The organism is Chryseobacterium artocarpi (genome assembly GCF_001684975.1).
In the GTDB taxonomy this organism is placed as follows: domain Bacteria; phylum Bacteroidota; class Bacteroidia; order Flavobacteriales; family Weeksellaceae; genus Chryseobacterium; species Chryseobacterium artocarpi.
Genome location: NZ_MAYH01000012.1, coordinates 1 through 782,241 on the forward strand (window position 1 = coordinate 1; position 782,241 = coordinate 782,241).

Genomic DNA, 782,241 nt, shown 5'->3' on the forward strand with positions numbered 1-782,241 from the left:
TAGCGGTGGGGCTCACCTGTTCCCATTCCGAACACAGAAGTTAAGCCCACCAGCGCCGATGGTACTGCTAACGCGGGAGAGTAGGTCGCCGCCAGTTTTTATTTTATTTTTAAAAGTCTCATACAGTGATGTATGAGACTTTTTTTTTGAACTATACCTAATCCTTATAGCTCTTACCCAACTCTATACTCAAATACACTGATACCAAAGAGAATAGGGAATATGAGTAATTTTTTGCTCACTTCTTAGCCCTGATAGTAACGGTTACCCCGCAGTTGCATTGGATAGTTTGAAGGCTTAGATGTTGGAAAGTAAGGAGCGAGGAGTATCAGTGGATAGCAGGAAATAGCTCCTAATAATAATTAAGAGAGAATTTATTTTTATGATAAGTGATCTTTCTTCAAATAATTTCAATAAGTTTGTACTAGTTTTCCAAAAATAATAATGATGTCCGGAAGTATTCTGATCATCGATGATGAGATCAAGCTCCTTAAACTTCTAGGAATGATCCTTTCCCAAGAAAATTTTAATGTAAAAGAAGCATCTACAGCACGGTCTGCAATGACGATGTTGGAGCAATATGATTTTGATGTAGTGCTGAGTGATGTCCGATTACCAGATGCTTTTGGTGTAGAGCTTATTAAATCGATTAAAACAAAATATCCGCATCTTGAAATCATTCTGATGACGGCATTCGGAAATATTACGGATGCTGTACAGGCTATGAAAAATGGTGCTTACGATTATCTTGTGAAAGGTGATGATAACGAGAAGATCATTCCATTGGTGTACAAGGCATTGGAAAAGGTTAAAGATAATAGATCCAAAACAATTCAGGTTACAAGTACAGCAAAAGGATTTGACCAGGTTATTGGAAGTTCTCCTTTGATTTTACATTCGAAGAAATTGGCTGAAAAGGTTGCATTAACTGATGCTGCAGTTCTTTTAACAGGTGAAACAGGAACTGGTAAAGAAGTTTTTGCCAATGCTATTCATGAAGGAAGTGAACGTAAGAAAAATAATTTTGTTGCGATCAATTGTTCTGCCTTCAGTAAGGAGATCCTTGAAAGTGAACTTTTTGGACATAAGCAAGGAGCATTTACAGGAGCATTAAAAGATAAAAAAGGATTGATTGAAGAAGCTAATGGCGGCACTTTGTTTCTGGATGAAATTGGTGAGATGCCTATAGAACTTCAGGCAAAGCTATTGAGAGTACTTGAAACCCGGGAATTTATCAAAATGGGTGAAACAAAGGTTTCTAAATCCGATTTTAGGTTAATTGCTGCGACTAATAGAGATCTTGAACAAGAAATAAAACAAGGGAATTTCAGGGAAGACCTGTATTTCAGATTAAATGTTTTTGAAATAAATCTTCCGGCTTTAAGGGAAAGAAAAGAAGATATTAAAATGCTTGCGAAAAATTTTATTGATATATTTTCTCATAAATTACATTTGACTTCAATCCAGGTATCTTCTGAATATTACAAAGCCTTGGAAAAGAATGATTGGAAGGGAAATATCCGTGAATTGAGAAATGCTGTGGAGCGTAGCTTAATTCTAATGGATAATAATATTCTGGATGCTGACAGCCTACCTCGTTATTCCGAAAAATCTGTTTCTGAAAGTGACTCCTTAAGTATCAGATCACTTGAAAAAATACACATACAGAAAGTATTACAATATACTAAAGGAAATAAAGCTGAAGCAGCCAGACTTTTGGAGATTGGAATTGCCACATTATACCGTAAACTGGAAGAATACGGATTAAAATAGAAGAATTATCATTTTAATAAAGAGCCTATCATTTTGATAGGCTTTTTTGTTTTTATACAGGTTGATTGTTTTGTGTAATGTATTGTTTTTAAGTATGTTACATTCTTTGTTTTTAGATTGGAATTTCTTTTGGCATATAGTATCTGAATAAAATATTTAAAAATGACAATTTCAAGAAAAACGTTTAAAAAACGGGAGCATTCCACTTTTAGTTTGCTGATTGTATCGTATGTATTGTTTACACTTTTAACCTTATTAATAAAAATATGATGCTTATAAGTTTGATTCTGCTGTTTGCAGTATTGTTCTGGCTTTTATATAAATCAGTTGAATTTTTTGATAGAATATAAAATTATGTGGAGTTTATTTTTCCTTTCAATACTTGCCTTCGTGTATATCTGTTATGTTTTAATGAAACCTGAAAAATTTTAAACCATCATGAATACAGAGATTTTAGGCATCATAGCAATGTTTGCTATTACATTAGTCATCGGAATATTTTTAGGTAAATACATTGCTAATGTCTATGGATACAAAAAGACTTTTCTGGACCCGATTTTTAGTCCATTTGAAAAGATAATTTATAAAATTGCGGGAATTAATCCCAACCGTCAGATGAACTGGAAGCAGAATATGTATGCCATGCTGACGATTAACCTGGTTTGGTTTATTATAGGATTTATTCTCCTAATGACACAGGCGTGGTTACCTTTAAATCCGGACGGAAACCCTAATATGGCTCCTGATCTGGCTTTTAATACAACCATCTCATTTTTGGTTAACTGTAATTTGCAGCATTATTCAGGAGAGACGGGAGTGAGTTATTTAAGTCAGCTTTATCTGATGTTTTTACAATTTGTAACAGCGGCGACAGGAATGGCAGCTATGGCGGTTCTTTTCAAAGCATTCAAAGAAAAAACAGCGACAGAGCTAGGAAACTTCTATGACTACTTTACCAGATCTATGATCAGAATTTTACTTCCGATAAGTATTATCGTTGCTTTTATCCTTTCAATGAACGGAAGCCCGATGACTTTTGAAGGTAAAGACCATATAACAACACTGGAAGGTCAGAAAGCAGATGTTTCCCGAGGTCCGGTAGCTGCTTTTGTTGCCATTAAACATTTAGGAACCAATGGTGGTGGATTTTTTGGAGCAAACTCGGCACACCCGCTTGAGAATCCGAATTATATAACAAATATGACAGAGATGATCACTCAAATGATCATTCCCTTCGCTTTGGTCTTTGCACTTGGTTTTTATCTGAATAAAAGAAAACTGTCATGGGTAATATTTACTGTAATGACCGTAGGTTTTCTAGCGCTTGCAGTTCCGAATATTGTCAATGAAACAGGAGGAAATCCTTTAATTACAAAAATGGGTGCAGATAGTAGTTTAGGTGCTCTGGAAGGTAAAGAAATCCGCTTCGGTAGTGCTGCATCAGGCTATTGGAGTATTGCAACAACAGTAATTTCTACAGGTTCTGTAAACTCTATGCATGATAGTACAATGCCTCTTTCAGGGATGAATGAACTGCTTGCCATGATGATCAACTGTTTCTATGGTGGCTGTGGAGTAGGAATTCTGAACTATTTCATCTTTATCATTCTGGCTGTATTCATCAGTGGTTTAATGGTAGGGCGAACCCCGGAATTCATGGGTAAAAAGATTGAGGCAAAAGAAATGAAGATTGCTATGATCGTAGCATTATTCCATCCATTTTTAATTCTTGTAGGAACTGCATTAACTGCTTATTTACCTGAATTTGGAGCAAAAACATTGAACAATCCTGGTTTCCATGGTTTCAGTGAAATGTTGTATGAATTCACTTCTTCTTCAGCCAATAACGGTTCTGGATTCGAAGGACTGGGAGATAATACCCCTTGGTGGAACATTTCAACAGGAATTGTTTTGCTTCTTTCAAGATTTATCCCAATCATTGGTCCCGTAGCGATTGCCGGATTATTAGCTCAGAAGAAATACATTCCGGAAAGCTCAGGAACATTGAAAACGGATACGGCAACATTTGGTTTCATGACGCTGGCGGTTATCCTGCTTATTGCTGCATTGTCCTTCTTCCCGGCGTTGACACTTGGACCTATTGCAGAACAGATACAGTATTTCTCTAAATAAATTGTGAACATTAAAAATTAAAATCAATATTCAACCATTAAGGAAGCTGAAAGTTAAGAAGCACTCAAAAACTTACTGAAACGTTCACTTTAATATAATCCATTTCTATTCATTTGGCTGCCCTTGATGGTTATTATTGATAATGATATAAACTCTTTCAAAAAAATGAAAAATCAATCACAAACATTATTTCAAAGAGATTTGGTAAACGAAGCGATCAAGCAGTCTTTCGTAAAACTGAATCCGAAAATTATGTTTAAAAATCCGGTAATGTTCCTGGTAGAAATAGGAACGGTGGTCATGTTTATTGTAAGCATGTTCAGTTTAACCGGTGATAAAACCCAGGGAAGTTTCTCTTATAACTTTTTAGTGTTTATCATTTTATTCTTTACGGTTTTGTTTGCCAATTTTGCAGAAGCTATTGCAGAAGCAAGAGGAAAAGCGCAGGCAGATACTTTGAGAAAAACCCGTGAAGAAACACCAGCAAAACTTGTAGTAGATAACAAACCCGGATTTCAGGTAGAAACAGCTCTAAAAATGTCAGCAGAAATGAAGCTTGGTGATATCTTCCTTTGTGAAGCTGGTGATCAGATTCCAATGGACGGAGAAATCATCGAAGGACTTGCAACCATTGATGAATCTGCCATTACAGGAGAAAGTGCTCCCGTAATTCGTGAAGCCGGAGGTGATAAAAGTTCTGTAACAGGAGGTACGAAAGTATTATCAGACAGAATTAAAGTAAAAGTAACAACAAAACCTGGTGAATCCTTTCTTGATAAAATGATTGCTCTTGTAGAAGGAGCTTCAAGACAAAAAACACCTAACGAAATCGCATTAACCATATTATTAGCCGGGTTTACCCTTACATTTATTATTGTTACTTTAACTTTAAAGCCTTTTGCTGACTACGCGCAGACTCCGATTACTATTGCCGCATTTATTTCACTCTTCGTTTGTCTTATCCCGACAACAATTGGAGGATTGCTTTCTGCAATTGGGATTGCAGGAATGGATAGAGCTTTAAGAGCAAACGTGATTACTAAAAGTGGTAAAGCAGTAGAAACAGCGGGAGATATTGATGTTTTATTACTTGATAAAACGGGAACAATTACGATCGGGAACCGAAAAGCAACTCAATTTCATCCTGCAAACGGAATTAAACTTGAAGATTTTATTAAAGCTTCTGCTTTAAGCTCTGTTGCTGATGAAACTCCGGAAGGAAAATCTATTATTGAACTTAGCCAGTTAAAACAACAGGATCTATTAGTTCCAAATCCTACTTACATTGACTTTACAGCTGAAACCAGAACTTCAGGAATCGATTTTGAAGATACAAGAATCCGAAAAGGAGCTTATGACACGATAAAAAAACTGACTGAAAAAGCCGGGAATATCTTCCCACAGGAAACCCAGGATGCAGTCACTAAAATTTCTGAAAACGGAGGAACCCCTCTTGTAGTTGCCGTTAATGAAAAAGTATGGGGTGTTATTGAACTTCAGGATATCATTAAAACCGGAATCCAGGAACGTTTTCAGAGACTGAGAAAAATGGGAGTGAAAACAGTAATGGTTACAGGTGACAATCCTTTGACTGCAAAATTTATCGCAGAAAAAGCTGGGGTAGATGATTTCATTGCCGAAGCTAAACCTGAAGACAAGATGAATTACATCAAAAAAGAACAGCAGGAAGGTAAGCTGGTTGCGATGATGGGAGATGGTACAAATGATGCTCCGGCATTGGCTCAGGCAGATGTAGGTGTAGCGATGAACAGTGGAACTCAGGCAGCAAAAGAAGCCGGAAATATGGTAGACCTTGATAACGACCCTACAAAACTGATCGAAATTGTAGAAATCGGGAAACAGCTGCTGATGACGAGAGGAACTTTAACGACGTTCAGTATTGCGAATGATGTGGCGAAGTATTTTGCAATCATTCCGGCACTTTTCATCACATTCATTCCGTCACTTCAGAAATTGAATATCATGAACCTTCACAGCCCGGAAACAGCAATATTATCTGCCGTTATTTTCAATGCAGTGATTATTCCTTTCCTTATTCCATTGGCATTAAAAGGAGTGGCTTACAAACCTATAGGAGCCAGTGCATTATTAAGACGAAACCTTTTGATCTATGGTTTGGGCGGTGTGATAGTTCCATTCATTGGAATCAAGATCATTGATGTACTGATTAGTTTATTCTATTAAAATTTTAAAAATGAAAAATCATATTGTTTCAGCATTCAGACTGACTTTTGTAATGCTTGCGGTAGTAGGAATTTATTTAGTCATCGTCTACGGAGGATCGAAAGTATTGCCTACAGAAGGAAATGGAGAGATCATTAATTATAAAGGACAGAAATTTTACGCCAATATCGGACAGGAATTTAAATCTGAAAAATACTTTCACGGGCGTCCATCTTCAGTAAACTATAACGCTGCAGGAAGTGGAGGAAGTAATAAGGGACCAAGCAATGAAGAATATCTTGAAACTGTACAGAAAAGAATTGATACTTTAAGAATGCAAAACCCTGAAATGAAAGATACGAAAGTACCTGTAGAACTTGCTACAGCCAGTGGAAGCGGGCTGGATCCTGATATTTCAGAAGAAGGAGCATTATATCAGTCAAAGAGAATTGCCAAGGTGAGAAATGTTTCCGAAGAGCAAATTAATACTTTAATCAAGAACCAGACGGAGAAACCATTCTTGGGACTTTTAGGTCCGTCAAAAGTAAATGTACTGAAGCTTAATATTGCTTTAGATCAATTAAAATAATTTTAAATCATAACACGGCAGAATTTATAAATATTGTTAGATGAATAGAGCCATTAAGAACATTGAAGGAGTTAAGTTATAAGAGAATCTACTTTTTCGAAATATTATCACTTATAATTCACCTATGAATCTTTCATTTTCTTAATTACTTAATTCTTTCTTAATGGTTTTAAAAAACGTAACTTATACTTTCTGTCATGCACTCAGATAACTCAAAATAAACGTGAAAAAATATCTAGCTATAGGTGCTGTATTGGGAATTTTTTTTGCCAAAGCACAATCATCAGACTCATTAAAAATAGGAAATAAAGTTACTTTTTCCGCATATGCAGAACTTTTTTATACCTATGATTTTAATGAGCCGGGAAATCATCTCCGTCAGAATTTCCTCTACTCATATAACAGACATAATGAACTGAATCTTAACCTTGGACTTATTAAAGCCAATTATCAGAGTGAAAATCTTCGTGCCAACCTAGCCCTAATGGGAGGAACCTACGCACAGGATAATATGGTAGCAGAGCAGGGAGCTCTACGATACATTAATGAAGCAAATGTAGGAATTAAGATTTCAAAAAATAAAAACTTATGGATTGATGCAGGGATAATGCCTTCACACATAGGTTGGGAAAGTGCCATTGGGAAAGATAATATTAATCTTACAAGAAGCTTTGCTGCTGAAAATTCGCCTTATTTTGAAACAGGAGCAAAAATCTCTTATACCTCAGATAATGGTAAATGGTTTGTAAGCGGATTGGTTTTAAATGGTTGGCAACGTATTGCAAAAGCGGAAGGAAATCAAAGTATTTCTTTTGGGCATCAGGTAACTTATAAGCCTAATGATAAAATTACTCTGAACAGCAGCTCATTCATTGGAAATGATAAAGCAAAAGAAGAAAAGAAAATGCGTTATTTTCACGATCTGTACGGAAGCTTTCAGTTGACAGAAAAGTTTTCTGCTTTACTAGGATTTGATATTGGTGCAGAGCAGAAAACCAAAGGAAGTGAGCAATATAACATCTGGTATAGCCCAAACATTCAGGCGAAATATCAGATTGACAATAAATGGGCGCTGGCAGGAAGATTAGAATATTATAATGATAAGAACGGAGTGATTATCAGTACGGGAACTCCTAATGGATTCCAGACTTTCGGATATTCTCTGAATGTAGATTATGCGATCTTTAAAAATGTGGTTTTCCGTACAGAAGCAAGAGGTTTTACTGCTAAAGATGCCATTTTTGTAAAAAATGATGGATTGAAACAAGGGAACTTCTTTATTACAACAAGTCTTGCAGCCTGGTTTTAATAATCAGTTTAACCACAGTGAAAAGTGTTTAAAGTAAAATTAAAAAGAATAAAATCAATGTCATCAGCAAAACATTTTTTAGAACTCATCCAAAAATCCCGGAAAGGGAAATTCAAAATCTATATCGGGATGAGCGCAGGTGTTGGGAAAACATTCCGGATGCTTCAGGAAGCACATTCCCTTTTAAGAAACGGCATTGATGTAAAGATCGGATATATAGAAACCCATGATAGGGAAGAAACGGTAGCTCTTGTAGAAGGAATTCCGGAGATTGAAAGAAAATCAGTTTTCTATAAAGGAAAAAACCTTGAGGAAATGGATCTTCAGGCAATCATTAATGAACATCCTGAAGTTGTTTTAGTGGATGAGTTAGCACATACCAATGTAGAAGGCTCCAAGAACAAGAAAAGATGGCAGGACGTTCTGGAAATCCTGGACAATGGAATCAACGTGATCAGCGCTATGAATATTCAGCATATTGAAAGCCTGAATGAAGAAGTAAAGAAAATAACAGGCGTTGAAGTTGCCGAAAGAGTTCCCGATAAAATTCTTGCATTTGCTGATGAAGTAGTGAATATTGATCTTACTGCTGATGAACTTTTAACCAGATTAAAAGAAGGAAAGATTTATAAAAAAGAGAAAATTCAGACGGCGCTCAGCAATTTTTTTCAAAGTGGTCATATTTTGCAGCTTCGTGAGCTGGCATTAAAAGAAGTGGCTACCCATGTTGAGAGAAAAGTGGAAACTGAGATTAAAACTGAAAATTTTAAACCCATAAAATTCCTTGCCTGCATCAGCAGTAATGAAAAAATAGCGAAAACAATCATCAGAAAAACGGCAAGACTGGCGAGTTATTATAATAGTCCATGGACTGTTTTGTATATCCAGAAACCTTCCGAAAATCCTGAAAAAATAGCGTTGGACAAACAACGGTATTTGATTAATAATTTTAATTTAGCACAGGAATTGGGAGCCAAAGTAGTCCGGATCAAAGAGAATAGCGTTCATGATGGAATTCTGGAATATGTAATTGCTCACAATATCACCACAGTCTGTATCGGAAAACCACATGCAAAGCTATGGCAAAGATTATTTGGATATAGCTGGATCTATACCTTGATGAACAGACTGAATGAAAGACAGATAGATATTATTATTTTATCATAAAATGAAACTTAAAACAAAACTTACATTAGGCGTTGGTCTATTATTTTTACTGATCGTTTTGCTTTCAGTGATAGGTTCTGTGTATATCAATAAATTAAAGTCCGATACTGAAAAGATCCTTACAGCAAATTATAATAGTCTGGAGTTCTCTAAAAATATGCTTCTTGCACTGGATCATATAAGTACAGACAGCGCTGTTGCTATTGCCGATTTTCAGAAGAATAACCGATTGCAGGAAAAAAACCTTACAGAATTTGGAGAAAAAGAAGCTACACAAAACCTGAACCTGCATTTCAACAGCTATTTAAAGGAATCTAATTCTCATAAAGAAAAACTGATTCGGGAAGATCTTGCAAGGATTATGTCCTTAAATATGAAAGGGATTGAAAGAAAAAGCGATATTGCTATCATTACAGCTGGTAATGCCACTTTCTGGATTGTCAGCCTGGGAACCGTTTGTTTTCTGATTGCTTTTATCCTGCTTTTCAATCTCCCTCAGACTATCGCAGAGCCTATTGATCAGTTGACGTTCAGTATCAGACAGATTGCCAATAAAAACTATAATGAAAGAGTTCATTTTAAGGGAAGCGAAGAGTTTAGCAGCCTTGCAGAATCGTTTAATGTAATGGCGGAAAAACTTCAGGAATACGAAAGCAGTAATCTTTCCAAGCAGCTGATGGAGAAAAAACGCATCGAAACACTGGTAAACAATATGCATGATGCAGTGATAGGGTTGGATGAAAACCATTTTATCTACATGATCAATGATGAAGCATTAAAAATTACCAATCTTCATAAGGAGGATATCATCGGAAAAACAGCTCATGAAGTGGCTATAAATAACGATCTGATGCGGGAATTGCTGAAAAATATTGACCATCCTGTAAAAGATCCCATTAAGATTGTTCGTGATAATAAAGAAAACTATTTTGAACAGGATATTGTTCCCATCAATATTGTAAAAACTGGAGAAAAGGAAAAGAAATACATTGGTAAAGTGATTCTGCTTAGAAATATCACCCCTTTCAAAGAGCTTGATTTTGCTAAAACAAATTTTATTGCAACCATTTCCCACGAGCTTAAAACTCCGATTTCTGCTATAAAAATGGGTGTTCAGTTACTCGGGAATCAGAAATTTGGTGAGTTGAACGAACAGCAGCAGGAATTATTGAAAAGTATCAATGAGGATGGGCAGCGCCTGTTGGATATCACAGGGGAACTTCTCAATCTCTCACAGGTAGAATCTGGAAATATACGATTGACTGTTGAAAAATGTTCACCAAAAGAAATGGTGCAGTCAGCAGTGAAAAACGTTGAAAAGCTCGCAGAGCAAAAGAATATTTCAATTAGTACAGAATATCTTTTGGAAGATACAGACTTCGTAGTAGCGGATTTTGATAAAACAGTTTGGGTAATAAATAATTTCCTTACCAATGCCGTAAAACATTCTTTTCAGGATGAAAATATTCAAATTGTAGTGGAAAGACAAGCATCTTTTGTCCAGTTCAGCATTATAGATACAGGAAGTGGAATTGATGAAAAATATCATCGTCAGATCTTTGACCGTTATTTTCAGGTTCCTGGCGAGCATCAGAACGGAACAGGTCTTGGTTTGGCAATATCAAAGAACTTTATAGAAAAACAAAACGGAGAAATAGGAGTGAAAAGTGCTTTGAATAATGGAAGTACTTTCTTCTTCAGATTGCCGGTAGCGTAAAATTCATCTTTTAATATAGCAAAGGTTAAGGTTGTTCATATTTTTTCTTTCAACGAGCATAAAAAAGAATGGAAAATTATAAAAAATAAGAATATCATTATTATTGGCTTATAAAAATAAAAAATTAGCATCTATTTATATCTTATTCTTTATATTTGTTAAATTAAAAATTATAAAATGAGAAGAACTTTACCTTTATTAGCATTATTATTTTTTATCTCATTAAGTACTCAGGTTTTCGGTCAGAGTCTTGTGATTGAAATGTTGGACAGCTACAATAAAATGGGAATGACAGAATTTCAGAATGAGGTGAAAAAGATGAATTTTAAGCTTAGTGATAAAACTCAAAGTGCTGATTTCGTCCTAAATGAATATGAACATCCTACTTACAAGTTTAAGCTGAGCAAATTCGAATATATTAAAGACAAATCTCAAAACAGAATTGAATTCGAATTCAATAATTTGGATGATTATAAAAAATATATGGAGGCCTTACAAAGAGGAGGATATAAAGAAACAGAAAAAGGTAAAACCATTACCAAAGAGCCATATGTAGATTATTATAAAGGAAAGCAGCATATAAGAATGGTTCTTCCAAAAGAAAATCAAAGTACGCCTTATAGTATTCTTGTATTCAAATAGGTAATTCTATAAACTTAAAAGGTTAGAAAAATAAAAGACTGCAGAACTTTCTGCAGTCTTTTTTATAATAAGGATAATCTTTAATAAATTATTGCTTTTCAATTAAATCCAGAAACTGTTGCTCATCCAAAATAGTGATGGTTCCGATGTCCTGAGCCTTTTTCAGCTTGCTTCCTGCTTTTTCACCTACTACAAGATAATTCAGGTTTTTAGATACAGCAGAAATATTTTTTCCACCATGCTTTTCTACCATTTCTTCAGCCTGTTCTCTTGTAAACAATGATAATTTTCCTGTAAATAAAAAGGTTTTTGCTTCAAGAACATTCGATAAAACTTCATTGGTATTTTCACCTTTTTCAAGCTGTACACCATAAGATTTTAAACGTTCAATCATCAGGATATTTTCAGAATTTTCGAAGAATTCAACGATGCTTACCGCAATTTTAGCACCAATATCTTCTACCTGGCAAAGTTCTTCTACAGAAGCGTTTTTCAGTTCTTCTATAGTTGGAAAGTTCTTGACCAGCTTCTTGGCAACGGTTTCTCCCACATGTTTAATTCCGATTCCGTATAATACTTTTTCAAACGGAATTTCCTTTGATTTTTCAATTCCCGAGATGATATTTTGTGCAGACTTTTCAGCCATTCTTTCCAGCGGAAGAAGTTGTTCTTTCGTTAAAACATAGAAATCAGCAGGGTTTTCAATCAGTTTTTCTCTGTAAAGCTGTTCAATGGTTTCACTTCCCAGATTTTCAATGTTCAGAGCTTTTCTGGAAACATAATGAATCATTCTTCCTACAACCTGTGGTGGGCAGTGAAGTTCATTCGGGCAGAAATGGATTGCCTGATCTTCAATTTTTACCAATTCGGTTGCACATTCAGGGCAATGTTTGATATATTCTATTTCTCTGCTTTCATCAGTTCTTTTATCCGTGTTTACGCCAACGATTTTTGGAATGATCTCACCTCCTTTTTCTACATACACAAAATCATGCTCATGAAGGTCAAGCTTTTTGATGATATCTTCATTATGCAGAGAAGCTCTTTTGACAATAGTTCCTGCCAACAAAACAGGTTTCAAATTGGCAACCGGAGTAATTGCTCCCGTTCTTCCGACCTGATAAGAAACACTTTGAAGTTCAGTTTCTACCTTTTCAGCTTTGAATTTATAAGCCATCGCCCAACGTGGAGATTTAGCAGTATATCCAAGCTGTCTTTGTTGCTGTAAAGAGTTTACTTTTAAAACAATACCATCAATTTCGAAAGGAAGATTATGGCGTTCTGTATCCCAGAAAGTGATGAATTCCTTTACTTCATCCAGCGTTTTACAAAGCTTTGCCTGTTGAGACGTTTTGAATCCCCAGCCTTGTGCCTTATGAAGTAACTCCCAATGAGTATCTGCTGGAACCTCTTCAGAAATAAACTGATACAAAACAGAAGAAAGTCCGCGTTTTCTTACCTCAGCACTGTCCTGCATCTTCAAACTTCCACTTGCTGTATTTCTTGGATTCATGAATGGATCTAAACCTTCCTCTTCACGAAGTTTATTAAGCTTATCAAAGTTTTTTCGAGTTAAATAAATTTCACCACGCATAAAGAAATGAGTTGGAAAATCACCCTTCAATGTTAAAGGAATATCTGAAATAGTACGGACATTCGGTGTGATTTCATCTCCCTGGAAGCCATCACCACGGGTTACCGCCTGAGTAAGCTTTCCGTTTTCATAAAGAATAGAGATAGAAGCTCCGTCATACTTTAGTTCGGCAACGAATTCTACAGGTTCGTCAATGGTTTTGATAATTCTTTTTTCCCAGTCTTCCAGATCATCAAAATCGTAGGAATTATCCAGGGAATACATTCTGAATTTATGCTGAATTGTAGGGAAAACCTTTGTAATTCCACCTCCTACACGCATAGTAGGGGAGTTTTCATCATAAAATTCAGGGTGCTTTGCTTCAAGATCCTGAAGTTCCTCCAATAGCATATCAAATTCATAATCTGTAATGGTAGGAGTGTCCAGAAGGTAATAGTTTTCGTTATGTTGATGCAGTTCCTTACGGAGCTGTTCTATTTTTTGTTGAATGTTTTCAGACATCGGTTTTATATCTTTTAAGCAAAAATAACTAAAGTAACGTGAATTCGGAATCAAAATTTTAAAACGAAAGAAATAGAACCGGTTTTTTAAGAATTTCTTTACTATTATTTCCGTTTTATAAATCCATTCTATTCAATAATATATCCAGAATTTTCCTTGCTGAGTACTAACACCTTTGTAAACGTATAAAATTAATAGCATCATAAAAATCCTAGCAACCTCTGCATTACAAAAATTCTTTAGTGAGCTTATGTAAATAAACTTAATTATAATAAAAGGTTTAAAATAATTTCATTTATAAAATAATATAATTAAATATTACAGGTAAATTAAAAATCCGTAACACACTTTAATAGTCTGGTTCTGTAAGAAATAAAATATATGTTTAAAGTAATTTAATATAACGTTCCAATTTAATTAAAAAAATGTTAAAACTCCCTTAAATAGCCAGCCTGCAAAGTCAGGATACCTTTGCACATCTAATTGTAAGAAATGAGAAAAGTAAAGATTGTACTGGGGTTATTGTTTTTAGGGCTTGGAACAATGGCTTATGCACAGACCACGCAGGCTTCCATTGTAGGAAAAGTAACTGGACCGGGAAGTTCGGCTCAGGAAAAAGTGAAAGTTACGATCGTAAACGAATCTACAGGATTCAGAACGGAAACGGAGACGAACTCAAAAGGAGAGTATATCTTTAAAGAGATTCCGCTGGGAGGACCTTACACCGTAATTGTAAATGAGGATAAGAAAGAAGGTTTCAATGTGAACTTCGGAGATCAGGTGACGGTAAATATGGATCTTGGAGGAAGCGGAGAAAACCGTATTGAAGAGGTGAAAATTACAGGAAACTTGAAGAACAAAATTGGTAACCTTGGTGCAGCAACAGCTATTTCTGCAAAAAATATCGGAATTCTTCCGGTAAACGGACGAAACTTCGCCAATCTTACTGAACTCTCACCTTTAAGCGGTAAAGGAGGAAATCTTTCCGGGCAGCTTGGTTCTTCTACCAACTTCACGATTGACGGGATGACTGCCAAAAACCCAACTTCTGCCGGAGCTACTACCAGCCGAAGTGGTGCACCTTTCTCTATTTCTATTGAAGCTGTACGAGAATTTAAAATTACTACCAATCAATATGATGTAACATTGGGAAGAAGTGGTGGTGGAACGGTAAGTGCCGTTACAAAATCAGGTACCAATAAATTTTCAGGAAGTGCCTGGGAATATCTGAGAGCAAACTGGCTTTCCAGTCCATACGACATCAGAGGAAATAAGAGAGTGAATGATTTCTCTACATCACAATTCGGATTCTCATTAGGAGGACCTATCATTAAGAATAAATTACACTTCTTTGTCGCATGGGATCATCAGTTGGATTCAAGACCATTGCTAATTGCAGATATCAAATCGCCTGAAGATGAGAAAAGACTTAATATAAATACACAAACCCTTAATACATTCCTTGATATTGCAAGGTCAAAATATGGGGTAGGGAGCGGTCCTCAGTTCGGAAGTTTTGACAAAGTGAGAAACTCTGATGCTGCATTTGTACGTTTAGACTGGCAGATCAATGAAAAACATTTATTGACATTAAGAAATAATTTCACGTATGACCTTAATAAAAATGGATTAGGGGATAATACAAGTATCAACTTCTTTGAGTCTTATGGAAATGATAAAAACCTTGATAACAGTTTATTATTAACCTTAAGATCAAATTTACAGCCTAATTTAACCAATGAATTAAAAGCTCAGTATTTATATACTTTCCAGGACAGCTATCAGAATAATGAATTAGGAAGACCGGTTCCGAGAGCTATTGTTGAAAGTGTGACAACCCCAGGGCTGGGAGCTACCAGTATCCAGATCGGAGGACATCGTTTTGCACAGGAAAGCTTTAGAAATAATGTATTCCAGATTGTAGATAACTTATACTACAATACAGATAAGGTAAAATATACTTTTGGTGCTGATTTAATGTATACCACAGCAAAATCAATCTACGGAAGTGAAGTGAACGGAAGATTTCATTTCCAGGGAATGGATAATTTTGATAAGATGACACCTTATAGATTTTACAGAGAGGTTCCTTTAATGGCTGATCCTTCAGTACGATCTAATATCTGGAATCTTGGGGTATACGGGCAGTTCCAGACTAAAATTGCAAAAGGTCTTGATTTGATGGCGGGGATTAGATTAGACTATGGCGGTTATCCGAAAGCTGAATTCAATCAGAAATTATATGATGAGATGGGGATCAGAACGGATAACAAGATCAAATCATTTGTTATCCAGCCTAGATTCCAGTTTGAATGGAATATCAACGAAGGAAATAAAGATTTCCTGAAGTTTGGTGCCGGAGTATTCTCTTCAGATATTAATAATTATATGATCATCAACAACCTTGTATTCGATGGAAAACATCTTGCTACAGTAGATGTAACTGCTAAAGATGTTCCGTTCCCGGATTTCAACAATTATAGAAATGATTATAATAGTATTCCTACACTATCTCAGTATCAGATTCCTACGATCAACTATACAGGGAAAGATGCTAAAATCCCAATTGTGTATAAAGCGAATATCTCCTATACTCACTTCTTCAATGAAAGATTCAGAGCAGGAATTGCAGGATATATGGCTTTGGGAAGAAACAATTATTACTACTATGACCGTAATATGAAGGTAGACCCGTTCTTCACATTGGATAATGAAGGCGGAAGAGGTGTTTTCGTTCCGGCAGGTAGCATTACCAATAATGGGAACAGTGTAAGTTTTGACTGGAAAAAAGGAAGAATCAATAATAATTTCGGAAGAGTACTGGAGTTGGTAAGTGATGGTAAAGTAAACCAGTTTTCATGGGTCGTAGACACAAGTTACCGTTACTGGAAAGACGGAGAAATCACAGCAAGTTATACATGGTCTGATATTAAAGATAATACTTCTTATAACGGAAACGTAGCCAACTCTGCAACATTATCTACGATGATCCAGAGTGATCCAAGAAACCTGAGAATGACTTATTCTGATAACCAGTTCCGTAATAAAGTAGTTATCTATGGTAACTCGCCTACGATTGCAGGATTCACTTTAGGATTAAGATACTCAGGAATCGGAGGAACACGTTTCTCTGTAACAGCAGGAGGAAATATCAATGGAGATTTTGTTGATTCTAATGACCTTGCTTACATTTTCCCTAACCTGACTCAACCGTTATTGAACGATCCGGAAGTAGGTAAAGCTTTAAAAGATTATATCACGGATTATAACAATAAAATAGCAGAACGTAACGGCGGTAAAAACGGATTCTATGGGGTTTGGGATGTACGTGTAGCCAAGAAAATCAAATTTGATAAAATTGGAGCATTCGAATTATCTGTAGATATTTTCAACGTTGCTAATTTATTGAATAAAGAATGGGGCGTAAATAAGTCTTACGGAAATATGTCGCTGTACAGAATAACAAAATTCAATCCGGATACCAGACAGTTTGAATATGTTAAGAATACCAGCGGTTTAGCTCCTCTATCAGGAAATCCATATCAGATTCAGATTGGAGCAAAATATAGTTTTTAATCTGTTCTAAATATTTTAAACCACAAAAGGCAAGATCAAATATTCATTAAAGATCCCAACCCTTTTGTGGTTTATGTTTTTTAAGATGTCCTGTAGGCTTAAATTATAATAACTACCTTTATCAAAAGTTTCAGGACTTTGTTTTAATTATCTAATTTATATTATGAAAAATTTTATCTTAGGGTTAGCAGTTTTAAGTACAGTTTTGATGAAAGCACAAACCCAGATCATTGCACACAGAGGATACTTCCAGGCTCAGCCTCCAACCACGGAAAATTCTATAAAATCATTAGAAAATGCTCAGAAACTTAAAGTATACGGTTCTGAATTTGACGTGAGAATGACTAAAGACGGAATATTGGTCATCAATCATGATGAACACCACGGTAAAATGGAAATTTCCGAAACATCATTCAAAGAATTGGAAGCTTTGAGGTTATCAAACGGTGAAAAGTTCCCAACTTTAAAAGATTATCTGAAACAAGGTAAAAAAGATTCTTCCGTAAAGCTGATTGTAGAAATTAAACCAGCCAAAACACCTGAAATAGAAAACGAAATCACTCAAAAGACGATTAAAATGATCAAGGATATGAAACTGGAGTCTCAAAGTGAATTTATTTCTTTCAGTCTTAATATCTGTAAAGAGATCAAAAAACTGGCACCAGCATTTAAGGTTCAGTATCTGAATGGAGAACTGTCACCGGAGCAGATCAAAAAAGAAGGGTTAGATGGTATGGATTACCACTACAGCGTTTTCCAAAAGAACCCAACATGGATTGCTGAAGCAAAAGCATTGGGGCTTATCACCAATTCATGGACAGTAAACGATCCTGCTATCTACGATGAGTTAAAAAATCAGGGAATAGGATTTGTAACAACCAACATTCCTGAGCAATTGAAAAACAAGTAAAGAATTTTAGCACTCAAGCTAATATTACAAACGAAGGACTAAACATTCCCATCCTTTGGAGGGGTGTCAAAAATTCAAAGAATTTTTGACAGGATGGTTCTTCAGTAACATAATCTACCGTCTGTCTCTTTATAGGGACAGACGGTATTTTTTATACCAAAATCCCCATTTAAAGTAGCTAAATAGATTTTTAAATACTTTTGAAAGTTGTAATATATTGCTAATTAGTATTTTATGTTTTATTATCTCAAGTGAAGACAATAAATATAAGCAAATAAAACGCTAAAATACTGTTAAAAATACTTAATTGCTTAAAGGTTTGTTTATCAGTATTGTATGTAATGTTGTTAAGGATAAATTAATATACTATTCAATAAATATTTAATTAATGTTAAAATATTGTTAAAACCATACCCATAATGTCTGTTTAATTTTGCGCAAACAAAAAGGAAATGCGTAAAGAGACACAAAAGTTGTTGGTTTTGTCGCTGTTAGGATTTTTCAGTGCCACCCTAACGGCTCAGCAGAAAGCTAAAAAAGACACAATCAAAGGACTTGACGAAGTAGTAGTAACTGCTTTGGGAATCAAAAGGCAGGACAAATCATTAGGATATGCCACCCAGACTGTTAAATCTGAAGAAATTCTGAGAACCCAAAACAATAACTGGGCACAGGCTTTAGAAGGGAAAGTGGCTGGTCTGAAAATTCAGACGGCTGGAGCAGGACCATTGGGGACAACCCGTATCACGCTTCGTGGAGACATTTCCATGAACATGGGAAATAATGATGCTCTGATTGTTGTAGACGGCGTTCCTTTGAGTGGAAATAAAACCGGAACCGGAACATCCGCATACGGAGCTGGTTCAGGAGGTGACCTACCTATTGATTACGGAGACAGCTTCAATAGTATTAACCCTGATGATATTGAATCCATCTCTATTCTGAAAGGACCTACGGCAGCAGCATTATATGGCTCAAGAGGTTCAAGGGGAGCAATCATGATCACTACGAAATCCGGGAAAAGTAAAAAAGGAAAAGTTCAGATCAGCTTCAATTCATATTCAAGTTATGATACCGTTCTTAAATGGCCCGATTATCAATATGAATACGGACAGGGAACCCAGCAGAAAGATAAAAACGGAAATTATTACTATTCATACGGAAACTCTGTTGATGGAATCAATACAGGCTCTACAAGTAGTGCTTTCGGACCTAAGTTTGCAGGGCAATACTATTTCCAATACGACCCAACCATAGAAACGCAGGGTACAGAAAGACAGCTTTGGAGACCTTATACCAACAATATCAAAGATTTCTGGCAGGTAGGTTCCAATTATTCAAACAGTTTTGCAATAGAACATTCCAATGAAACAACAGCTTTCAGAACTTCACTTACTTATCTGAAAAATGAATGGATGATGCCTAATACAGGTTTCAACAGATTCAGTGCTGCATTGTCTTTAGATCATAAGCTAAGCAGCAGATTGAAAATAGGAACCAAGATGAACTTTAGTCAGACTAAAAGTGATAATCTTCCGGCAACAGGATACAACAACCAATCAATCTCATATTTCATGATTTTTCAGAATCCGAACGTAGATTTGGCTTGGTATAAACCTATCTGGAAAAAAGGACAAGAACAGCTTGAGCAGGTTCACCCTTTCAGCTCTTACATTGATAACCCTTATCTGATTGCCTATGAAAACCTGAACGGAACCAATAAAAAAACGATTACAGGAAATATTAATATCAGTTACCAGCTGGCAAAAAACCTTGATGTAGTTTATAAAACCGGATTGGAATGGAACAATGAACTTCGTACCCAAAGAAGACCGTGGAGCTCTGCAAATTACGCGAAAGGCTTCTACAGAGAACAACATATCAGATACATGGATCTGAATAACGATGTATTATTTACCTATAAAAATAAATTTGGAAACCTTGGATTCACAGCTTCTGCCGGAGGAAACATCAGATATCATGAATACACCATGAATGATTACAGAGCCAACGGACTGAATAAAGTAGGGCTTTACCAGCTTTCTAATGGGATACAAGTGGAATATAAGCTGCCAAAACCAAACGATAAGCAGGTAAATAGTGTTTATGCATTGGCAAACTTGAGCTATAAAGACATGATATTCCTGGATGTGACGGCAAGAAACGACTGGAGTAGTACATTACCTAGTCAGAATAGATCGTATTTTTATCCATCAGTAGCATCATCTTTTGTTCTTTCTGATATCTTTAAAATAAAATCAGATCAATTAAACTTCTGGAAGCTGAGGTTATCGTGGTCCCAGGTAGGAAATGATACTTACACTTATATGCTTGATAAGTATTATGAAAACAGCTCATTTGTGGGGTCAGTAGAATCTCCTTTACTATTCCAGAATCCGAATCTTAGACCGGAAATGATCACCAATATCGAAGGAGGAATGGATTTTACAGTTCTTAAAAACCGACTGACATTCAATTTTACTGCATATCAGAACAATTCTAAAGACCAATCTGTTATTATCCCAATGTTATACGAAACAGGTTACAACAAAAGGATTATCAATTCCGGAGAGTTAAGAAACAGAGGAATTGAAATGACTTTGAATGTCTATCCAATCAAGAATAAAAATTTCTCATGGAACGTGAATGCCAACTGGTCTATGAACAGAAACAAAATCCTTTCCCTTCCTGAAGAATTCCAGGGAAAACCTTATACCATGGGAAGTGTAGGAAGTGTAGTGTTTTATAATGCTGTAGTCGGAGGTTCATTAGGAGATATTTACGGAGCAGGATTAGTTTATTCACCAGACGGGCAGGTAGTTTATGATAAAGATGGATTAACATTAAAATCAACAGATGTCAATAAAATAGGAAACGCTTATCCAAAATGGAGAGCAGGTCTTCAAAATGAATTTAGATATAAAAATATTTCTGTTAGTTTCTCCTTTGACGGACAATATAAAGGAATGGCATATTCACACTCTCATCATAAGATGTCTGAACAAGGGAAACTTACCCATACATTGGCTGGAAGAGACAATCCGGGTGGTTTGATCGTAGGACAGGGTGTCGTTCAGAATCCTGACGGAAGTTTTTCACCTAATACAAAAGGAGTTTCCGTTTCCAGTTATTATGGAGATTATTACAGAAGAGCCAATGTGGAAACCAATTCATTTGATACCTCATTCATTAAGCTGAGAGATGCAAGAATCTCTTATTCTTTCCCTAAATCCATTGTTGAACCTTTAAAAGTTACCGATATCACCCTTGCTTTATTCGGAAGAAACCTTTGGATGTGGACCAAGTTCCCATTATTCGATCCGGAAGCAGCTACATTGGATGATTCTACCATTGTGCCGGGAGTTGAAATGGGGCAATTGCCTCAGGCAAGAACCGTGGGAATTCAGTTAAATGTTAAATTCTAAAAATCAGAAAAAATGAAAAAACTAATCTATATATGTTCATTCCTTGCCCTTGTAAGCAGCATTGTTTCTTGCGACAGAAATCTTGATGAAATCAATAAAGACACAAGCCGGATAAATGAGCCTGTAGCCAGTGCTTTACTGGTTCCTATTCAGTATAATATGGCAGCTGTGGGATACAACAGAGCAAACGATTTTACCTTTGATATTATGCAGGTCTCTCTGGATTTTCCAAGCGAGGGAAATTCATTAAGTCGTTATTACGTGACAGAAAATACAGGAAATGGCTTCTGGAACAACTCTTACCGATGGTTGAAGCAGGTTGATGACCTTAAAAAGGCAGCTACATCAGAAGGTGATAAAAACTACCTGGCAATATCAATGGTTTTGAATGCATGGATCTATTCTAATCTGACGGATACCTATGGAGATATTCCCTTTTCACAAGCTTCAAACCTAGACGGGATGATCATGAAGCCTAGATTTGATAAGCAGAAAAATATTTATATCCAGTTATTAGACGATTTAAAAGCAGCAAACTCTCTTTTTGTCAATAAAACCCTTACCGGAGGAGATCTATTCTTCAAGGCAGATACAGACGTCAACGGAATTATCAATTGGAAAAAGTTCTGTAATTCTCTTTCATTGAGGCTTTTAACAAGGATTTTAAACAAAGACGGAGAAGTAAACGTAAAAGAAAGAATTCAGGAGATCATGAATAACCCTACCGTTTATCCGATTTTCCAAAATAATACAGACGGTGTAAAAGTGGATATTACAGGGATTTTTCCATTGATGCCTCCTATAGCAAGATATCAAGATTTTACAACAGGAAGAGCCGTTTCAGAATTCTTTTTAAATGCTTTGAAAGCCAATAATGATCCACGTGGTCCTATGTTTTTTACTCAGGCAAAAGATTTAAAAGGAAATAATATCGGTTATTTCGGAGCACCGTCAGGATACGCTTTCGGAACAGTATTTAATGTTCAGCCATCCAATTTCAATCAGGCTCTTGCCAAAGCTCCTCTAAAAATTTTTGTGTATCCATACGCAGAACTTCAGTTTACGCTTGCCGAGCTTGCTTTTAAAGGAATTATTCAGGGAAGTGCAAAAACATACTATGAAAATGGAGTAAGAGCCTCTGTAGAACAATGGGGAACCGTAGTGCCTGCAAATTATTTCGATAATCCTGTGGTGGCATACGGAGAAGGTGGAATGAAGAAAATTATGCTTCAGAAATACATCGCTCTTTTCTTTGTAGATCAGCAGCAATGGTTTGAAAAAAGAAGAACCGGATTCCCTGAGCTTCCAAATAACGGCGGACTTTTAAATGACGGAAATCTTCCTCAAAGATTAATGTATCCTCCCAACTCAAGAGTTTTAAACCCGGAAAATTATCAGGACGCAGTTCAGCAAATGGGCGGTGATAATATCAATGTAAAAGTGTGGTGGAGTAAATAAATTCAATAACAAAAAAATAAAAAATGAGTATCAATATAAAACTTTTAATGCCATGTATGCTGGTTTCCGCAATGGCATTCTCACAATCTTCTGTCTCAGGATATGTATTCGAAGACACTAATAAAAACCAAAAGAAAGAAAACCGCGAAAAGGGAATCGAAGGAGTTGCTGTTTCCAATGGTGTTCAGGTCGTATTGACTGATAAAAACGGACGTTACAGCTTACCTGTTCAGGAAGATCAGACCATTTTTGTTATCAAACCGTCAGGATACCAAACCGCTTTGAATAGTAATAATCTTCCTCAATTTTATTACCATCATAAACCAAAAGGTTCTCCGGCAGATTTCAAATACAAAGGAGTAGCTCCAACAGGAAATCTTCCCAAAGAATTGAATTTTCCATTATACAAACAGATTGAAAATAAAACTTTCGATATTCTGGTGTTCGGAGATCCGCAGCCTTACACAGAAAAAGAATTGGATTACTTCAGAAGAGGAATTGTAAATGAAGTTAAAAATACTAAGAAAAATGCGGTATTGGGAATCAGTTTAGGTGACCTTGTTGGAGACAACTTAAGCCTACAGAAACCTTACGCAGACGTGATGAAAGAAGTAGGGTTACCCTGGTATAATGTGATGGGAAACCACGACATGAATTATGATGCAAAAGAAGATCAACTTTCAGATGAAACCTTTGAATCTAATTTCGGTCCCGCCAATTACTCTTTTAATTATGGTAATGTACATTTCATTATCCTTGATGATATTCTTTATCCCGATCCAAGAGACGGAAAAGGGTACTGGGGTGGTTTCCGTGAAGATCAGCTTCAGTTTATAGAAAATGATCTTAAATTGGTAGATAAAAACAAACTGATCGTCATCTCTTTCCATATTCCGCTGGAACATCAAAACGAAGACAGTTTCAGAAATGCAGACCGTCAGAAATTATTCGATTTCCTGAACCCTTTCCAGAATGTATTGCTTTTATCAGCACATACACATATTCAGCAACAGATTTTCTACGGGAAAAAAGAAGGTTGGAATGGTATAAAAGAATTGCATGAATACAACGTTGGTACCACTTGCGGAGACTGGTATTCAGGAACTCCGAACGAAGAAGGGTTACCTACCTCAACGATGAGAGACGGAACGGCAAAAGGATATTCATTCATCAGTTTTAACGATAATCAATATAAAGTAAAGTACAAAACAGCCGGAAAACCGGACGATTATCAAATCAAATTATATGTTCCGAAAGTAATTCCGTTCCCTTCAAAAACCTCAGCAAAAATTTTGGCTAATTTCTTTATGGGAAGCAAAAAAGACAAAGTAGAATACAGAATAGACAACGGAAAATGGGAGGAAATGGGATATGACGAAACCATAGATCCGAATTTTGCCCTTTCTGTCTTCCAATGGGATACAACAGAGAAAATTCTTGAAGGAAGAAGACCTTCCAACCCTGAAATGTCAAAACATATCTGGGAAGCAGATTTCCCTAAAAAATTAACACTGGGAAAACATAAAGTTGAGGTCAGAGCCACAGATATGTATGGAAATCAGTTCTCAGCATCAGAAGAATTTGAAACGCAGAACGCTATCCAGATTCCTTAAGTTTTCATTTTTTTACTATACTTTTTTTAGATTTTGAAGCCGGTTCATCATGAGCCGGTTTTGTGTTTTGATGAAAATTTTAAATTTTCATAAGCCTAAGTGTGCTTCTTAAGAGTATACATCTCGACTTATATTTTACTTAAATGTTTGTAACGATCTAAAACCATTAAAAAACTATTAAATATTTATTCTTTCCACATCATAAAAATGTTCTTTCGTAACTTTGTATCATAAAAGTATTACTACTATGAATATAAACGGAAAAAATGCCATTGTAACAGGTGGTGGAAGAGGATTAGGTAAAGCCGTAGCTTTAGCTTTGGCAAATGAAGGAGTAAACGTTGCCATTACAGGAAGAAACGAAGAAAATCTTAAAAATACAGTTGATGAAATTCAGAAATTAGGAGTAAATTCAGCTTATGCAATATTCTCTATTGATGATGAAGCAGCTGTAAAAGCGGGAATTGAAACTTTAGCTGAAAAATTAGGCGGAGTAGATATCCTTGTGAACAATGCAGGAATCGGTGACTTCGGAAGCATTGAAGATATGCCTTCTGAAACATGGGAGCAAGTGATTAAAACTAACCTATTCGGAGTGTATTATGCTGCAAAGGCAGTTCATCCATTTATGAAAGCTAAAGGGGAAGGAGATATCGTAAACGTAGCTTCTACTGCAGGATTAAAAGGAGGTCCAAATATGTCTGCTTATGCCGCTTCAAAAGCTGCCGTAGTTTCTTTGTCTCAATCTATGATGGCAGAATGGAGAAAACAGAATATCCGTGTGATTACCTTGACACCAAGTACAATTGCTTCAGATATGAGCATCCAGGGTGGACTTACAGACGGAAATCCAGACAAAGTTTTACAACCTGAAGACTTCGCAGAATGGGTAAGAGATATCCTGAAAATGAACAGAAGAGCATTAATTGCAAATGGTTCTATTTTCTCTACAAATCCATAAAAGCGTTTAAGGTTTAAAGTTGTCATATAACAACTTATTCAATTTTAAATGATAGGTAAAGAAATTCAATAGAAGCGGGCTTTAGCCCGCTTTATTTATAATATTTATTTCCAATGGCTTTAGCCAAAACCTAAAAAAAACTGCGTCATCAGCACAATTTGCGAGAGATAAAAATTCAATAGAAATCGGCTTTATCCATCCAACAAAATATAAAATCCACCAGCGTTACCCAAAACTTATCCATTCCATTTTTTTAACCGTAATAACATTAGTATTTTTGCAACAAATTATTCATATGCAAAATTATTTAGAATTCAATTTCAAGATTACTCCATTGCAACCTTGGAACGAGATATTAATGGCAGAACTTATCGAGATAGGTTTTGACAGCTTTACAGAAGAAATTCACGGAATTTTAGGATATATTCAGACTGATTTATTTAATGAAGATCAGCTTAAGGCACTTCCGATCTTTGAAAATGAAAACGTAAAAATCGAGTATTCTTTTGAAGAAATGCCGAACATCAACTGGAATGAAGAGTGGGAAAAGAACTTTTCACCTATTAATATTGATGATAAAGTATTGATCAGAGCAGAATTCCACGAATCGGTACCTGGAATGCATGAAATTATTATTCAGCCTAAAATGTCATTCGGAACAGGGCATCACCCGACAACTCACCTGATGATCCAGCAGATAATGGATATTGACTTCAATGGAAAGAAAGTCTTAGACATGGGATGCGGAACTTCGGTATTGGCAATCTATGCAAAACAACAGGGTGCCGGAGATACCAAAGCAATCGATATCGATGAATGGTCTGTAGAAAACTCAAAAGAAAATGCAGTAAGAAATAATGTTGAACTTGATATTGAACAAGGAACAGCAGACAACTTAGGAAATGAAAACTACGATATTATTTTAGCAAATATCAACAGAAATATCCTGATCTCAGATATCCCTACTTATGTTTCAGTACTAAACGAAGGTGGAAAATTATTGCTTTCAGGACTTTGTTTCTTTGATGTAGATGATATTCTGGAAGTATGCAAAGAAAGTGGACTTACATTGAAGAAGCAATTGCAGAGAGAAGAATGGGTAAGCCTGTTGCTTGAAAAATAAAAAAACTAAATACAAATATGAAAACCTTATTGACGGCTTTATTATTACTGACGCTGCAATTATTGACAGCACAGGAAAATGAAGTATATGCAGACGGAGTTTTTAATTTCACAGAAAATAAAAGCCAGAAGATCTTTACAGACTGGACAAGGATAAGGAAAGAACCGGGAGTAAATGCTCAGATCATAGACTCATTGCAGTCTAATCAGCAGGTGATGATCCTTCAAAAAGAAGAAACTGTTCCGGTATTGCAGCTGGGAGAAAGAAAAGCCAATTGGTATAAAGTTTCTTATCAGAAAGGAGATGTAATGTCTGAAGGTTATATTTGGGGAGGTAATCTGTGTGTTGGTTTTCGAAATAAAAATGGTTATGACTTCCTTTTTGGATTATCAAAAACCATTGATAAGAAAACCAAACCACTGAACGAAATTGAAAAACAGAATATTGCCGGAATCAAAGTGATGGAAGGAAGTATATTGATTGATGAGGTATATTTTGATACAGGAAAAGGAGAGGAGTTGAGTTTTGCATCATTTAATATTGAAAGTAATCATAAATTAGAAAATGTAGAGCTTACATTAAAAGCAATGGTGTCCGGTGAAGCTTGTGGAATCGCAACTTATGATCAGTATGTTCTTTTTAGAGATAAAAAATTAGTTGCCCTTCCTCAGTTGATGAACGTAGGAGATGCCGGAGCTTATTACCATAGCGAAGAATATGTTTTTCCTAATGATAAAGGAGGAGTTGCCAATACATTTATTCTTAAAGTAGAAGACATGGAGGTAGATGAAAAAGAAAGAGAAAAGAAAAAACACTTTTCGAAAACCTATCTTTGGAATGGAAGTTCTTATAAATTAAAATAAGACTGTTTTCATCAAAAAATATCAAACCGTTGTAACCTTACAACGGTTTTTTGCTTTTTAAAAATGAAGCCTTTCCCAATTAAAAAAAATCAAATACATTTAAAAAAGAAAAAAATCAATAAATGAATCTATTTGAAGATTTACTTCCTATTCTGTTTTCAGTTTTCGTAGGTGGTATCATTGGAATTGAAAGAGAATATCAATTAAAGTCTGCGGGGCTTCGTACCATGATATTAGTAACCTTAGGAGCCTGTATTTTTACAATGCTTTCCATGAATTTGGGAGAAACCGGAAGTCCGGATCGTATTGCTGCCAATATTATTACAGGAATAGGTTTTGTAGGAGCAGGAGTAATCTTTAAAGAAGATAACAGAGTTTCCGGGCTTACAACAGCCGTTACCATTTGGATCTGTGCTGCATTGGGAATGACGATTGGAGCCGGATATTATCAGGAGGCTACCATAGGTTCAGTAGTTGTATTTCTCTTGCTTATCATGTTCAAATACATTCAGGATATTATTGATAGGATAAGCACAAGGTACACCTACCAGATCACTCTTCCTTATGAAGATGGAGTAGTGGAAAAATATGAAAGCCTTTTTAAAGAATACGGTTTGAAATCAATCAGAGGAAAACAAGCTAGAAATGGAGAAAAATATACCATCATCTGGAGAGTACAGGGAGCCAGAAAAAATCATGAAATCTGTACAAAAATATTATTAAATGATACAACGATAGAAGAGTTTAAATTCTAATCATAAATAGCCTTTACACCATGTAAGGGCTTTTCTTTTAATGAAAATAAAAATAGGACTGGTTAATACCAATCCTACCCAAACATGATTAAGTGTATAGTTTTAGCCATAAATGGCTACAAGGAATATAAAGTTGCACAAAAAGATTTTTATTGATCCTTAATCAATGTTTCCTTAAAATCATAAATTAAACTAACTTTTCAGGCTTCCTGTTAAGGTTTACCGTTGTAAATGTAGTAGGAAAAGCCATTCCCTCCGATAAAACTTAAGTTGATCCTGCAAAATGAACCTGTGAAACGGATTTTTAATGCGATGAAACGTATGTAGAACAAAGATTGATGTAAGGCAGATTGCTTTTAGAAGCATTAAAGTTTTATGAATTTTATTTATTAGCTTTAAAATCAATTGATTATTTTAGAAATTAAAATATCAATCATGGAAGAAAATTTTAGAACTATCGAGAAATGGCTCAACGAAAATGCTCCAAAAATTGTAAAGAATTCCTTACAGGCTCCAATAGCAGAAAGGCAATGGGAAACGTTTTTTAAACTTATTGAAAAGAATTTACCTGATGATTTTAAACACCTTTACTTATGGCATAACGGAATGAATGATGATGAAAATGTAGGAAGTCTGTTTTATGGGATGAGCTTTTATTCAATGGATGAGGTTCTGCAGAATCACGAAGGAAGAAGTGAGGAGAGAATAGCTTTAAAAAAATGGGATAAAGAAATTAAGCCAGAGAATATCAATAACCCCTATTGGATAAGATTTGCTTTTGATGGAGCGCATACAGGGTTATATCTCGATCTTGATCCAAATAATGAAGGAACGTATGGACAGGTTATTTTTATTGATGATGAATATGAAGCAGGAATATTGGTAGCAAATTCCGTTCGTGATCTTGTTTGTCAGTTTACCAAAGACCTGGAACAGGGGCTGTATCACCTCCATGAAGATGCCTTAGAAGACGGAAACCACTTTCTGGAAGCAGATGACTCTATTGATATTATTAACTGGCAGGATAGCGTGAAATGGAACCGTTTTGATTAAAAAATCAATACGTTTAAATAAAAATGTCTGAACAGCTATATTACCTGTTCAGACATCTTCTACTCATGATTTATATTAAGGATTAGCTTTAACAGCATTATACATCATTGAATCTTTCTGTTGTTTAGTATAATCGTATTTATAATTATAGAATGAAGCCTCCCAGTCTCCATATCCCACGTTCGGAATAATAATGAATTTTTTACCAAAATCTTCCGCTGAATTTTTCACTGCATTTGAACGTTCAGCCTCAGATTTCTTATCAAATATGGCTGAAAAGTCCGCAAGGTTATCTCCCAATAATAAAACGATATTGTAATTTTTTGCAATATCTTTTCTTCTTGTTTCCTTACTGCTTTCTTTTGAACGAAGAATCAGATTGGAATCATTTTGGATAGGAAAATTATACTTTTTTAAGTTTTTTAATGTTCCTTCACGCTCTTGCTCTACACGATTCGTAACATAAAAGACCTGTATTCCTTTACTGGCTGCATATTGATAAAATTCCTGAGAACCGGTAAGTGGTTTTGCAATTCCTTTTGAAGTCCATTCTTCCCATGTTTTCTGATCATAATCCTTTCCCATTTTAGAACGCTCTACAGCATAATAGGAATTATCTAAAAAAGTTTCATCAATATCGGATACAATAGCCAAAGGTTTTTCAGATTTCTGTGCTAAAGCTTCATCCAAACGAAGTTTCCCAATATTATATGCCTGTAGACATAATGCTTCATATTCCGCAGCTCGTTGCTGATAAAATGCAGCATATAATTTCCCATCACGCCCAAGATTTTCATAAGGAGTATTTTGAGTAGCATTTTTAGAAACCTGAGTTGCTGTCTGACACGATATAACCGAAGCGAATAAAGCGCTTGCGATAATGAGTTTGAAATTTTTCATTGAATTTAAAATAGGAGATACAAAATTACAATAATTTTCTATGTTTATACTCCATACATAATCAGTAAAAATGTTTGAATAATCAATATAGGTTTTCAGACATTTTGCAGATTATTGTTAAATTGTCTATAATATGTATCTTGAAAATGTGTTGTTGGAAATGAAAAAAGTCTCTGATACAGAGACTTTTTATAAAGTGAGCGCGAAAGGATTCGAACCTTTGATCGTTCCGATTTGTAATCGGAATGCTCTATGGTTTTAGCTTCGCAAATTTTTCTATATGGTTATTAAAAACAAAAAAGACTCACAAAAACTGTGAGTCTAAAGTGAGCGCGAAAGGATTCGAACCTTTGACCGTTCCGATTAGTAATCGGAATGCTCTATTGTTTGAGCTTCGCAAATTTTTCTATATAATTATAAAAAACAAAAAAGACTCACAAAAACTGTGAGTCTAAAGTGAGCGCGAAAGGATTCGAGACTTTGACCGTTCCGATTAGTAATCGGAATGCTCTATTGTTTGAGCTTCGCAAATTTTTTCTATATAATTATAAAAAACAAAAAAGACTCACAAAAACTGTGAGTCTAAAGTGAGCGCGAAAGGATTCGAGACTTTAACCGTTCCGATTAGTAATCGGAATGCTCTATTGTTTTAGCTTCGCAAATTTTTCTATATAATTATAAAAAACAAAAAAGACTCACAAAAACTGTGAGTCTAAAGTGAGCGCGAAAGGATTCGAGACTTTGACCGTTCCGATTAGTAATCGGAATGCTCTATTGTTTGAGCTTCGCAAATTTTTCTATATAATTATAAAAAACAAAAAAGACTCACAAAAACTGTGAGTCTAAAGTGAGCGCGAAAGGATTCGAGACTTTGACCGTTCCGATTAGTAATCGGAATGCTCTATTGTTTGAGCTTCGCAAATTTTTCTATATAATTATAAAAAACAAAAAAGACTCACAAAAACTGTGAGTCTAAAGTGAGCGCGAAAGGATTCGAGACTTTGACCGTTCCGATTAGTAATCGGAATGCTCTATTGTTTGAGCTTCGCAAATTTTTTCTATATGATTATAAAAACAAAAAAGACTCACAAAAACTGTGAGCCTAAAGTGAGCGCGAAAGGATTCGAACCTTTGACCGTCTGCTTAGAAGGCAGATGCTCTATCCAGCTGAGCTACGCACCCATTAAATAGTTTTTGAGAAAACTATTAAAAACTGTCGGGGCGGCAGGATTCGAACCTGCGACCTCCTGGTCCCAAACCAGGCGCGATGACCGGACTACGCTACGCCCCGATAAGGTCATCTTAAATGAATTTTACTTCATTCTGTCAATTTTACAAAGCAATAAATGCTTTCAAAAATCTAAATAAATTTACAAAAAAAATGTAAATTATTCTGTGAGCGCGAAAGGATTCGAACCTTTGACCGTCTGCTTAGAAGGCAGATGCTCTATCCAGCTGAGCTACGCACCCATTAAATAGTTTTTGAGAAAACTATTAAAAACTGTCGGGGCGGCAGGATTCGAACCTGCGACCTCCTGGTCCCAAACCAGGCGCGATGACCGGACTACGCTACGCCCCGATTGATCGTCATCAGTAACGAATTTTATTCGTTTTTGCGGTTGCAAAGGTACAATACTTTTTCAAATAAAAAAATAAATTTTAAGATAATTTTTAATTAAATCTCTGCATTTTTTTTTTGATAACTTTACTTGATTAATAACCATGGATTTAGGTTGTTCGGGAAAAAATGATTTTTTTTCTGTCATTAGCGCTGATTAGAGTACTTGTCAGTCTTTAATTCTAAATTTCAATAAAATCAAGCTTTCTTATTATTCTTCATTTTTCCTTCTCGATCAATCCCTATATTTGCCAAATGAAACGATTAATGTTGATGAGCTTGCTTTTCCCAGCAATTCTATTTTCCCAGACAAGCGGAAAAGTAATCAAAGTATCAGATGGAGATACAATTACAATACTTTTAAAAGGTAATAAACAGAAGAAACTTAGATTGGCAGACGTTGATTGTCCGGAAAACGGTCAGGCGTTCGGTAAAAATGCCAAACAATTCACCTCTGGGCAGGTATTCGGAAAAACGGTTAAGTTTACTGAAACCAGTACAGATCGATATGGGCGTTCCATTGCCAAAGTATATTATGATAAAGACAAATACTTATCTAAAGAGCTGATAAAGGCAGGAATGGGATGGTGGTACTTTTCGTACTCAAAGGATAATTCTTTAGGTAAGTTACAGGAGAAAGCCCAACAGAATAAGATTGGTCTTTGGCAGGATGTTCATGCTATGGCTCCATGGGATTATAGGAAAATGAAACGGGAACAATCGAAAAATAAAAAAATAGAAGCTTCTAAAGCCCAAACAAAAACTAATAAAGCTGTATAAAACAAAACCCTTACAATGTGAATTGTAAGGGTTTTTATTGTTGATGTTTTTAGGTATTTTATTGATTGATGACGAAAGGACCGCATATGCATTGGCGTGCAGTGTCACACATGCCGCGTTCTAAGCCAATAGAAATACAGTAACTGTTGCATTCAGATTGATCGCATCCAGGAGGTATACCTCCTGCTAAAATACTTTTCATGTCATTCCTTTGAAGAGCTTTGTTTTGTTTTTTAAATGTTTTCATGGTATTTGTTTTTAGTATTAGTAAATATATAAAATATTGTGCTCTATTCCTGGGATTATAATTGAATTGTCTTAAATACTTTTCTTTTTGGTAAACAGAAAGAAGTTAATGCCTGTAAAAATGAAAATCGCTGCAATATTACAGTAGTCAAGCCTTTCAAAAGTAATATTTTCATTCATGATATTAATATAAGACTTGTAGCCACCTGTATAAATCAGAAAATCAGAGAAATCTTTCTGATAAACAATAACTGAAAATATGAGCATAAACATACTGATTCCTATTGGATAAATGAAGTTTTTGAAGATCAGACTTAAAGTAAGTTGTACCATAGAAATTGCAGAAAGAGTAATGGCGAACTTCAAAAATGTATAAAATATAACCTCCCTGAAATCATAATTCTGAAAACCAAGTTCTGGGAAAATAATACTTAAAAGGTATCCACTTAACAGAAAAAAAACATAAGACAGAAGTATAGAAAAGAGAACGGTAATGAGAATGAATATGGTCTTGGAAAAGAATATTTTAGTCTTTGAAACGGGAATAGTGAAAAGGATTTTATAGTTGTTATTCCTATATTCTACATCACAACATGCGTGTACAAAAAGAGATACAAGGATAGGGTATAAGAGATAAAAAAACATGAATACAATTCTTCCCAGTGTCATTTTCCATGGATTCATTGTTCCTTCTGCCACATCAATACCAGATTTTAATACATCGTAAATTATATAGATATTAACTGCAAGAATGATAACTATTGGAATGAGAAGCACTCCGAAAATTTCTCTGTTTTTCGAAAGCTTATATTGCTCGGAAGAAAATGCTTTATAAAATGTATTGGTATTAGACATTTTTTTTAGAAATTAAATTAATAAAGATCTGTTCAAGATTAGTATTTTGAGATTCTACTTCATAGATTTCAATTTCATTACTGATCAGGTTTTTTAGCAATGAATTAAATTCTTTGTCATCCGTGATTTTAACTGATATTTTATTTGAATTATGTAAAGTAGGAGCAAAAGAGTTTTGTAAAATGATCATAGCTTTTTCTACACAATCTACTTTCAGAACAACATTTTTTTCTACTTTATTCAAAAGGTCATTTTTAGTTCCCTGGAAGATCATGCTTCCTTCTTCAATAATTCCGATATGGGTAGCAATTTTTTCAAGTTCACTCAATATATGACTTGATAGAAAAATAGTCTTTCCCTCACTGTTCAAATGCTGGAAAAGCTTTCTCATCTCAAAAATACCCTGCGGATCAAGCCCGTTAAGAGGTTCATCCAGAATCAAAAGCTGTGGGTCATTGTAAATTGCCATGGCAATTCCGAGACGTTGTTTCATACCCATTGATAAAGCGCTCGCTTTCTTTTTCTTCTCATTTTCCAAGCCAACAAGTTCAAGTACTTCATCAATTCTTGTATTGCCTTTGTGGTAGATAATGTCAAGGTATTTTAGATTCTCAAAAACAGTAAGTTTCGTATAAAAACAAGGAGACTCAATCAGATTTCCGGTCACAGCAAGGATTTCTGTACGACTTTGTTTTAAACTTTTATTTTGAATAAAAATATTATCACCATGCGTTTCTAAAAGTCCTAAAAGAAGTTTGATTGTAGTAGATTTTCCAGCTCCGTTTCTTCCCAGGTAACCATAAATGCTACCTTCCGGAATAGTAAGGTTTATATTGTTTAAAATAGTTTTAGAACCTATCGTATAGCTAAGATTTTGAGTCGTAATACTATCCATTATTTCTTGATTGGGGTTAAATATGTATTGGTATCTATAAAAAATATCCCGTCCATAAAATGGCTCCATATTTTATTTTGGTCTGCTCCCTGATTGATGGTAGAAATAAATTCTTTCTTTAAATAAGAACTGGTAGGTATATTTCTAAGGTCCATAATGAAGTAAGGAGTTTTCATTTCATGGAAAATATTTTCTACAGCTAGTTTTCCTGGTTTATCGGTAAGGTTTTTGGATGGACTTAATTTGGCATAGGACGAAAAATCAAGCATGTAGGAAGTCTTTCCATATCTTTCTTTAATATATGAGCCCAATGGACGATAGTTTTTATTGTATGGAGCGGAAAACGTGTGAATATTAGCGCACCATACAATGATTTTTTCTTTGGGATACACAGAATCTATCTGTCGAATCAGATTTTTAGCCATTAATGAATCCCTGAAATGCATACTTTTCATAGATCCAGGTTCGTATTTCCATGCTTTATTGAAGTTATTTCTAATATCATTAAAGTACTTTGTATAGATATCATTTTCCGGATTCTTTTTTAATTGTGAAACAATACCTTCAAATTGACTGATTTCTTTGAGTAAATCTTTTTTCTGTTTTTCGTTCAAAAGCCTATTAACATAACCCTTATAAACGAAGTTGGGAAGTTCGTTCATATATTTGCTGAAGAGAGGAAAGTTCTTAATAGTGATATTATTTTTGTTGAAAAATTCTTTCAGTAATTTACTTCGTTTTGCTGTTAATGTTTCTCCTGAAAACTGAATGTCAAATCCGCCAAGTTCAATAGGAGAGGAAGATGTTTTATTTTTTTGATAATATTTGATCAAAGGCTGTGTTTCTTTATTGTTCCACCAGAAATTGAAAAGCCCTAATCCGCCTATGGAGTCCAATGGTGTTTTTAATGTCCGATTTTTCATTTCCTCATTCATGATCCAGCAATCGTATTGCCCGGCTTCATAAAGAATAACATTGTACCCTAAGCTTTGATGAAGGTATTGTATCAATCTGCCTTTTGCCTGAAGAGTAGAACCATCGTAATGGGTATTTTCTCCCAGCATTAAAATTCTGTTATCTTTTAGAATGGAATCAAGTGCTTTCAGGTCACGATTGTTCTCGTAATCCATAGAAATACTTTCGATGGGGCGTATGTATTGTTTTGTTTCTGAGAGAATTTTTTGTGTTTCTTTCTGAGGGAGCTCTCTATAAATAATTCTGTTGAGTAGCAGAGCTGAAATTACCAAAGTAATAAAAATGTAAAGTAATTTTTTCATGCATTAAAAATTACACTGTTGTCCATGGGGTATAAGTTTTTTGAAAATCAAATTTAATAAGAAATATCATACGTCTGGGAAAAAGATTTGTAAAGAAAAAGGCTGAAATTGAAATTAATAGTTGAGGTGGCAGAGGAAAAGAAAACTTAAAAGTTGTATCTGCATCTTTTTTTTGATCTATAATAATTGCTAGATTTGGATAATGGATCTGATGTATGATTCATAGATAATTAAACAGAAATAAGAGAATGAAAAGATTGTAAAATGACCGACATATTTGAAAATTACCTTTCCTCAACAGGAGGATTGTCAGCTGAGGAAATCAACTTTTCTACGCAATTTTTCAACCCCATTCACTTAAAGAAAGGTGATTTTTTTGTTCGTGAGAACGAGCCATGTTGTCATATTGGATTTATCGCTTGTGGTGCTGTAAAAGCATATGCTATCGATAAAGAAGGAAGGGAAAATGTAACCTGCTTTAAGTTTGAAAATGAATTTGCTGCTTCTTTTTTGGAGTTTGTGACGCAGGAGAAATCCAAGAGAAGTATAAGAGCTATAGAAGATTGTTTAATTTATAGGATAAGCTATTCGGATTATATTCATCTGCTTGGTCAGGTTACTGCATTGAATGAAGTTATAAAATCAGTGATGGAACAGGAATATAGTCAAAAAGAACTGTATTTATTGAATTACAATAATAGATCAGCTGTAGATAAGTATCTTCATGTTCTGTCTAATGAACAAAAGCTTGTACAGCGTGTAACAACACAGGATTTGGCATCTTATCTAGGGATTACGCAGCGATCACTTACCAGGGCGAAAGGACAAATACATAAGTCTAATATATTATAGGACAAATGTCCTTATGAAGCACTGATCAGTACTATAGATTTGCATAAAAAAATTATGCTACATCAAATTGCTTCCGAAGTGTTCCAGATTTCCTTAATGCCACGAAACAGCATCAATTGTTATATTATTGAAGGTGTATTGGTAGATTCAGGGATACGGAGTTCATATTCCATTGTAAAGAAAGCTCTCCAAAAGCTTCCTGTTTATCAACATATACTTACACACGCACATGCGGATCATCAGGGGTGTAGTGATAAGATATGTGATGAGTTTAAGATACCTTTGCTTTGTCATCCTGATGAGGTTTATAGAACTGAAACAGGTTTTGTAACGAATGATTATCCAACACCTCAGCATTGGGTGGCAAAACTTCAACAAAAATTTTGGGCTGGTCAGGGACATAAAGTAGAACGGACAATCGTTGAGAATGACAGTATTGGTAACTTTCGGGTAATAGAGACGCCTGGGCATTCGAAAGGACATATTTCTTTATTTCGTGAGCGGGATGGTTTATTGATCATCGGAGATGTGGCAACAAATATGAATCTGCTTACAACAGCAACTGGTTTGCGACTTCCACCAAATATTTTCACCTCGGATCAGCAACGCAATATCAAATCGCTCCAGAAGTTAGCAAAACTGAACCCTGCCATGATCTGCTTTGGTCATGGACCTATTATGCGAAATACAGATCATAAGTTTGAACAATTTGTGGCTAAATGCAGCTCAGTTATTTCTAAAAAAATGTAGTAATGATATAAATATATAAAACAAAAAACCTCATCATAATAATGATGAGGTTTATGTGAGCGCGAAAGGATTCGAACCTTTGACCGTCCCGATTATAAATCGGGATGCTCTATCTGATCAGAGCTATTGATGAGTTTTTGTATTTTAAGTTTGCTTTTCCAAGCTTTTATTTCTCTTTCCCTTTTGTATGCATTGTTTTTTGAATCGAATTTTTCATAGTAAATAATGATCCAGTTTTTAGTTTTTGCAGTAAAGCCTTTATGGTTCGAAAGATGTTTTCTAAGTCTTTCTTGTAGATCTTCACAAGAATGTCCGATATAGTATTTGTCTAAAGACTCAGAATAAAGAATGTAACAATAACACATGCAACTAATATAAAACAAAAAACCTCATCATAAAAATGATGAGGTTTATGTGAGCGCGAAAGGATTCGAACCTTTGACCGTCCCGATTATAAATCGGGATGCTCTATCTGATCAGAGCTATTAATGAGTTTTTGTATTTTAAGTTTACTTTTCCAATCTTTTATTTCTTTTTCCCTTTTGTATGCATTGTTTTTTGAATCGAATGTTTCATGGTGAATAATGATCCAGTCTTTAGTTCTTGCAGTAAAGCCTTTATGGTTCGAAAGATGTTTTCTAAGTCTTTCTTGTAGATCCTCACAAGAATGTCCGATATAGTATTTGTCTAAAGACTCAGAATAAAGAATGTAACAATAACACATGCAACTAATATAAAACAAAAAACCTCATCATAAAAATGATGAGGTTTATGTGAGCGCGAAAGGATTCGAACCTTTGACCGTCTGCTTAGAAGGCAGATGCTCTATCCAGCTGAGCTACGCACCCTTAGAAGTTGATTCTCGCTTAGTAATAAGCGCATTAAAAAAGTCGGGGCGGCAGGATTCGAACCTGCGACCTCCTGGTCCCAAACCAGGCGCGATGACCGGACTACGCTACGCCCCGAATATATAAGAGAGCGGAGGGTAAGGGATTCGAACCCTTGCGACACTTTCGCGTCGACAGTTTAGCAAACTGCTCCGTTAACCACTCCGGCAACCCTCCTTTTTGTTTATTTTTTAATGATCGTTGTTCCGTTATTGCGAGTGCAAATATAGAACAGATTTCTTTATTTACCAAATAAAATTCAAGAAATTTTTGTGTATTTTTGAAGTAATAATTTGATAAAAAACCAAACTGATGCGTAAGACATTATATATCATCGGATTAAGCACTTTAGTTTTTTCATGTGCTTCTCAGAAAAATGTTAAAAAAAATACTTACCAGCCGAAAACTCCCGTAGTACAGCCAAAAACAGTAGTTAAGACACAAACTCAAGAAGTTCAAAAACCAAAAGTTGTGAGCGATCATGGAGTAGATTTTTTTACTACTAATATAGCGGACCCAACAAAAAATGATAATACGGCTAGTTATGGCTCTATCGTATCCGCAAAACCAGCTGGGTATAAAGTTGTGAAAACTTATTTTCCTGCCATGGCGCAGAATTTCAGACAACGTTATCTGATATTACATTATACAGTACTTCCGGATGACAAGTCTATTACTGTTCTTACCCAGCCGGGAGTAAGTGCTCATTATCTGGTAAACAATACCGGAGATAACGAAATCTATCAACTGGTAGATGAAAACAAGAGAGCATATCACGCCGGAGTAAGTGCATGGAAAGCAGATAAGAATATCAATGATACTTCTATAGGCATTGAGATTGTAAACCCTGGTTTTACAACTGATGCTACAGGAAAAAGAGTTTTTGTTCCTTTCAGTGATGCACAGATAAGAAAAGTAGCAGCACTGGCAAAAGATATTGTGACTAGGTATCAGATTCCTGCAACCAATGTATTGGGGCACGCAGATATTGCTCCTACAAGAAAACAAGATCCGGGACCAATGTTTCCATGGAAAAAGCTATACGATGAATATCAAATAGGAATGTGGTATGATGAAGGACTGAAATCAAACTACCAGGAAATTGCACAAGCTGATTTTGCTACTAAATACATTGATCCTACATTCATTTTTTCTATTCAGACAGCTTTGCAGAAATTTGGATATGGAATAGAGCTGAGCGGAAAATGGGATGATGCTACTAAGAAGACGATTGAAGCCTTCCAGTATCATTTCCGTCCCCAGAATTTTGACGGAATTATGGATGCAGAAACCTACGCAATATTACAAGCTTTGAATGTAAAATATTCAATAAAATAAATTTGAGTTAAAACGCATCTGTTAGATGCGTTTTTGCTATCTTTAAACGATCAAAAACAGTAAAATATCTGTAATGGAAAATTTCAGAAAAGAGAGTGATCTATTGGGTGAATTGAATGTGCCTTTAGACGCTTATTATGGAGTGCAGACACAAAGAGCTATCAACAACTTCAAAATTTCGGGACAACTTTTGTCTTCATATCCGGATTTTATTAAAGGATTGGCTTTTGTAAAAAAAGCTGCAGCAAAAACGAATTATGAATTAGGTCTTCTTGATGAAAACCTATATTTCAAAATAGCAGAAGCTTGTGATGAGATTGTAGCAGGAAAATATCACGAACAGTTTCCGGTAGATATGATCCAGGGTGGAGCAGGGACTTCAATCAATATGAATGCGAATGAAGTAATTGCGAATGTTGTATTGGAAAAATTAGGTAAAAACAAAGGCGAATATGAATTTTGTTCACCTAATGACCATATTAACCTGTCTCAGTCAACTAACGATGCATATCCTACAGGGATTAAAATGGGGTTGCTACACATGAATATCGGGTTGGTAGAAAAACTTGAGAAAATCATTGCTGCTTTCCGTGCAAAAGGACAGGACTTCCATGATGTGATCAAAATGGGACGTACGCAGCTTCAGGATGCTGTTCCTATGACATTAGGTCAGGAATTTGAAGCATTTGCAGCAACATTGGAAGAGGATATCTCAAAGCTTAATAACAACGCAAGTCTTTTCGTAGAAGTAAATATGGGAGCTACAGCTATCGGAACAGGATTGAATGCTCCGGTAGGATATGCTACACTTTGTGCTAAAAATCTAGCTCAGATTACAGGTTTCCCAATTATTTCAGCACCGGATTTAGTAGAAGCCACACCAGATACAGGTTCTTATGTAATCTATTCATCAGCCATGAAGCGTCTTGCTGTGAAACTATCAAAAATCTGTAATGATTTAAGATTACTTTCATCAGGACCTAGAGCAGGACTTTTCGAAATCAATCTTCCTCCAATGCAGCCAGGATCATCCATTATGCCGGGTAAAGTAAACCCTGTTATTCCTGAAGTGGTAAATCAGGTTTGCTACAAGGTAATTGGAAATGATCTTACAGTAACATTTGCCGCAGAAGCTGGACAATTGCAACTTAACGTAATGGAACCGGTACTTTCACATGCGATCATGGAAAATATCAACTTCCTTTGCAATGCATTGGATACACTTCACGATAAATGTGTGGTAGGTATTACTGCTAACAAAGAAGTATGTCTGAACATGGTAAAACACAGCATCGGTATTGTAACAGCACTTAATCCTTATATTGGCTACAAACAATCTACAGAGATTGCAAAAGAAGCTTTAGAGACAGGAAAAAGCGTTTATAACCTTGTGTTGGAAAAAGGAATTCTTTCTCAGGAAAAACTGGATGAAATCCTTGATCCGAAAAACATGCTGAAGCCACACAACAAATAAAATAAAACAATATATGACAAGTGGTGGATTCATCACTTGTCATGTATTACTCAACTTATAAAATATTCCGTGAGGTTTTTAATCATTATTCCTGCCCACAACGAAGAGCAGAACCTCTCATTCACTCTGGATTCCCTACAGCAGCAAAGCAGTAAGGATTTTAAAGTAGTAGTCGTTAATGACGGCTCCACAGACAGTACGCCTGAAGTCATCAGGAAATATACAGAGAATGATTCCCGTTTTGAAACTGTTAATCTTGAAAAATCAGAACATCAACCGGGTTCTAAAGTTGTTCATGCCTTTAAAAATGGTTTACAGAAACAATCCTTAGACGAATTTGATATTATTTGTAAATTTGATGCAGATATTATTCTTCCCGAAAATTATCTTGAAACCGTAGAAAATGCTTTTATCAATAATTCAGAATACGGATTGGTAGGAGGGTTATTATATGTAGAAAAAGACGAAAGTTGGGTATATGAAGGGAATTCCAATAAGCATCATGTACGAGGTCCTATGAAGGCATATCGAAAAGAGTGCTTCGTTCAGATGGGTGGTTTAAGAGAAACTTTAGGTTGGGATAATATAGATTCCATACTGCTTGAACATCTAGGTTGGAAAGAAGTCGTTTTACCAGAGCTTCATGTGAAGTTGATTAAAGTAAAAGGAGCCGATTATACTATAAGACCAGCAGATTATTATGGACGTTACTTCTATTTCCTTGGATTAAAAAGATTTCTTGCTTATATAGCCTCCTCAAAAGAAGCAATGAAAAGTAAATCTCTGGCATTCTTCTTTGATATTATTAAAGCTTATGAAGCTTGTAAGTCAAAAAAATTGGAATTAAAAATAACAAAAGAAGAACAGAAAGCCGTTAATGATCAGCGTTGGAAGATGCTCAAAAAGAAATGGCTGAAAATGTAAATAAAGAATGATAAAGTTGAAAATGGTAATCATTTTGAGATGTTTATCATCACATTCAATAGAAGCGGACTTTAGTCTGTTTAATAAAAAATAAAACAACTGGCTTTAGCCAAAACTTAGAAAATAATTCCAATTCATCAGTGAAAAAAATAGCTTACATTGAAATAGATACTCATGCAGAAATAGCACAAGCCTTCATGGATATCATGCAGGGAGCAGAAGATTTTAAAGTAGATTATTATTTTTCAAAAAAGATCAAAGATCAGATCAATGAAGCTGATGCAGAGGTTTTTCTGTCGGACAGTTCTATGATTTTAGATCAGTTAAAAAACAGGCAGTACGATTTGGTGATCATTGGCACTGTTCATCGTTTTTTCAATACATTTTTAGCAATAACAAACAAATACAATACAGCAATTATTGCCCACAACCTTAATTTTACGAAAGCTTCAAGGGTTGAATTAATAAAAAGCGTATTTAAAGGAGATATCATCTACAGAATGAAACTTTGGTGGAAGGAAGGATTACTTTATGCAACTAAAGTATATCAGAATTCCAAATCTTTAGTGGTATTGGATGAAGAATTGATGTCCCAAAGGCATCAGTTTTTGCCTCTGTTTTATACAAGGAATTTTGAGAGAATTCAGAATGAGAGTCAGATTATTGTAATTCCGGGAGGTGTTTCCCAGAAAAGAAGGGATTACCATCATATTTTTAAAACTATCCAGAATTTAAAATCAGATAAGAAATACGAATTTGTATTTCTTGGGAAGGCAACCGGTCATGAATTGAAGCAACTTGAAAAACTATCATCAGATTTACCACAAAATATTTCTGTTACCCATTTTTCCGAAAGAGTTTCTGCTGGCGATTTTGAGAAATGGATGCAAAAAGCCGATCTTCTTTGGTGTCCTATTCAGCAGGAAACAGAATTTTTCAGCATTAAAGAAATCTATGGGAAAACGAAAATGACAGGAAACCTAGGAGATTCCATTGCCTATGGAAAATTAGCTGTTTTTCCCGAAAATTACTCGTCAAAATTGAATTTCATTCTACCTGAAAAACATAACATCTTTGAACAGTTGAATGAATTTCAAAATACTCATTTTGATTTCCAGACAAGTTACAGCAAAAAAGAAGTTCAGAAGAAGCTGGAAGAGCTTTTATATAAGCTTATTTAAACTTAAAAATACTCTTGATAAATTTCACATTCAGATAATCTTCCAATGGGAATATTTTTGTGAAATAATTTCCAATATAGATTAACGCTAAAACTACAGTTGGTTTATACATCAGATTTACAAAGCTGCTGTCAAAATTAGGAAGGACGATTGCTACGGTAATTGCCAACGTACAAATGATTGAAACAAAGATCATCTCAATAGATAAAGGCGAAACTTTGAAAACGATATAATTAAAGGCAATCTTGATAATATTATAAATCGTAAGAGAAATAGCTGTAGATAAGGCAATTCCAATAAGTTTCAGATCCGTGTTTTTAATGAAATAATAATTCAGCCCAATAGTTAATCCAGCTAATAAAAGCATTACGATAATATTGAATCTGTAATACTTCGAAAGAGAAATAATATTTCCGTTAAACCCTGTTGCAAGATCAACTAATACTGCGGATCCCCAGATCCAGACTACAGGCTCATATTCTCTAAGCATCGTTCCATTATTAGGCATAAGCTTCGTCAGATAAGGAAAGCCAACCATAATACACGAGAATAAAACAGCTCCAAGAAAGTAAAGCGATAAAGAAGTTTTTTTATGAAATCTGTCTAGTTCTACCATATCTCCGTCAGCCAGAGTCTTGTTGATGATAGGAGCAGAGATATTAAATAATCCCAGTTGAGGAATTGAAATCAAAGAAATCAAAGCATAAAGAACAGAGTAAATTCCAACTTCTTCCATTCCCATAAACTCTCCGATCATAAAATTATTGATCGCCAGATAGTTTCCGAAAGTTCCTAGAAAACCAAAAAAACTGTAATTGAAAAACTCTTTCCAGAAATTATTCTTTTTAAAATAATCTGTATTGAAATCCAATTGAATTTTTTCCAGCTTGTTGGTGTAGTAAATATATCCGAAAAGCATTAACGCAAAAATTCCAAAAAAGAAAGCGAATGCAATATTCTGAGATAGAGCAAAATAATAAAACAGGCAAAAAGCTCCCAGATTTGCAATCTTAGGAAGAAGATTATCAAAAATATTAGAGACAACAATTCTCTTATAATTGGAAGTGTATTTATTGAAAATTGCACACAGCGAAAGAAGTAAAATCAAAGGAAGAATCATCTCTTTGCTTTTCCAGGCTTCCAGGTGTCTGAATTTAGGATAAACATACGGCAGTATGAAAAATACTATAGAAAAAATAAAGAAATTAATAAAAATAGCAAGTAATGACAGGGACAACATGTTCTGTTTCTTGCCATCTTTTTCCACAGTATGAAAAAACTTTACATTAGCATAAGATATTCCTAAAACCACAAAAGGAACCAACATTTCAGCAGTAGGAAGGATATAGCGGAGTTTTCCGTAAAATTCAAAATCATTTGGAAAAATGAATATTGCAGAAACTGTGCCCAGCAAAAAACCAATATAGCCAATAATGGAATATTTGAAGCCTTGTCTCGCTACTACACTCATAAAGTTGTTTTAAGGGTTTTTAGGTATAAAAATAATATTGTTGATGTACTGAGTTTTATTTTTTTCGTCGCTTATATTTTGTAATAAAATCTCTTCTGTAAGAATTTCCAGGGTAAAGCTATTCCTGTTCAGGTACTTTGCTTCATATCCCCAGCTTTTAACTTCAGAGATTTCGTTCCATATCGGTGTTTGGTGGTGTCTTTGTTCCATCTCAACCATTAAGGTCGGAAGAAACTGTTTGATGGTTTCCTTAGCTCCTAAAAGAGTTTTTATTTCGTTCCCTTCAACGTCTATCTTAATGAAATCCAGTCTATTAAAGTGTTCTAAAGCCGCCCATTCATCCAGTTTGATAACTTTTACTTTCTCGGTGTAGCTTTTTTCTTCACCTTTTTCTTTGTAAGATGTATTTAAGGTTCCCCGGGAAGCAATTGTTTTCCCATTAATAATAGGAACTTTAAACTCCGCCACTGTATTTTCATCAGAAAGTGCCAAAGGAAGTACCCTCATGGTAGGGAAGAGTCTTTTTAATCTTCGGTAAAGCTTTTTATTAGGTTCAAAAGCATAAATATGCTCATGATTCAGTTTGTTTTCCAACTGATATAAAAATGTACCTACATTGGCGCCAATATCCAGAATTACAGCATTTTTGGGAAGGTATTCTTTGATCCATACCAGTTCCGGTTCTACATTGCGTTCCGAAAAATTATCTTTATTAAGATTTTTTAAACTCTTAAAATATCTTTTTTTATAAAAATTCGGACTTATATATTGTAGTTTTTCTGCAATTTTTTGGTATAAAGACATTATTGACTTTTTGACGAACAGCAAAGATAAGCAAAAATGTAAAACTTATCTTAAAAAATGTTAAATATAATATATTGAAAATCAGTCTATAGTATTTGTTGCTGATTTCTGGAAGAATATTATTCTTTGTTATTTGTAAAGAATCATTGAATATTATTACTTTCAAATAAAGGATGAAAAATAGGCAGGATTATTTGCGGTAATCCGTTAATATTTTGTAAAATACATGATTTTTAATCTGCGAAAGGAGTGTTCAGGAAATCATTGAAAGGTTTCATGAATTTAAAGATTTTACCCATATTTTTCACTGCATTCTGATCTAAAACTTCTTGATCTGTTAGTTGATAGACTACTATAAAGTTTTTAAGTTTCAGATATTCTGCCATGGGATCTTCTTTTTCAAAACCTTGGGGTACTTTTTTCAATTTATCTTCCTGGTCAAGCTCCGGAAAATGCTTTTTAAAGTCTTTGTTGTTTAAAATTTTAAGAAAATCAGCCCCGTACAAGGAAATTTCTTTTCGTACTTCTTTCAATACCGAAGATTCAGGCATGTAAATTCCACCAGCCAGAAATGATTTTCCAGGTTCCATATGAAGATAGTAGCCTCCTTTCTGATTTCCTTTTCCCATTCCCAGAGAAGCTCCAAAGTTGGTTTTGTATGGAGATTTGTCCTTTGAGAAACGGGTGTCACGATAGATTCTGAATAATGATTTTTTACTGTCGATTTTAGCAAGCTCTTCATCAAAACCGGACATTTCTCTAATAAGCTCATCTATAAACTGAATAACATTTCCCTGTGATTCAGTGTACAGGTGCTTGTTTTCATTAAACCATTCGCGGTTATTATTTTTATTCAATTTCTTTAGAAAATCAAAGGTCTTGGGAGAAATATTGGCTGACATATGATGTAGGTGTTTTAATTGCGGAATGGTTTGTTGATTGAACCCAAATATTGAAAGTAGACAAAACCACCTCCAAATTTACGCAATAAATAAGAAATTTTGAAAGAAAAAAAACGGATTTTATGATTTTGTTTGAAAACTCATAAATAATACATAAATAATCAATCCAATTTAATAAAAAAAACTATTGTTTGATAAGTCGTTAATATAAGATGTGTTTTTTTAAATTTAATTTTCGAAAAAATTAAAATACATTAAAGGATTCTGAATTTAAGTTTACATATTTAATACTTTATTCAAAAACAAATCAAATATTTATTGTATCTTTGCAAAAATTTTAAAATAGTTAATGAATTTATTTACGGAAACCAATTTAAGTCCTGATATTCTTAAGGCAATTGGCGAACTGGGTTACGAAAGCCCAACAGAAATCCAAAAACAGACTATCCCTTTTATTCTTTCAGATATTCGCGACTTGATCGCACTTGCGCAGACAGGGACAGGCAAAACAGCAGCGTTTTCGCTTCCGATTTTGGATATGATTGACGATACGAGTCGCAAAATCCAATTATTGGTGCTTTGTCCGACACGGGAATTATGTCTTCAGATTTCTAAAGACATAAAGAATTACTCTAAATACATGGACATCAAAACTACTGCGGTTTATGGTGGAAGTAGCATTGTAGAGCAAATGAGATCTTTAAAAGAGAAACCACAGATTATTGTGGGAACTCCAGGTAGAGTGATCGACCTTATCAACAGAAAAGCGTTAGATTTTTCTGCTATTCATTGGTTAGTATTAGACGAAGCTGATGAAATGCTTTCAATGGGATTCAAAGACGAATTGGAAACCATTCTAAGCGAAACTCCGGAAACTAAACAAACTTTCTTATTCTCGGCTACGATGAATAAAGAAGTGGAAAGAATTTCCAAAAATTACCTTACAAAACCACACCGTATTTCAGTAGGTTCTATCAACGAAGTGAAGAAGAACATTACGCACGAATATTATGTGGTAGGGTACCGTCAGAAAAAAGAAGCATTAAAAAGATTAATTGATGCTAACCCGAATCAGTATTCCATCATTTTCTGTAGAACAAGAATGGAAACTCAGGAGGTTGCAGATTTCTTAATGCAAAACGGTTATGCAGCTGACGCTCTTCACGGAGACCTTTCGCAGGCACAAAGAGATACGGTAATGAAGAAATTCAGATTGAAAAACATCGATATTCTTGTAGCTACAGACGTTGCAGCAAGAGGATTAGATGTAAACTCTCTGACTCACGTTATTCACTTCTCTTTACCTGATGATCCTGAAGTATTCGTTCACAGAAGTGGAAGAACAGGTAGAGCAGGAAAAGATGGTATTTCTATGGCTTTAATTAAGCCTGAAGAAAGCAGAAAACTGAAGCAAATCAAATCTGCTACTAAAATTGAAATTAACGAAAGATTTATTCCTACAGGAGATCAGATTATCAAAGCTCAGGTAGGTGGTGTTTTCGAAAAATTATTTACGGAGCACGAAGATCTTTTCGAATTTGATGATAGCTTAATCCCAGATCTAAGCAACTTTACAAAAGAAGAATTGGTACACCAGTTGTTACAGTTCCAATTGAAAGATCTTGCTTTATATTACAAAGACAAACACGATCTTGCTGAGCAGAAACTAAGCAGCAGAGATGATGATTACTCAAGAAGAGACCGTGGACGTGATAGAGATAGAGACAGAGGTCGCGACAGAGACAGAGATCGTGGTAGAGACAGAGATCGTGGTGGGAAGCCAAGAAGAAAAGATGAAAACATGGTTAGATTCTTCTTCAACTTGGGTAAAAAAGACCACTTGAAAAAGCTTGATGTATTAGATATTATCAATAAGGCTACAGCTGGTGGAAAGACCAAGAAAAGAGCTGAAATCGGAGATATCGAAATTCTGGAGAAATTCTCTTTCTTCGAAGTTGAGAAATCATTCAAAGATAATGTTTTAAGTAACATTCAATCGATGAAATTCAAAGGAAAGGACATGAGAGCTGAAGTAGCTAATTAAGTCACTTTTTTATACCATACAAAACCGGCAGTAATGTCGGTTTTTTTATTTGATTATCAGTAGATAAGCGAATGTTAACAAAACTTAATGTCATATAGTTTCATGGGCAATCCTTTTTTAAGAAATTTGCACACGAATTATAAATACTAAAAAATGGGAATTGGTAATATTTTCCACGCTTTTCAACCAAAAGATAAAATCTTCTTTGTACTTTTTGAAAAGGTAACTGAAAACCTAGTTGCAATGTCTGAAGAATTCAACGCAGGAATTAAAGATTTCGATCTTAATGACGATTCAATGTTGAAAAAAATGAGTGATTTCGAGCATAAAAATGACGAGCTTACTCATGAGATCTTCGTAGAACTGGGAAAAAACTTCATCACTCCTTTTGACCGTGAAGATATTCACACATTAGCAACCGGATTGGATGATATCGCAGATTATATCTACGCTTCTACAAAATATATCTTCCTATACAAATCTCCGGAGATGAAAGCTTATTCAGATTTCTCTCTATTGATTCACAAAGCATGTCTTGAAATTCAGAATGCAATGAAAAACCTTAAAGGATTCAAGAACATGGAACAGGTGAAAGAAGCTTGTATTAAAGTAAACTCTATTGAAAATATTGCAGATGACCTGCTTTCTAATTCAATGGTTGAGTTATTTGAAACTAACGATGCTATCAACATCATTAAGGTTTCATCTGTATTGAACTATCTTGAAATCGTAACTGATAAAGCAGAAGATGTTGCCAATACAATTGAGAACATCATGATTAAATACGCCTAAAAGATAACAATACATAGCAAAAAATGGAATTTCCGATTTTACTTGTAGTTATTATTGCGTTGGCGTTGATCTTTGATTATATCAATGGTTTTCATGATGCTGCCAACTCGATTGCAACTATCGTATCTACAAAAGTTTTAACTCCATTCCAGGCTGTACTTTGGGCAGCACTTTGGAATTTTGCGGCTTTCTTTATTGCTGCTTATATTATTGGAGAATTCAAAATTGGTAATACAATTGCCAAAACAGTTAATGAGAATTTTATCACACTCGAAGTTATATTTTCCGGTCTTGTGGCAGCTATTGCCTGGAACCTTTTAACATGGTGGTTCGGAATCCCTTCCTCTTCATCACACACGTTGATCGGTGGTTTCTTAGGAGCAGCTCTTATGCATGCCTTTATGATGGATTATCATGATGTGGCAGCAGCTCAGCCAGGATTAGGTTTCTGGGATACAGCGAAAGAAGCTTTAAGCCAGGTAACTCATCAGAGTGTTGTAAAGTTTGATAAAGTAATTCCTATCTTCCTGTTCATTTTCATGGCTCCGATTATAGGGATGATTATCTCAATCATTATCACGTTGATTATTGTTCACCTTTATAAAAAATCAAACCCTCACAAGGCAGATAAATCTTTCAAAAGATTACAGTTGGCTTCATCAGCATTGTTCAGTTTAGGACACGGCTTGAATGATGCTCAGAAAGTAATGGGGATCATTGGTGCTGCGGTAATTTATTATCACGTTAATATGCTTCAGGATGTACAGTATCTGGAAATTCCTTCTGCAGAGCGTTTTGATTATTTTGCACAGCATTATATCTGGGTTCCTTTGGTTTCATTTATCGCAATTGCTTTAGGAACAATGAGTGGTGGTTGGAAGATCATTAAAACAATGGGAACAAAGATCACTAAGGTAACTTCATTAGAAGGTGTAAGTGCAGAAACTGCAGGAGCAATTACCTTATTTATTACAGACCACTTCGGTATTCCTGTATCTACAACACACACCATTACAGGTTCTATCATCGGGGTAGGTTTAACGAAAAGAATTTCAGCAGTAAGATGGGGTATTACAGTAAGCTTACTTTGGGCTTGGGTATTAACTATTCCTATTTCAGCTCTTGTAGCAGGAATCACATATCTTATTGTAACTTTCCTTTCCTAAGATAAAAAATCACAATTATCATATAAACTTTGTCCGTTTGGGCAAAGTTTTTTGTTTTATAAAGCCCCGAAAAATCGTATTTTTGTTCAAATTATAAGATTTTATGGAATTTTTAGACAGATACCAACAGATTGTTGCTGATGCCATTAATAAGTACACTTTTAAAGATAAACCTACGGAGTTATATGATCCGATGAATTATATAATTTCCCATGGTGGAAAACGTCTTCGTCCCATTATGGTTCTGATGGCTTGTGATCTTTTCGGTGGAGATCTTAAACAGGCTATAAAGCCGGCTCTGGCAATTGAGTTTTTCCATAATTTCACCCTGATCCATGATGATATTATGGATGAAGCTCCTTTAAGAAGAAATAAACCTACTATTCATACTTTACACGGTATTAATGTTGGAATACTTTCAGGAGACGGATTAATGCTTAAAGCGTACAAGTTTTTTGAAGATCTTGAACCTGAAATTTTCAAAGCTTGTATCAGAATTTTTACTCACACAGGACTTCTTTTATGCGAAGGGCAACAGTATGATATTAATTTTGAAACTCAGGAGAATGTGACTTTTGATGACTATATCAGAATGATCACTTATAAAACCGGAGTATTAAGTGCTTCTTCTTTTGAGATCGGAGCATTGATTGCAAGAGCAGACTTTAAAGATGCAAAAGCAATTTTCAACTTTGGAAAACACATCGGAATTGCATTCCAGATTATGGATGATTATCTTGATGTATTCGGAGATCAGGCTCAGTTTGGGAAAAAACATGCTGGAGATATTTATGAAAACAAGAAGACGGTTCTTTATTTGTTAGCAAGAGAACACGCTACAGATGAAGAAAGAAAAGAGCTTGACTACTGGTATTCTAAAAAGACAGATAATGTAGATAAAATCTACGGTGTTGAAAAGATCTTCAGAAGAACAAAAGTAGATGAGAAAGCACTTCGTCTGATCGAAAAACATAACGAAATCGGTCAGAGCTATCTTCAGAAAATTGATATTCCAGACGAAAAGAAAAAGCCATTCATTGAACTGGCGAATTATTTGTTAAGAAGGGAAAGCTAAATAAGGTTACAGGTAATAGGACGTAGGTAACAGAATTGCCTGCAACCTATTACCTGCTACCTAATATCTATATAATGAAGTTCAGAACAGAAGTAAATATTCCAAAATCAGAGAAGAAAATTGAAATTGAAGATAGAATATTTTCAATTGGATCTTGCTTTGCCTCTGAAATGACTGAATTACTGAAAGATGGGCAACTTCAGACCTTAAACAATCCTTTTGGGACAATTTTCAACCCTTTTTCTATTAACAATGCTATAAAAAGGCTACACGATTCTTCGTTTTATATAGAAGATGAATTGATTATTTACAATGAAGAATACATTTCATTAGATCATCATACGAGCTTTGATACGAGATATATTCATCAAACGCTGGATAAGATCAATACCGCTATTGAAGAAGGAAATGCTTTTCTTCAGGAAGCAGATTGGATTATTATTACCTATGGTTCTTCATTTATCTATGAATTTACTCCCAAGAATAAACTCGTTGCGAACTGTCATAAAATTCCACAGAAGTTTTTCGAAAAACGATTACTTTCCCACCAAGAATTAACGGGTTCTATTTATAATACAATTCTTGAACTTAAAGATATCTGTAAAGAAGGTGTACAAATTTTGTTTTCAGTTTCTCCGGTAAGACATACCAAGGATGGAATGGTGGAAAATCAGTTGAGTAAATCCAAATTAATTACAGCAATACATGAGTCAATATCCATGTTTGAAGATTGTCATTACTTGCCGGTTTATGAGATTTTAATGGATGATTTGAGAGACTATCGTTTTTATAAAGAAGATATGATTCATCCAAGTACTCAGGCTGTCAATTATATATTTGATAAGTTTGGAGATTCTTATTTTTCAGAAGAAACTCAAAATTTTATTAAAGATAATTTTAAGATCATCAAAGCATTGGAGCATAAAACAAACGATGTGAAAGATCCGAAGTTCATTGAATTTAGAGAGAAACTAGATCAAAGAATTGAAAGCCAGCGAAAAAAAGTAAAACATACAATATTTCCAAAATGATTGATTTTACCCGAATTGATTATCTTAAAACAGGAAATGAAAGACAGAAAAGAGCCTACGAGGTTTTGACAAAATACAAAGTCTTAGAAAAATTAAAACCATATTCACCCATTTTAGCAGGAACTATTCCTATTGAAATTGATGTTGAAGGAAGTGATCTTGATATTATTTGTGAAGTTGATCTAAGGTTTGAAGAAGATTTCTTGGATGATATAGCACTCTTTAGATTGATACCGGAGGATATAGAGGTTCAAGTAGAAAATATTGTTGTAAACGGAGAAAATAGCATCACTCTGAATTTTGTGCTGGAAGATTTTCCGATTGAAATTTTCGGACAGAATAAGCCCACTACTCAGCAGAATGCTTATCTTCATATGATTGCTGAACATAAAATATTACAGGAAAAAGGAGACGAATTTAAACATAAAATAATAGAACTTAAAAAGCAGGGAATTAAAACTGAACCGGCATTTGGAATGCTGATGAACTTTGAAAACCCTTACGAAGATCTGTTAAAATTATAGAAAATGATTGATACACATACCCATTTATACGCAGAAGAATTTGATGAAGACAGAAGCGAAGCCATTCAAAGAGCTTTAGACAAAGGAATTTCAGAATTTTATCTTCCCGCGATTGATTCAGAATCTCATGTAAAAATGTTGAACTTGGAAACAGAATATCCGGGACAGATTTTTTCAATGATGGGGCTTCATCCTTGCTATGTAAAACCTGAATCCTGGGAAAATGAATTAGAAATTGTAAAGAATTATCTTGACGACAGACATTTTCCAGCAATAGGAGAGATCGGAATTGATCTGTATTGGGATAAAACAACACTAGATATTCAGGTAAAAGCTTTTGAACAGCAGATTGATTGGGCAATTGAAAAAGACCTTCCGATTGTGATCCATACGAGAGAAAGCTTTGAGGAAACATTTGAAGTTCTGGAAAGAAAAAAACATCCAAAATTAAGAGGAATTTTTCATTGTTTTTCAGGAAATCTTGAGCAGGCTCAGCATGCTATTGATCTTAATTTTATTCTAGGAATCGGAGGAGTAGTAACCTTTAAAAATGGGAAAATTGATCAGTTTTTAAAAGAAGTTCCGCTAGATAAAATAGTATTGGAAACCGATTCTCCTTACCTTGCTCCGGTTCCCTACAGGGGAAAAAGAAACGAAAGTTCTTACCTGGATCTTGTAGCCGGAAAGCTGGTAGATATCTATGGAAAAGATTTTACGGAGATCGATAGAATTACTACGGAGAATGCAAAGAAACTTTTTGTTGTCTAACAAATAATATGAAAAGGCTGCCTAATATTACTTCACTGAGGTTTTTCCTTGCTTTACTGGTTGTAATTTTTCATATTCCACAGTTCTTTGACAATAGAGGTTTACCTACTTTTTATGAGTTACCTCTGTTTGATAAAGGACGTGAAGCCGTATATATGTTTTTTTCTTTAAGCGGATTTCTTATTATAAGACAGTTGTTTGAAGAGAAAATGATCACAGGTAAAATAAATTTAAGGAATTTTTATATAAGAAGAATCCTCAGAATTTTTCCATTGTATTATCTGGTAGCCATTATAGGATTACTATACTATAATGTCATTCTTCCGAAAATGGGGTTTGATTTTACAAGTAACTACAATCTATGGGAAGGAATTGCTCTTCTCTTTACTTTCTTCCCTAATATTCTTTCTGCTTCTGAGCCGGGAGGAATTCTTGAAATACTTTGGTCTATAGGAATAGAGGAACAGTTTTACCTTCTGATTGCTCCACTTATTTTGTTTATTTCTTTAAAAAATATCAAAGCATTCTTACTTATTTTTACCATTCTATTTATAGGGATATATCATATGCCCGGTTTTGAATTTTTAGATGAATATAGAATGATGTTCTTCTATTTTTCGTTTGCCGGATGGTGTTCTTTACTAAAGTTTAAACCCAATAAATATTTAGGGATTCTTCAGATTGTAAGTGGTACACTATTGTTGGTTTATTTTACAACAAACCTTTTTATCAGTAATATGTCTGAATTTCAATATAGAGTATTCAGTACAATCTTATTCGGTTTTTTCCTTATTTTCTTTACGCAAAAAAAGATCAGTTTTTTTGAAAATAAAAAACTGATCTATCTTGGAAAAATTTCTTACGGAATATATATGTATCATACCATTGTAATGCAGCCCGTAGGGTTTATCTTACTTAAACTAGTGGCTAAATACAATATAAATGACTATATAGTCATTGTTTCAAGTTATCTTGCAATCCCACTGATCACAATATTTGTGGCTCATTTCTCATATCAATATTATGAAAAAAGGTTTCTTAATTTGAAACGTAGATACAGAAATATATCTTAATAAAATTTTATTTTTTTCTTGTGAAATTCTTATTCTTAGGTTTCTTAAACCCGGTAGAAGGAGTTTCAGTAGGTTTTGGCTTCTTTTTGTTTCTGTTATTGTTAGGTCTAGAGTTATTACTAGGTCTTTGTGATCTTTCACCACCTGCAGCAACAGGCTTATTATTAGAATCTCTTTTTTGTGCAACCAAATCATCCGTATGGAAAGGGTGGTTCTTAATAACAGGGATTTTCTTTCCGATAAGCTTTTCCGTATTCTTTAAATTTAAAAGATCAAGCCCGTCTACAAAAGAGATTGAAGTACCTTCTGCACCCGCTCTTCCTGTTCTTCCGATTCTGTGTACATAAGTTTCTGAAACATCAGACAATTCAAAATTGATAACGAACTTTAATTCATCAATATCAATTCCTCTCGCTGCAATGTCTGTAGCTACCAGAACCCTTGTTTTTCCTGATTTAAAATTATTCAGAGCATTCTGTCTTGCATTCTGAGATTTATTACCGTGAATTGCTTCTGCTGAGATCTCATCTTTTTGAAGTTTTCTGGCAATCTTATCTGCCCCATGTTTGGTTCTTGCAAATACCAATACCGATTCTGAAATATCATTTTTCAGAATGTGAGATAACAAATTCAGTTTATTTTCCTTTTCTACAAAATAAACGGATTGTTTGATCGTATCAGCAGTAGAAGAAACTGGAGTAACTTCTACCTTTACCGGATTATTTAGTATAGAATTGGCAAGCTTCTGAATCTCCCCGGGCATAGTTGCAGAGAAGAATAAAGTCTGTCTTTTCTGTGGTAAAAGTTTAATGATTCTTTTTACATCATGTACAAATCCCATATCAAGCATTCTGTCAGCCTCATCAAGAACAAATATTTCAAGATTTTTTAAGCTGATGATTCCTTGAGCAATGAAATCAAGCAGTCTTCCCGGTGTAGCTACCAGAATATCAACTCCTTTTTTCAAAGCAGCTTCCTGATTCCCTTGTTTTACCCCACCAAAGATCACAAGTTCTTTTAATGGAAGATATTTACCATAAGCATGAATATTTTCCTCAATCTGGATTGCCAACTCTCTCGTTGGTGTAAGAATTAAGGCTTTAATATTCTTATTTGGAATTTTATTTTTAGATAGATTTTGTAAAATTGGAATGGCAAATGCCGCAGTTTTCCCTGTCCCTGTCTGTGCGCAGCCTAAAAAATCTCTGCCATTTAATATTTCAGGAATTGATCTTTCCTGAATGGGGGTTGGAGCTGTATATCCCTGTTCCTGGATTGCCTTAGCAATAGGTTCTATTAAGTTTAAGTCTGTAAAATTCAAATGAATTATTTTAAAATTTAAATAAAAATTCCTTCGGTTTGAAAGAATTACATTCTGCAAAGGTAGGTTAAAATTTTAAGAGTTGTATTTCAAGGTTATATAACCTTTGCTTTACATCTATTTAGAAGGAATTATTGAAAATAGATGTTTAATTTATATATAACAAAAAAATAAAGAGAAGCAATAAAGCCTCTCTTATTTTGTATTTTATAACTTGAATCAAATTATCCGTGTAATTGTTTCCAGATAGCATCCTTCAATTCCACAAGCCCTTCACCTGTTACACCAGAGAAGAATAATGGCTGTTTGTTTTCAGGGAACTCTGCTGCAATTTCTTTTCTCAGTTCATCATCCAAAAGATCAGATTTTGAAACGGAAATAATGAAATCTTTATCCAAAAGTTCAGGATTGTATTCCTTTAATTCATTTTCAAGAATCTTAAATTCCTGGAAGTGATCTTCAGAATCTGCCGGAATTAAGAATAGCAGGATTGAGTTTCTTTCAATATGTCTAAGGAATCTGTGCCCTAATCCTTTTCCTTCCGCTGCTCCTTCAATAATTCCCGGGATATCAGCCATTACAAATGATTTGTAATTTCTATAATCCACGATCCCTAGGTTAGGAGTTAACGTGGTAAAGGCATAGTTTGCAATTTTAGGTTTTGCAGCAGAAACAGAAGCCAAAAGTGTAGATTTTCCGGCATTCGGAAATCCAACCAATCCTACATCGGCTAAAATTTTAAGCTCGAAGACGATATAGCCTTCCTGACCGTCCATTCCTGGTTGAGCATATCTTGGAGTCTGATTGGTAGAAGATTTGAAGAATTCGTTTCCTCTTCCTCCTTTTCCACCTTCCATCAAAATGATTTCCTGTTTATCTTCAAGAATCTCGCCGATAATTTCTCCTTCTTCATTTTTAGCGATAGTTCCGATGGGAACATCAATATAAATATCAGAACCATCAGCACCGGTAAGCTGGTTTTTTGCTCCGTTTTCACCACGTTCAGCTTTTATGTGACGGGTATAACGAAGCGGAAGTAAAGTCCATTCCTGAGAATTTCCTCTCATGATAACGTGACCTCCACGGCCTCCGTCACCACCATCGGGACCTCCTTTAGGAATATACTTTTCACGGCGAAGGTGTGCAGATCCAGCACCTCCGTGTCCGCTTTTACAATGGATCTTTACGTAATCTACAAAGTTAGACATATAGTATTTGTTACGAGTTGCGAGTTACGGGACGAAAATACGAATCCCGTATCCCGAATCTCGATTATTTAATTTTCTCTACTTCAGCAAAAAGTTTCTCGGAAATTTCGTTAATTTCTCCTACACCGTTTACTTCAACATATTTACCTTGTTGCTTGTAAAGTTCGGCTACTTCTGCTGTTTTAGTATAATATTCTTTAATTCTGTTTTCGATGATCTCTACATTGCTGTCGTCTGATCTACCGCTGGTTTCACCTCTTTTTAAAAGTCTTTCAACCAAAATTTTATCTTCAACAATTAATGAAAGACAGATGTCGATCTCGTCATTCAATTCTTCTTTAACGATTTTTTCCAAAGCTTCTGTCTGAGCAGTAGTTCTTGGATAACCATCAAAAATAAAACCGTTAGTATCGGTAGGTTTTCTGATCTCATCAATCAGCATATCTGTTGTTACCTGATCCGGAACCAATTCTCCCTTATCGATGTAAGACTTAGCTAATTTTCCAAGTTCAGTGTCATTTTTCATGTTATATCTGAAAAGATCACCTGTTGAAACCTGCTTTAAGTTGAATTTTTCGATTAGATTCTGAGCTTGTGTTCCTTTTCCACTTCCTGGAGGGCCGAACAGAACAATGTTTATCATAATGTTGATTCGCTTCCGGCAATTGACATTTTGCTCTCAGCTCTTGGCTTTGGGCGACTTGCTTTTTGCTTTTAGCTTTATTTAGTTAATATTTTACTTTTATTTCAATTTAATATTTAAAGCTAATAGCCAGAAGCTAGAAGCTAATAGCCATTTTTAATGGTTGATTTGTCCGTCTGCTAATTGGTATAAATTAGGTAGATTTCTTCCCAATTCATCATAATCCAAGCCGTAACCCAGTACAAATTTGTTTGGAATTTCTTTTCCGATATAATCCAATTTAAAGTCTTTCTTGTAAATCTCAGGTTTCAATAAGAAACTTGCTAATTTTACAGACTTAGGACGCTGCGTTTCCTTAAAATACTTGAAAAGACTCTCCACTGTATTTCCTGTATCTACGATATCTTCCACAAGAATGATGTGACGGTCTTTTACATCCTTAGTAAGCTCCATTTTCTGATAAACAATCCCTGTAGATTCAGTTCCTACATAAGAGCTCATTTGAATGAAGGCAATCTCGCATTCACCCGGATAATATTTCAAAAGATCTGAGAAGAACATGATCACCCCATTTAATACGCCGATGAAAACAGGAACTTCATCCTTGTAGTCTTCATAAATTCTTAACGCTGTCTCTTTTACAATTTCCTGAATTTCGGCTTCCTCTAAATAAGGGACGAAAGTTTTGTCGTGAACTTTAATACTTTCCATAAAATTTTTAGTAGGAGGCAAAGTTACGGAATTTTGATTTTTCAATAAAATCTTTTTGTGTTTAATCCGGGATTTGTGCTATCTTTGTTCTTTCAAAACCCAAAAATACAGACATGTAGGATATAATTTCTTTCAGATTTATTAAAGCAGTAGCGAACGAGTTACTGGTGTTTAACCATTATTAAGAAAGAAATCATGATTTTACTTCAAAATATGTCCTTTGGGTTTCCGGGAGGAGATCTGCTATTTAATCATATCAATTTAACGATACAATCTTATACAAAATCAGCGCTTGTGGGAAGCAATGGTATGGGAAAATCTACTTTGCTGAAGATCATCGCCAATGAATTACAACCTGTAGAAGGAAGCATAAATATTCGGGGAGATATTTTTTATGTTCCTCAAATGTTTGGAAATTTTAATCATTTAACCATAGCTGAATGTCTTAAAATAGATCAAAAGCTTGATGCTCTTGAAAAAATTACAAATGGCGAGACTGATGAAAAATACTTTGAAATTTTAAATGACGATTGGGAAATTGAAGAACGTTGTCAAAATGCACTGAAATACTGGAATCTTCAGAATTTTAATTTAAACCAAAAACTGGAAAGTTTAAGTGGTGGGCAAAAGACAAAGGTTTTTCTTGCCGGAATTCAGATTAATCAACCAGAAATTATCGTTCTGGATGAACCAACGAATCATCTTGATCTGGAAGGACGAAAGCGTCTTTATGAACTTATTGAGAAAACAAGTGCAACAATCCTGATTGTAAGTCATGATAGAATGTTGCTGAACCTGATTGATACCATTTTTGAATTGAGTAATCAGGGAATTACTACGTACGGCGGTAATTTTGATTTTTATACAGAGCAAAAAGAAATTGAAGAAGGAGCATTACAAAATGATATTCACGCTAAAGAAAGAGCTCTGAAAAAAGCAAAAGAAAAAGAAAGAGAAACGCTTGAACGTAAACAAAAGCTTGATGCGAAAGGAAAACAAAAGCAGGAAAAATCTGGTGTAGCAAGAATTATGATGAATACCATGAAAAATAATGCTGAGAAAAATACCTCAAAACTGAAAAGTGTACATGCTGAAAAGATTAGTGATATTTCTGGAGATTTAAGAGAGTTGCGTTCTTCACTGAGAAATTATGATCAGATGAAAGTTGATTTCAATGATTCAAATCTGCATTCCGGAAAAGTTTTGCTGTCTGGAGAAAATATTAATTTTAAATATGGAGATGAAAAGCTGTGGAAAGAAAATCTTGATCTGGAAATCCGTAGTGGAAACAGAATTTCTATTAAAGGTTCAAACGGATCAGGGAAAACAACATTGATGCAGCTTTTGTTGGGGAAAATAAAACCATTTGAAGGAAATATCAACAGGACAGATTTTAATAGCATTTATATTGATCAGGAATATTCTTTAATTGATCATGAAGCTGCTGTTTATGATTTTGCCCAGACTTTTAATGATAATGCTACGCAGGAATCTGAGATCAAAACATTATTGTCCCGATTTCTATTCGGAAAAGATACATGGGATAAAAAATGTGGTTTTTTGAGTGGTGGAGAACGTTTAAGACTTCTTTTATGTGGGTTATCCATAAGTAATAAAGCTCCGGATATGATTATTCTTGATGAACCAACAAATAACCTTGATTTGCAGAATATTGAAATCCTGACTGATTCTATTAAAGATTATCATGGAACACTTCTGGTAATCTCACACGATGAAGTTTTTCTGAATGAAATTGGAATTGATAGGGAAGTGGTGTTGAAGTGATTTTTTCTTGTAGATCACGCAGATTTCGCTGATGCTTATGTATTATTTTAATCTGTATTTGCAAAATTCATGAGAGATTATTTTGTTTTCAAAGGAGTCAATTGAATAGTAATATTTTTTCTCGCAGATCACGCAGATTTCGCTGATGTTTGTATATTATTTAAATCTGCATGATTTGCAAAATCTACGAGATATTATTTTGTTTTCAAAGGAGTCAATTGAATAATAATATTTTTTCTCGCAGATCACGCAGGTTTCGCTGATGTTTGTATATTATTTAAATCTGCATGATTTGCAAAATCTACGAGATATTATTTTGTTTTCAATATATTCAATTCAATAGGAACGGGCTTTAGCCTGTTTATTTTAAATAACAAAATCCCATTGGCTTTAGCCTAAACCTAAAAAATAAAACCCCGGAAATGACTTCCGGGGTTTTATTTCTAAAATTATTTCTTCGTTTTTTTGATTGCATCAAGGTAAATCTTCTTAATACTATTCTTTTCCTCTTTTTCACTAAGATCTTCAAGTGTAGGAAGTAAGGTTGTATTGTGTGATGTTTTCAGCTTAAGAATTTCTCCTAATGCAAAAGCAGCACTCCAGCGTACAACAGTTCCTTCATGATCTGTATTGGCTAAAAGATTACTGATAGCTTTATCCAGATTTTCTGTGAATAAATGTGCTGTATTGCCAATTACTTTAGCACTTTCCCATTTTATTCTTGGCGCTTTTTCAGTAAGAGTATTCGTTACAAATCCAAATACTGTTTCATCAGCAAGATTTGGATTCTGTTTTGTGGCGTATTCTATCGCTTCTATGCAGGTGCCTTTTACAGGGTCTTTTGCTTTTTCCGCGAAGGCAATCAGTTCGTCAGTAGGAAGGGACGTGTCAATAATCCATTTACTTACGATTTCCGTTTTTTCCTTTGCTTTTGTTGCCTTGTCTTTAAAAAGTTCTTCTATGGTCATGGTGATTAATTTTGATTTTTCCAGCGTTCTAATTTAGGAATTCCGTTTGAAAATAAACTTGCTAAAAAACCAGGGAAGCCCATTTCCTTCATTTTATGTTTTACAAATTCCTGCATTTCCTTTGCTGTGATATCAGTTTGTCTGAATTGCCCTTTTTCATAGCAATAATCACAATATATGGTACTGATTGATCCGTCGGCATTCGTTCCGCCTCCATTAGGTGATTTTTTCAGAGGCATTCCGCAGCTCTGGCAATTTTTGTATACTTTATCCATGTTGTATTATATTTTGGACAAAAGTAAATAGGGCGACTGTCAACCTTATGTCAGTCCGTTTTTTTTAATTTAAAAATAAGCAGCCTGTTTCAGTTTTCAACCCTCTACGTCAAAGAATTAATATATTCTTCCAGTGTAAAATGGCTTTCTTTCCTAAAAGGCAGTCCTATATTTCTTAATTCCTGAATCTGTAAGACTTTAAAATCCCGGTATTCGTTTCTTTCCCAGCACCAGGCTATCAGATGCCATTGATTGGTATAAAAGCTCATACCGATAGGCTCAATTTCCCTTTCGCTGGCTTTATTTAAATTATTGAGATAACTTATTTTCAGAATTTGCTTATCAACAATGGCATTTTGTATAATTGTAAGATAATCTTTACTGTGGTCTGTTTCCGGAGAAATGTAGATGCCGATTTTTTTCTGCAACAGATCAGCTTTCTCCTTTTCAGAATATTGCAAGACAGATTTTATTTTATCTATGGCATTGGAAACATTCTTTTGTATGGTTTTGTCTGTATAACGTTCCGATAGTTTTGAAATCATGATCAGAGCATTCGCTTCATCACTGGTAAGAAGAACGGGTGGTAAAAAGAATCCTTGCAAAACCGTATATCCTTTTTGTGGTTCATAATCAATAGGAACTCCAATTTCTCCCAATGCTTTAATATCCCGGTAAACTGTTCTTATGCTGATTTCGTATTTTTCAGCAATATAATCGGCGGTTACAAACTTTTTAGATTGTAAAGTAGTGAGCACGGAGATAAGCCTGTCGATTCTGTTCATTATTAAACGAGATATGACTCAAAAATATAAAAATATTAGAAATACTATCGCCATTGCGAGCAAATCGAAGCAATCTTAACTAGGGAATTAATAATTTCAAAAGTCCTTTTCAGATAATGTTAAATCTAAAACATTCTTTAATGTTTTAAAATCCAATGATAGATTTCATTCAATACCTCTTCCCGGATTTCTTCATTAAGAATTTCATGACGCATTTCAGGATAAATTTTAGTCTCTACATCCTGAAAACCATCTGCTTTTAAATTATTTATTGTGTAAAGAACACCTTTGCTAAAATCTCCGATCGGATCATTTTGTCCACTTACAAATAAGAACGGAAAAGACTTATCAATAGAAGCTGCCCAATTTCTCGCCGTAGCTCTCTTATAAACCGTAAATAAAGTATAAAAGGCATTATGGGTAAACGGAATTCCGCAAAGCTCATCCTGTTCAAAAGCTGTTCTGTTTTTTTTATTAACGCTTAACCAGCTAGTATCACTAAAGTCTTTATCGTTTTTAAAGTGTTTATTATTCACATTTGTAAAGACAGAGTTCAAAAATGTACGATGACGAGGTGCCAGAAGATTAGCCACCGATAAATAAGCTCTTAAAAAATGAATTCCCGGTAAAGGACCTCCCGTTCCTGTAATAATAGCTCCTGAAAATTTCCGACTTGCTTTTTGGAGGAGACAACGGGTGACAAAAGATCCCATTGAATGTCCCAAAATAAAATGCGGAACATCCTGATATTGTGCTGCAAGATGATCTGCCATCATTTCTGCATCAGAAATCAGCCTGTCATCAGGTTTATCTAGTTGAAAGAACCCGATCTCACTTTTATCTTTTACAGATTTTCCATGTCCTAGGTGATCATATGTTAACACAGCAATTCCATGATTGGCTAAATATTCTGCTATTTCAGCATATCTTCCGCTGTGTTCCTGCATTCCGTGTACAATGAGTAGGGTGGCTTTTACAGTTTCTGGTGAAAACAAAGTATAGAAAAGCTTAGATTCTTTATTAAATTTGGACGTCAAAAATGTTGGCTTTTGAGAAATGGGCATATAGGTCTTTATTTAGAAAGTAATCAAATATAAAAATATTTCTCTATCAAAATTTAAACAATTGATTTCGGTTTGTTTTTACTTTTTTGAAATCCGTTTAATAGAAACCAGGCTATATTTGATATTGTAAATAGAAGAAGTGTCCAAATTAGACTTGAGCCTGTTCTTGTTTCATAAGTTCCTTGTTCTTCTCGAAGAATTATTATATTATTTGGATTGATATCTGTATTATCTAATGCTTTTTTATAGTTGTCTTCTTCTGCAATGGCAATTTTTTTGAGGAATTTTGTTTGAAACTGATGTTTATTGAATTGACTATTAGAAGAATCTATGAAATTGGAAATCTGTTTTTCCTGTTTGTTTTTATCATCTAAAACACGATTGCTGAATTTTTCGCCAATTAATAAACCTATCCATAATTTAGTTGAAGTAGAGGGCTTATCCTTATCTAAAAGAGGCGCGATATAATAACATCCTACCGCGATTTCATTTCCTCTGTCTATAGTTGATTGTGAGACTGAAAATCTATAGTTGGCTTTGTCAATTTTTGTGCTTTCAATCGAGTAATACATGGTTTGAGGCTTCCTGAAAAAGTCAGAAGGCTGATTTAAATAGGTTATTTTTCCACTTTCTCTATTTAAATAGTATGTAAAAGTGATAACAGGGAGAGTAAGAAGAATAAAAACTATAAATAATGTAATAGAATAATGTTTTTCTTCAATAACAAGATTTTTAAGCTTTTTCCTGATGACAAACCAGACTAGTATCGTTGAAATGATTATTGGTAGCCAATATCCAAAGTATGATTCATCAATTTCTAAATATTTATTTTGAAGCCAATACATTATTGAAAACAAAATGAAATATGTACTTGAGATGATGAGGTAGGGGATAATAGTTCTATTTAGTTTTTCTTTCATGGTGGTTTAAAAGTAATTAAAAAAAGATATATAGCCATGATTTTCACTCTCAACCTAAAATAAAATCTATCTATAATTTGCTCACCCAATTTTTTAAAAGTAATTTTGCACGAATCTTAAAACAAAAGTAAAATATGTCAACTTATGTAGTTGTAGGTCTTCAGTATGGAGATGAAGGTAAAGGTAAAATCACGGATGTTTTATCTGCAAAATCAGACTATGTAGTGCGTTTCCAAGGTGGAGACAACGCTGGTCACACGGTATATGTAGGTGAAGAAAAATTCGTTTTACACCTTCTTCCTTCAGGAGTTCTTCAATGCAAAGGGAAATGTATCATTGCGAACGGAGTAGTGGTAAACCCTAAGTCTTTTATTAAAGAAGTGAATCAGATTGAAAGCAAAGGCTTGAAAACAGATCACATTTTTATCAGCAGAAGAGCGCATGTTATCATGCCTTACCACATCCTTTTGGATACTTACCGTGAAGAGGAACACGGAGGAACTCAGATCGGAACAACCAAAAAAGGTATCGGACCTTGTTATGAAGATAAAATTGCAAGAGTTGGAATCAGAATGGTTGACCTTTTAAATCCTGAAATTTTAAGAGATAAAATTGAGAAAAACTTAAAAGTTAAAAACTCTCTTTTTGAAAAATATTACGGAAAACCAGCATTAGACGTTGAAGAAATTTACAACGAATATTTAGAAATCGGAAAACAGCTTCAAGAAAGAATCGTTGATACTGAATTAGAGCTAAACGAAGCGATCAGAGACGGGAAAAACGTTCTATTTGAAGGGGCTCAGGCTTTAATGCTTGATATCGATTTCGGTACTTATCCGTATGTAACTTCATCATCTCCATCTACAGGAGGGGTGTGTTCAGGAGCAGGAGTTCCGCCTACATCACTTCAAAACCTGATCGGTGTTGCAAAAGCATACTGTACAAGAGTAGGAAACGGACCTTTCCCATCTGAATTGGATAACGAATTAGGTGAAAAAATCAGACAGATCGGTGGTGAATTTGGAGCAACTACAGGAAGACCAAGAAGAACTGGTTGGTTAGACCTTGTTTCTTTAAAGCATGCTTGTATGATCAACGGGATCAATAACCTTGTGATTACTAAACTAGATGTTCTTACAGGAATTGAAAACCTTAAAATCGTTACCCATTACAAAACTGAAGACGGAAAGATTATCGATTACTTTACTTCGTCAACAGAAAAGTTATACAACTACGAACCAATCTATCATGATTTACCAGGTTGGGCAGAAGATATTACTAAAGCAAGAAGCTATGATGAACTTCCGGTAAATGCTCAGAAGTACATCGAGTTTATTGAAGAATATTTAGGAATCAATGTTTACTTAGTTTCTGTAGGACCAGAAAGAAGCCAGAACATTATCAGAAAAGAATTATTCTAATACACTTAGAAAATAAGATAAAAAAGAGACTGTCAATTTTGATAGTCTCTTTTTTTTGTCAACCATATCAAGGATTTAAGCCTTGACATGGTTAATAATTTATAAAAACGCTTATATTTAAATATTATATATATTCAAATGGAAAATAATAAAATGCCCCAATCTACAATGAACAATATTGTAATTAGCTTATATTTTACCATTGCATACGCTGTTTTACTAATTGTTTATTTAGGGTTTCCAATAAACCTTCATAGTAACTTCCTGCTGAATTTATTTATTGTTTGCAGCTTGTTATTGAGTGTTGCCGGTATTTATTTTGCTGCTAAAAGTTATAAAGGAGCAAAGATAAGCTCAGTTATTCTCATTATTATCAACGCTCTAGGATTGTTAGTACCTATAGCATTTTTACTGATGATTTTCTCGTAATTCAATTTTCTTATAGAAATAATTTTTGATGGGATTAAGTTTGTTGTCAATTATTATTGCATTTCTGTTTTTCTAAAAAGAGAGTGAGTTTTTATGATATATTTTAAATTCTAAAATGTTAAATTTTAAACATTATCATAAAATTTTCTAATATTATGTTGTTTTGATAAAATTTTGGCAGATGTTTTGATATTGAAACATTGCTTATCGATAAGAACTAATAAAACTAATAATCACTTTTTTTAACAGTTTAAATAGTAATAGTGATGAAACACATGAACCAAAACCAGGAATTTCGCTTCAACGAAGTTCTTTTTGAGCACCGTAATAAAGAATACGGCGCCTATGCATTAAGAAACGAATCAGATAGAATATTAACCAAAGCACTTTTTGTAGGAGTGAGTTTATTGGCAGCAATTTCAATTACTCCATTTGCTATCTCAGCATTTAAAACAGAGCCTGTAGCAAAAGGACCGGAAGGAGTTATTATAGACTTTATGCCAGAGACTCCAGATGTACCGGTTACTCCACCTGTGACTATTGCACCGGTAAAACCTGCAACAGCTCCGAATACGAAAACATTTGACAGTACAGTTCCAACACCATCAAGGGATGCTCAGGATAATGTAAAAAAAGATCCCATTCCTGATGATGCAGTAGCAGGCTTTACAAACAATTTTAAAGGGGATATTGTAGCACCTAATACTCATGTTCCAACAACTGCGCCTATAGGAAACGGACCTGCAATCAATACACCGCCGCCAGTAATCCAGGTGCCGGTAGACAAAAATATAATTGTTGATGAAGGAGATCTAGGGGTAGAAGCCAATTTTAATGGTGGAATAGACTCTTTCAGAAATAAAGTAATGAACAACTTTGATGCTTCTGGATTTGAATCAGAAAACATTGTAAAAACTACGGTTACCTTCATTGTAGAAATGGATGGAACAATCTCAGGGGTAAAAGCTAATGGAACCAACGCCGATTTTAATAATGAAGCGGTAAGAACAGTGAAGTCTATTTCCAACAAAGGAAAATGGATTCCTGCCAAAAACAAAAAAGGAGAATTTGTAAGAAGTTACTTCAAATTTCCAATCTCCATGAAGTTTGATAATTAATATCGAAACTCAAATTTTAATAGTTATCCACAAAGAATTTTTTTTGTGGATAATTTTTTTAATAGTTAAATTACTTATTAACAATATTTTAACTCAATTTTGATTTTACCCATTCATCGGGAGCAAAGAAAAAAGTGTATTTTTGAAACTTAAAGTTCTAATAATGGCAAAAATCATAGGTATTGCTAATCAAAAAGGAGGTGTTGGGAAAACTACCACCGCTGTAAATTTAGCAGCAGCATTAGGAGTATTGGAAAAAAAAATATTAATCATCGATGCTGACCCTCAGGCAAATGCAACGTCTGGGTTGGGAGTGGAAGATGTACAGTATTCTACATATAATCTTTTGGAGCATAGTGCAGATACAAGAGTTTGTATCAAGAGAACAGCAACTCCAAATCTTGATATCATTCCATCACATATAGATTTGGTAGCAGCAGAGATCGAATTGGTAGACAAGGAAGATCGTGAATATATGCTGAAGAAAGCACTGGCTAGTGTAAGAGATGATTATGATTATATCATTATAGATTGTGCACCGAGTTTAGGGCTTATTACAGTAAACGCTCTTACAGCAGCAGACTCTGTGATCATTCCTATCCAATGCGAATATTTTGCTTTAGAAGGACTGGGGAAACTTTTGAATACTGTAAAAAATGTTCAGAAAATCCACAATAAAGATCTTGGAATAGAAGGTCTTCTTCTTACAATGTATGACAGCAGATTAAGGTTGTCAAATCAGGTCGTAGAAGAAGTAAACTTACATTTCCCTGAAATGGTTTTCGAAACAATTATCAGCAGAAACGTAAGATTAAGTGAAGCACCAAGCTTCGGAGAAAGTATCCTGAACTATGATGCCGAAAGTAAAGGAGCAGTTCAGTACATTCAGCTAGCTGAAGAAGTTCTTTTAAAGAACGAAAATTTAATAAAAAATTAAATTAATCAATAAATGGCAAAAGAGTGAATGCTAGCCATCACTTATCAGACATCATTTATCAATTATATCTATGAAGGACAAAAAAAGAGCTATGGGACGCGGTTTGGGCGCCATTTTAAGTGCAGAATCCAAAGCAACTATCAATTCAGCTACTGATGAAGGAGCAGATAAGTTTGTGGGAAATATTGTAGAAGTTGCGCTTGAAGATATTTATCCAAACCCGACGCAGCCGAGAACTTATTTTGATGAAAAAGCATTAAACGAACTTGCTCAGTCTATTAAAAACCTAGGTGTAATCCAGCCGATTACCTTAAGGAAAGATGGCGAGAAGTTTGAGATTATATCCGGGGAAAGACGTTACAGAGCAAGTAAAATTGCAGGTTTACCAGCTATTCCGGCATATATCCGTTTGGTGAATGATCAGGAACTTCTTGAGATGGCTCTTGTTGAAAACATTCAGAGAGAAGACCTTGATGCTATCGAAATCGCTTTGACATATCACAGGCTTTTAGAAGAAATCGGGCTTACTCAGGAAAATCTTAGCCAGAGAGTAGGGAAAGACAGAAGTACGATTACCAACTCAATTAGATTATTAAGGCTAAATCCAGATATTCAGAATGCAATCAGAAGCGGTGAGATCTCTGCAGGACATGGTAGAGCAATTATCAGTATAGAAAGTGAAGAACATCAGCAGGTTTTATTTGAATTGATTATCAAGGAAAAACTAAATGTTCGTCAGGCTGAACAAGCTGCCGCTGCATTGAAAAATCCAAAGTCCCCGGCTGCCAAAAAAGTAAACGCCGAGCTATCTAACAATTATAAAAGAGCACAGAAGACGATTGCTGACATCCTGGATGTGAAAGTAGAAATCAAAACTTCTGGAAACGGTAAAAAAGGTAAAATTGTTCTGGACTTCAAAAATGAAGAAGAGCTGGAATATATTTTATCCCATATTAAATAAATGAAGAAAATATTTTTCACATTTTTCTTGTGTATCACGGCATTGGTCTATTCACAAGTTGCACCTATTGATACAGTTCGGGTAGAAACAACTCCGAAAGAGGAATATCCTGCTGTAAAACCAGGAAAAACAGAATCAAAGATCATTTCCGACTTGGAAAAAGCCAATGGTCCTACCAAGAAAACCATAAAACTAAACCCTACAAGAGCTGGGCTGTATTCAGCAGTATTTCCTGGATTAGGACAGTTTTATAATAAAAAATACTGGAAGATTCCCATTGTTTGGGGAGCTGTAGGTGTTGGGGTAGGTATTGCCGTATGGAATGATAACCAATACAAAAAGTACCGTGAATACTATATTGCCAAGCTGAACGGAACACCTAATGAATTCGTAGACAGCCATCCGTGGTTAGATAAAAAAGCTTTGGGGAATGCACAGGACAGATCAAAAAGACAAAGAGATTATGCCATTGCCATTACAGGATTGATCTACATCTTGAATATTGTAGATGCTGTAGTAGATGCACACCTTTATGAAAGCCGTCATGACCCTGATCTTACCTTTAAACCATCGATGATTCAGGATCAGTATGGATATGACGCTCCGAAAACAGGATTTAGTTTAAGTTATAGATTTTAATACAGAATAATACACAAGTCCGAAAGGTCTTATGTCACATAAAAATAAAAAAGATTACATGAAAATAGCATTAGTTGGTTACGGTAAAATGGGTAAGATCATTGATGAGATTGCACAGAAGAGAGGACATGAAGTTGTGGCACGCTTAAAGGAAACCCCAACTGCTGAGAATCTTAATAATCCTGATGTTGTAATCGAATTTTCATTGCCGGAAGTGGCATATGATAACATCAAGGCTTGTCTTGAAAACAAAATCCCCGTAATCTGTGGTACTACAGGTTGGTTGGAGAAAAAAGAAGAAATAGAAAAATTAGCTGTAGAAAATGGTACAGCATTCTTGTATGGTTCAAACTTTAGCTTAGGAGTGAATTTATTTTTTGCATTAAACGAAAAGCTAGCCGACCTTATGAAAAACGTAGATGAATACTCTTGCCAATTGGAAGAAATTCACCACATTCATAAAAAAGATGCTCCAAGCGGAACCGCAATTTCCATAGCAGAAGGTATCATTAATAACAATCCTAAATTCGATGCATGGAAATTAGAAGAAACTGAAGGGAAAGAACTTGGTATTTTCGCAGTTCGTGAAGATGAAGTTCCGGGAACCCACAGTGTTTTCTACAAAAGTGAAGTAGATGAGATTGAGATCAAACATACCGCTTTCAACCGAAATGGATTTGCTTTAGGAGCAGTAGTAGCTGCTGAGTGGATCAAAGATAAAAAAGGAAACTTCGGAATGAAAGATGTTTTGGGGCTTTAATTTGTAACAAATTCTGTAAATTGCAGACCAATAACAGAAAATGATGAATAGTAAATTGTAGATAGCAGAACGCTGGAATCATTTATTACTCATCATTTATCATTTATATATTTAGAATAGGCACAAAAAATTTATGAATTATATTTTAACTTATACAGTGTATGTTCTCATCTTATCCGTATTGATGGGAATTTCAACTTGGAAGTTGTTCAAGAAAATGGGGTATAATCCTCTATTTGCATTTATACCGTTCTACAACTATTTTATTATTTTAAAAGAAACAAAACACCCGAAATGGTGGGCAATCCTTTCGTATTTTCCGATTGTAGGACCTATCATGATGTCTGTTTTCCATCTTTATTTAATGAAAAAGTTTGGAAAGAACCTTTTCAAAGATCAAATTCTTACAGTAATTCTGCCATTCATTTATATGGCAACAGTCAACTATTCTAAAGATGTAGAAATTGAAGACGAAAATGCAAATGATTTGTTTCTTACAGATGAAGAGAAAGATGCAAAAAAGAAAGATACTTTCCTCGGTTCCATTACCTTTGCAGTAGTTTTTGCAACTATTATCCATGTTTTTGTAACACAGCCATTCGGGATTCCTACGGGGTCTATGGAAAGAACATTATTGGTAGGAGATTTCCTTTTCGTAAACAAATGGAGCTATGGATACAGACTTCCAATGCGTCCGGTAGCAATACCTTTCCTTCAGGGAACCATTATGGATACAGGACAGAAAGGAAATCCAAAAGATGACCCAAAGTCTTATGTAGATGGAGTAAAGTTACCTTACACGAGAATTTTACAATTCAATAAACCACAAAAAAATGACGTCGTTGTTTTCAACTATCCTCAGGATTCAGTTCATACAGCAATCGACAGAAAAGATCCTTACGTAAAAAGATGTGTTGCCACAGCTGGTGATACTTTCGAAATGAGAGCCGGAAGACTTTTTGTGAACGGAAAGCCGGAGACAGTTTTAGGAGATCAGGAAGTACAACACAGATATATTGTAACAACAGGAAGCCAGTTGGATATCCCTTCATTGTATAATACTTATGGATTTTTACCAGTGCAGGAAATTCAGACTGATAAAGGATATTTGTATGCCTTCCAGGGATTAACTGATAAAACTGCCGCTGAAATTAAAGGTCTTTCTCAGGTTATCGAAATGAAAGAAGACGTTTCTCCAAAAGGAGAAGCAGCTATTGCTTACAAAGATGATCTAAGAACTAAAATTGATACAACCCAATCTATTTTCCCTGTTAATAAACCTTGGAACGGTGACTGGTACGGTCCGGTAAGAATTCCGAAAAAAGGAGATGTAGTTGCGATCAATAATGAATCTCTTCCAATGTATCAGTGGATTATTTCAGAATATGAGCACAATAGCTTAGAGAAAAAGAATGGAAAAATCTTTATCAATGGAAAAGAAGCTAACCAGTATACTATTCAACAGGATTATTATATGATGGTGGGGGATAACAGAGATGCTTCATTAGATGCTAGATTCTTTGGCTTCGTTCCTGAAGAAAATATCGTTGGAAAACCAATGTTTACATGGATGAGTCTTCAGGGAGCCTTTGCAGACAGCAGCTCTACTTATCAGGCTCCATTCAAAATCCGTTGGGATAGAATGTTTAAAGCAACAAACACAGGAGAAGCCAATAAAACTTCATACTGGTGGATTGCAGCGATGATTTTAATATTATTCTTCGGTTGGGAATATTTTGTGAAATTATTCAAAAAGAAAAAGTCTGAAGACGAATTATAAATAAAATTAAATTTAAAATAGAATGAAGTATTTGAAAAAATACTTCATTTTTGCATTATGAATATGAAGAATGTTTTATTGCCGGTATTTTATATGCCACCGGTTTCATGGTTTTCAGTGTTTTTAGATGCTGAAAATGACGTTGTATTTGAACAGTTTGAAAACTTTCCGAAACAAACCTATAGAAACAGAGCCAATATCTTTGGGGCAAACGGAAAATTATCTCTTATTATTCCAATTAATCACAATGGGAAAAGAGAAATGAAGGATATTGAAATTTCTTATAGAGAAGATTGGAGAGGTCTTCATTGGAAATCAATCAAAACAGCTTACCAGAGCTCGCCTTACTTTGAATACTATGAAGATAAGTTCAAAAAGATTTTTGATTTAAAAGAAAAGTATCTTTTAGATTTTAACCTTAAAGGTATCGAAGTCATCCAACAAATACTGAAAACAGAAAAGGCACACTCTTTGAATGAAGAATATATCAAAAATCCGGAAGGGATTGATTTCAGAGAAAAGTTCTCGGCAAAACATCCTTCAGAATTTGAAATGGAAAGTTATTATCAGACTTTCTCGGATAAATTAGGATTTTTGGAAGACTTATCGGTTTTAGACCTAATCTGTAACAAAGGTCCGGAATCACTTGTTTACATAAAAAATATAAAACATTAATATAAGATCGTCACTGGTAAAACTTCATAATGAATAAGACAGATGACGATTGCATATGACTTTAAAACAAATTTCAACATATGAAAAAGGTATTATTAGCTGCAGTTTTTTTAGCAGGTTTCGGTTTCTCATTTGCACAGGAATCAAAAGCTAAAAGTATTGATCCAAAAGAAGATAAAGATCTTATGATGTGGTATCACAAAGATTTTGCGACTTCAAAAGTATACGGTGTAAATACAGAAAATGCATATAAATATCTGGAATCAAAAGGTTTAAAGCCGAAAACGGTAATCGTAGGAGTTTTAGATAGTGGAGTACAGGTAGATCACCCGGGATTGGTGAAAAATATGTGGTCAAACCCTAACGAAATACCAGGAAACGGGAAAGATGATGACGGAAACGGATATATTGATGATATCCACGGTTGGAACTTCATTGGAGGAAAAAATGGAGATATCGACATCGATAATATGGAAGTGACAAGAGTGGTTGCTAAATATAAATCTGTTTTTGAAGGAGATGATTCTACAAAAAATAAAGCAAATCAGGCAAAAATGCCGGAAGAGTTTGCGATGTATATGAAAGCGAAAGATCTTTTCACAAAGAAAAGTATTGATGCACAACAAAACTTCAGAACATATTCTATGGTCAATGAACTGATCCCGAATATGGTTAAAATGTTAGCAGGGAAATCTGTAACCGCTGAAAATATCGCAGCCATTAAAAAGCCTACTGATCAAAGAGATGCAATTGCTCTGGAAATCTTAGGAAATGTTTCTCAAGACGCTAATTTTAAAGGAAAATCTGCTGCAGAATTTGAAACCTTAATGAAGAAAGATATGAAGGATGCTTTAGATCATTATGCACCTTCAGCAAAACAATACGATCTTTCATATGATCCGAGAAAAGAAATTGTAGGTGATAACTATGATGATTATTCGGAGAAAAATTATGGAAACAACCACTATGAAGGACCGGATGCAGAACATGGAACACACGTTTCAGGAATCATTGCAGGACTTCCTCAAGGAAAAGAAATACAACATGGTGTAGCTTCCAGAGTAGCAAAAATCATGACCGTAAGAGCTGTTCCTAATGGTGATGAGAGAGATAAAGATGTAGCAAACGCTATCAGATATGCTGTAGATAACGGAGCGAAGATTCTTAACATGAGTTTTGGTAAGCCCGTTTCTCCAGGTAAAAATGTAGTTTGGGATGCTTTTAAATACGCTGAGGATAAAGGTGTTCTTTTAGTGAAAGCTGCAGGTAATGAAAATGAAGATGTTGCAGAACATTTAGCATATCCTACCAACTTTAAAAATGTTACAGATGAAAAACCATTTGTAAATAACGTGATCGTAGTAGGAGCAAGTACCAATCAGAATAATGCTTTAAGAGCAGATTTCTCGAACTTCAATAAGAAAATGGTAGATGTTTTTGCACCTGGATCAAGAATTTATTCTACTGTTACAGGAAGCAAATATGAATATCTGGACGGAACATCCATGGCGTCTCCGGTTGTATCAGGAGCAGCAGCAATTCTTTTAGCTTATATGCCAAACCTGAAACCGGATCAGATTATAGAATCATTGAAAAAATCAAGCAACCTGAGTACAGCGAATGGCTTTAGTGATTTCTCTGCAGCTGGAGGGGTAATAGACGTTAAAAAAGCTGCGGAATACGCATACAATAACTTTTATAACGGTACAAAAGCGCCAGCGGCTAAGAAAACAATCAAAGCTAAAGCTGTTAAAAAATAATTATTCATAAATGTTTATAATTTACATTTTATTAATGGAGAGTTTTTGAACATTAATAGTTAAAAATGAAGTAACAAAGTAGAGTTATCTTCTTAAAAACTGTTAAGCTATTCATTTTTAAACACGTAATAAAAAAGTCCGAAATTTTTCGGATTTTTTTATTTTTTAAATTCAATTTTGGCACGGTTTTTTGTAACTTTATTGTAACAAAATAATAAACAACAAAATGAAAAAGTTACTACTTGCAGGGATGTTGGGAACATCACTTTTTGCAGTGTCTTGTTCCTCTGTGAATAAAGCAGCTACATCTCAAAATCAAAGAGCTGAATTTCTTAAATTAAAAGGAGATTGGCAGATCGTGAGCGTAGATTACGATAAAGGGTATAAAATTAAACCTTTTGACGAAGGTGCAGATGCACAGTGTTTCGTAGGAAGCCACTGGAGACTGATCCCTAATAACTGGACTGGTGCTTATACGCTGAATGGTGGTGGAAGCTGCCCGGCGATTACACAGCCTATCAAGTTTGAAATCAAGAATGGTGATACATTTATGTTTAAGAAAATTTATGAAGGTACTAAAGCTAAACAAAATACTGCAGGGTATACTTTAACAGTAGTTAACCAAACTACAGATCAGTTTTCACTTCAGCAGGACGTTCCATTCGAAGGAGGTAGTGTAAAAGTTGTTTACAACTTCGAGAGAACCGGAATGAAATAATTAAATAACATAAAAGATAAAAAAAATGAAATTTACTAAAACATACGTAGGAGCCCTTTTCTTGTCATCAGCATTATTATTGACAAGCTGTGAAGCGGTTCAGAATTCAAATCACCAACAAAGAGGTACTGCTGTAGGTGCTGCATCAGGAGCCGTATTAGGAGGAATCTTAGGTAACAATGTAGGTAAAGGTGGAAATGGAGCAATTGGTGCTGTTCTAGGAGGTATTATCGGTGGTGTTGCAGGTAACGTTATCGGTAACAAAATGGATAAGCAGGCTAGAGATATCAAAGAAACTTTACCAGGAGCTCAGGTAGAAAGAGTAGGAGATGGTATTAAGGTTACAATGAACGAAAGTATTGTAAACTTCGCTTTCGATTCTTCAAACCTTACTTCTGTTGCTCAAAATAACTTAGATAAATTAGCTAAAGTATTAGTTGATAATCCAGATACTAATATCAATATCTATGGTCACACAGACAGTGTAGGTAAAGATGCATACAATATGGGGCTTTCTCAAAGAAGAGCTGATGCTGTAAAAGCTTATTTAGTAGGAAAAGGATTGGCAGGAAGCAGAATGTTCACTAAAGGTGAAGGTAAAAACATGCCAGTTGCAAGCAATGATACAGATGAAGGAAGAGCTAAAAACAGAAGAGTAGAGTTTGCAATTACTGCCAATGAAAAAATGATTAACGATGCTAAGCAAGGGCAATAGTTAATTTAACATATAAATATTTTCGTAAGAGACCGCTTCGGCGGTTTTTTTTGTATTTTTATGCTGGCAATTTTGAATTTATTATTTTTGTATTTGAAATAACATAAATGAAGAAATATTTAAAGCTGCTCCGTGTGGAGCAATGGGTGAAAAACCTTTTTGTATTTGTCCCTCTCTTTTTCTCCGGAAATATTACGAATCTGGAGCTGCTTACCAAAAGTGTATTTGCTTTTATCATCTTTTCACTGGCTGCAAGTATAGTTTATATTCTAAATGATTATAACGATATTGAAGCAGACAAAAAGCATCCCGAAAAAAGAAGACGACCGCTGGCAAGTGGTGCTATTTCAAAATCCAAAGCCATAGGAATTCTTATTGGGCTTGTCATTGCTGATATTGCTCTTGTAGGTATTGCTCAGCTTTATTTCCATCAGCTGCTATGGAAATTTGCAACCATCATTGCATTTTATGTTGTGATGAACCTTGCTTATACTTTCAGATTGAAGCATGTTCCGATCATTGATATTTTTATTATTGCCATTGGATTTGTTTTGCGTGTTTTAGCAGGTGGTTATATCACGGGAATCGGGATTTCACAATGGGCAATCCTGTTGACGTTTGTATTGGCATTGGTACTTGCAATTGGAAAAAGAAGAGGAGAACTTATTAACGCTCAGGTTTCAGGAAAGACAAGAAAGGCGCTGGACGGTTATAATGTTCAGTTTGCGGATATCGCGCTTTCTATTTCCATAACATTAGCTATCGTGTGTTATCTGATGTTTACCCTATCTCCTGAAGTGCAAGCAAGATTTCATCAAAGAGTTTTCTATACCGTAGTTTTCGTAGTCTTCGCTCTTTTAAGATATTTACAGCAAACTTTAGTTTATAACAGAACGGAATCTCCCACAAAAATTGTTTACAGAGACCGCTATATTCAGGTTACTCTATTACTTTGGGTTGCCGCATTTTTAATTCAAATTTACTTTAAGAAATGAAGCCAAATTTCACACAGAAGGTTACAAACTGGGGGAATTTCCCGGTAGTGGAAAAAGAAATGAGATCTGAAGACAGCTTCAAAAAAATAAAGGAGTTTGTACTGAATCACAATGAGGTTATTGCAAGAGGAAACGGAAGATGCTATGGAGATGCCTCATTGGGAGAAACCATATTTTCTACCAAAAAATTAAATAAATTCATCAGTTTTGATCGCCTGAACGGAATCATCGAATGTGAATCCGGAGTATTGCTTTCAGACGTTCTTGAAATATCAGTTCCTCAGGGATACTTTCTTTATGTAACTCCGGGAACAAAATTTGTTTCAGTAGGAGGAGCTATTGCATCCGATGTACACGGTAAAAATCACCATGCAGAAGGTTGCTTTTCAGAATATGTAATTGAGTTTAAATTAATGACTGAAAACGGTGAGATTATTAACTGTTCAAGAGAAGAAAATTCAGAAAAGTTCTGGGCTACTATTGGTGGGATGGGACTTACTGGAATTATTCTTACTGCAAAATTTAAGCTGAAAAATATAGAATCTGCATACATCCGTCAGGAAAGCATAAAAGCAGATAATCTTGATGAAATTTTTAAACTTTTTGATGAAAGTGAAAGCTGGACGTATACTGTAGCATGGATTGATTGTCTTCAAAAAGGGAAAAATATTGGAAGAAGTATTCTGATGAGAGGAGAACACGCTTTTCAACATGAGCTGCCTCAAAATTTATCTAAAACTCCTTTAAGATTAAAGAAAAAATTACAGCCAACAGTGCCTTTCTATTTTCCGGGATTTGTATTGAATGCATTGACTGTGAAAATATTCAACTGGCTGTATTATAAAAAGCAATCCAAAAAGGAAGTGAAAAACTTCATAGATTATGAGACCTTCTTCTATCCTTTGGATGCCATCAATGAATGGAATAAAATCTATGGAAAATCAGGTTTTATACAATATCAGATGGTGATTCCTAAAGAAGCAGGAAAAGAAGGAATGAAGAGAATCCTTGAAACGATTGCAAAAAGTGGAAACGGTTCTTTCTTAGCTGTTTTAAAACTTTTCGGGAAAAATAATCCAGAGGCTTACAACTCTTTCCCTGTAGAAGGATATACATTGGCACTTGATTTTAAAGTGAATTCAAAGCTTAAAAAACTTGTAGATGAGCTTGATGGTATTGTACAGGAATTCGGAGGAAGAATTTATCTGACGAAAGACAGCATGAGCCGATCTTCACTCACCAATTACCTGAAAAATATTCGTAGTCCTAAATTTGTGTCTTTACAGCACAAAAGAATTTTAAATAACAACTCATAATGATAGTTCTGGGAAGTACATCTGAAGTAGCACAGGCATTTGTGGAAAAAGCACTTCAGGAAGGAGAAAAATTTGAAAAAATCTATCTTTTTACCTCAAATAAAGAAACAACAGAAAGGTTTGCAAGACATATTGATGTAAAGTTTTTACAGCAGTCTGAAGTCATTGAACTGGATCTGATGAAAGAGATTGATTACAACAAATTTGATTATATCAATTCAAATGTATTATTTTGTGCCGTAGGATATTTAGGTGAAGGAACGGAAGAAGGGCTTTATGATAATAAGAATACAGAGCGTATTATTAATATCAATTATTCAAAGTTGGTTCCGGTAATGAATTATTTTGCCCATAAATTTGAAAGCAGAAGATCAGGAACGATCATTGGACTTTCATCGGTAGCAGGAGACAGAGGTAGACAGAGTAACTTTATTTACGGTAGTGCCAAAGCTGCTTTTACAGCGTATTTAAGTGGGCTTAGAAATTATCTTTTCAGTAAAAAAGTACATGTTCTGACAGTGAAACCAGGGTTCATGGCTACCAAAATGACGGAAGGCTTACCTTTAAATCCTAAATTGACAGCTACTCCAAAACAAGCGGCAGCTTGTATTTATAAAGCATTTAAAAAGCAGAAGAACGTAGCGTACGTTTTGCCGATCTGGAGTATTATTATGATGATTATCAGAAATATTCCTGAATTTATATTTAAAAAATTAAAGCTTTAAAAAAATGAAAAAATTGTATTGTTTTGATTTTGACGGAACCCTGACGTATAAAGATACTATGTTTATGTATCTTAAATTCTACGATTCTACGAAATATCGGGTACAATTTTTAAAGCATGTGCCACTTTTTATTCTTCTGAAACTAAAGCTGGCAGAAGCGGAAAAAGTAAAGAAAAGCTTTATAGGTTCTATATTAAAAGGACAGACTCAAGAAAAAATAGAGACAAAATCCAGACAATTCTTTGAACTTCATTACCCAAGAATTGTAAGAGAAAATGCATTGGACTTTATTCAAAATATCGATAGGAATAATACACAGAGCTTATTAGTGACCGCTTCACTGGATATCTGGGTAAAACCATTTGCCAAAGAACTGAACATGCAGCTTGTTTCTACGCGTGCAGAGTTTAAAAACGGGGTTTTTACAGGAAACTTTATTGGGAAAAACTGTAACGGAAAGGAGAAATTAGTACGAATAAAAGAAGAAATCAACGATTCTAAATACGATAAAATTATTGCTTTTGGTGATACTTCCGGAGATAAGCCAATGTTGAGATGGGCAAATGAGGGACATTATCAATTTTTTCACTAATTTTGGGTGATAAAATTGTAGAAAATGAAAAGCCTGCTATTTGCCTGTGCAGCAATCTTAATGAGCTGTGCAAGTACATCATCATCTCAAAAATCATCGGATATGCAGAAAAATGCAGAACTTCTTGTGTCTCAAAATCAGGGAGGAGCTAATGAAAATGGTTTTAGAATCATTAAAGATGAAAAAGAATATCTTGCCGCTGCCAATAGTGGTTTTCAGCTTGTAGAAGAAGGAAAAAGTCCGGCAGATAATTACCCGAAATTTCCAAAAGACAAGAAAGTCATTTTGTACAATCTGGGAAGCTTCAGATCAGGAAGTCATGCAATCAATGAAATTAAAAATGTATTTGTAAAGGATAATGTCCTTTTTGTAGAAGTTCCGAATAAGGAATCAATTTCCGGCGGAATGGAAATTCAGGTACTTTCAAGTCCTTGGTTTATCTTTGCTGTTCCTGCAAACTACCAGTTTACCTCCGTACAATTAAAATATTCAAAATAATAATGGATAAAATATATTTAGATAATGCCGCAACCACTCCGCTTGCAGATGAAGTAATAGATGCAATGGTTGGAACGATGAAGATGAACTTCGGAAACCCGTCTTCAACTCACAGCTTTGGACAGGAAGCCAAAATCCTTATTGAAAATGTAAGAAGACAGGTTGCAGACTATCTTCATGTAACTCCTGCTGAAATCATTTTCACTTCCTGTGGTACAGAATCAAACAACATGATCATCAAATCCTCAGTAGAACATCTTGGGGTGGAAAGGATCATCAGTTCTCCTTTGGAACATAAATGCGTTTCCGAGAGTATTTTGGATATGAAAAGCAGAAAAGGAGTAGAAGTAAACTACATCCGTCCAAATGAAAAAGGAGATATTGATCTTAATAAATTAGAAGAATTATTAAAATCTTCAGATAAAAAGACCTTAGTAAGTTTAATGCACGCTAATAACGAGATCGGAAATATTATTGATCTTAAAAAAGTGGCAGAACTTTGCAAAGAGCACAACGCACTTTTCCACTCAGATACAGTGCAGACAATGGCACATATGAACCTTGATTTATCAGATATTCCGGTGGATTTCGCTTCATGCAGCGCTCATAAATTTCACGGACCGAAAGGTTCTGGTTTTGCCTTCATCAGAAAAGCAACTGGTTTAAAAGGAATTATTACGGGAGGTCCTCAAGAAAGAAGTCTGAGAGCCGGAACAGAGAATGTTAGTGGTATTGTAGGACTTGGAAAAGCATTAGAACTTTCTTTGAATCATATGGATGAATATACCAACCATATGCAGGAAATTAAAAATTATGCTATTGAAAGGCTTTCTGCGGAAATTGAAGGAATAAAATTCAATGGAAGAAGTGCAGAGAAGGAAAATAGTCTTTATACAGTTTTAAGTGCTTTATTGCCTTATAAAAACCCATTAATCGGACTTCAGCTGGATATGAAAGGAATTGCGATTTCTCAGGGAAGCGCATGTTCTTCCGGAGCATCCAAGCCTTCTATGGTAATGATGATGGTTCTTTCTGAGGACGAAATGGATCATTGTACGCCATTACGTATCTCTTTTAGTCATATGACCACTAAGGCAGATATTGATGCGTTGGTAGATGCGTTAAAAGAGATCTCTAAGGATTTTGCTATAGAAAAAACTAATGTTGAGCATAGATAGTCTTATGATGTAAAAATTGTAATTTTGAACACTCAATAGTTAAAACGAGAAAATAATATTAATTAAAATAAAAGAAACAAAAAATGGCTTTAGAAATTACAGACAGCTCATTCCAGGATACGGTTTTAAAATCAGATAAACCGGTATTAGTTGACTTCTGGGCAGTATGGTGTGGACCTTGCAGAACGTTAGGACCAATCATCGAAGAAGTAGCATCAGACTTTGAAGGGAAAGCAGTAGTAGGAAAAGTAGATGTAGACAACAACCAGGAGATTTCAATGCAGTATGGTATCAGAAATATTCCTACAGTTCTTATTTTTAAGAACGGAGAAGTAGTAGATAAATTAGTAGGTGTAGCTCCAAAAGAGGTAATCGCTGAAAAATTAAGCGCTCACTTATAAAAAAATAAGTTTGATAATGAATGCCTTCCACGATTGGGAGGCATTTTTTTTGAAAATAATTTGCAGGTAATAAAAAAAGGTGTAATTTTGCAACCACGAAAAAGAAACGACGTTCTTTCACAAAAAAATGATCCGGTAGTTCAGCTGGTTAGAATGCCGCCCTGTCACGGCGGAGGTCGCGGGTTCGAGTCCCGTCCGGATCGCATAAAGTTTTTTCAATTACTTTTTAAAAAATTGATCCGGTAGTTCAGCTGGTTAGAATGCCGCCCTGTCACGGCGGAGGTCGCGGGTTCGAGTCCCGTCCGGATCGCAGAAGTTTTCTCAATTTCTTTTTAAAAAAATTGATCCGGTAGTTCAGCTGGTTAGAATGCCGCCCTGTCACGGCGGAGGTCGCGGGTTCGAGTCCCGTCCGGATCGCAGAAGTTTTCTCAATTTCTTTTAAAAAAATTGATCCGGTAGTTCAGCTGGTTAGAATGCCGCCCTGTCACGGCGGAGGTCGCGGGTTCGAGTCCCGTCCGGATCGCAAAATAAAATCCTTTAATTCTTTTGAATTAAAGGATTTTTTATATCTATTGATTTTGATCAGAAGTAAATTTAAAAGAACTTCCGAATTGATTTAATTTAGAGTACCAGATCTTCATGATCAATAAATACTTGTACATCTTCATTAAAACGGTTAAAAAGAAACAGGTCGTCTGACACTAAAACATTGAATTTACCAGAAGTAGCGGTTGGAGTGACGAGAATTTCATCGTGGTTCGCTGAATCTTTAGAAACTTCCACAATTCTGAATGTTTTATTTTTAAAATAATAGAATTTTATAAAAGAAGCAGTATTGGTACCAATCACGGAAATATCAATTTTTTTACATTTCTGATTGGCAGACCATTTAGATGGATTGCTATTAACAATAGTAAGATAATTTGCATTATCTTTTAAAATGACTTCTTTTTGCTTATAAATGATATTCTCATTTACAACAGATTTTACACAATTTCTCTTATTTAAAATTTTACCGGAAATACCGTTTCTTGTTTCATCCATCAGACTGTAATCGTCTTCAATGAATACTGAATTTAGGAGCTCGAATGTTCCGTCTATTTGTACATTTTTTAAATTGACACAGCTAATGGAAACAGGAAGAAATTTAACCTGAAGAGCGGTTTTTGCATGTTGGTTATGTAATTGCTTTATATTATCCAATTCGATAAAACCAGTTTTAGTATTGTTGAGGATAATACCATTGGAAGTTCCTGCCAGCATTGTATTTCTTATAATGAAGTTATTAAGCCACATCTGATCACCCATGTAAAAACTGGCTCCAATATATTTTCCTGTTTCAGAATCTTCAAATGTACTGAGCTGCTCTATTCTTAAGTTTTCAATAACCCAGTTTGTAAAATTAGCTTCTTCATTGGACGGAAGGGCATAGAAGCCATATAAACCTTTAGCCCAGCTCTGGCTTCCTGTAAATGTCATATTAGATCCTGACTGGGAACCTACAAATACGGTGCAGAAACCAAAGTCATACCCCCAGTGGGTATAGTTGTTGAAATTGATGAAATCAAAAGATGTTTTGTACAGAATTCCAACTTGTGATGATGTCATTAAATTATTAATGGTTGCCAGCTCTCCCAGTCCGTCTATTAATAAAGCACAATTTAAATCTTGATGTTTGCTTTCAATATTTGCATTAAAATCAATTAATGTATCTGCGGATTCAAAATCTGCCGAATTCTGAATTTTAACATTTTCTATAAGAGGTTTGTGTGTAGCGCCCAGAACTATTCCTGCAGTTGCTTTTAAATCTTTTGTTTGGCTGCCAATACCTACAACCAAGTTGGAAACTACATTGTAATTTGTTCTTTGGCTAGTATCACCTCCTTTATTACCAATGAGTAAACCATAGTCACCGTTTTTCTGAGGTCTGAAGTCAATAATTGTTTTATGAATTCCCTGACCGATTAAGCTATTGACTTTAATATTACATTCATTAGAATAATATTTTCCTTCATTCAGTGTTACAGTTTGAAATACTTTATTAAGGGCATCTACAGAAGTTTTTAAATCTACTGAATTATAATCATCGGCAATAGAACCGTACCAATCTGCCCATACCGTACCACTTGCGGATGCCCAGTTATTTGTTAAAGTTATATTTTCAAAAATCTGATAGCATCCGGCATCGATCCATGATGTGGGTGAGTAGATGCTTGGACCGTTACCATTTAAAGTTGCATTTTTAATGATTCCTCCAGTGAAACGTAATGAAATTTCTCCAATATCAAATGTTTTGTTATTCAAATCAAAAGTATAGCCTTCCGGTATTAGTAGTATTGTATGTTCTGAGGTTTTGCAGAAGTTTATGGCTTTTTCAAATGCACTTGAATCAGCAACCGGATCATTTCCTTTGGCTCCAAACCATCTGATGTCTATATAATTTTCTATGTATCTTCTGTAATATGGATAAGGATCTTGAGGTGTGCCGCTAAAATATATAATATTGTCAATATAAGCAGGTACAGTTGCTAACGGAAGCAAGCTTATTAATTCTCTTGTGTTTGGATCTTCAATTTGTTTTGTTGCCATTTTTCATTTTTTGGTATTAATAGTAATTTCCCTTAGAAAATTTTCTAAAGCAAAAATAGAGGCTGGATACGACAAAACTTGACGTGTTATTTTAAAAAAAAGATCAGTATTTCAGCTGGTTAGAATGCCGCCCTGTCACGGCGGAGGTCGCGGGTTCGAGTCCCGCCCGGATCGCATAAAGTCTTCTAGAAATGGAAGACTTTTTTTGTTTTTATATTCTAAGATAAACTTAAATTACCTCTTGTATATTCGCCGGTTATTACTACTTTAGTAATGAAAAGCAAAATATATGATGTCAAAAAAGAAATTCATTCTATTATCAATACTTAAAACATGGTTTATCTCAACGGTTGTTTCAATCGCTCTTCTTATTCTTTATATGTATGTAACTAAAGGGACGGAAGTGAGAGAACGCCCGAGAAATTGTGATATGAGCGGACTTGCTTTTGGGCTTGCTATCTTTTGGATATTATTTCTGAGCATTTTATCATTCAGTAGTTTATTTTCGCTTTTAAAATCATTTCAAAGTACAATAAAGAAATCTATATGCTGGTTCTTACTTCCGGTTTTTTCTTTGATCTATTATTTCTTTTTGTTTGCAGGAGTAGAGGTTAATAGTAGTGTTATTTTACTTCTTTGTATGACAAATCTGCCTTGGTTTGTTCTTTGGATATATTATTACTATAGATTCAATACTCTTTATTCTCCATCATTATAATACTATAGGGATTTATGAAGAAACAATTTAAAAACTGGACCTTATTTTTCATTCTGGGGCTTGTTACTATTGTTCTTGGGGTAGCTGCATCCATTGTCATGATGACGAGTGTTTCTGCACCAGATACTTTGTATGGAATGTTTATCTTGTTATGGATGATTCCCGTTGCTTTGGTGGTTATTATCGACAGGATTCTGGTAAGGAAATTTGGAAATAAAAGAGTTAATAAAATTCAGTTTTCCATATTGTTATTGATTGTACTATTATGGATATTGAGAGCAGCTCTTAATTTAATTTACTCATAAAGGCAAAAAAAATTACTGTCGTAGGACAGTAATAGTAATGATCTGTGACATGGTGTAGATCAGTTTGCGTTAAGCAGAGATTTATACTTAAAGGCTGATCTTGAAAGCTGTTTATACTTCGGTCAGTATTATTTAATATTTTGTCTGAATTTAGGTATCATTGTCAGAGTTTATTTTACGATAAAAACTTTAATTTGACGAATCAACTTTTATGAGACCGAATTTTTTTGACAGCTTCTTTATATCATGGTTATGATTATATTATCAAGTTGCTTTCTACACCTTTCAGTTCCATCATAGAAGGTTTTCCGAAAAAGGTACAATCATGCAATTCGTTTGCAAATGTATATTACGACATTTTGAAAATTGCTACACTTTTGTGTAGATTTGTGGTATTGAATCAAAAACTATCCTTTCGGGTAGTAGGGGGAGATCTAAGGAAAATGGAACAGATAAAAAGATTTTTTAACGATAAAAATGACGTCAGTAAGGATGCTGATATTGATTACAGCCAGGCTGGAGATTATCTGGAAGCTGTAAAAGCTCTTGCCAGAACTACTTATCAGAGTCTCTATGTCATCAACTATCAAACCAAGTCGTTTGAATATGTCTCTGAAAATCCTTTATTCCTTTGTGGGAAAACTTCTGAAGAGGTAAAAGAGCTTGGCTATGCGTTCTATTTTCAAAATGTAAAACCTGAAGATGTAGAAATGCTGGTTAAGATCAATGAAGCAGGGTTTGAGTTTTATGATAAAATTCCGATTGAAGACAGAAAGCTTTATTCCATTTCTTATGATTTTTATTTGATCAACAGTAAGAAAAACTTAGTGCTTGTAAATCATAAACTTGCACCGATGTTTCTTACGGAAGAAGGGCAGGTGTGGAAAGCATTATGTGCTGTGTCTTTATCTAATAACAGTTCTTCGGGAAATGTAGTCCTTAGTAAGGAAGGTTCTGATGAAATCTGGCGATATGATTTGATTGAGAATAAATGGGAGAAAAGTGAAAAAATAAAACTTACTTCGAGAGAATTTGAAATCTTGAGTTTATATGCAAGCGGATTAACGATTAATGAAATTGCAGGTAAACTTTTTATTACGGCAGACACCGTAAAGTTTCATCGTAAAAAGCTTTTTGAAAAGATTGGAGTAAACAACATCGCAGAAGCATTATCATACGCTAAAACGAATAAATTACTTTAAAAATATTCATTGTTACCGTTTTTTTACGGTATTTTTCAGAATGTCTTTTATGATTCAATTTTAGGTCTGATATTTGTACTGGGTAGCCAAACTAAATGACCTGTTTTATTTATGAAGAACATATCTGTGAAAAAATCATTTCTGTATGCCTGTTTATGTGCATTGTTCCTTGTTTCCTGTAAAAAGGAGATAGAAAAAATAAGCGATACTTTTAAGGATACTGTCTCTGCTTCTGAAACTCCGGAAGCTGAAAAAGATTCTGTAAAGAAAGATTCCGTACCTGTTGTCAAAAAAGAATCTGCTCCGCCAATGATGCAGGAAAATGGTTTTTATAATGCTTTTGTCCTTCCAAAGGATAAAAAAATGAGAGACTCTATGTATGCTGAATTCAGCAAAAAATACGATGAGAAAGAACGTACTGCAATTCTTGCTTTAAACCGACTGGATTCTAAAAGTAAATGGAATGCCGATACATTGGTAGTTCCTACAAAAATAGATACGACATTGATGGCTTATTCACCATTTCCGATGCAATTGGATGTGTTGAGCGGTGTTAAAAAATTTGTGATCTTTTCATATCCTATTCAGGCTTTCGGTGTATATTCTAATGGAAGTCTTGTAAAATGGGGACCCACAAGTATGGGTAAAAAAACGGCACAGACTACAAGAGGTCTTACGTTTGCCAACTGGAAAAAGAAATTATCTATCTCTACGGTAAGTAGTGAATGGAAGTTACCTTATAATTTTAATATTCATAATATAGGCGGAATCGGCTGGCATGAATATACGCTTCCGGGATACCCTGCTTCTCATTCATGTCTTCGATTATTAAGAAAAGATGCACAATGGCTTTATTCTTACGCCGATACATGGATATTAAACCCTGGAGGTGCTACGACCAAAGCAAGAGGTACAGCTGTAATGGTATTTGGAGATTATAACTGGGGGGGAAGACGCCCGTGGAAAAAACTTTTGGATGATCCTAATGCCAATAATATTTCAGTGGAAGAGCTTACCAAACTACTGGAACCGGATGTTCAGAAAATGTTGAAAGAGCAGGCAAACAGAGAAAAAGTGGCTGATTCTATCAAGACTGCAAGAGCTATGGCTACACCTATTCAGAATGAGAGAACTTCAGATACATTATCTAAATAATTTTCTTTTCAAATTGTAAAGTAGATTCTTCTGCAAATTGTCTTAATTTAAGCATCTCTTCCTTTCCTTTATGTTGCCCGAATCTCGCAGCAAGATAAGTAAGAAGAATAAAAAATAACATGACAAAAGAAGCGCTGAGTGCCCAAGGGTATTCGGTGCTTTTTATTTGTTTTTCTACATAATACATCGTGAAGAATGTCATCCAAAGAATAGAAAAGGAGAAATACAGGAACATAAAAAACGTCCAGACAGCAGAGCTGGGACCGAAGACTCCGCGTATTACCGTATCATCATCTTCTGTTTCTACTCTTAAAGCAAGACACGGCTTCCAATAATTGTCATATTTTGTTTCTACCCAGATCGTAGCGACTTCTTTATTGACATTACCGGAAAATTCGTTCTTATGCTCAGTGAGGTATTTTTTCAGGTTTTCAGCATACTCTTCTTTGGTAAGATGAGTAAACATTTTAAATCTGGGTCTTGTTCTTATCCTGTCTAAGGTAGTTTCTTCAGTTGTCATAGGCTATTCTTGATAAGGTATTGGATCTTCCAGCGTAAAGCGAAAAGTAAGTTCCTGATCTTTTCTCTGAATGGTCATTGTGATGTTACGACCTTCATCAGATTTCATCACTTCTACAATTCTTTCCAAAGTCATATCCGAGGTTTTTTGTCCGTTGATGGTGATGACTTTGTCATCTTTTTTCAGTCCGGCTTCATAAGCGGGAGAATCTTTTCTTACACCGGCAATGGAAAACGTAGGCTTTAAGCTGAATTTATATTGAAAAGAATCTCTATATGCTTCATTTACGACTCCTGCATTTTTTTGAGTCTGGATATTAATTTTATCCTGTTTCCATTCCAGACCGTCTTGTCGGAAATCCAGCCCGCTCATATTGAAATGAAACGGATCATTGAAATACTTATTTTTTCTAAGATATAATTTTTTGTTCGGATAATCAAATATAACGGTAAAACGACGCATAATTTCTCCACCGATGGAACCTTTTCTGTTTTCTACTAAATTCACATGCTGAATAGAGTATTCATCGGGCATTGCTGTAAGTGGCTTATCAAATTTAAAATCGCCTAAATAAAAGTTGTGAATTCTACTTCTTTTTCCATAGATGTCACCATTGAACCCGCGACCCAGAAAATCTTCAATATTGGGTCTGTTATAGACAAAATTCTTAATAAGAGTAGGGAAGAGCCATATGGCATCGCTGTTTCCAAGATCAATAAGAAGCTTAGAATCTTTCTTTTCATGGGTCATCTCCACACCGGCATATACATAGGGCTTATCTTTTTCTATGGTGATGGGGAATTCCTTAAATTTTCTAAGTTTTCTTTTTAAGGGTTCAATATTCTCATATACTGTTATTTTTTTGGTAGCATAATCAATAGATATAGGATGATCTTTGAAAAAATGATAGCCTATGACGCCATTTACAGGGATTCCTACATGAGGAGAAATATTAAACTCTTCATCAATAATGATATAGAGAGACGTTGAAGTATTGACAAGAGATTCACCAATGCGTCCGATATTACGGTCAGATTTTAAGCCGTCAATACTTAAGCTTCCACCAAGTCCTGAAAATTTCATTTTTTCAACGTTGCTTAATGTAAGTTCTTTATTTTCAAGGCTAAAAAGGATGGTTTCCGCTACTCCGGTATCCAATAGAAAGGTCAGGTTAACGCCGTTTATGTTAACAGGAATGAAGATCAGATTGTTGATAAACTGAAAAGGGATGACTGCTTTTTTTGTATTGATCAGTTGAAGAGAGTTCTGGGCATGGATGAAAATGCCAATAAAAAATGTCAGTAAAAAAAGCTTAAGTTTCATTTACTGAATTTACTGAATTTATCTGTATTATACATAAAAAAACATTCCAAATACAGGAATGTTTATATAAACTACAGGGAAGTAGTGTTTTCTGTTGAATTTATTTTAAATTGAAATTATTCTTACTTAGAGAAAAACTCCATTAAATCCATATAATTTTTCTGATTGACACCATGCCCGCTCATATATTCTCTGAACGTGAAATAACAGCTAAGATCATAAAGCATATCCGCTGCTTTTCTTCCCCATTCAAGCGGAATGACAGCATCATCTGTACCGTGTGAAACGAAGAAACGAAGCTTTTCCAGTTTCTTTTTATCTTTTACAATACCATCCAGAATCTTTTCTTCAGGATAGGCGCTCAGGCATGCTACATAATTGAAAAGTTCAGGATATTTCAATGCTAATGCATAACATAAAATTCCTCCCTGGCTAAATCCACACAAATGAACCTTACTTTCACTAAGTCCATAATGATTAACTATTTTTAGAATGCTTTCCAATACAGAATTTAAAGACTCTTTAGCCTGAGGAACATCAATGAAATTCTCTGCATCATTGAAATTGATATCATACCATGAATATCCTTCAAACTGAGTATCTCGCGGAGCTCTAAAGCTGATGATAATCCAATCGCTTGGAAGTGTTTCCCTGAAGCTGAAAAGGTCCTGTTCATTGCTGCCGTAGCCGTGAAGCATAAAAAGTATAGGGGTAGTAGAGGTAATATTTTCCGGCTCTCTTACTATATAATCTAAATTCATACAGCAAATATAAATAATAAATTACATTGTAAATCTTATGTTTTTACTCTTAAAAATACATTGTGTTTGGAGTGGATTTTTTTCGGTTTTTTACCTTAAATGGATTACAAGCTATCTTATATTTAATAATTGATTACTTGAACTGTATTATTGGATTTTATATCTCTAATTTTATTTTTATCAAATTGATATTGTTTACAAATCTTTATTGGAAAATTTTCATAAAAGTTATTTTTATATTAATAAAAAACTTATATTTGAAACATTAAAAAATCTATTTGGAGAAATGAAGCAATTTTACAATTCAAAAAGTTTACTTAGACTTTCTTTTTTATTCGTTTTATTATTTTCGGCAATCACCGTTTTAAATTCCTGTAAAAAGGATGATGACGAGGAAGAGTTTCAGGATCATATGGTTCAATTTGAAGTGAAAACAACTTCGGGAGGAGAGATTATTACTGTTGTAACGCAGGTAGGAACTACTCAGAATACCATTCACAGCAATCCTACAGCTCCTTTAAACTCATCTTGGTCAAGTGGAGAAATTTGGGTTAATTCCAATCAGGCTCAGCTTAATCTGGATGCAAATGCTAAATTGCCTGACACGGATTCTGAATTAACCATTAATATTTGGATTGATGGAGAAATTGCAAAAACAGTTAAGAAAAAAGGTAAGGGGGTATTAGAAGCTTCTCTTGATTACAGCTTCTTAGAACCGTAAAATCTTTTCTACATAAAAATTAAAACCGCTCTCTGGAGCGGTTTTTTTTATTCTTCAATCATATGAAACTGTATAGCCTGGTTGACCAATTCCGTAGAGTTTTTTGCCTGAAACTTCTGCAGAAGATTCTTCCGGTGAGTATCTACAGTAAGAGGGCTCAAAAATAGCTCTTCAGCAATCACATTACTTGTTTTTCCTTTAGCTACCAGTTGAAGGATTTGTTTCTCTCTTTTAGTAAGTCTGGGAATAGGAACGTCATTCTGAGAGGGACGACTGATGATCTGCTTTGTCTCATTACAAAATACAATATCACCAGAAAGCGCTCCTTTGATGCAGACTACCAATTCATGTATCGATGTATTTTTAAGAAGATAACCGCTGGCTCCGTTTTGTATAGACTGCAAGATAATACTTCTTTCAGAACGGTTACTGAACATAATGATGGATGTTTCAGGCGAAATTTTTTTTATTTCTCTGCAAAGTTCTGTGCCATTAGCATCCGGTAAGGTAATATCAAGCAGAATAATGTTAACCTTATTGGACTGAATAAAACCAATAATCTCTGAGCCGGAAGTAAAAGTTTCCGGAATATTAAAGGCGGGCTGACTCATCAACATCATTTTTAATCCTTCAATAACGATAGGGTGATCATCTACAATAGCTATATTTATTTTTTCATTCTCCATCTATATTGAGTTCTATATTAATTGTGGTTCCTTGATTATCGGAGCTGATTTCCATGTTTCCTTTAAGATAGTCAACTCTGTTTTTTAAATTATGTAACCCCATACTTTTCGTCTTTTGCTCTGCATTGTGCACAAATCCTTTTCCATTGTCTTCTATGGTAATAAAGAAATTTTCTCCGGATTGGGAGCATTGTAGTAAAATATTACTGGCATTGGCGTGCTTTATAGCATTTGCTAATAATTCCTGTACAATTCTATAGATATTGAGTTGAATATTTATTGGCAGGTTCTTTTCTATATTGATAGCCTGAAAGTCAATTTCAATATCTTTTCTGTGATAAAACTCACAAAGATCATTCAAGGCTGTTTCCAGACCAAAATTAAGCAGAGACTCGGGCATAAGATTTCTTGCCACATGTCGAAGTTCACTTACAGAATTATCCAACTGTCCGAGAATCCTGTAAAATTCTTTATCCTTTTCCGTATCTAAATGGCTCGCAGACCATGTTGAGAAATTAATTTTTACTCCGGCAAGCATTCCACCCAAGCCATCATGAAGGTCTCTGGCGACACGCTCTCTTTCTCTTTCTTCTCCTTCAAGAATTGCTTTAGTTAAAGATAGTTCTTCTTTTTGCTTAATCTCATTGATCTTTTGTTCAGAGATTTTTTTGTTTTTTCTGAAGATGATCCATAAGAAGATTAAAAGACTTATAACCAATAATAATATAAGACTTAATCCCCATAAGTAAGAGTTTTTCTTGTTTACTTCCAGATCTTTTTGGTTCTTTTCAGCATTTAAAGTGGCTATTTTTCTTTCTTTTTCAGAAGCATTGTATTTGGATTCTATTTTATTGATTTCAAGCTTTACATTCTCTGTATTTAGGCTGTCATTAAGCTTAGAATATTTTTGCTCCCAAACTAGTGCTTCCTTAGGATTTCCCATTTCCTCATTCAGTGCTGAAAGCTGTTTGTAAAAGGTTTTCCTGTTTTTGAGATCTATGGCTAAAGATTTTTCTGCTAAAACATCTTCCAGTACTTTCTTAGCTTCCTCATACCTTTTCAGCTTTTTTAGGATGTCAAACTTATTGAAGTAAAACATCTGTGCCAGCATATTCTGATTGAATTTTTTGGTATAAAAGATCCCTTTATCAATCACCGGTAATGCATCCGAATTTTTTTGTCTAGTGATAAAATATAATGTTTTGCTATAGTAATAAAATGCGTTCACGGAGGAATCGGGGGATGGGCTGATTAATTTTTCCGCTTTATCCAAAAACTTTTTAGCATCATCTCCTCTTGCCTGGTAACAGAAGTTATTGGCAATATTCAGATAGGTGAAAAATAATTCAGATGACTTCGCATAATGTTTTTCCAGAATTTCTAAAGCTTTATGATTGTATTCCTCAGATTTTTTAAACTCTGCATTATACGTAAAGACTACAGCTAGTTGTGTGTATAAAAATCCAAGATTTCTGCTGTTCTTATATTTTCTTGCCAGTGGAATGCTCTTTTCAAGAATTGTTTTCACCAAAAAAGGGTAACCTTCTTTATCTTTCTGAGCAACTCCATAGCTGTACCATGCAGAAGCCTGTAGAAGATCAGATTCCTCATTTTTAAATTTTGATAATTCTTTGATCGCTTTCTGATAAAAACTTGCTGCTTTACCTTTACTTCTATCCAGATAATATTGCGCCTGGTAAAAGTCGTATTTAGCTGAAAGAAAAGAATTTCCGTTGATAAATGTTTTCCCGTTTTCCAGATATTTTTTGCTCAAAAGAGAATCAATATTCCTGTAATAGTTGGATAAAAGAAAAGAGGCATTTGCTTTTGAAGTATTTTGGGTAGTACTATTTAATACATTTTGTAAGCTGTCTAAATATGGTTTTTCATTAAGCGGAATGATTTGCTGTGATTGTACACTAAAAGACAGTAATATGCTTAGCACGATGAATAATCTCTTCATTGGGGCTTTATTCTATAAAATATATTTTTTAAAACGTTCAATTTAATTAAATATTTCAGCATAAAAAATACCAGAATTTAGGTAGAAAAAAATACTCATTTTTCAGGATTGATAAAGTTTAATTACTCCAATAGCTTTGCAGATACGAATCACTAATCATAGAATATCAAATAAAGTAACTAAAATTTAAACAAAAAGATTATGAAAAAAACGAGAATGAATCAGCTGTTAAGAGGTACATTCGTCGTATTACTGGCGACAATGTTAATGGGATTTGTAGCTTCTTGTAGTAAAGATGATGACGATAATAATGTATATGGAGCGGGGGCTACTCATAAAATAGTTTTTAAGGCAATAGCATCTTCAGGATGTAATATCGATGTAGCTTCCTATGGAATTGACGGTAATCCTACAACGGCAACAAGCCTTAGCGGAACAACATGGTCAAGCCCGGAAGTAACTTCTGAAAAAGGAGCATATAACGCAACTGTAGCTGTGAACGCAATAGGAGTGGACGCTTCTTCAACACTAAAAGTACAAATCTGGGTAGATGGTGAACTTAAAAAAGAAGGAACTGCATCCGGACAATATTTAGCGGCTTCTGCAAGCTATACATTCTAAAAAAACTAATACTTTCAAAATAAAAACGGGCGCTGAGATTTATCTCAGCGCCCGTTTTTTATACGATATAAAATTAAATAACCTTTACAATGAAGTAGCTTTTCTTACCTTTTTGAAGTAATAAGAATTTACCGTCAATAAGATCAGTTTCATTAGCTGTGAAGATGTCATTTACTTTTTGCTTGTTCACAGAAATAGAGTTTCCTTTCATTTCTCTCTGTGCTTCACTCTTAGATTTAAGGAATCCCGATTTTTCAGAAAGAAGATCAACAATGCTCACGCCTAATACATCAGCTTTTGCAACTTCTTTTTGTGGAACTCCATCAAAAACTTCAAGGAAAGTTTCTTCATCAAGACTTACCAAATCTTCAGCAGTAGAACGCCCGAAAAGAATTTCAGAAGCTTTCAATGCTTTTTCATATTCTTCTCTTCCGTGTACCCAAACTGTAACTTCCTCAGCCAGTTTCTTCTGAAGTTTTCTTTCATGAGGAGCCGTTTTATGCTCTTCAATTAAAGCTTCAATTTCTTCTCTTCCAAGGAATGTGTAGAATTTGATGAATCTTTCAGCATCCTCGTCAGTAGCGTTCAGCCAGAATTGGTAGAATTTATAAGGAGAAGTTTTCTTTCTGTCTAACCAATAGTTTTCTCCACTTTCAGACTTCCCGAATTTAGAACCATCTGCTTTTGTAATCAAAGGAACCGTTAATGCAAACGCTTCACCCTGAGCTTTTCTACGGATCAATTCTGTTCCTGTAGTGATATTTCCCCACTGATCAGAACCTCCCATTTGAAGCTTCACATTATTATTTTGGTATAAATGAAGGAAATCATATCCCTGAATCAGCTGGTAAGTGAATTCTGTAAAACTCATCCCGTCTGCACCGCTTTCTCCTGAGAATCTTTTCTTTACAGAATCTTTAGCCATCATGTAATTAACAGTAATGTTCTTTCCTACATTTTTAGCAAAATCAAGGAAGGAAATATTTTTCATCCAGTCGTAATTGTTTACAAGCTCAGCTTTGTTAGGTTCGTTTCCTGAAAAATCAAGAAATCTTGAAAGCTGATTTTTTAGACAATCTACATAATGTAATAAGGTTTCCTCATCCAATAGATTTCTCTCTGCAGATTTTCCGGATGGGTCACCAATCATTCCTGTAGCTCCTCCAACCAAAGCAATTGGCTTATGACCATGCTGTTGGAAGTGTGCTAATATTTTTATCTGAATAAGACTTCCGATATGTAAAGAATCGGCAGTTGGATCAAAACCAATATATGCAGTTGTTACCTCTTTGTTCAGTTGTTCATCGGTTCCAGGCATCATATCAGCAAACAGACCACGCCATTTCAGTTCTTCTATAAAGGAATTCATTGATTTTTTACTTTAAAATTTTAAGTTGCAAAGATAGTAAATTCAGAAGTATTAAGGATAAAAAAGCAAAAAGGCAAAATACCAGGGAAGGTAAGTAACGCTAAACGTGAAAATGAATAGATCAACAACATAAAATATATTTACTTTCTTTGATTCTCAAGTTTCTTTACCTTTTGCTTTTTCACATCAAATACTCTATATTTGTTATTAATGAACGACGAACAGCTATTTCTGCTCATTCAAAAAGCCAAGGATAAGGACCAAAAGGCTCAGACTAAACTCATCAATATTTTTTGGGTGGATGTTTTCTCCTTTGTGATGAAAAAAGTAAGAGATGAAAACGATGCCGATGAAATTACCGTAAATGTTTTTTCTAAAGTTTTATCAAAGCTGGATATGTTCGATCCTCATTTTCAGTTTAAAACCTGGATTTTAACTATTGCACAGAATACAGTCATTGATTTCTGGAGAAAAAAAAGCCGTGAAAACGAAGATGCCGTTGAAAATCTTGATGAGGTTAAAAATCAATATGCAAAATCTCCTGAAGAACTTCTGATTTCGGAAGAGGAACAAAAGAAAATCATCAAAACGATAGAATCTCTGGATGCCAATTATCAGGATATTATCAAACTGAGATTTTTTGAAGAAAAAAGCATTAAAGAAATTGCTGAAGAATTGGGGATTTCCGTTGCCAATACAAAAGTACGTGTGATGCGTGCTAAAAAAGTTCTTGCAGAGTTATTAAAAGATAATGAATTCGAGGATAATTAACTATTTATTTTGATTGCCACGAATACACGGATAAAATAATTAAAACAGGATTTGTATTTATTCACTCTTATTTTTCCTAATGTTCAAGATTGTTGAGAGCTAAATTTTTTCAAACTTTATTTGAATTATCAATTTCATCAATTTCTCTGGTTGATGGTTTCCATTAAAAAATCCTTAACTTTGAACTTCAATTTTAGAAATGGAAAATTCAGTTCAAGACACTACCGTTCAAAAACCAAAGTGGATTCGTGTAAAACTTCCTACAGGAAAGAATTACAGAGAACTAAGAACCTTGGTTGATAAATATAAATTAAATACCATTTGCCAAAGCGGAAGCTGCCCGAATATGGGTGAATGCTGGGGAGAAGGTACGGCAACATTCATGATTTTAGGAAATATCTGTACGAGAAGCTGTGGTTTCTGCGGTGTAAAAACAGGTAAACCACTTGATGTAAACTGGGATGAACCTGAAAAAGTGGCACGTTCCATCAAATTAATGAAGATTAAGCATGCTGTTCTTACTTCAGTAGACCGTGATGACCTGAAAGATATGGGGTCTATTCTTTGGGCAGAAACAGTAAATGCAGTCAGAAGAATCTCTCCGGGAACAACAATGGAAACATTAATTCCGGACTTTCAAGGAATCACCAAACATATCGACAGATTGGTAGATGTAGCCCCGGAAGTGATCTCTCACAATATGGAAACTGTAAAACGTTTAACCAGAGAAGTGAGAATCCAGGCAAAATATGAAAGAAGCCTTGAGGTTTTGAGATATTTGAAAGAAGCCGGACAAAGAAGAACAAAAACTGGTGTAATGCTAGGGTTGGGCGAAACTAAAGATGAGGTTTTCCAAACAATTGAAGACATCAGAAACGCTAATGTAGATGTTATTACCCTTGGACAATACTTACAGCCTACAAAAAAACACCTTCCTGTGAAGAGATTTATCACTCCGGAAGAGTTTGATGAGTTAGGTGATTTTGCAAGAAGCTTAGGTTTCAGACACGTTGAAAGCTCACCTCTTGTAAGAAGTTCTTACCACGCAGAAAAACATATTCATTAATATAGACCGCTCAGTAATGGGCGGTTTTTTAATTAGAATATCAGCTAGGCTATAGGATAAAATAGATATTGTCTCAGATGTTGAGAATTTCTCAGGAAGGCTTCCATCATTCCCATCCTTCGGAGGGGTGGCAAAGATTCAAAGAATTTTTGACGGGGTGGTCTTATAACATAAATAATCACTATAAGTGGTCTTTAGCGAAAACCAAATCAACAAAACGGCATTACTTATTACAGGAAGACTCTCTTGTGATGGTACCAATTCGTCCATTGATTTCAATAGGCTTAAAATGCTTTTTCTTGAATTCCGATGGCGTTTCTCCCGTATGCTGCTTGAACAGCTTATTGAAATAAGACAGACTTTCAAAACCTACCTGAAAACAAACCTCTGTGACAGAAGAATCCTTTAGCAGAAATATTTTAGCCTGATTGATCCTGTAATTGTTCACAAAATCTGTAAATGTCATATTGGTTTGCTTTTTAAAATAACGACAGAAAGCAGGGGTACTTAAGCTGACGATTTGAGCAATTTCATTGACATTAGGTTTTTTATCATGATTTTCATGGATGTAATCGTAGATGGTTCCCATGCGGATTTTATCATTCAAAAACCATTTGATTCTTGTATCTTCTTTATTCAGTTCAGTTACTTCGGTGGAGTCAGCCAGAATCTGTAGGATTTCAATTAAACCCATCAGGGATTCAAAAGAGTTTTTCTCCTTAATGATCTGTAATTTTTCAACCACAATACTTTTTGTCTCTCCAAAGAAAGACAAGCCAAGGTAAGAGCGGTCTAAAAGATTTTTAATATTCTCAAATTCAGGAACGGGAAGAATGATATCCTGAAGAAAATTTTCCCGCATTTGAAGTACAAGCTGTTTACATTCTGTCTGTATACCGTAATCAAAATTAAGATGAGGAACATTTGCCCCAATTAATAGCAATTCACTGTCTGCAAAACCTGAAATATTTTTCCCGACGTGACGTATTCCATTCGAAGCTTCTACATAAACTAGCTCTATTTCAGGATGATAATGCCAGAAAAAGCAGTTTTTCAAAGAAGGAGCGAATAACTTGAATGATTTTCCCTTTTCGAACTCTATAATTTCTTTCTGGATTTTCATTTTGTTCTGTTTTGATTGTTTGTGAATTTAAAATTACATAAAAAGGTTAATATGGAGCAAATTTTTATCATTCAAAGAGAAGTGAAATCCAAACTTTCTTTCGAATTTTGCACTTTCAAAAATAATGATGGATAATCATTAATAATTTTAACAGTTAATTCAGATAAAAAGAATATACAATGAAGATTGATAAAAGAATAATACCGCTGGCAATTGGCGGATTGGGAATAGGAACCACGGAATTCACCGTGATGGGTCTGTTACCGGACATTGCAAAAACGTTAGAGATCAGTATTCCGCAGGCTGGGCATTTAATTTCAGCATATGCAATGGGAGTTGTTATTGGAGCGCCGCTTCTTATCGGATATTCAGTGAAATATCCACCTAAAAAAGTTTTGATTGCTTTTATGATCCTCTTTACTATTTTTAACGGACTTTCTGCAATTGCACCTAATTATGGAACAATGCTGGTGATCAGATTCATGTCCGGACTTCCTCACGGAGCATTTTTTGGAGTAGGAACAGTGGTTGCTGCTAAAATGGCTGGAAAAGGAAAAGAAGCATTTTATATATCGATGATGTTTACAGGGCTTACGGTCGCCAATCTGGTGATGGTTCCTTTGGTCACCTATATTGGACATACATTCCATTGGAGACTGTATTTTGCTATTGTGGCTTTAATTGGGATTTTTGCTTTACTATTTTTAAAACTATGGCTTCCTGCTACAGAGGCAAATCAAAATACTCATTTCCTGGAAGAATTGAAATTCCTTAAAAATAAACAGTCATGGCTGGTATTGGCAATTACGGCAATTGGATTTGGAGGACTTTTTACATGGTTGAGCTATATTACTCCTTTAATGACCGTAATTTCAGGAGTTCAGAGTAGCCAAATGGCATATGTAATGGTTCTTGCCGGAGCTGGAATGGTAGTCGGTAACCTTGCGGGAGGTGTTATTTCAGATAAATTAGGACCTGAGAAAACGTGTGCTTTACTGATCTTCTTAATGATGATTTCTTTAGGCGGAGTATTCTTACTTTCCGAACATCAGAATATCGCTTTTATACTGACATTTATGTGTGGGGCTCTATCTATGTCTATTGCTGCTCCTATTAATATCATGATGATGAAGGCGGCCCCGAGAAGTGAAATGATGGCTGCCGCTTTTATGCAGGCAGGATTTAATATAGCCAATGCAATGGGAGCTTTCTTTGGAGGAATTCCTTTGGAATATGGATTGCCATTCAATTACCCGTCATTGGTAGGAGTGGGAATGACTTTCATAGGATTTGTGATCAGTGTAAGGTATATTTTTTTATACGGATCAGGAACTTCTGAAGAGGAAGAATCTGTTACGGAATGTGTTTCCTGTGATAAATAAAAAGCTCATCAATGATTTTTCAGACTCAGAATATGTGTGGAAAACATAGAGTAAAAGAATAAAAAAGCCTGTTTCCAATAGAGAAACAGGCTTTTTATATTCATAGAATTATGCCTCTACTTCGTTGCCGTTTTTGCACCAGTATAAGGCATTGTATAAATTTTCTTTTGGGAAAGATTTAAACTCTCCCGGCATCAGTACACTAAAGATATCCGTAAAGTTCTGAACACCTTCTTTGTCTGTAACAATAGCTGCACGATTCCAATTGGCAAGGTTTTTTATTCCTAAAAGCAGGTCTTCTAACCATGCTCCTACAGTAAAATTATCCAGATCGGTATCCAAATACAGTAAGTAATTCAGCTCACCAAATTGGTCTACCTTCTCTTTCACACGCGGAATTACCAGCTTTTCAAAATCTTCTTTCGTCACTTCTCCGGTTGCATTAAATGCTGCAACATTTTCCGGAGCTTCTGGAATAATTGTTATCATAGTGAATATTTTATGGTGGTTGGAATTTAATAAAGCAACAATAATTACACCATAAAATCACCATAAATTGTTAAAATTGATACAATTATTGTTATTTTTAATGTAAAATATCAATATGGATCTAAAATCAAATGAACCCTTTTGGCTTTTAAAAAACGGACTGATAGCTACTTATCCTTCTTTAAAATCAGATGAAAAATGTGATGTTTTAATTATCGGCGGCGGAATTACCGGAAGTCTTATCGCCCACCAGATGATAGAAGATGGCTATGAAACAATCCTTATCGATAAACGAGAGCTTTGTAACGGAAGTACTTCTGCTACTACTTCAATGCTGCAATACGAAATAGATATTCCGCTTTACAAATTGATTGAAAAGATAGGTGAAAAGGGAGCTTTGGAAAGTTATAAAGCATGTTCCGAAGCTATTGATACGTTAGAAAAATTGACTGTGAAAATTCATTCTAATGCAGGATTTAAAAGAAAGAAATCTCTGTATTTTGCTTCTAAAAAGAAAGATGTTGACGGTTTGAAGAAAGAATATGACGCAAGAAAAAGCGCTGGATTTGAAGTGAATTGGTTAAATGCAGATCAGATATTTAAGAAATTCGGGTTTGAAAATACCTATGGGGGAATCTTATCAAAACAGGGAGCGAGTATTGATGCTTTTCAATTTGCCCATGAACTATTTAAGCATAATGTAAAGAAAGGATTAAAGATTTTTGACAAGACTGAAATGACAGAAGTGGAATATCATAAGGGTTTTAATATTGCAAAAGTAGACAGTGGCTTTCAAATTAAGGCTAAAAAAATAATTTACTGTATCGGCTATGAAAGTAAAAACTTATTGAAAGAGAACTTTGTGAATCTAAAAAGCACTTATGCTGTTGTTTCTGAGGTAGACAAAGACAAATTTAAAAATATCAATAGTACTTTGGTCTGGAATACGGATGATCCTTATCTCTACATGAGAACTACCGATGACGGAAGATTGCTGATCGGAGGTGGAGACGAAGATTTTTATGATGCCGGAAAACGAGATTCAATATTGAATAAAAAGGAAAACGAGATTTTAAAGAATTTAAAGAAAATAAAACCTGATTATCATTTTTACACGGATTTTATGTGGGCAGGAACTTTCGGTGAAACCAAAGACGGGCTTCCTTATATTGGTGAGCATAAGAAATTTAAAAACTCCTATTTTGTATTGGGATTCGGTGGAAACGGAATTACTTTTTCAATCACCGGAATGGAAATGTCTTCTATGTTTATGAAGAATAAAAAACATTTGTTGTCAAAATATTTTATGTTTGGAAGATAATCAAAACCTTTTTTTGATTGATTTGAAAGAAAAAACGATGACTAAAATATAGCCATCGTTTTATAATTTATCTGTTATAATATTGAACCTGCATCTCTTTCGGATACTTGATCTCATAAGAGAAACTTATCTTTTCAGAACCTCCGGAACTGATTTTCTTGTTCCAGAGAATACTTCCGGTCTTCTCATCAAAACTTCCATCTCCGATTTCCACTGCCTTCACTGAAATTTTAGAATTTTCACTGATGGGCAACTGGTCAAGAACTTCCAGATCAATGCTTTCTTTTGTATTGTTTCTTATACTGATCTGATAAGATTCATTTTCCCATTTGTTAGAACTCATCGGCTTTTGAGAAGTTTTATCTTCAAGCTTGATTCTTTTTACCGTAATTCTTTCATCTACACCCAGAGAGATAGGGAATTCGTCTTTTACATAATTGCTGGTAATATTGGTTTTTCCGATATAATTATCCTCAAAATAAATATTAGCTTCCCCATTGATAAGGTTGAGGTTTTGCCAGTTCTTTACAAATGCCATCAGGAAGACCTGATTGTTAACCTTTGGAACGGTGTGGTATTTATAAGTCGCATCAATCTGCTTTTTATCCAGAATTACATATTGTTCTTTTTCCTGACTTAAAATAGTCTGAGTGTAATTAAGTTCATAGATAACATTCATTTGACTGTCGGATACTGAAGCGATCGGAACCTGGCTTGGTTTTGCCGCGATGTCCTGTCTCATCTGATAGGCATTTACCATTGCAGAAGCCTTTTTTATTTGATAGTCTGCAACTTCCAACATTGGATTATGAGCCGTATACTCCGCAATATATAATGGTGAAAGAACAGGTCTGTTTTGATTATATGAAGGTCTGTAAGTAGAGACAAAAAGTTTTACATTTTTCCAATCTTGTCCGGTTTTCTGATAAATCTGCCCTTTATAAATCATTTCAAGAGGTTTCTTTACAGATTCTGCACGAAGGTCATAAGACGGTATCCATCCTGCATCGGAAACGATATAGCTTACCCCTAAATTCAAACTGGTGTCATTATCGGCAAGAATTTCAAGAAGAAGTTCCTTTCTGTTGGTGTTTTTATGGGTTTGTTCTTCTGTGGATTGCTTGTTTAGCTTTGTAATACTTTCATCCAGAACGCTTTTCTGTTCATTTAAAACAAATACCTGATTGTCAATTTCCAGCATTCTTTTTCTATAAAACTCTGTAAGTTTAATAAGCTGGTCTTGTGGAGTTGACTTATCATTGGGAGATACTTTTAAATTATCATTGATAATATTCTGTTCTCCCGTAAGATTTTTAATCTGAATATTCAGAAGGTTTACCTGTCTTTGAAGCTTTTTCTTCTCATTATCCAGTTTTTTTTCAGAATCGGAGAACTCATCATCTTTCAAGAAATTACTTTGTGGGGTAATGGAAAGAAGAGTAGTATTCTTTTCAAGATTTATTTTATAGGTGTTTTCATCCAGATTATTAGGAAGATTAACAATTCTTACTGTATTTTTTCCTTTTTGAAGACTGATATTTGTACTTCCGAAGACTTTTGCTCCCTGAAGAAATACAGTAGCCTGCTTTACTTCTATTTCCTTTTTAATTTCCTGTGCCTTTGTGAATACAGCCGAAATAATTGTTACTATTAAGAGATAGCGTTTCATCGTTTATTATTTTAAATTATGAAGTAAAATTATCTGTATTTAAGCCTAAAAAAGAGAAAACTTGGTGAACAGGAACTTTCACTTGGTAAGTGAGAAACTGCATGTTTTTTTGCTACGAATTCACGAATAAAATGAAATAACCTTAATATTTACCCTCATTTTCCTTATAGTTTATTTTTTAACCGCATAGGAACATAGCCAAATGGAGCAGAATAATTTTAACGCACTTAATCATAAAAACATTCGTGAATTCGTGGCAAAAAAAAGCCACCAAAAATCTGGCAGCTTCTCTTAAATCTGTTATTGTTAAAGGATTTCGTATCTCGTTTTGATGCTATACTTCAATTTAATATTTTCGATATTACCGAAAGAAAAATCTACAGAAGCATCTGCCATCTCCATTTGTATACTGTTGGCTCTGCTTTTATAAGCAACAGGCATCACCGTATCGCTGGTATAGTCTTCTATTTCTACAATTTCAAGAGGACTTCCTGTTTTTTTACCCATACTTTCCAATAGATAATCTGCTTTTTCTTTAGCTGCTTTTAGTGCATTGATTTTCACAACTTTTCTGAAGTCTGCAATCTTACTGTTTTTTACTTCTGAAACATTCAGGCTGGTTACCCATTTTTGATTCAGGTCTTCCATAACTTTGCTGAGGTTTGCTTTTGCATTGACTTTAAATTCATAGTTCTTGGAAAATTTAGCCGTTTTTGAATAAATATTCTGGTACATCGATTTGAATTTAATGTCTTCGTTTTTCACTCCGGCATTTTTTAAGATCTCAAACATCTTCTTTTCATTGTCTGCAAGATCATTTTTGTTATCTGCTTTTATCCCGATGCTGAAGATAATTTCATCTGGTTCTACTTCCATTTCTGCAACTCCTGTTACTTCAATTGCGTTTTTCTTTACTTCCTGGGCATTTACAAAACTTCCCAGCGTTAAAATTCCGATTAATAAAAAATGTTTCAATTTCATAATTTTCTGTTTTTACGTTTAAATTCTGATGTAAAATTAGTAAGATCCGAAACCGAAAACCGGAAGACTTGGTGAAAGGGAAGTTTCACTTGGTGAGATGTAGAAATACTGGTTTGTAGAGGATGTAAATAATCTGATAAGGCAAAGACTCGCAAAAGTTAGATGAATTCTTTGTGGATATTTTCGTTCGCAATGGCATTTCATTCAGCAATGTCAATTTTCTTAGCTGAGTGTCAACGCTTCTGCGAACGTATCTAATATTATATAATTGTAATGAATTTTCTTTGCGATTTTTGCGCTAATCTTTATACAATTAAACGCAAAGACTCGCTAAAGTTTGATAAATTCTTTGTGGATATTTTCGTTCGCAATGGCATTTCATTCAGCAATGTCAAATATTGTGTTCCTAGCTGAGTGCTAACGCCTCTGCGAACGTATAAAATATAATTGTAATGAATTTTCTTTGCGATCTCTGCGTTAAATCCTTTATAAAGTATCATTTAAAACTTATTCAACCAAATGCATTAAAATGTTTTAAAATCAAAACGCTTATCTATTATAACTTGGTAGAATAAGCTTTTGACTTGGTGAAGAATAGAAGAGGATCGATAAAGTTTTACTTACTTTGCATTAAATATTAGGAATCTGTGAAATTAGTCTTTAAAATATTGTTTATTTCAATGCTTGCAGTGGGAAACTTTCTCTCTGCACAGGATACTACAAAGGTAGCACAGGTTTTAAAATCTGCTGCAAAATTGAAAAAAGCAGTAGATAAAAATGACGATAAAGGCGTTGCTGATACTTATGTAGGAATAGCTAATGATTATTATAATCAAGGGAATTATGCTAAAAGCGAAGAATATCTGATCAAAGCTAAAGCCCTCTATCAAAAGCTGAATGATAAGAAAAATCTGGAATCAACTACCAGAAAACTGGCTCAGTCGCAGGAAAAACAGAATAAAATAACACCTGCGCTCAGCAATTACAGCATGGCGGCACAGATGAATTACAGCGAAAAAAGTAAAACCGTTAATTCAAATGATGTAGCAAGACTTTCTTCTCCTACACCGGAACTTCGGGCAGAAGCTATTCAGAACAATATTAATATCAGTAAAAAAGAAAATGAACAGGCAAATGTAGCGGAAGGTTACAGTCAATTGGCAGAAATCAACTTACAGCAAAAAGATATTTATAAAGCTGAAGCAAATCTGAATAATGCTTATGTTATTTCAAAAAAAGAAGCACCACAACAAGCACTGGCAATTAATCAGAAACTAGCCGATTTGTATGTGGAAAATAAAAAGTTTGATAAAGCCATAGAAGCCAAAAAGAAAGTCCTAAAAGAAGACTTTGTCAAAGAAAATTCACAGGAGAAAGTTAATCAGATTCAGGAACTGGCGGATATTTATATTAAAAAAAATGACCCAAAAGAAGCGGTAGACCTTTTAAGAAACGCTTACGGAATTGCTCTGGATAAAGGGCATACTCTGGAAGCTCAGAAAAGTGTAAAAAAGCTGGACAGTCTGTATGCTATTTCAGGGAATGTAGATGCTTCGGTTCAGTTATACAGAGATTTTCTGGGAAAACTACCGAATTTGGTTTCCAAAGACCGAAGTCTGGTAGATAATAAAATTCTGGAAGATACAGAACAGAGAATTTCTCAACTTGAAAAAGAGAAAGAATTAAAAGATGAGCTTATCCGTAAGAAAAATGTCTTTAATTACGGGTTGATTGCTACTTTAATTGTATTGACAGGTTTAATTATATTCATTTTCAGAACACTGAAAAAAGTTCAGACCAAAAACAAGAAAATAGCTCTTCAATCGCTTCGTCGTGAAATGAATCCACACTTTATTTTTAATAGTCTGAATAGCGTTAATCACTTTATCGCAACAAATAATGAACTGGAAGCGAATCAGTATCTTACAAAATTCTCCAAGCTGATGCGCGGTGTAATGGAAAATTCTACGGATGACTTTATTCCTTTTCAGCAGGAGTTGGATCTTTTACAAAATTATCTTGCCCTTGAGAAAACACGTTTTGCAGATAAGTTTGATTATGAAATTGATCTGGATGATAATTTGAATATGCAAAGTCTACAGGTTCCCGGAATGCTCATACAGCCGTTTTTGGAGAATGCAATCTGGCATGGACTTCGTTACAGAACAGACAAAGGGTTTTTAAAATTAAGTTTTGAGAAAAATAATCAATATCTTAAAATTATCATTGAAGATAACGGAATAGGAATTGAAGAAAGTAAAAAGCAGAAAACTGAACATCAGAAAACGAGAGAGGGAAGGGGGATGAAAAACACTTTGGAAAGGATTAAATTGCTGAACGACCTTTATAAGAAAGATATTACCTGCACTGTTAAAGATAAAGAAAGTAACAGCGGAGTCTTGGTCAGTATTAAGATTAATGTATAAACAGGAGTATGAAAAAGAATACATTCGTCCTTATAATGATGATTACACTATTTTCAGGACTTTTATCCGGACAGGATATTGACAGCATTCGTTTAACGAATATTCTTAAAAGTTTAAAGCTGGATAAAAATAAAATAAGACAAGAGCTTTGTGTAGAAAAAAAGATGCCCAGTGTTGAAGACTCTTATATTGCCATTATTCCGGTTATTTTACATCAGGAAAAAGACGATTATATCTTTACGGCACAGAATTATATACTCATTACAGATAGCAACGGAACCATAAAAAACCAATACTTTGATCCTACAGAACTGGATTCTGATGCTGTGGGTTTAAGAGGTTTTACCATTGATACAGGATTGTATACCATTAGTCAAAATATTCGTGCATTCGGAGTAAAAGCAGACTTTGTTGGAAGCAGTAAAGTTTATCCTTATGATACGGGGAAGCTTTCAATGTATTATCCGGAAGGTGAAACTCTTAAAAAAGTCTTGGATCAGTTTGAAATAGATTCGGCAAGAGGAGAGTGGGATACCCGATGTAATGGAGAATTTCGGGATAAGCATTCCTATATTATTTTGGACTCATCCCAAACGAACAACTTTACAGATCTTAAAGTAAAAACCATTGCCGTTACTACAATAAGCAAGGAAATAAAAGGAGAATGTGAGAATAAAGAAACATCAAAAACGTTTTATAAAACCTTAAAATTTAAAAACGGAAAATATCAATAAGTGATTATCTGCAACCTAATATTTAAAAATAATGAAAATCAAAGCTGTAATTGTAGACGATGAGCTCATAGCAAGAGAAGTACTGAGAAACTATCTCACAAAATACTGTCCACAGGTAGAAATTTTGGGTGAGGCAGAGAATATTAAAGAAGCTGTTCCTTTAATTGCAGAAAAGCAGCCACAATTGGTATTTTTAGATGTGGAAATGCCTTTCGGGAATGCTTTTGATGTATTGGAAGCAACCAAAGAATTTTCTTATGAAACTATTTTCATTACAGCATTTTCACAATATTCATTACAGGCTTTAAATAAATCTGCCAGTTATTATATTCTAAAACCAATTGATATTCAGGAATTGATTCTTGCAGTCAATAAAGTTGCTGAAAGTCTTGAGAAAAAAGAAGAACTTAACAGAAACAAAATTTTACTTGAAAATTTAAAATTAAAACCTGAAAAACAACAGCTTATTCTTCCAACGCTGCAAGGGTTTGATGTGGTGAAAACAGAAGATATTGTAAGGCTTCAGGCAGATGGAAACTTTACACAGGTATATCTTACCGATGGCTCCAAAAAAATGGTATGCCGCTTCCTGAAACATTTTGATGATTTGCTGGAAAGCCCTTTTGTAAGGGTGCATCGCTCTCATATTATCAATACTTCTTTTGTGAAGTCTTATCATAAAAGCGGAACTGTAATGCTGGCTGACGATGTTGAAATTGAAGTTTCCGGAAGCTTTAAAGACAGTTTTCTGAAAGTATTTTCATAGAATTTATCGTTCTTTAACAGCCCAAAGGCACTATTTTTGACGTCTTCACTTAAGAACCACACAAAATTTCTGTTATGAAGACCTTTCACAAAATTATACTTCCCGTCTCGTTAGGAGCCCTTGCTCTTATCGTTTTTAATTCTTGTTCAGTAGGAATTCCAAAAGGAGCTGTAGCAGTAAAGAATTTTGATGCTAAAAAATATCTCGGACGATGGTATGAAATTGCCCGCTTTGATTATAAGTTTGAGAAAAATATGGATAATGTTACCGCAGAATATTCAGAAAACCCAAACGGAACCATTCATGTAAGAAATAAAGGATATGATTACGTGAAAAAGGTATGGAATGAATCTAATGGTGAAGCTAAATTCATTAAAGATAAAACCGAGGCAAGGCTTAAAGTCTCCTTTTTCAAACCCATTTGGGCGGGTTATAATGTGATTGACATTGATGAAGAATATCAGTATGCCTTAGTAGCAGGAAGCAGTTTGAAATACCTTTGGATCTTATCCAGAACAACCACTATTCCTGAAAGTATAAAACAGCGTTTTATCGAAAAAGCAAAAAAAATCGGATATAATACGGATGAATTGATCTGGGTGAAACATAACCAGTAAAATCCGGAAATACAAAAGAGCAAAATCGTAAGAAAAACAAATCATATAATTTGATCACACACAATTTTGCTCTTTTACTTTTTCACAGTCTAACTTCCAATATACTCCTTCCATTCTTCGAAACGGTAATCAATTACCTGTTTCATCAGATCATAGTTTTCGTAAGTATCTTCAATATGATAGAATGTTTCATATTCATAATCATTTTCCTCCGCTTTGGAATCAAATAGATTTACAAAATCATCCGCGAAAGAACTGTATCTGTTTCCAAAATCTGTATCATCAGCATAATAGTCCTTTGCAAAACTGTTTCCAAGATCATTCAGGTCATACTCTGAAAATTTTCCGTCACAAGAATCCATGATAAATTCAGCTCCGGTAATTTCTCTTCTTTTTACCTTTTCAATTTCTTCAGCGCCATCTTCTTTTAATTCGTCGGAGATCAGATCGTTATTGATACACCAGTTCAGAAACATTCCTGTGTGGGTTGCCCCGTTTTTCTGAGGAAGATCTTCCGGGAAATCACCTCCGTAATGCCATGAAGCATCATCATATTTTGACATAATATTCAGTATCGTTTTAAATAATTTTGTCAAAAATAGAAAAAATCAATTTATATTGCCGCAGCCGGAGATTTTTCCGTCATTTGTATGAAATTTTTTTTCAAGAATTTGACATATGGAAAAAGCAGTTCTGATCACTATCGGTGACGAAATCCTTTCTGGAAATACGATAGATACCAATTCTAATTTTATTGCCTCCGAACTGAAAAATATCGGGATAAAAGTTGTACAGATTTTTACAATTTCAGATGAAATAGAAACAATTAAAAATACGTTAAGCTCAGCTTTTGAATTAGGAGATCTGGTGATAACAACGGGAGGATTAGGTCCCACCAGAGATGATAAAACAAAAAAAGCACTTGCCGAGTTTTTCAATGACGAAATTTCTTTAGATGAGGTTACTTTTAATCATCTTAAAGGATATATGGAAAGACGTGGGCGTGCAGATATTTTAGAAAGAAATAAAGAACAGGCTTTTGTACCTACGAAATCTATTGTTTTTCAAAATCATTTTGGCACAGCACCTTGCATGATGATGGAGCTGGACGGAAAATTATCGTACAGTCTTCCCGGAGTTCCTTACGAAGTAAAACCATTGATTAAAGATCAGATTATCCCTTATTTGCAGGGAAGATTCAACCTTCATTATATTCATAGCAGAATTGTTTCCGTGGTAGGAATTCCTGAAAGTATTCTTGCAGATACTATTGAAGATTGGGAGCTTGCCTTACCTCAAAATATTTCGTTATCATATCTTCCTGTGGGAACAAGAGTAAAGTTGAGATTAACAGCTTCCGGAGATCATGAAGATAGTTTGAAACAACAGACAGAGGACGAAATTCAAAAATTACTTCCTTTGATCAAAGATCATGTGATTGCCGTTTCTGAAGACAAAATAGAAAATATTCTTGCGGAGATATTGAAAGATAGAAGATTAACGATTTCAACGGCAGAAAGTTGTACAGGCGGAGAGCTTGCAAAGATGATCACTTCTGTTTCCGGCAGTTCAAAATACTTTCTTGGAGGAATGGTTGCTTATGCTACAGAAAAAAAGGTTAAAATTTTAAATGTATCCCAAGAAACGGTAGATCAGTATACTGTAGTGAGTGAACAGGTAGCTCAGGAAATGGCGAAAGGATGTCAGAATTTATTTGAAACCAATATTTCACTTTCTACTACCGGAGTAGCAGGTCCCGGAAAAGGAGAAGACGGTAAAGATGTAGGAACCGTTTTTTATACCATAAGAATCAATGATCAGGAAGTAACTTCGAAATTATATATGCCGCATCTGGAAAGACTTGATTTTATGAATTTTGTATCCCAGAAGGTGATTCAGGATCTTGTGGGACTTCTTGTTAACCAGTAATATAAGGTTTGTTTTTTTAATTTTTTTTTAATTTTAATTATAGAGTTTTTCATACTTTTTGAGATGGATTCCATAAAGTTCATTAACGTGGAAAACTCTAGACAAATATTTCAGACCAATAATAAGAAACGCTGGAAAAGCGTACAATGGGGAAGTCGTGTTTTTATATTCATCATGGCAATCCTTCTTTTAGCTTTGGGGCTGATGATGATTCTTGATAAAAATCCGAGAATCCCTTTTAAAGAAGATTATAAAGCAATCATTACAGCAAATAAACCTTATCTTCAGGAGAATAAAATATCCAAAGAATATCAAGGCTTCAGAAGCTTTATTTCTGAAAAATCCATCCATACTAATCTTGCCAAAGTTGAAAAAGCAAGAGCCGAAAGATATAAAAATCAAAACCGGAATTGGGCTCAGTTTCCAGGGGGGATTCGTTCGGCTTTTTATGTAGCGTGGGATCCTCAATCTCTGATGTCCCTGAAACGAAATATCAGACATGTAAACTTAGTTTTTCCGGAATGGTTTTTCCTTGATCCTAAAACCGGAGATCTGAAAACCAATGTAGATCCTGAAGGCTACAAAATCATTAAGAGAACCGGAGTGGCAGCTATGCCGATTCTTAGTAATAACTCTAATCAGGAGTTCCGTTCTGAAGGATTGATAAAAGTATTGAATGATCCTCAGAAAAGAACAGCACTGATCCAAAAAATTACCCAGCAATGTAAAAAGTATCATTTCAAAGGAATTAATATTGATTTTGAGGATATGAACCTGAATTCTGATGAAAATCTGGTGGCTTTTATGAAAGAGCTTTCAGAGACTTTTAAACAGAATCAGTTATTGGTTACCATGGATATTATGACGGATAATGATGATTATAATATTCCAAGATTAGATCCATATGTAGATTACTTTGTACTGATGGCTTATGATGAATATTCAGCTGGAAGTGATGCAGGACCGGTTTCGTCACAAAAATGGATTGAAGCTCAAACAGGTAAAATCATTAAACAAACTTCACCACAAAAGATTATTCTAGGATTGGGAGCTTATGGGTATGACTGGAGTTCCAATAAGGATGACAATACTTCTGTGACTTATATGCAGGCAATTACAAAAGCAAGTGCGAGTAAAGCCGTTATCGATTTCAATGACAATACTTTTAACCTAAACTACTCTTACACGGATTCCAATAAGAATAACCATACCGTATTTTTCAATGATGCTGCATCTATTTTTAATACCATGCGGTTTTCATCAGAATATCCATTGGCAGGAACGGCGCTTTGGAGATTAGGAAGTGAAGACAGCAGAGTCTGGAATTTTTATGATAAAGATCTTACGTTTGCCGGACTGTCTAAACTAAACTTGAAAACATTGGAAAATGTAAAGGGACAGACTATGGTAGATTATATCGGAGACGGTGAAGTATTGGATGTTCTGAATACCCCTCATGACGGTAAAATAGCCGTAGAAATTGATCCTAAAGAGAAAATTATCACAGACGAAAACTATATTACTTACCCAAGTTCTTATGAAGTAAAAAAATATGGGAGTGCTCCTCAAAAAGAATTGGTATTGACATTTGATGACGGTCCTGATGAAACGTATACCCCTCAGGTACTTGATATACTTTCAAAATACCATGTTCCGGCAGCCTTTTTTCTGGTAGGGTTGAATGCAGAAAAGAACCTTCCGCTTGTTAAAAGAATTTATCGGGAAGGGCATGAAATAGGAAATCACACTTTTACCCATGAAAATGTAGCGAAAGTAAGCCCCGAAAGAGCTCTTCTTGAAATGAAATTAACAAGACTTCTGATAGAATGTATAACAGGTCACAGTACGATTCTGTTCAGAGCTCCTTATAATGCAGATTCTGAACCTACAACTTCTGAGGAAATTATTCCAGTAGCATTGGCAAGACAGCAAAACTATCTGGATATCGGAGAAAATATTGATCCGGAAGACTGGCAGCCGGGAATAAAAGCCGATGAAATTGTAAAACGTGTATTAGCCGGAATCAAACAGCAAAGAGGAAATATCATTCTTCTTCACGACGCAGGAGGAGATACGAGAGAAGAAACGGTAAAAGCATTGAAAATTTTAATTCCAACCCTTCAGAAACAAGGATATCATTTTACAAATCTTACCAATATTCTTCATAAAAATAGAAATGAACTGATGCCTGAAGTTCCTAAAACCAGAGCTTATTATATCATGCAGCTGAATTTAGTATTAGCAACGGCTATTTATGGATTGAGTCACTTTTTGGTGGCGCTGTTTACCATATTTATTATTTTGGGATTGATAAGACTAATGTTAATGGCATATTGGGCATTTAAAGAAAGAAAAAAAGAGAAAAAACTTGGTGAATTTCCCGTTTTGGAGGCTTATCCTAAAGTTTCCATCATTGTTCCGGCTTATAATGAAGAAGTGAATATTGTATCTTCACTACAAAACTTATTAAAACAAACTTACCCGAATTTCAATATCATTATGATAGATGACGGAAGTAAAGATTCAACCTTTGAAAAGGCTAAAGATGCATTCCCGGATCACGAAAAACTGAAAATATTTACTAAAACAAATGGTGGAAAAGCAACGGCATTGAATTTTGGAATTGCACAAACCGATGCCGAATATGTAGTCTGTATAGATGCCGATACAAAATTACAACAGGATGCTGTGAAATATCTGATCGCAAGATTCCTGAATTCAAGTCCGAAGGAGAAAATAGCAGCTGTTGCCGGAAATGTAAAAGTAGGAAATACAGTGAATTGGTTGACCAGATGGCAGGCAATTGAATATACAACAAGCCAGAATTTTGACAGATTAGCCTATGCGAATATCAATGCAATTACTGTAATTCCCGGAGCAATCGGAGCGTTCAAAAGATCAGTAGTTCTTGATGTAAAAGGGTATTCCTCCGATACATTGGCTGAAGACTGTGATATTACGGTGAAAATTTTAAAAGCCGGATATACAGTGGCAAATGAAAACAGAGCCATAGCAGTTACAGAAGCTCCAGAAAGCGTGAAACAGTTTCTAAAACAACGTTTCCGCTGGACATATGGAATTATGCAGATGTTCTGGAAACAAAAACAGACCTTCCTTAATCCTAAATATAAAGGACTTGGACTTTGGGCAATGCCGAATATCTTATTGTTTCAATATATCATTCCGTTTTTCTCGCCATTGGCAGACGTGATAATGTTCTTTGGAATTTTATCAGGAAATGGAAGCAAAATATTCGGATATTATCTGATCTTCCTTTTGGTAGATGCTTCTTTAGCATTGATTGCATTTATTATGCAAAGAGAAAAGTTAACCAATCTTCTGTATATTATTCCGCAAAGATTCGGGTATAGATGGCTGATGTATATTGTATTATTTAAAAGTTTAAGAAAAGCACTGAAAGGCGAAATGCAATCCTGGGGATTCCTGAAACGTACAGGAAATGTAAAAGAGATTGCGACTTCTTAATATTTATTTAAATTTGTTTCACTTAAAAAGTAACAAATAAGAAATAAATCATACATATTGTATAAATTGTTATCATAATGAAAAAATTAACGCTTTCTTTGTTCTTAATAGCAGGGATCTGCTCTCAAAATACAGTGAGTGCACAAGCTAAAACTGCGAAAGTAGCAGCAGTAAACAATACAGATAAAGGTTTAGACCTTAGCTTAATGGACACTTCGGTACGTCCACAGGATGATTTTTATAACTATGTGAGTGGAACTTGGATGAAAACGGCTAAAATCCCATCTGACAAACCGACTTGGGGAAGTTTCAACAAACTTGGTGAGGATACGGATAACAATTCCATGACTATCTTAAACTCTCTTTTAAAAGATAAATTTGCAGACGGAAGTGAGGGTAAAAAGATCCAGGATCTATACGCTTCTTATATGAATATGCAGAAGAGAAATGCAGACGGAATCAAACCTATTCAGGAAAATCTGAATAAAATTGATGCGATCAAAAATATGGCTGATCTTCAGAATTATCTGATCTCTGTAACGAAGGAAGGCGAAAATGTTTTCTACGGATGGGGAGTATATGCAGACCTGAAGAATTCTAACATGAATGCTGTTTATTTAGGTGAAGCTTCTCTTGGTTTAGGAAGAGATTATTACCAAAAAGTAAACGAAAAAAATACAGAAGCTATTGCTGAATATCAAAAATATGTAGCTTCAATGTTAACAGAATTAGGCTATAAAAATGCAGATGCAGCAGCAAAAGGTATTGTTGAATATGAAAAAAGCATTGCAAAAACATATTTGACAAACGAACAAAGCCGCGATAATACTCTTCAGTATAACCCTCAGACAATGGCTGAGCTTTCAGCATTGGTAAAAGGAGCAGATATTCCTGCTTACCTTAAAAAAGTAGGGGTAAATACAGATAAAATTATCATCGGCGAACTAGGATACTATAAAAACTTCGATAAGCTGGTAAACGCTCAGAATCTTCCTGTGATTAAGGATTATCTGAAGTTCCACATGATCAATGGAAGCGCTTCTTACCTAAGTGAAAAATTAGGAGATATGAAGTTTAACTTCTTTGGGAAATACCTAAGAGGTCAGCAAGAACAAAGAGCTCTTAACAAGAGAGGTTTTGAATTAATCAACAGAAACTTAGGAGAAGCATTTGGTAAACTATATGTTGAGAAATATTTCCCTGCTGAAGCAAAAGCTCAGATGGTTGAATTGATCGATTACCTAAAGAAAAGTTTTGCTGTTCACATCAACAATCTGGCTTGGATGTCTTCTACAACTAAGGAAAAAGCAATGCAGAAATTGAACAAATTCACTGTAAAAGTTGCTTATCCGGACAAATGGAAAGACTATTCAAAATTAGAGATCATTCCTGAAGCTAAAGGTGGTACTTTGTATCAAAACCTTCAGAACATCGGAGAATGGCAATATAACAAAGACTTAGCTAAAATCGGAAAGCCGGTTGACAAAACAGAATGGGGAATGACTCCACAAACTGTAAATGCTTACTATAACCCGGTATATAACGAAATCGTTTTCCCTGCAGCTATCCTTCAGCCGCCTTTCTTCAATCCTAAAGCTGATGCAGCTGTAAACTTCGGAGGTATCGGTGCTGTTATCGGTCACGAAATGAGCCACGGATTTGATGATTCAGGAGCTCAGTTTGATGCTGAAGGTAACCTTGTAGACTGGTGGACTCCGGAAGATAAGGCTAACTTTGAAAAAGCAACAAAAGCTCTTGCTGCTCAATATGACAAATATGAGCCGGTAAAAGGAACATTTGTAAACGGAACATTCACAAACGGTGAAAATATCGCTGACTTAGGAGGGGTGAATATCGCTTATGATGCACTTCAAATGTATCTTAAAGACAAAGGAAACCCAGGAAAAATCAGTGGATTCACTCAGGATCAGAGATTCTTCTTAAGCTGGGCAACTGTTTGGAGAACTTTATCAAGTGAAAAATATATGATCAACCAAGTGAAGACAGACCCGCACTCTCCGGGTTATTTCAGAAGCTTTGGTCCATTAATCAACGTTGATGCCTTCTACAAAGCATTTGATGTGAAAAAAGGAGACAAATTATACAAAGCTCCAGAGGATAGAATTAAAATCTGGTAATATATACAAACCGTTCAGTAATGAACGGTTTTTTGTTTTTTGGAATGTTATAAAGCAACAAGTTATATTCATTATAAAACGTGATGTTTATATGCATTTGTATTTCATAATATCCATTAAATAATTATATCTAATACATATTATTAAAGTTCGTATATTTGATAAGTTTGTGTAAAATCAAAAATTATCTTCAATGAAAAAGCTAAATATTGGAATACTTGCCTTTTCAGGTATCGTATTATTAAATTCATGTGGTGCAGCAAAAACTGCAGGGACAGAGACAAAAACAGAGGCTAAAGCAACCGTTGCTACGCCGGTAAAAGAAGAAGTGAAAGAAGAGGGAATTAATTTATCTTATATGGATACAAATGTCCGCCCACAGGATGACTTTTTTAGCTATGTGAACGGAAACTGGGTGAAAACCACTCAAATCCCTTCTGATAAAGCAAATTGGGGTTCATTCAATGCCTTAAGAGAAAATGTGGATGATGCTTCATTAGATATTTTAAACAAAATCCTTACAGAAACATATCCGGCAGGTTCAGAAGGACAGAAGATTCAGAATCTTTATGCCTCTTTTATGGATACTGCAAAAAGAAATGCAGACGGATTAGCACCCATTAAAGGAGACTTGGCAAAAATTGATGCCATTAAAAACCTGAATGATCTTCAGAAATATCTTTTAGAAGCTACAAAATTAGGAGATAACTCGTTCTACGGATGGAGAGCCGGTGCAGATATGAAGAATTCTAAAATGAATGCTGTATATCTTGGAGGTCCGGATCTTGGCTTAGGAAGAGATTACTATCAGAAAGTAAACGAAGCCAACACTAAAACATTAGGACAATATCAGTCTTATATCGGAAAATTATTCGGAGTTTTAGGATATAAAAACTCTACTCAGGCAGCGCAGAATGTAGTAGATTTTGAAAAACAACTGGCAAATTATCTATTGACATTAGAACAAAACAGAGACGCCAATTTAAGATATAACCCTAAAAACGTTTCTGAACTTTCAGGGTTAGTGAAAAACGTTGACCTTGCCAAATATCTTAAAGATGCAGGCGTAAATACAGATAGAGTGATCATTGGCGAACTGAAGTACTACCAGAACATGGATCAGTTCATGACGCAGAAAAATCTACCTTTATTAAAAGATTATCTGAAATATCATTTAATTAACGGTAATGCAAGCAACCTTGATGAAAATCTAGAGCAGATCAGATTTGATTTCTATGCTAAAGAATTACAGGGACAAAAGGAACAACGTCCAATGAACAAAAGAGGTTTAACTCTTGTAAATGGTGTTCTGGGAGAAGCATTCGGAAAATTGTATGTAGACAAATACTTTACTCCTGAAGCAAAACAGCAGATGGAAACTTACATCGATTACCTTTTAAAATCATTCAAATCCCATATTGCCAATATAGACTGGATGTCTCCTGATACCAAAGTAAAAGCTCAGGAAAAACTATCCAAGTTTACCGTAAAAATTGCATATCCTGATAAATGGAAAGATTATTCTCAATTGAAAGTAGAGTCTCCAAAACAAGGAGCTTCATTATATTCTAACCTGCAAAATGTAGCAGCTTGGCAATATCAGAGAAGTTTAGATAAAGTAGGGAAGCCGGTAGATAAAACAGAGTGGGGAATGTCGCCGCAAACAGTAAATGCTTACTATAGCGGATCAAATAACGAGATCGTTTTCCCTGCTGCAATTCTTCAGCCTCCTTTCTATAATCCTAAAGCTGATGCAGCTGTAAACTTTGGTGGAATCGGGGCAGTAATTGGTCACGAGATCTCTCACGGTTTTGATGACAGCGGATCACGTTTTGACGGTGATGGAAACCTGAATAACTGGTGGACGGAAGCTGATCGTAAAAACTTTGATGCAAAAGTAGGACAATTAGCCGCTCAATATAGCGCTTATGAACCAGTAAAAGGAAGCTTTGTAAACGGTAAATTTACAAGTGGAGAAAATATTGGAGACTTAGGTGGAGTAGCTGTTGCTTACGATGCCCTTCAGATGTATCTTAAAGATAAAGGAAACCCTGGGAAGATCAGTGGATTTACTCAGGATCAAAGATTCTTTATGAGCTGGGCTACCGTTTGGAGAACAAAAGCTACCAATGAATATATGATCAATCAGGTGAAAACAGATCCACACTCTCCGGGAATGTTCAGAGCTTTCGGTCCGTTGGTAAACCAGGATTCGTTCATTAAAGCATTTGATATTAAGCCGGGAGATAAAATGTATAAGGCTCCTGAAGACAGAATAAAAATTTGGTAAGACTACCAAAAAATTGTTAGAAAAGAAAGAATCCGTCTCATTCAATGTGGGACGGATTCTCTTTTTAATATGCCTTCTTATAATTCCGGATCACAAACTTTATTCCGGTTTCTATAATATCACCCATGGTTTTACAATACTTGAAATTCACATCATACGTAAGTTTCTGCAAAGCCGTTTTAAGCTCTGTAACATTGGCTTCAGGGGCAATGTCTTCCTTTTTCATAATAGAAATAAGCTCATCAAATCTGCTTTTGCTGCTAGTCACTCTTTTGACGATTTGTGAACGCACTTCCTTCCGATACTGTTCTATAGAATTAGGTTTCAGTTTTTCCAGTACCATATTCACCATTGTGTTATTTTCTTTAAAATACTGAGGGAGATAAACCTTTAGATTACCTTCATAGCTTTGCTGGTCAAAATCGATAGGGCGAATCCTGTAAATTACCTGATCAAAATCGTGTATTGGAATAATAACATAATTATAAGAACGCATGTCACCCAGCAGCCCAATAAGGCAACGCTCATTGAATTTTACAAATTCCTTGGAAATCTGGGCTTTTTCCAGTTCTGTACAGTTGAACAGATGTTTTTGAATAAATACATCTCCGGGAATTCCCAAAATGTGTTCCTCTATCAAAGTATTTTTGTAAATCAGAAAATTGATGCGGTTGGGAGATAGTAAATCTTCAAGTTCAAGCCCGTATATGCGGGAAGCATCCGCTTGCTTAATATAAAAATTAGTATAATTATCGTTGAGAATATTTCTTACCCGAATTCGAAAAGGTTTAGAATTTCCAAAGGTACAAAAGTCAATCGTATCTACTTTCAGATAAGGTAAAGTAGCCTCATCTCCGTCGGAATGAAGAAGAGTATAGATTTTATTCAAATTGGCTTCTATTTCTTTAAACTCAAATTCAGGATACATTACTCCCAGCCATAAAGTGTCTTTGCCGTCCTTATCCAGAATATTCACACTATCACTGAATCTTAGCAGATCCTCATAAAGAAACTGAATCTTTGTCGTTCTGTTATGCTTTTCCAAATACTGCTGCAATGTTTCCGAAACAGGATATATGGGTTTTCTAAACGCAATCTTTACATCTTTCATTACTCTGTTTACTTTATTTAAATATAAAAAATATTTTTTCTTTGTGTCAGTGGAATTCTTATTTTAACAATTGTTTATAAATGCAAAATTCAACAGGATTTTATTTTATCTTACAATGGTTTGTTTTTATTTATTTTTTCATAGCTTAGTGATATTGTAAATGCGTGATTTTATGTTAAATAAGTATAGGTGAATTTAAATAATTCAATAAAAATCTTGACAAAATTTTGTATGTTACAGTTTTTTTTTAAATTTAAACTTTGGATTAGTAATTTAACTGAGTAGTCTGTAAATTGCTCAAAGACAGATCCAAATCAAAATATTAAATCTCAAAATAATAATAATATGGCAATGTTTAATTATGGTGTTGGCGGAAACGAGGTAAAAGTAGACGCTAATGAAGCTATTCAGGAAATACAGGAAAATAAATCACTGATAGTAAGCCAGCTTACAACAGAAGAATCTTATACCCCTGAAATTGTAACAGGATTAAAAACTGTGGAAGACGTTTTCAAACATTTTCAACCTTCTGTGTCGGTACAGCATGAAACAGAAGACGGAGGAATGGTAGAAGAAGAATTCCGTTTTCAAAATCTTGGAGACTTTACTCCTAAAAACCTTACTCAAAAATCAGACTATCTGCAGCAATTGAGCGTGGAACAGGAGCAGTACAACAAAATTGTACGTCAGTTGAAAACAAATAAAATTCTACGCAATATGTTGGAGAACGATCAGACCAGAGCTGCGTTCATTGAGGTATTGAAAGATGTAGCACAAGAACTTGAAAAATAATTAAAGACTTACATTAAATCATGGATAGCAAATTACAGGCGCAAGAAAGCCAGCAGCAGGGACAACAGCAGCACGCTGGACAACCGAAAGGGAATCCACTTGCAGAGCTCAATAAAATGGGAGGTTTCGGCTTTGTTGAATCCGTTGTAGACGGAATCGCCAATATGAACCCAACGAGAAAAGCAAGGAAAGAAATTTTCCTTAACGATAGCAATAAATCAGACGAAAGAAAAGAGCTTCTTCAAAAAATTAACCTTTGGGTAAGCCTTTTAGAAGGAAGTGAATCTGCTGATAAAATGGCTGATACGTGCAAAAACAAAGCACAACAGGCTGATCAGAATTTAAAGAAAAACTTAAAAAATACACTTGATGCAGTTCGTCTGTTGGAAACCAACTATAGAACTGTAGCTCAATTCTACAAAAATACAGAATTGGATAAAGTGGACAACGTAAGTATCGTAAACGCAAGTATCGATCAGGTTTCAGACCTTGATAATCCTTTGTTTATTGATGCAATCTCAGAAGAATTCAAAAACTACTACGACCGTTTAGACCTTAGAGATAACTATTCAATCCTTGCTATCCCTGGATATTTAGGATCAAATAAAGTGATCGAAAAATGGGCGAAAATCTGTAACGAAAACAAAGTAATGATGGTTACAGACTTCGCAAACCTGGATAAACCGGATGACGTTGTAGACTTATTCCATTCTGCTAATCTTACAGGAGGTGAACTTCACAGAAGTAACGTTATTATGACGTGTAACTGGCTTGTAGGACGTGGAAAAGCAGAAGAAGTAGGTGAAGAAGAAAACGTAGAACTTCCACCTTCCACTTCATTAGCCGGAAAAATCCACAAGACTTTAATGTCTCAGGTTGCAGCTGGTAAAAAACATGGTAATATCAACGAAGTAGACGCTGTAAAATTCGAATTGAAGAAAAGTGAAATTTCTCAGTTAGAAAAAATGGGTCTGGTACCAATGGTAAATGAATACGGAAAAATTATGGCTTTCTCTGCGAAGACATTATTTACAGGAGACAATATTGGTCTTCAGACGTATTCAGTAGTTCGTGTATTCGATTATGTAACTAAAGTATTACTTGACTTCCTGAACAGAAGAGCTTTTGAAAACTGGAATGCTAAAAACGAAGATGATTTGAGAAGACAAATTGTAACGTTCCTTGACAATATCAAAGGACCGGACAAGTTGATCGAAAAATTCAAGATCGTTCGTTTCGAACAGGATAGAGTAAACAAAGACAGAGTATGGCTTGATATCCGTATGACACCTTATTTCCCTACAAAAAGTTTCGTTATCAAACTTGACGGACACAAAGGAGATGATGGTAACGAATGGGATGCAGAATACGCTCAGGAATAAAAAACCTTATTTTAAAATAACAAAAACCGATGCAATTTTACATCGGTTTTTTTCTACCAATATCTATGAAAATTAATATGAATAAAAGACTTATCATTGGTTTGCCAGTTTTATTGATGATACTTCTGGTAAGTTGTGAGAAAAAATACCAAAGCCCGGGACAATACGAAGAAGACCTCTTTGCAGACGAACGCCAAGAAGGGAAAGCTTATATTATGAATGAAGAAGAATGCTTCGATGCCAGTGAACTGGTTATTGCAAGTTCAGAAGTAAAATTAGCCGATAGTTCCAAACGCGGAAAACCTTTCTTTATCTATAAAGTAAGATCAGGCAGAGTATTGAAGAGCATAAGAGACTCTGTTATAGACTATCCAATCGAATTTTTGTCAACATACAAACTGAAATTAAATAATAATAATAATAATAATAATGACTCCATGTATGTTTACATGAAAGCTTTGCAAGGCTACAAGTTAATTGCAAAAGACAGAGATCTTAGATATCAGTGGTTGAGAGGAGGCTCAGTATATCCTGTGAAAAAAAAGTAAAATAAACCTATCTTTGCATTCTCAAAATAATATCCGGGAACAGATATATGATCTTTCCTGGGTTAAATAGATTGGTTTTTGGAAAAAAATAGTACAGCCTCAGATTTTCAGCATATAGGAAACAGGCTTTTGGAGTGGTATAAAAATAATGCGAGAGATCTGCCTTTCAGACAGACAAAAGATCCTTATAAAATCTGGATTTGTGAAATTGTATTTCAACAGACCAGAATCAATCAGGGATTGAATCATTACAACAATTTTATTGCAAGATTTCCGGATGTAAGAACTTTGGCAGAAGCTGAGGAAAATGAAGTTCTGCTGTATTGGAAAGGACTGGGCTATTATTCAAGGGCAATCAATATTCATAAGGCGGCACAGCAGATTATGAATGATTATCAGGGAATTTTTCCTGCTCAATATGATGAGATTCTGAAATTAAAAGGAGTAGGAAAGTATACAGCTGCTGCAGTTTCCAGTATCTGTTTCGATGGAAAAATGCCTGCTGTTGACGGAAATTTTTACCGTGTTCTGAGCCGTTTTTTTGCCGATGATTTTGATATTTCAAATTCAAGAGCGTTTACTTACTTTTCAGAATTGGCAACTTTGGTAATGCCTGAAAATGTAGGAGATTTCAATCAGGCAATGATGGACATCGGTTCCGAGATCTGTAAACCTAAAAATCCTTTGTGTGTAGAATGTCCGATCAATCATGAATGTCTTGCATTTTCACTAAATAAAACTTCAGAATTTCCTGTAAAAACAAAAAAAGTAAAGGCGGAAGACCTTGCTTTAACCTATTATTTTGTTCATCGAAACGGACAATTTTTGATCAGACAGAGAAAAGATGATTTTATCTGGAAGAAATTATTTGAATTTCCGGAGACTATCCCTGTAGAAATGGAGAAATTTATTACCAGTTCAAAAATAGTTTCTCATAAATTGACACACAAGAACTTAAGTATTGAAATATTTAACGTAAATATGACTTCTGAGCAATTATGGAGTAACTTTATCGCTGAAAATGAGTACCTGATTACAGACGTTCAGGGTTCCCATGAAAAATCCTTTCCAAAGCCTTTGGAAAATTACATTCAAAACTCATTGAAAGACTGAAATTTGTCTTCCGAAATCTAAAATCTAATTTGTACTTTTGCAAAATGATAAAAAAAGTCATTTTTATTTTTGTATCACTGCTTTTAATTTCATGTGGAAAAGATCCGATCCCGAAACCATACGGAGAATTGCGTCTTGAATATCCTGCACCGAAATATCAAAAGTTTGAAAGCAATTGCGCTTATACATTCGAATATTCAAATTTTGCGAACATCACAGCAGCTAAAAGACCTTGCTGGTATTATTTGAACTACCCCGAAATGAAAGCAAAGGTTTTCGTTACTTATTATCCGATACAGAATGACTTTGCTGAACATATCAAGGAAGCTGAAAAAATGGTATACGAACACACCATTAAAGCCAGTGCCATAGATACAAAATCCTTTGAATATCCTGAAAAAAAGGTATACGGAAACTTCTATGAACTGAAAGGACAGACTGCTTCCAATCTTCAATTTTACATTACAGACAGTACGAAACATTTCGTGACTGCTTATTTATACTTTAATACGAGACCGAAACCGGACTCTCTGGCTCCTGCAGTAAATTATATCAAAAATGATATGAAACACCTGCTGGATTCTTTTGAATGGAAAAAATAATTACTTTTTAATATACATTGAAAAATATATGAAACTTTTAGTTGTAGGAAGTGTTGCATTTGATGCAATTGAAACACCATTTGGTAAAACGGATAAGATTTTGGGCGGAGCTGCCACTTATATTGGGATCACTTCATCTATTTTAGGCGTTAAATCCGGTATTGTTTCTGTAGTAGGAGGAGACTTTCCACAGGAACACCTTGATATGTTTACAGACAGAGAAGTAAATATCGAAGGAATTGAAATCGTAAAAGAAGGAAAAACTTTCTTCTGGTCAGGAAAATATCACAACGATTTAAATACAAGAGATACTTTAGCTACAGAAGTAAATGTGTTGGAGAACTTTGATCCGAAAATCCCGGATTCAATGCAGGATGCCGAAATTTTATTACTTGGAAACCTACACCCTGGAGTTCAGTTATCAGTACTTGAAAAAATGAACAACCGTCCTAAGCTTGTAATTCTTGATACGATGAACTTCTGGATGGATTGTGCATTGGATATCTTAATGGATATGATTGCTAAAACAGATGTAATTACCATCAACGATGAGGAGGCAAGACAACTTTCAGGAGAATATTCTTTAGTAAAAGCAGCTAAAAAGATCCACACTATGGGTCCTGAGTATGTGATCATCAAGAAAGGAGAACACGGAGCTTTACTTTTCCATGATAATAAAGTATTTGCTATCCCGGCACTTCCGTTAGAAGAGGTTTTTGACCCGACTGGAGCTGGAGATACTTTTGCAGGAGGTTTTGCAGCTTATCTTGCTAAAAAAGGAAAATTCGATTTCGATACAATGAAGTCTGCATTGATCGTAGGATCTGCAATGGCATCATTCACTGTAGAAAAATTCGGAACAGAAAGAATTCAGGAAGTAGAAGAGTCTGATATGTTCAGCAGATTGAGACAATTCAAAGAATTAACGACATTTGATGTTGAACTACAGTAAATAAATCTTTTTAAGAAATATTTATAATAAAAAATTGAGTGAAATTCGTTAAGAATTCTAAATTTGCAACTTGTTAAAATAGTAAAATGACAAATAAACTAAAAATCACTTATCTTCTAGGGATTTTCATCATGATTTTTTCTTCTAATATGATGAATGCCCAGCTAAAACCAGGAGATTTAGTGGATGGTATTGCTGCTGTTATCGGAGATGAGATTGTTTTGGAATCTGATGTTATTGAGCAGATGAATTATGGAAAACAACAGGGAGCTGCTAATACAGACAAATGTGAATTCCTTGAAAACCTGATCAGCAATAAACTTCTTGTATACGAAGCAAAAAAGGATACGCTGATTGAGAATCGTTCCGCAGCAATCAAAGAACAAGCTAATGCAAAATATCGTCAGATGCTTTCTCAGTTCCCTGATGAAAAAACAATGCTTGCCGCTTATAAGTTCAGAAATGCTTATGAATTGAAAAATGCTATCGAGAAAATCGATACAGATCAATATTATGGGCAGGCAAAATATCAGAGAGTTACTGAAAAAGCTGACGTAACACCGAATGAGGTGACTGACTTCTACAATATGTATAAGATGCAGTTGCCACAGATCAAAGATGAGGTTACTCTATCTCAGATTATGATCTATCCTTCGCTTACAGAAGCTCACAAGCAAGATCTTATCAACAGATTAAAAAAGATCAAGCAAGATATCCTTGCAGGTGAAACTTTTGAAAGCCAGGCGAGAATTTACTCTGAAGATGAAGGTTCTGCTTCTAACGGCGGATTATATAAAAACATCAACAAAGGAGCGATGGTAAAACCATTTGAAGCTGCTGCATTAAACCTTCAGGAAAACGAAATTTCGGATCCTATTGAGTCTGAATTTGGTTACCACATTATTCAGTTACTGAAGAGATCAGGAAAAGTGTATGATGCAAGACACATTCTTTTGAAGGGAACACCTACAGATGAAGAACTTAAAACTGCAAAAGCAAAACTTGACAGTATCAGAGGGCTTATCATTGATGGTAAAATTTCATTCAAAGATGCAGCATTCAAGTTTTCTGATGATAAAAAAACTAAGTTCAATGCAGGGATCATTCCTGGTGCAGACGGTTCTGATAAAATCGAAAGAGAAAGTATTCCTGGGACAATCAGCTACGAATTGGCGGGATTGAATAAAGGAGATATCACTACTGCATTTGAAGATGATGAAAACAGAAGAAAAGCAGTTAAGATCATCAAACTTGAAGATGTGATCCCGGCTCACCAGATTACATTGGAAACAGATTTCAGCCGAATCAAGCAGATGGCGCTGAACAAAAAGAAAAACGAAATGGTTGAGAAGTTTGTAAACTCTAAGTTACCTACAACCTTTATTTCTATTGATGGACGCTACGATAGTTGTAGTTTTAAAGCCAACTGGAAAAAAGAATCAATCAAAAAATAAGATTAAAACCTTCAGAACTTCTGAAGGTTTTTTTATATCCGAAACTCAGCAAAAGAGAGATATTATACACATTCTTGGAAATGATATCAATATCAAGTCGTCTTGCTATTGAAAATCTGTGTTAGTTTTATTCTTAAAATTTCTATCAATTTTCAGATATTTCAAGCCGAAATTATTCCCGTAAAACCTTTGTTTTTAGTATTTTTACGCATGAGCAATTTTATAGATTTCAATTCAGCAAAAAAACTTCATGATATGCAGGTTAACGAAAATAGAATTTCAGGGCTTTTTAATATAAAATATCCAATCATTCAGGCTGGGATGATCTGGCATTCCGGATGGAGACTTGCTTCTGCTGTTTCCAATTGTGGTGGATTAGGATTAATAGGAGCAGGAAGTATGTATCCTGACATCTTAAGAGAAAATATTCAAAAGTGTAAGCAGGCAACAGATAAGCCTTTTGGGGTGAATGTACCTATGCTTTACCCGAATCTTGAAGAAATTATTCAGATCATTTTAGAAGAAGGAGTAAAAATAGTATTTACTTCAGCTGGAAACCCAAAAACCTATACAGAAACCTTACAAAAAGAAGGGTTAAAGGTTGCTCACGTGGTGTCTTCTACCAAATTTGCTGTAAAATGCGAAGAAGCAGGTGTAGATGCAGTGGTGGCAGAAGGTTTTGAAGCAGGAGGACATAACGGAAGAGATGAAACAACAACATTCTGCCTGATCCCAAATGTGAAAAATCATATCTCAAAACCATTAATTGCAGCAGGTGGAATTGCTTTAGGTTCCCAGATGAAAGCTGCTATTATTCTTGGTGCAGATGGAGTACAGATCGGTTCTCGTTTTGCTGCTACAACCGAAGCCAGTGCACATGATAACTGGAAAAAGAAAATCACAGAACTTCAGGAAGGAGATACTCACCTTACTCTAAAAGAATTGGCGCCTGTAAGAATGGTTAAAAATAAATTCTTTAATGAGCTTGAAGAAATATATCAGGGAGGAAGAAATAAAGAAGCTTTAATCGCCTCCTTGGGAAGAGCCAGAGCCAAAAAAGGAATGTTTGAAGGCGATATGGAAGATGGAGAATTAGAAATAGGGCAGGTTTCTGCTTTAATCAATGATATTCTTCCGGTTGAAACTGTTTTTAATCAACTTTTAAAAGAATTTGAAGAGACTAAGATCCCCAAATTTTAATATAATTTTATTCAATGGAAGGTAGAATAATTGATGTAAAGGACAAAAAATTATACATAGAATATAACAATTCATTTGAAGATAAACCAACAATCGTTTTTCTGCATGATTCACTTGGTTCGGTACAACTTTGGAGGGATTTTCCGGCTAAGTTAGCTGCTGCTACAGAATGTAATGTACTTGCTTATGATCGTTTAGGATATGGGAAATCATTTCCGATGCCTACCCATGTAAGACCGGTTAATTATATGGAACTGGAAGCCGATCTTCTGAATGATCTTTTAACTGAATTAAATATTACAAACGCTATTTTATTCGGACATAGTGATGGCGGAACAATAGCATTGATTGCTGCTGCAAAATATCCCAAAAGAATAAAAGCAGTTATCTGTGAAGCAGGGCATATTTTTGTAGAAGATATAACCTTAAAAGGTGTTTATGATGCCTGGGAAGCCTATAAAACAACCAACCTGCCGGAACGTCTTCAGAAGTATCATGGTGATAAGGTTGAAATGTTGTTCAAAGCATGGACAGAAACATGGACACGAGATGATTACAGAACCTGGAACATTGAATACCTTTTAAAAGATATTATTTGCCCACTTCTGTTTATACAAGGAGAAAAAGATGAATATGGTACACTGGATCAGTTAGAAAAAACAGTTTCTCAGGTAAGCGGTAATAGTGAAAAATATATTATTCCGGAAGTAGGGCATACACCGCATAAAGAAGTACAGGAACTCGTATTGGAACGATCTGTAGAGTTTATAGTCAAGAATAGTTAAATTTGGCGGTATTCAATCAAACGATAAAATAAAAACATCCTTTCAATAAGGGTGTTTTTTGTTTACTAATACCTTAAATATAAATTTATTGTACACATAATTTGTAAATTGTACAATAAAGTTTGGGTAGCTTATCGGAATAAATTTTCTTTGACCTTAATGAGAGCTGAATTAATTTCCATAAATAATTTTTTCTTGTAGTAGAATTTTTGTAATTTTTATTTTAAAACAGAAATATCTGTAACAGTGATCGTTAAAGATGAATTTACAATAAATAAACAAGTAAAATCACTAGTAGGTGATGTTTTGTTTCTTATTTTTGAAATGTCAGAATATAAAACTGAATCATCCTTATCCTAGTGTGAATATACGTCAAGCCTGAAAATGTAGAACTTACTGATGATGCAAATCATTATAAGTTTGTGCTTGATATGAATGTGTTTGGGAGATGCAAATTTATTTGCATCTCTTTTTTATGGTAAAAAAATTATAGAAGCTTGATTTCTCTGGCAATATTTTCTTTAGCCTGAGTTTCATATTTTTCTTTGAAATATTCGGACTTAAAAATACTGTCAAGCTCTAAGAAATGTTTAAGAACCTTTTTTCTTCCGGGTTTATAAAGAAGATCCGGGTAAATAGAATATTCTTTTCTGATCATTTTAGTGTAGTTCAGATAAGTATCAAAGTCTTTTCCCAAGACTGAAAGATCGACATCTAATAAGTAATTAGTGTCTCCGTCCTCTGACTTTTGATGAGACTTTGTAGCTAGAATCTGAGTAGAAATTATTGAAATTCTTTCTTTACTGAACCCAAGCTCAGAAAGTCTTGTTTCGGCAGTTAATGCACTTTTTTCTTCATTAGTTTTGGAAGTGGCATCATAAATAACATCATGGTAAAAAACAGAAAAAGAAACTTCAGTAAAGTCTGAAATTTTATCTCTCACCAGTTCAAGTTCCTGAAACATATTTTCAAGATGAAGAAGATTATGATAATGCCTGCCTTTTTCAGAATATTTCTTTTCAATCTCTTTCCATAGAGTACTGATTAATACATTATCTGCTGAAAATGGCAAGCAAAGCTGTTCAAATCGATTCTTTAGATCCATGACAAAAGGGTATAAAAAAAGGAACTTTTAAAAAGTTCCTCTATTTGCTTCAAGAACAGCCTTTAGGTCAGCCCAGCCTCCGCCGTTGTAACCATCGCTTAGTCCTTGTGTGTTAAGATATTCCAATGCTTTTCCACTTCTGTTTCCACTTCTGCAGAATAAAATTACCGGTTTTTCAATAGATAGAATTTCATCTTGTCTATCTTCTACTTCACCTAGAGGGATATTTTTGGCACCATCAATATTTCCTTCCATTTCAAGCTCCATAGGCTCACGAACATCAATTAATTCATAGTTTCCTGATTGTATTACTTCTATTAAAGACATAGTTGTTTGTTTTAAACATTAAATTATAAACGAAATTACGTAATTTTTTCCGAAACTTTTTATTCGTTCCGTATTTAGAATAGAGTATATCCTAATATGAAAGACGCAGCTCTATAGTCTCCGTCTACATACATATAATTACGGAACAGCCCTCTGTAAGTTCCCACTCGTACTTCCGCACTGAATTTATCATATTTAAATCCTGCCCCAAATACCATATTTCCTCCTGATTCTATATCCATTTTCGACCTTTCAATCGTTACAGTAGAATTCAACGCAAAATCCAGAACATATGCTGCGTTCAAAAAGATTTTTGATTTATCACTTAAAAAGAAATAATGCCTCACTCCGAAAGGAACCTCAATAGATTTATAATCAGCAGTTGCGGTATACCTAGTTTCAAAGAGACTTCCGGGAAGAGTAACAACTTCTGTACTGTTTTTATAATATTGGTAAGTCGGCTCAATGAATACTGCCCATTTATTTTTATTAAATGGAAGAACATATTCAAGTTCCAGTCCTATTCTGAAAGAATTTTTATTTCCAAAATGATAGCTCGGACTAATATTGGAAGGTTCGTAGACGTTAAGTTCTGAGATGTTCATTCCGGCTCTGATATTTAGATGAACAAGACTTTTTGCTTTTTCATCCTTCTTTTCATAATTGATGATCTGGTTTCCTGAACACTCATTATATTGGATAAAGGTTTTTGTAAGATCTTTTGTTGTATAATCGAGACGTTTAATCTGTTCAGCCGTGATACCACATTTTAATTGCTCAGCGATTTGTTTTTTGTAATCTTCATTATAAGCAATACTCGACTGATCGATGTAATAAGGTTTGTAAATTAATTGCTTAGGTTCTGAATTTTCTGATGAATAGAAATATCTTCTCAGGTTACCGTCTTCATAATAAAAAAGCCCAGCTTTACCTTCAACAACATATTTAAGAAATATTGTTTCCTCTTTAAAATCCGGCTCATGAGTATAAGACATTGAATTTAGATTCCCGGAAGAACGGTCAAGCATTACTTTTGCTCTTATAAATTTTCTCCCTCCGTTAATACTGAATTCCTGAATATTGCTGATCGTTTCTTTCTGAACTTTTGAGGCATTATCAGTTTTGTATTCAATGTCTACAGGATTATTTTTCCAGTCTACGTTTCTGATTAAAACCTCCTTTTTTGCCCCTGAATTATCGATGAAATAACCTTCTTCAAATTTAATTTGTGCATAATACATGCTTGTAGCAAGAAATCCTGCTAAAAGACTTAATTTTTTCATAGCTATTATTAGTTGTTTTAAATTTCAGTGTTTTTTTAAGTAATTTTTTTTCGGGACCAAATATATAAAATAATCTTAATTTTACACTGTGAAATTAATTAATGCAGGCGCTGAAAAATATTCTCAACTTATAAAATCCAAAGCAAAAAGTTTTGGGTTTCAAAGTTGTGGTATTTCTAAGGCAGATTTTTTGGAGGAAGACGCAGCACATCTTGAGAAATGGCTTAAGAATAACTTCAATGGCGAAATGAAGTATATGGAAAATCATTTCGATAAAAGGCTTGATCCAAGACTGTTGGTAGAAGGCTCTAAATCTGTTATTTCACTTTCTTATAACTACTTTCCTGAAGAAAAAATTTCTATTCTTGAGAATTTTAAGATCTCAAAATATGCCTACGCGGAAGACTATCATGAAGTCATCAAAGAAATTCTTCGTGAAATGGTGGCTGAACTGCAGGAAGAGATCGGTGAATTCGGATTCAGGGTTTTTGTAGACTCTGCACCGATTTTGGAGAGAAGCTGGGCAAGAAAATCTGGTATTGGCTGGGTGGGAAAAAATGCAAACCTAATCACAAAACAAAACGGATCATTTTATTTTCTGGCTGAAATTATATGTGATTTGGAGCTTATTCCTGACCATGAAACTACAGATCATTGCGGAACGTGTAGAAAATGTATAGATGCTTGTCCTACAGATGCTATTGTTTCAGAAAAGATCATTGACGGGAGCCGTTGTATTTCTTATGCCACCATAGAATTAAAAAACGAAATTCCAGACTCTTTTAAAGATAAAATGGAAGATTGGATGTTTGGGTGTGATATCTGCCAGGACGTTTGCCCCTGGAACCGATTTTCGGCACCTCATCAGCAGAGCAGATTTAAGCCTAATGAAGCTTTGAAGAATTTCAAAAAAGGAGAATGGAAAGATCTTACTCAGGAAATCTTCTCTGAGATCTTCAAAAAATCACCTGTAAAAAGAACTAAATTTGCCGGGCTGAAGAGAAATATTGAATTTCTGCAGAAATCTTCAGACTGATTTTAACTCAAACTTTTGGTGATGATTCCTACTTTGGAAATTTATTAAACTCCAAATAAAGTGGATAAACAGCCATCCCTTAGATTTTCCAAGCTAAGGAGGTTAAGATTTAACTGAATAAATTACTCAAAAAGCTTTTCCTAAAAAGAAAAATTGATTTTCAGGAGATTAAAGTCTCACCGAAAATCAACGTTTTTTTTGTATTCTTTTTGGAGCAGTTTTTACTCTTACTTTAAATCTTTTCTGGGATTTGGTATTTTTACGCATATTTGTGAATATTTCGTAATTAAATATAGTCATTTTTCCGATTAAAACAAATACTTTTACGAAAAACTATATATTAAATTTTATTCAAAAACATGAATGTGAAAACTGTATTAATCTACGCGCTGAAAGTTGTCGGAATTATTCTGGGAGTAGTCATTATTTATGTTCTTCTCGGACTATTGATCCCGTACATTCCTGTTTCAGCAAAAGATGACGGCGAAAAGAAAGATATTCCGATCTATATTTATACCAACGGAGTACATACCGATATTGTAATGCCAGTAAGAAATGACCTTAAAGACTGGAGCCTGATGATTCCTTTTGAAGATACAAAATCTAAAAAAACCGATTATAATTATGTTGGAATAGGCTGGGGAGATAAAGGATTTTATCTGGATACTCCTACCTGGGCAGACCTGAAATTTTCAACAGCTGTGAAAGCAGCATTTTGGTTAAGCGATTCAGCAATGCATTGTACTTATTATTATGCGATGAAAGAAGGAGAGGATTGCAAAAAGATTATGATCAGCAGAAATCAGTATAAAAATTTAGTAAAATTTGTGGAGGATAAATTCGACAGAGATCAAAACGGAAAATTCATGCTGATTCCTACCAATGCTGTATATGGTGATAACGATGCGTTTTATGATGCAAAGGGAACTTACAGTTTTCTTTACACATGTAATACATGGAGTAATAACGCCTTGAAAGCTGCAGGACAAAAAGCAGCTCTTTGGACACCCTCTGATTTTGGAATTTTTCAGCATTATAAATAAACATAGACCTGTTTTGATGTGAAGTATAATTGATATGAAAAATGTAATTGGATTACTTATAGTCGGATTGCTTTGTATTAGTTGTCGTTCCCATCATTTGGAATTTACAATAAAGCGAACCATTGTTAAAGTTTATGAAAATGATACAGTGAAAATTTTAGTAGCAGATAATAACGATTTTATTGAAGCATTTAAAGATCATAATAATCCAGAAAAATGTAGGAATATCTCATTGGGTAAAAAGATAAAATTTAGAGTAATTCCCGTAAGTGATCTGTCAACGCATAGAAATGATTTTGTCTATATTCTTAATGACTCTACTTATTTTAAATATAATCGATATTTTGGAATTTATAATTTAAAAAATTATTGTGTTAAAAGTAAATGAAGTAGTCTTCCAAATATTTAAGCATTCAAAATGAAACACACGCTTTTCCGAGAACAACAATTAAACTGTGATATAGAAACCGCCTGGAAATTCTTTTCCTCAGCAAATAACCTTTCAGAAATTACCCCCAAAGACATGGGATTTATTGTCTTGACCGAAATGGATGATGATGAAATATATGAAGGAATGCTCATTGATTATTATGTGTCTCCATTATTTGGGATTAAAATGAAATGGCAGACTGAGATTACCCATGTTGATTTTCAGAAAAGCTTTATTGATTTCCAGAAGAAAGGTCCTTACAAACTATGGAACCATCATCATGAGTTTATTTCCAACGAACATGGGGTTTTAATGAAAGATACGATAGATTATGAACTTCCAATGGGCTTTTTGGGAGAAATAGCACACTCTTTATTTGTAAAAAAGAAACTGGAATATATTTTCGATTACCGTTTTAGAGTATTGAGTAAATTGTTCTAACAGTAATTTACTGATTCAATAGAATAAGGACTGTTAATAATCGATAGGGATTCAACAGGCTTTAGCCAAAATCTTTAATGATTTTATTTAGATTCGGGTGGAATGATAAATATATTATGATGATTATCCATGTATTCTGTCATTCCATAGAATTTTAAATTATATTTAGTGGAATTATTGCCCCATTGTTTAAGTTTTTTTAACAAATTAAAGACGATAACTCCATTTAAAATTCCTAATTTTGCAGGATTATTGTTTTTACTAAAAAACTAATGTATTCTGGTTGACATGGCAGGTCTGAGGTCATTTTTCTTATTTTATATCATACTTGTTTTTACCCTTTTCAATTCGAATTGGGCGGAAAACTCGTTACAGGATATTCCTCACCTTCCTCATGTAAGCAATATTCATCTGTTGGATGTCTACGAAGAAGCAGACATGAACACCCATGCGTTGCCTGCAGCTTCCAAAATTGTAAAACATTCGTTACGTAAAGATGATCATGCAGTAGGAAATTTTTCAGCAATTCTAAAGGTTGCTCCTAAAATCAGTCTTCCTGATATTGCAGTTTCTATTATTTGTGGAGTGAAATCTTTTCTCCATCTTCTCCAGTTGTACTAGTTTAAGTTGTTGAAATTCAGATTATTTTAACGAAATTTTTATAACTTAAACATCTATAAATGTATTTTAAAAACGTAATAATTTGCAGTTTTGCAATATTATTCGCTGTGTCATGCAGTAAAGACAAGAAAAAGAGCAATCAAAATGATAAAGAAGTTCCCGTACTGGAAATCAAGGAAAAAGATACCCTTGTAAGTAATCAGTTTGTGACTGATATCCAGGCAAAAAAGAATGTTGAGATACGTTCTAGAATTGGTGGGATTATACAACATATATATGTAAATGAAGGACAGTTTGTACAGCAGGGACAGCCTTTGTTTAAGATCAATGATGCTGAATTGCAGATGGAACTTCTTAAAGCGAATGCTGCATTAAAACAAACAGAAGCAGACGTTCGTATCGCAGAAGTAGAACTGAAACAAATTCAGAGCCTACATGCTAAAAAGTTTGTGGCAAACAACGAACTGGAACTGGTAAAAGCTAAGCTTTCATCAGCAAAAGCCAAGCATGCGTTTTCTGATGCAGAAAGAAGAACCGTACTTCAGAAGATAAGTTTCACAAAGATTACAGCACCTTTTGACGGAGTGATAGACGTTATTCCTCACAAAGACGGAAGTTTGGTGGAAAATGGGGCTTTGTTGACGACATTATCACAGCTTAATGAGGTTTATGCTTACTTTTCAATTCCTGAAAACCTTTATTTTGAACTTTTAGCCAATGATAAAATCGGAAGCCATCAAAAAATTGAATTAACGCTGCCAAATGGCGTAAATTACCAGTTTAACGGTGCTTTAAAAACAGCTGAAGGAGAAATCGACAGAACTACAGGTTCCATTCGTTATAAAGTACTTTTCCCGAATCCGGATCATTTGATCAAACATGGTACTTCAGGTAAACTTATCATTTCAGAAAATCAGGATAAAGCGATTCTTATTCCTCAAAAATCTACATTCTCTATCCAGGATAAGACCTATGTTTTTGTAGTGGATAAACAAAATAAAGTGAAAATGACCAATATCAAGATCGGAACTACATTAAGGGATTCTTATATGGTGGAAAGCGGTCTTAAAAAAGGAGATTTAATCATTTATGAAGGTACTCAGTCCTTAAAGGATGGTGATATTATCAAAATCAAAAAGAAGTATTAACCTTTCATAATCTTTAAATCAACTTACTATGGTAGAAATGTTTATAAGACGAAAGGTTCTTTCGTTGGTTATTTCCATATTATTTGTATTACTGGGAATTATGGCATTATTAAAGATGCCTATCACACAATTCCCCGATATTGTGCCCCCTTCTGTAACGGTAACAGCAAAATATACGGGTGCAAATGCCGAAGTATCCGCCAATGCGGTGGCGCTCCCTTTAGAGCGTGCTATTAACGGAGTTCCGGGGATGACATATATGTCAACGGTAACGTCTAATGATGGGCTTACCCTTATCCAGGTTTTCTTTGAAGTAGGAACAGATCCGGATGTGGCAGCTGTAAACGTACAGAACAGGGTAACAACCATTCTTGATGAACTTCCTGAAGAAGTAATCCGCGCAGGGGTAACCACTGAAAAAGAGGTAAACAGTATGCTGATGTATCTGAATATTACCAGTACAGATCCCAGTCAGGATGAGCAGTTTATTTACAATTTCACGGATATTAATGTACTTCAGGAACTGAAACGTATTGATGGAGTAGGACGTGCCGAAATTATGGGACAAAAAGAATACTCAATGAGGGTATGGCTTGATCCGCAAAAAATGGCAGCATACAGTATTTCAGCTGATGAAGTGATCACTTCGTTACAAAAGCAGAATATTTCCGCAGCTCCCGGAAAAGTGGGAGAAACGTCTGGAAAAACGTCCAGTCAGCTTCAATATGTTATTAAATATAAAGGTAAATTTTTTGAACCTAAACAATATGAAGAAGTTCCTATCAGATCTGATGTAAACGGAACGATTTTAAAATTGAAAGATATTGCCAAGGTAGAATTCGGGGCAATGAATTACGGAATGGTTTCCAAGACAGACGGAAGACCTTCTGCATCTATTATGATGAAACAGCGTCCCGGCTCCAATGCTTCCGAAGTAATCGAAAGTGTAAAAGCTAAAATGGATGAATTAAAGGTGACATCTTTCCCTCCCGGAATGGAATATAACATGGCTTATGATGTTTCCCGATTCCTTGATGCATCTATCAGTGCGGTATTGACAACGCTTATTGAAGCATTTATTCTTGTGGGAATTGTGGTGTTTATCTTCCTTCAGGACTGGCGTTCTACTCTTATTCCTGTATTGGCAGTTCCTGTAGCATTAGTAGGAACATTCGCCTTTATGAATATGCTTGATTTCTCGGTAAACCTACTGACTTTGTTTGCCTTGGTACTTGCCATCGGAATTGTGGTGGATAATGCTATTGTCGTTGTAGAAGCCGTCCACGTAAAAATGGAAGAAGGGATGAATGCAATGGATGCCACCATCAGTGCTACGAAAGAAATAGCAGGCGCGGTAGTGGCTATTACAATTGTAATGTCTGCCGTATTTATTCCTGTAGCATTTCTTGATGGTCCGGTAGGAGTATTTTATCGTCAGTTTTCATTAACGCTGGCAATCAGTATTGTGATTTCAGGGGTGAATGCATTAACGCTTACTCCGGCATTATGTGCTATTATTTTAAAACCACATGATCACAATAAAAAGAAAACGATCATCGACAGAGCTTTCCAAAGTTTTAATACCGGTTTTGAAAGACTCACGAATGGTTATGTAGGAATCTTGTCAAAATTCGCTACAAGAACTACAGTGACTTTCGGATTACTGTTTCTGTTTGTAGGATTAACGTTTGTGACAAGTAAGTTTTTACCAACAGGATTTATCCCTATGGAAGACCAGGGAATGGTATACGTAAGTGTTACCACCCCTCAGGGAGCAACGGTAGAAAGAACGGAGAAAGTATTAGATGAAGTGACCGTAATTGCCAAGAAAATAGAAGGTGTAGAGAATGTAACCACCCTTGCCGGATACAGTATTGTAACGGAAATCGCAGGGTCATCCTACGGTATGGCAATGATTAACCTTAAAGACTGGAAGCAAAGATCCATTTCTGTAAATGATCTGATCACAGAACTTTCACAGAAAACAAAAGGAATAGCCGATGCGCAGATTGAAATTTTTGCTCCGCCAACAGTTCCAGGTTTCGGAAACACAAGTGGATTTGAATTACGTTTACTGGACCGAACCGGAGGAACCATCGAAAATACTGATAAAATCACCAAGGATTTCGTTAAAAAGCTGAATGAAGCACCAGAGTTGCAGAACAGTTTTACCAGTTTTGATGCTACTTTCCCGCAATATATGATCAATGTAGACTATGATATGGCAGCAAAGAAAGGAATTTCTGTAGATAATGCCATGTCAACACTGCAGACGATGCTAGGTTCATATTACGCGACCAATTTTATTCGTTTCAGCCAGATGTATAAAGTAATGGTTCAGGCAAGTCCTGAGCATAGAGATACTCCTGAAAGTATCCTGAATTTATACCTTAAAAATGATAAAGGTGAAATGGTTCCGTTCTCTACATTTATCACAATTGAAAAAGTATACGGACCAGAGGTACTTACGAGATATAATATGTATATGTCAGCAATGATCAATGGTGAACCGGCAGATGGTTATAGTTCCGGTGATGCCATTGCAGCAGTAGAACGTGTTGCTAAAGAAACACTGCCAAGAGGTTTTGATATCGAATGGTCGGGAATGACAAGAGAAGAAATTCTTTCAGGAAACCAGACGGTTTATATCTTCCTGATCTGTTTATTATTCGTTTACCTTTTATTGGCAGCCCAATATGAAAGTTTCCTTCTTCCTTTGCCGGTATTACTAAGTCTTCCTACAGGTATTTTCGGATCTTATATCGCATTGGTACTTGCAGGATTGGATAATAACATTTATGCGCAGGTCGCTTTGGTCATGTTGATCGGACTTCTTGCAAAAAATGCGATCCTGATTGTAGAATTTGCTGTGGCAAGAAATAAACAGGGATATGACATTATTCCTGCCGCTATCGAAGGAGCAAGACAACGTCTTAGACCTATCCTGATGACTTCCTTTGCCTTTGTAGCAGGACTTATTCCGCTGTGTATTGCTTCCGGAGCAGGAGCTATTGGTAACCGTTCCATTGGTACAGCGGCTGCAGGAGGAATGTTAATCGGAACGATCTTCGGATTGGTAGTGATTCCGGGGTTATATATATTCTTTGCAAAACTTGAAAATAAGAAGAAAGATGAAAAGATTAAATCATAGAAATATATTATACGGAATAGCAGCGTTAAGTTTAGTTTCTTGTGCTGTTCCAAAAGTAACAGATATCAAAAAAGCTCAGGAATTACCGGAAGCCCCTGCTAAAACTGCAAATTCAGAAGAATTTAAGCAATTGAATCTGAAAGGTTACTTTACAGACACTTATTTACTGGAACTATTTGATAAAGTAGTACAGGCTAATCCTGATTTTCAGATTGCCCAGCAAAGAGTAGAAATTGCCAACAGTTTTTTGCAGCGTTCAAAGATGGATCTCTTACCATCCCTTGAAGTAGGTGCAGAAGCTAGCGGAAACCGATACGGAAAATATACAATGGAAGGCGTAGGGAACTACGATACCAATCTTTCCCCAAATATTACCGAAGAACAGAAGATAAACCGCGATTTCACCCCGAATTACTGGCTGGGAGCAAGAAGCAGCTGGGAAATTGATGCCTGGGGGAAGCTGAAAAATAAAAAAATTGCAGCCCAGAAAAAATTCCTAGCCTCTACAGAAGGGCTGAGGTTACTTCAGGTAGAACTTTTTACAGATATTGCCAATCTGTATTATCAATTGGTAACATTGGATAACCGTCTTGCGATTTATCAGAAAAACTACAACCTTCAGCAGAGAGCTTTTGAAATTGTGTTGGCACAGCGTGAAGTAGGAAAAGCTACGGAATTGGCAGTACAACAGTTTAAAGCTCAGAATAATAACTGGCTTGCAGAAATAGAACATATTAAAGTAGAAATCGTTACCGTTGAACAGGCAATTACAACCTTAACAGGAAGCTACGGTGGAGACGTGAAACGTGGAAAGTTGCTGATGCCTACCAATATGGATGTTTTAAACAAAACCATTAATGTAGAAGCGGTCATTCACTCAAGACCGGATGTAGCCGCAAACTATTACGTATTGGAAGCTTCACAAGCAGATGCCAAGGCTGCGAGAGCTGCATTTTATCCAAAGATTGATCTCGGTGTAGGTATCGGGATGAATTCTTTCTCCGTAGAAACGCTTTTCAAACCAAGCTCACTGGCTGGGCAGCTATTGGGAGGGTTAATGGTTCCTGTTTTTAATAAAGGGCAATTGAAATATGAGTTTAATGTAGCAAGTAAAGAGCAGGAAATAGCTTTTTTGAACTATCAGAAGAGCATAACGACCGCTTTTAATGAGCTTCAGTCTATTTTAAAGCAGACAAAGATCTATGAAAGAGTTTTAAAATTAAAATCGGAAGAAGTTGGCTTCCTGGATCGTGGTGTAGAAGTTTCTAATGACCTCTATCTGACGGGATATGCCAATTATTTTGAACTGATCAATTCCCAGAAAAGTAAACTGACCGCGGAACTGGATCTTTTGCAATTTCAACATCAGAACACTAGAAATAATGTTTTGTTGTTTAAAGCTTTGGGCGGAAAGCTAGACTAGATTATTAAAATACAAACTCATTAGGGATGGTAGTTGCATACCAAATATGAAGCAATCTCAATTTATTTTGAAACCATCCTTAATGCTCTTTAAATCTTAATAGTTTACAATATACAATACTCTTTTTCGGTTTTAGAAACCGACCATTTTTATTTTTTACGATGCATGAAGAAAGCCACCCGAAAAGGTGGCTTTTATTATATAAAGTCGTTTATTATTATTTGACTATTTGAATCTCAACAGCTGAAAATCCTTTTGGAGATTTTTCTTTTTCGAAAGATACTTTGTTTCCTTTTTTTACAGGCTCTACACAGTTGTTATTGTGGAAGAAGATATTTTCTTTAGAGTTATCTTCAGTAATGAAACCATATCCTTTTTCACTAAGGAAAGTAACGATTCCTGTTTTTCTTGGACCCTCCTCAATAATTGGAGCTGCTCCCAACTGAATATCATCAAGGTTTACTTCCTGTCTTTGTTCCGGTGGAGTAGACGTTAATCTTCCAAATTCATCTACGTACATGAAGACGTCCTCCATGTCCTTACCTTTGTTGTTGTTCGTTTTACGTTCTTCGCGTCTTAACGCTTTTTCTTTTTGCTTTTGAATTTTTTTCTTGAAATTTTCCTTTTTAGAAAAAGAATCTGCCATAAATTATTTTTAGTATTTAGTTTCTATAAATTGTATTGTTCAATCTGGTCTGCCTTAGACCTTAAAGCCCGTCAGTGTTTTCTGTCTTGGATTTTCCCAATCATACAGAGCTTTAAAATTCCGACAAATATTGCTCTTGGTAGAAGAATAAAAGTTAAAAATATGGCTGCTCAAAAAGCAAAGACTGAATAAAATATATTCCGGTCGTTACAGAAAACAAAGTATTGACTTGGTTAATTAATGTACAAATATACAACAATAAAATGAATAAAGCCGTTTTAAATGATTGATTATCAGAAATGGTTTTCTGGATAATACCGCGGAAACAGTGTAATTGCGGAAGTTAAAGCAATATTAAACAGGTTTTAATAAAAAAAATCCTCAGTAAGCTGAGGATTTAAAAAAAATATATTAAGATTGAAGTGGTGTGTTAATACGGGTGTGAAAGTATCAAATGTTATGCCTAAAATTCACTTAAGTTAGAAAAAGATGCAAACTGTTTAATATAAAAAGTATAGATGAACCCGTATCTGATTGGTAAATAATGAAATATTAAAGTTATAGTGTTTATATAATGTTTTTATATTTTTTTAATTCTGATAAAATTATATTATGAAAATTTAAGAGAACTCCCGAAAATTTCACCATGTTGAGACGAGTTTTATTGTCCACCTTTGCTTCATTAACAATTAAAAATAAAAACTCATGTCAACGCAAGATGTAAAAGGAAAAGTTGTTTTAATTGCCGGAGGTGGAAAAAACCTTGGTGGTTTATTAAGCAGAGACTTTGCAAAGAAAGGTGCGAAACTAGCGATCCATTATAACAGTGAAAGCTCTAAAGCAGAAAGTGAAAAAACATTATCGGAAGTTCAGGCGCTGGGTGCAGAAGCATTCTTATTTCAGGGAGATCTGACGAAAGTGGATAATATTACAAAGTTTTTTGATGAGACAATCTCTCGTTTCGGAGGCGTAGATATTGCCATTAATACAGTAGGAATGGTACTGAAGAAGCCCTTTTCAGAAACCACCGAAGCTGAATATGACACCATGTTCAACGTAAATTCAAAATCAGCGTATTTCTTTTTGCAGGAAGCTGGGAAAAAACTGAATGATCATGGTAAAATCTGTACTATTGTTACATCATTATTAGCAGCTTATACGGGCTTATATTCTACATATGCCGGAGCAAAAGCGCCTGTGGAACATTTTACCAGAGCTGCTTCTAAAGAATTTGGTACAAGAGGAATTTCAGTGACAGCTGTAGCGCCAGGTCCCATGGATACACCATTTTTCTATGGACAGGAAACTGACGATGCCGTTGCTTACCATAAATCTGCATCAGCATTGGGTGGACTTACGGACATCAAAGATATTGCTCCATTAGTAGAATTTCTCGTAACTGATGGTTGGTGGATCACCGGGCAGACTATTTTTGCAAATGGTGGTTATACAACCAGATAATTTTGAAATAACTGCTCCAAAAAGAAAACTCACTGAAATACTAATTTCAGTGAGTTTTTTATTATTAAATTAAATAAGGATAAGCTATGAAACTTTCATCTTTCCTTTTTCCAGAATACTTTTTATCATAAAGAACAGCCCCAGAATTACAAAAGGAATACTTAAAAGCTGTCCCATGTTTAAGCTCATTCCGTGCTCGAATTCTGCCTGATCTACCTTAACAAATTCAATCAGAATTCTCATGATAAAGATTAGAAGAATGCTGATCCCAAAGTAAAATCCTCTTCCTATTTTAAATATATCCTTTTTATAAATCACATAAATCAAAATAAAAATAATGAAATAAGAGATCGCTTCATACAGCTGAGCCGGATGCCTTGGAAGATTGTCTACCTTTTCAAATATAAATGCCCAGGGAACATCTGTAGGAATTCCTATGATTTCTGAGTTCATGAGATTGGCAAGCCTGATGAAAACACCCGCTAACGGAAGTACAATTGCGATGGCATCCAAAACTGTCATTAAAGGAATAGAGAATTTTCTTGAATATAACAACAGCATGATCATTAAACCAATTCCACCACCATGACTTGCAAGTCCTGCAAAACCAATAAAGTGATAAGCCCCATCAGGTCCTTTTTGAATAGGTAAAAAGATTTCGATCGGATGTTGGGAATAATAATCAAAATCGTAGAAAAGACAGTGCCCTAATCTTGCCCCCACTAAAATCCCAATAAGAGCATATGAAAATAGAGCTTCATGTGCCTGAGTGCTTAAATTTTCTTTTTTATAAATTTTTTTCAGAATATTAAGTGACAGAATAAGCCCTGTAAGAAATAATAATCCATAGTATTTTAAGGGGATTCCGAGAATATTAACTATTTCAGGATCCACATTCCAATTAATGTATAATAGATTCATTGATATTTTTTGTAGAATTTTATGGATGCAAATATAAGAAAATAGGATCTTTTACTTTAAGAGGATTCTTTTTGATAGTTATGTTATTGATAATGTATATTTTATGGAGTGCTCTTTACATGCTAAGCTGTAATTTAAAATGGTTCTTGAAAAAACATTTTATAACTTTAATCTGCAACTGGGAAATTCCTATTGTCTTAGATTTTTAAACTACATATAAAATATTTTCACATTATGCATCATCAATTGGAGAAACATTATGTAAATAGAGTAGGGTGGCTTCGTGTTGCAGTATTAGGAGCTAATGATGGTTTATTGTCTACCACAAGTATTGTTATTGGTGTGGCAGCCGCAGAACCTGAGAGACATGTTATTATTCTTGCTGCGTTGGCTGGAATGATTGCCGGAGCAATGTCTATGGCTGCTGGAGAATATGTCTCCGTAAGTTCACAGGAGGATACAGAAAAAGCTGATCTTATCCGTGAAAAAAGAGAGCTTGAAGAAATGCCCGAAATAGAACTTAGAGAGTTGGCTAAAATCTACGAAAGAAGAGGCTGTAGTAAGGAAACTGCAATGCAGGTGGCAACGGAACTTACAGAACATAATGCGCTGGAAGCACATGCCCGTGATGAATTGGGAATTAATGAAATCACCCAGGCAAAGCCTTTACAAGCAGCTGTTGCATCGTTTGGATCTTTTGCTGTAGGTGCTTTGTTACCATTTACCGTTTCTCTTTTAGCTCCTATTAAAGAAATGATATACTTTCAGTACGGATTTTCTATTATATTTCTTATGCTTTTAGGTGCAATTTCAGCGAGAACAGGAGGTTCCAGCATTAAAATAGCAGTCCTTAGAATTTGCTTTTGGGGAACCGTAGCAATGGGAGTTACAGCTTTAGTAGGACATCTTTTTGGCGTTAATATTTCCTGATTTTTTCTTATATATTTCCTGTGTAATGTGTTGATTTATAATATTTATCTATCCTAACGATTGTTAGTAGTAGAATTACTACACTTTTTCAGATTTTCAATTAAATGTGATTTTGTTAATAGGATTACTTCTATCTTTGGTGATATAGAAAAACACCAAATCACACAATATTAACGATTAAAATTTACAATCATGGCAGAAAGAAACTCAAGAGGAATTTTAAAATTCAACAACGGAGATGGTCAAAAATTATTAAAGCTTAATTACAGCGTAGCAAGATCTACAGACGTTTCAGGACGTGTAGCTTCAGATCCATCCAATGCATTAATTAAAATCACAGTAGAGGCTACAGAAAAATCTGACATTCTGGAAAGCTTACTAAACGGAAAGTATAAGCCTACTGTAGGTGAAGTGACATTCAACAAATCTCACGAAGAAGGAACATTAACAACACTTAAGTGGAACAACGGTTATGTAATTCAGCATGAAGTAGATTTTGATGCTGTAGACGATAACAGTATGTACATTACTTTTGTTGTGAGTGCAGAAAAAATTGAACTCGGAGCATCTGCTTACGATGGTGCATGGCCTTCATAAGAAGTTAATTCTTAAAATCAATATAAAACAGAATGGTATTTTTACTGTTCTGTTTTTTATTTTAAGATCTTAAATGAAGTCTATTGTATCTTATTGCTGAATATTGTTTTTATGGGTGTAATTATTTGATTTTTATGGTTTAAATAATTGATTTTATTTCCGTTTTTAGTGAAAAATTTATATATTTAATATACACTAATCCATAAACCATATTAACATGAAAAGATCTATTATTTTAATGAGTTTCCTTACGTTGTTCTCTTGCAGTGAAAATGATCCTTTAGAAAACGAAAACTCTGAGAAACTGGTTGCTTTAGATGTTTCAAACACCATCAACTCTATTGACCCCTTGCTTCCTTATCAGTCCCCTTATGGGAATAATATGTATATGCCTAATAGCAATCCTTACGCATCGCCAGTTGAATATGTTTTTATTAATGAAACAGATTATGGGATGACCATATATCCAATGATAGGGCTTGCCTATTACGATGGAATATATGATAATAAAAACTTTGGCTGGAACTTAAGTCTAAGCCAAACTCCATATCTATTTTCAAACAGCCAGGAATATCTGAAAATAGCTACCTGTAAATCGTTGTATTTTGCACCTCATAGCTATGAAAGTACAGTTGGTCCAATACAACTACCAACCTCAGGGCAAACTATACTCCCATCCAAACAGTTTTTTGATGCACCAGTATTAACAACGCATGAAAAAGGAGTCTTGTTCGAAGGTGGAAAATTCTATGGTATGGAGGTTGGAGTAGGTATTCCTTACGACCCCAATTTCCCAGTAACCGGAATGGCGGGGGGATGGCTGAAATTTCGTTTTCTCCCTGATAATGTAAGAGATCCGAGACAGGTTTCTCAGGATTGGCAGCCGATGCCTACGAATAATATTTCCTCAAATAAAGATTACTGGTATAATACCAAAACACGAGAGATCTGCCCAGGGAATAATCCGGTATTAGGGCAGGGGAATATTTTCAGTACTGTTCCGTCAGAAAGAAAATTCTCTTATAAAGGGAAGGATTATGAGTTAAAAGCTTATACAACAGCCACTCAGGTGATTGTTTCGTTGAAGCAGATATAATCTTAATCAAATTTTTTTTGAAACTTATATTTTACCAGTGATTATCAGGTAAAAAGGATCACGTATCCTATACTTAAAAAAAATAATCTATTTCATGCAGCAGAATGTATGAAATCATATCACCTATAAACAATACTATTATGAAAAAATCCTTTATTTTATTAAGCATTTTTGCCTTAGTTGGCTGTAGTGAAAATGATCTATTAGAAAAAGAAAAGCCTGATCAGTTTCTCAATGTGGATTTTTCTAATACTATCAACTCGATTGATCCTTTGCTTCCATATCAATCACCATATGGTAATAATATACTTAATGGGATGAACTATCCTTTTGCATCCTATACGGAATATGTTTTCATCAATGAAACAGACTTTGGACTGACTATTTATCCAATGATAGGTCTTGCTTATTATGATGGAAAATATGATAACAAAAATTTCGGATGGAACCTTAGTACAAGCCTGGATCCTAATGTGTTTGCAAATAATCAGGAATACTTAAAAATTATAACCTGTAAATCAATGTATTTTGGACCTCATACGTATGAAAGTTCAGTTGGAAACAATCAGCTACCGACTTTAGGACCTACAATACTTCCTTCCAAACAGTTTTTTGATGCACCTATTTTGACATCCCATGAAAACGGAATGTTGTATGAAGGAGGAAAGTTCTACGGTATGGAGACAGGAGTGCACATTCCTTACGATCCCAATTTTCCTGTAACCGGAACTGCTGGTGGTTGGCTGAAGTTTCGTTTTCTTCCTGATAATGTCCGGGATCCAAGACAGGTGTCTCCGGATTGGCAGCCGATGCCTACTAATAATATTTCTTCAAATAAAGATTATTGGTATAATACAAAAACGTATGAGATCTGTCCCGGAAATAATCCGGTGGTTGGGCAAGGTAATATTTTCAGTGCTGTTCCGTCAGAAAGAAAATTCTCTTATAAAGGGAAGGATTATGAATTAAAAGCTTATACAACAGCTACCCAGGTGATTGTTTCGTTGAAGCAAATCTAAGCCAATGACTGCCATTTTATATTAAAAATCCCTAAACGAAAGTTTAGGGATATAATATCTAATATTAATTGTTTCAATATATTATTGAACCACCAGATAGGTGGCGTTTTCTGATGGAATATAAAACCAGAATGCATCCGATAAACTTCCGTCAACAAATGTGGAACCTGATATTCCACAGGTAGGAAATGCAGAAGGGTCGCCCATCTGGAAATCAAGGTCTGGTGTTTGGTTACTGGTTCCGGCATATCTTGTCTGAAACCATGCAAATGACCAGCGGGTAAGTGGGGAAATGGTTGTCAATAATCCTGATGGAACAGGCTGTGTCAATGCATTTCCGGTAGGAGAAAGCCTCACAGACCATTGATCGATATAAGGAAGTGAACTATTGAAATTAACAATACTATCCTGTGTACTTGCAGGGTAAGTCAGGCTTGCTATTGCCGATGGATTACAACCAGTTGGGCTGTTTGCCGCAAGACGCATGGTAAGATCATAGACTGAGTAATTATTAATATATAGCTTTCCTTGCGAGAAGGAAAGTGAGAACATTAAACTTAAGGTAAGGATAAGTATTTTTTTCATAATTTAATATTATTGAATGACGAAATAGGTTTGACCTGCTGAAACGAACCAAAATGCATCTGAAAATGGATAAGGTCTTGCAACAGATTTTTGTAAATGAGTAATGATAGGAAGATTACAGCCGGAAGTTCCAATAGTTTCACCACTATAAGGAAGAGGAGTGCCATTAGGATCTTCCACTAAAAATTTATTGAACATCCAGTCGGTTGCTGATCCCAATGCCATAAGAACTGGAGAAGTTGCAGGCTGTACAGAACCGTTGTTTAAAGATAATATTACATCCCATCTATCAATAGGTGGGTTTTGCAGATGGCTATTATAATAACCATTATAACTTACGGCTCCCATTGGCGGAACTGGTACTGGATGATGACCTCCGGTAATTAGAGGGTAGCAGTTGGGGCTGCTTTGATCTCCTGCACCAAGAAAATTGATTAGGTTTAAAGATGTATAATTAAATATATTGATCGTTTTTTGAGCAGACATATGAAGAGCACTCATTACGAAAAGTGATACAAGTATTTTTTTCATAATAAGAGTTTTTAGTTTTCTGCTTTTTGGTTGGCTTTAATAGTGTTCAACTTAGCGAAATAAGCTTCCGTAGCTTTTACAATTACCTTTTCCTTTTCTTCTCTGCTGCTGTTTTTGTTTGCATTAGTTTTACCAACCAGTTCTAAAGATGCATTAAATAAAATATCCAAAGCTCTGTCATTTAGTTGTGCACCCCATCTTGCTTTTTCTTCAGGAGTAGATCTGTTTTCCGGCTTCATGATTTCCTTCATTGCTCTGTCAAAAGAAACCATTTCCGTAGACTTCATTTCTTCAGGAGAAGTAAGGCTTGATCGCTCGGAAGAACATGAGAATGCTACACAGAAAACGCTGGCATAGAATGCCGATAAAAGAATTTTTTTCATTGTTATTAAATTTTGTAAAAATTAGATTGCTAATATGTTAAATATTTCACTATTTGGTTATATATAGTTAATATTTTTAATAATAAATGATTTTTGTTTTGAATTTTTTAAATATTGTTATGTTTTTTATTTAAAACTTAAAATAATTTAAGTGTTTAATAATCATATAGATAGTGTAGTTGTCTTTATATAAAATCTATTTATCTTCAATATTAAAATATGTCTGCCCTCCTACTACAAACCAGAAAGCATTGAATGGATAAGGGATAGATGGTGTAGGATGTATTTCTGTAATGATGGGTAAGCCACAACCTATAGTTCCAATAGTCTCATTGTTGTAGGGTATAGTGGCACCATTGGGATCACTTAAGAAAAATTTATTCATCATCCAGTCTGTTGCCATTCCTAAAGGGGTAAGTACAGGAGAATTAGTTGGCATATTAGATACATTATTTACAGCAAGTGTTACACTCCAGGTTGGGATTGAAGGATTAGGGCTATTGTTATAATAACCTGTGTAACTTACGGCTCCACCTGATGGAACAGGTGTGTTACTGACTCCAAATAGACTTGGATAACAGTTACTATTGGTTTGATCAGCACCCATAAGAGCATTGTGTAAGTTATATTTAGTATTATTAAATATATTGATTGTTTTTTGCGCACTCAGCTGAAGAGTGCATATCGCAAATATTGAGAAAAGAATTTTTTTCATGATTATTAATAGTTTTGATTGATTTTTCTAAAATGAAAATCCCTAGTTCAGTCTAGGGATTATATGTTTACACATTGAATTTCTTCAACATACTATTGAATTACCAGATAAGTGGCATTTTCTGATGCAACATAAAACCAGAACGCATCTGTTAAGGCTCCGTCTACAAAAGAAACACCTGAAGCCCATGGGCAGCTTGGAAAGGCAGGATCTCCCATATTAAAGTCAATATCTGATGTTAAATTATGTGTTCCCGGGTCCATTGTATGGAACCAACAGAATTTCCATTGAGTAATAGGAGAAATGGTAGTCAATAATCCAGAAGGAGCCGTTTGAGGTATTGCATTTCCTGTGTAAGAAAGTCTTACTGTCCAGTTTGGAGCGTATGATGCCATACTGTTGTAATCAGGGAATGAAGTCTGGGTGTGTGCAGGAAATGTAATAACACTTCCTAATGCTTCTGGAAAACAATTTGTCGGGCTTCCTCCCACAATACGCATGGTAAGATCATAAGCTGAAAAATTCTGAATGTATAATTTTCCCTGTGAAAAAGACAGAGAAAATACAATGCTTAAGAAAAGTATTGCTATTTTTTTCATTATTATCATTATTGAATTACAAAATAAGTCTCACCCGCTGAAACAAACCAAAATGCGTCATTAAAAGCATATGGAGTGGATGATGTATTTTGTAAATGGGTTACTAATTGCCCGTTGCAGCCAATGGTTCCTATGGATGCACCACTATTAAGAAGAGGACCGCCACCTGGATCTGCAACATAAAACTTATTCAACATCCAATCTGTTACAATTCCTAAATTGTCAAGTTGTGGATCTGCAGCAGCTAATGTGTTAACGATATTTATACCTGACGTGACTGTCCATGAATTGATTGGTGGTACTTTTGTGTCACTGTGACGATAGCTTTTATAAGTTACAGTTCCTTGCGGAGCCACCGGTATTGGATAATTAGTTCCCTGAATGCTAGGGAAACAATTACTGTTGCTTTGGTCTGCGCCCAATAAAGTGTTTACCAAATTAAAATTGGTATAGTTAAATACATGAATAGTTTTTTGAGCATAAAGACCAAAAGAGCTTATGGCGAAAATAGATAGGAGTATTTTTTTCATAATCATAAGTTTTAGTTTTCTGCTTTTTGATTAGCCTTAATAGTATTCAACTTAGCGAAATAAGCTTCGGTAGCCTTTACAATTACCTTTTCTTTTTCTTCTCTGCTGCTGTTTTTGTTTGCATTAGTTTTACCAACTAATTCTAAAGACGCATTAAATAAAATATCCAAAGCTCTGTCATTTAATTGTGCACCCCATCTTGCTTTTTCTTCAGGAGTAGATCTGTTTTCCGGCTTCATGATTTCCTTCATTGCTCTGTCAAAAGAAACCATTTCCGTAGATTTCATTTCTTCAGGAGAGGTAAGGCTTGATCGTTCAGAAGAACATGATAATGCTACACAGAAAATCCCGGCATAGAAAGCCGATAAAAGAATTTTTTTCATTGTTATTAATTTTTGTAAGATTTAGATTGCTAATATATTGAATATTTCACTATTTAGTTATATATAATTTATTTTTTTAATAATTATGATTAATTATGTTGTTTTTTTAAATCAATATTTTGTTAAGTGAAAATTATTGTCGAAAAAGAATCCCTAAAACGATTTGTTTTAGGGAGTATTATATAATCATTAATATTATGGTTGAACAACTAAATAAGTCGCATTTTGAGAAGGAACATAAAACCAGAAAGCATCTGTTAAGTTTCCATCAACAAACGTGGAGCCTGAAGTTTGACCACAATTGGCAAATACTGTAGGGTCTCCCATTTTGAATACGATGTCTCCTGTAGGTTGGTTGGGATTATTATTATCCATCGTCATAAATTGACACTCTTGCCACTGAGTGAGAGGGGAAACAGTGTTTAATATTCCAGAAGGAATAGGTTGTCCTATATAGTTACCATTATAGCTGAATCTTACAGCCCAGCTATCAGTATATGGAGCTGCGCTGTTGAAGTTGGCAATTTGTGCCTGTGTGTTTGCAGGAAATGACATACTAGCATTCACAGTTGGATAGCAACTTGTTGGACTGGCAGCTGAAATACGCATTTGAAGACCGTAGTCAGAATAGTTATTAATATATAATGTACCCTGCGAAAATGATAAGGAAAATATAAGTAAAGGAATAAGTATAAGTATTTTTTTCATAATGATGAGGTTTAATTTTCTGCTTTTTGATTAGCCTTAATAGTATTCAACTTAGCGAAATAAGCTTCGGTAGCCTTTACAATTACCTTTTCTTTTTCTTCTCTGCTGCTGTTTTTGTTTGCATTAGTTTTACCAACTAATTCTAAAGACGCATTAAATAAAATATCCAAAGCTCTGTCATTTAATTGTGCGCCCCATCTTGCTTTTTCTTCAGGAGTAGATCTGTTTTCCGGTTTCATGATTTCTTTCATGGCTCTGTCAAAAGAAACCATTTCCGTAGACTTCATTTCTTCAGGAGAAGTAAGGCTTGATCGTTCAGAAGAACATGAGAATGCTACACAGAAAATCCCGGCATAGAAAGCTGATAAAAGAATTTTTTTCATTGTTATTAATTTTTATAAGATTTAGATTGCTAATGTATTAAATATTTCACTATTTAGTTATATATTATTATGTTTTTAATAATTATGATTGATTGATTGATTGATTGATTGATTGATTGATTGATTGATTGATTGATTGATTGATTGATTGATTGATTGATTTGCTTTTTTTTAATTGAAATTTTATTAAATAAGAATTATTTACGATAAAAAATCCCTAAAACTAATTGCTTTAGGGAATGTTGTATTAATCATTAACATTAGGGCTGAACAACTAAATAAGTCGCATTTTGAGAAGGAACATAAAACCAGAAAGCATCTGTTAAGTTTCCATCAACAAACGTGGAGCCTGAGGTTGGAGTACAATTGGCAAATGCAGTCGGATCTCCCATCTCAAATCTGATATCATCAGTAGGTTGGTTGGGATTATTATTATCCATCGTCATAAATTGACACTCTTGCCACTGAGTGAGAGGGGATACTGTATTTAATACTGGTGAAGGAATAGGTTGTCCTACTATATTGCCATTATAGTTAAATATTATAGACCAGCTATTTGTATAAGGGGTTGCATTGTTAAAATCGGAAATCTTTGATTGTGTATTTGCTGGAAATGACATACTTGTATATACAAGTGGGAAGCAGTTTGTAGGACTGGCAGCAGAAATACGCATTTGAAGACCGTAGTCAGAATAGTTATTAATATATAATGTACCCTGCGAAAATGATAAGGAGAATATAAGTAAAGGAATAAGTATAAGTATTTTTTTCATAATGATGAGGTTTAATTTTCTGCTTTTTGATTAGCCTTAATAGTATTCAACTTAGTGAAATAAGCTTCGGTAGCCTTCACAATCACCTTTTCTTTTTCTTCTCTGCTGCTGTTTTTGTTTGCATTAGTTTTGCCAACCAATTCTAAGGAAGCATTAAATAAGATATCCAAAGTTCTGTCATTTAATTGTGCACCCCATCTTGCTTTTTCTTCAGGAGTAGATCTGTTTTCCGGTTTCATAATTTCCTTCATTGCTCTGTCAAAAGAAGCCATTTCCGTAGATTTCATTTCTTCAGGAGAAGTAAGGCTTGATCGTTCAGAAGAACATGAGAATGCTACACAGAAAATCCCGGCATAGAAAGCCGATAAAAGATTTTTTTTTATTGTTATTAATTTTTGTAAGATTTAGATTGTTAGTGTATTAAATGTTTCGCTATATTTAAAAAAGGTCTTAATTTAAAATAAGCTTTTAGTTTGAAAAAACAGTTATATAAAATCACATTAATGTGATAAAATTATTATATTTAAAAATTAAAATTTTATGATGAAAAAAACAATCATTTGGCAGTTACTGCTGATAATTATTATGACTTCCTTTTTCTCCTGTGTTCACGATGAAACATCTTCTGCATCTGAAGTCTCTATCTTATCTAAGGAATACATCTCAAAAAGTCTTTGGAAGGAAGACGAAAAATACATTAAAAATGTAAAAAAAATATTTGAGACCTATTCAGATCCTAATTATGTAAAAATCAAACATGGTGAAGTTGCCTGGAATTATGCAACAACAGTAGGTAACGAAAGTTTTCTTGAAGTACCCGTTATAAATGATGGAAAGGTTAATTTTACTCTTGTTGTAAAAAGAGAAGGTGACAGAATCTTTTTCAAAATAGATCCTAATGAAAATTCCAAAAAATTTTTTAATCTATTAGTTTTTAAAAATAGAAAAGATCTTTCTGGAACTTTAAAATCAGGAAATGCGCAAAGTAGGAACGATTGTTTGATTGTTGAGAAAACAGTTACATGGACAGATACTGTGACCGGTGAAGTTTTACAGGTTGATCATTTTACAGAAACACGTTGCACATCACCATCCGGACCATATTTAGAATGCATGGATATGTCTCCTGACGCAACATGCGGTAGTGGAAGCGGTGGCGACAGCGGTGGCGGTGGTGGTGGAGATGGTTATTCTTATCCAGGAAACAATCAAAACCAACAATTTTTTGACAATTGTGGTGCATTAAAAAGACAAGCCACAAATATAGATTTTAGAGAAAAAGTTACTGAGTTGGATAAACCTTCTATTTTTAATAAGACTCAAGAAACAGGATATGCTGCTGCTTATGGACCTAAAACAAACTATGAATCACTTGCTAATACAAGTAATGATAACCTAAAACTACCTCCCGGCAATAAATACTTTGGCTATATGCATGTCCATCTCAATAAAGAAGGTGTTGTCAAAATATTCTCGCCCGCAGATATTTTTACTTTTCTTACAGGATGTGTGAGAAATGCTCAAGAGAAAGGTACTATGGAAGATGCTTATGCAATGGTCGTAACCTCAGAAGGGAGTTATATGCTCAAATATTCAGGAGACGGAAATTACGGTGTAGGTCCTCATACTTTACTAAGTTGGCAATCTTGGTATGACAGAGAATATACAGATCTTTTCGAAAACGGTACAATGAATCAACCTAATGTAGAAAAGCTTTTTGCAAAATTTTTAAAAGAAAAAGTAAAAATAGAAGGTCTAGAATTATTTAAAACAAATACAATTACAACTTCTGCTGAAAAACTAATACTAGGATCTGATAATAATTCGCTTGAATCAATAAAATGTCCTTAATTTTAAAAATTAAATTATGAAAAATATATTTTTATTTATACTATTAAGTATATCAATATCTTGTACAGCTCAAACCTATCCATTAAGAACATTTACAGATATTCCTGAAAACGCATATCTCAAAGATCTCAATAATGAACTTAACTATTATGCAGGAACTTGGAAAGGAATTTGGAACAATAAGACAATTTATATTATTTTTAAAAAAAACACTTACATTTATGACAATGTATTAAAATATTATAAAGACAATTTAATTGGAAAATTTAAAGTATTGGATTCTAATGGGAATATCTTATTTGATAATTTTAATTCAGCAGATAATAATGCCAAAATATGGGGTGGAAAGTTCAGAAAGGCAGACGACAAATACTCTCTTACATACAATGATCCTGATCTTTGCAATACATCAGGAAATATCATAATCAACTTCACAGATTCCACTAGGACAAAGCTTAATTGGAAACTTAATAAAGGGAGTAATATAATCACAACAGATTGTCAATATTACAATACAACGCCTTTTCCTCAGGCACTTCCTGAAGAAATGATACTGACAAAACAATAATATAAATACCCCGGGTAAAATCCGGGATGTTTGTTTCTCTTATCCTTAACTGAAAAAACGGTGAAAAATATATTTTTATTTATACTATTAAGTATATCAGTATCTTGTACAGCTCAAATCTATCCACTAAGAACCTATACAGCAGTTCCTAACAATGCCTATATAAAGGATCTAAATAATGAATTACTCCCCTATGAAGGAACCTGGAAAGGAACGTGGAATGGAAAAACAATTTATATTTACTTCAAAAAAGTAAAAAATTATTTTACACATTTAGAAAACAACCCTTACTATAAAGATATTTTAAAAGGAAAATTTAAAGTTATAGATTCTAATGGTAATATTTTATTTGATAATTCAAATATTTCTGATGAAAATGTTAAAATATGGGGAAGTGGCATTAGAAAATTAGACGATAAATATTCTCTTATTTACGTTGATCCTGATCTTTGCAATACATCAGGAAATATCATAATCAACTTCATAGATTCAACTAAGACAAAACTTAATTGGAAACTTAATAAAGGGAGTAATATGATCACAACAGATTGTCAATATTATAATACAACACCTTTTCCTCAGGCACTTCCTGAAGAAATGATACTGACAAAACAATAAAAATAACCTGTTGTACATTTAGAAATCTTATTTATAGAATTTGAAAGTCAATTGATTAAGAGAAAATAGTAAAAATGGATTTTCGTAAAAAAAGAAGAGAATTGTACAATATAGTGCACTTTTGAACCTATATTCCTAAAGTAAAATCTTCATCTTAGGGTGTTTGCTCTAAATGCACTACGGGTGTTTTAATGTAAAAGCATTTTGTGTATTAAAAATATAAAATGTTTTGTTTTTTATTTTTGAAAAAATCCCTAGAACTAAATGTTTTAGGGATTGTATGTTCATATTAATGTTATGATGGTTGAACAACTAAAAAAGTAGCATTTTCTGATGCAATATAAAACCAAAAGACATCCGTAAAATTTCCATCTACATATGTCTCTCCGTCACCAAATCCACAGGAGGTGATGAAACTAGGGTCTCCCATTTTAAATCTTGGATCACCTGGAGACTGATTAGTATTAGGATCTACAGTCATCATATCAGAGTAATTCCATCGGGTAAGAGGAGAAATAGTAGATAATATTCCTGAAGGAGCAGTTTGGTGTATTGGGCTGCCGGTAGGTGTAAATTTTACAGCCCAGCTAGTGGAATAAGGACCTGAGCTATTAAAATCAGGGATTTCAACATCTGCATGTGGTCCAAACGACATACTAGCTATTGCATATGGATAGCAGTTATTAGCGCTGGCAGCAGAAATCCGCATTTCAAGCCTGTAATCAGAGTAATTTTTAATATATAATTTTCCTTGAGAGAAAGAGAAGGAAAATAATATTACCGTGATAAGGGTTAATATTTTTTTCATAATTTAATATTATTGAATTACAAAGTAAGTTTGCCCTCCTGCGGTAAACCAGACCGCTTGATAAGTCACAGGAGATGATGGAGAGGAATTTACTTGAGTTATTACTGGATTATTGTAACAACCTCCTCCAACTGTATCTCCGCCGTAGAAAGTTCCACTGTTTGGGTCTGTAATGCCAAATTTATTTAGAACCCAGTCAGTTGATGAGCCTAATGGTATCAGCATAGGGGACGTACTGGGCTGAGGTACAGCATTACCGGCACCAAGTTTTACCATCCACGAATCAATCGGTGGATTCGAAGGGTTTGTTGCAGGTGGGATATGGCTGTTATAATAGCCAGTATAAATAGCAGTTCCCCCCGGAGGTATTGTATTTCTGCTTTCAATTAGCGGTAAGCAGGAATAGGTGCCTATATCACCACCTCCAAAAGAATTTGTTACAATATATGAGGTGTAGTTAAACATATTGATAGTCTTTTGAGCATAAATACTAAAAGAGCTTGTAACCAGGAGCGATAAGAATAATTTTTTCATGGTAAATGTTTTAGTTTTCTGCTTTTTGATTAGCTTTAATAGTATTCAATTTAGCGAAGTAAGCTTCGGTAGCCTTCACAATTACCTTCTCTTTTTCTTCTCTGCTGCTGTTTTTGTTTGCATTAGTTTTGCCAACCAATTCTAAGGAAGCATTAAATAAGATATCCAAAGCTCTGTCATTTAATTGTGCACCCCATCTTGCTTTTTCTTCAGGAGTAGATCTGTTTTCCGGTTTCATAATTTCCTTCATTGCTCTGTCAAAAGAAACCATTTCCGTAGACTTCATTTCTTCAGGAGAAGTAAGGCTTGATCGTTCAGAAGAACATGATAATGCTACACAGAAAATTCCGGCATAGAAAGCCGATAAAAGAATTTTTTTCATTGTTATTAATTTTTGTAAGAATTAGATTGCTAATATATTAAATATTTCACTATTTGGTTATATATTGTTAAAAATTTTAACTTAAATGATTGTTTATTTAATTTTTAATCATTTTTTTTTGTTAAGGTGAAGCTCTTCTTAAAACATAATATTATCTATAAAAAAATGTCGGATTAAATCCAACATTTTTACCCTAATTATTACTAATAGGGCAGATTGTAACCTATATATTTTACTATCTATTAATGAATCAAATTACTATTCTTAACTTGTGAAAAGACATAAAACATTTCTGCTCCTATCTCTAAACTTCTTTCACTGTAAATACTGTTTTGTTCAGGAGTACCATCAGAAATTTTAGGATCTTCATAGGTTATAGAAATACGTTGATCTGCACCTACTATGAAAGGACAGTTGGTATCTGCTTGTGAGCAAGTCATTACAGCTGCAAAATTGTTGTCCGGATTGATTGGATGATCATACTTTTTAGAAAATCCTATAATAGGATGTAGGCTTTCATCATATTTAATTGAATATATTGGGTTCTCGTTACTTGATAGTTTTGATATCAGGAAACCTTGCTTTTGAAGCGTTTCTATTATCTTGGGAAATATTTCAGTTTCTTCTGTGCCTCCGGAATAGCAGCTTATATTTGGAATAGTATAGTAAACACTTGCAATTTGCGCCCAAACCTGTGATAAATGGCTTCTTCTTGAATTATGAGTACAGATAAAACTAATATTTATTCCTTTATTATCTTTCAATCTTTTTTGAATAAACTCAATCAAAGGTATCAGTATAGCTTTTCGATCTTCACTGATTCTTTGTTTTTTCAATAACTTTATTGTTTGTAGTAGCTCAGGGTACATTGGTCTGACTTTTAATTGATCTAGCAACATCCGGATTCTGGAGTACAACAAGATACTTTGCCGGAAGAAAGGTCTGCTAATTTTACTTTTTGCTTTTCTGAAGGAATGCCACATGCATCTTCTGCTAAACAAGCTGTTGTTTTGCTTTTAAGAATAAAAGTTTTTCCGTTAAAATCTAAATCATATTTTCCAATTGTGATATTTTGATATTCCACTTCAATTTCATCATCTTCAATACCTAGTTTTTCTTCTGAAAGCTTGATGATATTCAAAAGTTTTCCAGGTTTTAATCTATGTTCAAAATCATCAGCATTCCACAATTGAAAATTAACCACTTTTTCCTGGCGAATTGTACCTCCACAATCGATAAAGTTTTTTGTAACAGTTCCTACTTCTGTTACATGAAAATGTTCAGGAACAAAAGCTCCGTTTTCTAATTGAAATTCAACATTATCTAATGTTAGTAAAATTTCTTTGATTTCAGATAATTTCATATTTTTCTTATTTTATCGTTTAAATGCAATATTGCGATATTATGATTGAAAAAAAAGGCCCTAACAGCATTTCTGGTTTGTAGTTGCCTGAATTATATTTGAAAAATAGTCTTTTAATACTCCAAATGTGTTTTCATCAATGCAATAACAAATAGCAGTTCCTTCAATATTCCCTTTGATCAGACCCGCATTTTTTAACTCTTTTAAATGTTGAGAGACGGTTGCTTGTGCCAGAGGGAGTTCATTAACAATATCTCCGCAGATGCATGTATTTACTTTTAAGAGATATTCAATAATCGCAATTCTGGCAGGATGTCCCAGTGCTTTTGCTATAATTGCTATCTTATTTTGTTGCTCCGTAAAGTGATCTGTTTTTGTTGCTCCCATAATTTTAAATAATTATATCGCAATATTACGATTAAATATTTGAATTGAAAAATTTATTAAAATTTTTTCTACGAAATTTTACACGATAGATGATTAGATGCGATTGAATATTGATTGAAATTGAATTTTTCCTTATATTTTGTAAATAGAGTTGAAAATTAGAAAAAGGGAGTTGATTGCCTTTAAAAATTTTATTACAATATAGTTAAGTTGTTTATCCTGAGTGATGTTGGTTGTTATTTAGTGTGATAAGGCTTGAAACTAGATATATTGTATAATACGAAATAGATATTGAACCGGAGTAAAAGTGTTTTTGCTTTTATTTATTATATAAAATTTCGTTTTTATATTAGGCTTATTACTTTAATATAATTTATTTAATCTCAAAAAACGATGCAAATACAATCAATATTTATTCTAGGTCTTTTGTTTTCATGTGCAAAACAACCTGAAAAGAAAATAGAGAATGACAATTGGGAAAAATTAGAGGTTATCACTCTTTTTCAGAAAATTACAATTGAAAATCACTCTGACAGTTCAGAAGTTGAAAATATTGTCTGGAATAAACAGATTTATAATATTCCTCCTAAATATATTGTTGAAGACACTATAAAAACAAAAATTTATCTTGACAAAAGTGAAAAAGACAGCTTAAAAAGTTGGATTAAATCTTCAATTCTTAAACCCAAATTTACAGCTTTAGCTGCTACTGATTATGTAGGAAATGTAGAATTAAATTACATTAACAGAAACACTACGTTGAGTTGTAAATATTATTCTGTTGGTGAATGGGATAAAGTATCAGAAAATACAAAAAAAATTTACAACTTATTGAGTAGTAAAACTGAGTTGTCTAAACAGTAACCCTTCCCTGTGTATCATAGTACTTCGCTTAGGTCGGATTAAAAGAATTAATAACTCTAGGGAAGTGAATTAAAGGATATTATTAACAGTTGTAAAAAAATAATTATCTTTTTGACCACCCTAAAAAATAAAAACCTCTGAAAATCAAATGATTTCAGAGGTTTTTTGTACCCAGGACCGGGATCGAACCGGTACTCCTAAGAACTGGTGTTTGAGACCAGCGCGTCTACCAATTCCGCCACCTGGGCTTGATGTTTACTCCAAACATGTTGTTTGTTTCAAATTGGTGTGCAAATATAGGAACTTTTTTCAATGTTCAAAAGCTTTTTGAAGATTTTTTTTAAAAATTAAGTTCCAAACCATCATAGGCAAGGTGTATTCCAGACGGAAGTTGTTTATCTTCAATATCATGTACTCCTAAATGATGACTGATGTGAGTAAGAAATAGTTTTTTAGGTTTTAGCTCTTCAAACAGTTTAATAACATCAGGAAGGATAAAATGTGCCGGATGTGGGTCAAATTTTCTTATGCAATTTAAAATTAATACATCCAGATTCTTTAGTTTTTCCTTTTCAGTGTCAGAAATAAAACCTGCATCAGTAATGTAGGCAAGATTTTTAAATTTATACCCGAAGACACTTATTTTAAAATGTATAACCTCAATAGGAGTAATCTCAGTATCCAAAACATGAAAAGGTTTATTTTCAATCTCATGTAATTCAAAAGCGGGCGCACCGGGATACCTTACATCGGCAAAAGCATAAGGGAAACGGTTTTTAATCTCATGAGCAACCCTGGAATAACAGTAAAGCGGAACATCTTTTCCACTTTTAAAAATTAAAGGACGCATGTCATCCAGCCCAATTACATGATCATTATGTTCATGAGTGATGAGCGCAATATCTACGGTATGCTCGTGGTTGGTAAGCATTTGCTGCCTGAAATCCGGACCACAATCGATGAGTATTTTTCTATTTTCTTCCGTAGTTACCATCACGGAAGAACGTAAGCGTTTGTCTTTGGGATTTTCGGAAGTACACACTTCACATGTACAGCCTATAACGGGTACACCTTGGGAAGTACCGGTTCCTAAAAATTTCAACTTCATTTTGTTTTGAGGTTGGTTTAATTTTGGTAAATTTACAAAAAATTTAATGTCCTAATGTATCAGAAACTAACTCCTAAACAAAAAGCATTAACAATTAATCTAGATCCTACTATTTATGGTACTTTCGCAGAGATTGGAGCAGGGCAGGAGACTGTTCGTCACTTTTTTAGAGCAGGGGGGGCTTCCGGTACGATCGCTAAGGCAATGTCTGCTTATGACAAAGATTTTAGTGATGCTATCTACGGAAAAGAAGTAAAAAACAGGTATGTTACTCAGAATAGACTTCGCAAAATGCTTCGCTATGAAGTAGCTTTGATCGAAGAGAGAATTTCAAGAGACAACAATCCTGACAGAAAGTTCTTTTCTTATGCCAATACTGTAACTACCATCAACTTTGACAAAACTGTAAAAGGTCACGGCTGGGTAGGAATTCGTTTTCAGACCAAAGAAAATGAAAATTACAACGAAATTGTAATCCACGTAAAATTCAAAGAAAATGATGCCACTTTACAACAGGAAACTTTAGGGAATCTTGGGGTAAACCTTATTTTCGGAGCGTTTCATTATTTCGATAATCCGAGAACATTAGTAGAATCATTGTACGATGATATTGCAAAAGACAACCTGGAAATCGATATGATTGATTTCAGTGGTCCCGCTTTTGAATATGTAGATAACAGATTGATGTCACTTCAGTTAGTGAAAAACGGAATGACGGATGCCGTAATCTTCAATTCTCAAGGGAGTAATATGCTTCCGGCAGATGTATTGTACAAAAAGAATATTTTTGCTGTAAGAGGAAGTTTCAGACCTGTAACAAAGGTGAATATCGATATGCTTAAGAACGGAATGGATATGTTCTTTAAAGACGCGATCTGTACCCACGAAGAGACAGAAGTTCTTATTGAAATTACGATTTCAAATCTTAGGGCTGATGGGGATATTGATGAAAGAGATTTCCTGGACAGAGTAGATATCTTAGGTAAATTAGGATATACCGTTATTATTTCAAACTTCTCAGAATATTATAGACTTATTGATTATTTTGCATCTTACACAAGTGGAGATATCGGAGTTGCGATGGGTGTAAATAACCTATTGATGGTATTTGATGAGAAATATTATAAAAACTTATCCGGAGGAATCCTTGAAGCATTCGGTAAGTTCTTCAGAAACGGAATGAGAGTGTATCTGTATCCTTATAAAGACCCGGAAACACATCAGTTATTAGACTCATCCAACCTTAAAGTAGAGGAGAACTTAAAAGAGCTGTACAAGTATTTCAAAAGAAACAACCGTATTGTTGATATTACAAACTATAATCCTGAATTTTTAGAAATATATTCAAGAGAAATATTAAGAAAAATCGGATGTTGTATCAAAGGTTGGGAAACTCAGGTTCCGGATGGTGTTGCTGAAATGATCAAAGAGCGTGGAATGTTCGGATATAAAGAAGAACTTCCTTTAAAACAATTCTCTTAAAAAAATAATACAATGTCAGAATTAAAGAAAAGACTTTCCTCTATTCTTGAAAGTCCTAAACATAATACAGAAGAAAAGCTTGAAAAAGTTTGTCATCTTTTAGATCAGGAGATCTCTTATTTTAACTGGACAGGATTCTATTTTAAAAATGGAGATAAAGATGAATTAATCTTAGGTCCTTACGTAGGAGCTCCTACAGATCATACTATTATTCCTTACGGAAAAGGAATTTGCGGTCAGGTAGCAGTTTCCAATGAAACGTTTGTAGTTCCTGATGTACACGAAGAAAGCAATTACTTAAGCTGTTCAATCGATACAAAAGCTGAAATTGTTGTTCCAATCTTTAAAGATGGAAAAAATATCGGACAGATTGATATAGATTCTCATACCATTGATCCTTTTACAAGTGAGGACAGAGAATTATTAGAATGGCTTTGTAACGAAGTTTCCAAAGTTTTGTAATTCAATCAGAAAATAATATAAACTCCGGCTTTTGGGCTGGAGTTTTTTGTTTTACGGATTATTAGTCGTGATGACAAACATAATTAAAGGTTCATTTCCGGTATTTTCAATAGAATGATACCCTATAGAGCTTATTGCTGTAATATCTCCTTTCTGGAGTGTCTTTTTGCGGATGGATCCCTCTGTTCCTGTTCTTTCTCGATATTCTCCGGTTCCATGTACCACTACATATAATTCTTCTTCATTTCTTTCGTTGTGTGTATGGAAGCCGGATTCATCACCTTTATTCAATAGAACCATATAAGCAGCCAGGCGATTATTGGCAAGTTCTTTTTGCTCGAACATTTGTATCATATGTACAGTTCCGTTTCCCCCATACATATTTTCACGTTTATCTATGCGGGTGATGGTTCGTTCTTCTTTGCCAAATGGCATGACATAAAGATGAATATATTTCGAAACTTCCTGTATAACGTGATCAAATTCCTCTCCTTCAGATAATATAACAGTTCCGGACATGTAAGATAAATATTTAATGTTTAAAGTTGTTGGTTGAAAAAATCAGCTTTGCTGCATTGAGTGAATTTCTGCAAGAAGTTCTTTAAAATAAATCTCACATTTTGCAATATGTGTCCCATACCAGGAAAAAGCTTCTCCGTCCACAATCATGATTTTTTTGTCTGGATAAACAATACTCAGTTCCTCAATATGTTTTTCTTTAAAAGGAAAAGGTTCCGAAGAAAGCATGATGACATCAGCCTCAGCAAGGTCTTCAGCAGAGATTTCAGGATATCGGGTTTTATCTTTAAAAATATTTTCAAAGCCTATTTCCGTTAAAATTTTATGAATAAATGTATCAGAACCCACGGTCATGTATGGTTTGTTCCAAATAAGATATGCTGCTTTTACTGGAATTTCAAGCTTTGCCTGATTAAGAATTTCATAAATCTTAAGGTTGAATAGCTGTGCTCTTTCTTCCTGCTTTAAAAGCTTTCCAAGGTTTTTAAGCAGATAATAATTGTCTTCAATCGTTTCTACATTCGTTACCGTTACTTTGAAGTCTTCCATTAAAGCTTCTACTTGCTCTTTAATGTTCTCTTCTTTATTGGCAAGGATTAAATCCGGTTGTAAAGCTTTAATCTTTTCAATATTAATATTTTTCGTTCCTCCGATTACAGCTACATTTTTTACTTTATCCTCAGGGTGAATACAGAATTTTGTTCTTCCGATTACTTCATTTTCAGTTAATCCCAAGTCAAATAAAGCCTCAGTAATAGAGGGTACAAGTGAAACGATTTTCATATCGGCATTTTAGTTGATGCCTAAAATTACAAAAGTTTTCCGGTTAAGAAAAGTCCGGCTACCGTAAAATAAATAATAAGTCCTGTAACGTCTACTAATGTCGCTACAAATGGAGCAGAAGAAGTAGCAGGGTCAAGTTTTAATTTCTTTAAGACAAATGGAATCATAGACCCCGATAAAGTTCCCCATAATACAATAGCAATCAGGGAAACGGAGACACTCAGTCCTACGTATACCCAATATTGTCCATAATCAAAAAGACCTACCTGCTGCCACAGCATGATTCTCACAAACCCAATGATTCCCAGAATAAGCCCAAGGCATATTCCCGAAATGATTTCCTTTCTCATCACATACCACCAGTCTTTAAGCCCGATCTCCTGAAGTGCCATCGCACGGATGATCAGTGTAGCAGCCTGTGAACCGGAATTTCCACCACTTGAAATAATTAAAGGAACAAATAATGCCAGAACTACTGCTTTTTCAATTTCTTTATCAAAGTATCCCATTGCCGAAGCCGTAAGCATTTCTGAGATAAATAAAATGATCAGCCAGGTTGCTCTCTTTTTGATCATTTCCGTCCAGGAAGTCTGGGTATACGGAAGATCTAAAGCTTCCAATCCCCCGAATTTCTGGATATCTTCGGTGTTTTGTTGCTCAATCTGGTCTAGGATGTCATCGATTGTTACAATTCCAACTAAAACGCCTGCTTCCGTTATAATGGGAAGAGCGCCACGGTCATATTTCTCGAAGTAAGTTACAGCATCCTCTTTTGAAGTAGTTGTAGTAATTGCTACGAAATGGTTATCTGTAATATCAGAAACCAAAGTATCTTCTTCTTCAAGTAATAAAGTTCCGATGGCAAGGTCATCAATCAGTCGGTTTCTCTCATCTACCACATACAGGTAATTCATGGTTTCCACCTTTTTTCCTACCTTTTTAATCTGCTGAAGACAACGTTTTACAGTCCATTCCTTACGGATCTGGATATAATAAGGGGTCATCAGACGAGCAATAGAATCAGAATTGTAACCTAATAGTTTTAAAGCAATTCTTCTTTCCTGTGGATTAAGATGATTGATAGAATACTTGATCAGCTCATCAGGGAAATCCTCAAACAGAGCCGTTCTGTCATCAGGAGTCATAGCATTCAAAATCTCAGAAACTTCATCGCTTCCGATACTTCTGATGGTATCTTCCTGGAAGTCAGGATCAAGATGTGAAAAAACCTCTGCTTTGTACTCTTTAGGAACCTTCAGGAACGCGAGTAGCCTCTCATCAGCATGAAGTTCGCTGAGAGTTTCGGCAATATCGGCAGGGTTGAAGATAAGTTCGTCTCTAGAGTTCAAAACGTGAATTTTTTTGGATATGCAAAAATAATTCAAATTTTTAAGACTGAGTAATAAACTGGCAAATTTAAGGATTAATTAAAGTTTAAAGCCCTGAAAAGAAGACAAAAAAACACCCGCCAGGACGGATGTTAAAAAATTAAATTTAAAAAATATCCTTTAATCAAGAATAGGTCCACATTCTAAAATAGGAGAGGGAAGGCACATTCCTCCGGTGCAGCATTCTCCCGCATCGCATTGTGTGCTGTTTCTGCATTTTTTGATTTGAAGACTTCCTTTGATTTCTTTCTGTTCCTCTCTGTTCAGTTTTTTGAAATTTGAATTTTTCATGATCATTGATTTTTAAAGTTAGAAATTAATTTTATTCTTCAAAACAGGCAAACTCCATACATACACCTCTACAACATGCTCCGTAAATACATTGTGAATCATCGATGCATTTTCGAGGACCTGCTCCTTTAATTTGCTTTGCTGCTTCTCTGCTAAGTTTCTTTAGATTTTTCATAGTTTTTTAGATTTAAATGTTATACTAAAATAAAAAATATTTTCCAATTATTCCTTATGTGGTGAAAATATTTAATTGATATTCAGTGTTTTGTTTAAACAAAATAGCGCCTGCTTTTATAGACGCTATTTCTTAATTTATGATTTAGTCCAATATACATGGATTTAAAACACATACATTTTGGCAGCACGCTCCTCCAGGGCATTGATAATGTTCCGTGCATCTTTTTATAATTCCACTGCCTTTAATCTCTTTTTGCTCTTGTCTGCTGATTTTCTTTAAATTTTTCATGTGATTTGTTTTAATGGTTAATGATAATACTTTTTTATTCTATACATATAAATGGTGAACAAATTCCATTGCAGCACCATCCCACAGGACATGGGTTAGATTCATTACATCTGTCCATTTTTCCACCATTAATCTGGCTGGCTTTTTCTCTGGAGATTTTTTTTAGATTTTTCATAGTCTAGAGGTTTTAATATTATGCTCAATTATTTTTACTAATCAATCATACATCTTTGTGGTTTGCAGACTCCCTGACAACACCATCCCACTGTACATGGGATACTTTCATTACACCTTGAAATAAGTCCACCATTGATTTGCTTTGCCGCTTCTCGGCTGATTTTCTTTAAATTTTTCATATAATTTAGATTTTAATGTCATACTAAAATAGTAAATAATTTTATATTATTCATTATTTGGTGAAAATATTTAATTGAAATTCAATGTTTTATGTGAGTGTTTTGACTTTGTTGTCGAAAAATATTAATGTTTTCTAAAGAAAATAATTGAGGGTAGGGATAAAAAAAATTACCAATGAAACATTGATAATTGATTTATTGAATAAAATTGAGTATTCACAATTTTATGTATATCGTAAAGAATAGATTTCTTTAGAGTTCCGCTTCTGTAGGCTTTAGTTTTCTGAGTTGCTTTAAAATACCTTTTATGGCACCTTCGGTTCCTATTTTAATAGAATTGACAGTAGAGCCCAATAGACGCATATTTTTTCGGTAAGTATCATAATCTGTTTCTGTAATGAGACTTCCTTCAGCATCGAACAACTTCATGCTTACAACAACCTGATTGGAGAAAACATATTTTCCAAGTCCTACTTTAAAATATCGGACTTTAGAAACAATGGCAAAATCTGCATCGTTATTGACGCAGTAATCTGTGATTGTCTTTTTATCAATACTGTCAAAAGGAACCTGTACTTCTGCGCGAAGCATTTTATTTTTTCTTCCGCTGAAGTTGTCTGAAACAGCATCAAAAAAAGCATTGTTGGTAGGCTCTTTAATCTCATCAATATCAGGCTCTACCTCAGGATTGAAGTATAGAACTTTTTTAATTTTATCGTCGGAATTCCTCTGTGCTTTTACTGAAGTAAAGCCAACCAATAAAAAAGTAGTAACTGCTGTAAAGAATATAAATTTTCTCATTTGTAATTCGAATGCAAAATTACTGCCTTTTCGTCGAATTGTGTAAAATTTATTAAGAAATTTTTAACATTTTTTTCTATCAAATTTGATTTATGAAATCAATAATGTTTGCAGAATCAAAAAATAGTCGTAATTTTGCACCCGTTACATAATAATCATTAAACAATATTGGAATGTACTTAACAACAGACAAAAAGCAGGAAATTTTCGCACAACACGGAAAATCTGCACAGGACACAGGAAGCGCAGAAGGACAAATCGCTCTTTTCACTTTCAGAATTAATCACTTATCTCAGCACTTAAAGGCTAACCGTCACGATTTCAACACAGAGAGATCTCTAGTGAAATTAGTAGGTAAGAGAAAAAGTTTACTAGATTACCTTAAGAAAAAAGATATCGCAAGATATAGAGCAATTATTGCTGCATTAGGACTAAGAAAATAATCTATAAAGATTTTCAAAATAAAGCAACTTCGAAAGAGGTTGCTTTTTTTGTTGTATCTCATCATCTGAGATGAAGTTGAAATATAGATTCCGAAATAAAATTATCACATTGTTTTTTCTGCGCAATAAGATTGCGTATTTTATTTTTTACTTTGTATTATCAAAACAGAAAGCCTCAAGAAATAATACTAAAAAAAACTTTTATGATAATTGTTTTGTCATAGAACATCCGAATGAATATTATTACCTAAATCAGTTCTAGTGGGGATAATCAGCTATTCTTTGTTTTTTCCAATCTTTCCTAAATGTGTATTTTGGAAACTATCCGGATATTTTAGTCCATATCCTAATATTCTATCAAAAGCAGAGTGGGAGAATAAAATAGCTCCAGCCATCTGTAAATAGGGAAGCGATAAGGCTGTTCCTATAAGATAAACGGCGACAGCCACTCCAAAATGATGAAACAGGTTGTAGCAAAATGCACCTACTTTATTATTAACAGTATATCCCAACATAGAAATATCCGGAGCAAGGAATAATCCTGCAAACCACCACCATGAGTATTCTGTATGTGCAAAAGCTAGAATTCCAAGGGCTAAAAAGGCAGCATATTCGAGTTTTAATTGGATGTTCATCAGAATAGAAAATTTAAGAGATCTGTAAAATAGGTCGTAATTTCCAAGATAAAGTTACAGGCTATGATGGATAGAATAATTCGTGAATTCGTGGCTAAAAAATACTAGACGATAAGGTTTTAGAGAATCAGCCTGTTTTATAATGTGCGATAATATCTAGTAATTGCTCTATGTAATCTATGAGGTTTAAAATATTTTTTTGTTTGTTACCACATAGGAGCATAGGAAGAAGTCATAAAAATAGGCTGTTTCAAAAAGATGAAACAGCCTGTTATGTTATTATATGTATATTATTTAATGTCCTGATTTGGCTTCAGTGCTTTCTACATGCCCCAGGTATTTAGTACAATAGGCACCGAAAATTAGAATTACCAGATAACAGAATACAGGAATAATAAACGAATGCTGTACTCCAAACTGATCTGCAAGATACCCTTGGAAAATAGGAACAATAGCACCTCCAAGAATAGCCATAACCACTAAAGAAGATCCCTGGCTTGTATACTTTCCTAATCCTGAAATCGCCAGCGTATAAATATTAGAGAACATAATTGAATTGAAAATCCCGATTCCTAAAACACTGTACATTGCTAATTCACCATGATTTACCATTGTGGAAATCAATAGAATAACGTTAATGGCTGCAAATATAGAAAGTGTTCTTGCAGGAGCTGCTTTTCCAACAAAAAATGCTGCGAAATTCAGTAATATGAACACAAGGAAGAAGCTGATTTGTGCAAAGCTAAGATCTACAATACTGAAAATTACTAAGAAAACCAGTGTTGCTGCACCTAGCATGTAAATAGCCTTTTTAGCCTGACTGATTGAATGATTTAATGAAATAGCTCCTAAGAAACGCCCAATCATTGCACCTCCCCAATATAATGACAGGTAGTTTTTACTGATCGCTTCATTGAATTTCATGGTCTCTTCAAGGAAACTGATGATAAAGCTTCCAACGGCTACTTCTCCTCCAACATAGCAGAACATAGCAAAAACTCCGAATTTTAAATGATTGAATTTCAATGCGCCCCAACCTTGTACACTTTCTTCCGTCTCCGTTTGAAATGAAGGCAACTTTACTCTTGAAATTAGTAAGCCTACCAATAAAAGGATTGCTGCAAAGATTAAATAAGGTATTCTTGTTGCTACTGCACTGAAGGTTCCGTCTGGTTCGGAAAACAATTCAAAAATCAAATGTCCTCCCAATACCGGAGCAATTGTGGTTCCAAAAGCATTAAAAGCCTGAGTCATATTCAGTCGGCTGGATGCCGAATCTTCCGAACCAAGCAATGAAACATATGCGTTGGCGGTAATTTGTAAAACCGTAAATCCCAGACCTAAAATAAATAAGGCTCCGAGGAATAAAGGATAATAAGAGAATGTAGCAGCCGGATAGAATAGAATACATCCTAATGCTGCCAAACCGATTCCAAATAAAATTCCTTTTTTGTATCCTACTTTGTTGATAGGATCGCCTTTGGAAATGGAAATCAGAAAATAAATTAAGGATCCTATAAAGTACGCTCCGAAGAAACAGAACTGTACCAGCATGGATTCAAAAAAGGTAAGTTTAAAAAGTTGTTTCAGGTAAGGGATCAGAATATCATTCATACAGGTGATGAATCCCCACATAAAAAACAGCAGGGTGATGGTAATCAATGGAACCGTATAATTCCTGCTTTGAGATTGTACTTCTTTATTCATAAACATTTATTTATCTGTATTAAGGATAACACCTTAACTTTTTTGCCTACAGCATTATTATTTTGTGAAGCAGGGCAAATATAGGAATCAGCCTATGGTTTTGCAATTATTTTAATGGTTTTTATAATGAGGTGTATACTTTTTATGATATTGAAATGTTATTTTCATTTTTTGAGACAATAATACAAAAACAACGTGATTTTTCAATGAAATATTGTGGAAAATCATCGGGTTATATTTTTTGAAAAATAAATAAGCTGAGCTTATTCTTCATAATTTTTTTAATTTTCATAAAACTGATAGCCAAAATTTTGTATTTTGAGAGCCTATTATGTAATTGAAAAAAATTAATATATCATTATTATTAGTACCTTTGCATACGAAAATTTAAAGAGTTTAAATATTAATCATACTCAATACGGAGTATAAAGAAGCAAATTTATGAGTATACCTCAAGCGTTTATAGAAACGGTAACCCTTGCAGACGGAAGGGAAATCACTATTGAAACGGGGAAGCTGGCTAAGCAGGCTGACGGATCTGTAGTAGTGAAATGTGGTGGAACAATGCTATTAGCAACTGTTGTAGCCAACAAAGAAGCAAATCCTGGTGTAGACTTTTTACCATTAACGGTAGATTATAGAGAAAAGTTTTATGCAGGTGGAAGAATTCCTGGGAATTTCTTCCGTAGAGAAGCAAAACCATCAGATGATGAAGTGCTTACAATGAGATTGGTGGACAGAGTATTGCGTCCGCTTTTCCCTGAAGATTTCCACGCGGAAGTACAGGTAATGATCTCATTAATTTCTTACGATAAAGAAGTAATGCCTGAGGCTCTAGCAGGTCTTGCAGCTTCTGCAGCAATCGCAATCACAGATATTCCTTTTGACGGACCAATGTCTGAAGCGAGAGTAGTAAGAATTGACGGACAATTATCCGTAAACCCAAGCTATGAAAATTTACTGAAAGCTGATATCGATATCATGGTGGGAGCTACTAAAGACTCCATCGTAATGGTAGAAGGTGAAATGAAGGAAATCACTGAGCAGGAAATGCTTGAGGCAATCAACTTCGCTCACGTAGAGATCAAGAAACAGATCGAAGCTCAGGAAAGATTAGCTGCAAAAGTAGGTAAAGCTTTTCCTAAAAGAGAATACAGCCACGAAGAACACGACGAAGAAATTCGTGAAAAAGTATGGAAAGAATGCTATGACAAAGTATATGAAGTAGCAAGAACTCCATCTAATAAAGAAGAAAGAGGAGATAAATTCAAAGCAATTCGTGAGGAATTTTTAGCACAATATGCTGAAAATGAAGAAGAATTAGCAAGAGTAACTCCTTTCGTTAAAGTATATTACCATGACGTAGAGAAAGAAGCAATGCGTCAGATGATCCTTGAAGACAACATCCGTCTTGATGGTCGTGATCCACAAACAATCCGTCCAATCTGGTCAGAAATTGATTACCTTCCGGGAGCACACGGTTCTGCAATCTTTACAAGAGGTGAAACTCAGTCTTTAACAGCTGTAACTTTAGGTTCTGTAAAAGATGCAAACATGATCGACAGCGTAATTACGCAGCACGACGAAAGATTCTTCCTACACTATAATTTCCCTCCATTCTCAACAGGTGAAGCAAGACCTTTAAGAGGTACTTCAAGAAGAGAAGTTGGACACGGAAACTTAGCTCAAAGAGCATTAACAGCAGTAATCCCTGCAGAAAATCCATATACAATCAGAATCGTTTCTGATATCCTTGAATCTAACGGTTCATCTTCAATGGCAACAGTTTGTGCTGGTACATTAGCATTGATGGATGCCGGAGTTCAGATTACAAAACCAGTATCTGGTATTGCAATGGGATTGATCACGGATAAAAAATCTGGAAAATGGACTGTACTTTCTGATATCTTAGGAGATGAAGATCACCTTGGAGATATGGACTTTAAAGTAACAGGTACTGCAGACGGTATCACAGCTTGTCAGATGGATATCAAAATTCAGGGACTTTCTATGGACATCATGGAGAAAGCTTTGATGCAGGCTAAAGACGGAAGATTACACATCCTTAACAAGATCACTGAAACAATTTCTACACCAAGAGCAGACGTTAAACCTCACGCTCCGAAAATGGTGGTAATGGAAATCCCTAAAGATTTCATTGGTGCTGTAATCGGACCTGGTGGAAAAATTATCCAACAATTACAAAAAGATACAGAAACGGTTATTGCTATCGAAGAGATGGGAGAAATCGGACGTATCGAAATTTCTGGTACAGACAGAGAGAAAATCAATGCTGCTATTGCAAGAATTAATGAGATTACTTTCGTACCGGTGATAGGTGAAGTTTACAAAGGTAAAGTAGTGAAAGTAATGGACTTTGGTGCATTCGTAGCTATTGCTAAAGGAACAGAAGGACTTCTTCACATTTCAGAAATTGAATGGGCTCGTTTAGACAAAGTTCCTTATGCTGAAGGTGATGAAGTAGAAGTGAAGTTCATGGGTTATGATGACCGTAAGAAAATGAAACTTTCCCGTAAAGTTCTTTTACCAAGACCTCCAAGACCTGAAAGACCAGAAGGTCAAGGTAGACCAGACGGACAAAGAAGACCGGATGGGCAAAGAAGACCAGAAGGACAAAAGCCACAAGCTGAAAAACCAGCTGAAGATCAAACACCTTCTACTGAAGCTTAATAAGATTTATTCTTAGATATAAAAGAAATCCCTCAATTTTGAGGGATTTTTTGTTTTATATTGCTTAATTTTTGTTAGAAACGCAAAGACGCAAAGTTTTTTTAATAGAATACTTTTTTAGGGCGCAATAGAATCAAAGATTCTCAGCAAGGATACTGCTTTACTTTTGCTACGGATACACGAATAGCTTTATTCCATGTGGTGAAAATTATACCATTTTTAAATCTAATAGAAGCCATAGGTTTTATTTGTAAATAAAATAATTCGTGTATTCGTGGCGATTAAAAGCAATTTAAAAAGATCTGCGTCATCTGCAAAATCCGCGAGAGATCAACAGGATTCAATTTTACCGTAGATAATCCTATACCTTAAATGCATCTTCGTATTTTCTAGCAACTGCATAAAACCTAGCTTCCGATTCTCTGTTTAAGATCTTCTGCGCCACCGGTTTTTCTTGGCTGTCCGTTTTTAGAAGAACCGAAATTGTAAGTATAAGAAAACGTTACTACTCGAGTATCTCTATTCACGGCAAAGTTTTCGATATAATCTGTATAATTGGTTTGTCCTTTTATATTACCTGTAAAAAATACATCCGTGAAGGAAAACTTCAGTACGCTGTTATTCTTGAACTTCTTTTGTGCACCGATATTCAGAGACCAAAAAGGACTCATATTCAAGTATGCATACACTTCTCTCGCTTTGTAATTTCCTGTTAATTCTGCAGTAAAACCATTTCCAAGTTTGAATGAATTGATGCTATTAATATTAAAAGTGAAATTACCTTTATTATTGATCTGTGTTCCCGAAACATTTCCGGTGTAAGATCCGTAGTAGAAATTGGCACTGTTGTTCATATCCCACCATTTTGTAACCTTTATCGGAGCGATCAGATATAACCCGAAATAAGAAGCAGAGTTTAAGTTTTCAAAGGTCTGTACCGTTACATTTTCTCCATCTTCTACAATCGGTTTCAGAATATCTGTAATATTGTCTGAGGTTTTGCTGTAGCTTAATGTTGCGAAATATTTGTTACTTAAACTATAGGTTAGTTCATAATTCATAGTTGTCTGAGGATTCAGATCCGGGTTTCCGGATCTCATGGTGGTAGGATCGAGATAAAGCTTAAAAGGATTCAATTGATTGTAGCTGGGTCTTGTAATTCTTCTGCTTAGATTCACTTCAAGATTGCTTTTTTCCGTCAGATCGTAAGATAATACTGCACTTGGAAACAGTTGAGTATAATTTCGTTTGTTGACCTGATTAGTCGTAACCTGCGTGCCTTTTACGTTTGTGTTTTCTAACCTTAAACCAGCTGTAGCTTTAAATTTATCCCACTTTTTAGACAGATTTCCATACACAGCATTGATGTTTTCCTCATAAATAAAATGATTGGTCTTTCTAAGATCAGGAACTAAAGCTTCATTTTTGACATCGAAAAACTTCAGATCATTATCCGTTTTTACAAAACTGGTTTTAACTCCGCTTTCAAGCTTCCAATCATTTTTCAGATTTTTGGTAAGGTCAGATTTTAATGAATAGATATTCAGCTTTCCATCCAGATCACCTTTCATAATATCAAGCTGATCTGTGCCATCATTTATCTTGTGTGTTCTGGTTTCAAAATTTTGTAGGGAAGAATTTGAGTAGTTGATATAATCAAAATCAGTGGAGATTTCAGAACCTAAAGAATCAAGAGTGTATTTATGATTTACATTAAATGAAACATTGGTCCATTTGTCATTCGATACATTTTGAGTATTAAAAGTACTTTCTGGTTTGTAAACACTGTTAAGCGTTGTATTGGAATTATCACCATTGAGGTTGAATGAATTCGAAATAAGCCCTACAGAAAATCCAAGAACGTTTTTATCATTCATATAATAATCCATTCCGGCTTTAGCGATATGATTATTGAATTTGAATTTCAGATAATTATCCTGAATGTAAGCTTTCTCGAAATTATTATCCTTGAAGAAATTTCTGTCCAGAACCAGCCAGTTATACGCTTCCCTGTAGGCATAGCTGTAGTTTCCGAAAATATTGATCTTTTTATTTCTGTGATTGATCGTGAAACTATTATTATTTTTCACATATTTTCCCATTCCCAATGAAGTGGCAATGCTTCCGTTTGTCCCTTTTCTCTGTTCTTTTTTAAGTTTGATATTAATAATCGAAGACCCTGCTGCATCATACTTTGATGAAGGATTCGTAATAAATTCTATCTTATCAATGGTGGACGAAGGAATTCCTTTGAGATAATTGGCAAGATCATTTCCTGTCATTGGCGTGTTTTTACCATCAATCTGGATCAGAAGATTACTTTTCCCCCTAAGGCTGATATTATCATTGTTGTCAATATTGATGCCCGGTGCCTTTTCCAATACTTCAAAAGCTGAATTTCCGGTACTCGCAATGCTGTTTTCTACATTCATGATCATTTTACCGTCCTGCCTTTCGATCATTGGTCTGGCTTTGGTAATGGTGACTCCTTCAATAGCTTTTACATTAAGATCAATGGAGGGAAGTGTTGTATTATCAGCCACTGAAATTGTTTCAGAATGATAAACTTCAGAGCCATTTCTGTTAATTTTTAAACGATAAGTTCCGCCTTTCAGGTCATTGAATCCAAATTTCCCATTGGAATCTGCAATTTCTGTTTTAATTAATTTATTATCAGCATCCAAAAGGTTGATTTCCATCTGTTCTGCTTTGTCGGATTTTATATTTCCGGACAATGAGAAACTCTGTATCTGGGCTGAAAGTACATTGCTGAAGAACATCAGTATCCAGATAAAAATGAGTGAAAATATTCTGGTCATAGTGTTTTATTTTTTAGGGTTAAGACAGTTTTCCGAAATAGTAAGCAAAGCCGAATACATGACCTCGAGTTCATCCTTTGTGATCCCATTTAAAGCAACTTCCCGGTTCTGTTCTACGATATTCTGAACCTCCCGGATTACTTTTTTTCCGGAATCTGTCACTTCCAGATTTGTTTTTCTGCGGTCATCAGGATGAACATGTCTTGTGACATATTCAGATTTTACCATTAAATCAATAATTCTCGTCACAGACGCATTGTCCTTAAAAACAAGATCACCAATTTCATTCTGGGTAATTCCCGGGTTTTCCAGAATCGCTTTGATGATGAGCCACTGATCAATCGTTATGGTAAACCCATGTGCTTTCAGCTGGCGTTGTGCATAGTTTCTGTAGGCTCTTATAGCTTTGTCTATGTTGTAGAATATAATTGAATTTAATTTTTCCATACTTTCAGATATGATGACTTATCAATTATTGATATGTCAATTAATTTGTTGATCACAATTTTATTTTGTTACATCTTTCTGAAAATATTTTTAACAATAAATCATAAACTGTGAATATGATCACTCATTTTTCCTGTATTGAAAGGCATTAGGTTCAAATAAAATAAGATTACTTTTCTTTAAATAATTGATCGATCTGTTTTTTGATATGCTCATTGGGAGCAATTTTATAAAACTCATACAACAGATCCATTGAAGATGGTTTCTTGGGATATTGATTATTGTTCAGGAAGTTCTTCAATGCTGTATTTACCTTATTTTCGCCTACTAAATCACTTAATTGAACCATTGCCACAGCGCCTTTGGAATAAGAAATATGAGGAACATCTCCTGTGGCTCTGTAGATGGGAAGGTCTTCAAATAATCCTTTCTCATTGTCGTAAATCTGTTGGTGAACCTTTATTCTTTCCATCATTTTTGCTTTTCCATGCATCTTTTTATAAAGCATCATTTCTGTATACATGGCAAGAGTTTCGGTGAGCATTACCGCACCCTCTCTGTTATCCGGATTGATCTGGCTGTTTCCCCACCAAAGATGGGAGAGCTCATGTCCGGCAAGTTCATTAATCACATCCTGTTTTTGATCTGCATGAATATTGGCGTGAAAAACCATATCCTCAGGCATAAAAATGACAGAAGGGTAGGCGGTGGCAGCAAAGCCTCTGGTAAACGAAGATATTTCAGCAAAATTGATTATTTTAAAAGGATATTTTCCAAAATTCTGTTGACAATAATCCAGTGTATGTTTGGTATTTTCAAGAAGATGATTCACATTCTCAAAATGCTTTTTGTGATAGAAAATATTTACGGTTATTCCTTTGTAATCAATACTTTTTACCTGATATTCTGCTGAAGACACGGCAAAACGAAAAGGAATGTTCTCTGATTTATATTGAAAATAATTTCGGTCTGATGACGTCCATGATTTTACCAGATCACCGGTTCCTATAGCGGTCTGCTCTTTTTCAGTAGAAACAATCATGTTGAGATTGATAAAGTCTTTTTTAGACACTTCCGGAGCTTCCGGTTTTAAAATTTCAGTTAATTTTCCAAGTTTGTACTGGTCTCTTATATGCTGATCCTGAATTTCAAAATCCTTTTGATAACCGATGGTTGGATAATACCTACTAATCCTCATAAAGGAACCATTTTCAACGATGGCATTAAATGACTGATGTCCGTTTACTGCAAACCATTTATAGGAGATTTTAAATTCCAGGGAAGCTGTGGCATTAGACGGTAATACTTTTTTTAATGATATTTCGGAAGTATTTTGATCTATATGTATGGTTTCAGTCTCAGATTTAAATATTGCTTCTTCGAAACTCAGATCAGTATTAAAATTGATCAGTATTTTATCAATGGATTTCTCGGTTTGATTTTTTAAGATGTATTTTCCGGTAATTTCATAAGAATTTGCCGATGGATAGAGCTTTATTTCAGTGGTGACATCCGTAATATCAGGTTGTGGGAGATTTTCATATTTTCGGAAATTCTTTTCATACTGAACGGAACTCTGAATCTCTTTCTCTGGATCTTTAGGAAGATAGCCTTTCATAAAATAACTTCCTGCAACGATTCCTGAAATACACAAAATAATGATGAAAAGTAATTGTTTAAAGTGAACTTTTTTAAGCTTAATCAAAGTATTTAACATCCATAATGAAGCGATGATTCCCGTTCCGAATAATAATCTTTGAGCAAATGCTTTTTCATAAATTCCATACCCATTAAAATCACTGTAAGTCCCTTTGAAATCTGAAAATATTCTGATAAGAGGATAGGGAAGAAGTTTACCGGAAGCAGGACCTGCAAGGGTGAAAAAAAACAAAACAGATATTCCCAGAGCAATAAACTTGTGAGGAATTCTATCGTTGATCAACAAAATGAATCCGGAAAATAAGATGAGCGGAAAAGTATTGAAAAGAAAAACAGCGAGATAAGCATTCCAATCGATATGAAAATATTGATATGCAGCCTGAAAGATAATGCCTTCCATAATTAAAATGACAGTAAAAAAGAACAATAAAATACTTATGGAAAAGAAATGTCCTGCTAATTTATTTTTTGAATAAAAAGTGCTGTTCTCAATCAGAATGAAACCTGATGAACGGGATCTCCAATACAGATCATTAATAAAATACGCTGCGATGATCAACCCAATGAAGTGAAAATTCTCTGAAATAGTGGTGGCAAGAAGCCCCGAGCTCGCATATTTCTGAGGAAGACGAATTCCTTTTTCAATTTCGGCATACATTTCCATCCCTACCGCAAAGATCAGGAGAATAGAAACAGCCGGAACTGTAATGCTTTTGAAGAGGTATATCAGATCAATGTTAGCAAATGATAGTATTGATTTCAAGGAAGAGCTTGTGCTATAATCAGACTGAACTGTAGAGTATTTCGTTTGTGAAATCTTAAACAAAGAATCAGTCAGGACAATTGTTTTCTTTGCTTTTTGTTTTGAAATATCAGAAAAGGAAAATAGATTTAAAGTAAGCAATAGAAGTCCTGAAGATATAAGAAGGAAGATGATCCTGTTAAAAAGTAAATATCCTGTGATGGAAACAATCTGTATATTTTTTTGCTTAGCAGTAAGTGATCTTGCCTCCATAAAGTAAGAGGATAATCCAAAAGGATCTAAAATGGCTGAAATCTGTTGTATTTCTAAAGATTGAGGTATGCTTCCAGCCATGAAAGGTGAATTGGAGAATAGCAAAATGATCATGTATAAAACATAAAGTAACAATCCCCCAATCACTACCAATAGCTTTTTTCTGCGGGTAAATGAGAGTAGAAAAAGAAAACTGCACACCAGAAAGGTATTGATGAATCCGAAAATGCACAAAGGATAGAGATAATGAATACTATTGAATCCCGCCTGAATTTCACTTCCGTTACGAAGGTTCTGTCCTATGATAAAGCCAAGCATCAGAAAGACAAAACTTAAAAATGTCTGTAGGAAATAGATTCCAAATTTTCCTTTCAGGTAAGTCTGTTTTGAGATAGGATATGAGAAGAGAACAGTATCAAATTTTGAATCCTGCTCTTTAAATAAGATCTGTAAAGCATAAATCGTGGCAAAAAATATAATGGAAAGACTCAGCATTCCGGTCATGAATCCAATGGTGTAAGGTGAGTTCAGATAAATTCCTTCCCCCACGGAAAGGTTGAACTGATTACCACAGAAAATACCGAGAAATACAAGAATTAAGGCAATAAGATACATAAGCCAGTGCTTGGTATTGCGTCTGACTTCAAAAGAAAATATGGCGTTCATGACTAAGGGTTTTGAGTTAAAGAATAAAAGTAAAAATGCTCCAGTAAAGGGTTTATAGGAATGAAATCTTTAGGAGTTTCTTCAGAAAAGACAGTGATATGATGTTTTCTTTCTATTAATTGTCTGCTGATGACTTCATACTGGGTGTAAAAGTTTTCCGGGTCATTCTGATCTAAAGATTTGGACCATATTTTATTTTCCAATTCAGCCATTAATTGTTTAGGTTCCCCTTTTCTGATGATTTGCCCATGATTCATCACAGCAATTTCAGAGCACAGGTTTCTTACGTCTTCCACCAAATGGGTGGAAAGAATAACAATAACGTCCTGACTGATATCATTCAACAGGATATTGAAACGGTTTCGCTCTTCGGGGTCTAATCCAGCGGTGGGTTCATCTACAATAATGATTTTAGGATCTCCCAATAATGCCTGAGCCACCCCGAAACGCTGCTTCATTCCTCCTGAGAAAGTATGAACTTCCTTGTTTTGGAAATCTGAAAGGTTAACTTTTTCAAGCAGATTCAATATCTGTTTTTTACGGAGGCTATTATCTGTAATGCCTTTCAATACTCCGATATGGTTAAGAAGGGCATAGGCTGAAATTTTAGGGTAAACTCCAAAATCTTGGGGGAGAAATCCTAAGTTTTTCTTGATAAATTCAGGGTTTTTGACAATATCAATATCATTGAAAAAAATGTTTCCCGAACTGGGTTTCTGCAAACCTACGATGGTTTTCATCAGGGAAGATTTTCCGGCTCCATTCGGACCTAAAAGCCCAAACATCCCGTTTTTTATTTCCAGTGAAATGTTGTTAATGGCTTGAAAACCATTTTTATACGTGAGGTTAAGATTGTTGATAGATAAGGTGTTCATAATGTTGAGTTTGGATAATAGAAAGTGAGGCAATCCTGTTGAGGATTACTTTTGTGTTGAATAATAAGAAGGATAAATAATAGACGAAGAGATGAGAGACCGAATTGATCTCTTTACATTCTAAACGTTACATCTTGAATTTTAAACTACGGAATCTCCTATATTTATTCCTTGTATTCCAGAATGTCTCCCGGTTGGCATTCCAGGATTTTGCAGATCGCTTCCAGAGTGTCAAAGCGCACACCTTTGGCTTTTCCGGTTTTCAGGATTGAAAGATTGACGGGTGTGATTCCCAGTTTTTCTGCCAATTCTTTACTCTGCATTTTTCGTTTGGCTAGCATGACATCTAAGTTGACTATAATTGGCATTTTAAATAAATAGATCTTGTTCGTTTTGCAAATGTAGTCCTTGCTTAAATATATTGGCAAGAAACAGACAGAAAATTCCAAGCATAAAGTGAATAAACACCAGTCCCCAGATCATACTTTCTACTTCCACGAAGAAACTCGCGATAATCACTATGGGAAGCGGAGTGAAAATATTAAACAGGTAAAATCTCTTAAGCTGAGCGATATGTTCTTTGGTAAAAAGTTTTGGCTGAAAAAATACCTTAAAAACTTTTGCAGAGAGCCAGAAAAAGATTCCATAAGAAAATAAGACCAGCATAAATGAAAAGATAATATAAGAATAATTGTTTTCTATATTCAGGAACGGCTGTTCTGTAAACGGATAATTGATGTGAAGGAATTTGCTGTTTTTATAAGGCGTCACAGAAAAATCTGTCGCAAGGCAGAACAGAGAGTATACCGCGGTTATTAAATATCCTCCCGATAAGACGGAGCAGATATAGAATAAAACTGTTGAAATAATTTTGGTCTGGTTCATATCACGATCATTAATTAGTATTACAAATGTATAATTAATTATCGTAAAACAATAATTAATTTAAGTGAAATTTTATTTATTAAAGCCCTGATGTATTAATGAAGTGAAATTAATGTTGTGATAATCAACGTTTTTTAATTAATTTTAAATGATAAAAACTTGAAATCATGGCTTATAGTACAGAACTTGCCGATCGGGTGCGTGAACGGCTTTCCATTGAGGGTAATATTGAGGTTGAAGAGAAGAAAATGTTCAGCGGACTATCTTTTCTGGTGAACGGAAAGATGTGTATTAATATCAGTCATGATAATCTGATGTGTCGCTACGATCCTGAATTGGAAGATGAGGTTTCGGAAAAGAAAGGATTTCTACCGATGATCATGAAAGGAAAACAGCTTAAAGGATATTGCTATGTAGAACCAATAGGCTTCCAAAAGGCGGATGATTTTGAATACTGGATAAAAATCTGTATTGATTATAATCCGAAGGCAAAAGTTTCGAAGAAGTGAGGATTATGGGTTTGAGAGTATTAGAGTGGGAATCTAATGTTGTAGTTTCCCACTATTCATTACTCATTATCAATGTTTCATGCATATAGTTTTTCTCTTATTTCAATCAGAATTTTTGTTGTTTTTTCCAGATCCGGAAAATCTGGGAGATTAGATTCTATGTATTGACTTTCAATGGACTGTATAAGAGCTTCAGCTTTTTGAAGTACTGATTCATACGACCAGTTTCCAGCTTTGATATCCAGTAATTCCTCCCGGTTTTCTACCTGAATCTGCAATGATTTTGTTTTAAAAATCTGTTCACAGGATTGCAACAAACGGATGGTGTGCATCATATTTTTGCTGTCATAGTTCTGTCCATGAGTTTTGTTAACGTTATAACGGTCTTCATTGCGTTCTTCTACCCATTTCCAGTATTCCCTGTAATCTTTGCAGTACGTAGAGTAGGCATCCAGATTGCAGAACAGATAAGCTTCCGGTTTTTCATCCTTTGGAACAGAAGATACAGAAACCTGATTGGCTTCTTCATGCTGGATAATTCCTTTATATCCTAATGTTTGTGAATCATCATAAAATAAGGCAAACATCCCCTTTGTATGATCAATACCTGTTAATCCACATTTTTCCTGAACTTTTCTTTTTGCTAACAACCACTTTTTCAATGAAACAGAATCTTGCTCTTCAAGGATAAAGCAAAAATCAAGAATAGACTTCCTTTCTTTATCCATGGGATTCAGAATCTTTTTATTAAGACCTTTCGCCTTTTTAATCTGAGAAACAGCATATCCGGCGAAAGTATCCTTGCATAGTTTGGAGAGAAAATCTTCTGGTTTCAACAGATCCATCAATGGATGTTTGTACAGAATACAATCCTCAGGACTTGCTAAAACCTCCAGAATATTAGGATTATTCTTTTGTAACAACTCCACAAACCTCCCGATTTCATAATAAGTAATATCATTCGTCTCATTGGAAATTTGCGGAATGTAGTTCAGCCCAAAGAAATCTTCCTTCGGCAGATAATAAACTCCACGGATGTCCGTATCTGAAGTTTCAGTGGCAAGCCCGAAAGCGCGGCTACCTGAGATGGCTTCGAAGAGGAGTAGGTTTTTGTTTTTGAGGTCTTGGATGGTCATATAATTATTAAAAAGTATTTTTTATAGTATTTTTTCCTGCCAACCAAAAGATCCCCTGATAAGCTCCGGTAAAGGCTTAAAATGTGTAAGATATTTGTATTGTATTCCTGTTGTTGTTTTATAAGTTGATAAATTATAGCCTATATTGCCTTTTTCTTCTTTATTGATAACGAGATTATCATGATCACCCAGATCCATGGTAATGATGAGTTCTTCACCCGTTTTTTTGAACTCTTCATAACATTTGTTGATGAACTCAAAATCAGGATTCGTTCTGTCAAAACAATTTTCTTTGATACGATATTCATACACAGCGTCATCAAGCTGTTCTGATAATTTAGCCAAATCAGCATTCTGACCATGAATTTCTTTGTATCGGGTCACAACTAATTCAATAAAGGGCTCTGTATAGAAAATGATAAAACTATCATTATCCACATGCCAGAAAATACTGTAGAAATAATTGTTTTTAGGAAGATCATATCTTTTGAAAGTTTCTATCACTAATAAAGGGACTTCAAGTCCTATCTCTTCCTTTAATAGTTTACATCTTTCTTCAAACGGATGTGTTGTATTTTCCATTGCAGATTCATGAGTTTTATTTTTTATTGATTTGAATATTGACCTATTTCCCGAATACGATCACTGATAGGTGTATAGTTTTCTAAAATACGATAACTTATGATGTTGTTATTATATTCAATATCTGCTGTCATACCATGATAACACCCTCCGGAATACCCCTTTTTATCACTGGTCATAATGAGATATTCACCACCACCACAATCTGCATAAACATTCAGGGTAATGATGAGGTCTTCCTTGTTTCGTCCTCGTTCTTCATAGCATTGATCAATAAATGACAGGTCAATATTTTCAGCCTCAAAGCTATTCTTTTTACGTTTATATTCCAATTCGGCTTCTTCCAGCATATTCTGAAGAACTTTCCAATCTGCATTGCTTCCAAACTTTTCATCAAATCTTTTCATAATATACTTCACAAAGTTTTCTGTATAAAAGACAAATTCAAAGTCATCATAATTAATTTCTTCCCAAAAAATTCTGTAATGAACTTGATCCTTAGAAATTTGATTTTTGGTGAAGAAATCTTTATAAACATCAGGGATTATCAATCCGTACTCATTTTTTAGATATTCACACCTTTCAATAAAAGGATGTACTTTTTCTTTCTCTTTAGAAATTATTTTCTCAACCACTTTTTGAGTGGCCTGAGTTTCTTTTTTTTGAAAAAATTAAATATGTTCATCATTCTTCTTTAAAGTTTTAATATCTCCCTAAAAACCCTCTCCATATCTTTTTTATTCGCATTTCCACTTCTCAAACTCTTCGATTTTTCCTCATTATAAGCTATAGTCTTTTCCAAAAACTCAAACAACTCCCAATCATTCGGGTGATAATAGGCTTCTCCTTTGGTGGCTTTTAAGGCTATAAGTTCTTCTATTTTTGTTCTGGTTTCATTGTTCACTAAAACAAGCAACTCGCTAAACAATACCGGTGGTACCGTTCCTTTTTCTATGATCCATTTTCCGGTTAATGCAGTTCTCAGACAATAAAAATAACTTTTTAATTTTACTTCATCAGCTCTGCAGGCTTCCAGGTATTTTTTACTCATACTTAAATAATGATAGGAAACCGCTACCGGTGAAAAACAGGCATCAGCTAATGGTCTGAAAAGCTCTACAAACTTTGTATTTTCATTATAAACGATAGGAGAGTAGAACCAGCTTAATAAAGCTGCATTTGATTTGAGCAGAAGATGAAAAGTCTTTCGGAGATCCCATCCGGAACCATCCAGATCATCTTCCGTCATAAATTCTATTGTTTCATCTTTATCCCAAGGTGAAAGATACCAGTCTTTTTCATGGCGGTATATAAAACGTATGTCATAATCGCTGTCAGGCGATGCAAAACCCCAAGCTCTGCTTCCGGATTCAACAGCAAGAAGTACTTCTACACCGCGCGTAGCTTCCACTTCTTTTATCTTTTCTAATATTTTTGGTGTCATTGTTTTCAATTTTATAGTGCAAAGTAAGAGATGTTGTGCGCAATGTACTTACGTAGAGTTTTTTTGATTCGTGATAGGAGATGAAAACTTTCGAGGTATAAGGTTTAATGTTGTCAACTTTTCAATATTGACTCCGATATTCTTTTTCAACCTTTCTTGTCTCTCATCTCTTCGCCTATGATCTATTTTCTCTCCATCCATTGTACAAACATTGCTCATAATACTCCTTATTTCACTAATATTGCACTTTCTCTATTTAACATAACTACTTTATATCCATGTTGACAACAGAATTACAGCATAAAATTGATTTTAAAACCAAACCTCTTGGCGCATTAGGACATCTGGAACATCTAGCTCACAAAATAGGAATGGTTCAAAATACGACTTCTCCTCAACTATGCAATCCTCACATGGTCGTTTTTGCTGCCGATCACGGAATTGCTACTGCAGGAGTAAGTGCCTATCCGCAGGAAGTGACGTATCAGATGGTGATGAATTTTCTGGGTGGCGGAGCAGCAATCAATGTATTTTGCAGACAACAGGGAATTAATATTAAGATCGTTGATGCCGGTGTCAATTTTGATTTCCCTGAAGGATTAAAATTAATAGATAAAAAAGTCAGAAAATCAAGTCGTAATATTCTGGAAGAACCAGCAATGACTTCAGAAGAATATCAGCAGGCTTTAGATAACGGAAGATCCGTAGTGACAGAGATTGCAGAAACTGGTTGTAATATTATCGGTTTCGGAGAAATGGGAATCGGAAATACTTCTGCTTCTTCACTGATGATGAGCAAACTGTTTAATTTTCCTATTATAAGCTGCATTGGACGTGGTACAGGTTTAAATGATGATCAGCTGCAGAATAAAATCAATATTTTATCAGTTGCAATAGAGAAATATCCTAATGTAACCACTCCTGATGAGGTTGCCCAAACTTTTGGAGGTTTGGAAATTGCCCAGATGATCGGTGCGATGGAAGAAGCTTACCGTCAGAATATGCTGATCATGGTAGACGGATTTATTGCAACCGTTGCATTGGCTACTGCATGGAAAAAGAACCCTGAAATCCTTAAAAATTCTATATTCTGCCATGTAAGTGACGAAAATGCTCACCTTCAGCTGCTTGAATTGTTGGGACAGAAAGCTCTGTTAAATCTTAATCTACGTTTGGGAGAAGGAACAGGCTGTGCCTTAGCATACCCGATTATCCAAAGTGCAGTTAATTTCCTGAACGAAATGTCCAGTTTTGAAGACGCTCAGGTTTCAAATAAAGAATAAATGAAGACTATAAAAAATGAACTGATCTACTTTGCAACGGCACTGATGTTCTTTACCAGAATTCCGGTTCCGTTTACCATTCCGTATTCCGGTGAGATTATGAATAAATCGCAGAAGTATTTTTCATGGATCGGGTTTTTGGTGGGTGTGATTAATGCTGCCATTCTCTATTTTTCCACACAGCTTTTTAATCTGGAAATAGGAATTGTGCTTATGATGATCGGGAGTGTTTTGCTTACCGGAGCTTTTCATGAGGATGGTTTTACAGATATGTGTGATAGTTTTGGAGGTGGATATGGAAAAGAAAAGATCCTCACTATCATGAAAGACAGTAGAGTAGGAGCGTATGGTACCATAGGGATTATTTTATTGTTTGTCTTAAAATTCTTTAGTATTCAGGCATTAGGAACAGTTGATCTATGGAAAACGTTAACCATTGTTATTCTTGCTCACACGGTAAGTCGTTTTATTTCAGGAACGATGATCTATACCCATCAGTATGTGACGGATATTGATGTAAGCAAATCAAAACCTTTAGCCAATAAACCCTTGGATGGAATGGCTCTTGTCATAGGTTTTATCAGTGTTCTGATTTCTTTTGCTTTAATTCCTGATTGGCGTCTGATTGGTGCTTTTGCCCTTGCTTATTTAGGGAAAATCTGTATGGGATGGTATTTTAAAAAACATATCGGAGGCTATACAGGAGATTGTCTCGGAGCTGTACAGCAGGTTTGTGAAGTTTTGTTTTACCTTGGAACAATGATCGTATGGAAATTCATCTGATAAGACATACAGCCGTAGAGAATCCTGAAAATCTGTGTTATGGGTTTGCAGAAATGCCTTTACGAAAAGAGTATCAGGAAGATTTTAAAGCTATAAATCTGGATGCCGATTTTGATTATATCGTTTCAAGCCCGGCACAGCGTTGTTGTCTTTTGGCTGAACATTTTAAATTGAAGTATTCAACTGATGAAAGACTTCGGGAAATGAATTTCGGAAACTGGGAGTTAATAAAATGGACAGAAATTCCGGAAGAAGAAATTAATCCCTGGTACAAAGATTTTATTCATATAAAACCTTCAGGCGGAGAAAATCTCCTTGAAATGCAGAGCCGTGTCCTTAATTTTTGGAATGAATTAATTACTAAAAAAGATGTTAGAAAAGTTCTGATTATTGCTCATGCCGGAGTAATCCGTTTAATTCTACAATCAGTGTTGAAGTTTCCATTAGAAAATATGTTCAACATTCAGATTGATTATGGAAAGAAAGTCATTATTGAAGCGAAAGAAGACTATTTTTCCATCAAAAAAGTAAATGGATAATAATCATTTAATCTAAAAAGAAATCTGCATTATCTGCTCAATCTGCGAGAGTAAAAAATCCGTAAAACCTATGGGAATAAAATGTTCCCACAGATCACATAAATCGCACAGATACTACGCTTTATTTATCAATACACTTTGTCATTCCGTGGGAATCTATTTCATTATTTTTTATATTTAAAGATCAAAATGATATTAACTAAGTATTAAAAAAGCCACATGATAAAATCACATGGCTTTTGAAAATATTTATTTAAAAATTTTAATAAAGCTATCTTTTTCCAGCGTTTCCAGAGAAAAATCAAAATCAGCTTCCGCTTTTTCTGTTGTAATCTCTGCACCCAGCTCTTTAATAAGCTCATTGAAGGACATTGCTTCATACCATTGCTGATACAATGCACTTGTTGCCATTACAGATACTTCCGTATTTCCTGAAACATGAGAATGACCCGCTCCGAAATTCAACAGTACAAAACACTGTTTTTCGTTTTTAGGCAGCAGCATTCCCAGAATCATTTGCTTCTGTACAGAATTACATCTGGCTTCGGCAAGGAGGTTGTTAGGATTCATCATATAATCATAGGAAATATTATCTCCTTTTCCGATAACGATTTTATATCCACAGTTGACATCTCCGCTGAAGACGTTGTTCATGACAAGCGTTGGAGTGCTTAGCCCTTTATTGGCATAAAGATATTCAACAGCACCGTTAGGCGCAGAAGTCATATCTCCGGAATACATCAATTGTCCTTCAGCATAATTATAAGCGGCATTCCAACCTATTTTTCCAGCGATATTCAGTCCTGAAAGATCAAGGTCACGAGCGCCCCATTTATCTTCCCAATAGATACCAACGGCTAGTTTCTCTCCATAAAAACGGGTTCCGGTAGGAATATTTCCAACAAACATTTTTTCAGAAGTTGGAAGGGCAAACTCTATATTCTCAGGGAAATAGAATTTCTTTCCGGAAATATTTTCATACTTCAGCTTCAGGAAATCCAAAATAAATTCATAATTGAACTGGTTCACATAGGTTTCCTTACCTTTTTTAACCCACGATTTTCCGTTTCTGATTCTGTACACAAAAGTATCCTGTCCATACATTCTTGAGTAACACGCTGATAATGCTTTGAATAACGCAAACGGTGTCGCATTTTCCAGCCAATGCCAATCGCTGTTTTCCAGCAAGGTGTTGGTGGCATCGTTCAATGGATTAGAAATTAATGGTTTATGATATACTTTAGACAACTTTGAGATTTTATTAATCGTTTTTGGTGCTCTGTTTTTATAAGCAAGGAATAATGGCTTAAATCTGTTGAAAATCTCTGCCAGCTTTTCCATACCAAAGCTTTCAAACAGATAAGTTGGGTTAAAATTACTTTGCTTAATTAAACCAATCAATTCATCATTTTTGATTAATAGCGTCGTTTGGGTGGTCTTATAGATCACATAACGGAAAAATTCAACAGGGTTTTCAGGATAAATATCGTATCGATCAGCTATTTTTATAATGGCTTCCTTATTTCTTATATTTTCTTTTCCTGTAAAATCATATTCCAGTTCCGTATGCAGAATATACAGCAAATCATCAATCGTTTCTTCTTTCAAAGCAATTCCCGACTTCAATAGAGAAAGACATTTTTCCTGCATTTCTTCTACTGTATAAGCTTTTATGACTTTAAAGATCAGCTTTGTATCAGGAACATTCAATATTTCTTTAGGAATATAGATCTCACTCTGGAAGTCACTTCCATAGGTTGAAATATAATGTTGAATCTGCTCAAGAAACAAATCAAATCTGGAAGTGCTTTTTATTTTGTCCCAAGATTTATGGAATGTTTTATTTAAATCATTTCCCTTCAGTTTTTCTTTTGAATAATAGGAAATAATCTCCTTTTTTGCCCAAACTGCATGAGGTTCAATAATAAAACCGTCGTTAGAAATAAATGGCTCTGAATCTGATTCCTTAGCCAATACAGCATTGAATAATTGTAATGTTTTCATTGTTTTAATTTTAAAAAAATAAGTGAGGAGTATGTTCATTAAAAGTGAAGTGTTATAGGAACTCCTTTTACCTATAATTTTATAAAAGCGGGGAGTAATTTATCCAAAAAATATAGGAACTCCCTTTGCCTTATAATTTGTAAAAAAGGCGGAAAGTATTTCTAACATATAGGAACTTTCTTTGCCTGAAATTTTATTGAGGAGCAGACAGGGCTCGAACCTGTGACACACAATTGGGATTCATAGGAACTTTATTTGCCTGTAGCGAAAAGTAATTTTGTTGCTCTACCATCTGAGCTACTGCCCCTGCCGTATGAAAAAAGTTTTCATGAACCTTACAGGCTTTTACACCCATAAGGTTTTGTTATTAGTTTTGGTTGTTTTGTAAACATTACCGATTTTCAAAACCTGTAAGGTTTACTATTAAAAATTATGCTTTTCTATATTTTTTCTTTTTCTTCCATGGTGCATTTTTCTGAACGTCACCAGCCATAATACATCCGTAAGGCATCACTTCATCCAGTACTTCACAAAGTCCGTATTCCTCAATCTGTGTTCTTACATTAGCCGCACTTTTATAAGCACTTGGCAGCTCAGAAATATCAATTTCATTGGAATAGAATCTGATATCCAATCCAGCAGTTTCTTCATTGAAGATCTCTTCAGTGGTTTTATGTGCTAAAGATTTCTTATGTTGGCTTCTGCTAAAATTTCTTCCTGCTCCGTGTGGTGCAAAACCAAGGTTTCTTTCATTCGTTTTACCCTGAACAATCAATACAGGTTCCGCCATATTCAAAGGAATCAATCTCGGTCCTGTAATATCAGGCATAAATTTATCATCCAGTGGAGTTGCCCCTTTAGCATGAAAGAAAAGGTCTCCATCCTTGAAAACGAAATTATGTTCGTTCCAATATCTGTCCTCTTTTTCCATTTCAAGCTTATTCAGAACAGCATCATGAATGTTGGTATGATTTTCCTTCGTCCATGTTCTTATTAACTGAAGTGCTTCCCAATATGATTCCCCTTCCTCAGTATCATACGGAATCCAAGCATTTTCTCTTAATGTTTCAGGAGAAATATCCTGTCTGAAACGGTTGGCAACCTTCATTCCTTTATCATATAATGCAGCTCCCGGAGCTCTTGATCCGTGGTGAGTCACCAGCATTGTATTTCCTGTATTTTTAGAAATTCCAACGAAAAGGAAATGATTTCCATCTCCCTGAGTTCCCATATGAGAACGGGCAATACTGATCAGTTTTTCATCATTTAAGAATATATTTTCTCTGAAGGCATCCATCAATTCCTGAGACATCGGCATTTGCTCACCTCTTGGTCTTCCTCCGTACCCAAAATGTGTTACAGAATGAGCTGCATCAAGAACTTCCTTAGGATTTGCCTTTCCAAAGTCAGTCAACATCACAGAACAACAGATATCAGCACTATGGAATCCAGGGTGAATAGCATTCTTTGCCACTACCACACCACCTACAGGAATCTGACCAACAGGACCTGTAGGACAGGCATCCGGCATTAAAGCACCTCCAACCAATGTTGGCGTTTTCATCAGTACTTCCATCGTTTTGATGACCTTTTCTACATTGTCGTTTTCACTTTCGTCTTCAGCTTTGATGTTGATTATAAAATCTTTAGCCGTTTCATGAAGCGGAATAATATCAGGTTGTTTGAACTGTTCCAGATATTCAGTGATCTGATCTTCATTCAGATTATTTTCATTGATATATGTAATGGCATCTTTAAACCATTTCGCTGGTCTATATCCTAATTCAATTAAGTGATTTCCGTTAAATTCCATTGTTATTTCATTTTGATAATGCAAAGTAACAACCTTATTGCGCAATAGTTTTGCGCAGATAAGAAAATTTTGTTTAATTTTACAAAAAATAGAAAATGACAGAGAATTTCCGGTTCTGTAACTGGTTTAAATCATCTGTATACAATATAAAAATCCATAGACTATGTTATTATTAGAACAACTACAGCATTTTCCCGAGACTATTCAATTCAGTGAAGTCATTGCTTATATAGATGCCCACTACGATTTTACGCCAACAGCATTTAAAAACGGAAATACAAGAAATGAAGAAGGACAGAATAACGGTTCCTGCAAGATTTTCGGTTTTGCCTCTTACAATGGCTTAACGAAAGAACAAACACTTCCGCTTTTTGGGGAATTCTACAGAGATGATGTACTTAAAAACCCTAAAGGAACAGATCATCAGAATATCAGAAACTTTATGGAATTCGGATGGGACGGATTGATCTTTGAAGGAAATCCCCTGAAGGAAAAATAAATTTTCGGTTGAGAAAGTAAAGATATTTAATGAAGATGTTTTCTATTCGCATCTTAACCTAATCAGCTTTAAACAAAAAGTAAAATAATGTCATCCAATAAAAACGCTCTTATCCGTTATAAGACATTAGATAAATGTCTCAAGAACAAGTACCGAAAGTATACCTTGGAGGATCTTATTGATGAGTGCTCCGAAGCTTTGTTTGAGTTTGAGGGAAAAGAATCCTTTGTAAGCAAAAGAACAATTCAGCTGGATCTTCAGAATATGCGAAGCGAAAAATTCGGGTATGAAGCGCCTATTGAAGTATATGAAAGAAAATATTACCGTTACAGCGATCCGGAATACAGTATTCATAATATTTCAGTGAATGAAAGTGATCTTAAAGCAATGAATAATGCCGTTCAGATCCTGAAGCAGTTCAAGGATTTTTCGATGTTCAAAGAAATGAACGGGGTTATCCAGAAGCTGGAAGACTCCATTCACTCTACAAACCAGAAATCTATTATTCATTTAGATAAAAATGAGCAGCTGAAAGGATTGGAACATATTGATATTTTGTATGAAAATATTCTGAATAAAAAAGTACTGAAAATCCTTTACAAGAGTTTTACTGCCAGAGAATCTAATGTTTATACAGTTCACCCGCAATTATTGAAAGAATTCAACAACCGTTGGTTTCTTATCTGTCTTTACAAGCAGAAAATGTATAATCTAGCTTTGGATAGGATGGAGACTATTGAAATAGATGAGAAAACATCTTATATTGATAAAAACCTTGATGGAGATGAGTACTTTAAAGACATTGTAGGTGTTACCGTTGCTGAATCAATAGTTCCCAAAAAAGTAATTTTCTTCGTAGATTCTGCCAATGCTCCTTATGTTAAAACAAAACCTCTTCACAAAAGTCAGGAGATTGTAAGTGAAACAAAAGAAGGGACACTTTTTAAAATCTGTGTACAGATCAACTATGAATTAGAAAGATTGTTACTGGGTTTTGGTGACTCTCTTGTAGTGCATAAGCCTCAGAAATTAAGGTTGAGAATGGAAGAGAAGTTCAAAGCCGGAAGTAGAAACTATCAGGATTTGGTTCTTCCTGAATAAAGCTGGTTTTATAAGCTTTATATTGATTTTAATGATTGTTTTTATGTAAAATATTAATTAAGAATTTATTTCTGATTTTTATATTGGCTTGGAAATTGTAGTAGTCAAGTACAAAGTCACACTTATGAAATCAAGAATATTTAAAGCATTAATTGCCATTATAGCACCTATAGCGATAGAATATATCGTTAAAAAAATATCTGAGAAACTTGATAAAAAAGATGATCAGAAAGAGAAAGAACCCAAGCAGATTACTGCTTAAACGTAAAAGTAGTTTAAAATTTAAAATTATTGAAAAGAGACTGTCATTATGGATGGTCTCTTTTTTTTGTGGTGATATTAGGAATTGCAGGGGCTAGAAAACCACCCCGTCAAAAATCCTTTGAATTTTTGCCACCCCTCCAGAGGATGGGAATATACAGTCCTTCAACTGAAACTTTCTCTTTAGTATTCAATAAAATCGTAGATTTTCAAAAACTTAAGTGAACTTCTGAAGCAGTTAGAAGTAACTTAAAAATAACTTAAGTGTTAAAACTTTTGTGCCTAAATTTATATAAAGTCATAAACCCCATTTTTCCACCCCAAAACCTTAGAAGAATCTGCTTTTAGCCAGTTTTTCAAGATTGTAGCATATACTTTTCTGAAATCTTCTTTATAGATCAAATCACCTTCATTTAAGTTCTGTAAATCTGGAAGACTGTTCAGTACACCTTTCTTTTTAAGATTTCCACCGATGAAAAACATTTGATTGGCTGTTCCGTGATCCGTTCCGTTGCTCGCATTTTGGGCAACTCTTCGACCAAACTCAGAAAATGTCATCAGCAGAATATTATTAAATAATCCATTACTTTTCATATCGGCAACAAATGATTTTACAGCCTCATTAATATCACCAAACAATTTTTTTTGTCTGTCATTCTGATTTACGTGCGTATCAAAACTTCCGATAGAAAGATAGTAAACCTGAGTGTTAATGTCTGATTTGATGAGTGAAGCAACCGTTTTGAAATCCTTTCCCAGTTGAGAATTAGGGTATGTCTGATCCGTCTTTTTCGCTTTACTTTTTTCAAAAATATACCCAGCATTATTAATAGTAGAACCTAAGGTTTGATAAAGATAGGAAACTGTTTCATCGTCGTGATGATGATCATAAAGTGACTTAAAATATTTCTCCTGACTCGTTTGATATAAACGTTTAGGATCTTTAAATGCAAAAGCCTTATTATTTTCACCTTTTAATGCAAGACTGAGCATATCATCTACTTCCAATGCCTGAGTTGGATGCTCACAGCGATAACATTCTTCATCCAGAAAGCGTCCCAGCCATCCTGTATCCAGAAATTCATCACTTCGGCTTGCCGATTGCCAGATATCCATGCTTCGGAAATGAGATTTGTCGGGATTAGGATAGCCTACATTATTCATTACAGAAAGCTCTCCATTATCAAAAAGTTCTTTAAAATAGGAGAGCGCCGGATTGATGCCCGCTTCATCCGTAAGAGACAAAGAATCCTGAATGGCAAGAGTTTTTCTCTCTCTGAAGTAAATATCATTTTTAGCAGGAATAATGGTGTTCAACCCATCATTTCCTCCCGTAAACTGAAGTACAATAAGAATATTAGGAGTTGTAGTACTCAAAGCCTCATTCATAGTCATTGCCTTTAAAAAATTGGGCATTAATAGGGAAGCGGTGGCAAGTGAACTGATCTTAAGGAATTCTCTTCTTTTGATTAGCATAACGATAGATTTAGATTGGAAATAATGAATTACATCAATTGGTATTCAGGCGTTGACATCAGATTAATGATATTCATTTTTAAACTCTTATCAGAAAAATTATTTACCGTATTCATATCCAGACTTTTGGCGTTTACGATCAAATAATCTTCACAATTCTTACTGTCGAAAATTGTATCAACACGGTTCCAGTCTATAATGATATTAGGGTTTTTAAAGGTTTTGTTTAAAGCAGATTCTTTAGATTTCATTCCCATATCTATATCATCATCCTGTCTTGGGCTGTATTCCAATGGACGAAGACCTGACCAAATCTGCGGAATTTGAAGCCTTAACATCAGCGTAGAACTGTCGATCCACGCTTTTCCATTTACCCAACCCGAAACATTGGGTGGATAAAGAAGCATTTGCCCCAATAATTTCTGATAAACGATGAGGTTTTCAGGATTTTGAATCTGCATGGGAAGAATTCGCATGATTCCAGCCATCAGTTCCACAGGAGATTTTATTCTGTTTCCTATATTTTTCTGATTATAAAACCATGTACTTGAGAATATTTCAGTCATGAGTTTCTTTATATCATAACCGGAATTGTAGAAGTTTGCACTCAGTGTATCAATGATATTCTGATCTATATTTTCATTGACGAAAAACTTGTAAATTTTAGTTGTAATAAACTTAGCTGTACTTTTTTGTTCCAATATAATATTCAAAACATCTGATCCGTTAAAATTCCCTGTTTTTCCCAGAAAAGTTTTTGATCCTTCATCATGTTGGTTTTTTCTTTCCTTAAAATTCCCTTCTTTATCATAACTCCAGCCTGTAAAAGCCCTGGCACCTTCTCTTACATCCTTTTCTGTATAGTTTCCTCTTCCCATGGTAAAAAGTTCCATTACTTCGCGGGCAAAATTTTCGTTAGGATGGTCTTTTTTGTTCTGTTGATTATTCAGAAAATTAAGCATTGCCGGAGATTGACTTACTTCAAAAAGCAGTTCCTTAAAATTTCCGAGTGCATTTTTCCTGATTGTATTTAAAAGCTGTTGATTGAATTTCGGATTGATTACTCTTGAAGCAAAATGTCCATGCCAGAAGAAAGCCATCTTTTCTCTCATCTGTTCCTTGCTATTTACTATTTTATCCAGGAAGTTGAGGTTAAGCTCATTGTTTTGTTCCCTGTTGAGACGCTGCATTTCCTTTTTCTTTTCTGCGGGAGCGGTACTGTTCATGTAATCTTCCGTAGGAATTATATCGGGAGTATCATAAGTAATTTCGCTAAAGTTGTCTGCCCTGAATAATTCATTGATCAACGTTTTATTGTTCTTATTTTTCAAATCATCGATTTGATTGATCCCAACACCAAAACCGGCGCGCCAAAGAAGATGTTTATTGTTTAAGAGTGAATCCGCCATTGTGAAAAGGTTTATTTTTTTGATCAGCTAAGATGAAAAAGGTTAAAATAATAACGAGTTAAGAGGTGTTAATATTATCATGAGTAGTGAATACGGTAAGTAGGATTGTGAAAATGAAAAAGCACAAATCTTTAGCATGCTGTATGTTGTAAGGCGCAAGGATTATCTTTGAAATAAAATTGTAGAATGTTTATAATTGTCACCAATGCACGAATAAAATATTTATCTTCAGTTTTTAACTATGTAATGATGGGATAAAAGCTAACAACATAGCCACATAGCATAAAATCATTTGTGCATTGGTAGCAAAAAATAAGAAAATCCTTGCAAAAAATCTTATATTTTCTTACATCTTTTCGTTTCTCGATAATAGAATTTGTTTTATATCAATCTGTTACATTTTATTTTTTAACATTTTATACTTATTTCACATTTTAAGGTCTGTTTTTTATAAAAATTGTTAAACGTTTATTTAAATTTTAAGATAAAATAAAGTATTGATAATCATTTGTTTAATTATCTTGTTTGTGTTAAAAAACTCGATGTGACGTTGCTTGGCACGATTTTTACATCCTCTTGTTTAGTAAAATTTAAAAATTAGAGTTATGAAAATGTTTAAACAAGCAATTTTGCTAGCTGGAATTTTAACAGCAGGTATAGCAAGCGCACAGGATTCAAAAATGAACAACATGATCAAAGTAGGCGCGAATGTTGGTTTAGCAGTTCCTTCAGATAACCTTTCAGCTGCCGTTGGTGTAGATGTAGCTTATCAGAACCTTATTACTCCTGGATTTGGATTAGGTATCGCATCAGGATATACTCACTATTTTGGAAAAGATAACAACGGTTATAAAAATAATGATGTAGGAGTAGTTCCTGTAGCTGCTTTAGTAAGAATTTATCCAAAACAGACAGGTTTCTATTTCGGAACTGACTTAGGATATGGTTTCCTTGTAGGAGATAAAACTGTAGCTTCAAACACAAATGTGGAAAGAGCAAACGGAGGTTTCTACATCAAGCCGGAGATCGGATACCACAACAGAGACTGGAATTTCTTCGTACAATACCAAAAGGTTTTTGTAGGAACTAAAGGAGATTTAGCCGGACAGGACTATAATGTGGGGAATATCGGAGTAGGATTCGGTTATAATATTCCATTAGGAAAGTAGTTAGATTTAATATATAAACAATTATTAACCAAAACCTTTTCACGAAAGTGGAAAGGTTTTTTTGTTCTGTGCAGGTATTACGAAAACAATTATTATATTTGGTAAAATTTGAGGTTATGATTCTGAATCCAAAATTTCCGCTTTATTTACCAGGAGTAGAGAACAGTAATAATGATAATGTTTCTATCATTGGAGCAAGTCTTCGTGAAGATATAACAATCTTAGGCTATTTTGTTTCCGGTAACGGAGGTCTTGAGATAAAAATTCAAAATACATATTCTACTAAGGAATATGCTTCTTTCAATGATATTCTGAAAAAATTTATTCAGGATAATCAGTTAGAAAATGTAAAACGTTTAGGAATGGCTGTGCCGGGACCTGTGATTGACGGGAAAAGTAACCCTGCTAGATTAGGCTGGAATCTTGATATTGAAGAATACAAAAGAGATTTCGGTTTTGAAAAAGTAGAAATGCTTAATGACCTTGAAGCATCAGCTTACGGAATGGCGCTTCTTGAAGACGATGATCTTGATGCTATCTATACAAGTGGTCACCTTGAAAAAGGAAATGTGGCAATCCTTGCTCCCGGAAACGGACTTGGTGAAGCAGGATATTTCTTTGATGGGAAAAATCTTAGACCATTCGCTACAGAAGGAGGGCATTCGGAATTCTCACCGAGAACCAATGTAGAAGTGGAGTTCTATCAGTTCTTAAATAATATCTATGGAATTGTAAGTTGGGAAAATGTATTATCAAAATCAGGATTATTTAATATCTATCGTTTCCTGAGAGATGTAAAAAGACATCCGGAACCGGAATGGTTAAGTGATCGTCTTGCCAATGGAAATTTTGTTGAAGAATTATACAAGGCAGCAGTAGAGGATAATGTATTAATCTGTAGAATAGCTTTGGATACTTTCCTTGAGTTCCTAGCAAGAGAAGCCAATAACCTTACTTTAAAGGTTAAGGCAACGGGAGGTCTACTGATTGCGGGTGATATTCCTCAGATGGTGAGAGAATATATTGACAAAGATAAATTCTATGAAAAGTTCAAGATCAGTGATAAAATGGAAGGAATGCTTAAAAACATCCCGATCTATCTGGTCAAGCAAAATCATACGGCACTAAAAGGTATGGCACTATATACAGCCTACTATCAAGAATAAAGAGAGCTCCGAAGAAATTCGGAGTTTTTTTATGAGATGATATTATTCATAAAAATAATCGGAAATCTTGATATACATCAATGAAATCTATCAAATAAGATGGCTATCTTTGTTTAAACTTAATTAAAATAATTCTATCAATGAAAAAAATATTTTTGTTAGCAGTAGTAGCTAGTGGATTAGCTTTCGGACAGTCTAAAAAAGTTGTAGCATCTGATGTTCACTGGTGGGGATACAAAGTAGCAAAATCTGAAGCAAGCTCTCACGATGGTACTGTAAAAGTAAAATCCGGAGATATGGTAATGAAAGGAAACCAGCTTGTAGGAGGAAGCTTTGTATTAGATATGACTTCTATCAACGCAACTGATGTTTCAGGTGATTCTCAACAAAAATTGAACGGGCACCTTAAGAATGGTGACTTCTTTGAAGTTGAAAAGTTCCCGACTGCTACTTTTAAAATTACTTCTGTAAAGAAAAACAACGATAAGATCTACAACTCTCTGGTAACTGGAAACCTTACCGTAAAAGGAAAAACTAATGCAGTTTCTTTCCCTGCTAAGATTGCTTACAGCAAAGGAGTAGTAAGTTTAGTATCTAACAAGTTCTCTTTTGACAGACAAAAATTTGATGTATCTTACAAGTCTTCTATGCAGGACGTATTTTTGAAAGATGACATCGATATGATTGTAAAGGTGACTGCTCAATAAATTAATCAAAAAAAGATTATTAAAAGTGTAGAAGTTCTACACTTTTTTTTATTTTTGTTGAATTGTAAATAAAAAAGAATGAAAAGATTACTATTGTTTGCTATGGTGTGCGCAAGCATATCATTTGTTTCTGCCCAAAAGAAATTTGATAAAGTTTCAAAAGTGACTTCATCAGAGATCAGATGGTGGGGATATAAGGTTGTAAAAACTGAAGCTTCCTCTCACTCCGGAACGGTAAAGTTAAAGAGTGGAAAATTCAACTTTGATCATACAGTTCTAGTGGACGGAGAGTTCATTATAGATATGAGAAGCATGATGGCGGGAGATGTTTCTGATGAGGATCAGATTAAATTAACAGATGACCTGAAAAGCTCAAACTTTTTTGAAGTTAAAAAGTTCCCGATTGCGAAGTTTCATTTGACTAAAATTATTCCTTTAGCAAACAGTGAATATAATTCTACCGTGTATGGAGATCTTACCCTGAAAGGAGTGAGAAAAACAATCTCTTTCCCGGCAAATGTATACGTTACTCAGTTTACAACAGTAATTGAGTCTGCAAAGTTCTCCCTGAACAGAAGAGACTTTAAAGTATTCTACCAGTCTTCATTGAAAGATTATTTCATCAAAAACGAAATGGATATCCAATTCAAAGTTTCTACAGAAAAGCTTGACAATGACAACAGAATTCCTGTAAAGAAAAAGAAGTAAGATTAAATACTATATTGATAAAAAAGAGCAGTTCTTAGGAGCTGCTCTTTTTTTGTGAACAGATTTTATAAATAACCTATGAGAACTAACTTAAGATTTATAGTTTCCCAATCACGTTCAACTTTTGATTCTGAAAAAATCTAAATACAGTATTTATCAGTGATTTTTATGCTTTATATTCCATGTTTTGCACATCAAATTCTTTTCAATCTAAAAGCACATCCTTTTCCTTATTTTTTATAAATTAGTACTATGAAAATTTATATTGTAAGCGGTCTTGGAGCAGACTTTAAAGTACTTGAAAGACTAGAGTTTCCCAAACACTGCGAATTAATTTTTATAGATTGGCTTATTCCAAAGCAAAATGAGCCTTTTCATGCCTATGTAGAGAGAATGGCAGAGAAAGTAGATACTTCAGAACCATTCTGTTTAGTAGGATATTCTTTTGGGGGAATAATGGTTCAGGAGATTAACCAATTGAAACCTGCTGAGAAGGTTGTAATCCTTGGAAGCATAAAATCTGATAAAGAAAAATCCAAATTCATAAAAACAGGGGAAGTTACCAAAATCCCGCGCATATTACCGGTAGGGCTTTTCAATACCAAAGCTGCCAATGTATATGCAATCATCAGAAAACTTTTTGATCCTAAAAATCCCAGACTCCTTCAATATTTCAGAGTAAGAGATCCTTATTATCTGAAATGGTCTGTAGAAAAGGTTTCCGAATGGAAATTTGATGAAAATCCAAATGTTATCCAGATATTAGGAGATAAGGATATTGTTTTTCCTATAAGAAATTCAAAGCCGGACTACGTAATTAAAGGAGGAACTCATTTATTCCCAGCAACTAAATCTAAAGAAGTTTCTAAAATATTGAAGGAAATATTTAAAGATTCAGAAAAGGAACTTTCTGCGGAAAAGAAAGATAAAAGTACAGCCTAGATTTTTATTATTCCTATAGCTGGCAAAATTCTTAAATAATCATTAAACCTCTACCGAATACTGATTTTTATTAGGATTTATCATGTATCTTTGCTTTGAGGAAAATGAAGAATCATTTATGGAATCAATATCGGTTTTTGAGATTATTAAAGTAGGGATAGGTCCATCCAGTTCGCATACAATGGGACCTTGGAATGCAGCATCTGCATTTATCAGGATTATAAAAAGAGAAAGATCAATAGCTGAAGTTAAAGAAGTTTTTCTTGAATTTTTTGGTTCACTGGCAAAAACAGGGATTGGGCATGGAACAGACATTGCCGGAATGCTTGGGCTGAACGGAGAAGATTTTAAGACAATCAATACTTCAAAAATTGATGAAAAAATAGACTATATAAAAAGCACTCAAACCATTAATCTTGGGGGTGAGAAAGTGATTCCGTTTATATACGGACATCATTTGATCTTAAACATGAAGAAGAACCTGGATTTTCACCCGAATGGAATGATTTTCAGGGCTGTTTTTGAAGATGGAACCGAGCTTGTTCAGGATTTTTATTCTGTGGGTGGAGGCTTTATTGCAAGCCAGGAGAAAAACTCTATACAAAAGCAGTGTGTACGTACTTTGTACCCTTGTCATAAGGCTTCTGATATTGCTAAATATTGTGAGAAGCTTGGTCTTAAGAAAATTTCAGATCTTATTTTCATCAACGAAGAAAGCTGGAGAACACAGGAAGAAACAAAGCAGGAAGCACTTTATATCTGGGAACAGATCAAGGAGTGTATTTATAAAGGTGTAAATAAAGAAGGTATTCTTCCGGGAGGATTAAATGTTTCCAGAAGAGCAGCCGGTATCAACAGAAAGTTGTTAGGCGACAAGATCTATAAAAATAAAGACGAGTGGTTCCAGCAGGTAGTAGATGCAGAAGAAAACTTTACCAATATCAATAAATGGATTGCTTGTTTCGCTTTGGCTGTAAATGAAGAAAATGCAAGCTTCGGACGAATTATTACTGCTCCTACAAATGGTGCCAGCGGTGTAATTCCTGCCGTTTTGATGTATTCACAAGCCTTTACGGATTCAATCAGTGAGGATGATATTATTCGTTTTCTATTGGTAGCGGGAGAAATAGGAACATTATTCAAGAAAAATGCTACCATCTCTGCAGCAATGGGAGGTTGCCAGGCTGAAATCGGAGTGTCGTCTGCAATGGCAGCAGCAGGGCTTACAGAAATTTTAGGAGGAAACGTAGGACAGGTATTGATGGCGGCAGAAATTGCTATGGAACATCATCTAGGGCTTACGTGTGACCCCATCAAAGGACTTGTACAAATCCCTTGTATTGAAAGAAATACAATGGGAGCAATGAAAGCCATTACAGCAGCGAATATCGCATTAGAAAGTGATCCTACCAAAGCAAAGGTAACATTGGATGAGGTAATTCAAACTATGTGGGAAACGGCACAATCTATGAGTGATCGTTTTAAGGAAACTTCAGAAGGAGGATTAGCAATTGCGGTGAACGTTCCTGAATGTTAAGATTATTATTTTAAAACATAAAAAAAACCTTAGAACTTGTGTCTAAGGTTTTTTGTTTGTGTGATGAAGTTTTTGTATCCTTTCTTACAACTCTTATGGATGACGGATAAATTCAATAGAATCGGGCTTTAGCCCGATTAAATATGAAACAATTCCATTGGCTTTAGCCAAAACTATTCACAGTTTATTTTCTATTAAAAAAGAAAGTTTTCCCGCCCTGAGTAAGCTTAAGCTGATTCTTTTCAGGAATAAAATCAAGCTTTATACCGGCTTTATCAAATGTAAACTGATCTTTTTCTGTAACTGTCAGAGGAAATTCAGCTTGATTGGAAGCCTGAGCGTATAACCCTTCATCTTTGATAAATACTTTTACTCTCAGATCAATATCTTTAGACGAATAATCTCCTACATATTTTTCCAGTTGAGCTACAGGTATTTTAGCATTGTTAAATACAGGATACTTATAATCTCTGTTGTGAATTAGATTCAGAAGAGCAATGTAAAATCTGTTATGAGCAAAGTTCTGCCCATTAATAGTAATGGCATAGGATAGCTGATCATTAGGATCATAACCAAGCGTAGAATGACTTCCGGCAGTATCACCACCATGTCCGTAATAGATGATGTTGTAAAACGGCATTTTCATGATTCCTGTCCCGAAGAACTTTTCCTCTTTATTGGAAATCATCATGTCAAGGGTTTCTTTTTTTATAAATTTTCCATCGAATAAAGCATTGATAAAAACATTCAAATCTTTTGGAGTAGAAGTAATATCTCCTAACCCGATGCAGTTATGAAAATCAAAGTCTTTAACTTCTACCCAGCTGTCTTTTTTAAATTCATATGATTTAAAAATATTCTTAGGATTATCAAGAACAGAGAAAGTATCAGGCATCGTAACTTTGTCAAGAATATTTTCTTTTAAAATGACATGATAAGGTTTATTGTGTATTTTTTCCAGAATTCTACTTAATAAAAAGTAAGCAGAATTGGAATATCTTGTCTTTGCTCCTGGTTGAAAGCTTACTCCATTTTTTTTAATGGTATCAATAATGGCTTTATCACCTACAGGTTTGTCGAATAACCAGTTATTGTCACCAGGTTTTCCTACATAATCAGTCAAACCACTGGTATGATTCAGCATATTTTTGATAGTGATTTTTTTAGCATTAGGAATTTCGGGATAGAATTTTGAAAGTTGATCAGACAGATTGAGTTTTCCTTTTTCAACTAGCTGAAGAAGCATAACTGCTGTGATCATTTTACTGATAGAACCTATCTGGTATCCTGTGTTTTGATCATAGGTAACATTCGCGGGTAAAAGTTTCTGTCCAAAATTTCTTTTGTAAACCTCTGTTCCATTTCTGAAAATAGATATACTTCCGATTTCCTGGTTGTTTTGAACCATATAATTTAAGAAATCATCGATCTTTTGAGTGTTAATAGCTTTTCCGTTGAGATAAGGAATATTATCATCTTCGGACTTGATTTCTCTGTAAAGATTTAATTTTAATTTCTGTCCATTCTGGATAAAATCGCCTTCAAAATGATCGGTTTTGTAAACTCCTTTATAACCTGCATTGATACTTCCTATTTCAAAAGTAAGTTCATTGTTGTTGAAATCTGTTTTATCTACAGGAAATTCTCTGGAACTTTGCTTTGGGCTTGCTAATGTTGAAGTATAACCTTTCGCTTTTTTTGTTATTGTAATCACGAGAGGAAGTTTTGCAGATTGAGTATCCAGTTCACCGTTCCAGATTCCTTCAATTTGGGCGTAACAAAACTGTGCCAGGAAGACTAGCACCAATAATAATTTGATTTTCATGGTAATTAAATAATTTGATTAATTGTAAGTTGACAAACTAATGCACTCATCAGCGATACGATGCAGAAGAGTACAATATGCTGCCATTTTTTGATATTTGTTGCTGTTTTAAAGCCATTGTAATAGAGAGTCATACTATAGATGAGTGTAGTAATCGTAACAACAGTAAGAGAGATCATGATCAGGAAATCTAACAGAGGGAGAGTTCCTGTGTGGTTAGACTGATACTGTATAACATTTTTTCCCGCTTGCTTTAAAAATGGTATTTTCCCGATACCTTGGATAATAATCAGAAAGAGTTGAGATATTAAAACAGTGTTGACAATATCAATGATTCTTGTTTTTCTGTTGAGAATTTTTCCCAATATAAAAAGAACTACAATGGCAACACCAAAGCTCAATAGAGTAGGAAGTGCTATATTTTTGAGCGTTGCATTTTCAATATTATTGATCCTGTAAATACTTGTAAAAGTAGTATTTGTCCAATATCCCATAACTATAGATAGAATAATGGTTATCATTCCTGTGAGCAAGAGTAGTTTCTCATCAAACCTCTCAAACGGATTAAAAATTGTTTTCCAGTTCATACATTGTGTTTTTACAGGTTATTTTTCAGTTGTTCTACTTTTGTAATCAGGTCATCCATCTTATTTCTCATGGTAGGATAAGATAAACCTGCCTGTTTTGCCATTTCTTTGATGCTTCCGCTGGAAAGAAAAAAATTAAGGACAAAATCCTGTTCGTCACGATTCAGTTTAAGGAGAACGGGAAGTTCGTAATCTCCGCTTACCTCAGTTTTACAGCTGGGGCATTTCATTTGACTTACATTAAGAGTATGGTCACAACTTGGGCAGATTATGGGTAACTTCATTGAATTTATTTTTTACGAAAGTAATGCTTTTTTTAATAAAGTTAAAAATTATTTTAATTTTATTAAAATTTTATTTTTAATAAGTATGATTTTTATCCTTGAAAATAGAAAAAACAGAACAGCTATTTGTTCTTTATCTAAAAACAAATACTTTTGCCGAAAACTAATAAATATGAGAAAAGCTTTTATGCTTCTTTTTGCATTGGCTTCATTGGCTGTGTATTCACAAATCAGTATTCCTGAATCTTCCGAAAAGGGAATTATTATTACCCAAACTAATCAAACAATCCATTATAAAAAGCTGTCTTATACTAAAGGAAAAGTAACCTATATCAATTCTCAAAATGGGGAAGAGGAATTTCTGTACGATAATTCTGTGAAAGGAATTCAAGAGGAAGGAAAGACCGTTGTGGGAACTAAGCCTGCAGAAAACCTTACTGAAGCGGTAAAAAATCAAGAAACTCCTAATTTTACTTCCAAAAAAGACATCAAAAATTATCTAATTCAGAAAAAAGATCCACAATATATGAAAGGACGTACTCTTAATAATATTGGGACTGGTTTAGTAGTAGGAGGTGCAGCATGCTTTGTAATTGGAGGACTTTCTAATGTTTCCAAAGCTAATGATAATAATCTGAAAAATGGTGATTCAAAAGGATCCCCGATTCCACTTATTATAGGATTTATTGGTGCCGGTGCCGGTGTTGTATTTAAATTGGTAGGACATTCACAGATGAAAGATGCAATGAATAATTACAGTACTGCTGATATAAAGAAATTTAAGCCAGACTATTATGTCCTTAATGATAGGAATGGAGTAGGACTGATGATGAAGTTTTAAAGTAAAAAACAAAGCATTTTATTATCTTAATTATTATAAAAGCCACAAAAGTTTACGATTAAACTCTTGTGGCTTTATATATTTTAAACACAAGAAATCTCTTGTTTTATCTTAAAATTCCTCTGATTCTGTTGGCGTTGGTAATCAATTCTTCAAGGTATTCATAATTTTCTTTTTCTAAAGCAGACTTGAATTTTCTGAGCTGACTGATATGCTCATTCAGAACATCTAATACATTTTCCTTGTTCTGTTTAAAGATGGGTACCCACATTTCCGGATGTGATTTTGCAAGACGAACTGTACTGGAAAAACCGGAACTTGCAAGCTGGAAAATAGTTTCTTCCTCACGTTCTTTTTCCAATACGGTATTGGCAAGGGCGTAAGAAGTGATGTGGGAAATATGTGAAATATAAGCTGTATGGATGTCATGATCCTCTGCATTCATGTAAATCATGTGCATATCAAGGGCATTGACAATTTTTTCGACCGTCTCCAATGCATCATCTGCAGATTCTTCTTTGTTGCAAATTACTCCGGCTTTCCCTGCAAAACTGTCTGCAATAGCAGATTTCGGTCCGTTGTTTTCTGTACCCCACATCGGGTGAAAAGCTACAAATCTTGAACGTTTCGGATGATCTTTAACGGCTCCTACGATTCCAGCTTTTGTGGATCCTGCATCCATAACGGTCTGATGATCGGATATCAGATCCAACACATTCGGAAGTAATTTTCTTGCCGCATCTACCGGAATAGCAAGAATAATAAGATCTGCATATTTGACTCCCTGTTCCAAGTCTGCCTCCGCATCAATGATTTTTAGTTCTAAAGCATCACTGATATGCTGTTTATTATGATCAATTCCATAGATAAAGCTGGCAATGTTTTTCTGTCTTAATTTCAGTGCCATTGAACCCCCTATCAATCCTACTCCTATAATACTTATTTTCATCTTTTAATTTTTTTAAATAAAAAAACCTCGTCCTAGGACGAGGTTTTAAATTATGTTCATAAGAATCCCTATCCCAGATCTGAGTTAAAAATTCTATAATAATATGTTCCGTTGTTAAAATTCACGAAGCAAATTTATAAAATATTTTTTTAAGTTGAGAAATTTTATGATGCTTTCTTTGAATGAATAAAATTTCATTGATTGTAAATGCTTTAGTTCAAGATGCTAATAATAATTCTTTTCAGTATGTTGTAGCAATTCCAATGGGCTTTTTGAGATATTATTCCATACCGGGATAGCTGATGCCTCCGGTTTTTGTTTCTTCCCAAATCTTTTTAAAATCCGGGATATTGTAATAATTATTTTTTTTGAATTCTGCTTCATAGTTTTTGCCTTCCATATTACCGTTGAGAGTACTGAAAAAGGTATAATATATATTGCTGCTTTCCGTGATTTTAGTTGAATAATATGCCAATTTACCCAGTATTTCAGCTTTTTTCTCGAAACTTTTATCAGAGAAGACCCAAGAGTTATTGTCTTTAGTTTCTTTAATGATCAGGTCGGAAATGGAATTTAAGTATTTCGTTTTATCGCCGGATGTAAGGTGCGCTATAACATCCATCACTTCTTTATTGAACACAATGTCACCTTTACACCTTACATTGAAGAAAACCTTTTCAAATTCGTCGGTATTGTTGTAATTATTTTCCAAAACAAAGCTTACCAGATCTTTATTTTTTACATAACCGAAGTTCTTTACCAATGTTTCAAGGAATTGTTTGTCATGTAGCTTTAGCCATTCCAGGTCAACTTTGCTGTCATTGAAAAGATATTTATTTCGGGCAGTGAGGATTTGTAAATTATCATTACGTATCTGTTGAAGATCAGGAATATCTTTCCATCTTGCTGCATTGATTTTTTCTCCTTCAACCTCAATTTCAATGGGTATATTTTCTAAAGCAGTCAGTTTTGGATATAAGGTTTTATAATCTATAATGGTTGGTAAAGGATAAAAATAAGTAATCAGATTATATTTTTTGGAAATATAGATGTACTGGTTGTCTGCTGTAAATGGTTTGAAATTTAAATCTTTATCACATTTTTCATCCTGATTTATTTTCAAATAGGCTGTGGTGGATGCCGGATCAATTTTTCTATTAAATATTTCTTCTATTTTCTTTATAAAGTCTTCGTTGCTTATGTTTTTGAAGCCATTTTGTTGTAAGTGAGTGGCTTCAATTTCTACTAAGGCATCGAGATCCTTCTTATCATAATGATCAAAACTTCCATATTCCGGAGCCGCACCTGCCATTATTTGTTTTTCCAAAACAGTATTGAGCGTAGTATTTACCTTTTCAGGCTGAACTTCTTCCTTTTTTATTGTTTTATTACAGGCAGATAAGGTAAGTATGAATAATATGGTAATTATGTTTTTCATGATGATAAATTTACTTAGATTTTATCCTACTTTTATGTACATATTATTTTTTCTACTTTAGAAACTACCAGCCATTTATCTTTTCTTAAATTGATGTAGCCATCGAGATCTTGAATGTAATAAATAATTGTATTTTGAACTTATCCACTCTACATTTTTTGTATCTTAAATTTTCTTTAAGAATAAGAATCGCTTTTTCGGGAAGAGATTTCTGAAAATTTTATTTCAAACCCAAAGAAGTTTACTAGTTTTGTACAAAGAATTCAGTAAGCCTTTCAATACCTCAACACAATCCTATGAAAAATAAATATCTGCAGGGAATTTTTATCCTGTTTATAGCCATAAATTTTGCCTACGCAGGAAATCATCTTACATTTATTCCTCAAAATGATACGGTAAGAATCAAGGAAAGTCGTAATGAAGAAGATATTGAACCTAATGAATACCTGAAGGCTCGTTTAAAACCAATTCAGGCTAATTTTAAGAGAATCAATTCAATTACAAAATGGACTTCTATCAAAAAGAAATCTATCGAAGGAGAGTCTGCTGAAGGAGGTGAGGCTAGCTTTTACTATAAAAATAAAAGACTGGAAAAAATAATAGCAAGACATTACGGTGAAACGGGACAGGTTTTAATAGAATACTATCTGTTAAACGGAAATCTATCTTTTGTCTTTGAAAAAGATTATAAGTATAACCGTCCGCTTTTCTATGATCAAAAGACCATGAAAGAAAATAATGATACTGAATTTTTTGACTTTGAAAAATCAGAGATCACTGAAACAAGAAACTATTTTGAAAAAGGAAGTCTTATTCATATTGTCAATAGTCAGGATTGTGGTGCACCGTTCAGTGGGCAATATATGAATGAGGAGGATAAAAGCATGAAGGATGATTTTAAAAGACTTTTGAAGCTGGAGAAGTAAGATAATTAACAAAGTAAATAATCTGCTGAATCAGTAAAATCAGCGAGAGATATTATATCTAAAGTTAAAAATCTAAGCAGGCTATATTCACTGAGTTTCATTATTAACGCAATGTCCGTTATGATTTTATAATTGTGTAGATTATTCTTTAAGATCACCAAGGCGTTTCACTCAGCAACGATCATTTTTTTGTTAACTAAACAGTCTTAGCTGAATGCAATGCCATTGCGCCCAAAAAAACTTCATTTCCATGATGCTTTTCTGTTGAATCTTAGCGTTTAAGAATTTGCAGGATTTATGTAATCAAAGATTTTAAACTTGGTTAAAGAATTATAAATAAGAGTAAGGAATTGATCTCTGCTAGTTTTTATTTACTATTTCGGATGATATTCAAACGCTCTTCAACCTCCTTGATTTTACCAATCCAATAGTTAATTCCTTCCTGATTAGTTACCGTTTGCTTAAAAGCATTTTGGCTGATAGCCCATAGTTTGGGACCATTTTTTTGATACTCAATCTCGCGTTCCCTTTTTGTTTCAGGCTCTACACGGTATCTCCAGAACACCAATGAATGCATATACTGCGAGCGAATTTTTTCAAAATATTTAATAATGGCTTCCCGGTCTTGGGGAATATATCCGGGACCTGAGCATCCGCAAGAGTGAAAAGTAATTCCTACTTTATAAAGATTTTTAATGTGCGCCCATTGCTTATGATCGTTTTTTGCCGGAGATTCAAAATCCAGTCCCATGTTTGCCATCAGTTCTCCACATTCAGGACATTTGGCTTCTACAGAAACTTGAGCATGTTTGTCAACATCTCTTAAAACTTTACGTTTAAAAGTTTTCTGGCAGTTAAAACAGGCATAATGACCTTTGTAAACCATCATGGCATATCGGCACATAGTATAATCTTTTGTTTTTGTGGTTATTTTTTGTTTACCTCTTCATTATAGTTGATTCCCATCAGGCTGCTGGCGCTTCTAGGGTCATAGACAGACCATATTTCTCCCCATGGGAAACTGAAAGTACACCTTGGGTAAGGCGTTTTCGTTTTTCGGGTTGGTGGTATTCCTAGAGCTGAAGTCAGGAACTTATTATTTCTGTAAAATACCTGCATTTCCTTTTCCTCACTCCATTCATTCCAGTTCTTGGCATCGGTGCTTTCCCGTGTATTCATATGGATACTGTGAAGTTGGTTCTCCCAAAAGCACAATTGAAAATGAACCTGATAACCTAGGATATCTATATGATGGAAGTAGTACCAGAAATATCCGGTCTTTACATCCCACATATTATAATACTTTTCTTTATAAAAATCAGTTTCCTGAAGCTGGCTGAGCAGCATTCCCTTATAAAGATTGGTATTGAAGGTTTCCAGTTTTATGGCACCGTTTTCATGATTAATCAACATATCCAAAAAAATGAAGCTATAAATATATACGTTTTTTCTTTACAGACAACGAATAATATTCATAGCTTCAAATAGAAATAGAAAATATCTGTGTTACGGATTTGATATAATTAAAGTTGATGGAATATCAGAAAGCCAAAGACTCTTCGTATCAATCAGGTTTTTCCAGCTTTTGCTGCTGATTAACATAAGATCTTGGGAGTTCAGGAATTCTTTTTCAATTTTTTTCTCATTATACAAAGTAATATGATTCGGGGCAACCTGTTCAATACTTCTGATCAGTTCTTTTACCTCGATATTGTTGCGGATCTGCCCTGCAGCATCCAGAATGATAATTTGAGAATTATTATTGTTGATCAGTCTTTTCGCATATTCAAGGAGATAAAAATCGCTCAGGTTGAAAATCGGAACAAATACCTTATCTGCTGCTGTGAAATCTTTTTCTACCAATACTCCTACAGGAATATGAGCTTTATCTAAAATTTGCAATGTAAAGTCGTCAAAAGGAGAATTGTTGAAGATATTTCCTTTGCCTTTTACTGTATTCAAAAGCTTTTCAGGATTGATAATTTTAGTAGTAAAACCTAATAGCCTGCCCAGTAAACTTCCTTCATACATAGATTTTCCAAGCATGATGAGTAAAAGGTCATAATTTCCCTTATTCGTAATGCTGGTAAGGTCGTTTTCTATATCGGTAGAAGCTTTGAAAAGGGTAGTGACCTCCAGATTCAGTTCATGGGATGTTTCAATAACATTCTGAAACTGGGAGTCCTCATATTCATCAATATCATAAGCATGCATTTCATCCACAGGAGCAATATTCATCGCAGTAATGCTTTTATTTCCGTTCATTTTATTGGTGAAATCATGAGCTAATTTTAATAATGTACTTCCGGATTCCGGTTTATCAAATGAAAGTAACACTCTATATTTTGAGTCATTTTTGTCATGAATAAGCTCATCTTCATCCCTCTTGGATTTAAAAATAAAATTAATGAAATCTAATGCCGGACCTGTCATGAAAGTAGTAAATAGAGCCATTATCACAAGCATGGCAAAGATTTCAGGACCTAATACTCCAAGATCGTAGCCAATATTAAGGACGATAAGCTCCATAAGTCCTCTGGTATTCATTAAAGCTCCAATCGTTAAGCTTTCCTTCCAGTTGATTCCGACAAATTTTGCCGTTAAGGCACTTCCTGCAAATTTTCCAACAACAGCTGTAAGAATAATAAATCCGGCTGTCATCCAAAGGTGGCTGTCATTTAAAAGACCTATTTGTGTACGAAGTCCCGTGAATACAAAGAACAAAGGAAGAAGAAGTACCAATGCCACGTCTTCCACTTTATCAATGAATAAAGTACGGAATTTGGCATTTTCAGGCATAATAGCTCCTGCCATGAAGGCTCCAAATAAAGCATGAATTCCAATAACCTCCGTTACATAAGATGATAAGATCAGAGTAAGGAAGAAAATAGCAACCATAGGTTTACTGATCGTACTTTTTCCCGCCTGAAGATCTCCAATTCTTTTCAGGAAAGGTCTTACGATTTTGATCATTAGAAATACATAGGCAATTGCCATGATGATAACGTAGATAGAACTCGCAAAAGAACCGGCTTTCACAATAGCGATCACAGCTGCAAGGATACACCAGGCTGTAATATCATCGGCTGCCGCACAGGTGATAACAATAGTTCCGAGTTTGGTTTTCTGAAGATTCCTTTCCTGTACAATCCTTGCCAATACCGGGAAAGCTGTAATACTCATGGATATTGCAATAAACAAGGCAAAAGAGGTAAACTGAATACCATCCGGTGAGAACTCCTGATAAATGAAGTAGGAAAGCCCAATTCCCAATGCAAAAGGAATAATGATACTGGCATGGCTGATTACCACGGCGTCATGTGCTTTTTTTCTTAAAACACTTAGATCAAGCTCCATACCTACAATATACATGAATAGAATTAAACCTATCTGGCTTAAAAACTGTAAGTTACCTAATGATTCTTTAGGGAAAAGGAAGGCTGAAAATTCCGGGAAATACATTCCTACAAGAGACGGACCTAGCACAATACCTGCAATCATTTCACCGATTACACTTGGCTGCTTTATTTTCATACAAATCCACCCGAAAAGCCTTGCTGTAAGGATGATTGTGACAATCTGAGCCAGTAATAATGCTAAGGGATGATGAAGGTTTGTTTTGAAAGACTCCAGGAAATTATCCCAGGTTGAGCCCGTACTGGTTTTAGTAACAATATTCTCTTTTACTTCCAGAGTTTGTCCTTCAATAATGAAGAAGTACATCAGGCAGGAAAAGACAGCTATTGTAGTGATGTAGAAAATTAGATTTCTGTATTTACCCAAGTTCATGATTCCTATATTTTGATGCAAAGTTGATAAGAATATCTTTATCTTAAAAGACCTTGGTTTTTAAAATGTAATGAATGCAGTAAAAAATGTAATAAAAATCTTAGTATTGAAATAAGACTGTTGAATATTCTTTTGTATTGAAGCCAAAAAGCGAAAAATCCAGTACCTGAAAATTTCTGTTGAAAATGATTGCGAGTTATTTAATAAACAACTCCATTAATGAGTGCTTGTAAGCATCACCGATCTGAAGCTTAAGGAAATGTTCATCTTCAGTAGGAATAGTGGTAATAATTTCATTGGTGCCAAGCACTTTGATGGAAGATAGAGCAATGATTTCCTTTTTATTAACCTGTGCGAAATCTTTGGCTGGAAGCATTTCCAGAAGGTTTTTGAAATTAAGGTTTTTCAGAACGATAGGAGTTCCGTCATTGAGAATAATATCCTTATCACGGCTGTCGATTTCTGAAGTTTTGATGTAAGCAATCTGTTCCGTTAGGATAACCGTTTTACCGATATTGGTATTCCATTCGATAAAGGTTTTCTTATGAACGGTATTGATTTGTTCCTTTGCCTTTTCAAAAGCCTGGATCAGTCGCTCTTTTTTGATGGGTTTTCTTACATAATCCACCACATTGAGGTCAAATGCTTCAGCAGCATATTCCTTATAAGCCGTTGTGAAAATAATTTTATGAGAACCAGAAATCAGTTCAGCTACCTGAAGACCTGTCATTCCGGGCATTTCGATATCCAGAATACAGAGATTGCAGTCCAGAGAATGGATTTCGTTTAAAAAGATTTTAGGATCATTGAATGCTTTTACCACTTCCACATCTTCAATCTGTTCGCATAGAAGTTTCAAATAGCTTATTGCCAACAATTCATCATCCAGAATAACGCATTTTATCATAGAATTCTCCTAAATTGATTTTTAATTCTGCAGTGAAGATACCGTTTTTTGAGCTTTTTTCCAGCTGGTAATATGTGTTGTAGATCATCTTAAGCCTTTGATCTAAGGACTGACTTCCGAAGCCGCTTTTTTCTTTCTCCAGACTGTTTTTTTGTGAAGCTTTATTACTAACTTTCATGGTAAACATGCCATCTTCAAGCTCCAGATAAATAGAAATAAATGAATCCTGAGCAAGGAAATCTGTATGTTTAAAGGCATTTTCAATAAGGTCAACAGAGATTAGTGGCGCGAAAACTTTTTCCTCATATATGGAATCAAATTTATTGATTCTGGATTTAATTCTAAAGTCAAATAAAGGATTGATTTTAATTTTATTGATCTCAATAAGGCTTAAAGCAAAGTTCAGCTCTTCCTTTGGGCTTACGTACTTATTGTTGCTTTCATATAAGATATAATCAAGCACATTGGCAAGTTTATCCAAAGACATATACGTTTGGTAGGCATGAGACTGAACAGAATTGAGAATATTTTTGAACAGGTGAGGGTTCAGTTTTGTTCCGATATGTTCCAGACGAACCTCATTCAGACGCTGTTCAATAATTTTATTGGCTTCTGAAAGTTTGGCATTTCTCAGCATCAGTTTTTGATTTTTGCTGAAAAGGTAGATGCTCGTAGTAAGAAAAAGGAAAATGGCAAAAACTCCGATGAATATCAAATAATCATGAATCATGTAGTAATTGCCTTCCATAAAAGTGATTATAAAAACTATTTCAGTTTTTTAAGACTATTTACCGTCACCGTTTCTTCACATTTTTCATAAATGATCTCGTAAGACGGATTTTTTTCAGGGTATGTCAAAAGGTAGTCCGGGCATGGTTTCTTTTGTGCGTGACTTTTGTCAAAATCTACTTTTCCTTCAGTAATAATACTGTCTTTTATAAATTTTTCATCAATCTTGTAAGTAGCCATTGCAGTTTTAGCTTCTTCAGAATATTTGAATTCTTTGGACAGTGTTTCTGCAATTACACGGCTGTTTGGAAGGTAGCCGCTGCAGCTTGCCCCTTTTTTGTTTAATATAAAAAATACGATGATGAGCCCCGGAACGAAGCCTATTGCATAAAATTTAAGTTTTTTCATTTAGAAAATTAAAAGATTGATATCGTGGTACGTAAGTCCGAAACGGTCACAGATGATCTTTTTAGTATGTCTTCCTTTGTACATATATAAACTCTGCTTCATTTCATTTTTGCGGATCAGCATGTTTTCAAAGCCGCCTTCTTCATCATAATTCAATATATAGGAAAGGAAGAAATTGGAAATCGCTTTTGTAGTGGTTCTTGGCATTCTTGAAGTAAGATTCGGAAGCCCACAGTGGATAACGCCATGTTTGATTACATATGGGTCTTCCATTGTTGTCAGTTCCGATGTTTCAATCACTTTACCGTTATCTATGGTAATATCAATGATCACACTGCCTTTCTTCATTTTCATAACCATATCTTCAGTTACGATAGGTGTCATATTTAATCTCGGAAGAGCTCCTATGACAACGTCTGCGCGTCTTAAGCTCTTACTAAGCTCTTTAGGATCGATGATGGAAGTAGGAACACGGCTGTCTACCATGGTATGAAGCCTTCTCAGTTTGGATAATGAGTTATCAAAAACTTTGATGCTTGCTCCCAGTCCTATTGCTGCTTTTGTTGCAAATTCACCTACAATTCCAGCTCCGAGAATAACTACTTCTGCGGGTCTTACTCCTGTAATTCCGCCAAGCATTAAACCATTGGAAAGTGCCAATAATTCCGAAGCGTATAAAATAGAAACGGTTCCTGCAATTTCACCAATTAGCCTTACCAGAGCAAGTTGCTTGTATTCATCTACGATAAATTCAAATGCGATGGCATTTACTTTTTTCTCTGCAAGCTTAAGGAAATATTCTTTGTCTCTAAGGTTGATCTGAAGTGCTGAAACCAGATACGTGTTAGGCTTCATATAATCAATTTCCTCTTCTGTAGGAGGGTTGATCTTCAGAATCAGATCCTGTGCAAAAGCTTCCTTAGGGTCTGTAGTAATTCTCGCTCCCGATTCAGAATATTGTAAATCTGTAAAAAAGGAACCTTGTCCTGCTCCTGCTTCAATGATGATCTCATGACCGTGCTCTACCAATACCTGAACGGCATCAGGAGTAATGCAGGTTCTCCTTTCGTTGAGACAGGTTTCCTTAGGAATTCCAATACTGAACTGTTTTCCTTTCTTAATAACCTCCAATTTTTCCTCTTTCGGCATCAATTCTTCTTCTGTGAAAGGAGTAAAAATATTTGTGCTCATCCTTAAATTAAATTATGTCTTACAGATTGTTATTTTACTATTGAAATAATAAGCAAAGATACATAATATTTAATCGAATGAAACTTCTCTGTTTTCACCCGTATTCACAATGCTCATTGTGTGGTAATTAAGCCCGTAAAGCTCCTCTTCATACACTTCAGGCCATTCAATGATGCATAAAAAAGAGTTGTCCAGATACTCTTCAATTCCAATATCGTAAACTTCTTCAACGTTTTTTAGGCGATACAGGTCAAAATGAAATACTTTTCCTTTTGGAGTATTGTATTCGTTAACGATAGAATAAGTAGGAGAGTTTACTTCATCTTCACTGCCCAGATTTTTAAGCAGAAATTGAGAGAAAGTGGTTTTTCCTGCACCAAGATTCCCTTTTAGTAATAGTATATTATGTTTTAATTGAGGAAGAATGCTGTCTACAACTTCCTGCCAGTCTTCGATTTTATTTATAGTAAATTGCATATGCTAATTTGTTTGCAAAAATAATGAATAAGTTTTAGAGTCGGAGTGTAATCGTGTTTTAGAGTTACAGAGTAGGAGAATTCATGTATATTTATTAACACTTGTACGCCCCAATGCTCAAACTCTCTGACTCAAAGTTCATGAACATTTGCACAAAATACCTAATTTTGTAACATGATTTCTAAGCAGACGATAGACAAAATTTTTTCAACGATACGTGTAGAAGAGATAGTAGGAGAGTACGTTCAGTTGAAGAGAGCGGGGTCTAATTATAAAGGACTCAGCCCATTTCATGAGGAAAAGTCGCCAAGCTTTGTTGTTTCGCCAAGTAAACAGATCTGGAAAGATTTCTCTACCGGAAAGGGAGGTACGGCAATCTCTTTCTTAATGGAAATTGAGAACTTTACCTATCCAGAAGCCCTTCGTCATGCTGCTAAGAAATACGGAATTGAAATTGAAGAAGATCTGCGTGAAATTTCTGAAGAAGCAAAACATGCGCAGACAGAAAAAGATCTTTTATATAAGATTCATGAAGTAGCAAATACCTACTTTCAGGAGATTCTTTGGGATGACAAGGAAGGAAGAAGCATCGGTCTTTCTTATTTTAAGGAAAGAGAGCTTAAGGATGATATTATAAAAAAATTCCAGCTTGGTTATTCTCCCGAAAAGAAAAATGCATTTACAGAATATGCGTTGGAAAAAGGGTATTCCAAGGAAATTTTGGAAAAGTCCGGACTTTCTATTTTTCCTGAAAATACACCGGCAGGTGTAGACCGTTTCAGAGAAAGGGTAATCTTCCCGATTCACAGTTTTTCAGGTAGAGTGCTTGGTTTTGGAGCAAGGATCCTTAAAAGTAATGTCAAAACGGCAAAATATCTCAACTCTCCGGAAACAGAGATTTACCATAAATCCAATGTTCTTTACGGATTAAACCAAAGTAAACAGGCAATTTCAAGAAAAAATGGTTGTCTTTTGGTGGAAGGATATATGGATGTGATCTCTCTTCACATGTCCGGAATTGAAAATGTTGTAGCGAGTTCCGGTACTTCTCTTACCACAGAACAGATTAAGCTTATTAAAAGACTTACGGAAAATGTAACGATCCTTTTCGATGGTGATAATGCTGGTATTAAAGCCAGTTTCCGAAGTATTGATATGCTTTTGACAGAGGGAATGAACATCCGTGTTCTTCTTTTCCCGGATGGCGACGACCCGGATTCTTTTGCCAGAAAACATCCGCAGGAATATGTAGAAAAATACATTGAAAATGAGGCGATGGATTTCATCGACTTTAAAGCGGAAATTCTGTTAAGAGATGTAGGAAATGATCCTATCAAAAAAGCAGAAGCAATCCGTGATATTGTAAAGTCAGTTTCCTTTGTACAGAACGCGCTGAAAAGAGAGGTTTACCTTAAAGAAGTTTCTAATAAATTCGGACTTTCTGAGCAGAGCCTTTTCAATGAACTGGATGTTCAGAAGCAGATCACTCAGAACCAGACTCACCATGTTCAGCAGCAACAAAAGGAGAAAGCGGCTCCGAAGATGGAAATTGTTCCTCCTGACAAGGAAAAAGAAGATCCATTTTTATTCGATGTGTTGTTTATGGAGAATAAACTTGTGGATCATATGCTGATGTTTGGAGATATTGTTCTGAAAAGAAGAAATGAAAATAATGAAGAGTATCAGATCACTGTCATCGAAGAAATTCTCCATCATTTTGAAGAAGAACAGTATGTATTTTTAGTCAAAGAAAATGAGATTATTATCGGGCAGGTACGTGAGGGAATTCAGAAAGATGAATTGAGAAGTGGAAACTTTTTTGTATCTTTTATGGATGAAGAAATTACCACAAAGGTTGTAGATGCTTTGATTCCTCTGGATGAGCTTGAAAACTGGGCTTCCAGAAATATTTATCCACCCAATTATGGAGATAAGGTAGCAGATCAAATTAAAGGTGATATATTATTACATAAATATAGGTATATTGATTATTTAATCACGGAAACAGCTAAAGAATTGGATCTACACAGTAATACTGATGAAACAAAGTATTATGAACTGATTAAAAAAATAACCTTATTGAAACAGGCATCAATCAGACTTAGTAATATCATTGAATATTCACCGATCAAAGGAATCTACGTGGATAGGAAAAGATAGTTTAGAGACAATATTTTCTCATATTCTGTGACAAAAAGTCCTATAAAATTTTAGGAATAAATATTGTAATTTAAACATCAAAAATAATTTTAAATAATACATAATATAAATATGGACATTAAAAAGGAATTCAGAGATTTCTCTGTAAAGCATTTAGGAAACAACGGTCTGGTTACCGATCAGTATATGGGAATGTATGGTCCAACGAATCTTACGCCATACATCATGGAAGAAAGAAGATTAAACGTTGCTCAGATGGACGTTTTCTCACGTTTGATGATGGACAGAATTATCTTCCTTGGAACAGGAATTGATGATCAGGTTGCTAATATCGTTACAGCACAGCTTTTATTCTTAGAAAGTGCTGATCCTTCTAAAGATATTCAGATCTATATCAACTCACCTGGTGGTAGTGTTTACGCAGGATTAGGAATTTATGACACAATGCAGATCATTAAGCCTGATGTAGCAACTATCTGTACGGGTATGGCTGCTTCAATGGGAGCTGTATTATTAGTTGCCGGTGAAAAAGGAAAGCGTTCAGCGCTTAAGCATTCAAGAGTAATGATTCACCAGCCTTCAGGAGGTGCACAAGGTGTTGCTTCTGATATGGAGATCAACTTGAGAGAGATGTTGAAATTAAAGCAGGAGCTTTATGATATTATCGCTCATCATTCAGGACAGACTTATGAGTGGGTTGAAAAATCTTCTGATAGAGATTACTGGATGACTTCTGAAGAAGCTAAGAACTACGGAATGGTAGATGAGGTTCTTCAAAGAGCAGAGAAAAAGTAATTGATTTTAAATCATAAAGAAAACGCATCCAATCGGATGCGTTTTTTGTTCTAGCCACGAATACACGAATTTTTCATAAATGCATCCGTCACAAATAAATATAATGAAGGATCTCACAACTGAAGACGTGATATTCCCCTCCTCTGGAGGGGTGTCAAATCAAAGATTTGACGGGGTGGTTAAACAATTCCCTTCTACTTCTTCACAATCTTATGCACTGTAGATCCATTTTTCGTCTTAATCTCCACCCAATATACACCTGCATTTAAAGATTTAACATTGATCTTTTTCTCTTGAGAAGTCATTACTTTTTGTCCTAAAGATGAATAAATATTAATTTCTTTAAGGTTTTCAGTCGTTTCAATCTGAATAAAATCACTGGTCGGATTAGGATAAATATTGAATGATAATTTTTTATTTATCGAAGCAACAGATAAAGTAGCATTACTCGCCTCAGTAGGCGTGAAAGGTCTTCTTTCTCCAAAGCTTAATCCTAACCAGCTGTTATTATTCAATTCTATCTGGCTGAGATCTGCTTTTTTCTGCCAGCTTGAAAGATCATTTCCTTTGTACAACTTCCAATTTCCTGTTCCTGAAAATGTATTTAATGATAAATCCGAAACCTGGTTATTCGTTGTTGTAAAGCTTAGATATGAAGCTTGTGACTTAATAAGTTGTAAAGCCTGTTCTGCAGTAATATTTCCGTTATATTTAATTCCAAAAACAAAAGAATTGGCATTACCAGTAGTATTATCTGTTCCAAAGTCTATGACAACAAGGCTTTGGTTAGTTCCTGCTCCAATCCAGTTGGTGATTTGGGGCGATGTGAACCATTGAGAGCTATAGGCAGGGACAGGGGTAGATGGCGGAATGTCAACTTGACCATTATCAGTACCATAAGTAATACCAAACCATATTCCGTCTGTTAAATGAACATAACCGGCACCATTATTTTCATTAGACATATTATCTGCACTTGGTCCGAACCAGGGAATCCAGGAATCATCGGTACCCGGAGCATGGAGATTATACGAGAAACTGTACAGATATCCTGAAAAAATATTAGCCTGCATTTTAGGTTCTGCCGATATAATGGCATTGATCATGTCTTCCGCCATTAAATTATCAGCATCAAAACGATAGCCCCACGCATAGGATTTTGGAGTATTGTTATCATTGAAATCGACAATGAAATAAGCCTTTTTAGAACCTGTTCCCACCCAAAACTTAATGTCGTTTTCTGTGAATTGAGCGAAGAAAAACTGCGTACAAAGCAGTAAGAAAAAAAGATAGATTTTTCTCATAATATAATTAAATTAAAGTTTTATTCCCGAAACTTATCATCAGGAAAGGACATATTGGTCTGCAATCCTGATATTAAAAAGGTATTCAAGGCAGGTCTCCTGGCTCGCATCCTATAGCAGACCTTCCCGGATTTTTGATCCAGTGGTACGATGTAGCTATAGGTAAAACAGCTTACAGTTGCGGGTACAGCTCAAGATTTGAATAATATTCTTACTTGATTCCTTATTATGAACAGTGTTCAACCTTAAAAACGTGGCAAATATATCATATAAATTTTTGAAACACATTTTGTGAATTATACATTGATCTTGTCTTTTCTTTGAGGGTTAGCTGTATTTTGTGTGAAGCATTGTGTTAATTGGTGATAATATCGGTTTGTTGATGTGTTTTTAAAGCTAAATGTGAATTTTTATTGTTTATATTGAATTCATCTTGGGATTTTATTGTTAAAACACAATTATTATTAGATTCAAGATCAGTTTACAATCAATTTATACTTTCGCGCCATAAAAGTTAATATGAAAAAACTAATATTTTCCGCTTTGGTGATGACTGCATTATTCTCTTGCAGTAAAGATGATGACAACAATATAAATAATCAGGATATTAATTACTCAAAACTACCACAAGAGTTTCCGTTTTCAAATCTGGCAAAAATAAATGGGGTAGATGTGATCAATGGAGGATTTGGTTCAGGAGCTGCAGCACATCCAACGAGAAAAGGTGAGTTTTATGTAATTACTGACCGTGGTCCAAATACAGATTACCTGAACGGGAAAAAGTTTTTGACACCTAACTTTACTCCAACGATTATGCATTTTAAAATTAATGCTGAAGGAAAAATTGAGGTGATTAAATATATTAAGCTTAAGAATCCATCCGGACAACCCATTACAGGTTTACCCAATCCTGTAGGAATGGGAAGTACTGGTGAAGTTGCTTATGATGCATCCGGAAATATCCTTGGAACAGACAATTATGGCTTAGACAGTGAAAGTATTGTAGCGGCACCAGATGGCACATTTTGGGTGTCTGATGAATACGGTCCACACATTGTTCATTACACCGCAGATGGTGTAGAAATAGAAAGGATAAGCCCTATTGGCGTGAATACAGGAACAAGAAAATTACCCGCAGTTTTAGCTAAAAGAAGAGCCAATAGAGGAATGGAAGGACTTTGCATCACTCCTGATGGAAAAACGTTGGTGGGAACCATGCAGTCTATGATGTTAGTTCCGACAAAAGCTTTGGCAACAAACACTACTTTAACGAGAATTGTAACATTTGACATTGCAACAGGTAAAACCAAGCAATATCTATATAGACAGGATGGCGGTGCCTCAGATTCCGTTTGTGATATTACAGCTTTAGGTAATAATGAGTTCCTTGTGATTGAAAGAGATGGAAATTTTGGAACACAGGGTGGAATTAAAAAAGTATATAGAATCAATCTTAGTGATGCCACAGATGTAACCGGAGCTGATCTGGCAGCCGTAGATGGAATGAAGGTAAATGGAAAAGCATTAGAGCAGTGCTCTTGGGATGAACTTACCACAGCCGGAATCAAACCTGTTACTAAAAAACTAGCTGTAGATCTGGTTGCAAAACTAGGATATGAACATGATAAATTCGAGGGAATCGTTTATTTAGGAAACAATAAACTTGCTGTTTTCAATGATGATGATTTTGGAGTAGTGGATGATGGAGCCGGAAATCCTAAAGCTAAAATATTACCTAAAACAGGAAGGGTAGACAAAGGAACTATGTATATAGTCGATATTCAATAATTAGATTTTTTTTAAGAAAAGTGGCGGAATTTATTCCGCCACTTTTTATTTGAAAGAATTGAAAACATTCATATAAACAGGCTCTAGCACGTTTAAAAAAAGTAACATTTTCCCTTAGTTTTAGCCAAAACATATAATAAAAGCCCTTGTGAATGACTTCCAAGGGCTTTATTTACTATATTACTCCTATCAATTAATTGAAAGCTTCAATAATTTTAGAGAAATCCTCTAATTTCAAAGCTGCACCTCCAATCAGACCACCATCGATATCAGGCTGAGAGAAAATTTCTTTCGCGTTGTCTGGTTTTACAGAACCTCCGTAAAGAATAGAAACTTCATCAGCTACTTCCTGCCCGTATTTAGCAGCAATAATATTTCTGATATGAGCATGGATTTCCTGAGCCTGTTCCGGACTTGCCGTTTCTCCTGTTCCGATAGCCCAAACTGGTTCGTAAGCGATTACTACTTTCTTGATCTCTTCAGCAGAAAGAGTGAAAAGAGCAACTTCAGTTTGATTCTTAACTACTTCAAGGTGCTGTCCTGCTTTTCTTTGCTCAAGAGTTTCTCCGTTACAATAGATTGGCGTAAGACCTTTATCAAGTGCTAACTTTACTTTTCTATTGCAGTGAGAATCTGTTTCTCCGTGGTATTGTCTTCTTTCAGAATGCCCGATCAATGAACCGGTAGCATCGATAGATTCTAGCATATCAGCAGAAATTTCTCCAGTATAGGCACCGCTTTCATGCTCGCTCATATCCTGAGAGAATACTCCGATTTCATCCTTTTCAAAGATGTCTTTTGCCATCATTAGGTATAAAGATGGAGGAGCGATCCAAACCTCACAATTGGTTGCATTGTTGTTTTTATAGCTTAGTAACTGAATCATTAATTGTTGTGCATCAATTACATTTTTGTTCATTTTCCAGTTGCCTGCAACTATTTTTCTTCTCATAAGATTTATATTGATTTATTTTACTTTTTAATTAATTTTGATATGAATGTGCAAAATCTGCGAGAGTGTTATTTATTAATTCCTTCCAATTTAAACATGAACGCATATACTAAGGCAGTATCTTTCAGATAATCAAACCTTCCGGAAGCACCACCGTGACCATATTCCATGTCTGTTTTTAATAATAGAACGTTTTTATCCGTTTTCATATCTCTCAGTTTTGCCACCCATTTTGCAGGTTCAAAATACTGTACCTGAGAATCATGAAGACCAGTTGTTACCAATAGATTAGGGTAGTTTTTCTTCTCAATATTTTCATAAGGAGAATAAGACTTCATATAAAAATAAGCTTCTTTATTGTTAGGATTTCCCCATTCATCATATTCGTTGGTTGTCAAAGGAATACTTGTATCAAGCATAGTATTTACAACGTCTACGAACGGAACCTGTGAGATGACTCCATTCCAAAGGTTAGGGCTCATATTAGCTACAGCTCCCATTAATAAACCTCCGGCACTTCCTCCCTGCGCGTATAAATGTTTAGGCGAAGTGTATTTTTCTTTTACAAGATATTCTCCGGAATCAATGAAGTCTGTAAAGGTGTTTTTCTTTTTCATCATTTTTCCGTCTTCATACCATTGTCTTCCCATTTCCTGTCCTCCACGGATATGAGTGATAGCATAGGCAAAACCTCTGTCTAAAAGACTCAATCTTGTACTACTGAATGTAGCATCCATAGAACTTCCGTAAGAGCCATAAGCATACAATAATAACGGACTGTTTCCATCTTTTTTGAATCCTTTTTTATAGACAATGGAAATCGGGATTTTAGTTCCGTCTTTTGCCGTAGCAAAAAGTCTTTCAGTGATATAGTTTTCCTTATTATAGCCACCCAAAACTTCCTGTTGCTTCAGAAGGGTTCTTTTTCCTGTCTTTAAATCCTGCTCATACTGAGAGCTTGGTGTAATCATGGAAGTATATCCAAAACGGAAATTATCTGTATTGTATTCAGGATTCCCGGATGAATAAACAGTATAAACTGGTTCATCAAATTTCAGAAACTCCTGTTTGCCTGTTTTTCTGTCATAAATAACCAATTGAGAAAGCCCGTTCTGCCTTTCACTGAATACCAGGTAGTTTTTGAATGGAGTAATACTTTCCATTAAAACATCTTTTCGGTGAGGAATAAAATCTTTCCAGTTATCAACACCTGTTTTATCTAAAGGAGTTTCTACAATTTTAAAATTAAGAGCGTCTTTATTGGTTTTGATAAGAAATTTATCTTCCAAAGGAGTCACTGTATACAAAACGTTTTTCATTCTCGGTTGGAAAACTTTAAAAGTTCCATCCGGATTGTCAGCATCTAAGTATTTTGTTTCTGAAGAAGTAGTAGATGTTGAATGGATTAGAATGAATTTTTCATTCTTAGATTTGTATACGAAAATGTAATTGGTCTTATCATTTTCCTCATATACAGTAATATCTTTAGAAGAGTCAGTTCCAAGACTATGTTTTTTGATCTTTTCAGACAAAAGAGTTTCAGGGTTGTTCTCTGCGTAAAAAATGGTTTTATTGTCATTAGCCCATTCTGATGAGCCATTTGTATTTTTTATGCCAAGATCTGTAATTTTTCCTGTGTTAAGATCTTTTAGAAATAAAGAATATTGCCTTCTGGAAACGTTATCTACTCCAAAAATCATTTTTGTATTATCCGGGCTGATATTAAATCCTGAAGCAGAATAATATGCATGACCTTCAGCCTGTTTATCTACATCCAAAAGAATTTCCTCAGGAGCAGTAAGGTTACCTTTCTTTCTACAGTATTTAAAATATTGTTTTCCAGCTTCTGTACGGGTATAGTAATAATATCCATTCTTGAAAACCGGTACAGATTCGTCTTTTTCTTTGATTCTTGCCTTCATTTCCTGGAAAAGCTTTTCTCTGAAAGGCTCTGTGTCCTTCATCATGCCTTCCCAATAGGTGTTTTCAGCCTTTAAATAATCAACGACTTTGGTAGAATCTTTTCCTTTTTTAAAGAAATCAATCATCCAATAATAAGGATCATTCACCTTATCACCATGGATTTCTCTGATATGTTCCTGCTTTTCTGCCACAGGAGCTTTCATGTCCGGAAATTTCTGAGATTGAAATGTTGCTGTACTCATTGCTAATAGTCCTAGATAAATTTTTTTCATGGTATTTTTTTGATTTTGAATAGCAATTATGCCAATCCCCACAGGTTTTTCAATAGAATATAGAACGTATGTTCCTCTTCCGTTACCTTATTGTCCGCTTTAATCAGAGATTTAGCAAATTGGGCAAACTTTACACGTTCATCCGCAGTAGAGTCTTCAAGGAAGCATCTTGCATGGAATTCAAAGTGATCTTTCCATTCTTCCGGTTGTAAAAGGGCAAGCGTTTCAAGCTCATTATCAAGGTTCATTCTGAATGGAAATTCATCTGCCAGATATTGCTGTACAAGCATTCCTTCTTCAGGAGCAAATTCTCCGTCTACAGAAGAAAGGATCATTAATAAGTGATAACCGGCGATAGATTTATTTGATTTTTGCATGTTTTAATATTTTTTTACTAGATAGTCTAAGTTATTTTCTTCTAAAATTTTATCGAGATATTTTCCCCTGCTGCTTGATTTTCTTTGATAAGGAGCAAATTTTTGAGCTACTTCGTTAAACTCTTCACTCAGTTTTATCAGTTCTTCTGATTCATCATCGGTAAGTTTTTTATCAGATAACTGGGTGTTGAAATGAATCAGTTTTTTTACAGCAATTTCCTTTTTTACAATTTCCTCTTCAGTGGAATGTAAGGTACAAATCCCATATATACCGTTACAATAGGCTGCCCACTCACTTTCAAATATTTCATTCAGTTTTTCCTGTTCCGGAAAAGAATTTTTGAACATACTATCATAAGCAAAGTGTTTATGAGGATGGTTCATCAGATGTCGGATGAAATTTTCTTTAAACTCTTCCTTGTATTGATGAGTATCTCTTAATTCTTTATTCTTTTCAATTAATGAAATACAGTTTTTACTGAAATACTTCTCTGTAATCTCATTTTCAAATTCATCATTAAGAGGAGACGTTATTCTAATAGTTCGGGAAACGGTATAAGAATGCTGTGTAATTAATTGATTTTTAATAAGTTCGTCTAGTTTGTGCTTGCTGATGTTTGCTATATTACATAATTCAGCTTCTGTAATATAATTTTCATTAATATAAGTGAAATTTTGTTCCATTAGCATTGAAATAATTAGTTGATATAGTCCTTTGCAGGCTGCTTTTCTACAATTTTTCCGTTTTGAAGGATCAGTACAAATGGATTGCTTCTTGCAATAGTTTTGATTGCCGTGCCATCCATCATTGTATTTTTAATGGTTTTAAATGTATTCTGATCTGTTGAAACTCCATAAATAAGAGCTCCTTTCTGAGCATTTACTTTAGCTTCTACTTTTTGAATAAGATCAGCAGAGACTTCCTTCGGGTGGTAAGAAAATACAAGGATTGCTTTAGGAGCTTTGATGATTTCGTCAGTAAGTTCCATTCCTGTAGGATCTTCAATCTTAAATTTTACAATCTCAGATTTATATCCTTCTTTTACAAGAACAGACTCATTTTTTCCTTCTTCAATTTTCCATGGAGAACCTTCTGCCCAATATTTCGTTTCCTTGATATAATCATCCTGATTTACCTTTAACACTTCACCTGTTTTTTGATTTTTCAGGGAATAAAAAGTCTTGTATTCGGAAGGATTTTTATTGATTTTTTCTTTTTCTCCTTGAATGTCCGTTCCTACTTTGTAATCACGGAAATCAATGATTGGTTCGTGCATAATTCCCTGAGCCATAATATAGATCATTCCTAGAGAAAATATAGCAAAAAGAGCGTATTTGAATTTACTTGTAGATTCTTTTTTGCTACTGCCATATTCATCCGTTTTACGGAAATCTTTTTTGTATAGGACAAACAGAATGATAAGCCCGATAAGAAGAGCAACATCCTTAAAGAAGCTCTGCCAAGGAGTAAATTTAATAGCATCTCCAAAACATCCGCAATCTGTTACTACATTGAAGTAAGCAGAATAGAAAGTAAGGAAACCAAAGAATACACAAAGCGCTATTAAAGCTGATAAGGTAAATTTAAGCTTCATTTTCAGCAGCAGCATAAATCCAAGGAAAAGCTCCAGCACAACAACAATAATTGAAAACAGCAGGGCAAACTTTTCAAAAAACGGCATATTGAAAACAGCAGGTGAAAAATATTCTTCCATTTTGAAAGAAAATCCTACCAAATCCACAGCTTTCACAAAGCCTGAAAGGATAAAAATAACAGCAATAATAAAGCGTAATAAACCTTTGATCATATTAAATAGTTTTGGGTTCGAATTTGTTTTTTTGTTCCGAGAATTTAATCAGACAGAAAACAGCATAATTCAGCATATCGAAATAGTTGGCATCAAGCCCTTCCGAAACGATAGTTTTTCCCTGATTATCCTCAATCTGTTTGGTTCTAAGTACTTTTTGGTAAATAAGATCGGTGATGGAAGAAATTCTCATATCTCTCCATGCTTCACCATAATCATGATTTTTTCTTTCCATTAAAGCCTGAGCTTCGTAAGCATATTTGTCATACAGACTTAAAATTTCTTCCTTATTTTCATTAAAATCATTGGAAAGTCCTTTCTCAAGCTGAATAAGTCCAATGATAGAATAGTTAACAATCGCGATAAATTCATCCTCTTCACTTTCATCCACCATTTTCACATCGGTCATCTGCAACGTACGGATTCTGTTAACTTTTATATAAATCTGATCCGTAATGGAACTTGGTCTCAAAACCCTCCATGCTGCTCCGTAATCCTGTAATTTTTTACCGAAAAGATCACGGCATTGACTGATAATTTTCTCGAACTGTACTGATGTGTTTGACATAAAATTTCTTAATCTTCCAAATATACGAATTCGGTTTTGTTTATGAAATGAGTTTGATTTGAATCATGTTCGTGTATTGTTGTAGAGTGGGAGAGCTTGTTAGTAAAAGTGTCTTAAAGTGGGAAAATAGCGATCGTTTTGTCTGATTTCTGTCTTGTAACCCTTCAATTAAAGGTATAAATCACTAATTTTGCAGGATATAAAGTTACTCATTACTCATCATCCATTACTTATAAAATTCTATGCTTTCAAACGCTCAGACTATTAAACACTCAGATCCCCAAACATTCTCTATCAACTGCAATGGCAGATTAATACAACTGGACACTCCAAAGATCATGGGAATTCTCAATCTTACACCAGATTCATTTTCAGATGGCGGAAAGTTTAATGATGAGAAATTGGCATTGAAGCATACCGAAAAATTATTGAAAGATGGAGCTGAAATCATTGATATCGGACCACAATCCACTCGCCCCAACGCTGAATTTTTAAACAGTGAAGAAGAAATCAGCAGAATTGGAAAAATTATTTCTCAAATTAAAAAAGAGTTTCCGGAATCATTGATTTCTCTGGATACATTTTACGCTGAAACAGTGAAGTTTGGATTTGATGAAGGAATTGATATGATTAACGATATTTCCGGGGGACAATATGATGAGAAAATGTTTGATGTAGCCGCAGAAACAGGATTGCCTTATATTTTGATGCATATTAACCCGTCTTATGAAACAATGCATGATAAAATCAGGTTTGAAGATATCACTTTGGAAGTTAACAGATATTTTTCTGAAAAGACGAATGAACTGTTACAAAAAGGAATAAAAGACATCATTTTGGACCCGGGTTTTGGATTCGGAAAAACAGTAGAAGACCAGATGAAAATGATTAATGAAGTAGAATATCTCGGATTTGGAAAATTTCCTTTATTGATAGGGATTTCCAGAAAATCATTTATCTATAAACCTCTAGGGAAATCTCCTCTCGATATCAATGAAGAAACACAAAAATTACACCTAAAAGTTCTGGAACAAGGCGCGAAGATTTTAAGAGTGCATGATGTGGCTGAAGCAAAAGAAACGGTCAATCAATTTTTACGAAAAAAATAAAAAGTGTTAAAAAAACTTGTGGGTTTTTAAAAAGTTTATACATTTGCAGTATGAATTTTATGAATCAAGAAAATATTATTGTCATTTCTATTGCAGCTGTTGTGATTTACAACAGTCAGGAAACGGCATTTTAAAATAAAATTTTAATTTAAATTATACGAGCCGTTTCATTTTTGAAGCGGCTTTTTTATTTCAATTTTTAGAGTAAACAGTATGTATCAGTTATTCGTAGTAATTATTATCGTCATTATTATTCCCTTACGCTTGTGAGACGGAAGATGTATGACTGTACATATATTGAGCCCTCTCACATTGTGAGAGGGCTTTTTTTATTCCCTTTTGTTAATTTTTAAACCCTATAAACATGTATTACAACGACGACACGGTCATCTATTTTGATGGAAATTTCATGAAAGCTAAAGAAGCAGGTATGGATCTTTACGGACAATCTCTTCACTACGGATATTCAGTTTTTGAAGGAATCAAATCTTACAGTACGGAACACGGAACTAAAATCTTTAAGGCAAAAGAACATTACGAAAGATTAAAAAGATCCGCTGAACTGATGCATATTCCTTTCGATTATTCAGTAGATCAGCTTACGGAACTTACCTATGAGCTTTTAGAATTAAATGGTTTTACCGATGCTTATATCCGTCCGTTAGTCACATGTTCTCCCAATATGTCATTATCCAAAGGGCAAAAATCTTATTTATCCTTACTCGCCTGGGAATGGAACAATGGTTACCTGGCAGATAAAATGAAGATTATGACATCTCCTTTCCAACGTCCTAATCCAAAAGCATTTAAAGTGGAAGCGAAAGTAGGCGGGCATTATGTAAACTCTATTCTTGCTTGTCAGGATGCCAAAGACAAAGGGTATGATGAAGCTTTAGTATTGGACGAAAATGGAAATGTAGCAGAAAGTTCGGGTGCTAATGTATTCTATGAAAAAGATGGAACTCTGTATACTCCGGCAAAAGGAAGTATTCTTCCGGGAATTACTCGTCAGACAGTTTTTGAAATTTGTAATGAGCTGAATATTCCCGTTAAGGAAACCTTCTTCAAACCTGAAGAAATGAGAGGAGCAGATGCTGCTTTTTTCTGTGGTACAGCAGCTGAAATTGTAGCATTAGATTCATTGGATGATGTTGCTTTCAGTAAGAAATGGGAGGATACAGCAAGCGAAAAGGTACAACAGGCGTATTTGAAATTAGTGAGAGTTCTGTCATTGTAAAATATTTACATGTAATCAATTGATTTTCATTAATATATGATTGTTTTTCAAACTATTGAGTATTGTATTTTTTAGAAAAATTGAAAATTGAAAAATATTACAAGCTGTAGTTTTGGACCAGAATTTAGTAAAAAAAGAGTCATTTAAAGAGACAGGAAGAATAGCAAATGCAGGATAATATGTTAAATAAATATTCAAAAACATTCACACAAAATAGTGAACAGCCAGCCGCAAAAGCAATGTTATACGGGATTGGCTTTACAGAAGAAGATATGCACAAGGCACAGATCGGGATTGCAAGTATGGGATATGATGGAAATACCTGCAATATGCACCTCAACGATCTTGCTAAAGTTGTAAAAAAAGGAACCTGGGATCATGGGCTTGCTGGATTAATTTTTAATACAATCGGAGTCAGTGACGGGATGAGTAACGGTACAGATGGAATGCGTTATTCACTCGTAAGCCGTGATGTGATTGCAGACAGTATTGAAGCTATTTGTGGAGCACAGTATTATGACGGGCTTATTGCTTTGCCAGGTTGTGATAAGAATATGCCGGGAACAATCATTGCAATGGGAAGACTGAACAGACCTTCATTGATGGTTTACGGTGGAACAATTGCTCCGGGCTGTTACAAAGGTGAAACTTTGAACATCGTTTCTGCTTTTGAAGCTTTAGGAAAGAAGATAGCAGGCGAAATATCTGACGAAGATTTTGATGGAGTGGTGAAAAATTCATGTCCCGGAGCAGGAGCATGTGGCGGAATGTACACAGCAAATACCATGGCATCAGCAATAGAAGCGCTGGGAATGAGTCTTCCTTATTCATCATCCAATCCGGCTTTAAGCAAAGACAAACAAAATGAATGTCTGGAAGCTGGAAAATATCTGAAAATACTCCTTGAAAAAGATATAAAACCATCAGATATCATGACCCGAAAAGCCTTTGAGAATGCACTTCGGCTGATTGTAGTCTTGGGAGGAAGTACCAACGCAGTTCTGCATTTTATAGCAATGGCTAAGAGTGTTGGAGTACCCTTAACGCAGGATGATTTTCAAACCATGAGTGATTCTACACCTATGTTAGCTGATCTTAAGCCTAGTGGAAAATATCTGATGCAGGACCTGTATGAGCATGGAGGAATACCTGCAGTAATGAAGTACCTATTAGAAGAAGGACTGTTGCATGGGGACTGCTTAACCGTTACCGGAAAAACATTAGCTGAAAATCTGGAACATGTGCCAAGACTAGATTTTAATACTCAGAAGATTATAAGACCATTATCAAACCCTGTTAAACCAACTGGACATTTGAGAATTCTATATGGAAACCTTGCTGAAAAAGGAAGTGTGGCAAAAATAACAGGAAAGGAAGGTGAAAGATTTTTAGGAAAAGCCCGTGTGTTTGATGGCGAAAAGAATCTGATCAAAGGCATTGAAGATGGAACGGTACAGCAAGGTGATGTTATTGTAATTCGTAATGAAGGACCAAAAGGAGCTCCGGGAATGCCGGAAATGCTGAAACCTACAAGTGCTTTGATCGGAGCTGGATTGGGAAGCAGTGTTGCTTTGATTACAGATGGCAGATTCAGTGGCGGAACTCACGGTTTTGTAGTAGGGCATATCACTCCGGAAGCTCATGAAGGCGGGCTGATTGCTTTTGTGGAAGATAATGACCTGATTGAAATAGATGCGGTAAACAATACAATACAGCTCAAAGTTTCAGAAGAAGAAATTGAAAGAAGAAAACAAGGCTGGAAAAAACCGGACCTGAAAGTAAAGAAAGGTCTACTGTATAAATATGCGTTAACCGTATCATCAGCGGCAGAAGGTTGTGTAACGGACGAAATTTAAAATAAAACATCATGAAGAATTTAAACCTATCTACAGAAACAGAACTGAGCGGAAGCCGGATTATTCTTGAAGCATTTCTTCAGGAAGGAGTGAAAACCGTTTTCGGATATCCGGGAGGTGCTATTATTCCTATCTATGATGCACTTTACGATTATAAAGACCAACTGGAACATATTCTTGTCCGTCACGAGCAGGCTGCAGTACATGCTGCGCAGGGATTAGCCAGAGTTTCAGGTGAAGTAGGTGTTGTAATGGCTACGAGTGGTCCCGGTGCAACGAATCTTGTGACAGGATTAGCCGATGCTTTGCTGGATAATACTCCTCTTGTATGTATTACAGGACAGGTTTTTGAACACCTTTTAGGTACAGATGCATTTCAGGAAATTGATGTGATGAATATTACCAGCCCTGTTACCAAATGGAATTATCAAGTGACCGATGCCAATGAGCTTCCTGAAGTTTTAGCCAAAGCTTTTTATATCGCAAAATCAGGACGTCCGGGACCAGTGCTTATTGATGTGACTAAAAATGCTCAATTGCAGAAAGTTTCATATAAAGGATATACCCGCTGTCATTCCTTAAGAAGCTACAAACCTGATCCGGTTCCATCTATGGAAAATATTGAAAAGGCGGCAGATTTGATTAACCATGCAGAACGTCCGTTCATTATTGCAGGACAGGGAATTATGCTTGGAAAAGCAGAAAAAGAATTTTTACAGTTTGCAGAAAAATCAGGGATTCCTGTCGCATGGACGGTTTTAGGAATGGGAGCTGTTCCAACCCACCATTCACAGGCTGTAGGAATGGTAGGAATGCATGGAAATTACGGTCCGAATATTCTTACCAATCAATGTGATGTGCTTATTGCAGTTGGGATGCGCTTTGATGACCGTGTTACAGGAAGATTGGACCAATATGCGAAACAGGCAAAGATCATCCACTTTGATATTGATAAAGCAGAAATCAATAAAAATGTAAAAGCAGATGTCCCGGTTCTTGGAAACTGTAAAGAAACGCTACCGCTTATTACCGCTTTAATACAGGAAAAAGAACATGCAGACTGGCTTCAAAAGTTCAAAGACTGTCTGGAAATAGAAAGTATAAACCTGATCAATGAAGAACTGTATCCCACAGAAGGAGAGATCACCATGGGAGAAGTTATCAGATGTCTTAATGAAATGACAAAAGGAGAAGCAGTTATTGTTACGGATGTTGGTCAACATCAGATGGTCACCTGTCGATATTCAAGTTTTAAAAACTCCCGAACTAATATTACCAGTGGCGGATTGGGAACGATGGGTTTCTGTCTTCCGGCAGCAATAGGTGCCGCTTATGCAGATCATGACCTTCCTGTGATTGCGGTCATGGGAGACGGCGGAGCACAAATGAATATTCAGGAGTTGGGAACGATCATGCAATATCATCCGAAGGTTAAAATTCTAATTCTTAATAACAGCTATCTGGGAATGGTAAGACAGTGGCAGGAACTTTTTCATGAAGAAAGATATTCCTCAGTGGATATCCAAAGTCCGGAATTTGTAAAAGTAGCGGAAGGATATCATATCGCAGGAAGGAAAGTAACCCAGAGAGAGGATTTAAAAGACGCTTTTCTTGAAATGCTTGAACATGATGAAGCATTTCTGCTTGAAGTAATGACAGGTAAAAAACACAATGTATTCCCGATGATCCCCCAAGGGAAAAGCGTGTCAGAAGTTGTATTGAATGACAAACCATAAAATAAATAGAAAATGAAAACAGAAAATAAAGAATATACCATAACAGCCTATACTGAAGATTGTTTGGGATTGATGAGCAGAATCAATGCTATTTTCTCAAGACGAAGAATTTCCATGATTCATTTTAACATGGGACCTTCGGAAACAGAGAATATTAAAAAGTTTGTGATTACGATTAGAGAATCAGAAGAATCGGTTCAGAAAATTACAAGACAAATGGAAAAACAGGTAGATGTATTAGAGGTACATTATCATAAAAATCCATATTTCACAGCAATAGAATACGCAAGCTAATAAAATAAAAAGCTTTTGTGATAAAAGATAAAGTGGTTAAAATTTAAAAAATCAAACAACAAATAAAATCAAAAAAAATGGCAAAATTGAATTTCGGAGGAGTAGAGGAAAACGTAGTAACAAGAGAAGAATTTCCCTTAAATAAAGCTCAGGAAGTATTAAAAGATGAAGTTGTAGCAGTAATTGGCTATGGAGTACAGGGACCAGGGCAGGCATTAAATCAGAAAGATAACGGAATTAATGTTATTGTAGGGCAGAGAAAAAATTCTAAATCATGGGATAAAGCTGTAGCAGACGGATTCGTACCTGGTGAAACATTATTTGAAATAGAAGAAGCATTAGAGAAAGGAACGATAATCTGTTACTTGTTAAGTGATGCCGCACAAATAGAATACTGGCCTAAAGTAAAGCAGCATCTTACTCCTGGAAAAGCTTTGTATTTCTCTCATGGATTTGGAATTACCTTTAATGAACGTACAGGAATTGTTCCGCCGACAGATGTAGATGTCTTTCTTGTTGCTCCTAAAGGTTCAGGAACTTCATTAAGGAGAATGTTCCTTCAAGACAGAGGACTGAACAGTAGTTTTGCCGTTTATCAGGATGCTACGGGAAAGGCTAGAGATAGAGTAACCGCGTTGGGAATTGCCATCGGAAGCGGTTATTTATTCGAAACAGACTTTAAAAAAGAAGTATATAGTGATCTTGCAGGAGAAAGAGGAACTTTGATGGGAGCTGTTCAGGGGATATTTGCTGCACAGTACGATGTATTAAGAAAAAATGGTCACAGCCCGTCTGAAGCATTTAATGAAACAGTAGAAGAGTTGACCCAATCATTGATGCCTTTAGTAGCTGAAAACGGAATGGATTGGATGTATGCCAACTGTAGTACAACCGCTCAAAGAGGTGCTTTAGACTGGTGGAAACGTTTCAGAGATGCTACTTCGCCTTTGTTTGAAGAACTTTATGAAAACGTTGCTAAAGGAAACGAAGCACAAAGATCCATCGACAGCAACAGTAAGCCTGATTACAGAGAAAAACTGGAGGCAGAACTTACAGAATTAAGAGAAAGTGAAATGTGGAAAGCAGGAAAAACTGTACGCAGCCTGAGACCAGAGAATAATTAATACAAAATGTAAAATGAGGACGGGAGAAACATATCTATCCAGGTTGGATACTATTTATAAAGCAGCAGAAAGACTAGAATATGTCTGTGTTAAAACCCCTTTGGCAATTAATAATAATCTGTCAACAGTTTATAATGCGAAAGTACAATTCAAAAGGGAAGACCTTCAAAGGGTAAGATCTTATAAAATCCGTGGGGCATACAATAAAATGGCAACGATGTCGAAGGAAGAGCTTTCCAGAGGAATTGTTTGTGCCAGTGCAGGAAATCATGCTCAGGGTGTTGCTTTTGCATGTAATAGCATGAAGATTAAAGGAACTATTTTCATGCCTTTGCCTACGCCTGGACAAAAATTGGAACAGGTAAAAATGTTCGGTGGAGATTATATTGATATTGTTTTGCATGGAGATACTTTTGACAAAGCTAAAGATGCTGCGATGAGGTTTTGCAACGAGCAGAACGGAATGTTTATCCATCCTTTTGATGATCCCGCAATTATAGAAGGACAAGCTACGACAGCATTGGAAATCCTTGAACAGGCTGATGAACCTATTGATTATCTTTTTGTACCAATAGGTGGTGGCGGGCTGGCTGCAGGTGTTTGTACTGTTTTTAAAGAATTATCTCCCCAAACCAAAATTATTGGAGTAGAACCTTCGGCAGCTGCAAGTATGAAAAAGGCGTTGGAAGTAGGAAAACCTGTTCATCTTGAAAAGATCAGTCGTTTTGTAGATGGTGCAGCTGTACAACAAGTGGGAAATCATACTTTTGAAATTTGTAAAGATATTTTGCATGATATGGCAGGAGTAGAAGAGGGGTTGGTATGTGAGACTATTCTTTCATTGTATAATAAAGATGCCATTGTGGTGGAACCGGCTGGTGCACTTTCTGTCGCTGTGCTGGAAAAATATAAAGAACAGATAGAGGGAAAAAATGTAGTCTGCATCATCAGTGGAAGTAATAATGATATTACAAGAATGGAAGAGATCAAAGAAAAAGCTTTGCTCTATGCCAACTTAAAACATTATTTTCTGGTAAGGTTTCCGCAACGTCCAGGGGCTTTAAAAAGCTTTGTTATGGATGTGTTGGGGCGTAATGATGACATAACTTTTTTTGAATACACTCAGAAAAATTCAAAGGAAAAGGGAATAGCAGTCGTAGGAATCGCTTTAAAACAAAAAGAAGATTTTACACCTTTGATGGATAAAATGAAGAAGTATGATTTCTTTGTCAATTATTTAAATAATGATCCTTCTTTGATGAATTTGCTGATCTAATTAGAAATACATCCACATTTTTACTAGCCACGAATACACGAATAAAATTATGGCTGTAATTAGTCTATGTATCTATGTGGTTTAAAAAAAATAACCACATAGTTACATAGAATTTTGTAGCTAGAAAGATGAATTTGTAAATGGTTTATATGCTTTAATTTTGTTGTAAACGTTTAATTACCAATTGTATATGTTGGTTTTTATTTATTGAAGAGAAAAAATGATCCTATCCAACTAAAAGTATTCGTGCATTTGTGGCATTATAACAAAAAAATTCCGGCTCACATTCGTGAGCCGGAATTGGTCATTTATCTTTCAAGTGTAAAATTTGAAATCACTTTCGGACGTTCAGCCTCGTTAGCAACTTTCCAGGATGTTCTGTACATCCATTCTGTCATTTTATACAGCTTTTTATAGTTGATGTTTTCAGATTCATCTTGTGGCGTATGATATTGGTCGTGCAGTACGCTGGTAAAAAATATTGCAGGAATTCCAACTTTAGCATACGGAAGATGATCACTTCTGAAATAGAAATATTCAGCATGCTGTGGAGAATCCCAATCTTTCAGATACTTGAATTTTGTACTTTCATTATTGGCATCTTCAGCCATTTTTACCAATTCTTCAGAATTCTTATGAGGAGCGTTTCCACCTAATAAAGCAGCTTCATTATTATCATTTCTTCCGATCATATCTCCATTCAGCACAGCTACAATACTCTCTTTCGGAACTACAGGATGAGCGGCATGCCATCTTGATCCCAGTAAACCTCTTTCTTCAGCACCATGGAAGACAAACAGAATACTTCTTTTTGAAGGTTGTTTTTTGTAAGCTCTTGCCATTGCCAACATTGCTACACAAGTACTTGCGTTGTCATCAGCACCGTTATAAATAGTGTCATTTTTTACAGGATGTCTGATCCCGTCATGGTCCTGATGTCCGCTTAGAAGAACATATTCATTTTTAAGTACAGGATCCGTACCTTCTATCTTTCCGATGATGTTTACAGAAGGATATTTGTAGGTTTCAGTCATGAGGTTCAGAGAAATTTTTGGGTTGTTTTTTACCCAATTTGCATTTTCCCTTTTGATCCAAAGTACAGGAATATTACTAGTTATTTTCTCTCTCAAACCTTCTACGCCGTAGCTTCCTCTGGTCATTTGGGGAAGTACTTCCACCCAGCTTTTGTCAGAAATATCATCGGTAATGAAAATAATTCCTTTTGCTCCCAGTTCACTGGCTTTGTTATAGTATTTTGTTCTTACAAATCCAGGATATCTTCTTACAAAAAGGGTCATTTCCTTATCAATATTTTTATCCGAAGCATTTACAGCAAGAACTTTACCTCTGATATTCAGTTTTGACAGATCTTCAGGTTCAGCATTTCCTGCGTAAACAATATCTCCGTCCAGAGTAGAATTTACAGGCTCAGCAACTAAAAAATCCTTCCATAACTTTAGATTCTGATCTCCAATTTTCAAGGTGCTTTGTGGAGTAACCTGATGTCTGTACATTTCAAAAAACTGAAAAAATGTACCATTATCACCTGCAGGTTTCATTCCTGCTTCTTTAGCTTTATCGGCAAGCCACATGGATACTTTTAATTCATCAAGTGTTCCTGCTTCACGCCCCCAGAACTGATCTGCGGCAAGTTCGTACATATCCTTTCTCAGATCTGTTTCCTTAATAGCAGAAACCAATGGATTCTTATAGCTTTGAGCATTCCCGATACTGAATAAAAGAAAACTCAATAGGGAAAAAACATAATTTTTATTCATAAGCTTTTAGTTTAAGCTGCCCAGTTTATCAGCAAATTGTTTTGAAAACTCTTTTCTGTCTTCTTCCAGTTTTTCCGGATCAGAAGGTAAAATATAATTGAACAGAATTTTATCCTCGTTATCTAAAAATATAATTTCCTTTTCCTCTCCGTTGATCATTTGTGAGAAAATTTCCCACATGGAAGTGTCTTTTAGTTTTAATAATTCAAAAAACGCTTCTGCTTTTATTTCTATTGTCTGCATGTTTATGATAATATATTTAAGTGTAAAGATCGTAATTTAAAATTCAAGGAACTTCAGCTTAAACTGAATGGCAAAATTCTCCTTGAAATGCGGCGTTGCATAATAACCCACTCTGTAGAATAAGCCCAGATTGAAATAGCTGGAAAGAAAGTTATTCCATTCCAATCCAACTTCCTGATAAAGATGGTCAAGCTTTCTGAACTTAAACTGATGGTATTCCGGATGTTTCATATCTCCGATAGTTCCTCGCAATACAAAATCAAAGCTGGAAACATTGTGTCCGAAGCTTTTGAAATACCAGGGAAGTCTGTGAGTGAAATAATAGGCAACAAATTTATCGTTATAATACTTTCCTCCTTCCAAAGTAGCAAATCCAAGAAATGAAGTAAGGTTAAAATTAAAATCTTTCCCGGGAGATGCAAGTCCGTTCATTGTAAAGTTCTTCCAGATAGGGGCTGCTCCTAAAACCATTCCTCCATAAAGTCTGAATCCGGTAGTTCCGATTACGGTTTTGAAGTTGTGTACAAAAAGAGCATCAAAACGGGAATAATTAAAATCTCCACCTGCCATTTTGTAACTCTGCTCATAGTTGAAATACAATTCCGGATATTTCTGATCGATCAGGGATTTTCCCTGTGGAGTCATAATATTGGTGGAATTCGGGGAATATTTTAAGGTAAATAATGTATTAAAGTTTTTAAATGAAGATCCACTATCCTTAAACTGGTAATCAAATTGAGCTTCCTCAGTATTTCTCCTTACTGCAAGAGCAAGGGTAAGCCCGTTCGTTACATCATTCAAATAAGAAAGAGAGGCTCCTTTGAAATGAAAATACTTATCATTATTTAAGTTGTTCCCAAAGTTCATCATTCTCATTTTAAAATTCCAGAGTCTTCTGTAAAATTCTCCGGATGCGGTAACATCATCGTAAAAATCAAATCTGAAAAATGAGTTTTTCTCTAAAGTTGTTTTTACGTCAATTCCCATCCCATATTTCCATGTTCTATCTTTCACACCGTAAGCGAAATAATAATCAGGAGAAATATAAGGATTGAAGTTTTCATTCACTTTAGCTTTTAAACCAAGTCTGAAACCTTCGTATGAGTTATAATTAACAACCTCATCCACTGCAAAATCTACAGATCCTACTCTTATTGCTCCATTGAGCAGACCGGAAATCATTTGAGCTTTACTGTCGATTTTATATCTTTTACCAAGACTGTCAATCGTTTTGTAGGTGTTTTGTTCTCTTTCCGTAAGCTGATCAGTTCTGTATTGATCCAGAGAATGTCCGTCAATATTTTTGACCGAAAAAGTATAGCCTTTAAAATCTTTGGCTTTTTCTTCAATAGGAGATTCAAAATCAAAATATTTTGACGTTAAGTAAGCATAAGTATTGAAATTCTTCTTGTCTTTTCTATCGATGTGGTCTTTATCACCCATCGCCATTTTACCCATTTTGAGCTTGGCTGTTTCATGAGCAAGGAACCATTTATTGCTATAAAATATCCACGTACTTGTGATGATACCGTCATTTTTATTTTTACTGAAATTTTCAATCTTTTTAATCCCGTAAGTTTCAGTATCTACATAAATAGCACCATTGTACTTTCTCTTTCTGTCTGGTTTTTTATAATTTACCTCACGGAATCGGATTACAAAGTTTTTTCTGCCGTCAAGCTCTATCGTATCCGAAAGAAAGAACCTGTAAAGACCTCTGTTTTCAGGTTTTAACTGTTCAGGAACAACATCTCTGTTACTCTGCTGGAGAGCAATCATTTCATATATCGGTTGCTTTAAACCGGAAATTCTGTTATCAAGAATATTAATCTTCTCTCCATACTTTTTAGAATACAAAAATTCCTGCGCTCTTTCCCAAAGGAAGAGTTTACTTTTTGCAAATATTCTTCTTGCATTGATGTTACTCAATGAATCCTTTTCTCTCTTTTTCTTAAAAAGATTAAGCTCATTAAAATACTGATTGAACTGGGTAAGGCTGTCTTCATCAATATCCAAAGATACTTTCTCGTAAGATTTAAAAGAATAGGATCCCAGACTTTTAGGAGAATTTTCGTTGAACAGCTTGTTTACTTTTTTTAGAATTTCCAAGGCACGCGGATCACTTTTATCCTCAATGACAATGGCATCAATGGCTGTCGTTTTTGATGAGTTTTTAAGAAGAGAAACTTCCATACTGCTTTCTACAGTGGTTATTTCCTTCTGATAAGAATTTGCTTCAATGTTGATGTTCTTACAACCTGTCTGAAACTCTAAGACTCCTAGTGTATTGGTGTAACCGAGAATTTTGTCATCACAGGAAATTTTTGCATTAGGGACAGGTTTTTGATTGGAATCATCCACAACTTTAATTTTCAATTGCGAATAACCCAAAAAGAATATCAAAAAAAATAGTAATTGTAAACTCTTTTTCATCTAAAAAAACAATGTCAAAATTAATAATATTTATTGTTGTACAAAAGTTTTTAACAGAGTATAACATTGATTTAATCTAATGTAGAGATGGCTTTTTCTGAAAAGATAAAGATTGAGTTTGGTTGAAGATAGTCTTTCCTGAATTCCTGAGATTTTCCAATAAAAAAACTCCTGAATTAATCAATCCAGGAGTTTCTATATGTTTAAATAATGTATTAAATATTTAAAGCCTTTTGATAAGCGTTTTCTAATCCATCAAGGTTTTTACCACCAGCAGTCGCAAAACCAGGATTTCCACCACCACCACCTTGAATTTCTTTAGCAAGATCTTTTACAATAGCTCCTGCCTGATAATCTGCAGCCAGATCATCAGAAACTCCAACAGTGATCATTGGTTTACCGTCTGCATCAGAAAGAATAATCGTTACCGAAGTTGGGATCTCTCTCTTCAGCTGGAATACAATATCTTTAACAGATCCAGCATCTAAAGAAGTCTTTTTTACTAATAACTGTTTGTTACCTTTCTGCTCGTAAGCATTCTTCCAGTCACCGATTTCTCCTTTTGCTTTTTCTTTTTTAAGAGCATCTACTTCAGACTTTAATGAAGCATTTTCCTCGATTAATTTTTCGATAGATCTTACAACATCTTTAGACTTTAATAGCTGTGAAAGCTCAATAATCTGCTTTTCAAGATTCTTGAAGTATTCTTCAGATTTATCACCTGAAATTGCTTCAATTCTTCTTATTCCCGCTGCTGCAGAACCTTCAGAAGTAATTTTGAAATGACCGATTTCACTAGTGTTTTTTACGTGAGTTCCTCCACAAAGTTCCTTAGAGCTTCCGAACTGGATCATTCTCACATTGTCACCATATTTTTCACCAAATAAAGCCATTGCTCCTTTCTCTAAAGCTTCAGCAATTGGAATGCTTCTGAATTCCTGTAATGCAATACTTTCTTTGATCTTGTGGTTTACTTTTTCTTCAATTAAAGCAATTTCTTCTTCCGTCATTTTATTAAAGTGAGAGAAGTCGAAACGTAAATAATCAGGACCTACGTAAGAACCTTTTTGCTCTACGTGAGTGCCTAAAACATCTCTTAAAGCCTCATGTAAAAGGTGAGTCACAGAGTGGTTTGCCTGAGAGTTTTTTCTATCTGTAGCATTTACTTTAGCATAGAAAACAGCCCCTGCATCTTTTGGAAGACCGCTGATCAAAGAAATGATAAGACCATTTTCTTTTTTAGTTTCAAGTACTTCGAAGCTTTCAGTGGCATTTTCAAGAATACCTTTGTCTCCAACCTGTCCACCACCTTCAGGGTAGAATGGAGAGTTGCTCAGCACAACCTGATAAAATTCTCCGTCTTTATTTTCTACCTTTCTATATCTTGTAATATAAGTTTCAGATTCGATTTGGTCATATCCAACGAAAGCTTCCGGTTTTTCTTCTAAAACAACCCAGTCATAAACTTTTTGAGCAGAATCAGATTTGGAACGTTGCTTTTGTTTTTCCATTTCAGCTTTGAATCCTTCCTCATCAATCGTTAACCCTTTTTCCTCAGCAATAATTCTCGTCAAGTCATCAGGGAAACCATAAGTATCATATAATTCGAAAACTTCTTCGCTTGGTAATACTTTTAAATTATCAGCAATCGTCTGTTGAATCAATTTTTCAACTCTGATCAATCCGTTTTCAATGGTTTTTAAGAATGAATCTTCTTCACTTTTGATAACTTCTGTTACCAAAGTTCCTTGCTTTTCAAGCTCAGGGAAGAATGCTCCCATTTGTTCCTGAAGAACAGCAACCAATTTGTAAAGGAAAGGTTCTTTCATATCCAAGAATCGATAAGAATAAGAAATTCCTCTTCTCAAAATTCTTCTGATAACATAACCAGCTCCTCCGTTTGAAGGTAATTGTCCGTCTGCAATCGCAAAAGAAACCGCTCTGATATGATCCACTACCACACGGATAGCAATATCTTTTTCATCTTCTAAAATTCCGGTATATTTTTTCCCTGAAAGTTCTTCAACCTTCGCAATTAGCGGAGTGAAAACATCAGTGTCATAGTTGGAAGATTTCCCTTGAAGCGCCATACAAAGACGCTCAAAGCCCATTCCTGTATCTACATGCTGAGCAGGTAGTTTTTCCAAAGAACCATCAGCCTTTCTGTTAAATTCCATGAAAACGAGATTCCAAACTTCCACCACTTGAGGGTGATCGTTGTTCACTAATTCCAAACCAGAAACTTTAGCTTTTTCTTCCGGAGTTCTTAAATCGATATGAATTTCCGAACAAGGTCCGCAAGGTCCGCTTGCACCCATTTCCCAGAAGTTATCCTTCTTATTTCCGTTGATGATTCTGTCTTCAGAAATGTGAGACTTCCAGAAGTCAAAAGCATCCTGATCTCTGTTAAGGTTTTCAGATGCATCTCCTTCGAAAATAGTTACATATAAATTCTCCTTTGGAATTCCGTATACTTCAGTCAATAATTCCCAGGCAAAAGCAATAGCCTCCTTTTTGAAGTAATCCCCGAAAGACCAGTTCCCCAACATTTCAAACATGGTGTGGTGGTAAGTATCTCTACCTACATCATCCAAATCGTTGTGTTTTCCAGAAACCCTAAGACACTTCTGTGTATCGGCAATTCTTGGGGCGGTAGGTGTTTTGTAGCCAAGGAAGAAATCCTTGAACTGCGTCATTCCTGAGTTGGAAAACATAAGGGTAGGGTCGTCTTTCAGCACAATAGGAGCTGAAGGAACGATAAGGTGTTCCTTACTTTTAAAATAGTCTAAAAATTTTTGACGTATCTCTTGTGATGTCATAGTATTGCTTTTGCTTTTTTTAGTATCAAATTTTGATAAGATGCAAATTTAATATTTTTAGGTGATTTAATATCTAATATTTGATATTTTCAAGGATGTTTTATCAAATGTCGGACATAATAATTATTTGCACAAAGGAATATATTGGTAATATCATGCTGTAGAATCATTAATTTTTTTTAAATGCAAAGACGTAAAGTTTTTTGAATGATTCCCTATCTGTTTTTTGCCACGAATTCACTTTCTCATTCGTGCATTCGTGGCTATATAAACAGTATACAATTTTATTGAAGATAAAATCCCTGCCCTTAAAAACATATATATTTATTTAAAATCCTCGCGTCTTTGCGATTCCCAACAAAATCATCAGTTCAAAGAATATTTTTGCTCATTTCCATTTAACTTATTACCTTCGTTAAGATCAGAAATAAGACAAAACATACTTCCAATAATGAAAAACGAGATTCTGAAAAGCTGGATAGATCAATATTCGGGACCGCTTCTGAAGAAAGCTCTTTATATGCTTTCCAATAAAGAAGATGCTCAGGACGTAGTTCAGGATGTTTTTATAGCTGCATTTTCAAATTATCATTCATTTGAAGGGAAAAGCCAGCCATTAACCTGGCTGATGTCTATTCTTCAGAGAAAAGTTGCAGACTTTTACCGTAAAAAATACAAATCAGAACCTAATATAAGGCTGGATCATTTTTTTGATGAAACAGGTTCTTGGAAAAATAATGATGTTCTGCAAGACTGGAATGTATCAGGAGAAGAAAATGAGCTTTTGAATAATACTGATTTTAATAAAACACTAGAGGAATGTATTGAGGAATTACCTGCCAGATGGAAGATTTTGTTGAAAATGTATTACCTCGAAGAAAAAAAAGCTGCAGAAGTAAGTCAGGAATTAGATGTTTCCGCGACTAATCTTTGGAAGGTTCTTCAACGGAGCCGGATGCAATTGAGAGAATGCCTGGAGTTTAATTGGTTTTCAAGAGTATAAAAATGATAAGAAAAATTCTACATATGCTATTTTTACCTTGCAGTGAAGCCACTTTACTCATGGAAAAGCGTAATGCAAATTCCATTTCAGCTCAGGAAAACAGGAAGCTTAACAGGCATTTGATGATCTGCAAATGGTGTAAAATGTATAATGAGAAGCTTGCCGTTCTGGATAAAATTTTTGAAAAGGCCTTTTCAGAAAAAGAAGCAGAAATTAATGAGTCTGAAATTCAGGATTTTAAAAATAAAATGTTTGATAAATTAAATTTTTAATTAAATTTTTGTCAGGATTATAAAAAGACACCGACTATACTTGTGAAAACAACGAAGTATTAATTTAAAATTAAAAAAATGGTCGGAACAGTACAGAAATCTAAACAGAATCTCTCAACCCAAACCGGGTATTGTATTTCACTTTTTGGAGCCGCTCTTATCCTATTGTGGATCGGTATCTTCAAATTTACCCCTACAGAAGCTGCTGCTATAAAACCATTGGTAGAAAACCATTTTCTTACCTTTTTCGTATATAAGATTATGAGCGTGCAGGCAGTGTCAAATCTTATCGGAGTGATAGAAATTATCATTGCTTTACTACTGATATTTAGTGCGAAATTTGCATTCTTAAAACAATATGCGGGAATAGGAATGATCGTTACTTTTCTGGTAACGCTAAGCTATCTGTTTACAACACCGGGAATATGGAAAGTGGTAGATGGAGTGCCTGTAACAGACTTTTTTATCCTGAAAGATCTGATGCTTTTAGGATTTGGATTGATGATAGTTCAAACAAGAAATAATGAATAAAAAGCTAAATATGAAAAATATATTAATTGTACTCGGTATTATTCTGGGTATAGCAGTTTTCGCTGCTGGGACAGGGCTTTTTAAAAAAAATAAGCCTATTGATGTAGAAGTAAAAAAAGAAAAACAGGAAATTATGGATAACAAGAATCTTAGGGAAATTTATTTTGCAGGTGGATGTTTTTGGGGAACAGAACATTTTTTTCAGCAGATCCGCGGTGTTGTAGGTACGGAAGTGGGATATGCTAATGGTAATACACAGAATCCTACGTATGAAGAAGTTGTAAGCCACACGACAGGATTTGCAGAAACAGTGAAAGTAAAATATGATCCTGAGCAGGTAGATTTAAAGTTGTTAATTGATCTGTATTTTAAAACAATTGATCCAACAAGTATTAATCAACAGGGCAATGACAGAGGAAACCAATACAGAACCGGAATTTATTTTACAGATAAAAATGATGAAGCTGTAGTAAAAGGAGAAGTTCAGAAACTGGCAAAAAATTATAGTAAACCAATCGTTGTAGAAACCATTCCTTTGAAAAATTTCTATAAAGCAGAGGATTATCATCAGGATTATCTGGATAAAAATCTGGGCGGATATTGCCATATTGAGCCAGGACTTTTTGAAATGGCTAAAAAAGCAAACCCGCTACCAAAGGCAACTTCTTATCAAAAACAGGATAAAAAGGTTTTAAAAGAGAAACTTACAGCAGAGCAATATAATGTTACTCAGGAAAACGGTACAGAAAGACCTTTCCAGAATGAATACTGGGATGAAACCCGCGAAGGAATTTATGTAGATATTACAACAGGAGAACCTTTGTTTATCTCAACAGATAAATTTCAGTCAGGTTGTGGCTGGCCAAGCTTTTCAAAACCAATTACAAAAAGTTTAATTGATGAAAAAATGGATCGTACTCACGGAATGACAAGAGTAGAGGTAAGAAGTAAAACCGGAGATGCGCATTTAGGACACGTTTTCAACGATGGACCCGAGGATAAAGGAGGTCTTCGTTATTGCATCAACAGTGCTTCTCTGAAGTTTATCCCAAAAGCCGAAATGGAAAGTAAAGGATACGGAAAATATCTTCCGTTGTTAGATAAAAAGTAATATGAAAGAATGGCTGCCGATTGGCAGCCATTTATTTTTAGTTGAATATAGATTTTGAAAATCTTTCTCTAAAGCTTATCAACGAAAAATAGGATAGGATAAGAAATCCTAAGAATAGAAAATAAGCCTCTTTGGTCAGTTGGGACAGAAAGTCTTGAATGTTATCAAAACTACTGGATTCATATGACGAAACTGAATGCAATGGACCATCGTCTATTACTTCTATAACATCACCACAAAGCCCGCAAGATTCTACCAAAGGATTCAGGTAAGTAACAGGAACATTTAAATTTCCGGTTTTTTCCAGATCCAAGCCATATTCGTCATGTCTTGAAATATGCATGTCATTGAGAATAGAAACAAAATCTCCATAGGTATTTTCTTCTCCTAAAATAAATTCAAGACCTGTATGTTTCTCATTTCTTTGTTGTAAAGCTTTCACTTCCGAAACATATGCATCTGAATTTTCTTTTGCTTTACCTGCCGGAACCTCTATTTTTTTGAAATTCCAGCTTCTTAATGGCTCAAGAGTATCATTATAATTGCTATTGTCTTTTTTTAATTGGGCAGGAAGTCTAAAATCTATTACTGAAGTGGTTATTTCTTCAATTTTTCTGTTACCAAAATGCCAAAGCAGAACAGGAACCACTAAAGCACTGATCAAGCCTGGAAAATAATACACTCTTTTCATACCAGTTTTTTTCTATGAAATTGAAAATTTTCTTTTATACTCAACATTGAAATATTTAAAAATAATAAAAAACCAAAGATCATATAAAACGATTGTTTTGGAAGTTCTGCAAAAGATTTTAATCTGTCAAAACCTCTGTATTGATTTTCTTCTTTATAATTATCAATGTAGGGTCCAACTACACAGGTATATGCACGAATATATTTATCAGGGTCAACATATTCATGAACCGCAAAAAGATGACCTGTTTTTCCTATATCAACACAAAATGTTTCCTGTTTAGAAAGATACATTACATTTATAATAACCATAAAGTCTTCATAACTATTTTTGTCATTAATTATAAATTCAATTCCTGTTTCTTTCTCATTTCTTGCCTGTAATTTTTTTAATTCAGAAATATAATATTGTTGATTCTCTGAAGCTGTATTGGGAGATAGAAAAATCTTTTTATAATTCCAGTTTCTGTAAGCCTCAAAAGTATATTCTAAAGGAGTTTTAGGCGTAATTTTGGGAGGTATTCCCAGATCCATCACTGTATATTGAGGATGAACCCTTTGATTGCCATAATACCAGAATAGTATCGGAAGTAATATAGCACTGATGAGCCCCGGAACATAATATATTTTTTTCATCCTATTCGTTTTTGATAAAATTATAAAATAATTTAAGATTGAAGGAAGAAATACCTGTAGAAATTAAGTTCTGTTATTAAAATTCAGGTGTATTGATGAGAATTAAGATTAAAATATTAAATTTGATAGAACTAATAGGGAATTATGAAGTTAATTGAACTCGCAGAAGAACTAAATGTCTCTGCAGAAGCCATCAAACAGTTTATACAGGATTTTGATCTTGAATTGGTAGACTGTATCAGTACAAACTTTGACGTGAAAGAAGACTTTGAAAAATTTGCCCGTGAAAATGTGGATTTTTTAAGACTCTACGAAAAAGATCTTGACAAAAACAAAACACTTGAACAGATTGCCAAAGTCATCAATCAGCCTAAAGACAAAGTAGAAAAAGCAATAAAGGATAATAACCTTAATATTTTCGATAACGGTTTTTTTAAATCTTCTATTTCAAGTTATGGAATAGACAATAAACTGGGTGGTAATTATAAATTCGTATATGACTATTTCGGACATAAAACCAGCCTCCAGCAAAGAGATTTTATAGGATACAGAGATCTGTTTTTTTATACCTCAACAGTGCTGGAACCGTTCCTGAATCCCCAGCAGATTAAAGATTGGGGAATCAATAAACCGGCAGGAATTATTTTGTACGGACCTCCGGGAAGCGGTAAAATTTTCTGGGCTAATAAAATTGCAGAAATTATCGGATATCAATTTAAAGAAGTCAAAAAACATTATTTGGGAACTTCATTGATTGATGGAAATGAGATCAATTTCAGTGATTTTCTTCTCACGGTGATGAAGGAAAATAAAATGTTGCTTTTCATGGATGATTTCGATGAAATTATGATGCAAAGAAAAGCCGATACAGATATTGCGTCTTGTAATCTGGAAGCTCAGGAACTGATACTTCATTATATCGGAAAATTTGAAAAAGAAGGCGTTTTGATGGTGGGTTCAGCCAATTCCGTTTCTGAAATTGATGAAGAAATTCTGGCTCCCGGAAGATTTGATGTGATGATTCCTATATTTCCACCTAATGCTTCAGAACGCTCTGAAATTATCTTATATGCAATGACAAGAGGACTTGAAGAAGACTCCTTACTTTATAAAATTCTTAAAAATAATAAAGCAGACAAAATTCCTTTCTGGCATGATATATCTTCAAAAATGAAGGTCTTCAGTAATACCATGCTGATTGATTTTACACAAAGCTTAAAAAAACGAATCAAAAATCTTTATCAAAGAACCAGAAATGAAAAGCTGAAGATTGATCAGAATCTTTTAAACGGAGCCTTACGAGATGCGGCAGCCAAACTTACCGAAGAATATCTTGATCAGGTATCTCGATTTTTAGCAGATGTGATTATCAATAACTTTGATGAATTTCAATTTAGAATTTTGGCATTACGCAGCGAATTGGAAACTTATAAAGTAGTAGAAGAACCAAGACGTGCGATTGGATTTCAACACAACGACGAGAAAGAAGAGTAGTGGGGATGCGAGATTCGAGATATGAGATATGAGATGACGGGATGTAAATGATTAATTTTAGTCTATTCATTTTATTATCTCTCATTTCAAGTTTTTCATTATCATTAATTACTCATTACTAATCATTCATTACTCATGATCAGCATCTGGGAACAGGAAACATTTTACCGTAAAAGAGATATTATCATTATTGGAGCAGGCTTTTCAGGGCTTTGGACTGCCATATCCATTAAAGAGAAGCATCCTGATAAATCTCTTTTGATTATTGAAAGAAATAATATTCCTTTGGGCGCTTCAACGAGAAATGCTGGTTTTGCCTGTTTTGGAAGTCTTACAGAAATCATCGCCGACTCTCAGAAAATGGGTTGGGAAAAAACCTTAGATCTTGTTAAAATGAGATTTGACGGGCTTCAGAAAATCAGGAGATATTTTAAAAGTAATGAAATCGATTTTGAACTCAATGGAGGTTATGAAATTCTGAATAGTGATGAACCATTATCATATATAGAGGAAGTAAATAAAAGATTAAAATCCATAACCGGGCTTGATAAAACCTATTCACTTAATCAGGGAAAGATCAAAGAATTCGGATTGGAAAAATCTCAGTTTTTGATTGAAAACCCTTGTGAAGGGAGTCTGCATTCAGGGAAATTGTTGCAGAAGCTTTTAGAGAAATGTTATGAGCTGAAAGTTGATTTCTTATTTGGAACAGAAGTCAAAAATACAGAAGAAAGATCAGATGAGGTTGAAGTTCATCTTTCCGACGGTTCTTTAGTTAAAGCAGAGAAGTTGATTTACTGCACTAATGCATTCAGTTCAAATTTTTTGAAACATGAAAATATAATTCCTACCCGCGGACAAATTCTATTGACCGAACGCATTGAAAGTTTAAAATTGAATGGAACTTTTCATTACGATGAAGGGTTTTATTATTTCAGAAATCTTGGAAACCGTATATTATTGGGTGGAGGAAGAAATCAGGATTTTAAAACAGAAGAAACTACAGCTTTTGAAACTACAGAATATCTTCAGCAACATCTGGAAAGGTTTTTGAAAGAAGTCGTTCTGCCGGATCAGGACTTTAAAATTGCCCTTCGCTGGTCAGGAATAATGGCTATGGGTGATGAAAAAACTCCTATTGTAAAACAATTATCAGAGAGAGAATTTTGTGCTGTCAGACTTTCAGGCATGGGAGTAGCACTGGCACCGAAAATAGGAGAGATGGTGAGAGAAATGATGAGTAATAAATGAAAATAAGTGATTTATAGATCATCGTTTTAGACTCAACATAGATTTTAAAGATTCAACCTTAAACACTGAATTCTTCGCTTTCCACTCTAAAAGAAATCCTTATTTTTGTAAAAAGAAAAAATCGTGATCAACAACGACCAGATAAAAGAAGCTCAATCCAGAATTGAAGACTTACACAGATACCTTCAGATTGAAAAAAAGAAGATAGAAATTGCCAATGATGATGAGAAAACGGCAGCACCTGAATTTTGGGACAATCCCAAAACGGCTGAAGCATTCCTGAAACAGCTTCGTTCTAAGAAAAAATGGGTAGAAAGCTATGATGAAATTCAGACACAGTTTGAAGATTTACAGGTTTTAGCTGATTTTGCTAAAGAAGATGCTGATTCTGAAAAAGAATTGGATGAAACATTCCCACAGTTAGTAGAAAAAATTGAAGACCTTGAGTTCAAGAATATGCTTTCTAATGAAGGCGATGAATTGTCTGCTGTTCTTCAGATTACAGCAGGTGCCGGAGGAACAGAAAGCTGTGACTGGGCATCCATGTTGATGAGAATGTATACAATGTGGGCAGAAAAACAGGGATATAAGATCCGTGAACTGAACTTCCAGGAAGGTGATGTAGCAGGAGTGAAAACCGTTACTCTTGAAATAGAAGGAGAGTTTGCTTTCGGATACTTAAGAGGTGAAAATGGAGTTCATAGGCTGGTAAGAATTTCACCTTTTGATTCCAATGCTAAACGTCATACCAGCTTTGTTTCTGTATATGTTTATCCTTTGGTGGATGATACTATTGAAATTAATATCAACCCTGCCGATATATCTTTTGAAACGATGAGGTCTTCCGGAGCCGGAGGTCAGAACGTAAACAAGGTAGAAACAGCCGTACGTCTTCGTCACGCACCTACCGGAATTATCATTGAAAACTCAGAATCACGTTCACAGCTTCAGAATAAAGAAAAAGCAATGCAGCTCCTTCGTTCCAGATTATACGAAATGGAATTGGAAGAGCGTATGAAGGCAAGAAATGAGATTGAAGCAAACAAAATGAAGATCGAATGGGGAAGCCAGATCAGAAACTACGTGATGCATCCTTATAAATTGGTAAAAGATGTACGCTCAGGTCATGAAACCTCAGATGTGGATGCTGTAATGAACGGAAATATTACTCCTTTCCTTAAAGCTTTCTTAATGGCTGATGGGACGGCGGTTTCCGATGATGACCTAGACCTATAAATATCATGTGAAATTTTAGTTAAAATCTTATAATTAATTTTTGTTTCAGACATTTTAGACTTATTTTTGTTGTTCATCGATATATATGGAAGATTTCAATAGCTGGAAGGATTTATTAAACCCGGAGTTTTATATTAAAATGGGAGGGTTTTGGCTTATTTTATTTATTGTTTTTGCTGAAACAGGTCTTTTTGTAGGATTTTTTCTACCCGGGGATTCGCTACTGTTCGTTTCAGGGATTTATGCCGTTGAAATCATCAAAGAGACTTTTGGGTCTACAGGCAGTGATTTCTTAGACACAACCCTTTTAGCTACAGGAGTAGCACTTGCAGCAATTATAGGAAATGAAGTAGGATATTACTTTGGAAGAAAAACGGGTCCTGCTTTGTATAAAAGACCGGATTCAATGCTTTTCAAGAAAAAATACCTTTATCAGGCACATGATTTCTTTGAAAAACACGGTGCTTTGGCAATCATTATGGCGAGATTCTTACCCGTTGTGAGAACTTTTACACCTATTGTTGCCGGGATTGTAAAGATGGATAAAAGAGAATTCCTTAGAGATAATGTTATTGGTGCTGTTCTATGGTCATTTATCCTGATCTTTGCTGGACACTACCTGGATAAATTATTCATGGATCAGTTTGGAATCAACCTGAAAGAAAAACTGGAATATATTATCATCGTTATTGTATTGGTGACAACGCTTCCGGTAATTATCAAGTTTATGTTTGGTAAGAAAGAAGATTTCTCTAAATATGAGAATAAAGATTTTGAATAAAAATTCAATATAAAAATACGCAAGGCTGCTTCAAATTTTGAGACAGCCTTTTTTTATGAGTTATAAATACGATAAAAAAATCGTGATAAAACTAACTTCTTTAAACTAGTTTTAGTGGCTCAAATAGGCTTAATTTTTAATCCAATTCAGAATATTAGGATAAATTATGCTATCTCTCTTTCTTTTGCTGAAAAACCTTGGAACGTGTCCGGTTCTCTCCATAAAGATAAATTTATGCGGAACATTCATTCTTGTAAGAGCAGAATCCATGGCTTTTCCCTGATGCTGATTAACCAGAAAATCATTATTTCCCTGAAACAATAGAGTAGGAACATTTGTAATATTTGCAATAGGACTGGCTTCTTTGAAGGCTTCGGAAAGAGCTTTACGTTCAAATTTTGTTCCTACAACCTTTTGAAAAGTAGGAGAGGTGTATTGAGAATAAAAAGATTTCAGGTACTCAGTGCTGTAAAAATCTGTAGGACCACTTAATGAAATGATCTTCTTGATCTGATCGGGATTTCTGTATCCATAAAGTAATGCAAGATGTCCGCCGGCACTTTCTCCGAGAAGAATATAATTATTCGTTTGCAGCTCTGCTTTTTCTGCTAAAGAATTAAATTTTTGAATGGCAGAACCAATATCTTCAAGCTGCTCTTTGTACGTGATTTTTTTTCGATGAGAAACTAAACGGTAATTCATGTTGATACTTGGAATTTTATTCTCAAACAACATTTTTTGGATCTGAATCATATGTTCTTTCTTTCCCATCGTCCAGGCTCCACCATGAACAATAAGAACAACAGGAGAATCTTCAGCATAATCTTTAGGAAGAAAAACATCCATTTTTTGTCTTTTATGTTCTCCGTATTTCAGATTGTATATTTTTTGCTGACCTCCTGGACCTACCCAGACTCTGAATTTTGTATTACAGGACTGTAGCAGGAAACTGATGCACCCTATAATGAAAAAATGGTATCTGAGAATAAGCCTTTTCATATATTAAAATTACGGAAAAAAGAGCTGTAAAAGTAAGGAAAAGATATGATTTGTATTGGTTTTGGTGTTGTTTTTCAGTTTGTTAATTTTAGTTTTATTATCTTTTCATGTATTTGATATAAAACAGCTTGTAAATAGAATTAAATATTTATTTTTGCTGAACTTAACAAAGATTAAAAAAATATTAAAATATGGCATCAGGCTTTTTTGCAATTTTGGATGATATTGCAGCATTGATGGATGATGTAGCAGTTACCAGTAAAATAGCTACACAAAAAACAGCAGGTATTTTGGGAGATGATCTGGCTGTAAATGCAGAAAAAGCCACTGGCTTTCTTTCTTCCAGAGAACTTCCTGTATTATGGGCAATTACAAAAGGTTCATTTATTAATAAGCTGATTATCCTTCCTATTGCGTTTCTACTCAATTGGCTATATAAACCGGCTATTGAGATGATCCTTATTTTAGGAGGTCTGTATCTTGCTTTTGAAGGTGTTGAGAAAATTATAGAATTCCTTTTTCACCGTTCCAAAAAAGGACATGAAGTAGTGGAGGAAAGTAAAGAAAATGAAAACTCAGAGGTTTCTGAGAAAGCAAAAATCAATTCTGCAATCAGAACAGATTTTATTCTTTCCATTGAGATTGTGATTATTGCTTTGGGGACGGTTATTCAGCAGGAACACCCGCTTATTACGCAAATTCTTACTGTAACTTTTGTCTCATTTATTGCAACGGTAGGAGTTTATGGAATTGTAGCATTGATTGTAAGAATGGATGATGCTGGTTTTAAATTAATCAAAAAAAGCCATGACAAAGGAGTTATTTCAAAACTAGGACACTTTTTGGTAAAAGCATTACCTGTGATTATTAAAATCTTAGGAGTAGTGGGAACTATTGCTTTAATCTTAGTATCTGGGGGTATTTTTGCTCACAATATTCACTATCTGCATGAACTGTTACCTACATGGCCAGCTATGTTAAAAGAATTTACATTTGGAATCGTAGGTGGGCTTGCAGCTGTGCTTGTTTTTACAATAGGAAAAGCAATTTACTCTTTAGCTACCAAAAAATAAAGATTAACAAAATATAAAAGAAAACCTGTATCATTTCGATACAGGTTTTTTTATGAATTTCAATAGACATAAAATGCAATCCCAAAGGAATGTCTTTTAACTATCATATTATTTTTATCATTCTGAAACAATCTAAAATATAGTAGATTGTAAAAAATAACCTTTAAACAAAAAAAAGAGACTTGTAAAAAAGTCTCTTTTTTATATTAATTGAATAAATCTTTTACTTTATCAAAAAAAGTTTTTTCCTTTCCGGATGGTTCTGCAACCATTTCTCCGCTGGACATTTGCTTTTCAAAGAAGTCTTTTTGCTCCTTAGTAAGCTTTTGAGGTGTCCATACATTGATATGAATAAACATGTCTCCTTTGCCGTAGCTGTCGATGCTTGGAAGACCTTTTCCTGCTAATCTTAAAATCTTTCCGGATTGTGTTCCTGGATCAACCGTGATCTTCACTTTTCCACCAACGGTAGGAATTTCTTTTTTAGTACCTAAAGCAGCTTCAGCAAATGATACATACAATTCCTGGTGAAGATTATCTCCCTCTCTCTTAATGGTCTGATCAACTTCTTCTTCAATGATTACTAATAAATCACCCGGAGTTCCACCGAATGGAGCATCATTTCCTTTTCCTCTTACATTAAGCTGGATTCCATCTCTTGCTCCTGCAGGAATATTGATTGTGATTTCTTCTTCATCTTTGACAAGACCCTGAGCATTTGCTCCGGCAGGAATTTTATCAGCAACTTTTCCGATTCCCTGGCAAGTACCACAAGTTGTTTGAGTCTGCATTTGACCAAACATCGTGTTCATTACTTTAAGCTGAACACCGGAACCGTTACAGGTAGGACATGTTTTTGAAGTGGCACCTTCTGCCATCTTCATTTTTTTAACTTTAATGGTTTTGTGAGTTCCGTTTACCATTTCCTCAAGGTTCAGCTTGATTCTGATTCTTAAATTAGAACCTTTTACCTGCTGACGACCACCGCCGCCACCGCCGAATCCTCCGAAACCGCCACCGAAAATATCTCCAAACTGGCTGAAAATATCCTCCATATTCATTCCGCCTCCGAAGCCTCCGCCTCCGAAACCACCATTTCCACCCATTCCGGCATGACCGAACTGATCGTATCTGGCACGTTTTTGATCGTCGCTTAATACTTCGTAAGCCTCAGCAGCTTCTTTAAATTTTTCTTCAGCCTCTTTATCCCCAGGATTTTTATCCGGGTGGAATTTGATAGCCATTTTACGGTATGCTTTCTTTATTTCGTCGGCTGATGCAGATTTGCTGATCTCAAGAACCTCGTAATAATCTCTTTTTGACATGATAATTTAATAATTGATTATTGATAAATGATAAAAGATATTTAAAGCTAATAAGTGAAATATTCATCCATTATCACTCATCATTTATCATTTATGAATTTTAGTTACCTGTTACTACTTTTGCAAAACGGATTACTTTATCATTCAAAGTATAACCTGTTTCAATAACATCTACGATTTTCCCTTTCAGATCCTCAGATGGAGCAGGAATTTGGGTAATAGCTTCATGGAAGTCTACATTGAAGCTGTCACCAGCATTCACTTCCATTGCTTTTAATCCTTTTTCGGTAAGTTTATTTTTGAATTTTTGATAGATAAGTTCTACACCCTGAAGATCAGCCGGATTTCCGTTTTTAGCGATTTCTTTTAATGCTCTTTCGAAATCATCTAAAACTCCCAACATAGATACCATCATATCCTGATTGGCATATTGGAAGAATTCCATTTTTTCTTTTGATGTTCTTTTTTTATAGTTTTCGAATTCAGCATATAATCTGATGTAACGGTCTTTCTCTTCTGCCAAAAGTTCCTCAGCAGTAGGAGTAGCTGTCACATTGTCCTGAGACGTTGCCTCATTCTGAACATTGTTATCTTCTTGATTATTGATGCTTTCTTCGTTAATATCCTGATTTTCCATAATTCAATATTTATTTACAGGAATGTTTCGCAAAGACTCTGCCAAAGGAAAAAATAGGACATTAAGGCAGAAAATAATTGTAAATATGTTGAGTAGATCTAAAAATATAAGAACAGCTACGGTGTTCAAATCTTTGGTTACTTTTTCAGTAACTTCAGTAATTTAAGTAAATTCAAGAAAGTTTCATAAAAATTAACAACAACTTGCGATACAGCCAATACAGCCTGTGGTAGAGCAACAGCAGTTCCTAATACATTATAAATCAGATCCCATTGCCGAAGAAATTCGTTCCCTCCTGGTAACTTAGCAATTTCCTCCCGGAATGCCTGTATAGGAAGATCAGGCAATGCTAAGCTTAAATTCTGCTAGTGTTGCTAATAGTAAATATGGATTATTAGATAATACTAATGTTCCTATTCATTACAAATCACTTTTCATGTAAGCTTAAAATGATAATCCACTCAATTAATTGAGTGGATTATGTATATTATTCTGTAATACTTAAATATACAGGTTTATTTTCTTCCAAACATTCTTCACAAATTTTGTAAGCTCTAAAAAATTTGTCAATCCAATTATCTTGTACATTCCTACCCAATGGCGTGAAATTTATACCGATAGTTTGTCCTAAAAAATCAACTTTTGTTCTTACATCTGGTTCAGGAATTCTGGTAGACAAAAGTTCTTTAATCTTATTTTCAAGAATTAGCTTTAATTTTTCTATTTCTTCCCTGCTTAAAGATTCATCTTTAAATGGAACTTTTGATAGTTTTTGTTTAAATAAATCTAATGCTAAGCCTTCCGCAAAGGCAAAGTTGCTCCAGCCTGCTGCCTTGTAAAATTTATTTTGTCCCAGATTCTGAGACCATTCCCACTCTGATTTATCTTCTCTGGAAGTATTATAAATAGTTATATTCATATTATTATTTTAAAAAGTTTAACTCAACTCTATTTCTTGTTATTTGTTCATCTTGATCTAAAATTCTCACTTTAACAAATCCAAACTTCTTTGCCTGTTTTCCCGCAAAGGTTGCGAAAGCAGCTTGTTCTATACTCATCCCAGCATCTCTTGCTTTCCAGAATTGATCCAGGTTTATAGATTGACCTCCGTAGTCTGTATAAATATCTGCCTTTACCCATACACTTACCGTTCCATCTACTTTGCCGTATTTTTTTGCATTCAAGAAATATTTTAATCCATCTTCATAAATAATCTGTCCTAATGCAGCATATCTGTCTGTAAATTCTTTTGGAATATTAAGATCTCCATATAATAAATGTTCTCCCTCTTTTATTGGTAAACTCCTTAATCTATACTTATCATCCAAAAGTTTAATGGTACTTTTAATATCAATTTCTTTACCTCCGAATAGTAATTTATAATAAAGTTCATTTCTATTTGGAGATCTTATAAGCTGTCCTATATTATTTCCAAACTCATCAAATAATTTTAAAAACATTTTCACTCCTTTTTCTGGTAATGTTCCTAAAAGTAAAGTGTCTTCTACAGACACAAGTCTTCTCCGATTATATAAATTTTCTAAATATTCTCCGACTTTCTCTGAGCTATAGCTTACTTTTCTTATTTCCTGTAGGACCTTCTGATATGCTTTATCGTAACGGCTTCCCTGAGCAATAATCTCACCTTTGTAAACCAGTGCAAATTTTCTATTACTGCTAATAGCCCCTATTACATCAGGATTAATACCTTTATTGATATTTTCCATAATGGCAGCAGCATCAAGTTCCATGAAAAATGCCCCATTTTGTATCAATGCATCACATTCCGATGTTTTTGAAATGAAACCTGCGCCTGGGATTACCCATTCTGTAGGACTAAACATACGGAGATCTTTCCTTTGGAAAATTTACCTTTGAAACAAAATACGGCAACTTGTGGTTGCCGTTAAATTATTATTGATTAAGATGACTTAAAAATTAGTCTTCCTCATATATACTTAAATACAGTGGCTTATCTTCTTCCAGACACTCTTTTATAATATCGTGAAGACGTAATAAATCTCGTAATGCTTTATCATTGTCATTGATATCAATAGGTCGAATATCAAGTTCTATAGTTTCTCCTTTATAAGTTACAGTATCTGTTCCTTCTTTTATAGGGATATGAACCCTTAATGATAACCAATATTCGATTTGTTCTTCTAAGACTCTATTAAAAGCAAATATTTCTTCTATGCTTAATGGAGCATCCTTAAATTCTGTACTTTGTATATAATGTGGGATAGACTTGTTTATCAGCTCCAGATATTTCTTATCGGAATGTGAATATTTTGTTCCATAAACATATTTATTATTTTTATTCTTAATATAATCAAAATGATCTTGATTATGTTTTATAGAATTACTAAAAGTGATCTCCATATTATTTATTTTAATAAAAAATTAACTATTACCTCATTTTCTTTGATATCTTGAGTTCGATATCTTATTTTCCCAAAGCCTTTTGCTTTCATCCTAGAACCTGTGAAAGTTGATAGTGCTGCTTCTTCAATACTTTTTCCAGCTGCTCTTGCTTCCCAGAATTTAGTTAAATTAATAGATTGACCTCCATAATCTTCATACATTGTCGCTTTTTTCCACCAGCCGATAACTCCATCTAGTTGTCCAAACTTTTTATTAGTTTGATAAAAAGCCATTGCATCCGAGAGAACTAAATCCCCTAATCCAGAATACTTATCAGTAATTGTTTTTGGAATATTAAAATCCCCCATAAGCATTCTTTCATTACCATAAACAGGTAACTCATTAGGTATAGCACTTTTCTCATCTAATAAACGGGTAAAACAATTTAATTTTTGAGGCTTCCCTCTTACACTAAGGCTGTATACCAATTTATCTCCTTTTTCCTGAGCTCTAATTAATTCTCCTGCATAATTTCCAAATTCATCAATCAATCTAAAACTCATTTTAATCCCTTTTTCAGGTGTAATTCCCAGGTTCACATCAGTTTCAACTGAAACAATTCTTCTTCGGTTGACAATGGTTTCTAAATATTCTCCAACTTTTTCTGAACTATAGCTTACTTTTCTTATTTCCTGTAGGATCTTCTGATATGCTTTATCGTAACGGCTTCCCTGAGCAATAATCTCACCATTATATACCAAAGCAAATTTTCTATTACTGCTAATAGCCCCTATTACATCAGGATCAATACCTTTATTGATATTTTCCATAATGGCAGCAGCATCAAGTTCCATGAAAAATGCCCCATTTTGTATCAATACATCACATTCCGATGTTTTTGAAATGAACCCTGCGCTCGGGATTACCCATTCTGTAGGACTAAATATACGAAGATCTTTTCTTTGGAAAACACCACTATTCAGATCCAAAAATACAGAAACAGCCACCGTTCTCAAACCTTTGGTTACTTTTTCAGTAGCTTCAGGTAATTTCATTAGGTTTAGGCAGCTCCTATAAAAAGTAACAACAACTTGCGATACAGCCAATACAGCCTGTGGTAAAGCAACAGCAGTTCCTAATACATTATAAATCAGATCCCATTGCCGAAGAAATTCGTTCCCTCCCGGTAATTTAGCAATTTCTTCACGGAATGCCTGTATAGTAAGATCAGGCAATGCTAAGCTTAAATCTGCTAGTGCTGCTAATAGTAAATAAGGATTATCAGATAATACTAATGTTCCTATTCCCAAAACTACTCCCATTACATCAGCTACAATTCGTATTGTTTCATTAATATCTTCCCACTGTTCCGCATCAGCAAGTGCTTTTACATAAATAGCAGGAACCATCATGATAGTCGATCCCTGTCCTTCTATTTCTCTATCTAAAACCTCTGAGTGGGTTTCATCTATGAAATATACCATTTCGAGAGGATAAAATCCGGCTCCCTTGTCCAAATCTTCTGTAACTTTTTCTGTTGCATTGGGATCTCCTTCTTTAGGTACAATAAAAATCCTCTTTACTACTTCCTTCTGCTGTTGAAGAAAAAAAGTCTTTTCATCTGATTTTCCAAAACCCAATATATTTCCCGATAGCCCAAAAACTTCTGTATTGACTTTATACCCATTTCCTATCCTGAAAGTAGGAGCTCCCTGCTGTGGACGGTTCTCTGAAAACAAACAGAACTCCATCAGTATAGTGGCAAAAATAATCCTATTGGATTTCATTTCACCGTTAAATTCACTGGTACCATCAAGATTGAAATAAATTCTATTACACAATTCGGGGTTTTCTTTAAATTTCTTCAATAGAAAATTATAATCAGAAAGAGCTTTCATTGCGTTTACTAATGCAGAACTGCCATCTTTCCATCCGCTGAAAATACCTGTATCATCAAGTTTTGTCAGCGCCAGTATATGTCCAAATATCGTTTCGTTTTGGAGCGCCATTCCTTTAAGAACAAACTCTGGTGCCTGAGTATAAAGAAATTTAATTTCCTCTGCGCTCTTTGCCTTAAGAAAGCTTGATTTATAAATTTCAATAAAGTAACTTTTGTATTCTCTATAATTTTCAAAATCATCATAGCCCACGTATTTAACCAATTGTCTGAATTCGTCATAGGAAAAAGTTTCTAATACAATGGCTTTTTTTCGCCTTAATGACTCATTTTCAGCATCTCTATAGTAAAAATAAATCAATTGTGCCAATATTTTTTCCTGTGGTCCGTCAATCTCAAATTTGATTTCACATTGTGCCTGCGCCAGATCAATGTACTCTTTATTCTTATTCAAATAAGTATTTAGATTAATGAAATTCTCTTTATCATCCTTTATATAATTTTCTTCTGCAGCTGAGTCATAATCATCAATATTGTAATCCAGAAGGTAATGCCTATTAAACTGATTATTATATTTTAGCTTATTGCATAGCAATTGTTTTTTTATATAATTATCAGTACGCCAATCTTTGCTGATTACTTCTCTAAGTTCAAGTGTTTCCATCATTTTTTGTTTTTTTAAAAAGGCAGAGTATTACACTCTGCCATTAATTAGTACTTCTTAGGAAAGTTTATCCAGGCTGTCTTTGTAATTTTTCACAAATTCATCCAGATAAGAAGTTAAAAGCTCAGTAAAACCTACCTTATTATTTTTCAATAACCAAAGCATATACTGATAGCTCGGAACCTTAACTTTATCAGCCGCCATATCGGATTTAGGTTCAGCCAACGGAAGCTCTATCAGATTATTATTACTATCACGTAAATAGCTCCATGTTTCTTTATAGATCACCCATTCTGGGGCTGGAAGTGAGATATTGATCTCTTCACCTGTTTCCTTATCTTTAAGAACCTGCTCATATCTGAAAGAGATAAACTGTTGTTTAGATTTAGCGTCTATATCAAGAACCCGAATACTTCTTTCAAATTGTGGAAGCTTTGGATGTACCTGTAATGGTAATTCTACAAGGTTGAGTGATACGTGTTCAATATTATTAAGTATTTCCTTAATATTTTCCGGTATAATTAAATGTTTGTTCATAATTGTATTTTTTTTTTTAAGACAATAATATTTTTCCAAGTAAGTTCATAGATAGTGTTCCTTGTCCACCAGTTCCTCTTGAGATATAAAATCTCTTAGGATACAGGTTAAAGGAAGAATTGAATTGTTGATAGGTTTTGCCATTACTTTCAGCAATGATATAAACAATTCCGTTATAATAAGCGATGTGAAAGGTTTCATTTTTGATGGGTAGACTTTCGCCTCTACTGATTTTCCAGGATCCGTCTTTATCTTTAAGTTCAAAACCATAAAATACTCCATCATCCCCAATAATACCTCCCTGAAAGTAGCCTACAAAATTAGCTCCGTAGTTGGTCTGGTTGTTATTTGCTGAAAATGAAACCATAAACCCGGCATTAATATCTGCAATGGAAATTAGGTTAGCAGATTGTGCAGATGACCCCATAGATAATGAAATAGAAGTATCAGCTATCGTTGTGTTTCCCGTTAATGAAGTCCAATTTGCAATTCCTGTAAACTGACTATAGGTAATACCTGCTTTTACAATCAACTCAGGGGAACTAGGATTTGTAAGCCCATTATGGGTAACGAATATCTGATAATATCCTTCAGGTTTTGTGCTCCAATTAATTCCAAAATTTAAATTGTTAGGGAAATTTTGCATTACCGTAAAATTATCAACATTGTATTCTTCAGGAGTAGATAAATTAGTTCCATGAATATCTTTGATCCTTTTTACCTTAATATAAGCATTGGGTGAAACATTATCCACAAAGAGATTTAGCCCAACTAGTGTTGTATACTGAATAAAGTTTTTTGTATTATCGATAAATGGTAATAGCAGAACATCTATTCTGGGGGTTCCGGTCGCGAATTTTTCTGTTGAAAGCTTCATTCTGTTTCTCCATGTCTCTTTTTCAGCATCATTCAATAGTAGTGGATAATTGGAGATCATATTTTTACCATTGCTCCAGGAAACCTGTCCTGAAGAGTTCTGTATCATCATTCTGTTGAATGTTGTATCTGCAGATTTATCACTCAATCCTGTTATCGAATAATAAAACCCGGAAGTGCCAAGAGTCCAGTTTGCGCCAAGTGTTAACCCTGATCCAGGTACAGTAGTCAGAGAAGAATTTGCAATGTTTTTCCCTAAATCTCCTGCAGGTAATTTTGCTACTTTTCCATTATCATCCAAACCAACAATTTTCGGATAATTCTGAGCGTTTCCTTCAATAGACGGCATATCCAGTTTATGATCCAATTTATCTCTTGTATAGATATTGTACTGTGCCTGATTTTTAATACCTTCTGTAATAAATGAAGAACTTGAAATCGCAAGATGAGTATCTGCCAATTCCAGAGGAATACTGCCATCAGTAACAGCGTGGGTTTTTAAATCACCATTTTGGTCAACGGCATAATCTGTATAAATGGGAGAGCCTGGTTGGGCTACCTGATAAATAGCATTGGTTTCTCTTTCTCCTACCGGAGGCAATTCATTTACACGTATAATTTTTCCTATAATAGACATATTTTAATTTTTTTTTGATTAATAATTTTATTATACCCAATCTCCTGAGATAATTTTTTGCCCTTCACCTGTTTCTACACCAAGAAGATGATCATTAGATTCGAAATTAGTGGCACAAACCTCTCCCAGGTCATCATCAAATTTCACTCCTGGTTCACAGTTACAAGGCAAAGCTTTTTCCACCTTCAATCCAATTGATCCTGCCTGAAGAATAGTAAGGGATGTAGGGATTTTTTCTCTCCATGGTTCGCCTTCTTTTGTTGCTTTTGGTGAACGTAACTCATCCACAATAGATAAAAATAATGGATCATCAATAACAGGAACTTCTCCTCCGTTCCAGATCTGCCCTGTAGCTAAGAAATGTCTTACCGCTTCCTCAAAGCCTGGTCGCACAGTAACGATCACCCTTGCCATACCCGACTGCATAAAGGCTCTGAACGTAGGATCGTTATCATCAAACTGATATAAATCTGCCCAGGATTTTCTTTCTCCCCAGTAATAAGGATAAAAATAATAACTCATGATTTCCCATTCAAAAGCCTGTTCTATAAATTTGATAAATGCAGCATATTTATCTAGCTTTTCATCTACTTTAATATCTGTATTCTCAAAGGTTTCTGTAGCGGAATTATCATTCGTATAATATCGTTTTTTACCAAAAGTGAGCATGGCTTCAGGATGTTGATTCAACATATAAGAAATACAGTTTCTTCTTAGAATGGTATTTTCTATTTTTCTATAGAATCCGGGATTTGATCCTTTAATCTGTATTCCGACAGCTTTTGCATCGGCTAGGGCAGCTTCATATTTATTCAGTTCTTCTTTATAAGCATCAATAATTTTGTTAAATGCTTTTTGTAGCCATCCGTTTTTGTATTCTTCTTGCAATACACATTTAATGTTAATGGTAGCATGGAAATAATGTGCATTAGTTGTCGCAATCGTGATGGGAACTTCTCTTACAAATTTCAAAAATGCATTGGGAGAGCTTTCTCCTCCAACTAATAAACTTTCTCCATTTCCCCAGCCATTATATCCTGGGAAAGAAGCACTTCTTCTCACAACATAAGATTCAGTGATATAATGCTCAGGAATGGCAATAAGATCTGATTTTGAAGATGCTTGCTTTGATTCAGTAGAAGAATAGTCAATTGATTTTCCTACATAAACTACCGGCTCCAGTTTTTCATCGACTTGTACATTATAATAACCTAACCAATATTTCAGTTTTGTTGAGTCGGTAAGGGCACTCCAGTCTTTAATTTGCATACCAGGAGATTCTCTTGGATCAATTGGTTTTATCAGTTGATTTTCAGAGCTATTACTTACTTTTATACCTAAAGAGTGTAGTTTAGCTGGTTCAGGAATCATAAACTCAAACATCATGCGTTTACCATAGTTAAAGATTTGATTCTTTACAATCTTATCTACCCAACGATAGACACCCACCACATGATTATTACCTTTAGTATTGTCAAATCCATGTTTATTGTTTTCCTCATATTCTTCCAGAATTTTATCAATACGTTCTTCCTTCACTTTGGTAATAATTCTTTCCAGAGCTCTTGCTGTAACATCTTTAGCCTCAGTCACTGCCTGCCTGTTACTTTCTTCTTTTGAGCTATGAGTTGCATAATTAGCAGCTGTATTCAACATATATGTTGGAGATCCTTTTCCGCCCCATGATGCATTAAATCCGGCTTGTGCAGCAAAGTCTTTGGATTCCTGAAGTACTTTAGAAATTTCGCTTTGCATCTCATTCCTTTCCGTAGAGGTAGTATCTGTCAATTTTTCTTTTTCAGATTCAGTGGATTTAGTGATTTGAGATTCACTCCTTTTAAGCCTTCTGGTTGATTTCTCCTTATATTCTTTTGCCATGATATTTTCGATATGAGAAACTTCTCCTTCCACATAGCAATAAGTACTTTGTTCTACTTTTCGGTAATCAGCAATACCGATATTTTTCATCCCAAATCCGGAAGGAATAAAAATTTCATTTGGATTTTCCGAAGTTATGGGAGGGTTTCCGGTTCCGCCTTCTCCGCCAGTTCCGCCGGTTCTTTTATTTTTTAATGTAAAGACTCCTGTACCCTGAAATCTGTTAATGTTACTTGAAGTCCTTAACAGTTTACCTTGCATAATGTATATAAGTCCATTATTAAGAGTTACTTCTCCTTCTAATAATAAAAATTCCTGTTTTTCAATAGTATTGTTTTGAATATTTTCTTCCTCTCTAAATAATGAAGTGACATTAGGAGCATCAAAAGTACCAAATGTTGTTCCGCTAGCTAAAATCTGCTGGTCGTATGATTTTATATGGTAGCTTCCACCTACAATATGTTTAGGGTTATTGATATCCGTAGTGACAAATAAAGTATGAGGACCCATTCCCAAACTCCAACGTGTGGTAGCAGTTGTAAAAGGGATTTCCTGGGTATCTACTGACTGAATGACAGGAATAACCACCCCACCTACAGTTTTAGAAGTCTGAGGAGTAAGGTTTGTATTATTTAAAATCGTTTGCTGTAATAATTGATTGTTCCGTTCAATTATTTGATAAAGTTCTGTAAATGTAGAAACTTCTTTTAAAGCTCCCACAACATTTGATGTGTTAAATAGTTGATGCAAAGCCTCTGTATTTTCTTGGCTTAATTTTCGAGATAAACTTTCAGCTTCAATTTCAGGACGAAAATTAAAATTAAAAACAGGCACATCCGGAACCGGAATATATTTTAAACTTGATAACCCTTCATGGTTTCCGGCTGCTAAAAAGATTTCCTTTTGGTATTCTTGTCCCTTTACTTGTCTGTCATATTCTGCCTGTGTAGGTCTTGATTTTTCCAAGTAATCTCCATAAGCTGTTTGATAAGCTGTTTCATATTCTTTTAAATATGCTCTTTCAGCCTTTTCTAATACAATCGTCAAATCTTTGTTCCTCTTAAGACTTGCTGTTGCTTCTGCAAATTCTATATCACTTTTATTAAAAGGAATATTATTTAAGTTTTTTTCTTCGGCTATTGAAGCGGTTCTATTATTTGCCGGTGAACTTTCTTTTACCTTGAAAAGTTCTTTGGGGAGAACTACTTTTGCTTTAATGACATCTTCGTATTGTTCTTGCGTTCCATAGTAGTTTGATAATATATGATCTAAATGTAAAAACTGTATTAATATCTCTTTTGCATAAAAATCCTTTTGAGTAACTGTTTGGTAAATAAGATTATCCCAAATTGCAGCATTAATATTAATGCTTCCCTGAGATTTTTTATACGTATTGATCTTATCATCAAACTCTTTTTTAGTAGTTTTTTCTTTATTTTTTGATATCCAGACAGAAAGCTCATAAAATTCTATATTTTTTGCTTTTAAAGATGCTTCTGTTTCTATTGTTAGATCTCTGATTTTTTCGCATACATCTTTCAGGGATTCGCCAGCTTCTACTCTTGAATCAATTACTCCTTTTTGTCTAAGAGAATTTCTGAAAATAAATCTTCTTTCTTTGTTTTTAGGTTCAGATAGCTCTGCACTGCGCATCGTTGCAAATCTGAATAGAGTTTGTGAGCCATTATTTTGATTAATTGCTTCCATTTTTGTAAATTTGGTTGGGTTTATTTAGGTTAAGATTTGAAGCTCTCATTAAATAGAGTAAGTAGGATAGCTTCAAGTTTTAGCCTTATTTTTTTAGGTGGTTTCCGGCAAAAGATATCCACCAAGTCTTTTGAAGTCTCGTTTCATTTTCTGTGTTTTTCTTGAAGCAAATATCCATCAGGAAAGCGACAAAACTTGACGTATCTTTTTTTATAAATTAAATAATTCACTTTAAACCTACTTTATTTCTTTATAATATAGTTCGGTTTATAAAAGGGGGTGGCATTATTGTAAAAAGAAAAAATACACTTTAAAAAGTGTATTTTCCTTCAGCTTAATATATAATTGATGCTTAAAGAGAATTGTCTGAAAAGATTGTTATTGGTTTTCGTCCCATATAAAATTAGTATCTTAGAATTATTTTACAGTATTAAATAATCTCCTCTGGTATATTCAAACGCAAAATTTGAAAAAAGTAATGAAAAAATACTTTTATGAGATTTCTGGCATCTATGTCTATTATAATTTTCCATTTTGGATAAGAAACTTTTTTTGATCAAAAATGACTAGATTTCTTTCGGTAACATAGGAGTGAGCTAATCAGGCTTTATTATGATTATTGCCTATTTTATTTTTTCAGTTTTATGAAAAATTTGACTTTGCAAAAGAATATTCATTTTACTATTACTTAGCACTCTTGATTATTTGTTCTATCCGTTCTTAAGAACTTATTGAAAATCCATTCAGAAAGTTATTAAAAGTTAAAAAAAGAATGTTTTTCAAAAAAAATATTTAGATTCAAAGAAATATAACCTCGGTTACAATTAAAGATAAACCTAAAGTTATTATCATCAATTGAAATTCTATTTAAAAATTTTATGGATGAAGATATTCATAGGGCAATTTATATAACAAATCATAAGCATAATCACTTTGATAATTACCGCAAATTAAAGATTTTTTCCTATTCTCCTGTAAAAGTCTGATAGAGCAAATACAGATTTAAAACAATAATAATTACCGAAATAATCCACACACAAACTTTCATGAATGGTTTGTTTACAAATTCTCCCATCTTAGCTTTATCATTGGTAAACATGACCAAAGGAACAACAGCAAAGCTTAATTGCATAGATAAAATTACTTGGCTTAATACTAATAATTCTGTAGTTCCCTGTTCACCATATAGAATAGCCACAATAAGAGCTGGAATAACAGCTATAAGTCTTGTTATTAATCTTCGTAACCAGGGTTTTAATTTAATATTTAAAAATCCTTCCATGACGATCTGTCCGGCAAGAGTTCCTGTAAGCGTTGAATTCTGCCCTGAAGCCAATAGAGCAATTGCAAATGCAATACTTGCCATCGATGCTCCTAAAATAGGGGTTAACATCTGATAGGCATCATGAATATCAGCTACATGTTCATTTCCTGTAGTGTGGAACGTTGCGGCAGCCAGAATTAAAATCGCAGCATTGATAAAAAAGGCAAGCATCAGGGATACGGTGCTGTCCAGAGTTGCAAACTTAATAGCTTCTTTTTTTCCTTCCGTATCACGGGTGTAGTCTCTTGTCTGTACAATACTACTATGAAGGTATAAATTATGCGGCATTACGGTAGCTCCCAGAATACCAATGGCAATATATAACATTGCAGGATTTTGTATGATTTCTTTTTGAGGAACTAATCCACCCAGGATTTCATTAAAAGCAGGTTGTGAGATGACAATTTCATATACAAAACATGCCAGAATGATAAAAATAAGCCCTCCAACGATACTTTCAATCCATCGGAATCCTTTTGCCTGAAGTAACAGGATGATTAATACATCTACAGTTGTGATCACAATTCCCCATGTCAATGGAATATGGAAGAGGAGATTTAATGCAATGGCAGAACCAATGACCTCGGCGAGATCACAGGCGGCGATGGCTATTTCACAAAATATCCAGAGAATAAAGTTGGTAGTGGGGCTGAAGTGGTCTCTACAAGCTTGGGCAAGATCTCTTTCTGCAACAACTCCTAGCTTTACGGATAAATGCTGTAGAACCATCGCAAAAATATTGGAAATAAGAATCACTGAAAGCAATGTATATCCGAATTGAGCTCCTCCGGCAATATCTGTTGCCCAGTTTCCAGGATCCATATATCCCACGGCAATCATAAGTCCGGGACCTGCAAATGCAAGATATTTTCTCCAGAAATTAGCCTTTTTAGGGACTTTTATGGAAGAATAAACTTCTGATAAAGAGTGTGATGTTTTATCTTTTCGCCAAGCGCTTTTTATATTGAAATTCATAATTGTTAGAAATGACTAACAAATTTAATTAAATAAATGTAAACACAAAAATCAAGGGCAAAAAAAATCCCGAAAATGACTTTCCGGGATTTAATTTTTATTGATTCTAAAGATTATTTTGCAAATCTCACAGACATCTTTCTGTCAGCAGCTCTCTCAGCATCAGAAGCTTTTGCGTCTACTGTAGCAAATTTACTTCCGTATCCTTCAGCTCCAAGAACCTGAGCTCCAACTCCAGCTTTACCTAAAGCAGCTTTGATATAATCAGCTCTTGCCTGAGATAATTTTACGTTAGAAGCTTCATTTCCTGTTTTATCAGTATAACCACCGATTTTAATTTTTGAATCAGGGAAAGCTTTAAGGATAGCTACCAGGTTATCCAACTGTCCTTGTGACCCAGCTTCTAATTCAGTAGAACTTCCCATTTTGAAGTTTACATGATCGAAGTCATACCACTTATCTTTCAATGCAGCATCATCTGCTGCATTTTTGTAACCATCAGATTTCAAGAATGAAATCATCTGATCTTCCATACCACCTTTGTAACCTTTTAACATCACTCCGTTAAGATCAATGTTTTCATCAGTTTTAGCTGCAGGTGTTGCAGTGGTAGCTGGTGTGGATGTAGTTGCAGATGCTGTATCTGTAGACGTTCCTGTAGAATCTGTAGAAGAAGACATTGTGGTAGTCGTCTCTTTTTTCTCACATTGCTTCCATAGGAAATATCCTGCAGCGATTAATAATAAAAGCGGAAGCAACCATTTCCAGATTGAACCTCCGCCTTGATTATCATTGTTATTGTTAAATTGTTCTCTTACTTCTCTAGCTCCTTCACTTACATTTTCTCTTGCCGTAGCAACACTTTCAGCGATGTTATCTTTAGCAGTAGATGTTACTGAAGAAACTGTTTCTTTAGCCTGTCCAAACCAATTTTCAGCTCCTAATCCAAAGGAAGCTAAAGAAAGACCTGCCGGCAATAAAGAAGAAATAATGCCTTTCTGATCATTCAGTAAGCTGGAAATACCTGAAGCACCCAAATTATTGTCTGCTGCATATTTTCCAACAGTGCCTACTGTAGCCCCGGTAACCAAGTTTAACAAAGAACCTGCAGATGTATTGCTGATTCCTGAAAAACTGGCAATGGAATTCACTAATCCGCCAATCTTATCTCCAAAAAGAGAAGATAATAAAGAGGTAATAATAGGGTTACTAGATGATCCACCTAATAAGTTTCCTAAGATTCCACTGGAAGAGGCTTTTGTAATGGCATCCACAACACCAGGGTTGTCTGCGTTATTGGCTAATCCACCCACTACTGCAGGTAATAAGCCACCAATTGCTTTTGAAATTCCTGATTCGCTTTCTCCAAACTGTGATGCAGCCTGTGAAACCAAAGCGGGACCTAATTGCCCTTTAATTAAATCAATGACATTTAAAGACATAATAAATTTTTTTAGATTAATGTTGAGATAAATTTAAACAAAAATCCGTCTAAATGTCATTTTTTTTTGAATTATTCTCTAAAAATTAACAAAAATTTTTGAAATTGTTAATTTTTTTAATACGCTTTTGCGAATAATACACGTCTCTTAGATGGTTTTCCTGAAATTAAAGAAACACCTTCTTCTATATCATCATCCAAAGGAATACATCTGATCGTAGCTTTAGTTTCATCTTTTATTTGTTCTTCCTCCTCAGCAGTACCATCCCAGTGAGCATAAATAAATCCTCCTTTTTCTTCTAAAACAGTTTTGAATTCTTCGTAAGTATCTACTTTTGTGATATTATCTTTTCTGAAATTAAATGCTTTATTGAAAATATCCTGTTGGATTGTCTTCAATAGTTCTTCAATGTAAGAGTCAATTCCTTCAATAGAACGAACTTCTTTAGTAAGATTATCTCTTCTTGCAATTTCTACAGATTTGTTTTCAAGATCTCTTGGTCCCATAGCAATTCTTACAGGAACTCCTTTCAATTCGTATTCTGCGAATTTCCAGCCTGGTTTGTTCTGAGTATCATTGTCGAACTTCACTGAAATACCTTTAGCTCTTAATTTAGCCTGAATATCTAATGCCACTTCACTGATCTGTGCCAATTGCTCTTCTCCTTTGAAAATAGGAACAATCACAACCTGAATTGGTGCCAGTGTAGGAGGTAATACCAATCCGAAATCGTCAGAGTGTGTCATGATTAATGCTCCCATTAAACGGGTAGATGTTCCCCAAGAGGTAGCCCATGCATGTTCTATTTTTCCTTCTTTGTTCGTGAATTTTACATCAAATGCTTTTGCGAAATTCTGTCCTAAGAAGTGAGATGTTCCTGCCTGAAGCGCTTTTCCATCCTGCATTAAAGCTTCAATACAATAGGTTTCATCAGCTCCTGCAAATCTTTCAGAAGGTGTTTTTAACCCTTGAACTACAGGAATTGCCATAAAGTTTTCTGCAAAATCAGCATATACTTTGTTCATTTTTTCAGCTTCTTCCACAGCTTCATCTTTTGTAGCATGTGCCGTGTGACCTTCCTGCCATAAGAATTCTGCCGTTCTAAGGAATAGACGGGTTCTCATTTCCCAACGTACAACGTTTGCCCATTGGTTGATAAGGATAGGTAAATCTCTGTAAGACTGAATCCAGTTTTTATAAGTATTCCAGATAATTGCTTCCGAAGTAGGACGTACAATCAGTTCTTCTTCAAGCTTTGCATCCGGGTCTACAATCAGTTTTGAAGGGTTGTCCGGGTCTGTTTTTAATCTGTAATGGGTAACTACAGCACATTCCTTTGCGAAACCTTCTGCATTTTTTTCCTCAGCCTCAAATAAACTCTTGGGCACAAAAAGCGGGAAATATGCGTTCACGTGACCTGTTTCTTTGAACTTTTTATCCATTTCATCACGCATTTTTTCCCAGATTGCATAGCCATATGGTTTGATTACCATACATCCACGCACACCTGAGTTTTCAGCTAAATCAGCTTTTACAACCAGCTCATTATACCACTTGCTGTAATCTTCGCTTCTTGAGGTTAGTTTTGCCATTATCTTTTAAAATTTTTTTAACTTTTGCACATTATTGTTATCTAAAAATAAAAATCTATTTTTGATAGATTTTTTAATCAGTATTGGTACATTTTTGGTACAGATTGCAAATATAATTTAAATTAAAAATTTTTACGTTATCATGAAAAGAAATATACATAAAAATTTACTTGGTCTGTTAAAATCTAAAGGGGTTTTGGCAGTGGCAGGTGGATTATTGCTTATGTCTTGTGGTGCTCAGATGGGAGGGTATAGCGAGACGGATGGGGTATATTATGACCCTAATAAGGATACGCTGCCCGAAGGAGTTATCATTAATGGTAGCGGAAACAGAGTAGGCGAGTATTACGACTACTATCAGGATTCTAATCTTATTCAGAATGCTGAGATCAATTCCAGAGATCAGCAAAACAGATATAACGACTGGAGCGGAACAAATACCAATTGGGGATCTGCTACAGATTCTGATTGGGGATTGTATGCCGGTTCTCAAACGAATTATTACGACAACTCATGGGGATATGGATCTCCTTGGGGCTGGTACGGTGGTTATAGCCCATATTGGGGTTGGAACCGTGGCTGGGGCTGGGGTGCTAGTATGTCCTGGGGTTGGGGCGGATCATTCGGATGGGGCTGGGGAGGCCCTATTGGCTGGGGAAGCCCATACTGGGGATACGGATATTCTCCTTACTGGGGCGGATACTATGATCCATTCTGGGGTGGATATTATGGTAACCCATATTGGGGCTATGGAGGTGGCTACTGGGGTAGTTACTACAACAGACCTTACAGAAGAAGTGGTACAGACAGAGGTTTCCGTAATACGGGTATAAACAATGCAGTGTATGGAACGAATACAGCCAGAAACAATAACGGATTCAGAAATACAAGTACAGGAGGTTTCAGAAATTCTACTTCAAATGGAGGTTTTAGAAATGGAGCAAACTCTGACGGGTTTAGAAATACCAATTCTGGTGGATTCAGAAATTCTACTTCAAATGGTGGGTTCCGTAATGGAAACTCCGGCGGATTCAGATCCGGAGACTCAGGTGGATTCCGTAATTCTACACCTCAACAAAGACCTAATTATCAACAATCACAACCAAGATACAACAATGGTGGTTTCAGATCTAATGATTCAGGAGGATTCAGATCTGGTGGTGGTTTCAATTCCGGCGGTGGCGGCGGCGGATTTAGAAGTGGCGGTTCATCAGGTGGCGGTGGCGGATTCAGATCCGGTGGTTTCAGATAATTTTCAACTTCATAAACTATTAAAAAATAATGTTAAAAAAATCTTTAGTATTAATGAGTATTTCTGCTGCATTTTTTGCGCAGGCTCAGGATATATCAGTGATTAGAAACTCTGTTGAGATTTATTCAAATTCTCCAAACATCGGTTCCGCAAAATTCAATGCAATGGCAGGATCAAACGGAGCTTTAGGAGGTGATGCCAGTTCACTATTGACGAACCCGGCAGGTTTAGGAGTAGCTATTTCGGGAGATGTTTCAGGAACTATATCTATTGTTAGTAATAAAAATACAAGTACATTAGGAGGATCTGCTGTAAAATATACAGTTAATAATACTGATCTTGGAAATGCCGGAGGTGTGATTGCAATTCCGTTATTGTCACAGACAGGATGGAAGTTTGTTAATATCGGTGTTAATTATTCCAATCAGGCACTTGAAAACTATGTAGAGACTGCAGGAAATTCTAAAATATCAGTTCCTAAGAAGCTTATCGATAAAGATGGAAACGATGTTAATGCAAATATGTCTTATCTGGGACATAATTATGACAGATATGGAAATCAGTCTAAAATGAATATTGGTGTAGGTGCCAATTATGATAACCGTTTCTATATTGGTGCAGGATTGAACTTCCACTACGCAAGTATTGATCAAAATGAGACTGCTTTGTTCGGGCTTGATGTAAATAATACAGTAGATAGCTACAGCAAACAGTTTACTCCATATTCTGAGCGTTCAAACGGATTCTCTGCGAGTTTAGGGGTTATCGGAAAGGTGAGCAATCAATTAAGATTAGGAGCTTCCATTGAAACACCTACCTGGTGGACTATCGACAGAACATTCAAAGAATATTATACGGATCAAAACGACGGATATATTTATTATCAGTTCTTTGGAGAAGACAGAACTTTCAGATCGCCAATGAAGGCTACTGTGAGTGCTGCATTCGTTCCTAATAAAAACTTTGCGTTAAATGTGGATTATACACTAGGATTAACAAAGCCGAAGTATAAAGTTTGGGGAGATGCTGAAACTGTAATAAACTCTTTCTATAACGATCTTTACAAGAACTCGTCTGAGGTAAAAGTAGGAGCAGAATATAGAATTCAAGGTTTTAGACTAAGAGGTGGTTATTCTTATGCTTCAAGCCCTTTTGATGCTTTTGCAATCAATGCATACAATAATTCTGGAGCGATTGCGAATACAAATTACAGTGATATGATTCTGGGAGCAAGAAATACAATTGGTGTGGGTATAGGATATGATTTTGGACAATTCTATCTTGATGCTGCCTATCAGAACATCAGCTCTAGCTATAAAAATCCTTTCTTGTATGCAGATTCAGGAGCAGGATATTACTCAGGTGACTTTGATGTTGAATCACCAGCTTCTGTAGTATCTGAAGTTAAAAATAATAGAAATAATTTCTTTGTTACATTAGGATGGAAATTCTAAACTTTATCTAAGAGATTATCATAAAAATAAAAAGCTCTGGATTGAAATCCAGAGCTTTTTTATGCATAAAACTTTTTTTGTTATTAATGATGATGGAAAAGATGCATAACCAGTGCAAGAGAAACTCCTAATACTACCAGCCCAATCTTTACCCAGTCAATATTATGATTTTTATTACTTTCAAAAATAATCACTGACGAAATATGAAGGAAGATACCACCTACAATCGCCAGGAAATAAGGTTGAAGGTTTGGATTAAAATAGTTTCCTAAAAGCATTCCCATAGGAGAAGCAAGGGCAAAAAGTGCTACAATCAATAGTGATGGGTAAGATGATGAACTTTTTGATTCTCCTTTTCTGTTGAACAAGAATGCTCCCAGAATAAATGAAATAGGAAGATTGTGAAATACAATTCCCAGAAGATAAGGAGATAATTCATGTTGTTCATTGGCAAGAGGAATCCCTTCAATAAAAGCATGAATAAAAAGTCCTACCATTAAAGCCATTGGTAGAATATTGTGTTCGCTATGATGGTGAAAGTGACCATGTTCAAAACCTTTGGTAAGAGCCTCCAGGATCATTTGCAGAAGAACTCCCGCAATAACGAATATTCCCAGATTGCTTCCTGCTGAAGAAGTATAGACTTCAGGAAAAACTTCATTCAGACATATTGTAATCAGGAAGCCGGCACTTAAAATTAATAAGTTTTTAGCCAGTTTTTCCTTTTTACCAAAGTGTTTTCCCAGAAACACACCGGAAATCACACTTAGAATCAGTAAAAGTACTGTTATCATTATTTTTTCTTAAATAAATTGATACAACGTGGGGAGCTTTCTTTATTAAATTCGTTCAGCTGATAATCTCCCCAGATTTTTATTCTCTCGAAACCACATTCTGAAGCATAATTATGAATGGCTTCTAATGTATGAAGCTTTACTTTTTCAAAGAAATGAAAAGATTTTCCCTCTGTTTCAAAGCGGATATCTTTAATAACATGTCTTCCTTCAATCTTTTTCAGGATTTTAAAATCAATGTCATCACGGGTAATAATCGTTTCAGGAACCAGTGTATTTCTTACATATTCTTCATTCAGATAATCCAGAACAAAGTATCCTTCTGGCTTCAATGCATTGTAAACAGATTGAAATACCTTTTTATCATCATTCTCATTATCAAAATATCCAAAACTTGTAAACAGATTGAAAACAGCGTCCATAGGATCTGCATCAATTGAGTTTCGCATATCATGAACCTCAAAAATCAAAGTTTGATTTTCATATTGTTTATCAGACTCAATACTTTGTCTTGAAAGATCCAGTCCCAAAACATCATATCCTAATTTATTAAGGAAAACGGAGTGTCTTCCCTTTCCACAGGCAAGATCAATGATCTTGGATTGAGGCGGTAACTGTAAGTCCGCAGTAAGTTTTGTGATGAAGTTTTCAGCTTCAGTATAGTCTCTGTTGCTATAAAGCAAATGATAATAAGGGGTATCAAACCAAGATTCAAACCATTCCATAACGCAAAAATAGTTAAATTTGTGGTCTTAAAAGCAAAGTATTTTATAACATTGAAAGATTGAAAAATTCGATTGAGTGAGAAATTGAGTGGTTAATTTTTTGATTGTTAATGCTTTAAATCTTTTAATTCAAAATTATGGACATAGAAAATCTACAAATACAGATAAAAACATTCTTCGGACTGGAACAGATTCTTGCAGAAGAAATCAAAAAATTAGGAGGAAGAAAGGTAGAAATTAAAAACAGAGCAGTAAACTGTGAAGGAGATCTTGGTTTTCTTTATAAGATTAATTACTCTGCGAGAACAGCATTGAAGATTTTGGTGCCGATTCATCAGTTTAAGGCTTTTAATCAGCATCAGTTCTATGACAGATTATTTAAATTTGAATGGGATGAATTTATGGATGTTGACCAGTCATTTTCTATTGATGCAACAGTAAATTCTGAAACTTTCAAACATTCTCAGTTTGTAACGCTGAAAATGAAGGATGCAATTGTAGATTATTTTCAGGAAAAATATAAAAGACGTCCGAATGTAGAAACCAGAAATCCGGATATTAAGTTTCACCTCCATATTGACAGAGAATTGGTCATGATTTCTATGGATTCTTCCGGAGATGCTTTATTTAAGAGAGGATACAGAAGAGAACAGGGTGAAGCTCCGATTAATGAAGTACTGGCAAGTGGAATGCTACAGCTTGCAGGATGGGACGGGAAAGGAAATTTCCTTGATCCGATGTGTGGTTCCGGAACATTGCTGATTGAAGCGGCAATGATTGCTATGGATCTTCCGGCACAGATTTTCAGAAAAAGATTTGGGTTCCAGAACTGGAAAAACTATGATGCTGATTTATTCTCAAAAATTAAAGAGTTCAGAATTAACAGGGTAAGAGAATTCAATGGGAAAATTGTAGGATATGACATTGATGCAAGAATGCTGAATGCTGCAAGAATGAATGTAGAAGCTGCAGAAATGGAAGATGTTATTGAAATTAGAAAGCAGAATTTCTTTGATTCAAAAAAGGATCTTTTCCCTTTATTAATGGTATTCAATCCGCCATATGATGAGAGAATTTCCATTAATGATGATGACTTCTATAAAAAGATAGGGGATACGTTTAAAACAAATTATCCTAACACCCTTGCATGGTTGATTTCATCTGACCTTGAGGCGGTGAAAAAGATCGGTCTGCGTCCTTCAAGAAAAATCAAACTTTTCAATGGAAAACTGGAAACCAGATTTTTACAATACGAAATGTACGAGGGAACGAAAAAGATTCATAAATTAGAGGATAAATCATAAAATATAATTCTAAATTATGTCTTGGAATATCTTAGAAGTTGTAGGTAGTATAGTGGATGTAATCTCTAATACCAGTAGTGGCTCAACGAGGATTTCCAGTGCCAGTAAGAAAGATAAGAAAAAAGATAAATATTTTACTGAGAAAGTCAGCGCAAGATTCATTCTTGCTGCTGCTGTTCTCTTTTTTATCGTTTTTTATAAACCATTGCCAGTAGGAGATCAAACAACAGCTTTAATTGTGTCTTCATTAATAGGAATAGCCCTCTCAGCTTTACTGTTTTTTCTTCTGAATCTTATGGAGCTTTACTATTTCAAAAGTATTTTCAAACTGCTTCTTTTCAGTTGTTCTGTTATTGCTTTTTTTATAGCTTTGGTGATGTGTGTCTATTATAAGTCTGGAATATTTATTTAATATTATAAAAATTAATTCTTCCAATAAGCTGTTAAACTGTTTGTGGTTTCCTTCACGAATAAGTAATTTTGAAAAATTTTCAATTTGAAACCTAGTATTTCCATTGTTGTTGCTATCTATAACCGAAAAGATGAACTTTTTGAGTTACTGAATTCTCTTACTCAGCAGACTGATAAAGAGTTTGAAATCATTATTGTTGATGATGGTTCCTTGATCGATCTGAAACCTACAATCCAGAATTTTGATGAAATGCTTGATATTAAGTATTTCAAGAAAGATAATTCAGGACCTGGGCTTACGAGAAATTATGGGGCAAAAAGAGCAGCAAATGAATGGTTGGTTTTTGTGGATAGCGATGTGATCGTTGAAAAAGATTATATCGAAAACATTAAAAAAGATATTCAGACGATTCCTTGTGACGCATTTGGAGGCGCAGATAAGGCGCATAAAGGATTTAATCTGATGCAGAAAGCGATTTCATATTCTATGACTTCTGTTTTTACAACGGGAGGAATCAGGGGCAGTAAGAAAGCTGTTTCCAAATTTCAGCCGAGAAGTTTCAATATGGGAGTGAAAAAATCAGTCTTTGAGAAAGTAGGTGGATTTTCAGAAATGAGAATAGGAGAGGATCCGGATTTGTCTATGACTCTTTGGGAAAACGGATTTACAACAGCTTTTTTTGATGATATTGCAGTTTATCATAAGCGTAGAGTAGATTTTGGAAAATTTTCTAAGCAGGTTTATCAGTTCGGTTGTGCAAGACCGATTCTTAATCAGAGACATCCGAATTATGTGAAGATTTCCTTTGCTTTTCCAACATTGTTTATGTTGGGGTATATCATGGGATTTATTGAGTATTTCCTTTTGGGAAGAGGAATTATACTTGCCTTTTATGGTTTGTATACTTTTTTAGTGCTATTTCATGCTCTTTTATTAACTAAGAATATCAGTATTGCAGGAATGGCGGTCATTTCTACCTATATTCAGATGTTTTCTTACGGATATGGGTTCCTGAAATCATGGATTCTTTTGAATGTGTTTAAGATGAAGCCCGAGGAAGCTTTTCCACATCATTATTACAAGAAATAATAGCTAATCTATGTTTCTATGTGGTTGAATAATTTTTTCCCGCGCAGATTCTCCAGATTTTTGTAGCGCATTACATGTAATATTTACGCTAAAGCTGATGGATTTTTGTTCATTATTGTAAATGGGCTAAAGCCGATTTCTCTTGAATTTATTGATATAGTTCAGCATTCATATATAATAAAAAATAAAGAGGGCTGTTTCCTTGGAAACAGCCCTCTTTTGTACAATAAAATTTAGGATATAGAAAGGTTTTCATGGCTAAGAACACCTACTTTTAGCATGCATTCTTTCATTTTATGATAGGTTCTTTTAATATCGTGATCCAAACCGATAGAGAATCTGATTAAACCATCAGAAATCCCGATTGAAGCACGTTCTTCTTCCGGAATTTCAGAAGAAGTGGATTTTCCAGAACAAGAGAACAGGGTTTTGTAGAAACCAAGACTTACGGCAAGGTAACCCAGGTTTTCTGTCTGCATCAGCTCCATCAGCTCATTAGCTTTTTCTGTGGTTCCGGCATCTAAGGTCAGTAGTCCGCCGAATCCGTATTCCTCATCGATCATGCCTTTCATTAGCTCATGATTCTTATGAGAAGGTAATCCTGGATAAGAAACTTTTAGTCCGTCCTGTTCGAATCTTTCAGCCAGATACATGGCATTATGACTGTGTTGTTTTATTCTGATATGAAGCGTTCTCAGGTTTTTAAGAATGCTTGATGCTCTCAAACTGTCCATTGTAGGACCAAGAAGCATGCATGCACCTGAATTTACATTTTTAGTATCATCTATAAATGCCTGTGTTCCGCAATATACACCACCTACAGTATCACTGCTTCCGTTGATGAATTTTGTTAAACTATGAATAACGACATCAGCACCGAATAATTGTGGTGAAATGGAAAGAGGAGAGAAAGTATTGTCAACAATTAATTTTAAATTGTGCTTTTTACAGATTTCTGAAAGCTTTCTAAGATCTGCTACTTCTAACAAAGGGTTGCTGACACTCTCACAATAGATCACTTTTGTATTTGGAGTGATCGCATTTTCAATAGATTCAAAATTATTGATGTCTACGAAAGTAGTTCCTACATTAAATTGTGGTAAGAAGTTTTTAAGGAAAGCGTAGGTTCCACCATAGATGGTTCTGCTTGAAATGATATGGTCTCCGCTTTTGCAAACCTGCATAAGAACAGATGTGATCGCTCCCATTCCGGAAGCTGTAACATTTGCCGATTCTGTATTCTCCATTTTGGCAAGTGCCTGTGCCAGATAAAGGTTCATCGGTGATGAATGTCTGGAATATAAATAACATCCTTCTGCATTTCCTTCAAAAGTATCAAACATGGTTTTTGCTGAAAGAAATGTATAGGTAGAACTGTCGGAAATAGAAGGGTTTACTCCTCCGAATTCACCAAAATACTGAAGATCCTGGATCTCGTTGGCTGCATTAAAATTTTCCATAAGTATTGTTTTTATTTTACAATCCTAATTTGCGTTATTTTCATAATTATTACAATATAAAATTGAATTTATAGAATATAAAACTGTAAAATATTGTTTATTTAGAAAATATAATTGTTATCTTCGGAAATATTAAAAATCAACCAAAAAATTATCTATGGAACTTGACGAAATTGATAAGAAACTGTTGTTGTTTTTGCAAGAAGACTGTAAACAAACCACCAAAGAGCTGTCTGGTAAGCTGGGATTATCAGTTACTGCTGTTTATGAACGGGTAAAGAAGTTGGAAAACTCGGGCGTGATCTCAAGATATGTTGCGTTGTTAGACAAACGAAAGGTAAAACTTGATTTTATAGTATTGTGCCATGTAAAATTAACACAGCATAAGAAAGAATTTGTTCTTCAATTTGAGAAAGAGGTGATGAATCTCCAGGAGGTTACGGAATGTTTTCACATAAGTGGTGATTATGACTATATCCTTAAAATAGGCGTGAGAGATATTGAAGACTACAGGAACTTTATGCTGACGAAACTTACGACGCTGCAACACATCGCAAGTACGCACAGCTCATTTATGATTTCCGAAGTAAAAAATACGACGGCAATTGTTTTATAAAATTAAAAAGTCAGAGAACAGTATAGTTTATAATTTACACCAGAACTCCATTTTTAGAAGCAATAGGATCTGGTAAATCTGTTTCTCCGGTCATTTGAAGAAGATCAATTTCAATGGTTCGGCAGATGGAAAGCATTGGAACGTCAAACATTAACCCAGCAAAAGGGTTTTCTGAGTAATCACCCACAAGCTCCATAATGATGTAAATCCAACCGATGATGATACAGAAAGGAATGGATGTCCAGATTCCCCAATCTCCAAGCTTTGCAAATTCATTAACTAATCCTAATGGAAGTAATGTGATGAACAGGATGTTGAAGACAAATGCTGTACTGGCAAACTGTCTTGGAGAAGGAAATTTTTTGATTCTTTCTGCTTGCCCCTGAAAACCATAGAACTCATTCAGCGTGTTTTGAAGCTGAGTTTGATTGAAGTCTGTGATGGCATTCATGTTTTTCAGTTCATTGATATCTTTTGCCTGTTGAGAAATCAGATACGTAGCAAAGTTTTTATATTCATTTTTCAGCTCATATTCTTCCTCTGAGAGATATTTGTGTAAGAAAATAGGAGCTCTTCCATAATCAGGGAATCCTGCTTTGATCAATCTGTTTCTTCTGAGATTGATATTTCCGAATTTATTATTTTCACTGCTGATGTGTTCCCATTCTGTAGGAACCAAAAGTTGTTCACGGAAAGTGTAAAGCCACGCAATATGACGGTAAATGATCTTTTTTTTGCGATCTTCTAGATCAAATGTACCTATTTCTTCATTTTTTGTGTCAAAAGCCTGAACCATTGAAGCAAAGGAACGGCTTGAATTTACGATTCCACCCCAGATTTTTCTCGCTTCCCAAAGTCTGTCGTAAGCCTGGTTATTTTTAAAACCAACAAGGAATGCTTCAGCAGTACCGATCAATGCAACCGGAACCCACGGAATTGTCATCCAGTGCCAATTAAAGAAATAAAATAGAACGGCAATCAGAGTACACCATATAGAAATTAGTATAAGGTGTGTTCCTGATAAATTAAGAACTTGTTTATAGTTGACGTACTTTGTAGTGATCATAGGGAACGTAAAATTTGGAGTGCATACAAACAAAATAGATACCAAAACCGGGCTATCTGTTCTGTTTATTAAAATTAATAAAAAAACCTCTAAAAAATTAGAGGTTTTGTATAATTAATATGCGAACATTTCTTCGATCTTTTTGCTGAGCTTTTCAGCGTTTGGAAGCATTTCTTTTTCCAGTACCAGATTAATAGGAACAGCCGGAGTATCTAAAGATCCCATTGCTTCTACCGGAGCATCCAGATATTGGAAGCAGTTTTTGGAAATTCTGTGAGCAAATGCTTCAGCAAAAGAGTTGTTAAGCTGCTCCTCTGTCAGAACGATACATTTACCGTGAGCTTTTACTCTTTCAAAAACCAATTCTTCATCTAAAGGAATTAAAGTTCTTAAATCAATAACTTCAACTCTTCCATTGAAATTTTTTGCAGCTTCTTTAGCCCAGTAAACTCCCATTCCGTAAGTGACGATCAATAAAGTTCTACCTTTTTCGGTCTCATTTTTATCAGCTTCAATTATTACTTTACCTTTTCCAAACGGTAAAATATAGTCTTCTGCCGGTTCTATAGTCTTAGCATCTTCGGTTCCCGGAACTTTGCTCCAATATAATCCTTTATGTTCTAACATTACTACAGGGTTCGGATCGTAATAAGCCGCTTTTAATAGTCCCTTGAAATCGGCAGCATTACTTGGATAAGCGATTTTAATTCCTTTGATATTGGCTAAAATACTTTCCACACTACCACTGTGGTAAGGACCACCTCCTCCGTAGGCTCCAATTGGAACACGGATGATATTGCTTACAGGAAATTTTCCTTGACTTAAATAACTGGATTTTGAAATTTCGGTGATCAATTGGTTGATTCCCGGGTAAATATAGTCTGCAAACTGTACTTCAACGATCGGTTTTAATCCTACGGCACTCATTCCCGCTGTAGAACCGATGATATAAGCCTCCTGAATTGCCGTATTGAAAACTCTTTTACTTCCGAATTTTTTTCCTAGTGTTACAGTCTCACGGAAAACACCACCGATTCTTTCACCTACATCCTGTCCGTAAAGAAGTGCTTCCGGATGTTTCCACATCAATTCCTGTATCGCATGGATGGCAGCATCTACCATTACAATTTTTTCCCCGTTGGCAGGTTCTCTTGTGCCTGTTTCCTCAGTAATCGGAGTAGGAGCAAAAATGTGCTGCATTACTGTTTCAGGCTTCGGATCTTCAGCGTTTTTAGCTCTTTCAAAAGCTTCTTCAGCATCAAGGCGTGCTCTTTTTGTGATTTGTTTTAAAAGATCTTCGTCGACACCCGCTTCAAGCAATTGTTTTCTAAGGATTTCTCCCGGATCTTTAGCTCTATGTTTTGTTAAATCTTCTTCGTCTCTATAGAATTCTCTTCTTACTCCTGAAGTATGGTGCCCGATTAATACTGTTTTTGCACAAACAACTAAAGGTTTTCTCTCAGTTCTTACAAAGTCAACGGCTTTTTTCATAGCCTCAAAACTTTCAGCAAAGTCAGTTCCGTCCACTCTCATCCTGCTTAATCCTGAAAATCCAGCTACGAAATCATAAGCATCACAAGTTCTGGCTTCTTCTTTGGTTACGGAAATTCCCCATTCATTGTCTTGTACAAGAAAGATAATAGGTAATTGATGTAGGGCTGCAAATTGTAAAGCTTCACTTACTTCACCTTCGGTCACGGAATTATCTCCAAGGCTACAAACTACTACAGGATTGTTTTCAAAATTCTGAAGTTCAAAATCCTGAATATACTTTATACCCTGAGCTACTCCTGTTGTAGGAATAGTCTGCATCCCTGTAGCGGAGCTCTGGTGGATGATCTTTGGCTTGTTTTCGTCCCTGCTTGAAGGGTGTGAATAATAAGATCTACCTCCGGAAAAAGGATCGTCAGCTTTAGCCAATAATTGAAGCATCAGTTGGTACGGTTCAAAGCCGATTCCTAAAAGGATGCTTTCATCTCTGTAATAAGGAGATACCCAGTCTTCTTTTTTTAACTGGTAGGCGGTTGCTAATTGGATGGCTTCGTGGCCTCTTGAAGTACTGTGAACGTATTTACAGATATTTCTGTTTTCTTCGTAAATGTCGGCCATTGCTTTAGCCAGCATCATATGATTGTACGCTTTAAGTAAAATATCCTGAGAAACTTTTTCGTGAAGTGTATTTTCCATAGGAGACAAATATACATAAAAAAACAAAATACTAACAACTGTTAGTATTTTGTAATAAAATTATGGTTTTATGATTATTCTTTAATGACTTTTTTAGTGATCATGTCTTTGTCTGTTTTTATTTCGATGATATAAATTCCTTTTGTATATGTCGATAAATCAATTATTTCCTTTTCGCTATTGATTGTTCCGCTTTGTAGTTTTTTGCCGGACATATCATAAATAATAAATGCTGATTTTTTAGGAGCTTTTAGAATGTTTGTGACATCTTTTGTAACGGAGGGTGAAATGATAAGGTTACTTAAAGCCCCCGGTTTATATTTCTTTTTTGATTAAATAAGATCTAATTCGAAATTTTTTTGAACTATATAAAAAAAGGATACTGAATTCTCAGTATCCTTTTTTTAGTGTTAATGATTAAAAAAATTATTCTTTAATCACTTTTTTAGTTACTACATCTTTATCGGTTTTTACTTCAATGATGTAAATTCCTTTTGTGTAAGCTGATAAGTCAACAGATTCTTTGTCACTATTGATGTTTCCGCTTTGTAATTTTTTACCTGAAAGGTCATAAATTGTGAATGTAGATTTTTTAGGAGCATTTAAGATATTAGTTACATCTTTAGTAATAGAAGGTGCAATAGCAAGCTCGCTTAAAGCTCTGCTGCCTTCTTTAGTTCCTAATGAACCTGCAGTATGACCTGTTACAATGATTGAGTAGTTTTGAGGAGTTGCCACACCTGGAGTAGCGTTGTTTACCAATGTTCCTTTGTGGAAGATTTCAATCTTGTAGTCTCTTCCCGTTACAGGAGCATCAATAATTACTTGTTCTACATTGTCAACATTGTTATCACCTTTAATTGCTGGAGCTGTTGGATTAATAGGATTAAGCTTCCATGGCATGTATACTGTATTTGTAGTGGTGTCAGTAATTCTTAAATCTAGGTCATTTATAAGTCTAGAACTTCTGTTATTGTACGCAGATTCCCAACTGATATTTTGAGGAAGTTTAAATTCTGGGTCAATCCAGGAAATCGTTACTTTAAGAGGTTCACTTCCTGAAGCTTTTACGATTTTGGTATTTGTACTTCCGTTATTTAAAGTCTCTTCATTGAAAATTACAGTATTATTAGACTTTCCAACTAAAAGTTCAGCACCTTTTTTCGCGTTGATGTATCCCCAGCCATACCATGCATCAGGACCTACAGTTCCTGCTTCAGATGCTGAATGTACTGTCAATGTTTTAGCTGTAGCAGCGTTCATATCTGCATTATTAAACATTGATTTGTATATCTGCATCCAAAGTCCGATAATCCCTGTTACCTGTGGTGCAGACATTGAAGTTCCGCTGTTGATTTGCCAAGCAACGCTTCCTGTAGTGTTTTGAGCAGTTGATGCCATCCATATATCTGATCCTGGAGCTGCAATATCAGGTTTAATACCTCCGTCATCTCTAGGTCCGGCACTACTATAATCAGCTTTTACAACATCTGTTGAAGCGGTATATCTAAAATTATTTGTAGTGATAACTTCTGTAGCAGCTACGACAATAATGTTTTTAGCTAGAGAACCAGGTCCTATACAGTCTCCACCATTACCACAGTTTGTTGCTGGCAGGGTATCTGCTGCTGTAAATAAAGTAAGATCTCCATTTTCGTTTGTGTAATACTTAGGTGCTGCTGATGCACCTGGTAAGGCAGGTCCCATACCAAAATAATTACCTGCAGATTTTACAATAACATTTGTAGGGTTGGTATATACAATGTTATCATAGTTTTGATCATTAGTAAAATAGGTGCCTTGCAGATCAAAAGTAGCATAAGGTTCAGTAGCGGTAGCAGGATAGTAATCACCATTCCAAACCAGAGCGGTTGCGTCGGAAACAGTTGCAATATCCCATCCAGCATTATTTCCATAGGAGTGGTTAGAGATTTTTGGCTGAGCTATGACAATTTTTTGAAATACATTACTAGTGGCTGTATTACCAGGTAGGATCGTTGTAGCAAATCTATAAGAATTCATTGTTGAATTTAATGCTATTCCCATTGCATTTCCGTGGGTTTCTGTCCCATCAGGTGCTGTTGCAGTTAGTGGAGATGATTTTGCACCTACAATACTAGCAACACCAGTAGCATGTGCACTGTATGGATTTGTATCAGCTTCTTTGTTAGTAATTCTGCCAGCTGTATTACTAAATGCAGGGTGTGCGGCATAAATTCTTCCTCCATCAAATATGGTATAAAGTATTCCTTCTCCATTGAAAGATCCTGCTAATCCAGCAACCCCCCCCGCTGTAGTTAAAGCATCTACATTATTGTTCAAAATTTGACTTTGATCATCTGCCTGGTAGAAATAAGGCTTGTTACGGAAAAATCCTGCTAGGTTAGCTTTTTCTTCTTCAATTTTTTTCTGAATGTCAGCTGACTTTGCAGTGTTTCCATACTTTTTTGCAACATAAGAGTCAAACTTAGCGCTATTCTCTTTGTTTTGTCTTTCAAACTCTCTTTTTAATCCTTCATTGTTTTGCGCACTTAGCATTGAAATAGCTAAAGTGCCGACCAAAAGTAAATGTTTCTTCATAATGGTTGGTAAAATATTAAAAAATTGTAATTGTTCAAATATATGTTAAAATTATTTAATTAGCGTTATTTTTATTAAATAATTATTGTTTTAAGTTGAGTGTTGTGTGGTTGTTTAATGTTTTGTTTTGTATTTTTTGTATTTTTTTTGTGTTAATTTTATTTTTAAATATGTAAAATATTAATCATTCTTTGTATTGTGGTTTTACATTAGTTATTGGAAAAAATGAAGTAACTTTACATTCTCTTTTTTATAAAAGTTAGAAAATTATATGTATTTAATTTTTGACACAGAAACAACCGGCTTACCAAAAAATTTCAACGCCCCGCTTTCAGATTCTGATAACTGGCCAAGAATGGTGCAGATTGCATGGCAGGTGCATGATGATGATGGTAATTTAATTGAGAATCAAGACTATATAATAAAGCCTGAAGGGTATGATATTCCCTTTAATGCGGCAAGGATTCATGGGATTACGACAAAGATAGCGAATGAAGAAGGTCGTGATCTTCAGGAGATTTTAGAAGAATTTTCTAAAGTTCTTGATAAGGTAAGAGTGGTTTCAGGACACAATGTAGAATTTGATTACAATATTGTAGGAGCCGAATTCTACAGAAAAAATATAAAGGATAATTTACAGGAAAAACCTAAGGCTGATACCATGATCTTAGGAACAGACTTCTGTCAATTAGGAGGTGGTAGAGGAGGAAGATTCAAGCCGCCAAAGCTTGAAGAACTTTACGAAAAATTATACGGAAATAAATTTGATGAAGCCCATAATGCTGCAGCCGATGTAAATGCAACGGCGAGAGCTTTCTTTGAAATGGTGAGAATAGGAGTGGTTCCTGCTGATGTACTGAAGATTTCAGAAGATCAGTTAAGCTATTTTAGAAGCCTTTATCCAGATCCTATAAAGCCTTTTAATATTGTTATCAGAAGGCAGGTTGCGGATTTTCATAATAAGAAAAAGCAACAGGATTTTGGAAGTATTGATGAGATTGATCTGGGTAAATACTTCAATTTTAACAACCATAGTGTTTTTTCTACTTTGATGGCAACATCAAGCATTAATGACCTGATTAAAAAAGCTTCTGAGGAAAATTTTCCCGCTGTCGGAATGGTGGATCTGGGAAATATGATGGGAGCTTTTAAGTTTGTATCTGCAATAGAAGGAGCGAATGGAGATCGTGCGAAAAAACATAAAGAATATTTAGCTAAAAAACAGGAAGCAGAAGAAAACGGAACTGAATTCAATGAACCAGAACCCGTTTCTGAACCTTTGATCCCTGTTGTTGGCTGTGAATTTTATATCTCAGATCGTTACGAGCAAAAGCAGTTTACCAAGGATGATCCGGATAGAAGAACTCAGGTTGTGCTCTTGGCAAAGGATTTTAACGGCTATAAAAACTTGGCAAAACTCTCTAGTATAGGTTTCCTTAAAGGTTTTTACTTTGGAGTTCCAAGGATAAGCCGTGAACTGATTGCTGAATATAAAGAAGGGCTTATTGCCCTGACATCAGGGATTCTTGGAGATATTCCGGATGCGGTTCTTAATACCGGGGAACAAAAAGGAGAGGAGCTTTTCAAATGGTGGAAAGATACTTTTGAGGATGATTTCTATGTACAGCTTCAAAACCACAAACTTCCTGAAGAAGAGCATTTAAATGAAGTTTTACTATATTTTGCTGATAAGTATAATGTTAAAATATTAGCTCAGAACGAAACCTTTTATACCAATAAAGACGACTCGAATATTCAGGATATTGTAAGTTGTATTAAAGACGGTGAAAAACTGTCGACTCCTGTAGGAAAGGGATTTGGTAAGAGACGAGGACTTTCAACCGGAGAATATTATATTAAAAATTCTGATGAAATAAAAGAAGCATTTTTGGCGTATCCTGATGCTTTTGAGGCTTATGAAGAATTCTTTGCAAAGTTTAAACCTTATACATTAAAAAGAGATGTACTTCTTCCGAAGTTTGATATTCCTGAAGAGTTTATTCATGCAGAAGATGAGGTAGACGGAGGAAAACGTGGGGAGATGGCTTATCTTACCTACCTTACCTATGAAGGAGCAAAGAAAAGATATGGTATTGATGGAATTACAGATGAAATTAAAGAACGTCTTGATTTCGAGCTTGAAGTAATCGCCAATACCGGATATCCAGGGTACTTCCTTATTGTACAGGATTTCTGTAATGAAGCCCGTAATATGGGTGTTTGGGTAGGTCCTGGAAGGGGATCTGCTGCTGGATCTGCAGTGGCTTATTGTATTGGAATTACCAATGTAGACCCTATTAAATATGATCTCCTTTTTGAGAGATTTCTGAATCCGGAAAGGGTTTCGATGCCCGATATTGATATTGACTTTGATGACGAAGGAAGAGATAAAATCATCAAATGGGTAGTAGAGAAATATGGAAAAACTCAGGTGGCACAGATTATTACTTATTCGGTGTTGGGTGGGAAATCTGCCATTAAAGATGCCGGAAGAGTATTGGATGTTCCTATTCCTGATACTAATAATATTGCCAAGCTGATTCCTCCAAGTCCGGGGATGAATATTGCAAAAGCTTTAGCTAAATACGACAAATTAAAACCGGAAGAACAGATGCTCGTTGATGAAATGAGATATGTTCTTGAAAGTCCTGATGATGCTCGTCACGGAGTACTTGCGAGTGCAAAAAAGATGGAAGGCTGTATCAGAAATACCGGAATTCATGCCTGTGGTGTTATCATTACCCCAGAAGATGTAAGTAATCTTGTTCCGGTAACAATCGCTGCAAAAGATGCTGATATTTTAGTATCACAGTTTGATAACTCAGTGGCGGAAAGTGCTGGTCTTCTAAAAATGGACTTTCTTGGGCTTAGGACTTTGACCATTATTAAAGATGCATTGAAACTTGTAAAGGCAAGATATGATATAGACATTGATCCGGACCTTATTCCACTGGATGATACCAAAACTTATCAGCTGTTTAAAGAAGGACGAACTGTCGGGATCTTCCAGTATGAAAGTCCCGGGATGCAAAAATATATGAGGGAGCTGAAGCCTACGGTTTTTGCTGACCTTATTGCCATGAACGCATTGTATAGACCTGGTCCTATTAAATATATTCCAAACTTTATTAATAGAAAGCACGGAATTGAAGAAATCGTTTACGACTTACCTGAAACTGAGGAATACTTAAAGGAAACTTACGGAATTACCGTATATCAGGAGCAGGTAATGCTTTTATCACAAAAGCTGGCAAACTTTACCAAAGGTGAAGCTGATACCTTGAGAAAGGCAATGGGTAAGAAGCAAATCGACGTTCTTAATAAAATGTACCCTAAATTCATTGAAGGCGGAAGAAAAAACAACCTGAATGAGGAAAGGCTGGAAAAAATCTGGAATGACTGGAAAGCCTTTGCGGAATATGCCTTCAATAAGTCTCACTCAACGTGTTATGCTTTCATTGCTTATCAGACAGCTTATTTAAAAGCAAATTACCCTGCCGAATATATGGCGAGTGTAATGAGTAACAACATTAACAATACAGATTCAATTACCATGTTCATGGAAGATTGTAAAAGTATGGGAGTGGATGTTTTAGGACCGGATGTAAATGAATCTCAATACAAATTCTCTGTAAACGAAAAAGGACAGATCCGTTTTGGTTTAGGAGCGATTAAAGGAATTGGTGAAGGACCAAGTGAGGCTATTACAAGAGAAAGAGCAAATGGAAGATTTAAAAATATTTACGATTTTTTTGAAAGGATTTTACCATCTCAGATGAACAAAAGAGTCGCAGAAAGTTTAGTGCTTGCGGGAGCTTTTGATGAATTGGATGCTTTCCACAGAGGTCAGTACTTTGATATTGATATGGCGGGAAGAACAAATCTTGAAAGACTGATCAGATATGGGCAGAGTTTCCAGGAAAGTAAAAATGAGATGGAACATTCTTTATTTGCAGATTTTGCTGACGAAGTTCAGATTGAGCAGCCGAAATTACCTCCTTGCCCTGAATGGCCAAACATGCATAAGCTTAATAAAGAAAAAGAAATCATCGGATTCTATTTATCAGCCCATCCACTTGATGAATTTAAATATCAGTTCCAGTTTATGCAGGGAAGACTTTCTAAGAAGAATGTATTAGAGAAAGAGGAGGAAGAAAAAACAGTCACGGATGAAGCTCCTGTTCTGGAACAGGATTCCCAGGATGAAACTACTGATATTACAGAGATTGTTTCTGATGATATTGTTGCAGGAGAAGAAGAAGTGATTGAAGAAACTACAAAAAAAGCTGAGCCAAAAGGTACTTTCGGATTTTTGAACCTGGATGAGGTAGATGCTTATAAAGAGCAGGCTTTTGCCAATAAGCCGGACGAATTATTTGAAGAAAAAAAGAAAGACTGGAAAACACTTCAGAAAGAAAGAGAAAATGGCGGCGGTGGGAAAGAATACACTGTGGCGGGTCTGATTACGGAATATAGAGTTCAGGATGGTTTCAGAAGTGGTGAGAAAGTCGCTTTTGTTACGTTGGAAGACTATTCAGGTTCTTATTCTTTCAGATTGGGAGACAGAGATTATATGAGGCTGAAGGAAAAGCTGGAAGTGCAAAGGTTTGTCATTTTCAAAATCAAATTTGCACAAGTAAAAGACGGACGAGTTTTTGTGAATGTGAATGATGTGATTGAACTTCAGGAGGCATTTGAAAGATTTGCAAAAAGCATTTCTCTTGTCATGGATGTGATGGATGTAAGACCTGAGGATCTGGATTTCTTCAGAACTGTTCTTGATCGAAATAAAGGGAATCAGAAATTGAAATTCTTTATTAAAAACATTGAAGATGACTCTCATATTGAAGTACAGTCTATGAAACATTCGGTTGACTTGAATGGTGATTTAATTAAGGAAATTCAGTTGCTCAATAAGTATGAATTCTATTTAAATTAAAAAATAAAATATATACATTTTAAAAAGTGGCAGTTTGTCACTTTTTTTTGTTTAGTTTTTTGAATAGGTAGGGTTTTGTTTTTAATTGTAATGTATTGTTTGTTAGTATTTTGTGTTAGCTTGTTTTTGTTTTGTTTAAAATGTTTTAAATTTAAATATATGTTTAATTTTATTTAAAAATAATTTAATTTTTCAATATTTTAATTAATAAATTTTAATAATTTATGATATTGTATTAAATATTTTATACTTTTATCGCCCTAACTATTATTATTACTATTTATGAAAAAAATTCTACTGATGTGTTTGATGTCCCTCGGAGTAGGAGCTTCGGCACAAATTCAGGTCAATGACGGCTTTGAGGGTAGTAGTGCACTTCCTTTAGGATGGAGCTATTCTGCATTACCTTCTTCTGCTTCGCAAAACGCTTCCATCGGAATGTGGACAAATGGTACAGCGTGTACCGGGAGCAATATGGTATACAGAAATATCTACTCCGGTGTTACGGCTCAAAATGTCATTTATTCTACAACTCATTCCAATGGTTTGGCTCTTGATTACTCTTTTCAGTATGCTGCAAAAGGGTTTGGGACGTCCGGAGCTATTAAGGGAGGAGTTTCAGCAGAGTATTCGATTGATGGCGGAACAACCTGGGTGCCATTAATGACTCCTGTGGTTCTTAATAATCCAAATTCATCTCCGGTTCCATGTGCCACTGTTTCAGGGACACTTCCCGCAGGAGCTGTTCCGGCTGGAGCTAATTTTAAATTTAAACTTACTGGAAGTTATACGTCCCCGGCAGATTTTTATATAGGTTTTGATGAGGTGGAATTAAATCAGCCTGTTGTAGATGTTCCAGGTTGTACAACATTGACGGCTCCAGCAAATGCTGCTACCGGTGCTTCCAGAACACCGGTGCTTAAATGGAATGCTGCGGCAGGAGCATCTTCATATAATATTAACGTAGGAACTACACCTGGTGGAAATGATGTAATTAATAACCTGAATGTCGGAAATATTCTTACTTACACAATTCCTACGGCAAATCCTTTGAATTATTCAACGACTTATTATGTGAAAATTATTCCTACAAATAGCTTTGGAAATGCTACGGCATGTACAGAAACCAGTTTTACTACATTAGCTATAGGTTGTCCTAGTGTTTCTTTACCTGAAAGCAATGCCACCAATATAGGAGTTACTCCGACTATAAGCTGGACTGCCGTTTCAGGTGCTACAGGATATCGATTGACGGTAGGAACTACTGCTGGTGGTACTGAGGTTCTTAATAACGTCGACTTAGGTAATGTATTGACATATACTTTCCCTTCGAATTTAAATTATAATACAACTTATCATTATACGGTAAATTCATATCAAGGATCGAATAGTACTTCTGCATCATGTACGGTGAGAAAATTTAAAACAAAATATGCCCCACCAGCTAATGATGATTGTGCGAATGCTATTCCTTTAGGAGTAAATTCCGATATGAGCAGCTGTACGATTAAAGGAACAGGAAATACACTTGGAGGGACGCTCTCTTTAGAAGCGCCAACGTGTTCAGGGTTTAGTGATGCAGATGATGATGTATGGTATAGTTTTGTGGCTACCGGAGCAGCGCATACGGTTACTTTATCTAATATAGTATCAACGGGAGCTAGTTCTACAACAGATATGTACTTTCAGGTATTGAGTGGTACTTGTGGAAACTTTACCAATTTAATTTGTAATGATCCTAATAGTGCTACTATTTCAGGATTAACTCCTGGGCAGACTTACTATGTAAGGGTTTATACCTATGATTCAGGAGCGGATTATACAGCGAGTTTTGATATTTGTATTGGAACATTACCTGCTGCACCTGCAAATAATGAATGTTCTACTGCTGTTCCTTTGACGGTAAGTGCTACTTCATTATGTACAAATTCAGTAGCAGGAACTACATTAGGTGCTACCGATTCAGGAGTGGCAATTGCTCCTTGTACAGGAACTGCGGACGATGATGTTTGGTATTCATTTGTGGCAACTTCTGCGTCTCATGTGGTTGCTTTAACAGATGTGGTATCGGTAGGAACCACTAGTTCTACAAGTTTATATTTACAGGTATTAAGTGGTGCTTGTGGTGCAATGACAAGTGTTTTATGTGATACTAGTTATGGTTCACCAGCTGTGTTGACAGGTCTGACTGCCGGAAATACTTATTATGTAAGAGTTTATAATTCCAGTACAGGTCCTGGAAATGCTAATACGTTCAATATTTGTGTGACAACTCCGGTAGCACCGTCTAATGATGACTGTGCAGGTGCTATTGCTCTAACAGTAAACCCAACCACCAACTGTGCAGTGGTAACTGCGGGGACTACTCATAGTGCTACCAATTCAAATGTGGCAGTATCTCCATGTACAGGAACTGCAGATGATGATGTGTGGTATACTTTTACAGCTACAAATCCTTCTCATATTATTACATTATCTAATATTGTTTCTACGGGAAGCAGTTCATCTACCAGCTTATATATGCAGGTGATGAGTGGTGCATGTGGAACATTAACCAGTGTTAAATGTTCAACAGTATCTGTAACTATGGTTGAAGGGCTTACAGTAGGGCAGACTTATTATATTAGATTATATAATTCAAATGGTTCAGGATATTCAAATAGCTTTAATATTTGCGTAGGAACGCCACCTCCGCCACCAGCCAATGATGATTGTGCAAATGCGATACCTTTAACGGTAAATCCCAATTTAACATGTACAACGGTGACTGCCGGAACTACAACAAGTGCAACGAATTCTAATGTGCCAACAGGTTCATGTTCCGGAACTCCTGATGATGATGTATGGTATACTTTTACAGCTACGGGGGCTTCACATGTAGTTAAGTTATCAGATATCGTTTCTACAGGGATTAATTCTTCTACAAGTTTATATTTACAGGTATTTAGCGGGGTTTGCGGAACAATGACAAGTCTTAAATGTTCTACTTCAGGTACAGCTACGGTTGAAGGGCTAACAGCTGGACAGACTTATTATATAAGGGTTTATAATTCGAATGGCTCAGGATATTCGAATAACTTTAAGATCTGTGTAGGAACAACACCTCCGCCGCCTGTTAATGACGATTGTGTGGGTGCTATAGCTTTGACACCTGGTGCGAATTTTAATGCCAATGCAATTATAGCAACCAATATATCTGCTAGTACCAATGGGACTTCTTCATGTGTAACGACAGCATCTAACAATGTAAATAATGTCTGGTTCACTGTTGTTGTGCCGCCATCAGGAAGCGTTACAGTTGAGACTGGTGCCGCGCCAGGTTCATCATTCAATGATTCTATTATGGAAGTGTATAGCGGAACTTGTGGCTCATTTACTTCTTTGGGTTGTAATGATGATATTGTTACCACAACTAATATTTTCTCTAAAGTTTCTGTTACAGGACAGACTCCTGGTTCAGTAATCTATGTGAGTGTTTGGAGGTATGGATCAAAACCGGATGGTGATTTTAAGATCTCCGCTTACGATGCATCATTGGCAACTTCTGAAACTTCAGTAGTTAAAAACGAGATCAAAGTTTATCCAAATCCATTTATTGATGTTCTGAATATTTCAGATATATCCAAAATACAGTCCGTTTCCGTTGTAGACCTTGCGGGAAGATTAGTGAAAACTATTAATACACCGTCATCTGTTCTTCAATTGGGAGACTTGAAACAAGGAATGTATCTGATCATATTAAATATGAAAGATGGTTCCAGACAGGTGATAAAATCAATTAAGAAATAAACCTTTCAATATAGTTATTTGAAGCGACAACTTAATGGTTGTCGCTTTTTTTTAATTTTTTTTTAATGTTGTATTAAAAATATTATTAAATTGGTAATCTAATAACTCCTTAAAAAATTATATATGAAGAAAATCTTACTTTTGTGCTTACTTACCGTAAGTATGATCCTTAATGCTCAAATTACCCTAGGTGAAGGAAGCACAGACACCGGAGTTGCACCGGTAAATACATACTATGGGTACTCCTATACCCAACAGATTTTTACAAAACAGGAAATCAATGCTAATGCAGCAGGAAACATTACGGGACTTAAGTTTTACATAGGACCTAATGAAAATATTGATGATTCTGATGAATGGACTGTTTATCTTGGACATACTGGGGTTACCAATTTTGCATCCACTACCAGTTGGGTTCCTCTTAGTGAATTAACAGAAGTATACTCAGGAACAGTAACTAACGAAAATGGAGTGGTAGAGGTAGTGTTTACAACACCCTTTCCTTATAATAACACCCAGAATTTAGTAGTTGCAATAGATGAAAATGCTCCGGGTTATGACGGTAATAATATATTCCATGTATTTGGAGCAAGCTCAACTCAATACAAGACAATTGCTTACAGAAATGATGATACCAATCCGGATCCAGCAACGCCTCCAACCGGAAGCCTTATAGATTATAGATCTGTTGTTACTTTTACAGGACTTACTCCAAGTTCAATACCTTTATGTACTACAATAAATTATCCTGCGAATAATTCAAATGCAGTACCTGCTTTACCTGAAATTAAATGGTCTTCAATGTCTGGAGCTACAGGTTATAAAGTATCAATAGGAACAACACCAGGCGGAACAGATGTTGTCAATCAACAATTAGTATCAACGACAACCTTTACTCCAACAGCACCGCTTGCACTTAATACTACTTATTATTTAAGAGTAATTTCAGTAGGGACCGGAGGAGATGCTTCAGGCTGTACTGAATTCAAATTTAAAACTGTACCTCCTCAGCCGGCAAATGATGAATGTATCGGTGCTGTCAATCTAACGGTGAATCCTGATATGAATTGTGCGAGCTCAGTCGCAGGGTCTACACTTTCCGCAACGGATTCAGGTTTAGATCCAGATCCTTGCTATGGTAATGCTGATGATGATGTGTGGTACAAATTTACTGCTACGCAAACTTCTCATATTGTATCACTTATGAATGTTACTTCTGCGGGGAGCGAGAATAGTACCTCTCTTAATTTTCAGATTTTAAGTGGTGGTTGTGATGGTTTGTCAAGCCTCGTGTGTGGTGATAGTGGATCTGCGGTGGCTTCAAATCTTACAGTAGGTGAAACTTATTATGTAAGAGTTTACAGTTATTTTGGTGACGGATATGCCCAAAATTTTAATATATGTGTTGGAACATTGCCACCACCGCCTACAAATGATGATTGTACGAGTGCAGTAACGTTAACTGTTAATCCAGACATGAATTGCGGAGCTAAAACATCCGGACATACATTAGGGGCAACAGATTCAGGCATAGACGCTGCTCCTTGCTTTGGTGGAGCAGATGATGATGTATGGTATAAATTTACAGCAGCTGCAACTTCGCATTTTATTTCATTAAGCAATTTAGTTTCTATTGGACAAGAATATAGTTATGGTGCTGCATTCCAAGTGTTTAGTGGTGATTGTGCCGGTTTAGCAAATGTAGATTGTGTACCATCCTATGAAGGTTCAAAATTAATTTCTGGTCTTACAGTAGGAGAAACATACTATGTAAGAGTATTTACCCAGTACTCTGACGAAGCTCAAAGTTTTGATATCTGTATTGGAACAATACCTCCAGCTCCTGCAAATGATGATTGTGCAAGTGCTTTGGTGGCATCCACATTCCCTTATACTTATATTCAATCTGATGCAGCGGGAGCAACTAACAACAACGGATTCATTACAGCTTGTGCTAACGATGGAATGAATGATGGAACATGGTTTACTTTTACAGGCGATGGTTCTACTTATGATATTGCGATATCAATGCCGGCAGATAGTTATTTCGATGCTAAAATTGGAGTGTTTTCAGGTAGCTGCGATAACCTTACTTGTGTAGGAAGTGCTGATGATGGTTCTTTGGCAGAAGGAGAAGCTATATCAGTTTCAACAGTTGCTGGAACCGTGTATTATGTAAATGTAGGTGGATATGCTGATGATGAAGATCAGATCGAAGGAACGTTTACAATTACGATTAACAAAGAAACGCTGGGAACTTCAGAAACCTCTAAAGTTAAAAAAGAAATAAAAGTTTATCCAAATCCATTCACTGAAGTATTGAATATTTCAAAAGTAGAAGATGTGAAATCTATTTATATTGTGGATGTTTCCGGAAGAATGGTAAAAACAATTGACAAACCTTCTTCATCTCTTTACTTAGCAGACTTAAAACAAGGAATGTATATTGTAGTATTGAATATGAAAGACGGGTCTAAACAAACCGTAAAAACAATTAAAAAATAATTAGTAATTCATAAAAGGCGGATCAACGATCCGCCTTTTTGTATTTTATGAATTTTAGTTTTTGAGTAATTATTTAAAAAAGATGATCAGAGAATTCCGATCATCTTTTTTATTCCGATTAATATCTATCACTTATCACTCAATGTCTGTAAATGATTATTTATCCGGTACAGGCTGTATATCACCTGTATTCATCAGATCAAAAACAGTAGGGAAGAACATGACAAGAATAAAGTAAATGATAATCATCAGTACAATCAGTCCGAAGAGAATAATAACTAGACCATTCGGTTTGTTTTTCTTTTTTGGTTCCATGATTTTGTGGTATTTGGTGAATAGATTAAACTAATACAAAATATTAAGCTAATTTCTTGCCACATTGTTTACAATATCTCGCATCATCATCAATATCTTCGTTGCCACAGCGGTCACAAATCTTTTCCAGATTCTGTCTTTTATTCCTCATTTCAGCCGTTACAATCCCTGTAGGAACAGCAATGATAGAATAACCGGCAAGCATGAGAATAACAGCGAAAAATTTCCCCATCGGAGTAATAGGAGAGACATCTCCATATCCCACAGTGGTTACTGTAACTACAGCCCAGTAAATAGACTGTGGAATCGTTTCAAACCCCTGTCTTCCTCCTTCCACCATAAACATTAAAGAACCTACAATGACAGAGAAAATGATTAAAAATAAAAGGAATATATAGATCTTTCTTGAACTGTTTTTTAGTGCTCTTACAATAAGATAACCGTCATTCATGAAGTCCAGCAAATTAAAGATTCTAAAAATCCTCAACATCCTCAACATTCTGAAAATCAAAAAGTACTTTGTAATAGGAAAGAAAAAACTAAGAAAAAAAGGTACAAGAGAAAGGAAATCTATGATTCCGAAAAAACTGAAGATGTAGTTTCTCTTATTTTTTACTACCGCAATTCGCATAGAGTACTCAGCAGTGAAGAAGATGGAAATTACCCATTCTAAAATAAGAAAGGTAGTATGGAACCTCTTGTCCAATAATGGTACACTTTCCATCATGATAATGGCGGTACTTGCAAGAATTAAGGATAATAATATGATATCGAAGAGCTTTCCGAGCCTCGTATCAGAGCGGTAAATGATGCGGTAAAGGAATCTTTGCCAAAGTTTGTCTTCAGGAACAAGGTTATGTTCTCTTTCCATTTAAATTAAGTTATTTCACAGCGAAGTTAATAATTTTAATGAAGTATAGCCCAAATACTTGACTGTTAAAAGAAAGCTTAAAATGTTAAAAGTTTTTCTTTCATTAAAATGGGAGTTATTACATTTAAAAGTCATGGTTTTCAGTGAGTTAGATTATTTAATTTACGCATAAAAAATGACAAATAAAAATTTATTTTTTAACATAATTTTAAATAGAGTTTGTAATTTTATTCTACAAAAAGTACGATCATGAGAAAATTATTAACCACGTTTATTCCGATTTTGGTATATAGTCTTTCATATGCTCAGGTTGGGATCAATACCACATCTCCAAATGGAGCTACAATATTAGATGTTGTATCCAATCAAAAAGGTATTCTTATTCCCCGTCTTACCGATACAGATAGAGATACCTACCTTGCTGATAATGATGTTTTAACAGTACCCCCTGCAGGTGTTGTTAATGCTAGCCTTACTGCAGGGACCCTTATTTTTAATACGACAACCAACAACTTCCAGTATTGGGACGGTACCCTCTGGAGACAGCTTTTTGTTCCCACATCCTCTCAGGCTGGTAATGACGGTGTCGTTAAAGTGAATTCTGGAAACGCAAATGCAAAACCTTCTCTCAATTTAGTTGCTTCAGGAAATACATATGGTCCAAGGCAACAAATTCTCTACGCAACACCATTAATATTTGCGGCAAGCCCTACCACAAGTTGGCCCGAAACAACTGTTCCCTTTCCTGGCGTCACTGCAAACATATATGATGGGGCATCCGGTAAATGGCGAGAAAATGAGATCTCAGGGCAAGTACATGTGTGGAGACTCATTGCCAATGTTACTCCTGGATCCAATTCTTCAGGATCAGTAAAAGCTACATTTTTAAATCCTGATTCAGGTTTTGAGATAAATTCTATTCAGCTTCTTCCGAGCGGATCAAGTGGCTCAGGAAAACTTCTTACATTTTATTTCTATACCATTGCAGATCCAGCAAGCTTAGCACCAGGAAGAGGATATCAGCTTTTTGTGGAATCAGATACAGGTTGTAACGTCACTGTAGAGTCATTTACAAGAGTATCACTTTTTAAAGACTAAGAAAATTTTTTATGATTAAGATGAAATGAAGTCGGTCCGTAAGGTCCGGCTTTTTTATTAACAGATAAGTTTTCATGAATCCTGTTAAATTTAATATCTTCGCCATAACTGTAAAATATAGAGTAAATGAAGCTAAGAACTGTAATTTCAAAAATAGAAGAGGAGATCAGTATCAGACAAGCAGAAGATTTTGATAATGTAGGATTGTTGTGTGGTGTTCCAGACCGTGAAGTATCAGGAATTCTGGTGTGTCATGATGCTCTGGAAAATGTGGTAGAAGAAGCTATTGACAAAAACCTCAATCTGATTGTATGTTTTCATCCTATTATATTTTCCGGATTGAAATCTTTAACCGGAAAGAATTATGTAGAAAGAGCAGTATTGAAAGCTATTGAAAATAAAATTGCGATTTATGCCATTCACACAGCTTTTGATAATGATTTTTTTGGAGTAAACCACGGAATATGCAGCCAATTGGGACTAAAGAATAGGAAAATTCTTCAGCCAAAAGAGAATAACTTAAAACAACTGACTGTTTTTGTTCCTAGAGATTATTCGGAAAAAGTAAAAGAAGCGATGTTTTCTGCAGGAGCTGGAAGCATAGGTTTTTATGATGAATGTAGCTTTACAGTCAATGGAAATGGTACTTTCAGACCTATTGAAGGTTCAAATCCATTTTCAGGACAGCAAAATATTCGGGAAAATGCAGATGAAGATATGATTTCCGTAATTTTTGAAACCCCTAAAGAAGGACAGATCATTGGAGCCATGAAAACGGCTCATCCCTATGAAGAAGTCGCTTACCAGGTATATAGTCTTGATAACAAGAATCATCATGCCGGATTGGGAATGTACGGTGAATTGGAAGAGGAAATGGAAGAACAGGATTTCCTGAAATTTGTAAAAGAAAAGTTTGGTTTGGAAATTATTAAACACTCAGCTTTTACTAATAAAAAGATTAAAAGAGTAGGGGTTCTTGGAGGTTCAGGAGCAAGCGGAATAAGATCTGCAGTTGCAAAGAAATGTGATGTTTACCTTACTGGAGATCTTAAATATCATGATTATTTCCTTGCGGAGTCTAAAATGCTGATCTGTGATATAGGACATTATGAATCAGAACAATTTGTAAGTCAACAATTATTTGAAATTTTATCACAAAAATTTAGTACATTTGCAATTTCAAAATCTATTGAAAAAACAAACCCAGTAAATTATTTCATTTAAATATGGCAAAAACCAACGATATTTCAGTTGAAGAAAAATTAAGAGCTTTATACGATTTACAGATCATTGATTCAAGATTGGATGAAATCCGAAATACTAGAGGAGAATTGCCAATTGAAGTTGAAGATCTTGAAATCGAGATTGAAGGTCTTGAAAAGAGAGCTGAAAAATTTCATGCAGATATCAAAGATCAGGATGATCAGATCAAAACAAAGCATGAAGTTATTAACCATGCAAAAACTTTAATTGAGAAATACAAATCTCAGCAGGATAATGTAAGAAACAATAAAGAGTTTGAAGCATTAGGAAAAGAAATGGAATTCCAGGATCTGGAAATTCAGCTTGCTGAAAAAAGAATTAAAGAATTCGGAGCTAAAATTGCTCACAAAAACGAAACTTTAAGTGAGTTGAATGCAAAGATCAGCGATCTAAAGAGCCACTTGAAATTCAAGAAAGAAGAATTAGAAGGTCTTATCTCTGAAACTCAAAAAGAAGAAGAATATTTATTAGAGCAATCTAAAGAATTCGCTGGTAAAATCGATGAGAGATTATTAGCTTCTTATAACAGAATCAGAACAAACTCTATCAATGGTCTTGCTGTAGTAGGATTAGAAAGAGGAGCTCCAAAAGGATCTTTCTTCACAATTCCACCACAAAAGCAAATGGAAATCGCTCAGAGAAAGAAAATCATCATTGATGAGCACTCTGGGAAAATCCTTGTTGACGACGAGTTAGTAATGGAAGAAAACGAAAAAATGAAATCTGTAATTAAATTTTAATTATTGATTTTTAACAATACAAAAGCTGTTTCATTTTGAAACAGCTTTTTTGTTTTGTTGAAACACGAATATCGCAATATCCGCGCAATTAAAACAATTTATTCAGCAACCTCTTTGTCATTCCATAGAAATCTCTACGTATCAGAATAAAAATGCGGGGCTGGATTCCTACGGAATGACTAAAAAAAAATCTGTGTCATCAGCAAAATCCGCGAGAGGAATAAAAGTTCAATAGAAACGGGCTTTAGCCCGTTTTTACAATAGAATATAAAATTCCATTGGCTTTAGCCAAAACCTAAATGAAACGGTAAATAAACCCATAAAAAAACCGCTTCAAAACGAAGCGGTTCATATTATTTAGTCATGATGATCATACATCTTATTATAAAGGGCAATAAACTTCTCTTTTACAGCCTTTCTCTTCAGTTTCAGTGTAGGAGTCAGAAGTCCTGTTTCAATGCTCCAAACCTCAGGAGTTAATTCAATTTTTTTAATTTTCTCCCAGTTTCCAAGGTGTTCATTGATGCCGTCCATTTCCTTTTCGATTCTTTGCTTAAGTTCAGGGCTGTTAGCAATTTCCGCAGGTGTGGAACCTATGTTGAGGTTGTTTCTCATTGCCCAGCTTTTTGCAAATTCAAAATCAGGTTGCACCAGAGCGCAAGGCATTTTCTCACCGTCACCTACTACCATGATCTGTTCAATGAACTTAGATGCTTTCGCTAAGTTTTCAATGGTTTGTGGAGCGATATATTTACCACCGGATGTCTTGAACATTTCTTTTTTACGATCAGTGATCTGTAAGAAACCATCACTATCGATATGACCAATATCTCCCGTCTTAAAGAAACCATCTTCTGTAAATGCCTCCTTAGTCATTTCCTCATTCTGGAAATACCCTTTGAAAACAGATGGACCTTTAACGGTAATTTCACCATCCTCCTGAATTTTAACCTGTAAATTATCTAATGGGATACCTACAGTTCCTACTCTCATTTTTTCAAAGCTGTTTACGGAGATTACCGGAGATGTTTCCGTTAAACCATATCCTTCTAAAATTGGAATTCCGGCATTCTGAAACATTAAATTAAGCCTTGTAGAAAGGGCTGCAGATCCTGATACCAATGTGATAATTTCACCACCTAAACCTTCTCTCCATTTTGAGAATACCAATTTGTCTGCAATTATTTCCTGGATTCCTGATGGTTTTGAGATCGTTTTCTTTTTGGTGATTAAATTGAGCGCCCAGAAGAATATTTTTGATTTTAAACCTCCTGCTGAAGAACCTGTATTATAAATTTTATCATATACCTTTTCTACCAATCTTGGAACCACGGTCATATAATGAGGTTTCACCTCTTTTACATTTTCTCCCATCTTTTCGATACTTTCAGCGAAGTAAAGAGAGAAACCGTTATATTGATAAAGATAGAAAAGCATTCTCTCAAAGATATGACAGATAGGAAGGAAGCTTAATGCTCTTGTTTCCTTATAATCCATGCTTTTTTTCTTTGGAATTCTTGGGATAGCTCCTAATACGTTGGAAACAATATTATTGTGAGTAAGCATTACTCCTTTAGGTCTTCCTGTAGTTCCGGAGGTATAGATAATGGTAGCAAGGTCTTCTGTATTGATTGCATTGGAAAGGTCTTCTACTTCAATTTGAGTAGATTCATCCTCTCCAAGATCAAGAATTTCACTCCAGTTGGCTGCTCCGCTTATTTTATCGAAGGTAAAAATTCCTTGTAGACTAGGAATATTATGCTTCACCTTCATCACTTTATTTAGAAGTTCTTTGTCTGAAACAAAACAATACTGTATTTCTGCATTATTGAAGATAAATTCATAATCCTCAGGAGAAATACTTGGGTAAACAGGCACTGAAACAACTCCGATCTGTGAAAGTCCGAAATCCATAATTGCCCATTCTGTACGGGAATTGGTTGTGATCAAAGCGATTTTGTCACCAGGTTTTATACCTAGCTTCAATAATCCTCTGGATATCTTATTTCCCTCATTAATAAACTCCTGTGTAGAAGTTTTTTTCCATTCACCCTGGTACTTTGTTACAAACATATCCGTTTTAGGATATTTTTCTAAAGCATAGTGCGGAATATCGAATAATCTCTTGATCGTCATGATTTTTTAAATAATTTATAAAGAAATTTAAATATAAGCATTTTTTTTAATTGTAGACATTTGAATCTAATAATTAGAAATAAGTTGAATGTCTACCATAACAAATTCTGTGCAAAAGTGCTCTGGGAGCCATAAAAGCGGATTTTAAAGAGCTTACAGTATAAGATACAATCTCTTACCCATTAATTGTGGTTATAAATAATCAAACATCATTTTATAAGTCAGTAATATCACAAAATCTTACATCCCGGACCTCGCATCCTGAATCTCTTCCATCTCCCTTTCCATCAGTCTTTTCACGCTATCTAATTTATTCTTTCAGATTTGCTTAAAAAGTGTAAATTTACGGCTATCTAATTATTTTTTTTTATGGACTTTAATTTATCGGAAGAACAGCTGATGATTCAGCAAGCGGCAAGAGATTTTGCACAAAACGAACTATTACCTGGAGTTATTGAAAGAGACCGTGACCAGAAATTCCCTATTGAGCAGGTGAAGAAAATGGGTGAAATGGGACTTTTAGGTATGATGGTTGACCCAAAATACGGAGGAGCAGGTATGGACAGCGTTTCTTACGTACTGGCAATGGAGGAGATTGCAAAAGTAGATGCATCTGCTGCGGTTGTAATGTCTGTAAACAACTCATTGGTTTGTGCAGGTCTTGAAAAGTTTGCTTCAGAAGAACAAAAAGTAAAATATCTTACTCCACTGGCAAGCGGACAGGTAATCGGAGCATTTGCTTTATCTGAGCCAGAAGCTGGTTCTGATGCAACTTCTCAGAAAACAACTGCTGAAGATAAAGGTGATTACTATCTTTTAAATGGGATCAAAAACTGGATCACGAATGGTGGAACTGCTTCTTACTATATCGTAATTGCACAGACAGATCCAGAGAAAAAACATAAAGGAATCAACGCTTTCATCGTAGAAAGAGGATGGGAAGGTTTCGAAATCGGACCAAAAGAAGATAAATTGGGAATCAGAGGAAGTGATACTCACTCTTTGATCTTCAACAATGTAAAAGTTCCAAAAGAAAACAGAATTGGTGCTGACGGGTTTGGTTTCAATTTTGCAATGGCTGTATTGAACGGAGGAAGAATCGGTATTGCTTCTCAGGCTTTAGGGATCGCTTCAGGTGCTTACGAATTGGCTTTAAAATATGCTAAGACAAGAAAAGCATTCAAAACTGAGATTATCAACCACCAGGCTATCGCGTTCAAATTAGCGGATATGGCAACTCAGATTACAGCAGCAAGAATGTTATGTTTCAAAGCAGCATGTGAGAAAGATGCAGGAAAAGATATCTCTGAAAGCGGAGCTATGGCAAAATTATATTCTTCTCAGGTTGCAATGGATACAACTATTGAAGCTGTACAGATTCACGGTGGATACGGATACGTTAAAGAATACCACGTAGAAAGATTAATGAGAGATGCAAAAATCACTCAGATCTACGAAGGAACTTCTGAAATCCAGAAAATCGTGATCTCAAGAAGCATCGCAAAATAAAAATTAACAAAACACACTACTTATGAAAAAATCTTTGTGGATTACCCTCGGTGTCGTACTGCTATTGTTAGGAGTATTTGTATGGTATAAGTACTTCTTCGTTTTCGGAGAAGGCGTAAAATCCGGATACCTGAACTATGCCATGAAAAAAGGCTATATCTTCAAAACCTATGAAGGTAAACTGATCCAGGAAGGATTTGGAAAAGGTAAAACAGGAACAATTACAAGCTATGAGTTTGAATTTTCTGTTGATGATCCTGAAGTTTTCAAGCAATTGGAAACAAACAGTGGTAAAACCTTTGATCTCCATTACAAAGAATACAATGGTGCGCTTCCGTGGAGAGGAAACACAAAGTTTGTCGTAGACAAAGTAGTGAACATGAAATAATTTGAAAGACTTCCGTTTTGGAGGTCTTTCTTCTTTTTAGGAGCTTTTTCCCGCTATCCACTTATACTCCTCGCGCCAAGCTGTGCCCAATCCGTGCTGTGGGGTAACCGTTAATATCGGGGCTATTTTTATGAGTAATGAGTAATGAATGATGAATGATGAATGATATTGCTGTTAAGTATCATTATTTACTTTATTATATTAATCGAAGAGTTTTTGCATCATAACTCTTGTATTTCTCTCCAATTTTGTCATCCTGTAAGGATCCCATCTCATACATTTTAAAAAGATAAGTAGGACCAATGTTGTTATTAATCATCGGCTATCCATCCACATATCAATATAAATAGGGGGGGGCTTTAGCCGTCCAAATCAATCAGCCACCCAAAAATCCATCGGCTTTAGCCAAAACCTAAAAATTAAAACACAAATCCCACAAATAATTTCACAAATATCACAACTGTGTCATGGCGAGTATATTGAAGCAATCTCACCTATAATCAAAGAAAGAGAATCTATGGTTTAAAATAAATACTTTCCATATTTAAAATCAAAAAATCCACCCCTAAGGATGGACTTTAAAATCTATTGAAAATACTTATTTAGGAATGTTGTTGCTTTTCTTTTTATAAAAATAATATCCGGCACCACCAATCAGGAATATAGGCCATAATGGAAGAAGGAAAAGGAAAATGGAAGTAATAACATCCCATCCTGATTCAATGGCGGCTAATGATTTTCCTCCAAAGGTTTTAGGCTCTTTTTCAATGTCAGTTTTATCGGTGATATTGATGTCGATGCTGCAGATCGTATTGTCAACATAATTACGTCCTGTAACCTGGATGTCTTTGGTTTCAATATCTCCGATATTACTGTTTAAGGCTTCTATTAATCCATCAAAATGCTGAATTGGTACTTTGATGTTCAAACTATAAACTTTTTGGTTTTCATCCTGTTGATTGGCCGATTCAATATAAGATTGGTTTTCACTTTTAACATATCCGTTATTTTTGATAGCTTCTTCTCTGATGATTTCTTTTACCGTTTCTGCATTATCCGCTTTTATCACAAAATAACCGGTTTTCACCATTTTGTCTTTAGGTACATTCAGTTCATAGTTGTCGTTTTTAGGCTTTTCTTTGTAAATAACCTTTGTTTCTTTAATAACTTTGGGGGCAGGAACATTGACAACAATTTTTTCAGACTTCTGGGCTGTGGAATCTTTTTTCTCGATTTTTGATTCCAGTTTTGTAGAAGCAATTTTTTCAGATAAAGAATCTACCATTTTGGAAGTATTTTCTATTTTATCCTGAATGTCATTTTTAGCACCCTCAATATCTTTTATTCTGATACTTGCAGAATCAAGTGCCTGGTTTGCTGTTTTGGTGGCATTATCAATAGCATCTGATGCAACAGAAGCTGTACTGTCTATACTATTAGCAGCTTCCTCCAGTTTGGAAACTCCACCTTTCTGGCTACACGCAATAAAAGCGCCAGATATCGTAACTAGTAATATGAATTTTTTCATAATATTATTTTTTGATGAAGTAAAATTAGTGATGAAGGTTCTGAAGCACTTGTAAATGAAATGTATTCTAATCGTAAAATTGTAACTGTAATATTATCAGTGGTTTGTATCTGTTTTACAAAAGATTTACAAAATGTTTTTTATGCTAAATGTTAGATTTTGAACATTCCAACAGTGGGAAGTATTACAATTGAAGATGTGATAATTTCCCTCCTCCGGACAGGTGGTAAAAATTCAAAGAATTTTTGCGGGGGTGGTAATAAAAAAATCCGCAGAAAAACTTCTGCGGATCTATCTTTTAGCAATTTTGCTTTTAATTAGTTCTCTCTGAATTCACTAATAAAGTGAAGTTTCACATTCGGGAATTTCTCCTGTGTCATGTGAATCGTAAAAGATGAATCAGCTAAGAATACCAACTGATTGTATTTATCTCTGGCAAGGAATCGCTGCTTTAATCTTGCAAACTCTTTAAACTCTTCAGATTTCTCATCTGCTTCTACCCAACAAGCTTTGTGCATTGAAAGAGGCTCGTAAGTACATTTTGCACCATATTCATGCTCTAAACGATACTGGATAACCTCATATTGAAGTGCACCTACAGTTCCGATGATCTTTCTTCCGTTCATTTCCAAAGTAAATAACTGGGCAACTCCTTCATCCATCAACTGATCAATACCTTTTGCCAATTGCTTAGCTTTAAGCGGATCGCTGTTGTTGATATAACGGAAATGCTCAGGAGAGAAGCTTGGAATTCCTTTGAAGCTTAGCTTTTCACCACCAGTCAAAGTATCACCAATTCTGAAACTTCCTGTATCGTGAAGACCCACAATATCACCAGGGAAACTTTCTTCTACCACCTCTTTTTTATCAGCAAAGAAAGCATTCGGAGAAGAGAACTTCATTTTTTTACCCTCTCTTACCAATAGATAGTTTTCGTTTCTTCTGAATGTTCCGGAAACAATTTTTACGAAAGCCAATCTGTCTCTATGCTTAGGATCCATATTGGCGTGGATCTTAAATACAAATCCTGTGAAAGTACTTTCTTCAGGTTTTACTAAACGGGTATCACTTTCTTTAGGCTGTGGCATTGGAGCAATGTCGATGAAAGCATCCAATAATTCACGAACACCAAAATTATTCAATGCAGAACCGAAGAAAACCGGCTGAAGATCACCTTTCATATAATCTTCACGATTAAATTCAGGATAAACTGATTGAATTAAGTCTAATTCTTCTCTTAAAGTTGTTGCTGCTTTTTCACCAATAACATCATCTATTGAAGTATCATTAATATCATCAAACTTAATGGAATCTCCAACTTTTTGTTTTTTCTCTTCTAAGAATAACTGAATATTGTTTTCCCAGATATTATAAATTCCCTGGAAGTCGCTTCCCATCCCAATTGGTAAAGAAAGCGGACAAACTGTTAATCCTAATTTCTGTTCTACTTCATCCAAAAGATCGAAGGCATCTTTACCCTCACGGTCAAGTTTGTTGATGAATACCAACATAGGAATGTTTCTCATTCTACAAACCTGAACCAGTTTTTCAGTTTGTTCCTCAACCCCTTTTGCAACGTCAATTACAACAATTACTGAATCTACAGCTGTTAAAGTTCTGTAAGTATCTTCAGCAAAGTCCTTGTGACCTGGTGTATCGAGGATATTTATTTTATGGTCTCTATATTCAAAAGCCAATACGGAAGTTGCTACGGAGATCCCTCTCTGTCTTTCAATTTCCATAAAGTCGGAGGTAGCTCCTTTTTTTATCTTATTGGATTTTACCGCACCCGCTTCCTGGATAGCACCCCCGAAAAGAAGCAGCTTTTCCGTAAGAGTCGTTTTACCGGCATCCGGGTGGGAAATGATCCCGAAGGTCTTTCTTTTTTGTATTTCTTTGATTAAGTCTGACATATCGTATTTTGAAGTTGCAAAAATCGTGATTTTTTATGAGGTTTTCAAATTTAAATGAAGAGAATCTTAATTGCACGGGTAGAGGCTGATAATAACAGGTTTTTGAGCGAAAAAGGGCAGGAAAGAGATGTCAAATTATAAATACGACATTTTTTACTTATAATATTATTGTAGAAATAAAACCAAAGCATATACAGCCCCAAAGAAAACAATTATAAAGCCACCTATGATGAGCGCGGCTCCGATAGTATTGGGCTTTATATTCTTAGTTTCAGGAGTCAGGTAATATCTTTCCAGAGTTGAAGGATGGATTTTTAGATCCGGGCGGAAAGTCTGTATTCCCAGGAGAAAATGCCTGTGAAGCTCGTATCTGTTCTTAATCATGAAATAATCAAAATACAAATCAATAACGTCTTCTTCTATTGTTCCCATTTCATTTTTTGTATGCGTAACAATCGTTGTTTTTGTCAGTTTTGCATTATCTCTGTGATGCACATCTGAATAAGAACCCTGTCGGGAAGGCTGAAGATTGGAATATAAAACTTCTTTAACGATTTCTTCTTTGCAATTATAAATAGAAATCCCTTTTTCATTCACAATAACTCTGTGAAAGAACTTCTTTCTTGGAAAAATCAGAGTGTATATCAGAAAAAAACAACATACACTAAGAGCAAAAAAAATCAATACATTAAAAAATAAATCGGAGGTTTTGTTGACAAAATACTTTTTTATACCATAATCAAAAAGATCATACATTATATAAAATACCAGATAAGCAACCATCAGTACGACCAGCCAGATAAGCCCCATCAGAAGATAAGTAAGAGGCTTGTTTACTTTAGATTCTAAAATCTGAAATTTTTCTGTCATTTAGTTTCCAGTTTTATATAAAAATAATAAGCGGGTAATTCCTAGAATGATTCCTACGACAATAAATACTGCCAGTAGTAAAAGCCAGCCTCCTTTTGATACTCCTTTGTCGTTTACTTTCCAGGTATTGGGATCAATCGAAAAACTTTTCAATGCCATTGGATCTATTGTTAAGTCTGGACGGAAAATTGCGATTCCCTGCATGAAATGAGCATATAAAGCAGATTTATTCTTTACGGAATAAAGAGGTAGATTCATGTCAATTCGTTTTTTAGTAATATCTTTTTGTTCCGGTTGTAAAGTTATTTCAAGCAGTGGAACAATACCGGAACCTACCGGAGTTACCGTATAAATATCAAAATCTTGATTTGAAGTATGAAGTTCTTTATATAAGATCTTGTCAACGATTTCATTTTTTGAATTATAAAAAAGAATTCCTGTGGAATCTATAACGATCTTGCTTGCTGTTTTTCTTCTTCGGATAATATAATATCGGACAGCAGGAATTAAAATCAGAAGCGAAACAGCCCAGCATGTCAATGCGATTGAAAGCATATATTTAAATCCTTTATTATAAATTCCATAAACGGGACCTAAGATAAAAAGCGTGAAAAAAGCACCTATGAGGAGAAAGAAAGCAAGTCTCAGTAATCCTGTCGCCCACCAGTTGATGGTAGACTCTATTCGTGGAAACTTTAATTCTTCTTTCTTCATTGCTTTGGTGATTCATGGATAAGGCTACTAAAATAAGAATTTCATTTTTCATTTTAGTTGTCTGTAGCATTCAAAAAAATTATCTTTGTTTCTATAAAATTTTACAGAGTATCAAGAATGGAAAATAGCAGGTATCCGAAGTTTACTTTCACATGGTTGGGCGCAGTTGCTTTGGTCGCTGGCTTATTTGCAGGAACAATGGGTGTTTCTTTATTCAGTACCTTTTGGAAAGTAGCCTTCAAGGAAAACCTGGAGCTTAAAGATTGGTTTCTGATGGTAGCAAACTCAGCCGGATTTCTTACAGCGATCGCTTTTTTTGATTTCTTCATTGTAAGACCTACAACAAAGATGAAACTGAATTTCAACTTTTCATCAGTTAATTTTTACACATATCTTCTGATCTTCCCTATGATGGCAGGGATGATGCTCATCTCAGAATTTATAACCTCTCTGATTCCTACAACAGGAGCCTTTTTTGGAGAATTTTATGAATATTTTACCCAATTGATGAGTCAATTGACAGATGATCCGGTGATTATGCTGATCATGACGGTGGTCATGGCTTCTATTTTTGAAGAGATTATCTTCAGAGGAATTATTCAGAAAGGTTTGATTAATAAAGGCGTAAAGCCATGGAAAGCTATTTTATATGCTTCCATTATTTTTGGAATCGTCCACGGAAATCCATGGCAGTTCATCAGTGCCGTGATGTTGGGATGTGTTTTAGGGGTGGTATATTATAAAACAAAATCTTTGCTGATGCCGATGCTTTTGCATGGATTTAATAACCTGACTCTTTCATTACTGGTGCTTTACGGTAAAAATGAAAGTTTCGCAAAATTTTTTAATGTTTCAGAATGGCTGATACTCGCCGTAGGACTTGTACTTTTCTCTTTATTCTACTATCTGTTTATGAAGAAATATAAAGTACATTATTCTGAAATTTAATAGAATTATAGCTAAAAAGTAAAATTGGAAAATGAATATAGACATGGAATTATTGGTAGCAACACACAACGAGCATAAAAAAGAAGAAATCCAACAGATTTTAGGAACTGAATGTACTGTAAAAAGTCTTACAGATTACAATATTCACGAAGAAATCATTGAAGACGGAGATTCTTTTCATGCTAATGCTTTAATCAAGGCAAAATACTGCTTTGAAAAGACAGGAGTTCCAAGTTTAGGAGATGACAGCGGTCTGGTAGTGGAATCTTTGGATGGAAGACCAGGAATTTTCTCTGCACGTTATGCGGGCGACCATGATTTTGCTAAGAATATCGAAAAGGTATTGGAAGAAATGACAGGAATAGAAAACAGAAAAGCTTACTTCGTTACCGTTTTATGTTATTATGATGAAAACGGAGCTCAGTATTTCGAGGGAAGAGTTCACGGAAATCTATTGACTGAAAATAAAGGATTCAAAGGATTCGGTTATGATCCTATCTTCGTTCCTGAAGGATACGACAGAACCTTTGCAGAAATGGATCCGGAAGATAAAAATAAAATCAGCCACCGTAAGCAGGCATTGGATCTGTTCATGGACTTTTTAAAAGTTGCTGAATAATTAAGAAGATAAATGCAAAACCATATCTCTGTTTTGGAGGAGTGGTTTTGTATGCTTTTCCTTTTAAATTTAAAGGTAAAATATACGTTTTCAATTTTCTGTCGTACATTTGTTATACTAAACTATTGATTTGAGTACTTATTTAACAATACTAGGTTTTAACTCGGCGATTCCTACCATCAACTCTTCACCAACGGCTCAGCTGCTGGAAATGGAAGAAAGGCACTTTCTGATAGATTGTGGAGAAGGTACACAGGTACAGCTGAGAAAAGCAAAAGCCAGATTTTCAAAAATCAACCATATTTTTATCTCTCACCTTCACGGAGACCACTGTTTTGGGCTTCCGGGGCTTATTGCTTCATTCCGTCTGTTGGGAAGAGAAAATCCACTGCATGTTTACGGTCCAAAAGGAATTAAAAAGATGCTGGAAACCATTTTTCAGATCACGGAAACGCATCGTGGTTTTGAAGTGGTATATCATGAATTGGACAAAGATTATTCTGAAAAAATCTATGAAGACAATAGAGTAGAAGTTCATACTATTCCTTTGGATCACAGGATTTACTGTAATGGTTACCTTTTTAAGGAAAAACCAAAAGACAGACATCTTAATATGAAGGAGATTGCAAAATACAGTGAAATTGAGAGTTGTGATTATCATAATATAAAAGCAGGAAAAGACTTTGTGTTAAGCGATGGTTATGTTCTAAAAAATGAAATTCTGACCGTAAATCCTGCTCCGTCTGTATCTTATGCTTTCTGTAGTGATACAAGATACCTTGAATCTGTGATTCCGATCATTAAAAATGCGACGGTTCTCTATCATGAGTCTACATTTTTACATGATTTAAAAGAAATGGCGGATTACACAGGACATACGACTGCATTGGAGGCAGCAACGATTGCACAAAAAGCTCAGGTCGGTAAGCTGATTCTTGGGCATTTCTCTAACAGATATGCAGATCTGACAGTATTTACGGATGAAGCCAGAAATATCTTTCCAAATTCATTCTTACCAAAAGCATTGGAAAGTGTAAAAATTTAAATGAATATGCTGAAATTTGAAGAATTAAGGAGTTTTCTTGATGAAAAGGCAGATCAGTATAATGCTCCCGATTTTATTGAAAATGATCCGATACAGATTCCGCATCGTTTTTCAGTAAAACAGGATATTGAAATTGCAGGTTTTTTGGCGGCAACCATTTCCTGGGGAAATAGAAAATCGATCATTAATTCTGCCAATAAAATGCTTGAGATTATGGGAAATTCACCCTATGATTTCGTACTGAATTATTCTGAAAAAGATTTGAAAGATATTCAGGATAAAAGCATTCACAGAACCTTTAATGGGGAAGATTTTTCTTATTTTATTAAACAGTTTAACCGAATTTATAAAGAAAATGAAAGTCTGGAGAATCTGTTTAAAGTGAAAGATTCCGAAACTAATTTTCTACATGCCATAGAAAGATTCCGAAGCGGTTTTCTGGAAACTGAGAAACACAGAAGTCATAAACATATCAGTTCGCCTTATAAAAACTCATCTGCAAAAAGAATCATCATGTTTCTGAGGTGGATGGTACGAAAAGATAAACGTGGCGTAGATTTTGGAATCTGGGAGAATATTGATCAAAAACACTTATCTATCCCGTTGGACGTGCATACCGGTAATATTTCAAGAAAATTAGAGCTTGTGTCAAGAACACAGAACGATTGGAAAACGGTAGAGGAATTAGATATTGCCATTAGGAAATTTGATGAAAAAGATCCGGCAAAGTATGATTTTGCATTGTTTGGATTAGGAGTAACCAAAGAACTCATGTAAAAAAACTTAAAGGATGAAAAAATATAACGAAAAAACAGAGGTTCTTGAGAAAATAGCAGACAGTATTACTTCCTGGATTGGGTCTATTCAGTCTCTGATTGTACATACCTTGCTGTTTGTGACTTCGTTTTTGCTTCCGATGCTGAATATTGTAGATTTTGATAAAATGCTCCTTATTCTTACAACGGTACTTTCTCTGGAAGCGATTTATCTTGCTATTTTTATTCAGATGTCTGTCAATAAGAGTCACGAGAAAATTGAAGATATTCAGGAGGATATTGAAGAAATCAGTGAAGATATTGAAGACATTCAGGAAGATATTGAAGAGATCAGCGAGGATATCGAAGAAATTAGTGAAGATATTGAAGAGATCAATGAAGATATTGAGGACATTCAGGAAGATATTGAAGAGATCAACGAGGAAGAAGATGATGAAGACCACAATGAAAGAGCTAAAAATGTAATGCTGAAAAGTAATGTAAGTTCAAATAAAAATGAAATAAAAGCTTTGAAGGATATTATTTCTCAGTTGAAGGATGAGATTAAGGAATTGAAGAAGGAGGAATAGCTTGTAAAATTTTATGTTATACTTTAAAATAGTAAAGAGACAGATCAGTATATTGATCTGTTTTTTTATTGTAAAAATTTTTCTTTTTAATTTGTGGAAAATGTAAAAATAAAAAATATTTGTTGTGAATCTATTCAGTGAAATATATGATAATTGGTTATGAAACGGAAATTGTATAGATATTTTTGTTACATTTGAGGAAATGAAATTAAAATGTTGAACTATAGATTAAAAAACTACTCTTTTCTTTTAACGTTTTTATTAGCTTCTGTTTCTGTATTTTCACAGCAAAAATCTGATCGTAATAATCGTAATGCGGTAGATGCAAGACCTTCAAGAGCAAGCCTCAGAGCAGGTGCATTTATAGATGTGAATGTACCGTCTTATACAGAATCCGGTTATACACCCGAACAACTTGTAAAAGATATTTTGATCAATGGGGGAACCTCCTGTACAGCTGCTAATGTATCAAACGTTACAGTAAGTCCTAATAATGCTGTATCTGATGAAAACAGATTTTGGGGGTATTTTCATAAAGGAACGGCAAATTTTCCCTTTAAAGACGGAATTGTACTGAGCACCGGTTTTGCAAAAGAAGCCGGAAACGAATTCATAAGTTTGCTAAGCCAAAATGTGAACACCGGAAGTGATGCTGATCTTGTAGCAGCTACCAATCCTACGGTAACGTTAAAGAATGCTGTAGCACTTGAATTTGATTTTATTCCCAATTCTACTCAGGTAAAATTTAATTATATATTCGCTTCAGAAGAATATACATCAGACTTTCCATGTTCTGATTATTCAGATGCTTTTGCGTTATTGCTGAAGAAAGTAGGAGATCCTACTTATGTTAATCTTGCAGTATTACCAGGAACAGCAGGTCCGGTAAGTGCTACCAATATTGTACCTGCAGGGAATGGTTTCAGCTGTGGTCCCATCAATGAAGCGTACTTTGGTGGAATGAATAAACCTCACGTAGGCATTAATTTTTATGGAAGAACTATTCCATTGACGGCAACTGCTGATGTAATTCCCGGACAGACTTATCACTTTAAAATGGTTCTGGCAGATGCTCAGGATACAGGTCATGACTCTGCAGTTTTTCTGGAAGGAGGATCATTTGATATAGGAATTAAAATCGTGGATGAAGCAGGAGTAGGATTGCCGGGAAGTATCAATGTGTGTGACAATGCCCCTAAAGTATTAAAAGCTCAGGTGGCTACAATTCCTGGAATGACCTTTCAGTGGTATAAAGATGGAGTTCTAATTCCTGGGGCAACCAGTGCTACTTATATTGCAACTGCTCCAGGCGTGTACACGGTAAAAGTAATGATTCCAGGGAATCAATGCCCGGGAGAAGCTACAATTAAAATTATTGGAGGAACGAGCCCTACAGTTCAGCCAGCAACATTAAAGCTGTGTACAACTCCTACAGTTACTACATTTAATTTAGAAGATGCAAAACCTTTGATTAGTACAACTCCGGGAGCTGTATTCCGTTTTTATGCAAATCTGGCGGATGCACAGGCTCAAAATAATAGTTACATTACCACCCTTACGAATTATAATGGAACGGACGGTCAGGTACTGCATGTTCTGGTTTCTAATGGTTCATTTTGTAGTAGAATAACCACTTTGACCTTAAGAAAAGAAGCAACTCCGGTAGTAACACTTACGGCGCCAAGGTTGAAAATCTGTGAAGGAGAAACATTACTGTTAACGGCATCAGGTGGCGTTACTTACGAATGGAGCGATTCATCCACTACTGCTGGAATAAGAACAGTGAGCCCTACTCAAACGACTACTTATACTGTGTATGCCATCGGAGCACAAGGGTGTAAATCATTAGTTCCGGCAACAATTAAAGTGGAAGTGGTTCCGGCTATTGTTTCTACATTGAAAGGAGGTCATATCTGTCAGGGAGATAAAATTCTTCTTAATGCAGGTTCGGGACCTGGATATACTTACCAGTGGAGTTCAGGAGAGACCACCCAGTCTATTACAGTTGATACTCCGGGAGAATACAGCGTGACAATCAGTAATGGAGTCTGTTCAAAAGAATTTAAAACACAGGTGATTAAAGCTGTTGTTCCTGAAGTAATCAATGTAGATTATAATGATAGAGGAACAATGATTCTTACAGCAAGTAATCCTAGTAACGGAGTATTGGAATATTCCATAGATAACGGAGTTACCTGGCAGGCTTCCAATGTATTTACAGATGTTCCTAAAAATAAAGTAATATCAATACGTGTAAGAGTTAAATATACCAGCTGTGAAGGTTTCCTTGAGTTCTTTACTTTTGTGATGAAAAATGTGATTACTCCGAATGGTGATAATATTAACGATATTATTGATTTCAGAGGAATAAGCAGTTATAAAGATTTCAGCGGTAAGGTTTTCGATCGCTACGGAAAAGAAGTATTTAAAGCAGAGAAAATCAGACCATATTGGGATGGTTATTTCCAGGGGAAAAGACTTCCTACGGCGTCTTATTGGTATCAGGTTACCTATGAAGATCCTGCAAGTAAGCTCCTTACTGTGAAAACAGGATGGATACTCCTTAAAAACATAGAGTAGTTTTAAACTATGATCAAAAGACTGGCAGTTTTGTCAGTCTTTTTTTATTATTATCAAATAAATAAAATTGATATTCTACCATAAATAAACTTGCATTAGTAATAATGTAAAATGTGATAAGTTGAATTTTAATTAAAAAAAATAGTACTTTTGTTTAAAACAATATAAAATGTTAAATAGGAGGACGAGAAATTTATTTTTAGCGTTATTTTTTGCTTTTATTGGAAACATTGTTTTTGCTCAAAACAGAGGGAGAACACAGGAGACCAGAAGACCTGGTGCAGCAGCATTGAGGGCAGGAGCTTTTATAGATGTAAATGCAGCAAGCTATCCTGAATCCGGTTATAGCATTACCCAGCTGGTGAAAGATGTTCTTATATCAGGAGGAACATGCGCCAGTGCTAATATAAGTAATGTATCAGTTTCTCCTAATTTATCAGCAAGCAATTCAAGCAGAAGTTGGGGTTTTTTTAGTAAAGGAAGCACAAACTTTCCCTTTAGCAGAGGAGTTATCCTTTCTACGGGATTTGCACATATGGCGGGAAATGTATATCATGCAGATTTAAATGATGATATTGGGACTGGCGGAGATGATGATCTGGCAACGGCATTAGGGCTTTCAAATGCAGATATAAAAGATGCTACTTATATTGAATTTGACTTTGTAGCTGTTTCTACAGAAATTACATTCAAATATTTGTTTGCTTCAAAAGAATACCAACAAGGATTTCCTTGTACAATTACTGACGGTTTTGCTTTGCTATTGAAAAAGGTAGGTGATCCTACTTATACTAATATGGCGGTGCTTCCTGGATCTGCGGGTCCTGTGAGTGTAACGAATATTCACCCTGCAATTAATGTTCCTCCTCATTGTGGGGCTGTAAATGAACAATACTTTGGAGGATATAATCCAAACAATATTGAAACAAACTTCAGTGGAAGAACAGTTCCTCTTGTCGCAAAAGCAACTGTAATTCCGGGACAGACGTATCATTTTAAAATGGTGCTTTCTGATTATCAGGATAAAAGTTTTGATTCAGCTGTCTTTTTAGAAGCGGGATCATTTGATATTGGAGTAAAGATTTTAGGTGAAGGAGGTGTTCAGCTTCCCTCTTCTGTGAATATGTGTGATAATACTCCGCAGACCTTTACAGCTTCTGTTCAGGTTCCTAATGTAACCTATCAATGGTTTTTAAATAACAATCCTATAACAGATGCGAACCAGGCAAGTTATACCGCAACACAGCCGGGAGTTTACACTGTTAAAGTATATATTCAAGGGAGTTCCTGCCCGGGAGAAGCTACAATTACTGTAGTAGGAGGAACATCACCAACGGTTCAGAATTCAACATTGACAGCCTGTTATGCCGCTGGAAATGCTGTGTTTAATTTACCTTCAGCGCAATCTGCAATAAGTACAACGCCGGGCGCAGTTTTTTCATATTATACGACATTCGCTGATGCTAATGCTGGAAATGCAAGTACAATACCAAGCCCTGCAACATATTCAAGCCCAGGAGGACAAACCGTATACGTTAGAGTGAGAAATGGTTTCTGTTCGAAAGTCGCAGAGCTTCAGCTTATTAAAGCACCACAAATGACTGCTACTATTGCACCTCCAACAGTACTGACGTGTGCGAATTCTCAGATTACACTGGACGCATCCGCTTCAGTTTTCCCTACAGGATCTACATTTGCCTGGACTACTACAGGAGGTTTTATTGTTTCAGGAGGAAATACTCTAAACCCAGTTATTAATGCTCCGGGAACCTATACTTTAACAATCACAAAAGCTTATCAACCAGGTAATGTAAATTGTACGACAGTAGCAAATGTAGTAGTGACAGGAAACAGTGCACCTCCCGTAACAAACCTTACAGCACCTAAGTTAAAGATCTGTAAAGGAGAATCTGTAGTATTAACAGCTTCAGGAGGAGCAACCTACAACTGGGGAAATGGGCTTACTGGAAATGGAAATACTCAAACGGTATCACCTACAACTACTACGACCTATACGGTAACTGCGGTAGGTTCTAATGGATGTGCTTCTCAGAATCCAGGTACTTTGACTATTGAAGTGTCAGAGCCATTTACACCACAAAATGCAACGCTGCATAAATGTTATCAGCCAGGGTTGACTTTTGACCTTACCGAAGCACAACCACAGATTACAAATATTGCCGGAATTACTTTTACTTATTATGTAAATCAGGCAGATGCCAATGCTGCAAACGGAAACTTTATTACAACACCTACAACATATGCAGCTCCCGGAAACCAAACTATTTATGTATTGGTAAGCAATGGCGGATGTAGCTATGTGGTTTCTCTGCAATTGATAAAAGCTGCTGAAACGACTTTAATTATTAATGCTCCGCAAACCGTTACCTGCACAACACCTCAGGTTACATTGGATGCGTCTACTTCTGTTATTCCTTCTGGATCTACTATTGCATGGACTACAACTGGAGGAACTATTGTTTCAGGAGGCACTACACTTACACCTATAGTAAGTGCTGGAGGAACTTATACTCTTACGGTTACTAATGTATCACAGCCAGGGAATTTAAACTGTCCATATACTGCAACGGTAACTGTAACACAGGATACTGTAGCTCCAACATCAGGATTAACGTCATCCCAACCACGGATTTGTGTGGGTGAATCAGTAACATTGACAGCTTCAGGAGGCGCTACTTATATCTGGGGCAACGGTCTTACAGGAAATGGAAATACTCAGGTAGTATCACCTAACAATACTACTGTTTATACTGTAACAGCTGTAGGAGCCAACGGATGTGTATCTGCAACTCCTGCAACGGTAACAGTTCAGGTAGGACCACCTATTGCAGGGCTTACAGCATCTAAAATGAAAATTTGTGAAGGAGAATCTGTAACATTGACAGCTTCAGGAGGGTTTACTTACAGTTGGGGTAATGGTCTTACAGGAAATGGAAATACTCAGGTTGTGACTCCTTCAGTAACAACTACTTACTCAGTACATGCATTAGGAGGAAACGGATGTAGTTCTGTAAACCCTGCAACGGTAGAAATACAGGTAGTTCCTGCTATTGTTTCTACATTACAGGATGTTTACGTTTGTGCCGGAGATAATGGAACTCTTGATGCAGGACCAGGGGTTAATTATACTTATCTATGGAATACAGGAGCAACAACTAGAACGATCACAACAAACCTTCCGGGAACTTATTCGGTAACGATAAGTAATGGAGTATGTTCAAAGGTTTTCACGGCACAGTTAATTAATCCTGACCTTCCTCAGATTACCAATGTTGTTTATGAAAAGAATGTTTTAACCCTTACAGCAAGTAATCCTAGCGGCGGAACTTTAGAATATTCAGCAGATGGGGGAGCAACATGGCAGTCATCAAATGTATTTTATAATATTTTAAATAATACAATGTACCATTTAATGGTTCGTGTGAAGGATGCAAAATGTGGTACATCTGTAGAGTATTATACCTTGATAATAAGCAATGCAATTACGCCTAATATGGATGGTGTAAATGATACTATTGATTTTACAGGAGTGAGTGGATATAAAGATTTTGCAGCTTCGATTTTTGACAGATATGGAGCTGAGGTCTTTAAAGCAACAAAGAATGAAGCTATATGGAGAGGATCACTGAAAGGGATAAACCTACCTACGGGTACTTATTGGTATAGAGTTCAGTGGGAAAATCCTGCAAGTAAAAAGCTTGAAGAACGCTCAGGATGGATTCTGTTGAAAAATAGAAATTAACCCGTAATAAAATAATAACTAGTAAAGTCTTCCAAATCCGGAAGACTTTGTTTTTTATGGCAATTACTATTTAGAATTAAAAATAATTTAGAATATAGTATTTAATACGTTGTAATGGTTAAGGTAATTGGTTATTTTTTATAAAATATTAATTTTCAAAAGGATATAAATGGGAATGTTTAAATAGTCTGCTTTATATATGCAAATCTTGATAGTAGTTTAAAATCATATAATAAAGAAATTAGCTGTAAGCGGTGTATTTTTTTATATTTTTATGGTAAAAAACATAAATATGTATATGGTATATTCAAAAAAAAATTAAATTTGTTGAAACAAAAATATTATGAGAAGATATCTACCGCTTTGTTTACTTTTCCTGGTCGTCTCGACCTTTTTATTTGCACAAACTCAAACACCGCCCCCCAGAAAAGGGATGAGAGAAACTCTTTCTGCAGAATCCAGAAGAGCAGGGGCTTTTATTGATGTGAATGCACCCACTTATACAGAATCCGCTTTTGACATAGAAAAATTGGTGAAAGATGTTTTAATTTCATCAGGAACCAATACCTGTGTTACTCCGAATGTGACGAACGTAAAGATCACTCCAAATCACGCGGTAGGAAATGCAAACAGATCATGGGGATATTTTCATAAAGGAACCACCAATTTCCCTTTTAAAGATGGAATCATACTTTCTACAGGATTTGCAAAAAATGCTGGAAATACAGGGATCGCAGCAACTCTTGAAGATATAAACGGAGGTGGTACAGATACTGACCTTGCACAGGCAATAGGGGTATCATCAAGTAATTTAAAAGATGCTGTACTTTTAGAATTTGATTTTGTTCCTACAACTTCGCAGATTAAGTTTAATTACTTATTAGCGTCTGAAGAATATACATCAACCTTTCCTTGTAATTTTGCAGATGCTTTCGTAATATTATTAAAACCTACAGCAGGAGGTCCTTATGTGAATATGGCTGTGCTTCCCGGAGGAGCAGGACCGGTAAGTATTACCAATATTCACCCGGCAATTCCTGGGGGATGTCCGGCAGTGAATGAAATGTATTTCGGTGGCTTCAATAACGCTAATATTGAAACCAACTTTAATGGAAGAACAATACCTCTTACTGCTGTAGCTAATGTAACGGCAGGACAGGAATATCACTTTAAAATGGTAGTGGCAGATTACACTGACTTTAGATATGATACCGCTGTATTCCTTGAAGGAGGATCTTTCAATATCGGAGTAGAACTTTTAGACCCAAGTGGAGCTCAATTACCATCTGATATTAATGTGTGTGATAACGCTCCTCAGGTAATCACAGCTTCTGTAAGTGATCCTAACTTATTATACAAATGGTATCATAACGGTGTAGTTGTACCCAACGCAAACACTAATACTATTACAGCGACACAACCGGGAACTTATATGATTGAAGTAAGCTTACCAGGAAATCCTTGTCCCGGAACTGCCACTATAGAAATTCATGGTGGTACAACCCCACAAGCAAATAATGCTACATTATTACTCTGTACTACTCCGGATATTACCACTTTTGATTTAAGTACCATCAAACCATCTATCAGTACAACACCTGGCGCAGTCTTCAAATTCTATGAAGATCAGGATGATGCTATTGCGCAGAATAATGATTATATTCAAAATATTCTTAATTATAATGGTAATGATGGACAGATCTTATATGTAGTGGTTTCAAACGGTATCTTCTGTAGTAAAATTGTTGAACTGACATTGCTAAAAGAAGCAACACCTACCGCCAAAATAAAATCTTCCAGAATAAAAATATGTCCGGGGGAATCTGTGACGTTATCTGCAGAAGGAGGAGATACTTATCAATGGGTAAACTTCCCGGGAACAGGCAATACACAAACAGTTACTTTGTATCAGACTACCATATTTTCAGTGTATGCTGTGGGAGCAAAAGGGTGTAGATCTTTAAATCCTGCAACAATAAGAATTGAAGTTACTCCGGAAATTACCTCACCTTTAGCAGATGTTGAAATGTGTCGTGATGATCGTGTTACCTTGGATGCCGGTGCAGGAACTAACTATAAATATTTATGGAGCACAGGTGCTAAAACACAAAAGATCGATGTAGATCAGTGGGGAATTTATACTGTAGAAATAGACAACGGAATCTGTAAAAAAGTATTTTCGGCTAATGTGATGGGAGCTGCCAAACCTTATGTCACAGGGCTTAATTACGAAAGTATCAAAAAAACTCTGACGGTTACAGCAGAAAATCCACCAATGAACAACTTACCAAGCACTTTGGAGTATTCAATGGATAACGGAATTACATGGCAGTCGTCAAACGTATTTACGAATCTTCTGGATAATACAAATTATACGATCATGGTAAGAAGAGTAGGAACTCATTGCGTTGGCACATTAGACTTCTTTACATTGCAGATCAATAATATTATCACACCTAATGAAGATGGAATTAATGATGTTCTGGATCTTACAGCCCTTACAGGATTTAAAAACTTTACAGGTTCTATTCACGATAGATACGGAGTGGAAATATTCAAATTCTCGAAAGAAACTCCAATCTGGAATGGAACAGTAGGTGGCAAGAGACTGCCTTCAGCAACATACTGGTACAAGTTCAATTTTGAATATCCAAACTCAAAAGCTCAAATGGACTGGTCCGGATGGATTATGTTGAAAAACAGAGAATAAAATTTTAAATACATATGAAAAGCCTTTCAATTTAATTGAAAGGCTTTTTCTTTGCTCAAAAAAATAAAAGCTTCTTTATGAGAAGCTTTTATTGGTATATTTTATTGATTTTCTTTCCAAAGATTTGCAAAAGAAATGAAATCCGAAACACTGAGTTCTTCTGCTCTTTTATCTAAAAATTCATGACCTTTCAAAGCTTCAGGAATATTTAAAGTTTTTAGAGCATTAGATAGTTTTTTTCTTCTCTGATTGAAACCAGTCTTTACAATCTGTTTAAAAAGTACCTCATTACCAGCTAAACCTTCCTTAGGATTTCTTATTAATCTGATAACACCGGATTTTACTTTTGGTGGCGGGTTAAAGACATTCTCATGAACAGTAAACATATAGGATACATCATAGTATGCCTGTATAAGAACCGAAAGGATACCATAATCTTTAGTTCTAGGTACTGCTGCCGTTCTCTCAGCCACCTCTTTCTGGAACATTCCTACCATTTCAGGGATCAATTCATAGTGATCTACAATCTGAAATAATATCTGCGAAGAAATATTATATGGAAAATTACCGATAATGGCAATCTGCTCATCTTTAATAAAATTAAAGTCCTGTTTCAGGAAATCTCCTACAAAAGTATCTTCTGTAACCTTGGAATAATTGTTTTTCAGATATTCAATAGATTCCGTATCAATCTCTGCAAGATAGATTTTCTGGTCTTTTTCAAGAAGATATTTAGTAAGAACTCCCATTCCGGGACCTACCTCCATGATGTTTTTATAGTTCTCAAAACTAAGACCTTCTACGATTTTTCTTGCGATATTTTCATCTGTCAGGAAGTGCTGCCCAAGATGTTTTTTTGCTTTTACACTCAAAGTTTTTTATGATTTTATTAACAATGATTTTCTTTTTTTCGTCCCAAATTTCGGAAGTTTTTTTCTATTTTAGCCAAAAATTTTAATATTAATGGCTAAATCTGTAGATGAGTTTAATAAGAAAAGGCTTCGGTCCAGCAATATTACAGTAGTGATAAGTATTGCCTTAGTGTTATTTTTGTTGGGATTAATGGGGCTTATTTTAATTAATGCCCAAAAGTATTCTGACTATATCAAAGAACAGTTGGTGGTAAACGCTTACTTTGATGAAAACTATGACGCGAAAGATTCTGTAAAAATTGCAAAACTAGAGGAAGAAACTTTTAAAAAGGTACAGACGTTAGCTCCTGTAAAAAAAGCGACCTATATTTCAAGAAGCATGGCTGCAAAAGAAGCCAAAAAAAGTATGGGAATCGATAGTGATGCATTGTTTGAAGAAAATATTTTCCCTTCATCCATCGAAGTTGCTTTGAAACCTGAATATGTAGATCCAGCAAAAATTGATGAAGCAATCAAGGTGATCAAGTCTGTTCCTGGAATTATTGATGTGAAAAACGACAGCACTCTGATGGTGGATGTCTACAATAACCTGAGCAGAATTTTGAAATGGATTCTGGGATTCTCTGTATTATTTTTAGTATTAGCTGTAGTGTTGATCAACAACTCTATCCGTCTGAAAATTTTCTCCAAGAGATTTATCATTAAAACAATGCAGTTGGTAGGAGCGAAAAGAAGATTTATCCTTAAACCGTTTATCATTGAAGCAATTATTTTAGGAGCCATTGGTTCAGTAATTGGTCTTCTTGCATTGGGTGGTGTGTGGTATTACTTCACCAGTCAGATCGGTTCAGCTTTTATACAGGACAACAATCAGTACTTCTGGTTAGTGATTCTTGTATTGGGAGTAGGGATCTTTATTTCTGTCTTAAGTACGATTTTCGCTACATGGAGATTCTTAAAATCAAACGTTGACGATTTATATTACTCTTAAAAATGAGCAAAAAAACAAATAAAATTTCCGCTTCAAACTTTGGGAGTGAAGCAGAAGTGCCACAGGAAAACACATTCTATTTCGGACAGCAAAACTTCAAGTGGATGCTGATAGGACTAGCGTTTATTGTAGTAGGGTTTCTATTGATGATGGGACCGGATGCTAATACAGTAGACGGAAAATTTGATCCGAATGTATGGAATGATGATATCTTTTCCATCAGAAGAATCAGAATTGCACCGTTATTTGTTGTTATAGGTTTTGTCATAGAGGTCTATGCGATCTTGAAAAGAAAATAAATAAACAGTTTTTATTTAAGGATTAAAAAATTTAAGAATTAAAAGATTAAATATTAATTTGAAAATGTATACAGGTAATACACTTTCATCTATCAAATAATTAATATTTATTTTGGCTCATCGCCAGTCTTTCAATTCTTAAATCTTTTAATCTTTTAATTTTTTAAAGGAATATGGATTTAATTAAAGCAATTATTATTGCCATTGTAGAGGGATTAACGGAATATCTTCCGATCTCATCTACAGCACACATGGGATTCACTGCCAATTTACTGGGAATGCCGGATGATGAATTTTTAAAAATGTTTCAGGTTTCCATTCAGTTTGGGGCAATTTTGTCTGTTGTAGTGGCTTATTGGAAGAAATTTTTTGATTTGAATAATATTCAGTTTTATTTCAAACTGGGTTTTGCAGTAGTTCCTGCATTGGTTTTAGGATACTTATTTGATGATAAAATTGAAGCCGTTCTTGGAAATCAGATTGCCATTTCTTCCGTATTGGTATTGGGAGGAGTAGTGCTTTTATTTGCTGATAAATGGTTCAAAAACCCTAAAATTGATGATGAAAAAGGAATTACCATAAGAAAAGCTGTTACCATAGGATTTTGGCAATGTCTGGCGATGATGCCGGGAACAAGCCGTAGTGCAGCTTCTATTATTGGTGGTATGGCTCAGGGATTAACAAGAAAAGCAGCTGCAGAATTTTCTTTCTTCCTTGCAGTTCCTACAATGCTTGCGGTGACAGTATATTCGGTTTTTGTGAAAACTTGGGGTAAAGAAACTCCAAATCCACAGAAAGGATATGAAATGATTATGGCATCACAGGATCACATCATGATCTTTGTTATTGGAAATGTTGTAGCATTTATTGTGGCATTAATAGCGATTAAAGCATTCATCGGAGTTCTTAATAAATATGGTTTCAAACCTTGGGGGTGGTACCGAATCTTTGTAGGAATCGCTTTACTAATCTATTTTTATTTCTTTAAATAAAAAATATTATATCCATTCATGACAGCTGAAGAACTGAAATCAGGATACGTTTTTTTATTAGATAAGCCATTGGACTGGACTTCTTTCCAGGCTGTCAATAAAATGAAATATAAACTTAAAAGGGAGTTTGATCTTCCTAAAAAGTTCAAAATAGGGCACGCAGGAACCCTTGATCCAAGAGCTACCGGACTTTTGATCGTTTGCTGCGGAAAATTCACAAAGAAAATTCCCGAAATTCAGGATGCTCCAAAAGAATATTGGACGGAAATAAAATTAGGCGTACAAACAGAATCTTATGATACTGAAAAACCGGAAATTTTGCATCAGGATATCTCGCATATCACTGAACAGCTGGTAAAAGAAGCTTTAGAAAAATTCGTCGGAGAAATAGAGCAGAAGCCACCCGTTTATTCTGCTATAAAGATTGATGGCGAAAGAGCTTATAATCTTGCCAGAGCAGGAGAGGAAGTAGAAATGAAGTCAAGGAAAACAACAATTCATTATATCCAGGATATTAAAATAGAATTTCCTTTGGTAAGCTTTACAGTAGGTTGCTCAAAAGGAACCTATATCAGAAGTCTTGCTCATGATATCGGGCAGGAATTGGGAGTAGGAGCTTATTTAACACAATTGAGAAGAACAAAAATCGGAGATTATAAAATCGAAGATGCTACAGATCAGTTTTTAAATAATGACTTTAGATTTCAAGGCGAATGAAAATAAAATTATCCCTTTTTTTAATTGTATTTACCTTTATTAAAGCATTCTCTCAAGACACAGAGAAAAAACAAAAAATGGATTTTTATTTCAATCCATCATTGAATGTAGGCTTTAATATTAATAACAAGTCCGAGAAGAAAAACGATTCACAATATATTGAAACCCCTTCAGTATTAGGGAATTTGACTTATGGTATCACAGCTATTGGTGGGTATAATTTTCTTCCTAACTTTGCCATTGGAACCGGACTTAAATACAGTTTTGCTCAGGATAATTATCATTTGATTTATTGGGTTATTCAGCCAAAATTTATTTTTTCCCCCGGAGATCGTCCTTTTTATATCGATGTGAATTATGGGAAACAGATTAACAGTTCTGCAGTTTCTGGCACTGAATTCTGGGGTGCAAGATTTGGAATGCAGGTTTCCTATTCAAAACGCCTAAGCCAGGAAGGAGGAATTGTTTTCGAATCACATAAGCTGAATGAAGGACATGATGGCTTTTTCATCGGATTAAGCTATGGAATAAGCATTTTCAGTAATAAAAATTATACCGTTTACGGAAGAGACTAATGGAAAAGACACGTATCAATAAATATTTATCAGAAGTAGGTTACTGTTCTCGAAGAGCAGCAGATAAACTGTTGGAAGAAGGAAGAATAAAGATTAATGGTAAGATTCCTGAAATGGGAACTAAGGTTTCTGATGAAGATCTTGTGGAAGTAGACGGGAAACCTATCAGAGAATCAGAGGAAAAACCTGTTTATATTGTTTTTAATAAACCCGTAGGAATTGTTTGTACCACAGATACAAAACGTGAAAAGAATAATATTGTCGATTATATCAATCATCCCCAAAGAATTTTCCCAATCGGACGATTAGATAAACCCAGTGAGGGACTTATTCTTTTAACCAGTGATGGTGATATCGTAAATAAAATTCTAAGAGCAAGAAATAATCACGAAAAAGAATATATTGTAAGGGTAGATAAACCGATCACTCCAAAATTTCTTGAAAAAATGAGAAACGGGGTTCCGATTCTTGATACGGTTACCAAAAAGTGTGAGGTTGAGAAAATTGATGAAATGAACTTCAGAATTATTCTTACACAAGGTTTAAACAGACAGATTCGTAGAATGTGTGAATTCCTTGGTTATGAAGTAAAAAAGCTGAAGAGAATTCGTATTATGAATATCAAGCTTGATCTCCCAATCGGTAAATGGAGAGATTTAACAGATGATGAACTGAATACATTAAATGATTTGCTTACAGATTCAAGTAAAACAATTGATTAAAATTATATATTTTTTTAAGATATAAATGAAAGGCAGGAAGTATTTTCCTGCTTTTTTTGTGTTCAAATTATTAAAGTAATAAGGAATAATTATTTATTAAATTCACATATTGGTGTAATATTTTAAATTTTTCATTGAAATAGTGTTATATTTATATAAACAACTAAACAATTGAAAACCATGAAATTAAAATTTAACCTAGTTCCCTTGTTTATCATTATTCTGATGATATTTTCTAATTGTCAGCATGATAATCACCCGGAAATTCCACACGATACAGCTTTTTTTATTGATTATAGAAGCCTGACAGGACAATCAGATGGAATGGCTGTCATAGAGCTAGATCCTGAAGCTCCAGATTTTGGAAATATTAGTAGTAAGCTTGAATTAGGCATTGGTGTACTCCCACATCATATCTATTATAACCAAAATGCAAATAAGCTATATACAACAGCTTTAGGAGGCAGTTATCTCTATGAAGTAAAAGCAGAAAAAGATAAAATCGGACAACCGAAATTAGTAAGCGCAACGCCTATCGATACGGGAGAGAATACGGTAGGCGAAAATTTATTTTTCACCAGCGACGGAAGATTTTTTATGACTTTTATGGGGGGAGCAGGTGGTCTAAGAGACGGAAGTGTAGGTGTTTTTAATGCGAGCAATAATCAGCTTATAAAAACCATCAAAGCTCCAATTCAGGACAATCCTAACAAGTTTATTATGTATCCGCATGGTATTTCTGTAAATGAAGAAAAAGGATTGATGATGGTGACTTCAACTATTCATCCGGATCTTACCAGTGGTTTTGGAAACACATGCACCTTACTGGATTTGAACACTTACGAGTTAAAAGAAACCTATCAGATTGCAGATTCACCAACAGATATGTCAAGCCCTGTAGAAGTGTTATTGCTTCGTGGCAAATTTCCACAGTATGCTCTTGCGACAACAATGCTTGGGGGTGATATCTGGATTGCTCCATACAATGTTGTAACAAAGAAATATGATGCTTTTTCTAAAATATTTGATGGCAGTACACAAGGATTAGGCTGGACTCTCGAAATGTATATTGATGATAACAACAGGTTGTATGTAAGCTTTGCCGATCCGGGAAAGGTTCTGGTCTTTGACATCAGTAATCTTCCCCAATTAAAGCTTATAAAAACCCTTACAGCAGATAAAGGGGCGCATCATATGGTTTTCTTTAAAACAAAAAAAGGAAAAGAGGTCGTAGCAGTACAGAATAATCTCCTGAATATTCCTAATTTAAATTCCGGAACCATTAGCGTTATTGAAATCGAGTCCGGAAAAACCCTGGGTACAGTTGATTTACGTGGCAAATATGGAATACTACCTGAATCAATAGAAGGAACCAATGGTCCCAGTAGTTATATGCACCACTAAACTATAAACTTAATATTTCAAATGAATAATTTCCCAAAATAGGAAATACTTACTGTTTTGGGAAGTTTTTATATAAAGCTATTTTAAGTATAATTTCATTCTTTCTTCATATTCAGGCTTCAGTTTTAGAAACTTCCATATTTTCTTATCATCTGGATAGGTCGTACGGTAGAATATAATTTTATCAGCAGAATATTTGAAATAAGGATGATCCTTTAACCATTCTTCAGGAGCATCTGTTAAGGTATATTTGGGAACATTAGAATTGTTAAGAGGTGCTATAGAAAGTAACTTTTGCACCAGCTCTTTGTCGATATTGTAGGTGCTTAATATCTGTTCCTTATTCATAAAACCTCCCAGCTTTCTCCTGAAACCAATAATAGAACTGGCACTTCTTTCATCCAAACCAAACTCTATAAGCTGTTTAAATGTAATTGTATTGAGGTCAGTTTTTGAGAAGTCAGTTTTTTCCTGTCTGATTTCTTCTTGTTTTATCGTGATAGGATTAAGTTTTATATAAGGTTTTAGCTCCTGAAACTTCTCAGCAGAAATGACAAAACACTTTTGTATATCTTCCAGATTTTTAAAGCTTCCACGGAGATTTCTGTCTCGGTAATTGACAATAATATTGGCTTGTTTATCTGAGAAGCCGAAAGCTTTCCAACCGTCGACGTTCAAGATATTGGGATCAAAAATATGATATTGTATTTTTGCCTTTTCAGGATAATTGGAAGCAAAAGATCTGAAGTTTTCTGGTGTCTTTGCAGGTAAAATCAAATAAGGTTCCAGTTTACTATAGTTTTCGGGAGAAATTATAAAGCATTCCTTGAATTTCTCTTTACTCACAAAACTTCCACCCAAATAATTTTTATATTTTAAAATAGCCTCGGATTGTCTTTCACTGAAACCCATCTTTATCCAATCTCCAGAAGAAAGTCTATCAGGATTAAATTTTCCAGAGATATTGATTTCTTTTTTGGCAAACGTGTTAAATTCTTTGGATTTACTTTTATCACTAGTTTTGGGAAGCAAAATAAAAGATTCAAGTTCTTCAAATTTTTCTTCGGAAATAGCATAACATTTTTTCAATTGTTCCTTTGATGTGAAATTTCCACCTACGATGTCTTTATATTTGAGGATAGTAGAGACCTGCTTTTCAGAAAAACCAAGCTTTTGCCATTGATCTCTGTCTAAAATATTGGGATCAAAATCTGATAGATTAACAGATGCGGAAGACGCAATAAACTTTACGTCAGGAAAAGGCTCCCTGTTTCTGCTGGTGTATTTTTGAAAGGCTAATAAAATAGTCAGTACAATAACCATTAATGCCAGTTTCTGGTAATAGCTTTTTCTCATCATGCAGTAAACATATTGATAAAAACAAAGTAGGGCAATATCAAACGGTTAAATGATTAAGTTTAATATGTATAATATGCATTAATAGCTTCTAAATTAAATCGTTTGCGAATTTTTTATAGGAATATTTAAATCTGTTGTATTTATTATGACTTAGAATTTTCGATAAAAAAATACTATTTTAAATAATTGTTTAATCAAAAGTTTGGCATATAACACGTTTATCCAATATCAACGTATATTGAATAAAAAGTGGTAGCTAAGAATGATAAAGCAGATGAATTATTCAGGACTATCTCCTAAAGACTCTTTTAGTTTTAAAAGTTCAGCTTTTACAAATTCAAGACGGTCAATAATGGTAATTGTTTCTGAAATTTTGCTGTTTGTGGTTAAAGCAACACGTGCACCGTCCAAAGTATAACCTTTTTCTTTTACCAAATGATAAATCATCTGGAGGTTTTTAATGTCTTCCGGAGTGAAATATCGGTTCCCTTTTTTATTTTTTTTAGGCTTGATAATAGGGAATTCCTGTTCCCAATAACGTATTAATGAAGTGTTTACATCGAATGCTTTAGCGACTTCTCCTATAGAATAATACAGTTTATCAGGTAAGTTTATTTTCATTTTACGGCTCCTAAACTTCAAAGATAAAAATTTTTTAAAGTTTCATCCAAATATATTTTTCAAAGAATTTATAGGGTTTAGTAGTGTTATCATGAATTTTTTATTCTTTATTGTGTGAAAAAATAACTCTTAAATGCTTTTTTTGTGTAATTTCGTGAAATTCAAAAAGCTATAATGATATGAAACGTTATTTCTATATTTTAACATTTCTGGTTCCTTTTTTAGGATACTCACAGTGGACCAGAACTGAGATTAAATCTCAAAAAGTAAAAAAATCACAAGAAAATCTAGAATTTTCAGGGCTTTACTCTTTAAATACTGATGAACTTAAGCAGGCATTGAAAAATGCACCTCAACGTTTTTCAAATGAAAAAGGAGCTATTGTTTCTCTTCCTACAGCTAAAGGGAAATTAGAAAAGTTTCAGGTTTGGGAATTTTCAAATATGGCGCCGGAATTACAGGCTAAGTTTCCGGATATTAAATCCTATGTTGGAACCAGTATAGAAGACCCTACTGTTTATCTGAGATTCAGTATGTCTCCTGTAGGATTTTCTTCAATGATTACCCGTTCAGGAATATCAGAATTTATTGAACCTTATACTGAAGACAGAACCGTTTATGCAGTTTTTGATTCTAATGCAAAACGCGGACAGGATAAAGAACCATTTGAGTGTTCTACCATTGATCATATAGAAAAAAGCGCTGCTGAAAAAAAAAGCGCAGGCGAAACAAATAGAAGAACAGCAGGTTTTAATGTTTTCAGAATGGCTCTTTCCTGTACGGGAGAATATGCACAATATCATTTAACAGCCGCAGGAACTCCGGTAACAGCACCTGATGCTCAGAAAAAAGCAGTCGTTCTTTCTGCTATGAATGCCACTTTAACAAGGTTAAATGGTGTTTTTGAGAAAGAATTATCTCTTCATTTTAATCTAATTGCTAATAACGATGCTGTTATATTTTTAGATGCAGCTTCAGATCCTTACACAAACGCAGGTCCGGATCAGGCTAATACAGGCATAACTTCTGTTATTCCTGCATCCAATTTCGATATGGGGCATCTTTTGGATAAGAAAAACGGTAATGGAGCAGCATATCTTGATGCTTTATGTGGAAGTAGACCAGGAAGAGGCTGGACAGCCCATAATTTTCCGGAAGGTGATAAATTCGATATTGACTACGTAGCTCATGAAATGGGGCATCAAATGGGAGCAAATCATACATTCTCCTATTATTTAGACGGTAACGGATCTTCGGAAATGGAACCTGGAGGTGGAAGTACTATTATGGCTTATACAGGGATTATGGGCGAAGTATATGATATTCAATATAATTCTAATGACTATTATCATACTTATAATTTAACGGAAATAAAGAACAGAATAAGCAATATAAGTTGTGGTGTAACTACGCCGTTTGGAGTTGCAGCCCCTATGGTAAATGCAGGTTCAGATTATATTATTCCAAAATCTACTCCATATGTATTAAAAGGAACAACGGGTGATACCAACAGTTCATCATACACTTATGTTTGGGAGCAAATGGATAATGCTCCTAGTTCTCAAACGGATCTAAATTCACTTGCTTATCCAACAAAGCCATCGGGACCTAACTTCAGATCTGTTTCTCCCAAAAGTACACCAGTAAGATATTTCCCTGAATTTAATAAAGTATTGGCAGGAGCTTTATCTACCCGTTGGGAATCTGTTTCAAGTGTAGGAAGAAACCTAAACTTCAGATTAACGGTAAGAAATAACAATCCATTGGCTCCACAAACCAATAATGATGATATGATGGTAACTGTAAACGCAACAGCGGGACCTTTCCAGATAACTACGCCTTCATTTGGGCAATCCGCAAGCTCAGGAAGTGCATTTAATGTAACCTGGGATGTGGCGAATACCAATCAGGCACCTATCAATACCGCAAATGTTAATATTAAATTATCTACAGACGGAGGACAGACATTTACGACACTTGCAGCTAACACACCAAACGATGGTTCAGAACAAGTGACAATTCCTGCAGGATCTACTTCTGCCAATGCGTTTATAATGATAGAAGCAGTAGGAAATATTTATTATACAGTAAGTCCAAGCTTTGTTATTGATTATTCCGTGACAGGTGAAACATGTACTACTTATACTTATAATGCAGGCACAGTTGCAATTCCTGATGGACCTGGAGGTAATGGAATTTCAGCGCCAAGAGTAAATATTCCTTTAACAGTAAATAATAATGGAACTATTACTAAGATTAAAGTAACACCAAATGTAACTCATTCGAATTTAATTCAGGTAGCAATAGGTATTGAAAGCCCGGTGGGAACTTCTGCTTTGCTTTGGAATAGACAATGTGCAGGATCATCGGGTATTACAGCAGGTTTCAGTGATGCGGGAAATGCAGTAGGATGTACAAATGCTAATCCAACTTCACCTGTTCAGGGAGAAGTAAAATCTAATGAACCTTTAAATGTATTCAAAGGACATTCTGCTCAGGGAGTTTGGAATTTATATGCTACAGATAATGTCAAAGGAACTACCGGAAGCATTAACGGCTGGTCTCTTGAAGTGTGTACACAGGAAACCCAAAGTTTAGGAACTAAAGATGCCGCTTCACCTTTAGCTGATGATATTAAAATCTATCCTAATCCAAGTGATGGAAATTTCTTTATCAAATCTCAAAATATAAAAGGAAATATAAAAGTGACAATGCTTGATGCTAGTGGAAGATTGATTTATTCTTCATCGTATAAAAGCGAAGGCAATAACACCAAAGAATTTAATGTAAAAGTACCTAAAGGAGTGTATGTAATTAGCATTAATTCTCAAAAAGGAATATATAATACCAAATTGATTATCAAGTAAAATCGATAAATATTTTATAAAGGGACTGGCATTTATGTCGGTCCTTTTTTATAACTCAACTTGTCGCGTGGTATTATTTATAGTACTTTTATAGATTGTTATCAATTTTTCTTATACAATATAAGTGATGAATTTCATTTCAGTTCTTAATATCGATCTTTTTCAGACGGGTAAAAATCCCTCAGATTTTTATTTTAATACGATGAAAAACCACTTGGTAGTAGGACATAAACATATAGAAAAGCCACATAGACATGATTTTTATGCAGCCGTTCTATTTACCAAAGGAATAGGAATTCATGAGATCGATTTTCAAAAATATGAAGTTTCAGAAGGCAGTCTTTTCTTTCTTTCACCAGGGCAGATTCATAGCTGGGAACTATCAGGAGATATAGACGGATATATTTTCTTCTGCTCACAAGAGTATTATGAAATGCATTATGTGAATCAGAAGCTTCGAAATTTTCCTTTTTTCGGATCTGTGTCATTTCCTAGAAAGCTTCAGTTGGATACCGAGGAATTACAAAAAAATATTCATTTATTTCAGGAGCTTGGAAAAGAACATGAGCAAAAAGAGATTATGAAAGATGGCTTTATCTTGTCATTGATGTCTCAGGTTTTTATTAATGCAACCCGTTTATTTACAAAAGATTTTGATATTCAGGCTTCTTCTGCCGGGCTTTCATACTTTAAGCACTATCAGGATTTTGAAAGTCTTGTTGAACAGCATTTTACAGAACAGAAATCAATTGCTTATTACGCAAATCTGTTAGGAATTTCATCTAAACATCTCAATCGTATTGTACAGACTATAGTTCAGAAGACAGCTACAGAAGTAATCACCGAACGAGTAGTATTGGAAGCCAAAAGAATGCTGATGTACCTTGATGAAAGTTTGGTTGAAATTGCTTTCAGGTTAGGGTACGAAGAATATTCCTACTTTGTAAGAGTCTTCCGAAAAAGCTCCGGAATGACTCCTACTCAGTTTATGAGGAAATATAAGGCTTAATTTAATTCAAAGTTTTTATGGTTATTGATTAGTTATTCTTATAATGCCAGCTTAAATGGTCCTTCAAAAGTTGTCTCGAAAGAATCTACCAGCTTCCCGTCTTCATCAAAAACTCCAATCGTCATATTTTGTTTTGAGAATTTTATTTTATCTTCCGGGAATGAGATATTGATGTTTCCTTTCAAGATTTGATCTCCTTTTAAAATAATTTTTTCAGCCCCAAAATAAGTGATTTCAGCATTTTCAGGAGTGATCACTTTTATGGTCAGTACCTTTTTCTCATTAGATTTATTCAATAGAGTATAGATAAAAGTATTATTGATTTTACCTTCTTTAATGAAGAATGTAGAACCCGCTGGTTTGATGAATTTAGCCTCCATGGAACCACGCTCATACATTAAGAATCCAAGGAATCCTACTAACAAAGCTAAAATAACTGTCGTAGCCTTCATTCTTGAAGTAAACTTGAACTTTTCGCTATTTTCAATTTCAGACTCCGTAGCATAACGAATCAATCCTTTTGGAAGACCTACCTTATCCATGATCTCATCACAGGCATCAATACATGCGGTACAGTTCACACATTCCAATTGCTGCCCGTTTCTGATATCAATCCCCGTAGGGCAGACTACCACGCATTGGTTACAATCAATACAATCTCCTTTTCCTGTCGCTTTTCTGTCCTCATTATTTCTCCATTTTGAACGACCTTCACCTCTTTTAAAATCATAATATACGTTGATAGTCTGTTTATCTATTAAAACCCCCTGAAGTCTTCCATAAGGGCAAACCAAAGTACATACCTGCTCACGAAGCCACGCAAAAACAAAATAAAATGTCAAGGTAAAAAAGATCATCGTAATAAACTTTAAAGGATGCTCAGACGGACCTTCAAGCATAATTTGGAAAACCTGCTCATAGCCTACAATGTACATAAACATGAAGGTAGAAATGACCATTGAAATCAAAAGAAATACAGTCCACTTTGTTACTCTTTTTCTTATTTTTTCAGAATCCCAATCCTGTCTGTCAAGCTTCATCTGCTTGTTTCTGTCTCCTTCGATCCAATATTCTATTTTACGGAAAACCATTTCCATAAATAAAGTTTGCGGACAAAGCCAGCCACAGAATATTCTTCCGAAAACCACCGTGAACAGCATCACGAAAATAACGGAAGTAACTGCTCCCAATGCAAGAATAAAAAAGTCCTGAAGGTAGAAAGGCTGACCAAGAATAAAGAACTTTCTATCAATAACATTAAAGAGGAAGAAAGGATTGTTGTTAATCTTTACAAAAGGCAATCCGAAGAATAAAGCAAGTAAAGCATAGCTGGTATAATTTCTGTAATTGGTATATTTTCCTTTGGGTTTTCTGGGGAACACCCATTTTCTTTTACCGGTTTCATCCATTGTCCCCACGGAGTTTCTAAACTCTTCATTTTCAATTTCCAAAGATTTGATGTTGTTGGACTCTGCGCTCATTGTCGTATGCTATAAAAGTATTTTGGTAATATTTTTCATCCTGATCAATCTTGTTTTTTCATCCGTTTTTTGTTTGAAAAAAACTTATTGATTCTGTTACTGCAAAGCTCCGAATTATATCATTGAACTACTAATATGATCTACTTCAAAAATAGTACAATTAGGACATTGTGTTTTAATATTGATAATAAACCAAAATGAGAAAATATTTTTTAAACCGATAAGCATATCGTAAATTGCAGGCTTAAAAATGAAGAATGAAGAATATCTGTAAAATAGGAATGATTGGTTTGGTTTTAGCATTGGTAAACTGCCAATCAGTAAATACCAGTAAAATGTTTTATGAAGGAGTAAAACCGAAAATGGTTTCGGATAAATTTAGCTTTACAGAAGGTCCGTCTGCAGATCAGGAAGGGAACGTCTACTTTACGGATCAGCCTAATGATAAAATTTATTATTGGGACTGGAAAACCAATCAGATCATAGAATTTTTAGATAAAACAGGAAGAGCCAACGGTACTCACTTTGATAAGGACGGTTTTCTGATTACCTGTTCAGATGATAACGGGGAAATGTGGAAGATTTCAAAAGACAAAAAAATTGATGTTTTATTTAACAATTTTGAAGGAAAAAGATTGAATGGTCCTAATGATGTCTGGAATGATACTTTTGGAGGAATGTATTTTACCGATCCATTGTATGAAAGAGACTACTGGACAAACTTCAAACAGGAAATCCCTAATAAAAGCCTTTACTATAGGAATAAAGAAGGAAAGATCAGCAAGTTGGATACCTTTACTCAGCCCAACGGAATTGTAGGAAGTGAAATACTAAAAAAACTCTACGTTTCGGATATTGATGCCGGTAAAACTTATGTGTATGATATTTTAGACGAAGGAAAACTATCTGAGAAAAAACTATTTTGTGAAATGGGTTCAGACGGAATGACTCTGGATAAACACGGAAACCTTTATTTAACCGGAGACGGAGTACATGTTTTTAACCGTGAAGGAAAAAAGATTTATCATATTTCTATTCCTGAAAAATGGACATCCAATGTAACTTTTGGAGGAGAAAATAATGATGTTCTATTCATTACCGCTTCAAAATCGGTGTATACTTTTCCGATGAAAGTAAGAGGAATAAAATAAACTATAAGATATTTTTAAAATATAACCTATGTATCTATGTGGTTATTTTTACCACATAGGTACATAGATTTTTAAGGAGTTAATGTTATTTTTAATCAGGTTTAATAAGCTACTTCCATTTTCACTTTTTTTCCTTTCAGTTTTTCATTCTGAAGTTTTCTCAAAAGAGCATTCACTTTATTTCTTGCAACAGCAACGTAAGATGTAGTATCTTTTACTTCAATGATTCCTACATCTTCTTTTTGTAGTTCTCCTTTTTTTAGTAAATAACCTACGATATCAACTTTATTGACTTTATCTTTTTTTCCTGCACTAATGTAAATGGTCTGGAAAGGCGTTTTTTGCGGAACCTTAGTAAATCCTGCAACACTTTCTTCAGGAGTATCATTCTTGATGAAGGGAAAATTATCATCTTCATTCATGATCAGATAAACAAAACCTTTAGCATTCATTCTTGCAGTACGTCCGTTTCTGTGAATAAAAGCATCCTCTTTTGGAGGCAATTGATAATGAATAATAGATTCTACTTCCGGAACATCCAATCCACGAGCTGCAAGGTCAGTTGTAATAAGGATTCTTGCCGAATCATTTCTGAATTTCAGTAAAGCACGCTCCCTTTCATCCTGCTCCATACCACCATGGAATGTTTCTCTGTCAATTCCCATCTGATGAAGAAGCTCAGAAATACGATCAACGGCATCGCGGTGATTACAGAAGATCAATGTTCTTTTGTTTCCTATTTTACAGACAAGATTGAAAAGCGTATCCAGTTTTTCTTCGGGAATAGTCATTACCTTTCTCAGTTGAATATCTGGTTTTACATCATTTTCTTTAAGAAAGCTAATGATTTTTTCATCTTTCAACCCTGTGAATGCAGGAATTTCATCCATCGCAGTTGCAGACGTTAAAACTCTTTGAGAAAGTCCTTTTAAAGAATTACAGATAAACTCCATATCATCATGGAAACCTAGCTCCAAAGCTTTATCAAACTCATCAAGAACCAATGTCTTAACTGTTTTAGGATCAAAATTATTATTCCTTACGTGATAAGTAACCCTTCCTGGAGTTCCAATTAAAACAGCCGGAGCTTCAATCAAATTATTAACCTCAATCTTTTTATCATGACCGCCATAGCAAACAGATACCTTAAAATCGGTTCCCATCGATTTGAAAACCTGCTCAATCTGTAACGCCAATTCTCGTGCAGGAACTAATATCAATGCCTGAACTCCCTGAATATCCTTTTTCAGATTTCTGAGAACCGGAAATAAAAAAGCAAGTGTTTTCCCTGAACCGGTAGGAGAGAGCAGTACAATATCTGTATTGTTTTCAGAAGCTTTATAAGTAGATTTCTGCATCTGATTCATATCCTGAATCTGCAGTTTTTGATAAATTGATTGTAGTTCCATGCTGCAAAGGTAGTGAATTTTAGGGTTTGAGAGTCGAATGGTTTTAGGGTTTGAGAGTGGGAGAATTGAAGAGTTTGAGAGTGAATATAAATTATTACTCTGCTTTGAATTTTTGGGGCTGTCATTCTGAAAGAAGCGTAGCGAAGGGAAAGATTCTCAACTTTTTATAACGGATTTCTTTAAATGAGATGCTTCGACTCCGCTCAACATGACAACTCTAATACTATGCTGTTGATTTATACATTGTCAGGCTGAGCAGAGTCTAAGCCTTTCAGCATACCGCAAAGCGTTTTCTTGTAGGGTTATCAGTAAATACTATTGATAACCAATTCTTTAATGGATTGATGGGTAAATGCAAAACTATTGTTTATCTCAAATAAAAAACGTATCTTTGCACCCACTTTTTGTGCTAAAGGTCTAAGAAAGTAAAATATTATATATTAATAACTTCCGTATTTTTCAATCACATTTGTTAAGACCGTTGAAAGAGAAGGAATACAAATTTATTTAGAATTATGTCAAAAGAGACAAATTCAGCAGAATTATTATTAAACCAAAACGTAGCACCTGAACAATTTGACTGGGATTCTTTCGAATCTGGTCTTGATGCTGATGCTAGAAAAGAGAAAAGCGATTTAGAAGAGATCTACAACGGATCATTAAACAACTTAGACGATAACGACGTTCTAATTGGTAAAGTTGTAAGATTAACAGATAAAGAAGCTATCGTAGATATCAACTTCAAGTCTGAAGGTGTTATTTCTCTTAACGAATTCCGTTACAACCAAGGTCTAAGTGTAGGTGATGAGGTAGAAGTAATGGTTGACAAGAGAGAAGACAAAACTGGTCAGTTACAGTTATCTCACAGAAAAGCTAGAACGCTTAAAGCTTGGGATAAAGTAAACGAACTTCACGAAACTGGAGAAATCGTTAACGGTTTTGTTAAGTCTAGAACTAAAGGTGGTATGATCGTTGACGTTCACGGAATCGAAGCATTCTTACCAGGTTCTCAAATTGACGTTAAGCCAATTAAAGATTACGATCAGTTCGTAGGAAAAACTATGGAGTTCAAAGTTGTGAAAATCAACCCTGAGTTCAAAAACGTAGTTGTATCTCACAAAGCATTGATCGAAGCAGATATCGAAGGTCAGAAAAAAGAAATCATCGCTCAACTTGAAAAAGGACAAGTTCTTGAAGGAACTGTTAAGAACATCACTTCTTACGGTGTATTCATTGACTTAGGTGGTGTAGATGGATTGATCCACATTACAGACCTTTCTTGGTCTAGAGTGAACCACCCGTCTGAAATCCTTGAGGACGGACAAACTGTAAAAGTTGTAATCCTTGATTTCGATGATGAGAAAACAAGAATCCAATTAGGTATGAAGCAATTAGAAGCTCATCCTTGGGATGCTCTTTCTGCTGACTTAAAAGTTGGAGACAAAGTAAAAGGAAAAGTAGTAGTTCTTGCTGACTATGGTGCATTCGTAGAAATCGCTCCAGGTGTTGAAGGATTAATCCACGTTTCTGAAATGTCTTGGTCTACTCACTTAAGATCTGCTGGAGATTTCGTAAAAGTAGGTGATGAAGTTGAAGCTGAAGTATTAACTTTAGACAGAGAAGAAAGAAAAATTTCTCTTGGTATCAAGCAATTATCTAAAGATCCATGGGAAAACATCGAAGCTAAGTATCCAGTAGGATCTCAGCATGTAGGAACTGTAAGAAACTTCACTAACTTTGGTGTATTTGTAGAGTTAGAAGAAGGTATCGACGGATTAATCTACATCTCTGATCTTTCTTGGACTAAGAAAATCAAGCACCCATCTGAGTTCTGTGCAGTAGGTGATAAATTAGATGTTGTAGTTCTTGAATTAGATATCCAAGCTAGAAGATTATCTCTAGGTCACAAGCAATTGACTGAGAACCCATGGGATAAATTCGAAACTAAATATGCTGAAGGAACTATCCACGCTGGTAAAGCTGTAGAAGTTCACGATAAAGGAGCTTCTGTACAATTCGAAGATGCTGAGGTTGAAGCTTTCTGTCCTTCAAGATTATTAGAGAAAGAAGATGGATCTAAAATCAAGAAAGGTGAAGATGCTCAATTCAAAGTAATTGAATTCAACAAAGAATTCAAGAGAGTTGTAGTTTCTCACACAGGGATCTTCAGAGACGAAGAAAAGAAAAACGTTAAAGAATCTTCTTCTAGAAACGTATCTTCTTCTTCAAACAACGAAGAAAGATCTACTCTTGGAGACATCGATGCATTAGCAGAGTTGAAAAGAAAAATGGAAGAAGGTAAATAATCCTTAAACCATTTATAAATATTGAGCCGCTCATTTGAGCGGCTTTTTTGTTTCTAAAACGTTAATGTCTTACTCTTTTCTGTTCAGTGAATATTTAGACGGTGGTGTTTGGTTGATTATTTTTAATAAAATTTCAATTTTAATTAAATTATTTCACTACATAAAGAAATTATGTTATTTTTGACCAGCTAAAACAAAATTTTAACTATGAAAAAAACATTTTTATTTTTCTTCATGGCACTAATGATGTCATGGAATGGTCTTAAAGCGCAGGCTGATTATATTATTATGTTGGATAATGGAAGTTCTGTTACCAGTGCTGAGTATGCAAATATGAAACGAGGTGCTACTAAGCTTATGGAGGAACTTTTGGCGTGCAATACCAGAAATAGAGTTGCTGTTGTACAATATGGAACGGGAAAGTATGGTGATACCAGCGGAACCGGAAAATCTTTACTTTATATTGAATCTGATTTTACTAATGATTATTTTACCGCTCAAAATTTTGAGAGACGCCTGGATTTCGGACATCTTTTTAATGAATCCCTGATTCTGATTGCAGATGCTTTAAATGGGGGAAACAATGGGGATATCATAAGCCCTCAAACAGCATTGAGTAATACACAGCCTCTGAAATTTGTAGTATTTACAGATGCGGAAAGAAATTCGGGTGGTCCTGACGGATCCTATTTGGTAAATTATAATAATACAGCTTATAGTGACCCGGCAGCTTTCGAAATTGCAGTAAAGTTTAAAATGATGGGAGCGCAATTTACAATGATTCATGCCAATACAAATAATATGGCTGTGGGAGCGGCTGCATCTATTGCGAGTGCAGGAGGTTCTTATACAGGAACACCATTGGAGCCAAATGCTTTAGATCCTGATACCGGAGCGCCTTCAAGGCTGTATTATAACAGACCTAATGGCTTTAGCGTTGGGCAGCCGGAAATGGATTACTGGCCAGTTCTTGCAAGTAATATATGTAATACCAATGGTATGGGAACGGTAAAATTCAGATATGAACCGGGGGGATGTATACAACAGCCGGCAGGTATTGGTGGTTATTATAACCTACCTCCAGGGGCTACTTTGGTAAGCTTAAGACTTGAACTAATAGGATTGCAGAACGGAACCGTATTTCCTGTAACGTTTAATCCAACTTTTGGAATGGGGGCTCCCAACTTTTATAATTATAATCTTCAGCCTTCTGATTTCGCTACTGCTGTGAGTGGAGGAGCAACGGGAGAACAGAAATTCAGAATATCTATGGTTTATCTTTATAATGGGCAATATAAGATTGCTTATGCTTGGAACAATTACCCGTTCTTTGATTATGATATTGAAATGAAATGTCCGCATTTGAGAGTTGCAAAACAGCAAACAGAAGAAAAAGTTTTCAAATTAACGCCAAACCCTACGAACGGATTGTTTAAAGTGATTCTGAACAAAGAGATTAAATCCGGAATGTTAGAAATCAGAGATCTTACAGGATATGTGGTTTACAATAAAATACTACGTGGTGAAAAAGAAATCGAAGTAGATTTAAGTTCACGAAAAGAAGGAATTTATATTGTCAATGTGACAACAGATAAAAAAGAAGTATATTCTGAGAAGATTATTAAAAAATAATAAAACGAAAAACTGTCCATTTGGGCAGTTTTTTTTATAAGTGTTATTGTGTAGAAAATTAATAATATAAAAAGTGCTAATTGTTGTTAAACTGAGTGTTGTAAGTGTAAAAATAGATGTTGTTTCTCATTTTTATGAATACTTAATGGTTTTTAATGTTTTTATTTTTCATTTTTATTTTATTATTATTGGATTTTGTTCTTAAGAAATGTAATTTACATGTGAATTATTTGTAGATTAGCGACTTTAATAATGGATATGAAAAATAGAACTCTACCTCTTTTGTTTGCCGTATTTTCTGTATTTCCGGCGTTTGTTTTTGGACAAGATAATGAAAAGCTTATTAAAGATTATATTTCTCAAAATAAAATAAGAGAATATAAAAAATCAGATCTCAATAATTTTATTGTAGATAATGTAGATCCGTCAAAATCTTTAAATGGAGATGTTGTAAAACTGGTACAAACTTATAATGGTTTGCCTGTATACAGTTCTGTAGCAACAGTACTTATTAAAGATAATAAAGTTACTTATTATACAGATAATTTTATTAAAGACTATACTGCAGTTTCGGATAAGAGAGCTTCAATAAATGAGAGATCTGCACTTCAAAAAATTGCATCTGACTTGGGTAATGATAAGGTTTCAAGTCTTCCGATAATAGGTTTTTTTGAAAAAAATGCTGATAAATTAACCTCAGCAAAACAGAGACTTGTTTACGTTACTAATAAGAACAAAGATCTTCGTTTAGCATATGAGTTTTTAATTAATGAACCAAGGTCTGCTAATTCATGGAATATTCTGATAGATGCTAACTCTGGTGAAATTATCAATAAAATGAACCTGAATCTTTCATGTAACTTTCATGACGAAGCTTATGGACACTCAGAAAGTCATCAGGTAAATATAATGCCACAACATCAGGATTTTTATATTAACGATAATATACAAAAAAGAAATATGTTATTTCTTGCTCCTGATAACGCTTCATATAATGTATTTCCCCTACCCGTTGAGGCACCTACTTTTGGTTCGCGTGCTGTTGTGAATAATCCTTGGATTCTTACATCTTCACCTGAAGGTTGGCATTCTAATGGAACGAACCATTATACAATTACAAGGGGTAATAATGTATATGCATATGATGACAAAGATGATGATGAAACTACTTTTGGAACTTCTCCTGATGGAGGAGTAACAAGGAATTTTAATTTTGCTTATGATAGTAATGGGTTAACATACAATAATTTATCTGCAGCTACTACCAACTTGTTTTATATCAGTAACATGGTTCATGATATATTTTATAAGTTTGGTTTTAATGAGACCTCAAGAAATTTTCAAAGTAACAACTTTGGAAAAGGTGGATTAGATGATGATGAAGTTTTTGCTCAGTCTCAAGACGGGGGAGGTTTTAATAATGCAAATTTTGCAACTGGACCAGATAACTACAATCCTGTAATGCAGATGTATCTTTGGATGGGGTCTAATAGAAAAGCGTGGTATAATGCACCTGCAGATGCAACTTCTAGAGTTGTTGATGGTGGAATTGCTCAGTTTGGTCCTCAACTTAATGATATAGGGATCACTGGTGATGTTAAATTAGCAAGTGTTCTGGATGCGTGTACCTCCCTTCCTGCTGGAGAATTAACAGGTAAAATTGCTTTAGTGGAAAGAGGAACGTGTGGTTTTGCTATTAAAGTTAAAAATGCTGAATTAGCCGGAGCTATAGGAACAATTATATATAATAATTCAGCAAATGGTGCTAATATTGGTAATATGGCGGGAGATGGTGTTGTTTCTCCAACAGTTACAATACCTTCAATATTAATTACTGAAGCTGAAGGGGTCTTTATGAAAAATAAACTTACGGCAAATATACCTGTCAATACAACTCTGAGAGTAGATACAAAATACGATGGAAGTTTTGATAATGGTATTGTTACACACGAGTATGGTCATGGAATATCCAATAGATTAACGGGAGATGGCTATACCTGCTTAAATGCGAGACCTTATACAGGAAACACTACCTATTCTAAAGAACAAATGGGTGAAGGTTGGTCAGACTTTTTTGCTTTGATGGTGACAAATAAACCAGGAGATAATGCTTCTGTAGCAAGAGGTATGGGAACTTATCCAATTGGGGAGCCAATAACAGGTAATGGTATTAGACCATTTAAGTATTCTCCAGATTTCACGGTAAATGGAGCTACCTATGGTGATACCAATGGATTAGAATATAATAGCAGCGGTACGATGGTACCAGATTCTCACTCAATTGGATTTATATGGGCGACTATGTTATGGGATCTTCATTGGAAATATGCTGAAAAGTACGGATACTCATCCGATGTAACAGCTAATGCTACAAATGGAAGTTCTAAAGTATTACAATTGGTTGTTGATGGGCTTAAGTTACAGCCTTGTGATCCTACGTTTATTGAAGGAAGAGACGCTATACTAGCTGCTGAGATGGCAAGTACTCATGGTAATGATAAATGTATGATCTGGAAAACCTTTGCTAAAAGAGGATTGGGGGTAAATGCTTCTGCTGGAGATAAAACAAATATTAATGATCAGGTCGAAAACTTTGATGTTCCTGCTGAATGCGCTACATTAGGTACTGATGAAGTGAAATCTGTAAAAGAAAACAAAATTTCAATTTATCCAAACCCGGCTAAAGATGAATTCTTTATCAACTTCCCAAGCAATACGATTGGTAAGGTAAGTGTAGAACTTTACGACATGTCTGGTAAATTGGTTTCTTCAGAAGATAAAATCTCCCCTGAAACTAAAAAATCAATTTCTACCAACAAACTTGTCAACGGAACTTATATGGTAAAAGTGAAAGGACTTGGTTTTGAATCTACTTCAAAAGTAATTGTAAAGAAATAACGAACTTATATAATCAATTCTAAAGGTCGCCACAAGCTTGCTTGTGGCGATTTTATTTATCTATCATACTCACATCCCTGGAGACTTTCATTTATATGTTGTACCTTTGCAGGCTGTTAAAAAAATTATGAAGAAGCAAAATATACTAAAAGGTGTTTTATTTGTAGGGATTGGTGCTAGTATATATGGTATGTTAGCCACTTTTGTGAAATTGGCTTACCATGACGGTTTTACAACTTCAGAAGTAACCACATCCCAGTTTGTACTAGGTCTTGCAGGACTTTTAATCCTGAACATTATTCAGACTTTAACCTCAAAAAAGAAATTATCTCTCCCAAGTTCTAAGGAAGTAAGAATGTTGATGCTTGCCGGAACTTCATTAGGAGGAACTAGTTTGTTTTATTATATAGCAGTACAATATATCAATGTGTCTATTGCTATTGTTCTATTGATGCAGTCGGTTTGGTTTAGTGTAGTGGTAGAAAGTATTCTGACCAGAAAACTGCCTAATGCAAGAAAAGTAGTTTCTGTGATTATTGTATTATTAGGAACTGTTTTAGCAACAAATCTTATCAATATGGAGATAGAACTGGATTGGCACGGAGTATTCTGGGGGCTGATGGCAGCAGGTTCGTATACGCTTACGATGTTTACTTCCAATACATTGGCTACTCATTTACCGGTCTTCAGAAAAAGTATTATTATGCTTACGGGAGGTTCAATCGTAGTTTTTGCATTTTTGTTCTTTGCTCAGATTGGTCCTATGTATTTTGATGGTTTAAAATCATTTTACCTGAACTTTACAGAAAATACAGAACATATTCATCCATTTAATTATTCAATTTTTTGGACATATGGTTTTGTTCTTGCCTTGTTTGGAACCATTATTCCTCCTATTTTATTCAATGTAGGTTTTCCAAATGCAGGATTAGGATTGGGAAGTATTGTTTCATCACTGGAGCTTCCGGTTTCCGTAACCATGGCGTTCGTTCTGTTAGGTGAAAAGGTACTGTTCATACAATGGGTAGGAATTGTTCTGATTCTTTTTGCAATTGTTTTAATGAATTTACCTTCTAAAAAAGAAAAAGAAGTTTCAATGGCAGAAATGTCTTAAAAAATAATATTTAAATAAAAACATACTTAAAACCGTTTCTCTTTGGAGCGGTTTTTTTATTTTTAAACTTTAAATAAGGTTTATGAACTATTTCCGAAATATAACAACAGCTCTGATATTTACAGCCATGTCCGGTTTTATGTCTTCTCAAATAAGATCTTTAGATGCCATGTTATCCGATTATCAATATCCTTTTGAAGTTCATTTTATGAATTTTAAATCTCAGGATAACCAATTAAAGATGGCTTATATGGACGTAAAACCACAGAAATCTAATGGGAAAACGATCATGCTTCTTCATGGTAAAAACTTTAATGGAGCATATTGGGAAAGGACAGCGAAAGATCTGGCATCAAAAGGTTTCAGAGTGATTATTCCTGATCAGATAGGATTTGGAAAGTCTTCTAAGCCTCATCAATATCAATTTTCTTTCTCACAACTGGCGGAAAATACAAAAGCTATTCTGGATGAACTTCATATTGATAAAACAATTGTTCTGGGACACTCGATGGGTGGAATGGTTGCAACAAGATTTACATTATTATATCCTGAGAAAGTAGAAAAACTTATTCTGGAAAACCCTATAGGGCTTGAAGACTATAAAACATTTGCATCATATCAGACCATTGATCAGGCGTACCAGTCTGAGTTAAAAAATACTTCCGAAACCTATAAAAACTACCAGTTAAAATTCTATTACGATAACAAATGGAAAGATGAATATCAGCCTTGGCTTGATCTGATTGCAGGATGGACACTTCATAAAGACTATCCGCAGGTAGCATGGGATGCAGCCCTTACCTCCGATATGATTTATAATCAACCTGTTTGTTATGAATTTAAAAATATAAAAACCCCTACTTTACTAATTATTGGAACAAGAGATAGAACCGCAATTGGTAAAGATCGGGCACCCAAAGAGCTTCAACCTAAAATGGGACAGTATCAGGAACTGGGGAAGAAAACACAGCTGGAAATTAAAGGCTCAAAATTGGTAGAACTTGAAAATGTAGGACATCTTCCACATATAGAAGTTTACCCTCAATTCTTTAATGCCTTGTATGATTTTATTAAATAAAGATGAAAAAATTTACTCCACCAAAGCAAGAAGATGGCTGTCTGATTGTTTCTTTCTCATTGCTATTTATGCTTTTACTCTTGGGAATGGGAGTAGGAGGGGCTTACTATAGTCTAGATAAATTTCAGAAACATATCAATATGGTATCAAATGGTATTAAAACCGATGGTCTTATCACAAGCTATGAAGAACATTGGTCAAAAGATGATGACGGAGTGTATAGAAAGATGTATTCTCCTGTGATTTCCTATTATGATTCTTCAAATAAATCTCACACGCTTTATTCTGATTATAGCACTAGTACTAGGGCGTGGTTCAGAGATGTAACAGTCTATTTTGATAAAGAAGATCCGTCAAAAGCTATTCGGGGTGGGTTTTGGCATCTGTGGTTCTGGCCATTTTTGATCTTTTGTTTATCGATGATTCCGATGGCAATATTTTTATTTGTTCTTAAATTTTATGTGCAACAATTATTCAAAAGAAAAGACCGTTTACGCTAAACGGTCTTTCTCTTTGATTGGAATATCAGTAAAGCAAAAGCTCCGATTCCTGAAAAAATAACATTTGAAATTCCCAGATTCTGAATATATCCTACCATCACCAACCCAAGCCCAATCAATATATAATACATAAGCCCTAATAAAGCTCCTGCACTTCCTGTTTCATCTTTATAATTGATTAAAGCCGTACTTAGAATATTCGGAATAGCAATACTGAATGCCATGATTATAAAAAAGTAAGGAATTAAAAAGTATACTCCATGATGTATTAAGATCCATACAAAACCAGAAGCTATAAAAGCTCCTAGAGTACTGGCTTTAATTAATGTTTCGGAATTTATATTCTTAAGTAGCAAAAACCTGTTAAGTTTTGCTCCAATAAATGTACCGACAGCCAATATAATACTACTGTATCCAAAAACATAAGAAGAATAGTTTTGTTCTTTAAAAATAAAAGGAGCCAGGGAATAATAGGAAAACAACAATACATTGAAACTCATGATTAATAAGCAACATCTGATGATACCACGATCCCGGATCATCCGTTGTAATAAAATAAATAGAGATTGAGCGTTTGTTCCCTTGTTGGAAGTAATTGTTTCAGAAATCTTTTTTCTCGATAAAACATAAAACAATACCGCCAGAAGGTATAAAGTAATGAAGATCCCCCGATGCCCTGAAGATGATGCAAGTAAAGAGCCTGTTATCATCCCTATGATAGGGCTAATGGATAAACCAATGCCAATCCATGAAAATACCTTGCTGATATTGTCTTTATCATAAGTATCACGTAAAATAGTCTGTGTAACAATAGAGCCTACAGCAATTCCAAATGCGGAAAGAACTCTTGCGGCGAGCAGTATCATAAAATCCTGAGCAAAGATCGCTACCAATGTTCCGATTCCATAAGTGATTAATCCGTATTCCAGTGATTTTTTTCTTCCTATTCTGTCACACTGAATGCCCCAAAAAGCAACGCCCAAAGCAAATGCTATAAAATATAAACTAATAGTTAACGTTGCAGCTTCCTCATTTACCCGGAATTTCTCCTGAACTATCGGTAAAACCGGACTGTAAATAGTTTCCACAAATTGAGGAAGCATTACCAATAAGGTTAGCAACCAGAGTGGATTTGTCTTTTTCATTTTTTTCTGCAAAGTTTTGAAAAAATCAGACTATATTTATAATGATAAAAAAACAAAAAACATCAAAAATAAGACATGGCTATATTGAAGCAGAATGATGAGTTTGATGCAGATTCGCTCAAAGAAAAAGTAATCGGTATTGCTTCCGATATGGTAATGCATGACTCCGGATTTCACTTGCATACAACTAAAGCTCAATTACTGTATGCTCCGTCTGGATGTATGACAGTAACAACTTCTGATAGTCAGTTTGTTCTGCCTCCCTTCAGAATGCTTTGGATTCCCGCGAACGAAGCTCATAGAGTGAATTTTCGGAATATGGTTGCTTACAGATCTGTTTATTTTGATACCGATTATGCGGAAAAATATATTGGATACAGTCTTAAAGTATTACATGTAAATCCTTTATTAAAGGAAATTATTGAAAGAATTTGTTTTTGGGAATGGAAAACTCCGGATCGCGGTCAGGAAAATATTTTAAGTGTATTCTGGAATGAAATAAATGAAGCTCCCGAAGAGAAATTAACCCTGAAAATGCCAAAAGACAGGCGTTTTAAGAAAGTTGTGGAAGAATGGACTTTACGTTCTGCAATGCCTCCAATGTTAAAAAAACTCACAGACGAAACTGGAGCGGTAGAAAAGACAATTACCAGAATTTTTAAAAAAGAAACAGGATTATCTTATCAGGAATGGAGGCAGCAGTGGAGGCTTCAAAGATCCATTGAGCTTCTGGTAGAAGGAAATTCAATAGGAGAGGTATCGCACATTTTAGATTTTTCTTCTGATAGTGCTTTTATTGAGTTTTTTAAAAAACATACAGGCTCTACACCACTTCAATACTTGATGAAAAATGAATAAAACTTTCACTGTATATCTTATATGGTAAACACAAAAATTTCAATTAAAGACGTAATCATTCTCCTCCTTTAGAGAGGTATCAAAAATTCATAGAATTTTTGACGAGGTGGTTAAAATTACCAAAAACTTGCCCTATGAAAAGCGTAATATAAAGTAATTTACATAAAATTGTAGTACCAAACAAAATAGATTTTATGGACAATTATACAAACATAATAGAAGTAAAAACGAAAGCCGATAAAGCGTATGAGGCATTAACCAGAGAAATTCCGTTTTGGTGGACTGATATGTTTGAAGGATCATCGGCAGAGGTTGATCATGTTTTTACAATAAGATTTGGAGAGAACATTCACAAAACAATGAGAGTGGAAGAAGCTGTTGTAGATTCAAAGGTGATCTGGTATGTTGAAGATTCAATGATTGCTCTTCCTGAATTAAAGAATCAGACAGAATGGATTGGGACTACAATCGTTTGGGAAATAGAGAAGAGGGAAAATACAACTTTACTGCATCTTACACATATTGGCTTAAAGCCTTCTGTAGAATGTTATGAAATATGTTCTAATGGATGGCTACAATTTCTAAGCAGTCTAAAATTATTTCTGGAAACCGGAAAGGGTACTCCATATAAAGGATGATATGAATATTTAGAACTATAATAGTTATATTTTCTATTACTAATTACTCGTAAAAAAAAGAAGCTGTCCACATATTGCGAACAGCCTCTTTTTGCATTTATTGTTGTCTGAATTATTTCTTCTTGTAAGCAGCGTCTTTAATTCTCGCTTTTTTACCTCTAAGATCTCTGAAGTAGTAGATTCTAGCTCTTCTAACTCTACCTCTTCTGTCAACCTCGATTTTTTGAAGTGCAGGCATGTTGATAGGGAATACTCTTTCTACACCTACATCACCAGACATTTTTCTGATTGTGAAAGTTTTTGTAGAACCAGTACCTCTTAATTGGATAACTGTCCCTTTGAAGAACTGAGTTCTAGTCTTTTGTCCTTCTTTAATTTCGTAATACACAGTAATTGTATCACCTGCTTTGAATTCAGGGAATTCTTTTTTCGCAATGTACTTCTCTTGTACGTACTTTAATAAATCCATTATTAATAAAATAAAATGTTAAAGCTAAGCAACTTACACGTTTATCGTCAGAGGTTGAATAACAGGTTGCAAATGTACAAAATAGTTTTTGAATATACCAAACAATTAATGTGCTAAAAACTATAATTTTTTCATTTTGATTTTACTAAAAATTTAACAGTTTCTTTAAGATTCCATCAGACAGGGTTTATATGGGAAGCATACTTTTGCCCGAAATAAAAATCTGAGTAACGATTTTTTAAATTCTTGATTCACACATTATAACTCTATATGTTATTTTAAAATTAAGCTATTATGAAACATTATTTCTTCTTTTTTTGTTTCGCGGTCCAGATGGCTTTCGGGCAGGTTTTGTTCCCTTATCTGCAAAACCCGACTCCGAATTCCATGATCGTCAATTGGAAGACCGCTTCCAATAATGAAACTACCGTAATCTACGGAAATTCACCCACGAATCTGAATGTGACCGTAACAGGTACTACCAACATCTTTTCAGATACAGGATACAATAATAATTACTATTATCACACTGCAAAGATTGCCAATCTGCAGCCTAATACTAAATATTATTATAAAATAAAAACAGGTGCCAATGAATCTGCAGTATACAATTTCAGAACATTACCATTGCCAGGGCAACCGGTAACAACTGATGGAAAGATCCGCTTCCTGATCATGGGAGATAATCAGATTAAAGCAGAACCGAGGTATGACAGCCTTACTTTAAATGCTTTTAAAAAATTGAAACAAAAATTTGGAGCAAACTCTGATCCGTCTGATAATATCGCACTTACTTTTATGGTGGGAGATCAGGTAGACGTCGGTACTTTGGATCACTATGAGAATGTTCACTTCAAAAAGAATATAAAGTTATCGCCTTATCTGCCTATTCAGACAACGGTAGGAAACCATGAGACTTATGGGACTTTAGGAATGAATTCATACTATGCACACTTTTATATAGATGAGATCAAGTATAAGAATATCAGTTCTGGAAATGAAAATTATTATGCCCAGCAGGCAGGAAATGTATTATTTGTAAGTTTAAGCTCAGAGCATACGGGGTCTGCACAGCAGATGTGGCTTCAGCAAATTCTGAATGAAGCAAATAATGACCCTACAGTAGACTGGATTATTTCTTTAAGCCATAGACCTTATCAGGCAGAACAGTATGTAGGAGATATTTCTCAATGGGTAAGGGATAGTGCGGTGCCTCTTTTGGTTACTTCCAATAAATACCTGATGCATGTGGGAGCTCACCATCATTTATATCACAGAGGACAGTTGAAAAACACACCTAATTATCAGATTATTTCAGGAGGAACGGCATGGGATCAGTATTGGGGAATGTCTAGTGAAAAGGATTTTGATGATGTTCAGAAAACATTAACGGATTGGACGTATCAGATTGTGGAAGTAGATATTCCAACAGGGAAAGTAGATGTTGAATGTTATTCGATTGGTGGAATTTATACTAAGAAAAATAATGAGCTGGTAGATTCATTCCACCGATATAAAAATCAGCCAAAACCTGCCAAACCATCCATTACTAATACATTTGCAGGACCTATTAATTTGCCTTTAACATTGGATGGAAGTACATTTTCATCTTCAAACGGAGAATTGTTAAACACAACTCAATTCCTGATAAGCAAAACTTCCGATTTTTCTGTTATTGAAAAAGAAGTATACCGTGATTTTGAAAACTGGTTTGGAAAAGACGGAAACGGAAATCCTGATAAGACCAAAAACTTGAATGAAGGCGTAGATATTACAAAAGTAACATTGGCGGCAAACTCTATTCCGAACGGAGTCTATTATGTGAAAACCCGTTACAGAGACAGAAACCTTGAATGGAGTGAATGGAGCGAGGTAAAACAGTTCGAAATTGTAGGAAGTGTGGTCTCAAATCCAACATTTACATTAGATAAATCCGAATATACTCAAAACGAACCTATCATTGGTACTTTTACAGGAGGTCCCGGAAATCAGCAGGACTGGGTAGGTATTTATAAAAAAGGACAGATTCCAACGTCCACAACTTCACAAGGATATATCTATACGAACGGACAAACAGCGGGTACGGTTACATTTAACAATGGTTTACCTAATAAAGGGCAGTACTTTGCCGGATTTTTTGCTAATGGAGGATATACTGAAATTACTCCAAGGAAAAACTTTTATGTAGGACCAAAAGTCCAGTTACAGGCTACAGCAGACACTTATCCGGTAGGAGGAACCGTTACGATTAATTTCTCAGATGGTCCGAATTTACAAAAAGACTGGATCGGGATTTATAAAATGGGACAGACCCCGGGAACAACTGCTTCCATCAAATGGAGCTATGTGACAACATCATCCGGAACGCTTAATTTTACAGGTCTTCCGAAAGGATACTACTATGCTCAATATCTATTAGAAGACGGATACAATGGTATCGGTGAGAAAGTATTCTTTAAAGTAGGAGATATCGTTACCGAACTATGGATCAACAAACCTGTTTACTCATTAGGAGAAAATATTACTGCTTCATGGACGGATTCTCCAGGAATTATCAAAGACTGGTTAGGAATTTATCCTCAGAATATTCAGACACCGGATGACAACTTCGTTTCTTATACTTACTTTGATGGAGTTACACAGGGAACGAAAACCATTCAGGGAACAGCAATACCTACCACACCTGGAAACTATTATATGGTAATGTTCACTAATGATTCTTACACAGAAGTTTCAAATAGAGTACAATTTCAGGTAAATTCAGCTTCTTTAGGAATAGATGAAGCAAAAAGCACAGAGAAAAATGTGATTCTTTATCCAAACCCAACAAAACCGGGTGAGCCAACATTCATCAAGAGTGATTATCCGATTGAGAAAATAGAATTGGTATCAGCAGCAGGAGAATTATTGTATGAATCTAAAAATATTCACAACCAACGTTTCTCTTTAGTGAATGAAAACCTTCCGAAAGGGGTTTACTTCGTAAAAGTTCACACAAGAAAATTATTTACTTTAAAACTGATCATTCAGTAATACAAGTCAAATATAAGTATCCATTAAAAATAAAATCGGCTGTCAGGAATGACAGCCGATTTTACATGTAAACCCATCCTTCTAGTTCGGGTTTTCAAAATTATATGCAAGTTTTTTTTATCAGCGAGATATAAATAAACATTAAAAAAGCAGCTCCAAAAATTGAAACTGCTATATTATTAAATAGATTTATTATTAATCATAATCAGGCTGTAATTGCTCTTCCTGAATGACAGTCTGACTATCAGTAGCAAAATAATCCTCACCAGTATCAGCTAAAACTTTAGTATCCTGAACAAGTTTACCTTCCGCATTGTAAATTTTTAATAAAATCCATTTTCCATTACGTTCAAGTTCTTTAGCTCCACCGTAAGTTTTTATTTTAATCTTTCCACTCTGGAGAACACCTGCTTTTACAGAAGACTTGCTGGCTGGTTTTCCTTTTACATACTGAACAATCTGAGCCGTGAAAGAATAATCATCATCTCCATCCTCACTTAAAGGTTGATTATAAGTGTACAAAATAGCTCCGTTACTATCATACACAGTAGCGTCATAAGCCGTTTGTTTAGCATTTAATTTCTTCTCAATTCTAAGCTTATTCTCTTCATAATACCCCTTTGAATTTACAATAACCCCATCTTTATATTGCTTTTCGCTAAGCCCTTCATATGTAGTACCATTGTATGGGAAATCATCTTTATACGTTAATGTAGATTTTAATTTTCCTTCAGCAGAGTAATATTTAATCTCTTGCGTGGAGCCATCTTTTATAAAAGTTTCAGAGGAAAGCTTACCTTCCTCATTAAAGACTTTATTCACTATAGCTTCTCCGTTTTTATAAATATCTATACTTGAAATATGCTCATTATCATAGCCAAACTGATAATCTTCACCATCCATTGGTTTGTAGGTATCGTTTTCTTTATCATACAGATACGTTAAATGAGCTATTTTCTTTCCGTTTTCATCGTAAGTGGTTTTATAACCGTCTTTCTTGTTTCTTTTTTGCTCTTGTAGAACTTTTCCATTTTTCCCATAAGTAATACCTTCCTTTATCGTACCGTCACTTTTGTACTTTTCAAGTTTAGCCACTCTCATTGGGTTATAATAATAATCTACTTGAGTGTTTTCACTACCGGATTCGGAAGTAGCACTTCCTAAATATTTTCCTTTATCACCGTAAAATTTGGTTTCATAGTCACCAGTCTTACTTCTGATTGTTTCAGATCTTATTCCTTTAATATCTTCGTCGAAAATAATTGTTTGAGATGGAACAGAGCTTTCATATACTGTAAGAGTATTGTAGTAATACTCGTTTTCCGGATCTTTATAACTGAAACTTTTCCCTGAAAAAGTACCATCAGCCTTATAAACTACATCTTCTATTAGTCTTCCGGTTGCATCATAAGTTTGAGAAACACCCACTTGTTTACCATTAGAATAAGTCACAACGCTCATTACCTTTCCTTCAGGAGTATACCAGGTTACCTTACCGTCAAAAACTTCATTGCTTGGAGTGGTATCAGAAGCAAGACCTTCCATTTGAAGAGTTCCGTTCTTATAAAAATCTTTGATTAGGGTAAGTTTACCTTTTGCGGTGGTTTCACGGTAATATTCCATGTTTTCCTTGGTCGTTTTATCCCAGTTTTCATCAAAATAAGTTCTTTCCTGTGCATATACGTTGATGCTAAGTACTAATGCAAGTAAAGCTGACGTAAATAGTTTTTTCATGTTTTTTATTAATAAGTTTTGATTTTAATTTAAGGTTAGTGCACTTTTATACACCAGTTGAAATATAAGTAATCGATAAAACGATTAAAGAGACAGTAACAATTCTGTCTGAAATAATTTTTACATTGAAATTGTGTTTAAATCAATTATATCCGAAGATTTAAAACCCCAAATATATATCAAATTTACGAGATATATGAAAAAATGAACAGATTTGTTCGCTTTTAGCTGTAAAAAACTGATTGTATTTACTTTAAATGCTTAAAATTGTTCTTTCTGAGACAACGATTTCTATGAACATTTCTATTCATAGGATATACAATAAAATTTATTAAATTTAGCCAACAGAAAAATCTAATATTTCATGATAGATAAAAGAGTAAAAAATGCAAAGGAAGCCATCGAAGGAATTGAAGATGGAATGACGCTAATGTTAGGCGGATTTGGACTTTGTGGGATCCCTGAAAATTCAATTAATGCTTTGGTGGAAAGTGATGTGAAAGATTTGACATGCATTTCAAACAATGCAGGGGTAGATGATTTCGGATTAGGACTATTACTTCACAAAAGACAAATTAAAAAGATGATCTCCTCTTACGTAGGAGAAAATGCTGAATTTGAAAGACAAATGCTTTCAGGAGAACTGGATGTAGAGCTTACTCCACAAGGTACTTTAGCAGAAAAGTGCAGAGCTGCACAGGCTGGAATTCCTGCATTTTATACCCCTGCAGGTTACGGAACGGAAATAGCAGAAGGAAAAGAAGTGAAAGAATTTCACGGGAAACCTCATATTTTAGAACATGCCTATGAAGCCGATTATTCTATTGTAAAAGCATGGAAAGGTGATCATGCCGGAAACCTAATCTTTAAAGGATCTGCAAGAAATTTTAACCATCCTATGGCTGGTGCAGCAAAAATTACCATTGCTGAAGTAGAAGAATTGGTAGAACCGGGAGAATTGGATCCTAATCAGATTCATATTCCGGGAATCATGATCCAGAAAATTTTCCAGGGAGAAAAATTTGAAAAAAGAATCGAGCAGAGAACTGTTAGAACGAAAGAATAAATTTCTGAAGAATACGATTGATAATAAAAAGCGCTGAATATATTTCAGCGCTTTCTTTATTGGGTTGAGCTTAACTTTTTTATTGCTCATTTCTTTTGTTGTCATTCTGAATGAAGCAGCGCGGAATGAAGAATCTCAAGATAAAATTTTCCCTCAGATTTTTAAATTGCCACGCATGCACGAATAAAAAAGGACTCGTGCATGCGTGGTAAAATATAATACAGCTTAATCAGCGCCTTTTTCGCAATCTTTACTCATCTATCTCTACGATTGTGAAACGGTTGTTTTCCTTTCCCCAATCTGTTGCCTCCACATCGCATAATAAAGTCCTTTTTCAGAAATCAAATGATCATGAGAACCTGTTTCTACAATCTGTCCGCGTTCCAATACATAGATTTTGTCTGCATGCATAATGGTACTTAATCGATGGGCAATCAGTACCGTAATTTGTTCTCTTTCTTCAGAAATATTCTTTATAGTAGAGGTGATTTCTTCCTCCGTGATACTATCTAAAGCAGATGTCGCTTCATCAAAGATCAATAAATGCGGTTTTCTTAAAAGCGCTCTTGCAATGGCAATTCTTTGTTTTTCACCACCACTCAGTTTTAGTCCACCTTCCCCAATCACGGTCTCTATACCTTTTTCGGCTCTTTCTAATAATGCCGTACAGCTCGATTTCTGCAAAGCAACGGCAAGTTCCTGCTCTGTAGCATGAGGGTTCACAAAGAGAAGGTTTTCTTTAATGGTTCCCGCAAAAAGCTGAGTATCCTGAGTCACAAAGCCAATCTGATTTCTCAATTCATCAAAATCAAATTCTTTTCCGTTAATCCCATTGTAAAAAATATTTCCTTCCTGAGGTCTGTAAAGCCCAACCAACAATTTCACCAGTGTACTTTTACCAGAGCCACTCGGTCCCACAAAAGCAATGGTTTCTCCATTTTTTACATCAAAAGAAATATTATTCAATGCTTTATATTGAGCTGATTGATGCTTGAAAGAAACATGCTTGAAATCCAATTCCTCAATCGCACCAATTTGCTTAGGGTGAAGTGGTTTTTCTTCCACATCTTTTTTCATCAAACGATCAAAGTTCTGAAGGGAAGCTTCTGCTTCACGGTAAGAAATAATGATGTTCCCGATTTCCTGCATAGGTCCGAAAATAAAGAACCCATAAAACATCAACGAAAGATATTGCCCCGGAGTCACAATATTTTTAAAGATCAGATATAAAAGCGTAAGAGTAATCATCTGCTGAAGAAAATTAACCATCGTTCCCTGAATAAAGCTTAAAGAACGAATGCTTTTTACCTTTCTCAGTTCAAGTCCCAGAATTTTATAAGTATTATTGTTCAGACGGATAACTTCCTGATTCGTCAATCCTAAACTCTTAACGATTTCTATATTTCTAAGGCTTTCCGTAGTGCTTCCTGCCAATGCTGTAGTTTCAGAAACAATATTTTTCTGAATTACTTTTATTCTCTTACTCAATAAATTGGTGATAAAAGCAATCAGGAAAATTCCACAGATATATACCGGCATAATCGACCAATGCAAACGAATAGCATATACCGAAACGAAAATAATACTGACTAAAATTCCAAAGAAAATATTAATGAAATTCGTAATAAACTTCACTGAATCCTCTCTCACCTTCGTTAAAATAGACAACGTTTCACCACTTCTCTGATCTTCAAACTCCTGATAAGGTAACGCCATCGAATGTTTTAATCCGTCTGTAAAGATTTTAGCTCCAAATTTTTGGGTAATAACACTCACCACATAATCTTGAAAAGCTTTGGCAATTCTACTCACCATGGCAGTCCCGATTAATAAACCTAAGAAATAGAAAGCTCCATGGTATATGGATGTTCCGTAAAGATATTCATCAATATTCCTGGGTAAAAGCTTTTCCTTATCGAAAAAGTTAGGATGAGTGACAAGCTGGTCCAGAATATTCCCTGTAATAGCCGGAGCAAATAAAGAAAAAACCTGATTGATAGTGGCTAATAGCAAAGAAATGACAATCAGCCATTGATATGGTTTAAGGTATTTTAAAAGTATCTTCATTCTGATAAATAATGATGCAAAATTAATGATATTATTTTTACTAACGATGTTAATTGTTAATGACAATGCTCTGTGATTGAGGAAGATTTAAAACCATATCACAAATAAAGGAAGTTATAAAGCATATAAGTAATTATAGAGGAGTATATTAGTTTTCCGACCATAACTAACATCGAGCCTCCAGCTTCCAACTTCTCGCTTTCAAAATCCCTTTTGTATTCGGCTGAAAATAATTAAATTGCAGTCTAAGTTTTTATTATGCTTACAAAAGAACAAATTGCCAAAAGAATTTCAAAAGAACTGAGAGATCGTTATTATGTAAACCTGGGAATCGGAATTCCTACTTTGGTTGCCAACTATGTTCCGGAAGGTATTTCCGTAGAATTCCAGAGTGAAAACGGAGTTCTTGGGATGGGACCTTTCCCTTTCGAAGGTGAAGAAGATGCAGATATCATCAATGCAGGAAAACAGACTATTACTATTTTAGACGGAGGTTCATTCTTTGATTCAGCGTTTAGTTTCGGGATGATCCGTGGTCAGAAAGTGGATCTTACCATCCTTGGAGCTATGGAGGTTTCTGAGAATGGAGATATTGCCAACTGGAAGATTCCGGGAAAAATGGTAAAAGGAATGGGAGGAGCTATGGACCTTGTTGCTTCCGCTGAAAATATTATCGTTGCAATGATGCACGTAAATAAAGCAGGAGAAAGTAAGATCCTGAAAAAATGTACTCTTCCTTTGACCGGAGTAAACTGTGTGAAAAAAGTAGTAACCGAATTAGCTGTACTGGAAGTAACTCCAAAAGGATTTAAACTTCTGGAAAGAGCTCCGGAAGTTTCGGTAGAAGACATTATTAAAGCTACAGAAGCAGATCTTATCATTGAAGGTGAAATTCCTGAAATGCAATTCTAAATACAATATAAACCTTGCCAACCGCAAGGTTTTTTTATTTCTACTTAACAAATAATGCTTCAGTCATAAAAGAGAACTTAAATCAGGAACATCTCTGTCATTCTGAATGAAGCAGGGTGTAATGAAGAATCTCTTAAAACCATATTTTTCTCTCTCAGATTCTGGAGATTACGCAGATTTTTAATCGCCACAAATGCACGGGTCTTTTTTATTCGTGCATTCGTGGCAAAATAAAAAAGGTTGCTTCGCGTGTGAAACAACCTTTCTATTCTATTCAAGTTTTAATTTATCTATTAGCATCCTGCGCCCCGAAAACCTTCTGCAATACACTTGTTGTTCTCATAGCCGGAGTATTTCTGATTCCGCTTTCCTTATCCGCTACCATTTTGAAAACTCCGTTGATTGTTTCTGTAGTTACATATTCATTAAGGTCTGTAGTTACAGATTGTCCTGTGAAAGTATTGTATTTTGAGATCAGATTTTTCCATACCGCATCAGCACCTACTTTTCCTAAAGAAGCTTTTACTTTCGGCTGGAAGGCTGTGAATAACTGTGATTGAGTTTTGCTTTGTAAATAGCTTGTTGCAGCATTATTATTGCCTAAAAGAATATTTTTAGCATCAGTAATCGTCATAGAAGTGATCGCATTGGTAAAAATAGGTGCTGCTTCTGTTACAGCATCTTCTGCCGCTCTGTTTAATAACTTTACCCCTTCATCAGCCAGGCTTCCTAATCCTACAGAACGTAGAGTAGTATCAACCTTTCTTAGTTTTTCAGGCATTAAGATTTTTACCGCTTCATTCTTTAAAAAACCGTCTGTTAATGCCAGTTTCTTCACTCCATCCGTTACACCAAGACTTAAAGCTTCCTTCAGTCCTGAAGAAATCTGATTGGAAGTAAGGTTTCCAACATTAAGAAGAGATGTTTGAGTTGAAGTAGATGTGGGAACTGTTGTGGAAGTCTTCGTATTTGTCGTTGTAGCAGTAGTAGTACCTTTCGTTGCCTGTGGATTATTAAGATCAATTCCTGTTTTGTCTTTTACTGTAGACTTGATCATGTCAAGAAGCTGAGCTTGAGTAGATATTGAAAGTAATAATCCTGCTGCTATGAAAATGCTTTTTCTCATTGTATTTTTTTACAAATTTAGATGTTTATCTTTTAAGTGACCTAAGCTTATCAAAAAATAAACCATTAATTTTATTTGCTTGATTAATATGGCTTTAATTATTTTATATTGTTGATTTGTATGTTGTTATGAATCTTATTTTCTTTTATATTTTTTGAATTATACGATTCTTTTTTAGGAACAAAGCTTACCATGATAAAGTTTTGAAAAATAAGTATATTAGCTACCATCTTAATCCTATCTAATGACCCGTGTATTTTTAGCATTATTGCTTATCATTTCGAATATTATGTATGCTCAGAAAAAGCTGAACTTAATTCCTTATCCTCAAAATATAGAAACTCATAACGGCAGTTTTACAGTTCCTGAAGTTTTAAAATTGAGTAATGATTTACCTCAAAAGGAAACAGAATATTTAAAAAAACGATTTAGTACGGTACTGAAATTTCAGGATGCCAAAAAAGCAGATGCCCAATTGATCTACACGCGCTTACCTGAAAAATCCGGAGAAAATAAAGAATCTTACATTCTTACCGTTACACCAAAGCAAATTCAAATACAGTCTTCTACCCAGAAAGGATATTTCCTGGCACTTCAGACGCTAATCCAATTACTGGAAGAGTCTAAAACAAATGGGAAAATTCCGGCGATGAAAATTGAAGATCAGCCGAAATTTGCATGGCGTGGAATGCATCTGGATGTATGCCGACACTTTTTCACGGTGGATGAGGTAAAGCAGTATATCGATTATTTGGCAATGTATAAACTAAATACTTTTCATTGGCATTTAACCGATGATCAGGGTTGGAGAATTGAAATTAAAAAATATCCCAAACTTACGGAAATCGGTTCCAAACGTAAGGAGTCAATGATCGGAGCTTACGTTGATAATACCTTTGACGGAAAACCTTATGGTCCTTATTTTTATACTCAGGAGCAGATCAAAGATGTGATAAAATATGCTCAGGAAAGACATATTACAGTAGTTCCTGAGATTGAAATGCCAGGACATGCTTTGGCTGCATTATCGGCTTATCCAGAACTTGCATGCACAAAAGGACCTTTTGAATCTGCTACAAAATGGGGTGTTTTTGATGATGTTTTCTGCCCTAAAGATGAAACATTTAAGTTCCTTGAAAACGTTTTGGATGAGGTGATTCAGTTATTTCCATCACAATATATTCATATCGGAGGGGATGAATGTCCAAAAACAAGATGGAAAGAATGTGCACATTGTCAGGATTTAATAAAGAAAAATAATTTAAAGGATGAACATGGACTGCAAAGTTATTTCATCCAGAGAATTGAAAAATATATCAATAGTAAAGGCAGAAAAATTATCGGGTGGGACGAAATTCTTGAAGGCGGACTTGCTCCAAATGCTGCTGTAATGAGTTGGACAGGCGTAAACGGAGGAATTGAAGCTGCAAAATCAAAACATTTCGCAGTGATGACGCCCGGAGCATTCTGTTATTTTGATCATTATCAGGGAGATCCTCAATCTGAACCCAATGCGTTCGGTGGTTTTACACCATTGGATAAAATTTATTCTTATAACCCGATTCCTGAAGAACTGAATGCAGAGCAGGCAAAATATATTCTGGGAGTTCAGGCAAATTTATGGACAGAGTATATCTTAGATTTCAAACACGTTCAATATATGATTTTCCCAAGGTTGATGGCACTTTCAGAAGTGGCATGGGGAACTTCGGATTCTAAAAATTATAAAGAATTTGAAGGAAGAGTAATCAATCAGTTCAAAGTTTTGGATAAAATGAATGTGAACTATGCGAAAAGTATTTATAATATTTCAGGAAAGGTAATTCCGGCAAATGATGGCATTGCTTATGAACTTTCAACTTCGCAAAATTCAAGCGGAATCAGATATACTTTGGATGGAAGTGTTCCGACAATCAATTCTAAAACATATCAGAACCCTATTGCTATTCCTAATTCTTTAACCGTTAAATCAGCTTATTTTGAAGACGGACAACTGAAAAGTGCAGTTTCTTCACAACAGTTTACAATTTCAAAAACAACAGGTAAAAAGATTACTCTTGAGCAACAACCGAGTGAAAATTACTCATTTGGGGGAGCTTTTACACTAGTAGACGGAATTATAGGAAATGTAAGACAACTCGGCAAAACGTGGCTGGGATTCCAAGGAAAAGATGTTTCGGCAACAATAGATTTTGGAACAAAAACAGCTTTTACAGAAGTTTATTTTAATACCCTTGAAAACAAAGGAAGCTGGATTCATCTTGCAAAATCTGCGCAGATTTATGTTTCAGATGATAATAAAAACTTTACCAAGATCAAGGAAATAGGAAAAGAAGAAATACAGAAAGCAAAAGGAAAAATTCTTCTCAATGTAGGAAAGCAAAATACAAAATACCTGAAAGTTGTCATTGAAAATGCAGGAATTATTCCAGTCGGAAACCCAGGAGCAGATTCAAAAGCATGGCTTTTTGTTGATGAAATTGGCGTAAATTAGTCTCATTAACTTTACAATATGCAGGATACCATACTATCTTCAGAATTTTCCTCTTCACCGGAACTGGTTGAAAAATTATATCAATACGGTATTACTAAAAATTATCACGAAGGAGATATTATTTTAGACGAAAATGCTTCTATACGTTCTATTCCTATTGTCATGAAAGGAATGCTGAAAGTCATAAGAACTGAAGAAGACGGACGGGAAATCCTCTTGTATTATATCAAAGCCGGAGAAAGCTGCATCATGTCTTTTCTGGGTGGAATGCATAATGAAAAGAGTATTGTAAAAGCAGAAATAGAAGAAGATGCAGAGATCCTTTTTCTTCCTGTAGATAAAGTTTCCCTGTTCATTAAGGAACATCCTGAATGGCTTGACTATATTTTCAGACTGTACCACAAAAGATTTGAAGAATTATTGGATATTATTAACGCCATCGCCTTTAAAAAAGTAGACGAAAGACTACTGAATCTTCTTAATAAAAAGGCTGAACTTACTGCGTCTGATACCATCAATACTACTCATGAGCAGCTTGCCAATGAATTGGGAACAGCAAGAGTCGTTGTATCAAGACTTTTAAAACAGCTTGAAGAAGAAGGAAGATTAAAGCTAGGCAGAAATAAAATCACACTCCTTAAAACAATCACAGGATAATATTATAACTCTACAAGTTAATCAATGGCACCCAAATTCCCATCCTTTGGAGAGGTGGCGAAAATTCAAAGAATTTTTGACGGAGTGGTTGAAAATAAACTCTTATCTCTAAAAAACAATTAACCATTTGTATCAATTCTCTTATGTAACAAAAGTAGCTGTAGCCTTTCCGAAACCTTCCCATTTTTGTAATCAGAATTATTGAATGATAAAATGGAAATAATAGGATATACAGCATCTGTTTTAATTGGTATTTCTCTGGGATTGATCGGAGGAGGTGGAAGTATTCTTACCGTTCCGGTATTGGTGTATCTCTTTGGGATGGATGCCTTTCTGGCAACAGAATATTCACTTTTTATTGTGGGGGTGAGCAGTACGGTAGGATCAGTAACTTACTTTAAAAATGGATTAGTCAATTTTAAAATAGCATTGATTTTTGGCGTACCATCAGTTATTTCTATCTTTTTAACAAGAACCTATCTGTTGCCATTAATTTCTGAGGAACTTCTTACCATAAAGGATTTTACTATTACCAAAAACATTTTCCTTCTACTGGTCTTCGCAATATTAATGATTTTTGCTTCCTATAAAATGATCACGAGCAAGACTTCTGCAGAGATTTCAGAAAATAGCTCAGCTCAAAGTAATATTGCATTAGCTGTAGGACAAGGAACAATTGTTGGAATTTTAACAGGGCTGGTAGGCGCCGGAGGTGGATTCATGATTATTCCTGCGTTGGTCAATCTTTTGAAATTGCCGATGAAAACAGCGATAGGAACCTCACTGGTAATTATTGCTTTAAATTCCTTAATCGGTTTTTCTTCATCTATGACAAACGTAAATATAGAATGGACTCTTCTTCTTTCCATTGCTGCCATTGCCATAGCCGGAATCATAATCGGATCACAACTGTCAAAAAAGATTGACGGTAAAAAACTGAAACCCGCATTTGGGTGGTTTGTGCTGGTAATGGGAATTTACATTATCACCAGGGAAATATTTCTGTAAGGAAAATCTGTTATTTTTCACCTTCTGAAAACTTTTTTACAAAGAAATCTGCTTCAAAATACTGCTATGTAACAAAAGTAGCTGTACAGGAAATCAGGAAACCGGAGATTTGTATCAGAAAACAAAATCAAAAAATAAATACAATGAAAATAGAACAGATGTATACAGGATGTCTGGCTCAGGGAGCGTACTATATCACTTCAGGTGGTGAAGCAGTCATCATTGATCCTTTAAGAGAAACTCAACCCTATATTGAAAGACTGGAAAAAGATGGAGTAGTATTAAAATATATTTTCGAAACACACTTTCATGCAGACTTTGTCAGCGGTCACTTAGATTTAAGTAAAAAAACAAAAGCACCCATCGTATACGGTCCCACAGCAAATCCGGAATTTGAAGCCATTATTGCAAAAGATAATCAGATATTCAGGATAGGGAATATTCAGATTAAAGTTCTTCATACTCCGGGACACACATTGGAAAGCTCATCTTACCTTTTGATTGATGAAAATGGAACTGAAACCGCATTATTCAGCGGAGATACCTTGTTTCTTGGAGATGTAGGACGTCCGGATCTGGCTCAGAAAGCAGCGGATATGACACAGGAAGAGCTTGCAGGATTATTATACGACAGTTTATATCATAAAATTTTACCTTTAAATGACGACATTACAGTATATCCTGCTCATGGTGCCGGCTCGGCATGTGGTAAAAATATGCAGAAAGAAACCGTTGATACCCTTGGTAATCAGAAGAAAACCAATTATGCTTTAAATCAAAAAGACAAAGAAAGCTTTATTAAAGAAGTGACAGACGGACTTTTGCCCCCGCCCGCTTATTTTGGAATGAATGTAATGATGAATAAAAATGGCTATCACAGCTTCGATGAGGTACTTTCAAACGGAATGCAGGCTCTTGTTCCAGAGCAATTTGAGGAAATAGCGGAAGCTTCAGGAGCTTTGATTTTAGATGTAAGGAACAATACAGATTTTGCCAAAGGCTTTATCCCGCAATCTGTCAATATCGGGTTGAATGGCGATTTTGCTCCCTGGGTAGGCGCTCTTATTGCAGAAGTAAATCAGCCCATTGTTCTGGTAACTGAACCGGGTAATGAAGAAGAAGCAGTGACCAGATTAAGCAGAGTAGGGTTTGATCATGTCTTAGGATTTTTAAAAGGAGGCTTCGATGCATGGAAGAATAGCGGTAAAGAGGTAGATTCGGTTAACCGTATTTCTGCTGAACAATTTGAGAACGAAATAAAAGATAAAGACGTCAAAATTATAGATGTAAGGAAAGAAAGTGAGTATGCCGCGGAACATGTAAATGGTGCTTACAGTAAACCTTTAGCTTATATCAATGAATGGATTCATACCATACAACCCGAAGAACATTTTTATCTTCATTGTGCCGGAGGTTACCGAAGTATGATTGCCGCAGCTATTCTTCAGGCAAGAGGTTACCGAAATTTTACCGAAATTGAGGGTGGATTTAAAGCTATTGCTTCCACAGCTATTCCTAAAAGTGATTTTGTATGCCAAACTAAAGTTTTAAACCATTAAAAATAAAAGTATATATGTTAGAAATAATAAAAGAACCCTGGGCATGGTATATTGCCGGTCCATTAATCGGGCTTACCGTTCCAGCTTTACTGATTATAGGAAATAAGCCCTTTGGAATCAGTTCTTCATTAAGACATATCTGTGCAGCCTGCGTACCTGCCAATGTCAATTTTTTTAAATATAACTGGAAAAAAGAAGCCTGGAATCTGTTTTTTGTACTCGGAATTTTCTTCGGAGGGATAATTGCTGCCAATTTTATGCTTAATCCAGCCGAAATTACTGTGAACTCCAACCTTAAAACTGAACTTGCAGGTTATGGAATTACAGATTATACCAATCTTGTTCCTGCTCAGCTAATGAATTTTGAGAGCTTATTTACCCTTAGAGGGTTTATCATGATGGTAGTAGGTGGATTTTTGGTAGGCTTCGGGACACGTTATGCAGGAGGATGTACCAGCGGGCATGCGATCATGGGACTTTCAAACCTGCAACTGCCGTCTTTGATAGCAACCATCTGCTTTATGATCGGAGGTTTTATAATGGCAAACCTTATTCTGCCTATGATTCTTTCCTTGTAACCTAATTTTAAAATCAGACAAAAATGATAAAAGAGCAAAACCATTACGAAGAAACTGTTTGCAGCAATGAAAATATTCCTGAACAGAAATGGTATCACAATCTGAAATATCTTATTGCAGGAATCATATTCGGGATTATTTTCGTGAAAGCAGAGGTAATCAGTTGGTTCAGAATTCAGGAGATGTTCCGTTTACAGTCTTTTCATATGTATGGAATCATCGGGAGTGCTGTATTGGTCGGTATGATTTCCGTGTGGCTGATCAAGAATTTCAATATAAAAACAATATCCGGCGAGCCTATTACTTTCACACCTAAAAAATTCAGTAAGGGGCAAATTTATGGAGGATTGATATTCGGTTTTGGCTGGGCAATCACAGGAGCCTGTCCCGGACCTCTTTTTGCACAGATCGGAACCGGAGCTTTAGCTGTATCCGTTACGCTTCTGAGTGCCATTGCCGGAACCTGGGTGTATGGGTATTTCAGAGATCAATTACCTCATTGATATTAAACATACATAATAAAAAAAGCCTGCTGATGTTATTTCAGCAGGCTTTGTAGATACAAAATTATGAAAAAATGAAGTTTTGCGCTCCCAATGCCATATAAAGATTGATGCGCTCCATTCTGTCCTGAAGTTCGAGATTAATAAGATTCATCTCATTTTTAAGAAGATCTCTTTGCTTTCGGATCAGGACAAAACTGTTATTCGTTCCGACCTTAATTTGTTTTTGGGTGAGGTCAATATTATTTTTCAGCTCCTGAATAGCTTTTTGGTTATAATTAATCTGTTTTTCAACAGAATTCAGATTGGCTAGTGATGATTCCACTTCATTCAGCGCATTCAGTACAGCTTTTGAATATTCCTCAACAACCTGTTTCTGCTGTGAGTTTTTTATCTCTACATTCTTTTTCAGTTTCCCACTATTAAAGATCGGAGAAACTAATCCACCGCCTACTTTCAGTAACGGATTGGAAAATAACGAATTAATAGCTTCTACATTACTTCCGGCTGTACCAAGAGAAGAACTGATGGTAAGAGAAGGTAACCTTGCTGCATTGGCTTGCTGAACCTCATAAAATGCTTTTTCAATCTGAAAATGATAAGCCTGTATATCTGATCTGTTCTCTAAAAGCCCTAATGGAAAAGAAGCAGGAATATCATTTTTTACAGGAGTAAAGAAATTCTGGGTAGCAAGTTTTCCTTCAGGATATTTTCCTGTAAGCAGTTCCAAAGATCTTCTGGACTGAATATTTGCATTTTTTACCTTTTCAAGATATCCCTCCAGAGAAATAATTTCCGCAGCAATATTAGAAAGATCCATTGCATTGGCTGTTCCTATTTTTTTCTGAATTGAATATAATCTTTCAAGCTCTTTGGTTTTCAGGATATAGCTTTCAATCATATCTTCCTGAATATTTCCTGCAATATTTAGATAATATGCTTTTGCAATCATGGATGCAATAGACTGATGCAGAAGGATATTCTGGTGTTTTGCCGAAAAATAATCACTCGTGCTAGCCATTTGTGCAGATTTATTCTTTCCCCAAAGATCTATTTCCCAGTTTGCTTTTAATGCAAGACGTCTGATCTGGCTTTCACTTACCAGATTATTGGATGTGTTGGCAACCGCACTTACACTTGGGTAAAGATTAGTTCCTGCAATTTCCATCGCCAATTCAATCTGGTTGAGCTTTTCCTTTGCAATCACAAGATCTGCATTATACAGCATTCCATCTTTGATCAGCGTTTCCAGTTGAGGAGTCTTAAGATCGGAAATCCATTCATATGAAAGAGATCTTGCATTGGCTGTTCTGTCAAAAATCCATTCATCAGGAATCGTAACATGAGAGGCAATTTCACTGCTTTCCTTCAAATTATCCAGAGCTTCTTTAGTAGGCTCTTTGTAACCAATACATGAGCTTAACCCTATGGAAAGTACTCCCAGTATAATTAATCTTTTATACATCTTAATGAAGTTTAGGAATAATGAAATTAATTTTACTGTTGATACGAACCATTACCTTTCTGATAAGGTGAAGAGGTTTGATATGATCAGAATAAATAACCGCTGTACCTCTGGCACCCACCGTCAGTTGCTTTTGATCATCTTCCAGAACAAACTTAGCGATAAGCTTTCCATCAGTTTCGGGCAATTGTCTTGCTGTATCAGGTAGCCCGGCTGTAGAACCGTTTCCACCCAACATTCCTCCTGCGTTATTCATAATCCCTTGGCTGGTAGCATCAATTACATATTCAAGCTTGGCTTTGACTACTTTTCCAGGTTCTGTTTTAAGAGCTAGCTCAACTTCGTCGCCATTTTTCACTGATTCCAATTCGTTTTGAGCAAAAAAGCCAATCACAGACTGCTGTTTCTGAATCAAAACGAATGCAGATTTGAATGGCGCCATGATAGCACCCTCATTCAACTGGACATTAGGAATTACCCCGTCTGTAGGTGCCAAGACAACTGTTTGGGAAAGATTCCATTTTGCCTGATCCAGTTTTGCCTGAATTTCAGAAACTGATGAATTTTCTCCGTTATAAGAAGCATTAGACTTTGTTTCCAAAGACTGTTGCTGAGATTGCGCCGCACTGATACGGGATTGCAGATCCTGAACATTTGTCATAGCCTGCTCAAGATCAAACCTGTTAGCCGCACCAGCTTCCACCAGCTCTTTATATTGAGTTACTCTTTTGTTGGCAAGATCCAGCTGAGACTGTAATCCGGCAATATTTTTTCTTGAAGCAGAGATATCTGTATTATATGAAGTTACGGTAGCCTTCATATTGCTAAGTTTAGCTTCCAGAGATTTTATTTCCTGTAAATAAGGTTCTCTGTCCAATACAAATAAAGTATCACCCTTTTTTACTTCCTGATTCGTACTCACATATACTTTCTTTACCTTTCCCAAAACCTGGGTGGTAATATCCACACTTCTGTTTCCTACTTTTACATCAGAAGTGATAGGACAATAATAATTAAGACTTAATATTAAAGCAATGGACCCGAAAATAGGAAGAGAATACACCACGACCTGTGTGGTAAACGTCCAGGGAATTAATTTTAATTTTTTAATGAGAAGCCAGCATATTCCGGCATATATTGCGATAAGTAATTCTAACATTTCTATTAATTTTCAATTGTGTTGAGTTCTTCTTCTTCAGTAGCATCAATGTCCTTCGGAGTCTGAGGTTCCTTCTGATTGCCATAGTCATAGTTTGCCCATATCAGAGCAACGGGCCATAAAAGGCCTCCAAAAACAAGGGAAAGGAGGCACATACTTTTTATGGCATTAAGCTGAGGGTGGTTCTTTTTTTCGGCAACTTTTTCAGGATAGATATGAACTTTCCAGAAAAGGTAAATGCCGGCAAGGGGTAAAACAAGTAAAATGAGCCACGATGCAACATCAGCTATATTGTCTTCCATTCCGCCTGTGGATGCCTGAACAAAATTGCATGACAGTAGCAGGCAGAGAAATAAGGTTATTCTTTGCATAATATAATTGTATAAGGTAATAATGAATGTAAACAAGGTGGTAACTAGACCGTATCAAACGCTGGTCGGTTACCTTAAATCTATATGAAGATTAAAGATGAATCTATAATAAATATTGTTTTGTGAATGATATTTTTCTCATTTTGCTTTTAATGATTTGTGTAACAGTATTTTCAGTAAGCAAAAATAGATCGAATAAAGTGAGAAAAAGTATTCCTAAGTTATTTTTTTCTTTCGTTCCTTTTTTTATGAATGCGTGCCGTCATCCTTGAAAGAGAATTGGGAGTAATACCCAGAAAATTGGCAATGTACTTTCTGTTAGCATTTTGAGAAGTAAAAGGACGGTTTTCCAGAAACTCTTCGTATCGTAAATGTGGAGATGAAGAACAAAACTGCTCGGTACGTACTTTCAATGTACCGATGATTTGTTTTAAAGACCTCAGATACATCGTATAAATGCCCTTGTATTGGAATGCCGTTTCCTCAAATTCACTTTTATTAAACAGGAAAATCTGTGAATCTATTACGGCTTCAATGGTATACTTTCTTTCCTCTTCGTTCAGGTAGGATTCCGGACTTTCCATGATTGCCGCTTCCCTCTCTGAAGGTAAAAAAAGATTAGTCTCGATACCATTCTCATCATCAAAGAAACATCTTAACAGACCATTGGAAAGAATGAATAAATGATTGAAAGACTGTCCGGGAACAACCAGTTTTTCCTTCTTACGCAGAAGTCTTGGAGTGCTCATTTTGATCAGAACGTTAATTTCCTCATCAGATAAATCCTGAAAGAAAACAATATTCCTGAAAGTCTTAAATTGATCCATTACAGCAGTAAAGATAAATAAAAAAATAGTACATGGATATTAGTTTCACAGGTTTGAGGATTTCATGGAAGTTTTTTTTAGATTTGTTGAGTATTATAATTTTGAGATACAATGAACAATAACCGAAGAAGTTTTATCAAAAAATTGGGCATAGCAACAGCCGCACTTGCTGTGAATCCGTTAGAAATAATGGCAAACGATCTGTCCCAAAATAATCATAATCATAAAGTTACCACTAAGCCGATTGTCCTTTCGACCTGGAATTTCGGATTAAAAGCCAACGAAGAAGCCTGGACAGTCCTAGGAAAAGGAGGAAAAGCTCTGGATGCGGTGGAAAAAGGAGTTCGTCTTGTAGAATTGGATCCCAAAGAAAGAAGCGTAGGCTATGGTGGCAGACCTGACAGAGACGGAAGAGTAACACTGGATGCCTGTATTATGGATGATAATTACAATATCGGTTCAGTAGCGTGTCTGGAACATATAAAAAATCCGATTTCTGTGGCAAGAGCAGTAATGGAAAAAACACCTCACGTAATGCTGGTAGGAGACGGAGCATTACAATTTGCCCTTTCACAAGGCTTTAAAAAAGAAAATCTTCTCACCTCCGAATCAGAAAAAGAATGGAAAGAATGGTTAAAAACCAGTCAATATAAACCTATCGCCAATATTGAAAACCACGATACCATTGGAATGATCGCTTTGGATGCTCAAGGAAACCTTTCAGGAGCCTGTACAACCAGCGGAATGGCTTTTAAAATGCATGGCAGGGTAGGAGATTCCCCAATTATCGGTGCAGGGCTGTTCGTAGACAATGAAGTGGGAGCAGCTACAGCAACCGGACATGGTGAAGAAGTTATTAGAACCGTGGGAACGCATCTGGTTGTGGAATTGATGAGACAGGGAAGAAACCCACACGAAGCATGTAAAGAAGCTGTAGAAAGAATTGTAAAGATTAATCAGAGGAGAAATAAAAACCTGAAAGATATTCAGGTAGGTTTTATTGCCATTAATAAAAAAGGAGAATATGGCTCTTACTGTATTCAGGACGGATTTAACTTTGCTGTATATGACCAGAAAGGAAACCGCCTTGAAACACCAGAATTTGCAATAAAATAATATACAGGTTTTTATTGCCATGAATTCACAAATAAATTCATTCGTGTATTCGTAGCTAAAAACTAAAAATATTAAATTTTATTGCACCTTAAAAACAACATCAGGATAAAAAATCCATTGCGCCTTTGCGTAAACCAATAAATAAGATAAATAATTCACAGACCGACAGAATATGAAAAGAATGATGATCGCTTCCCTGTTTTTAATAATAGGATGTAAAGAAGAAAGGAAAGAAGCAGCAGTTACCCAAACAGACCCCGAAGTGAAAGAAAATGTGGTTCCGGAAACGAAGCCTCAGGAAAAGGAATCAGAAGAAGCGAAAAAATGGTTAGAAAAAAATATTGAAGATTACTTTAAATCAGATCTTGGTAGTCTGGATAAAAACATGCAGAAAATAACAACCAAAGATTATTACGACTATAAAACCGATGCTATGAATGTTGATATGGATGTTGACGGAAGTCTTACAGAGCAAGAGTTCAAAGATAAATGGAAGGGGAAATTTGATACTAAAAAAGCAGGGGTAGGAGTTGGATTCTTAATCGCAGGTCAGGACTGGGATAAGGTACAGGTAACAAAATGCGAGCTGATTTCTGAAAATGAAAACAATTATTTGTTTGATGTTATTCTTAATGATAAAGCATTAAAAGCCGTATATCCTGTCAAAGTTAGGTTGAGTAAGGAGAATAATTCTTTCCTGATTGCTGATGTATTGCAAGACACTCCTGAATTTAATTAAAAGATAAAAAATAATGTCAAAAATAGAAATAGCATGTTTTAATCCCGAATCTGCACTTATTGCCTTTGAAAACGGAGCAGATAGGATAGAGCTGTGTGCCGGATTAAGCGAAGGAGGAACAACTCCTGATTTTGAAACTACCAAAAAGCTTAGAGAAAAAATAAACATTCCAATTTATGTGATGATCCGCCCAAGAGGAGGAGACTTTACCTACTCAGAGACTGAATTTGAACAAATGAAAACAGATTTGTCAGCATTAAAATCCTTGAATGTTGATGGCTTTGTATTTGGTATCCTTGATGAAAATGATAAGGTCAATGTAGAGCAGAATAAGACTTTAGTAGATCTTGCATCACCACTTCCTTGTACTTTTCACCGCGCATTTGACAGAGCTGGAAACTTGGAAGATTCTCTTGAAAAAGTAATTGAATGTGGCTTTACAACCATTCTTACATCCGGGCAGAAACCTAATGTCTCTGAGGGAAAAGAAAATCTGCAAAAACTGGTAAATCTTTCCAATGGAAGAATAGAAATTCTTGTCGGCGGAGGGCTTCGTTCCTCAAATATTGAAGGGCTAAGAGACTTTACCAAAGCCGAATATTTTCATTCTTCTGCGATCACGGATGGTGGCTCTTTTGCAAACCCTGATGAGGTGGTTGCATTGAAGAATAAATAATAATTATATACTTCATTTGTCATTCTGAGCGTAGCGAAGAATCTCAAAATATTGTAGAGATTCCTCGTTCCTCGGAATGACAAAACTACCATTAGCCAATAATATAAAAACAAAATTATTGATGAATAAAACTTTCCTTTTTACCTTTCTTTTTATTCAGAGTATACTCTCTGCACAATTTTCAGAAAGAAGCTTATCTTCCTCGAATTGGCAATTTAAAAATTCAAAAGATAAAAACTGGCTGCCGGCAAAAGTTCCAGGTACGGTTCATATGGATCTGATGACCAATAAACTTATCCCTGATCCTTTTAAAGATGAAAATGAAAAAAAAGTGCAATGGGTAGAAAACGAAGATTGGGACTATCAAACCAATTTTGAAGTTTCACCAAAGGAATTTGCATATACCAATATTGATCTTGTTTTTAACGGATTAGATACATTTTCAGAGATTTATCTTAATGGAAAACTGGTAGAGAAAACAGATAATATGTTCCGAAAGTGGGAAATTCCGGTGAAAGACTATATAAAACAAGGAAGTAACCTGTTACAGGTAAAATTTAAATCCGCAGTCAATACTGGAAAAGAACTTGCAAAGAAAGTTCCCTTTACAATGCCCGAATCACCAAGGAGCTTTGTAAGAAAAGCACAGTATCAATTTGGTTGGGATTGGGGACCAAGATTGGTAACGGCAGGAATCTGGAAAGATGTAAAACTTGAATTCTGGCAAAAAGTAAAAATTAAAAATATTCAGGTACAGCAGAAATCTCTAACGGATACTCTGGCTGAGGTCTCTTTTAATATGAATATTTTTGCTGAAGAAGATGGAGAATATTATACATGGTTTAATTTAAACAGAGGACAACGTCGTTTTCACCTTACAAAAGGATTAAATACCATTACATTACCCTATAAAATTAAGAACCCTAAGTTATGGCAACCTAATGGATTAGGAAAACCTGACCGATATGGAACTAAAATTACTTTATATAGCAGTAAAGGACAGATCCTTCGCGATATTCATGTTTCCTATGGTTTGAAAAATGTCGAGCTTATTCAGGAAAAAGATGAAAAAGGAAAATCCTTTTATTTTAAAGTCAATGGAAACCCTTTATACATCAAAGGTACAAACTGGATTCCGGCAGACAGCTTTTCTCCAAGAATTACCAAAGAAAAATACCAGAAACTAATTAAGGCAGCGAAAGAAGCTAATATGAACATGATCAGAATCTGGGGTGGAGGTATTTATGAAGATGAAGAATTTTATAAAGCCTGCGATGAAAACGGGATCATGGTGTGGCAGGACTTTATGTTTGCAGGAAGTTTTTATCCGGCTGACAATGATTTTCTGAATAATGTAAAAGAAGAAGTCAAAGATCAGGTTAACAGGCTTCAAAATCATCCATCCATAGCTTTGTGGTGCGGAAACAATGAAATAGATGAAGCTATTGTCAACTGGGGATACCAGAAACAGTTTAAATATTCAAAAGAAGATTCATTACAGGTTTGGAGCGACTATAAAAAGCTTTTTCACGATGTAATTCCTGCGACATTAAAAGAGAATATTGCTCCGGAGAAAAATTTGTATTGGGAAAGCTCTCCATCAATAGGATGGGGGAACAAAGAAAGCCTTACTCAGGGAGACTCGCATTATTGGGGTGTTTGGTGGGGAGAACAGCCTTTTGAGATTTATAATGAAAAAGTAGGTCGTTTCATGTCTGAATACGGTTTTCAGGGAATGCCCACTTTAGCTACGACAAAATCAATGTTTTCCGGAGTATCAGATTTAGATTTACAAAATCCAACGATCAAGGCTCATGAAAAACACGCCAGAGGCTGGGATATTATCAATGAATACATGAAACGCGATTATCCTGCTACTACAGGCTTTGTGAAATACAATTACATCTCCCAATTGTTGCAGGCAAGAGGAATGCAGATTGCCATTGAGGCTCATCGTCGCGCAAAACCCTATAATATGGGAACTTTATACTGGCAGCTTAATGATTGCTGGCCTGTGGTTTCGTGGTCATCTATTGATTATCTTGGAAATTGGAAAGCATTCCATTATCAGGCAAAAAGAAGCTTTGAACCAGTGTTGATTTCCGTTGCTGAGACCGATAAAACCTATGATATTTACTTTATTAGTGACTTACTGAAAGAGATAAAAGTTGATGCAAAATTTGAGTTGATCGATTTTCAAGGAAAACAACTTTGGAAATCAGCTAAAATCAAGGATTTAAAAGCCAATACAAGTGAGAACATTTTTAGCATCAATAAAACAGAATTGTCTAAGTTTGATCTATCAAAAGCTGTTTTAAAGATCAGTTCTCAAAATGATGGGAATTTATTAGAAAAGCTTTTCTTCTTTAAGAAACCTAAAGACTTAAAACTTTCAAAGCCTAATATCACTATTAAAAAAATCTCTTCAACGGAAATTGAAGTTTCAACTGATGTTTTAGCAAAAGATATTTATCTGATTGGTGATGCTCATTTCAGTGATAATTTCTTTGATCTTTTACCCAATACTTCAAAGAGAATTACACTTTCCAAAGCTTTGGAAAATGTTGAAGTAATGAGTTTGAATGATGTATTTAATAATTAAGAGATTAACTTGCATTAATAGTTATAAATAATTAACCCTTATAGGTTTCTAAAGCTTATAAGGGTTGAATGAACAGAAATAGCTATAAAACTCTCATTAAAAATCATTCTCAAAAAAATAGAGATTTTCCATTCTCACCTCAAAAATCAACCGTAACTTTGCAGGACATTATTTCTTTACAGTTATGGTAAATTTTGTTCTGATTGCAGTGTGCATTATTGCAGGAATGATATTCAAAGCAACAAAATCTATCCACCCGGATGCCCATAAGGGGATCAATACCTGGATTCTTTATCTTGCTCTACCGGCAGTTTCATTTAAATATCTGCCCAAAGTACAATGGACAACGGAAATGCTTTTCCCGATTGCCGCTACATTTTTAATCTCTGTATTCTGTTTCATTTATATGATGTTTTACAGTAAAAGCCGTGGCTATTCAAGGCGGTCCAGAAGTACATTAGAGCTGGCAAGCGGTTACAGTAATACATCCTTTATCGGGTTTCCGTTAATCAGTGCTTTTTATGGGGAAGGATTGTTAAGCATTGCAATTATTTGTGATCAAACTATGTTCTTTGCCCTTTCAACATTGGGAATTATAGCAGCTGTAAAAGGCGGCAGTAAGTCAGGGAAAGTAAGTGCGGTATTCATTTTAAAGCGTCTTATCACATTTCCGCCATTAATAGGCTGTATCTCAGCTTTGGTATTGTCACAATTTATCGATTTTACAGTTGCGGAACCGTTTTTTGATAAATTGGCGGCTACGGTGAGCCCTTTAGCTTTATTCTCAGTAGGTTTACAGTTGAAATTTAACGGATGGAAAAAACTGATCCCTCAGATGTCGGCTTCCATGCTTTATAAACTGATTCTTGCTCCGGCAATTGTTTTAGGAATGGCTTTATTATTGGGAATAAAAGGAGATGTTGCAAAAATTACAGTCTTTGAAGCTGCAATGCCAACATTAGTTACTTCAAGTATCATTGCGGAACAATTCAGATTGAATACAAAACTGACCAATCTTATCATTGGAGTCAGTATCATTGTAGGATTTTTCACTTCGGCGATGTGGTATGAAATCACAGAATTCTTCTTTTAAATTTTCAGTTTTGTGAAGATCGAAATAGTTCAAAAGTTGCAGTTCTCTCAGGAAAAATCTAATTTTACACTTTAAATATTTCCCTTGCAATACGCTCAAATTGTCTTACCGCTGAATTTAAAAGGTTCCTTTACATACAAGGTTCCGGAAGAACTGATGTCTCAAATTCAGTTGGGAATGCGGGTTTTGGTGCCATTTGGAGGGAAAAAGATTTATACGGGAATTGTATTTGAACTTCATGATAACGCCCCGGAAAATTTTGTAGCAAAAGAAGTCATCAGTATTTTGGATGAAAGACCAATACTTCCCGAAGAGCAGATTCATTTCTGGAACTGGCTTTCCGATTACTATTTGTGTAATCTGGGTGAGATTTACAGACTTGCTTTTCCCTCTTCTTTAAAATTGGAAAGCGAAACCTATCTGAAATTGAAGCCTGGTGTTGTCATAGATTTCGAAAACCTCGATGTCAATGAAATGTATCTGGTTCAGGCATTGGAAGTAAGACAGTTGGTAAATCTTACCGATATTGAAGCATTTATTCCCAAAAAAGAAATCATCAAAACCATCAATTCACTTATAGATCTTCAATATATTGAGATTGATGAGAAAATTGCTGAAAAATATAAGGCAAAAGAAGTTGCTTATGTAAAGATCAATGATGAGGTCTTAGGAAATCAGAATCTTACAGAAATTCTTTTAAAACTTAATAAAGCTCCTAAGCAGAAAGATCTGTTTCTTTTTATTTTAGAGAAGCAGACTGAAAAACCAGATCTTCATATCAAAAAGGCTGAGCTGTTTGAGGATGGCTATTTTGGAAGTTCTCATTTTAAAGCACTGGCAGATAAAGGTCTTGTAGAAGAATACTTCATGCAGAAAGACCGAATTGAAAGCTATGAAGGAGAAATTGAAGATATCGAAGAACTTTCAGAGCAGCAGAAAACTGCGAAAGCTGAAATTGACGAAGCATTTCAAGAAGGAAAAAATGTATTACTTCATGGAGTAACTTCATCAGGGAAAACTCATATTTATTTAGAAAAAATAGAAGAATGTATCAGAAATGGTAAAAATGTTCTGTTTTTACTTCCTGAAATTTCTTTGACTAAACAAATTACTCAAAGGCTTGAAAAAAAATACGGCAGGCAACTAGGCTTTTATCATCAGAAACTGACTGATTTTGAAAGAGTGGAAGTGTGGCGACGAATTAAGCAAAATGATATTCGTATCCTTGTGGGAACACGAAATGCTTTGTTTTTACCCTATCAGAACTTGGGATTGATTGTAGTGGATGAAGAACATGATTCCGCTTATAAACCAAGAGAAGTTTCACCCTATTTTAATGCAAGAGATGCGGCTTTGGTATTAGGAAGTCTATACGATGCTGGAGTGATTCTTGGATCTGCGACACCTTCCGTTGAAAGTTATTACCGCGCCAGAAAAGATAAGATGAAATATATTTTCCTGGAAGAAAGATTCGGGAATGTAAATTTACCTGAATATGAACTGATCAATTTCAAAGAAGCTCAGGAATCTAAAAACGTATCAGGGAATTTTTCAACCAGGCTTATCGATGCAATTAAAGCAACAATTAATGATAAAAACCAGGCAATAGTTCTTCACAACAGACGTGGTTATGCGAATGTCGTAGAATGCGAGACCTGTGGTTACGTTAATTATTGCTCCAATTGTGATGTTGTAATGACTTATCACAAAGCAGCCAATGAAATGAAGTGCCATTACTGCGGTCAGAGAGCATCAAAACCGAGAACCTGCCCGAAATGTAATTCCGAGAATCTTAATGAAAGAGGAGTGGGGGTAGAACAGATTCATGAAGAAGTTTCCAAGCTGTTTCCTGAAAATGAGGTAGATAGAATGGATGTAGATTCCATGCGTAAGAAATTTGCTTACGAAAAGCTTTATGAAAAGATAGAGGAGGGAGAAACAGACATCGTGGTAGGAACACAAATGATTTCTAAAGGTCTTGATTTCGATCATATTGAACTGGTGGCAATTCCAAAAGCTGACTCCTTATTATATGTACAGGATTTCAGAGCAGAAGAACGTGCTTATCAATTGATAACGCAGGTTTCCGGTAGAGCGGGAAGGGTTTCCGGAAAAGGGAAAATCCTGATTCAGACCTATAATCCTGATCATTCTGTATTTCAGCTGATCAAGATGAATAATCCTGCTAAGATCTATAAATATATCCTTACAGAGCGTCAGAAGTTTCATTATCCGCCATTTACCAAGCTTATTATGATCGAGATGAAGCATCGAAGAGATGATAAGGTAGACCGTGCATCTCAGTTTTTAGGTTCTATTCTGAGAAAATATCTTCCTGAAGACTGCGTTTTAGGACCTGAAAGAGCTCAGATTGCAAGGCTAAATAATTTATATCAGTTCCAGATTCTCCTTAAATTACCTCGTGGGAAAAACTATGAAAGGTATAAGCAAATGGTTTTGATAAGTTTGAAAGAATTTGACGAAATTACTGCTTATCAAAGCATTAAAAAAGACGTTTTTGTTGATTTTTAACAATTTTTAACAAACTTTACACTCTTTTATAAGACGGCTGTGGTCCGTTATATGACAATAATTTCTACTTTTGGACGTTGATTAAGTGTTTGGCTCTTTTATTGAATGATTTAACTTATCATTTTCTATAAGCTCCAAACTATAGAACAAAAAAAGGATAGATGGTAAATTTCAGAAAATATATTTCAAGTGCAGCGGTGTTGGCTTCCGGTCTTTTCCTGGCTCAATCTACCGTTTCTACTGTTCTTTACTCTCAGAATTACGACAATCAGAAAAGCAGTTTGAATCTTCCTTCACCCGTAAGCTCGGTGGTGGAGAAAACGATGTTGTCGGCTAAAGAACTTGTAGACATTAATGTAAACACAATGATGGCGGACCCTGTATTGAAAAATGCAAACTGGGGATTCGTGGTGTATGATCCGAAAACAAAGAAGGTTATTTCCTCATATAATGAGAGTACCCCATTGGTTCCGGCTTCTACTACAAAATTACTGACCACAGAAACAGCACTGAATCTGTTGGGAGAGAATTATCGTTGGATGACTCAATTGGAGTATTCAGGGACAGTGGATGAAAACGGTACTTTAAATGGAAACCTTTATATTGTAGGAAGCGGAGACCCGTCTTTGGGAACAAACAAAGCAGGAGCATGGTCTTACAGAGACATTATTTCAGATTTCATAGGAGGACTTTCACGTGAGGGAATCAGAAAGGTAAACGGTGATATTATTATTCAGACAGCGCTTTTCAAAGGCAATATTTCAATGCTTCCGGAAAATGTTGTATGGCTAGAAAACAATAATTATTATCTGCCTGTAGGAACAACCAGCGGAATAAACCCAGCTAATGAAAAACTGATCGTAAAAAAAGGTGGTTTCTCTACTGAAAAGAAATTTTTCTACGTTTCACCTTATGCTCATAAAATGGTATATGCTGAAAAGTATGACGGAGACGGAGTTTTAACAACAAAACTTCCTGAAGCTCCAGCTTATTTAGCAAACAGCTTCAGAACAACATTGGTGAAAAGCGGAATTCCTGTGACCGGAAAAGTAACGCCTAAAATGACAGATGCTTCCCCTGAAAACAGAAAAATGCTTTCTGCTTATAAATCTCCTACGTTAAGTGATATTGTATATTATACTAACCAGCGTAGTGATAATTCATTGGCGGAAGCTCTGTTGAGAACAGTAGGATTTCAGAAATTGGGTGACCAGACTTCAGAAACAGGTAGAGGAGTTGTTACAGAGCACTTAAAAGAAGCAGGTTTTGATATGTTAGGTCTTAACTATATCGATGGAAGCGGTCTTTCAAGAAGTAATAATGTAACTCCTATTTCTCAGGTGAAATTCTTAACATCTTTAATGGAAGAAAAATATTATAGATGTTATTTAACTTCTCTTCCAATTGGTGGGCAATCCGGGACATTGAAAAGAATGTTCCTTGGAGAAGGAAACGGACAGATTTTTGCTAAAACAGGGACTCTGAATAAAGTGAAAACATTAGCCGGATATCTGAAAACAAATTCCGGTAAAACTTTGGTTTTTTCCTTAATGGTTAATAACTACTCAGGATCTGTAGATATGGTAAAGAAAAGAATGGAAAAAATTCTGGAGCCTGCTCTGGAACTTTAAAATGTTTATTTTATATATTATAAGAACCTTTTAATCAACGATTAAAAGGTTTTTTTTATATTTGAATGATACAAGATTTCTGCATATGAAAAAAGTTTACTTATTAATGTTGAGCATATTGATTGCTCATCACTTTTATGGTCAAAAGACGGATCACAATATAGAAATGAAAGGGCTGAGAGAAAAGGAAATGAAGTCCTTTGCCAATAGAATGGGAATTGGAAGCGTGAACCCCAATACCCTGAATTATGATCTGCGCTATCAAAGAATGGATGTAAGTTTAGATCCTGCATTCAATAATATTTCAGGTTCTGTAACTTCTCATTTTAAGCCTAATCAGAACATGGGCAGTATTTACTTTGACCTTACGAATGTATTGACGGTTTCACAAGTACAATATCATGGAAATAGTATCCCTTTTCAGCAGCTTTCTACCAAAGAAATTAAAATAGATTTTCCAGCTTCTATTCCTGCTAATACCCTAGATTCACTTACTATTCATTATTCCGGAACTCCTGATCCTGTAAATGGTACAGTAAAAACAGGAACGCAGGGACCAGGAGTGAGCACACCTGTACTTTCAACCTTAAATGAACCATATGGAGCTCAGGACTGGTTCCCAACCAAACAAAGTTTAAATGATAAAATTGAAAGATTTGATTTTAAAATTACAACTCCATCACAATATAATGTCGCAGCAAATGGTAAATTGATGTCAGAGATCATTACTCCGGCTACAGGAAAGAAGCTTACTTTCTGGAGAACAATGTATCCTACACCTGCTTACCTTATTGCATTGGGTATTACTACTTATACAAAGATCAATGATGTGATTGGAAATCCGCCGTTCCCGTTTGTTAATTATGTTTATCCGTCAACAGCTGCTGACCCGGTGAAAATGTCCAATATCGATCAGACAAAACAAATAATGAATGTCTTCGAGAACTATTTCGGTCCATATCCTTTCCGGGATGAAAAATACGGACACATGGAATACCTGAATGGAGGCGGAATGGAACACCAGACTATGTCATCAATGGGAGGTTTTGCAAAAAGTCTTATCGCTCATGAGCTGGCACATCAGTGGTTCGGAGATAAAGTAACTTGTGGAGCATGGAATGACATCTGGCTGAATGAAGGATTTGCAACCCTTGGAGAACATGTAGCCAATGAAAAACTGCTTATGACCAATGCCGAATTCATGAATTACCTTTCCGGGCAGATCAGTATGATTACAAGCAGCGTAGGAGGTACGACATATGTTCCTGATTCTGGTCTTAACAATATCTATAGAATTTTCGACAGCAGACTGACTTATGCTAAAGGAGGTTATATATTGAGAATGATCAAATGGAAACTTGGTGATGATGCTTTTTATCAGGCACTTAAAGACTATCTTGGAAAACCGGAATTGGCTTATAATTATGTTAGAACATCTGATTTTAATGCTTCTTTGTTACAGTCTACGGGAATAGATTTTACAGAATTTTTTAATGATTGGCTGTATGGTGAAGGATATCCTACCTACAACATCAAATGGAAACAAGCAGGAAATCAACTGGTTTTTAATGTTTCTCAAACCCAAAGTATGCCCTCTGTAAGTTTTTTTGAAATGCCTTTGCCTATTAAAGTAAACGGAACTGGCGGACAAACTGCGTATTTTGCACTTAATAATACTTCAAACAACCAATACTTTTCAGAAACAGTTCCTTTTCCGGTTTCAAGCATTCAGTTTAATTATGACTATCAGATTTTACATAAAAACTCTACGGTAGTTCAGGATAATACATTGAGTGTTTCTTCGGTAGATAAAGATCATTTTGGCTTATATCCAAATCCTGCAAAGAATGAACTTTACCTTAAAGGGATTGATAAAGCTACAGAGTATTCCATTCATGGAGTAGACGGACGGTTAATAAGAACATCTGTTTATCAGCCAGGAAAAGCAATAGGAATAGCAGAATTGATTCCCGGAACATATGTCTTCACAGTGAAGGAAAAAAATATTAAGTTTATTAAACATTAAATAATTAAAAGAAGCTTTCAGATTTGAAAGCTTCTTTGTTTTTTTGCCGCTTTTGCTCCGCGTTCCCTGGCTTTTTTTATCTTATAATTAAACCATTTCTCTTTAAATAGATTTCTCATAAGGTTGTCAAAATTTCTTGTTACCACCAGATTTTTAAAACCTCGCCATTTCTCAAGAAGACTTGAAGGGAGTGCCTGTACAGAAACAGAATATCCTCCGGTTTCATATTGAATATAATGCCACCATCCGGACGGGATGTATAACGTTTCACCGGGATGAAGAACAGCTTCATATCCTTGTAAATAAAGAAGAGCAGGGTAGGCTCTGTAATCCGGGTCTTTTATATTAGGTAAGCTGTGGAAATTATAAGGTAATTTATACATCAGATCAGATTGTTCCCATGGAAAAAGCCAGATCTTTTTAATTCCATGAAACTGAGTAATGAAAACATGGGACATGTCAATATCAATATGGTTTCTTGTAGCTGAACCTTCTCCACCGAAAAACATAAAAGGCAGCCATTTCAATATTTTCCCGTTGGTGACATCGTTATAGATAAGATCATCTTTTAATTCAGGTTTGATAGTCAGTAAATTAAATAAAAAAAGGCGGTGTTCCGTAGGAGTAGAATCTATAAGGTCCAGATATTCTGAAAATGTACTTTGTGCAATAGGCTGGCTTGCAACTCTGTTCAGAGAATCAATTTCATTGCCATAAATATTCACTTTTTGGTCTCCCGCAATTTCCTTGAAATATTCAAAGTTCCATTTTTTAAAGGCTGGGCTTTCAGAATCCACAAAATCCTCAAGAATAATAGGAATGCGTGGCTTCATGTGTTCATTTAGGAATCTTCTCGAATTGATCTTATTTGTTTTCTGTACCGGAATCAGTTTCATACTCTGAAATTTTAAACAAATATAAATATTATCCTACTAAATTAGTGGACTAATTATGTTAAAAACTGAAATTTTAGAATTAAGCTTATAAAAGGTTTTATTTTACTGCCTTTTTAGTAAATTAGCACATCTAAAAAATTACTAAAAATGATTTCTGAAAAATACCTTCAACATTTACAGAACGAACTTCAAAATATTGAGAACGACGGACTTTACAAAAGAGAAAGAATCATCACATCTCAACAGAGTGCTGAAATAGAAGCGAACGGAAAAAAGCTTTTGAACTTCTGTGCTAACAATTACCTTGGATTATCAAACCATCCGGAGGTAATGAAAGCTTCTCAGGACATGATCCAGTCACATGGTTACGGAATGTCTTCTGTACGTTTTATCTGCGGAACACAGGATATTCATAAAGATTTAGAGAAGAAAATTGCTGAATTCTTAGGTCTTGAAGATACTATCCTTTACGCAGCTGCTTTTGATGCGAATGGAGGTGTTTTTGAACCGTTATTCACTGATGAGGATGCTATTATTTCAGATGAATTGAACCATGCTTCTATCATTGATGGTGTTCGTCTTTGTAAAGCAGCAAGATACCGTTACAAAAACAATGATATGGCTGATCTTGAAGCACAGTTAATTGCTGCTTCAGAAAAAAATCACCGTTTCAAAATTATCGTAACTGACGGAGTTTTCTCTATGGATGGTATCGTTGCTGATCTTAAAGGGGTTTGTGACCTTGCGGATAAATATGATGCATTGGTAATGGTGGATGATTCTCACGCAACAGGTTTCATCGGAAAAACAGGTCGTGGAACTCACGAAGCTAATGAGGTAATGGGTAGAGTAGATATTATTACCTCTACTTTAGGAAAGGCTCTTGGTGGTGCTTTAGGAGGTTTTACTTCCGGTAAAAAAGAAATCATCGATATGCTGAGACAACGTTCTCGTCCTTACTTATTCTCCAATTCACTAGCTCCTGGAATTGTAGGTGCTGCGTTGAAAGTGTTGGATATGATTTCTGACGATACTACATTACGTGATAAAGTAATGGAAAATGCAGACTATTTCAGAACGGAAATGAAGGCTAAAGGTTTTGATATTCCTGACGGTGATGCTGCTATCGTTCCTGTAATGCTTTACGATGCTCCACTTTCTCAGAAAATGGCTGAAAAACTAATGGACGAAGGAATCTATGTGATTGGCTTCTTCTATCCTGTAGTACCAAAAGGGAAAGCGAGAATCAGAGTTCAGTTATCTGCAGCTCATACAAAAGAGCATTTGGATAAAGCAATTGCTGCTTTTGAAAAAGTAGGAAAAGAATTAGGGGTTATTTCTTAAGATAAAAAATCAACATTTATAAAATAAAAACAGGGTTTCTGATAGTACAGAAATCCTGTTTTTTTTATGAAAAGTATTCATTATCATATTAGTCATCATAGAGAAAGAACAGACCAGGTTTTACATCTCTCTTTAAGTATATTAAAAAAAATGTCAATAGTAAAGTTGTAGTTAGTATTTTTTAACTGTTAAATGAATTCAGTTAAAAATGTTATTGCTGAATAGATGATAATATAATATATTTGAAACATTCATTCTAATAACCGTTTTGTGAAAAAATATTTACTTATTTCTATCTTTTTTAGTTTTTTTGAAATAATTAATGCTCAATCTAATGATTATAAATCAATAATTACCATAAGTGCTTTTGCTCCTTTTCGTGACCAACGCTATAATATAGGCTATATGCGGAAAATAAATGAAAGATGGTGGGTGGGAACCGAATTGGCATATGGAACCAGTAAAATAACTCCCGTAAGTATTGACCATTTTGAAGGGAAAAACAGAATTTTTGAGATAAAACCAGAAGTTTTTTACAGCCTGGCTCCACAATCAAGATTAAAACATTTTGTATCAGCAGAAGTTTTCTATTTAAATCAAATAGGAAAAGAAATTTCAGGAAAATATTATGATGAAAATGATGTTTACTATTCTTTTAGTTCAGCAGATTATAAAAGAACTAAATATGGATTAAATATTAACTACAGTATTTTGCTTCATAAAGAGTCTTCATGGTTTGGCTTTATGCCTAAAATAGGCTTTGGTATCAGACAAAGGAATATTTCTTACAATAATATGATAGGAAGGGAAGAAGAAGATGCTCCCAGAGATGGTCTTCCTTTTGATTATCATTTAAATCAGCAGGGCTCTAATCTACGTTTCAATTTTAATGTTGACATGAAATTCATTTTCAAATTCTAAAAAATCCTTAAACTTTATTATTCGAAGCTAAAGATTTTAGATTAAATTCTCTTTTTTTCCGAAATAAGCTATCTTTGCAAACAAATTTTTAGGATGCTGTATACCATCATCAAAGCGCTGCACATTATTTTTATGGTTAGTTATTTTGCGGGGATTTTTTATCTCGTAAGAATTTTCGTGTACTATAAAGATACCGACGAATTTTCGGAAGAAAAGAAGAAAATTTTGAGGGAACAATATACATTCATGGCGAGAAGGCTGTGGAATATTATCACGGTTCCTGCCGGTGTTATCATGGCAGTTTGCGGGCTGGTAATGATCTGCATTACTCCTGCATTATTAAAAATGCCATGGTTTCATCTAAAACTGACTTTCCTGATCGGGCTTGCTATTTATCATTACTGGTGCTGGAAAAAAGTACTTCATTTAAAGGCTTTAAATGGAAATACCTTAGAAACGGCAAACATTAAACTGAGACAAGCGAACGAGATTGCTACTTTCATTTTATTTCTGGTAGTCTTTACCGTGATATTGAAATCTATGGCAATTGAATACTGGTGGCAATTAATTTCAGGATTTTTCGTTCTTGTATTTCTGATCATGATGACTGTAAAACTTGTTAATAAGAATAAAAAAAAGAAATAATTGTAAAAGAGCCGATAAATCTCTTTATACATCTTACTAAAAAACTATGATTGCAATTTTAAAGAAAGAACTTTGGAGTTACTTTGGAAACTGGAGCGCATGGGTGATTATTGCCGCTTTCAGTTTAATAGGAACTCTTTTCCTGTTCTTTTTCGACAACGATTCTAATATTTTTGAGATCGGGGCAGCATCGCTGCAAAGCTATTTTGTATTGGTTCCATGGCTGTTGATGTTTATCATTCCGGCTCTTTCCATGAAAACTTTTGCTGAAGAACAACAAACGGGAACATTGAACTGGCTTTTTTCACAGCCGTTAAAAGTTTCAGAATTGATAGCAGGAAAATTCCTTTCAGTATGGATTGTAGGTGTTTTATGCCTTATTCCATCACTCATTTATCTTTATACCGTATATGTTTTAGGAGTTCCGGCTGGAAATATTGATCTGGGAATGACCTTCGGAAGTTATATCGGGCTGATTATTTTAATCGCAGCATTTTCAGGAGTTGGAATTTTAGCCTCTTCATTATCTCAAAACCAGATTATGGCTTATCTGTTGGGTGTTTTCATGTGCTTTATCATGTATTTCGGAATCGAGCAGCTGGCAAGCTATAAATTGTTGGGAGGTGCAGATTTTATCCTTCAGAATATAGGCTTCTACCAGCATTTCCTTGGCTTTACAAGAGGTCTTGTAGATGTAAAAGATGTTGCTTACTTTATTCTAGTAATCGGGGCTTCATTAGTATTGTCTAATCATTTTATTAACAAAAAGAAGTAGAATTATGAAGAAGATCAATGCTAAATCTCCACTTGGGATTTTCTTATTTGCTATTATTCCTTTAGTCATTATTCTTACCTATTCAGGGATTAGATTAGATTTAACAAAGGAAAAAAGATATACCCTTTCAGACAGTACTATTAAAGTATTGGAATCTGTTAAAAAACCTTTAACCGTAGAAGTTTACCTTGAAGGAGACTTTCCGGCAAGCTTTAAACAGCTTCAGGGAGAAACAAAGTTTATGTTGGAAGAATTCCGAAAAGTGAACCCAAAGATTGATTTTAAATTTATCGATCCGCTAAAGTCCAAAATGTCTAATGATAGTCTGGCTGCGATGGGAATGCAACCTTCATACCTTCCGGATTCTAAAGATGGAAAGTTTACTCAGATTACCATTTTCCCATATGCGGTTATCAAATATGACAAAGCAGGAGTTTCTATTCCGTTAATTGTACAACAGTCTGGTATTGACGCTGACCAGCAGCTTACAAGATCCATTGAAGGATTGGAGTACAGTTTGGTTTCAAATATTAAAAATATTGCGGCAGATAAAAGAAAGAAAGTTGGAATTCTTGTAAATCAGGATGAATTGAGCCCAGATGAATTTCAAGGTTTTGTACAGCTGGCAATGGAAAACTACGATGCAGGTCCTGTTATTCCTAAAAATCAAACGGAGCTTACTCTTGAAGACCTTCCTTTATTAAAACAAATGAGTGCGTTGGTGATTGCAAAACCAAGAAAAGCTTTCACGGATAATGAAAAAGTGATCCTTGATCAATATATCATGAATGGCGGGAAAACTCTTTGGATGATTGATGCCGTAAATGCTGAAATGGATACACTGACGAGATCTAAAAAGGTAATGCCTTTCCCGATTGATGTTAATATGACAGACTTTTTCTTCAATTACGGTTTGAGAATCAATACTGCTTTGGTAAAAGATGTAAAGAAATTTGCCTTATTGAAGCTGGTAACAGGAGAGGTGAGTGGTAATCCGCAGTTTACAAGCCTTCCTTGGCCTTATTACCCACTTGGGATTGCTGAAGATAATAATCCGATTACAAAAAATATCAATCCTGTAAAATTTGAATTCCCGACATCCATTGATACATTAGGAGGAAGAAAGAATATCAAAACAAAAGTTCTTTTTGAATCCAGTGAAAGAACATTATTGAAGCAGGTTCCCAACTATGTTGACCTTAAAGAAATAGCAAGTGTAGACAGCCTTGGACAAATGGAAAAGCCAAGTACACCGAAGATCTTTGCCGTAGCACTGGAAGGAAAATTCAATTCTGCATATGCTTCAAGGATTGAAAGAAAATCTTATCCCGGATTTAAAGCATCCAGCCCTGAAAATAAAATGATCGTAATTGCTGACGGAGATGTTGGAAGAAACAAAGTAATCAAAGGGAAACCACTTCCGCTGGGAGTTGATATGCTGACAAACGAGCAGTTCGGAAACGAGCAATTCCTTAGAAATGCATTAGATTATCTATTGGATGACAGTAATCTGATGGAATTAAGAAACAGAAACATCGAAGAAAGACTTCTTGACAGACGTAGAATAGAAGAAGAAAGAACAAATTGGCAATGGCTGAATCTATTACTTCCATTGGTTATTATTGGTTTAATCGGCGGGCTATTCTTCTGGTTGAGAAAGAAGAAATTTGGTTAAAAAAATAAAAGAGAAGCAATTTGCTTCTCTTTTTTATTGATATCAGTTAATTCTTTTTATGATCCAGTTTCATTTGATACTTTTCCAACACATTCCATATTCCGTAAAAAGCATCATTCCCTTTTTTATCAGAGAAATTAGTATTGAAGATCATAATTCGTCCCAGGTTATTTTTAGTATCAAAAAACATCATAGACATTACCCCTGGATCTCCGCCGGTATGACCTATATAGCCTGTATAACCAAATCCAATGAATATTCCTGAATTATAAGATTCGCTGTATGGGTTTTTGTCATTTCGATCAATGAAATTGGATGCTTTAAGCTGTGGAGTAAAATATTCCTTATAGCTTTTTTGTGATAAAATCGTTCCTTTCCCATGATATCCTTTGATCAGTTCAGTTAAATATTTGCTCAAATCATTAATGCTGGTGATCATGCCACCGTCGGGATACGTAGCTGATTGATAATAGGGAAGAAGAGTATTGGGATTCTCGTAAAGTTTAGAGAATTTCGAAAGCTGAATGTCTTCAAACTTCCAGCCTGAATCATTCATCTGTAAGGGCTTTAGAATATATTTCTTTGTAAAAGCACTAAACTCCTGTCCTGTTGCGCGTTCTACAATAAATGCAGCTAAAGCGGTTCCCACATTAGAATATTCATAAATTGCCCCTGGCTGATGAGACGAAAAACTATCTTTATTCCATTTTCCGTTTTCTGATAAAGCATTTTTCAAAAAAGTACTCATCGTAATAATAGAATTTGAGGGATTGAATACCTGTTCATCATCAAAATTAAGCTTGGCTTCCTTTAAATCCTGATTAGGTTTCAGAAAATAATTTTTAGATAAATAAAATTCATTGTCAAGAATTGACGAAGTATGAGTGGCAAGCTGACGGATTGTAATATTGGTTTGTGGAAAATGAGGGTTAAATACTTTAAATGGTAAATATTTCTGGATAGGATCATCCAGCTTCAGTTTTCCAAGTTCCTGAGCTTTCAGAATAGCAATTCCTACAAATGTTTTTGATACAGAAGCTATATTTTGTATTGTATTTTCAGAATAAGGTTTTCTTTCTTTTATATCTGAAAAGCCAAAGCCTTCTTGATAAAGAGTGGTCTGATCATTCACAACAGAAACCGAAAATCCATTGAAATGCCCCTGTTGATAGATTGTATTTATTTCTGCACGTAAAGAGTCATTGACTTTTTGATAAGTAATATTACCCATATTTCCAGTGGTTTGGCAAGAAATAGACAAAGGAATGATTACAAGAAACAATAAATACTTTTTCATATGTTTTTAATAATAAGACACTTATTGGATGTGTTTTGTTACACAATAAAGTTAGAAAATAAAAAGACTGCTTCATAGAAACAGTCTTTTATAGTTGATTTCCATATCTGTCAATAAACAGAAGATGAAAAATCTTAATTTATCTTTCCAATACAGGGATAATATGTTCCCAGTTCAGTTGTTTCGCATAATCTAATGCTGTTTTACCTGCTTTAGACTGGATACTTTTGTCTGCTCCAGCTTTCAGGGCAACCTCTACAATTGTTAAGTTGCCTGCGATGGTTTCTCTGTGAAGCAATGTAAGACCATCTTCATCACTATGCTTTAATTCATCAGGATTTTGTTGTAAAAACTCAAGAAATTTTTCCTTCATGTTGATACTCATCGGGTGTTCAACAAGGTTTTCAGGTTCTTCAGTCTGTTTGTTAACAATCTGAATATCATTAAAATCCCCAAAGTCTAGCTGCCATGCATTATCATGATCTTTTCTTTCTGAAGAAGACATATCTGAACGCATTTTCTGGATGGTAAAACCACCATATGTTTTTGGAAGAGGTTCTGATGATGATGAAAATAATTTAGAAAGTCCCTTAGGCTTCTGAACACTCGGTGTAATTGCAAAAAGCCAGTCACTGATATCAGTAAGAGGAATTTCAACATAGTCTCCAACCTGTACGTTTTTTAACGTATTGGGCTCGTTGATCAGGTAGCCTTTGATACTATCACCATCAAAAGAAACATCATTGATCCACATATGCTCAACATCTAATTCTCCAGCTTCGTTTTTTTCTGAAAAAGCCACCTTCACACATGATACATTAAGCCCCGGGATAATTCTTCTGTATTCCCATGATTGCTCACGCCAGAAATATTTAAAAGTTTCCTGTGCCTTCTTAAATGCATTGATCATTTCAGGATCATTTCCATCAGCGAAAAAGATTGAGTTTTCTTCCATATAATAATTAGGTTTGTTTGATCTTAGCGGTTAAGACTCGTGATCCTGATATGCTTCTTGGGGAAGCAATACCGCTGTTTTATAATAACTGATATCTACAGGGAAGTGCTCCTGAAGTTCCTGAAATGTTTCATATTCATAATGAGCCCAATTTTGCTCATTTTCAGGATCTACTGTTTTATCAATAGCAAGTTCCAGTTTTCCATCTTCCTGATAACTGCATTCTATTGCTGCATATTTTTCACCGTTTTCATCAATGGTATACCAGCATTTTACGGTTTTCTCAAGTTGTGGTTCCTGGGTTTCATTATCAACTACCTGTGAGCATATGAAATTTTCAGGATCATCTGCCTTAAAAACCGTTTTGGATACTAAAGGCTGCTCGTCTACAGATAATGAATAAAGTTTATTGGTAGAAATAATGAATCCATCAGCAGATTCTCTTTTTTCAATGTCAAAGAAATCAGATTTTTCCTTCAGATAATTAAGAACTTCTTCCTCGTTATCGCCTTCACTTAAGAAGTAATTGATGTTGTATATACTGTCATCATTGATGAACTCAATTTCTTTCAGTATATCAGAATCACTTTCATAATAATACAGATGATACTCATCTAATTTCACAGCACTGCTTTTGGAGATAACTTCTCCAAAAATGTTTTTGTACACTTTTCTCATTTTTAATCATGTTATTTAGTTTCATCTATTAGTTTAAGTGGTTGAAGCAAAGATAGTCTTTCTTTTTTATCTTAGCCTAAAGTGAAAAACGGTATTTATTTCGTAAATATTTTATATGTCCTTTATAAAATCCTCATATTCGTAATAAAATCTTTCAAAACCGTCCATTTTGTCCACAAAGAATTCAAAAATTTCCTGCCATGTATTTTTGTTAAATACTGAAACACTGTGTTTTTCAACCCAAATCCGGCTGATTACCTTGCCATTTTCAAGGGTAAAGTGCTCTTCCTTCTGAAAATCTCCGATAAAATCTTTTAAAATATCTTCCAGAGACCAAATTTTTTCATAGTAAGCATTACGGAAAACTTCATCTTTCATTTCGATGTCTAGAGAAACTTCTGCTTTTTTATTGTCTGCAGAGAATTTAAATGCCATATCCTTTACCTTGGTATCGTACAGGATCCATTTTCTTGGGAATGATTTTCCAAAAGCTGTCCAAAATTCCTTTTTTAATTGCTGCGCTTCTTGTTTACTGAACATAGGGCAAACATAATGATTTAATAGGAAAAAGGCAAAATTGTAGCAGGGCAAAAAAGTTAAAATGATGATGGATGCATCGGCAAATTTCCAATTTTACCTTTTACATTAAACATATTAAACAATTTTCTTATTTTTGCCGTAATGCTTTCAAAAAAATCTCAATATGCGTTTAAGGCACTTTCATATCTTGTAGAAAAAAGAAATGAAGGTCCGGTTCTTATTTCCGAAATTGCGGAACATAAAAAGATACCTTTAAAGTTTTTGGAAAATATTCTGCTTGAACTGAAAAAAGCAGAGATCCTGGATAGTAAAAAAGGAAAGGGTGGAGGATATTTTCTTAAAGAAAATCCTGAAAATGTAAAACTTGCAAAAATTATCAGACTTGTAAACGGTCCCATTGCAATGCTTCCATGTGTAAGTCTTAACTTTTATGAAAAATGTGACGACTGTAACGAGGATCACTGCGGGCTGCATGATGTCCTCATTGAAGTTCGGGATGCATCACTGAATATTTTAGAGAAGAAAACTTTAATGGATCTGGTCGACTGACCCGGTCCTTTTTTTTGAATTATTAGTCTACTTTTTTGGTAGGATAATATTTTTATTGGATATTTGTAAGACTTCAAATGATTAGACTATGATTTCAAAAGAAGATACATTGATAGCAAAACATGCTGCTGTAGGGAAGAGATGGAGACGTTCTGTTGTTCTGAATACATATAAAAGCGATAACCAAATTGTTCAATTGATAATTCTATAGTATGGTTATTACAAGAAAGATTCAAATAAGGCTCAATGTATTTTTTGTTACACTCGCATTGCTGTCGATTACATTTTTTTCGATGTATGAATTGGGATATTTAGATGAGCTGTTGAATATTCTCGCGAAAGACAATTATATATTTTATTGGATGCTGCTGGTGGGAGTTCTTGCTGAAATTGTAGCAGGATCAATGGGAATGGGGTATGGTGTGATCTGTACAACAACGCTTATGTTCCTGAATATTCCGCCTCATATTGTAAGTGCAAGTATTCATTCTGCGGAAAGCTTTACAACGGCGGCGGGAAGTGTAAGTCATATTAAACTTAAGAATGTAAGTAAAAGTCTGGTGAAGAAACTTGCTGTTCCGGCTGTGATCGGTGCTATTATCGGAGCTGTCAGTCTTACCTATCTTGGTGAATATTATGCTAAGATTACTAAGACAATTATTGCTTTTTATACTTTATATCTTGGATTTCAGATTCTCTCTAACGCTTTTAAAGAGAAACAAAGCAAAGCGTTGAAGAGAAAAACGAATCTTACAAGATTGGGTGTGATCGGAGGTTTTATAGATTCTTTTGCAGGAGGAGGCTGGGGACCATTAGTTACCGGAACATTGATTAAAAATGCCTTTACTCCAAGATTTGCTGTCGGAAGTTCTACTGTCGCAAAATTCATTCTGACGATTACAGCTGCAGTTACTTTCTTCTTTACTTTAGGAATTCAGCACTGGAATATCATTCTTGGGCTTCTGATCGGGGGAATTATTACGGCTCCGTTTTCAGCAATGCTTACTGCAAAGCTTCCGGTGAAAAAAATGTTTCTGGTAATTGGAATTCTGGTGATTGTAATGAGTTCTATAACTATTTATAAATCAGTGTTGAGTTAAAAAATATAGGTTCATATTGAAAAATAAACAGATCAAAAATATATTTGGTTTTGAAAATATTTTACTTTTACATCACTAAATATTAGAACATGAATTTACATATCATTGCACTTTTTAAGTTTAATGAAAACTATCTGATGGAAGCGGTAGAGCTTTTTCAAAACCTGGTAAAGGAAACGAGAAAAGAAGAAGGTTGTCTGCAATATGATCTTATCGAGGATAAAGATAATAAAGGCACTTTTTTTTTGATTGAACTTTGGGAAAGCGTTGATCACCATAACAGACACAACGGACAGGATCATTTATTGGATTTCCGTAAGGATGCTTCCAAGATGATGGAAAGCACTGTGGAAGTATATAAAGGATTTAAGATCTACTAAAATAAAAAAGGCGGTTTCAGTATTCTGAAGACCGCCTTTTATTAGAAAAAATAGAAAGTATTTAGAGTAAATATTATTTTACAATAAGTTTTTTAGTTTCTGTACTTCCGCCATAGGTGATTTTTACCATATAATTTCCTGAAGGAAGGTGAGAAAGGTTCATATCCTGTCTGTAGAATCCAGTTTGATTTGTTAATTCAGCGGAGTGTACTTTTTTTCCGGTAAGATCATATACCTCTACATTCCCTTTATTGCTTGCTTTTTCTTTAACATCAAATAAAACAGTTACTTTTTTATCAGCTGTAGTAGGGTTCGGATAAATTCCGAAAGAAGCTTTTTTACTTACCTCAGTGATTCCCAGAGATCCGGTAAGTTTTTTATACTTGAAGTACATATTTCCTGTTTGGGTTCCTTCATTGGAAACGAAATACATTCTGTAATAATCTGATCCTTGCTTGATATAATAAACAGCATCAGAATATACTCCCGAAGTAGGCTTCCATGAGTGCCCGATTGTTGTAATGTTGCTTGAGAATGTCGCAGGGATATTACCTGTTGCTGCTGCCTGGGTTTCCGGTCTTACTTTAGCTACCGTAATATTAGGACCCTGGATAACACCTGACATTCTGTATTTCATTGTTTGTGGATTCCCTTGCTGATCAACATAAGGATAATCTGTGAAATATCTGGTAAACATTAAGTTCCATGAATTTTTTGAAGGCTCCATATTAGGAACTTTTTCTCCTGTATCAAATGAGAAATAATTGAAGAAAGCATCATCACTTCCGTTTGATAACGTTCTGGTTTCCGTAGCTCCCCATGCTGTTCCGTTCCACTTAGAATACTTAAATGTATAGCCTCCATAAGCATCTTCAATAGCAAACTTTACATAAGCTCCTGAGGCGTATTTTAAAACAAAGATCGCTTTCCCGGTAATGTGGTGATTAACAGGGTTGTAAACTCCCCATCCTGTAGAAGGAGTATTAGGATTAGGTCCTGTAATAGGTCCCTGTTCAAATGCTCCCTGGCTCCAATCATTAATTTGATCAGGATTATAAAGAGGTTCACCCCATGAAGCTTCATTGCTGATGTTAATATTATCCCATTCAGCTAAGCTTGTAGCAGCAGTATATACTTCAATATTTTTAGCATCATTGATTCTTGTTCCAACTGCATAAATAGAATTTCTGTAGAAAGCAACATCCCATGTATTTGCAGGTTGAGAAATTATATTTCCGTCTGCAAAATTAAAGAATACACGATTCTGATATCCATTCCCCATCGATAAGTTTGCCTGTGTGTATCCTAATGCATCTGTCTGTGCTAAAGCTGTTTGTTGAACAGTAAGAGCAAACATTGATGCCAATAATAGTTTTGTTTTCATAACTTATTTTTTAATTCATTATTTAGAATGATTCCACAAAAGTATATATTTATTTTTAATCATTCTAAATAAAAACATGATTTTTATCGTGTTTTAAAACTTAGTAGGGAAGTTTAGAGTAAAATAAAAGCCGAAAGAAATGCATCTTCCGGCTTTATAAAGGTGAATAATAGTCTAATAAACCTTATTTCTTAATGAATTTTGATTGAATGGTTTTCCCATCAGCAGTTTCTATCATGATAAAATAAACACCAGTTTTCAGATTACTGATATTGAATATCTGTCCGCTAGGTTTTCCTTCCGTTGTTTTCTGACCTGCTGAAGAATAGATTTTAATATTTTTAAGATCTTTCTTAGAAACAAATTCCAGAGAAGTATTATCCGAGTTTACAGCGAATTTAACCTCTTCTTTTGAAAATTTCTTATCATTTACTCCTAATGAAGCAGCTGTATCATACACTACGTCATCAATCTGAATGGCAGTATGAACAGAAGTAGGTGTAAATTTAAATACAATGTAAGATGATGAAGATGCCGGAATGTTTACACTTATATTTTTAATAACTCCGATAGTGGTTACGGTAGCTGGATCTCCTACTGGTACAAATGTAGCCATATCAGTAGGGTTAGAGGCAAGACCTACCTGAATAGTTCCTGTACCAGGAGATGGATCTACCAAAGTTGCATTAAATGTAACGGTCTTATCTCCTGTAGGAGCCTGTATCTGAGGAGAGATTAAATATGATGACCCCGTAGCATTAGTCCCTGAGTAGGACTGAACAGCTCTGTTAGTAGTTCCTGCTACAATCATTCTTGGCGGAACAGGTGGTGGTCCGGGAATCGTTACCATAGGAGCTGTTATTGCAGACCAGCCAAACTGTGGAAAAGTAGTATTTCCAATTGTAAAGTTATCAAAGTTTTCGTGGATTGCAGGCACCTGAGCCTTAGCTGTAAAAGCGGTAAACATCAAAGTTCCTAAAAGTAATTTTAATTTCATAGCTCAATCTTTATTTAGAATTATTATACAAAAATATATATTTATTTTTAATGATTCTAAATAAAAGTTTTATATTTGTCGAAATTTTTACCGTTATGAAGAAGAAAGTGCTTTCCATTCTTTCATTATCCATTGCTTTTTGGATGAATGCACAAGAAAAGGATTCTCTTAATCAAAAGAAAATTGAAGAAGTTGTCATCACGGGGCAATACATGCAGCGATCCATCAACAAATCCATATATAAGGTTGAAGTAATAGATGCTGAACAGATCAAAAACATGGCTGCTACCAATGTGGCTGATGTTTTAAATCAAAGTCTTAACATTCAAATCACTCCAGATACACGTTCAGGAAACTCTACCGCGAATATGATGGGATTAGATGGCAGCTATGTAAAAATCCTTATCGATAATATTCCCGTTGTAGGAGATACAGGTTTAGGAAGTAATATAGATCTTACCAAATTATCTCTGAACAACATCGAAAGAATCGAGATTGTAAAGGGAAGCATGGGAGTAGAATATGGAAACGGTGCACTTGCCGGAGTTATCAATATCATTACCAAGAAAGGAAGTTCAAAAAAGATCAGTGTAAGAGCTTCTTCTCAGGAAGAAACGGTAAGAAATAACTACGACATTAAGAAAAAAGGAAACGGAAGACATATCCAGAATGTAAACTTAGATTATAATATTGATAATAACTGGTTTGCAAATATTAACTTCAACCATAATCAGTTTATGGGCTATGAAGGTGATAAAAAAGGGTATAAATATTTTGAAACTGATCTAAAAAGAGGATATGAATGGAATCCTAAAGACCAATATGATGCTTCTGCATTAATTCGATATACAAAAAACAAAACCTCTTTCTATTATAAGCTTTCTTACCTTAAAGAGAAATTTAATTTCTATAATCCGGAAGTAAACATAGATCCTCTGAATGACGGAAATGGCGGAGCTTTATACAGAGGTTATGATAGAGAATATAATACGAGCAGATGGATTCATCAGTTCAATATCCAGACAAATCTGGGGCATATTCAGTATATGGGAGATTTTTCTTACCAGAACCAGGATAGAAAGTTTTATGATTATAATTATGACATTCCCAACAGATCTGTTTTAGATAAAGAAGAAGAACGATCTTACTACAAAACAAATGTCTTCTATTCAAGAGGGATGTTCAGTAATTTCCTTGATAGTAAAACTTTTGATTTTCAACTAGGATACGAACTTGACTATACGGATGGTTATGCTTCTTTGATTGCTGGAAAATTTTTCCAGAAAGCGATCAACAGAACACTTTTTACATACTCGAACTTTATTTCAGGAGAATGGAATATTTCCGATAAATTCTCAGTAAGACCCGGAGCCAGACTTTCAGTGAGTGAAAAATTCAATAATCAGTTTAATTATTCACTTTCTGCAAGATATAAAACCTCTGAAAATTCCAATTTAAGACTTGTTGCAGGTACAGCAAATCGTTTTCCGACTTATGAGGAGCTTTATACATTTTTTGTAAATCTTAACCATGACATTCAAGGAAACCCTGATTTGACACCTGAGAAAGGTTTCTCTACAGGGGCATTCTGGGATCAGAGTTTTGTAACGGGTAATGATTGGAAGATCGCATATAGCGTAAGTGGTTTATACCTTGATGTACGTGATAAAATAGAGATGATGCTGATAAAAGAGCCTTCTACATATCAGTTCAGGAATATGGACAAATACAGAAATATGTTGTTCTCTGCCAATGTAGATTTCAAAAAAGATCAGTTTGGACTTTCCTTAAGAAGTGCTTTGGGAGGAACTTCGGTATCAATGAACTCAATGAACCATACTTCACCTACTGATTATCAGTTCCAGTTTCAGGCAGGAGCTGCAGCCAACTATAAGCTGAGGAATCCGGGAACTGCATTTGCTCTTTACTATAAATATACAGGACCAGGAAGATTATATGTTTTTGAAAATGAACAAAATGGATTTAAGCTTGGTAGAACAGACGGTTTTCATATGATGGATTTCATTGTAAGTCAGCCATTCTGGAAAGATCATCTGGAACTTTCAGCCGGAGTGAAAAATATCTTTGATGTTACCAGTATCAATTCTACGGCTATGAAGGCAGATGCTCATGCTACTACTGCTCCTACAGGTATCGTGAATTTATACTATGGCAGAAGCTACTTTGCCAGATTAACCTTTCAATTTTAAATAATAAATTACTATGAAGTATTTAAAAATATTCTCTATCCTTTCCGTAATGCTAGCTGCGCAATCTTGTGTTTCTGCTGACGAGGATAAAGTTCCGGCACCACCTATCGCCGGTTCTTCGGTGGATGTTCCGGTGGGAGGAGCTACTGAACCGAATCAGGTTTGGATTGACCTGAGTGATATGGTAAAAGACGAGAAAGAACCCAGAAAAACGATTAATAAACGAACAGACTGGAGTCTTGGTTTCTATACCGGTGACGATTTCAGAGTTATCATGAACGGATCTCTTGCCATGACGGTAATCAAAATACCTAATGCTACAGATATCAGTAAAGTAAAAGAATCGGATATTACCAATTTGAAGGAAATTGCTCAGGTAGGAACATTTGATCCTGAAAACATGAAGTATGTTGACAACCCGAACGGTAATTTCTTGACACAGACCACAGGAATTGACCCTATTAAAGAAAACGATGCTGACAATCCTATTTATCTGATTAATTTAGGAAGAGAAATTCCAGCTGTTTCCAATATCGGTCCAGGTTCAGTGTCTTTGTCCGGAGATATTATAGGATGGAAAAAAGTTCAGATTCTGAGAGCTACTAATGGATATAAAATCCGTTACGCTGATGTAAAAGACGGAAGCAAAATTGAAGAATATATCATTGCTAAAGATCCCGAATATAATTTTGCCTTTTTCAATCTTAAAACAGGAATGCCTGCAAAGATCCACCCTAAGAAAAAGAGTTGGGATATTGGATTTACAACATTCACCAATGAAGTATTTATGGGACCTACAACGAGTGCCGGAAGTTACTTCTATGCAGATTTTGTAACCATTAATACGCATGAAGGAGTAGGTGCGTATCAGGTAAATGTTACCGGAAATCTTGAACAGGCATATGCCGCATTTAAATTAAAGGATGTTGATCCAGGTAAGTTTGTTTTCAATGATCACAGAGCTATTGGAGATAAATGGAGAACTACTACCGGAACGTCAGATAACCCTGTTCCGTTTATATACTCAGACCGTTTCTTTATTCTGAAAGATACCAATGGCTTTTATTTTAAAGTGAAATTCCGTTCCATGAAAAGTAAAGCAGGAGAACGTGGCTTCACAAGCTTTGACTTCGATCCATTATAATAAATCAAATAATAGTATATCATGAAGAAATTTATCCTTGCAGCTTCTGTTCTTGTAGCAGTGTACTCTTGCAAAAAAGAAGAAGGTGCCAAAAAAGAAAATACAACGGAAGCAACTTCTGAAGCTCCGAAAACTAACAATAAAATCGTTTCCCTAAGCGGTGGAGTTACTGAAATCGTAAGTGCTTTAGGTCACGAAAAAGAAATCGTTGGAACAGACGTTACCAGTACTTACCCTGAAAGCTTAAAAGCAACCGCTAAAGATTTAGGACACGTAAGATCAATGACTATTGAGCCGATCATGGCTGTAAGTCCTACTTTGATTCTTGCTTCAGATAAAGATATCAATCCTGAATTATTAGGAAAAATCAAAACTTCAGGGATTAAAGCAGAAGTTTTCAAGCAGGAATACACGGTTGAAGGAACTAAAAAGTTAATCGAGGACGTTGCAAAAGCAGTAGGAAATACAGATTATCAGAAATTAAACGATAAAATAGACGCAGACCTTAAACAAGTACAGCCACTTGCTAAAAAACCGAAAGTATTGTTCATCTACGCAAGAGGAAATATGCTTATGGTTGCCGGTAAAAATACACCGATGGCTTCATTGATCAACCTTGCAGGAGGAGAAAATGCAGTGAATGATTTTGAAGACTTCAAACCATTAACTCCGGAAGCAGTGGTAAAAGCTAATCCAGATGTACTGTTCTTCTTTGAGACAGGATTACAGGGAGCTGGCGGAAACGAAGGCGCACTTAAAATGCCGGGTGTTTCCCAAACCAATGCCGGGAAAAATAAGAAGATCATCGCGATGGATGGAGGGTTAGTTTCAGGTTTTGGACCGAGACTAGGAGAAGCAGCAGTAGGATTAAACAAACTTTTAATTGAAAACACAAAGTAAACTATACTTTTATCTTACTATAAGTGCCATATTGCTGGTTATTCTGGCTGTTGTGGCACTTTATATTGGCGTTTATGATTTCAATGGTGTCTCGCCGTTTACTGTCTTAAGCCAATTTATTCAAGGTGATCCGAATTTATCGTTAAGTGACCAATATGTAATCTGGGATGTAAGAACCTCCAGAATTATCATGGCAATCCTGATTGGAAGCATGCTTGCTGTTTCAGGTACTACGCTACAAGGTTTGTTTAAAAATCCTTTGGCAACAGGTGAAGCAATTGGTTTAACGTCAGGAGCTACACTTTTAGCAGCATTTGCTATCGTTTTAGGGGGACACTTTAAACAATATCTTCCTGAAATCGTACAGTTTTCATTAGTAGGAATTTCAGCTTTTATTGGAGCTTTACTTGCAATGATGCTGGTGTACAGGATTTCTACAAGCGCAGGAAAAACAAACGTTGTTATGATGCTGCTAAGCGGAGTGGCAATTACTTCCATAGGTTTCTCAATTACGGGATTCCTGATCTATATTTCAAAAGATGAACAGTTGAGAGACCTTTCATTCTGGAATATGGGAAGCCTTGCAGCAGCAACCTGGACCAAGAATATTGTTTTGGTAGTGGTGATGATTATTTCTTACATCGTTTTATTACCAAAGGGAAAAGCTTTGAATGCAATGATGCTAGGAGAAAGAGATGCACAGCATTTAGGAATCAATGTAGAAAGACTTAAAAAGCAGATTGTGATTATCACTTCTCTGATGATAGGAACCTGTGTGGCATTTTCGGGGACGATAGGTTTTGTAGGGCTTATTGTACCTTACATTTTAAGACTTTTATTTAAGTCGAACTATGTTTTTATTTTGCCATTGTCTGCTATTTTAGGAAGCATTTTACTCTTAATTGCAGATACGATCAGCAGAAGTATTGTGGCACCATCCGAACTGCCGATTGGTATTTTAACCTCATTGATCGGAGGACCGATTTTTATTGCTATTTTAATTAAATTTAAAAAATCACTCTAATGATAAAAGCACATCAGATCAATTACCTTCACAGGAATTTTAAAATTCTTGACAGTGTAGACGTATCATTAGGCTATGGAGAGTTTTTAGCAATCGTTGGTCCGAACGGAGCAGGAAAGTCCAGTCTTTTAAGTGTTCTTGCCAATGAAGTAAAAGAAGGAAAAACTAATATTTTATTTAAAGATAAACCTATTGCAGATTGGGATGTAAAAGAATTGTCTCAGCATAAATCCAAATTCTCGCAGCATAATTCCAATGAGATTCCTTTACAGGTAAAAGACGTAGTGATGATGGGAAGGTATCCTTATTTTGATGCACAACCGGGAAAAGAAGATTTTGAAGCCATGAATAATATGATGTATGAAACAGATGTTTTTCACCTGAAAGACAGAGATTACAATACATTATCAGGTGGAGAAAAGCAACGTGTTCATCTGTCAAGAGTAATGGCTCAGCTACAAAATAATATTACTCATAAGCTTGTGTTTTTAGATGAACCTTTAAATAATCTCGATGTAAAACATCAATACAAAGCATTGGAGATTATTAAAAATTTCACCCAAAAAGCCAACAGTGCGATTGTTGTTTTACATGATCTGAACCTTGCAGCTCAATTTGCAGATAAGATACTCTTAATGAAATCAGGAAAAGTATCCGCCTATGGAACACCGGAAGAGGTATTTACAGCCGAAACGATAAGTAAAGCATATAATTTTCCATGTACCATTTGCGGACATCCTATTACGAATAACCCAATGATCATTTTTGGATAACCATGGAAAAAGAAGAACTAAGAATCCTTGCACAAAATCTTGCCAATCCCCAGGGAGAAAAAGGTATAGAAATCGGTGAAATGATGAATGCCACCAACATCGGCATGACGTTAGAAAGTATCAGAACTCTTTTAATAGAAGACGATGAAAAGATCCTTGAAATAGGACATGGGAATGCAGGACATGTGAAGAATATCCTGAATCTTGCCCAAGGTCTGAAATACACAGGAATCGATATCTCAGAAACCATGCACAATGAAGCCAGAAAACTGAATGAAGAATTTAGAGATAAAGCAGATTTTGTATTGTATGAAGGGAAAAAGCTTCCATTTGAAGATGAGACTTTTGATAAAATATTTACCGTAAATACCGTTTACTTCTGGGAAAACCCTGTAGAATTTTTAAATGAAATCTATAGAGTTTTAAAAGATAGCGGGACTTTCGTTCTTACTTTCGGGCAAAGGGATTTCATGGAGAAACTACCGTTTACAGCCTATGATTTTACCTTGTACAACAATGATGAAATGGAAGAAATTGTTTCCAAAAGCCATTTTAAAAGAATGAAAACTTCTGAAAAAGAAGAACAGATAAAAAGCAAAACAGGAAACGAAACAATACAAAGAATTTATACAATTTTAACCATAAAAAAATAAAATAATGAGCATATTAGTTAATGATTTAAAGGAAAAATGGGAAGCTCTGAAAGCAGAAAATCCACACATAAGAATAAGAAATGCAGCCGCACAATTAGGAGTAAGTGAAGCTGAATTATTAGTAACAAGCATAGGAGAGGAAGTCGTGGTTTTGAACCCTGATTTTCCAGAAATTCTTACTGAGGCAGAGCAATTAGGAAAAGTAATGGCTCTTACCCGTAATGATGAATGTGTTCATGAAAGAAAAGGAATCTATCAGAATGGTGATTTCAGCAGCCCACATGCACAGCTTTTCGTAGGGGAGGATATTGATCTTAGAATCTTCCTTAACCATTGGAAATTTGCATTTGCAGTAGTGGAAGGAGATAAGAAAAGCCTTCAGTTCTTCGGTAAAGACGGGTTGGCTTTGCATAAGATCTATTTAACAAAAAATAGTAATGACGAAGCTTTCAATGCAATCGTTGAGAAATTCAAAGCAGAAGATCAGAATCAGACATTCACTTTTGAAGCAGTAGCTCCTAAGCAGGCTGAAAAACCAGATGCAGAAATAGATGTAGAAGGATTCAAAAAAGCATGGACTGAATTAAAAGATACTCACGATTTCTTTATGATGACCAGAAAATTCGGAGTAAGCAGAACTCAGGCTTTAAGATTGGCACCAGAAGGATTTACCAAGAAAATTGATAATTCTAAAGTGGTTAATATCCTTGAAGATGCTTCTGAAAAGAACACGCCGATCATGGTTTTCGTTGGAAACAGAGGGATTATTCAGATTCACACCGGAAATGTAAAGAAAACACTTTGGCACCAGCAATGGTTCAATGTAATGGATCCGGATTTCAACCTTCACTTGGATGTAACGAAAATCGCTGAAGCTTGGATCGTTAAAAAGCCGACAGAAGACGGAGAAGTTACAGCGGTTGAGGTATTCAACAAGGAAGGAGACTTCATTGTTCAGTTCTTCGGAAAAAGAAAGCCGGGAATTCCTGAGCTTCAAGAATGGAAAGATCTTGTGGCAACACTTGATAATTAATAATTAGATGATTTGAATAAGACCGTTTTGTTTGTAAATTCAAAGCGGTCTTTTTTATGGAAAAAGGAGAAATGGTTATTAATGCCAGATATTTATGTAATTTGTGATTAAATTAAATAGTAAGATATAAAATGAAGAATATTTTCATCGCGATATTGCTTGCCGGTTTTTGTTCTTTAAGTGGTCAGGACTTTAAAGCGTATCAATTTTATGATAAAAAGGGAAAAGAAATAAAAACTGATAAATTAGTGAAGGAATTAGCTGATTACGATGTTGTTTTTTTCGGAGAAAATCATAATAGTTCAATCAATCACTGGCTTCAGCTTAAAATTACCGAAGCATTATATGAAAAGAAAAACGGACAGCTTATTCTTGGGGCAGAAATGTTCGAAAGAGACAATCAGGCTCAATTGAACCAGTACTTGAGCGGGAAATTTGATGCAAAAACATTGAAAGATTCAGCCCGTTTATGGAATAATTATGCAACCGATTATAAGCCTTTGGTGGATTTTGCTAAAAACAAAAAATTAAGCTTTATCGCAACCAATATCCCCAGAAGATATGCATCCCAAACAGCAAAAGAGGGGTTGGAATCTCTAAACAGATTAACTGAAAAAGAGAAAACATATATTGCTCAATTACCAATCAAAGTAAGTCTGGAAACTCCCGGATATACTGAAATGAAAGCTATGATGGGAGACCATGCTGAAGGAACAAAAGTGATGAACTTTATTTCTGCGCAGGCAACAAAAGATGCTACAATGGCGGAATCTATTCTGAAAAACATCCAACAAGGAAAGACTTTCATTCATTATAATGGAAACTATCACAGCAAAGAATTTGGTGGAACTTATTGGTATATCAAACAGAAAAACCCGAATCTGAAAATGGCTGTTATTTCTGTTTTTGAATCAGAAGATCCAGAACTGAAAGTCCCTTCAAAAGATTATATTCCTACAGAATTTAATCTGATTATTCCAGGAGATATGACAAAAACCTTTTAATGATTTTGTTCTCACAGAAATTTAAACATAGTTTTATCATTTCGTAAGAATTTCACCAAACTGTTTGATCTTGCGGTGAATAAAATTCAACAAAATGAACATTCTAGAAATAGGATAAAATTCAATAGAAGCGGGCTTTAGCCCGCTTTTTATATTCAAAAAAGTCAATGGCTTTAGCCAAAACCTAAAAAACAACATAATTACCCATCTTTCTTCCACAATTTTTACCTTTGTACTACATTCAATCCATATGAAAAAATTATCCATTCTATTTATATTTGTTGTTGGTTTATTTAATGCCCAAAAACTTACCTCTGGTGAATTATCAATCATTAATCAAGGTGATGTAAACACTGCTTTACCCATTTATCAAACTACAGATGATCACCAACATAAAACCTTGTTGAGCCTTTCCACAGAAATAGATCCTGTAGATCCTCATACAGCAGTTTTGGTAAAAAGAATGAAAGAATCGCTTCTTTCCACAGATGGTGGAGTAGGAATAGCAGCACCACAGGTGGGAATCAATAGAAAAGTAATTTGGGTACAACGTTTCGATAAAGAAGCAACACCTTTAGAATACTTTATTAATCCGGTGATTGTATGGAGATCCGATGTACAGAACCTTGGTCCGGAAGGAGATCTTTCCATTCCTGATTTCAGAGATCAGTTTTACAGAAGCAAAGTGATTCAACTGGAATATGTGGATTTAAAAGGTCAGAAGTACTCAGAAATTGTAGAAGGTTTCACAGCGGTTATTTTTCAGCACGAAATTGATCATCTTTTCGGAATCCTGATTTCTGATAAAAAAGAAAAAGAGAAAAATGATTCTTATAAAAAAATAGATGCTTATCAAAAAAGCAATCTTAATAAACGATAAGTAATTGTTTCATCAAATTGTAAACCGTTAAGGAAATTTAAGAAGTTAAGTTTGATTAAGAGGAAATAAAAGCTTTTTATTAGAAATTAAACTTTGCGTTTTAGAAAACACTAATTTCACGAATGTCAGCACAAATTTCACAAATTAATTGCATTAAATAGATACAATAATCTGTGTTTATTCTATAATTTTAATTAACAATAAGTAGAATGTTATTTTGCTTTTATCAGCTCATACTCATTCATTCTTCGAAAAGTATACAATTGCATTTTATCTTTTTCCATAAAGCTAATAATATTGTATACAGTTGGTCCTTTTAGAGTATCTTTTTTTAAAGCGAAAGAAATGATAAGAGGAGAATTATTGTATGAGTTGAGGATAGCAGGTTTATGTTTTTTCAGAATTTTTGTTATTTCTGAGGTCTTTATTGGTTGAATTCTATCAGTAATTTGATTGCTATTGCTGATATAATCAAGGGAATCCTGTTTTGAAAGCTCTGGTGAAACTCCGCACATTGAAATTTGGGGTTCAAGAGAGTTAATGGCATAATAGGAATTATCTTCATCAAGAATTAAAAAATGAATACTGCCTTGAAAATAATCATTGTTCAGTCTCTTTTCTTCTTTTGGCATCATGGGAATTAAAGAATCGGCTTTAACAGCATTGGATTTTAGGCTGTCTATCTTTTTACTAAATTCAGATACACTGAAATATTCCCTTGAAATGAATTCCTTTTTCTCTTCCTTCTGAGTTCTTGTACAGCTAAAAACGAAAGTCAGAAATACTATATTTATGATAAACTTCATTGAGTGTGTAACTGTTTTAAATTCATAGTTATAATGGATTTTTTCTCATCTACCATTTATATTAGCCCTGTTTCTGCAAGTTACAAAAACTTGTGTGAGAAATATAACCATTTTGTTTCCTATCAATATACATTAGAATACAAAATGATCTGTTTCGAATCCGAAACAGATCATTTCATAAATATGATTAAAAAAATTGGATTAATCGTTGTTCGTTACTGAAAGTTTCACTTCAATATTATTTCTTGTCGCATTAGAATAAGGACAGATCTGGTGTGCTTTTTCAGTTAAACCTTGTGCTTCTTCAATAGAAACTCCCGGAATATTCACATCAAGTTCTACAGCTAATCCAAAGCCTCCGTTTTCAATTTGTCCAATACTTACCTGTGCTGTAACAGTTGTTTCGCCAGTTTTTACTTTTCCTAAACTGATTACTCTGTTCAATGCGCTGTCAAAACATGCAGAATATCCTGCAGCAAAAAGCATTTCCGGATTGGTGAAGTTATCATTTGCTCCCCCTAATGCTTTAGGCATTTTTACTTCAAGGTCTAAAACTCCGTTTTCACTTTTTACATGTCCGTTTCTTCCTCCTGTAGCAGTAACTTTTGTTGTATATAAGGTTTTCATTTATTTTTCAATTTTGTTTAATATTTTGAGGACAGTTTCTTTTAATTCTAACAATTCCTCCGGTTGGATACCGATTTTTTCCTGAATTTTTCCAGGAATTGCACATGCTTTTTTCTGTAGCTCTTTTCCGGCATCAGCTAAAAATACTTCAACCACTCGTTCGTCCTCTTTTTTACGTTTTCTTACTATAAACCCTTTGGTTTCCAGCCTTTTAAGGAGTGGTGTCAATGTTCCACTATCCAGAAATAATTTTTCCCCGATGTGGCTTACCGTAAGTCCGTCACCATTCCATAATATCATCATTACAAGATATTGAGGATAGGTAATCTCCAGTTCATCAAGAAAAGGACGATAAAGCCCTGTGATTTCCTTGGCAATTACATACAATGGGAAACAGATTTGGTTTTCTAGTTTTGGGGTATTTGAATTTTCCATAAGTTTGAGTACGAAAGATTCGTGAAGGTATTACTTTTTAATGATAAACTCATCCATTGGAATACGGACTTTTTTCATAGAAGACAGCCAGTCATTAGCGTCATCACGGTATCCAAGGTATAAAAGACTTACACTTTTTAATCCTAGCTCTTTTAAACCAAGTACTTCATCTACTACTGCATTACTGAATCCTTCTGCCGGTGTGCTGTCAATTTTAAGTTCAGCCGCTTGTGCAAGGGCAATTCCTAAAGCAATATATGTCTGGCGTGCTGTATGTGCAAAATGTTCCTCTGGAGTTTGCGCTCCGTACATTTCTTTAATTTTATCAGTGTAGCTACCGAAACGTCCTCTTGGAAGATCTCTTACATCAGTATGATAATCATATACTTTGTCGATTTTCTCATTAGAGTAACTATCCCACGCTGCAAAAACCAAAACATGAGAAGAATCTCTCATTACTTCAGGATTTAAAGCTCCGGCAACCATTTTTTCTTTCAATTCCTGATTTTCCACTACAATAACGCGGAAAGGCTGTAATCCTGATGAAGTGGGAGCCAGTCTTGCTGCTTCAAGAATTTTATTTAAATCTTCTGTTGATACTTTTTTTGTCGGATCGTATGCTTTTACCGCATGTCTCCAGTTTAAATTTTCTATTAATGACATTTTCTTTTGGTTTTTAAATTAAACTACTTCCGTCATTTTATTGATTTTGAAAAAGATTCAATCGAAATGACATTGCAAATATACAATAATTTATATTGTGTGCAATTTAATTTTAAAAAATTTTATTGATGCCAATTTTATTAAGTATAAAAAACGAGGATAATAAACTGTGAAAATCTTTCTGTTGGTGGGTAAATAACAGCTTTTTTGGTTTTAAAATATTTATAAAAAAATAATCAAGCTTTGAATGAACTTCCACACGATTCGGATTTTTTTGGAGGAGTGTTATTTCAATCTTTGTAATAGAATTTAAAAACAAGAAACAATGCAGAAATTTAAAAACAAAACAGCTTTGATTACAGGAGGAACCAATGGAATGGGGTTTGCGACAGCGCAACGATTTATTGAAGAAGGTGGAATTGCAATTATTACAGGAAGAAGTGAAAAAACTGTTAATAATGCTTTAGAGAAATTAGGGGATAGAGCATATGGAATAGTATCTGATTCTGGGAGGATGAAAGATCTGATGAATCTGCGAGAAGAAATTATGAAATATACGGAAGAGATAGATGTAATCTTTGCCAATGCTGGTTATGGAAAATTTGCTTCTATTGAACAGGTGGGAGAAGAACAATTCGATGAACTCTTTAATGTATTGGTAAAAGGACCTTTTTTTACGGTTCAACAAATATTGCCACTCATGAAAAGAGGAAGTTCAATAATCTTCAATACATCTGTTGCTACAGAAATAGCAATGCACAATTTCTCAGTGTATTCAGCAGCAAAATCCGCGGTACAGTCTTTCATTAAAACATTTACATTAGAGCTTACGGAAAGAGGAATCCGCGTGAATGGAATAAGTCCGGGACATATTAAAACCAATATTTTTAATAATACAGGCTTAACGCAGGAGCAAATTGAAGGTGCTGTTCAGGATATTATCCCTACAATTCCTTTTAAAAGACAGGGCGAACCTGCTGAAATTGCTAATGTTGTATTATTTCTTGCTTCCGAAGATGCCTCTTATATCCACGGTGCGGAAATTAAAGTAGATGCTGGAATATCTGTGATAAGATAAAATTTGAATAAAGATTATTTCACCTCATTGATCTCTTTGATGATATTGGTTTTGCTTTCAACGCCTATATTATAGGTTTTTCCTTTTTTGAAGCTTAGATCAACCTTTTCCATCATTGTTTTATAATCCGGAGATTTTTTTGAAATATAAAATACCTGCGCACTTATTCCAATGGCTACACGTACAACTTCTTCCGGTTTATCAGGATCTTCAAGGATATTGTTGATGGTAGCATTATTATACCAGATGAGTTTCTGAGACTCAGAGTTGGATGAACAGGATGTGATCATGGTGAACAGTAATAATAAATAGGTCCAGGCTTTCATAATAGAAAATTATTAGGTAAAAAGCTCCTGCAATATATGAATAAATGCAGGAGCTATATAAAAAGTTAGTTAGAATCCACAATGTGCTGTACTAGGTACCGGCGCTGAACAGCCTGATAGTGCTGAGAATGCCGTTAATGTACAGTTGGTATTTACCAGATTGTTATCATATAATAAGGACCCTGATGTACTTCTGTAATATACATTTCCAGGTGTATTGGCATAAGAAGAAACAGAAGTAGAACCACACGTAGAGTTGGTACATGCTGCTCTCCATGCTGTATCCGTGATAGGACCAGCTGAATTTAATGAAGGATCTATAATTCTTTTTTCCACGACTCCGGAAGCATTTTTGAAGCTTACAAGAATCGCAACGTGATATACCCATGATACACAACAAGTACCAGTAGAAGCTCTTAAATTACCATATACGAATTGCTTTTCACATTCATATCCGGCATTGTTCAGAATTTGTCTCATTTTGTGAGCTCTTGCATAGCATCCGTCTACAGGATATCTGAAAGTGATGCAAGGTGAAGATGCTGTAGTAGTTCCACAGGATTGGTTTTTAATTTGAGTAAATAAACTGTTTAAAGTTGCCACATCAGGAATAACACTCGCAAGTCTGTTAGCAGCTCCTTTTTCAGTTTTTACCTCTTTTGTAAGGGTAGACTTAAAGAAGCGAACGTCTTCCATGGAAGGACTTTCCACTTTTGCAATCTCATTGGAATTACCTTTAAGGGAAATACGAACAGGAGATTCATTTTTTACAGCCTCGCTGATCATGGAAATAAAGACTTCATTTTCCTTTGTATCTTTAATCATATAAGGCTGAGCCGAAAGAATAAAGGAAACTCTAAATTGATCACCTTCTTTATCAATCCCAACCGGAACAGTTCGTCCAAAGTCTTTCATTACAATTTCCTTTGATTCGGAATTTACGACTTCCTGATTAGCACTTGATTCTGAACAGGAATTAATAGATAGTACTGATACAAATACCATCAGGGATAGCAAAATTTTTTTCATAGTTTTTAATATTTTGGTGGTTATGATTTTACTCTAAACAGTAAATTCTTATTCACTATTTAGTGATATTAAAATTATGAAAAAATAAAACATATGCAAGGAATTTTGCAAAAAAATAATAATTGATATGTTAAAATTGTGAAATTTTATTTCAAATAAAAGCAGTAGATGTAACGATTATATGTCATTATTCTGTCTGTTAATGATTTTTCTGAAAGCTCCTTTTCAAAAAGCTTGTCAAATTTATTAAGAGATAATTTTTTATCGTCAATGAATTATGGATAAAAAATATCCCTATGCATCATTATTACAGATACATAGGGAAAGTATGTTTTGTTTGGGTTTATTTGTAGATCAGTTCAGCCTGAAAAACATCAGCAAAATGCTTTCTGATTTTGCCTTTTATATCTTCCATTTCTTCAGGAGTCAATTCTCTTTCAAGTTCTCTTTTTAAGGAAGTAACCTGTTTATCTTTGATTCCACACGGAATAATGTATTCAAAATAACGCATATCAGTATTGATATTTAAAGCAAAACCGTGTAAAGTAACCCATCGGGAAGCTTTCACACCCATTGCACAGATTTTTCTGGCATAAGGTTTACCTACATCCAGCCATACACCTGTTTCTCCTGGGGAACGTTCTCCTTTAAGACCATATTCACCAATCGTTCTGATGATTACTTCTTCCAGATTCCTCATATATAAATGAATGTCCGTAAAGAAATTTTCAAGATCAAGAACAGGATACCCTACGATCTGCCCAAAGCCGTGATAGGTAATATCTCCACCACGATTAGTTTTTACATAGGTAGCCTCAAGTTCTTTTAATTTATCAATTCCGGCAAGCATATTCTCTTCATGACCACTTTTTCCAAGAGTGTACACGTGTGGGTGTTCTACAAAAAGAAGGTGGTTGGGAGTCGTAATATGTTCTTCTGCAGGTAAGTCTCTGTTTTTTATCTTGGTGTCAATAATATCCTTCATCAGTTTTTCCTGATAATCCCAAGCGGGCTGATATTCTTTGATGCCTAAATCTTCAAATTCTACTGCTTTATTTTGATTTGTATTCATTTCAATTTTTGATATACAAATTTAGTGATTTTTACCCTTTTATGGAATGGATAAAATCTATGGCATTTTTCTTCCAATCTTTATCCTGAAGAAGAACGTTTACAAAAGCAGTTCCAATGATTCCGCCGTCTGCTTTTTCAGTCACATTTTCAAAATCTTCTTTTGATTTGATCCCGAATCCTATCATGACAGGATTTTTAAGAGGAAGGTCTGCTAACCTGGACAGATAATTTTCGTTTTTCAAAACTGTATTTTCATTTCCGGTAGTAGAAGAGGAACTTACTGCATAAAGGAAACCTGAGCTTAAAGAATCCAGATATTGTATCCTTTCATCCGAAGTTTCCGGAGTCACTAAAAATGTGAAATTAAGATTGTATTGTTTCAGGATCTGCTGATAATTTTTTTCAAATTCAATAGGAGGAAGGTCAGGAAGAATTAATCCCGAAACACCACTTTCCGAACATTCTCTGCAGAATTTTTCAAATCCAAAACTTAATACAGGATTGATATATCCCATCAGAATAATAGGAACATTGATTTTATCTTTAACTGTTTTTAATTGTGAGAATAGTTTTTCAATGGTCATTCCGTTGTGTAATGCCAGTTCGTGTGCCTTTTGAATTATAGGTCCGTCTGCTACAGGATCAGAATAAGGCATTCCGATCTCAATCATATCTGCTCCGGAATCCTGAATCAGTTGTATAATGTCTGCAGTATCTTCCAGTTGTGGAATTCCTGCGGTGAAATATATATTTAGCTTTTTCATTTTGTATTAAATTAATGATGTGAAAAATCGTTTTAAAATCATTTTCTAACGATACTTTTTACAGATTTTTCAAATAGGTTTCCATATCCTTATCGCCACGACCACTCAGACAGATCACTACCACATCGTCTTCGTTGAATGTTTTTTTATCTAAAACAGCAAGTGCATGTGAACTTTCCAAGGCAGGAATGATTCCTTCCAGTTTCGTTAATTCAAAAGCACATTTTAAAGCTTCATCATCATTGATACTGAAAAACTCAGCTCTTTTTTCCTTAAATAAATGAGCATGGAACGGTCCTATTCCCGGGTAATCTAATCCGGCAGAAATAGAATGTGGCTCAATCACCTGTCCGTCTTCAGTTTGCATCACAAGGCTTTTACTTCCGTGAAGAACGCCCAATGTTCCTAAGAAAGTAGTTGCGGCAGATTTTCCGGAATCTACTCCTAAACCACCGGCTTCCGCAGCAATGATTTTTACATCTTTTTCTTCTACAAAATGATAGAATGTTCCGGCAGCATTACTTCCGCCACCTACACAGGCAATCACATAATCAGGATTTTCTCTCCCGATTTTCTCGTTTAGCTGTTCTTTGATCTCTTTTGAAATAATACTTTGAAATCGTGCCACAAGATCCGGGAAAGGATGAGGTCCTACCACGCTACCAATCACATAATGAGTAGTAATCGGATTGTTTATCCAATCTCTTAAAGCTTCATTCACAGCATCTTTTAATGTCTTCGAACCTGAAGTAGCAGCAATAACTTCTGCCCCAAGCATTTTCATTCTTGCTACATTGGGAGCCTGTCTCTGGATATCAATTTCTCCCATATAAACGATGCACTCCAAACCAAGTAATGCGCATGCCGTTGCAGTGGCAACTCCATGTTGTCCGGCGCCGGTTTCAGCGATGATTCTTGTTTTTCCAAGGCGCTTTGCCAGAAGTACTTGCCCTAATGCGTTATTAATTTTATGAGCACCCGTATGATTCAGGTCTTCACGTTTTAAATAGATCTGAGTATTGTATTTTTGACTTAGATTTTTAGCGAAATAGAGTGGAGTAGCTCTACCTACATAGTTGGTAAGAAGATCCTGATATTCACTCTGAAAATCTTCAGACTCTATGATTTCAAGATAGTTCTTTTGTAATTCCTCTACATTCGGATAAAGCATTTCGGGGATAAAAGCACCTCCAAATTCTCCATAATATCCATGTTCATCAGGGTTTTTATAATTCATTTCTTTATTCTTTAGTAATTAAATAAGCATTATTTTCAGTACTCAGCGTACTCAGTTGTTCTTTTTTCTCTTGTGAGATATAAAATAGTAAAATATCATCGTCTTCAGCATTGATCCATTCAGAACCAGCATTTTCTTTGATTGATTTTGCCTTGTCAAATAATATTTCCACATCACATTTTTCATAAAACGGACGAAGGTTTTCATGACAAAACCCTATAGTTTCCCTATTCCTTTGGGTAACATTTTCTTTAAAATACTGAACCAGCAGAGCTCCGTATCCTTTTTTCTTTTGAGCAGCCACTAACCCAACTGCTTCTGCATAAGCATATGGTTTCCCGGAAATTTCCAACGTAAAGTCAAAATTAAGACGAATAACAGCCAGAATGTTTTGCTGAAGATCTACAAGAAAATGAAATTCCGAATCTTTAAAAAATGTACGGAAAAAGGCAGATTTCATCGTATTCCATGCAGAAATGTCCCAAAGCTGAAGGATATGTTCTATTTCCTGTTCTGTTAATTCATTGGTTTGTTTTATCTGATATTTCATGATTGGTATTTATAATCAAAGTTAACAAAGAGTCCCAAAGGGACGATTTATCTATAGGAAAGGATGGAATCCTTTCTTTCAATGTTATCAACGTTATCAATGTATCAATAACGTATCAATATATTCCATAATATCAATCCCATAAAAATTTTTCATCATAATCCATTTGATGTTTTTCCAGCATTCCAATAAATTCATTTTTAAAATCCTGTTTTTGATGATGTTGGCGTTGATTTTTAATATATTTTGTCACAATATAAACATCCTTTTCACCCACAGAAAACGCACCATAACCATCCTGCCAAAAGAAATTTTCGTATTTCTTACCTTTTGTTTTGATCCATTTTGAAGAATGTGCCTTTATTTCCTGAACCAATTTCATTAATGCAATCTTCCTGGACAGTCTACAAAGAATATGAATATGATTGTCTGTTCCTCCGATCTGTAATGCATAGCTTTCGAAATCTTTACATAATTTGGCGATGTAGGCATACAATTCTTTTTCTATGTTTTCATCGATAAAATCATTCCTGTATTTTGTACTGAATACAATATGGATGTAATTTTTGACTAATGATTGCGGCATTTGTGTTTTTTTGTGGTTTGTATTTATATTGATGAATGGTTTATCATTAATATTAATTGGAATATTTCCAATTCTAGGTTAAAACGTCCCGTTGGGACTCATTGGGATGATTGTTTTGAATGTTTTTATTTTATCTATATTTTTATCACCTGGAGCTGTTTCAAATTTTGAATTGATGTCTAGCGCGAAAGGTTTTTGGCGCAATGATTCAATATTTTTGATATTCTCTTCTGAAATGCCTCCACTTAGAAAATAGGGTAGTGGGATTTCAAACTCATTTAATAAATTCCAGTCAAACTGTTGTCCCGTTCCTCCAAATGCCTTGCTGTCTGTGTCAAATAGATAATAGTCAATAGGTTGTATATTACAGTTTGTTGTTTGAGTGAAAATCTGTTCTATTTTCTCTCTGTTCTCACTCATTTCATTCCCGATTCTGATGACCTTGATTATTTTAACATCAGAAGATAATCTTTCTCTTAGGTCATTGATAAATTTATCATCTTCATCACCATGTAACTGAATAAAATTGAGCTTTCCCTTTTTTGCCGTCTCCACAATTTTTTCTGCCGTTTCATTGACAAAAACGCCCACTTTTCCCTGATGATCAATCTTTGAAATATGGTCAAGACTCAAATGGTTCAAAACGTATCTCGGCGATTTTTGGTAGAAGATAAAACCTAGAAAATTTACTTTCATGGAAATCAATTCCTGAATTTGTTCTGGATTGGTTAAACCACAGACTTTGAGTTCAGGGAAAATATTATTTGTTGGTTGCTCATTCATAGATATTGATTTGTACTAGTTCAGAGATCAATTCATTTTCAGATTGATAAAGAAAACTCTTCAAATGCTTTTGCCGGATTAGGATTTCTCATGAAATATTCTCCCATCAGAAAACCGTCAAATCCTTTTTCCTTCAAAAAATGAAAATCTTCAAGAGCATAAATTCCACTTTCTGCCACGGATAAAGTATCTTTTGGAAGCTGATCTTTCAACTGAACGGAATGTTGTAAATCCACTTTAAAATCTTTCAGGTTTCTATTGTTTATTCCTACTAAATCAATTTCTGAATTAAAATGTTTCAGTTCTTCTTCTGTGTGAATTTCCAATAGAACTTCCATATCCAGTTGATGGGCAAGTTCTGTAAATTCCTGAACCTGATTAGGAGAAAGACATGCTGCAATCAGTAAAATAACATCTGCACCTATACTTTTAGCTTCATAAAACTGGTATTCATCAATCATAAAATCTTTTCTCAGAATAGGAATATTAATATGATTTCTTACCTTTAAAATATCTTCAAAACTTCCTCCGAAGAAGTCTTTATCTGTCAGAATAGAAATTCCGCTCGCACCAAAACCTTCATAAGCTGAAGCAATTTCCAAAGGCTGAACATTGTTATTAATGATTCCTTTTGATGGAGATTGTCTCTTGAATTCAGCAATGATCCCGCTTTTATTTTTAATGGATTCTTTTAATGAATAATTTTTCCTTTCAAATAGCTCAGAACTTTTCAATTGCTCAAGAGAAGTATGTGACTTTGAAACTGCAATTTCTTCTCTTTTTCTTTCAATAATTTTATCTAGTATATTCATTTTCTGTGTTTTGAATGATTAGATTACTGATTGATTAAAAGTTCAAAACTCTTTAGTGCTTTTCCGCTTTCTAAACTTTCCTGAGCGAGAAGAAGACAATTATCATAAGTTCCGAATTTATGGGTGTGATAAAGTGCTACTGATGCATTGGCTAACACTACAGAATTCTGTTGTTCAGTTCCATTTCCTTTCAGAATATTCATGAAAATTTTTGCTGTTTCCTGAATGGTATTTCCGGCTTTAATATCTTCCAGTGTCACCGGATTAAATCCAAGATCTTCCGCAGAGTGAATCTCTTCACCGTTTTTAGTAATAATCTTGCTGTCATGGGTTAAGCTGATTTCGTCATAACCATCCAGCCCGTGTACTAAGATAAAATCCTTTTCCTCTTTTTGAAGAAGATACTGATAGATTCTTGCAATCTCAAGGTTATAAACTCCAATCATGGAATATTGAGGCTTTGCCGGGTTTACTAAGGGACCTAAAAGATTAAAGAACGTTCTTAATCCCAGTGATTTCCTCAATAATCCAACAGATTGAAGGGCAGGGTGGAAGTAGGGAGCATGGAGAAAGCAGATATTAGCTCTCTCAAGGTCCTCATTCAGTTCTTCTGAACTGTTCTTGAATTGATATCCAAGCTCTTCCAGCACATTGGATGAGCCAGTGGTCGTTGAAGCCCCGTAATTTCCATGTTTTGTCACCTTCTGCCCAGCTCCGGCAACCACAAAGCTTGCCAATGTTGATATATTGATTGTGTTTTTTCCGTCACCTCCTGTTCCTACAATATCAATAGCATCATTGGCATCAATATTTACAGGAACAGCCATTTGTAATAAGGCTTCTCTGAAACCTTCAAGTTCTTTTAAAGTAATATTTCGCATCAGAAAAACACTGATGAATGCCGTTACTTCCGCAGCATTGAATTTGTTCTGTGCAATTTCAATCATCATAGCCTTTGCCTCAGACTTTGATAAAGTATTATGATTGAACAGATATTGCAGTATTTCTTTCATTTGGGGTGTTTTTATTGTTGAGGAATCTTGTGTCATTGTTTTCATGCTTCGTTTCTCCATTAAACTTTTACCGGAAGGGAGATTGATAATTTTAATGATTTAAAAAATTTCGGATAATCACCTCTCCATCCGGGGTTAAAATACTTTCAGGATGAAACTGTACTCCGTGTACATCATAAGTTTTGTGTTGTAAAGCCATGATCATTCCGTCCTTATCTACAGCGGTTATTTCCAGTTCTTCCGGGAAATTTTCCGGATTTACCGCCCAACTGTGGTATCTTCCTACTTCTAATCCTGAAGCTAAGTTTTTGAAAAGTTTAGTATCTTCTTTTACTAAATCTGTTGTGGTAGCCACCCCATGAAATATTTCAGAAAGGTTGATCAGATTTCCTCCAAAAGCTTCCGCAATAGCCTGTTGTCCTAAACACACTCCTAAAATACTTTTCGTAGGAGCATATTCTTTAATCAATTCCAATAAAATACCTGCTTCTTCAGGAATTCCGGGACCAGGTGAAAGGATTATTTTATCATACTTCCTAACTTCTTCCAGCGTGATCTGGTCATTTCTTACCACGTCTACTTTTTGATTCAGTATTCTTTCAATAATCTGAACAAGATTATAGGTAAAGCTGTCATAGTTGTCAAAAACGAGAACTTTAAGCTGAGGTTGTTGAGAGGTTGTATTGTTATTCATTTTTTCTTTTTTTGTAAGTTAATTTTGTTGCTGCTTTTAATTTTCAACGATTTTTTCTGCTTTTTCAACTGCTTTTTTCAGGGCATTTAATTTATTGTTGACCTCTTGCAGCTCGTTTTCTGGGACAGATTTTGCAACAAGACCGGCTCCAGCCTGATAATAAAGGGTATTATTTTTACTCAGAAATGTTCTGATCATAATCGCCTGGTTGCAGGTTCCATTCAAACCGACAATACCAATACAGCCCCCATAATATCCACGGGAATCTTTTTCATATTGATTGATAAGTTGAAGAGCTTTATGTTTAGGAGCACCACTTAAAGTTCCCTGTGGGAAAGTTGCAGAAATCATGTCTAGAGGGTTGATTTGCTCTGGAAGATCAGCCGTTACTTCACTTACCATGTGAATGACATGAGAGAAAAGTTGTATCTCTTTAAGCTTTGTAACAGTAACATTTTTTCCAAGTTTTCCAAGGTCATTACGGGCAAGGTCTACCAGCATGGTGTGCTCAGCGTTTTCTTTTGGATCATTTTTTAAAACTTCAATAGCTTGAAGATCAGCTTCAAAGTTTCCGGTTCTTTTGGAAGTTCCGGCAATAGGATGGATGATTGCCTTGTGATCTTTGATAATTAATTGACTTTCAGGGCTTGATCCGAATAATTTGTAATTTCCATAATCAAAATAAAACAGATAAGGAGAAGGATTGATATTTCTCAAAGCACGGTAAACGTTAAACTCGTCTCCTTTGAATTTCTGCTCAAATCTTCTGCTTAATACCAGCTGAAATACATCACCTCTCATGCAGTGTCTTTGTGCTGTTTTTACCAGTTCAAGGTAATCTTCATTGGTGATATTTGACGTTTCTTCGCCATTCTTTTCAAAAGGATAAACAGGTGTATTTTGATTTTTGATAAGGTTTTCCAGAAGGTTGACTTCGGATTTTACACCGTTCATTTGATTCTCAATAATATACATTTCATCATTAAAATGATTAATCGCAATTACATATTGATATAATCTGTATCGAAGAATAGGAATTTCTACCTCTGGACTTTGTGCTTTTAAATTGACATTCTCAAAAAACTGGACCGCTTCAAAACTTGTATATCCGAAAAGACTTTGCGCAGTCTGTTCAATAGGATCATCGGTTTTCTCACAGTCGAAGATGGTGCGGAAATCTTCAAAAATATCAGTGATATTGCGGTCTGTGATGAATTGTTTTACGGGAGAGGAATCAGGAAGTTTGATTTCAAATTCTTTTAAGTTTTTAACTTCAATTCCTGCTACAGCATTGATGGCGATGAAAGAGAAATTATTATCAATACTTTTTGAGTCTGAACTTTCCAAAAGAATAGTATCTCTGAACTTGTCTCTTATTTTCAGATAAATATTCATCGGAGTATGAAGATCTCCAAGAGTTTTTTTCGAAACGGTTTTTATTTTGATTTTCTGAGTAAACATCTGTTGTTTTATTTTTAGATTTTAGGAATAAAAAAAGGCTTCAACGGAATCCGTCAAAGCCTTGTATATTGTTTTGTTTATATCTGCTGTTGGTTTAATAACATGACAATAACTTCAGACCCGACGAAGAGTTTGAAAGCCACCACCAAATATTGTTGCTATTATTAAACATGGGACAAATGTAGAGATTTTTTTTAATACAAAAAACAAAAAACTTCAAAAAAAACAAAAAATTAATATTGGAATATATCACTTTAGGAGCTCCAGTTCTTGCTTTAATTCTTCAATTTTTAATTTAGAATCTTTATCGTCATAGCTATTAACGTAATCTTCTAAGGCTGAGATATATTCCTTGATAAATTCTTTATTCGTTTTATCTGCTTCATACTTAATTCTAGCCGAATTTACAGGGGCAAGTTTTGAGTATTTGAGTACTGCTTTCCCTTCTTCAGACTGATTATAAAGAATAACAATGTTTTTTTCATATCCGGGAATATACTTAACAGGAAAAGTCTGTTCCAACCGTGGAATTCTGATTGCATTTTCGATAGGATAGATAGAAGCCGTTGTAGTAGAGAAAAAGGTTGAAACGTATTTTCCATCCTGTTTTTTTATAATAGCTTCATAATCGTGGATGTACATTTCGTTTAATGTAGAATTGGTTTCTACATCAGAGGTGATGATAGCAGTACTTTCTACTCCGTACTGATTGAGGAACCAGGCATTTAAAAACTGTCCGCCAAATCCGTTTAAGATGGCTAAAGGAATGATAGGAATCAGAAACCATGCTTTTTTCGTTAAAGTTGAAAGTAACCCGAAAAACATGATAAGAATAATCACAGTATAAAAACCATGATGGCTGGTGAAAAACAGAATTTTTGAAATTAAAACCATAGGCTAAATTTAGAAATATCACCTTATTAAACAGCTATAATTCCATTAAAATTACAAAAAAATATCTTTAAAGTGGGGATATATCATCGTTTTAAAAGCTTATTTTTTATACTTTTGTCTAAATTTTATAGAAAAAATGAAAAAAGTATTAGCAATCGCATTTATCGGAGGTTTATTATTAGCTAGCTGCTCAAAAAAAGCAGATCATTCATTACAAGACAGCAACACTATGCTTGAAGAGCCAGAAGCAACTACAGTTGTAGATTCTACTGCTAAAACGGCTGCTCCAGCTGCTGCAACCCCTGCTCCTGAAGCTGCTAAAACAGATTCTACAGCGAAAAAATAATGAAAAATTTATTTTTGGCAGGAACATTAGGTCTTTTGATCTTTTCCTGTTCTAAAAAAGAAAATACGGCAGAAGTAGCGTCTTCCGATGCTGCGCCTGTGTCAGCTCCGGCAAAATCCAATCTTTCGGGTGATCAGATCATCGAAACATTGGATTGTTCCGGATGTCACGCTGTCAATGAGAGAATGATAGGACCTTCTTATCAGGAAATAGCGGGTAAATATTCTGAAAAGGATATTGATCTGTTGGCTTCCAAGATTATAGAAGGCGGAAGTGGAGTTTGGGGAGGTGTCCCAATGGCTGCCCATCCACAAGTGTCTAAAGAAGATGCTAAAAAAATGGTGGAATATATTTTAAGTCAGAAGAAATAAAACATGTCCACCGAAAAATCCAGTCTGCACACAAGAAATCTACATCGTAATCCCTATGATTTTGATCAGCTCATTTCTTGTGTGCCAGAACTGAATCACTATGTTTTTGTCAATGCTTATCAGACAAGAACGATCAATTTCAGTATTCCACAAGCTGTTAAACTGCTTAATAAAGCTTTATTACAACACTTTTATAATATTAAAGGCTGGGATATTCCTGATAGCAATCTTTGTCCTCCCATTCCAGGAAGAGCTGATTATGTACATTATATTGCGGATTTATTAGCAGAAGACAACGGAAAGATCCCGGAAGGAACTTCTGTAAAAGGTTTGGATATTGGAGTAGGAGCCAATCTTGTGTATCCTCTAATATCGCATCAATCCTATGGCTGGCAGATGCTTGGTACAGATATCAATGAAGATTCATTAAAAAATGCCCGTCATATTTTAGACCAGAATCCCGAGGTGGCATCCGGGATAGAACTCTTGCATCAACCTGATTCCAATCATATATTTAAGAATATTATCGGTTCCGAAGATAAGTTTACATTTTCTATGTGTAATCCTCCTTTTCATGATTCAAAAGAGTCTATGATAAAAGGAAATATGAGAAAAAACAGGAATTTAAATAAGTCAAAGAGTCAGAAATCATTGCTTAATTTTGGAGGTCAACAATCGGAATTATGGTGTGAAGGAGGTGAATTGAGGTTCATTACCAATATGATTAATGAGAGTTTGGACTATTCATCACAGGTTCTTTGGTTTACGTGTCTGGTTTCCAAAAAGGATAATTTGCCTAAACTGACTTCGCTTTTAAAAAAGGTAAAGGCAGAGTTCAAAATAGTTGACATGGCTCAGGGACAAAAGATAAGCAGAATACTGGTTTGGACGTTTGTTCCTAAACAGGACAGGAAAATATAAAAGATCAAAGCTTACCCTAATATAGTGATAGCTTAAATTCCGAACTTCATACCTCGCACCTCGAATCCCACACCCCTTATCTCAACCTCTAGTTCCCCATATCTTAGCCACTTTTTAAAATTTCTGAAAAAATCAATTGACGATCAGGTCAAAAATGACTAAATTTGTACGCTTTTAGAAAAATAAGAAATGCAATTATCAGAACAAGAAATCATTAGAAGAGAAAAGCTGAATAAGCTGACTGAAATGGGGATTAATGCGTTCCCTGCGGATGAGTATACAATTACAGATACTACAGAATCTATAAAACAGGACTTTTCTGAAAGTAAACAGGTGAAGATCGCTGGTAGATTGATGTCACGCAGAATTCAAGGGAAGGCTTCTTTTGCAGAATTGCAGGATTCTAAAGGAAAAATCCAGGTTTACTTCAACAGAGACGAAATCTGTCCGGGAGAAGATAAAGAATTATATAATGAAGTTTACAAGCACCTTTTAGATATCGGTGATATTATCGGCATTGAAGGAGAATTGTTTACAACTCAGGTAGGTGAGAAGACGGTTTTAGTAAAGAACTTTACGCTTCTTACTAAGGCTTTACGTCCTTTACCTCAGGCAAAAACAGACGAAAATGGTGTTGTACACGACGGATTTACAGATCCGGAATTGAGATACAGACAACGTTATGTAGATTTAACGGTAAATCCACAGGTAAAAGAAATTTTCGTGAAGAGAACAAAATTGTTCAATGCAATGAGAACTTTCTTCAACGATGCAGGATATTTTGAAGTGGAAACTCCAATCCTACAATCTATTCCTGGTGGAGCTGCGGCTAAGCCTTTCATCACGCACCACAATGCTTTAGATATTCCATTATATTTAAGAATTGCCAACGAATTATATCTGAAAAGATTGATCGTAGGTGGTTTTGACGGAGTATATGAGTTCTCTAAAAACTTCAGAAACGAAGGGATGGACAGAACTCACAACCCGGAGTTTACAGCAATGGAAATCTATGTTGCTTACAAAGACTACAACTGGATGATGGATTTCACAGAGAAATTATTAGAATTCTGTGCGATTCAGGTAAATGGAACTACAACGGCTACTTTCGGAGAGCATGAAGTAGATTTCAAAGCACCTTACCCAAGAGTTTCTATGACGGAAGCAATTCTGAAATTCACAGGTTTTGATATTACCGGAAAGACGGAGAAGGAATTATTTGACTTCGCAAAATCTATCGGTATTGAAGTAAATGAGACGATGGGTAAAGGAAAATTAATTGATGAAATCTTCGGTGAAAAGTGTGAAGGAAACTTCATCCAACCGACTTTCATTACGGATTATCCTGTTGAAATGTCTCCACTGACTAAGAAACACAGAAGCAAAGAAGGTTTAACTGAGCGTTTTGAATTGATGGTTTGTGGTAAAGAAATCGCAAATGCTTATTCGGAGCTTAATGACCCTATTGATCAGAGAGAGCGTTTTGAAGCTCAGATGGCTTTATCTGAAAGAGGGGATGACGAGGCAATGTTCATTGATCAGGACTTCTTAAGAGCGCTTGAATATGGTATGCCACCTACATCAGGATTAGGAATCGGTATGGATAGATTGATCATGTTCTTAACGAATAATGCTTCAATCCAGGAAGTGCTATTCTTCCCTCAGATGAGACCGGAAAAAGCGGTTCCTCAAATTGAATTGGGAGAAGATGAAAAAGTAATCCTTGAAATCCTTAATTCCCAGGAAGAGGCGATGTCTTTAGCTGAAGTAAAGGAAAGAAGTCAGTTATCTGGTAAGAAGTGGGATAAAGCTTCTAAGACTTTGACAAAAAATAATATTGTGAAAGTTGAGAAAATAGATGAGAATCTTTTGATGAAACTGGCATAGCCACTTCATTAAAGTAATAATATTATAAAAGACTATTTCTAAAATGAAATAGTCTTTTATTTTTTAGCCACGAATACACGAATCATTTCATTTGTGTATTTGTGGCTATTTATTAAGATTAATGAAAGGAAGTGTAAAACAGTTTTATATCTGATTCTTCTTCCATTTCCTTAGCTGCGTTCTAAAGTTTTTAAAAGGAGCGACTGTATTAATATGTATCCATTTCCAGACAGCCCATTTTGCAGGTGTAGTTGCCCATTTTCTTTGTTCGGGCTCAAACAGGATTTTATCATCGATACTTTCAATCCATTCTATAATTTCATTGACCTGTTTTTGCAAAAGTTCTCTTTGCTCAGTTAAGCTGTAAGAACCATATTGCTCATAAAAAGATTGATATAATCCCTTTAGATTATTCCATTTGTATTCAGGAGTAGGTGTTTTTACTTCAACTCCTTTCTTTTCATCAGCCTCCCACTGAAGTAGGAGGCGAGTCCAGCCAATCTGATATGATATATTTTGTGATGGCGTTTTGTCAACATCAGGTTTTAATACATCTTTTTCTTCTTCTTTAATATCATTGAACTCCTCATCATATAGAAAATATCGTTTCTTTATCTCTTCGATCAGTTCAGTTTTATCTTTATAATTCTGCATTATATTATTTTCTCAGTTTACTGAAAGAAGCCATCAGATAAAATAAAAACGGAAGAATAAATAACGACCCCAGCATCAGCGCCCATCCCAAGGCTGCTATTGTTTTCTCAGGTGCCATATGCTCTAAAAGTGATAAATGTTGTCCGTTTCCTAATAAAATAATATCCGGATTATGCTGATACGTTGCTGCAACAAGGATCATTACGATTTGAAAACCAGCAAGAGCACGTACAGGAAGTAGTTTTTGTTTGTTCATTGCTCTAAAAATAAGAAGTAAAGCAATGGTTGCAAAAGCAATAGCCATAATTCCCAAAGGTTTTGAAAATACCCACATCAAAAGAGGAATGTCTGAAATATAAGCAGTGACAAATACAAGAATTCCTGTTACCACAACAAAAATCATTGTCTGTTTTGATTTTCTGATCATGAGTAATAACTCATCTTTACCGCGGGTTTCTCTCAATGAGAAAATAGAGGCAAGGTAAGCGCACAAAGCCACGGTAAATAAACCTACAGAAACACCGAACCAATTTAGCCAGCTGTAAATATAAAGATCTAAAAAGTTGTTTGCATCCGGATTAATGGAATGTGAAACTGTTGCTGCAGCTATTAATCCTAAGAAAAATGGAGTTAATAGACTTGCATAATAAAAGATCTGAGTATATAAAACCTGCCAGTTATCCTTTACAGCATCATAATGTCTGAATGTAAATGCAGTTCCTCTGGCAATGATTCCCAAAAGCATTAATACCAATGGAATATGCAGATAAGTAGACATTGTTGTATAAATTTCAGGAAACCCTACAAAAAGTATTACAATGGCAATGATGAGCCACATATGATTTGCCTCCCATACAGGAGCAATGGATTCATACATGATTTCATGGGTTTTATGACGGGCTTTTTTATTCGTGAAAAGCTCCACAATGCCGGCACCAAAGTCAGCGCCGCCCAGAATAACATAAAGACAGATGGAAAGCCAGAGAAAGCCTATAACAATGTAGATCATGATTTTTTGTTTTTATCGTTAAACTGAGCGTCTGTAGGGTCGTAAAGTTTCGGAACCATTTGGATCTGTCTTCTTAAAAGGAAAACCAGAATTAAGGATAAAGACACAAAGATTGCGGTGAAGAAATAGAACGAATATTGTATTCCCGGCATTGGTGTTACCGCATCTATTGTTCTCATTACTCCATAGATGATCCAGGGTTGTCTTCCTACTTCGGTCACAGTCCATCCGGCTTCTAATGCAATATAACCAAATGGAGTTGCGATTAAAAAGGTCTTTAATAACCAGTTTTTAGTAAGCCATTCCTTTTTGAAGAAGAACGCATATAGATATATTGATCCGATACAGATCATAACTACACCAAAGAAAATCATAATCTGAAAGGCATAATGAGTTACCGCAATCGGTGGCCATTCGTCTTTTGGAAAATCTTTAAGCCCTTTTACTTCAGAATTAAAATCATTGCTTACAAGAAAACTTAATACTTTAGGAATCTTAACAGCATATTTTATTTCTTCTTTCTCTTCATCAGGAATTCCACCAATAACAAATGAAGCACCTTTTTCTGTTTCGAAATGAGCTTCCATGGCTGCCAATTTAATAGGTTGCCTTTCTGCTACAGATTTTGCTGCAATATCACCGCTCAAAGGCGCTCCAAAAGCTCCGATAAGGGCAAAACCTACAGCAATTCTGAAAGCTTTGGTATGAAATTCAACATTTCTTTTTCGCATGATCATAAAGGCATGAACACCAGCCACTGCGAATCCTGTCGCACAAAATGCAGCCACCGTCATATGAAGTGCCTGTGGAAACCACGCATCATTGAACATTGCTTTTATAGGATCTATATTAAGATATTGTCCATTAATATAATCAAATCCGGTAGGAGAGTTCATCCAGGCATTGGCTGCTACCACCAGAATACCCGAAGCAAGTCCGCTTACCCCTACAAGAAATCCGCAAAACCAGTGAAACCACTTATTGAACTTATCCCATCCATATAAAAAGAAACCAATAGCAATGGCTTCAATAAAAAAGGCTGTTCCTTCCAGTGAAAAAGGCATTCCGAAAATAGGACCGGCATGTTTCATAAATCCAGGCCATAAAAGTCCCAGTTCAAAAGAAAGCATTGTTCCTGAAACAGCTCCGGTAGCAAATAGAATTGCCACTCCTTTACTCCATGCCTTTGTTAATCCTTTATATACTTCATTATTGGTTTTTAGGTACTTCCAATGGGCAAAAGCCATTAAGAAAGGCATTACCATTCCCACACAGGAGAATATGATATGGAAGCCCAAAGAAAGCGCCATCTGGGCGCGGGCAGCTATAAAATCATCCATAATATCAACTTTTCAGTAAATAAATTTACGCATAAATTATTGATGTTGAGTATGATTTAAAACAGTTGTTATTTCAACAATACATTTTAATTTTGAATCTTTTATTGGTTGGCTATTATTTGAGAGGGGATAGGGAGAATTCCATCTTTTTTACTTTTACACCCCGGGAAAAAACATCATATTTGCAGGAATTTTAATTGAATTATTAACCATGAAATTTTTAAATAAAGGAGTTTTTATAGCTTTTTTTCTATTTTACACATATTCTTCTGCTCAGTATAGAAACGGATTAAAGGGGATTTACATGCCTCAGGGTGAACAAGTGAATCTTCCGGCAGAATATAATTTTTTTATTGACGAAGGACGAAGAATTGCTGGTGAAGTATATTACCAAAATCTTCAGCGTTCCAGTGGAAGAGACAGTAGTTTTAATTCTTTGGAACTTATCTTTTTTGAAAATAGAAAATATGACTTCCTGAATACCGGATTTGTTTTGGTTCCACAGATGAATAGTCAGCTGATGGGAAAGAATATCTCCACAGTTACGGTTCGGAATAATAATACATGGAAAATGGCTTTTGGAACAGTAGACTTTGCCACTTACAATCCCCGAAATAATGTGACCAATTTTCTGTATATGGTTATTTGTAGAAATATGACCGATGAACAGGTTCTTGCTCATTTTTTAAATATGATGGATACTCCTGCAAACAGTAAAATTTCAAAATATGTTCAATTGATCAGAGACATTAATAAGGCAAACAAAATTAATGTTGAAGAAAAGGTTGATGAGTTTGCACCAGGTTTGTTGACAAAATTATGTAAAGATATTAATGCCCAGACTTCGGGTGACGAGTGTACACTGGCTCTTTATAAAGCCTATATTGAAGATAAGGATGAAAATGTAACAAGACAAAATATTGATCGTTTCTTCAGATCATTAGGTAATATGTCTTTGCAGAATATGACCAATGATTATGTTCTTCCGAGAGGAGATCTGAATATAATGGAAAAAGACATAAAACTGGTCCTGCCTAATGAATTTTTTTATGCAAAAAAGAAGAATGATCAATCTGATATTTCTTTTTTTATTGAAAAAATTGAACAGAATCTAACGTATGATTTTGAGAAGAAAACGTATGTTCTTATATTTAAAGTAACTCCTCATTTCGACAGTACGTCGTCAGATTTTAAATTTTTAGGAGAATACTATGATACACTTAAAGGTAAACAACAAGTAGAAGATATTGATGTGAAAAAAAATGAAATTAATTATTTGGAATTTTTTCTGTATCCAGATAAAATGGAAGTACAAGTAAACCTGACCAAGAAAGAAAATAGATTCAGCTATGGTTATAAATTGAAAAATGTGTTTAAAATTAAAAAGAATACCCCTTAGATAGAATAGATATAAGTTAAAAACAAAAATAAGCAGACAAAGTCTGCTTATTTTTGTTTTTAACTCTACATTTTTTTGACATTTTTTAACTTTCATACCTCGAAAAAAATCACGATATTTGTAAGTCTTTGCATATAGCAAGATTTTTAATATTTAATATGAGTCAAAAACAATATACAGCTAGTAGTATTCAGGCATTGGAAGGAATGGAGCACGTACGTATGCGTCCTTCAATGTACATTGGTGATGTAGGATTAAGAGGTCTTCACCATTTGGTTTATGAAGTAGTAGATAACTCTATCGACGAAGCATTGGCAGGATTCTGTGACACGATATTCGTTGCCATTAAAGAAGGAAACGGAATCGAGGTTAGCGATAACGGTAGAGGTATTCCGGTTGACTTCCACGAAAAAGAACAAAAATCTGCTCTTGAAGTTGTAATGACGAAAATTGGAGCCGGAGGTAAGTTCGATAAAGATTCTTATAAAGTTTCAGGTGGTCTTCACGGAGTAGGGGTATCGTGTGTAAACGCACTTTCCAACGAAATGATCACTACTGTTTACAGAGACGGGAACGTTTACCAGCAGATATATTCAAAAGGAAAAGCTCAAACTGGAGTAGAAGAGATCGGAAACAGTGATAAAAGAGGTACAAAACAGTTCTTCCAGCCGGATGATACTATTTTTACTGAATTAGTATACAACTACGATACGTTAGCAAGCCGTTTAAGAGAGCTTTCTTACCTTAATAAAGGAATTACAATTACTCTTACTGACGAGAGAGAGAAATTTGAAGACGGATCATTCAGAACAGAAGTTTTCCATTCTGAAGGCGGATTGAAAGAATTCGTTGCTTATATCGACGGAAACCGTGAATCTATTATGGAGCACGTAATTTTCATGGAAGGAGAAAGAGATAATATCCCGGTAGAAGTAGCTATGCGTTATAATACTTCCTTTAATGAGAATCTTCACTCTTATGTAAATAACATCAACACTCACGAAGGAGGTACTCACTTAGCAGGTTTCAGACGTGCTTTAACGAGAACTCTTAAGAAATACGCTGATGATTTAGGGATTCCGCAGAAGGAAAAAGTAGAAATTACAGGAGATGACTTCCGTGAGGGATTAACTGCCGTGGTTTCTGTAAAAGTAATGGAACCTCAGTTTGAAGGACAAACCAAGACAAAATTAGGTAACTCTGAAGTTTCTGGTGCTGTAGATAAAATTGTAGGGGAAATGTTAACGAATTTCCTTGAAGAAAACCCTACTGAAGCAAAACAGATCGTTCAGAAAGTGGTTTTAGCAGCTAAAGCAAGACAGGCAGCTAAAAAAGCAAGAGAAATGGTTCAGAGAAAATCTCCAATGGGAGGTTCTGGACTTCCAGGGAAACTGTCCGACTGTTCATCCAAAGACCCAGCAGAATCTGAAATCTTCCTTGTGGAGGGAGATTCCGCAGGTGGAACAGCTAAACAAGGACGTGACAGACACTTCCAAGCTATTCTTCCATTAAGAGGTAAAATTCTGAACGTAGAGAAGTCTATGCTTCACAAAGTATATGATAACGAAGAGATCAGAAATATTTATACAGCTCTTGGTGTTTCTGTAGGAACAGAAGAAGACAGCAAAGCGTTAAATATGGCTAAGCTAAGATATCATAAAATCGTAATCATGACCGATGCCGATATCGATGGATCTCACATTTCAACTCTTATTCTTACATTCTTCTTCAGATATATGAAGGAGCTTATTGAGAACGGATATATTTATATTGCTCAACCACCTTTATACTTATTGAAGAAAGGTAACAAGAAAGTATACGCTTATAACGAAAAAGAGCGTGAAGAATTTACTTTGGAAATGTCTCCGGATGGAAAAGGTGTTGAAGTACAACGTTACAAAGGTCTTGGAGAGATGAACCCAGAGCAGCTTTGGGAAACAACTCTTAATCCTGAGCACAGAATCTTAAAGCAGGTAACTATTGATAACGCTGTAGAAGCTGACAGTGTTTTCTCAATGTTAATGGGTGATGAGGTTCCGCCAAGAAGAGAATTTATTGAGAAAAATGCAAAATATGCAAAAATTGATGCATAATCATTTTTAAAAATATGTAAAAAGCTCCTGATTATTCAGGAGCTTTTTTTTATATTTGGGTTAACCAATAAAAAATAATAATATGTTAACTCTTTTACAAACAGACCCTTATGAGGGAGTAGATGCTGTTTCCGGTGCAGCAGCTGCAGGACTAGGTATCGGATCAATGTTCATGAGCCTTTTGGTGTATCTTTTCTATGGCTACTGCATGTATAAAATCTTTAAAAAAGCAGGAAGAGAAGATGCGTGGGCAGCTTTTGTTCCTATTTACAATGCTGTCGTATTGCTGGATATTGTAAAGAAACCAATATGGTGGATCATTTTATGCTGTATTCCGCTTGTCAATATCTATGCTTTTTGGGTTATAGATGATAGATTAGCTAAAGGCTTTGCCAAAGAAACTCCTATTTACACTATTTTACTGTTCTTTTTTGGCTTCATTTTCATTCCTGTTTTAGGACTTGGTAGTGACACTTATGACAGTAAGAGAATTCCTAATGATTAATTAACAAAAAAACAGAAATAGAAAGACCTCAGTAATGGGGTCTTTTTTATATTCTAAAATTTGGCTAATAGCAGATTGTCGAATTTATTTGACGATGATGTATAATTATTTCTACATATGTTGAAATATTTAAATCTCTATTTATAGTAATTTTGAAACTGCAGATAATAAAAGTGACACTCATGTTACAGAATGTATTATTCTTGGGCAATACAATAACATTGTCTGGAATGTTTTCATTCAGCCACTCTTCTATAATTAGTTTTGTAGGAGAGTTTCATAACTTATACTAAGGTAGATTTAGGATAGTACTTTTTTTAAGTATTATGAGAGACTCCACGCTGTGGAGTCTTTTCTATATCTAATAATTCTTGATTTTTGAATATAAATTCTTGATTTTTAATCGTATATATGTTTTTTGTTTGAATTTAATATATTTTTTTTAAGTTATTTTTAACAGTTATTAAGATTTTATTATTTTTGTGTAGTTTAATAACCATGATGAAAATAATACTTCTTGGAGCTTTATCTGCTGCTTCATTGTACTTTGCACAGAGCTATCCTGTTGCATCTATTCCGGAAAATCTAAAGAAAAACGCCAATATTGTTATCAGAAAGGACTTTACCACCGTTCAGATCAATAAAATTGATGAAATAAAATATCAATACAATACTGTTACCACTGTTTTAAATAAAGATGGAAACGAGAAAGCTGTAGCTTATATTCCTTATGATAAAGCAACAAGTATTTCTGATATTAAGGTTACGATTTATGATGAGGCAGGTAAAAAAATAAAAAGTTACTCCAAGTCTGATTTTAATGATTTTGCAAATAACAGGCAAGGTGTATTTTATTCTGATAACAGAGTGATGGTTTTTTCATATACACCGGTTCAGTATCCTTACACAATAGATTTTTCATATCAGTCGGAAAATAAGAATACTATTTTTATTCCTGATTTTGTACCGTTTTATTCTACCAATACTTCTTTGGAAGAAGGGCAGATGAAGGTTATTAATACTTCTGGGATTGACCTGCGTACAAAAGTTTATCCTTCAAAATACAATTATGCTTCCGTAGCTGAAACGGGTAATGGAAACGAAAAGACATATACCTATAAAAATGTTCCGGCAATTGATGATGCTTTATTAATTCCACAACCTCTTAAAATTTTACCCAATGTAAGCTTTGCTCTTACAAAATTCAACCTTGCCGGAAGACAGGGAACATTGAATAATTGGACAGATTTCGGAAGCTGGTATTACAATAATCTTGTAGAGCCGGTTGCTGTTTCTACACCCGCGATTAAAGCAGAAGTTGCAGCATTACAACTTCAGGGGTCCGTAGAAGATAAGGTGAAAAAGATCTACCAATACATGCAGACCAAAACCAGATACATTTATGTAGGGCTTGGAATTGGAGGCTGGCTTCCGATGATGCCGGAAGAAGTACATAAAAAAGGATATGGAGATTGTAAAGGACTTACCAATTATATGAAAACATTGTTGAATGAGGCTGGAATACCTTCTTATTACTGTGTGATCAATTCTGGTCTTTCACAACTATCTTTCGACCCGGATTTTCCTAAAATGGGAGGAAATCACGCTATTCTGATGGTTCCTACTGAAAATGGTAATATCTGGCTTGAAAATACTTCACAGCAAACGGCATTTAATCATTTGGGGTACAATACAACAGACCGAAATGTGCTTTCTGTAAAGAAAACAGGGATAGAACTCATTAATACCCCTTCATATCAGGCTGATAAAAATAAAGAAAAACAAAAGCTTACCATTAAAATAGGAGAGGATAACAGTATTACAGGAGAAGGAAACTTCTTTTATACCGGAAACCAATATGATGATAATCTGAGATTTGTGAACCTTGACCCTAAAGAAAAAAATGATGCCTTGAAAAGAAGGTTTGATGTTTTAAACTTTGAAAAAGTTGAAATGAAAAACTTTCTTAATGATAAAGATAAGGCGGTCATTACTTTTGATATAGATTTTAAGACCAATAATTACTCCAAAAATGCAGGAAACAGTCTTATTTTCAGAGCCGTTCCTATATTCTCAGACAATATTTATAAAACAGAAGAAAACCGTGAGCTTCCTTTTGAGATCAGACAATCTTTTGAAGATGAATATGAAATAGGATTTACCCTTCCTAAAGGATATAAAATAGATGAAACCCCTGCCGATATTGCGATAAACTCCGAGTTTGGACACTATAAACTGAGTTTTATTAAAAATGGAGAAGACTTAAAAGTAACAAGAAAAATTCAGGTCAACAAAGGAACCTATTCAAAAGAAAAATACAATGAATATGTCTCTTTCAGAAAGAAAATATTAAACATGGATAACTCTAAAGTACTTATCACAAAAATATAAAGATGAAAAAAATAATACTAATAATCATTTGCTCAGCAAATATCATGATGATCAAGGCACAGAAACATGAGTTTTTGAATCCTCCGAAATTCTCTGATGCTGATCTTTCAAAACCTAAGTCTTTGCTGGATGAAAATGCTCCGGCGGAAATCCTTTACAAATCTGTTCATTTTATGATTGATACTTCTACCGGAAGTATGCACAAGAAGTATTTCTACAGAGTAAAAATTTATGATAAAGATAAAGCAGAAAACTGGTTGAATCTTGAAGTTCCTTTGTATCAAATGAACGGAGATAAAGAAACTCTCGGTAAATTCAAGGCTTTTACCTATAACCTTGAAAATGGAACTGTAGTTCCCGTAAAAGTAGAAAAAAGCTCACAATATAAAAGTAAGGAAAGTAAATATGTACAAATGACGAAGTTTGCTTTTCCCAATGTGAAAAACGGTTCTGTGCTGGAATATCAATATGATGTTGTATCCCCTTTTTTATTCATCATTCCTGAGGTCTTAGTTGAAACAGATACCCCATCCATTTATACGGAATATGTTTTGGATGCACCTCTTAATATTGCTTACAACATCAATTATACAGGAGAACTTGCTCCAAAATACAGAGTAATAGAAGAGCAAAACATTTATGGCTCTCAGTATAAAACGTTTAGATTCGGGTATGATAATGTGAAAGGCTTTAAAACTGAAAAGTTTATAAGAAACGACAATAATTTCCGAACAAAAATAAGTGCCGAGCTGAACTCTACCAATTTCAGTCAGCTTAAGCTTTACTCATCATCATGGGACCAGATCAGTAAAAGACTTTATGAAAATGAAGACTTTGGAGGCGAGCTAAAGAAAACCAAGCTAGCAAAAGAAAATATGCCGGCAGGTGTAATGGAAATGAAAACAGACTTTGAAAAAGCCAACGCTATTTTTTCTTACGTCCAAAAAACATTTACCTGGAATAAAGATAAAGGAGTTTACACCGAAAACGGAATCAAAAAGCTATTGGAAACCAAGATCGGAAATGCTGCAGAGATCAATCTGTTCCTTATCATGCTTTTCCGTGAAGCTGGAATTAAGGCAGATCCATTGATGATTTCCACCGTAGAGAACGGATTAATCAATCTTGTGTCTCCCAATGTTTCCAATATGAATTTTGTACTTGCATCCGTAGAAATAGATAAGCATTTTCATATTTATGATGCCACTTCCAAACAGTCTTCTATGGACGAACTTCCTTTAAGACACTGGAATCAGTATGGGATTTTATTGACGAAGAATAAAGCGGTGCAGATTCAGATGACGAATATGAAGCCAAGTAATACCTATCTTACCGTTGATGCAAAAATCAATGATGATGGAAGTATTTCCGGTTCATATTCCGATAAAGATACAGGAGCTTTTGCTATGTACGTGAAAGATAATTATGATGAAAATGCTGAAAAATATAAAAAACAGTACAAAGAAAATTTCTCAATAGATTTCACGGGTATTGATTCAAAAGTATTGGATAACGGAGAGTTTGAAAGTACAATGAAATTCTCTTCCAACAATTTAATCGATAGAATAGGGAAGAAGATGATCATCAATCCGATGCTGTTTTTAAGCAAGACATCCAATGAATTTGACCAGACCGAAGCCCGAAAATATCCGATTGATTTTGGTTCTCCCACAACAAAAATTAAAAAAGTAACACTTGAGATTCCTGAAGGCTATACGATCGAAGAAATGCCTAAGAATAAAAAGATTGTTACAGAAGATAAAGAAATAGAATACAGCTATGTTATTGAGCAAAAAGGAAACAAGCTGGAAGTAACTTCCACTACAAAAATTTCCAGCGCAGATTATCCTAAAGATTATTATCCTGCATTCAAACAAATTTGGGGAGTTGCCTCAAAACACGAAAATCAGGTAATTAGTTTGATTAAGAAGTCTTAATATTTTCAGTTTAATAAAATAAAAACAGAATAATTTTTTAAAACCATTCATTTTTGAATGGTTTTTGCATTCAATATCCCAAATTATGATTATGAAAAACACCGTTGCCATTTTAGCCCTTTCTTCATTCTTTGTTTTTTCTGCCTGTAAGAAAAAAGAAACCGTTGAAACACCTACCCATAAAACGGAAAATCAAAAGTCTGATGAATTTATTGTAGACTCTGTAAAAACGGAAGGTTCTACAAAGGTTGGTGATTCATTGTCCGTTACTTTCAGTTCAAAGCTATTGGTGTTTCCTGGTTTAAAAGATAAAGCACTGTTGGATAGCATCTATTTTAATGAAAAGGGATTGAGTGATTTCTCTAAAACAGGATTGCAAAAATACCTGGAAGAAGAGAAAAATAAATATTTCATTTCTATGGAAAAAGATGATGAACTGTATTCAGATCTTGGTCATGTTCAGGAATGGTTTTCACATTCTAATATGAAATTGAAATCCAATGCCAATGATTATATGCATATTCAGTATTCAGCAGAAGCGTATATTGGAGGTGCTCATGGCGAATATGGATTTTCAGAAAGAGTTTTTGATCTTAAAAAGAATAGAAAACTGGAGTTAAAAGATATTACATCAATGCCAAACAATAAGCTTGAAGCATTATTAATGAAAAATATTGATAAAACAAAAGGCAACGCATCTGATGCAGATGGAGAAGTGAAAAACTCAGAAATGCTGTTGGTTGAAAAAATCCCAGCATCAGATAACTTCTATTTTGATGACAAAAATCTTTATTTTCATTACAGCCCCTATGAAATTACCGCTTATGCAGCAGGTGATATCGTCATTCCTATCTCATGGGAGGAGTTGAAAGGAACTTTAAATGAAGAATTTAAAGAAAGAATGAAAATTAAGTAAATTAATGCTTCCGGGTTCAGGAAGCATTTTCTATTTTTGTGCTAATGGAAAAAGTAGCTTTTATCATCAATCCTTTTTCGGCAAAAAAGAATTATCAGCCGTTTTTGAACGAACTTAAAAATAAAGTTGGTAATCCTCTCTATTATGTCTCCGAATCTATTCCGGGGACAGACGAATTCATCAAAACCCATTTTGATGAGGTAGATATTTTTGTTGCTATTGGTGGTGATGGTACAATTTCTACCGTCGCAAAAAACCTGATTTCTACGGATAAAATTCTGGCTATTTTCCCCGCCGGTTCAGGAAATGGATTCTCCAATGAGACTCGTTTCAGTAAAAATTTAGATGAGCTTCTAGAAAAAATTAAAGCAAAACAGTCCAGAAAGATCGATACATTTACAGTAAACGATAGGCTTTCCATCAATGTTTCAGGAACTGGTTTCGATGGAAAAGTAGTAAAGGAATTTGAAAAAACCAGCCGTGGTTTCAAAAACTATATTAAAGTTTCGCTGAAGACATTCTTTAATTATAAACCAATAAAAGTAACCTTTCTTGAAGAGCAGTACCAACAATACAACGGCAGATACCTAATGCTGAATATTGCTAATACCCGTCAGTTTGGGAATAACGCTTATATTGCACCTAAAGCAAGTAAAAGTGATGGATTGGTTGATATGGTTTTGGTGAAAAAATTTCCTTTGACCTATTCTGCATTGTTTGCTTTCAGAATGTTTACCAAAAGATTAAAGGATGATGAATACGTTACGTATCTTCCTGTTTCTGAGATTTCATTCAAAGTAAATACAAAAAACTGGCATCTTGACGGTGAGTTTAATAAGATTGAATCACCTATTCATGTAAAAGTTCAGCCTGCAAGCTTGAATATTTTAGTTTAAATTTATGCTTTGAAGCAATTGAAGTTGTTTTTTTATATTCATTATTCACTTGCGAAGCAAAATTGACGATGGATATTCATTTTTTTGAGATCACCCTTCCAATTCCTTTTCAATCTTATGTGGATTGTCCAGACAATATTGCAGTTGCTCTTTATCCAGTTGTTTCTCCCAGTTTGCTACTACAACAGTTGCGACAGAGTTTCCAATCACATTCGTTAAGGCGCGGCATTCACTCATAAATTTATCAATTCCAAGAATTAAAGTCATTCCCGCAATTGGTATTTCCGGAACCACAGCCAATGTTGCGGCTAATGTCACAAAACCTGCACCGGTAACACCAGCTGCACCTTTTGAACTTAACATAGCTACCAAAAGAAGTATCAGTTGTTTTTCAATAGGCAGATGAATATTGAGTGCCTGAGCGATAAACAGAGAGGCAAGGGTCATATAAATATTCGTTCCGTCAAGATTAAAAGAATAGCCCGTAGGAACTACAAGACCTACAATAGCCCGTGAGCAGCCTGCTTTTTCCATTTTTTCCATGATTCCCGGAAGAGCAGATTCCGAAGAACTTGTTCCTAAAACTAAAAGAAGCTCTTCTTTCAGATAAAATAAGAGTTTAAAAATATTGAATCCATTATACCAAGCCACTGCTCCCAATACCAAAATCACAAAAAGAATAGACGTAATATAGAATGTAGCAACCAGGAATATAAGATTCAGAATAGAGTGAAGCCCATATTTTCCTATGGTAAATGCCATAGCCCCAAAAGCACCTATGGGAGCAAGCTTCATCAAAATATGAACAATTTTAAATATCGGAGCTGACAAATCCTGAAGAAAATCAGTTACTTTCTGACTTTTTTCTTTTGTTAAAACCAATGCAACTCCCATTAAAATAGCAACAAGAAGAACTTGAAGAATATTTTCACCTACCAATGGACTAAACAGGGTTTCGGGAATGATATTCATGATAAATCCTGTGAGAGTAGATTCATGAGCTTTCTGCTGATATTCTGAAACATTTCCCGAAAGGGTTGCCGGGTCAATATTCAGACCATGTCCTGGTTGTAGAAGGTTTCCAACCACAAGCCCAATGATAAGAGCGAGAGTAGAGAAGGTAAAAAAGTAAATCATTGCTTTTATGGCAATTCTTCCCACCTTTTTAAGGTCTGTCATGTGGGTGATCCCTAACGTAAGGGTAATGAAAATCACCGGAGCGATGATCATCTTTACCAATTTGATAAAACCATCTCCTAAAGGTTTCATTTTTTCTCCCAGTTCAGGATAAAAATTTCCCAGTAAAACACCAGCCGTGATGGCTACAATTACCTGAAAATAAAGTTGATTGTGTATAGGTTTTGTTTTCAATGAACAGTCGTTTTGTTTTTTTAAGGGCGAAAATTAAGAAATTTCATCTAAAAAACTGACAAAAGTCATGAAAATTGATCTGCTAGTTAAGTTTGATAGCATATAAAAAACTTCGGCTTCATTCGAAAGATCTCTCTGTCTAAGGAATGAAGCCGAAGCTGTATAATGTATTGGAAGTAATGTTATTTATTCTACTGCCACAGAATCGTCGCCACGACCATCTGCCACAGCATGAATGTTTCCATTTTCATCCAGGACAATGATTTCAGTTTTTCCGATTTGTTTTACTTTCTCAATAGTATAATTTTTCTTTTCCAGTTCAGCGATTGTGCTTTCAGGGAAATTGTTTTCTACCTTTATGGTTTCCGGTAGCCATTGATGGTGGAACTTCGGTGCATTTACGGAAATGTTGGCATTCAGTTTAAAATCTACTACATTTACAATAGATTGATAAACAGATGTCGGAATAGTGGTTCCTCCCGGTGTTCCTACAACCATATAAGGTTTTCCATTTTTAAGAAGTATCGTAGGCGTCATGGAAGAAAGCATTCTTTTGTTAGGCTGGATAGAGTTTGCTTCTCCGCCTACTGCTCCAAACATATTGGGAACACCTGGTTTGATGGAGAAATCATCCATTTCATTATTTAAAAAGAAACCTGCGCCTGTTACCAAGACTTTACTTCCGTAATATCCATTCAGAGTGGTGGTTACCGAAGCTGCATTTCCATCCTTATCAAGAACAGAGATATGTGTGGTTTGTGTTGATTCCTTAGGTTGTGCTATGATTTTTCCTACTTCTGAACTTGGTGTTGCCTTATCAAAACTGAAGCTTTTCCATCTGTTTTTTAAATATTCATCAGAAATAAGGTAGGGTGTTTTATCTTCGATAAAGTCTGGATCACCCATGTATTCTGCACGGTCGGCAAAAGCTCTTCTTTCTGCTTCGGTCATGATCTGAACGGCTTTTGTAGAATTCTGTTGGTATTTTTCAAGGTTTTCAAAGCTAGCCATTCTCAACATTTGAGCGAGGAGAAGACCTCCGCTTGATGGTAAAGGCATTGAAACGACATTATTTCCTTTATAGTCAAACTCTAAAGCTTTTCTTTCTGCGACTTTATAGTTTTTAAGGTCTTCAAGGGTGATGATTCCGTTTCCTCTTTTCATTTCGGCAATCAGAAGATCTGCTGTTTTCCCTTCATAAAATCCTTTTGCTCCAAGCTTTTGAATCAATTTTAAAGTTTCTGCCAGATCCTTCTGAACTAAAAGATCTCCAGCTTTCCAAGGGTTGTCCTTTACAAATATCGTGGCAGATTTATTATGTTTTTTAAAATGCTCTCTGTTGTTGTTCAACATATCCGCTTCTTGTTCTGTAATAGCGAATCCCTGTTCTGCAAGATCAATAGCTGGTTGAATGATCTTTTCCATCGGAAGTTTACAGTATTTCAAAGTCGCAAAAAAGCCGGCAACACTTCCCGGAATACCTACAGCAAGTCTTCCGTTTTGGGATAAATCTGTGTCTGCTTTGCCTTTTTTATCGAGGTACATATCTCTTGAAGCTTTTTTAGGAGCGGTTTCTCTGTAATCCAGCGTGAATTTCTCACCACTGTTTTTTACCCCCACTAAAAATCCGCCCCCTCCAATGTTTCCTGCCTGAGGATATACTACAGCCAATGCATATTGGGTAGCCGTAATAGCATCGTAAGCATTTCCTCCCATTCTCAGGATCTTTGCCCCGGCTTCACTTGCCAAAGGATGAGCAGATACTACTACGCCTTTATTTTTAACCTTTACTTCCTTTACAATATTGATGTCTGTAAATTGAGCCCAGCTTAATTGACTGGTTATTAGGATTGACGCAATTAAAATCTTCTTCATATGATTGTTTTTCTTATAACAAAAATATAGAAATTTTTTGGGAATCATTGTTGAAGGTTTTGAATTTTGTTTTTGAGTTGGAGATATGATTTGGGTACTCTTTTTTTTCTTTTTTTATGGTTTCAACTGATATAAATTATACGTCAAGTTTTGACGTTTTCTGGATATACTTTTGTGAAAAGAGATTGATAATGATATAAATAAATTAATTATTGAAAATATAAGTATTAAATCATTTTTATGTGATTGGTGCATTAGAATAAATATATTTATGGCGATTAATTAAGAATAATTATTGAATTAAAAACACAAAAATACAAAGGATGAAAAAAATCTATCTTGGTGCATATACATTATGTACGGTTTTAAGTGTGTCCGCTCAGGAAATTCTCTGGCAGAAGGACATCAAATCCTCTACTCAGGATTTCTTAAGTCAGGTAACGACCACCATTGATCAGCAATATCTTATCGCAGGAAGTGCTATTCAGTCAGGAAGCGGGAAGCTGGAGGCTGAAAGTAAGCAGAATAACGGTTATGATTTCCATGTGATTAAATTGAATCAGCAAGGCGAGCAGGCATGGGAAAAATATTTCTCAGGACAAAACCACGATTATTTATCATCAACCGTCACAACGCAGGATGGAGGATTCCTTTTGGGTGGAACTTCTTATTCAGGAAAAGGACTGGATAAAAAAGGTGAAGCAAAAGGCGGATCGGATATCTGGCTGATCAGAATCAATGAATTTGGGGATGAATTATGGCAGAAAACCTTGGGAAGCTCTTCCGATGAAGAAGCGAGATCGGTTATCCAAACTATGGATCAGGGCTTTATTGTTGCTGGTAATGTTCAAAACTCAGCGAAAGGTTATGGTTCTAAAGATGTATTGATCATTAAGCTTGATAAAGACGGTAAAGAAATCTCACAAATTATCCTTGGAGGAAAAGGTCTGGATGAAGTAGAGAAAATGATTCCGACCAGAGATGGCGGAGCTTTACTGGGAATATATTCAAGAAGCTCTCAGGTTAGAGGCTCCGAAGTTCAGAATCCAGAAAGTCAATTTTCGACAAAAGCTACTGCAACCTCCAACCTAATATCTGCAACCTCAAAACAAACCGACAACTTCGGGGAAGGCGATTACTGGATCGTAAAACTAGATAAAAATGGCAAAGTAGAATGGGAAAAGAACTATGGAGGAAAAGAAGATGATCACCTGAGAACACTAGCTTTAATCTCCAATGGTTATGTTATTGGCGGTGAATCCAGATCAGATAGATCAGGAAACAAAACAGTAGGAATTGAAGAAGGAACAGATCTTTGGTTGATAGCTTTGAACGAAAAAGGCGACGAGCAGTGGCAAAAATCCTACAACTTTAAAAACAGGGATGTTTTGATGGGAATGAGCGTAATTCATTCGGCAGATGATAAGTCTTCAAAAGGAATTTTATTAGGTGGCTATACTCAAGCCGAAGGAAGAATAGAAACGGATGATGAAACTTTCTGGATGCTATATCTTGATGGAAACGGCAATGAACAGTGGCGAAAACATGTGAAAGGCGAATCCAGAAAAAGAGAAGAAAGACTTTCAGATTTAAAACTAAACAGAGACGGCTCTATTATTCTTGCCGGAACCAGTGCTGAAGAATTAGGTAAAGAAAATTGGAAAATCATAAAACTAGGTGATAAGCAGGTGAATGACTTGATTGAAAAATATGACATCAAAATTTATCCAAATCCGGTTACAGATTATGCTTATGTAGAAATCGGCTTTGATTTTAAGGAAGCTGATGTTATGCTGTATGATATGGGCGGGAGGCAGTTACAAAACTTGAAAACGAAGAATAGAGTGACTAAGATTAATACTCAGGCTTTGGTACAGGGAGCTTATCTGATTACTATAAAAACTAATGATAACAAAACAGCGAATGCGAAGCTGATTAAGAAATAACCATGAGAAAAAATATAATATTTGTAGCTTCGTTATTAGCTACTCAGAGTTTTTATGCCCAATTGGGAAATATAAAAAATATAGTTCCTACTACTCCTGAAATGTCAGGATTGGTAAAAAGAGTTGATATTCCGATCAACTATTCTTCCGGAGCAATTAATTATCCTTTAAATATATACACATTAAAGGTTAGAGATTTCGAAATCCCAATTACTCTTAATTATACATCTACAGGATTTAAATCTGGTGATAATGCATCTAATATTGGATTAGGATGGGATCTGGAAGTAGGAGGGAAGATTTCGCATAAGGTAAATGGTTTGGATGATCTTCATTCACCAAAAGAGTATTCAGCTTTTCCTAATGGATTTCCTGTAGATGCACCAGTAAAAGTAGATTTTGTAAACCCAGGAGCGGTCAATTATCCAGAGTATGCTCTTTTAAGAGATAATTCTAATGCAAGATTGGAAGCACAAGGTACTTTTATGCGAAATCCTGTAAGTGGTATAGATACAGAACCGGATATTTTTCATTTTTCTTATCCCGGGAAGAGTAGTAAATTCTTTTTAGATAAAGATTTTAATGGAAAGCAAATGCCTGTAGGAAAAGAAAAAATACAATTTGATGGTCTTAAATTTATTATAACAGATATCCAGGGTAATATTTATGAATATGCTATTCAGGATGATGTTACCTTACAATCGGATATGCAAATGTTGAACGGTTATTATCCTTATAGCGGTGGAAATCTGATCTATAATAATTTCTATCTCTCAAAAATTAAGACAAAAACTGATGTTATTGATTTTCTGTATGATTATGTTGATTATGCTTATGATAATGCGACTACATACATGAAGGGAAGTACTAAAGATGTTTATGATATTCCAACAGAACTTTATTCTAATTCATTTGAAGTTGAATACTCCTCTAAAGTTACCAAACACACTCTTCCCATTTTAAAGGAGATTAAAGTGAATGCACAGACAAAAGTTTCTTTTGAATATAAAAGTACCCCACGTGTAGATGTAAAAAATGATTTTACAAGAAAAATTGCAGCCTTGGATAAAATTAAAATTCAGGATGGAGGAAATCGCTTTACAGCAGCAGAGTTTGATCAGTCTTATTTTCTGTCTATGAATAGCGGAAATCTTATGAATGATAGAACAACATGGCTTAAGCTTAATTCAGTTAAGATCAATGAGAAACAATATTCATTCAAGTATAATGAGGAATCAATACCTGAAAAGAATAATGAAAGTAAGGACTTTTGGGGGTATTATAGCAGAGACGGTGGTGGTAGATATAATTTTAAAGATTTTAGAATGTATTACTATTACGGAGGGAAAAAACCTAATTTGGGTAGTAGTGAGACCACCTTATTGAAAGAAATTATTTACCCTACAAAAGGAAGTGATGAGTTCTTTTATGAAAATAATACTTATGATGAACCTTATTATAAGGAGTATGGCGTGGAAGTTACAAGTATTGGAATTTTTTATAGTTATGAAGAATCAAATAATGGTGACTTTAATAAAACTGAAAATTTCGAAGTACCCAAACGTACTAAATTCTTGCTAACCTATGATATTCCTTTTCAGGAAGGAGGACAGACAGCAGAAGCTCAAGTATTTTATGATATAACTGATAAAACAAGAAATGTAATGATTCCATTACCTCCGATGACAGGTAGAGGGGAAGCTGATCTCATTCTAGAACCAGGTTCATATTCTATGACTTTATCGGCACGTGGACTTTCAGATCCTTATATACGTTTGTATGCTGAAGAAGATGTGGTAACAAACTCAGGACGAAAAAATTTAGCAGTTGGAGGTGTTAGAATTGCAAAGGTTATCTCAAAAGATCATAATGGAAATCCACTTTTTACTAAAAGTATTAATTACAATGATGAAAATAATATTTCAACAGGGAAGATCTATGACAGACCAATTGCGTATGAATTAGAACGTGGATATAGTTTTAGATATTCTCCTTACTTATGTAAAGTACTTGATAAATATTTTAATCTCGCAAAATACTATAGCACATCAATCAGTGATATATTGGGGTACAATGGTGCTTCAGTATTTTATTCTAAAGTTACAGAAAGTATCACAAATAATGGGATTGATAATGGAAAGACTATTTATACATTCTATGATGAGGATGATGGAAAGCTATATTATGATACTCCTTATCTTTTGTTCAATGATAATTCCTGGAAAAGGGGATTTATAAAAAAACAGGAGATCTTTGAAAGAGGAAATCCTGTTCCTCTCAAAACTATATCCAATGATTATTCATTTATTCAAACACCTTCGAGTCAACAAATAGAATCAGGTTTGGATTTTACAGCACCAACTAAGCCAAATGAATTTCATAAGATGAGTTATCAGTTTTTTGCTACCAGCCCCGAATATTATTTAGGTTGCGGAGGTTCTGTACGAAACGCTGCTGCAAATTTTGAGTTTTATGGTAAAAAATTAGTATCAGCTCAGGTAAATAAAGACAGAGAGATTGTAGAAGAAAACATGAATGGAAAACTATTAAGAACAGAGACAGAATATCTTTATAATAATCCTTCTCATATTCAGCCTACATTGCAGAAGATTACTTTTCCTGATAAATCGATTCAGGAAACAACATATCAATATGCACATGAAAAAGGAAATCAGTTTTTAATTAATAAAAATATGATTGGTATTCCTATGGAAACAACTGTAGTTAAAAAACTAAACTCAGCAGATATAGGAAAAACTATTTCAAAAACAGTAATTCTTTATCCAAGTTCTGATACTGAAGCTAATAAAACAGCAGGGTTACCATTGCCTATCAGTGTATCTAGTCTTGATGTTCAAAAAAATATTCTAGCTACGGATATATTGTACAAATTATATAGTCCTATTACCGGAAATCTTCTCCAATATAATTCTAAACCCGATGCAAATGGAAACAGCAATAATCCTGTATCTATTGTTTGGGGATATAATAATACATTACCAATTGCTAAGGTTGAAGGAGCTAATTATGAACAGATTCTACCCTATATTAATGATATTGTTAATGCTTCTGACACAGATGCAGGAGTTGTTGGGACCAATAATGATGAGACAATTTTACTCAAAGCATTAAATGATTTCAAAAATAATCCTAACCTTACTGGTTTTCATATTACAACCTATACTTATGATCCATTGATTGGAGTAAGAAGCATCACTCCACCATCAGGGATCAGGGAATTATATCTTTATGATTCCGCAAACAGGCTTGAGAAAGTAGTGGATGTGGATGGAAAAGTGCTGAAGGAAATGAAGTACAACTATAAAAACTAATCACCGATGAAAAAACTCATAATTCCCATAGGATTTCTGATGTTTGGGACTGTAAAAGCACAGGTATCTAACACAGAAAACTATGTTCAAACCAAAACGTATCTGGATTATAGTGGAACCCAGGCTACAAAATCTTCTGAAACTATTCAATATTTTGACGGGCTTGGCAGACCTAAGCAGGTGATTGGTGTAAAAGCCTCTCCTCAAGGAAAAGATGTTGTCACTCATATCGAATATGACCAGTTTGGAAGACAGGCGAAAGATTTTCTTCCTATTCCACAATCAGGAACCCAGTCAGGCGGAATTTATACCTCTCCTCTGGGAAATGTTTCTTTCATCTATGGTGGAGAAAAAATCTATTCTGAAAAAATATTGGAAAACTCTCCTTTGGACAGAATTCAGCAACAGATTCAGGTGGGAAATGACTGGACGGGAAAGCCTGTAAAATTTGATTATGATGCCAATATTCATGAAGATTATGTAAGGCAATATAAAACCACCACCACATGGATTGAAGGAAGGACAGAAACTGCGATTGAACTGAATCAATATTTTCTACCTGCGCAATTGTATAAAAACACCATAACTGATGAAGACGGTAACAAAACCATAGAATTTAAAAACGGAAAAGGGCAGGTTATTTTGGTAAGGAAAGCTTTAAGTGCCTCAGAAAATGCAGATACCTACTATGTTTATAATGAATATGACCAACTTGCTTTTGTTATTCCTCCTTTAGCATCTGCACCCACTATAGATAATTCAACAAAAGAAAAGTTGTATTACCAATACCGCTATGATGGCAGAGGTAGACTTGTAGAAAAGAAGCTTCCAGGCAAAGGCTGGGAATTTATGGTGTATGACAAAGCCGATAGACTTATCATGACTCAGGATGCTAATATGCGAGAGAAGAATAAATGGCTGATTACTAAATATGAATCATTGGGAAGAGTTGCTTATACCGGAATCATTGGAGGAGGAAGCAGAACAAGTATGCAGTCTCAGGCAGAAAACCTTATCATCGTAGAAGGAAGAAATGGCTCAGGATTTACTAAAAATGGAATGCAGATTCAATATAGTAATGGATATTTTGTTGATATTGAAACTATTTTAAGTATCAACTACTATGATACTTACCCCAACTATGATTTTAATCCCCCTCTTCCAGTGGAACCAACTCTCACAGGTTCTCCATCACCAGAGGGAAGAAGTACCAAAGGACTTCCTGTCATGAGCTTTGTTAAAAATATTGAGGATGACCGTTGGACCAAGAATTATACTTATTATGATCTGAAAGGTAGAGTCATTGGAACTCATTCTATCAATCACTTGGGAGGATATACCCGAACAGAATTTAAACTTGATTTTGCCGGGCTGCCTTTAAATACCGTTACCATCCATAGAAGATTGGACAATGAAGCCGGAATAACTATAGCAGAACGCTTTGTATATGATTCTCAGAACAGGTTGTTACAGCATTGGCATAAAGTGAATAGTAAACCGGAGCAGCTGCTGGCAGAGAACACATACAATGAACTGTCACAGCTTAAGAACAAAAAAGTAGGTAACAATCTTCAAAGTATCGACTATGCATACAATATCAGAGGCTGGATGAATGATATCAATAAAGATCAGATGGAAATACCGGATCTTGGAGGAAAACTATTTTCTTACAAAATTAAATACAATCAGAAAACTGGAATTACCAATCCGGATTCCGCTTTATTTCCCGAAAAAGATGTAAAACCCAAATACAATGGAAATATAGCAGAGGTAGATTGGCGAACAGTAGAATCTTTAGGTGCTAACCCACCGCTTACTCCAAAACGATATGGTTATGCTTATGATAACCTAAACAGACTGACAGCAGGATATTATCAGAATCCTCAGAATCCGAATAGTAAGGAACATGTGGAATCTTTAAGCTATGATCTGAATGGCAACATTACCAATCTTTACAGGACATCTGCCATGAACGGAACTACAGCCATGGTCATTGATAATCTGATCTACAATTACGGAACACCAGGTAATATAGGAAACCTATTATTAGACATTAAAGATAACTCTAGTAATAAGACAGGTTATGAAGGAGGAGGAAAGCCTATTAGTTATGATGTGAATGGAAATATGATCAATATGCTGGATAAAAACATCACTAAGATCAGTTATAACTACTTGAATCTGCCTAATAATATTAAATATGGAAATTCAGGATTTTTGGAAATGAATTATCTTTACAGAGCAGATGGAGTTAAGGTTCAGAAAAGACTTCCTATGTATGAATGTGGAATTATTAATTGTTACACAATAACTGATATAACGGACTATGTTGATGGCTTCCAATATTTTCATAAAGAATCTAATAGCGGTGGGGGGCTCGAAGAACTTCGTATAACAAGTGAAAAATTAAAATATGCATATGAACAACAGGCTTTTAATCTTGATGATTTAATTATTGGTCCAATAGAGCCTGGAATTGATCCTCCTATTGGAGGTGGTGGGATAGTTGTTGAATTAAAAACTCCTAGCTTACAGTTTTTTTCAACGGCAGAAGGATTTTATGATTACACAAAAGATCAGTATATTTACCAGTACAAGGATCATCTTGGTAATGTGAGAGTAAGTTTCGGTAGAACCGGCACAGGTGCTCTTGAAATTACGGATGCCAATGATTATTATCCATTTGGAATGAACCACTTAAAAACCGGAAATGCTTTCTTTGGACAGAGTACTTATAAAAATTATAAGTACAATGGAAAGGAGCTACAGGAATCTGGAATGTATGATTATGGGGCTAGATTTTATATGCCGGATATCGGACGTTGGGGAGTTATTGACCCGCTGGCGGAGAAGATGACACGTCACAGCCCATATAACTATGCGTTCAATAATCCTTTAAGGTTTATCGATCCGGATGGTAGAAAACCATTGGGACAATGGACAATAGAGGATTTTATAAATGATAGTTTCACCCCCTCTGATGACATTACTGCTAATAGCAAGGGTAAGATAACAAATATTGTACGTAATAATAAGCCTAATCGATTTTTTGATGAAAAAGGAAAACAGTTGTTTTTTAATGATTCAAAAGGAGTTGATAAAGCCAATTTAAAACCTAAAAAATATGTTAAAGGAGATCAACTATACCATCAGATATCTAAGGGCAGACTGTCCCAATTTATGAAAACTGCTGGTTTCGATGCATTAAGATATAACATGAAAGCCCAAACAGCACAAAGAGAGGGCGATTTAGATAATGCAATGAATCATAAAATCACAGCTTTAGGCATAGCTAAAAAAGAATCTTACGGCAAAGCTGATTTTGCTACATCTGCTTTAGGACCTAATTACATATATCCTGAATATAGTACTGATAGGAGGAGACCTTGGCAAGACACTTTAGATGAAACAACTGACTACTTTAGATTTGGAGATTCTGATACATTGTATAATCTATATGATGCTGGAAATTATATGTGGGGAGGATGGATGCATTTGAATGGATTTGATAAAGATGCAGTTAAATTTGGTTCAAATTTAAACGAATTAATGAGGGGAAATATGGGAGATACTGCTGCGGATCAAAAATCTATTTTTGATGGATTTGATTTCACGGGTTATTAAATATTAAAAAAATGAAAAATAAAATTCAATATATTCCAATACTATTTTTTTTAGTAAATGTTTTTATTTATTTAATATTTCATTTTCTCTTTAAATATGATTTAAATAGAAAATTATATTATGAGTTTCATACCAGCATTCTAACAATATTGGTTTTTGTAAATATTTTTGTTTCTATATTGGTTTTTGTAATACTTTACATGAAAAGAATGTATGAGAAGATGTACTATTCGTTAATTCCTATTCTTGTGTATTTAATACTTTTTATTATAGCACTTGTTATAGCATTTAAATAATTAATATTTCTATAAAATGGCTCCCGGCTCCCTCTCATGAACAGGTGTTGGGATAAACAAAAAACCTCGCATTTTGCGAGGTTTTTTGTGTTTTATAGAATAAAGGTAATTTGCTTAGCTTTAAAATGTCTTATCAAAGCATCAATAACCAAATAGATTTGTTCTTTAGCAGATTTTGGTAAATTGCCAATCTCCTCAATACGTTATAATGTATTTTGAACAACTTCCAAAGATGTTTTTCCTACGAGATAATCTAAAGAAACCTGCAATGTATCAGCAATTTTGATGGTAACTACGATCGATGGTTTTACTTTGTCTCGTTCGTATATTCCGATGGCAGCACGATGAATACCAATAATTTTATCCACTTAGTCCTGCGACATATTTTTATCTTTTCTTACCTCTGTAAGACGCTTACCAAAGGTTATAGACTTCATACATAAATGTATTAAAACGATAGAAAATCAAAATTTTTACAAATTATAGTTACTAGACGTATACATTGAGATTATTTTGATTTTGTTAAAAATAAGTATATTTCCAACTATACAGATCATTTAGGAAATATCCGCTTGAGTTATTTCCATAATGGAAGTGGAGTAGAAGTTCTAGAAGAAAATAATTATTATCCCTTTGGATTGAAGCATGAAGGGTATAATAATTTAGCTGGAAATCGTGCTTATAATTACAAGTATAATGGTAAGGAGTTGCAAACAGAGACGGGGATATATGATTATGGAGCGAGATTTTATATGCCGGATCTGGGAAGATGGGGTGTTGTAGATCCGCTGGCAGAGAAATATTTTAATATATCACCATTCAATTATACCGCAAATAATCCTATTCTTTATATTGATCCCGATGGGATGCAATTAGATTTGAGTAGTATAATGAAGAAAGGTAATGAAGAAAGGTAATGAAGAGCAATATAAAGCTTTTGTATTTTTTGCTAAAACAAAAGAAGGACAAGCTTTTTTATCTAAATATATGGAGAAAGGACAAAAAGTTGAATATGGAGGAAAGACTATTTTTGAAGCCAAGGCTAATGGAGAGTATCATAATAAAGGGATAGATCTATCATATGGAGTCAAAACAGACTCATCCGTAGGAGGGTCTACAACAGGCAAAATTAAGGGAGATGAGAAGAATGTCTCGATTTTGATTTCAAATAAAGCATATGGCGATTCTGGCAGTCAGTTTTTTAATACCTTAAGACAAATAGTTCACGAATCTTTTGTTCACGCTGATTTGGAAGCTAACGATCTTCAAGATGATGGTTATCTTAATTCAAGTAGCATTCCAAAAGAATACAGAAAATATGACACTTGGGAATCTCAACATGGGCAACATTATTATATTCAGAATGAGTATTTAAAAGATCCCCAAAATAATAAAGTAAATACATACACTAAGGAAGGGTTTCAAATTCTTAAGCAAGCAAACGAAGCTCTAAAATTAAAGTTAGGTAATTCTCAGATAAAAACTGAAATGTGGAATTTTAACGGGTCTATGATAAAAGTAGATAAAAATGGAAACCTCAAACATAAAGATCAATAGTTGTATGAAATTAATTAGTATTATAATGATTAGTATACTCTTGCTTTCATGTAATAAAGAAAAGCAAGAGTATATTGAAGTATCATTGGGATTTAGTATGGACCCTAATGAACCAAGAATTGGAATACTTATAAATGACAAAGACTCTTTGTATGTATGTAAGGAAAATTTAATATCAGTTGACAATGGAGTAAAATATAAATATTTTAAATCAACTCAAAAGATTGATTTTGCTTCTTACAAAAAAAGAATATTAAACTCTTTTTATGATTCAATTCAATTCAAAAGTACTCCTGATGCCCAACCACGACAGATAAATTATTATTTAAATGGGAAGAATCTTAAATTTAGATTTTATTCACACGAATTATCAAAGAGGCAAGAGGAAATTATTGAGGACTTGATTTTACTAAAAGAAGATAAAAGACTTAAAGAAATTCCTTATCATAAGTTTTCACGAGATTTGTTAGATTCTAAAATTCCTAATCCACCATTTCCACCTAAATAACATTACAACTATAAGAACAACGGTAAAGAGCTACAAGAGACAGGTATGTATGATTATGGAGCAAGAATGTATATGGCAGACTTAGGAAGATGGGGTATGGTGGATCCGTTGGCGGAAACTTCAAGAAGATGGTCGACCTATGCTTATGCATTTAATAATCCTTTAAGGTTTGTTGACCCAAATGGAATGCAGAACTATGATATAACATTTGGGAAAAGTGTTTCTGCTGATACACAAAATAAGATTGTAAGTGATTTAGAAAAAGAAACAGGATTGAAATTATCTGTAGGTGATAATGGGAAACTGAGTTACAAAGAGTCTTCTGATATGGGAGGAAGTAAGACAGCTCGTGATATGTTGAAAGGTGCTATTGATAATCACAGAACTGACTATCAGATTAATTCAGATAATACAAGAGGGTCATCTATACAAGAAATTCAGGGTAGAGGAGAAACAATTGATGGAAAAGCAGGCTATACACAAGTTTTTGACTTAAATATAAATACTAATCAAATAGATGGTTTTATAAATGGTGCTAGTCAATCTTTAAATCTTTTAACGATGGGATATGGAGTGACCACTCTTCATGAAGTAAGCCATAAATATAATAATTTAATAGATGGATTTGTTGGAGATGACGGAAAAGAATATTCTGCAACATCTATATATGGTATGCAAGGTGATAACGAAAAAAAAGTCATTAATGTAATTAGAACTGAATTAGATAATTCGAAAGGGTTTAAACTACCGTTCGGTCAACGAAAATCTTATTCTCCAATGGATTCAGGAGGTATTAACTTTAGTGCATTTAGTAGTGAGGCATACTCTAAAGGACCATTGAAAGTTGATCCTAAAACAGATTTATATATTAAAATTCCTCGAAAATAATAAACTTAATACAAAAATATAAAATGAAAACTTATCAAGTACTTGTATACTGTATAGCTCTTGTTACGTTTATCGGTTGTAACTCTCAATCAAAAACAATGTATAATGAAGCATATGCAATTGTAAGTAAGGATTTTATCGGTAAAGAAGTTTCAATAAAAGAATTTGGAAAAGATGTTTCAGGGTTATATATTTATGATTCAATCTATCCCTATCCTTTAGATAAAAACGATTCTAGCAATTTTTATAAGAATATTTTATCAGAAAAAGATGAAATAAAACCTTTAAGAAAAGATGAAGATCTTAAAGAGTTATCTGGCAAAAATATGAATAGTAATTGGGAAATGAATGCACAATTTAAAACCGTATTTAAAACTGTTGTACAATATCAAGGAATTCCAAATGGACCATTAAATGCTGCTATATTTTCTGAAATTAAAGATAATCAATTAAGAATTGATGTTGTACCCTTTTTTCAAGGAAGTCCCAAATATTGTGGGTCAATTGCCAAATATTACTTTAAGTTTGATAAAGCTAAAATTATTGAAAATAAAAAATGGACTGATCATTATGAATGTTGGTAATACAAGAGCTACCAATAGATAGCTTTATAATTATAAGTACAACGGTAAGGAGTTGCAAGAGACAGGTATGTATGATTATGGAGCGAGGTTTTATATGCCGGATATGGGAAGATGGGGAGTATTAGATAATTACAGTGAAAATTATTTTCCTATTTCTCCTTATAGCTATGTAGCAAACAATCCTGCTAAATTTGTTGATATAAATGGGGAGTGGATATACATTAATGACAAAAACGGAACTCAATATAGGTATCACAATGGAGCGACACAACATCAAGTAGATGGAAAATGGACAAATGTGGATGCAAATACTACATTATCGGATTATGTTGTTCAGACTGTAGCAGGTTTAAACCATTTAGACAAAAATACTTCCATAGGAAATACAATGATTGGATATTTTGACCAAGCACAAGGTACAGATGGAAAAGTTAGAGATATTTATTTTAATCATACTAATGGAAGCTCACAAATAAAATATGGTATAAGCAATATAATTGAGTTAAATACATCTTCCACTAAAGGAGTTTGGACAACTTTGGGAAATGATTCTAAACATTCTCCTTTATACACAACAATAGCACATGAAATGGGACATATTTACGAAAACTATGCTTTAAGAGTAACTTCCCAAGCTGACACGAGATTCGGTCCCAATAGCACCACAGCAGAAATATACGGTACACACGTAGAGAATATTGTAAGGGCTGAGTCTGGTCTGCCACTGCGGACAAATTACGGTAGTGTATGTTTAGGATCCTCTTGTATTCCTAATAGTGACGGAAGGTTAATAGATAATGCGGGAAGTAGCATTTATTATAACTCAAAGGGAGGTCAAATATCTCCTATTCCAAGTGTTCAAAGCGTTCTTAATATAAATAATACAATATTACAGAATAGGTATAATTATAATGGAGCTGCTGCATACTATCAATTGCAAAAATTTAAAAATCGCCCGCGATAACCTATAAATTATTGAAAATGAAAAACATTGTTTTATTATTCAGTATTATGTTATTTTTTTCTTGTAACTCTCAAGAAAAGATTTCTTTGAAACAAATGAATGAGAATTTATTAAAAAATAAAAATTCTTTTATTTATCTTGATTCAGCAACAATTAAAATACTTACAGAAGGATATACGATTTTTAGATTGTTGGGTACAAAGTCCTGTAATATCCATCCCGATAAAAAATATTCTAATATTTATATTGAAGACGGTTTTCACGATGAAGAAGGTTTTTACAATGGGATTGTTATTATAGATAATAAAAATATTTGTGAGATTACAACAAGCCCTTATAAATTGCGTCAAGACAGTCTTTTCTATACTAAAGTCAATGAAAAAAATGAAATTGTTTTCTACACAAAAAAACTTTCTATGGAAGATTTTAAGAATAAATATCCTGATGAATATTTTCGGTATGAATTGGTTAGTCAAGACAAAGTGAACGATTTTGAAAAATGCTTAGCAATAGATGAATATACACCAAAATCAATTGTTTATACTCGAAACTATTACTTTGCAGGAAAAGGAATTAAAACTTATAATTTACCAATAAAGTATAGTGATATTAAAAATGGCATAGAAGGATTGCCTTATTTTAAGGAAGATAAGAAGAAAAAATTCACAGAGTGTATAAATAATTTAAACATATTGAAAATATATAATAATTCACCTAACGACACAACTCTGTCTAATAGTAATTAGAAATGCTTATATTCACGATTTTATGGTGTGGATAACTAGTCCTGAAAAAGGTTGACTAGTTTAATATATCAAATATAGTTAAATCAGAGTAGGAATTTTCCTATTCTGATTTTGTCTTTTATAGGTTTTTAATTTACACTATAGATTGCAATTATTTCCTCCCGCTCATATCCAACGATGACCACCTCGTGAACATCTACCAGTTTGCCTATTTTATTCTGTGGCATTTTCCCTTCACAACCCCTTCCAATTTTTAAATTCACCTTTATTATTATGGTTGACATGTTTTTTTTACTTTTGTACAATTCTAAAAAAAAATCTGAAAAATGGAATCCTATACGGAAAGAATACTGATTACGGGTGCTTTGGGACAAATCGGCACCGAGCTTACCAACAGACTTGTTGAAATTCATGGAGCGGAAAACGTTGTTGCTTCAGGACTGGACAGATGGCAGGAGGGAATTACCTCTGCAGGTCATTACGAAAGGATGGATGTTACCAATACCCAATTGGTAAGACAGATTATCCACGATTATGAAATCACTACAGTGTATCACTTAGCGTCATTGCTGTCTGGGACGTCAGAAAAGCAGCCTATTTTCGCTTGGAAATTAAATCTTGAACCTTTGCTTCACTTTTGTGAAATGGCGAAAGAAGGACTTCTTGAAAAGATTTTCTGGCCAAGTTCAATCGCTGTATTTGGAAAAGGAATTCCAAAGCATGATGTAGGACAGGATGTAGTATTAAACCCAACTACCGTTTACGGAATCTCGAAAATGGCAGGGGAGAAGTGGTGTGAATACTATTTCGATAAATATGGAGTAGATGTAAGAAGTATCAGATATCCTGGATTGATCTCATGGAAAACTCCGGCTGGAGGTGGAACTACTGATTACGCCGTTGAAATTTTCTACAAAGCAATCGAAGATGGAAAGTATACAAGCTTTATTTCCGAAGATACAGGAATGCCAATGTTGTATATGGACGATGCAATCAATGCAACTCTAAAATTGATGGATGCTCCAAAAGAAAGTCTGACAGTTCGTTCGTCTTATAACTTAGGTGGAATGTCATTTACACCAAAAGAATTGGCGGAAGAAATCAAGAAAGAAATTCCAGATTTTGCAATCGATTACAACCCTGATTTCAGACAGGCAATTGCAGATTCATGGCCAGCTTCAATTGATGATTCCGTAGCTAAAAAAGACTGGGGACTGACTTACGATTTCGGAATTTCTGAAATGACCAAAGACATGATCAAGAATCTAAAAGTAAAATTAGCTAAGGATTAATTAATGTAAAGTAAGGATTTAAGTAAACTTTGTTTTAACATCTGATTTTTAACTAATTATAATTTTTATCTAAAATTAAATTTAAATGATATTATTGACTTTCAACATTACGAATATTGACGCTGATGCAAAACACGGCTTCCAAATTACTGATGAAGAGAGATTGAAAATCATAGAAGAGAATACAAAAGCTATTCTTAGAATTTTAGATATTCATGATACAAAAGCAAGCTTTTTTGTGGAGATTTCTCTTACGGAAAAATTGCAGAATCTTATAAAAGCAATTTCATCCAAAGGGCATGAAATTGCTTTTTATAATAAAGATTCAAATCTGGAAAAAATAGAAAATGCCAAGAAGAATATCCAGGATCTTCTAGAAAAACAGATCAGGGGAATTCGTCAGAAAGATGTAAAAATTCCACAGCAAGATTTGAAGCTTTTGGAGTTTAATTATGTTTCCAATATTGACAATGCTAATATCCTTTTTCCGTTCAAACGTCTCAAAAGAGATACGGTGATTTCCGAAGAAGACGGATTGAGTATTGTGCCGGAAAGTATTTCTCCGTATAGTCAATTGCCTTATAATGATTTTGTGTTTCAGATACTGCCGATGAAGTATTATCAGAATATGGTGCTAGAAACTTTGCAGAATGAAGAATTTGTTTTGATTTATCTTAATGCCTGGCAGTTTACAGATTTTAAGAAGCATCGTTTTGATATTCCTTTTTACAGAAGCTTATTTTCAGGCAAAAAAATGGAGGACAAACTAGATGCCCTCCTTAGCTTTATCAACGAGAAAGATATGGCTACTTCCCGTATGAAAGATTATATTTTTTAGGGATTAGGTTGTAGATAGTAGGTAGCTGGAATAAGAGACTATTAGGGTGTTATTTCTCAAAATATCGATATTTCATTTCTTAACTGTTAACATTGAATATTACACTTAAAAAAACTCGCAACCAAACAACCCGCAACTCATAATTCGCATCCTGAATCCTGAACCTCTAACTCAGTTCAAAAAGAGTGATTTCCGGCAATACTCCAACTCTTCCCGGATATCCCAATACTCCGAATCCTCTGTTGACATAAAGTAATTTTCCTTCGCTTTCATAAAGATCTGCCCATTTTGGATAACGATACTGAACCGGTGACCATTTTACATTTTTAAGGTCTAAACCAAACTGCATTCCGTGAGTGTGTCCGGAAAGAGTTAAATGGATGTCTTTTGGGTGCTTTTTTACGACATAATCAAAGTGAGTAGGATCATGGCTCATTAAAATCTTTGTAGCGGATTCAGGAACTCCTTGTAAAGCATCATCAATCTTCCCGAATTGTGGAAAAGGTTTTAATCCCCAGTTCTCAACACCCAGGATGTAAAGCTTTTCTCCGTTTTTCTCAATGATTCGGTGCTCGTTTCTCAACATGTCAAAACCAGCCTGTTTTTCATAATCAATCAGGGTGTCAAGATTTTTCTTCTTAGCATCAGGAGACTCCCATGTGACATAATCTCCATAATCATGGTTTCCTAATACCGCAAACTTGCCATCTTTAGCTTTGATTTGAGAAAATAAAGGAATAAATGGTTTGAACTCATCAGCTACATTATTTACCATATCTCCCGTAAATAAAACAAGATCAGGTTTCTGCTCATTGATCAGGTCTACAGCATGTTGTAATTTACTAGGATCTGCGAAGCTTCCGCTGTGAACATCAGAGATCTGGATGATTTTGTATCCTTTGAAACTTTTGGGAAGTTTAGGGAACTTTACTTTTACCTTTCTTACTTTATGGCGATATTTTCCAAATGTGATCCCATCAATGAATAATGCAGAAAGTACACCGCTCATTCCTAGTCCTACAAGACTCAGAAACTTTCTTCTTTCCGGAAAGAAGTTTTCCGTAGGTTTTGTAAAGCCAATAAGATAGCCTCCCAGCCTGATAAGATCGTCAATAAGTAAAAATAAAACGACAAAGATTTTAGGAAGTATAAATACTAAAAATACTGAGATCATGATCTGAGCTTTCAGCATACTTCGATCTGTTCGCTGATAATGAGTGACTTCATAAGCAAAAACAGCGTACGCGATTAAAGAAATAACCCAATATCCGGTTCTTATCCAGAAGTTGTCTGTAAGTGTTCTGATTGCCTGATAAATGTAAATCTCCAAAAGAAGGAAGATTCCGGCGGTGATTAAAAGATTTTTTGGCATATTCTGATTCAAAAAAAGCACAAAAGAAGACTTCCTTTGTGCTTTTTATATATTTAAAAATTAAAATTATCTTAAGGAAATCTGTAAACGATAGCATTGATGTTCATTCCGGCACCTACCGAAGTCATCACAATGTTACCTTTATCCTTAAACGTTTGACCTTGCATTTTTCCTTTAATTATTAAATCATACATCGTAGGAATTGTTGCAACAGACGTGTTTCCAAGGTCTTGAATCGTCATTGGAGAAATAGCGTGATCATATTCTTTCACATCGTAAAGTCTGTGAAGTCTTTCGATCATAGCATAATCCATCTTAGCATTTGCCTGGTGAATAAGGATTTTATCGATATCTTCAATAGAAAGACCAGCATCAGTAATGGTATCTTTAATCGCTACAGGAACGTTTTTAAGAGCGTATTCGTAGATTTTTCTACCTAACATTCTTACATATAAACGTTTTTGATCTACCTCTTTGTTGATGGAAGGTTGGTTTTCAAGATAGTTTAATTCAGGTCCGTTATCGCAGATGGTGTTATGAGCAATAATTCCCACATTTTCTTCATCAGTTGCCTTTACTACTACAGCTCCGGCACCATCAGCAAAGATCATTCTGTTTCTGTCATGCGGATCTGTTACTCTGCTTAAAGTTTCAGCTCCAATAACAAGAATGGTTTTAGCAACTTTAGCTTTAATAAGGTTGTCTGCTAAAATCATACCTTCCACCCATCCCGGGCAACCGAAAATCATGTCATAGGTTACACATTTTCTGTTTTTAATCCCCAGTTTATTCTTAACTCTTGCTGCCATTGTTGGCATAAAGTCAGCGTATCCGTTCTCAGTAACTTCCCCGAAATTACTCGCGTAAATAATATAATCCAGTTCTTCGCCGTCTACTTTTGCATCCTCAAGGGCAATTTTTGCGGCTTCATAACCGATCTGTGAATTGGAAAGATCATCCTCAATGAATCTCCTGTTTTCGATTTCTGTAATTTCTACAAACTTCGCAATGGTCTCTTCCACAGGCTTTTCAATCTTTACTCCGTCTTCAGTATAGAACTCGGAATTCATGAAGTAATCTCTACCAATAACTCTGTTCGGAATATAACATCCAGAGCCAATAATGATCGTATTCGGCATTCGTTTATATGATTTTTTTAAAGATGCAAAGTTAATAATTAATATTAATAACGGAGAATTAAAAATATTATTAAATTTGCAAAAATTGTACTTTACAATCTATGAAAAACAACCCATCCTTAAAAGGCTTACTTATTGCAGCTGTGGCATTTATCCTTGCCTTTGGGATCTACTTCCTTTTTTTAGCCAAGAAGAATTATTATGTTGTAGATAATCCTACCCCGAATACGTATTACTTTAAAATCAATAACGGTTCTGAAGGAATCATATCAGCGGGGCAGTATGTGCATGTGGATTTGAATAAGGGAAAAAACTCTATTCAGGTTTTCGATCAGAATAAAAAAATGCTGTACGATTCGGCATTTGAAGTAAACAAACTACGCGGTTTGCTTAACATTGCACATCAGGATTACTATGTGAATGACCAGTACTACGGGTATAACCTTAAAAAAGATTCGTTATTGACGGCTCTTGATAAAACCGTTATTGACGGGAAGGATTACTACGGAGGAGCAAAGCGTTTCAACAAGCTTTACACAGAAGATTTTTATTACAATGTAGATGAAGATTATGACAAAGTGATCAAGAATATCCAGAAAGTGGAATCAAGATCAAAGATCTTCAGAAAGCAGGATTACCTAAATTATTATAAAGAATATTACAAGTTTTAAGTTTTGACAAAAGATATCACTAAAGTTACTCCCTACAATTCAGAGGCTACAAAGAAAAGCCAAGTAGAGGATATGTTTGACAATATTGCGCCGAAGTATGACCTTCTGAACCATGTTTTATCCATGAAAATTGACGTTTTATGGAGAAATAAACTGGTAAGATGGATGAAAAATGATAACCCGCAGGAAGTGCTGGATGTGGCTACAGGAACGGGAGATCTGGCAATTACCATCGAAAAAGGAACGGGTTCCAAAGTAGTTGGTTTAGATTTATCACAACAAATGCTCAATGTTGGCGTTATTAAAATAAAAAAACTTAAATTAGACGGCAAAATTTCCATGCAAAAAGGAGATGCAGAAAATTTACCTTTCGAGGAAAATAGATTTGATGCTGTTTCCGTTGCATTTGGAGTAAGGAATTTTGAGAACCTTACCAAAGGTTTGGCAGAGTTAAGAAGAGTAGTTAAAGATAACAAGAGTGTTTATATACTGGAGTTTTCAAAGGTTGAGGGTTTCATGGGACCATTTTATATGTTTTATTTCAAAAATATATTACCTGCAATAGGTAGGCTGGTTTCCAAAGATAATAGGGCGTATACATACCTTCCGGATTCTGTAAATGCTTTTCCTTTCGGGGAGAAGATGAAGCAAATTCTTTTAGATACGGGATTTAAGAAAGTTGAATATAAAAAATTAAGTTTAGGTATAGCCACAATTTATAAAGCAACAAAGTAACCTATGAATAAATTTCTATTAAAAGCACTGGTTTTAACCTCAGTAAATGTTGCCGTTTTTGTAAACGCGCAATTTAGAACCCGAAACAGAATGGATAAGTTGGAAGATTTCGACGAGCAAAAATTCAGTTGGGGGTTTTATTTGAACGGGAATAAACTAGACTACCGAATTGTACTGCATCCAAGGTATGGGATGCATGAAAATGAAAACCTTGTTACCTCTAAGGAAAGTTACAGTTTCGGTGCTGGGCTTATTGCAAAATGGAGACTCAACGACTATCTTGATGTAAGATTAGAACCGGGATTACAGTTTGCACAAAGACAGTTGACTTTTAATACGCAATCTAATGACATCTACGCCGGCGGATCTTTAACGAATCCTCCTTTTATGCCGATTCCTCTACAGGAAAAAGATAAAGTAAGAGAAATTAAATCCACGTTGGTAGATATTCCGGTGTTATTGGAACTTCATGGGATGAGATGGTACAATTCAAGACCTTATATTGCTGCTGGGGTAAACTATATCGTAAACCTACAGTCTAATGCTTCATCTACGGATGATAATATGCAGGGAATTTTCAGATCAACGACGCATAACTTTGCATGGTCTGCAGAAATGGGGATCCAGTTTTATTTCAACAAATTCAAACTGACTCCGGCAATCAGAGGAACATTCTTAATGAACAACGAGAAAGTGGCAGATAATGCTACTACACCTCCTTATTGGGCTTCTGCAATCTCTACACTACAGACAAGAGCGGTAATGTTTGTTCTGAAATTTGAATAAGAAAATACTACATTAAAAATACATAGGAGGTGCTTCTGCATCTCCTTTTTTGTTTACACCTCAAAATATAAGACGTTTTATTTTTGTTAGTGTTAATATTTTTTTATTTTTGCTTCTAGTTAGAATATACAAACCTGAAATGCTTCAAGATTTAGAAAACAATTTTTCAGAATTAGAGAGAAAAATTTCGACTCTGCAAAAGAACTATAAAAGTCTTACAGAAAACTTAGCAGAATTAAATATTGAGCATGAAGAGTTGAAGAAGAAGTATGATGAGGAGAGAAGAAGAAATCAGGTATTAGCAGAAGAACAAAAAAATATAAAACTTTATTCAGCAATATCAGGAAATCCTGAACACAATAGATTAATGAAGAACCATATCAATAGATTGGTAAAAGAGATTGATTTCTGTATTGCTCAGCTTCAAAACAGTGGATTATAATGGAGGTAAGGAGAATAACCGTCAATATTGCAGGAAGAGTATATCCGCTGAACGTACCGGCAGCAGAGGAAGAAACTTTGCGTAAAGTAGGGAAGCAGATCGAGAATATGATTAAAGATTTTGAACAGAACTTCGATGTAAGAGATAAACAGGATGCTTTGGCAATGTGTGCCCTGAAACTGGGAACCAATGCAGAAGTAGTTTCTCTTAACTACGAGAAAAATATTAATTCAACCAACGAAAGATTACAACAAATCAATCAATCGTTGAATGAAATCGGGAAATAGATTTTTTTTCCTGAAACAAACTGCCTACAATGATTCTAACACATTAAAGGTAAACTCAACGCTAAACAATTACCGAACAAATGTCCTCTGAATGGCGTGCCGGACTTCCGGATTACAGACAGTGGAAATCAGTTCAAATCGTGTTGATTAGGAGTTTACTCTCAATCTCTGGATTATTGTGGGCTTTTTTTATTTTAAAGGATATGAATACAATTAAAACTCAATATAAATTATGATAGAAGTTATAGTAGGTGTTGTTTGTTTAGTAATTGGTGCAGCTGTGGGAATACTCTTCTCAAAAAGCTCTCTGAATACTAAAGCAAAATTCATCATAGATGATGCCAAGAAAAACGCCGAAAACCTTATAGAAAAAGCTAACGTTCAAGCTGAATCCACAAAGAAAGAAAAGAATCTTCAGGCTAAGGAAAAATTCCTAGAATTAAAATCTCAGCATGATGCAGACATTCAGTCACGTGAGAAAAAAATGCAGGAAGCTGAAAAAAGAACGAAGGATAAAGAACATAAGCTGAATGACGAACTTAGCAAGACAGGAAAACTTGAGAAAGACCTTGACAGACAGATTGCAGACTACGCTAAGAAAAACGAAATCTTAGAAAGAAAACAGCAGGAATTAGATACAGCTACGGCTAAAAAAGTAGAAATACTTGAAAAAATCTCTAATTATACAGCAGAGGAAGCTAAAGCAGAATTGGTAGAGACCATGAGAGCTGAAGCTAAAACAAGAGCTCAGGCACACGTTCAGAGCATCATGGAAGAAGCTCAGATGAATGCTAAAAACGAAGCGAGAAAGATCGTTATCCAAACCATTCAGAGAATCGGAACAGAGCAGGCAATCGAAAATTCAGTATCAGTATTCAACATTGAATCTGATGAAGTAAAAGGTAGAATTATCGGTAGAGAAGGTAGAAATATCCGTGCTTTAGAAGCAGTAACAGGAGTTGAAATCATCGTTGATGATACTCCTGAAGCAATCCTTCTTTCATGTTTCGATCCGGTAAGAAGAGAGATCGCAAGACTATCACTTCACAGATTGGTTACCGATGGAAGAATTCACCCGGCAAGAATCGAAGAAGTAGTAGAAAAGACAAGAAAACAAATCGAAGAAGAGATCATTGAAGTAGGGAAGAGAACGATCATTGATTTAGGAATCCACGGATTACACCCTGAATTGATCAAAATCGTAGGTAGAATGAAATACCGTTCTTCTTACGGACAAAACTTACTACAGCACTCAAGAGAAGTAGCAAATATCGCTGCAACAATGGCTGCTGAATTAGGACTAAACGTAAAACTGGCTAAGAGAGCAGGTCTGTTACACGATATCGGTAAAGTACCTGAGCAGGAATCAGAATTGCCACACGCTTTATTAGGAATGCAGTGGGCTGAGAAATACGGTGAAAATCCAGAGGTTGTAAATGCAATTGGAGCTCACCATGACGAAATTGAAATGAAGTCTCTATTATCTCCGATCATTCAGGTAGCAGATGCTATTTCAGGAGCAAGACCAGGAGCAAGAAGACAGGTGTTGGAATCTTACATCCAGAGATTGAAAGATCTTGAATCTGCAGCATTAAGCTTTGATGGAGTATCCAGCGCTTACGCAATCCAGGCAGGTAGAGAATTAAGAGTAATGGTAGAAAGTGGAAAAGTAAACGACGAAGTAGCTTCCCAACTATCTTACGACATCTCTGAAAAGATCCAGAACGAACTTACTTATCCTGGACAGGTAAAAGTAACAGTGATCAGAGAAACGAGAGCTGTGAATATTGCAAGATAATAATCGAATCAAGATATTTTATAAAAACCTTTCAAGAAATTGAAAGGTTTTTTATTTTTATCAAAACTTAAAAATGCAAGAACTGTCATTATCTTCAAAACTGAAGTACATTTTCTCTATTCCCGTTATTATTTCTGCCTTAGGCTATTTCGTAGACATATACGACCTACTTTTGTTTGGAATCGTCAGGATCCCAAGTTTGAAAGCTTTAGGGCTTAATCCGGATGCTGATGGAACCTTTATTCTCAACTGCCAGATGGTAGGATTGCTTATCGGAGGTGTGTTTTGGGGAATTTTCGGAGATAAAAAAGGCAGACTTTCCGTCCTTTTCGGTTCTATTCTGGTCTATTCATTAGCAAATATTGCCTGCGGTTTTTTACCTTATTTCCCAAAAGAGCATTTAGTATATCAATACGCCGGTTTAAGGTTTATAGCAGGAATAGGCTTAGCTGGTGAGCTTGGAGCCGGAATTACGCTCGTTTCTGAAAGCCTGCCGAAGAATTTAAGAGCTATTGGAACCTCTGTAGTGGCTGGATTTGGATTAATGGGGGCTGTTGTGGCACAATTAACAGTAGAATTAGCCGGAGGATGGAATATTTCCTATATCATCGGAGGTATAATGGGGATTATGCTGCTCATACTGAGAATAAGCGTGTCAGAATCCGGAATTTACAAGAATATTGAACATAAAAATGTCTCCAAAGGAAATTTTCTCTCCTTTTTCACCAATAAAGACAGACTCATAAGATACCTGAAATGTATTGCTGTAGGATTGCCGACCTGGTATTGTATAGGGATTTTAGCTGTTTTAGCTAATCAATTTGCGCCTGAATTTGGTATAAAGGACATCAGCCCAGGAAAAGCAATTATGTGGGCTTATGTAGGGATTTCTGTTGGTGATCTGATGAGTGGCTTTATTTCCCATGCTTTAAAATCCCGTAAAATGGCAATATTTTACATGCTGTTGTTTACTTTAGTTGGAGTAGCAATTATGCTGTTTGGAAACACAGACACAGAAACGAAATATTATATGTTTTGTGTATGGCTGGGACTGGGAACCGGATATTGGGCGATGTTTGTAACCCTTGCAGCAGAACAGTTCGGGACGAATATCAGAAATACGGCAACCACTACAGTTCCGAATATGGTAAGAGGATTAGTCCCGGTAATGATCCTTGCATTTGATTCCCTTAAAGGTAACTTCTCTGTAGTGATAAGTGCTGCTATTGTAGGGGTAGTGGTCTTTGGTTTGGCATTTTATTCCTCATGGACAATCTCCGAAACACATAATAAAGACCTGGAATTTACAGAGTGATTTAAATCCTGTTTAATATTTAATTATTAAGTTGTTGTGGTTTTGAATATTTTAATTTAGTTTAAATCAATTGTTTAGTTAAATTTATATTAAAATTTGTTGCGTGTAATTAATATTTGTTTAACTTTGAAAGGTAACTAAAACTATATTGTTTCATCCAAAACCAATCACATGAATATTATTAAAAACGCTAAAAAATTAAGAAAAGAAGACCTTAAAAGTATTACAGGAGGTATCGGAAAAATCGGTACTCCAGAGACATCACTTTGCGGATGTAGCTGTACAGGAGCTGTAACAGGACCTAAATACTGTGTTGACCTGATCTCATGTCCACAGGTAATGACCTGCTAATTTGTCTGGCATTCAGAATTTCAATTTGAAATAAACATTTCCACATTTAAATAGGCGGCACCCTCTTGATCTCTTGAGGGTGCCGCTGTTTTTTAATGAATGATATAAAGTAAACTTCCGATACTAATAACAACCCAAAGAAGTACGGCAGTAAGCAAAGGTTTAAAACCTATACTTTTTAACGTCTGAAGTGAAAGGGTAGAACCAATAAAAAATAAAGTAAGATTTAATCCGGATTTTGCTACCGAAGTTATAGCTGTACTGAATTGATCCATAAAAGGGAAATAAGTATTCAGAAGAATCGCAATAATGAAATATCCGATGAACCAGGGAATTTTTATTTTTGAATCCTTACTTTTAAAAATAAACATTGTTATCAACGATACCGGGATGATCCATAAAGCACGTGCAAGCTTCACCGTTGTAGCTATTTTTAAAGCTTCATTTCCATACTTACTGGCTGCTCCTACTACGGAACTTGTATCATGAATTCCAACCGCACACCACAGTCCAAACTGTTCTTGTGAAAGATTCAGAAGATGTCCGATTGCCGGATAAATAAATAAAGCAATAGAATTTAGAGTAAAAACGATGGCTAAAGCCAAAGAGATCTGCTTTGTATTAGGTTTAATGATCGGAGCAACGGCAGCAATAGCACTCCCCCCACAAATGGCTGTTCCCGCAGATAAAAGGTAAGAAAGCGGTCTTTCCAGTTTAAATATTTTTCCTAAAACATACCCCAAAAGCATTACCGTGACAATACTTACAACTGTCAGCATTAATCCTGTTTTTCCGGCATGAAGCGCCTCATCCAGTTTTAATCCAAAACCTAATCCCACAATCGAAATCTGCAAAAGCAAATGGATATATTGATGAAGCTGTTTCTCAAAGGGATTTCCCATAAAGACAGCCAATATAAAACCTAACGCCAATGCTATCGGAGAAGATATCATGGGTGTCAGGCACAAAATAGCCAGTCCTATAAAAATTATTTTTTTGTTTGTTTCATTTTGAATGAAATCTTTCATATTGCGAACTTTTAAATATGGAGCAAAATTCGACTATATGTTATTACAAAGTAAATTGTATTTTGTTATATTGGATAACTATAAGTTATAGATAAAAGATAAAAGATAAAAGATAAAAGATAAAAGATAAAAGATAAAAGATAAAAGATAAAAGATAAAAGATAAAAGATAAAAGATAAAAGATCTTGCTGCTAAACTTCAATATTTGCTTGGCAATATCAATAGGGTTGGGCTTTAGCCCATCCAAATAAAAATAAACATTCCATTGGCTTTAGCCAAAACTTAAAAAATAATACGTTTTTAATCAAATTAAAACATACAACAGTTGTTGAAACTACTCTGCAAATCTTAAAAACAACTCTATAAGTTCAGATTGTTCACCTTTAGGAAGAATAAAATGAAAATCCCTTTCAATACTGAAGTTTTTAATATCTATAACGGTAAGAACATTGTTTTTAAGTTCATTCAGGATTGTACTGATAGATAGAAATGCCATGCAATCGGAATGAAGAAGGTAATTTTTGATACTTTCACTGCTTCCAAGCTGAATGACAGTATTTAATTCATGAATGTTAACTCCTTTTTCCTTTAACCGGTTTTGTATAAACTCCAGAGTTCCTGAACCTTGTTCTCTGAATATAAGATTAAGGTCATAAAGATCTTTTAAATTTAGAGTTTTGTGAGCCAAAGGATGATCTGATTTTGCAGCCAGAACAATTTCATCTTCTTTAAAAGTTCTGTAATCAAAATATGAGGATTGAGATTCTCCTTCGATAATCCCAAGATCTATTTTTTCCTCTTTTAATAAAGTAGAAATGGCTTCAGTATTACCTGTTAAAAGCTCAATTTTAATATCCTTGTAATAAGAATTGAATTTTGCTAAAATCTCAGGCAAAATGTATTGTGCAACCGTAGTACTGGCTCCGATAATCAATTTTCCTTTATGCTGTTGGTTGATCTGACTGATCTCAAATTCAAGATCGCGGTATATATTTCGGATCTTTTCAGCATATTCATACAGAATCTTTCCACTTTGGGTAAGCTGGATAGAAGTTCCTTTTCTGTCAAACAATTTTGTTTCCAGCTGAACCTCAATTTCCTTAATATGTTTTGTAACCGCCGGCTGTGAGATATGAAGCTCTTCGGAAGCTTTGGTAAAACTTAATCTGGTAGCCACCGTATGGAAAACTTTTAACCTGTAATCGAACATTCGACAAAAATACGGATTATAGTTGTATTTTGAGTAGAAGTGTAGTGATATAGGTTTCGTGTTTCGTTATACGAGTTGCTTAAAAGATACTGTACAAGATTTTTTGAATTTTTGACAAAGTGTTTAAAGAAAATCTGAAATAGATCTATCCTGTTGATTTTCATATCTCCTGTTTTTAGCTTCACCAATCTTTTGTTTGGTATAAATACTGTTGTGCCCCGAAAGCAGATAAGAAACCACGCAGGCAATAGCAACATAAACGCCACATTCAGCTCCGAATAGCTCAATACCCATCAGCATACACGCTAAAGGTGTATTTGTTGCACCTGCAAATACAGCAACGAATCCCATTCCGGCAAGTAATCCAAATGGCAAAGGAATAAATAATGATAATGCACTTCCCAAAGTTGCCCCAACAAAGAACAAAGGAGTTACCTCGCCACCTTTGAAACATGCCGAAAGAGTAATGATGGTAAAAATCATTTTTAATGCAAAATCATAGAAGGGAAGTTGCTTTTCAAAGGATTCAAGAATCACAGGAACTCCCAATCCGATATACCTTGTCGTTCCCATTAATAAAACAGCCAGAGCAATGATAATTCCGCCTATAACCGGACGAAGCGGAGGATATTTAATTTTTGATTTAAAAAGAGAACCAGCCCAATGAATCAATTTACTAAATCCGGCTGCACAGGTCCCAAAAGCAATACCTGCCAAAATACTGTAAAGAATTGGCAGTAATTCAAGTTTCGGAATGAAATCAATGTGATAATGAGTGTGCTTTACATTCCATAAATTCGTAGCCCAATCTGCCAGTATAGCAGAAGCAAAAGCAGGAAATATAGCATTATAACGTATTCTCCCGATAAGAAAAACTTCAAGTCCGAAAACAGCTCCGGCAAGAGGAGTTCCGAACACAGAGCCAAATCCGGCTGCAATAGATGAAATGATCAGTATTTTTCTTTCATTTTTGTCGAGCTTGAAAGGCTTAGTAAGTTGATCTGCTATCGCACCTGCCATCTGAAGTGCCGTGCCTTCACGACCAGCCGAACCACCGAAAAGATGAGTCGCAATAGTTCCCAGATAAACAAAAGGAGCCATTTTGAATGGAATAATCTCTTTGGGATCATGAATATTATCAATCAAAAGATTGTTTCCGGCTTCAACATCCTTTCCAAAATAGTAATATAAAAGCCCGATCAGAAATCCCGCAAAAGGAAGTAAGGCAATTAGCCATAAATGGTTTTCTCTAAAGTTGGTTGCCCATTCCAATGACTGTAAAAAACCTGCAGAAGCCGTTCCTACCAATGCTCCAATGATAATACTGATGCACAGCCATTTGAAAATATAAGGTATTGCCGGGAATTTTCTAAAGAAAAACTGAGTGTGAAAAATTGCTTTTTTACCAAGTGTTCGTTGATTTTTTGACATAATAATCCTGATTAGTTATAGGTTAATAATCTATTAATCAGGCGTCATCAGCTTTTGTATAGCGGTTGGGTAAGGAAGAGCACCATTTCCTTTTTTGATACTGCAAATATAATAATTTAGGATAAAATATAAAAGATTTTGCTGTTAAACTCAATACTTGCTTGGCGATATCAATAGGGTTGGGCTTTAGCCCAACCAAATAAAATAACCAAGGCATTGGTTTTAGCCAAAACCTAATGATCTAATATATCGGATAATGCATTGCTTTATCTATTTCAAGAGGATTATTATACTTTCTGATCACTTCCTGCATACTTTTAGTTTGTGTATTCAGTTCATCTACATTATGAATTTCTTTTCCATTGATATTAATTCTTAGATCATTATTGGATTTGTTCAGATTATTTCTTTCAAAGGCAAAAGGGTCGTTATAAAATTCCATGATCAGTTTATGCTTTTGCTTTTCATTAATAGGAATAGCTTTATTTCCAAAATTCGATTCAAGGAAGTCTTCTGTTGCAAAAATTCCCGGAAGTTCCTGGCTTTTGATAAGATTATAAATAAAGTTTTTCTTATCATCGGCTAATTCAAAAATCAGTCCTGGAAGCCCTCTTAGCTTAAAAGGTCCTTCGTTGAATGGGATATCCTTACAGAACCATGCGGTCCAGTTTCTTCCTCCAAATTGAGTAATCGCTTTCTGTAAAGTGTAATTTTCTGCCTTTTTAGTTTCGTTGGAAATAGTCCAGTTGATCTTATCTGTGGTTTTGAATGAATAATATCCATTTTTGATATTGATGAAATTTTCATTGTCAAAAGAATTAATTTTCCTTTTCACAACTTGTCCGGTCATATCCGTATAGCTGGAATTCATTCCGAATTTTTTATTCAGTGAATCCGTGGTAGCAAGATCTTTTCCATAAAATTTAACTTCTTTCGGGGTGATATCCAATATCATGTTCAGCTTCTGATGCCCTGTTTCAGTAGAATCCATTTTGTATTGTAATTCATAAATGAACCGATGGGTTTGAGCCTGAAAAAAAGTTACGAGTAAGACAGCTGTAACGGTGAATATGTTTTTCATATGATGATTTAATGGTTTGACTGTGATTTAATTATATCTTAAAATAAAGTGAAAATAAACTTTCTATTTAATATTAATTCCAGGTTATATATTTTATATCTATTCATCAAATACTTTTACACTCAAATTATAAAACATCCCAACATTACACTTCTACAAAAAAGGTTTCATTTCATCTTCAATCTGAGTTCTCAGCTCCATCAGGCGTTTGGCATACTGTTCTTGTTGTTTCTCTTCTGGTGTTTCTGGGATCCATTTGGGTACCGGAAGTTTTTTACCATTCTCATCCACAGCAACGAAAACAATGATGCAGTGCGTTTTTTTGTCAAAAGTAGGTTGTTTCAGGTTTCTGGAAAATACATTAATGGAAATGTGCATACTTGAAGTTCCTGTATAAATTACCTGTGCATCTACTTTTACCACTTCACCAATTTTGATGGGGTCATAGAAACGGATTCCTCCTACATATACGGTTACAGAATAATTTCCGCTCCAGGTTGTTGCACAAGCATAGCCTGCCTGATCGATCCATTTCATTACACTTCCTCCATGTACATTCCCGCCGTAGTTTACATCTGATGGTTCTGAAATGAATTGAAAAGTAATAGGTTTGTTCTGCATCTTTTTAAAATTTTAATAAAGTTATTCAATAATTTCCAAAGTTTTAGATTAAATCCTACTTTTGAAACACGAAAAGAAAATGAAGTAGAATTTTAACAAAAACCGATTAAAAATAATAATGAAGAAAGTATTTTACCTTAACACATGCGATACCTGTAGAAAAATTTTAGCGCAGTTTGATCTTACAGACTGGGAGCTTAGGGAGATAAAAAAACAACCAATCACCAAAGAAGAATTGGAAGAGATGCATAAACTGATCAAGTCGTATGATGCTTTGTTCAGCAGAAAATCTACACAGATTAAGTTGAGAGGGCTGGATGTGAAGTCTTTGGGAGAAAAAGATTTCAAAGAATTAATCTTAGATCATTATACATTCTTAAAGCGTCCTGTTTTTATGACGGATAAAGAGATCTTTGTTGGAAATGATAAAACAAATGTAGAAGCTTTAAGAAAATTCTTCGGAGTGATATAATTTATGGGATTTGGATTAGAAATCTATCTTATTTTTGATGTGGAAGAACCTTTTGAAAAATATATGGAACTAAAAGATCGGTATCTTTTTGATCATAGAAATGGCTTGAACCTAATGATGACGGGAGAGGGAGATGCTGGTGATGAAGATCGGTTATTAAGACAGGTAGAAAAGGTTTTAAATATTGATCTTACATTGATAGATTTCTGGGATTATGCTGATGAATATGAAGGCTACATAAGTATAAAACCTTTATATATGAAGCTGATTGAATTAGAAGATGTATTAGTGAAGAATTCTGAATTTTATAAGAAAATATGCTGGGGGCATGATATAGAAAATGGATATTTGAAGGATAATTTTTTACAGGATGTTCGATTTTTAATTGAAAGACTAAATCTGAATCTCAAAAATGGAGCAACTCTTGTAAAATATATCTCAGATTGAAAATTTTATATTGAAGTAAAATTTACGAAAATAAATCAGCCTCGCAATTTTTACGAGGTTGATTTATTTTTAATGAGTTAATTATTAAATATCCGGGAATAGGAGATATGTGTACTCCAGACCGATCACTTTGCTGTTACTGCAGATAAGAATTCAGAGATTGTAAATTTTACAGTCTCTTTTTTTGAAGAATATATTTAAAAGAAAAGAGACCATCCGAAGATAGTCTCTTTTTGTGTATTGTATTGAGAACAATTATACAAAAGGAGCTTTCACCACTTTTGCAGGAATGTTCTTGTTTCTTACCTGAATGAAGATCTCAGAACCTAATTTGAAGTGAGGCTTGTCTACATAAGCAAGACCTAAACCGATCTTTTTCATTGGAGACTGAGTTCCTGAAGTTACTTTTCCGATTACGTTTCCTTCAGCGTCTACCACGGGGTAATCATGTCTTGGAACTCCTTTGTCTGTCAATTCAAAAGCTACTAATTTTCTTGTAACTCCTTCTTCTTTTTGCTTAGCGAAAGTATCTTTAGAAACAAAATCTTTATCAAATTTCGTGATCCATCCTAATCCAGCTTCAATTGGAGAAGTTGTATCATCGATGTCATTTCCGTAAAGACAGAATCCTTTTTCTAGTCTTAAAGTATCTCTTGCTGCTAATCCACAAGGAACAATCCCTTCAGATTCACCAGCGTTCATTACTTCATCCCAAAGTTTTTCTGCGCTTTCGTTCTTGAAATAGATTTCGAAACCACCGCTTCCTGTGTATCCCGTGTTAGAAATGATCACATCATTCACACCTGCAACGCTTCCTACAGTAAAGTGATAGTAAGGAATCTCAGAAAGATTTACCTCAGTAAGCTTTTGAAGAATTTCAGTTGCTTTAGGACCCTGAACAGCTAGTAATGACATATCATCAGAAGCATTGGTCATTGTAGCACCGAATGTGTTATATTTTGAAATATGATTCCAGTCTTTGTCGATATTAGAAGCGTTTACCACTACAAAATACTTGTCGTCTTCCATTTTGTAAACGATAAGATCATCCACAATTCCTCCGTTTTCATTCGGAAGACATGAATATTGAGCTTTTCCGTTTTCCAGAGTATCTATATTATTGGTTGTTACCAACTGTAAAAGGTCTTTAGATCCCGGACCTTCGATGAAAAACTGTCCCATGTGGGAAACATCAAACAATCCTGCTTTTTCTCTTACTGCAAAATGCTCTTCAGTCACTCCTGAATATTGTACAGGCATTTCAAAACCTGCGAAAGGTACGATCTTAGCTCCCAGGGAAACATGTTTGTCGTACAAAGCTGTTTTCTTCATATTTAATTCTTATTTCTTTATTTTAAAACTATTGAAAGTCTCATTGAATAGGGTCATGTAGTTTCCGTTCCAGAATTTCTGACCACAATTGATCGTGATCAGATACAAATCCTTGTCCTTTTGAAAAGTTTTTGTAATCCAGAAAAGTTTTTCTTTCGGATCAAAATATTCATAATAATATTCTGTATATCCTTTTTTACCTTTATTTTCCTTTACCTTGCTTTCCTCATCATTTGATTGATAAAGAGCCAGAATAAACTTTTTTGTCTCAGCTTTGGGAAGGTTCAGGTCATGATATTCGGAAATAGTAATAGCTCCGATTTCATTGGTAGGGAAAATATTGATAATGTCACTGTCGTTGGTAGATTTCCAACCTTCAGGAACATTAATAGAGTAGTTAGGAGCGTCATAAGTAGTTGCTTTTTGAGCAAAAAACAGACTTCCTGATACAATAGCAGAAAATAGTAGTATTTTTTTCATCATTAAAAATGGTGTTTATATTCTTCAAGGATAATTTTAAACCATTCCGTAAAATTTTCCGGGTTTTGAGAGATCTCTTTATCCAGATCTTCAGGAGAAATGAATCGTACTTCTTCCACTTCTTCCTTATTCAGGTTAAAATCAGATTCATGATTTCCGATAAAAACATAATCCAGCTCATGTTCCCAAAGTCCTCCGCCAACATCTGCCTTGTAAATAAAACTGAATTTTTCCGAAAGTTCTGCTTCTATCCCAAGTTCTTCTTTCAGCCTGCGTTTGGCGCCAGCCAGATAAGTTTCCCCGTTTCTGGGATGTGAGCATACTGCATTAGTCCATTGGTTAGGAGAATGATATTTCCCTGAAGCTCTTTTTTGAAGAAGCATTTCACCTTTACTGTTAAATAGAAATACAGAAAAAGCACGGTGTAACAAGCCATTGACGTGAGCCTGCTGTTTCTCCATCAAACCCAAAACTTCATCCTCAGGATTTACTAAAACTACAAATTCTTCCATTTCTACAAATGTAAGCGTAATAAATGTATTTTGGAAATTTTTCGATAAACATCATACTTTTTAGAATCTTATAAACATATAGAAAGGAAAAACTAATGATGTCCAGATAAACCCTATTTCTTTTCATTTTTCAAATCTCCTGAGTGAAAATTTTTAATCATAAGTTGCAAAATGAAGAATAAATTATTAATATTATTTGTCAAATAATGATTTTTGTAGTAAATTTTTAACATAAACGAAGTTTAACATCCCTTTTAGTTGTAAAAAATGTAACTTTGTTACTCAAATTTTAACGATGGAATTAGAATACATAGAACACATCAGTCCTATTCTAAAGGATGGAGTTAAAAATTACCTAATCGATATAGACGGAACTATTACAGATGATGTTCCCAATGAAGAACCGGAAAGAATGGTTACCTGTGAACCTTTCCCAGATGCATTGGAAACAATCAACAGATGGTATGATGAAGGGCATCAGATCTGTTTTTTCACTTCAAGAACCGAAAACCTGAAGCAAATCACTATAGATTGGTTAGATAAACATGGTTTTAAATACCACAGTGTACTTTGCGGAAAGCCTAGAGGTGGAAATTATCACTGGATAGACAACCACCTGGTAAGAGCTACAAGGTATAAAGGTAAGTTTACAGACCTGGTAGAAAAACAAGTGACTATCGAAGTTTTCAAAGAGGACGAAGAATAAAAGAATATAATTAAAGATTTAAAAATTGAATGGAGCTTATCCTTTAATTTTTAAATCTTTCAATTTTTAAATATAGCAGCATTTATGAAAGTTTTAGCAAACGACGGCCTGGATCAATCTGGAATTGATGCATTAACAGAAAAGGGATTCGAGGTTATTACTACAAAAGTTCCACAGGAATTTTTAGTAGATTATATTAACGAGCACAAGATTCGTACTTTATTGGTAAGAAGTGCTACGCAGGTAAGGAAAGATATTATCGACAATTGCCCTTCCATCGAGATCATCGGAAGAGGAGGTGTAGGAATGGATAATATTGATGTGGATTATGCAAGAGAAAAAGGTATTCATGTGATTAATACGCCGGCTGCTTCTTCAGAGTCTGTGGCTGAACTTGTTTTTGCACACTTGTTTTCGGGAGCAAGATTTCTTCAGGATTCCAACAGAAAAATGCCTTTAGTAGGAGATACTGAATTTGCAGCACTTAAAAAAGCCTATGCAGCAGGAATTGAATTGAGAGGAAAGACTATCGGGATTATCGGTATGGGAAGAATAGGACAGGAAGTGGCAAGAATAGCGCTAGGTCTTGGGATGAGAGTGGTTGCCGCTGATAACAATGTAGGTAGAGCAAGTATTAAAGTTAAATTCTACAATAACCAGTTTATTAATGTAGATATAGAAACGGAATCATTGCAGGATGTTTTAAAGCATTCAGATTTCATTACTCTTCATGTTCCTGCTCAGAAAGATGGATATATGATAGGTAAAAATGAGTTTGAAATGATGAAGAATGGAGTAGCAATCGTAAACTGTTCCAGAGGAGGAGTAATCGATGAAGCTGCTTTGATTGAAGCATTAGATTCAGGTAAAGTGAAGTTTGCCGGATTGGATGTCTTTATAAATGAACCAACGCCATCCAAAGAAATTCTTAATCACTCAAAAATATCTCTGACTCCACACACAGGAGCTTCTACACTTGAGGCTCAGGACAGAATAGGACTGTCACTGGCTGATCAGATTTCAAGTATTTTACAGATCCAGTAATTGGATCAATGGATATAAAAAGTAAAAGCACCTTTCAATGAAGGTGCTTTTGTATTTTAAACTTTTGACTTGCAGATTATATATTGTTTTTGCTTTTCAATAAGTCTCTGATCTCTGCTAATAGCTTCTGATCATCTGTAGGTCCAGCAGGAGCCGGAGCCTCTTTTTTATTGACCTTATTTGCCCCTTTAATAATAAAGAAAAGCACCATAGCGATACACAGGAAGCTGATCACTGCAGAAAGGAAGTTTCCATAAGCAACACCATTCCATGAAAGCTTAGCGATGTTTTCTGCTCCAGCTGCTTTTAGTGCCGGATTTAAGATCAAAGGAGTAATTACATCTTCAACCAAAGACGAAACAATTTTACCAAAAGCTGCTCCAATGATTACACCGACAGCCAGATCGAGAACATTTCCTTTAAAGGCAAATTCTTTAAATTCTTTAACAAATCCCATAATTTATATTTTTTTAATTAGTATACACACAAAAATATAATTAAAAAATGTAAAAAACATAAACTTTTGTTGTTTTTTATTCCAATTAAGCAGATTGTTAGCTTGAATCAATAAGATTTATTTTAATGAAAAATGTAACTTTATAGTTGTATTTTATTTTGTTTAATTATGTAGATGTATTTTATTATAGAGGTATTGCTATAATTAGATTTCTTTTATAACCTGTTCAAAATCCATATTACCTATGAAAATTTTTACTGCAGAACAAATTCGTAATTGGGATGAATTTACCATCTCTTATGAACCTATTGCTTCAGTCTTTTTGATGGAAAGGGCTTCAACTGCTATAGCAAACTGGATAAGTGAGAATTGTAAAAATCATAGAAAAATAGTTCTATTTTGTGGTAAAGGCAACAATGGCGGGGATGGATTCGCTGTTGCAAGAATGCTTTATCTTAAAGGTTTTGATGTAGATGTATTTGTTAATGATCCTAAAGGTAAATTTTCACAAGATGCACATATTAATTTTAAAAGACTTGCTGATATTTCAGGAGTTTCAGTTCGGAATTTCAATCAGGTAGAACAATATGGTTTTGATGACAAGACAATAATTATTGATGCCCTTTTCGGAACAGGGCTATCCCGACCGTTGAATGGTGAATATAAAGAGCTTATAGAGTATCTCAACACAAAGAAAAATATTAAAATATCAATCGATATACCCTCCGGTTTATTTATAGATCAGATTTCTGATAAAGATTCTGTTATTTTAAAAGCTGATTATACCTTAAGCTTTCAATGCTGGAAAAGAAGTTTTCTTCATCCTGAAGCTGGAATTTATACGGGAAAAGTAATTATATTGGATATTAATTTAAGCAAGAAATATCAAGACTCTACAGAAACAAAATATTTTGTTATTGATGATGACCTTATCGAATCTCTATTCAAGCCCAGAAATGAATTTTCGCATAAAGGAACCTATGGTAAAGCTACTGTTATAGGTGGAAGTTATGGAAAAATAGGAGCGGTGGTTTTAGCTACCAAATCGGCTTTGAAAACCGGAGCGGGGCTTACTTTTACAATAGCACCCAAATGCGGTTATGAGATATTGCAAACCTCCTGTCCCGAAGCCATGTTTATAGAAGCAGGCGAAAAAAATGTTGAAAAATTTACCACTGAAGAGGGAATGACTATTGGTATTGGTCCTGGTTTGGGAACTGATGAAAATACGGCAAAAGGTCTTTTAAGTTTTCTTAGAAATTATTCAAATCCATTGGTGCTGGATGCTGATGCTTTGAATATTATTTCCAAAGATGAGGAAAACAAAAATTTAATTCCTGAAAAGTCAATTATTACTCCTCATCCGAAAGAATTTGAGAGATTATTTGGAAAAACAAAAGACTCTTTCAAAAGGTTGGAATTGGCAAGGGAGAAGGCAAAAGAACTCAAAATTTATATTGTACTGAAAGATCATCATACGCAGGTTGTTACACCGGAAGGAGAGGTTTTTTATAATATAAAAGGAAATTCCGGATTGGCGAAAGGAGGAAGTGGTGATATCCTCACCGGAATTTTAACTTCTCTTTTAGCTCAGGGATATTCAGAAAAAGATACCAGTATTTTAGGTGTCTGGCTACATGGAAAAGCGGCTGATCTTGCTGCTGAAAAGTATTCAAAAGAATCTATGCTTCCTACTCAGGTTATTGATGAATTTGGAAATGTTTTTATTGATTTAAATAAGAGACTTACCAAAAGTTTATGAGAGAAAGAGTGAAAAACGAATGTGTCTGTTTACTTTTTATCATATTTACTTCATACTTTCCTGGTTTTTGTTTTTTTTAAAAATAACAAAATGATTAATTTTTCACATTTAAATTAAATATTTTGTTGCTTTTAATAGTTGTTTGATGTGTTTTGTATTGAAAAATATGTGTTTTTTTTATTTTTGTTTCATTTTTAATTAAATTTGTATAGCAAAATATTGCTCTGAATTTCTAAAGGAAGAATTCAGTTTTTTCCTTTAATAAGAAGATATTGTTATTAATAAACATTCTTTTCAGAATAAATGATGAAAACTGCAAATATTAAAAGTGTTTGCTTAATATTTAATATACAATTTTAGAACAAGATGGAAAAATTAACAAGAATCAATTATGATGATGTCGCTATTTTACTTATAGATCATCAAAGTGGGCTTTTTCAAACTGTAAAAGATATTGAAGTACAAACATTGAGAAATAATGTTTCGGCTTTGGCAAGATTAGCAGCTTTGGAAAATATTCCCGTAATAGCAACAGCGTCTGAACCTAGTGGACCTAATGGACCTTTAATGCCGGAGATACAAAAATTAGCCCCTCATACAAAATATATAGGACGTAAGGGAGAGGTTAATGCTTGGGATAATGCTGATTTTGTAGAGGCTGTAAGAGCAACAGGAAGAAAGAAATTAATGATAGCTGGAGTTTTAACAAGTATTTGTGTAGCATTTCCTGCAATTTCAGCTGTTTCTGAAGGGTATGAAGTGTTTGCTGTTATTGATGCGTCGGGTGATATGAGTACTTGGTCAACTCACATTACAATGAACAGATTACAAATGGCAAACGTTATTCCTATCAGTACAGCTGCTGTAATTAGTGAAGTTCTTAAAACTTGGGATAAGGATTTTGGAGTAGTTTCCGAATATGCTCAAATTTTAACATTAGTTATGCCTAATTATCAAGCGTTGATAGAAAGCCATGTAAAAGCACAAGAGGTTGCGTTGCAAAATAATAAGTAAGTAAACTTATAAGAAAAAGGCAAATTTGTAGTAATACAGATTTGCCTTTTTTTTATTTTAATAAATCTAAGATGTAATTATTCAGGTTTCTCATTTTGTTCTTCAGTAATGATAAACTTTTTAGAGATAATCATGATCACAACTCCTGCAATCATAAACGGAATAGAAAGGATTTGCCCTGTATTTAAGCCACCCATCTGAATAAACTCATCTCCCTGAGGCTCTTTAAGGAATTCAACAAAGAATCTTATTGCCCAAAGAATAATAAAGAACAACCCAAATAACCAACCTTGCTGGTACTTCTTATTGGTTTTTCTATATAGTATCCATAATAAAATGAACAGCGCAACGTAGCCTACAGCTTCAAATAACTGGCTTGGGTAACGTGGTACAGTAAGACCATATTCGCTGCTTTGTTGTGGAAAAAGTAATGCGAAAGGAGAATTTGGATCAGCAGGTTTTCCTACAATTTCAGAATTGAAAAAATTCCCCATCCTTACAAACGCTCCTCCTAAAGCGACTACAATACCCAATCTGTCATATACCCAAAAAGGGTTTTTCTTAATGATTTTGTAAGAGTAATAAAGTGTGGTAAGGATCAGTGCAATGGTTGCTCCGTGGCTTGCTAATCCCGAAAATCCTGTGAATTTTAATCCGTTTTTAGTACTGATTGGTAAAAATACACTCCAGAAATCTTCTTTGAACAATTCAGGCTGATAGAAAATAACGTGTCCTAGTCTTGCCCCAAGGATTGTGCCTATCAAAGTCCATGTGAAAAGAGGTTCCAGGTATTTTTGATTAACATTATCGATTTTAAAGATTCTGGACATTAAAATATATCCGAAACCAAAAGCAAAAACAAACATTAAACTGTAGAAATGTAATGTAACAGGTCCCAGTTGAATGCCTTTCGATGGATCCCAGATTTTAAAAGACGTTTTAAGTTCTACTTTATCAGAATCGATGATTGTTTTTGAAGATTTTACAGCATATTTGAATGTAGTAATATTTTCTTTAGTAACCGAATCATTGATCAGTTTGAAGTCTTTATCAAAAAACTGGTATTTTGAATCATGAAATTTCGTTAAAATTGAAGCTGTATAATTATAATAGTTAGGCTCAAAATTTGATTCATTTAAGATAACCAGAACATTATTATTAATTTGTCTGTCCGGAAACGCGTTAAGATCTCCAAATTCTGTAGTGGAATAGATTTTTACAGGAACATTATTTCCGTTGATGTCTAGAGTTCCGTTTGATAAACCTCCAGGATATTCCTGTGCAAAAACGAATTGAGTGACCAACGCAAACATGACGAGGTAAATTCTGAAAAAAATATTACTCATTTTTCTATTGATTTAATAGTTTATTACTGATTTTTATGTTTGGGCGGAACAGGGTCGTAACCGCTTCCTCCCCAAGGATGGCATCTTAAAATCCTTTTAGTTCCCAGCCATAAACCTTTAAATATGCCATGCACCCGTAATGATTCTATCATATAATGTGAGCAGGTAGGTTCGTAGCGACAGTTTTTAGGAAGTAAGGGCGAGATGAACCACTGGTAAAATTTTATCAAAATTACCAATGGAAATGTAATGATTTTATTGAATGTAAGTTTCAAAACAATGCAAAAATAGGGTAAAAAAATGAAAATTAGTTTAAATTTGTTAGAAGTTTCAGACCTCAAAAATCTGAATATTGACCTTTAAAAATAAAGTATCTTGAATCAAAATATTCCATTAGCCGAAAAATTAAGACCTAAAACCCTCGATGAAGTTTTGGGACAGGAACATCTTACCGGAGAAAAAGGAACAATCAGAAAAATGATTGATAACAATACCCTGAATTCTCTCATCTTTTGGGGACCTCCAGGAACTGGAAAAACGACATTGGCGGAGATCATTTCAGAACAGTCCGGTAGAAAGTTTTATAAGCTTTCAGCTGTGTCTTCAGGGGTAAAAGATGTCCGTGATGTGATTGAAGATGCTAAAAAACAGAATTTATTTTCAGGAAAATCACCTATTTTATTCATTGATGAAATTCACAGGTTCAATAAGTCCCAGCAGGATTCACTTTTGCATGCTGTAGAGAAGGGGTGGATTGTTTTAATTGGTGCCACTACGGAAAATCCCAGCTTTGAAGTGGTTTCTGCTTTGTTGTCAAGGAGTCAGGTTTATATTTTGAAAGCTTTGAGTTATGAAAAACTTGAGGAACTTATTGATATTGCTTCTGGAAGATATAATAAAGATGAAGGAACCGATTTTAAAATTCTTGAGAATGAAGCTTTAATTCAATATTCAGGTGGAGATGCCAGAAAACTGATCAATTCCGTAGAGCTGGTTTTAAACCAATATAAAAATTCAGATACTAAGGAGATTCTCAATTCCGATGTTCTGGAAGTTCTTCAGGAAACAATGGCGCTTTATGATAAAAATGGTGAGCAGCATTATGATATTATTTCTGCCTTTATCAAGTCTATGCGTGGAAGCGACCCGAATGGAGCTGTATATTGGCTGGCAAGAATGATTGCCGGAGGTGAAGATATTAAGTTTATTGCAAGAAGAATGTTGATTCTTGCCTCTGAAGATATAGGGTTAGCAAATCCAAATGCACTGGTAATTGCAAATAATTGTTTTCAGGCTGTGAATGTAATCGGAAATCCTGAAGCGAGGATTATACTGAGTGAAACAGCAGTGTATCTGGCGGTTTCTCCTAAAAGTAATTCTGCGTATATGGCAATCAATGAAGCGCTGGCATTGGTAAAGCAAACCGGAAATCTTCCTGTGCCGCTTCATTTAAGAAATGCACCTACAAAGCTGATGAAAGATCTTGATTATGGAAAGGAATATAAATATGCACATTCCTATGAAGGGAATTTTGTAGAGCAGGACTTTCTTCCGGAGGAGATCAGAAATATAAAACTATATGAGCCCGGAAATAATGCTACAGAAAAGAAAATTTATGAAGAACTAAAGAAAAAATGGTCTGATAAATATTAAAAATAAAAGGATATGATAGAAACCGTATCCTTTTTTATTTGTATCGTGATTAATTACTAGTAGAAATATATAATGTCTTTTTTCCATTATAATCTTTTACTTCAATCTTAGCAGCAATTTCCGCGAAAATAGTAGTTTGGGTATCTGTGAATTCATGACCGTCAAGAAAAACAGTGTTGTTTTCAGGGATGTTGTATTGTCTGTTGATTTGTTCAAATGTTAGTTTGTCCATACCGCTAACATAATTTTTGTTTTTATACTCAGTAACTCCATTCGGGAAAGCAGAACTGAATTTTCTCAGATGAGTAGGAAGACTTGCAGCACTCGTATATGTTTTCGAAAAATACATAGTCTTTTTCTGGGTATCAAATAGTTCCGTTGTTCCAATAATATCACCTACAACTGCAAGTTTCTTTTGAGAAAATAAAGTTGCGGATGAAAGGATTAAAAAAGTATAGATTAGTTTTTTCATAATCAGAATATGTAAGTGTTAAAAACGCGATAAATATAGTTATTTTTTATAAAATGTAAGTTAAATCTTAATATATTTTGAGTTTTGTTTATAGATAATGAATTTTATTATCATTGTGTGTCTGAATTTTTATTATTGTTTCCTTTTTTATCAACCATATTCTTTATAATGTTTTTAAGACGTTGAAATGTGAATGAGCTTAATAATAAGATAATACCCAATACGATAAATGCGCTTATTTTTGAAATATTATCCATCTGCCAGACATCATAACCATAAAGCTTTAAAATCATAAGTCCTAATAAAGCAAATCCGATTTTATTGTATTCCTTAATTTCTCTTTTTAATCCGATATAAATAAAGATACTGGAAAGAATGGTCCATATGATGGGAAGATAGAGGATATTGAAATGATTTTTCACTTTAAAAGAACTTAGATAATCCTGAGCGGTATTTAAAACATAAGTATGATGAAGTTCGCAGCTTATCATTGTAATCAATGCTAGTGAAATAATCCAATAAGATATTTTGTATTTGTGAAATTCCGAAGTTGGAACTGTTTTTATACATATATAAATAAATGGAATCCATTGAAGTAAATGAAATAGATAAAATCCAGAATGAAGTTTCTTGGATAAAATATCCGTAACTACAGATGAAGTAGAAACAGATATATTAATTGTTGCTATAAAAAGGAGTAGATAAATTAAGCCATTTTGGAACTCCCCTTGAATGTTCAGTTGTTTTCTGAAAAGTAATAGAGTGAAAATATAATAAACAGTGAATAGTAAAGCTATATTGGCAATTGCAGCCCAAGGCATATCACTCATGTGATAAGTGATTTCTAAAAGCAATGCAGTATAAATCATGGCATAGCTTACTATTGTGATCAGATTTTCTAAAAAGCTGTTGGATTCTTTTACTGCTTCTTTTTGTGTATTTTTCAACAGATACAGATTGATCCCGGTTGAAATAATAGTCACCAGACTCGTTAAAAATACAGGATTGAATATGATGCTGAGGTTTTTAGCATTAAAATACTGACACCAGGTGATAATTTGAGCAAAAATAACCAGAGGAAAAAGAAGATGAAAACATGTTTTGAAAATCTTATGTCCTGTTTTTTTCCAAAAGAAAAGTAGTAGAGTAGACTCTATTGCCCAAACGCTTGTAATAAGATGAGTCTTAAATTGTAAAGCTACTGCTATTGTTATCAGGCTCACTGTTATTCCGGTAAAAACAGAATAAGGTATGCCGAAGTTTCTTTTTCCATACTCTTTGAAAAGTAGAAGTACATTGATTACCGCAAACGTTATAGGAAAAATAATAACAGGCTCATATTTTAATTCATTGAAAACATAGGTGATTCCTATGATGCTAGAACAATTAATCAAAACAAGCATTAAAATATCAGGCGTAGAAAGTTTACTTTTCCTGATGTAATCATGCAAAGCAAAAATGTAGAAAATGATATAACTAATACTGTAAAATGCAATACTCAGAATTTCCGGCTGTTCGGCATTCCAATAAAAAAGATAAAGGCTTGTAAAAATATAAGCTGTCCAGCCAACGCTTTTCCAGTTTTGGAGGTAAGCTACGACAAGCATTCCTATGTTTAAAAGAGTGAGGTAGATAAAAAGAAAAGGATAATTACTTTGTCCTGTACTGATCATAAGAGGAGCGGAAAAACCTCCGATTAATGAAAAGATAATGAGGACTTCACTTTTATAATAATAAGATAGAATAATAGAGATGATTGTAATTAAAGTGGTGATTGCAAAAGCTGTATTCTGGCTGAAAAGATGATACTCCCTAAAAGCAATTGTTGCTGTAAAATATAAAACTGAAATTCCGCCTCCGGTTATAATGGAAGCAAAGGTTTTGTAATTTTTCCTCAGAAAATGTCCGATGAATATAATTAATGCCCCTGTAAAAAAGCCTATTCCTGCTCTTGATGTTTCTCCGATCCAATTCTTATCAATGGCATATTTTACAAAATAACCTATTCCAAGAACTAAAGTAAAAATACCAATGATGGTAAGTATGTTTTGCTTTAAAAAATCAAATATGGGGGTTAACCAGTCTTTTTGAATTGTTGGCGGAATTTCTTCATCTTCATTATTTTTCAAACTGGTTTTAGATGGAGATTCTTGATGATGTACTTGTGAAGAAGTAATAGTTTCTTCTTTCGAGATTCCTTCATTTGTAATTTCTGATTGTGTAGAAGATTTTCTGATTCTGGAGTTGAGATCCGATACTTCTTTTTCAAGTTTTCTGATTTTAGTGTTCAGATTATTGAAAATGACGGCGATGACTACAATTAATATAACAGCAATATACTCACTCATGTTATAGTTTTTATCAAATATAAAGAATGTGTACGATATACTCCTAAAAAATTAGCCCGTTACAAGGTAGTAACGGGCTAACGATATAGATAACTAACAATATGTTCTTATTAATTGGATACTTTGTAAATGTGGAATGAAGCAATACTTGAAGATAATAGTGTCAAAGTAACACCCGGATCTATTAATCCAAAGGTAATTCTGTCATCTTGCTGAAAAGAGTATAATGAAGTGATAGAGGTATCAGATATAGTTATACCTGCTGTTAAAATGGATACACCTGTGAATGGACGGGTGTCTATTAATGTGGATACTCCTCCTCTGGTTCTTAAGAGTCCGATACCTAAGCCTGTTGCTAGTACAGAAGCTTGCAATCCTGTTCCGTAACGGAACGAATATGTTAATGCATATACTCCGGTAGAGGGTATAACGTATGCTGATCCAGTATTGTCAAATAAAGAAGCGCTACCTATAGTCCTCTCTGTAGAAGAGAAGTTAACAGGCTTGAAGTCTCCAAAAGCTCCTAAAGTAAGCAGGGAAACATTGCTGGTTTTTTTTGCGGCATAAATAGTTGGGTCTACCTTTGAGGCTGCGATTAACAGCTGCGGGTCTACTGTGGATACCTGAGTAGTACTCTGGTTTAATCCTAAAATCTGATACCCTGTTAGAGCTGGAGCCGCCGGAGTATCTCTTACTTTTAAAGTACCATTTACGTCAAGGGTTGCTGAAGGGGAAGCTGTGTTAATTCCGACTTGGGAAAATAACGGCAATGTAGCAAAAGCTACCATTAAGCTGTAGATTTTAGTTTTCATGATCAAGATTTTAATTTAGTTAAGCAAATATACAATAAAAAATATACCCACCATTGTGAATTGTTTAAATTTAATGTTAATATGATGAAATATATTTAAACATATGTTTGTATTTTAATCCATTTTGTGAAATAATTTAAATACGGTTTTTGAATTTTTAATCACTATATGGTGGGTAACAGTATTGATATCAGGCGAATGTCACTTTTGTGTGTATTATTTTTAAGCATAAAAAAAACACTGTATGTCTAACAGTGTTTTTTTGAGTTATTATTTAAGGTATTTAGCTTTCTAGTAAAAATTCTTTATAATTTCCAAGAAAATCAACATTTGCATTAATAGATTTAAGCTCTTTTAGTGCGTTTTCATGGAGTACATCATGCCAAGGTCCCTCTACATTGATGAAAAAAAAGTAGTTTCCGAGCCCTGTTTTTAAAGTCCTCGATTCAATTTTACTAAGATTCATCTTTCTCCATGCAAAAACAGACAGTACCTGGTGTAATCCTCCAGGATGATCTTCAGGAAGTGTAACCAGCATTCCGGATTTCTCACCTAAAGTTTCAAGGCGGCTGTTATCATATTTATTCTGTTGCTTTGAAATGATAATAAATCGTGTGTGGTTCTGCTCAAAATCCTGAATATTCCGGCTAATGATATTTAATCCATATAAATTAGCAGCAAATTGATTGGCTACTGCAGCAATTTTAAGATCTTTATTCTCCGAAACATATTTAGCCGCAGCCGCAGTTGATGAAAAATCCTGTTTGGGAATATTCTTATAATGACTATCTAAAAAATGGAAACTCTGCGCCAGTGCCTGTGGATGCGAGTAAATTCTTTCAATATCCTCAACAGAATTTTCGGGATGTATCATCAGGTGATGGGCGATAGGCATTACTGCTTCTGCTTCAATTTTAATGGAAGGAGTTTTATATAAATAATCGAGGGTCATCGAAACAGTTCCTTCAATAGAATTTTCCAAAGGAACAACAGCTTTTGCTACTTCTCCATTTTCTACGGCGTTAAAACAGTCTAATATACTTGCTTGTGGTAATATTTCTTCATCAGGAAAAAGTTGTGCAGTAGCAAGCTGTGTAAAGCTCGCGTGAGGTCCCAAAAATGCAATCTTCATAATATTAATATATAAGGTATCGTTGTATAACAGTGCAAAGGTGCGAATTAATTCACAAATAGAGCTAAAGTTTTAATTGTGGCAATAATTAAGTTGAACCAAAATTTCTTTCTCTTTTCTTATTATAAACTATCTGTTGTTTTGTTCCAGTGTGATTCAATCAATTCCATTAAAAAGTCTGGGCACTTAATTACTTTATTGGTTTGCGCATCTAAAAAGAATAGAGTAGTGGATGCTTCTGTAATTTTAATATGCTCTTCATTGTAAATTTCATATTCAAATTCAATTCTCACACCCGGAATTTTTTTGACATAAGTATGGATTTCTAATTTTTGATCATACAAAGCTGGACGAATATACTTAATTTTGTACTCCGAAACCGGCAGCCAAATTCCTTGGTTTTCAATTTCATCGTATGAAATTCCTATGCTTCGGAAGAGCTCAACCCTGCCAACTTCAAAGTACTCAGCGTAGTTACCGTAGTATACATATTTCATAGGGTCGGTTTCTGCGTAACGTACTCTTATTGAGTGTGTTGTGTGTATCATTTTAGGTCTTAAATTATACATACAAATATATTTTTAAATAATCAATACCCGCAATATTTTTTTTTAAAAAGAAAATATTGGACCTTTGTCTCCCTTCTAAAAACAGTACAAACAAAGAATAATCAGGGCATAAAAATGGATGACAATTTAATGATGATATGGCAGAAGTGCCTTCAGTTTATGCGCGATAACTTGAACGCAGCTGAAGATAATTCTGACCTGAAAAAACTTGAAAAATCTTTCGATATGTTATTTGATAAGGTGCAGCCTCTTTCATTAGTGGCAAACAACCTTACACTTATCGTACCGAGCGATTTTTACAAGGAATATATTGAGGATAATTACTTGTCCCTGCTTTCTGCTGCCCTGAAGAAAAATGTAGGAAAAGGAGTTAAATTATGGTATTCTGTAATGGAAAACAGACCGAAAGGTGAAGAAAAACCAGTTACCATGAACATGAAGGGACAAAGCGTTCCTACTCCAAAAACACAGGAAACGATGCCACAAGGATTCTCAGCTAATATTGTAAACCCTTTTGTGGTTCCTGGAATTAGAAAAGTAAATATTGATTCAAACCTTAAACCAGACTATTCTTTTGATAGCTACGTAGAAGGTGAAAGTAATAAATTTGCAGCGACAGTAGCAAGATCTATTGCTAAAAGACCTGGAGCTACAGCATTCAACCCATTATTCTTATATGGTGGATATGGAGTAGGAAAAACTCACCTTGGACAGGCAGTTGGTCTTGAAGTAAAAAACCAGTTTCCTGATAAAGTAGTTCTTTACTTATCTTCAGAAAAATTTATTCAGCAATTTATTTCAGCTGCAAAAGCGCATAAACAAACTGAATTTGCTAATTTCTATCAGATGGTAGATGTATTGATTATCGATGATATTCAATTCTTATCTGGAAAATCAGCGACTCAGGATAGCTTCTTCCACATTTTTGATCACCTGCATCAAAACGGAAAACAAATTATCCTTACTTCAGATAAAGCACCTGCTGATATTATGGATATTCAGGACAGAATTGTTTCTCGTTTCAAATGGGGACTTTCTGCAGAAATCAAATCACCGGACTTATCCACAAGAAGACAGATCATTGAAGATAAATTAAGCAGAGACGGGATTGTTCTTCCGGGAGATATGCTTGATTTCCTTGCTGCTGAAGCAAAAACCAATGTAAGAGAACTTATAGGGGTGATCAACTCTGTAATTGCTTATTCTACAGTTTATAAGAGAGATTTAAGTCTTGAGTTATTAAAAGAAACGATCAACAGAATTGCTGCTAACCAAAAGAAGGTTATCAATATTCCTTACATTCAGGAAGTGGTATGCGATTATTTCGGGATCAAAAAAGAGCAGCTTTTATCCAAAACAAGGAAAAGAGAAATTGCTTTACCAAGACAGCTTGCAATGTATTTCTCAAAAGAGTTTACGAACTCTACATTCACTAAGATCGGTGAAGAAATGGGAGGAAAAGATCACTCTACAGTAATGTATGCTTGTGATACCATTAAAGATGTATCTAAAATTGATAAAGAAATCAAAAAATACGTTAAGGATCTTACAGAAAGAATCAAGCAGTAGTATATCTTAAGCCAAAATAATTTAAAATGGAGAATAGTAGTATTCTTCATTTTTTATTTAGTTTTGTGACAGAAACAGATATTTATTTTAAATACCAGACTATGAAAATCCTGATGGTTTGCCTTGGAAACATATGCAGAAGCCCTTTGGCAGAAGGAATAATGAAAACAAAAGTACCGGAAAACTTTGTTGTAGATTCTGCTGGAACTATTTCATTGCATGAAGGAGAGCATCCAGATAAAAGAGCTGTTAAAACGGCAGCTAACCATAATATTGATATCTCCAGACAGAAATCAAGACCTATCAAGAGAATAGATTTTGAAAACTTTGATAGAATTTATTGTATGGATATCAGTGTATTTGAAGACGTAATTTCTAAAGCTAAAAATGAAGAGGAACGTCAAAAAATATCATTGTTTCTGGAGGAATTGGGAGGTGATAAAAATGTTGAGGTTCCAGACCCGTATTGGGGAGGTATGAAAGATTTTGAAGAGGTTTTTCAACTTTTGGATAAAGGATGTGATGCCATTAAAAAACAAATCATAACATAAATAGTCATAAGAAAAATACTTTTAGTAAACTTTTAAGATAATAAATCTGAAGAAATATTTCGACCCACTTCATTAAACGAAAGAATTAAAAAATAAAACAATGCTTTTTTTACTCCCTGCTTACTTATCAGAAAATACTTCTATCACTCATTTTGCACCGGTAATAAAGGAATATATCATGCAAACTGATTACTTCTTCGTGGAAAATGAAAAAACAGCCAGAAAAGTGGTTAAATTTTTCGCTCCCGAAAAAAAACAGGCAGATTTGAAATTGTTTCTATTAGATAAGTACACAGAAAATGCAGATATCAAAGAAGCTCAACAATTAATGTTGAAAGGACAGGACTTTGGATTGCTTTCTGAAGCTGGATTACCGTGTATCGCAGACCCTGGAAATCTGATGGTAAAATGGTGTCATGAAAAAAACATCAGAGTAATTCCTATTTCCGGACCGTCGTCTATTATTCTTGCTTTGATTTCCAGTGGTTTCAATGGACAGGAATTTACATTTCACGGTTATCTCCCGATTGATAAAGGAGAAAAAAAGAAGCAGATTCAGCATTTAGAAAGTTTGGTTCAAAAAACGGGATATTCACAGATTTTTATGGAAACTCCATACAGAAACAATCAGCTTATCGAAGATCTTACCAAGTTCTTATCGCCTAATACAAAGCTTTGTATAGCAGCAAATATCAATGATCCGGAACATGAATTTATCAAAACAAAAACGATAAAAGACTGGCAAAAGCAAAAACCGGAATTACATAAAGTTCCGGCTGTATTTGTACTGGGAAAGTAATTTATTGATACAGAAGGAGAATTTATTATTTTATATAAGCTAGACTTAATATTTTTATCACGTAAGAAATTTCGTGATTTATCATTAAAAGTATGAATTATTTTCTATTTTTAATACATGAAAAAAAGTCTTTTAGCATTTGTGTTTTCACCATTTCTGATATATGCTCAGGAGGTTCCTAAGCTTACTGATGAGATGGCATTAAAATTAGCCGATAAACCCCTTCACTGTATCAATCAGGAATATCCAAATAAAACGGCACATATTATTAATAACGCTGGAGAAGTACCTTTAACACCTAAGGATCTTCATCCAAGTTTTTATGGCTGTTTTGATTGGCATAGCTCTGTTCATGGACACTGGATGCTTACCAGGCTTTTGAAGACAAAACCTTCGTTGTCTAATGCAAAAGACATCGAGAAAATCCTTGATGAATCTTTCCAGAAAGAAAAACTACAGACTGAAGCTGACTATTTTACCAAATACCAATTGACAGGAACCTTTGAGAGAACCTATGGCTGGGCTTGGATATTGAAACTTGATGAGGAGTTAACCACCTGGGATCATCCCAAAGCAAAGATATGGCATCAAAATCTAAAGCCTTTAACGGATCAGATCCTGAAATCATGGAAAACTTATCTTCCTAAACAAACTTACCCAAACAGAACCGGGGTTCATCCCAATACGGCATTTGCAATGGCATTTGCAATGGATTGGGCAAGAGCAAATAAAGATAAAGAGTTCGAAAATCAGTTGATGGAGAAGGCAAAATATTTCTTTTTAAAAGATCAGAAAACTCCTGCTTATTTAGAGCCTGATGGTTCTGATTTCTTTTCGCCAAGTCTTGAAATTGCAGATTTGATGAGAAGAGTTCTTCCTCAAAAAGAGTATGTAACATGGCTGAATAATTTCTACGAAAAAAGAAGCCTTGATAATATAGAGCAAATTCCTGTCGTAAGTGATTTAAGCGATTATCAGACTGTTCATCTCGTAGGATTATCATTTTCCAAGGCATGGTGTATGAAAGGTATTGCAAAAGCACTTCCTGCCGGTCATCCGTTAAAAAAAGACTTTCAGAAAACAGCTGATGTCTTCTTAGCTAATGGCTTACCATTGCTGTTTCAGGGAAACTATGGCGGAGATCATTGGTTGGCGAGCTTTGCTGTTTATGCATTGGAAGATTAGATTAATATTTTATCCCCGTTTTTTTAAGAATAAAGCCTAAAAGCCAAATAGGACCGATCAGTAGAAACTGTAAGTCTTTCAGGAATGAAGGCTTTTTTCCTTCAATTTTGTGTCCGATAAACTGGAAGATCCAGGTAATAACAAAGACACTCAGGTAAACGATCCAGGATTGCTTATCGATGCTGATATTGGTAAGGTAAATAAAATGTTCTGCCAAAAGCATTATCAAAATCATGGTGATTCCGATTAATAATGACAGTCTTATATAGTATAAACTTATCAGAGCAACAGCTACCAAACTTACAATACTGATGCATCCAAAATAGGAAACACAGAAATGGGATGATGGAATTAAAGAAATAAAACCAAGAATAGAGCAGAAAATTAAAGGGACACAAATCCAGTGAATGAACTTGTTAGTCGCATTTCTATGGCTTTTACTATATTCTGCAAATAATAAATCAACCTTTCTCATATTGACGGGAATTGGATAAATGCTAAAATAATAAAATTTTGTAATCAGTGATAAGTTTGCTTACATTTGTCTTATGTCTGCCTTAGAAAAATTCGGAGTTGAAATTTTTACACAAAAAAATATTTTTGAGAGAATCGCTGTAGATAAGCCTTTCCGTCCCGATAACCCTGCTTTTATATTCATTAAATCAGGAAAGATAAAACTTCGTCAGCATTTCAGTGATCTTGAGGTTTCTGCCAATATGTTTATGGTAACTGACCCTCAAACTATTTATGAAGTAATCTCAGTGACGGATGATTTTCAATCCAGAATGGTTTCCTATAAAAGAGAATTTATTTCTGCACTTTCTTTGAAATTCAACAGACTGATTACGTACCGATATTTCAGACAACAGATGAACAGAGGAGTACCATTTCCGGAAAGTGAAATGGAAGTAGTATGGAAAAGCGTTAATTTCCTGAAATACATTTTAGATTCTGAAACAGATATGCTCTATAAAAAAGAAATGGTGGAGCATCTTTTCTCTGTTTTCTGTTACCAGATGGCAGGGATCATCTCTAAGGAAGATACTAGTTCTATGAACCAGATGTCCAGACAGGAGGAAATTGTTTTCGTTTTCCTTACAGATCTGTCCGAATATCATCTTACAGAAAGAACGGTAGAGTTTTATGCCGAAAGACAATCCATTACAACCAGACATCTTTCATCGGTAGTCAAAGAGGTTACGGGGAAAACAGCAAGTCATATTATTGCTTTAATAGTAATGAATGAAGCGAAAGTACTTCTGAATTCTTCTAATAAACCTGTATCAGAGGTTTCATCTATCCTTGGTTTTAGCGATCAGTACGCATTTTCTCACTTTTTTAAAAAGCATATGGAAGTGAGCCCTAAACAATACAGACATCAGTTCGAAAATTAAAATCCTACATTTGAACATCTTTTTCCAAAAATCAAACATTTGATTGATTTTGTTGTTCTCCTAACTTTGCATCTGTAAAACAAGGTAAAATGACAAAGAAAATAAAAACAGCACTATCAGTTCTGATAGCGGCTTTTCCTGCGCTGTTTTTTTCGCAACAGGTAAAACAGATGACCGCAGGTGAGGTAGCTGAACTGGCAGTTCGGAATCATCAGCAGTTGAAAGTTTCTGCTTATAATATTGATATTGCAAAACAAAGTATCAATGTTGCTAAGCTTCAGAAACTTCCTACTATCACAGCTTCTACAAGCCAATTCTATTTGGGAGATGCAGTGGCAATTGATAAAGATTTTTCAAATTCTACAAACGTTCCGATGCCTCATTACGGAAGTTCGTATGCGGTGCAGGCAACACAACTGATTTTCAAAGGAGGACTGGTAAATAAATCTATTGAAATGGCGGGACTTCGTGAACAGCTTTCTGAACTGGACCTGGAGAAAAACAAACAGGATGTGAAATTTTTAGTGATTTCCAATTATTTGGATGTCTATAAGATTATCAATCAGGAAGAAGTCTTTCAGAATAACAAAAAACTGGCTCAGGAACGTCTTAAAAATATCCAGAAGTTTTATCAGCAGGGAATGGTAACCAGAAACGAGGTAATTCGTGGTGAACTTGCTCTTAAAAATTTGGATCAAGGGATTCTTACCCTTTCAAATAACAGAAAAATCCTTAATTATAATTTAAATATCGCATTGGGTTTATCTTCTGATACTGAAATTGTTCCTACGGAGAATTTAGAGAACAAAGAGTCTGGAATTGGGATGGATTATTATGTAAATCTTGCGCATGACAGTAATCCGATGTTAAAATCTGCGCAGAAAAATATTGCTGTAGCAGATAAGAATATTGAAATTATTAAAACGGACAATATGCCTACTCTGGCAGGATTCGGCGGATATACTTTACAAAGACCAATTACGACGAGAAATCCTGTTTTAGATATGTATTCAGGAGGATGGCAGACAGGTGTTTCTCTTAGTTATAATATTGATAACCTATACAAAACGAAAGAAAAAGTAAAATTAGGTGAACTGCAGAAAAACCAGGCGAATGATGCAATGACGCTGGTACAGCAGAATATAGATATGGGTGTAAATGCAGCCTATACAAAATATCAGGAAGCTATTCAACAGGCAGAAATCCTGAATGACTCCAAAAGACTGGCAGAAGAAAACTACAAGATTACGGAAGCTAAGTATCTGAACCAATTAGCTGTACAAGCTGAAATGATTGATGCGCAAAACCAGAAGTTACAATCAGAGCTGGATTATGCGAATGCGGAGATCAATGTTTTGTATCAATACTATAACCTTTTGAAGTCTACAGGAACACTTTAATTTTTAAAACTGAAAATCAACACAATGGAAAACAAGGAACAAACTACTCAAAATACAACCCCAGCTCCATCTCCAGCAAGACCAAGTGGAGATGGTAAAAAGAAACAGAACAAAAAAAATAAAATCAGAGCTATCATTTCAAACATCATCGTTTTTCTGGTGATCGGTTTCGGACTGTTCTGGCTGGTGCGTGAATATTTTCATATCGGAAATAAAACCTATACGGAAGCTGCACAGGTAGAAGAATTTATCAACCCGATTAACACAAGGGTTTCTGCTTATATCAAAGAAATTAAATTCATCGAACACCAAAGGGTAAAAAAGGGTGATACTTTGGTTATTCTTGACGAACGTGAAATTCTTACCCAATTAGGACAGGCGGAAGCTGCTTATCAGAATGCTATGGCTCAGAAAACGGCGACAAGTTCTTCAGTGAATACAGTTTCCAATAATATCAATGTAATGGAATCGAATATTGCGGGAGCAAAAGCCAGACTTTGGAATGCTGAACAGAATTTAAACAGATATAAAAACCTTTTATCTGCAGAAGCAGTAACAAGACAGCAATATGATCAGGTAAAAACGGAATATGATGCTCAGAAGGCGGCTTATGAGACTTTAGTGAATCAAAAACAATCCGCAAATCTTTCCACTACGGAAGTGAAGAGCAGATTGGGAATCAATGATGCGGAGATTAAAAGAACAAAATCTGCACTGGATATGGCGAGAATCAACCTTTCTTATACCGTAATTACTGCACCGTATGATGGAGTAATGGGAAGAAGAACGATTTCTGAAGGACAATTGATTCAGCCAGGGCAGCAAGTGGCAACAATTGTACTGAACGGACAAAAATGGGTGACAGCAAACTTCCTTGAAAGCCAGATGCCTAATATTAAAGTAGGAGAGAAGATAACGATGTCGGCAGATGCTTTGGGAGGACAAAAATTTGAAGGTGTGGTAACAGCAGTTTCTGCGGCTACAGGGTCAAGATATTCAAGTGTGCCTACGGATAATTCCACCGGAAACTTTATTAAAGTACAGCAAAGAATTCCTGTAAGAATTGAATTTACGGCTTCCAATAAAAAAGAAAATTTGGATAAGCTAAGCGCGGGAATGAATATGAACGTGAATATTAATAAAGACTAAAAGATAGCAGAGGTCAGATTTCAGACTTAATATGATGAAGAAGGATTGAAAGCCAGATGGTAAAGTCTGTTATCTGATATCTGTAATCTATACCTAAAATATGTACAACAAAGGATTATATAGCGACTGGGTGCCCAAACCCGTACAGCTCTTGCTGATTGTATTACTGCTTGCGGTGGTAATGCCGATTGGTGGGGTTTATACCGGGAATATCAGTTATCTGGTAAGTGGTACCGGCGCTATGACAGAATATTTTATGTGGGCGAATTATGCGACCACTATAGGAATGGGAGCCTGTATGCCTGTCGTCCTCAGAATAAAAATGAGGTTTAAGGTAAGAGATAAAATGGTACTGCTTTTAGTTCTCTTAGGATTACTGAGTTATATCAATTCAACTACTTTAGAACCGATGATCTTCATATTTTCTGCTCTACTGATCGGATTTATGAAAATGATGGTAACGATAGAGCTCTTTCTGCCATTAATGGTAATGATCGGAAACAGAGGAATGTTTTATGGAATGTTCTATACATTTGTTCTGGTGATGAACCAAGTGGCGGCTTATTATGCAGCAGAATTTGCGCTTCTGTATAACTGGCAGCAGTTTTATATTTTTACAGCAGTTCTTTGCTTTATATTAGCATTGATACACTGGATTTTTATGCATGATAAATACTTTGCCCTGAAAGTCCCATTACATTATATAGACTGGTTGAGTATTCTGCTGTTTATCTCCACTTTTATGTTTTCGGCTTATGTATATGCATTTGGAAGACAGCAGGATTGGCTGAACTCCAAGAATATCATTAACGCAAGCATAGCAGCTTTTGTGAGTTTTGCATTACTTTCCATTCGTCAACTGACATTAAAAAGACCTTATCTTTCATTCAAAATTTTTACAAAAAATAATGTACAACACGGTTTATTCATGCTGTTTTGGCTGGGAATGTTTCTGGGAACAGCTTCCCTTCAGAATACATTTGCTGTAGGAGTTTTGGGATATGATCAGTTGACTAATGCCAGACTCAGTATGCTGATGATTCCGGGAATCATTGTTGCGGGAATCATTGCTGTCATTTGGTTTAAAAAAGAAAAACCATTGAAAATGTATATTTTTTCAGGGTTTGCAGGGATGATAGGGTATGCCATTATTATGTATTTTTCCATGGTTCTGGAATTTAATTATGACAACTGGTACCTGCCTATGTTTTTAAAAGGATATGGAATGTGTTCGTTGTTTATTTCCATTTGGTTTTATACACTGGATAAGCTTGAAATGGACGAAATGCTTGCCGCAATAGGGCTTGTCTTAGTTTGGAGAACCTTTTTGGCGGTAGGTATCTTCTCCACTCTGTATTCTTGGCTGCAATACCGTTTCCAGATTACTGCGATAGGAGATTTGGCTGTTTATATGGACGGAATGACGGTTACTCCTCAGAATGTAATGGCAAATATGAAAGCGATTCAGTTGAATGCCATTATTATTGCTACCAAAAAGATCTTCGGATTCATTGTTCTGATCGGTTTGGGGATTTTGCTGTATGTTGCCACTCACCATTTCGGGGCAAAACGATTCCAGTACTTTAGATTTGTAAGAGTGCTTGGCGGTAAATCTGTTATTGCAAGAAGAAGGCTTCGTGAACGTAAAAAATTATTAGAAGAAATAAAAGACGCAGCAGGTCCTGCGATGTAAAGATAACCTTGTTTTTCACAGTGAGATCCTGGTCCTTCAATGGGCTGGGATCTTACGCTTTTAGAATAGAATCTGGAAGAGGACAGAAATGATAAACCATTAATGACTATTGCTCAGCATAAGAAAATTACCCCAAAGAAGTTATGATAAGCTCTTGCTCTACTTATGACATAGATAATTCTAACTTCAATCTCCCAGTTTTTAATTCAAAAGTATGAAAAATTTCACCTTTTCTTATTTTTAATATTTCTAAATAAAAATTACCTTTGCCGAATTATAAAACTTTGATTTGAAGAAATGAAAAAGCATTATGCATTCATAGGTCTGCTGGCTTCGGGAGTGATGTTCTCCCAGACAGTTAATGACTCTGTTGTTTCTAAAGGAATTGACGACGTTGTAATTGTTGCATCCAGAAAACCTACAAAAATATCTGAAATCCCAGGTACCGTTTGGGTAGTACAGAAAGAAAAAATCCAGGAACAGGCAAAAAGTGGAGTTCCGATTAAGGAAATGTTATCTATTTTGATTCCAAGTATGGATATCGGACCTCAGGGAAGAACCAATTACGGACAAAATATGAGAGGGCGTTCTACATTGGTAATGATAGACGGTGTTTCCTTAAATAGTATCCGTGCAATCAGCCGTCAGTTGGATGCTATTGACCCTTTTAACATTGAAAGAATTGAAGTGCTTTCAGGAGCAAGTTCTATCTATGGAGGAAATGCTACGGGAGGTATTATCAATATCATTACAAAAACCCCATCCAAAAAAGGAATCAGTGGGGAAACTGAATTGGGAGTACGTACAGGATTTATGGGAAGTGATGACCATGATTTCCGTGCTGCACAAGCTATTTCAGGAAAAGGAGAGAAGTTTTTCGGGAGGTTAGGAGTTGCTTATCAGCAAAATGGAGGAGTGTATGGTGCTGATCAGAAACAGCTTTTTACCGACATTACACAAACTGACCTTCAGTACAACCAGTCAATCGATATCCTGGCAACCGGAGGATATAAATTTAATGATAAACATAAAATAACAGCTTCTCTTCAATATTATAATTCCAAATTCAATGGTGACAGAAGTTTATATTTAGGTGAAAATCTAAGTGCTTTTACTACGAAAAATGGGAATTTACTGGAGATGAGAGATGGTTTCTCTTCAGATAAAAATGTAGGAACGGAGCGTTATATGGGTACTGTAGCTTATACAGGAAATAACATTCTTGGCGGACAGGATCTGTATGTTCAGTTTGCTACAAGAGGTGAAAAACTAGGATTCTATCCATTCCCCGGAAATGTAAAGCAGGGAACCGGAAATATGGCTTATATGTCTTCGTCTCAGCAGGATACTTATTATTCCGGCATCAAGGCTTTATTGTCAAAATCATGGAGAGGGCTAAATGTGACTTATGGTGTAGATGTTGACTTTGAAAAATTCGAAGGGACTCAATCCGTTTATAACATTGGTAAAACCATGTCAAGTGGTGGATTGATCAATGAAACTCAATTCAGTTTAGGAAGATATCCTACCAACCATTCACAAAGCTACGCAGGATATGTGCAGGCAAAATACAATATTCTTCCAAAATTACAGATTAATGGAGGTATTCGTTATCAGAATATTAAGGTGAAAGTGGATGGTTTTGTCGGATCAGAACAACAAACTCAGATTGCAATGGGATACGGACAATCTGCCTCGGCAATTCCGGGAGGAGAAAGTTCTTATAACGTCACTTTGGCAAATGCCGGATTATTATATAAATTCAATGAGCAGCATCAGGTTTGGGGGACGTTCTCTCAGGGAGTAAGTCTTGCTGACCCTGCTAAATATTACGGAATTGGTACCTACAAGCTGAATGGAGCACATTGGGATGTTGTTTCAAGCATTAATGTAAAAGATCAGCCTTTGCAGGCAATCAAAACCAATCAGTATGAAGTGGGATATCGTGTGAATAAAGGAGGATTGAGAGCACAGGTTGCCGGATTTTTAAGTAATTCAGATAAAACCGTTACAGTAGACAGAAAAACATTCCAGATTCTTGTTAATGATTTAAAAATGAGAAACATGGGTATTGAAGCTGAGGTTTCTTATTCAATGAATAACGGTGTTTATTTCGGAGCAAGCGGTCTTTTAATTAAATCTGAAGTAGACAATAAAGGAGAATGGCAGAAACAAGATATTTCCAATGCTTCACCATCAAAATTGGTGACATATATCGGATATAATGTGAAAAACTGGTCGTTCAGATTCCAGTCATTACAGAATTTCAAGCAGAAGGATGAGCTTAACAACGTAGTTGAAGGTTATAACACATCCGATCTTATGGTAGGATACAGATTCAATTGGGGTAAACTCAACCTTGGTATTCAGAATGTATTTAACACAGATTATCAGACGATCTGGAGCAAACGTTCTCAGGTTTTATATTCAAGCTATGGAATGCCTGCATTATTTAATTATAAAGGAAGAGGTAGAACATTTAATCTGTCTTACACTTTTGAATTTTAAAAATAAAATTAGGGTTTAATACCTTAATCCAAATCAAATACTTTCTACAAATCCGGTTTCTGATACTGTTCCGAAGCCGGATTTTAATTTTAGAAGTAAATGTTGATTCAGTACATACTGAAGCCAAAACTTTGAACTTTATCCCCTGAAGCTGTATCTTTGCCCTATGAAAGATTTAATGGGCAGAGCGATCTGGGATTATTATCATGATAACAATCCTGAAGACCTGCAGACTGAAACATCAATTTCTGAGTTGGATGAACTTCCGGTAGACTATTTATTCAGAGATTTCGAAGATATGATTGATATTGAACAGAAAGCCTTAAAACTATCTACAGGAAAAGTCCTGGATATAGGAGCTGGAGCGGGTTCTCATGCTTTGTATCTTCAGGATGAAATGAATCTTGACGTGCTAGCTTTGGATATTTCTCCGAAGTCTGTTGAGGTTTGCCAATTAAGAGGTATCAAAAATGCAGTTTGTACAAATATTCTTGATTTTTTAGGAGAAACATTTGATACCATTTTATTATTGATGAATGGTACCGGAATTTTTGAAGGATTATCTAAAATTGATATTTACCTTCAAAAACTGGGATCTTTATTGAATGAAGGAGGGCAGATTCTGATTGACAGTACAGATATTCTTTATATGTTCGACCGTGATAAAGATGGCGGAGTTTATATTCCTGCCGGTGGATATTATGGAGAACTGGAATATGTCGTTCATTATAAAGGCGAATCGGAAGAGCCTATCACATGGCTGTACCTTGACTTTAATACCTTGAAGAACGCTGCTATAAATAATGGATTCAACATCGAAAGAGTAGTACAGGACGAGGATTCCTATTTAGCGAAACTTACTAAAATATAGCCGTCAAATAATCCCTGATAATTAATCGTGATCAGAATTGCCATTATTGCACAGATTATGATCGGAAAAATATATGAAGCTGCTCTGTAGGGCAGCTTTTTAGGTGTAAAAAGTACCCAGAATCCAAAGAGAATTAATGCACCAGTTCCTGCAACAAGAAATTCTGGACTTTTTCTTATTGTAAAAGAATCTTTTGAGTTGAGCATATAGATTAAAGAAATCAAAAAACGCTGAATAAACAGAAAAGCGAACCCAAAAGCAATAGTGATACTTGAGGCTAAATATTTTTTAAGCTTAATGAAATTCAGACCTAATAAGATCGCTCCAGGAATTGTTCCTAAAAGGATACTGATAATGAATATTAATTCTCTGGGAAAAAGTTTGATTGCACTTGGATCTTCTGTAATATGATCCTGCCATAATTCCTTTTCTTCTGTACGTTTTAATTCTTCTGCCTCTTTTTTCCTTTGAATCAGTTGCTGAACAGCCGTTTCTTCTTCGGCAGTGAAAATTCTTCCTCTTTCTTTTAAAACCTCCAGTGCGATCTGAACCGCCTCAGGAACAAAGCGATTGCCTTCTTTTAAATATTTTTCTAATTCCGTATCAGAAAGCTTCCTTAAAACACTCTTATTAACCATAATAACGGCTGCAAATATAAAATAATATTATTTCTTACATGTAGAATACAATATGTGATATATAATTTTATTGTAGATAAAATCTTGCTGAAATAAAAAAGGCTGCTTCATCTGAAACAGCTTTTTTATTTATTGCAAGGTCTAATTATCCGATCTCAATACCGTTTTCAACATTACTGTCGTCCGGTGTTACGAAAGATAATTTTCCATCAGGTTTAGTTGTTAATAATAACATTCCCTGAGATTCAATTCCTCTGATTTTTCTTGGAGCAAGGTTTAATAAGATCATTACCTGCTTACCTACAACTTCCTCAGGAGTAAAGCTTTCCGCAATACCTGAAACCACCGTTCTTACATCTACTCCTGTATCTACAGTAAGTTTCAGTAATTTATCAGCTTTTTCTACTTTTTCAGCTTCTAAAATGGTTGCTGTTCTAAGGTCTATTTTAGTAAAATCATCAAATGTGATCTCTTCTTTCATTGGATTAGCGTTAGGGTTTGTTTTTTTATTGTTTTGTTTGGTGTCTTCAAGCTTTTGAATCTGAGCTTCAATTACATTGTCTTCAATTTTCGAGAAAAGAAGAGATGCTTCATTGATTTTATGACCCGTTTCAATTAAAACAGATTGGTTTTCAACATCGTCCCAGCTTTTCGCTTCAACATTAAACATATTCAATAACTTTTCAGAACTGAAAGGCATGAATGGCTCACATAACTGAGCTAATGCCACAGCAATTTGAGCTCCTACAAATAATGATTGTGCCGCTTTTTCCGGATTGTCTTTAATTGTTTTCCATGGTTCTTCAGTCTGAAGATATTGGTTCCCGAATCTTGCAAGGTTCATTAAGGCTGATAAAGCATTTCTGAATTCATAATTATCAAGGAATCCAGCGATTTCTTTAGCCGCTTTGTTAATCTCTTTTAATTCAGGACTATTTACATCTCCCTGAGGAACAACACCATCATAGTATTTATGAATAAGAACCGCAACTCTATTGATAAAGTTTCCGAAGATACCTACCAACTCAGAATTATTCTTCGTCTGGAAATCCTTCCAAGTGAAGTTATTGTCCTTAGTTTCAGGAGCTGACGAAAGCAATGCATATCTTAAAACATCCTGTTGTCCAGGGAACTCTTCTACATATTCGTGCGCCCAAACCGCCCAGTTTCTTGAAGTTGAAATTTTATCATTCTCAAGATTCAGGAATTCAAATGCAGGAACGTTTTTAGGCATAATAAAACCTCCGTGCGCCTTCATCATTGCTGGGAAGATAATACAGTGGAATACAATATTATCCTTTCCGATAAAGTGTACCAGATCACTTTCTTCACTCTGCCAGTAATGTTTCCAGTCTTTTCCGTTTTTTTCTGCCCATTCTTTGGTGAAAGAAATATATCCGATAGGAGCATCAAACCAAACATAAAGAACTTTTCCTTCCGCATTAGGAAGCGGAACTGGAACACCCCAGTTTAGATCTCTGGTCATAGCACGTGGTTTCAAACCATCATTTAACCATGATTTAACCTGTCCGTATACATTCGGTTTCCAGTCGTCTTTATGACCTTCAATGATCCACTCGTTTAAGAAGTCTTCGTATTCATTTAGAGGTAGATACCAGTTCTTTGTATCTTTAAGAATAGGAACATTTCCACTAAGCATTGACTTCGGATTGATCAGCTCTGATGGAGATAGGGTAGAACCACATTTCTCACACTGGTCACCGTAAGCGTTTTCATTACCACAGTTCGGGCAAGTTCCTACAATATAACGGTCAGCAAGGAATTCTCCCGCCTGTTCATCAAAATACTGTTCAGAAACTTCTTCAGTGAATTTTTCTTTATCATAAAGAACTTTGAAAAATTCCTGGCTTGTCTGATAATGCTTTGGGGAAGTCGTTCTTGAATACTCATCAAATGAAATCCCTAGATCAGAAAAAGATTTTTTGATGATTCCGTGGTATTTGTCCACGATATCCTGAGGGGTAACTCCTTCTTTTTTAGCTCTTATGGTGATAGGAATACCGTGTTCATCTGAACCACAGATAAAGGCTACATCTTTTCCTAATCTTCTCTGAAATCTTGCGTAAACATCCGCAGGAATATAAACACCTGCCAAATGTCCTATATGAACCGGACCGTTTGCATAAGGCAAAGCTGCCGTAATCATCTTTCTGTTTGACATTTATAGTAAAGTTTTGATTGCAAAGATAAGGAATATCTCTTGAATACCGCTCTTTGAGGTGTTATTATGATAAATCTTCCTGTTTTTCGACGGCGAATATGAATTTAAGTTAAACAATTGTTTAACTTTTTGTTAATGTAAAACAAATATTATGCATTACATACTATCGTGTAAGGTATTGATGTGTAAAATTTTAACTAAAATTGGTTTCGTAATATACATAAAATTATTATAAATTATATTAAAATTATAATAATTCTATTTTTTTTTTAAATTGCGAATCTGGTACAACACCAGAACAAGACTGAAACGAAACTATAAAAATAAGATTGTGAAGAATTTTACAACGGTATTAAAAATAGCGCCTGCTTTTCTACTGGCAAGTACAGTAATGCACGCGCAGACTAAAGACTCTATCATTAAAGAGAAGAAGATTGATGAAATTGTTTTGGTGGGATTTGGTGCAAAAAAGAAAACAGATTTAACAGGTTCTGTTACTGCTGTTACGGAAAAAGATTTTAATAAGGGGGCTATTGTTTCAGCTGATCAGCTGATTCAAGGTAAAGCACCTGGAGTTAGAATTACAAGTGGAGGAGGCTCTCCTGACTCTGCGCCGAATATCCGAATTCGTGGTGGCTCATCTTTAAGTGCATCTAATAATCCATTAATTGTTATTGATGGAATTCCTTTAGATGGAACAAATCCTGCAGGAATTCAGAATCCATTAGCTCTTGTAAACCCTAATGATATTGAATCTTTTTCAATATTGAAGGATGCTTCCGCTACTGCTATTTATGGAGCAAGAGCTTCCAATGGTGTAATCTTGATTAAAACGAAGTCAGGAGGAGGTAGATTAAAGATGAGTTTTAATACTAACGTTTCTGTAGGACAGGTTACTAAATATATTGATGTAATGGACTCTGGTCAATATGTCGATTTTATTAAACAGTACTTTCCTAACGATGTTTGGAAACTTGGTGTAGGAGGAAACCCTTCCAATCCTACAACAATGGGTAAAGTATATGATACCAATTGGCAGGATGTAGTTTACAGAAATTCTGTATCTACAGATAATAACTTCAGTGCATCAGGAAATTTATTCAAAGTATTACCTATCAGATTGTCTCTTGGCTATAACAGAACAGAAGGAGTGGTGAAGAATGATGATTTAGAAAGATATTCTGCAACTCTTCGTGTAACTCCAACTTTCTTTGATAAGCATTTAAAGATTGATATTAATGCAAAAGGCTACAGGATAGATAAAAAAACAGTGGACGCGGGAGCTGTCATTGGAGCTGCTTTGTCTAGAAACCCTACACTTCCTGTTTATAGCAGAGATGTTTGGGGACAAGGAGGAGCTAATTATTTTGGAGGTTATTATCAGAATAATTATATCGCTAATGATGGAAGATATAATTTGACATATGATTCTAACCCTCTTGGAATGTTAGATCAAAGACATCGTCCTGAAAATACATATCGTTTTCTGGGAAATATGGAAATTGATTATAAGTTTCATTTTTTACCTGATTTAAGAGCGGTTGTTAATTTGGGTATTGAATCATCAAGAACAAAAATTAGAGAAACATATGATCCGAATGCAAGAAATTCTGTGATTAACCTTGTATATGGTTCTTTAAATGATATAATATATAATCCTGGATTAGCATATGGTGAGAATCAGTACACCAATAATAAAAATTTTGATGCCTATTTAGTTTATAATAGGAAGATTAATGATTTTTTTACTAACTTCTTGATTCAGGGAGGATATACTTATCAGGATTTTAGGTATGATGGTAACAAAGAGCAGTTTTATGCTGACCCTTCAGGAAGTGGGCTTCGAATACCTCAACCTAATAGGGCTAATCCTACTTATGGATATTTCAACCATTTAAATCTTCAATCATTTTTCGCAAGAACAAACGTAGATATTTTAAATAAATATTTATTTACAGCTTCGTTCAGGGCAGATGCATCGTCATTGTTCAATGGATTCGATAATCAATGGGGGTATTTCCCGTCCGCAGCATTTGCGTGGAAAATGCAAGAAGAATCATTCTTAAAAGATGTTGAGGCTGTAAAAGAATTAAAGTTAAGAATTGGTTGGGGGCAAACTGGGCAGCAGGATATTACTCAAATTTCGGGTGGTTTTTATCCTTCGCGACCTTTATTCTCTTTAGGAGGAGAAAACTCTCAATACCTTCCTGGATATAATATTTATTCTGCTCTAGGATTTAATAAAGATTTGAAATGGGAAACTACAACCAGTTGGAATATTGGGGTTGATTTTAGTTTATTTAAAGGAAATATACTTTCAGGAAGTCTTGACTTTTATGACAGGAAATCTACTGATTTGTTATTAAAATCTCCAGTTCCTCCAGGGCAGGGGCTTACCAATGAATTTGCAGCAAATGTTGGATCATTAAGAAACAGAGGTGTTGAATTAAATCTTAATGTAAACCCAATCAAAACAGAGACGTTTAACTGGAATATATTCGGTAATATGTCTTATAATAAGGGTGAAATACTTGAACTTGGATATTATGACAGAATTGCGGCAGGAGGAGATCTTCCTGTAGGAACAGGTGTTAAAATAGCTTACCATGTGGTAGGTCTTCAGCCTAATTCAGCATGGATGTTTGAACAGGTATATGACTCCAATGGAAATCCAATTGCTGATACATTTGTAGATCGAAACGGTGATGGTAAAATTACTAATGAAGATCGTTATAATGCACAGTTGGTTCCTAATTTTACATTCGGATTTGGGACAACATTAAATTATAAAAAATGGGATCTTACTGCTAATTTCAGAGGACAGATTGGAGGAAAAGTTTATGATGGAAGGCATGTGGCACAAGGGTTTGTTAATCAGGCGAAAACTTCTAATTCAGAACATTTGAGTAATTTGCTTGATTTCAATAATGGAAGATATTCATCTAACTTGATACAACCAACGGATAATATGTATTTCTCAGATTATTTTTTACATGATGCGTCATTCCTAAGACTAGACAATGTTACATTAGGTTATAATATTGAAAAAATCTTTGGAAATAAGGTTGATTTGAGAGTGTATGGTTCAGTAAATAATGCTTTTATTATTACGAAATATAAAGGGCAAGACCCTGAAAATTTTGGTGGTGTTGATAACAACTTCTATCCAAGACCAAGAATTTATACAGTAGGGTTTAATTTTAATTTTTAATCTGAAATAACAATGAAAAAGATAAAAATATATAGTTTAATGTTAATGGCAGGCTTGTTTTTTAGTGCCTGTACAAATGATTTGGAAACAGAGCCAAAGTTTGAGTTAACTTTGGAAGAGCTTTTAGCCAGAGATCCTAATGCTGTAGAAGGTCTTTTATCTAGAATGTATTCTACATTTGCCTTATCAAGTGTAAGTGGTCCGAATGATTCAGATATTTCTGGTGCCAATGCAGGAGAATCACCTTTTATCAGAGGGCTTGTTAATCTTAATGATTTTACAGCCGATGGTATGAAGAACCGTTGGGGAGATAATGGTCTTGATCAATTGACAACAACAACAGGCTGGAATTCAAATAATAAGTTTTTCAAATATGTGTATGATAGAATTTACTATACAATTCCTCAAACAACAAACTTAATTGTGATTTTGAAAACTAAAGTTGATGTTGCAAATGAGGAGCAGTATATAAGTGAATTAAGATTTTTAAGAGCTTTATCTTATTATTATCTAATAGACTTCTTTGGTAAAGGACCGTTGGTGGATGATAATACATTTTCAACAACAACACCGCTTCCAGAAGCTACAAGAGCAGAACTTTTTAATTTTGTTGAATCAGAATTGAAGGATATAGAAGGTAAAATTGCTCCATCTAATACGTATGGAAGAGCTAACCAAGCTGTAGTTCAGATGCTTCTGGCAAAGCTTTATTTAAATGCCGAAGTATATACGGGAACTGCAAGATATACAGATGCGGCTACCTATGCATCTAAAGTAATTGCAAGTGGTAAGTATCAGCTAGAAGGTAACTTTGCGAAGAATTTTAGAGCAGATAATAATACTTCCAAAGAAATTATTTTTCCACTTATTGCTGATGCTACTTCTTCTCAGAGTTATGGTAATACTACTTACATAGTAAACGGTAACTTAAACTCAACAACCATGAATCTTGCAACTTATGGAGCTACGGAAGGATGGGGTGGTCATAGAGCAACAAAAGCATGGTATGGTCTTTTCGCTTCTAATGCTGCCAGCCTGGCTACTAGTAACGATGTCAGATCAAAACTATTCTGGCTGACAGGTCATAATTATGAAATGAATGATTACAAAGAGTGGACAGATGGCTATCCTTCAATTAAATTTACTAATAAAAATACAGATGGATCGGGAAGTATAACTTCTTTTTCATCAACTGATTTTCCGTTATTTAGATTAGCAGATACCTATTTAATTTATGCAGAATGTGCTCTTAGAGGTGCTTCTACAGCTACTGTACCTCAGGCACTTAATTATGTTAATTTGATTCGTACAAGAGCCAATGCAGATGTGTTGACAAATATTTCGCTTCAAACAATTCTTGACGAACGTGGGCGTGAGCTTGGTTTGGAAGGAGTAAGAAGACAGGATCTTATAAGATACGGTAAATTTACTGGTGGATCTTATTTATGGCCATGGAAAGGAGGGTTAGTAAACGGAACTTCTATTTCTGATAATTATAAGGTATTCCCTGTTCCTATGTCAGCCTTACAGGCAAACCCGAATTTGACTCAAAATACTGGTTACTAATCTAATGTTTGAAAGAAATGAAAAATATTTTTAAAATTATATTTTCATCACTACTATTGGCACTCGTTGTTTCATGTGAAGATGATGATAGAATCATGTTAAATGAAACGTCAGCTGCTACTTTAGCAGTTGATAATAATACTGTTATTCTGGATAATACAACACCTTTAGTTGATGCATTAAAGTTTAATTATACACTTCCAGTATATAATCCATCTGTTGTACCCTCATATTTTATTGAGTTTAGTATAAAAGGAAATAATTTTACGAAAACAGAAGTGTTAAGTGCTCCAAGCGATGTGAAAAGTGTTTCAATAACACATAAGGCATTGAATGATTTACTACTAAACTTAGGCGCAAAGCCAGGTGAAGCAACAAGCATAGATGTTAGATTTAAAAGTATGTTCAATGGACAGACTAATTATTATTCTAATGTTTTAAATCTTACGATTACACCATTCGTAAGTTTGAAGAATCTTTATCTTGTGGGGGGAGCTACTGAATCCGGATGGGAAAATAATGCTCATAATGTACCATTATTTAGAGATCCTGTGAATGTAAATAAGTTCTATTATACTGGATATTTTGCTGCTGATGGCTTCAAAATGCTTGAAAAACTAGGAGAATGGCACCCACAATGGGGGCTTACGGCAGGTAATATAACAGTAAGTAACCTTGATGGTACTAATGAACCGGGAGCATTTACTGTTCCAACTGCAGGATATTATACATTTGTAATCGATATTAATGCAAAAACGTATTCCCTTAATCCTTATAATGTCACGTCAGCTCCTTATACAACTGTTGGTATTATTGGGTCATCAACACCTGGAGGATGGGATAATGATGAGGATATGACAGCTTCGGCTTTGAACCCTCATATCTGGAGAATTGAAAATATTTCATTAACGCCAGGTGAAGCAAAATTCAGAGCTAATAATAATTGGGATGTAAATTGGGGTGGTGATACTCCTTTCTCAGGTACAGCATCAGTAGGTGGAAGTAATATTCCTGTAAATGAAGCTGGAAAATACGATGTATTCTTTAATGATCTAGACGGTAAATACGTATTCATTAAGAAATAAATTTAATCCATATACTCAGAGACTGTTGCCTGAGAGCAGCAGTCTCTTTTATTTTTAAGTTAATAAATAGTCATTATGAAGAAAATTACAGTTGGAGCCCTTTTGCTCTCAATGATGTTTACAGGTGTGAAAGCACAATCTTTAAAATCGCCGGACGGTAAATTTGAAATGAATTTCCAGTTGAAAGACGGAGTTCCTTTCTATAACCTTAAATACAACGGTGCGGTGGTTGTAGAAGATTCAAAATTAGGATTGAGATTATTTAAAGACACAGCCATAAAATTTGCTTCTGAAATTGCCAAACCAGAAGATGCAAAATACGATCTGAACAACGGTTTTGCAAAGGTAGATGAAAAAAGAGACTCCAAAAACGAGACTTGGCAGCCGGTTCTTGGAGAAAAGAAAAATTATATCAATCACTACAATGAATTAGCAGTAACGCTGAATCAGGCTTCTACAGACAGAAGTATTGTTGTGAAATTCAGACTGTTCAATGACGGTCTTGGATTTAGATATGAATTTCCACAACAAAAAAATCTTAATTATTTCGTAATCAGAGAAGAAGATTCTGAAATTGATTTCCCAACCGATATGAAGGCTTGGTGGATGGTAGCAGATTATGACTCTCAGGAATATCAATATCAGGAAACAAAAGTTTCTGAAATTCCGGCAAAATGGGATAAAGCATATGACGCTAATGCCTCTCAGACCTTGGTGAAAAATGCAGTTCAGTCTCCATTAATGCTGAAAAAAGAAGGAAAAACTCCTTTATACATTAACGTTGCGGAAGCCGCAGTATTAGATTATCCAGCTTCACACTTAGAAGTTGATGCTCAGAATTTCAAATTCAAAACGCACTTAACAGCTGACAGACAAGGAGCAAAAGGATACATTCAGACGCCATCTGTTACACCTTGGAGAACAATTATCGTAGCGCCAAAAGCAGAAGAGGTGATGGATTCTAAAATGATCTTCAACCTTAACGAGCCTACGAAATACAAGGATACATCTTACATTCACCCTACAAAATACATGGGAGTTTGGTGGGAAATGATCATCGGAAAATCTCAATGGGCATATTCTACAGCTGAAAACGTTCATTTGGATAAGACAGACTTTACAAAGCTTACTCCAAACGGAAAACATGCGGCGAACAACACTAAAGTAAAAGAATATATCGATTTCGCGGCAGAAAACGGATTCCAGGGATTATTGATCGAAGGATGGAACGTAGGTTGGGAAGACTGGTTCGGTCATTCCAAAGAATATGTTTTTGACTTTATCACACCTTACCCGGATTTTGATATCAAAATGTTGAACGATTATGCTCATTCAAAAGGAATTAAGCTGATCATGCACCACGAAACTTCAGGTTCAGCAACGAACTATGAAAGATGGGCAGATAAAGCTTTCCAGACAATGAATAAATATGGGTATGATGCTGTGAAAACGGGTTATGTAGGAGATATCATCCCAAGAGGGGAGCACCATTATTCTCAATGGACGATCAACCATTACTATAGAATTGCGGAAAAAGCAAACGATTATAAAATCATGGTAAACTCTCACGAATCTGTACGTCCTACAGGAGAAAGCCGTACTTATCCGAACTATATCTCGGCAGAAGCAGCTCGTGGAACAGAATATGAGGCATTCGGAGGAAACAAGCCTGATCACCAGACCGTACTTCCGTTTACAAGATGGATGGGAGGTTCTATGGATTATACACCAGGAATTTTCCAGACAAAGCTAGACTATTATTTCCCTGGAGATCAACGTTTCGTAAAAACGACATTAGCAAAACAGTTAGCGTTATATGTGACGATGTACATGCCACTGCAGATGGCAGCAGACCTTCCTGAGAACTATAAGAAGCACATGGATGCTTTCCAGTTTATCAAAGATGTAGCAGCTGATTGGGATGATACAAAAATCTTATCTGCAGAACCGGGAGATTATGTGATCACAGCCAGAAAAGCAAAAGGTACAGAAAATTGGTTTGTAGGAGGTATTACCGATGAAAACAAACGTGAATACACTGTAGACTTCTCATTCCTGGATAAAGGAAAGAAATATGAAGCAACGATCTATGAAGATGGAAAAGATGCAGATTATATTGACAACCCTCAAAGCTATAATATCTACAAGAAAGAGATTACAAGCAAATCGAAAATTAATTTTAAAATGGTAAGAAGCGGTGGTTTTGCCATCTCTATCAAACCGGTAAAATAAATATTTCTTAAATTTATAATCCTTAAAGGCAAAACCTTTAAGGATTTTTTTATTTATCAATATACTATTGTTCGTGTTAATGGCTAAAATTTTTAATAAACAAAACGTTTTTCTCCTTCTTCTGATTGTAATGGTGCTCATGGGTAAACTCATTCCTTTTGAAAAATCCTATAATCATTATTTTAATCTTTCAGCCTTTATAGATTGGGGAATTGCTGCCATTTTTTTATTGTATGGGCTTAAGCTGAACCTTAAAGAAGTAATAAAAGATATTTCCAACTGGAAACTTCATGTGCTGATTCAATCCGGAACGTTTATTCTTTTTCCTTTGTTGGTGATGATCTTTTATCCTTTGGTGAAAGGAACCGGATATTATGATATATGGCTCTCCATATTTTTTCTGGCTGCTTTGCCTTCTACAGTTTCATCATCTGTAGTGATGGTATCTATTGCCAAAGGAAATGTAACTTCAGCTATTTTTAATGCTTCCATTTCGGGACTGATAGGAATTGTCATGACACCACTTCTTATGAGCTTCTTTTTAACCTCAGAATCAGGATCCGGAGATCATGGCGAAGTATTAAAACAGCTTTTAATGAAAGTTCTATTACCCATAATCTTAGGAATTATATTGAATCCGGTTTTCAAAAAATGGGTAACAAAATATTCAAATATTATTGCGGAATTTGATCGCCTTATTATTTTGCTGATCGTTTATGAGAGCTTTTCAACAGCGTTTATCGAAAATGTTTTTAGTTCGGTACCTCCGGCAATATTTTTAATTCTGGCTTTCAGTGTGGTATTCCTGTTTTTTGTGGTGTACAATATTCTTAAACGGATTTCCGGCAAAATGGGATTCAGTGCTCAGGATACTATTACAGTGACTTTTTGTGGTTCAAAAAAATCATTGGTTCATGGAAGTCTTTTTCTGCTGGTGCTGAATATTCCTGAAGATCAGAAAGTCTTATTCTTACTTCCGGTAATGGTATATCATAGTTTTCAATTGTTTTATGTAAGCTGGCTGGCAAGTAAAATAGCACAAAGAGCACCAAAAATTGAAGCGTAAATTCTCAAAATAAAAAATAACCCAAGCCATTGTTTCTATAGCTTGGGTTACTTTTATTCTTTAGTTGGGAGTGTATTCCGGTTCCGCAACTTCTGTTTGTTTAGGTTGTTCAGGACGTGGTTTGCTTTTTAATTTTTCATTGTACTCCTTTTGGAATTGCCTTACCGTTTTACCGGTACCATCATGTCTCCATCCGGGAGAATAGAAGAGGTATTTTAATCGGTCTTTTAAAGAAAGCCCTGGCTGTCTGAGGTCTTTTCCAATCCTTCTCCATTCATAAAAAAGAGTTGTTGCAGGATCTTTAGATTTCATTTTAGGGTATATTCCGTACTTAACAGGAACTTCCGGGTCTTCTTTTTCAAAAGTTCCAAAAATTTTGTCCCAGATAATCAGCCCCATTCCCATATTGCGATCCAGATATTTGATATTGCATGCGTGATGTACCCGATGATGCGATGGGGTAACAAGAATGTATTCCAGAAATCCCATACTCTTAATGGACTGGGTATGAACAAATGTTCCATAAATCTGAATCGATGAATAGGCTACCATGATATGTAGCGGATGGAACCCCATAAATGCAAGAGGTGAAAAGAACAGATATCGATATAAAGGCTGGAAAACAGGACTTCTGAAGCCGGTACTGATATTAAAATAGTCAGAATTATGATGGGTAATATGTACCGCCCAGAAAACACGGGAATGATGATCTACATAGTGATGTACATAATAGGCTAAGTCCTGGGCAAGAAATACCGCAATCCAATACCATATTCCGACTTCCCAGTCAAAAATACGATGATAATAAAAGAACATCATGACGAACATAGAGAATCCCTTCATGATAATATCCAGGCTATAATTTAAAAGAGCGAAAAGTACATTGGTTGCCACATCTTTGGTTTCATACAGCTTTTCTTTATTGAAGTGGCTGTAAGCCATCTCGATGAAAATGATAGCTGCAAATAAAGGAATGGTCCAGGTATATACAATGTCCGGTCCGTCGCTTTCAAAGATTTTACTAAAATCAAACATTTTTTATGTAAAACTAAATATTTAATAAATTAAAAAGGTAGTTTTTTTGTTTAAAAATTGTTTCAATTAGTTAATTTAATGAAAAATTAATAAAAATTTAAGCTCAGGTCAGAAAATTTCATATAAAGTAACATTGATAAACAGATTTTTAGTTTGTTTTCGATATACTCTAAATAATCCTGTAATATGGATTAATAAAAGAAATTTCCTATAATTATTTTATAATAAGTCTACAAAAAATTCGTAATTTGCTGATAAGTTGTTCATAGTTAAATTGTTGTGTGTTTTAATGTAACTTGCTGGTTTTTAGAATAATGAGCAGTGTTCTTAATGACATTTCATGATGTGCGGCTTATTATTAAATTGAAGATCAAGACTAAGTTATGAGAAAAATATATATGATTTTTGCACTTTCAGCTACTTCGATAGCTTTTTCACAAGCAAAAATAGTAGAAAAAGTGGAGCCCGCTTTCTGGTGGAAAGGAATGAAAAACCCTGAACTTCAGATTCTTGTTTACGGAAAAGGAGTTGCCAATAATGAAATTACTCTTTCGGACGGTATACAGATAAAAGACATTCAAAAGGTAGAAAATCCGAACTATGTTTTTATTACGGTCAATACCAACGAAATCAGCGTTCCGAAATTTCAAATCAATATTAAAAAAGGTAATAAAGCCCTTGGATCTTATACTTATGAGCTGAAACAAAGAAATTCCGGCTCAGCAGATCGTGAGTCATTCACTTCAAAAGATGTGATGTATTTGATCATGCCGGATCGTTTTGCTAATGGTGATGAAAAGAATGATTCCACACCGGATCTTACCGAAAAAGCAGATCGTAATTTACCCAATGGAAGACATGGCGGAGATTTAAAAGGAATCATCAATAACCTTGATTATATTCAAAACCTTGGAGCAACTTCTGTATGGTTAACGCCTGTAAATGAAGATAATGAAAAGGTGTATTCCTACCACGGTTATGCTCAGACAGACCTCTATAAAATAGATTCCCGATACGGCACCAACGAAGATTACAAAACCCTTTCTCAACAATTAAATAAAAGAAACATGAAACTGGTGATGGACTATGTTACCAATCATTGGGGTGTTTCTCACTGGATGATCAAAGATTTACCTACAAAAGACTGGATCCACTGGTTCAAAGAAGGAGAAAACGGCTTCACAAGATCGAATTATAAAACATCAACGCAATTTGATCCCAATGCTTCAGATATTGATAAAAAATTAGCGCTTGACGGATGGTTTGATAAAACAATGCCAGATATCAATCAGAAGAATCCATTGGTTTTAAAATATCTAACCCAAAATGCAATCTGGTGGATCGAATATGCCGAATTGGGAGGCTTCCGTGTGGATACGTACCCTTATAACGACAAAGAGGCAATGGCAAAATGGGCAAAGGCAATTACCGATGAGTATCCTAAATTTAATATCGTAGGAGAAACATGGTTATACACCGCAGGACAGATTTCTGCCTGGCAGAAAAATTCCAAAACAGGAGAAGCAGCAGGATATAATTCAAACCTGCCGTCTGTGATGGATTTCATGCTCTTTGGAGATATGCCTAATGCTTTTAAAGAAAAACAGGATTGGAATAAAGGAATAATAAAGCTTTACGACTCTTTTAGCAGTGATTTCCTTTATCCTGATATCAATAACGTGATGGTTTTCTTTGAAAATCATGATACCGAAAGATGGAATGAAATCTTCAATGCAGATCCCAACGCTTATAAAATGGGGCTGACTTTAATTTCAACCGTTCGGGGAATTCCTCAAATTTATTACGGTTCAGAAATAGGAATGCGTGGAGATAAACAAAAAGGAGGTGATGCAGATATCCGCAGGGATTTTCCCGGAGGCTGGAAATCTGATAAACAAAATGCTTTTAATCCATCCGAACAAACTCCGCAGCAAAAAGAATTTTTCCAATTTACCCAGAAATTATTGAACTGGAGAAAAGGAAAAGACGTAATTCATACCGGAAAAACGAAAAACTTTGTTCCTAAAGACGATGTTTTTACCTATTTCAGATATAATGACAAAGAAAGTGTAATGGTGATCATCAACAATAATATAAAAGATCAAACACTGGATTTAAAATATTTTGAAGAATCTCTGAAAGGATTTACCAAAGGGAAGGAAGTTATTTCAGGAAAAGAATTATCATTACAGAAAAATATAACAATTCCGGCAAAAACTCCGTTTATCATAGAACTTGAAAAATAATATTACCTATGAAAAAAACAATAACTGTTTATACATTCATCCTGTTTCTATTAGGGTTTTCAATAGTTTCAGCACAATCAAGCAAAACATTTGAAAAAGAGAAAACAGAAATCAGCACTATGCTTGACGGCTTCAATGTAGCTGCTGCAAAAGCTGATTATAATACTTACTTCAACTATTTTGCGGATGAATCTACCTTCATCGGAACAGATGCTACTGAAATTTGGAATAAGAAAGAATTCATGATCTGGGCAAAACCACACTTTGACAAAAAGAAAACCTGGAATTTTACTGCTCTTAAAAGAAATATCCATTTCAGTAAAGACGGGAAGCTGGCGTGGTTTGATGAATTATTAGATACTCAGATGAAAATATGCAGAGGTTCAGGTGTTGTAGAAAAAATTAATGGCAGCTGGAAAGTAAAACAATATGTTCTTTCTATGACTGTTCCTAATGATGTTGTAGATAAAGTAGTCGCTGAAAAAACAGCGCTGGAAGATGTTTTGATCCAACAGTTTAAAACAAAATAATATCCTAAAGACAGCAATGGCTAAAAAAATAAAACCGGAACTTTCACTTACTCAGATTATCAATATGAGTATGGGATTCTTAGGAATTCAGATGGCATTTGGATTGCAGAACGGAAATGCAAGCCGTATTCTCGCTAACCTTGGAGCAGATGTTCATGAACTTTCATGGTTCTGGCTGGTGGCACCTATAACAGGACTTATCGTTCAGCCTATCATCGGGCATATGGGAGATAATACATGGAGTCCGTTAGGGAGAAGAAAGCCTTATTTCTTAATTGGTGCCATTCTCTGTGCAATAGGATTAGTTTTGCTTCCTAATGCAGCGTCAGTTACTCATATGTTCGCAGCATCAGCATTATTATTAGCTGTCATTTTTCTGGCAATGATGGATGCTTCCGTGAATGTGGCAATGGAACCTTTCAGAGCTTTGGTAGGAGATATGCTGCCAAAACATCAGGGAACAATAGGTTTCTCAGTACAAACTATTCTGATCGGGATTGGGGCAGTATTAGGATCATACTTACCCGATTGGCTTACCCAGCTTGGAATTTCCAATGTTGCTCCAAAAGGCTTTGTTGCAGATAATGTGATCTATTCTTTTTATATAGGAGCTATTTTACTTCTTATATCCATTCTGTATACAATCATTACAACCAGAGAGTATTCTCCACAGGAGTTTTCAGAATTTGAAGAAGATCATAAAGAAACAGAAGAACCTTCAAGATTTTCAGATATATTCAAGGACTTTGCAAGCATTCCGGCTCAGATGAAAAAGTTGGGAATTGTGCAGTTCTTTTCATGGTTTGCATTATTTACAATGTGGGTTTTCACTACCAGTGCTTTGGCAACGCATCATATGGGGCTTTCTCCGGAAGATACTCATTCAAAGGCATTCAATGACGCTGGAGATTTAACCGGTAAACTCTTTGGAATGTATAACTTATGGGCTATTCCATTTGCTTTTCTACTGACACCAATTGCAAAATGGATCGGTAAAAAACAAACCCATGCTTTAGCATTGTTATGTGGAGGATTAGGATTAATTTCGATGTATTTCATTAAGAGTATTGATCATTTATGGATCTCAATGGTAGGATTAGGATTTGCCTGGGCAAGTATTCTGGCAATGCCTTACGCAATGTTGATTGAAGTTATTCCTCAAAAGAAAATGGGCGTTTACATGGGAATATTCAATTTCTTTATTGTAATTCCACAGATCATTAATGGTTTGTTCGGAGGTCCTATCGTAAGTGGAGTCTTCGGAAAGCAAGCGATGGACTATGTCGTTGTAGGAGGTGTTTGTATGCTTATTGGAGCTGTGGTAACCATGATTTTTGTTAAATCAGAAGACGAAACCCATAAGGAAATAGAAGAAGAAATCAAACAGGTACATTTCTAATTAGATACTGTATAAATACTGTATAAAAATTCAATAGAAGCGGGCTTTAGTCCGCTTTCACTTTTTTCTTCATCAAAAACTTATATATATTATTACTCACCACGAATAATAAAGGAAAAATTCGCGCATTCGTGGCTTCAAATATACATCCGCTTAGGAAGAATAAATGAAGCTGGAAACTTAGAATATATAATAGTTTTCTCAATCTTTATTTTTTTTCTTAACCTACATCAATCTTTTTTCAGTTTCACATCGCTTACATTTGTAATGTAAATAATTGTAAAAATGAAAACGGTATATCATAAAGCAGATTCAAGAGGGCATGCCAATCACGGTTGGTTAAACTCTTACCATACGTTCAGTTTTGCAAATTATCAGAATAGAGACAGGATGAATTTTGGAGTACTGAGAGTTCTGAACGACGATACCGTTTCTCAGGGAATGGGATTCGGGAACCATCCGCACAGAGATATGGAAATTATTTCTATTCCTTTAGAAGGAGATTTGGAACATAAGGACTCAATGGGGACTACTGCTGTGATCAGAAAAGGAGAAATTCAGGCGATGAGTGCCGGAACCGGTATCATACATAGTGAATACAATAAAAATAAAGATGAAGAAGCTAAGTTCTTACAGATATGGATTTTTCCTCGAGAATTGAATCTTGAACCCAGATACGATCAGAAAAATATCAAAGATGGTAAAAAAATAAATGGATTTCAGCAGATTTTATCCCCTAATAAAAATGATGACGGAGTTTGGATTCAACAGGATGTATGGTTTAATCTAGCCAACTTTAAAAAAGGAAATGGTAAAAACTACATGTTGAACAAAAAAGGAAATGGAGTTTACGCATTTGTATTAAAAGGAAGTGCAAAAGTAGGAGACCGGATCCTTAACGAAAGAGACGGATTGGGAATCTGGGATACTCAAAGCTTTAATATCGAAGCTGTGGAAGATGCAGAAATATTATTGATGGAAGTACCAATGGAATTACCATCTTATCTTAAATAAAATTAAATTTGTAGCCTTAAAAATTTTTAAATAAAAAATATCGTCATCAAAGCTAATGACGATTACTAACTAAAAAAACAACATATGAAAATTTTAGCAATAGCAGGAAGTAATTCCGAAGTTTCAATGAACAAGCAGTTGGTTGCTTATGCATCAACATTATTTGATAATGCAGAAGCAGAAGTTATCGATTTGAACCCTTTCGAAATGCCAATCTATAAGCACGAAAGAGAATTGGCGGGTGGAGTTCCTAAGGAAGCATATGATTTTGCAGCAAAAATTGATGATGCAGATGTATTATTGATTTCTTTAGGAGAGCACAATGGAACATACTCTACAGCATTCAAAAATGTGTTCGACTGGGTATCAAGGATTAAAGACAGAACTGTTTGGAATGAAGTACCAATGCTATTGATGTCTACATCTCCAGGAGGTAGAGGTGGAGCAGGAGTTTTAGAAGCTGCCTCCAAGCGCTTCCCTTTCCACGGTGGAAATGTGGTAGAGACTTACTCTCTTCCTTTCTTTAATGATAACTTTGATAAAGCTGCTCAAAAAATTTCTAACGAAGAGAAAGACAGTGAATTAAAGGAAAAAATTAAGAAGATTTCAGCTCTCGAAACAATACTTGAAAAATAGAATTTGAATATTCATTTAAAATTACTATTTTTGCAAAAAGAAAAGAGATGAAAATTCAGACCTCCTATAAACAATATTTTTCTCATAAAGGGAAAATTGTGGGCTCTGAAATTCTGAAATAAAATAACGGCCGATAATCTGAAAAGATTGTCGGCTTTTTTGTTTTCTAAATCGAATATAAAAAGTAAATTGAAATATTAAAAGATAAGAAGATCTAAGACAGTAAGCCATCTGAAATCTGAAATCTAATATCTAAAAATCTAAGCAGACATGAGCAACACTTACAAATCAGCAGGAGTAGACAAAGAAGAAGGATACAAAACGGTTGACAAGATCAAAAAAGCAGTTGGTGAAACCCACAACTCAAACGTATTGAACCATTTGGGGAGTTTTGGTGCTTTCTATGAGATCGGAGGATACAAAAATCCGGTTCTTGTTTCGGGAACAGATGGAGTAGGAACAAAGTTAAAAGTAGCTTTGGATACCAAAAAATATGGCTCTATCGGTGTAGATTGTTTTGCAATGTGTGCCAATGATATTCTTTGTCATGGTGCTAAACCTTTATTTTTCCTTGATTATTTAGCTTGTGGAAAGCTTGATTCTGAGATCGCAGCTGAGATCGTTTTAGGAATGGTAGAAGCTTGTAAGGATAACAACTGTGCATTAATCGGTGGAGAAACTGCTGAAATGCCGGGAATGTACAAGCCTGGAGATTACGATGTTGCTGGATTCTGTGTAGGAATCGTAGAAAAAGATCAGATCATTGACGGGTCCAATATCAAAGCAGGTAATAAAATTATTGCTTTACCAAGCTCAGGATTCCACTCAAACGGATTCTCTTTAGTAAGAAAAGTATTCCCGAACTTCGAAGAAGAGTTTGAAGGAAAACCATTATATGAAACCCTTTTAGTACCTACGAGATTATACTATAAAGATATTCATAGAGTATTAGAAGAAGTAAAAGTAGAAGGAATTGCTCACATTACAGGAGGTGGTCTTTACGAAAACGTTCCAAGGATTATCCCTGAAGGACTTTGTGCTTCTATCGACGGTTCTAAAATCAGAATTCCAAGCATAATGCTTGAATTGGAGAAAAGAGGTGGAGTTGCAAGAGAAGAAATGCATGGAACATTCAATATGGGTGTAGGAATGGTAATCGTTGTAGATGCTGAACATGCTGAAAAAGTATTACACCTTTTAGATGATGCTTACGAAATCGGTGAGATCACGGAAGGAGCAGAGAAAATCAATTTATCACTATAAATAACATAGTAATTTACCAGTGTACCAATTAAAATCATTGTTAGACTGATACATTGTTACATTAAAAATGAATAAATCCATCCGCTACCTGATCTTTACAATAGTACTTCTCGGAGTTGGATATTGGGGATTTTATAGCTGGAAACATAAAACATCTTTAGGAGACCTCATTACCATAGAAGCTACATTCATGCAATATGCCTGCGGAGATGAGAATGATGATGCAAAAGTTAAAAAAGTAAGTGATCCACGATATAACCTTTTATTAGGAAAAGATATCAATCCTGAAACAAAAAATAGTCTTGATCCCTTTGATTTTAAAGATTATTTTTATGATAACCGTAGCGATCAGTACTATATGACCTATAGGTTGAAAGGTCGTTTGGAAATAAATTCAAAATCAGGATGTGACGATTTTACTCCAAGGTTTTATGTAGAGGAGATAGAAAGATTGGATGGAACACATCGGGTAATAATAAAATAAATCAAACAGGAAACTGAAAACCTTGACAAGGTTACCAAATAAATATGAAGAACATTGTAGTGCTTGTATCCGGTTCAGGAACCAATCTGCAGAGAATTATTGATACCATTGAAGCTGGAGAAATCCAGAATGCAAAAGTATCTTTAGTGGTTGCTGACAGAGAATGTTTCGGATTGGAAAGAGCAGCAAATCATAACATAAAAAGCATACTGATTCCAAGAGGAAAGAATTTCAGCAGTGAATTGGCAAAAGTAATTCCACAAGATACAGACCTAATTGTATTGGCAGGATTCCTATCCATTTTAAAACCTGAATTCTGTGAAAATTGGAACGGTAAAATAATCAATATTCATCCGGCATTGCTTCCAAAATTCGGTGGAAAAGGTATGTGGGGAATGAACGTTCATAACGCAGTTATTGAAGCTAAAGAAACAGAGAGTGGAGCAACGGTACATTTTGTAACACCGGGTATTGATGAAGGAGCACCAATTCTTCAGAAATCTTTTGAAGTAACAGCAGAGGATACTCCTGAAACATTAGCCCAGAAAGTTCACCAGATTGAATATGAAATATTTCCTTTAGCCATTAATAAGGTCCTGGGAAATTAATAAATATAACAATGTACCAATTTATCAATAATGATAATTGTCATTCTGAGCATAGCGAAGAATCTCATTGTTACATTAAATAAAAAAATCTAAGTAAAATAAAAAGTAATCCGGAGGTGAAAGAACCGGATACAGTTTGAAATAACTGTGAAAAGTAAAAATTGAAAGTAATGAGTAAAAAGAGAGTTTTAATCAGTGTTTCTGACAAAAGTGGATTAATTGAATTCGCACAGTTTTTGGAAGCTCAGAATTATGAGTTAATCTCCACAGGAGGAACGTTCAAACATTTGAAAGACGCTGGTTTAAATCCTATTCAGATTGATGAGGTAACCAATTTCCCTGAAATGCTGGACGGAAGAGTGAAAACATTACACCCGAAAGTTCACGGTGGATTGTTAGCGGTTCGTAACAACGAAGAGCACATGAAAACCGTTCAGGAACACGGAATTGGTCTGATTGACATGGTGATCGTAAACCTTTATCCTTTCTTTGAAAATGTAAACAAAGACATTTCTTTACATGAGAAAGTAGAGTTTATAGATATCGGTGGACCATCAATGCTTCGTTCTGCAGCGAAAAACTTCGATTCTGTTACCGTAATCACTGATGTAGAAGATTATACAACAGTAAAACTGGAAATGGAACAAAACGGAGATACTTATATTGAGACCCGTAAAAAGCTTGCAGGAAAAGTATTCAACCTTACATCAGCTTATGATGCAGCTATTTCAAGAATGCTTTTAGATGAGGAATATCCTACTTATTTAAATGCATCTTACAAAAAAGTTTCAGATCTGAGATACGGTGAAAACCCTCACCAGACAGCAGCTTACTACGTTTCTACTTTCGAGAACGGAGCAATGAAAGATTTCGAACAGCTTGGAGGTAAAGAACTTTCTTTCAACAATCTTCGTGATATGGATCTTTGCTGGAAAGTAGTGAATGAATTCAAAGATGAAATGGCTTGTTGTGCAGTAAAGCACTCTACACCTTGTGGAGTTGCAATCGGTACATCAGGATTAGAAACATACCAGAAAACTTTCGAATGTGATCCGGTTTCTATCTTTGGCGGAATTGTTGCTATGAACTATAAGATCGATGCCGCTACAGCAGAGGAATTAAACAAAACATTCCTTGAAATTGTAATGGCTCCTGATTTTGACGAAGAAGCTCTTGAAGTTTTAAGAAAAAAGAAAAACCTTAGAATCATCAAAATCGTAAACCCTGTTTCTGATAAGCAGACTTGGGTGAAAGTAGACGGTGGTATCCTGGTTCAGGATAATGACTTACATTTCTCTGATGACATCAAAGTAGTGACTGAAACTCAGCCTACAGAAGAACAGAAGAAAGCATTGCTTTTCTCTCAGAGAGTCGTAAAATATGTGAAATCTAACGCTATTGTTGTTTCCAACGGAATCCAGGCTTTCGGAATCGGAGGCGGACAGGTAAACAGAATCTGGGCTACCCAACAGGCGATTGAAAGAGCAAAAGAAAAATTCACAGGAGATTTAGTATTGGCATCGGATGCATTTTTTCCTTTCCGTGATGTGGTAGATTACTGCGCTCAGGAAGGTATCAAAGCGATCATTCAGCCAGGTGGAAGTGTAAAAGATCAGGACAGCATTGAAGCTGCTAATGAGCACAAAATCCCAATGATGTTTACTGGGGTTAGACACTTTTTCCACTAATTAAAATAGAATTAAAAAATAATTGAGGATTGTATTTTTAGCATCCAAAATTATATATTTGTAGAATAAGACTAGATAATAAATAAAGTATGAGAATATTAATCATAGGTGAAGGCGGTAGAGAATCTGCTCTAGCAGCAAAGCTTCAGAATGACCCGAGAATTTCTAAAATGTTTTTTGCTAACGGGAATGCTACTACCGATGTAATAGGGAAAAATGTTCATTTATCCGAAATCAAAGAACTTAGAGATTTCGCTATTAAAGAAAAGGTTGATCTTACAATCGTTGGACCTGAAGCTCCATTGGTAGCTGGGATCAAAGATGAGTTCAAGAAGCATGATCTGAAGGTTTTCGGACCTACTCAGAAAGTAGCGAGTCTTGAAGGAAGTAAAGCTTTTTCTAAGAAATTTATGCAGACCTATGATATCAAAACAGCTAAAGCTGTAGTGTTTGATTCATACAACGAAGCTAAAGAATATATCCAGACACAGCAATATCCTCTTGTTATCAAAGCAAGTGGTCTGGCAGGTGGAAAAGGAGTTGTTATTTGTGACAACCTTGAGGAAGCTGAAGCTACAATCCACGACTTCATGATCAGAAGAATCTATGGAGACGCAGGAATCCGTTTAGTAATCGAGGAATATTTACAAGGATTTGAAGCATCTATCATCGCTTTTTCAAACGGTGAAAAACTATTCCCTTGTATCGCTGCAAAAGATTATAAGAAAGCTGGAAATGGTGATTCAGGACCAAATACAGGAGGTATGGGTTCGGTGGCACCAAGCCCGGAATTCACTCAGGAACATTATGCTGATTTTGAACAAAATATTTTAGAGCCTACTATTAAAGGTCTTAAAGCAGAAGGTTTCAGTTTCAAAGGAATCATTTTCTTCGGATTAATGGTAACTAAGAATGGAGCTTATCTTCTTGAGTACAACATGAGATTCGGAGATCCTGAAACTCAGGTATTGATGGCTCTTATGGAAAACAATCTTCTTGATGTGATCCAGGACTGTATGGAAGGAAAAGATATTGAGCTTAAGTTTAAAGACGAAAAAGCAGTTTGTCTTGTAATGTGTTCAGGAGGGTATCCAAGAAACATCGAAACAGGTTTCGAAATCACAGGAGAAGACAAAGTAAAACACAGTAAACTGTTATATGCAGGCGCTATCAGAAAAGGAGACAAAGTAGTTTCCAATGGTGGTAGAGTATTGAATATCGTAGCTACAGGAGCTACTTTCGATGATGCTCGCAAGAAAGTTTACGAAGACGCAAGTCATGTACATTTCGATTACGGCTTCTTTAGAGAAGACATCGGAAAGTTTTAATAAATCACGAAAAAAGATTTGGAGCCATTCCAAGTCTTTTTTTGTAAAACAGTTAATATTAGAAATAAGAGTTCAGATGCTAGATTCCAAACTTCAGACCCAAAATCTGAAATTTAATGTCTGAAATCTGACATCTTTCAAACAAATCAATTATCAAAAATGAACAACGGTATTATTATTTTAGATTTCGGCTCCCAGTACAACCAGCTTATCGGAAGAAGAATCCGTGAGATGGGTGTGTACTCTGAAATCTTACCTTTCAATACACCTTTACAAGATATTATAGCAAAACAACCAAAAGGAATCATTCTTTCAGGAGGACCAAGCTCTGTGAATGCAGAAAATGCTCACCTCGTTGAAAAAGAATTATATGAGCAGGGAGTTCCTGTGTTGGGAATTTGCTATGGAATGCAGATGACCGCTCACCTTTTAGGAGGAAAAGTAAACAAAGGAGAAAAAGGAGAGTACGGAAAAGCTAATCTTGAGATCGTTAAAGAAAGCTCTTTATTAAAAGGAGTGACTCAAAACTCTGTAGTTTGGATGAGCCACTTTGACGAAGTAGGAGAACTGCCTGAAGGTTTTGAATTAAATGCAAAATCAGGAGTAATTGCTTCTATTTCAAATGAAGACAAAAAAATCTTCTGTGTACAGTTTCACCCGGAAGTTTCTCATACTGAAGAAGGAGCTAAAATGCTTGAAAACTTCGTATTCGGAATCTGTAACTCGGAGAAAAACTGGAAGCTGACAAACTATATTGAAAAAACAGTTGAAGAAATTCGTGAGAAAGTAGGAGACAACAAAGTAATCCTTGGTCTTTCAGGAGGTGTTGACTCATCTGTAGCAGCTGTTTTGATTCATAAAGCAATCGGTGATCAGTTAACTTGTATCTTCGTAGATACTGGATTATTGAGAAAGGATGAAGGGAAAAAAGTAATGGATCAGTATGGAGAGCACTTCCATATGAACATTAAAATGGTAGATGCTAAAGAAAGATTCCTTTCAAAATTAGCTGGAGTAGACGATCCGGAAGCTAAAAGAAAAATTATTGGAAACGAATTTATCCACGTATTTGATGAAGAGTCTCACAAAATTGAAGGTGCTAAATTCTTAGCTCAGGGTACAATTTATCCAGATGTTATCGAAAGCCAGTCTGTAAACGGACCATCTGCAGTGATCAAGTCTCACCACAACGTTGGAGGGCTTCCTGAAGATATGGAATTCGAATTATTAGAGCCATTAAGAGAGCTTTTCAAAGACGAAGTAAGAAGAGTAGGAGAAGAACTAGGAATTCCTCACCACTTGGTATACAGACACCCTTTCCCAGGACCTGGATTAGGAATCAGAGTATTGGGAGCTGTAGATGCTGAAAAAGTAAGAATCCTTCAGGAAGCTGACGATATCTTCATCGAAGAACTGTACAAAAATGATCTTTATGAAAAAGTATCTCAGGCATTCGTAGTATTACTTCCTGTAAAATCTGTAGGAGTAATGGGAGACGAAAGAACTTACGAATACACAGCAGTAGTTCGTTCAGCTAATACAATCGATTTCATGACAGCAACATGGAGCAGACTTCCTTACGAGTTCCTTGATACTGTTTCAAGCAGAATCATCAACGAAGTAAGAGGAATCAACAGAGTAGCTTACGATATTTCAAGCAAACCACCTGCAACAATTGAGTGGGAATAATTTCAACTTGAATTTTTAAATATAAATCCTACCCATTTTGGGTGGGATTTTTTATGGAAATATAAAGTCTGAGAAAATTTTAGAATAATCTTCACTGAAAAAGAATATCCTGCTTATACCGTCGTATCTTGTAGTGACAAATTTAATATTTTCATGAGATTGTTCTTTTATTTTACAAAAATCATCGTGAATTTGTTGGGTTAATTTTTTAATATCCTCCTTTTTAGCTATTGCATTTCGGAATCTATACAGGCTAATTAAATCATCAATTAACAATGGACGACCAGTAAACGAAATTGTAAAACTGTTCATTTTAATATCGTACTCTTTAATTTTCTGATAAATTAAGTTCTCCATATTTAATATTCTGTTTTAAGTATGGTTATTTATTAGTTACAAAATTTTCACTAAATTTAAGTAAAATTACATCAGATGCAAATAGAAACAAGACCACTGACTGTTCAGGATTATGATGAGTTGGCACAAACAATGAAGAGAGCTTATCCTCAAATGTCAGAATCAATATGGTCAAAAAAAAGTATTGAAAAATTAACAAGAATATTTCCTAACGGACAGATCTGCATTACGGTAGACGGAAAATTAGCGGCGGTAGCACTTTCCATTATTGTTAATTATGAAGAATTTGGAGATGATCATACTTACAGTGATATTACAGGAAATTATACCTTCAATACCCATTCATCTACAGGTAATGTTTTATACGGAATAGAAGTCTTTGTAGACCCTGAATTTCGTGAATTACGCCTTGGAAGAAGACTTTATGATGCAAGGAAAGAACTTTGTGAGCAGCTAAACTTAAAGTCTATTGTCCTTGGAGGAAGAATCCCGAATTATCACAAATACAGTCATGAGTTTTCTCCCAGAGAATATATAAGAAAAGTAAGAGATAAAGAAATTTATGACCCTGTTTTGTCATTTCAGCTTTCCAATAACTTTCTTCCAATCAGAGTATTGAGAAAGTATCTTCCCGAAGACGAAGCATCCAGAGAAAATGCCGTTCTTTTACAATGGAACAACATCTATTATAGCAAACGCCCTAATACGATGCAGGATAGTATTATCCGTCTGGGACTGGTGCAGTGGCAGATGAGGCATTTTAGAGATATAGACGCCTTTTATGAGCAGGTAGAATTTTTTGTGAATGTAATGGGAGATTACAAGTCAGATTTTGTATTGTTCCCTGAGCTTTTCAACACACCTTTGCTGGCTCCCTTCAATAGCCTTTCAGAGAGAGACAGTATGATAGAGCTTGCTAAACTTACTGAAGATATTAAAAAGAAAATTTCTGAGCTTGCGATCAGTTATAATGTCAACATCATTTCCGGAAGTATGCCTGTCTTTGACCATGATACGAATGATTTGTACAATGTCAGCTACCTTCTTCACCGAGACGGACGTATGGATGAATACAGAAAAATCCATATTACGCCAAACGAAAAACGTTATTACGGAATGAAAGGAGGTAATGAAATAAAAGTTTTCGATACAGATTGTGGTAAAATCGGACTCGTTATATGCTACGACGTTGAATTCCCGGAATTACCAAGGATTTTGGCAGACCAAGGCATGAAAATCCTGTTTGTTCCTTATCTTACCGATACTCAGAATGCTTATATGAGAGTACGCCACTGTGCCGCAGCAAGAGCCATAGAAAATGAATGTTATGTGGCAATTGCAGGCTGTGTGGGGAATCTTCCAAAGGTAAATAATATGGATATTCAGTTTGGGCAGGCTGCCGTATTCACCCCTTCAGATTTTGCTTTTCCATCCAATGCAGTGAAAGGAGAAGCGACTCCTAATACGGAAATGACTTTGATTGTAGATGTAGACTTGAATTTGCTGAAAGATCTCCATCATAACGGCTCCGTTCAGGTAATGAAAGACCGTCGTAAAGACCTTTATGAAACCTATCTTAAATAACAAAACAGAATGCGAAAGCATTCTGTTTTTATTTTACCTAAAATCTAATGAGTATCTTATAAATACTGTGGGCAAACTACCGCAGGACAAATCATTCCCGGACATTTTGGAAGTCCGTCAGTAGGGCAGCACTGACGTGAGCATTTACCATCACCGATGATAATTCCGCTTCCTGAAACGTTTTTTAATTGCTCTCTTGAAAGTTTGCTGTTACGTAAATTTTTCATGTTGTAATACTTTTATTGGTTTGTTTTAATGTTTGTACTTTGTAAATATAGAAAATATTATTATACGTAACATTGTTTTTTCATTATGCTTGAAAATAATAGGTTAAAACATTGATTATGTGGTGATATTTTTAATCTCTGTATGGTGATTTTGTGTTTGATTTTTTATAAAACAAGCTAAATTCAAGGTGGAATTTTTCACTAAAAACAAATGTATAGTTAGTGATTTAAAGGTGAAATAAATAAAAACTATAAAAATAATTCTGTATTTTATTTCTTTTTTAGAAAATTCTATGGCGAGATAAAAAGTGATAGTAGGTCTAAAAGTAACTTCCAATCTCTAGCTTCCGACTTCTATCCCCGTATCCCTAAATTTCTGACTTCAAATTTAGACGAAAATAGCATTAGGAACAGTTTTTGGAGTAAATTGCATCTATCTATTGATACACTATGTTTGATAAGCAACAAAGAAAACTGAAAAGATCCGCAAGACTGATTTCCGTATTAAGCAAATATGGCTTTAAAGACCTTTTAGCAAGGATGAATGGAGGAAATAAGCAGGAAGAAACCTCTGTCAATTCGGATGAAATTATTTCAAAAGGAACAGTTTATGAAAGAATAAGGCTTGCTTTGGAAGAGCTTGGACCTACTTTTGTGAAATTGGGACAAACATTCAGTAACAGGGAAGATCTTTTACCACCGGAACTTATTCAGGAGTTGCAAAAATTGCAGGATAAAGTAGAAACGGTAGACATGGATGTACATGAGGCACTGGAAAGCGAATTCAATATTTCTGTGAAAGATCACTTTATTGAAATTCAAAAAGAACCTTTAGCTACCGCTTCTATTGCTCAGGTGTACAGAGCGGTTTTGCTGGATGGAAGTCCGGTTATTTTAAAGCTAAGAAAACCTGATGTTCAATCTGTCATTGAAGATGATCTATTGCTAATAAAAGACATTGAAAAATTAATATCAGCTTATTCAGAAATAGGAGAAAAACTTAATCTGAAGCAGGCGATTTCTACATTTGAAAGATCATTGCTGGAAGAAGTTTCTCTTACCAATGAAAGAAATAATATTCAACAATTCCGTTTAAACTTTAAAAATAATAAAGAAACCTATGTTCCTAAAGTATATGAAGAATTTTCCAACAATAATATTCTTTGTATGGAATTCATTGATGGGATCAAGGTAACCGATAAATCTGTTCTTCTGGCAAACGATATTGATCCCGTAAAGGTTTCTGAAGCTGGATTAAGACTTTTTGTATCCCAAATTTTAGATTATGGATTTTTCCATGCCGATCCGCATGCCGGAAATATTTTAGTGAAAAAAGATGGGAGAATTGTTTTCATTGATTTTGGTGCTGTAGGGAAAATTCAACCGAATGATAAAGAGATTCTTGAAAATCTTATTGTAAGCTTCGTGGCAAAAAATCCACATAAAATTGTTCGCTATCTTAAAAAAATGGCAATAAGCTATGAGATTCCTGATGAGAGAAGATTTGAAAATGATGTGGAAGATATTCTGAATTTTGTACATAGTTCTTCATTACAGGATATTAATGTTCAGGTTATTATCAATAAAATGAAAGATATTTTAAAGGATAACAGACTTTATATGCCAGACTATTTTTATCTTTTATTCAAAGGGATCAGTCTGATAGAAGGAGTGGGAAGAAACATTAATCCTGATCTTGATATTGTAAAAAGTCTCCATCCTTACACAAAGAAAATTTTCACCAAAAAAATCAGCCCAAAAAATATTTTAAAAACGGGAATGGATCGTATGATGAATTTTACAGATAATGTAGATGAAATTCCTAAAGAACTTCGATCTGTTCTTCAAAAGCTTGATGAAAATAAGTTCACCGTTTCCAGTGAAATTAAAAATATAGAAAAGACCAATCAGCTGATAAAATCCAGTGTTATCAATCTGATTTTGGCAATGATTCTGGGAGCTAATATTGTTGCAACTGCTATCGTTTTTGTTTCTGAATCAGGACCGAGAATAGGAGAGTTGTCACTGGTAGCTGTTTTGGGATTTGTATTTTCAATAATTTTAATAATAATACTTCTGTTGAGAGTGGCAAGAAAATAATAAATTTGCGGTTGTGAAATTCCTGTTTTTACACCTAATATCACGCATCCCGAACCTCGCATCTCATACCCTTAAAAAATTAAACAATGAAAAAACTAATAATAACCATAGTTACTCTTTGTTGCTCTTTTTGTATGGCACAGGAGAAAATCGAAGAAAAACTTGAGGGAGACTTTGATGGAAACGGAACTAAAGAATATATTTACGTTAAAGTAGCCGATTGCACAGATGAATGTGACGGAACATGTGAAACTACCATTTATTTCAGTGATAAAAATATAAAGCCGTTTGTTATTTCACCCGCTAAAGGAGGTGCTTTGTATAATCTTGGGGATCTTAATAATGATGGTAAGGATGATGTCGGTTTTTATCCCAATTGGTGTACGAGCTGCTGGCATCCTTTTTATGTTTATACTTTAAGTAAAACAGGGTGGAAACCTATGGTTGATCCTATTTCAACGCATTGTAATCAATGGGAAGAAGATAAATTTCCGATCAAAAAAGATCCTAAAAAGAAAGGGAATGTCATTATTACAACAAGTGAATGGAAAGATGATGACATTCGGGTAACGAGTAAAAGTGTAAAAGTTAATTAATTGTTTAAGGTTCAATATTTACAGGTTAAGTTGTTTTACTAAGGTTTCGTATCTTTATTCTGCTTGCTGAATATCTCTTTTTTACCATTGTAAAAACCTGATTTCAGTTTCTACATATTAATACTTATCTTTGCAAAATGGAAAAACTCACTTTTGCAGATTTTGACCTGCCGGTTAAAATTCTTGATGTTTTAGCGGATTTAGAATTATTTGAACCTACACCTATTCAGGAGAAGAGTTTAAAGCCTATTCTTTCCGGAAGAGACGTAATGGGAATTGCACAGACCGGAACAGGAAAAACGCTGGCTTATCTTTTACCCGTTCTGAAAACATGGAAATACAGTAAAACAGGAAATCCTACTGTTTTGGTACTTGTTCCTACAAGAGAATTAGTAGTACAGGTAACGGAAATCCTTGAAAAACTGACAGAAAACATTACAGCAAGAGTAATCGGAATATATGGTGGAAAAAACATCAATACTCAGAAACTTTTATTCAACAATGGTTGTGATATTCTGGTAGGGACGCCAGGTAGAGTGATGGACCTTTCCATAGATAATGCTATTTCCCTTAAGGAAGTACAAAAGCTGATCATTGATGAGTTTGATGAAATGCTTAACCTTGGTTTCAGACCACAATTGACTCACATTTTTGAAATGATGAAAGAGAAGAGACAAAACATTCTTTTCTCTGCAACAATGACAGAAGCTGTGGACGGAATGTTGGATGAGTATTTTGCAAGCCCGGTAGAAATTTCATTAGCAAAATCAGGAACACCACTTGAGAAAATTGAACAGACTGCATATAAAGTTGAAAACTTCAATACAAAGATCAATTTACTTGAAGACTTGTTGAAGAAAGATACAGATATGTCTAAAGTGTTGATTTTTAATAATAATAAAAAACACGCAGATCTTTTATTTACCAAAATTGATGAGCTTTTCCCAGAACAATTTGATGTGATTCACTCAAACAAGTCTCAGAACTACAGGCTTAAAGCGATGAAAAGCTTTGAAAATGAAGAAATCAGAGGTTTGATCACAACAGATGTAATGGCAAGAGGTCTGGATATTTCTAATATTACTCACGTTATCAACTTTGAAACACCAGATATTCCGGAACAATATATCCACAGAATCGGTAGAACCGGTAGAGCAGATAAAGAAGGGAAGGCGATAACTTTTGTAACCAAGAAAGAAGAACCTTTAATTCTTGATATTGAGCTATTGATGGATAAAGAATTAAAGTTTATTGATTTCCCTGAAGGAGTAAAAATAAACCCTAATAAAATTGCTTCCGAGAAAGATGAGGTAGTGATGAAAAACCCGGCACAGGTAAAACTGAATGAGGGTGGAGGAGCTTTCCATGAGAAAAAGGCTAAAAATACAAAAGAAAACTGGGGTGGTCCATCGAAAAGAAAGGCACCTAAGAAATTTGGAGCCAACAGAGCACAACAAAAAGCAATCTCTAAATCGAAGAGAAAAAAATAATAAAAAAACGATTCCAGATACTGGAATCGTTTTTCTTTATCAATTGATGAATATATTTCTTATTTCATATAAGGAGTCATCACCTTCGTCCATATTTGGTAACCTTCCGGTTTAAAGTGAAGCATATCTTCCACAAAAATATCCTTTCTTACATTTCCGTTAGCATCCTGCATTGCTTTCGTAACATCAATGAATTCAGCATTTGGTTCTTTTTCCATGAAAGCAGCGATCTTTTTGTTGGCTTCTTTCATTTGAGGCCAGATCACCTCTCTGCTTGGAGAATATTTGATAGAAATATAATCTACTTCTATATTTGGAAATCTTTCACGGATCTTTTTATAAAAGCTTTTGAATCTGTTAACCACTACTTTTGCTTTCAGTTTGTGATTATCTGCAAAATCATTTTCCCCACAATAAATAATGATTTGTTTAGGCTGATAAGGTAATAATAGATCATCCGCAAAATCGTTAAGGTCTGTAAGTCTTGATCCTCCAAAACCTCTGTTGATGATGGTTTTAGTTGGGAAATAGTCTGCTACATCCGTCCATTTGGTAAATGATGAACTTCCTAAGAACAGAATAGCATCTTTAGGCGGCGGGTTTTGTTGATCTTCCTTTTTGAAGTTTTGAATGTCCTGCCAGAACATCGGTTTTTTTTCCTGAGAAAAGGCAATGGTAAAACACAGCAATAGAAATGCTGATAGAATCTTCTTCATTATTTTCAGATTTAAATTTGAGATAAAAGTAATAAAAAACTCCCGATCAGCGGGAGTTTTAGATTTTATCTTTTATAAGTAACATAAGTAACATCCGGAATCTTATCTCCGTCCTTATCATAGCTTCCAAAAAGTTCAGCTACTCTAAGGTCTTTACTTGTTAAAATATCAATTCTGTAGTTTTGAGGATCTTCATCAGCAACTTTAAATCCTAGGATTTTGGTTTCCTGGTCGTAAGTGTATGATCCTGTAGTCTTTTGAGAAACTTGGCAATCCATACCGGTTCCTATATAAGCTGTATAGCTCATTGTAAAGTCTGTTTTGAAGAAAAGTGTGTTTTTGGCTTCACATCCCGTGATAATTTCAGTATCAAGCACTGTTTTATTGTCTTTTCCTGAGATTACTTCCCTTTTTACTAGCTTCCAATCTCCCTTCATCATATCCATTTCATAGGCTTGAAGGTCATCATCTTTACAAGAAGTAAGTGCCAGGGCAGAAAAGGCAAATAAAAGTAGCTGTTTTTTCATTTTCACAAATTTTAAGAATATGCTAAAATATAAATAAATTTGAAATATATGTAATGAAATCATGAAATTTTAAACAAATGTTTGTGAATAAAATGATTTGATAGTAAAGAATTGAGAAATGATTAGAGTTGAAAATGATTTTGACAGAGTTATTCCATATACACTCTTACTTCCACTCATAATCAAAAAAAGCGGACCTCAGCCCGCTTTACATATTTTTATAAAAATAATTCAATCCTAAAGTAGTTGCTTTTATAGACATTCAACTTTAAGCATTGAATTTTAATAGCTCATCTCCACAATCTTCGATGCATCCTGAGGAGTCAGTTTTCTGTATTCACCAAGTCCCATCCAGTTTCTGTCAGTAAAGGCTTTTTCTACTCTTTCAGCAGTTCCTTTATAGTCTTCCGTATATTCGGAAAGTTTGGTTTTGATGTGAAGGCTATGGAAGAATTCTTCCAGTTTTTTGATTCCAAGTTCTGCTTTTTCTTCTAAAGTACCATCTTTGATTCCCCAAACTCTTTCAGCGTATTGAGCTAATTTTCCTTTTTTATCTTCAAAGTTATAACGATAGTGAGAAGGAGCAATAATAGCTAATGTTCTTGCATGATCAATACCGAAATAAGCAGTCAGTTCATGACCCATTGCATGTACAGCCCAGTCAGTAATTACACCTTTCTGGATCAGCCCATTTAATGCCATTGTGCAGCACCACATAAAGTTTCCGGCAGCATCATAGTTGAAATCATCAGCCAATACTTTTGGAGCCGTTTCCTGAAGACTGATTAAGATACTTTCAGCAATTCTTTCCTGAAGATCAGCAGAAGAAGGAGCCGTCATATATTGTTCCAAAACGTGAGTATAAGCATCGGTAAGCCCGTTCACAATCTGGTTTTTAGGAATAGATCTGATCACTTCAGGGTCTAATACAGAAAATTGTGGGAAAAGCCCGGGACCTCCTGAAGATAGTTTTTCATTGGTTTCTCTTCTCGAAATTACATATCCTGAATTCATTTCAGAACCCGTTGCAGGAAGCGTTAAAATACTTCCGAAAGGCATTCCTTCACCTTCAAAAGTTCTTACCTGTTTTCTTAAGATATCCCAAGGTTCTCCATCATAATTTGCCGCAGCAGAGATGAATTTAGTTCCGTCAATTACAGAACCTCCACCTACAGCAAGAAGGTAAGTGATTCCGTTTTCTTTGATAAAACTCACTGCTTTGATCAATACCTCGTACTCAGGATTGGCTGGAACACCGCCAAACTCATACAGCTCATGATCTTTCAAAGCTTCTTTTACCTGGTCATAAACACCATTATTTTTGATACTTCCACCACCATAGATCATTAATATTTTAGCATCCTTAGGAATTTCATTGGAGATTTTAGCGATTTCGCCTTTTCCAAAAAGTATTTTAGTTGGATTTTTAAACTCGAAATTAAGCATTGTTCTAAATTTATTTGAATCAAATTTACGGAATGAAAAGGGAATATTGAGTTAATGAAATTTTAAAATTACTATTATTAAATTTAATGAAAGCTATCATGTAATAGTTACCATAAAAATTAAAGAACTTTTAAACTTCCACAAGTTTGTTATCTCGGTTTTAGACTAAATATTCTCAGCAAGATAAGCTTTAGCTCTTTTGATGAAATCTTCTTTATCCTTTTTAATTTCCTCCAGCAGTTTTTTCCTTTCATCAGGAATCATAAGGTATTTATCTCCCCATAGATTAATTTCAACAATCACAGGAATCAGATCAATACCTTTCTGAGTCAGGAAATACAATATTTTCAACTTATTATCCGGATGATCCTTCTTACCGATGATTTCATTATCCATTAAATTCTGAAGCTTTGTAGCAAGAATATTAGTCGCTATTTTTTCTCCTCCTTTCAGAAAATCTCCATAGGTGCATTCTTTTTTAAGCATTAGGTCACGGATGATAAGCAACGACCATTTATCACCCCATATTTCCAGTGAACAGCTGATAGGACAGTCTGATCTTTTTTTACTCATTGTTTTAATTTAAAAATATTACTTGCAAAATAAAAGTGTTTGTTTTAATTTTGCTTTTGTTTTGCAAGTAAATTTAATCATAAATAATTAATAAATCAAATGGAAAACTATGACATTGCCGTAATTGGCTCGGGACCCGGAGGATATGTTGCCGCTATAAGAAGTGCACAGTTAGGTTACAAAACAGTAATCATTGAAAAATATGAAACATTGGGAGGAACTTGTACCAACGTGGGTTGTATCCCAACAAAAGCTTTACTGGACAGTACACATCATTATGCCGAAGCTCATCATAAATTTAATGAACATGGAATACAGATAGATAAGATTGAACTCAATTTTTCTCAGATGTACAAAAGAAAATCTGAAGTTGTTGCTAAGAATACCAGTGGTCTCGATTTTTTAATGAATAAAAATAAAATTACCCGTTTAAGAGGTACGGGAAGTTTTATTAATAATAGAACCATTAAAGTAGTTAATGAAATAGAATCCAAAGAAATTTCTGCTAAAAATTATATCATTGCAACGGGTTCAAAGCCATCTACCATTCCTGGAGTGGAAATTGATAAAAAAAGAATCATTACTTCTACAGAAGCTTTATCTCTGGAAGAAAAACCGAAATCTATGATTATCATCGGTGGCGGAGTAATAGGTGTTGAAATGGCGTCTATTTTTAATAGAATCGGAACTCAGGTTATCATTCTTGAATATGCAGATCATCTGATTGCAGCGATGGATCATGAGTTAGGAAAGAATCTTCAGAAAATTCTTAAAAAAGAAGGAGTTGATATCCGTTTAGGACAATCAGTTTATAAAACAGAAAGCTCAGATTCTGCAGCTAAAGTATTTTTTAAAGATAAAAACGGAGCAGAAAATGAACTGGAAGCCGATTATATTTTGGTAGCTGTCGGAAGAAGTCCCTACATAAAAGGACTGGGATTAGAAAATACAGATGTACAACTTGATAATCGTGGGTTTATTAAAGTAGATGAAAGTAACCGGACCGCAGTTCCTACTATTTATGCTATTGGTGATGTAATAGGTGGGGCAATGCTTGCTCATAAGGCGGAAGAAGAAGGTGTGCTGGTTGCTGAAACTATCAATGGACAGAAACATCATATTCATTATGATCGTATTCCGTCTGTTGTATACACCTGGCCGGAAGTAGCATCTGTGGGGTATACTGAAGAATATCTTAAAAAGAATGCTATTGCTTATAATGTTGGAAAATTCCCCTTTTCAGCCAGTGCAAGGGCAAGAGCTTCTATGGATACAGACGGATTTGCAAAAGTTTTGGTTGATCCAAAATATGGAGAAGTTCTTGGTGTACACATTATTGGAGCAAGGGCTGCTGATCTGATTGCACAAGGAGTAATTGCGCAGGAGTATGAAGTGACTGCGGAAGATATGTTTAGGATTTCTTATGCACATCCAACGTATTCAGAAACATTGAAAGAAGCCTATCTTATAGCGTCAGGGCAAGGAGCAATTAACATTTGATAGAGAGACTGTAGAAAGTAGAATGCAAGACATATCTGATTTCTACAAAAAGCACTTTTAAATGCCACGAATGCACGAATGATATTATTTTATTCGTACATTCCTGGCAAAAAATAATATATATTCTAATAAAATTTTATCGTCGTGTATATTTCAAATATTATAAAGTAGTACAATCCTCACTTTTTGAATAAATACCATTACTCTTAGCTTCCAGTTTTCCTGTCTTTCTATTAATCTTAATTAAAAAAGACTCCTTAGTTACAGGACAACCTTTAGATTGCAAAACATACATGGAAATAGAATGGTCTTCAATTTTATAAGAACCTGTAAAACGATTTTGAGTATCTATGGAGTATCCGTAAGTCTTAGCTAGTAAAATAGCTTCAGGAAGGTTATCAACCGTTCCGATAAAATTCCTCAGTTGCTGCTCATTGGAAAAATAAACGCTTCTTCCGCCTTTACAAGCAAGAATATAAGAAAAACAGCTGTCACCAACGCATTTTTGAAAGAACCCTTTTTCAGGAAACGGCTCATTGATGGTCATAAACAGAGGAGCCTGACTTTCGTAGATAATTGCTTTGTCGGGATCAGGATCATTCGTGAGTACTCTCCAATATTCATATTCTTTACCTGGAATAACGAATGGATACAGATATTCCGTAGTATCCAGAATATCCGGAATTTTTTTGTAATCATCCGGCACTTTGATCTGCGAAAAAAACAGACTGGAAATGATCAGAGAAAATGCGGTGATTATTTTCATAAAGAAAGTGCTTTCCGCCAAATTTACGAAAATTTACGATGATTTTTTATGAGGTAAATGTCTATGAAAACTTCATAAGATAACCCGTGGAAATATTTCCATTAATAATCTTCTTCAGTCTTGATTCTATTAATTTTCTTGTCAAAGATTTTAAATGATCAATATATAAAATTCCCTGTGTGTGATCGTATTCATGCTGAATAATCCTCGCCGTTAAACCTGTAAATGTTTTTGTTTGTTTTATAAAATCTGTGTTGAAGTATTCAATTGTTATCTCCCAAGGTCTTTTTACTTTCTGTGACAAACCAGGAATGCTTAAACAGCCTTCATAATCTTCCCATGTTTCCTCAGAAGCATTAATAATTTTTGCATTGATAAAGGTTTCCTTAATTCCTTTGTCATTTTTTTCAAAGTAGAGAATCTGATCTTCAATACTAAAGTTTTTGTAAGTGACTTCACTATCAACCACAAAAAGCTGCAAAGGTTTTCCAATTTGGGAAGAAGAAAGCCCACAGCCATTAGAATTTTCCATTGTTTCCCACATATCCTCTATGAGTTTCTGGATTTCAGGGCTGTTTTGATGTACTTCGATGCATTTCTGTTTCAAAATACGATTTCCGTATGCTATAATGGGTAAGTTCATTGAAATATTTTCTGCAAAGTTCAGCAGAAGAGGAAAGATATACAATGAACTTATGTTAATTAATATGTCTACGGATTCTGCTTAATGCTTGCGGAGTAATTCCAATATAAGAGGCGATATATTTTAGAGGAACACGCTGTAAAAGCTCAGGCTGTTCGGAGAACAATTTAAGGTATCTTTCTTTGGCAGTAAGTTTAAGCAATGAAAGTTCTCTTTTGCTTTTCGCTAAAAATAGTTTTTCTGATGCAAAACGTCCCAGATGATTTCCCACATTTGTCTGATTGTAAATTTTCTGCAGATTATCATAAGAAATTTGCCATACAATAGTTTCTGTGAGCGCCTGCATTTCGTATTCAGACGGTGTTTGGGTTAAAAAAGAATCATAAGCGCAGGTAAATTCCTTTTCGAAACTAAAGTTGAAAGTATATCCATACTCATCATCAGGAATATAAAATCTTATCAACCCGGATTCTATGAACGAAAGATAGTTTTCCGTATCGCCCTGTTGAGTAATGATCTCGTTTTTCGAATATGTTTTTCGATGGAAATATCCTGCGATGAATTCCCATTCCGATTCCTGAAGTTTGACAATTTGCTCGTAATATTCTCTGATATAGCCCATAGAAGGAAATTTGAATAATTCTTAATACAACTTCAGACCCTGATATGTTTATATTTAAGAATCCATTGAAAGATCAAAGTTACGAAATGTTTTATTGAAGATAAACCAAGTCAAAAAAGGAGAAAATTATCTTTCATTTTTTTGTCATTTGTCAATCAAACTAATTCCAAAATCACTTACATTTGTTACTATGAGACACGACCAACGCACAGAAAAATTCAGGCAGATCGTGGAGAATAAATTCCAGATCTACAATTCATTATTTATGAGCCTGCCTTATGATAAAATGACCAATATCGGGATGTTACTCCCTTTCTTGTATGAAGAAAGCAGAACCGGCTATGAAGCAGGAAAAACACCCGAGGAAATTATTGAAGAATTTTTTAAAAACCATACAGATCTTCACAATGAAGAGCAGAAGCTTGAATTGCTTTTTAAGATCATCCAGTATATAGAAAGACAAGTTGTATTGTTTGACAGTATTGAAGATGCGGCATTTCCGAACCTTCATTCTGAAAGCGACAGTGGAACAGTCACCAATCTCTTCGAACGTTCATATCAGGACCATAAAATTGAAAAGGTACGTGAAAAACTAAAAGATTTCAGTGTGAAAGTTGTGTTTACCGCACACCCGACACAGTTTTATCCAAGTTCGGTACAGAGAATTATTCAAGATTTGAGGGGAGCAATTACCAGTGATTCCGTGACACAGATCGATACGCTTTTACAACAGCTGGGGAAAACTCCTTTCGTAAATAAAGAGAAACCAACCCCGATTGACGAAGCACTGAGTATTATTTCCTATCTGAGATATGTATACTATGATACCATCGGAGAGTTGTTTACAAAAATTAAAAAGACATTTGGAAACGAACATTTTCATCTGCATGAAGATATAATTCAGCTTGGTTTCTGGCCTGGAGGAGACAGAGACGGAAATCCTTTTGTAACAGCTGATGTCACAAAAAGAGTCGCTGAAGAACTACGTTCTGCTATCCTGAAATCATATTACAGCCATTTGAAATTTATCAGAAGAAGATTAAGCTTCAGAGGGGTTTCGGAAGTATTGACACAGCTGAGTGAGGAATTGTATGCTGCTATTTTTGATGGAAAAAGCATTACAGCAGAAGATATTCTGAAGAAAACAGATGAAGCAGAGAAAATATTGATCAACGAACACAATTCTTTATTTCTGGATCTGTTAGTGAACTTCAGAGATCGTGTAAAGATCTTTGGAACTCACTTTGCAACATTGGATGTTCGCCAGGACAGCAGGATTCACCAAAAAGTAATTGATGAGGTTTTTGCAAAAGTGTATGGAAATGAAGAAGCAGATTATGAACAAAAGTTCAATAAACTTATTCAAATCTCAGAACCTGTAGAAGCGAACGATTTTGAAGACATTGTAAAAGATACTTTACTGACGGTTTCCCAGGTTTCCAATATTCAAAAGGTGAATGGATTAAGAGGAATGAACCGCTATATTATTTCCAATTCCGATGCTGTAAAAGATGTTATGAACGTCTATGCTTTCTTTAAAATCTGCGGATATAAGGATGAAGAGATCAATATGGATATCGTTCCGCTTTTTGAAACAATGGAAGGTCTTGATAATGCAGAGAATGTGATGAATGAGCTGTATCAGAACCCTGTATACAAAAAGCATCTTGAAAGAAGAGGAAACCAGCAGACGATTATGCTTGGATTCTCAGATGGAACTAAAGATGGTGGATACCTGAAAGCAAACTGGGAAATTTATAAAGCTAAAGAAGTTCTGACAAAACTGTCTGAGCAAAACAATATAAAAGTAGTGTTCTTTGATGGTAGAGGAGGTCCGCCGGCAAGAGGAGGAGGGAAAACCCATGATTTCTATGCATCTCAGGGGAAAACGATTGCTAATAATAAAATTGAACTGACCATTCAGGGACAGACGATTACCAGTATTTTCGGGAATAAAGAGCAGGCAAAATACAATTTTGAACAGCTTTTAACAGCCGGAGTGGAAAATGATGTATTTAAGAATGCTAAAAAAGATCTTACCGAAAAAGAAAGAGCACTGATCATTGAGCTTGCCCATATCAGTTATCAGAAATACTCAGATCTGAAGGCACATCCAATGTTTGTACCTTATCTTCAGGAAATGAGTACGCTGGAATATTACGGAAAAACCAATATCGGTAGCCGCCCGTCCAAAAGAGGAAATGGCAGCGAACTGAAGTTTGAAGATTTAAGAGCAATTCCGTTTGTAGGATCATGGTCACAGTTAAAGCAAAACGTACCCGGATTTTTCGGTTTCGGATATGCGATGCAGAAGATGAAAGAGCAGGGAAGATTTGAAGAAGTGAGAGAACTTTATAAAGGATCAGATTTCTTTAAAACATTGGTTTTGAATTCTATGATGAGTATGAATAAATCGTATTTTCCTTTAACATATTATATCAAGAGTAACCCAAAGTTCGGCGCTTTCTGGAATGTGCTTTTCGAAGAATATGAGCTTTCAAAAGATATTATGCTGGAGCTTACCGGGTTCAAAATGCTTCAGGAAGAAGATCCGTTATCAAGAAAATCGGTTAAGATCCGTGAGAAAATTGTACTTCCTTTATTGAGCATTCAGCAATATGCTTTAATGAAAATCCAAAAAGGAGAAGGAAACAAAGAAGCTTATGAAAAATTAGTGACAAGATCATTGTTCGGGAACATTAATGCAAGTAGAAACTCTGCTTAATACTGAACAAATATATTATAAAAACGGGCTTGAAAGCCCGTTTTTTATTTGAAATACAAATTAATTACTCCTTTATAAACTTTTCATAATAAACCTGATCTTTAGAATTAATTTTAAGGTAATAAACACCTTTTGCAAAATCATCCACCTTTATTGATTTTTGGTGACTTTCTGTTCTTATCAGTCTTCCCAGATTATCATAAATCTCTATAGTTTTGACTTCTTGTTCCGATGCTATATTCAGGATATTTTTAACAGGATTCGGAAACAAAACGAACTTTTGTTTTTTTATTATTTCAGAAGTGTTCAAAACATTGTTGTAAAGACTTCCGAAATTAAGAATGCCAAATCCCATCTGATCTGTATGATTGGGGTAAAGCGATGCTGTCTGCCTCAATCTTGTTCTCATTTGGTCACGATTCATGGTGGGAAATGCCTGAATGAGACATGCAACACCTCCGGCAGCAATTGGTGTGGCAAGAGAAGTCCCGTTGGTAACAAATGTGTTGTCGCCTAAAACCGTTACTGTTGCAGTTCCCTGAGCGCTTCCATCTGGTTTTATTACACCAAGGGAATTAGGTCCGAAAGAAGAAAATACCGAAGAATTTCCTGCAGAATCCACACCTCCGATTGAAAAAACTTTATCATTATCTGCCGGAGTCATAATATAATGCCATGGTTTATCACCTGAATTTCCGGCAGCGGCAAGAACAAAAATTCCTTTTTCTGCGGCTATTCCGGCTCCTCTGGCAATGAAGGACGTGCTTCCGTTCATGTCAGCATAAGTGTAATTATATTGTGGATTGTCGAAAATGTTGTATCCCAGGGATGTAGTGATGATATCTACACCTTTTCTGTCTGCTTCTTCAGCGGCTTCAATCCAGTATATTTCTTCCTCAGGGATTTCTGAATCGAAGTTTTCACTGCGGTACAGGTAAAAATCAGCGTCCGGTGCAGAACCTACAAAAGTATTTTCAAGATAACCTCCGATTGCTCCTAACACTACAGTTCCATGAGCATGTAGAGAAGGATTGTAAATATCTGCGGTTTTGGTGACGAAATCATAACCGGCTTTTATTTTATTGTTCGTTCTCAGTCTTAAAAAAGCATTTCCTGTATCTACTGTTGGAAATCCATTGTCAATAACAGCGATTGAAATTCCGGTTCCTGTGTATCCTGCAAGGTGAAGAGGCTTTATATTAACCTGATCAATTTGTGGTGTACCAACGCCATAGTCAAAATTTGTAAGTATTTTATTGTTGGAGTCTGTATTTGTCTTCCACTTATCAACAGGTTTTATTTTTGTTTCGGGTGAATTGTTTTTGGCGAAATTTTCTACAGAAAGTACAAACGGTTGTTCTTGTAAAACAGTTATTTGAGCTGGGGTAGCATTCACAGCAGCACCATTCAGCCATTTGGAGTAATCGGTAACTGTGAAACCCAGATTCTGGAGATTCTGAATATAGGTTTGTTCTATGGGAGCATCCTGATCATTGAGAGATATTCCCAGCGCAGTTCGTCTGTTAAGGGACTTCTGGGAAAGTTCAGAGAGTGGATTGGTAAAAAAAGCAGCTTTATTAGGTTTGTCTTTAAAATGAACAAAAACAAGCTTACTCTGTGCAGAGGAATAAAAATAACCTGCTAGGAAACAAAAGAATAAAGTTTTTTTCATGAAATTATTTTCTATAAAGATAAAAACTAAATCAATAAAATTTTTGATAGGATTTTAAAATCCTTATTTTTACAGAAATATTTAAAATATTTATTTATGAAAAAAATTCAGATGGTTGACTTGCAAAGTCAGTATTACAAAATAAAGAATGATGTAGACAATGCAGTTTTAAATGTAATGGATTCCGCGGCTTTCATCAACGGTCCTGAAGTAAAGTCTTTCCAGAATGAATTGGAGTCTTATTTAGACGTAAAACACGTGATTCCATGTGCAAATGGTACTGATGCATTACAGATTGCCCTTATGGCGCTGGATCTGAAAGAAGGTGATGAGGTCATCACTGCTGATTTTACTTTCGCTGCAACAGTAGAAGTAATTCATTTACTGAAATTAAAATCTGTATTGGTAGATGTGGATTATGACACATTTACTATTTCAACAGAAGATTTGAGAAAAGCAATTACACCAAGAACAAAAGCAATTATTCCTGTACACTTATTCGGACAATGTGCCAATATGGAAGAAATACTGAAAATTGCTGAAGAACACAATTTATATGTAATTGAAGACAATGCACAGGCAATAGGTGCAGAATATACATTCTCTGACGGAACTATAAAATATGCCGGAACAATGGCAACTGTAGGAACTACATCTTTCTTCCCTTCAAAAAACCTGGGATGCTATGGAGATGGTGGTGCTATTTTCACAAACAATGACGAGCTTGCTCACCGTTTGAGAGGAATTGTAAACCACGGGATGTATGAAAGATATTATCATGATGAAGTAGGTGTAAACTCACGTTTGGATAGTATTCAGGCAGCGGTTTTAAGAAAAAAACTGCCTCACCTTGATACTTATAATGAAGCAAGAAGAAAAGCAGCTGATTATTATGATGAAGCTTTTGCAGGAAATGAAAATATCTTAACACCAAAAAGATCTGAGAACTCTACTCACGTATTCCACCAGTATACTTTAAGAATCCTGAACGGAAAACGTAATGAACTTCAGAAATTCCTTACTGAAAAAGAAATTCCTGCTATGATCTATTATCCTGTAGCCTTAAGAAAGCAGAAAGCTTATTTCCAGGATAGTAATGATGCAGATTTTGTGAATACAGATAAGCTTTTGGATCAGGTAATCTCTTTACCGATGCATACAGAATTAGACGAAGAACAGCTGAAGTATATTACGGATGCAGTACTTGAGTTTATGGGATAAAAAGAATGAAGGAATTTTTTCTTAAAGGTAAAAAGTATAAATTCTTTTTAGGGTTTCATCTTTTTATTGCAGGGATTTATTCACTTTATTTAATCAATACAGTGATGTCCTATAATTCCTTATCCTATTCTAAATACTACAAAGAGAGTATTTCTGAAAATATTTTTAAATACTCTCTTTATATAATTTTAAATTTAATTGCAGGAATAATTCTTTTTTGCAAATTAAAATATACACAGATTATTCTCAATCTTTTTGCAGTGATAATCCTTATTTTAGTTTGTTTTGCAGATTATACTTTAATTAAAAGTTATATTAACAATTCATATTATAACTTTGTAATTATTTTTAATACATTAGTTATCATTTTCGTTTCTTTTTATATCTTTTATTTAAATCATAGAGAAATAGAAAAAAACGAAATAGATGATATTGGAAAACACGAAGATTAAAAAATAAAATGGCAATACTTGTTACCGGAGGACTTGGATATATTGGTTCTCACACCGTTGTAGAACTTCTTAATAATGACTTTGAAGTTGTTATTGTAGATGATTTATCCAATTCGGAGAGGTTTATTTTAAAAAATATTGAGGAAATTACAGGCAAAAAGCCTGTTTTTTATCCTTTTGATTTAAAACGTAAGGAATTACTTAATCAGGTTTTTGATGCGCACCAGATTGATGGCTGTATTAATTTTGCAGCATTCAAAGCGGTGGGGGAAAGCCAGGTGAAACCTATAGAATATTATGAAAACAATTTGTTTTCTTTGATCAACATCCTTCAGGAATTTAAAGAAAGAGGAATTTCTAACTTTATTTTCAGTTCATCATGTACAGTATACGGTCAGGCAGATGTAATGCCTATTGATGAAAATACACCGTTGAAAATGCCTGAGAGTGTTTATGGTAAGACAAAACAAATGGGTGAAGAAATTCTTATTGATTTTGCGAAGGCTTATAACAGAAAAATTTCCCTGTTAAGATATTTCAACCCGATCGGAGCTCATCCATCTGCTAAGCTTGGAGAGTTACCAATTGGTATTCCTAATAACTTAGTTCCTTATGTTATGCAGACAGCTGCCGGAATTCGTGAAAAACTAAGTATTTGGGGGAATGATTATCCGACAGAAGATGGAACGGCGGTTCGTGATTATATTTATGTTGTTGATTTGGCAAAAGCTCACGTTGCAGCTTTGAAAAAATTGATAAATAACGAATCTAATGAAGCTTTGATTGATACCTATAATTTGGGAACAGGTAAAGGATCTTCTGTTTTAGAAGTTGTGAAAGCATTTGAAAATGCAAATGGAGTAGAAGTATCCTATCAGATTTGTGATAGAAGAGAGGGAGATATTACAATTGCTTATGCAGATCCTTCTAAAGCAGAAAAAGAACTCAATTGGAAATCTGAAACTTCTCTTGAAGAATCCTTGAGAACTGTTTGGGAGTGGCAGAAATATTTAGAATCCAGAAATTCATAGAACAATAATATTATGGCTTGGAATCCGGAAGTATATGACCAGTTTAAAGAAGAGCGCTCAGCTCCTTTCTTAGATTTACTAAAACTTGTTGAATCAAGAACAGGAATATCCGTTATAGATCTTGGGTGCGGAACAGGAGAACTAACCTCTAAACTTTTAGACTATCTGGAAGATTCCAAGGTGCTGGGAATAGATTCTTCGGAAGAAATGCTTGAAAAAGCAGCTCAGTTTGTGACAAGCAGGCTTACCTTTGAAAAAAGAAGTATTGAAGAACAACTTCATCTTGGTGATACTTATGATCTGATTATTTCTAATGCGGCAATTCAATGGTGCCGTAATCATAAAGAACTTTTTCCAAGAATTATCAGTAAGATCAAAGAAGGTGGACAGCTTGCAGTGCAAATTCCATCTAATCATGAGTATGTAGTACATCAGCTTCTTAGAAAGATTGCAGGAACTGAACCTTATAAGACAGCTTATAATTCTTGGGAAAGAGAATATACCGTTTTAACTATAGAAGAGTACGCCAGAATATTATTTGACAATAAAGGACGGGAAATTACCGTTTATGAGAAAGTATTTCCTCATGTTCTTGAAGATGCAGAAGCTGTATTTACTTGGGCATCCGGAACAGCAATGCTTCCTTACATAGAGAAGCTTCCTGAGGATTTAAAAGAACAATTTAAAAAAGATTATAAACAAGAATTACGAAACATCTTCCCCGAATCACCAGTCTTTTATCCTTTTAAAAGAACGTTTATTTCGGCGAAGTTTTAATTTAAAATTAATATGAAAACACAAAGAATAGGGATTACATTTTCCTCATTTGACTTATTGCATGCAGGGCACATTAAAATGCTTGAAGAGGCTAAAACTGTATGTGATTATTTAATAGTAGGACTTCAGATTGACCCATCCCATGATCGTCCAGGCAAGAACAAGCCGAGTCAGACCATCGTTGAACGATATATTCAGTTAAAGGCTGTAAATGCCGTAGATGAAATCGTTCCTTATTATACAGAAGAAGACTTATTGGATGTCTTAAAATCTTTTGTAATTGATGTTAGAATTATTGGGGATGATTATTTAGACAGAGACTTTACCGGTAAACAATACTGTGAAGAAAAAGGAATTGAAATCTTTTACAACAAAAGAGATCACAGATTTTCTACCAGCGATTTGAGAAAACGAATCTATGAAGCTGAAAAAGCAAAGGCGGAAAGAACTGAAAATGTAAAATAAAAAAAATAAAAAACCCGAAATTTTAATTTCGGGTTTTTTTGTATTACATCGGACCTTGCTGGTCGTCTTTATTTTCATTAGAATTGATATCCTTTTTTCTCTTAGGCTGCTCTATTTTCTCCCCTTGTTTAAATCTATAGGTTAAAGAAATAGAAAACTGTCTTGGCTGCCATTGCATAAAGCTGCTACGTGTATAATCATTACTGTAGTTGTATACCTCCATACCTCTTGTATTAAAGATATCCTGGATATTGAATGAAATTGTTCCGTCTCCCTTCCAGATTGTCTTTGATGCTCCAAAGTTTAAAGCATACATATCTTTTCTGTCCTGGCTTGCTGTCTTTTGTCCTCCTCTGTAGAACCCTTGAAGCTGTACACTTAATGTTTTATCAAGTCTGAAAGTTGTATTAAGACGTAATCTGGTAGAGAAACCACTTCCTGTAAAATCCAGATAACGAGTTTGATTAACTCCATCAACATCTTTTGTAACATAACTTGCAATACCGGTTGTTTTATATCCGAAAAGGTCTACACTTCCCATAATTTTGAACCATGCGAAAGGATCATAAGTAAAGTTTAAATCTAAACCATAACGGTCGTCATTACCTAAATTTTCAGGCTTTGTATAAAATACTCTTTCACGTTCGTCAGGTCTGTAGACAAGCATTTTAGTATCATCCGTTGCGTGTCTGTAATATAAAGTAGGGTTAATGGTAAATTTCTTTCTTGTGATGTTATAACCTACTTCATAAGAATCTACATAAGACGGATTCAGGTCGATATTACCCTCGAAAATATTCTGGTTATTGGTATAGTTCGGGAAAGGAACCATAAAGAATGATCTTGGTCTGTCTATTCTACGAGAGTAGTTAACTAAAATCTGGTTATTTTTCGATACATCATAACTTAAGAATACACTTGGAAATAAATTGTTGTAATTCTTTGTTTTATTAATCGGGGGAGTTTCCGGATTTTGATTGATATAATTGATTTTCACATTTGAAACCTCATCTCTTAATCCTAATTGGTACCCAAAATTTCCGATTTTACTTCTGAACTGAACATAGAATGCGTTGAACATTTCTCTGTAATCAGTATTGTTATTATAATTCGAAATCAAAGGATTATTAGAGGTACTGTTTACTAAATTATCATAAGTATTGTCATTAACATCTAATCTATAACCTGCTTCTAGCTTAGATTTTTCTCCTAATGGTAATTCATAGTCAGCTTTTCCGATTATGGTTTTACTTACCGAATGTCTTCTCGTAATATCCTGTACAGAAGCAATGCCATCTACACTTTCAAGAATATCCGCATTATTGTTGCTTCTGTTTCTTTGTAAGCTTAATGATAAGGAAAGGTTTTGTCCGTTATCATCAAATTTATGATCCAAACCTACATCTCCCTGAAATGCAAGGTTATTGAAAGTTGTTTTAGAATCTCTTAATGTATATGGATTCAAAAGACTCCATGGATTTGAAGAATTGCCTGTATATTTATAAAAACTGTCGTAAGTATTCACAAGCTCATTTCCGTCTCCTTCGAAAGTTCTTACCAATCCTGTTAAATTGATGGAAGTTTTTTCAGAAAGATCGTATACAAAACCTGCACTTAGATTGTAGTTTTTGTTATAAGTCTTATTAATAGAATTTTGATACTGATGAACAGGGACGTTTGGAGTTCCTTTAATTGAATCAATTTTCGGGAAATTTAAAGTGTGGTATGTCGTTTCAGCATTATTTTTCGTCTTATTTTCAGTGTAACCACCACCACCGTTTACAAACCAGGTCCAGTTATTTTTTCTCCAGCTCAAATTAGCATTCAATGATGTTCGTGGGAAATATCCTAAAGTACCTACCACGCTACCATTAAATCCTACCTTTTTACTCTTTTTCAGAATAATATTTAAAATCCCTGAAGTTCCGCTTGCTTCAAATTTTGAAGAAGGATTGGTGATCACTTCAATTCTTTCAATCTGATCAGCAGGAATACTTTGTAAAGCATTAGCTCCGTCATCTATACCCAGAAGGGAAGAAGGTTTGCCGTTAATAAGGAATTTTACATTGGTACTTCCTCTCATTGAAACGGTTCCATCCGTATCCACAGAAACTGACGGTACATTCGTTAAAACATCCTGTAAGCTTCCTCCTTTACTTACAATATCCTGTGATGGATCATAAGTTTTTTTATCAAGCTCTACTTTATAAGGTTTAGTTGCTGTAGCAGTAATCACAACCCCTTGCAATTCTGTTGTTTTCCCATTTAAGGTAGAAGTTCCCTCAGCTTCTATAGATAATGCTCCAATGTTGCCGGGACCTGCAATATTTTTACTGATCACACTCTTTTTGTAATCAATAGCTTCTACTGTAATGTCATATTCACCGGGAGCAAGCTGTAATTGGTACAAACCTTTTTCATCGGTCAATACAGCATCACTTAATGATTTGTTGGCTTTATTACTGAAAGTTACAGAGGCATAAGGAACAGGCTGATTTTTCTTATTGACAATAATCCCTGAAACTCCTGCCTTATCCTGTGCAAAAGCTAATGCTGCTGCAGAGAGTACAAAAGTAAGTCCTAGTGCTTTTCGTGTAAAAATATTGACAATTTCTGTCTTATTCTTCATAGGTTATTTTTTTGTATAAAATCGTGAAAGTATAACCCTTAATATTTTGAATATCCATATCAATTTGAGCTTCAAAATATTATGATCAATTTATTGTTTTTCTAACTGTATAAAACTTTAGGTGTCTGCTACGCTTATTTTATATTTTTTGAGTTAAGCCAGTCCTGATATGCTTTTGCATTTACAGCATGTTCCTCAGCACTTGCTGTAAACTTATGGTATCCGAATCTTGCAGGATCAGCACACATAAATATATAATTGTTGTTTTCCGCATTTAAAACAGCATCCACAGAATTTTTATCTACCACACAAATAGGTCCCGGAGGAATTCCTGCATTTGCATACGTATTGTATGGAGATGGAGTAGAAAGGTGTTTATAGAATACTCTTTTAATAGATTCTTTAAAATTTGTTTCTTTATTGATGGCATAGATTACCGTAGGATCAGATTGAAGTTTCATTCCTTTTCTGTAACGGTTTAAATATAATCCAGCAATGGTTTTCATTTCATCTTTCTTGCCTCCTGATTCTTTATAAACAATAGATGCAAGAGCGTAAATCTGTTCTCTTGTAAGACCAGACTGCTGTTCTTTATTTTTTCTTTCACTAGTCCAGAAATCATTATACTGATCTTCAAACTTGGCAAAAAACTCTCTCGGACTTACGGTCCAGAAGAAATTATAAGTATCAATGAAAAAATACTTCTTTAAATCTTCAATATTTTTATAACCTTTCTCTTGTGCTATAATATCCAGATCATTTACAAAATGTAAAGAATCCAATTCTGTTTTTTTGGTTACTTTACCAATCATCTGGTACATATCGCCAAAATCTCCGATTCTGAAAGAATTTGCCGTTTGATTACCAGCTTTAATCATATTAACCAGATCGGTATTTCCTTTTCCGCTTTGAACATGATAACGTCCTGCTTTAAAATTCGCTTGAAGACCTTTATCTTTAGCTACAGCTTCAAAAGATTCACGGTTTTTAATATAAGGAGCAATAGAGTCAAGGATTTGATTAAAATTTGCCTTATGAGGGATCAGGATATACCCATCCTTTTCTACATTGTTTCCAAAATATTTATTATAAAATCTCAAACCAAAAAATCCTGCGACTACAAAAACCAGCAGAATGATAATGAGAATAGCTTTTTTCATTCTTAAATAATGTTGATTAAAAGTTTTTTTGATCTTAAAGAATATCTACCTTACCTTTAAAAACTTGCTTTGCAGGACCTTCCAGCCATATATTGCAGAAAGATTCACCGCTTTTTTCAGCATATACCTTAAGATTGCCTCCTAAAGTTTTAACTTTTACGGAAGTTAGATTGTGTTTTTGAAGAAAAGTTAAAGCAGAAGCTGTAACTCCGGTTCCACAACTGTAAGTTTCATCCTCAACGCCTCGTTCATAGGTTCTTACAAATATCTCATTGTCGGAAATTTTTTCTACAAAATTTACATTGATGCCTTTTTCTTTATAATTTTCAGAATTTCTGATTCCGTATCCTTGAGTATAAACATCGTAATCTTCAATATTTTCCACATATTTTACATAATGAGGAGAGCCTGTATTCATAACTGTATCATTGCCGTCTTGAGAAATAGTGTCTACATCTATCATTTTTAATTTAATGATACCATTATGGATTTCAGCCTCATGTTCTCCATCTATTGCAATGAACTTACATTTATCTTCAAAAACGTCAAGGAAAAAAGCAAAAGCAACAAGACATCTTCCTCCGTTTCCGCACATTGTACTCTCACCGCCATCAGAATTATAATATACCATTTTGAAGTCATAATCAGGATCGTTTTCAAGAAGAATAAGTCCGTCTGCACCTATTCCGAAACGTCTGTCACATAGTTTTTCAATAATATTTTTGTCTTTTGGAAACTGAAGATCTCGGTTGTCTACCATTACAAAATCATTTCCGGTTCCCTGATATTTATAAAATTCCATAATTTTTTGTCTAAAATGAAGAAGCAAAATTAATATATTTAAAATGAAAAACGAACAGTGTTAGCTGTTCGTTTCCTTATTTATAATCGTTTTATCTAAAGCCTCTTCCGCCTTGTTTGTTTGAAGTGTCAGAGCTGCTTTGGCTGCTTGAGCTGTTCCTGAAGCCGCCACTCGAAGATTCTGATCTTGCAGGGGTGCTGGTGTTTGTGCTTCCCGAGCTTCTGAAACCTCCGCCCATATTCAATGTTCTGTTTTCAAAACTGTTGTTATTGGAGCTGTTTCCTGAACTTTGATTTCTGAATCCGCTGTTGTTCTGGTTACCTTGGTTATTCTGGTATCTATTACTGTTTGAGTTTCTGAATCCGTTGTTGTTCTGGTTACCCTGATTATTTTGGTTTCCATTAGAGTTTCTGAACCCGTTATTTCCGTTATTGGTATTTCTGTTATTATAACCATTACCATTATTATATGAACCTCCGTTTCTGAAACCGTTGTTCGGTCTTTGTGTCGTAGTTGTATTTCTTCTTTCTACGTATACTTTTCTTCTGGAGTTATTATAATTGTCATAATAGTAAGGCATACCATTATCATAGTAGTAATTAATATTGTTCCTATAATAATAGCCGTCATTACCCCAATATCCTCCATTTCCATAATATCCGGAAGGGGCGTAGTAATATCCGTTGTTATAATATGGGTCTCCATATCCATAACCTCCATTACTACCATATCCGTCTGTATATGCCATACAAGATGTTAATGTGCTAATAGCAAAGATACTAACTGCTATTTTTAATAAATTTTTCATGACTTTATTGTACTTTTTTTTCTTTAAAACTTTTTTTCCAACTAAGGTATCCTAAGATAGCCATTATAGTAAATACCAAATATTGAACCGAAGTGATTCCAAGACCCTTAAAAATCATCATTGGTATACAAATAAAATCTCCGATAATCCAGAAAATCCAGTTCTCTATGCGCTGTTTCGCCATAAACCACATTCCTACTAAAAAAATTGAAGTTGTAAAAACATCCATCCAATTTGCCCAATCTAAATGATATAATCCAAGATTTGTACCTTCCATGGAAAATTTATTATCTATATAAGGTTTATAGTAGTAAATAAGTGTAACCAATGCTAAGCTGAGAACGAAAAGAATACTTGCATAAAACCATTCTTTCTTTGTTGCCCAGGTGACATCTACGTGTATATGATCTTCAGAGTTTTTTGCCCATAAAATCCAGCCATAGACACTCATTATTGTATAGTAAACATTGATGAGGCAATCTCCCAGTAAACCAAAATTGAAAAGAATATATACATAGATCAGGGTTGAAATAATTCCGGTAGGATATACCCATATATTTTTCTTAATGGAAAAATATACGCTCAAAGTTCCGAAAATAGCACCTGATGTTTCCAGCATGATTTGTAAGAAATCGTAGCTCTCATAGGGCTTTACAAAAAGATCATATAAATTCATGCGATCAAAAATAAACAAAAATATGGACTTTTTAAAATGAATTAAATAATGTCTTGTTTATGTTTTTAAAACATTAATGTAAAATAAATGATGAAAGTTTAAGGATAAACGTGAGAGTTCCTAAATTTTTTATATTTTCGTGAATCCTTAAATAAATAAAAAAACATGTCGAAAATTTGGGTTAAAAAGCCACTAAGTGCCTATGAGGCAGATATGAAGAAAAGTGAGCTGAAAAAAGTCCTTGGAAAATGGAGTTTAACAGCAATAGGAGTAGGTGCTATCATTGGAGGTGGAATCTTTGTTCTTACGGGAACTGGAGCCTATTATCATGCAGGTCCTGCACTTGCAATTTCCTTTATTATTGCAGGTATTGCCTGTGTTTTTGCTGCATTATGTTATGCAGAATTCGCGTCAATTATACCGGTTGAAGGTTCAGCTTATGCATATGCATACGGAACAGTAGGAGAGATTTTTGCATGGGCAATGGGCTGGTGTCTCATCCTGGAGTATGCCATGGCAAGTATGGCAGTCTCCGTGAGTTGGTCCGGATATTTTACAAAATTTCTGAAAATTTTTGGAGTTCATTTACCGGCGTATCTTACATCAGATCCTTCCAGCTATGCAGGAGACGGTTTCTCAATGAATTTACCTGCTTTTATTCTTGTTCTTTTGATTACTGCATTGTTGGTAAAAGGAACAAAAGAAGCAGCTGGAGCTAATAACCTGATTGTTCTTATGAAAACTTCTGCCGTGATCTTTGTAATTATAGCAGGGGTATATATTATTTTTTCTAATACGGATCTATACAATGCTGTAGATGGTGTTAAAAACTGGAAACCTTTTATTCCCGAGAGAGTTCCTATTAAAAACTCTGAAGGAGAAATGGTTTCTGCATATGGTATAAAAGGAATTATCTCTGGAGCGGCGGCAATTTTCTTTGCTTATATTGGCTTCGATGCGGTTTCTACGCAGGCAGGGGAGGCTATTAATCCTAAAAAGGATGTGCCTTTCGCTATTATTGCTTCATTATTAATCTGTACTGCTTTATATATCTGTGTATCTTTAGTATTGACAGGGATGATGCATTATACAGACTTTAATCCTGAAGGAAAATATCCAGATGCGATCAAAGCACCTGTAGCGTATGCTTTTGAAATTGCTGGAAAACACTGGGCAAGTAATGTGGTAACAATTGCTGCTACGGTAGGTTTAATTTCCGTAGTAATGGTAATGATGATGGGACAGTCCAGAATCTTTATCGGAATGGCAAAAGACGGTTTGATTCCTAAGTTCTTCGGTGAGCTTCACCCAAAAACAAAAACGCCTTACAAAGGAATTATTTTATTGGGAATTGTAGTAGCACTTATCGCAGCGTTTACACCAATTTCTACCTTGGCTGATATGACGAGCTTCGGAACTTTGTTTGCGTTTACACTTGTCTGTATTGCTGTTTGGGTAATGAGAAAGAAAGAACCTGATTTGATCAGACCTTTCAAAGTGCCTGCTTATAAAATAGTAGTAGCATTAGGGGTAATTATTAATATTTACCTGATCTTTAACTTAAGTGCTCACGCATTGGAACTTTCCGCTATTTGGTTATTCTTGGGTGGTCTTGTGTATTTCCTTTATGGTAAATCAAACAGTAAACTTAACAATCCTGAAAAATATCAGAACGATTAAGTCATATAAACCGCTTCGGCGGTTTTTTTATTGAATAAACAGTATGAAAAAGATTCTATCCCTTATATTCCTATCCGTAGGAATGACAGCATTTTCTCAACAGGTAGAAAATATAGAAACGATTCTGAATGATAAAATAAGCATCAGAGCGTTAGAAGTGTATGATCATAAAGTATGGTACAGCGGAACAGACTCTAAGTTTGGCTTTGTAGATTTAAAAGATTATAAAAACCAAAAGCAGATTTTGCTTTCTGAAAAAAAGTTGCAGTTTAGGACGTTGGCTCAAGATAAAAGTTCTTTTTATGCCATTAATATTGAAAGCCCTGCTTACTTCTTTAAAATTGATAAAAAAGATCTGAAATTCCAGACTGTTTTTTCAGATACCGCGAAGACTGCGTTTTATGATGCCTTACATTTTGTAAATGATAAGTTGGCTTATACATTCAGCGATGCGGATCAAGATCATTTATTAAAATTGGCAGTTTATAAAAACGGTCAATGGGGAATGTTTAAAAACAATGTGGAGTTGAATGAAGGAGAGGCGGCTTTTGCAGCAAGTAATACAAATATCGCTTCTTCCAAAAAATATCTTTGGATTGCAACAGGTGGTAAGGCTTCAAGGATTATAAGAATGGATCTTAAAACAGAGAAATTAGAGATTTTTAAAACACCATTCATTCAGGGAGAATCTTCTCAAGGGATGTATTCGATTGATTTTTATGATGATCAATTCGGGGTTGCTGTAGGTGGTGATTATACCAAGCAGGATGCGAATATGAATAATATTGCAACAACGAATGATGGTGGGGAAACCTGGCAGATTCAGGCTTCAGGAGAGAATGCAGGATATACAACCTGTGTGAAAATTAAGCCAGGCTCAAAAGGAAAAGAAATGATCGCCGTAGGGGATAAACATATCAGCTATTCTTCAGATTTTGGGAAATCGTGGAAGAAAATTTCCGATGAAAAAGGTTTTTTCGTTTGTAGATGGATCGATGGTAACCACATTGTTCTTGCCGGAAATAGCAGAATTTCAGTGATGAAATTAAAATTTTAAATAAAAGAGATAGAATTTATCACTATTAAATAAACCCCTGATCATCCGTATTTAGACTCATTATAAAATAGAACCTAATATAATTCATAGGTTAAAATTCATAAGTAATGGTTAATTTTGTAGGATGGAATTTTAAAATGCTAAACTTCCTGTACCTTATAAAATTTTAATTTTCAAAATGAACTCTTTAATAGATAAGTATAATATTCCCGGACCACGTTACACTTCTTATCCTACCGTTCCTTACTGGGATGATTCCACTTTCTCACCGGAAAAATGGAAGGATAGCGTAATCAGAACTTTTAATGAAAGTAATGCAGAGGAGGGGATTTCTATTTATATCCATTTACCTTTCTGTGAGGCACTATGTACATTCTGTGCATGTCATAAGCGTATTACAAAGCAACATAGTGTTGAAGTACCTTATTTGGAAAGCGTATTGAAGGAATGGAGACTTTATCTTGAGCTTTTCAGTGAAAAACCAAAATTAAAAGAATTGCACCTTGGTGGTGGTACTCCAACTTTTTTCTCTCCAGAGAATTTAAAGACATTATTGGAAGGGATCTTTACAACGGTAGATATTGCGGAACACCCTGAATTTTCTTTTGAAGGGCACCCGAATAATACAACGAAGGAACATCTTCAGACATTATACGATCTTGGTTTCAGAAGAGTGAGTTTTGGAGTTCAGGATTATGATCCGAAAGTGCAAAAAGCAATCAACAGAATTCAGCCTTTTGAGAATGTAAAAAATGTAACGGAATGGGCAAAAGAAATCGGATACAGAGGAATCAGTCACGATTTAGTATTTGGACTTCCGCACCAGACCTGGGAAGCGATGGAAAATACGATCAGAAGAACAATGGAACTGAAACCGGACAGATTAGCATTTTATTCTTATGCACACGTTCCATGGGTGAAAGGAGTAGGGCAGAGAGGTTTTGATGAAAATGACCTGCCAAGTGGAGAAGAAAAACGACGTTTGTATGAGGATGGGAAAAAATTACTTCAGGATTTAGGGTATATTGAAGTAGGGATGGATCACTTCTCTCTTGAACATGATGATCTGTATCAGTCTTTGATCCATAAAAAACTTCACAGAAACTTTATGGGATATACTTCAAGTAATACTCAGTTGATGGTTGGGCTTGGGATGTCTGCTATTTCAGATTCGTGGTATGCTTTTGCTCAGAATGTAAAAACAGTGGAAGAATATCAAACGATGGTGGAAGAAGGGAAGATTCCTGTAGTGAAAGGTCATGTTTTGAATGAAGAAGATCTTATCGTAAGAAGACATATTTTAAATTTAATGTGTCAGCTGGAAACTACATTCAACATCGATAACTCTTTCCCGGAGCTTGATAATGCTTTGGAAATGCTGAAAGAAATGGAAAATGACGGGCTGGTTGAGATTTCCGGTAAAGAAATAAAAATTACGGAAGAGGGAAGGGCATTCACCCGAAATGTAGCAATGGTTTTTGACTTAAGAATGATGAGAAATAAACCTGAAACAAGGATTTTCTCAATGACGATATAAAACAAAAGCGGTTCAGTAATGAACCGCTTTTTTATTTTGCCACTAATTCACGAATAAAAATGCTATTAATGCATTAGTGGGTGTCATTTTTGTTGACAGGTATCATTTAATAACAATTTTCTGGCTGTAAGATTTTAGGTCACCGGATTTTAGGTTGACAAAATAAACTCCAGCTGGTATTTCTGAAATATTAATGCTCTTACCGTTGATAATTTGTTTAGTTTCTAATACTTTTCGACCATCAGCACTGATTATTTCCAAGGTTGTTTTTTTATCCTTTACTCCTTCAATGAAAATTTCTTTACTCGCCGGGTTAGGATAAATCCTTAGACTTTGTGAATGTTGGTTTTCCTGTGTGTTTAAAGTGATTGTTTTAATCTTAAATATCTTTCCGCTGTTAACGGCTGCAACGTAAAGCTCTTTTTGAGAATCCTGTCCGAAGGTAGAAAAACGATTTCCAGTGTAAGGAGATGTCCAGACAATGGAATTATCAAGGTTCAGGATGCCGATTTGTGTGGAACAATAGTCTGCAAAAAAATATTTTCCCTGTAGGGAAGGATATTCCGTGCCTCTGTAAACATAACCTCCGGTGATGGAACATTTTCCACCTGAATGATCATAAACAGCAACAGGAAATGTCATAGAAGATTGCGGAGGACATCCTGCTGTGTTGTAAACTGTGTTTCCTTCATAGCAGCGCCATCCGTAATTGAGCCCGGCTTGGGTAATGGGCATCTTGTTGATTTCTTCTATGGCTCCTTGTCCTACATCAGCAATCCATGCGTTACCTGTATTGAGATCAAAAGAAAACTTCCATCCGTTTCTGAGTCCGTAAGCCCATACTTCATCTGCGCCATCTACGTTAGTACCAACAAAAGGATTATCTGTCGGAATGTTGTAAGGATTTGTGGTGGCATCTACATCTATTCTCAGCATTTTTCCTAAAAGTACATTTTTGTTTTGAGCATTGTTGTTTGGATCTCCGCCACTACCGCCGTCTCCGGTGATGATCCAAAGCTTTCCGTCTGGTGCAAAATGTATGCTTCCTCCATTGTGATTTTCGAAAGGTTTGGGAATATTCAGTAAGATCTTCTCAGAATTAGGATCAGCCACGTTGGGATCTGTAGTACTTACGGTATATCTTGCGACTACGACATTGCCAGCGGTGTTGTTATAATATACAAAAAAATACCCGTTGGTCAGGTATTGTGGATGAAATGCAAGTCCGAGAAGACCTCTTTCTCCTCCATAAACAATTTTTGTTGAGATATTTAAAAAATTAACTGGATTAACAGCTCCGTTGGGTTGGATAATCTTTATCATTCCATTCTGCTGTACTACAAACAATCGGCTGTCATTGGCGTTTGTAATCTCAACCGGGCTGGTAAGTCCGGTGACAAATTCTTCCAAATTAATGCTTTGAGCATTAACAATTAAAGAAGAAAAAATACTAAGGGTAAAAAGTAGTTTTTTCATAATATTTTGATAGATAAGGTGTTGAAATATGAATGAAAATTTTATACCAATTATATTTTGAAGACTTCATTAAGATACGATGAAAAAATTGTTAAATCTTAAATAGAAATCAGAATACCAATATATCTGAAAATAAACCATTTCTGTTGTTAAAAATTCATAAAATACAAGAAAATCATTATATTTGCCGACTTAATTTAACGTAGTTATAACAAAATGCAAGGAAAAGGACTTATTACAATTGTTGCTATTGTCCTGGGGTTGATCTGCTTAAACGAGCTATTACCAACCTGGTACGCCAGCAAAATTGAATCGCAGATTGAAGCTGCGAAAGGAAACGAGAAAGAGATCAAACGCATCAAGGAAGATACTCTTAATCTTGGGTATACGAAGCTTTATTATTCTAAAGCTAAAGACAAGGAAATGAAACTTGGTCTTGACTTAAAAGGAGGGATCAACGTTCTATTGGAAATCAACCAGAGAGATTTGGTAAATGATTTAACCAATTATTCAACAAATCCTGTTCTTATTGAGGCTTTAAACAAGACTGATGAAGTTCAGAAAAACTCAACAAAATCTTATATCGACAACTTCTTCGATCAGTTCGATGCGGTAAACAAAGCAAAAGGAACAAACCTTAAGCTTGCGGATCCGGAACTTTTCGGGAATACAAATTTATCTGAAATCAAGTACAATACGGCTGATGAACAGGTAAAAAGTATTGTGAAGAGAAGGATAGATCTTTCTGTAGGAACAGCTTTCGAGGTAATCAGAACGAGAATTGACAAATTAGGAGCAATCCAGCCAAACGTTCAGAGAGTACCTGGTACAGCGAGAATTTCTGTAGAAATGCCTGGTATGAAGGATATCGACAAGGTAAAGAAAATGCTTCAGACTTCTGCAAAACTTCAGTTCTGGGAAGTACAGCAAGTGCCTGAAATTGCACCTTATTTCCAAACATTGACAACTATGGTTGCTGCGAAAGGAGATTCTATGGGAGTTGCAAAAAATGTGAACTTCATGAACCTTTTACAGCTTGACAAATTAAGAACTAATGGTGTTGCAAGTGTAAAGCTATCTGATACTGCTGCTGTAAACAAAATTTTAAACAGTAAAGTAGGGATTGCTGCACGTCCTGCAAACATTAAATATACACAGTTCATGTGGGGTTACAAACCTGAAACTACAAGTCCTGATGATTTGGTATTGTATGCGATCAGAAGTAACATCAACCAAAAAGCTCCGGTAGACGGTGCTGTAGAAACAGCTAACATCAGCTATGACGAACTTGGAAGAGTTGTAGTGGATATGCAGATGGATTCTAAAGGAGCTAAAGAATGGAAAACTTTAACGGAGAAAAACGTTGGAAAACCAGTAGCTGTAACACTTGATAACAGAGTATACACTGCTCCAAACGTTGTAGGTGCTATTCCTAACGGGAGAACTCAAATCTCTGGTAACTTCTCTCAGGAAGAAGCTAAAGAATTGGTTGACGTTTTAGGTGCTGGTAAATTACCTGCAGGTGCAAAAGTAGTTCAGGCTACTCAGGTAGGTCCGTCATTAGGACAGGAATCTATCAACGCAGGTATGATTTCATTTGCTATTGCATTCTTAATTATCATTGTTTATATCATTTTCTATTATGGTGGTGCAGGGGTTTACGCTGTAATCGCAATGGTAATCAACTTATTCTATATTTTCGGAATTATGGATTCCGGAGACTTTACGCTAACACTTCCTGGTATTGCGGGTATCGTATTGACGATGGCGATGGCAGTGGATACAAACGTAATTATCTACGAAAGAACGAAAGAAGAATTATTCGCGGGTAAGAGCATCTTAGAAGCTTATAAGGACGGTTTCAAACACGCATTAAGCGCAATTATTGATGGTCACTCAACTACGTTACTAACCGCTGTTGTATTGTTCTTCTTCGGAACAGGACCTATCAAAGGATTTGCTTTAACGCTGATGATTGGTATTATCATGACATTATTCACGTCTGTATTATTATCAAGAGTAATGATTTTCAACAGACTGAACAAAGGTAAACACCTTTCTGTATGGACTCCACCAACGAAAAACTTATTCAGAAATACTTGGATTGATTTCATCGGAAAGAGAAAATATGCATATATTATTTCTGCTGTTTTAACAGTAATCTGTATTGGGTCTATGGTTACTCATGGTTTCAAATATGGTATCGACTTTACAGGTGGTAGAAACTATGTAGTAAGATTTGATAAAGAAGTAAATGCTAACGACGTTGAAGAAAAATTAGTTAAAATATTCAAAACTGAAGATGGTAAAAATTCTTCTGTAGAAGCTAAGACTTTCGGAAATGCTAAGCAATTGAAAATCTCTACTGATTACCTTATTGAAGATGAGTCTTTAAAAGCTGACCAGACTATTGAACAGAAATTATTCGAAGGATTAAAAGGAGATCTTCCTTCTAACATTACTTTAAATGACTTTAAATCTGCAGATAAAGATCACGCTGGTATTATCTCTTCTGAGAAAGTAGGTCCTACTGTGGCAGACGATATTCAGACACACGGTATTTTAGCTGTAGTAGCTGCATTGGCTGGTATCTTTATCTATATCTTATTTAGATTTAGAAAATGGCAGTTCTCTTTAGGTGCGGTAGCGGCATTATTCCACGATGCGGTTATTATTTTAGGAACGTATTCATTACTTCACAAATATATGCCGTTCAATATGGAGATCAACCAGGATTTCATTGCTGCAATCCTTACAGTATTAGGATACTCAATCAATGATACGGTAATTATCTTCGACAGAATTAGAGAATATCTAAGAGAGAAGAAATCATTAACATTGGCAGGGTTATTTGACGACTCTATCTCAAGTACATTGGGTAGAACTTTCAACACGTCATTTACTACTATCCTTGTGATCCTTGCGATCTTCATCTTCGGTGGAGATAACCTAAGAGGATTCATGTTTGCGATGTTGATCGGTATCGGATTCGGTACTTATTCATCAATCTTTATTGCATCAGCAATTGCTTATGACTTCCTTAAAAAAGGAAAAGAAGATGAAGTACACGGAAAGACAACTTCCGATAAAGAAGTACTTGCTTCAAAGTAATACGAACTACAATAAATTAGTAAAAGCCTTTCGAAAGAAAGGCTTTTTTATTTCTGGTTATCACAATTTAAACTTATGTTGCTTCCTGCTTTTTATATTTTCTGTCATTTTAAGGAAAGAAATATTTTGGTGATAATAATGAACATGAACCATTGTGTAGGATAGCTGTTGTTCAGATATTTTCATCCTTTAGATCCTCTCTTACTCCCTGTATTAGTAGATCATACATTTCGTTTGAATCAGTTGTTTCAGAATAAGCACCAATGTAAGTCATATTGCCATTTGCTCTAATGTATGTACCAAAAGGCGCAAACTCACCATTTTCTTTTGAAAATAATTCTGCTTGCTCCATAAGAGAGTTTAGTAATTTTTCGATATTGTTCATTTAGAATACATCACTTTGATTTTATCCTGCTTTTATGAATATAGCCTTCTTTTCCTTCTTTAGTTTTTACTAAAAACCAATCACCTGTATTATCCAAAACCTCAATATGTTCTCCTGATTTTACCTTTTGCAAAATCTCTGAGGATGTGTTTTTATCTTTTCTTAAATTGGTATAGCCATCTGGGTCAATTATGATGGCTGAAGACTGGCTGTCTGTTTTTTCGGAATTAATTATATATCCTTTTAATGTGTTTTGAATATTTTGATTAAAATAATTTCTTTCAAATACATTAAGCTTTATCAATAGTTCTTCACCAAAAAGAGGACTGATATCTATGAAATTTATTGTTTTGTTTTGCCATGCGGTGTATAAACTTGGCGAAAAAATACACTCTTCAGTACTAAATTTAGATATTTTTCTTTTAAAAGACTCGCTAAATTCTTTTTCTTTATCTGGGAAGAGAAATAATTGCCCATTCTTTAAATCAATATCACCCAAATTGTCCTTAAAAAAAGACTGTTTTACAAAAAATTCGTCTAATTGTGGAAAAATTGAATTTAATAAGGTCGTTTCATGATATTTGGCTCCCTGTTGTATAAAAAATAATGGATTCTCTATAAAAAATTTTGTAAGTTTCTCACCATATAATTCAACACCATTATAGGCTACATCATTATCTTTGGAAAGTTCGGATAAGATGTAAAATGCATTTACATCTGATAATTGAATCATTCTGATAATCAATAATTGAGAGACTAATGTTGATTTAAATTCATCATCTTCAGTTTTTGTCTCTTTTAAAAATTTTATAAACTCAGTTCTATAATTTTTGTCTAATAAATCTTTAATTTCTATATCTTCAATATACTGATTATTGTATTGATATTTTTTGAGGTCAATATCATTTTTTTGAAAAATTGTATTATCAATAGTAATACCATCTATTAGCCTCGTTTCATTTATGACCTGAGTATTATTCATAAGATTATCTTGTTTTTTGTTGTTTTTTTGACAGCTATATGTCACAAATAAAAAGCTCAAAAAAAATATGCTTAATAATCTATTTAACATGATTTATTTCTTTAAAGTTAATTTTCCAGGTTTAACGTTTGGATTATTTTTATGATATTCAACCCACCAATCATAAAACTGCTTAGCCTCAGAATCCCATATTCTTATACAGCCTTTCGTTCTCAGTAGATCTGGATTTTTTCTTGGCTCAAATGTTTCAGTTTCTTGCCTTCCACCATGAATTCTTATGGCTGATCTACCACTTTTATCTGCTTCATCACCAGTACCCTTTATTGGTTCAAATGCCAGTCTTGGATTGGGACCATAAGTCGTTCTTTTTTTTCCTGATGATGATCCCATTATAAATGGAGATGATGCTATTTGATATACCCCAAACGGAGCATCAGAATCTGTTATCATTCTATCTTCTCCTGCTATCCCTTCAAGTAGACAGTCTTTTATTGTAAAAACAATCTTTCCTGAGTGATCGTAAACCTCCATTTTTCCTCTTCTACAGTTGTTCCTAATAGGAGTTTTTTCTTTATGTGTACATTTACTACCAGTATATTTTTCTGTTATGATAACGTTCCATACTCCTTTTTCCAAAGTAGGTTGGATTTTTTGTTCTTGACTTTTTTGACATTCAAAAGTTTTAACTTTATGAGCCTTTCCTTCTTCATAAAAGTTACTAATACTTTTTTCAATTTCCCAAATATAAGTCTTTCCCTCTCCATCATATTCCTTTTTTCCACCATTTTCGTATCTTTTTCTTTCACCTTCTTCATGAAGAAAAGTTGGATTTTGTCTGTAGCCGTAATGTCTTGATTTGCTTAAATCTGTTAATTTTCCATTTTTTTTATATGCTAAGGGGTATTGATTATCAAAAACAACATGGTTAGGTTGATTTCCTCTTCCAACATCAACAGGCATTAATATTGATAAATAAAAATCTGTAAGAGTATTGATTTTATCCTTCTTTTTTGCTAAATATTTCTCAACATAATCTAACTGCTGTATGGCGGTCATTTTTAATAAATCAGCCCTTGTTGTTCCAACGGATTCTGCTGCGGAATCTCCAAATTGTATGAGTCCGACATAGCTTGTTTTCTTTCCTGCGGTTGGTGAAAATGTTTTCCCTGTCTCCAATGCCATTCCTGCCATTAACAAATTAGGATCTTTTCCTAGTCTTTTTGCTATTTGTATAACTTTTTTTCTAAACTCACAGCTGACTTTTTCTCCCCAAATCAAGTCTTTATACTGTTCTTTACAAATACAACCAGAAGGAGTTTTCCCTTGCTTCGGTTCTTTCACCATCGTTGCGCTATCCCCACTCTCAACCCTTGTAGGCTCAGCATCTGCACTCACAGGCATCACAGCAGATTTTACAGAAGTATCATGATGTATCACTTCTATAAAATAATCCTGTCTACTGCTATCAGTGCCAATTCCTTTGGCTTTGTCAAACATTTCTTTTGTTAACAATACTCCTACAAAACTAGTATCCCCAACCAATACCCAATCCTTTTCATAAATTAAATCATTAGTCCAACTGAAATTGTCTTCCTCCCATATTTTGATCTTTACTTTTTTATTCTTCATCTCCTTTGCCATAATTTTTACAGCTACAGCTGTTCCAACTTTGGAAGAATGGAGCCTGTTTCCTTTTCCATCAACAAATTCAGCACTTAGTATCTTTCCTTGTGGATCATCACTCTTTTTTCCGCCTGTGGTAACTGGGAACTTTGCTGAATTCCCATCAGGTTTAGGTTTGGGTTTTTCTGGAGCAGGAGTTGTTTTAGGTTTTGCTGGTGAGGGAGTATGCCCTTTAGGAACCTCTCTTTTTCTTGGAGGTTCTGGATTATGAGTAGGGTTAACTACATTGATGTTAGGACTTGCTTTTTGTATATGTTTGCTAACTACATCAGCCGTTACATAATATTCGTGGGTTGCTCCCTCACTTTTATCGCCTGATGCAGTGCGTGCATTGGCAATCATTACAGCCATCGTGTAAAAAGGTAATCTGAAAACAGCTTCTGCCATTCCTTTCTCATTAACTCTGCTAAGAACAGGGACAGGATTGATTTTATTCAAAGCATTTACGGTGGGGTTGTGTCCTTCTCCCTGAGCATCATCTTCCCAAAGGGTAAAAGCAATATTCATCTCGAACATCTCTACACAATATGCCCTTGCAATAATGGTATCTTTATAGCTTAATTTTTTACCTTTTGGAATAGGTTTATAGTTAGCGTCCAGAAGTTCCACTCTGGTTATTTTAGGTTCTTTAGCCCGTTGTGGATGTACAATCAGTTCTCCATAGTCTTCACCCTGACGTACAATGATCTTTATCCCCTTATGAAATAAACTCTTCTGTCCGAAAATATAAGGAACCATTTGACCTTCTTTATCGCTTCCGCCTTTTCTCCATCCTGTTTTGGTCTGCACCATCACTTCCCAATGGGGTTTGGGTACTTGCAAAGGGTTTTTAATAGGTTGCAAAGGATTCAGCCATCCATTTATTGTAGTGACAGAATACATTTCCTGTTTGCCGATCACAGGTTTATCGTTTCCGATGATTGTTAATTTTCCCATATTTGTGTGTTTATTGGCAGATGTTTACATCTTCTTCCTGTTCATCCTGAAATTCTTTGTAGTCAAGTAACGGGTTAATATTCTGTTGCTGTTTTAGATCTACATTCCTAACATTCTGCTGGGTTACCTCCGCAACTTGCCCATGTTCTTTTATCGTTATTTTTCCTCCTGTTGCACACATCAATTCAGAAAGTTCCGTAATACAACTTTTGTTCATGACCTTTACTTTCTCATAGACTTTTTGCCATTTTCCAGCTGGAGCAAAAGCACAAGGTAAATAACCGCCTGAACTTGGTTTCAGCTTGCACTGCCCAAAGCTAGGACCAGATGGTATGAATTGTAGATCATCTTCTGTAACAGCTAAATAATCCGCTTGTCCTTCTTTGTTATTCCAATAATGTTTCTGGTGAGAGGTTACTTTAAACTGTGGAAACTGATTCCCTTGATTACATTGGGCTTTTCCTTTTTGGATCACGAAATATTTACCATCGTGAGGGGAAGTGTTTTTTGACATCGTATTGTGTTTTTAAATTTAATAGCTATCCGTAATTCTTTCTAATAAAAAGTCTTCTCTTTTGATGTTTTCATTCCCAAAATATTGGAATCTTGTGTCAACTTTATACAATGATAAATTTTCTCGATTAAAAAAATATTCTGCAAAATGTTCACAATCTATAGGTTTCTTTTCTGTATCTGTTTTCTCATCAAACTTGGAATCTGTAAAGTGTAATCCTTCCAGATTTCGATTGTCAATAGAAATACCTTTTTGCTGAATCTTTACTCTCTCATCATCCACAATATCTTTAGATGATAATATGTTTTGAAATTCAAATCGTATCGGTTGAGCATCAAAGATCCAAGGATAAAAATCATAATAAATATCTGAACTTCTCCAGCTTCCTAATTTTGTTCTGAAAAATGCACTAAACATAAAGGAGTTAAATAATGTATTTTTAAACTTACGTGAAATGATTTCTGGATTTTCAATAATACCTTTCATCTTTTCAATATAATCAGAGGAATATTGATCTGGAAAAAAGTTCTTTATAGAATCCAATTCAGAAACAATATCTTCTGTTTTCCTTGTCAGTACTATATCAATAAGCTTTCCTTCAGTATCTATAATATATCGGATTGGATAGATAACCTCTATGCACATTTTTGCAAGGGTGTTCACTTTGGAATCTGAAATGTCTTCATTTTTTCTAAAGTCAAATGCTGAAAAGAGAAAGTGATAATACTCACCTTTAATCCCTTCAAGATTTAATCTTACTTTGTTTTCATACTTTGCAAGGACTGTATTATCAGAATAGGTAGTCTGGGTAATTTGATAAGTACCTTCCCAAAGTTTAAAGTCAAAAGGGAATTTCCCATTAGCTGGGAAATCATAAAAGCTTTGGCTGTTGTCTCTGATCTTCTTATTGATTTCACGGATTTCCTGTGATGAAGGAATATAAATTTTCATCCCCTGGGCAATATCCCCCTTAAATCGTTCGGATAAAGAACAGTTTTGATTATGATAGTCCCTTAAATATTCAGGATTTTCAAGCTGTATTTCATTACAGAGATCAGAAAGGGATTGCCCTAATTGGGTGTAATAAATGATCATCGAATTTGTGTTTTTTGTAATAACAAGTATACTTAAAATTGTTTAAAGTTATATAGGTATTTTCCCTGTATTTTGAATTGTACTTATATGTGTATGTCTATAAAGTGATAAAATACAACATGTTATAACTTTTATTTTCAGTTAGTTGAATAAATTGTTTAAAATGTATAAAAAGCGTGTTTTTTTAGTATGAATCTGTTGTTCAATATTATATATGTTTAATGTAATGAAATTTAGAACCATTATTTTTAAGATTTGATTAATTTTGTACCATCATGGAAAATTCAAAGAAAAAAGCAGCTATAGGCTTTATATTTATTACCTTACTAATTGATATCACAGGATGGGGAATCATTATCCCGGTGGTTCCTAAATTAATTGAAGAATTGATTCATGCAGATATCAGTGAAGCGGCAAAATATGGTGGTTGGCTGGGATTTGCTTATGCATTCACTCAATTTATCTTTTCTCCGCTGGTGGGAAACCTTAGTGATAAATATGGACGCAGACCTATTATTCTTATTTCACTTTTCGGATTTGCCGTAGACTATATTTTTCTGGCGTTGGCTCCTACGATCTGGTGGTTGTTTCTGGGAAGAGTCATTGCAGGGATTACCGGAGCGAGTGTTACCACTGCAAGTGCATATATTGCCGATATTTCCACCGATGAAGACCGTGCAAAGAACTTTGGGCTGATAGGAGCTGCATTTGGTCTCGGATTCATTATTGGACCTGTTCTTGGTGGAGTTCTTGGACATTATGGAGCGAGAGTTCCTTTCTATGCGGCGGCAGGATTGTGTTTGCTGAATTTCCTTTATGGATATTTTATTCTTCCTGAAAGTTTGGATAAAGATAAAAGGAGGGAGTTTGATTGGAAACGTGCAAATCCTATAGGATCATTTAAATTCTTAGGAAAACACCCGGAAATTTCAGGACTTATTGTTTCTCTTATTTTGATTTATATTGCAGGGCACGCAGTACAAAGTAACTGGAGTTTCTTTACGATGTATAAATTCAACTGGTCGGAAAGAATGGTTGGTATCTCTTTGGGGGTTGTCGGGTTATTGGTAGGATTGGTTCAGGGGCTTCTCATCAGATGGACAACTCCGAGATTAGGTGAGCAGAAAAGTATCTATTATGGCTTGGCTCTTTATGCAATAGGAATGTTGTTGTTTGCTTTTGCTTCTGAAGGATGGATGATGTTTGCCTTTTTGGTTCCTTATTGCTTAGGAGGAATCTGCGGACCGGCTTTACAATCTGTCATCACTAAAAGCGTACCTTCCAATGAACAAGGAGAGCTTCAGGGAGCATTAACGAGTTTGATGAGTGCAACTTCCATTATCGGACCTCCGATGATGACGAATCTATTCTACTTTTTCACGCATGATGAAGCACCTTTTAAGTTTTCAGGAGCACCTTTCTTTCTTGCATTCATATTGATGTCTTTAAGCGTAGTGATCACTTACTCTGCATTTAAAAAGAAAGGAAAAATTTAAACCAATACAGATTTATTCCTAACTTTAAAGTATGGATAATTTGAAATTAGAAAAATACTTTGAAAGGATTCATTATTCCGGAGATAGGAGAGTGAACATGGAGAATGTAAAACAAATCCATCAGTTGCATCCAAAATTTATCCCTTTTGAAAATATTGATTCTTATACAGGAACTGTTCCTTCTTTAAATACAGAAGATATCTTTCAAAAGCTTGTTATAGATTCAAGAGGAGGTTATTGTTATGAACAGAATCTTCTTTTGCATGAGGTTTTGAAATCTATGGGATTTAATGTGGATCTTAGATTGGGCAGGGTAGTGTGGACAAGAGAAGAAAGTAGTAGTGCGGCAAGAACACATCTATTGTTAACCGTAAATCTGGATGATCAAATCTATCTGATAGATTGTGGTTTCGGAACAGCAACGCTTACAAGTCCTTTGTTATTACATAATGAAGAACCACAGCAGACACCCAACGGATTGTTTAAGATTTCAAAAAATAATAGTTCATACACGCTTTGGACATGGAGAGAAAAATGGCTGCCGGTATATCGTTTCAGCCTTGATGATGTAGAACTTCCTGAGCTTGAAATCGCGAACTGGTATCTTTCTACCCATCCGGATTCTGGATTTAAGAATAATCTGATTCTTTCAAAAGTGGATGAAGATAGACGATATACTTTTAGTGTAAATACACTGAACATTAGAAAAAATACCGGAGAAAAGGAATCAGTTCAGATAGAGGATGATATTGAGCTGTATAAAATGCTGCAAGATATTTTCGGACTCAAAGAAAATGCTGTAGAAATATTGAAGCAAAAGAAAAACAAGTAATATTTACCTGGTAAAATATATAAAGGGAAGCCATGAGCTTCCCTTTACTTCTTTAAAAACTTAATATTCTAGAAAAAACTAAGGATAAAGTGATTTTACTCCGTTGTTCACAATATTACTTCCCAATCCTGAGAAAGAAATAGAAAATTTGCTGGAGTTGAAGCTTAAAGAACCGGTAGGAGTACAAAGCCCTAAAGCATATTGGCATTGTCCGTAAGCACCTGTTCTTTTTGTTATTTTAGTTTCGCTTTTTGCTTTTCCAAGGCTGATATAAGCCCAGTCATTCACGTCCGTATTGGAAACAGTGGACCCTGTATAATAAACCGTGATCTGATATCCCATTTCACCTCTTTTAGAACCCCAAAGCCAGTTTGCGGTCCACCATTGTTTATACCATTTAGAAGCTACTCTTGCAGCTGCCTGCCCTGATGCGGAATCTTCAATGGCTCCTCTGGTATCCATGATAACCAATCCTCCCAGAACATTATCCCAAACAATTCCTGAATCATTATAAAAACAAAGAGTAGTAAATTTTCCGGTTTTGCTGGTCCAGATAACTTCCATTACATTGGTTCCGTTTTTGATTTCTTCCATTGCCATCTCCTTTAATCCGTTTTGTGCAAGGATAAGATCATCACCCGTGTATAGATCACCAATTCTTCCCACTTTTACAGAAGAAGATTCCGTTACGTTTCCAGATGCAATAAATTGGTCTTTATCTGTAATAAGATTTTTGGAAAGCTCAATTCCTTTTTCAGTAGAAATCTTTCCTATTACATTTATTCCGGTAATTTGTAAATCATTTTTCAGATACTTTTCAAGACTCTTTTGAGATTCATCCAATTGAGTTTGTACAACTCCAGGAACGGCTTGAGAAATAGGGGTTGTTTCTTTTTTCAGATCAGCAGTTGTGATTTTAGTCTGAACGGTTTCTTGTCGAGACAGTTCATCACTTTCATCACTACAACTGTGAAACGCAAATACCGATAATACGGCTAGAATTTTAAAGCCGGTAACAAGTTTTTTCATAATAAATATTTTATTTAGGTTGTGTGTAGTAAATATACTTAATAGTTAAGTAATTCTCAATGTTTTGAATTAATTATTTGTTAATTAGCATGTTTTATGTCGTGAATGCTGTCTTTTAGGAATGTAAAAAGAAAATAATAAGTTTTTTACCCATAATCTAGGATGAAAAGATCCGATTATTTCTATTCGCTTTAAATTCTTTAAACTTTTGATGGAATGATTGATGATAGCTTATTAATATGTTTGATATACAGTATTTTAAACCTATATCTATTCTTTCTATAACCAATAAATCTTAAAATTTGTTTAAATTTCTCGTTTACAGTAAATAAATGTATAATCTTTCGTAATTTTACAGCATGGAATTAAGCATTGGAGAAATGGCATTGATTGCAGTGGCAATCGTTGTATTATTCGGTCCGGATAAATTACCTCAGATAGCGCGTGACTTAGGAGCAGGCGTTAGAAAAATGCGTGGAGCAGTAGAGGATATCAAAACTGAAATCATGAAAGAAACAGATAATCCTGTTTCAGAAATTAAGCGCGAGATTGAAAAGGTGAAGGATGCAGCCAAAGACTTTAATCCAATGAAGGATATTGAAAAGGATATTCTTACAGAGCCTAATAATTCTGTTGCTTCTAACGAACCTCCAAAACCGAAGCCTGTAGACGACGAAACCTACGAAGGACCTGTAAGCAGATAGTATGGAGGAGATCATTCAGGAAGATAAACAGGTATTTCTGTACCTGAACAATTTAGGGGATCCGGCTTTTGATCAGCTGTGGATGTTGATTTCCAGTACGTGGATCTGGGTTCCTCTTTATATTATATTCCTTTATTTTTTATACAAAAATTATAAACTAAGATCTTTAGTTTTCATTCTTATATTTATCGCACTTGGAGCAACGGTTTCAGATCAGCTGGCAAGTGTTTTCAAATATGGTGTGGCAAGGTTAAGACCATGTCATGACCCTACCTTGGAGCATTACATGAGAATTGTAAAATGTGGCGGGCAATTCGGATTTTATTCCGCTCATGCTTCCAATACATTCTTTTTGGCAGCCTTTTTAAGTATTATACTGAAAAATAAGGTCAAGTGGTTTCCATATGCTATATTTGTGTGGGCTATAGTGGTTTCCTACAGCCGAATATATTTAGGAGTGCATTTCCCGATTGATATTTTGGTGGGGGCGTTTGTTGGATCTTTATTGGGAGTGATATTTGGTGCACTCACTAAAAAAGTGATCAACAAACAAAATATACCTTCATGAAAAAATCTTTATTACTTTTAGTTTCCCTTGGATTTTCACTAAACATTTTCGCTCAGGATAGAATAAAAGCAGAAGAATGTTTTAAAAAAGCCGATTATAAGTGCGCGGAAGAACAATATTCCAAGCTGGCAGAAAAAGAACAGATTCAGAAATTTCAATCTGAATATTACAATAATCTGGGAACAGCCCAAAGAAGACTGGGAAAAACAGCACTTGCTTTTAAATCTTATGAATCAGCTTTAAAAACCAATCCTTTATCGGCTCCTGTATATGCAAATATTGCTTCATTACACAGCCAAAAAGGAAATAAAGCAAAAGCATTGGAATATATTGAAAAAGGGCTTCAGATTGATGATAAAAATCCAGACTTCTATCTTACCCGTTCTAAAATATATGACAGCCAGGGAAAAAAAGATCTTGCGATCAAAGATCTTAATCAAATTCTGACTTTTGCACCGGATAATGTATTCGCAAAAACGGGATTGGCAAATCTGAAAAAAAATAGCGGTGATCTTGGAGGAGCTTTAAAAGATTATAATCAGCTTATTGCCGAGAAACCGGAATCATTACTGTACAACGGGCGTGCTGATGTTTACCTGAAAATGAAAAAACATAAAGAAGCTCTTACAGATATTAATAAAGCTATATCTATTGATGCAAAGTTTTCCCAATCTTATGTGACGAAAGCTTTGATTTTATTTGATACTGCGAAACCAAAAGAAGCTTGTGAAAATCTGGATAAAGCAGTCGTATTGGGCTATGAAAAAGCAATACTGGCTGATTATTACGCTAAATGTACCAAGAAATAATATAGATAATGACAGATGGAAATTTACTTCCTGAGCATCATTATTTTAATCATTCATAAAAGCAGCTGAATGCAACAGATTGTTAGTTTTGGCTGTTTTTTAATTCAGTAAAGTAAATAGACATGTTAAACATTGTTCTTGTAGAACCGGAAATTCCTAATAATACAGGTAATATCGGGAGATTGTGTGTAGGAACTGAGTGTAAATTGCACTTAATTCATCCGTTTGGATTTGTAATTAATGATAAAAATTTAAAACGTTCCGGATTGGATTATTGGGTACATCTTGATGTCACTGAATATGCCAATGTAGAGGAGTGGGTGAAAAGTATTCCAGATCCGTCGCGCGTTTTCCTGATGAGTTCTCATGCTGAAAAATCATATCTGGAAAATAATTTTCAGGATGGAGACTGGCTGGTATTCGGAAAGGAAAGTGTGGGATTGAGTAAAGAAGTACTGGATCAGTTTGAAAATCATTTAACCATCCCGATGTCAAAGCTTATCAGAAGTTTTAATATTGCAAACTCTGTTGCTTTTGTAGTGGGTGAAGCAAAAAGACAAATCAGTTTAAAAAACTAATTTGCTTTTTTAAATAAAATTATTCTATTACCATTATCCTGTGATTTTATAATCAATCGGATGATGGTATTTGTTTTTAATCGTTATGATACGGTTTTCCCTGTAAAATCTGATCCGCTCTGTAAAGTTGTTCAACGATAAATAATCTGATCATCTGATGGGTGAATGTCATTTTAGAAAGGGACATCTTTTCATTGGCTCTGCTGTAAATATCTTCCGAAAAACCATAAGCTCCTCCAATCAGAATGTGTACTTTTTTCACAGAGGAATTCATCCAGGTATCTATTTTCTGAGAAAATTCACGGCTGGTAAACTGTTTTCCTTTTTCATCAAGAATTACCACAAGATCATTTTTATCAATGTGATTCATGAATAACTTAGCTTCTTCTTTTTTCAGAAGGTCTGGGGACAGATTTTTAGCATTTTTTACATCGGGAATTTCTGTGATTTCAAAATTCCAGTGCTTGGGAAGACGGTTGAGATAATAATTGATCAAAGATGTAATTTCCTTATCATCTGTTTTACCGATACAAAGTAAACTGATTCGCATTGTGAAAAATTTCAGGTGGCAAAGATAAGGGTTTTAAAGTTTAATATTCCAATCCTTTCTCTGTTACCTATCATCCGTAACCTGCTGCCTATTTAATTTAATTCCCCTACCTTTGTAAAAAGACAAGCAAATAGATGGGTGTAAAGGTTCCTAATTTTATTTTGAAGATTCAAGATTTTTTTGATGACATTCATATTCCTGTATTGGGAATATCGCTTTGGCAGATGTTTCAGATTTATATTTCCGGAATTTTCAAAGGAAAAATAGGTAGAAAAGCAGCGGCTATTTCATGGAGCTTTACCATAAGCTTGTTTCCGTTTATACTCTTCCTTCTTTCTGTATTGCCGTATATGCCTCATTATGACAAGTTGCAGTTTTATATCTTTGATGTATTGATGCATAATGTATTTCCATCCAATATGGAAGGGGATGTGAGAGGATATATTGAAACCAACATCATCCCGAATATGAAGGGAATCAGTAATTTGACCATTGTGTTGGCACTTATATTTGCAACAAATGGTACTTTTTCTTTGATTAATGGATTCAATGAAAATACAGAAGAAAAACTAAGTGATGTAAAGGAATTTATTCTTTCATTTTTTATTACAATTGGATTTATTACGATTGTTTTTCTGGCGCTTTTCGGGATTTATTATTCAGAGGTTGTAATGAAGCTTTTCACCCCTGCCTATGATGTTTCATGGCTGGTAGATAACCTTTCCAGTATTATTGGGTTTGTATCTTTTCCGTTGTTTTATTTCATTCTTTTAACCTTGTTTTATTGGCTGGGAACCGTGAAAATTATCAGATTCAGACAGGCTATTCCGGGGGCTATACTTACCACGATATTATTTGTGGTTACCACTTATATTTTTGCAATTTACGTGAAAGATATTGCTCGTTATAACGTTCTTTATGGGTCTATTGGGAGTATGATTTTATTGATGGTTTGGGTGAATGTCAATGTGTATCTTCTGTTATTCGGAAACGAATTGAATATGGCGATCAGAAAACTCAGAATAGAGAAATTGCTTTCCGATGAGATCCAAAAGGAAACAATAGAGTATCACGCTCAGATCACGGAACCTGATTTTAACAGTGATGAAGAACACCAAAGAAAACTGGAAAACAATAAGAAAAATTAATCTCTTTGATAAGGGATAGGGATATTAAAAAACGAATCGGGGAATCAATAAAATTGATTCCCCGATTCTTTATGTTATTATGTAAAGTTTGATTTTTTGCGTGTAATTTAGTCTTCTTCAGGAATATTTCCTTTCGAACTTAAGCTTAAGATTGTAAATCCTAAAACAGCAGCAATAAAAGAGGCAATAAGAATCGCAAATTTAGCTTCATCCTGAATAAGTATTTCGCCTTTAAAGGAAAGTAATGCGATGAAAATAGACATGGTAAATCCAATTCCGGCAAGTAGACCTACGCCGATCATCTGAGTCCAGTTACTGTTTTGAGGTAAAGAACTAAGCTTTAATTTAATAGCAATTAATGAGAATAGATTAATTCCAACTAGTTTTCCAACAACCAAACCGAAAATAATACCTAATCCTAACGTACTTGTAACTCCGGCTACCATTTCACTTGAAAAAGTAATATTGGTATTCGTTAAAGCAAAAATAGGCATGATTAAAAAGCTTACCGGAATATGAAGCTGGTGTTCCAGTTTTTCCAATGGTGAAATTTCTACATTAGATGCATTAGTAGGAATGGAAAACGCAAGTAAAACACCTGCTATAGTCGCGTGAATCCCCGAATGATGCAGGAAGTACCATAAAAATAGCCCTGGAATAATATAAAATATTGTTTTGGTTACTTTTAAAAAGTTTAAAATAAATAAAAGTGCAGTTACTCCAAAGGATAATAAAAGATAGGTCCAATGGATCTGATCCGTATAAAATATTGCAATAACAAGAATTGCTCCCAAGTCATCTACAATAGCTAATGCAGCCAGAAATATTTTGATGGAATTCGGGATTTTTTTTCCCAGCATTGAAATAATTGCCAGTGAAAAGGCTATATCTGTAGCCATAGGGATTCCCCAGCCATTGCTATATTCTGTTCCTGTGTTGAAAATACTGTAAATAACAGCCGGAACAAGCATTCCGCCCACTGCTGCAAAAATAGGCAATGAGGCGTTTTTAAAAGATGAAAGTTCACCTTCTACAAGTTCTCTTTTGATTTCAAGTCCTACCAAAAGAAAGAAAACAGCCATCAGACCATCATTAATCCAGATGCTGACAGGATATTCAAGCCCAAACAGATGAGTTCCTACTTCTTTATCCAAAAAGTGCTGAAAGCTTTCTGCGGCTGATGAGTTTGCAATAAGTAATGAAATAAGCACACAGAAAATAAGTATAATTCCTGATGCCTGACTGTTGTTGAAAAAATTTTTAAAATATTGTGATAAATTCATATTTATGATTGTACTCGTCTCACCCTTGAGACTCCATTAATACTTTTAAGTTTTTTAAAGGTTTCTTCAAGCTGACCTTTATTCTTAACTTCAAGATTGATGTTTCCGGTGAAAACGCCATTATTGGATTCTATGGACATACTTTTCATATCCATTCCCATACTTCCACTGATCACTGTGGTAATATCATTGATCATGCCCATTCTGTCCAGACCTTCAATTTCGATTTTTACTCTGTTTTTGAAGCTTTCTGCATTTACCCATTTCGCAGGAATGACACGGTAATCATATTGTGCTCTAAGGTTGATGGCATTTGGACAGTTGTCACTGTGAACTTTAATTCCGTCGGAAATAGTGATGAATCCGAAGATTTTATCTCCAGGAATTACCGTACAGCATTTTGCATAGGTGTAATTCAGCTTTTCCTCATCTTTTCCGAAGACGATCATGTCAAGGTTTTGCTCTTTCGGTTCCTCGAATTGAACATTTTTGGAAGGAGATTTTCTGAATCTTGAAAGTAAATTGTTAAATACGTTTTTACTTTCAATGTATTTTCTTAGACTACTCGCATCCAGTTCGTTACTTTGGAATTTTAAAAATAGTTCCTGAGATGATTTTAGATTAAAGAACTTCTGTAACTTGTTGATCTCTTCATCATTGAAATTGATTTTTGCATGACGAAGCTTTCTTTGTAAAATTTCTTTTCCTTCTTCTACCAGCTGATTTTTCTGAGAATTCAGGTAACTTTTAATCTTAGACTTTGCTTTTGAAGTTACCACAAATTCCAGCCAGTCGGATTTAGGTTTCTGGTTTTGAGAAGAGAGAATGTCTATCTGATCTCCATTCTGAAGAACATAAGAAATCGGAACCAGTTTTCCATTGATTTTAGCACCTAAACATTTCATTCCTAAATCGGAGTGAACAGAAAATGCAAAGTCTAAAGCTGTAGCATTGGTGGGTAAAATTTTAATTTCTCCCTTTGGAGTAAATACAAATACCTCTTTTGAATAAAGATTAAGCTTAATATTGTCCAAAAGTTCAGACGTAGAAAGATTCTGCTGCTGTTCAAGTACTTCACGGATTTCGGTAACCCATTTTTCAAAATTACGGTCATCGGAGCTTTGCTTGTAACCTTCTTTATATTTATAATGTGCAGCGACTCCTTTTTCAGCGATTTCATCCATACGTTCTGAGCGAATCTGTACTTCAATCCACTTTTTATCAGGACCTAAAACCGTTAAATGCAAACTTTCATATCCTGTAGAACGAGGCTGTGTAATCCAGTCACGCATCCTCGATGGATTACTGTGATAAACATCGGTAACGATAGAATAGATCTTCCAAGCCAGAAATTTTTCATTTTTAGCATCGGATTTATAAATAATCCTGATTGCATAATTGTCAAAAACCTCTTCAAATGAAACTCCCTGCTTAAGCATTTTCCTGTAAATAGAAGAAATTGCTTTTGCACGTCCTTTGATTTTAAAATTTAATCCCTCTTCACGAAGTCTCTCCGAAACTTCTGTTTTGAATTCTTCAATATATCTTTCACGGCTTTCTTTGGCAAGTTCCAATTTCTCTGTGATCTCGTTATAAACCTCAGGATTATTATACTTTAGGGAAAGATCTTCAAGCTCTGATTTGATATTATACAAACCAAGACGGTGAGCCATAGGAGCATAGATATACACCGTTTCTGAAGCAATTTTTTTCTGCTTATCGGGTGCCATGCTTTCCAGCGTTCTCATATTGTGAAGACGGTCTGCAATTTTGATCAGAATCACTCTGAAATCCTCAGATAACGTTAATAATAACTTTCTGTAATTTTCAGACTGAACAGAAATATTCTGATGATTCATGATGGAGATTTTGGTCAATCCATTCACAATACTGGCGATTTTCTCACCGAAGATTTTCTTAAGATCTTCGTATGTATAATCTGAGTCTTCAATGACGTCATGCAAAAGTGCACAGGCAATGGAAGTGGCGCCCAAACCAATCTCTGTCGCTACAATTTTGGCTACAGCGATAGGGTGGTAGATGTAGGGTTCCCCAGATTTTCTCCTTTGATCTTTATGAGCATCCAACGCAATGTCAAATGCTTTTCGGATGAGTTTGTTATTTTCCTCATCCAACGTTCTGTATGTGTTAGAAATCAGATCCTTATATCTGGCAAGGATCTCTTTGTTTTCTTGTTCTAAATCGTAACTCATTTGTGCAGATGCCTATATTTAAACGAAAATACGAAAATTTTTACTTTTTTCAAACATAAAAAATCCGTAGGGTTACTACGGATTCGGTTATTAGATTTTATATTGATTTAGAATTTTACTTCAGAGTTCATGCCGTCACTTGCCGTTTTGATTTTAATATCGGGGCTGTTGTGAATTTCGGCTTTGTTTCTTGCGTCAATATACTTCTTAATAGTATCGTAATTTGCCTGGTCAATGCTCATATTTTCAAACAGATATGTTTTTATGACTGCATTTTGTGTAAAGATACTCCGGGCACTGTCTGCCTGATTGCTATCTTTTACGGCAACGCTAGCCAGGTACTGAGCGTCGCTCATGTCACTATTAAGGTATATGATGTAATCTGAACTTGGGAATCCTGAGTTTTCCAGATCATTTTCAAGCTTTTTGTAATCGCTATGGTGCTCAAATAGCCCAGCTAATATATTTGACATAATTAATGGGTTTTAAAGTTCTGATTAAAGTTAATAATAATTTTCTTATTTTTTTAATATTAATCCAATAAAATTTATCTATTAATATTTTATCTATAAAATAATGTTAAAATATTTGAGAATATCTATTGAACGGGTGTTTGAATTTGTTAATTAAATAATTTATATGATTAATCCGGGATTTGTCAATTGTCCTAATAAAAGGATAATGAAGGTTATTGATGCTGATTAACTCTACTTTTATAAATTGATTACATTAATCCTCACGTAGATTTGGAGGATGACGTAGATTTTAATTATTGCTAGATTATTTTGTACTTTTTTATTATTCTGAAAGGATAAAGTAGAATGAACAGTCTCGCAAATTCTCTTTTATTCTTGACTGAACATATAAAATGTCTTTATAATGAAGGTTTCAGATACTCAATGAAATATGTTAATGGAGTAAAGATGGGACAGATTCCATTAATTCTTTTTAAGTCTGATTATTCATACGCATCATTTGCTTGTCTCTTCTCTTTGTTTGCTAGTTATTTTAGATGAAAAATCTTTATTACGTATGCACCAATAAAAAAGACCGCTTCATTATAGAAGCGGTCCTTTATTTTGATATTTGTTTTTAATTAAATTCTTTCGTTTTTAATTTCTTCTACAATTTCCGGATTCAATAGTGTACTGATGTCTCCAAAATTACTGAAATCCCCTTCTGCAATTTTTCTCAGAATTCTACGCATAATCTTTCCTGAACGAGTCTTCGGAAGTCCTGAAACGAACTGTATTTTATCAAGTTTTGCAATAGGACCTATCTGATCGGAGATCAATTGATTGATCTCTTTTTTAAGGTTGTCCTTATCACGGCTTTCTCCGGTTTCTTTAAGTGTTACATAACCATACAACGCGTTTCCTTTAATATCATGCGGATATCCTACAATTGCAGATTCTGCTACAGCAGGGTGTTGATTGATACTGTCTTCAATTGGAGCCGTTCCTAAATTATGACCTGAAACGATAATTACATCATCCACACGTCCGGTAATTCTGTAATAACCTACCTCATCTCTTAAAGCTCCGTCACCGGTAAAATATTTGCCTGGGAAAGCTGTAAAGTAAGTCTCCTTATATCTTTGATGATCGCCCCAGATTGTTCTTGCAATTCCTGGCCATGGAAAACGGATGCATAGGTTTCCTGTTACCTGGTTTCCTGTAATTTCATTACGCTTATCATCCATTAAAACAGGTTGGATCCCTGGTAAAGGTAAAGTGGCATAAGTTGGTTTTGTTGGAGTAACGAACGGAAGTGGAGAAATCATAATTCCTCCGGTTTCAGTTTGCCACCAGGTATCTACGATTGGGCATTTTTTCTTTCCAACATGATCATTAAACCAGTGCCATGCCTCATCGTTGATAGGTTCTCCTACAGATCCGATGACTTTTAATGAACTCAGATCGTGCTTGTCTACCCATTCCGTGCTTTCTTTTGCTAAAGAACGTATTGCGGTGGGAGCAGTATAGAATTGCGTAATTTTGTGTTTCTCGATAACTTCCCAGAAACGATCCGGCTCCGGATAAGTAGGTACGCCTTCGAAGATTACTGTTGTGGCACCATTCAATAACGGACCGTATAGGATATAGGAGTGTCCTGTAATCCATCCGATGTCAGCGGTACACCAGTAAATATCATTTTCTTTATAATTAAATACATTTTTGAAAGTATAAGCAGTGTACACCATGTATCCGGCACATGTGTGAAGCATTCCTTTAGGTTTTCCTGTAGAGCCTGAAGTATAAAGGATGAAAAGAGGGTCTTCAGAATCCATGATTACCGTAACGAAATCTGGTGAAGCTTTTTCATAAAGATCGGCTAGCCAATAATCTCTTCCTTCCTTCATTTTGATTTCGTTGTGAGTTCTCTTTACAACAAGTATTTTTTCTACGGTTGGCGTTTTTTCAACTGCTTCGTCTACAATGCTTTTCAGATCCAGAACTTTGCTGCCTCTGTAACTTCCATCTGAGGTAATAACCATTTTAGCTTCACAGTCATTAACTCTTGAAGAAACGGCAGAAGCTGAGAATCCTGCAAAAATAACGGAATGTACAGCTCCTAATTTGGCGCAGGCAAGCATCGTAATTGCCAATTCAGGGATCATAGGAAGATAAATACAAACTCTGTCTCCTTTTTCGATTCCCATATCGCGTAAAACATTGGCTGTTTTGTTGACACGGGTATATAATTCGTTGTAGGAAATGTGTTGTGCTTCTTCTTTTGGATCGTTAGGTTCCCAAATGATGGCTGTTTTTTCTCCTCTTATGGTAAGATGTCTGTCGATGCAGTTTTTGGTAATATTAAGCTTGGCGTTTTTGAACCATGTAATCTTTGCTTCATTCATGTCATACTTAACGACTTTGCTCCATCTCTGGTACCACACGAAGTTTTGATCTGCTACTTTATCCCAGAATTTCTTCGGATTTTTAATAGACTTTTTATATTCTTCAAAATAATGTGGTAAATCTTCTATTAAGTAATTTCTCATATCCTTTTTCGTTTTTTGAAATTTGAATTGTATTGTTAATTTGTTTAATCTTTTGCTTGATTTTAATTTTCAGACATCATATTAATAGTCAGTCTTAAAATTTTAAATTGGTAATTTAAAGCTCAGAAATGATACTTAAATATATGTTTAATTTTTTGGTTAAGCCCTATATTCCTTGATTTTTCCCTGAATTTCTTCAATGATTTTTTCGTCATCAATAGTAGATGGGATCTGAAAATCTTTACCATCTAATAGTGTTCTGATAAGCTTACGAAGTATCTTTCCAGATCTTGTTTTGGGTAAACGTTTGACAGTCATTACATTTTTGAGAAAAGCTACAGCGCCTATTTTTTCACGAACCATGTGAATGATTTCTTTTTCAATATCTGCTTCCGAAATGGTAGTGCCGTTTTTTAAAACAACCGTAGCAAAAGGAACTTGTCCTTTCAGTTCATCATCAATGCCTACTACAGCGCATTCTGCAACATCGGGATGTGATGAAACAATTTCTTCCATTTCAGAAGTGGAAAGTCTGTGCCCGGCAACATTAATGACATCATCCACTCGTCCTGTAATGAAAATATACCCATCTTCATCCTGTATAGCGCCATCTCCCGAGAAATAATATCCATTGTATTGGGACAAGTAACTTTTTTCAAAACGGTCATAATCTTTCCATATTCCAAGTAAAGCACCGGGAGGAAGGGGGAGTTTTATCACTAAATAACCCTCATGATGCGGATCGAGTTCCAGTCCGTTTTCGTCAAATATTTTAATGTCATATCCCGGAATCGGTTTTCCCGCAGAAGCTCTTTTAATACTGTAATTTTCATCAAAGGTTAATAGCCCCAGCATGGGCGATCCTGATTCTGTCTGCCACCAGTGATCAATAGCAGGAACTCCGATATGCTCTGCAAACCAATCTAAGGTTGCCACGTCACATCGTTCACCTGCTAAAAATTGTTTTTTAAAATGGGAAAGGTCATATTTTTTTACCAACTCTCCGTTTGGATCTTCTTTTTTTATCGCTCTTATTGCAGTGGGAGCAGTAAACATCGCAGAAACTTTATATTCTGAGATGATTCTCCAGAAAGTTCCCGCATCTGGGGTCATAATAGGCTTTCCTTCAAATACTATAGTTGTATTTCTATTGATTAATGGTCCGTAAACAGAATAACTGTGCCCGACTGCCCATCCAAAATCGGAAGCTGCCCAATAAGTTTCACCGGGTTCAATACCATACATATATTTCATAGAGAATTTTAAAGCGGTTGCATAGCCGCCTGTATCACGAACGATGCCTTTGGGTTTTCCGGTAGTTCCGGAAGTGTAAAGTAGATAAAGTGGGTGAGTAGACTCTACAGGAACGCAGTCTGCAGATTCGGATTTTTGAACCAGTTCTTCATAATCGATAAGCCCTTCAAACATTTCATGCTGATTATCTACCAGTTTCCTATTGTAAACGATGATGTTGTCTACTTTATCCTGCGCCAGCTCTATAGCTTTTTCTACTAATGGAAGGTAAGGGATTCTTTTGGCGATTTCTATTCCTGCCGTTGCAGTGATTAAAACTTTAGGCTTACAATCATCAATTCTTACCACTAATTCATGAGGTGCAAAACCTCCGAAAACCACATTGTGAATAACCCCGATTCTGGCACAGGCGAGCATAGCAAAAAGCGTCTGCGGAATCATCGGCATGTAAATAACAGCTGTATCTCCTTTTTTTAATCCTAAAGAAGATAGTCCTCCTGCAAATTTTGAAACTTCCTCTTTTGCCTGATTGAATGTATAGGTTTTCTTTTGCCCGGTTACTGGAGAATCATAAACAACTGCAATCTGGTCTCCAAAACCCTCTTCAATATGTTTGTCAATGCATAAATAGCACATATTAAGCTTTCCGTCGGAAAACCATTGAGGGTAATCATTGTCATCTTTTGAAAGGATCTGTTGTGGGAATTCAAACCAATGAATTGCTTCTGCCTGTTCCTTCCAAAAATTTTCTTTGTTTTCTATGCTTTGCTTAAATAAAGTATCGGTTTTCATATCAATAATTGTGTATTTGGAGTGTTTATCACCCTTATCAAGGGTGATATTTTCATCTAAAACAGCTCTTCAATCTGCTGCATCAGTTTTTTAATTGAATAAGGTTTTGTTACGTAAGCATCGGCGCCCATTTCCATTCCTTTTTCAATATCTCTGGGGTTGTTTTTAGCACTCAGGAAAATTACCTTAGTATCTTTTAGTTTATTGTCTTGTCTAATGATATCCAAAGTGCTGTATCCATCCAGATTGGGCATCATGATATCAAGAAGTATGACATCGGGAGTCATGGTTTTTAAGAACTCAAGAACTTCCGTTCCGTCACGGGCAATGAAAACATCATAACCGTTTTTTCTGAAGCTGTATTCCAGCGACATTAGTATTTTGTGCTCATCATCTGCAATAATTATCTTTTTCATAAAGGCTTTTTAAAGGTGTTCAACTTCATTTTTATTCTCATGTATTATCTTTTCAGGAAGAGTGATGGTAAAGGTGACTCCAAGTCCGCTATTTTCAGCTTTTATATTTCCGTAGTGTGCCTGTACTATCTTTTTTGAGATGGCAAGTCCAAGTCCGCTTCCTGTTGGTTTTAAAATATTCTGGTTTTTAGATTGATAAAACTTGTCAAAAATCATTTCCAGATCTTCCTCAGGAATATGTTTTCCTGTATTGAAAATGGAGACTACTAATTGATTGTTTTTTTCAAATAACTTGGTCTGTATTGTTCCTTGTTCATCAGTAAACTTTAGGGCATTACCCCAAATATTCTGAAACAGCTGAATCATTCTCGCTTCATCATATTCAAATATAAACTGATTCAAAAGATTAACCTCACTTAAATGAATGTTTTTCTGCTGTATCAGATGGAGGAGAGGGTTTAATGCCTTCTTGTAGGTCTCAATAATATTATGCTGTTGAATATTTAATGAGATCTCGCCATGCTGTAATTTGTCTAGGTAAAGAATATCATTAATGATTTCACTCAATCGGTCAGATTCTGTAATAATGTTATTTAAAAACTCTCTTTTAATATCCAGTGGAATATCATCGTCATCTGCTAGAATTTCTCCAGCAGAACGTATTGCTGTGATTGGAGTTCTTAATTCATGCGCAACAGAATCCAGGAAGTCGTCTTTCTGACGGTCTTTCACGATAAGGTTTTCATTGGCTGTTCTCAGATCATCAGATAGTTTTTGCAGCTCTTCAGACTGTTCTGTGAGTTTTTTATTTAAGCTGATGTTTTCCTTTGATTCCTCGAGAATATTTAAAACTTCTTTTAAGGATATTTTATCTTCTTTTGTAACACCTTCGATCAGAATTTTAGCAGATGCAGTTCCGATTCTTCCTGCTAACAGGTTTTCAGAAAACTTGATAAACCTTGAGTCTGCGGTTTCAGTTTTTGAATCAATATTATATTTTAAATTGAAAATTCTTAATGCCTGCTCAGTTTTATTTTTGCCTAAAAAACGTTCCAGAATATTCTGAATATCGGAAATATAAGCTGTTCCTCGCCAGATAAATGCATTCTCATGATTTTGAATGTATTTGTCAATATCTACATAGAGCTCAGCAAAGTTTCTTTCTCGGTAATTTCCTTTTGTACTCACTGAAATAATGGTAAATAAACCTGTATTTATCAAGAGGGACCAGAAGAAAATTTGAGGAATTCTTGCAAGATAAGGAATAGTGAAGAAGTCAAAGGAATTATACATGTCTCTTAATACTCCTTTGAATTCTTGGTTGTAAGAGAAATAATACTGTGGGATAATCAACCCGAAATAACAGATCGTTAATCCAGCGGCAAGCCCGATTACGGCGCCCTTGTAGCTTCCTCTTCTCCAGAATAGTGCTCCGAAAAACGCAGGCGCCAACTGTGCGATTACCACAAAAGACATTAATCCTACAGAATCCAGTGATTTTTTTATGATAAAATATTTATAGAACACAAAAGCCATGATAATCAGTGCAAAAATGCTGAATTTCCTAATGTTGGTAATGCTTCTTGTATTTTGTTCTTCATTTTCAGATTTAAACTTTCCAAGCAATCCATATGGGATGATCAGGTTATTGGAAAGCATTATGGACAGAGTGATTGCAGAGATAATGATCATGGAAATACATGAACTCAATCCGCCAAGAAAAACCAAAACCGTGATTAAAGTATTATCAAAGTGCTGGGGAATTAAAATAGAGTAGAACTCAGGATTTACTTTTTGTCCGTCAAAAATCAATCTTCCACCCCATGCAATCGGGAAAATAAATATGGTGAAAATCAATAAATAAAGCGGGAAAAACCAGATTGCTGTTCTGATGTGTTTTTCCTGTCTGTTTTCAACGATTGCCGTATGAAATTGTCTTGGAAGAATGCAGATTGCCGTGGCGGAGATCATGCATAAAACCATCCAGTTCATTGCTCCTTCAATACCGTTGAATGTATTTTTTTCTTTAAAATCTTTAAACTGGCTAGCCTTCTGATAAATGTCTGTAAAGCCATCAAAAACGTAATAGATCACAAATAATCCAAGAATAATAATGAAAAACAACTTTAAAAAACTTTCCAGAGCAATGGCTGAAATGATTCCTAAACGTTTTTCTGATGCATCTACGTAACGCGTTCCATAATAAGAAGAAAAAAGAGCGATAAGAATGACAACAAATGTGGCATTATCAGTCAGAATATCTTGTGACATCGAAGTTTCTGTTACTAAATGAAAAGTCTCAGAAATTGCTTTGATCTGCAGTCCGATGTAAGGAACTATGGCAAGAAGACATACGACGGTAATAATAGCACTAAAGCTTCTGCTGTTTCCATATCGCAGAGATATAAAATCGGCAAGACTACTGATTTTGTTGACCCTGGAAATTCTTACAATTCTCGTGTTTATATAGATCCATGCTGGGATAATCATGATGGGACCAATGTAGATCGGAAGGTAATTTAATCCACTGGTAGCTGCTACGCCAATACTTCCGTAATAAGTCCATGCCGTACAATACACAGCTAATGAAAGTGCATAAATATACGGGTTATTGATCCAAAGCTTACTTCTTTTCTTCTCTGCCAGATGAGCAACTAAGAAAAGGAGAGCCAGGTAAAACAGAACTACGAAAAATAAAGCGAAACTACTCATCATGTTTTTTTACGATTACAAAGGAAATCACGATGGAAATCATCCAGACTGCGAACAAATAGATCAGGATCATAGGATAGCCTAAAACTTCCCGATCACTATTGAAAAGTAGCGAAATAGGAATACTGAAGGCAATCATCAGCCCGATGCTTAGAATAACCAGTTTTTGTTCGTGTCTTTTTTTCATAAATGATGATTCGTAAAAGATAATTGATGGACAGACATTTTTGCCGTCCATCAATCGTCCTGTAGCTTTTTAATTATATTTTGTCGTCAGAATATTCTCCTGTTATGGCATAATATCCGAAAACAGCCATTCCGCCTGAGATAATCGGCATCAGTACAAATAAGATAATAATCCCGAAAACCAGATCTTCCTGTTTTCCCGAAGCAATCTTGGGGATTCCCATTACGGTAATTCCGAAATATCCTACGACGACTGCTATTGCGATCCAGAGAATGCCTAATATTTTTTTTAGTCCGTTCATTTTAGTAGTTTTAAAATTAATAAAAATTTGAGTGAATCAGTGATTAATCGTGAAGATTATTGTTCTTATTTTTAAGATAAATTAATCCGATGATGAAACATACGGCAGCAACTCCAATCGGGTACCAAAGTCCTTCCAGGTACCATGTAGCGTGTCCTGCATCTTTTCCGGTGGTTACCAGATAAGTTGCCACCGCAGGAAGAAGTCCTCCGAATACACCATTTCCAATATGATAAGGTAAAGACATTGATGTATAACGGATTCTTACCGGGAACATTTCAACAAGGAATGCTGCAATAGGACCGTAAACCATCGTTACAAATATTACCTGTACAAACACCAGGAAGATCAGATACCATTTTGTGTCATCACTTACTTTTACAGCTTGGGAAACTTTTGCTTCTTCAGCTTTTCCGTCTTTCATTACCGGACCGCTTGGCGACCAGTGAACGATACTGTCTTTCTTGATTAAAGTTCCGTCTGTGAATAGAGTTTCTTTGTGGAAGGTAACAAGGCTGTCTGTTGCAATATCATTGTGGATTTTAGCCGTTCTTTTCTCTGTAATCCCGCCAGATGCAATGGTCTTGTTTTCAATGTTTACACTTTTAAACATACTGTCATAGATAGGTCTGTATGCTAAAATTGCAATCAGCATTCCCGTCATCATCACTGCTTTTCTTCCGATTTTATCAGAAAGCCAACCGAAAAATACAAAGAAAGGAGTTCCTAAAAACAAAGCCGTAGCCATAAGATAATCTACCTGTGTAGAATCTATATTCATTACTTTTTGCATGAAACTCATGGCATAGAATTGTCCTGTGTACCAGATGACCCCTTGTCCCATTGCTGCTCCGAAAAGAGCAAGAAGAACGAATTTGAAATTATATTTATTCCCGAAACTTTCCTTTAATGGATTCTTAGAAGTTTTCCCTTCACTCTTAGCCTTAGCAAAAAGCGGAGACTCCTTCATATTTTTTCTGATGATATAAGACACTGCAACCATTAGAATTGAAATCCAAAACGGAATTCTCCATCCCCAGCCATCAAATTCTTCAGGAGAAAGTGTGGTTTTGGTAATTAAAATAACGATCAATGAAATGAAAAGCCCTGCCGTTGCAGTAGTTTGAATCCATGAGGTCCAGTAGCCTCTTCGATGAGGTTGTGCATATTCAGCAACATAGGTTGCAGCACCTCCATATTCACCACCAAGTGCTAGCCCTTGCAATAATCTAAGAATTAAAACTAAAACAGGAGCCATGAAGCCAATCGTCTCATAACTTGGAATACATCCGATCAGGAACGTAGAAAACCCCATGATCAGTAAAGTAACAAGGAACGTATATTTTCTCCCGATAAGATCTCCCAGTCTTCCGAAGAATAAAGCTCCGAAAGGTCTTACAACAAATCCTGCGGCAAAAGTAGCAAGAGTAGATAAAAATGCAGCTGTAGGATTATCTGCCGGGAAAAATTTAGTTGCCAAAACAACCGCTAAACTTCCGAAAATGTAGAAGTCATACCATTCTATAAGTGTTCCGAGAGATGACGCTGTAATCACGCTCCATATGGTGCGGTTTTTCTGCTTATCAGTCATATTCTCGTAGCTTTCGTGATGATTTTCGCTCATATTGATTCGTTTTTGATGTTATTGGAATAGGATTTAAATTTTTTAGACCATTAAGAGATTTTAAGTTGATAAGATTTACTATTCTTAATAGTTCAAACTTTATAAATATATTTGGAACTGTACAATAAATTCTCCTTTAGAAGATGGTTTTTCACTAGGATTGGTATAAACAGGTCTTGTTGAATATTGTGTAGTGATTTTTGCATGATGCCCATCAATAAACCAATTGGCTCCGACATCAAACTGGGATGAAGATTTTTCGAATGCTTCAAAGTTTTTGTGAGTATAAGCAGCGAAAGGCTGTATTCTGATTTTTGGTTTTTCCGCCTGACTTGGTAATAGTAAACCAGCCTGTGCGTAGATAATATTACCTGTTCCGATAGTCGGTTGTAGATTTCCCGGACCTGCAATGGCTTTATTGCCTATGAAATTAGGATCGGTAGCTGCAATATTCATTGTCCCAAGGTTTCTTACATAATTAGGACCGAAATTATAATTGTAATATCCGGCATACGCTGAAACTGCCATTTTGTTTTTAGCTTCTCCTAAAGGGATGTCCGCAAATGCATCTACAGCAAAAAGAGTGATGTCATGCTTTTCAATATTAGAATTAACAGAAGTTCTCGTCCCGTCTTTCTGATGATAAAAACCTGCACCTACATTGAAGACTTTCTTCGTTCCTAAATAAGAACCTACTTTGAAAGGCAGTGTATTAGATTCTTCGTCAAGGAATTGATACTCAACATAACCGGCTTTTGAAAAATTAGGATTTCCATTGTTGTCTACTGCTATAGCTTTTGATGGGTCTGTTGTGTTTGCTGGAGTAAGATCTGTTGCAAAAGGCTTATTTAAACTAAAACGATATTCAAGTTTTCCGTATTTTCCTTTGGCAAACATTCCGATCTGTCTTGCAAACTGATCCGAATTATCAATTAATGGCCATGAGAAAACGGGGGAGTCTACGGTAAGGAAATTCAACGTAGAAGCCATTGTCATACGAGAAAGTCCCATGTAATAATGAAGCCCTGCCCCTAAAGATAAACTGAATTTTCCTGCTTCTCCAGGTAAAATAACTGCGTACTCATTCCAGGCATCATGAAAAAATAACTGTGTTTTCTTTCCGTTTCCATAGCCTCCTGTGCCTGTGGTTCCTGTAGCACCACCATTAATAAAGGTTTGGTTATTGATCCCGAAATGCAAGAGGATCATATATCTTTTAGAAATTTGTGCGTATGTTAAAGCCCGTAATCGCCTGTTTCCTATATTCCAGGTGTTGTCTGTTGGTTCACCACCAACCATACTTCCTGGGTTCATCTGGCTGTTTCTTAACCAAAGCTGATCCCATAAAATAAATCTGATGAATTTGTCTCCCTCAGGATTGAGGTTTACTTTGAGTCCACTGCCATAATCAGGAGAACCTTGTGAATATACAGAACTGCTGATTAAGGCTACTCCAATGAATGTAAGTAATTTCTTCATAAATTATCAATTTTTGGCGTTGTTTTTTGTGAAAGCCAAATTGGAGTTAATAATTTATTTACGAAAATTTAATATATATTAGTGGTAATAGTATAGCTATAATTTGTTACGAGATGCGAGTTTCGTGTTTCGTAATCCGGTATTTTGATTTTTTTTTGTTTGTAAAATATTGATAATTAATATTTTATATTTTTTTTGTATTGTGCTTCGAATCTCGAACCGAGTACCCCGAACCTCGCGTCTACTTCTTAAACCTTTCCCACTTGATCAGCATATACTTATCAGCAAACTGAGTGATAATAATACCGGAGTTTTTGATGTTTTCTTCCTTTGCAATGTATTCTATTAATTCATTTTGTTTCAGGATTTTATATACAGGATGAAACTCGGAATGGGGAGGTCTGGTAATATTGTATTTTTTTATCCATGAGCTGATGGTTACGTGCGAAACTCCGATAATTCTCTCGATTTCACGATAGCTTAAGCCTTCCAGGTAAAGCTGTAGTGCTTTAGTAACATAATAATCATCAATCTGTTTTCCCAGTTTTTTAACGGTAAAATAATAGTTGCAATTTTTACAGTGAAACCTTTGTTTTTCATTAATAATACCACTTTTAACGACTTTGTTACCCTTGCATTTTGGACATGTATTTTCCATAGCTATATTATTTTAGCAAATATATAATAAATTAGCAAAAATATATTTTTAAATAAAGATAATTTTACCTGTATAAATTTTTAAAACAAAAAAAATATCTTTTTTATTTGGTTTTTAAAGTAATTATATTTTAAATTTGCCAAAAAATTTAGATAAATAAATGGAAATAGAAATTTCCTCATGCGAACATCTAGTGTATGTGAGTGAAATACAGCAGGAAATGTATGATTCTGCACAGCGTAGAGGAACGGGAATCGCAAAACGTTCCATCGAATATTTGAGTAAGAAGATTTCAGAAGGCAATGCTGTGGTTGCTACTGAAAACGGTGAGTGGGTAGGGTTCTGTTATATAGAAACCTGGTCACACGGAAAGTTTGTGGCAAATTCGGGGCTGATTGTATCTCCGAAGTTCAGGAACGGTGGAGTAGCGACTCAGATCAAACATAAAGTTTTCCAATTATCTAGAGAAAAATATCCTGAAGCAAAAGTATTTGGATTAACAACAGGTCTTGCGGTAATGAAAATCAATAGTGATTTGGGGTATAAACCAGTCATCTATTCTGAATTGACTCAGGATGAAGAGTTCTGGAACGGTTGTAAGAACTGTGTGAACTATGAAATTTTAATGAAAAAGGAACGTAAAAACTGCTTATGTACAGCGATGTTATTTGTTCCTGAAAATATGAAAAAAAATGAGGTTGTAAATAATCAGCCTGATCTTAATAAAGTAAACAGTGTTGTGAATGCGCAACCAGAAATTAAATATAGCAATGAACAAGAAAGTCATCTTAGCGTTTAGTGGAGGGTTAGATACTTCCTACTGTGCAAAATATCTTAGTGAAACACTTGGGTATGATGTATATGCGGTTACTGTAAATACCGGAGGTTTTTCCAAAGAAGAAGAAAAAGAGTTGGAGAAAAAAGCTTTAAATCTTGGGGTAAAAGAGTACAGGTGCGTAGATGCTCAGGAAGATTATTACAATTCTTGTGTGAAGTATTTGATTTTCGGGAACGTATTGAAAAATAACGCGTATCCTCTTTCTGTAAGTGCTGAGCGTACCATTCAGGCGCAGGAAATTGCAAAATATGCGATTGAAGTAGGAGCAGATGCTATTGCTCACGGAAGTACGGGAGCTGGAAATGATCAGGTTCGTTTTGATCTGATTTTCCAGGTAATGTGTCCGAATATTGAGATCATTACGCCAATTCGTGACATGGCTTTGTCCCGTGAAGAAGAAATTGAGTTTTTGAAAAGTCATGGCTATGAAATGGAATTCCATAAAGCACAATATTCGGTAAATAAAGGACTTTGGGGAACTTCTGTAGGTGGAAAAGAGACTTTGACCTCAAGAAATTATCTGCCGGAAGAAGCTTTCCCTTCCCAGGTTCAGGAAACTCAACCTTCCGAACTGGAAATTGAATTTAAAAACGGAGAAGTAGTGGCTGTGAATGGAGAAAGTTTTAATCACTCTGTTTATGCGATTCAAAAAATAGAAGAATTAGCTTCTGCTTACGGAATTGGTCGTGATATTCATGTAGGAGATACTATTGTAGGAATCAAAGGAAGGGTTGGATTTGAAGCAGCGGCAGCATCTGTGATTATTAAAGCGCATCATTTATTAGAAAAACATACGCTTTCAAAATATCAGCAAATGATGAAATCCCAGTTATCCGACTGGTATGGAAACTGGCTTCACGAAGCACTTTTCTTAGATCCTGTGATGAGAAATATTGAATCTTTCTTAGCGGACTCTCAGAAAACGGTAAGTGGAAAAGTATTTGTAACCCTTCATCCATACAGATTTATCTTAAACGGAATTGAATCTGATCATGATTTAATGTCGGATAAATTCGGAAGCTACGGAGAAGCCAACAGAGCCTGGACGGGAGAAGATGTAAAAGGATACACAAAAATTGTAAGTAATTCTTTGAATATATACCACCAGATTAACCAAAATATCAACTAAAGTTCCGGAGGAACGATTTAACCCAAGGTAGGATATAGTCCTATCAGTTTAAAAATGAAAAAAACAGTAGGAATAGTCGGAGCCAATGGTTATACAGGAAGCGAGTTGATACGCTTGCTGGCTTTTCATCCCCACGTGACATTGAGTTTTTTATATAGTCGTTCGAATTCGGGAACAAAAATTTCTGATCTGTACCCGGATTTAACGACGGTTTGTGAAATGGTTTTAACCAATCAAACAGAAGAGGTTGATATTCTTTTTCTATGCCTTCCTCATAAGGAAAGTCAGAATTGGTTAACTCAGAATCCTGTTCATGAAGATACGCTTGTGATTGATTTAGGAAATGATTTCCGTTTGGATGGAAATTTTGGAAACAGAAATTTTATCTACGGTTTACCTGAAATCAATAAAAAACAACTGTCAGGTTCAAAAAGTATTGCTAATCCGGGATGCTTTGCAACTGCAATTCAATTGGCGTTATTGCCATTGTCAGAAAAAGGATTGTTGAATGAAGTTTTTACCACAGGGATTACAGGTTCTACAGGAGCTGGGCAATCTTTGCAGGCAACAACTCATTTTACATGGAGAAATGATAATGTTTCAGCTTATAAGACTTTGACACATCAGCATGTGGATGAGATCTTACAACAGTTGATCTCATTTAATAATAAAGAAGTAAACCTGAATTTTGTTCCATGGAGAGGAGATTTCGCAAGAGGGATTTTTACAAGTTCTACCGTGAAAACTGATTTGGAATTGAGGGAGATAGAGCAATTGTATCAGGATTTTTATGCAGGAGAGCCTTTTGTTACAGTAAGTGAAAGGGCGATTGATTTAAAGCAGGTTGTCAATACCAATCGCTGTGTGATTCAGATTGAGAAGAATGGAAATGTTGCCGTAATTCATTCAGCGATTGACAATTTGTTGAAAGGAGCTTCAGGGCAGGCGGTACAAAATATGAACATCGCAATGGGCTGGGAAGAAAATACAGGTTTGAATTTGAAACCGATAGCATTTTAATACAGGAATGCACCAACTGATATTACGGGAAAAACTCGAAACTCGAATCCCGTTTCATTAATCAATTATCATTTATAAAAAGACATGAATTTATTCAACGTATATCCATTATTTAATATAAACCCAGTTAAAGCTCAGGGATCTTTTCTTTGGGATGATAAAGGAGAGCAATATCTTGACTTTTATGGCGGTCATGCCGTGATTTCAATTGGACATAATCATCCACATTACCAAAATAAGTTGAAAGAGCAATTAGAAAAAATCTCTTTCTATTCTAACTCTGTTCAGAATGAATTGCAGGTTGAACTGGCTGAAAAACTGGGAAAACTTTCAGGATATGAAGATTATAATCTTTTTCTGTGTAATTCAGGAGCTGAAGCGAATGAGAATGCATTAAAACTGGCTTCTTTTCATAATGGAAAAAGCAAAGTACTTTACTTCTCAGGATCATTTCACGGAAGAACTTCTGCGGCAGTTTCTGTAACGGATAATCCTAAAATTGTTGCTCCTGTAAATTTTTCAGAACGATTCATCAAATCCGAATGGAATGATATCAAACAGCTTGAACAAACTTTTGAGGTATACGGAAACGAAATTTCGTCAGTAATTATCGAAGGAATTCAGGGGGTAGGCGGAATTATGATTCCAACAGAAGAGTTCTTATTTAAGATTAAAGAATTGTGTGAGAAATATGATGCTGTTTTGATTCTGGATGAAGTGCAGTCAGGATATGGAAGAAGCGGATATTTCTTTGCGCATCAGGAATTTGGAGTTAAAGCAGATATAATTACTACAGCAAAAGGAATGGGAAATGGCTTTCCTGTTGGCGGAGTTTTAATCAATCCTAAGTTTAAAGCTAGCAATGGTTTGTTGGGAACAACTTTTGGAGGAAATCACTTAGCGTGTGTAGCTTCTATTGCCGTTCTGGATGTAATGAAAGATGAAAATCTTATCGAAAATGCTCAACAAATGGGTGAGTATATTGAAAATGAAATTAAAGATTTACCACATATTAAATCCATCCGAAGGAAAGGATTGATGATCGGAATAGAACTCGATAGAGACTGTTCAGAAGTAAGGAAAAGCTTACTGTTCGATCATCATATTTTCACCGGAAACTCTAATGATAAAAGTGTTTTAAGGATTCTTCCGGCACTTAATATCAAAAAAGAGGAAACGGATCTTTTTATCAATGCTTTGAAAGAAGTGTTGAAAAATATTTAAGTAATCTTTAAAATCAATTCAAATGAAAAAATTTACCTCTGTAAGTGATGTAGAAAACTTGCAGCAAATTATAAAAAAGGCTTTAGAAATTAAAGCAAACCCACTTTCTGAAACAGAAAAAGGAAAAGGAAAAACAATAGGTCTTGTATTCTTAAATTCAAGCTTAAGAACACGTTTAAGCAGTCAGATTGCAGCACAAAACTTAGGTTTAAATGTGTTGACATTAAATGCTGCACAAGAAGCATGGAACCTTGAATTTGCAGATGGAGCTGTGATGAACGGAGATACCGTAGAACATATCAAAGATGCTATTGAGGTTTTAAACCAGTATTGTGATATCATTGCTGTTCGTTGTTTTGCAGGGATGAAAAGCAAGGATGATGATGTGAACGAAAGTATCTTAAGTCAGTTTGAAAAACATGCAACAGTTCCTGTTATTTCTTTGGAATCGGCAACACGTCACCCATTACAGAGTTTTGCAGATTGTATCACTATTACAGAAAACTGGAAAAAAGATCATAAGCCGAAAGTTGTTTTAACATGGGCACCACACATTAAGCCAATTGCACATGCTGTAGGAAATTCTTTTGCAGAATGGATGCAGGAAATGGATGTGGAACTTGTGATTACTAATCCGGAAGGTTATGATTTGGACCCAGCTTTTACAAAAGATACAAAAATAATTCATGATCAGGATGAAGCATTGAAAGATGCCGATTTTATCTATGTGAAAAACTGGTCTTCATTTGATGATTATGCAGCAATGCCGGAAGTAGAAGAAAATTGGATGTTGACCAATGAAAAACTGGCAAACACTAATGATGCAAAAGTAATGCACTGCCTTCCCGTTCGTCGTAATGTTGAATTGAGTGATGAGGTAATGGATGGTGAAAATTCTATCATTTATCAGCAGGCAAAGAACCGTATTTTCTCAGCCCAAACCGTGTTTAGCGAAATTTTAGATCATATAAAATAACCCTAATGAGTCCTGAAGGGACGATTTAATCTCAAAATAGGAATTTATTCCTATTATTCTATCCATATACAATAAGTAAAAAAATGAAACAGAAAATATACATCATAAAAATAGGCGGAGCGCTCATTGATGATGAACGATTACTGGATCAGTTTTTAGATCAGTTTTCCGGAATTAATGATAAGAAGATTCTTGTTCACGGTGGAGGGAAGTTGGCGACAACGCTGGCAGATAAACTCGGAATAGAACAGAAAATGATTAACGGAAGGAGGATTACCGATAAAGAAACATTGGATATTGTAACAATGGTATACGCTGGAGGAATCAATAAAAATATTGTTGAGAAATTACAACATAAAAAATGTAATGCGATAGGATTTTCCGGAGCTGACGGAAATCTTATTAAAGCTAAAAAAAGAGAACATCCTGAAATTGACTTTGGATTTGTGGGCGATATCAATAAGAAAAGTGTGAACAAGAAATTGGTTTCAAAATTAATTAAACTGGATCTTGTTCCTGTATTTTCAGCCATTACACACGATAAAAAAGGAAACCTTTTCAATACAAATGCTGATACCATTGCTTCTGTGATTGCTCAGGCGCTGTCAGAGAAATATGAAGTAGAATTGTTGTATTGTTTTGATAAAGAAGGTGTTTTAGAAGATGTAAATGATCCGGAATCTATTATTAAAAGTGTAAATGAAGAAGAATTTTCTACACTGAAAGAACAAGGAAAATTACACAAAGGGATTTTACCCAAACTTGAAAACGCTCTTGGAGCCATAAAGAATAATGTAAATAAGGTATTTCTGATTAAAGAAACCGAATTAAAAAATCATATAGAGAATCATCATGCAGGAACTGAAATCTGTTTATAATAAAGAAGAATTGTTAAATAATGCGGTCGGATTGCTTAAAAATTTGATTGAAATTCCTTCATTCAGTAAAGATGAATTCAATACATCGGTGGAGATTGAAAACTTTTTCAAGAAACACCAGATCCCTACCAAACGTTTTAAAAATAATATTTGGGCGGTGAATAAACATTTTGATGTATTCAAACCATCTGTATTACTGAATACCCATCATGATACCGTAAAACCTAATAAAGCTTACACACTTGATCCGTTTGTGCCGATTGAAAAAGACGGTAAACTGTTTGGATTGGGAAGTAATGATGCGGGAGCCTCTTTGGTTTCCATGGCGCAGGTTTTTTTACATTTTTATGATAAAGAAGATTTAAAATATAATTTAGTGATAGCGTTGACGGCAGAGGAGGAGATTTCAGGTTTTGACGGAATCGAGGCTCTGTTTCCACAGTTACCTAATATCGAGCTTGCCATTGTAGGAGAACCCACGCAGATGAATCTGGCAATCGCTGAAAAAGGACTGTTGGTAATTGACGGAGAGATGAAAGGAACTCCTTCTCATGCTGCTCATCCCAATGATGACAATTCAATTGTGAAATGTATGCAGGACTTACAGGGGATTTTAAACTTTAAATTCCCAAAGGTTTCAGAATATCTTGGAGAAGTTAAAGTAACATTATCGGGAATTCACGCCGGAGTACAACATAATGTCGTTCCCGAATCCTGTAATTTCACATTAGATGTAAGGGTTACGGATGAATATTCCAATAAAGAAGCCTTTGAAATCATTCAGTCACAAATGAAATCAACACTTACTGCAAGATCTTTCCGACTGAATTCCTCAAAAATAGAAATGGATCACCCATTTGTACAGGCAGGATTGGAAATTGGAAGGACAACCTACGGATCACCAACCTCATCAGATCAGGCAATTATTCCATGCACATCTGTGAAAATGGGACCTGGAGACAGTAGGCGCTCTCATACAGCGGATGAATTCATCTATATCAGTGAAATAGAGGAAGGGATAGAAATCTATATCCGGGTTTTGGAAAAAGTGTTATAAATGATGGAGCAGGAAGATGTATGAAAGGAAGTTTTTACGGTTTGTTATTAACTCTCAGCTTCAGACTTTCGGCTTACAATATATTTTGACTAATGCTCAGCAGACATTTAAAGTTTACGTTTTTAATAAGGATTTATGCAAACAATACGATTAAAAATAGTGACTTTATATAATAAGGAAGTGTTTTTTTATAGTTAATAGTAATTTAAGGAAAGTCTTGCTGGGCTTGTCAAAATCAATCAAATATTTTAAATCAGATCACTACATAAGTCCTTTACGGGAATGTGTGATCGTAGAAAATCAATACTTATTTATGAAAAAGATATGGCAAAAGGATGACCTCGCCACCAATATATTAGTCAATAATTTTACAGTAGGAAAAGACCTTGACTTCGATGAACGTTTAGCAAAATATGATGTTAAAGGTTCTATGGCACACTGTAAGATGCTTGCAGAAACCGGAATTATCTCCAACGAAGAATCAGTGCAGATGCTTTCTGTATTGAATGATATTTTAAATAAAATAGAAAATGGGAGTTTTGAAATTGATAAAGATGCTGAGGATATCCATTCTCAGATAGAAGCAATCCTGATTGCGGAATTAGGAGATACAGGAAAAAAAATCCATACTGCACGATCAAGAAATGATCAGGTTTTATTAGATATAAAACTTTATTTATTAGATGAAATCCGTGAAATTACTGCACTTACTGATGATTTTTTCCAGATTTTGATTCAATTGGCAGACCAGCATAAGAATGTTCTGCTTCCGGGATATACCCATTTGCAGATAGCGATGCCTTCATCATTCGGACTATGGTTTGGGGCGTATGCAGAAGCACTTTTGGATGATGTTGAGATGTTATTTTCAGTGAAAAATATCATAAATAAAAATCCATTGGGTTCAGCAGCGGGCTATGGCTCATCTTTCCCGATCAATCGTGAGAGTACGACTTATAATTTAGGATTTCAATCAATGAATTATAATTCTGTATATGCTCAGATGACTCGTGGAAAGTCGGAGAAGTTACTGGCAATGTCAATGGCTACTTTAGCCGGAACCCTTGGGAAATTTGCGTATGATGTTTGTCTGTATTTAAATCAGAACTTTGATTTCATCAGTTTTCCTAAGGAATTTACGACCGGAAGCAGCATTATGCCACATAAAAAGAACCCTGATATCTTTGAGCTGGTTCGTGCGCGATGCAATAGAATTCAATCATTACCCAATGAATTGATCCTATTAACGAATAATCTTCCATCAGGATATCACCGAGATGTACAGCTGACAAAGGAAATTCTTTTCCCTGCAATTGATTCCTTAAAAGAATGTCTTGAGATCTTAAGCTATACTTTACCGAATATTCAGGTGAAAGACGGGATTTTAGAGGATGAAAAATATAAATATCTTTTCAGTGTAGAGAAGATCAATGAAGAAGTGAAAAGCGGAAGCTCTTTCCGTGATGCCTATGTAAAAGTAGGGCAGGAGATTGAAAACAATGAATTTGATTTTGAAATCGGAGATTTGGATCATACCCATCAGGGAAGTATCGGAAATCTTTGTCTGGATAAAATAGAATATCAGTTCAATAAACTGAAAAATAAATTATTGGGTTAAAATCTAAACCATTAAGGTCAAACAGTTAAGCTGACATAAAAATCTAAAATTACTTTTAGAATACGCCTTATGTTTTATCGTTTGTAAATCCTTAAATCTTATTTGCTTAAGCGATCTTAATGGTTGGATTTTACTTCGCTCTTTGAATTTGATGATTAATTTTTTGAAAACTACTCAGTTGTAAATTTTATCGAAGATAAAATCTTTGTGTCTTAAAGCATAAAGTTTATAAATTTCTTTTGCGTATTTGCGTTTTTATAACCAAATAAGAGATTTTAAAAGCCTATTTGAAAACGCAAAGGCGCAAAATGATACTGATATATATTATTTTCAAGACGCAAGAAAGTCAAAGACTTTCAGTAAGTGAAACCGGAATTAATATTAAGTTTAAAATAAAAAGACTTATTCCAGATCAATTTTAAACTTGGTAGATTTTTTAACCTCATGGAGAACGATAGAGCTGTGGTATTGTCCAATATTGGGAAGATTTGAAATTACACTCACAGCAAAGTCATTATAAGAATTAATATCTTTTGCGATAATTTTCAACATATAATCATATTCTCCGGAAAGACTGATGATTTCCTGTACCTCGTCATATTTTATAATGTTCTTCTCGAAGGTTTCCAATACTTTCTTGGATTGTTCTTTAAGTCGGACATTACAGTAAACGACAATATTTAAACCCAACTTTTCACGGTTTAAGAGACCCACGTACTTTTCAATGATTCCCTGTTTCTCCAATTGTTTGATTCTTTCGTACGTTGGAGTAAAGGTAAGACCTATCTTTTCTGAAATTTCTTTAACAGATAAAGTAGAGTCTTCCTGTATGATGCTGAGAATCATTTTGTCTTTTAAATCCATAAACTATATTTGAGTTTTAACAAAAATATTAATTTTAAATGAGAATAAGGAATTCGTAAGTTTTTAATTTATTTTAAACTTTGTTTTTGTAGGTTCATAAAATTGTTGTATCTTTGCACTTAATGAATAAAAAAGCATTTATATCATTAGATTTACCGGGCGAAAGCGCCCTTTACGATATTTATTGTTATTAGCGAAGATTGTTGTCTTCGCTTTTTTTATGCCCAAAAATAAGAATTATGTTTACGATTACAGAACTAAGTACCGAGAGAATCAACAGTATACTGACAGAAGCGATGGCTTTTGCAAATGGTAAAACTGCTAAAATTGAAGGAGAAGTTTTTTGCTCAAACCTTTTCTTCGAAGATAGTACAAGAACAAAAACAAGTTTTGATATTGCAGAAAGAAAATTGGGACTTCAGGTTGTTCCCTTTGATGCTTCACACAGCTCAGTTAATAAAGGAGAGAGCCTTTATGATACAGTAAAGACCATAGAAAGTCTGGGAGTAAACTTAGTAGTGATCCGTGACAAGAAAGACCGATATTTTGAGGAATTAAAAAATATTAAGATCCCTGTGATCAACGGAGGAGACGGAACAGGTAACCACCCGTCACAATGTATGCTGGACCTGTTGACAATCTATCAGGAGTTTGGGAAATTTGAAGGATTGAAAGTAGGAATTGTAGGAGATGTAAAACACAGCCGTGTAGCAAACTCAAATGCTGAAGCTTTAAGAAGATTAGGCGCTAAAGTATACTTCTCTGGACCTGAACAATGGTTTGATGAAGGAGCGTTAATCAACGGAACTTACCTTTCAGTGGATGAGCTGATCGCTGAAGTAGATGTTCTTATGTTATTAAGGATTCAGCACGAAAGACACGACGCAGCTATGAGTTTCTCTGCTTCGGAATATCATAAAAGATATGGTCTGACTAAAGAAAGAGAACAAGCAATGAAAAAAGAAGCAATCATCATGCACCCTGCACCAATTAACAGAGGGGTAGAAATAGATTCAGACCTTGTAGAATGCGAACGCTCAAGAGTCTTTAAACAAATGCAGAACGGTGTCTTCGCAAGAATGGCAATTTTAAAAGAAGCATTAGAAGAAAAAGGGTTTACCTTTAAATAAAAGAGTCAAGGTAAAAGTAAAAAGGTATTGTGAGCTCCGTAGGAGCGACCTGATAATAGCCAAGGGTGATACCTATGTAAAATAAAGAACATAACAATTGTGAGCCCTGTAAGGGCGACCTATTAATAACCAAGGGTGCAACCCTTGGGATATAAAAAGAAAAGCCTCTTGGAGGCACTTGTTAAAAAAATAGAAAATCTAAATAGAAAAAATGAAGAAAAAATTAATACTGGAGTCCGGTGAAGTGTTTCATGGAGAAGGTTTCGGAGCAGAATTGGAAACTGCAGGTGAAGTAGTTTTCAATACCGGAATGACAGGGTATCAGGAATTGATCTCTGACCCATCATATTGCGGTCAGATAGTTTGTATGACCTATCCGCTTATCGGGAATTATGGTATTAACCGTGATGATTATGAAAGTATTGAGCCGGCAATTAAAGGGCTTATCGTAAAAGAACTTTGCGATCTTCCTTCTAACTTCCGTACTCAGATTACTTTAGATGAATTATTTAAGAAGAAAAACCTTTCAGGAATTTCAGGAATTGATACAAGAAGACTGACAAGAATTCTTCGTAACTCCGGAGTAGTGAAAGGAAAAATTGTGAATGCTGATGCTGATGGAGCGGCAGTTGCAACAGAATTGAAAGAAACAAACTTCCCAACTAATCAGGTGGAAGAAGTTTCTACAAAAACACCTTATGCAAATCCAAACAGAGGCTTCAAAGTAGTATTGGTAGACTTCGGAGCAAAACTAGGAATCATCAGAGAATTATCTCAAAGAAACTGTGACATCATCGTAGTTTCTCAGGATACCACTGCAGAAGAAATCTTATTGATGAATCCAGACGGAATCATGCTTTCAAACGGTCCTGGTGACCCGGAAGATGTACCACACGCTCTAGATATGATCCGTGGATTGCTTGGAAAAGTTCCAATCTTCGGAATCTGTTTAGGACATCAGTTAATCGGTCTTGCTTGTGGAGCAAAAACGTTTAAGCTTAAGTTCGGGCACAGAGGAGGAAACCACCCTGTATTGGATTTAGCGAAAAATACAGTAGCTATTACTTCTCAGAACCATGGATATGCAGTAGATCAGGAAAGTTTAAAAGGAACAGACCTTATCGAAACACACATCGCATTGAACGACAGAACAAACGAAGGTTTAAAACACAAAATTCACCCTTGTTTCTCAGTTCAGTATCACCCGGAAGCAAGCCCTGGTCCAGAAGATGCAAACTACTTATTTGATGAGTTTATCCAAATGATGGAAGACTTTAAGAAATAAAAAGACTTCAGATATTAGACATCAGATAACAGACTTTATCATGCATAATTTTGAAAAACTAGTTTTTTGGCAGAAATCAATAGAACTTGCAAAAAAGATTTATGTCATTTGTGTGGAGTTACCTAAAGATGAAAAGTTTGGTTTGATTTCTCAAATTAAACGCTCTGTAATCTCTATTCCTTCAAATATAGCGGAAGGAGCGGGGAGAAATAATGATAGAGAATTTTATCATTTTCTTGGAATAGCAAATGCATCCTCTTTTGAACTACAGACACAGTTAATTTTAACTAGAGAATTGAATTTACTTGATGCAGAAAAAGTAGATAGTTTAATAGCAAATCTGAATGAAATTCAAAGAATGATTTATACATTCAAATCTAATTTAAAAAAGTAAAACATCCTGTTGGAAGTCTGAAATCTGACATCTAACATCTTGTATCTAAAAAAAGAAAAATGGCAAAACGTACAGATATAAAAACAATTTTAGTAATCGGTTCAGGACCTATCATTATCGGGCAGGCAGCTGAATTTGATTACGCAGGAACGCAGGCTTGTCTGTCTTTGAAAGAAGAAGGCTACAAAGTAATTTTGATCAACTCAAACCCTGCAACAATCATGACAGATGTGGAAATCGCTGATAAAGTATACATCGAACCGATTTCATTACAGTTTGTAAGCCACATCATCAGAAAAGAACGTCCGGATGCATTATTACCAACTCTTGGAGGACAAACTGGTCTTAACATGGCGGTAGAGCTTGAAAAATCAGGAATTCTTGAAGAATGCAAAGTGGAAGTATTGGGAACTAAACTTTCTGCGATCAACAGAGCAGAAGACAGAGATCTTTTCCGTGAATTGATGAGAGAATTAAATGAGCCGGTTCCGGAATCTGATATTGTAAATACAGTAGAAGGAGCATTGGCTTTTGCTGACGAAATTGGTTATCCTGTAATTGTTCGTCCTGCCTTTACCATGGGAGGAACAGGTGGAGGTATCGCTTCCACTGAGGCAGAATTGAAAGAGATTGCTGAGCTAGGTTTGAAACACAGCCCGGTTACACAGTGTCTTATCGAGAAATCAATTGCCGGTTTCAAAGAAATTGAATACGAAGTAATGCGTGATGCAAACGACAATGCCATTGTGGTTTGTAACATGGAAAATATCGACCCGGTTGGAGTTCACACAGGAGACTCAATCGTAGTTGCACCTTCTCAGACGCTTTCAGACAGAGAGTACCAGTTATTGAGAAACGCTTCTTTAAAAATTATCAGAGCATTAGGAATTGAAGGTGGATGTAACGTACAGTTAGCATTAGATCCATATTCATTCGATTACTATATCATCGAGGTAAACCCTAGAGTATCCCGTTCATCAGCGTTAGCAAGTAAGGCAACAGGATATCCGATTGCAAAGATCGCTGCAAAAATCGCAGTAGGATTAACATTAGATGAAATCATGAATCCGGTAACAGGAAAAACATACGCATGTTTCGAGCCTGCTCTGGATTATGTGGTGACTAAATTCCCAAGATTCCCATTCGATAAATTCGAAACTGCAGACAGAAGACTTTCTACTCAGATGAAAGCAACCGGAGAAGTAATGGCAATCGGAAGAAACCTTGAGGAGTCTTTACAGAAAGCAATTCGTTCCTTAGAAACAGGAATCAAGCACTTAGGATTAAAAACAAAACAAGCTCAGGCGCTTACTGCTGAAGAAATCGAAAGAAGAATCAGAGTGTGTGATGACGAAAGATTATTCATCATCGGAGACGCTTTAAGAAGAGGATACGATTGGGAACAGATTGTAGAATGGAGCAAAATTGATAAATTCTTCATCTGGAAACTTAAAAAATTAGCTGACTTCGAAAAAGTAATCGCGGCTAACAAATTTGACAAAGAAACATTAGTCGAAGCTAAGAGATTAGGTTTTGCAGATATTAATATCGCAGTTCTTTGGGATGTAAAAGAACGTGAAGTTTTCAATTTCAGAAAAGAAAACGGAGTGATGCCGGTTTACAAAATGGTAGATACTTGTGCTGCTGAATTTGAAAGTGAAACGCCATACTTCTACGGAACTTACGAAGAAGAAAACGAAAGCGTAGTTTCTGATAAAGAAAAGATCATCGTTCTAGGTTCAGGACCTATCAGAATCGGACAGGGAGTCGAATTCGACTATGCAACAGTACACTCAGTTTGGGCAATCAAAGAAATGGGGTATGAAGCGATCATCATCAACAACAACCCGGAAACAGTTTCTACAGACTTCTCAATCTCCGATAAATTATACTTCGAACCACTAACGGAAGAAGATGTAATGAACATTATCGAGCTTGAAAAACCTAAAGGAGTAGTCGTACAGTTCGGAGGGCAAACAGCCATCAACCTTGCAGATAAATTAGCTTCTCACGGAGTACAGATTTTAGGAACTTCCCTTGAAGATCTTGACAGAGCAGAAAACAGAGATAAATTCGAGAAAGCTTTACAGGAAATGGGAATTCCTCAACCAAAAGGAAGAACTTCCACTTCAAAAGAAGAGGCAATCAAAATTGCTAATGAAATCGGTTACCCGGTATTAGTACGTCCGAGTTACGTTCTGGGAGGTAGAGCAATGGAAATTGTATACGCAGAAGCAGAATTGGCGCACTATATGGAGCATGCAGTAGATGCAAGCCCTGAGCACCCTGTTTTAGTAGACAAATACATGGTTGGAAAAGAAATCGAAGTAGATGCGATCTGCGACGGTGAAACAGTAGTGATTCCAGGGATTATGGAGCACATCGAAAGAGCAGGAGTTCACTCCGGAGACTCTATCGCAGTATATCCGCCACAAAATATCTCTCAGAGTGAAATCGATATTTTAGTAGACTACACAAAGAGATTGGCAAAAGGACTGAATGTAATCGGATTAATGAACATCCAGTACGTTCTTTTTGAAGGAAATGTATATGTAATCGAGGTAAACCCACGTTCTTCAAGAACAGTTCCTTTCTTATCTAAAATCACTGAAGTTCCAATGGCTAACCTTGCTACAAAAGCAATCTTAGGACAAAAACTGAAAGACCTTGGATATGAAAACGGATTAGTTCCAAACAAAGAAGGAGTATTTGTAAAAGTACCAGTATTCTCTTTCTCAAAACTGACAAAAGTTGACATCTCTCTAGGACCTGAAATGAAGTCTACAGGAGAAGTAATGGGGAAAGATACCACTCTTGAAAAAGCACTTTACAAAGGATTAGTTGCAGCAGGAAGAAAAGTTCCAATGCACGGTTCTATCTTATTCACAGTAGCAGATAAGCACAAAGAAGAAGCAGCTGATCTTGCAGCAAGATTCCATGAAGTAGGTTTCAGAATCTGGGCTACAGAAGGTACAGCGAAATTCTTCGAACAAAAAGGAATTCCTTGCAAAATAGGATACAAAATAGGAGAAGAAAGTGTAAACCTTATCGACCTGATCCAGAAAGGAAAAGTTCAGTATGTAGTAAACACAACTACAAAAGGTAAACAAGCAGAAAGAGACGGATTCCAGATCAGAAGAATGAGTGTGGAAAACGGAGTTCCTTGTTTAACTTCAATGGATACAGTAGAAGCCATTCTAAAAGTAATCGAAAGCATGAGCTTCAAAATGGAGATAATGTAATTTCGAAACATAAATATTTAAATCCCGTAAGTTTTCTTGCGGGATTTTTTTATTGGAAAAATTCATCAATTAAACTAATCTGTTTATTTTTACAAAAACCATCTAAACTTCAGTAGAATGAGTATAAAGTCAATTACGATAATATTCTTAAGTTTTATTCTTGTAACGGTTCTTTCAGCGTGTTCTTATTTGACTGAATTTTATATTCAAAACCACACCGGAAGCAAAAAAATAATAAAGATCAATTATAATTATTCAATCTCAAAATCAATTAATAAAGATCCTGATAACTTTGGATTTAATTATGAAAACGGAATATTATCTCCACGAGCTTTTCGAAAAGTCAAGAATCTGAAGTCGCTTGAAAAGATAGAAGTGAAAGATTCTGCTATTGTTCTGGAAATTCAGCCAAATTCAACCACAAGAATTGCTAAAAGCCATAACGGAAGATGGAGGTATATGATAAAAAGTATTGAGGTTGATGGAAAGTTTTTTAGTCCTACAGAATTGCAGAAGAAAACTAAGTTTATTAGTAATGATTATGTTTATAAAATTGAATAAGATGGATATATCAAACCTCATAGGTTTTAAAAACCTATAAGGTTTAGAACCTTAGAATCAAATTATTATCAAAAACAGCCAGCCTAAATGGACAAAAAAGCAATACAAATTTTACTCAAAACTATAAAAACCTCTCAGAATGAAAGCTTAAGAGATTGGTTTTATTGGGATTCTTATATGAAGTATATTACAAAAGAGGATTTTGAATATGCCAAGAAGAATTCTGTAATGTACGATCAGGAAAATATAAGCCATGATGAAATTGGGAGAAGAATAAAAACAGCAGTTGCCAAAATTGAAAAAGAAGAAGTTGTAGATGCCTTTCTTTATAGCTTAAGTACAAGACAATTGGAGTATCGTTCTTTTTTATCAAGTTACTGCATCGGAAAATCATTGGTAGAACATAGTTTTACGCCAAGTCCGGAGCCTAATGAGGGGATTTGTGCCATTTGTGAACTTAATACTTATGAATTTGAAGATCCTATTGAGTTTAACACCATCAATTATTTCAAATATAAACATGGGGCTTGCTTTGATAGCTTAATCCAGGTCTTATTTGATTTGGAACAATTCCCGAAACTTCCTGTCGTCAAACCTGTTGAGAATGACTATAAAATACTAACGGATTTGAAAAAAATAATTGAAGAATCTGAACCTGATGACAGAATTTCTCAACTCAAGAAGAATATTTCTAAAACATTCAAATCAAACGAAGGAGAACGATTAGGTGTCTTGGAAATTTTAGGAGTAATTGGCATTTTACATGATGACATACACTTTGGATATGACAAAAAATTCGTTACTTATCCCGAGAGAGAACACAGACCTATCAGAAATGATGATGTAGGCTATCCTGCACGATGGTGGCAGGGAAAATTCGGAATTGATCATGAAAAATGGGAATATTGGTTTGGAAGAAAATAATGCGTTTATTTTTCTTGTTGATTTATCTAAGAGATTGTAAATTAGGGGGTCATAAAATATAAATTATCCAATACTATTAAAAAAACGGATCAAACTTCACCAAATTCAAAATAATCATGGCAGAATACCAAGCAAAATCCAGCAATTCTTTATCATTTGAAATAACAAAAGAAGATCAGCTAACAGGAAAAATTACCTACAGCAGCTGGTTTAAGTTCAATGCTGTGATTGAAATGGCACATCATAAAAATTATCAGATAGAGCCTAAGGGATTTTGGGGAACAACCATTGAATTAAAAGACGGAGACAGAGTTCTTTTGAAATTCAGGATGAACTGGAATGGTGAAATCATTGTGCAGACCTATTTTGATGGAATAAAAGACAGCTTTGTATTCAAGCACAGAGGTATTTTTAAGGACTCTTTTGTACTCACAGATAAAATTGGAACCGAACTTTTAGTCATGAAACCCCATTTCAAATGGAATTCGCTAAACTATGAATATCAGATAACTACCTCTGAAAACTTTGAAGATTATAACAGTAAAGAATTACTTTTACTAACGTCATTACACTGTGCCAATTACTATATGTCTACAATGGTGGTTGTATAGAAAATAGAACTAAATTTTATCAAAAATATAAAACGTAGAGCTAAAATAAGACGTTGAAATATCATACATAATTGAAATAAAGGGTTTGTGAACTTTCATAAGCCCTTTATTTATGGGCTTTTTTTTAGCAAGATTTTATGATTTGTATCATATTTTTATTTAGAATCGATAAAAATAAAGTAATTTTGCGACACTAAGCTTAATTATAAAAATGAAAAAAACGATTATTTCTGCATCTTTTTTAGCAGTGACCATGTTGAGTGCACAACAAAGTGACACCCTCAAAGTAGCCGAGATCCAATCCGTATCCCTGCAAGGAACTCACAATTACAGAACCAAAAAATCTGAATCAGTGGCAAGGCTTCCACTGGAAAATCTTGAAAATCCAACCGTTTACAACCTTGTTCCCAAAGAAATCATCAGTGAAATGGGAGCTATTGATTTTAATACAGCAATGGCTTCGGCGCCAGGAGTTGTAGTAAACAACAGTGTAAACGATAGCGGAAACGATATTTTCCTGAGAGGATTCAGTTCCAATGCAAGCTTTAGAAATGGATTGACTCAAAATCCAAGAGTACAGTCGGAAATAGCTAATATTGAAAGAGTAGAAGTAATCAAAGGACCATCTGGAACATTGTTTGGAGGAACCCTGGCAAACTATGGTGGAGTGGTGAATGTAATCACCAAAAAACCACAGGAAAACTTCGGTGGAATTATCAATTATACCACCGGAAGCTGGGGAATGAGCAGAATTACAGCCGATGTGAATACCCCTTTAAATAAAGAAAAGACAGCATTGGCAAGATTTAATGTAGCTGCTTATTCTCAGGACTCATTTCAGGATGCAGGATATAGCAAAGGTCTGTTCTTTTCAGGAAGTATTTTGTATAAAGTAAGTGATAAAACGACAGTAACATTAGACACAGAATTCCATGCTCCGGAGAAAACATTGAATGCTTATGTAAGAAAGTCTGATAACCTGACTTTCCATTCTATGAAAGATCTTTCAGCCATTCACGGCAGGTCATTTACAAGTAATGATATCGGTTCCAAAAGAACAAATTTTGTAACCATGGCGGAAGTTACCCATAAATTTAATGATCAATGGACTTCCAGAACATCTTACCAAAGAGGTGAAGCCAATGAGAATGAATCTATATTCCTTGTTTTAACATATCTGGATAATAATACGGTGAGTAGAGGAATTCGTCCGTTTGATAGTTATAAAATTACCACAGACAATATTCAGCAGAATTTTATTGGCGACTTTAAAATAGGGAAATTGAGAAACCGTTTGGTTGTAGGATTAGATTACTATCAGCAGACTGCTAAAAATCAGTATGGAATGTTTAAAACATCAAAAGAAGATACAAAAGGCTCTGCATTTGCACCATATGATATCATTAAGCTGGATGAATTTTCAGCATGGCAGCCTATCTCCAGAAGCATGGTGGAAAATCTGGAAAGAATCCCGAATAATCCCAATAGTAATGTAAAACCAACGAACTTTGATGTTACACAATCCAGAACATTCAGTGTGTATGCATCAGATGTGCTTAATATTACGGATAACCTATTAGTAATGGCAAGTTTAAGAATGGATCACTATAAAAATGACAATATTGTAACCAATGGTGTAGTAGGAAAAGGTGAATATTCCCAAACTCAGTTTGCCCCAAAGTTCGGATTAGTCTATGAGATTGTTAAAAATCAGGTTTCATTCTTTGCCAATTATGTCAATGGTTTCAAGAATGTAGCGCCAACAAGAGATCCTAGAGATAAGAATGGAAATACTTTTATTGAATATAAACCTGAACAAGGAAATCAGTTTGAAGCAGGGTTTAAACTAGATTTACTGAATAAAAAGCTATTAACTACAGTAAGTTATTACAATATGAAAATTAAAAACCGTTTAGTTGCTGACCCGTCAGGAATTACCGGACTTTATATTCAGGATGGAAATATTAAAAATCAAGGTTTTGAGATTGATATTGTTGCAAACCCAGTTAAAGGTTGGAATATAGTTGCCGGATACGGTTATAATGACAATAAATTTGATGATAGAAGTATAGATGCAGGAAAAAGAAGCGCCTGGACTCCAAAACATGTGGCAAATTTCTGGACAAGTTATAAGATCATGAATGGAACTTATGAAGGAATTGGTTTCGGAGCTGGATTCAATTTTGTGGATAAAGCATATATCAATATTGTCAATCATTTCTTAGCACCTGCCTATACATCTGTAGGAGCTACCATTTTCTACGATAAGAAAAAATACAGAATAGGTCTGAAAATGAATAATGCTTTGAATCAAACGTACTGGAACTTCTATGGGCAGCCACAGAAACCAAGAGAAATTCTGGCAAATTTTGCATTTAAATTCTAATAAAATAAAAAACAAAAATAAGCTGTTGGAAAACATAAAGACAGAGAATATAATGTAACATGCTATTTTTTGCCACGAATTCACGAATTATTTATTAGTGCATTCGTGGCTATATAATATAATCTCCCACATATTAAGCAGATAACTACTGAAAATCTTTGATTTTCTAGCGCCTTAAAAACAGCATGTTGTTTCATTTATTCGCGCCTTCCAACAATCATAAAAGCAATCTTCAGATTCAGATATGGAAAATAAAAAAACTAACCCAAAGAAAAAGCAGGGAAAATCCCTGACCAAAAGAATTACAGGATGGCTCCATCTATGGCTGGGACTTGTCTCAGGAATCATTGTACTTACGGTAACCCTTTCAGGAACCGTTTTTGTGTTTTGTGATGAAATTGTAGATCTCTGTGCCGGAAATGCAAAATACATTCAGGCTCCGGCTCATGCAAAAAAAATGATACCCGAAGAATTACTTGTTAAATTTCATGAACAGGTTCCGGACAGAAAAGCCTTTTACTTCGATACATACAAAGAAGCAGGCAGAACTTTCCGTGTGGCATCAGCAACCAAGCCTCCCAAAGATAAAAATGCAGACAAAGCAGACAAACCCAAAGGAAAAGGTCGTGGTCCCAGAGGTGTTTTTGCCTATCATTATCTAGACCCTTATACCGGTAAAGTAATGGGTTCTACAAAAAGCTATGAATTCTTTTATGTTGTTGCCCATATTCACGCTCAATTATTGGCAGGTAAATTCGGTAAAACAGTGGTGGGAGTAGCATCTATCATATTTTTCATTCAATTAATTGGTGGATTGATCCTTTGGTGGCCCAAGAAATGGAACAAAACAACAAGGACGACAGCATTTAAAATCAAATCCGGAACAAAATGGAGAAGAAAAAATTACGACTTCCATAATGTCTTCGGCTTTTATTCATTGCTTCCGGCTGTCTTTATCACCATTACCGGATTGATCATGGCGTATAAGGTTTTAACAGATCTTACCCAGGTTACTTTTGGAGGAGCTCCGGATGCCCATAAAATCGCTGAAAAATACGAACCGAAATTTGATCCCGACAAAAAAGCATTGTCTTTTACAGACTTTATTGATAGAGGTTTTAAAGAAATTCCGGAAGCTAAGCAGATTAGAATGAGTATTCCAAGAAAAGATTCTGCAACGGTTTATAATGTAGTTGCTGCAAAATTTATCGGATTGAAAAGCATTATTGACGGAAAAAGTAAAGAAGTCAATAAATATACAGGTGATGAGATCAATTATCCAAAAGAAGTCCTGATGCATGAAGTGATTGAACACATGAACTTCGACCTGCACGTGGGATATTGGGGCGGAATGTTTGGGAAAATCTTCACTTTCGTGATCGGAATTATATGTACCAGCCTTCCTGTTACAGGATTTTTAATCTGGTGGGGAAGAAGAAATAAATCACCAAAAAAGAACAAAGAAATTAAAAATATTCATCAACACAGAAAAGAATCCCATCATGAACAATTGGTTTAAAATTTTACTTTTATCAGGATTATCATTTTTCACCCTTGGAAAAGCTCAGGAAAAAGTAACCATAGGAGAGAAGCAGAACGTATTTTCTAAAGTATTAAATGAAAACAGAGAAATATGGATTCATCTTCCGAAAACTTATAATGATAAAGAAATCAATCCCGCAAAATATCCGGTAATCTATCTGTTAGACGGAGAAATTAATTTTGAATATTATACGGGACTGTCCGATTTTATTGCCAGAACTCCTTACGCAGACATTCCGGAATGTATTGTTGTAGGAATTAAAAATACGGAGCGTACAAGAGACCTGACACCCACAAAATCTCAAAAGAAAAGTCCGGTAAATCCCGAGGTAACTCTTTTCGCAGATAGCGGTGGCGGTGAAAACTTTGTGAAATTTTTACAGGAAGAACTGAAACCTTTTATCAATAAAAATTACAGAACTCAGGATTATTCTATATTGGTAGGGCACTCATTCGGAGGATTATTTGCCATCAATACTTTTCTTATGCATCCGGATTACTTCAATGCTTATGTAGCAAATGACCCAAGTTTATGGTGGGACAATGAAGTAAGTATTACGAGAACTAAAGAATATCTGGAAAAGAATAAAAAATTTCCTGCTCATAAAATGCTGTATGTTTCTCAGGCAGACAATGAAGAAAAACAGAAAAACTGGAATTCAGACATGACACAGGCTATTGAGAAATTCAAAGGAATTGTAGAGAAAAATGGCTCTCTGAATTACAAACACACCTTTTTTCCGGGAGAAGTTCACGGAACAGTTTCTTATCCGGGAAATTATGAAGCTTTAAAATTTATATTCAAAGGCTTTAGAACGGATATTAAACAGTTGGCAAAAAATCCTGGTTTGCTGGAAGAAGATTATAAGCAGTTTTCCAAAAAAATGGGAACAGAATTCTTTCCATCTGAATCTTATCTGAATATAGTTCTTAAATTTATGAAAAGCAATGACTTCAAAGAACCTGAAACTTATTTTATGAATCTGAAAAACAAACTTTATCCTAAGGTTAAATAATTGATATATAATATAAAAGGATGAAAATAGAGGTGTGTTGATGAATGTTCAATGCACCTCATTTTATATACAATTTCAAACTTCATTTGTATGAAAATAAAAAGCAAACCGATACATTCACAGGTTTGCCTTTTATCATATTTAAAGATTCTGCTGATCTTTAATGTCTATTATCACACTTTATTTCAAGCTCCGTTTTATCCTTATCTATAAAGGTAATCATTGGGCATCCAAAAGAAGCAGAAGAAAAATTAAAAACTACAGGAGCCTTTCCTTTAAAAAGAATACCCGTCCATTGAGCAGAATAATTGACATCATCATTTTCCGTTTTTTCAAGCGGATAGAATTCTACACCATCGTCATTGATAAATGTTTTTTCAAACACTTTTTCATTGTGTTCATTAATGACAACCAATTTACGTTCCTGTGTTCCGTACTCCTCAAGAAGGTCTTGTACATAGTAGGTAAGATTATCATATTTGGATTGGTAAATACCGCCATATTTAAGCTTTGAACCTGAAAAATATTTTTTCTGAACATCATTACCGGCTTTTTCCCATTTGATCATTTTCATTTTATTCTCTACAAAAGGGTTTCTATTCCCAAAGTAAGCTAAAGAATTGGTATACTTGTCGAAAATATCCATACTTTTCTGATTATCAATCTGGAATCCTACCATATAAGAATCCGAATCAATTTCTTCTCCTTCTGTGGTATATGGAGAAAGATAAGCTACGGTTTTCAGCTTATTTACCGGGATTTTTTGTAGTTTATTCGCGCCGTAGTTATAAAGATATAATGTATCACTTTCGGCAATATGACTCCCATTCAATAGCTTTTTTCTGTATTGATTATCCAGTTCCACATGTCCCATGTTGGAAAAAGGAACTTCCTTTTGTTTTTTTAGAAATTCTATCGGAACTGCCTGTTTATCATGATAAATATCGGATACAGAAATGAAAGAATCCATAAGCTCGTTACGCTGTATGGTTGAAATATTGAAAATGTTGAAATTCTTAAAATCTATTTCCTCTTCAGTCTTTACCGTTTGTACAGAATCCTTTGTGATTGTTGGTGGATTCTCAACCGGTTTTTTTTCATCCTTTTTACAGCTGATAATTACCAGTGGTAAAAATAATAGCGCTATGGCTGTATTAATCTTCATTATTTAAGAATATTTGAATTTATCTTTTGAATTATATTTTATAATAAGGTTGTGAATAGTATTTGCTAGGTTTGATGTAAGCTATATTTCTCTTAGAATCAAAGATCCAGATAAACCTGCGAAGCATGTCTGCCCCAAAATAACTTACATTTTGAGTTTTAAGATCTCCGGCAAAAAATCCAATAGAAAGATCCTTAAAGACAAAATGCTCAAGCTTAAAAAAAGGAAGGACAGCTTGTTTCGTGATCAGACTTTCCCCTTTTGAGTTTTTCAGTGTTTTCTCTCCCAAAACCTTTAATTTCTTATCCAATTGATTTTCTTCTGTAAAATCATTACTGTAGAGTATTCCTCCTGAATAGCCAGACTGAATAGCAAAATAAGCTTCCTGCTGCCGAACTCCATCCACCACATTATCTGCTGAAATATAAAAAGCATCATGATCCATCATGATACTAATGGGTTGGAAACCTGTTAAGTCTGGTTGTTTTTCATTGTAGATTACAAATTGATTGTTATCATAATCAATTTTAAAAGTTTTCCCTTCAAAAAGAGCTGTTCCTATTTTTCCGTCTGCTTCAGGACCTGTCAACTGGTTATCCATGAAGCTGATGTTTTTCCAACTGAGATTTCCAATATCAACCGTATTATTATCACTTATTTCTTCTTTATTAAAGATAATATGATCTGCCTTACGTTGCTTATCAGGAGAAATAGCACCGTCTTTCATTGCAATCTGAAACATAAGGTGCAATGAATCTTTTTTATTAACAAGCGTTTTTACAATGATATTATTAGACTTTGTAATCCGAAAAGGAATGGTTTGCTGAGCCTTTGCTCCTGAAAATCCTATAGATAACAGGAATAAGATATTGATTTTTTTAAGCATTATTCGCGATTGGTGTTTAAACCTTTAAAATTACCCATTATCTTTGGAACACCAAAAATAAAATGAGATGGTTGAACATTTACTTCAAAGCGGAATCTCTTGGGAAGAAAAAGAATTCAGCCGGAATGAATTTCTGAAAATTCCTGGAAGTACAGATACTCATATCTATTTTATAGAAAAAGGCAGCGTAAGAATCTTCATGACTGATGAAAGTGAAGAAAGAATCATTCGTTTTGGATATACAGGGAATATTATCGTTTCTCTGGACTCATTTCTCTCCGGAAAAGCATCCGATCTTTCCATTCAGGCGATTAAAAAAACTATAGTGAAAATAGCTGCAAAAAAAGATTTCTATGAATTCATCTATGCCTGTGAAGAACACATGAAGTTCTGGATACAGATTCTGGAAGATTTAGTATTACAGCAATTGGAAAGAGAAAAAGATTTATTGATCAATGCACCTGCAGAACGTTTTGAACGAGTATTGAAACGGAGCCCTCAATTATTTCAGGAAGTTCCCAATAAATATATTGCCAACTATTTAAGAATGTCTCCAGAAACCCTTTCAAGGCTTAAAAAATCTTGATTTCAATCAATATTTAAGAACAGAATGATTCGGAAATTTGTCAAAAAATAACATGAAGATTTCAACCATATCATTGTTAAATGAATTAAAAGACAAAACTGAAAATCATTTACAATATGCGGAAACATTTTTGCTTAAATCTGAAAATGAATTGAATTTCAGAATTTCCACAGACAGTTGGAGCGTATTGGAATGCCTTGAACATCTGAATCTTTACGGCGATTTTTACATTCCGGAAGTTACCCAAAGAATCTCTTCCTCCAAAACCTCATTCAAACCGGATTTCAACCCCGGAATTCTTGGAAACTATTTTGCTAAAAGCATGCTTCCAAAGGAAAAACTCAATAAAATGAGGACTCTTAAGACAATGAATCCGATCCATAGCCAATTGAATAAAGAGGTTGTGGAAAAATTTATTCTGCAACAGAAACAATGGCTTGAGTTATTAGAAAAAGGAAGGGAAATCGATCTTGAAAAAACAAAAACTTCAATCAGTATTTCAAAACTAATCACTTTAAAGCTGGGAGATACATTCCGGTTTGTGACCTATCATAATGCAAGGCATATTGCTCAGGCGATTCAGGTTTTAAAGAATAAATAAAGGTATGTATTCCGAAAAAGAGTAATTTTAAACTAATGGAAATCATATACCAAAAAACAATACAAACTCCATTGGGAGAAATGATAGCCTGTGCTGTAGATCAGGGAATATGTTTGCTTGAATTTACAGACAGGAAAAATATTGAGAAGCAATTCAAAGCGCTGTCAAAAACTTTAAAAGCTGAAATTGTAGAAAAAGAACATTTTCACTTTCAAAAATTAGAAGAAGAACTGCAAGAATATTTTGAAGGGAAAAGATCGCAGTTTAATGTCCCTTTATTTACTACAGGAACGGAATTTCAGGAGAAAGTATGGCAGTTGCTTCGTGAAATTCCGATGGGAGAAACCAGAACCTATAAACAACAATCCGAATTTTTAGGAAATCCTAAAGCAATAAGAGCTGTAGGAACAGCCAATGGAATCAATAAAATAGCTATTTTGATTCCTTGTCACCGCGTTATTGGCTCCAGTGGAGAATTGGTGGGGTACGCAGGAGGAATCTGGAGAAAACAAAAATTATTGGAACTGGAGAAAGCTATTTTATTTTGATTTTCGTAATTTTAAGCAAAAATTTACACGTGAAAAAGTTATTAATAGCAGTTTGCATTTCAGTTTCAGCGTTCACTTTTGCACAGGACTATTCTGTGCCAGCGGCAAGCCCGCGTCAGAAGGTAGAACAGCAGTTTTCTATGTCTAAAATTTCTGTAGACTATGGAAGACCGGGAGTAAAAGGACGTAAGATTTTTGGAGAACTTGTTCCTTACGGTCAGGTTTGGAGAGCGGGAGCTAACTCATCTACAAAAGTGACCTTCGGACAGGCAGTTAATTTTGGGGGGAAAAATGTTCCTGCAGGAACTTATGGGTTATTCATTGTTCCTACTGAAAAAGAATGGAAAGTAATCCTTAATAAAGACTTCCAACAATGGGGAGCATATACTTATGATCCTAAACAGGATGTAGTAGATGTTACTGTGCCGGTAAATAAGTTGGCAGACAAGCAGGAGTGGTTTGAAATCACCCTGAATCCTACAGATGAAAACTCAGGAAATTTGGTAATCAAGTGGGATATGGCTCAGGCTGAAATTCCATTGAAACCAACAAAATTAGATACTGTAATCAAGATTTCTGACAAATTAAAAGAAATCAAGAAAATAGAATCAGATTCTAACAAAAAAGGATAAGAAATGAATTTTTCTGTTCAACCTGTTTTAGAAAATGAAGAATTTCAATTAATCCCCTTACAGCAAGGGGATTTTGAATCTTTATATGAAGTGGCTTCCGATCCAAAAGTATGGGAGCAGCATCCAAACAAAGATCGTTATCAAAGAGAAATTTTTGAAAACTTTTTTAGAGGAGCTATAGAAAGTAAAGGAGCTTTCAAAATCGTTGAGAAATCTACCGGCGATGTATTAGGAAGCAGCCGTTATTACAACTTTGATCAAGATGATAATCATATTTTCATAGGATATACTTTCTACGGAACAAAATCCTGGGGAAAAGGGATCAATCCACAAGTAAAAAAACTGATGTTAGATTATATCTTTCAGTTTGTAGATAAGGTTCATTTTCATATCGGGAAAGAAAATTATCGCTCACAAAAAGCGTTGGAAAAATTAGGGGGTGAAAAAATAGCAGAAGAGGAAGTTGCCTACTTTGCAGAACCCACGAGAACAAATTTTGTATACGAGATCAAAAAAGAAAACTGGATATGAAAAAATATAAAATTCAGCAATCGCCATTCGTAGTTCCTACCAATGATGGGAAACTCATTGAAGAACATTGGGGAAATTCTACAGGTAATTCAAATGTTTCCATTGCTCATATGGTAGCACCTCCGGATTGGAGTGAACCACATCAGACACCGGAATTTGATGAATTTACATATATTATCTCAGGAAAAAAACAATTTGAAATAGACGGTGAGATTGTGGTTTTAGAGAAAGGACAAAGTATCCTTATCGAAAAAGGAGCAAGAATCCGTTATAGCAATCCGTTTTCAGAAGCCTGTGAATATCTGGCTATTTGCCTTCCTGCATTTTCTATGGAATTGGTAAACAGAGAAGTGGAAGGAGTAGATTAAATCGATTGATTGTCTATTAAAACGATAAGACTTTAATGATATAAATAAAAATAACCTTATTTCTAAGGTTATTTTTTTGTTTAAGAATAATGGAGTTATTTAATCTTAAAAAATAGGATTGGAGAATCAGTCAGTTAGATATTCGGTCATCATATTATCTGGTATTCATGCATGTAATCTTCAATTATTTTGTAAGTTCGCGCGCTGAAAACTATTAACGGATTCAACTTTTATTAAGATATATGAAAAACAAATTATCGATCGTATTATTACTGGGAATCGCACTTTCTACAACTTCATGTGCCTCTATTTTTACAGGAACCAGTGATAAAATCACTTTTAATTCAACTCCGGAAGGAGCTACGGTATTCCATAAAGGAATTGAAAAATGTGTTACACCTTGCGTAACGCCCATTCCAAGGTCTTTGAGCAAACAAACTATTACTTTTAAGAAAGAAGGATTTAATGATAAGGAAGTAAAATTGACCAAAAATTTCAATCCGGTGACATTATTGAATATTCTTTTTGGTGGTGCCATCGGTGTGGGAATTGATGCGGCTACAGGTTCTTTAACTAAATATTCTCCAAAAGCATATACTGCTGAACTGGAAGCAAAATAATTCTGATCATTGAGCAATACAACAATGTACCAATTTCTGAATATATCAATTATTGGTACATTGTTAAACTGTTAGATTGTTTCATCGCATAAGCGTTACTTCAATAGCTCTTTCAGGAATAATAAGGTATGATTCCAGGCTCTTTTAGCCATTATTTCATTGTAATCCTGTGATTTTGGATCTGTAAAGGTATGTTTAGAATGAGCATAAGTGATAATCTGCCAGTCTGCGTTACCTTCGTTCATTTCCTTGATGAGGTTATTATAATCCTCTGGAGTTACACTTTTATCATCTGCCGGATTCTCAATTAATATTTTAGCATTTAATTTTTCATTTTTTCGGCTTTGGTCCCTTCCCAAACTTCCATGAATAGAAACGACTCCTGCTACAGGCATATTTCCTCTCGCAGACTCCAGTGCGCCTGTTCCTCCAAAACAGTATCCGATAACAGCTGTTCTATCAGAAATTGCTCCGTTTTTTTTCAGCTGCTCTAAGGCAAGAGAAATTCGTTTTTGATATTCTGCATAATTCTTTTTATAATACCCTGAACTTTTGGCTGCTTCTTCATTATTCGCGGGAATTTTTCCTTCACCGTAAATATCAGCGATAAACGCAATATAACCCTGCTTTTCAAGTTCAAGAGCTGCCGTTTTAGCTTCTTCATCAATTCCTTTCCAGGCAGGAAGAATTAAAACTCCGGGAAGTTTTTTACCTGCATTAGAAGTGATTAAACCATTCAGTTTTTGTGAACCATCCTGATAGGAAACTGTTTTAAGATTTTGACTTAAAAGGGTTCCTGATGCCATAATACATGCGGTAAGTAAGATTGAACGTATCATATTTTTTTATTTTGTGATGATTTAAAAAGTTCTCTCATATTCATGAAAAATCCTCAACCAAATTAATAAAAATAACTTAATTGAGGATTTTAAATAGTATATTACAAGAATTAGAACTCTACACCCAGATGTACAAGTTCTTGTTTTAGATCGGTATCCGGTAAAACATGAATGGTATTGAAGCCAAGAGATTTTGCTGCTTCAATATTCTTCGGATTATCATCAATAAAAATTGACTCACTTGCCTGAATATCATATCTTTCTAATAAAACATGCCATATTTCAGGATCAGGTTTGATTAGTTTTTCTGTTCCTGAAACTACAATTTTTCCATCAAAAATTTGGAAGAAATCGTAATTTTCTAAAGCATATGGAAAGGTCTCGGCTGACCAGTTTGTTAACCCGAATAATTGATAATCAGTATCTTTTAACTTTCTTAGAATTTCAACATTCTGAGGAATATCGCTTTTCAGCATTACAGTCCAGTTATCATAAAAAGCTCTGATCTCTTTTTCCCATTCAGGAAACTTTTTCACCTGAATTTCTGTTCCTTCTGAAAGACTTCTTCCTCTGTCCTGTTCAATATTCCATTCATCCTGAGCAATGTTTTCAAGGAAATATTCCATTTTTTCATCATCCTTGAAATAATCTTTAAAGAAATATCTAGGATCCCAGTCCATTAAAACTCCTCCGAAATCGAATATAATATTTTTAATTTTCATATGTATTGTAGTATCTGTTTTTATCCTTTATTGTGGTTTATAAAACACATATTTTTCATCCTCATAATAGGCATTAATATGCTGTAATCCATTGGTGAGAATAATTTCTTTAGCCCCAATAACAGAATTGTACCTTGCGGTTTGTTCAAATGTTTTTTCCGTAAGTTTTACCTGTGGAGCTTTGCATTCAATAAGAATTACAGGTTCAGTTTTTTCGGTGACTAAAAGGTCGACTCTTTTGGTTAAACCATTGAGAATGATCTTTTTTTCAGTGATCAATGCCGACGTAGAGTAGGATTTTACTGTAAGATAATAATGTATCCAGTGCTGTCTTACCCATTCCTCAGGAGTGAGCAGAAGATAAGTTTTGCGAACCAAATCATAAATAAAAAACTTATCTTTGTCTTTCTTGAATTTAAAATCAAAAGTTTCCTGAAAATTCAGTTTTGGAAGTTCCATTAATAAGATGAAAGAATTAGATTTAATCCTCAAAAATATTAAAAATAAAGAAGTTTTACCTATTTATTTTTTCCACGGAGAAGAACCCTACTTTATTGATGTCGCTGTAAAAGCCCTTGAACACAACTTTTTGGAGGAGGATGAAAAAGCCTTTAACCAAACTGTTACATACGGAAAAGATACTTCATATCAGGAAGTTCTTTCTCTGGCAAGGCAGTTTCCGATGATGGGAGACAAGCAGGTGATTATCGTAAAAGAAGCTCAGGATCTGAAATTCAATGAGGATGAAAATAGAATTCTTGAAGCTTATGTAGAAAATCCTGTCCCGTCTACAGTACTGGTCTTTGCCCATAAACATAAAAAGCTTGACAGCCGAAAAAAAGCAGCCAAAGCACTTGATAAAGCGAAAGCACTTTTCCTTAGTGAATCTGTGAAGGAAAGTAATCTTCCCAAGTGGATCTCTGACGAATGTATAAAGCTTAATATCAAAACAGCACCCAATATTTCTCATCTTTTAGCAGAGTATCTCGGAAACGACCTTTCAAGAATTGCCAATGAGCTGAATAAACTGAAAATCATCCTTAAAGAAGGAGAGGTTTTGGACGGCACTATCGTTGAAAATCATATCGGGATCAGTAAGGAATACAATATTTTTGAACTTCAGAAAGCTTTGGGTACCAAAAATGCCAATGCAGCCTTTAAGATTGCTCATTTTATGGGTAAGAATCCGAAGAATAATCCTTTTGTAATGATGCTTGCAAGTCTTTATAACTACTTTTCCAATGTCATTATTTATCAGACCATGGCAGGGCAGTCACCACAAACTATTGCATCACAAATGGGGGTGAACCCATATTTCGTTAAAGATTATGCAGAAAGTGCAAGATTGTATCCTTTAAAACATGCAACAAGAGTCATTTCGATTTTAAGAGAATTTGATATGAAAGGAAAGGGGCTTGGAGCTGTCAATATGGGAGAAGCTGAGCTTATTAAAGAACTGGTTTATAAAATTATCAACGTAGATAAGATCAAAATGAAGGTTTGATTTTATGTTTGAGCGTAGGAGAGAAGAGTAAGTGAATGCTGAATATACGCGAATAGATAATAGACGGATAGATGATAGACAAGGAATATAGGTTTTAAACAGAGATTACCAGTTCTAACCTGAACCTGCATCCTGTACCTCGAAACCCGCATCTCGTACCCTCATTGACAATCCGCATATCTCTTATTGACAACTATCATTAAAATAACTTTAAAAAGACGGCAAAAATCACGAAATTAGCAGTCTTAATTTAATTAAATCTTTTTTGAACAAATAGATTATGGAGCAAAACATTTTAGATTGTGTGATCGTTGGATCCGGACCTTCTGGTTTTACAGCTGCTATTTATGCAGCAAGAGCAGACCTTAAACCTGAATTATATACAGGTTTGGAGCCAGGCGGACAATTAACTACAACTACTGAGGTAGATAACTTTCCAGGGTATCCAGCCGGGATTACAGGTCCTGAAATGATGATGGATCTGCAAAAACAGGCAGAAAGATTTGAAACTAAGGTTCATTACGAAATGATCACTAAAGCTGAGTTCTCTAAAGAAGTAGGCGGTGTTCACAAATTATATGCAGGTAACAAAGAGATCCTTGCTAAATCGGTTATTATTTCTACAGGAGCTACAGCAAAATATTTAGGTCTTGAAGATGAGAAAAAATATGCAGGAGGTGGAGTTTCTGCGTGTGCTACTTGTGACGGTTTCTTCTACAGAGGAAAAGACGTAGTAGTAGTAGGAGCAGGAGATACAGCTGCCGAAGAAGCTACTTATCTTGCAAAACTATGCAGAAAAGTAACATTATTAGTAAGAAAAGATGTATTCAGAGCTTCAAAAGCGATGGTACACAGAGTAGAAAGCACTCCGAATATTGAAGTGAAATTTCACCATGAGCTAATCGGGATTGAAGGAGAGAACAGCTTGGTAGAAAGAGCTGTAATCATCAATAACCAGACTCAGGAAACTTCTACAGTAGATGTTGAAGGTATCTTCATCGCTATCGGACATAAACCGAACACTGATATTTTCGTAGGTCAGGTAGACCTTGATGAGAACGGATATATCTTAACAGAAAAAGGTTCTTCAAGAACGAATCTTCCGGGAGTTTTTGCTGCTGGTGATGTTCAGGATCATATCTACAGACAGGCTATTACAGCTGCAGGAAGCGGATGTATGGCTGCAATGGATGCAGAAAAATACTTAGCTGAATTACACTAATATTCAGTTTTTAAATAGAACAAAAGCGTGCCTTAGGGTACGCTTTTTTTGTTCAGGTCATGGGATTTATAAATGATATCTATGTATCTATGTGGTTCAAAAAATTAACCACATAGATTTTATAGTTAAAATTGTTTTATTATTATAAAGCTTTTAAGGTACTAAACAGTAATCTTTAGCAATGTGAAAGTTTCCAATTTTTATTTTAGATCAAATCTTTGCGCCTTAAAACGATCTTTATCCAATATCCTTTTGCCTCTTTGCGATTTCCAACAAAATTTGCATTAGTATTATAAAAGTGTAGTGAAAACATTAATATATTTGTGAAGTTTCAAAATAATTTGAAGTTATATTCATTAAGATAAAATTATCAAAACAATAGACATGAAAAAAGTAACAGCAATCGGTGGTATTTTCTTTAAATGCAAAGATCCTGAGCAGGTAAATGACTGGTATAAAACCCATCTTGGTGTAGAAACCAGCCCATACGGAGCAAAATTTGATTGGAAAGAAGTGGAGTCCGATAAAAAAGGATATACTTTATGGAGTCCGTTTAAGGAATCTACTCAATATTTTGAACCTTCTCAAAAAGACTTTATGATCAATTATCATGTAGAGAATATTGAAGCGCTGGTTGAAGAATTAAAAAAAGAAGGAGTAACTATTCTGGATGAAGTTGCTACCTATGAATATGGGAAGTTTGTACATATCATGGATCCGGAAGGAAATAAAATAGAACTGTTTGAGCCAGCGGGAGAATAAAAGCCTGCCTGTATAAAAATAAATAGAGAAACTGCTTTTGAATGGAAGCGGTTTTTTTGTTTTTAAACCTGAAAACATTTAATAATATTTTATTTGCCTTCAATTTTAACAGTAATGTCCCATTTTTACAAGTTTTTTTGATGCGTTGTTATTAGTTTTGTATTATAAATTGTATTGATGAGATATTGCATAACGATGTTGTTGGTTTTGTTTGGCTATTGTGCAGAAGCGCAGAATTATTCTGTATTAGCAGATAAAGCGTCAGAGCTAGCGGATAATGCTAAAGACGAAGCAGATTACAAAAAAGCACTAGATTTATATGAAGAAGCATTCAGAATGTATCCTGAAAATAAGAATGGGGAAGGGGTATATAATGCATCAATTCTCGCTTCAAAACTGAAAAACAATGATAAAGCATTTCAATATCTTATGTCACTCTCTTCCATAAAGGGAGAAGGGTATAATTTTCCGGGCTGGAATTACATTCTTGAAGAAGATGCAGAAAAAGAATATAAAAATCTGCTATCCGATCCAAGATGGAAGACCTTAAAACAGAAGGCTACAGGATATAAAAAGCAGTTTTATGAAGAATTGCAAAAAAAAGAAAATGAGTTTTTCAGCATTAATAAAAGTACACTGAAAAATAAAGGAAATGTTGCAGAACTTTACAAGGAAATAAGAAACTTTAATCCTTATCAATCTAAAAAAGATCGTGATTATTCTATTGCGTTCAAGATTAATGATTCGGCTAAGACTTCGTTCTTTATTCATCTGCCTCAGCATTATGACCCTCAAAAGAAATATACATTACTCTTTTTTCTTCATGGGGCAGTAAGAAACAACGAGTTGATAGATTATCAGCTGGCTGGCTGGAACTTAGGCGGATGGAACAGATATTATACAAAATATGCAGATCAGAATGATGTGATTCTGGTTTTTCCAAGAGCGGATAAACAATATAACTGGATGTTGTCTGATGATGGTTTTTTTATGATTCCGGAAATGCTTAAGCAGATTAAAAAAGCGCTTAATATTGATGATAATAAAGTTTTTGTAGCAGGACATTCCAATGGAGCAACAGGTTCTTTTTCTTATCTGATGAAACAATCTACGCAGTTTGCAGGATTTTATGGATTTAATATGTATCCAAAAGTATTCACCGGAGGAACATTTGTAGAGAATATTAAAAACAGGTCGTTCATCAATTTCTCTACAGATGAAGATTATTATTATCCGCCAAATGCCAATGATGATTTCACAAAACTGATGAAAGGTATAGCTGCCGATTACCAGGAATACCGTTATAATGGATTTCCACATTGGTTTCCTCAGTTTGACGCATCGGAGCCGGCTTACAACATCATTTTTAATGATTTGAAAAACAGGAAAAGAAATCCGTTTCCAAAAGAAATTTCATGGGAATTTGATGACAATAAGAATGGAAATATTGATTGGATTTCTAATATAAAACTAGATACTTTAAGCAAAAATTATAAAGCGAATAAAGAACTGAATTTTAAGATTAATAAATGGCTGGTGTATGATGATAATGATAGTTTGAAAGTGAAAGATGTAGATAAAAATGCATTCGATTTTCCAAGAAAATCAGGTAAAATAAAAGCAGAATATAGAAATAATGTTTTCCGCGCTGAAACCTCCAATATTCAATCGTTTTCAATCAATATCTCACCTGAAGTGGTGGACTTGAAAGAAAAAGTAAAAGTATATATCAACGGGAAACTCTATTTCGACGAAAAAATAAACTATAACCATGAATACTTACTTGAGAATTTTAATAAAACTCAAGACCGGGAACAAGTCTGGATCAATCACATTGATGTGAAAGTATAAGATCCTGCTGATGATTTCCGGTAAAGTAAAAAACCTGTCTCTTTTGGGGACAGGTTTTGTTTTATATAATTGAAAAATAATTAATCCAAAATATAGATTTTCTTTTCCTTAAGATTAAAGCCAAGTTTCTTACCAAGCCAGTTAATACTTGTTTTTCCTTCATAGATTAACCCTTCCACAAAAAATACGTTTGGTTTATCTACTTTCGCAAACGAATTGGAAACAGAATTTACGCTTCCTTTATAGAATTTATTGATAATGGCAGGATTAAATTCACTTTTCTTCTCCATAAGTTGTAGCCCTTCTTTTTTTATCCCTAAAGTACTCATCAGTCTTTCACTCAGCCAGAAAGAATCATTACCAGCACCGGAATCCAGCAATACATTGATTTTAATATCATTTATCTGAATGTAAGTGGTAATATCCAGTGATTGATCTGCATTTGTTGAAAGCTGAATATCTACCACTTTCTTTCCGCTTAATTTTTCTTTTGGAAACACAATTTCTTTGGTGGTGTAATCTAAAATAAACTCTGTATCATAAAGCATTGGCAGGGAAATAAGCCCGTCTATTCCCTTGATTTCCATATTGTGGGTAGCATACCAGATGTCTTTAAACTTTTTACCGTTAAAAGTGATCTCTTTTGATTTGAACATGGGTACCGTAATTTGCTCTCCGGTAGCACGGAAGGATGTTAGGAAATTATACGACTCCTTTTGGCTCAGGTCTTTGGAAAAGTTGTTCAGAAAAAGATTGACCCCGCCGCCGGTATCAAAAATAAAGTTCCCTTTTTTACCTTCCACTTCAGCCTGTACAATAAGATGTCCGGATGGTAGTATATTGATGGGTGATTTCTGTGCAAAGACAGCTGACGAATATAGAAATACAGATGCAGCAAGAACCGACTTTTTAATAAATGATTGTGTAAACATTGAAATAGTTATTATTTTTAGTACTGTTCCTTTATAGGAACCTTACAAATATAATATTTTATTCAAGTAATGAAGGACACGTCTTGTATGGAAAATGTTAAACTCTAAAATTCGGTTAAAAATCCTTGTTCAATAGCTTTTAAAGCTTTGTAGAAGGAGTGATTTACTTCTGTTTCATGTTGCTTTCACATTTATTTCAGTAATCCGTAAAAATAATTCCCTTGATTTCTAGTCTATTATTAAGTTTTGTTAAAATTTGTGTTACGAAAGTTTTGCAGGAATTAAAAATCGTTCTATATTTGCACCACTGAAAACGACGGTATAGTCGCACTTCAGGAGAGTTGGCAGAGTGGTCGATTGCGGCAGTCTTGAAAACTGTTGACTGTAACAGGTCCGGGGGTTCGAATCCCTCACTCTCCGCAATAGTTAAATATAAACCTACTGATAGTCAGTGGGTTTTGTTTTTTATTAAAGTTTTCTTCCCCACATTTTTCCTACATACGTAGTAACAAACCTAAAATAAAGGGAGAATGTTCCTATGGGTGGTCAAATTACATACAAAAAGTTGGTTCAAATATTAAAGTTTTTATATTCTTGATAATAGAGTCCAATCATTTCTATTTGATTTATCTATTACTAAAATCAATTTTAAGTACAAATATTCCATAGTAATTATGTTGATGTAAGTATCTTATTATCAGTTGTTTAACATAATAAAATATTCCTTTTTTTATTAGCTTATATTCATATATTTGATGTGTGATTTTAAAATTTATTACAATCATGAAAAAACTATTATTTATTGCTATGATCGGTATAGCAGGTTTTGCAAGTGCAAAAGGAAACGTGGAGAAAGTAAATTCTAAAACAAAAGAAGTTACGGTTGCTAAGAGCACTAAAAAAGCTAAGAAAAAACTTCAAATGCAATGTGGGACATTTCAGGCAAGCTGTACATCTGCTTATACTTGTCAGGATTGGAGTGCTGGTCAATGGATAGAGTGGGCAGAAAAAATTCAAGATAATTATTGTCAACTATAATTTCTGAGTCATAATTTAATCATTTCTTTGAGCTCAATAGGAAAGAAGTCTTGATTATTAATCAAAAAAATCGTTCAAATAATAAATCTTGTTTGAACGATTTATTATTTTACAAAAAACAGCAATGAATTTCACAAAGAAACAAACTTTAACAATTTTATTTTTATTTTTTTTCTCTTTTTTGTTTTCTCAAACAATTACTAGCTATGCTTTAAGGGGAGAATTTACCTATTTACTTCAATACAAACCTAATACTCTAAATCGAGATAACGTTTACAAAGAACTTTTTACAATGCAAATAAGTGATAAACGTGCTTTTTTTATTAGTGAAAACAGGTTGAAATTTGACTCTCTTTTTATGGAGCAGTATAATAAAAATAGGAGTAATTTTAATATTGATATGAGAGGGTTACCTTCATCAAAATTTAAGTTTTTAATTATCCAAACAAATGATAATTCTGAATTTTACGAGTCAGTGGGAACAGCTCTTCTATCTTATAATACTCCTGTAATTCGTGATTGGAAATTGATTGATGAAACTAAAGTAATTAACTCTATTTCTTGTAAAAAGGCAGAGGTTCATTATAAAGGCAGAGATTGGACAGCTTGGTATTCAATGGAAATTCCTTTTCCTTATGGACCATACAAATTTAGTGGTCTTCCAGGCTTAATTGTTAAAATAACAGATAAGACTGGTGATTATGATTTTGAACTTGTAAAATCGGTATCAAGTGATAAGTTGAAAGGAAAAATAATAACAGTAAATGCAAGACACTATCAAAATGCTAAGTTAGTCACAAAAAAAGAATTAACTCAAGCAACCAAAAATTACAGAGACAATATTAAATATGAATTAGAAAAAATGGGTACTGTGTTTTCAGAGGGGCAAAACAGACAAAAAATAAGTGAAACTGATAAAAAAGGTTATAACCCTATTGAATTAGAATAATGAAAATGCATTATTTAATACTGTATGTATGACAGTACATATACTCCTTAACTACATTGGGTATAAAGAATAAAACCTGCTTAATTAGATTAATCTAAAAACAGGAATCGTTCAAAAAATAATTTGTTTTTACTTTTGAAAAGTTAATTGTTTAACTACAATTAAAAGAGAGTGTATACAACGTTTTTTTGAATGTTTCTTGTAAATGACAAATTATGAATTTTATAGAAAAACAAACTTTAACAATTATATTTTTTTTCATTTTCTCTATTTCGTTTTCTCAGACAGCTATGAGTGATTCGTTAAGGGGTGAGTTTACTTACTTGCTTCAGTACAAGCCAAATACCCTAAATCGAGATTACTTTATAAAAGAACTATATTCATTACAAATAACCGATAAACGTTCTTTTTTCAGTAGTGAAAATAAACTGAAATTTGATTCTGCTTTTTCAGCAGCATATAATAAAAAAAATAATGTTATTGATTTAAGTGGTATTCCTGCATCGAGGTCTAACTTTTTAATTATTCAAACAAATGAAAATTCAGAATTTTATGAATCAGTAGGGATGACACTATTGTCATATAATAGTCCAATAATTCGTAATTGGAAGCTAATTAATGAAACAAAAGTAATTAACTCTATTAGCTGTAAAAAAGCAGAAGTAAATTATAAAGGTAGAGACTGGACAGCTTGGTATTCAACCGAAATTCCTTTTCCTTATGGTCCATACAAATTCAGTGGTCTCCCTGGATTAATTGTAAAAATAACTGATAAAACTGGAGATTATGATTATGAATTAGTAAAAGCAGTATCTAGTTCTAAATTAAAAGGTCAAACTATTACAGTAAAAAAAGCACGATACCAAGGAGCTAAGTTAGTTACACAAAAAGAATTATCAGAAGCAAGAGCAAATTTTAGAGCAAATGCTAAACGTGAGCTAGAAAGTATGGGTACTGTCTTTTCACAAGACCAGTCCAGACCAAAAATAAGTGAAGCAGAGAAAAAAGGACACAATCCTATTGAGCTAGAGTAATGAAAAACGTATTTTCTTTGCTTAATTTGAACGTATTTTAGTTGGAATATAACTAAACCTTTTATATAACCGAAGTGTATATTCTAAATATTCAAAAATGGTTTAAAAAGTGTATAAAATATTTTTTTTAAAAATGTAAAGTATTGGTATTTAAATTAGTAATGTTAAAGTAAAGAATGTGTGTTATTGCACATAGAAATGAAATTCCCTCTATTTTTAGAGGGAAATTCTCTTTTTTAAAGCATGGTATATAATCTATCTGTCTTTCGATTTATAAAAAATTGCTCAGTTATACTTATTTCATAGTTTAGAATATTATAATTTATTCTTCGATAAGATTATTAATTCTGATAATCCCTTCTTGCTTTTTACTAGATTGAAACAATGATTCTAACTTTCATAAGCTGCTTACGCCTTTCGTATATTACTGAATCAGCTGGTCGGCTTTTAACGTACTGATATATTCTTTTTATATTTTTTTATAAACTATAGACTTACTGCAACTACAGAATAGAGGAGGCGAAAAACTTTCACAGGAACTGAAAAAAATAGAATTTTGAACCTTGAAATTACAAAGTAATATCATCTGAATTAAGAAGCATAAAGGTTACTGCAACTACAGAATAGATAGGGCAATAAACTTTTGTAAGAGCTTAAGAAAGATGAAATTTGAGCTATAAAAAAGCAGCAAGCTGAAGCGATGGCTGGAACGGGGAAGGTGATGGAAATGTATCTCACTTTGAAAAGAAAGGCTGTAAATGGCAAAATTTGATCACGAAAACCAAATGATAAAAACAAAATTATGTGATCTTATAAAACTCTGGGGTGTTCTATCAATTTATATGAACCAAAATATTGGTAAATGTTGTTGATATGAAACTCTATTCCAAAATAGTATACAATCCATGATTTTCTTAGGTAATCATCCGGTAAGTAATTCACTTAGTTCATAGTATGATAAAAGGAAGGTGACATCAAAAAGGCTCAAAAAATATATAATTCCATTGTAAGATGATAAGCTCATAAACCTTCCCCGAATATCAATTTTATCAAAACTAATTATTAATAATCAAATGAATACACCATTAAATACAATTTTAAGTTGGTTTGAGACTGGAGATTTTCCAACAGAAGCGCAGTTTAAAGCCACGTTTTTATCTTTTTATCATAAAGATGACATTATTCCCATAAAAAATATTGAAGGATTTGAGGATCTTTCTCACTTATTTGCCAGTGCAGAAGATTTTAAAAAGCATTTAAAGGATCCGGCGGCTCATTCCGGATATTTAGCTTTACTGAATGCCAGTAACCTCACTGCAACTCATGTTGATAACTGGAAAAGTAAACTTGGAATTAGCAATGTTGCTACAATCGACAGTTCTGGACAACCCGGGAATGTATATACTAAGATACAGGTAGACAGCTTTGTTAATGAGTTGAAAGATGCAGATAAAGGCTTGTCATCAGAGATAGAAAAGATTAAAAAGCTACTATCATCAAATGATTTGTCGTTAGATGAACTTCAGGAAATTGTCAACTTTATTAAAAACAATCGTAATGATATTGAGGCTTTAAAAGCGATTTCCGGAGAGTCAAGAGAAGACAAAGTAAAGCTGATACTTGACTACAATTGGCTGGGAAGCCCGAAAAATCAGCAGGAATTTAATAAGCAAATTTATGATAAGATCTTACTGATATCACAAACTCCTACAAGTGCAGTGGTGCAGGTCACAAAAAGTACAACATTTCCTAATCCTTTTGAAACTGAAAATGTGATCATTCAGGCTCGGGATAGTGTTACAGGCAAAAAAATAAATGTCGATGACTATGCAACCAACCAAATCATAGAGATTAGGATGTTTGGCGAAATTGTTAATCCTATTAATATTCTCATTTTAAAAGTTAAACCATAAAAAAACAAAAACTATGAATAATAACGCAATAATAAGTAATAACGCACATCAGGATAATTTTTTTGGGGAGTTGCAGCACACCCGTTTTCAATATTTTGATACACTTCCCAATACGGATAAAGCACTTCCGGGTTGGATCATTGATTATAGAAACGAGTTGCATCAGTGGAACGGAACCCAGTGGATTAATTTGGCTCAAAATTATGTACATCCTGATTATCCACTTACTAATAATCCGTTTCAGACAGATCAGACAAGCGGACTTCTATTGTTAAGTCAGCTTCTGACCAATAGTTCAGGGCATGTTATTAAAGTAGCAGGAAGGAATCTTACCAATGCAGATATAGTCTCTATTTTCCTGAATGATGCAACACAATCCGGTACCTATACCTGGTCATCCAATAAGATTAAAACTTATATTGAAAACCTTGTAGGGCAAAGCCTTACAGGTGCATTGATCTATCAGCCGGGCGGTTATATTCCTACCGGAACTAAAGGTTCAATGACAGCTCCTACGCCAGTTACATCAGCTGGCATCAAAACAGGGATGGTGTGGGTGATTACATCCAATGGATGGGTAGGTAACGAGCCGGTTTCTGCCGGTGATCATCTTATTGCCAATACCGATAATGCTTCCAACATACCTAAAAATTATCAGATTATAGAAAAAGGAATTCCTGACATTGTAGATGCTACAGAAGCAGTAAAAGGAATTATTCAATTGGCTACAAATGATGAAGCCATTGCGGGAGTTGATACCACTAAAGCAATGACACCAAGCTCTACAAAAGCTGCTTTGGATGCAAAAATTAGATCCAAAACATTAGAAATTGGAGATGGTCTCTCTACAAGTTTTACCATTACTCACGATTGGAACACCCAGAATATTGATTATATCTGCTATCGTATTGCTGATAACAGAAAAATAAATGTAAGCTGTATGCCTGTAGCTAAAGATAAAGTACAGATAGATGTTTTAGCACCGCTTACCCTGAATGAATATAGAATTACCTTAACCGCAAGACTTGACTAATGGCATCACTAATAGCGCCCGAATATTTTAATAATCATATCGCTGTAGAAGGTGAGATTATTGTAAAGACAGTTTCAAATGATAAGGGCTTTGTTTTGGTATGGAACCCCATAACAAAAAAAATATCGCAAAGAACAAATTCAGAGATTATTGCAGATCTGAATTTGGTAACAGGTTCCAACGAAAATTTTTTCAGCAATAATAATATCTTTTCCCGTTCAATCGGAAGTGTAGCAACCACGTTAGATGCCGAATTGCCAAATGGAGGTTTCGTTTCATCTTATAATACCAGTGGCTGGGGTGGAGCAGACAGACCAGATGGCGCTTCTTATGGAGGATATATCAAATTTAAAGGGTATTGGCAGGATACCAACAACTTAGACTTATATTATAATAACGGACATGACGGAACTGATCCAAGGCTTTGGTTCAGAACTAAAGAAGGCATCAATGGGGTAAGAGAATGGTCAGAACTATTACATACTGGAAACATTGATTCTGTTAATCTAATCACTAATGATCAAAATCCAACAGATTTATATGCTAAAGAAAATAAATTTGGTTGGATAAATGGAGCTGTAACCGGAGCCGGAGGGATCAATTCATGGGTAGGTAATTATCTGTCTGTAGGTGGAAATAACCAGGCACATAAATCTCAGTTGCTTATCTCCAAATCTCAGTTGTTATTTAGAGGTAATCATGGAAATGATGATTCTTCTTTTAATGAAGTCTATCATACCGGTAATTTTAATCCTGCTAGCTACTCACAAACTAATCACAGCCATCAGTCTTTACAAAGTCCTGAGGTTGGCACCGTAGATGCAGATTCATTATTTGAAGAAAATAAATTAAAATTCAGCCAAAAAATAGATAATGACTCTACTCATATGTTTTCGATGACGGATAATGCAAATTCTATTGTAAGTATTGCATCGCATCCTGGAGGGTATGGAGTTCAGCTTGGGTTTAATGGTAATGAGGGTTCTTTTGTAAGAAATGTTTCAGGAGGAAAATTCAGAGACTGGAAACAATTTGCATACAGAGATTGGGTTACCGCTCAGATTTATGATCAATCACAAAACTTTATCCCTTATAACGGAGCAACAAAGGATGTTAATCTTGGGACAAAAGATTTGGAATTTGAGAACGGAGGATCTATTGGTAAGCTCCAGAACGAGGTGAAAATATTTAATAAAGTATATCAAGGCTACTATGGAGATGGAGGACATACCGGTATTTTAGCTATCAAAATGCCACAAGCTTCGTCAGAACAAGCGATGTTTAATATTGATATTAATATTTATGGATATGAAAGTCAATACTTAGGAAAGGTAAATGTAGCTTTTTATAAATATGTATCAGGAACTATAATAACTAATGGCTCAAGAGCTATATGGGAAGTAACAGATAATTTTCCTACAACTACAGCAAGGGTTGGAATAGGAAGTGATGGATATGTGAGTATCCTATTAGGAGAAGCAGATACACTCTGGAAAGGATATCTTTCATTTGAAGTAGCGAAAGTAGAAACTAAATATGGATACTATAATTTAGATTGGAATATAGGGTGGTCTCATGCAATAGAATCGAACTTTGATCAATATAATACCAATATCATTGTTTTACCTTCTGATGTAGTGGCTACAAGAAGCTGGTTGCAAGATAACTATATTCCAAGACCAGTACAGTTTAGAGATAATATTAATGATCTTGGAGGTTTTTCCACCTCAGGAATCTATAGGTCAGACAAAAGCTCAGGAGGAGCTTCTTATCTATATAGTCCTTTATTACATATGGGAGCTCAGGATACTACAGCACAAATACAGGTAAAATATAATGACCGTACTGCTACTGCTGCAGAATTGGCTTATAGAAGTGGGCATAATGGAGCTTGGGCTGATTGGAGAATAGCTTGGGATAGTGCCAATTTCAAACCTGGAGAGTACCAGACAAGAAATACAGATGAAATTATATCTGCAGCCAAATCCTATTATAACAGAATACCTTTTAAATTCAAAAACGGTGCTTATAAATCCTGGGCAATTCAAAAGCCTACCAACAACGGATTAGTATTTGTACCATCTGTTACAAAGAATGCAGAAGACTGGGATTTTAATAACAGTGTACAATTCACAGATGCTGGTCAGGTTTCATCAAAAGGATTTAATAAAATCGGTTCTAGTGACAGCTATCTTTTAACCGGAGGTGGTGGTCATAGATTGGCTTCGGATTTTGTGTCATCTTCCGCGCTAGGAAATTATGTTGATTTAGATACTGAGCAGACTATTGGTGCTAAAAAGTATTTCTCGCAAGGACTGACTGTAAATACAAACTATGGTGGTTTGCCAGTAATAGGACAAAAGGATAATATACCATCTAAAGTTTCGTCAATTGATGAAACTTACGGAATGGGTATGGGAGTATTAAGTTCAGGAAAAGGTTATATACAACAGCAAAGATTTGATGGTACTCCTCATGCTTACGATTTGCTTTTACAGCCAAGTGGAGGTAATGTAGTTATTGGTCATAATCAAATGGATTATCACAGTGAAAAATTACAGACAGTTGGTAGAATTGTATCCACAGGTAATGAGATGAACTCTGTTAAAACTTATGTCTCTGTTCAGAATGTTGATGAAATAGTGGCAGGTCATACTCTTAATTGGTACAACACTTCCTGGAAAGTAGGTAATATGAGAGGTGGAACAGACGATTCAAGAGGATACAATTTTGAATTTTCTACTGATGGAGGAGCAACATATAAAGAAAAGGTAAGAATACATACAGATAGTAATATTACCACACAAAATTATGGTAATGCTCAACAATGGAATCAGGCATATCAATGGGGGAATCATGCTAATGGTGGTTATGTTAATATTGATAAGCAGCAAGATATTACTGGTCTTAAGATTATTAAAGATAGAGCAAGAAATACAGGTGCAGGTTGGGGAAATACAAGTATATCAACTGATTATTCTTTCCTGGTAGAAACTAAAAGTGGTTCAAACCCTGATAATCAATATACAGGATCTATTGGGTTTTTCTCTAATAGTGGAGCGCAGGCTGGTATATATGTAAGAAGTAATGATGAGAATGGTACATCTATGGCTTTTGCAACTACCAGTTTGTTTTCAGCAGGTCCTCAGATTGCTATGACGATTAACAATTATGGTGCTGTTGACCATGTAAGATCAAGACCAACATTTCAAGGGAATGTAATTTGGGATGCCGGTAATCTTACCCCAGCTATGATCGGTAATTGGAACAATAAGTTTAAAGACTTAAAGTTTGTTGATGATTTAAATGAAGTGTCCGAATCCGGAATTTACAGGCAGGAGGCACCATCTTCAAAATTTAATTATACCACTACCTTAAACTTAAATTCATCTGATGGAAGGCAACAGCTAACCATTGAAAGAGGGGGGAATGGTATGAAATTCAGAGGGAGCAATTTCAATGCCGGACAAGATTGGGGAGATTGGAGAACTGTTTGGAGTGATTTAGATTTTACCCAAAACAATATCAACCAATGGAATAATGCCCTATCGTTAAACAAAGAATTTAGTCAATATACAGGGAGCGGATTAGCTGTTGTAGATTATTATAATGGATTATTAGTCTCTGGTTTGTATAATGTAAATGACGGATTTTCTTTAGCTGGTATAGAAGGCGAATACTATAAGTATTCAAGTACTTATGAAAAATGGGAAGGTATTAATTTCCATAGAGTAAGTCATAATATTGGTATAGGGATAAAAGCTGATGATGCTCATAAACTGAATGTTTTAGGTTCTGTAAATGTTTTAGGCTCAGTGAAAGCTGAATCAAACTTTAAATCAGCAAATGAAGACCCTAATACTTTATTTATTCCGAATGGAGAATTAGCTACTCTTGAAGATGAGATTACCCATGAAAAGAATAGAATGAGGCTGTCTCATAGAATGATTAGGCAAGAACAATACGTTTATGATTATGAGTCTGATAGTAGAATGTTGGTCATTAGATGTGATAATCCAAATCAACTTTTTGTATTAAAAGAATGTTTTGAGGGTCAACGAATACTGGTATTAAATACACATTATAAAGAACAACAATCATTTAGAATAGAAAGTGCAAAGTTCGAATATAGAATACCTCCATATAGTGCTATCCAATTATTTGCTTGGGATGGAAAGACTGTTTATAAATATGCAGAAAATCCAATGCATATATAAACAGAAGAATATATATTCAAAGCTGTGAAATATAAAATTTATGGATTTTTTTAATACATAAATAGTTCACATTTTTTACTTTCGAAAGCTTAGAAAGCATCATTGACTACAATGATGCTTTCTTTTATTCTGTATTCTTTTCTAAAAATAAACTTCCTTCCGAATGAATAATTTCTCTGTTTTTTATTTCTGGATCCGGGAAATACGACTATTTGTTCTCAAATTTTAATTGTTTTTTAGACTTTTTGAAAATTTATTTTTTTGTGAGACAATTAATTGGCTTTAAAATTTATAAAATAGCTTGAAAAGTTTGGCAGAAATTAAAAATCGCTCTATATTTGCACCACTGAAAACAACGATACAATCGGAGTTTAAGGAGAGTTGGCAGAGTGGTCGATTGCGGCAGTCTTGAAAACTGTTGACTGTAACAGGTCCGGGGGTTCGAATCCCTCACTCTCCGCAACATGCGAAAACAAAAGTTTTCAAAAAGCATCAAAAAATATTTAAATCCTGCAAAATCAACGATTTGCAGGATTTTTTTTGTTTATGGCAACTGTCATAATTTTCAAAAAAACTCATAAAGTTTGTGGCAGATTCGTGGCAATATTCAAAAATCCGAAAAATTGCCACAGAATAACACGTAACTATTTGAAAGTAAACGCGTAGAAAATCTAAACATCTTGATTCAAAGCACTTTTAGTTTGACATTTATAACCCTTAAAATGTTGAATTATGTTAGAACAAAGTTATGGGCTCACCTTCTTCCTAAAGAGCTCAAAAGTAAAGGACAAGTCGATCCGCCATGTTTATCTACGGATTACGGTAGATGGCATACCAAAAGAAACCTCCACAAAGAGAAAATGGGAGGTAAACAGATGGGACCAAAAGGAAGGTAAAGCGACAGGAACAAAAGAAGATGCCAAATCCCTGAATTTCTTTCTGGAATCACTGACCACCAAGATCAATAACCACAAGACAGAATTATTAAATAATGGCATCCCTATTTCTGCTGTGGACCTAATCAATTTTGTAAACGGAAAATACAGACACCGCAATAAGGTGCTTGAAGAGTTTCAGGAGCATAACGATGAAATAGAGGCACTGATCCCTACAAAAGAATACTCCAAAGGTACCCATAACCGCTATGTTACCGCTCGTTCGCATGTACAGGAGTTTATCCAATATAAATATGGCAAGGATGATCTTGAATTCAGTGCCCTGAACTTTGAGTTCGTAAAGGATTATGATATGTATCTTAAAACCGTTCGAAAATGCTCCAATAATACTTCCCTGAAGTATATCAGCAATCTCAAAAAAATCGTTTTGAGAGCAGTTGCCAAGGAGATCATTTCCAAAGATCCTTTCAAGCTTTTTGTCAGCAAGAAAACCAAGATAAAAAAGAAACCCCTTACAAAATCCGAACTTAAAAGAATTGAAGATAAGGCTTTTAGTTCCGAACGCCTTAGTGTGATCCGTGACGTTTTTGTCTTTCAGTGCTACACCGGGCTCTCTTATATTGACGCATACCAGCTGAAATGGAGTGACATCAAAGAAGCTGATGATGGTAGTCTCTGGATCATGTCAAACAGACAGAAATCAAAATCGGACACGGACATCCCCCTTTTGCCTAAAGCACTCGAAATTATGGATAAATATAAACATCATCCTTTGTGCATAAAGAGAGGAACGGTTCTTCCCGTCCGTTCAAATCAGAAAATGAACGAGTACCTGAAAGAGATTGCAGATCTCTGCGAAGTAAATACAAAACTTAATACCCATAAGGCAAGACGGACTTTCGCCAGTACCATCACCCTTAACAATGGGGTGCCGATCCATATCGTCAAAGAAATGCTTGGGCATCATTCCGTATCACAGACAGAGGAATATGCGATTACAGAGCAACAATCCATCGGAAGGGAAATGAAGGAGCTTGAAGCAAAACTCACGACTAAGAATGACGCTTTTAATGCTGGTCTGCTGCAATTTTTGGAAAGGTTGGAAAAAGAATTTGATGTTTTAAAGAATTCCAAAGCTGATGCAAATTACAATAATAGGTTTGCTGCCTTTGAAGATATGCTTGACCGTGCAAAAGCAATGATCTTATAACAAAATAAGCCTTAATATATACATATTGAGGCTTATTTTCATAAGTTATTCTTTTTGCCTGCGTAATATCTCGACTGTACTACGATAACCCGGATGGTAGGAAGGTGTATATCTGATATACCCCAATTCCTGTAACTGCTTTAAATATTTATGATAACAGGTCAATGTCCTTATGTGGGAAAGTGTCATCAATCTGCTACGGCTTACCCTTATCGTCCATTTCTCATTCTGTTTGCAGGCAAGTCTGGCGATAGCGACCAATAATGAAATATGCGTCGGACCGAGCTGTGGGTCTCCTACAATAAAATCGAGGAAATCGAACCACCTTTGGGGATCATTCGTTTTCATCGCTAAACAGTTTTTGAAGGTCTTCTTTGTTGTAATAATACGAACCTAATAATTTCTTAAATCTAATTTTCCCGGTAATCCTCAGGTTTTGCAGTGTAGCAGCAGAGATATTAAGTTTTTTCCGTATTGTTTTGCTCCGCATCCATCCAAACTCTTCCCTTTCCTTTTCAGCTTCACCATTAATTTTCAAGTCGATCAACCTTTCAAGTTCTGTTATTAGCTGGTTTTTTAATACCTCGAGGTCATTTTTTGTCAATGTCTCCATATCTAAGATTTTTGATTCACTTCAAAAATCTTGTTTTAGGTGATATGCTGTTGGTCTGTGGCTTTTAGTGGCTTTCTTTTTCCTATAAAGTCTAAATACAGCCTTTTCCATATAATGTAAGTGCTTTATACTAAAACACCTTTAAAACCTAACACTTTTATTACCCCAATGTCAAAATGGCTATTATTTTATTAAAAAAAATAGCTATTCGCCCCAGTATTATTGGATTTATAAAATTAAAAGACTTTTTGACAGAAATCAGTAGTTGGGCTCCTTTTTGATAATCATTAAGAATAACCATAAAACTTAAATTAAAAAATGGCAAAAATTTGTTTTGTGATCATGGGGTATGGAAAGAAAAGTGACCCAGCGCTTGGTAAGACTTTCGACCTTGATAAAACCTATCTCAATATTATTAAACCAGCTGTAATAGCCGCTGGTTATGAATGCGTTAGAGGTGATGAAGTTCAAGATTCCGGCTTGATAGATAGAAGTATGTATGGATTGCTTATTTACGCTGATTTAGTAATTGCAGATATAACAACCTTCAATCCCAATGCAATTTATGAACTAGGCATTAGACATGCAGCAAAGCCATTTTCAACTATTGTTATGAAGGAAAAAGATGGTAATATTCCTTTTGATATAAATCACAATAGAACTTTTACCTACTCTCACATGGGTGAAGATATTTCAGCAACTGAAGCTTCCCGATGCCAACAGGATCTTACCAGTTTAATATTAAATGTAGAAAGGTCACGAGAAGTTGATAGCCCTTTATTCCAGCATATACAATCTGTACAACCTTATATATTACCAGAGGAAGAATATGCACAACTTATAAGAGAACTTGCTGAAAAAGAGAAACTTATTTTTGCATTAGTTGAGCAGGCAAAGCGATCTATGACTGAAAATGATTTTGGAGAAGCAGTAAAATACTGGAAAAAAGCCAGCGAGAAAATTGAAAATGACTCTTATTTTGTTCAACAATTAGCTTTATGTACTTATAAAAGCAAACAACCTTCTGAAAAGATTGCTTTGCAAGATGCCTTAACAATAATTTCCACATTGGAACCAGATGGTAGAACTACTAATGATCCTGAAACACTTGGTATAACAGGGGCGATATATAAACGTTTATGGCTGCTGGATAATAACGAGATGGTATACCTAGATCGTGCAATAAAATATTATGATAAAGGGTTTGCAATAAACTCAGATTACTATACCGGAGAAAATTATGCAACTTGTCTAGATCTTAGAGGTCAGTTCATAGATGACCACGATGAAAAAACATATTGTCGAATGCAGGCAAAGAAAACACGTGAGAAGATTCTTGAAATTATTGAAGATTTAAAGGAAGATGAAGATTTCTTAATCAGAAGTGATCTTAAGTGGATCTACGCAACTTTAGCAAACTGTCACTTGGCATTAGAAAATCAAGAAAAATATGCGGAAAATGAGAAAAATTTCTTTAGATGCTCCCCAGCTACATGGGAAATTGAAACGTATAATAGCTCCAAACATCATATTTTAAATTTAAAATAATTACATGGCAAAAGATTACAAAATTTTTATCAGTCATTCGTGGGCTCATCACGACGACTTATTAGCCTTACGAAATTTATTGAATTCAAGAGGCTACTTTAACGTTGAATTTACAGAAGCATCCAAAGATGTTCCCATAAATTCACCCAATGCTTCCTATATAAAAGCACGGTTAAGAGCAAAAATTCAAAGTTCAGATATAGTTCTTGCTTTAGCCGGTATTTACGCTTCTCATAGCGAATGGATGCCCTGGGAACTTGATACAGCAAAGCTTTATGGAATCAAGATTATCGGTATAATTCCACGAGGTCAGGAGCGTATTTCACTGGAGGTACTTTCACGCTCAGTTGTAGATGTTAGATGGAATACTGAGAGCATCGTTGATGCTATTAGAAAATACGCAAATTAATTTTTTATGGCACACAAATGTTTTATTTCATTTAAAACTGAGGATATGCCTTATAAAAGATATATCCATGACAGACTCAAAATAGATATGATTGATAAATCATTGCATGACCCGATAGATTCTGATAATGAAGATTATATTATGAGAAGGATCCGGGAAGATTATTTATCAGATTCGACAGTGACAATCTTTCTTATTGGCGAGAAATCTGCCGAAAATCTTGTTGGTGAAAACCAAAATTTTCTAAAAAGAGAATTGCAGGCCTCACTTTATCATGGGGAGGGCAATACAAAAAATGGAATTTTAGGCATTGTGCTTCCTGATATGTATGAAAAAATATATACAGGGAGTGGCATATGTAAGACTTGTGGAAATTCCCATACTTATGTCAATATCAATCATAATACAGTAATTTCAGAATTTGCTTATAATTATTATATCCCTAACGATAAATGTGCTTGGAGTGAGGAGGATAAATATTGTGTTCTGGTTAAGTGGGATGACTTTTGTTCAGCACCTGATACTTATATTGATAAAGCCTTTGAGAAAAGAACCCATCCAATATCAACTAAAACTAAAGTAAGACCATCATGACAGATAAAAATTATCCGAATTATTTTATTGCAGGAGATTCTGCTTCCAAAAAAGCACAAGCGTGGTATATTAGGTTAGTAGGAATAGATTTACTCTTAATGATTGCTTCGGCCCTTATTTCTATTTATAATTATGAAACCGCAGAATCCAAAGAAGTGATTTACATCATTTCGGGCGTGTTTTTATTGGGAGCATTATTTATTTCAATACTTCTTAGAGTACGAAAATTTGAAGATTATTGGTATACTGGTAGGGCTCTTGCAGAATCTTGTAAAACCTTAAGCTGGCGATTTATGATGTTGTCAGAAGACTTTGAAAGTACTATACCGAACAACGAAGCAGAGAAGAGATTTAAAGATAAGATAAATCTAGTCAAGGATCAATTCCCTGATCTAAATAAGGTCATGAATACTAGCTACATAAATCTTCCTTTTATTTCTGATGAAATGAAAAGGATTCGTGCTCTGCCTCTAACGGACAGGAAAACATATTATTTAAGGCATAGAGTCCAAGATCAGATTAATTGGTATTCTTCTAAAGCGGAAAGTAACAAGGATAAGTATGAATTATGGTTTTCCATCGTTATTGGCCTTCAACTTCTTGCTCTTGTGTCAATATACTTTTTAGTAACCTCTCCGATGTCTAATTTTAATTTTGTAGGACTTTTTTCAACTGTCGCGGCGAGTGGCTTCAGTTGGCTACAGGTTAAAAAATATCAAGAAAATAAAGAGGCCTATACGATGGCAAATTCTGAATTAAATCAAATAAAAGCAGAAGCCGACCTGATTAATACAGAGGAAGAATTTTCAAAATATGTCCTTGATTCAGAAAATGCGATGTCAAGAGAGCATACGATGTGGTTAGCTCAGAAAAGAATAAAAAAAAAATAAAAGAATGCTAAAAAAGGGATTTAATAAAGCTGAATTTGTAGAAAAGTTAGAGTGGATTCTTGATTCTCATATTAATAATTTAAAAAATAGACCCTGTGTCTTTTTAAGCCATAAACGAGAAGATAAAGATGCCTGTAAAGAAATTGCTAATTATTTAGCGGATGCCGGAATAGACTATTATTTAGATATTGAAGATCAGGATTTACAATATGCGTCATCAATTAGTGATCCCATTAAAATCACTGAAAGTATAAAAAAAGGGATTAGGGAAAGCACACATATGATGGTTGTTGTTTCTGAAAAAACAGCACAATCTCAATGGGTTCCATTTGAAATTGGATATGGCCATGCAGCAATTTTGGATCAGAACAAATTAAGAGAGGAGAATAACAAAATTAAACTTTCGGTTTTAACATTAAAGGATATTGCTAACAAAAGATTACCTGATTATCTAATGATAGGATATTTAATCAAGGGCACTAAATCTTTAAATGAGTATGTAGCTAAGATATCTGATAAGCTTGAAAAATCAATGATCAATGAAAGTCTTATTTTATCACATAATAATATGCGACATCCTTTAGACAATGTTCTAAATTGGCAGTTGTAATATTTGCAGAAATAACTATATCAATATCGAATTCTTACAAGCATATTTAAATAAAAAAAATAACTGTACTAATTATCCATTAACATAGTACAGGTGTCCTTAAATAAAACAATTACATTTATAACATTGATATTTAAGATGGTAAACTTTAATCCAACAAATCGATTTTCTAAATCATATCCTCCAAATTCTGTGCATAATTATTTAGCACATCCTTCCGGCACTGGTGGGGTGGTACAGATAGCTCTTTTTAATAGCCATCGCTTTGCATTCTATTTTTGGAACCTCTGGAAAAAAGAATTATTAAAGGATAGGTCCAGTTTTAACATTGATCTTGTTACGTACGACTGGCATCAGGATTTAGTATATCCTTCGGATGGCGGAAAAGAAGAGCTGAAGAAGTTGGACTTAGATAATAATTTTGAAGTCTCTTTTTTTAGTTCCTATAAGCTAAACACATTGAATGACTCTCATATCATGTCGGCAGTCTACCTAGATATAATTAATGACGTTTGGGTTCTTTGTAGACAGGGTACATTTGAAAGTGATTGGGAAGATGAATATCTTGAAGATTTTAAAGGTAAAAGACATACGATAAGAAAGTTTAAAACTGAAGATGCACTTAGACAAGCTTTATTCCTGTCAGAAATACAAAATGTGTTCTTTGATATTGATCTGGATTATTTCACCCTCAATAATAATATTGAACCTACAGAAAAGTTCAGGTACATAAAAGATTCTGAAATTAACAATCTCATTGCTCCTGAAAATGTACTTATTAGTTGGATTTTTCGAAGGTTGTCTGGTATTACAATTGCCCTAGAGCCTGAATTTACGGGTGGAATATCAAAATCACTAAAATACTTGTCTCTTATTGAAAAAAACTGGTTTGAAAAAGCTCTTGGTAGCTATCATGTCAGATGGAGGCATTTAAAAGAAGCAGAGTAAGAATAATCGTATATTTTTTGTCGGTTCTTTTTATAAAGTAATTTAATGCACGACTAAATCCAATGATAGGGTTTATCCGTACGATTCAAGTAGCAATGGTGGTGTAGGCCTTAATCTTTTCGAAGCCGATTACGTATACCTTATTAATCCCTGGTTGAATCCTGCGATTGAAAATCAAGCTATCGACGATCGACCGATGTTACCGGATTGGTCAGACAAAGAATGTGGTTGCTGTATAATTGATATGCAAAAATACTGTTGAGGAAAAAATTATGGCTATGCAAAAGAACAAACTTGCACAAGATCTGATAACTACTGATGCTACATTTTATAATACTTTATCTAAAAATGATCTATTGTAAACTTTGTAGATGAACAGCAGTTAAATCTACTAAAAGCAAAATCCCCGGACAAGGCCGGAGATAAAAAACACAAATGATGAAAAAAAATTATTTCGAACTACTAATTAAGGGATTTTTTCCTTTTGTTAATGTTAATGAATTCATAAAATTCTTAATTCCAAAAGTATAACCAAAATAAAACACTCAGATCTTGGGGAACTCATGATAAAATAGTATTCCAATCATTTTAGAAGATTTCCTGTTTAGCCATGTTTATATTATAATCAACGCTAAAAAGAAAACTTCCATATCAGGTACAATTAGATTTATAATACACTCATCACAGCTACTCCAACTATCGAAAGACATTCAACGATAACGATCAGGGTTTTCAGAGGCTTCTTTGGCCCCAATTTTAAACACAACTTAAATAGTGCCCGAATAACATGATACAATAAAAAGGAGATCAGTCTGGCCATCAGAACAAATACTATCATCATGGTCAAAATTGCTATTCCTCCTAAAATTACAATTGCGTCCTTCCAGGCAATTCCAATCGGAAGTTCAGCAACAAGAAGTTCTGTTCCCAGTATTTTGTCCATATTATTGTGCAAACCATAGATTGTTAGTGCACTGGCAAATGCAATCACAGCTCCCACCTTCAACATGTCAATTCTATTGTAGTGGCCAGATATTATAACCAGTATTATCATGGTGAACACCAAAGCTTTTTGGTCGCTTAGTAGATTATGAATAGAATTTTCTCCAAAAATAGCGACACTGATGTAGTGAAGTATTGCAATAAGTATAAATAAAAAGAAAATCCACTTGGTTGATCGTTGTCTCGTCTCCGAATACGGCGCCTCCACAATAGCCGTGAACTGCGATTTTACCCTAAAATGAAACTGTTCCAGTTTTACAAGAATCTGTTCATTACTTACTGAACTTTCCGCTTTCTGTATCAATAGAATAATAACCGCACATAGTGCGATAATAATAGTAACCATTTTTTTAAGTATTTTAATATGTTAATAAATTGTTTCTGACTTTTTATACAGTACGTGCTAACAGTCTCAAAAATAACCTCAGTAACATTGTAGAGTATAGACGACATAAAAAAGCTGCAAAAATATAAAATTACTTTACAAGCAAAAAGTACTGATTCCATTCCCTATAATCCAGTATTAAAGAAACAGGATTTTCCTCACTATTCCTTATGATCACATTTGCATAAATTAAAAACGTTTATAAGCTTATTTCGCAGAAAAACCATGTCAATCACCTCGCTTTCTTCTATTTAAACACGAAAAACAAACTTGCACATTATTTATGGCGCTTGGTAATAAATCTTGCTTCATAATTGTCCGCTGTTTTTACCTAATGCTTTTATTGTTAAATGCTTTTATTGTAGCAAAAGCAAAAGGCAGGTAAACTTATTTTCTTTATTCTGGTAGATGATAGAAATAGAACCCTTAATACAAGAATATACTTGTTATTATTTTATCAGCAGCCACTTAAATGCTTCCATTAGGCAACCTGATGCCAAATAGAGCCATTAAACGTCGATAAGAGGACAGAGAAAATAGAACGTGGTATTTTCTAAAAATTTATACCACGAAATGAACTGTAAGCAATTTAACTCTATTCCGCTGGAAGAAGTCCTTCGGGCTCTCGGACACCTTCCAACGAAACAAACGCAAAAAGAAGCTTGGTATCTCAACCCTTTCGGAGCTGAGTCCCAAGCCTCTTTCAAAGTTGACAGGGGACTCAACCTCTGGTACCTCTTCTCAGAAGCTGTTGGTGGCACCAATACCGATTTTGTGCAGAAATATCTGGGTACATCTGTAAAGGATGCTCTGGACTGGGCATCCACTCAAAATTTTTCTTCTTTTCACCAGCAAGCTGAACGGGTTAGGAAAATACCTGCCGAATATAGGATAGATAAGGTACTCGACCTAACGCATCCCAATCTCTTGCAGTATCTTTGAGAAAGGGGATTGTCGTCCAGGATATATCCGTTTATAAAGGAAATCTGGTTCACAATAAAGGATAAACCCTACTACGCCATTGGATTTGAAAACCGATCCGGTGGATGGGAGCTTCGCAATCCATACTACAAAGGTGCTTTGCTCAATAAAGACATTTCAATAATTCATATCGGTACAGCAGTCCAGAATGCTGGAAATCAAGAGTTACATCCTGAAAGAGTTCTGCCATTACATCCTGATGGAAGGCTTGATAACAAGGTAGTTGTTCTGGAAGGTTTCTTGGATGCGCTCTCCTTTCTGGAACTGAAGGGCAGTTATCAGGGAGACCTGCTTGTCCTCAACTCAACAAGTTTGCTTAAAAAGGCAATTGACATCCTGAAAGGATATACTGAAATAAACCTTTTTTTGGATAATGATAAAGCTGGCAAGAAATCAAACAATACAATTCTTAACGTTTACCCCCATGCAAAGGACTTTTCACATATCTATTCAGATTATAAGGACCTGAACCAGTACCTCATGAAAAAAAGACAACGACAGGCTCTACCTAAACCAAAAACAGAGGGTATTGCTCAACAGAAAAATGATAGTGCAGAAAAACGGGCTCCGTGCAAGGATGTAAAAAACAAAGCAACGAAGGGATTGCGCAGAAGAATGTAGGGCTGTGCTTTTTACTAAGCTTCCCGCAGAAGTTAGGAGCTCATTCGCAACTTTGAAGGTCGGTACCCTCCCAACAAAGTTTCTGCTTCGCCCTGCCGGGGGCTAAAAAGGCAGTCCTTTTGATGGACTGCCCAGCGGTTCTTAATCATAGTTCGTCTACTTATGATTCAAAGCAGAGCTCTATCAGGGCTAAATATAAAGTTTTGTTATGACTGGTCAAAAAGATATCGTATGAAAACTTCCATTAATTTTAAAGCTGTAAAAGCTGATTCTGAGATCCATAATTTCCGAAAAAAGACTTTTGATTATATCCGTAAAGAACTTACGGCGAAAAATGAATACTGGCAGGAGGAAAAGATTTCGGATAGGATACTTAAAATTGAAACCTATTGTAAACAGAAGTCCGGCAGAAAACTACAGAGCAATGCCATGCCTGTCCGTGAAGCTGTGGTAGTCATCAAGGAAGATACCACCATGAAAGACCTGCACGATCTCAGCAGAAAACTTGAACAGGAACTTGGAATAAGGGTATTCCAGATTGCTATCCATAAAGATGAAGGTCATTGGGATAAAGAAACCAAAGAATGGAAGCCGAATCTACATGCCCATCTTGTTGCCGACTGGCAGGATCTAAAAACCGGAAAGACCCTAAAACATCAGTCCTTTCACTATTCCAAAATGCAGGATCTGGCGGCAGAATGCCTTGGCATGGAACGTGGTACAGCCGGATCAGTAGGCAGGCTTGAAGCTGTAGAGTTTAAGATCCAGAAAAAGGAAGAGGAATTAAAAGCGTTGGAACTCAAAATACAGGGGATGACAGCTAAATTAGGTTCAGGTCAGTTCAATAATCTTATTATCAAAGAACCCAATTTCTTCGGTGTTCAACAGATCAATCTGGACAAGACGACCAAGAACTATGGGAATGCTTTCAGATTGTATAATGCTGAGCTTTTAAAAAACAGCAATGAACTTGACGTAAAAAATAAGCAGATCACAGGGCTACAGTCCCAATCAGAGGAACTCAAAACAGAAATTTCAGATCTGAAAAGCAAAAACGCCATTCTGCTGACCGATCCCAATGTTTTTGCTTTGGAAAAGAAAAAATATCTGGATTCAGTGATTGATGTACTGGAAAAATCCATCCGTTATGAACGACAGAAAAATCCGGATTATGACAGATCTGATAATAAAAGTCTGATTGACGAAATGAATAAGATATGCAGGAAGTTATCATCCGATAATCACATTCCATTTTCTGCCTTTGAGCAGATCTTTACGATTGTTGAAGTGGCAGCGGAACTTTTCTCCCTGTTGGGTGCAGGTGGTATAAATTATGATGAACCTGATGAAATTACAGTACCAAAGAAGAAAAAAAAGAAAAGAATATATGGAAGACAATAAATCGGCAACCGCTTCCTTTATCAGCAATTTATATCATCTGACCAGATATATATTTATCAATAAGCAGTAAAGAAATACTTTTGAATCTTTATTTTTGAATATACTTATTTTTGAATTAAAACATGACCTATCTGGGTAAGATCAATTGAAAAACGTGTCCCATAGGACAGTCTCATAGGCTGTCCTTTTTTGTTACATTCGATATTGTATTTCTTTGCGATAGCGCCCGAACACATTAATCTTTAGTTTTTTATTTCCTTATTTGGTTACTTAATTTTATTTTTAAGTACGAACAGACCAAAAATTACGCTATATAGTAAATTCCCCTTCGTTACCATGCTCTCGCTCGATGGTCTGCACTTTTTACTAAAATAGATAAATTATGAACATCCACATTCTTTCATTACTCAACGACATGGCAGAACAGACCATGTACAATTTTTCCAGACTACCATTTGTAAAATCGGCAATATACGCAGATAACCTGCAACTGTTGTCTGTGCAGATCAAGCGTCTTGCCGAGTTCTATGTAACCTTCTTTCAGACCCTTGAATTTCTTCCTTTTGATATGACATTTTATAAACGGAGTCTTTTAGGTACTTATGAATATTATGATGAGATCAAACACTCAGATCCAATGATAAAAGAAGTACTGAATAGTTACCCTCACAAAGAACTATTGGAAATGAAATCTATTGCTCCGATCCACATCCGGTATACTGATGAAAATAATCTTTATTTAGTCTCTGGACTAAGCTGGATAGAAAACAGAAAAAAAGTCCAGTTACAACTGAATGAATTTTTCCTACCAAAAGACTTGATAATTACTCCTCCTCAGCACCTTTCATATCTTATAGATGTACTACAAGATTATGATCCGGCTGAATATCCTAAAATTCAAGATATGACAGTTGCTAGAGGACTGTATTATAATCAGTTTATAAGGGACTGTAAGAGTTTTTTCGGAGACACCTTTTATGCTTTTTTTACCAAACTAAAAATGATTGAAGCTGTAAATGATATTATTTTTACCCGGATGCCTCTTAAGGAAATTGCCTTTCGTAATAAATTCACCAATTATGCAAAGATGTATAAAACATTTGTAAGATATGGGGTGAACATCGCTGAAATACCAAGATTACTATATTCGTAAGCCTTAATTAAATTATTGATGCAAATATGAAACTTATAGGAATACTTTTTTTAAAAACGGAATATTTTTGTTAAAATAGGTATTATATTCCCTTCTAACTTTGTCATAATCAATAATGAAGATTATGATGGGGACAATAAAAAAATATTATATAAAAGTCATCAGCATCCTCCTGGCTATACTGTTTCTGTATGCTGCTATGAGTAAAGCTTTGGATTTTGAAAATTTTCAGATCCAGCTGGCACAGTCCCCTTTATTGTCCGCTTATGCTGAAATCATTTCTTATTCAATCATAATTATTGAAATAATAGTAGCGATTTGCCTATTCATACCATACACAAACAGATTGGGGCTTTATGCTTCTCTGGGCTTAATGTCTGCTTTTACAGTTTACATTTATCTGATCCTCAATTACAGTGATTTTATACCATGTTCCTGTGGGGGTATATTAGAAAAACTTGGATGGACTGAACATCTGCTATTCAATTTATTTTTTGTCATACTGACAATCACAGCGATTTTAATTAATGATTTTCATGTTATCGGTTGGAGACGGCCGGCACTATATTGTGGAATTGCTACTACCGCAAGCTGCCTGGCCGTCTCTGTTCTTTTCCTGCGTTCAGAGCATACGATCAAAAAGGAGAACAATTTTACACGTAGATTTTTACTCAACCCTATTGCTGAAGAAAAGAAATTCAATATGGGTTCAGATTCCTATTATTTTGCAGGAATAGATAATAGCAGAATTTACTTAGGAAGTTCCACGGCACCACTTTGGCTGACAAGTCTGGATCTGCAATTAAAAGACACTGTTTCGTTCCGCCTTTATCTGGATAGATCAGATTATCCGTTCAGAAATCTACAGACTCTCGTCAAAAATGGGTTCTATTACCTTTTTGATGGCAGTGTTCCCATAATCTATCGGGGAACTATTGGGAATAGGCAAGCCAGAACAATAAGCACAGGTGATGCATATTTTACCCAAATGATTGTTCTTGACACCATTGACTTCGCTTTGAGAAGCCAGAGCCGTAAGAATAAACAGTATATCTTAGCTAGACTCAAACTTGACAGTACGCCTAAGGTTAGCATCTATGAAAACATACTCCAAAAACAGGTCGATGGAGTTTTCGATTCTGATGGAAGACTTCTATCTGATGATACTAAGAATAAGCTGATCTATATCTATGGTTATAGAAATCAGATCATAAAAATGGACAATAATCTAAAGGTATTGGACAGTTTACGGACAATAGATACAGTATCAAGGGTAAAAATTTCAGTAGTACAGCTATCTGATGGACGACACAAAATGAATACACCTCCTTTTCGGGTAAACAAGTCCGTTGCAATGGATCATGGATATCTATACAATGAATCCAATCTAAAAGGCAAACATGAATCTTCCGCAGCATGGAGAAATTCTGCAATTATTGATATTTATAATATTGAAAAAAAAGAATATGTTGGCAGTTTTTATATCCGGAAGAATACAGAAGAAAAGATTGTGGGAATGATCGCAAATGGAAAATTCCTATATGTGTTGATCGGTCACGAATTACGCAGGCTTAGGTTCAGGGATGCATTATTAAACTGAAATATACAAGGATGCAGCGTGTTCCAGGAATGTGCTGTTGAACAGAATATAAAAGGAATTGCCCAAAACCTTGAAAAGAGTAGGCATTAACCAAGAATTATCGAAATGAAAAAGTTATTGATTCCAGCATTCATTATAGTAATGGGAGCTGGTGGTGCTTTTGCAAATAAGATGATGAACAGCAGTGGTAAAGCTATTGTAAACGGTTACCATATTAATGCGGCGGGACAATGTGTCACCGACAATCAAAAATGTAATACCGTTGGAAGTATACCATGTACCTGGTCAGGAGATACTGATGTGGTTCTAAGACAGGAACCAACTCCGGAGAATCCTACCATGTGTGGACAGGAGCTGTTCGAACCTTAACATGATGGAAGGGAGTGTCCGAAATACGAACACTCCCTTCTTTTATTAAGTAAATAATAATTATTTATTATACAGATTCTCTCGGTAAAGACATCCATCAGATGTTTACAATACTTCCTTTATCTGCTTATCAATCCAATCCACATCCGTTTTGGATTTTAGAAAGTAATCCCACCATTCCAGATTTCTTCGGGTCAGATCTTTAATTTCTTCCGTTTTAAAACTCATTCCGTGACCTTGGCTTGGGTAAAACAGTGCAATGACCGATTTACGGGTCCTTCTAAGCCCGATATAGAATTCCATTACCTGATCCCATGCTATATTCTCATCTTTTTTTCCTGCCCACAACAGAATGGGTGCATTTACCTTTTCTACATTTAAAATTGGACTGTTGGATAGGTATAAATTCTTATTTTCAGAAAATGGTATCTTCATTTCATACTGTCCGTTTTCAAACTGCCAATAGAATGGACTGTTAAAATTATAATTGTATGAAAAATAAGACCTGATAAGATCGCTGTTCCCAGATCCTGAAATATATGTAGCAAAACGGTCTGAATGCGTGGCGATAAAATTAGTTTCATAGCCACCATGTGAGTGACCGATCAATCCTATTTTTTTATGTTCAATATTTGGATGGTTAGATATGGCATCCAGTGCCGTATTAACGCAATCCAGTGCTGCAATTCCTGTTCCTCTACTATCATAGGTGATATCTGGCAAAAAAACAAAATACCCCCGCTTTAACAATGTCCGTACATTAAAACCGTAATACTCATATTCCGGCATCAGGTATCTGTTTACAGCATTGCTCTGGATCTGATAGAGATGGACAATCATCGGGTATTTTTTATCTGACCTAAAACTCACAGGATAGTATAAAACCCCACGGAGTTTATTACCCATACTGTTTGTGTAATCCACTATCTCTTTTTTGATTTCTGTTTCCATCTTGGAAATAGGCTCATAAATCAATTCTTTATCGCCTGTATCGGAATATTTAAAGATTGATGGTGACATGGTCGTATTTTCTTCCAATACATAGATCGCTTTTCTACTACGTGCATCAGCAAGCTTTACATCCAGCTTATTTTTCGTAAGTACATATTGTTTTTCTTTCTTTGGGCTTAGCCATTCGATAAGTTTGGTGGTACCGTTCAGTGTATCTATGATCTCACATAATAACGGCTTCTCGGCATCAACTGTACGTACATAAAAATTCTTGTTTTCCCCGGTCATTCGCTCCCTATAATTTAAGACCCTTACCTTTTTATCACTGGAAATATCAAGCGGTTGAACTGTACTTTTGCTGATATCATACTTTATGATGTCATCTGAACCTTCAAAGAGTATAGATTTTCCATCAGACGTGAAAACTGGCTTATGAAGACCTTCTTTATTGTTTATAAGTTTCTTTCGATCGGAATTTAAGTTGAACAAACTCCAGCTTTTTCCATCTTCACTGCCAATAAAATAGCCATTTTTGGTTGGTGAAAAATAGATGTCAGGACTCCCAAATTCCATTCCCTTAAAGTCTCCGATAAATCTATAGGTTTTCAAAAGCATATCGTACAGATAAATTTTGTATTGTGGTAGCCAGTGTACATAATTGTGTCCTGAAGTCGGATGATATGCAAATAGATATCGTTCACTTCCTATTGCGCTAAATTCAGGAAACTTATCTGTTGGTATCTCTTCTAGCAGGTTCTTAACAGACCGCCAGATCCAATACCTTCTGTTGATTTTTCTATTTCTGTTTTTTAGGTCACTTTCATTTCCATACCAGACATCTACGATGTTATTGTTGAACCTTGGTTCTACTGAAACTGATTCAATTAAATATGTTCCTGCTTCGGACATTTCTGTGATCTTGTAGCGGTTATCCTTAAAAGCTGGAAGTTCAAGATCTTTCAAATAGCCAAGATTACAATCATAAACATGAACCTGCTTCTTTCCAAAGATAAAAAGGTATTTTCCCGATAGTGGCAATATTAGATCCTGAATTTCATCTGTTGCTGAAAGTATCTTTTTTGGTCGGTTCCCAGATAGATCGAGCACTTCAAAATTTTCAGACTCTTTTTTGCAGGCAAATAACTTTTTACTTTGATCTGTTGCGTATGGACTCCCAATATCGGTATCGGAATAGATCGGATCACCATTTCTACTGTATAACGTCATCCTTGAATTATTGTCCAGAAGTGCATAACGTTCCGATTCCTGTAGGCTGAATGCCATATTTATATTATCATAAACGATTTTCTTCTTTGATTTTAAATTTAAAAAAGTGAATCTGTTCATTCTGTCCTTTCCCATAATACCATTATCGTTCAGAAAAGTAGGTTGTGCAAATACCGTGAATTTCTGGACTTCTTCTTTTGGATGATGGGTATCAATAACGATTACCGTATCATTGTTTGTGGCGCTGTAATATGTTCTCTTTGCCGCAAGCCATCGCTGATCCGATGAAATAGTCAGGTTTTTAAGTCTGGAAAATTTCGAGTACCATGCATCCAGTGTGTCATGCTGCTGTCCTTGCATCCAACCGGAATGGATAACAAAACATAAGATGATTAGAATTATCTGTTTCATAATAAATCAGTATCCGTTGTTCTGTGGTTTGAGATTGGCATTGATAAGTATTTCCTTTTGGGGGATCGGCCATCGGGTATGGTAGTTTTTCCAGTTAGGTTTTATAGAAATCAGGGTTCCCAATCTATCCATACGTTTTAGATCAATAAACCGATGACCCATTTCCGTAAAAAATTCACGTCTGTTTTCCAGTAGTATTTCATTCAGCAAGGTTTCTTTAGCTATTGGCTGCTGTAAAGAAGTAAGCCCTGCCCTTTGTCTTGTTGCATTTACATAGGGCAGCGCCTCATTTAATCTACCCTGTTGTACGTAACATTCGGACAAAAGCAGGTACACTTCTTCCATCCGCAATACGATCGAAAACTCGCTATCATTTCCAGGCTGTCTATTTTTGTATTTGGCCGACCTGTACCATGTGTTCCCATTGAATGTGGAGGTCGCCATCCAGTTGTTTTTTCTAAGGTCCGCACTGGGAAACGCCTGTATCAGGTCATTGGAGAGCGCATAGAGGGTTGGTGCAACATTTCCAAAATAATAAAGCATAGCTTCTTTTGTAGCTGAACTGTTCTGTGGTTTGAGCTGCCATATAATATGTTTGCCTGATTTGATAAATACTTTGGTAAGATCTTGCTCAAACATGTACATCGGATCATCAGCAACTCCTTTCAGAAGCATTTCGGCTTCAGAATAACGTTGTTGAACCATGTAGATTTTTGCCAAAATAAATTCACCTGCTTTTCGGTTCAGGAAAATCCGTTCTGCACTTCGGTACTCATTGGGTAATAATTGAACAGCTATGCTGATATCTGCCACTAATTTTCCTAAAACCTGACCCGATTCCGTTTTTCCCAGCACCTGATTAACCTGATAATCTGTCGTTATTGGATAAGGGATATCCCCAAAAACCTGTTGTAGATAAAATAAAACAATACTACGTGCCAAAAGAGCTTCACCCCTGATCCTGTTTCTTTCGGTGACTGGCAGGGAATATGATTTCTCACAGCCTGAAATAATCGCATTTGCAATGTATATTACCTGAAATGCTTCCGACCAATAGGATGCAACTGTCGTATTAGTATCTATCTGGGTATTTGTATAAAGGTCAAACGAGGAGTTTGTAACCGGATTGGCATAATAATCCATATCGTCTGTATAGATCCCCAAAAGCGCACCCGATTCATCTCCAGCTAGTGGGGCGTTGTCACGCATTTTTGCATATAATCCCGCCAAGGCTGCATTTGCTGTCTGCACATCTTCAAATATCGCATCTGAAGACAGCTCATTTGTCGGTACATCCACTTCCAGCATTTTTTCGCAGGAGATCAGCAGTATCAGTAAAGCTAAAGGGAATAGGATTAGGTATATTGATCTTGTAAGTTTCATGATAAGAATTTTAAAAATTAAACTGTAATCCAAGTGAATAAGTCGTTAAAGGAGGTAATGTCGTAATACCCGGAATCTCAGGATCGACCCCAAAGAACCTGCTCCATGTATACAGGTTCTGGCCCTGAAAGTAGACTTTAACAGACCGAAAAATAGCATCCTGTAAGGGAATAGAATATCCGACCTGTACATTTTTTAACCGTATAAACGAGGCGTCAGAAATCGAAGCATCACTTTTCCGATATAAAGTTTGCGCAGCGTTGCTTTTGGATGTGTAGGGCATGTATGTTCCTGTGGGGTTCTGTGGTGACCACACATCAAGCACTTCCACTGGCTGGTTGTTCATACTGCCCGGAATAGGCATTACGTAATTATAGTTCCTGCTTTTCTTTTTTACAAATTGGAACAGAAAAGAAAATTCCCAGTTTTTATATATAAATGAATTGTTCCACCCTCCAAAATACTTTACATCAAGCTTTTCAATTTTAAGGTCATCATCAGGAGATGTGATTTTACCATCACCATTGAAATCTGTAAAAGTATAAACTCCGGTTTTAGGATCTATACCTGTGTATTCATAAACCTTGATTATGGATGTAGGCTCTCCGATTACATATTGTCTTGCATAAGGAGAACCTTCAAGTCCCGGAAATGAAATCAGTTTATTTTTTGGAAAGCTGACATTTAATGAAGTTTCCCACTTAAAGTTCTCCCTATTGATTGGCTTAGCATTCAGTTCGATCTCAGTTCCGGAATTTTCTACTGTTGCCTGTAGGTTCGCCATTACTGTCGGAAATCCTGTTATTTCAGGTAACTGATACCCCAACAGCTGGTTGGAAGAACGGTTTCTATACCACAGGGCATTCAGGTTTATACGGTTCTTCAAAAACCCCAGTTCCAGTCCTATTTCCATCTTTGTTGTCTTTTCCCAGCTATAATCAGGATTATAAAGCCGTGAAGGCAACATTGCTATTGTACCGTCATAGGATGAAGAAGATACCGTATATGTATCAAGATATTGATAGTCACCGATATTGTCACTTCCGGCGGTACCATAACTTGCTCGCATTTTTCCAAAACTCAGCCATTTTGAATCCTTTAGAAAATTTTCTTTCGTAAAGATCCATGCGGCTCCCAGCGCTCCAAAATTTGCATATTTCCTGTTTGTCCCAAATCGGCTGCTTCCGTCACGTCTTCCTGTGATATTGAGGATATACCTATTCTTAAATTGATAATTAAGTCTTCCATACAGCGCTGCATAACGGTAATCCGACCTGACCTGATCTGAAACGATCTTTGTTTTTGCGGCACCGATATTTTCGATGAAGACGTTGCTCTCAAAACCGATTCCCTGCATCTGAACCTGTTGATGGGTGTCCCGCTGATAGGTTCCCCCGATAAGCATGTCTATTTTATGATTGCCCCATGATTTTTTCCAATTGACCTGCGGTTCGATAATGATGGAAAAACGTTTCTGGTTTCCGGTTGTTGAAGTAGAAGTCGCACTTGACTGCCCCTGAAATGTAGCCGGATTGTACATGGTATTGGGTTCCAGAGATATATCCTCAAATGTCTGATAATTGATTCCACCATTTAACCGGATGTTAAGATCCTGAACTAAACTAAACGATGCATTTAGGTTGCTCAGGAATTGCTTGTTGTTATTGGAATATCTACTGTTATATGCTGCAATGGGATTATTAAAGGTATTATTTCCCCAATTTACACTTCCATCGGGGTGATATAATGCTGGTGCATTGGGAGAAAGAAAATAGGCCCGCTGGGTCGCATCTGTTCGCACAATGTTATTTTTCCTGTCGGCAAACATATTATAGATATTTATCTGAAAGCGATTATCCGTAGAATGGTGTGATATGCTGGATGACAGGTTATTCCCTGAATACTTAAAATCTTTACCAAAGACCGTTGACTGTTCATTATGCCCCAGACTGACCAAAAAAGTAGTATTTGAATTACCTCCTGTTAACGCAACCTGTGTATTGGAGGAAGTACTGCTATTTCCTATCAGCTCTTTCCGCCAATTGGTATCCCTGTCCCGATTCCAGACTCCGTTGATATCATAAGCATTTGCTGGATAAGTAGCGATTCCGTCATTGATGTAAGCCTGTTTTCTCATTCCAAGATACTGAGCTGTATTCATCATTTTGAGGTTTGAATGAACCCTGCTTATTCCGTACTGTGTATTAACTGTTGCATTCAGTTTTCCGGTTTTCCCCTTTTTTGTTGTAATCAGGATAACTCCGTTAGCTCCTCTTGATCCATAGATAGCAGTAGCATCAGCATCTTTTAAGATTTCGATACTTTCTATGTCATTGGGATTTATATTGTTCAGAGGGTTTATACTGCCGTAGGTCAATACCGATGCGGCACTTCTTGTACTGATCCCAACTATTGGAATTCCATCCACCAGATATAATGGCTGGTTACCATCAATTTCACTGTTATCCGTAGTTCTCAGACTATTTCTACCACGAATCTGCACATCGAAACTACCACCTGCAACCCCTGAATTTTGGGTGATATTGACACCTGCGGCTCTGCCCTGTACTGCTCCAAGGGCATTGTTGATGGGTTGGTTTTCAATTTGTTTACTACCTACTTTTGAAATACTACCTGTGCGTTCTTTATCCTTGACAGTGTAATATCCCGCATTGACAACAATCTCATCTATTTTGTTTACCTCCAATGTACTTTTTATTGTATCGATTTTTGCGAGAGGAATTGAAAATTGTTCATAGGAAGATACTGTGGTTTTACCCTTCTTCTCCCTTATGATTAGGCCATTATTATAGATCAGGGCTTCAAATGGAAGACCTTCCAGTAGTTTATTCATACAGCCAATGACAGTTTCATTAACACATTTTGTTTCTTTAACAGAATACTTATCCAACTGGCTGTTGGTATAACCAAATTTTTGAATTTTATTTTTGGAAATAAATTTCTCGATTGCTTCCGAAGCCGAAATTTTTCCGACCTCAAACTGTACCCTCATTGTGGAAAGGTCCTGTTGGGCACCTAGCCCCTGCCAACCAACTAAAAAGAATACGGCGGCACTGCATAAAATTTTCATATTTTTGCATTGTATTTAATTAATATTCGATTCTGATTTTTTAAATAATTGAATACGTGGCCGACGGTCCCACCCGTCGGCTTTTTGTATCCTTTAATCTCTGTTACTGATCTGGAATCAGGGCTGGTGTCATCAAACACCATATCTTATTTTTCAAGTTCAAATGTTTGTTCATTGATTTTTTTATTTCTAAGGTTAAGTTGAACAGATAGTGCTTCCAAAAATTGCTGCCCTGTACTGTTCTTCTGTGTTATGGTAACCTTTGTATCCCTGATTTCATCAGGGTAGTTAATATTGATCTGGTAAGTTTCTTCAATGGTCTTTATGGCGTCGCCGAAAAGGCAATCCGTAAACACCAGTGTTGCCTCTTCAGAACCAGCTTGGGGTATTTTGTCCGTTTTGCTCACTGTCGCTACTTTAGAACTACCAAAATTCCTGAAAGACTGTCGTGGCTCGAGTATCAGATAATCTTTTGGACTGTCTACTTTGTAAACCCGAACCTTTCCCTCATAGAGATCCACTGTAAATGTTTTTCCGATCTGTGAAACTTTGAAAACGGTTCCAAGTACTTTTGTTTCATAGCCATTTCCATGAACAATAAAAGGATGTTCTTTGGATTTGGTCACTTTAAAAATCGCATCCCCCTGTAAATAAACATCACGGGTATTGAATGGAAAGCTTTTTTCCACGGTTAATTTTGCACCCTTTAGTAAGGTAACCTCTGAAAGATCTGCCAATACGATTGTACGATCTGAAGAATCCGCCATATATATATCATCACGGATCTTTGTGTCATAATAGATTAACCCTGATATTCCGATCAACATTACAAGACATGCAGAAACACCGATTCTGATCCGGGTTCTCTTTCGTTTCTTCTTTCTGACATCAATCTTTATTCTTTCCCACATCTGCTGGAGTTCACTTTCCGTGGGTGGATCTATTTTAGGTTCCTGTGTGTTCATAAATATGTCCCTTTATATATAAATATGCAGGAACATGAAAAATCACACCCCCTAGAGATGTGATTTTAACTTATTTTATGAATGTTTAACTAATTTTAAGAATCAAATAGCTTTTTTTTGAGAAACGTAATAGCCTTACTGATCTGGTTTTCAACAGCTGATCTTGACATATTCAAACGCTCGGCAATTTCCTGCTGGGGAATACCTTCAAGTTTGTTAAGGATCAGAATTTCCCTGCGTCGTTCAGGTAACATCCCGATCCCTTCATTAACCTTATCAAGATCTATTTCATAACTTACTTTATCATCGATTTCATCTAGACTCATATCAGGAATATCAACCTGTAAAGAATCATAATAAGGCTGCTTACTTGTTCGGCGGTAGAATGATGCTACTTTTTGTTTGCAGGTATTGAATATGATTGCATCGGGGTTATCGGTATTCAAAATATCTCCCTTATCCCAAAGGTGGGTAAATACCTCCTGCATCACATCCATCATATCATCCCTGTTTTGTATCCGTCCACTCAGGTAACTAAATACCAGACCTTGATACCTGTAAAAAATGGATTCATACAGATGTTCGTCAGATAATGTATTATGGTTACGGATATGGGACATTAGGTTGTCATTGGTTTAACAAATTTACTTATTTTTTATTAATCACTAAAAATGCAAAAGATAACAATGATAGCATTGTTGCATATAGCTTCAGATGATTTCATAATAGTTTTATGTACAACATAATTCTTTATTTACCTGATGATTTGGTAACTTTACATTACTAATAACCAATGGGATTATGAAATCCATTATGATGATCGATGAAAAGGAACTGCTGAATAGATTGCAGAATGGAGATCAATTGGCTTTCAGCCATGTTTTTACAACTTATTATTCAGGTATGTGCCTTTTTGCTGAAAAATATGTGGGCACGGAATATGCAGAAGACATTACAGAAAATGTATTTTTAAAACTTTTGGAGGCAGCTATTCCTTTTAACGACTCTACCCATCTGAAAGCTTACCTCTACCGTTCCGTTAAGCATTCCTGTCTGGATTGGCTCAAAAGCAAAACAAGAGAATATACCCGACATTCTGCCTACATAGAAGCATACAATGAACCCCAGCTGAGCTATCTTACTCGCATCATGGAAACCGAGACAATACGTATTCTTTACAATGCACTTGAAAGCCTGCCAGATCAGACAGCACAGGTTATGAAAATGACTTATCTTGATGGTCTGAGCAATCAAAAAACAGCAGATGAACTTGGTGTATCCATCAATACTGTAAAAACCCATAAGCAGCGTGGTCTGGGTAAACTCCGCCAGATTTTACCAAAGGAACATTTCGGTATTTTACTTGTTTTTCTTTTTTCCTGATTTTTTTTAGTTCCCTGTCATCCTTTTTTGAATCCGTGTCGTTTGGTGTATACAACGCAACAAAGGATGATAGAATATAACCAAGAATACGATGCGGTAAAATTAGGTGAGCTGGCAGCTAAAAGGCTCCGTAATGAACTTTCTGAAAAAGACGAGGAATTATTGAACCATATTCTGGATAGGCAACCTGAATTAAGAAATGCCTATCAATTCCTCACCAGCGATAATGAAGATTTCCAATTTAAGGAAACTAAGATCTATGATTCTAAAACAGCCCTTGAACGTGTACTACTCCGATACAACAGACCTCGCAAAAAGAAAAAGCGGGCAATCTGGTATGCGGCTGCTTCGCTTATAGTATTTTTGAGTTTAGGAGCGTATTGGATCATTTCTATTCAACATCTGTCAGACAAGGAAAATCTTGTTTCCCGGTATGGTAATGATATTATTGCTGGAACTGTTAAACCGAAAATCATTCTATCCAATGGCAGCAGTTATGAGCTGGATACTGCACAGGGAGGTATACAGGTACAGGAAAATAGAATTCAGTATGAAAATGGAAACCGTATCGTATCCGGTAATGAGCTGGTGAATATCACCCTTGTTACCCCAAAAGGAAGACAATACAGAATCACCTTACCCGATGGAACAAAAGCGGTGTTAAATGCAGCGACCTCGCTTACTTATCCCACCCGCTTCACAGGTAAACAGCGGCTTGTCAAACTGGACGGTGAAGCTTATTTTGAAGTTACTCCTGATCCCAGACAGCCGTTTCATGTAAAAAGCAATAATCAGGAAATTGTCGTACTGGGAACTAAATTTAATGCCTCCTCCTATCCAGCGGAAAAGACAGTGACCACACTGATCGAAGGTAAGATTCATTTAAGTGCAGAGAATACAAAAGATATCCTGCTTGCTCCGGGGCAACAGGCAGAACTGGGAAAAGAGAACTTTAAAGTACAGGAAGTCCATACCGAAGATTATACCTCCTGGATGAACAATGAATTTATTTTTAACAACATGCCACTTGATGAAGTATTTGCTGTACTGGAAAAATGGTATGATGTTTCTTTCGACTATCCGCAGGAACTTATCGGTCAGCGCATCTATGTGGAAATGACCCGCAAGCGTAAACTGTCCGAAGTGCTGACCATATTGGAGGAAGTAACCAGTCTCAAATTTAAAATCGAAGGAAGGAGGATAATTATCAGAAAATAAATGTTTCATAAGTTGGACTGGCACCAGAAAAATGCCGGAGCTGCTGTAACAGTTCCGGCGGGTGTCGGTTTCCAAAAATATCTGCGTTAACAACTAATTTATAGACCAACGATACAAACTTACGTATTACCCGGCGCTAAGTCAATAAAAGAATTGACAGAAAGCCAAATACCCTGTTTGTATCCTATCAATGATGAAAAATGAAAACCAGTAAACAAAAAAGGCGTTCTGTTTTTCTGCTATGCCTGTTTTACTTTTCTGCATTGGCCTGCGCCTATTCTCAGCAGATCACATTTTCCGTTAAAAAAGAGAAACTGTCCACTGTGATGAAGGAGCTTCGCAAACAGAGCAAAGGTTATGATTTTGCCTTTAATGCCCAGATTTTGGAAAAAGCAGTTCCTGTGACCGTGACGCTTAAAAACAGCAGTCTCGAAAAAGCACTGGCGGAGATCTTTAAAGGACAGCCATTGACCTATGAAATCAATAGCAAAACCATTGTAATCAAGGTAAAAGAAGCAAAAGCTCCTAAAGTTTCAGAAAATAGACAGACAAAAGGTACTGGAAATGGACAGTCCCTGCGTGGCCGTGTAACAGATGAAAAAGGGACCCCATTGGCAGGTGCGACCATTCAGGTCAAAGGCTCAAATTTTATCACCAGTTCGGATAATACCGGAAATTTTGAACTGCCGATGGAATACAGCAGTGCTACACTACAGATTGCATTTATCGGTTATACTACCGCAGAGTATGGCGCAAAATCCGGCGTTGAAGCTGTCTTAAGAAAAAGCGAATCTGTACTGGATGAAGCTGTAGTGATTGCCTATGGAACAACGACCAGACGGCTAAGTACAGGAAATATCGCACGGATTTCTTCCGAGGATATCAGCAATCAGCCTGTTTCAAATCCATTGGCAGCCTTATCAGGCAGAATCCCCGGCCTGATTGTATCGCAGAGCAGTGGTGTTCCGGGATCAAAAATAAATGTTGAAGTGCAGGGCCGCAATAACCTGAGTGCTTCCATAAAAGCTGAGCCTTTATATATTATCGATGGGGTGCCCTTTGCTCCGGGAAATGAAGCCACAAATAGATTGGGAGCCACTCAGTTGAGCCCATTTGCCCTCATCAATCCATCCGACATTGCCAGCATAGAAATTCTAAAAGATGGGGACGCAACAGCCATTTATGGTTCCAGAGGTGCATACGGTGTGATATTGATAACGACAAAAAAAGGTTCTGCCGGAGCAACAATAGTCAATGCTTCTGTAAATATGGGATTGAATAAAGTTACCCGCCTGATCGACCTTCTGGATACACAGCAGTACCTTGAAATGAGAAAAGAGGCATTTTCAAATGATAAGGTAACGCCTGACCTGTTTAATGCTCCCGATCTGCGGAATTATGACCAGAGCAGGTATACTGACTGGCAAAAAGAACTTATTGGAAATAGCTCACGATCGACCGATGCCCAACTTTCTTTCTCAGGAGGAAGTGCCAGCACGCAGTTTCTGGTAAGTGGAGGCTATTTAAAAGAAAACCTTGTATTCAAAAACACAAAACCATACAGCCGGGGTTCTACCCATTTTACGCTGAACCATTCCTCAGAAAATAAAAAGCTTACACTCGCATTGACTGGATCTTATGCTGTAAACACCAATAATACCAACAGTTCCGATCTTACCAACTTAGCCATGGTACTTCCTCCCAATTATCCTGATCCAATTGCGGAAGATGGGACGCTGATCTGGGAAAATAACGGTGAACCCTTATATTATGGGAATCCCTTTGCTTATACAAAGGAAAGATTTGCCAGCAAAATGAATAATCTCAATGCCAATATGATGCTGGGTTATACTTTTTTCAAGGGTCTTACGGCAAAGATAAGTCTGGGTTATAACAGTGTGGATACAGAAACAAAACTCCTTGTTCCCGGTCAGGCACAGGATCCCCGCTATGCCCCCGAACCTTATATGCAGACATCTGACCTCAAAAATAAAAGCTGGATTATTGAACCACAGCTCAATTATACAACAGCGCTATTGGGTGGCTCGTTGCAGGCTTTACTGGGCTCTACTTTTCAGCATGCCCAGGACAATGGTCAGGAGATATTTGCCTACGGGTTTTCATCTGATGAACTGCTTGGCTCTTTAGGGGCAGCCAGAACCAATACAATCAACAGTGACTTTTCAGAATATCGATATGCGGCCCTGTTTGCACGATTGAATTACACACGTAAGAACCGTTATATAATCAATATTTCAGGCAGGCGGGATGGATCAAGTCGTTTTGGTCCGGGAAAACAGTTTGGAAATTTTGGTTCCATCGGTGCTGCATGGATCTTTTCAGAAGAAAATTTTTTCAAAGACAGACTGCCATTTTTTAGTTTCGGTAAACTACGGGCAAGTTATGGAATTACAGGAAGCGATAAAATTGGAAACTATCAATATCTGGAAACCTGGCAAAGTGTCGCCAACCCTTATCAATCTATAAAAGGGCTCTATCCGACAAGACTTGCAAATCCCGACTTCCGATGGGAATCCAACAAAAAGCTTTCTTTGGGATTAGAAACTGGATTTATAAAAGACAGGTTATTGATCGCTGCATCGTACTATAATAACAGAAGCAGTAATCAGCTGATCTCAACTCCATTACCTTATATCACAGGATTCCCTTCAATCATAGAAAATTTTCCTGCTACGATACAGAATACGGGATGGGAAATCGTCATCAATGCTGAAAATATCAAAAAACCGGACTTTACCTGGTCTTCATCTTTAAATATAACGTTTCCAAAAAACAAGCTGTTACGCTTTCCTGAGCTAGAATCATCCAACTTTGCTAATCTTTACCTTATTGGAAAGCCACTGAACCTGATCTATGCTTATCAGTTTGAAGGGGTAAATCCCGAAACCGGATTGTTTTCCTTTGCAGACCAAAATGGTGATGGCATACTCGATAAGACTGACCGAATCTATCAGGGAAGCTTAGATCCTACATTTTATGGTGGTTTACAAAATACATTCAGCTACAAAGGGTTTCGGGCTGATATTTTCTTTGAATTCCGTAAACAGACAGGGATCAATTACCTGAGTTCAATTTATACGGGGAGCAGTATGCCGGGGTATATGACCAACTTTCCGACACTGGTCATGGATCGTTGGAGAAATCAGGGAGACATCAAAGCCATACAGAAATTTACAGCTACAGAAGGCTCCTCTGCAAGTGAAATGGCAGAGATATTATCCAATCCAACACAAAATGGAGCCCTATTTTCAGATGCTTCCTTTTTACGGTTAAAAACCCTTTCCATTGCGTACACCCTGCCAAAACAGATGATTTCCAGTGCTGGAATTAAAGGACTGACTGTTTTTGCACGAAGTCAAAATTTACTGACCCTGACCTCCTATAAAGGCTCCGATCCTGAAATTCAGAATTTAAGGATACTGCCCCCATTAAGGACATATATTTTAGGTTTACAGCTCACTCTTTAATCTATCATCCGATGAAATCTATTTTTACTCTAACTAAATACAGTACATTGATAGTAATATTTCTATTATGCTCCTGTGAAAAGTTTCTGGAAATCGATGCTCCTGTTGATGAGACAGTTTCCGAAACGGTGTTCGATTCAAAGAAAACAATTGAATCTTCTGTTGTCGGGCTATACAGCCAGATGAGTTCAAGCAATAATTATGCGATGAACGGCTTTCTATCTGTTTATTCCGGACTCAGTGCTGATGAACTGCGGAACACCTCTGGTACGGCAAATGTAGAGCAGTTCAGAACAAATGAGCTTATGAACAGCAATGCGCTTCTGCTCAATAATTTATGGAGGGCTTATTATGCGTATATCTACCATAGCAAAGCTGTTCTTGAAGGCCTACAAACGACAAAAGCGGTTACAGAAGAAGAAAAACAGCCATTTATGGGAGAAATGCTTTTTGTCCGTGCAATATCGTATTTCTATCTGGTCAATCTGTTTGGAGATGTACCGCTTATTCTGTCAACAGATTACGAATCAAACAGGCGTCTGAAAAGAACAGAAACAGCTAAAATATATCAGCAGGTTACCAGTGACCTTTTACTTGCAGAAAAATACCTTCCTGCGGATTACCCATCCTCAGAAAAAATTAGACCGAACCTATTTGTGGCAAAAGCATTGCTGGCACGTATTTATCTGTTCACCGGACAATACGATAAAGCTAAATCAAAAGCTGATGAAGTGATTGGAAGTGGTTTATATGAGCTTGAAAAACAACTTGACTTTGTATTTCTACCTACCAGTAAAGAAGCGATCTGGCAGCTTTATCCAACCAATACTTCTTACAACTCCTCAGAGGGCTTCACGTTTATTCCATCCAGCACCACAGCCAGACCTGCCTATATGCTAACGGAATCATTGCTTCAGGCTTTTGAAAATGGTGATAAAAGAAAGGAGAATTGGAGTGGTACACGAAAGATTGGTAACATCTCCTATACATACCCATTTAAATATAAGGTAAGAAGTGGTACCGATAAAACGGAATATAATACTGTATTACGACTTGCTGAATTATACCTGATCCGGGCAGAAGCCAATGCACAGACCGGAAATATCCATGAAGCGATAAAAGATGTCAATGTAATCAGAACCCGGGCAGGTTTAGAAAACTTGGCAGAGAATCTTTCCAAGGAAGAATGTCTTTCTGCCGTGACTCAGGAAAAAAGGATTGAATTTTTTGCGGAATGGGGACACCGATGGTTGGACTTAAAACGCACAGCTTCTGCTGATGTAGTACTGGGTAGCTTAAAAGATTCCTGGCAGTCTAGCGATGCATTATATCCGATCCCACAAACTGAAATAACCAAAAATCCTTTTCTAATTCAAAATCCTAATTATTAAAAATATGAAAAAATATATCGTATGTATCCTATTGGTCTGCATAGCAGTCTTAGGCTATTCTCAAAATACCAGAACGGTATTTGGTGTTAATGATACAATGCCTTTTACCAACTTTAATAGTATTCAAAATAACACAAATAAAACCCTGACATTGCCCGTAAAGGACAAAAAGCTGACTTTGTTTTACATCCTTAACACAAGCTGTATTCCCTGTATAAAAAAAATCCCGACACTCGAACGGTACCAGAAAAATTATGAGAAGGATATTCAGATCGTACTTGTTTTTACTGATAGCCTAAAAAAAATAAATAAGGTCAAAGAGAGAGTAGAAATACTTCGTAAAACATTCCTCCCGATACTGTCTGCTGAAAGTGGACTCGATAAACAATTTCCTTATAAGGTTTATGGAGAAACCATTTGGATCGATGAAAATAGGATAATAAAAAATTCCACTGGCTCAGATGAAATCAAGGAAGAGAATATCAAAATATTTTTAGACAAAACTAAACTTCCGTTTGTTTTGGAGAAAACACATTATATTGATGTCAGTAAAGGTATGCTAGAAAATATGAAGTTAGACAGTGGAAACAGGGAATTATTCAGTTTTCATTTGTTTCGTATAGCACCTAGTTTTAATACCAGAGCAAGTACCTCCTCATCAGAGGAACCGGATCCTACCGAAAAGATCACCCGATGGTATAGATATACATCGGACCTTCGGACTATTGGTAAACATTTGTTAAATAAGAGATATATACATGATAGCAGGGTAATTTTTGAAGTAACCAATAAAGAAAAATTAGTTCCGGATTATTCGCAAAAAGGAGATAACCGATTTGCATTTGATTTTACTTTTCCCCCAATGACAATAGTCTCTGCAAGAGAACTGATGAAGCAGCAGTTTGAATCAGTTCTTAGTATTGAATTTAAAGATACCGTTCAAAACATAGAATGCTACGTTATGCGCCGATTTAAAAACGTGGATATTTCTCAGAAACATGCTTATACCAATGCCGATGTTCCATACGAACAGCTTAAAACAGATAATATTTTATCTAAGTTGGATTCACAAGGGATTCAACATATGCAAAGTTGGGAATGGTACGGAATTATTGATGCCCTAAATTCTGGCGGTTTCAGTCGACAATTCAAGTATTTTATCGTCGATGAAACAGGAATTCAGCGTGATCTTAAAGTAGATTTCTCGATTCTGCTGCGAACGGATAATATAGAACTGGTCAATCAATCTATTGCCAAATATGGTGTAAAACTTGAAAAGGCAATGAGACCTCTGGAAATTATACTGATACGAGATAAATAGTAAAAACGGAGGCAAAATGCCTCCATTTTTTATTAATTAGGATTTGGGCCTAAGGTTTCAATAGGATTCGCCACTTCAGACGGTTTAACACCTGAAGAAGGATTGGCAGGATTATTCAATTGGGACGACGAATATCCTCTCTCACATCCTTGTAAGTCTTGGATACATCCACTAGCTGTTTCTTCATTAGCAATCGTATTTGATCTGATGAAAGTTGGGGTTGATCCTGTAGGTTGATACCAGTGTAATGTAGTCTGTTTTGAAATTTCAGATTTGTTGTCTTTGTTTGCTGAAAAAGCAAAAGCTGAAAAGGTACCGCCAGCAATAACCAATGCTGTAACGGCAATTTTGATAGTTTTCATTGTAATTGATTTTAATGATTATTAATTAGGCAGGAAATCTGCCTCTAAAAAGAAGATTGAAAAAGATACAGACGAGAAGGTCTATGGGTTGCTTTTACAATCGAAATGATTAAGATTTTTTTTTATACACCCTAAAGGGATACTTGCTTTAGCTTTACTGTTTTTTATAACAGTTTTAGTTGCATCTTAATACAGCTGTTTTGGAGTTCACTGGAGATCTGACCTTAAAAACTGAGTGACCAAAACAGCTGATAGATTATCATGAAAAACTTAATTATTATTAAATCAAATGTAGGTCAGATACTACGGGTTTACAAAACACTCTTGCTCAATTTCTGGAATAGCTTGCTCAAATTCTGGAAAAAGAACAAACAATTCTTATTTCTTAAGCCCTTGAATTTACCATGGATTCAAATGTAGGCCAGATCCTAAAGATTTACAAAACATTGCTGCTCATTTTGAACAATTTGAACATACAATTTGAACAATTTGTGTATGCTTTTCCTAGAAAAAGAACAAACATTTTTTATGTCTTAAATCCTCGGATAAATTGTTGATTCAAATTTATAAGTGTCAGATACATTTTACAAGAAAGTGTTGTGCTTGTTCGTATTTTGGCTGTGCCAGAAAAAAATTAGCACATGTTCGTGAAAATTAGCACCGACTGTCTTAACAGCGATAAACAGGGCGTTATTGAGTTTTTAAGATTGTAAAAAGTTCGAGTGATTAAAATATTCTGCCTTATAAATTTTGCTATTTAAACAACTGTATATTTTACGTTTAAGCACATAAAATTTAGAAAACGACTACAGGATGACTACAGATTAAATCCGTGGAAAATTCATTTTTGAGACTCGGCCGATACGAATTGATATATTGACTATCTTTCTAAATGAAAATATGAATTTCGGCTCCGAAAATATGAAAAATAATTCATTATGCTATCACCCGGAAATTTACCCATAAAAAGTATGGGGATTTTACGGAATAAAACTCATAAGGAAAAACATAATTTTATCATTGACAAAATGTATAAATGAAATATCTGTATAAGAGAGCTTTCATTTCAATAATTTCAAGATATAAATTTTCATATTGCAAAATTGAATGTGGTCGCCAGATATTTAGCTAATCTAGTGTCTGGCGTTATTTTTTTTCTGGTTTTACGGAAACCCGTAAGCTGTGTAAAAGATAAATCTTTACATTGCTAAAATGCAAAAGTCGTAGAACTACGACACTTTTTAAAATTATGCCTAATTCATTTGTACGTGAAATTCAGAGGTAATATATTGCATCACTAAATCAATAAAAAAACTTATGAAAATAAAAACCGATCAATCTAAAATAGTACTTCTTGTAAGTAGCTGAAAATAGCATTAGTTCCCAACTAACCGCTGTCCGATCTAATATCAAATCAGTCAATAACAGTAAAAGTTTTGAGGAGACCACAATTTACTGACTGCAATTTGATCTAAATAGTCTCATCCTATCTGGAAGCCATTCCAAAACATAATCAACACAACCGAAAAAAATTATGTCATGTTTAAAGACGATAAGAATCTTCCCAAGAAAGGAGCAGATTCAGTAAAAGGTGATATAGTCAAAAATATCCAGGAAGTAGCAACGAACATTCCAACTTCCAATAAAACGCTGTCAACCATCAAAACGGCAGGTAGCATGGCGCAAAGTTTTATGAATCAACCTTTGATTCCTACAGCTCCGACCGTAATGCAGAATAAGGTCTGGTCACAGCAGCCAACTTCAAAAATTTTCAATGCGCAGGCGATCCCTGAAAGTGCGATTGCTGGAATAAACCGTGTAGTTCGTCTTGATATACACGTTGAGGGAAAACCTATCAAATATTTTAAACATTTTAAATTAGTTCAGAGTGCTACTAAACATCATGAGTTTAAGCTTATTCTGGCACATGATACCCTTGGAAACGCAGAGAACCACAATCTTGAAGAAGTTCAAAATTTCTTGGGTAAAAGGATTACTGTCGTGTTTAAGTATAAAGACATTGATGAAGGACCCGAAAGAAATTTTGTAGGCGTTATTACAGAAGTTGGATTTAGCCAAGAAAAGGGGAGTTTGGGAAATCTTGTTTTGTCAGGTTTCAGTCCGACAATATTGTTGGATGCAGCACCGCATATTCAAAGTTTTGGCGGAGCCCAACCGATGAGTTTGAATAGTATAGCTACGGAGGTGATCCAGCAGGGATTAGGACAGGGCAAATTTGATTTTAGAGTGGATGCAAAACAGGGTAATGTTCCTTACAGTTCTCAATATGAAGAAACCCATTATAACTATTTAGCACGTATTGCTGAAGCATACGGTGAACAGTTTTTCTATGATGGTGAGGTATTGCACTTTGGTCAATTGCCTCCACAGGAACAGCCAGTTAAGCTTACTTATGGCAGTAATTTAAGCGATGTCTCAATTAAAATGAAGGCTCAGCATGTTAATCCTTCATTTTATGGCTATAACAGTAGCAAAAATGAGAAATTTAAAGGTGCTAATTCAAAAATCAACCACACTTCTGATATAGCAAAGCGTGCATACGAGATTTCCGAAAGAACATTTCAGACACCCTCTTTAAGGATCGCTCCCATAAGAGCATCTTCTTTTATGGATATTGATGCTTCCCAAAAAGGAACAGCTGGAAGTAAAGCATCAGAAGTTTTTATTACTTCCGGAAATACAACTGTTCCATTTCTCTATCCCGGATGTATCGCTGATATTGAGATGCGAAAGACCGATTCCAATGATACATCATATTTTACCAAACTAATGCTCATTGAAGTGACGCATGAAGTAGATGCAAGGGGGTATTACGATGGATCATTTCAGGCAATAGCATCTGACACGGGGTACATACCTAGACCGGAATTTACTATCCCTGTTGCAGAACCACAATTTGGGAAAGTTATTTCTAATACCGATCCCCAGAATCAGGGCCGAGTACAGGTTCAGCTCGATTGGCAAAGTGGACAGGATACTACCGAGTTTATACGTGTAATGTCACCAGATGCTGGAAGCAGTGAAAAGGTTGGTAAAAACCGGGGGTTTATGTCTATACCCGAAGTTGGCGATCAAGTCATTGTAAATTTCGTTCACCTTCATCCTGACAGACCTTTTGTTATGGGAGGAATGTATCACGGTGGAATTGGAGCTGGTGGTGGTGAAGGAAATAATGTTATGAGTTTCAGCGGACGAAGTGGTGCGGAACTAAAATATGATAACGGTGCAGGTTCCATGAATCTGAAAGATCAAGGTGGTGCTAATTTGAATTTTGATGGTGCAGGAAATGCAACAACAAACGCAAATACAAACCACACAGTCAATGCAGGAAGTACAAATGTCATCAATGTTGGTGGAAAGAAAGATTCGCCACCACAATCACTTTTGAAAATGGACGCAGGCGGTAATATTACACTGGACGGAAAAACAAGTATTACTTTTCAGGTTGGAGGTAATAAGATTGTCATTGATGGTAAGGGAATTACAGGAACTGTGGCAAATGGCAATATAAGCTTTGATGCTAAGGCTGGAACTTTTACAATGCACAGTCAAGGAACTATGGACATAAAAACAGATGCAGCATTATCTGTGGATAGTAAAACATCAAAAATCAATTCTTCGGGTGCAACAAATATAACTGGTGCGGACGTGGAGATTAATAAAGGGTAATTATGGAGTTCAGTACTGAAGATATAGGAAAGAAAAGAAAATTTGCTTTTCTACGGGAGGAACGTTACAGATTCCAGGGACTAGCAAATGAGAACTATGTAGAAATGGGCCTTGAAGTGGGGCTTATATCAATTAACAATGCTATCCCAACTTTCAGAATAAATATATTCAATTATAAACAGAGTAATGCTGAAGGGGCATATAAATGGGTAGGCGATGTTCATGAAATACGAAATGAATTGATTTGCACCTTAAATGACAAAGGGCAGCTAGGTTCTATTCTGAATATTGATGAAATAAGAAAGAAATGGGAAAAGACCAAACCTGTATTATTGAAACGATATAAGACCGAACAATATAAAGATATTTTTATTACGGGAATTTCCGAAATTCTTGAAGATCCTGTAAGATTGGCGGATTCATTAAGGTTTGCCCAGCCATATCTACTATTGTTTCCTGGAATACATAGCAGACTTTTGAAAAAGGATGAAATTTTGAATGGTTACCGAGAACTACCGAATTTTTTGGCTGCAAAAATGGTCCCAATTACCACTGATGAAAAATTAACCGAATTACCTGATGGTAAGTATCAGATTGATGTTTCAGGTAAAATTGATGAAGAAAATTTTGAACAGGATAAGGTGACTGGAATGATCCGCATCCTTAAGAACAGGCCAAGAGTTCCAACTAAACTAGATTTAGGATATATCGAACGTTATCGACTCGACGAGTGGCCTTGGGCTGAACAGAGTATGTGTATGAGTATTGCCGAGATACCTGGTACCTTATATCGTGAAGAAAAAAATATCCTTAAGGCAATATGATACATAAGATAGAAGATATTGTGTTTCAGAATGATCGGTACTTCATGTTATTTCAGGATAACGATGCTGAAAGTCTCGCTGGATTAACATGTATGGATATTTATGTAGACAATATTAAAATCAAACGTTTATCAAACTGTGAAGTATCGGAGATATTAACAATTCCGGATTTTACCGTTTTGGAATCGAAGGAAAACTTAAGTGAATTGGAGCGGATCTTCAGAAAGGCTAGACTTGTCGAAATCTGCACCTGCGTTAAAAACGTTAACTACAAATAACTGGAATATGGCAAAAAAATATGTGCCGGAAGGAGCATTTTTAGCCTGCAATAAAGGGACAAGTCCATCAACCTTACGTGTTAGCTATAACAAGAACACAACGATTTACGCTGTTCCCATGGCTACGGAAGCTGATAAATTTCCGTTTTTTCATTTAAAGCCTATGGGACTTTGTACCTGTCCGGCCAAATGGGCTACAGGAGTAACTTGTGTCCCAACGACATTGCAATGGGATAATCCTAAGGACGGTATCAAGATCAACGGAAATCGGATGTTATTGGAAGACTCTACCTGTAACTGTATATTCGGTGGAAAAATAAGTATATTCTTTGAGCGTGCCTCTGCGGTAGCATATGGAGTTGGCGAAGGAAAAATGCCCACCGATTACATCAAGGAAGGATTTGATTGGTTTGAACAAAAGACTAAAGAAAGTAGAGCAGAGCGTGATAAGTTCATTCCCGATTGGATGAAGCCAATTACAGGGGCTAAAGATTGGTTTGATGATTTGGGAACCGGGCTTGTAGAAGGCGCTGTAAATGGAGTGGTAGGTCTTGGAGAGGTTATTTACCAAGTTGGACAGGATCCTGTAGGTACTGCTGAAGCAATCGGTGGAATGGTTAAGGATGGTTACAAAGGGGTCAAAGATGCCTATAAGTGGACGACTACACCTGAAAATCTGGAAAAAGCAGCCAATGCTTCTTGGGATTGGGCAAGTAAAGGAGAAAATTGGGAGAAACTAGGAGATAATGTTGTCAAAGGAGCTCAGGACACAGGAAATTGGATTGCTAAGAATCCGAGAAAAATTGGGACAACTGTAGGCGAATTTATTCCCGATGCAGTTGCAGCAGTGTATACAGCAGGAGGTTCTTTAGCTGCTACAGCAGGAAAAACTGCCCTAAAAGAGGGGGCTGAAGTCGTTGTTGAGAAAACAGTTAAAGAGGTTGCTGAAGCCGGTGCTGAAAAAGCTGGAAAAGAAGCTCTGGAAGCTGGAGCAAAGAAAGGAATAAAAGAAACTTTGGAACAGTTGGCCAAGAAGGAAAGTGACAATATTGCAGCTGTTGTTACCAAAAATTTATTACCCAAGTTTAAATTACCAAAGTCTTTTGTTAGAAATTTAGAACACGATCTGGATGAATTTATCAGGCAATTAAAGGGGCAACAAGAAGGATTAAATAAACTTACCGTTGATGATTTTTTAAAGAACAGAGACGAATATTTAAAACATGGACGGTCAGCAGAAGGCAGCGCCGCCCAAAAACGATTTAGAGAACAAGCTCTACAGGATCGAATAGAGAATAACATCGAGAATGGTATGTCTCCTAAGAAAGCAAAACTAGAAGCCGAAGAATGGATGAAAGATAAAGCTGCTCTACATGATCCGGATCAAATAGCTGGCGGATTTGGAGATAATGTAACTGGAATGGGAGATAAGCGAATAAATTCGAGTTTAGGAAGTCAGTGGAAAACAAGGATTGATGACCTTGATAAAAATGTTAGGGAAGCCGCTGAAAAAATGACAGAAGCGGAACGAAAAAGTACATATTTAAACGTAGAACTCTACCCTTAATAGGTTAGAAATGATTATATTTGTTAAAGTAAAAAAGATATCATGTTTGAAAAATTTTTTGAAGAATACGGAAATATTGAGAATAAAATTGAAATCTCATCTGATCATCTTGCTAGAGTAAAAAGCTCAATACCAGATGAACTATTTACATTTATTTCAAATGGTTCCGGTGTTTATATGGATGGCTTCTTTTGGGTCGTTGATCCAGTTGAATACGAGCCGATTTTAAAAGAAATTTATACACCAGTTCAGGAGCCGTCAATCTGTTTTGCTAGAGATGCTTTTGGAGGATTGTATACTTATGAGGATAACAGTGTGGTATATATAAACATCAGATATGGTGTTTCAAAGGTAATAGGAAGAAAAGTTAACGTATTGTTCAATTCTATAATGACAGATTGGGAATATTTTTCGGAAGAATTGTCCGTGGAAAACTATCAACTTGCAAAAGAGATGCTTGGCGAAGTTACAAGGGATGAGTGTTATGGTTATGTTCCATTATTAGGATTAGGAGGAGCAGAAAAAGTAGACAATCTGGAAAAAGTAAATTTGAAGGTACATATTTCTTTGATAGCTCAGGCTGTTGGGAAAATAGATTAGGAGTAATTTGCTGAAAACTCGTTGAGTTCTCATATAAAACTTATTTAAGAGTCGGAAATTTTTTACTATCACAATATCTTTTTTAATTAAAATAGCTCCTCATGTGGTATTAACGTCTTATTTTTTTAATGAGTATAGGGTTGAAAATGAAATCTAAAGTAAGGACTTGGATAATATATTTTATCCAATTTCAGAAGATGATATTAAAAAAGCAGAGGTTGAATTTGATCCAGAATTAAAGGTTTACATGAATTGGAATATATGAAACCAACTGAAAGACAAAAAGAACTTTATAAAAAACTAGCCCCTATTATAGGTATTGAGCCTAGAGTAATAAAATATGGTGATGACACAGGTGATAATGCCATTTTCATAATGGAATGTCCCGATCCAACTGATAAGGAGGTAGTATTTTATTCAACTATTGGTTTATCAGATTACCCTGTAGGAAATCAAAAGTATGAACTGATGATTGCTGGTTATTCTTTTGAGGATAAAATTGGAAATATCTTAAGTAACAGTGCTTTTTTTTGTATTAAGGATAATTGGAAGCTCTCACACGGTGCGGTTTTTGAAAAGTTAGTGGAAATGTATTACAAGGATTCTGAAATGAAACACTTGTATTTTACTAGTCCATATATTTGGGAAGATAAATTAGAGGATTTTAAAGTTGAAAATGAAAATATATATTTTTTACTGTCCATTCCGATTTCTGAGGCCGAATTAAATTTTCTAAAGGACAAAGGTTCAGATGCTTTAGAGACATTGCTTGAGGAAAATGACATTGATATTTTTGATATAAATAGGAATTCCTTAATATAAGCGACTGCTTTTTACAAGCTAGATGCAATGGGCAAAACCGAATATAATAAATTGGTTCCCATACTGGAAAATATTTGCGCTAGAAATGAAGAACATGATATGCTAACGAGTGCAACATCAACTGCACTTTGTAGAATTAAGAGGAATGATTTAAATGATGTTCAAGAAGTTCAAAGATTACTAGGAATTGGAAAATTTGCTGTCGTAGATCTATGGGGATTGATAAAGTAATTCCTACTGAAGCTAACATTAAAATAGACATGCCCCAAAAAGTTAGACACTTATTTGGGGTATTTTTATGAGCAAAAAACAGAAATATGATTTCGAGTTTAAGTTACGCTTAGTAACTATTATTCTACAAGGTAAAGACAATATTTACGGCCTTGCAAAAAGCGAGGGGCTAAGTAAATCCAATTTACAATATTGGCTTAGGCTTTATGAATACTATGGTGAACAAGGATTGCATGGGGTAGCTAAAAAATCATTCACGGAAGAAGAAAAAGTCCATATAATTCAAGAATATCAGGAGAGTGGATTATCTTTGGTGGACACCAGTGTTAAACCTCGAATCATTGAGGTTATGTATTTTTCTATTATTTAAAGTTTAACAAATTGACCTTAACTTATTATAGTGAAAATACTGATTTGAAAAATGGGGTTTTCCCCCATAATGTGTGTTATTTTTTTTCATAATATTGAGTTCAATACTTCTAACAAACCGGATGCTTACAATTTTTAGTTGTATCTAATCGCAGTTGCACAGATTTGTATTTTACGGTTTTTTGGTATTAATCAAAAACATTATATAACCTATGAAAAAAAGTGATTTATCAAAAGTCATGCTCTGTGCGTTTCTTTTAGGTTCCCAATTAGCATTTTCCCAATTAATTTCCGGGGAAACTCAAATTTGGAAAAAAATAGATCCTAATTCAAGAGACGCTCTCAAATGTAAGGACGAAAATCTTTTGAACTTCCATTGTGGAATAAAAGATAAAGTCGTCAAAAAAATTATCAGGTACAGTAAGAATAAAAGTCACACATTAAGTCTTGTTCATACTGGCAAAGCGAATGAATTGATTTGGGATAATCCCGAAAAAAATGTCGCACTTTCCAATAACCGTTACCAGAAAGGGGAAAAGAATGATATAGAATTAAAAAAGCGGCCAAGTATTTTTAGTTATACAAGTAGTCCTGATCGTGCAAAAGGTAAAACTGATAGCCTTAATATCAAATTATCCGATCAGAACCTTCATGAAATGATTTTTTACCCAAGAAGGGCCACACAAAAAGAATTGAATAATATCCACTCTTATCTTTCGATAAAATATGGAATCTCATTAGACAATTCAAAATATTATAATAGTGAGGGAACTGTTATTTGGGACCCCGATAAACACAGGAACTTTAAGACCAGGTTAACTGGGATGGGCAGGGATGATGGAAATGAGCTTTACCAAAAACAGTCAACCAATATTGAGGATCAAATCTTAACCATAGGGATAAATGAAATCAAACGAACTAATGCCGAAAATCCGTCTCTATTAACCAATAATGAATTTATCCTTTGGTCCGATGACGATAAAGACCTCAACTTATCCCAGGACGGAAACTTTTCGAAATTGAACCGCAATTGGCAAATAAACCTTATAGGCTCTAAAATCCAAAAATCCGGTTATTCCATAAGATTCGAAAAATCAATTCTAAATCCAAGATCTTTACCGACAATCTATTGGCTTTTCATTACCAATGTTTCAGGGGATATAAGAAAGATTCAAGGGATAGAAGTGGACAATTTTGTTTTTTTTAATAAAGTGGACTTTATAAAAGATGGTGAGACAGGTAATTCTGCCCATTTTACATTTGCTATAAGCCCTACCAAAGATATGAAAGAAAAGGACGAAACAATTATCAATAAAACTATTGATCCTAATAACCTTTCCCTTGTTCTTGAAAAAATAGTTCTATACCCTAATCCAGTTAAGAAAGGACAGAATTTTACCTTACGTTTTCCGCCAATGGAAAATTTAACGGTTTCAATATATGACGGCGCAGGTAGATTGGTCGCGTTGGATAAAATTGACAGGAACTCCAACCACTATGTGAACCAGTTACCAACCCAGAGTTCGTACCTGATTAATCTCACCCAGAATGGGAAAATCATTAAAACTTTCAAATTAATCGTAGAATAATAACACCATGAGAATCGATTTACACAAACTTCCTAGTAAGAAGTCGTGTCTCTTTGTTCTTTTCTTTACCTGTATGCTTGTATTCGCAAGTTTTGATAAAGGTGATAGGCAAAAGATACGCATGCTTAAACAGGATTTAATGACTAAATTAAATCTTGGTAATAAACCATCTTTTACGGATGCTAAAGATCCGCCAGGGGAAAAAACAGAACAATCGTTTTCCCAAACACAATATCAAAATTGGGAAAAGCCATCAACAGAAATTTTTGAAAGCAATAAAATCGCTCATAAGGACATTAATCGACATTCAGTTATTAATGCTTTTGATGCTGACGAAAATCAGGGAACTATCGGAACTTTCTCTGAAAAAGAGACAGATAATATCTCCGATAATTTCTTTAACATTCAGATCGCTGAGAAAATTGACAGAACAAAAACTGCATTTTTGGAGTATGATCTTTTTGGTCTTGATGATTATACATCTGTTTCGAGATCTATCAATCATGATATTTCTATAGGCGGTGAAGTTATTAGACCTAATGCGGATTGGAGCCACCAAAAAGAGGAAATAAATATTGATCTTTTAAAAAGTGGCAAAAATACCATATTATTCACCCCCCCTTCTACTGGTATTAAATATAAGATCAAGAATTTAAGAATCGTATTTTCTTCTGATCCTGATTTATCTGATGATTTAAATATCAGTAGCATACTTTCTTCAAATAAACTTTATGTCAGAGGATATTCCAAGAAATCACAAAACTTAAAAATTAATAATGAGACTATCGAGAATAGTGGAAAGGAGTTTGAGAAACTAATTGATCTCTCAGAACAGGACAACCTAAATGGAACATACACTGTTCACTATGGAACTCAAATTAAAACACTTAAAATTCCGGCAGCAGTAAAATCTTTTAAGATCGTCGGCAGAGATAATTACAGTCCAAAAACACTAGAAATTTTAGATGGGCAAGCTTATGATCTAAGCTATGAGCACTTAAATGTCAATGTTGAGAAAGGAACCTCGGAATCTGCACTGGTAAAACTGCAGAAACTTCGTGATAAGGATTTTCCTTCAACAACTCAGGGAATTAAAAATGTTACCCCTAATAATTCAGCGTATAGAATATCCCTTGAATCTGGAAGTTTAAGTAAAAAACTTAAAGTTTCAATGTCCTATGATGAAAGGAAATTAGGGCAGACTTCTCCTAAAGATATCCGCGTTTTCTACTTTGACTATAACAACAAACAATGGAAAATTGAATCTTCAGTGATTGTTGATGAAAAACTTAAACTTGTTGTTTTTAATGCAAAACAGGACAATGATTACATCAGTGGTATAATTTCCGTTCCAGAATCACCGACAATAAATTCTTTTGTACCAACGTCAATCAGTGGACTAAAATCAGCGGATCCATTATCCGGAGTACAGCTTATGGCTCCACCAATAGCAAATCAAAAAGGTGACGCTGCCATTTCTTACCCTATTCAAGTTCCAGCCGGAACAAACGGAATGCAACCTCAATTGAGCATTACCTATAGTAGTGACAAAGGAAATGGATGGATGGGCGAAGGTTGGGATATTTCGGGGGTTTCGGGAATTACCTTAGATACTCGTTGGGGAACTCCAACATTTGATCCCAGTTATGAATCAGAGATCTACCTACTAGATGGTGAAATGCTGATCTATGAAGGTGACTATCTTCCTCACAGGCATATTAACGTGCAAGGAAGTATGGATATAACACGACAAGCAAGAAGTTCGGGAAAAAAGAACTTCTACCTGAGAAAAAACAACAATTTTACAAAAATTGAAAGATATGGTTCTTCTCCAACAAATTATACCTGGGTAGTAACGGCAACTGATGGGACGAGAAAATATTATGGAGGAACCGAATCTACGGTCAACTATAGCGCAGTTGTTCAAAAAGATAATGGCGCTATAGTTCAATGGGGAATTGTGAAAGAACTTGATGTTCATAATAACAATATAAAATATTATTATCTCAACAAATTATTTACCCAGGGAATGATACCTATTTCTGGTGAAAATCTAAATCTGGAAAAGGGTCGACAGTTTCACATTGACAGAATTGCATATTCAGGAGTAGACGATAATGATGGACCATATCAGATTCTTTTTTCCTGTAAATATCCTGATAGAGCTGATTATTCGATCAATACCAAAGATGGTGTAAAAAGGGTTGAAATTGAAAGGCTTGACAATATATCAGTCGGCAGTTCGACCTTAGGAGTCAGAAATTACAGCTTTACATATACTACAGGATCATTCTATAAATCTCTTCTAAAATCAATTTCAGGTCCCGGTGTTAACTATCAGCTAGATTATTATGATGACACAGTAAATGGTATTTTTGGGCCTGATAAATTTGTAAATGCTCCTGCGCCGGATGCTTTCTCAGGTGCTGTTAATTCTGCCTTGACTCCTTCTAGAATTAGTGCTGATAACAATTTTGAATGGGGATGGGCGTTGAGAATTGGCGCAGGACTTGGACTTTTTACTCCACATAGATCAGGAAATAAAAATTTCATGGTTTCTGGATTTGTAGGCGAATCATATCCTGAAATTAAAAGAGGGCAAGAATTGCTTGATTTCAATGGTGATGGTATTGTAGATATTCTATATCGAAAGAGAAACGGAGGTAATGGGATAAAGGTTATACCGGGATCATTGGAAAATGGGAATCTTGTTTTCAACAAACCTGAATTAAATGTCCTTAATTTAAACAGCAATTTTACGAAAACTAAAGGTAGCACTTTTAATACTGGAGCTACAGTACTTTTTAATTGGTGGAAAATGGGCTTTGATTTTACCAAGAGCTGGTCCGAAAGCGAATCAAAGACTCCAGTATACCTTTTAGATGCCAATGCGGACGGCTTACCTGATGTTATTAAAGACGATAAAGTTTGGTTTAATAAGATAAATGCTCAAGGACAGCCGGAAATGGTTACCACAAGTGACATGACAGAAAATATGGTCATGAAAGGAAGTGTCCCGGTTCCCTATACTGAACCCGAACACCTCGATGATGACGAAGATGAGGAACCTGTTAAAGCAAAAAATGATGTTGTAAAAGTCTGGATCGCTCCAAAAGCTGGTTATGTTACAATTTATGATCACATTTCAATAACTAACATTCAGGAAACAAAAGGGAGAGCGGTTTATTCGATAGAAGTTAAGAATCCTAAGGATTCTTCTAAAAATGGTCGAGTCTATTTAACGACACTAGTTGGCGGAAATCCTAATATAGATCTTAAGATCACAAAATATGATGAATATCCAGGGACACCACTTGGTATCAATGATTCTTCACGAATTTATGTAAAATCAGGAGACAAGATTTACTTCCGTCTACATAAAAAGACCGGTGTCAATTATGAGATAAATACCACACCATTTGTGGAATTTGTAAATGCAAATGGTTCCCCAATAATTGATTCTCCGGAAGAAGAAGTGGATGATTTTAGGCCGAATAAACTAAAATATGAAGAAAATTTTGTTCTTAATAATCTTTCCAAAACACTGAGGTATGATTATTCCGGGAAAAAACATCTTACTATTCCGGGTTTTTCAGTTCCAAAACTAAATGATAATGTTACCTTTAAAATAACACTATCAAAAGCTGAGGTTGTATATCCATATGATGTTATTGTAATATATGAAAAAACCTATCCTCAATCATTGGGGGTGGTAAATATTGATCCCGTTGATATGGATTTTTTTGTTCCAGAATCAATTCCTGGTGGTTACCATCTTAAGTTTTCAGTAATATCCGACTCGTACATGAATAAAGAAATTGAGTGGAAGAATATTATGGTAACTGCGGAAGGGAATGTTAAAGTTCTTGATGTTCCTAATTACCCTTCATATTATGTGCGAGATTTTAAAAAGAAATTTCATGTTGCTGATCTGAACAATAATCCACCTCATGGCTCAAACAATTATTATATTTCTGTTAATAAGAATTTTGCTTTTTCGCCATCGTTAGAAGGAAACTTTATTTATGTAATAAAAAAAGGGGGGCTTGTACTTGAAAAAAGATGGGTGAAATTAACCAGTTCAGGTATCACTGAATCATCTTTGAATGGTTTTCTTGACCCTATTAAATTTTATACAGGAGATCCTTATCAATCCGTTCAGGCGGGTGATCGAATTAATATTGTCGTTTATTGTAATTCTCAAAAAGACCGTGCAGCCTATGAATCTTTAAAATCACAATTACAGAACCATATATTTAATATTTACGCAGGAACAAATACAAACCTTTGGGCTTCTACAGTGGAGACTGCTATTTTTACAGGGGAGTTTAATACCATTAGTGCAATTTATCGCAATTGGGGGCAGTTTATTTATAATGAAAGCAAGGATGTCAGAAAAACAAACAACCCGCTTACTCCGCCTCACAGTCCAAGAGATATACCAACAGGTCCATCAGGAGTAAATACTCCAGACTATACGATTAATACAGATACACCGAAAGATTCTTATGGTGCGCTGATCAATAACGAGTTTCTTGATTCACCATTTGGGATGTTTAATTATGACTTTTCTTCCTGTTCTGGGATGACTAATCAAGATGAGTATGGAGAATGTATCGGAGATATTATCCAGGCAGATTTCCTTAATATCGCAGATACTAATATTCTTGTCGGCTTTAGCCCCATCGTACCAATGACCACCCATTATGTAAAAGGTGATAATGGTATTATTGAGAAATGGGTCAATAACGGGTTTACAGAACAGTTCTCAAAAGCGAGGTCTTCCAGAGATGAAGAATCAATGGCTCCGTTTTTTGTTAACGATGATCCTGACGAACAGGATATCGAGGTTCAGGGAAATCAAAATACAGGAATGTATGCCATTGAGAAGAAGCAAAAAAGTAAAGCTAAAACAACGAATTGGGGAATAGGAATTCCAGTTATCTCACATTCCGTATCTGAACTTCGAGGTTACGGAAATATCAATACCCAGGATTTTTTTGATGTGAATGGAGACGGATATCCTGACATGCTCTACAGAACAGAATCACAGTTAACAAATTCTTTAGGTGGACTTAGAAGCGCTCAAGGTAGAAATTTAGAAAATAATCCGGATTCTGTTATCTCAAATAACGATAGCTTTCAGAAAACAAACACGATAGCTTTTGACGTTTCAGCGTTGAAAACTATTGGAAGGAATACGTTTAACTCTAATTCAGATTCAAAACCTGATAGCTCATCCCCATGGTCAGGAGGACTAGGGGTCTCAGATTATCCGGATTCCTATGACAGAGGAACAAAATATTGGCTTGACATTAACGGAGATGGTCTGGTGGACAGAGTTGAATTAAATGATGGTCAGGTGAAATATAAACTCAACTATGGTAATGGTCTGGTTAATGCACCTTATGAAGATTATCCATATTTGAAAACTTATGAATCCAAGCCGGTTGGTTCTACCTCCGTTAGCATAGGTGGTGGTCTTTCAGGAATGATTTCACAGACAGCAACTTTCAGTTCTGGTTGGGGTATTTCAGGAAGTCTAACGGGATCTTCATCTACCGGAAGTTCAAAAGTTATGTTTCAGGATATCAATGGCGATGGAATGATTGATCTCATTTCAATGGACAATGATGGGAATACCTCTGTATCCTATAATATGGGCAATAAGTTTGGTCCGGCTCAGGGGCTTTCTAAACAAGGAGGTATAGTGAATTTTGGTAAGGATAGCAGAACCTATAACGGAGGACTTACATTAAATGGAGGTTTCTATATCAATATACCAATCGTATGGCTCTTTGGAATTACAATTCTCTATTTGCGTGCAGGAGCGGATATGAGTGCGAGTATTGGTGTTTCGATGTCTGAAATACAAAAAGGACTTCGAGATGTGAATGGTGATGGCTTTCCTGATCTTGTAGTAAATAATGGTAATGGGTTACAGGTAAACTATTCAAGAATTGGCAGAACAAATAAGCTGTCAAAAGTAACAGAAAAATCAACAAATGGTACTTTTACCATTGATTATGAGTATACTGCTTCATCCTATAATGATCCTCATTCTAAATTAGTGATGAAGGAGGTAAAAATCCTTAATCCAAATGTTGACTCCGATGGGTATACAACTTCTACGGATAAAAATTTGATAACAAGATTCAACTATCAAAATTCAAAATACGATAGAAGAGAAAGAACCAACTATGGATTTGAAAAGGTGATCACTGAGGAAATGAACGGTACGAATGTTTACCGTAGAGGAGTTGAAACTTTTTATAATTCCAATTACTACAATAATGGAATTCCTAGGAGAAATGAGGTATACAGCGGAGGAACTACATTAAAGGCAACTTCGGAGAATAGTTACAAATTATATAAATACAACAGTAATTATACTCAACTTGAAGAAATTCCTTCTTCTCAGTTTGAAACTTATGATACTGGTGGAACACAGGGAAATAGGATCGCAATTGTATTACCTTCCGGAACTTCCAACACGACATTTGAGAACGGGGGATCTATAACCACTAGTTCCACCATGACCTACAATGCTAGAGGTCAGTTAATAGGATATCGCTATAATAGCAATGCCGCTACTGGAAGTTTTTATTCCTCGATAGCATATCATGACATACCGTCATTAACTGCGAAAAATATATTGAATATACCTTCGGAAATCAAGGTCTTTAATAGTTCAAATACTTTAGTTCGCCAACGAAATTCAGAAGTTGACCCGAATTATGGAGATCTGACAAAAATTAAGGCTAGTCTTACTTCAAGCCAAACGGCCGATACAGAATTTACATATGATTCTTTTGGAAATGTAAAAACGGTGAAAGATCCTGTTGATTATCTCCTGACTTATGAATATGATCCTACTGGAAAATATGTGACAAAAGTGACGGATAGTTTTGGTGTGTTTTCATCTGCAAGCTATGATCCACGGTGGGATGTGGTATTGGAATCAATAGACACGAGCGGAAATAAAATAACTTATGAATATGATAGTTCTGGTAGAATCACAAACATTCTGGCACCAAAAGAAATTGGAATTTCACCTTACACAGTCAAATATTCATATTTCTTATCTCCATACTCAACTGGTAACCAGATTAATCTATATGGAGCTACGACCCAAAATTATGATTCTGAGAATCCAACGAATCCAATTGAAACAATTTCATTGGCGGATTTTACTGGAAAAATAGTGCAGGTGAAGAAAGATGTTTTTGTAGCTAACGCAGAGAAAGTGTCTGTTTCGGGAATGACGTCATTCGATCTTTTAGGCAGACCTATAAAACAGTATCATCCCACTATCGAAGCCAAAGATGCTGTATTGAACAAAAAATTAAAATTAACTCTTTCTTCTTATTTCAGCTCGATTCAATATGATAATTTAGATAGGCCAATTATTGAAATTGATGAAGATGGTAATGTGACCAATACCTCTTACAATATAGAAGGTACTTCTATGAAGAAAACTGTTAGTCAGCCACAGAACCCAGTCAGCACAATGAAGTCGGAAACCTTATCTGATGCAGAAGGTAGAACAGTGATTACGAGAAACTACTTAGGTACTTCGACGTTGGTTTCTCAATATACCTACAATATTATCGGCCAGTTGTTATCGGTAAAAGATCCTGAAAATATAGAAATTAAATATGAATATGATTTGGGAGGTAGAAGAACCTCAGAAATACATCCCGATCACGGAACATCAAAATTCACCTATAATAAGGCTGGTAAAATGGCAAGTAGATCATCTGCAAATCTAAATCAGATGCCTCCTATTATATATAAATATAATAAAAATAGGATTACAGATATTACTTACCCTAATCTTCCCAATGGATCAGTCAACCGAAACAATGTTAAATATATCTATGGAACAAGTGGGGTAGCCAATGGAAGGCTTATATCAAAAATTGATGGAACGGGACAAACAAAATATACTTATGGTACGCTGGGTGAAATAATAGCAGAAGAACGCAAAGTATCTGGGTATAATATTCCGATGATGAATTTTATTACCAATTATGAGTATGATAGCTGGAATCGCATCAAATCCATTACATATCCGGATGGAGAAATTGTAAAGTATAAATACGATCTGGGTGGAAATTTGAGGTCTATTAAAAGCCAGCAGAATGGGGATTATGTTAAGGATATACAGTATGACGAGTATGAGCAGCGGACCAAAATTATAAACGGTAATGACACTTATTCTTTGTTTACCTATACTCCGAAGACGAGATATCTAGCTTCCCATACACTGACAAAGGATAATTACACAACATATCTGGTAAATAATTATCAATATGATTATGCTGGAAATGTAACTTCTAATATTAACAGTGCTATACTCACACCAAATCAATTAGGAGGAAGTTACCAGCTCTTATATGGATATGATAGTTTAAACCGACTTACCCATGCCGTAGGGGCCATGTTGAAGGATATCAAAGGAGATCCTAATGCTCCCTCAAATATCGGAGCAAGTTATGAAACTACGTTGACCTATACACTTGGAAATGGTTTTAAGGGGAAAACTCAATCTCACGTAGTCAATGGTGTAACAAATTCTTTAAATACATATAACAATAGTTATAATTACATGAAAGGAAGTCATATGATAGAGTCTGTTAAGAATCTCAACAATGGATTTTATGAAAGCTTCAAATATGACCTGAATGGAAACCCGATAGATATAAGTTCCCCTGTTGGAACTGTTTCGATGGTATGGGATGAAGAGGACAACATGAAAGCTTACTTTAACAAAGCTGACGGCGTGTTCCAATATTACACTTATGATAATAAGGGAGATAGGACGATTAAATATAATCTGAAAGAAGGTCCGAAATTATATCAAAATGGATCGCTCATTGATGGTACCATGCAGATGTATGGATACAAGGTTTATCCGAACTCTTATGTTGTGGTAAGTTCAGACAACACTTACACCAAACATTACTATGCCGGAGCACAGCGTATTGCGAGCCGATTGGCGGATAACTCTGGTATTTTCAATAGGTCAGCGGAAACCCAAAATATCAGTAATGATACTGACAATACGTCTGACATAGAAAATGAATTCAAGGTATACTCTGAGAAAGTTGGCATTGATATCAGTAATCTTGATACTGAATATGCTTTAAATAGTTCGCAGACTGGGCTATATTATCTGCATAATGACCATTTGTCAACGGCTAATTTTGTCACAGATGCCAATGCTGTTGCATCACAATTTTTCCTAAATTTACCATTTGGTGAAACCTTTATTGAACAACAAGTAGCTGGATTATATGAAAATCCATATAAGTTCAATGCAAAAGAACTGGACAGTGAAAGTGGCTTATATTATTATGGCGCAAGATATTATAATCCTAGACTAAGTATCTGGTATGGCGTAGATCCTTTGGCTATCTATAATCCAGTCGTTGAACATCAATTTTATGGAAATGGTGAGCATAATTCAGGATTCTTTTTCTTAGGTAATTTAAATCCATATATTTACACTTACCAGAATCCTGTACGATATATCGATCCAAATGGAAAACAGGTGGACACCGTAATTGATGGTCTCAAGAAGATGTGGAATGGGATCAACCCATGGAAAGCTGTTGAAGGTAGTAAAGATGGTCCGAGGGTTCGCTCAGGTGAGGAAAGATTTCAAGAATTTAGGACCGGAACGATACAGGCAGCAAAAGGTGCAGCTACAGCCGAGGTCGGCCATGTTATTCTTGACGCCGCAGGTATTGTAGATCCTACTCCTGTTTCGGATACAGCGAACGGAATTTGGTATGTTTTTGAGGGAGATTGGAAAAATGCAACAATTAGTGGAGTATCAATTGCCCCATATATCGGTGATGGCGCAAAAGGATTGAAATATGGTGGTAAAATAATAACACAAATTCAAAAACACCATATTATTCCACAGCAGCTTTATAAAATTATGCCAGCAATTGGCGAATTTATCCTGAAAAATTCAGGAATGAATCTGAAAAAACTGCCTAATAGATTTCATGGTAACCATCCAGCTTACACGAATTGGGTTAAAGACCAGATTGTGGAATTGGCAAAAGATGGCGGCCTGACCAAAGAAGGTCTTGAAGGAATTATCAAGAATGCCAACGATGAAATCAATAAAGCCTATAAAGAATTTAAAGAAAATGGGCAGTCTTTAAATGAATATTTTAAAAACAAGACAAAATGAGTACAATAAAAAACTATTATCAACTAAAAGCGACAATTGAACCGAAAATTATTGGGAAAAGCGAACTCCCTTTGACAGTAGAAATCAAGGATAAAACTTTTGAAAGCCAAAGTCGCGAATATATGCTGAATATAGATAAATATTTTGAGGACAAAGATGGTATTTTAAAGCATTTTCCACAAAACCTTGTCGGAAAAATGTATCAGAAGAAAAAAGATCCAATTGATATTATGCTTTCAATGCCAATGTACATGTCCATTGATTTTATAGTTAGTAAAAGAGTCAAAAATATTCTTGATGAATTGAATATAAATCCTACAGAATATCAAACTGTTGAATTTTCCATAGAAGGCCAAATCGAATCATACTATTTTTTGTTCATTCCAATGCTTAGAAATAAAGATTATGTTGATTATCGGAAAAGTGTTTTTCATAGTAGCAGATTGGATAATACAACTATTTTTGGAACTTATGAAGAATATTTATTGGCACGGAACAATGGCTATCGGGTGAAAACCTTATATGTATCAGATGAATTGAGTGATCGGGATATAATTAGCCTCCAAGCAGCCGGACCTTTCTTTAGTGAAAGGATTGTTGAAGCTTTTAATGAAAACATGATTGTTGGTTATGATATAATAAAGGGTGGAGATTTTAAGGTAGATCTGAAATTTTCCTGATTTTATAGATGGAATTTTTAAGATTGACTATTAGCGATGAATTGACATCAGTTACAAAGTATGACTTATAATCCATAATAAATGGAACCATCAACATGGTGGTTCCGTTTGTTTAAAAATTGCATGATCCCAAAATGAATAAAAAAACAAAGTATTATCAAATTACCGAAAGTATTGATCCAAAAATAATAGGCCGAAGTGGTCTTCCATTAACTATCGAAATTTCAGAAAAGAACTTTAAATTACAAAGTAGCACTTATGTGGTTGACTTTAACAAGTATTTCGAGAATAAGGATCAAGCTTATAACGATTTGCCAGAAAAAATTGTTAGTAAAATGTATCAAAAAAAAGGGCCAGTTGATATAATGGGTATTATGCCACATCATCTAATTATCTTGTTTGTAATTAGTGAAAAAGTTAAAAATATATTTGAAAATTTAAAGGTTAATAAAGCGGAATATAAACTTAAAGAATTAAAGGTTCAGGGGACGAATGACCCATTCTATTTTTTATTCGTTCCTATTCATAAAAGTTCTGAAACTATTAATTTTGAGAAAAGCCTTTTTATAGATAATGTTAACGAAATCGAAAGAAATTTTGCAGATTTTGCAACTTACCAATTAGAAAGTAAAGCTCATAAATTTCGAACCAAATCTATTTGTATCAACTCTAACCTCCAAAGCAATGATATAATCAGAATACAAACAATCAAGACCTATTTTAGTGCACGTATAATTGATACATTTAAAAAGGAAAATGTTATCGGTTATGATGTAATTGAAAAGGGAGATTTTAAGGTAGATCTAAAATTCTCCTGACATATGTTGATGTGAATGCTTTTGGGAACCACCTTCAATTTTTAAAGGAAGCAGAGAATATGCTTATTGAAAGCAATCATGAAGTAACAGCTGAATTGAAGAGTACTATTAAAATTGTTTTTGATACAGGATTTAAATACTAATGGGTTTCCTTACTTTATAGGTTTAGAAAGGCAATTCTCGATATTATCAGAGAAGAATGATAGGGAAAAATTAGTTAAAGAGATACTATTCTTCAGTGACGGTAAAATAGTGATAAACAAATTTTGGACTTTCAAAGAGGATGACGGACAATGGAAAGTCCTCAGTCTGGTTGAATAGTATATCGGGATGAAAATTATATAAAAACACATGAAAAATCTGGAAGAAAAATTTTGGTTGTGGTCTTTAGAAAAACAGAACCATATGTATGCGAATATTGAGATTAAAGATTGTCAGAAAGAAATATTTGCTAGTCTTAATGCGCAATTAAGTGCTATTGATGAAAATCTGATTTTTGAATTCAGCCCTATTCATGAGAGTGGAATTAGGGAGTTTTCAATTTCAGCAGATGGTATGAAGGAATCATCTGCGAATGTAAGGAAGCTGATAATGTTGAGTCCTGATTTGGAGAATTGGAAGTTTAATGCTTTTAGCCAGCGAATACCGAAGGATAATTATACAATCAACTACGAGGGATATAACATAAGTTATGATGATATCTTTTATAGATATTCTACATCAAGTAAGGGACCGGGAATTGAGTTGAATATCAGAGATTATGATGAAACCGGGAAAATGTAAGAGGCTGTTAATATTCTGCTTGATGGGCTTTTGGGAGAGTATGATGTTACAATGAATATCAATTGGATTGATTGGAAGAAACTTGACGAGAAGCAAAAGGAGCATTTGAGCAAATTTGCAGATCTACGTCAACTGGTAGATATCCATAAAAAATGAAAAAAATAAAAACAGTTATCAAACTGTATATCTATAAAATAAAAATTTTTAAAAAAAATTATCATGAAAATTAATCTACTTTTTGTTTTTATAACTTCAATACTGTTTGGTCAAAATAAGTGGAAAGACTCTATCGTATATAGCAGATATTCTGATGGGGAGCAGGAGTATATTGGTGGTAATATCAAACTCTATAAAGATGTACATGAAATTATAGAAAAGAAGAAACTCAACCCGTGCGAAAATAAAAAGGAATTATATATTGCAGAGGTTGTTGTCTACCCTGATAAAACGATAAAGTTATTAAAAAAGCAAAATATCGAAAGTGCCCGCAAAAATAAATGTGCATTTGAATTAACGCAAACTGTTTTAGAAGATTTACAAGGTTGGATACCCTCGGAACTCAATGGAAGAAAAGTTCCAGCAATTCAAAAGATAATCATGTTTCCTGATAGGTTATTTGAAAACTATAAAGAAGGTTATGATCCAATGGATTATTACGATAGGATAGCTGAATTTCCAGGTGGAAATAAAGTTTTTAGAGAACAATTCAGTAGAAAGGTAAGTACTAATGGTTTTAAATTTGATCGGTCTGGACGAATATATTTGAAATTTAAAGTGGATAAAAATGGTAAAGCTTTTGATTTTATAGTGAATCCAACATCAGGGAATATCGGATTTGATAGAATGGTTATTAATGCTGCCAAAAGCATTAAAGGCACTTGGAAACCTGGTAATATACATGGTGTTAATGTAGAAACTAAGCTGGAAATTCCACTAACAATTAGTGAAGATTAAAAATAGGTATAAAGCTGGTGCCTGGATATTCAATATGAAACAATTACAATTTCGGAACTCATTAGATTTCCGTTTTAATACGCTATAGTTGCCTTTCAAATGGGAGTGTAACTCAAACTGTTTATTTTTGGAAGTTGTTTAGAGTTACCTTGAAAACTTACATTATTAATAAAGTGGAGTGATAGTATCTTATTGCTGATTACTAAACTTATTTTTATATTTGTAGTATTAAACTAAAATCGTTCTTTAAATCTTTTTGTTAGATTTTGTAGATTAAAATATTAGTGGAGTTGTGGCAAATTCGTGGCTATTGCTGAAAATCAATCATAAAACGATCTCATTTTCAGTAGATTGTGAAAAATAGTTCGAATCCCTCACTCTCCGCTAAGAGGATCTTCAAACGAAGATCCTCTTTTTTATTTATAAGTAATCTTTTTCATCATGAAAAAAATAGCACTTTCCTTATTTGCCCTTTGCGTATATACCGCTTCACAGGCACAAAGCTTTGATCTTATTCCACTGGGAATCTATGGTGGCGAGCATGAAGACAATCTATCAGCTTATTTAGTAGGAGCTCCTAATGAAAATGCATTCTTCTGTCTTGATGCAGGAACCGTAAATGCAGGTATCAGAAAAGCTATTGAATTAAAAAGTCTTAACGGATCTGCAGAAGAAGTTCTGAAAGATCAGGTAAAAGGATATTTTGTTTCACATGGTCACCTGGATCATCTGGCTGGATTGATCATCAATTCTCCGGCAGATTCTAAAAAAGATATTTTTGGTATTGCTCCTGTACTTCAAATCCTGCAAAATCATTACTTTATCACTGATACCTGGATTAATTTTGCAGATCAGGGACAAAAACCAATCTTAGGAAAGTATCATTATAATGAACTTAAAGAAGGTGTAGAAACTCCAATACAAAATACCTCGATGTTTGTAAGCGGTTACGAACTAAGCCACGTAAACCCTTATAAAAGCAGTGCTGCATTAGTAAGAAAAGGAAATGATTATTTACTTTACTTGGGAGATACAGGAGCTGACAGAGTAGAAAAATCTGATAAACTTGATCTTCTTTGGAAAAATATTGCACCGCTTGTAAAGAAAAAACAACTGAAAACTATACTGATTGAGGTTTCTTTCCCAAACAGTCAGTCTGAAAAGCTTTTATTTGGTCATCTTACTCCAAATCTTTTGACAGAAGAGCTCACCAAACTAAAAGAAAAAACAGGACAAAAGAATCTGGAAGGTCTTAATATTGTAGTAACACACAGAAAACCTACAGGAGATAATCCTGAGATTATTAAAGATGAACTACTGAAAAACAATCCTTTAAAAGTAAATTATATTTTCCCTGAGCAAGGCAAAAAAATTAGTTTACCTTAATAATAGATAAAAGATGAAGCAGAGAATGTTTCATCTTTTTTTATTCTCAAATTTCAAACAGAATATTTTTGCAAGATTCTACGCTATCTTATTCGTGGCAAACTACTGACAAACTGTTGTCATCCTTTTTCCATAATTTTACGTAAAATAAAGACACATGACACCTGTAAACGAAAGAAAAACAATTTCCATCAATTCCAGCGCAGAATGGAGAACATGGTTGGAAGCAAATCATCAGACAGAGCAATCCATTTGGGTTATTTGTAATACAGTGAAATCAAATTTACCCGTTGCTCGCTGGAGTGATCTTGTGGATGAGTCACTTTGTTTCGGATGGATAGACAGCACAAGAAAGCCGATTGATCAATATTCTTTTATGCAATTGTTCAGTAAGAGAAAACCTAACAGTACCTGGTCGAAGATCAATAAAGAAAAAATTACAAGGCTCATAGAAGATAACCTGATGAAAGAAGCTGGATATGAAACCATCAGAAGAGCACAGGAAAATGGTTCGTGGAATATTCTGGATAGTGTAGAAGAACTTATTATTCCTGATGATTTAGAAGAAGCATTTAAAATTAATATAGGATCAAAGGATTATTTCTTAAGTTTGAGTAAATCACTGAAAAAAATGATGCTGCATTGGATTGTGTTTGCTAAAAGACCAGAAACCCGGCAAAAACGTATTGATGAAATAGTAACACATGCGGCAAGAAAAGAAAAACCGAAACGTTTTCAGTAGATTTTAATCTTAGATAAGTTTTCCAAACCTTTCATCCATAAAAATCCTTCATTCATTTCTTTGTTTTCTTAGTTCATCGTTTTCTACTTGAACAGAGAAAATGATTACAATAGCTTTGACCTATCAAAATTAATAATAGAAAACAATATAACTTATGAATAAGGAACTCATTTTTTTTAAACATTTGCTTTTACAGTAGTTATAGGGATCATCTTTTTAACGGCTTCAGCATTCAGTACAGATGGTCGGTAGAAATTTACCGAAATAGATGTTGAAAGAATCAATATTGTAAAAAAGGATGGTACGGTGAATTTGTTTTCGCTATTGATACAGCAAGGAAAAAATGTCTGCTGAGTGAATCTAATTTAAAGGAAATTGAGAATAATCTTCATCTCTCTGAGTTCTTCAGAATCAACAGAAGTGAGCTTGTTCATAAAAAACATGTTGAAAAAATAGAACGTTACAATAAAAATACTTTATCTATTAAAGTAAAAGGTGTGAATGCTCATCTTATCACCAGTCAAAGCAATACGGCAATCTTTCGAAAATGGATTGAAGAATGAAAAAACATATGAATTTATTGATGATTTTAAAATAAAAGAGTTTTTGCATTATCTTCAATTTTTACATCTAATCCAAAAAAATATATTTACTTTAATGAAAAGCTAAGGTTTTATAGCTGTTTTAATGTAAAGTAGGATTCTATTTCGACAATTTTATCGGGAATTTACTATTATCAAGAAGACAAAATTTACTTTAACTTTGCTAATTGAATGTTATGAGCCAATTATTATATTTTTGGTAATAATATTATATAGGTTAAGACTAATGATAAATAAGAGCTTAAAGAATTCGGGTATTAATTTAGGTGCTAGATGATATGGAATATAAATTCTTAAATTTTAGATTAAGGAAGGTTGTTCATTATTCGTTGATTATCTGTATTTTATTGATACAGGTGATTATCGGGATATTTTTTTATAACGAGGTCGTTAATGAGAAGAAACTACAGTTTATTAAAACTCAATTGGAAGAAAGTAGAGCTTTGGGTGGCTTAACTGATAATTCAAGGAAAGATTTTATGGACGCGCAGGGACATCTTCAGAAATATATGGTGACTCAGGATAATAAAGATCTACAGTTATACTTTGAATCCCTTAAAAAACTTAAGCTGAATTTTGATAAGATCGGTGAGTATGAAAATACAAGCCCGAGACTGAAAAAGAATCTGGCGCTTCATAAACAAGATACAGTAAAGGTCAATAAGCTGAAAACATTGATTGATTCCGTATATGAAACTTCTTTGAACCAGCCTGCAAAGATAGAGGAGAAGCAATATGAACCAAAGAAGTATAAAGATGACTTCGATGATTTCAATATACAGACTCGTACCTATGCAGACACTATTAAGAAGAAAGGCTTTTTTGGTCGTTTAAAAGATGCTGTAACAGGGAAAGTAGATGTTCAGAAAGAAAGTACTGTAATTACTCTAACGAATAATAAAACCATAGATATTTCCCAGGTAAAATCCAAAATGGATAACACGCTGAAGTCTATGGATAAGCATTATGCAGCTGAGGTAAAAAAGGTTCAGCAGGATGCAGCAAGGAAACAGAAAGATAATCTGCAGTTTTACAGTAATTTTAATAAACTCCTGGTTTACAGTAACGGACTGATTGATGTGTATGAAAGTGCAATCAAAGACTTCAAGACAGAACTTGAAAAAGAGTACAGTAAACAAAGTTCCGATAATAATAAAATCAGAAGATATCTTGTATTAGGTTTGATGGTTTTAATGTTTATTGTATCGATCCTGATTATGTATTTTACCCGAGTTGCATTTATCTATGAAAGAAAGCTGGATGCAGCGAATAAGGAAATTAAAAACAACCTGAATTTCAAAAACAGAATTTTAGGAATGCTGAGCCACGATCTGAGATCACCTTTAAAGATTATCAATATTTTTATTGATAAGATTCACAGGACAACAGAAGATGAAACCATTAAGGATTACCTGAAATCTATTAAATTTACGAACAGTACCTTGCTTCTTCAGTCTAATCAGATTTTGGAATACACAAAGAATCAGGATGCAGAAAAGAAACTGATCAACTCGGTTTTTAACCTTAAAGATGAGATCGGTTCTATTGTAAAAGTGATTACGCCATATTTGGAGACAAGAAATAATAAGTTTGCAGTAACGGACAGAATTCCGGAGGATGTGGTTGTATTTTCGGATAATATAAGAATTAATCAGATCTTTATGAATATCCTTGGAAATGCTAATAAATTCACGGAAAACGGACACATTGATCTTGTGATGTTCACAGAACCTGCCGGTAAAGATAAAATCACCCTGATCACAACAGTAGGAGACACAGGAGTAGGGATCTCGGAATCTGATCTGAAAAAGATCTTCGATCCTTATTACCAGGGAACAGTATCTGATGAAGTAGATAATCTTGGTGCCGGACTTGGTCTGAACTTAGTTAAAGAAATTGTAGAACTTTTCGATGGTAATATCTCCGTTGAAAGCAAGCTTCACAAAGGAACAAAAGTAACATTCAGGATAAATTTAAATATCAATAATAAATAATGGAAACGCCAATTGAAAACAGAGAGATCACATTCCTTTTAGCAGATGATCACAGTATTGTAAGACAGGGAATGGAGATTGTCATTACCGATATCGTTCCCAATGCTAAAATTTATCATACATCATCTTTACAACAGGCTGTAGAGCTGGTAGAGTCTAAGGGAATAGAAATGGCAATCATTGATGCTCACTTTCCGGAAGGAAACAGCCTGCATATTTTGCCACAACTTAAGCAAGCTAATCCCGATCTGAAAATTCTGATTTTTACAGGTCTTGAGGAAGATTTATATGCACTTAAATTCATCAAGGCAGGTGCAAACGGATATTTAAGCAAACTAAGCGAAGAAGAGGAAGTAAGAGATGCTATCACCAATTTTGTAGAAAAAGGAGAGTACCTTTCCGATGTTGTAAGAAACTTACTGGTACAGTTTGTTTACAATCCGTCTCTGATAAGCCCATTGAGTGCTTTAACCAAAAGAGAACTTCAGATTGCAGAATTATATGCAGAAGGTCTTGGCAATCTTGAGATTGCGAATAATTTAGATATAAAGCAAAATACAGTAAGTACTATTAAAAAGAATATCTTCGAAAAATTAAAAATAGACAACCTGGTTGAACTGATTGATCTGATTAAAACACATCATAAGATATAGTGTTTTTTAAGCTCTGTTATGCACTTTTTAAATATTGAAAGAAGTCTTATCGATAAATATCTATAACGCGTCCGATTTGTATCTACGGGTTTGATAGGTGATAATATTCTTCAATGTCGTTACTTTGCAGTATAAAATTTACCCAATGAAATGTAAATGTTTTTTTAGCTTTTTCACTTCATAAAAATAGGTAAATGAAACAACTATACAAATAATAAACTATAGTTATATAAAACGCAAGTGATGAAAATAAAATAAGAAGTGTATGAATACCTTTTAGTGAGAACTTCTTGAAAAAACCAAATGATCGATAAGAAAAAAAACACAAATTACTATAAGGAAGTTCAATTGGTAGGTTATTAGTACAATAAAAAAAGGAGGCAAGATGACCTCCTTTTTTTATTATCTTATATCTTGATTTTCAAAATAACATATTTTTTTGCCACGAATACATGAGTAGATTGATTATACATTAGCCTATCAGCCTATATTGTTATGTGGTTAAAAACAATGTAGATCTATATTATAAAAAATTAACTGAACTTTTGAATCGCTTCTGCACGTACAGGAGTAAAGAAATTAATCATATTACCATCCGGATCACAGAAAAGGAGAGAGCGGTTGCCCCAAGGCATTGTTGTAGGTTCCTGAATAATATTCTTTGTTAAGCCTTTGATTCGTTCAAAATCATCATCTACATTAGAAACTAAGAACTCTATAATCGTATTTATATGGCTTTTGGCTTCTGTTGATTGCTCTACACCAAACATTTTCATTGTGCGAATGCTTCCTATGGCAAGGGTAATAGTATTTGTTTTAAGTTCTGCAAAATCTTCTGTATACCATTGTGCTGTGAAACCTGTTGCTTTTTCATAAAACTCTACAGATTGCTTGATGTCTTTGGTAATGATTCTTAATGATGCTAGTTTCATATAATTTTATATTTAAATAATTTGATACAAAGCTAGGCTCAGTTTATGACAACAGAATGTCAGGAGTATTTAAAATAATGTGAAAAATAAAAGGATATTCCAAAATGCTGAAATATCCTTTTAAGTTTTTTATTGATTGTTGTCTTCCTGAATTACAATACTCTTATTTCTTTGTGTATGAGCAGAAAAATATCCCAAAGCTCCATTGCTGATATTGCTTGGCGGATTGGATGGAGTAACTCCGCTGCCATTCGAAAGATCTAAAAGCGCACTGTAATAAGTGAATACTTTTGTATCAATACATTGCATTTCTACATGAATCGTATCGCCAGCCACTACCTGATGATCTGCCCCTTTTCTGTCATCATTAGGAAGCATAATTGGGCGCTGATTAGGTAAGCCATTGTTAATATTGTCAGAAAATACATCAATGTACTTTTTATTCATATTATTGATGGTAAAGCTAAACAAATAACGATTCCCCAAAGCCACAGGATCAGTGTATATCGGTAAAAGTGTGTAGCTGGTTCTATCTCCGAATTTAAAAGAATCCTGTTCCAGACCTTCAAAATCTATTGCCTCAGGCATTGTACTTTGAGCAATATATTGTTGTCCCTCTGAAACAACCTTTAAAGTATACGTTCTTCCCGGAACTCCCACAAAGGTTGAGGTTTGGTATATTCCGTCCCCAATATGCAGTAATGTCTCTGTCTGCCCGGTATTATCACTTAAAGTAACCTGAGCATCTGCTACTGCCGGGTAAAGATTAGGATTGGAAACCGCTACAGACTTTGTAATCCTGATCGTATAAGGTCCCGATTGATCCGTTATATTTCCTTCAATAACAATTTTTCCGCTCTGATCAGCCAGATCTACGTCTATTTCCTTTTGACAAGAAGTGACTAAAAACAAAGATAATATGATTAAAAAAATATTTTTCATGATTTAAAATTTGAAATTATAAGTGATGTTTGGCACCCAGCGGAATAATGAAGTCTGCATGGTACGAGTAGTTCCCGGATTATCTGGGTTGTCTTCAAACATAATGGTATATGCATTTTGACGTCCATAGATATTATAAATACCGAAAGTCCATGAACCACGGAAACGTTTATTAGATTCCGGTTCGTAGGTTGCACTGAAGTCCATTCTATGGTAAGCTGGCATTCTGTCTGCATTTCTGTTGCTGTATTGGAAAACAGTTTGTCCGTTCAGCTCATACTTTCCGGTAGGGAATGTTACTGCATTTCCGGTGCTGTAAACAAATAATCCTGAGAAAGACCATTTAGGATTCAGCTGATAAGTTGCTACTACAGAAAGATCATGGGTTTTATCCATTCTGGCATTATACCATTCATTATTGTTAATTCCATCGATTTTTCGCTCAGTTTTAGATAGCGTATAAGAAATCCATCCTGTAAGTTTTCCGCTTTTCTTTTTAGCAATAAGTTCAAGCCCGTAAGCCCTTCCTTTCCCGAATAAAAGCTCACTTTCTACATCAGCAGCAGTATCAAAAGTAATCTGAGCTCCGTTTTTAAAATCAATCTGATTCTGCATAGACTTATAATAGATCTCAGCATTCAATTCATAATTATTGTTATTGAAATTTCTGCTGTATCCTAAACTGATCTGATCTGCTATCTCCGGTTTTACCGTATAGCTGCTTCCTATCCATTGATCTGTAGGATTACCACTGTTGGAATTGCTTAAAAGATGCAGATTTTGTGTATTTCGGGAATAAGCTCCTTTCACACTGCTTACTTCATTGATACGGTAATTTGCTGAAACTCTCGGCTCAATATTCACATATGTTTTCCCAAACTTTCCTTTCTCAAGAAACTGGCTGTCGGTAAGAACTCCGTTTTCATAAGTATTAAACGTATCTCCACCTAAAACGCTGAACATCGAAAGTCTTGCTCCGTAATTAATGGTAAGAGCTTCCGTTGCTTTAAAATCATCGTTAATATACAATGCATTTTCCCATGATTTTCTCGGGTTTCTTGGGTAGCTGCTTACACTTGTCCCGGAAGCACTGCTTGGAGTAATCGTATGATAAATAGACTGAAGTCCAAAACGAACAGAATGTTTATTTCCGGCAAACCACGTAAAATCCTGCTTAAGATTCCAGTCCTGGATCTTAGAATTTAGCCCAAAAGTATTATCATTGCTTCTCAGACTGATTTTGTAATCATAATTACTGTAGATAAATGACGTATTTGAAAACAATTTGCTGTTTATAATACTATTCCATCTCAATGTAGCCGTAGTATTTCCCCAATCAGTTGAAAATGTATTCCCTAATCCCAGAACATCTCTCCCAAAATATCCTGAAAGATAAAGACGGTTATTTTCATTGATTTGATAATTTGCCTTTAGATTCAGGTCATAGAAATACAGCTTATTGTCTTTATATTCCGGTGAAGTTTTAAGAAACAGATCCGCATACGTTCTTCTCCCCGAAACAATGAAAGAAGATTTTTCCTTTTGAATAGGTCCTTCCACACTCAGCCTGCTGCTGATCAATCCGATTCCTCCGTTGATATTATAATCCTTATTATTTCCGTCCTTCATTTTCACATCCATTACAGAAGAAAGTCTTCCTCCGTACTGTGCAGGGCTGTTTCCTTTAATAATGCTGGCATCTTTCAGAGCATCACTGTTGAAAGTACTGAAAAATCCCAATAGGTGAGAGGCATTGTACACCGGAGCTTCATCCAACAAAATAAGGTTCTGGTCTGTAGCACCTCCTCTCACACTGAATCCGCTGCTTCCTTCACCATTACTTTTGATTCCCGGCAAAAGTTGTATTGTTTTCATGACATCTTTTTCTCCAAAAAGAACCGGAAGCTTTTCTATATTTTTAATACTCAACGTTTCAGAACCCATTTGAGCTGACGTTAAATTTTTATCCTTTTTAATACCGGTAATCACAACTTCATCAATAGCTTTTGAAATCTGCTCCTGCTGACTAAGTGGAAGGTCTAGTTTTATATTTTGATTAACAGTTATTTGCTGTTCAAAATCTTTATATCCCGGATATGAAATAATCACCTTGTAGTTTCCTTCAGGCAATGAAAGAGAATAAAACCCATATTCATTGGCGATTACATTAATGGAGGGATCCTCAGCTACTTTTACATTGACTCCGATAAGTAATTCGCCGTTCTTCTGATCTTTTACGGTACCGCTTACCTGGTATTTTTGCTGTGCCATAGCCCAACTGCTGAAGCAGAGTGCAGCCGAAGCAGCAGCAATCTTAAAAAAAGATGTTTGCATTAGTTTATTTTTTTAAAGTAGTAAAGCTCTTTATTATAGATTATAGTTTTGTCGGATTAGTTGAAGAGAAAGGGAATTAGTTACACGCTAAAGCTTTAATTATGAAATAAATCCATCAAAAAAAGTGTTTTTTCTCCATTTGATGAATAAATTTTAAAAGTATACAGACAATGATAAACGTAAATTGTTGTAAGGATTACAATTTTATGCTTTAAATAGTGATTTATTTATATGATTTAAGCTATTGTTTGAATAAAATGAATTATTTCTTTTTATTTAATGAATTTTATTTCAAATTTTGGAAAAATAAACCTTTATTTATCAAAAATGGTATAGAAAAATCTGGAGATGGGAGCGTAATGAATTAGTTTTTCAGAGTTTATACGGTTTTTCATGGTTAATTTTAAATTATACTCATTACCAAAACAGCAGAATGTTTAAAATATTGTATGAGAGCAGGGAAATCTAAATTTTATCTGTTCCCGATTTTACTTGGTAATACATTATATTTTCTTTTGAAAGCCGCAGAAAAATGTCTTGGATTTTTATAACCGATGATATCCGAAATCTCACTGATATTCATATTGCTATCTAATAACATTTTTTTTGCATGCTCCATTTTAATATCATTCCAAAATCCGAAAACTGTAGTTCCGAAAAGCTCTTTAAAGCCTTTCTTTAAAGTAAATTCATTCGTACCAACCTGATGGGCGAGTTCAGTAAGAGAACAGTTCGCATCCAGATTATTTGCAATATAATCTCTAACCGCGTAGATCTTTTCCTCATCTTTCCTGGGTATCGAAGATTTGGAAACCGGATCGCAGAAAAGTTGTTCCAACTGTAGCAGTAATAGCTCACTTACCTTAGCTTCAAGATAGATACGCTTGAAAATTCCTTTTCGGTCACAATGCATAATATCATTAAGGATCTGATACATTTCCAGACTGATCAGATGATGTTCAGGGTTGATGAGTGAAGAGTGCTGTTTTTCAATAGCATTTCTGAAAGTTTCAAATAATCCGGATTGTTCAGGAAGGAATTTCTTGAAAAACGCAGGAGCCAGATTGATTTCCAGTATATGAAGATCAGGACCGTAAAATTCCATTTTTCCCTGCATGTGATGAGCATAAATAATATTGTGCTGATAACTGTCAAACTGTACGGTTTTATCAAAGTTTCCTGAAATGGCTCTGCTTTTACCTTTCAACGCAAAATGCATTTCCACTGTATCGAGATCACTTTCAAAATAAAGCTGAAGCTTATCTGCTAAAGAAATATTTCCGAAGCTGATATGAACATTCTCAAAACATATTTCATGATAAAATCCATCCCCATAAGGCGGAATAAGCCGCGTGACACATTCCTGAATGTCTCCGTCATTTACATAATAAGTGCTGGGATAGCTCCTCTCGATAAGTATTTGTCCGATGTTTTCATCGTATAGGCGTAGTGTCATTTTCTTTCTTTTAGTTAGAATTTCCTTTTTGCGGACTTTTTATTCCGTTTTGCAGACCCAAACTGTCAATTGTACACTCTACTTTTGCACAAAGGTAATGATTATTTAGAATCATTCTTAATAATAAAATTTGTTTTTATGAATAAATAACTGAAAAGGAAATGTATGATCGAGAAATATGATAGAAAAATAAACCCTTGTAAAACAATGTTATGAGAAATTTTAAAGCTATAGAAACGGAGCTTACAGTAAGCAGAAAAGAATATATTACGCCACATTATATCAGAGTTTTTCTGACAGGAAATGATGTTTCTTTAATTGCTAATACAACAGTAGGAGTGAATAACAAGATACTTATTCCGCCTAAAGGAGTAAACAAAATTCATTTTCCAGAGTTTGATTATGATAAAATGTTGTGGAAACCACAGCCTGAAGAAGTTCGTCCAAGTATAAGAACATATACCCACCGTGGAATTGATCTAGAAAATAATGAAATCTGGATTGATTTTGTAGCTCACGGAGATGAAGGACCGGCTTCTGCATGGGCATTGGAAGCTAAGAAGGGTGATCTGCTGGGCGTACTTATGAAAGACGGTAAAACAGAACTTTATGGTAAAGCTGAAAACTATCTTTTAGTAGCAGATGCCACAGGAATTCCCGTATTGGCAGCTATTCTGGAAGATCTTCCGGAAAATGCTAAAGGAACCTGCATTATTGAAGTACATGGTGAAGAAGATCAGCAGGATTTACAGACGCTTGCCACTATTGATTTCATATGGTTATATAATGAACACCCACAACTAGGAAGCAGACTTGCTGAAGTTGTAAAACAGCAGCTATTACCAGAGGTATCCAGATCAGGATATGTTGCGGCAGAGTTTTCATCAGTAAAAGAAATCCGAAACTATCTCAGAAAAGAAAAACAGTGGAAACAGGAAGAGCTGTATGCCTACTCTTATTGGAAATCAGGAGTCGCAGAAGATAAATCTGCAATGGAAAGACATAAAGAAAAAGCAGAAAGCGAATCATAATTCAAAACCTATTAAAAATTAAATATTTACAAAAAATAGATGAAATATTCAAGTAAAATCAACTGGTCCTTTGTAGCGGCAATTGTGGTATCGGTTTGTTGGATCATCGGAGATATCTTTGTGGCTGGATTTGATCCGAATCCGGATGATTATCCGTTGTTCTCAAAAACGTATGCAGATCAGGTAAATGTTGAGTTCGCTACTTTGATGTTGGAAGGCTCTACTCCTGGATTGATGTTCGGTGCTTTGATTGGTGCACTCACAGGTCCATTGTTACTTCCAGCAAGTTGGTTGGTATACCAGTTTTTTAAAAATACCAAGACATGGTATGCTGTTTCTGTGTATTGGATACTATTAGCCGGAGCTGTTTTATCTCCATTAGGGCATGCCGGATTCTTTTATGTCGGAGAGATTTATAAAGCGATTTACCATACAGATCCATCAGCTCATCCTTATCTTTTGGAGACAGGAAGAAGCTTTATGAAAATGTTGAATATTGCATGGGGAGCAGCTATTGGAGTTCTGGCAATAGGGTGGGTTTCATTCGCGGTGTGTATCCTTTTAAATAAAACGTTGCTTCCACGATGGATGGCTTTGTTGACGCCATTTGTTTTAACAATGTTTATCATCCCGATAAAAAATATTCTGCCGCCTCCTTATTCGGGGTGGGTTGGAGGAGCGATATTCAATCTGGCTTATCTGATATTTTTCAGCTCCTTGCTGTTCATGTTCAGGAAAAGACTGGTGAGGTAATGATGCTTAAAATTGCCATTGATGTACGGATTTTTTTTAACACATAGATGTATAGAATCACAATGTGTTTGCGGTAAGATTGATATTATCAATATTTTACGAGTTGTTTTTTAGCTGTATAGCCTATGTTACTATGTATTTTTAAATAAACTATAAACCCATTAAAATTATTTTATTAGCCTCGGATGCACGAATTTTTTTATTAATTATAGGATGCATATGTTTTAAATATAAACTACTTATTCGTGCATTCGTGGCAATATAAGTATCCATAAAGCTTGTGTTTTGACTTAACTAATAACCATGATATTTCATTGTAAACATGAGCTTTTATTGAACATCATCACCTTAAAATATATGAAAACTGAAAGGTAGAAACACAGAGAAGACTATTGATGTATGCTAAAGATGAGTGACGGTTTTCCTTTCAATAAGGAAGACCCAATGCAGAGGGAAGCCTTTAAATCCTAGGATTTAAAGGCTTTTTTTGTGAAGAAGTATTTCATTTAAGGTATTGATTCAAATAATTAGCCTTATATTGCTGTTAAGAATTATCAGAAATATGGAACAGTTAAAAAAATGGTTCAGAAATAATTGGTCTACGGCAATTTTAGCTATTCTCTTCATCATATTACTTGTAAATCCGGATGCTAAAGCTTGGCTGATGAGACAGGTTGCTTCTACAGGATTACTTAACTCAAGTATATCAGAGCCTAAAGCGCAGGAAACTATTACCTATAATAATTTTACTTTAAAAGACGAGTCAGGAAAATTCATTAATGTCTCAGATTTAAAAGGGAAAGTAGTATTCATCAATTTTTGGGCATCATGGTGTCCTCCGTGCCGCGCAGAATTTCCTTCCGTTCAGAAGTTCTATGAAAAATACAAATCTAATTCTAATATTGTTTTTCTGACTGTAAATCTCGATGATGATTCTGCAACAGGAATAGCATATTTGAAACAAAAAGGTTTTACAGTTCCGTTTATAACTTCTGCAGGCAATATTCCGAAGGAAATCTATGATGGTTCATTGCCAACCACAGTTGTACTGGATAAAAAAGGAACAATCCGCCTTCGACATACAGGAGTAGCAGACTACAGTAAAGATTCTTTCTATGCTGATATTGATGCATTATTGAAATAAAATATAAATGCAATCCAGGAACAATTAGACGAATAAAGAATAGCATAATGAATTTATATACTTTGCTTGCTTTTCATAAACGAGAAGATTATTATTTCTCTGTGATCGACAGGAAAGGAGAAATTTTTGATAAATTTAAACTGCCTGAATGCAGAAACTTTCCACTGAGGAACAATAATATTCCACTTAAAGAAGAATTTACAGAAAAGTATCAGCTGAATCTGGAAACTTTTTTAAAAGATTATGATCTATATACCTGCTATACAGGTGGAGTGGGAGAACTTTTTTCCCAACAAGCCGTATCAGCCCTGAAAGAAGAACTTAGGAATGAAATAGAGTTTATACCCTGTATATTGAAAGGGCAGCCTATCCCTGTATATGCTGCATTGTTTCTAAAGACAGCAACTATTGTAAAGGATTTTGACGGAATGAACTTTACATTTGAAAACGAAGTATCTTTCAGTGCAAAATATGCTGTTCAGGATGAAAATAAAGGCATTAATTTCGTTACTCAGGCGTTTGTAGAGCTGGTAGAAAAAAATAATCTTACTATAGGATGTAAATTACAGTTCAATGGATAGATTGAAATATATAGAATTGAAGATGATATCAAATGTTAATAGAAAAAACAGAACTTTAGTGAGATGATTTCGTTTAAAATAGTATCCATTGAAGCTATAGAAGCAGAGATATTAAAGGAAAAAAAGAACGTGCAAAACTTTCCCAAAACTGTCAGTTTTCCTTTTTCGGAACAATATAAAATACTGATTACCTCCATAAAAACCATTGAAATTTCTTCGGAAAACATTTTGTACAATTCTGTAGAAGCTGTCAATGAAAATAAAGAATTTAAAACACCAGATTATTGGTGTTTTGCTGGAAATGGGCAAGGTGACCGATGGTTTTTAGACACAAATGGAAATGTTCTGTTCTACGATCATGACTATGATGAAAAGCTGCAGCCGATGCATATCAATTTTGAACAATGGCTGCAAATGGCATTTCTCATTCGACAATTAGATGAGTATTGTGATGAACATGATACGATTACAGACTCCGTAAAGCAAACTTTTTGTGATACCTTAAATCTTATAGAACCTACATTGAGTCAAAATTATCCTTTTACAATTTGAATATAAAATGGTTGTTCAGACTTCTACTTTCATCTTATAAATCCATTGTAGACCCGATAAAATAGACTATTTTTGAGTTTGAAGAATTAAATAATTACACCCTTTCATGAATTTAAGCCAATTGAAAGAAAAGGCACAGCCAATGATACGAAAGGTATCACTGTTTGTTTCTGCTGTTGACTCCAATATTATAACAGCATATGCCAACGAAGATGAGCCAGTTCGCTTTTTAGTAAGATACTCAGACCAATGGATGGGACTTACAGAAGAAGATGATGAGTTCAGGTTTCAGCCAGTCAATATAGAATCCATAGATTTAAACGCTTACATTCCTTTAACGGAAAAAATGACAGAAGTCTATCCGCCATTTGAAACACTGATGCATTACGGAGATGAGGAAACTCAATCCTGGATCATTGAAAATGACGGTGATAAAGATGATTTGTCAAGTTTAGCGGCATTTGTCCCGGATGAATATACCGATCTTTGGATGGATTCACATCCTATTTATAACAATGATGGCGTTTTTGCTTACAAGGGAGGCTGGGCAATGATCTGGCCAGAAGATGATGTCCCTATGGAATGGAATGAAGATCTTGAATTTCTGTTTCAGATCGGATTACAGGATGAGCCATTTGTAGAAGTATTTTATAATAAAAAAGAAAATACTTACCTCTGTATGGAGCGTAATACATAAACCAAAGTAATATCAAATAAACCAATTTACAAATGAACATATCAGAACTAGAAAAGAAATACAATTTTCAGTATCCGGAAATTTACAAGCAGTTAAATGATAACAATATGCTGGATTGGGGCGAATCTGGAAGTGATTGGTATTCTACAACCTTTCCACAGTTAAAAGAAAAACCACCATTGCTTCTGTTTGGATACGATATTGAAATCTGGAATGATGAAGAACTTGTGGATACTTCCATTGAAGAAATGTCAGATGAGGAAGACTACAGAAATATTCATTCAAAGTATAAATTTGTCCCGTTTGCGGCTAATGGAGCAGGGGATTTATACGCATTTCAATTTGATCTGGAAAAAGATGGTGAAGTTCCTGTTACATTGATTCTCCATGATGAGGAGGAAGCTGAAGTACTTGCAGGGAATCTTCAGGATTTTATATTCCGTCAGCTATTGGAGGCAGTGACTGAAGTAGATGAAGACTCCATGTTCTTTGAAGAAGATGAAGAAGACATGAAAGAAAATCTTCTCAATCAATTGAAAACACACGAACCTTATCTAACCCCAAAACAGGTGGAAATTCTGAAGAATATCTATCAGCGTGATATTTTTGAATATACCTATGAAGTATCTGCAGGAAATTCCTTTGAAACTGAAGGTCTGATAACATTTGATGAGGTAAAAGAAATTCTCAGCAAAGAAATAGCTTTTGATCATCTTGATACAACATTTAATTATACAGAATATTAATTCTATAAATTAGAACTCCTGTCATCAATATTGGCAGGAGTTTTTTCTTACCTTTAATAGATTAAAGTCATAATCAGAACCCATGAATATTCAGCTTTTTTCAAAAAATGCCTTGGTGGGAGGCGCTACTCAGGGAATAGGAGCAGGAATCGCGTTTGAACTGGCAAAATGCGGAGCCAATGTTACTTTAATGGCTCGTAACGAAGCAAAACTTAAAGATATTGTAGCTTCATTACCTGTTTTACATGAAGAGCAGAAACATCAGTATCTCGTTGTAGATTTTTCTGATTTTGATGCCTTTAAGAAAACGATTACAGCATATTTTAATGACCATTCAGTAGATATTCTGGTTAATAATACAAATGGTCCGGAACCTGGGCTTGCAATCGAGAAAAATGTTGAAGATTATCAGAAAGCCTTTGATCTTCTTTTTAAAACAGTTTGTGAAACTACCTTACTAGCTTTGCCTCATATGATAAAGCAGCAGAATGGTCGTATTATCAATGTTTCCTCTCTGTCTGTGAAAGAACCGATTGGAAACCTTGCTCTTTCAAATTCTATTCGCTCGGCGGTCATTGCCTGGGCAAAAACCTTATCCAATGAAGTAGCAGAACATAATATAACTGTGAATAATATTTTAACAGGATATTTTAATACCGCCCGTATTCAAAATCTGATTAGCCACGATGCCGAAAAGATGAATGTTTCCTCAGAAGAAATCACAAAGAACCGTGAAAATAAAATTCCAATGAAACGTTTCGGAAAACCTGAAGAATATGGTCATTTGGTTGCATTTCTTGCTTCAGAATATTCCGCTTATCTTACCGGAGCAAGCATTCCTTTAGACGGAGGATTGAGTAATGTTTATTAAAAAATTAAGATGAAAATTGTGATTTTAAATGGTAATTTCGATGCTAAATTCTATAACTTTCATCTTTACTAAAAAAAATTATCATTTCATGTAATAGATTCTCTTTTTCAATTGTCTTACTGATATTATTGGAAAATATTATATGAAAAATTGGTCTTTTAAACAATGGAACACCGTTCTTGGGTGGTTCCTTTTTGCTATTGCATTCATTACCTATCTCTCAACGATAGAACATTTTCTGAGTTTTTGGGATTGTGGTGAGTATATTTCTTCAGCCTCCAAACTTGAAGTAACACACGCTCCCGGAGCTGCTTTATTTCAGATTGTAGGGGCGGTAGCCAGTATATTTGCATTGGGAAACAGCAGCAACTATTCGATAGTGATTAATGCCATGTCTGCTTTGTTCAGTGCACTTACGATTTTGTTTTTATTCTGGACTATTACCCATTTGTTCAGAAGGCTTTTAAATAAAAATTCAGAAGAGATTACCAAGCATCAGGAAATCTCAATTCTTTTTGCAGGTGCTATTGGTGCCTTATGCTTTACATTTTCGGATACCTTTTGGTTTTCTGCGGTAGAAGGAGAAGTGTATTCAATGGCATCTTTGTTTATTGCCCTTTTACTCTGGCTGATTACCAAATGGGAAAATGAATATCAGGCTGTAGATAACGAAAGATGGATTATTCTTATATTCTTTATTATAGGGCTTTCAGTAGGAGTGCATATGATGTGTATGCTGACAATTCCGGCAATATGTCTGATATATTATGCAAGAAATTACTCATTTACCTGGAAGAATTTTATTGCCGCCAATCTTATAACACTTGGGGTTCTGGCATTTGTTTTTAAACTTATTTTTCCTCTGATCATGACAATGTTCGGAAAATTGGAAATTTTCTTTGTAAACGGTTTGGGAATGCCTTTCCATTCAGGAACGGTTGTCGCATTTATTCTAATGGTGATGATTAGTTTCTTTCTCATTAAATATGCCAGAAAAACAAAAAAGAATATTTACCAAACCATTGTTTTATCTGTCGTATATATGATTATTGGCTTTTCCTGCTGGATGGTGATTCCGATCAGAGCAAATGCTAATCCACCAATGAACCTTAATGATCCTGATACTGCTATTGGGATGAAAGACTATTACAACAGAGAACAGTACGGAGACTGGCCTACGACCTACGGACAAAATTATACGGCTGCTCTTGACAGAAAAGGACTTGAAAAAAATGAAGACGGAAGCTATAAGAGGCAAATAACCGGGGAGATATATGAAAAGGATGAAAAAACCAGAACATACAGAAAAACAGGAGAAAGGTTTAATTACGTTTACAATAAATCTCACATAAGCTTTATGCCCAGAATGTTTAGTGAGGATAAAGACGTAATGGCAAATTATATTTCGATGTATGGTGCCCCGGATTTTACATTCAATTATGATAATGAAGATGTAGCTGATAATCCGCAGGCAAAGCAGATTTTTGATGAACTAAGAGCAAAATATGAAGATGATTCCATTACAGTTGACGATTATATGAAGGTAAAGCCCTACGATCTTATCAACGTACAAAGACCTTCATTTGCACAGAATATGGATTACTTTTTTTCCTTTCAGAATGGGTACTACTTTGTAAGATATCTGATGTGGAACTTTGTAGGAAGACAGAACGATCTTCAGGGACATATGGAAAACACCAATGGAAACTGGATTTCCGGATTTTCTTTTATTGATGATGCTTTAGTAGGGAATCAGGATCATATGCCGGCAAAATTTAAGAATGAAAGTACGGTGGCATTTTTCTTTTTACCACTTATTTTAGGGCTTATAGGCTTCTTTTTTCACTTAAACAGAGACTTCGGGAGGTTCTATGCACTCTTATCATTATTTATTGTAACCAGCGTGGGTATCGTTTTCTATACAGGTGTAAAGCCATTTGAAGTAAGGGAAAGAGATTATGCAATGGTGGGATCATTCTACGCTTTTGCCATTTGGGTCGGATTGGGTTCGGGAAGTATTCTATGGTTTATTCAATCTAAAATAAAATCCAATATTGCCAATATTGCACTGGGGGGAATTCTGCTGGGAATACCTTTTATGATGGGTTTTCAGAACTATGTTTCACATGACAGAAGCAAAAAATCCGCAGCTTATGATTCTGCCTATTCATTTCTTGCCTCCTTACCTAAAAACGGGATTATTTTCACTTATGCCGATAATGATACCTATCCGGTTTGGGGTCTTCAGGAAACTGAAAGATTCAGAGATGATGTGAAAACGGTAAATTTCACCCTGCTTGCTACTCCATGGAATATAGATCAGGTAAAAAGAAAAACGTACAATGCGGCGGCAATTCCCGGGGAATTAACCCATGAGGAGTACAGAGATGGAGTAAATGATCAGGTATACGTGATGAAAAAAGAAGACTGGGAAGGAATGTTTGCCATGCTAAAAGATCAGGGTGCTCCGGATACCGAGTTTCAGGAATTCAAAAAATTCCTTACTCAGGATTCGATGACAGTAAAAGAAGCTCTTCAATTTTTAAAATATAAATCTCCGGCTAAAGATGAGCTGTTGAAAATGTATTTTGGCGAAAAAGAATATGAAAAGTATAATATCATTCCGGTACATAAGTTTGTTCTTCCTGTGAATAAGGAGAATGCCGTGAAATCAGGAATTATTAATCCTTCTGATATTCAGAATACGGTGGATCAGATTACGATTAACTATGAAGCGAATACTCTTTATAAAAGTCATCTTATCATGCTGGATGTACTGGCAAATTTTGATTGGAAGCGCCCGATAAACTTCTCTTCAGCAGGAATCTATGACAGTCAGAATTTATTTTACCTTGATGAGTATCTTCAGTTTGACGGATTCAGTTACAGGCTGATTCCTATTCGTACTCCCCAAAGTCCGGATGGTGATAAAGGCAGGGTAGATGCTATTTCACTTTACAATGTTGTAAAAAACTATAAATGGGGAAATTTTAAGGATTTGAGTATTCATTATGATGAAACCGCAACTTCCAATATCATAAGCTACAGAATGTCTGTAAGCAGAGCTGTTTCAGCACTTGTTCTCAAAGGAGAAAATGCAAAAGCAAAAGAACTTTTAGATCTTGTTGCAAAAGAAATTCCTGCTGAAAAATACAATGATCCCCGTTCTTTAAGTTCTATTGTAACAGGATATATTGTTGCTGGAGAAGAACAAAAAGGGCTTAAGCTTGCGGAAAATTTAAAGAAAGAAATATTTGAAGAGTATGATTATTACCTTAAGCTTTCCCCGGAATTTCAGGCAACAGCCAGAAGACAGATGAGACCAAAACCCATGGAATATGCCCTTGTTGTTGCCGGTGTTACTGATGCTTACAGACTATTAGGACAAAACGATAAGGCAAAAGCTTACCTGTTGAAATCCATAGAGCCGATTGATAAAAAATTCAAGGTTTTTATGAAAGAACTTCAACAAATGGGCAAAGAAAAAGCGACAAAAGAATCAGAAAAAGTTCAGAGAATCACTCCTTTTTATCAATATCTATTTAATGTAATGGAACCTTTTGATTCTGCCTATTCAAAAAAGAAAGAAGAACAGATTACCAGCGCCATTATAAAAGCAGTACAATAATTTAAAAAAATAAGTCATTCAAGCAGATAAGGGAATAAAAAGAGGGTTTTGTTTTATATAGTTTCGTCATAAAATCACATGATTTTACCTCCTTTTATACCTTTCTGCTTAATGATTTTTTTAAACATTTACGAACTCGTAAGATTGTTTAAGTTATTAAGATTCACAATCGTCGGCAATTTCATTAAGCATTCATTTAAGGTTATTAAATCAAAAACATTCGTGAATTCGTGGCAAAAAATATCCGCAGCAAAAAAACTCACGCACCATAATCTTTCTGATCAAATAGAAGGAGAACGAAACGCCTTACTACTTTTCCTTAAATCCGAAGGTCTGGATTGTGTAAACTCATGAAAGGTATCACTAAATGCACTGATCGAACTGTACCCAACATCGTCCGCAATTTCATTAATCGCTTTATCAGTATTTAAAAGCAACTCAATAGCTTTGATGATCCTTAACGTTTTCAAATACTGAAGAAACGAAATATTCATATCTGTTTTAAAAAGACGTGACATAGAACGCTCACTCAACCCGAATCTGGCACTTACATTGGAAAGCGTAAGTTTTTCCCCAATATTCCATTCAAGATAGGAAACAATTTTCATCATCTGCTTATTATGTGTTGCTGGAAGGATGATCGGTAAAGGCTGTTTATGAGTCTTAGGTAAAATCTTTTTTAAAGCTATAAGAAACTCAAAATTCTCATCTTTTTCCGTCACATGTTTTTCATCCCACATTTCTGTGTATTTAATCATTTGGATTAAAAGTTCTGATGCCGGATAAATTCCAAGCTTACCATAAAAAGGATCTGAAATATCATCATAAGCATAAAAATAGAGAGAACGGAGAACAGTAGCTGTATGTCCGATTTCAAGAATATGCTCCATGCCTTGCGGGATCCAGAAAAAATGTCTGGCTGGCACTACATAGGTTCGGTTGTCTATTGTAATATAAGCAATACCACCTTCTACATAACTTAACTGCCCCTTTGTATGTTTATGAAAAGGGATCAGTTTCTCTGATTTTTCGTGCATAACAAACACACTTTTGTCGTGTTTATCGATATCCGGAAGTGCTGCAATTAACCCCATAAAAAACTCAGGTAAATAATGAAAATGCAAATATAATCATTTGGCTGGAATCATGTAAAAGTTGACTATTTTAGATAAAAATAATATCAGGATTGAGAATAAATTTGCAGTGCAATAATTCGAAAAATTCAAATGAAAATTTATGTCACCGGACTGCTGATGCTGGGAGCTTCCTACACAATATCAGCCCAGACAGGCAGTCCAAGCAATGATACCATCCGAATCTCCCTAAAAGACGCATGGCAAAGAGCTGAAGAAAACAGCCGTCATATTAAGATCAAAACCATCAATGTAGACATCGCAGAAGCCGAAGTAAAAGACGCGAAAAGAGAACGTCTTCCGGAAATAGAAGTAAAAGGATCTGCAGAAAAAGCGTCCAACATTCCCATCTATGAAAACGGTATCTTTTCAAAACCTACCCAACATGAAGTAATTCACACCCTTTACAGAGCGGGAGCAGATTTTTACCTTAATATTTACAACGGAAATAAATTAAATCTTAAGATAAAGGAAAACCAGACGCTTCAAAAGATAAAAAATATTCAAAAGGAGCAATCCGTTTCTGATATCCATTACAAAACAGCTGCGCTTTATCTTGAATTACAGAAAACTCTAATCTTCAGAGACCTTATCAAACAGGATATTGAAGATCAAAAGACGCAGCTTAAAGAAATACAGGCTTTATATAAAAATGGAGTAGTACTTAAAAGTGATGTTTTAAGAATAGATCTTGAGCTTTCCAAACGTAAAATGACTTTGATTACCATTGAAAATGATATTCTTATCGCAACTCAGAAACTGAATATTATTCTTGGTGTGCCAGATGAGCAAGTGGTAATTCCTGAAACTCCTTTGAGCCAATGGAATGAAAATACAACGTATGCAGAGTATTTGAAACTGGCGCTGGATCACTCTTTCGATTATCATGTTTCCGAACAGCAAACGGAATTGAGTATAATCAAACTGAAACAGGTAAAAGCCAATGTGCGTCCTAAAGTTGGGATGTACGGAGAATTTTATTATGCCAATCCGCAGATATTCCTTTATCCTTATAACCCTTATTGGTACTCTTTGGGAATTGTCGGAATTAAAGCCTCGTTTTCTATTTCTTCTCTCTATCACAATACTCAGAAAGTAAAAGCAGCCGCGCTGGAATTTGAAAAAGAAGAAGAAATACACAAAGACACAGAAGATAAGGTGAGACAACAGGTAAAAGAAGCTTATCTGCGTTATCAGGAAGCTCTTGAGCAGATAAAAGTGGCAGAAACCAATGTTGCCCAGGCAAAAGAAAATGCACGTATCATTAAAAACACTTATTTCAATCAGACTTCCCTTATAACAGAATTGCTGGATGCTGATATACAGTTTCTTCAGACAAAATTCGAATTGGAGGCAGCAAAGATTATGGCACAAAACAATTATTATTTACTACAAAATATCACAGGCGTTTTATAATACAATGAAAAAAAAATATACCCCCACCGACAGGCTGATCACAAAGATCACAGGATGGATTTCAGTTTTAATCGTTGCCGCACTTGCTGTCTGGGGCGGTTTTACCTTAAAGAATTATTACAGATATGAACAAACCAATGATGCTCAGATACAGGAATACGTAAATCCGGTGATCTCAAGAGCCGGAGGTTTCATTGTTGCTGTAAAATTTGAGGAAAACCAGGAAGTGAAAAAAGGAGATACCCTTTTACTGATCGATAACCGTGAATACGTTCTTCAGCAAAAACAAACACAGGCAGCTCTTCAGAAAGCCCGTGCTGAGCTAAAGGTTTTAGAAAGCAATACCGGAACCACAGAAAAAGAAGCCGCCGCCGCACAGGCACAGGTAGATGCCAATAAAGCAAAAGTATGGAAGCAACAGCTTGATTATAATCGTTATAAGAAGCTTTATGACGAAGAATCTGCCACAAAACAAAGACTTGAAGATGTAAAAGCAACCTTGGATGTCAATGAAAGTGATTATCAGTCTTCTCAGGATAAATATGCTGCTTCCGTATCAAAAATCAATGATATTCAGGCAGAAAAAACAGTTGTACGTGCAGAAGTTGCAAGACTTGAAGCTTTATTAGACCGCCATAAACTGGATGTAAGTTATACCGCTGTAGTAGCGTCGTACGATGGAAGAATGGGACGAAGAACCGTTGAGGTAGGACAAATGATTGATGCCGGAGAAACCCTCGCCTTTATCGTTAACAATGAAACAGATAAATGGGTGGTTGCCAATTATAAAGAAACCCAGATCAAAGATATGCATGTGGGAGATCGTGTAAAAATTGTGGCAGATTCCTATCCTGATAGAGAATTTCAGGGAACTATCATTTCATTGTCTCCGGCTACAGGTTCCAGTTTCTCACTTTTGCCTCCTGATAACTCTACCGGAAACTACGTGAAAATTGTACAGCGTATTCCTGTAAGAATCAGAGTAGAAGGAAAAAGAAAAGATATTGACGTTCTGAAAATGGGAATGAACGTAAATGTATACGCCAATAAAAAACACTCCTAATGGCTAAAAGACAAATGCCTTACTTCAAAAGATGGGCTCCGGAATGGCTGGTGAAAATTATTCTTTTCTCCATGACACTGCCCGGAATTATCATATTCTTTCTGCCATTATCCAATGTGAATGCGGCAGCAGGATATTATGGAAGTGAGCCGGCTGACATCCAGTTTTCCGTAGCATTATTTTATGCAGGATATGTGGGGTTTTACAGTCTGGAAAGAAGGTTTTTCAGCTTTCTTGCCGCAAAAGAATACTTTCTATTATTTACAACATTACAGATCGTAGCGTGTCTGATATGTTATTTTACCCATGAGATCTACGTCCTCTTTCCGATACGTTTTATTCAGGGAATGTTATTTGCAGGAAACGTCAACCTTTCACTTACTTTGATTTTTACTCGCTTGAGCAGTGAAAGAGGGCGGGAGATCAGTTTTTCAGTGTTTTTCGGTATTCTTATCTGTGCGTTGCCATTTAATAACCTGATTACTGCAGATCTTATAGACTCGTATAATTTTAATATTGTCTATAAAACAGCGATCTTTTCATACTTGCCGGGGCTTATCTTTTTAACATTAGCGATGAGTAATTACAGAACGCATGCAAGATTTCATTTGTATAAGCTGGATTGGCAAAGTTTTGCAGTATTCAGTACTATTCTTGTGCTTGTAGGATATATTACCATTTTCGGGCAGGAATATTATTGGCTGGAAGATCCCCGTATTTTGGGAAGTGTGATAGGAATTATTGCATTGGGAGGAATATCAGTATTTCGCCAAAAGTCTATTAAAAGACCTTATATAGACCTGCGGGTTTTCAGATACAGAAACTTTAAAATAGGTCTGTTGATTCTCTTTGTCATGTATATATGTCGTTTTGCTTCAGGAATCACCAATGCTTTTTTTGCGACAGAACTTCATTTGGATCCTTTTTATATTTCCTATATCAATGTTTTTAATCTTTCAGGATTAATTTTGGGAGTTATTATAGCCTGTTGTATGGTTTTACAGAAGAAAAAAATACAATATGTATGGGTGCCGGGATTTTTGATGTTGCTTCTGTTCCATACATTGATGTATTATTCCTTTGATGTGCAGGCGAATGAATTCAATTATTATATTCCGTTATTCCTTCAGGGATTGGGTGTAGGATTGATTATGGTTCCAACGATTATTTTCATCATATCATCAGTTCCTGCTTCTATAGGTCCGTCTGCAGCGGCAACAGCACTGGCGATAAGGTATCTGGGATTTTGTGTCAGTATAGCTCTGATCAATTTTTTTGAACTTTATGAGAAAAGTCGTCACTACAACGCTTTTCAGGATCATTTAAGTGCAGTAGATCCTTTTGTTAAAGACTTTCTTCATAAGCAGACATCTAAGCTTACAGCGCGTGGAATGTTGGAGGATCATGCTGTAAAAGCATCAAACAAACTATTAGTAAGCAGAATGAATGTTCAGGATCACGTGCGTTTTGCAATGGATTATTACGAAATAATGGTTTGGCTTCTCGCAGCTTTCCTTTTATTGATAATCCTTTTGCCCTATCTGAACCGTACAGCATTGTACTTAAAATCCCGCAGCTTGTCACCTGCGTAATGAGTTTAGAATACTTATTTACGGAATTACAAAGACTTACAGAAGTTTTTTCAGTTCCTACACAAACAAAAAGTATAGCTTTATAGCTAATTTTATAGTGAGAGTGGAAAGACTGCCTTTTTAAGGCAGTCTTTTTTATGTCCGAAACTGTTCGTTTTTTGTCATTGCAGCCATAAGACATTCTAGGTACCTTTGCATTATACCATTGAGAAACGGATATGCAGGAAAAAAATAAACAGAAGAAAAATATAGTACTTTTAGTATTGCCGGAAGTTCAGTTATTGGATGTTGCCGGTCCCTGTGATGTTTTTACAGCTGCTAATTTCTTTAATACTTCTGGCTTCGGATATCAGGTTCATATGGTATCGGGTACTTCGGAAAAGACCATATATTCAAGCTCAGGAATGCCTTTAATTTGTAGTCATACAATTTATGATATTGATTTTCCCATTGATACTTTATTGGTAGCAGGAACAGAGCTTAAAGTATTAGAGAAGATTACTTCCGATCTTTATCATTATTTACAAAATATAATTACGAAAGTAAGACGAATTGGATCAGTCTGCGTTGGTGCATTTGTATTGGCAGAAGCAGGGATTTTAAAAGGAAAGCAGGTGACTACCCATTGGAAATATGCTGATATTTTACAGAAAAACTATCCGGACCTGAATGTAAATATCAATCCGTTTTTTATAAAAGATCAGCAAATATATACATCCGGAGGAGTTTCTTCCGGGATGGATCTTGCATTAGCATTACTGGAAGAAGACTTTGGAAAACCACTCGCTTCTGAAGTTGCCAAGCACCTTGTACTGCATTTAAAAAGACCTGGAGTACAAACACAATTCGGAAATGCTTTACCTGATTATGAAATGCTGTCTTCCTTTACAAAAGAAGTAAGAGACTGGCTTAAAGACAAACTTGAACAGCCCATCAACATAGAAAATATTGCTGAATCAATGAATATGAGCGTTCGGAATTTCTCAAGAGTATTTTTAAAAGAATCAGGAATGACACCTGGTAAGTTTCTGGAAAAAATGAGACTTGATCAGGCAAAGAATTTATTAGAATACACAGATATGAGTCTCGAACTTATTGCTGAAAAATGTGGCTTCGGAAGCATTGTCTCACTCCGAAGGCTATTCTTTAAATATCTATCCCTTTCTCCGGCACAATACCGTAAAAACAGTAAGAGTACAGAATAATTTCTTTTTACTTTTTTGAGTATCAAATAAGGTTGATGAGTATTTATCAGCATGCTATTCCTATGTCTTTATCTTAAAATATTAACCTATAAAAATAAAATTATGAAACAAGAACAAAATGACAAAACAATCAATATCGCATTTTTAATTTATGATCAGGTAGAAGTTCTAGATTTAAATGGTCCTTTAGATGTTTTTGTTAAAGCAAATGTAGTTCGTCCGGGAAGTTATAATTGCTATACTGTTGGACAATCTTCTGAAGCAGTATACACAGAAGCCAATACGATGAAAGTTACTCCAACTTATAATGTGAAAACGTCACCTAAACCGGATATGATAGTCATTCCGGGAGCCAATCCGGATCAAGTGATGAAATGTCTGAAAGATGATGATTTTCAGGAAACTGTAATGAGTTGGGTAAAGGAATGTTATCATGAAAACACTGTTGTTTTTACAATTTGCACAGGAAGTATGCATTTATCCGGAACAGGTATTTTGGACCATTATGAAATTACAACCCATTCAATGTTATTAGATGCTTTAGAAGAATATAATCCAAAAAGCAAAGTGAATAGAAATGTACGCTTTGTTGATCAGGAACGGCTGGTCACTACTGCCGGAATAACCGCGGGAATAGACGGTGCCCTTTATCTTGTTGGAAAACATTACGGGAATGAGCTGAAAGATACTATTATTGAGCTTTTTGAGTATCAGCAGAAAGTTGTTTAAATATTACATTTTCAAAAAAATAAAATGTATATGAAAAATTCGCAGACTGAAACCTGCGAATTTTTCTAAAGTAAATTATAAAACTCCACTTTCTAATATTGAAAATTTCTTATCAATGCAGTTAATCTCAGCTATTCTTCCATAAGGGATCGTGAAAGTAGGGCAGGTGTGACCAAAATCCATCCGAGTAATCACAGGAAGATCATATAAACCTTCTTCATCCAGAACTTTCAGTAGCTCGGCTTCATATTCTTCAGTATATAAATTATCATAAGGTCTTCCAAAAATAATTCCTTTGGCGTTTTTCAAGATTCCCATGGCGGCATAGTTTCTCAACCACCATCGTACATATTCAGGCTTCGGCTTATCTTCTGATGTTTCAAAAAAGAGAATAGAATCTTTCCATGTTTCCAGATCTGGCCAGTAATCAGTTCCTTTCAGCATTTCCAATACTTCCATACAACCCCCGATCAATTTTCCATGTACAATAGAATTACCTCTGATAAAGTGCCACTCCTTAGATGGAGTCAGTTTTCTTTTGATATCTTGTAATGAAATATCAAACCAATCAAGGAATTCAGTAGTCCAGCCTTCCTCATTAGGTTTAATCCGCCCAATAACGTCAGAGGAGAACAGTGTTTTTTTTATATCATTGATCTGATAATCATGCATTGCTCCGTTTTCTGCAAATCCTACCAATAGGGAAGTGCCATAAAAAGAGCTTAAACCAGCTTTAAGACAGATAAAATGAGTCACTGTACTATCGGAAAATCCTAGAAATATCTTAGGATTGTTTTTAATTACTTCCAAATCAATGTACTTTAACATTCGTACACTGTCGTCTCCGCCAATATTTGAAATAATAGCCTTTACAGAAGGATCCGAGAATGCTTCCATAAGATCATTTGCCCTTGCTTCCGGGTTGTTGTAGATCCATTCTGCCGATTGTAAGGCATGTTTTGTTTCAGTAACTTCCAGATTGAAAATTTGATTTAAACGTTCCTTTCCCTTCAAATATCGATGAGGTAAATCACCGGCAGCACCCCAGGACAGGGATATTGTTGCTATTTTATCACCACTGACTAATCTTTTTGGAGTAATTAATTTCATAAATATTAAGTAATATAAAAATGGAAAACTTTGATCTGAGATGACTTAACTGCTGAAAAGGTAAATCAATAATTGGCTCTTTCTGCCTATTTCTTTCAAAATTAGGACTTATTTGTAGTAAAAACAAAAAAAGAATTCTAAAAAAGGTCAGTAAACGAAAAATATTTTTATTCATTCTGATCCTTGTGAGCATTGATGCCAAAAGGGATTTTGTCCTCTAAAGATAGGTTTTGGCAGAAGTTTAAAATTTTAAGTGAAAAAAATAATATTCGTAAATTATTTATAAACAGATGTTTAATTATTTTGAAGAAAATTTTACGATAAAAAGCGTAAAAAAATTTGGAATTTAAGAGGGTTTTCCTATCTTTGCAGTCCCTTAAACAAAGGGATTTACTTAAAAAAGTAAGTGGCCGACTCGGTAGCTCAGCTGGTAGAGCAATACACTTTTAATGTATGGGTCCTGGGTTCGAATCCCAGCCGGGTCACAAGTAAAAAAACTATATTTCAGTAGTTATTTTTATCTCTCTTGAAAAAGAGATTTACTTTGAAAAATAAGTGACCGACTCGGTAGCTCAGCTGGTAGAGCAATACACTTTTAATGTATGGGTCCTGGGTTCGAATCCCAGCCGGGTCACAAATAAAAAACTGCATTTCAGTAGTTATTTTATCTCTCTTGAAAAAGAGATTTACTTTGGAAAATAAGTGACCGACTCGGTAGCTCAGCTGGTAGAGCAATACACTTTTAATGTATGGGTCCTGGGTTCGAATCCCAGCCGGGTCACAAATAAAAGAACGACTATTTCAGTCGTTCTTTTTGTTTTATTCAATATACTTCATTGTAATAGAGTTATCAGGATTTATCTTATTTATTACTTCCTCAAAACCTATTTTTTTGTACAAATAATAGGCTTTGCTGTTTTGAGGCGTTACTTCCAGGAAAATTTCAATACCATTAAATCTTTTATTCGCTTCATTAATGATAGAGTGAATAAGTCCTGAACCTATATTTTTCCCTTGATATTCTTTTTTAACATACATCTGATAAATATGACCAGTATTATTTTCATTTTTAACAAATACACAGATCCCAATAAGCTCCTCTTCTGAAAAAGCACCGAATACAAATCTTTCAAATGATTGCTGCTCTATATCGTTTTCTGTTCTGAATTTTTCAATTTTCAAAGCATCATGATAATTAGCACAAAATGATTCAGGAAATTCTGAAAGACTTTCTAAACGAATACTTCTGTAAAGTTTGCTTTCGTCAGGAAGGAGAGATCGATAGTTAATATTCATTGTTTATGATAAATTTCTTATAAACCTTTAGTAAAGGTACAAATATGCAGATTACTAAAACAATTGAACTGTAAATGTCAATTTTACTTTGAAGTCTTTACAAATTATCATAAATGAATACTCCATATTTAGTGAAATGGATGACGAAATTTTCAAAGTTGGAACAGAATTTTCAATTAACAAAATGAGAAATTACGTATATTTATGACAAGAAGAGCATTTAATAGAGATGAAATGATTGATTTTTTACTGTATTTCTTGAAATATATGTCTGTGTAGCCTGATAATATAGGAATAAGTAAAATTAAATTTGATAATTATTAAAAACAATAAAAAATATTTAAGATCGATAAAGGCAACAGTGATGTATACGTTTTGTATATATCTTTTGTTGCTTGTGGTATCTTGTAATCAAACATCTCAAAATAAAGAAAGAGATGAATTTGATATTTCCTTACTAAGTAAAAGTAATGAACTACAGCTTTCAGGGGAATATGAGGCTTTTATGAACCTCAATATGAGCTATCTGAAAAAAGCTGAAAAAATGAAGTATCAGGCGGGGAAAGGACTTTGCTATCTCAATATTGCAGGAGTAAATGTTTCATCAGGGAATTATGAAAAAGCATTGTTTTTCTTTAATAATGCAGAAAAAGAACTTAAAAATTCAGAGAATAACTATCATAAAGCAACATTTTATAATGATTACAGCCTTTATTTTAATCATTTGAAATTGTATAATAAGGCTATTGAATGTAATAATCGAGCATTTTACTATATTCATCGTACTCCGAATTCAAAGATAAAGGATAAATTAATTCCCAGAGTTTATATCAATAAAGGAATCTTTTTTGCCTTTAAAGGCTGGATGGGAACCTCATTAAAATCTTTTATTAAGGCTAATGAACTGGAAAATTCCGCGTATAGTAATTGTATGCTTGCTCAGTATTACCTGTTTACTCATCAATTACAACAAGCTGGAATATATGTTGGCAAGGCAGATGAAAAAATGCTTAGCCAAAAGACAAGTGACGTGGAATCATTGTGGGTTTATTTTACAATGGGGTATTACTATAATGAGATTAATAATAGTGCTGAAGCCGAAAAAAATCTCAAAAAAGCACTTGAAATTAATATAAAAACCAAAAGAACTTATTCAACCCATATTGCAGGTGTGTATAAATCACTGGCAGAACTTTATAAAAAAGAGAATGATGGTGGTAAAGCCTATTATTACCTTAAAAATTATATGGAGGAAGAGAATAAAATGGAAAGTGCCAGATTTGCAAGTATGAATAAAACAACAGATGATTTTATTTCAGAGATGAAAACGGAATCAGAATGGCAGAAAAGCTATTTACCCCTAATTATAGCCCTTTCTATATTTGTACTTACTGTTTCAGGTGTATATGCACAGAGACTTATAAAATTACTTCAAAAGAAGAAAACAAACCTGAAAATAGAAACTGAGAGGCTGAAAAGCACTGTTCATAATAAAATGCTGGAGGATGTTACCGAACTGGCAAAGAAAAATGATTCATCCTTTTTAATGAGGTTCAGGGAGTTGTATCCTGATTTTATTAATTCATTGCTGAAAATAAATCCTGACCTTGAAAATTCTGAACTGGCATTCTGTGCTATGCTGAAGCTTGGTTTTTCTTCTAAGGAAATTGCAGACTACACTTTTGTACAACATCGGTCTGTTCAGCAAAAGAAATATAGAATCAGGAAAAGATTAGAGATCTCAGGAGAAGAAGATATTTATGTTTTTTTTGATAATTTAGATAAATAGAATAAAGAAATATCTATGAATTTTTAATGAATTTGTAATATATTAAGTATAAATAGTTGAGTTATTAATTATAAATTACATTGATATTTAGTTTTAACGGAAAACCCCATGATACGTATTTTTCTTTTAGCTTTACTATTTCTTTTAGTCTCCTGCGGACAGGATTCTCAAGAATTTGAAAAGTCTTTCGATGTTCCTCTGATGGAAAAGAATGAGGAATTCCGAGTTTCAGGTGAATATGATTCTCTTGTAAGTCTTAATAAGAAATATTACGCAAAAGCAGATGAAATAGGATATGAAGAGGGTAAAGCGCTATGTTTTATTAATTTAGCAGTAGTGAACATCTCCCTGGAGAACTATGCAAAGTCTCATTTTTTCTTTAATGCTGCTAATAAAATCTTAGAAAATTCTAAAAATAATCTCCATAAAGCAATATTTTACAGCAATTATGCGAAATTTAACTATGAATTGAGGAAATATGATAAGTGTTTAGAATACAATAATAAAGCAATAGATTTTATTAAAAATGCTGGAGAAACTGATGCAAAACTGAAAAATAATATTCTTTTTAATATCTATCTTAAGCAGGGTGTTTTTTATAGTCAGAAAAAACAAAATGATAAAGCTCTCGAATATTTTCATAAAGCTAGAAAACTCAACAATTCAGGATATGCAGATTGTGCCATAAGCGATTACATATATATGCATAAAAATATGGATTCTGCTAAGAAGTATGTGACTATTGCCTATAATAAAGCGCTTGAAAGAGGAAAAGTAGATGGAATAGCACTTTATGCTAATACTATTATGGGTGAATATTATATTGCTGATAAACAATATGATAGAGCTGAATTGGCATTGAAGAAAGCACTGGAGATTGATAGTCATACGAAGCGTATTTATGCTTATTACACCAAATATATTTATAATGACTTGAGGACGGTATATGAAAATACTGGTGATAATGAACAAGCATATTATTATTTAAATGCTTATAATGAAGCAAATATCAAGAATAATACTGCTGCTTTAAAGACAATAAATCATGATATGGAATCTTTTATTGCGGAAACAGAAAAAGCAGCGGATAGTCATAAGAAGGATATACAATGGGTGATTCTGATATCTCTTGCTGTCTTTTTACTGTTGGTTTTATATTCATGGAGAATTATAAAGCTTTTAAGAGAGAGAAAAAATACACTTAGAACTGAATCTGAAAAGCTTAAAAGTAAGATGAATGATAAGAAGCAGGATGAGCTTATAGAGCTTGCCAGAAGTAATCACCCGGAGTTTTTGAACCTTTTTAAAGAAGCATATCCCGAATTTATCCAAAAACTTCTATATATCAATCCCGGGTTGGAAAATTCTGAACTGGCTTTTTGCGCTATGCTGAAACTCCATTTTACTTCTAAAGAGATTGCGAATTATACTCTTATTCAGCATAGAACTGTACAACAAAAGAAATACCGAATTAGGAAAAAACTCAATATCCCCACTGAAACGGATATTTACCAGTTTTTTGATGAGCTGGTTTAATTCAAAAAAAACTGCCTGATACATCATATCAGACAGTGTTTTCGAAATTTTTTTTTCGCCACCTGAATTTCTTTAGTGGTCTCATGTCAAATATGAAAATTTTTATCCAAAAGAAGAAAAAAAGCTATACTACACAAGTACTACATTTTGATTTTTTAAATGTAATTAATTGTTTTTCAATGTGTTTTATTTTTGATGGTTTTTTGAAAATTTTTCTACAACATGGTTGAATATTGATAAGATCCTTTACAATTTATTATTTAAGATCCAAAATTTTCTAATATTATTTCTACATACAACCCCTTTACTTTTTATATACAATTTTTTTGTACACTATTTTATATGCTATCATAGATACTCTTATTTATTAAAATATAATTGATTTAATGAGCTGTAAATCATTAGTTTATTTTCATGTTGTATATGTGTAGTAGGAGATTTTTTTCTTTTTAAAACTTTAAAATATAGATTTGTATAACGGTTTTGATCAGGATATGGTTTATTATTTTCGTTGTTATTGAGTATTTGATGAAAAATAGTAAACTAATTAAGATAATAAAGAAACAACACAAATGAATCTCCAAAATCAGGATCTAAAGGGGAGAAATAGATTTATTTTTTTAGAGGGAAAGTGACTGTCTCAAATTGAGGCAGTCTTTTTTATTAAGATAATCTATGTCCATTGAAAAATTCCAACATTGTGGAGAGTGCTATATCAGAATGCATCCTCTCTCCATTTTCAAGAGATTCTTTTATTGCTTTTCCAGCTCGTTTGTGCATTTTAATCTCATATTCGGAAATAGCTTCTTCTAACGTTTTGTAATGATAATCTGTTAAATGCTCACTTAATTCCAAAGCATCAAGCATTGCCATATTAGCCCCTTCACCAGCAAATGGAGGCATTACATGAGCTGCATCACCCATTAAGGTTATGTTGGGCTTTGTTTTCCAGCTTTGATCTAATGGCATAGCATAGATAGGGCGGGGAATGAAAGGAGTTGTAGCATTTTTAAAAAGTTCATGCCATATTTCATTCCAGTCCGAATATTCTGTTTTGAACCATTGAAAGATAGCTTTACTATCAGAGAAGTCTAGTCCGGAATTTATTGCCCAGTTTTCATCAGCTTTAAAACTAGCATAAAAGCCTAGATCTCCATTGCCTTTCTGCCCCATTAGTATATTTTGAGAGTTTCCGAAAGCCATTATTTTCCCCCCATTAATTAAAGTATTGATATTGGGAGCATATTCTTTTGAAACGATTCCTTCCAGCATAGTAATCCCTGAATATATTGGTTGGATCTCTGTGAGATAAGAACGTATTCTAGAACGAGCTCCATCTGCGGCAATCACAAGGTCTGCATAAGACGATGTTCCGTTTTTAAAATGAATCAGCCAACCTTCATTTTGTGATTCCATAGATATAAAATGGCTGTCCCAGACCACCGTTTCCGGTTGAAGAGATTCTAAAAGCATTTTTCTTAAAGGACCACGATCTATCTCCGGGCGGAAATGTTCTGCACCGAAATCTTCATCAGGTTTCGTTTCGTGATCACTGAACAGAATTTTAGCCTGTTTATCCATGATAAGAGTTTTATCTGCTCCGGGACGGAATGTTTTCTTGAATTCTTCTAATAACCCTGCTTTACGTAAGGCAGCCAGTCCTGAGTCTTCATGCATATCAAGAGGAGAGCCTTGAACACGTGCATGTTCATTGAAATCTCTTTCATATACTTTTACTTCTGCGTTTTTGAGCTGTAAGAGTCTTGCAAGGGTAAGCCCGGCAGGTCCTCCACCAATGATTGCTATTGATTTGTTGTTTATCAGCATTTTATTTAAATTTTACAGGACAAAATTACCTGCTTTTTAACACTGATAATAGTACAAATCGGTCGTTTTTATTTTTTGATAGTTCTTTTGGAGCTACGCCGGAAAATTTCTTTACTTCTTTGATAAAATGATTCTGGTCTGTATAATTCAGCTCAGGAAATAGTTTTCCTTGTGCAATATGTTCCAGTGAAGCTCTGAAACGTAAAATGGTACAATAAGCTTTTAGTGATAGCCCCAGTTGTTTTGTGAAATAGCGATTGATCTGTCTGCTGTTCCAGCCTGCACTTTCTGAAAGTTCTTTTACACTCATTTCGCCTTTTGAGGCATAAATAAGATCAAAAAGTTTTAATTTTCTTTCGTCTGTTTTTTCAGGGAGAAGGTCTTTTATTTTTTGTGTTGCTTTTAGACAGCATAATTCAAAGTTCTGTAAATCATCAACTTTAAAATTCCAAAAATCATATGAAAGTTCCTTGGCTTTATTTAAAACATCAGCAATAGTTGTATTTAAAATATATTCAACAGCAATAGGTTTAAAGCTGATAACAAAAGCGGACGTTTGGGGAGGAATTTGTCGTTGTTCCGGATAGGTTTCAAGCCCGACAAGGGTAACATGAAAAGGTTCGGAAGGTGAATGCATGAAAAATAAGTCAATCCGTCCATCGGGAATGATAACTACTTCCTTACATTGTTCAGAATCATTATGGAAGGTGCCAAGATTTTCCACAAAGTCTGCAATACTATGATCCGGTTCAATGAAGTGAAACTGAAAATCATCATCCATAACGAAAGAGAGTAATATTCTTTATAAATATTAAAAGTACAAAAATAGACCTAATCATTGATAGAATATTCTATAAATTAGTCAAGCTAAAAACAATATTCTAAGAACATTAATGAAAAAATCTATGTTCTTTTTGATTTTCCGTCCTTTCATCAAATAAAAGCAATTTAATATCAATCTCACTTTCAAAATTTTTGCCACGAATGAACGAATTTATTGTACATGAAGTATTAAAAACAGATCAAAAAAAATGTGAATTCGCGGCAATTAAAAAAACAATTTTATAGCAGATAAAATCCTCGTGTGTTAAGACAAAACCACCTAAAAAAAATAACTGATTTGTGTTTATTAGCATTACATTTTATGTACAAAATAAAAGCCCGGGTTGTAAAAAAACTCCCCAGGCTCTATCAAGATTAAAAATAAGTTTAAAAAGAATATCCCACAGAAACTGTTACATTTCTGGGAGCCCCTGGGAAGGCACGTGTATAATCGAATCCGCCCAGAAAATAGTATTTATCAAAAATATTATTGACGTTCACAGCCATTTTCATTTTTCCGATATGATAATAAACGGCAGCATTTACTGTGGTATAAGAGGGCCATTCTCCCCATAAGGCAGTTCCGTTACTGTCTTTCCCAATACTGTTATCCATACGTCTTGTATCTACATAATATACTCCGGCACCGAATCCTAGACCTTTTAAAGCTGAAGTGGAAAATACATATTTCAGCCACATACTTGCCATATTTTTTGGAGCTCCGGGTAATGCCTGTCCTACTTCAGAAGTGATAGAAGAGGATTTTACTTCCGTGTAATTGTATGTGTAATTTCCCATAATCTGGAACTCTTTGGTAAGCTGTCCTCGAATATCCAGTTCTACACCCTTTGATACTGCTTTTCCTGATTGTCTGTATACCGGAAAACCTGTTCTACTGATTTCACCCGTAGCAATCAGCATATTTTGGCGCTCAATCTGGAAAAGGGATAAATCCACTTGTAATTGATTCTTGAAAAATCCGGTTTTAAGACCGGTTTCAACTTGAAAACTACGTTCTGCTTTAAAAGGTTTTTCTGCTCCGTAATCCTGATAATTCTGGATAAAATTTGCGCCTACTGGAGCAAATCCCTGAGAGTAACTTGCGAAGTAATTGATCTGATCATTGATCCGATAAGTTAGCCCAATACGTGGCAGCCATGCATTCTGAGTCGCGCTAAAACGATCTTTACCGCTTACTGTTTCGGAATAATAATGTTCATGACGCAATCCGACTATCAGTTTTAATCTGTCGGCAAATGAGATTTGATCCTGTACATAAATTCCGGTTGTTTTATATGGGCTTAAAAAAGGATAATTTCCCTGTGGCAACCATACATAGTTACTCAGATCATGTGTGGTATAAGTAGGATTGTTAAGATCAAAGGTCAGAGGAACAATTTTTCCGTCTATCTTTTGTTGCCTTGCTTCACGTTGTTGATTATTACTGTCTCCTTCGTATTGAGCGTAATCTACTCCTGCTACAATATGGTTTTCTATTTTATGACCGGTAAGATCCCATTTTAGGTATACTACAGAATTATCCGTATAATCTTTTCCGTGACGGTCGAAGAAACGCATATTCATGATGGTATTCTTGGGAGCATCGGCGTAACTGTTCAGTGTTCTGTGTTCATTGACATCTTCCTGATAGATTGACTTCATATAGCTTGCATTCAAAGAAAGATTGTGCGTCAGGCGTTGGCTCAATCGAGCACTAAATGACAAGGTTTTGGTATTATAAAAATCTGATGGCTGGCTTAAGGTAAAAGAGCGGTCTAATGCATAAAAATCATTGTTCCTCAAACCCATTCCACGGTCCAGATATCCATGAAACTGATCATATACAAGATCAATATCAACCTGAGTTCCATCAAAAGGTTTGAAGGTAAATGAAGGAGCAATCATAAAGTTTTTTTGCTGATTGACGTTTCGGAAGGTATTACTGTCTTCATATCCAGCATTTAAACGATAAAGGATTTTCTTTTCTTTATCCAGAGGTCCTGTGAGATCAATATTTGTACGGATGGTCTGGAAGCTCCCGACAGAGAAGTTAATGGAACCTTTTTGCTTGTCTAAAGGCTTTTTAGTCACCATATTAATTGTTCCTCCTGGTGTAACATCTCCAAATAATGAGGCTCCTGGACCTTTTAAAACAGAAACACTTTCCAGATTGATCGTTAAGGGTGAACGATAGTAACTGTTTCCATAGCTGTAACCTGAACGTAATCCGTTGACAAGGCGTATTCCTGTTTCATAGCCACTTTTGAAACCTCTGATAATAAGGTCATCATAAGAAGATGCTGTAGTCACTCCGGCAAGATCCTGTGCGACTTCACGGGTTGTGTAAGCCTGTTTGTCTTCCATAAATTCACTACTGACAATAGAAACGGATTGTGGCAGGTCTTTAAGATTACCGGAAAACTTTCCGCCTAATTCCAGATTATTGGTTAAATAAGAATTATTTCTGCGGGCCGTGATCAGAACTTCCTGAAGGTTGGTCTGGTGTTCAGCTAAGCGAATGATAATTCCGTTTTTATCATTATAGGAAAGGGAATCCAGCGTAATATCTGAACTGGAATATCCTTTTGCATCCACTGTTAATTGTGCCGGATACTGAAAAAGAGCTTCAAACTGAAATTGCCCGTCCTTACTTGCTATGATAGAATTTCCGTGATTAATGGAAACGGTGGCATTGGAAATTATTTTACCTTCCTGATTCAGAATTTTTCCGAAAATAGGATGAGTTTCCTGTGCTGATAAGGCAAAAGGAAGTAAGAGCATTATACCGTTGATGTATAATACTTTTTTGGTTATGTGCTTCATTGTATCTTCTACGCTTTGTATTGTTTATTGTTCTGCCGGAATGATAAGTTCCATATGCAGGGTTGGATATGTGCCTTCATAGCAGGATTTCAAAAGCTTAAATTCCTGTTTTAACCAATAATCATAGGCTCCCTGAAGAAAGGGATGAGTGTGAAGGTATAGTCGTTTTATATTTTTCTGTCGAGCTGTTTTTAATAATTCCTGAAAGAGCCGGGTAGCTATTCCGGTTCTTCTGTATTCTGGGTTGACGAATAATCTTGCCACTTCCACGGTCGTTTTTTCATCAATATCAAGGTGAGGGAAACGGTAGTCAAAAGGCATCATTCCGATAACGCCAATCAATGTATCATCTGTTGTTCGAGCCTGTAAAAAAGCACCGGTAGGAGCGTGGATGTAGTTTTGTTCAAAATTTACCAGATCTTTTGGAACGATCAAAGGATCGAGTAGAGGGTATAGCTGGCGTCTGAATTCCATCACATAAGGAAGAACTTCAAAAACGTGATAGTCTTCTACCATAGAAATCGTTATTTCTTCGTTGTTTTTCATATATTTTATTTTAATTGAGGTGCAAACATGGGAGTTCCCTGATGATCTATAGCTAATAAAGGAACCTGATAAGTATCTTCGAGAAGTTGTTTCAGATCATTTTTTTCTAAAGACTGAACGGGGATCAATTCATTCTGATTCATCACAAAAAACTCATCTCCGAACTGAAAAGCAAGGTTGGGATCATGCATGACGCATAAAACTGTAGTTCCTTCATGAACCAATTGCCGGATGGCTTTCAAAACAGCAACCTGATAATGAAGATCAAGATGGTTGGTAGGTTCATCCAGCATGAGAATGTCTGGTTTCTGAACCAATACGCGACACAGCAGTACCAATTGACGTTCTCCCCCGGAAAGAGAAGTGTAAGGTTTATCTTTTAAATGAATCAAATTAAACTTCTGTAAAATAGCTTCTACTTCCTGATAATCTTTCTGTTGTGGTGAGAATTTTGAAAAAGAAGCCCGTCCGGTTAATATCACATCAAAAACCTTAAATGGAAAAGTAGTCTGATGAAACTGAGTTAAAAATCCAAGACGAACGGGAGAGGAAGAACCAATTTTGATCTTTTTACGTTCTTTATCGGCAATCCATACACTGCCTTTGTAGTTTTTTTCAAGTCCGGCAATGATTTTAAATAAAGTCGATTTACCACTTCCATTTCTTCCCAGAATAACGGATAGTTTTCCTTTTGAAAATTTTGCATTTACATTTTTCAGGACCTGCTCTTTTCCATAATCAAAAGAAAGCTGTTCAATACTAATTATTGTGTTCATGAGTTCCAGTTGATTGCATTTTTGCGCATTAAATAGATGAAAATAGGGGCTCCGATGATCATGGTAAATACACCGATCGGAATTTCAAAAGGCATTACAGTACGGGAAAAGTCATCAATCAGTAATAAAAAAGTTCCTCCAATGCTGATATTTGCCCAAACGGTAATATTGTTATTCGGTCCAAAGATCATTCTGCTGATGTGAGGTACAATCAATCCAAATAAACTGATAACCCCGACAGCGGCAACGGACGAAGCTGTAATCATTGTAGCGACTGCCATCAATACAAGTTTCAATACGGTAGGATTTACTCCGACAGCCATTGCTTCATGGTCTCCTAAAGCTAAAAGATTAAGTTTCCAGCGAAGGATAACAATTACAGATAAACCGATAAGGATTGGAAATACAGCGGTATGAACTTTCTGCCATGAAGCCGTATGAAGATTTCCCATTGTCCATTGTACAATTGCCTGTAATTTATAAGGATCGCTCAGGTATTGAAGAACCGTCAGAAACGCGGTAAATACTCCGGATACAATCATCCCCGAAAGCACCATACTTACGATAGAAGTTTTAGCTCCGGTATACGAGACAAGATAAGTGATCACTACAGCTGCAACCCCAAAAATAAAGGCTGAAACATTTACTGCCATTACAGGAAAAAGCATTGCCAATGCGGCTCCGAACGCAGAACCGGATGAGATTCCTAAAGTAAAAGGGTCAACAATCGGGTTTCTGAAAACAGACTGCAAAACACCTCCGGCAGAGGCTAGAGAAGCACCCACCAGAAAGGTAAGCACAATTCTGGGTAAACGCACCTGCCATAAAATGGTATGCAAACTTCCCTGTAGCATTGCTTCATCTTCTGAAATTCCCAATTCCAGAGCGATATGATGAAAGAGTTCCCCAAAACCAATATTCTGACTGGAACCTATAATCAATGAGATCAACACCAACAGAGCAGGTAAAATGATTAAAAGGAATATTGTATTAAAGCTTTTCATCATCAGATCAGTCCTTTTTTTCCGTAGATGATTTCAAATGCTTTTTTTACATCCTGATCCAGTTGCTCCTGAGTATATTCAGGCATACACCAGTGACGAAGCTGCTTGGCAAATAACATAAACTTCACCGTATGCGGATCATATGGAAATGATGGTGACATTACAAATACCTGTTTGTTTTTTACAGCAGGAAGTGCTTCCAGTTCTTTAAGACTGTATACATCCGATAATTTTGAATTCCATAAAATGATAAGGTCCGGGTTCCATTTGTACATAGTTTCTGCACTGATATTAGGTGCTTCTACCGGAACAGGGCATGCATTCTGAGCCCCGGAAAGAGTTATTGCCATATCAATAAGGCTTCCTTTTCCTGAGGTAGACATGATGCGTCCTTTAGACCATGCATAATAGATTTTCTTAGGAGAAGTTGCCTGTGAAGTTCTCATTTTCTTTACTTCTTCCGCTACATATCCCGTGATTTCTTCTGCACGTTTCTGTTTTCCAAGTAATTTTCCTACATTTTTTAATTCATCAAGGATTTTTTCGTCATTTAAAGAAGAAAAAGTAAATACTGGAATTCCCAGATTTTCAAGTTGATTGATATTGTCCTCATCTGTATTGAAGGTCAGGACTAAATCAGGTTTTAACCCAACAATACTTTCAGCATTACTGGATTGTCCGCCAAAAGTAGGAGTGGCAATGCTTTTATTTTTAATACGCTTATCAAGCTTGGAAAGAAAACTGTAAGTGTCTTCCATTTCATAGATCTGTTGTGGAATTCCCACAATTTTTTCACCTGCCTGAAGCATATAAACATCATCAACAAGGGCATTGTACAAAATAACCACACGCATTGCTTCATGAGGAAGGGTAATCGTTTTACCTCTGCTGTCTGTGGCTGTAACCGCTACATTAGAGGAGGCTTCTTTTGAATTTTTAGGATTACAGCTTTGTACTATTAATATGATTACAGAAAGACTTGTAATGAATAGGTTTTTAATTTTCATGTACTTTGTTTTTTGCCAGATAACGTAATGATTGATTGGATAAAAGCTGGGAATCTTTAAGATGAATACGTTCTCCGTATCTAAAAGAAAGCTGTTCATACAAACGTCCGTCATAAGGAACTGCAAAAGATTGCCCCTGAGTCAGAAAAACCGGAAGATGCTGATTTCCGATAAAGTAACAGAAGTCTGCTGCTTCGGCATCATTCTTTGCTGGAAAACATATGGTCAGACATGGTTTGAAATGGATCGAAGCTATTAATTTTCCGTTGCTGTATAATTGATCTCCCTGCTGCCATTCCTTCAAATTTCCCAGTCTTATTTCCAAAACCAGCCCGGATTTGGTTGTCCGGGTCAGTTTTTGTTTTTTGTTTTCAAACCATTCGAGTTCCAGGACATCAGTATGACGATCATTCAGATGGATCGCTGTTTTCACTTCATCAATTACGATTGGCTGTATGGTATTCATGTTAAGCTTCTTTAGCAGCGCTTTCTTTTTTTAATTTTACTTTTTCTTTCAGCCAGCTACACCATTCGTCAATTCCATCTCCGTTTAAAGTGCTGATGGTCATTACTTCAAGATTAGGGTTTACTTCAAGAGCATCTTGAGTTACGGCTTCTACAGAAAAAGGAACATACGGAAGTAAGTCTGCTTTGGAAACAAGCATCAGTTCACTCGTTAAAAACATACGCGGGTATTTCTTAGGCTTATCGTCCCCTTCAGTAGAAGCGAGAAGAGTCACACGGTAATCCTCACCCAGGTCAAAAGCAGACGGGCAAAGAAGGTTTCCTACATTTTCGATGAATAATAAATCAACACCTTCTAAATCAATATGGTCCAATGCCTGAAGAATCATCTGAGCCTCAATATGGCACATTCCACCAGTCACAATCTGTAAGGCATTAATTCCTACCTCGCGCATTCTGATCGCATCACGCTCAGTTTCAGGATCTCCTACTAGAATTGAAATATTAAGTTCTTCAGCAAGACGTTTTCCGGTTTCCTGCATCAAAGTTGTTTTTCCTGATCCAGGAGATGAGCAGACATTGATCACACAAACGTTTTTTAAACGGTCTCTGATGGCTTTGGCTACAAAATCATTAGCCTTTAATAAATGAAGAGTGGTATTATCACATTGAACGGAACCTACACGGTTTCCTAAACTTTTTGGATTAGCTGTTGACATATTAATGTTCTTTTTGTTTAAAAATTACTTTTGAAATAAAGAGTTCGTTCCCCTGAACGATATTGGCAGAAGGAGTTCCGCAATCACCACAGACAAATTTGTGGTACCTGACCTGAAAGTCTTTTTTACAATGATCACAATGGGCGATAATGTCATTGACGAGAACTTCCAGTTCCATTTCCCGATAATACGGATGATCCGTAATAAATGCATCAAACGCATTCTGGATAAGGACAGGCTGAACGTTGGAAAGTAATCCTGCCGTTACCTGAACCTGCTGAATATCTTCTACTTTGGCATTATAATGCTCTTCCAAAGTGTCAAAAATATCCTTCACTATACTTAATTCATGCATAGCTTATGTATTTTTATGGTGAGACTGACTATCCGGGATTTTCAGATAATCTTAATAAGAATTGACTGTAAAATACTTATGATATAGCGTTTACAGATTTAATTTTTTGTTGCAAATAAAGGAATGCTGATCTTTAAATTATGAAATAAAAGATATTTGGGAAGGTGATAATGATGAGCAAATTCTGAAATAGAATTCATCATCGTGATAGAATTTAATTTTGATTCCCAGAGAAAAGCATATCTTTCAAAAAGGGTAAAAGGTAAATCAAAAAAGATTTTATCAACATCTGAATCGTTTTCTGTAATAGATGCTATGAGTAAAGCATCATGCTGTTGAGGTGTTTCAGAAGCTTTTAATCCTATCTGATCTTGTGAAGAGTTTACATAAAGGCTACTTTCTTTGTGGTTTGCCCATCCCAACATTGTTGTTAAAACCAGGGTAAGCAGAAAAGTAATTGATATGTAAAGAGACTTCTTCATCGATAGGGCAAATTTACACCTTTTGCCATTTGTTATTCTTACCAAAAACCTTTTAAAAATGTTCAAAATCAGGACTGAATTGACGTGGTGGAATAAAGTTTTTTATGATTTTTTTATTTTTGTTTTAATTTTTATTTTTCTGTAAATCAATTGTTTGTGTTTTGTTTTGTTATGGGTGATTAAATCTTAATGCTTTACAATAATGTTGAAAAAAGTGTCTTTGTAATTTTAAAAGACATGTAATCTAATCGTTAAAAAATATCTATAATATAGGGATTTGGATTAAAATTCTGGAAATTTTTTCAATGAGATATTGTCGTAAAAAATGATTGATTTTGACGATTGATTTTTAGTTATCCTTGTCAAGGTTATAAACCTTGACAAGGATAATAATAGTTTGCGAAATGGGACGTAGAACAGGAAAAGTCGTGCTTGGGTTGAATCTTAGATACAATTATAATTTCGAGAAATAATCTTCTTCAAGAATAGCATATTCATAATTATCACTCCAACCACTTTTTAATGGTAGAAGTTTTCTGCGGTGAGCTTCCCTTATCATTCCTGATTTTTCCATGACTTTATAAGATGCAATATTATCAATAGCGCAACCAGCTTCAATTCTATGCAGTTTTAGCTCTTCAAAACCAAATTGAATGATTCTTTCTACTGCTTCAGTTGCATAACCTTTTCCCCATATTTCAGGACTTAGCTTGTACCATATTTCCGCATTCTTATAATGAGGTTTAATAATATCAATGCCAATAATGCCAACAAAGGTATTATCAATATTGGTTTCTATTAAAAAAGTGAATTTTTTACGGGTTTCTTCAGTTTTAGTTTCTGATTTCCAGTTGTCTATAAGTTTTTGAGTTTTGTTTTTATCATTAGAATAAGAAGTAGGATTGAATATTGTGCTTTCAGGTTTTTGTAACATTTCATGTACATTATGAAGATCACTTTCTTTGAAGGCACGTAGAATAAGTCGTTCAGATTCTAATATTAGGGTGTTCATTTATAATTTGTTTTCTCTGTCTAATCTAAGGAATAATTAATGGGATATTTTTTGTGATCTCTTTAAATTGACTTGCAGTTAATTTAAAATTAAATACAAGAACCTTCCAAAACTCTTTCCAGCTGTAAATATCATTAAGGCTGAAATGGCAATCAATACAATTCCGAAAGTAGGATTGTTTTTGGATTTTTCAATTAAAAACGGTAAAACTTCTTCCGCTTTCAATTTTTTCAATTGGTTAAAAAGTTTTCTCATATTATTCTGTTTATCAATTAGTAGAAGATGATCAGGATTTGTTACAGTGAATCGGAAGCTGTTATAAAACAAGATGCTTATTGCTGTATGTTTAAAATTTTTACATGTTTAAATAATACAATTTATCAGCTCTTTTCACGAAAATGAATAGTCTTTCTCTTATTGATGATTCGTAAAGTCTCTATATTTGAACCAGATAATACATTGTAATGTTTTATAATGTCTAATGAAAAAGAAGAAGAATATGCAAGAAGAAAAAATTGACTTTTTACACCATAATGAATCCGCCTGGAATAAACAGGCATTGGAAGAGAATGAGTGGTCTCAAGCAGTAAGTACAGAATTGATCAATGATGCAAAGGAAGGAAAATGGGAAGTTCATCTTACCCCCAAGCCTTTAAATAAAGCATGGTTAGGAGATGTAAAAGGTAAGAAGATCTTATGTCTGGCATCTGCTGGAGGGCAACAGGCTCCGGTATTGGCGGCAGTAGGTGCTTCTGTTGTAGTTTTTGATATTTCGGAAGAACAATTGAAGCAAGATGAGCGTGTGGCAGATCGTGACGGATTATCTTTGAAAACAGTTCAGGGCGATATGAGAGATTTAAGCGCTTTTGAAGATGAATCATTTGATATTGTATTCCATCCCATATCCAACCATTATGTGGAAGATGTAAATCCTGTCTGGAAAGAAGCATACCGGGTTTTGAAAAAAGGAGGGATTTTACTGGCAAGTTTTTTCAATCCTGTTGTTTTTGTTGCTGATCGTAATCCTCAGGATATAGCAGACGGAATTATTAGACCAAAATATACTTTGCCTTATGCTGATATTAAAGATTTAGATAAAGAACAGATAGCTAGAAAAATAGAAAATCAGGAAGCATTGGTTTTCGGACATACACTTTCTGATCTCATCGGAGGGCAGTTAAAAGCAGGCTTTGTTATTGAAGATTTTGAAGAGGAAATGCAGCCTCATCCTAGATTTTTAATTGATCAATATTTACCAACCTTTATCGCAACGAAAGCCGTTAAATTAAGATAATCCGTTTCCTTTATATGATAAAGAAAAAATCGAAGATTTATCGGGGAGTTCCTTGATAGACCTTCGATTTATATTTTAACCCAAATTCCCGGAATTATCCCTATTTTAGACGGCTAGAAACAGATAGCGTTGTCATTTTCAATGGATAAATCTTCAATTAATAATTATTTTCATTCTCTATTCAGTATAAAAGATGAAGTGGTGGAAAAAATTACGGAAACCTTCAATCATTTTGATTTAAAGTCAAATACAATTTTGCTGGATCAGAATACCGTAAGTACCAAGACCTATTTTTTGGAAAAAGGTTATGTTCGTTCCTATCTTTTAAATGAAGATAATGAAGAGATTACAACCAATATCTATGCAGCACCTTGTTTTGTGAATGACTTTTTATCGTTTTTCAGGCAGCAACCTACAAAAGAAATTTATCAGACCATCACAGATTGTACCTTTTGGGAAACAGGCTTAGAAAATGTACAGTATAATTTTCATAATATTCCTGAATTTAGAGAATTTAGCAGGCTTCTTTTTGTATTAAATTATTACAATATTCATGACAGGCTGATTGAAATGGCGAGTCAGAAGGCTTCTACAAGGTATTTCAATCTGATGAAAAAAGATCCGGATATTTTTCAGCACGTTCCTTTAAAAGTCATTGCATCTTATCTTGGAATAAAAGACAGTTCACTGAGTAGAATTAGACGGGATATTAATAAGTAATGTGTGGAAGTGGAAATGGAAATATGGAGGTTGGAAGCTACTGCCAGCCTAGTAATTTCCTGTAATTTTTGATTTAAACGCAGGGCACGCTAAAAATTGAACTCTTAGCGTTAAAGAAAATTATTCAGGCTCCTTTTATATTTTCTACTTTTAAATAATCATTTCTTTTCATTTGTCAAGTGATAGATTAAAATATGTCATTCATCTTTGTCAAAAATAATTTCATGAATAAAAAACATATTGTCGTTGTAGGATTAGGGGGTGTAGGAGGATATTTTGGGTTTAAAATTAATCAGGAGAATGAAGTTTCCGGAAAATATACTGTTTCTTTCGTAGCAAGAGGAGCAACCTATCATAAAGTAAAAGAAAACGGATTGGTTCTTATTTCACCAGAGCATCCAAATGATAGAACTTTTCCTAATGTTATCGTGGAAAATATAAGTGATCTTAAAAAACCTGATCTTGTTTTGATTTGCGTTAAAGAATATGATCTTGAAAATGTATGCAGACAGCTTGGGAAGGTTATTACAAAAGATACTTTATTGCTCCCGATGATGAATGGCGCAGATATTTATGACAGAATCCGAAGAATACTTCCTGATCATGTTATTTTGCCAACCTGTATTTATGTAGCTTCTCATATTAAAGAAAGAGGAACCGTAGAACATAAAGGAAAAGCTGGAAAAATGTTTGTAGGAAGAGATCCTGAACATTTCTCAAGCGATATAAAATGGATAACAGATTTGCTTCAGGAAAGTAAAATTGATTTTGATTTTAAAGATAATTCTCTGGCAGATATCTGGACGAAGTTTTTCTTTATTGCAAGCTTCGGACTGGTAACAGCAAAGCATAATTCATCCATTGGAACAGTATGTACTGATGAGCAGCAAAAAAATGAAGCAACAGAAATAATGAAGGAGATAAAACTGATCTCTGATAAAAAAGAAATTCAACTTCCTGAGGATATTATAGAAAAGACATTTGAAAAAGCTTCTACATTTCCGTTTGAAACTCCAACATCTTTACAGCTGGATATTCATTCCGGGAAAAAAGAAAATGAATTGGAGTTGTTTGCCGGAGCTATTCTAAATTATGGAAAAGAGCTTACTCTTGAAACTCCTTTTACCCAAAAGATCTATAATGAGATTAAAGGAAAATAGGTAAGAGAAATCAAAAAGATATTATAAACCACATAGGATATATTGAATTTCAGGATTCTGAAAAACTATATAATCTATGTGGTTAATTTAAATATAAAATAACTATTGTAATTGATAGTTTTAAGCTCCGTGCATGAATTTTTGCCTATCCAACAGTACTTCATCTGTTTCTCTATGGTCCGGATCATCAATACAACAGTCTACCGGACAGACTGCTTTACATTGAGGTTCTTCGTGAAAACCTTTACATTCCGTACATTTTCCGGATACAATATAATATACTTCATCCGAAACCGCCTGATTATAAACTCCGGCATCTGCTTCTGTACCATCCGGGAAAGTTATATGACCCGAAAGTTTTGTCTTATCCTGCCAACGCCAGTCGATGGCACCTTCATAAATGGCTGAGTTGGGGCATTCCGGTTCGCAGGCTCCACAATTGATACAGTCATCAGTTATTTTTATAGCCATATTTTTATTTTTAAATGTTGTAAAAAAGGGATCTCTTCAACATGGTACTGTTTTAGAAATCCCTACTAAACTTAATTAAAACAGTTCCAACAATTTATTACATCATAAACTGTGCAAACTTGTATTTTGAACCTCCTAATTTGCAGCAATTTCCACCGAAAGCCCATCCATTTGTGCTGTCAGGTAAATTTGGCATGCTAATCTGCTGGTTGATTTTGAGTTAAAGAGCTCAGACAAAAGAGCTTCTTCTATATCACCTTTTTCAGGTAATGAAGTTTCCTCGTTAAGAATGAAGCAGTGGCAGGTTGCACACATTGCCATCCCGCCGCACATTGCTTCCATGGGAAGTTCATAGGCTTTGCAAATGTCTTTTAAGGTAAGTCCCATTTCCAACGGGCAAATCAGGATATGTTTTGTACCGGACTGATCCGTTACAGTGATTGTAATTTCATCTTTCATCGTCATTAGTCAATCGTTGCTACTACTTGTTTTTCTGCCTGTTTTTTTGTTCCGTCAAAACCTTCAATACCGCTTACTGTTGTATATTTAAGAACAAACTTCTTATTAGGATTAAGACGTTGGTAAATACTTTGACAGGCAATGGCTGCTTCATGAAATCCACATAAGATCAGCTTCATTTTATAGGGATAGGTATTGATATCACCTACAGCATAAACCCCTGATATATTCGTTTGAAAATCTGTACTGTTGTCTACCTTGATCGCATTTTTTTCAAGTTCCAGTCCCCAATCCGAAAGAGGTCCAAGCTTAGGAACCAGCCCAAATAAAGGTATAAAATGGTCTGTTTCTATAGTCTGAATAACACCTTCTTTTTCAACTACAATTTCCTGTAAAGAATGTTCACCCTTAAGTCCGATAACTTCGGCGGGAGTGATCAGATTGATCTTTCCTGCATGCTTTAATTTTTTTACTTTTTCTACAGAATCTAATGCGCCTCGGAATTCATTTCTTCTGTGAATTAGCGTCAACGAAGAAGCTATTTCTGCAAGATGTATAGCCCAATCCAGTGCTGAATCACCACCACCAGCAATTACAACATGTTTTCCTGCATAATCTTCGGGACGTTTGATGAAATAATTTACTCCACGATCTTCATAGAATGCAATATTGTCAATAGGCGGTTTTTTAGGTTCAAAACTTCCGAGACCGCCGGCAATTATCACTGCTTTTGCTCTGTGTCTTGTCCCTTTATCTGTAATGACTTCAAATAGATTTTCTTCCAGTTTTAAAAGATGTACAGCCGTTTCGTTGAATGTAAAACCTGGTTCAAACTGTTTGATTTGTTCATAAAGATTGTCAACGAGTTCACCCGCCAATACACTTGGGAATCCCGGAATATCAAAAATGGGTTTCTTGGGATATAATTCTGACAATTGACCTCCCATCTGTGGCAATGCATCAATGATATGACATCGCATTTTGAGAAGACCGGCTTCAAAAACCGTAAATAACCCTGCAGGACCGGCACCAATGATCAGTATATCTGTTTCTATCATGTTATGATTGATTTATTGTAGTTTTTTCAATTTTCTTAGTGGTTGCGATGTTAACAAGCTTATCCAGTTTTCCTGAATAAAACTCTGAGATCTGTTTTGAATCATCAATATGAAACAATGACGATCTTAGAATCGGTACACTGAAGGGAAGCGTCCAGGCTCTCAGTGATTTTGCAATATCATCCATCGCATTGATTCCCTGCATTGCCTGTAAACCGTCTGCCCAGCATACCAATCCTACAGTTTTGTCTGTAAGATAAGGCTCATAAGAGTTTGCTGTAACTTCCAGCCAATCCAGGCAGTTTTTCATCACTCCCGGAATACTGCCATGATAAAGAGGAGCCAGCCAGAAATGAACATCAGCATTCTGAAACATTTGGGTCATTCGTTCCACAGCCAAAGGTGTTTTCGTTAAAGTGACATCAAACAAAGGAATTCCTGAATCTGCAAGCGTAAAAATATCAGTCTGAATCCCTGATTCTTTCAGGCGCTCTGATAAATAATTGGAAATAAGCCCGGAAGTAGATTCAGCTCTTCTTTCCAGTGATCCGTTAAATATGATTGCTTTCATATTGGTTTATTTTTTGAAAATGACTTTTGGTAAGCCTATTTCTCCATACATCAGACTTTTCACAAAAGGTTTTAGTAGGGAAGTAGCCAAAAGATAAAGTGCCGGAGCAATATCAGGTCCCGCCTTCACAACCACTTTCTGATCATGATACTGCTCCAGATCTGCACTTAAAAGTTTTTGTTTCCACAGATCCAATAGAACTGTATCGAAACTGTTTATATCAGTGTATGCAGCATATGGCTGTAGCTTTTCCATCAATATCATAAATGCCCAAGGCGGAATAATGGCATCCGTAGAACAGATGATTGCAACAGCTTTGTCTTTGTATATGGAAAAATCTGTGTTGGCAATTGATTCCTTGAATTCTTTCTCCTTAACGATCATTTCCATGAAAAGATGTTCTTTAATATCCAGTTCCACAACTTCCATTGTAGGTTTGTATTTCAGAAGATCTAAGGCTATAATTCCTGAGGCAGCTGCTTTATTAATGAAAATAGGTGTATCCATTGCTTCTATTTTGTACTAAAAAGTTGTAAGGTTATCTTATTTTTAAAAGAGTTTCTTCATATTTTTTTTCTACTGCAGCCCAATTCAATACGGACCAGAACGAATCTAAATAATCTGCTCTTTTGTTCTGATAAGCTAGATAATAAGCATGTTCCCAAACGTCTATTCCAAGAATAGGAAAACCTCTGTTTACGGAAAGTACATCCATCATCGGATTATCCTGATTAGGAGTAGAGCTTATCATAAGAGATCCATTGAACTTTACAGACAACCAAACCCATCCGGAACCAAACTGCCCAAGTCCGGCTTTCTTCATTTCGGCTTTAAAATCTTCAAGACTTCCAAAAGTTGAAATAATAGCATCATGTAGTTTTCCTTCAGGACTTAATTTAGGCTCAGGCGAAAGAATTTCCCAGAATAACGAGTGATTGTAGTGCCCGCCACCATTGTTTCTTACAGCAGGACTGTATTCACTTACCCTTTGAAGTAATGAATCAAGGTCAGGATTCGTTTCATTGGTTTGCTCCAAAGCAGCATTTAAATTGTCTACATAAGCTTGGTGATGACGCTGATGGTGGATCGTCATTGTATTTTTATCTATGAATGGTTCCAATGCATCATAAGCATAAGGTAATTGGGGTAGTGTAAATGGTTTCATTGCATTTATTTTTGATTAATGTGAGACAAAGGTAGCAATATATTTGAATAAAACAACTTTTTAGTTGTTTTATTGATTGATGAAATATTTATTTTAAAATATTGAAAATGAATGGTTTGTTGTTTTTATTTAGAGATTATAGAAAATGACTATCTTTGTTGTTGAAAAATAAAACAACCTAAATATTGTCAAATGAAGAAGCCGGCTGCAGACCGCATTCTGATGTTTTTAAAGATGAGAGGAGAAGCTACTTCCCTTCTTATTTCTGAAGAGTTATCCATCACAAAGGAGGGTGCGAGAAAGCATTTACTAAACCTTGCTGAGGATGGGCTGATTCAGCCTGTAGTAAAAAGCGAAGGGGTAGGAAGACCGTCTACTTATTATATACTTACAGAAAAGGGTCTGGCTCAGTTTCCTGATACTCATGCCGAAGTAACGGTGCAGCTTCTGAAATCTGTTAAAAATCTTTTAGGAGAAAATGCTTTGGATTTATTGATCAGTGATCGTGAAAAAAATACGCATGAGCGGTATGAGAAAACACTTTCTAAGACAAAAAATCTTGAACAGCGCTTGGAAGCTCTTGCCGAAGCACGAACTAAAGAAGGCTATATGGCTGAGTGGAAGAAAGAAGGTAAAGACTATTTTCTGATTGAAAACCATTGCCCAATCTGCGCTGCTGCGACTGAATGTCAGGGATTCTGCCGTGCTGAACTTTCAAATTTTCAGTCATTAATTGGGAAAGAATATACAGTGGAAAGGATAGATCATATTATTTCTGGTGGACAACGTTGTGTGTATAAGATCAGTCAGTAATTTATTATTAAAAGCATGGTTGTAAAAGCTGTAATATTCGATATGGATGGAGTTCTTGTAGACTCCGAAGGTTTTTGGGCAAAGGCAGAGCTGGATGTTTTCTCATCCTATGGTGCTCAGGTAACAGATGATCTGGCTACTCAAACCAAATACATGACAACGAAAGAAGTGACAGAATTCTGGCATGGAAGATTTCCGTGGGAAAACCTTGATGTACCTACCGTAGAGCAGGAAGTTGTATCCAAGGTTATTGAATTGATACAAAGCGAAGATTGTACAATGTCCGGCATACAGGAATTTATCAAAGATCTTAAAAGTAAAGAATATAAAATAGGACTAGCCACCAATGCACCTTTACGAGTGGCTGATGCTGTTCTTGAAAAACTTCAGATCCGAAGCTTATTTGACTCTGTTCATTCTTCAGAATTTGAAGAGCAGGGAAAACCGCATCCAGCTGTTTATCTTACTTCAGCCAGACAACTTGGAATCTCTCCTGAGCATTGTATTGCTGTGGAAGACAGCCACTCCGGATTGAAAGCAGCAAAAGCAGCAGGCATGAAAACGGTTGTTTTTACCAATAACGATGAAAGTATACATTTTGATCTTGCGGACTATAAAATTCTGAGCTTTGAATCTGTTCAATTATCAATCCTGTAAGCTCCTGAATATTTTTGCGATAATTGTCATTTATTAGTCAATACTCATTAAAATCAGTACTTTGTGAGTACTTCCATCAGCATTATAATGGATATTAATTTTTTTGAAGATTGATATTCAGGGCTGAGTTGTTCTCTGATCTCACCTAATGCTTTACTCAGTTTATTACTTACGGTTTTATTGCTTATTCCTAAGGCTTCTGCGGTTTCTTGCACAGACATATTCTGTCGGATTCTCATCTCATAGACCTGTTGCTCTGTAGTAGGAAGGCGTGATACAACCTCGTCAATCAAAGATAATAATGCAGAAATTTCGTTTTCTTCAAGAATTTCAAAATATTCCGTATCTGAAATATCCAGCTCTGCGGGAGTTTCAAACTCGTCAATACTTAATGTAGGAGGGGCTTTTTTAAAACTGTTATAATAGTCTAAAATTCTATAATGAAGATGCCTAAGCAGGTAGCCTTTTGCACTTTCAGAATCATCTGTTTGTATTGCATCTGTGTTTTCAAGAATTTTCATCCATAGATTCTGAAGGAGTTCTTCGGAAACCTCTTTATCCTTGGTTCGTACAAAGACAAAGCGGTACAGACTATCCCAATAACGGTCGTACAGTAGCATAAATGCAGGTCGGTCACCTGATTTTATTTTCTTTAATAATGTATAGTCTGTTAGGTTCATATCGTTGCAACAAAATTACCTAAAGGAAAATTAACTTTTTGTGAACTTTAATTATGGTAAGGTTAAATATTTCTGAAAATCAAGGCTTGAATATGAAGTTAATGTTGAGTAAATGTAAAAAAAGATTAAAATGGTCAGAAATCAGAAACAAATATGAATATAATGTTAACAAACAGCTAGGGAAGTTTTTCATTTTCATAGTCTTATAGATAGAAGTATCTGTGAATACTATGAATTATTTATGAAAAAAATTAACTACAAAAATATTGAAGTCTTTGTTTTCAAACTTTGGGAACGTGAAGTTTCAGGAGAAAAAGTTTCAGAAAAAGAAACTGAACTTTTAAGCCAGTGGAATAAGAATGCAGAAAAAGATTTGGATACTGTTCATATGCAGGAATCTAGAGGAAGACTATTATCAGGATTAGAATCTTATTTTAACTCTGCTGGAAAAAGTATTCCTGTAAGAGGCTATAAAAAATATACATATCAGGTAGCTGCGGCTGTTGTTCTTTTGTTGTCTTTAGGAGGTTTTCTTATTTATAATACATTGATAAAACCGGATATCTATATTGCTGAATCCAGAGAAAAAATTATTCACCTTGAAGACGGATCGGTTGTTACCTTATTACCCGGAGCTGAGCTTACAGTCGCAAAATCATTTCCGGCTTCTACCAGAGTGGTTGATTTAAAAGGTGATGCTGTATTCTCCATTGCAAAATCAAAGATTCATCCTTTTATTGTGAATGCAGATGGTTTCAGTACTAAGGTATTGGGAACGGTGTTTAAAATTTCACAATCCGGGAAGAGCAAAGCGGTAGATCTTTATGAAGGTAAAGTTGCGGTATCTTCTGCGGGAGCTCCTGTTTCTTTCCTTAAGCCCAATCAGAAGTGGACGAATTTCGGAGTTGCTCATACTACGGCTGTTATTTCATTTGCTCCTGATAAAACTTCCGGAAAATCAAGATCAGAATTACTGTCTTTAAGCTTTAATGATGTTCCTCTACATGAAGTGATTGCTGTTTTGGAAAGCAATTATAATACGAAGATCTATTATCCTAAAGAAACTGAAAATAAAAAGATTACTGCCGATTTTACAGGAGGAACCGTTGCTGAAAATATTGAATCATTGGCTTTTATCCTTGGATTCGAAGTGCAGAAAAAAGATAATACCTACATCTTAAAAAAATAAATAATCAGATAATCTTAAATCTAAAGAGAAACACTTACGTATGAAAAGTTTGAAATGTGGTTTTACCATAGCAGCCTTATTTTTTACTGTCGCAGCAGAAGCACAGGAGCTGGTTCAGAAAGTTACATTTTCCGTTCCTTCAAGCAGACCGTTAATTGAAGTTCTGGAAGACTTTGCCGGAAAAACAGGAATGAGGCTCGCCTATTCAAAAATTGATATTAAAGAATTGAAGGTAAAAGGGATAAAATGTGAAAACTCATCTATCCATAATTGTCTTAAAGACATTACGAACGGGCTACCGGTTGTATTTCGTTTACATGGCGATCTTATCTCAATAAAATATGAGGGTGGAAATGTTTCAGTGCCGGGAAACGGACGTATTTCCGGGAAAATCGTTGATGAGGTAGGAAATCCTGTTGTTGGAGCTGAAGTTACTATTGCCGGAAAAACCGTAGTGACAGACAATAATGGAGATTTTTCAACAGATTTGCCCTCAGGAGTATACAATTTAACAATAAAAGCATCTAAATATAATACACTAAGAGTAGAAAAACTATCTATTGCGAACAAAGAGACCAATACCGTTTCATTTGCTTTGAATAGAGCTTCTGATAAAATTACAGATATCAAAGAAGTGGTAGTTACAGCAACCCGTAAAGCAGATACACAGGCAGGATTACTGGCTCAACAGAAAAAAGCAGCCCAAATGAGTGATGGTATTTCTGCGGAGCAAATTTCGAAAACTCCGGATAATGATGTGGGTGGAACTTTAAAAAGAGTAACGGGAATTACTACTATAGACAATAAATATGTTGTCGTAAGATCAATGGGAGAACGTTGGAATACAGCTGCAATGGACGGAATCAATCTTCCTAGTACCGAGGCATATAATCAGAATTTTTCTTTTGATATTATTCCTACGGCAATGGTGGAAAGTGTTGTGGTAAGCAAATCTGCAACTCCTGATATGAATGCAAGTTTTGCAGGAGGTTTTGTAGAAGTAAGAACCAAAGATATTCCCAATGAGAACTTTACAACCGTAAGCATGGGAACTTCTTATAATGATCAGTCGGCTTTTAAAGAGTTTCTGACCCGTAAGCGTGGAAAGTATGATTATTTCGGATATGATGATGGAACAAGAGATTTCCCAAAAGGACTTCAGGCTATGAACTGGACGAATCCTATGTTTTTTGAACAATCTAGTCAGTTTAAAAATGACAACTTTACAAATTACAGAACAAAAGGTGATATGGGTTCCAATTTACAGCTTGCTTTAGGAAAAACCTATGCTCTTAAAAATAATAATAAATGGGGTTTTGCCGGAGCGTTTATTATTAGAAATGAACAGAATAAGCTGGATATAGATCATACGGGAAGAGGAAACTGGCTGGATACAACAGATTTCTCTTTTGATGCCAATGGAAAAATGCCTTTTTACAATTTTAAGAATAAGGGAGCATCCTATAATTACAATTCTACGGTGGCAGGAATGTTGAATTTTGGGTTACAATTAGGAAAAAGCAGAATTTCACTTCGTAATTCATATACTCATATTTATGATAATACACTCACAAGAATTACAGGCTGGGATGAATATACAAGTGGAAGTGGTAATCGTTCTGACGCAGAAGCTTCATACAATTATTTTTATTATGGAATAATTCCTAATAATGACCCTTCAAAAATTTCATCTTTAGAAAAACCATTTACAAATAATACAAACTATCCTGTTTATCAGATGTTTTTACAGAATAAGCTGGAGGGAAATCATAAGTTTGGTAATATGGAGGTCAACTGGTTTGCCGCCAGAACGGGAGTTTCATCAGATACTAAGGACTATACTCAATATAATACTTTATATAAATTCATTGGACGTGAGATTCTGAATTATCACATGGCTAATAATTCTTCAAGTGATTTTGCAAGAGGATATATCGGCAGTAAAGAAACAGATTATAATTATGGAGCTTCTTTCAAATGGAGTATGGATAGAGGAAATTTTAAGAATGATATAAAGGTAGGATATGCCGGAGCCTCAAAAAGCAATACCAATCAACAACAGAAATTTTTATTGAGAGTAGATGGAAACAGAGACGTTCCGAATCCAAAAGTTTTGGAAATGTATGGAGCTCTTTCAGATTGGTTCGACGGCTCTCATTATGCTCCTGGTGGAATAGGATGGGAAACCAGACCATTGTTTGTAGATGGTAAATATGAAGGAGAGGTAGAACAGCATGCAGCTTATGTAATGTTTGATAACCGTTGGAAAAATAAATTCAGGTTGGTGTGGGGATTACGTGCCGAGTATTTTCAATATGATCTTATTTCTCAGCAAATGGAAACTAAGGACTCTAATAATTTTACAAAAGCAGGAATTGATGATAAACCATGGCAATGGATGCCTTCTGCAAATTTTACCTACAGTCCCACCAATAAAATAAATCTGAGACTTGCTTATAACAAGGCTGTCATTCGTCCTCAGTTTAATGAGCGAACAGGATTACCTTATTTTGATCCAATCGCCAACGGACAGATTTTTAATACAAATATGGTGTCATCTGTAGTTAATAACTATGATTTTAAGTTTGAGTGGTTTCCGGGGTTAGGAGAAATATTTTCAGCAGGGTTGTATTATAAGGATATTGATAGACCTATTGAAAGAGAAGGGTATATTACTAATGAAGGAAACTTACAGCTTTATAACGGAAATTCTAAAAATGCAAAATTGAAAGGGTTTGAAGCTGAGGTTAGGAAAAATCTGGGTTTCATTGCCGCTAATTCTTTCCTGGAAAAGCTTTTTATCAATGGAAATTTCACATATAACATTACGAAAGTAGTTGCTTTTAAAGATAAAGCAAAAACAACAGACCAAGACGCTACTTATGAAGTGAACAGACCTCTTTACGGACAAACTCCTTACGCTTACAACTTAGGATTAATGTATGATGGAGAAAGATTAGGCTTTAGTTTTTTATATAACGCAAAGGGAGACCAGTATATAACGGTAGGATATTCTTATAACGGAGAGGAGATTCAGCGCCCCTATGCCGTAGCAGATGCGCAGGTTTCGTATAAGCTTTTAAGAAACAGAAATCTGGAAGTGAAACTGAGTGTGAGAAATCTCTTCAACAGGGTAAAGGAATACTATAATAACTATAACTCTTATTTAGGATATACTGATAACACCGGGGATAAAACTGCCCGTGAACTACAGACCATTGTGCCTGGGGCTACCAATAAATATGATAAAGACATTGATAAGATTTTATTCCGTGCTTACAGCGGAAGAATATTCGGGCTAAGTGTCAACTATACATTTTAATCCTTATTAAATAAAAAGAGCTCTCGATATAGAAGTGTACAGGTTTCGGAATCCTGAAAAATGAACCGGAATAATACTGATGATGCGCACAGCAGTACCGAATCAATCAAAAACCGACCACTATTAACTTTTCCCGGGAGATAGCGGAAAAACAGGGAACTCAGACAGCTTAGCTCCTCCTGAACTGTAGGATGTAAACAATAACCAAATCGCAGAAATATAGAGGCAGATATTTCTGAATATTAAAAATTTCTGGTCATAAAAATAAATAACCGGATCTATCAAAAATTATAACAATGAAAAGATTAACTCTAATTGCAGCTGCTGCATTATCACTTACAGCTTGTCAAAATGATCATTTAGCAGATTCTTCTACTCCTTTCGAAATGAAATCTACTTCAGCTGAATACATTACAGCTTCTGCACTTCCTGTAACTAAAGTAAGCGGTGATATTACTTCTAATACAACATGGAGTGGAGTAATAGAAATTGATGGTACAGTAGCCGTAAAAAACGGAGCAACACTTACCATTCAGCCAGGAACTTTCATCAAAGCAAAACCTAATGCAATAGGAGAAGGTTCAGGTATCCTTGTTATTACCAAAACAGGTAAAATAAATGCTACAGGAACAGAATCTCAACCAATTGTTTTTACAAGCTACAGATTATTGGACGGAGATGATACTACTACGGCTGTACCTGGAGACTTTGGAGGAATTATCCTTTTAGGGGATGCTCCTACCAATGTACCTTTTACTACAACTGTAGAAGGTCTACCAGCTAATAATCCTGATTTCTATTTTGGTGGAACAACTTCCGGACATAATGCAGGTACAATAAAATACGTTCGTATTGAATTTGCAGGGTATGATTTCGTAGGGGCTAACTCTGGAAACGAAGTTAATGCTTTAACATTGGCTGGTGTTGGAAACGGTACTACTTTAGACCATATTCAGGTTTCTTACGGACAGGATGATTCTTTTGAATTCTTCGGTGGAACTGTAAATGCTTCTAACCTTGTTTCTTTTGCAGCTGAAGATGATAATTTCGATTTTGATAACGGATATACAGGAACTATTACTTGTGCGTTGTCTTTAGCAGATTACAAATCATCACACACTGTAAGCGGAGGATCTCCTGATTCTAACGGTATTGAATTGGATAACAACGCAACAGGTACTGCAACTTCATTGATTACAAACCCTACGATCAACAACCTTACTATTATCGGGGCAAAAAATGGAGTAACAGGACAAGGGCTTGCTTATGAAAACGGTATCCACATCAGAAGACACGGGAAATTAACATTAAATAACGCCGTAGTTACAGGATATCCGGTAGGAATCAAAGTAGAAAATACAGGTTCTGAGCTTTCTGCAGCATCTAACTTAAGTTCAATCCAGGTACACGGATTCGGAACTTCTGTTACAGGAGCAGGAACTGCGGGAATTCCAGCAGCAAACCTATTAACAGGTACTTCTGCAGCTCTTTGGGGAATGAACCAGCCATTCTTTAACGAAGGATTAACATGGAGCGTAAGTCCAAGAAATTGTGGAAATTTCCAGGGAATCTGGACAAAATATGATTTCTCAATTCAGGAATAATTCTTATAAACAGGGAAAGCACTGTGTCTTTCCCTGCTTTTTTCTTTTAAAAAATCTTAATAACAAATATTATGAAAAAACTATTTTTATTATCTATCATATGGGTGTCTCAAGCTGCATTCGCACAGGAATTTATCTGGGGAAATACTTTTGATACTGCTGATGATCTTCAGGGCTGGACCATCCATGATCTGAATAATAATGGAAACAAATGGGCTCAGGGGCAGAACATTTATCAAAATGGTACTTCTATGGCATATGGAAGCGCCGGAGTTCTCAGACATTCTACCAATTTAGTTCCTAGTGGTATTGCAGGAGGATTTGCTTCAGAAAATGACTGGATCATTTCTCCAGAAATAGACTTGTCAGCTGCCGGAGGAACGATCACATTAGTTGCTCAGCTAGGGAGACAAAAACTAAATCAGGCTATTGTCGGAAGAGACCTCTATATCTATGTAAGCACTTCTGAGAAACCAGTTCCAGCTTTGGCAGACTTTCAGGCTTTGGCAGTAGATGCTAATGGAAATGATCTTCCGAATCCTTATAAAATATCTGCAGGATCTACCAATAATCCATTCTCTTCAGATCTTACCCAGTTTGTAGAAAGTATTGTAGATCTTTCAACTTTTGCAGGAAAGAAAATTTACATAGGAATCTGGTCCAACAGAAAACCGGCAAATCTTCAGAATATAAATATTGATGAAATTGCGATTTATGCTACAGCAACACTAGGCACAAAGGATGTAAAAAAGAACAAAACACTTACAAAGATCATTGAAAATCCGGTAAAAGAAAATTTACAATTACAGCTTAATCCCGCATTCAAAGAAAATGCTACTTTAATCAATGTTTATAACGCTGTAGGACAGAAAGTAGTTGCTACCCAATATTCAAAATCAATCAGCACAGTAGCTTTATCTACAGGAAAATATATCGTGGAAGTAACGGACGGAAAAACTACAGAAACATTAAGCTTTATTAAAAAATAGACTTTCTGACTTAAAAACTGATTTAGAAATACATGAAATTTTAAATATACAATAATGGGTAGCAGTCTCAGGTGTTACCCAGAACATATCCAACTAGTTTTTTTATAATTATTATTGCCCTGTACAAAAGGCAGGGCAATTTTTTAAAGTTTTAAATGATATTAAAGATGAATAAAATCTTTGCATTCCTATTATTGACCCTATTATTTTCCTGTACAGACAATACAATAATGGAAAGGTATGATGCCATACAAAAGCCGGCTGAAGTAGTCATTAAAGGATACTCTAAGCCCGATGTACTTCAGTTGAGACTCAATGGAGAACCAATATCAATTGACGGAAAAACATCTTATACCAATAAAATAGAAACCACGCTTCAGTTTGTTGTAGATCAGGGGGAAACCAACAAATTAGCAATATATAATAACGAAACAGGGAAAGAAATAGCAAAATATATGATTAACTATGATAACATAGCTGATTACAAAAAAGTGAATTTCTTTAATCTGCCGGGAATTTTTCTGAAAACAGATGTCGTAAAACCTCAAGTCGGCTTTGGAAAGGTAGGCTTCGTATTTATTTTTCCAAATCTGGGTGAGCATTCAGGGACATCTCTTACAAGTGTGAAAGGTATTTTAAAAAGAGAAAATGGAGTAGTACTTGCCGAGTTTGATAATATTGAAAAAGACAATTTTACTCCGGTAAAAATTTATAGTGCTTTCAGTTCTACAGCACCCGTGTATCTTGAACTCTATAAACCAGGAACTACAGAGCCTTATACAGGATCTGATATAATCAAGGTTAAATTAAAACAGCATACCGGAGCTAATATGATCGTACTTCAGGAAAAATCAGAAAATGGAGGTTCAGTTGTAAAGGGAGATATTGATGTTTCAGAATATTTATAGTAAAATATGAAAAGCTTTTTGACACTTTACTGTATAGCCATTATTACTATTCTCTTTTCCTGTACGAACAGTGATGATAATCCCCCTGTTTTCCCCGAAGGAAGTACAGAAAATGTGAATGTCTGGGTTCAGGACAGTATGAGAAGATATTATTACTGGGCAGAGCAGATGCCTGCAAAACCGGATTATCATCTTCCTATAAAAGATTTTTTTAAAAGCTTGCTGGCTCCTCAGGATCGTTTTTCCTTTATTGTAAATACCGAAGATACTTCCAGCTATCCGAGATCTATCCGTAATATGTATGGTTTTGATTATACCGTTATTCAGCAGGCAAATGGAAACGTTTTGGCTGTCATTAAACTGGTTCTTAAAAATTCACCGGCATTCAATGCGGGATTAGAACGGGGAATGATTATTAGCAAGATCAACGGTAAAAATATAACGGTTGCTAATGCAGAAACTCTTACCTCTTCAATGAAAGACCTTACAGTGCTGGATCTTACCGTAGGAACCTGGAAAAATGAAGCAGTAACTGATGAAAAAGATATAAAAGTCTATTATGGCTTATCCTTTGAACAACCTCTTTTGTCCAAAGTATTTGAAAAAAATGGTAAAAAAATAGGTTATCTGTATGTCTATGATTTTCCGGATGGGATGACTTCTGTTTTCAGTCAGAAATTTGCAGAATTTAAAGCTGCTGGTGTACAGGAACTTATTTTGGACCTTCGTTATAACTATGGCGGATCTGTCTCTGCTGCTGCTGCACTTTGCTCACTGATTCCATCAGGGATTTCTGAAAGTTCTCCCTTTATTGTATTCAAAGGAAATAAAAACGGGGGACAGGTAAAACGAACATTTGCCCAACAGGTTGCCTATGATCCCAAGGCTATTGGTTTTAATGCTTTACGATCCAATGCTTTAGGATTAAATAAAGTTTATATTCTTACATCAAATAGTACTGCTTCAGCAGCAGAAATCGTAATTAATAACTTAAAATCTTATGTACAGGTTATCCAGATCGGAAGTACTACCTTAGGAAAAGATATGGCAGGATTTTCCATAGAAGATAAACGTAAACCCAGAAAAATCTCATGGCAGATTCATCCGGTAATTTATAAAGTTTTTAATGCCGATGGTGCCGGGGAATACAGCAACGGAATTTCACCACAGATTGCAGTCAATGAATATGCTGAACTCCCATTGTTTCCATTCGGGGATCCTAATGAAACATTGATCTCATCCGTTCTCAATGGAGGTTACTTAAAATCAGCAGATCATGAAAAACTGAACAGAGAAGTGAAAATTCTGTATCAGAGTGACTTGAATTTTATTCAAGGACAGAAATAATCATTCATTTAAGTTTCTTTAAAAAAATAAAACAATGCAAGGAATAGAACCAAAGGTGCACACAAGTCTGACGAGCCGTATGGAATACTTTCGCGTAGTATTACAAGAAGCTGTGGATGAAACTGATTCTCAGACTTCTGATATTTTAGTGAAAATTTCAGAACTTGATGAGCTATACAAAGATTATTTGCTCAACAAAAGAAATCTGGAAAAGAGTATTAGAAACTACCGTGAATATCATGATGATTTGCGAAAAAAACTGACCACAAGACTTAGAGAGCTTAGGAAAAAGCCAAAGAGAAATAATGGAAATACCTGATTTTAATTATGAAATTCATACTTTTATAACATCAAGTTGAAAGGTTAAAAGTATATGAATAGTAATGAAACTGAACTTTCCGGTTATTTAGATCTGTTTTGGCAGTTTTCATGGTCACAATGGATTATTTTCAGTCTGGTCATTAATATTATTTTATACTTATTTTCAATTGGATTATACCTTTTTATTGATAAAACCTGCCGAAAAAGTCCATTACAGGAGAAAGACCATCCCTTAACAAAATCTGATTTTTATATAAGTCTTCTTACAGTTGCCTGTAACAGTCTTGTTATGCTGATCGGTGTTTTTTTATGGAAAAATGGGTGGATCGAAGTAAACAATAGCCTTTCGCCAGGCGTTATTATATTGGAAGTTGTTGCACTATTATTTTTAATGGATCTTTTGATGTATTTCTTTCATTATGCAGCTCATTTACCTTTTGTATACAAATTGTTGCATGGAAAGCATCATGAACACGTAAGCACTAATTACCTCAGTCTTTTTGTATTACATCCTTTTGAAACGATCGGTTTTGGAGTAATGATGCTGATTTTATTGATGTGCTATGACTTTTCCGTGGTCTCTATTTCGATTTATTTGTTGATCAATCTTATCTGGGGAACTATCGGACATTTGAACAGAGAGTTTTTTCCGGCACAGTTTGATCGTTTCTTTATTGGAACTACAAGATTCCATAATCACCATCATAGAGATGAAACAAAGAATTTCGGGTTCTATACTTCTATCTGGGATAGACTGTTTGGAACTTATAAATAGGAGGGAAGCTAGCTCTGGAAGTCTTTAATGTATAATTACTCCTTTTATATTTTTAAATATAATGGTAATTTATCTTTAATGCTAACGAGATCACAAAGGCATTAACAAAAAAATTCACAATAAGAACGCAAATGCATTTCACTCAGCAAGATAAACTCCTTCTCATTTGCTGAACGAAGTGCCGTAGCGATCGGAAAAAAACATTTTATTCTTTTTCTTTCCGAACTTCGCGTTTAAGAAAAGCATAAGTGTTTTTATGAAATTTTTCTATTCAGCTCTTTTGCTTCATCCCAACATGCTACACAAAGTATTTTATAATCACAACTGGTAAACCATTCCTCCTCATCTTTCTCCGTTTCAATCTGCTGCTCTGCATCATGACACAGATCACAAAACGCATCAGGTCGTCCGAGATCTCCCGGATCAAATTCATGAAAGCCCACAGGCATCCGATCCAATAAACTATGGGCAAGATGAGTACACAGAAGACCTATTTCCTGTTTTCCGTGTAAAGAACATTCAGTATATTTTTTTGGCATTTTTAAATGAAAATTTAAGTGTATTCAAAGCAGATTACCGCCTTTTTAATTGAATCATCATGGAATAAAAAAATCTGATCAGCCGCATTTTGCTGAAAATCATACCCTTCAATACAAGCAATGTAATCCAATAACTTCTCGTTCAGATAAGGTTTGTTGATAAGATTTTCTCCACCAAAATGACTGTCTTCAAGACTATTTTTCTCAGTATTAAGTTCCTCAAATATTCCATACAATTTATTCTCAGCCCTTTCAATCATGTAATCTGAATGTTCATCATTTTCAAGGTCTTCAACGGTTAATTGACGAAGCCTTTCAAGCCTTCGAATATCATCCACGGTAAGTCCGGGTCTGTAAGAGTATTTGTCATACAGTTTACCATGTTTGTTGTAATAAGCTTTTTTGAGTTCGTACATGGCTTCATTCATATTATATTCAATGTCGAGATCAGAAAATTCTTCACCGTATTGATCTGGTGTAATTTCAGTAGAGGTTTGGAAGTAATTCCAATCTGCATCGAATTTATATTTGCCATCAATGATATCAAACCCAAGCATATCAGCTTTAGTAAACTGAGTATGAGATTCTTCACGTCCTTCTCCCACACAGCCATCATAAATTTCCTTTACAGAAACAATATGAAGCCATTCATTTTTTGACGGGTCAATAAGTTGGAGATTAAAAGAACAAATTGGGAGAAAGTATTTTTTGTGATTCTCCAGATCGTCATAGAATACATCTTCATAAGCTGGAAAAATTTTGATCAGTTCACTCATGGAATCGAAATTAATTTTTAAAATGATTTAGTGTTACAACATTTTGCTGTTCTTCAAAAATACAAATTAATTAAAGGAAAATCCAAGAGTTTATGCAAGTCTGAGGAGAAGAGAGAGTTTATTGTATGATAAAAAATAAACCATTAAGATTGTTTTAGAAAGTAAGAAAAATCAAGATAAGCACCCTTCTTACAGTGAAGCTACTCTTAACTTTCCTTAAAGCCTTATTAAATCTTAATGGTTTTTAAAAAATATTATTTTGTAGCTTTTACAGCCTCTTGAATTCTGTCTTCAATCAATCTCCAGTCATACAAATGGAAAACTCTGCCATTACTCATTGCCACAAACACACCTTTAGGGAATTTTGGTCCCAAATTAACGTTTGTCACTTCTGAACCATCGCTTTCAATTGTTGAAACCGGTATTTCTGCAATTCTGCCTTTTGCCGGATCTTCCCTTAAATAAATATTAAACGTATCATTCTGCTGATTGGAAACCAAAATATATCCCGTATTTTCAGAAGTAGGATAAATAGAAATTCCTTCCACATCAGATTTGAAATCACCTTGCCCGAAAACCAGAAGCTCTTCATTTCCTTTTGCCGGATCTGCATAATATTGGTGTACTCCAAACTGTTCATCCGAATAATAAATATATCCTTTTTCATCGTCTACAGCAATACTTTCAATCTCTTTTAAGCCACTGTATTTTCCGAATTTACGAACAACTTCTCCTGTAATGCTTCCGTTTTTTTCCGAAAGCTTATATTGCCAAAGATAGCGGTCTTTAGGTCCGGATTTTCTTCCTGCAATAACAAAAAGATCTCCTGTTTGCGGATTTTTATACATCGAAATTCCCATCGGACCACGTTCAGTTTCTCCTTCGAATACAGAAATTTCTCCAACTTCTTTCAGCTCTGGAAGTGAATAAAATTTTACCTTGTTGGTTTCACGTTCTGTAACCGCAGCAATATCTGTTTTTTTTCCGTTTAAAGAAAAACCATACTCAATATCTACATTATTAGGACGTTTAAGTCCCAAAACTTTGTGTATAATTTTACCATTGAGATCAAATGCATACAATCCACCATCAGTATCTTTGTCTGTCCCGATGATAATACTTTTGGAAGCATCTGCAGGATTAATCCATATTGCCGGATCATCGGTATCATGAACAACGGTTTCGGTAATAACGGTTGGTTTTAATTTCTGTCCTATTTGTTTCTGCCCTGTACAGCTGATCACTAAAGGAAAAACTGTAAGTGCTGTGATATAATATGTTATCTTTTTCATGTTAAAAATCGAATTTTACCCCTAAGGTAAATCTTGGTCTGTAATACTCTGCCTGTGCAGTTCTGTTTTGAATTCCCTGATAATATCTTAACGGCTGATTCGTCAGATTATTGGCTTCTGCGAAGATTCTAAGCTGTTTTGTAATTTTATAAGAAGCATTCGCATCCAGAAAGAATTGTTTATCGTAATAACGGTCGTCAAAGGATTTTCCACCCAATTCATCGATATAATGCGAGGCGTAATTCATCGAAACTCTTGCTGAAAAACGTTTGTTTTCCCAAGAAAGCGATCCGTTGAACATATGAGGAGCAGCTCCCGGGAAACCAACATCTGTTCTCTCGATACCTTCTTCATTGGTGATTCCCTTGGCTTTAGAATGTGTATAAGTATAGTTTACATAAACTCCAAGTCCCTTCCAGAAAGCTCCCGGAATGAAATCCAATTGCCTTTGCAAAGCGACTTCAAATCCATAAATATCTACATTGTCACCATTACGCTGTTGCATAAATTTCCAGTTGCTTTCACCCGCCGGAATAGGGTTGGATTGCCCTGTAAAATCATTGGCAAAGTCATTGGCGGTATAGTTTCTTCTTGAGAAAGTATAAATAAAGTCTTTTAAGTTTTTATAAAAAATACCTCCTGAAAGAATACCTACAGATTTAAAGTACTTTTCAGCCATAAAATCGAAATTATAAGCATAAGTAGCTTTCAAATTCGGGTTTCCTGCTGAAATAACCTCGTCTTCAGAAATTACATTAAGATAAGGAACCAGTGAATAGTAATTCGGACGGGCAAGAGCGGTAGTAAATGCTGCACGAAGTACCAGATCCTGAACCGGAACATACTTGAAAGATACATTCGGAAGTACGTTTGTGTAAGTATTGGTATTGTTGATTTTTCCAACAAGGTCACTTTCATTCAAAACATAATTTCCTGTATAATCGATGGTGGTAGATTCAATTCTTGCTCCCACAATCATGGAAAGTTTATCATTGAAATCCTGATCCCAACGGATATATCCCGCATAAATCTGCTCTTTTGCACTATAATTATTGGAAAGGAATTTCGATGGCTTCAGTTTTCCTTTAAATAAACCTGAATTAAATAAATCAAGACCTCCTAAATATGCAGGATCTACAAATGCTCCCGGAACATAGTTTCCTGCCTGAAAATTTTTCCCGTCGAGATTTACTGTAGGAACAGAAAGCAGGCTTCCCATATTATTTACAGGCTCAAAAGCATAAAAATCATTATCTCTTTCCTTTTCTTTTAAACGCATACGGAAACCTGTACGAAGTCTTCCTTTTTGGTCTTCAATCACAGAGAAAGGAAAACGTACATTTACTTTGGCTCCAAATTCTTTTTCCTGTGTAAAACTGTTGGCATCCGAAAGGTCACTTAGTTTATAGCTTCCTAAATTATCCGTTGCAAGAAGATTGATTATTGGTTTTCTCGGGTCGCTAAGGTCCGGAGAGAAAGTCATTTTACTGTTTTCAAACTCTATATAACGTTGATGAGGTTTATCTTCGCTGGCGATGGCATAATTCATAGACCAGTCAAGATCCACTTTAGAACCCAATAAATGTTCACCTCTTAAAGCATAATTCTGAACCTTTTGTTTTTCAAGTCGGGTATTATCGTTATCAGCATCTCCGCCTTTGTTTTGCCTTGTGATACTGCCTTTCCAGCCGGTGATTTCGGATTCATCAGTATTATAAACCGGTTTTATTTTATATCCCAGCGCAAAACGATTTTCTTTGTCATTCCTGAAGTTGTACATGGCTGAAGCATAGATTTTATTTCTGGAATTGAATTCATAATCCATATTCAAATCAAAACTATGCCTGATACGATGCTCGTTATAATGACGCACACCCATTTTACTTATATAAACGGTTTTTGCCGCATCATTAGCCTGGCTCCATACAGGTTCTATATTGTCTGAACCAAAATTATTATTGTTATAAGAAAAACTGAATACAGCACCTAATTTTTTATCTAAAAAACGGTTCCCATAGACAAACCCGGCAGTATAGTTTCCTTTTTCACGGATAGGATTATAACCTCCGGCAAGTGTTGCAGAAATTCTCTGTCCGTTAGGAGAAGCCCTTGTAATAAGGTTTACAGAACCTCCGATAGCATCTGCATCCATATCTGGAGTTAAGGTTTTATTCACTTCAATGGTTGAAATCATGTCGGAAGGAATAAGATCCATCTGAACATTCCGGTTATCACCCTCAGCAGACGGAATTCTGTCACCATTCAGAGTTACGGAATTCAAGTTGGGAGCAAGTCCTCTGATGATAAGATTTCTGGCTTCACCCTGATCGTTTTGTATGGTAATTCCCGGAACTCTTTTCAAGGCGTCTCCGATATTCGCATCTGGAAAACGTCCTATTTGGTCTGAAGAAATGACATTGGTAATATTAGAATTGTTTTTCTGCTTGTTCAAAGCTCTTGCCTGATTTTTTAAAGTAGCTCCAGACACTACAACTTCTGCAATGGATGTTTCTTTTTTATCAAAAATAATATTTTGCCTTGTATTCTTTTCAGGTTCTACGATGACGTTGTATTCGTGCGTTCCGTAGCCAAGATAATCGATTTTCATGGTGTAGTTTCCGGGAGGAACATTCAGGAAAACAAAATTTCCATGATCATCGGAAGTTGTATAAATATTTCCAGGGCTTAAGGAGATTTTGGCTCCTGGCAGGGCTATTCTGGCGTCGTCATTAATGTTTCCGGAGAGAGTACCGGTTTGTGCATAGAAAAATAGAGAGGCACAAAATAAAACAGATGTAAAAATTTTCTTCACTTTCTTTTAATTAGATTAAAATCTTAACGAAATTAAACGATTGTTTGGAAAAAGGTTTGAAGTGAAAATTAACATTGTTTTAAGATTTGTTAATACAGGAGTGAGGTCATTACCTACTTATTTAAATTTCAGAACCCAGATTTTTTGCTGTAATATTTCCTTCAATCAATAAGGTTAATTCATCACATTTTATAACTTTTTCATCTTCAATGGTAAACTCTGCCAATACTTTATGGCGAACAATACTGCCATCTTTTAAAACTGATTTTGCAATATGTTTAGTGAAAATTATATTTCCGTTTTCAGCATAGCTGAGGATTTCTATATTTTGTTTAGCTACCTTTTCTTTGAGCTTTTTTATATGTAAAATAAATTCTGCATAATTTAATGGTGTGTGATCTACCAATTGAATGTATTCTTTTGAGAAGTATTTTTCTATCAATGACTGGTCAAATACAGGATTCTCTAATACATCACGGAAAAGTTGGTGGATAAAATGTTTCATATGTTTGTTATTATAAGGACAAAATTACATTCACATTTTAGGTAGAAACGATAACATTTGTAAACAGTTTTCTGAGAAAATATTTATTGTAAAAGCCTTATAGGTTTATGTCTGTTGTAAAAAATCTCTACATGTGTACATCCAAATCAATAGGTATGAGCTTTAGCCCATTCAAATAAAAAAACAAAATCAATAGGCTTTAGCCAAAACCTAGAATTATAAGCAAATAGTAAAGCTGCATTTCAATTATTTTCCCAAATTGCATCAAGAAAACAACCAACATTAATAGTAATCAGCATATGAGCCAGTTTCCGGAAATTTTATCAGACGAAAAATGCAAAAGAAAAACATCCAGACTTTAGAAATGCTTTGTTTAGTCTTGAAAGTAAACACGTCAGTCCTGAAAATGTTGACACTCTAATTAAAATTTATACAACAACAAAGCAAATTGACTATCGGAATAAGATTTAAAAGCTTCTGTATGATCAAAAAGATCCTAAACTTCATTCATTTTTTGAACTTGCTTTTAAAAAAGAAAGGTATCTGGATATGAAAGTGTATGCATTACGTGGACTCATTCAGTTTTCAGATGAAAAGAGTATTGAGAAACTGATCAGCACGTTTAAAATTACCTTGGCGAAACGTGAGCAGACAACACCTTATAACTATCAGGAATATGAGCTGTTAAAAAGGAAAAATGCACTTCCGTTCTTGGTTGAAAAATATAATTATCCTTCAATTAAAGAGTTATTACAACAGGTTAATGAGCAATATGACAGGATGCCGGCTGCTTTTAAAGGACACTTTACAATAGATGAAGCTGGGAATTTTGTTCATTTGAGAACACCTGTTGAAAGTTCAAAAATGATCAGGGCTTTTTTTGATGAAAATAAAATATAGAGAAAGTTTCTCCCAATAAAAAACCGCATTGAAATAAATTCAATGCGGCATAATCAGTCTGTTTTTATAAAGTGCAAATCCTAGTCATTGTCTACTCGGATCCATTTACCGTTTTCTATACCTTCATAGAAATGATCGTTATGGTAAATAATAGCTCCCTGAATATGTGGTTTATTGCTTGGTAGGGTAAGAGTTTCAGGTAAAGCAGCGGTATTTCGGATCATAAATACCTCATTATTTTCTTTTACTACAATTCCCGTTCCTGAAATAAGTCTGGTTACTCCTGCATCCGTTGGTGGGTTAGATACTATGGAAGGCGTAAGCTCTGTTAAACGTCTTGCTCCTGTAGAAGCTGTACAGCCTCTCAGTACATTATCCATTAGCATCATGACACCCGGAGTAGGGCAGTCAGGGTTTACATTCACTGAGATTTCTTTATTGCTGATTTCAGCCGGACAAGATTTTCCAGTGGCAAACAGAATGTTTTTCAGACGATACACAAATGTTCCGATCTGGTCTTTTGGATGAAGAATAATAGCTTCACCATTAGCTGCGGAAGTAATGTTTTGATCAGGACCTCCATTCACACTGTAAGTGAAAATATAGGTTTGAGCAAGAGAACCTTTAAATTTTACCTGTACATCTCCTGAAGGCTGCTTTACAACACTTGTTGCTGAAGATGTACTGCTGTCTACCGGTAGTGCAACCGAAGAAATTGTAAAATTCTCTGTTATATTACATCCATCCTGACTATAAGTAACACTTACTTTGTAATCTCCTGGTTGTGTAAATGTAACTATGGGACTTGTGCTCATTACTCCTGCGTTTGGAGCATTTAGTTTTGTCCATGTATAAGTTGCATTAGGATCGGTTCCGTATAGCGTTGAAGCATCATAAGTTTTTGGGAATTCCGAAGCACATAGTACTTTGTTTCCTCCGAAACCTGCTGCCTGAACGTCTGTAGGAACTATAGCAAGATTAACGGTATTTCCCAAATCCTGACTGTTTCCAAAAGCATTTACCGGACGTGAGAAATTCATATCCCTGATAGACGCATAGAACATTGTGTAAGTAGCCGTAGGATCAAGACTGATATTATTCTGCCCAGCTGTTGATTTGATGACGGAAATCCTGTTACATGGAGTTCCTGTCATAAATAAATTCTCAGTGACTGTCTGGCTGTTTTCTATCTGATAAGATCCAGGATTAAAATACAAGGTTTTGTATTTTCCTGAAGAGCTCAATGTACTTACACTATTGGTAGTGGTGCTACCAAGGAAAGTCATTTTGTTGAAATTCCAGACCTTTGTTCCAGTGTTTACAATTCCGTCTTTCCAAACTGTAAGGTCTCCAAAATTGAAACCAGTTGGAGTATTGGTCGTAAAATATCCCATATCTGCTTTTGCTGCATCAGCATTTACAGTTAGCTGATTATTACCAGAAGAGATAAGGAAATAAGGACTGTAAAAATTATAATAAGGAAGGGATGGCATATAATAATTTGGAGTTCCCACGCTATTAGTTCTGGTTCCTGTAATGACAGATTGCCCAAGATCTACAACCGGATTATTATTGATGGATTGATTCCAGCTGAAATTCACCAACGTCATAGGATGGTTATTGGTCTTAAATCCTGCTGCATTAAGAAAATTAATATCACCCTGATATGGACTTTTCAGTTCGAAATAATCCTGAGAATTAATATTCAGGTGTATAAAGGCACCTTTTGTATCAATATATCGTGTTCTTCCTGTAGAAGTTCCGGGAAACATAACGATATTACGAGTCAATCCAAAGCTAGACATTGGAACCACTACTTTTACATCACTTTGTAAGGTAAGATTTCCATAAACACTAAGATAATAAGGATTCCCTCCATCTGTGGTAAAATCAAGAACCGGTTGATTGGGGGCATTATTGAAGGTGATATTATTAGCTTTTGAAAGATAAGTTCCTCTGATCTGTATTTTATTCAAAATGGATGTAAACCCTGAATTCTGATCAAAGAATACATTGTCAATTGCAGTTGGAATATCACACGCAGACACCGGAGTGCCGCCTGAAGTTAATGACCAGTGTTGAGGGTCTCTCCATAATCCCTGTCCTCCGATCCAGTAAAGATTTCTTGATACAGAAGGAATCACATCCTGAAAATTAATCCCGCTATTTCCTCCAAGGTCTGTACTTGATGTAGCAGTATATGTTTGTCCACCAGAAGAAGAGATGGATTTTATCTGTACTTTATCTATTACATAATTGGATGGATTGGAGCTGTAATTAGGAAGGATTAAAGTTCGCGGCTGAGCGGGTGATGAAGCTAAAGTAATACGATCTAAACAGTCACCCAGAATTTTTAATGATTGGCTTACCTGTAAATTGCCTTCTAAAGAAACATTATTATTCTTTTCAATAGTCAGATTATTGACTGACATTGATGTTTTTAGAAGAATGGAAGGATTTACCTTATCAAGTCTTGAAGCTATTGCTGAGTGGATGATAAAATTATTAATGACTCCGCCAGGAAAATTAAAAGAAATAATATAATCTGTATTAGTTGTCGTATTGGTGTATTCTATTTTTTCAAAATAATGGTTTTGATTACTGAATGCAATATCAGCCTCAGAGCCTCCACTGGATTTGAATAATTTGATCACACTGTTGGTCGTGTTTACAACGGGTTGTTTGGTATTGATGGAAAAGCTGTTGTTCACTGTAAGATCAGCGTTATCCATTATCAGTTTTGCACCGTTTAAATTAAAATTGCTGATATTCATTAGGGTACCACTAATATCCAAAATGTTACCTGCAATATCCGTTTGGGAAATGTTTGAGCTACTGCTAAGATCATACTGTGATGTTCCTCTGTTCATTTTCCATTGAGCATCACCTGAAAAGGTTAAAGAAGTTGAAGCACCATTGGGAGTTACATTTTTTAAAGTACCTGTAGGTTTATTGATATTAACAAACGTAAAGCCGCTGAAGTATCCGGCATCATAATATCCGGCATGTAGCACCATATTTCCGTTAACATTCATTTTGTAGTAATTGTTATTTCCTGCAAAATAAGATCTTGCTCCGGGAGTTAATCCACTGAATGTAATATCATTTACAGAAACATCATTAGTCATCTGTATAGCTGTAATTCCAGTGGTAGAAAATCCTGAATACTGATCAAAGAAAACATTATCATTGATGGTAGGAAGACCACAGTTTGCTGTTGTTCTAGCGCTTGAAGGGTCCAGAGACCAATGACTGAGGTCGTTCCAGCTACCATATCCTCCTTTCCAGTAAAAGTTTTTAGAAGTAGTGGCTAAGAAATTAATTCCGGAATTATTTCCATTGTCAATAGAATTTTTCGCATTGATGGGTTTAGCACCTGCTACCGGAGTGATATAGCTTACATTAATTCCAGAAATATTCATTCTGTTCAGCTCTGTAAATCCATTACCGTTAATATTGTTCCCTAAGATCAGGTTATTTCCACCCTGACCTGTTAAATTAAGAATCAAATCACAATCTGTACGATTGAATAGCCAACTGTCAGTTATAGTCAGCTTTGCTGTAACATCAGACATTGTAATATTAGAGGATGCATTAATGACTGCATTTTTTGTCTTATTGATTCCAAAAAATCTGATATCCCCACTATTCACTTGAAAAGTCTCGGTATTCAAATACTGTATAGATCCAATAGCAGTTCCTTCCTTATAGGTTTTACCAAAAAAATGATTCGTATTTCCAGAGCTATAATAACGCCCGTTGTAATTTTGGAAGTATGCAGTGGTATTAGGTGCAGTAATGGTCTGTTTTGTTAAAATATTTAAGACAGTCTGGCTTAGCAAAGCATTATCTATATTAACACTGTTACCTCCCAGCCAAAGCTCACCGGCTTTTATTTTTCTTCCATCTGCATATAGGTTACTCGTCAAAGCATTGTTATCAAAATTGAAAACACCGCCCACTTCTACATCATAAGGAGTCCCTGAATTAGATGGCATGAGATAAAAGTTATCATTACCATAAATAGTCAATTGATAGACTTTCTGACCTTCAAAACTCATATAACGATTGACTGCCGGATCTCCTGCATTATATTTAATAAAATTAACTGATGCAGGAAGAGACATCTCTTTCTGTAGATAAAGATTACCATACAAAGTGGTGTTGATATTCAAAACAGGGTTGGCTGGAGCATTATTCCAGGTCATATTTCTTATTGTAGCAACTGTTCCGCCATTATTAATAATGTTATTCCCTGAGGTAAAACCTGAATTTTCATTAAAGATTACATCATCATACATGATAGGAATACAGTTGGCAGAAGTTCCTCCTGATGTGAACGACCAATGTGCCGGATCATTCCAGTTACCACCACCGCCTATCCAGTAATATGTTTTTGCCGTGATCCCAGGGTAGGTGATATTGCCGGTATTAGTTCCTCCATCTATACCTGCTGTTATAGAAGCTCCTCCTGTAAGTCTTACAGAAGCTAAATTATAACCATTAAAAGAAGCTTTCCCGTTTCCATTAATAGATGCCGGGAGAATCAGGTTCAGTGGTAATGTAGGTTCTACAGCTGCAAATTTTGGAATGATTCCGTTACATGAATTATTGGCAATAAGGGTTTGGTTCACCTGAAAATAAGGATTGGAAGTAGTCTGTCGGAAGCTGTATTGTCCACCATTCAGAGTAAGATTATTAATATCAAACTGTGTTGTTCGAAATATATTATTTCCCTTTCCCAGAGTCACGTTTTTTACTTCAAATCGGGTTCCCTGTAGATCAGCACTTCCATCACCCAGAACCATGTCATTACCTTTAAATAAATTAGCATTAATGGTACAGGCATATAAATTAACTTTATTGAAGTTAAACTGAGTTCCGATAAAGCTACCGCCTGCAGTACCTACTCCTGCTACTTCATCCACCGTCAGAAGATTTCCTCCTGATATTTGAGAATAGCCAGAAGCAGTTAAGACTATTTTTTTGATATTCTGTGTAGTCTGTATGTTCAGAACAGGAAATGAAAGGGTGGCTTGGGTAAGATTAGCTGCTGAGTTTAATGTCATTGTGCTCGTGGAAGTCACCGTTGAAGATCTGAAATTTGAGGCTGCTGAAGAACTATGGGTGAATACCATAGTATTAATATTCTTATTATCAGTATCTAAAAAAGCATTCTCATTGATGTTAAAAAGGAAAAATCCATTACTGGCAAAGTTTTTAACAAGTTTGAAGGTTCCGTTTCCATTAAGATTAAAATAAGATTGATAACTACCGCTTATATAGGATGGATCAATCATATTATCAGGAACATCAATCAGGTTGGGAGTGGGGTTAGAACTGTCTGAGAAAAGATTCATACTCAGGCTATATATTGCAGAGGCATTAGACTTCCATTTCAGATTTCCGTATACATTAAAAACACTTGCTGACGGAAAGCTTAGTTTAGTCGTAAATGAATCGTCTATAATGAAATCTTTACAAGTAGCTGATGAAGGAATAGTTAACGTACCACCACTTGCAGGAAAGCCACTTCCTGAAGTAATATAAACATTATCATAACGTGAAGGAATAATGGTAGCAGCCTGTCCGGAAGATGAGCCTATACGCCAATGGTTCAGATCACTCCAGCTGCCGGCGCCGCCTACCCAGTAATAATTATTTTGGGCAAAAATACTCTGACTGATCAGAAAGAACAGAATGAGATATAATTTAAGTTTCATGGGGTTTGAATTACAAGATTAATAATGAATTAAGCTATAAATGCTTAATTCTCAATTGAGTTGAATAGATCAAGAAATTTCTTATAAATTATTTGGTCTTCTTCAGCTGTTGTATTTCTTTTTGCAATTCTTCTATTTTTTTACCCTGATTCTGAACAGTCTGCAATAAAAGAGGAATTAATTCATTATAATTCACCGATTTATAACCGTCATTATCAGTACTGACAATATTTGGAAGTACTTTTTCAACTTCCTGGGCAATAAGCCCATATTGAAGCTGAGTGTTTCCGCCTTTCTTTTTTCCTGTTTCATTCCAGAAGTAGGAGACAGGTCTTAATTGGTTGATGATTTCATTGGAAGATTTTATTTCCGTGATATTTTGCTTTAGCCGCTCATCAGAATTATAATCTATAGCGCTCGCTTTCACAGTTCCAGCTACATCTAATTTTGCAGTTGCAGATGGGGTAGTACCGATCCCAACACTTCCAGTTCCGGAGAAAACAAGATTTTTACCATTAAGATCTACATTTCTTGATGCCAAAGGAGTAGTGATAGAGCCATCGGCAGTATAAAGATTTGAATTTACCCCTACACTTTCCCAATTATTTCCATTCCAGAAATAATATCCGGGTTGAGTAATTTTGGCAACCTTTGAAGTGGGAGCAGCTGGAGTAGCAGTAGCATAGATCATCAAGGATTCTGTTCCAGGTTGGATGTTGGCTGTCATTGTCTGGATCTGATCTCCTGTAAGGCGTGGAATCATTAAACCTTCAGCCTGTCTCGTTCCGTCTGTTTTGGCTGTAATGTCTAGAGTAGCTTTCGGATCAGGTGTATTGATCCCGATTCTGCCTGCTTGAGCGTAGAAAAATGAACTGATAGATGTGCTTCCGATTAGGCATAGCCTGAACACTGCAGAATGAGTATTCTGCAAGAAAGTAGAGTTTTGCATAGTTTCTTTAATTGCTTTTTAAATGAATATATTTAATTTCCTTAGTGTGAAGAGGTGAGTATACTTTTTACAATGGTTTTCGATGTCTCAATTAATTCATTGGATCTGTAAAGTTGGCTGGTTAATATTGAACTTTCAAAAAGAAGATAGATATGATCTGATAAGGTCTCATCTTTGATCTCCTCCTTAAAAAAATCCCGAAGTTTGTTTTTGTGATAGCGGAGAACATCATGAATTTCTATCTGATCCGCAGGTATTTCAGATAAAATATTCAGGAAGCTGCAGCCCCGGAAATCCTCTTTCTCGTTCATGTAAATAAGAAAATCAAATGATTTTAATATTTTTTCCTCAAGGATTTGGACTCCTGATATAAATTTTTCCAGTTCAGATACCCAATATTCATATCTTCTGTTGAGAAACTCAATGCATAAATCATCTTTTGACCTGAAATGTTGATAAAAACTAGCCTTTGATACATTAGCATCTTCAATAATCTGATTGATACCGGTACGGTTATAACCCTGTCTGTGAAACAAAAGCAGGGAAGTGCTTAATATTCTTTCGCGAGGTCGTGGCATAGGTTTATGTTTTTCACAAATGTAAATAAAATATGAACAGACTGGTACGTTTGTTAAAAAAATCTTAAAAAATATTTTTTATGCTTTAATAAAATAAAAAAATGACAGTGAATTTCACTGTCATTTAACATCAAACCAAAATTATTTCATGATGATTATTTAGATTGTATTCTAAGACATCATTTATAACTCGAAAAAGAGCTTTTATGGATATGTCCAAAATGTCCATTCAGTTCCATTGAAAGTACATAATGCATCATTTATTGGATCATATACCATTAACCCCGCGGAAGGGTTAACAATATTTTTATAAGGGTCCGTCACTTGTGGTAAAACCATAAGTTTTGTTGTAGACTCCAAAACTAAAGCACCATCCACAGTGCTGCTTTTGGCTCCCATAACTGTTTTTTTTGTAGAATCGTCAGTTCCTCCTGGCTGTGCAACAGCATTTGTAATAGCAGCAGTATTACTAAGATCTAACCAAATACCGTTTTGTTTGAACTTTAGTTTTTTATCATTGGTATCAAAAATAAAAGTTCCATCCACGGCAGTACTTAAAACACCAGATG

At 35.0% G+C, this 782,241-nt stretch carries 680 protein-coding genes, 18 tRNA genes, 1 rRNA gene, 3 pseudogenes and 2 riboswitches; of the genes and pseudogenes, 406 read left to right on the plus strand and 296 right to left on the minus strand.

Annotation, left to right across the window (positions count from 1 at the left end):
* The 9 genes from rrf to BBI01_RS04520 all read left to right on the plus strand — a co-directional run.
* Window positions 1-97, plus strand: a 5S ribosomal RNA gene (gene rrf, locus BBI01_RS04480); the annotation flags it as partial.
* 350 nt (window positions 98-447) lie between these two features.
* Window positions 448-1,773: a sigma-54-dependent transcriptional regulator gene (locus BBI01_RS04485; RefSeq protein ID WP_065393499.1), complete on the plus strand. Its 1,326-nt coding sequence runs from the start codon at window positions 448-450 to the stop codon at window positions 1,771-1,773.
* Window positions 1,774-2,211: 438 nt separating this feature from the next.
* The gene (kdpA, locus tag BBI01_RS04490; RefSeq protein WP_065393500.1) at window positions 2,212-3,906 is read left to right on the plus strand and encodes a potassium-transporting ATPase subunit KdpA; all 1,695 of its coding nucleotides are present in this window, start codon (window positions 2,212-2,214) and stop codon (window positions 3,904-3,906) included.
* 165 nt (window positions 3,907-4,071) lie between these two features.
* On the plus strand, window positions 4,072-6,111 hold the full coding sequence (kdpB, locus tag BBI01_RS04495; RefSeq protein ID WP_065394121.1) for a potassium-transporting ATPase subunit KdpB: 2,040 nt from the start codon (window positions 4,072-4,074) through the stop codon (window positions 6,109-6,111).
* A gap of 10 nt (window positions 6,112-6,121) precedes the next feature.
* The gene (kdpC, locus tag BBI01_RS04500) at window positions 6,122-6,679 is read left to right on the plus strand and encodes a K(+)-transporting ATPase subunit C (RefSeq protein WP_065393501.1); all 558 of its coding nucleotides are present in this window, start codon (window positions 6,122-6,124) and stop codon (window positions 6,677-6,679) included.
* A 223-nt stretch (window positions 6,680-6,902) separates the two neighbouring features.
* Entirely contained in the window at window positions 6,903-7,988 is a 1,086-nt protein-coding gene (locus tag BBI01_RS04505) for a porin (protein ID WP_065393502.1), read from the plus strand.
* A gap of 57 nt (window positions 7,989-8,045) precedes the next feature.
* Window positions 8,046-9,155, plus strand: coding sequence for a histidine kinase (locus BBI01_RS04510; RefSeq protein WP_065393503.1), 1,110 nt, complete (start codon window positions 8,046-8,048; stop codon window positions 9,153-9,155).
* 1 nt (window position 9,156) lies between these two features.
* Window positions 9,157-10,872 carry an ATP-binding protein gene (locus BBI01_RS04515; protein WP_065393504.1) on the plus strand — a complete coding sequence of 572 codons (1,716 nt, stop codon included), beginning with the start codon at window positions 9,157-9,159 and terminating at the stop codon, window positions 10,870-10,872.
* A gap of 177 nt (window positions 10,873-11,049) precedes the next feature.
* The gene (locus BBI01_RS04520) at window positions 11,050-11,514 is read left to right on the plus strand and encodes a hypothetical protein (RefSeq protein ID WP_065393505.1); all 465 of its coding nucleotides are present in this window, start codon (window positions 11,050-11,052) and stop codon (window positions 11,512-11,514) included.
* A gap of 88 nt (window positions 11,515-11,602) precedes the next feature.
* Here the strand turns inward: BBI01_RS04520 and ligA are convergent, their stop codons facing one another.
* Window positions 11,603-13,609, minus strand: coding sequence for an NAD-dependent DNA ligase LigA (gene ligA, locus BBI01_RS04525; RefSeq protein ID WP_065393506.1), 2,007 nt, complete (start codon window positions 13,607-13,609; stop codon window positions 11,603-11,605).
* Window positions 13,610-14,101: 492 nt separating this feature from the next.
* Here ligA and BBI01_RS04530 point away from each other — a divergent pair, with 492 nt between their 5' ends.
* From BBI01_RS04530 to BBI01_RS04575, 10 genes are all read left to right on the plus strand, one after another.
* Window positions 14,102-17,185: a TonB-dependent receptor gene (locus tag BBI01_RS04530; protein ID WP_065393507.1), complete on the plus strand. Its 3,084-nt coding sequence runs from the start codon at window positions 14,102-14,104 to the stop codon at window positions 17,183-17,185.
* 163 nt (window positions 17,186-17,348) lie between these two features.
* A complete protein-coding gene (locus BBI01_RS04535; protein ID WP_065393508.1) occupies window positions 17,349-18,095 on the plus strand; it encodes a glycerophosphodiester phosphodiesterase in 747 nt (248 codons plus the stop codon).
* Between the two features lie 452 nt (window positions 18,096-18,547).
* Window positions 18,548-21,520: a SusC/RagA family TonB-linked outer membrane protein gene (locus tag BBI01_RS04540; RefSeq protein ID WP_065393509.1), complete on the plus strand. Its 2,973-nt coding sequence runs from the start codon at window positions 18,548-18,550 to the stop codon at window positions 21,518-21,520.
* A 12-nt stretch (window positions 21,521-21,532) separates the two neighbouring features.
* Window positions 21,533-22,978 carry a SusD/RagB family nutrient-binding outer membrane lipoprotein gene (locus BBI01_RS04545; RefSeq protein WP_065393510.1) on the plus strand — a complete coding sequence of 482 codons (1,446 nt, stop codon included), beginning with the start codon at window positions 21,533-21,535 and terminating at the stop codon, window positions 22,976-22,978.
* Window positions 22,979-23,025: 47 nt separating this feature from the next.
* Entirely contained in the window at window positions 23,026-24,591 is a 1,566-nt protein-coding gene (locus BBI01_RS04550; protein ID WP_065393511.1) for a calcineurin-like phosphoesterase C-terminal domain-containing protein, read from the plus strand.
* A 247-nt stretch (window positions 24,592-24,838) separates the two neighbouring features.
* Window positions 24,839-25,552 carry a 3-ketoacyl-ACP reductase gene (locus BBI01_RS04555; RefSeq protein WP_065393512.1) on the plus strand — a complete coding sequence of 238 codons (714 nt, stop codon included), beginning with the start codon at window positions 24,839-24,841 and terminating at the stop codon, window positions 25,550-25,552.
* 295 nt (window positions 25,553-25,847) lie between these two features.
* On the plus strand, window positions 25,848-26,675 hold the full coding sequence (gene prmA, locus BBI01_RS04560; RefSeq protein WP_065393513.1) for a 50S ribosomal protein L11 methyltransferase: 828 nt from the start codon (window positions 25,848-25,850) through the stop codon (window positions 26,673-26,675).
* A gap of 17 nt (window positions 26,676-26,692) precedes the next feature.
* Window positions 26,693-27,538, plus strand: coding sequence for an SH3 domain-containing protein (locus BBI01_RS04565; RefSeq protein ID WP_065393514.1), 846 nt, complete (start codon window positions 26,693-26,695; stop codon window positions 27,536-27,538).
* Between the two features lie 122 nt (window positions 27,539-27,660).
* On the plus strand, window positions 27,661-28,293 hold the full coding sequence (locus BBI01_RS04570) for an MgtC/SapB family protein (RefSeq protein ID WP_065393515.1): 633 nt from the start codon (window positions 27,661-27,663) through the stop codon (window positions 28,291-28,293).
* A 435-nt stretch (window positions 28,294-28,728) separates the two neighbouring features.
* A complete protein-coding gene (locus BBI01_RS04575; RefSeq protein WP_083190014.1) occupies window positions 28,729-29,346 on the plus strand; it encodes an SMI1/KNR4 family protein in 618 nt (205 codons plus the stop codon).
* 75 nt (window positions 29,347-29,421) lie between these two features.
* Here BBI01_RS04575 and BBI01_RS04580 read toward each other — a convergent pair whose 3' ends face one another.
* The 5 genes from BBI01_RS04580 to BBI01_RS04605 all read right to left on the minus strand — a co-directional run bounded on the left by BBI01_RS04580 (window position 29,422) and on the right by BBI01_RS04605 (window position 31,825).
* Entirely contained in the window at window positions 29,422-30,246 is an 825-nt protein-coding gene (locus tag BBI01_RS04580) for a 5'-nucleotidase, lipoprotein e(P4) family (RefSeq protein WP_065393516.1), read from the minus strand.
* A 1,108-nt stretch (window positions 30,247-31,354) separates the two neighbouring features.
* Window positions 31,355-31,428 (minus strand) — tRNA-Arg (locus BBI01_RS04590).
* Between the two features lie 34 nt (window positions 31,429-31,462).
* Window positions 31,463-31,537 (minus strand) — tRNA-Pro (locus BBI01_RS04595).
* Between the two features lie 105 nt (window positions 31,538-31,642).
* Window positions 31,643-31,716 (minus strand) — tRNA-Arg (locus tag BBI01_RS04600).
* Window positions 31,717-31,750: 34 nt separating this feature from the next.
* Window positions 31,751-31,825: transfer RNA gene (locus tag BBI01_RS04605), tRNA-Pro, on the minus strand.
* A 294-nt stretch (window positions 31,826-32,119) separates the two neighbouring features.
* Here BBI01_RS04605 and BBI01_RS04610 point away from each other — a divergent pair.
* On the plus strand, window positions 32,120-32,644 hold the full coding sequence (locus BBI01_RS04610; protein ID WP_065393518.1) for a thermonuclease family protein: 525 nt from the start codon (window positions 32,120-32,122) through the stop codon (window positions 32,642-32,644).
* A 318-nt stretch (window positions 32,645-32,962) separates the two neighbouring features.
* Here the strand turns inward: BBI01_RS04610 and BBI01_RS04615 are convergent, their stop codons facing one another.
* The 3 genes from BBI01_RS04615 to BBI01_RS04625 are packed head-to-tail and all read right to left on the minus strand — an operon-like array spanning window position 32,963 to window position 35,917.
* Window positions 32,963-33,745: an ABC transporter permease gene (locus BBI01_RS04615; protein WP_065393519.1), complete on the minus strand. Its 783-nt coding sequence runs from the start codon at window positions 33,743-33,745 to the stop codon at window positions 32,963-32,965.
* Window positions 33,738-34,640 carry an ABC transporter ATP-binding protein gene (locus BBI01_RS04620; protein WP_065393520.1) on the minus strand — a complete coding sequence of 301 codons (903 nt, stop codon included), beginning with the start codon at window positions 34,638-34,640 and terminating at the stop codon, window positions 33,738-33,740. Before BBI01_RS04620 ends, BBI01_RS04615 begins: the two co-directional genes overlap by 8 nt.
* Window positions 34,640-35,917 carry an erythromycin esterase family protein gene (locus BBI01_RS04625; protein ID WP_065393521.1) on the minus strand — a complete coding sequence of 426 codons (1,278 nt, stop codon included), beginning with the start codon at window positions 35,915-35,917 and terminating at the stop codon, window positions 34,640-34,642. Before BBI01_RS04625 ends, BBI01_RS04620 begins: the two co-directional genes overlap by 1 nt.
* 264 nt (window positions 35,918-36,181) lie before the next feature.
* Here BBI01_RS04625 and BBI01_RS04630 point away from each other — a divergent pair, with 264 nt between their 5' ends.
* Both BBI01_RS04630 and BBI01_RS04635 read left to right on the plus strand, forming a co-directional pair.
* Window positions 36,182-36,769, plus strand: a complete 588-nt coding sequence (locus BBI01_RS04630) for a Crp/Fnr family transcriptional regulator (RefSeq protein ID WP_065393522.1) — start codon at window positions 36,182-36,184, stop codon at window positions 36,767-36,769.
* Between the two features lie 54 nt (window positions 36,770-36,823).
* The gene (locus tag BBI01_RS04635) at window positions 36,824-37,519 is read left to right on the plus strand and encodes an MBL fold metallo-hydrolase (RefSeq protein WP_065393523.1); all 696 of its coding nucleotides are present in this window, start codon (window positions 36,824-36,826) and stop codon (window positions 37,517-37,519) included.
* A gap of 92 nt (window positions 37,520-37,611) precedes the next feature.
* Here BBI01_RS04635 and BBI01_RS04640 read toward each other — a convergent pair whose 3' ends face one another.
* The 5 genes from BBI01_RS04640 to BBI01_RS04660 form a co-directional block, all read right to left on the minus strand.
* Window positions 37,612-37,884 carry a GIY-YIG nuclease family protein gene (locus BBI01_RS04640; protein ID WP_065393524.1) on the minus strand — a complete coding sequence of 91 codons (273 nt, stop codon included), beginning with the start codon at window positions 37,882-37,884 and terminating at the stop codon, window positions 37,612-37,614.
* Between the two features lie 86 nt (window positions 37,885-37,970).
* Entirely contained in the window at window positions 37,971-38,243 is a 273-nt protein-coding gene (locus tag BBI01_RS04645) for a GIY-YIG nuclease family protein (RefSeq protein ID WP_065393525.1), read from the minus strand.
* A gap of 50 nt (window positions 38,244-38,293) precedes the next feature.
* Window positions 38,294-38,367 (minus strand) — tRNA-Arg (locus tag BBI01_RS04650).
* A gap of 42 nt (window positions 38,368-38,409) precedes the next feature.
* Window positions 38,410-38,484 (minus strand) — tRNA-Pro (locus BBI01_RS04655).
* Window positions 38,485-38,498: 14 nt separating this feature from the next.
* Window positions 38,499-38,583 (minus strand) — tRNA-Ser (locus BBI01_RS04660).
* 135 nt (window positions 38,584-38,718) lie between these two features.
* Between BBI01_RS04660 and BBI01_RS04665 the strand changes: the two genes are divergently transcribed.
* From BBI01_RS04665 to BBI01_RS04680, 4 genes are all read left to right on the plus strand, one after another.
* Window positions 38,719-39,744 (plus strand): N-acetylmuramoyl-L-alanine amidase, encoded by a 1,026-nt coding sequence (locus BBI01_RS04665; RefSeq protein WP_065393526.1) that lies wholly within the window; start codon window positions 38,719-38,721, stop codon window positions 39,742-39,744.
* A gap of 73 nt (window positions 39,745-39,817) precedes the next feature.
* A complete protein-coding gene (gene aspA / locus BBI01_RS04670) occupies window positions 39,818-41,218 on the plus strand; it encodes an aspartate ammonia-lyase (RefSeq protein ID WP_065393527.1) in 1,401 nt (466 codons plus the stop codon).
* A gap of 69 nt (window positions 41,219-41,287) precedes the next feature.
* Entirely contained in the window at window positions 41,288-42,142 is an 855-nt protein-coding gene (locus BBI01_RS04675) for a glycosyltransferase family 2 protein (RefSeq protein WP_065393528.1), read from the plus strand.
* A 140-nt stretch (window positions 42,143-42,282) separates the two neighbouring features.
* Complete coding sequence (locus tag BBI01_RS04680) at window positions 42,283-43,323, plus strand: hypothetical protein (RefSeq protein WP_065393529.1); 1,041 nt, start codon at window positions 42,283-42,285, stop codon at window positions 43,321-43,323.
* Here the strand turns inward: BBI01_RS04680 and BBI01_RS04685 are convergent.
* The 3 genes from BBI01_RS04685 to BBI01_RS04695 all read right to left on the minus strand — a co-directional run bounded on the left by BBI01_RS04685 (window position 43,316) and on the right by BBI01_RS04695 (window position 46,500).
* Entirely contained in the window at window positions 43,316-44,794 is a 1,479-nt protein-coding gene (locus tag BBI01_RS04685) for a lipopolysaccharide biosynthesis protein (protein ID WP_065393530.1), read from the minus strand. The genes BBI01_RS04680 and BBI01_RS04685 overlap by 8 nt on opposite strands.
* 9 nt (window positions 44,795-44,803) lie before the next feature.
* A complete protein-coding gene (locus BBI01_RS04690; protein ID WP_065393531.1) occupies window positions 44,804-45,598 on the minus strand; it encodes an FkbM family methyltransferase in 795 nt (264 codons plus the stop codon).
* 233 nt (window positions 45,599-45,831) lie between these two features.
* On the minus strand, window positions 45,832-46,500 hold the full coding sequence (locus BBI01_RS04695; protein WP_065393532.1) for a DUF2461 domain-containing protein: 669 nt from the start codon (window positions 46,498-46,500) through the stop codon (window positions 45,832-45,834).
* Between the two features lie 349 nt (window positions 46,501-46,849).
* On the opposite strand from BBI01_RS04695, the gene BBI01_RS04700 reads away from it, so the two are divergent.
* From BBI01_RS04700 to BBI01_RS04735, 8 genes are all read left to right on the plus strand, one after another.
* A complete protein-coding gene (locus BBI01_RS04700; RefSeq protein ID WP_065393533.1) occupies window positions 46,850-48,544 on the plus strand; it encodes a DEAD/DEAH box helicase in 1,695 nt (564 codons plus the stop codon).
* A 153-nt stretch (window positions 48,545-48,697) separates the two neighbouring features.
* Window positions 48,698-49,336: a DUF47 domain-containing protein gene (locus BBI01_RS04705; RefSeq protein ID WP_065393534.1), complete on the plus strand. Its 639-nt coding sequence runs from the start codon at window positions 48,698-48,700 to the stop codon at window positions 49,334-49,336.
* 23 nt (window positions 49,337-49,359) lie between these two features.
* Entirely contained in the window at window positions 49,360-50,502 is a 1,143-nt protein-coding gene (locus tag BBI01_RS04710; protein WP_065393535.1) for an inorganic phosphate transporter, read from the plus strand.
* Window positions 50,503-50,605: 103 nt separating this feature from the next.
* Entirely contained in the window at window positions 50,606-51,577 is a 972-nt protein-coding gene (locus BBI01_RS04715; protein ID WP_065393536.1) for a polyprenyl synthetase family protein, read from the plus strand.
* A 74-nt stretch (window positions 51,578-51,651) separates the two neighbouring features.
* Window positions 51,652-52,608, plus strand: coding sequence for a GSCFA domain-containing protein (locus BBI01_RS04720; RefSeq protein ID WP_065393537.1), 957 nt, complete (start codon window positions 51,652-51,654; stop codon window positions 52,606-52,608).
* A complete protein-coding gene (locus BBI01_RS04725) occupies window positions 52,605-53,132 on the plus strand; it encodes a DUF4269 domain-containing protein (protein WP_065393538.1) in 528 nt (175 codons plus the stop codon). The genes BBI01_RS04720 and BBI01_RS04725 overlap by 4 nt, the downstream gene beginning before the upstream one ends.
* Before the next feature lie 3 nt (window positions 53,133-53,135).
* Window positions 53,136-53,900 (plus strand): TatD family hydrolase, encoded by a 765-nt coding sequence (locus BBI01_RS04730; RefSeq protein ID WP_065393539.1) that lies wholly within the window; start codon window positions 53,136-53,138, stop codon window positions 53,898-53,900.
* 8 nt (window positions 53,901-53,908) lie between these two features.
* Window positions 53,909-54,973, plus strand: coding sequence for an acyltransferase family protein (locus tag BBI01_RS04735; protein WP_065393540.1), 1,065 nt, complete (start codon window positions 53,909-53,911; stop codon window positions 54,971-54,973).
* Between the two features lie 7 nt (window positions 54,974-54,980).
* Here BBI01_RS04735 and BBI01_RS04740 read toward each other — a convergent pair whose 3' ends face one another.
* From BBI01_RS04740 to BBI01_RS04755, 4 genes are all read right to left on the minus strand, one after another.
* Window positions 54,981-56,294 (minus strand): DEAD/DEAH box helicase, encoded by a 1,314-nt coding sequence (locus BBI01_RS04740; protein WP_065393541.1) that lies wholly within the window; start codon window positions 56,292-56,294, stop codon window positions 54,981-54,983.
* A gap of 224 nt (window positions 56,295-56,518) precedes the next feature.
* The gene (obgE, locus tag BBI01_RS04745) at window positions 56,519-57,502 is read right to left on the minus strand and encodes a GTPase ObgE (RefSeq protein ID WP_065393542.1); all 984 of its coding nucleotides are present in this window, start codon (window positions 57,500-57,502) and stop codon (window positions 56,519-56,521) included.
* A 64-nt stretch (window positions 57,503-57,566) separates the two neighbouring features.
* Window positions 57,567-58,145: an adenylate kinase gene (locus BBI01_RS04750; protein WP_065393543.1), complete on the minus strand. Its 579-nt coding sequence runs from the start codon at window positions 58,143-58,145 to the stop codon at window positions 57,567-57,569.
* A 156-nt stretch (window positions 58,146-58,301) separates the two neighbouring features.
* Window positions 58,302-58,856, minus strand: coding sequence for a phosphoribosyltransferase (locus tag BBI01_RS04755; RefSeq protein ID WP_065393544.1), 555 nt, complete (start codon window positions 58,854-58,856; stop codon window positions 58,302-58,304).
* Between the two features lie 195 nt (window positions 58,857-59,051).
* Between BBI01_RS04755 and BBI01_RS04760 the strand changes: the two genes are divergently transcribed.
* Entirely contained in the window at window positions 59,052-60,641 is a 1,590-nt protein-coding gene (locus BBI01_RS04760; RefSeq protein WP_065393545.1) for an ABC-F family ATP-binding cassette domain-containing protein, read from the plus strand.
* Window positions 60,642-61,090: 449 nt separating this feature from the next.
* On the opposite strand, the gene BBI01_RS04765 is transcribed toward BBI01_RS04760, so the two are convergent.
* From BBI01_RS04765 to BBI01_RS04785, 5 genes are all read right to left on the minus strand, one after another.
* Window positions 61,091-61,609, minus strand: coding sequence for a hypothetical protein (locus tag BBI01_RS04765; protein WP_065393546.1), 519 nt, complete (start codon window positions 61,607-61,609; stop codon window positions 61,091-61,093).
* Between the two features lie 5 nt (window positions 61,610-61,614).
* Window positions 61,615-61,884, minus strand: coding sequence for a zinc ribbon domain-containing protein (locus BBI01_RS04770; RefSeq protein WP_065393547.1), 270 nt, complete (start codon window positions 61,882-61,884; stop codon window positions 61,615-61,617).
* A 104-nt stretch (window positions 61,885-61,988) separates the two neighbouring features.
* The gene (locus BBI01_RS04775) at window positions 61,989-62,669 is read right to left on the minus strand and encodes a helix-turn-helix transcriptional regulator (RefSeq protein WP_065393548.1); all 681 of its coding nucleotides are present in this window, start codon (window positions 62,667-62,669) and stop codon (window positions 61,989-61,991) included.
* A 137-nt stretch (window positions 62,670-62,806) separates the two neighbouring features.
* Window positions 62,807-63,706 carry an alpha/beta fold hydrolase gene (locus BBI01_RS04780; protein ID WP_228393937.1) on the minus strand — a complete coding sequence of 300 codons (900 nt, stop codon included), beginning with the start codon at window positions 63,704-63,706 and terminating at the stop codon, window positions 62,807-62,809.
* An 80-nt stretch (window positions 63,707-63,786) separates the two neighbouring features.
* Window positions 63,787-64,653: a hypothetical protein gene (locus BBI01_RS04785; protein WP_123862087.1), complete on the minus strand. Its 867-nt coding sequence runs from the start codon at window positions 64,651-64,653 to the stop codon at window positions 63,787-63,789.
* Window positions 64,654-64,787: 134 nt separating this feature from the next.
* On the opposite strand from BBI01_RS04785, the gene BBI01_RS04790 reads away from it, so the two are divergent.
* The 22 genes from BBI01_RS04790 to BBI01_RS04900 all read left to right on the plus strand — a co-directional run bounded on the left by BBI01_RS04790 (window position 64,788) and on the right by BBI01_RS04900 (window position 82,794).
* Complete coding sequence (locus BBI01_RS04790) at window positions 64,788-66,074, plus strand: adenylosuccinate synthase (RefSeq protein ID WP_065393551.1); 1,287 nt, start codon at window positions 64,788-64,790, stop codon at window positions 66,072-66,074.
* 695 nt (window positions 66,075-66,769) lie between these two features.
* Complete coding sequence (locus BBI01_RS04800) at window positions 66,770-67,621, plus strand: hypothetical protein (protein WP_065393553.1); 852 nt, start codon at window positions 66,770-66,772, stop codon at window positions 67,619-67,621.
* Between the two features lie 163 nt (window positions 67,622-67,784).
* Window positions 67,785-68,558: a ParA family protein gene (locus tag BBI01_RS04805; RefSeq protein WP_065393554.1), complete on the plus strand. Its 774-nt coding sequence runs from the start codon at window positions 67,785-67,787 to the stop codon at window positions 68,556-68,558.
* Window positions 68,559-68,628: 70 nt separating this feature from the next.
* On the plus strand, window positions 68,629-69,519 hold the full coding sequence (locus tag BBI01_RS04810; protein ID WP_065393555.1) for a ParB/RepB/Spo0J family partition protein: 891 nt from the start codon (window positions 68,629-68,631) through the stop codon (window positions 69,517-69,519).
* Window positions 69,520-70,158 (plus strand): DUF5683 domain-containing protein, encoded by a 639-nt coding sequence (locus BBI01_RS04815; RefSeq protein ID WP_065393556.1) that lies wholly within the window; start codon window positions 69,520-69,522, stop codon window positions 70,156-70,158.
* A gap of 58 nt (window positions 70,159-70,216) precedes the next feature.
* Entirely contained in the window at window positions 70,217-70,918 is a 702-nt protein-coding gene (gene dapB, locus BBI01_RS04820; protein WP_065394123.1) for a 4-hydroxy-tetrahydrodipicolinate reductase, read from the plus strand.
* Between the two features lie 133 nt (window positions 70,919-71,051).
* Window positions 71,052-72,698, plus strand: a complete 1,647-nt coding sequence (gene lepB / locus BBI01_RS04825; RefSeq protein WP_065393557.1) for a signal peptidase I — start codon at window positions 71,052-71,054, stop codon at window positions 72,696-72,698.
* Between the two features lie 57 nt (window positions 72,699-72,755).
* Entirely contained in the window at window positions 72,756-73,373 is a 618-nt protein-coding gene (locus BBI01_RS04830) for a WbqC family protein (RefSeq protein WP_438830668.1), read from the plus strand.
* Between the two features lie 80 nt (window positions 73,374-73,453).
* Window positions 73,454-75,133 carry a S8 family serine peptidase gene (locus tag BBI01_RS04835; protein WP_065393558.1) on the plus strand — a complete coding sequence of 560 codons (1,680 nt, stop codon included), beginning with the start codon at window positions 73,454-73,456 and terminating at the stop codon, window positions 75,131-75,133.
* A gap of 226 nt (window positions 75,134-75,359) precedes the next feature.
* Window positions 75,360-75,851: a lipocalin family protein gene (locus tag BBI01_RS04840; protein WP_065393559.1), complete on the plus strand. Its 492-nt coding sequence runs from the start codon at window positions 75,360-75,362 to the stop codon at window positions 75,849-75,851.
* 25 nt (window positions 75,852-75,876) lie between these two features.
* Complete coding sequence (locus tag BBI01_RS04845; RefSeq protein WP_065393560.1) at window positions 75,877-76,566, plus strand: YiaD family glycine zipper/OmpA-like lipoprotein; 690 nt, start codon at window positions 75,877-75,879, stop codon at window positions 76,564-76,566.
* A gap of 107 nt (window positions 76,567-76,673) precedes the next feature.
* Complete coding sequence (locus BBI01_RS04850; RefSeq protein ID WP_065393561.1) at window positions 76,674-77,561, plus strand: decaprenyl-phosphate phosphoribosyltransferase; 888 nt, start codon at window positions 76,674-76,676, stop codon at window positions 77,559-77,561.
* Entirely contained in the window at window positions 77,558-78,877 is a 1,320-nt protein-coding gene (locus BBI01_RS04855) for an FAD-binding oxidoreductase (RefSeq protein ID WP_065393562.1), read from the plus strand. The genes BBI01_RS04850 and BBI01_RS04855 overlap by 4 nt, the downstream gene beginning before the upstream one ends.
* On the plus strand, window positions 78,877-79,602 hold the full coding sequence (locus tag BBI01_RS04860; RefSeq protein WP_065393563.1) for an SDR family NAD(P)-dependent oxidoreductase: 726 nt from the start codon (window positions 78,877-78,879) through the stop codon (window positions 79,600-79,602). Before BBI01_RS04855 ends, BBI01_RS04860 begins: the two co-directional genes overlap by 1 nt.
* Before the next feature lie 4 nt (window positions 79,603-79,606).
* Entirely contained in the window at window positions 79,607-80,194 is a 588-nt protein-coding gene (locus tag BBI01_RS04865) for an HAD-IB family hydrolase (protein WP_065393564.1), read from the plus strand.
* A gap of 24 nt (window positions 80,195-80,218) precedes the next feature.
* The gene (locus BBI01_RS04870) at window positions 80,219-80,692 is read left to right on the plus strand and encodes a hypothetical protein (RefSeq protein ID WP_065393565.1); all 474 of its coding nucleotides are present in this window, start codon (window positions 80,219-80,221) and stop codon (window positions 80,690-80,692) included.
* Window positions 80,693-80,694: 2 nt separating this feature from the next.
* Window positions 80,695-81,870 (plus strand): cysteine desulfurase family protein, encoded by a 1,176-nt coding sequence (locus BBI01_RS04875; protein WP_065393566.1) that lies wholly within the window; start codon window positions 80,695-80,697, stop codon window positions 81,868-81,870.
* Between the two features lie 83 nt (window positions 81,871-81,953).
* Window positions 81,954-82,271, plus strand: a complete 318-nt coding sequence (gene trxA, locus BBI01_RS04880) for a thioredoxin (RefSeq protein ID WP_027374941.1) — start codon at window positions 81,954-81,956, stop codon at window positions 82,269-82,271.
* A gap of 129 nt (window positions 82,272-82,400) precedes the next feature.
* Window positions 82,401-82,474 (plus strand) — tRNA-Asp (locus BBI01_RS04885).
* A 33-nt stretch (window positions 82,475-82,507) separates the two neighbouring features.
* Window positions 82,508-82,581, plus strand: a tRNA-Asp gene (locus BBI01_RS04890).
* Window positions 82,582-82,614: 33 nt separating this feature from the next.
* Window positions 82,615-82,688: transfer RNA gene (locus BBI01_RS04895), tRNA-Asp, on the plus strand.
* Between the two features lie 32 nt (window positions 82,689-82,720).
* Window positions 82,721-82,794, plus strand: a tRNA-Asp gene (locus BBI01_RS04900).
* Window positions 82,795-82,892: 98 nt separating this feature from the next.
* Here BBI01_RS04900 and BBI01_RS04905 read toward each other — a convergent pair.
* A complete protein-coding gene (locus BBI01_RS04905; protein WP_065393567.1) occupies window positions 82,893-84,860 on the minus strand; it encodes a hypothetical protein in 1,968 nt (655 codons plus the stop codon).
* Between the two features lie 289 nt (window positions 84,861-85,149).
* Between BBI01_RS04905 and BBI01_RS04915 the strand changes: the two genes are divergently transcribed.
* From BBI01_RS04915 to BBI01_RS04930, 4 genes are all read left to right on the plus strand, one after another.
* On the plus strand, window positions 85,150-85,578 hold the full coding sequence (locus tag BBI01_RS04915) for a hypothetical protein (RefSeq protein ID WP_123862088.1): 429 nt from the start codon (window positions 85,150-85,152) through the stop codon (window positions 85,576-85,578).
* Between the two features lie 14 nt (window positions 85,579-85,592).
* Entirely contained in the window at window positions 85,593-85,883 is a 291-nt protein-coding gene (locus BBI01_RS04920) for a hypothetical protein (protein WP_065393569.1), read from the plus strand.
* A gap of 443 nt (window positions 85,884-86,326) precedes the next feature.
* Window positions 86,327-87,085 (plus strand): response regulator transcription factor, encoded by a 759-nt coding sequence (locus BBI01_RS04925; RefSeq protein ID WP_065394125.1) that lies wholly within the window; start codon window positions 86,327-86,329, stop codon window positions 87,083-87,085.
* Window positions 87,086-87,196: 111 nt separating this feature from the next.
* Window positions 87,197-88,240 carry a L,D-transpeptidase gene (locus tag BBI01_RS04930; RefSeq protein ID WP_065393570.1) on the plus strand — a complete coding sequence of 348 codons (1,044 nt, stop codon included), beginning with the start codon at window positions 87,197-87,199 and terminating at the stop codon, window positions 88,238-88,240.
* Here BBI01_RS04930 and BBI01_RS04935 read toward each other — a convergent pair.
* The 3 genes from BBI01_RS04935 to BBI01_RS04945 all read right to left on the minus strand — a co-directional run bounded on the left by BBI01_RS04935 (window position 88,233) and on the right by BBI01_RS04945 (window position 90,844).
* Entirely contained in the window at window positions 88,233-88,760 is a 528-nt protein-coding gene (locus BBI01_RS04935) for a hypothetical protein (protein ID WP_065393571.1), read from the minus strand. The genes BBI01_RS04930 and BBI01_RS04935 overlap by 8 nt on opposite strands.
* A 3-nt stretch (window positions 88,761-88,763) precedes the next feature.
* Window positions 88,764-90,083 carry a PDZ domain-containing protein gene (locus BBI01_RS04940; RefSeq protein WP_065393572.1) on the minus strand — a complete coding sequence of 440 codons (1,320 nt, stop codon included), beginning with the start codon at window positions 90,081-90,083 and terminating at the stop codon, window positions 88,764-88,766.
* 122 nt (window positions 90,084-90,205) lie between these two features.
* Entirely contained in the window at window positions 90,206-90,844 is a 639-nt protein-coding gene (locus tag BBI01_RS04945) for an alpha/beta hydrolase (RefSeq protein ID WP_065393573.1), read from the minus strand.
* 286 nt (window positions 90,845-91,130) lie between these two features.
* Here BBI01_RS04945 and BBI01_RS04950 point away from each other — a divergent pair, with 286 nt between their 5' ends.
* Window positions 91,131-91,565 carry a hypothetical protein gene (locus BBI01_RS04950; RefSeq protein ID WP_228393938.1) on the plus strand — a complete coding sequence of 145 codons (435 nt, stop codon included), beginning with the start codon at window positions 91,131-91,133 and terminating at the stop codon, window positions 91,563-91,565.
* 47 nt (window positions 91,566-91,612) lie between these two features.
* Here BBI01_RS04950 and BBI01_RS04955 read toward each other — a convergent pair whose 3' ends face one another.
* Both BBI01_RS04955 and BBI01_RS04960 read right to left on the minus strand, forming a co-directional pair.
* On the minus strand, window positions 91,613-92,251 hold the full coding sequence (locus BBI01_RS04955; protein ID WP_065393575.1) for a response regulator: 639 nt from the start codon (window positions 92,249-92,251) through the stop codon (window positions 91,613-91,615).
* Window positions 92,241-94,214: an ATP-binding protein gene (locus BBI01_RS04960; protein WP_065393576.1), complete on the minus strand. Its 1,974-nt coding sequence runs from the start codon at window positions 94,212-94,214 to the stop codon at window positions 92,241-92,243. The genes BBI01_RS04955 and BBI01_RS04960 overlap by 11 nt, the downstream gene beginning before the upstream one ends.
* A 201-nt stretch (window positions 94,215-94,415) precedes the next feature.
* On the opposite strand from BBI01_RS04960, the gene BBI01_RS04965 reads away from it, so the two are divergent.
* Window positions 94,416-94,835, plus strand: coding sequence for a hypothetical protein (locus BBI01_RS04965; RefSeq protein ID WP_065393577.1), 420 nt, complete (start codon window positions 94,416-94,418; stop codon window positions 94,833-94,835).
* Between the two features lie 73 nt (window positions 94,836-94,908).
* Here the strand turns inward: BBI01_RS04965 and tyrS are convergent, their stop codons facing one another.
* A complete protein-coding gene (tyrS, locus tag BBI01_RS04970; RefSeq protein WP_065393578.1) occupies window positions 94,909-96,204 on the minus strand; it encodes a tyrosine--tRNA ligase in 1,296 nt (431 codons plus the stop codon).
* 210 nt (window positions 96,205-96,414) lie between these two features.
* On the opposite strand from tyrS, the gene BBI01_RS04975 reads away from it, so the two are divergent.
* On the plus strand, window positions 96,415-96,975 hold the full coding sequence (locus BBI01_RS04975; protein WP_065393579.1) for an RNA polymerase sigma factor: 561 nt from the start codon (window positions 96,415-96,417) through the stop codon (window positions 96,973-96,975).
* Window positions 96,976-97,174: 199 nt separating this feature from the next.
* A complete protein-coding gene (gene lipA, locus BBI01_RS04980; RefSeq protein ID WP_065393580.1) occupies window positions 97,175-98,041 on the plus strand; it encodes a lipoyl synthase in 867 nt (288 codons plus the stop codon).
* Between the two features lie 223 nt (window positions 98,042-98,264).
* On the opposite strand, the gene BBI01_RS04985 is transcribed toward lipA, so the two are convergent.
* Complete coding sequence (locus BBI01_RS04985) at window positions 98,265-99,164, minus strand: AraC family transcriptional regulator (protein WP_065393581.1); 900 nt, start codon at window positions 99,162-99,164, stop codon at window positions 98,265-98,267.
* Between the two features lie 179 nt (window positions 99,165-99,343).
* Between BBI01_RS04985 and BBI01_RS04990 the strand changes: the two genes are divergently transcribed.
* Window positions 99,344-100,546 (plus strand): MFS transporter, encoded by a 1,203-nt coding sequence (locus BBI01_RS04990; RefSeq protein ID WP_065393582.1) that lies wholly within the window; start codon window positions 99,344-99,346, stop codon window positions 100,544-100,546.
* A 108-nt stretch (window positions 100,547-100,654) separates the two neighbouring features.
* Here the strand turns inward: BBI01_RS04990 and BBI01_RS04995 are convergent, their stop codons facing one another.
* Window positions 100,655-101,035 carry a SpoIIAA family protein gene (locus tag BBI01_RS04995; RefSeq protein ID WP_065393583.1) on the minus strand — a complete coding sequence of 127 codons (381 nt, stop codon included), beginning with the start codon at window positions 101,033-101,035 and terminating at the stop codon, window positions 100,655-100,657.
* Between the two features lie 115 nt (window positions 101,036-101,150).
* Here BBI01_RS04995 and BBI01_RS05000 point away from each other — a divergent pair, with 115 nt between their 5' ends.
* The gene (locus tag BBI01_RS05000; RefSeq protein WP_065393584.1) at window positions 101,151-102,356 is read left to right on the plus strand and encodes an NAD(P)/FAD-dependent oxidoreductase; all 1,206 of its coding nucleotides are present in this window, start codon (window positions 101,151-101,153) and stop codon (window positions 102,354-102,356) included.
* Between the two features lie 67 nt (window positions 102,357-102,423).
* Here the strand turns inward: BBI01_RS05000 and BBI01_RS05005 are convergent, their stop codons facing one another.
* Window positions 102,424-104,025, minus strand: coding sequence for a DUF4139 domain-containing protein (locus BBI01_RS05005; protein WP_065393585.1), 1,602 nt, complete (start codon window positions 104,023-104,025; stop codon window positions 102,424-102,426).
* Between the two features lie 306 nt (window positions 104,026-104,331).
* Window positions 104,332-105,006, minus strand: a complete 675-nt coding sequence (locus tag BBI01_RS05010; protein WP_065393586.1) for an SIMPL domain-containing protein — start codon at window positions 105,004-105,006, stop codon at window positions 104,332-104,334.
* A 647-nt stretch (window positions 105,007-105,653) separates the two neighbouring features.
* Here BBI01_RS05010 and BBI01_RS05015 point away from each other — a divergent pair.
* The 4 genes from BBI01_RS05015 to BBI01_RS05030 all read left to right on the plus strand — a co-directional run bounded on the left by BBI01_RS05015 (window position 105,654) and on the right by BBI01_RS05030 (window position 109,549).
* Complete coding sequence (locus tag BBI01_RS05015) at window positions 105,654-107,432, plus strand: histidine kinase (RefSeq protein ID WP_228393939.1); 1,779 nt, start codon at window positions 105,654-105,656, stop codon at window positions 107,430-107,432.
* A gap of 8 nt (window positions 107,433-107,440) precedes the next feature.
* Entirely contained in the window at window positions 107,441-108,166 is a 726-nt protein-coding gene (locus BBI01_RS05020; RefSeq protein WP_123862089.1) for a PA3715 family protein, read from the plus strand.
* A 31-nt stretch (window positions 108,167-108,197) separates the two neighbouring features.
* Window positions 108,198-108,932, plus strand: a complete 735-nt coding sequence (locus BBI01_RS05025; RefSeq protein WP_065393589.1) for a LytR/AlgR family response regulator transcription factor — start codon at window positions 108,198-108,200, stop codon at window positions 108,930-108,932.
* Between the two features lie 74 nt (window positions 108,933-109,006).
* Window positions 109,007-109,549, plus strand: a complete 543-nt coding sequence (locus tag BBI01_RS05030; RefSeq protein WP_065393590.1) for a lipocalin family protein — start codon at window positions 109,007-109,009, stop codon at window positions 109,547-109,549.
* Between the two features lie 89 nt (window positions 109,550-109,638).
* Here the strand turns inward: BBI01_RS05030 and BBI01_RS05035 are convergent, their stop codons facing one another.
* Window positions 109,639-110,112 carry a DUF7832 domain-containing protein gene (locus BBI01_RS05035; RefSeq protein WP_065393591.1) on the minus strand — a complete coding sequence of 158 codons (474 nt, stop codon included), beginning with the start codon at window positions 110,110-110,112 and terminating at the stop codon, window positions 109,639-109,641.
* A 115-nt stretch (window positions 110,113-110,227) separates the two neighbouring features.
* Between BBI01_RS05035 and BBI01_RS05040 the strand changes: the two genes are divergently transcribed.
* The 4 genes from BBI01_RS05040 to BBI01_RS05055 all read left to right on the plus strand — a co-directional run bounded on the left by BBI01_RS05040 (window position 110,228) and on the right by BBI01_RS05055 (window position 119,392).
* A complete protein-coding gene (locus BBI01_RS05040; RefSeq protein ID WP_065393592.1) occupies window positions 110,228-111,478 on the plus strand; it encodes a CinA family nicotinamide mononucleotide deamidase-related protein in 1,251 nt (416 codons plus the stop codon).
* Between the two features lie 63 nt (window positions 111,479-111,541).
* Window positions 111,542-114,964: a trifunctional glycoside hydrolase family 18/polysaccharide deacetylase/glycosyltransferase family 2 protein gene (locus BBI01_RS05045; protein WP_065393593.1), complete on the plus strand. Its 3,423-nt coding sequence runs from the start codon at window positions 111,542-111,544 to the stop codon at window positions 114,962-114,964.
* A 77-nt stretch (window positions 114,965-115,041) separates the two neighbouring features.
* Window positions 115,042-117,102, plus strand: coding sequence for a M13 family metallopeptidase (locus BBI01_RS05050; RefSeq protein ID WP_065393594.1), 2,061 nt, complete (start codon window positions 115,042-115,044; stop codon window positions 117,100-117,102).
* A gap of 193 nt (window positions 117,103-117,295) precedes the next feature.
* A complete protein-coding gene (locus tag BBI01_RS05055) occupies window positions 117,296-119,392 on the plus strand; it encodes a M13 family metallopeptidase (protein WP_065393595.1) in 2,097 nt (698 codons plus the stop codon).
* Between the two features lie 64 nt (window positions 119,393-119,456).
* Here BBI01_RS05055 and BBI01_RS05060 read toward each other — a convergent pair whose 3' ends face one another.
* Window positions 119,457-120,503 carry a hypothetical protein gene (locus BBI01_RS05060; RefSeq protein WP_065393596.1) on the minus strand — a complete coding sequence of 349 codons (1,047 nt, stop codon included), beginning with the start codon at window positions 120,501-120,503 and terminating at the stop codon, window positions 119,457-119,459.
* A 345-nt stretch (window positions 120,504-120,848) separates the two neighbouring features.
* Here BBI01_RS05060 and BBI01_RS05065 point away from each other — a divergent pair, with 345 nt between their 5' ends.
* The 9 genes from BBI01_RS05065 to BBI01_RS05105 all read left to right on the plus strand — a co-directional run bounded on the left by BBI01_RS05065 (window position 120,849) and on the right by BBI01_RS05105 (window position 129,331).
* Entirely contained in the window at window positions 120,849-121,295 is a 447-nt protein-coding gene (locus tag BBI01_RS05065; protein ID WP_065393597.1) for a type VI secretion system contractile sheath small subunit, read from the plus strand.
* Window positions 121,296-121,315: 20 nt separating this feature from the next.
* A complete protein-coding gene (locus BBI01_RS05070) occupies window positions 121,316-122,677 on the plus strand; it encodes a DUF5458 family protein (RefSeq protein ID WP_065393598.1) in 1,362 nt (453 codons plus the stop codon).
* A 77-nt stretch (window positions 122,678-122,754) separates the two neighbouring features.
* Window positions 122,755-123,225: a hypothetical protein gene (locus BBI01_RS05075; RefSeq protein ID WP_228393940.1), complete on the plus strand. Its 471-nt coding sequence runs from the start codon at window positions 122,755-122,757 to the stop codon at window positions 123,223-123,225.
* A 78-nt stretch (window positions 123,226-123,303) separates the two neighbouring features.
* Complete coding sequence (gene mutY / locus BBI01_RS05080; protein WP_065393600.1) at window positions 123,304-124,338, plus strand: A/G-specific adenine glycosylase; 1,035 nt, start codon at window positions 123,304-123,306, stop codon at window positions 124,336-124,338.
* Window positions 124,339-124,382: 44 nt separating this feature from the next.
* Window positions 124,383-124,940: a gliding motility lipoprotein GldD gene (gene gldD, locus BBI01_RS05085; protein WP_065393601.1), complete on the plus strand. Its 558-nt coding sequence runs from the start codon at window positions 124,383-124,385 to the stop codon at window positions 124,938-124,940.
* 28 nt (window positions 124,941-124,968) lie between these two features.
* On the plus strand, window positions 124,969-125,892 hold the full coding sequence (locus tag BBI01_RS05090; RefSeq protein ID WP_065393602.1) for a PfkB family carbohydrate kinase: 924 nt from the start codon (window positions 124,969-124,971) through the stop codon (window positions 125,890-125,892).
* Between the two features lie 86 nt (window positions 125,893-125,978).
* Complete coding sequence (locus tag BBI01_RS05095) at window positions 125,979-127,346, plus strand: peptidylprolyl isomerase (RefSeq protein ID WP_065393603.1); 1,368 nt, start codon at window positions 125,979-125,981, stop codon at window positions 127,344-127,346.
* A 210-nt stretch (window positions 127,347-127,556) separates the two neighbouring features.
* Entirely contained in the window at window positions 127,557-128,546 is a 990-nt protein-coding gene (locus tag BBI01_RS05100) for an NAD(P)H-dependent flavin oxidoreductase (protein WP_228393941.1), read from the plus strand.
* Between the two features lie 14 nt (window positions 128,547-128,560).
* Window positions 128,561-129,331: an alpha/beta fold hydrolase gene (locus BBI01_RS05105; RefSeq protein WP_065393604.1), complete on the plus strand. Its 771-nt coding sequence runs from the start codon at window positions 128,561-128,563 to the stop codon at window positions 129,329-129,331.
* A gap of 487 nt (window positions 129,332-129,818) precedes the next feature.
* Here the strand turns inward: BBI01_RS05105 and BBI01_RS05110 are convergent, their stop codons facing one another.
* The 3 genes from BBI01_RS05110 to BBI01_RS05120 form a co-directional block, all read right to left on the minus strand.
* Window positions 129,819-130,436 (minus strand): HD domain-containing protein, encoded by a 618-nt coding sequence (locus tag BBI01_RS05110; protein ID WP_065393605.1) that lies wholly within the window; start codon window positions 130,434-130,436, stop codon window positions 129,819-129,821.
* Window positions 130,437-130,463: 27 nt separating this feature from the next.
* Window positions 130,464-130,763 carry a rhodanese-like domain-containing protein gene (locus BBI01_RS05115; protein WP_065393606.1) on the minus strand — a complete coding sequence of 100 codons (300 nt, stop codon included), beginning with the start codon at window positions 130,761-130,763 and terminating at the stop codon, window positions 130,464-130,466.
* A 74-nt stretch (window positions 130,764-130,837) separates the two neighbouring features.
* Window positions 130,838-132,046: a porin family protein gene (locus BBI01_RS05120; RefSeq protein ID WP_065393607.1), complete on the minus strand. Its 1,209-nt coding sequence runs from the start codon at window positions 132,044-132,046 to the stop codon at window positions 130,838-130,840.
* Between the two features lie 97 nt (window positions 132,047-132,143).
* On the opposite strand from BBI01_RS05120, the gene queG reads away from it, so the two are divergent.
* The 7 genes from queG to BBI01_RS05160 all read left to right on the plus strand — a co-directional run bounded on the left by queG (window position 132,144) and on the right by BBI01_RS05160 (window position 141,339).
* Window positions 132,144-133,082, plus strand: coding sequence for a tRNA epoxyqueuosine(34) reductase QueG (gene queG / locus BBI01_RS05125; RefSeq protein WP_065394127.1), 939 nt, complete (start codon window positions 132,144-132,146; stop codon window positions 133,080-133,082).
* 359 nt (window positions 133,083-133,441) lie between these two features.
* Entirely contained in the window at window positions 133,442-134,125 is a 684-nt protein-coding gene (locus tag BBI01_RS05130) for a TIGR02117 family protein (RefSeq protein WP_065393608.1), read from the plus strand.
* Between the two features lie 418 nt (window positions 134,126-134,543).
* A complete protein-coding gene (locus BBI01_RS05140) occupies window positions 134,544-134,996 on the plus strand; it encodes an SRPBCC family protein (protein WP_065393610.1) in 453 nt (150 codons plus the stop codon).
* Window positions 134,997-135,284: 288 nt separating this feature from the next.
* The gene (locus tag BBI01_RS05145; RefSeq protein ID WP_065393611.1) at window positions 135,285-135,617 is read left to right on the plus strand and encodes a hypothetical protein; all 333 of its coding nucleotides are present in this window, start codon (window positions 135,285-135,287) and stop codon (window positions 135,615-135,617) included.
* A gap of 59 nt (window positions 135,618-135,676) precedes the next feature.
* Window positions 135,677-136,765 carry an efflux RND transporter periplasmic adaptor subunit gene (locus tag BBI01_RS05150; protein ID WP_065393612.1) on the plus strand — a complete coding sequence of 363 codons (1,089 nt, stop codon included), beginning with the start codon at window positions 135,677-135,679 and terminating at the stop codon, window positions 136,763-136,765.
* Between the two features lie 28 nt (window positions 136,766-136,793).
* Window positions 136,794-139,916, plus strand: a complete 3,123-nt coding sequence (locus tag BBI01_RS05155) for an efflux RND transporter permease subunit (protein ID WP_065393613.1) — start codon at window positions 136,794-136,796, stop codon at window positions 139,914-139,916.
* Entirely contained in the window at window positions 139,897-141,339 is a 1,443-nt protein-coding gene (locus BBI01_RS05160) for a TolC family protein (protein WP_065393614.1), read from the plus strand. Before BBI01_RS05155 ends, BBI01_RS05160 begins: the two co-directional genes overlap by 20 nt.
* A 217-nt stretch (window positions 141,340-141,556) precedes the next feature.
* On the opposite strand, the gene BBI01_RS05165 is transcribed toward BBI01_RS05160, so the two are convergent.
* Window positions 141,557-141,985: a cold shock domain-containing protein gene (locus BBI01_RS05165; protein WP_065393615.1), complete on the minus strand. Its 429-nt coding sequence runs from the start codon at window positions 141,983-141,985 to the stop codon at window positions 141,557-141,559.
* Window positions 141,986-142,690: 705 nt separating this feature from the next.
* Between BBI01_RS05165 and BBI01_RS05170 the strand changes: the two genes are divergently transcribed.
* The gene (locus BBI01_RS05170; protein WP_065393616.1) at window positions 142,691-143,446 is read left to right on the plus strand and encodes an SDR family oxidoreductase; all 756 of its coding nucleotides are present in this window, start codon (window positions 142,691-142,693) and stop codon (window positions 143,444-143,446) included.
* A gap of 84 nt (window positions 143,447-143,530) precedes the next feature.
* Here the strand turns inward: BBI01_RS05170 and lgt (BBI01_RS05175) are convergent, their stop codons facing one another.
* Complete coding sequence (gene lgt, locus BBI01_RS05175; RefSeq protein ID WP_065393617.1) at window positions 143,531-144,367, minus strand: prolipoprotein diacylglyceryl transferase; 837 nt, start codon at window positions 144,365-144,367, stop codon at window positions 143,531-143,533.
* A 234-nt stretch (window positions 144,368-144,601) separates the two neighbouring features.
* Between lgt (BBI01_RS05175) and BBI01_RS05180 the strand changes: the two genes are divergently transcribed.
* The 4 genes from BBI01_RS05180 to BBI01_RS05195 all read left to right on the plus strand — a co-directional run bounded on the left by BBI01_RS05180 (window position 144,602) and on the right by BBI01_RS05195 (window position 148,009).
* Window positions 144,602-145,297 (plus strand): VIT1/CCC1 transporter family protein, encoded by a 696-nt coding sequence (locus BBI01_RS05180; RefSeq protein WP_065393618.1) that lies wholly within the window; start codon window positions 144,602-144,604, stop codon window positions 145,295-145,297.
* 192 nt (window positions 145,298-145,489) lie between these two features.
* Complete coding sequence (gene tssD, locus BBI01_RS05185; RefSeq protein ID WP_065393619.1) at window positions 145,490-145,894, plus strand: type VI secretion system tube protein TssD; 405 nt, start codon at window positions 145,490-145,492, stop codon at window positions 145,892-145,894.
* A 217-nt stretch (window positions 145,895-146,111) separates the two neighbouring features.
* Entirely contained in the window at window positions 146,112-146,990 is an 879-nt protein-coding gene (locus tag BBI01_RS05190; protein ID WP_065393620.1) for a hypothetical protein, read from the plus strand.
* Window positions 146,991-147,130: 140 nt separating this feature from the next.
* Window positions 147,131-148,009 carry a hypothetical protein gene (locus BBI01_RS05195; RefSeq protein ID WP_123862090.1) on the plus strand — a complete coding sequence of 293 codons (879 nt, stop codon included), beginning with the start codon at window positions 147,131-147,133 and terminating at the stop codon, window positions 148,007-148,009.
* An 81-nt stretch (window positions 148,010-148,090) separates the two neighbouring features.
* On the opposite strand, the gene BBI01_RS05200 is transcribed toward BBI01_RS05195, so the two are convergent.
* From BBI01_RS05200 to BBI01_RS05250, 11 genes are all read right to left on the minus strand, one after another.
* A complete protein-coding gene (locus tag BBI01_RS05200; protein ID WP_065393622.1) occupies window positions 148,091-148,594 on the minus strand; it encodes a hypothetical protein in 504 nt (167 codons plus the stop codon).
* 9 nt (window positions 148,595-148,603) lie between these two features.
* Complete coding sequence (locus tag BBI01_RS05205) at window positions 148,604-149,125, minus strand: hypothetical protein (RefSeq protein ID WP_123862091.1); 522 nt, start codon at window positions 149,123-149,125, stop codon at window positions 148,604-148,606.
* Window positions 149,126-149,136: 11 nt separating this feature from the next.
* Window positions 149,137-149,508: a hypothetical protein gene (locus BBI01_RS05210; RefSeq protein ID WP_065393624.1), complete on the minus strand. Its 372-nt coding sequence runs from the start codon at window positions 149,506-149,508 to the stop codon at window positions 149,137-149,139.
* 196 nt (window positions 149,509-149,704) lie between these two features.
* Entirely contained in the window at window positions 149,705-150,223 is a 519-nt protein-coding gene (locus tag BBI01_RS05215; RefSeq protein WP_065393625.1) for a hypothetical protein, read from the minus strand.
* A gap of 92 nt (window positions 150,224-150,315) precedes the next feature.
* Window positions 150,316-150,822 carry a hypothetical protein gene (locus BBI01_RS05220; RefSeq protein WP_065393626.1) on the minus strand — a complete coding sequence of 169 codons (507 nt, stop codon included), beginning with the start codon at window positions 150,820-150,822 and terminating at the stop codon, window positions 150,316-150,318.
* A gap of 8 nt (window positions 150,823-150,830) precedes the next feature.
* Window positions 150,831-151,352, minus strand: coding sequence for a hypothetical protein (locus BBI01_RS05225; RefSeq protein WP_123862092.1), 522 nt, complete (start codon window positions 151,350-151,352; stop codon window positions 150,831-150,833).
* A gap of 11 nt (window positions 151,353-151,363) precedes the next feature.
* Window positions 151,364-151,735 (minus strand): hypothetical protein, encoded by a 372-nt coding sequence (locus tag BBI01_RS05230; RefSeq protein ID WP_065393628.1) that lies wholly within the window; start codon window positions 151,733-151,735, stop codon window positions 151,364-151,366.
* Window positions 151,736-151,930: 195 nt separating this feature from the next.
* The gene (locus tag BBI01_RS05235) at window positions 151,931-152,290 is read right to left on the minus strand and encodes a hypothetical protein (protein WP_065393629.1); all 360 of its coding nucleotides are present in this window, start codon (window positions 152,288-152,290) and stop codon (window positions 151,931-151,933) included.
* Window positions 152,291-152,454: 164 nt separating this feature from the next.
* Window positions 152,455-152,826, minus strand: a complete 372-nt coding sequence (locus BBI01_RS05240) for a hypothetical protein (RefSeq protein WP_065393630.1) — start codon at window positions 152,824-152,826, stop codon at window positions 152,455-152,457.
* Between the two features lie 260 nt (window positions 152,827-153,086).
* On the minus strand, window positions 153,087-153,599 hold the full coding sequence (locus BBI01_RS05245; RefSeq protein ID WP_123862093.1) for a hypothetical protein: 513 nt from the start codon (window positions 153,597-153,599) through the stop codon (window positions 153,087-153,089).
* A gap of 11 nt (window positions 153,600-153,610) precedes the next feature.
* Entirely contained in the window at window positions 153,611-153,886 is a 276-nt protein-coding gene (locus BBI01_RS05250; RefSeq protein ID WP_065393632.1) for a hypothetical protein, read from the minus strand.
* Between the two features lie 253 nt (window positions 153,887-154,139).
* Here BBI01_RS05250 and BBI01_RS05255 point away from each other — a divergent pair, with 253 nt between their 5' ends.
* From BBI01_RS05255 to BBI01_RS05265, 3 genes are read left to right on the plus strand one after another with little or no spacing between them, the layout of a single operon-like run.
* Window positions 154,140-155,450, plus strand: coding sequence for a hypothetical protein (locus tag BBI01_RS05255; protein WP_065393633.1), 1,311 nt, complete (start codon window positions 154,140-154,142; stop codon window positions 155,448-155,450).
* Window positions 155,451-155,466: 16 nt separating this feature from the next.
* Entirely contained in the window at window positions 155,467-156,018 is a 552-nt protein-coding gene (locus BBI01_RS05260; protein ID WP_065393634.1) for a DUF6705 family protein, read from the plus strand.
* A gap of 60 nt (window positions 156,019-156,078) precedes the next feature.
* Window positions 156,079-156,636 carry a DUF6705 family protein gene (locus tag BBI01_RS05265; protein ID WP_065393635.1) on the plus strand — a complete coding sequence of 186 codons (558 nt, stop codon included), beginning with the start codon at window positions 156,079-156,081 and terminating at the stop codon, window positions 156,634-156,636.
* A 295-nt stretch (window positions 156,637-156,931) separates the two neighbouring features.
* Here BBI01_RS05265 and BBI01_RS05270 read toward each other — a convergent pair whose 3' ends face one another.
* From BBI01_RS05270 to BBI01_RS05295, 6 genes are all read right to left on the minus strand, one after another.
* On the minus strand, window positions 156,932-157,444 hold the full coding sequence (locus BBI01_RS05270) for a hypothetical protein (RefSeq protein ID WP_065393636.1): 513 nt from the start codon (window positions 157,442-157,444) through the stop codon (window positions 156,932-156,934).
* Between the two features lie 9 nt (window positions 157,445-157,453).
* On the minus strand, window positions 157,454-157,978 hold the full coding sequence (locus BBI01_RS05275) for a hypothetical protein (RefSeq protein WP_123862094.1): 525 nt from the start codon (window positions 157,976-157,978) through the stop codon (window positions 157,454-157,456).
* Window positions 157,979-157,988: 10 nt separating this feature from the next.
* Window positions 157,989-158,360 carry a hypothetical protein gene (locus BBI01_RS05280; RefSeq protein WP_065393628.1) on the minus strand — a complete coding sequence of 124 codons (372 nt, stop codon included), beginning with the start codon at window positions 158,358-158,360 and terminating at the stop codon, window positions 157,989-157,991.
* Window positions 158,361-158,602: 242 nt separating this feature from the next.
* A complete protein-coding gene (locus BBI01_RS05285; RefSeq protein ID WP_065394128.1) occupies window positions 158,603-159,229 on the minus strand; it encodes a low molecular weight phosphatase family protein in 627 nt (208 codons plus the stop codon).
* 20 nt (window positions 159,230-159,249) lie between these two features.
* A complete protein-coding gene (locus BBI01_RS05290) occupies window positions 159,250-159,723 on the minus strand; it encodes a DUF6428 family protein (protein ID WP_065393638.1) in 474 nt (157 codons plus the stop codon).
* Between the two features lie 60 nt (window positions 159,724-159,783).
* Window positions 159,784-160,110: an ArsR/SmtB family transcription factor gene (locus tag BBI01_RS05295; RefSeq protein WP_065393639.1), complete on the minus strand. Its 327-nt coding sequence runs from the start codon at window positions 160,108-160,110 to the stop codon at window positions 159,784-159,786.
* A gap of 393 nt (window positions 160,111-160,503) precedes the next feature.
* Between BBI01_RS05295 and BBI01_RS05300 the strand changes: the two genes are divergently transcribed.
* Window positions 160,504-160,974: a hypothetical protein gene (locus BBI01_RS05300; RefSeq protein WP_065393640.1), complete on the plus strand. Its 471-nt coding sequence runs from the start codon at window positions 160,504-160,506 to the stop codon at window positions 160,972-160,974.
* Between the two features lie 168 nt (window positions 160,975-161,142).
* Here the strand turns inward: BBI01_RS05300 and BBI01_RS05305 are convergent.
* Window positions 161,143-161,222, minus strand: a tRNA-Leu gene (locus BBI01_RS05305).
* 92 nt (window positions 161,223-161,314) lie between these two features.
* Window positions 161,315-162,082, minus strand: coding sequence for an MBL fold metallo-hydrolase (locus BBI01_RS05310; RefSeq protein ID WP_065393641.1), 768 nt, complete (start codon window positions 162,080-162,082; stop codon window positions 161,315-161,317).
* A gap of 54 nt (window positions 162,083-162,136) precedes the next feature.
* Between BBI01_RS05310 and BBI01_RS05315 the strand changes: the two genes are divergently transcribed.
* Complete coding sequence (locus tag BBI01_RS05315) at window positions 162,137-163,564, plus strand: nicotinate-nucleotide adenylyltransferase (RefSeq protein ID WP_065393642.1); 1,428 nt, start codon at window positions 162,137-162,139, stop codon at window positions 163,562-163,564.
* 12 nt (window positions 163,565-163,576) lie between these two features.
* The gene (locus tag BBI01_RS05320) at window positions 163,577-164,026 is read left to right on the plus strand and encodes an XrtF-associated fRMsr-like GAF protein (RefSeq protein WP_065393643.1); all 450 of its coding nucleotides are present in this window, start codon (window positions 163,577-163,579) and stop codon (window positions 164,024-164,026) included.
* A gap of 51 nt (window positions 164,027-164,077) precedes the next feature.
* On the opposite strand, the gene BBI01_RS05325 is transcribed toward BBI01_RS05320, so the two are convergent.
* The 9 genes from BBI01_RS05325 to BBI01_RS05340 form a co-directional block, all read right to left on the minus strand.
* Entirely contained in the window at window positions 164,078-164,545 is a 468-nt protein-coding gene (locus BBI01_RS05325) for a cupin domain-containing protein (protein ID WP_065393644.1), read from the minus strand.
* A gap of 42 nt (window positions 164,546-164,587) precedes the next feature.
* A complete protein-coding gene (locus BBI01_RS05330; protein WP_065393645.1) occupies window positions 164,588-165,328 on the minus strand; it encodes an ABC transporter substrate-binding protein in 741 nt (246 codons plus the stop codon).
* Window positions 165,329-165,354: 26 nt separating this feature from the next.
* On the minus strand, window positions 165,355-166,677 hold the full coding sequence (gene mgtE, locus BBI01_RS05335; protein WP_065393646.1) for a magnesium transporter: 1,323 nt from the start codon (window positions 166,675-166,677) through the stop codon (window positions 165,355-165,357).
* A gap of 159 nt (window positions 166,678-166,836) precedes the next feature.
* Entirely contained in the window at window positions 166,837-167,007 is a 171-nt protein-coding gene (locus tag BBI01_RS22710) for a bacteriocin-like protein (protein WP_165602220.1), read from the minus strand.
* 31 nt (window positions 167,008-167,038) lie between these two features.
* Window positions 167,039-167,182, minus strand: a complete 144-nt coding sequence (locus BBI01_RS22715) for a bacteriocin-like protein (protein WP_165602221.1) — start codon at window positions 167,180-167,182, stop codon at window positions 167,039-167,041.
* Window positions 167,183-167,326: 144 nt separating this feature from the next.
* Entirely contained in the window at window positions 167,327-167,473 is a 147-nt protein-coding gene (locus BBI01_RS23210; protein WP_167369998.1) for a bacteriocin-like protein, read from the minus strand.
* A gap of 34 nt (window positions 167,474-167,507) precedes the next feature.
* Window positions 167,508-167,648 (minus strand): bacteriocin-like protein, encoded by a 141-nt coding sequence (locus BBI01_RS22720; RefSeq protein ID WP_165602222.1) that lies wholly within the window; start codon window positions 167,646-167,648, stop codon window positions 167,508-167,510.
* 37 nt (window positions 167,649-167,685) lie between these two features.
* Complete coding sequence (locus BBI01_RS22725; RefSeq protein WP_165602223.1) at window positions 167,686-167,829, minus strand: bacteriocin-like protein; 144 nt, start codon at window positions 167,827-167,829, stop codon at window positions 167,686-167,688.
* A gap of 252 nt (window positions 167,830-168,081) precedes the next feature.
* The gene (locus tag BBI01_RS05340) at window positions 168,082-168,630 is read right to left on the minus strand and encodes a pyruvate decarboxylase (RefSeq protein ID WP_065393647.1); all 549 of its coding nucleotides are present in this window, start codon (window positions 168,628-168,630) and stop codon (window positions 168,082-168,084) included.
* Between the two features lie 173 nt (window positions 168,631-168,803).
* Between BBI01_RS05340 and rpsO the strand changes: the two genes are divergently transcribed.
* A complete protein-coding gene (gene rpsO, locus BBI01_RS05345; RefSeq protein WP_045494446.1) occupies window positions 168,804-169,073 on the plus strand; it encodes a 30S ribosomal protein S15 in 270 nt (89 codons plus the stop codon).
* A 275-nt stretch (window positions 169,074-169,348) separates the two neighbouring features.
* On the opposite strand, the gene BBI01_RS05350 is transcribed toward rpsO, so the two are convergent.
* The gene (locus BBI01_RS05350) at window positions 169,349-169,708 is read right to left on the minus strand and encodes a DUF4260 domain-containing protein (RefSeq protein ID WP_065393648.1); all 360 of its coding nucleotides are present in this window, start codon (window positions 169,706-169,708) and stop codon (window positions 169,349-169,351) included.
* 294 nt (window positions 169,709-170,002) lie between these two features.
* Complete coding sequence (locus tag BBI01_RS05355; RefSeq protein WP_228393942.1) at window positions 170,003-171,415, minus strand: sugar MFS transporter; 1,413 nt, start codon at window positions 171,413-171,415, stop codon at window positions 170,003-170,005.
* Between the two features lie 441 nt (window positions 171,416-171,856).
* Between BBI01_RS05355 and BBI01_RS05360 the strand changes: the two genes are divergently transcribed.
* Window positions 171,857-174,106, plus strand: coding sequence for a polyribonucleotide nucleotidyltransferase (locus BBI01_RS05360; RefSeq protein WP_065393650.1), 2,250 nt, complete (start codon window positions 171,857-171,859; stop codon window positions 174,104-174,106).
* Between the two features lie 407 nt (window positions 174,107-174,513).
* On the opposite strand, the gene BBI01_RS05365 is transcribed toward BBI01_RS05360, so the two are convergent.
* The 6 genes from BBI01_RS05365 to BBI01_RS05390 all read right to left on the minus strand — a co-directional run bounded on the left by BBI01_RS05365 (window position 174,514) and on the right by BBI01_RS05390 (window position 182,472).
* Window positions 174,514-176,925, minus strand: coding sequence for a TonB-dependent receptor (locus tag BBI01_RS05365; protein WP_083190015.1), 2,412 nt, complete (start codon window positions 176,923-176,925; stop codon window positions 174,514-174,516).
* A gap of 6 nt (window positions 176,926-176,931) precedes the next feature.
* A complete protein-coding gene (locus BBI01_RS05370) occupies window positions 176,932-177,372 on the minus strand; it encodes a MarR family winged helix-turn-helix transcriptional regulator (RefSeq protein ID WP_065393652.1) in 441 nt (146 codons plus the stop codon).
* A 169-nt stretch (window positions 177,373-177,541) separates the two neighbouring features.
* Window positions 177,542-180,712: an ABC transporter permease/M1 family aminopeptidase gene (locus BBI01_RS05375; RefSeq protein WP_065393653.1), complete on the minus strand. Its 3,171-nt coding sequence runs from the start codon at window positions 180,710-180,712 to the stop codon at window positions 177,542-177,544.
* A gap of 2 nt (window positions 180,713-180,714) precedes the next feature.
* Window positions 180,715-181,587, minus strand: coding sequence for an ABC transporter ATP-binding protein (locus tag BBI01_RS05380; protein WP_065393654.1), 873 nt, complete (start codon window positions 181,585-181,587; stop codon window positions 180,715-180,717).
* A 164-nt stretch (window positions 181,588-181,751) separates the two neighbouring features.
* Entirely contained in the window at window positions 181,752-181,955 is a 204-nt protein-coding gene (locus tag BBI01_RS05385; protein WP_045494476.1) for a helix-turn-helix domain-containing protein, read from the minus strand.
* 1 nt (window position 181,956) lies between these two features.
* A complete protein-coding gene (locus BBI01_RS05390) occupies window positions 181,957-182,472 on the minus strand; it encodes a DUF2975 domain-containing protein (protein ID WP_065393655.1) in 516 nt (171 codons plus the stop codon).
* 167 nt (window positions 182,473-182,639) lie between these two features.
* Here BBI01_RS05390 and BBI01_RS05395 point away from each other — a divergent pair, with 167 nt between their 5' ends.
* Complete coding sequence (locus BBI01_RS05395) at window positions 182,640-182,981, plus strand: TfoX/Sxy family protein (RefSeq protein WP_065393656.1); 342 nt, start codon at window positions 182,640-182,642, stop codon at window positions 182,979-182,981.
* Window positions 182,982-183,058: 77 nt separating this feature from the next.
* Here the strand turns inward: BBI01_RS05395 and BBI01_RS05400 are convergent, their stop codons facing one another.
* From BBI01_RS05400 to BBI01_RS22730, 5 genes are read right to left on the minus strand one after another with little or no spacing between them, the layout of a single operon-like run.
* Window positions 183,059-184,117, minus strand: a complete 1,059-nt coding sequence (locus BBI01_RS05400; RefSeq protein WP_065393657.1) for a nucleotidyltransferase domain-containing protein — start codon at window positions 184,115-184,117, stop codon at window positions 183,059-183,061.
* 21 nt (window positions 184,118-184,138) lie between these two features.
* Entirely contained in the window at window positions 184,139-184,699 is a 561-nt protein-coding gene (locus BBI01_RS05405) for a hypothetical protein (RefSeq protein ID WP_065393658.1), read from the minus strand.
* A gap of 23 nt (window positions 184,700-184,722) precedes the next feature.
* Window positions 184,723-185,334, minus strand: coding sequence for a hypothetical protein (locus BBI01_RS05410; protein WP_065393659.1), 612 nt, complete (start codon window positions 185,332-185,334; stop codon window positions 184,723-184,725).
* Window positions 185,335-185,393: 59 nt separating this feature from the next.
* Entirely contained in the window at window positions 185,394-186,143 is a 750-nt protein-coding gene (locus tag BBI01_RS05415; RefSeq protein ID WP_065393660.1) for a nucleotidyltransferase domain-containing protein, read from the minus strand.
* Between the two features lie 48 nt (window positions 186,144-186,191).
* Window positions 186,192-186,362 carry a hypothetical protein gene (locus BBI01_RS22730; RefSeq protein ID WP_165602224.1) on the minus strand — a complete coding sequence of 57 codons (171 nt, stop codon included), beginning with the start codon at window positions 186,360-186,362 and terminating at the stop codon, window positions 186,192-186,194.
* A gap of 59 nt (window positions 186,363-186,421) precedes the next feature.
* On the opposite strand from BBI01_RS22730, the gene cobT reads away from it, so the two are divergent.
* The 3 genes from cobT to cobC are packed head-to-tail and all read left to right on the plus strand — an operon-like array spanning window position 186,422 to window position 188,748.
* A complete protein-coding gene (cobT, locus tag BBI01_RS05420) occupies window positions 186,422-187,426 on the plus strand; it encodes a nicotinate-nucleotide--dimethylbenzimidazole phosphoribosyltransferase (RefSeq protein WP_065393661.1) in 1,005 nt (334 codons plus the stop codon).
* Window positions 187,427-188,209 carry an adenosylcobinamide-GDP ribazoletransferase gene (locus tag BBI01_RS05425; RefSeq protein ID WP_083190016.1) on the plus strand — a complete coding sequence of 261 codons (783 nt, stop codon included), beginning with the start codon at window positions 187,427-187,429 and terminating at the stop codon, window positions 188,207-188,209.
* Window positions 188,194-188,748 (plus strand): alpha-ribazole phosphatase family protein, encoded by a 555-nt coding sequence (gene cobC, locus BBI01_RS05430; RefSeq protein ID WP_065393662.1) that lies wholly within the window; start codon window positions 188,194-188,196, stop codon window positions 188,746-188,748. Before BBI01_RS05425 ends, cobC begins: the two co-directional genes overlap by 16 nt.
* 249 nt (window positions 188,749-188,997) lie before the next feature.
* On the opposite strand, the gene BBI01_RS05435 is transcribed toward cobC, so the two are convergent.
* The 3 genes from BBI01_RS05435 to BBI01_RS05440 form a co-directional block, all read right to left on the minus strand.
* Window positions 188,998-190,752: a hypothetical protein gene (locus BBI01_RS05435; protein ID WP_065393663.1), complete on the minus strand. Its 1,755-nt coding sequence runs from the start codon at window positions 190,750-190,752 to the stop codon at window positions 188,998-189,000.
* 199 nt (window positions 190,753-190,951) lie between these two features.
* A tRNA-OTHER gene (locus BBI01_RS22735) sits at window positions 190,952-191,059 on the minus strand.
* 123 nt (window positions 191,060-191,182) lie between these two features.
* Complete coding sequence (locus tag BBI01_RS05440) at window positions 191,183-192,565, minus strand: RtcB family protein (RefSeq protein ID WP_065393664.1); 1,383 nt, start codon at window positions 192,563-192,565, stop codon at window positions 191,183-191,185.
* A gap of 163 nt (window positions 192,566-192,728) precedes the next feature.
* Here BBI01_RS05440 and BBI01_RS05445 point away from each other — a divergent pair, with 163 nt between their 5' ends.
* The 3 genes from BBI01_RS05445 (at window position 192,729) to BBI01_RS22740 (ending at window position 194,427) form a co-directional block, all read left to right on the plus strand.
* Window positions 192,729-193,064 (plus strand): HopJ type III effector protein, encoded by a 336-nt coding sequence (locus BBI01_RS05445; RefSeq protein ID WP_065393665.1) that lies wholly within the window; start codon window positions 192,729-192,731, stop codon window positions 193,062-193,064.
* Window positions 193,065-193,151: 87 nt separating this feature from the next.
* Window positions 193,152-194,165 (plus strand): helix-turn-helix transcriptional regulator, encoded by a 1,014-nt coding sequence (locus BBI01_RS05450; protein WP_065393666.1) that lies wholly within the window; start codon window positions 193,152-193,154, stop codon window positions 194,163-194,165.
* Between the two features lie 124 nt (window positions 194,166-194,289).
* The gene (locus tag BBI01_RS22740; RefSeq protein WP_162926152.1) at window positions 194,290-194,427 is read left to right on the plus strand and encodes a hypothetical protein; all 138 of its coding nucleotides are present in this window, start codon (window positions 194,290-194,292) and stop codon (window positions 194,425-194,427) included.
* Between the two features lie 287 nt (window positions 194,428-194,714).
* Here BBI01_RS22740 and BBI01_RS05455 read toward each other — a convergent pair whose 3' ends face one another.
* A complete protein-coding gene (locus tag BBI01_RS05455; RefSeq protein ID WP_065393667.1) occupies window positions 194,715-195,902 on the minus strand; it encodes a DUF1501 domain-containing protein in 1,188 nt (395 codons plus the stop codon).
* Window positions 195,903-195,931: 29 nt separating this feature from the next.
* Window positions 195,932-197,311 (minus strand): DUF1800 domain-containing protein, encoded by a 1,380-nt coding sequence (locus BBI01_RS05460; RefSeq protein ID WP_065393668.1) that lies wholly within the window; start codon window positions 197,309-197,311, stop codon window positions 195,932-195,934.
* Between the two features lie 605 nt (window positions 197,312-197,916).
* Between BBI01_RS05460 and BBI01_RS05465 the strand changes: the two genes are divergently transcribed.
* The 6 genes from BBI01_RS05465 to BBI01_RS05490 all read left to right on the plus strand — a co-directional run bounded on the left by BBI01_RS05465 (window position 197,917) and on the right by BBI01_RS05490 (window position 203,540).
* A complete protein-coding gene (locus BBI01_RS05465; RefSeq protein WP_065393669.1) occupies window positions 197,917-198,480 on the plus strand; it encodes a hypothetical protein in 564 nt (187 codons plus the stop codon).
* A 116-nt stretch (window positions 198,481-198,596) separates the two neighbouring features.
* Window positions 198,597-199,646, plus strand: a complete 1,050-nt coding sequence (locus BBI01_RS05470) for a glucokinase (RefSeq protein WP_065394130.1) — start codon at window positions 198,597-198,599, stop codon at window positions 199,644-199,646.
* 140 nt (window positions 199,647-199,786) lie between these two features.
* Entirely contained in the window at window positions 199,787-200,353 is a 567-nt protein-coding gene (locus tag BBI01_RS05475; protein WP_065393670.1) for a YceI family protein, read from the plus strand.
* A gap of 78 nt (window positions 200,354-200,431) precedes the next feature.
* On the plus strand, window positions 200,432-201,061 hold the full coding sequence (locus BBI01_RS05480) for a YceI family protein (protein ID WP_065393671.1): 630 nt from the start codon (window positions 200,432-200,434) through the stop codon (window positions 201,059-201,061).
* 252 nt (window positions 201,062-201,313) lie between these two features.
* On the plus strand, window positions 201,314-202,003 hold the full coding sequence (locus BBI01_RS05485) for an alpha/beta hydrolase (RefSeq protein WP_065393672.1): 690 nt from the start codon (window positions 201,314-201,316) through the stop codon (window positions 202,001-202,003).
* A gap of 118 nt (window positions 202,004-202,121) precedes the next feature.
* Window positions 202,122-203,540: an L-serine ammonia-lyase gene (locus BBI01_RS05490; RefSeq protein WP_065394131.1), complete on the plus strand. Its 1,419-nt coding sequence runs from the start codon at window positions 202,122-202,124 to the stop codon at window positions 203,538-203,540.
* Window positions 203,541-203,724: 184 nt separating this feature from the next.
* On the opposite strand, the gene BBI01_RS05495 is transcribed toward BBI01_RS05490, so the two are convergent.
* From BBI01_RS05495 to BBI01_RS05505, 3 genes are read right to left on the minus strand one after another with little or no spacing between them, the layout of a single operon-like run.
* Window positions 203,725-205,365 carry a serine hydrolase domain-containing protein gene (locus tag BBI01_RS05495; protein ID WP_083190017.1) on the minus strand — a complete coding sequence of 547 codons (1,641 nt, stop codon included), beginning with the start codon at window positions 205,363-205,365 and terminating at the stop codon, window positions 203,725-203,727.
* 5 nt (window positions 205,366-205,370) lie between these two features.
* Window positions 205,371-205,952, minus strand: coding sequence for a YIP1 family protein (locus BBI01_RS05500; RefSeq protein ID WP_065393673.1), 582 nt, complete (start codon window positions 205,950-205,952; stop codon window positions 205,371-205,373).
* A gap of 11 nt (window positions 205,953-205,963) precedes the next feature.
* Window positions 205,964-206,236: a DUF2089 family protein gene (locus BBI01_RS05505; RefSeq protein ID WP_065393674.1), complete on the minus strand. Its 273-nt coding sequence runs from the start codon at window positions 206,234-206,236 to the stop codon at window positions 205,964-205,966.
* Between the two features lie 172 nt (window positions 206,237-206,408).
* Between BBI01_RS05505 and BBI01_RS05510 the strand changes: the two genes are divergently transcribed.
* A complete protein-coding gene (locus BBI01_RS05510; RefSeq protein WP_123862095.1) occupies window positions 206,409-207,077 on the plus strand; it encodes a hypothetical protein in 669 nt (222 codons plus the stop codon).
* A 106-nt stretch (window positions 207,078-207,183) separates the two neighbouring features.
* Here BBI01_RS05510 and BBI01_RS05515 read toward each other — a convergent pair whose 3' ends face one another.
* Together BBI01_RS05515 and BBI01_RS05520 are read right to left on the minus strand one after the other, a co-directional pair.
* On the minus strand, window positions 207,184-208,026 hold the full coding sequence (locus BBI01_RS05515) for a prephenate dehydrogenase (protein WP_065393676.1): 843 nt from the start codon (window positions 208,024-208,026) through the stop codon (window positions 207,184-207,186).
* Between the two features lie 280 nt (window positions 208,027-208,306).
* Window positions 208,307-209,464: a hypothetical protein gene (locus BBI01_RS05520; protein ID WP_065393677.1), complete on the minus strand. Its 1,158-nt coding sequence runs from the start codon at window positions 209,462-209,464 to the stop codon at window positions 208,307-208,309.
* A gap of 296 nt (window positions 209,465-209,760) precedes the next feature.
* Between BBI01_RS05520 and BBI01_RS05525 the strand changes: the two genes are divergently transcribed.
* Window positions 209,761-210,390 carry a hypothetical protein gene (locus BBI01_RS05525; protein WP_065393678.1) on the plus strand — a complete coding sequence of 210 codons (630 nt, stop codon included), beginning with the start codon at window positions 209,761-209,763 and terminating at the stop codon, window positions 210,388-210,390.
* Between the two features lie 367 nt (window positions 210,391-210,757).
* Here BBI01_RS05525 and BBI01_RS05530 read toward each other — a convergent pair whose 3' ends face one another.
* The 8 genes from BBI01_RS05530 to tsaE all read right to left on the minus strand — a co-directional run bounded on the left by BBI01_RS05530 (window position 210,758) and on the right by tsaE (window position 217,891).
* Complete coding sequence (locus BBI01_RS05530; protein ID WP_065393679.1) at window positions 210,758-211,294, minus strand: hypothetical protein; 537 nt, start codon at window positions 211,292-211,294, stop codon at window positions 210,758-210,760.
* A gap of 23 nt (window positions 211,295-211,317) precedes the next feature.
* Window positions 211,318-211,803, minus strand: coding sequence for a hypothetical protein (locus BBI01_RS05535; protein WP_083190018.1), 486 nt, complete (start codon window positions 211,801-211,803; stop codon window positions 211,318-211,320).
* 93 nt (window positions 211,804-211,896) lie between these two features.
* On the minus strand, window positions 211,897-214,179 hold the full coding sequence (locus tag BBI01_RS05540; RefSeq protein WP_065393681.1) for a cation:proton antiporter: 2,283 nt from the start codon (window positions 214,177-214,179) through the stop codon (window positions 211,897-211,899).
* A 196-nt stretch (window positions 214,180-214,375) separates the two neighbouring features.
* Complete coding sequence (locus BBI01_RS05545; protein ID WP_065393682.1) at window positions 214,376-215,086, minus strand: LytR/AlgR family response regulator transcription factor; 711 nt, start codon at window positions 215,084-215,086, stop codon at window positions 214,376-214,378.
* A complete protein-coding gene (locus BBI01_RS05550; protein WP_083190019.1) occupies window positions 215,061-215,834 on the minus strand; it encodes a sensor histidine kinase in 774 nt (257 codons plus the stop codon). Before BBI01_RS05550 ends, BBI01_RS05545 begins: the two co-directional genes overlap by 26 nt.
* Before the next feature lie 17 nt (window positions 215,835-215,851).
* Window positions 215,852-216,223 carry a DUF4258 domain-containing protein gene (locus tag BBI01_RS05555; protein WP_065393683.1) on the minus strand — a complete coding sequence of 124 codons (372 nt, stop codon included), beginning with the start codon at window positions 216,221-216,223 and terminating at the stop codon, window positions 215,852-215,854.
* Window positions 216,224-217,414, minus strand: a complete 1,191-nt coding sequence (locus BBI01_RS05560) for an alanine dehydrogenase (protein WP_065393684.1) — start codon at window positions 217,412-217,414, stop codon at window positions 216,224-216,226.
* 69 nt (window positions 217,415-217,483) lie between these two features.
* Window positions 217,484-217,891: a tRNA (adenosine(37)-N6)-threonylcarbamoyltransferase complex ATPase subunit type 1 TsaE gene (gene tsaE, locus BBI01_RS05565; RefSeq protein ID WP_065393685.1), complete on the minus strand. Its 408-nt coding sequence runs from the start codon at window positions 217,889-217,891 to the stop codon at window positions 217,484-217,486.
* A 174-nt stretch (window positions 217,892-218,065) separates the two neighbouring features.
* Between tsaE and dnaG the strand changes: the two genes are divergently transcribed.
* Together dnaG and clpP are read left to right on the plus strand one after the other, a co-directional pair.
* The gene (dnaG, locus tag BBI01_RS05570; RefSeq protein ID WP_065393686.1) at window positions 218,066-220,051 is read left to right on the plus strand and encodes a DNA primase; all 1,986 of its coding nucleotides are present in this window, start codon (window positions 218,066-218,068) and stop codon (window positions 220,049-220,051) included.
* Window positions 220,052-220,162: 111 nt separating this feature from the next.
* Complete coding sequence (clpP, locus tag BBI01_RS05575; RefSeq protein ID WP_065393687.1) at window positions 220,163-220,846, plus strand: ATP-dependent Clp endopeptidase proteolytic subunit ClpP; 684 nt, start codon at window positions 220,163-220,165, stop codon at window positions 220,844-220,846.
* Window positions 220,847-221,040: 194 nt separating this feature from the next.
* Here clpP and BBI01_RS05580 read toward each other — a convergent pair whose 3' ends face one another.
* The gene (locus BBI01_RS05580) at window positions 221,041-222,150 is read right to left on the minus strand and encodes a T9SS type A sorting domain-containing protein (RefSeq protein ID WP_065393688.1); all 1,110 of its coding nucleotides are present in this window, start codon (window positions 222,148-222,150) and stop codon (window positions 221,041-221,043) included.
* A gap of 72 nt (window positions 222,151-222,222) precedes the next feature.
* Window positions 222,223-222,413, minus strand: a riboswitch (cobalamin riboswitch).
* Window positions 222,414-222,669: 256 nt separating this feature from the next.
* Here BBI01_RS05580 and BBI01_RS05585 point away from each other — a divergent pair.
* Window positions 222,670-223,938 (plus strand): esterase-like activity of phytase family protein, encoded by a 1,269-nt coding sequence (locus tag BBI01_RS05585; RefSeq protein WP_065393689.1) that lies wholly within the window; start codon window positions 222,670-222,672, stop codon window positions 223,936-223,938.
* A 193-nt stretch (window positions 223,939-224,131) separates the two neighbouring features.
* On the opposite strand, the gene tpiA is transcribed toward BBI01_RS05585, so the two are convergent.
* The 6 genes from tpiA to BBI01_RS05615 all read right to left on the minus strand — a co-directional run bounded on the left by tpiA (window position 224,132) and on the right by BBI01_RS05615 (window position 229,838).
* Window positions 224,132-224,890, minus strand: coding sequence for a triose-phosphate isomerase (gene tpiA / locus BBI01_RS05590; protein WP_065393690.1), 759 nt, complete (start codon window positions 224,888-224,890; stop codon window positions 224,132-224,134).
* A 68-nt stretch (window positions 224,891-224,958) separates the two neighbouring features.
* A complete protein-coding gene (locus tag BBI01_RS05595) occupies window positions 224,959-227,085 on the minus strand; it encodes a S9 family peptidase (RefSeq protein WP_065393691.1) in 2,127 nt (708 codons plus the stop codon).
* A gap of 26 nt (window positions 227,086-227,111) precedes the next feature.
* Window positions 227,112-227,462, minus strand: a complete 351-nt coding sequence (locus BBI01_RS05600) for a TerB family tellurite resistance protein (protein WP_065393692.1) — start codon at window positions 227,460-227,462, stop codon at window positions 227,112-227,114.
* A 3-nt stretch (window positions 227,463-227,465) separates the two neighbouring features.
* Window positions 227,466-228,146: a DUF6058 family natural product biosynthesis protein gene (locus BBI01_RS05605; protein WP_065393693.1), complete on the minus strand. Its 681-nt coding sequence runs from the start codon at window positions 228,144-228,146 to the stop codon at window positions 227,466-227,468.
* A 14-nt stretch (window positions 228,147-228,160) separates the two neighbouring features.
* Complete coding sequence (locus BBI01_RS05610; RefSeq protein ID WP_065393694.1) at window positions 228,161-229,270, minus strand: BT_3928 family protein; 1,110 nt, start codon at window positions 229,268-229,270, stop codon at window positions 228,161-228,163.
* A 1-nt stretch (window position 229,271) separates the two neighbouring features.
* Window positions 229,272-229,838 (minus strand): DUF1599 domain-containing protein, encoded by a 567-nt coding sequence (locus BBI01_RS05615; RefSeq protein ID WP_065393695.1) that lies wholly within the window; start codon window positions 229,836-229,838, stop codon window positions 229,272-229,274.
* A gap of 242 nt (window positions 229,839-230,080) precedes the next feature.
* Between BBI01_RS05615 and folP the strand changes: the two genes are divergently transcribed.
* The 7 genes from folP (at window position 230,081) to ilvA (ending at window position 238,470) form a co-directional block, all read left to right on the plus strand.
* On the plus strand, window positions 230,081-230,947 hold the full coding sequence (gene folP, locus BBI01_RS05620) for a dihydropteroate synthase (protein WP_065393696.1): 867 nt from the start codon (window positions 230,081-230,083) through the stop codon (window positions 230,945-230,947).
* 364 nt (window positions 230,948-231,311) lie between these two features.
* On the plus strand, window positions 231,312-232,184 hold the full coding sequence (gene ilvE, locus BBI01_RS05625; RefSeq protein WP_065393697.1) for a branched-chain-amino-acid transaminase: 873 nt from the start codon (window positions 231,312-231,314) through the stop codon (window positions 232,182-232,184).
* Between the two features lie 179 nt (window positions 232,185-232,363).
* Window positions 232,364-234,040: a dihydroxy-acid dehydratase gene (ilvD, locus tag BBI01_RS05635; protein WP_185114342.1), complete on the plus strand. Its 1,677-nt coding sequence runs from the start codon at window positions 232,364-232,366 to the stop codon at window positions 234,038-234,040.
* An 11-nt stretch (window positions 234,041-234,051) separates the two neighbouring features.
* Entirely contained in the window at window positions 234,052-235,776 is a 1,725-nt protein-coding gene (gene ilvB / locus BBI01_RS05640) for a biosynthetic-type acetolactate synthase large subunit (RefSeq protein WP_065393700.1), read from the plus strand.
* Window positions 235,777-235,788: 12 nt separating this feature from the next.
* Window positions 235,789-236,070, plus strand: a complete 282-nt coding sequence (locus BBI01_RS05645) for an ACT domain-containing protein (protein ID WP_065393701.1) — start codon at window positions 235,789-235,791, stop codon at window positions 236,068-236,070.
* A 77-nt stretch (window positions 236,071-236,147) separates the two neighbouring features.
* Entirely contained in the window at window positions 236,148-237,194 is a 1,047-nt protein-coding gene (gene ilvC / locus BBI01_RS05650; protein WP_065393702.1) for a ketol-acid reductoisomerase, read from the plus strand.
* Between the two features lie 13 nt (window positions 237,195-237,207).
* Entirely contained in the window at window positions 237,208-238,470 is a 1,263-nt protein-coding gene (ilvA, locus tag BBI01_RS05655; RefSeq protein WP_065393703.1) for a threonine ammonia-lyase IlvA, read from the plus strand.
* A 308-nt stretch (window positions 238,471-238,778) separates the two neighbouring features.
* On the opposite strand, the gene BBI01_RS05660 is transcribed toward ilvA, so the two are convergent.
* The 4 genes from BBI01_RS05660 to alaS all read right to left on the minus strand — a co-directional run bounded on the left by BBI01_RS05660 (window position 238,779) and on the right by alaS (window position 245,743).
* Window positions 238,779-240,248 (minus strand): M20/M25/M40 family metallo-hydrolase, encoded by a 1,470-nt coding sequence (locus BBI01_RS05660; RefSeq protein ID WP_065393704.1) that lies wholly within the window; start codon window positions 240,246-240,248, stop codon window positions 238,779-238,781.
* 6 nt (window positions 240,249-240,254) lie between these two features.
* Window positions 240,255-240,491, minus strand: coding sequence for a hypothetical protein (locus BBI01_RS05665; RefSeq protein ID WP_065393705.1), 237 nt, complete (start codon window positions 240,489-240,491; stop codon window positions 240,255-240,257).
* Between the two features lie 36 nt (window positions 240,492-240,527).
* The gene (locus BBI01_RS05670; RefSeq protein ID WP_228393943.1) at window positions 240,528-242,852 is read right to left on the minus strand and encodes a hypothetical protein; all 2,325 of its coding nucleotides are present in this window, start codon (window positions 242,850-242,852) and stop codon (window positions 240,528-240,530) included.
* 287 nt (window positions 242,853-243,139) lie between these two features.
* On the minus strand, window positions 243,140-245,743 hold the full coding sequence (alaS, locus tag BBI01_RS05675; protein WP_065393707.1) for an alanine--tRNA ligase: 2,604 nt from the start codon (window positions 245,741-245,743) through the stop codon (window positions 243,140-243,142).
* Window positions 245,744-246,194: 451 nt separating this feature from the next.
* Here alaS and BBI01_RS05680 point away from each other — a divergent pair, with 451 nt between their 5' ends.
* The 4 genes from BBI01_RS05680 to msrB all read left to right on the plus strand — a co-directional run bounded on the left by BBI01_RS05680 (window position 246,195) and on the right by msrB (window position 248,660).
* Entirely contained in the window at window positions 246,195-246,746 is a 552-nt protein-coding gene (locus tag BBI01_RS05680) for an RNA polymerase sigma factor (protein WP_065393708.1), read from the plus strand.
* Window positions 246,747-246,805: 59 nt separating this feature from the next.
* Window positions 246,806-247,018, plus strand: coding sequence for a hypothetical protein (locus tag BBI01_RS05685; RefSeq protein ID WP_228393944.1), 213 nt, complete (start codon window positions 246,806-246,808; stop codon window positions 247,016-247,018).
* 78 nt (window positions 247,019-247,096) lie between these two features.
* Window positions 247,097-247,549 (plus strand): DUF417 family protein, encoded by a 453-nt coding sequence (locus BBI01_RS05690; RefSeq protein ID WP_065393710.1) that lies wholly within the window; start codon window positions 247,097-247,099, stop codon window positions 247,547-247,549.
* Between the two features lie 10 nt (window positions 247,550-247,559).
* Entirely contained in the window at window positions 247,560-248,660 is a 1,101-nt protein-coding gene (gene msrB, locus BBI01_RS05695; protein WP_083190047.1) for a peptide-methionine (R)-S-oxide reductase MsrB, read from the plus strand.
* Between the two features lie 37 nt (window positions 248,661-248,697).
* Here msrB and BBI01_RS05700 read toward each other — a convergent pair whose 3' ends face one another.
* Window positions 248,698-249,351 carry a hypothetical protein gene (locus BBI01_RS05700; protein ID WP_065393712.1) on the minus strand — a complete coding sequence of 218 codons (654 nt, stop codon included), beginning with the start codon at window positions 249,349-249,351 and terminating at the stop codon, window positions 248,698-248,700.
* Complete coding sequence (locus tag BBI01_RS05705) at window positions 249,348-249,986, minus strand: hypothetical protein (protein WP_065393713.1); 639 nt, start codon at window positions 249,984-249,986, stop codon at window positions 249,348-249,350. Before BBI01_RS05705 ends, BBI01_RS05700 begins: the two co-directional genes overlap by 4 nt.
* A 144-nt stretch (window positions 249,987-250,130) precedes the next feature.
* Between BBI01_RS05705 and BBI01_RS05710 the strand changes: the two genes are divergently transcribed.
* The 4 genes from BBI01_RS05710 to BBI01_RS05725 all read left to right on the plus strand — a co-directional run bounded on the left by BBI01_RS05710 (window position 250,131) and on the right by BBI01_RS05725 (window position 254,748).
* Window positions 250,131-251,480, plus strand: coding sequence for an AAA family ATPase (locus BBI01_RS05710; protein WP_065393714.1), 1,350 nt, complete (start codon window positions 250,131-250,133; stop codon window positions 251,478-251,480).
* Between the two features lie 135 nt (window positions 251,481-251,615).
* Window positions 251,616-252,731: an NAD(P)/FAD-dependent oxidoreductase gene (locus BBI01_RS05715; protein WP_065393715.1), complete on the plus strand. Its 1,116-nt coding sequence runs from the start codon at window positions 251,616-251,618 to the stop codon at window positions 252,729-252,731.
* 123 nt (window positions 252,732-252,854) lie between these two features.
* On the plus strand, window positions 252,855-253,967 hold the full coding sequence (prfB, locus tag BBI01_RS05720; protein ID WP_065393716.1) for a peptide chain release factor 2: 1,113 nt from the start codon (window positions 252,855-252,857) through the stop codon (window positions 253,965-253,967).
* Window positions 253,968-254,052: 85 nt separating this feature from the next.
* Window positions 254,053-254,748 carry a DedA family protein gene (locus BBI01_RS05725; protein ID WP_065393717.1) on the plus strand — a complete coding sequence of 232 codons (696 nt, stop codon included), beginning with the start codon at window positions 254,053-254,055 and terminating at the stop codon, window positions 254,746-254,748.
* Window positions 254,749-254,877: 129 nt separating this feature from the next.
* Here BBI01_RS05725 and BBI01_RS05730 read toward each other — a convergent pair whose 3' ends face one another.
* Entirely contained in the window at window positions 254,878-255,747 is an 870-nt protein-coding gene (locus tag BBI01_RS05730) for an alpha/beta hydrolase (RefSeq protein WP_065393718.1), read from the minus strand.
* A 191-nt stretch (window positions 255,748-255,938) separates the two neighbouring features.
* Here BBI01_RS05730 and BBI01_RS05735 point away from each other — a divergent pair, with 191 nt between their 5' ends.
* A complete protein-coding gene (locus BBI01_RS05735) occupies window positions 255,939-256,820 on the plus strand; it encodes a DUF808 domain-containing protein (RefSeq protein ID WP_065393719.1) in 882 nt (293 codons plus the stop codon).
* Window positions 256,821-257,026: 206 nt separating this feature from the next.
* Here BBI01_RS05735 and dnaJ read toward each other — a convergent pair whose 3' ends face one another.
* The 12 genes from dnaJ to proS form a co-directional block, all read right to left on the minus strand.
* Window positions 257,027-258,145 (minus strand): molecular chaperone DnaJ, encoded by a 1,119-nt coding sequence (gene dnaJ / locus BBI01_RS05740; protein WP_065393720.1) that lies wholly within the window; start codon window positions 258,143-258,145, stop codon window positions 257,027-257,029.
* A 100-nt stretch (window positions 258,146-258,245) separates the two neighbouring features.
* On the minus strand, window positions 258,246-258,782 hold the full coding sequence (locus BBI01_RS05745) for a nucleotide exchange factor GrpE (RefSeq protein WP_065393721.1): 537 nt from the start codon (window positions 258,780-258,782) through the stop codon (window positions 258,246-258,248).
* 487 nt (window positions 258,783-259,269) lie between these two features.
* A complete protein-coding gene (locus BBI01_RS05755) occupies window positions 259,270-259,701 on the minus strand; it encodes a hypothetical protein (RefSeq protein ID WP_065393723.1) in 432 nt (143 codons plus the stop codon).
* A 4-nt stretch (window positions 259,702-259,705) separates the two neighbouring features.
* Window positions 259,706-260,626, minus strand: a complete 921-nt coding sequence (locus BBI01_RS05760; protein ID WP_065393724.1) for a hypothetical protein — start codon at window positions 260,624-260,626, stop codon at window positions 259,706-259,708.
* Window positions 260,627-260,720: 94 nt separating this feature from the next.
* On the minus strand, window positions 260,721-261,164 hold the full coding sequence (locus tag BBI01_RS05765; RefSeq protein ID WP_065393725.1) for a hypothetical protein: 444 nt from the start codon (window positions 261,162-261,164) through the stop codon (window positions 260,721-260,723).
* 5 nt (window positions 261,165-261,169) lie between these two features.
* The gene (locus tag BBI01_RS05770; RefSeq protein ID WP_065393726.1) at window positions 261,170-263,710 is read right to left on the minus strand and encodes a hypothetical protein; all 2,541 of its coding nucleotides are present in this window, start codon (window positions 263,708-263,710) and stop codon (window positions 261,170-261,172) included.
* A gap of 54 nt (window positions 263,711-263,764) precedes the next feature.
* Entirely contained in the window at window positions 263,765-264,244 is a 480-nt protein-coding gene (locus tag BBI01_RS05775) for a hypothetical protein (RefSeq protein WP_123862096.1), read from the minus strand.
* A 16-nt stretch (window positions 264,245-264,260) separates the two neighbouring features.
* A complete protein-coding gene (locus tag BBI01_RS05780) occupies window positions 264,261-265,757 on the minus strand; it encodes a hypothetical protein (RefSeq protein WP_065393728.1) in 1,497 nt (498 codons plus the stop codon).
* 30 nt (window positions 265,758-265,787) lie between these two features.
* Window positions 265,788-269,342, minus strand: a complete 3,555-nt coding sequence (locus BBI01_RS22485) for a hypothetical protein (protein WP_123862097.1) — start codon at window positions 269,340-269,342, stop codon at window positions 265,788-265,790.
* A gap of 964 nt (window positions 269,343-270,306) precedes the next feature.
* Window positions 270,307-271,641 (minus strand): Nramp family divalent metal transporter, encoded by a 1,335-nt coding sequence (locus BBI01_RS05790; protein WP_065393729.1) that lies wholly within the window; start codon window positions 271,639-271,641, stop codon window positions 270,307-270,309.
* 113 nt (window positions 271,642-271,754) lie between these two features.
* The gene (locus tag BBI01_RS05795; protein WP_065393730.1) at window positions 271,755-273,083 is read right to left on the minus strand and encodes an OmpA family protein; all 1,329 of its coding nucleotides are present in this window, start codon (window positions 273,081-273,083) and stop codon (window positions 271,755-271,757) included.
* Between the two features lie 116 nt (window positions 273,084-273,199).
* The gene (gene proS, locus BBI01_RS05800) at window positions 273,200-274,675 is read right to left on the minus strand and encodes a proline--tRNA ligase (protein ID WP_065393731.1); all 1,476 of its coding nucleotides are present in this window, start codon (window positions 274,673-274,675) and stop codon (window positions 273,200-273,202) included.
* A 142-nt stretch (window positions 274,676-274,817) separates the two neighbouring features.
* Here proS and BBI01_RS23170 point away from each other — a divergent pair, with 142 nt between their 5' ends.
* Together BBI01_RS23170 and BBI01_RS05810 are read left to right on the plus strand one after the other, a co-directional pair.
* Window positions 274,818-275,927 (plus strand): prolyl-tRNA synthetase, encoded by a 1,110-nt coding sequence (locus tag BBI01_RS23170; protein ID WP_065393732.1) that lies wholly within the window; start codon window positions 274,818-274,820, stop codon window positions 275,925-275,927.
* Between the two features lie 29 nt (window positions 275,928-275,956).
* Window positions 275,957-277,381 (plus strand): OmpP1/FadL family transporter, encoded by a 1,425-nt coding sequence (locus BBI01_RS05810; protein WP_065393733.1) that lies wholly within the window; start codon window positions 275,957-275,959, stop codon window positions 277,379-277,381.
* Window positions 277,382-277,464: 83 nt separating this feature from the next.
* On the opposite strand, the gene BBI01_RS05815 is transcribed toward BBI01_RS05810, so the two are convergent.
* Together BBI01_RS05815 and BBI01_RS05820 are read right to left on the minus strand one after the other, a co-directional pair.
* A complete protein-coding gene (locus BBI01_RS05815) occupies window positions 277,465-278,172 on the minus strand; it encodes a ZIP family metal transporter (RefSeq protein WP_065394135.1) in 708 nt (235 codons plus the stop codon).
* A gap of 2 nt (window positions 278,173-278,174) precedes the next feature.
* Window positions 278,175-278,900: a class I SAM-dependent DNA methyltransferase gene (locus BBI01_RS05820; protein ID WP_065393734.1), complete on the minus strand. Its 726-nt coding sequence runs from the start codon at window positions 278,898-278,900 to the stop codon at window positions 278,175-278,177.
* A gap of 137 nt (window positions 278,901-279,037) precedes the next feature.
* On the opposite strand from BBI01_RS05820, the gene BBI01_RS05825 reads away from it, so the two are divergent.
* The 3 genes from BBI01_RS05825 to BBI01_RS05835 all read left to right on the plus strand — a co-directional run bounded on the left by BBI01_RS05825 (window position 279,038) and on the right by BBI01_RS05835 (window position 281,705).
* Window positions 279,038-280,204 (plus strand): THUMP domain-containing class I SAM-dependent RNA methyltransferase, encoded by a 1,167-nt coding sequence (locus BBI01_RS05825; protein ID WP_065393735.1) that lies wholly within the window; start codon window positions 279,038-279,040, stop codon window positions 280,202-280,204.
* A gap of 16 nt (window positions 280,205-280,220) precedes the next feature.
* Window positions 280,221-280,616 (plus strand): hypothetical protein, encoded by a 396-nt coding sequence (locus BBI01_RS05830; RefSeq protein ID WP_065393736.1) that lies wholly within the window; start codon window positions 280,221-280,223, stop codon window positions 280,614-280,616.
* Window positions 280,617-280,700: 84 nt separating this feature from the next.
* Window positions 280,701-281,705 (plus strand): glycosyltransferase family 2 protein, encoded by a 1,005-nt coding sequence (locus BBI01_RS05835; RefSeq protein ID WP_065393737.1) that lies wholly within the window; start codon window positions 280,701-280,703, stop codon window positions 281,703-281,705.
* Between the two features lie 233 nt (window positions 281,706-281,938).
* Here the strand turns inward: BBI01_RS05835 and BBI01_RS05840 are convergent, their stop codons facing one another.
* Window positions 281,939-283,165, minus strand: a complete 1,227-nt coding sequence (locus BBI01_RS05840) for an aminotransferase class I/II-fold pyridoxal phosphate-dependent enzyme (protein ID WP_065393738.1) — start codon at window positions 283,163-283,165, stop codon at window positions 281,939-281,941.
* A 157-nt stretch (window positions 283,166-283,322) separates the two neighbouring features.
* On the opposite strand from BBI01_RS05840, the gene BBI01_RS05845 reads away from it, so the two are divergent.
* Window positions 283,323-283,781, plus strand: a complete 459-nt coding sequence (locus BBI01_RS05845) for an Lrp/AsnC family transcriptional regulator (protein WP_065393739.1) — start codon at window positions 283,323-283,325, stop codon at window positions 283,779-283,781.
* A gap of 34 nt (window positions 283,782-283,815) precedes the next feature.
* Here the strand turns inward: BBI01_RS05845 and BBI01_RS05850 are convergent, their stop codons facing one another.
* The 4 genes from BBI01_RS05850 to BBI01_RS05860 form a co-directional block, all read right to left on the minus strand.
* Complete coding sequence (locus tag BBI01_RS05850) at window positions 283,816-284,847, minus strand: bestrophin family protein (protein WP_065393740.1); 1,032 nt, start codon at window positions 284,845-284,847, stop codon at window positions 283,816-283,818.
* Between the two features lie 114 nt (window positions 284,848-284,961).
* Window positions 284,962-287,034 (minus strand): alpha-ketoacid dehydrogenase subunit alpha/beta, encoded by a 2,073-nt coding sequence (locus BBI01_RS05855; protein ID WP_065393741.1) that lies wholly within the window; start codon window positions 287,032-287,034, stop codon window positions 284,962-284,964.
* Between the two features lie 74 nt (window positions 287,035-287,108).
* Entirely contained in the window at window positions 287,109-287,327 is a 219-nt protein-coding gene (locus tag BBI01_RS22310; RefSeq protein WP_083190020.1) for a T9SS type A sorting domain-containing protein, read from the minus strand.
* Window positions 287,328-287,460: 133 nt separating this feature from the next.
* Window positions 287,461-289,614 (minus strand): S8 family peptidase, encoded by a 2,154-nt coding sequence (locus BBI01_RS05860; protein ID WP_065393742.1) that lies wholly within the window; start codon window positions 289,612-289,614, stop codon window positions 287,461-287,463.
* 271 nt (window positions 289,615-289,885) lie between these two features.
* On the opposite strand from BBI01_RS05860, the gene dnaE reads away from it, so the two are divergent.
* From dnaE to BBI01_RS05875, 3 genes are all read left to right on the plus strand, one after another.
* Window positions 289,886-294,553: a DNA polymerase III subunit alpha gene (gene dnaE / locus BBI01_RS05865; protein ID WP_065393743.1), complete on the plus strand. Its 4,668-nt coding sequence runs from the start codon at window positions 289,886-289,888 to the stop codon at window positions 294,551-294,553.
* A 282-nt stretch (window positions 294,554-294,835) separates the two neighbouring features.
* Complete coding sequence (locus BBI01_RS05870; RefSeq protein WP_083190021.1) at window positions 294,836-298,342, plus strand: T9SS type A sorting domain-containing protein; 3,507 nt, start codon at window positions 294,836-294,838, stop codon at window positions 298,340-298,342.
* A 123-nt stretch (window positions 298,343-298,465) separates the two neighbouring features.
* On the plus strand, window positions 298,466-300,847 hold the full coding sequence (locus BBI01_RS05875; RefSeq protein ID WP_083190022.1) for a T9SS type A sorting domain-containing protein: 2,382 nt from the start codon (window positions 298,466-298,468) through the stop codon (window positions 300,845-300,847).
* Between the two features lie 156 nt (window positions 300,848-301,003).
* Here the strand turns inward: BBI01_RS05875 and BBI01_RS22745 are convergent, their stop codons facing one another.
* Both BBI01_RS22745 and BBI01_RS05880 read right to left on the minus strand, forming a co-directional pair.
* Window positions 301,004-301,162 carry a hypothetical protein gene (locus BBI01_RS22745; protein ID WP_165602225.1) on the minus strand — a complete coding sequence of 53 codons (159 nt, stop codon included), beginning with the start codon at window positions 301,160-301,162 and terminating at the stop codon, window positions 301,004-301,006.
* A gap of 43 nt (window positions 301,163-301,205) precedes the next feature.
* On the minus strand, window positions 301,206-302,033 hold the full coding sequence (locus BBI01_RS05880) for an ion transporter (protein WP_065393746.1): 828 nt from the start codon (window positions 302,031-302,033) through the stop codon (window positions 301,206-301,208).
* A 249-nt stretch (window positions 302,034-302,282) separates the two neighbouring features.
* On the opposite strand from BBI01_RS05880, the gene BBI01_RS05885 reads away from it, so the two are divergent.
* The 3 genes from BBI01_RS05885 (at window position 302,283) to BBI01_RS05895 (ending at window position 305,134) form a co-directional block, all read left to right on the plus strand.
* Complete coding sequence (locus BBI01_RS05885) at window positions 302,283-303,131, plus strand: phage tail-like protein (protein ID WP_065393747.1); 849 nt, start codon at window positions 302,283-302,285, stop codon at window positions 303,129-303,131.
* A gap of 126 nt (window positions 303,132-303,257) precedes the next feature.
* Window positions 303,258-304,355, plus strand: coding sequence for a Nif3-like dinuclear metal center hexameric protein (locus BBI01_RS05890; RefSeq protein ID WP_065393748.1), 1,098 nt, complete (start codon window positions 303,258-303,260; stop codon window positions 304,353-304,355).
* Window positions 304,356-304,357: 2 nt separating this feature from the next.
* The gene (locus BBI01_RS05895; protein WP_065393749.1) at window positions 304,358-305,134 is read left to right on the plus strand and encodes a zinc ribbon domain-containing protein; all 777 of its coding nucleotides are present in this window, start codon (window positions 304,358-304,360) and stop codon (window positions 305,132-305,134) included.
* A gap of 357 nt (window positions 305,135-305,491) precedes the next feature.
* Here the strand turns inward: BBI01_RS05895 and BBI01_RS05900 are convergent, their stop codons facing one another.
* Entirely contained in the window at window positions 305,492-307,270 is a 1,779-nt protein-coding gene (locus tag BBI01_RS05900) for an AMP-dependent synthetase/ligase (protein WP_065393750.1), read from the minus strand.
* A gap of 369 nt (window positions 307,271-307,639) precedes the next feature.
* On the opposite strand from BBI01_RS05900, the gene BBI01_RS05905 reads away from it, so the two are divergent.
* Window positions 307,640-308,779, plus strand: a complete 1,140-nt coding sequence (locus BBI01_RS05905; protein WP_065393751.1) for an acyl-CoA dehydrogenase — start codon at window positions 307,640-307,642, stop codon at window positions 308,777-308,779.
* A gap of 22 nt (window positions 308,780-308,801) precedes the next feature.
* Complete coding sequence (locus BBI01_RS05910; protein WP_050021455.1) at window positions 308,802-309,167, plus strand: hypothetical protein; 366 nt, start codon at window positions 308,802-308,804, stop codon at window positions 309,165-309,167.
* A 598-nt stretch (window positions 309,168-309,765) separates the two neighbouring features.
* On the opposite strand, the gene BBI01_RS05915 is transcribed toward BBI01_RS05910, so the two are convergent.
* From BBI01_RS05915 to BBI01_RS05930, 4 genes are all read right to left on the minus strand, one after another.
* On the minus strand, window positions 309,766-310,695 hold the full coding sequence (locus BBI01_RS05915) for a DUF4349 domain-containing protein (RefSeq protein WP_065393752.1): 930 nt from the start codon (window positions 310,693-310,695) through the stop codon (window positions 309,766-309,768).
* A gap of 317 nt (window positions 310,696-311,012) precedes the next feature.
* Window positions 311,013-312,608: a peptide chain release factor 3 gene (locus tag BBI01_RS05920; protein WP_065393753.1), complete on the minus strand. Its 1,596-nt coding sequence runs from the start codon at window positions 312,606-312,608 to the stop codon at window positions 311,013-311,015.
* Window positions 312,609-312,773: 165 nt separating this feature from the next.
* Window positions 312,774-313,478: a hypothetical protein gene (locus BBI01_RS05925; protein ID WP_065393754.1), complete on the minus strand. Its 705-nt coding sequence runs from the start codon at window positions 313,476-313,478 to the stop codon at window positions 312,774-312,776.
* Window positions 313,479-314,192, minus strand: coding sequence for a hypothetical protein (locus BBI01_RS05930; RefSeq protein WP_065393755.1), 714 nt, complete (start codon window positions 314,190-314,192; stop codon window positions 313,479-313,481).
* A gap of 117 nt (window positions 314,193-314,309) precedes the next feature.
* Here BBI01_RS05930 and BBI01_RS05935 point away from each other — a divergent pair, with 117 nt between their 5' ends.
* From BBI01_RS05935 to BBI01_RS05970, 8 genes are all read left to right on the plus strand, one after another.
* The gene (locus BBI01_RS05935; protein WP_065394136.1) at window positions 314,310-315,140 is read left to right on the plus strand and encodes a CPBP family intramembrane glutamic endopeptidase; all 831 of its coding nucleotides are present in this window, start codon (window positions 314,310-314,312) and stop codon (window positions 315,138-315,140) included.
* A gap of 31 nt (window positions 315,141-315,171) precedes the next feature.
* Window positions 315,172-315,759: an RdgB/HAM1 family non-canonical purine NTP pyrophosphatase gene (gene rdgB / locus BBI01_RS05940; protein WP_438830670.1), complete on the plus strand. Its 588-nt coding sequence runs from the start codon at window positions 315,172-315,174 to the stop codon at window positions 315,757-315,759.
* Between the two features lie 130 nt (window positions 315,760-315,889).
* The gene (locus BBI01_RS05945) at window positions 315,890-316,804 is read left to right on the plus strand and encodes a ribonuclease Z (RefSeq protein ID WP_065393756.1); all 915 of its coding nucleotides are present in this window, start codon (window positions 315,890-315,892) and stop codon (window positions 316,802-316,804) included.
* A gap of 6 nt (window positions 316,805-316,810) precedes the next feature.
* Window positions 316,811-317,581, plus strand: a complete 771-nt coding sequence (locus BBI01_RS05950; protein WP_065394138.1) for a TIGR02757 family protein — start codon at window positions 316,811-316,813, stop codon at window positions 317,579-317,581.
* A 13-nt stretch (window positions 317,582-317,594) separates the two neighbouring features.
* On the plus strand, window positions 317,595-318,149 hold the full coding sequence (locus BBI01_RS05955; protein WP_065393757.1) for a DUF1003 domain-containing protein: 555 nt from the start codon (window positions 317,595-317,597) through the stop codon (window positions 318,147-318,149).
* A 213-nt stretch (window positions 318,150-318,362) separates the two neighbouring features.
* Entirely contained in the window at window positions 318,363-320,729 is a 2,367-nt protein-coding gene (locus BBI01_RS05960; protein ID WP_065393758.1) for a choice-of-anchor L domain-containing protein, read from the plus strand.
* Window positions 320,730-320,898: 169 nt separating this feature from the next.
* Entirely contained in the window at window positions 320,899-324,492 is a 3,594-nt protein-coding gene (locus BBI01_RS05965) for a choice-of-anchor L domain-containing protein (RefSeq protein ID WP_065393759.1), read from the plus strand.
* Window positions 324,493-324,835: 343 nt separating this feature from the next.
* Window positions 324,836-327,202 carry a choice-of-anchor L domain-containing protein gene (locus tag BBI01_RS05970; RefSeq protein ID WP_065393760.1) on the plus strand — a complete coding sequence of 789 codons (2,367 nt, stop codon included), beginning with the start codon at window positions 324,836-324,838 and terminating at the stop codon, window positions 327,200-327,202.
* Window positions 327,203-327,303: 101 nt separating this feature from the next.
* Here BBI01_RS05970 and rsmA read toward each other — a convergent pair whose 3' ends face one another.
* Complete coding sequence (gene rsmA / locus BBI01_RS05975; protein WP_065393761.1) at window positions 327,304-328,074, minus strand: 16S rRNA (adenine(1518)-N(6)/adenine(1519)-N(6))-dimethyltransferase RsmA; 771 nt, start codon at window positions 328,072-328,074, stop codon at window positions 327,304-327,306.
* A 91-nt stretch (window positions 328,075-328,165) separates the two neighbouring features.
* Between rsmA and BBI01_RS05980 the strand changes: the two genes are divergently transcribed.
* The 7 genes from BBI01_RS05980 to BBI01_RS06010 all read left to right on the plus strand — a co-directional run bounded on the left by BBI01_RS05980 (window position 328,166) and on the right by BBI01_RS06010 (window position 333,774).
* Window positions 328,166-329,065 carry a cell division protein FtsX gene (locus BBI01_RS05980; RefSeq protein WP_065393762.1) on the plus strand — a complete coding sequence of 300 codons (900 nt, stop codon included), beginning with the start codon at window positions 328,166-328,168 and terminating at the stop codon, window positions 329,063-329,065.
* A gap of 2 nt (window positions 329,066-329,067) precedes the next feature.
* Window positions 329,068-329,364: a DUF3098 domain-containing protein gene (locus BBI01_RS05985; RefSeq protein WP_185114343.1), complete on the plus strand. Its 297-nt coding sequence runs from the start codon at window positions 329,068-329,070 to the stop codon at window positions 329,362-329,364.
* A 173-nt stretch (window positions 329,365-329,537) separates the two neighbouring features.
* Window positions 329,538-330,356 (plus strand): undecaprenyl-diphosphate phosphatase, encoded by an 819-nt coding sequence (locus BBI01_RS05990; protein ID WP_065393763.1) that lies wholly within the window; start codon window positions 329,538-329,540, stop codon window positions 330,354-330,356.
* An 18-nt stretch (window positions 330,357-330,374) separates the two neighbouring features.
* Window positions 330,375-331,073, plus strand: a complete 699-nt coding sequence (gene truB, locus BBI01_RS05995) for a tRNA pseudouridine(55) synthase TruB (protein WP_065393764.1) — start codon at window positions 330,375-330,377, stop codon at window positions 331,071-331,073.
* Between the two features lie 77 nt (window positions 331,074-331,150).
* Complete coding sequence (locus BBI01_RS06000) at window positions 331,151-331,648, plus strand: hypothetical protein (RefSeq protein ID WP_123862098.1); 498 nt, start codon at window positions 331,151-331,153, stop codon at window positions 331,646-331,648.
* Window positions 331,648-332,370 (plus strand): 23S rRNA pseudouridine(2604) synthase RluF, encoded by a 723-nt coding sequence (gene rluF / locus BBI01_RS06005; protein WP_065393766.1) that lies wholly within the window; start codon window positions 331,648-331,650, stop codon window positions 332,368-332,370. The genes BBI01_RS06000 and rluF overlap by 1 nt, the downstream gene beginning before the upstream one ends.
* 180 nt (window positions 332,371-332,550) lie before the next feature.
* Window positions 332,551-333,774, plus strand: a complete 1,224-nt coding sequence (locus tag BBI01_RS06010; RefSeq protein WP_065393767.1) for a YncE family protein — start codon at window positions 332,551-332,553, stop codon at window positions 333,772-333,774.
* A 78-nt stretch (window positions 333,775-333,852) separates the two neighbouring features.
* Here BBI01_RS06010 and BBI01_RS06015 read toward each other — a convergent pair whose 3' ends face one another.
* Window positions 333,853-335,133, minus strand: coding sequence for a ComEA family DNA-binding protein (locus BBI01_RS06015; RefSeq protein ID WP_065393768.1), 1,281 nt, complete (start codon window positions 335,131-335,133; stop codon window positions 333,853-333,855).
* A gap of 279 nt (window positions 335,134-335,412) precedes the next feature.
* Window positions 335,413-335,754: a MerR family transcriptional regulator gene (locus tag BBI01_RS06020; RefSeq protein ID WP_065393769.1), complete on the minus strand. Its 342-nt coding sequence runs from the start codon at window positions 335,752-335,754 to the stop codon at window positions 335,413-335,415.
* Window positions 335,755-335,933: 179 nt separating this feature from the next.
* On the opposite strand from BBI01_RS06020, the gene BBI01_RS06025 reads away from it, so the two are divergent.
* Both BBI01_RS06025 and BBI01_RS06030 read left to right on the plus strand, forming a co-directional pair.
* Window positions 335,934-338,621 carry a reprolysin-like metallopeptidase gene (locus tag BBI01_RS06025; RefSeq protein ID WP_065393770.1) on the plus strand — a complete coding sequence of 896 codons (2,688 nt, stop codon included), beginning with the start codon at window positions 335,934-335,936 and terminating at the stop codon, window positions 338,619-338,621.
* Between the two features lie 127 nt (window positions 338,622-338,748).
* Window positions 338,749-339,630 (plus strand): AraC family transcriptional regulator, encoded by an 882-nt coding sequence (locus BBI01_RS06030; RefSeq protein ID WP_065393771.1) that lies wholly within the window; start codon window positions 338,749-338,751, stop codon window positions 339,628-339,630.
* A 38-nt stretch (window positions 339,631-339,668) separates the two neighbouring features.
* Here the strand turns inward: BBI01_RS06030 and ccoG are convergent, their stop codons facing one another.
* Window positions 339,669-341,111: a cytochrome c oxidase accessory protein CcoG gene (ccoG, locus tag BBI01_RS06035; protein WP_065393772.1), complete on the minus strand. Its 1,443-nt coding sequence runs from the start codon at window positions 341,109-341,111 to the stop codon at window positions 339,669-339,671.
* Window positions 341,112-341,368: 257 nt separating this feature from the next.
* Here ccoG and BBI01_RS06040 point away from each other — a divergent pair, with 257 nt between their 5' ends.
* Window positions 341,369-342,262 carry an SMP-30/gluconolactonase/LRE family protein gene (locus BBI01_RS06040; RefSeq protein WP_065393773.1) on the plus strand — a complete coding sequence of 298 codons (894 nt, stop codon included), beginning with the start codon at window positions 341,369-341,371 and terminating at the stop codon, window positions 342,260-342,262.
* Between the two features lie 101 nt (window positions 342,263-342,363).
* Here BBI01_RS06040 and BBI01_RS06045 read toward each other — a convergent pair whose 3' ends face one another.
* A complete protein-coding gene (locus BBI01_RS06045) occupies window positions 342,364-343,671 on the minus strand; it encodes a DEAD/DEAH box helicase (RefSeq protein WP_065393774.1) in 1,308 nt (435 codons plus the stop codon).
* 515 nt (window positions 343,672-344,186) lie between these two features.
* Between BBI01_RS06045 and rpsA the strand changes: the two genes are divergently transcribed.
* The 6 genes from rpsA (at window position 344,187) to BBI01_RS06075 (ending at window position 353,199) form a co-directional block, all read left to right on the plus strand.
* Window positions 344,187-345,977, plus strand: coding sequence for a 30S ribosomal protein S1 (gene rpsA, locus BBI01_RS06050; RefSeq protein WP_065393775.1), 1,791 nt, complete (start codon window positions 344,187-344,189; stop codon window positions 345,975-345,977).
* A 207-nt stretch (window positions 345,978-346,184) separates the two neighbouring features.
* A complete protein-coding gene (locus BBI01_RS06055) occupies window positions 346,185-347,609 on the plus strand; it encodes a T9SS type A sorting domain-containing protein (protein WP_065393776.1) in 1,425 nt (474 codons plus the stop codon).
* A 258-nt stretch (window positions 347,610-347,867) separates the two neighbouring features.
* A complete protein-coding gene (locus BBI01_RS06060) occupies window positions 347,868-350,507 on the plus strand; it encodes a T9SS-dependent M36 family metallopeptidase (RefSeq protein ID WP_228393945.1) in 2,640 nt (879 codons plus the stop codon).
* A 127-nt stretch (window positions 350,508-350,634) separates the two neighbouring features.
* Window positions 350,635-351,621: an EamA family transporter gene (locus BBI01_RS06065; RefSeq protein ID WP_065393778.1), complete on the plus strand. Its 987-nt coding sequence runs from the start codon at window positions 350,635-350,637 to the stop codon at window positions 351,619-351,621.
* 82 nt (window positions 351,622-351,703) lie between these two features.
* Window positions 351,704-352,699, plus strand: coding sequence for an alpha/beta fold hydrolase (locus tag BBI01_RS06070; RefSeq protein ID WP_065393779.1), 996 nt, complete (start codon window positions 351,704-351,706; stop codon window positions 352,697-352,699).
* A gap of 2 nt (window positions 352,700-352,701) precedes the next feature.
* A complete protein-coding gene (locus BBI01_RS06075) occupies window positions 352,702-353,199 on the plus strand; it encodes a DUF3592 domain-containing protein (RefSeq protein WP_065393780.1) in 498 nt (165 codons plus the stop codon).
* Here BBI01_RS06075 and BBI01_RS06080 read toward each other — a convergent pair.
* A complete protein-coding gene (locus tag BBI01_RS06080) occupies window positions 353,196-354,344 on the minus strand; it encodes an MFS transporter (protein WP_065393781.1) in 1,149 nt (382 codons plus the stop codon). The genes BBI01_RS06075 and BBI01_RS06080 overlap by 4 nt on opposite strands.
* 75 nt (window positions 354,345-354,419) lie before the next feature.
* On the opposite strand from BBI01_RS06080, the gene BBI01_RS06085 reads away from it, so the two are divergent.
* The gene (locus tag BBI01_RS06085) at window positions 354,420-355,202 is read left to right on the plus strand and encodes an AraC family transcriptional regulator (protein WP_065393782.1); all 783 of its coding nucleotides are present in this window, start codon (window positions 354,420-354,422) and stop codon (window positions 355,200-355,202) included.
* Between the two features lie 194 nt (window positions 355,203-355,396).
* Window positions 355,397-355,840 carry an SRPBCC family protein gene (locus BBI01_RS06090; RefSeq protein WP_065393783.1) on the plus strand — a complete coding sequence of 148 codons (444 nt, stop codon included), beginning with the start codon at window positions 355,397-355,399 and terminating at the stop codon, window positions 355,838-355,840.
* A 112-nt stretch (window positions 355,841-355,952) separates the two neighbouring features.
* On the opposite strand, the gene rplS is transcribed toward BBI01_RS06090, so the two are convergent.
* Window positions 355,953-356,309: a 50S ribosomal protein L19 gene (gene rplS, locus BBI01_RS06095; protein ID WP_065393784.1), complete on the minus strand. Its 357-nt coding sequence runs from the start codon at window positions 356,307-356,309 to the stop codon at window positions 355,953-355,955.
* 294 nt (window positions 356,310-356,603) lie between these two features.
* Here rplS and BBI01_RS06100 point away from each other — a divergent pair, with 294 nt between their 5' ends.
* Window positions 356,604-359,342, plus strand: coding sequence for a fibronectin type III domain-containing protein (locus BBI01_RS06100; protein WP_065393785.1), 2,739 nt, complete (start codon window positions 356,604-356,606; stop codon window positions 359,340-359,342).
* Between the two features lie 195 nt (window positions 359,343-359,537).
* Here the strand turns inward: BBI01_RS06100 and BBI01_RS06105 are convergent, their stop codons facing one another.
* On the minus strand, window positions 359,538-361,076 hold the full coding sequence (locus tag BBI01_RS06105; protein ID WP_065393786.1) for a toxin-antitoxin system YwqK family antitoxin: 1,539 nt from the start codon (window positions 361,074-361,076) through the stop codon (window positions 359,538-359,540).
* 364 nt (window positions 361,077-361,440) lie between these two features.
* Here BBI01_RS06105 and BBI01_RS06110 point away from each other — a divergent pair, with 364 nt between their 5' ends.
* A complete protein-coding gene (locus BBI01_RS06110; protein ID WP_065393787.1) occupies window positions 361,441-362,142 on the plus strand; it encodes a CoA transferase subunit A in 702 nt (233 codons plus the stop codon).
* Window positions 362,143-362,406: 264 nt separating this feature from the next.
* Here the strand turns inward: BBI01_RS06110 and BBI01_RS06115 are convergent, their stop codons facing one another.
* Entirely contained in the window at window positions 362,407-364,209 is a 1,803-nt protein-coding gene (locus BBI01_RS06115) for an ABC transporter ATP-binding protein (protein ID WP_065393788.1), read from the minus strand.
* Between the two features lie 258 nt (window positions 364,210-364,467).
* Between BBI01_RS06115 and BBI01_RS06120 the strand changes: the two genes are divergently transcribed.
* Window positions 364,468-365,121: a CoA transferase subunit B gene (locus tag BBI01_RS06120; protein ID WP_065393789.1), complete on the plus strand. Its 654-nt coding sequence runs from the start codon at window positions 364,468-364,470 to the stop codon at window positions 365,119-365,121.
* Between the two features lie 286 nt (window positions 365,122-365,407).
* On the opposite strand, the gene BBI01_RS06125 is transcribed toward BBI01_RS06120, so the two are convergent.
* Window positions 365,408-366,247: a DUF4197 domain-containing protein gene (locus BBI01_RS06125; RefSeq protein WP_065393790.1), complete on the minus strand. Its 840-nt coding sequence runs from the start codon at window positions 366,245-366,247 to the stop codon at window positions 365,408-365,410.
* A 244-nt stretch (window positions 366,248-366,491) separates the two neighbouring features.
* On the opposite strand from BBI01_RS06125, the gene BBI01_RS06130 reads away from it, so the two are divergent.
* The 6 genes from BBI01_RS06130 (at window position 366,492) to BBI01_RS06155 (ending at window position 373,046) form a co-directional block, all read left to right on the plus strand.
* Complete coding sequence (locus BBI01_RS06130; protein WP_065393791.1) at window positions 366,492-368,741, plus strand: glycoside hydrolase family 20 protein; 2,250 nt, start codon at window positions 366,492-366,494, stop codon at window positions 368,739-368,741.
* A gap of 18 nt (window positions 368,742-368,759) precedes the next feature.
* The gene (locus BBI01_RS06135; protein WP_065393792.1) at window positions 368,760-369,398 is read left to right on the plus strand and encodes a Crp/Fnr family transcriptional regulator; all 639 of its coding nucleotides are present in this window, start codon (window positions 368,760-368,762) and stop codon (window positions 369,396-369,398) included.
* 213 nt (window positions 369,399-369,611) lie between these two features.
* Window positions 369,612-370,406 carry a sulfite exporter TauE/SafE family protein gene (locus BBI01_RS06140; RefSeq protein ID WP_065393793.1) on the plus strand — a complete coding sequence of 265 codons (795 nt, stop codon included), beginning with the start codon at window positions 369,612-369,614 and terminating at the stop codon, window positions 370,404-370,406.
* Window positions 370,407-370,549: 143 nt separating this feature from the next.
* Complete coding sequence (locus tag BBI01_RS06145) at window positions 370,550-371,965, plus strand: MBL fold metallo-hydrolase (RefSeq protein ID WP_065394140.1); 1,416 nt, start codon at window positions 370,550-370,552, stop codon at window positions 371,963-371,965.
* A 14-nt stretch (window positions 371,966-371,979) separates the two neighbouring features.
* Complete coding sequence (locus BBI01_RS06150; RefSeq protein WP_065393794.1) at window positions 371,980-372,543, plus strand: YeeE/YedE family protein; 564 nt, start codon at window positions 371,980-371,982, stop codon at window positions 372,541-372,543.
* Between the two features lie 23 nt (window positions 372,544-372,566).
* Complete coding sequence (locus BBI01_RS06155; RefSeq protein WP_065393795.1) at window positions 372,567-373,046, plus strand: DUF6691 family protein; 480 nt, start codon at window positions 372,567-372,569, stop codon at window positions 373,044-373,046.
* A gap of 64 nt (window positions 373,047-373,110) precedes the next feature.
* Here BBI01_RS06155 and BBI01_RS06160 read toward each other — a convergent pair whose 3' ends face one another.
* The 4 genes from BBI01_RS06160 to BBI01_RS06175 form a co-directional block, all read right to left on the minus strand.
* Window positions 373,111-374,511 (minus strand): efflux transporter outer membrane subunit, encoded by a 1,401-nt coding sequence (locus BBI01_RS06160; RefSeq protein WP_065393796.1) that lies wholly within the window; start codon window positions 374,509-374,511, stop codon window positions 373,111-373,113.
* Between the two features lies 1 nt (window position 374,512).
* A complete protein-coding gene (locus tag BBI01_RS06165; protein WP_065393797.1) occupies window positions 374,513-375,670 on the minus strand; it encodes an HlyD family secretion protein in 1,158 nt (385 codons plus the stop codon).
* 5 nt (window positions 375,671-375,675) lie between these two features.
* A complete protein-coding gene (locus BBI01_RS06170; RefSeq protein ID WP_065393798.1) occupies window positions 375,676-376,041 on the minus strand; it encodes a DUF3302 domain-containing protein in 366 nt (121 codons plus the stop codon).
* A gap of 221 nt (window positions 376,042-376,262) precedes the next feature.
* Window positions 376,263-376,868, minus strand: a complete 606-nt coding sequence (locus tag BBI01_RS06175) for a Crp/Fnr family transcriptional regulator (RefSeq protein WP_228393946.1) — start codon at window positions 376,866-376,868, stop codon at window positions 376,263-376,265.
* Window positions 376,869-376,979: 111 nt separating this feature from the next.
* On the opposite strand from BBI01_RS06175, the gene BBI01_RS06180 reads away from it, so the two are divergent.
* The 8 genes from BBI01_RS06180 (at window position 376,980) to BBI01_RS06215 (ending at window position 389,283) form a co-directional block, all read left to right on the plus strand.
* Complete coding sequence (locus tag BBI01_RS06180) at window positions 376,980-377,984, plus strand: isoaspartyl peptidase/L-asparaginase family protein (protein ID WP_065393799.1); 1,005 nt, start codon at window positions 376,980-376,982, stop codon at window positions 377,982-377,984.
* A gap of 172 nt (window positions 377,985-378,156) precedes the next feature.
* Window positions 378,157-378,723 carry a hypothetical protein gene (locus BBI01_RS06185; RefSeq protein WP_065393800.1) on the plus strand — a complete coding sequence of 189 codons (567 nt, stop codon included), beginning with the start codon at window positions 378,157-378,159 and terminating at the stop codon, window positions 378,721-378,723.
* A gap of 13 nt (window positions 378,724-378,736) precedes the next feature.
* Window positions 378,737-379,399 (plus strand): copper homeostasis protein CutC, encoded by a 663-nt coding sequence (locus tag BBI01_RS06190; protein WP_065393801.1) that lies wholly within the window; start codon window positions 378,737-378,739, stop codon window positions 379,397-379,399.
* A gap of 121 nt (window positions 379,400-379,520) precedes the next feature.
* Window positions 379,521-382,001, plus strand: a complete 2,481-nt coding sequence (locus BBI01_RS06195; protein ID WP_065394141.1) for a beta-mannosidase — start codon at window positions 379,521-379,523, stop codon at window positions 381,999-382,001.
* A gap of 184 nt (window positions 382,002-382,185) precedes the next feature.
* On the plus strand, window positions 382,186-383,094 hold the full coding sequence (locus BBI01_RS06200) for an AEC family transporter (protein ID WP_065393802.1): 909 nt from the start codon (window positions 382,186-382,188) through the stop codon (window positions 383,092-383,094).
* An 84-nt stretch (window positions 383,095-383,178) separates the two neighbouring features.
* Entirely contained in the window at window positions 383,179-385,626 is a 2,448-nt protein-coding gene (gene priA, locus BBI01_RS06205) for a replication restart helicase PriA (RefSeq protein ID WP_065393803.1), read from the plus strand.
* Window positions 385,627-385,787: 161 nt separating this feature from the next.
* A complete protein-coding gene (gene dacB, locus BBI01_RS06210) occupies window positions 385,788-387,257 on the plus strand; it encodes a D-alanyl-D-alanine carboxypeptidase/D-alanyl-D-alanine endopeptidase (RefSeq protein WP_065393804.1) in 1,470 nt (489 codons plus the stop codon).
* Window positions 387,258-387,342: 85 nt separating this feature from the next.
* Window positions 387,343-389,283: a M1 family metallopeptidase gene (locus BBI01_RS06215; protein ID WP_065393805.1), complete on the plus strand. Its 1,941-nt coding sequence runs from the start codon at window positions 387,343-387,345 to the stop codon at window positions 389,281-389,283.
* Window positions 389,284-389,300: 17 nt separating this feature from the next.
* Here BBI01_RS06215 and BBI01_RS06220 read toward each other — a convergent pair whose 3' ends face one another.
* Complete coding sequence (locus BBI01_RS06220) at window positions 389,301-390,179, minus strand: cupin-like domain-containing protein (protein WP_065393806.1); 879 nt, start codon at window positions 390,177-390,179, stop codon at window positions 389,301-389,303.
* A gap of 147 nt (window positions 390,180-390,326) precedes the next feature.
* Here BBI01_RS06220 and kbl point away from each other — a divergent pair, with 147 nt between their 5' ends.
* From kbl to gldG, 5 genes are all read left to right on the plus strand, one after another.
* Window positions 390,327-391,523 carry a glycine C-acetyltransferase gene (kbl, locus tag BBI01_RS06225; RefSeq protein WP_065393807.1) on the plus strand — a complete coding sequence of 399 codons (1,197 nt, stop codon included), beginning with the start codon at window positions 390,327-390,329 and terminating at the stop codon, window positions 391,521-391,523.
* 405 nt (window positions 391,524-391,928) lie between these two features.
* On the plus strand, window positions 391,929-392,444 hold the full coding sequence (locus BBI01_RS06230; RefSeq protein WP_065393808.1) for a hypothetical protein: 516 nt from the start codon (window positions 391,929-391,931) through the stop codon (window positions 392,442-392,444).
* 93 nt (window positions 392,445-392,537) lie between these two features.
* Window positions 392,538-393,089 carry a CopD family protein gene (locus BBI01_RS06235; protein ID WP_065393809.1) on the plus strand — a complete coding sequence of 184 codons (552 nt, stop codon included), beginning with the start codon at window positions 392,538-392,540 and terminating at the stop codon, window positions 393,087-393,089.
* Window positions 393,090-393,135: 46 nt separating this feature from the next.
* Window positions 393,136-393,864: an ABC transporter permease gene (locus BBI01_RS06240; protein ID WP_065393810.1), complete on the plus strand. Its 729-nt coding sequence runs from the start codon at window positions 393,136-393,138 to the stop codon at window positions 393,862-393,864.
* Between the two features lie 4 nt (window positions 393,865-393,868).
* The gene (gene gldG, locus BBI01_RS06245) at window positions 393,869-395,539 is read left to right on the plus strand and encodes a gliding motility-associated ABC transporter substrate-binding protein GldG (protein ID WP_065393811.1); all 1,671 of its coding nucleotides are present in this window, start codon (window positions 393,869-393,871) and stop codon (window positions 395,537-395,539) included.
* Between the two features lie 46 nt (window positions 395,540-395,585).
* Here gldG and BBI01_RS06250 read toward each other — a convergent pair whose 3' ends face one another.
* The 4 genes from BBI01_RS06250 to BBI01_RS06265 form a co-directional block, all read right to left on the minus strand.
* A complete protein-coding gene (locus BBI01_RS06250; protein ID WP_065393812.1) occupies window positions 395,586-396,836 on the minus strand; it encodes a serine hydrolase domain-containing protein in 1,251 nt (416 codons plus the stop codon).
* A gap of 139 nt (window positions 396,837-396,975) precedes the next feature.
* Entirely contained in the window at window positions 396,976-397,791 is an 816-nt protein-coding gene (locus BBI01_RS06255; RefSeq protein WP_065393813.1) for a DUF2314 domain-containing protein, read from the minus strand.
* A 30-nt stretch (window positions 397,792-397,821) separates the two neighbouring features.
* Window positions 397,822-398,469 carry a hypothetical protein gene (locus tag BBI01_RS06260; protein ID WP_065393814.1) on the minus strand — a complete coding sequence of 216 codons (648 nt, stop codon included), beginning with the start codon at window positions 398,467-398,469 and terminating at the stop codon, window positions 397,822-397,824.
* Between the two features lie 111 nt (window positions 398,470-398,580).
* Window positions 398,581-399,009 carry a DUF4268 domain-containing protein gene (locus tag BBI01_RS06265; RefSeq protein ID WP_065393815.1) on the minus strand — a complete coding sequence of 143 codons (429 nt, stop codon included), beginning with the start codon at window positions 399,007-399,009 and terminating at the stop codon, window positions 398,581-398,583.
* A 141-nt stretch (window positions 399,010-399,150) separates the two neighbouring features.
* Between BBI01_RS06265 and BBI01_RS06270 the strand changes: the two genes are divergently transcribed.
* The 3 genes from BBI01_RS06270 (at window position 399,151) to BBI01_RS06280 (ending at window position 401,038) form a co-directional block, all read left to right on the plus strand.
* Entirely contained in the window at window positions 399,151-399,558 is a 408-nt protein-coding gene (locus tag BBI01_RS06270) for an RrF2 family transcriptional regulator (RefSeq protein ID WP_065393816.1), read from the plus strand.
* 212 nt (window positions 399,559-399,770) lie between these two features.
* Window positions 399,771-400,658, plus strand: coding sequence for a sulfite exporter TauE/SafE family protein (locus BBI01_RS06275; RefSeq protein ID WP_065393817.1), 888 nt, complete (start codon window positions 399,771-399,773; stop codon window positions 400,656-400,658).
* An 89-nt stretch (window positions 400,659-400,747) separates the two neighbouring features.
* Entirely contained in the window at window positions 400,748-401,038 is a 291-nt protein-coding gene (locus BBI01_RS06280; RefSeq protein ID WP_065393818.1) for a putative quinol monooxygenase, read from the plus strand.
* Between the two features lie 73 nt (window positions 401,039-401,111).
* Here the strand turns inward: BBI01_RS06280 and BBI01_RS06285 are convergent, their stop codons facing one another.
* Together BBI01_RS06285 and BBI01_RS06290 are read right to left on the minus strand one after the other, a co-directional pair.
* Window positions 401,112-402,422, minus strand: coding sequence for a T9SS type A sorting domain-containing protein (locus BBI01_RS06285; RefSeq protein WP_065393819.1), 1,311 nt, complete (start codon window positions 402,420-402,422; stop codon window positions 401,112-401,114).
* Window positions 402,423-402,606: 184 nt separating this feature from the next.
* The gene (locus tag BBI01_RS06290; RefSeq protein ID WP_065393820.1) at window positions 402,607-403,419 is read right to left on the minus strand and encodes a T9SS type A sorting domain-containing protein; all 813 of its coding nucleotides are present in this window, start codon (window positions 403,417-403,419) and stop codon (window positions 402,607-402,609) included.
* A 95-nt stretch (window positions 403,420-403,514) separates the two neighbouring features.
* On the opposite strand from BBI01_RS06290, the gene BBI01_RS06295 reads away from it, so the two are divergent.
* The 9 genes from BBI01_RS06295 to BBI01_RS06340 all read left to right on the plus strand — a co-directional run bounded on the left by BBI01_RS06295 (window position 403,515) and on the right by BBI01_RS06340 (window position 413,040).
* Window positions 403,515-405,629, plus strand: coding sequence for a TonB-dependent receptor plug domain-containing protein (locus BBI01_RS06295; RefSeq protein ID WP_065393821.1), 2,115 nt, complete (start codon window positions 403,515-403,517; stop codon window positions 405,627-405,629).
* 13 nt (window positions 405,630-405,642) lie between these two features.
* On the plus strand, window positions 405,643-406,773 hold the full coding sequence (locus BBI01_RS06300; RefSeq protein WP_065393822.1) for an HmuY family protein: 1,131 nt from the start codon (window positions 405,643-405,645) through the stop codon (window positions 406,771-406,773).
* A gap of 21 nt (window positions 406,774-406,794) precedes the next feature.
* Window positions 406,795-407,673, plus strand: a complete 879-nt coding sequence (locus BBI01_RS06305) for a heme/hemin ABC transporter substrate-binding protein (RefSeq protein WP_065393823.1) — start codon at window positions 406,795-406,797, stop codon at window positions 407,671-407,673.
* Window positions 407,657-408,697: a FecCD family ABC transporter permease gene (locus BBI01_RS06310; protein WP_065393824.1), complete on the plus strand. Its 1,041-nt coding sequence runs from the start codon at window positions 407,657-407,659 to the stop codon at window positions 408,695-408,697. The genes BBI01_RS06305 and BBI01_RS06310 overlap by 17 nt, the downstream gene beginning before the upstream one ends.
* Complete coding sequence (locus BBI01_RS06315; protein ID WP_065393825.1) at window positions 408,697-409,470, plus strand: heme ABC transporter ATP-binding protein; 774 nt, start codon at window positions 408,697-408,699, stop codon at window positions 409,468-409,470. The genes BBI01_RS06310 and BBI01_RS06315 overlap by 1 nt, the downstream gene beginning before the upstream one ends.
* 2 nt (window positions 409,471-409,472) lie before the next feature.
* Window positions 409,473-410,123: a class I SAM-dependent methyltransferase gene (locus BBI01_RS06320; protein WP_065393826.1), complete on the plus strand. Its 651-nt coding sequence runs from the start codon at window positions 409,473-409,475 to the stop codon at window positions 410,121-410,123.
* Between the two features lie 4 nt (window positions 410,124-410,127).
* Window positions 410,128-411,156 carry a hemin-degrading factor gene (locus BBI01_RS06325; RefSeq protein WP_065393827.1) on the plus strand — a complete coding sequence of 343 codons (1,029 nt, stop codon included), beginning with the start codon at window positions 410,128-410,130 and terminating at the stop codon, window positions 411,154-411,156.
* A gap of 131 nt (window positions 411,157-411,287) precedes the next feature.
* Window positions 411,288-412,160, plus strand: coding sequence for a ChaN family lipoprotein (locus BBI01_RS06330; protein WP_065393828.1), 873 nt, complete (start codon window positions 411,288-411,290; stop codon window positions 412,158-412,160).
* Window positions 412,161-412,410: 250 nt separating this feature from the next.
* Window positions 412,411-413,040 carry a peptide deformylase gene (locus BBI01_RS06340; RefSeq protein WP_065393830.1) on the plus strand — a complete coding sequence of 210 codons (630 nt, stop codon included), beginning with the start codon at window positions 412,411-412,413 and terminating at the stop codon, window positions 413,038-413,040.
* Between the two features lie 212 nt (window positions 413,041-413,252).
* On the opposite strand, the gene BBI01_RS06345 is transcribed toward BBI01_RS06340, so the two are convergent.
* The 4 genes from BBI01_RS06345 to BBI01_RS06360 all read right to left on the minus strand — a co-directional run bounded on the left by BBI01_RS06345 (window position 413,253) and on the right by BBI01_RS06360 (window position 415,571).
* On the minus strand, window positions 413,253-413,846 hold the full coding sequence (locus BBI01_RS06345) for a hypothetical protein (protein WP_065393831.1): 594 nt from the start codon (window positions 413,844-413,846) through the stop codon (window positions 413,253-413,255).
* Window positions 413,847-414,047: 201 nt separating this feature from the next.
* Entirely contained in the window at window positions 414,048-414,473 is a 426-nt protein-coding gene (locus tag BBI01_RS06350; protein WP_065393832.1) for an organic hydroperoxide resistance protein, read from the minus strand.
* Window positions 414,474-414,908, minus strand: a complete 435-nt coding sequence (locus tag BBI01_RS06355) for a MarR family winged helix-turn-helix transcriptional regulator (protein ID WP_065393833.1) — start codon at window positions 414,906-414,908, stop codon at window positions 414,474-414,476. It abuts the gene before it with no gap.
* Between the two features lie 30 nt (window positions 414,909-414,938).
* The gene (locus tag BBI01_RS06360; RefSeq protein WP_065393834.1) at window positions 414,939-415,571 is read right to left on the minus strand and encodes an NAD(P)H-dependent oxidoreductase; all 633 of its coding nucleotides are present in this window, start codon (window positions 415,569-415,571) and stop codon (window positions 414,939-414,941) included.
* Window positions 415,572-415,896: 325 nt separating this feature from the next.
* Here BBI01_RS06360 and BBI01_RS06365 point away from each other — a divergent pair, with 325 nt between their 5' ends.
* A complete protein-coding gene (locus tag BBI01_RS06365) occupies window positions 415,897-416,649 on the plus strand; it encodes an SDR family oxidoreductase (protein ID WP_065393835.1) in 753 nt (250 codons plus the stop codon).
* A 14-nt stretch (window positions 416,650-416,663) separates the two neighbouring features.
* Here the strand turns inward: BBI01_RS06365 and BBI01_RS06370 are convergent, their stop codons facing one another.
* The 13 genes from BBI01_RS06370 to BBI01_RS06430 all read right to left on the minus strand — a co-directional run bounded on the left by BBI01_RS06370 (window position 416,664) and on the right by BBI01_RS06430 (window position 427,872).
* On the minus strand, window positions 416,664-416,975 hold the full coding sequence (locus BBI01_RS06370; RefSeq protein WP_065393836.1) for a hypothetical protein: 312 nt from the start codon (window positions 416,973-416,975) through the stop codon (window positions 416,664-416,666).
* Window positions 416,976-417,044: 69 nt separating this feature from the next.
* On the minus strand, window positions 417,045-418,004 hold the full coding sequence (locus tag BBI01_RS06375) for a protein-glutamine glutaminase (RefSeq protein ID WP_123862099.1): 960 nt from the start codon (window positions 418,002-418,004) through the stop codon (window positions 417,045-417,047).
* A gap of 343 nt (window positions 418,005-418,347) precedes the next feature.
* Window positions 418,348-419,076, minus strand: coding sequence for a lipoyl(octanoyl) transferase LipB (gene lipB, locus BBI01_RS06380; RefSeq protein ID WP_065393838.1), 729 nt, complete (start codon window positions 419,074-419,076; stop codon window positions 418,348-418,350).
* Window positions 419,077-419,107: 31 nt separating this feature from the next.
* Window positions 419,108-419,842 (minus strand): tryptophan synthase subunit alpha, encoded by a 735-nt coding sequence (trpA, locus tag BBI01_RS06385; protein WP_065393839.1) that lies wholly within the window; start codon window positions 419,840-419,842, stop codon window positions 419,108-419,110.
* 58 nt (window positions 419,843-419,900) lie between these two features.
* Window positions 419,901-421,079, minus strand: a complete 1,179-nt coding sequence (gene trpB, locus BBI01_RS06390) for a tryptophan synthase subunit beta (protein ID WP_065393840.1) — start codon at window positions 421,077-421,079, stop codon at window positions 419,901-419,903.
* A 4-nt stretch (window positions 421,080-421,083) separates the two neighbouring features.
* Window positions 421,084-421,629, minus strand: coding sequence for a GNAT family N-acetyltransferase (locus tag BBI01_RS06395; RefSeq protein ID WP_065393841.1), 546 nt, complete (start codon window positions 421,627-421,629; stop codon window positions 421,084-421,086).
* Between the two features lie 133 nt (window positions 421,630-421,762).
* Window positions 421,763-422,215 carry an IS200/IS605 family transposase gene (gene tnpA / locus BBI01_RS06400; RefSeq protein WP_065393842.1) on the minus strand — a complete coding sequence of 151 codons (453 nt, stop codon included), beginning with the start codon at window positions 422,213-422,215 and terminating at the stop codon, window positions 421,763-421,765.
* 78 nt (window positions 422,216-422,293) lie between these two features.
* Window positions 422,294-422,998, minus strand: coding sequence for a phosphoribosylanthranilate isomerase (locus BBI01_RS06405; protein ID WP_065393843.1), 705 nt, complete (start codon window positions 422,996-422,998; stop codon window positions 422,294-422,296).
* Between the two features lie 38 nt (window positions 422,999-423,036).
* Complete coding sequence (gene trpC / locus BBI01_RS06410; RefSeq protein WP_065393844.1) at window positions 423,037-423,810, minus strand: indole-3-glycerol phosphate synthase TrpC; 774 nt, start codon at window positions 423,808-423,810, stop codon at window positions 423,037-423,039.
* A gap of 23 nt (window positions 423,811-423,833) precedes the next feature.
* Window positions 423,834-424,823 carry an anthranilate phosphoribosyltransferase gene (gene trpD / locus BBI01_RS06415; protein WP_065394142.1) on the minus strand — a complete coding sequence of 330 codons (990 nt, stop codon included), beginning with the start codon at window positions 424,821-424,823 and terminating at the stop codon, window positions 423,834-423,836.
* Between the two features lie 91 nt (window positions 424,824-424,914).
* Window positions 424,915-425,517, minus strand: coding sequence for an anthranilate synthase component II (locus BBI01_RS06420; protein ID WP_065393845.1), 603 nt, complete (start codon window positions 425,515-425,517; stop codon window positions 424,915-424,917).
* A gap of 36 nt (window positions 425,518-425,553) precedes the next feature.
* Complete coding sequence (locus BBI01_RS06425; RefSeq protein WP_065393846.1) at window positions 425,554-426,978, minus strand: anthranilate synthase component I family protein; 1,425 nt, start codon at window positions 426,976-426,978, stop codon at window positions 425,554-425,556.
* Between the two features lie 249 nt (window positions 426,979-427,227).
* Window positions 427,228-427,872, minus strand: coding sequence for a hypothetical protein (locus BBI01_RS06430; RefSeq protein ID WP_065393847.1), 645 nt, complete (start codon window positions 427,870-427,872; stop codon window positions 427,228-427,230).
* A gap of 136 nt (window positions 427,873-428,008) precedes the next feature.
* On the opposite strand from BBI01_RS06430, the gene BBI01_RS06435 reads away from it, so the two are divergent.
* The 4 genes from BBI01_RS06435 (at window position 428,009) to lysS (ending at window position 431,397) form a co-directional block, all read left to right on the plus strand.
* Window positions 428,009-428,218 carry a hypothetical protein gene (locus tag BBI01_RS06435; protein ID WP_065393848.1) on the plus strand — a complete coding sequence of 70 codons (210 nt, stop codon included), beginning with the start codon at window positions 428,009-428,011 and terminating at the stop codon, window positions 428,216-428,218.
* Entirely contained in the window at window positions 428,218-428,589 is a 372-nt protein-coding gene (locus BBI01_RS06440) for a c-type cytochrome (protein ID WP_065393849.1), read from the plus strand. Before BBI01_RS06435 ends, BBI01_RS06440 begins: the two co-directional genes overlap by 1 nt.
* A gap of 3 nt (window positions 428,590-428,592) precedes the next feature.
* The gene (gene rlmF / locus BBI01_RS06445; protein WP_065393850.1) at window positions 428,593-429,510 is read left to right on the plus strand and encodes a 23S rRNA (adenine(1618)-N(6))-methyltransferase RlmF; all 918 of its coding nucleotides are present in this window, start codon (window positions 428,593-428,595) and stop codon (window positions 429,508-429,510) included.
* 189 nt (window positions 429,511-429,699) lie between these two features.
* The gene (gene lysS / locus BBI01_RS06450) at window positions 429,700-431,397 is read left to right on the plus strand and encodes a lysine--tRNA ligase (RefSeq protein ID WP_065393851.1); all 1,698 of its coding nucleotides are present in this window, start codon (window positions 429,700-429,702) and stop codon (window positions 431,395-431,397) included.
* A 144-nt stretch (window positions 431,398-431,541) separates the two neighbouring features.
* On the opposite strand, the gene BBI01_RS06455 is transcribed toward lysS, so the two are convergent.
* The 3 genes from BBI01_RS06455 to BBI01_RS06465 are packed head-to-tail and all read right to left on the minus strand — an operon-like array spanning window position 431,542 to window position 434,400.
* Window positions 431,542-432,051 (minus strand): ClbS/DfsB family four-helix bundle protein, encoded by a 510-nt coding sequence (locus BBI01_RS06455; RefSeq protein WP_065393852.1) that lies wholly within the window; start codon window positions 432,049-432,051, stop codon window positions 431,542-431,544.
* A 4-nt stretch (window positions 432,052-432,055) separates the two neighbouring features.
* Window positions 432,056-433,060: a cytochrome d ubiquinol oxidase subunit II gene (locus tag BBI01_RS06460; RefSeq protein ID WP_065393853.1), complete on the minus strand. Its 1,005-nt coding sequence runs from the start codon at window positions 433,058-433,060 to the stop codon at window positions 432,056-432,058.
* Window positions 433,057-434,400, minus strand: a complete 1,344-nt coding sequence (locus BBI01_RS06465; RefSeq protein ID WP_065393854.1) for a cytochrome ubiquinol oxidase subunit I — start codon at window positions 434,398-434,400, stop codon at window positions 433,057-433,059. The genes BBI01_RS06460 and BBI01_RS06465 overlap by 4 nt, the downstream gene beginning before the upstream one ends.
* A gap of 211 nt (window positions 434,401-434,611) precedes the next feature.
* Here BBI01_RS06465 and BBI01_RS06470 point away from each other — a divergent pair, with 211 nt between their 5' ends.
* The 7 genes from BBI01_RS06470 to BBI01_RS06500 all read left to right on the plus strand — a co-directional run bounded on the left by BBI01_RS06470 (window position 434,612) and on the right by BBI01_RS06500 (window position 444,537).
* Window positions 434,612-435,799, plus strand: coding sequence for a hypothetical protein (locus tag BBI01_RS06470; RefSeq protein ID WP_065393855.1), 1,188 nt, complete (start codon window positions 434,612-434,614; stop codon window positions 435,797-435,799).
* A 158-nt stretch (window positions 435,800-435,957) separates the two neighbouring features.
* On the plus strand, window positions 435,958-437,892 hold the full coding sequence (gene gyrB / locus BBI01_RS06475) for a DNA topoisomerase (ATP-hydrolyzing) subunit B (RefSeq protein ID WP_065393856.1): 1,935 nt from the start codon (window positions 435,958-435,960) through the stop codon (window positions 437,890-437,892).
* An 82-nt stretch (window positions 437,893-437,974) separates the two neighbouring features.
* A complete protein-coding gene (locus tag BBI01_RS06480; RefSeq protein ID WP_065393857.1) occupies window positions 437,975-438,397 on the plus strand; it encodes a DUF5684 domain-containing protein in 423 nt (140 codons plus the stop codon).
* Between the two features lie 498 nt (window positions 438,398-438,895).
* The gene (locus BBI01_RS06485) at window positions 438,896-440,788 is read left to right on the plus strand and encodes a DUF3857 domain-containing transglutaminase family protein (RefSeq protein ID WP_065393858.1); all 1,893 of its coding nucleotides are present in this window, start codon (window positions 438,896-438,898) and stop codon (window positions 440,786-440,788) included.
* A 2-nt stretch (window positions 440,789-440,790) separates the two neighbouring features.
* Window positions 440,791-442,725 carry a transglutaminase-like domain-containing protein gene (locus tag BBI01_RS06490; RefSeq protein WP_065393859.1) on the plus strand — a complete coding sequence of 645 codons (1,935 nt, stop codon included), beginning with the start codon at window positions 440,791-440,793 and terminating at the stop codon, window positions 442,723-442,725.
* A gap of 91 nt (window positions 442,726-442,816) precedes the next feature.
* Entirely contained in the window at window positions 442,817-443,641 is an 825-nt protein-coding gene (locus tag BBI01_RS06495) for an RsiV family protein (RefSeq protein ID WP_065394143.1), read from the plus strand.
* A 44-nt stretch (window positions 443,642-443,685) separates the two neighbouring features.
* Window positions 443,686-444,537 (plus strand): diacylglycerol/lipid kinase family protein, encoded by an 852-nt coding sequence (locus BBI01_RS06500; RefSeq protein ID WP_065393860.1) that lies wholly within the window; start codon window positions 443,686-443,688, stop codon window positions 444,535-444,537.
* Between the two features lie 90 nt (window positions 444,538-444,627).
* Here BBI01_RS06500 and BBI01_RS06505 read toward each other — a convergent pair whose 3' ends face one another.
* Entirely contained in the window at window positions 444,628-445,908 is a 1,281-nt protein-coding gene (locus BBI01_RS06505) for a dicarboxylate/amino acid:cation symporter (protein ID WP_065393861.1), read from the minus strand.
* 186 nt (window positions 445,909-446,094) lie between these two features.
* Window positions 446,095-447,783, minus strand: a complete 1,689-nt coding sequence (gene ggt, locus BBI01_RS06510; RefSeq protein ID WP_065393862.1) for a gamma-glutamyltransferase — start codon at window positions 447,781-447,783, stop codon at window positions 446,095-446,097.
* A gap of 323 nt (window positions 447,784-448,106) precedes the next feature.
* Between ggt and BBI01_RS06515 the strand changes: the two genes are divergently transcribed.
* From BBI01_RS06515 to BBI01_RS06525, 3 genes are read left to right on the plus strand one after another with little or no spacing between them, the layout of a single operon-like run.
* Complete coding sequence (locus BBI01_RS06515) at window positions 448,107-449,729, plus strand: T9SS type A sorting domain-containing protein (RefSeq protein ID WP_065393863.1); 1,623 nt, start codon at window positions 448,107-448,109, stop codon at window positions 449,727-449,729.
* A 2-nt stretch (window positions 449,730-449,731) separates the two neighbouring features.
* Entirely contained in the window at window positions 449,732-453,061 is a 3,330-nt protein-coding gene (locus tag BBI01_RS06520; protein ID WP_065393864.1) for a hypothetical protein, read from the plus strand.
* 6 nt (window positions 453,062-453,067) lie between these two features.
* Window positions 453,068-456,685, plus strand: coding sequence for a DUF6443 domain-containing protein (locus tag BBI01_RS06525; protein WP_083190023.1), 3,618 nt, complete (start codon window positions 453,068-453,070; stop codon window positions 456,683-456,685).
* A 499-nt stretch (window positions 456,686-457,184) separates the two neighbouring features.
* Here BBI01_RS06525 and BBI01_RS22315 read toward each other — a convergent pair whose 3' ends face one another.
* Complete coding sequence (locus BBI01_RS22315; protein WP_228393947.1) at window positions 457,185-457,349, minus strand: helix-turn-helix domain-containing protein; 165 nt, start codon at window positions 457,347-457,349, stop codon at window positions 457,185-457,187.
* A 141-nt stretch (window positions 457,350-457,490) separates the two neighbouring features.
* Here BBI01_RS22315 and BBI01_RS06535 point away from each other — a divergent pair.
* The 7 genes and pseudogenes from BBI01_RS06535 to BBI01_RS06565 all read left to right on the plus strand — a co-directional run.
* Window positions 457,491-457,850, plus strand: a pseudogene (locus BBI01_RS06535) (RHS repeat domain-containing protein); the annotation flags it as partial.
* 34 nt (window positions 457,851-457,884) lie between these two features.
* Entirely contained in the window at window positions 457,885-458,538 is a 654-nt protein-coding gene (locus BBI01_RS06540; RefSeq protein WP_065393868.1) for a hypothetical protein, read from the plus strand.
* A gap of 4 nt (window positions 458,539-458,542) precedes the next feature.
* On the plus strand, window positions 458,543-459,046 hold the full coding sequence (locus tag BBI01_RS06545) for a glycoside hydrolase family 25 domain-containing protein (RefSeq protein ID WP_123862100.1): 504 nt from the start codon (window positions 458,543-458,545) through the stop codon (window positions 459,044-459,046).
* Window positions 459,047-459,049: 3 nt separating this feature from the next.
* A pseudogene (locus tag BBI01_RS23215) lies at window positions 459,050-459,232 on the plus strand (RHS repeat-associated core domain-containing protein); the annotation flags it as partial.
* A 725-nt stretch (window positions 459,233-459,957) separates the two neighbouring features.
* Entirely contained in the window at window positions 459,958-460,518 is a 561-nt protein-coding gene (locus tag BBI01_RS06555; protein ID WP_123862101.1) for a hypothetical protein, read from the plus strand.
* A 40-nt stretch (window positions 460,519-460,558) separates the two neighbouring features.
* Window positions 460,559-461,482, plus strand: a pseudogene (locus BBI01_RS06560) (RHS repeat-associated core domain-containing protein); the annotation flags it as partial.
* Window positions 461,483-461,499: 17 nt separating this feature from the next.
* The gene (locus BBI01_RS06565) at window positions 461,500-462,228 is read left to right on the plus strand and encodes a hypothetical protein (protein WP_065393873.1); all 729 of its coding nucleotides are present in this window, start codon (window positions 461,500-461,502) and stop codon (window positions 462,226-462,228) included.
* Between the two features lie 128 nt (window positions 462,229-462,356).
* Here BBI01_RS06565 and BBI01_RS22750 read toward each other — a convergent pair whose 3' ends face one another.
* The gene (locus tag BBI01_RS22750) at window positions 462,357-462,512 is read right to left on the minus strand and encodes a hypothetical protein (RefSeq protein ID WP_165602227.1); all 156 of its coding nucleotides are present in this window, start codon (window positions 462,510-462,512) and stop codon (window positions 462,357-462,359) included.
* A 42-nt stretch (window positions 462,513-462,554) separates the two neighbouring features.
* Here BBI01_RS22750 and BBI01_RS06570 point away from each other — a divergent pair, with 42 nt between their 5' ends.
* Together BBI01_RS06570 and BBI01_RS06575 are read left to right on the plus strand one after the other, a co-directional pair.
* The gene (locus tag BBI01_RS06570; RefSeq protein ID WP_065393874.1) at window positions 462,555-463,520 is read left to right on the plus strand and encodes an NAD-dependent epimerase/dehydratase family protein; all 966 of its coding nucleotides are present in this window, start codon (window positions 462,555-462,557) and stop codon (window positions 463,518-463,520) included.
* Between the two features lie 85 nt (window positions 463,521-463,605).
* Window positions 463,606-464,358 (plus strand): polysaccharide deacetylase family protein, encoded by a 753-nt coding sequence (locus BBI01_RS06575; protein WP_065393875.1) that lies wholly within the window; start codon window positions 463,606-463,608, stop codon window positions 464,356-464,358.
* A 166-nt stretch (window positions 464,359-464,524) separates the two neighbouring features.
* On the opposite strand, the gene BBI01_RS06580 is transcribed toward BBI01_RS06575, so the two are convergent.
* Window positions 464,525-465,730 (minus strand): metallophosphoesterase, encoded by a 1,206-nt coding sequence (locus BBI01_RS06580; RefSeq protein WP_065393876.1) that lies wholly within the window; start codon window positions 465,728-465,730, stop codon window positions 464,525-464,527.
* A gap of 71 nt (window positions 465,731-465,801) precedes the next feature.
* Window positions 465,802-466,869, minus strand: a complete 1,068-nt coding sequence (locus BBI01_RS06585) for a 3-oxoacyl-ACP synthase III family protein (RefSeq protein WP_065393877.1) — start codon at window positions 466,867-466,869, stop codon at window positions 465,802-465,804.
* Between the two features lie 101 nt (window positions 466,870-466,970).
* Between BBI01_RS06585 and BBI01_RS06590 the strand changes: the two genes are divergently transcribed.
* The 8 genes from BBI01_RS06590 to BBI01_RS06625 all read left to right on the plus strand — a co-directional run bounded on the left by BBI01_RS06590 (window position 466,971) and on the right by BBI01_RS06625 (window position 473,254).
* Entirely contained in the window at window positions 466,971-467,540 is a 570-nt protein-coding gene (locus BBI01_RS06590; RefSeq protein ID WP_065393878.1) for a hypothetical protein, read from the plus strand.
* 3 nt (window positions 467,541-467,543) lie between these two features.
* A complete protein-coding gene (gene ubiE, locus BBI01_RS06595; protein ID WP_065393879.1) occupies window positions 467,544-468,275 on the plus strand; it encodes a bifunctional demethylmenaquinone methyltransferase/2-methoxy-6-polyprenyl-1,4-benzoquinol methylase UbiE in 732 nt (243 codons plus the stop codon).
* 3 nt (window positions 468,276-468,278) lie between these two features.
* Complete coding sequence (gene porT, locus BBI01_RS06600; RefSeq protein WP_065393880.1) at window positions 468,279-469,061, plus strand: type IX secretion/gliding motility protein PorT/SprT; 783 nt, start codon at window positions 468,279-468,281, stop codon at window positions 469,059-469,061.
* Between the two features lie 139 nt (window positions 469,062-469,200).
* Window positions 469,201-469,503: a hypothetical protein gene (locus tag BBI01_RS06605; protein WP_065393881.1), complete on the plus strand. Its 303-nt coding sequence runs from the start codon at window positions 469,201-469,203 to the stop codon at window positions 469,501-469,503.
* Complete coding sequence (locus BBI01_RS06610) at window positions 469,503-469,790, plus strand: cell division protein ZapA (RefSeq protein ID WP_045495179.1); 288 nt, start codon at window positions 469,503-469,505, stop codon at window positions 469,788-469,790. The genes BBI01_RS06605 and BBI01_RS06610 overlap by 1 nt, the downstream gene beginning before the upstream one ends.
* Before the next feature lie 232 nt (window positions 469,791-470,022).
* On the plus strand, window positions 470,023-471,588 hold the full coding sequence (rny, locus tag BBI01_RS06615; protein WP_065393882.1) for a ribonuclease Y: 1,566 nt from the start codon (window positions 470,023-470,025) through the stop codon (window positions 471,586-471,588).
* Between the two features lie 73 nt (window positions 471,589-471,661).
* On the plus strand, window positions 471,662-472,903 hold the full coding sequence (locus BBI01_RS06620; RefSeq protein WP_065393883.1) for an MFS transporter: 1,242 nt from the start codon (window positions 471,662-471,664) through the stop codon (window positions 472,901-472,903).
* 171 nt (window positions 472,904-473,074) lie between these two features.
* A complete protein-coding gene (locus tag BBI01_RS06625; protein WP_065393884.1) occupies window positions 473,075-473,254 on the plus strand; it encodes a hypothetical protein in 180 nt (59 codons plus the stop codon).
* Window positions 473,255-473,346: 92 nt separating this feature from the next.
* Here the strand turns inward: BBI01_RS06625 and BBI01_RS06630 are convergent, their stop codons facing one another.
* From BBI01_RS06630 to BBI01_RS06650, 5 genes are all read right to left on the minus strand, one after another.
* Entirely contained in the window at window positions 473,347-474,282 is a 936-nt protein-coding gene (locus BBI01_RS06630; RefSeq protein ID WP_065393885.1) for a YeiH family protein, read from the minus strand.
* A gap of 334 nt (window positions 474,283-474,616) precedes the next feature.
* Window positions 474,617-475,492 (minus strand): LysR family transcriptional regulator, encoded by an 876-nt coding sequence (locus BBI01_RS06635; RefSeq protein ID WP_065393886.1) that lies wholly within the window; start codon window positions 475,490-475,492, stop codon window positions 474,617-474,619.
* A 123-nt stretch (window positions 475,493-475,615) separates the two neighbouring features.
* Window positions 475,616-476,923 carry a voltage-gated chloride channel family protein gene (locus BBI01_RS06640; protein ID WP_185114344.1) on the minus strand — a complete coding sequence of 436 codons (1,308 nt, stop codon included), beginning with the start codon at window positions 476,921-476,923 and terminating at the stop codon, window positions 475,616-475,618.
* Between the two features lie 31 nt (window positions 476,924-476,954).
* Window positions 476,955-477,022, minus strand: a riboswitch (Fluoride riboswitch).
* Between the two features lie 142 nt (window positions 477,023-477,164).
* Window positions 477,165-478,004 (minus strand): GLPGLI family protein, encoded by an 840-nt coding sequence (locus tag BBI01_RS06645; RefSeq protein ID WP_083190025.1) that lies wholly within the window; start codon window positions 478,002-478,004, stop codon window positions 477,165-477,167.
* Between the two features lie 153 nt (window positions 478,005-478,157).
* Window positions 478,158-478,625 (minus strand): acyl-CoA thioesterase, encoded by a 468-nt coding sequence (locus BBI01_RS06650; RefSeq protein ID WP_065393887.1) that lies wholly within the window; start codon window positions 478,623-478,625, stop codon window positions 478,158-478,160.
* A gap of 118 nt (window positions 478,626-478,743) precedes the next feature.
* Between BBI01_RS06650 and BBI01_RS06655 the strand changes: the two genes are divergently transcribed.
* Window positions 478,744-479,097: an arsenate reductase family protein gene (locus tag BBI01_RS06655; RefSeq protein WP_083190026.1), complete on the plus strand. Its 354-nt coding sequence runs from the start codon at window positions 478,744-478,746 to the stop codon at window positions 479,095-479,097.
* A gap of 3 nt (window positions 479,098-479,100) precedes the next feature.
* On the plus strand, window positions 479,101-479,544 hold the full coding sequence (locus BBI01_RS06660) for a hypothetical protein (RefSeq protein WP_065393889.1): 444 nt from the start codon (window positions 479,101-479,103) through the stop codon (window positions 479,542-479,544).
* A 255-nt stretch (window positions 479,545-479,799) separates the two neighbouring features.
* Here the strand turns inward: BBI01_RS06660 and gcvT are convergent, their stop codons facing one another.
* From gcvT to idi, 3 genes are read right to left on the minus strand one after another with little or no spacing between them, the layout of a single operon-like run.
* Window positions 479,800-480,876 (minus strand): glycine cleavage system aminomethyltransferase GcvT, encoded by a 1,077-nt coding sequence (gcvT, locus tag BBI01_RS06665; protein ID WP_065393890.1) that lies wholly within the window; start codon window positions 480,874-480,876, stop codon window positions 479,800-479,802.
* A 9-nt stretch (window positions 480,877-480,885) separates the two neighbouring features.
* Window positions 480,886-481,359, minus strand: a complete 474-nt coding sequence (locus BBI01_RS06670) for a hypothetical protein (protein ID WP_065393891.1) — start codon at window positions 481,357-481,359, stop codon at window positions 480,886-480,888.
* A complete protein-coding gene (idi, locus tag BBI01_RS06675; RefSeq protein WP_065393892.1) occupies window positions 481,359-481,868 on the minus strand; it encodes an isopentenyl-diphosphate Delta-isomerase in 510 nt (169 codons plus the stop codon). The genes BBI01_RS06670 and idi overlap by 1 nt, the downstream gene beginning before the upstream one ends.
* 295 nt (window positions 481,869-482,163) lie before the next feature.
* Here idi and BBI01_RS06680 point away from each other — a divergent pair, with 295 nt between their 5' ends.
* Both BBI01_RS06680 and BBI01_RS06685 read left to right on the plus strand, forming a co-directional pair.
* Window positions 482,164-482,574, plus strand: a complete 411-nt coding sequence (locus tag BBI01_RS06680; RefSeq protein WP_065393893.1) for an LNS2 domain-containing protein — start codon at window positions 482,164-482,166, stop codon at window positions 482,572-482,574.
* Window positions 482,575-482,658: 84 nt separating this feature from the next.
* Window positions 482,659-483,618 carry a D-2-hydroxyacid dehydrogenase gene (locus BBI01_RS06685; protein ID WP_065393894.1) on the plus strand — a complete coding sequence of 320 codons (960 nt, stop codon included), beginning with the start codon at window positions 482,659-482,661 and terminating at the stop codon, window positions 483,616-483,618.
* A gap of 76 nt (window positions 483,619-483,694) precedes the next feature.
* Here BBI01_RS06685 and mscL read toward each other — a convergent pair whose 3' ends face one another.
* The gene (gene mscL, locus BBI01_RS06690) at window positions 483,695-484,075 is read right to left on the minus strand and encodes a large conductance mechanosensitive channel protein MscL (RefSeq protein WP_065393895.1); all 381 of its coding nucleotides are present in this window, start codon (window positions 484,073-484,075) and stop codon (window positions 483,695-483,697) included.
* A 244-nt stretch (window positions 484,076-484,319) separates the two neighbouring features.
* On the opposite strand from mscL, the gene BBI01_RS06695 reads away from it, so the two are divergent.
* Together BBI01_RS06695 and BBI01_RS06700 are read left to right on the plus strand one after the other, a co-directional pair.
* Window positions 484,320-485,837, plus strand: a complete 1,518-nt coding sequence (locus BBI01_RS06695; protein WP_065393896.1) for a bifunctional ADP-dependent NAD(P)H-hydrate dehydratase/NAD(P)H-hydrate epimerase — start codon at window positions 484,320-484,322, stop codon at window positions 485,835-485,837.
* Window positions 485,838-486,203: 366 nt separating this feature from the next.
* Window positions 486,204-486,851 (plus strand): isochorismatase family protein, encoded by a 648-nt coding sequence (locus BBI01_RS06700; RefSeq protein ID WP_065393897.1) that lies wholly within the window; start codon window positions 486,204-486,206, stop codon window positions 486,849-486,851.
* A 77-nt stretch (window positions 486,852-486,928) separates the two neighbouring features.
* On the opposite strand, the gene lgt (BBI01_RS06705) is transcribed toward BBI01_RS06700, so the two are convergent.
* The gene (gene lgt / locus BBI01_RS06705) at window positions 486,929-487,777 is read right to left on the minus strand and encodes a prolipoprotein diacylglyceryl transferase (RefSeq protein WP_065394146.1); all 849 of its coding nucleotides are present in this window, start codon (window positions 487,775-487,777) and stop codon (window positions 486,929-486,931) included.
* 443 nt (window positions 487,778-488,220) lie between these two features.
* On the minus strand, window positions 488,221-488,472 hold the full coding sequence (gene yidD / locus BBI01_RS22320; RefSeq protein ID WP_076552611.1) for a membrane protein insertion efficiency factor YidD: 252 nt from the start codon (window positions 488,470-488,472) through the stop codon (window positions 488,221-488,223).
* Between the two features lie 100 nt (window positions 488,473-488,572).
* Here yidD and BBI01_RS06710 point away from each other — a divergent pair, with 100 nt between their 5' ends.
* A complete protein-coding gene (locus tag BBI01_RS06710) occupies window positions 488,573-489,850 on the plus strand; it encodes a replication-associated recombination protein A (RefSeq protein WP_065393898.1) in 1,278 nt (425 codons plus the stop codon).
* A gap of 49 nt (window positions 489,851-489,899) precedes the next feature.
* Here BBI01_RS06710 and BBI01_RS06715 read toward each other — a convergent pair whose 3' ends face one another.
* The 5 genes from BBI01_RS06715 to BBI01_RS06735 form a co-directional block, all read right to left on the minus strand.
* Window positions 489,900-490,322: a hypothetical protein gene (locus BBI01_RS06715; RefSeq protein ID WP_065393899.1), complete on the minus strand. Its 423-nt coding sequence runs from the start codon at window positions 490,320-490,322 to the stop codon at window positions 489,900-489,902.
* 110 nt (window positions 490,323-490,432) lie between these two features.
* A complete protein-coding gene (locus BBI01_RS06720; RefSeq protein WP_065393900.1) occupies window positions 490,433-492,670 on the minus strand; it encodes a DUF2339 domain-containing protein in 2,238 nt (745 codons plus the stop codon).
* 110 nt (window positions 492,671-492,780) lie between these two features.
* A complete protein-coding gene (locus tag BBI01_RS06725) occupies window positions 492,781-493,482 on the minus strand; it encodes a hypothetical protein (protein ID WP_065393901.1) in 702 nt (233 codons plus the stop codon).
* 283 nt (window positions 493,483-493,765) lie between these two features.
* Window positions 493,766-494,614, minus strand: coding sequence for a prephenate dehydratase (gene pheA, locus BBI01_RS06730; RefSeq protein ID WP_065393902.1), 849 nt, complete (start codon window positions 494,612-494,614; stop codon window positions 493,766-493,768).
* 122 nt (window positions 494,615-494,736) lie between these two features.
* Complete coding sequence (locus BBI01_RS06735) at window positions 494,737-495,162, minus strand: acyl-CoA thioesterase (protein ID WP_065393903.1); 426 nt, start codon at window positions 495,160-495,162, stop codon at window positions 494,737-494,739.
* A 135-nt stretch (window positions 495,163-495,297) separates the two neighbouring features.
* On the opposite strand from BBI01_RS06735, the gene dnaA reads away from it, so the two are divergent.
* The 4 genes from dnaA (at window position 495,298) to BBI01_RS06755 (ending at window position 499,287) form a co-directional block, all read left to right on the plus strand.
* On the plus strand, window positions 495,298-496,752 hold the full coding sequence (dnaA, locus tag BBI01_RS06740; RefSeq protein WP_027372814.1) for a chromosomal replication initiator protein DnaA: 1,455 nt from the start codon (window positions 495,298-495,300) through the stop codon (window positions 496,750-496,752).
* A 101-nt stretch (window positions 496,753-496,853) separates the two neighbouring features.
* A complete protein-coding gene (locus BBI01_RS06745) occupies window positions 496,854-497,303 on the plus strand; it encodes a low molecular weight protein-tyrosine-phosphatase (protein WP_065393904.1) in 450 nt (149 codons plus the stop codon).
* A gap of 100 nt (window positions 497,304-497,403) precedes the next feature.
* Complete coding sequence (locus tag BBI01_RS06750) at window positions 497,404-498,102, plus strand: SAM-dependent methyltransferase (protein ID WP_065393905.1); 699 nt, start codon at window positions 497,404-497,406, stop codon at window positions 498,100-498,102.
* 117 nt (window positions 498,103-498,219) lie between these two features.
* Window positions 498,220-499,287, plus strand: coding sequence for a DUF2891 domain-containing protein (locus tag BBI01_RS06755; RefSeq protein WP_065393906.1), 1,068 nt, complete (start codon window positions 498,220-498,222; stop codon window positions 499,285-499,287).
* Between the two features lies 1 nt (window position 499,288).
* Here BBI01_RS06755 and BBI01_RS06760 read toward each other — a convergent pair whose 3' ends face one another.
* Complete coding sequence (locus tag BBI01_RS06760; RefSeq protein WP_065393907.1) at window positions 499,289-499,762, minus strand: Mpo1 family 2-hydroxy fatty acid dioxygenase; 474 nt, start codon at window positions 499,760-499,762, stop codon at window positions 499,289-499,291.
* Between the two features lie 73 nt (window positions 499,763-499,835).
* Here BBI01_RS06760 and BBI01_RS06765 point away from each other — a divergent pair, with 73 nt between their 5' ends.
* The 6 genes from BBI01_RS06765 (at window position 499,836) to BBI01_RS06790 (ending at window position 508,302) form a co-directional block, all read left to right on the plus strand.
* The gene (locus BBI01_RS06765; RefSeq protein ID WP_065393908.1) at window positions 499,836-500,681 is read left to right on the plus strand and encodes a helix-turn-helix domain-containing protein; all 846 of its coding nucleotides are present in this window, start codon (window positions 499,836-499,838) and stop codon (window positions 500,679-500,681) included.
* A gap of 89 nt (window positions 500,682-500,770) precedes the next feature.
* Entirely contained in the window at window positions 500,771-502,081 is a 1,311-nt protein-coding gene (locus BBI01_RS06770) for a TolC family protein (RefSeq protein WP_065393909.1), read from the plus strand.
* 24 nt (window positions 502,082-502,105) lie between these two features.
* Window positions 502,106-503,230: an HlyD family secretion protein gene (locus BBI01_RS06775; protein ID WP_065393910.1), complete on the plus strand. Its 1,125-nt coding sequence runs from the start codon at window positions 502,106-502,108 to the stop codon at window positions 503,228-503,230.
* A 100-nt stretch (window positions 503,231-503,330) separates the two neighbouring features.
* Window positions 503,331-504,923, plus strand: a complete 1,593-nt coding sequence (locus BBI01_RS06780) for a transporter (RefSeq protein ID WP_065393911.1) — start codon at window positions 503,331-503,333, stop codon at window positions 504,921-504,923.
* A 297-nt stretch (window positions 504,924-505,220) separates the two neighbouring features.
* Window positions 505,221-507,431 (plus strand): TonB-dependent receptor, encoded by a 2,211-nt coding sequence (locus tag BBI01_RS06785; RefSeq protein ID WP_065393912.1) that lies wholly within the window; start codon window positions 505,221-505,223, stop codon window positions 507,429-507,431.
* A 166-nt stretch (window positions 507,432-507,597) separates the two neighbouring features.
* Window positions 507,598-508,302, plus strand: coding sequence for a class I SAM-dependent methyltransferase (locus BBI01_RS06790; RefSeq protein ID WP_065393913.1), 705 nt, complete (start codon window positions 507,598-507,600; stop codon window positions 508,300-508,302).
* Here BBI01_RS06790 and BBI01_RS06795 read toward each other — a convergent pair.
* Window positions 508,275-508,940: a hypothetical protein gene (locus tag BBI01_RS06795; protein WP_065393914.1), complete on the minus strand. Its 666-nt coding sequence runs from the start codon at window positions 508,938-508,940 to the stop codon at window positions 508,275-508,277. The genes BBI01_RS06790 and BBI01_RS06795 overlap by 28 nt on opposite strands.
* 145 nt (window positions 508,941-509,085) lie before the next feature.
* Window positions 509,086-511,122, minus strand: a complete 2,037-nt coding sequence (metG, locus tag BBI01_RS06800) for a methionine--tRNA ligase (protein ID WP_065393915.1) — start codon at window positions 511,120-511,122, stop codon at window positions 509,086-509,088.
* Window positions 511,123-511,453: 331 nt separating this feature from the next.
* On the opposite strand from metG, the gene BBI01_RS06805 reads away from it, so the two are divergent.
* The 5 genes from BBI01_RS06805 to BBI01_RS06825 all read left to right on the plus strand — a co-directional run bounded on the left by BBI01_RS06805 (window position 511,454) and on the right by BBI01_RS06825 (window position 520,282).
* Window positions 511,454-514,333 (plus strand): SusC/RagA family TonB-linked outer membrane protein, encoded by a 2,880-nt coding sequence (locus tag BBI01_RS06805; protein ID WP_065394147.1) that lies wholly within the window; start codon window positions 511,454-511,456, stop codon window positions 514,331-514,333.
* Window positions 514,334-514,345: 12 nt separating this feature from the next.
* Window positions 514,346-515,899, plus strand: coding sequence for a RagB/SusD family nutrient uptake outer membrane protein (locus BBI01_RS06810; RefSeq protein WP_065393916.1), 1,554 nt, complete (start codon window positions 514,346-514,348; stop codon window positions 515,897-515,899).
* Window positions 515,900-515,916: 17 nt separating this feature from the next.
* Complete coding sequence (locus BBI01_RS06815; RefSeq protein WP_065393917.1) at window positions 515,917-516,984, plus strand: SusE domain-containing protein; 1,068 nt, start codon at window positions 515,917-515,919, stop codon at window positions 516,982-516,984.
* Between the two features lie 75 nt (window positions 516,985-517,059).
* On the plus strand, window positions 517,060-519,216 hold the full coding sequence (locus tag BBI01_RS06820; protein ID WP_065393918.1) for a glycoside hydrolase family 97 protein: 2,157 nt from the start codon (window positions 517,060-517,062) through the stop codon (window positions 519,214-519,216).
* 79 nt (window positions 519,217-519,295) lie between these two features.
* Window positions 519,296-520,282, plus strand: a complete 987-nt coding sequence (locus BBI01_RS06825; RefSeq protein WP_065393919.1) for a bile acid:sodium symporter family protein — start codon at window positions 519,296-519,298, stop codon at window positions 520,280-520,282.
* Between the two features lie 60 nt (window positions 520,283-520,342).
* Here BBI01_RS06825 and BBI01_RS06830 read toward each other — a convergent pair whose 3' ends face one another.
* Window positions 520,343-521,317, minus strand: a complete 975-nt coding sequence (locus BBI01_RS06830) for a sterol desaturase family protein (RefSeq protein WP_065393920.1) — start codon at window positions 521,315-521,317, stop codon at window positions 520,343-520,345.
* Window positions 521,318-521,700: 383 nt separating this feature from the next.
* Here BBI01_RS06830 and BBI01_RS06835 point away from each other — a divergent pair, with 383 nt between their 5' ends.
* The 11 genes from BBI01_RS06835 (at window position 521,701) to guaA (ending at window position 534,202) form a co-directional block, all read left to right on the plus strand.
* Window positions 521,701-523,563 carry a glycoside hydrolase family 13 protein gene (locus BBI01_RS06835; protein WP_065393921.1) on the plus strand — a complete coding sequence of 621 codons (1,863 nt, stop codon included), beginning with the start codon at window positions 521,701-521,703 and terminating at the stop codon, window positions 523,561-523,563.
* 8 nt (window positions 523,564-523,571) lie between these two features.
* Window positions 523,572-524,093, plus strand: a complete 522-nt coding sequence (locus BBI01_RS06840; RefSeq protein ID WP_065393922.1) for a nuclear transport factor 2 family protein — start codon at window positions 523,572-523,574, stop codon at window positions 524,091-524,093.
* Window positions 524,094-524,109: 16 nt separating this feature from the next.
* Entirely contained in the window at window positions 524,110-525,492 is a 1,383-nt protein-coding gene (locus BBI01_RS06845; RefSeq protein WP_065393923.1) for an MFS transporter, read from the plus strand.
* Window positions 525,493-525,777: 285 nt separating this feature from the next.
* Window positions 525,778-526,506, plus strand: a complete 729-nt coding sequence (locus BBI01_RS06850) for a pirin family protein (protein WP_065393924.1) — start codon at window positions 525,778-525,780, stop codon at window positions 526,504-526,506.
* Window positions 526,507-526,590: 84 nt separating this feature from the next.
* Window positions 526,591-527,142: an NADPH-dependent FMN reductase gene (locus BBI01_RS06855; RefSeq protein ID WP_065393925.1), complete on the plus strand. Its 552-nt coding sequence runs from the start codon at window positions 526,591-526,593 to the stop codon at window positions 527,140-527,142.
* Between the two features lie 270 nt (window positions 527,143-527,412).
* Window positions 527,413-528,405, plus strand: coding sequence for a phosphoribosylformylglycinamidine cyclo-ligase (gene purM / locus BBI01_RS06860; RefSeq protein ID WP_065393926.1), 993 nt, complete (start codon window positions 527,413-527,415; stop codon window positions 528,403-528,405).
* 67 nt (window positions 528,406-528,472) lie between these two features.
* A complete protein-coding gene (locus BBI01_RS06865) occupies window positions 528,473-528,889 on the plus strand; it encodes a hypothetical protein (RefSeq protein WP_065393927.1) in 417 nt (138 codons plus the stop codon).
* A gap of 44 nt (window positions 528,890-528,933) precedes the next feature.
* The gene (gene purN / locus BBI01_RS06870) at window positions 528,934-529,497 is read left to right on the plus strand and encodes a phosphoribosylglycinamide formyltransferase (protein WP_065393928.1); all 564 of its coding nucleotides are present in this window, start codon (window positions 528,934-528,936) and stop codon (window positions 529,495-529,497) included.
* A 170-nt stretch (window positions 529,498-529,667) separates the two neighbouring features.
* Window positions 529,668-531,185, plus strand: a complete 1,518-nt coding sequence (gene purH / locus BBI01_RS06875; protein WP_065393929.1) for a bifunctional phosphoribosylaminoimidazolecarboxamide formyltransferase/IMP cyclohydrolase — start codon at window positions 529,668-529,670, stop codon at window positions 531,183-531,185.
* Window positions 531,186-531,274: 89 nt separating this feature from the next.
* Complete coding sequence (gene purD, locus BBI01_RS06880; protein ID WP_065393930.1) at window positions 531,275-532,513, plus strand: phosphoribosylamine--glycine ligase; 1,239 nt, start codon at window positions 531,275-531,277, stop codon at window positions 532,511-532,513.
* Window positions 532,514-532,672: 159 nt separating this feature from the next.
* A complete protein-coding gene (gene guaA / locus BBI01_RS06885; protein ID WP_065393931.1) occupies window positions 532,673-534,202 on the plus strand; it encodes a glutamine-hydrolyzing GMP synthase in 1,530 nt (509 codons plus the stop codon).
* Window positions 534,203-534,253: 51 nt separating this feature from the next.
* On the opposite strand, the gene BBI01_RS06890 is transcribed toward guaA, so the two are convergent.
* Entirely contained in the window at window positions 534,254-534,559 is a 306-nt protein-coding gene (locus BBI01_RS06890) for a hypothetical protein (RefSeq protein ID WP_065393932.1), read from the minus strand.
* 75 nt (window positions 534,560-534,634) lie between these two features.
* On the opposite strand from BBI01_RS06890, the gene BBI01_RS06895 reads away from it, so the two are divergent.
* Window positions 534,635-536,143, plus strand: coding sequence for a bifunctional GNAT family N-acetyltransferase/carbon-nitrogen hydrolase family protein (locus BBI01_RS06895; RefSeq protein ID WP_065393933.1), 1,509 nt, complete (start codon window positions 534,635-534,637; stop codon window positions 536,141-536,143).
* 56 nt (window positions 536,144-536,199) lie between these two features.
* Here the strand turns inward: BBI01_RS06895 and BBI01_RS22755 are convergent, their stop codons facing one another.
* Complete coding sequence (locus tag BBI01_RS22755) at window positions 536,200-536,370, minus strand: hypothetical protein (protein WP_165602228.1); 171 nt, start codon at window positions 536,368-536,370, stop codon at window positions 536,200-536,202.
* A 450-nt stretch (window positions 536,371-536,820) separates the two neighbouring features.
* Between BBI01_RS22755 and BBI01_RS06900 the strand changes: the two genes are divergently transcribed.
* The 3 genes from BBI01_RS06900 (at window position 536,821) to BBI01_RS06910 (ending at window position 540,556) form a co-directional block, all read left to right on the plus strand.
* Window positions 536,821-538,470: an ABC1 kinase family protein gene (locus BBI01_RS06900; protein WP_065393934.1), complete on the plus strand. Its 1,650-nt coding sequence runs from the start codon at window positions 536,821-536,823 to the stop codon at window positions 538,468-538,470.
* An 86-nt stretch (window positions 538,471-538,556) separates the two neighbouring features.
* Window positions 538,557-539,066, plus strand: a complete 510-nt coding sequence (locus tag BBI01_RS06905; RefSeq protein ID WP_065393935.1) for a hypothetical protein — start codon at window positions 538,557-538,559, stop codon at window positions 539,064-539,066.
* 137 nt (window positions 539,067-539,203) lie between these two features.
* On the plus strand, window positions 539,204-540,556 hold the full coding sequence (locus tag BBI01_RS06910; RefSeq protein ID WP_065393936.1) for a DEAD/DEAH box helicase: 1,353 nt from the start codon (window positions 539,204-539,206) through the stop codon (window positions 540,554-540,556).
* A 59-nt stretch (window positions 540,557-540,615) separates the two neighbouring features.
* On the opposite strand, the gene BBI01_RS06915 is transcribed toward BBI01_RS06910, so the two are convergent.
* From BBI01_RS06915 to BBI01_RS06930, 4 genes are all read right to left on the minus strand, one after another.
* Window positions 540,616-541,272, minus strand: a complete 657-nt coding sequence (locus BBI01_RS06915) for a GDSL-type esterase/lipase family protein (RefSeq protein ID WP_065393937.1) — start codon at window positions 541,270-541,272, stop codon at window positions 540,616-540,618.
* Between the two features lie 65 nt (window positions 541,273-541,337).
* The gene (locus tag BBI01_RS06920; protein WP_065393938.1) at window positions 541,338-541,799 is read right to left on the minus strand and encodes a lipocalin-like domain-containing protein; all 462 of its coding nucleotides are present in this window, start codon (window positions 541,797-541,799) and stop codon (window positions 541,338-541,340) included.
* Window positions 541,800-542,081: 282 nt separating this feature from the next.
* On the minus strand, window positions 542,082-543,245 hold the full coding sequence (locus BBI01_RS06925; protein ID WP_065393939.1) for an iron-containing alcohol dehydrogenase: 1,164 nt from the start codon (window positions 543,243-543,245) through the stop codon (window positions 542,082-542,084).
* Window positions 543,246-543,410: 165 nt separating this feature from the next.
* On the minus strand, window positions 543,411-543,818 hold the full coding sequence (locus tag BBI01_RS06930) for a winged helix-turn-helix transcriptional regulator (RefSeq protein WP_065393940.1): 408 nt from the start codon (window positions 543,816-543,818) through the stop codon (window positions 543,411-543,413).
* A gap of 99 nt (window positions 543,819-543,917) precedes the next feature.
* Here BBI01_RS06930 and lpdA point away from each other — a divergent pair, with 99 nt between their 5' ends.
* Window positions 543,918-545,318 (plus strand): dihydrolipoyl dehydrogenase, encoded by a 1,401-nt coding sequence (lpdA, locus tag BBI01_RS06935; RefSeq protein ID WP_065393941.1) that lies wholly within the window; start codon window positions 543,918-543,920, stop codon window positions 545,316-545,318.
* A 160-nt stretch (window positions 545,319-545,478) separates the two neighbouring features.
* Here lpdA and BBI01_RS06940 read toward each other — a convergent pair whose 3' ends face one another.
* The 3 genes from BBI01_RS06940 to BBI01_RS06950 form a co-directional block, all read right to left on the minus strand.
* Window positions 545,479-546,084 carry a hypothetical protein gene (locus tag BBI01_RS06940; protein WP_065393942.1) on the minus strand — a complete coding sequence of 202 codons (606 nt, stop codon included), beginning with the start codon at window positions 546,082-546,084 and terminating at the stop codon, window positions 545,479-545,481.
* 61 nt (window positions 546,085-546,145) lie between these two features.
* A complete protein-coding gene (gene def, locus BBI01_RS06945) occupies window positions 546,146-546,727 on the minus strand; it encodes a peptide deformylase (protein WP_065393943.1) in 582 nt (193 codons plus the stop codon).
* A 55-nt stretch (window positions 546,728-546,782) separates the two neighbouring features.
* On the minus strand, window positions 546,783-547,349 hold the full coding sequence (locus tag BBI01_RS06950; protein ID WP_065393944.1) for a Crp/Fnr family transcriptional regulator: 567 nt from the start codon (window positions 547,347-547,349) through the stop codon (window positions 546,783-546,785).
* 190 nt (window positions 547,350-547,539) lie between these two features.
* On the opposite strand from BBI01_RS06950, the gene BBI01_RS06955 reads away from it, so the two are divergent.
* Window positions 547,540-550,074, plus strand: a complete 2,535-nt coding sequence (locus tag BBI01_RS06955) for a phosphoenolpyruvate carboxylase (protein ID WP_065393945.1) — start codon at window positions 547,540-547,542, stop codon at window positions 550,072-550,074.
* Window positions 550,075-550,138: 64 nt separating this feature from the next.
* Here the strand turns inward: BBI01_RS06955 and BBI01_RS06960 are convergent, their stop codons facing one another.
* Window positions 550,139-551,746 (minus strand): S8/S53 family peptidase, encoded by a 1,608-nt coding sequence (locus tag BBI01_RS06960; protein WP_065393946.1) that lies wholly within the window; start codon window positions 551,744-551,746, stop codon window positions 550,139-550,141.
* Between the two features lie 96 nt (window positions 551,747-551,842).
* Between BBI01_RS06960 and BBI01_RS06965 the strand changes: the two genes are divergently transcribed.
* From BBI01_RS06965 to BBI01_RS06985, 5 genes are read left to right on the plus strand one after another with little or no spacing between them, the layout of a single operon-like run.
* Complete coding sequence (locus BBI01_RS06965; RefSeq protein WP_065393947.1) at window positions 551,843-552,967, plus strand: DegT/DnrJ/EryC1/StrS family aminotransferase; 1,125 nt, start codon at window positions 551,843-551,845, stop codon at window positions 552,965-552,967.
* Between the two features lie 5 nt (window positions 552,968-552,972).
* Window positions 552,973-553,419: a hypothetical protein gene (locus tag BBI01_RS23050; protein ID WP_065393948.1), complete on the plus strand. Its 447-nt coding sequence runs from the start codon at window positions 552,973-552,975 to the stop codon at window positions 553,417-553,419.
* 8 nt (window positions 553,420-553,427) lie between these two features.
* Complete coding sequence (gene galE, locus BBI01_RS06975) at window positions 553,428-554,450, plus strand: UDP-glucose 4-epimerase GalE (protein ID WP_065393949.1); 1,023 nt, start codon at window positions 553,428-553,430, stop codon at window positions 554,448-554,450.
* A 12-nt stretch (window positions 554,451-554,462) separates the two neighbouring features.
* Window positions 554,463-555,227 carry a methyltransferase domain-containing protein gene (locus BBI01_RS06980; RefSeq protein WP_065393950.1) on the plus strand — a complete coding sequence of 255 codons (765 nt, stop codon included), beginning with the start codon at window positions 554,463-554,465 and terminating at the stop codon, window positions 555,225-555,227.
* A gap of 12 nt (window positions 555,228-555,239) precedes the next feature.
* Window positions 555,240-555,692 (plus strand): adenylyltransferase/cytidyltransferase family protein, encoded by a 453-nt coding sequence (locus BBI01_RS06985; RefSeq protein ID WP_065393951.1) that lies wholly within the window; start codon window positions 555,240-555,242, stop codon window positions 555,690-555,692.
* 43 nt (window positions 555,693-555,735) lie between these two features.
* On the opposite strand, the gene BBI01_RS06990 is transcribed toward BBI01_RS06985, so the two are convergent.
* The 5 genes from BBI01_RS06990 to pnuC all read right to left on the minus strand — a co-directional run bounded on the left by BBI01_RS06990 (window position 555,736) and on the right by pnuC (window position 561,767).
* Window positions 555,736-558,321: a TonB-dependent receptor domain-containing protein gene (locus BBI01_RS06990; RefSeq protein ID WP_065393952.1), complete on the minus strand. Its 2,586-nt coding sequence runs from the start codon at window positions 558,319-558,321 to the stop codon at window positions 555,736-555,738.
* A 134-nt stretch (window positions 558,322-558,455) separates the two neighbouring features.
* Window positions 558,456-559,481, minus strand: coding sequence for an endolytic transglycosylase MltG (gene mltG, locus BBI01_RS06995; RefSeq protein ID WP_065393953.1), 1,026 nt, complete (start codon window positions 559,479-559,481; stop codon window positions 558,456-558,458).
* 34 nt (window positions 559,482-559,515) lie between these two features.
* The gene (gene dapF, locus BBI01_RS07000) at window positions 559,516-560,283 is read right to left on the minus strand and encodes a diaminopimelate epimerase (RefSeq protein WP_165602229.1); all 768 of its coding nucleotides are present in this window, start codon (window positions 560,281-560,283) and stop codon (window positions 559,516-559,518) included.
* A gap of 91 nt (window positions 560,284-560,374) precedes the next feature.
* Complete coding sequence (locus BBI01_RS07005; protein WP_065393954.1) at window positions 560,375-561,091, minus strand: hypothetical protein; 717 nt, start codon at window positions 561,089-561,091, stop codon at window positions 560,375-560,377.
* Window positions 561,092-561,095: 4 nt separating this feature from the next.
* Window positions 561,096-561,767: a nicotinamide riboside transporter PnuC gene (gene pnuC, locus BBI01_RS07010; protein ID WP_065393955.1), complete on the minus strand. Its 672-nt coding sequence runs from the start codon at window positions 561,765-561,767 to the stop codon at window positions 561,096-561,098.
* A 165-nt stretch (window positions 561,768-561,932) separates the two neighbouring features.
* Here pnuC and BBI01_RS07015 point away from each other — a divergent pair, with 165 nt between their 5' ends.
* From BBI01_RS07015 to hemN, 3 genes are all read left to right on the plus strand, one after another.
* Window positions 561,933-563,447: an amino acid permease gene (locus BBI01_RS07015; RefSeq protein ID WP_065393956.1), complete on the plus strand. Its 1,515-nt coding sequence runs from the start codon at window positions 561,933-561,935 to the stop codon at window positions 563,445-563,447.
* A 43-nt stretch (window positions 563,448-563,490) separates the two neighbouring features.
* On the plus strand, window positions 563,491-564,504 hold the full coding sequence (locus BBI01_RS07020; protein ID WP_065393957.1) for a WD40/YVTN/BNR-like repeat-containing protein: 1,014 nt from the start codon (window positions 563,491-563,493) through the stop codon (window positions 564,502-564,504).
* Window positions 564,505-564,682: 178 nt separating this feature from the next.
* The gene (hemN, locus tag BBI01_RS07025) at window positions 564,683-566,041 is read left to right on the plus strand and encodes an oxygen-independent coproporphyrinogen III oxidase (RefSeq protein ID WP_065393958.1); all 1,359 of its coding nucleotides are present in this window, start codon (window positions 564,683-564,685) and stop codon (window positions 566,039-566,041) included.
* Window positions 566,042-566,143: 102 nt separating this feature from the next.
* On the opposite strand, the gene BBI01_RS07030 is transcribed toward hemN, so the two are convergent.
* The gene (locus tag BBI01_RS07030; protein WP_065393959.1) at window positions 566,144-567,517 is read right to left on the minus strand and encodes a PQQ-dependent sugar dehydrogenase; all 1,374 of its coding nucleotides are present in this window, start codon (window positions 567,515-567,517) and stop codon (window positions 566,144-566,146) included.
* 216 nt (window positions 567,518-567,733) lie between these two features.
* Here BBI01_RS07030 and secD point away from each other — a divergent pair, with 216 nt between their 5' ends.
* Window positions 567,734-570,628 carry a protein translocase subunit SecD gene (gene secD, locus BBI01_RS07035; protein ID WP_065393960.1) on the plus strand — a complete coding sequence of 965 codons (2,895 nt, stop codon included), beginning with the start codon at window positions 567,734-567,736 and terminating at the stop codon, window positions 570,626-570,628.
* A gap of 172 nt (window positions 570,629-570,800) precedes the next feature.
* Here secD and BBI01_RS07040 read toward each other — a convergent pair whose 3' ends face one another.
* From BBI01_RS07040 to BBI01_RS07060, 5 genes are read right to left on the minus strand one after another with little or no spacing between them, the layout of a single operon-like run.
* A complete protein-coding gene (locus BBI01_RS07040) occupies window positions 570,801-571,013 on the minus strand; it encodes a hypothetical protein (RefSeq protein WP_065393961.1) in 213 nt (70 codons plus the stop codon).
* Window positions 571,014-571,023: 10 nt separating this feature from the next.
* Complete coding sequence (locus tag BBI01_RS07045; protein WP_083190029.1) at window positions 571,024-572,085, minus strand: SH3 domain-containing protein; 1,062 nt, start codon at window positions 572,083-572,085, stop codon at window positions 571,024-571,026.
* 3 nt (window positions 572,086-572,088) lie between these two features.
* Window positions 572,089-574,614 carry a membrane-bound lytic murein transglycosylase EmtA gene (locus BBI01_RS07050; RefSeq protein ID WP_065393963.1) on the minus strand — a complete coding sequence of 842 codons (2,526 nt, stop codon included), beginning with the start codon at window positions 574,612-574,614 and terminating at the stop codon, window positions 572,089-572,091.
* Window positions 574,615-574,624: 10 nt separating this feature from the next.
* Window positions 574,625-575,128, minus strand: a complete 504-nt coding sequence (locus tag BBI01_RS07055; protein ID WP_065393964.1) for a DUF4280 domain-containing protein — start codon at window positions 575,126-575,128, stop codon at window positions 574,625-574,627.
* A gap of 18 nt (window positions 575,129-575,146) precedes the next feature.
* Window positions 575,147-576,223 carry a hypothetical protein gene (locus BBI01_RS07060; protein WP_065393965.1) on the minus strand — a complete coding sequence of 359 codons (1,077 nt, stop codon included), beginning with the start codon at window positions 576,221-576,223 and terminating at the stop codon, window positions 575,147-575,149.
* 275 nt (window positions 576,224-576,498) lie between these two features.
* On the opposite strand from BBI01_RS07060, the gene BBI01_RS07065 reads away from it, so the two are divergent.
* The gene (locus BBI01_RS07065; RefSeq protein WP_065393966.1) at window positions 576,499-577,719 is read left to right on the plus strand and encodes a TCR/Tet family MFS transporter; all 1,221 of its coding nucleotides are present in this window, start codon (window positions 576,499-576,501) and stop codon (window positions 577,717-577,719) included.
* 31 nt (window positions 577,720-577,750) lie between these two features.
* The gene (locus tag BBI01_RS07070; protein ID WP_065393967.1) at window positions 577,751-578,551 is read left to right on the plus strand and encodes an arylamine N-acetyltransferase family protein; all 801 of its coding nucleotides are present in this window, start codon (window positions 577,751-577,753) and stop codon (window positions 578,549-578,551) included.
* A 78-nt stretch (window positions 578,552-578,629) separates the two neighbouring features.
* Here BBI01_RS07070 and BBI01_RS07075 read toward each other — a convergent pair whose 3' ends face one another.
* Window positions 578,630-579,580: a hypothetical protein gene (locus tag BBI01_RS07075; protein ID WP_065393968.1), complete on the minus strand. Its 951-nt coding sequence runs from the start codon at window positions 579,578-579,580 to the stop codon at window positions 578,630-578,632.
* Window positions 579,581-579,939: 359 nt separating this feature from the next.
* Here BBI01_RS07075 and BBI01_RS07080 point away from each other — a divergent pair, with 359 nt between their 5' ends.
* From BBI01_RS07080 to BBI01_RS07095, 4 genes are all read left to right on the plus strand, one after another.
* Window positions 579,940-580,284 (plus strand): Sec-independent protein translocase subunit TatA/TatB, encoded by a 345-nt coding sequence (locus BBI01_RS07080; RefSeq protein WP_065393969.1) that lies wholly within the window; start codon window positions 579,940-579,942, stop codon window positions 580,282-580,284.
* A gap of 1 nt (window position 580,285) precedes the next feature.
* Window positions 580,286-580,852: a phosphatase PAP2 family protein gene (locus BBI01_RS07085; protein WP_065393970.1), complete on the plus strand. Its 567-nt coding sequence runs from the start codon at window positions 580,286-580,288 to the stop codon at window positions 580,850-580,852.
* Window positions 580,849-581,661, plus strand: a complete 813-nt coding sequence (locus BBI01_RS07090) for a tetratricopeptide repeat protein (protein ID WP_065393971.1) — start codon at window positions 580,849-580,851, stop codon at window positions 581,659-581,661. Before BBI01_RS07085 ends, BBI01_RS07090 begins: the two co-directional genes overlap by 4 nt.
* 122 nt (window positions 581,662-581,783) lie before the next feature.
* Window positions 581,784-582,239 carry a tRNA (cytidine(34)-2'-O)-methyltransferase gene (locus BBI01_RS07095; protein WP_065393972.1) on the plus strand — a complete coding sequence of 152 codons (456 nt, stop codon included), beginning with the start codon at window positions 581,784-581,786 and terminating at the stop codon, window positions 582,237-582,239.
* 76 nt (window positions 582,240-582,315) lie between these two features.
* Here BBI01_RS07095 and BBI01_RS07100 read toward each other — a convergent pair whose 3' ends face one another.
* Complete coding sequence (locus BBI01_RS07100) at window positions 582,316-582,789, minus strand: 23S rRNA (pseudouridine(1915)-N(3))-methyltransferase RlmH (protein ID WP_065393973.1); 474 nt, start codon at window positions 582,787-582,789, stop codon at window positions 582,316-582,318.
* Between the two features lie 134 nt (window positions 582,790-582,923).
* Here BBI01_RS07100 and BBI01_RS07105 point away from each other — a divergent pair, with 134 nt between their 5' ends.
* The gene (locus tag BBI01_RS07105) at window positions 582,924-583,937 is read left to right on the plus strand and encodes a YihY/virulence factor BrkB family protein (protein WP_065393974.1); all 1,014 of its coding nucleotides are present in this window, start codon (window positions 582,924-582,926) and stop codon (window positions 583,935-583,937) included.
* A gap of 107 nt (window positions 583,938-584,044) precedes the next feature.
* Here the strand turns inward: BBI01_RS07105 and nhaA are convergent, their stop codons facing one another.
* The 12 genes from nhaA to BBI01_RS07165 all read right to left on the minus strand — a co-directional run bounded on the left by nhaA (window position 584,045) and on the right by BBI01_RS07165 (window position 599,860).
* Window positions 584,045-585,220, minus strand: coding sequence for a Na+/H+ antiporter NhaA (gene nhaA / locus BBI01_RS07110; protein ID WP_065393975.1), 1,176 nt, complete (start codon window positions 585,218-585,220; stop codon window positions 584,045-584,047).
* A gap of 2 nt (window positions 585,221-585,222) precedes the next feature.
* Entirely contained in the window at window positions 585,223-587,433 is a 2,211-nt protein-coding gene (locus BBI01_RS07115; RefSeq protein ID WP_065393976.1) for a RelA/SpoT family protein, read from the minus strand.
* A 107-nt stretch (window positions 587,434-587,540) separates the two neighbouring features.
* On the minus strand, window positions 587,541-587,906 hold the full coding sequence (locus BBI01_RS07120) for a hypothetical protein (protein WP_065393977.1): 366 nt from the start codon (window positions 587,904-587,906) through the stop codon (window positions 587,541-587,543).
* 623 nt (window positions 587,907-588,529) lie between these two features.
* Entirely contained in the window at window positions 588,530-590,470 is a 1,941-nt protein-coding gene (acs, locus tag BBI01_RS07125; RefSeq protein WP_262487285.1) for an acetate--CoA ligase, read from the minus strand.
* A 126-nt stretch (window positions 590,471-590,596) separates the two neighbouring features.
* The gene (locus tag BBI01_RS07130; protein ID WP_065393979.1) at window positions 590,597-592,483 is read right to left on the minus strand and encodes an AMP-binding protein; all 1,887 of its coding nucleotides are present in this window, start codon (window positions 592,481-592,483) and stop codon (window positions 590,597-590,599) included.
* 56 nt (window positions 592,484-592,539) lie between these two features.
* On the minus strand, window positions 592,540-592,899 hold the full coding sequence (locus tag BBI01_RS07135; RefSeq protein WP_065393980.1) for a response regulator transcription factor: 360 nt from the start codon (window positions 592,897-592,899) through the stop codon (window positions 592,540-592,542).
* A gap of 9 nt (window positions 592,900-592,908) precedes the next feature.
* Window positions 592,909-595,611, minus strand: coding sequence for an ATP-binding protein (locus tag BBI01_RS07140; RefSeq protein WP_065393981.1), 2,703 nt, complete (start codon window positions 595,609-595,611; stop codon window positions 592,909-592,911).
* On the minus strand, window positions 595,604-595,798 hold the full coding sequence (locus BBI01_RS07145; RefSeq protein WP_065393982.1) for a hypothetical protein: 195 nt from the start codon (window positions 595,796-595,798) through the stop codon (window positions 595,604-595,606). Before BBI01_RS07145 ends, BBI01_RS07140 begins: the two co-directional genes overlap by 8 nt.
* Before the next feature lie 73 nt (window positions 595,799-595,871).
* Window positions 595,872-596,099 (minus strand): DUF6814 family protein, encoded by a 228-nt coding sequence (locus tag BBI01_RS07150; protein WP_065393983.1) that lies wholly within the window; start codon window positions 596,097-596,099, stop codon window positions 595,872-595,874.
* A 43-nt stretch (window positions 596,100-596,142) separates the two neighbouring features.
* Entirely contained in the window at window positions 596,143-597,723 is a 1,581-nt protein-coding gene (locus BBI01_RS07155) for an MFS transporter (protein WP_065393984.1), read from the minus strand.
* Window positions 597,724-597,822: 99 nt separating this feature from the next.
* Complete coding sequence (locus BBI01_RS07160; RefSeq protein WP_065393985.1) at window positions 597,823-599,202, minus strand: porin; 1,380 nt, start codon at window positions 599,200-599,202, stop codon at window positions 597,823-597,825.
* 241 nt (window positions 599,203-599,443) lie between these two features.
* Window positions 599,444-599,860, minus strand: coding sequence for an IS1/IS1595 family N-terminal zinc-binding domain-containing protein (locus tag BBI01_RS07165; protein WP_065393986.1), 417 nt, complete (start codon window positions 599,858-599,860; stop codon window positions 599,444-599,446).
* Window positions 599,861-600,020: 160 nt separating this feature from the next.
* Between BBI01_RS07165 and BBI01_RS07170 the strand changes: the two genes are divergently transcribed.
* The 8 genes from BBI01_RS07170 (at window position 600,021) to argH (ending at window position 608,600) form a co-directional block, all read left to right on the plus strand.
* Window positions 600,021-600,659 (plus strand): GNAT family N-acetyltransferase, encoded by a 639-nt coding sequence (locus BBI01_RS07170; RefSeq protein WP_065393987.1) that lies wholly within the window; start codon window positions 600,021-600,023, stop codon window positions 600,657-600,659.
* Window positions 600,631-601,827: an argininosuccinate synthase gene (argG, locus tag BBI01_RS07175; RefSeq protein ID WP_065393988.1), complete on the plus strand. Its 1,197-nt coding sequence runs from the start codon at window positions 600,631-600,633 to the stop codon at window positions 601,825-601,827. The genes BBI01_RS07170 and argG overlap by 29 nt, the downstream gene beginning before the upstream one ends.
* Before the next feature lie 54 nt (window positions 601,828-601,881).
* A complete protein-coding gene (argC, locus tag BBI01_RS07180; RefSeq protein ID WP_065393989.1) occupies window positions 601,882-602,847 on the plus strand; it encodes an N-acetyl-gamma-glutamyl-phosphate reductase in 966 nt (321 codons plus the stop codon).
* An 84-nt stretch (window positions 602,848-602,931) separates the two neighbouring features.
* Window positions 602,932-604,071 (plus strand): aspartate aminotransferase family protein, encoded by a 1,140-nt coding sequence (locus tag BBI01_RS07185; protein WP_065393990.1) that lies wholly within the window; start codon window positions 602,932-602,934, stop codon window positions 604,069-604,071.
* A gap of 22 nt (window positions 604,072-604,093) precedes the next feature.
* The gene (locus BBI01_RS07190) at window positions 604,094-605,047 is read left to right on the plus strand and encodes an N-acetylornithine carbamoyltransferase (protein ID WP_065393991.1); all 954 of its coding nucleotides are present in this window, start codon (window positions 604,094-604,096) and stop codon (window positions 605,045-605,047) included.
* 83 nt (window positions 605,048-605,130) lie between these two features.
* On the plus strand, window positions 605,131-605,925 hold the full coding sequence (gene argB, locus BBI01_RS07195) for an acetylglutamate kinase (RefSeq protein ID WP_065393992.1): 795 nt from the start codon (window positions 605,131-605,133) through the stop codon (window positions 605,923-605,925).
* Window positions 605,900-606,982 (plus strand): M20 family metallo-hydrolase, encoded by a 1,083-nt coding sequence (locus tag BBI01_RS07200; protein WP_065393993.1) that lies wholly within the window; start codon window positions 605,900-605,902, stop codon window positions 606,980-606,982. Before argB ends, BBI01_RS07200 begins: the two co-directional genes overlap by 26 nt.
* Window positions 606,983-607,295: 313 nt before the next feature.
* Complete coding sequence (gene argH / locus BBI01_RS07205) at window positions 607,296-608,600, plus strand: argininosuccinate lyase (protein WP_065393994.1); 1,305 nt, start codon at window positions 607,296-607,298, stop codon at window positions 608,598-608,600.
* 402 nt (window positions 608,601-609,002) lie between these two features.
* Here the strand turns inward: argH and BBI01_RS07210 are convergent, their stop codons facing one another.
* Window positions 609,003-609,464: an Lrp/AsnC family transcriptional regulator gene (locus tag BBI01_RS07210; RefSeq protein WP_065393995.1), complete on the minus strand. Its 462-nt coding sequence runs from the start codon at window positions 609,462-609,464 to the stop codon at window positions 609,003-609,005.
* A gap of 239 nt (window positions 609,465-609,703) precedes the next feature.
* Here BBI01_RS07210 and BBI01_RS07215 point away from each other — a divergent pair, with 239 nt between their 5' ends.
* The 10 genes from BBI01_RS07215 (at window position 609,704) to BBI01_RS07260 (ending at window position 622,555) form a co-directional block, all read left to right on the plus strand.
* Window positions 609,704-610,594 (plus strand): aspartate carbamoyltransferase catalytic subunit, encoded by an 891-nt coding sequence (locus tag BBI01_RS07215; RefSeq protein ID WP_065393996.1) that lies wholly within the window; start codon window positions 609,704-609,706, stop codon window positions 610,592-610,594.
* A 211-nt stretch (window positions 610,595-610,805) separates the two neighbouring features.
* Window positions 610,806-611,879 (plus strand): carbamoyl phosphate synthase small subunit, encoded by a 1,074-nt coding sequence (locus BBI01_RS07220; RefSeq protein WP_065393997.1) that lies wholly within the window; start codon window positions 610,806-610,808, stop codon window positions 611,877-611,879.
* A gap of 40 nt (window positions 611,880-611,919) precedes the next feature.
* Window positions 611,920-612,273: a four helix bundle protein gene (locus tag BBI01_RS07225; protein WP_065393998.1), complete on the plus strand. Its 354-nt coding sequence runs from the start codon at window positions 611,920-611,922 to the stop codon at window positions 612,271-612,273.
* Between the two features lie 59 nt (window positions 612,274-612,332).
* Window positions 612,333-615,515 carry a carbamoyl-phosphate synthase large subunit gene (gene carB / locus BBI01_RS07230; RefSeq protein ID WP_065393999.1) on the plus strand — a complete coding sequence of 1,061 codons (3,183 nt, stop codon included), beginning with the start codon at window positions 612,333-612,335 and terminating at the stop codon, window positions 615,513-615,515.
* Window positions 615,516-615,632: 117 nt separating this feature from the next.
* Window positions 615,633-616,076, plus strand: a complete 444-nt coding sequence (locus tag BBI01_RS07235; RefSeq protein WP_065394000.1) for a hypothetical protein — start codon at window positions 615,633-615,635, stop codon at window positions 616,074-616,076.
* Between the two features lie 87 nt (window positions 616,077-616,163).
* Window positions 616,164-617,000, plus strand: coding sequence for a hypothetical protein (locus BBI01_RS07240; RefSeq protein WP_065394001.1), 837 nt, complete (start codon window positions 616,164-616,166; stop codon window positions 616,998-617,000).
* A gap of 116 nt (window positions 617,001-617,116) precedes the next feature.
* The gene (locus tag BBI01_RS07245; RefSeq protein WP_065394002.1) at window positions 617,117-617,611 is read left to right on the plus strand and encodes a hypothetical protein; all 495 of its coding nucleotides are present in this window, start codon (window positions 617,117-617,119) and stop codon (window positions 617,609-617,611) included.
* 211 nt (window positions 617,612-617,822) lie between these two features.
* A complete protein-coding gene (locus tag BBI01_RS07250) occupies window positions 617,823-619,997 on the plus strand; it encodes a TonB-dependent siderophore receptor (RefSeq protein ID WP_065394003.1) in 2,175 nt (724 codons plus the stop codon).
* A gap of 244 nt (window positions 619,998-620,241) precedes the next feature.
* A complete protein-coding gene (locus BBI01_RS07255) occupies window positions 620,242-621,516 on the plus strand; it encodes a PepSY-associated TM helix domain-containing protein (protein WP_065394004.1) in 1,275 nt (424 codons plus the stop codon).
* Window positions 621,500-622,555: an alpha/beta hydrolase gene (locus BBI01_RS07260; RefSeq protein WP_065394005.1), complete on the plus strand. Its 1,056-nt coding sequence runs from the start codon at window positions 621,500-621,502 to the stop codon at window positions 622,553-622,555. Before BBI01_RS07255 ends, BBI01_RS07260 begins: the two co-directional genes overlap by 17 nt.
* 160 nt (window positions 622,556-622,715) lie before the next feature.
* Here the strand turns inward: BBI01_RS07260 and BBI01_RS07265 are convergent, their stop codons facing one another.
* On the minus strand, window positions 622,716-623,720 hold the full coding sequence (locus BBI01_RS07265; RefSeq protein WP_065394006.1) for a hypothetical protein: 1,005 nt from the start codon (window positions 623,718-623,720) through the stop codon (window positions 622,716-622,718).
* Window positions 623,721-623,751: 31 nt separating this feature from the next.
* Window positions 623,752-624,606, minus strand: coding sequence for a hypothetical protein (locus BBI01_RS07270; RefSeq protein ID WP_065394007.1), 855 nt, complete (start codon window positions 624,604-624,606; stop codon window positions 623,752-623,754).
* Window positions 624,607-624,673: 67 nt separating this feature from the next.
* Here BBI01_RS07270 and BBI01_RS07275 point away from each other — a divergent pair, with 67 nt between their 5' ends.
* The 7 genes from BBI01_RS07275 to BBI01_RS07305 all read left to right on the plus strand — a co-directional run bounded on the left by BBI01_RS07275 (window position 624,674) and on the right by BBI01_RS07305 (window position 628,492).
* A complete protein-coding gene (locus BBI01_RS07275; protein WP_065394008.1) occupies window positions 624,674-625,192 on the plus strand; it encodes a Crp/Fnr family transcriptional regulator in 519 nt (172 codons plus the stop codon).
* Between the two features lie 52 nt (window positions 625,193-625,244).
* On the plus strand, window positions 625,245-625,793 hold the full coding sequence (locus BBI01_RS07280) for a DinB family protein (protein WP_065394009.1): 549 nt from the start codon (window positions 625,245-625,247) through the stop codon (window positions 625,791-625,793).
* A gap of 35 nt (window positions 625,794-625,828) precedes the next feature.
* On the plus strand, window positions 625,829-626,341 hold the full coding sequence (locus BBI01_RS07285; protein WP_065394010.1) for a methylated-DNA--[protein]-cysteine S-methyltransferase: 513 nt from the start codon (window positions 625,829-625,831) through the stop codon (window positions 626,339-626,341).
* A 29-nt stretch (window positions 626,342-626,370) separates the two neighbouring features.
* Window positions 626,371-626,973, plus strand: coding sequence for a DUF2911 domain-containing protein (locus BBI01_RS07290; RefSeq protein WP_065394149.1), 603 nt, complete (start codon window positions 626,371-626,373; stop codon window positions 626,971-626,973).
* Between the two features lie 3 nt (window positions 626,974-626,976).
* Complete coding sequence (locus BBI01_RS07295) at window positions 626,977-627,504, plus strand: GNAT family N-acetyltransferase (protein ID WP_065394011.1); 528 nt, start codon at window positions 626,977-626,979, stop codon at window positions 627,502-627,504.
* Window positions 627,501-627,872 (plus strand): cupin domain-containing protein, encoded by a 372-nt coding sequence (locus tag BBI01_RS07300; protein ID WP_065394012.1) that lies wholly within the window; start codon window positions 627,501-627,503, stop codon window positions 627,870-627,872. The genes BBI01_RS07295 and BBI01_RS07300 overlap by 4 nt, the downstream gene beginning before the upstream one ends.
* A 242-nt stretch (window positions 627,873-628,114) precedes the next feature.
* Complete coding sequence (locus BBI01_RS07305) at window positions 628,115-628,492, plus strand: peptidase associated/transthyretin-like domain-containing protein (protein ID WP_065394013.1); 378 nt, start codon at window positions 628,115-628,117, stop codon at window positions 628,490-628,492.
* Window positions 628,493-628,587: 95 nt separating this feature from the next.
* Here the strand turns inward: BBI01_RS07305 and BBI01_RS07310 are convergent, their stop codons facing one another.
* The 3 genes from BBI01_RS07310 to BBI01_RS07320 all read right to left on the minus strand — a co-directional run bounded on the left by BBI01_RS07310 (window position 628,588) and on the right by BBI01_RS07320 (window position 630,512).
* Window positions 628,588-629,331, minus strand: a complete 744-nt coding sequence (locus BBI01_RS07310; RefSeq protein ID WP_065394014.1) for a dienelactone hydrolase family protein — start codon at window positions 629,329-629,331, stop codon at window positions 628,588-628,590.
* 110 nt (window positions 629,332-629,441) lie between these two features.
* Window positions 629,442-630,053 carry an HAD family hydrolase gene (locus BBI01_RS07315; RefSeq protein WP_065394015.1) on the minus strand — a complete coding sequence of 204 codons (612 nt, stop codon included), beginning with the start codon at window positions 630,051-630,053 and terminating at the stop codon, window positions 629,442-629,444.
* 27 nt (window positions 630,054-630,080) lie between these two features.
* Window positions 630,081-630,512 carry a type I restriction enzyme HsdR N-terminal domain-containing protein gene (locus tag BBI01_RS07320; RefSeq protein ID WP_065394016.1) on the minus strand — a complete coding sequence of 144 codons (432 nt, stop codon included), beginning with the start codon at window positions 630,510-630,512 and terminating at the stop codon, window positions 630,081-630,083.
* 7 nt (window positions 630,513-630,519) lie between these two features.
* Between BBI01_RS07320 and holA the strand changes: the two genes are divergently transcribed.
* The 4 genes from holA to BBI01_RS07340 all read left to right on the plus strand — a co-directional run bounded on the left by holA (window position 630,520) and on the right by BBI01_RS07340 (window position 635,392).
* Window positions 630,520-631,557, plus strand: a complete 1,038-nt coding sequence (gene holA / locus BBI01_RS07325; protein ID WP_065394017.1) for a DNA polymerase III subunit delta — start codon at window positions 630,520-630,522, stop codon at window positions 631,555-631,557.
* 280 nt (window positions 631,558-631,837) lie between these two features.
* Window positions 631,838-632,779 carry a thioredoxin-disulfide reductase gene (gene trxB / locus BBI01_RS07330; protein WP_065394018.1) on the plus strand — a complete coding sequence of 314 codons (942 nt, stop codon included), beginning with the start codon at window positions 631,838-631,840 and terminating at the stop codon, window positions 632,777-632,779.
* A 384-nt stretch (window positions 632,780-633,163) separates the two neighbouring features.
* The gene (locus BBI01_RS07335; protein ID WP_065394019.1) at window positions 633,164-633,541 is read left to right on the plus strand and encodes a VOC family protein; all 378 of its coding nucleotides are present in this window, start codon (window positions 633,164-633,166) and stop codon (window positions 633,539-633,541) included.
* A gap of 177 nt (window positions 633,542-633,718) precedes the next feature.
* Window positions 633,719-635,392 carry an alpha/beta hydrolase gene (locus BBI01_RS07340; protein ID WP_065394020.1) on the plus strand — a complete coding sequence of 558 codons (1,674 nt, stop codon included), beginning with the start codon at window positions 633,719-633,721 and terminating at the stop codon, window positions 635,390-635,392.
* A gap of 80 nt (window positions 635,393-635,472) precedes the next feature.
* Here the strand turns inward: BBI01_RS07340 and BBI01_RS07345 are convergent, their stop codons facing one another.
* The gene (locus BBI01_RS07345; protein WP_065394021.1) at window positions 635,473-636,324 is read right to left on the minus strand and encodes a pepsin/retropepsin-like aspartic protease family protein; all 852 of its coding nucleotides are present in this window, start codon (window positions 636,322-636,324) and stop codon (window positions 635,473-635,475) included.
* Window positions 636,325-636,659: 335 nt separating this feature from the next.
* Between BBI01_RS07345 and BBI01_RS07350 the strand changes: the two genes are divergently transcribed.
* The 9 genes from BBI01_RS07350 (at window position 636,660) to BBI01_RS07390 (ending at window position 648,614) form a co-directional block, all read left to right on the plus strand.
* Window positions 636,660-636,744, plus strand: a tRNA-Ser gene (locus BBI01_RS07350).
* A gap of 363 nt (window positions 636,745-637,107) precedes the next feature.
* Complete coding sequence (locus tag BBI01_RS07355) at window positions 637,108-637,362, plus strand: hypothetical protein (RefSeq protein ID WP_065394022.1); 255 nt, start codon at window positions 637,108-637,110, stop codon at window positions 637,360-637,362.
* 124 nt (window positions 637,363-637,486) lie between these two features.
* On the plus strand, window positions 637,487-638,311 hold the full coding sequence (locus BBI01_RS07360) for a GLPGLI family protein (RefSeq protein ID WP_065394023.1): 825 nt from the start codon (window positions 637,487-637,489) through the stop codon (window positions 638,309-638,311).
* A gap of 215 nt (window positions 638,312-638,526) precedes the next feature.
* Complete coding sequence (locus BBI01_RS07365; protein ID WP_065394024.1) at window positions 638,527-639,345, plus strand: GLPGLI family protein; 819 nt, start codon at window positions 638,527-638,529, stop codon at window positions 639,343-639,345.
* 1,073 nt (window positions 639,346-640,418) lie between these two features.
* Window positions 640,419-641,258 (plus strand): hypothetical protein, encoded by an 840-nt coding sequence (locus BBI01_RS07370; RefSeq protein WP_065394025.1) that lies wholly within the window; start codon window positions 640,419-640,421, stop codon window positions 641,256-641,258.
* Between the two features lie 13 nt (window positions 641,259-641,271).
* The gene (locus tag BBI01_RS07375; protein ID WP_065394026.1) at window positions 641,272-642,291 is read left to right on the plus strand and encodes a hypothetical protein; all 1,020 of its coding nucleotides are present in this window, start codon (window positions 641,272-641,274) and stop codon (window positions 642,289-642,291) included.
* Complete coding sequence (locus BBI01_RS07380; RefSeq protein ID WP_065394027.1) at window positions 642,291-646,508, plus strand: hypothetical protein; 4,218 nt, start codon at window positions 642,291-642,293, stop codon at window positions 646,506-646,508. Before BBI01_RS07375 ends, BBI01_RS07380 begins: the two co-directional genes overlap by 1 nt.
* A 375-nt stretch (window positions 646,509-646,883) precedes the next feature.
* Window positions 646,884-646,968, plus strand: a tRNA-Ser gene (locus BBI01_RS07385).
* Window positions 646,969-647,240: 272 nt separating this feature from the next.
* On the plus strand, window positions 647,241-648,614 hold the full coding sequence (locus BBI01_RS07390) for a site-specific integrase (protein ID WP_083190031.1): 1,374 nt from the start codon (window positions 647,241-647,243) through the stop codon (window positions 648,612-648,614).
* A gap of 334 nt (window positions 648,615-648,948) precedes the next feature.
* On the opposite strand, the gene BBI01_RS07395 is transcribed toward BBI01_RS07390, so the two are convergent.
* Window positions 648,949-649,227 (minus strand): helix-turn-helix domain-containing protein, encoded by a 279-nt coding sequence (locus BBI01_RS07395; RefSeq protein WP_065394028.1) that lies wholly within the window; start codon window positions 649,225-649,227, stop codon window positions 648,949-648,951.
* Between the two features lie 318 nt (window positions 649,228-649,545).
* Between BBI01_RS07395 and BBI01_RS07400 the strand changes: the two genes are divergently transcribed.
* The 6 genes from BBI01_RS07400 to BBI01_RS07425 all read left to right on the plus strand — a co-directional run bounded on the left by BBI01_RS07400 (window position 649,546) and on the right by BBI01_RS07425 (window position 654,226).
* The gene (locus BBI01_RS07400) at window positions 649,546-650,775 is read left to right on the plus strand and encodes a TRAFs-binding domain-containing protein (RefSeq protein ID WP_065394029.1); all 1,230 of its coding nucleotides are present in this window, start codon (window positions 649,546-649,548) and stop codon (window positions 650,773-650,775) included.
* A 4-nt stretch (window positions 650,776-650,779) separates the two neighbouring features.
* Window positions 650,780-651,184, plus strand: a complete 405-nt coding sequence (locus tag BBI01_RS07405; RefSeq protein WP_065394030.1) for a TIR domain-containing protein — start codon at window positions 650,780-650,782, stop codon at window positions 651,182-651,184.
* Between the two features lie 6 nt (window positions 651,185-651,190).
* Complete coding sequence (locus BBI01_RS07410; RefSeq protein WP_065394031.1) at window positions 651,191-651,778, plus strand: TIR domain-containing protein; 588 nt, start codon at window positions 651,191-651,193, stop codon at window positions 651,776-651,778.
* A complete protein-coding gene (locus tag BBI01_RS07415; RefSeq protein ID WP_065394032.1) occupies window positions 651,775-652,668 on the plus strand; it encodes a DUF4231 domain-containing protein in 894 nt (297 codons plus the stop codon). Before BBI01_RS07410 ends, BBI01_RS07415 begins: the two co-directional genes overlap by 4 nt.
* 4 nt (window positions 652,669-652,672) lie before the next feature.
* Window positions 652,673-653,278 (plus strand): toll/interleukin-1 receptor domain-containing protein, encoded by a 606-nt coding sequence (locus BBI01_RS07420; RefSeq protein WP_065394033.1) that lies wholly within the window; start codon window positions 652,673-652,675, stop codon window positions 653,276-653,278.
* Window positions 653,279-653,371: 93 nt separating this feature from the next.
* Complete coding sequence (locus BBI01_RS07425) at window positions 653,372-654,226, plus strand: hypothetical protein (protein ID WP_123862103.1); 855 nt, start codon at window positions 653,372-653,374, stop codon at window positions 654,224-654,226.
* A 667-nt stretch (window positions 654,227-654,893) separates the two neighbouring features.
* Here the strand turns inward: BBI01_RS07425 and BBI01_RS07430 are convergent.
* Entirely contained in the window at window positions 654,894-655,574 is a 681-nt protein-coding gene (locus BBI01_RS07430) for a hypothetical protein (RefSeq protein WP_065394035.1), read from the minus strand.
* Between the two features lie 612 nt (window positions 655,575-656,186).
* On the opposite strand from BBI01_RS07430, the gene BBI01_RS07435 reads away from it, so the two are divergent.
* From BBI01_RS07435 to BBI01_RS07460, 6 genes are all read left to right on the plus strand, one after another.
* Complete coding sequence (locus BBI01_RS07435) at window positions 656,187-656,555, plus strand: hypothetical protein (protein WP_065394036.1); 369 nt, start codon at window positions 656,187-656,189, stop codon at window positions 656,553-656,555.
* A 9-nt stretch (window positions 656,556-656,564) separates the two neighbouring features.
* The gene (locus BBI01_RS07440; protein ID WP_065394037.1) at window positions 656,565-657,215 is read left to right on the plus strand and encodes a toprim domain-containing protein; all 651 of its coding nucleotides are present in this window, start codon (window positions 656,565-656,567) and stop codon (window positions 657,213-657,215) included.
* A 231-nt stretch (window positions 657,216-657,446) separates the two neighbouring features.
* Window positions 657,447-658,616, plus strand: a complete 1,170-nt coding sequence (locus BBI01_RS07445; protein ID WP_065394038.1) for a plasmid recombination protein — start codon at window positions 657,447-657,449, stop codon at window positions 658,614-658,616.
* A 382-nt stretch (window positions 658,617-658,998) separates the two neighbouring features.
* A complete protein-coding gene (locus tag BBI01_RS07450) occupies window positions 658,999-659,769 on the plus strand; it encodes a helix-turn-helix domain-containing protein (RefSeq protein ID WP_065394039.1) in 771 nt (256 codons plus the stop codon).
* A 124-nt stretch (window positions 659,770-659,893) separates the two neighbouring features.
* A complete protein-coding gene (locus tag BBI01_RS07455; RefSeq protein WP_228393948.1) occupies window positions 659,894-661,369 on the plus strand; it encodes a MauE/DoxX family redox-associated membrane protein in 1,476 nt (491 codons plus the stop codon).
* A 105-nt stretch (window positions 661,370-661,474) separates the two neighbouring features.
* Window positions 661,475-661,738, plus strand: coding sequence for a DUF6520 family protein (locus BBI01_RS07460; RefSeq protein ID WP_065394040.1), 264 nt, complete (start codon window positions 661,475-661,477; stop codon window positions 661,736-661,738).
* Window positions 661,739-661,843: 105 nt separating this feature from the next.
* On the opposite strand, the gene BBI01_RS07465 is transcribed toward BBI01_RS07460, so the two are convergent.
* From BBI01_RS07465 to BBI01_RS07485, 5 genes are all read right to left on the minus strand, one after another.
* The gene (locus BBI01_RS07465) at window positions 661,844-664,327 is read right to left on the minus strand and encodes a S9 family peptidase (RefSeq protein ID WP_083190034.1); all 2,484 of its coding nucleotides are present in this window, start codon (window positions 664,325-664,327) and stop codon (window positions 661,844-661,846) included.
* Between the two features lie 6 nt (window positions 664,328-664,333).
* Window positions 664,334-665,635, minus strand: coding sequence for a RagB/SusD family nutrient uptake outer membrane protein (locus BBI01_RS07470; RefSeq protein WP_228393956.1), 1,302 nt, complete (start codon window positions 665,633-665,635; stop codon window positions 664,334-664,336).
* 85 nt (window positions 665,636-665,720) lie between these two features.
* On the minus strand, window positions 665,721-668,801 hold the full coding sequence (locus BBI01_RS07475; RefSeq protein WP_065394042.1) for a SusC/RagA family TonB-linked outer membrane protein: 3,081 nt from the start codon (window positions 668,799-668,801) through the stop codon (window positions 665,721-665,723).
* A 146-nt stretch (window positions 668,802-668,947) separates the two neighbouring features.
* On the minus strand, window positions 668,948-669,766 hold the full coding sequence (locus BBI01_RS07480; protein ID WP_065394043.1) for a FecR family protein: 819 nt from the start codon (window positions 669,764-669,766) through the stop codon (window positions 668,948-668,950).
* A 95-nt stretch (window positions 669,767-669,861) separates the two neighbouring features.
* The gene (locus tag BBI01_RS07485) at window positions 669,862-670,386 is read right to left on the minus strand and encodes an RNA polymerase sigma factor (protein ID WP_065394044.1); all 525 of its coding nucleotides are present in this window, start codon (window positions 670,384-670,386) and stop codon (window positions 669,862-669,864) included.
* 181 nt (window positions 670,387-670,567) lie between these two features.
* On the opposite strand from BBI01_RS07485, the gene BBI01_RS07490 reads away from it, so the two are divergent.
* The 5 genes from BBI01_RS07490 to BBI01_RS07510 all read left to right on the plus strand — a co-directional run bounded on the left by BBI01_RS07490 (window position 670,568) and on the right by BBI01_RS07510 (window position 678,567).
* A complete protein-coding gene (locus BBI01_RS07490; RefSeq protein ID WP_065394045.1) occupies window positions 670,568-671,149 on the plus strand; it encodes an RNA polymerase sigma factor in 582 nt (193 codons plus the stop codon).
* A gap of 66 nt (window positions 671,150-671,215) precedes the next feature.
* Entirely contained in the window at window positions 671,216-672,367 is a 1,152-nt protein-coding gene (locus tag BBI01_RS07495) for a FecR family protein (protein WP_065394046.1), read from the plus strand.
* Window positions 672,368-672,567: 200 nt separating this feature from the next.
* Window positions 672,568-675,855, plus strand: coding sequence for a SusC/RagA family TonB-linked outer membrane protein (locus tag BBI01_RS07500; protein ID WP_065394047.1), 3,288 nt, complete (start codon window positions 672,568-672,570; stop codon window positions 675,853-675,855).
* 47 nt (window positions 675,856-675,902) lie between these two features.
* Window positions 675,903-677,246, plus strand: a complete 1,344-nt coding sequence (locus BBI01_RS07505; RefSeq protein ID WP_165602231.1) for a RagB/SusD family nutrient uptake outer membrane protein — start codon at window positions 675,903-675,905, stop codon at window positions 677,244-677,246.
* A gap of 4 nt (window positions 677,247-677,250) precedes the next feature.
* Window positions 677,251-678,567, plus strand: a complete 1,317-nt coding sequence (locus BBI01_RS07510; protein WP_065394049.1) for a TlpA family protein disulfide reductase — start codon at window positions 677,251-677,253, stop codon at window positions 678,565-678,567.
* A 32-nt stretch (window positions 678,568-678,599) separates the two neighbouring features.
* On the opposite strand, the gene BBI01_RS07515 is transcribed toward BBI01_RS07510, so the two are convergent.
* Window positions 678,600-678,929: a hypothetical protein gene (locus BBI01_RS07515; RefSeq protein ID WP_065394050.1), complete on the minus strand. Its 330-nt coding sequence runs from the start codon at window positions 678,927-678,929 to the stop codon at window positions 678,600-678,602.
* A 1,539-nt stretch (window positions 678,930-680,468) separates the two neighbouring features.
* Here BBI01_RS07515 and BBI01_RS07520 point away from each other — a divergent pair.
* The 19 genes from BBI01_RS07520 to BBI01_RS07605 all read left to right on the plus strand — a co-directional run bounded on the left by BBI01_RS07520 (window position 680,469) and on the right by BBI01_RS07605 (window position 707,721).
* A complete protein-coding gene (locus BBI01_RS07520) occupies window positions 680,469-682,619 on the plus strand; it encodes a type VI secretion system Vgr family protein (RefSeq protein ID WP_185114345.1) in 2,151 nt (716 codons plus the stop codon).
* A gap of 2 nt (window positions 682,620-682,621) precedes the next feature.
* The gene (locus tag BBI01_RS07525) at window positions 682,622-683,443 is read left to right on the plus strand and encodes a hypothetical protein (RefSeq protein WP_065394051.1); all 822 of its coding nucleotides are present in this window, start codon (window positions 682,622-682,624) and stop codon (window positions 683,441-683,443) included.
* Entirely contained in the window at window positions 683,440-683,721 is a 282-nt protein-coding gene (locus tag BBI01_RS22490) for a hypothetical protein (protein WP_123862104.1), read from the plus strand. The genes BBI01_RS07525 and BBI01_RS22490 overlap by 4 nt, the downstream gene beginning before the upstream one ends.
* A complete protein-coding gene (locus BBI01_RS22335; protein ID WP_123862105.1) occupies window positions 683,678-685,288 on the plus strand; it encodes a polymorphic toxin type 15 domain-containing protein in 1,611 nt (536 codons plus the stop codon). The genes BBI01_RS22490 and BBI01_RS22335 overlap by 44 nt, the downstream gene beginning before the upstream one ends.
* A 42-nt stretch (window positions 685,289-685,330) precedes the next feature.
* Complete coding sequence (locus tag BBI01_RS07535) at window positions 685,331-685,888, plus strand: T6SS immunity protein Tdi1 domain-containing protein (RefSeq protein WP_065394052.1); 558 nt, start codon at window positions 685,331-685,333, stop codon at window positions 685,886-685,888.
* 261 nt (window positions 685,889-686,149) lie between these two features.
* Window positions 686,150-686,710, plus strand: a complete 561-nt coding sequence (locus BBI01_RS07540; protein WP_065394053.1) for a suppressor of fused domain protein — start codon at window positions 686,150-686,152, stop codon at window positions 686,708-686,710.
* A gap of 27 nt (window positions 686,711-686,737) precedes the next feature.
* Window positions 686,738-686,941 (plus strand): hypothetical protein, encoded by a 204-nt coding sequence (locus BBI01_RS07545; RefSeq protein ID WP_065394054.1) that lies wholly within the window; start codon window positions 686,738-686,740, stop codon window positions 686,939-686,941.
* A gap of 67 nt (window positions 686,942-687,008) precedes the next feature.
* On the plus strand, window positions 687,009-687,311 hold the full coding sequence (locus tag BBI01_RS07550) for a transposase (protein ID WP_065394055.1): 303 nt from the start codon (window positions 687,009-687,011) through the stop codon (window positions 687,309-687,311).
* A 211-nt stretch (window positions 687,312-687,522) separates the two neighbouring features.
* Window positions 687,523-688,899 (plus strand): T9SS type A sorting domain-containing protein, encoded by a 1,377-nt coding sequence (locus BBI01_RS07555; protein ID WP_065394056.1) that lies wholly within the window; start codon window positions 687,523-687,525, stop codon window positions 688,897-688,899.
* Between the two features lie 139 nt (window positions 688,900-689,038).
* Window positions 689,039-699,109 (plus strand): SpvB/TcaC N-terminal domain-containing protein, encoded by a 10,071-nt coding sequence (locus BBI01_RS07560; protein WP_228393949.1) that lies wholly within the window; start codon window positions 689,039-689,041, stop codon window positions 699,107-699,109.
* Window positions 699,106-699,789, plus strand: coding sequence for an imm11 family protein (locus BBI01_RS07565; RefSeq protein WP_065394058.1), 684 nt, complete (start codon window positions 699,106-699,108; stop codon window positions 699,787-699,789). The genes BBI01_RS07560 and BBI01_RS07565 overlap by 4 nt, the downstream gene beginning before the upstream one ends.
* Before the next feature lie 134 nt (window positions 699,790-699,923).
* Entirely contained in the window at window positions 699,924-700,607 is a 684-nt protein-coding gene (locus tag BBI01_RS07570) for a hypothetical protein (RefSeq protein ID WP_065394059.1), read from the plus strand.
* A gap of 351 nt (window positions 700,608-700,958) precedes the next feature.
* Window positions 700,959-701,390, plus strand: coding sequence for a hypothetical protein (locus BBI01_RS07580; protein WP_065394061.1), 432 nt, complete (start codon window positions 700,959-700,961; stop codon window positions 701,388-701,390).
* A 219-nt stretch (window positions 701,391-701,609) separates the two neighbouring features.
* On the plus strand, window positions 701,610-702,344 hold the full coding sequence (locus BBI01_RS07585; protein WP_065394062.1) for an energy transducer TonB: 735 nt from the start codon (window positions 701,610-701,612) through the stop codon (window positions 702,342-702,344).
* A gap of 441 nt (window positions 702,345-702,785) precedes the next feature.
* Window positions 702,786-703,730 carry a 3',5'-cyclic-nucleotide phosphodiesterase gene (locus BBI01_RS07590; protein ID WP_065394063.1) on the plus strand — a complete coding sequence of 315 codons (945 nt, stop codon included), beginning with the start codon at window positions 702,786-702,788 and terminating at the stop codon, window positions 703,728-703,730.
* Window positions 703,731-703,887: 157 nt separating this feature from the next.
* Window positions 703,888-704,472, plus strand: a complete 585-nt coding sequence (locus BBI01_RS07595; protein WP_065394064.1) for a YdeI/OmpD-associated family protein — start codon at window positions 703,888-703,890, stop codon at window positions 704,470-704,472.
* A 323-nt stretch (window positions 704,473-704,795) separates the two neighbouring features.
* Window positions 704,796-705,035, plus strand: a complete 240-nt coding sequence (locus BBI01_RS23185; protein ID WP_083190054.1) for a LytTR family transcriptional regulator DNA-binding domain-containing protein — start codon at window positions 704,796-704,798, stop codon at window positions 705,033-705,035.
* A 317-nt stretch (window positions 705,036-705,352) separates the two neighbouring features.
* Window positions 705,353-707,068: a sensor histidine kinase gene (locus BBI01_RS07600; protein WP_065394065.1), complete on the plus strand. Its 1,716-nt coding sequence runs from the start codon at window positions 705,353-705,355 to the stop codon at window positions 707,066-707,068.
* Window positions 707,068-707,721 (plus strand): response regulator transcription factor, encoded by a 654-nt coding sequence (locus tag BBI01_RS07605; protein ID WP_065394066.1) that lies wholly within the window; start codon window positions 707,068-707,070, stop codon window positions 707,719-707,721. The genes BBI01_RS07600 and BBI01_RS07605 overlap by 1 nt, the downstream gene beginning before the upstream one ends.
* 533 nt (window positions 707,722-708,254) lie before the next feature.
* Here the strand turns inward: BBI01_RS07605 and BBI01_RS07610 are convergent.
* The 4 genes from BBI01_RS07610 to BBI01_RS07625 all read right to left on the minus strand — a co-directional run bounded on the left by BBI01_RS07610 (window position 708,255) and on the right by BBI01_RS07625 (window position 713,385).
* Entirely contained in the window at window positions 708,255-708,653 is a 399-nt protein-coding gene (locus BBI01_RS07610) for a VOC family protein (RefSeq protein ID WP_065394067.1), read from the minus strand.
* A 129-nt stretch (window positions 708,654-708,782) separates the two neighbouring features.
* Window positions 708,783-709,595, minus strand: a complete 813-nt coding sequence (locus tag BBI01_RS07615) for a DUF4249 domain-containing protein (protein ID WP_065394068.1) — start codon at window positions 709,593-709,595, stop codon at window positions 708,783-708,785.
* A 3-nt stretch (window positions 709,596-709,598) separates the two neighbouring features.
* Window positions 709,599-711,929, minus strand: a complete 2,331-nt coding sequence (locus tag BBI01_RS07620; protein ID WP_065394069.1) for a TonB-dependent receptor — start codon at window positions 711,927-711,929, stop codon at window positions 709,599-709,601.
* Window positions 711,930-712,401: 472 nt separating this feature from the next.
* On the minus strand, window positions 712,402-713,385 hold the full coding sequence (locus tag BBI01_RS07625; RefSeq protein ID WP_065394070.1) for a helix-turn-helix transcriptional regulator: 984 nt from the start codon (window positions 713,383-713,385) through the stop codon (window positions 712,402-712,404).
* 212 nt (window positions 713,386-713,597) lie between these two features.
* Between BBI01_RS07625 and BBI01_RS07630 the strand changes: the two genes are divergently transcribed.
* The 9 genes from BBI01_RS07630 to BBI01_RS07670 all read left to right on the plus strand — a co-directional run bounded on the left by BBI01_RS07630 (window position 713,598) and on the right by BBI01_RS07670 (window position 723,388).
* Window positions 713,598-714,416 carry a siderophore-interacting protein gene (locus BBI01_RS07630; RefSeq protein WP_065394071.1) on the plus strand — a complete coding sequence of 273 codons (819 nt, stop codon included), beginning with the start codon at window positions 713,598-713,600 and terminating at the stop codon, window positions 714,414-714,416.
* 39 nt (window positions 714,417-714,455) lie between these two features.
* Window positions 714,456-715,169 (plus strand): DUF6796 family protein, encoded by a 714-nt coding sequence (locus BBI01_RS07635; protein WP_065394072.1) that lies wholly within the window; start codon window positions 714,456-714,458, stop codon window positions 715,167-715,169.
* 562 nt (window positions 715,170-715,731) lie between these two features.
* Window positions 715,732-716,313 carry a TlpA family protein disulfide reductase gene (locus BBI01_RS07640; RefSeq protein WP_065394073.1) on the plus strand — a complete coding sequence of 194 codons (582 nt, stop codon included), beginning with the start codon at window positions 715,732-715,734 and terminating at the stop codon, window positions 716,311-716,313.
* A 47-nt stretch (window positions 716,314-716,360) separates the two neighbouring features.
* Entirely contained in the window at window positions 716,361-716,894 is a 534-nt protein-coding gene (locus BBI01_RS07645) for a hypothetical protein (RefSeq protein ID WP_065394074.1), read from the plus strand.
* Between the two features lie 63 nt (window positions 716,895-716,957).
* Window positions 716,958-717,446, plus strand: a complete 489-nt coding sequence (locus BBI01_RS07650; protein ID WP_065394075.1) for an SMI1/KNR4 family protein — start codon at window positions 716,958-716,960, stop codon at window positions 717,444-717,446.
* A gap of 106 nt (window positions 717,447-717,552) precedes the next feature.
* Window positions 717,553-718,143 carry a hypothetical protein gene (locus tag BBI01_RS07655; protein ID WP_065394076.1) on the plus strand — a complete coding sequence of 197 codons (591 nt, stop codon included), beginning with the start codon at window positions 717,553-717,555 and terminating at the stop codon, window positions 718,141-718,143.
* Between the two features lie 32 nt (window positions 718,144-718,175).
* The gene (locus BBI01_RS07660) at window positions 718,176-718,889 is read left to right on the plus strand and encodes an SMI1/KNR4 family protein (protein ID WP_065394077.1); all 714 of its coding nucleotides are present in this window, start codon (window positions 718,176-718,178) and stop codon (window positions 718,887-718,889) included.
* Between the two features lie 82 nt (window positions 718,890-718,971).
* Window positions 718,972-719,760, plus strand: coding sequence for an SDR family oxidoreductase (locus BBI01_RS07665; RefSeq protein ID WP_065394078.1), 789 nt, complete (start codon window positions 718,972-718,974; stop codon window positions 719,758-719,760).
* Window positions 719,761-719,902: 142 nt separating this feature from the next.
* Window positions 719,903-723,388 (plus strand): glycosyltransferase family 117 protein, encoded by a 3,486-nt coding sequence (locus tag BBI01_RS07670; RefSeq protein WP_065394079.1) that lies wholly within the window; start codon window positions 719,903-719,905, stop codon window positions 723,386-723,388.
* Between the two features lie 281 nt (window positions 723,389-723,669).
* Here BBI01_RS07670 and BBI01_RS07675 read toward each other — a convergent pair whose 3' ends face one another.
* The gene (locus tag BBI01_RS07675) at window positions 723,670-724,482 is read right to left on the minus strand and encodes a helix-turn-helix domain-containing protein (protein ID WP_065394080.1); all 813 of its coding nucleotides are present in this window, start codon (window positions 724,480-724,482) and stop codon (window positions 723,670-723,672) included.
* A gap of 132 nt (window positions 724,483-724,614) precedes the next feature.
* On the opposite strand from BBI01_RS07675, the gene BBI01_RS07680 reads away from it, so the two are divergent.
* The 5 genes from BBI01_RS07680 (at window position 724,615) to BBI01_RS07700 (ending at window position 730,526) form a co-directional block, all read left to right on the plus strand.
* A complete protein-coding gene (locus tag BBI01_RS07680; protein WP_065394081.1) occupies window positions 724,615-725,937 on the plus strand; it encodes a TolC family protein in 1,323 nt (440 codons plus the stop codon).
* A 4-nt stretch (window positions 725,938-725,941) separates the two neighbouring features.
* Window positions 725,942-727,000: an HlyD family secretion protein gene (locus BBI01_RS07685; RefSeq protein ID WP_065394082.1), complete on the plus strand. Its 1,059-nt coding sequence runs from the start codon at window positions 725,942-725,944 to the stop codon at window positions 726,998-727,000.
* Window positions 727,000-728,592 (plus strand): efflux MFS transporter permease, encoded by a 1,593-nt coding sequence (locus BBI01_RS07690; RefSeq protein WP_065394083.1) that lies wholly within the window; start codon window positions 727,000-727,002, stop codon window positions 728,590-728,592. Before BBI01_RS07685 ends, BBI01_RS07690 begins: the two co-directional genes overlap by 1 nt.
* A gap of 218 nt (window positions 728,593-728,810) precedes the next feature.
* Window positions 728,811-729,797 carry a GlxA family transcriptional regulator gene (locus tag BBI01_RS07695; protein ID WP_065394084.1) on the plus strand — a complete coding sequence of 329 codons (987 nt, stop codon included), beginning with the start codon at window positions 728,811-728,813 and terminating at the stop codon, window positions 729,795-729,797.
* A 102-nt stretch (window positions 729,798-729,899) separates the two neighbouring features.
* On the plus strand, window positions 729,900-730,526 hold the full coding sequence (locus tag BBI01_RS07700; protein ID WP_065394085.1) for a DJ-1/PfpI family protein: 627 nt from the start codon (window positions 729,900-729,902) through the stop codon (window positions 730,524-730,526).
* Between the two features lie 75 nt (window positions 730,527-730,601).
* Here BBI01_RS07700 and BBI01_RS07705 read toward each other — a convergent pair whose 3' ends face one another.
* Window positions 730,602-731,636, minus strand: a complete 1,035-nt coding sequence (locus tag BBI01_RS07705) for a S66 family peptidase (RefSeq protein ID WP_065394086.1) — start codon at window positions 731,634-731,636, stop codon at window positions 730,602-730,604.
* A 412-nt stretch (window positions 731,637-732,048) separates the two neighbouring features.
* Between BBI01_RS07705 and BBI01_RS07710 the strand changes: the two genes are divergently transcribed.
* The 3 genes from BBI01_RS07710 (at window position 732,049) to BBI01_RS07720 (ending at window position 732,417) form a co-directional block, all read left to right on the plus strand.
* Window positions 732,049-732,121: transfer RNA gene (locus tag BBI01_RS07710), tRNA-Lys, on the plus strand.
* A 76-nt stretch (window positions 732,122-732,197) separates the two neighbouring features.
* A tRNA-Lys gene (locus BBI01_RS07715) sits at window positions 732,198-732,270 on the plus strand.
* A gap of 74 nt (window positions 732,271-732,344) precedes the next feature.
* A tRNA-Lys gene (locus tag BBI01_RS07720) sits at window positions 732,345-732,417 on the plus strand.
* Window positions 732,418-732,455: 38 nt separating this feature from the next.
* Here BBI01_RS07720 and BBI01_RS07725 read toward each other — a convergent pair.
* Window positions 732,456-732,932: a GNAT family N-acetyltransferase gene (locus BBI01_RS07725; protein WP_065394087.1), complete on the minus strand. Its 477-nt coding sequence runs from the start codon at window positions 732,930-732,932 to the stop codon at window positions 732,456-732,458.
* A gap of 364 nt (window positions 732,933-733,296) precedes the next feature.
* Between BBI01_RS07725 and BBI01_RS22345 the strand changes: the two genes are divergently transcribed.
* Both BBI01_RS22345 and BBI01_RS22350 read left to right on the plus strand, forming a co-directional pair.
* The gene (locus BBI01_RS22345; protein WP_123862106.1) at window positions 733,297-734,721 is read left to right on the plus strand and encodes a tetratricopeptide repeat protein; all 1,425 of its coding nucleotides are present in this window, start codon (window positions 733,297-733,299) and stop codon (window positions 734,719-734,721) included.
* A 108-nt stretch (window positions 734,722-734,829) separates the two neighbouring features.
* Window positions 734,830-736,257, plus strand: coding sequence for a tetratricopeptide repeat protein (locus BBI01_RS22350; protein WP_083190038.1), 1,428 nt, complete (start codon window positions 734,830-734,832; stop codon window positions 736,255-736,257).
* A 663-nt stretch (window positions 736,258-736,920) separates the two neighbouring features.
* On the opposite strand, the gene BBI01_RS07740 is transcribed toward BBI01_RS22350, so the two are convergent.
* The 13 genes from BBI01_RS07740 to BBI01_RS22760 form a co-directional block, all read right to left on the minus strand.
* Window positions 736,921-738,084: an FAD-dependent oxidoreductase gene (locus tag BBI01_RS07740; protein WP_065394088.1), complete on the minus strand. Its 1,164-nt coding sequence runs from the start codon at window positions 738,082-738,084 to the stop codon at window positions 736,921-736,923.
* 25 nt (window positions 738,085-738,109) lie between these two features.
* Window positions 738,110-738,865, minus strand: a complete 756-nt coding sequence (locus BBI01_RS07745) for a helix-turn-helix domain-containing protein (RefSeq protein ID WP_065394089.1) — start codon at window positions 738,863-738,865, stop codon at window positions 738,110-738,112.
* Between the two features lie 428 nt (window positions 738,866-739,293).
* Window positions 739,294-741,729 carry a TonB-dependent receptor gene (locus tag BBI01_RS07750; RefSeq protein ID WP_065394090.1) on the minus strand — a complete coding sequence of 812 codons (2,436 nt, stop codon included), beginning with the start codon at window positions 741,727-741,729 and terminating at the stop codon, window positions 739,294-739,296.
* A 24-nt stretch (window positions 741,730-741,753) separates the two neighbouring features.
* Window positions 741,754-742,275 (minus strand): GNAT family N-acetyltransferase, encoded by a 522-nt coding sequence (locus BBI01_RS07755; RefSeq protein WP_065394091.1) that lies wholly within the window; start codon window positions 742,273-742,275, stop codon window positions 741,754-741,756.
* 5 nt (window positions 742,276-742,280) lie between these two features.
* The gene (locus BBI01_RS07760; protein WP_065394092.1) at window positions 742,281-743,051 is read right to left on the minus strand and encodes an ABC transporter ATP-binding protein; all 771 of its coding nucleotides are present in this window, start codon (window positions 743,049-743,051) and stop codon (window positions 742,281-742,283) included.
* Window positions 743,048-744,055: a FecCD family ABC transporter permease gene (locus BBI01_RS07765; RefSeq protein WP_065394155.1), complete on the minus strand. Its 1,008-nt coding sequence runs from the start codon at window positions 744,053-744,055 to the stop codon at window positions 743,048-743,050. The genes BBI01_RS07760 and BBI01_RS07765 overlap by 4 nt, the downstream gene beginning before the upstream one ends.
* 2 nt (window positions 744,056-744,057) lie before the next feature.
* The gene (locus BBI01_RS07770) at window positions 744,058-745,062 is read right to left on the minus strand and encodes an ABC transporter substrate-binding protein (protein WP_065394093.1); all 1,005 of its coding nucleotides are present in this window, start codon (window positions 745,060-745,062) and stop codon (window positions 744,058-744,060) included.
* Complete coding sequence (locus BBI01_RS07775; protein ID WP_065394094.1) at window positions 745,052-745,528, minus strand: urease accessory protein UreE; 477 nt, start codon at window positions 745,526-745,528, stop codon at window positions 745,052-745,054. Before BBI01_RS07775 ends, BBI01_RS07770 begins: the two co-directional genes overlap by 11 nt.
* Window position 745,529: 1 nt before the next feature.
* Window positions 745,530-746,246 carry a hydrogenase nickel incorporation protein HypB gene (gene hypB, locus BBI01_RS07780; protein WP_083190039.1) on the minus strand — a complete coding sequence of 239 codons (717 nt, stop codon included), beginning with the start codon at window positions 746,244-746,246 and terminating at the stop codon, window positions 745,530-745,532.
* A 1-nt stretch (window position 746,247) separates the two neighbouring features.
* Window positions 746,248-746,601: a hydrogenase maturation nickel metallochaperone HypA/HybF gene (locus BBI01_RS07785; protein WP_065394095.1), complete on the minus strand. Its 354-nt coding sequence runs from the start codon at window positions 746,599-746,601 to the stop codon at window positions 746,248-746,250.
* Window positions 746,602-746,699: 98 nt separating this feature from the next.
* Window positions 746,700-747,083: a hypothetical protein gene (locus BBI01_RS07790; protein WP_065394096.1), complete on the minus strand. Its 384-nt coding sequence runs from the start codon at window positions 747,081-747,083 to the stop codon at window positions 746,700-746,702.
* A gap of 454 nt (window positions 747,084-747,537) precedes the next feature.
* Window positions 747,538-748,095 (minus strand): GNAT family N-acetyltransferase, encoded by a 558-nt coding sequence (locus BBI01_RS07795; protein ID WP_065394097.1) that lies wholly within the window; start codon window positions 748,093-748,095, stop codon window positions 747,538-747,540.
* A 78-nt stretch (window positions 748,096-748,173) separates the two neighbouring features.
* A complete protein-coding gene (locus BBI01_RS22760) occupies window positions 748,174-748,350 on the minus strand; it encodes a hypothetical protein (RefSeq protein WP_165602232.1) in 177 nt (58 codons plus the stop codon).
* A gap of 244 nt (window positions 748,351-748,594) precedes the next feature.
* Between BBI01_RS22760 and BBI01_RS07805 the strand changes: the two genes are divergently transcribed.
* The 3 genes from BBI01_RS07805 (at window position 748,595) to BBI01_RS07815 (ending at window position 751,269) form a co-directional block, all read left to right on the plus strand.
* Window positions 748,595-749,389, plus strand: coding sequence for a class I SAM-dependent methyltransferase (locus tag BBI01_RS07805; RefSeq protein WP_065394157.1), 795 nt, complete (start codon window positions 748,595-748,597; stop codon window positions 749,387-749,389).
* A gap of 201 nt (window positions 749,390-749,590) precedes the next feature.
* Window positions 749,591-750,109, plus strand: a complete 519-nt coding sequence (locus BBI01_RS07810; protein ID WP_228393950.1) for a Crp/Fnr family transcriptional regulator — start codon at window positions 749,591-749,593, stop codon at window positions 750,107-750,109.
* A gap of 224 nt (window positions 750,110-750,333) precedes the next feature.
* A complete protein-coding gene (locus BBI01_RS07815) occupies window positions 750,334-751,269 on the plus strand; it encodes a ketopantoate reductase family protein (RefSeq protein ID WP_065394158.1) in 936 nt (311 codons plus the stop codon).
* A 120-nt stretch (window positions 751,270-751,389) separates the two neighbouring features.
* Here BBI01_RS07815 and BBI01_RS07820 read toward each other — a convergent pair whose 3' ends face one another.
* The 6 genes from BBI01_RS07820 to BBI01_RS07845 all read right to left on the minus strand — a co-directional run bounded on the left by BBI01_RS07820 (window position 751,390) and on the right by BBI01_RS07845 (window position 754,993).
* Window positions 751,390-751,740 carry a 4Fe-4S dicluster domain-containing protein gene (locus BBI01_RS07820; RefSeq protein WP_065394100.1) on the minus strand — a complete coding sequence of 117 codons (351 nt, stop codon included), beginning with the start codon at window positions 751,738-751,740 and terminating at the stop codon, window positions 751,390-751,392.
* Window positions 751,741-751,875: 135 nt separating this feature from the next.
* A complete protein-coding gene (locus tag BBI01_RS07825; RefSeq protein ID WP_228393951.1) occupies window positions 751,876-752,205 on the minus strand; it encodes a 2Fe-2S iron-sulfur cluster-binding protein in 330 nt (109 codons plus the stop codon).
* Window positions 752,205-753,257, minus strand: coding sequence for an NAD(P)/FAD-dependent oxidoreductase (locus BBI01_RS07830; protein WP_065394101.1), 1,053 nt, complete (start codon window positions 753,255-753,257; stop codon window positions 752,205-752,207). The genes BBI01_RS07825 and BBI01_RS07830 overlap by 1 nt, the downstream gene beginning before the upstream one ends.
* A 1-nt stretch (window position 753,258) precedes the next feature.
* Window positions 753,259-753,828, minus strand: a complete 570-nt coding sequence (locus BBI01_RS07835) for an NADPH-dependent FMN reductase (protein WP_065394102.1) — start codon at window positions 753,826-753,828, stop codon at window positions 753,259-753,261.
* A 6-nt stretch (window positions 753,829-753,834) separates the two neighbouring features.
* Window positions 753,835-754,335, minus strand: coding sequence for a DUF2480 family protein (locus BBI01_RS07840; protein ID WP_065394103.1), 501 nt, complete (start codon window positions 754,333-754,335; stop codon window positions 753,835-753,837).
* Window positions 754,336-754,366: 31 nt separating this feature from the next.
* The gene (locus tag BBI01_RS07845) at window positions 754,367-754,993 is read right to left on the minus strand and encodes a superoxide dismutase (RefSeq protein WP_065394104.1); all 627 of its coding nucleotides are present in this window, start codon (window positions 754,991-754,993) and stop codon (window positions 754,367-754,369) included.
* A gap of 192 nt (window positions 754,994-755,185) precedes the next feature.
* Between BBI01_RS07845 and BBI01_RS07850 the strand changes: the two genes are divergently transcribed.
* Both BBI01_RS07850 and hxpB read left to right on the plus strand, forming a co-directional pair.
* Window positions 755,186-755,806, plus strand: coding sequence for a helix-turn-helix transcriptional regulator (locus BBI01_RS07850; protein ID WP_065394105.1), 621 nt, complete (start codon window positions 755,186-755,188; stop codon window positions 755,804-755,806).
* 15 nt (window positions 755,807-755,821) lie between these two features.
* A complete protein-coding gene (hxpB, locus tag BBI01_RS07855) occupies window positions 755,822-756,463 on the plus strand; it encodes a hexitol phosphatase HxpB (RefSeq protein WP_065394106.1) in 642 nt (213 codons plus the stop codon).
* Between the two features lie 53 nt (window positions 756,464-756,516).
* Here the strand turns inward: hxpB and BBI01_RS07860 are convergent, their stop codons facing one another.
* A complete protein-coding gene (locus tag BBI01_RS07860; RefSeq protein ID WP_065394107.1) occupies window positions 756,517-757,143 on the minus strand; it encodes an RNA polymerase sigma factor in 627 nt (208 codons plus the stop codon).
* Window positions 757,144-757,384: 241 nt separating this feature from the next.
* Between BBI01_RS07860 and BBI01_RS07865 the strand changes: the two genes are divergently transcribed.
* The 8 genes from BBI01_RS07865 (at window position 757,385) to BBI01_RS07900 (ending at window position 767,598) form a co-directional block, all read left to right on the plus strand.
* On the plus strand, window positions 757,385-758,332 hold the full coding sequence (locus BBI01_RS07865) for a FecR family protein (RefSeq protein WP_065394108.1): 948 nt from the start codon (window positions 757,385-757,387) through the stop codon (window positions 758,330-758,332).
* A gap of 40 nt (window positions 758,333-758,372) precedes the next feature.
* Window positions 758,373-761,654, plus strand: a complete 3,282-nt coding sequence (locus tag BBI01_RS07870) for a TonB-dependent receptor (protein ID WP_065394109.1) — start codon at window positions 758,373-758,375, stop codon at window positions 761,652-761,654.
* 296 nt (window positions 761,655-761,950) lie between these two features.
* Window positions 761,951-763,258, plus strand: a complete 1,308-nt coding sequence (locus tag BBI01_RS07875) for a beta-helix domain-containing protein (protein ID WP_065394110.1) — start codon at window positions 761,951-761,953, stop codon at window positions 763,256-763,258.
* A 71-nt stretch (window positions 763,259-763,329) separates the two neighbouring features.
* Window positions 763,330-764,247 (plus strand): T9SS-dependent choice-of-anchor J family protein, encoded by a 918-nt coding sequence (locus BBI01_RS07880; protein ID WP_065394111.1) that lies wholly within the window; start codon window positions 763,330-763,332, stop codon window positions 764,245-764,247.
* A 167-nt stretch (window positions 764,248-764,414) separates the two neighbouring features.
* Entirely contained in the window at window positions 764,415-765,155 is a 741-nt protein-coding gene (locus BBI01_RS07885) for a hypothetical protein (protein WP_228393952.1), read from the plus strand.
* A 6-nt stretch (window positions 765,156-765,161) separates the two neighbouring features.
* Window positions 765,162-766,502: a S41 family peptidase gene (locus BBI01_RS07890; RefSeq protein WP_083190040.1), complete on the plus strand. Its 1,341-nt coding sequence runs from the start codon at window positions 765,162-765,164 to the stop codon at window positions 766,500-766,502.
* A gap of 34 nt (window positions 766,503-766,536) precedes the next feature.
* Entirely contained in the window at window positions 766,537-766,821 is a 285-nt protein-coding gene (locus tag BBI01_RS07895; RefSeq protein WP_065394112.1) for a hypothetical protein, read from the plus strand.
* A gap of 54 nt (window positions 766,822-766,875) precedes the next feature.
* A complete protein-coding gene (locus BBI01_RS07900) occupies window positions 766,876-767,598 on the plus strand; it encodes a sterol desaturase family protein (protein ID WP_065394113.1) in 723 nt (240 codons plus the stop codon).
* 254 nt (window positions 767,599-767,852) lie between these two features.
* Here the strand turns inward: BBI01_RS07900 and BBI01_RS07905 are convergent, their stop codons facing one another.
* The 5 genes from BBI01_RS07905 to BBI01_RS07925 all read right to left on the minus strand — a co-directional run bounded on the left by BBI01_RS07905 (window position 767,853) and on the right by BBI01_RS07925 (window position 773,522).
* Window positions 767,853-768,137, minus strand: a complete 285-nt coding sequence (locus BBI01_RS07905; RefSeq protein ID WP_065394114.1) for a hypothetical protein — start codon at window positions 768,135-768,137, stop codon at window positions 767,853-767,855.
* A 14-nt stretch (window positions 768,138-768,151) separates the two neighbouring features.
* Window positions 768,152-768,913: a hypothetical protein gene (locus tag BBI01_RS07910; protein ID WP_065394115.1), complete on the minus strand. Its 762-nt coding sequence runs from the start codon at window positions 768,911-768,913 to the stop codon at window positions 768,152-768,154.
* A 254-nt stretch (window positions 768,914-769,167) separates the two neighbouring features.
* Window positions 769,168-770,205: a phytase gene (locus BBI01_RS07915; protein WP_083190041.1), complete on the minus strand. Its 1,038-nt coding sequence runs from the start codon at window positions 770,203-770,205 to the stop codon at window positions 769,168-769,170.
* Between the two features lies 1 nt (window position 770,206).
* Window positions 770,207-773,017: a TonB-dependent receptor gene (locus tag BBI01_RS07920; RefSeq protein ID WP_065394116.1), complete on the minus strand. Its 2,811-nt coding sequence runs from the start codon at window positions 773,015-773,017 to the stop codon at window positions 770,207-770,209.
* Between the two features lie 121 nt (window positions 773,018-773,138).
* Window positions 773,139-773,522 carry a hypothetical protein gene (locus BBI01_RS07925; RefSeq protein ID WP_065394117.1) on the minus strand — a complete coding sequence of 128 codons (384 nt, stop codon included), beginning with the start codon at window positions 773,520-773,522 and terminating at the stop codon, window positions 773,139-773,141.
* A 549-nt stretch (window positions 773,523-774,071) separates the two neighbouring features.
* Between BBI01_RS07925 and BBI01_RS23055 the strand changes: the two genes are divergently transcribed.
* Complete coding sequence (locus BBI01_RS23055; protein ID WP_228393953.1) at window positions 774,072-774,422, plus strand: hypothetical protein; 351 nt, start codon at window positions 774,072-774,074, stop codon at window positions 774,420-774,422.
* A gap of 80 nt (window positions 774,423-774,502) precedes the next feature.
* Here the strand turns inward: BBI01_RS23055 and BBI01_RS07935 are convergent, their stop codons facing one another.
* From BBI01_RS07935 to BBI01_RS22765, 4 genes are all read right to left on the minus strand, one after another.
* Window positions 774,503-780,145 carry a hypothetical protein gene (locus BBI01_RS07935; RefSeq protein ID WP_065394118.1) on the minus strand — a complete coding sequence of 1,881 codons (5,643 nt, stop codon included), beginning with the start codon at window positions 780,143-780,145 and terminating at the stop codon, window positions 774,503-774,505.
* 88 nt (window positions 780,146-780,233) lie between these two features.
* A complete protein-coding gene (locus tag BBI01_RS07940) occupies window positions 780,234-781,076 on the minus strand; it encodes a tail fiber domain-containing protein (protein ID WP_165602233.1) in 843 nt (280 codons plus the stop codon).
* Window positions 781,077-781,135: 59 nt separating this feature from the next.
* A complete protein-coding gene (locus tag BBI01_RS07945; protein WP_065394120.1) occupies window positions 781,136-781,672 on the minus strand; it encodes a TetR/AcrR family transcriptional regulator in 537 nt (178 codons plus the stop codon).
* 204 nt (window positions 781,673-781,876) lie between these two features.
* On the minus strand, window positions 781,877-782,241 hold a 365-nt coding region (locus tag BBI01_RS22765; RefSeq protein WP_498365966.1), incomplete at its 5' end, for a phage tail-like protein.

Excerpts from the sequence above, each read along its gene's own strand:
- BBI01_RS04485 (WP_065393499.1), top strand. The coding sequence starts at position 448 with ATGTCCGGAAGTATTCTGATCATCGATGATGAGATCAAGCTCCTTAAA.
- kdpA (WP_065393500.1), top strand. The coding sequence starts at position 2,212 with ATGAATACAGAGATTTTAGGCATCATAGCAATGTTTGCTATTACATTA.
- kdpB (WP_065394121.1), top strand. The coding sequence starts at position 4,072 with ATGAAAAATCAATCACAAACATTATTTCAAAGAGATTTGGTAAACGAA.
- kdpC (WP_065393501.1), top strand. The coding sequence starts at position 6,122 with ATGAAAAATCATATTGTTTCAGCATTCAGACTGACTTTTGTAATGCTT.
- BBI01_RS04510 (WP_065393503.1), top strand. The coding sequence starts at position 8,046 with ATGTCATCAGCAAAACATTTTTTAGAACTCATCCAAAAATCCCGGAAA.
- BBI01_RS04515 (WP_065393504.1), top strand. The coding sequence starts at position 9,157 with ATGAAACTTAAAACAAAACTTACATTAGGCGTTGGTCTATTATTTTTA.
- BBI01_RS04520 (WP_065393505.1), top strand. The coding sequence starts at position 11,050 with ATGAGAAGAACTTTACCTTTATTAGCATTATTATTTTTTATCTCATTA.
- ligA (WP_065393506.1), bottom strand. The coding sequence starts at position 13,609 with ATGTCTGAAAACATTCAACAAAAAATAGAACAGCTCCGTAAGGAACTG.
- BBI01_RS04530 (WP_065393507.1), top strand. The coding sequence starts at position 14,102 with ATGAGAAAAGTAAAGATTGTACTGGGGTTATTGTTTTTAGGGCTTGGA.
- BBI01_RS04535 (WP_065393508.1), top strand. The coding sequence starts at position 17,349 with ATGAAAAATTTTATCTTAGGGTTAGCAGTTTTAAGTACAGTTTTGATG.
- BBI01_RS04540 (WP_065393509.1), top strand. The coding sequence starts at position 18,548 with ATGCGTAAAGAGACACAAAAGTTGTTGGTTTTGTCGCTGTTAGGATTT.
- BBI01_RS04545 (WP_065393510.1), top strand. The coding sequence starts at position 21,533 with ATGAAAAAACTAATCTATATATGTTCATTCCTTGCCCTTGTAAGCAGC.
- BBI01_RS04550 (WP_065393511.1), top strand. The coding sequence starts at position 23,026 with ATGCCATGTATGCTGGTTTCCGCAATGGCATTCTCACAATCTTCTGTC.
- BBI01_RS04555 (WP_065393512.1), top strand. The coding sequence starts at position 24,839 with ATGAATATAAACGGAAAAAATGCCATTGTAACAGGTGGTGGAAGAGGA.
- prmA (WP_065393513.1), top strand. The coding sequence starts at position 25,848 with ATGCAAAATTATTTAGAATTCAATTTCAAGATTACTCCATTGCAACCT.
- BBI01_RS04565 (WP_065393514.1), top strand. The coding sequence starts at position 26,693 with ATGAAAACCTTATTGACGGCTTTATTATTACTGACGCTGCAATTATTG.
- BBI01_RS04570 (WP_065393515.1), top strand. The coding sequence starts at position 27,661 with ATGAATCTATTTGAAGATTTACTTCCTATTCTGTTTTCAGTTTTCGTA.
- BBI01_RS04575 (WP_083190014.1), top strand. The coding sequence starts at position 28,729 with ATGGAAGAAAATTTTAGAACTATCGAGAAATGGCTCAACGAAAATGCT.
- BBI01_RS04580 (WP_065393516.1), bottom strand. The coding sequence starts at position 30,246 with ATGAAAAATTTCAAACTCATTATCGCAAGCGCTTTATTCGCTTCGGTT.
- BBI01_RS04610 (WP_065393518.1), top strand. The coding sequence starts at position 32,120 with ATGAAACGATTAATGTTGATGAGCTTGCTTTTCCCAGCAATTCTATTT.
- BBI01_RS04615 (WP_065393519.1), bottom strand. The coding sequence starts at position 33,745 with ATGTCTAATACCAATACATTTTATAAAGCATTTTCTTCCGAGCAATAT.
- BBI01_RS04620 (WP_065393520.1), bottom strand. The coding sequence starts at position 34,640 with ATGGATAGTATTACGACTCAAAATCTTAGCTATACGATAGGTTCTAAA.
- BBI01_RS04625 (WP_065393521.1), bottom strand. The coding sequence starts at position 35,917 with ATGAAAAAATTACTTTACATTTTTATTACTTTGGTAATTTCAGCTCTG.
- BBI01_RS04630 (WP_065393522.1), top strand. The coding sequence starts at position 36,182 with ATGACCGACATATTTGAAAATTACCTTTCCTCAACAGGAGGATTGTCA.
- BBI01_RS04635 (WP_065393523.1), top strand. The coding sequence starts at position 36,824 with ATGCTACATCAAATTGCTTCCGAAGTGTTCCAGATTTCCTTAATGCCA.
- BBI01_RS04640 (WP_065393524.1), bottom strand. The coding sequence starts at position 37,884 with ATGTGTTATTGTTACATTCTTTATTCTGAGTCTTTAGACAAATACTAT.
- BBI01_RS04645 (WP_065393525.1), bottom strand. The coding sequence starts at position 38,243 with ATGTGTTATTGTTACATTCTTTATTCTGAGTCTTTAGACAAATACTAT.
- BBI01_RS04665 (WP_065393526.1), top strand. The coding sequence starts at position 38,719 with ATGCGTAAGACATTATATATCATCGGATTAAGCACTTTAGTTTTTTCA.
- aspA (WP_065393527.1), top strand. The coding sequence starts at position 39,818 with ATGGAAAATTTCAGAAAAGAGAGTGATCTATTGGGTGAATTGAATGTG.
- BBI01_RS04685 (WP_065393530.1), bottom strand. The coding sequence starts at position 44,794 with ATGAGTGTAGTAGCGAGACAAGGCTTCAAATATTCCATTATTGGCTAT.
- BBI01_RS04690 (WP_065393531.1), bottom strand. The coding sequence starts at position 45,598 with ATGTCTTTATACCAAAAAATTGCAGAAAAACTACAATATATAAGTCCG.
- BBI01_RS04695 (WP_065393532.1), bottom strand. The coding sequence starts at position 46,500 with ATGTCAGCCAATATTTCTCCCAAGACCTTTGATTTTCTAAAGAAATTG.
- BBI01_RS04700 (WP_065393533.1), top strand. The coding sequence starts at position 46,850 with ATGAATTTATTTACGGAAACCAATTTAAGTCCTGATATTCTTAAGGCA.
- BBI01_RS04705 (WP_065393534.1), top strand. The coding sequence starts at position 48,698 with ATGGGAATTGGTAATATTTTCCACGCTTTTCAACCAAAAGATAAAATC.
- BBI01_RS04710 (WP_065393535.1), top strand. The coding sequence starts at position 49,360 with ATGGAATTTCCGATTTTACTTGTAGTTATTATTGCGTTGGCGTTGATC.
- BBI01_RS04715 (WP_065393536.1), top strand. The coding sequence starts at position 50,606 with ATGGAATTTTTAGACAGATACCAACAGATTGTTGCTGATGCCATTAAT.
- BBI01_RS04720 (WP_065393537.1), top strand. The coding sequence starts at position 51,652 with ATGAAGTTCAGAACAGAAGTAAATATTCCAAAATCAGAGAAGAAAATT.
- BBI01_RS04725 (WP_065393538.1), top strand. The coding sequence starts at position 52,605 with ATGATTGATTTTACCCGAATTGATTATCTTAAAACAGGAAATGAAAGA.
- BBI01_RS04730 (WP_065393539.1), top strand. The coding sequence starts at position 53,136 with ATGATTGATACACATACCCATTTATACGCAGAAGAATTTGATGAAGAC.
- BBI01_RS04735 (WP_065393540.1), top strand. The coding sequence starts at position 53,909 with ATGAAAAGGCTGCCTAATATTACTTCACTGAGGTTTTTCCTTGCTTTA.
- obgE (WP_065393542.1), bottom strand. The coding sequence starts at position 57,502 with ATGTCTAACTTTGTAGATTACGTAAAGATCCATTGTAAAAGCGGACAC.
- BBI01_RS04750 (WP_065393543.1), bottom strand. The coding sequence starts at position 58,145 with ATGATAAACATTGTTCTGTTCGGCCCTCCAGGAAGTGGAAAAGGAACA.
- BBI01_RS04755 (WP_065393544.1), bottom strand. The coding sequence starts at position 58,856 with ATGGAAAGTATTAAAGTTCACGACAAAACTTTCGTCCCTTATTTAGAG.
- BBI01_RS04760 (WP_065393545.1), top strand. The coding sequence starts at position 59,052 with ATGATTTTACTTCAAAATATGTCCTTTGGGTTTCCGGGAGGAGATCTG.
- BBI01_RS04765 (WP_065393546.1), bottom strand. The coding sequence starts at position 61,609 with ATGACCATAGAAGAACTTTTTAAAGACAAGGCAACAAAAGCAAAGGAA.
- BBI01_RS04770 (WP_065393547.1), bottom strand. The coding sequence starts at position 61,884 with ATGGATAAAGTATACAAAAATTGCCAGAGCTGCGGAATGCCTCTGAAA.
- BBI01_RS04775 (WP_065393548.1), bottom strand. The coding sequence starts at position 62,669 with ATGAACAGAATCGACAGGCTTATCTCCGTGCTCACTACTTTACAATCT.
- BBI01_RS04785 (WP_123862087.1), bottom strand. The coding sequence starts at position 64,653 with ATGAAAGAAAAACTAAATAGAACTATTATCCCCTACCTCATCATCTCA.
- BBI01_RS04790 (WP_065393551.1), top strand. The coding sequence starts at position 64,788 with ATGTCAACTTATGTAGTTGTAGGTCTTCAGTATGGAGATGAAGGTAAA.
- BBI01_RS04800 (WP_065393553.1), top strand. The coding sequence starts at position 66,770 with ATGAAACACATGAACCAAAACCAGGAATTTCGCTTCAACGAAGTTCTT.
- BBI01_RS04805 (WP_065393554.1), top strand. The coding sequence starts at position 67,785 with ATGGCAAAAATCATAGGTATTGCTAATCAAAAAGGAGGTGTTGGGAAA.
- BBI01_RS04810 (WP_065393555.1), top strand. The coding sequence starts at position 68,629 with ATGAAGGACAAAAAAAGAGCTATGGGACGCGGTTTGGGCGCCATTTTA.
- BBI01_RS04815 (WP_065393556.1), top strand. The coding sequence starts at position 69,520 with ATGAAGAAAATATTTTTCACATTTTTCTTGTGTATCACGGCATTGGTC.
- dapB (WP_065394123.1), top strand. The coding sequence starts at position 70,217 with ATGAAAATAGCATTAGTTGGTTACGGTAAAATGGGTAAGATCATTGAT.
- lepB (WP_065393557.1), top strand. The coding sequence starts at position 71,052 with ATGAATTATATTTTAACTTATACAGTGTATGTTCTCATCTTATCCGTA.
- BBI01_RS04830 (WP_438830668.1), top strand. The coding sequence starts at position 72,756 with ATGAATATGAAGAATGTTTTATTGCCGGTATTTTATATGCCACCGGTT.
- BBI01_RS04835 (WP_065393558.1), top strand. The coding sequence starts at position 73,454 with ATGAAAAAGGTATTATTAGCTGCAGTTTTTTTAGCAGGTTTCGGTTTC.
- BBI01_RS04840 (WP_065393559.1), top strand. The coding sequence starts at position 75,360 with ATGAAAAAGTTACTACTTGCAGGGATGTTGGGAACATCACTTTTTGCA.
- BBI01_RS04845 (WP_065393560.1), top strand. The coding sequence starts at position 75,877 with ATGAAATTTACTAAAACATACGTAGGAGCCCTTTTCTTGTCATCAGCA.
- BBI01_RS04850 (WP_065393561.1), top strand. The coding sequence starts at position 76,674 with ATGAAGAAATATTTAAAGCTGCTCCGTGTGGAGCAATGGGTGAAAAAC.
- BBI01_RS04855 (WP_065393562.1), top strand. The coding sequence starts at position 77,558 with ATGAAGCCAAATTTCACACAGAAGGTTACAAACTGGGGGAATTTCCCG.
- BBI01_RS04860 (WP_065393563.1), top strand. The coding sequence starts at position 78,877 with ATGATAGTTCTGGGAAGTACATCTGAAGTAGCACAGGCATTTGTGGAA.
- BBI01_RS04865 (WP_065393564.1), top strand. The coding sequence starts at position 79,607 with ATGAAAAAATTGTATTGTTTTGATTTTGACGGAACCCTGACGTATAAA.
- BBI01_RS04870 (WP_065393565.1), top strand. The coding sequence starts at position 80,219 with ATGAAAAGCCTGCTATTTGCCTGTGCAGCAATCTTAATGAGCTGTGCA.
- BBI01_RS04875 (WP_065393566.1), top strand. The coding sequence starts at position 80,695 with ATGGATAAAATATATTTAGATAATGCCGCAACCACTCCGCTTGCAGAT.
- trxA (WP_027374941.1), top strand. The coding sequence starts at position 81,954 with ATGGCTTTAGAAATTACAGACAGCTCATTCCAGGATACGGTTTTAAAA.
- BBI01_RS04905 (WP_065393567.1), bottom strand. The coding sequence starts at position 84,860 with ATGGCAACAAAACAAATTGAAGATCCAAACACAAGAGAATTAATAAGC.
- BBI01_RS04915 (WP_123862088.1), top strand. The coding sequence starts at position 85,150 with ATGATGTCAAAAAAGAAATTCATTCTATTATCAATACTTAAAACATGG.
- BBI01_RS04920 (WP_065393569.1), top strand. The coding sequence starts at position 85,593 with ATGAAGAAACAATTTAAAAACTGGACCTTATTTTTCATTCTGGGGCTT.
- BBI01_RS04925 (WP_065394125.1), top strand. The coding sequence starts at position 86,327 with ATGGAACAGATAAAAAGATTTTTTAACGATAAAAATGACGTCAGTAAG.
- BBI01_RS04930 (WP_065393570.1), top strand. The coding sequence starts at position 87,197 with ATGAAGAACATATCTGTGAAAAAATCATTTCTGTATGCCTGTTTATGT.
- BBI01_RS04935 (WP_065393571.1), bottom strand. The coding sequence starts at position 88,760 with ATGACAACTGAAGAAACTACCTTAGACAGGATAAGAACAAGACCCAGA.
- BBI01_RS04940 (WP_065393572.1), bottom strand. The coding sequence starts at position 90,083 with ATGAAACTTAAGCTTTTTTTACTGACATTTTTTATTGGCATTTTCATC.
- BBI01_RS04945 (WP_065393573.1), bottom strand. The coding sequence starts at position 90,844 with ATGAATTTAGATTATATAGTAAGAGAGCCGGAAAATATTACCTCTACT.
- BBI01_RS04950 (WP_228393938.1), top strand. The coding sequence starts at position 91,131 with ATGAAGCAATTTTACAATTCAAAAAGTTTACTTAGACTTTCTTTTTTA.
- BBI01_RS04955 (WP_065393575.1), bottom strand. The coding sequence starts at position 92,251 with ATGGAGAATGAAAAAATAAATATAGCTATTGTAGATGATCACCCTATC.
- BBI01_RS04960 (WP_065393576.1), bottom strand. The coding sequence starts at position 94,214 with ATGAAGAGATTATTCATCGTGCTAAGCATATTACTGTCTTTTAGTGTA.
- BBI01_RS04965 (WP_065393577.1), top strand. The coding sequence starts at position 94,416 with ATGAAAAAAACGAGAATGAATCAGCTGTTAAGAGGTACATTCGTCGTA.
- tyrS (WP_065393578.1), bottom strand. The coding sequence starts at position 96,204 with ATGAATTCCTTTATAGAAGAACTGAAATGGCGTGGTCTGTTTGCTGAT.
- BBI01_RS04975 (WP_065393579.1), top strand. The coding sequence starts at position 96,415 with ATGAACGACGAACAGCTATTTCTGCTCATTCAAAAAGCCAAGGATAAG.
- lipA (WP_065393580.1), top strand. The coding sequence starts at position 97,175 with ATGGAAAATTCAGTTCAAGACACTACCGTTCAAAAACCAAAGTGGATT.
- BBI01_RS04985 (WP_065393581.1), bottom strand. The coding sequence starts at position 99,164 with ATGAAAATCCAGAAAGAAATTATAGAGTTCGAAAAGGGAAAATCATTC.
- BBI01_RS04990 (WP_065393582.1), top strand. The coding sequence starts at position 99,344 with ATGAAGATTGATAAAAGAATAATACCGCTGGCAATTGGCGGATTGGGA.
- BBI01_RS04995 (WP_065393583.1), bottom strand. The coding sequence starts at position 101,035 with ATGATAACAATTATTCCAGAAGCTCCGGAAAATGTTGCAGCATTTAAT.
- BBI01_RS05000 (WP_065393584.1), top strand. The coding sequence starts at position 101,151 with ATGGATCTAAAATCAAATGAACCCTTTTGGCTTTTAAAAAACGGACTG.
- BBI01_RS05005 (WP_065393585.1), bottom strand. The coding sequence starts at position 104,025 with ATGAAACGCTATCTCTTAATAGTAACAATTATTTCGGCTGTATTCACA.
- BBI01_RS05010 (WP_065393586.1), bottom strand. The coding sequence starts at position 105,006 with ATGAAATTGAAACATTTTTTATTAATCGGAATTTTAACGCTGGGAAGT.
- BBI01_RS05020 (WP_123862089.1), top strand. The coding sequence starts at position 107,441 with ATGAAAAAGAATACATTCGTCCTTATAATGATGATTACACTATTTTCA.
- BBI01_RS05025 (WP_065393589.1), top strand. The coding sequence starts at position 108,198 with ATGAAAATCAAAGCTGTAATTGTAGACGATGAGCTCATAGCAAGAGAA.
- BBI01_RS05030 (WP_065393590.1), top strand. The coding sequence starts at position 109,007 with ATGAAGACCTTTCACAAAATTATACTTCCCGTCTCGTTAGGAGCCCTT.
- BBI01_RS05035 (WP_065393591.1), bottom strand. The coding sequence starts at position 110,112 with ATGTCAAAATATGATGATGCTTCATGGCATTACGGAGGTGATTTCCCG.
- BBI01_RS05040 (WP_065393592.1), top strand. The coding sequence starts at position 110,228 with ATGGAAAAAGCAGTTCTGATCACTATCGGTGACGAAATCCTTTCTGGA.
- BBI01_RS05045 (WP_065393593.1), top strand. The coding sequence starts at position 111,542 with ATGGATTCCATAAAGTTCATTAACGTGGAAAACTCTAGACAAATATTT.
- BBI01_RS05050 (WP_065393594.1), top strand. The coding sequence starts at position 115,042 with ATGAAAAAATTAACGCTTTCTTTGTTCTTAATAGCAGGGATCTGCTCT.
- BBI01_RS05055 (WP_065393595.1), top strand. The coding sequence starts at position 117,296 with ATGAAAAAGCTAAATATTGGAATACTTGCCTTTTCAGGTATCGTATTA.
- BBI01_RS05060 (WP_065393596.1), bottom strand. The coding sequence starts at position 120,503 with ATGAAAGATGTAAAGATTGCGTTTAGAAAACCCATATATCCTGTTTCG.
- BBI01_RS05065 (WP_065393597.1), top strand. The coding sequence starts at position 120,849 with ATGGCAATGTTTAATTATGGTGTTGGCGGAAACGAGGTAAAAGTAGAC.
- BBI01_RS05070 (WP_065393598.1), top strand. The coding sequence starts at position 121,316 with ATGGATAGCAAATTACAGGCGCAAGAAAGCCAGCAGCAGGGACAACAG.
- BBI01_RS05075 (WP_228393940.1), top strand. The coding sequence starts at position 122,755 with ATGAATAAAAGACTTATCATTGGTTTGCCAGTTTTATTGATGATACTT.
- gldD (WP_065393601.1), top strand. The coding sequence starts at position 124,383 with ATGATAAAAAAAGTCATTTTTATTTTTGTATCACTGCTTTTAATTTCA.
- BBI01_RS05090 (WP_065393602.1), top strand. The coding sequence starts at position 124,969 with ATGAAACTTTTAGTTGTAGGAAGTGTTGCATTTGATGCAATTGAAACA.
- BBI01_RS05095 (WP_065393603.1), top strand. The coding sequence starts at position 125,979 with ATGACAAATAAACTAAAAATCACTTATCTTCTAGGGATTTTCATCATG.
- BBI01_RS05100 (WP_228393941.1), top strand. The coding sequence starts at position 127,557 with ATGAGCAATTTTATAGATTTCAATTCAGCAAAAAAACTTCATGATATG.
- BBI01_RS05105 (WP_065393604.1), top strand. The coding sequence starts at position 128,561 with ATGGAAGGTAGAATAATTGATGTAAAGGACAAAAAATTATACATAGAA.
- BBI01_RS05110 (WP_065393605.1), bottom strand. The coding sequence starts at position 130,436 with ATGGATCTAAAGAATCGATTTGAACAGCTTTGCTTGCCATTTTCAGCA.
- BBI01_RS05115 (WP_065393606.1), bottom strand. The coding sequence starts at position 130,763 with ATGTCTTTAATAGAAGTAATACAATCAGGAAACTATGAATTAATTGAT.
- BBI01_RS05120 (WP_065393607.1), bottom strand. The coding sequence starts at position 132,046 with ATGAAAAAATTAAGTCTTTTAGCAGGATTTCTTGCTACAAGCATGTAT.
- BBI01_RS05130 (WP_065393608.1), top strand. The coding sequence starts at position 133,442 with ATGAATGTGAAAACTGTATTAATCTACGCGCTGAAAGTTGTCGGAATT.
- BBI01_RS05140 (WP_065393610.1), top strand. The coding sequence starts at position 134,544 with ATGAAACACACGCTTTTCCGAGAACAACAATTAAACTGTGATATAGAA.
- BBI01_RS05145 (WP_065393611.1), top strand. The coding sequence starts at position 135,285 with ATGGCAGGTCTGAGGTCATTTTTCTTATTTTATATCATACTTGTTTTT.
- BBI01_RS05150 (WP_065393612.1), top strand. The coding sequence starts at position 135,677 with ATGTATTTTAAAAACGTAATAATTTGCAGTTTTGCAATATTATTCGCT.
- BBI01_RS05155 (WP_065393613.1), top strand. The coding sequence starts at position 136,794 with ATGGTAGAAATGTTTATAAGACGAAAGGTTCTTTCGTTGGTTATTTCC.
- BBI01_RS05160 (WP_065393614.1), top strand. The coding sequence starts at position 139,897 with ATGAAAAGATTAAATCATAGAAATATATTATACGGAATAGCAGCGTTA.
- BBI01_RS05165 (WP_065393615.1), bottom strand. The coding sequence starts at position 141,985 with ATGGCAGATTCTTTTTCTAAAAAGGAAAATTTCAAGAAAAAAATTCAA.
- BBI01_RS05170 (WP_065393616.1), top strand. The coding sequence starts at position 142,691 with ATGTCAACGCAAGATGTAAAAGGAAAAGTTGTTTTAATTGCCGGAGGT.
- lgt (WP_065393617.1), bottom strand. The coding sequence starts at position 144,367 with ATGAATCTATTATACATTAATTGGAATGTGGATCCTGAAATAGTTAAT.
- BBI01_RS05180 (WP_065393618.1), top strand. The coding sequence starts at position 144,602 with ATGCATCATCAATTGGAGAAACATTATGTAAATAGAGTAGGGTGGCTT.
- tssD (WP_065393619.1), top strand. The coding sequence starts at position 145,490 with ATGGCAGAAAGAAACTCAAGAGGAATTTTAAAATTCAACAACGGAGAT.
- BBI01_RS05190 (WP_065393620.1), top strand. The coding sequence starts at position 146,112 with ATGAAAAGATCTATTATTTTAATGAGTTTCCTTACGTTGTTCTCTTGC.
- BBI01_RS05195 (WP_123862090.1), top strand. The coding sequence starts at position 147,131 with ATGAAAAAATCCTTTATTTTATTAAGCATTTTTGCCTTAGTTGGCTGT.
- BBI01_RS05200 (WP_065393622.1), bottom strand. The coding sequence starts at position 148,594 with ATGAAAAAAATACTTATCCTTACCTTAAGTTTAATGTTCTCACTTTCC.
- BBI01_RS05205 (WP_123862091.1), bottom strand. The coding sequence starts at position 149,125 with ATGAAAAAAATACTTGTATCACTTTTCGTAATGAGTGCTCTTCATATG.
- BBI01_RS05210 (WP_065393624.1), bottom strand. The coding sequence starts at position 149,508 with ATGAAAAAAATTCTTTTATCGGCATTCTATGCCAGCGTTTTCTGTGTA.
- BBI01_RS05215 (WP_065393625.1), bottom strand. The coding sequence starts at position 150,223 with ATGAAAAAAATTCTTTTCTCAATATTTGCGATATGCACTCTTCAGCTG.
- BBI01_RS05220 (WP_065393626.1), bottom strand. The coding sequence starts at position 150,822 with ATGAAAAAAATAGCAATACTTTTCTTAAGCATTGTATTTTCTCTGTCT.
- BBI01_RS05225 (WP_123862092.1), bottom strand. The coding sequence starts at position 151,352 with ATGAAAAAAATACTCCTATCTATTTTCGCCATAAGCTCTTTTGGTCTT.
- BBI01_RS05230 (WP_065393628.1), bottom strand. The coding sequence starts at position 151,735 with ATGAAAAAAATTCTTTTATCGGCTTTCTATGCCGGGATTTTCTGTGTA.
- BBI01_RS05235 (WP_065393629.1), bottom strand. The coding sequence starts at position 152,290 with ATGTCATTTCCTGCAAACACACAGGCACAAATTGCCAACTTCAACAGC.
- BBI01_RS05240 (WP_065393630.1), bottom strand. The coding sequence starts at position 152,826 with ATGAAAAAAATTCTTTTATCAGCTTTCTATGCCGGGATTTTCTGTGTA.
- BBI01_RS05245 (WP_123862093.1), bottom strand. The coding sequence starts at position 153,599 with ATGAAAAAAATACTTATACTTATTCCTTTACTTATATTCTCCTTATCA.
- BBI01_RS05250 (WP_065393632.1), bottom strand. The coding sequence starts at position 153,886 with ATGAAATCTACGGAAATGGCTTCTTTTGACAGAGCAATGAAGGAAATT.
- BBI01_RS05255 (WP_065393633.1), top strand. The coding sequence starts at position 154,140 with ATGATGAAAAAAACAATCATTTGGCAGTTACTGCTGATAATTATTATG.
- BBI01_RS05260 (WP_065393634.1), top strand. The coding sequence starts at position 155,467 with ATGAAAAATATATTTTTATTTATACTATTAAGTATATCAATATCTTGT.
- BBI01_RS05270 (WP_065393636.1), bottom strand. The coding sequence starts at position 157,444 with ATGAAAAAAATATTAACCCTTATCACGGTAATATTATTTTCCTTCTCT.
- BBI01_RS05275 (WP_123862094.1), bottom strand. The coding sequence starts at position 157,978 with ATGAAAAAATTATTCTTATCGCTCCTGGTTACAAGCTCTTTTAGTATT.
- BBI01_RS05280 (WP_065393628.1), bottom strand. The coding sequence starts at position 158,360 with ATGAAAAAAATTCTTTTATCGGCTTTCTATGCCGGAATTTTCTGTGTA.
- BBI01_RS05285 (WP_065394128.1), bottom strand. The coding sequence starts at position 159,229 with ATGTACCCTGAGCTACTACAAACAATAAAGTTATTGAAAAAACAAAGA.
- BBI01_RS05290 (WP_065393638.1), bottom strand. The coding sequence starts at position 159,723 with ATGAAATTATCTGAAATCAAAGAAATTTTACTAACATTAGATAATGTT.
- BBI01_RS05295 (WP_065393639.1), bottom strand. The coding sequence starts at position 160,110 with ATGGGAGCAACAAAAACAGATCACTTTACGGAGCAACAAAATAAGATA.
- BBI01_RS05300 (WP_065393640.1), top strand. The coding sequence starts at position 160,504 with ATGCAAATACAATCAATATTTATTCTAGGTCTTTTGTTTTCATGTGCA.
- BBI01_RS05310 (WP_065393641.1), bottom strand. The coding sequence starts at position 162,082 with ATGAAGTTGAAATTTTTAGGAACCGGTACTTCCCAAGGTGTACCCGTT.
- BBI01_RS05315 (WP_065393642.1), top strand. The coding sequence starts at position 162,137 with ATGTATCAGAAACTAACTCCTAAACAAAAAGCATTAACAATTAATCTA.
- BBI01_RS05320 (WP_065393643.1), top strand. The coding sequence starts at position 163,577 with ATGTCAGAATTAAAGAAAAGACTTTCCTCTATTCTTGAAAGTCCTAAA.
- BBI01_RS05325 (WP_065393644.1), bottom strand. The coding sequence starts at position 164,545 with ATGTCCGGAACTGTTATATTATCTGAAGGAGAGGAATTTGATCACGTT.
- BBI01_RS05330 (WP_065393645.1), bottom strand. The coding sequence starts at position 165,328 with ATGAAAATCGTTTCACTTGTACCCTCTATTACTGAGGCTTTATTTGAC.
- BBI01_RS22710 (WP_165602220.1), bottom strand. The coding sequence starts at position 167,007 with ATGAAAAATTCAAATTTCAAAAAACTGAACAGAGAGGAACAGAAAGAA.
- BBI01_RS22715 (WP_165602221.1), bottom strand. The coding sequence starts at position 167,182 with ATGAAAAATCTAAAGAAACTTAGCAGAGAAGCAGCAAAGCAAATTAAA.
- BBI01_RS23210 (WP_167369998.1), bottom strand. The coding sequence starts at position 167,473 with ATGAAAAATTTAAAGAAAATCAGCAGACAAGAGCAAAAAGAGATTAAA.
- BBI01_RS22720 (WP_165602222.1), bottom strand. The coding sequence starts at position 167,648 with ATGAAAAATCTAAAAAAAATCTCCAGAGAAAAAGCCAGCCAGATTAAT.
- BBI01_RS22725 (WP_165602223.1), bottom strand. The coding sequence starts at position 167,829 with ATGAAAAATTTAAAGAAAATCAGCCGAGAAGCGGCAAAGCAAATCAAT.
- BBI01_RS05340 (WP_065393647.1), bottom strand. The coding sequence starts at position 168,630 with ATGAGAAAATTTATATTCTTTACAGCAGTTACTACTTTTTTATTGGTT.
- rpsO (WP_045494446.1), top strand. The coding sequence starts at position 168,804 with ATGTACTTAACAACAGACAAAAAGCAGGAAATTTTCGCACAACACGGA.
- BBI01_RS05350 (WP_065393648.1), bottom strand. The coding sequence starts at position 169,708 with ATGAACATCCAATTAAAACTCGAATATGCTGCCTTTTTAGCCCTTGGA.
- BBI01_RS05355 (WP_228393942.1), bottom strand. The coding sequence starts at position 171,415 with ATGAATAAAGAAGTACAATCTCAAAGCAGGAATTATACGGTTCCATTG.
- BBI01_RS05360 (WP_065393650.1), top strand. The coding sequence starts at position 171,857 with ATGAGTATACCTCAAGCGTTTATAGAAACGGTAACCCTTGCAGACGGA.
- BBI01_RS05365 (WP_083190015.1), bottom strand. The coding sequence starts at position 176,925 with ATGACCAGAATATTTTCACTCATTTTTATCTGGATACTGATGTTCTTC.
- BBI01_RS05370 (WP_065393652.1), bottom strand. The coding sequence starts at position 177,372 with ATGGAAAAATTAAATTCAATTATATTCTACAACATAGACAAAGCTATA.
- BBI01_RS05375 (WP_065393653.1), bottom strand. The coding sequence starts at position 180,712 with ATGAACGCCATATTTTCTTTTGAAGTCAGACGCAATACCAAGCACTGG.
- BBI01_RS05380 (WP_065393654.1), bottom strand. The coding sequence starts at position 181,587 with ATGAACACCTTATCTATCAACAATCTTAACCTCACGTATAAAAATGGT.
- BBI01_RS05385 (WP_045494476.1), bottom strand. The coding sequence starts at position 181,955 with ATGCCAATTATAGTCAACTTAGATGTCATGCTAGCCAAACGAAAAATG.
- BBI01_RS05390 (WP_065393655.1), bottom strand. The coding sequence starts at position 182,472 with ATGAACCAGACCAAAATTATTTCAACAGTTTTATTCTATATCTGCTCC.
- BBI01_RS05395 (WP_065393656.1), top strand. The coding sequence starts at position 182,640 with ATGGCTTATAGTACAGAACTTGCCGATCGGGTGCGTGAACGGCTTTCC.
- BBI01_RS05400 (WP_065393657.1), bottom strand. The coding sequence starts at position 184,117 with ATGACCATCCAAGACCTCAAAAACAAAAACCTACTCCTCTTCGAAGCC.
- BBI01_RS05405 (WP_065393658.1), bottom strand. The coding sequence starts at position 184,699 with ATGGAAAATACAACACATCCGTTTGAAGAAAGATGTAAACTATTAAAG.
- BBI01_RS05415 (WP_065393660.1), bottom strand. The coding sequence starts at position 186,143 with ATGACACCAAAAATATTAGAAAAGATAAAAGAAGTGGAAGCTACGCGC.
- BBI01_RS22730 (WP_165602224.1), bottom strand. The coding sequence starts at position 186,362 with ATGAGCAATGTTTGTACAATGGATGGAGAGAAAATAGATCATAGGCGA.
- cobT (WP_065393661.1), top strand. The coding sequence starts at position 186,422 with ATGTTGACAACAGAATTACAGCATAAAATTGATTTTAAAACCAAACCT.
- BBI01_RS05425 (WP_083190016.1), top strand. The coding sequence starts at position 187,427 with ATGAAGACTATAAAAAATGAACTGATCTACTTTGCAACGGCACTGATG.
- cobC (WP_065393662.1), top strand. The coding sequence starts at position 188,194 with ATGGAAATTCATCTGATAAGACATACAGCCGTAGAGAATCCTGAAAAT.
- BBI01_RS05435 (WP_065393663.1), bottom strand. The coding sequence starts at position 190,752 with ATGAAAACATTACAATTATTCAATGCTGTATTGGCTAAGGAATCAGAT.
- BBI01_RS05440 (WP_065393664.1), bottom strand. The coding sequence starts at position 192,565 with ATGGAATTTAACGGAAATCACTTAATTGAATTAGGATATAGACCAGCG.
- BBI01_RS05445 (WP_065393665.1), top strand. The coding sequence starts at position 192,729 with ATGTTATTATTAGAACAACTACAGCATTTTCCCGAGACTATTCAATTC.
- BBI01_RS05450 (WP_065393666.1), top strand. The coding sequence starts at position 193,152 with ATGTCATCCAATAAAAACGCTCTTATCCGTTATAAGACATTAGATAAA.
- BBI01_RS22740 (WP_162926152.1), top strand. The coding sequence starts at position 194,290 with ATGAAATCAAGAATATTTAAAGCATTAATTGCCATTATAGCACCTATA.
- BBI01_RS05455 (WP_065393667.1), bottom strand. The coding sequence starts at position 195,902 with ATGCTAATCAAAAGAAGAGAATTCCTTAAGATCAGTTCACTTGCCACC.
- BBI01_RS05460 (WP_065393668.1), bottom strand. The coding sequence starts at position 197,311 with ATGGCGGATTCACTCTTAAACAATAAACATCTTCTTTGGCGCGCCGGT.
- BBI01_RS05465 (WP_065393669.1), top strand. The coding sequence starts at position 197,917 with ATGAAAATGTTTAAACAAGCAATTTTGCTAGCTGGAATTTTAACAGCA.
- BBI01_RS05470 (WP_065394130.1), top strand. The coding sequence starts at position 198,597 with ATGATTCTGAATCCAAAATTTCCGCTTTATTTACCAGGAGTAGAGAAC.
- BBI01_RS05475 (WP_065393670.1), top strand. The coding sequence starts at position 199,787 with ATGAAAAAAATATTTTTGTTAGCAGTAGTAGCTAGTGGATTAGCTTTC.
- BBI01_RS05480 (WP_065393671.1), top strand. The coding sequence starts at position 200,432 with ATGAAAAGATTACTATTGTTTGCTATGGTGTGCGCAAGCATATCATTT.
- BBI01_RS05485 (WP_065393672.1), top strand. The coding sequence starts at position 201,314 with ATGAAAATTTATATTGTAAGCGGTCTTGGAGCAGACTTTAAAGTACTT.
- BBI01_RS05490 (WP_065394131.1), top strand. The coding sequence starts at position 202,122 with ATGGAATCAATATCGGTTTTTGAGATTATTAAAGTAGGGATAGGTCCA.
- BBI01_RS05495 (WP_083190017.1), bottom strand. The coding sequence starts at position 205,365 with ATGAAAATCAAATTATTATTGGTGCTAGTCTTCCTGGCACAGTTTTGT.
- BBI01_RS05500 (WP_065393673.1), bottom strand. The coding sequence starts at position 205,952 with ATGAACTGGAAAACAATTTTTAATCCGTTTGAGAGGTTTGATGAGAAA.
- BBI01_RS05505 (WP_065393674.1), bottom strand. The coding sequence starts at position 206,236 with ATGAAGTTACCCATAATCTGCCCAAGTTGTGACCATACTCTTAATGTA.
- BBI01_RS05510 (WP_123862095.1), top strand. The coding sequence starts at position 206,409 with ATGAGAAAAGCTTTTATGCTTCTTTTTGCATTGGCTTCATTGGCTGTG.
- BBI01_RS05515 (WP_065393676.1), bottom strand. The coding sequence starts at position 208,026 with ATGAAAATAAGTATTATAGGAGTAGGATTGATAGGGGGTTCAATGGCA.
- BBI01_RS05520 (WP_065393677.1), bottom strand. The coding sequence starts at position 209,464 with ATGAAAAACATAATTACCATATTATTCATACTTACCTTATCTGCCTGT.
- BBI01_RS05525 (WP_065393678.1), top strand. The coding sequence starts at position 209,761 with ATGAAAAATAAATATCTGCAGGGAATTTTTATCCTGTTTATAGCCATA.
- BBI01_RS05530 (WP_065393679.1), bottom strand. The coding sequence starts at position 211,294 with ATGTGCCGATATGCCATGATGGTTTACAAAGGTCATTATGCCTGTTTT.
- BBI01_RS05535 (WP_083190018.1), bottom strand. The coding sequence starts at position 211,803 with ATGTTGATTAATCATGAAAACGGTGCCATAAAACTGGAAACCTTCAAT.
- BBI01_RS05540 (WP_065393681.1), bottom strand. The coding sequence starts at position 214,179 with ATGAACTTGGGTAAATACAGAAATCTAATTTTCTACATCACTACAATA.
- BBI01_RS05545 (WP_065393682.1), bottom strand. The coding sequence starts at position 215,086 with ATGATAAAATGCGTTATTCTGGATGATGAATTGTTGGCAATAAGCTAT.
- BBI01_RS05550 (WP_083190019.1), bottom strand. The coding sequence starts at position 215,834 with ATGGAAGGCAATTACTACATGATTCATGATTATTTGATATTCATCGGA.
- BBI01_RS05555 (WP_065393683.1), bottom strand. The coding sequence starts at position 216,223 with ATGAAAAAACTTAAATTTTATGCAATAGGCTTCGTTCCGGGGCTCATC.
- BBI01_RS05560 (WP_065393684.1), bottom strand. The coding sequence starts at position 217,414 with ATGAGCACAAATATTTTTACTCCTTTCACAGAAGAAGAATTGATGCCG.
- tsaE (WP_065393685.1), bottom strand. The coding sequence starts at position 217,891 with ATGCAATTTACTATAAATAAAATCGAAGACTGGCAGGAAGTTGTAGAC.
- dnaG (WP_065393686.1), top strand. The coding sequence starts at position 218,066 with ATGATTTCTAAGCAGACGATAGACAAAATTTTTTCAACGATACGTGTA.
- clpP (WP_065393687.1), top strand. The coding sequence starts at position 220,163 with ATGGACATTAAAAAGGAATTCAGAGATTTCTCTGTAAAGCATTTAGGA.
- BBI01_RS05580 (WP_065393688.1), bottom strand. The coding sequence starts at position 222,150 with ATGAGAAAAATCTATCTTTTTTTCTTACTGCTTTGTACGCAGTTTTTC.
- BBI01_RS05585 (WP_065393689.1), top strand. The coding sequence starts at position 222,670 with ATGAAAAAACTAATATTTTCCGCTTTGGTGATGACTGCATTATTCTCT.
- tpiA (WP_065393690.1), bottom strand. The coding sequence starts at position 224,890 with ATGAGAAGAAAAATAGTTGCAGGCAACTGGAAAATGAACAAAAATGTA.
- BBI01_RS05595 (WP_065393691.1), bottom strand. The coding sequence starts at position 227,085 with ATGAAAAAAATTTATCTAGGACTATTAGCAATGAGTACAGCAACATTT.
- BBI01_RS05600 (WP_065393692.1), bottom strand. The coding sequence starts at position 227,462 with ATGCAAAAATCAAATAAATCTATCGCCGGTTATCACTTATTAATGATC.
- BBI01_RS05605 (WP_065393693.1), bottom strand. The coding sequence starts at position 228,146 with ATGGAACAAAATTTCACTTATATTAATGAAAATTATATTACAGAAGCT.
- BBI01_RS05610 (WP_065393694.1), bottom strand. The coding sequence starts at position 229,270 with ATGATCAAAGGTTTATTACGCTTTATTATTGCTGTTATTTTTATCCTT.
- BBI01_RS05615 (WP_065393695.1), bottom strand. The coding sequence starts at position 229,838 with ATGTCAAACACATCAGTACAGTTCGAGAAAATTATCAGTCAATGCCGT.
- folP (WP_065393696.1), top strand. The coding sequence starts at position 230,081 with ATGCTTTCAAACGCTCAGACTATTAAACACTCAGATCCCCAAACATTC.
- ilvE (WP_065393697.1), top strand. The coding sequence starts at position 231,312 with ATGTATTACAACGACGACACGGTCATCTATTTTGATGGAAATTTCATG.
- ilvD (WP_185114342.1), top strand. The coding sequence starts at position 232,364 with ATGTTAAATAAATATTCAAAAACATTCACACAAAATAGTGAACAGCCA.
- ilvB (WP_065393700.1), top strand. The coding sequence starts at position 234,052 with ATGAAGAATTTAAACCTATCTACAGAAACAGAACTGAGCGGAAGCCGG.
- BBI01_RS05645 (WP_065393701.1), top strand. The coding sequence starts at position 235,789 with ATGAAAACAGAAAATAAAGAATATACCATAACAGCCTATACTGAAGAT.
- ilvC (WP_065393702.1), top strand. The coding sequence starts at position 236,148 with ATGGCAAAATTGAATTTCGGAGGAGTAGAGGAAAACGTAGTAACAAGA.
- ilvA (WP_065393703.1), top strand. The coding sequence starts at position 237,208 with ATGAGGACGGGAGAAACATATCTATCCAGGTTGGATACTATTTATAAA.
- BBI01_RS05660 (WP_065393704.1), bottom strand. The coding sequence starts at position 240,248 with ATGAATAAAAATTATGTTTTTTCCCTATTGAGTTTTCTTTTATTCAGT.
- BBI01_RS05665 (WP_065393705.1), bottom strand. The coding sequence starts at position 240,491 with ATGCAGACAATAGAAATAAAAGCAGAAGCGTTTTTTGAATTATTAAAA.
- alaS (WP_065393707.1), bottom strand. The coding sequence starts at position 245,743 with ATGACATCACAAGAGATACGTCAAAAATTTTTAGACTATTTTAAAAGT.
- BBI01_RS05680 (WP_065393708.1), top strand. The coding sequence starts at position 246,195 with ATGAAAAACGAGATTCTGAAAAGCTGGATAGATCAATATTCGGGACCG.
- BBI01_RS05685 (WP_228393944.1), top strand. The coding sequence starts at position 246,806 with ATGGAAAAGCGTAATGCAAATTCCATTTCAGCTCAGGAAAACAGGAAG.
- BBI01_RS05690 (WP_065393710.1), top strand. The coding sequence starts at position 247,097 with ATGGTCGGAACAGTACAGAAATCTAAACAGAATCTCTCAACCCAAACC.
- msrB (WP_083190047.1), top strand. The coding sequence starts at position 247,560 with ATGAAAAATATATTAATTGTACTCGGTATTATTCTGGGTATAGCAGTT.
- BBI01_RS05700 (WP_065393712.1), bottom strand. The coding sequence starts at position 249,351 with ATGAAAAGAGTGTATTATTTTCCAGGCTTGATCAGTGCTTTAGTGGTT.
- BBI01_RS05705 (WP_065393713.1), bottom strand. The coding sequence starts at position 249,986 with ATGAAAAAAATATATTATGTTCCGGGGCTCATCAGTGCTATATTACTT.
- BBI01_RS05710 (WP_065393714.1), top strand. The coding sequence starts at position 250,131 with ATGAAGTTAATTGAACTCGCAGAAGAACTAAATGTCTCTGCAGAAGCC.
- BBI01_RS05715 (WP_065393715.1), top strand. The coding sequence starts at position 251,616 with ATGATCAGCATCTGGGAACAGGAAACATTTTACCGTAAAAGAGATATT.
- BBI01_RS05725 (WP_065393717.1), top strand. The coding sequence starts at position 254,053 with ATGGAAGATTTCAATAGCTGGAAGGATTTATTAAACCCGGAGTTTTAT.
- BBI01_RS05730 (WP_065393718.1), bottom strand. The coding sequence starts at position 255,747 with ATGAAAAGGCTTATTCTCAGATACCATTTTTTCATTATAGGGTGCATC.
- BBI01_RS05735 (WP_065393719.1), top strand. The coding sequence starts at position 255,939 with ATGGCATCAGGCTTTTTTGCAATTTTGGATGATATTGCAGCATTGATG.
- dnaJ (WP_065393720.1), bottom strand. The coding sequence starts at position 258,145 with ATGTCAAAAAGAGATTATTACGAGGTTCTTGAGATCAGCAAATCTGCA.
- BBI01_RS05745 (WP_065393721.1), bottom strand. The coding sequence starts at position 258,782 with ATGGAAAATCAGGATATTAACGAAGAAAGCATCAATAATCAAGAAGAT.
- BBI01_RS05755 (WP_065393723.1), bottom strand. The coding sequence starts at position 259,701 with ATGAATATAACTATTTATAATACTTCCAGAGAAGATAAATCAGAGTGG.
- BBI01_RS05760 (WP_065393724.1), bottom strand. The coding sequence starts at position 260,626 with ATGTTTAGTCCTACAGAATGGGTAATCCCAGGCGCAGGTTTCATTTCA.
- BBI01_RS05765 (WP_065393725.1), bottom strand. The coding sequence starts at position 261,164 with ATGGAGATCACTTTTAGTAATTCTATAAAACATAATCAAGATCATTTT.
- BBI01_RS05770 (WP_065393726.1), bottom strand. The coding sequence starts at position 263,710 with ATGATGGAAACACTTGAACTTAGAGAAGTAATCAGCAAAGATTGGCGT.
- BBI01_RS05775 (WP_123862096.1), bottom strand. The coding sequence starts at position 264,244 with ATGAACAAACATTTAATTATACCGGAAAATATTAAGGAAATACTTAAT.
- BBI01_RS05780 (WP_065393728.1), bottom strand. The coding sequence starts at position 265,757 with ATGTCTATTATAGGAAAAATTATACGTGTAAATGAATTGCCTCCGGTA.
- BBI01_RS22485 (WP_123862097.1), bottom strand. The coding sequence starts at position 269,342 with ATGGAAGCAATTAATCAAAATAATGGCTCACAAACTCTATTCAGATTT.
- BBI01_RS05790 (WP_065393729.1), bottom strand. The coding sequence starts at position 271,641 with ATGAATTTCAATATAAAAAGCGCTTGGCGAAAAGATAAAACATCACAC.
- BBI01_RS05795 (WP_065393730.1), bottom strand. The coding sequence starts at position 273,083 with ATGTCTTTAAATGTCATTGATTTAATTAAAGGGCAATTAGGTCCCGCT.
- proS (WP_065393731.1), bottom strand. The coding sequence starts at position 274,675 with ATGGCAAAACTAACCTCAAGAAGCGAAGATTACAGCAAGTGGTATAAT.
- BBI01_RS23170 (WP_065393732.1), top strand. The coding sequence starts at position 274,818 with ATGAAAAGAAATATACATAAAAATTTACTTGGTCTGTTAAAATCTAAA.
- BBI01_RS05810 (WP_065393733.1), top strand. The coding sequence starts at position 275,957 with ATGTTAAAAAAATCTTTAGTATTAATGAGTATTTCTGCTGCATTTTTT.
- BBI01_RS05820 (WP_065393734.1), bottom strand. The coding sequence starts at position 278,900 with ATGGAATGGTTTGAATCTTGGTTTGATACCCCTTATTATCATTTGCTT.
- BBI01_RS05825 (WP_065393735.1), top strand. The coding sequence starts at position 279,038 with ATGGACATAGAAAATCTACAAATACAGATAAAAACATTCTTCGGACTG.
- BBI01_RS05830 (WP_065393736.1), top strand. The coding sequence starts at position 280,221 with ATGTCTTGGAATATCTTAGAAGTTGTAGGTAGTATAGTGGATGTAATC.
- BBI01_RS05840 (WP_065393738.1), bottom strand. The coding sequence starts at position 283,165 with ATGGAAAATTTTAATGCAGCCAACGAGATCCAGGATCTTCAGTATTTT.
- BBI01_RS05845 (WP_065393739.1), top strand. The coding sequence starts at position 283,323 with ATGGAACTTGACGAAATTGATAAGAAACTGTTGTTGTTTTTGCAAGAA.
- BBI01_RS05850 (WP_065393740.1), bottom strand. The coding sequence starts at position 284,847 with ATGATCACTACAAAGTACGTCAACTATAAACAAGTTCTTAATTTATCA.
- BBI01_RS05855 (WP_065393741.1), bottom strand. The coding sequence starts at position 287,034 with ATGGAAAATACACTTCACGAAAAAGTTTCTCAGGATATTTTACTTAAA.
- BBI01_RS05860 (WP_065393742.1), bottom strand. The coding sequence starts at position 289,614 with ATGAAGAAACATTTACTTTTGGTCGGCACTTTAGCTATTTCAATGCTA.
- dnaE (WP_065393743.1), top strand. The coding sequence starts at position 289,886 with ATGTATTTAATTTTTGACACAGAAACAACCGGCTTACCAAAAAATTTC.
- BBI01_RS05870 (WP_083190021.1), top strand. The coding sequence starts at position 294,836 with ATGAAAAAAATTCTACTGATGTGTTTGATGTCCCTCGGAGTAGGAGCT.
- BBI01_RS05875 (WP_083190022.1), top strand. The coding sequence starts at position 298,466 with ATGAAGAAAATCTTACTTTTGTGCTTACTTACCGTAAGTATGATCCTT.
- BBI01_RS22745 (WP_165602225.1), bottom strand. The coding sequence starts at position 301,162 with ATGGAACCAAAAAAGAAAAACAAACCGAATGGTCTAGTTATTATTCTC.
- BBI01_RS05880 (WP_065393746.1), bottom strand. The coding sequence starts at position 302,033 with ATGGAAAGAGAACATAACCTTGTTCCTGAAGACAAACTTTGGCAAAGA.
- BBI01_RS05885 (WP_065393747.1), top strand. The coding sequence starts at position 302,283 with ATGAGAAAATTATTAACCACGTTTATTCCGATTTTGGTATATAGTCTT.
- BBI01_RS05890 (WP_065393748.1), top strand. The coding sequence starts at position 303,258 with ATGAAGCTAAGAACTGTAATTTCAAAAATAGAAGAGGAGATCAGTATC.
- BBI01_RS05895 (WP_065393749.1), top strand. The coding sequence starts at position 304,358 with ATGGCAAAAACCAACGATATTTCAGTTGAAGAAAAATTAAGAGCTTTA.
- BBI01_RS05900 (WP_065393750.1), bottom strand. The coding sequence starts at position 307,270 with ATGACGATCAAGAGATTATTCGATATTCCGCACTATGCTTTAGAAAAA.
- BBI01_RS05905 (WP_065393751.1), top strand. The coding sequence starts at position 307,640 with ATGGACTTTAATTTATCGGAAGAACAGCTGATGATTCAGCAAGCGGCA.
- BBI01_RS05910 (WP_050021455.1), top strand. The coding sequence starts at position 308,802 with ATGAAAAAATCTTTGTGGATTACCCTCGGTGTCGTACTGCTATTGTTA.
- BBI01_RS05915 (WP_065393752.1), bottom strand. The coding sequence starts at position 310,695 with ATGAAAAAATTCATATTACTAGTTACGATATCTGGCGCTTTTATTGCG.
- BBI01_RS05920 (WP_065393753.1), bottom strand. The coding sequence starts at position 312,608 with ATGTCAGACTTAATCAAAGAAATACAAAAAAGAAAGACCTTCGGGATC.
- BBI01_RS05925 (WP_065393754.1), bottom strand. The coding sequence starts at position 313,478 with ATGACAGAAAAATTTCAGATTTTAGAATCTAAAGTAAACAAGCCTCTT.
- BBI01_RS05930 (WP_065393755.1), bottom strand. The coding sequence starts at position 314,192 with ATGAAGAAAGAAGAATTAAAGTTTCCACGAATAGAGTCTACCATCAAC.
- BBI01_RS05935 (WP_065394136.1), top strand. The coding sequence starts at position 314,310 with ATGGAAAATAGCAGGTATCCGAAGTTTACTTTCACATGGTTGGGCGCA.
- rdgB (WP_438830670.1), top strand. The coding sequence starts at position 315,172 with ATGAATATAGACATGGAATTATTGGTAGCAACACACAACGAGCATAAA.
- BBI01_RS05950 (WP_065394138.1), top strand. The coding sequence starts at position 316,811 with ATGCTGAAATTTGAAGAATTAAGGAGTTTTCTTGATGAAAAGGCAGAT.
- BBI01_RS05955 (WP_065393757.1), top strand. The coding sequence starts at position 317,595 with ATGAAAAAATATAACGAAAAAACAGAGGTTCTTGAGAAAATAGCAGAC.
- BBI01_RS05960 (WP_065393758.1), top strand. The coding sequence starts at position 318,363 with ATGTTGAACTATAGATTAAAAAACTACTCTTTTCTTTTAACGTTTTTA.
- BBI01_RS05965 (WP_065393759.1), top strand. The coding sequence starts at position 320,899 with ATGTTAAATAGGAGGACGAGAAATTTATTTTTAGCGTTATTTTTTGCT.
- BBI01_RS05970 (WP_065393760.1), top strand. The coding sequence starts at position 324,836 with ATGAGAAGATATCTACCGCTTTGTTTACTTTTCCTGGTCGTCTCGACC.
- BBI01_RS05980 (WP_065393762.1), top strand. The coding sequence starts at position 328,166 with ATGGCTAAATCTGTAGATGAGTTTAATAAGAAAAGGCTTCGGTCCAGC.
- BBI01_RS05985 (WP_185114343.1), top strand. The coding sequence starts at position 329,068 with ATGAGCAAAAAAACAAATAAAATTTCCGCTTCAAACTTTGGGAGTGAA.
- BBI01_RS05990 (WP_065393763.1), top strand. The coding sequence starts at position 329,538 with ATGGATTTAATTAAAGCAATTATTATTGCCATTGTAGAGGGATTAACG.
- truB (WP_065393764.1), top strand. The coding sequence starts at position 330,375 with ATGACAGCTGAAGAACTGAAATCAGGATACGTTTTTTTATTAGATAAG.
- BBI01_RS06000 (WP_123862098.1), top strand. The coding sequence starts at position 331,151 with ATGGATTTTTATTTCAATCCATCATTGAATGTAGGCTTTAATATTAAT.
- rluF (WP_065393766.1), top strand. The coding sequence starts at position 331,648 with ATGGAAAAGACACGTATCAATAAATATTTATCAGAAGTAGGTTACTGT.
- BBI01_RS06010 (WP_065393767.1), top strand. The coding sequence starts at position 332,551 with ATGAAATTAAAATTTAACCTAGTTCCCTTGTTTATCATTATTCTGATG.
- BBI01_RS06015 (WP_065393768.1), bottom strand. The coding sequence starts at position 335,133 with ATGATGAGAAAAAGCTATTACCAGAAACTGGCATTAATGGTTATTGTA.
- BBI01_RS06020 (WP_065393769.1), bottom strand. The coding sequence starts at position 335,754 with ATGAAAATAAACTTACCTGATAAACTGTATTATTCTATAGGAGAAGTC.
- BBI01_RS06025 (WP_065393770.1), top strand. The coding sequence starts at position 335,934 with ATGAAACGTTATTTCTATATTTTAACATTTCTGGTTCCTTTTTTAGGA.
- BBI01_RS06030 (WP_065393771.1), top strand. The coding sequence starts at position 338,749 with ATGAATTTCATTTCAGTTCTTAATATCGATCTTTTTCAGACGGGTAAA.
- ccoG (WP_065393772.1), bottom strand. The coding sequence starts at position 341,111 with ATGAGCGCAGAGTCCAACAACATCAAATCTTTGGAAATTGAAAATGAA.
- BBI01_RS06040 (WP_065393773.1), top strand. The coding sequence starts at position 341,369 with ATGAAGAATATCTGTAAAATAGGAATGATTGGTTTGGTTTTAGCATTG.
- BBI01_RS06045 (WP_065393774.1), bottom strand. The coding sequence starts at position 343,671 with ATGGAACTACAATCAATTTATCAAAAACTGCAGATTCAGGATATGAAT.
- rpsA (WP_065393775.1), top strand. The coding sequence starts at position 344,187 with ATGTCAAAAGAGACAAATTCAGCAGAATTATTATTAAACCAAAACGTA.
- BBI01_RS06055 (WP_065393776.1), top strand. The coding sequence starts at position 346,185 with ATGAAAAAAACATTTTTATTTTTCTTCATGGCACTAATGATGTCATGG.
- BBI01_RS06060 (WP_228393945.1), top strand. The coding sequence starts at position 347,868 with ATGAAAAATAGAACTCTACCTCTTTTGTTTGCCGTATTTTCTGTATTT.
- BBI01_RS06065 (WP_065393778.1), top strand. The coding sequence starts at position 350,635 with ATGAAGAAGCAAAATATACTAAAAGGTGTTTTATTTGTAGGGATTGGT.
- BBI01_RS06070 (WP_065393779.1), top strand. The coding sequence starts at position 351,704 with ATGAACTATTTCCGAAATATAACAACAGCTCTGATATTTACAGCCATG.
- BBI01_RS06075 (WP_065393780.1), top strand. The coding sequence starts at position 352,702 with ATGAAAAAATTTACTCCACCAAAGCAAGAAGATGGCTGTCTGATTGTT.
- BBI01_RS06080 (WP_065393781.1), bottom strand. The coding sequence starts at position 354,344 with ATGAAAAAGACAAATCCACTCTGGTTGCTAACCTTATTGGTAATGCTT.
- BBI01_RS06085 (WP_065393782.1), top strand. The coding sequence starts at position 354,420 with ATGGCTATATTGAAGCAGAATGATGAGTTTGATGCAGATTCGCTCAAA.
- BBI01_RS06090 (WP_065393783.1), top strand. The coding sequence starts at position 355,397 with ATGGACAATTATACAAACATAATAGAAGTAAAAACGAAAGCCGATAAA.
- rplS (WP_065393784.1), bottom strand. The coding sequence starts at position 356,309 with ATGGATTTATTAAAGTACGTACAAGAGAAGTACATTGCGAAAAAAGAA.
- BBI01_RS06100 (WP_065393785.1), top strand. The coding sequence starts at position 356,604 with ATGAAACATTATTTCTTCTTTTTTTGTTTCGCGGTCCAGATGGCTTTC.
- BBI01_RS06105 (WP_065393786.1), bottom strand. The coding sequence starts at position 361,076 with ATGAAAAAACTATTTACGTCAGCTTTACTTGCATTAGTACTTAGCATC.
- BBI01_RS06110 (WP_065393787.1), top strand. The coding sequence starts at position 361,441 with ATGATAGATAAAAGAGTAAAAAATGCAAAGGAAGCCATCGAAGGAATT.
- BBI01_RS06115 (WP_065393788.1), bottom strand. The coding sequence starts at position 364,209 with ATGAAGATACTTTTAAAATACCTTAAACCATATCAATGGCTGATTGTC.
- BBI01_RS06120 (WP_065393789.1), top strand. The coding sequence starts at position 364,468 with ATGCTTACAAAAGAACAAATTGCCAAAAGAATTTCAAAAGAACTGAGA.
- BBI01_RS06125 (WP_065393790.1), bottom strand. The coding sequence starts at position 366,247 with ATGAGAAAAAGCATTTTCATAGCAGCAGGATTATTACTTTCAATATCT.
- BBI01_RS06130 (WP_065393791.1), top strand. The coding sequence starts at position 366,492 with ATGACCCGTGTATTTTTAGCATTATTGCTTATCATTTCGAATATTATG.
- BBI01_RS06135 (WP_065393792.1), top strand. The coding sequence starts at position 368,760 with ATGCAGGATACCATACTATCTTCAGAATTTTCCTCTTCACCGGAACTG.
- BBI01_RS06140 (WP_065393793.1), top strand. The coding sequence starts at position 369,612 with ATGGAAATAATAGGATATACAGCATCTGTTTTAATTGGTATTTCTCTG.
- BBI01_RS06145 (WP_065394140.1), top strand. The coding sequence starts at position 370,550 with ATGAAAATAGAACAGATGTATACAGGATGTCTGGCTCAGGGAGCGTAC.
- BBI01_RS06150 (WP_065393794.1), top strand. The coding sequence starts at position 371,980 with ATGTTAGAAATAATAAAAGAACCCTGGGCATGGTATATTGCCGGTCCA.
- BBI01_RS06155 (WP_065393795.1), top strand. The coding sequence starts at position 372,567 with ATGATAAAAGAGCAAAACCATTACGAAGAAACTGTTTGCAGCAATGAA.
- BBI01_RS06160 (WP_065393796.1), bottom strand. The coding sequence starts at position 374,511 with ATGTATAAAAGATTAATTATACTGGGAGTACTTTCCATAGGGTTAAGC.
- BBI01_RS06165 (WP_065393797.1), bottom strand. The coding sequence starts at position 375,670 with ATGTTAGAATTACTTATCGCAATATATGCCGGAATATGCTGGCTTCTC.
- BBI01_RS06170 (WP_065393798.1), bottom strand. The coding sequence starts at position 376,041 with ATGCAAAGAATAACCTTATTTCTCTGCCTGCTACTGTCATGCAATTTT.
- BBI01_RS06175 (WP_228393946.1), bottom strand. The coding sequence starts at position 376,868 with ATGGATCAATTTAAGACTTTCAGGAATATTGTTTTCTTTCAGGATTTA.
- BBI01_RS06180 (WP_065393799.1), top strand. The coding sequence starts at position 376,980 with ATGAACAATAACCGAAGAAGTTTTATCAAAAAATTGGGCATAGCAACA.
- BBI01_RS06185 (WP_065393800.1), top strand. The coding sequence starts at position 378,157 with ATGAAAAGAATGATGATCGCTTCCCTGTTTTTAATAATAGGATGTAAA.
- BBI01_RS06190 (WP_065393801.1), top strand. The coding sequence starts at position 378,737 with ATGTCAAAAATAGAAATAGCATGTTTTAATCCCGAATCTGCACTTATT.
- BBI01_RS06195 (WP_065394141.1), top strand. The coding sequence starts at position 379,521 with ATGAATAAAACTTTCCTTTTTACCTTTCTTTTTATTCAGAGTATACTC.
- BBI01_RS06200 (WP_065393802.1), top strand. The coding sequence starts at position 382,186 with ATGGTAAATTTTGTTCTGATTGCAGTGTGCATTATTGCAGGAATGATA.
- dacB (WP_065393804.1), top strand. The coding sequence starts at position 385,788 with ATGGTAAATTTCAGAAAATATATTTCAAGTGCAGCGGTGTTGGCTTCC.
- BBI01_RS06215 (WP_065393805.1), top strand. The coding sequence starts at position 387,343 with ATGAAAAAAGTTTACTTATTAATGTTGAGCATATTGATTGCTCATCAC.
- BBI01_RS06220 (WP_065393806.1), bottom strand. The coding sequence starts at position 390,179 with ATGAAACTGATTCCGGTACAGAAAACAAATAAGATCAATTCGAGAAGA.
- kbl (WP_065393807.1), top strand. The coding sequence starts at position 390,327 with ATGATTTCTGAAAAATACCTTCAACATTTACAGAACGAACTTCAAAAT.
- BBI01_RS06230 (WP_065393808.1), top strand. The coding sequence starts at position 391,929 with ATGCGGAAAATAAATGAAAGATGGTGGGTGGGAACCGAATTGGCATAT.
- BBI01_RS06235 (WP_065393809.1), top strand. The coding sequence starts at position 392,538 with ATGCTGTATACCATCATCAAAGCGCTGCACATTATTTTTATGGTTAGT.
- BBI01_RS06240 (WP_065393810.1), top strand. The coding sequence starts at position 393,136 with ATGATTGCAATTTTAAAGAAAGAACTTTGGAGTTACTTTGGAAACTGG.
- gldG (WP_065393811.1), top strand. The coding sequence starts at position 393,869 with ATGAAGAAGATCAATGCTAAATCTCCACTTGGGATTTTCTTATTTGCT.
- BBI01_RS06250 (WP_065393812.1), bottom strand. The coding sequence starts at position 396,836 with ATGAAAAAGTATTTATTGTTTCTTGTAATCATTCCTTTGTCTATTTCT.
- BBI01_RS06255 (WP_065393813.1), bottom strand. The coding sequence starts at position 397,791 with ATGGAAGAAAACTCAATCTTTTTCGCTGATGGAAATGATCCTGAAATG.
- BBI01_RS06260 (WP_065393814.1), bottom strand. The coding sequence starts at position 398,469 with ATGAGAAAAGTGTACAAAAACATTTTTGGAGAAGTTATCTCCAAAAGC.
- BBI01_RS06265 (WP_065393815.1), bottom strand. The coding sequence starts at position 399,009 with ATGTTCAGTAAACAAGAAGCGCAGCAATTAAAAAAGGAATTTTGGACA.
- BBI01_RS06270 (WP_065393816.1), top strand. The coding sequence starts at position 399,151 with ATGCTTTCAAAAAAATCTCAATATGCGTTTAAGGCACTTTCATATCTT.
- BBI01_RS06275 (WP_065393817.1), top strand. The coding sequence starts at position 399,771 with ATGGTTATTACAAGAAAGATTCAAATAAGGCTCAATGTATTTTTTGTT.
- BBI01_RS06280 (WP_065393818.1), top strand. The coding sequence starts at position 400,748 with ATGAATTTACATATCATTGCACTTTTTAAGTTTAATGAAAACTATCTG.
- BBI01_RS06285 (WP_065393819.1), bottom strand. The coding sequence starts at position 402,422 with ATGAAAACAAAACTATTATTGGCATCAATGTTTGCTCTTACTGTTCAA.
- BBI01_RS06290 (WP_065393820.1), bottom strand. The coding sequence starts at position 403,419 with ATGAAATTAAAATTACTTTTAGGAACTTTGATGTTTACCGCTTTTACA.
- BBI01_RS06295 (WP_065393821.1), top strand. The coding sequence starts at position 403,515 with ATGAAGAAGAAAGTGCTTTCCATTCTTTCATTATCCATTGCTTTTTGG.
- BBI01_RS06300 (WP_065393822.1), top strand. The coding sequence starts at position 405,643 with ATGAAGTATTTAAAAATATTCTCTATCCTTTCCGTAATGCTAGCTGCG.
- BBI01_RS06305 (WP_065393823.1), top strand. The coding sequence starts at position 406,795 with ATGAAGAAATTTATCCTTGCAGCTTCTGTTCTTGTAGCAGTGTACTCT.
- BBI01_RS06315 (WP_065393825.1), top strand. The coding sequence starts at position 408,697 with ATGATAAAAGCACATCAGATCAATTACCTTCACAGGAATTTTAAAATT.
- BBI01_RS06320 (WP_065393826.1), top strand. The coding sequence starts at position 409,473 with ATGGAAAAAGAAGAACTAAGAATCCTTGCACAAAATCTTGCCAATCCC.
- BBI01_RS06325 (WP_065393827.1), top strand. The coding sequence starts at position 410,128 with ATGAGCATATTAGTTAATGATTTAAAGGAAAAATGGGAAGCTCTGAAA.
- BBI01_RS06330 (WP_065393828.1), top strand. The coding sequence starts at position 411,288 with ATGAAGAATATTTTCATCGCGATATTGCTTGCCGGTTTTTGTTCTTTA.
- BBI01_RS06340 (WP_065393830.1), top strand. The coding sequence starts at position 412,411 with ATGAAAAAATTATCCATTCTATTTATATTTGTTGTTGGTTTATTTAAT.
- BBI01_RS06345 (WP_065393831.1), bottom strand. The coding sequence starts at position 413,846 with ATGAAGTTTATCATAAATATAGTATTTCTGACTTTCGTTTTTAGCTGT.
- BBI01_RS06350 (WP_065393832.1), bottom strand. The coding sequence starts at position 414,473 with ATGAAAACCTTATATACAACAAAAGTTACTGCTACAGGAGGAAGAAAC.
- BBI01_RS06355 (WP_065393833.1), bottom strand. The coding sequence starts at position 414,908 with ATGGAAAATTCAAATACCCCAAAACTAGAAAACCAAATCTGTTTCCCA.
- BBI01_RS06360 (WP_065393834.1), bottom strand. The coding sequence starts at position 415,571 with ATGTCATTAATAGAAAATTTAAACTGGAGACATGCGGTAAAAGCATAC.
- BBI01_RS06365 (WP_065393835.1), top strand. The coding sequence starts at position 415,897 with ATGCAGAAATTTAAAAACAAAACAGCTTTGATTACAGGAGGAACCAAT.
- BBI01_RS06370 (WP_065393836.1), bottom strand. The coding sequence starts at position 416,975 with ATGAAAGCCTGGACCTATTTATTATTACTGTTCACCATGATCACATCC.
- BBI01_RS06375 (WP_123862099.1), bottom strand. The coding sequence starts at position 418,004 with ATGAAAAAAATTTTGCTATCCCTGATGGTATTTGTATCAGTACTATCT.
- lipB (WP_065393838.1), bottom strand. The coding sequence starts at position 419,076 with ATGAATACAAATCAAAATAAAGCAGTAGAATTTGAAGATTTAGGCATC.
- trpA (WP_065393839.1), bottom strand. The coding sequence starts at position 419,842 with ATGAAAAAGCTAAATATATATTTCACCGCAGGAATTCCACAACTGGAA.
- trpB (WP_065393840.1), bottom strand. The coding sequence starts at position 421,079 with ATGAATTATAAAAACCCTGATGAACATGGATATTATGGAGAATTTGGA.
- BBI01_RS06395 (WP_065393841.1), bottom strand. The coding sequence starts at position 421,629 with ATGAAATATCAGATAAAACAAACCAATGAATTAACAGAACAGGAAATA.
- tnpA (WP_065393842.1), bottom strand. The coding sequence starts at position 422,215 with ATGCCGCAATCATTAGTCAAAAATTACATCCATATTGTATTCAGTACA.
- BBI01_RS06405 (WP_065393843.1), bottom strand. The coding sequence starts at position 422,998 with ATGAATGAGCAACCAACAAATAATATTTTCCCTGAACTCAAAGTCTGT.
- trpC (WP_065393844.1), bottom strand. The coding sequence starts at position 423,810 with ATGAATATACTAGATAAAATTATTGAAAGAAAAAGAGAAGAAATTGCA.
- trpD (WP_065394142.1), bottom strand. The coding sequence starts at position 424,823 with ATGAAAGAAATACTGCAATATCTGTTCAATCATAATACTTTATCAAAG.
- BBI01_RS06420 (WP_065393845.1), bottom strand. The coding sequence starts at position 425,517 with ATGAATAACAATACAACCTCTCAACAACCTCAGCTTAAAGTTCTCGTT.
- BBI01_RS06425 (WP_065393846.1), bottom strand. The coding sequence starts at position 426,978 with ATGTTTACTCAGAAAATCAAAATAAAAACCGTTTCGAAAAAAACTCTT.
- BBI01_RS06430 (WP_065393847.1), bottom strand. The coding sequence starts at position 427,872 with ATGGTTTTAATTTCAAAAATTCTGTTTTTCACCAGCCATCATGGTTTT.
- BBI01_RS06435 (WP_065393848.1), top strand. The coding sequence starts at position 428,009 with ATGAAAAAAGTATTAGCAATCGCATTTATCGGAGGTTTATTATTAGCT.
- BBI01_RS06440 (WP_065393849.1), top strand. The coding sequence starts at position 428,218 with ATGAAAAATTTATTTTTGGCAGGAACATTAGGTCTTTTGATCTTTTCC.
- rlmF (WP_065393850.1), top strand. The coding sequence starts at position 428,593 with ATGTCCACCGAAAAATCCAGTCTGCACACAAGAAATCTACATCGTAAT.
- lysS (WP_065393851.1), top strand. The coding sequence starts at position 429,700 with ATGCAATTATCAGAACAAGAAATCATTAGAAGAGAAAAGCTGAATAAG.
- BBI01_RS06455 (WP_065393852.1), bottom strand. The coding sequence starts at position 432,051 with ATGCAGAATTATAAAGATAAAACTGAACTGATCGAAGAGATAAAGAAA.
- BBI01_RS06460 (WP_065393853.1), bottom strand. The coding sequence starts at position 433,060 with ATGATCTACATTGTTATAGGCTTTCTCTGGCTTTCCATCTGTCTTTAT.
- BBI01_RS06465 (WP_065393854.1), bottom strand. The coding sequence starts at position 434,400 with ATGGATGATTTTATAGCTGCCCGCGCCCAGATGGCGCTTTCTTTGGGC.
- BBI01_RS06470 (WP_065393855.1), top strand. The coding sequence starts at position 434,612 with ATGAAATTTTTAAATAAAGGAGTTTTTATAGCTTTTTTTCTATTTTAC.
- gyrB (WP_065393856.1), top strand. The coding sequence starts at position 435,958 with ATGAGTCAAAAACAATATACAGCTAGTAGTATTCAGGCATTGGAAGGA.
- BBI01_RS06480 (WP_065393857.1), top strand. The coding sequence starts at position 437,975 with ATGTTAACTCTTTTACAAACAGACCCTTATGAGGGAGTAGATGCTGTT.
- BBI01_RS06485 (WP_065393858.1), top strand. The coding sequence starts at position 438,896 with ATGATGAAAATAATACTTCTTGGAGCTTTATCTGCTGCTTCATTGTAC.
- BBI01_RS06490 (WP_065393859.1), top strand. The coding sequence starts at position 440,791 with ATGAAAAAAATAATACTAATAATCATTTGCTCAGCAAATATCATGATG.
- BBI01_RS06495 (WP_065394143.1), top strand. The coding sequence starts at position 442,817 with ATGAAAAACACCGTTGCCATTTTAGCCCTTTCTTCATTCTTTGTTTTT.
- BBI01_RS06500 (WP_065393860.1), top strand. The coding sequence starts at position 443,686 with ATGGAAAAAGTAGCTTTTATCATCAATCCTTTTTCGGCAAAAAAGAAT.
- ggt (WP_065393862.1), bottom strand. The coding sequence starts at position 447,783 with ATGAAGAAGATTTTAATTGCGTCAATCCTAATAACCAGTCAATTAAGC.
- BBI01_RS06515 (WP_065393863.1), top strand. The coding sequence starts at position 448,107 with ATGAAAAAAATCTATCTTGGTGCATATACATTATGTACGGTTTTAAGT.
- BBI01_RS06520 (WP_065393864.1), top strand. The coding sequence starts at position 449,732 with ATGAGAAAAAATATAATATTTGTAGCTTCGTTATTAGCTACTCAGAGT.
- BBI01_RS06525 (WP_083190023.1), top strand. The coding sequence starts at position 453,068 with ATGAAAAAACTCATAATTCCCATAGGATTTCTGATGTTTGGGACTGTA.
- BBI01_RS06540 (WP_065393868.1), top strand. The coding sequence starts at position 457,885 with ATGAAGAAAGGTAATGAAGAGCAATATAAAGCTTTTGTATTTTTTGCT.
- BBI01_RS06545 (WP_123862100.1), top strand. The coding sequence starts at position 458,543 with ATGAAATTAATTAGTATTATAATGATTAGTATACTCTTGCTTTCATGT.
- BBI01_RS06555 (WP_123862101.1), top strand. The coding sequence starts at position 459,958 with ATGAAAACTTATCAAGTACTTGTATACTGTATAGCTCTTGTTACGTTT.
- BBI01_RS06565 (WP_065393873.1), top strand. The coding sequence starts at position 461,500 with ATGAAAAACATTGTTTTATTATTCAGTATTATGTTATTTTTTTCTTGT.
- BBI01_RS22750 (WP_165602227.1), bottom strand. The coding sequence starts at position 462,512 with ATGTCAACCATAATAATAAAGGTGAATTTAAAAATTGGAAGGGGTTGT.
- BBI01_RS06570 (WP_065393874.1), top strand. The coding sequence starts at position 462,555 with ATGGAATCCTATACGGAAAGAATACTGATTACGGGTGCTTTGGGACAA.
- BBI01_RS06575 (WP_065393875.1), top strand. The coding sequence starts at position 463,606 with ATGATATTATTGACTTTCAACATTACGAATATTGACGCTGATGCAAAA.
- BBI01_RS06580 (WP_065393876.1), bottom strand. The coding sequence starts at position 465,730 with ATGCCAAAAAATCTTTTAATCACCGCCGGAATCTTCCTTCTTTTGGAG.
- BBI01_RS06585 (WP_065393877.1), bottom strand. The coding sequence starts at position 466,869 with ATGCCGAATACGATCATTATTGGCTCTGGATGTTATATTCCGAACAGA.
- BBI01_RS06590 (WP_065393878.1), top strand. The coding sequence starts at position 466,971 with ATGAAAAACAACCCATCCTTAAAAGGCTTACTTATTGCAGCTGTGGCA.
- porT (WP_065393880.1), top strand. The coding sequence starts at position 468,279 with ATGAATAAATTTCTATTAAAAGCACTGGTTTTAACCTCAGTAAATGTT.
- BBI01_RS06605 (WP_065393881.1), top strand. The coding sequence starts at position 469,201 with ATGCTTCAAGATTTAGAAAACAATTTTTCAGAATTAGAGAGAAAAATT.
- BBI01_RS06610 (WP_045495179.1), top strand. The coding sequence starts at position 469,503 with ATGGAGGTAAGGAGAATAACCGTCAATATTGCAGGAAGAGTATATCCG.
- rny (WP_065393882.1), top strand. The coding sequence starts at position 470,023 with ATGATAGAAGTTATAGTAGGTGTTGTTTGTTTAGTAATTGGTGCAGCT.
- BBI01_RS06620 (WP_065393883.1), top strand. The coding sequence starts at position 471,662 with ATGCAAGAACTGTCATTATCTTCAAAACTGAAGTACATTTTCTCTATT.
- BBI01_RS06625 (WP_065393884.1), top strand. The coding sequence starts at position 473,075 with ATGAATATTATTAAAAACGCTAAAAAATTAAGAAAAGAAGACCTTAAA.
- BBI01_RS06630 (WP_065393885.1), bottom strand. The coding sequence starts at position 474,282 with ATGAAAGATTTCATTCAAAATGAAACAAACAAAAAAATAATTTTTATA.
- BBI01_RS06635 (WP_065393886.1), bottom strand. The coding sequence starts at position 475,492 with ATGTTCGATTACAGGTTAAAAGTTTTCCATACGGTGGCTACCAGATTA.
- BBI01_RS06640 (WP_185114344.1), bottom strand. The coding sequence starts at position 476,923 with ATGTCAAAAAATCAACGAACACTTGGTAAAAAAGCAATTTTTCACACT.
- BBI01_RS06645 (WP_083190025.1), bottom strand. The coding sequence starts at position 478,004 with ATGAAAAACATATTCACCGTTACAGCTGTCTTACTCGTAACTTTTTTT.
- BBI01_RS06650 (WP_065393887.1), bottom strand. The coding sequence starts at position 478,625 with ATGCAGAACAAACCTATTACTTTTCAATTCATTTCAGAACCATCAGAT.
- BBI01_RS06655 (WP_083190026.1), top strand. The coding sequence starts at position 478,744 with ATGAAGAAAGTATTTTACCTTAACACATGCGATACCTGTAGAAAAATT.
- BBI01_RS06660 (WP_065393889.1), top strand. The coding sequence starts at position 479,101 with ATGGGATTTGGATTAGAAATCTATCTTATTTTTGATGTGGAAGAACCT.
- gcvT (WP_065393890.1), bottom strand. The coding sequence starts at position 480,876 with ATGAAGAAAACAGCTTTGTACGACAAACATGTTTCCCTGGGAGCTAAG.
- BBI01_RS06670 (WP_065393891.1), bottom strand. The coding sequence starts at position 481,359 with ATGATGAAAAAAATACTACTATTTTCTGCTATTGTATCAGGAAGTCTG.
- idi (WP_065393892.1), bottom strand. The coding sequence starts at position 481,868 with ATGGAAGAATTTGTAGTTTTAGTAAATCCTGAGGATGAAGTTTTGGGT.
- BBI01_RS06680 (WP_065393893.1), top strand. The coding sequence starts at position 482,164 with ATGGAATTAGAATACATAGAACACATCAGTCCTATTCTAAAGGATGGA.
- BBI01_RS06685 (WP_065393894.1), top strand. The coding sequence starts at position 482,659 with ATGAAAGTTTTAGCAAACGACGGCCTGGATCAATCTGGAATTGATGCA.
- mscL (WP_065393895.1), bottom strand. The coding sequence starts at position 484,075 with ATGGGATTTGTTAAAGAATTTAAAGAATTTGCCTTTAAAGGAAATGTT.
- BBI01_RS06695 (WP_065393896.1), top strand. The coding sequence starts at position 484,320 with ATGAAAATTTTTACTGCAGAACAAATTCGTAATTGGGATGAATTTACC.
- BBI01_RS06700 (WP_065393897.1), top strand. The coding sequence starts at position 486,204 with ATGGAAAAATTAACAAGAATCAATTATGATGATGTCGCTATTTTACTT.
- BBI01_RS06715 (WP_065393899.1), bottom strand. The coding sequence starts at position 490,322 with ATGAAAAAACTAATCTATACTTTTTTAATCCTTTCATCCGCAACTTTA.
- BBI01_RS06720 (WP_065393900.1), bottom strand. The coding sequence starts at position 492,670 with ATGAGTGAGTATATTGCTGTTATATTAATTGTAGTCATCGCCGTCATT.
- BBI01_RS06725 (WP_065393901.1), bottom strand. The coding sequence starts at position 493,482 with ATGAAAACTAAAATCTACAGCTTAATGGTAGCTTTTGCTACATTGCCG.
- pheA (WP_065393902.1), bottom strand. The coding sequence starts at position 494,614 with ATGAAGATTGCATTTTTGGGACCTCACGCGAGCTTTACACAGCTTGCT.
- BBI01_RS06735 (WP_065393903.1), bottom strand. The coding sequence starts at position 495,162 with ATGATACACACAACACACTCAATAAGAGTACGTTACGCAGAAACCGAC.
- dnaA (WP_027372814.1), top strand. The coding sequence starts at position 495,298 with ATGGATGACAATTTAATGATGATATGGCAGAAGTGCCTTCAGTTTATG.
- BBI01_RS06745 (WP_065393904.1), top strand. The coding sequence starts at position 496,854 with ATGAAAATCCTGATGGTTTGCCTTGGAAACATATGCAGAAGCCCTTTG.
- BBI01_RS06750 (WP_065393905.1), top strand. The coding sequence starts at position 497,404 with ATGCTTTTTTTACTCCCTGCTTACTTATCAGAAAATACTTCTATCACT.
- BBI01_RS06755 (WP_065393906.1), top strand. The coding sequence starts at position 498,220 with ATGAAAAAAAGTCTTTTAGCATTTGTGTTTTCACCATTTCTGATATAT.
- BBI01_RS06760 (WP_065393907.1), bottom strand. The coding sequence starts at position 499,762 with ATGAGAAAGGTTGATTTATTATTTGCAGAATATAGTAAAAGCCATAGA.
- BBI01_RS06765 (WP_065393908.1), top strand. The coding sequence starts at position 499,836 with ATGTCTGCCTTAGAAAAATTCGGAGTTGAAATTTTTACACAAAAAAAT.
- BBI01_RS06770 (WP_065393909.1), top strand. The coding sequence starts at position 500,771 with ATGACAAAGAAAATAAAAACAGCACTATCAGTTCTGATAGCGGCTTTT.
- BBI01_RS06775 (WP_065393910.1), top strand. The coding sequence starts at position 502,106 with ATGGAAAACAAGGAACAAACTACTCAAAATACAACCCCAGCTCCATCT.
- BBI01_RS06780 (WP_065393911.1), top strand. The coding sequence starts at position 503,331 with ATGTACAACAAAGGATTATATAGCGACTGGGTGCCCAAACCCGTACAG.
- BBI01_RS06785 (WP_065393912.1), top strand. The coding sequence starts at position 505,221 with ATGAAAAAGCATTATGCATTCATAGGTCTGCTGGCTTCGGGAGTGATG.
- BBI01_RS06790 (WP_065393913.1), top strand. The coding sequence starts at position 507,598 with ATGAAAGATTTAATGGGCAGAGCGATCTGGGATTATTATCATGATAAC.
- BBI01_RS06795 (WP_065393914.1), bottom strand. The coding sequence starts at position 508,940 with ATGGTTAATAAGAGTGTTTTAAGGAAGCTTTCTGATACGGAATTAGAA.
- metG (WP_065393915.1), bottom strand. The coding sequence starts at position 511,122 with ATGTCAAACAGAAAGATGATTACGGCAGCTTTGCCTTATGCAAACGGT.
- BBI01_RS06810 (WP_065393916.1), top strand. The coding sequence starts at position 514,346 with ATGAAAAAGATAAAAATATATAGTTTAATGTTAATGGCAGGCTTGTTT.
- BBI01_RS06815 (WP_065393917.1), top strand. The coding sequence starts at position 515,917 with ATGAAAAATATTTTTAAAATTATATTTTCATCACTACTATTGGCACTC.
- BBI01_RS06820 (WP_065393918.1), top strand. The coding sequence starts at position 517,060 with ATGAAGAAAATTACAGTTGGAGCCCTTTTGCTCTCAATGATGTTTACA.
- BBI01_RS06825 (WP_065393919.1), top strand. The coding sequence starts at position 519,296 with ATGGCTAAAATTTTTAATAAACAAAACGTTTTTCTCCTTCTTCTGATT.
- BBI01_RS06830 (WP_065393920.1), bottom strand. The coding sequence starts at position 521,317 with ATGTTTGATTTTAGTAAAATCTTTGAAAGCGACGGACCGGACATTGTA.
- BBI01_RS06835 (WP_065393921.1), top strand. The coding sequence starts at position 521,701 with ATGAGAAAAATATATATGATTTTTGCACTTTCAGCTACTTCGATAGCT.
- BBI01_RS06840 (WP_065393922.1), top strand. The coding sequence starts at position 523,572 with ATGAAAAAAACAATAACTGTTTATACATTCATCCTGTTTCTATTAGGG.
- BBI01_RS06845 (WP_065393923.1), top strand. The coding sequence starts at position 524,110 with ATGGCTAAAAAAATAAAACCGGAACTTTCACTTACTCAGATTATCAAT.
- BBI01_RS06850 (WP_065393924.1), top strand. The coding sequence starts at position 525,778 with ATGAAAACGGTATATCATAAAGCAGATTCAAGAGGGCATGCCAATCAC.
- BBI01_RS06855 (WP_065393925.1), top strand. The coding sequence starts at position 526,591 with ATGAAAATTTTAGCAATAGCAGGAAGTAATTCCGAAGTTTCAATGAAC.
- purM (WP_065393926.1), top strand. The coding sequence starts at position 527,413 with ATGAGCAACACTTACAAATCAGCAGGAGTAGACAAAGAAGAAGGATAC.
- BBI01_RS06865 (WP_065393927.1), top strand. The coding sequence starts at position 528,473 with ATGAATAAATCCATCCGCTACCTGATCTTTACAATAGTACTTCTCGGA.
- purN (WP_065393928.1), top strand. The coding sequence starts at position 528,934 with ATGAAGAACATTGTAGTGCTTGTATCCGGTTCAGGAACCAATCTGCAG.
- purH (WP_065393929.1), top strand. The coding sequence starts at position 529,668 with ATGAGTAAAAAGAGAGTTTTAATCAGTGTTTCTGACAAAAGTGGATTA.
- purD (WP_065393930.1), top strand. The coding sequence starts at position 531,275 with ATGAGAATATTAATCATAGGTGAAGGCGGTAGAGAATCTGCTCTAGCA.
- guaA (WP_065393931.1), top strand. The coding sequence starts at position 532,673 with ATGAACAACGGTATTATTATTTTAGATTTCGGCTCCCAGTACAACCAG.
- BBI01_RS06890 (WP_065393932.1), bottom strand. The coding sequence starts at position 534,559 with ATGGAGAACTTAATTTATCAGAAAATTAAAGAGTACGATATTAAAATG.
- BBI01_RS06895 (WP_065393933.1), top strand. The coding sequence starts at position 534,635 with ATGCAAATAGAAACAAGACCACTGACTGTTCAGGATTATGATGAGTTG.
- BBI01_RS22755 (WP_165602228.1), bottom strand. The coding sequence starts at position 536,370 with ATGAAAAATTTACGTAACAGCAAACTTTCAAGAGAGCAATTAAAAAAC.
- BBI01_RS06900 (WP_065393934.1), top strand. The coding sequence starts at position 536,821 with ATGTTTGATAAGCAACAAAGAAAACTGAAAAGATCCGCAAGACTGATT.
- BBI01_RS06905 (WP_065393935.1), top strand. The coding sequence starts at position 538,557 with ATGAAAAAACTAATAATAACCATAGTTACTCTTTGTTGCTCTTTTTGT.
- BBI01_RS06910 (WP_065393936.1), top strand. The coding sequence starts at position 539,204 with ATGGAAAAACTCACTTTTGCAGATTTTGACCTGCCGGTTAAAATTCTT.
- BBI01_RS06915 (WP_065393937.1), bottom strand. The coding sequence starts at position 541,272 with ATGAAGAAGATTCTATCAGCATTTCTATTGCTGTGTTTTACCATTGCC.
- BBI01_RS06920 (WP_065393938.1), bottom strand. The coding sequence starts at position 541,799 with ATGAAAAAACAGCTACTTTTATTTGCCTTTTCTGCCCTGGCACTTACT.
- BBI01_RS06925 (WP_065393939.1), bottom strand. The coding sequence starts at position 543,245 with ATGCTTAATTTCGAGTTTAAAAATCCAACTAAAATACTTTTTGGAAAA.
- BBI01_RS06930 (WP_065393940.1), bottom strand. The coding sequence starts at position 543,818 with ATGAGTAAAAAAAGATCAGACTGTCCTATCAGCTGTTCACTGGAAATA.
- lpdA (WP_065393941.1), top strand. The coding sequence starts at position 543,918 with ATGGAAAACTATGACATTGCCGTAATTGGCTCGGGACCCGGAGGATAT.
- BBI01_RS06940 (WP_065393942.1), bottom strand. The coding sequence starts at position 546,084 with ATGAAAATAATCACCGCATTTTCTCTGATCATTTCCAGTCTGTTTTTT.
- def (WP_065393943.1), bottom strand. The coding sequence starts at position 546,727 with ATGAACTTACCCATTATAGCATACGGAAATCGTATTTTGAAACAGAAA.
- BBI01_RS06950 (WP_065393944.1), bottom strand. The coding sequence starts at position 547,349 with ATGGGCTATATCAGAGAATATTACGAGCAAATTGTCAAACTTCAGGAA.
- BBI01_RS06955 (WP_065393945.1), top strand. The coding sequence starts at position 547,540 with ATGAGACACGACCAACGCACAGAAAAATTCAGGCAGATCGTGGAGAAT.
- BBI01_RS06960 (WP_065393946.1), bottom strand. The coding sequence starts at position 551,746 with ATGAAAAAAACTTTATTCTTTTGTTTCCTAGCAGGTTATTTTTATTCC.
- BBI01_RS06965 (WP_065393947.1), top strand. The coding sequence starts at position 551,843 with ATGAAAAAAATTCAGATGGTTGACTTGCAAAGTCAGTATTACAAAATA.
- BBI01_RS23050 (WP_065393948.1), top strand. The coding sequence starts at position 552,973 with ATGAAGGAATTTTTTCTTAAAGGTAAAAAGTATAAATTCTTTTTAGGG.
- galE (WP_065393949.1), top strand. The coding sequence starts at position 553,428 with ATGGCAATACTTGTTACCGGAGGACTTGGATATATTGGTTCTCACACC.
- BBI01_RS06980 (WP_065393950.1), top strand. The coding sequence starts at position 554,463 with ATGGCTTGGAATCCGGAAGTATATGACCAGTTTAAAGAAGAGCGCTCA.
- BBI01_RS06985 (WP_065393951.1), top strand. The coding sequence starts at position 555,240 with ATGAAAACACAAAGAATAGGGATTACATTTTCCTCATTTGACTTATTG.
- BBI01_RS06990 (WP_065393952.1), bottom strand. The coding sequence starts at position 558,321 with ATGAAGAATAAGACAGAAATTGTCAATATTTTTACACGAAAAGCACTA.
- mltG (WP_065393953.1), bottom strand. The coding sequence starts at position 559,481 with ATGAAAAAAGCTATTCTCATTATCATTCTGCTGGTTTTTGTAGTCGCA.
- dapF (WP_165602229.1), bottom strand. The coding sequence starts at position 560,283 with ATGGAATTTTATAAATATCAGGGAACCGGAAATGATTTTGTAATGGTA.
- BBI01_RS07005 (WP_065393954.1), bottom strand. The coding sequence starts at position 561,091 with ATGAAAAATTTATTAAAAATAGCAGTTAGTATCTTTGCTATTAGCACA.
- pnuC (WP_065393955.1), bottom strand. The coding sequence starts at position 561,767 with ATGAATTTATATGATCTTTTTGTAAAGCCCTATGAGAGCTACGATTTC.
- BBI01_RS07015 (WP_065393956.1), top strand. The coding sequence starts at position 561,933 with ATGTCGAAAATTTGGGTTAAAAAGCCACTAAGTGCCTATGAGGCAGAT.
- BBI01_RS07020 (WP_065393957.1), top strand. The coding sequence starts at position 563,491 with ATGAAAAAGATTCTATCCCTTATATTCCTATCCGTAGGAATGACAGCA.
- hemN (WP_065393958.1), top strand. The coding sequence starts at position 564,683 with ATGAACTCTTTAATAGATAAGTATAATATTCCCGGACCACGTTACACT.
- BBI01_RS07030 (WP_065393959.1), bottom strand. The coding sequence starts at position 567,517 with ATGAAAAAACTACTTTTTACCCTTAGTATTTTTTCTTCTTTAATTGTT.
- secD (WP_065393960.1), top strand. The coding sequence starts at position 567,734 with ATGCAAGGAAAAGGACTTATTACAATTGTTGCTATTGTCCTGGGGTTG.
- BBI01_RS07040 (WP_065393961.1), bottom strand. The coding sequence starts at position 571,013 with ATGAACAATATCGAAAAATTACTAAACTCTCTTATGGAGCAAGCAGAA.
- BBI01_RS07045 (WP_083190029.1), bottom strand. The coding sequence starts at position 572,085 with ATGTTAAATAGATTATTAAGCATATTTTTTTTGAGCTTTTTATTTGTG.
- BBI01_RS07050 (WP_065393963.1), bottom strand. The coding sequence starts at position 574,614 with ATGGGAAAATTAACAATCATCGGAAACGATAAACCTGTGATCGGCAAA.
- BBI01_RS07055 (WP_065393964.1), bottom strand. The coding sequence starts at position 575,128 with ATGTCAAAAAACACTTCCCCTCACGATGGTAAATATTTCGTGATCCAA.
- BBI01_RS07060 (WP_065393965.1), bottom strand. The coding sequence starts at position 576,223 with ATGATCATTTATTACACCCAATTAGGGCAATCCCTTTCTGATCTCTGT.
- BBI01_RS07065 (WP_065393966.1), top strand. The coding sequence starts at position 576,499 with ATGGAAAATTCAAAGAAAAAAGCAGCTATAGGCTTTATATTTATTACC.
- BBI01_RS07070 (WP_065393967.1), top strand. The coding sequence starts at position 577,751 with ATGGATAATTTGAAATTAGAAAAATACTTTGAAAGGATTCATTATTCC.
- BBI01_RS07075 (WP_065393968.1), bottom strand. The coding sequence starts at position 579,580 with ATGAAAAAACTTGTTACCGGCTTTAAAATTCTAGCCGTATTATCGGTA.
- BBI01_RS07080 (WP_065393969.1), top strand. The coding sequence starts at position 579,940 with ATGGAATTAAGCATTGGAGAAATGGCATTGATTGCAGTGGCAATCGTT.
- BBI01_RS07085 (WP_065393970.1), top strand. The coding sequence starts at position 580,286 with ATGGAGGAGATCATTCAGGAAGATAAACAGGTATTTCTGTACCTGAAC.
- BBI01_RS07090 (WP_065393971.1), top strand. The coding sequence starts at position 580,849 with ATGAAAAAATCTTTATTACTTTTAGTTTCCCTTGGATTTTCACTAAAC.
- BBI01_RS07095 (WP_065393972.1), top strand. The coding sequence starts at position 581,784 with ATGTTAAACATTGTTCTTGTAGAACCGGAAATTCCTAATAATACAGGT.
- BBI01_RS07100 (WP_065393973.1), bottom strand. The coding sequence starts at position 582,789 with ATGCGAATCAGTTTACTTTGTATCGGTAAAACAGATGATAAGGAAATT.
- BBI01_RS07105 (WP_065393974.1), top strand. The coding sequence starts at position 582,924 with ATGGGTGTAAAGGTTCCTAATTTTATTTTGAAGATTCAAGATTTTTTT.
- nhaA (WP_065393975.1), bottom strand. The coding sequence starts at position 585,220 with ATGAATTTATCACAATATTTTAAAAATTTTTTCAACAACAGTCAGGCA.
- BBI01_RS07115 (WP_065393976.1), bottom strand. The coding sequence starts at position 587,433 with ATGAGTTACGATTTAGAACAAGAAAACAAAGAGATCCTTGCCAGATAT.
- BBI01_RS07120 (WP_065393977.1), bottom strand. The coding sequence starts at position 587,906 with ATGTCAAATATATTAGCTGGGCTATTTGAGCACCATAGCGATTACAAA.
- BBI01_RS07130 (WP_065393979.1), bottom strand. The coding sequence starts at position 592,483 with ATGAAAACCGATACTTTATTTAAGCAAAGCATAGAAAACAAAGAAAAT.
- BBI01_RS07135 (WP_065393980.1), bottom strand. The coding sequence starts at position 592,899 with ATGAAAAAGATAATTATTGCAGATGATGAGCACAAAATACTAATGTCG.
- BBI01_RS07140 (WP_065393981.1), bottom strand. The coding sequence starts at position 595,611 with ATGAGTAGTTTCGCTTTATTTTTCGTAGTTCTGTTTTACCTGGCTCTC.
- BBI01_RS07145 (WP_065393982.1), bottom strand. The coding sequence starts at position 595,798 with ATGAAAAAAAGACACGAACAAAAACTGGTTATTCTAAGCATCGGGCTG.
- BBI01_RS07150 (WP_065393983.1), bottom strand. The coding sequence starts at position 596,099 with ATGAACGGACTAAAAAAAATATTAGGCATTCTCTGGATCGCAATAGCA.
- BBI01_RS07155 (WP_065393984.1), bottom strand. The coding sequence starts at position 597,723 with ATGAGCGAAAATCATCACGAAAGCTACGAGAATATGACTGATAAGCAG.
- BBI01_RS07160 (WP_065393985.1), bottom strand. The coding sequence starts at position 599,202 with ATGAAGAAATTACTTACATTCATTGGAGTAGCCTTAATCAGCAGTTCT.
- BBI01_RS07165 (WP_065393986.1), bottom strand. The coding sequence starts at position 599,860 with ATGGAAAATACATGTCCAAAATGCAAGGGTAACAAAGTCGTTAAAAGT.
- BBI01_RS07170 (WP_065393987.1), top strand. The coding sequence starts at position 600,021 with ATGGAAATAGAAATTTCCTCATGCGAACATCTAGTGTATGTGAGTGAA.
- argG (WP_065393988.1), top strand. The coding sequence starts at position 600,631 with ATGAACAAGAAAGTCATCTTAGCGTTTAGTGGAGGGTTAGATACTTCC.
- argC (WP_065393989.1), top strand. The coding sequence starts at position 601,882 with ATGAAAAAAACAGTAGGAATAGTCGGAGCCAATGGTTATACAGGAAGC.
- BBI01_RS07185 (WP_065393990.1), top strand. The coding sequence starts at position 602,932 with ATGAATTTATTCAACGTATATCCATTATTTAATATAAACCCAGTTAAA.
- BBI01_RS07190 (WP_065393991.1), top strand. The coding sequence starts at position 604,094 with ATGAAAAAATTTACCTCTGTAAGTGATGTAGAAAACTTGCAGCAAATT.
- argB (WP_065393992.1), top strand. The coding sequence starts at position 605,131 with ATGAAACAGAAAATATACATCATAAAAATAGGCGGAGCGCTCATTGAT.
- BBI01_RS07200 (WP_065393993.1), top strand. The coding sequence starts at position 605,900 with ATGCAGGAACTGAAATCTGTTTATAATAAAGAAGAATTGTTAAATAAT.
- argH (WP_065393994.1), top strand. The coding sequence starts at position 607,296 with ATGAAAAAGATATGGCAAAAGGATGACCTCGCCACCAATATATTAGTC.
- BBI01_RS07210 (WP_065393995.1), bottom strand. The coding sequence starts at position 609,464 with ATGGATTTAAAAGACAAAATGATTCTCAGCATCATACAGGAAGACTCT.
- BBI01_RS07215 (WP_065393996.1), top strand. The coding sequence starts at position 609,704 with ATGTTTACGATTACAGAACTAAGTACCGAGAGAATCAACAGTATACTG.
- BBI01_RS07220 (WP_065393997.1), top strand. The coding sequence starts at position 610,806 with ATGAAGAAAAAATTAATACTGGAGTCCGGTGAAGTGTTTCATGGAGAA.
- BBI01_RS07225 (WP_065393998.1), top strand. The coding sequence starts at position 611,920 with ATGCATAATTTTGAAAAACTAGTTTTTTGGCAGAAATCAATAGAACTT.
- carB (WP_065393999.1), top strand. The coding sequence starts at position 612,333 with ATGGCAAAACGTACAGATATAAAAACAATTTTAGTAATCGGTTCAGGA.
- BBI01_RS07235 (WP_065394000.1), top strand. The coding sequence starts at position 615,633 with ATGAGTATAAAGTCAATTACGATAATATTCTTAAGTTTTATTCTTGTA.
- BBI01_RS07240 (WP_065394001.1), top strand. The coding sequence starts at position 616,164 with ATGGACAAAAAAGCAATACAAATTTTACTCAAAACTATAAAAACCTCT.
- BBI01_RS07245 (WP_065394002.1), top strand. The coding sequence starts at position 617,117 with ATGGCAGAATACCAAGCAAAATCCAGCAATTCTTTATCATTTGAAATA.
- BBI01_RS07250 (WP_065394003.1), top strand. The coding sequence starts at position 617,823 with ATGAAAAAAACGATTATTTCTGCATCTTTTTTAGCAGTGACCATGTTG.
- BBI01_RS07255 (WP_065394004.1), top strand. The coding sequence starts at position 620,242 with ATGGAAAATAAAAAAACTAACCCAAAGAAAAAGCAGGGAAAATCCCTG.
- BBI01_RS07260 (WP_065394005.1), top strand. The coding sequence starts at position 621,500 with ATGAACAATTGGTTTAAAATTTTACTTTTATCAGGATTATCATTTTTC.
- BBI01_RS07265 (WP_065394006.1), bottom strand. The coding sequence starts at position 623,720 with ATGAAGATTAATACAGCCATAGCGCTATTATTTTTACCACTGGTAATT.
- BBI01_RS07270 (WP_065394007.1), bottom strand. The coding sequence starts at position 624,606 with ATGCTTAAAAAAATCAATATCTTATTCCTGTTATCTATAGGATTTTCA.
- BBI01_RS07275 (WP_065394008.1), top strand. The coding sequence starts at position 624,674 with ATGGTTGAACATTTACTTCAAAGCGGAATCTCTTGGGAAGAAAAAGAA.
- BBI01_RS07280 (WP_065394009.1), top strand. The coding sequence starts at position 625,245 with ATGAAGATTTCAACCATATCATTGTTAAATGAATTAAAAGACAAAACT.
- BBI01_RS07285 (WP_065394010.1), top strand. The coding sequence starts at position 625,829 with ATGGAAATCATATACCAAAAAACAATACAAACTCCATTGGGAGAAATG.
- BBI01_RS07295 (WP_065394011.1), top strand. The coding sequence starts at position 626,977 with ATGAATTTTTCTGTTCAACCTGTTTTAGAAAATGAAGAATTTCAATTA.
- BBI01_RS07300 (WP_065394012.1), top strand. The coding sequence starts at position 627,501 with ATGAAAAAATATAAAATTCAGCAATCGCCATTCGTAGTTCCTACCAAT.
- BBI01_RS07305 (WP_065394013.1), top strand. The coding sequence starts at position 628,115 with ATGAAAAACAAATTATCGATCGTATTATTACTGGGAATCGCACTTTCT.
- BBI01_RS07310 (WP_065394014.1), bottom strand. The coding sequence starts at position 629,331 with ATGATACGTTCAATCTTACTTACCGCATGTATTATGGCATCAGGAACC.
- BBI01_RS07315 (WP_065394015.1), bottom strand. The coding sequence starts at position 630,053 with ATGAAAATTAAAAATATTATATTCGATTTCGGAGGAGTTTTAATGGAC.
- BBI01_RS07320 (WP_065394016.1), bottom strand. The coding sequence starts at position 630,512 with ATGGAACTTCCAAAACTGAATTTTCAGGAAACTTTTGATTTTAAATTC.
- holA (WP_065394017.1), top strand. The coding sequence starts at position 630,520 with ATGAAAGAATTAGATTTAATCCTCAAAAATATTAAAAATAAAGAAGTT.
- trxB (WP_065394018.1), top strand. The coding sequence starts at position 631,838 with ATGGAGCAAAACATTTTAGATTGTGTGATCGTTGGATCCGGACCTTCT.
- BBI01_RS07335 (WP_065394019.1), top strand. The coding sequence starts at position 633,164 with ATGAAAAAAGTAACAGCAATCGGTGGTATTTTCTTTAAATGCAAAGAT.
- BBI01_RS07340 (WP_065394020.1), top strand. The coding sequence starts at position 633,719 with ATGAGATATTGCATAACGATGTTGTTGGTTTTGTTTGGCTATTGTGCA.
- BBI01_RS07345 (WP_065394021.1), bottom strand. The coding sequence starts at position 636,324 with ATGTTTACACAATCATTTATTAAAAAGTCGGTTCTTGCTGCATCTGTA.
- BBI01_RS07355 (WP_065394022.1), top strand. The coding sequence starts at position 637,108 with ATGAAAAAACTATTATTTATTGCTATGATCGGTATAGCAGGTTTTGCA.
- BBI01_RS07360 (WP_065394023.1), top strand. The coding sequence starts at position 637,487 with ATGAATTTCACAAAGAAACAAACTTTAACAATTTTATTTTTATTTTTT.
- BBI01_RS07365 (WP_065394024.1), top strand. The coding sequence starts at position 638,527 with ATGAATTTTATAGAAAAACAAACTTTAACAATTATATTTTTTTTCATT.
- BBI01_RS07370 (WP_065394025.1), top strand. The coding sequence starts at position 640,419 with ATGAATACACCATTAAATACAATTTTAAGTTGGTTTGAGACTGGAGAT.
- BBI01_RS07375 (WP_065394026.1), top strand. The coding sequence starts at position 641,272 with ATGAATAATAACGCAATAATAAGTAATAACGCACATCAGGATAATTTT.
- BBI01_RS07380 (WP_065394027.1), top strand. The coding sequence starts at position 642,291 with ATGGCATCACTAATAGCGCCCGAATATTTTAATAATCATATCGCTGTA.
- BBI01_RS07390 (WP_083190031.1), top strand. The coding sequence starts at position 647,241 with ATGTTAGAACAAAGTTATGGGCTCACCTTCTTCCTAAAGAGCTCAAAA.
- BBI01_RS07395 (WP_065394028.1), bottom strand. The coding sequence starts at position 649,227 with ATGGAGACATTGACAAAAAATGACCTCGAGGTATTAAAAAACCAGCTA.
- BBI01_RS07400 (WP_065394029.1), top strand. The coding sequence starts at position 649,546 with ATGGCAAAAATTTGTTTTGTGATCATGGGGTATGGAAAGAAAAGTGAC.
- BBI01_RS07405 (WP_065394030.1), top strand. The coding sequence starts at position 650,780 with ATGGCAAAAGATTACAAAATTTTTATCAGTCATTCGTGGGCTCATCAC.
- BBI01_RS07410 (WP_065394031.1), top strand. The coding sequence starts at position 651,191 with ATGGCACACAAATGTTTTATTTCATTTAAAACTGAGGATATGCCTTAT.
- BBI01_RS07415 (WP_065394032.1), top strand. The coding sequence starts at position 651,775 with ATGACAGATAAAAATTATCCGAATTATTTTATTGCAGGAGATTCTGCT.
- BBI01_RS07420 (WP_065394033.1), top strand. The coding sequence starts at position 652,673 with ATGCTAAAAAAGGGATTTAATAAAGCTGAATTTGTAGAAAAGTTAGAG.
- BBI01_RS07430 (WP_065394035.1), bottom strand. The coding sequence starts at position 655,574 with ATGGTTACTATTATTATCGCACTATGTGCGGTTATTATTCTATTGATA.
- BBI01_RS07435 (WP_065394036.1), top strand. The coding sequence starts at position 656,187 with ATGAACTGTAAGCAATTTAACTCTATTCCGCTGGAAGAAGTCCTTCGG.
- BBI01_RS07445 (WP_065394038.1), top strand. The coding sequence starts at position 657,447 with ATGAAAACTTCCATTAATTTTAAAGCTGTAAAAGCTGATTCTGAGATC.
- BBI01_RS07450 (WP_065394039.1), top strand. The coding sequence starts at position 658,999 with ATGAACATCCACATTCTTTCATTACTCAACGACATGGCAGAACAGACC.
- BBI01_RS07455 (WP_228393948.1), top strand. The coding sequence starts at position 659,894 with ATGATGGGGACAATAAAAAAATATTATATAAAAGTCATCAGCATCCTC.
- BBI01_RS07460 (WP_065394040.1), top strand. The coding sequence starts at position 661,475 with ATGAAAAAGTTATTGATTCCAGCATTCATTATAGTAATGGGAGCTGGT.
- BBI01_RS07465 (WP_083190034.1), bottom strand. The coding sequence starts at position 664,327 with ATGAAACAGATAATTCTAATCATCTTATGTTTTGTTATCCATTCCGGT.
- BBI01_RS07470 (WP_228393956.1), bottom strand. The coding sequence starts at position 665,635 with ATGCTGGAAGTGGATGTACCGACAAATGAGCTGTCTTCAGATGCGATA.
- BBI01_RS07475 (WP_065394042.1), bottom strand. The coding sequence starts at position 668,801 with ATGAAAATTTTATGCAGTGCCGCCGTATTCTTTTTAGTTGGTTGGCAG.
- BBI01_RS07480 (WP_065394043.1), bottom strand. The coding sequence starts at position 669,766 with ATGAACACACAGGAACCTAAAATAGATCCACCCACGGAAAGTGAACTC.
- BBI01_RS07485 (WP_065394044.1), bottom strand. The coding sequence starts at position 670,386 with ATGTCCCATATCCGTAACCATAATACATTATCTGACGAACATCTGTAT.
- BBI01_RS07490 (WP_065394045.1), top strand. The coding sequence starts at position 670,568 with ATGAAATCCATTATGATGATCGATGAAAAGGAACTGCTGAATAGATTG.
- BBI01_RS07495 (WP_065394046.1), top strand. The coding sequence starts at position 671,216 with ATGATAGAATATAACCAAGAATACGATGCGGTAAAATTAGGTGAGCTG.
- BBI01_RS07500 (WP_065394047.1), top strand. The coding sequence starts at position 672,568 with ATGAAAACCAGTAAACAAAAAAGGCGTTCTGTTTTTCTGCTATGCCTG.
- BBI01_RS07510 (WP_065394049.1), top strand. The coding sequence starts at position 677,251 with ATGAAAAAATATATCGTATGTATCCTATTGGTCTGCATAGCAGTCTTA.
- BBI01_RS07515 (WP_065394050.1), bottom strand. The coding sequence starts at position 678,929 with ATGAAAACTATCAAAATTGCCGTTACAGCATTGGTTATTGCTGGCGGT.
- BBI01_RS07520 (WP_185114345.1), top strand. The coding sequence starts at position 680,469 with ATGTTTAAAGACGATAAGAATCTTCCCAAGAAAGGAGCAGATTCAGTA.
- BBI01_RS07525 (WP_065394051.1), top strand. The coding sequence starts at position 682,622 with ATGGAGTTCAGTACTGAAGATATAGGAAAGAAAAGAAAATTTGCTTTT.
- BBI01_RS22490 (WP_123862104.1), top strand. The coding sequence starts at position 683,440 with ATGATACATAAGATAGAAGATATTGTGTTTCAGAATGATCGGTACTTC.
- BBI01_RS07535 (WP_065394052.1), top strand. The coding sequence starts at position 685,331 with ATGTTTGAAAAATTTTTTGAAGAATACGGAAATATTGAGAATAAAATT.
- BBI01_RS07540 (WP_065394053.1), top strand. The coding sequence starts at position 686,150 with ATGAAACCAACTGAAAGACAAAAAGAACTTTATAAAAAACTAGCCCCT.
- BBI01_RS07545 (WP_065394054.1), top strand. The coding sequence starts at position 686,738 with ATGGGCAAAACCGAATATAATAAATTGGTTCCCATACTGGAAAATATT.
- BBI01_RS07550 (WP_065394055.1), top strand. The coding sequence starts at position 687,009 with ATGAGCAAAAAACAGAAATATGATTTCGAGTTTAAGTTACGCTTAGTA.
- BBI01_RS07555 (WP_065394056.1), top strand. The coding sequence starts at position 687,523 with ATGAAAAAAAGTGATTTATCAAAAGTCATGCTCTGTGCGTTTCTTTTA.
- BBI01_RS07560 (WP_228393949.1), top strand. The coding sequence starts at position 689,039 with ATGACTAAATTAAATCTTGGTAATAAACCATCTTTTACGGATGCTAAA.
- BBI01_RS07565 (WP_065394058.1), top strand. The coding sequence starts at position 699,106 with ATGAGTACAATAAAAAACTATTATCAACTAAAAGCGACAATTGAACCG.
- BBI01_RS07570 (WP_065394059.1), top strand. The coding sequence starts at position 699,924 with ATGAATAAAAAAACAAAGTATTATCAAATTACCGAAAGTATTGATCCA.
- BBI01_RS07580 (WP_065394061.1), top strand. The coding sequence starts at position 700,959 with ATGAAAAATCTGGAAGAAAAATTTTGGTTGTGGTCTTTAGAAAAACAG.
- BBI01_RS07585 (WP_065394062.1), top strand. The coding sequence starts at position 701,610 with ATGAAAATTAATCTACTTTTTGTTTTTATAACTTCAATACTGTTTGGT.
- BBI01_RS07590 (WP_065394063.1), top strand. The coding sequence starts at position 702,786 with ATGAAAAAAATAGCACTTTCCTTATTTGCCCTTTGCGTATATACCGCT.
- BBI01_RS07595 (WP_065394064.1), top strand. The coding sequence starts at position 703,888 with ATGACACCTGTAAACGAAAGAAAAACAATTTCCATCAATTCCAGCGCA.
- BBI01_RS07600 (WP_065394065.1), top strand. The coding sequence starts at position 705,353 with ATGGAATATAAATTCTTAAATTTTAGATTAAGGAAGGTTGTTCATTAT.
- BBI01_RS07605 (WP_065394066.1), top strand. The coding sequence starts at position 707,068 with ATGGAAACGCCAATTGAAAACAGAGAGATCACATTCCTTTTAGCAGAT.
- BBI01_RS07610 (WP_065394067.1), bottom strand. The coding sequence starts at position 708,653 with ATGAAACTAGCATCATTAAGAATCATTACCAAAGACATCAAGCAATCT.
- BBI01_RS07615 (WP_065394068.1), bottom strand. The coding sequence starts at position 709,595 with ATGAAAAATATTTTTTTAATCATATTATCTTTGTTTTTAGTCACTTCT.
- BBI01_RS07620 (WP_065394069.1), bottom strand. The coding sequence starts at position 711,929 with ATGCAAACATCTTTTTTTAAGATTGCTGCTGCTTCGGCTGCACTCTGC.
- BBI01_RS07625 (WP_065394070.1), bottom strand. The coding sequence starts at position 713,385 with ATGACACTACGCCTATACGATGAAAACATCGGACAAATACTTATCGAG.
- BBI01_RS07630 (WP_065394071.1), top strand. The coding sequence starts at position 713,598 with ATGAGAAATTTTAAAGCTATAGAAACGGAGCTTACAGTAAGCAGAAAA.
- BBI01_RS07635 (WP_065394072.1), top strand. The coding sequence starts at position 714,456 with ATGAAATATTCAAGTAAAATCAACTGGTCCTTTGTAGCGGCAATTGTG.
- BBI01_RS07640 (WP_065394073.1), top strand. The coding sequence starts at position 715,732 with ATGGAACAGTTAAAAAAATGGTTCAGAAATAATTGGTCTACGGCAATT.
- BBI01_RS07645 (WP_065394074.1), top strand. The coding sequence starts at position 716,361 with ATGAATTTATATACTTTGCTTGCTTTTCATAAACGAGAAGATTATTAT.
- BBI01_RS07650 (WP_065394075.1), top strand. The coding sequence starts at position 716,958 with ATGATTTCGTTTAAAATAGTATCCATTGAAGCTATAGAAGCAGAGATA.
- BBI01_RS07655 (WP_065394076.1), top strand. The coding sequence starts at position 717,553 with ATGAATTTAAGCCAATTGAAAGAAAAGGCACAGCCAATGATACGAAAG.
- BBI01_RS07660 (WP_065394077.1), top strand. The coding sequence starts at position 718,176 with ATGAACATATCAGAACTAGAAAAGAAATACAATTTTCAGTATCCGGAA.
- BBI01_RS07665 (WP_065394078.1), top strand. The coding sequence starts at position 718,972 with ATGAATATTCAGCTTTTTTCAAAAAATGCCTTGGTGGGAGGCGCTACT.
- BBI01_RS07670 (WP_065394079.1), top strand. The coding sequence starts at position 719,903 with ATGAAAAATTGGTCTTTTAAACAATGGAACACCGTTCTTGGGTGGTTC.
- BBI01_RS07675 (WP_065394080.1), bottom strand. The coding sequence starts at position 724,482 with ATGGGGTTAATTGCAGCACTTCCGGATATCGATAAACACGACAAAAGT.
- BBI01_RS07680 (WP_065394081.1), top strand. The coding sequence starts at position 724,615 with ATGAAAATTTATGTCACCGGACTGCTGATGCTGGGAGCTTCCTACACA.
- BBI01_RS07685 (WP_065394082.1), top strand. The coding sequence starts at position 725,942 with ATGAAAAAAAAATATACCCCCACCGACAGGCTGATCACAAAGATCACA.
- BBI01_RS07690 (WP_065394083.1), top strand. The coding sequence starts at position 727,000 with ATGGCTAAAAGACAAATGCCTTACTTCAAAAGATGGGCTCCGGAATGG.
- BBI01_RS07695 (WP_065394084.1), top strand. The coding sequence starts at position 728,811 with ATGCAGGAAAAAAATAAACAGAAGAAAAATATAGTACTTTTAGTATTG.
- BBI01_RS07700 (WP_065394085.1), top strand. The coding sequence starts at position 729,900 with ATGAAACAAGAACAAAATGACAAAACAATCAATATCGCATTTTTAATT.
- BBI01_RS07705 (WP_065394086.1), bottom strand. The coding sequence starts at position 731,636 with ATGAAATTAATTACTCCAAAAAGATTAGTCAGTGGTGATAAAATAGCA.
- BBI01_RS07725 (WP_065394087.1), bottom strand. The coding sequence starts at position 732,932 with ATGAATATTAACTATCGATCTCTCCTTCCTGACGAAAGCAAACTTTAC.
- BBI01_RS22345 (WP_123862106.1), top strand. The coding sequence starts at position 733,297 with ATGTATACGTTTTGTATATATCTTTTGTTGCTTGTGGTATCTTGTAAT.
- BBI01_RS22350 (WP_083190038.1), top strand. The coding sequence starts at position 734,830 with ATGATACGTATTTTTCTTTTAGCTTTACTATTTCTTTTAGTCTCCTGC.
- BBI01_RS07740 (WP_065394088.1), bottom strand. The coding sequence starts at position 738,084 with ATGCTGATAAACAACAAATCAATAGCAATCATTGGTGGAGGACCTGCC.
- BBI01_RS07745 (WP_065394089.1), bottom strand. The coding sequence starts at position 738,865 with ATGGATGATGATTTTCAGTTTCACTTCATTGAACCGGATCATAGTATT.
- BBI01_RS07750 (WP_065394090.1), bottom strand. The coding sequence starts at position 741,729 with ATGAAGCACATAACCAAAAAAGTATTATACATCAACGGTATAATGCTC.
- BBI01_RS07755 (WP_065394091.1), bottom strand. The coding sequence starts at position 742,275 with ATGAAAAACAACGAAGAAATAACGATTTCTATGGTAGAAGACTATCAC.
- BBI01_RS07760 (WP_065394092.1), bottom strand. The coding sequence starts at position 743,051 with ATGAACACAATAATTAGTATTGAACAGCTTTCTTTTGATTATGGAAAA.
- BBI01_RS07765 (WP_065394155.1), bottom strand. The coding sequence starts at position 744,055 with ATGAAAAGCTTTAATACAATATTCCTTTTAATCATTTTACCTGCTCTG.
- BBI01_RS07770 (WP_065394093.1), bottom strand. The coding sequence starts at position 745,062 with ATGAAAATTAAAAACCTATTCATTACAAGTCTTTCTGTAATCATATTA.
- BBI01_RS07775 (WP_065394094.1), bottom strand. The coding sequence starts at position 745,528 with ATGAATACCATACAGCCAATCGTAATTGATGAAGTGAAAACAGCGATC.
- hypB (WP_083190039.1), bottom strand. The coding sequence starts at position 746,246 with ATGTCAACAGCTAATCCAAAAAGTTTAGGAAACCGTGTAGGTTCCGTT.
- BBI01_RS07785 (WP_065394095.1), bottom strand. The coding sequence starts at position 746,601 with ATGCATGAATTAAGTATAGTGAAGGATATTTTTGACACTTTGGAAGAG.
- BBI01_RS07790 (WP_065394096.1), bottom strand. The coding sequence starts at position 747,083 with ATGAAGAAGTCTCTTTACATATCAATTACTTTTCTGCTTACCCTGGTT.
- BBI01_RS07795 (WP_065394097.1), bottom strand. The coding sequence starts at position 748,095 with ATGAACACCCTAATATTAGAATCTGAACGACTTATTCTACGTGCCTTC.
- BBI01_RS22760 (WP_165602232.1), bottom strand. The coding sequence starts at position 748,350 with ATGAGAAAACTTTTTAACCAATTGAAAAAATTGAAAGCGGAAGAAGTT.
- BBI01_RS07805 (WP_065394157.1), top strand. The coding sequence starts at position 748,595 with ATGCAAGAAGAAAAAATTGACTTTTTACACCATAATGAATCCGCCTGG.
- BBI01_RS07815 (WP_065394158.1), top strand. The coding sequence starts at position 750,334 with ATGAATAAAAAACATATTGTCGTTGTAGGATTAGGGGGTGTAGGAGGA.
- BBI01_RS07820 (WP_065394100.1), bottom strand. The coding sequence starts at position 751,740 with ATGGCTATAAAAATAACTGATGACTGTATCAATTGTGGAGCCTGCGAA.
- BBI01_RS07825 (WP_228393951.1), bottom strand. The coding sequence starts at position 752,205 with ATGACGATGAAAGATGAAATTACAATCACTGTAACGGATCAGTCCGGT.
- BBI01_RS07830 (WP_065394101.1), bottom strand. The coding sequence starts at position 753,257 with ATGATAGAAACAGATATACTGATCATTGGTGCCGGTCCTGCAGGGTTA.
- BBI01_RS07835 (WP_065394102.1), bottom strand. The coding sequence starts at position 753,828 with ATGAAAGCAATCATATTTAACGGATCACTGGAAAGAAGAGCTGAATCT.
- BBI01_RS07840 (WP_065394103.1), bottom strand. The coding sequence starts at position 754,335 with ATGGATACACCTATTTTCATTAATAAAGCAGCTGCCTCAGGAATTATA.
- BBI01_RS07845 (WP_065394104.1), bottom strand. The coding sequence starts at position 754,993 with ATGAAACCATTTACACTACCCCAATTACCTTATGCTTATGATGCATTG.
- BBI01_RS07850 (WP_065394105.1), top strand. The coding sequence starts at position 755,186 with ATGAAGAAGCCGGCTGCAGACCGCATTCTGATGTTTTTAAAGATGAGA.
- hxpB (WP_065394106.1), top strand. The coding sequence starts at position 755,822 with ATGGTTGTAAAAGCTGTAATATTCGATATGGATGGAGTTCTTGTAGAC.
- BBI01_RS07860 (WP_065394107.1), bottom strand. The coding sequence starts at position 757,143 with ATGAACCTAACAGACTATACATTATTAAAGAAAATAAAATCAGGTGAC.
- BBI01_RS07865 (WP_065394108.1), top strand. The coding sequence starts at position 757,385 with ATGAAAAAAATTAACTACAAAAATATTGAAGTCTTTGTTTTCAAACTT.
- BBI01_RS07870 (WP_065394109.1), top strand. The coding sequence starts at position 758,373 with ATGAAAAGTTTGAAATGTGGTTTTACCATAGCAGCCTTATTTTTTACT.
- BBI01_RS07875 (WP_065394110.1), top strand. The coding sequence starts at position 761,951 with ATGAAAAGATTAACTCTAATTGCAGCTGCTGCATTATCACTTACAGCT.
- BBI01_RS07880 (WP_065394111.1), top strand. The coding sequence starts at position 763,330 with ATGAAAAAACTATTTTTATTATCTATCATATGGGTGTCTCAAGCTGCA.
- BBI01_RS07885 (WP_228393952.1), top strand. The coding sequence starts at position 764,415 with ATGAATAAAATCTTTGCATTCCTATTATTGACCCTATTATTTTCCTGT.
- BBI01_RS07890 (WP_083190040.1), top strand. The coding sequence starts at position 765,162 with ATGAAAAGCTTTTTGACACTTTACTGTATAGCCATTATTACTATTCTC.
- BBI01_RS07895 (WP_065394112.1), top strand. The coding sequence starts at position 766,537 with ATGCAAGGAATAGAACCAAAGGTGCACACAAGTCTGACGAGCCGTATG.
- BBI01_RS07900 (WP_065394113.1), top strand. The coding sequence starts at position 766,876 with ATGAATAGTAATGAAACTGAACTTTCCGGTTATTTAGATCTGTTTTGG.
- BBI01_RS07905 (WP_065394114.1), bottom strand. The coding sequence starts at position 768,137 with ATGCCAAAAAAATATACTGAATGTTCTTTACACGGAAAACAGGAAATA.
- BBI01_RS07910 (WP_065394115.1), bottom strand. The coding sequence starts at position 768,913 with ATGAGTGAACTGATCAAAATTTTTCCAGCTTATGAAGATGTATTCTAT.
- BBI01_RS07915 (WP_083190041.1), bottom strand. The coding sequence starts at position 770,205 with ATGAAAAAGATAACATATTATATCACAGCACTTACAGTTTTTCCTTTA.
- BBI01_RS07925 (WP_065394117.1), bottom strand. The coding sequence starts at position 773,522 with ATGAAACATTTTATCCACCAACTTTTCCGTGATGTATTAGAGAATCCT.
- BBI01_RS23055 (WP_228393953.1), top strand. The coding sequence starts at position 774,072 with ATGAAAGTGTATGCATTACGTGGACTCATTCAGTTTTCAGATGAAAAG.
- BBI01_RS07935 (WP_065394118.1), bottom strand. The coding sequence starts at position 780,145 with ATGAAACTTAAATTATATCTCATTCTGTTCTTTCTGATCAGTCAGAGT.
- BBI01_RS07945 (WP_065394120.1), bottom strand. The coding sequence starts at position 781,672 with ATGCCACGACCTCGCGAAAGAATATTAAGCACTTCCCTGCTTTTGTTT.